Genomic DNA, 922,746 nt, shown 5'->3' on the forward strand with positions numbered 1-922,746 from the left:
GCTGGTTCGTCAATTTGGCGATGATCGTCTACGCCTGTTCCGCAACAGTGAGAACCTGGGTATGTTCGGTAATTGGAACCGCTGCATTGAACTGGCGCGCAGCGAATGGATTTCCATTTTGAATGATGATGATTTATTGCATCCAAATTTTGTCGACGAAATGTTTTCAGTACTGGAGAAAAAACCAGCGATTAGCATGCTGTACTGTCGTTCCATTTTCATGGATGATCGCGGTAATTTTGCCAGAAAGCTCAAAAGCACGGTAAAACAGGGCCTGAAAAATATCAAGAATACCTGGCTGATGCCGCAGCTGAGCACGATCCCGATTTCGCATGTGTATATGGATGCGCCATCAAGCGCTCTCGGCCTCATTTTCAAGCGCAGCAATGCTATGGAGATAGGTGGCTATAAAGCGTCGGCCTTTCCGAGTTCGGACTACGTATTTTTCACGATGTATTTCCTGCGCTTTGGTGCCAGCAGGCTGAACAAGACCCTGGCTTATTACCGCATACATGAAAATGAGACCGCCAACCCGAGTACCGGTGAAGGTTTTATCGCAAAAAATCTGCAATTACGCAGCAGCCTTGAACAGCATGTCAAGGCGCCGCCTTCGCTGTTGCGCATTTATGCACAACTCTATGCGTTGACCACGATAAAACAATATAAAAGCTTCTGGAATGTCGAGCTTGACCTGGATCGCCTGCGCCGTGAACACGGCTTGACGGATTTGCCAGTCTTTCCGTTTTACCATTTTAGCCGGCTGGCATTGCGTCTGTGGCTGCTCGTTTCCCGGTAACCAGATCGCAGCTATATTGAAATACGTTCAGCAATACTTTTATAAAAAAATAAATTCATGACTTCCAAAATTTCGCAGAAGAAAAAGATACTGATTGCTGCCTACGCTATTTCTCCGTATTCCGGTTCGGAATTCGGCGTGGGGTGGAATTTTGTTTCCAAGTTAAGCGAATTTTATGACATTACCGTCATGTACGGCACCTCGGGAGTCTGCATGGGCAATCGTGATGCCATGCTCGCCTATCTGCAATCCCAGCCTGCGGACGGCGTCAAGTATGTCTACGTTGAGCCAAATGCACTGGTGCGCCTCTTCGACTGGATGAACCGTTCGGTGACGCCGCTGTTTTTCTCCTTTTCTTACATGTTATGGCAACGACAAGTACTGGCAACTGCAAAAAAGTTAAAGAAAAATGAAGATTACAGCCTGGTGCATCAGTTGAATACCATTGGTTTTCGTCATCCTGGTTTTTTGTGGAAACTCGACCTGCCCTATGTCTGGGGCCCGGTGGGCGGAAGTTCGGATTTGAACGATATCTTCTTCCCCATCCTCAGCAGAGGAAATTACCTGCGAAATAAGCTGCGTAACTGGACAAACTGGTATTTTCTGCGGCATTCCGCACGCGTCAGGAATGCCGCAACAGCTGCCAAGGCGGTTTTTTGCGCCACCTCGGCGGACAGCGACAATTTCAGACGGTTTCTCAATGTGGATTGCCAGGTTATCCGTGAAAATTCAGTGCTGAACATGAAGGAAGCGATCAAGCCTACAGGTGCCAAGGTGCAGTTCGTCTGGGCCGGCAGCGTCGACGAGCGCAAGGCATTGAATCTGCTGCTCAGTGCCCTCGAGCAATTGCCGTCCCGTTCAGACTGGTGCTTGCACGTGATCGGCGATGGACCGAGCAAATCCATGCTGCAGGCCAGGGCCGTGGCATCCGGGCTGGACAAGCAGATAGTCTGGCATGGCCAGGTCCAGCGCGAGGAAGTGCTGCGCATCATGCGCGAAGCAGATGTGCACATCATGCCCTCGATCATGGACAGCAATCCGACTGTCTTACTGGAAGCGTTTGAAATGGGCTTGCCAAGTATTGCTCTGGACCAATTTGGCGCGCATGACCTGATAACGGCAGAAACAGGCTTCAAAGTGAGCGTTAATTCACTGGAAGAAATCATCGAGCAATTGGCACAGCATATAACGTTCTGTCTCGATAACCACGCCACCGTCGACTTGATGAAGACCAATGTCCTGTTCCGCCAAAAGGAATTACATTGGGATATCAGCCTTCGCCAGGTGCGCGACCTCTACGAAAAGGTATCACATGAGTGATTTTTTCTCGGCACTGGCCTCACGGGCGAGAAAGGAGAAATTTGCCATTGATCCTGACGTGCCTCGCTCCTACCTGCTGCGTTTTTTCTCGGCTAAGGTCATTGACCTCCTGCGGGGCGTGCTCGTCTTCCGGCGACTGAATGCACGTATTTTTATCGGCAAGAAAGCCGAGATTTTGTGCGCGTCGAAAATCAGTACGGGTCGCTTCATTAAATTTGCTTCCGGATGCTATGTCGATGCCCTGTCGCGCGATGGCATCAGGCTGGGTAACAATTTCTCCCTGGGGCGGGGTGCGTCCATTGAATGTACGGGTTCCCTGGCCACCTTAGGCGTAGGTTTTTCTGCGGGCAATAACGTCGGCATTGGTTCCTTCAGTTTCCTGGGTTGTGCAGGTGGCGTCAGCATAGGCGATGACACGATACTGGGAAATTTTGTCAGCATACATTCCGAAAACCATAATTTCGAACGCCTTGATATCCCTATCCGCCTGCAAGGCGTTACCCAGCAAGGCATACGCATCGGGAAGAACTGCTGGATCGGCGCCAAGGCCACTATACTTGACGGCGCAAGTATCGGCGACCACGCCGTGATCGCCGCCGGTGCGGTCGTCACGGCGGGAGAATATGAAGGTAATGCCGTATATGGCGGTATTCCTGCGCGCAAATTGAGATCACTCATCGCATGACACAAGCTACTCCCATCCCTCGCGCGGACCACGCAAAAATCGGCCTGGTTTTTTGTCATTTGTTAAATGATGCGTCGGGCAGTCCACGCGTTCTGCGTGGAACGATCAAGGCATTGGTGGACGATCCTGCGCGCGCCATGCTGTTTGTCGGCTCCCAGGGCCGCGGCGTGCTGGAAAACTGCGGTATTCCCATCCGCCGCTATTGGTACCACCGCTCACAGTTTCGTATCATTACCCTGTGCAATCTGATATTCAGCCAGCTATTTCTACTGTTTTCGTTGCTATGCGAGCGACAGATTGCCAAGGATGCCGTTATCTATGTGAATACCCTGCTACCATTCGGCGGTGCACTGTATGGCAAGCTCACCGGACGCAAGGTCATCTATCACGTGCATGAAATTTCGATAGAACCGAAGCCGTTGCGCGTGTTTTTATGCACTATCGCACGCCTCTGCTCTGCCTATAACATTTATGTGTCAAAGTCGCATGCGGATGCCTTGCCCATCGCTGGCGTGCCGTCCGTGCAAATCTACAATACGCTTGATGACGATTTCACGGCAATCGCTGCCCAAGCCGTCTATCAGGCGCGCCACGACGGCATATTTACGGTGCTGATGCTGGCTTCGCTGCGCGACTATAAAGGCGTACCAGAAATAGTGGCGCTTGCAGCGGCGCTTGCCGACCGCGCGGACGTGCAATTTGAACTGGTTGTCAATGATGATCAGGCTGCCATCGATCAGTATTTCGCCAATAGACCGGTCACGGCTAACCTGCGAATTTATCCTCGCACCGACAATCCGGCCATGTTTTACCAACGCGCCGGCCTCCTGTTCAATCTCTCGCGCATCGACAGCTGGATTGAAACATTCGGCCTCACGGTGCTGGAAGGAATGGCATTTGGAATACCGGTGCTGGTACCGCCAGTGGGCGGACCCGCCGAACTGGTTAACGATATGCAAGAAGGTTTTCTAGTCGATTCACGTGACTTCGCCAAGTTAAAGCAAAGAACGCTCACCCTGGCAGACGATACGGCCCTGTGCAAATCCATGTCGGAAGCCGCACGTCGCAGAGCGGACAATTTTTCAAAAGAAAAATTTTCTCAAGCGCTCAGAAGCGTCATGCAAAAACTGTAATAAAGCGCAACACACCGGCCCAATGATAAGACGTGCCCTTCCAATATAACGGGAAATAGTTTGTTAATCAGTAAAATAATCCATACCCCACGTCAGATCGGTGCGCCGTCGCAATTCCTATTCTGGGGACTCCTGCTGTCTGTGCTTGGCCTCTTTTTCAGTTCCAACTATCTCAAGCTGGGCAGCCTGTTCCTGATGGGAATCTATATTTTTCTGCCCGTAAAAAAGGTTCGGCGCTACCATGGGGAAAAGCTCGAATTTTATTTGCTTTTACCATGCGTCATTGGTATTGTTTTTGCCTGGAAAAACCATCTCGCCGATGCGGTCCGGGATATTTTATTTTTTCTCATTCCATACATTTATTTTTTGGCGGGTAAAAGGTTCTTCAAGCAAGGCGGAAATATTCGGGCATTGATTTTTGGCTACTCAAAAATATACTGCGTTATTTTCCTATTGCTTCTATGTTGCTTATGGTATGAAATGGGATTCATAGGCGTACTGGAGATACGTGATTTTGTCAGCCCTGGCAGCTTCTTACTGGTTTACTGTATCGTGCTGCTGTATGAAAAACGAAAATCATGGCGAAATCTCTTGCATAACCCCTGGTTTATTGCCGTGCACGCCGTTTTCCTCGCACAATTTTCACGCACTTATGTAATTATTCTGGCGGCATTTTTCTTTCTATCCGGAAAAAAAATCGTGGACGCCAAAATAATATGGCGCGCCATCGCCTTTTTTGTCATCGCCACGCTCATAGCGGGAGCTTTTGGCTTGTATGATTTAATCGGCGAGACTCTGCATAAAGCCATGTCTGAACTGCATTTCAATGACGATTGGACTCAGGAAGACATGGGTACCAGTTATCGTGCCTACGAGATTTTTGCCGCGTTTAATGAATTTAAAAACTATTCTTTTATCAGTAAAATCTTTGGCGGTGGGTTTGGCGCCTTGGTGCATTTGGATTTTTCAGTCGTTCTGGGTGGTGGCGAGTATTCCGAAATTCCCTGGATGCACAATGGTTATCTTTACATTCTGATCAAGAGTGGATTGATCGGCATGCTGTGTTATCTAACTTTCCTGGTAAAAATATTCAAGCGTGCCAAACACTGTGTCGATCCCCGTGGCAGAGTCATGATACTTGGCAGCATCGCAGGACTGTTACTGTCCAATATGGTGATCTGCGGTATCTTCAGCAATGAATCCGTATTCTGTTACATCGTGTTAGGCTATTTCTCAAGTTTTCTTGCAACAAAAAAAACAGGTTTACATTAATATGAAAAAAATCGCTATCGTAGGTTCCGTCGGATTGCCAGCAAAATATGGAGGATGGGAAACACTTGTCGACCACCTGACGGCGCGCTTGTCCACCTCCTTCGATTTCACCGTGTATTGCTGCGCTGAAAAATACCCGGAGAAACTGGCAACCTATAATGGCGCCAAGCTGGTTTATATCAACCTGGATGCCAACGGCATGCAAAGCATCATCTATGACCTGTGGTCGATGCTGAAAGCTATCCGTTATGCCGATACGATCGTGGTCTTGGGGGTGTCCGGCTGCGTATTCATGCCTGTGCTGAAACTCATATCGCGCAAAAAATTTGTCATCAATATTGATGGCCTGGAGTGGCGCAGGGCCAAATGGAGTGGCTTTGCCAAATGGTTTTTGAAACTATCGGAATCGGCCGCCGTACGCTTTGCCGACCAGGTCGTGACCGACAACAAAGCGATTCAAGATTATGTCAAAACGCAATATGGACGCGATAGTGCATTGATCGCCTACGGTGGGGACCATGCCGTACGTCCACAACGGGATGATGCCATTTTGGCAGCATACAAGCTCGATCGCGTGAAATACGCATTTAAAGTATGCCGCATCGAACCTGAAAACAATATCGACATGATTATCGAGGCATTCGCCAGCGCGCCCACGATGGATCTTGTCATTGTAGGAAACTGGGACAATAGCGAATATGGCAAGCAATTAAGGCAAAAATATTCCGGCATTGCCCATTTACATTTACTCGACCCAATCTACGATCACACTATCCTGAATCAGCTACGCGCTGCCTGCCAGGTGTATGTCCACGGCCACAGCGCCGGCGGCACCAATCCATCGCTGGTCGAGGCGATGAGCCTTGGCTTGGCAGTGCTCGCGTATGGCTGCATCTTCAACCGCGAAACCACCAAACAGCAGGCTTGCTTTTTCAATACGTCAGTAGAATTAACTGAACTGCTGAACAATCTGGATGAAGCAAAACTGACGCTCCTGGGACAGCAGATGAAACAATTGGCGGATCAATTGTATACATGGGACAGAATTTCGAGCGGCTATGCAAACATCTTTTAATCCCCGCAGTTTTCTCGTAACGGGTGCCTCGGGCTTTGTCGGCAGGGCACTGACACAACACCTTGGCGTACAGGCCGGAACGCGCGTGGTGTGCGCTGCACGTAGCCACATCCCATGCCCGGCGCCAAACATGGTGTACTTCCAGTGCGGCGACGAGCTTGACACACAGGACTGGCGCCCGGCGCTCAACGGTGTGGAGGTGGTCATTCACCTTGCAGCAAGAGTCCACGTCATGCGAGATACGGCGGTGTCTCCCGCGGATGAATTTCGTCGTGTTAACGTACAAGGCAGCATCAATGTGGCCCGCCAAGCAGCGGATGCAGGCGTCCGCAGATTCATCTTCATCAGTTCCTTAAAGGTGAATGGCGAACAGACACTTCCTGGACACCCTTTCCAGGCCACTGATGCCGCGAATCCACAAGATCCTTACGGCATCTCCAAACACGAAGCCGAACAGGCCCTGCTGGCCATTGGACGCGAAACGGGCATGGAAATCGTTATTCTGCGCCCCCCGCTAATCTATGGGCCTGGCGTACGCGCTAATTTTGAACGTTTGATGCGTTTGGTACAGCGCGGTGTACCATTGCCATTCGGCGCTGTACACAATGCCCGCAGCATGGTTGCACTGGAAAATTTTGTAGATTTGATTGCTCTCAGTACATGGCATGCACAGGCACCGGGAAAAATATTCCTTGTGTCAGATGACCACGATGTCAGCATTGCACAGTTGCTGCGCATGTTGGCAAGCGGCATGAAAAAACATATTTGGCTGATACCCATTCCTCCCAGCCTGATTGTGGCGTTGGCGCGCCTGGCAGGAAGATCGATGGATGCGAGCCGCTTGCTTGACTCCTTGCAGGTTGATATTAGCGAAACCAAACGCACACTGAATTGGCAGCCCCCCCATACAATGCAGGACGCCATCAATAAGACGGTGACTTCTTTTACTTCAAAACAATAAAAATACTCCAATGAAAAGACTATTTGATTTCGCCCTTTCGGTGGTACTGCTGCTGGCCTTTGCCATCCCTATTCTCATCGTTACCATCCTTGTCAAGCTGACCTCACCAGGGCCTGCCATTTACTGGTCAGACCGGATCGGGGTGCGTAACAAGATCTTCCGCATGCCAAAGTTCCGTACGATGCGTACAGATACACCGGCCGTGGCAACGCACCTGCTCAATAACCCTGGGCAGTTCCTCACACCGATAGGCTCCTTCCTGCGCAAGTCCAGCCTTGATGAGTTACCGCAATTGTGGAGCATTCTGCGCGGCGACATGAGCTTTGTCGGCCCCCGCCCCGCCTTGTTCAACCAACAGGATTTGATCGCGCTACGGACAGAATACGGCGTCGACCGCATACTGCCCGGCCTGACCGGCTGGGCGCAGATCAATGGCCGCGATGAATTGCCGATTCCGGAGAAGGTCAAACTCGATCTGGCCTATATGCAGCAGCAGTCGTTTTTATTTGACTTGAAAATTATCGTCCTGACGGCACTCAAAGTTGTACGCCGTGATGGCGTCACGCATTGATGAGTTTTACATTGGAAACAGTACAGTTATTGCAATGTTTCAACGACATGCAGCAAAGCCAACGCTGCCCTTATCCTTTCTAAAGTAATTATTCGTCAAAATGAAATTAATTATTGATTTGTCACGCTTTAAAAAACAGCTGATTGCTGTTACAGCTGATTTGATATTCTTGCCATTGACCTTTTGTCTGGCGATTATTTTGCGCTACGATGTCGTCAACCTGAACCTGTTCCTCGGCTATTTTTGGATCATTGTTGCGGCCCCCATCGTTGCCATCCCCATCTTTATCAAAATTGGCCTGTACCGCGCCGTCATCCGCTTCATCGATCAGAAAATCGTGTATGTGGTCGTCTTCGGTGTCACGCTGTCGGTCGCTTTTTTACTGGCATTGGCGGGGCTATTGACGCATATGGCAGGAGTCTCACGCGGCGTATTTGGCATTTATTGGGTGAGTGCCTTGACCTACGTAGTGGCCAGCCGCTTTCTCGCGCGAGGTGTGCTATTACACCAGATGGGACGTCGCTGTACTCGCGTCGCCATCTATGGTGCAGGCAAAGCGGGCGTGCAACTGGCCAGTGCCTTGCGTGCAGGCCGCGAGTATCTGCCAGTGGCGTTCATCGATGATATGAAAGAATTGCGCGATGCAACTATTTCTGGCATCAAAGTACATCCGTCCAATGCCCTTGCCGACGTGATCGAAAAATATGGTGTGAACGAGATACTGCTGGCCATGCCTGCATTGAACAAAGGCGAACAGAAAAAAATCCTCAATAGCCTTGAACACCTGAAAGTGAAGATAAAGGTTACCCCGCCCGTTGAAAGCCTGGTCAGTGGCGAGTTACGCGTGCAAGATGTCCGCGACATCGAAATTGAAGATTTGCTGGGCCGTGACCAGGTATCGCCCGATCTGTCGCTGATATCCAGTTGCATTGTCGGCAAATCCGTCATGGTGACGGGCGCAGGTGGTTCAATCGGTTCCGAACTGTGTCGACAGATCATCCGATTGAAACCTGCACGCCTCGTCTTGCTGGATATGTCCGAATTTGCTCTTTATTCCATCAAGCAGGAGTTAAAAAGCATCAATGAGGGATATGAGTTGGGTGTCGACATACTCCCCTTCCTCGGCAGCGTGCTCGATACGGAAAAAGCTCAGCGCATCTTGCAGTCCTTCTCGGTGGAGACGCTGTATCATGCGGCGGCCTACAAACACGTGCCATTGGTCGAGCATAATCCCATTGAGGGAGTACGTAACAATGTCTTTGGCACACTCAGCATTGCCAAGGCGGCGATGGCGGCCCATGTCAAATCTTTTGTCCTGATTTCCACGGACAAAGCGGTACGCCCAACCAATGTAATGGGCACTACCAAGCGCCTTGCGGAACTCATTTTGCAGGCATTTACACGCGAGCAGAGCCACACGCGCTTTTGCATGGTGCGTTTTGGCAATGTCCTGGGCTCGTCCGGTTCCGTCGTTCCCCTGTTCCGCCGGCAGATCGAGGCCGGTGGTCCGATCACCCTGACGCATCCGGAAATCACACGCTATTTCATGACCATTCCAGAGGCCGCCCAGCTTGTCTTGCAGGCCGGCGCCATGGGCACCGGCGGCGATGTGTTCGTTCTTGACATGGGCGAGCCCGTGAAGATCATGGATCTGGCTGAACGCATGATCCATTTGAGTGGCCTGGAAGTGAAGAGCAAGGCTGCCCCCGACGGTATTGAAATACAACATGTAGGTCTGCGCCCCGGAGAGAAGCTCTATGAAGAGCTATTGATTGGGGGCAATGTAGAAGGGACTGAGCATCCTCTCATCATGCGTGCAGAAGAGTCGGAAATACCTTGGCAGGATTTGAAAAAAATCTTGGAGGAAATGGATCTGGCGTGCAATAACTTCAATTTCGAGACGCTACGCAATCTGCTGCTGCAGGCTGTGCACGAATATGTGCCGCAATGTGGTATCGAAGACCTGATCTGGACGGAACAGCAGCGTCAGCAGTCCGAACCGCTAGATAAGCTGCCATCGCTCAAGGAGTCCAATTTTTTGACATGAAACGAGCAACTCACTGAAGACTGCTTTGACTAGCAGTGGAGCGGGATATGTATAGGCAACGAGACAGGAAAGCCAAGAAATTATAGAAAATGCCTATTTACATTCCCGCATTACTCCCTATGATATTTTGTGAAACAATCTGCTCTCCATGCCTCGAAAAAAACAACATCGTTTTTCATCCAGATTGCTCGGAAAAATCGTTGCTTCAGTGTTTGCACTCAATAGAAATCAATCTATTCAGCAAAAATAGAATTACAGAACACATATTATTCAGGCAAGGCATATTGCGAAAGGTCATATCCACCCTGCATCTTCCGGCGGAACTGAACAATATAACGGCCTGTTCCTTTGAAACATCCTTACCTGCCTTAAAAAAATTGCAAGCCGAAATTAGAAAGCGAAATGATGGAAAAATATGACGAATTGAATAACGCGGAATTTTACGTTGAAGATGATGACTTCAATTTGACAAATTTCCTTGCAGTCCTATGGCAATCGCGTGGCGTGATCATCGCGGGAACTGCATTGGTGACGCTGCTCGGCACTTCCAGCGCTTTGTTTCTCGGGAAATACCAAAGCGAGGGCTTTTTACAATTCGGCGGCGCCATTCCTGAGAAAAAAATAGATAAGGACGCGAAGGAAGTAAAAGAACCGCCGCCTGGCATTGCCTTGGCTGACTACAAGCGTTATTCCTCGGCATTAAACACCAGCGAACGTTTTTACGAATTTGTCAGGCAAAACAATATAGAAAACGACCCTGCCGTCATCGCTTTGACCCAGACATTTAGCTCGCGCGGCGGAATTACCAAAGTCATCGAACCAATATTTCCATTCACCAAGCTTGATGCGAAAGAATTGATGGCTAGCACCAAGGATGCCGAAAACAATGTCATCGCGGTGTCCATCAACTACGCGGCCAATACGCCGGAAAGCGCACAACAAGGGGTGAGTTTGCTTGGGCGATATACAGTCGACACTATTGTCTACATGATTTATACGGATATTTTACGCTTCAAGAATTCCGAAATTTCCGTTGCCATTACCAAGTTGGATAATAAAATCATTGAAAACAAGGAAAAAATCGATTCGTATGAACGCAAGGGCAACAAGCTGAAGCAAATCGTTACACGCTATCCGGACGCTGCCAGCCAGGCCTCCCGCCAGCTGGTATCAATCACCGAAGATACAGCGCGCTACCTCTCTCCGCTAAGCCAGCTGATGACTAGCGAAGTCGAGATTACTGAAGCGAATGAAGCCATTTACAAGGCAAAGCGGGAACAAAAGCAGTACAAGATACTCGAAGAGTATTATGGCCGCGCAAAAGCATTGGCTGAGAGCACAAAATCTGGCGAGGCCATTCTGCGAGGACTGGAGCCAATCAAGAAAACGGTTTTTAGCAACAAGGATATGGAAGACGAAACGATCAAGGAAGTCTATAACAAGATCAGTGTCGATAATAGTTCCGCCATTAGTCTCTATCTGGAAAAAACACGATTTATTGCCGGTCCCAGCCTGCCCAAGAATCGGACAACCCGTACGTCAATTGCCCTGCTAGGCAGCCTGCTTGCAGGCTTGGGGATCTCTGTCTTTTTCGTGCTTGGCCGTCGTTGGTGGCAGAATAACCGTCAACAACTGCAAGGCTGATTGCGATAGCACACGCGGCGCCGGCTCCGCTAACTGGTTTGCCAGCCTTCGCTTTGGGCTGTCGCCGGCACAGCGCCTGGATTTCCTGCCGCGCGGCGGCCACAGCCAAAACATGGTGCACGGTCGCCCCCCATCAGCAGCAGCATAAAAAAACCCAAAAAGTTCGCATGGAACTTTTTGGGTTTTATTCATAAATGCATGGGCCTTTGCTTTCCGTACAATAACGGGCAACACTCAGCCGCGGCAAAAAGCGTCAACTCTTCAGCAATCCACCCAGCAACGCCGCCACCTTTTGCTTCGGCTTGGCGGCCACAGGCGCCATGCTGGCGGCAGCGGGAGCGGCTGCCTTGGCGGGCTCATACGGCTTCAGGAACCAGGGATCGGCCTTTTCGCGACGAGCGCCAGGACCAAAGGCGGGACGCGTACCGCGCTCGGCGGAGCGGCTGTCGCGGCTCTCGCCAGCATGGCGGCTCTCGGGCGCGCGCGCAGGACGCGCCTCGCTACCTTCGGTCCGGCGCGGCGGGCGGCGCTCGCTGTCGCTGCTGCGGGCGGGAGCCGGATTGAAGCCCGTCAATTCACCACGCTTGATGCTTTGCTTGATGAGTTTTTCAATGTCGGCCAGCAAGCGCTCGTCTTTATCCGAATAGATCGAAATCGCGTCGCCCGAGGCGCCTGCACGGCCCGTACGACCGATGCGGTGCACATAGTCTTCCGCGTTGTACGGCAAGTCGAAGTTGATGACGCAAGGCAAGTCAGAAATATCCAGGCCGCGCGCTGCCACGTCGGTGGCGACCAGCACGTCGATTTCGCCCTTTTTGAACGCTTCCAGCGCCGCCATGCGCTCCTGCTGGCTCTTGTCGCCGTGAATTGCCGTGGCGCTCATGCCTTCCTGCTCCAGCACGCGGGCCAGGCGCGAGGCGCCGATCTTGGTGTTCGAGAATACAATGACCTGCTTCAGGTCGCGCTGGCGCAGCAGATGGGCGACCAGGGCATGCTTCTGATCTTCCGTCACCTTGTAGACCACTTGCGTGACCTTGTCGGCCGTCTGGTTGCTGCGCGCCACTTCGATCGTCAGCGGATCGTTGAGGAAGGTTGCGGCCAGCTTCTTGATTTCTGGCGAGAACGTAGCCGAGAACATCAGGTTCTGGCGCTGTTTCGGCAGCAAGTTGATAATGCGCTGCAAGTCCGGCAAGAAACCCATGTCCAGCATGCGGTCGGCCTCATCCATGACCAGCATCTGCACCTGGCTCAGGCTGATGTTCTTTTGCTCGATATGATCGAGCAAGCGGCCCGGCGTGGCGATGACGATTTCCACGCCCCCGCGCAGGAGAACGGTTTGTGGCTTCATGTCCATGCCGCCGAAAACGACGGTCGAACGCAGTGGCGTATGCTTGGCGTAGGCCTTGACGTTTTCCGCCACCTGCACCGCCAGTTCACGGGTCGGTGTCAGGATCAGCGCGCGCACCGGATGGCGTGCCGGCGACATGCTGCTACTGGCATGCGCCAGCAGCAACTGGATGATCGGCAAGGAAAAACCTGCCGTCTTGCCTGTGCCCGTTTGCGCGGCACCCATCACATCGCGGCCTTGCAGCACCACGGGGATCGCTTGTTCCTGGATCGGTGTTGGATGGGTGTAGCCTTGATCGGTCAGTGCGCGCTGGATTTCAGGCGCGAGGCCAAAGTCGGCAAAAGTCAGGGTGGGGGCAACGGATGCGGCAGGTGCAGGTGCAGCGGTAACGGCAGCGGGCGCCGCTTCAGGGGCATTCGCCGGGCTGGGCGTAGGAGTCGATTCGGTTTCAGACATAAATTTTCTGGTGTGCCTCCGCACTGCGGAAGCCATGCTTTCTCAATAAACAACATTTCGGGGCACAGGCAGCTCCGTCTTGCAAGCCATGGATCATCGTTCTTGCGGCACCTCCGTGCTCCGGGACATGCTGTATGGCGTATGCGGAAGCGTCGAAGAGATGTGCTGCGATGGCGGCGGAGATCGCGCCGGCGGAACATCGCGCGCAGAAGATACAATATCAGTGCTGTAAACGATACCCTAATTCACCGCAACTGTACACGGAAACCGTCATTTTTGAGCAAAAAGCGTTCCAGCGATGGCACGCCAGAATGCCGTATGATGCCAGCTCCGCCGTCGCCTTCCCTCACCATGCCCACCCCGCCTCTCCCCCATGATCCGCAACCGCAAGCGCCCAGCAAACCCGGCAACGACGAGTGTTGCCACAGCGGTTGCACCTTTTGCGTGCTGGAAATGTACCAGGAAGAGCTGGCCGCCTACGAAGCTGCCCTGAGGGCGTGGCAGCAGCGCCAGCAAGCCGCTGCAGCGCCTGCCAGCCAAGGCATCAAAAAAGCGCGCAAGCGCGCTTAATGTATTCATTAAAAGCTTTCCCACTCCTCCGCTGAAGCCGTGCGACGTGCAGTGCTGCTGGCCAATTGACGCGGTGCCGGTGCGGGCGCTACGGCTGCTGGCGCCTTGACGGGCGCACGCTGCCGGTTTCCAGTGGCATTGGCAACGTCAAGCTTGAAGATGCTGACCACGGCGCTCAGGCTGGCCGCCTGCTCCTGCATCGATTCGGCCGCCGCGGCCGCCTCTTCCACCAGGGCCGCATTTTGCTGCGTCACCTGGTCCATCTGGGCGATGGCCTGGTTGACCTGCTCGATACCGGCGCTCTGCTCGCTGCTGGCGGCCGTAATCTCACTCATGATGTCCGTCACGCGAGTAATGCTGGCAACGATGTCGTCCATCGTGCGGCCCGCCTGGTCCACCAGTGCTGATCCCGCTTCGACTTTCTCGACGGAATCGCCGATCAAAACCTTGATATCCTTGGCCGCCGCGGCCGAGCGTTGCGCCAGGTTGCGCACTTCCGTGGCCACGACGGCAAAGCCGCGCCCCTGCTCGCCTGCCCGCGCCGCCTCGACGGCAGCATTCAAGGCCAGGATATTGGTCTGGAAAGCAATGCCGTCGATGACGGCGATGATGTCGACGATCTTGCGCGACGACGCATTGATCGACGCCATTGTGCCCACCACTTCGCTGACGACCTTGCCGCCCTCGATGGCGATGCTCGACGAGGTCAGCGCCATGGTGTTGGCTTGGCGCGCGTTGTCCGCATTCTGCTTCACGGTCGAGGTCAGTTCTTCCATCGACGACGCCGTTTCTTCCAGCGAACTGGCCTGCTCTTCCGTTCGCGACGACAGATCCTGGTTGCCGGCGGCGATCTGACTCGACGCCGTAGCAATGGTATCGGTGCCGCTGCGTACCTGGCCCACCAGGTTCTGCAGGCTGGCATTCATGTCTTTCAGCGCCTGCATCAATTGCCCCGTTTCGTCTTGCGATTGCACAACAATATGCGCCGTCAAGTCGCCGGCAGCCACCTGGCGCGCCACGCCGACGGCCGCGATCAGCGGACGCGCCACGCTGCGCGCCACCCACAGCGCCAGCAGCATGCCGATGACGACGATGCCCACCAGCAAGCCGATCAGGCTGGCGCGCGAGGCCGCATACGTTGCATCGGCGCTGGCGCTCGAGCGCACGCCGCCGTCCGTGTTAATGGACACCAGCTTATCGAGGGCCACCATCATGTCCGCCATGACCTTGGCCGACGGCCCAACGGCCAGCGCGCGCGCCTCTTCCTTTTTCATTTCACGCGACAGGCTCATCATGGTTGCGTGCAAGCGCATGAATTCATCGTTGAGCGCCAGGAAGCGTTCGAAGACTTCGTTCTCGCCCGGCTCCGAAATCAGGCGGCGGTAGTTGTCACCGTCCGCCTTCAGCTTGGTCTGCGTTTCCGTCATGCGTGCTTCATTCTGCGTCATGTCGGCATCCTGCGCGGCCAGCATGTGCGCCAGTTCCCAGCGGCGGAAATCGCTGACATCGCTGCGCATGGACATGGCGGCCAGCACGCTGGGCATCCAGTTGGCGGACAGGTCCGTCGACGCGGTATTGATGCGCGCCATGGAAAAGATCGCCGACACACCCAAAGCCGCCGTCAACAACAGCACGGCACCAAACGTCAAGATCAGCTTGGTGGCAATTTTCAAATCAAAAAACCATTTCATGCGTTGCTTCCTTCATTAAACGGAAATACGGGACAGGGCAGGCGCGCGAACCGGCACATGCACGGCGCGGGCAGTGAAGCGACCATCGCAGGCGTCGCAGGATGAAGCGGAAGTGAGCAGGGTCGAACGGCAGGTGCCGCAACTCCTATCGAACGCGCGTCAAATTTCCACAAGGCAACATCTTATCACCGCCGTACTAGCACGCAGAGTGATTTGACTGCGGCCTGTGGCCAAAGTTCGCATGTAGCGGTCTGCGTGTCGCATTTTTGCCCAGTCGCAATTGTTTCCACGGGAGACAACAGAAGCAGGCGTAGGAGTCGGATGACACGAGGCAATGTTCCTAGCCTACATAAGCGCGTCGGCTCATCCGATGCCCGCCCGCAGCCCCTGGCCCTATAGTGGATACAAGATTCAGCACAACGCTAGCAAGCCAGAAAAGCAGCGCCATCCAACAAAATCAGAAGACGAGGCCCTACCATGTACAAAGCTTATAGCAACCTGACCCCAGCAACGAATAGCCACGCCGCCGCCCAGCACAACTGGCAAGCCGCGCCGGCCACGCCCATGATCAGCATCACTGGCGCCCAACAGAACGAATTGCTGCGCGCCTTGTCGCGCGCCGATCTGGAGCGCCTGTTTTGCCAATTGGAACTGGTCGCTCTGCCTGCCGGCAAGCACTTGTTTGATTGCGGCGGCAAGATTGAATACACATACTTCCCCACCAACGCCATCGTTTCCCTGTTGTATGTGATGGAAGACGGCGCCACCACCGAGATCGCCGTCATCGGCCGCGAAGGCGTCGCTGGCGTGGTGCTGTACGAAGCCGAGCGCGCCACCTGCACCGCCATCGTGCAAACGGCCGGCTACGGCTACCGCCTGAAAACGGCCTTCCTGCGTGAAGTCTTCAATGAAGGCGGCGCGCTGGCACAATTGCTGATGCGCTACACCAGCGCCATGTTTGCGCAAATGGCACAGAACGTGGTGGGCGGCCGCCATTGCAGCATCGAACAGAAACTGTGCCGCTGGCTGCTGGACCGCCTCGACCGTTCGCTGTCGAATGAGCTGAAGGTCACGCAAGACACCATGGCCAATATGCTGGGCGTGCGGCGTGAAAGCGTCACCGTCACGGCGCGCAAGCTGCAGGACGAAGGCTTGATCCAGTACCGCCGTGGCACGGTCGAAGTGCTCGACCGCGAAGGCCTGGAGGCGGCAGCCGGCAATTGCTACAAGGCAGCACGTGCCGGTTTCGAACAGTTCCGCAGCGCCATCAGCGCGCATAACTAAGTCATCAGCGCCAAGTCATCAGCGCGAGCACGCTTCGGCGTGCTTTTTTCATTCCGGGGTGTTGACTCCGCTGCAAACCAGACTCGCCTCATCACAAGCGGTACTGGCGACCCGCCACCAGTGCGGCTTGCGATCTTCAAACGAGTGATATTCAGGCGCAAAGGCGGGCTGGACAGGGTCATCAAAACTTCCCACCAGCAAGGCCACCGTGGGCGCATCGTCGATGGCGCCGATGGAACTGCCGCAAACGGCGCAAAAGGCCCGACTGGAATACTCGGAAGAGCGATAAGTGGCAGGTACACCGGACGTGCCCGTCCAGCGCACCTGATCGCGCGCAAACTCCATCCATACCACAGTCGGCGCGCCCGTGTGCTGCTGGCAATTACGACAGGAACAACTGTGCGGATTGCTGCCCTCGCCTGTCACTTCGAAGCGCACGGCGCCACGTAAACAGCCGCCTGCCTGTACCGCTTTCTCCATTGCCTCTCCTCGTTTGCACCGTTGCGTACCTCGCCAGCTGGCACGTCCCGGTACAATATTGCCATAAACCCCAACCCGGCGCGACCCGCAAACCAGCGTGCCGGCACTTTGAAAGAATGAATGGAAGACATCAATTGCGAAGGCTTGCCGCACATCCGCGTACTGGCAGGCGAAAACACCCACGGCCCCGTGTATGAAACCCTGCCGGCGCGCCAGATTGACGAGCACGTCTACGAACTGCTGGCCTCGCCTGGCCTGACCATGAACCTGGCCCGCGGCGACATCATCAACATCGCCGACCCGCTCGCCCCCGCCGAAGTATTAAAGCGGGGCGGCAACTTCTGCATCCAGATCTACGACGCCGATACCGTGGACCAAGCCGCAGTCGACCGGCTCGAGCGCGACGTACAGGAGCAATTGGGCGGCACGCTCGACGGCCAGTACAAGGGCAATCTCACCTTCAGCGTGCCGGGCCACCACGGCATCTACAACGTCAACGGCCCCTTCGACGCCTTCCGCACGGCGACGGGCGTGGAATGGTACTTCGCCAACATCTACGTCAACCTCGATGACGACGATGATGAAACCTTGCTCAACTGGTGGGTGGATAGGTAAGCTTGCCCGTACGCCAGGCGAGGCCATGACGCAGGTCAATGCGCCATATTGCTCTGCCACACGTCAAGCTGCGTTCCCGCCCCTTGCGTACGCTCTCTGTATCGTCAACCACAGAGAGAAACGATATGCCTTACATTGCGCGTGCCGACTATGCAAAGCAAAAAGAAATAGTGGGAAATGGCGAGTGCGTCACCTTGGTCACGCACCTCACTGGCGCCCGCGCCTCATCGCTTTGGCGCGAAGGCGACAAAGTGCCGGACCTGCTGGAAAAAGGTGGCATCGCGAAAGGCACGCTGATTGCCACCTTCGTCAATGGCCACTATCAGAATCTGGGGCAGGGCAACCATGCGGCGCTCTTCATTCGCCAGGTGCCTGGCGGCATTGAAATTTTCGACCAGTGGCGCAACCACAAACCCAGCGCCCGCGTGATCCACTTTGGCCGTTCGGCGGCCGGGGCAAGGAGTCGCCCCGAATGCTATTCGGTGGTGGAATGAAGCCGCTCGCAATGCTGCTGCCCCCCTTGCCTCGGTTTCTTGCCCGCAAGCAGCTACATCGACCTGGAAGCTGCCAGCGGCCAGGCTCGACGGCGTGCGCGTGCTGTCCTATCCGGCGGATCAGCCGCCGGCAGACGCAGAAGCCTTGCCCTTCCTGGCCCCAGTCAGCGAATGGACACGTGCCGGCACACTGTATCAACGCTGGAATATCAATTTTGATGCGTCCCAATATCGGTTTCAGGCGGACTGCCTGTATGCCGGTACCGAGCGCTACCTGCGCATCGATTTGCCGAGAGTCAAACAGTGCATCGCGACCATTCAACAGCGAACGACAATGGTCAGGTTTCAGTGTAAATAGGCAAGGCGGCTGGCATTCAGCGGAGCGCTTATCTCCACCGGATGGACGCATGCCATTACACGGACGGCAGCCCGTCATCGCCCCCCGCCAACGCCCCCTGTGGCGAGAAATAAGCGAACTTGGCCGTGGCCGGCTGGTACAACAAGGGACTCTCATCGGAAATGGCCAGCAAGCAAGGCCAGCATGCGGCAAGCGCGGCCGGCGTCAGCACATAGGCGCGCGCCCGGCTGGCCATGAAAAAGACGGGCGCCGCTACGGCAGCGTGAAAATGGGAATTTAGAAACCTTGCCACGCGCCCCGACTGTGCCGGGTGCTCGCTGGAAACGGCATCAAACTCGACCAGCCAGTCCGGCCCCGCTACCGTTGGCTGCAGGAGATGCCCAGTGCCCAGCCGCATGGGGTGCGTTTCATCGGGATGGGTCGACACATGGTGCGTCCACAGCTGCGCGGCCGCATCGGGCGTCAGCGCCTGCACTTGCGCCAGCGTTTCCGCCGAGATGGCGAATTCGGCATCGAAGAAGGCCCAGTCCCGCTCAGGCTGCAGCGGCTGGCCAGCGTAAGCGCCCAAGGCTGCTACGATTGACATATTTCAAGATAGCTGCCCAGCACCTTGTCCATGCCCTGCTCGATGCATTCGACCACCAGCGCATGGCCAATCGACACTTCCAGGATGCCGGGAATGTCCAGGAAGCGCGCCAGGTTGTGCAAATCAAGGTCGTGCCCGGCATTCACGCCCAATCCCAGCGCCTGCGCCCGGCGTGCCGCTTGCAAATACGTATCAAAAACGGCATCGGCCTGCGCGCCGCCATAACTTTCGGCAAACCGTTCCGTGTACAGTTCCACCCGCGCCGCGCCCACCTCGCGCGCCCAGTCCAGCGCCGGGTAATCTGCATCGACAAACAGGCTGACACGGATGCCCAGGTCGTTCAATTGCGCAATGGCGGGACGCAATAGCGCCGCATGCTGTTCAATATCCCAGCCGTGATCGGACGTCAACTGCCCCGGCATATCGGGCACCAAGGTGCATTGCGCCGGGCGCGCGTCTTTCACGACCTGCAAGAATTGCGCCGCCGGATAGCCCTCCACATTCAGCTCGCGTCCCCGCTCCGCGCACAGGCGCTGCAACGAGGCAACATCTTCGTAGCGCGCATGGCGTTGATCCTGGCGCGGGTGCAAGGTGATGCCGGCGGCGCCCAGGTCGAGAAAGCGCGCGGAAAACGCGAGCAGGTCCGGAAAGTTGCGGCCGCGCGAATTGCGCAGCAGGGCGATTTTATTGACGTTGACGGAGAGCTGGGTCATGGCAGGAATGGAGTAAGGGTGACAAGTCTGGCAGCGATTGTAGCGGATCGCCCGCACAGCGCACGGTCAACCGAACTCGGCGCTACGTGCTACGATGCAAGACAAGTTCCACGCTTTCAATACTTACCATGACCTACCAGCTATTCCTGTTTGACCTGGACGATACCCTGCTCGATTTCAGGGCGTCCGAAAAACGCTCCTTCCTGCACACCATGCACGAACTGGGTTTGCGCGTCGGCATCGACGGACTGTTCACCCAGTACCAGGCGATCAACGTCGACCTGTGGAAACGTTTCGAGACGGGTGACGTGAGCAAGGATTTCCTGAAAGTGGAGCGCTTCCGCAAGACGTTTGCACTCAATGGCATAGCCGTCGACCCGGAACTGGCCAGCCGTCTGTATCTGGAATCGCTGCCGGACACGGTCGTGCTCATCGATGGCGCCGAGCAAGTGTGCGAAACGCTGTCGCGCATCGGCGAAGTGGGCATCATCACCAACGGCGTCGAATCCATCCAGAACCGCCGCATCGCCGCCTCTGGCCTGAGCGACTACATTTCCTTCGTCGCCACCTCCGAAGCATGCGGCCACGCCAAGCCGGACGTGCGCTTCTTCGACTATGCTGCCAACATGGCGCGCACATTCAACAAGGAGACAACCGTCATCATCGGCGACCGCCTGGACGCCGACATCCTGGGCGCCAACCGCTATGGCATCGACAGTTGCTGGTTTAATCCGGACAACATGGCCAATACCTCGGCCGCCATCCCCACCTGTGAAGTGGCCAGACTGCATGACATCGTGGCCGTACTGGACATGCTGCAAGTCAAGCTGAAACAGGCTTGATCTTCCACAAGCGCACCACCTGAAATACGCTGGCAGCGGCACGAAAACACGCCGCTACTCGCGTACCATCAGGACTCGATCATCCTGGTGCCAGCCCATGCCTCGCTTCATCGTCCTGCTCGCCATCGCGGCCTTGATCCTGCTCCTTGCCATGCTGGCCACGCGCCACGCAGCCAAGTCCCGCAGACCGCTGAGCCTGCAAAGAAAACCCGTCATGACGGCGCGCGAGCGGCAGATGTACCACCTGCTGCAGACGGTCTTGCCGGAATGCACGGTGCTGGCGCAAGTGGCATTTTCCGCACTGGTGACGGCGAAGGGATGGGCAAACAGAAACCGTTTCGACCGCAAGGTGGCCGATTTTGTGCTGTGCAACCAGCAACTGCACGTCATCGCCGTCATCGAGCTCGACGACCGCAGCCACGCCGGCCGCGAACGCCAGGACAAAGAGCGAGACGCCATGCTCAGGCTAGCCGGCTATGTGACCTTGCGATACGCAAACTTACCTACCCAGCAGGCGCTGCGCGCCGATGTCGAGCAACTGCTCGTGCAAAAAGCGGGAGTGAAGGCAAGTACCCTGCCCGCCTGACGTCGCGTCAAGAGATCAATCGCGCGTCAGCACTTCCAGCAGCTCAATCTCGAAGATCAAATTAGAATGCGGCGGAATCAAGCCCACCTGCCGCTCGCCGTACGCCAGCGCCGCCGGCACCCACAGCTTGCGCGTGCCGCCGGCCTGCATGCCATGCAAACCCAAAATCCAGCCCTGAATGACCTTGTTATTGCTCAACACACAGCGGAAAGGCTCCCCCCGCTGATGCGACGAGTCAAACTCCGTCCCATCTTCCAGCCAGCCCCGGTAATGGGCCGTCACCAGCGCGCCACGCGCAGCCGCCTTGCCATCGCCCGCCACGATATCGTCAATCTTCACTTCAGCCGTCATCTCGTTTCATCCTTCATCAATCGCCATGCCGCGATTGTACGACAGCATGAAAAAAGCCCCGGCAGTCACCCGCCGGGGCTCGTTCTATTGCTGCTAAATTCTGGTGGGCCTCCCGTGAGTCGAACACGGCACCAACGGATTATGAGTTTGCCAGCAAAACCATGTCCGTAGGTAAATCGAGGTCAAGTAAGCGTAGGTTGGTGAAGTCAATAGCATACAACGAATCAATGAGTTAGCGAAATTTAGATAAATCAACAGATCGTTACGAGTGTACTGCAGCTGTACCGCAATACCTCCTCGGCGTCTCTAATGCCACGCGCCATGACAGACATCCGTTCCTCCAGAAGTGACGCCATTCGGGCATCCGGGAACCTTCGTCCACCGCCCGACCTGTTAACCTACCGAACCAAGCCGTGATGGATCGAAATCGTCTACCACGCAGTCGGGGCGCCGACCGGCGAGGCCAGATCCCAGATATGCAGAGCATTCATATCCGGCCTCCAGAGGTCGAGAATCGGCTCATCCCTGGCCACTGGGAGGGCGACCTAATCAAAGGCGCCGGCAACCGCTCATCGGTCGGCACGCTCGTCGAACGCGTTACCAGCTTCGTGGTGCTCGCCAAAATGGACAATGCCACCACCAAGGCCGTCGTCGATAGCTTCTCAGCCGTGTTCAATCGCGAGCCGGCCGCGATGCGCAAGACCATGACTTACGACCAGGGCCGCGAGATGCACGGCCACAAAATTCTCACCGAGCATACCGGTGTCCAGATCTATTTCGCTGACCCGCACAGCCCTTGGCAGCGCGGCTCAAATGAGAACACCAATGGACTGTTGCGCCAGTACATGCCCAAGGGCTCGGACTGTCGATATACTCACAGGACGAGCTCGACGCCATCGCCTTGTCGCTCATACGCGCCCCAGTGCCAGGCTAAATTATCAATCGCCGCTCGTCGTTTATACTCACCACATCAAGCTACTACGACATCCCACTGACACTGTTAATTAACCCAGTGTTGCGTTTAATATTTGAAACCGCCCAAGGTTAATTGTTAAATTTTCAGATAAACGGTAAAGCAATAGAATAAATGAAATATTTAAAGAAAATATTTATTTACTGACGGCACGTTTCTTGTTGCGTGCTTTAATGTTGTCAGAATAACGGCTTAAATTAGCCGAGTTGATGGTCGGCTCTTTAATCCAAGTTGCTCTATCTTTTTTAAAAAGGTATTCGTAAGACAAAGGCACAGGGTACATCGTAAATTTCCCCACTTCATTGACTGTCAAAATATGTTTATCAAAAAGTCTGTGAAGGTCTACCCGAAGAACGATACCGTTTTCCCATCTATCGTTGCCGTCATTCTTGACTTCAAATATGTGTGCAGCTTCAAGAAGTTTTTTGTCCGTTTCGCCAGTTACAAGACATTTTGCGTCAGTTCCAAAGATGAGATTTCGAAATTTAGCATCACGAACTTTGACTTTCACTTTTTTGTAATCACGTGTGGCAGTGGAAGAGCCGCATGGGAAGTTGTACCCTTTCTTCGGGTTGTCTACATGAAACCAAGTGCATATCCACTTTGGTTTTCCGTTCTCTTCTTCCTGTTGATAGCTGGCCGTCCCTAACTCGCCGTCTGCTTCACGCAGTTCTCCATCCTCGTCAACCCAGTTCCCCTTGTCCTTGTAGGTGAGGCTAAACCCTTTCGGTGTCTTTTCCAAGACTGACTCATAGACGACGTCACGGTGTGCAGCAACTAGGTATTCGGTGGTCTTGATCGTGACTGTCGCACCAGGCGTGTGAGCCTTCAAGGCTTCCTCGATTTCGTCCATGTCCAGCGTTTCTTGACCTGAATTCCAAGTCACGATGAGAGTGTGCGGAACTGTGGGATTTTGACTTGCAGGTGTAGATTTCATAGGTAGGTTCGTCCCTTGGCAAAGGTGCTCTGCGGTAAAATTGTAGCTTACAGGGAGATCAATATGACGACGTACAATTTTGCGTGGCCTTCTGCGGGAATGCACTCTCAATACTGCCAGCGTGTTGAGGCGTCGATGGCCATCTCGCTTGACCAGGTAGGGACGCCGCTCATGTTGTGCCACGAGGGGCCGGCAGAGGTGAGCTTTGCTTTTGGCATGCCTATGGCGCGAAGTCTCAGGGCTGTTCTTGTCTGTTCTTGTGGAATACCTCGTGCGACGATGGATGGACAGGGCAGTGAGCCTGACAACTGGCTTGTTACAGAAATCGCCAACGCTTAAATTTGGCACTGGCGCCTTCAAATATCCCCCCCCTCCCCCAAAGACTCCTGAGCGATCACAAGTATGAATTCTCCAATTACTACCGATTTGGATTTAGCAAACCGAATTTCTAAGTCCATTGGCAGAGCCTACAAAGAGGCGGTTGAGTTCAGCAAAGTTCTTCCATCCCATGCGCTGGTCAGGTTTAGAGACATCCTGGAAGAGGTTTGTGAAAAGCTGGCTGCGGCTGAAGGGGTTGTCTTGGTCAAGGCTCCTATCATTCAGTCGATCAAGACTCTGTTTGACGCGTCTGCGATTTCGTTCGGGCTCAAGGACAGACTTCACAAAATACGGTCACTGTGCAATACCGGGGCGCACCAGGTGCGTGCGGCCGGCGACCAAGCAACGAAAGAGGACTTGCAACTGCATCATGGGGGCCTTGTAGAGAACGCGGCTGAAGTTCGTTCGCTCATTTTGTTTGTGTTTGAGTACTTGGACAACAAGTCTCACGTTCGTCAAGGAAAGATTGAGTATCAACGGGTGACGATTGAATCGCAGGAGTGGAAGGACGTGCTCTACGCTGCGACCGTTGAAGCAAATCCAGACATGCAGTACAAGGCGGGTCTCTGGTGTGAGGCTGAGATTGATCGACGACTCATTTCAAATAAGTATCCTATCGTCTCGGATGAATTCGCTGCGCAACAGGTCTTGTTGGAACGATTAGCGGCAACCTTTTTCAGATCGGCCTTTGAGTTTGTGCCTAATGTCGACGCAAGTTTTCGATATGCAAGCTTCGTCAACAAAGGAATAATTGATGGAGACAAAACGAAGGAAGCTCTCGCACTTATTGAAGCGGCGGCTAACTTAGGTCACGGTGAAGCATGTCAGTTGTATGGCGGCATTCTTTACGACGACGATGCCAATTACGTGAAAGCTTTAAAGTACTTTTTGCTGGCTGAACAGAACAACGATTCTAGAGCTTACTTCTGTTTGTGGTCTTACTACACACAAGGTAAAGCTTGTGAACCTCAAGTTGAGAAGGCTCTTGAGTATGTCAAGAAAGGGGTTGAACTTCACTGTCGTGACTCCCTGTATGCTCTTGGCCGTGCTTACTTTGAAGGTGATTTCGTGCCTAAAGATGTGGAAAAAGCAAAGGAACTACTTCAAAGATCGGCTGACCTTGGCAATGGTCAAGCTTTAGGATTCAAGAAAATCTATGTTGATATAGGCATAAATAAGCTAGTTAATGATATCCAGGAATATGCACTGGAGGTTCTTAGACGAATACCAGCGGCACAAAAAGTGATTGTTCGTCCCATCGATACATACGACCCTTGCCCATGCAGTTCAGGAAAAAAATTTAAGTTTTGCTGCATGCAAAAGAAATCAGCAGAACATAAACGTGAACATATCCGTTACTTTTAACTAAATTTAACGACATGTTAGCGGTGGATAAAGAACTGCCCGTTCGTCTGCCATGATGATGTTTCTACTCTAATAAAGCCAAGTAACCATTCCCATGAATCAACCTAGTTCGTGAATGCCATGAACAAGGCCATGCTGAAAAAAGTAGAGCCACAAGAACCTGAACGAAGCTGGGATAGCCGAACTTCTACGCGGCGGCGACATGCGGAATCGCTGTACGCGGTGGTCGAAGCGTCGATTCGACCCCTTCCCGCCCAGTGCCGAGAAGATTGAGCAGGGTACATGGGATCCTGCGCGATTCGAACTTGCGCCGGCGTGTAGTGGTTTAATGTACCCGGACACTGATTTAGGCGAGAATGCTCGCCATGGAGAGGTGTTTGATGAGCAAGCAAAGACGTACGTTTTCCCCTGAGTTCAAACGGCAGGCGGCATGCCTGGTACTGGATCAAGGATATAGCCATACAGAGGCAAGCCGGTCGGTCGGCATCGGCGAATCAGTGCTGCGCCGCTGGGTGCAGCAGCTTCAGTTGGAGCGGCAAGGCATCACGCCACAGAGTAAGGCAATGACGCCTGATCAGCAGCGAATACAGGAACTCGAAGCACGCATTGAGCGTCTCGAGCGGGAGAAGTCCATTTTAAAAAAGGCTACCGCGCTCTTGATGTCGGAAGGGATAGAACGTACGAGGTAATCGATCAGATTTGTGGTGACGAATCAATCGAGTTGATCTGCGCGGTGTTCGACATGGCGCGGTCATGCCTGTATGCACATCGGGAGCGCGTCCGCCACATTGATGTTGAGCGCATGGCATTGCGTAGCCGCGTGCACGAGCTGTTTGTCGAGAGTCGCAGTTCGGCGGGAAGTCGCAGCATCATGGGCATGATGCGCGAGGAAGGCACGGCAATTGGCCGTTTTAAAGTCAGTCGTTTGATGGAGGAGTTGGGACTGGTCTGCAAACAGCCTGGCAGCCATGCCTATAAGCAGGCTACGGTGGAGCGGGTCGATATTCCAAACCACCTCAATCGTGAATTCACAGTCGAGGCGCCAAATCAGGTCTGGTGCGGGGACATCACCTATGCCTGGGCGCAAGGCCGATGGTATTACTTGGCAGTGGTGTTGGATTTGTTCGCTCGCCGAGCGGTGGGCTGGGCATTCTCGCTACGACCCGACGCCGACCTTGTTGTGCAAGCACTGGAAATGGCTTACGAGCAGCGAGGTCGACCACAGGGGCTGCTGTTTCATTCGGATCAAGGTAGCCAGTACGCCAGTCGAAAATTCCGTCAGCGCTTGTGGCGCTATCGGATACGACAGAGTATGAGCCGTCGGGGAAATTGTTGGGATAACTCCCCGATGGAACGGCTGTTCCGCAGCTTCAAAACTGAATGGCTGCCGTCAACTGGTTACCTGACGGCACAGGAAGCGCAACGGGACATCAGCCATTACCTGATGCACCGGTATAACTGGATACGGCCACATCAGTTTAATCACAGATTGGCACCGGCCGTCGCCGAAGAAAAACTTAACGAAGTGTCCGGGATGGGTTGACCACTACAGTGCAGCCCCTGCCAAGCGCCGTGTGCGCAAAGGTAACAAGGTACAAATCACCCATACGCTAAAGGAGAATACGCTTGATAGGCTAGATCAGCTGGCAAAGAAGGAGGGGCAAACACGCGCAGGAACGATCAACTACGCCATAGCACAATTGTTAGAAAATGGTATTCACCTCAAGGGGGAGGAGTGACAGGGCTTAACAAATAGAATCGTAGAAAAACCTACAACATTCGCTAACTCCAAATACTTGGAAAGAAAGTTAGTTGCTATCTCTGCATGAGCATAACTGGACTGACATCAGGCGATAGAGCAGGAAAACCTACACAGCGCCTACACAAAAACCCAAGACAAGAAAAAAGGACTTAGGTTTTCACCTAAGTCCTTGATTTAATTGGTGGGCCTCCCGTGAGTCGAACACGGCACCAACGGATTATGAGTCCGCTGCTCTAACCAAGCATGAGCTAGAGGCCCGGGGACTGCGGCGTGGCGGCGCTGTTGATGCCCGCCTCGCGCGGCCGTTTTGGAAACGGACACGCGAGGATAGGGGTATCAGGGGCGCACGTCAAGCCCTATTGGCTTCTAGTTGCCTTCCAAGAAGCTTTTCAGCTTGTCGGAGCGCGATGGGTGGCGCAGCTTGCGCAGCGCCTTGGCTTCGATCTGGCGGATGCGCTCGCGCGTCACGTCAAATTGCTTGCCCACTTCTTCCAGCGTGTGGTCGGTGGACATCTCGATACCGAAACGCATGCGCAGCACTTTCGCTTCGCGTGGCGTCAGGGAATCGAGCACGTCCTTGACCACGCCGCGCATGGACGCGTGCAGGGCTGCGTCGGCCGGTGCCAGGGTGTTGTTGTCCTCGATGAAGTCGCCCAGGTGGGAATCGTCGTCGTCGCCAATCGGCGTTTCCATCGAGATCGGTTCCTTGGCGATTTTCATGATCTTGCGGATCTTGTCCTCGGGCATCTCCATCTTGATCGCCAGGGTGGCCGGATCGGGCTCTGCGCCCGTTTCCTGCAGGATCTGGCGGGAAATCCGGTTCATCTTGTTGATCGTCTCGATCATGTGCACGGGAATACGGATCGTGCGCGCCTGGTCGGCGATCGAGCGCGTGATGGCCTGGCGGATCCACCAGGTCGCATAGGTCGAGAACTTGTAGCCACGGCGGTACTCGAACTTGTCGACGGCCTTCATCAGGCCAATATTGCCTTCCTGGATCAAGTCGAGGAATTGCAGGCCGCGGTTCGTATACTTCTTGGCGATCGAAATGACCAGGCGCAAGTTGGCCTCCGTCATTTCACGCTTGGCCTTGCGCGCCTTCATTTCACCGGCCGCCATCTGGCGGTTGATGTTGCGCAAGTCCGGCAGCGGCAATACGACGCGCGCCTGCAGGTCGATCAGACGCTGCTGCAGTTCCTTGACGGTCGGAATGTTGCGGCCCAGGATGGCGCTGTATGCGTGTCCTGCGTTGACTTCGCCATCGACCCAGTCCAGGTTGGTTTCATTGCCTGGGAAGACCTTGATGAAGTGGGCGCGCGGCATGCCGCAGCGGTTCACGGCCACGTCGAGAATCTGCTTCTCGATATGGCGCACTTCATCGACCTGGCCGCGCAGGGTGTCGCACAGCTTTTCCACCACCTTGGCCGTGAAGCGGATGCCCAGCAATTCTTGCGAAATGGCTTCCTGTGCCTTGGCGTAAGGCTTGGAGTTGTAGCCTTCTTTCTCGAAGGCGCGGCGCATCTTGTCGAATTGCTGCGAAATGACGGCAAATTTTTCCAGCGCCGTGCGTTTCAGCGTTTCCAGCTGCTCGGCCGAGAAGCCGGCCGCGCCGGAAGCGCTCGCCTCTTCCTCTTCCTCGACTTCCTCTTCTTCCGCTTCGCCCTCTTCCTCGTCTTCTTCGACGGGAGCGGCCACGACAGGAGCGGTGGCAACCGGCTCGTTTTCATCGACGAGGCCGTCGACGATTTCGTCGATCTTGATCTCTTCGTTGGCGATGCGGTCGGCGGCGGCGATGATTTCGGCGATCGTCACGGGACAGGCCGAAATGGCCTGGATCATGTCTTTCAAGCCATCTTCGATACGCTTGGCAATCTCGATCTCGCCTTCACGCGTCAGCAACTCGACCGAGCCCATCTCGCGCATATACATGCGCACGGGGTCGGTGGTACGGCCGAAATCGGAGTCGACGGTCGACAATGCGGCCTCGGCCGCGGCTTCCGCCTCATCGTCGCTGGTGACAACGGCAACGTTATCGGACAACAACAAGGTTTCCGCATCGGGCGCGTGCTCGTAGACGGCGATGCCCATGTCATTGAAGGTACCGATGATGCCTTCGATGGCTTCCGGATCGACGATATTTTCGGGCAAGTGATCGTTGATTTCCGCATAGGTGAGGAAACCGCGTTCCTTGCCGAACTTGATCAGGGTCTTGAGTTTCTGGCGCCGACGCTCGAGTTCTTCCTCGCTCGCTTCCGTGTCGGACGAGAACGCGTCCTTCAACAGCGCGCGCTCCTTCGCCTTGCGGTCTTTGGCCTTGGCCTTGTCGACGGCTTTCAGTTCGGCCCGCTCGACGGCGTTCAGGGCGGCGACTTCATCATTTTCTGGCTGGAATTCTTTTGGCTTACGGCCGCGGCGGCCTGGCACTTTTACCGACGGCAAGACATAGCCGGACGTATCGATGGCCGCCAGTGTGGCGGCGTCGGTGGTCTGGCTGACCACGGGCGCGCTGGTGATGCGCGCTTCTGGCCGGTCGAGCGCCTTTTCGGCTTTCGTGGTAACTTTAGTGGGCTTTACAGCCGCTTTGGATTCGGGTTTCTTGATTGGCACAGGCGCTTTCGATTACACAACGACTTGCTTTACGGTGGATTAGGATAAAGTTTGCTGCCAGTTCCCTGTCTACCTGCGGGAACCACCATCTTCGAACCTGCCGACAACGCAAATTCGACACTGTTACGTTACTTACACCTCATCGGCCACGATCCGCGGGAAGCGCAGCAATTCCTGTCCACCGGCTGTTGCCAGCCGCCTCGGCAAAAATTCCTGCATCGACCGCGTTGGGAGCGAGAGCCTGGCGCGGCTTGCCAGCGTCCGCGAGCCTTGCCCGCAACGCTGAAAACGCCAGTTGGCCCTGGCTGCCGACACGATCCACCGCGCCGATCAAGAGCCTAACTTACTGAAAACAAATACTATTTACGAAACAGAACTAGCTTGCCAAAGCACACAATACTTAGCATTTAATTATAGCACGCGAAAAATGTTTTTCCAGTGCGCGCCATACCCCCAGAGCAAGATTAGCGATTCAATAACTCGGCATCGCGCTCACGCTCCAGATCGCCTTGCTCCTGCATGATTTCGCGGTAGCGTACACCAATTTTCTCCGATGGCAAACCCGACGCAAACAATTGCTGCAATTCCGCCTTCAAGGCATTCAACTTGATCTCGCGGATGGTGCTCACCAGCCACGACAATTCGCTGTCGTAATCGGATTCCGTGCCGGCCGCGATCTCGCCGATGATCTCGTCATATTCGCTGCCCAACTCCTTCAACTGCTGCGCCAAGGCGGCGAAACTGCCATGCTCGCCCAGCGCCTGGCCCACGGCCACCAGCTGCCCCAGGCTGTGGGCTGCGTCCGGTCCCAGGTGCTGGAAGGCGGTCAGGGCCGCTTCGTCGATGCGCATGGTCAAGGGCGGATGCGCCACCAGCATGCGCATGATCTTCAATTCCAGCCCTACTGGAACGGGGCGACCCGATTTCGGCGGCGCGCGTCGCGCCACTGCAACGGGCTTGGCCAGCTCGAACAGGGCTTCGATCTCGGCCGGGGTGGACTGCGTCAGCTGCGCAAGTCCCCGCACGATCTGCAGGCGCAAGGACGACGGCGCCATCAGCTGCAACAGGGGCTTCGCGTCGAACTGCACGCGGGCGCGCCCTTCCGGCTCGGACAGATCATGCTCGCCCGACACTTCTTTCAGCAAAAATTGCGACAGCGGCATGGCTTCATGCACTTGTTGCTCAAAACCTTCGGCGCCAAATTCGCGGATATAGCTGTCCGGATCATGTTCTGATGGCAAGAACAGGAATTTGATCGTTTTATTGTCCGACACATGGGCCAGGCTGGCCTCCAGCGCGCGGCGGGCGGCGCGGCGGCCTGCCTTGTCGCCGTCGAAACTGAAAATCACGTTATCGGTCTGGCGCAGCAGTTTTTGCACGTGGGTGGGTGTGCACGCCGTGCCCAGGGTGGCCACCGCCTGCGGGAAACCCATCTGCGCCAGCGCCACCACGTCCATATAGCCTTCGGTCACCAGCACGTAGCCGGCGTCGCGGATGGCCTGGCGCGCCTCGAACAAGCCATATAGTTCGAAACCCTTGGAAAACAAGGGGGTTTCCGGCGAGTTCAGGTATTTCGGTTCGCCATGGTCGAGGACACGGCCGCCAAAGGCGATAACCTGGCCTTTGGTATTGCGAATCGGAAACATGATGCGTTCGCGGAATCGGTCGTAACGCTTGCGGTTATTCCCCTCTTCATCGACCTTGTCGATCACGAGACCGGCCTCGGCCAGGGCTACCACGTCGTAATCGGGGAAGACGGAGCGTAAATTATCCCAGCCGCCGGGCGCAAAACCCATGCCGAAGCGAGCGGCCACTTCCCCCGTCAAGCCCCGGTTCTTCAGGTAAGCGATGGCTTCGGGCGCGTGGCGCAACTGGCCACGGTAATAGTCGCAGGCCTGCGTCATGGCATCGGACAGGGCCATGCTTTGCGCCTGGATCTGGGCGCGCTGGGCCGGCGGAATCTTGTCATCCGCTTCCGGCACGACCATACCCACATTCTGCGCCAGGTCCTTGACGGCATCGACAAAGCCCATGCCCGAGTACTCGATCAGGAAGCCGATCGAGGTGCCATGCGCGCCACAGCCGAAGCAGTGATAGAACTGCTTGGTGGGGCTGACGGTAAAGCTGGGCGATTTTTCACTGTGGAACGGGCACAAGCCCATGAAATTGGCACCACCTTTTTTCAGCTGCACATAGCGGCCCACGACATCGACGATATCGACACGGTTGAGCAAATCGGAAATGAAGGATTGAGGTATCACTGGCTAGGGCGGGTCTTGTTATAGGTCAAACTATACTACCGCACGTGGCCTGAGGTTGAGCCAGGTCAACGTGTGGGCGATTGAGCGGCTGCCAGCATGGGCCGGCAGCCGATTACTACTATTGTATGCTTACGCTGCTGGCGTCAAGGCTTTCTTGACCAGCGCGGACACCACGGTCATATCGGCGCGGCCCGCCAGCTTCGGCTTGACGATGGCCATCACCTTGCCCATGTCTTGCGGACCGGCGGCGCCCGAGGCGGCCACGGCGGCAGCCACTTCGGCCGCCACTTCTTCGTCCGACAGACCGGCAGGCATATAGCCCGTCAGGTGCACCAGCTCGGCTTTTTCGATGTCGGCCAGGTCGGCACGGCCACCGGCTTCGAACTGGGTGATCGAATCCTTGCGCTGCTTGATCATCTTTTCCACGATGGCCGTCACATGTGCATCCGTCAATTCGATGCGCTCGTCGACTTCCTTGCGCTTGATTTCCGCCAGCAACAGGCGAATCGTGCCCAGCTTGCCCGCTTCCTTGGCGCGCATGGCGTTTTTCATGTCTTCGGTAATTTGTTCTTTCAAGCTCATGGCAATCCTCGTGTTGGTAAGTTGGGCTCGATGCTCGTGCGCGCAGACTAAGAGCACCTAACATAAGCTACTGCGCGTCGCGATTTGCGGCCTCCGATGCTCACTGCGCATTCGCACAGCTGCGCTTCTCAGCCGCAACTCACTGCCGCTCGCTACGGTTCTGTTAGGCGTTCCAAGCAGGCGGCCACAAAAGCGAAAACCCGCTGCGGCGAACCGGAGCGGGTATGCGACTCATCTGAAGTATCACTCCAGGCGAATCAAAACAAAACCCGTGGCGAACAATGCGCCGAACTACCCGGGTTGGTTCTGACTGAACAGTCTTAGAATAATTTTTTCGGCAGTTGTTGGCTGCGGATGCGTTTGTAATGACGCTTTACAGCAGCTGCCAGCTTGCGCTTGCGCTCAGCTGTTGGCTTTTCGTAGAATTCGCGTGCGCGCAATTCGGTCAGCAGACCCGTTTTTTCGATGGTGCGTTTGAAGCGACGCATTGCGACTTCGAACGGCTCGTTTTCTTTAAGGCGAATAGTGGTCATGTAAAATTCAAACCGTTGAGGTGGTGTATAGGAAGAGATAGATAGTAGCAGCTTTTATTCGGAAAGGGAAGCCCCTCCCCCACTTGCGTGCGGCATGCAGCCTGCGGTCGCTGCCGGAATGTGGCGTAAACCACGCACCGGGGCCGGCGCACCGGGCGCCAACACCCAATACTACAGAGTTGCTTACTGCAAGGCAATACCTGCCGCCACGCCGGAAGCCCAGGCCCACTGGAAGTTGTAGCCGCCCAGCCAGCCCGTCACGTCGACCGCTTCGCCGATGAAGTACAGGCCCGGCACCTTGTTGGCCATCATGGTCTGCTGCGACAGCTCGCGCGTATCGATGCCGCCGCGTGTCACTTCGGCCTTGCGGTAGCCTTCGGAACCGTTCGGCACGATGGACCAGGCATTGATGGCCAGTCCCAGCTTGCGCAGCTGTGCGTCGGGCATGTCGGCGATGCGCGCGTCCGGCGCCAGGCCGTTGACGGCCAGCAGGCAGTCTGCCAGGCGCTGCGGCAGCCATTGCGCGACGATATTGCCCAGCTGCTTCTTCAGGGTGCCCTTGCCTTCGATGAGGGTCTGCGCCACGTCTACTTCCGGCAACAAGTTGATGACGATGGGCGTGCCCGGCAGCCAGTAGCTGGAAATCTGCAGGATCGCCGGGCCGGACAGGCCGCGGTGGGTGAACAGCAAATCTTCGCGGAAACGCGCACCTGTTGCCTTGCGGCCTTTCAGGCTGCCCGTTTCCACATCCACTTCCAGGGCAATGCCAGACAGTTCCGCGAACGGCGCCCAGCTGGCCGCATCGAACGTCAGCGGCACCAGGGCCGGACGCGGTTCGACCATCATCAAATCGAATTGTTTGGCGATGCGGTAGGCAAAATCCGTGGCGCCGATCTTCGGGATCGACGGGCCGCCCGTGGCAATGACGATGCTGGCCGTCTCGATGTCGCCGCTATCGGTCTGCAGCACGAAGCCGCCATCATCTTGCTGGACAACATTATCAATCTTGCACGGCATGCGCCAGTGCACGCCGCCAGCGGCGCACTCGTCTTTGAGCATGTCGATGATCTGCTCGGCCGATTCATTGCAGAATTGCTGGCCCTTGTGCTTCTCGTGGTAGCCGATGCGGTATTTTTTCACCAGCGCGAGGAAATCCTGCGGCGTGTAGCGCGACAGCGCGCTTTTGCAGAAATGCGGATTTTCCGAGAGGAAATTTTGTGGGGTGGCGTTAATGTTGGTGAAATTACAGCGCCCGCCACCCGAGATGCGGATCTTTTCGGCCAGCTTGGCTGCGTGATCGATCAATACCACGCGCTTGCCTTGCTGGGCGGCAACAGCCGCACACATCATGCCGGCCGCGCCCGCGCCGATCACTGCCACATCAAATTGTTTTGCCATAAGAATTCCGGTCACCGCTGATTACAAAGACGCCATTGTAAACTGCGGCGACGCAGCTAGCGCGGCCGTGCTGCAATCTGCCGCGATGCCATCAGGCATTGCCCCACCTGCTCGGCGATCGACGGCGGCACGGGCACCTCGCCGCGCAGCACGGCAGCGATCCAGGCAGCCGTGGTGGCCGCATCGCGCTCGGCCGGCAAATGCGGCAACTCTTCCACCAGCGCCTGCTTTTCCACCAGCACCGTGCGTTCAGCACCATGGAACCAGTCGATCTGCTGCGCCTTGTTGGCGTTGGCCACCGTCTCGCCTTCCGTACCGCGCATCAGGAAAGCGTCGCCGCGCGCAGGATCAGAGGCAGTCAGGAAATATTCACCGAGCATTTCCAGGTATTCCGGGTGCGTGTACGACACCAGGCGCAGGGCGGGCCCGGCGAAGGGCTGCATGATTTTCACCAGGGTATGCGTGGAATTGCGCACGCCCAGCACGCGCCGCAGCGACAGCATGTGTGCCAGGCGCGGTGCCAGTGACGCTATGGGCAGGAAGGCCGCTTCCCCGCGCGCCATGGCGGCCTCGGCTTGCGCATGATCCGGCGAGGCCGGCACGCCCAGCGCGGCCAGCACTTCGGCCGTGGTGATGCGGCCAGGGTCGCTGGTGACGCCATGCACGAGCACGGGTGCGCCCGCGCGCGCCAGCAGCAGCGCCAGCAAGGCCGTCAGATTGGCCATCTTGCGCGCGCCGTTGTAGCTGGGAATGATGATCGGAGCAAATTCACCTGCCGGCGCGGCAAGGGGTACGAACGACGCTTCAGCCGCGTCGAGGAAACCGGCGATCTCATCCACAGATTCGCCCTTGATGCGCATCGATAACAAAATGCCGCCCAGCTCCAGGTCCGACACGCGGCCCTCGAGCATGGCGCGGTAGAGGGCGCGGGCATCCATGCGCGTCATGCTGCGCGCGCCATTCTTGCCGCGTCCTATTTCTTTGATGAAACGTGCAGCGGGGAATGGCTCGCCGGCCACGTCAGTATGGGGTATGGAAACAGTCGTCATGGCGCCAGCTTACACGGATTTTTCCCCGTGCAGACGGGCTGGCGGATGGCTTAGGCGCCAATGCAACAGTCTTCCAAGCTATTTTTTTACGAATTTGCATCGCGTCTGCATCCGTACGCGCCGCCGCTACGTATAAGACTGCATGGGAGGACTCATCATGGAACACGCGATCAAACAGGAAACGGCCTTCGTCGGCATCGAAACGAGCAAGCTGCTGCTGAAAGCCGTGCTGCTCTCGGGCGGCGAAGTACTGTGCAAGGTGCTGGAAAACGACATGGCCGGCTACCGCTGGCTGCGCAGCTGGCTGCAAAGGAACGACGTCACCATCACGGGCTTGCGCGTCTGCATGCGCCTCGACATGCCGTACAGCGAGGTTCCTGCCCGCGTGCTGGCGGACATGGGCATGCTGGTCTGCGATGCCCAGCCCTCGCAACTGGAAGAATATATACGCGGCCAAGGCTTGCCCGAGGACGCGGGGCGCAGCGCCGTGGTGCTGGCCAACTACTGCGAGGACAGGCGCCCTGCGCACTGGACGCCGCCATCGCCCGCCTACGTGGAGCTGCGCCTGTGGCTGCGCCGCCTGCACGCCATCGAAGGCGTGCGCAAGCAGGAGTCGGCGCGCCTCGATGCCCATCTGCAGGCGGGCCAGCATGCGCTGCACGCCCTGTTGCGCCAGCAGGTTGCCTGCCTGGACGCGCAGATACGCCAGCATGAAACGGCGATACTCGAGCATGTGCGGCGCCATCCCGGCCTGCCCCGGCCACCCGAGCTGGCCGGCAACTACCAGCGCATCGCCCGCTACAGCTTTGGCGCCAGCCTGGCCGGCGGCCATTGAGCGCCCGGGAGCAAGGGGCCGGCGGCGTGCCGGCCCTGCCATAAAAACAACTCATGCATTCCCGTTTTGGCCCCATCCCCGCCGCCAGGCCGCATTTCCGCTACACTATTGCCTCTTAAAGAACGCAATAGCGAAAGCCGAGCCAGAATCATGAATACGCCAGACATCGAAAATATCAACGTCACCTCCTTCGCGCCCATGCCAACACCGGCAGAACTGCACGCCAAGCTGCCCCTGTCGGAGAGCGCCTTCGACACCGTCAGCCGCGGCCGCGAAGCGCTGCGCAACATCATCGACCGCAAGGACCAGCGTCTGTTCGTCGTCGTCGGTCCGTGCTCCATCCACGACCCCGTCGCCGGCCTCGATTACGCGCGCCGCCTGAAAGCGCTGCAAGAGGAAGTCAAAGATACGATGCTGCTGGTGATGCGCGTATATTTCGAAAAACCGCGTACCACCACGGGCTGGAAAGGCTATATCAACGACCCGTACATGGACGACTCGTTCAAGGTCAACGAAGGCATGGAAAAGGCGCGCCAGTTCCTGCTCGACGTGTGCGAACTGGGCCTGCCCACCGCCACCGAAGCGCTGGACCCCATCTCGCCGCAATACCTGGGCGACCTGATCGCCTGGACCGCCATCGGCGCACGCACCACGGAATCGCAGACGCACCGCGAAATGTCGTCCGGCCTGTCGACACCGGTGGGCTTCAAGAACGGTACCGATGGCGACATCAGCATCGCGGTGAACGCGATCTTGTCGTCGGCGCATCCGCACTCCTTCCTGGGCATTAACGCCGAAGGCAACGTCGCCATCGTGCGCACGCGCGGCAATGCGTATGGCCACGTGGTACTGCGCGGCGGCGACGGCCGCCCGAACTACGATTCGGTCTCGATCGCCATCGCCGAACAGGCACTGGCCAAGGCCAAGCTGCCGGCCAACCTGGTAGTCGACTGCTCGCATGCGAACAGCTATAAAAAACCGGAACTGCAACCGCTGGTGATGGCCGACGTGGTCAATCAGATCCGCCAGGGCAACCACTCGCTGGTGGGCGTGATGATCGAATCGAACATCGTCAGCGGCAACCAGAAGATTCCGCAAGACCTGTCGCAACTGACCTACGGCTGCTCCGTCACCGACGGCTGCATCGACTGGGATACGACGGCCACGATGCTGCGCGACGCGCATGCGCATCTGCTGAACCGTCCCAAGTAAGCAGCAAAGAGCCGGGGTCAGACCCCCGACCACGTTGGCGCTGACCCTTGCGCTAGCGGCATTGTGGGTCTGACCCCATATACCTATGCCATCTGCACATGCGGCAGCACGGCGTACGACCCGGCCAGTGCCTGTTCCGCCTTGCTGGCCGGGATATTCAGTTCATTGACGTCCAGGTAGATACGCCCGTCCATGATGCGCACGGCGTACAGGCGCGCCATGCCCTGCACGGGCGCCACCAGGCGGCCCGAATCGAGCTCGATGATCCAGCTGTTCTTCGGCCCCATCAGGTTTTTCTCCATCAGCACCCCGTGCGCCAGCGGGCCACCCAGGCAAGGCACCGTATCGAGCAGCGCGTACACCGTATCGTCAGCCGTGCGGAACAGCGCCACGCCCGGCAAATCCTGCCACGCAAGGCCCCGCTGCACCATGCGCGCACCCGCCAGCGGCATATCCTTCAGGCGGCAAATCATTTTCCATTGTTCTGGCATCGCGAACTCCCGTGAAAAAGGCACACGCTTGCCTAAGCAAAAGCGGTGCCAGTGCCGGCAAAGGCGCAAGTAGGGCGAAATACAAGGCAAAACGCCACTGCGGCGCACTGCGCAAGTGCACACTGCCGCCGAAATGGTGCGCCGGCCGCACGGTGGACTGCCCGGCTTTCCTTTACAATGGCGGATTACTCCTCCCTATTTAACACCTTCATGATTGTTCTTGGCGTCGAATCCTCCTGTGACGAAACCGGTCTGGCCTTGTACGACACGCAACGCGGCCTGCTGTCGCACGCCCTCTATTCGCAAGTAGCCATGCACGAGCAATATGGCGGCGTGGTGCCGGAACTGGCGTCGCGCGACCATATCCGCCGCGCCATCCCGCTGCTGGAAGAGACCTTGGCCAAGGCTGGCATCAGCCTGCCCGAAATCGACGCCATCGCCTACACGCAAGGCCCGGGTCTTGCCGGCGCGCTGCTGGTGGGTTCCTCCGTTGCCTGCAGCCTGGGCCTGGCCATCAACAAGCCGGTGCTCGGCATCCACCACCTGGAGGGCCATCTGCTGTCGCCGCTGCTGGCGTCCGAGCCGCCGGATTTCCCCTTCATCGCGCTGCTGGTGTCGGGCGGCCACACGCAGCTGATGCGCGTCGATGGCGTGGGCCAGTACACCATGCTGGGCGAAACACTCGATGATGCGGCCGGCGAGGCATTCGACAAGTCGGCCAAGCTGCTGGGCCTCGGTTATCCGGGCGGCCCCGCCATTTCGCGCCTGGCCGAATTCGGTGACCCGCTGGCGTATAAACTGCCGCGCCCGATGCTGCACTCGAAGGACTTCAATTTCAGTTTCTCCGGTTTGAAAACGGCCGTGCTGACGGTGGTGAAGAACCATGAAGAAAAAGTCATCGCGAATATCTGCGATCAGGACAAGGCGAATATCGCGCGCGGCTTCGTCGACGCCATCGTCGACGTGCTGACGGCCAAATGCGTGTCCGCCCTCAAGCACACGGGCTTGAAACGCCTGGTAATCGCCGGCGGCGTGGGCGCCAACGCACAGCTGCGCGCTTCGCTCAACGCGGCCGCCGCCAAGAAGCGCTTCAAGGTGTATTACCCGGAGCTGGAATTCTGTACCGATAACGGCGCCATGATCGCCTTCGCCGGCGCCATGCGCCTGCAAATCAATCCCGACGCCGCCAAGCACGATTATTCGTTCAATGTGCGCCCGCGCTGGCCGCTGGACGAAATCCGCGAAGTCTGATCACTCCAGCAGGAAGTTGCGCCCGCCCGCCAGGGCCGCGCCCTCTTCCACCGTTTCATCCTTCAAGTCCACGCCCGACAATTGCCGGCTGAATGCCTGCGACAGCAGGTAGTGCAGCCGGTACGCGGCCGGCGCATACGCCAGCCCCTCGGGGCGCACATTCGAGATGCAGTTGCGGCGCTCGTCCAGCAAGCCTACTTTTGGGGCCCACGTCAGGTACAGGCCCAGGCTGTCAGGGGAACTCAGGCCCGGCCGCTCGCCGATCAGCACCAGCACAGCCTTCGCTTGCAGCAATTGCCCCACCTCGTCGCCGATGGCCACCCGCCCCTGCGCCACGATATGCAGCGGCGACAGCGTCCACGCCTCCAGCGCCAGCCGTTCGCGCAAGGCGGCCAGAAATGGCGCCGCGTGGCGCTGCACGGCCAGCGCCGACAGGCCATCTGCCGCCACCAGCGCCAGGTCTACTCCCTTGGAGCCACCTACCAGCCGCGCGTGTGAAACGTCATCGAGCCGGCGCCCCAGGTCGGGCCGCTGCAGGTAGATGGCACGCGTGGCGGCGGCGCTATGCAGCTGCACGCAGTCTTGCCCTTGCGCGGCCAAGGCGCGTGCCAGTGCCTCGCCATCGAGCGCCAGATGCACGGCATCGCGCGCCTGGGCGTGGGCCAGCTGGAACGCCAGTTGCGCGCGGGTCGGCACGCTGACGCCGCAGCGTCCCAGCGCGATGCGCGCGACCGTATGCCGGCGCAAGGCTTGCCAGTCACTACCGACACCAATATCCGTTTTAGCCATACAGCCTCCCTGCAAGCGCGTATCCTTGCTACACTGCGCCGCAATTCCAGTTTATCACCGTCACTCACCACGCCAGGAACGCCATGATTGTTGCCGCCGATGCCGCGCAGTGGGACCAGCTGTACGATTTGCCTTTGCTCGAGCGCCTTGGGCCCGCCCAGGATGAAGTTATCGCCCATGTGGCGCAAGTCAATGCCTCCACCGGCGTCGCCGCGCAGCCCACTTCCAAGCAGGTAGACGCTGATTTCCATGCCGACGTGCGCGCGGCCATGGCCACCATGCCGGCCTCCGTGCAGGCGCTGCTCGACGGCGTGCTGCTGGGAGTGGGCTTTGCGCGACAGCTGGGTTCCTCGGCCATCAGCGACATCGTCGTCAGTAGCGAGGGCGTGATCCTGGGCGTAGTGGTGGCGCTCGACGTGGAAGCGTTCGAGGCGCGCACGGCCAATGCCTGGGCCACCTGGAAGGAGAACACGCCCTTCACGCCGCAAGATGGTTATCGCCTTGAAGCGCAGATCGCAGCACCCGAGGACGACAACCGCCAGCGCGCACTGCAATACTTGCTGCTGCACGAATTCGGCCATGTGCTGGCCGCCGGCCGGGGCTTGCTGCCCGAATGGTGGAACGCCGCGAAGGCCATGCGCAGTGCGCACGACTACCACTACCTGCCGCTGACCTGGCAGATCACGCCAGCACTGCAGGTCGTGCCCCTGCCAGGCAACGATTTCTCCCTGCGCGCAGACGTCGTGTATTACCAGGCGCCGCGCCTGGCCGCCAGCCAGATGCGCGACGCGTATGCGCAGCTGCAGGGCACGAACTTCGCCACCCTGTATGCGGCCACCAGCATGCATGAAGACTTTGCCGAATCTTTCGCCAGCTATGTGCACGCCGTCATGCTGGGCCAGCCCCAGCACATCCGCATTTTTCACAATAACGCCCTGCTGCTGCAGTTCGACGGCTACTGGAAAACAGAACGCAGCAAGGCCAAGCGCCGGCTGCTGAAGCAGTTATTGGGCAAGTGATCAGTTAGCGGCGCAATCACCGGCAGCTGCCCGCGCCAGCATGGCGCGAAACGCCATAAAGACCTTCTGCATGACCGGACGCTTGTACGGATACAGGGCTTCGGCATCCATGGCGTGTACGATCATGGCGTTGTCTGCTTCGAACACCAGCAATTCACCGTCACGCGTTTCAGCGCAATCGATGCCCAGATAAGGCATGCCCATGCGTGCATTGATGGCACACAAGGCAGCCGCATGACGCCGCGCAAATTCCTCGTCAAAATGCGCCATGCACCGGGCCTCCTCGGCGCGCTTGGCCGCGCTTTCCTCCATGCCCGCGTTCAGGTAATGAATCATCCAGTGCGAGGACACGGCGTAGTGGCAGATGTACGGCATGCCGTCGATCAGCACGATGCGGTACTTTCGGAACTGGCCATCCTCGCTGCGGTAGTCGACAAAGCGGGCGATGTAAAAGAGTGGTGCGTCGACGGCCTGCAGATAGGCGTGCAAGTCGCTGGCGTGCTCCATCTTTTCCAGGTCGTGGCCCGCGTGCGAACCGAGGGGCCGCACGATCAGGGGAAAGGCGTCGCCGGGCAGCACGGCATCGAGCGGCAATTCCCCCGCAGCTAGCGCCGCCAGCTCCGCGCGCGCGATGCGCACCGTGCGTGGCATGGCCACACCGGGAAAATCCTGCAGCTTCCCGCACAGGCCATCGCGCGAGGTATGTGCGATATGCTGGGGCAGGTTGATGACCGGGCGTGGCCAGTCCGCCACGAATTGCGCCAGCAGCGCCAGCAAGGGCTGGTTGGCGTCGGACTCGGCCACGCCCACCAGCAGCACGTCGTGATCCGGCACTTCTTCCGGCAAGGGGCCTTCCAGCGTCAGGTACAGCAGGTCGAGCGCCACGTCGGACTGCTCGACGAGAAACTCGATGGGCGTATTCGACATCAGGTCGCCTGGCCCCATCAGTACCAGCACGCGGATGCCAGGGCCAGATTGCGGCGCTTGCGCGGGCAGCGCATACAGCTGCTGCAAGTCGATCGCCTGCGCCTGCACGGCCAGCGCCATCTCGCGCTCGCCCTTCAATTGCAGCACGGTGGAAAAATCCAGGCAGGCGTGCGCGTCATCGGGATACGCTTGCGCGCGCGCCAGCAGCGCTTCGCCCAGCGGCGCCAGGTCTTCCTGCAGAAAGGCAAGGCGCATCAGGGGCGCCAGGCCGATCAGCGGCGCATATGGCGTGGCAGCGTGCAGCAGCAAATCGTTCATGTTGGCTTTCCTTTCAGGACAGGCGCGCGGCGCCGAAGCGCAGCACGCCCGCCAGCAGCGCATCGATATCCTCGGTGCGCGTACGGTGATTGACGATGGCGGCGCGGATGGCCAGCTGCCCGCCGATGGTGGTAGTCGATGGCGCCGCAATGCCAGACTCGTGCAAGTCGGCGACGATCTCGCCATTGAAGGCATCGCTGTCGCCGTCGGCGACGCCACGGTGGCGGAAGCAGACGATGTTCAGGGTCACGGGCGCCAGCAATTCCAGCTCCGGTGTGGCCGCTATCTGCTCGGCCAGGTAGCGCGCCAGCACGCAGGTGTGCGCGATGGCAGCGCCCATGCGTTCGGCGCCGTGTACCTTGAAAGTGAACCAGGTTTTCAGCGCACGGAAGCCACGCGACAGGTCGGGGCCGAAATCGCAGGGCCAGGGCGAGCCACCCGCCAGCCCACGCGTTTCGCGCCGCAGATAGGCCGCCGGAGCGGCAAACGCCGCCATATGCCGCGTGCCGTCACGCACCAGCAAAAAGCCCGCGTCATACGGCACTTGCCCCCACTTGTGAAAATCAAACGCCAGCGAGTCTGCCAGTTCAATGCCAGCCAGCAGGGGCGCTACCTGAGGCGACAGCATGCCCAGTGCCCCATAGGCGCCATCGACGTGGAACCACAGCTGTTCGTGCCTGGCCAATGCCGCCAGCGCCGATAAATCGTCGATGGCGCCCGTGTCCACGGTGCCGGCCGTGCCAGCGATAAAGAAGGGATGCAGGCCCGCCGCGCGGTCACGCGCGATGGTCTGCGCCAGGGCGGCGACGTCTATCTGCTGCCGCTCGTTGACGGCAATGCGGCGCAAGGCAGCCGTGCCCAGGCCGGACAGGTCCATCGCCTGCGCGATGCAGCCATGCGCGGCGGCCGAGGTGTACGCCACCAGCGGCGCGCCCTGCAAGCCATCCTGGCGGACCTCCATGCCCAGCGCCTGCGTGCGCGCCACCAGCACGCCCATCAAGTTGGCCATCGAGGTACCCGTGACGAACACGCCGCTGGCCGACTCGGGAAAGCCGAACAGTTCGGCCATCCAGCGGGTAATCTGGCGCTCCACTTCCACCGGCATCTGGTTGCGCCCGCCTACATTCGCATTCAGGCCGGCCGCCAGCATCTCGGCCAGCATGCCCACGGGCGTGCCGCCGCCATGCACCCAGCCCATGAAACCGGGATGCACATTGCCTACGGCGTAGGGCAGCACATCCTGCATGAAACTGGCGTGGGCCTCACCGAGCTCGCCCGGTGCGCGCGGTAACGGTTGCGCGAATGCCGCGCGGGCGCTGTCCGGCGCCGCCTGCCAAACAGGCCGCTGGCGAATTCGCTGTGCGTAGTCGAGCATGTCGTCGAGCATGCGATGGCTTTGCGCGCGAAACGCATCCCAGTCGTGCGGATCGAGGGAATCGGGGTCGGGTGGCAGCATGATGGCGTCGAATGGGGAGATCGCCGATTATCGCACCGGCGCACCCGCCCGGGGCGTCAATTTGCGCCGTTTTACGCCGGCAGCCGCCCCAGCGCCGCCTGGAAAGCGTACGCCAGCACCCGCTTCAGCCGGCCCTGCGCATCGGTGATCTGCATGTGCGCCAGCCAGGCCTCGAATTCGGGTGCGGGACGCAAGCCCAGCACGCGGCGCGCGTACAGGGCATCGTGGAACGAAGTGCTCTGGTAGCCAAGCATGATGTCGTCCGCGCCCGGCACGCCCATGACAAAATTGCAGCCGGCCACGCCCAGCATGGTCAGCAAGGCATCCATGTCATCCTGGTCCGCTTCCGCGTGGTTGGTGTAGCACACGTCGCAGCCCATGGGCAGCCCCAGCAGCTTGGCGCAGAAATGGTCTTCCAGCCCCGCACGCATGATCTGCTTGCCGTCATACAGATATTCGGGGCCGATGAAACCCACCACCGAATTGACCAGCAGCGGCTGATACGCGCGCGCCACAGCGTACGCGCGCGCCTCGCACGTTTGCTGGTCCATGCCGTGGTGGGCGCCGGCCGACAGGGCACTGCCCTGCCCCGTCTCGAAATACATGACATTGTTGCCCACCGTGCCGCGTCCCAGCGACAGGGCCGCCGCCTGCCCCTCGGCCAGCAGCGCCAGGTCGATGCCGAAGCTGCGGTTGGCCGCCTGCGTGCCCGCCACCGACTGAAACACCAGGTCGACGGGTGCGCCGCGGCGTATCGCCTCGAGGGTGTTGGTGATGTGCGTGAGCACGCAGGACTGGGTGGGTATTTGATACTGGTCGATGACGGCGTCGAGCAAGTGCAGCAGCGAGACCACCTGCGCCACATTGTCGGTGGCGGGATTGATGCCGATCACGGCGTCGCCGCTGCCCAGCTGCAGGCCATCGAGGATGGAGGCGGCAATGCCCGTGGCGTCGTCCGTCGGGTGGTTCGGCTGCAGCCGCGTGGACAAGCGGTTTTCCAGGCCCAGCGTATTGCGAAAGGCCGTGACGACCTGGCACTTGCGGGCCACCAGTACCAGGTCCTGCAAGCGCATCAGTTTCGAGACGGCCGCCGCCATTTCCGGCGTGATGCCGGCGGCGATGCGGGACAGTAGCGCCGTATCCGTCGCGTCATCGAGCAGCCAGTCGCGAAAGTCGCCCACGCAAAGGTGAGAAATCGGCGCAAAGGCGGCGCGCGCATGCGAGTCGATGATCAGGCGCGTGACTTCATCATCTTCATACGGCACCAGCACCTCGTTGAGGAACAGCGATAGCGGCACCTCCGCCAGCGCCAGTTGCGCCGCCACCCGCTCCCGCGCGCTCGATGCCGCCACGCCGGCAAGCACATCGCCCGAACGGGGCGGCGTGGCCTTTGCCAGCAGCTCCTTCAGGCTGGCGAACGCATAGGTATGCTTGTCTATCGTATGACTGAAGCGGGGCATGGTTCGGTTCCTCCATGCCCCATTCTACGCCAGGCTACAGGCTGCGCAGCGCCCCTTCCAGCTGTGGATAGCGGAAGACAAAGCCGTCGGCCAGCAAACGGTGCGGTGCGACCCTTTGACCTTCCACCAGCAAGTCGGCCTGCTCGCCCAGCAAGGCGCGCATGGCGAAGGCCGGCGTGGGCATGAAGCTGGGCCGGTGCAGTACCGCGCCCGCCACCTGGGCGAAGCGGCGCTGCTCGATGGCTTCCGGCGCGCAGAAGTTGTACGCGCCGCTCACCGCGCCTTGTTCGCTGCGGCGCGCCAGGTAAGCGACACCGCGGATCACGTCGCGCACATGCACCCACGATACCCATTGCTTGCCGCTGCCGAGCGGGCCACCCACGCCGAAGCGGATCGGCAAGAGCATCTGCGGCAGCGAACCCTGGTGGCCGAAGACGAGACCAAAGCGCATGCAGCCCACCTGCACGCCAAATTTCTCCGCCTGGCGCGCGGCCGCTTCCCATTCCTGGCACAGCTGCGACATGAAGATGGCTTGCGGCGCGCTCTCCTCCGTCAATTCCGTCGCGTCGCCCTGCGGCTGCACGCCGTAGTAACCGATGGCCGACGCGGACAGCAGCACCCTCGGCTTGTGCTGCGCGCGGGCGATCCACGCCACCAGGTCCTGCGTCAGCACCACGCGGCTGCGGCGCAGGGCAGCCTTGCGCGCGTCCGTCCAACGCTTCCCGACGATGCGCGCGCCGGCCAGGTTGACCACCATATCGATGCGCTGCGCGTCCGATAATTCGTTCAGCGACTGGATGCAGCGCAGCTTGCCGTCGAAGGTCCACGCGGCCTGCTTCGGCTGGCGCGTCAGCACCGTCACCGCGTGGCCGTCGGCCAGCAGGGCGCTGACCAACTGCTGGCCGATGAAACCCGTGGCGCCCGTCACCAGCACGGACTGTGGCGCGGCGGCAAAGCTCAGGTGTTCCTCTTGCTCTGCCGTCTCCTGTACCTTGCGCCGGCCCAACTGCCACACGGCATACGCGTCGCGCAGGCCGGACAGGCCCACGCCCACGCCACACAGGGCCAGGAAGACGCTGAGCCAGCCATAAGGCTGCCACACGAGGGCCGTCGGCAGGCTCGCCCACTGGCTGCTGTTCAGGGCCAGCAGGGCGATGAAGGCGCCCGCGTTGATCGCCAGCACCGTGTGCGTGACCCGCTCCGTGGCGGGCAAGAGGCGGGTCTGGTCTTCGACGACGAAGTCCCACAGGGTCAGCACGATTTCCACGCCAAACACGATCACCAGTACCCAGGCCCAGGCGCCATGCCATTCCCAGGCGGCCAGGCCGACGAACAGCAGGCTGTAGATCAGCGCACGCGTGGCATGGATGGTCAATTCCAGGCGCGCCGACGCCTTTTGCGGCAGCGCTTCCGTGATTTCATGGTGGTAGATGGTGTCGAAGGCGCCCAGGCAGCCTTGCGCCGCCATCAGTTGCAGGGCCAGCAGATGCGTATTCATGGTGTGTCCTTGTGAAGGGTGGGCGCCGCGCTTTCGCGGAACACGCCGACCTGGGTGAAGGTGGTGCCGAACAGGGCATGGCGGATTTCGATGCGGATGTTGAACTGCTGCGGCGTGTCGTTGCGGTGGCAGAGATAGGTCTTGCCTGGCGTGAGCACCCCGGGAAGTGGCATCCGCCAGCCGAAAAGATCGAGAAAATAGCCATCGCTGGTGAAGTGCAGGTTGCCATCTTCGACATGCAGCACCAGCTTCATGCCCAGCCCCATACCCACGTATTCGAGCACTTCGCCCTGTGCGCTTTCCGCCATGTAGGACGTGAAGCAGATGGGCGCGCGCCCGTGCAGACGGTAGGTGCGCTGCTTGAAGATGAAGGGGCAGCCGGGACGTGAATAGACTTCGATATCGACGGGGAAGTCGTGGTCGTCGTACGGAATCAGCGCGCCATCGATGAAGGGACGCGTCAGCCATCCCAGCACCTTGCCCAGGCGCGAACTGGTGAGTTCACTGAGTTCGCCCTGGTAATACAGGGGCTGGCCCGGCGCTGGATTTTTCTCGAAGCGGCGGCGGATGTCCGGATGCAGGGTGAGCCACTGCTCGCCCATCACCTTCCTGAACAGCTCTCCTTCGGAAGGCCCGTTCATGACTTGCCCGGCTTTTTCGATTTCGCCGGCTTGTCGTCCGGACTGAGGAACTTGGCCACCTTGCCGCCCATGGAGAGCATGCGCTGCAGGGTGGCCGGCGGCAGGTTTTTATAGTCGCTGTAAGTGCTGCTGAGCATTTCCAGGAAGGCCAGCACTTCGCCCATGCGTTCCAGGGTGGCCCGCGGAATGGCCGCATCGTGCTCGCCCTCGATCGCGCACTCGCGCAGCACCGTCAGGGTGGGATCGATCTCGCGCCGCTTGCGTTCCTCCATGATGACCCGGAAGATTTCCCACACATCCTGCAGGGCGACGAAATGGTCGCGCCGGTCTTTCAATACATGCGTGATGCGCACCAGGCCCCAGCTTTGCAATTCCTTCAGGCTGTTGCTGACATTCGAACGGGCCACGTTCAGGCTGGCCGCGATGTCTTCCGCCGTCAGCGGTTCGTTGGCCAGGAACAGCAGCGCGTGGATTTGCGCCACGGTGCGGTTGACGCCCCAGCGGGTGCCCATTCCCCCCCAATGGAGAATGTACTTTTGCGTGGTGGGACTCAGTTCCATGATTTTCTCTTATTTCTGTCGTTACAGAAATGTAAGACGGAACGGAAACAGAGTCAAGCACGATTCGTCAAGACTTTGCGGGCGGCTGGCCCATGGCGCGCAGGAAGGCTTGCTGCGAGGCGTGCAGCTGGCCATAACCGAGTTCGCGGTAGACGAGGCCGTGGCGCGGCGCCAGTTCGGCCAGGATGCGCGCCAGCGCCGGGTAGTGGCGGTGATTCCAGGTGGGGAACAAATGGTGCGTGAGGTGCAAATTCAAGCCGCCGAGCCAGTAGCCGAGCCAGCGCAGGCGGCGCGGTTGCGGCGTCCAGTCGCAGGCCGTGTAAAACGTGTGCTGGTACCAGTCATGCGGCAGGGTGCCGTCTGCGCCCGGCTGAAAAAATTCCACTTCGGCCCAGTGCGTACCGAGGATCAGCGCCACCAGAGCGCATGAGGCGATCATCTGGCCCACGAAATACGCGCCCAGCACGACGTCCCAGGCTATGCCGTGCTGCCGCAGCACCCACATGGGCAGCGCCAGCACCAACGCCACATGGCCCAGCTTCCAGCCCAGGAACGACAGCCAGCCGCGCCAGCCCTGCAAGCGGCTGTGCGCGGCCACGGGTGTCTTGCCGAATCGGTCCAGCCAGTCGCCATACCAGTTCAAATAAGGCAGCGACAGGGCAGCCACCACTGGCCAGTACAGGTATTGATAGCGATATTGGGGCGACCAGCTTTGGTACGGCGTCTGGCGCAGGAATGGATTCGGTTCCGTGTCGAGGTCATAGCCTTCCACGTTGGCATAGGTGTGGTGGAAATGCACGTGGCGGATAGTCCAGAAATCCGTATCCACGCCCACGGGCAAGCCCACCAGCCGGATCAGGATGCGATTCAGGCGTCCCTGGCGGAAGACGGCGCTATGGGCAGCATCGTGCAGGGTATTCATGGCCAGCGCCATGGCCGTGACCAGGCAAGCGACATAGCTGCCGACGAAGCCCAAGGTGCTGTCAGCGCGCAGCGCCAGCACATACAACAATACCGTCAGCACGGCCAGGAAGACGGCTTTTGCGTGCATGCGCACATCGCCAAAACGGTGCTTTCCTTCGGCCGCCAGGTAGGCGTCGGCGCGCGCGCGCAGTTCGCGGCGGAAGGCGGAATCGCGTGCGGGCTGGAAGCGCAACGGGGGCAAGGGAGGCACTGGCGTCACGCGCGCGTCCCCGCCGCTGCCGGCCACCACAGGCGACGCGCGCCGTCGAGTCCATGCGCCAACAACGCTGCCAGGAATGCCATGCCCCACGCATCGCGGGCGCCATACCAGCCCAGATACAGGGCCGGCATGGCCAGGGCGATGGCCACCCAGGCGATGGCGCCCCAGCGGCGCGCATCCGACAGGCCACCCAGGGCCAGGGTGCCGGTGAAGATCAGCGCAAACAGGATCGCCTGCTGAGTGCCGGCCAGCGCCGCTTCATGGTTGACGTAATAGATCACCAGGCCAAACAGGATCACGCCACCAATGCCGATGAACAGCTCGGGCACGTGGAAGGTGCCGCGCGACTGCCAGTGGGGAAAGCGCGCGCGCAGCCACTTGAACAGCTTTCCGTTGCTGGCCAACAGGGGGTTGTGCGTTTGTGCCATGCCCTTCACGCCATAGCGCATTTCCACGCCCGCGAGTTCGGGCTGGAAGCTGCCGAACAGCCTGTCCCACAACAGCAGGGTACCGCCGAAATTGCGGTTGATGTAGCGTGTATCGGTGCCGTGGTGTACGCGGTGGTGCGAGGGCGTGACCATGAATTTGTCGAGGATGCCAGACTTGTTCACCAGCGCATTGTGGTTGTAGAACTGCACCGTGTAATGCAAGGACGAGACCACGAGGAAGATTTCCAGCGGCACGCCAAGCACGGCCAGAATGGCGATGAAGGGGAAATTCGTCAGCGATGAGTACCAGGAATTGCGCACGCCCAGCGACAGGTTGAAATGCTCGCCCTGGTGGTGCACCACGTGCACGGCCCACAGCAAAGGGATTTTATGGTGCAGCCTGTGCATCCAGTAAAAGCACAGGTCCCAGGCAAAAAAGGCGAACACCCATTGCGCGGCCACGGGCCACTGGTCGACGATATGCAGGTTCACATGGCGCAGCAGCATGGCGAAGGCCGCCACTTCCACGCCGCGGAATACCCACATCAGGATGTGGCCGGAATTGAGATTGAAAATGACGTCTTTCCACGGCACCGGCGTCTTGCGCACCCATTTCAGGATCAGCAGTTCGGCCAGCACGAAGGCCAGCATGACAAGGAAAGAGAGGGCAAAGGGATTCATCATGATGCGGATTTTATGGAAATGGCGCGGCGGGCAGTCAAGGATACCTGCATTTTCGCCAACATGCCGCCAGCGATGCCCACGGCCAGACCGGCGGCCAGGTCGATGCTCACGTGCCGGCGCAGCGCGATGATGGCGTAGCAGATCGCCAGGCCCAGCATCACGGCCAGCGCGGAGCGCACCAAGTGACGCCTGTCGCACAAGGCCCACACGCACAGCAGGGTCAGGGCGCCATGCAGCGACGGCAGGCAGTTTTGCGCGGAATCGGCCGCTTGCAGCATGCGCAGCGCCTGCGTGCTCCAGGCACTGCCTTCACCCACGGGCGGATATGCGAGGGTGGTCGGATACAGCAGGAAGACCACGCCGCAGCTCAGGGCAGAAAGCGCCATTGCGCGCGCCAGCCAGCGCACACGCGCTGCATCGGCCACCAGGTAGGCGTAGGGGATCAGGATAAAGAAAGACAGGTACAGCCAGATGGCGGCATCCGTATAGGGAATGGCGCGGTCGATGGCCGTTTCGGGCAGCAGCACTCCCTGCCCTTGCAGCAAGTCGCTGGAAAAATACACAAGGCCGACACTGCCCCAGCCGGCCAGCAAATGCAGCAGGCGACCGCGTGCAGTCATGGGAGAAGGATTCATGCTGTCGCAAGGCGCCGGATGCGGCGCCGTTTCATGGTGGGGTCAAAGGAAGGCAATTCGCCGCTCGTCGTCCAGGCCAGGCCGTCGACGGCCACGCCCAGGCCGCGCAGCACCGTTGCCAGGTGCGCGCGCAGGGCGGCCAGGCCGGCATCGTCCAGGGCCGCGTGCAGCTGCAAGGCCGCTACATCCGACTGCACCAGACGGTAATCGGCGTCCGGCGGCAAGGCTTGCGCGAAGGCCCGCGTCAATACATCGGCAAACACGGCGACGGGTTCGCCGCCGCACGCGGAAGGCAGCAGCAGCAAGTCGTCGCAGCGCCCTTCGATGCCGGCGATGGCGCGCGTGGCGCGGCCGCACGGGCATGGCGTGGCGCGCGCGAGCAGGATGTCATCCAGGCGGTAGCGCACGATGGGCTGCGTGATGCGCGTAAAGTCCGTAATCACGGGCACGAAGCGGCTTTGTTCCTCATCGAGCCATTGCGGCTCGACGTGCACATATTCCTCGTTCAGATGCAGCACGCCGTGCTCGCAGCTACTGGCAAGAAAACCCTCGGTGGCCTGGTAGATTTCATGCACGGCGCCAAACGCCTGCACGATCAGGGCGCGGTCCTGTGCTTCGAGCACTTCGGCAACCGAAATGACTTTTTTCGGTCCCAGCGCCAGGCTGCCGTCGATGACGCGCAAGGCCAGCTGGCGCAGCACCTGGGCCGGTGCGACGATGACGGAAGGTTGATATTGCGCAAGCTGCGCGCACAGGCTGTCGAACGGTTCGAACAGGTCATAGAAGGCAAAGGTGAGCCACGGCGAACGCACGGCCGTGTACAAATTGCTGTTCGCGCGCAGGAACAGGGCCACCCGTTCGCCGGAAAACAGCCCGTCTGGCAGCGCCTTGGCCAGCATCACGCCCGCCCATTGGGCTTTTTCGCGGGGGCTGACGGTAAACACGGCGCGCCGCGAGGAGGTGCCCGACGACAGGCCTACGGTGATATCGCCCACGGCAGGCGTGAAGTCGCGGCTATGCTCGGCGGCCATGGCAGAAGCCATCGCCTGCGCTAAAGTGACGCCTTCCGTGTTCATGGCATCAAAGTGTTCGAGCATCAGCGCCTTGTTCATGCTTGGCCACTGCGCCAGGGGCAGCTTGCGGTACGGCGCAAAGTAGCTGCTGCGCGCGCACAGCGTGTCCATGAAACGCGCCAGCTGCTCCTGCTGGTAACTTTCCAGCTGCGCGCGGCTTGCGAAGCGCAAGCGGCGCGTGTGCCAGTACGACAGCAACAGCCAGAAAATACGCTTCACGGGCGGCCCGCCACAGGCAAATAATCGAGCGTATCTTCATGCGTGATGCGTATCTGCGCATTGCCCGACTGGTGCAGCTGGTGCAAGCGGTTCAGGGTCGCGTAATACGGGGCGCGCTTGTGCTGGATGATGAACGACAGTTCGGACGGCCCGCGCAGCTGCTGAAAACTCTCCGGCACCCAGGCCGCGTCCGAGGCCAGCAAGGTCCAGCCGCCATCCTGCAGCACGAAGGCACCGATATGGCCGATGGCGTGGCCGGGCAGGTCGACGATGTAAATCTCGCCTGTGCCGCTGACGTCGCGCCCGTGCGTAAACGGCAGCAAGGCGGCCGGCAAGGGCGTCTCCGGCACGCTTTCGACAAAAGCCAGGCGGTCGGCAATGTCGGACGGCAGCAGCTCGGGCACGAAGGCCTGGCGCACGGCGGCCACGCCGGACAGGCCGCGCACGGCATCCCAGCCCGGTTTTGACGCCATCAGACGCGCGCCGGGAAAGTCGCGCAGGCCGGCGATATGGTCGGCGTGGAAGTGCGACAGCAGCAAGGTATGGATGTCGCCGGGGGACACGCCATGCGCGCGCAACTGGCCCTGCAAGGACTCCTGCGCGTCAAACGAGATCGGCGTCACCCACGCATACATGCGGTACACGCCCTTCGCCGTGGCGGCGCGGAAGTGTTCGGCGTAACCGGTATCCCACAGGTACAGGCCCGCGCGCGTTTCGATCAGGTAGGCGCGCGAGGGGAAGCAGCGGCTGGCCAGCCCGCTGCCTTTCAAGACCATGCACGATGGGTGGGTGCAGTGGCCGACGCGAAACGCGGTAATGCTAGCCATTGCGTTCCTTGCCCACCTTGTGCGCCGCCGCTTCCTGGCGCATCCACTGCGCCGTCAGGGCGATGCCTTCCTGCAGGCTGACGATGGGACGGTAGCCGAGCACCTTGCGCGCCTTGGCGTTATCGAGCGTCATGTCGAAACTGAGCGCGCCGATGCTGTAGGGCGTGAGGGAAGGCTCGCGCCGCGTGAAACGCGAAGCGAACTGCATCAGGCGCGCAGCCAGCGCCAGCACGCGGTACGGCACGCTGACGATCTCGAACGGCTGCTGCAGATGCTCGCAGAACAGGCTGCGCAAAATGTCGCACAGGCGCGCCGGTTCGCCATTCGTGATGTTGAAGGCGGCGCCCGAAGCGATGGTCTTGTGCACGGTGGCCAGCCACATCGCATGCACGACATTGTCGACATAGGTGACATCGATGGTGACCGCGCCGCCCCTGGGCAGCGGCAGCTTGCCGCCGCGCTCCTGCAGCACGCGTGCCAGGCGCGGGATCAGCACCTGGTCGTGCGGGCCGAAGATGGCGCGCGGGCGCAGGATCACGCAGGTCATGCCGCGATGGCGGTCCACCGATTCCTGCACCAGCTTTTCCGCCATCGCCTTGGAGCGCGCATAGGCGTTGACGTAAGCATCTGGGCGGAAGGTTTCCGCTACCTCGTAGCGGTTGCGGTAATCGAAATACATGGCCGGGGTGGAGATGTGTACGAAGCGCGCCACGTGCAGGCTGGCGGCCGCGCGCAGCAACTGGCCCGTGGCCGTGACGTTGGCGGCGATGAAGTCGCGCTCCGGGCCCCATGGCGAGGACAGCGCGGCGCAGTGCCAGACGGTGTCCATGCCGCGCACCAGTTCATCGACCTGGCGCGGCGATGCTTGCGCCAGATCAAGCGCGACGAATTGCGCGCCCATGCGTTCGAGTTCACGGCCGACAGCGGCGTTGCGGCCCGTGGCGCGCACTTCCACGCCCTGCGCCAGCAATGTACGCACGGCATTGCGTCCCAAGCCGCCCGTTGCTCCCGTGACCAGTATCCGCCTCATCGCACCGCCTTCACAGATCAAGAATCATGCCGCCGATGGTCAGGCCTGCGGCCGTGCCCATCATCAGCAAACGCTGGCCTGCGACGGCCCGCCCCGTCATCACCGCCTCGTGCAGGGCGGTGGGCAAGGACGCGGCCACCTGGTTGCCATGCGTTTCGAAGATCTTGATGATTTTAGCATCGGGAACGTCGAGGATGCGCGCCGCATGCGCGAGCCCCAGCGGGCTGGCCTGGTGCGGCACGACCACATCGACTTTCTCCAGGCCGGCGCCCGCTTCCTGCATGAGTTCCGCCAGGAAATCCGGCATCACCTTGACGGCCAGGCGGAACACGGCCTTGCCATCCATGCGGAACAGGTAATCGCCCGGTGCGCAGCCGTTGCGCGGGTTGCGCTCGGTGCCGCCGCCGCGGATTTCGCAGTAGCGCCGCCCTTCCGGATACGTGCCCATCTTGTAGGCGCGGATGCCGGCACTGCCGTCACCCCGCTCGACGATGACGGCGGCGGCGCCGTCGCCAAAGATCATCGACGCTTCCGGCTCGCTCCAGTCGACCCCGCGCGAGGCGAGGTCGGACGAGACGATGGCGATGCGCCGGTAGGCGCCACCGGCCAGCATGGACGCGGCCACGCGGAAAGCGGCCATGAAACTGAGGCAGCTGGCGTTGACATCGAAACTTTGCGTGCCTGGCGGCAAACCCGCGTGTTCTGCAACGAAACAGGCCGTGTTCGGCAAAGCCTGCTCAGGCACGCCGCAGGCGCAGATCAGCAGATCGATGTCGGACGGACGCAGGCTGGCGTTCTTCAGCGCGTCGAGCAGGGCGCCAGCGCCCAACTGGCTTTGCGATTCATCGGGCGCAGCGACAAAGCGCGACAGCACGCCGCTCTTGCGCAAGGTGTAGCCGGCCGGATGGCCCAATTTCAGGTCCAGGCTTGCGGAAGTAACGCTATGCGACGGCACGGCTTTGCCCGTCGCGATCAGGCGAACTGGAATCATGTTGGCCTTAACAAAATAAAGTAAATACGGTCTATGTTTGGTCTATGAGCTAATCGCGTGCCAGCGGCGGCAAATCAACACCGCAGTTCTTGCAGAAATTGGCATCATCATCGAGCCCTTCTTTCAGGCACGTGGGGCAGGTACGCGTGGTAACCAGCTTGGAACTGCGTTGTACCGTCATTTCGGCACTGATAATGCCGGTAGGCACTGCCAGGATGCCCCAGCCGAGCAGCATCATCAGAGAAGCGATGGTGCGCCCGATGTCGGTGCGCGGCGTGATATCGCCGAAACCCACCGTGGTCATGGTGCTGATGGCCCAGTATATCGAGGTGGGAATACTGCTGTAACCGTTATCCGGCCCTTCCACGACATACATCACAGTACCCAACAGAAAGACCACCATCATGACAAAAGACAAGAAAATGAGGATCTTGCGGCGGCTGGCCAGCAAGGCCCGCCCCAGCACCGTGTATTCATGCACATAGGACGTGAGCTTGAGGATACGGAACATCCGCAGCAGGCGCAAAATACGCACGTCGATCAGCACGTGCGCACCTGGCAGCAGCAAGCCGATGTAAGTCGGCACGATGGCCAGCAAGTCGATAATGCCAAAAAAACTCTTGGCGTAGCGCACCGGATGCCGCAGGCACGACAGGCGGGCAAGGTATTCGATGGTAAATAAAATGGTGAAAAACCATTCCAGCGCCGTCAGCCAAGTGCCATAGCGCTCCGCCACGGAGGCGACACTGCTGAGCACGACCACCGTCACACTGATCAGGATAGCGGCGATCAGCAGCAGGTCGAAGGCGCGGCCCGTGCGCGTTTCCGCCTCGAAAATGACGGTGTACACCTGCTCGCGCCAGCCCCGTTCGGGCTTGCCAAATTTTTGCTGCGTTTCCTGCGCCGCAATCTGCTGCGGCGTCAAGGGTGCCGCCCCGCTCTTCGTCGCGGCTTTCATGTGGGTAGTGTGCTCATATACTATTATTGTATAGATAATTGACAAAGCACGGCGACACGCACGTTTGCGCTACAGGTTTCACTACGACAGCACTACGACAGCTTCTTCGCCAGCAGCACGGCATTACGCCGGTCGCGCTCCGCTTGCACGATGTCCGTCGTGCGCGCTTCCGAGAGGCCTACCGTGTGCAGCACGGTGGCCGTCAGCTGCAGCGCCGATTCCAGTGCTTCGGGCACGACCAGGGTGGCGCCCGCCTGCATCAGGGCCACCGCATGCGCCTCGTCGCGCGCACGCGCATACACGGGCAGCTGTGGATATTCGCGGCGGATCGATTTCACGGCATGCAGGACGGACGCTGCATGGTCCATGGTCAGTACCACGGCGGCAGCCCGGTCGGCATTGACTTTTTGCAACAATTCCGCGCGCGACGCGTCGCCGAAATACACGGGGAAACCGCGCGGATGCAGGGTCGTCACCAGGCGCGCATCATTTTCTATCGCCACATAGGCGATATCCTGCTCCGTCAGCACCTTGGCCAGCAACTGCCCCACCCGGCCGAAACCGGCGATGATGACGGTGCTGCCCTGCGGCGGCAGCGCGCCGTGCGCAAGGTCGGCCAGTTGATGGTGATGGCGCTTTTCCCACCAGTTGCCGAAAGCGCGCGCCGCCTTGGCCAGCGCCGGCGTAGCAAACAGGCTCAGGCCCACCACCAGCATGACGAACTGCGCCACCTGCGGGCCGATCAACTTCGTGCCCAGCGCATACGCGACGACGATGAAGGCAAATTCGCCGCCCTGCCCCAGCAGCACGCCCGTTTCCACGGCGCGCCCCCAGTGAAAACCGCCGATGCGGAAAATCACGCTGATGACCAGGGTTTTCACCGCAAACAGGCTCAGCACGGCCAGCGGAATCAAGATCGGCGACTTGAGGATCTCGCGCACGTCGATCTGCATGCCCACCGACATGAAGAATAGGCCCATCAGCAAACCTTTAAAAGGCTCGATCGTCACTTCCACTTCGTGGCGAAATTCCGTTTCCGCCAGCAGCAAGCCCGCCAGCAAGGCGCCCAGCGCCATCGACAGGCCTGCCAGATACGTCAATCCCGCGATACCCAGGGTGCTGAGCAAGGTCAGGGCCATGAACACGTCAGGCTGTCGTTTTTTGACGAAAAACTGGAACAGCGGACGGATCACGCGGCGCCCCAGCAGATAGATCAGCAGGATGGCGCCCGCCGATTTCACGGCTGCAAAGCTGAGCAGATACGCCAGGTCGTCGCTGCGCCCGCTGGCAAACACGTCGATCAGGATGAACAGCGGCACCACCATCAAATCCTGGAACATCAGGATGGAAAAGCCCGCCTGGCCGCTTGGGGTCTGCAGGGAGCGCTGGTCGGTCAGCAACTGCATCACGACGGCCGTGGATGACAGCGACAGCACCAGGCCCAGCACGATGGACGCTTCCAGCGACAGGCCGAAGTAATACGCGACGACGCCGATCAGGCAAGCGCTGACAGCCACCTGCCCCACGCCCGCGCCAAACACCCAGCGCCGCAGCGCCCACAGGCGTTCGGTCGACAGTTCCAGGCCGATCATGAACATCAAAAACATCACGCCCAGCTCAGCCAGGCCGCTGACCTGCTCGGCACGCACGAACGAAAAATACGTCAGCCACGTGAATTCACCAGCCCACAGGCCGAAGCCGAACGGGCCGAACAGGGCGCCGACGGCCAGGAAGCCGAGCACCTGGTTGACCTTCAGGCGTTGCAATAGCGGAATAAAAATCCCGGCCAAGGCGAGAAACAGCAGGGTTTCTCGCAAATACGGTAAGGCGTGTTGCTCTTCCAAAATAGTCCTAACTTAATGACATCCATGCTGAATTAACAATTGTCGCATGCACGGCCACGGCGAAGTAAGTGCACACACGATATTTTTTGCCACAGGGCAACATCTACGCTATTCATGCTCCTGCGCGGGTGGCGCCAGCATGTCGGCACGGGGGCGGTCCCAGCCCGGCACGTAGGCGGGACAAGGCCGGCCACGGAACTGCTGCAGCTCCACGGTCGTAAAATTGGGCAGCATGCCGGGGTTGAAGCGCACGTCCGTCAGCTTGTCCGCATTCAAGCTGGGCATGCGGGCAAAGCGGAACCAGGCGTCGACATAGCAATTATCTTCCTGCAAGGCGCGCAAGGTCGCCAGGCTGCCCGCCGCCTGGGCCGACACGGCGATGCCGGGCGCCAGTTGCTGGCCCCGCTTGCCGGTTTCGGCCAGCCCGGCCGGGCACGCGGCGGGCGCCAGCGATTCGGGCAACAGGCTCAACGTGCCGCGCCGCAAGGTGTACACATCTGTCTTGCTGTCGAGCGAGACATAGATCCAGCACAGGGGATTGCTGGGGAATGCCGTCATGGCCACATCCCACACGCGCGTGCCGGGGTCCAGGCGCTGCACGGCCGCCTCGATGCGCGTACGGCCGAGGGCCGAGGCCACGCCCTGCGTGCCAATGAAGGTGGCGGCCAGTGCGAAGGCCAGCAGCAGCGCTCCCCGCCCCCGCTCGCCGGCCCGCCCTTGCAGCACGGCCAGCATCACGCCCAGCCCCAGCAGCACGGCCAGCGAGGCGGGTGCCAGATAGGTTTTATAGGTAAAGAAACACAGGGCTGCCGCCAAGGCGGCCAGCAACACGCTTTTGACGATGCCGTAGCGCAAGGACATGATCACGGGCACGCCCAGCAGCACCCAGAACATGGGCTCGACAATGAAGACCATGTCGCCATACAGCCAGCGGCTGTCGAACGGGTAAAACGGGTGCAAGCCATAGGAATTGAGGAAATCCATGCCCATGTGCAGGCAGAATCCCAGCAGCAGACAGGCTGCCAGGCCCACGCGGGCGGGCACGCTGCTTTTCAGCAGGCGGCGCGCGCCGGGCCACAGCAGCCACAGCAGCGCCAGCAACAGCAGCGCCTGCGGCAAGGCCAGCAGCAAGGTATGCGTGTGGCCACGGTGGTGCAGCATGTAGCCGAAAGGACGCGGCAACAGCCTGGTCAGGACCAGGTCCAGGTCGGGCGCGTTGCTGGCAAACCAGGCCGTAAACAGAAACAGCGCGCGCCGGGTGCGCTGGGCGGGGGCTTGCGGCTCGGGCGGCAGGCTGCGGTGTACCAGTTCGCCGACCCCGAGGCCGATGAACGAATGCGTAATATTATCCATCGGGCAATTTTACAGGATGGGCCGACCCGACGCGCTCTTGGACTACTACTTGCGCTACAGCTTCTCCAGTTCCGGGCCGCGCATGCCCACCAGCAAGGCGCGGCCATCGGGCAGCACGCGGAACTCGCCATAGCGGGCCTTTTCCCAGCGCGCCGCCTCGCCTTCCTTGAAGAACCAGGCATCGCTGACCAGCACCCAGTTCCCATCCTTGGGCGTCAGCTCGAGCAGGAATTCGCCGGGCGCCAGCGCCTCCTTGGTGTACGGGCGCAGCAGTTCTGCCACGCCGCGTGCATCGCGCCTGGCCACCACGAGGGGCCTCCCTGGCGCCCTGTCCACGCTGGCCAGGGTGCTGAGGACGCCGAGGTTGACGAAATTGAGGCGCATGTAGTCGCCCTGCATCAGCGAACGGGGATCGACGGGTTCCAGCGCCACGAAGATCGCTTCCCCCTTGGCGATCAGCTGCTCTTTCTGCCAGATGCCGATATTTGCCACCAACAGCACCAGCAGCAAGCCCGCCAGCACGCCCAGGCGCACGGCGCGGGTTTGGGTCAGCGCGGCCGCCTGCTTGCTTTCCACCAGATGCAATACCTTGCCACGCGTGGCCAGCCACGACAGCGCGCACAACAGCGCGCCCGCCATGGCCAGCAGCGCCGCCTTGCTGGCCAGTGGCCAGGCCAGCTGGTAATAAAAGCTGCCAAGTATCCACGCCGCCGCCAGCCCGGCCGCCACGGCCACGCGCGAGCGCCCGCTCGTCAGGCAATACGCGAGGATCAGCAGCACGGGGCCCAGCGCCGGCATGAACCACGCCAGCACGATCAGCACCAGCGCCACACCAATGGCGGGCAACTGGCGCAACGCCGGCCAGCGCCAGCCTGTCCAGACGGCGGCCGCCGTGGCCAGCACGAACGAGACCCCATTCAAGGCCTGCGCATACCAGGCAGCGCCCTGGTGCCGCGTCACTTCACGCGCCACGTCGCCGGCAATGCCACCGCCGCCCAAGGCACCGCCCAGCATGAAGGTCATGCCGGACCAGAAGACCAGGCCCAGCAAGATGGCCAATACCCACCCCGTCGACAGCGATTCCAGGAAGGCGGCGATGGGCGCGCCGCGGCCATCGTTGAAAGCCTGCTTCTGCAGCCAGTGCGCGCCCAGCCAGCATGCCAGCGCCAGCATCCAGGCCAGATACAGTTGCGTGGGGTCGTTCTCGAAAATCCAGTCGCGACCACTATCGACGATGCCCAGCGCCAGCAAGCCGCAAGCGACCAGTCCCAGCAGTACGCGCAGCCAGTCGCGCGGCAGGGATGCCGCCACCACCAGGCATGCCAGGCACATCAGCAGCGAGGCAATCTGCGTGGCATAGTCGCGGAACAGGGCGTAGCCCAGCAAGCCGCCGCCCACCAGCAGGCAGGGCACGGCCAGCTGTTCGACAAACAGGGCCACGCCGCGCATGCGGATCAGCAGCACGGACGCCACCAGCACGATGGCGGCCACGACATACGCGCCGGGACCGTAGCGCACCACGCTTTCCAGGCCCACGCCCAGCGCAATCATCAGGGGAATGGCGGCCAGCCAGGCGCCGAAGGCCGTCATCAGCACCAGCGGCCACGGCCTTGCATCCTGCATCGGCCGGCTAGTGCCGGGCGGCAGCACACCAGCCCGCGTGGCGTCATCGATCAGGGTGGCGAGCGCATCGGCCCGCTGACTGTTCAAATTGCTCATGCCGCCTCCTGGCGCGTGCGCCACAGTATGCCTTGCACGGTCAGCGCCAGCAGCACGGCCGCAAACAAGCCCAGCATTACCAGCCTGCCGACACCATCGCCATTCCCCCCATTAAGCAGCACGCGCGCCAAGCCGCCAACCAGCAAGGTGTTGACGCCCAGCGCGACGGCACTCAGGCCGAACACGTCAAAGTAGCGGCGCGTGGCCAGCAAGACGCCGGCGACGGCCAGCAAGCCCAGCCCGGCCCAGTACGGCGATTCGACATGGCTGCCGAACAGGGCGCTGACGGCCGTGCCCGTGATAAGGATGGTGGCGAGTACCAGGCCCAGGCGCAAGGCACAGCTGCCCGCGCCCGTCCAGCGCGCCAGCAGGGGCGAGACAAAAGCACAGGCAAGCAGCACGGCCAGCCAGCCGCTGACGAAAATGGACAGATCGCTTGAATCGATGCGCCAGCTGTGGTGCGCGTGCGCCTGCATCCACAGGGCTGCAGCCGTGGCCAGCACCAGCATCCACGGCGTCCACAGCACGTCGCTGCGCGCCACCAGGCACAGGGGCAAGGCCAGCGCGGCCCACAGGGCGAACAGCTGCCACGGATCGGCGCCCGTCTGGTACGTCTGGCCGAAATACGCGAACAGGCCGCCAATGGCCAGCAAGGCCAGCAGCAGCAAGGGCACGCGCGCCTTGGGCATGGCAAACGCGCCCACGCAGGTGGCGGCAAACACGCCTTGCAGCAGGGCAAAGCGGCCCATGCGGCCCAGGTCTTCCCAGTTGGCGGCGACCCAGCAGATCAGGCCCATGCCCAGCAGCGCGGCGCCCAGCACGGCCACGCCGCGCGGCAGCCAGTAGGCCAGGCGCGCAGGCTCGCGCTGGAAGCCGGCCACTTCCTGCAATTGCCGGGTTTGCTGGGCGTCGAGCGCGTTGTCCGAGGCGAGTTGGTACACGGCGAGGCGTAAATCCATCGTCTGCTTTCTTTGTCAGGAAATAGGGGGCGTCAGGTCAGCGCTCGACGCTCACGCCGCGCCAGAAGGCGACGTAGCCGGCAATTTGCCTGGCGGCGTCCTTGGGCTGGGGGTAATACCAGGCCGCGTTGGCATTTGTCTGGCCATCGACAACGAGGTCGTAATAGCTGGCCGTGCCCTTCCATGGGCAGGTGGTCGTGTGGCTGCTGGGACGAAGGTACTCCTGCGTCACCGCCGCCAAAGGAAAATACACATTGTTTTCAACGACTTGCACCTGCGCATCGGTGGCTTGCGCGATGACGGCGCCATTCCAGCTGGCTGTTGGCATTTGACTATCCTCCCTTTGCGCCGAGTGTAGCGCAAAAAGTCCGCCATGGCGCGCGCCGTTGGCGCCCCGCTCAAGCGCCGGCGATGATCTGGCGCAAGGCTTGCTCAAACACTTCGGGGGGCTGGCCGCCGGAAATCAGGTGGCGCTCGTTGATGATGACGGCGGGCACCGAGTTGATGCCGTTCTGCTGGTAGAACTGCTCCTGTGCGCGCACCTCGTCCGCGTAGGCGCTTGAGGCCAGCACCTCGGCCGCTTTCACCGTATCCAAGCCCACCTCGCCCGCCACTTTCAGCAGCACCTCGTGCGAAGACGGGTTCTGGCCCTGCGTGAAATACGCATCGAACAGCGCCATTTTGAATGCCTTCTGGCGCCCTTCCAGCGCGGCCCAATGCAGCAAGCGGTGCGCATCGAAAGTGTTATAGATGCGGCCGCGCTTGTCCATGGCAAAGGTAAAGCCCAGCTGCTCGCCGCGCGCGCGGATCGCTTCGCGCGACTGCGCCATCTGTTCCGGGGTGGAGCCGTATTTGCGTGCGATGTGTTCGCCGATATCCTCGCCTTCGGCCGGCATGTTGGCGTTCAACTCGAAGGGCTGGAAGTGGATGTCGGCCTGGACGGTATCGTGCAGCTTGTCCAAGGCTTGTTCCAGCGACTTCAAGCCGATCACGCACCAGGGGCAGGAAACGTCGGAAACGAAGTCGATACGGATGGGAGTGGGTGTGGCGGGAGTGGAACTCATGGTGGGCAGCCTTTGCGCGAGTCGGTGGCGGCCGCACCGCGCGGCGCCGCAAGCACAGCATATGCGTGCGGGCCGCAGGAAATCAAGCGCTTACTTCTTCATGGCGGACGCGTTGGCCGCATCCTTCTTGCCGCCGATCTTGCTTTCTTTGCCAGAGAGCAAGTTCGCGATGTTCTGGCTGTGGCGGTAAACCAGCAGCACGCTCATGACGATCACGGCCAGCAAGATGGGATCGACCCCGAACAGCAAGCCATAGTAAAACGGCGCGAACAGGGCTGCCACCAGAGCTGCCAGCGACGAATAACGGAAGGCGTAGGCGATGATCAGCCAGGTCGCCAGAGTCGCCAGGCCCAGCCATGGATTGATACCGAGCAACACACCGAGGGCCGTGGCCACGCCCTTGCCACCGACGAAGCGGAAGAACACGGGCCACAAATGGCCGAGGAAGACGGCGATGGCCACCAGGGCCACGGCCGTGTCACCCACGCCCAGCGCGCTGGCAAAATGGTCGGCCAGGAACACGGCCAGCCAGCCCTTGGCGCCATCGCCCAGCAGGGTCATGATGGCGGCGCCCTTGTTGCCGCTGCGCAGCACGTTGGTGGCGCCCGGATTTTTCGAGCCATAGGTGCGCGGATCGGCAATGCCGTAGACCTTGCTCATCACCACGGCAAACGATATCGAGCCGAGCAAGTAAGCGGCCACTGTCATTGCCACGGTTGTGATTACTGGATTCATTTCTTCCCTTTATTATGTTTATTGCACCAGCATCGAGGCTGGCGCAGCAGAATATACACCATGCTCTATGCCCAGCAACAGGCTTTGGGCGATTTCCTTAATCCTGCAGCGCGCACTGCACCGGCTTGGCTTGCAACAAATCAAGCAGTACCTGCGGCGCCAGCGCGACGAGAAAACCGCGCCGCCCGCCATTGATATAGATACGCTCGAGCGCCAGGATGGATTGCTCCACATACACGGGCATGGCCTTCCGGGTGCCGAACGGCGACGTGCCGCCTATCATGTAGCCGGAATGGCGCTGCGCCACCTCGGGTTTGCACGGCTCGACGGACTTGCAGCCGATGGCGCGCGCCAGGTTCTTGGTCGATACCTTGCAATCGCCATGCATGAGCACGATCATCGGCCGCGCCGCCTCGTCCTGCATCACCAGGGTCTTGATCACCGCGTGTTCCGGCACGCCCAGTTCGCGCGCCGAGACGCTGGTGCCGCCGTGCTCCTCGTAGGGATACGGGTGTTCTTCAAAGGAAACTTGATGCTTGCGCAGCAGCTGCGTCGCCTGCGTTTCGGAAATATGCTCTTTTTTAGCCATGCGTGATACGCTGATCGTTCAGTGAGGAGTACTAATTATGCAGCAAGAAATCCGCTTTGCCACATTCAATGTCTGCAACCTGGCCCCGGCCGGGGCGAAATTGTATGACAACCTGGAACCGTTGAGCCCGGCGCAATACGAGGCCAAGGCGGAGTGGACGGCGCGGCAGATCGACCTGCTCGACGCCGACGTAATCGGTTTCCAGGAAATTTTCTCGCAGGCGGCCCTGCGCGACGTGCTGTCGCGCACGCGCCACTACCGCGACGCCACGCTGGCCGGCTACGATGCGGTCGATACGGCAGGACGCATGCTGCCCACGGTGGCACTGGTGTCGCGACTGCCGCTGGCCGGCGCAGGCGTGGCCCATGCGAGCTTTCCCGCCGGTATCAGCCTGCCCGCCGACTCCTATGCCACCGACGACAACGCCTGCCGCTTCGCCCGCGCGCCACTGCACGTGCAGGTGCTCTTGCCTGGAGGGCAACTCACCGATGTGGTGGTCGTGCACTTGAAATCGCGCCGGCCCGACTACCGCCATGGCGACAGCAACGATGCAGCCGCCTACGCGCTGGCCAACCTGCGCTCGCTGCAGCGGCGCGGCGCGGAAGCCGTGGCCCTGCGCGTGCTGGCAAGCGAACTGGGCCACAGCGGCCGTCCCCGCATCGTACTGGGCGACTTCAACGACATCGCCAATGCCGTCACCACGGCCATCGTCATGGGTGCCGGTGCACCCTGCGAATCGCATGGTGACATGCCTGAAATGCGCGCGCGCCTGTACGACGCCAACGCCATCCAGCTGCGCCAGGACGCCTTGCGCCACGTGGGCTACACGAATATCCACGACAGCGCCTATATGACGATCGACCACATTCTCGTGTCCGAACATTTCCACGCCAACTCGCCGCGCGCCATCGGCGTGGTGCAGGAAGTAAGCTGCCTGAACGACCATTTGCTGCTGGGCCTGCCGTACGCGTCCGACCATGGCCAGGTCTTGATGCGCGTCAAGCTGCTGGGAAACATTCATTGATGCAGGCACTAATGTAACAACGGCGCCAGCTGCTGCGCCGTTAAGTCGTCGATGGCCAGCCTGGAACCCACCGCGTCACTTCCCGTTCCAAACAGCCGGCTGGCAGACCCGACACGGCGAGCGCATTTTGTACGCTGAGCAATAAATTATTGTGCAGGCATTGCGCCGTCGACAGATTCACGGCCACGCGCCAGGCATGGCCCGCATCGTGCCAGGCGCGCGCGCTGGCAGGCTTGCTGCAGCAGCCGGTTCGGCAAGTCGGTGAGGACATCGTGCGAGGCCAGGTGACGCGCGTGCTCCCCGTTTTTCTTGCGCTCACTGAAATCGTTGAGTATGGCCAGGTCATTGCTCAATTGCCCCTGGCTGTCGCGGATGGCCGTCAGCGACAGCCAGGCCGGATAGCCCGGCATCCATGCCGCAGTGGTCTTTGGTCGCCGTTTTTTGCATTCCAGCCCCGATTTTGTGCAATCTGTCGCACGGCGATGGCGGCCGCAGCTGATTCTTCCTAAAGTGGCAACATGCGCATCGCCGTGAACGGCCGCAGCGGCAGGCGTGCTGCCTGCGGCCGCCACGGTGATGCGCTACCCGAATTCCCCCCGGCCAGCGACAGGCCGGGTCCGTACCGAGACCTGGCGCCGAGCCCCTGCGCCGCTCCTGAAAAAAAATCTATGAAAAACGAGACCCTGCCCCCCGCCTCTCCCCTTGCCGCCACGCGCCGCCGGCGCTGGCGCACCCCCGTGCTGATCCTCGTCGTACTGGGCCTGGCCAGCGGCGGCTGGACGGTGATGCAGTCGAAGCAGCAGGCCGCCAAGGCTGCCGAATTGCAAGCGAGCAAAAAGAAGGAACAGGCCAAGACGCCCGTGCATGAACTGGCGCAGGGCGACGTAGCCGCCATCGATGCGCGCGCGCTGGCCATCAGCCTGCCTCTGTCCGGTTCGCTGGCGCCCGTGACCCAGGCCACCATCAAGGCCAAGGTTTCCGGCGTCATCGAGGAAACGACCTTGCAGGAAGGCCAGCCCGTGGCCAATGGGCAAATCCTCGTGCGCCTGGATGCGGCCGACCTGCGCGCCCGCCTGACGCAGCAGCAAGCCATGCTGGACGAAGCGCAGGCGCGCCTGTCCATGGCAGCCAAGAATGAAGCGAACAGCCAGGCGTTGCTGAAGCAAAAATACATTTCGCAGACGGCTTACGACACCACGCAAAACTCGGTCGACCTGGCGCGCGCCAACGTCAAGGCCGCCGCCGCCATGGTCGACATCGCCCGCATCGCGCTGGCCGACACGGTGATCCGCGCACCGATGGCCGGCATCGTCAGCAAACGCCACCTGCAGGCCGGCGAAAAAGTCTCGCCCGACATGCCCGTCTACACCATCGTCAACCTGGCGCAGCTGACCCTGGAAGCGCCCGTGCCCAGCGCGGAAATCCCCCGCATCAAACTGAGCCAGGACGTGCACTTCAAGGTCGACGGCTTCGGCGCGCGCGACTTTGCCGGCAAGGTCACGCGCATTAACCCCACCACCGAGAGCGGCTCGCGCGCCATGCTGGTCTACATCGCCGTCGACAATGGCGATGGCGCGCTGCGCGGCGGCATGTTCGCCAAGGGCAGCATCGTTACCGAACGATCAATCGTGGCGCCGCTGGTGCCCCTGACGGCCGTGCGCAATGAAAAGCAGGGCCACGTGGTGTATGCGCTGGTGAACAACAAGGTGGTCGCCCAGCCCGTCACGCTGGGACTGCGCAACGAGGATGAAGGCTATGCGGAAGTGACGTCCGGCCTGGTGCCGGGCGCGAAAGTCATCATCGCCAAACTCGATGGCGTCAAGCCGGGCCACAGCGTGACCTTCGCCGCGCCCGCCACCGCGCCCGCCGCGCCGGCAGCCGTGCTGGCACGGAAGGATTAAGCCATGTGGATGACCAAAGTCAGTATTCAAAACCCCGTCTTCGCCACCATGGTCATGGTGGCGCTGGTGGTGCTGGGCATCTTCTCCTACCGGGGCCTGGGCGTGGAAAGCATGCCCAGCGTGCAGTTCCCGTTCGCCGCCATTGAAGTGAACTACCCGGGCGCCTCGCCCGAAGCGGTGGAAAACGACATCACGCGCCCTATCGAGGACGCCGTCAACACCGTCAGCGGCATCAAGACCATCCGCGCCAACTCGTGGGAAGGACGCGCCGGCGTCTACCTGGAATTCGAGCTGTCGACCAACATGGACAAGGCCATGCAGGACTTGCGCGACAAGGTGGCCCTGGTGCGACCGCGCTTCCCGAAGGAAGCCAAGGACCCGTTCATCGCGCGCGCCGAAGGCGACAACGAGCGCCCCATCGCCACCATCGTGCTGACATCGACCGGGCATGACCTGCGCTCGCTGTCGACCATGACGGAGCAGATCATCAGCAAGCGCTTCCAGGGCGTGGCCGGCGTGGGGCAAGTCAAGCTGCGCGGCCTGCGCGCGCGCCAGATCCTCATCAGCATGAAGCCCATCGAACTCAATGCCCAGGGCATCGGCGTCGATGAAGTCATCCGCGCCATCCAGGCGACGAATACCAACCTGCCGGCCGGCTCCATCAGCCATGGCGCGGCCGAACAACTGGTGCGCGTGGAAGGCAAGATCAAGGATGCGCGCGAATTCGGCAAGATCATCGTCGCGCGCCGCGCCGTCGGCCCCGTCTACCTCGACCAGGTGGCCACCGTCGTCGACGGCGAGCAGGAAGAGCTGTCGATCTCGCGCATGAACGGCCAGCAAGCCGTGACCATGGAAATCACCAAGGTGCAGGACGCCAACGTGGTCGAAGTGGGCACAGGCATCCTGAAAGTGGCTGCCGACCTGCAAAAGACCCTGCCGCCCGATATCAAGCTGCGCGTGCTGGACGACGAATCGGAGCGCGTGCAAAGCCAGCTCAATAACGTCAAGCGAACCATCATCGAAGGCGCCGTGCTGACCATGGTGATCGTCTTCCTGTTCCTGCACTCGTGGCGCTCGACCATCATCACGGGCCTGACCCTGCCGATCTCCGTGCTGGCCAGCTTCATCGCCATGAAGGCGTTTGGTTTCACGCTGAATTTCCTGACCCTGATGGCGCTGTCCTTGTGCATCGGCCTCTTGATCGATGACGCCATCGTGGTGCGCGAAAACATCGTGCGTCACCTGGGCATGGGGAAAAATCACTACAAGGCGGCCAACGACGGCACCAATGAAATCGGCCTGGCCGTGATGGCTACCACGTTCGCCATCGTCGCCGTGTTCGTGCCCGTCGCCTTCATGGACGGCATCATCGGCCGCTTCTTCCTGCAGTTCGGCATCACCGTCGCCGTCGCCGTTCTCGTCTCCCTGTTCGTCAGCTTCACGCTCGACCCCATGCTGTCATCCGTCTGGCGCGATCCCGTCAAGGACCGCTTCAAGTATGCGCCGTGGCTGGGCCGCTTCATGGCCTGGTTAGAGACGGGCATCGACCGCCTGCACGTCTGGTACGGCAAGGTGTTGAAAGTGGCCCTGCGCTGGCGCAAGACGACGCTGGCCACCGCCTTGGCCCTGTTCGTGGGCAGCCTGATGCTCGTGCCGATGATCGGCGGCGAGATGTTCCCGGAAACGGACCAGGGCTGGGTCAACCTGCGCTTCAAGACGCCCGTCGGCTCCAGCCTCGACTACACGGATTCCAAAGTGCGCCAGGTGGAAGCAGCCTTGAAGGAATTCCCCGAAATCGACAGCCTGGTGGCCAATATCGGCACGCCCGATGGACGCAACGCGGCCGAAGTGAACCTGAAGCTGACAGATATCAAGACGCACAAGCGCCGCTCGCAGCAGGAACTGGAAAAGCTGATCCGCGAACGCCTGGCGCCGATTGCCGGCATCACCCTGTCGGTCGGCAACCGCCCCATTTTCATCGCCATCCTCGGCACCGACGAAGGCAAGCTCGATGCAGTGGCGCACCGCCTGATGGACAAGATGCGCACCATCAAGGGCCTGGCCGACATGGAATACAGCCAGGAAGGCGCCAACCCGTCGACCACGGTGAAGATCAACAACGAACTGGCCAGCGACCTGGGCTTGTCGGTGCAGCAGATCGGCAATGCCCTGCGTCCGTTCGTGGCGGGCGACACGGTCAGCCACTGGCTGGCGTCCGACGGGCAAAACTACGACGTCAACGTGCAGCTGCCCAAGTCGGGCCGGCAAAAGGTGGCCGACCTGGCCGACCTGTCGCTGGCGTCCAGCAAGCTTGATGCGAACGGCAAGCCCGTCATGATTCCGCTGCGCCAGGTGGTCGATTTCGTGCCGTCGTCCAGCCCACAGGTGCTGAAACGCCAGGCCTTGCAGCGCCGCGTCGCCATCTATGCGGGCGTGCAGGGCCGCCCTGCCGGCGACGTCGACGCCGACGTGCAGAAAGCCATCAAGTCCATCGACCTGCCGCCGGGCGTGCGCTTCGACGTGGCCGGCAATGCGCAGCAGATGGCTGAAACCATGGGCGGCGCGATGATGGCGCTGGGTATCGCCGTGATCTTCATCTACCTGGTGCTGGCCTCGCAATTCGGCAGCTTTTTGCAGCCGATCGCCATCATGGTGTCCCTGCCGCTGTCCCTGATCGGCGTGCTGCTGGCCCTTCTCATTACGGGCAGCACCCTGAACATCTTCTCCGTGATCGGCTTCATCATGCTGATGGGCCTGGTCACCAAGAATGCGATTCTGCTGGTGGACTTCACCAACCAGCGCCAGCGCGAAGGCCTGGGACAGTTCGAAGCGCTGATGGAAGCGGGGCAAGTGCGTTTGCGCCCCATCCTGATGACGACACTGGCGATGGTCTTCGGCATGCTGCCGATGGCCATCGGCATGGGCGACGGCGGTGAATCGCAGGCGCCGATGGGCCGCGCCGTCATCGGCGGCGTCATCACCTCGACCCTGTTGACCCTGGTGGTGGTGCCCGTCGCCTACACCTACCTCGACAGCCTGGGCAAGCGCGCCGCGCGCTTTTTCGGCGGCAGCGGCGGCGGCGAGCATGCCCACGCGGATGCCGCCGACGACGGCAAAGCACACGCCCACTGATTGACCGGTCGCCTTCACCGTCCCCGCATTGGCGGGGACGACGCGGCGGCTTCCTGAAGAGAGCTTCAGTTGACCAAAGCGGCACCACTGGCTAGACTGTCCCCCGTTATCAATGATATGGAGTGACTCGTGGGTGCTTGTTCCAGTGACAGTAGTCGATTGACCATCGGCGATCGGCCTTAGGCAAGACGCGCGCATTCCGCCCGCCTTGCCCATGGCAAGGTGCGGTTTTACCAGCGGCGATGCACATTCGCCGCCACTTCCCTCCTCATCGTTCCACCGTTATCGTCTGCTGCCCCCTATCGGGGCGAATTGTCTTCGCCCTTGCACTCGCCTGTGCCTCCCCAGCCGGGAGAAACTGATGGTGGTATTTGACTTTGCGCTGCGCGTTGCCGCAGCATTGACCCTGGGCGCCATGATCGGCGCCGAACGCCAGCTGCGCCAGCGCATGGCGGGCCTGCGCACGAACGCGCTGGTGTCCGTCGGCGCCTCGCTGTTCGTGATGGTCTCCGTGCTCGAAGGAGATCCCGACGGCCATCTGCGCATCGCCGCGCAGGTGGTGTCGGGCATCGGCTTTCTTGGTGCCGGCGTCATCATGCGCGAAGGCATGACGGTGCGCGGCCTGAATACGGCCGCCACCCTGTGGTGCTCGGCCGCCATCGGCGTGCTGTGCGGACTCGGTTTCGCGCTGGAAGCGGCGATCGGCACGGGCTTCGTGCTGGTCGCCAACCTGGTGCTGCGCCACCTGGCGCAACGCATCAACGCCCATGGCAGCGAAGCGGGCATCGAGACGGAAAGCATCTACCGCGTCACGGCCGTGTGCGAGGCGGAGCAGGAAGTGCAGGTGCGCAAGCTGATGCTGCGCTTAATCAGCGGCATGCCGGCACTGATGCTGCAATCCTTGCACAGCGAAGACGCGGCGCAGGCGGGACGCATCGAAGTGCGCGCCGACCTGCTCACACCTTTGTCCAGCCTGGGATTGCTGGAGCAGATCGTCAGCCAGGTCAGCCTGGAAGGCAGCGTCTCGGCCGTGCGCTGGGCGCTGGTCAACAATGCGGAATTTGTCGCCGAGCGGGGAGTGTGATGATGAAAAAATTCTTCCATTGGTTTGCCCGGCGCGGTCCTGTCGTGGCAACCTACCGCCTGACCGTCACCTGCCCTGCGGCGCAAGCCGACCACGTGGTGCGCCTGCTGCTGGCAGAACTCAAGGGAGCGGGCCTGGCGCCGTCGCAGATGCTGCGCAGCTGGGACGAAGCCCGACAGGTGGTGCGCCTGATCGCCACGGTGCTGTGCCAGGCCGTGCAGCGCGCCGTGCTGGTGCGCTTCGTCAACCGCGCGGGCGCCTGGCCGCAAGTGCGGCAGGTGCGCTGGGAAGGCGTGGCGCCGTCAGCTTGAAGCGGGCAGGCGCATGATGAACAGCGCGCCACCACCGGGGCGGTTCTGCGCCTCGATACTGCCGCCGTATGCGTGCACGATGGCTTGCGACAGGGCCAGGCCCAGGCCGAAGCCGGGCGCCTCGCCCGCGCGCGCCTGGGCGCCCCGGTAAAAACGTTCAAACAGATGCGGCAAGTCTTCCACGCCTATGCCCGGTCCCGCATCAGCCACGCCCACCAGCGCATGCTCGCCATCGCGCGACACCTGTACGCTGATAACGCTGTCGGGCGGCGAAAACTTCACGGCGTTATCCAGCAGATTGGCCAGCACCAGGTCCACCGGGCCGGCAGCCACCCGCGCGTGCACGGCCACGCCTTCATTGAAGACAATGCGGATGCCGCGCTGCGCTGCCGCCTTTTCCAGGCGCTGCGCGGCCGCGCGCACGAGGGGATTGAGTGCGATGGTTTCCACGGCATTGCGCTCCTGGCCCGCATCGAGGCGCGTGAGCATCAGCAATTCTTCCACCAGCGTCGTCAGGCGCTGCACTTCATCGAGGCAGGACGCCAGCGCATCGACATACTCGGGCGCCTCGCGCGGGCGGCGCAGGGTGATTTCGATTTCCGTGCGCAGGCGCGACAGGGGCGAGCGCAGTTCGTGCGAGGCATCGGCCGTAAAGCGGCGCTGCGCATCGTAGCCGTGCTCCAGGCGGTCCAGCATGGCGTTCAAGGTATCGACCAGGCGGCCGATCTCGTCTTGCGTGCCGGAATGCGGCAGCCGCTGGTGCAGGCTGGCCTCGCCGATCGAATGCGCCTGCCGCACCACGTCGTCGATGGCGCCCAGCACGCGGCGCGTCAGCATTTCGCCTGCCAGGCCCACGGCCGCCAGCAAGGCCAGCGCCATGGCGCCAAACAGCACGGTGGCCGCGGCCAGCACGTGGTTGACGTCGTCGAGCGAACCTGCGACCTGCACCGCCAGGCGCGAACCGGGTGTGAGTACGGGGATGGAAACCATGCGCAGCGGCTCCTCGCCAAACTTGGGCAAGGTTTCAAAGACGGTGTCGCCAGCCGCAAGGCGCGCCAGCAGGGCCGGTGGCGCCGGCAGCTGCGCCGCCTCCAGGTTGCGGCTGCGCGCCAGCACGCGGCCTTCGCCATCGATGATCTGCACCAGGCGGTCTAGCCGCATCAAAGACGGCGGCGCCAGTCCCGACGCCACCTCGTGCACCTGCACGGGCTGGCGCGGCGCGGCCGGCAGCATGGCCATTTCCGTCTCGGCCAGCGCCAGCAGGGCCGCGTCGAGCTGGCCATGCACGGCGCGCGACAGGCCCCAGTAGCCGGCCAGGGCGGTACAGGCAACGATGGCGACGATGACGGCCAGGTGCACCCGCAGCAGGCGCTTGCGAAAGCTAGCCACCGCTGTTTTCCGCCAGGCGGAAACCGCGTCCGCGCACCGTATGGATCAATGGCGGCAGGCCAGGCGCATCCACTTTTCCCCGCAAGTTGCGCACGTGGACATCGATCAGGTTGTCGATGCCGATCAGGTCCGCCTGCCAAATCTGCTCGGCCAGGCGCGCGCGGCTGACCACCTCGCCCGCCTGGCGCAGCAGGATCAATAGAATCGCATATTCCTTGGGGGTCAGCACCAGCGGCGCGCCGGCGCGCATCGCCTGGTGGCTGACAGGATCGAGCGTCAGGTCGGCCAGCGCCAGGACCAGCGGGCGGCTGATGTCGGAGCGGCGCAGCAGCGCGCGGATGCGCGCCAGCAGTTCCTCGAATTCGAACGGTTTGGTGAGGTAATCGTCGGCGCCCGTGTTCAGGCCCGCCACCCGGTCGACTGTGGCGTCGCGCGCGGTAAGCATCAGCACGGGCGTCTGGATCCCACGCGCGCGCAAATCGCGGCAAAAATCGATGCCCTGCTTTCCCGGCAACATCCAGTCCAGCACGATCAGGTCGTAATCGACGGCGTAGCTTTCATCCTCGCCTTCCTCGGCGCTGTGTGCCACGTCGACCACAAAGCCTTCTTCCTGCAAGCCGCGCGCCAGCAGGCGCGCCGCCTTGCGGTCGTCTTCCACCAGAAGAATTCTCATGCCCGCCTTTCCCATTGCACCGTGTTTTCCATGCTGGCATTTTACCGCGCCGTACCGTACGCGCACCGAACCTGAAGAATGATTCAGGCGAACTTGGGCGCTTCTTCAGGACGGCATTGCTATGCTTTCCCGGCGCTGTAGTGACCCCGTTCGTGTGACGCTAGCTGCGCCCCCCTCTGACCGCCCGCCTGGGCACGGCATCCACGCATGCCCCTCACCATCAATAACAAGGAAACACGGGATGAACACGACCACCCGCAACGCCCTGGGCGCCAGCTGCGCGCTCGCTCTCGCCTGCTCGGCCCTGGCCGGCTGCGCCAAACCGACGCCAGCGGCCATACCGCAGACCCAAGCGACGCATCTGGACGATGGCAGTATCGCCGTCGACAAGATGTCGCCGCTGCGCCAGCGCCTGCAGATCGCGCCCGTACTGGAACAGGACATCGCCACGCAGACGGATGCGCCGGGCAGCATCGAAGCCATGCCGGAAAAAATGGTGAAAATCACGCCGCCATTGGCCGGCCGCATCACGCGGCTACAACGCGCCCTGGGCGACAGCGTCAAGGCGGGCGACCCGCTGTTCACCCTGGACTCGGCGGAACTGAGCGCCGCCTACGCGGACGACAGCAAGGCGAAGTCCGCCCTGCTGCAGGCGCGCCAGGAACTGCAGCGCCAGAAGACCCTGTTCGAGGCGGAGATCACTGCACGCAAGGAGTACGAATCGGCCCAGGCGACCTACGACCAGGCCGCCAGCGACGCACAGGCCAGCGCCGACAAGCTGGCCCAGTACGGTGCCGGCGCACGCGGTTCGCGCCGCGACTACGTCCTGCGTTCGCCCATTGCCGGCAGCGTGATCGCCATGGACGGTGCCCAGGGCGGCTACTGGAACGATATCAACGCCCCCGTCATGACGGTGGCCGACCTGTCCACCGTGTGGCTGTCGGCCAACGTGGCTGAAAGGGACCTGGCGCAGGTGGCCGTGGGCCAGACAGCCCGCATCACCGTCGATGCCTGGCCCGGCAAGGCTTTCGAAGGCAAGGTCGCGTATGTGGGCGCCGTGCTCGATCCCGAGACGCGCACGGTGAAAGTGCGCGTAGCCATCGACAACCGTGCCGCCACCTTCAAGCCGGGCATGTTCGCCCACGCGCTGTTTTCCGGCGCCAGCCGCCGCGCCATCCTGGTGCCAGCGTCCGCCGTGCTGCAAAGCGGGCCGTCGACGCGCGTGATGGTCGAACGCGGCCCGCTACGCTTCGCGCCTCGCACGGTAGAAGTGGGCGCCAGCCATGGCGGGCAGGTGGAAATCCTCGCTGGCCTGAAGGCGGGCGAGCGCATCGTCGTCAAGGAAGGAGTGCTGCTCAATGATTGACCGTTTCATCGCCACCTGCTGCCAGCGGCGCGGCATCGTCTGGCTGGTACTGCTGTTCGTCGCCGCCTACGGCGTCTACTGCTGGAAGCAGCTGCCCATCGAAGCCTATCCCGACATCGCCGACGTCACCTCGCAAATCGTCACGCAGGTGCCGGGCCTGGGCGCCGAGGAAATCGAGCAGCAGATCACGATACCGCTGGAGCGCGCCCTGATGGGCACACCGGGCATGCATGTGCTGCGCACGCGCAGCCTGTTCGCGCTGTCGCTGATCACGGTAGTGTTCGAGGATGGCAGCGATGGCTACTTCACGCGCGAACGGCTGCAGGAACGGCTCGCCAGCGTGAACCTGCCGTACGATGCCAAACCGGGGCTCGATCCCTACACTTCGCCCACGGGCGAGATCTACCGCTACACCCTGGAATCGAAAACGCGGTCCTTGCGCGAACTGTCCGAGCTGCAGTTCTGGAGCGTAATCCCGCGCCTGCAGCAGGTACGCGGCGTGGCGGACGTCAGCAATTTCGGCGGCCTGACGACACAGTTCATGCTGGAACTCGATCCTGCAAAACTGGACAGCTACGGCTTCTCGCTGGCGCAGGTCAAGGACGCCATCAACGCCAACAACATCAGTGGCGGCGGCAGCGTCATCGACCGCGGCCAGCAATCGTACGTCGTGCGCGGCGTGGGCTTGCTGCACTCGCTCGACGACATGGGCAATGTCGTCGTCAGCAGCAAGAACGGCGTGCCCGTGCTGGTGAAAGACCTGGGCAAGCTCGCCTACGGCAACGTGGAGCGGCGCGGCATCCTTGGCAAGGATGACAATCCCGACACCATCGAAGGCATCACCCTGCTGCTGAAGGACTTCAATCCGTCCGAGGCGCTGGCAGGCATCCATGCGGCGGTGGACGATTTGAATGACAATCTGCTGCCGAAGGACGTCAAGGTCGTGCCCTACCTGGACCGCAGCTCGCTGATCGACGCCACCCTGCACACGGTCAGCTATACCTTGGGCGAAGGCATGCTGCTGGTCGCGCTGGTGCTGCTGCTGTTCCTGGGCAGTCCGCGCGCGGCCGCCATCGTCGCGCTGACGATACCGCTGGCACTGCTGATCGCCTTCATCTTCATGCACCATTTTAAAATTCCCGCCAATTTGCTATCCCTGGGGGCGATCGACTTCGGCATCCTCGTCGATGGTTCCGTGGTGGTACTGGAGAACATGCTGCGCCGCCGCGAGCGCGAGCAGGATCGGCCCCTCACCCTGCAGGACGCCATCGAGGCGACCCTGCAGGTGGCGCGCCCCATCATGTTCGGCATGGCCGTCATCATCGCCGCCTACTTGCCCCTGTTCGCCTTCCAGCGCATCGAATACAAGCTGTTCTCGCCGATGGCGTATGCGGTGGGCGCGGCGCTGGTGGGCGCGCTGGTGGTGGCGCTGGTGCTGATTCCGGGCCTGGCCTGGCTGGCCCTGCGCAAGCCGCGCCGCACCTTCCATCACCGCGTGCTGGAACAGCTGGCGGCCGCCTATGGCCGCTTCCTCGAGCGCATGGTGGGCAGGAAGCGCTGGGTGGCGATGGTGTGCGCCGCCTCGCTGGCGGGCCTGGCCGTCCTGGGCGGGGGCATAGGGCGCGACTTCCTGCCCTATCTCGATGAGGGTTCCCTATGGCTGCAGGTACAGATGCCGCCCGGGATCACCCTGGACAAGGCATCCGAGATGGCCAGTGAACTGCGCCGCGCCGCGCTGGAGTTCCCTGAAGTGTCGACCATCGTCACGCAGACGGGGCGCAACGACGACGGCACCGATTACTGGACGCCGTCGCACATCGAGGCCAGCGTGGGCCTGCATCCGTACAAGAGCTGGAAATCGGGCCTGAGCAAGCAGCAGCTGATCGCAAAAATGAACGAGCGCTTCACCCGCATGCCAGGCGTCACGGTGGCCTTCATGCAGCCGATGATCGATGGCGTGCAGGATAAATTATCGGGCGCGCACAGCGACCTGACGGTGAAAATCTTCGGCAATGACCTCGATGAAGTGCGCGCCATCGCCGGCAAGGTGGCCAATGTCCTGAAGACTGTCCATGGCGCCTCCGACGTGGCGGTGGACGTGGAGCCGCCGCTGCCCAACCTGAAAGTGGAACTGGACAGGGCAAAGGCGGCCCGCTACGGCATCAACGCGGCCGACGTGGCCGACCTGATTTCCACCGGCATCGGCGGCGCGCCCATCGGCCAGGTCTACGTGGGCGAGAAAAGCTATGACATCGCCGTACGCTTCCCGCCCGCCGCGCGCTCCGACCCGGACGCCGTCGCCAAACTGATGCTCACCGCCGCCAATGGCGCCAGGATTCCGCTGGCGCAGGTAGCAAGCATCAGCACCACCTCGGGCGAAAGCGTCATCGTGCGCGAAATGGGACGGCGCCACATCATCGTGCGCCTGAATGCCCGTGGACGCGACCTGGCCGGCTTCCTGGCCGAAGCGCGTCCCCTGGTGGCGCAAGCCGTGGCCAACGAGCACCAGCGCATCAGCGTCGAATGGGGCGGCCAGTTCGAAAACCTGCAGCGCGCGCAAAGCCGATTGGCCCTGATCTTGCCGATGACCCTGGGCGCCATGTTCTTGCTGCTGTTTGGCCAGTTCCGCAACCTGCGCCAGCCCGCGCTGGTCTTGCTGGCCGTGCCGCTGGCCATGCTGGGCGGCCTTGCCGCGCTGCACCTGCGCGGCATGACCTTGAATGTGTCGAGCGCGGTCGGCTTCATCGCCCTGTTCGGCGTGGCGGTATTGAATGCCGTCCTGATGCTGGCGCAGATCAACCGCTTGCGCGCCGACGAAGGCCGCAGCCTGCGCGAGGCCGTGCTGGAAGGCGCGCGCGACCGCATGCGCCCCGTGTTGATGACGGCTACCGTGGCCGCCCTGGGCCTGACGCCCGCCATGCTGGCGACGGGCCTGGGCAGCGACGTGCAGCGCCCGCTGGCCACCGTGGTGGTGGGCGGGCTGGTGACGGCGACGGCACTGACCCTGCTGCTGTTGCCAGCCCTGTATTACCTGATCGAGGCGCACCTGCAAAAACGCCTGACAGACAAAGGAGTGAACCATGACACGTTTTAATGTACTGCTGGCGGCCTGGCTGATCGCGCCCGGCGCCATTGCCGCCCCTTTGAGCTTCGAGACCTATCTGGCCGCAGTGGAAAGCCACAGCCTGGAACTGCAGGCGCAGCAGACCAGCATCACCTCGGCCAAGGCGGGCATCGGCATCGCCGGCCTGCGTCCCGATCCCGAATTCACCCTGGGCGCCACGCGCGAAACCGTGCGCAGCGTCGAGCACCGCCCCATCACATGGAACCCGGCCATCAGCATTGCCATCGAGACGGGCGGCAAGCGCGCTGCGCGGTTGAAAGCGGCGCACAGCAATGTCGCGCTGGCCGAGGAGACGGTGGCTGGCTTCAGGAGCGAACTGTACGGCACCGCCGCCGCCGCGTTCACGGAAGCGTGCCGCACGCGCGAAGTTGCCGCGCGCAAGCGACAGACCATGGCGGCCCTGTCGACGGTGGTGGAAGCGAACGCCGTGCGGCGCAAGGCAGGCGACGTGGGCGGCATCGAACTGCTGCAGTCGCGCGTGGAGCGCGACCAGTTCCAGGCCGAGCTGGCACAGGCGCGCAGCGAGGCGGACAGTGCCATGTTGGCCCTGTCGCCGCCCCTGGGGCGCCAGCTCGATGCGCTGTTTCCGGACGCGCAGCTGGCATGCGACTTCGCCGCGTATGAGAACAAGGATGCCAGCGTACTGGTGGCGCAGGCGCTCGACGCGCGCAGCGACGTACGCATTGCCCGCGCCACCTTGGACAATCTGCGCGACGGCGCGGCGCTGGTGAGCGCCAACCGCTCCGTCGATCCCACCGTCACGCTGGGCCTTGCCGCCGCGCGCGGCTACCATGACGGCATCGATGGCAGCGGCAATCCCGTCGATGGGTCACCCCGCTCACGCGCATTGAGCCTGTCGCTGGCCATCCCCATTCCCCTGTCGCGGCGCGACAAGGGCGACGTGGTGCAGGCGGAGGCGGGCGTCACGCAAGCGATGCTGGCCTTGCGCCAGGCGGAACTGCAAGCGGAGACGCAAGTGCGCACGGCGCAGCGCCAGCTGCGTGCGGCGCAGGACAGGCTGGCGCGCTACCGTGACGGCGTACTGGTCGATGCGCAAAAGGTGGTGGACGGCATGCGCCTGTCCTACGTCAAAGGCAATGCGTCGCTGCTGGAATGGCTGGCGGCACAGCGTTCAGCCGATGACGCTTATCAGGGCTATGTACAGGCGCGCGCCGATGCCGCCATCGCCAGCACGCAGCTGCAACTGGCGATCGGCCAGCGGCCGAGCTTATAGCGGGTAGAAGGTAGGACGAGGAGAAGCCGGCGCGGCGATGCCGCACCGGTCATCAGGAACGGGGAATTACTGCGGCTGAGCTGGCGCGTCGGTAGCGTCATCGGCGTCGTCCGCTTCCGGCTCATCGCCCTCGCTGCCATCGGCCGGCTTGGGATTGTTCTTCGCTTCCAGCTTGCGCCTGGCTTTTTCCTCGGCTTTCTTCTTCTTTTCCAGCTCTTTTTGCCGTTTTTCGTATTGGAAATTTGTCTTGGCCATTTACTACCTCTTTAGTTTTTAGATGTTACAGATAAGCACAAAGGCACATTATGACGTAATTGGACCAAACACCAAATGTTTAGCCTCGCGGATGATGCTGCGCATGCAGCAGTTTCAGCCGTTCGCGGGCCACATGTGTGTAAATCTGCGTGGTGGAAATATCGGAGTGCCCCAGTAACAATTGCACAACACGCAAGTCCGCTCCATGGTTCAGCAAATGGGTGGCGAACGCGTGGCGCAGGGTGTGCGGCGACAGCGGTGCCGTGATGCCGGCGTTCAGCGCGTGTTTCTTGATGATGACCCAGAACATTTGCCGCGTCATGGCGCCCCCGCGCCGCGTGACGAACAGCGCATCGTCCATCTGGCCATCGAGGATGACGCCGCGCGCCTCCTTCAGGTAGCGCTCGATCCACAGCCGCGCCTGCTCACCGAAGGGCACCAGGCGCGTCTTGCTGCCCTTGCCCGTGATGCGCAGCACGCCATCGTTCAGGCTCAGCTCCACGGATTTCAAGTCCACCAGTTCCGACACGCGCAAGCCGCTCGCGTACATGAGCTCCAACATCGTGCGCTCGCGCAGGCCCAGCGGCGTGCTCACGTCCGGCGCCGCCAGCAGCGCTTCCACCTGCGCTTCGCTCAAGGTATGCACGAAGCGCGCGGGCTGCTTGGCCGAAACCATCTTCAGGCACGGGTCGGCTGCGATATGCTTCTGCCGCAAGGCCAGCTGGTAGAAGCGCTTGAGCACGGACAGGCGCCGGTTCGACGACGTAGCCTTGCTCTCCTCGTGGCGGGCGGCGAAATACGCTTCGATATCGGCCGTGGACACCTCATACAGGCCCTCGCGTCCGGGGCGCGCCACTTCCAGCCAGCGCGAAAACAGACGCATGTCGCGCCGGTAGGCATCCAGCGAGTTTTTCGACAGGCCGTCTTCCAGCCAGAGGCTGTCGCAGAATTCATCGATCAGGGTCGCGTTGTCCGGCGCCAGCAGGCTGTTCATCATGCGTAACCCTCGACGCCTTCATGTGCCAGCAGCCAGCGCTTTACGCCCCGATGAAAACCGCTGGCATCGTCATGGTGGGCAAAGCCGCCCAGGCCGCCGGCGGCCGTGATGCGGTGGCACGGAATCACCACGGGATACCAGTTGGCGCCGCACGCCTGGCCCACGGCCCGCGGCGCGGAGCCGATCAGGCGCGCCACGTCGCCATACGTGCGCACCTGGCCGCGCGGGATGCCGGCGATCGCCGCCCATACGCCTTGCTGGTAGGCGCTGCCCAGCGCGGCCAGCGGCAAGTCAAAGACATGATCGGGATCGCGGAAGTAACGCGCCAGTTGCTGGCACGCCCGATCGGAGACGGCATCCTGCGCCGCCTTCTCGTCGAAGTGCGGCGGCAGGTAGACCAGTTCGCGCAACTGGCCGTCCTGCGCACGCACACCCATGGCGCCAAACGGGGCGGCCACGATGGCACTGAACAGCTCACTGCCCTGTTGTTTTTTCATCTGCTGATCATTATTCAAGTGTGGCATATATACAACCCGCCGGCGCTGGGTACAGCGCCACGGGAATTATGCACCGACTTTGGGCGTGCCGGCGGACGTTTCCCGCGCACGAAAAAAAAGCGCACCAGTCGGTGCGCTTCAAATATTGCTTCACGTTCCCGGTCGTTTGGGTCCGCCGGTGCCGGCTTGTTGCGGCAGACAGCAATGACTCAACAACTTCTGTGAAACGTGTGTCTCCTCAATATATCCCCGGTATCAATACCGTTTTTATAGACCACTCCCCCACCAACCTTGTTGCCAATTCTGTATTTCAGCCTTGCTACCAGGGCGTATATGCATATACGTGTTTCCCCTTAAGGCTGCCCATCATAGCGCATTTATTCGGCAGGATCGACTTTTTTTGCACCATGACGGGGACAACTGTTTTAGTTGTAAATTAAATTTGGCAGCCACAGCGAGATTTGTGGTACGTAGGTAATCAAGCCCAGGAAGGCGAGCATCGTCAGCAGCCATGGCATCACGGCCACGGTCAGCTCCGAAATGCCCATCTTGGTGATGCCGGACGCCACGTACAAGTTCAGTCCCACGGGCGGATGGCACATGCCCACCTCCATATTGACCACGATCAAGATGCCGAAGTGCACAGGGTCGATGCCCAGCTTCATGGCGACTGGGAACAGAATCGGCGCCATGATCAGCACGATCGACGACGGTTCCATGACGTTACCAGCCAACAACAGCAGCACGTTGACGACCAGCAGGAAGCTGATCACACCCAGGCCTTTGCCCGTGATCCACTCGGCCATCGCTTGCGGGATGTTTTCGCTGGTCATCAGGAACGAGAACAGCACGGCATTGGTGATGATGTACAACAACATCGCCGACATGGCGGCCGAGTCGAGCAAGACCTTGCCCACTTGCTTGATCTTCAAGTCCTTGTAGACGAAGACGGCAATGATGAAAGCGTACACGGCAGCCATGGCGGCCGCTTCCGTGGGCGTAAACGCGCCCGAGTAGATGCCGCCCATGACGATGACGATCAGGAGCAGGCCCCAGGCGCTCTTCTTGAAGGTCACGAAGCGTTCCGTCCAGCTGGCTTTTTTCATGCGCGGATAGTTGTTCTTGCGCGCCAAAAACCAGGTGGTCAAGCCCAGCAGCATCGCCAGCATCATGCCGGGAATCACGCCCGCCATGAACAGCTTGCCCACGGAGGTGTTGGTGCTGACGGAATACATCACCATCACGATCGACGGAGGAATCAGGATGCCCAGCGCGCCCGAGGTGGTGATGACGCCGGCACCGAAGCCCCGTGGATAGCCCTGCTTGACCATGGCCGGCAGGATGATGGAACCAATCGCCACGACGGTGGCGGGGCTGGAGCCGGAGACGGCGGCAAACAGCGCGCACGCCATCACGCCAGCCAGCGCCAGGCCGCCATGCCAGTGGCCCACCATGGAGCTGGCGAAGTTGATCATGCGCCGCGCCACCCCGCCATGCGTGAGGAAATTACCCGCCAGGATGAAGAAGGGGATGGCCATGATCTCGAATTTCTCGATACCCGTGAAAATCTTCAGGGCCACCGATTCGATGGGCACGCTGGTCATGGTAAACAGGAACGTGAGCACCGTCAGGCCCAGCGAAATGGAAATCGGCATGCCGGTCAGCATCAGCGCCAGCAGCAACACAAAAATGATCAGCGCGTTCATGCCTTGGCTCCTTTTTCTTCAGCCGTCAATTCTTCTTCCAGGCCTTCGACATGCGAATGGTCGTGTTTGGGCAAGGCGCCCGTCTTGATGAAATGCACCATGACTTGCAGGAAACGGAAGCACATCAGGTAGGACCCGAGCGGCACGGCCAGGTAGACCAGCCACATCGGCACTTCCATGTCGGCCGAAGTCTGGTCCGTGTGGCCAATCGACCACACGAAGCTGGCGCCCAGAGTCCCGACGATGCCCGTAAACAGAGCGCCGGCGCCCAGGCCGAAGACGATGAAACGGTCGCGCCAGCGGGGGTTCATGCGGTTGATCAAGACGTCGACGCCCACGTGGATGCCCGTGCGCACGCCATACGCGGCGCCGAACTTGGCCATCCAGACGAACATGTAGATGCACAGTTCCTGGGCCCAGCTGGTATTGATTTGTATCAGGAAGTCCTGCACGACAGGTATCGGCAAGCCTGCCAGGTAGCGGTGCACGACCGCGACGAAAATGATGAAGGTGGCGGCGCCCATCAGGGACGCGATCAGCCACTCTTCCAGATGATCCAGAAATTTCATGGTGGACTTTCAAAGAATGCGGGTACGCAGGCACCCGCGCAGGACGCGCAGGTGCCGGTGATACGGAACGACAGGGGATGCCCTGCCAGCCGCGCCAAGAGGCGCAGCAAACGCTTACTTCGCGCTTTCCTTGTTGATGGCCGAGATCAGATCCTTGCCAATGCGCCCTTCCATGGCCTTCTGCACGGGCGCCAGCGCCTTGCGCCATTCGGCCTGTTCCTGCACCGTCAGGGTATAGATCTGCGTCTTGCCCGCTTTCTTGATGGCGTCGAGGGCCTGGTCATTGTCGCGCTGGGCGATGGCTTTTTCAAACGTGGTCGCTTCGCGCATGGCTTTTTCCAGCTGGCCACGGATATCGGGCGGCAAGCCATCCCAGAATTTCTTGTTGACGATGACGGCATAGCCCAGGTAACCATGGTTCGATACGGTCACGTGCTTTTGCACTTCATGCATCTTTTGCGTGTACATATTCGATGGCGGATTTTCCGTGCCGTCGACCACGCCCGTCTGCAGCGCCTGATACACTTCCGAGAAGGCCAGCACTTGCGGATTGGCGCCCAGCGCGCGCATTTGCGCGTCGAGTACCTTGGACGACTGGATGCGCATTTTCAGGCCCTTGAAGTCGGCCGGGTTGTGCAGCGGCTTGTTGGCTGACATCACCTTGAAGCCATTGTCCCAGTAGGCCAGGCCCGTGATACCCTTGGGTTCCAGTTTTTTCAGCAGGCTCTTGCCGATTTCGCCTTCGGTGACGTTGTACAGCGCCGTCTTGGTGGGGAAAATGTAGGGCAGGTCGAACGCTTCGAATTCCTTCACGCCCAGCGGGCCGAACTTGGCCAGCGATGGCGCCAGCATTTGCACGGCGCCCAGCTGCAGCGCTTCGAGTTCTTCCTTGTCCTTGTACAGCTGGCTGTTCGGGTACAGTTCGACCTTGACCTTGCCATTCGTGGCTTTTTCAGCCAGTTGCTTGAAGCGCTCGGCGGCCTGGCCTTTTGGCGTATCGGTCGCCACGACGTGGCTGAACTTGATGACGATGGGGGCTTGCGCGTAGGCGTGTACGCCGGCAGTGGCGCCGATGGCTGCGCACAGCGCGACGAACAGGGTTTTCATTTGTGGCAGTTGCATTTTTGTCTCCTGAGTGGTTTTTTAAAAAACTTTATTATTTGTCTACTTGGATATTGTGCCAAAGAAACAGCCCCGGCTATTGTGGTTAACCACAATAGCCGGCTCCCGATAAGCCGCTACCCTGCCAGCCATGCCGACTCCCCCCACCCTTGCGCGCCGCTTCAAGCTATCGAGCCCGATGCGCTGGCTGCTGCCCGTCATCCTGCTGCTGCTGTTCCTGTCCATCCTGTTCTGGCTACCCTGGCAGGCGCGCCAGATGGAAAGCAACGAGCGCCAGGAGCAATTGATCGCCGATACCCTGTGGGTGGAGCAAACCATCCGCTTCCAGCTGGCGCGCAACGAGGAAAGCCTGTTCAACCTGGGCGTGGATATCGCCAGCGCCTCGCTGGGCGCGGAAAAAGTGCACGAACGGCTGCAGCAGATGCTGCGCAATGGCCGCGAATTGCAGCGTGTGCTGTGGCTCGACACCAGCGGCAAGGTACTGGCCACCAGCGACAACAGCCTGCCGCATGCCCTGGCGTTTTCCCCGGCCTCGCTGACGGCAGCCGACAATGCGCGCCGCCTGCACCGGGGCCAATATGCCCAGCCTTCGCAGCAAAGCGGTTTTCCCGACGCGCCGCCAGGCGCCATGCTGATGGATTACCACCAGCCCCTGTTCGATGGCCAGCGCTATGTGGGCAGCCTGGTGGCAACCTACCAGATCAGCAGCCTGCTCGATGAAATGGTGCCGTGGTGGTTCGCCCAGGATAACCAGATTTCGCTGATCGACCGCGACGACAAGGTGCTGGCGCGGCGCGCCGCCGCCGGTCCCGGTCACGGCGTGTACACGCACAAGCGCGCGCTCGACGTGCCCGGTGCCACCATCATCCTGTTTACAGACAGCGTGAAAAGCCAGCCCAAGCTGCTGCCCAATTTACTGGTCGGCTCCGTCATCGCCCTGTCGCTGGGTTTGCTGTGGAGCTTGCTTGCCCTGTGGCGGCATATTTCGCGCCGCCTGGTGGCCGAAGGGGCGCTGCGCCAGCAGATGCTGTTCCGCACGGCGATGGAAAACTCGCTGGTGACAGGCATGCGCGCGCGCGATCTGGAAGGCCGCGTCACGTATGTGAATCCAGCGTTCTGCCAGATCGTCGGTTATCCGGCCGAGGAAATCCTGGGCCGCCTGCCGCCCATGCCCTACTGGGTGCCGGAAGCACTGGAGGAATACCAGCAGCGCTTCGTCAAGGCGCTGGCCGGCAATCCCACGCCGCAGTTCGAAACCTATTTTCAGCGCCCGGACGGCACGCGCGTGCCCGTGCTGATCTTCGAAGCGCCACTGGTGGACAAGAACGGCCAGCAGACAGGCTGGATGGGCTCCGTGCTCGACATCTCGGACCGCAAGCGGGTCGAGGAACTCAATCGCCAGCAGCAGGAAAAGCTGCAAACGAGTTCGCGCCTGGCGACCATGGGCGAACTGGCTTCGATGCTGGCGCATGAACTGAACCAACCGCTGGCGGCCATCTCCAGCTACACCACGGGCGCGCTGAACCTGATCCGCCGCGCGATCGAGCATGGCGCGCCCGTCGATCCGAACACCCTGAAGCCGGCGCTGGAGCAGGCCGGCGCACAAGCGCAGCGGGCCGGCCAGATCATCCGCAGCGTGCATGATTTCGTGCGCAAGAGCGAACCGCAGCGCCAGGATATCGCCATCCGCACGCTGATCGACGGCATCCGCGCGCTGATCGACCTGCAGGCGCGCAAATACTATGTCACCATCCAGGAAGAAATCCCTGCCGACCTGCCGCTGCTGCGCGCCGATCCCGTGATGATCGAGCAAGTGCTGCTGAACCTGACGCGCAACGCCATCGAGGCCATGCAGGATGCGGCGCCCGGACGGCGTATCATGCGCCTGCGGGCCAGCCACGATGCGCAGCAAGGCATGGTGACGGTGGACGTGATCGACCATGGCCACGGCATCCCGCAGGACGTGGCCGAGCGGCTATTCTCACCGTTTTTCTCGACCAAGTCCGAAGGCATGGGCATGGGCCTGAACATCTGCCGCACCGCCATCGAATTTCACGGCGGCGCGCTGACCTTCAGCGCCAACCCCGCTGGCGGTACTATCTTTACATTCAGCGTGCCGGCTGCGCCGCGCGCGCCGCACTAAGCGACAACAACGACAAGCCGGAGACACCATGCTACATATCATTGACGACGAAGAGGTCGTACGCGACTCCCTGTCCTGGCTGGCCGCCTCGCGCAGCATCGACGCGCGCATCTACGCCAGCGCCCAGCAATTCCTCGATAGCCTTGACGGCAGCTTCGACGCCGCCGGCGACTGCGTGCTGCTCGACGTGCGCATGCCCGACATGAACGGCATCGCCCTGTTCGACCAGCTGGTCAAGCGCGACCTGACGGCACGCCTGCCCGTGATTTTCCTCACCGGGCACGGCGACGTGCCGATGGCCGTCGACAGCCTGAAACGGGGCGCCTTCGATTTCTTTGAAAAACCGTTCAACGACAACGACCTGATGGACCGCGTGCAGCAGGGCCTGGCCAACTCGCGCCAGGCAGGCGAGATGGCCGCCGTGCACGCACGCCTGGCCACACTGTCGACGCGCGAACGCGAAGTGCTGGACCTGATTTTGGCGGGCAAGATGAACAAGGTGGTGGCCGACAAGCTGGGCATCAGCATGCGTACCGTGGAAGTCCACCGCGCGCATATCTTCGACAAGATGCAGGTCAAGACGGCGGTGGAGCTGGCGGGATTGTTGAAGTAATGCAGCAATGTTGGATTACGCGGCGCTTGCGCGCCGCTAATCCAACCTACATTGCAATGTAGGTCGGGTAGGTCGGCTTAGCGCAACGCGCGTAAGTCGACACCACCACCACCACCACCACCACCATCACTCATCATGATGCTCATGGTGCTCTTCCACCCCATGCTTCCAGTAGCTGGCCACATGCAGATGCTGCTTCGGCACACCGGCGTCGATGAAATGCCCGCGCAGGCCCTGCACCTGCGCATGCTCGCACGCCACCCACACATAACCGTCGCCATCCTGCGGCAAGGCGACTTGCGCCAACGCTTGCAGTAGCAGCGGCCCCTTGCGGCCATTGCGCGCCACCCAGCGCACGTCCAGCTGCGCCGCGCAATCGAGCGCGATCTGTTCGCCGTCTTCGACGATTTCGATCACGGCAATCGCCCGCGCCGTGGCCGGCAGCTGTTCCAGGCGGCGGGCGATGGCCGGCAGGGCCGTCTGGTCTCCCACCAGCACATACCAGTCGAAGTCAAACGGTACCAGCATCGAGCCGCGCGGGCCGCCCACGCCCAGGGTCTGGCCGGGCGCGGCTTGCGCCGCCCACAGCGATGCAGGTCCGTCGCCATGCAGCACGAAGTCGATTTCCAGCTCGCGCCGTTCGGCGTCGTAGCGGCGCGGCGTGTAGTTGCGGGCGATGGGACGCGCGCCTTGCGCGTACTGGATCGGGTTAGCGCCGTTGCCCAGCACGGGAAGCACGGGGGTAGCCTCGCCCGGAGCGGGGAAGAACAGTTTCACGTGATCATCGTGCGCGGGCGAGACAAATCCTTCCAGGTCGTCGCCGGCCAGGGTGATGCGGCGCATGTGCGGCGTCAGCTGCTCGGTGCGCACGACGGTCAATACGCGCAGTTTCAAGTCGTGGCGCACGCGCTCGATGGCATGCGGGCGTGGTGTTGCTGATGATGCGGTAGTCATTACTTATCCTTGTAAAGTAGGCTCAGTGGCCGTCGACGATGGCGTTCGCCGCCTGTTCCAGCACGGCGGAAACGCGCTCGGCATCCGCTTCGCTCCAGTTGGACTTGTTCAGCAACAGCGCATGCTTGAGGGTGTGCATGGCCTGGTGCACGCGCTCGGGCAAGGCGTTTTTCGCCTGGACGCGGGCAAACATGTCGAGGCGGGCCAGGATGCCATCCACCTGGGCGCGGTTCTCGTCGAGATAGGCGCGTCCCAGCTCCGTGATCGTGTAGAGCTTCTTGCCGCTGGCGCTTTCGCCCGACGTGACATAGTCCTGCTCTTCCAGCAGGGTCAAGGTCGGATACACGGCGCCGGGGCTTGGGGCGTAGGCGCCGCCGCAACGCTCTTCGATGGCCTTGATGATTTCATAGCCGTGGCGGGGACTGATTTCGATCAGCGCCAGTACGATCAGCGGCAGGTCGCCGCGGCCAAAAACGCGCTCGGCCCGTTCGCCGCGTCCGCCCCGGCCACCGGGGCCGCCATGCCCCATGCCGTCGCCGCGCTCGTCGAAGCCGCGCGGGCCGCGACCGTGCATGAAGTGCTCATGGCGATGTTCGTGGCGATGTTCGCCGGAATGGTGTTGCTGGCCGCCATGGGCGTGATGATGGTGATGGCCGCCGTGGCCCTGTTCTGCGTGGTGTGAGTTTCTCATGTTTTCTCTTTAAAGATATATCGTTAGTAGGTATCTCTATTTTATAACGATATATCGATAAGTCAAGGAGGAATTTGTTATGCTCGTCTTCTCCCAATCCACATGCCCATGCCATGCCCGACAAAACCATCGCTGAAAAAATGTTTGTGAAAAATGCCAAGACCCTGGACGTGCTCAATGACGGTGGCGAGCATGCGGCCTTGCTGGCGCAGCTGCCGGCGGAGCGACGGGTGAATGAAGGAGAGCGGGCCGACTGGCTATTGCTGTTCGCGCGCAGCCGCGCGGAACTGGAGCAGCATCTGCCAGTGGCGCAGGCGCGCCTGGCGCCCGGCGGCGCGCTGTGGGTAGCATACCGCAAGGGCGGCGTGAAGGCAGGCAGCGACATCCACCGCGACGATCTGCGCGCTTTTGCGCAAACGGTGGGACTCGACAGCGTGGCGATGGTCGCCATCGATAATGAGTGGTCGGCGCTGCGCCTGAAACAGGTTTAAGCGCAGTTATAAACGCGGGTCAAGCGATGCCGTGCAGCGCCAGCGCCCATTCGACGTGCTCGCGCACGATGGCCGACGGGTGCTCGCGGCGCGACAGCAGGGCCGCGACGATATCGGCCTGGCCCCGGGCCTTGGCGGCCGCGTTGCCCATGCCGACGGCCAGGTTGCGCAGCCAGCGTTCGTGGCCGATGCGGCGAATCGCGCTGCCTTCCATGCGCCGGTTGAATTCCTCTTCCGTCCAGGCGAACAGTTCCACCATGCCCGCGCTGCCCAGGCTGTGGCGCTCGTCGAAATCGGGCACCACGGCGCGCTGGGCGAACTTGTTCCACGGGCAGACGGTCTGGCAATCGTCGCAGCCGTACACCTTGTTGCCGATCAAGGGCCGCATCTCGACGGGAATGGCGCCCTTCAACTCGATCGTCAGGTAGGAAATGCAGCGGCGCGCGTCGAGCTGGTACGGCCCCAGGATGGCTTGCGTCGGGCACACCGTGATGCACGCCGAGCACTGGCCGCAACGCGGCGTTTCAGGCGGGTCCACGGGCAGCGGCACGTCGACGAGGATCTCGCCAAGGAAAAAAAAGGAACCGCCCTGGCGGTTGATCAGCAAGGTATGCTTGCCGCGCCAGCCCAAGCCTCCCTTTTGCGCCAGTTCGACTTCCATCACGGGCGCCGAATCGCTGAAGACGCGGTAACCGAACTCGCCGATCTCGCCCTTGATGCGCTCGGCCAGCTGCTGCAGGCGCGAACGCATGACCTTGTGATAGTCGCGGCCCCGCGCATACACGGAAATCACGGCTGCCGCAGGATCGGCGTCGCGCGCCGCCTCGTGCTCACGCCAGTCGGGCCCCAGCGCCGGCGGCAGATAATTCATGCGTGCGCTGATGGCGCGCACCGTGCCCGGCACCAGTTCGGCAGGGCGCGCACGCTTCATGCCGTGGCTGGCCATGTAGTCCATTTCGCCGTGGTACCCTGCATCGATCCAGGCCTGCAAGGGCGCTTCCATGTGCGACAGATCCACGTCGGCGATGCGCACCTCGGCAAAACCCAGCTCGCGCCCCCACTCTTTAATGGTGCGCGCCAGGACGGCGAGATCGGTGACGGTGGCGGACATAGGGGACTTTACGGAAAACGGCAGGCGCGCGGGCGGTTACAATGACAGCAGCCTCCATTTTATGCGATACCGAAGATAATGACCGAACACTTCAAAGCCCACCTCCACGACGAAGCCGGCACCGCCGCGCTGGGCGCCGCGCTGGCGCGCGCGCTGGCGCCCGGACTGGCGATCTACCTGCACGGCGACCTGGGTGCCGGCAAAACGGCGCTCACGCGCGCCCTGCTGCACGCTGCAGGCCATGCGGGCCACGTCAAAAGCCCCACCTATACGCTGTCCGAACCCTACGCGGTGCAGCTCGATGGCCAGCCCATTAACGTCATCCACTTCGACCTGTACCGCATGGGCAGTGCCGAGGAATTTCTCGACGCGGGATTTCGCGAAGACTTCGACGGCCGCAATATCTGCATCGTCGAATGGCCGGAGAAAGCCGAACCGGTGTTGCCGCCGGCTGACCTGAATGTTTATTTGAGCGTTGCGGGTACAGGACGTGATGTAGAATTGCAAGCGTCTTCTGAATTGGGTCTGTCATGCCTTCACCGTCTCAAATTCGCCCCGAACCTTTGATCTCCTCGCCCATCACCCGGCGCACGGTACTCAAGGCCGGCGGCACCCTGCTGTTGTCCGTGTTCGCGCCCATGTCGGCGATGGCGGCGCAAATTCTCGCCGTACGCGTCTGGCCGGCCGAGGACTACACGCGCGTCACCCTGGAAAACGACAGCATCCTGAAGGCGACCCACTTCATCGTCAAGGACCCGGAACGGCTGGTGGTCGACATCGAAGGACTGGAACTCAATCCCACCTTGAAGGGCCTGGTGGCGAAGATCCAGTCGAACGATCCGTACATCAAGCAGGTGCGCGTGGGCCAGAACCGGCCCAACGTCGTGCGCCTGGTGTTCGACCTGAAGGAAGAAGTCACGCCGCAGCTGTTTACCCTGCCGCCGGCCGGCTCCTACAATCACCGCCTGATCTTCGACCTGTATCCCGTGCGCGAGCCGGACCTGATCGCCCAGATGATCGAAAAGGGCGACTGGTCGAGCGACCCTGCCAAACCGCCAATGGCCGGCACGCATACGCCGCCCCCCGCGCTGCCCCTGCCCGACAGCGGCAAGCCGCCCGTGGCCGCAGTGGTGCCACCGGTCGCGCCCATCGTGCCGCCCGTAGCCGATATCCGCCCCGAACAGCGCCCCGAGGCACGCCCATTGCCAGGCCAGAAAGTGGTGCGCATGATTACCATCGCGCTCGACCCAGGCCATGGTGGAGAAGACCCGGGCGCCATGGGTAGCAGGGGCAGCCGCGAAAAAGACGTGGTGCTGGCCATTGCCAAGCGCCTGAAAACCAAGCTGGAGCTGCAGCCGAACATGCGCGTCATGCTCACGCGCGACGCCGATTTCTTTGTCCCGCTGGGCATGCGCGTGGAAAAGGCACGCAAGGTTCAGGCCGACCTGTTCGTCTCGATCCACGCCGATGCGTTCATCCAGCCGACGGCGCGCGGCTCGTCCGTCTTCGTACTGTCCGAAAAGGGCGCCACCTCGACTGCCGCGCGCTGGCTGGCCAACAAGGAAAACCAGGCCGATCTGATCGGCGGCGTGAACGTGAAGAACCACGACAAGCAGCTGGCCAGCGTGCTGCTCGACCTGTCGACGACGGCGCAGATCAATGACAGCATGAAGCTGGGCAAGGCCGTGCTGCGCGAAATCGGCGGCATCAACCGCCTGCACAAGGGCTCCGTCGAACAGGCCGGCTTCGCCGTGCTGAAGGCACCCGACATCCCCTCCATCCTGATCGAGACGGCTTTCATCTCGAATCCGGAAGAAGAAGCCAAGCTGACCGACAATGGCTACCAGGACCAGATGGCCGACGCCATCGTCACGGGCATCAAGAATTACTTTGCCAAGAATCCGCCGCTGGCGAAAAGCCGTTTGACCTGACATGGACACCCGCATGAGCAAGAGTACTTTTGGCCAGTTGCCGGCCGTGACCATCCGCGCCGCCGATGGCGCGCAGGCCACCGTCACCCTGTATGGCGGCCACCTGGTCTCGTGGCAGACCAGCGATGGCCAGGAGCGCCTGTTCTGCAGCCGCGCATCCAGCCTTGATGGCAGCCGCGCCATCCGTGGCGGCGTACCCGTGATCTTTCCCCAGTTCGGCGCGCGCGGCACGGGCATGCGCCACGGCTTTGCCCGCGTGGCGACCTGGCAGCTCGCGTCCAGCGGCGAAAACGATGGCGCCGCCCATGCGGAATTTATCTTGCAACACACGGACCTGCCGGACGCAATCGGCGCCACCTGGCCCTGCGCCTTCACCCTGCGCCTGCGCGTGGAGGTACAAGGCCAATCGCTGGAACTGAATCTGTCCGTGCACAACACGGGCGAGCAGGCGTTCCCGTTCTCGGCCGCCCTGCACAGCTATTTTGCGATTGATCAATTGAGCGAGGCGCGCGTTGGCGGCTTGCAGCGCGTGCGCTATTCGGACGAGACGCCGCAAGATGCCTTGCAGGCGGAAGAGTGGCTGCAATTCGCCGACAAGCTGGACCGCATCTACTACCAGCTGCCGGGCGCCTTGACCCTGCAGTCTGGCAGCCACACGCTGCGCCTGGAGCAGCAGGGCTTCACGGATGCCGTCGTGTGGAACCCCGGCGCGCAAGACGCAGCCGCCCTGCCCGACCTGGCCGACGACGAATACCCGCGCTTCATCTGCATCGAGCCGGCACTGATCCAGCCCGATACGCTGGCTGCCGGCGCCGAGTGGACCGGCCGCCAGCGCCTCGCATTTATTTAATTCGATTCCTTGATGATGCGGCCATTGCCCGCTTGGATGGGCCGCGCATTCAAGGGATACAAGCGGCTGAACAGCGCCATCTGCGCCGGCGAGGCCTGTACCGGCTGCTTCATCACCAGCCACAGCACGCCTTCGCTGCAAGGCGGCTCCGTCATCGATCCCATGTAGGTGTAGTAATCGCGCCGCGTCGGCAGCATCTCGGCCGGGTCGAGCAGGATGGTCGGCTGCATGGTCTCGAATTTTTCCAGCGGCAGGTTGTTCCACACCGTCTGGATGGTCGCTTGCGCAGCGCCGCGTTCCAGCAGCAGGGCCAGCACAGCTTGCCGGCCTTCGGCGTCGCGGTGCACCAGGTGCACCACCATTTCAAACGCCTTGCCATTGATGCGCTCTTCGGAAGGGCGATGGAAATGGAACTGCTGCAGCTCGAACATGCGGTTCTGCACCGTGATGTAATTGCCGCCGCTCACGCCCACCTGCACCGTGTGGCCATTGTCGACCACATTGAACGACGACGGGTGGTAGTCAAAGCTGATACGTTCGAGTTCCACTTTCATGCCATCGCGGATATCGATCGGCGACTGGCGGCTGCCATTGCCACACTTGGCCCAGTCGACATTGATCTTGCTCCAGTTGGCCGGGCCGCTGTCGCCCTCGTACGACCAGTGCGTGCCGCGCGGCACGGGTGGCGGTGGTGGCGGCGCGGCCTTCACCACGGCGGCGCGCCTGGCGCGGGCGGCGGCGCGGGCCGCCTGGGTGGCGCGCATTTCCGCCAGGCGCGCCGCGATGCGCTCGGACAGGTCGACTTCGGCCGCTTCCTCCTTCTCGCGCACTGTGGGCGCGACGACGACAGGCGATTTGGCCTCCTTGCCCTTCACCGATTCGGTCAGGGTTTTCATGGCAGCCGCGCGCGCCGACGCCGACATGGGCGCGGATGCGGCGGCGGTCGCCGACGCGGGGGCATCTTTGGCGCTTGCCATGGACGCCATGGCGGCAAGGCTGCAAGCTAACAGGGCGCTCAAATGTCGCATGGAAATCCAGAAAGTGAGAATACCCTCTGGTTTACGGCTGGAAAGCTGCAAAACTTGAATCAGCGTGGGAGTAAAACAAAAACAACGTAGAGAAAAACGGGATCCGGGGCCTGCTGCGGGCTGTGCCGCAACGCGCTTGCCCCGGATCCATGCGGCCTTAGGCCGACTTGCCGACCATGCGCTTGTAGAGCTTCCACATGCCGCCCAGTACCACTGGCACGACGGCGGCGCCAACACCGATCAGCACGATCAAGGTCAGGTGGTCGCGTATCCACGGGATATTGCCGAAGAAGTAACCCGCCGTCACCAGGCCGACCACCCACAACAGGGCGCCCGTCACGTTGTACATCTGGAAGCGCGCATGCGTCATGTCGGAAATGCCGGCGACGAAAGGGGCGAAGGTGCGTACCACCGGCACGAAACGGGCCAGGATGATGGTCTTGCCGCCATGCTTTTCAAAGAATTCATGCGTGCGGCGCATGGCATCCTTGTTGATCCAGCGGTAATCGTGGGTAAACACCCTTTGCCCGATGGCCTCGCCTATCCAGTAATTGAGCGTGTTCCCCGTGACGGCGGCCGTCACCAGCAAGGCAATCAGCAAGCCCAGGTGCATCTGTCCCGTCGCGCAAAACGCGCCGGCGATAAACAATAAGGTATCCCCAGGGAAGAAGAACAGCACCACGAGGCCTGTCTCACAAAAAATAATGGCAAACAGCACTGCATACACGAGGGTACCGTACTGCTCGATCAAGAGACCCAGCGTCTTGTCGACATGTACGATCATGTCGAGGAATTGCACAAAATCCATATATTTTTCCCTAAAGGTAGCGGCGGAATCATACACCACCCGGCCAGCGCAACGGCAGTCCCCGGGCCGATATTTCAGGATTAATTATGTGCCGCCCTTGCGCGTGTGGCAATTTAAGTAAAGGTTAAGGAAATACCCTCGCCAACTTGCGCAGGCCAGCCTTCCTTCGCGCAGGCCATGTTCGGCCCGCACAATGTTTTTTCAGCGAAATATTGCCATTCCGGTATACACTTTCTGACCGGTGCAATTCGCGCCGACCAGGAGAGAATATGTATCTGCATCCACTGAGCAGCCTGACCATGGCCACCGTGCTGGGCCTTGTCCAACTGTCCGCCCACGCGGCACCTGTCCAGATCAAGGCGCCCGCCGAGCTGCCCGCCAAGGCGACGCTCGCCGACGTGATCAAGGCCTCCAAACCGTCCGACTGGCGTCCGCTGGACCCTGACAACACCCTGTACATGGACATTCCCGCCGGTCGCGTGGTGATCGAGCTGGCGCCCGACTTCGCGCCGAAGCACGTGGCCAATATCAAGGGCCTGGTAGCCGAACAGTATTACGACGGTCTGGCCATCACGCGGGCGCAGGACAACTGGGTGGCGCAGTGGGGCGATCCGAACGAGAAAAATCCCAAGCCCATTTTGCATGCCCAGCGCACCCTGCCCGGCGAATTCACCGTGCCCTTGAAAAACGTCAAGAGCTTCACGCGCTTGCCGGACCTTGACGGCTATGCGCCGCAGGTGGGCCATTCGAACGGCTTCCCGTCCGCGCGCGATCCGAAAACCGGCACGGCCTGGCTCGCGCATTGCTACGCCACCGTGGGCGTGGGCCGCGACAGCGCCAGCGACAGCGGCGGTGGCACGGAACTGTACGCCGTCATCGGCCAGTCGCCGCGCCACCTGGACCGCGACATCACTGTCGTCGGCCGGGTGGTCTCCGGCATGCCATTGCTGTCGACCCTGCCACGGGGCGCTGGCCCCATGGGCTTTTATGACAGCCCCGAGAAAAACGTGCCGATCAAGACCATCCGCCTGGCCGCCAGCGTACCGCCAGAGCAGCGCGCAAACCTGGAAGTGATGCGCACCGACAGCGCCGCCTACCAGGCCGTGCTGGAAGCCCAGCGCCACCGAGGCGGCCCCTGGAGCAAAGTCACGGCCGGCCACGTCGACCTGTGCAACGCGCCGATACCGGTGCGGGAGGTGGCGAAGTAGGCCAACTTTTAGCCCAAGAACAAGGGCTGGGGTCAGACCCGACGGGTCTGACCCCGGTATAATTACCGCATGAACGCTCCCATCACGCCCCACCGCCCGATCCAGGCCCTGCCTGACCAGTTGATTTCGCAAATCGCCGCTGGCGAGGTGGTCGAGCGGCCATCGGCCGTGGTCAAGGAATTGCTGGAAAACGCACTGGACTCGGGTGCCACGCAGATCACGGTACGGCTGGAAGAAGGGGGCGTGAAACGCATCGCGATTACGGACAATGGCCGTGGCATCGACAAGGAACAGCTGCCGCTGGCCCTGGCGCGCCACGCCACTTCAAAAATCGCCTCCCTGCACGACCTGGAAAACGTGGGCACGCTGGGCTTTCGCGGCGAGGCGCTGGCATCCATCGCCTCGGTGGCCGCCGTCACCCTGACCTCGCGCACGGCGGACGCTGCCCATGCGTGGGAAATCGTCGGCTCGCACAATGGCAGCGTCTCGCCGTCGTCCGGCGCGCACGGCACCACAGTCGACGTGCAAGACCTGTATTTCAACACGCCCGCGCGGCGCAAGTTCCTCAAATCCGAACAGACGGAATACGGCCACTGCGCCGAAGTGGTGCGTCGCATCGCCCTGGCGCGGCCGGATGTGGCGTTCTCGCTGTCGCACAATGGCCGCACCATCGACCAGTGGAATATCAGCGAACTGGCCAAGCGCAGCGCCCACATCCTGGGCAATGACTTCGCCGAAGCGCGCCTGGCGCTGGACGAGTCGGCCGGCACCCTGCGCATTCACGGCTTTGCCGGCTTGCCGACGGCGTCCAAGGCGCGCGCCGACGGCCAGTTCTTTTATGTCAACGGCCGCTTCGTGCGCGACAAGCTGCTGGTGCACGCCGTGCGCATGGCCTACCAGGACGTGCTGCATGGCGACCGCTTCCCATCGTACGTGCTGGCGCTCGACCTCGATCCGGCCCTGGTCGACGTCAACGTGCACCCGTCGAAGATCGAAGTGCGATTCCGCGACAGCCGCTCCGTACACCAGTTTGTCTTCCACGCCGTGCAGCGCGCGCTGGCGCAGACCTCGGCCACGGCCTTCGGCAGCGTGCCGGCTCCCTTGCCGGCCGCTTCCAGCCTGGGTGCTGGCGACGCTGGCGCCGCCAGCGGTGGCCCCGGCATCTGGCGCCGCGAGCAGACGCAAACCTCGTTCGGCGCGCAATTTACGAACACCTTTGCGCCCGCCTCGCCCGGTGCGGCCCGTCCCTTCTTTGCCGAGGCGCCAGGCATCGCTCAGGATACGGCGGCCTATGGTGCCCTGTTCGGCGGCGGCACCGCAACGTCGCCGATCACGCAGGTCGAGCCCTACATCGCCTCGCCCGAAGCGATGGCGCGCGAAGAATACCCGCTGGGCTTTGCCCTGGCCCAGCTGCATGGCATCTACATCCTGGCGCAAAACACCAAGGGCCTGGTGCTGGTCGACATGCACGCAGCGCATGAGCGCATTCTGTACGAACAGCTGAAAAACGCGCTGCAGGCGCAAGTCTCGGGCCAGGACATGCAGGTGCAATCGCTCTTGATCCCCGTGACGTTTTACGCGGATGCCATCGAAGTGTCGACGGCAAATGAAAACCAGGAGACGTTAAAGGCGCTGGGCTTCGACATCGCCGCCCTGTCGCCCACCACCCTGGCCGTGCGTTCCGTACCGACCCTGCTGAAGAACGCCGACGCACAAACCCTGGCGCGCGACGTGCTGCGCGATGTGCGCGAATACGGCGGCTCGCGCGTGCTGATCGAGCGCCAGAACGAATTACTGGGCACTCTGGCCTGCCACACGGCCGTGCGCGCCAACCGGATCTTGTCGGTGCAGGAAATGAACGCCCTGCTGCGCCAGATGGAGAGCACGGAACGCGCCGATCAGTGCAACCATGGCAGGCCAACGTGGGTGCAGGTCGAAATTAACGCCCTCGATAAACTGTTCCTGCGCGGCCAGTAGGTCGGATTAGCGCAGCGTAATCCGACACTGCAGCGGCGGCATCACGTCGGCTTACGCTTGCGCTAAGCCGACCTACGCACCACCTTACAAGAGTCAACATGCAAAACACTCAACACCTCCCCCTGGCCGTCGCCATCATGGGCCCCACGGCCAGCGGCAAGACGGCCAGTGCGCTGACCATCGCGCAAGCCATCCCGTCCGAGATCATTTCCGTCGATTCCGCCCTCGTCTACCGGGGCATGGATATCGGCACGGCCAAGCCGTCGAAAGAGGAACTGGCCCAGGTACCGCATCATTTGATCGACATCATCGACCCGCTGGACGCCTATTCGGTGGCGCAGTTCCGCAACGATACCCTGCGCCTGATGAGCGAAATCACGGCGCGCGGCAAGCTGCCGCTGCTGGTCGGCGGCACCATGCTGTACTTCAAGGGTCTGGCCGATGGCCTCGACGACTTGCCCGGTGCCGATCCTGTTCTGCGCGCGCAGCTGGAAGAGGACGCGGCCGCCATCGGCTGGCCCGCCATGCATGCGCGCCTGGCGCAGCAAGACCCCATCACTGCCGCGCGCCTGGCGCCGCAGGACGCGCAGCGCATCGGCCGCGCGCTGGAAATCATCGCCCTGTCCGGCCAGCCCATGTCGGCCTTGCTGGCCCTGCGCGAAAAGACCGTGCTTCCGTTCCAGTTGCAGTCGTTCGCGCTGGAACCGTCTGACCGCGCCGTGCTGCACGCACGCATCGCCACGCGCTTCGACATCATGCTGAAAAACGATGCCTTGCTCGATGAAGTGGAGCAGCTGCGCCGGCGCGGCGACCTGCATCCCGGCTTGCCCTCGATGCGCTGCGTGGGCTACCGCCAGGCCTGGGAGTACCTCGATGGCCGCATCGACCGCGCCACCTTGCGCGAGACGGGCATCATCGCCACGCGCCAGCTGGCCAAACGCCAGCTAACCTGGCTGCGCTCGATGCCGGAACGTATCGTCATCGATTGCCTGGGCTTAGACCCGGCCAGCGCCATGCTGGCACAAATCGTCCCTTTGCTAAAATAAGCGTCGCCACACAACCACCGGCCAGGCGCTAGGCTCGACTTAGGCTGCGCGCCATGCCGGAACGCATCGTTATCGATTGCCTGGGCTTAAACCCGGCCAGCGCCATGCTGGCACAAATCGTCCCTTTGCTAAAATAAGCGTCGCCACACAACCACCGGCCAGGCGCTAGGCTCGACTTAGGCTGCGCGCCATGCCGGAACGCATCGTCATCGATTGCCTGGGCTTAGACCCGGCCAGCGCCATGCTGGCACAAATCGTCCCTTTGCTAAAATAAGCGTCGCCACACAACCACCGGCCAGCCGCTAGGCTCGACTTAGGCTGCGCGCCATGCCGGAACGTATCGTCATCGATTGCCTGGGCTTAGACCCGGCCAGCGCCATGCTGGCACAAATCGTCCCTTTGCTAAAATAAGCGTCGCCACACAACCACCGGCCAGGCGCTAGGCTCGACTTAGGCTGCGCGCCATGCCGGAACGTATCGTCATCGATTGCCTGGGCTTAGACCCGGCCTCGTCCATGCTGGCGCAAATCCAGCCCTTGCTGAAATAATCACAGCGCCAAGCCGCCACGAAAAATCCACAGATTTTTCATGGCCGGCATTGACAAGGAAATGGGAAGACTGGATAATGCTCGGCTGTTGGGTGATATAGCTCAGTTGGTTAGAGCACAGCATTCATAATGCTGGGGTCGGTGGTTCAAGTCCACCTATCACCACCAAAGAACAAGGATCATGGTTCGCCATGGCCACAACGAGCATCCGGTCTGACCGGTCTGTTTGGTGATATAGCTCAGTTGGTTAGAGCACAGCATTCATAATGCTGGGGTCGGTGGTTCAAGTCCACCTATCACCACCAAGAATTTGCAGTCTCGATAAACCCGCCCCTGCCTCGCGCAGCGGCGGGTTTTTTCATTGCTGGGCAGCCTCGCGTGCGGCCTGTAAGCAACACCCGCCTCATCCGCAAGCATTGGGGATTGTGGCAAGCCGCCACTGGCGCTTACAATGAGAATAATTCTCATTCATAATCTTTCGCAACCTTATGTCCATCGCCCAGCCCAGCCTGCAACAGCAAGTGCAGTCGCTCTACAGCGAGCATCACGGCTGGCTGCTCGGCTGGCTGCGCAAAAAACTCAGTTGCCCGCATGGCGCAGCCGACGTGGCGCAAGACACGTTCGTGCGCATCATCGCCTCGCGCGACGCCCTCTTCGGCATGCGCGAGCCGCGCGCCTATCTCTCCACAACGGCGAAGCGATTGCTGCTCGACCGCGCGCGCCGCCAGATACTCGAGCGCAGCTACCTGGCGGAACTGGCCCTGCTGGCCGACAGCCTGCCCGGCGCGCCCTCGCCGGACGAGATCCTGATGGCCGTGCAGGCGCTTGAGCAGATCGCCACGGCGCTGACCGGAGTATCGGCCAAGGCACGCGACGCCTTTTTGCTGCACTACCTGGAAGAACAGCCGCAGGCCGCTGTCGCGGCGCAACTGAACGTCTCCACGCGCATGGTGCAAAAATACCTGGTGCAAGCCTTGCTGGCGTGCCGCCACGCCTGCCCGGCCATGGCGGCATGAATAGCCCCCGCACCGATGTGGCAGCCGAGCAGGCCGCGAACTGGATCGTGCGCCTGAGCGCCGACGACGCGGCCGAGCGCGACATGGCGCAGGCCGGCTTCGCCGCATGGAAGGCAGCCGACCCGCTGCACGCGACAGTGGCCGCCGGCATGGAAAACCTGCTGCGTCAATTGAACGCCGTGCGCGAGCCGGCCGGCGGCGACCATAGGCCCGCGCGCGCCGCCCTGGCCGCCATCGCCCAAAAGCGTCCCCGCCAGCGTCTGCGCCAGCTGGCCGCGGCCAGCGCCGTGGCCGTGCTGGTGCTGACAGGTGCGCTGGTCACCAGTGAGCGCCCCGCCTACCTGCTGGCCGACCTGCGCAGCCCCACGGGACAATGGCAGACGCACACCCTGGCCGATGGCAGCCGCCTCACACTGGGCAGCGACAGCGCCGTCAACGTGCGTTTCAATGCGGGCGAACGGCATGTGGAGCTGGTGCGTGGCGACATCCTCGTCGATGTGGCCAAGGATGCGCAGCGCCCCTTCATCGTCGATAGCAAGCAGGCGGCGATCCGCGCGCTGGGCACGCGCTTTGCCGTGCGCAGGGAAGACGGCGCCACCATCCTGAGCATGCTGGAGTCCAAAGTCCTGGCGCAGGTTCCGCAACATCCGGCCGTCGTGGTGCAGGCGGGCCAGCGCACGCGCATCACGGAAGATGGCGTGGGCCCGATGCAAGCCATCGATGCGGCCAGCGTGCAGGAGGCGTGGCGCGCGCGCCAGCTGGTGGTCGACGACTTGCCGCTGGCCGAGGTGCTCGACGAGCTGGCCCGCCACCGACCCGGCCAGCTGCATTACGACGGGGCGCAGATAGCGGGTATTCGCGTGGCCGCCGTGCTGCCTCTGGACGACACGGACAAGGCACTGCAACTGCTGATCGACAATTTCCCGCAGCTGCGCATCCGCATGCTGACGCGCTACCTGGTGATGGTCGACGCCCCCGCCAGCGGTCCGGCCAAAAAATAAATCAGAAAATTGTGCGTTCGCGGTTCCAATTTGCGCCTCTCGTGCGTCAAGGCAGCTGAGATCATTCAAAAAAGGCTGTCACCATGTCCGTTCAAGTCCTTGCCGTTTCCCCGAACACCCTGCGCACGCGGCTGCGCCCCCTGGCCCTGGCTGCCATGCTGCTGGCTGGCGCCGGCCTGCAGGCCCAGGCAATCGCCCAGGCCGTGCCGGCAGTCGCCAGCTATGCCATCCCCGCCGGTCCGCTGGCCGGTGCCTTGAACCGCTATGCCCAGCAGGCAGGGGTATCCATCGTCATCGACGCGGCCAAGGTGCAGGGTTTGACCAGCGCAGGCCTGCAAGGCAGCTACGCCATCGAGGACGGTTTCGCCGTGCTGCTGCGCGGCAGCGGATACGCCATCGGCAAGACGCCCACCGGCTATGTGCTGGTGGCCGCGCCGGCGTCCGCACCCACGGCGGCGGCAAGTACCGCCTCGGCGGCCGAGCGCACCATGCCCTCGATTACCATCGTTGGCCAGGCCGAACAAGGCGCCACCACGGAAGGCAGCGGCTCCTACACGGCGCGCAGAATCACCCTCGGCAAGGGCGAGCAATCGATGAAGGACATGCCGCAATCGGTCAGCGTGCTGACACGCCAGCGCCTGGACGACCAAGGCATCACGGACTTGCGCGAGGCCGTCAACAACGTCACCGGCGTGGTGGGTGTGCATGGCGTGGGCCCGGGCGTGGTGATCACGGCGCGCGGCTTCCAGATCGACCAGTGGCAGTACGACGGCGTGCCGATCGACCGCAACACCTATGCGCTGGGTAACTGGGGCCAGGAAAACATGGTGATCTACGACCGCCTGGAAGTGCTGCGCGGCGCATCGAGCATGCTCGTTGGCACGGGCAGTCCGGGCGGCTCCGTCAACCTGGTACGCAAGCGTCCGACCGCCGCGCGCAGTGTCAGCATGACGGCGCGCGCCGGCTCGTGGGACCACTATGGCGCCCAGCTCGACGTCAGCAGCCCCTTGAACGCGGATGGCAGCCTGCGCGGACGCGCCATCGTCGATGAAGACGACACCCATTCCTTCATCGACCGGGTGTGGAGCAAGAACCGCACCCTGTACGCGGCGCTCGACTATGACCTGGCGCCCGCCACCACCGTGGGCCTGGCCGCCAGCCATGTCAAGGCCCACGGCCGCCCCACGTTCATCGGCCTGCCCCGCTACGCGGACGGTAGCGAACTGCCACTGCCGCGTTCTACCTTCACGGGTGCCGACTGGAACCGCAGCCAGGTGGAGCAAAGCACCGTCTACCTGGACCTGGAACACCACTTCAATACGCAATGGAGCCTGAAAGCCTCCGCGCTGGGCATGAATGAAAGCACCAGCTCCACGCACCAGCGCACGGCCTTCGCCATCAATCCCGACGGCAGCGGCGCGCGCTATGGCGACTTTTCCACCGATTTCGACAACCGCAAGCGCGGCATCGACGCCTTCGTGCGCGGTAAATTCGACGGCCTGGGAATCGCGCAGGAAGTCGTCGTCGGCGCCAGCTATGTCAGCCTCACGTCGAACGACCGCTATGCGCGTGCGTGGGAGCCGGGCGCGGATATCTTCCATATCAACCACCATCGCCCTTGGCAGGACTTTGACACCATCGCCGCGCGCCCAACAGGCGTCACCAGCACCAGCACCTATGACATGCGCCAGAAAGGCCTGTACGGCACCTGGAACGGCCAGCTGACCAGCAATCTGAAAGCCCTGCTTGGCGGGCGCTTCAACTGGTACGACTTCGTGTATGCCACGCCGGACGGCTATCGCGACACCACCAGGGTCGCGGCCAAGTTCACGCCATCAGTGGGCCTGATCTATGCATTGACGCCGCAATGGTCGGCCTACGCCAGCTATGCGGACGTGTTCCAGCCGCAGACGAACCACAATGTGGCTGGCCATACCCTCAAACCCATCACGGGCAGCAGCTACGAGGGCGGCATCAAGGGTGAACTGCTGGACGGCCGGGTCAACACCTCGCTGGCCGTGTTCCGCTACGACCACAAGGACCGCGCCGTCAACGACTACGCTGCCGGTTTCGCCTGCGATGGCTGGTACTGCTCGCGCGCCTCGGGCAAGGTGCGCAGCCAGGGCCTGGAAGCGGAAGTGGCCGGCGAAGTGGCGCGCGGCTTGCAGCTGTCGGCCGGCTACGCCTATACGACGACGACCTATCTCGACGATCCCGATAACAAGGGCGAGATCTTCTCGACCTGGACGCCGAAGCATATGCTGCGCCTGTGGTCCGGCTATACCCTGCCCGGCGAGTGGAGCAAGTTCAGTGTCGGCGCCGGCGTGAACATGCAAAGCCATACGGTCGATACCGAGCGTACCTTCAAGCTTGCCGGCTTCTCGATCTGGAATGCGCGCCTGGCCTGGCAAGCCACGCCGCAGGTGGCCCTGTCGGTCAACGTCAACAACGTCTTCGACAAACGCTACATCATCCCGGCCTACAACACCACCGGGTCGAATAACTACTATGGCGACCCGCGCAACGTGCAGTTCACGCTGAAGTACACACCGAAGTGGTAGGCTGACACCTTGCGGTGACGGAACAGGCGGGCCGGCATTCAGCCGTGCCCGCCTTTTTTTCGTTTTTTTTCGTTCAGTGCTAGGCTTGCATTCAAGAAAACATTCACAAAAAACCATGCCCCTATCGCTTCCCCTGTCCAGCGTGCCGCTGGCCCTGGCCCTGTACGCCAGTCCCGCCCTGGCCTTCGACGGCGACTATCAAACCAAGACGCCGTATGCGCCGCAGCAGGACCCGGCCACGTATGCCGCGCCCCCGGCCGGCTTCCAGCCCATCTACACGCAACTGGTGGCGCGCCACGGTGCGCGCGGGCTGACGGGCATGAAGAGCGACGCGGCCCTGTATGCGATGTGGCAGCAGGCCGCCGCGCAGGACGCGCTCACGCCCCTTGGATGCGAACTGGGCCCCGACATCCTGGCCCTGATGCGGGCGAATGCCTTGCTTGGGTATGGCGTGGCCGGCATCGAACGGCCCGGCTACGGCAATCTGTCGCAGACGGGCATCGAGGAACACCGGCAACTGGCCGTGCGCCTGCTGGCGCGCCTGCCCACCCTGTTTGCGCAAGTGGGGCAAGACGCCGCGACGGCGCCGCGCCAGCTCGTCACCATCCATTCCGGCGTGGACCGCGCGCGCGACAGCGCACGCTTTTTCACGCAGTCGCTGCTCGAGCATGCGCCAGCGCTCGCGCCGCTGATGTATCTGCCGCCGGCACCGGCACCGGCCCCGTATCCGCAGGAACGCACACCGGCCCCACAACCGGATGGCGTGAATCGTTTCCTGCTGTACGCGCACAAGCTGGCGCCGCAGACGGATTTTGTCGCTGATCGCGCCAACCCGTATTTCGCCACCTATGCCGCCAGCCAGGCCTACCAGCGCTACGAAAAGACCAAGCGGCTGGACACCCTGATAGCCCCCCCTGCCAGGCAGCCGGCAGCCGCCAAGCATGCGCGCCAGGTGCTGGAGCGCTTGTTCACGCCCGCCTTCCTCGCGCAGTTTAACGGCGGCGCCACCAGCTATGCGGATACGGGCAGCTACACGTTCACCAGCGCGGACGGCAAACTCAAGCGCACCCTGAAGGGCAGCGGCAAGACGGCCATCCGCAGCGTGAATGCGGCCGCCACGACGCTGTATCAGCTGTACGCCATTGCCGCCGGCATGCGCCACGAGGTGAAGGCCGATTTCAGCCGCTACATGCCGGCCGACGATGCGCGCTATTACGCCTCGGTGGCCGACCACGAGGATTTTTACAAGAAGGGGCCGTCCACCACGGACAGTGCCGGCGTCACCTGGCGCTTCGCCGTGGCGCTGCGCGAGGATTTTTTCAAGGAAGTCGATGCGCTGGCCGCAGGCGACCTGCGCCACGCGGCCAAGCTGCGCTTCACGCATGCCGAGATGATCATCCCGCTGGCTTCGGCCATGGGCTTGCAACAGGCGCTGCCGCCATCGGCCAGCTATGGTTATGACAATCATCCATGGCGCGGCCAGACCGTCTCGCCGCTGGCGGCCAACATGCAATGGGACGTGTACCGCAATGGCGATGGTCAGCTCATCGTGCGCCTGCTGTACAACGAAAAGGAAACGCCCTTCCAGGCATCGTGCGACAGTGCCCGCATCGCGCCGGGCAGCGTCTTCTATGACTACACGGGGCTGAAAGCCTGTTACGGCCACGCGGCGGCGCAATAAAAAAGCCGCCAGCTGGACAGCTGGCGGCTTGTGGGGCACTCACACGGGGAGCGCGTTTACTCGTTTATTGCCAGGCTTCCTTGCCTGCCCTCGGCTTGCCCACCATCAACAGCGCGCCCAGGGTCAGCACGGCTGCCAGCGACAGGTAATAGCCCACGTATTGCAAGCCATGATTGGTGGCCAGCCAGGTGGCGATGTACGGCGCCAGCGAGGCGCCCAGAATGCCCGCCAGGTTGAAGGTCAGCGAGGCGCCCGTGTAACGCACTTCGGGCGGGAACAGCTCGGACAGCATGGTACCCAGCGGTCCGTAGGTCATGCCCATCAGGCCCAGGCCGACAGCCATGAAGAGCGTCACTTCCCACGTCACGCCGGAACCGAACATCGGGGCCAGCACCAGGCCGAAGATGGCGATGGCGACGGAAACCCAGATCATGGTGGCACGGCGGCCGCGGCGGTCGGCCAGCACGGCCGAAAACGGAATCGTCAGGGCAAAGAACAGCACGGCGAACAGCTGCACGATGAGGAATTCCTTGCGCGTGAAGCCCAGCTTGGTCGTACCCCAGCTCAAGGCAAACACCGTCATCAGGTAGAACAGCACGAAGGTGGCCAGGGCGATGATGGTGCCCAGGAACAGCATGCGGCCATGCTGACGGAACACGGTGGCGACGGGCAGTTTGACGACTTCGTTCTTGTCGATGACTTTCTGGAAGTCCGGCGTTTCCGTGATCTTCAGACGCACGTACAGGCCGACAATGACCAGCAGCGCGCTGGCCAGGAAGGGGATGCGCCAGCCATAGCTGAAGAATTGCTCATCGGTCATGGTTTCGCTCAGCAGCAGGAAGATGCCGCCCGACAGGAAGAAGCCGATTGGCGCCCCCAGCTGCGGGAACATGCCGTACCAGGCGCGTTTGCCCGGTGGCGCGTTTTCCGTGGCCAGCAGCACCGCGCCGCCCCACTCGCCGCCCAAACCCAGGCCCTGGCCGAAACGGCACAGCGCCAGCAGCAATGGTGCCAGCGTGCCGATGGCGGCGTAGGTCGGCAGCAAGCCGATGATGACGGTGGAAATGCCCATGGTCAGCAAGGCTGCGACGAGGGTGGCCTTGCGGCCGATGCGGTCGCCGAAATGGCCGAACACGGCCGAACCGATGGGGCGGGCGAAGAAGGCGATGGCGAACGTGGCCAGCGACTGCAGCACGGCGGCCGACGGATCGCCGGCAGGGAAGAATAGTTTCGGGAACACCAGCACGGCGGCGGTGGCGTAGATATAAAAGTCAAAGAACTCGATGGTGGTGCCGATCAGGCTGGCGAACAGCACCGTGCCGGGGGAATTTTTCTTGGGGGGGGTGCTCATTTACTGCGCTCCTTGGGGAGGGTGTCTAAAGGCCATTCTCTGGATGTTTTTTCAGGCAGCAGCACAGCACGTTGTCTAGGCGCGTTGTTGGCATATCATAGCCGTGCGCGCCAGCGTTTGCCGCGCATTTGCTATTAAATTTGCAAACAAAAAACAACGGTTTTTGTTGCCGTAGCGAACTGCCGGCAACGCGCGCTAACGCGCTGTGATCAGTACTGATGTAGAGAAACAACGGTCGTGCGCCATCCGGTTACCCGGGGCACGGCAGGAAAGGCGTCAGGGGATGGGCGACGTGTATCAGGCCCGGCGTATCGCCAGGCATTCCGTACCAGACCCGCGCGTCGGCATCGCGGCATCGGTCATTTGTGGTGAATCCTTGCCTGCGGCCCCTCCGGGTGGAGCAGGCCGGCGATCATCGCGCTGCATCACTAAGGATGCGGTTGATCTTGCTGTAAGCGGCTTATCATACGCGCAGTGGTGCAGTGCGGCAAGATAATGTAAGCCCGTTAGGCCTCGATCAGGGCAAACGCCTTGCCGATCTCCGCGCTGTCGAGCGGGCGTACGAGGCGCACCACTTCCTGGCCGTCCTTGAGAAAGATCAAGGTCGGCCACAGTTTCACCCGGAATGAACGCCCCAGCGCGCGGCCGGACCCGTCTTCCACGCGCAGGTGCAGCACCTCGGGGTGTTGCGCAAATGCGGCGGCCAGCGGCGCCTGGGTGGCGCGGCAGTGGCCGCACCAGCCCGTGCCAAATTCCAGCAGGGCCGGCCCCGCCAAGGCGTCGATCTCGGCACGCGTGGGTTGCGCTACAGAATAAGTGTCGCTCAGCATGGTAACTCCTTGAGTCAAAATAAAAGCCCGCAAGGCGATTGTGCGCCATGCGGGCTTGCTGTGCTGTGCGCCAGGGCGCTTTACACGATCTTGACGCGCAGTTCGCCCAGGCCGTCGATGGCGCCCACCAGCGCGTCGCCGCGCTGCACGGCCGCCACGCCGGCCGGCGTGCCCGTGTAGATCAGGTCGCCTGGCTGCAGGGTGAAGTAGGTCGACAGGTCGGCGATGGTTTCGGCCACGTTCCAGATCAGCATGTCGATGCTGCTGCCTTGACGCAGTTCACCATTCACGTGCAGGGTGATGGCGGCATGGCTGACGTCGCCCGCCTGCGCGGCCGGGGTGATGGAACCGATGGGTGCGGAGTGCTCGAACGCCTTGCCCGTCTCCCAAGGACGGCCCTGCTTTTTCGCTGCGCCCTGCACATCGCGGCGCGTCATGTCCAGGCCTATCGCATAACCCCATACATGGCTCAGTGCATCGGCCACGCCGATATCGCTGCCGCCCTTGCCGATGGCCACCACCAGTTCCATCTCGTGCTGGAAATCCTGCGTTTGCGCCGGGTACGGCAGCTCGCCCGTCGTGCCCGCTGGCACGGGCAGCACGGCGTCGTTTGGTTTCATGAAGAAAAACGGCGCCTCGCGGCCCGTGTGGCCCATTTCCTTGGCGTGGTCGACATAGTTGCGGCCCACGCAATAGATGCGGTGGACAGGGAAAGTATCGACGCTGCCGGTGACGGGAACGCTGGGCTGGATGGCTGCGGGAATAACATACGGCATGAGGACTCCTGATCGGCACGATAAAAAGGCGGTGATGAAAAAGGGGACACCGCAGTGTCCCCCATTTTACGGCAACGTTACTTCAGCAGGCCCGAGCGGCTCGGGTCAGGCATGCGGATGGCAACGATGAAGGAAATCAGGCACATGATGGTCACGTACCAATAGAAATACTCTTCCACGTGCCAGGCCTTGAACTGCAGCGCCACGTATTCGGCCGAACCGCCGAACATGGCGTTGGCAACGGCATACGAGAGGCCCACGCCCAGCGCGCGCACTTCGACGGGGAACATTTCCGCCTTGATCAAGCCGCTGATCGACGTGTAGAAACTGATGATGGCCAGGGCGATGATGATCAGGCCGAACGCCGCGTACGGGCTGCTGATGTCTTTCAAGGCATGCATGATGGGCAACACGCACAGGGTGGCCAGGCCGCCGAAGAACAGCATCGAGGTGCGGCGGCCGATGCGATCGGACAGGGCGCCGAACACCGGTTGCAGAATCATGTACACCAGTAAGGCGCAGGTCATGACGGCGCTGGCCGTCTTGGTATCCATGCCGGCCGTGTTGACCAGGTATTTCTGCATGTAGGTGGTAAATGTGTAGAACACCAGCGAGCCGCCGGCCGTAAAGCCCAGCACGGTGATGAAGGCGCGCTTGTGCTTGAGCAAGCCGCGCAGGCTGCCCGCGTCTTTATCCTTGCGCTCGCTGGCGGTGGTCGTTTCCGTCAGGGATTTACGCAAGTTCAGCGACACCAGGGCCGCCAGGGCGCCGAAGACGAACGGGATGCGCCAGCCCCAGGCACGCAATTCTTCCAGGGTCAGCAATTGCTGCAAGACCACCAGCACCAGCAGCGCCAGCAGCTGCCCGCCGATCAGGGTCACGTACTGGAACGAGGCGAAGAAGCCGCGCTTGCCCGACTCCGACACTTCACTCATGTAAGTGGCGCTGGTACCGTATTCGCCGCCCACGGACAGGCCCTGGAACAAACGCGCCACGAGCAGCAGGAACGGGGCGAAGGCGCCGATGGTGTCATAGGTCGGCATGACGGCGATCATCAGCGAGCCGCCGCACATCATCAGCACGGAAATCATCATCGACTGGCGCCGGCCGTATTTGTCGGCGATGCGGCCGAACAGCCAGCCGCCCACGGGACGCATGAGGAAGCCGGCGGCAAAGATGCCGGCCGTCTGCAGCAGCTGCGTGGTGGGGTTACCGGAAGGGAAGAAGGCGTGCGAGAAATACAGCGCGCAGAACGAGTAAATGTAGAAGTCGAACCATTCGACCAGGTTACCGGAGGAAGCGCCAATGATGGCCTTGATGCGCTGCTGGGAAGTCAGCTGCGCAACGTCATGCGGAGTATCGTGGGATGTCATATCAATCTTCTTGTTCGTGTAAAAAAGCCAACGCCAGCCTGGTTGCCCGGGCTGGTTTTGCATCATACGCCCTTGATCAGGGTCAAAAAGGTGCCCGGCATACGCGTTAATACGTACTGCCGGCAAATTTTTTCGCCTGCGGACGCACAGGATCTAGACGCGTTCCAGCACCAGCGCAATCCCCTGTCCTACGCCGATGCACATGGTGCAAAGCGCATAGCGTCCACCCGTGCGGTGTAGCTGGTTGACGGCCGTCATCGCCAGGCGCGCACCGGACGCGCCCAGCGGATGGCCCAGGGCAATGGCGCCGCCGTTCGGGTTGACGCGCGGGTCGTCGTCGCGCAAGCCCAACTGGCGCAGCACGGCCAGGCCCTGCGCGGCAAACGCTTCGTTCAGTTCGATGACGTCGAAGTCGGCCAGGCTCAAGCCCGTCATGGCCAGCACTTTCAGGGTGGCGGGCGCGGGGCCGATGCCCATGATGCGCGGCGCCACGCCGGCCGTCGCCATGGCCACGACGCGCGCGCGCGGCGTCAGGCCAAAGCGGGCCGCGTTCGCCTCGTCGGCCAGCAGCAGCGCCGCCGCGCCATCGTTGACGCCGGACGCGTTGCCGGCAGTAATCGTGCCGTCGGCGCGCACGACGGGTTTCAATTTGGCCAGGGTGTCCAGGGTGGTGGCGCGCGGATGCTCGTCGCGGGCGACAACGATGGGATCGCCCTTCTTTTGCGCGATGCTGACGGGGCAGATTTCGCTGTCGAACACGCCCGCCTGCTGCGCCGCCAGCGCTTTCACCTGGCTGGCCAGGGCGAACGCATCCTGGTCAGCGCGGCTGATGCAAAACTCGACGGCCACGTTTTCCGCCGTTTCCGGCATCGAATCGACGCCATACTGGGCCTTCATCAAGGGGTTGATGAAGCGCCAGCCGATGGTCGTGTCTTCCATTTTCATGCCGCGCGAAAAAGCGCTGTCCGCCTTGCCCATGACAAACGGTGCGCGGCTCATGCTTTCCACGCCGCCGGCGATCAGCAAGCCCGCTTCGCCGCTCTTGATGAAGCGTGCCGCGCTGCCGATGGCGTCCAGGCCCGAACCGCACAAACGGTTCAGGGTGGCGCCCGGCACGCTGTCGGGCAAGCCGGCCAGCAAGGCGGCCATGCGCGCCACGTTGCGGTTGTCCTCGCCAGCCTGGTTGGCGCAGCCGTACAGCACGTCGGTGACGGCCGTCCAGTCCACGTTCGGGTTGCGCGCCATCAAGGCACGGATGGGCACGGCGCCCAGGTCGTCGGCGCGCACGCCGGCGAGTCCACCGCCATAGCGGCCGAATGGGGTGCGCTGCGCGTCGCAGATATAAGCGTGGGTCATGTTCTTTCCTCCAAGAAAGGGTATCGAGTGTAGATGGTGAATTAGCGGGCGTCCCTCAGCGGCACGGCCGTCAAGGCTTGCAGCTGCGCAAAGCTCAAGCCATCGACCAGCTCGACGACGGCGGCGCCGGCGTGGGACAGGTCAATCACGGCCAGGTCGCTGTAGATGCGGCTGACGCAGGCTATGCCCGTCAGCGGATACGAGCACGCCTGCACCAGCTTGCTTTCACCCGTCTTGGTCAGCAAATCCATCATGACCCAGGTCTTTTTCGCGCCGATGGCCAGGTCCATGGCCCCGCCCACGGCGGGAATGGCATCTCGGTCACCCGTGTGCCAGTTGGCCAGGTCGCCCGTGGCAGAGACTTGAAAAGCGCCCAGTACGCAGATGTCCAGGTGGCCACCGCGCATCATGGCGAAGCTGTCGGCATGGTGGAAATAACTGCCGCCCGCCAGCAGGGTGACAGGCTGTTTGCCCGCGTTGATCAGGTCATAGTCTTCCTCTCCAGGCGCGGGTGCCGGGCCCATGCCGATCACGCCGTTTTCGCTGTGCAGGATGATGTCCGCGCCAGCCGGCAAGTGATTCGCCACCAGCGTCGGCAAGCCGATGCCCAGGTTCACCACGGCACCCTCATGGATGTCGGCCGCCACGCGGGCCGCCATGTGATCTCGATTCCATTTATTCATTGTGATATTCCTCAGGCAGCTTTGAAGCCGGCAGGGCCGGTGGCCGTGCGCGGCACTTGCACGATGCGCTGCACGAACAGGCCCGGCGTGATGACGTGCTCGGGATCGATGCTGCCCAGTTCGGCAACCTCGTGCACGGAGGCAATGCTCACTTTCGCGGCCATGGCCATGACGGGGCCGAAGTTGCGCGCCGTCTTGCGGTAGGTCAGATTGCCCCAGCGGTCGCCCTGCTCCGCCTTGATCAGCGCGAAATCGGCGTGGATGGGCGACTCGAATACATACATGCGCCCGTCGATCTCGCGCGTTTCCTTGCCCTTGGCCAGATCCGTGCCATAGCCCGTGGGGGTGAAGAAGCCGCCAATGCCGGCGCCGGCGGCGCGGATACGCTCGGCAAGGTTGCCCTGGGGCACCAGTTCCAGTTCCAGCTTGCCCGCGCGGTACAGCGCGTCAAAGACGTGGGAATCGGCCTGGCGGGGGAAGGAGCAGATGATCTTGCGCACCTGCCCGTTTTTCAGCAGGGCGGCCAGGCCCGTATCGCCATTGCCCGCGTTGTTGTTGACGATGACGAGGTCGCGGGCGCCCTGGGCGATCAAGCCGTCGATCAGCTCGGCCGGTTGGCCCGCGCCGCCGAAGCCGCCAATCATGACGGTGGCGCCATCGTGGATATCGGCCAGCGCCTCAAGGACGCTGGAACGCAGTTTGTCGATCATTGCTGTCTCCTACAAATCAAACACACCATCAATTTGTTCGTATAACGAACAAATATTCGTATTTAGAACTTATTCGTGAGAATATGCCTGATCGGTGCGCTTGTCAATTTGCCGTTTTCACCAGCGCCATGGCTATAATTGCCACCTTGACCCATTGGAATTGCCATGACCGCACGCAGCAGCACGCCCGTTTCCGCCGAAGAACTCCCCGATGCCGACGGCGCGCCGCGTCCCGGCGACAGCTATGTGCAATCGTTTGCGCGGGGCCTGGCCGTGCTGCGCAGCTTTGGCGCCGACGCGCCGCGACAAACCCTGAGCGAAGTGGCGGAGCGGGCGCAGCTGACGCGCGCGGGCGCGCGGCGCATCCTGCACACCTTGCTGCATCTCGGTTATGTGGAAGCGGATGGACGGCTGTTCCGCCTGACGCCCAAGGTGCTCGACCTCGGCTACGCCTATCTGTCGTCCTTGCCCGTCTGGACAAAGGCGCAGCCGCTGCTGGAAGAGCTGATGCACACCGTGCGCCAGTCGTGCTCGGCCACCGTGCTCGACGGCGACGACATCGTCTATGTCGTGCGCCTGTCCGCGCACCGCACCATGTCGATCAACCTGGGCATCGGCAGCCGATTACCCGCGTACTGCACCTCGATGGGCAGAGTGTTGCTGTCGGGCTTGCCGCCCGAGATGTTGCGCGAACGGCTGTCGACAATGGCGCTGCTGAAGATCACGCCGGCGACCAAGGTCGATATCGACGTCCTGATGGAGGAAATTGCGCAAGTGCGGCGCCAGGGCTGGTGCCTGGTGCAGGAAGAACTGGAGCAGGGCTTGATCGCCCTGGCCGCGCCCGTGTTCGACCGGGCCGGCAAGGTGGTGGCGGCGATCAACGTCAGCGGCCAGACGGCGGGGCCGTCCGTAGCGCATCTGCTGGAACACAGCTTGCCGAAACTGCTCGATACGGCAAGCCGGGTCAGCGCCCTGGTGCGGGTGCAGCAGTGATTATTTTTTAAACTTCGCGCACGGGTCCGGGCGCGGTTGCGCCGGCATCGTTTGCGTCAGGTCGAACGTGCCCTTGTAGCCGCTGCCGCCCTGCTCCAGGTAGCCGATGCTGCGCATGTTCAGTTGCGGGTCGGCCAGCTTCAGCCAGCGGGGCACGCCGATGTCCTTGCGCACATGCTCATTGCCGGCGATCAGCACCACGTCGCGCGGCGCCTGGTCGCGGATCAGCTTGGCCATCCAGATATCGCGCGCCACCTGGGCGTTGACGACACCTTTGATCATCATGTCGGGCAGCATATTGCAGCGGGCCGCCTGGACTTCCTTCTGTTGCCCTTCCAGAATATCGGCCGGTACGGGCGCGGCCAGGTAAGTGGCGACCATGGCCGGCGGCATGGCCCATTGGATGCCGTCGCGCACGATGCGCGAGGCATCGGCCGGCGACAAATTGCCTGCGACCAGGGTCAGCTGGTAGCTGATGACGAGGTCCAGCACGGGCCGGTACAAGGCCCAGTCCCAGCGCGGCTGTTCCATCACGCGGATGATGCAATCGGGGTCGGCGCAATCGCGCGCGGCGCGCGTCAGCAAGGCCTGGTTTTCGCGGTCGAACTGTTCCATGACAATCACGGGACGCCAGCCAGCCGCCAGGCGGCGCTGCAACTCTGCGACGCGCAAGCGCTGGCCTTGTGCATTGTCATGCACTTCCCCCAGCAGCAACACTTGTGGATTAGGCAAGGTGTCAGCCACGGGCGCGGGAGCGGGCGGCGCTTCCTTCTTCAGCAAGCTGCCGCAGGCGGCCAATGCCAGCACGCTGCACAGTAGGGCGGCGCGCGTGCCGGCGCGGAAAATCACGGTCTTCATGTAAGCGGGTATCCAAAGTGGCGATGCGCCAGATTGTACCGTCTCAGGCCGGCGCGGGTAGCTTGCGGCGCTCCAGCACCTCAAACAGGGCCATGCCGGCCAGCATGGCGGCGACAAAAATCCAGGCCTTCGGCTGGCCCGCCAGCAGGGAGACGAGGGCGGGGCCGGGACAAAAACCGGCGATACCCCAGCCCGCGCCAAAGGCCAGGCTGCCCAGCAGCAAGCGCCGGTCGATGCGCCGCGACGCCGGCAATTGCATGGGCTCGCCCAGCAGCGCCGTGCTGCGCCGGCGCGCCAGCCAGAAGGCGGGCATGGCCACGCCGATGGCGCCGCCCATCACCAGCGCCAGCGATGGATCCCAGGCGCCGGCCAGGTCGAGGAAACCGAGCACCTTGGCCGGGTTGCCCATGCCGGAAACGATCAGGCCCAGTCCAAAGACTAGGCCGCTCAACAGGGAAAGGATCAGCTTGCTCATAAGCTTGCTCACAGATGGCGCAACAGATAGACGGTGAGGAAACCGGCCGCCATGAAGGCACAAGTGGCTGCCAGCGAACGGGGTGACAGGCGCGACAGACCGCACACGCCGTGGCCGCTGGTACAGCCGGCGCCATAGCGCACACCCACGCCCACCAGCAAGCCCGCCACGATCAGCCCCGTCGTGCCCGCCTCGATCTGCACGGGCGGCAAGGCTTGCCACAGCGAATACAGTACGGGCGTGCCGATCAGACCGGCAAGAAAAGCGATACGCCAGCCCAGGTCGCCACTGCGCGGGCGCAGCAAGCCGCCGAGGATGCCGCTGATGCCGGCGATGCGGCCGTTAAACAGGATCAATAGCGCAGCCGCCAGGCCGATCAGCATGCCGCCCGCCAGCGACGCCCACGGCGTAAAGTTCTGCCAAGCAATATTCATGACGAGCCTCAGTCTGCTTCGTCGTTGAACGGGGGGCGCGGCGCGCAAAATTGCGCATACAGCACTTGCAGCACGGCCAGCACGGGTGCGCTGGCAACGCGGTAATAAATCTGTTTGCCGTCGCGCCGCGTGGCCACCAGCATCTCTTCGCGCAGCACGCCCAGTTGCTGCGACAGGGTCGGCTGGCCTATGCCCACTTTTTGCTCGAGGTCGCTGACGCAATGCTCGCCCTGAGATAGCTGGCACAGCAGCATCAGGCGATCGGCATTGCCCATGGCCTTGAGCAGCGAGCTGGCCTTATAGGCCGAGCCACGCATGGCATCGAGGTTGTACTCGGCGTGTTGTGTTGCGACTGTCTCCATCTTGCCCTCCCACAGGCGGTCATGTTGTGCATCATGCGATAAACAATATACTAATCAATATATTGTTTTTCTGCTGGCGATTCGCACAAAAAAACAACAGTGTTTTTTCAGCGATAGCGTGCTCATGCAAAGTGTGAGGCAACGATAGTTTTCGCGCTATCAAAATGATAAATATTCGTAATTTAAAGCAAATATACGTAGCAAAATTGCCACGATTTGTGATGTAATAATATCTCGTCAGAAAAATCGTGATACGCCCCCGTACAGGCGCATTGTCCGTCCAAGCGCATGCCGGTTTCGGCCGCGCCGCACGGTGAACCAGGGAGTCAAAGATGAAGATACTTCAGTCGCTATGCATGACCATGCTGACGCTGTCGGCCAGTGCAGGGAATGCGGTGGCAATCGGAGCTGACACGCCAGGCAACCCGCACACAGTAAACGCCCAGGTCGTGAGCGACGACAGTTTCGGCTTCAATAACACTGCGGACAATCCCGGCTGGGAAACACCGGACTTGCCGTATGCGCGCCTGCTGGCGCAGAGCACGACGCTCAATGCGCCCCCGCGCTGGCGCAGCGCCGGTGCGCGCCAGGGCGCACTGCCGCCGCCCACCGCCACCAACACCCCTGCCGTACAACACGCGAACGTGCCGCCGCCCGTACCCGAAGCGAGCATGGTCTCGATGTTACTGGTGGGACTGGGTTTACTGGCCTTCAGCATACACGGTGAAAAACAGGAAAAATTCGATGGCTGACCCATTCCGGCGGCCAATACCGCTGCCATAAAAAAATTCCGCCTTGTGCGGAATTTTTTTTGGCTGCTTCACCTGCAACATCTCACTTGTTGAGCAAGCGGCAAACTCTTTCGATATTGCCCACAGGAATACCAGACTTCAGGGCGCGCGCGATGCAGCCCGCCTTGTCAGGTCCCGAGGCAGACATGAGCACGAAGGCCGTGCCCACGGCGCTGACGGCGACCAGCAGGATCAGCACGCCCTTGACGATATCCCAGTTCATGGCGCCTCAGCAATGTCATACGTGAAATCATAATAATGCTTGCCATCTTCGATGCGGATGGCCAGGCTGCCCGACAGCCCTTGCAACTGGCCAGTGCCCGTGTCGGGTACCACGCTGACGGACAAGCTGGGCGTGCCACGCGCCATGCTGCCACTGTGCTGCAGGTAAAAACTGCCGTGACGCCCGTTCAGGGTGCCTTCCAGCCGTTCCAGCGCCACATAGCCGGCTGAACCTGCCACGGCGGCGCGTACGCTGAGCATCTCGCCCTGCGCGCTGGCCTCGAGGGCGCCGTAGTAGCGCTTGGCTAACGACAAGCGTCCCAGCCCCGACTGCGCAGCAGTGTCCGAGAGGGTTTCCGGGGTGATGGTGACGTCGAACGCACCTGAAATGGTAGGCATCATTACTCCTTGGAAAATGACGATGTGGCGGTCGGATCGGGCCCGTTCAGCAGCGCAAGCAATTTTTGCATGGTGGCCCAGTTGCGCGAGGTGACGCCATCGCCCAACACGACACCCAGTGCCGCCACCACCTTGCTGGCCAGCACGCCCTCGGGGCACCAGGCATACGCGGCCCATCGCCCCAGCGCCAGCGCTTCCGGCTGCCACGGCCGCTGCAAGAGCGGCGCCAGGCGCTGGACATCGGCCGGATTGTTCAGCACCAAGGTCAGCAAGCGGGCCGCATCGGCCGCGGGCGCCAGGGTATTTTGTTCGATCAGTTCGGCAAACTGGGTGGCCGACAGCACCGTCACCCTGGCCGCCACGCCCAGTTTCAGGACCAGCGCTTCCTCGATGCGGGCGGCGGCCTCGGCCGGCGCCACCGCCCCCCCGTCATATACGGCGTTGCCGCTGTTGAGTACCGTGCGTACCTGCGTAAAACCCAGGTCGCCCAGCAACTTGCGCAGGTCGGCCATGGCCACGCGCTTGGCGCGGCCCACATTGATCCCGCGCAGGAGCGCCACTTGCTGAGTGTTTTCTAGCTGTGCCATGTCTCTTCTCCTTGCCTACGCAGGGCTGCTGCTTTCCGGCAACGGCGTCACCATGGGCAGGCGCAGCAGGAATGTCGCGCCCTGTCCCAGCGTGCTGCTGACGGTGATGGTGCCGCCAAACTGCTTGGCAATCAAGTTGAATACGATATTCAAGCCCAGGCCCGTACCGCCCTGTCCCCGCCGCGTAGTGACAAACGGGTCAAACACACGGTCGAGCATGTCGGGCGCAATGCCGCGGCCGTTATCGCGCACCTGCATGGAGATCCACTCGCCGTCGCGACGCACGTCAATATGGATGTTGCCGGCCGTGTCCGCGTCGAACGCGTGCTCGACACAGTTCAAGACCAGGTTCGTCAGCACCTGCGCCAGCGCACCCGGATAGCTGTCGAGTATGATGTCAGCCGGGCAATCAATATCGATGCTGATGCGCGTCTTTTTCAAGGTCGGCTGCAGGCTCGAGATCACTTCACCAATATAGTCGCGCAATTCGAACAAACGGCGCGCCTCGCTGACCTGGTCGACGGCAATCTGCTTGAAGCTGTGGATCAGGTGCGCGGCGCGATAGGCATTGTTCATGATCAGCCGCGCGCTCTCGCCGGCCGTTTCCAGGTAGCGCACGATATCGGTTTTCTTCACGCTGCCGCCGGCCACCGCTGCGCTGAGGTGATCGGTGGCTTCCTTCAGCACCGAGGCGCTGGTCAGCGCGATGCCGACCGGGGTGTTGATTTCATGCGCCACGCCAGCCACCAGGCTGCCCAGCGAAGCCAGGCGTTCCGACTGCAGCAACGATTCCTGCGCGCGGCGCAGCTCGTCCATCGCCTGCGCCGTTTCCTGCTGCGAGCGGCGCGCCATGTCTTCCGCCTCGCGGCTGCCCTCGATGATGGACTTGAGCTTGCGCTGCACGGCATTGAAGCCGCGGATCACGTCACCCAGTTCATCGCGCCGGTTTTCCGGCAGCTCTTCGACCTCGTCGCTGCCGCGCGTGGCCAGGTCGAACAAGCCGTCGCGCAACTGCTTCAAGGGCCCGAAGACGATGCGCAGGCTCAGCGCCAGGGCGCCCACCAGGATGATGTCAAGCAGCAACACTTCCAGGACCTTGCGCCGCACTTCGCCGCGCAGGGCCGCATCGATCTGCGCGCGGCTGAAATTGACGATGACCTTGCCGACGATTACCGGTTTACCGCCCGTGGCCGCCGCCACGGCATCGCGGAACACCAGCGGCGCCTCAACGGGCGTGCCGCCCATGGCCACATCGGAGGTCAAAGGCACCAGAGTGCCGGCCGCGTCGCGTACTTCGCCCGCGAACAGGCCCACGGAGGCGTCGTAGACACGGATGCCGACCAGTTCCGGCGGCAGCATTTCAGCCGCGACAATACTGTCGACCTTGGATTTATCGAGATCCCACAGGGCCGAAGGCAAGCTCGTCTGCAAGCGCGTGAGCACGCCGCTGCGCAAGCGCGCGCTGCCCGATTCGAGTTCCTGACTCAGTGTATATTGGGTGTAGCTGCCAGAAATGCCGAGCACCAAGGTGACGATCACGACAAAAAGCAGGGTCAGCCGGACTTGGATACTCACCATCGATCAACACTCCCCGGGCCAGGCCTGCCGCCGGCCCGCGGCGCGGGCGCAGATACGTCAACGGACTTCAGCCTGAATCAAATGTACGGTATGACCTGCTTATTGGCAAGATTTACAGCATCCCCGTTTTAACAGGGCTTTGATACAGCTTGAGACATTGCGTCATGGCAATGGTAATATCCCGCAATCATCTAAGGAGTCGTCATGGCGGTCTTGCATCAACATCTACCCCTTGAACAAGTGCGTCCTGGCATGGTCTTGTCGGATGTCTTGCTCGACGCGCATGGACAAGTGCTGTTGCCACAAGGGGCGGTACTGACGGAAAACATGCTGTCCCTGATGCCGCGCCACGGCATCGACATGCTGCCGATTCAGGCGCCGCCGCCCTCGCCGGAAGAAGTCGCAGCACAGCAAGCGCTCCACAGCGCGCGGCTAGCCCATCTGTTCCGCAAGCATGATCCGGACGATCCCGAGGACGTGGCCACCGCATTGCTGCGCAGCTATGTCACGCAATACCGCCTGGGCACGGGAGGCGCGGCATGAGCAAGCAGCTGACACTCGACGATATCGTCGCCCACCTCGATGACCTGCCTTCGCTGCCCGCCGTCGTCATGGAGTTACTCAACAGCATAGACCAGGAAGACGTCGATATTTCCGTGCTGGCGAAAAAAGTCTCATACGATCAGGCGCTGACGGCGAAAACCTTGCGCCTGGCCAATTCCTCGCAATATGGCTTGCAGGTGAAGGCCACCACCATTCAGCAGGCGATCACTTACCTGGGCTTCCAGACCACACGCAGCCTGATCACGTCGGCCGCCATCACGGGCTGCTTCCCGGAAGGTCGCTGCCCCGGCTTCGACGACAAGGCCTTCTGGCGCCATTCGGTAGCGACTGCCGCTTGCGCCAAGGCGCTGGCGCGGCAGATCCGCTTCAACCAGGATTACGCCTTCACGGCCGGCTTGCTGCATAACATCGGTCGCCTGGTGCTGGTCAGCAGCTTTCCCGCACAATACGCGCAAGTCATCGTGCACCAGGCGGCGCACGATTGCAGCCTGCTTGAAGCGGAGCAGGCCGTGCTGGGCGTAGACCACGTGCAAGCAGGCGTGGCACTGGCCGAGCACTGGAATTTTTCCGACACCATGCGCCTGGCGCTGGCCAACTACCTGCAGCCGGAAACGCCGGGGGCAGGCTTCCTGGCAGCGCTGATCCACGTGGCCAATGCCATCGTCTGCGCACTCGACCTGGCGCAGGCGGGCGACGACATGGTGCCGCGGGTCTCGACGGTGGCCTGGGATGCGCTGGGCCTGGGCGAAGAAACCTATCTGCAGCTATTCCGCGAAACGGAGTTGCGCTACGACGAAATCACCTCGGCACTGCTGAGCTAAACGCCGCACCAAATGCCAACGGCTCTCGCCGCGAAGCGAAAGCCGTTATGGGTACTGCGGTGTGTCCATGCCGCCCGGTCCACGCCAGCCTGTTGCCGCCAGCAATGACGCAAGCAGCACAGTCAGCGTGCAACCGCCACATCAGTGCGCGTAATTCGATTCTTGCGCATCGCCGCGGTCTTCCGCTTTTGGACGGCCCTGGGCGTCGGACAGACGATACTTGGTGCGGCGATCGCCCATCAAGTCGCGCAGGTCACGGATGCTCATGCCCGTCACTTCGTGCATGCGGATCAGCAGCGAGGCGCCGACCGGCAAGCGGTGGTGACGGATCTTGCTGATGACGGGTGGTGCCACTTCGAGCAGGCGCGACAGGGCTGCGTCGTTCTTCAGCTGCATCTTGCTCAGCAGAATATCCAGCAGGTGATTCGGGTTGTAACTCTCTTGCGATGCTAATGCATGATGTGTCATGATTTTTCCTCGTCTAGTGAATGTTGAAAGAATGCCGATATGAACTTAAGGCTGGCTTAGAGTGTTTAAAGAAACGTCTTTCCATCGGATTCAGCCCTCCCATCTTGTTGCACTGCCCGCACAGGACTCGCACAGCCACGTCCAGCCAACGTGCACAGCTTGCCGCGTGAGTAAAAGCACTGCAATCCACCAAAATGAATTGCATATAAAACAATATACCAGTCCAAACACGCCGCATCTGCGCCTCGCGCAAACTTCCTGATTGTTAAATATCAATCAAGCTGCTGGTTGGCTAGCCAACGATGCTATTTCAACACATTAGGATGCCAGCGGGCGCACACAAGGCTTTGCAGCAACTTGTTACAAATCAATGGTGTCCCACAGCAATAAATGCTTTACGGCATCGCCGTGCCGGGCGCCGTATTCACGCTGCAATCTTGTCGGCAAGGTCAGTGCGGCATGGCCCGTCCCGGCGATTTACGCTAAACTATGGCCTGAACTTGCAGCGAGCCTGCCACCGGGCAGCCAGAGGTGCCCGGCCGGTCATCCAGCGCCTCCCGCCCAGAGCGGCGCACGGCGCAAGCCCCCTGCCCAGCTTATTTGCCGCCACACTTATTTGCCCCACTTATTTGCCGCCACATTTACCGATAAGCACCCGACTCCATGCAGAAAAAAGTATTCATTAAAACCTTCGGCTGCCAGATGAACGAGTACGACTCGGACAAGATGGCCGACGTGCTGGGCGCCTCCGATGGCCTGGTGCGCACCGACACGCCGGAAGATGCCGATGTGATCTTGCTCAACACCTGCTCCGTGCGCGAAAAAGCGCAGGAAAAAGTGTTTTCCGACCTGGGCCGTCTGCGCGAGCTGAAACTGGCCAAGCCGCACCTCTTGATCGGCGTGGGCGGCTGTGTGGCCTCGCAGGAAGGCGACGCCATCGTCAAGCGCGCGCCGTATGTCGACATGGTCTTCGGCCCGCAAACCCTGCACCGTCTGCCGCAAATGATAGCCCTGCGCCGCACCAGCGGCGCCTCGCAGGTGGACATCAGCTTCCCGGAAATCGAAAAGTTCGACCACATGCCGCCGGCCAAGGTGGACGGCGCTTCGGCGTTTGTTTCCATCATGGAAGGCTGCAGCAAGTATTGCAGCTATTGCGTCGTGCCCTACACGCGCGGCGAGGAAGTGTCGCGCCGCTTCGAAGACGTACTGACGGAAGTGGCGGGCCTGGCCGCCCAGGGCGTCAAGGAAATCACCCTGCTGGGGCAGAACGTGAACGCCTACCGTGGCGTGATGGAAGGCGGAGACATTGCCGACTTCGCCCTGCTGCTCGAATACGTGGCCGACATTCCCGGCATCGCGCGCATGCGTTTCATCACCAGCCACCCGAAGGAATTCACGCAGCGCCTGATCGACGCCTATGCGAAGATCCCGCAACTGGTCGACCATTTGTACCTGCCGGCCCAGCACGGTTCCGACAAGATCCTCGGCGCCATGAAGCGCGGCTACACGGCCCTGGAATACAAGTCCATCATCCGCCGCATCCGCGCCGTGCGCCCGAACATGGCCATTTCGTCTGACTTCATCGTCGGTTTCCCTGGCGAGACGCAAGCCGATTTCGACGCCATGATGAAGCTGATCGCCGACGTGGGGTTTGACAACAGCTACAGCTTCATCTTCAGCAAGCGCCCCGGCACGCCGGCCGCCAGCCTGGAAGACGACACGCCGCACGAAGTTAAACTTGCTCGGTTACAACAACTGCAAGCTGCCATCGACGCCAACACGCGCAAATACAGCCTGGCCATGGTGGGCAGCGTGCAAACCATCCTCGTCGAAGGCCTCTCGAAGAAGGACACGATAGCGCGCGAGCTGCAAGGCCGCACGGAAAACAACCGCGTGGTTAATTTCGACGCCGGCCCGGACGCGCTGCAACTGCTCGGCCAACTGGTCGACGTGCGCATCACAGAAAGCCATTCCTACACCCTGCGCGGCGAACTCGTCGCCAGCGCCCCCGCATTGAAAAGAGCCAGTTGAAAACCAAAGCCCCGATACAGCCGCATTACTTCATCCCCGAGCCGCTGGACAACACGCGCCTGGCGCACTTGTGCGGACCGCTCGATGAAAACCTGCGCCAGATTTCCGCCGCCCTCGACGTGACGATCTTCCGCCGCGGCGAGAAATTCATCGTCGGCGGCAGCAATGCCGAGCGGGCCGTGGAAATCCTCGATCAGTTCTACGCCATCGCCAACAAGGTCGTGCCGCTGGAAGAAGTGCAGCTGGCCCTGGTGGAGCAGCGCGCGGGGCTGTCCGCCGCCTCGGAACACCACGCCAACGCGCCCATCAGCACCTTCGTGGAGCCGGACATCGCCAGCCCCGTGCTGAAAACCCGCCGCAGCGACCTGCGCGGGCGCACGCCGCACCAGATCGCCTACCTGCGCGACATCCTCGAACACGACATCAGCTTCGGCGTGGGCCCGGCTGGCACGGGTAAAACCTATTTGGCCGTTGCCTGCGCCGTCGACGCGCTCGAACGCGACGCCGTCAAGCGCATCATCCTGACGCGCCCCGCCGTCGAAGCGGGCGAGCGCCTGGGCTTCCTGCCTGGCGACCTGGCGCAAAAGGTCGACCCCTACCTGCGCCCCCTGTACGATGCGCTGTACGATTTGCTGGGCTTTGACCGCACGCAAAAGCTGTTTGAAAAACAGGTGATCGAGATCGCCCCGCTGGCCTACATGCGCGGACGCACCCTGAACCACGCCTTCGTCATCCTCGATGAAGCGCAAAATACCACCGTCGAACAGATGAAGATGTTCCTGACGCGCATCGGTTTTGGCAGCAAGGCCGTGGTGACGGGCGATGTGACCCAAGTCGACCTGCACAAGAGCCAGACGAGTGGCCTCATCGACGCCGTGCACGTGCTCAAGGATGTGCGCGGTATCGGCTTCACCCAATTTAACAGCACCGACGTGGTGCGCCATCCGCTGGTCGCGCGCATCGTCGATGCCTATGAAACGGCGCAGGCGGCCGGCGCCAACGCCGCCCAGTTACTCCCCCTGATCAAACCAGCAGCCGCCAAAAATGTCCGAAAAAAATAAACTGTCCTTGTCCGTACAATACCCGGACGCCCGCCTGGAAAGCCTGATCACGCGCCCCAAAGTGCGCCGCTGGGTCAAGGCGGCCCTGTTCGCGCCTGCCGAATTCACCATCCGCTTCGTCGATGCCGAAGAAGGCCGCAGCCTGAACCGCGACTACCGCGAAAAGGACTACGCCACCAATGTGCTGACCTTCGCCTACAACGAAGGTGAAGAGTTGGCTGACGACGAGCCGACGCGCGCCGACATCATCCTGTGCACGGACGTGCTGGAAAAGGAAGCGACCGAGCAAAAGAAGAGCGTGGAAGAACACACGGCCCATTTGATCGTGCACGGCGTGCTGCATGCGCAGGGCTACGACCACATGGATGACGAGGAAGCCACCGAGATGGAGGGCCTGGAGACGGAAATCCTCGCGAAACTCGGCATCACCGACCCGTACAAGGAGTAAGACCATGGGAACCTGGGCCACCGACGCCTTCGGCAACGACTACGCCATGGATTGGGCGCAGGATCTGCACGAATACAAAACCCTGGAATTGGTCGAGACCACGCTCGACAATGTCATCGACAGCACGGAAGCGGAGCTGGAAGCGCCGTTCGCCGCCGAGGCGCTGGCCGCGCTGGAAGTGATCGCGCGTCTTCTGGGCAAACCGGGCGAGGACGACCCGGCCACCGCGGAAGTGGACGAATGGGTAGCCGCCTGCAAGAAGAAAGTCACGCCGCTTCTGCAGGAAAAAGCGCGCCTGGCGTTCGACAAGATCGTGGCCGAGTCGTCGGAACTGCGCCAGCTATGGCAGGACAGCGAGCATTTCGCCGACTGGCAGGCCGACGTGCTGGATTTGCGCACGCGCGTGCTGGGCCAGGACGCCTGAAACGTCGGGCAACGGTACACTTCAGCGTATTAAATTTGCATCAAAAGCGGGGAAATCCGGTATTCCCCCACTTTTGGTGTATCCTATATCCCTTCGCAACAACGGCTCACGCCTCCTATGCCCGAGCACCCTAGTGGCGTCAGAACTGACGTCAAGCCCCACCGGTCACTGTTTGAACGCCTGACCGCACTCATTTCCCCCGAGCCAGAGAACCGTGCAGAATTGCTCGATGTTCTACACGATGCGCATGAACGCAAGCTGATCGACGCCGACGCACTGTCGATGATCGAAGGCGTGTTCCAGGTATCGGATCTCTGTGCGCGCGACATCATGATTCCCCGCTCGCAAATGGATGTCATCGACATCAGCAAGCCGATCGAGGAATGGATGCCGGAAGTCCTGTCCACTGCCCACTCGCGCTTCCCCGCGATTGAAGGCGAGCGCGACAAGGTCATCGGCATCCTGCTGGCGAAAGATTTGCTGCGTTATTACGCAGAAGAAACTTTCGACGTCCGCGACATGCTGCGCCCCGCCATCTTCATCCCCGAATCGAAACGCCTGAATGTGCTGCTGCGCGATTTCCGCGCCAACCACAATCACATGGCCATCGTCGTCGATGAATACAGCGGCGTCGCCGGCCTGATCACCATCGAAGACGTGCTGGAACAGATCGTCGGCGATATCGAGGACGAATACGACTTTGACGAAGCCGAGGACAATATCCTCTCGCTCAAGGAAGGCCAGTTCGGCCCCCGCTGGCGGGTCAAGGCGCTGACCGAGATCGAACAGTTCAACGAAGAAGTGGGCAGCCACCTGGTGGACGACGACGTCGACACCATCGGCGGCCTGGTGTCAAAGTACCTGGGCCGCATGGCGCACAAGGGCGACATCTTCGACCTGGGCAATCTGCGCTTCGAGGTGCTGCGCGCCGATGCGCGCCAGGTGCACGTGCTGCTCGTCGAACGCCTGCCCAACGTACCGGAACTGGAACTCTGACATGCGCGTGCTGTAAATGCGTTTCAGACGCCTGGATCCCAACGCCCCCGCCAAACCGCCCCGCAGTACGTGGGCGCGCATGCTGACTGCCGCCATCGCCGGCGCCGTCGCCGTGCTGGCGTTCGCCCCTTTCGGCTACTGGCCATTGCAAATCCTCAGCCTGGGCGTGCTGTTCTACCAGGTGCTGCGCGCCTCGGACGTCAAGGCAAGCGCGCTGATCGGCTGGGCCTATGGCTTCGGCTGGTGCGCGGCCGGCACGCACTGGCTGTACATCTCCATGCACCGCTATGGCGACATGGCCGCGCCGCTGGCCGTCATCGCCGTGGGCCTGCTGGCCCTCTTGATGGCCATTTACGTGGCCCTGGCCATGGGCGCGGCCGCCTGGCTGCGCAAGCGCTGGGTACTCTCGCTGCCGACAATGACGCTGTTGATCTTGCCTTCCCTGTGGACCCTGTTCGAATGGACGCGCGGCTGGCTGTTTACAGGTTTCCCGTGGCTGGCCACGGGCTACGCCCACAACACGAGCCCGCTGGGCGGCTTTGCCCCCGTCATCGGGTCGTATGGCCTGGGCTGGCTGGCGGCGCTGTCGGCCGGCGCCCTGCTCTTGCTAGTCCACCCCCTGCGCCGCACGCGCTGGAGCGCGCTGGCCGGCCTGGTCTCGCTGTACGCGGCCGGCGTTGGCCTGCAGTACGTGAACTGGACCCATCCTGTCGGACGCCCGATTACGGTGCGCCTGTTGCAGGGCAATGTGCCGCAGCAGCAGAAATTCGACCCCGGCTTCGTCCTCGGCGCCCTGCAGATGTACCAGAGTGCCATCACCAGCGCGCCGGCCGACCTGATCGCCACGCCGGAAACGGCCGTCACTGTGCTGCCGCACCAGCTTCCGCCCGGCTATCTGGATAGCTTGGCGACTTATTCACAGCAGACGGGCAGCACGATTTTGCTCGGCCTGCCGGTGCTCGACGAGCAGCAGCGCTTCTACAATGCGGCGCTGGGGATCACGCCCAACGGCACGCCAGGTCCTTACTATCAGTACCGCAAGCACCATCTGGTCCCGTTCGGCGAGTTCGTGCCGCCCGGCCTGCACTGGTTTGTCGCCATGATGGCCATCCCGCTGGGCGACATGGGCCGTGGCGCCGACGTGCAGGCGCCGCTCCAGGTGCGCGACCAGCTGGTGCTGCCGAATATCTGCTACGAAGACTTGTTTGGCGAAGAAATCGCGGGACAGCTGGCCAGCGCCCACCACAATGGCAAGCAGTCAGCCTCGGTGCTGCTCAATATGTCGAACCTGGCCTGGTTTGGCGACTCAATCGCCATTCCGCAGCATCTGCAGATTTCGCAGATGCGCAGCCTGGAAACGGGCCGTCCGATGCTGCGCTCGACGAACACGGGCGCCACCGCCGTCATCGACGGCAAGGGCGTGGTGCAAAGCCTGCTGCCGCCGGAACAGCAAGCCACCCTGGCGGCCAAGGTGCAAGGCATGGGCGGCATGACGCCATACATTCTGTATGGCAATAAACTGGTGCTGGCTCTGGCCGCACTGGCCTTGCTGACGGCCTTCCTGCTGTCGCGCGCCGCCCGCCGTGGCAGCGCCGCGCAGCAATAAGCGGCCGATATTGCCCGAAGAGTCACAGTGGGCCCGTAAAAACCGCTAAAATTAGCAAAACTCCGGCCCGGACGCGCTTTCCAAGCAGGCGTCCGGCCTTCAAGCAACCCCTTACAGCGCGCAGCCTCCCGCGCGGCGAACTCATACGATGCTCACATTTCAACAAATTATCCTGACCTTGCAAACCTATTGGGACAAGCAAGGTTGCGCCCTGCTCCAGCCTTACGACATGGAAGTCGGCGCCGGCACCTTCCACACCGGCACCTTCCTGCGCGCAATCGGCCCGGAACCCTGGCGCGCCGCGTATGTCCAGCCGTCGCGCCGCCCGAAAGATGGCCGCTATGGCGAAAACCCGAACCGCATGCAGCACTACTACCAGTACCAGGTGGTCTTGAAGCCCGCGCCGGAAAATATCCTCGACCTGTATCTGGGTTCGCTGGCCGCCTTGGGCCTGGACTTGAAGCAGAATGACGTCCGCTTCGTCGAAGACGACTGGGAAAGCCCGACCCTGGGCGCCTGGGGCCTGGGCTGGGAAGTCTGGCTGAACGGCATGGAAGTGACGCAATTTACCTACTTCCAGCAAGTGGGCGGCCTCGATTGCAAGCCTGTGCTGGGCGAAATCACCTACGGCATCGAACGCCTGGCCATGTATCTGCAAGGCGTGGAAAACGTGTATGACCTGGTATGGACGGAGTGGGAAGAAAACGGTATTACGAAAAAACTGACCTACGGCGACGTTTTCCACCAGAACGAAGTGGAACAGTCGACCTACAACTTCGAGCACGCGAATACGGACCTGCTGTTCGAACAGTTCGGTAACTACGAAGCGGAAGCGAAGCGTCTGATCGAGCTGCAACTGACCCTGCCCGCCTACGAAAAAATCATGAAGGCCTCGCACAGCTTCAATATGCTGGACGCGCGTGGCGCCATCTCGGTGACGGAACGCGCCGCCTACATCGGCCGCGTGCGCACCCTGTCGCGCCTGGTGGCGCAAGCGTATTACGACTCGCGCGAGCGCCTCGGTTTCCCGATGCTGCCCGCCGCAGACCAACCCGCCGCCGCTTAACTTCGAGCCTCCATCATTCGAGCCTCTACACCGCCGTACCAGACAAGAACACCATGAACCAAACACTGCTCATCGAACTGCTGACCGAAGAACTGCCGCCGAAAGCGCTGGCCAAACTGGGTGCCGCCTTCACTGCCGGCATCGTCAACGGCCTGAAGGCGCGCGACTTCCTGGAAGCCGACAGCGTCGCCACCAGCTACGCCTCGCCGCGCCGCCTGGCCGTCTCCATCACCAACGTGCGCGAAGTCTCGCCCGACAAATCCATCCGTGAAAAAGTCCTGCCTGTCTCCGTGGCGCTGGACGCGAACGGCAATGGCACGCCGCCGCTGGCCAAGAAACTGGCCGCGCTGGGCTTTCCCGATCTGACGGTGGCCGAGCTGGAACGCGCCGTCGACGGCAAGGCTGAAAGCTTCTTCTACACCTACACGGCGCCAGGCAGCCAGCTCGCCACCGGCGCGCAGGCGGCATTGATGGAGTCGGCCGCCAAGCTGCCGATTCCAAAACTGATGAGCTATCAGCGCCCGGACGGCACGACCGTGCAATTCGTGCGCCCGGCCCACAGCCTGATCGCCCTGCATGGCATCAACGTGCTGCCTTTGACCCTGCTGGGATTGACAGCCGGCCGCAGCACCCTGGGCCACCGCTTCCTCACCGACGGCAAGGCTATCACCATCGCGCACGCGGAAAACTATGCGGCTTCCCTGATCCTCAACGCCAGCGTCATCGCCAGCAACGAGGAGCGCAAGGAGCGCATCCGCGCCCAGTTGCTGGACAAGGCCGGTGCCGACCAGGTGCTGATGCCTGAAGCGCTGCTCGACGAAGTCACCGCGCTGGTCGAATGGCCGGTCGTGTATGAGTGCCACTTCGAGGAAGAGTTCCTGGCCGTGCCGCAGGAATGCCTGATCCTCACCATGCAGACGAATCAGAAATATTTTGCGCTGACCGACAGCGAAGGCAAGCTGCGCTCGCGCTTTTTGATCGTCTCGAACATCGAGACGGACACGCCGGAACACATCATCGGCGGCAACGAGCGCGTCGTACGCCCGCGCCTGTCCGACGCCAAGTTCTTCTTCGAGCAAGACAAGAAAAAAACGCTGGCATCGCGTTTGCCACTGCTGGCCAACGTGGTATACCACAACAAGCTGGGCACGCAGGCGGCCCGTACAGAAAGAGTAAAATCATTAGCCGGCGCCATTGCGACCAAGCTGGGCTACGACGTGGCCCTGGCCGAACGCGGCGCCCTGCTGGCCAAGACCGATTTGCTGACCGACATGGTGGGCGAGTTCCCAGAACTGCAAGGCATCATGGGGACGTACTACGCGCGCCATGACGGTGAACCGGAAGAAGTAGCGCTGGCCGCCTCCGAACACTACCAACCGCGCTTTGCCGGCGACAGCCTGCCGTCCACCGCCACCGGCATCGCCGTGGCCCTGGCCGACAAGCTCGAAACCCTGGTCGGCATCTGGTCGATTGGCCTGGCGCCTACGGGCGACAAGGACCCGTTCGCGCTGCGCCGCCACGCCCTGGGCGTGCTGCGCATGCTGCTGGAAAAACGTTTGCCCCTGTCGATCCAGAGCCTGCTGGGCGACGCCGCCGCGCAATTCGCAGCCATTCCCGGCTTCAAGGACCCGGTGGCGGATGTCACCACCTTCATGCTCGACCGCCTGCGCGGCATCCTGCGCGAACGCGGCTTCTCGCCGAATGAAATCGAAGCAGTCGTGGCGCAAAATCCCGACCGCCTGGACGACATCGTGCAGCGCCTCGAAGCCGTGCAAGCGTTTGCCGCACTGCCGGAAAGCGCCTCGCTGGCCGCCGCGAACAAGCGCATCACCAACATCCTGAAAAAGAACGAGGAAGCAGTCAACCAGGTCGCCGCCGGTGGCGTCAACGTGGCGCTGCTGCAGGACGAAGCGGAGAAAAAACTGGCCGCTGCCGTCTCGCGCGTGCAGCCGGAAGTCGACGCAGCCTTCGCCAAGGGCGACTTCACCAGCACCCTGCAAACGCTGGCGCAGCTGCGCGACGACGTCGACGGCTTCTTCAACGACGTGATGGTGATGGCAGAGGATGTCGCCCTGCGCAACAACCGCCTGGCCTTGCTGTCGTCGCTGCACGGCATGATGAACCGCGTGGCCGACATTTCCAAGCTGGCGGCATAATGGGCACTCCGGCGCTGAAACTGATTATTCTCGACCGCGACGGCGTCATTAATCATGACTCGCCGGACTTCATCAAATCGCCGGCCGAATGGTTGCCGATTCCCGGTTCGCTCGAAGCGATAGCCCGCCTGAACCAGGCCGGCTATCGTGTCATCGTGGCCTCGAACCAGTCGGGTATCGCGCGCGAGTACTTCGACATGACGGTGCTGAACGCGATCCACCAGAAGATGCATACCCTGGCACAGCAAGTGGGCGCCGATATCGACGCCATCTTCTTTTGCCCGCACGCAGGCGCGGACAATTGCGACTGCCGCAAGCCGAAACCGGGCATGTTCCATGAAATCTCGCAGCGCTACAACACCAGCCTGAAAGGCGTGCCCACCGTCGGCGATTCGCTGCGTGACCTGCAGGCCGGTTTCATCAGCGGTTGCGTGCCCTACCTGGTCCTGACGGGCAAGGGCGAAAAAACCAACGAAACGGGTGGCCTGCCGCCTGGTACCCAGGTATTCCCCGACCTGGCCGCCGTAGTCAGCCACCTGCTCAAGGCGCCAGCGGCGCCAGCGCCCACCGTGGCATTCAGTATCTAATTTTCGGAGAACCGCATTGCGTAATATTTCCCTGTTCCTGCGATCCCTGCTGTTCATGACCATCATGATCGTGGCCACCATCGTCTGGGCCTGCGTGTGTTTTTTTGCCGCGCCATTGAGCTACAACAAGCGCTATTGGGTCACCTCGCGCTGGAACGTGTTTATCCTGTGGTGTGCCAAGGTCATTTGCGGCATCCGCTATGAAGTCAAGGGCGCCGAGAACTTCCCGGATGCGCCAGCCATCGTGCTGTCTAAGCACCAGTCAGCATGGGAAACCATCTTCTTGCTGCCCAGCCTGCCCCGTCCGCTGGTGTATGTGTTCAAGAAAGAGATCCTGTACATCCCCTTCTTCGGCTGGGCCATGGCGCTGCTGCGCATGATCCCCATCGACCGCAAGCAGGGCAAGCATGCCTTCAAGAGCGTCGTCGCGCATGGCAAGCGCCGCCTGGCCGATGGCCAATGGATTATCATGTTCCCCGAAGGTACCCGCATTCCCGTGGGTCAGGCGGGCAAGTACAAGAGCGGCGGCACGCGCCTGGCCATCGCCACGGGCGCCGTGGTGGTACCGATTGCGCATAATTCAGGCGAATGCTGGCCCAAGCAGTCATTCCTCAAACGCCCGGGATTGATCACCGTCTCGATAGGCAAACCGATTTCGCCGGAAGGGCAAACCCCGGACAGCATGATGCAACAGGTGGAAAATTGGATAGAATCAGAAATGCGCGTCATTTCGCCTCACGCCTACAACGCTGGCTAGACGGCATCAGCGCGGTCATCCAGGAGCCGACCCTGCGCCAGCAGATGAAGACCATCAAGGTCGGCGATCAACAACTGGATCTGTTCGCGCACGACGTCTCGACCAGCACGCCCCCGGCGGTGCGCCCCACGGCACCGCCAGCGCCGCCCGTGGCGCCACCGCAAGTGGCGCCCGCGCCACCCATCGTTCCCCCTGCCCCATCTCCCCTGCCTTCCCCGCCGCGCACCGCTGATGGCCCGCCACTGCGCCAGCTGCAGCTGGGCAGCCACCTGATCGAATTCGCCCTGCGCCGCTCCACGCGCCGCTCCATCGGTTTCATGATCGACGATAACGGCTTGCGCGTGACCGCGCCCAAGCGCGTCACCCTGGCCGAAATTGACAATGCCATCCGCGCCAAGCAGGGCTGGATTGTGTCGAAGCTGCTGGAACGGGGCGAGCGCAAGGTGCAGCGCCAACAACGCCCACCCGTGGCATGGGTCGATGGCGCCGTGCTACCCTACCTCGGTGGCGAGATCACATTGCGATTGCACCAGGCGCCGCGCCACCGCGCCAGCTTCCAGCGCGAGACGAATGAATTGCACGTCTGGGTCACGCCCACGGGCAGCGAACAACAATTGAAGGAAAAAGTGAAGGGCTGGTTCCAGCATGAAGCGCGCCAGCTGTTTGAAGCGCGCCTGGACCTGTATGCGGACAAGCTGGGCGTGCGCTACGACTCATTATCGCTATCCTCGGCCGGCACGCGCTGGGGCAGCTGCACCATCGAGCGCAAGATCCGTCTGAACTGGCGCCTGATCCACTTCGCCCTGCCCCTCATCGACTACGTGGTGGCGCACGAACTGTCGCACCTGCTGGAAATGAACCACAGCGCCCGCTTCTGGGCCACCGTGGAATCGATTTATCCCGATTACGATGGCGCCAAGCAGGCGCTCAGAAAGCGCTCGCAGGAGCTTCCAGTCCTGTTTAATTAAGCTGCCAGTAAAGGCTTGATGGCCGCAATAGTGCGCGGCGTGGCACCCCGGTGCTGGTTGGCAAACGCCAGCGCTTTTTCTCCCATCAACGATAACCGCGCCGGATCCTGCAGCAATGCCGCCGCTTGCGCCATCAGCGCGTCCGCATCCGCCACTCGCGCGGCGCCGCCGGCGGCAATCGCCTGCTCGGTCACCAGCGCAAAGTTGAAGGTGTGGGGGCCGATCAGCACGGGTTTCCCCAAGGCCGCCGGTTCAATCAGGTTTTGCCCGCCCAGCGGTGGCAGGCTGCCGCCGACAAAGGCGCAATCGCAGGCCGCGTAATACGCAAACATCTCGCCCATCGAATCGCCCAGCAGCACCTGCGTGCCCGCCGCGACGACACCATCCGGGCCCAGACCGGACCTGCGCTGCACGGCCAGGCCGTGGGCAGCAATCATTTTTTCCACCTCGTCGAAGCGCTGCGGATGACGCGGCACGATCAGCAGCAGCGCATTAGCGGGCAAACTGGCGCGGGTATAGGCATCAAGGATCAGCTGCTCTTCGCCTTCACGCGTGCTGGCGCACAGCAGCACGGGACGCTGGCCGATGGCTGCGCGCAGCGCGGCCCCCGTCGCCAGGGCCGCCTCGGGCACGACGACGTCGAACTTGATACTTCCCGTGACGACCACGCCCTGCACACCCAACTGGCGCACGCGCTCGGCATCGTCCTGCGTTTGCGCCGCCACCAGGGTGATGCCGCGCGCCGCATCGGTGATGAGCTTACCCAGGCGCTGCGCCTTGCCCAAGGAACGCTGCGACAATCGCGCATTGGCCAGCACCACCGGCACACCGTGGCGATTGCATTGGTGTATCAAATTCGGCCACACTTCCGTCTCCATCAGGATGCAGATGCGCGGCGCGAAATGGCGGATGAAACGGGCCGGCATGGCGCCCGTGTCATACGGCAGATAGCTTTGCACGAGGCGCGCACCATGTTTGGCGAACAGGGTTTTACCGGTCGCGCGCCCCGTGGGCGTCATGTGCGTGAGGACGATGCGGCAATCGGGCCATGCGGCCAGCAACGCATCGATCAGCGGCTCGGCCGCGCGCGTCTCACCGACGGAGACGGCGTGCAGCCAGAGCGTAGGAATCAGTGGTTTGGCCTGGCGACCGTAGCAGCCCAGGCGCTCGCCCCAATGCTGGCGGTAGCCGGGCTCCTGGCGTCCGCGCAGCCACAGCCGCGCCAGCACCAGGGGCAAGGCCAGCCACCAGGCGAGGGTATAAAAAAGTCGCATGATTGTTTAACGTTGAAGTCAGGCGGGAGGATGCTCGGCCAGCAGGCGCTGCGCCGCGGCCAGCACTTCCGGCACGCTGGGAGGCGTACCCTTGTCGCCCAGGTTGATGATGTTCGGCGACCAGTTGCCTTCCGTTTTCCATAGCGGCGAATCGGCATAGATTTCCACCGTTGGGCGCAGGAAAGCGGCGGCGATATGCGTCAGGCCCGTATCGACGCCGATCACCAGCGCCGCGTGGCGCGCCAGCAGCGTGGCCTCGTCCATCGACAGCTTCGGCAGCACGCGCGCATTCGGCAGGCCGGCCGCCAGCACTTCTGCTTCTGCCTTTTCCTTGGGCGAACCCCAGGGCAGCAGAATGGCCATGGGCGAGAGCGCATGGCCGAGGGCGATCCAGTTTTCCGGCGCCCATTTCTTGGCGTCGCGCGCCGTGCCGTGGAAATACACGCAATATGGCGCAGCACCCATCCAGTCCGGGCGTGGTTCCTTGCCTGACACTGCCGGCAAGCCGAAATCAGCCGTCGTGTCGACCGTGTAGCCGAGTGCGGCGGCGGCTACCAGGCGGCCGCGCGCAACCGCGTGCGTACGCGGGTCGAGCGGAATGCTTTTGGTATGGAACAGACGCGAAATACCTTCGTAGCCGGAGCCTTCGCTGCCATTCGCCAGGCCAACCTTCTGTCCGCCTGGCGCCAGGCGCGCAGCACCCATGATGATGCCCGTCTTGAGCAAGCCCTGAGTATCGAACACGTAATCGTAGCGCGTCTGGCGCAGGTTACGGAAAAAGGCAGCGATTTCCGCGCGTGTCTCCTTCTTGCCCAGGCTCTTGCGCCAGCGCCGCAGCGCGAAAGGGAAAATGGTATTCACGCGGGGGTTCAGGCGCACCAGGCTGGTGTAGCCTTCCTCGACCACCCAGTCGATGGTCGCATCCGGATAATGGCAGGCGATGTCCGCTACCATCGGCAGGTTATGCAGCACGTCGCCCAGCGAAGATACCCGCACCAGCAGGATTTTCAAGGGCGCCTGTGCGCCAGATTGACCGGCCATGCTGTCAGAACGGCAGAACGGCGTCAGGCTTGGCGGCCAGGATCACGCTCTTGAACTGGCCCTGGATGCGTGCCAGGGCTTGCGGCGTTTCCGCTTCAAAGCGCATGACGATCACTGGCGTGGTGTTCGACGAACGGGCCAGGCCGAAGCCGTCCGCGTATTCCACGCGCAAGCCGTCGATGGTGATGATCTGTTCATTACCGGGGAAGACGGCGTCGCGGCGCAGCATGTCCATCAACGCGACGTTCTCGCCTTCCTTCAGTTCCAGGTGCAGCTCCGGCGTACTGTCGGACTGCGGCAGGGAGTTCAACAGAGCGGAAGGATTGGCTTCGCGCGTGAGGATTTCCAGCAGGCGCGCAGCCGAATACAGGCCATCGTCGAAACCATACCAGCGGTCCTTGAAGAAGATATGGCCGCTCATTTCGCCGCCCAGCGGCGCACCCGTCTCGCGCAGTTTGGCTTTCACCAGCGAGTGGCCCGTCTTGTACATCAGCGGCACGCCGCCATGCTTGCTGATCCACGGCGCCAGATGGCGCGTGCATTTCACGTCATACAAAATCTGCGCGCCGGGGTGGCGGGTCAGCACGTCGGCGGCAAACAGCATCATCTGGCGGTCAGGGTAGATGATCTGGCCATCCTTGGTGACCACGCCCAGGCGGTCGCCGTCGCCGTCGAAGGCGATACCGATTTCGGCATCCGTCTCGGCCAGGCAGCGGATCAGGTCTTGAAGGTTTTCCGGATGCGCAGGGTCCGGGTGGTGGTTCGGGAAATTGCCATCAACATCGCAGAACAATTCGATGACCTCGCAGCCCATGCCGCGGAACAGGTCGCCCGCGAATGCGCCGGCCACGCCATTGCCGCAATCGACGGCGATCTTGATCGGGCGCGCCAGCTTGACGTCGCCCAGGATGCGCTCCAGGTAGGCGGCGCGGATATCGTGCGTGGCATATGTTCCCAGGTTGGCAACGTCCTTGGCGCTGGCGCTGCCTTCGTGGGCGACGATGCTGTGATACAGCGCCTGGATCGCTTCGCCGTGGATCGCTTCGCCCGCCAGCACCATCTTGAAGCCGTTGTAATCGGGTGGATTGTGGCTGCCAGTGACCATGATGCCGGAGCGGGTGTCGAGCACGTTCGTGCCAAAGTAGACCATCGGCGTGGCTACCACGCCCAGGTCGATCACGTCGACGCCAGCGGCCTGCAGGCCCTGCGCCAGCGCCGCCGTCAGTTCAGGCCCAGACAGGCGGCCATCGCGGCCGATCACGACCCGCTGCTCCCCCTTGGCCAGGGCGGCCTGGCCAAATGCCTGACCGATCTTGTAGGCCACGCTGGCATCGAGGGTTTTAGCGATGATGCCGCGAATATCGTAGGCCTTGAAGATCGTTCTGGACAATGGAAGCATGGTGTGGGCGGTATAAGTAAGGGTATCGATAGGGTGCCTGGCAAGGTACAGCACGTGGCTGGCAGCTTGCCACTGCGCCAAGAGTATACCGAATTATACGCGCAGCAGATCGATGGACTTGCCCGATTCTACCCACTGCCTGACCCACAGCGGCTGGCGGCCACGTCCTGTCCACTGTTCAGCGGCATTGTCAGGATGGCGGTAACGTACCGCGACTTTGCCCGTACGCGGATGCAAGCCGTCGAGTATCAGCTGTTTCAGCGGAATGCCCGCTTGCTGCGCGATGGCCATGATCTGTTCGCGCGCCTTGTTCAAGTCTTCACGCTCGCGGCTATTCAATTCCTGCGTCACATTATTTTCCAGCTTGCGTAATTCCTGCATCGTCATCGTTGACAGATCCATTGCTACATCCTTTATATTAATTCAAATAATAAAATCACTTGGAATATACTACATTGCATAATCCATCGCCGTTTGAATCACGGCTATCGACTTATTGATCTACCCAACATCAAGATTAAATGAGGACTATGCCGATAGCGCGCGTGGAAAATGAATAAACATGGATGAAATGGCATTCCGGCACGTGTGAACGGCGTGCCGGCAGATTACTTTCGGTATATGGCAGCGGGATATAAAGCAAAATTACATCCTCACGCAGCATAATCGGCATCCGCTTTTTTCATCCCGCTGGCCATGTAAGCAATCGCGCACCTGCCAGGAACACATCTAACGCCAAAAAGCAGCCATGCTTATAATGCATGCGCGTAATTCACTTCACCTCGGCACCTATGAAAACTTACTTTATCGGCGATCTGCAAGGCTGCCATGCACAAACCGTCGAATTGATCGAACGGATCCAGGCAGCGGCAGATGGCCCGTACCGGCTCCTGTTCGCGGGCGACCTGATCAATCGCGGTCCGGCATCGCTGGCCACCCTGCGCCACGTGCATGCGCTGGCGCAGCAGGGCCTGGCCGACAGCGTCCTGGGTAACCACGACTTGCACTTGCTGGCGGTGGCCAACGGCATCCGCCCGGAGCATGCGTCCGACACGCTGGCCGAGATCCTCGATGCGCCCGACCGCGAGCAATTGCTCGCCTGGCTGCGCCACCGTCCGCTCGCCTTGCAGCACCAGGGTCATGTACTCGTGCATGCAGGCCTGCTGCCACAATGGAGCGCAACCCAGGCTTTGTCCCTGAGCGAGGAAGTGTCGACCATGCTACGCAGCGACGGTTGGGTGGCGTTCCTGCGCACCATGTACGGCAACGAACCGGCCGCCTGGCGCGACGACCTGCAGGGCGCCGACCGGCTGCGCTGCATCGTCAACGCCATGACGCGTTTGCGCTTTTGCACGCCGGACGGCGTGATGGACTTCAAAATGAAGGAGAGCGGCAGCGCGCCGCCGGGCTCCGGCCTGCTGCCGTGGTTCGACGTGCCTGGCCGGCGCAGCGCTGGCGACACCGTCGTCTTCGGTCACTGGTCGGCGCTGGGACTGCAGCTGCACCCGCACCTGATCGGCCTCGATAGCGGCTGCGTCTGGGGCGGAAAACTGTCGGCCGTGTGCCTGGAAGACCGCTCGCTGCTGCAGGTGGACTGTCCCGCCTTCCTGCAGCACAGTGGCAAACAGTAAGCTGCATCGCGCGCATATGCTTAGTCGAAATCGGTCGTTTGCCTTGCCGCGCGTGGCCCGTATGATGCAGCTTTTGCCTGTCCCATCCCATGCACCCTGATACCGACAGACTGGCACGCTGGCTGCTGGGCAGCCTGGAACTTGACACCGCCGTCCTGCATGTAGGCCAGTACTGCGGCCGCTGGCGCGCCTCCACGGCGGGCCGGGAACTGGGCAGCTTTCACCTGGTGCTCGATGGCCATTGCTATTTGCACCTAGATGGGGCGGCACCGATTGCGCTCGGCCCGCGCGATGGCGTCTTCCTGCTGCGCGACTTGCCCCACTTCCTCAGTCCCCACAGCGATCCGCTGCAGGCTGTGAGCGCACAAGCCATGCTGCCGCTGCAGGCGTCCACGGACCAGCCGGCGACGGCGCTGGCGTGCGGCTTCTTTCAATTTCGCGGCGCCCTCTCCGCACTGATCGTCGACTCCTTCCCGCCGTACCTGCTGATACACGGCGACGCGCCCGCCTTCAGTGCCGCCGCCGCGCTGTTCGACCTGATCCTGGCAGAGGCCGGCGGTGACCCGGAACAGCCATCGCCACTCATCGCGCGCCTGGTCGAACTGCTGTTCTTCTACCTGATCCGCCATGTGGCGCAGGGTGAGCAAGTGGCGGCCGGCCTGCTGTCGCTGCTGCACCAGCCCGCATTTTCGCCGCTGCTCGAACGCATGCTCGACGCCCCCGCCGCCGACTGGTCGATTGAAAACATGGCCAAAGCCGCCTGCATGTCGCGCGCCAGCTTCTGCAAGCATTTCGCCAGCGCCAGCGGCCACTCGCCGGCCCAGTTCCTGCTCGTGCTGCGCATGAAGATCGCCGCGCGGCGCCTGCACGATGGCGTCTCCGTCGAACGCGCAGCCGAACTGGTAGGCTACCGCTCGCACGCCGCCTTTACGCGCGCCTTCAAGCGGGTCACGGGCGAGCAACCGGGCGCCTACCGGCGCGACCAGCGCCAGCGTCAACTGGCAAGCTGAGGTTCAGCTGAGGTTCATCCTGACCTCAAGGTTTGCGCAATCAAAGACGAACGAGCACAAAAGGACGACGCTAACGTCTGTTGCACGCTCGGCATGGCCGATATAATGGCTGGGTGACTTACTAACTTAGCAAGGTACCCCATGTCCCGTCTGACGCTGCACACTCTCGATACCGCCCCGCCCGATAGCCGCCCCTTCGTGGAAAAGGCCATCGCCAACAATGGCTACCTGCCCAACCTGATCGGCGTGCTGGCCAATGCCCCATTGGCGCTGGAAACCTATCTGACCGTATCGGGCATCAATGCGCGCGCCAGCCTGAGTTTGATGGAACGCGAAGTGGTGCAAATCACCGCCGCGCGCATCCACGGCTGCGATTTCTGCATCGCCGGCCATAGCGCCATCTCGCTGAAAAAAGCGGCACAGACGCCTGATACGGTGCGCGCCCTGCAGCATGGCCAGCCGACCGGCGACGCCAAGCTGGACGCCGTCGCCGCCTTCGCCACGGCCGTCATCGCCACGCGCGGCGCCGTCGCCGACGTAGCCTATCAAGCCTTCCTGGCAGCAGGCTACAACGAACAGCAGGCGCTGGAAGTCGTGCTGGGCATCAGCCTGGCCACCCTGTGCAATTTCTCCAACAGCCTGGCCGGCACGCCCGTCAATCCGCAATTGACGCCCTACCTGCCTGGCGCCGTCTGAGATGGCGAACCTCAATCATTGGCTGCACATGCATGCCGACCAGCTCGACCAGTCATCGGCACTGGCTGACACCGTCTTGCCGGCATTGGCCGGCGACCAACTGCTGGCCATCGGCGTGCCACAAGAGCACGGCGGCGCGGGCGGCGACGTACGTGACGCCATCGACGCCATCGCCAACGTGGCCGAGCAATCGGTAACGGCGGCCTTTGTCTTCTGGGGCCAGCGCTGCTTCATCGAGTTCCTGCTGCAAAGCGAGAACCGCGCGCTGGCAGAACGCCGCTTGCCAGGCCTGCTGGCGGGCACGCAGGCGGGCGCCAGCGGTTTGTCGAACGCCATGAAATTCTTGTCCGGCATAGAGCAGCTGCAAATCACGGGCGCACGCCAGGATGACGGCTTGCTGGTCGATGGCGGCCTGGCGTGGGTGACAAATTTACGCAAAGCGGGCTTTGTCGCGGCGGCCGCCGTGGCGCCCAACGATGGCGCGCCCCCCGTCATCGTCGCCTTTGACAGCAGCACGGCAGGCGTCAAGCGCAGCGACGATCTGGACCTGATCGCCCTGCGCGGCAGCAATACCGCCTCCGTCAAGCTGACGCAGGTGCATATTCCCGCAGCGGACATCATCAGCGAGAATGCGCCAACCTGGCTGCCGCAAGTGCGCCCATCGTTCCTCGGCATGCAGTGCGGCCTGTCCATCGGCCTGGCGCGCGCCAGCCTGGCGCAGGCGGCGCAGATCTCGGCCGGCTCGCGCAACCAGCTCACGCCGCGCATCGAAGCGCTGCAAGCGACCCTGGAGGCGGCTGTTGCCACCCTGCTGGCCGGCGTGCACGATGGCCGCTTCAAGACGCAGGCGCCGGCCATGTTCCGCCTGCGCATACAGCTGGCTGAATTGCTGCAGCAAGCCCTGATGCTGGAACTGCAGGCCATGGGCGGACGCGCCTACCTGAACGCGGAGCAGCAGGGCTTTGCGCGCCGCTGGCGCGAGTCGTCATTCATCCCCATCGTCACCCCCAGCCTGACGCAATTGCAGGCAGCCTTGCAGCTGTTCGACAGCCAGCAGGCGGCAACAGCGGCGGGAGCGCCCGCATGACGGCAGCAGTGGAAGCACAAGACTGGGCGCTGCAGGCGCAGGACCTCAGCTACGCCTACCCGGGTACGGCGCCCGTTTTCCAGCAGGTCTCGCTGGGCGTGCGCAAGCGCGAAATTGTCTGCCTGCTGGGCGGCAGCGGCTGCGGCAAATCAAGCCTGCTGCGCGTGCTGGCCGGCTTGCAGCCACCATCGACGGGCGCGATCCAGTTTCTCGACGCACCGATGCGCGAACCGGACCCGCGCAGCGCCCTGGTGTTCCAGCAGGCGAGCCTCTTGCCCTGGCTGAACGTCACGGGTAATGCCGGCTTTGGCCTGGACTTCAAGCACCAGCCGCAGCTGACGCGCGAAGCGCACCAGGCGCGCGTGGCGCAAGCCATCGAAGCTGTGGGCCTGAAGGGCCGCGAAAAGCTGTATCCGTCCGCCCTGTCGGGCGGCATGGCGCAGCGCGTGGCCTTGGCCCGCGCACTGGCGCGCGAACCGGAACTGCTGTTCGCCGACGAGCCGTTTTCCGCGCTCGACGCGATCACCCGCGCCGAGATGCAGTCGCTACTGGTCGACGTGGTGCACCGCTGGCACACGGCCGTTCTGCTGGTCACGCATGATATCGACGAAGCCATCCTGGTGGCCGACCGTATTTTGCTCATGGGTGGCAAACCGGGCAACATCGTGCGCGAATGGCCCGTTGCCATCGCCCAGCCCCGCATCGGCCACAGCGCCGACGTCATCGCCCTCAAGATGGACATCCTCGACGCCCTGCAAGCGCTGCAAAAGCAGGACCAGCAGCCCGCCGTCGCCCCCTTTAATTGACCGGAGCACTTCCATGTCCTTCCAAGAAAATAACAAACCCCTGCACATCTGCGCCTCCTCCGATTGCGACTGCGGCCTGACGCGGCGCGACTTCCTGCGCATGTCGGCCCTGGCCACGGCCAGCGTCGCTTCGCCCCTGCTGTTCGCCGGCGACGCCATGGCCCAGCAAGGCCCGAAAGGCGACGACCAGCCCGTGAAAATCGGCTACCTGCCGATCACCGACGCCACCCCGCTGCTCGTCGCCCACGCCCGCAAGCTGTTCGAGGCGGAAGGCTTGCAGGCGGAAACGCCGCGCCTGTTCCGCAGCTGGGCGCAGATCATCGAAGCTTTCGTGGCTGGCCAGGTCAACGTCATCCATTTACTGTCGCCCGCCACCCTGTGGGTGCGCTACGGCGCCAAGTTCCCGGCGAAAGTCGTCGCGTGGAACCACGTCAACGGCTCCGCGCTGACGGTGGCCAACGAGATCAACAAGGTCTCCGACCTGGGCGGACGCACGGTCGCCATCCCGTTCTGGTACTCGATCCACAACATCCTGCTGCAGCAAATCCTGTCCTCGAATGGTTTGACGCCGGTCACCCGCGCGCGCAACGCAGCCATCAAATCGAATGAAGTCAACCTGATCGTGCTGGCACCGGCCGAAATGGTCTCCGCCCTGGCCAGCAAATCCATCGCCGGCTACATCGTGGCCGAACCGTTCAATGCGGCGGCGGAAAACGCCGGCATCGGCAAGATACTGCGCTTCTCGGGCGACGTGTGGAAAAACCATGCATGCTGCGTCACTTTCCTGTCCGAGCGCGACATCAACACGCGTCCGGAATGGGCGCAAAAAGTCACTAACGCCATCGTCAAGGCGCAGCTGTGGACGCGCTCGAACCAGGTCGACACGGCCAAGCTGCTGTCGAACGTGGGCGAACACCGCTACACGCCGCATCCGCTGCAGGTGCTGACCAAGGTGTTGGCCACGACCGATTACGCCGGCTATGAGAAGCAGGGCCTGATCGTGCACAAGAACTGGCAGCAGCGCCGCATCGACTTCCAGCCGTATCCGTTTGCCTCGTACACGGAAGAACTGGTGCGCGCCATCGGCCGCACCAAGGTCGAAGGCGATACGCGCTTCCTGGCCAACCTCGATCCGAAGTTCGCCGCGCGCGACCTGGTCGATGACCGCTTCGTGCGCAAGGCCATCACGGCAGTCGGCGGCCCGGCCGCCTTCGGCTTGCCGGCCAACCTGCTGCGCAGCGAAACCGTGGCGGTCTGACGATGGCAAGCAAGTTGTTCACGAAGTTTGGCCTGCCCCTGGTGGGGCTGGCCTGTGCCTTGCTGCTGTGGTCAATGGGCGTGACTGCACTGGAGAAATCCACGCCCATCGCGACCGCCTTTGCGCCACTGCCCACGGCGCTGGCGTTCAAGGAAATGCTGGGCGGTTCGGATATCTGGCTGCACGTGGTACTGAGCCTGCAAAGGGTGGCCGTGGGCCTGGGGCTGGCCATCGTCATCGGTGTGCCGCTGGGCGTGCTGGTGGCCATGTCGAAAAGCTTTTCCGGCGCGGCCATGCCGCTGTTCCAGCTGCTGCGCATGATTTCGCCGCTGTCGTGGATGCCGATTGCCGTGATGGTGCTGGGCGTCGGTGACGCTCCCGTGTATTTCCTGCTGGCGTTTGCGGCCGTCTGGCCGATTCTGCTCAATACGGCGGCCGGCGTGGCGCGCCTCGATCCGAACTGGCTGCTGCTGGCGCGCAGCCTGTCTGCCACGCGCAGCGAAATCGTCTTCAAGGTGATTTTGCCGGGCATCACGGCCGATATTCTGACGGGCGTGCGCCTGGCCATCGGCATCATCTGGATCGTGCTGGTGCCAGCGGAAATGCTGGGCGTGTCGGCCGGCCTCGGCTACTTCATCCTCGACACGCGCGACCGCCTGGCGTATTCGGAGCTGATGGCTGCCATCGTGCTGATCGGGATTCTGGGTTTTATCCTCGACTATCTGGCCCGCGCCGCGCACGCGCGCTGGCTGCATGTGAAGAACTAAGCGGCCTTTTCCAGCGGCAGCGCGGCGGCAACCGCCGCCTGCGTTGCCGCAGCCAGCTCACGCCGGTGTGCACCGGCCGTGAATTCCGGCGCCAGGCAGGTCAGGCGCGCCGTGATCGGCGGGCCGCTCAAAATCGCCACCATGCTTTGCGCAAAGCTCATCTCGCCAATGAAGTCGACGGCGTGATGCAAAGCCCCCTTGTCATCCACATACACGAGCGCGAACGGCTGCACCGGCACTTGCGCATCGATGGCCGCCTCGAACAAGTTAGCGTGAAACGGCAAAATCTGCCCTTGCGCGGCGGTCGTGCCTTCGGGGAAGAACGCAATGCGCTCGCCCGCCGTCAATTTATCGACCAGGCCCTGAAAGATCAGACGCAGGTCCCGCTTGCTGCCGCGTGAAATGAAGATGGTGCCGGCGCGCCCCGCCAGCCAGCCAAGAATCGGCCAGGCGCGGATTTCCGCCTTGGCGACGAAACGGCAGGGATGGACGGCATTGATGACGAAGATGTCGAGCCACGAAACGTGGTTCGCCACCACCATCGCATGGTCGAGTGCCGGCACGCTGTCGGCCGGAAGCACCACATGCACGCCGCAGATATCGAGCAACTGCGTCGACCAGCGGCGGATGCGCCGGTTGCGCCCTTCCAGGTCCAGCCAGGGAAACAGCACGGCGCTCTTGGCCATGCCGCAGCTCAGGTGAATGGCGATGCGCGCGAGGCGGTAGGTAAGCAGAAGTTTCAAATGACACCAAGGTTGGAAGCAAATCCATACAGCCGCGTAGGTCGGCTTAGCTGCGCCGGTGAGGCGCTGCGTAAGCCGACAGAAGCCGCCATGGACTGGTCGGATTACGCGTACCGCTCATCCGACCTACGGCTCCGATACAAATAATTAACGCTGAAACGCCACCTGTCCAGCCACGATGGTCGCCTTCACGATACCACTCAGCTCATAGCCGAGGAAAGGCGTGTGCTTGCCCTGACTGGCCAGCGACGCCGACGACACCGTCCAGCGCGCGTGCGGATCGAAGACGCAGATGTCGGCCGCTTCGCCCACGGCCAGGCTGCCGGCCGGAATGCCGGCGACACGTGCCGCGTCGGACGTGACCTTGGCCACGGCGCGCGCCAGTGGACGCGCACCGGCCTGCGGCTGCGCCAGCGCATAGTCGTCAGCCCATTTCAGGGCCAGCGACAACAGCAGTTCCAGGCCCGTGGCGCCCGGCGAGGCTTCGCCGAAGGGCAGCAGTTTTTCATCGTCATCGACTGGCGTGTGGTCCGAGCACATGGCGTCCACCGTGCCATCGAGCAAGCCGGCACGGATCGCATCGCGGTCGCGCTGGCTGCGGAACGGCGGCGTGACGCGCGCGTTCGGATCGAAAAAGCCGATGTCGGCGTCCGTCAGATGCACATGGTGCACGCCCACGTCGCAGGTGACTGGCAATCCTTCGGCCTTGGCGGCGCGGATCAGCTCCAGCCCCGCCGCCGACGAGATGCGGCACAGGTGCACGCGCGCGCGGCTGGCGCGCATCAATTCAAAGATCGTATGCAGGGCGATGGTTTCGGACATCACGGGCACGCCCGACAAACCCAGGCGCGACGCCAGCGGACCGCTGTGGGCGATGCCGCCACGACCGATGTGCGGATCCTGCGGGCGTAGCCAGACCGTGTAGCCGAATGTGTTCGCGTACTGCATCGCGCGCAGCAGCACGGTGGTGTCTTCGATTGGCTCTTCCGCCTGCGCGAAGCCGATGCAGCCCGCTTCCGTCAGCTCCGCCATTTCCGTCAGCGACTTGCCTTTCAAGCCCATGGTCAGCGCGCCCAGCGGGTGCACGTGGGCCTTGTTCTGCGTCTTGGCGCGGTATTTCAGCATCTCCACCAGGCCAGGCTCGTCGAGCACGGGATCGGTGTCAGGCGGGCAGACCAGGCTCGTGACGCCGCCCTGCAGGGCCGCCTGCAGTTCCGATTCCAGCGTCGCCTTGTATTCGTAGCCCGGCTCGCGCAGGCGCGCGGACAGGTCGACCAGGCCGGGGGAAACCACCAGGCCGGCCGCATCAAAGGTGGTATCAGCCTTGAAACCGGCCGGAGCGCTGCCCACGGCAAGCACTTTGCCATCGGCGATAAACAGGTCTTGCAAGCCATCGATGCCGTTGGCAGGGTCGATCAGGTGGCCGTTCTTGATATGTAGTGTCGTCATGCTCGCTTACTCGTCCTTGGGCTATCAGCCCTGATTACCAGCCAAAATACTCATCACCGCCATGCGCACGGCGATACCGAACGTCACCTGCGGCAGGATCACCGCCTGCGGGCCATCGGCCACGGCCGAATCGATTTCAACGCCGCGGTTCATCGGGCCCGGATGCATGACGATGGCGTCCGGTTTCGCCAGCGCCAGGCGCTCGGGCGTCAGGCCGTAGCTCTTGAAATATTCCTGCGCCGATGGCAGCAGCGCGCCGCTCATGCGTTCATTCTGCAGGCGCAGCATGATGATCACGTCCACGCCTTTCAGGCCTTCATCCATGTTGGTGAAAGTGCGCACGCCCATTTGTTCCAGGCCGCCCGGCAGCAGGGTATGCGGGCCGATGGCGCGCACTTCCGGCACGCCCAGTGTGGTCAGCGCATGGATGTCGGAACGGGCCACGCGGCTATGCAGGATGTCGCCCACGATGGCCACCGTCAGATTGGTGAAATCCTTCTTGTAGTGGCGGATCGTGTACATGTCGAGCAAGCCCTGGGTCGGGTGCGCGTGACGTCCGTCGCCCGCGTTGACGACGTGGACGTGCGGCTGCTTGGTGTCGATCAGGTGCTTGGCGATCAGGTAGGGCGCGCCCGACTGCGCGTGGCGCACGACGAACATGTCGGCATGCATGGCCGACAGGTTGTCGATGGTGTCGAGCAGAGACTCGCCCTTGCTGGCCGACGAAGCCTGGATGTTCAGGTTGATGACATCGGCCGACAGGCGCTTCGAGGCGATCTCGAAGGTGGTGCGGGTGCGCGTGGAGTTTTCAAAGAACAGATTGAAAACGCTCTTGCCGCGCATCAGCGGCACCTTTTTCACATCGCGGTCGGAAATGCCGACGAACGAAGATGCGGTGTCGAGGATGTGGTTGACGATAGACTTCGGCAAGCCTTCAATCGTCAGCAGATGTTGCAGTTCGCCGTGTTTATTCAGTTGCGGATTAAGCATGGTGGGTATCTAGGGTGAGCGTGAATTTTCCATCGTCGGCTTGCTTCAGGACCAGGGCCTGGCCCGCCGGCACGGCAGTGAAGGCGGCCACGAAATCTGCGGCCACCGGCAGTTGGCGCTCGCCGCGATCGACCAGGGCGGCCAGCATGATCTTGGCCGGACGGCCATAGTCGAACAATTCATTGATGGCCGCGCGCGTGGTGCGGCCCGTGTACAGCACGTCGTCGACCAGCAGGATGGTGGCGCCGGCGACGTCAAAGCTGATTTTCGTCGGCTTGACGTCGGCATGCAGGCCTTTCTGGGCAAAGTCGTCGCGGTAGAACGAGACGTCGAGCACGCCCAGGCGATCCACCAGGTTCAGGTCGCGCGCCAGGCGTTCGGCCAGCCAAGCGCCACCCGAATGGATGCCGACGATGGCCACGTTGGGGATGCCCGCCAGGCCGCTCTGCACCTGCTGCAGCAAGACCGCGTACAGGGCCTCGGCGTCGAGTTGGGAAGGATTCGTAGGATGCGGCATAGAGTTCTTAATCATTCAGGATGGGAGGCTAAGGTCAGATTAATAATTCGCGTCGAAATACTGTTGCAGGATAATGGCGGCGGCGCGGTCGTCGATGACTTCACCGCGCTTGGCGGCGATAACGGCCGAGGAATAACGCTCATCGACCAGTTCCACCGGCAGGTTGAAGCGGCCATGCACCTGGTTGGCGAAACGGCGGCAACGCGCGCTCATCTCGTGCTCGGTGCCATCCGGATGACTGGGCAGGCCTACCACGATGCGGCTCGCGCCCCACTCCCTGATCAGGCTATCGATGGCGGCAAACTTCGGCTCATTCGCCGTGGCCGTGATCACGCTGAGCGGCTTGGCCTGGCAAATCATGGTATTGCCGATGGCCACGCCGATGCGTTTCAAGCCGAAATCGAAGGCGAGGATGGTGTCGATGGCGTCACTCGTCACAGCATTTTTCCATAATAAAGATCAACATAGGTGGTGCCATAAACCGTGGCGAGCAAGCTCAAAGTCGGATTGAGTAGCGGAGCTGCTCGAAGGTACAGCGAGCAACGGATGCCCGAAAGTGGGCTGCGCAATAGGTTTATAGCATCCACCTCATGCGTGTCCGGCCTCGCTCGCCAACATGAGGGGATCGATGCCCAGCAATTTGATGGCCGCGACGTAACGCTGCTCGATGGGGAAGTCGAACAGGATGTCGGCCGAGGCGCCCACCGTCAGCCAGCCATTGCGGCCGATCTCGTCTTCCAGCTGGCCCGGGCTCCAGCCTGAATAGCCGATCGAAACGAGCATGCGCTCGGGACCATCGCCCTTGGCGACGGCTTCGAGCACGTCGATCGAGGTGGTAAACGCGATTTCATCGGTCACCGTCAGCGACGAGGAATAGTGCGCACCCGGCGTATGCAGCACAAAGCCGCGGTCGTCCTGCACGGGGCCGCCGAACATGATAGGTTCATTGATGATGGGCGTGTCGCTGCCGGCCGCCAGTTTCAGATCGATGCGGTCAAACAGCACTTCCATGGTCATGTCGGTGGGTTTGTTGATGACAACACCCAGCACGCCGTTTTCATTGTGCTCGCAGACGTACACGACCGTGCCGCCGAAGATCGGATCTTGCATGGCCGGCATCGCGATCAGGAAATGGTTGGCCAGATTCAAGGTGGAGGAACCGGTCGCCGCCGGCTCTCCCACACCCTGCATCAAACGATGCCCTGGTAGAGTCTGGTCAATTTTATTTTTCATACGCGATGCTCTCTCTGTGGGCTTGCTGGCAAGTCTCGCTTACCCCGCTATCGTACGCCTGGCGCAAGCTGCCGCGAATGCTGGGCGGCGCGCACCGTGATGCCAGGCGCTATTCTTGTTATGTTGTAAATTATTATAAATTAGCCATCAATTCGCTTGGCCTTGCGGCTACGCCACGCACGCTTTGCGATTTGCGCAAAATTAAACATCACCCTGCTTGCGGGCGCATGGCCATGCCAATTGTAAAATTGATTGCACAATCGCTGTCGCACATAAACCACCACGAACATACCCACTAGTTTACACTGAATTGCCGCTGCAGCGACGCCAAAGGCACGACGCGAGCGGCCATAAAGCCCTGTTGGCGGCAAAAAATGAGCTATCTTTGACCCTGAACACGCAAATAATGACTATCAAGACTTCCCTGGTGTGGTTCCGGCGCGATCTGCGCGCGTTTGACCATGCTGCACTGCATCACGCCCTGCGCCAGAGCCAGGCCGTGCATTGCGTCTTCGTGTACGACACCGCCATCCTGGCAGCGCTGCCGCGCCGCGACCGGCGGGTCGATTTCATCCATGCCAGCGTGGCCGAGCTGGCCGGCGAGTTGCGCCAGCTGGGCGGCGACCTGATCGTGCTGCACGCGGACGCCGCCGAGGCCATCCCGCGCCTGGCCGCCGAATTGAAGGCCGACGCCGTGTTTGCCAACCACGACTACGAACCGCAAGCCATCGCGCGCGACGCCACCGTGGCCGCCGCGCTCACGCAAGAGGCGCGCCTGTGGTTCAGCTTCAAGGACCAGGTCATCTTTGAAAAGGACGAGGTGCTGACGCTCTCGGCCAAGCCGTACACCGTCTACACGCCGTACAAGAATGCCTGGTTGAAGAAAATGCGCGCCGAACCCGGCTGCCTGGCGCCGTTCGCTGTCGAACCGCACGCCGCCAGCCTGGCGCCGCCGCGCACCGGCACGCCTGCGCCCCTGCCCACCTTGGGCGAGCTGGGTTTCGAAGCCAGCAACCTTGCCGAACTGGCGATTCCCACTGGCATGTCGGGCGCCAGCACACTGTTCGAGGATTTCCTGCCGCGCGTGGCCCGCTATGACGTGGCGCGCGATTTTCCCGCCTTGAAGGGACCGTCCTACCTGTCCATGCATCTGCGCTTCGGCACCGTGTCGCTGCGCTATCTGGTGCGCACCATTGTCGACCTGATGGACCGGGGCTGCGGCGGCGATGGCGCGCCCGTGTGGCTGGCCGAACTGATTTGGCGCGATTTCTACGCCATGATCCTGTACCAGAACCCGCATGTGGAAGGCGGCGCCTTCAAACCGGCCTACGACGCCATCGCCTGGGAAACGGGGCCCGAAGCCGATGCCGCGTTTGCCGCCTGGTGCGAGGGGCGCACCGGCTACCCGCTGGTGGACGCGGCCATGGCGCAGCTGAATCAGACTGGCTATATGCACAACCGCCTGCGCATGGTCACGGCCTGCTTCCTGATCAAGGATCTGGGCATCGACTGGCGCCGCGGCGAAGCGTATTTCGCGCTGCACCTGAATGACTTCGACCTGGCTTCGAACAACGGCGGCTGGCAATGGGCCTCCTCGTCCGGCTGCGACGCGCAGCCCTATTTCCGCATCTTCAATCCCATCACGCAGTCGGAAAAATTCGATGCGAGCGGGCGCTTCATCCGCCGCTACCTGCCACAGCTGAAGGCGCTGGGCGACAAGGAAATCCATGCGCCCTGGCTGGTGCCGCGCATGCTGCTCGAACAAAAAAACATCGTACTGGGACGCGACTATCCGGAACCGCTGGTGCAGCACGATGAGGCGCGCAAGGAAACGTTGGCGCGCTATGCGGTGGTGAAGGTGGTCGCGTAGGTCGGATTAGCGGGGCAAGGCCCCGCTAATCCGACGATATTGTTGCCTAGGCCGGTGGTGGTGTCGGGTTACGCGCTGCGCGCTAACCCGACCTACGCCACCTCACCGCCCAGCAAGCGCCCCACTTCCGCCAGCAATTCTTCTTCCTGGAACGGCTTGCCGAAATACGCATCCACGCCCAGTTCAAACGCGTGCGCGCGGTGCTTGTCGGCACTGCGCGAGGTGATCATGATGACGGGGATGGCGCGAGTCTTGTCATCGCTGCGCACATTGCGCGTCAAGTCAAAACCGTCCATGCGCGGCATCTCCACGTCGACCAGCAGCAGGGCCGGCATGGCAGCCGGTTCCAGTGCATGCAACTGCTCCAGCGCATCGAGGCCATCCTTGGCCAGCAGCACCTGGTAGCCTTCGCGCTCGAACAGACGCTGCATCACGCGGCGCACCGTCAGCGAATCGTCGACCACCATCACGCGGATGGCAGGCACGGCCAGTGCGCTGGAGGCGGCATGCTGTTCGCTGCTGGCCAGCGCATACTGCGACAGCAGTTCCGGGTGATGCTCCAGGTGCTGCGCCAGCGCCACCGGATTGAGGATCAGCACGATATCGCCCGTGCCCAGTACCGTGGCGCCGGCGATGCCCGGCATGCGCGCCAGCTGCGGCCCCACATGCTTGACCACGACCTCTCGGTTGCCCACCACGTCATCGACCTGCAGCGCCAGCCTGTCATTGCCATTCCTGAGCAGGAGCACGGGCGCATAGCGCAGCGTGGCCTGCGCCACCGGCGTTTCGCCCAGCATGGCCGACAGGTGATGCAGTGCCAGCGACTGCCCGTGCGACGCGATGCACCCGGCTGCCCGCACCTGCTCCAGCTGTTCGCCTTTCAGGTGCAGCACCTGCTCCACCAGCACCGATGGCAAGGCATACATCTTGCCGTTCGCCGCCAGCAGCACCACTTGCGTGACGGCCAGGGTCAGCGGCAGGTGAATGGTGAAGCGCATGCCCAGGCCGGCTTGCGTCAGCGTCTCCACGCGGCCGCCCAGGGCCAGCGCTTCAGAGCGCACGATATCCATGCCAAAACCGCGGCCTGCCAGTTCCGTCAGGCTGTCGGCGGTGGAAAAACCCGGCGTGAAAATCAGCTCGGCCGCCTGCACGTCGCTCAGAGGCGCATCCGTCGCCACCAGGCCGGTGCCGTGTGCCTTGGCGCGAATGCGTTCCAGGTCGAGCCCAGCGCCATCGTCGGAAAATGCAATCGCCACTTCATTGCCCTGCTGGCTGACCTGCACCAGCAGCTCGCCCGTCTCGCTCTTGCCCGCCACCAGGCGCGCTTCGCGCGGCTCGATGCCGTGCACGATGGCGTTGCGCAGCAGGTGCTCGAACGGCGCGGCCATGCGTTCGAGCACGCTGCGGTCGATTTCCACGCCACCGCCGCGGATGTCGAGGTTAACGCGCTTGTCCACTTCCTTGGCGCTTTGCCGCGCCACACGGAACAGCCGTTCGGCGATGCTGGCAAACGGCACCATGCGGATCTGCATCAGGTCGCGCTGCAGCTCGCGCGTCAGCCGCGCCTGCAGCACCAGATCGTCTGTCACCGCATCGACGCTGTGGCTGAGATTTTCGTGGAACGAGGCCACGTCGTTGACGCTTTCGGCCATCATGCGCGTGAGTTCCTGCAGGCGCGTAAAGCGGTCGAATTCGAGCGGGTCGAATTCGCGCTCGCTGCCGACGGCCATGCGCGAGGCGATCTGCGATTCGGCCTGCATTTCCACTTCGCGCAACTGGCGCCGCAGACGCGCCAGGTTGTCGGAAAACTCGGACAGCGAAGCGCCCAGCACGCCGACCTCATTTTCCATTTTAGAACGCGTGATCGACACTTCGCCGGCCTGGTTCACCAGGCGGTCGAGAATATCGGCGCGCACGCGCACCAGCGCCGCCTTCGGTTCGGCGGCCGGCGTGTCCTCCATGCCCGGCAAGGGCAGCAACGGTTGCTGCAACTGCTCGAACAGGTGCAGCGCATGGTCGTAATGGGCCAGCAACTCCTCGAAGGCCTGTGGCGTGGCGGTGCCCGCGTGCAGCATGTTTTCGATATGCGTCTCGATTTCATGCGCATGCTGGCCCAGGCGCATGGCGCCGGCCATGCGCGCGCTGCCTTTGACGGTATGCAGGGTGCGCAGCAGCATCTGCGCCTGGCTGCTGTCGTGCGGCTGCTGCTGCCAGCTGCGCAGCGCCTCGCCGATCTGCGGCAGCAGGTCGGCGCCCTCTTCCAGGAAGACAGACAATAGATCGAGATCGAGTTCATCGCTGATGCCGGCGCTCGCTGCCAGCAGCGCGGCCGCATCTGGCGGCATGATGGCCGGCGCCGGCGCTTCCGGCACGGCGTGCTCCAACGGCGGCGCGTGTTCGAAGCCGGCGTCGAACAGGTCGTCGCTGGCGCCGCGGTCGTGTGCCTGCGCCTGCACCTGTGCCGGCGCCGGCGCATCAGCCGGCCGCAGTGCATCGGCGACGATGCTCGCATACGCCGCCTCGAACAGGGTCTCGAGCTGCGCCGCAGGGATCTCGGCCAACGCGTCATCCTGCGCTTCGGGCGGCAGCACCGGCGTACCGACGATGCTGGCGTAAGCGGCCGCAAACAGGGCGTCGAGCCGGTCTTCCTGGCTCTCGCCGGGCGGCGCCGTCAAGGTGCGCCACAGGGTGTTGAGCGCTTCGATCATGTCCGGCTGCGATGGTGCCAGGTCGCCCAAGGCAAACGCCTGCAGCATCTGCGCGATGCGCTGCGTGGCCTGTTCCAGCACGTCGTGCTGCCCGGCGCGCAGGCCGGCCAGCGGCACCACCACCGTTTCGATCACTGTCTCTAGCGCGTGCGCCAGGTCGCGCAGGGACTGGAAACCGACCGTGCCGGAAGTTCCCGCCAGGGTATGCACAGCTTGCAGCGCCTCCGCGCTGACGGCGCGCTGTTCATGGCGCCATTCGCCGAAGTCGCGCGTGAGCACGCGCAGCAATTCATCCGTCTCGGCCAGGTAGATGTTGTACAAGGGGAGGCTGATGCGCAGTTCGCCGACGTGCTTGAGGTTATCGTCAGGCGCGTCGTGGGCGGCGGGCGCCGTGGCGGATGGAAAGCCGATCACATTGCCGTTGCTGGCCACGGGCGTCGCCGCGCGCGGCTTGCGCAGTTCAAACGGACCGCCTTCGCGCACGCGCTCGGCCGCCGCCAGCAGCATGCCGGCCTCGCGCTCGCGCCCTGCGCCGCCTTCCAGTTCGGCCAGCCATTCGCTGAGCTGGTACCAGCCGTAATTGAGCAAGGTAAACAGATCATCGCTGACGGGGCGCGCTTCGGCCAGCCAGGTATTCATGACACGTTCGATGGCGCCGGCTGCTTCGGCAAACTGCGCCAGGCCGATCATGCGGCTGCTGCCTTTCAGGGTGTGGAACGAGCGGCGCAGCATGGCCAGGTGGTCGCCGCTGGCGGCCTGCTCGCGCGGCAGAGCCAGGGTGGTGTCAATGAAGGCCAGTACTTCGCGCGCTTCGGCGATGAAGATGTCGAGCATCTCGGCGTCGACACCGGTCACTTCTGGCGCAGCATCCATGCCAGCAGGCGCGGCGGGCGCCAGCGCCTGGTCGAGCAAGGGCACCGGCACGGCGCCGGCGGCGGCGACTTTTTCAAATGGCAGGGCGCGGAAGGTGCCGGCGACGGCATCGAAATGGAAACGCCCGCTGGCCGCTTGCGCGTTGCGGCCCAGCATATCGACAAAAAAGCCCAGTGCGCTGACATTTTGCGCGATCTCGTCGAGCGCCTCGGCATGCGCCTTCGCATTGGCATCCGCATTTGCGTCACCACCAGCCAGCTGCCGCACGGCCGCGTCAACCTGCAGCACTGCGGCGCGCGCATCTTCCTGTCCCAGCCCGGCCAGCTGCTGCTGCAACTGCCCCAGCACAAGCGCGACGCCAGCGAGGCCCCCCGCCCTCGCCCCCGCTGCATCCGCGTAATAGGCGTTAAGCACCTTTTCCACCTGGCGCAGGCCCGTCTTCATTTCCTCGGCCAGCGCGGCGACGGTCTGCCCCTGTTCGATCTGGCGCGACAGCTCGCCCGCCGTGACGGGTGGCGGCGCTTCGCCGGCCAGCAGCGCCTGCAGGCGTGCGGCGATGGTTTCCGCATTGCCGGCAAAATCGTCGGGCAGGCGGCGCACCTGCTCCAGGCCCGTATCGGCAAACAGCAGCGCCATGCCGATTTCATTCTCCAGGGCCGCGCTACGCCCGCTGGCCACGGCTTGCCGCGCCACCGCCGCGCATTCGCGCAGCAGGCTGGCCAGGGCCGGCTGCTTCAGGGACTCCACATGTGCCGCCACCTCTTGCAGCGACGCGTCAAAATCCGTGCCCAGAACAGGATCGAGGTCGGCTTGCGCCAGGCGGCTCCAGCTGGCGCGCGCCTGCGCCAGGGCCGTGCGGGCGCCTTGCAAGGCATCCTGGTCGACTTGGCCATAGCGCCGTGTTTCCACGTCGGCGGGCACCTGTCCCTCCAGCGCAAAAGCGGCACGCAGCTGGCGTGCCTCCGGCGTCGGCTCAGTGGCGGCCGCGATGAAGAACAGGGCGTCGCGCAGCATCGGTTCGGGCAGGCTGGCCGTGCCCTGCGCCAGGCGGCGCAATTGCAGGTTGATCAGGCCGAACAGCTGTTTGACGTTGAGCGTGCCCATGCCCTCGCCGCTGGCCGCCAGTCCGGCAAACGCCTGCATGGCGAACCAGAAGGTGCGCGCCGGCGCTTCTTGCTGGGCGTCCGCCACCAAGGTCAGGGTGGCATGCAATTCGCTTGCGTGCTGGCGCCGCGCAGCATCATCCTGCGCCTTCAGGAAGGGCAGCAATGACTTTTCAAAGCGCCCGCGCCAGGCCGGATAATCGGCCAGCGGGGGCGCGTCCGCCAGCGCGATGGCATGCCCTTCCAGCATCGATGAAGGTGGAAAAAACAGGTCCGCCGGGTGTATGCGCTCGGCGCCCAGCATGGTTTGCAGGGCGCGGTAGTAGGGGAACAAACGCGTCGGCTGCGGTGGCGTGCCGACCACCAGGTCTTCCAGGTATTCGATCAGGGCCTGATACAAGTCGGCGACAATCTGCGCATGGTCCAGCGTGTATTCCAGGCTGCCGTCGCGAAAGCGCGCCAGTGCCTGTTCCGCGCCGTCCGTCAGCAGGCTGGCGCCGGCTACGTCCACCATCACCAGCGCGCCATGCGCCTGGTGCAGGTGCGAGCGGGCATGCTGCAGGGCCGTGGCGCGTTCCTCGCGCTCGCGGCCACCCGCTTCGAACAGCGCCGTTTTCGAGCGGCCCAGCGCTTCGCGGATTTCCACCATCACCCACGACAACGGTTCACTGTCGAACGGTTTGGACTGCTGTGGACTATCAGGTGTGCTCATGCATGCCTCGGTAAAAAAATCGCCTGGACTGGCGCAGCGTTCAGGCGGCGACGCGGAAGCGCGACACCGAATTTTTCAGTTCCTGCGCCAGCATCGACAGTTTATGGATCGATTGCGCCGTTTGCTGCGTGCCATCCTGGGTCTGCTCCGTCACGCTCAGGATATGCTGGATATTCAAGGCTACGCCGCTGGCCGAACCGGCCTGCGTGCCCGTGGCGAACGAGATGCCCTGAATCAGTTCGGCCAGGTGTTTCGACACCTGGCTGATGTCGTTCAAGGCAGCGCCGGCCGCGTCGGACAGGTGTGCGCCCTCGACCACGCCCTGCGTGGATTTTTCCATCGCGCGGGTAGCATCCTGGGTATCGGCCTGGATGGTGCGCACCAGCGCGCCGATCTGCTTGGCGGCAGCTGCCGAGCGTTCTGCCAGGCGCTGCACCTCCTCGGCGACAACCGAGAAGCCGCGCCCCGCTTCGCCAGCCGATGCAGCCTGGATGGCGGCGTTCAGCGCCAGCACGTTGGTCTGTTCGGTGATGTCGGAAATGAGCTCGGTGATTTCGCCGATTTCCTGCGACGATTCGCCCAGGCGCTTGATGCGCTTGGAGGTATCCTGGATCTGCTCGCGGATTTCATGCATGCCCTTGATGGCATTTTCCACCGCCGTCGCCCCCTGCTGCGCTGCCGCCACCGACTGGCGTGCCACGTCGGCCGAGACACTGGCCGACTTCGACACGTCGGTAATCGCATTGGCCATTTTGACCACGGTGGCGCTCACGCCCTGGATTTCGCGCGACTGCTGCTGCGAAGCGATCAACAGCTTGCTGGAGATACTTTGCGCCTGCGTCGAGGCGCGGTTGACCTGTTCGGCCGTCGCCGTCACGCGCCCCACCAGGCCACGCAATTCCTCCACCGTGTAATTGACGGAATCGGCGATAGCGCCCGTGATGTCCTCCGACACGGTGGCCTGTACCGTCAGGTCGCCGTCGGCGACCTTCTGCAATTCGTTCATCAGGCGCAGGATGGCCGCCTGGTTCTGGTCATTCTTGGCCTTGGCCTGCTCTTCCTTTTCCTGCGACAGCAGGCGCAGGATTTCCGCTTCCTGACGCCGCCGCTCGGCGTCGCGCGTACGGTTGACGGAGTCCTGCAGCAGCACGCGGCCGATGCCGGCCGCCGCGATCAGGGTCAGCAATACGCCGCCAACCATCATCCAGAAGGCCATGCCCAGGGTTTCCTGGTTCACGTGGTACATCTGCTGCAGCAGGGTCAAACGCTGGCGCAGGTCTTCGTTCTCGTTGAAAATCAGCAGTTCGGCGCTCTTGGCCGAACTGAATTTATCCAGCCGGTCGAGTATCGACGAAACCAGCTTCTGGTAAGTGTCGAAACTGGCTTTCAGCGCCACCAGCCGGTCGCGCAGTTCGGCGTCGCGCGTGGGCGCCAATTGCAGCGACATGCTGCCGTTGAGCAAGCCTTCGACGGCGGTACGGAAATACGTCGTGTCGCGCCCCAGCGAAAATGCCGTTTCCGAGCTGATGCTGCCCGACGACAGAAACTCGCTGGCACTGCGACTCATGCGCTGGCTCAGCATCATCAGGCGGCCGATGACGGCCAGGTCGCGCGCGTTGCCGCCGCGCTGCACCTTGAGCGCCGCTATTTCCTCGGTCTGCGCCAGCAGCGCCGGCGACAGTGCGTTCAATTGCTGCAAGGTCTTGTCGAATTCACCCAGCTCCGTTTTCAGGCGCAAGATGGTGCTGGCCGCGCGGTCGCTGCTGGCCCACTTCTTGCGCGCGTCGGCCACCGCCGCCAGCAGGCCGGAACGCGACTCGCCGATATCGCGGCCGTGATACGTCCCGCCGCGCAGCATCAGGCGGAAATCCTGGTTCAGCTCATTGCGGCTTTCCTCGAGCTGGCGGAAGGCTTCCGGATTACCCTGCACGGCATTCGGCGCAGCCTTGCCGATGCGCTGCGAATGCATTAACGCGTCGCTGGCCAGCTGCGTCTGCGCCGAGGCGATATTGCCGCTGCGCGTATTGAGGCCGACGAACAGCAGGCTGGCGGCCAGACTCAGGGCCATCACCGTCGACAGGATGCTCAATTGCCTTTGCAGCGGCAAATGGCCGATCAGCGGCAGCTTCAAGTCGCTGACCGGTGCCTTGGCCAGCGACTTGCGCCGTCCCAGCGCGTCGCGCAAGCGCAGCGGCAGGTCGGCCGCCGCGGTCGGCCCGTCAGCAACGTGGTCCGTCTCGGGCATGCCGGTAGTCAGGATAGGAGAATTGGCGCCCATCAGCGTATGTCCTCGTGGTCGGCGAATCCGCCAAAACCGGCATCAAGGAAGCGTTCCGATTGCGCCAGCTGCGCCAGGTCCAGGCGCAGCCACTGCTGCCCTGCGCTGTCGCACAGCGTCTGCGCCGCCCAGGAAGGCACCTCGCGAGGCGCCTCCGGCATGGGCATGGATTGCATCGTGCGCAGCTGGCGCAAGCCCAGCACGCGCTCGACCAGCAGTGCGCAATTGAGGCCCAGGCGGGGAGAAAACGTGATGATGCGGCAGTGGCTGCCGGGCGCGCAGGCCGGTTCGCCCATGTAGCGGGCCAGGTCGACAACCCCCGTCAGGCGTCCGCGCATGGCCGCCAAGCCCAAATACCAGTCCTGCGCCAGCGGCACGCCCTGGATCTGCACCCCGGCGGCAATGACGATTTCACCGAGCTGCGTCAGATCGAGCAGGCACGGCCGGCCACCGAGCATCACGCCCAGTTCCTTGCGCGCTGCCAGCGCGCCGCTGCGCGCGGCCTGTATCCGCTCGATCAATTGCAGCTGATACTGGCGCAAGCGCCCCTGCCGCGCCCCCATATCGAAAGATGACATGGCGGCAGCGGCAGGCGGGAAGGCCGCTGTGGACACGCCGTGACCTGGCATCGTTTGCATTCTCAGGAAATCGCGGCAATCTTGGCCAGCAGCTCGGCTTCGACCACCGGCTTGACCAGGTAATCGCGCGCGCCCTGGCGCAAGCCCCAGATACGGTCCGTTTCCTGGCTCTTGCTGGAACAGATAATCACCGGCACGTCCTGCAGTTCGGGATCGCGCGCAATCGCGCGCGTGATCTGGAAGCCATTCGCACCGGGCATCACCACGTCCATCAGGATCAGGTCGGGCCTGGCCTGCTTCAGTTGCGCCAACGCGTCGGCACCGTCCTGCGCCGTGACGACGGCATAACCGGCACGCACCAGCATCTCGCTCAGGTAATAGCGTTCTGTCGGCGAGTCATCGACGATCAGAATTGTGTGTATGGCCATCTGCTTCCTTGCTGCGTTGTCAATCAATAAACCACTTACTCAAATTGCCTGGCCAGGTGCAGCCGCACGGCTTCCAGCAGCGCCTCGCGCGCCAGCGGCTTGACCAAGCAGGCGCTGGCGCCTGCCATGGCACCGCGCGCGCGGTCAAACAAGCCCTCCTTCGACGACAGCATCAGCACCGGCGTGGCATGAAAGGCCGCACTGGCCTTGATCAGCGCACACGTGCGGTAGCCGTCCAGGCGAGGCATCACAATGTCGCACACGATCAGCGCCGGCTGGCAGTCGGCGATCTTGGCCAAGGCCTCGAAGCCGTTTTCCGCCACCACCACGCGATAACCTGCCTCGCGCAAGACCTTTTCGGCCGCGCTGCGGCTGGTGGCGCTGTCGTCGATGACCAGTATCGTGGCGCTGGCGCACACGGCATCGGACGGTGCCTCTGGCAGAATTGGACGCGACATGTAATTATTCGACAATCTTTCATACCATAGCACAGGCTGCCGCGATACCAGCGTGCGGCAGCACCATCCCAGGGTTCTGGATTAGTTAAAGCGCCACCATCTCGAAATCATCCTTGCGCGCACCGCATTCAGGACAGGTCCAGTTCATCGGAACATCGGCCCAACGCGTGCCGGGAGCGATGTCTTCGTCGGGCAGGCCGGCCGCTTCATCATAAACCCAGCCGCAAATAAGACACATCCACGTTTGGAATTGCTGCGTTGTTTCGTTGCTACTCACGTTCTGCCACCCTTCAATCAAGTAAAATGCTGAATTAGGTATCTTAATCTACCCGCCGTGCAAAACCAAACTTCTCCCCTCATATTAAGCTTCGGCGTGTCCGATCCGGTCGGCGCGATCGGTATCCAGGCCGACCTGGCCACGTTTTCAGCCTTCGGCTGCCATGGCCTGTCGGTCACCACGGGCCTGTTGATCAGCGATACCGCGCGCGTGGAAGACGTGCAAGCGGTCGACCCGGACTGGGTTTCCGACCAGGCGCGCGTGCTGCTGGAAGACATGTCCGTCTCGGCCATCAAGATCGGCGCCCTGGGCAGCGTGGAAAACGTCACGGCCATCGCCGAAATCGTCTCCGACTATCCGAACGTGCCGCTGATCCTCGATCCCTTCATTTCGGCGCTGCCGGAACAGGGCATGGACGACGAAGACATCCTCACCGCCGTGCGCCAGCTATTGATCCCGCAAACGACTTTGCTGGTGCTCTCGCCGGTGGAACTGGAGCGCCTGGCAGAAACCTGGCGCGACGCCGACCCGGACGACACCCTGCAAAACGATGTCGATTACCTGGTAGCTCTGGGCTGCGAGTACGTGCTCGTCACCGGCATGCCGGCCGACGCCAGCAAATCCGGCACGGCCGAAGGCAAGTTGCGCGCCAATACCCTGTTCGGCGAGGACGGCGTGGTGCGTCACGACGAATGGCAGCACCTGCCGGGCATCTTCAACGGTGCCGGCAGCACCCTGTCGGCGGCGGCCACCGCCCTGCTGGCCCTGGCTGAAAACGAAGACGATGTGCCGCAGGTGGTCGTGGCGGCGCAGGAATTTACCACCGGCGCGCTGGCCCACGCGCAGCGCCACGGCATGGGCAAGCTGGTGCCAAACCGGCAGTTCCAGCAGCAGCGCCAGCGCGGCGTCCAATAAGCACAGACCAGACGACACAGACAACGATCCACTTTCAAGGCACGATTATCATGACGACGACTTCACAGAACGACATCCTGTTTGCCCGCGCACAAAAAACCACGCCAGGTGGTGTCAATTCGCCCGTGCGCGCCTTCCGCTCCGTCGGTGGCACGCCGCGCTTCATCACGCGCGCCGAAGGCCCGTACTTCTGGGATGCGGACGGCAAGCGCTATATCGATTACATCGGTTCGTGGGGCCCGGCCATCGTCGGCCACGCCCATCCGGAAGTGGTGAAAGCGGTGCAGGATGCGGCCGCGCTGGGCCTGTCGTTCGGCGCGCCGACCGAAGGCGAAGTGCTGATGGCCGAGGAAATCACGCGCCTGGTACCGTCGATCGAGCAAGTACGACTGGTCTCGTCGGGCACGGAAGCGACCATGAGCGCCCTGCGCCTGGCGCGTGGCGCCACGGGGCGTGACAAGATCGTCAAGTTCGAAGGCTGCTACCACGGCCACGCCGACTCACTGCTGGTGAAGGCAGGCAGCGGCCTGCTCACCTTCGGCAACCCGACCTCGGCCGGCGTGCCGGAAGATTTTGTGAAGCACACCCTGGTACTTGACTATAACAACGTGGAACAGCTGAAGGACGCCTTCGACAGTTTCGGCGCGGAGATCGCCTGCGTGATCGTCGAGCCCGTGGCCGGCAACATGAACCTGGTGAAAGCCACGCCGCAATTCCTGCAGGCGATGCGCGATCTGTGCACGCAGCACGGTGCTCTGCTCATTTTCGATGAAGTCATGTGCGGCTTGCGCGTGGCCCTGGGCGGCGCGCAGGCGCTGTACGGCATCAAGCCCGACCTCACCGCGCTGGGCAAGGTCATCGGCGGCGGCATGCCGGTGGCGGCCTTCGGCGGCAGCGCGGCGCTGATGCACCACATGGCGCCCCTGGGCGCCGTCTACCAGGCCGGCACCCTGTCGGGCAACCCGGTCGCCGTGGCGGCCGGCATGGCCACCTTGAAACTGATCCAGCAGCCTGGCTTCTACGAGCAGCTGGGCGCCACGGCCAAGCGCCTGGCCGAAGGCCTGACCGCCGCAGCCAAAGAGGCGGGCGTGGTCTTCTGCGCCGACTACATCGGCGGCATGTTCGGCATTTATTTCAGCGCCACGCCACCGAGCAGCTACGCGGAAATGATGGCGGGCGACCGCAGCAAGTTCAACGCCTTCTTCCACGCCATGCTGGACGAAGGCGTGTACTTCGCGCCCGCTGCCTTCGAGGCAGGCTTCGTCTCGGCGCAGCACGATGATGCCGTCATCGACGCCACCATCGCTGCCGCGCGCAAAGTGTTTGCCAAACTAGCGTAAGGTACACACCTGACAAAACCTACTGCGCGTCGCGCTTTGCGGCCGGCGATGCTCACCGTACTAGAGTACGGTTGCGCTTCTCGGCCACAAATCACTGCCGCTCGCTACGGTTTTGTCAGGTGTCGTTACACTGTAGCGCTTTGTAGCACCGCCGCCACCAGCGCCGGCAGGCTGGCCATGTCGTTGAACACGACGTGCGCGCCGGCCGCCTTCAGGCGCGCTTCCTGGCCGGCGGCGATATGCCCGCCGCCGATGAATCCCAATACCGTCATGCCCGCCGCCACGGCGGCCGTCACGCCCGTGACGCTGTCTTCCAGCACCAGGCACTGGCCTGGCCGCACGCCAAACGCGGCAGCCGCCGCCAGGTAGACGCCCGGGTGCGGCTTGGCGTGGCCCACCAGGTCAGGCGTAAAGACGCGTTGATCGAACAGCGGCGCCATGCTAGTGCGCTCGAGCGCCGACAGCACGCGTGCGCTGACGCTGTTCGAGGCCACGGCCTTGGGCAGGGGAATGGCGGCCAGCGCCTGCGCCACGCCGGGCACGGCGCGCAATTGCGCGTCGCAGGCCGCATCGACGGCGTTGCCGATAGCCATGATTTCGTCGGCCGGCAATTGTGGCAAGCCCAGTTCCTTGTAAATATCCTGCATCAGCGGCACCAGGCGCTGGCCCAGGCGCGGCTCGATCAAGCCTTGCAGGGTAACACCCTCGGGAAGGTTCGGCAGGCGCGGCGCCAGCAATTCCAGCAGCGCTTGCAGGGCCACGGCTTCGCTGTCGATCAGCACGCCATCGCAGTCGCTGATCAGATGGGTGAAACGCGGTGGGGTAGTGGCGGTATCAGGCATGGACTCTCCAGAAAGCAACGGTGACGGGAAATGCGGCGGCCGGCCGGCCAAGGCTGGCATCGCACGATCATAGGTGGAACAGGCGGACGCTACTACGCAGAAAACGTCTCAATGACGATACTTTTCTGCAAAAAGCAGACTACGGGGGGAAGAATCGGGCGCCAGGCAAGCGCTGACGGAAAAATACCAATTCAATACCACGCAATACCAATGATTATCGCTGATTTTTGAATTTGCTGCGTTCGCCTTGGAATCCGGGACGCAGCCCGGTGGCGTATCCGGAACGCGGACGCGTCCCGGCGAAGAATGCTTATTTCAGCCAGCCGCGATGGCGGAAGTACAGGAAGGGCGCGATGGCGCTGGTGATCATCAGGCCCCAGGCCCACGGATAGCCAAACGACCATTCCAGTTCCGGCATCAGCTTGAAGTTCATGCCGTACACGCTGGCGATCAGGGTAGGCGGCAGGAAAGCCACGCTGGCCACCGAGAAGATCTTGATGATCTTGTTCTGGTTGATGTTGATGAAACCGACGGTGGCATCCATCAGGAAGTTGATCTTGTCAAACAGGAACGAGGTATGGCCATCGAGCGATTCGATGTCGCGCAAAATCTGCCGCGCTTCCTCGAACTGCTCGGAATTGAGCAAGCGGCCGCGCATCAGGAAACTCACGGCGCGGCGCGTATCCATCATGTTGCGGCGGATACGGCCATTCAAATCTTCCTCGTGGGCAATGGCATTCAGCGCTTCGGCTGCGTGGGCATCGGTAAATTCCTTTTGCAGCACGCGCGTGCTGACTTCTTCCAGGTTCTGGTAGATGCCTTCGAGCACGTCGGCCGAATATTCGGCATCGGTGGCGTACAGGTCGAGCAGCACGTCCATGTAGTCGGCAATCGAGCCTGGCCGCGAGCGGGCGCGCATGCGCACCAGGCGGAACACGGGCAAGTCGTCCGTATGCATGGAAAACAGGATCTTGCGGGCAAGAATGAAGGCTACCGTGATGACGCGCGAGGGGCCATCGTCCTCTTCGCGCAAGAAGTCCGTGCGCAGGTGCAAATCGCCGTTTTCCGCTTCGTAATAGCGCGCCGACGCTTCAATATCCTTGACTTCGTCTTCGCCCGGCAGGGTAACGTTGTAAATGGCCTTGACCCAGCCCCGTTCATCGTCGGTGGGATCGGTCAGGTCGACCCACACCGGTTCGGCATTTTCGAGGTCTGCGCGGCTGTCGATCGGCACCTGGTTGAGCCGGCCATTCTGTAATACAAAGACATTGATCATGCGCGCTCTCAGCCGGATGTTGGGTTATCGTGATGTGCTGGCGCTTGCGCCAAAAATGAAAACAGCGCAAGTGTACCCGCAAAGGCCTTTTCACGACCACCCCCCGGCACCGCTTTTTCACGGAAAAAGTGCGGCGTTGCACCAAGCGAGCCGATTAAGATGCTGTGGCGCAATAATGCAGATTAAGCATTCTTAATTTTATGAAAAGAAAGCCAGCGGCCATCAAGGCAATTCAGCCGCCCCCATGCGGCGCAGGATGACACCCGTGCGCCGGTTCAGGTAGCCAGTATCGCGGTGGCGGTCGTAAAAGCGGGGATTCGGCAGCATCACGGCCAGTTTCGCCGCCTGCGCCGCGCTCAGGCCCGCCGCGCTGACGTGATAATAGTGGCGCGCGGCCGCTTCGGCGCCGAAGATGCCCGTGCCGAATTCCACCACGTTCAAATAAATTTCAAAGATGCGCTGCTTATCCATCAGGCTTTCCAGCATGTAGGTGATGATCAGTTCCTGGCCCTTGCGCACATAGCTGCGCGAACCGGACAGGAACAGATTCTTTGCCAGTTGCTGCGTGATGGTGGAGCCGCCCGCCACGACCTTCTGCTTTTTATTATTTTTTTCGTACGCCTTTTGCAAGGCTTCCCAGTCCACCCCTTCATGCTCGGAAAAATTCGCATCTTCCGAGGCGATGATGGCCCGTTTTAAATTGTTCGAGATGCGGTTGTACGGCACCCACGTTTGCTGGATGGTGGCATTGGGATTCTTGTCCTGCAAGGCAGACAACTGTTCGCGCATGAAGGCCGTGCTGGACGGGTTGTGGTCGACCCACCACCAGATTTGCAGGAAGAAATACAGTTGCACGACGATAAAGGCCAGCACGGGCACGATAAACAGCCACTTGATCCAGCCATAGCGGCTGCCGCGACCAGCTTTGGGCGCGCCTTTCTTGCCGCCGCTCACGAACTGCCCCGCATGTGCGCCAGCAAGTCCTGCGTCTGCGGCCGCACGCCGCGCCATACGTAAAACGCTTCCGCCGCCTGCTCCACCAGCATGCCCAAGCCGTCGCGCACCTGCGCGCCATGCTGGGCGGCAAAGTCCATGAAGACGGTGGGCTGGGCGCCATACATCATGTCCAGCGCCAGCGTGTGGCTGCCGAAGACACTTGCGGGCACGGGCGGTAAATCGCCCGCCAGGCTGGCCGAGGTGGCATTGATGACGATATCGAAGACGCCTTCGGGCTGCGTGTAGCCGCAGGCATGCAGTTGACCGGGATGACTGAGCGCATCGGCAAACTGGGCCACCAGCGCCTCGGCCGTGGCCACGGTGCGGTTGGCAATAAGAATTTCCTTCGGCCCCTGTTCCAGCAAGGGCAGCACCACGCCGCGCGCCGCACCGCCCGCGCCCAGCAGCAGGACGCGTTTGCCGGCGATGTCCACGCCCGCGTTGCGCACGATGTCCGCCACCAGGCCCGCGCCGTCGGTATTGTCACCAAGAATGGCGTCGCCATCGAAACGCAAGGTATTGACGGCGCCGGCCGCTTGCGCGCGCGGCGTCAGGACAGTGGCCAGCGCACACGCATCGAGCTTGAATGGCACCGTGACATTCGCGCCCTTGCCCCCTTCGGCGGCGAAACTGCGGGCCGCCAGAGCAAAGCCGTCCAGCGGCGCCAGCCGGCGTTCATAGACCATGGCTTGTCCGGTTTGCAGGGCAAACGCGGCGTGGATCAAGGGAGACTTGCTGTGGGCGATGGGATTACCAAAGACGCAATATTGATCAGAATGTACTTCGCTTGTATTTAGTTCGTGTGTACTCAATTGCTGCCGCCAGTCAGGTTAGCTTCCATTTTTTCTTCGCGCGTAAATTTGAAACGGGTGATGACGACCCACAGGTCATCCTTGTCACTCGACAACATATTCGGTGGGAAACGGCCGAAAGGCGCCGCGCGGCGCACGATGGCCAGGGCCGCCGCATCCAGCGCCGGGTTGCCCGAGCTTTTCTCCACGCGGGCGCCGCCCTCCTTCTGGTAAATCGTGCCGTCCTGGAAGATGGGGATGTAGACGACCAGTTCGCCATATATCTTGCGGCCATTCTTTTGCGGGAAATTCAGGGTGCCTATTTCCTCGATGCGCTTTTGCAGGGTCTTGTAATACATGGCATAGCCGACCTCTTGCGTGCTGGGCGTAATGAAAGTCTTGCGGGGACGCTTGTTCTGGTCTTCCACGGTCTGGCTGATCTCGGCCGCCATGCGCGCGATGGCCTTGCTGCTTTCCATCAAGTCCGAACCGCTGGCCAGGGGATTGGGCTTGTCTTTTTCCGTGACGGGCGCGGCGCTGTAGGGCGTGGTCTTGGCCGCCTGCGTCAGCAGTTCCTGCTGCTTTTGCTCCAGTTCGGCAATGCGTCGGGCGCTGGCCTTGGCGCTATCGCCCTCTTCTACCTTGCGCATGTCGGGCAAGGGCGACTTGGCGCGGCCCTTGTCGGCCTGGCCACCGCCGTCGAGATTGGCTTGCGCCAGGGCCTCGGCCTTCAGCGGCTTGTTCGCATGCTTGGCGTTGACCAGGATCACTTCCAGGCCGGGATCGGTGGCCACGGCCCGCTGCGGGGCCGGGGCGACAAAATGCATCGCCAGCAAGGTGCCGTGCGCCAGCAGCGACACCGCCACGGCGATCATCAGGAAACGATACTCTCGGAAAGACTTCACGCGCAACCCAGTTCGCAACAAGCACAAGATGTGCTGAATTCTACGTCAAAGGGCGGTGCCGGCAACAGTTATCAGCACCGCCTTGTGGCTTGGCGGCGGCCTTACTTGACCTCGGGCTCGCTGACCACGTCCTCGCTGGCCAGTTCCGCCACTTCCGCATCGGCGTCGCTGACCTGGTTCGCCGCTTCCGGAGAAGCTTCCGGCGCCACTTCGACCTCCTCGGCGCCTTCGTCGCCCGCATCTTCCTCGTAGTCGAGCTCGGCGTCGGCCGCCGCATCCGGCACGGCGGCAATTTCCAGCAGGCGCGCTTCGATGCTCAGGTCGACTTCATCCCAGCGCAGCAAGTCCAGTTTCACCTGGGCGCCGCGCGCCACCGATGGCATGCCTGGCAGCTTGATGACCAACGGGATATCGACCAGGCGCAGGATTTCATCTTTCAAGACGACGGCATCGACCTGGCGTGCATTTTCCTGGTGCAGCCAGCGCAAGCACCAGTAGCGTTCCATGTTCGACTGGAAATCGCCATACGCGGCATACGCCGCGTCAAACGCCGAGACGATGGCGAACAAATTCGCATCGCGCGGCTTGAACGGGGCCACCAGCGGTGCCGTCACGCCATGCTCGGCGCAGGCGATAATTTGCCATTGGTTCACCAGGTCCGTGTAGCGGCGCAAGGGCGAGGTGCTCCACGCGTATTGATCCACACCAAGACCCTGATGCGGCGCCGCATGGGTGACCATGCGCACCTGCATTTTTGCCGCCCAGCTATTGCCGCTGCCGCCGCCCTGGCTGCGGTAAATGCCTGGCACACCATGGTCGTGCAGCATCTTGCCCCAGGTACTGTTGGCAAAAATCATCAGTTCGGCGACGATCTTGTCCAGCGGCGCGCCACGCTTGCGGCGCGCCACGGTGACGATGTCGTTTTCCACATAAAAGTTGAAATCGACGCGGTTATTCTGTTCCGGCTTCAGGCCAAACGCTTCGCGCTTCTTCATGCGGCCCTGTTCCAGCTGCTGCGCCCATTGCCACAACACGGCGAAATCGGCCTTGTGCGGGTACTCGCCTTCGCCGCTGGCCAGGGTTTCTTCGTTGACCAGGTCGTCCAGCTGGTTATGGCGCAAATTGCTGGCGATGGGCACCAGCTCGGCGCGCGTCTGCGTGCTGATTACCGCCCACTCCGCTTTCGGGTCCAGGGTCGCGTACAGCGACAGGGCCGGGCACGTCGTGCCTTCCGCGAGCGTGAAAGCATTCACGATTTCGTCCGGCAGCATGGTGATCTTGTCGCCCGGCATGTAGACGGTGGACATGCGCTGGCGCGCCATCTTGTCGATCACGTCTTCCGGGCGGATGCCCAGGCCCGGCGCGGCGATGTGGATACCCACCTTGATCGTGCCATCCGGCAATGGCTGCACGGAGAAGGCATCGTCGATCTCGGTGGTAGTCACGTCGTCGATCGAGAAGGCGGCCACGTCGGCCAGCGGCAGCTTGGCCGTCACGGACGGCACGGGCACGCTCGGGAAACCGGCGCCCTTGGGGAAGTTCTCGAACAGGAATTTCGACAGGTGCAAATCTTTTGCCGAAGCAATACCACCAACGGCCAGCATCAGGCGCGGCGGCGTCGTGTGCAATTCCGTGCAAGCCGCTTCCAGCGCCTTGTATTCAATCGTATTCTTGTCGGGCTTGAACAACAGTTGCAGCACCATGGGCTGCATGGACGCAGGCAAACGGTTCTGTTTCAGCTCTTCCACATACGCGGCTTGCACCAGCGCCTGCTGTTTTTTCTTTTCGATGCCGGCCAATGCCGCCTTCAAGGACGCTTCCGGCGCCGCCTTGTAGCGACCACGGCCCTTCTTGTAGAAATACACGGGCGCCGAATGCAGGGCCAGGATCAGGCCGGCCGCTTCCGGCGGCAGCGGGGCATGGCCGAAATACTCGGCGCCCAGCTCGGCAAAGCCGAACTCGTCTTCGCCCGCCACTTCCCACAGGAAATCGAGGTCGATTTCGGCGGCCACGGCCTTGGCTTGCTCCAGCAGCTCGGCCGGGGCCGGTTTTTCATACTGCAGCAGCACGTCCTTGGTCTTGACCTTGGTGCGCTTGCCGCTGGCCATTTCGACCTGGTAAGCCTCACCTGCTTGCGACAGGACCGTGCCGACCTTGAAATCGCCGGATTCTTCAAAAAATAGATTCATTGTTATGCTTTGTTCATTAATGTGTCGGTTGCAACGGTGCGAGTGACGGGCTTCAACTCAAACACCGCCGGCAAAAATACTTCGGTTACCAGTAGCAAGCCCTGGTGGCGCTGATACAGGCAGCGGCGGGCAAAAAACAGCGCCTTTTCATCGACGCGCTGCCCTTCCCGTGCCAGCGCCGCCTGCGCCCGCTGTACCAGCGGGTGACCTGCGCGCAAGCGGGCAAATTCAAGAGTGCCGCGTCGCACCATGCGGTCGCCAAACAGGGTCGTGCCCAGCGAGCGCTCGCCCAGCGCGGAAAACAAAGGCCAGTCCGTGGCCGTCGCCTGCATGGGCACGACGGTATGGCCAAACACGGCCGGCCTGTTATCACACCGCAGCAGCACTTCGCGTTCCCACACGCGGCCCGAACGGTGCAGGCCGATGCTGGCCGCCTCGTCGCTCAGGCAGCGTGCAGTTTCCTGATGCAAACATTGCACGCGGAACGCGCTGCTATGCGCTTTCAGCTTGGCCGTCAAGGAACCGCCACCCTTGAGCCAGTGGCGCAAGGCCGGCGGCGCATTGACGGCGTTCACGTGCGCATGCCATTGCGCCTGCCGCAGCGAACCAGGCCTCACCGGGCGGCGTCCGTATGGATGCCACAAAAGGCCAGCACGGGCACCAGGTATGCGGCAAATTCGCTGATGCCATGGTCACTGCCGTCGATGACGCACTGCTGCGCCCCCTGATAATGCGCCAGCATGTCGCGGTAGTCGAGTACTTCATCGCCAGTGGCGGCAATCAGGAAATAGCGTTGCGGCTGCGTAATTTTCTGTACGGCAAACGCGCGCAGCTCAGCTATGTATTCGCGCTTGAACTCGAATGGCTTGTCCGAATGGAACTCAGTCGTCACGCCCACATGCTGCTCCAGGTCGATCAGCGGCACGATGGCGGGGTTGAGCAGCACGGCGCGGCAACCGAGTTGCTCTGCCAGCCAGGTGGCGTAATAGCCGCCCAGCGAAGAGCCGATGATCGTCAGGTCGCCCGGCGCCACGTCCTTGAGCAGCGACAGAGCCAGTGCGATGGCCAGCTTGGGCGAGGCCGGCAATTGCGGGCACAGCCACTCTGCTTCGCGGCCCAGCGCCTGCATCTGCGCGGCCAGCAGGCGCGACTTCATCGACAGGGGCGACGAGCGAAATCCATGCAGGTACAGAATCATCGGCCCAGCGCCTCCAGCAATTTCTGGTGCACCCCGCCAAAGCCGCCATTGCTCATGACGACGACCTGGTCGCCGGGACGGGCGCTAGCGACCACGGCCGCCACCAGCATATCAATGTCTTCATAGGCGCTGGCAATCTTGCCCAGCGGCGCCAGCGCGTCGCCCAGGCTCCAGCCCAGCGCAGCATGGCTGCCGAAACCGAAGACCAGGTCGGCATCCTTCAGGCTGCCCGGCAGCGCATCTTTCATGGCGCCCAGCTTCATGGTGTTCGAACGTGGTTCCAGCACGGCCAGGATGCGGCCGCTGTCGCCGACGGTTTGGCGCATTTTTTGGCGCAACCCGCCCACGGTGGTGGCAATGGCCGTCGGGTGATGCGCGAAATCGTCGTACACGGTGATATCGTTGACCACGCCGCGCACTTCCATGCGCCGCTTGACACTCTCGAATGTGGCCAGCGACGCGCAGGCCTGGGCAATAGGCACGCCCACGTGGCGCGCGGCGGCGATGGCCGCCAGCGCATTGCTGCGGTTATGCTTGCCCGTGAGCGCCCACGCCACATGGCCTTCCTGCTGGCCATTGAAAACCACGTCGAAGCTGCCATCGGCCTGCTCTTGCAGTTGCCAGTTGGCATCTTGGCCAAAACATTCCTTTTCACTCCAGCAACCGCGCGCCAGCACGCGTTGCAGCGACGCTTCGTCGCCATTGAACACAAGGCGGCCGATGCCGGGCACCGTGCGCACCAAGTGGTGGAATTGCGTCTCGATCGCGTGCAGATCGGGGAAGATGTCGGCGTGATCATATTCCAGGTTATTCATGATCGCCGTCTTCGCATGGTAATGCACGAACTTGCTGCGCTTGTCGAAGAAGGCCGTGTCGTATTCATCGGCTTCGATGACGAAGAAGTCCGAATCGGCGCTCTTGCCATCGATCTTGCCGCTGAGGCGGGCAGAAATGCCAAAGTTCATCGGCACGCCGCCGATCAGGAAGCCGGGCGCATAGCCCGCGTCTTCGAGTATCCATGCCAGCATGGCCGAAGTTGTCGTCTTGCCATGCGTTCCGGCCACGGCCAGCACCCATCGATTGCGCAAGATGTGTTCGCCGATCCACTGCGGTCCGGAGACATATGGCAGGCTGCGGTTGAGGATTTCTTCCACCAGAGGGTTGCCGCGCGAAACCACATTGCCAATCACATACAAATCCGGATTCAACTGGGTTTGTTCCGGATCAAAGCCTTGGATCAGTTCGATTCCCTGCGATTCCAGCTGAGTGCTCATCGGCGGATAGACGTTGGCATCGCAACCGGTGACTTTATGGCCGGCTTCCTTGGCCAGGACGGCCAGACCGCCCATGAAGGTACCGCAAATACCGAGAATATGAATATGCATGTGATCAGTGCGAAAGGTGCACGCTAAAGTAAGTAAGACGGTGAGCTAAAAAAGGGCAAGTGTAGGATTTTACCTGACGCCATGACTTTTTCCGCTTCGGAGTATCATCTCGCTCATGACGAACGATGCATTTGACGATAGCGCGCAGTTGCGCCTGGAAATCGCCGCCGCTGCCGCGCGCCTGGTGGCGCAGGATGGCGCCGACTATGGCAGCGCCAAGCGCAAGGCCGCGCGGCAGGTACTCGGCGACGCGCCGAACCGGCCCAATATACTGCCTGACAACGACATGATCGAAGAGCAGGTGCGGCAATACAATGCCCTGTTCCTGGCCGACAGCCAGCCGGCGCGCCTGTTTCAGCTGCGCACGATTGCGCTGCAGGTCATGGAAGCGTTGCAACAATTTCATCCCCTGCTCAGCGGCCCCGTGCTGAACGGCACGGCAGGCCCCCACGACGAGATCTATTTGCAGCTGTTTGCCGAGAGCGCCAAAGATATCCATATCTTCCTGCTCAATAAAAATGTCGTGCTCGACATGTCGGAAAGCCCGCATTTCAAGGGAGCGCGTTATGATGCGGTCGAGACGGCCAGTTTCTTATGGAAAAACGAAGGCGTGCATGCAGCCATGTATGAGCTCGACGACATGCGCGGCGCGCTGAAAGCCAAGGCAGATGGAAAAGTGCTGCGCACCGATATCGCGGGTCTGCGCAGCCTGCTGGCCGCCAGCCTCGCCGATGGCGTGCCGGCTGCCGACTAACATTGATATAGATAAAGTTATGACAAAAAAGAATTGGATCGCCTGCGCCATCGTGGCACTGATGTTTGGCGGCATGGGCGCCTACGTGGGCATGCATAAAGAGAAGGAAAAAGCGGGGCCTCTGACGACGACCATCGCGCCGGGCGCGACGGGTCCCGTCAACGAACTGTATGCACTGTCCCTGCCGGACGCGGCTGGCGCCACGCAAGCCTTGTCGCAATGGAAAGGCAAGAATTTGCTGGTCAATTTCTGGGCGCCTTGGTGTCCGCCTTGCGTGGAAGAAATGCCGGAGTTATCCGAAGTGCAAGGGCACTATGCGGCGAAAAATCTGCAAGTCATCGGTATTGGTATCGATTCGGCCAGTAATATTGCTACTTTTGCCAGCAAGGTCAAGATCGCTTATCCCGTGTATGTTTCCGGCCTGAGCGGTACCGACCTGTCGCGTCATTTTGGCAATGCCACGGGCGGTTTGCCCTTTACGGTGCTGATCGGCGCCGATGGCGAAGTCAAAAAGACCTATCTGGGCCGCTTGAAATTTGATCAGTTGCGCGCCGATCTGGATAAATTGTAAATTCGGAGCGTGCTTTTTTCTCTTGCCAATGCGTATCTTTGGCGGCAAAATGCGGAACTTTCGCTAAAACGGTCTTCCATACATGGCAAAAAACCTCCTTCTGCTCAACGGTCCCAACCTGAATTTGCTGGGAACGCGCGAGCCTGAGGTCTACGGCGCCAGCACCTTGGCCGATATCGAGCAGGCAGCAATGGCGCAAGCCATGGCGGCCGGTGCCGACCTGGTCTGCTTTCAAAGCAACCATGAAGGCGCGCTGATCGACCGCATCCATGCCGCGCGAGCGGAAGGGATCGATGCCATCGTCATCAATCCGGGCGGCCTGACACATACCAGTGTTGCCTTGCGCGATGCGCTGGCCGGGGTCGCCATTCCGTTCGTGGAAGTCCATATCTCGAATATTTATCAACGCGAAACGTTTCGACATCACTCATTTCTCAGCGCGATCGCGCAGGGGACGATCTGCGGGCTAGGTATCGATGGATATCGGCTTGCCATCGACTTCGCGCTTAAAAAACGTTAATCTACGCGATCTGCACGCATTTAGCGCGGCGATAGGTTCTGGACATCACCGCATCACTCATAAAACAAACTACATTCCTAGGGGTTTTACATGGATCTACGAAAACTCAAGACCTTGATCGACCTGGTCGCCGAATCGGATATCGCAGAGCTGGAAGTTACCGAAGGCGAAAGCAAGGTTCGCATCGTCAAATCGTCGGCCATGCCGCAAAACCAGATGGTCATGATGCAGCCGCAAGGCATGCAAGCCCACTACCAGCCCGCCGCGCCAGCCGCCGCTCCCGCTGCGGCAGCTGCCGTCGTGGTAGCAGCCGAGCCAACGGGCTATGTGGTCAAGTCGCCCATGGTTGGCACCTTCTACCGTTCCTCCGCTCCTGGCAGCGCCGCCTATGTTGAAGTGGGCGCTACCGTCAAGGAAGGTGATACCCTGTGCATCATCGAAGCGATGAAGCTTCTGAATGAAATCGACTCCGATAAAGCCGGTGTCGTGACCCAGATCCTGGTCGAAAACGGCCAGCCGGTCGAATTCGGTCAACCCTTGTTTGTGATCGGCTAAAACCCAGTCCACACGGCCGGCAACGGCCGTTTGCAGTTTTAGTCCCTCACACTTGTTGTTTCGCCGGCTCGCCGGCTCTCACAGACATACGCGAACCTACCATGTTTGAAAAAATCCTGATTGCCAACCGTGGTGAAATTGCCCTCCGTATTCAGCGCGCCTGCCGCGAAATGGGCATTAAAACGGTTGTAGTCCACTCCGAAGCCGACAAGGACGCGAAATACGTCAAGCTGGCCGACGAATCCGTTTGTATCGGCCCGGCACAGTCGTCCCTGAGCTACCTGAACATGCCCGCCATCATCAGCGCCGCTGAAGTGACGGATGCACAAGCAATTCACCCAGGCTATGGCTTCCTGTCGGAAAATGCCGACTTTGCCGAACGCGTCGAGAAATCGGGCTTCGTCTTCATCGGCCCCCGCTCCGAATCGATCCGTTTGATGGGCGACAAAGTGTCGGCCAAGCAAACCATGATCAAGGCTGGCGTACCCTGCGTCCCAGGCTCGGAAGGCGCGTTGCCCGATGATCCGAAAGCGATCGTGCAAATTGCCCGCAAGGTCGGCTACCCGGTCATCATCAAGGCTGCCGGCGGCGGTGGCGGACGCGGCATGCGCGTGGTACACACGGAAGCCGCCCTGATCAACGCCGTGGCGATGACCAAGACGGAAGCCGGCACGGCTTTCGGCAACCCTGAAGTGTATATGGAGAAGTACCTGGAAAATCCGCGCCACGTGGAAATCCAGATTCTTGCCGATGAACACAAGAATGCCGTCTGGCTGGGCGAGCGCGACTGCTCCATGCAGCGCCGCCACCAGAAAGTCATCGAAGAAGCACCAGCGCCGGGCATCCCGCGCAAACTCATCGAAAAAATTGGCGACCGTTGCGCCGAAGCCTGCCGCAAGATCGGCTACCGCGGCGCCGGCACGTTTGAATTCCTGTACGAAAACGGCGAGTTCTATTTCATTGAAATGAATACCCGCGTGCAAGTTGAACATCCGGTCACCGAGATGATCACCGGCATCGACATCGTACAAGAGCAGATCCGCATCGCCGCCGGCGAAAAATTGCGTTTCCGCCAACGCGACGTCTTGCTGTCGGGCCACGCCATCGAGTGCCGCATCAATGCCGAAGATCCATTCAAGTTCACGCCATCGCCAGGCAAGATCGTGTCCTGGCATGCGCCGGGCGGCCCCGGTATCCGCGTCGACTCGCACGCCTACGCCGGCTACTACGTGCCACCGCACTACGACTCGATGATCGGCAAAGTGATCGCTTACGGCGCCACGCGCGAGCAAGCGATCCGCCGCATGCAGATCGCCCTGTCCGAAATGGTGGTCGAAGGTATCAACACGAATATCGCCCTGCACCGCGAACTGATGATCGATGCGCGCTTCATCGAAGGCGGCACCAACATTCACTATCTGGAACAGAAACTGGCCGACATGCCGGACCTGGGCAAGAACCTGAATGGCGGCAGCCCCAGCATCGCCAAGAAATCCGAAATCAAGGCGGGCGCATGAGCTGGACGGAAATCGTCATCGAAATCGCCCGTGACAACGCCGAGGCCATGTCCGACGCGTTGATGGAAGCGGGCGCCCTGTCGGTATCGGTGGAAGACGCCGATGAAGGCACGGATGCCGAGCAGCCCCTGTTTGGCGAGCCAGGCATGGAACCGAAGGAAGCGGCGTGGGAACGCAGCCGCGTGGTGGCGCTGACCGACGTCGACGCCGACCAGGCCGCCATCGTGGCCGCCGCAGCCGAAGCTGTCGGCATGGCAACGGTACCGGTGTTTACCATGCGCCCCGTGGAAGAGCAGGACTGGGTGCGCCTGACCCAGTCGCAATTCGCACCGATTCACATCGGCAAGAATATCTGGGTCGTGCCCAGCTGGCACGAGGCACCGGATCCTGCTGGCCTGATCCTGGAACTGGACCCGGGCCTGGCTTTCGGCACGGGCAGCCATCCGACCACCCGCCTGTGCATGGAGTGGCTGGAAGCCAATCCCGCCCCTGGCAAGACCGTGCTCGACTACGGTTGCGGCTCCGGCATCCTGGCCATGGTGGCCAAGAAGCTGGGCGCGCAAACAGTGGTCGGCGTCGATATCGACCCGCAAGCGATCGAATCGGCTGGCGACAATGCCGAACGCAACCAGTGCGAGATCGAATATTTCTTGCCAGATACTTTTGCCACTTCGACACACGCCACGGCGAAATTTGACATCGTCGTTGCCAACATCCTGTCGAGCCCATTGAAGCTGATGGCGCCGATGCTGTCGGGCAGAGTCGCCGACGGCGGCGCCCTGATCCTGTCCGGCGTGCTGGCACGCCAGGCGGAAGAAGTCGCTGCTGCCTACGCACCGTTCATCCAGCTGGGTGTCTGGGCCGAGCAAGACGGCTGGGTAGCCCTGCATGGCCGCCTGGGCAGCACGCAAGCGCCTGCGCCCCGCGCGGAAGGTGCATAAGCACTGCAATGGCCCTCGCCACCAAATGCCCCCATTGCAACACGATATTTCGGGTCGCTGCTGACCAGTTGAAGTTACGTGGGGGCATCGTACGCTGTGGCACGTGCAGGGAAGTGTTTGACGGCAATGCCGCGCTGGTCGATCCAGCTGCCGCATCGCCGTTTTTAACGTCTGGCCCCGGCGCTGCCGCCCCGCTGTCGACCAGTTACCCTGCCGACAACAGCCTGCCGTCCGCCACGGACGACGAACCCATCTATTCTCTCGATTTCGACACCTCGTTCGACCCGTTCGGCATCTTGCCGGAAACGGCGCAGCTCAAGGAAGACGATGGCGAACACATCGAACTGGACCTCGACATCGGCCTGCCCGACGAGGCGCTGGCCGACGCACCTGTCGCCGCCCCTGTCATTGCACCGGTCGAACCGCCCGAAGCGCCGCTACCCCAGCCGATGGCGCCCTTCAAGCGCCGCCAGGTCGATGACGCACCCGCCTTCGCCACGTATTTGCGCGACAGCCGCCGCGAACCGAACCTGGAAGCGGGCCCGGCGCCAATATTGCCTGCGACCGAAAAAATCAGCCTGGACAAGCCATTGCCTGTCGCGCCTGCACCAACGCGTTTGGAACCGACCTTGGCCGACCACTCATTTGAAGCAATGCCCGCCCCTGGTGCGCCCGAGCCAGTGATGGAGGCCGAGGCCGGGAAAACGGCAGTGGTGCCGGCCGACGACGAACCGGCCTTTGTGATCCAGGGCCGGCGCCGCGAACAGAGCGGCAGGGCCTTGCGCGTGGCCATGGCCATCGGCTCGGTGGTGCTGCTGCTATTATTATTGCTGCAGGTGATGACCACCTTCCGCAATCCGCTGGCGGCGCAGTTTCCGCAGTGGAAGCCGACCCTGGTCGCGCTGTGCAAGCTCAGTGGCTGCCAGGTCGACTTGCCGGCGCAGATCGAGGCGCTGTCCATTGAACAGGGTGAATTGCAAACCCTCAGGGAACAAACCTTTTCCTACGTCTCGCTGCTGCGCAACCAGAGCCGCAGCGTGCAAGCCTGGCCCAGTATCGAACTGATACTCAACGATGCCAACGACAAGCCGCTCTTGCGCCGTGTGATCGCGCCGCGCGACTACCTGCCGGCCAATATCGACGTGAGCAAGGGTTTTGCGCCTCGCTCCGAACAAACCATCAAACTGTACTTTGCATTAGACCAGCTCACGGCGTCTGGCTACCATATCGCCATCTTTTACCCTTAACCGACACTATCATGACCAAAACATCGCTGATCTGCGGCTCGCTTGCCACCGACACCATCATGCAATTCCCTGGCCGCTTCGGCGAATCCCTGCTGGCCGACCAGTTGCACAAGGTGAATGTGTCCTTCCTCGTGCCCACCATGCGCACGGAGTTCGGCGGCTGTTCGGGCAACATCGCCTACAGCCTGAAAATGCTGGGCGGCGACCCGCGCATCGTCGGCGTCATGGGGCAAGATAGCGCCGCCTACCTGGAACGCCTGCAAAAGCTGGGCATTTCCACCGCCAATATCCTGATCAAGGCCGACAGCTATAACGCGCAGTGCTTCGTCACGGCCGATGCGGACAATAACCAAATCAATGCCTTCCACCCGGGTGCCATGTCGTTTGCACATGAAAACCCGATCGCCAATGCGGGCCCGGCCAAGGTTGCCATCATTTCGCCGGACGGCGACCTTGGCATGCTCAAGCACGCCGCCGACCTGGCCGAGCTGGGCATCCCCTTCATGTTCGACCCAGGTCAACAGCTGCCACGCTTCAATGGCGAACAGTTGATCGACTTCATCAACAAAGCCACGTATGTGTCGGCCAACGACTATGAAATGGAAATGTTGATGGAACGCACGGGCTTGACCCTGCCGGACATCGCCAGCCGCCTGGACGCGCTGATCGTCACGCGTGGCGAAAAAGGTTCGGAAATCTATACGGATGGCAAGCGCATCGACATTCCTGTCGTGGCCGCCAAGGAAGTGCTGGACCCGACCGGATGCGGCGACGCCTACCGTGCTGGCTTGCTGTTCGGCATCACCAATGACCTGGGCTGGGAAACCAGTGGCCGCCTGGCCAGCCTGCTGGGCGCCATCAAAATCGCCACGCAGGGCGCGCAAAACCATGTATTTACGCCAGCCGGTATCGCAGACCAGTTTGAAGCGGCGTTCGGCTACCGCTATTAATGAGCTGGGGTCAGATCCGCCGGGTCTGACCCCATATGCACGTCGGCTTGTGCCAAAGTGCTGATGTCGGGTTACGCTACGCTAACCCGACCTACGCCACCATCACCGTCATCGCAGCACGATAATCATTCCCACCAGCACTTGCGCGACCTGCAACAGAATCAGCGCCACCAGCAGGGACAAGTCCAGACTGCCGACCAGCGGCACGACCTTGCGGATCGGACGCAGCAGCGGCTCGTTCAGGGCCCGTACAAACGGTGCCAGCGGCGCATGCGGGTTGACCCAGCTAAAGATGGCTTCGATGATCAGCAAGGCCATGAAACCGTAGAGTATCCATTGCAGGAAGCGTTGTAGCGACTTGAGCAGCACCACTTCGACGGGAGCGCCGGAAATAAACAGGAGCGAGCTGGCCAGCAGCACGATCAGGAAGGCGCCGATCAGGCTGGCCCAGTCATACCCGCCCACGCCCGGCACCACGCGGCGCAGGGGGCGCACCAGCCAGTCGGACAATTGAAACGTGAATTGCGCCACCGATGAAGGGGGCCGCACGCGTACCGCCTGCATCCAGAAGCGCAGCAGCAGCACGCCGCCCAGCAAGGTGGCAATGGTATCAACGATCAATGTAAGGATAACGATCAGCACGACTAATTCTCCAAAAAAAAACCGCTGTGTGATTGAGTCACACAGCGGCGTGTTGCCTCATCCAGGCACCCGTATCGCAGGAATTACGATGGGCGAGTGCTGGTTGGGAATGGCCAGGCTGCAGCCGGTGCCAACACGGTTTTTGCTACAGGTGCGATAGGCGCCGATGGCTTGGCGACAGGCGCTGCCTTCTTCGGTGCGGCCTTCTTAGGCGCGGCCTTCTTGGCTGCTGGCTTGGCGGCCACGGCGGCTGGTGCCGCTGGCGCCGCTGCTGGCACTGCTGCCACGACTGGCGCTGCGGCTGGCTTGGCGGCAGGTTTCGCTGCTGCTTTCGCTGCCGGCTTGGCTGCTGGCTTGGCTGCAGCTTTCACTGCTGGCTTCGCTGCTACCTTGGCCGCTGGCTTGGCTGCCGGTTTCGCTGCGACCTTGGCGGCAGGTTTCGCTGCTACTTTGGCCGCCGGCTTGGCGGCCACTTTGGCGGCTGGCTTGGCGGCAACTTTTGCTACCGGCTTCGCTGCTACCTTGGCCGCTGGCTTGGCTGCAGCTTTTGCTGCTGGCTTCGCTGCTGCCTTGGCTGCTGGCTTGGCTGCAGCTTTTGCTGCTGGCTTCGCTGCTGCCTTGACCGCTGGCTTGGCTGCGGCTTTTGCTGCTGGCTTGGCTGCTGCCTTGGCGGCCGGTTTCGCTGCTGCCTTGGCGACGACTTTTTTCGCTGCTGGCTTGGCTGCCGCTTTGGCGGCCGGTTTCGCTGCTGCCTTGGCTGCAGGTTTCGCTGCTGCTTTTTTCACTGCGGGCTTGGCTGCTGCCTTGGCCGCTGGCTTGGCTGCTGCTTTTGCTGCTGGCTTCGCTGCTGCCTTGGCGACGACTTTTTTCGCTGCTGGCTTGGCTGCTGCCTTGGCTGCCGGTTTCGCGGCTGCCTTGGCTGCAGGTTTCGCCGCGGCTTTTTTCACTGCTGGCTTGGCTGCTGCCTTGGCGACAGGCTTGGCTGCGACTTTTGCTGCTGGCTTCGCGGCCGGTTTTGCTGCAGCTTTTTTCGCTACAGGCTTGGCTGCTGCCTTGGCTGCAGGTTTCGCTGCTGGCTTGGCTGCCGGTTTTGCTGCAGCCTTGGCCGCTGGCTTGGCTGCGGCTTTCGCTACTGGCTTGGCAGCCACTTTTGCTGCAGGCTTGGCTGCGGCTTTGGCGACGGGTTTGGCGGCTGGTTTCGCTGCTGCTTTGGCAGCTGGTTTAGCGGCAACCGTCTTCGCTGCGGCTGCCGGCTTCTTCGCGGCAGGAGCAGCCTTGGCGGCTGGTTTCTTTACTTCTGATTTCTTAGCGGCTGTTGCCATTTGTCTCTCCTTCATCTGAGATGAGAAATTTAAGCTACAAGATTTAAACCCGTCCGACCCACCACAGGGATAGGCCAGGCGAATTATTCATCGGCACAAACGGTCGTTTGCGCTAATGAATTCGGCACCAGCTGAACTGCTGCAACTCCTCACGTTTGCAGCACTTCAGCCATCGTCGGTGCCACCCTGCTTTATCTCGCAGCTGGTGGCAAAGTCTGAATTCGGTCATTCGTTTTCGATGCCGTGCGTTTTTTCGCTCCTCGCATCGCGCTCGCTACAACACCCAAGCGTCAAATAAAAAACCGCCATGCCTGAAAAAATTCGGGCACGGCGGCAGACGAAAACGGTGTGGTTTTGTGCATATCCGTGTAAATCTGTATCCCTGTTTTGCGAGGTTTTTTCGCTACCGCGCTGGTTAAAAAACCCCGCATTCTAACGCTCGCATTTGCAATCTCATAAAGTACACGAAAACCTTGTCAATGCGCAACCGGCACGACACGTTTTCGCCCGCTTTTTTGCACGTTACGCGTGCTATCGCACAATCGCGCGGCAAATGCCGCCACTAGCGTCTCCGGAAACGCTTTTTTACACCCGCGATGCGGCCGTTCGTGGCATCCGAAAAACCTGGCACAAGGCGCTTCACATTGCTGAATGATGCCCGCATTTTTCCGCCGTGACGGCGGTGCTTTTAACCTCGCGCGGCGGCCGCATTTTTCGCCGCCAGCACGCGAAAAAAAAGCGCCGTCACGATGACGGCGCTTTTGGCATTGGCAGGAAAACGCTTATTCCCAGTTCAGCGCACCACCGGTCTGGTACTCGGTCACGCGCGTTTCGAAGAAGTTGCGTTCCTTCTTCATATCGATCATTTCGCTCATCCACGGGAACGGGTTTTCTTCCTGCGCGAACAGCGGCTCGATGCCGATCTGCTGCGCGCGGCGATTGGCGATGAAGCGCAGATAGCCCTTGAACATCGGCGCGTTCAGACCCAGCACGCCGCGCGGCATGGTGTCTTCCGCATACGCATATTCCAGCTCCACGGCCTTCATGAACAGCACTTTGATCTCTTCGCGGAATTCGGCCGTCCACAGCTGCGGGTTTTCCATCTTGATCGTGTTGATCAAGTCGATGCCGAAGTTGCAGTGCATCGATTCGTCGCGCAGGATGTACTGGTACTGCTCGGCAGCGCCCATCATCTTGTTCTGACGGCCCAGCGCCAGGATTTGCGTGAAGCCCACGTAGAAGAACAGGCCTTCCATCAGGCAAGCGAAGACGATCAGGGATTTCAGCAGCTTCTGGTCGTTTTCCACCGTGCCGGTGACAAACGCAGGATCGGTCAGCGTGTTGATGAACGGGATCAGGAATTCATCCTTGTCGCGGATCGACTTGACTTCGTTGTAGGCGTTGAAGATCTCGCCTTCATCCAGGCCCAGCGACTCGACGATGTACTGGTAGGCGTGCGTATGGATCGCTTCCTCGAACGCCTGGCGCAGCAGGTACTGGCGGCATTCCGGCGCCGTGATGTGGCGATAGGTGCCCAGCACGATGTTGTTGGCGGCCAGCGAGTCGGCCGTCACGAAGAAGCCCAGGTTGCGCTTGACCAGGCGACGCTCGTCGTCCGTCAGGCCGTTCGGGTTCTTCCACAGCTCGATATCGCGCTGCATGTTCACTTCCTGCGGCATCCAGTGGTTGGCGCAACCGGCCAGGTATTTGTCCCACGCCCACTTGTACTTGAACGGCACCAGCTGGTTGACGTCCGTCTTGCCGTTGATGATGCGCTTGTCGTCGGCATTCACGCGGCGCGCCACTTGCTCGGCGTTCGCTTCGGACGGCTCGGCACCGGCCGGCAGGTTCAATTCGGTATTCCCCAATGGCGCTTGCTGCGCCGGACGCGGCACAGCTGCCGACGTGGTTTCATCATCCCATGACAACGACATAATCTTCTTCCTTTCCATGCCGGCAAGCCGGCGATCCGCAACAGGTCCGTTGTATCGGACAATGCGGACATTAACAACATTGAATCAGCCCGACCGTGCCGGGCTGACAACTTTAAACTTTTTAAAAACCGTCGCGAGCAAGCCCGATATCGGGTCGAGTAGCGGAGCCGTACTTTAGTACGGTGAGCAACACAGAACCCGAGAGGGGGCTGCGCAGCAGGTTTTTACTGGCAAGCTTCGCATTCTTCGAAACCGTCATCACCCGGACGCAGGTAGCAGGCTTCGCCATCGGCGTCGTCCGCTGCCGCAGCCACCACGGGTGCCACCACGGCGGCAGCGGCTGCCGCCACGACCGCTGCCTGGGCGCTCTGCGCGCTGGCCGACATGCCGCCATCGACGGCCACGGCGTTCAGGGCACCCGTCTTGGAGGTCGATTTCTCCATGTGGGTAGCGGCGATGGTACGCAGGTAGTAGGTGGTTTTCAGGCCACGCAGCCATGCCAGCTTGTAGGTCTCGTCCAGTTTCTTGCCCGATGCGCCAGCCATGTAGATGTTCAGCGACTGAGCCTGGTCGATCCACTTCTGGCGACGCGAAGCCGCTTCCACCAGCCAGCTTGGCGACACTTCAAAGGCGGTGGCGTAGATGTCACGCAGGTCTTGCGGGATGCGGTCGATCTTCACCAGCGAACCGTCGAAGTACTTCAAGTCGGAGATCATGACTTCATCCCACAGGTCGCGCGCCTTCAGGTCGCGCACCAGGTAGCCGTTGATCTCGGTGAATTCGCCCGACAGGTTCGATTTCACATACAGGTTCTGGAACGTCGGCTCGATACAGGCCGACACGCCGATGATGTTCGAAATCGTCGCCGTCGGGGCGATTGCCACGCAGTTCGAGTTGCGCATGCCGAACTTGGCGATGCGTTCGCGCACCGGGGTCCAGTCCATGGCCGACGAGGAATCGACTTCCAGGTAGCCGCCGCGTTCTTCGGCCAGCAGTTTCACCGAGTCTTGCGGCAGGATGCCACGGTCCCACAGCGAACCGGCGTAGGATTCATAGCGGCCGCGCTCTTCGGCCAGTTCCGTCGACGCCAGGTAGGCGTAGTAGCAGACCGCTTCCATCGAGGTGTCGGCAAACGATACCGCAGCGTCCGAGGCGAACGGGATGCGCATCATGTGCAGGCAATCCTGGAAGCCCATCACGCCCATGCCGACCGGACGATGGCGCATGTTCGAATTGCGCGCCTTTTCGACGGCGTAGTAATTGATGTCGATGACGTTGTCGAGCATGCGCATGGCGGTGCGGATGGTCTTGGCCAGCTTGACGTGATCGAGCTTGCCTTCCTTCATGTGCGCCGGCATGTTCACTGAACCGAGGTTGCAGACGGCGATTTCGTCAGGGCCCGTGTTCAGCGTGATTTCGGTGCACAGGTTCGAGCTGTGGACGACGCCGACATGCGACTGCGGGCTGCGGATGTTGCAAGGATCCTTGAACGTGATCCATGGGTGGCCCGTTTCAAACAGCATCGACAGCATCTTGCGCCACAGGTCCAGCGCCTGGACCTTCTTGAACGAGCGGATTTCGCCGGCGGCGGCCTTGGCTTCGTAGCCCAGATAAGCCTTTTCAAAGGCTTTGCCGACCAGGTCGTGCAAGTCTGGCGTTTCGGATGGCGAGAACAGGGTCCACTCGCCTTTTTCCATGACGCGCTTCATGAACATGTCGGGAATCCAGTTCGCCGTGTTCATGTCATGCGTGCGGCGGCGGTCGTCGCCCGTGTTCTTGCGCAGGTCGAGGAATTCCTCGATGTCCATGTGCCAGGTTTCCAGGTAAGCGCAGACGGCGCCCTTGCGCTTGCCGCCCTGGTTGACTGCCACGGCCGTGTCGTTGACCACTTTCAGGAATGGCACCACGCCTTGCGACTTGCCGTTGGTGCCCTTGATATGGGCGCCCAGGGCGCGCACTGGCGTCCAGTCGTTACCCAGGCCGCCAGCGTACTTGGCCAGCAGCGCGTTGTCCTTGATGGCGTCGTAGATGCCTTCCAGGTCGTCCGAGACGGTGCTCAGGTAGCACGACGACAGCTGCGAGCGCAGGGTGCCCGAGTTGAACAGGGTCGGGGTCGAGCTCATGAAGTCGAACGAGGACAGCAGGCTGTAGAACTCGATGGCGCGTGCTTCGCGGTCCGCTTCGTTCAGCGACAGGCCCATGGCCACGCGCATGTAGAACGCTTGCGGCATTTCGATGCGCACGTCCTGGATGTGCAGGAAGTAGCGGTCATACAGGGTTTGCAGGCCGATGTAGCCGAATTGCAAGTCGCGATCGGCAACGATGGCCTTGGCCAGGCGTTCCAGGTCGAAACTGGCAAGTACCGGGTTCAGCAGGTCATTGGCGATGCCCTTGGCGATATATTGCGGGAAATACGTCAGGTACTCGGCAGCAGCGGCCGCTTGCGGCACTTCCTTGCCGAACACTTCCTTGCGCACCGTGTGCAGCAGGATGCGGGCCGTGACCTGGCTGTAGGCCGGATCTTTTTCCATCAGCGCGCGCGCCGCCAGGATGGCAGACTTGTGCAGCTCTTCGACGGGCACGCCGTCGTACAGGTTCTTCACCGTTTCAGCCAGGATGGCGTCGGCATCGACGTGTTTTTCCAGGCCGGCGCAAGCGGCGTTGATCAGGTCGCGCACTTCCTGCATGTCCAGCAAGCGGCGCACGCCGTTATCAAGCACGTTCAGCTGGGGCGCTGCGACTTGCGCGGAGGCGCCTTGCGCCTCCTTCTGCAAACGGCGCTCTTCCATGTGCTTGGCACGGTACAGCACGTAGGCACGCGCCACGTCGTGCTCGCCCGAACGCATCAGCGACAGTTCCACCTGGTCTTGCACGTCTTCGATATGGAAGGTGCCGCCACCCGGATGGCGGCGCACCAGCGCGGCGACGACGCCGTCGGTCAGTTGTTCCACCAGTTCGCGGATGCGTGCCGAAGCGGCGCCCTGGCCGCCGTTAACGGCCAAAAATGCCTTGGTCATGGCGATGGCGATCTTCGAAGGCTCAAATGCCACCACCGCGCCGTTGCGGCGGATGATGCGATAGTCGCCCAATGCCGCGCCCGTGCTCGCCACGCTATTGGCCGCGCCTGGCGCTGGCGATACTGGCGTTGAATGGATTGAAATATCTTGTGGTGATTGCATTGAAGCTCCCGTTGTCAGCTAAAGTCAGCCTGCAGTTTTGCTGCCGCGTGTGTTGTTGAATAGAACGCCCGATGGTCAGGGTTTCTCCAGGTATTTGTTGCTAAATAGTAAATAATATACAGCCAGAAATCATACGGCCAACCTGTACAGCCGGGCTGGCGCGAAACACGATCAAGGGTGATGAAACGCCAGTTCCCGTTGCTATATCAACAAACAGGGTAGCTTTGGTAATAATTCTGAAAACGTCTGTGATGGCACTACATATAGTCTTTAAATCCAAGTTGTGCACTAATTGTAGTGCCCATCGAAAGGCGATGCAATAGTTTTCCGGCATCCTCCAGCGTAATTTTTTGTATTTTCATATACGATTTCGGTTGACTTTTCAGGGCATGGATGGAAAGCCCAATGCCCGCGTAGTAAGCGCTAACGCAGCTTGCCCGCGCACAGTTTCCAGCCAGCATTCTTGATAAAAATGCCAGTCAAAAAACGGCCCCGGATCCGTCTTCCTCCCCGGCGCAACATGCTCGTGGCCGCGCACCTGGGACAGCCCGTAGCGCGCCACCAGTGCCGCCGTCAGCGCCGCCAGGACATGGTATTGCCGCTGCTGGAAGGGCACATCGTCCGCGCCTTCCATTTCGATACCGATGGAATAGCCATTGCAGTGCGGGCGTCCTTCGAACATGGACACGCCGGCATGCCAGGCACGTTGATCAGTAGAAACATATTGCAACAGCGCACCATCGCGCCGCACAAAAAAGTGCGCCGACACCTGCAAGCCACGCAGGTCGGCGAAAGAAGGATCGGCATTATAGTCTACCCGGCCGGTAAACAAGTCCGACACATGCGGTCCGCCAAAGTGGCCTCCCGGCAAGCTGATGTTATGGATCACCAGCAAGTCGACTTGCGCACCGTCCGGGCGCGCATCCTGGTACGGCGAGTCATAGCGCCGCGCGCCGTCGCACCAGCCGTCTTCATCTATCGTCCATACTGTCATCAAGGTAGCGGTTCCTGTATCGTCAATTTCTGCATGCGGTAGCGTAACTGGCGCACGCTGAGTCCCAGCTGGCGCGCCGCCCGTGCGCGGTGATAGCGCGCCTGCACCAGCGCCTGCATGATCATGTCACGCTCGGCCTGGCGCAAATACATGTCCAGCGGCAAGGCCGGGGCAAGGCCGGACAGCGCCATGCCGGGCAGGCACAGTTGCCGCTCCGGCACTGCCGATGACTGCGCCGCCCGCTGCCCGGTGACGCCCGCCGCCGACGGCAAGCCCAGCCCGTCGAGCGCGATCACGCCGCCATCGGCAAAAGCCAGTGCCCGTTCCAGCACGTTTTCCAGTTCGCGCACATTGCCGGGAAACGCATACGCGGCCAGGGCCGCCAGCACCGGCGGCGCCAGGCTCACGGCCTGGCCCGGTGCCAGACGCGCCAGGATTACCTCACATAATACCTGCAGATCGCCGCACCGCTCACGCAGCGGCGGCAGCGCCAGTTCGATGACATTGAGGCGGTAAAACAGATCCTGGCGAAACGTGCCGGCATCCACGCCGCGCGCCAAGCCATGCTGGCTGGCGCACAAAATGCGTACGTCGATGGCCTCGTCCGTACTACCGCCCAGCTTGCGCACGCGGCGCTCCTGCAGGACGCGCAACAGCTTTACCTGCATGGCCAGCGGCAGATCGTCGACTTCATCGAGCAGCAAACTGCCGCCATGGGCCGCCTGGAACAATCCTTCACGCTCGTGCAGCGCGCCCGTATAGGCGCCCTGGCGGCAGCCGAAGAATTCAGCCTCCATCAACGCTTCGGGAATCGCGCCGCAGTTGACGGCAATAAAAGGGAAGCTGGCGCGCGCACCCTGCGCATGGATGGCGCGCGCCGCCAGTTCCTTGCCCGTGCCCGATTCGCCCCGGATGGCCACCGGCGCGCCACTGCGAGCGATGCGGCCAATCTGCGCGCGCAGCGCCTGCATGGGCAGGGAGTTGCCGCTCAATTGCGGCGCGGGCGGCATGCGGCCAGCCCCCAGCTTGCCGGTGGCGGTCAAGGAATGCGGGCTGAGACTGGACATAGGAGAACGCGCCTCTCTGCAGGGACGGTGGCGAACCGCTTCGCTGCAGATGCTACGCCGGACGGATGCCGGGGGACGTTACGATACGGATGAGCAACGCGGCGCTAGCCTGTCCTTACAGCGTGGCGTGCGCGTGGCTGCAGTAATCGTGGCCCTTGGCCTGCACGTTTTCGGAGGCCGGGTAGTACACACCGCAATGGGCGCAACACAGCATCAGCTCCGCATCCGGCAATTCCTGTGGCCGGCCCGGCGGCGCAAATGGATTCGGCTGCTGTTGCTGTTGCTGCGCGCGGGCCCGTTGCTGCATGCCCCGGATCTTGCTGCGGATGGCAAACAGCACCAGGAACACCAGCGCCAGCCAGAATAAAACACGTGTCATGCGAATCCTCGGTGTAAAACCACTTCCAGTACAAAACGGCTGCCGACATAGGCCAGCAGCAAGGTGGCGAAACCGGCCAGTGTAAAACTCAGGGCCGTCTTGCCGCGCCAGCCGCGAAAGCGGCGGCCTGCCAGCAGGGCGGCAAACAACAGCCACGACAGCATGGTAAACACGGATTTATGATCCCAGTTGAGCGCCTTGCCAAATAATTGCTCGGAAAACACGATGCCCGACAGCACGGTCAGGCTCAGCAGGATGAAGCCCAGGCCGATCATGCGGAACAGCAGCTTTTCCATGGTCAGCAGGGCTGGCAGCTGGTCCAGCGCGCTGCCGATGAAGCCGCGGCTTTCGCTGCGCGTATGCAAGCGCGATTCCTGCAGCGCCATGAGCACGGCGTGAAAGGCGGCAATCGTCAAGGTGCTGTAGGCCAGCACGGCCACGGCAATATGCCAGCCGAAGACGGCAGACTTGCCCTCCATGCTGACCTGGCTGCCAGGAAAGGCCCAGGCCAGGCCGATGGCGATGACGGCGCTGGGCATGACCATGCGGCGCAGTCCATCCAGGCTGAAATTGCGGTTCTCTATCCAGTAGGCGCCCACCGATACCCACAGCGCGGCCGACAGCATGGCGGAGAAACCGAAACGCAAGGTGCCAGGCGCCATCAGGTCGAACCACAGGGTGGCGGCATGCGCCAGCCAGGCGACGCCGGTCAGGCCGGCAATGAGTCGGGCACGGGATGAGGGAAGCACCGCGCACGCCGCGTACAACAGGGCGGCGATGAAAAAGAAATAGATCTGCATAGTTTAAGTTTACACCATAGCCGACAAGCGCGATTCAAGCGACAGCCCGGGTGACAGGCATTCCGCCGCCAGCCAATGCTGCAAGCCTGCCATGATATCGCGCCTGAGGCGCAACGGGGTAGCGCACCCTCAAGATTTCGACAATCTTTCCTGCTGCGCACTGCCGTAGCGCGGCGGCCACATTGCCATCCTGTTGGGCCAGTCCTATAATTATGTCCATAAAGCAATATTCATCCACCCTTACGCCCTCCCTCCCTCGCCATGTCTTTTCGAAAATTTTCCTGGACCTGCCTCCTGCTGGCCGCCTGCACTGTATTAAGCGGTTGCATGAAAGATGCGCCGTCCCAATCCACGTACGAGGAATATTTCCGTACCTCGATTCAAAGCTATGACCTGTACAAGGACTACTTCGAGATCGCGAAACTGGAAAAGCTCAATGGCTGGAAAGAGAACGAACAGTACGAAATCAAGGGCTCGGCCATCCTGCGCGCCAAGGTGGGCTACCTGGAACTGCTGGCCGACGTGGTCGACAAGCTCGAGACGCAGGCGAAGACCGATGGTTCCGTGGGCATGACCATGGGTCTGGGCCTGATGGCGCGCGGCATGAGCGGCGAAAACAAGGTTTTCCGCGACTTCTGGGCGCAGCAGCAGGAAAAGAAAGCGATTCCCGCGCCGCTGCTGGCCCGCCAGGCGGCGATGACGGCCGAGCGCTTCGACAACCTGCTGCAATGGTCGGACCAGATCGTGCAAGACAATTACGGCGCGATCATCAACCGCCAGCTCAAGAAAGGCGATGAACTGACGCGCATCTATACGCTGAGCTTCCGGCAGACGGAAAAAGGCTGGATGGGCTTTAACGCCCGCTAAGGGCGCTGCACAAAAAAACCTCCGGACCATCGCTGGCGCGGAGGTTTTTTGATGGTTTTACTGATTTACTTCACATTCAAGCTCTTTTTCGCCTGCTCCAGCAAGTCCGTCTTGACCCAGTCCTTGGCCACGGGCGGCTTCGTCATGCGGCCCACGCCCGTTTTCACCATGACATCGGTGGTCACCTGGATATGCTCGGGCGAGATATCGTACGAATATGGCGAGTTGCTGATCGCGTCGTCGAAGTCATCCTTCGTGATCTGGCCGCGGAACACGACTTCGCGCACATACTTTTCCGCCGTCGCCTTATTGTCGATAAAGGTTTTCGTCGCTTCGACGAAGCAGCGCATGAATTTCTCCGCCACGGGGCGGCGTTCCTTGTAGAACTTTTCCGTCATCACCATGGTGCGCACGGGCTCGCCGATCGGCGTGTCGTACGGTTTGATGACTTCGGTGCCAAAGCCCTTGTTGATCGCCTGCGACGATTGCGGTTCCGACTGCATCATGGCATCGATATTCTTGCCCATCAGTGCCTGGTTCAGGTCGGCGTAAGCAAGGAACACCAGTTGCACATCCTTGCCCTTGGTTTCGGAATACGTCAGGCCCGCTTGCGACAGCTCGGCCAGCAGCAGCACTTCCTGAATGCCGCCGCGCGTCACGCCCACGCGCTTGCCCTTCAAATCCTTGACGCTGGCGATCTTTTGTCCCATGCCCCCCACCAGGCGCGCACCGCCCTTGGCAAAGCCGGCCACCACATAGATGGGCGCGCCGCCGGCGCGGCCGGAAATGGCAGCTTCGGACGCCGTCGCACCCACGTCCAGCTCGCCCGCGATAATCGCCTGCATCACATCGAGGCCCTTGGCGAAGATATGCTCTTCGACCTTGATGCCACACTTGGGCGCGATTTCCTTGATGTACGACACGGCGCCGTAATGGGCAAACTTCAAATTACCCAGGCGCACGACTTCCTGCGCCTGGGCCGACCCCACGCTGAACGCCAGCATGAGGGCGGCGGCAATACCGGTCGTCAAGGTTGATTTTTTCTGCATCGGGTTCTCCTGTGGTGGTTGGTATGTGCCCGCAAGGGCATAAAACGCGAAACACTGCTTCTTATTATGAGGAGATAGTACCGCGTGTTGGAACCAGGGCAACATTTTTTTGCCGGCAGCCACGCTGCCGGCCTCGTTGGCATACCTACTGTCCGGCCAGCGCCACCACCGGATCGAGTCCCGACGCCTTGCGTGCCGGCATGAAGCCAAACATCAGCCCCGTCACCACGGCGCAGGCAAACGCGCCGGCGATGGCGCTCAGCGAAAAGATCACCGGCACGTCCCATACCAGCAGCAAGCCGGCCACCGTCACGCCGACCACGATACCGGCCACGCCGCCCACCACCGACACCAGCACGGCTTCGGTAAGGAACTGGCGCAGGATATCGCGCCGGCGCGCGCCCGTCGCCATGCGGATGCCGATTTCGCGCGTGCGCTCGCGCACCGTCATCAGCATCACATTCATGACGCCGATGCCGCCCACCACCAGGGAGACGGCCGCGATCAGGCTGAGCATCATGGTCATGTTGTCCTGCGTCCTGGCTTCGGCGGCGATCGACGCGGCCGCGTTGCTGATGCCATAGTCGCGGATGCGGTGGCGCTCGAACATGGTGGCGTCGACTGCCGCCTCCACCTCGGTCACGCGCTTGACGTCGCTTACCGCCATCACCGTGTACGTCGGCTCGCGCTGGCCGAAGACGCGGATGCCGGCCGTGGAAAACGGCAGCAGCAGCACGTCGTCTTCATCCTTCTCGCCCGTCAGCGCGCCCTTCGCGCTCATCACGCCGATCACCTGGAACGGCACGTTGCCGATCAGGATGCTCTGCCCCACGGGATTGGGCACGTCGGGCATCAGCTTTTCGGCCAGGTGCGCGCCCAGCACGGCCACGGTGGCCATCTCGCGCTCGTCTTCCTCGGTAAAGAAGCCGCCCTTGGCCACCGGCCAGGTCTGGATCTGCGGCAGGGCCGGCCCCGTGCCGCGCACATAGGTCTGCACGTCGAGGTTGCCGTGGCGTATCACCTTGTTGCCGGTGACATTCGGCAGCACGTGGGAAATACCCGGCACATCTTTCAGCGCATCGAGGTCGGCCAGGGTAATGCTGCGCCCGGGGATGCGCGAGCTTTCGCCGCGCGACGCCATGTACAGCAGATTCGAGCCGAAGGCGCCCAGCTGCGCCATCACCTGCTGGCGCGTGCCAAGGCCGATGGCCAGCATGACGATCACGGAAGCGACGCCGATGACGATGCCCAGCAGGGTCAAGCCCGTGCGGAAGCGGTTGATCCACAGCACACGCCAGGCGGCGCGCGCCGCGTCGAGCAATTCCGTGCCCAGCGACGCGCCCGTATCGTGGGCGGCGCGCGACATGTCCAGCGGCGGCAGGGCCGTCGACGTGGCGGGGATGGCGACGGCGCCCGAGTCCGCGATGATTTCGCCATCGCTGATCTCGATCACGCGGCGCGCCTGGGCCGCCACCTTGCGGTCATGCGTAATCAGAATGATGGTGTGGCCCGCGTCGGCCAGTTCGCCCAGCAGCGCCATGACTTCGGCGCCGCTGCTGCTGTCGAGCGCTCCCGTCGGTTCATCGGCGAGGATGATGCGCCCGCCATTCATCAGGGCGCGCGCGATCGACACGCGCTGTTGCTGCCCGCCCGACAATTGATTCGGCCGGTGATCGAGCCGCTCACCGAGGCCCAGGCGCTTGAGCAGCGCTTCCGAGCGGGCGTGGCGGGCGGCGGCCGGCATGCCCGCGTACAGGGCCGGCACTTCCACGTTTTCGCGCGCCGACTCGGTGGCGATCAAATGGTAGCCCTGGAAGACGAAGCCGAAAGCTTCGCGTCGCAACCACGCCAGTTCATCAGGATTCAGGCCGGCCACGTCCTGGCCGGCGAAGCGGTAGGTGCCGTCGCTGGGACGGTCTAGGCACCCGAGCAAATGCATCAGAGTCGATTTGCCGGAACCGGACGCCCCCACGATGGCGACGAATTCGCCGGCGCCGATAGTCAAGGTCAGGCCGCGCAGCACTTCCACGGCCGGCGCGCCGTCATGGCCGCCGTAGCGCTTGCGGATACCCTGCAAGGAAATCAAAGGCGTCAAGGGCGACGGCTGGTCCGGCTGCCCGGCTTGCCCCAGCGACGCGGCCTCGCTCATGGCACTCATAACTGGAACCTGCTGGCGCCGCTGCTGGCCGGCTGCTCGCCCGTGACCAGCAATTCGCCTTCGCGCAAGCCTTGCAGCACTTCCGCGCTAAGGCGGTTGCGCACGCCCACGGTGACGGAGCGCGTATTGACCTTGCCGTCCGCATCCATCACACGGGCCGTGAACTGCCCCGGCTTGGCGCCTTCCTCGGTCGATGGTTTCAGCGCCGGCAAGGGCACGGCCAGCACATTCTTCGCCGCGGCCGTGACAAACACCACTTGCGCCGTCATCTGCGGCATCAGTTCGCCATCGGCGTTATCCACGTCGAACAGCACTGTATACAGGATCACCTTGCTGGTCGACGGCGCCAGGGCCGTGCCAGCGGCGGAACCACCGGGCACCGGCGGGGCCGGCAGCACTTGCCGCACCTTGCCGCTCCAGCGCCGCTGGTCGCCGCCCAGGGTGGTGAAGTACACGGGCATATCCGGGCGCACGCGACGCACGTCCGCTTCCGACACTTCCGTCCATACCGTCATGGCCGACAAATCAGCAATGCGCAGGATGTTCGGCGTCTGGTACGTGGCGTTCAGGGTTTGCCCTTCTTTCGCGTCCAGGCCCACGACCTTGCCGGCCATCGGCGCGTAGATGCGCGTATAGCCGAGGCGCGCCTCGTCCGCCTTCAGGCTGGCCTGGGTCTGGTCGATCTGCGCCTTCAGGTGGTCGATCTTGGCACCGGCCGAGGCCAGGGTGGCTTCGGCCGTTTCCAGGTCGGCCAAAGGCGTCGAGTCGAACTTGGCCATCTGCTTCTGGCGCACGTGCTGCTGGCCTGCCAGGCGGTGCTGCGCCTGCTGGTCGGCCAGCTGCGCGCGCAATCCCGCCAGGGCGGCGCGACCCGCGTCGACCGTGGCTTGCTGCACGCTGGGGTCGATCTCGGCCAGCAACTGGCCTTTTTCCACGGCGCTGCCAGGCTGCACGTGCAGGCGCGTGATCTGGCCCGACACCTGCGCGCCCACGTCGACATAGGTTTGCGGCTGCAGGGTGCCGATGGCCGTCACGCTGGCCTCGATATTGCCGCGCTTGACGGGCGCCGTGTCGAACACGGTTGCAGGGCCCCGCGTGGCCCACAGTGCACCGGCGCCCAACAGCGCCAGCAAGACCGCACCGCCCAGGATGCGGGCGCGGCGGGAAGGCAGGCGGGCCGCCATCAGGAAGCCGCCTTCAATACATTAAAAAAATCAAACGGTGTCGCCTGGCGTGAAAAGTACATCGGTCTATCCTTGAAAATGGCGGTGAACATCACCGCAGGAACGTTACAAGACCTGCCAGCGCGGCGACGGCTGCCAGCAGGGAACTACGCAACAGCAATCGGGGGGCATACGGTAGCAGCAGGGCCACCGGCAGCGCTCCCGCGCCGATGAATCCCAGCCAGGCGACGACGCCGACGGTGGCGCTCCAGCCGGCCACGCAAGGCCAGATGGCCAGCGCCAGCAACAGCGCGCCGGCCAGTTGCAGCGCGCGCCGCACGTTCGGCGCCGCGTCCCTGCCCCAGACCTGGCCATGATGGCGGTCCATCGCCAGCGAGAGGCTGGCCATGCCCGCATACGACAGGCCCAGCGCACACAGGATGGTATTGATCATGACTGTCCTTCCGTAGTGACTTGCAGGCTGGCCGATGGTGCCGGGCCTTCCTTGGCCGCAGCCTTCCTGGCCGGTTTTTCCTTGCGCGTGTGGACTTTCCACGCGCCCCATCCAGCCAGCAGGCCGAAGGCCATGCTGCCCAGTTCCACGCCCGCGCTTTCCCAGTCGCCGCGCACGACCTGCGCCACCAGGTTGTCGCCCGTGCTCAGTACATTCAGGACGGGCAGCAGCAGGCACAGGGCGGCCAGCAGGCACAGTTGCTCGATCCACGCGCGCTTTTCCGCGCGCAGGCAGGCGTGCACCAGCATCAGGAACCAGACGCCGAAGAAGGCGCGCACTTCCCAGCCGGCGCGGTGCTCGAGGCCGACGGGGATCAGGCGGTTGGCCCACAGGAAGCCCACGCAGGCGATGGACAGGCCGGCAATCGCCGCTACGTTCAGGCATGCGATGACGCGGTACACGCGCTGCGTGTAGGCGCCGAACTCGCCGCCGGCCTTCTGGCGCCGCTTGACCAGGAACAGGATGGCGCCCGTGCCCATCATGGCCGTGCCGGCCAGGCCGCAGAAGAAGTACAGCCAGCGCATCGGCGTGCCGCCGAAACCGACCATATGCAGGTTCGACATGACGGAGCGCGTCAAGCCGGCGCCGCCCGTGTCCGACTTGCCCGGCAGGCGTACGGCGACCTGTTCGCCCGTGGCCAACGCATAGCAGGCCCTGCCCGTATTGGCACTGAGGCGCATGAGCAATTCCGTATCTTCATTCCAGCCATACATGCAGACGCGCATGGAGGCATCGTTCGGATTGTCCAGCACCACGGCGCGGATTTCCTGGCCGATGGCCTGCTCGGCGCGCAGCGCGAACGATTCCAGCGCGGGAATGGCCAGCGGCTGGCCAATGCGCTCAGGCTTGCCCGCATCGTTCCAGTCGGCCAGGAAGGCCTTCTTGGGATTGTCCATGCCGTATTGCGCCACCACGGGGGCCGGCACATAGTCATCGCTGAAAAATGCCAGGCCTGTGTAGGCGATCATGAACTGGAACGGCAACGTCAGCACGGCCACCGCGTTGTGCGCGTCGAGCCACGAACGCTGGCCCTTGGCCGGGCGGAAGGTAAAGAAATCCTTGAAGATGCGCTTGTGCGTGATGACGCCGCTCACCAGCGCCACCAGCATGATCATGGTGGTGATGGCGACGATCCATACGCCGATGCGTCCCGCGTGCAGCTCGTAGTGAAAATCGACGAAATGGTGGCCGCCGATGGTTTCCCGTTCCGTTGCCTCGCGCGCATGCTCGATGACGGCGCCCGTCAGCGGATCGAGGTCCGCCGAGCCATAGCCACCGCTGGGCTGGAACCAGTAGGCGGACAGGCCGTGGCCGGGACGCTGCACGGGCCAGATTTCCCACATGTCCGCCTTCGGATGCTCCTTCGCCATGAAGTCGAGCGCCAGTTCCAGGCGGTGCGCGCGGTCCGTGACCTTGGGCAGCGGCGGATCGTTTGCGTGCGCCGCCTCTTCCAGGGCGTGTTCAGGCGTCATCCAGTGGCCGATCGGGTCGTCGAAGACGGCCAGGGTGCCGGTCAGGAAAATGGCGAACAGCAGCCAGGAAATCCACAGGCCGCTCCAGGTATGCAGCCAGGCCATGGCCTGGCGCAAGCCGCCCTGCTGTGGCGTCTTGAGCACTTTATCTACCTTGACGGCGTTCATGCGGCACCTCGCGACAGCAGCATGCCCATGCCGCCGCAGACGATGGCCGGCAGCAGCATGCCTAGCCAGGCGCGGCGCAGGTCTTGCACGGCAAAGACCCAGATCACGGCGCAGGTATACACAACAAAGGCGCTCAAGGTGGCCGTCAGCACAGCTTCGGCGCGCGACAGCGGCAGCACGGCAGACAGCAGCACGGCTACGCCGGACGTGAGGGCATAGCCGCCAAAGACGGCGGCAAGCACGCGCGAGAACAACATCATGTTGGCCGATTTCATCATCGCGGCGCTCCCTGCGGCATACGCGGCTTCACGCCATCGCGGGCCAGATTCAACTGCACATCCATAAGCCATGCATCCTTCATCAAGATAGATCATTCAAAAGTGATTATTTACAGTTTGTAGTTCAAGGTCAGCATCAGGTTGCGCGGCGCCCCCGCCAGATTGCCGAAGACATCGGAGTAGATGCTCTGGTAATAATGCTTGTCGAGCGCATTGTTCACGTTCAGGCGCAACTCGGCGCGGCTGTCGATCTGCCACGCTGCGTTCAGGCCCAGGATCGCGTAGCGGCCCTGGCGCAGATGGTAGGTGCCGTCGCTCGACTCGGTCGCGCCCTGCCCGTACACCGAGGCGCCGATGCGCCAGCCCTGCGCCGCGCCGGACAGGCGGTAGCTGGTGGCCAGCTTGAGCTGCTGGCGCGGATAGCGGCTGTTGAAATCCTTGCCGATGTTGGCCGGATCGCTGTCGCGCGTAAATTGCGCCTTCACATAAGTAAAACCGGCCGACAGCTGCCAGTCGGGCGTCAGCGCGCCCGCCACGTCCAGCTCCACGCCTTCGCTACGCACTTCGCCCGACGCGCGCTGGCAATAGCCCCAGGTACTGCCCGGGCAAGGATTCGGGCCAGCCAGGTCGTCCACGCCCCGGTTTTGCTGGCGGATCTGGAACACGGCCGCGCTGGCATTGAGCGCGCCGCCAAAGTATTCGCCTTTCACGCCCGCTTCATAGTTGGTGCCGCTGATCGGCTTCAAGGGTTGCGCATAGACGTCGGTGGCTGCCTGCGGCTGGAAGATCTCGGTCCAGCTGGCGTAAACGGAATGCTGCTTGTCGAGGTCATACACAACACCGGCGTAGGGCGTGAATTCGCGCGCCACCGAGTAGCCGGCGTCGTCCTTGTACCAGCTCACACGCCCGCCCAGCACCAGCGACAACGGATCGGCCAGGCGCAGGCGCGTACCCGCATACACACCGCTTTGCTCGGTAACGCTGGCCGTGCCCCACTGCGCATAGTTGATGACGGGGTGCGCCACGCTGCCCGCATCCCAGTGGTATGGGTCGATCACCGGCGCGGCCGCGCCCCAGCTGTACGGCGCCCAGCCGCCATAGCTGTTTTTCGACGAACGGCGGTGGCTGGCGCCGACGGTCAGCTCGTGCTGGCGGCCAAACAGGCTGTAACTGCCGCTGGCATAGGCGTCGTAGCTGGTGTTCGCCAACTCGGCGCGGTAGCTTTGCGAATTGAAGCGCAAGGTGTCGCCGCGGCGGTTGATGCCGGAAAAGGTCGTGTCAATCTCGGGCGTCTTGCGCGTGGCTGCCAGCTTGGCCTTCCAGCCGTTGCCGAAGCGGTGCTCCAGTTCGGCGAAGAGGGTCTTGTCCGTCTGGCGCCAGTCATCGAAGTCGGTACCCAGATAAGTCGAGCGGGGCAAATTCAAAAAGCTGCCATCGGCAGCCGTCACCACGCCCGTGGTAACGCCGTCGTTATCGGTCTTGCGGTAGTGGGCGCCCACGGTCAATGTCGTGTCGGGGCGTAAATCAGCCTCGATGATGCCGTACAGCTGGTGATTGCGGCCATGCAGCACGTCGACAAAATCCTGCTTGTCCTGCAGCGTCACGACGATGCGCCCGCGCAGGGTCTTCGCTGCGTTGAGCGCATTGGCCGCATCGGCTTCCAGGCGGTAGTTGCTCCAGCTGCCGATGCTGGCCGAAAACGACGCTTGCGGCGTGGCCGTCGGGCGCTTGCGCACCATATTGATGGCTGCGCTGGGCGTGCCGCTGCCCGTCATCAAGCCCGTGGCGCCGCGCACCACTTCGATGCGGTCATAGATGGCCAGGTCGTCATTATCGCCATTGAAAGTGCCATTCGCGCCCAGGCTGGTGGGCAAGCCATCGAACAGGATGTTATCCACGGGAAATCCCCGAGCGCTGAAACTGCCCGAATCACCCGTAAAGTTGCCTTTTTGCGTGACCAGGCCCGTGATCGACTGGACAGCGTCGTCCAGGGTCGTGATGCCCAGGTCATCGATCTGCTGGCGCGTCAGCACGCTGACCGACTGCGGCGTCTCGCGCAGCGACAGATTCAGTTTGGTTGCCGTATTGCTCACGCCCGTCGTATAGGAACCGCTGCCTTCCGTTGTCGCATCGCGCCCTGCCGTGACGGACACGCCGAGCATGGTTTGCTCGGTGGCGGGAGCAGCAGGCGTGGCCTGCTGCGCCAGCGCCGGCAGGCTGGCGGCCAGGCACAAGGCGGCCGCCGCTTGCGCCAGCGGGCGCAGTGCGGAGTGAGACGATGGCAAACTGACAAAATGCAAAGCGTACGACATGAAAATTCCTGATGGTGGCGTCATGAGACGGTGAAAAACAGGCGCCCTACTCTGTAGGTGCCGCGAAAACGAAAAACGGGCAGCCGGATGGCTAAATATTTTTGCGCAGCGTGCTATGGCGCCGGTTCGACGCTGACCCAATACCGCGTGCGGCTGCGCACCTGCACCGGCAGCGAGTTGGGCAGCATGTTCAAAATGCGCTGGGTATCGGCCAGCGGGAATACCCCCGACAGGCGCAGCTGGGACACTGCCGGCGCGCAGTCGATCACGCCAGGGCGGTAGCGGGCCAGGTCGGCCAGGAAATCGCCCAGGGTCACGTCATCGACGATCAGTTGCCCGCGCGACCAGGCGGCCGCATACGCACCGATGGCGTGCGGCGCGTCAAGCGCGTGGCGGGAAAATGCCACGCCCCGCCCTGCCGCCAGCAGCAAGGGTGCGCCGCCGCTGCGCAGGCGGACTTCAACGGCACTTTCAAACACCTCCACCCTGCTGTAGTCATCCTGCTGGCGCACGGCAAAGCGCGTCCCCAGCGCACGCACCTGGCCTTCGCGCGTAGCCACCACCAAAGGCGCGCCGCTGCCGGTGCCGTGACCGCTGGTGATGAGGATCTCGCCGGCCAGCAGCTCGATCAGGCGGCGGCTGGCATCGAAACGCACGTTGACGGCCGATTCCGTATTCAGGCTGAGCACACCGCCATCGCCCAGCACCACCTCGCGCTGCTCGCCCGTTGCCGTGCGATAGTCGGCACGCAAGGCGCGCACGCCATCCCAGGCACCCGCTTTCGCGGCCAGCATGCCGCCGCCGGCCACCACGCCCAGCCACGCCAGCAACTGGCGCCGCTTGCCGTTGACGGCTTTCTGCTGCGTGCCTGCCAACGCCTGCGCGGCCGCACTGCGGTGCAAGCCGTTGAAGCGCTGCGACACCGCTTCGATATGCTGCCAGGCCCGTTCATGTTCCGGGTCTGCCCCGCGCCAGCGCTGCCAGGCGGCGTGTTCCGCTTCGCTTGCCTCGTCCGACATCAGCACGGTCAGCCACTCGGCCGCCTGCTGCTGCACGTCCTCGCCGATGGCCATCGGGCCTGCTGCCTCTGTCACCACGCTCATGCTGGCAGTGAGAAAAACACCTGGCGGTTGGCACGCGTCAGGTATTGCTTGACCGAGCTGGCAGACACGTTCAGGCGCGCAGCGATCTCGGCATAGCTGAGGCCTTCGAGCTGCGCCAGCAAAAACGCCGTGCGCACGGGCGCTGGCAAGCCATCGAGGGCGGCATCGATTTCCTGCAAGGCTTCCAGCGCCAGCAAGCGATCTTCGGGCGCGGGCGCCACTTCGGGCGGCAAACAGGCCAGCGCCTCCAGGTAGGCGTCTTCCAGCACTTGCCGGCGGTAGCGGTGCGCCACCAGGCGCCGCGCGATGGTGGCGAGAAAAGGCCGCGCTTCGCGGATCTGCGGCGCCGCGCCGTTGGCCAGCACGCTGAAAAAGGTGTCTTGCGCCAGGTCCGCCGCGTCGCCCGCATTGCCCAGCTTATGCCGCAGCCAGCCCTGCAGCCAGCCGTGATGGCTGCTGTAGAGCGCGTGCAGGTCTTGTTGCTGGGCAAAATCGGCGGCCGACATGGCATCCCTTTCCGGTCAAGCGCAGTGCGCCTGCGAATGTAAATAAGAATTATTCTCATTTTAACCGTGTTTTTGGCTTTCATGCAATCGTGGCATTGGCAGAAATACCAACTAATTCAAAAGCAGGCGAACCGCCAGGCAGTGCAGCGCAAGACCGCCAGGGCCGCGCGATGGGGTAAAATGGCGCCCATCGTCCGGCTTGCGCCGCCCACTCCCAAGCTTTTCATTGCAGGTTCATCATGCTAGATAATCTCACCCAACGGCTTGCCAAAGTCGTCAAGACCATGCGCGGCGAGGCGCGCCTGACCGAAGCGAACACCGCCGACATGCTGCGCGAAGTGCGCCTGGCGCTGCTCGAAGCCGACGTCGCCCTGCCCGCCGTGCGCGAATTCATCGCCAAAGTCAAAGAAAAAGCCATGGGCGAGGATGTCATTTCCTCGCTCACGCCAGGCCAGGCCCTGGTCGGCGTGGTGCAGCGCGAGCTGGCCGCCCTGATGGGCGCCGATCTGGGACCGGAAGCGTCGCAGATCAGCTTTGCGCAGCAGCCGCCCGCCATCATCCTGATGGCCGGTCTGCAGGGTGTGGGTAAGACCACCACCGTCGGCAAGCTGGCGAAATACCTGAAGGAAGAAAAGAAGAAGAAAGTGCTGACCGTCTCGGCCGACGTGTATCGTCCTGCCGCGATCGCCCAGCTGCAATCGGTCACCGCCCAGGTGGGCGCCGACTTCTTCCCGTCTTCCAGCACCGACAAGCCGGTCGATATCGCCCTGGCCGCGCTGGACTGGGCGAAAAAGCATTACCACGATGTGCTGATCATCGATACGGCCGGCCGCCTGGGTATCGACGAAGAGATGATGCGCGAAATCGCCGCCGTCCACAGCGCAGTGAAACCGATCGAAACCCTGTTTGTCGTCGACGCCATGTTGGGCCAGGACGCCATCAACACGGCGAAAGCCTTCAACGATGCGCTGCCGCTGACCGGTATCGTGCTGACCAAGCTCGATGGCGATGCACGCGGTGGTGCCGCCCTGTCAGTGCGCCACATCACGGGCAAACCGATCAAGTTTGCCGGTGTCTCGGAAAAACTCGACGGCCTGGAAGCGTTCGACCCGACCCGCATGGCCAACCGCATCCTGGGCATGGGCGACATCCTCGCGCTGGTGGAAGAAGCGCGCAAGGGCGTCGACAGCAAGGCGGCGGCCGACCTGGCGCAAAAGATCAAGGTCGGCGGCAAGTTCGACATGAACGACTTCAAGGCGCAACTGGGGCAAATGAAAAAGATGGGCGGCATGGCCAACCTGATGGACAAGCTGCCGGCGCAGTTCCAGCAGGCGGCTGGCGGCAAGAACATGGATCAAGCCGATAAACAGGTGCGCCGCATGTGCGGCATCATCGATTCGATGACGCCGCAGGAGCGCGCCAAGCCTGAACTGATCAAGGCCACGCGCAAGCGCCGCATCGCTGCCGGCGCCGGCGTGCAAGTGCAGGAAGTAAACCGCATGCTGACGCAATTCGAGCAAATGCAGACGATGATGAAGAAATTGTCGGGCGGCGGCATGATGAAGATGATGCGCTCCATGAAGGGCATGATGCCTGGGATGAGGTAAGGCTCCAAAATCCGCGATGAGGAAAGGCTTCAAAATCCGCTGCGCGGGGCGCTTTGCGGCCGGCGATGCTCACCGTACTAAAGTACGGTTGCGCTTCCCGGCCACAAATCATCCCCGCTCGCTGTGATTTTGAAGGCCTTTTTGACGCTCCGTATCTAAACTCGACAGGTTAGAAAACATCGTTCCACATAGCGCCGGATTGCATTTTCATGCATCCGGCATCACTCTTCCCTCCCCCCGCAGTCCCCCTCCCCGCATAGCCAGCAAGCATGCCATTTACGGGCAAAAACGCCGTTCTGCGTCCCCAAGCGGTGCGCCCGGGCGACAGCATGGCCATTTCCCTGCTTTTTCCTCGTAAAAACGTGAAAAACACTTGCATACAAGGTAAATCCACACCAATATTAGCCGTGCGATTAATTGCGCAATTTCCCATGTGTTTGTTAAGGAGGCTCGAAGATGGCAACAGCCAAAAAAACCCCAGTAGCAGCGCCAGCCAAAGCAGCAGCAGCCAAGCCTGCAGCAGCCAAAAAAGCAGCACCCGCAGCCAAAGCAGCAGCTAAACCGGCAGCGGCGAAGAAAGCGGCAGCACCGGCAACACCACGCAAGCCAAACGCAGCATTCATGAAAGCAATGACGCCATCGAAAGAGCTGGCCGCCGTTGTTGGCGCAGCACCATTGCCGCGCACGGAAGTGACCAAAAAGGTATGGGATTACATCAAAAAACTCGATCTGCAAGATCCGGCCAACCGCCGCATGATCAATGCGGACGACAAGCTGAAAGCTGTTTTCGGCGGCAAAGCCCAAGTCTCCATGTTTGAAATGACGAAACTGATCTCCGATCATTTGAAATAATCAGATACGCACAGGGCGTTCCGCGCCGTGTGAGTGCCCCGCAGCTGAATCAGCGAGCGGGGCATTTTTTTTGGGGGTCAGACCCTCAACACCGTTAACACAGAGCTCTGCGCCAATGCTCCCGGAGGTCTGACCCCAGCCTTCATCTGAACTCCCACTGCCTCCACGCCGCCCGCACGGCATTCGGATACTCGGCCCGCCCCCGGCTGCCGTTATACCGCCCCAGCGCCAGGTACAAGTCCCCCTTTTCCATGTCCAGGTACATGCGCAAAATCGCGCAGCCATAGCGCAAATTCGTTTGCATGTGGAACAGTTTGCTGCGGTCGCTATCGCCGATGACGCCCGTCCAGAAGGGCATCACCTGCATGTAGCCGCGCGCGCCAGCCAGCGAGACGGCGTACTTTCGGTAGGCCGACTCCACCTGGATCAGGCCCAGCACCAGGGCCGGCTCCAGGCCAGCGCGGCGCGCTTCGTACCATACCGTCTCCAGAAATTCCGTGCGCAACTGCGCGTCCGGCAGCTTGCGCTGCAGGCGTTGCGACATTTGCGCCAGCCATTGCTGGTAGCGCTGCAGTTCGATGGGGGTGGCAAATTTGGGTTGCGGCGGGCGTTCGTCGCGGATTGCGTGCGACAGGGCCAGGCGGACGGAGTCGGCCAGCGCCTCCTCTTTCTGATTACCGGCCTGCGCCGGGAAAGCGCAGGCCAGACTGGCGGCCAGCGCGAGCGCGCCAGCCACCTTGCTTACGGATAAACGCTTCACTGCGCCATTTTGCCCTGGATGAAGGCGACGATCTCGTCCGGCGCTACGCCGGTGGCTTCCGCGTCGCGGCGGCCCTGGTATTCCAGCTTGCCTTCTTTCAGGCCGCGCTCGCCGATGACGATGCGGTGCGGCACGCCGATCAGTTCCCAGTCTGCAAACATGGCGCCAGGACGCAGGCCGCGATCATCGACGATGACATCGACGCCAGCGCCTTGCAGGGCCGCGTACAGCTTCTCCGTCTCTTCCTTGACCAATTCGCTGCGGTCCATGCCCATCGGGCACAGCACAACTTCAAACGGCGCGATCGACGCTGGCCAGATGATGCCCTTGTCGTCGAAGTTCTGTTCGATGGCGGCGCCCAGGATGCGCGTCACGCCGATACCATAGCAACCCATCTGCAGCGGCGCAGGCTTGCCATTTTCGTCGAGGAAGGTGGCTTTCATGCTTTCCGAGTACGCCGTACCCAGCTGGAACACGTGGCCCACTTCGATGCCGCGCTCGATGGCGAGCAAGCCCTGGCCGTCCGGCGAAGCGTCGCCGGCGACGACATTGCGCAAGTCGGCCACAATGGCCGGCTCGGCCACGTCACGGCCCCAGTTGGCGCCCGTGTAGTGGTAACCGGCGTCATTCGCGCCGCAAACGAAGTCGCTCATATGGGCGACCGTGCGGTCCGCCACCACGGTGACGGGTGCTTGCGTGCCGATCGGGCCCAGATAGCCGGGAATCGTGCCATAGACTTCCAGAATTTCCGCTTCGGTCGAGAAACGATGGCCGGCCAGACCGGCAACCTTGCCTACCTTGATCTCGTTCAATTCATGGTCGCCGCGCAGCAGCAGCATGAAATGCTGTTTCGTGACTTTCTCGTCCTTGCCCGTCGTTTCCACCGTCAGTGCGATGGTTTTCACGGTTTGCGACAGATCGATCCCCAGCAAGGCGGCTACGGTTTCGCACTTGACGGTGTCCGGCGTGGCCGTTTTTGTCAGCGCCTGGGCAGCAGCTGGGCGCTCGCCCGCTGGCGGCAGCGCTTCGGCCGCTTCCATGTTGGCGGCATAATCGGACGTCGGGCAGTACACGAGCGCATCTTCCCCCGTGTGGGCGATGACGTGGAATTCATGCGAACCGGAACCGCCGATGGCGCCGTTGTCGGCTGCGACAGCGCGGAATTTCAGGCCAAAGCGCGTGAAGATGCGCGTGTAGGCGTCAAACATGACCTTGTACGATGCCTGCATGCCGGCCAGGTCGCGGTCGAAGGAATAGGCGTCCTTCATGGTGAATTCGCGGCCGCGCATCAGGCCGAAGCGGGGACGGCGCTCGTCGCGGAATTTGGTCTGGATGTGATAAAAGTTCAACGGCAACTGGCGGTAGGACTTGATTTCCGTACGCACGACGTCCGTGATGACCTCTTCCGACGTCGGCTGGATCGCGTACTCGCGGCCGTGGCGGTCTTTCACGCGCATCAGTTCGTCGCCCATCTTGGTCCAGCGGCCCGTCTCCTGCCACAGTTCGGCCGGCTGCACGAGCGGCATCAGCAGTTCGATGCCCGCGGCTTTGTTCATCTCGTCACGGATGATGGCTTCCACCTTGCGGATCACGCGCAGGCCCATCGGCATGTAGGTATAGATGCCGGAACCGAGGCGTTTGATCATGCCTGCACGCATCATCAATTGGTGGCTGACGATTTCCGCGTCAGAAGGTGCATCTTTAAGTGTGGAAATAAAAAAACGGGAGGCGCGCATAACGGTGAATTCTTTTTAAAAAGAGAGGGTTATAATCAACCTAATTTTAAAGGATTAGCTGGCTGATGCGTCCATACTTTACACAAATGCGCTCAATTGGTGCGATTCCGGCGCTTTTCGCACCCCGAAAAGGTCACCGGCTTGCGAAGTTGTGGGTAATTATGTAAAAAAGGACGCACTGTCGCAGAAAGTTTGAGGTGCATTATGCTCGACCGTGAAGGGTTTCGGCCCAACGTCGGCATCATCCTGCTAAACGCCCAGAACGAGGTGTGGTGGGGCAAGCGGGTGCGCGAGCACTCATGGCAGTTTCCGCAAGGCGGTATCAAATATGGCGAAACACCGGAACAAGCCATGTTTCGCGAACTTGAAGAGGAAATCGGACTCAGACAGGAACACGTCAAAATTGTCGGCCGCACCCGCGACTGGCTGCGCTATGAAGTGCCAGACCACTTCATCAAGCGCGAGATTCGCGGCCATTACCGTGGCCAGAAGCAGATTTGGTTTCTGCTGAGAATGTGCGCGCGCGATAACGACGTCAATCTGCGCCTGACCGACCATCCCGAGTTCGACGCCTGGCGCTGGCATGAGTACTGGGTCCCGCTCGATGTCGTCATAGAATTTAAACGCGATGTCTACCAGCGCGCCTTGCAGGAGCTGTCCCGCTTCCTGACCTGGCCCGTGCATGGCAACGCGCAGCAAGCGCACCGCCACACGTCGCGCTATCTGCGCCAGCCCCATGCGCCACGGGCGCAGGATGGTACGGCACTGGCCAAACCTTGCGACGGCGTTGCCGCCGAAGGGTGTACGCCGGAGCTGATTCTGCCAGGCAAGGGGTAGTCCACCGCAATGAACGCACTCTCCCACGCAAAAGGGGCAGCCTGAACAGGCTGCCCCTTTTTACATACCGGTAAGAAACTTTCTTTTAAAAATGCAGACAGTTTCGACACCTAACAAAACCGTAGCGAGCGGCAGTGATTTGTGGCTAAGAAGCGCAACCGTACTCTAGTACGGTGAGCATCGCAGGCCGCAAAGCGCGACGCGCAGTAGGTTTGGTTAGGTGTTAATTAGCGGCGGGAACGTCCAGGGTAATGGCTTTCAAGCCCAGGATGTTGCTGCTGTACTGGCGGATCTTGTTGGCCAGGGCTGGGTCATTGTTCAGCTTTTGGCCGTACGACGGCACCATTTCCACCATCTTCGCCTGCCATTCCGGCGTTGCCAGGCGGCTCTTGAATGCCGTTTGCAGCACCTTGATCATGATCGGCGGCGCGGTCGAGGCGCCTGGCGATGCACCCAGCAGGGCAACGATGCTGCCATCGGCGGCACCGACGACTTCCGTACCGAACTGCAACAAACCACCTTTGACAGGGTCATCCTTGACGATCTGCACGCGCTGGCCCGCGTTTTGCAGCGTCCAGTCTTCCATCTTGGCGTTCGGCAAGTATTCGCGCAAGGTCTTCAAACGGTCTTCCGGCGTGTTCATGACTTGCTCGACCAGGTACTTCGTCAACGGAATATTGTCGTAGCCGGCTTGCAGCATGGGCTTTACATTGCCCGTGCCGATCGAGGCCGGCAAGTCGATCCAGGAACCGTTTTTCAGGAACTTGGTCGAGAAGGTGGCAAACGGGCCAAACAGCAGGGCTTTCTTGCCATCGATGATGCGCGTATCGAGATGCGGCACGGACATCGGCGGCGAACCCACGGATGCCTTGCCGTAGACCTTGGCCGCATGCGCCGCCACCAGTTCCGGATTGGTGGTGACCAGCCATTGGCCGCCCACCGGCACGCCGCCGTAGCCCTTGGCTTCAGGAATGCCCGATTTTTCCAGCAGCGGCAGCGAACCGCCGCCGGCGCCGATGAAGACGAACTTGGCGCGCATGGTCTTTTCCTTGCCGGCGGCCAGGTCTTTCACCGTCACGTTCCACACGCCATCGGCGCCGCGCTGGATGTCCTCCACCTGGTGGCGCAGGTGCAGGACCATGCCATGGCTGTCCGTCAGGTATTTCACCAGACCGCGCGTGAGGTTGCCGAAATTGACGTCAGTACCGATTTCCATGCGCGTCGCGGCCACTTTCTGGCCCTTGTCGCGGCCTTGCATGACCAACGGCGCCCATTGCTCGATCTGCGCCTGGTCTTCCGAGTACAGCATGCCCTTGAACAGGTTTTCCTTTTGCAGCGCGGCATAGCGCTTCTTCAGAAAGGCAATATTCTCATCGCCCCAGACAAAGGCCATGTGCGGCACATTGTTGATGAAGGTTTGCGGCGCGCCCAGGTGCTTGTTGGCTACCTGATAGGCCCAGAATTGCTTGGATATTTCGAATTGCTCGTTGATGGCAACGGCTTTTTTCGTCTCGATGCTGCCATCGGCCGCTTCCGGCGTGTAGTTCAGTTCGGCAAAGGCCGAGTGGCCCGTGCCCGCGTTGTTCATCGCGTCCGAGCTTTCGGCGGCCACGGAATCGAGGCGCTCGACCATTTCCATCGTCAGCGATGGATCGAGTTCCTTGAGCATGCTGCCCAGGGTGGCGCTCATGGTGCCGGCGCCGATCAGCAGCACGTCGACCGGTTTTTCGGACGAGGCCGGAGGGGTCTTGTTACATGCCGCCAGGATCAGGCACGACATCAAAAGTAATAGCGATTTACGCATTCGTAACTCCATTTTTGGATACTGAAGGATGATTCTTGCGCGCCACCGTGGCGACACCATCGCGGCTATCGACGGATCCGACGAAAAACAGACCAGCCTCCGGCACGCCAAGGCGGCAGGACAGGTCAATGTCGATGGTGATAGGCATGCTGCCGTGCTCCGGAATATCCCGAGAGCAATATCTGGTGGCAAAGGTGCGGGCAAAGGACAGCGCGGACTGCGTTGTCGGCTGAAAAACCGGCAATGAAATCGCCGTCATGTCCAGTGCAAATATCAAGAGCGGCGATTTTATCACCGTTATTTGACGCCGCCGGGCCGCAGCGGTAGTGGATAATACTTACTGCAGGGTATTAAATGATGGTGACTATAGGGTCTTGCAAACTGGTGCCAGACGACAAAAAGGGCATCCTCGATGCCCTGAATTGACGTACGCGGTACAATGCCGGCTGCCCTTTAGCCATAGTCAGTCAGCCATGTTCAACCCCTCTTCCGACGACGTGCGCCGTTTCTTTTGTGAAACATTGCGCAAGCACCGCGCCCATGAAATCCTTACGCCGATGGAAGCCATCGCGCTCGACTGGATTCTGGAACACCCCGAGTACGAAAACGAACTCTCCGACGTCGAAGCGGCACTGGCGCGCGACTACTCCGTCGAAGGTGGTCAGGCGAACCCGTTCTTGCACCTGTCCATGCACCTGTCGATCACGGAGCAGGTGCAGGTGGACCAACCGCGCGGCATCCGCCCGGCCGTCCAGCAACTGACCCAGCGCCTCGATTCGGCCCATGCGGCCCAGCATGAAGTGATGGAATGCCTGGGCCAGATGATCTGGGCTTCGCAGCGCTCGGGCTTGCCGCCGGACACGGACGCCTATATAGACTGCGTGCGCCGCCGGTAGGAACACAGGTGCTGTACCAGTACTACCTCACATCGGTTTTACTGCCGCTTTCATACGCTGAGGCAATACCTGTGCTGGCCCTTTTTCCAGCAAGCCCAGCACCACTTGCAGCGCCATGGCGACGGCGCCGACGATGAAGACCACGTCACCGAAGGTGCGTATCCAGCGCAGGTTCTGCAACAGCGGCTGCTGCATGAATTCCTCACTGCGCGCATACCACAGGCCTTCCGTCACGCTGGCGTGGAACTGGATGACGCCAATCGGCAACAAGCTGGTAAAGATCATCAGCACCAGGCCCGCGTTCAAGCCCCAGAAAGCCGTCTTCATCAACGCAGTGCTGAAGCGGTAGTCGGGCCGTAAATAACGTAGCACCAGCAAGGTAAAACCCAGCGCCAGGAAGCCATACACGCCGAACAGCGCCGCATGCGCATGCACGGGGGTCGTGTTGAGGCCCTGGATGTAGTACAGCGCCACGGGCGGATTGATCATGAAGCCCAGCACGCCCGCGCCCAGCATGTTCCAGAAGGCGACGGCGACAAAGCACATCATGGGCCAGCGCAACTGCTCCATCCACGGCGCACGCTCCTTCAGGCGCCAGTTTTCCCACGCTTCATGCCCCAGCACGATCAGCGGCACCACTTCGAGCGCGCTGAAACTGGCGCCGATGGCCATCACCGGCGTGGTGGTGCCGGCAAAGTACAGATGGTGGAAAGTGCCGGGTATGCCGCCCAGCATGAACAGCGAGGCCGACGCCAGGCTGGCCGCCGTGGCCATGCGCACCGACACCAGCCCCAGGGTCGAGAAGATGAAGGCCAGCGCCGTGGTGGCGAAGACTTCGAAGAACCCTTCCACCCACAGGTGCACCACCCACCAGCGCCAGTATTCCATCACGGACAGGTGCGTGCGTTCGCCGTAGAACAGGCCGGCACCATAGAACAGGCCGATGGCGCCCACGGACGCGGTCAGCAGCGCCAGCAGATTCTTGTCGCCGCCTGGCTGGCGCAAGGCCGGCACGACGCCGCGCAGCATCAACACCAGCCACAGCAGGATGCCCACGTACTTGCCGATCTGCCACAAACGTCCGAGGTCCACATATTCATAGCCCTGGTGACCGAGCCAGAAGTTCCACTCGGGCGGCATGATTTGCGCAATCGCCAGGTAATTGCCGATGAAGGAGCCGACGACCACAAGCACCAGTGCCCAGAACAGCACGTCGACGCCCAGGCGCTGCCACCTGGGATCCTTGCCGCCATTGATCAAGGGCGCGAGGAACAGGCCAGCGGCCAGGAAGCCCGTGGCGATCCAGAACAGCGCGGCCTGGATATGCCAGGTGCGCGTGAGCGCATACGGGAACCAGCGCGACACATCGATGCCGTAGAACTGCTGTCCTTCCACCGTGTAATGCGCCGTAAAGCCACCGATGAAGACCTGGAAGATGAACAGCGCCACCACCAGGAACAGGTACTTGCCCAGTCCCCGCTGCGAGGGCGTGAGGGCGAACGTCGTCAACGGGTCGCGCGGGCCGGGCGCGGGAAGCGCTTCGTCGTGGTCGCGCAAAAAGGCCCAGCCCCACACGAGGAAGCCGACACCGGCCAGCAGCACCACCACGCTGGCGACCGACCAGACGAGGTTTTCGCCGCTGGGCTGGTTGCCGATCAGGGGTTCATGCGGCCAGTTGTTCGTGTACGTGACTTTCTGGCCCGGACGCTCGGTGGCGGCGGCCCATGCCGTCCAGAAGAAAAACTGCGTCATCTGTGCGCGCCGCTCGGCACTGGGCAGGGTATTTTCCTTCATGGCGAAATGTTCGCGGCTGGCGTGCAGCGCTGGCGCGTCGGAAAACAGCTGGTCGTAATAGTGCGCCGTGTTGGCGATGGCTTGCACGCGGCGCGGCGACAGGTGCAGTACTTGTTCTTCATCGACCCCGTTGCCGCGGTATTCCAGCTTGAGCGCTTCGCGCAACGCCGCCTGCGCGGGGCCGTCAAGCGCCGCGTACGTCTTGCCATGCTGCTCTTGCGCGGCCAGTTCCAGCCAGGCCGTCAGTTCGCGGTGCAGCCAATCGGCCGTCCAGTCGGGCGCCTGGTAAGCGCCGTGGCCCCAGATGGAACCCAGCTGCATGCCGCCGACGGATTGCCAGGCTGTCTGCCCATCGAGGATGCCCTCGCGGTCGAACAGTTGCCGGCCATCTTGCGCCAGCACTTGCGCGGGGATGGGCGGTGCCTGCCGGTAAACTTCGACACCGTAGTAGCCGAGCAGCGAAAACGTCACGATCAGCACACCGATCAGTGTAAACCAGAGTTTTTTGTAGGGACCCATGGGTCTTTCCTTTGTCAGTGCACCACGGCCGGCGCAAAGCGCTCGAACAGGATATTGTTTTCGGTATGAATGTGCGCCATCAAGTCTGCACGGAAGGTACGCAGGCCCGTGTAGAGCGCGCGCCAGGTGGTGCAGGCGCCGGCTGGCGCGGTGATATCGTTCGTCATTGCCTCCATGGCGCGCAAGGCCACACCATGGTCGTCATGCTCCATGCGCATCACGTTGATGGGCGCGCCGGCCCGGGGGCCATGGCCGCGCACGATCATGGGGAACAGCACGTCCTCTTCCTTGCGCATATGGCTTTCCAGCTCCTGCGCCATGGCCGACAGATGTTCTGCCAGCCCGTGCGGACAGTCGGCGCGGTCGCCATGCACCTGCTCGACCTTGCGTGCCAGGCGTATCAGCTCTGGCAGCTGCTCGCGGTGCACGGCGTGGTAGCGCACCAGGATATGCTCCACCAGCTCGGTGGCCGGGGCTTCCTGCCAGTCACGCTCGCCACCGGTATCGGCGCGTGCTGCCAGCACTTGCAGTTCCTCGACGATGGGCGCCGTGTCCACGCCGGCCGCTTCGGCCGCCGCGCGCAGGGTCTTGTTGCCGCCGCAGCAAAAATCCAGGCGGTGGGCATCGAACAGGCGCGTGGCGCCAGGGATGCGGCGGGCCAGCTGGCCCAGGGATAGGTCGATCATTTCCATAACAGTTCCTTGATGATGAATGGGGGTGGTTTATTGCACGGCGCCCGCGTGGTAGACGCCCGGTACGGGCTCGCCCGTCACTTCCAGCACGCCAACGGCGCCCTTGCCGGCGCGCGACAGCGCATGGTCGACCAGCAGATAGCTGCCCGGGTGCTGTACCTTGAGTTCGACGATGGTCGCGCCGCCCGGTGCCACGAGGGTGGTTTGCACGTCGTGTTTCGGGCTGCTGATGGAGCCTTCGCTATATACCTTGTCGAAGATCTCGCCGATGATGTGGAAGGATGAAATCTTGTTCGGGCCGCCCACGCCGAAATAGATGCGCACCGTCTCGCCGACCTTCGCCTGCAATTTGTGCGTCTTGCTCAGGGCGCCTACTTCGCCATTGAAGACGTAATAGTCGGGCAGTTCATTGGCCATTTTTTCCAGGTTAGGTTCCTGGTGCACGGGCGCGCCGTGCGGACGGCCCGTGTACATTTCGCCCTGCATCACGTAATACTCGCGGTCCACTTTGGACAGGCCGCCTTCCGGTTCGATCAGGATCATGCCGTACATGCCGGCCGCGATATGCTGAGGCACCAGGGGCGTAGCGCAGTGGTACACATACAGGCCAGGATTGAGCGCCTTGAAGGTGACCGTTTTTTCCTGCCCTGGCGCCACCTGCGTATGCTGTCCGCCGCCATGGCCGCCCGTCACCGCGTGCAGGTCGATCGAGTGGATCATCTTGCTGTCCTTCGCATTGAACAGGGTCAGTTCCACCGTGTCGCCCACCTTGGCGCGCAGCATCGGACCGGGCACTTGCCGGTTGAAGGTCCAGTAAGTAAAACTGGTGCCGTCATCGAGCTTGCCCGGCAGCTCCACCGTCTCCATGCGGTACTTGAGCAACTGCGGCGCGCGCGCGCCGATGGCGGCCGGCACGGAGGCCGGGTTGGCCGCCACGCTGACAGCCGAGGGATCGGGACCGCGCATCGGCGACGGCGCGGGCGTGTACAGGGCCAGCGCGGCGGCCTGGCTGGACTCGTTGGCCGCGCTGCCGGCGCCAGCAGCCTTCGGTGCTCCGGCTTCGGCCTGCGACGTCCCGCTCACTTCCAGCTTGCCTTCCATGCCGATCTGGCGGTGGCCGGGGATCGAGCAGTAATAGGTGAACGTGCCGGCGCGCGTGACCTTGAAGCGCACGCTGGTGCTGCCGCTACTGGCGCTGAATTTGGCGGATGCCACGTTGAGTTCCGGGATCAGCAGATCGTGCTCGGCGCCTTCGCCGCTTTTCAGCACCAGTTCGACCGTGTCGCCCACGTTCGCCGCCAGCACGGGATTGACCTGGCCCTTGGCATCGATGAATACCATCTTGCCATCGACGATATTGGTTTGCAGTTCATAGCGCTTGAGCGCGGCGGCGGCAGGAGGTTTGGCCGCAGTAGCGGCAGCGCTGGCCGGCAGGCTCGCCTGTGCTGGCACGGACAGGGGCATGGCCAGGACGCAGACGGCGGCGGCAATGGCGCGGAGGGAGGGAGTCGTTTTCATCAAGCTTTCCTTGGTCTTGTATGCCGGTTCGGCACTCTTGTCTAGGCAAACCGTGTGCCAGGAAAAACTTGTTTTAAATCAACGATTTGAAAAATGCAGGGTCGTAATGACCCATGTTTGCCGTGGTTCCTTGTACCCTGCATGGTACTTATGACCACCACCGCCATCCACCTGCTGCTACTCACCGATCTGGTCGCCGACCTGCCCGTGGCCGTGCGCCTGCAGCGCCTGGTAGGCAGCCTGCGCGCGCACTTCGGCTGCGAGGCCGTGGCCTTGCTCAAGCTCGATGGCGAGCACCTGCGCCCCGTGGCGATGGCCGGCCTGGCCAGCGACGCGCTGGGACGCCGGTTCGCCGTCGCCGACCACCCGCGCCTGGCCGCCATCCTGCAGCGGCGCGGCGTGCTGTGCTTTCATCACGACAGCTCCCTGCCCGATCCCTACGATGGCCTGATCGCCGAGCGGGCGGGCGAGCCGCTGCCCGTGCACGACTGCATGGGCATGGCGCTGGACCTGGAAGGCGAACGCTGGGGCGTGATTACGCTCGACGCGCTACAGGTGGGCACCTTCGACGCGCGCGCGCAGCGCGACCTGGGCGAGCTGGCCTGCGCCATCGAAGCGGCCGTGCGCGTGACCCGCCTGGAGACGGAAATCCGCGCCCTGCGCCTGTCGGGCGGCGCCATGCTGGCCGACGCGCAAGCGCCGCGCGAGGAACACGACTTCGTGGGCCAGAGCAGCGCCATCATGCAGCTGCTGCACGAGCTGCAGGTGGTCGCCGAATCGGACCTGCCCGTGCTGCTGCTGGGCGAGACGGGTGTCGGCAAGGAACTGTGTGCACACCGCCTGCACCGGCTGTCGCGTCGCGCCGGCAAGCCCCTGATCCACGTCAATTGTGCGGCCTTGCCCGAATCCCTGGCAGAAAGCGAATTGTTCGGCCATGTGCGGGGCGCGTTTTCCGGTGCCGTCAGCGACCGGCCCGGGCGTTTCGAGGCGGCCGAAGGGGGCACCCTGTTTCTCGATGAAGTGGGAGAGTTGCCGCTGTCGATACAGGCCAAGCTGCTGCGCACCTTGCAAAATGGCGAAATCCAGCGCCTGGGCGCGGACCGGCCGCGCCGGGTCAACGTGCGGGTGATCGCCGCCACCAACCGCAGCCTGCGCGAGCATGTGCGCGACGGCTCGTTCCGCGCCGACCTGTATCACCGTTTGTCCGTGTATCCGGTGCAGATTCCGCCGCTGCGCGAGCGGGGCAATGACGTGCTGCTGCTGGCCGGCGGTTTCCTTGAGCTCAACCGCGCGCGCCTGGGGCTGCGCAGCCTGCGCCTGTCCGCCGCAGCGGAAAACGCCTTATGCCATTACCGCTGGCCGGGCAATGTGCGCGAACTCGAACATGTGATCAGCCGGGCCGCGCTGAAAGCGGTGATCCGCGGCGCGGACCGCAAGGACATCGTGACCCTGGAAACGGATATGCTCGACCTCGATGCGCTGGAGACGCCAGCCGGTACGGACACGCTGCCGCCAGTGCCAGGCGCGTGCGGCACGCCGGCGGCGCCGCTGCTGTCCATGCATCAGATCGTGGAAGCGAGCCAGCGCCAGGCCATCCGGCAAGCGCTGCTCCTGCATCAGGATAACTGGGCCGCCGCCGCGCGCCAGCTGGGACTGGACGCCAGCAACTTGCACAAGCTGGCGCGCCGGGTGGGACTGAAGAACAACTAGGCAAACCTACTGCGCGTCATGATTTGCGGCCGCCGATGCTCACTGCCTCGGCGTCACCGTGCATTCGCACAGCCACGCATTTCGACCATAACTCAGCGCCGCTCGCTACGGTTTTGTCAGGTGTGAGAAAAACGAATGTATCCGGCGATACCGCTCAGCGGTGAATGACCAGGGTGGTCGGCAAGCTGTGCAGATAGGCGGCCAGGTCCTTGATGTCCTGGTTGCTCAGCGGTTTCACCTGGCCCGTCATGATGGCGTTATTGCGGCCATTGGCCTTGTCGCCCCGTTTATACGCCGTCAAGGCGTGTTCCAGGTAATCCTTGTGCTGGCCCGCCAGTTTTGGGTACGACGGATCGATGGGCGAGCCGTAATCCTTGCCGTGGCAGGTGGCGCAGCTGTATTTTTCGGCCAGAGCCTTGCCCGTGTTGATATTGCCGGCGGCGCTGGCGCCGAACGAGACAGTGGCGCATACGAGGGCGGCGAGTAGTGTTTTCATCATCTGGCTGGTCCTCAGTTCGGCTTGGCTTGTTGCGCATAATACGCGGCGACATCGGCGATATCCTGGTCGGACAGGCTGCTGGCGATGCCCTTCATGCTCGGGTGCTTGCGGTCGCCCTTCTTGTAGGCTTGCAGCGCATTCTCGATATATTTTGCCGGCTGGCCACCGATCATCGGCACCTGGAACACTTCGGGGAAGGTCGCCTTGTAACCGGGAATGCCGTGGCAGCCGATACACATTTCCACCTTGGCAGGGGCTGCCTTGGCGTTTCCTACAATGTCAGCCGCTGTGACGGCATTTGCTATGCCGGCAAGCACGAGAAGTGCAAATATTTTTTTCATAGTGGCAATGTGAACAAAGGTAATCGGAGAAACGCCAGAGCTGGTTTTTATTGATCTTATGTGTTGACAATTAAGGTTGACAATTAATCTGCTGCTTGCCGATTCTAGCCAAGATATTCTTGCAAGTCCACCTATAAAACCCGCATTGTAGGCAGGCAGGCACAGCCCGTCCGCGTGGCGGTGCGCCACAGTTCTGTTTATACTCTCCATTTCCCTACTTTGGCAGACCGCTCATGCAAGCACAGCACACCCAGCAAGGCCAACGCTTCGAAGGTTCCGACAGCTATGTTGCCACCGCCGACCTGAAACTGGCCGTGAACGCGGCGCTGACCCTGCAGCGCCCGCTGCTGATCAAGGGCGAACCGGGTACGGGAAAGACCATGCTGGCAGAAGAAGTGGCCGCCGCGCTGAACATGCCGCTGATGCAATGGCATATCAAATCGACTACCAAGGCGCAGCAGGGCCTGTACGAATACGACGCCGTTTCGCGCCTGCGCGATTCCCAGTTGGGCGACGAGCGCGTGCGCGACATCCAGAACTACATCGTCAAGGGCGTGCTGTGGCAGGCATTCACGGCGCCCGAACCGGTGGTGTTGCTGATCGACGAAATCGACAAGGCCGACATCGAATTCCCGAACGACCTGCTGCGCGAACTGGACCGGATGGAATTCTATGTCTACGAGACGCGCGAAATGGTCACGGCGCGCCACCGCCCGCTGGTCATCATCACCTCGAACAATGAAAAGGAATTGCCGGACGCCTTCTTGCGCCGCTGTTTCTTTCATTACATCAAATTCCCGGACAAGGACACGATGGAGCAGATCGTCGCCGTCCACTACCCACACCTGAAACAGGAATTGCTGGCCCAGGCGCTGCAAACCTTCTATGAAGTGCGCGACGTGCCAGGCCTGAAGAAAAAACCCTCGACGTCGGAATTCCTCGACTGGCTCAAGCTCCTGCTGGCCGAGGACATCCCCGTCGAAGCGCTGCGCAGCAAGGACAACAAGGCGGTCGTGCCGCCCCTGCATGGCGCGCTGCTGAAAAACGAGCAGGATGTGCATCTGTTCGAGCGCCTGATGTTCATGTCGCGCACCAACCGCTAAGGAGCTCCGGTGAACGACATCAGTCCGGACAAAGTCTTCGTGCCCCTGGAACTGCACGGCATCCGCCTCGAAGCGCTGGCGCCGCACCACGCGCCCGGCCTGCGCGCGGCGGCTACGGATGGCGAACTGTGGAATCTGCGCGTGACCTCCGTGCCCGAACCGGACCAGGTGGACCAGTACATTTTCAAGGGAATCGAGATGCGCCCCGCGCGCTTCGCCTTTGCCGTCATCGACGTGGCCAGCGGCGAGGTGCTCGGCACCACCAGCTACCACGACGTGGTGCCAAGTATTGGGCGCCTGGAAATCGGCTACACCTGGTATGCGAAGCGCTGCCAGCGCAGCCACGTCAACACCACCTGCAAATTGCTGCTGCTGGCGCACGCCTTCGAGGCCCTCGGCTGCGCGCTGGTGGGTTTTCGCACCGATAATTTCAACCATGCCTCGCAGACGGCCATCGAGCGCCTGGGCGCGAAAAAGGATGGCGTGCTGCGCCACCATGCGCTGCGCCGCGACGGCACCGTGCGCGACACGGTCATGTACAGTATCACGCGCGGCGAGTGGCCCGAGATCGCCGCCCACCTGCGTTACAAGCTGGCGCAGCGCCCTGTCGCCGCGCTGCCTTGCGCAGGAGGCGAAGGGACCGCGGCAGGGACAGAGGAAGCGCCATGCTGATCGATTTCTTCTTCACGCTCAAGGATGCGAAGATTCCCGTCTCGATCAAGGAATTTTTGACCCTGCTCGAAGCGCTGCAAAAGAACGTCATCGACGCCTCCATGGACGATTTCTACTATCTGGCGCGCCTGACCCTGGTCAAGGACGAAGCCCATTTCGACAAGTTCGACCGCGCGTTTGCCCAGTACTTCAAGGGCGTCAACGCGGCCTTTGACACGAACGCGGCGATTCCACTCGACTGGCTGCTCAAGCGCATGCAGCGCGAGCTGTCCGAGGAGCAGAAGGCGCAGCTGGAGAAATTCGGCTACGACAAGCTGATGGACCGCCTGAACGAGCTCCTGAAGGAACAGAAGGAACGCCACGAGGGCGGCAGCAAGTGGATCGGCACGGGCGGTACTTCGCCGTTCGGCAATGGCGGCACAAATCCGGAAGGTATCCGCATCGGCGGCAAGGGCGGCAACCGCACGGCGGTGAAAGTGTGGGAAGCGCGCAGCTACAAGGATTACGACGGCGAGCGGGAACTGGGCACGCGCAACATCAAGGTGGCACTGCGCCGCCTGCGCAAATTCGCGCGCGAAGGCGCGGAAGACGAACTGGCCCTGGACGCCACCATCGCCGCCACGGCCAACAACGCGGGCTACCTCGACATCCGGATGCGGCCCGAACGCAAGAACCGCATCAAGGTACTGATGCTGTTTGATGTGGGCGGCAGCATGGACGACCATATCGAGCGCACCGAGGAACTGTTTTCGGCGGCGAAGACGGAATTCAAGAACATGGAGTTCTTTTACTTCCATAACTGCGTCTACGACAACCTGTGGAAGAACAACCGGCGCCGCAACGCCGAGCGCTTTCCCACCTGGGACGTGCTACGCAAGTATCCGCCCGATACCAAGCTGATTTTTGTCGGCGACGCCACCATGAGCCCCTATGAAATCCTGCAGCCGGGCGGTTCGGTCGAATACAACAACGAAGAAGCGGGATCGACGTGGCTGGCACGCTTTACCCAGGCGTTCCCGAAATTCATCTGGCTCAATCCCGAGTCGGAGGGATTGTGGCAGTACCGCCAGTCGATTGGCGTAATGCGGCAATTGATGAACAACCGCATGTTCCCCCTGTCGATCGACGGGCTGGAACGGGGCATGCGTCTGCTCAGTAAATAAAGGCACGCAACAAAAAGTCCATGGCGGCAAGGGGCCGCCATGCCGTACACTGCGACACGAAACTACCGTGCGGAGCATCTCCGCTGCGGGCGGGTACCATACGCTGATACCAGCCCTGCCCTAACCTGCTGCATCCTGTGCGCGGCCGCCATGGCTGCGACACTGTTCGATTGCGCACATCGTGCGCGCCTTCTGCTCCGGTAGAATCGGCGCATCGCTCTGCGCAAACTATGCACCATCGCTGCACCACGACCTTGCCGCACCAGCCCCGTGCTGCCGGCCGGTGCCAGCGCCATTTTCAAAGGAATGAGCATGCAAAGTCTGATCTCGATCGCCGCCGACCTGTCCTGGCCGTTCGCCATTACCCTGGCCTGGGTGGTGGGCGAATTCGGCCACCGCTGGACTGGCCTGCCACGCATCAGTTTTTATGGCGTGATCGGTTTCGTCCTCGCGCAGACGCAGGTAGGCGTACTGCCGCAGACGGACGCCGGCCCCATGCTGGTGCTGGCCGACGTGGCCTTCGGCCTGATCCTGTTCGAGGTGGGCTACCGCATCAACCTGCGCTGGCTGAAGAACAATCCGTGGATCGCCGTCACCGGCCTGGTCGAATCCTTGCTGACCTTTGCCGTTGTCTACTTCATCGGCATCGAATTCGGCAGCACCTCGATGACGGCGCTGCTGCTGGCCTCCCTGGCCATGTCCACCTCGCCGGCCACCATCATGCGCGTCATCAACGAGGAACGCAGCTCAGGCCAGGTCACGGAGCGCATCGTCCACCTGACGGCGCTCAACTGCGTGCTGGCCGTCTTCACGTTCAACATCATCGTCGGCTTCTGGATGTTCCAGAGCTCCACCGACCTGATCGAAGCGAGCAGCAGCAGCGCCGCCGTGCTGGCCGCCTCCGTGGCCGCTGGCACCGTCTTCGGCATCGTCGTGCCGGCCATGCTGCGCCGCCTGGGCAATATGGCGCAGGATGCCACCGTGGCGTTTGCCCTGTCAGTGATGCTGCTCGTCGCCCTCACCTACACCACCAGCCTGTCACCGCTTTTGGCCACCCTCACTTTTGGCCTGGTGGCGCGCCACCGCCGCGTCGCCTTCAGCCAGGCGCAGCGCAATTTCGGCGCATTGGGCGAACTGCTGACGGTGCTGCTGTTCGTCTATGCCGCCTCGACCCTGGAATGGGCCAGCGTGACGGCCGGCGCGGGCCTGGCCCTGGCCGTCGTCGGCGGGCGCCTGCTGACGAAAGTCGTCGGCGTGGCCGCGTTCTCGCATGTGAGCGGCATTTCCTGGCGCAAGGGCGTGCTGACGGGCGTGGCCCTGACGCCCGTCTCCGTTTTCATCATCCTGCTGCTGGAACACGCGCGCCAGCACGGCGTGAACTTCGGCGACGAATTGAACGCCCTGGCCGCTGTCACCCTGGGCCTGGAACTGGTCGGGCCCGTGCTGGTGCAGCGCGTGCTGATGCTGGCCAAAGAAACCCATGAAATCAAGGAGCGCTAAATGCCGCTGGAACCCTTTGGCCAATCGGCCGCGCTGACCTTCGGCGTCGAACTCGAACTGCAACTGGTGAACCTGTCGGACTATGATTTGACGGCTGCCAGCCCCGATCTGCTGCACCTGCTGAATAAAAAACCGTTCCCGGGCAACGTCACGCCGGAAATCACCGAGAGCATGATCGAGATTAACTCGAGCGTGCACACGCATCACGGCCCCCTGCTGGAGCAGTTGCAGGAAATCCGCGACACGCTGATCACGGCCGGCGACAAGCTCAATATAGGCATTGCGGGCGGAGGCACGCACCCGTTCCAGCAATGGTCGTCGCAAAAGATCTTTTCCAAGCCCCGCTTCCAGGAGATTTCGGAACTGTACGGCTACCTGGCCAAGCAGTTCACCATCTTTGGCCAACACGTGCACATCGGCTGCGCCTCGGGCGATGACGCCATGTTCCTGCTGCATTCGCTGAACCGCTACATCCCCCACTTCATCGCCCTGTCAGCGTCTTCGCCCTACGTGCAGGGGCGCGACACCCTGTTCGATTCGGCCCGCCTGAACTCCGTGTTCGCGTTTCCCATGAGCGGGCGTGCGCCTTTTACACTGAGCTGGGACCAGTTCTCCAACGAGTACTTCGCCAAGATGGAGAACACGGGCATCATCAAGAGCATGAAGGATTTTTACTGGGATATCCGCCCCAAGCCGGAGTTCGGCACCATTGAACTGCGCGTATGCGACACGCCGCTGACAGTGGAGCGGGCCGCCGCGCTGGCCGCCTACCTGCAAGCGCTGTGCCGCTACCTGCTCGAACGCAAGGAAGCGCCGCCGGTGGAAGACGATTACCTCGTATACAACTACAACCGCTTCCAGGCTTGCCGCTTCGGCCTCGATGGCGCCATCACGCATCCGAAAACCTATGAGACGATGTCGCTGCGCGAAGACATCATGACCACCCTGCGCAAGATGGAGCCGCATGCCGAGGCGCTGGGCAGCACGCCGGCCTTGAAACACCTGTCGGACGTGGCCAAGCAATGGAGTGACGCGCAATACCTGCGCAAACAGCACAGCCTTCAGGGCAGCGCCGAGGGCATGGTCGACTCGGCGATCCGATGTTTTCGCGGTGAGCCGATGAATTATTGACGCTGCACAGCATGAAAACGTAGGTCGGATGAGCGGCGTAGCCGCGTAATCCGACTGGCGCCGCCAACAATGTTGGCGGATTACGGTCCTTCGGACCTAATCCGCCCTACGCGCTGACGCAGCAACGCGCCAAAAAACCACACCCCGCCTCCCCGTCATTTACAGCCCCCACCCCCGCTTGTTACAATAAGTGAGAATGATTCTTATTATTGTTTAAAAACACCAGTCCACCCGGACCGGCCATGCAAGGGGAACGCGATGCCGCTGGCAGAGCCGCTACGACGCCAGGACATCGCGACACTGTATGCCAACCACCACGGCTGGCTGCAGGGCTGGCTGCGTAAAAAACTCGGCAGTACGGCCTGCGCGGCCGATGTGGCGCAAGACACCTTCATGCGCCTGCTCGACCGCGAAGACGCCGTCGCCGCGCGCGAGCCGCGCGCCTTGCTCGCCACTGTCGCGCAACGCGTGCTGTTCAACCATTACCGTCGCCAGAAGCTGGAACAGGCCTACCTGGACGTGCTGGCGCTACTGCCGCCCCTGCACACACCGTCGCCGGAAGATCGGGCAATGCTGCTGGCCACCGTGTTTGAACTCGACTGCATGCTCGACGGCTTGCCGCCCCCCGTGAAACGGGCTTTCTTGCTACGCCAGCTCGACGAGCTGCCGCAGGAAGACATCGCGCGCCAACTCGGCATCTCGCTGGCCACAGTGAAACGCCATCTGCAGCGGGCCGGCAGCGCCACCCAGGCGTGGCAGCAGTTGCAAACGCAGCACGAGCATCTGCCGCCCGCCATGCACGCGACCCTGCTGCGCGCCTGCGTGCAAGCGAATGCGCCGCGCCGCCATGCCGTCAAGACCCTGGCCCTGCTGCTGACCTGCGGCGCCTCGCTGTATGCGTTCGAACGCCGCAGCCCCTGGCGCGACTGGACAGCCGATTACCGCACGGGCGTCAACCAGCACCGCGTTGTAACCCTCGATGATGGCACGCAGCTCACGCTCAACACCAGCAGCGCCGTGAATGTCGATTACAGCGGCGCGCAGCGCCGTATTGAACTGCTGGCCGGTGAAATTTTCATCGCCACCGGCAAAGATGCAGTACAACGCCCCTTCTTCGTCGACACGCGGCATGGCAGCCTGCAGGCGCTGGGCACGCGTTTCACCGTGCGCCTGCACCAGCAATACGCCAGCGCCGGCGTGCTCGAAGGCGCCGTCGCCGTGCTGGCCGGCGATGGCGCACAGCGCCTGGTGCTACATCCAGGCGAAGGCGCCCATTTCGACGGCACGAGCTGCCACCGCCAGGCGCTGGCACCGTATGGCGGCGCATGGCTGAACGGCATGCTGGTGGCGCGCGACATGCGCCTGGCCGATTTCCTCGCCGAGCTGTCGCGCTACAGCGACCATCCACTGGGTTGTACGCCCGCCGTCGCCAACCTGCGCGTGTCCGGTTCCTACCCACTGGCCGATGTGGGCGCCATCCTCGACGCCGTCAGCGCCAGCCTGCAACTGCGGCGCAATACGGTCACGCGCTTCTGGGGCAATCAGGTGGTGCGCATCGAATTGGCGGCCCACTGAAGAATATTTTCAGCAAAGTGAGCTGTTTCGCCGTGCTCGCGTGACTTGGTAGATAGGCAGTCTCCATCTTGCGCATCCACGAAAGGTTTTATTCCATGTACCACGCTTCGCGTTCCCTCCTTACCCGCACCGTCCTGGCCTGCGCCCTGTCGCAGATCGGCATGGCCCTGGCCCTGCCGGCGCCAGCCCTGGCACAAAGCCAGCAAGTACGCGTCTATGGCATCCCCGCCGGCCCGCTCGGTGACGTGCTGACGCGCTTCGGCAGCGACAGCGCCATTTTATTGTCGTTCTCCAGCGAGGCTACGCAAGGCTTGCGCAGCGCCGGCCTGCAAGGCAGCTATGACGTACAAGACGGTTTCCGCGTGCTGCTGGCCGGCAGCGGCCTGCAAGCCGTGCCGCAATCGAATGGCGGCTACCTGCTGCAAAAGATCCCCGCCAGCGCCAGCGCACCCACGGCGGACAGCCGTGGCGTGACCGTCATGAGCGGCGTCACCGTGGTGGCGGCGGCCGAGCGCAGCGCCGCCACCAGCGGCACGGGCAACTACACGGGCGGCCCCGCCAGCGGAGCCACGGGCCTGGCCTTGACGCAGCGTGAAACGCCGCAATCGCTGACCATCGTCACGCGCCAGCAGATGGAAGACCAGAACAGCAATGCCGTTTCCGACGTCATGAAAAACGTCAATGGCGTGAGCGTGCAAAACTATGACAGTGACCGCTGGAGTTTCCAGGCCCGCGGCTTTTCTGTTACCAATTTCCAGTACGATGGCGTGTCGGCCATCTATGACGGCGTCTACGACTGGGGCACGACGAATAGCGACATGGCCATCTATGACCGCATCGAAGTGCTGAAGGGCGCTACGGGGCTGATGAGCGGCTCGGGCGACCCATCGGCCACCGTCAACATGGTGCGCAAGCGCCCCACCGCCCACTTCGAGGGCTCGGCCACCCTGGGCGCCGGCTCGTGGGACAACTACCGCGGCGAAGCCGATATCTCCGGCCCCCTGAATGACAGCCGCACGCTGCGCGGCCGCCTGGTGGGCGCCTACCAGGACAAGCACTCCTACCTGGACCGCTACACGCAGCAGAAATCCGTCGCCTACGGCATCATCGAGGCGGACCTGACACCAGTCACCTTGCTGACGGCCGGCTTCACGCACCAGGATTACAAGCCACGCGGCTCCACCTGGACGGGCTTCCCCTTGCTGCTTTCCGATGGTTCGCGCACCGATTTCCCCACCGCGTGGAACCCGGCTACGGACTGGAGCCGCCGCGACATGCAGAACACCACTCTGTTCACGTCGCTGGAACATAGCTTCGCCAACGAGTGGAAAATGAAATTGAGCGCCAACCAGTTGCGCAGCAAGCATGACAGCGTTCTCGGGTCGGCCAGCGGCGGCAACCCACGCCCCGACACAGGCGAAGGTAGCTATTTCTTCATGGGAAAATACAAGGGCGACCGCCGCCAGAGCACAGTCAACGTCGACGCCAGCGGCCCGTTTACCCTGTTCGGTCGCCAGCATGAAGCGATGATCGGCTATTCCACCTCGACGGCCAAGCAGGATGGCCCCGTCTACGAATCGATCTATCCACCCCTCGATGGCAGCTATTTCCACTGGCGCGGGCAGTATGCGGAACCGGCCTTCAAGCGCCTGGGTAACGACAACGACCGCACGCGCCAGAGCGGCCTGTATGGCGCCGCGCGCCTGCATCCCGTCGATGCGCTGTCCGTCATCGTCGGCGCGCGCGTCAGCAACTACAAGCAGGAACAGGACCGCACTTTCTTCGACGCCGGCACCGCACGCATCACCTCGCGCATCGAAGAAAATAACGTCATCACGCCGTATGCGGGCGTCGTGTATGACCTCGACAAGACATACTCCGTGTTCGGCAGCTACACGAGCATCTTCGCACCGCAGAGCAATCGCGACATCAACCGGCGGTTTCTATCGCCCGTGCGCGGCAAGGGGTTTGAAGCGGGTGTGAAAGCGGAGTACCTCGACGGCAAGGTCAATGCCAGCGCGTCCCTGTTCCAGATCCGTCAAAGCAACGTGGCCAGCTCTGTGGGCGAAGTCAACGGCGAAGAAGCGTATAAAGCCATCGACGGCGTCACCAGCCGCGGCGTGGAAATGGAGGTGACGGGCGAAGTGGCCAAGGATGTGAAGCTGAGCGCCGGCTATACCTACACCCACGTGCGCGACGCGGATGGCAAGGACGTGTTTTCCACCATGCTGCAAACCACGCAGCCTGCCCACCTGCTGCGCGTGCAAGGCACGTGGCGCCTGCCGGCCAGCCTGGACAAGCTGACCGTCGGTGGCGGCATCAACTGGCAAAGCAGCTACTACGGCAATATCTGGAATCCCGCCATCGAGGATTATTCACGCATCAAGCAGGGCAGCTACGCGCTGGTCAACTTGATGGCGCGCTACGAGATCAGCAAGAACGTCACGGCCAGCGTCAACGTGAACAACCTGCTGGACAAGAAGTACTTCACGGGACTGGGCCTGTTCCAGACGGGCTTCTACGGCGAACCGCGCAATGTGATGTTCACCGTGCGCACGAAGTTCTAACGCGAAGTTCTCACTAAGCACCGTACAGCGCCAGCGCCCAGGCTGGCGGGCGCAATTCCAGCGCCAACGGCAGGTAAGCGGGATCGAAGCGCGCCGCCAGCAGGTACACATTGGCGGCGCCCTTCGGCTCCCAATTCCCCGTAAAGCCCTTTTCACCGGCCGCCACGCGCTTGCGGTCGAAGGGCACAGCGCTCTTCGCGAATTCCTCGTGCGTCTTTCTGCCCTGCGCATACGGCGCCAGCCAGGCCAGCGCCTCGGCCAGGCGCCGCGCTTCCGGCGCGTCATACCAGTCATCGCCATGCGCCTGCGCCATCAGGGCTGTCGTCAGCAGCGGCTCCAGGCTGTAGGTGGTGTAATGCAGGGCGTCGCGCTGCTCGAAGTCGAAGGGCACGCCGCCTGCGCCGATATTGCGCGGCACGTGCGCCAGGAAGCGCTCCTTCGCGCGCGCAATCAGCAAGGCCTCGCCCGTGACATACGCGGCGGCCGTGCCGATCTTGATGCGGTGGCTATGCCAGTTGTTGCGCGCCGTGGACGGACCGCCCACCTTGATGGGATCACTCAGATACCCCTGCGCCAGGGTGCGGCAGAACACGTGCACCTGCTCGCGCTCGACGCCGCTCAAACGCTCCTGTACCAGGTCAAAGCCCATCAACAGGCTGGCCAGCTCCGTCTCATCGACAGGGCTGAACGATGGCTGATAAGAACCGCTCCAGGTCAGCAACAGCTGGCGCGCTGCCTCGAAATGCGCCATCTCGCCCGACAGTCTCCAGGCCAGCGCCTGCAAGCGTGCCTGACGCCAGTCTTCCTGCGCCTGCTGGCTGGTCTCGCGCCCGCCCTCGCCCTTCAGCAAGCCGCCCGTGCGCACTTCGGCCATCAGGTGCACGGGCCGTGCTGCATCCTTGCGCGCCGCCTTGAGCACCTGTTCGGCAACGGCCGGCGCCACCCGCGCCTTGAGCGTGCGGGTGCGCGCCGCGGACATCAGCGCAAACGGCGGCGCGCTATCACGCGGGTGCGGCGCGGCGCGCAAGCCGGCCAGGGGCAGCGCCAGCAGGCCGCCCAGCAAGGTGCGCCGGCGCCTAAAGTGCGCGCTCAAAACCGCGTTTCCCGCGCCGCGCGCAAGAAGTTATCGAGGATGGGCGTGCAGTCGAGCAACTCGACGCCGCCCGCCGAATGAAATTCCGGGTGCCACTGCAAGCCCATGACGAAGCGCGCCCGCTGGTAGCGGATGGCTTCGACGATATTGTCCCCTTGAGAATACGCTTCCACGGTGATATCGCGCCCCAGGTCCTTGACCGACTGGTGGTGAATGGAATTGACGAGCGCCTCGCCCGTCTTCGGGAACAGGCCCGCCAGGGACGAGCCTTTCGGGAAGACGATGGTGTGGCGGTGGCGGTCATACAGGTCGTTGACGTGGGAGGTCGCGCCATCCACGTCCGAGGCGATATCCTGGTACAGGGTGCCGCCAAAGCCCACATTGATGAGTTGGCAGCCGCGGCATATGCCCAGCACGGGCTTGCCGGCATCGACGAATTCGTGCAGCAGTTCCAGTTCGTACAGGTCGCGCGCGCGGTCGCCGCTCCATTCGGGCCGTGTGGCCGCCTCGGAATAGGTCTGCGGCGAGACGTCGGCGCCGCCCTGCAGCACCAGGCCGTCCAGGTGGCGCGCATAGTGGCGCAAGGTGATATTGCTCGGGTGTAGCTGGCCACTGGTATTGACCGTCGGGATCATGAACACCAGCACGTCGCGCGACATGACCCATTGGGCGATCGACTCTTCCAGGTATTGCAGGTTCTTGCTGCGCAGGCCAGTGGCGCCCGGCTCCGGGTGGAAAATGCGTGCCGAGATGCCGATGCGCAGAGTGCGCCGCATGAAATCGCGGCTGGCCTTGTCGCGCATCGAGCGGTAGCGCGACGAGATCACCCGCCAAGCCAGCGCCAGCGGCGTGTCGTTATCCTTCAGGTAGCGGGGCGCCGCATCGCGCGCACGGTGCTCATCATCGGGTGCCCTGCCGACCCGGTCGGGTCGCGCCGGCGGCGCTGGATCGGGGGAAGGGGAATGCTGGGGATCTTTTTCGTCTGACATGGCAAGGCTGACTGAAAGCGGAGACGTTTTCAATATAAACCCCTGCCTCCCAAAGCACGATTCAATTTTGTAACAAAAGCACATGTGCGGCGCATCCACGCAACAATTCCGCGGCACAGCGCATACAGCCCGTTTACGCGGGCGGCCTCGCTTTTTAGAGAATCTTTACGCCCCCGCTGCTAATCTTGAACGTACCTCAACCACCGCTGCAAAGCCACCATGGAACCCCATTCACGCCTGCAAACGCATCAAGCACATCAAGCACTGCCCCACCGCCACCCCCGCCTGCCCACTTTCCTCATGCATATCACGGTCGACAAGTCCTGCTTGGCCGAGCTGCGCCAGCTGGTCGTCAAGACGTGCGGCGGCATGCTGTCGTTCATGCGCGTCGAGGCGGTCGACCACGCCGAACGCATGAAGGTATGGCTGTGCGTGACGGAGCCGGCCCTGCGCCTGACCATGGATGCCGTCATGCGCCTGCTGCCGGCGGCGGAATTTGGCCGCATCAGCCAGGGGAAATCGTCATGAACCAGTACTCCTGCGAGCAGGCGATGTCTTCATCGCGCATTACCGCGCATTTCCAGGGCATCTGGGTGCCGATGGTCACGCCATTCCGTGATGGCGATGGCGAAATCGACTTCGACGCCGCCCAGCAGCTGGCCAGCGAACTGGCCGCCAGTGGCATCGATGGCCTGGTGGTATGCGGCACCACGGGCGAAGCGGCCATGCTGAGCGCCACGGAGCAAACCATGCTGCTCGAAAGCGTACTCGAAGCCATCGGTCCCCGCTTCCCCGTCGTAATGGGCGTGGGTGGCAGCGATACGCGCGGCGTCGTCGCCACGGTGCAGCGCTATCACGACCATCCGCTGGCCGGTCTGCTGGTCTCGGCACCGTCATATGTACGCCCTTCGCAGGACGGCATCGTGCGCCACTTCCAGGCCATCGCCGCCGCCACCGACCAGTCCATCGTGCTGTACAACGTTCCTGCCCGCACGGGGGTCAATATCGAACCGCAGACGGCGGCGCTGCTGGCGTGCGACTCGCACTTCGTCGCCATCAAGGAAGCGGGTGGCAAGCTGCAACAACTGGGCGAACTGCTGCTCGACACGCGCCTGGACGTGCTGTGCGGCGACGATGCGCTGCTGCTGGCCAGCCTCTCCATGGGCGGCCATGGCGCCATGTCGGCCGCCGCCCAGATACGCCCCGACCTGTATGCGCAGCTGTACCACCTGGTCAAGCAGGGCCGCCACGGCGCCGCCGGCGCCCTGTTCAAGGTCATGCTGCCCGTCATCCGCCTGCTGTTTGCCGAACCCAATCCTGGCCCAGTGAAGGCGGCGTTGGCCATGCAGGGCAAGGTACGCGACGAGCTGCGACTGCCGATGACGCCGATGTCTTCGGCCGGCAAGCACAAGCTGGCCGAAGCACTCGAACCACTGATGGCACTGCCCGTATGGACAGCCGGCGACAGGGACGCGCCACGCGAAGGCTGTTTGCTGCAACTGATCTCCGCCGCCAACCTGATGCCAGCCGTGCGCCAAGATGATCATCGCCATCACGGATGAGCGCGGGGGGATGGAGAAATCCATCCTGGCCGGGCGGCTGGCCGCCTCGCGCGCGCTGGCCGGACGCAAGGTATTGCTGCTCGATGCCGATCCACGCCAGGGAGCCATGGAGCAGGCCAGGAATATGCACGACGGGGCCAAGCACGGCAGCATGACGCGGCCAAGCCTGATGGCGCGTGCCATCAGCGCCAAGGGCCTGCAGCCGGAGCTGGAACACCTGGTGAACTGCTACCATGACATCGTCATTGACAGCGAAGGCCGCGACTCCATGGGCAGCCGCTCGGCCCTGATCGCCGCGCGCGTGCTGGTGGTGCCGCTGGACGGTGTCGTGGACGGCGCCGCGCAGGCTTGCCTGGCGCGCCGCATCGCGCACGCGCGCAGCGTCAATCCTGACCTGCGCGTCCTGCTGGCGACGGACACGCAAGCGGCCCCCGCCCATGCCCTGGCCGCACAGATTCCCGCCTCCCGCGTGGTCAGCCTGGGACAGCTGTATTGCGCCGTCTTTAACCTGCCAGCCTAGCTCGGCATGCAAAAAAAAAGGCGGCGCATGCGCCGCCTCTCCTTTTATCTCCGTCAATTAAAACGTTTTGCTGACCGTCAGTTGCAGCGCTGTCTTGCCCATGAATTTGCCATTCACCGGCGACGCATAGGCCGACTTGCCCGCGTTCGTACCGATCACGGCCAGCGCGCCTGTCACGATGCCGAAATCGCGAGTGACGCCCACTTTCCAGTCCGTGTAGCTCGACGCATCATTGTTTTTGACCTTCTGGTGGCCAGCGTGCAGGGTGCCGGTCCAGCCGTTCGTCAGGTCGATATTCGCGCCAATGTCCAGGTAGCCGCTGTTCTTGCTGTTGACGATACCGAACAGGTTGGAGACGGCGTGCGAATACTTGATATAGGCGGGACCATACGACAGCTGGCCGTAGACTTCCTGCGTATCCGCGTCGGCCAGGCCAGCGATACCCTTCAAGCCATTGTCCGCATACACATACGCGAGCACGCCCACGTCATAGCCGATATCGGCCGTCAACTGGCCGCGCTTGCCCGCATACAGATCCACTTCCACGTCGCCACTGCCGCCCGCATCCTTGGTCCACTTGATGGTGGAGGCCCAGGCGCCCGCATACAGGCCGGTGGGGTTGTTGACGTAGTCGACGCCGCCCTGCAGCGCGGGTTTCAAGCGCGTCTGCGAAATGCCGCGATAACGGTAGTCGGACACGCCGGCCACGTTGAAGCTGACTTCATTATCGGGCTTGGCCTCTTCCGCATGGGCCAGGCTGCCCGTAAAGGCGGTGGCGACGGCAAGTGCAAGTAGCATTTTATTCATGGTTTTTTCTTCTTCATGGGTGGTATGGGCCTTTGCCAACATGGCGCAGCTGGCCCGCCGCTGCAAAACAATGGGTAAAGCGTCCCCCCGGCGCGCGCGGCGCCCGTTTTCCAACAGGGGATTAACAGTTGTTAGAGCGGCAGCAGCAAGCGGTAGCCGACAGCCGTTTCCGTCAGCAGGTACTGCGGCTGGGCCGGGTCGGCTTCCAGCTTCTGGCGCAGATGCCCCATGTAGATACGCAGGTAGTGACCGTTTTCGCTATTCGATGGCCCCCACACTTCGCGCAGCAGTTGCGGATTGGTGACCACCCTGCCCGCGTTCTTCACGAGTACCGACAGCAAGCGGAATTCCGTTGGCGTCATGTGCACCAGCTGCTTGTTGCGCGTCACCAGCCGGTCCTTCAAGTCGACCCGCACGTCGCCGAACTGCACCACGCCATCGTCGCTGGCGGCAGGCTGGCGCTGACGGCGCAAGGTGGCGCGCACGCGGGCCAGCAGCTCGCCAACGCCGAACGGCTTGGTCAGGTAATCGTCGGCGCCCGCGTCCAGCGCGCGTATCTTGTCCTCTTCGTCGACCCGCGCCGAAAGCACGATGATGGGCACGGCCGACCATTTGCGGATGTCAGCGATGAAGTCGATGCCGTCGCCGTCGGGCAGGCCCAGGTCCAGCACGATCATGTCGGGCCGGCGAGTGCCGGCATCGATCAGACCCCGCTGCATGGTGGCGGACTCGAAAATCTGCCAGCCCTCGTCCTCCAGCGCGGCACGCACGAAGCGGCGGATTTGCGGCTCATCCTCAACCAGCAAGGCGGTGGCGGAAGGTTCGTTCATGATGGTTTTCCTGTTTCATAGTCGTTGGCGTCATCGAGTTCTATCTCTGGCGGCGCAGGGGGCGTGCCCAGCGGCAGGCTGAACACGATGGCAGCGCCCTGTCCCGGCGCGTGCGGCTGCGCGTGGATGGTGCCACCGTGGGCTTCGACGATGGCGCGGCAGATGGCCAGCCCCAGTCCGACGCCCGGCTTGTTCGATTCGCGCTCGCCGCGCGTGAATTTTTCAAAGATGGCTTCTTCGCGGCCAGGCGGCAGGCCCGGGCCATCGTCAAACACCCTCACCTGCAGGAACTGGCCGTGCACCCCGGCCGCGACCGTGATGGTGCTGCCGGGCGGCGTGTACTTGGCCGCGTTTTCCAGCAGGTTGCACAGCACGCGCTCGATCAGCACGGCGTCGTAGCGCACCAGCGGCAAATCCGGCGCCAGCTGCGTCTGCACGGCATGTTGCAGCAATTGCGGGCCGCTGGCGCGCAGCGCGCTGCCCACCACTTCTTCCAGCGCCTGCCATTGCAGGTTCAGGCGCACCTGTCCGCTTTCGATGCGCGCCATGTCCAGCAAGTTCGCCACCAGGGCGCTCATGCGCACGGTTTCGGACTGCAGCGAGCGCGCCATGTCCAGCTGCGCAGGTGACAACGCCGGCCTGGACAGGGCCAACGATTCGGCCAGCCCCACCAGCGACGTCAATGGCGTGCGCAAGTCGTGCGACAGTGCCGCCAGCAGAGAGTTGCGCAGGCGCTCGGACTCCATCTGCAGCAGCGCACCCTGGGCCACGTCGATGTAATGCACGCGCTCGAGGGCGATGGCCGCCAGGGCGGCAAAGGTATCGAGGTGCTGGCGCTGCTCCGGTACCAGCAGCCAGCGCCCGTGCTGGGCAGCCTCCAGCGGCAACAGCGCCAGCACGCCCCGCGTGCGCATCGGCGCGATCAGCGGCAGGTAGAAAATGGGGGAAGCAGGCAAGGTATCGGTACCCGTGCCAGCTGCCTGCGCATGGTCGAAGGCCCACTGCGCGATGCCCATGTCCAGCGCCTCGCTTCCGTTCGGGGTCTGCAGGCTGCCCTCGTCATCAGGCAGGAGCAAGGAGGCGCGTGCGCGGAAAGCCCGCTCGATGGCGCTTTTCGTGATATCGAAAATCTGCTCCGTCTGCAGCACGCCGGACAATTCCCGCGAAAACTCGTACAGGGCGCGGGCGCGCGCTTCGCGGTGCGATGCAACGCGTGCCTGGAAGCGCAGGCCGGCCGTCAGGTGGCCTGTGATCAGGCCCACGGCCAGCATCACCCCAAAGGTGATCACATACTGAAAATCGCCCACGGCAAACGAGAAGCGGGGCGGCACGAAAATGAAATCGAAGCAGGCCACGCCCACCAGGCTGGCCAGCGCCGCCGGCCCGCGCCCCAGGCGCACGGCCACCAGCACCACCGTCAGCAGCGACAGCATGGCGATATTGGCCAGGTCCAGGTAGGGTTGCAGGGGGACCGAGGCCAGGGCCGTGCCCAGGCTGGCGCCGGCGGCCAGTATGTAGCGCCAATGGCGCGATGGCCTGCGCGTCGCCTCCGCATCCTCGCCCGGCGCGCGCCGGGGCGCCGCATCCGCTGGCGGCAAGCCTACTTCGATCAAATCGATATCGGGTGCCAAAGTGGCCATGCGCACGGCGGGCGGCGCATGCCACAAGCGCGCCAGCGCACCGGCGCGGCCACGGCCTACGATGACTTTCGATATATTCGCGCTGCGCGCATACTCGACCACGGCGCCGGCGATGTCGGCGGACGGCACAATGGCCGTGCGTGCGCCCAGGTCCTGCGCCAGTTTCAGCGTTTTCAGGATGCGTTCGCGTTCGCGCGCCGGCAGACGCTGCAGGCGCGGCGTTTCCACGTACAGCGCGTGCCATTCGGCATTCAGCTGGCTGGCCAGGCGCGCCGTGCTGCGGATAACGTGTTCGCCACCCGCGTGCGGCCCCACGCAGGCGAGCAGCGCGGCGCCCGTCTTCCAAACGGAATTGATGGATTTCTCGACGCGGTAAGCCTGCACGTCGTCCTGCACCCGGTCCGCCGTGCGGCGCAAGGCCAGTTCGCGCAGGGCGATCAGGTTACCCTTGCGGAAAAAATGCTGGGATGCCCGCTCGGCCTGCTGCGGCTGGTATACCTTGCCCTGCTTCAGGCGGCGCAGCAATTCATCAGCCGGAATATCGACCAGCACCACTTCATCGGCGCGGTCGAACACTGTGTCAGGCAGGGTTTCTGCCACGCGCACGCCCGTGATCCCGCCCACCACATCGTTGAGGCTTTCCAGGTGCTGCACATTCACGGTCGACAGCACGTCGATGCCGGCCGCAAGCAACTCCTCGACATCCTGCCAGCGCTTCGGATGACGCGAACCGGCCACGTTCGAATGGGCCAGTTCATCCATCAATATCAGCGACGGCGCGCGGCGCAGGGCCTCGTCCAGGTCGAACTCGAAAAGGGTCTTGCCCCGGTATTCGATCGCCTTCAAGGGGAGTACGGGCAAACCGTCAAGCTGGGCGGCCGTATCCTGGCGCCCATGCGTCTCCACCACGCCCACCAGCAGATCCTGGCCATCGGCCAGCAGTTTGCGGGCGGCGGCCAGCATCGCATAGGTCTTGCCGACGCCGGCCGATGCGCCGAAGTAAATGCGCAGCCGGCCGCGCGCGGCTTTCTTTTCCTGTGCCTGCACTTGCGCCAGCAGGGCATCAGGGTCGGGGCGTTGGCTGTCGTTGGGGAGCATGGGTATCTTTTAATTTCAAAACCAGGGGCAAAACCGGCGGCTCTGCCCCTGCATCATCTTACTTCGCGGCCGCATCGAGCGCCAGATTCAGTTCCAGCACATTCACCCGTGGTTCGCCGAAAAAGCCGATATACGCGGTTTTCTGTACCTTGGCGATGGCGTTTTCCACCTGCGCCAGCGGCACTGCGCGTACGCGGGCCACACGCGGCGCCTGGTACAAGGCTGCCGCCAGGCTGATTTCCGGGTCCAGGCCGCTGCTCGATGCCGTCACCAGGTCGACGGGAATGGCGCGCGTGTTGCCTGGATCAGCTTCCTTCAGCGCGGCGATGCGCGCCTTGACGGCGTCCACCAGGGCCGGATTGGTCGGTCCCTGGTTCGAGCCGCTCGAACCGGCACCGTTGTTGGCCATCGGCGCGGTGGCCGATGGACGGCCCCAGAAATACTTGGGCGAGGTGAAGGACTGGCCGATCAGCATCGAACCGACGGGCTTGCCACCACGCTCGACGATGCTGCCATTGACTTCATCGTTGAAGGCCAGCTGCCCGATGCCGGCCGTGGCAAACGGATAGACGACACCGCAAATCACGGTCAGTGCGGCAAACAGGACCAGGGCGGGACGTACGATAGTGCTCATGATGGTTCCTTTAGACTAAATTGAGTGCGGACAGCAGCATGTCGATCAACTTGATCCCGATGAAGGGCAGGATGATGCCGCCCAGGCCGTAGATCAGCAGATTGCGACGCAACAGGCTGGCCGCGCCGATGGCCCGGTATTGCACGCCCTTCAGGGCCAGCGGGATCAGCACGACGATGATCAGTGCATTGAAGATCACAGCCGACATGATGGCCGAGACGGGGCTGGCCAGGTGCATGATGTCGAGCGCCTTCAACTGCGGATAGGTGCCTACGAAGGCGGCCGGGATGATGGCGAAGTACTTGGCGATGTCGTTCGAAATCGAGAACGTCGTCAGCGAACCGCGCGTCATCAGCATCTGCTTGCCGATTTCAACGATTTCCAGCAGCTTGGTCGGGTTCGAATCCAGGTCGACCATATTGCCAGCCTCTTTTGCCGCCTGCGTGCCCGAGTTCATGGCTACGGCCACGTCGGCCTGCGCCAGCGCCGGGGCATCATTGGTGCCGTCGCCCGTCATGGCCACCAGGCGGCCTTCGGACTGGTAGCTGCGAATCAGCTTGAGCTTGTCTTCCGGTGTCGCTTCGGCGAGAAAATCGTCCACGCCAGCCTCGGCTGCGATGGCCGCAGCCGTCAGCTTGTTGTCGCCCGTGATCATGACGGTCTTGATGCCCATGCGGCGCAGTTCCGCAAAACGCTCCTTGATGCCACCCTTGACGATGTCCTTCAGTTCCACGACGCCCATGACGCGGCCATCGTCGACCACGACCAGCGGCGTGCTGCCGCGGCGCGCGATATCGTCGACGGCGCGCGCCACCTCGGCCGGATACGGCTCGCCCAGCGCTTCCACATACTTTTTCATGGAATCGGCCGCACCCTTGCGCAGCTGGCGCACCTGCTGTTCGCCAGGGATGTCCACACCGCTCATGCGCGTTTGCGCCGTGAAGGGCACGAAGGTGGCGTGCAAGCTGGCCATCTCGCGTTCGCGGATGTTGAACTTCTGCTTGGCCAGCACGACGATGCTGCGCCCTTCCGGCGTTTCATCGGCCAGCGATGCCAATTGCGCCGCGTCGGCCAGCTGCTGCTCCGTCACGCCGGGAGCAGGCACAAAGCTTGACGCCTGGCGGTTGCCCAGGGTGATGGTGCCCGTTTTATCGAGCAGCAGCACGTCCACGTCGCCCGCCGCTTCCACTGCGCGGCCCGAGGTGGCAATCACATTGGCTTGCATCATGCGGCTCATGCCAGCCACGCCGATGGCCGACAGCAGGCCGCCGATGGTGGTCGGAATCAGGCACACCAGCAGCGCGATCAGCACGGTGATGGTAACGGGCGTGCCACTGCCGGCTGCCGCCACGGAAAACAGCGAATACGGCAGCAAGGTCACAGTGACGATCAGGAAGACGATCGACAGAGCCACAAGCAGGATCGTCAGGGCGATTTCATTCGGCGTCTTCTGGCGCTTGGCGCCTTCGACCATGGCGATCATGCGGTCGATGAAAGCTTCGCCTGGGTTGACGGAAACGCGCACCAGCAGCCAGTCCGACAGCACGCGGGTGCCGCCCGTGACGGCGGAGAAATCGCCGCCCGATTCGCGGATCACAGGTGCCGATTCGCCCGTGATGGCGCTCTCGTCGACGGAGGCCACGCCGGCCGTCACTTCGCCGTCGGCGGGAATGACGTCACCCGCCTCGACCAGCACCGTCATGCCCTTGCGCAGGTCGGTTGCCGGCGTGGGCAGCCAGGAGGTGCCGTACTTCGGCGTTTGCATTTTCTTTGCCATCACCGTTTGCTTCAGGGCGCGCAACGAGGCCGCCTGGGCCTTGCTGCGGCCTTCGGCGAGCGCTTCGGCGAAGTTCGCGAACAGCACGGTAAACCACAGCCACACGGCGACGGCGACAATGAAGCCGAACGGCGCTTCACCCTGGCCGTTCAGGGCCTGGATGGCCAGCAGGGTCGTGATGATGCTGCCCACGTAGACGACGAACATCACGGGGCTGCGCCACTGCGTGCGGGGGTCAAGTTTTTTGAACGCATCGACGATGGCAGGGCCAATCAATGCGGAATCGAACAAGGTCAGGCTTGTGCGTGACATGGTAGCCTCTTATTTTGTAAAAAGTTGCAGGTGTTCGACGATCGGGCCCAGGGCCAGCGCGGGAACGTAATTGAGCACGCCGACCAGCACCACCACGCCGATCAGCAGGCCGATGAACATGGGGCCGTGCGTAGGCATGGTGCCGGCATTGGCCGACAGGCGCTGCTTGGCCGCCAGCGAACCGGCCACTGCCAGCACAGGTACGATCACGCCGAAACGGCCGAACCACATGGCGATCGCCAGCATCACGTTGTAGAACGGCGTGTTGGCGGACAGCCCGGCAAACGCGCTGCCGTTATTGTTTGCCGCCGACGTGAAGGCGTACAGAATCTCCGAGAAGCCGTGCGCGCCGGGATTGGCCACGCCGATCTTGCCCGGTTCGACCATCACGGCGATCGCCGTGCCCGTCAATACCAGGGCTGGCGTGACCAGGATGGCCAGCGACACCATCTTCATTTCATAGGCCTGGATTTTCTTGCCCAGGTATTCAGGCGTGCGGCCTATCATCAGACCGGCGATGAAGACGGCCAGGATGGCGAACATCAGCATGCCGTACAGGCCCGTGCCCACGCCGCCGAAAATCACTTCGCCGAATTGCATCAGCAGCAGCGGCACCATGCCGCCCAGGGGCATGTAGGAGTCGTGCATGGAATTGACTGCGCCGCACGATGCCGCCGTCGTCACCGCCGCGAACAGAGTCGAGGAGCTGATGCCGAAGCGCGTCTCCTTGCCTTCCATATTGCCGCCCGATTGCAGGCTGCTGGCCTGCTGGTCCACGCCCAAGACCTGCAAAGCGGGATTGGCTTGCTGCTCGGCGCTCATCACGCCGGCTGTCATGACGACAAAGATCAGGGTCATGGCGGCCAGCACGGCCCAGCCCTGGCGCAGGTCGCCCACCATGCTGCCGAACGTGAAGCACAGGCCGGCGGGAATGATGAAGATGGCCAGCATCTGCAGGAAGTTCGACAGCACGGTCGGATTTTCATACGGATGCGAGGAATTGGCATTGAAGAAGCCGCCGCCATTCGTGCCCAGCAGCTTGATCGATTCCTGCGACGCGACGGGGCCCATGGCGATCGTCTGCGTGGTCGCCACTTGTGCTTCCATTACGGGCTTACCGGCGGCATCCACCACGGGCTGACCATCGGCCGTCATTTTCGGCGTTTCATACGCCACCTGGTCGAGCAGCGTCACTTCCTTGTAGGCGGAAAAGTTCTGGATCATGCCTTCGCCCATGAAGACGACGGACAAGGCCAGCGACAGCGGCAGCAGGATGTACAGGGTGGAGCGCACCAGGTCGACCCAGAAGTTGCCGATCGATTTACCCGAGCGCGAGGCGAAACCGCGCACCAGCGCGAAGATCACGGCGATACCGGTGGCCGCCGAAAAGAAGTTCTGGCATGCCATGCCCAGCATCTGGGTCAGGTAGCTCATGGTCTGTTCGCCGCCGTAGCCCTGCCAGTTGGTATTGGCGACGAAGCTGACGGTGGTATTGAACGAGGAGTCGGGGCTGACGGCACCCAGGCCCTGTGGATTAAGTGGCAAGAAGCCCTGCAGGCGCTGCAGGCCGTAGACGAAGACGGCGCCCACGGTATTGAAGACGATCAGGGCGATGGCATAGCTTTTCCAGCCCATGGCCTTGTCGGCAGGCAGGCCGGACCAGCGGTAAAGCAGGTTTTCTAGCTTTTGCAGCCAGCCCAGGCCACGCACGGGGCCATCGCCGGCCACCTTGGCCATGTAGAGGCCCAGCGGATAGCCGGCGGCCAGCAGTACAACCAGGAAGGCCACCAATAACAGTATCGATTGCGTCGTCATCACAGTTCCTCCGCCTTCAACAGTGCCACCAGCAGGTACACGAGCAGGCCAGCCGACACGACGGCGCCCAGCACATAAAACGCGTTCATTTGACGCTCCCTAATTTGTCGCAGGCGACGGCAAAGCCGACCACCACGACGAAAAAAACGGCAATCAAGCCGAGATACACGATATCCATTCCCACCCTCATTCAGGTTTGTTTTGATAGTGAGCAGATTAGCCAAAAGGGTCTAAAAAATTCGTAAAGACTGGAGAGTCAGCTGTAAACAAGATGTAAAAACGGGGGCTTTAGGGCATAAAATCGTCCACAATTGGCGCAAAACCGCGCGCGCAGCGCACTGTTGTTGCCCTGGAGTAGCGCTATTGCTCGCTGGACAAGATAGAATGCGCGAGCGTCCGCACAAGGACGCCATGCCTGCCGCACTGCCCTCTCCCAGTGACGCTGGACGGGATATACTGTATATTCATACAGTTATCGCCGCCGTTGTCACTGCGCCCTGCAGTGCCCTGGCCTGGCGTTCCAACCACTGTCTTTACTTAGCTTGAACACGTATGGCCACTAAAAAACCAGCATCCGACTACAGCGAATCATCCATCCGTGTCCTGAAGGGACTGGAACCCGTCAAGCAGCGCCCGGGGATGTACACCCGCACTGAAAATCCGCTGCACATCATTCAGGAAGTGATCGACAATGCCTCCGACGAGGCGCTGGGCGGTCACTGCACGCATATCGCCGTCACGCAAAACACGGATGGCAGCATCACCGTAGAAGACAATGGCCGCGGTATTCCCGTCGGACTGCACCCCGAAGAAGGCGTGCCGACGGTGGAAATCGTGTTTACAAGGCTGCACGCGGGCGGCAAGTTCGACAAGGGTTCGGGCGGCGCCTACGCGTTTTCGGGCGGCTTGCACGGCGTTGGCGTGTCCGTCACCAATGCGCTGTCGACGCGCCTGGAAATCACCGTCTGGCGCAAGGAAAGCGACGGCAACGGCTTGCACCACATGGTGTTCGCAAATGGCGACGTGATCGAACCCTTGAGTTCCCGCCCCGCTCCGCGCGACGGCAAGAAGTCGGGCACGCGCGTGACGGCCTGGCCCGATGCGAAGTATTTTGATTCGCCCAACATCTCGCAAACCGAGCTGCAGCGCTTGCTGCGCTCGAAAGCCGTGCTGCTGCCGGGCGTGACCGTCACCCTGACCAACGCGAAAACCGGCGACACGCAGACCTGGCTGTACGCGGAAGGCTTGCGCGGCTACCTGACCGAATCGCTGGCGCAGGTGTCGAATGGCGAAACCCTGATTCCCCTGTTCGAAGGCGCGCAGTACGCGGGCCCGGACTCGGAAGGCTTTGCCGAAGGCGAAGGCGCGGCCTGGGTGGTGGCGTGGACGGAAGAAGGCGCCATCGTGCGCGAATCGTATGTCAACCTGATTCCCACCTCGAATGGCGGCACGCACGAATCGGGCTTGCGCGACGGCCTGTTCGGCGCCGTGAAAAATTTCGTCGAGATGCACTCGCTGCTGCCGAAAGGCGTGAAACTGCTGCCGGAAGACGTGTTTGCGCGCGCTTCCTTCGTGCTGTCGGCGAAAGTGCTGGACCCGCAATTTCAGGGCCAGATCAAGGAACGCCTGAATTCGCGCGACGCCGTGCGCCTGGTCTCGACCTTCACCAAACCACCACTGGAACTGTGGCTGAACCAGCACGTCGACTACGGCAAGAAGCTGGCCGATCTGGTGATCAAGCAGGCGCAGTCGCGCCAGCGTTCACTGCAAAAAGTAGAAAAGAAAAAATCCTCGGGCGTCGCCGTCCTGCCGGGCAAGCTGACGGACTGCGAATCGTCGGACATCACGCGCAATGAACTGTTCCTCGTCGAGGGTGACTCGGCGGGCGGTTCGGCCAAGATGGGCCGCGACAAGGAATTCCAGGCGATTTTGCCCCTGCGCGGCAAGGTCCTGAACTCGTGGGAGACGGACCGCGACCGCCTGTTTGCCAATAACGAAATCCACGACATTGCGGTGGCCATCGGCGTCGATCCGCACAGCGTGGGCGACACGCCCGATCTGTCCGGCCTGCGCTATGGCAAGATCTGCATCCTGTCGGATGCGGACGTGGACGGCTCGCACATCCAGGTACTGCTGCTGACCCTGTTCTTCAAGCACTTCCCGGCCCTGATCAACAAGGGCCATATTTGCATCGCCCGCCCGCCCCTGTACCGGGTCGATGCGCCAGCGCGCGGCAAGAAGCCGATGCAGAAAATCTATGCGCTCGATGACGGCGAACTGGTCGCCATCGAGGACAAGCTGCGCAAGGAGGGCGTGAAACAGGGCGCCTGGTCGATCTCGCGCTTCAAGGGCCTGGGCGAGATGAACGCCGAGCAACTGTGGGAAACGACGATGAACCCGGACACGCGCCGCCTGCTCCCCGTGACTCTGGGCGAAATCGACCACATGACTTCCGCCGCGCGCTTCAACATGTTGATGGGCAAAGGCGAAGCGGCAGGACGGCGCGCCTGGATCGAGGAACACGGCAATGAGGCGGAGGCCGATATCTGATGATCATCGGCATCGACCTGGGCACCACCAACAGCCTGGTCGCCATCTGGCGCGACGGCAAGGCTTCCATCATCCCGAATGCGCTGGGTGAACACCTGACGCCGTCGTGCGTGAGCATCGATGACGACGGCACCGTGCTGGTTGGCCGCGCCGCGCGCGAGCGCCTGCAGACGCACCCGCAGCTGACGGCCGCCGTCTTCAAGCGCTACATGGGCAGTGAAAAGAAGATCACCCTCGGCACGCAGCAATTCCGTCCGGAAGAGCTGTCGTCGATGGTGCTGCGCGCGCTGAAGGAAGATGCCGAAGCCTTCCTGGGCCACAAGGTCGAGGAAGCCATCATCACCGTGCCCGCGTACTTCAGCGATGCGCAGCGCAAGGCCACGCGCATCGCCGGCCAGCTGGCGGGCTTGCGCGTGGAGCGTCTGCTGAACGAGCCGACAGCCGCCGCGCTGGCCTACGGCATCCGCGACAAGGAACAGGAAAGCAAATTCCTCGTCTTCGACCTGGGCGGCGGCACGTTTGACGTGTCGATCCTGGAGCTGTTCGAAGGCGTGATGGAAGTGCGCGCCTCTGCCGGCGACAATTTTCTGGGCGGCGAAGACTTCGTCACGGTGCTGGTCGACGCCTTTTTGGACGGCAGCGGCTTGCGCGACGCGGCCGGCAGCCGCCTGTTCGACCCGCGCCAGCAGCAGTTGCTGCGCGATGAAGCCGAGCGCGTCAAGCGCCTGCTGTCAGAGCAGCCATCCGTGCGCATGGCCACGCGCTACGAGGACAAGGAATACAGCTGGGAAATCAGCGAAGACAGGCTGGCGCAGTTGTGCGAACCGCTGCTGGCGCGTTTGCGCCTTCCCGTGGAACGGGCGCTGCGCGACGCCACCATCCGCGCGGCGGAATTGAATGAAGTGGTGCTGGCCGGCGGCGCCACGCGCATGCCGCTGGTGCGCAAGCTCGTATCACGCATGTTCGGGCGCTTTCCCGCCATCCACCTGGACCCGGACGAAGCCGTGGCACTCGGTGCCGCCGTGCAGGCTGGCCTCAAGATGCGCGATGCGGCCCTGGACGAAGTGGTCATGACGGATGTGGCACCGTATTCGCTGGGCATTTCGATTTCGCGCCAGGTCGGCGCAAACCAGTATGAAGGCGGGCATTACCTGCCCATCATCGAGCGCAACTCCGTGGTGCCCGTCTCGCGCACGGAAAACATCACCACCATCTACGACAATCAGAAGGAAATCAACGTGGCGATCTTCCAGGGCGAGTCGCGCCTGGTGGCTGACAACGTCTTTCTCGGCAAGATCAGCTTCCCGATACCCGCAAAAAAGGCGGGCGAGATCGGCATCGACGTGCGCTTCACCTACGACGTCAGCGGCGTGCTGGAAGCGGAAGTAACGGTACTGGCCACGCAGGAACGCCACAAGATGATCATCAGCGACAACGCGGGCGTGATGACGCCGGAACAGATCGAGCAGCGCTTTCTTGAACTGGCCGACCTGAAGATCCACCCACGCGAACAGATGGAAAACCGCACCCTAGTCACGCGCGCCGACCGCCTGTACGAACAGTCACTGGGCGACGTGCGCCAGTATCTGGCGGCGCACACGGCCAATTTCCAGGCCGCGCTGGAAACGCAGGACCCGAACACCATCCGCAAGGCCCGCCAGGCGCTCGACGAGGTGTTGCGCCAGGTCGAGAGCGAAAGCTTCCTGTAAATGGACGGTGGCATGCACAACGGACAGCGCAGCCTGTGGGATATCCTGGGTACGGAGCCGACCGGCGACGAACGCGCCCTCAAGCGTGCGTATGCGAAGCGCTTGAAAGTGACGCGTCCCGAAGACGATCCGGCCGCCTTCCAGGAACTGCGCGAAGCGTATGAATACGCGCTGCGCCATGCGCACCTGTTTGCTGCGGAGTTGCCGGAACCGCAATCGGCTGGGGCCGAAGCGGAAGCGGCGGAAGTGCCAGAAGCGACGCCCATGGAACCGGCCGACCTGTGGGGCGTGATCGACGATGCGGCGCAGGAGCCGCCCGCAGAACTGTGGGGCATCATTGCCCGGGAGCCCGCACCGCCGCAAGAACAATGGGGTGTGGTCGCCATCGATCCGACGCAGGAAGCCGCCAATCTGTGGCAAGGCTGCCTGGCGCAGACGCGCCACGCCGATGCCAGCGACGTGCTGGCCCGCATGCTGCAGGACGACGCCATGCTGAACCTCGACGTGCGCGAGGAGTTCGACCTGTGCGCGCTGCGCTATTGCGCCGGCGCCGGCTATGACCTGGCGCTGCGCCAGGCCCTGTTCGAGCAGCTGGGCTGGGACCGCGATTTTTCCTACCTGGCGCGCAGCCATGCGGACCTGGTGCGCAGCGCCGTGCAGCGCTACCGGGCGGACCGTTCGTTCGCCCATTTCAGCGACAACCGCGACAGCTACCCCGGCCTGGACTGCCTCATGTCGCAGCAGCCGCCATCGGCCTACGCGCGCCAATTGTTCGACCGAAAATTCACGCTGCAGCTGCGCGAACTGCTGCACGCGATACGCTGGCAGCACGCCGAGATGCTGGCCTGCAAGCTCGATACGGACCTGTTCGAGCAGTGGGAACACGCCGTCCATGCCAAGCGCTACTTCAAGCAGACGGCGCTGGCCTCGAGCGGCCTGGGTTTCGTGCTGCACTTCATGCTCGCCGGTGTGCTCGATGCAGCCGGCTTCAAGCTCGGCGACACGGCCGCCTATGCCAGCCTGCTGGGCTTCCAGGCGCTGGCCTTTGCCCTGCTGGCCATGCATGCCTTGCGCTGGCCCGCGCCGCTGTTCGCGCGGCTCGACACGCTGCAGGAAGCGCTGCAGGAACGCCTGCCCGTGCTGTGGGCGCGGCCCGGCTTGCGGCAACTGGGCTGGATCGTGCCCTATCTCGTGCTGGCGCTGCTGCTGTTCCTGCCCGAGCGCAGCGAGACCATGCACCTGGTGACTGCGGCCGGTTTGTGCGCGTCGGCACTGCTCGCGTATGCGCTCAATCGCCAGCTGCTGCATGGCATGCTGCTGCTCCTGTGCCTGGGCCTGTCGCTGTTCGTCGCCATGTTCATGAGCGGCAAAGGTTCCACCGCGCTGGCCATCGGCGATGCCATGCCATTGATGTTTTGCCTGGCGGCGCTGGCCCTGCGCAGCGCTACCGGCCTGTATGGCGATTGCGGCTGGCCCGAGGCGCTCTTGCCCCGCCTGCGCGCGGCATGGCTGGTCGGCTGTGCGGGCTTGCTGTCGCTACTGTATGCGCAGCAGTTGCCAGCCCCCCTCGTCGGCGCCACGCTGTATGCCTGGTCGTGCGCCGGCTTGCTGTTTTCCCCCAGCGATTTCAAATGGAAGACGATGTGGCCGCTGGTGCTGGTGCCCTCCATTGCCAGCTTCGTGCTGGCCGGTCAGGCTCTTTCCATCCGCGCCATGCCAATGATGCATAACAGCGTCGAACTGGCCGTGGCCGTGCTGTATCTGACCTTGCGCTACATGTATCTGACGTACGGCAAGTCCTTTTCCAAATCCAGGCTGTCATAATCAGCCCCACGAATTCAACCGCAACCACTAACACCGAAACAAGCGCCATGTCCACACAAACCAATTTATTTGACGATGCCCAGCCTGAGCCGATCGAGCCGGATGAACCGGTATTCGACGGCGAAGCGCTGACCCTATCCACCTTTGCCGAGCGCGCCTATCTCGATTACGCCATCTCCGTCGTCAAGGGTCGCGCCCTGCCCGACGTGTGCGACGGCCAGAAACCCGTGCAGCGCCGCATTCTGTATGCGATGAATGAACTGGGGCTCAATTCCACGGCCAAGCCGCGCAAATCGGCGGCAGTGGTCGGCGACGTGCTCGGTAAATTGCATCCGCACGGCGACCAGTCCGTGTATGACGCGCTGGTGCGCATGGCGCAGGATTTCTCGCTGCGCTACCCCTTGATCGATGGCCAGGGCAACTTCGGCTCGCGCGATGGCGATGGCGCCGCGGCGATGCGCTACACGGAAGCGCGTTTGACGCCCATCGCCAAGCTGCTGATGGATGAAATCGGCATGGGCACGGTGGACTTCCAGCCCAACTACGACGGTTCGACGGAAGAACCGAAGCTGCTGCCGGCGCGCCTGCCGATGGTGCTGCTGAACGGCGCCTCCGGCATCGCCGTGGGCCTGGCGACAGAAATCCCGTCGCACAACCTGGCGGAAGTGGCGAAAGCGGCCGTGGCCATGATCCGCGATCCGAAGATGACGCACGCCGAACTGATGGCCATCATTCCCGGCCCGGACTTCCCCGGCGGCGGCCAGATCATCACACCGTCCTCGCAAATCCAGGACATGTATGCGAGCGGCCGTGGCAGCATGAAAGTGCGCGCGCGCTGGAAGATCGAAGAGCTGGCGCGCGGCCAGTGGCAAGCCGTGGTAACGGAACTGCCGCCCGGTACCTCGTCGCAAAAGGTGCTGGAAGAAATCGAGGAACTGACGAATCCGAAGATCAAGCTGGGCAAGAAGGCGCTGTCGCCGGACCAGGTGGCCCTGAAGGCGCTGATCCTCAATTCGCTCGACACCATCCGCGACGAATCGGGCCGCGCCGCGCCCGTGCGCCTGGTGTTCGAGCCGAAGTCGAAGAACCAGGACCAGACGGAATTCATGCTGATGCTGCTGGCGCACACCTCGCTGGAATCGTCGACCTCGATCAACCTGGTGATGATAGGCGGCGATGGCCGCCCACGCCAAAAAGGACTGGGCGACATCCTGCGCGAGTGGATCGACTTCCGCTTCGAGACCGTCACGCGCCGCACCGGCTACAAACTGGGCAAGGTCAAGGACCGCATCCATATCCTGGAAGGCCGCGAAGCGATCCTGCTCAATATCGACAAGGTGATCCAGATCATCCGCAATTCGGACGAACCGAAAGCGGCCCTGATCGAAGCGTTCAATCTGTCCGAACGCCAGGCCGACGACATCCTGGAAATCCGCTTGCGCCAGCTGGCGCGCCTGGAAACGATCAAGATCCAGCAAGAGCTGGCCGAGCTGCGCAAGGAAGAAAAGTCGCTGCAAGACCTGCTCGACAACCCGGGCTCGATGAAGCGCGCCATCATCCGCGAAATCGAGGCGGACGCCAAGCAGTTCGGCGACGCGCGCCGCACCGTGATCGAGGAAGCGCAAAAAGCCGTAGCGGAACAGAAGGTCGTCGACGAGGCGGTCACCGTCATCATTTCGGAAAAAGGCTGGGTGCGTGCGCGCACCGGCATCGGCCACGATGCGGCGCAGTTCACCTTCAAGGCGGGCGACACGCTGCATGGCGCATTCGAATGCCGCACGGTCGACACCCTGCTGGGCTTTGGCAACAACGGCAGGATTTACTCGGTTCCCGTCTCGGCGCTACCCAACGCGCGCGGAGATGGAGTGCCGATCACGACCTTGTGCGACCTGAGCGGGGGCACGCCGGGCAACGCCGTGCGCATCCTGCATTACTTTGCGGGCAATGGCGCCACCAACTTGCTGCTGGCATCGAGCGCCGGCTACGGCTTTATCGCCAAGGCGGGCGACATGAGCAGCCGCCTGAAAGGCGGCAAGGCCTTCATCACCCTGGACGACGGCGACGTGCCCCTGGCGCCGAAGGTCATCCACGAAGCAGCCAGCGCCCTGGCCTGCCTGACGGAAGGCGCACGCCTGCTGGTGTTTGGCCTGGATGAAATGAAAACCCTGTCCAAGGGCGGCACCGGCGTCAAGCTGATCGACCTCGATGCCAAGGACAAGCTGCTGGCCGTGCAGCCGATCACCCAGCGCGGCGTGGTGGTCTCGGGCATCGGCAGGGGATCGAAACCGCAGGATGCGTCGCTCGGTGCCACGGCCCTGGCCGAGCACTTCGGCAAGCGCGCCAAGAAAGGCAAGGCGCTGGCGGCCAAGCTGAAACCGGTGTCCATGGCGGCCATCGGCTGAGCGCCACCCGTCCTTACGAAAAGACAGGTTCGCCTGTCTTTTTTTCGTCCATCGCCGCGTACCGGCAACAGGAGAAAATAGTTTTACAGATACGCGCCGCGTTCCCGTTATCCCTGCAGGCATGCCACCGGCATGCCGCCCATGGATAGGAGAACAGGGATGAGAAGTCAGTTTTCAGGCACAGCGACATGCAGCGCCTGACCCCGGCCGAGCGGCTGGTCGCGGCCATGGCGGCCGAAGGCTTGCCGTATAAAAGCATCGCCAGGGAGCTGGGCAAGTCGCCGGCTACCGTACGCAACCAGCTACATGCGATTTATCAGAAACTCGGCGTGGGCAACCGCACGGCGCTCGCCTACAAGCTGCGAGGCGCGCTTTAAGGCCGCGACAGGCGCAGCACCTCGGGCGTCGCTTCAACGATATCGATCACGTCCTGCGCCCCGCTTGCATCGCCCAGCGCGTAACGCCCCATGCCCAAAGGCCGCAGCCGGGTAACGGAGCCGGCACGGGGACGGTCATCGGGGCCGGGTGCCACGGACGTCAATGTCGCCTCCTCCTGCGCCATGGCGGCGGGCGCGCCAAACTCCAGCACCTTGCGCCCCTTGCGGCTGGGAGGAAAGGTGAACGTGGCCGTGGGCCGGTACACCTCGATACCATCGGCATCCTCCTCGGAGGAATGCGTCCAGCTACCGCTGGGCAATGCCGTTGTCATGCCATGCATGCTGCCTCCCGTTTACACATTGACGTCAGAAACACGATACCACGCCGCCCAGGCTTTCATAGCCGCTCACGGAGGGCGACCAGGCCATCCCGTTCCACGCCTTGTGGAACAGGGCGCCATTCGTGCCCGTGACAAACACATCGAGGCGATTCGGCGCCCAGGCCGTGGCGCGTGGCCGCGAGGTGCACACGCCGCCCAGGTTGTCAAAGCCCGTCAAGGAAGGCGACCAGGCAGATCCATTCCATGCCTTGTGGTACAGGGCGCTGTCCGTGCCGATGACGAACAGGTCGAGTCGCTTGGCCGCCCACGACACGGCTTCCACTTCGCCCACGCAGATGCCACCGAGGCGCTCGAAGCCATCGTTGGACGGCCACCATTGCGCGCCATCCCACCACTTGTGGTACAGGGCGCCATCGGTGCCCGTGACAAACACATCGAGGCGGTTCGGCCCCCACGCCACCGCCTTCGGCAACGAGGTGCAGATGCCGCCCAGGCGCTCATAACCCGTCAGCGACGGCTCCCAGGCCGTGCCATTCCACCACTTGTGGTACAGCGCATGGTCGGAACCGATCACGAAGACGTCGAGGCGGTTCGGTCCCCAGGCTACCGCTTCCGGCCGCCCCAGGCAGATGCCGCCCATGGCTTCGTAGCCCGTCAAGGATGGCCCCCAGGCGGCGCCATTCCACCACTTGTGATACAGGCCGCGGTCCGTACCGACGACAAACACGTCAAGGCGGTTTGGCCCCCAGGCCACGGCGCTGGGATCGCCCACGCACAGCCCGCCCAAGGATTCATAAGCTGTCAGCGACGGTCCCCAGGCCGTGCCATTCCACCATTTGTGGAACAAGCCGCTGTCGATGCCCGTCACAAATACGTCAAGCCGGTTCGGCGCCCACGAGACCACCTGCGGCGCACTGGTACAGATGCCGCCCTGCCCTTCATATCCGGTGACGGACGGCGCCCAGGCCGTGCCATTCCAGGCCTTGTGGTTGAGCGCGCGGTCCGTGCCCGGCACAAAGACGTCGAGGCGGTTCGCGCCCCAGGCCACGACGGGAGATGAGCTCTGGCGCGGCGTGGCGCCCGTGCCGCCCGACCCCGTGCCGATGCTGGCGCGCGGGCCATCGAGACAAGCCTGCATGCGCGCCACCTGGCCTGCCGTGAACATGAACATGGCCGGATCATCGACATAATCCATATAGTTCATGAACATGTCGCCATTCGGCCCGTTGCTGCAGGACACCTGGGGAAACGAGGGCTGGCCCGTGTTCGGCCCGCCCTGGTTCGGCGTGTCGGCCACGTTGTCCGTGCCCGAGCATCCGGTGCCGTCGTCGCCCCAGATATGATTCAGGTTCAGCCAGTGACCGATTTCATGCGTGGCCGTACGCCCCAGGTGGAACGGTGGCGCCGCCGTGCCGCTCGTGCCAAAGGCCGATTGCAGGATCACCACGCCATCGGTGGCGGCCGGGCCGCCGGGGAACTGCGCGTAGCCCAGCAAGCCGCCGCCCAGCTGGCACACCCAGATATTCAGGTAACTGTCGGCCGGCCAGGCATCCATGCCACCCGTCGCCTGCGACTTGACGGCATCGTCCGCACCAAAGGACGTCACCGTCGTCTGGCGCCGCTCGATGCCGCTGGTGGCCGCGCCATGCGGATCGATCGTGGCCAGCACAAACTCCACGCGCGGATCGGCCGTCAGCGGCAGGAAGGGCGCCGGCGTGCCGTTCACATCCGGATTGACGCGGCGGAAATCGCGGTTCAGCACGTCGATCTGGCTGGCAATCTGCGCAACCGAAATATTCTGCGCGGCCGTATTCCACACCACGTGCACGACCACCGGTATCTGCGTCACGCCGGAACGTCCGGCAATGCCGCTGTCGCCCTCGTACAATCCGGCCTGATTTTCGATATCGGCGCGCACACTGGCATAGGAAGGATCTTCGCTCAGCAGGCGGCGATGCACATCCATCGTGGCGCAGGTACGCGTCTGTGGCGTGCCCCCTCCCTGGCCGCCGCCGTCGCCGCCCATGCCACCTCCGCCGCCCCCACTATCGCGGTCGTCCCCCATGCCGCCGCCACCGCCCACGTGCATGCAACTGGTGCCAGCCATGCCCTGCGATGCCTGCAGCATGCCGCCGCCTGGCATGGCATCGCCGCCGGCCGCATCAGCGTCGGCCTGCATATCACCTTCGACCGGCATGGATTGCATGGCGGACATGGCTAGCGTGCCTTCAGCCGTACTGGTAGCCGGTGATTTTTTCGTTTTAGCGATGCTCATGATGTCCCCCTTGGTCTGTTTGCCAATTCACTATGGCACGGCGAAAAGAGGAGCATTTGCGCCAGATCAAGACTGGCAAGCGGTGCAAAAGAAAAGCGGCAGACGAAAAAAAAGACAGCAGAAGCTGTCTTTTGGGCTTGCAGGCCGTGGCCCCCAAACGGGGAATTACTTGGCGGCGGCGGCCTTGACTTCAGCGTCGGCCTTGGCCTTGGCTTCTTCCGTCTTGGTGGCGGCGATGGCTTTATCGGCGTTCGCTTCCACTTTTTCCTTGGCGACTTTGGCATCCGCTTTCACGGAGGTTTTGCCCGCTTTAGCATCGGCCTTGGCAGCAGCCTTGTCAGCCTTGGCTTGCGCCTTCATTTTGTCTTCCGGATCGGCATCGACTACTTTGTCGTGGGCCTTGGCCTTGGTTTTGTTCGCCTTGTGCTGGGCGTCGGCTTTCTTTTCGTCAGCCTTCATTTCAGCCTTGGCGACATTGGCGTCAGCCTTGGCATCGACTTTGGCTTCCTTGTTGGCAGCCTTGTTGACGTCATGCTGCGCAGACGCTTGGGCGCTGGCAACGGCTGGGGTAACTGGCGACGTTTGCGCGATGGCAGCGGTGGCAAACAGGGTAGCGATCAGGGCGGCGAGTAATTTGTTCATGATGAGACCTTTCAATATGGTTTAATTTTATTCTTACTAAAGGCGGGCAAAATGTTCAAAATTTGCCAGGCATCGCGCTGTTTCTTGATGTAGCGCAATGGCATGACTTCATAGTAAAGATAACTGGCAAACCACACAGTGCGGTAGCGCACTCAACGGAAAATATGTGCAATTCGGCAAATTTCCGCTGAGTGCGATGGCACTGTCAAATCCTCAAGCGCTCACTGCCAGCGCCGCGTGGCGTGCCGCCACCCACTCTTCATTGGCCGGCTCCACGCCCACCACGATGCGGCTGGCATCGCTGGAAATGCGGCTGGCGTTGCGCGCATTGGCCTCCGCGTCAAGCACCGGGCCGATGAAACCCAGTTCGGCGCAGATACGCTGGCGCAGTTCAGCGCTATGCTCGCCGATACCGGCCGTAAATACCAGCATGTCCAGCCCACCCAGCACGGCCGTCAGGGCGCCGATCTCGCGCACGATGCGGCGGATATACAGGGCCAGCGCAGCGCGGATCCGTTCGCCCGTGGCATCCTGCCGGTCCTGCTGCGCCAGCAAGACTGGTGGGTCGGCCGACACGCCCGACACGCCCAGCAAGCCCGATTCGTGGTACAGCACATGCGCCACCTTTTCCAGAGACAGTTTTTCGATTTCCATCAGGTAGATGACGGCACCCGGATCGAGCGAACCGCAGCGCGTGCCCATCATCAGGCCATCGAGCGCGGAAAAACCCATGGTGGTGGCAACGCTGTGCAAATTGTCCATGGCGCACAGGCTGGCGCCGCTGCCCAGGTGGGCCACGATGACCTTGCCGCGCGCGACAGCACCAAAACGCTGCTCCAGCACCAGCGACTGGTATTCATACGACAGGCCGTGGAAGCCATAGCGGCGCAAGCCCCGCTCCCATGCATCGTAAGGCAGGGCCAGCATCTGTTCGACCTGCGGCACCGTGTGGTGAAAGGCCGTGTCGAAGCACGCCACCTGGGCGATATCGGGACGCGATTCCAGCAGCACCTCGATCGCCTCCAGTGCGAAAGGCTGGTGCAGCGGCGCCAATGGAACGAAACTTTTCAGGTCCGACAACACGGCAAAATCGATGCGCACGGGGGAGAAATACTTGCTGCCGCCATGCACCACGCGGTGCGCCACGGCGCGCAGCGGGCGCCCGGCCAGCTGCGCCACGACCTGCGCACGGATGGTTTCGAGGGCTGCGTGATGGGGCTGCTCCGGATCGAGCTGCAGGGATACGGCCGGCAGGCCGCCGGCGCGGTAAGTGGCGTTCTCGCGGCCGATGCCTTCGACCTTGCCGCTCCATTGCGCCTGCTGCGGCAGCACGCCACCCGCTTGCTCGAACAGGGCGAACTTGATGCTCGACGAGCCGCAATTGAGCACCAGGATCAGGGCGCCATCGGCGGCATGTTGGACTGCTGCGCTCATGGTGGCGTGCCCCGGTAATGATTGGCCAGCATCACGGCGATGGCGCACGAAGCGATGCGGCTGGCACGCGAATCGGCGCGACTGGTGAGAATAACGGGAACCTTCGCACCCAGCACGATGCCGGCGCTGTCCGCGTCGCCCATGTATTCAAGCTGCTTGGCCAGCATGTTGCCGCTTTCCAGGTCGGGCACCAGCAAAATATCGGCACGGCCCGCCACTTCCGAGACGATGCCCTTGACAGTGGCGGCAGCAATTGAGACGGCATTGTCGAAGGCCAGCGGGCCATCGAGGATGGCGCCCGTGATCTGCCCGCGGTCGGCCATCTTGCACAGGGCGGCCGCATCCAGGGTGGCAGGCATGTCCGCATTCACCGTTTCCACGGCCGCCAGGATGGCCACGCGCGGCCTGGCCACGCCGATTACGTGCGCCAGGTCGATGGCGTTGCGCACGATGTCGGCCTTCATGGCCAGGTTCGGCGCGATATTGATGGCCGCGTCCGTGATGATGAAGGGGCGCGGATACGCAGGTGTCTGCATCAGGAAGCAGTGGCTGATGCGGCGCTTGGTGCGCAAGCCGGCGCTGGCAGACAGCACGGCCGACATCAATTCATCCGTGTGCAGGCTGCCCTTCATCAGCGCCTCGACTTCGCCCTTGCCTGCCAGCTCGGCGCCACGCGCGGCGGCGGCATGGCTATGTTCGACGTCCTCGATGGCGATGCCGGCCAGACTCAGGCCAGCCTCCAGCGCCACCGCTTCCAGGCGCGCGCGCGGCGCCACCAGCACGGGCGTGATCAGGCCGGCCGCATGGGCGTCCAGCGCGCCCGACAGGCTCAGTTCATCGCAAGGATGGATCACGGCCACCTTGATCGGCCCCAGCGTGCGCGCATGCTCGAGCAGGCGCCGCGTGCCGTCGCCGTTATGCAGGCGAACTTCAGGCAAGGTAGCGCGCACTCTTTCGATCTGTTCGGCGGGCGCGATTACCTGCGCTTCGCCGTCGAGCACCACGGCGCCATGCTGGTTGACACAGCGGCAGGCCAGAGTCACGTGGCGGTTGCGCGGTTCGAGCGCGGTGACGGTGACGCTGATGGCCAGCGTATCGCCCACGCGCACAGGCTGCAGGAAGCGCAGGGTCTGACCCGTGTAGACAGTGCCGGCGCCGGGCAGGCGCGTGCCCAGTACAGCGGAAATGAGGGCGGCGCCCCACATGCCGTGAGCGATGACGCCCTCGTAGCGGCTGGAGGCTGCAAATTCGGCATCCAGGTGCTGCGGGTTGTCATCGCCCGACATCACCGCAAACAGGGCGATATCGTCCATGCTCAGGGTGCGCGTGATGCTGGCGCTGTCGCCGATGGCGATCTGGTCGAAGGTGCGGTTACGCACGATATGCAAATCATCGTCTTGGGTAGTAGTCATCATGGTCTTTTATGCAGAGATAATGTTTTTGGCAGGTTTTCCTTTGGCCTTGGCCGGGGGAGCAAGCTGGGATGCAGGCTGGGATGCAGGCTGGGATGCGCGTGCGGCCGCCGGCAACGCCTTCGCGTGCGCCTTGATCGCACGATCGAATACCGCCAGCATCTGCTGCAGGCTTGCTTCCTCGTCCGGCGTGGGCGCTTCGGGTACTTGCAGCACTTGCTGCAGCCATTCGCCCAGCGCGCCGATGGCATCCGGTTCTGCACGCGACAGCAAAGTTGGCAAGGTGGAGATGGCGGCATCGAAATCATGCAGCATCAAACGTGCCTGCTGGCGCACAATGCCGCGGAATTCTTCCATGTTGAAGCCTTGCGTGTATTGCGGCTTGACCAGTTTGAGGGCCAGGTTGACGCGGCGCTCGTCGGCGATCATGCGGAAGCGGTAGATGTAGAACAGTGCGCGTACGGCCGCTTCCACCAGGCCGCCGTGCTGCATGTCCTCGTCCATCTTGCGCGTTTCGCAGCGCACGTATTCGCAGTGCTCGGGCGAGATGCCAGGGTGGGGGCGCGGCGGCGTAGCGTCGCCGATGGCTTGTCCCGTCAGCGCCTGTACCAGGGGCGAACCGTACACCAGGTCGAAGGTCGTTTCCTGCACGGTATCGCGCCAGTCGCGCCAACTGTTCAAGCTGGCCGTGATGGCGCCGGAGATGGCCTCCTGCATGGCCAGCAGCGGGTTGTCCGGCGCCACCGGTTGGCGGTGAGCACGCACTTTCTCCGCCTCCTTGGCTACCAGCCTGGCCAAAGGATTGTGGTCCGTCCAGCGCTCGTACGACACGCGCAGCGGATGCGTGAGCTGCAGGAAGCGTGCCGACTGCGGCGTGACCATGGCGCGTACCCACGGTTGCGCGAAGGTACGGTACAGTGCCAGATTCACCTCGGACACGCGCGCGGCAGCGGCGAACTTGCGGTCGTTTTCCACGCTTGGCTGCACGATGGCGCGCACGTCCTCTATGCCGCGGTGCTCGACCTGCAGCACATAGTCGCCACTGGCCAGGTCGGCGTTCGGCGTATCAGGCGTCTTGTCGACGATCCTCGCTTCGTAAATGCCGGCCGGCAGCAGGTTGATCAGGTCGATATTGCTGGCGAATTTCTGGTGTTCCTTGTGTCCCACCTTGGACGACACGAAAATACCCAGGTGGCCGATGCTGTCATGTACGGCATACACAATGGTCTGGTCGTGCAGCAGCACATCGTTGTCGTCGCGGTACAGGTCAGTGATCCAGCCCAGGGCCTGCGGCGGCGGCGTGATGTTGTCGCCGTTCGAACAGAAAACGACGATGGGCGAACGGATATTACGCAAGTCCAGGCGCACGCCGTCGGAAGTGATCAACTCCGCCGTGGCAAGGCGGTTGCCGATGAACAGATTGTCGACGATGTACTGCATCTCGACATCGTTGAGGAACACGTGACCGCCCCAGTATTTTTCAAATTCCAGGTAACGGGGCGCTTCCGTATCGATGTGCGCGTACAGGTTGTACTGCTTGCTCCACAGGGTGTTGGCCGGATTCAGCTTCTCGAAATTCTGCACCAGGCTGGCGCCGTCGAAACGGCCGTTGCCCAGGTCGCCCGCCAGCGCCGTGGCCCAGCTGCCGCCCATCAGCCCACCCGCGTAGCGCATCGGGTTGCGGCCATGCCAGCCGGCCCAATACGACACGGGTGCGCCGGCAACGATGATGGGGCCGAACAGCTCTGGTCGCATGGCCGCGGTCATGAGGATTTGCCAGCCCGCCTGGCAATTGCCGATGACGACAGGCTTGCCCTCACTCAGAGGATGCAGGGCGATGACTTTTTCCAGGAAGGCCGCCTCGGCGTGCATCACGTCTTCCACCGTCTGTCCCGGAACGGGATCGGGCAGGAAACCGATGAAGTAGCACGGATGTCCGGCGCGCAGGGCCACGCCGATTTCGCTCTCGGCCTTGAAGCCGCCGATGCCGGGACCGTGGCCGGCGCGCGGATCAACGACGACGAACGGCCGCTTGGCTTGATCGGGCTCCGGTGCATCGGGCGTCAATATGCGCGCCAGGCCGTAGTTGACGGGACGCTCAAGCTCCAGGCCGGACATCACCAGTTCGGCGGGAAAATCCAGCACGTTCGGCACGTCCTCGGCCAGATGTTCCTGGTACTGGTTGCCGCGCCGGCGCATCACATCGGCGTACAGCACGATGCGCTGCCACGAGTCGCGTGCATAGTCGCCCAGCATGCCCAGGGACGGCAAGCCGCCGGTGGAGAAAAATGGAGCAGTTTCGATCTTCATGGCTATCCTTTTCATGCAAACAAACGCCGGAACATTCCGGCACGGGGGCTACGCCATCTGGCTGATGGTCTTGCGAAAGCGCGCCAGCGCGAAGGTAAACAAGGCCGTACCAATGGCCAGCAGTGCCAGGAACGGTTTCCACACCACGTCGATGCCGGCGCCCCGGTACAGGATCGCCTGGCTCAATTCGACGAAATGCGTGGTCGGCGCGATCAGCATGATGTTCTGCACCAACTCGGGCATGCTTTCGCGCGGCGTGCTGCCGCCCGAGAGCATCTGCAGCGGCAGCAGCACGAGGATCAGGAGCATGCCGAACTGCGGCATGCTGCGCGCCACGGTGGCCAGGAAAATACCCATCGAGGTGGTGGCAAACAGGTGCAGGGCCGCGCCGCACAGGAACAGCGCGATCGAGCCTTCGATCGGCACATGCAGCATGCCGCGCACCACCAGGTTCAGCGACAGGGCGGCGGCCAGCAGCACCACCAGGCCCATCGACCATACCTTGCCCAGCATGATTTCGGCCGGCGTCACGGGCATCACCAGCAAGTGCTCGATGGTGCCGTGTTCGCGCTCGCGGATCAGGGCCGCGCCAGTCAGGATAATTGACAGCATCGTCACCTGGTTGATGATTTCCATCAGCGAGCCAAACCATGCCTGGCTCAGCGAAGGATTGAAGCGCGCGCGCATCACCAGTTCCACCGGCGAGACCGTTGCGCCGCGATAGCGCTTGGCGAATTCGGCCACTTCGCCGGCGACGATCTGCTGGATGTAGCCGCTGCCGCTGAAAGCCTGGCTCATGCGCGTGGCATCCACGTTCAGCTGCAACTCCGCCTGGCGCCCACCCAGCACGTCCGACTGCAGCTTGGGCGGTATCGTCAGCACGAAGGTGTACTGCCCCGCGTCCAGTCCCGCATCGACCTGGCTCTGGTTGATCATGGCCGGCGGCGTGAACTGCGGCGGGAAAAAGGCCGAGGCGATGCGCCCGGACAGCGGCGATCCATCCTCGTCGACGATGGCGATCGAGGCCATGTGCAAGGTTTCCGGCTTGGCCGTGGCGGCCACGTAGATCGCCAGCGTAAAGGTATACAAAATCAGGACCAGCATCATCGGATCGCGGATCAGGCTCCAGATTTCCTTCACGCCCAGGCGGTAGATATTTTCAAGATGGCGCATACGTTTACGACTCCTGTTTCTTCAGCAGCGCCACCGTCACGCCGAGGATCACGGGGATCGCCACGATCAGAGGCCAGAACGAGGCGTGCAGGTCGCCGAATCCCAGCGCCTTGTTGAATACGCCGCGGCTGATATTGAGCATGTGCGTGGCCGGGTACATCAGGCCGATCGCCTTGCCCACGCCTTCCATCGAGGAGACAGGATTGAGCAGGCCGGAAAACTGGATGGCCGGGATCATGGTGCCGATCATGGTCACGAACAAGGCCGCGATCTGGCTGCGCGTAAACGTCGAGGCGAACAGGCCGATGCCGGTGGCGCAGATGTTGAAGATGAAGGTAGCGCCGATCAAGGTCGGCAAGCTGCCCTTGATCGGCACACCGAAGGCCGTCACCGCCAGCAGGGCCATGAGTACGAAGTTGAGCATGGCCAGCAGCACGTAAGGCACCTGCTTGCCGAGCAAGAATTCCAGGCGCGTGACGGGGGTCACGTACAGATTGATGATAGAACCCAGTTCCTTTTCGCGCACCACGGATAGCGCAGCGAGCATGGCCGGCAGCATCAGCAGCAACAAGGGAATCACGGCCGGCACCATGGCCGGCAGGCTTTTCACGTCCGGGTTGTAGCGGTAGCGCGTCTGGATGGCGACGGGATTGTTCATCTTGATGCCATAGCGGTGCAAGGCCTGGTCGGCCAGCCACAGTTGATGCATGCCCTGCACGTAGCCCTGCACGGTTTCGGCGCGCATCGGCATGGCGCCGTCGATCCACGCTCCCACCTGCGCAGGCGCGCCGCGCTGCACGTCGCGCGCAAAGCCAGGGGGAATCTCGATGGCCAGCGACAATTCGCCGCTGCGCATGCGCTTGTCGATATCGGCGTAGTCGCGCAGCGGCGGGCGCTCGACAAAGTAGCGCGAGCCAGCCAGGTTGTTTGTGTAATTTTGGCTCAGGGTGGTCTGGTCGTGGTCAAGCACCGCATAACTGAGGTCTTCGACGTCCAGGCTGATGCCGAAGCCGATGACGAACAGCAGCAGCACGGAGCCCCCCAGCGCGAGCGTCAGGCGCACGGGATCGCGGCGCAATTCCAGCGTTTCGCGCCACATGTAGCTGAGCATGCGGCCCAGGCTGAAACGACTGCGCCGCGGCTGCTGTTCCTGCTGCTGCGGTGCGCCCACTTCAGCCTTCTGCGCGGGTATCTCGCTTTCCTGCTCCGCCGGCGCCGTGCCGCCGCCCGCCTCTTCCAGGTAGGCGATGAAAGCCGCTTCCAGCGACGGCGCGCCCTTCTTGCGCACCAGTTCGGCCGGCGCATCGCTGACCAGCACTTTACCCGCATGCATCAGCGAAATGCGGTCGCAGCGCTCTGCCTCGTTCATGAAGTGGGTGGAAATGAAAATGGTAACGCGGTCGCGCCGCGCCAGCTCGATCATCAGGCGCCAGAAATTGTCGCGCGCGATCGGGTCGACGCCGGACGTGGGTTCGTCGAGGATCAGCATCTCCGGCTTGTGCACCATGGCCACGGCCAGCGACAAGCGCTGGCGTATGCCCAGCGGAAGGCTGTCGGGCAAGTCGTCCATCACTGCGCGCAAGTCGAAGCGCTGCGCCATTTCATCGATGCGGGCTGCGATTTCCGCTTCCGGCACGTGGAACAGGCGCGCATGCAGCACCAGGTTCTGGCGCACCGTCAATTCACTGTACAGCGAAAACGCCTGCGACATATAGCCGACTCTTCGGCGCGTGTCGATATCGTTGGAATCGACTTCCTTGCCGAACAGCCAGGCCTTGCCTTCCGTCGCCGGCAGCAGGCCCGTGAGCATCTTCATGGTGGTCGACTTGCCGCAACCGTTCGAGCCGAGAAAGCCGAAGATCTCGCCGCGGCCAATGCGGAAATTCACATGATCGACGGCCGTAAAATCGCCGAAGCGCATGGTCAGGTCCTGCGCCTCGATGGCGACATCCTGCGCACTGGCGGCATCGAGCGGCGTGATCACCACTGGCTGATGGCCCGCCCGCTTGGCTTCGGGCAGCAGCTTGATGAAGGCGGCCTCCAGGTTATCGCTTTGCGTACGCGCCAGCAGTTCGGCCGGCGTGCCCGTATCAAGCACCTTGCCGTCATCCATGGCGACCAGCCAGTCGAAGCGCTGCGCTTCGTCCATGTAGGCGGTGGCGACCATCACGCTCATCTGCGGGCGCTGCACGCGGATGCCGGCGATCAAGTCCCAGAACTGGGCGCGCGCCAGCGGGTCGACGCCGGTGGTCGGTTCATCCAGAATGAGCAGGTCGGGATCGTGGATCAGGGCGCAGCACAGGCCCAGTTTCTGCTTCATGCCACCCGACAGTTTGCCCGCCGGGCGTGCCAGGAAGGGATGCAAGCCCGTGCTGCGGGTGAGCTGGTCGATGCGGCGGCGGCGTTCGGCGGCATCGTGGCCGAACAGGCGCGCGAAGAACTGCAGGTTTTCCTCGACCGACAGGGTCGGATACAGATTCTTGCCCAGGCCTTGCGGCATGTAGGCGATGCGCGGGCAGACATCGTCGCGATGGCGCGCATCGCGCATGTCGCCGCCCAGCGCCATCACGCTGCCTTGCTGCACGACGCGCGCGCCGGCCACCAGCGACAGCAGGCTTGATTTGCCCACGCCATCGGGCCCGATCAAGCCCACCATGCGGCCGGCCGGCACATCGAGGTCGATGCCGTCGAGTGCCACCGTCTTGCCGTAATGCTGGCTGACGCCCTTGATGCTGACGACAAATGGGGTCACGTCCATGGTCACTGCGGAACCTTGGCCGTCAGTTCAGCCGGCCATGCCTGCTTTGTATCGAGACGCACCCAGGCTACGCCGGGCAAGCCCACTTTCACCAGCGCCAAATGCTTTTGCAGCAGCTCGCGGCTGATCTGGGCTTTCACGCGGAACATCAGCTTCTGACGCTCGCTGGCCGTTTCCACCGTCTTCGGCGTGAACTGCGCGCTGGCAGCGACAAACGAGATCGTTGCCGGAATCACGTAGTTGGGCGCTGCGTCGAGGATGATGCGCACTTCGCCGCCCATCGCCACCTTGCCGGCCGCCGTCTCGGGCAGGAAGAAGGTCATGTAGACGTCCGACAGGTCGACCAGGTTGAGAACCTTGCCGCCACCGGCAAGTACTTCACCCTGCTGCGCCACCAGGTATTGCACGCGGCCGTCGCGCGGCGCGGCCAGCTGGCCATCGGCCAGGTCGGCGTCGATGCGCGCGGTGGTCGCTTCGGCGGCCGTCACTGCGGAACGCGAACCGACCACCTGTGCCTTGGCCGCATCGATGGCCGCCTGCGCCGCCGTGACCTGCGCCTTGGCCGCATTCAGGGCTGCGGCCACGCTGCGCACGCGGGCGCGGTCATCGTCAAGTTCCTGCACCGAGGAAGCGCCCTCTTTCGACAAGGTTTCCGAGCGGGCCAGGCGGCGCCGGGCCGCATCGAGTTCGCTTTCACGCTGCGCAACCAGCGCCAGCGCGGCCGCCTTGTCGCTCTCGCGCACGGCCACCTGGGCCTGCGCACCGACCACCGCGTCGGACGCCTGCTGCTGGCGCGCGCGCGCCTCGTCACGCTGCGCCGTCAGCGAGTCCACCTGCATGGTGGCCAGCGGCTGGCCCGCCTTCACGAAGTCGCCCTCGCGCACGAGGATGTCCTTGACGCGGCCGGACAGCTTGGTGGCGACGTCGATTTCGGTTGCTTCGATGCGGCCATTGCCGCTGACGAAACCTTCACCGGGTCCGGTGGGGCGCATTTTTTGCCAGGCCACAAAGCCCAGTATGAGAACGGCGGCGACCAGCGCGGCGGGGATGAGTTTTTTCTTCAGTTGTGGAGTCATGGTGTCGGCAATCGCAATTAATTGGAGAACGTGGTGGCGGCAGCGGGTGCGCCGCCGCCCAGGGCGGCATACAGGCTGACCTGGCTGGAGAGCAGCGCGCGGCGCGTCTGCACCAGTTGCTGCTCGACCGTCAGCAGGTCGCGCTGCGCATCAAGCACTTCCAGGTAGGGCGCGGCGCCATTGTCGTAGCGCAGCTTGGCCAGGCGCGCACGTTCGCTCTGCGCGGCCAGGGTGGTCTTGCCGATGTCCACCTGCAGCGCCAGCCAGCGCCGGTTCGACAACGCGTCGGCCACTTCGCGAAACGCGCCCTGAACGCTCTTTTCATAATTGGCCACGGCCACGTCGCGGCGTACCTCGGCCAGGTCCATGTTGGCCCGGATGCGGCCCGCGTCAAAGATCGGCAGCACCAGGCGCGGCGCGAAATTCCAGGCGCCGCTACCCGAATCGAACAGGCCGCTCAATTCAGCGCTGGCCGTACCGTAGGCCGCCGTCAGCGAAATGGTGGGAAAGAAGGCGGCGCGCGCGGCGCCGATATTGGCGTGCGCGGCGCGCAACTGATGCTCGGCCGCCACCAGGTCGGGGCGCTGCGCCAGCAAGGCAGATGGCAAGCCCGCATGCAAGGGCTGCAGCACGCTGGCGTCATCGAAGCGGCGCACCTCACCAGCCACCGGCGTCAGGTCGACGGGGCCGCCCACCAGCTGGGCCAGCGCGTGCGCCTGGACGGCACGCGCCTGCTCCAGCTGCGCCGACAGCGACAAGGCCTGGCTAAGCAGGGTTTCCACCTGCGTCAGATCCAGCTTGGAAATCGAACCGACCTCGAAGCGACGCGTAAAGATGCGCAGCGACTCGGCGCGGCTGTCGACCGTGGCGCGCGCCAGCGCCACTCGTTCATCCAGTTCGCGCAAGCCCAGGTAGCCATTGGCCACCTGCGCTACCAGGGCCACGCCGACGGCGCGGCGCGCCTCGTCGCTGGCCAGCAAGGTTTGCAGCGCGCTGTCCTTCAGGCTGCGCACGCGGCCCCAGAAATCGAGCTCCCATGCGCTCACGTTCAAGCCCGCCTGGTACTGCGCGCTTGTCATGGGGCGGCCCGTCACGCTCAGGTCACCGGGCACGCGCGCACGGCTGCCGGAAGCGCCCAGCGCGATGGTGGGGAACTGCTCCGCGCGCTGTATGCCATACGCGGCGCGCGCCTCTTCCACGCGCAGGGCGGCGATGCGGATATCGCGGTTGCTGGCCAGCGCCTGCGTAATCAGCGCCTGCAGGCGCGCATCGGCAAAATAGGCTTGCCAGGCGATATCGGCCGCGTGCGCGCCGGCGGAATCGGTTTCCGGATACTGCTCCGCCACGGGGAGCGGCGGTGGCGCGTACGGCGGCGCCATCGAGGCGCAGCCGGCCAGGGCCAGCGTGGTGGCCAGCGCGGCCATCCTGGCGCACGCGGATAATGCGGGAACAGGCATGATCATCTTCTTCCAGTCAATTCAGAATGTTGTAGCCGCCATCGACATACAGGGTGCCACCCGTGATGGCGCGCGCGCCGTCGCCGGCGAGGAAGGCGCACAACGCGCCCACGTCCTCGATAGTGGCCAGGCGCCGCATGGGCGAGCGTTCGATGGCGTCGGCCATCAGGCGGTCGAAATGGGCAATGCCGGAAGCGGCCCGGGTCTCCAGAGGACCCGGCGAGATGGCATTGACGCGGATGCCTTGCGGGCCCAGTTCGGCGGCCAGGTAGCGCACCGATGCTTCCAGCGCCGCCTTCACGGGTCCCATCAAGCCATAATCGGCGATGACTTCCTCGGCGCCCAGGTAACTCATGGTCATCAGGCTGCCGCCGTCCGGCATCAGGGGTTCGGCCAGCTTCGCCATGCGCATGAGGGAGTGGCAGGAGATATCCATCGCCTGCGCGAAGCCGTCAGCCGAACTGTCCGTCACGCGGCCATGCAAGTCTTGTTTGGGCGCGTAAGCGATGGAATGGACCACGAAATCGAGCCCCCCCCACTGCTGCGCGATCTGCGCAAACAGCGCTTCGAGCTGGCCCGGCACGGCCACGTCGAGTGGCGCCATGATGGCCGCCTGCACTTGCTGCGCCAACGGTTCCACATGTGGACGGGCCTTGTCATTGAGCCAGGTGACTGCCAGTTCGGCACCGGCTGCGCGCAATGCGCTGGCGCAGCCCCAGGCGATGCTTTGCGCGTTGGCGATACCGACCACCAGCCCCCGCTTGCCCTGCAAAGGCAAGTACTGCTGCAAGGCGGCCGTCATGCCTGAACAGGACGCAGTGCGGGCCAGGGAGTGGCCGCATGCACGCATCGCACTGCGCCGGCACGCATGGCGGCGGCGCAAATGGCCAGGGTAACGCCGCCGGCACGCGCATACGGCAAGGCAATGGGAGTGTGGGGGTGTAAGGTACTGCACGCGTCAGGCGCGGGGATCTGCATCTTCATGAATCGGGCTTCCGTCACTGAAATTCGAGGCCAGCACCAGTGCATTCTCAGGGAACTGGTACGGGGCGAAATTACTCTACAGCATTTAGAAGCGTGATTCGTGATAAGTCCGATCCGCATTTCATGACGCTTTGAGCTAGGTCAACTATAAGTGCGATTGCGGCAATGCAACATTGATGTAAATCAAATTTTACCTCAATATTATCTAAATGAAATATTTTTCAAGCAAGCGTGCGTGGATGCTTATTTGATAACTATGCTGGGCTGACGGGAAGAAAAGTGACTTTGTCAGCGAAGGTGGGAATTGCCTGAAAAACAAGCAACACTGGGCAGTGGCGGGCGGTGGGTGGTGAAGGGTGGATAGAATGGGGGCCATGCTATTGCATTGCAACATGGCCCGCCATGCCTTGCGGGGTTAAGCTGAACGGCCTTATTTGCGCGGCGCCTTGGCGGGACGCGAATACAGGTCGATGATGGTGCTGATGCCATCCTGGCATACGGAGCAGAACGTCTCGCTGCGGTCGAACATGATGCACTGCATCTCCGGCCGGTAGTAGCCGGACGATTCGTAGTTGGCGCCTTCAAAGGCGCCCACCGCATGGCGCAGTGGCGCCTTCGAGAACAGCTGTTGCGTGTACGCCAGGTCGGCCTTGAACAAGTCGCTCATCTCGCTTTCCGGGCGGTTGGCCGCACGCAGGGCGGCGCGCTGTTTCTGGTACTCGCGCGCATGGCTGTCATACGCCTCCTTCGGCCATGGCGTGGGCAGCGGCGTGCCCGCCTTGACATGGTTCTTCCATTTCAGCCTGGCCGGATCGCGCAGCGCCGTGGCATTCGGCTCCCACGGTTCCTGCCGCTCGCCATTCGACTGATAGGCCACGGGCGAGGTGTAGTATTCGTCGGCCAGGCCGGCGAAATGGTGGCCGAATTCATGCACGAACAGGTAATTGGCCCAGTCGTTGTTCGCTGCGGCCGTGCTGAACTGGCCAAAGATGCCACCGCCGCCGTAGGTGTCGTTGTTGACGAGGATTTCAATGAATTCATACGGCGCATATTGCGCCAGGTCGCGCAGGGCGCGGTTATCCGTCGTCAGCACATAGCGCTCGCTGCCGAAGATATCGTAGCGCGTACCCAACGGCGACGCATGGTGCACGCCCGTCGATGGACGCGACACACCCGACTCCTGCGTCGGCGCGGCCATGGCCCACACATTGAAATCATTGGCCCGTTCGCGGAACGGCGACACCGTAAACAGGTGCTCGGCCAATTTCCGCGCCGTCGCTTCGAACTTGCCCATTTCCGCGGCCGTGTAGCCATCTCCCATGATCAGCAGGTCGACCTTGCCGGACGACGGACCGCTGACACGGATCGGGATCGGTTTGACGGGCGCCGGCGGCTGCTTGCGGATCACATCCTGCGCCGCCGGGTCGACATCGGTGCTCCATACAATGGAAAACAGGCCACGCTCGTCGCGCTTCAGGATGCGCACGCGCACGGGCTGCTCCGGCTGCGGGAAGCGCACGGATTCCTGGAAGGCGCGCGTGGTGGTTTTCGCTTCATCAGTGCTGGCCCACTCGCCGAAGATGGTGGAAAAGCCGCGCGAATACAGCACCTTGCCCGACTTGATATCGACCACTTCCAGCAGGTTGTTGCCGCGGTTGCTGTCGTCGATAGGGCGCGCCGGATTGCCCGGCCATGGCAAGGGCTCGACCAGCACGCGTTCAACCGCATAATGTTCGCCCAGCGCATTGCCGCTGTGCTGGTAATCGAGGCGCATGGTGGCCGGCTGGGCGGCAATGGTCGCCGCCGCGACAGGGAGCGTGCCGGCGGCCAGCGCCAGAGCGCAGAGGAAGGAGCGAATCGGAGTCTGCTGCATGTCATTCCTAAAACGGTAGAAAAACAGGTGAAGGGAACGGTTTTCCAAACAATCAGCGGGCTCGCCAGCAGGCGCGGGGAAAACCGCTGCGGCACATTGTAGCGACAGGAAGGGGGCATGCAAAGCGCCCATTTCACCCGATACGCTTGACCATGCCACCCTATCGGTTTATATTAGATTGACTAGTCAATTAATGAATTAATACGGAAAACGGACAGACACCATGCGCACCATCGATCCTGATAAACACGCGGCCCGCCGTGACACCATCGTCGCCGCAGCGCGCCACTGCTTTGCCCGCAAAGGCTTCCATCAGACCAGCACGGCCTCCATCTGCGCGCAAGCGGGCATGAGTCCCGGCAACCTGTTTCATTACTTCCCCACCAAGCAAGCCATCATCGCCTCCATCGTCGACCAGGAAGGCAACGAGACGGCCGCCTATTTCGTCGGCGTGCAAGGCAGCGCCGATGCGTACGGCGCCCTGCTCGATTTCATGGACCTGGTGCTGGCGCTGGCGGCCGACGGGGATTTTGCGGGACTGGCGCTGGAAATTTCTGCCGAAGCGATGCGCGATCCAGATATCGCGGCCAGGGTGGCGCGCAACGATGTCGTGCTGCGCGCCGGCGTGCAGGCGCTGCTGGAAAGCGCTGCTGCGCAAGGCCAGGTCGACACCGCGCTGGATGCTGCGCAAACGGCCAGCTGGATCGCCGCGCTGATCGACGGCATCTTCAATCGGGTCGCCGTCGATCCCCAATACGCACCGCTGGCGCAGCGCGCCAGCTTGCACCTGCTGCTGGCGCGCTTCCTGCGCCCTGCCCGCTCATGAGCGGCGCCATGACGGCAACACCGGCGCGCATCGCTGACGTCGACGCCCTGCGCGGCTGCGCGTTATTCGGCATTTTGGCCGTCAATATCGGCGCCTTCGCCACGCCCTGGTTCGGCCTGGGCTTGACCGATCCCGCCTTTCACGACAGCGTGGACCGCGCCACGCATTTTCTCGTCGCCCTGCTGTTCGAGACCAAGTTCTATCTGCTGTTTTCCTTCCTGTTCGGCTACAGCTTCACCTTGCAGATGCAGGCTGCCGCGCGCGCCGATGCGCCGTTCGTGCCGCGCATGCTGCGCCGGCAAGCTGGCCTATGGCTGATCGGCGCCCTGCATGCAGTGGTCCTGTTTCATGGCGACATACTCACCACCTACGCCCTCCTGGGCATCGTGCTGCTGGCGCTGCATCGTTGCGGCGAACGCCAGGCACTGTCCCTGGCCTTGATTCTCGTCACCGTCTGCGTGGGGTTCTGGGGATGGATGGCCTGGCTGCAAAGTCTGCAGCCGGCGGGCGACGCCGCCCAGCAGGCCGTGGCCATGGCGCAGAAAGCGGCAACCGCGCTGGCCGCCTACCGCGCCACTCCGGCCACCGTCATCCTGCAGCATCTGCGCGAACTGAGTGACATCTGGATCGTCCTGCTGCTGGTACAGGCGCCGTGCGCGCTGGCCATGTTCCTGTGCGGCCTGGCTGCCGGCAAGCGCGAGATGCTGCTGCACGCAAGCGATTACCTGCCTCTGCGCCGCCGCCTGCTGTGGGCCGGCACGCTGGCGGGATTACCCGGCGCCGCCTTCTATGCATGGACGTCCGTGTATGTGCAAAGCCAGGCATGGCAGCTGGCGGGACTGGCCGTGGGACTGGCGAGCGCGCCGCTGCTGGCCGGCACCTACCTGGCGCTGGCGCTGGCCCTGTTCGAGCGCCTGCGCGGCGGAACGCTGTTCCCCCTGCTGGCCGATATGGGCCGCATGGCCCTGTCGAACTACCTGCTGCAGTCGGCCATCTGTGCCTGGCTGTTCCTCGCGTACGGCGCGCGGCTGATGGGCAGCGTCTCGCCGCTCGGGGCACTGGCGCTTGCCATCATCCTCTTTTGCGTGCAGCTGCCACTGAGCCGCTGGTGGCTGCGCGGCCACGCGTATGGCCCTGTCGAGTGGCTGCTCAGGGCATTGACGATCGCCGCTTGGCCACGCTGGCGGCGCGCCAACGCCGCTTATTTGTAGCGGTACAGCGGCTGGCGCAGCTGGATCGGGCGGATATCGAGGCGCAGCTTCAGCACCGAATACGCTTCCGCCTCGGTCGAGCTGTAGCCGACGCTGTTGACGGTCTTGCTGAACCTGAATTCAAAACCCAGGTCCGGATACGGATCGCGCGGGTTGCCAAAGGCGATGCCGATGGCTTCCTGCTGCGCGTTGTCGATCAGGTTGCCCATCAGGTCGAGCACAGCGTTATTGCCGAGGATATCGTTGGTAAACACGGGCTCGCGCATGTCGGGCTGGTTCGGATCGAGCTTGTTGTCGGCCTTGTCCGGCGACGGCGTAAACACGCGCGTGACGAGGTTGAATTTGTCGCCCCGGTCCAGGTAGCTGATGGCGGCGTTGCTGATATTGAAATTTTTCACGCCACGGTCGCTGATGGCGCCCGACAGGTCGATCAGCAAGGCGCCGCTGTAGCCGATGACTTCCACATCGCGCATGGCGTCGACCACCATGGCGCTGTTTTCATCGATGCCCAGTCCCAGGTGATAGCCTTTTTTCAGCATCACGGGAATCATGCGCGCAAAGCGCCCGCGCACCAGCAGATGCTGGTCCACGAAGACATCGCTGCCGATGAAGCCCAGTCCCGGCGCAATCTCGCGTCCATCCGTCACGCCCATCTTGAGCATGTCGAGCACGGGTTTGGCGTCATAAAACATGGTGGTGCTCATGATGGCCGCACCGGCGCTGGAACCGGCGATCACGCCGCCGCTGCGGTAAACCGACCAGATGGCTTCCAGCGCGGCCGTGCGGCTGCCGTCCGGGCGCAGCAAGGCTTGCGTGATGCGCCCCTGGTCGCCACCGGCAAAATAGATGCCGGTGGCCGACTTGATCTGCGTGACGATGGCCGGATCTTCGGCTGCCTTGCGGTAATCACGATTGGCCAGCTTGACGGCCAGTGGCACGAAAAAAGCATCGGCGCCATATTGATTGAGTTTCTTAATGATGCTTTCACCCGATTTTTCCGGATTCATCGCGGCCGAGGCCAGCACGGCGATACGCGCGCCCGGCCCGCCCGACAACTTGACGATGCGCTGCCAGACTTCGGCATTGTCGGCGCGCAGGCCGCCACCGATGATGACGAGGGTGCCCTGCGGGGCGCTGCCGATGGCACTTCCGCCAGGCGCCGCCACGGCATGGAAGCTGCACAATGCCAGCGCGAACAGCAGCGCGGCGCGGAAGGTGTGATACAGGCTTGAAGATGATTTCATGGTACCTCTCGAATACACGGAAAGGGGCACGCGCCTGGCGCGCGCCCTTGCTGCCAAAACCACTGCTTGCAACCCAACTCCATCGAACTACGATATTACTTGCTGCATATGACAGCGTTGTTGCGGTATCTCCACGCTTCTATATAAAACTGCTTACTTGAAGCTGTAATTGGCGCTGGCATAGAAGCGCCGGCCACGCGGATCCGAATAGCTGGGATCATAGCCGGACAGGAAGAAGTACGCCTGGTTCGAGTACGGCGGGCTGGTATTGAACAGATTCTGTATGCCCGCGCGCAGCTTGAACTGCTTGCTGACCGCATACGCGCCCGACATGTCCCACAGCGTGTACGCCTTTACCCGGTTCGACTTGACCACGCTGCCATCGTCCGTGTTGATGGCCGAGTTCTGGTCATCGTAGCCGCTCGAATAGGTGTTCGACAGGCTGGCCGAATACGGGCCGTTGTCCCAGTCGAGGGTGATCGTATGGCGCCAGCGCTGCACCACGCCGTCCGTGACGAATTTATTCAAGTTGCTGATGAAATCGTCTCCGGGGCTGGTCTGGATTTTCGAGTCGAGCACATAGGTGCCGCTCAGGTGGCCGCCAAAACGTCCCCAGGCCGTTTTTACGCCATGCAGGTCGGCCGTGATATCGATGCCCGCAGCCTTTTGCGCGCCACGGTTTTCCTTGCGCAGCTCGATATAGTCGATTTCATTGTCCTTGTTGCGGTGCACCAGATCGCCGTATTTGGCCAGGTTGCCCAGGATGATGTCGTCGCCGATTTCGCTGATCAGATCCGTGCGCTTGATGTTCCAGTAGTCGGCACTGAAGGTCCAGTGCTGGCTCGGTTCCAGCACCAGGCCGACCGTGAACTGGCGGCTGCGCTCCGGTTTCAGCTTATCGTTGCTGTAGCGGCGCGTATCCCAATTATCGGCGCAGACGGAGTAATCATTGTTCTCGCTCGCGCAATACACGGGATCCGGTAGCGTCGCCGTACTGCTGTAGGCGGTGGGCCGGTGCAGGTCCGACATCGACGGCGCGCGGAAGCCCTTGCCAGCCGAGGCGCGCAGCAGCACCTGCTTGCTGGGCATGTAGGTCAGGCCGATCTTCGGACTAAGGGCACCGCCCACCTGCTGGTAATGGTCGTAACGACCAGACAACTGCGCCTGCCACTGCTTGGTAAACGGCAGCAGTAATTCGCTGTAGATGGCTTGCACCTTGCGGCTGTCGCTGGTGGCCACGCCGCCTTCGGGCGCCGCGTCGTTGTTGATGTTGTCGCTCATCAGCAATGCCGATGGACGGAACTCGGTGCGCTCGCGGCGCACTTCGCCGCCCACAGCCAGCGCCATGTCGCCGCCACCCAACGCCATCAGCGCGCGCGATGCCTTGAAGTCGAGTGCATCCATGGTGCCGCGCGCATGCCGTACTTCGTCATTGACCTGGATGCTGTCGAGCAGCGCCCTGCCCTTCGCGTTCGATGGGCCAAACGGGTTGATGTCGCCGGAGGCGATGCCTTCCAATAGCTTGTCGTACAGGACATAACCATGCGTATCGCGGTCCTTCACGACGTTGACGCTGTGATTGAAGCCCACGTCGTAATCCCAGCCGGCGAGCGTGCCGCTGGCGCCCACCACGAAACGCTGGCTCTCGCTGGTCAACTGGCTGGTGCGCATGCCCGCCTCATTAAGGCGCATGCGCAGTTCCAATTCGCGCGCAGTCGGATTGCCGTCTTCGTCGATGATGCTATCGAGGCCGGTATTGGCCAGTTGCGGTACCTTGCTGTAATCGAGATAGCCGATCACGCGCGCCGACGAACCCACGTAATAGCTGCGCGAACGGCTCAGCGCCACTTCCGCGTACAGCTGGTGATCATTATTCAGTTTCAGTACGCCGCGCGTGAGCAAGTTCTGCTTGTCCGTCTTCGGGTACAGCTCCGTGTCGCCCATGTAATCGTAGGTACAGGCATCGACGCCGCCCGTTCCGGCCGGCAGATACAGATTGGCCGGAGGCGAACAGTTCGGTATCGACAGATTGATCTGTCGGTTGGTAATCGGCTTGCCATTGAGCAGAAATCCATTGTCCTGCAAATAGTCACGCTGCTCTCCCGACAGGCGGATATTCGCCGGGCTTGTAAAACTTGACAGCAAATGCCCCAGGCGCTGCGGAACTTGCAGGTTAGGAATGAACTTGCGCTGCGAGGAGCTGAGGCGGTCTGTTTTTTGCAGGTCGACGACAGCAAAGATATTGTAGCCATCCGTGGCCAGGTCGCCCGTGCCGGCCGTGATACTGGCCGTGCGCTTGCCGGCGCCCCCTTCATCGGTGCGGCTGCCGTAGACATTCAGCTCCACGCCCTGGTAATCCTTACGTGTAATAAAGTTGATGACGCCACCGATGGCGTCCGTACCGTACAGGGCCGAGGCGCCGTCGAGCAGCACTTCCACGCGCTGCAGGGCGGCGGCGGGAATGTTGTTCAAGTCCACGCCGGCATCGTCGCCCGGCGAGGCAAAGTTCGCCATGCGCCGGCCATTGAGCAGCACCAGGGTCGATGAGGTTCCCACTCCGCGCAGGTTGGCGCTGTTGAAGCCGCGCTGGTCGCCGCCCACATTGATGCTTGCGCCGTCGGTCAGGCCGCCCACGTTGGCTGACACGCGCGCCATCAGCTCGGCCGCAGTCGTCACGCCCGCCTTTTCGATCTCGGCACGCGTGATGACCTGCACCGGCAGCGCCGTCTCCGATTCCAGGCGCTTGATGGCCGACCCCGTGATCTCCACGCGCTGCATTTTTTTCGGCGCAGGCTCTCCATCCTGTTCCTGCGCCTGCGCGGCGCTGGCCAGCATGCCCAGCGCCGCCGACACGCTCAAGGCGCCCAGCGCGAGACGCACGCCTTGCGCCAACGCCGATTCGCGTGGAAATATGGAACGGTCGTCCTGTCTTTTCATGTGCATTGCATCTCTCCCCGATGGTGTATGTCTGATTTTTGTCATGATTTTTATACTGCCTTGCGCTGCCTGGATACTGCTTTCCGGGGCCCCGGCACGCCATGCTCGCCGCCATACAGATAGGCGGCAATGACTTCGCTCAGGCGGGCCGCTTTTTCAACGTTCTTCTTGTTCGATACCATCAGCGCCACGGCCAGCGCCTCGATCATGGCCAGCGCCGTGCTGGCGCTGCTGGGCAGGACAGGATGCGTGCTTTGCGCATACAGCGCGTGATCGGCCAGTTCGGCGAGGGGGGATGCTGGAGAGTCGGTGAGCGCCACGATGCAGGCGCCGCGGTCGCGCGCGAAGCTGGCCAGGCCGATGCAGTCGAGCGTGTAGCGGGGGAACGAGATCACCACCAGCACGTCTTGCCCCGTCAGCTTGACCAGGTGTCCGGCCGCCACTTCCGAACCGCCGATGCCCACCACTTCCACCACATGCGGGCAAAACGGCTGCAGATGCTGCACCAGCATGCCCGCCAGGTTGGCCGACAAGCCAAAACCCATCACATACACTACCTTGGCGCGCGTCAGGCGCCGCACCACGGCCTGCATGGCCGGCGGCGACAGGGCATCGGACGTGGCGGCGATGTTCGCGGCCGCATACTCCAGGCTTTCCGTGATGGGTGATGTGGCGCGCGCACGCCGTTCTATCGTGCGGCGCAATTTGTCGACTGGCTGCAACAGCGATTGCAGGGTTTCGGCCATGGCGCTGCGCATGGCCGAATAATTCTTCTGGCCGATGTCGCGCGCAAAGCGGCTGATGGTCGCCGTCGATACCTGGCAGCTATCGGCCAGTTCCTCGATGCCCAGCGCCGTCACGCGCATTTGGTTGCGCAGCAGGTAATCGGCGATCTGCCGCTGCGAGGCCGAGCCGCTGGCCAGCACGTACATCAGCGCTTGCCCCAGCGGCGATTGCGCGAAGGCGGCATCGGGCGACGACAGGACGGCGGCCACTGGCGTGCGGGCGCTGTTACGGGCAGGACTGGCGGATGATTTCATATCACTGGCGGCCTGTGTTCTTGTGCATGGCGAATGAAGGATAAAAAGGCGAAAACGGGTCGTTGGAACTTACTCTACTCATATCAAAAAGAAAACTCAACAAATATTTGTAAAAGGATTTTCATTGATTTACTTCGTGAAAATAATGCTACATAATCGACCGAAATCCATCAACCGCGCCCCGTTTTGGGGCGAATTCACCATGCAAGTACAACAGCATCCCATCTCCAGCGCGCACGCCAGCGTATCTTGCCAGTTGAGCAGCTTTCACTTTGGTACGGCGGCGGCCGGCAGCCGCAGCGGCAAGAAGGTGTATATCCAGGCAGCGCTGCACGCGGACGAAGTGCCGGGCATGCTGGTATCGCAATTCCTGCGCCGCGAACTTCTGGCGCTGGAGGCGGCGGGCAAGATCCACGGCGAAGTGATCCTGGTGCCGGCCGCCAATCCCATCGGCCTGGCGCAAGCCATCCATGGCGCGCCGTTTGGCCGCTTCGACCTGACCACGGGCATCAACTTCAACCGCGCCTACCGCCACGTGGCAGATGAATTGAAAACCACGCTCGATGGCCTGCTGGGACAGGATGCGCAAGCCAACGTAGCGCTGATACGCGAGCATGCGCGCGCCGCCGTCGCCGCCTGGCGGCCGGGCACGGACGCGGAAACACTGAAAAAAACCTTGCTGGGCATGGCAATCGATGCCGACATCGTGCTCGACCTGCATTGCGATAACGAAGCGGCACTGCACATCTATACAGGCACGCCGCTGGCGGCGCAGATCGCGCCCCTGTCCGCACTGCTGGGCGCGCGTGCCGTGCTGCTGGAACTGGCTGCCGGGGAAGAGCCTTTCGACGAAGCCTGCAGCCGCCTGTGGTGGGATCTGGACGCGCACTTCCAGGGACGCTATCCAATCCCCGCCGCCTGCCTGTCGACCACCGTCGAATTGCGCGGCGAAGTGGAAGTGAGCTACGCCCTGGCAGAGCGCGATGCCACTGCCTTGCTGCGCTTTCTTGCCATCGAGGGCGTGCTGGAGATAGCCGGTGCCGGCGACGACCTGCCCGCACCGCAATGCGAACCAACGCCGCTGGCCGGCGTGGAGCCGATCCTCGCGCCGCACCACGGCGTACTGGTGTATCTGCGCGAAATGGGCGACGTGCTGGCCGCCGGCGATGCAATAGCCGACTTGATCGATCCCGTCAGCGGCGAGACGACGACCTTGCGTTGCACGGTCGCCGGTGTCTTCTTTGCGCGCAGCGCCCACCGCCACGTCCTGCGCGGCATGAACGTCGGCAAGGTCGCCGGCGCCATCGCCTTCCGCGGCGGCAGCCTGCTGAGCCAATGACGCCATGAGAAAATTCAAGCTCCCCAACACCTTCGTCCTGCTGTGCGGCATCCTGGCCATGATCGCCCTGGCGACATGGCTGGTGCCGGGCGGGAAATTCGATACGCAACTGGTCAATGGCAAGCAGCTGATCATCCCCGGCACGTTTCACTACGTGGACAACAAGCCGCAGGGACTGGCTGCGCTGATGATGGCGCCCATCAAGGGCTTCGTCGACGCCAGCCTGATCATCGGCTTCGTGCTGATCGTCGGCGGCGCCTTCGCCGTGCTGCAAAAGACGGAAGCCTTCGACTCGCTGATCAAGGCCATCGCCAAGGCGCATACCAGTTCGCGCTTCGTGCGCGCGGCCATCATTCCCGTCTTCTTCACCATGTTTTCACTGGGTGGCGCCACCTTCGGCATGAACGAGGAAGCGATTCCCTTCATCCTGATCTTCGTGCCGCTTGCCCTGGCCCTGGGCTATGACACCATCACGGGCGTATCGATTCCCTTCATCGGCTCGCAGGTGGGCTTTTCCGCCGCCTTCCTGAACCCGTTCAACGTCGGCATCGCGCAGGGAATCGCCGGCGTGCCGATCTTTTCCGGCATCGGCTACCGCCTGATCGTGTGGGCCATCGCCACGGCGGTCAGCATCGTGTTTTTGATGTGGTACGCGGCGCGCATCAAGCGACATCCGGAAAAAAGCCCGACCTATCTGCTCGACATCGAAAAACGCAGCGAACACTCGATGGACCTGGACAGCTTTGCCGGCATGACGCGCACGCACCGTGCCGTGCTGTGGATTTTCATGGCGACCTTGCTGACGATGGTCGTCGGCGTCGTCAAGTACGACTGGTTCATCGATGAAATCGCCGCCCTGTTCCTGGTGATGGCCATCGTCGTCGGTCTGGTCGGCCGGCTCGACATGGACAGCCTGGTGGCGTCTTTCGTGCAGGGCGCGCGCGACATGGTGAGCGTGGCGCTGGTCATCGCGCTGGCGCGCGGCACCATGATCCTGGCGCGCGACGCGCAGATTATCGACACCATGCTGCATGCATTGACGCCCCTGGTGGCCTCGTCAAGCCCAGTCTTTGCAGCGCAAAAGATGTTCTTCATGCAGTCGGTAATCAATTTCTTCATCCATTCCGGCAGCGGCCAGGCCGCGCTGACCATGCCCATCATGGCGCCGCTGGCCGACCTGGTGGGCGTGACGCGCCAGACGGCCATTCTTGCCTTCCAGTTCGGCGAATTCACCACGCCGATGATTCCCACCTCCGGCATCACCGTCGGCGTGCTGGCGCTGGCGCGCGTGCCGTGGATTACCTGGGCCAAGTGGATGATCCCGTTGCAGCTGATCTATCTGGTGCTCGCGCTGCTGCTATTGATTCCCCCCTGCCTGATGCATTGGCAGTAAAGAAGGCCACGGCGATGCACAGTCGCCGTGGCTTTTTTGCGCCCGACGCTCAAGGTAATCAATCAACGCTGGTAGATGTCCGGCACATAGCGTTCCATCAGCGTTTCCGGGCGCAGCGGCGCCGTAAAACCGTAACGCGCGTACAGCGTATGCGCCGTGCTGGTGGCCAGCATGAAACGGCGCAAGCCCTGCAAGTCGGGATGGGCCATCACGGCGTCCATCAGGCGCTTGCTGTAGCCGCGGCCGCGGTACTCTTCCAGTACATACACGTCGACCAGATAGGCAAACGTGGCGTAGTCGCTGACCACGCGGGCAAACGCCACCTGGCGGCCGTCAAGCGTGCCGCCGAAACACAGCGAACGGTCGATGGCGCGCTGTACGGTAGCCAGCGGGATGCCGATGGCCCATGTCGATTGCGTGCTGAGAAAATGGTGGATGTCCGGAACGTCGAGTTCCGCCTTGTCGGTACTGATCATCAAAGCTGACATTGTGCAGGCCTTGCTATCGTTGAAAACACGATCATCGGTCTTTTTTCTGCTGCTGTCACCTGGGCTGGAAATAACCGGGGGGCGCCGCCCGTTCTGACTGTCCATGTACGGTACTGCTGTGTGCTACTGATATTTTTCGTACTAGCTGCATTGCATCGCCACTCTTACAGGGCGGCTTTTTCTTCTGCGCTCAGGCGCTTGGCGCTGACATACACGGTGTGCATGGTGGCTTGATCGGCGCTGGCGTGGATGGTGGCTGGCGCAGCGCGGAACTTCGGCACGGCGGCGGTGGCCAGACTGGTGGCGGCGGCGATGGCGACGATGGCAACGAAGATGGCTTCCATGTTTTTAGCGATGTTCATGATATTTTCCTTGAGGTTGAGGGGTGTTGCTGTTTGTCCTGCGATGATTGAACTGTAGGCCGATCACCGCTGAACTGCCATCGGATTGCGACAAAACGCACGATTTGCGGGACAGAATACAAAAAGCCCGGATGGAACGCGCAACAGCGCCCGTACCGTGGCATTTGATGCTTGCCAGCCCCATTACTGGCCATTTCAGCGCCCTGCAAGCCCCTAAAAGCACTACCGCAGGCCAACCTTGTTTATAATCGCCCTACACTAAAGGACTTCTTTCATGACTGATCAATTCTCCAAAAAGGGCGAAGCCTGGTCGGCCCGGTTTTCCGAACCGGTCTCGGACCTCGTCAAGCGCTACACAGCTTCTGTATTTTTTGACAAGCGCCTGGCGCTGTTCGACATCGAAGGTTCGCTGGCCCATGCGGAAATGCTGCATGCGCAAGCCATCATCAGCGCGGCCGACTACGCGGAAATCCAGCGCGGCATGGCGCAAATCTCGCAGGAAATCGCCGCTGGCCAGTTCGAATGGCTGCTGGACCTGGAAGATGTCCACCTGAATATTGAAAAGCGCCTGACCGAACTGGTAGGCGATGCGGGCAAGCGATTGCACACGGGCCGTTCGCGCAACGACCAGGTGGCCACCGATATCCGCCTGTACGTACGTTCTGCCATCGACGACATCACCACCCTGTTGGCGACGTTCCGCAGCGCACTGACGGACCTGGCAGAGCAGCATGCCGACACCATCATGCCGGGCTTTACCCACATGCAGGTGGCCCAGCCGATTACCTTCGGCCACCACATGCTGGCGTATGTCGAGATGTTCGGCCGCGATGCCGAACGCATGGCCGATTGCCGCAAGCGCGTCAACCGCCTGCCGCTGGGCGCAGCCGCCCTGGCCGGCACCACCTTCCCCATCGACCGCCTTCGCGTCGCCAAGACGCTGGGCTTCGACGACGTCTGCCACAATTCGCTCGACGCAGTGTCGGACCGTGATTTCGCCATCGAATTCTGCGCCGCTGCCTCCGTGCTGATGATGCACGTGTCGCGCATGGCCGAGGAACTGGTGATCTGGATGAGTCCACGCATCGGCTTCATCGACATCGCCGACCGCTTCTGCACTGGCTCGTCGATCATGCCGCAAAAGAAGAACCCGGACGTGCCGGAACTGGCGCGTGGCAAGACAGGCCGTGTGTATGGCCACCTGATTGGCCTGCTGACCCTGATGAAAGGCCAGCCGCTGGCCTATAACAAGGATAACCAGGAAGACAAGGAACCGCTGTTCGATACCGTCGACACCGTCATCGACACACTGCGCATCTTCGCCGACATGGCCGGTGGCATCACGGTGAAACCGGAAGCGATGCGCGCGGCAGCCCTGCAAGGTTATGCCACGGCGACCGACCTGGCCGACTACCTGGTCAAGAAGGGCTTGCCGTTCCGCGACGCCCATGAAGCGGTTGCCCTGGCCGTGCGCGCCTGCGTCGATGCCGGTTGCGACCTGGCCGACCTGTCGCTGGAACAGTTGCGCGCGTTTTCCCCGCTGACCGGTGAAGACGTGTTTGAAGTGCTGACCCTGGAAGGCTCCGTTGCCGCGCGCGACCACGTAGGCGGCACCGCGCCACGCCAGGTGCGCGCCGCGATCGCCCGCGTGCGCACGCAGCTGGAAAAATAAACCGCGCTTGCGCGCACAAGCGCCCCGCTGCATCGCTGCAGCGGGGCGTTTTTCATTGCGCGAGGATTGTCGACAACACGGAAAAGGCGGCGTCCGTCTGCGACGCTTCCAGCAGCAAGGTCAGCTGGGCGGATACACACCCACGGTAGCCGTGCCGATGGCACAGCTGACACGCCAAAGGGCGAAGGAGCAGGAATTACGCAGCGCCCTGATCGAGATACCTGTAGCCGTCGATGCCTACAAGCGCGCTTGGGACAATAGACGCATCAAGCTGTCGCTGGGCGCGTCCGGCTATCCGAAAAATCTCGATGAACTGGTCGAGGGTGTGCCCGACCAGTTCAGCGCCGCAAACAGCACTATGCGGACTGGCATTTCATTATCCGCACGACCTCGTGCTGCCCCCGCCCGATGCCGCCGGCGGCGCGCCCTGGCTCCAGCAGAAAGGCGCGAACTGATATCATGCCCGCATTCCAAATCAGCATCGAGCAAAGGAGCAGGCATGAGCATAGGTGGCACTTCCATCGAACAGGCATTGGCATCGCTGTCGGACATGACGGGCGGCATGGTTGCCATCGGCAAGGACGAACACGCGCAACGCATCGCCAAGGCGCAAGCATTCATGCGCGAGCAGGGCATCGCCGCGATCTACCTGAACGCGGGCGCCAACCTCACCTACTTCACGGGCACCAAATGGTATGCCAGCGAACGCATGGTGGGCGCCATCCTGCCGGCCAGCGGCGAGATCGAATACATCGCTCCCGCCTTCGAGGAAAGCACCTTGCAAGGCTTCATGCTCATCGAGGGCATGGTCAATTGCTGGGAAGAGCACGAGAGCCCGTACCAGCTGTTCGTCGACGTGCTGGCGCGCATGGGGATTGCCCAGGATGCGGACGCGCCGCCGCGCGTGGGCATCTGCGAAAGCGCCGCCTTCTTCATCTATGACGGCATCCGGCCGCTGGCACCCGGCTACGCGCTGGAAAATGCGCGTGCCGTCACCGCGTACTGCCGCAGCCGCAAGTCACAGGCCGAAATCGCCCTGATGCAGCGCGTGATGGACATGACCCTGGCCGTGCACGTGGCCACGGCCAGCATGCTGTACGAAGGCATCACGACGGTGGAAGTGGAAGAATTCATCCAGCGCGCGCACCGCAAGGTGGGAGCACCCCGCTCGTATTTTTGCATCGTGCTGTTCGGCGAAGCGACGGCCTATCCGCATGGCGTAAACTACGTGCAGACACTGAAGGCAGGCGACACGGTACTGATCGACACGGGTTGCCAGGTAATGAATTACATCTCCGACATCACGCGCACCTATGTGTTTGGCGCCATCAGCGAACGCCAGCGCAGCGTGTGGAACAGCGAAAAGGCGGCGCAGGCAGCGGCATTCGCCGCCGCCCTGCTGGGCGTGCCCTGCGGCGACGTGGACCGCGCCGCGCGCGTCTCGCTGGAGGCCGACGGCTTTGGCCCCGGCTACAAGCTGCCGGGACTGCCGCACCGCACGGGCCACGGCATCGGCCTCGATATCCACGAATGGCCTTACCTGGTGGGCAATGACACGACGCCGCTCGACGTGGGCATGTGCTTCTCGAACGAGCCGATGATCTGCATCCCCGGCGAATTCGGCATCCGCCACGAAGACCATTTCTACATGACGGAAAACGGTCCGCGCTGGTTCACCGAACCGGCACACAGCATCGACGATCCGTTCGGCTTGCGGACTTAAGCCGCCTTCGTCAACGCCAGCCGCCGTGCCGCCGGCACGGTAGCGATCGGCGCCAGGCTGCCCTGTGTCAGCTTGAACACGGCCAGCGCCGTGCCCAGTTGCACGGCCTGTTCCTGCAGCGATTCGGCGGCCGCCGACGCTTCTTCCACCAGCGCGGAATTTTGCTGCGTCATCTGATCCATGCTGCCGATGGCCACGCCGATGTCGCCGATGCCTGCGCTTTGCGCCTGACTGGCGGCACTGATCTCGGCCATGATGTCGGCCACTTTTTTCACGGAATCGACGATCTGCCCCATGGTCAGCCCAGCCTCGTCGACCAGTTTCGAACCGACATTCACCTTTGCCACCGAATCGCCGATCAATTGCTTGATCTCGCGCGCTGCTGCCGCACTGCGCTGCGCCAGGTTGCGCACCTCAGATGCCACCACGGCAAAGCCGCGCCCCTGCTCTCCCGCGCGAGCCGCTTCCACGGCCGCATTCAAGGCCAGGATATTCGTCTGGAAGGCGATGCCGTCGATGACGCCGATGATGTCGACGATGCGCCTGGATGAATCGTTGATCTCACCCATGGTGGTAACCACCTGGCTGACTACCTGCCCGCCTTTGACCGCCACCACGGATGCCGACACGACCAGTTCATGCGCCTGCCCCGCATTGGCGGCGTTGTCGCGCACAGTACTTGTGAGGCTGTCCATGCTGCGCGCCGTCTGGTCCAGACTGCCCGCCTGCGACTCCGTACGCGCGGCCAGATCCGCGTTGCCCTGGGCGATTTCCGCGCTGGCCACCTGGATGGTTTCGGCCGACGCCTTGATACCGGACACCATGCCGGCCAGCCGGCCGCGCATCTCCTTCAGCGCCGCCAGCAGGCTGGCCTGGTCGCCCGCCTCGGTCACGATCTGCATCGAGAGGTCGCCGTCGGCCACGGCGCGCGCGATCTGGCGCGCATATTCAGGCTCGCCGCCGAGCTGCTGCCAGATGGCACGCACGACGAAATGTGATACGGCCACCAGGCAGACGATGACGGCCAGCGCCACGGCAATGCTGGTATTGAGGGCATTGCGCACATTGGCCGCGCTGCGTTCGATGCCCTGTTTGAACTGCGTCTGCGCCTGCTCATTGGTCTTCGCCAGGTCCGTATTGAGCACGGCCAGCGCACCCTGCATGCGCGCCACGGTCGCTTGCGGGTCACCCTCTTCCATTTCCAGCATGATGCGCGCCGCGCTCAGTGCCGGCGCATAATAGGCATCGAATTCCTTTGCCAGGCGCTGGCCCTGCTCGCGCTGCCCGGGGATCGCCACAAAGTCGGCCAGCTTGGCACGCAGCTTGACCGCCTGGCCGCCGACTTGCCCGATACGCTCCTTGTCGCCTTCGCTGACGGCATCGCGCAGGGCGTCGCCGACGGCAGCCACGTCCAGGGTCAGCGACTTGGCCATGTCGAGCACGGGATAGTCGGCGCTCTCGGTGGCGTGGATGGAATTGAGCGTGGCCGTGGACAGATAGGCGCTGACAGCCAGCCCCAGCCCGAAAATCACGGCCGAGATGACAGGCAGCGCCCATATCTTGCGTTTGATGCTCATTGCTGTCTCCTGATTTTTGATGAATTATCGGGCCGCCGCATGGCGCGCGGCCCGAGCGGGCTTTATGGCGCCGTCAGCACAACTTTCACGGTGCCGTCGACGGCACTCTTTTCGATATAGCCGATAGCTTTCGGATCGGCCGCCACGGCCTTCTTCACGTCAGCGCTATTGGCCACTTCCTTTGGCAAAGTCGCCTTGCCCGTGAACACCAGCTTGGACCAAAGGGCCTTCGCCTGCGACGGCTCCTTGTCCGTCACCTTCTTGTAGAACTCGGCGCGCACAGGGGCGCTTTCCGGCTGATCGATCGGCGTCATGGCTGTCGATTTTCCGAGAAAGAATTGTGCCACCTGTTCATTCGTCATCGCACCGGCAGCACTCTTCGAATTGACCACAACGACTACTTCAGCCATGGCAGGAACGGCAACCGACAGCGCCAGCAAGGCAGCCACATTCACAATAAATGGTTTCATGCGGCGCTCCTTAAAAAACGAAATCGATGGCGGCGGCAGCCACCGTGACTGGGCCATGGAAGCCAGGCTTGGCTTGCACGAAGAGACCTGGGCCATTCTTCGGCTTGATGCGGTCGATCTGCACTTTCAGCGCAGCCGAACGGTGGAAGTCCCAGCGCACACCGATGCTGTCCGTCGATTGCTCCAGCTGATTGCGCATAGTGGCCAGCGCGTCGACGCCTGCCGACAGGGCGCGCAAGGTCGGCGTGCAGGCGGCAGGATAACCGGCAGGGCAGGCGGCCGGCACGGTGTTGCTCACGCGGCCATCGGCCTTCAGGCTGGCGTGGCTGTAATACGGAAGGAAGGCACCGATGCGGTAGCCTCCCATCACGTACCACGAGGTGCTGTCGCTGACATAGCTGTCCGTCTTGCGCTTCGCATATTCGGACTGCACCAGGACATTGTTCCAGTCCAGGCCCAGGCCCACGGAGGTAAATGACGCCTTCTTGTCCTTGACTTCCAGCGCATCGGCCAGGGCGCCCAACTGGGAGATCCGATAACCACGACCGGCCGCGCGCAAGCTGCCCATCAAGGTATTCAGGCTGGGCGAATCGTTGATCGTCAGCTTGGTCTCGGCACGGCCGAAACGCACAGTAACGGGGCCATGTTCGGCCACTACGTTGAGGGCGACGATGGACTTGCCTTCCACCTGCACGGTCGAATCGGGCCCTGTCGCCAGGGTCGCCTTGGTGCGGCCCTGCGCCAACTGCGTAGTGATGCTGGTGTCGCCCGCGCTGAACTGGTAGGTGCCGTCGATGCCGTCGATGCTGTTCAGGGGCACCTGCGAATACATTTCGCCCGGTGGGCGCAGCATGGTGTTGGTATAGCCCACGTTACGGTAATCGGAAATCATGAAGACGGGCAGACCCATGCGGCCAACGCGCACACTGAAGCTGTCCGACACCTTGGCCTTGGCGAAGGCCCACGCCAGTTCAGCGCCGAAATCATCCTCGCCATCCTTGCGCGCCAGTCCCTGCACGGTGGCCGAGAGCCAAGGATTGACGGTGACATTGGCCTGCAGACCCAGGTTGGAATCGACGCCCGTACGGGCAGTGCGGCCCGCGCCGGCAGCCTGGTTCGGACGCGCAAACTGCGCCTTGTCCGTATCGGCCATGGTCAGCGCGGCCGTGCCGTAACCGCTGATCTTGACGGTGGGACCACTGGCCTCGTCGGCGTAGGCGTGGCTGATGGCCAGGGGCATGGCCAACAGGAAAATCAGGACGTGTTTATTCATAGTAATCAAATACCCGTAGCGGTGAACATTAATCGTGGAGTGGACTCGAGGTCGACGGCTCACCGGCCGTAAAAGGCCGGGTCCGTTTTTTCGCGCCGCCATCGCCTAGGGCGTGCATGGCAGCGTGACCAGTGAGTAAAACCATGCTACAGAGAAAAGGTTTTACGTTGGAAAGTTTTCTTGAGGCAATGAGCGAATTCGCCCGTTTTCATGAAAAAAGCACGCCTTCTAGAGGGGTTTATCTAAATAGCACGCCGTGCAAAACCACACTTTCGCCAGACTTTTCATACACTTATGGATAGTTCAGCCGGTACAAAGTCTTGGCGCCCTGCCAAGCGTGCCAGTGTGCTTCTCAGGCCGTCAAGCGCACGCCGGCGGCGCCGGCAAGGGGCCGAACAGCGCCTCCAATGACAGGCCGATGGCCAGCAAACGGCTGTCGCTGGCCAGCGGTCCGTCGACCTCCATCCCCACCGGTAAACCTGCAGCCGTCAAACCCGCAGGCAGGGACAAACCGGGAAGGCCCGCGTTGCTGGCCGGGTCCGTATTGCGGATCAGGGTGGTAAACGCGTCGCCAGGCGCACCGTCCGCCACCGCGATGACCGACGAACCCTGCACGCCATCAATGGCCACGGCGCACACGGGCGTCGTCGGAAAAAAAATGGCATCCAGGCGGTGGCGCGCAAAATGGTCGCGGTACAGCGCCTGCAAACGGGGCCGCTGCACCTGCACGGCATCGGGATACGCGGCACCAAACGCGTCGCCCAGGATGGCGCCAAACGCGTGCCGCACATCGGGGCTGGCCACTTGCGCGGCGATATCGTCCAGCGTGATTTGCGCGCCGCTGGCGGCCAGGTAGGCGGGAATCGCCTGGCGCGGCTCATGCAGCGCCAGCGGGAACGACACCTTGCCGTTCACCGCCATCACGTCTTCCATGCCGATATCGACCAGCACCACGCCCGCCTGCGCCAGCGTCTCCCTGGCTTGCGCCATCACGGCCGCCACGTCGGCGTCCAGCGGCTGCCAGAAAGCGGCCGGCACGCCGAAACGCAAACCGGCCAGCGGCTCCGGCGATGGCACGGGAAGGCCGGACAGCACGCTGTCGAGCAGAGCCACGTCGGCCACCGTACGCGCCATCGGGCCCACCGTGTCGCGCGTGTGGCTGATGGGGACCGTGCCGCTGGAATCGTAGCGGCGCTGTATGCCGCCATCGCCCACGGACGGGCGCAAGCCAACGATGCCGCACAAGGCGGCCGGCACCCGCGTGGAGCCGCCCGTATCCGTGCCCAGGCCTGCCGGCGCGATGCGCGCGGCGATCGCCGCCGCCGTGCCGCCGGAAGAGCCACCGGGGATGCGCGCGCTGTCATACGGGTTTTTCACGTGGCCGGCGAAACTGGAAAAATTCGTGCTGGTGGCGCCAAACGCCAGTTCATGCATGTTCGCCTTGCCCAGGATAATGGCGCCCGCGTCCAGCAGGCGCTGCACGCTGGGCGCGTTCACGGCCGGATGCCAGTCGCGCAAGGCCGGCGTGCCGGCGGTCGTCGGCATGCCGCGCGCGTCGATATTGTCTTTTACAACGATGGGCAAGCCGGCCAGCGGCGGCAAGGCGTGGCCCGCCGCGCGCGCCGCATCGACCTGCGCGGCGGCTTCCAGCGCGGACGCCGCATTGAGCGTGATCAGGCTGTTCAAGCCGGCTTGCGCGCGGGCCTGCGCCAGCAGGGTATGCATGTAGTCGACGGCGCCCAGGCTGCCATTGGCGATGGCGGCAACGGCATCGCTGGCGCTCAGGGCCAATTGCGCCTGCACGGCGATGGAAGGTTGATCGTCTGCCTTGCTCATGATGTATCTCCAAAAAAAATGCGCCGCCCTAGCGTACATCGCAGGCGGCGCCGGTCAAACCTGTCCTGCCAACGTGGCTTACTCGCGCTTGGAGACCAGGGTCAGGATGTCGTAGCTGGCCACCAGTTCCTCATTCTGGTTGGTCACCTGCACGTCCCAAGCGACCACGCCCTGGCCCACGCCAAACACGTCCTTGCGGTTACGGTCGACTTTGCGCTTGCAGGTCAGGCGGGCGCGGATGGTGTCGCCGATGGCGACGGGCGCGACAAAACGCAAATTATCCAGGCCATAATTGGCCAGCACGGGGCCGACGCCAGGCGAGACGAACAGACCGGCGGCGGCCGACAGCACGAAGTAGCCGTGGGCGATGCGCTTGCCGAACTGCGATTCCTTTGCAGCGATTTCGTCGAAGTGCATGTAGAAGAAATCGCCCGAGATGCCGCCGAAGGCGACGATGTCCGCTTCGCTGACGGTGCGGCGGTGCGTGAGCAGCGAGTCGCCCGTCTTCAGGTCCTCGAAGTGCTTGCGGAACGGGTGGATCGGGCTTTCGTTGACATCCGCGCCGCGCACGTATTCACCGGTGATCGCCGCCAGCATGGTCGGCGAGCCTTGCACCGCCGCCCGTTGCAGGTAATGGCGCACGGCGCGCACGCCGCCCAGTTCCTCGCCGCCGCCCGCGCGGCCTGGGCCGCCGTGCTTCAGTTGCGGCAAGGGCGAGCCATGGCCCGTCGAATCGACGGAGGCCACGCGCTCGAGCACATGCACGCGGCCATGCGTGGCCGCCACGTGCGGCACCACGCGCGCAGCGATCTTCGGATCGCGCGTCACCAGGGTACTCACCAGGCTGCCCTTGCCGCGCGCGGCCAGGGCCAGCGCCTCGTCGATATCCTTGTAGCCCATCATGGTGCTGACGGGGCCGAACGCTTCCACGTCATGCACGGCATCGTTGCCGAAAGCGTCGCGGCACAGCAGCAGGGTCGGCGAGAAGAAGCTGCCATCCTGTGCCCCATCACCCAGGGGACTGAAGCCGTCGGCCGCGCCGAACACCACTTCGTTCCCTTGCGACAGCGTGGCGACCCGTTCCGCCACGTCGTTCTGCTGCTCTTTCGATGCCAGCGCGCCCATGCGCACGCCTTCGATGGACGGGTCGCCCACCACCACCTTGGCCAGGCGCTCGCGCAGGCGCGTGCCGACGGCGTCCATCAGGTGCTCGGGCACGATGATGCGGCGAATCGCCGTGCACTTCTGGCCCGACTTGCCCGTCATTTCGCGTACGACTTCCTTGACGAACAGGTCGAATTCCACGTCGTCGGGCGTGACGTCTGGCGCCAGGATGGCGCAGTTGAGCGAATCGGCTTCGCCGTTGAAGGGCACGGACTGGGCGATCAGGTTCGGATTCGTGCGCAGCTTGGCGGCAGTGGCGGCCGATCCCGTGAACGTGACGAAGTCCTGTCCATTCAGGCGGTCCAGCAAGTCGCCCGTGGAGCCGATCACCAGTTGCAGGCTGCCGGCCGGCAGCAAGCCAGATTCATGCATCATGCGCACGACAGCTTGCGTCAGATAGCTCGTCGCCGTGGCCGGCTTGGCGATGCAGGGCATGGCGGCGAGAAAACTCGGCGCAAATTTTTCCAGCAGACCCCAGATGGGGAAGTTGAAGGCGTTGATGTGCACGGCCAGGCCGCCGCGCGGCACCAGGATGTGCGTGCCGGCGAAACCGCCCTTCTTGCCCAGCGCGATGGCCGGGCCTTCATGCAGCACGTTCGACGACGGCAGCTCGTTGCTGCCCATGCTGGCGTAGGCGAACAGCGTGCCCGTGCCGCCTTCGATATCGACCCAGCTATCTGCGCGCGTGGCGCCCGACAGGTGCGAGATCGCATACAGCTCTTCCTTGCGCTCGACCAGGTACAGGGCCAGCGCCTTCAGGCGCGCGGCGCGCTGCTGGAAGTCCAGCGCCATCAGGCCCGGCACGCCCGTCTTGCGGGCATACGTGACGGCTTCGTCGAAGTCGATCTTCTCGGCATGCGTGTGATAGATGACGCGGTTGTTCAAGGCGCTGTGCAGGGGCACGGCGGCGCTTTCGCCCAGCCAGCGGCCGGCGATCAGGCTTTGCAGGGTGGATATTTGAGCCATGTGGTTTCTCCGTAAAACGAGGGTGTTGGTGACGTTGGTGTGGTGTCGGATTACGCTGGGCGCTGCCCCGCTAATCCGACCTACGCCCATATTGTTTATTGCGCTGCGGCGTTCTTGTGCAAGTGCAGCGGCAATGCGGATTCGAAATTGAGACGCTGGCGGTTCGCCTCGACTTCCGTCAGGGCTTCCACTTCGCGCATCGTCTGCATCGAGCGTACGGCCAGTTCGTGGTACTGGCCCGTGCCCGAACTCTTCCATTTGATTTCATCGTCGGTGAGCGACCGTATCACCTTGGCTGGCGTGCCGACCACCATGCTGCGCGGCGCAACGATCATGCCCGCCTTGACGAAACTCATGGCGGCGACGATGGATTCCTCGCCAATGATGGCGTTATCCATCACCACGGCGTTCATGCCGACCAGCGCGTTGCGGCCGATGCGGCAGCCGTGCAGCACGGCGCCGTGACCGATATGTCCGTCGACTTCGACTACCGTGTCGCAGCCGGGGAAGCCGTGCATGACGCAGGTGTCCTGCAGATTCGCGCCCTCTTCCAGGATCAGGCGGCCGAAGTCGCCGCGGATCGAGGCCAGCGGGCCGATGTAGCAGCGCGGCCCGACGATCACGTCGCCAATCAGTACAGCCGACGGGTGCACATAGGCGCTGGGGTGGACGACGGGGGTGACGCCGTTGATTTCGTAGACTTTGACCATGTTGCTCTCCAAAACATTATTGCCGGCCGTAGCGGCTGATGTCGGATTACGCGCAAGCGCTAATCCGACCTACGTCTTCACATACCCAAGTAGGCGCTTTGTACCTGCTCGTTAAGCAGTAACTCGGGACCGGGACCGGACAGCGTGATGGCGCCCGTCTCGATCACATAGCCCACGTCGGCGATCGACAGGGCGGCGTGCGCGTTCTGCTCGACGAGGAAGATGGTGATGCCCTGGTCGCGCAGTTCGGCCACGATGCGGAAGATTTCCGCGATCAGCAAGGGTGCCAGGCCCATGCTCGGTTCGTCGAGCAACAGCAGTTGTGGACGGCCCATCAGTGCGCGCGCCATGGCCAGCATCTGCTGCTGCCCGCCCGATAAGGTCCCGGCCAGCAGCAGCCGCTTTTCCTTCAAAATCGGGAACAGGCCATACATGCGCTCCATGTCACCCGCCACGTCCTGTGCGGGGCGTGTAAAAGCGCCCAGGCGCAGATTGTCTTCCACCGTCATGGGGCCGAACACTTGCCGCCCTTCCGGCACTTGGCAAATGCCGGCGCGCACGCGCCTGTCGGCGCTCATGCGGCTGACGTCCTGACCGGCGAAGGCGATGCTGCCGGCGCTGATCGGCTGCACGCCGGAAATCGCCCGCAGCAGGGTCGTCTTGCCGGCGCCATTCGCGCCCACCAGCGCCACCAGTTGCCCTTGGCGCACCTGCAGGTCGATGCCGTGCAGGGCCTGAATGCGGCCATAGTGGCTGGTCAAGCCCTTGATATCGAGCACCAGCGGCGTCTGATGTTTTTCCTGATTTTTTTCGTACTTCATGCAGCCACTCCCAGATACGCCGCCACCACATCGGGATTGGCGCGCACTTCGGCGGCGGTCCCTTCGGCCAGCTTCTTGCCATAGTCGAGCACCAGGATATGGTCCGACAGGTTCATCACCAGTTTCATGTCATGCTCGACCAGCACCACCGTCACGCCCGATTGCGCCACCTTGCGTATCAAGGCTTCGATCTCGCCCGTCTCCGTATGGTTCAGGCCAGCGGCCGGTTCATCGAGCAGCAGCACCTTCGGCTTGGCCGCCAGTGCGCGGGCGATTTCCAGGCGCTTTAATGCGCCATACGACATCTGACCCGCCTCGTCGTCAATATGCCGGCCCACGCCGACAAACTCCATCAGGCCCGCCGCCTCGTCGCGGCATACCGCATCGGCACGGCGTACGGACGGCAAACGCAGCATGGAAGCGAACAGGTTCTGGTTCAAGCGCAGGTGCGCGCCCACCATCACATTGGCTATGGCCGTCATGTTCATGCACACCTGCAGATTCTGGAAGGTGCGGCTCATGCCGCGCCGCGCCAGCGCATCGGGCGGCATGGCAGCCACGTTCTCGCCATTCAGCAAAATCTCGCCCTTGGTCGGCGTGTACACGCCCGTAATCAAATTGAACAAGGTCGTCTTGCCGGCGCCATTCGGCCCGATCACGGAGTGGATATTGCCTTCCTTGACGGTGAAGCTCACGTCCTGCACCGCGTGCACGCCGCCAAAGCTCTTGCTCAGACTATTAATCGTCAGCATTTCACACCTCCTGTGCCGATGGTTTTGCCGTGCCTTCGTCGGCTTTGGGTGCCTGCGGCACCCCTGCCCGCTTGCGCGAACGGCTGGCCAGGCTGGGTACGAGACCTTTCGGCATGAAAATCATGGTCGCCATCAGGATCACGCCGAACACCACCGTTTCCCAGCCTTCAAAACTGGATAGCAGTTGCGGCAGGATCGTCAGCAGGGCCGCACCGATGATGGAACCGAAGATCGATGCCATGCCGCCCACCACCACCATCGTCACCAGCTCGATCGAGTGGAAGAAGCCGGCCAGGTTGGGGGTGATAAAACCGATGTAGTGGGCGCTGATGCTGCCTGCAATACTGGCAATGACTGCCGACAGCACGAACACGCGCACCTTGAAGCGGGTCGTGTCGACACCGACCACGCGTGCCGCCACTTCCGAGCCGTGAATCGCCTGCAGCGCGCGCCCGACGGGCGAATCGATCAGGTTCAGTGCCAGCCACGTGACCAGCAACAGCAGCACGGCGCACACCAGGTACCACGATTTTTCACCGGCGATTTCCAGGCCGGCGACACTGAAGGCGGAGACGCCGATGCCGTCCGGGCCGCCCGTCCACTGCGTTTCGTTGTTGATGACGATGGAAATGATGATGCCCAGGCCCAGGGTCGCCATGGCCAGGGTATGGCCCTTGAGCTTCAGGACGGGACGCGCCAGCAGCAGGGCCAGCAGACCCGTGGCGACGGCACCCGCCGCCAGGGCAGCTAACGGGGGCCAGCTGTAGTGCGTGGTCAGCACGGCCGACGCGTACGCACCCAGGCCATAGAAACCCGCGTGGCCCAGGCTGATCTGGCCTGTGTAGCCCATCAGGAGATTCAGGCCGATGACGACGATGGCGTTGAGCGCAATGCGGATCGCCACGTCATAGTAGAACGCGTTGGTGAGGAACAGCGGCAAGATGGCCAGCACCAGAGCCAGCACCAGCAAGCCACCGTGACGCGAGCGGGTAAAGAATGTTGGCAACCGCGTCTTCATACACGCTCCGAATTTTTAGCACCAAACAAGCCTTGCGGCAGGAAGAACAGAATCAACAGGATCAGCACGAAAGGCACGGCGTCCTTGTAGGCCGAGGAGATGTAGCCGGCCGTCATGGCTTCAGCGATGCCGAGAATGAGGCCACCGGCAATTGCACCCACGCCACCGCCAAGGCCACCAAGTACGGCGGCGACAAAACCTTTCAGACCCAGCATGATGCCCGCGTCATACGAGGTGTAGGTGATCGGTGCGACCAGAATACCGCCAGCCGCGCCCAGCAAGGCTGACAAGCCGAACGAAAACAGCAGTACCTTGCGCGTGTTGATGCCCACCAGTTGCGCGGCCAGCTTGTTGTGCGATGTGGCCAGCATGGCCTTGCCCATCAGCGTGCGGCCAAAGAACCAGCCCAGCACCAGCACGATGACGACGGTGACACCCAGCACCCACAGGCTTTGCGGCAGCAGGCTGGCGCCCAGGAATTCGATCGGCGCGTCGCCGGAAAAGGCTGGCAATGTATGCGTATCCTTGCCCAGCCAGATTTGCACCAGGCCACGCAGCACCAGCGAGGCGCCGATGGTAATGATCAGCAGGGTGATGACCTGCGCATTTTGCGCCGGTTCGATCACGGCTTTTTCCATCAACAGGCCAACCAGGCCCGTGGCGATGACGGCCAGGATGATGGCCAGCGGCAGCGGCACGCCAGCGGCGGACATCACGGCGGCCAGCATCCCGCCCAGCATGATGAATTCGCCTTGCGCGAAGTTGATCACGCCGCTGGTGTTGTAGATGATGGTGAAGCCCAGCGCCGCCAGCGCGTAGGCGGAACCGACCGTCATCCCGGAATACAGAAATTGTAAAAATTGAGCGACTTCCATGGTGTCTCCATTATGTTCGGCTATGCGCGGGCCGCCTTCGAGGACGGCCTCGCGCAGGTACTTCCGGCTTACATTATTTCGACAATTGCCATTCGCCGTTCTTCACTTCCACCATGCGGAACGCCGACAGGTCCAGGCCCATGTGGTCTTTGGCCGACATGTTGAAGACACCGGTGGTGCCCACAAAACCCTTGGTCTGTTCCAGCGCCGTGCGCACTTTTTCGCGGTCCGTTCCCCCTGCGCGCTTGATGGCATCCACCGACAGGTTCAGGGCATCGAGCGCATAGCCGCCAAAGGTCGACGGATCGATCTTGTAGCGCTCTTTATACGTCTTGTCGTAGCCAACCACGATGGCCTTTTGCGCGTCGCTGTCCGGCAGCATGGCGCCGATCAGCAGGGCCGGCGTTGGCAGACGCACGCCTTCGGCAGCCTTGCCCGACAGTTTCAGATACTCGTCCGATGCCACGCCGTGCGACTGATACAGCGGCAGTGCGGCCATGCCCAGCTGGCCATAGTTCTTGGTCACGACCGCAGGGCCCTGGCCCAGTCCAAAGACGAATACGGCTTGCACGCCAGCCGTGTTCTTGATGCGCGTGAGCTGCGCCGTGATGTCCGTATCTTTCGGTCCATAGGTTTCATCGGCCACCAGCGTGATGCCATATTTCGAGGCGACGATCTGCGATTCCTTGCGGCCCGAGGCGCCGAAGCCGCTCGTTTCCGACAGCAGGCCTACCTTGCTGATGCCGCGCTTTTTCATGTCTTCGAACACCTTCTCGGCAGCCATGCGGTCCGTATGCGGCGTCTTGAACACCCATTTCTTGACCGGATCGATAATGACTACAGCGCCCGCCAGCGAGATGAACGGCATGCTGGCGCGCTCCACCAGTGGCGCCATCGCCATCGTCGCACCCGTGGTGGTGCCACCAATCAGCACATCGACCTTGTCCGACTCGATCAGGCGCTTGGTAAAACCGTTGGCCTTGGCCGCGTCGCTGCCATCATCGTAGTGCACCAGTTCCAGCTTGCGTCCCAGCACACCGCCTGCCGCATTGATCTTCTCGATATACAGCTGCAGGGTTTTCAGCTCCGGATCGCCCAGAAAGGCGGCAGGTCCCGTGACGGACAGCACGGAACCGATCTTGATGTTATCGGCCGCATACGCGCCCGCAGCGGACATCGCCAGCACACCGGCGATCAGGGTTTTCTTGAAAATATTGGCAATCATTGTGGTCTCCACCAGGTTGGCACTACGGTCAATGTATTGTTGGCGCTTTTTTACAAGCCTGCGCCTTTTTTGTTTTTACTTTGTTATACGCGTTCAATTACTACAGCAATACCCTGCCCCACGCCGATGCACATGGTGCACAACGCATAGCGCCCGCCCGTGCGTTCCAGCTGGTTCAGGGCCGCCATCACCAGGCGCGCGCCCGATGCGCCCAGCGGATGGCCGATGGCAATCGCGCCGCCATTCGGGTTCACGTGGGCCGCGTCGTCAGCCAGGCCCAGGTCGCGCGTGACGGCCAGTGCCTGGGCCGCAAACGCCTCATTGAGCTCGATGACATCCATCTGCTCGATGGTCAATCCTGTCTGCGCCAGCACCTTGCGCGAGGCTGGCGAGGGTCCAAAGCCCATGATGCGCGGCGCCAGACCGGCCGTGGCCATGCCCAGCACTTTTGCGCGCGGCGTCAATTTGTATTTATCCACGGCGGCGGCGGACGCCAGCAGGATGGCGCAGGCGCCGTCGTTCAGGCCCGAGGCATTGCCGGCCGTGACCGTGCCATCCGGCTTGACCACGCCCTTGAGCTTTGCCAGCATGTCCAGCGAAGTATCGGGACGCGGATGTTCATCCATCGTCACCATCTTCGGCTCGCCTTTTTTCTGCGGCACGGCAACAGGCACGATTTCGCGCTCGAAGACGCCAGCCGCGTTAGCGGCGGCCCAGCGCTGCTGGCTGCGCAAGGCCAGCGCATCCTGGTCGGTGCGGCTGATGCCAAATTCCACGGCCACGTTTTCCGCCGTTTCCGGCATGGTATCGATGCCGTACTGCGCCTTCATCTTGCCGTTGACGAAGCGCCAGCCCAGGGTCGTGTCTTCAATTTTCGCAGCGCGCGAGAATGCGCTGTCAGCCTTGCCCATCACGAAAGGCGCGCGCGTCATGCTTTCCACGCCGCCGGCGATGATCAGTTCCGCCTCGCCCGCCTTGATGGAGCGAGCGGCCATGCCGACGGCGTCCAGGCTGGAGCCGCACAGGCGATTGATGGTATTGGCGGGTACGGAGGCAGGCAAGCCAGCCAGCAGCGCGGCCATGCGGCCGACGTTGCGGTTGTCCTCGCCCGCCTGGTTGGCGCAGCCATAGAACACATCGTCGATGGCGGACCAGTCGACGGACGGGTTGCGGGCGATCAGCGCGGCGATCGGCAGCGCGCCCAGGTCATCCGCGCGCACGCCGGCCAGGGCACCGCCATAGCGGCCAAAGGGGGTGCGTACGGCGTCACAGATAAAAGCGTCGTTCATGTGTGTTTCCTTGTTCTGGCTATCAGGAGAAAATCTTCGGGCGCTGGTCGACCACGCGGCGGGCCTTGCCCGTCAGGGTGCGTTCGATGCCGGCGGCGGCCACAAGGCGCACGCGCGTGCTCACGCCCACATGCGTCTTGATGCGGTGTTCCAGCTCGCGCGCCAGACCTTCGGTCTCGCTGGCCGAGATGGTGGCAGTGAGATCGATACGCAGCTCGGCGATCACTTCAAGCTTGTCGAGGTGGCCGTCGCGCGTGACCACCAGCTGGTATTGCGGCGCCAGCTTCGGCATCTTCAAAATCAGCTCTTCGATCTGCGTGGGAAAGACGTTCACGCCGCGGATAATCAGCATGTCATCCGAGCGGCCCGTGATCTTGCCAATGCGGCGCATCGAGCGTGAGGTGGGCGGCAGCAAGCGGGTAAGGTCGCGGGTGCGGTAGCGGATAACGGGCAGCGCCTCCTTCGACAGCGAGGTGAAGACCAGTTCGCCCTCTTCGCCATCCGGCAGCACTTCGCCCGTTTCCGGATCGATGATCTCGGGATAAAAATGGTCTTCCCAGATGACGGGACCGTCCTTGCTTTCGATGCATTCGGAAGCCACGCCAGGCCCCATTACTTCGGACAGGCCATAGATGTCGACGGCGTCGATGCCGGCGCGCGCTTCGATTTCCGAACGCATGGCGTCGGTCCACGGCTCGGCACCGAAGATGCCCACCTTCAGTGACGATTCAGCCGGATCGAGACCCTGGCGCGTGAATTCCTCGATGATGTTGAGCATGTACGACGGCGTGACCATGATAATCGATGGCTTGAAATCCTGGATCAGTTGTACCTGCTTTTCCGTCTGGCCACCCGACATCGGGATGACGGTGCAGCCCAGGCGCTCGGCCCCATAGTGCGCACCCAGGCCGCCCGTGAACAGGCCGTAGCCGTAGGAGATATGCACCATGTCGCCCGCGCGGCCACCGCCGGCGCGGATCGAGCGCGCCACCACGTTGGCCCAGGTATCGATGTCGTTCTGCGTGTAGCCAACCACCGTTGCCTTGCCCGTGGTGCCGCTCGACGCGTGGATGCGCACAACTTGCTCGCGCGGCACGGCGAACAGGCCAAACGGGTAATTGTCACGCAAGACTTTTTTATCGGTGAACGGGAATTTCGACAAGTCGGACAGCGACTTCAGGTCGTCCGGATGCACGCCAGCTTCGTCAAAAGCGGCACGGTAATGGGGCACGTTGTCATACGCGTGCTTGAGCGTCCATTTCATGCGTTCAAGCTGCAGCGCCTGCAATTCATCCTTGCTGGCGCGCTCGATCGGCTCGAGGTCATTTGGGGAAGGCGTACGTTGGACCATCATTGTCTCCTAATTGGTTCTTTAACTTTTCAAATCAGCTGCGGCAGTTCGAAGCTGCTCTTGTAACCTCACTTGTCACCTCAGCCGCTAATGACTTCACCCGCCACACGGATCGACTTGCCGCGAAAGAGCGCGATGGCGCGCCCTTCCTGGTTGCTGACCTTGACGTCGTAGACGCCGCTCTTGCCGGCCAGCGCCTGTTCGACCGCGTGCGCCGTCAGCACGTCGCCCTCGCGGCCTGGCGCCAGGTAATCGATGGTGCAGCCGGCGCCCACGGTATTCATGTTGTAGCTGTTGCAGGCAAACGCGAAGGCGCTGTCGGCCAGGGCGAAGATGAAACCGCCGTGGCAGGTCTGGTGTCCGTTGAGCATGTCGGCGCGCACCGTCATCGTCATGCGCGCATGGCCGGGGCCCACCTCGGCCAGGGCGATGCCCATGGCAGCGGTGGCGTTGTCGCGCGACAGCATGGAAGCGGCCGCCGCTTCGGCCAATGCCTGTGCAGTCATGTTGTGATCTTCATTCGGCATGAAACGTCGCTCCAGTGGCAAGTTTGCGGCGCAGCAGCGGCGAAACACGGTAGCGGTCTTCGCCATAGCCATGCGCCAGGTGGTGCAGCACGGTCACGATGTGTTGTATGCCCACCGCATCGGCCCAGGCCAGCGGTCCGCGCGGATAGTTGACGCCCTTCTGCATGGCGATATCGGCGGCAGCCACCGTGCACACGCCCTGGTTGACAGCATCGGCTGCCTCGTTGGCCAGCATGGCGACCGTGCGCATGACAGCCAGGCCAGGCACGTCGTCCAGGCGCGTGACGATGAAACCGGCCGCCTGGAACAGGCCGACGACGGCCGCATAGGCGGCATCGCTGCACTGGTCGGCACGCGCCACGGCGATGCGTTTTGCCCCGGCGTAATCGAGCGCCAGGTCGAACAGCACCGTGTCCGGATGCTGGTTATCGTGCGCGCGCTGGGTGGCGCTGCGCCCATCGGTCAGATAAATCGCGGCGCCATGGCAATGCAGGGCGGGCGCCTCGTCGTGTGTCTGGCCTTCCTGCATCACGCGGCGGCTCACGGTGATGCCCGCCTGCTCCAGGCGCTGCACCAGGCTGCGAATGACGCCGCTGTGGCCACGGCCATCGCCGCCGATGGCCGCCGACAGGGCAACAAATTCCGGCTTCGGCTGCGCGCTTTCCGCCTGCGCCACGGGGGCCGGCGCGCCTTCGTGATACTGGTAAAAGCCACGGCCCGATTTGCGACCCAGGAAACCGGCGTTGACCATTTCCTGCTGCAGCACGGACGGCGTGAAGCGCGGGTCGTTGAAATAGGCGCCGAACACGGATTGGGTAACGGAAAAATTGACGTCGTGGCCGATCAAGTCCATCAACTCGAATGGGCCCATGCGGAAACCGCCCGCTTCGCGCAGAACCGCGTCGATGGTGGCGGGATCGCCTGCCTGCTCGCTCAGCAAACGCCAGCCTTCTGCGTAAAACGGACGGGCGACACGGTTGACGATGAAGCCGGGCGTCGATTTCGCATGCACGGGATTCTTGCCCCAGGCAATCGACGTGTCATACACGGTGGCGGCGACTTGCTCGCTGGTAGCCAGGCCACTGATCACTTCCACCAGCGCCATCAAGGGAACCGGGTTGAAGAAGTGCATGCCGACCAGGCGTTCCGGGCGGCGCAGCTTGGCGGCGATGGCCGTCACGGAAATCGACGAGGTGTTCGTCGCCAGGATGCAGTCGTCGCTGACCACGGCTTCCAGTTCGGCGAACAGGCCGCGCTTGACGTCGAGGTTTTCCACGATGGCTTCCACTACCAGCGCGGCATCTGCAACGTCGGCCAGGCTGCCGGCCGCCTGCAGGCGCGCCGTGGCGGCGGCCGCTTCGTCCACCGTCATGCGGCCCTTTTCCGCCAGCTTTGCGTACATCTTGCCAATATCGAGCAATGCCTTGCTCACAGCTTCCGCGCGCGTGTCGTACAGTTTTACCCGGTAACCGGCAGCCGCCGCCACCTGTGCGATACCGGCGCCCATGGCGCCGCTGCCGATGACGGCGACGATACTGTTGTTTGCCAATGCGGTCATATCAGTGTCCCTTGAATTGCGGTGCGCGCTTTTCCATGAAGGCTGCCACGCCTTCGCGGTAATCGTCGCTGTTACCGAGTTCGCTCATCATGCGCGCTTCCAGCGCCAGCTGCTGCGGCAGGGTATTGGCGCCGCTGGCGGCCAGCGCCTGCTTGGTGAACGCCAAGCCCTTGGTCGGCGCCGTGGAAAAGTGCACGGCCAGCTTGCGCGTTTCCTCCAGCAGTTGGGCATCCTCGACGCATTTCCAGATCAGGCCCCAGTCTTCCGCTTTTTCCGCCGTCAGTTTTTCACCGAGCATGGCCAGGCCGATGGCGCGCGCGGAACCGATCAAGCGTGGCAGGAAGAAAGTGCCGCCCGTATCGGGAATCAGGCCCAGCTTGCAGAACACTTCCACGAAACTGGCCGACTTGCCAGCGATGACGATGTCGCAGGCCAGCGCCAGGTTGGCGCCCGCGCCGGCGGCGACGCCATTGACGGCGCAAATCACGGGCATCGGCAGTGCTTTCAAGGCCAGCACCAGCGGCGCATAGTTCTTTTCCACCGACTCGCCCAGGTCCACGCCCTTCGAACCTGGTTCGACGGCGCGGTCGGACAAATCCTGGCCTGCGCAAAATCCGCGCCCCGCGCCCGTCAGCACGAAGACACGCACGGAGCCGTCGGCGTTTACTTTCGCAATCGCATCGCGTACTTCCTCGTGCATGGCCTGGGTAAAGCTGTTGAGCTTGTCGGGACGATTCAGGGTCAGCGTGGCGATGCCCTGCTCGATGGTGAAGAGGATATTCTGGTAGCTCATGGCGTCTCGTTTTTTTAATGGGTACGGCGGGGCGCGTGCCCTGCGCCGGCTTTACTCTGCCTGGTCGAAGTCGACCACGACCTTGTCGGTGAGCGGGAAACTCTGACAGCTGAGGACGAAGCCGCGCGCTACTTCATAGTCTTCCAGCGCGTAGTTGACGTCCATTTCGACCTTGCCATCGAGGATCTTGCAGCGGCAGGTCGAGCATACGCCGCCCTTGCACGAGTAGCGCATGTCGATGCCATGGCGCAGGCCCGCATCGAGGATCGATTCCTTGTCCTTGTCCATCGTGAAGGAGGTGTGGTTGCCATCCATGATGACGGTCACTTCCGTTTCCTGCACGGCGCCCGCGTCGAGCTGGGCGCGCGGCTTGTGGGCGTTTTTCGGGATGCTGGCGGCGAACAGTTCAATCTTGATGTTCTGCTTCGGCATGCCGGCCGCCTGCAGGGCGGCGGAGACGCCCAGCATCATGTCTTCCGGGCCGCAGATGAAGGCGTTGTCGTAATCTTCGACCTTGATCCAGTGCTGCAGGAATTGTTCGCATTTTTCCTGCGTGATGCGGCCATTGAACAATTCGATGTCCTGCTGCTCGCGGCTCATCACGTACACCAGGTTCAAACGCTCCAGGTACACATCCTTCAAATCCGTCAATTCTTCCTTGAAGATGACGGACGACGAAGCGCGGTTGCCGTAGAACAGGGTGAAGCGGCTCAATGGTTCCGTCAGCAGGGTCGTCTTGATGATGGAGAGAATGGGCGTGATGCCGCTGCCGGCTGCGAACGCCAGGTAGTGCTTGCGGTTGACGCAGTCGAGCGGCACGTTGAAGTGCCCCATGGGCGGCATCACCTCGATGGTGGCGCCAGCCTTCAAGGTGTCGTTCGCCCAGGTGGAAAAAGCGCCGCCCGGCGTGCGCTTGATGGCCACACGCAGAGTGCCATCCTGCACCGCAGAACAGATGGAATACGAGCGGCGCACGTCTTCCGCATTGATATTGGCGCGCAGGGTCAGGTGCTGACCCTGCTGGAAGCGGAACTGCTGCTGCAGGTCGGCTGGCACGTCGAAAGTGACGGCGATGGTGTCGCGCGTTTCATTGCGCACGTTCGCCACGGACAGCGGATAAAATTTACTCATGCTTCATCTCCAGTTTCTTCGGAACGTGTGCCTGTTTTTTTTAGTGGCACTTGAAGTAGTCAAACGGTTCGCGGCAAGCCAGGCATTTGTACAGGGCCTTGCAGGGCGTGGAGCCGAACTGGCTGGTCAGCTGCGTGTGCGCGGAACCGCAATTCGGGCAGATCACCTCCAGCGTCGGCATGGGCTGGCGCTTGACACCCCCCTTCAAGCCGCTGATGTCGATCACCTGCTGCTGCGGCGGGGCGATGCCATAGCCTTTCAGCTTGGCCTTGCCCGCCTCGCTCATCCAGTCCGTGGTCCAGGCGGGCGCCAGCTGGTTCACCAGTGTCACCTTGGCCACGCCATGGCTGCGCAAGGCATCCGTGACGGCATCGGCGATTACCTGCATGGCCGGGCAGCCCGAATAGGTGGGCGTGATCGTCACGATGCACTCGTCGCTGCTGACCACGTCGACGGCGCGTACGATGCCCAGGTCCACCACCGAAATGACGGGAATTTCCGGGTCCGGCACGTCGCCCAGCCAGGCCCAGACCTGGGCGGCTTCCAGCGCTGCCGCGGGCGCGTTCATTACCACTCCGCCCCGGGATAGGCGCGCTGCAGGAATTGCATCTCGGCCAGGATGAATCCCAGGTATTCCGTGTGCGTGCCCTGCTTGCCGCCCTTTTGCATCCAGGCGTCGGGCGCCGGCATGGTCAAGGTGGCTTCGTCGAAAATCTCGGCCACGTGTTCGAGGAAGGCCTGGCGCAACACGTCCGATGGCGGTGCGATGCCGTTGGCAAGCATGGCCTGGTCGACGGCGTCGTACTTGAACATCTCGCCCGTGTACATCCACAGTTTGTCGGCCGCCGCCTGCGTCTTGGCATGGCTGTCCGCCGTACCGTCGCCGAGACGCACGATCAGGTCACCGCTGCGGCGCAGGTGATAGGTCACTTCCTTGATCGACTTCTGCGCCACTTCGACGATGCGTGGATCACTGCATTTCGCCAGTTCCAGCAGCTGGAAGTAGTGCCAGGTATCGAAGAAGAACTGGCGCATCATGGTGTCGGCGTAATTGCCGTTCGGCTGCTCCAGCAGCAAACAATTCTTGAAGTCGTGGGCATCGCGCAAAAAGGCGATGTCATCTTCGTCGCGACCCGCGTTTTCCAGTTCGGCCGCATAGCTGAACCACAAACGCGTCTGGCCCAGGAGGTCGAGCGCCACATTGGTCAGCGCCATGTCCTCTTCCAGCGCGGGACCCTTGCCGCACAGCTGCGACAACTGCTGGCTGAGAATCAGGGCATTGTCGCCCAGGCGCAAGAGGTAATTGACTTTGTCATCCATTGCAAGCGCTCCCATCACAGGTTCTTGACTTCTTCCGGCATCGGGAAGAAGGTGGGATGGCGGTACACCTTGCTGTTCGACGGCTCGAACAGGGCACCCTTGTCGCCGGGGCTGCTGGCCACGATGTCGGCCGCGCGCACCACCCAGATGCTTACGCCTTCATTGCGGCGCGTGTAGACGTCGCGCGCATGGTTGACCGCCATGGTGGCGTCGGAGGCGTGCAGGCTGCCCACATGCTTGTGCGCCAGGCCGTGCTGGCTGCGGATGAAAACTTCCCACAATGGCCATTCTTTGCTCATGTTGCTCTCCCCTATCTGTCTTATGTATTTACGCTGCCGCTTTGACTGCGGCTTGTTTGTCTGCATACGCGAGCAAGGCATCGCGGAACCATGCACCGTCTTCATACGCCTTGACCCGCGTTTGCAGGCGCTCGCGGTTGCACGGGCCATTGCCCTTCAGGACATTGTTGAACTCGGACCAGTCGATTTCGCCAAATTCATAGTGGCCCGTCTCCGCATTGAACTTCAGGTCGGGATCGGGCACGGTCAAGCCCAGGTACTCGATTTGCGGCACGGTCTGGTCGACCATGCGCTGGCGCAATTCATCATTCGAGAACAGCTTGATGCGCCATTGCGCCGATTGGGCGCTGTTGACGGAGGCGGCGTCGGACGGACCGAACATCATCAAGGACGGCCACCACCAGCGGTTCAGCGCATCCTGTGCCATGGCTTTCTGTTCTGGCGTGCCCTTGCACAGTGACATCATGATGTCGTAGCCCTGGCGGGCATGGAATGATTCTTCCTTGCAGACGCGGATCATGGCACGGGCATACGGGCCATACGAGCAGCGGCAGAGGGGAATCTGGTTGATGATGGCAGAGCCGTCGACCAGCCAGCCGATGGCGCCCATGTCGGCCCACGACAGGGTGGGATAGTTAAAGATGCTGGAATACTTGGCTTTGCCCGAGTGCAAGGCAGCAAGCAGATCGTCGCGCGACACGCCCAGGGTTTCGGCAGCGCTGTACAGGTACAGGCCGTGACCCGCTTCATCCTGAATCTTCGCCAGCAGGATGGACTTGCGTTTCAAGGTCGGTGCGCGCGTGACCCAGTTACCTTCGGGCAATTGACCGACGATTTCCGAATGCGCATGCTGCGAAATCTGGCGGATCAGGGTCTTGCGGTAAGCGTCCGGCATCCAGTCCTTGGCTTCGATCTTGATGCCTTCGTCGATACGCGCCTGAAAAGCGCGCTCTTCCGCCCCCATGTCATCGATGGAACGGACGTTCTTGAGGCCGGTTTCAACCATTTGTGCGTACATGATCTGTCTCCCATGTCTTGATTTTGCGCAGCAATGCGGTGCGATGAACAGATAATACGATACAAAAAACGATTTGCATACACTTGATGTGAGTCATTTTAAAAATTCGTATCTTGTGCGGCTTTTTTGTGCGTATGATATTGCTGATGAGAAAACACTGCGAAGTGCCACCAGCGCTTCCTGCAAATTATTGACGCGCTACCCGCACAGCCAAGTAAACTGCTGCTTTTATTGAATCGACCGCAACACGGCCAGACCGGAACCACATGAAGAACACCCGCTGCACGGCATGGATAGCCGATTTCCTGGAAAGCGACCCACCGCGCTCGAAGTCCCTGGTGATGACCATTTTTGGCGACGCCATCGTGCCGCGCGGCGGCGCCATCTGGCTGGGCAGTCTGATCGACCTGCTGGCACCATTTGGCGTAAATGACCGCCTGCTGCGCACCAGCGTGTTCCGCCTTGCGCAGGAGGGCTGGCTCAGCTCGCAGCGCGACGGCCGCCGTAGCGCCTATACGATACGCCCGGAGGCGCTGGTCCGCTTTGAGCGCGCTTATCGCCGCATCTATGCGCCACTGGTCGTGCACTGGGATGGCAGCTGGACCCTGGTGATCGGGCCGGCCGGAAGCATCGGCGCCGCCGAGCGGGGGGCGCTGCGCAAGGAATTATTGTGGGCTGGCTATGGATTGATCTCTCCCGGCATCTTTGGCCATCCGGCCAGCAACTCGGAGGCGCTGGAAGACATCCTCGTGCGCAACGACGTACAAGGCAAGCTGTATGTCTGCCACACTACGGAGTTGCCGGATGTCAGCACACGGCCCCTGCGCGACATGGTGGGAGAATGCTGGGACTTGTCGGAAGTGATGGCCGGCTACGAAAAATTCATCGCCAGCTTCCAGCCGCTGCTGACCCTGCTACAAGAAGAGCCCGTGTTCGATGCCGAGCAAGCCTTCGTCATCCGCTCGCTGTTGACGCACGCCTACCGCCGCGTGCAGTTACACGATCCGCAACTGCCCGTTGAACTGCTGCCCGAACCGTGGCCCGGCACGCAAGCCTATGCGCTGGCGCGCGACCTGTACCGCCTCACCTATGCGGCGGCCGAAGACCATATCCTGGCCACATTACGGCGCGAGGATGAGCACGCGCCAGACGTGGAGCCCTGGTTCTACGAACGTTTCGGCGGCCTGAACACCTGACAAAACGTCCATGGCGGCGTTGCAGGGCCTGGGCGTACGTTCGTACTGCCTGCGGCCCCGCGCCTTGCCCTGAACATTTTTCAGGCGTTCAGCAAGCGTCGTTATCAAACTTTCATTACTTGGCGACGACCTGCTTGGCCCCCGCCAACAAATCCTGCCCCAGCTTTTCCAGCGCATTGGCCTGCACCAGCATGGTGTCGAGAATGGCGGCATTGAAGGTGAATTCGGCCGGTGTCGTATAGCCGGGAAAACGCAGGATGCGCAGCAATTCCTGCAAGGTCGTTCCCTTGCCCAGGTGCGCCAGGGCGTCGCTGAGGGCGCTGACTTTCTTTTCCAGTTCGCGTAAATGTTTGCCGTTGTCATCCATGATGCTCTCCCCGTGTTGGAGCTTCCACCTTAGCCAAGTACATCCGTCATCGTTTGCGCCAGCACAAAGGCCACCGCAAAACAGGTATCATCGCGCCATTGCACACGATGCAAAACCCATACGTTTTTATCAGGAACACTCATGACCATTAAAATCAGCCAGCAATTCGACGCCGGCGCGATCGAGGTGCTGCGCGCCGACGATGCCCAATCCATCGAGCTGAACATCCGCAAGGATTCCCACGCCGACATCACGCAGTGGTTTTATTTCCGCCTGCAAGGCGCGCAAGGCGAAGCGTGCACGATCCGCTTCATGAATGCAGGCAAGTCGGCTTACCCGGACGGCTGGAAAGACTACCAGGCCGTGGCCAGCTATGACCGCGAAACCTGGTTCCGCGTGCCAACCAGCTTTGACGGCACGGTGATGACCATCGAACACACGCCGGAAGAGGAAAGCGTGTATTACGCCTACTTCGAACCGTACCCATGGGACCGCCACCTGGCCCTGATCGACAGCGCGCAAGCATCGCCGCTGGTACGCTTGATCGACCTAGGCAGCACCGTGGAAGGCCGTGACATGAATCTGCTGGTGGTCGGCGACGCCGATGCCGAGAAAAAAGTCTGGGTCATCGCGCGCCAGCATCCAGGTGAAACGATGGCAGAATGGTTTGTCGAAGGCATGCTTGAAGCATTGCTGGACCAGGCCAATCCCTTTGCCCGCCAGTGCCTGCAAGATGCCGTCTTCTACGTGGTGCCGAACATGAACCCGGACGGTTCCGTGCATGGCAACCTGCGCACCAACGCGGCCGGCGCCAACCTGAACCGCGAATGGATGACGCCGACGATGGAACGCAGCCCGGAAGTGTTCCTGGTGAAACAGAAAATGCATGAAATCGGCTGCGATCTGTTCCTCGACGTGCATGGCGACGAAGGCTTGCCTTACGTCTTCGTCGCCGGCAGCGATGCGCTGGAGAATTTCACGCCGGCACAAAAAGCCGAGCAAGACCGCTTCATCGCCGACTTCAAGGTGGCCAGTCCCGACTTCCAGGATGAGCACGGCTATGAAGACGGCCCGTTCACGCCGGAAGTGCTGACCATGGGTTCGCCCCACATCACGCACGCCTTCGGTTGCCTGTCGCTGACCCTGGAATTGCCGTTCAAGGACAATGCCAACGATCCCGACGCGCAAACGGGTTGGAGCGGCGCGCGCAGCGCCGCCCTGGGCGCCGCCGTCTTGCAGCCTATTCTGGCCAGCCTGCGCGCCTGAGCGCTTGCAGCGAACCGGCCCGCAAGGGCTGGCGTCCTGCCTGTTTGACACCATGCCCCGCACGCCGGGGTATTTTTATGCCAGCGCGCAACGCGCGGCTTGCGTTGCGGATAAAACGTATTTTTATACGAACGTCTTGCCTGTTGGAAATTATCGTTCTACACTCAATCATCGAATCAGAGCATGCCGGCATGCGTGCTCCTGCAACAATAATATGCCGGATGACAAGGCACCCTCTCCTCCCCGGCATGCACGCCCACGGCATCTGCGTGGCATCACGGCCCCATACCTGCCGAGCTAGCTTTCAGTACCACAACGTTTCCGTATCAGCAGCACCTCCCATGAGGCCGGCGCTGACCTGACCACACGATGTTTGTCTTTAGCTCAGGATGGATTGCATATGTCGAATCTCAAAATCAGTACCCGCCTGGGCCTCAGTTTCGGCTTGATCATCGTCCTGCTTGCCATGGTGGCCTTTGTTTCCGTCAGCCGCATCCGCAACATCAATGCATCGACAGATAAAATCCTCAATGACCGCTATGTCAAGGTCATGCTGTCAAATACGATCCAGTCCGAGATCAATATCCAGGCCCGCCTGCTAAGCAATGCCATCATCGGCGCCAACGATGCCGACGAAGTCAGCAGTGCCCTGGGCAAGATTCAGGCGTCGGCAAAAAAGAACGTGGAACTGCTGGCGCGCCTGAAAACCCTGATCAACACGCCCAAGGGCCAGGAACTGTTCCAGGCCGTGATGACCAGCCGCGAAAGCTATGCCAGGACGCGCGATGCGAATATCAAACTGCTGCAAGAGGGCAAAACCGAAACGGCAGGCATCTTCCTGCTGACGCAGCTGCGCTATCCACAAGAGAAATTCCTGACGGCGCTGGCGGCCATGGCCGGCTTCCAGGAGTCGCTGATGGCAGCCGAAGGCAAGCAAGCCCTCGTCGACGGGCGCCTGGCCATCATCCTGACCCTGTCCCTGTCCCTTGCCGCGACGGCGATCGCCATCGCGCTGGCCATCCTGATCAGCCGCTCCATCAGCCGGCCCATCGGCGAAGCCGTCAAGGTGGCCCAACGGGTCGCGTCCGGCGACTTGTCGGGCAGCATCGACGCGCGCGGCACCGATGAAACAGGCATGCTGCTGCGCGCCCTGAAAGAGATGAACGACAATTTGCAAGGCATCGTGGCCCGCGTGCGCCATGGCACGGATGCCATCGCCCATGGCTCGCGTGAAATCGCCTCCGGCAATATGGACTTGTCTTCGCGCACGGAGCAGCAAGCCAGTTCGCTGGAAGAAACGGCATCGTCGATGGAAGAATTGACGTCGACCGTCAAGCAGAATGGCGAAAACGCACGCCAGGCCAACCAGATGGCGCAATCGGCCTCAAGCGTGGCCAGCAAAGGCGGCCAGGTGGTGGCGAAAGTGATCACGACCATGGAGTCGATCAATGCCTCGTCGAAGAAAATCGTCGACATCATCAGCGTCATCGACGGCATTGCCTTCCAGACCAATATCCTGGCCCTGAACGCGGCAGTGGAAGCGGCCAGGGCGGGAGAGCAGGGCCGTGGCTTTGCCGTGGTGGCCACGGAAGTGCGCAACCTGGCTCACCGCTCAGCCTCCGCCGCCAAGGAAATCAAGATCCTCATCGACGATTCCGTACACCAGGTCAATCTGGGCAGCACCCTGGTGAACCAGGCGGGCAGCACCATGGAAGAGATCGTAAGCAGCGTGCGGCGCGTCACGGACATCATGGCCGAGATCACGTCCGCCAGCAACGAGCAGGAAGCGGGCATCGAGCAGATCAACCAAGCCATCACGGAAATGGACGCCGTGACACAGCAAAATGCCGCCCTCGTGGAAGAAGCGGCGGCCGCGTCCGAAGCGCTGCAGGATCAAGCCGGCATCCTGGCCGAAGCCGTCAGCGTGTTCAAGCTCGACGGCATGCAAGCGCTGCCGCCGGTTCAGGTTCCAGCCATCCGCGCGCCAGCCAAGCCTGCCGCCGCACCACGCGTCACGGCCACTGCCGCACCCGCCAGGAAATCAGGCAAGGCGGTCGCACTGGCCGCGGTCGCCGAGACCGAGTGGGAAGAGTATTGAGACCATCTCAAACCAAACTCAGCCCTTGGCCAGCTTGCGCAGGGCATCGACCAAGCTGTCCAGATGCGACTCGGGCGTAAAGATGCCCGGCGTGACGCGCACGCACGCGCCGCTGGCCAGACCGTCGCGCGGCACGGCAAAGATGCCGTGGTCCTGTACCAGCTTTTTCGACAGGGCATAACTGTCGGCCACGCTGGTCTTGCCTTGTAACCGGAACGAGGCGATGGCGCTCGTCAGGCGCGGATCGGATGACGCCAGCACGTCGATGCCATCGATGCCACGTGCCGCTTCGACCCAGCGGTTGCGCAGCAGCCGTAGCCGCGCCTGCTTGTTGGCCACACCTATGTGCGCGTGCAAGTCCAGCGCCGTCGGCAGACTCAGGTAGGCGGCGAAATTCACCGTGCCCGTATGCACGCGGGTGCGGATATCGTCGCCCGCCTTTCCCCCCCGCGGTTCCCCCATGTACGGATCGATATCGGCCAACCTGCCCCGCTTGATGTAGGCAGCGCCCACACCCACGGGCGCGCCTATCCATTTGTGCAAGTTGATGCCGGCAAAGTCCGCCTGCAAATCGGGGATCGTCATGTCCAGCTGGCCAAAGCCATGCGCCGTGTCGACGATCACATCAATGCCCCGTGCGCGCGCCAGGTGGCTGATCTCGGCCACGGGCATGACCATGCCGTTGCGGTGATTGACATGCGTGAGCAGCATCAATTTCAGCTTCGGATGACGTTCCATGGCGGCAACATAGACAGCAACGACATTGTCATGCGTAAATGGTTCCGGAATGGCAATCGATACCACCTGGGCGCCGCGCCGTTGCTGCAGCCAGCGCGTGACGGTGATCATATTGTCGTAATCGATATCCGCGAATAGCACCGCATCGCCCGGCTGCAAGCGGTTGTAGCCGGCGATCAAGACTTGCAGCGCTTCCGTGGCGCCCCGCGTCAACACGATTTCATCGATGCCCACGCCCAGCGCCATGGCTGCCGCCGCGCGGGCCGCCTCAAAATCGGCCGGAAAGCGCATGCGCGCATACCAGGCGTTGTCGCGGTTGACCATGCTCAATTGCTGCTCGTAATGACGCAGCACGGGCCTGGCCATCGAGCCCCAGAAGGCATTGTCCAGTTGCACGATGGCATCGGTGGTGTCGTATTGCGCGGCCACGGCCTGCCAGTAAGCCTGGTTGCCGGCCAGGGATTCCGGCGTGGTGCCGGCTGGCACCGCTGGCAATGGCGGCAAGGGTGGAGACAGGGCGGCGGACGCTGCCGCAGCCGATCCGGCGCCCGCCGTCAAGGGCAGCGCCACCGCCAGCGAACCGGCGCGCAACAAGGCGCGGCGTTGTGGATTCATCATCATCCCCCCTTAAAATTTCACTTTGTACTCGACGTACAGATTACGGCCGTCCGTGTCGTACGGCGCATTGCGCGAATAGATCAGACCGCGGCTGGCCTGGAAGCTTGCTTCATCAGGATACTTGTCCAGCACGTTGTCGATACCCAAGCGCACCGACTGCTTGTCGCTGATCTTGTAGCTGGCCGCCAGGTCGAGAAATTGCATGGCGCCAAAACGCTGGAAGATATCGCCCGTCGCGTTGCCGGAATTGTCCGTCCACGCACCGTAGTAGCGTACGCGGGCCAGGGTATTCCAGTTGCCCAGGTCATAGTTGCCGCTGATGGTGGCTTTCTGGCGCGGCAGGCGCTCTTCAAACACTTGCCGCTGGGCCGAATTAGTCACCAGGCTGGACTTGCCGCCATCGACCTTGGTGGTGTTGTAGTTGTAGGCCAAGGTCAGGTTCAGCTTGCCGTCGCCGATACGGCTCAGGTGGCTGCCGACGATATCGATGCCGCGCGTGGTGGTGTCGAAGTCGTTCGTGAAATAGCTGACCGAAGTGTAACGCAAGGGGTTGGCCACGCCAGCGGGAACGGCAAACGAAGCGGACGTGCTGAAGCGGTCGCTGACCTTGATGTCATACACGTCGACGGAACCGGAAAAGCCGGCCGGCGTCTTCCACGTAAAGCCCAGCGACAGGTTTTTCGATTTTTCCGGCTTCAGCGCCTGCGCACCGAGCAGGATGCCCAGCGGGTCGTTGTTGGCCAGGCGGCCGCTGGTAAACAACAACAGGGTCTTGGTGTCGAGGCCTTGGTTCGTGCTGTTGGTGTTCGACTGGCCGGGCGTTGGCGCGCGGAAACCCGTCGAGTAGGAGCCGCGCAGGGCCAGGTCTTCACTCAGTGCATAGCGGGCCGATAACTTGCCATTGACGGTGCTGCCGAATTCAGAGAAATGTTCGTAGCGGGCTGCACCGCCCAGGCTCAGGGCCTTGGTGAGGGGCACTTCCACGTCCAGGTAGGCTGCATAGCTGTCCTGGCCCCAGCTGCCAGCTTGGCGGTCGCTGAAACCCGGTGCGCCGTTGGCGTTTGCGTCCAGGCCGATGGCGGCGCCCGGCCCGACCGTCCAGGACGCCGCATCGCCCGCCTTCACCCCATACGTTTCATTACGCGCTTCGGCGCCGAATGCGATATTGACCGGCTGCGGCAAGGACGCCACCGGCAATTCATAGTTGAAGTTGGCGTTGAGAATCTTTTCCGCCTGCGACAACTGGCCCAGGTAGAACGACGTCGGGCTGCCCGGCCCCATTGAGGCGTTGATGGAATTGGCCAAGTTATAGTCGATGCGGTTGCGGCCGTAGGAAGCACTCACATCCCAGCCGAAGCGCTCGTTGAAGTGACCGCGCACGCCGGCCACCAGCTGTAAGTCATCCTGGTCGTTCGAATAGCTGGGGCTGAAGCCGAGCGCATACACACTACGCAAATCCCAGCCGGGGAACAGGCTGCTGGTTTTATACGCGCCCGTGCTGGTGTCGGGATTCCTCCAATTAAAGTCCGAGGTGCCGTCGCTGCGGCTGAACAGGCCGAAACCGTACAGTTCCATCGTGTCGGACAGCGCCATGCTCGCATTGAAGCCGATGCGCTTGCTATCGAGCTCAGGCTGGCCCCAACGCTGCACGGGATTGGGGACCTTCAGTTCCGGATGGGCATTCTGGAAAGCGATGGCGTCGGCTCGCTGGCGCGTGCGCGAGGTGGGGTCGGACTGGGCCAGCGCGCCGAAAATCGTCGCCTTGCCCGTCTCGCCAAACGCAAAGCCCGTCTTCAGGTTGAGCTCATTACCTTTGCCATCGCCTTCCGAATATTGAGAATGGTGCACGGACATCTCCGTACCGGGCGTGTCGTCAAGAATGATGTTGATCACGCCGGCAATCGCGTCGGAGCCATACTGGGCCGAGGCGCCGTCGCGCAGTACTTCGATGCGCTTGATAGCGGACACGGGAATCTGCGCCAGATCCGGCGCCTGCGCGCCGCGCGCGCCCAGCAGAGCGCTGCGGTGGAAGCGCTTGCCGTTAATCAGCACCAGAGTCTGGTCCGGCGACAGGCCGCGCAAGGTAGCGGGACGCACGAACACTTGCCCATCGGCCATCGGCAAGCGCTGCACCACGTACGAGGGTACGAGTTGCGCCAGTACATCGTTCAAGTCCGACGACTCGACGGCGCCGATATCTTCGCGGTTGAACACATCCACGGGCGCCATGGTATCGAACTGCGTGCGATTGCTGCCGCGCGTGCCGGTGACGATCACGGCTTGCGGTACCTCAAGGGTATCGCTGGCAGCAGCTGGTGCGGCGGACGCATCGCCAAGGGCTTGCGCCGGGTTGACGAACAGGGTGTTCATGGCACACAACAGGGCCACCGCGCGGGCGATGCGGGTACGGGAGTAGGTCATGGAGAGTTCACTATGCAGGTTGGATCAACAACGACGCGTTACTGCAAGACTCGCATCTTGCATGAAATATCACGAAGTTCGGCTTACTTACATTAAAAGCATCTAAATTGCGCAAATAACGTCAGATGGCGCCATCATACGAAGCGAATATTTCCGCCGTATGACGATCAAACCGCTGCAAAAAAAAACACAGGGACAAGAAAAAAGGCGCCAGCGGCGCCTTTTGATCAAGAAAAATACATCCGTTCAACCGCCCGCCACCACCATGCTCTCGATGAGGATGGAACCCGTCTCCTTGGTGCCGCGGCGCAGCACATCGGCGCCTACGGCGACGATGTTGCGCAGCATGTCCTTCATGTTGCCGGCGATGGTGATTTCTTCCACCGGGTACTGAATCACGCCATTTTCCACCCAGAAACCGGACGCGCCGCGCGAATAGTCGCCCGTCACGTAATTGGTTCCTTGTCCCATCAGTTCCGTCACCAGCAAACCCGTGCCCAGCTTTTTCAGCATGGCACTAAGATCGTCTGTGGCGGCCGTCTGGCTGGACGTCAGGTACAGATTGTGCGAGCCGCCCGCGTTACCCGTGGTCTGCATGCCCAGCTTGCGGGCCGTATAAGTCGACAGGAAATAGCCTTGCACCACGCCATTCTTGACGACATCGCGGCTGACGGTCTTCACGCCCTCTTCGTCGAACGGGGCCGAACCGACGCCGCCGATCACATGCGGGTCTTCAAAGATCTGCACATGATCCGGCAATACTTGCGTACCCAGGCAATCGTTGAGGAACGTGGATTTGCGGTACAGGGCGCCGCCCGAGGTCGCTTGCACATAGGTACCCAGCAAGCCGGCCGCCAACGGCGCCTCGAACAGGACGGCACAGGTGCGCGTGCCCAGTTTGCGCGCGTTCAGGCGCGACAGGGCGCGCTCGGCGGCGTAGCGGCCGATGGCTTCCGGACTCGACATTTTGGAGGCGTCGCGCACGGACGAATACCAGTCGTCGCGCTGCATCTTCGCCCCCTTGCCGGCGATGGGCGCCACGGACAGGGTGTGGCGAGAGAATGGGTAGCCGCCGATGAAGCCGCGCGAATTGGCAGAGACAAAGTGCGATTGCTGCACGTGCACGCCCGCGCCTTCGCTATTCGTGATGCGCGGGTCGACGGCAAACGCGGCCGCCTCGGCCCGCTGGGCCAGCACGACGGCTTCCTCGGCGGAAATCAACCAGGGATAGAACAGTTGCAAGTCGCGTGGGGACATTTCCAGCATGTCGGCGTCGGCCAGGCCGGCGCAATCGTCTTCGGCCGTGAAACGGGCGATGTTGTAGGCGGCGTCCACCGTGGCGCGCAAGGCGGACGGCGAAAAATCGGAGGTGCTGGCATTGCCGCGCTTCTTGCCGACAAACACGGTCACGCCCATGCCCTTGTCCTTGTTTTGCTCGATCGTCTCGATCTTGCTTTTTCGGACAGAAACGGACAAGCCGCCGCCTTCGCTGACTTCGACGGCTGCGTCGGTGCCGCCCGCTTCCCGCGCAAAAGACAACACATCACGGGCTAGTTGCTGCAATTGCTCTTGACTATGGGTAAATACGGAGTCGTTCATGCGCTGTTTTCTTCGGAAAGCCGCTAAAAAGGTTATCATAGCAGTCGTTTACAGTTTACAGGTGCGGCCTACGCGGCCAATCCCGCCTTATCATGCCAAATCCAAACCGGGGAGCTTGCGGCTTCCAATCTACCGAATTCGAACAGGAATATGAACGTCCTTCGAAGTCGGAACTCAAGCGCCAGATGACCGTCCTGCAAAAGCTGGGCGAAGAACTCGTCAATGAAGCACGTGATCGCGTCAAGCGCGTCCCGATGCCGGAAGACGTGCGCGACGCCATTCTCGAATGCCAGCAGATCAAGGATCACGAAGGCCGCCGCCGCCAGCTGCAATATGTGGGCAAGAAGATGCGCACCCTCGATGAAGAAGAAGTTGCCGCCATCCAACGTACCATCGATAGCTGGAAAGGCTTGTCGAAAGCCGACACGGCTAACATGCACGCGATGGAACGCCGCCGGGACAAACTCTTGACGGATGACAAGGCCCTGACCGTCTTGCTGTCGGAAAACCCGGAACTGGACGTGCAACACCTGCGCACCCTGATCCGCAATGCCCGCAAGGAGCAAGCCGAGAACAAGCCGCCTAAAGCCTACCGTGAAATCTTCCAGATCTTGAAAGAGATCGCCAAGAAGAAAAACAGCGGCAAGAAAGATGCCGACGAAGATGACGTTGAAGGCGAAGACGACGAGTAAAAAACTGGGGTCAGACCCGGCGGGTCTGACCCCGAAAGTAGCTAAAAACCGGGATCAGCCCGGTTTTTTTACGACATAGACAGGTGCCGCATGACCACGATAGAAGACGAATTGATTATCGGCCTCGTGTCGATCTCGGACCGCGCCAGCGGCGGCGTGTATGAAGACCAGGGCATCCCGGCCCTGGAAAGCTGGCTGTCCGCCGCCATCCGCACGCCTTTCCGCCTGGAAAAACGGCTGATCCCGGACGAGCGCTCGCAGATTGAAAACACCCTGATCGACATGGTCGACCTGAGCCACTGCCACCTGATCCTGACGACGGGCGGCACGGGTCCGGCGCGGCGCGACGTGACGCCGGACGCCACGCTCAGCGTCGGGACCAAGGAAATGCCCGGTTTCGGCGAACAGATGCGCCAGATCAGCCTGCAATTCGTGCCGACGGCGATTTTGTCGCGCCAGGTGGCCGTGATCCGCGAGACGCCCGAGCGCGCCGCCCTGATCATGAACTTGCCGGGCCAGCCGAAGGCCATCAAGGAAACCCTGGAGGGACTGAAAGACGCTGACGGAAATCAATTGGTCAACGGCATCTTTGCCGCCGTGCCGTATTGCATAGACCTCATCGGTGGTCCCTACATGGAAACCGACCCGGCCATCTGCAAGGCCTTCCGTCCCAAATCGGCGCTGCGTCCGGCGCAACCTTTACCTGAGGAAAATACATGAGCACCTTGCTGGGAACCATACAACTCGACAGCGCACCGAACCCCACCGTCTCCATCATCTGGATGCACGGCCTGGGCGCCGACGGCAACGACTTCGTGCCACTGGTGAAGGAACTCGATTTGCGCGGCTGTCCTGCCATCCGCTTCATTTTCCCCAGCGCCGGCACCATGCCCGTCACCATCAACAACGGTTATGTGATGCGCGCCTGGTACGACATCCTCGTGAACGACCTCGTGCGCCGCGAAGATGAGAATGGCTTGCGCGCCTCGCAGGCACAGATCGAAGCGCTGATCGCGCGCGAAAAGGCGCGCGGCATTCCTGCCAGCCGCATCATCCTGGCCGGCTTCTCGCAAGGCTGCGCCATGACCTTGCAAACGGGCTTGCGCCATGCGGAACCGCTGGCCGGCCTGATGTGCCTGTCCGGCTATCTGCCGCTGGCCGACAAAACGGCGCTTGAGCGCACGCCGGCAAGCCTGCAGACGCCCATCTTCATGGCGCACGGCACGGCCGACCCCGTGGTGCCGATCGCCCGCGCACAGCAGTCGCGCGACTTGCTCACCGGCATGGGTTACAAGGTGGAGTGGCACGAGTACATGATGCAGCACTCGCTGTGCCAGGAGGAGATCGACGCGATTGGCGCGTGGCTGAAAAAAGTATTGGATTGAAGCAAAACAGGCGCGGTGTGCGCCGCGCCTGTTGTTGTTCGGAACGCCGGGAGCTTAGTTGCTCGCCGGCGTTTTTTCATTCCATATTTTCAACATATCAGGTGACGCTTCCGAGCGGATGCCGTTGTCCGTCAGCACCGATTCCGTCGCTGCCAGCATCTCCTTGCGGGGCACGACGACCATCTCCGCATCGCGCTGCTGGAAGCGGAATGTCAGCAGCTCATCCGTCTGGTCGCGCAGCAAGGCCACCAAGTGCGCCAGGCTGCGCACGCGCACGCCATTGACGGAATCGACGACCGAGAAGAAACGGGTACTGTAGCCATTCATCAGCTTGTGCGGAAAGAACGGCGCGGCAATCACCACCAGTTCTTCGCGCTCGCTATCGGGCGCATCGCCGCGCCGCGTGACCAGCGGATTACCGGCAAACGCCATGCCGCCCAGCATCGCTGGATTGCCATTCGGCGCGGCCATGAATTCCGTGGTGGCGCGCGAAAACACCATGGGTCCGAAAATGAAATAGGACGGATAATTGCCCTGCAGGCTGGCAATGAGCATCGGGTGTGCAGCCGAGACGGGCACCTTGATTTTCAGGGGCGCGCCCTGGCGCACCACCGTCAACGGCAACTGGCCGTCTTTCGCCAGTTGCTGCACCCGGTACTGGAAGCGCACGCGGCTGTTGGCATTCAGCTTGACCATGCCCTGGTTGTCGATAGGAAAATCGCCGATATGCGTGATGACATCCCACTCCTTGAGCGGATAAGCGGCGTCCTTGCTGGCCGGCGTCATCACGACGGCCCCCTCGACACCCTTGGCCAGTTTCAGGTAGGTGCGCAGGGCAGGATTTTCCAGCGTTTGCGTCACGTCGCGCATGGCCGGCTTGCCCCGGGGCGCGCCACTTTCCTGGTCGCGCAGGAACAGCTCGATTTCCTCGTTGGGGATAATGTAGCCGATGTTTTGCGCATTGAGCATGCCGGCAAAGGCCAGGCCGATCATCTTGTCGCCCGCAATCACGGGGCCGCCGCTATTGCCCGGGTTGATGGCCGCATCGATCTGGATGCGCAAGCCGGAAACGGGGAAGTTATAGCGCACGAATTCGATGCGCGAGACAATGCCCTTGGTAATCGACAACGACGTGCCGCCCGTCGGATAGCCATACGCCAGCACGGCATCGCGCACGTCCGGCAAGACATTGGCGCGCGGCACCGCTTTGTGGCTGGCGAAAAAACTGTCGTCGTCGATCTTCAGCAAGGCCAGGTCCATGCCACGCGAAATGGCCAGCACGGTCGCCGGTATCTTGTCGCCCGCGCCGTTGGCCTGGATCTGTACCTGGCTGGCATAGCCGACCACATGCGCATTGGTGAGAATGCGGCGGCCTTCGATGACGACGCCGGAACCCGTCACCTCTTGCGGCGCGGCCTTGCTCCACGGCCTGTACGGATCGGGACCGCGCAGGGTGGAAAACACCTTGACGACGGAATTTTCCAGTGCGGAAGCGCTGGCGGTAGCACCGGTTTCGGCGGCAAGCACACGCACCGTCAACAATGGGCCAAGGACCAACACCAGAAAGGCGCGGCCCATCAGGGTGGAGCACGGACGAGTTTTCATTGAGCTTATTGGCAATGGAAGGGAAGTAAAATTATATATTGAATAATTTCAACTTCATTACACTTTGTCCATCTTTGCTTGAAGAACTCTTCCAATCAGGCGGGCAGGGGCGGCACGCCCAAGGCCGGCACCGCCGTCTGCGCGCCGTTCATGACCATGGCCAGGAAAGTGTAGTAGCCATTGATACCCATCAAGTCCACCACGCCGTGCTCGCCAAACAGGGACAGCGCGCGCGCATACGTGGCATCGCTGACGCGCTTGTTCTGCTGCAACTCGATGCAAAAGTCGTGCACGGCTTGCTCATCTTCTTTCAGGGCAAGGGGAGCGCGGCGCGCGGCAATGGCGTCCACGGCCGCTTGCGCGATGCCGTTCTGCACGGCCAGCGGCGCGTGGATGGCCCACTCGACCTGCTGGTCCCACTGGCGCGCCGTCACCAGGATCGCCAGCTCCGACAGGCGCGTGCCGATGGCGCTGCGGTAGCGCAAATACTCGCCCATGCGCTGCGCCGTTTCCATCAGCTCGGGGCTGCGGATCAGCGGCACGAAGGGGCCGTACAGCGCCCCGCGCGGACCGTCGATGATGGCTTGCGCGGCCACGCGCTGCTGGGCGTCGAGCTGCGTCATAGGCAGCGGCGGCAAGCGGTCGATATCGCTACCGGCCATCAGGCAGTCCAGGCGACCACGTCCTGCTGCTGTTCGCCGAGGCCGGCGATGCCCAGGCGCATGCTGTCGCCCTTTTTCAGGAAACGCTGCGGCTTGCGGCCCTGACCCACGCCCGGCGGCGTGCCCGTGGCGATAACGTCGCCCGGTTCCAGGGTCATGAATTGCGACAGGTAGCTGACGATCTGCGCCACCGTGAAAATCATGGTTTGCGTATTGCCCGTCTGCATGCGCTTGCCATTGACTTCCAGATACAGGTCCAGATCCTGCTCGTCGATGACTTCATCGCGCGTCACCAGCCACGGGCCGACGGGGCCGAAGGTGTCGCAGCCCTTGCCTTTATCCCACTGGCCGCCCCGTTCCAGCTGGAAAGAGCGCTCGGAAATATCGTTGACGACGCAATAGCCAGCCACGTATTTCAGGGCGTCTTCTTCGCTCACGTATTGCGCGCGCGTGCCGATGACCACGCCCAGCTCCACTTCCCAATCCGTCTTTTTCGAGCCTTTTGGCAACACGACATTGTCGTCCGGGCCATTCAGGCAAGTAATTGCCTTCATGAAGACGATGGGTTCGGCCGGAATCGGCATGCCGGACTCGGCTGCGTGATCCGCATAATTGAGGCCGATGCCGATGAATTTACCCACTTTCGCCAGCGGTACGCCGAAGCGGGGATTGCCGCGCACCAGGGGCAAGGTCTTTTCGTCCAGCTTGGCCAGCTTGCGCAAGGCCTTGTCGGACAGTTGCGCGCCGTCAATATCCGCGATCACGCCGGACAGGTCGCGCAGTTTGCCTTCTTCATCGATCAGGCCCGGTTTTTCCTTGCCTGGACGTCCATAACGAACGAGTTTCATAGTCTTCCTTGGAGTTGATCATTGCCGCTGTGCAGGCCGCCATTTTACCGGATGGCCCGGCACGCCTGTAACGTCGAATGAAAAACATCGCAAGTCCCGGCAATTGCAAGGCTGCCAGCACGCCAAACGCCACCTGGTAGGCTTGCGGCGGATACTGCTGCAAGCTGTTCAGGGGCCAGCAGCCGAGGATCAGGCCAAAGCCCGCCTGTACCAGGAAGGCGCCCGTAAAAATGAGTAAATTGAGGCAGGTGGCCGCCCTGCCCGTCAAGCTGGACGGCATGCTTTGCGCGACGATCGCATATTCGAGGCCCGTCACCGTGCCCAACAAGGAAAACAGCACGGATAGCAAAGGCAGGCTGGGCACCACATTGCATGCCATCGTCACTTGCACGGCAACAAACAGGACAAGGCCCGCGGCCGCCACTTGCATCGGTTCAATCGCCCGCCGCCCTGCCCATTCCGTCAGCATGCCCATGCCGATGGCGCCAAAGATGACGGACGCCATGCCCAGGTACAACAGATACGCCACGCTGTCATCGGACAGGCCACCCACATCGGCCAGCCAGCGCCCGATCCATAAGCCCTGCACGCCAAAGAACACCGCGTGCGGCAGCAGGATCAGCGCGATGGTGCGGCGAAAGGCCACGTCGCGGTACACATTCCAGGCACTGACCTTGCTCACCGTGTGCGTGGGGGCGCGGCCGGGCATGGCCGGCGACAGCAGGCGGATCAGCACACCGATGGCCAGCGCCGCCAGCGCCAGGCCCAGGAATACGCCGCGCCAGTCCGTGTAATGCAAGGCCAGCTTGACGGGCATGGTGGCCGTGGCCGCGCCCAGGCCGCCTACGGCGATCAGGTAGCCGTGCACGGAAGGCAGGCGAGATGGCGCGATGGCGCATGAGATCGCCTTCACGGCGGCCATGAAACAGCCGCCCAGGCCCGCCCCCATAACAGCCCGTGCCAAAATCAGCTCGGCAAAGCTGTGGCCCCGGCTGAACAGCCACACGCCCAGGGCCGCCAGCGCCAGCAGCCCCAGTTGCACCGTGCGGGGGCCGTAACGGTCGAGCGCCATGCCGATCGGCAGTTGCACCAGCGCAAAGGCGAGAAAAAAGACGCTGGTCAGCAGGCCCAGTTGCGCTGGCGTCAGGGCGACAGAGGCCAGCAATTCCGCCGTCAGAACGGCATTGACGCCGCGCAGCAGGCACGACAGGTAATGACCGAGCGCAAACGGCAGGAACACCAGACAAAACACGGCCACGCCGGAACGGGAAGACGCGTCGGCGCCGTGCATGCTCAGGCGGCCTGTGCCAGGCGGATGATTTTATGCGGCAACTGCGGCATAGGCTCATCCGTTTCAAAGAAAAACCTGGCGTGGCCGAACGCGGGCTTTAAATCGTCCATCCACGTCGCTTCCGCATCGAACTTGGCATAAAACGGCCGGCGCACCCAATCCGGATTGCGCGCCTGCAAGAATTGCAGGGCAAACAGTTTTTCGCCGTTGATGGTGACGATGCCATCGATGACGACCTTGCCGTGAAAGGCACTCATGGACGGGCCGCGCACCGTGCGCGACAGGCCTGACACCATCTGGTAAGCGGCCTGGAAAATTTCATGCGCCTTCGCCAAGGGCAACTCGAAATAGCCGCGCGGCCCCGTGTCCCGTTCGACAAACATGTAATACGGAATCGCTCCCAGGCGCGTGCCCGTCTGCCACAGCTCCGCCCAGCTAGCCGGGTCTTCATTGATGTGGCGGATCAGCGGCCCCTGCATGCGCAAGGTGGCGCCCGTGGAGACGATGCGTTTCACCGCTTGTTGCGCGATGTCCTGGCGCAATTCCACGGCATGGCTGTAATGGCCCATCACGGCCAGGTTCTTGCCCGCCTTGACGATGCGCTCGAACAGGCGCAGCAAATCGTCCGCATCGCGGTCGGAGACAAAGCGCTGCGGCCAATACGCCACTGCCTTTGTGCCGATGCGGATGTTCTGGATGTGCTCCAGGCCCGGCTCCAGCAGCGGCTCCAGGTAGGCTGCCAGTTGGCGCGTATTCATGATCATCGGGTCGCCGCCCGTGATCAGCACATCCGTCACTTCCGGATGCATTTTCAGGTAGGCGGCCAGCTCATGCGATTCGCGCGCATCGAACTTCATGTCGTCCATGCCGACGAACTGGGGCCAGCGGAAGCAGAAGGTGCAATACGCGTGGCACGTCTGGCCCGCGCTGGGGAAAAATAGCACCGTTTGCGCATATTTATGCTGCAGGCCGCGCACGGGTGCATCGTTGATTTTCGGCACGTTATGCGTCATCTGCCCTGCCGGATGGGGATTCATGCCCAGGCGGATACCATGCACATAGGCATCGATGGCGGCCTTGTCGCGCTGCACCAGCACCAGATCGCGCAAGTGGGCGTACTGCTCGGGTGGCAGCATGTCGCGGTGGGGGAAAACGAGGCGGTAGATGGGATCATCAGGAATATTGTTCCAGTCGATCAGCTGGTCGAGCACATAGGCATTGGTGCGAAACGGCAAGACGTGCGAGACCACTTGCACGGCGACACGCTGCTCTTCCGGCAGCCATTTCCACTGCCGCGCCTGATGTATGGTTTGCCGCGTGTACGGCTTGAACTTGGGTGGAAACGGCTCGGTAATGAGTGCGGACACGATAGTCTCCTTGCCTATAAATAGCGATAACTTTCATGAAATTGGCCCTATATCGGTCAATTGCAGCCCCCTCAGGCAACGCCTGCTCGGCATGCTGTGAAAGTCATGATAATTCTTGCCATACAGAACCAAATTGCCACATATCAACAAGCATGCCGATACCTGGCTCGCTGCCTACAAGCAACTCTTTAGTTTGTTCCATCGCAATTTGATGGGGCCCTCGACGACGTAAATTACGGCTTGGCAACACATCCCTCGACATCACAAGGAGCTGTCATGAAACGCTTATTCACGGGTAGCCTGCTGTGCCTGGCATTTGCCGGCGGCAGCGTCAATGCCGCCGTCGAAGCAACGGAAAAAGACGCCATCGCCATGGCCGAACGGGGCGCCGCCTTCATGAAGGCGCATGGCAAAGAAGAGATGATGAAGAAAATCACGGCGAAAGACCCCGACTTCGTGCAAGGCTCGCTGTATGTGGACATGCGCGACATCAAGACGGGCATCGTGCTCGCCCACCCCATCAATGCTTCCATCGTGGGCAAGGATTTGACGGACGTGCCTGACGCGAATGGCAAGAAATATCGCCGTGAAATCATTGAACTGGCGCAAAAGCAGGGCAAGGGCTGGGTCGACTACCAGTACAAGAACCCCGTCAGCGGCAAGATCGAGCCAAAGACCACATATATCCTGCGCGTCAACGATGTGGTGCTGGAAGCGGGCATCTACAAGAAATAGAACCGGGACTGCGCGCACGAACGCCGTGCGCCGCCAGCGCTTGGAACAGCCATCGCCAGGAGTCAAGCATGCTCAATACATTACGCATCGGACCAAAATTATTGCTGGCGCCCGCCCTGGTCTTGCTGCTGCTGATACTCAGCTCGACCGGTGCCTGGTATGGCATGGTGCGGCAAAATACATCGCTGGAAAACATGGTGCGCGTGCGCATCACGCATTTGAAGGCGGCCGCCGACATACTAGGCGAGGCCAAGCAGGTGCACGGCAATATGTACCAGTTGCTGTCATGGACGAATGGCAGCTTCGCCAAAGCCCGCATCGACGCGCTGGAACAACAGATCAAGGCGCGCCACGCGGCCATCGGCACCCAGCTGGCCTCGCTGCGCGCCATGGCCACGGGCGCCGAGCGCACCCTGGTCGATGCCGCCATCACGGCCCTGGCCGGCTATCGCAAGGCTGTACTGGAAACCATGGAAATGGCGCAGATGGATCAGTCGATCGCCACCAATTCCATGCTCAAGGCGGAAACGCAATTCGGCCAGTTCAATACGCAGCTGGCGCAGCTGTCTGCCCTGGAAACGACGCTCAGCCGCCAGGCCCATGCGACGGCCAGCGCCGAGTTTCGCAGCCTGGGCTGGAGCCTGCTGCTGACCGTTCTGCTCTCCATCCTGGTCTCCATCGTGGTGACCATGCTGGTGCGGCGCGCCATGCTGGTGGAAATCCGCAGCATCGCCGACGCGGTGCAAGACTTGGCGGCGGGCAAGCTGATGTCCGGTGCGCCCAAGCAGGGCAATGACGAGATCGCCGCCACGTCGCGCGTGCTGGACCAGGCCATCGCCCACCTGAACCAGACCTTGCGTACCATCAGGGGCGCCGTGCAATCGATCGACGCGGCCTCGCGCGAAATTGCCGCCGGCAATCTGGATTTATCGGCGCGCACGGAACTGCAAGCCAGTGCGCTGGAAGAAACGTCAAGCGCCATGGAAGCGCTGACGCAAGCCGTCAATGACAACGCCGCCAACGCCCAGCTCGCTTGCGAGCTGGCGGGGCAAGCGTCCACCCTGGCCGTACACGGGGGAGTATCGATGCAGCAAGCGGTGACGACGATGGCGACGATACGCGCCAATTCGCGCCAGATTGTGGATATTATCGGCGTGATCGACGGCATTTCTTTCCAGACCAACATCCTCGCGCTAAATGCGGCGGTGGAAGCGGCGCGCGCGGGCGAACAAGGCCGCGGCTTTGCCGTGGTGGCGTCCGAAGTGCGCACCCTGGCGCAACGCTCGGCGCTGGCCGCCAGGGAAATCAAGACACTGATCGCCACATCCGTCACGACCATCGATGGCGGCAGCGTGGCCGTGCAGCAAGCGGGCGACAGCATGGGCGCCATCGTCGCCTCGGTGCAGCAAGTCCATGACATCATCCAGCGCGTAAAACAGGCCAGCGCCGAGCAGGCGTCGGGCATCACGGAAGTCAACCAGGCCGTCACGCAAATGGATGACGTCACGCAGCACAATGCGGCCCTGGTGGAACAGGCGGCAGCGGCGGCAGCCAGTTTGCAGGACCAGGCCGTCAAATTGTCGGCGGCAGTCAGCGTCTTTACCCTGGATAACGCCACGCCAACGACGCCCGCCAGCGTAGACGATGAAGTCTTCCTGAATCCGGCCAGGAAACCGGGCCAGGACAGACGCGCTGTGCACAGCCCGCTGCGAAGCATGCCCGGCCTGCGCGGCGCCAAGGATGCGCCGCAGCGCCAGCGTGGCCAGATGCGCGATTAACTGGCAGGTGTGCGCATGGGCTTGCTCAGGTAGCGCGAACCGGCCAGCACGAAGCGCCACGGCGTCTCCATCGCCCTGGAGATGCCGATGCGCGGCCCCGCCTGCACTGTCAGTTCATCCTCGCGGGCCAGCAGCATGAACGGTGGTGCATCGAGCGCCAGGCGATTCTGCAGGTGGCTCACACCGAGCGCCTGGCACACCTTGCCCGGCCCCGAACACAGCAGCCGCAGATCCTCGACGCCGCGCCGTTGGCGCATGGCATCGAGTCCCGCCAGCGGCTCGATGGCGCGAATCAGCACGCCTGCCCCATGGCCCGCTTCGCGGCACACAAAATTCAAACACCAATGGATGCTGTAGGAGCGGTAGACATAGGCGTGTGCGGGCGGGCCGAACATGGCGGCGTTGCGCGGCGTCATGCCGCCATACGTGTGCGAAGCGGGGTCCAGCCGGTCATACGCTTCCGTTTCCACGATGCGCCCGCCCACGCCGTCAACCAGCACGGTCACGCCGATCAGCTGGCGCGCCACGCTGCTGGAATCGTCCGCAAAATCGATACCGGCAAGGAGTTTTTTCATACGTTAATTGTACTGCCGCACTGTCCACCACACGCCGCCCCGCCGCCTTGAAAACAAATAAAACTTGATCTTTTAATCACAAACTCAGGGATGGACCTCGTCGTAAAATGACGGAAATAGCGTATCGACACGATCAAAATGGGGATTTTTTCCAGAATATATTGTCGAGATGAACTATTGCCACGCATAAACAGCGATAATCGTCGGGCACTGCGCCAGACGCTCATGAAGCGGGCAGCGGCAGCGCGCCACAGAATAAGCACCGGGCACAAAAATGATGATGAAAGCGTGATGATGAGAGCGGCAGCGCAAAAGCAGGTAGTGCAGGAAGATCCGGTTGACGCCTTGATGCGTTCCATCCGCATTCCGCCACGTCCCAGCCTGCTGGTCGATTTGCAGCGCGAACTGGCCGAAGACGACCCGTCGCCGCGCCGCATCGCGCGCATCATCGCCGACGATGTCGGCATGTCCGGCGCCCTGCTGAAGCTGGCCAACTCGCCTTTCTACGGCGCCGCGCGCAAGGCCAAATCCGTCGAGCAAGGCATCAACTTTCTCGGCATTAACCAGTGCAGCGCCATGATGACGGGCTTGCTGGCGCGCCAGGCGCTGGAAGCGGAAGGCGTGGAACTGACCAACTTCTGGGATGTGTCGGCCAAGCGCGCGCGCGCCCTGGTATTTACCTCGCGCAAGCTGCGCATCGCCCCGCCCGACATCGCCCATACCTTCGGCCTGTTCTGCGATATCGGCGTGCCCCTGCTGATGAACCGCTTCCCCGACTACGTCAAGACCTACGCGGCGGCGGCCAACGATGCGCACAATTGCTTTACCAGCCTGGAAGACGCGCGCCACCAGACCAACCACGCAGCCATCGGCTGCTTGCTGGCGCGCAACTGGGGCCTGTCTTCCGATGTCTCCTGGGCCATCCTGCACCACCACGACTACACGGTGCTGGCGGACCCGTCCACGGACGACGCCATCCGCTCGCTCGTCGCCCTGTCGCTGCTGGCCGAAAAGGGCATTCAGCGCTACCATGGCAACAGTACCTCGCTGGAGTGGGACAAGGGCGGCGAACTTGCCTGCCAACATCTCGGCCTGTCGCAGGAAGAAGCCGCCGACCTGCTCGACGAGCTGCACGAGATGTTCGATACCGACCATTGAGGTATCAGGCGGCCGCGTCCGCCTGTATCATCTGTCCCGGCGCCTGGCAAAGCCTTGGCGCCTGTTTCCGTTTGCCTGACCCGTATTTCTTAACCTGTTGATCGCCATGCCCAAAAATAAGCGCCCCGTCCCCCGTAAATCCGCCAACACGCCTGAAGACAAGGATGAGTCCGTCACGCGCATGCTGTGCACGATGGCCCTGAACCTGGCGGAGCAGGAAGACAGCGAATCGCAGGGCACGGTCCTGGCCGAGCAAGCCGTCGAGTTCGGCCGCCTGATCCGCAAGGCCTTGAATCAAAAGAAGGATGAAATCCTGTACGACGCCATCGAACGGGCCAAGTACGAAGACGTGGGCGCCTACCAGTACCTGCGCAGCCATATCGAGGAAGCGGCGTCCATCTCCGTGATCCGCCGCGAAAATGCCCCTGCCATGGAAATCAACGCCTTTGTCGTGCCCCTGCTGGTGCAAAGCACGGGCGGCCTGAAGGAAGCGGACAGTTTCCAGGACCAGGACGCATTCGAAGCGCTGGTGCAGAGTTTTCAACAGTCTCAACTGGAAAGCGCCAAGGCCAAGGTCGTCTTGATGAGCCACGCCTACGACCTCGATGAAATTGACCGCATCACCTATAGCCACCTGCACGAGATGGTGCGTGATGCGTACTCGTCGATGACAGACAAGAAAATCGTCGCCACGCCGGGCCTGGAAAGCAGCATCATCGGCTGGAGCGAGACGGCTTTCGGCCCGCAGGATACGGCCGTCGAGCTGCGCTTCCTGCTGGGCTTTGCCTTGAAACGCGTGGACGACCCTTTCTATGCGGAACCGAAGGATGAAGCGGCGCTCGACGCCTGGTTCGATGCGCGCATGGCCCGCTATCAACAATGGACGACGGAAGTGGGCGAGCTCGTCAAGCGCTGCCTGGCGCCGGCCGGCAGCGCCCTGGAAGTGAGCTTCCTCTACCAGGATCTATTCCATGGCGGCAAGGAACAAGGCATGAGCGAATATGCGATGCTGCAAATGATGTCGGGCATCAACCACGCGCTGGCGGAAAACAAAGTGGATGCTGCGGATGTCTCGGTGGTCGTCGGCCCTGCCGATGAGCACGGCGACATGCTGTTGCGCGTCAACGTCACCACGGCGGGCGGCGCACTGCTGCACAGCGCCGACAAGCCGCTGGACCTGGCTGCCGACCTGCAGGACGAAGTCGACGACATCTGCGATGCGCTGGCTACCATTGGCGTGACGCAATTGTCCGTGGCCTTGAAATTCGATGCCAAGGGACAGCCGGTGGAAGCGCAGCCGTACGCACCCGCCTAAGGAACTGGCACGGCCCGCGTTCTGCATCAAAACGGCTGTAATGTTTTCCATTCCAGCAACTTGGCAGCATAGGCGAGCGTGTAGGCAGGACTGCTCGAGGGCAAGCTGACGATGCGGTAACGCTGCGCGTGTTCGCCCAGCACCTTGATGCCAAGCTTCGCCGCCGTGCCGCCGTTGAAGGCGATCGTATGCAGCTGCGGCAAGCTGGAGGTCAGGGCCACCAGGTCGTTGTCGTCGCGGGCGCGGATGTTGCTGTCCAGGCTGCCTGTGCGCTGCGCCTGCGCCACCACGTCCCACAGGCCCACGCCCTGCGCCAGCAAGGTTGCCAGACGCTCTTCATAGGGCAGGCTGGTCAAATGCACGCCCAGCACTTCGCCCAGCAGCATCCAGAACTTGTTTTGCGGATGCGCATAGTACTGGCTGTGCGCCAGTGATTTTTCGCCGGGCAAGCTGCCCAGGATCAGCAAGCGCGTGCCAGCGTCGATGACGGGAGCAAAGCAGCGCTTGCGCGCATCTGCTGCATGGTCTGGCAAGAAGGCAGGGCTATTCAAATGAGATATCCGGAAGGGAAGGCGTAGGGCCATTTTACCCGGCCACGCGACGGTGTAGAATTCCCGGACAAGCTCCCAACACAAGAGACCGCCCATGCGCACCATCGATACCCTGCTGACCCAATATGGCGAAAGCCATCGCAACCACGTCAATGAATGGGTGCACATCGTGTGCGTGCCGCTGATCGTTTTCAGCCTGCTGGGGCTGCTGTGGAGCGTGCATCCCAGCGCGGCGCTGCTCGGCAGTATTCTCGCTTTATACTATTATTACAAGCTGTCGCGCCCGTTTGCGGTGGGCATGCTGGCCATGCTGGCCGCCATGCTGGGCGTACTGCTGCTCATGCCGGCGATGACCATCCTGCCCGTGTCGCTGGGTGTTTTTGTGCTGGCCTGGATAGGCCAGTTCATCGGTCACCAGATCGAAGGCAAGAAACCGTCGTTTCTGGACGACTTGCGCTTTTTACTGGTGGGCCCCCTGTTCGTGCTGGGTTTTTTGTACCGGCGCCTGCGGCTGGCGTATTGAAAGGCATGCGGTCACGCGGGGGCCGTAACAGATTTTTACTATTCGCAACTAGTTATCTGCGACAAGTGTCCTTATGATAAGTCTGCATCTTTACTGCCGGTCGACGCAATCGGCAACTAACTTTTGTCCAAGGGAGTCCCACATGAAAGCACCAATCATTGCAGTGGCATTGCTCGCCACCCTGGCAGGCTGCGCCGTACAACCGAACTCGGCGAATGTCTACAATGCGCGCCAGGCGCAGAATGAACAATCGGTTCGCATGGGCACGGTTGAATCCGTGCGCCAAGTGACCATCGACAAGGGCGAGACGGGTACCGGCGTGCTGGCTGGCGCGGCGCTGGGCGGCGTGGCCGGCTCGACAGTCGGTGGCGGCAAGGGCGCCATCGCGGCCAGCATCCTCGGCGCGGTCGCCGGCGGCATCGCCGGCAAGAGCATCGAAGCGAATGCCTCGAACAAGGCCGGCCTGGAAATCACCGTGCGCCTGGACAATGGCGACATGCGCGCCATCGTGCAAGACGCCGATGAACTGTTCCGCCCGGGCGAACGTGTGCGCCTGCTGTCGGATGGCCGCAAGACCCGCGTCACGCATTGATCGGCAGGCTGGCGCCCAGGCATTAGCCGAAGGCGCCGGCAAGGAGCAAGGCAGAAGGGTGCAGCCTGATGGCAATCACGGTTGCCACGATGACGTAAACAAGCACGCTCCAGACTTTGATCTGCAGTGAAGCTGGCATGGCGGTCCCCTTTCAACGATACCATTCAAAAAATATTTACTTGATCATAAAGTAAATATTTTCATAAATTTAACATTTTCCAGAAGTACTGCGCTGGCTCAATGCCTGAGGGTATCTTGCCGCGCATTTCGCCCCTCCATTTGCCAAGCTCGACCGGAACGCGCGATGCCCGTATACTCGCGCGATGTCCTCTCCTCTCCTGTTCATCATTGCCTGCCTGATCTGGGGCTCCACCTTCTGGGCCATCACCTTGCAGCTGGGCGATGTCGCCCCTGCCGTTTCCGTGGTCTACCGCTTCGGTCTCGCATCCGCCACCTTGTTTGCCTGGTGCGCCTTGCGCGGCGATACATTGCGCCTGCCCTGGCGCGCGCAAAAATGGATGCTGCTGCAAGGCCTGGCCTCGTTTGCCCTCAGCTATGTGTGCACCTACAGCTCGGAGCAATACCTGGTGTCGGCCCTCGTCAGCGTGCTGTTTGCGCTGATGGTGTTCTGGACGCCCTTGCTGAACCGCATCGCCTTCGGCACGCCCATCACCTGGAGCACCTGCTGCGCGGCGTTTGTCGCCATCTGCGGCATCGTGCTGCTGTTTTACCAGTCCATCGGCGCGGCGCTGCAAGATATTCTGGGCGGTGGCAATGGCCATTTCCTGCTCGGTTTCATGCTGGCCCTGGTGGCCACCATATCGAGCACGGTGGGCAATGCCCTCGTCATGAAAGTGCGAGAACATTCCGGCAACGTGATGCTGACCATGGCCTGGACCATGCTGTGGGGCACCTTGATGGTGGCCGCCTGGGCCATCGCCACGGGCCAGTCCTGGCAGCTGCCCACGCGCCCCAGTTACTGGATGGGACTGATCTATCTGGCCATCTTCGGCTCGGTGATCGCCTTCAGCGCGTATTTCACCTTGATCGCGCGCATCGGCACGCAAAAGACCGTGTACATCGGCGTCGTCACGCCCGTCATCTCCGTGCTGCTGTCAGTGCAATTCGAACACTATCGGCCCGCCGCCATCGAATGGGTGGGCATGCTGCTATGCCTGTCCAGCGTGGCCTGGGCCCTGACCTCGGGCGCGCGCAAGACGAGTACCATTGCTACCCTTTCCACCACTCCATCAACAAAGGCAACATGAGCACCTCTTCCTCCCTCGCCATCCGTCCCGCGACCGCATCCGACGTGGCAGCCATCTTTGGCATGATCCATGAACTGGCCGTGTTTGAAAAACTCGAACACATGATGATCGCCAAGGAATCCATGCTGCACGACAGCCTGTTCGGCAAGCACCCCGCGTGCGAAGCGCTGGTCGGCGAGGAAAATGGCGAGGTCGTGACGTTCGCCCTGTTCTTCCATAATTTTTCCACCTTCCTGTGCCGCAAGGGACTGTACCTGGAAGACCTGTATGTGAAGCAATCGGTGCGCGGCAAGGGCTATGGCAAGCAGATGCTGGTGGCGCTGGCGCAACTGGCTGTCGAACGCGATTGCGGCCGCTTCGAATGGTCGGTGCTGGACTGGAATGAGAACGCGATCAACTTCTACAAGGGCATGGGCGCGGACGTGATGCCGGACTGGCGCATCTGCCGTGTCGCTGGCGATGCCTTGACGCAATTGTCGGCGGGCACGCCAAAAACCATCGCGTTGGAACGGTAAGCGTAAGTTCCAAAAAAAATCCCCGCGGGCTAGCGGCACCGCGGGGTGAACCCATTGTCAAGTGGGAGGGGGAGAATGCAATCAACGGTTATCAATATAAACGCTACGACTGGTCACCGCGCCGACCTTTACATTTGCTTACCGGGCCTTACATTTTCCTTAAGTCTGTCAGCTAACTGTCCATCCTTCACCACAGTTTATTTCCGTGCTTCAATCAATGTGCCGTGCAAACCGCTATGTTGTTGCGTAACCCCAATGGCACCCTGCGCATTTTTATAGATTTGCTACACTGTGAAGCAGGCGATGCCGCCAGCGACCACGGCAAAAATGACCATGCGACGATCCTTGGGGATGCTTGAAGGTATCTGGGGGATCAGAACCTGCGGCTGATGATGGCCAGGCAGGGAAGATCCAGTGTGGCATCTTCTGCTGGTGGGGCATTGCGGAATATCAAACGCGTCAACGTGACGGCGCGCTGGCGTTTGATGCGACGCAAAATGGCGGCAATGCGCTCACACACAATGAACGAATCAATCAACGAATCGTTACGCCTATGGGAGCCACATCATGAATGTCTCTGCCAAACCGCTCGTCATGAAAATCTACCGCGCCTACCTGCGCTCGCGCCTGGAGCGCTACACACGCGACTTGCAAGCCATCGCCGAACAGCGCGAGAACGACTTCCAGGCCGAACGCATCCTGCACCAGGCCGTCGTCTCGGTGCGCTCGAAACTGCATTCGCTGTAACCGTGATGCCTTCAGCGCTGCCGGCCGGCCACGGCCCAGCGTTCCACCAGCTCGAACAAGCCTTGCGTCAGCAGGGCCAGCACGGCTGCGGGGATCGCGCCGGCCAGCAGCATGTCGTTGTCGTTCAACGCCAGGCCGATGGTAATGCGTTCGCCATAGCCGCCCGCGCCGATGAAAGCGGCGATGGTGGCCGTGCCCACGCTCATCACGGCCGCCGTTTTCACACCCGCCAGCATCACGGGCAAGGCCAGCGGCAAGTCCACGTGCAGCAGGCGGTCGCGCCGGCTCATGCCCAGCGCCAACGCCGCCATGCGCAAGCCTTGCGGTACCTGCAAGATGCCCGTGCACGTATTGCGCACGATGGGCAGCAGGGCGTACACGAATAAGGCCACCAAAGCCGGCACGGTGCCGATCATGCCCAGCACGGGAATCAAAATCGCCAGCAAGGCCAAGGAGGGCACCGTCTGCAGCACGCCAACGAAGGCCAGCACCGTTTGCCGCAGCGGCGCCGAAAACGCCGCCAGCACGCCCAGCGGAATACCGATCAGGCACGCCAGGGCCACCGACAGCAGCACCAGGGTCAGGTGCTGGCGCGTCAGGGTCCACAAATCGTCGCCGATGATTTTATGCAGCAGCGTGCTGCGCGCCGCCGGTTTTTTCACCTGCGTCCCCGAGGTCAGCCACTGCCGCGCCACGCCGGCAAAGCTCTTGCCGTCGATTTCCACGGCCGCATTCATGGCGATCATGTCGCTCTCGCTGATGCGCCCCTGCAGCCCTTGCAAGGCTTGCCAGGCGGCGGGAAAGCGCGGCGGCAGGTCGAGCCGGAACAGAAGCATGGCATCGTAGCGGGGAAAGTACTGCTGCGTGTCGGCCAGCACGCGCAAGCCGTACTGGCGTATCTTCGCGTCCGTCGAATATATGTCGATCACATCCACCTGGCGCTGCGCCAGCGCTTCATAGGCGATGCCGTGATCGAGCCCGCGCGGACGCTGCGGCAAGCCATAGCGCGCGGCCAGGCCCGGCCAGCCATCAACGCGGCCAATGAATTCATGCGACAAGCCAAACTTCAAGGCAGGCTGCTGTGCCAGCTGCGTCAAGTTCGTGATGGATTTTTCATCGCCGCGCATGGCCAGCGCATAAGTATTGTTAAAGCCCAAAGGCACGGCCGCGCCCAGCCCCAGCGCCGCCAGCTCGCGCCGCATCTGATCCAGATCAATCGGTTTGTCGTGCTTGAGGATTTCGCTGGCGATCGTGCCCATGTATTCGGCATACACGTCGATGCTGCCCGCCTGCAGCGCGGCCAGCACGATGGCCGTGTTGCCCAGGCCTTGGCGGTGCTCCGCCCTGACGTGCTGCGCGGCGCTCTGCCGGATGATTTCGCCGAGTATGTAGGATTCCGTGAAACGCTTCGAGCCCACCTTCAAGGTGCCGCCGTCCATGGCGTGCGCGGGCGCGGCGGCGAAAACAAGCATCAACAACAGGTAGACAGCACGCACGCGGCGCTCCAGGACGAATGATCAGTCCGTCAAGCTTACCACCGGCGCACGCCAGACACCGCCATGCATCACGCCCGCGCACGGATTCAGGCCCAGCGCATACGCCAGGTCGGCCGGGCGCGCAATGCGCCACAGGGCGAAATCGGCGCGCTTGCCCACCACCAGGCTCCCCGTTTCCTGCTGCAGGCCCAGCGCGCGCGCCGCGTGGCACGTAGCACCGGCCAGCGCCTCCTGCGGCGTCAAACGCCACAGGGTGCACGCCATGTTCATCGCCAGCAGCAATGACGTCATGGGCGACGTGCCCGGATTGCAATCGGTGGCTACGGCCATCGGCACGCCAGCCGCGCGCAAGGCCGCGACAGGCGGCGGCTGCGTCTCGCGCAAAAAGTAATACGCACCCGGCAGCAGCACGGCAACCGTGCCATGTTCCGCCATGGCGGCGATGCCCTCCGCCGACAAAAATTCCAGGTGGTCGGCCGACAGGCCAGCGTAGCGGGCAACAAGCGCCGCGCCGCCCAGGTCGGACAACTGCTCCGCATGCAGCTTCACGGGCAGGCCCAGGCCTCGCGCCGCTTCGAACACGCGCTGCGTTTGCGCCGGCGTAAAGCCGATGCGCTCGCAAAACGCGTCGACGGCGTCGACCAGGCCAGCGCCAGCGAGCCTGGGCAGCATCTGCGCGCACAGCAGGTCGATATAAGCGTCGGGCTGGCCCGCATATTCGGGTGGAAGCGCATGCGCGCCCAGGAACGTGGTACGCACAGTGACCGGCAGCTTTTCTGCGATCCTGCGCGCCACGCGCAGCATCTTCGCCTCGCTATCCGCATCGAGACCATAGCCGGACTTGATCTCCAGGGTGGTCACGCCCTCGGCCAGCAGCGCCAGCACGCGTGGCAGGCTTTGCTGCAGCAATGCGTCTTCGCTGGCCGCGCGCGTGGCGCGCACGGTGGACATGATGCCGCCGCCGGCGCGGCTGATGTCTTCGTAGCTGGCGCCATTCAGGCGCGCCTCGAATTCGTCGCTGCGGTTGCCCGCGTGGACGATGTGCGTATGGCAGTCGATCAGTCCGGGCGTCAGCCAGCAGCCCTGGCCATCGAACAGCACCGCGCCGCTGGCCGGCAGCTCGTCGCCGGGGCCAAACCAGGCGATGCGGCCATCCTTGACGGCGATGGCTGCGTCGAGCAGTTCGCCGTAGCCGTGCTCCATCGTGGCCAGGTGAACGTTGTGGATAACCAGGTCCCAGTCTTGCATGTCGTTTCCTTCCTAGATGAACAGGTCGACGCGGAACACGGCCGTGCGCTGCAAGGCGTCGAGCCGCCATTCCTGCGCATCGTCGGCGTCCAGCAGCAAGGCGTCATAGCGGGCCAGCGCGAACTGCTGCTCTCCACCGCGCGCCAGCACGGAGCCATCTCCAGCAACAAACAGCAAAGTCGCCGTGCTGCGCCGCGCCAGCCTGCCAGGCGCCGTGATCTTTTCCAGCTGGTGGCGGCAGCGGTCGCGCCGCGTCATCACATTGAAATCCGTCGTCGCCCCCTTGACTTGCGCAACAACGGCCGCTTCGCCGGGAAACCATAGCATGGGCTGCACCGCGTTCAAGAGCACCTTGCGCGTGCCATCGAGCGTCAACTGCACGCTGTCGCCATCGACCAGCATCAGGCTGCGGTCGATGCCGGGAAAGCTGGAAAATGGTCCGCTGGCCGTGATCGTCGCCAGGCTGATACGCCAATCAAAATCGTCAAAGCCTGCCCCCAAGGGGGCAATGGCGATTTCCGTCGTGCTGCCGCCGCCATTTTTCCATGGCGCGGCGCGCTGGCATTCGTGAGCGATGAAGGTGGCCATCAGAGCGCCCTCAGTTGCGCCAGGGTGTGTTTGTAGGCGGTGGCGATGGCGTCCTGCGCCACGTGGCGCCCGCCGCGCACCTGCCACCGGCCGCCGCACAGCACGTGGCGCACCAGGTTGTCGTTGCCGCAGAAAATAAAACTGCCCAGCACATCGGTGATGGCCACGCCGCACAGGTTCACATGCGCGTCGTCGAGCACCAGCAGGTCGGCGCGGCAGCCCGGCGCCAGTGCGCCCAGCCTGCGTCCGGCTGCCTGCGCGCCGCCCCGCAAGGCCGCCTGCCACAGGTAGTCGCCAACATGGTGTTCATCCGGCGTGACGGCCACGTTGCGCTGCTGGCGCTGCAAGCGCTGGCCGTATTCAAGCCAGCGCAACTCCTCGACAGGCGACTGCGATACATGGCTGTCGCTGCCGACGCCGAAGCGCCCACCGGCGGCGATGAATTCGGCCAGCGGGAACAGGCCATCACCCAGGTTCGCCTCCGTCGTCGGACACAGGCCGGCCACGGCGCCGCTGGCGGCCATCAGCGCCACTTCGTCAGGCTGCACATGCGTGGCGTGCACGAGGCACCAGCGCGCGTCGACATCGACGTGCTCATACAGATACTGCACCGGGCGCCGGCCGCTGTAATCAATACATTGGCGCACTTCGCCCTGCTGCTCGGCGATGTGAATGTGGATGGGCCGCTGCGCCGGCAACGCTTGCGCCACCTCGCGGATCTGCGACACCCCGGCGGCGCGCAGAGAATGGGGCGCAAAACCCACCTCTACCTGTCCGCCGCGCTGCGGCGCCAGCGCCTCGACGATGCGCAGCACATCGTTAGCATCGGTGCGAAAGCGCGCCTGCTCCGCTTTCAACGCTTGTTCCCCGAAGCCCGCATGGCTGTACAGCACGGGCAGCATGGTCATGCCGATGCCGCTGACGCGCGCCGCCGCCAGCACCCGTTCCGCCGTTTGGGCGGGGCGCGCATACAGCGCGCCAGCCGCATCGCGCTGCAGGTAGTGAAATTCGCAAACAGCCGTGTAGCCATGGCGCAGGCATTCGGCAAACAGCTGCGCGGCGATGGTTTCCATCTGTTCCGGCGTGATGTGGCGCGCGAAGCGGTACATCAGGTCGCGCCAGGTCCAGAAGCTGTCCGGCGCACTGCCCGCTTCCTCGCCAGCGGCTTCCGTCATGCCCCCCAGCGCCCGCTGGAAGGCATGCGAATGCAGGTTGACCATGCCCGGCAAGACATATTCGGCCACTTCGACGCCGGCAGACGATGTTGTATTTTCCGTCACCACCGTCAAATCGCCGGCCGCATCCCACTCCAGCAATACGTCGCGGCGCCAGCCCTGCGGCAGCAGCGCATGGCGCGCGAACAAACAGCCGCTCAACGCGCCACCCATGCCACGGCCGCTTCCATCATCTGGCGCAGCAGTGGCTGCACCTGTGCGGCCAGGTCGGGCCGGTAGCCGAACGGCATCGCTTCATCCATGTAAAGGCACTGACACATCTCCAGCTGGATCGCATGCACGCGGCTGGCCGGCTGGCCGTACTGGCGCGTAATATGTCCGCCCTTGAAGCGGCCATTCAGCGCCACGGTAAATGTATCCTGCGCGCGCGCGATATCGACCACGGCGGACGTCAGGCCGCTATCGCAGCTTGCGCCATCGGCCGTGCCGAAGTTCAGGTCGGGCAGCTTGCCGTCAAAGAAACGCGGCACGCGCGAGGCGATGGAATGGGCATCCCACAGCACCACGGCGCCATGCACGCGCAGCAGCCGGTCCAGTTCCGCGCGCAGCTGCCGGTGATACGGCGCCCAGTAGCGCTGCAAGCGCTGCTGCACGTCGGCCGCGTCGGGTTCGCGGCCTGGCAGATACAGCGGCTCGCGGTGAAAGGTATCGTTGGGCAGCAAACCCGTCGTATCCTGGCCCGGATACAGATTCGTGTCTTCCTGCGGGCGGTTCAAGTCGATCGTGTAACGCGACCATCGCGCCGACAGCACTGACGCATCCATCTCCTGCAAAAATCCATACAGCTCGCGCAAATGCCAGTCCGTATCGGCCTTCTGCAAGGCCTGCGGCGTCATGCGCGCGGCGATATCGTCCGGTATATCGGTGCCCACGTGGGGCATAGACACCAGCAGCGGGATGCTGCCTTCGTTGAAGCGGAAATCCATGCTTGTCTCCTAGCGCCCGCTCAAGCGTACAGCGGGGCGAACAAATTCTTGCAAGTGCTGCTCAATTCTCCGCGCAAGACCATCTGCTTGGCCGCTTCGATATCCGGCGCGAAGAAGCGGTCGGCGTCGAAGAATGGCACCTTCTGGCGCAACTGGTGATGCACGTGTTCCAGGTGCGGCGAGGTTTTCAGCGGACGGTGGAAATCGATACCCTGCGCAGCAGCCAGCAGCTCGATGCCGACGATGACGGCCGTGTTGTGCGCCATGTCGTCGAGGCGGCGCCCGGCGAACGTGGCCATGCTCACATGGTCTTCCTGGTTGGCCGAAGTGGGCAGGCTGTCGACGCTGGCCGGATGCGCGAGCGACTTGTTTTCAGACGCCAGCGCGGCGGCCGTCACGTGGGCGATCATGAAACCGGAATTGACGCCCGGGTCGCGCACGAGGAAGGGCGGCAGGCCGGACAGCGTGGCGTCGATCAGCAGCGCGATGCGGCGCTCGGCCAGCGCGCCGATTTCGGCAATCGCCAGCGCCAGGGTGTCGGCCGCAAAGGCCACCGGCTCGGCGTGGAAGTTCCCGCCCGAGACGATTTCCGCCTGTCCGCCGGGACCATCCTGGAAAATCAGCGGATTGTCCGTGACGGCATTGGCTTCGATCAGCAGGGTGCGGCCCACATTGCCGATCAAATCGAGGCAGGCGCCCATGACTTGCGGCTGGCAGCGCAGGCTGTACGGATCTTGCACGCGCTCGTCGCCTTCCAGGTGCGAAGCACGGATTGCGCTGTGCGCCACCAGTTGGCGGTACATCTGCGCGGCCAGGATCTGCCCCGGCTGTCCGCGCACGGCGTGCACGCGCGCGTCGAACGGCGCATCGCTGCCCTTGGCCGCATCGAGCGACAGCGCGCCCGTGACCATGGCAGCTTCCAGCAGGCGCTCGGCCATGAACAAGCCATGCAGCGTCAGTGCGTTCGACACTTGCGTGCCGTTGATCAGCGCCAGTCCCTCTTTTGCCGCCAGCACGACAGGCGCGATGCCCGCCTGCGCCAGCGCCTCGGGGGCCGGCATCAATTCGCCGTTGACGCGCACGTCGCCCACGCCCAGCATGGCCAGGGTCATGTGCGACAGCGGCGCCAGGTCGCCCGAGGCGCCCACGGAACCCTTGGCGGGAATGGCCGGCATGATGCCAGCGTTGTACAGGGCGATCAGGGTATCGACGATCAGCGGGCGCACGCCGGAATAGCCGCGCGCCAGGCTGCCGATCTTCATCAGCATGATCAGGCGCACAACGGCGTCCGACAGCAGCTCGCCCGTGCCGACGGAGTGCGACAGGATCAGGTTGCGCTGCAATTGCTCCAGCTTTTCATCGGGGATGCGCGTCTTGGCGAGCAGGCCGAAGCCCGTGTTGATGCCGTAGGCCGCATCGCCCTTGGCGACGATGGCTTGCACGGCGGCGGCCGACGCCTCGATGACGGGATACGCCTCGGCGGCGAGTATCAATTTGGCGGGCGCGGCCCAGACGGCGCGCAGGTCGCCCAAGGTCATCACGCCCGGTTTCAGGGTCCAACTTTTGGCATGCTGTGTCATAGTCATTCGGGTCCAGGTCTCAAGAAAGCATGGGAAGAATCAGGCCGTTGCGCTTGGCGCAGGCGGCCGCTGTTTCGTAGCCGGCATCGGCATGGCGCATCACACCCGAGCCGCTGTCGTTGACCAGCACCCTGGCCAGGCGTTTCGCCGCGCTTTCCGTGCCGTCGGCTACGATGACCATGCCCGCATGCTGAGAATACCCCATTCCCACCCCGCCGCCATGGTGCAGCGAGACCCAGGTGGCGCCGCCGGCCGTATTCAGCATGGCATTGAGCAGCGGCCAGTCGGAGACGGCGTCGGTGCCATCCTTCATGCTTTCCGTCTCGCGGTTCGGGCTGGCCACGGAACCCGTGTCCAGGTGGTCGCGGCCGATGACGATGGGCGCCTTCAGTTCACCCGTGCGCACCATCTCGTTGAAGGCCAGGCCGGCGATGTGGCGCTCGCCCAGTCCCAGCCAGCAGATGCGCGCCGGCAGCCCCTGGAAGGCGATGCGCTCGCGCGCCATGTCCAGCCAATGGTGCACCTGTTTGTGGTGCGGGAACAGTTCCTTGATCTTCGCATCCGTCTTATAGATATCTTCCGGGTCGCCCGACAAGGCCACCCAGCGGAACGGCCCCCGTCCTTCGCAGAACTGCGGGCGGATGTAGGCGGGCACGAAGCCGGGGAAGTCGAAGGCATTCTGCACGCCCTGGTCGAACGCCACCTGGCGGATATTGTTGCCGTAATCGACGGTGTGCACGCCCATGGCGTGGAAATCGAGCATGGCTTGCACGTGGGCGGCGCAGGAATCGGCAGCCGCCACCGTCAGGCGCGCGTGGCGCTGCGGGTCCTGCTGCGCCGCCTTCCAGTCCGACACGCTCCACCCACGTGGCAGATAGCCGTTGACCAGGTCATGCGCGGACGTCTGGTCCGTCACCAGGTCGGGCACCAGGCCGCCCGCTTTCGCGCGGCGCACCAGTTCCGGCAGCACTTCGGCCGCGTTGCCCAGCAAGCCGATGGAAATGGCTTCCTTGCGCTGCGTATGGTATTTGACCAGCTCCAACGCTTCATCCAGGCTGGCCGCCTGCTTGTCCAGGTAGCGCGTGCGCAAACGGAAATCGATGCTACTTTGCTGGCATTCGATATTGAGCGAGACGGCGCCCGCCATGGTGGCGGCCAGTGGCTGCGCGCCGCCCATGCCGCCCAGGCCCGCCGTGAGGATCCACCGCCCGCCCCAGTCGCCGCCGAAATGCTGGCGGCCCGCCTCGGCGAAAGTTTCATACGTGCCCTGCACGATGCCCTGCGTGCCGATGTAGATCCAGCTGCCGGCCGTCATCTGGCCATACATGAAGAGGCCCTGGCGATCGAGTTCGTTGAAATGTTCCCAGTTGGCCCATTTCGGTACCAGGTTGGAGTTCGCGATCAGCACGCGCGGCGCATCCGCGTGGGTCTGGAACACGCCCACCGGCTTGCCTGACTGAATCAGCAAGGTCTGGTCGTCTTCCAGCTCGCGCAGCGAGGCGAGAATCTGGTCGAAACAAGCCCAGTTGCGGGCGGCGCGGCCGATGCCGCCATAGACGACCAGGTGCTGCGGATTCTCCGCCACTTCCGGGTCCAGGTTGTTTTGCAACATGCGGTAGGCCGCCTCGGCCTGCCAACTCTTGCAAGCCATGACCGTGCCGCGCGGGGCGCGGATGGTACGGCTGGCATCAAAGCGTGGATCGGTGTCCATTGTGCTGTTCATGCTGTCTCCTCGTAGGGTGCGAGCGGGCGTACCTGCCCCGGTAACTGGCCCGCTCTGGTACTCCCAGCATAGGTTGTCTATACAACCAAGTCAACAGATTTTCTTTGGGGCTCAGACCCGGCGGGTCTGTCCCCTGCCTTTATTTTTTCTCGAACACGCGCTGGCCCGCCACCCACGTCTGCAGCACCTGGGTCTTGCCGATGGCGGTCGGTGCTACCTTGAACAGGTCCTGGTCGACGACGACGAAGTCTGCCCATTTGCCCGCTTCCAAGGTGCCGATGACCTTTTCCTGGTGTGCCGCCCAGGCCGCGTCGAGGGTGAAGCAGCGCAGCGCTTGCGTCACCGTCATGGCCTGCTGCGGATACCAGCCGCCGGCCGGGAATCCTTCGCTGTTTTGCCGCGTGACGGCCGCATGGATGCCCTCGAACGGATTCGGCGACTCGATGGGGAAATCGGAACCGCAGGCGATGCGCGAACCCTGCTTGAGGAAGGTGCGCCACGCATACGCGCCCTTGATGCGCTCGTGGCCCACGCGCTGCTCCGCCATATTCTGGTCCGAAGTGGCGTGCGTGGGCTGCATCGACGGCACGATGCCGAGGCTCTTGAAACGGGGGATGTCGCTCAATTGCACTACCTGCGCGTGCTCCATGCGGTGACGCAGGCCCACGCTGCGGTACTGCGCTATCAAGGCCTGATAGCCATCGAGAATTTGATGGTTGCCCGCGTCGCCGATGGCGTGCACGTTCACCTGGTAGCCGGCGCGCATGGCTTTTTCCATCTTCGCGCGCATGGCGGCGTCCGGGTAGAACAGCAGGCCGCTGGTCGTCGGATCGTCGCTATACGGCGCCAGCAGGGCCGCGCCGCGGCTGCCCAGGGCGCCGTCGGACAGCAGTTTGACGGCGCGCAAGGCGTACATGTCGCGCGCATAGCTATTCAGGGGGCCGTTTTTTGACAGCGCGTCGAAATCTTCCGTGGTGTCGGCAATCATGCCGTACACGCGCACCGTCAGCTTGCCGTGGTCCGCATAATCGCGGAACAATCGGTCCTGCATCTGGCCGATGCCCGCATCGTGCACGCTGGTCAGCCCCACTTGCGACAATTGCGCCAGCGCGCCATCGAGGGCGGCCCGGTTTTCCACGTCGCCGGGCTTGGGCAGCACGGCATCCATCAAGTCCATGGCGCTGTCGACCAGCACGCCGGTGGGATTGCCATCCGCATCACGGTCGATTTTGCCGCCCGCCGGATCTTGTGTGGCACGCGTAATGCCGGCCAGCGCCAGCGCGCGGCTGTTGGCCCAGCCCGCGTGGCCATCGACGCGGCGCAGCCACACGGGCCGCGCGCTTTCGGCCGCATCGAGCTCCAAGGCTGTGGGAAAGCGCCCCAGCTTCCAGATTTCCTGGTTCCAGCCATTGCCGACGACCCAGCTGCGCTCAGGATGCGCTCTGGCGAAGTCGCCCACAGCCTGCACGGCGGCCGGCAGCGATGCGGAACCGTACAGCATCACGCCGCTGGCGATCGTCCCCAGGCCGAACACGTGGCCATGCGCGTCGATCAGGCCCGGCAACACGGTTTTTCCCTGCAGGTCGACGTGCAGGGCGTCCTTGGCGACCTTGCGTTTCACCTGCGCGGCACTGCCGACGGCGACGATCTTGCCCGCGTCGTCAAACGCCAGCGCCGTGAAGCGCACCACCTTGCCGGCCGCGTTGAGCGTATAGCCGTTGGCGTTGTCGATGACCGTGTCGGCACGGACGTGGGCGTAGGCCAGGGTGCCCAGGCAGGCGAGAACAAGCAGGGTGCGGCGCAATTGCGAGGTCGGCATTTCCATCTCCAGGTCTTTTACGTCAATGAGCGAAAAGACGAGTGTATAGAAATTGGAAAAATGGTCAATTAGTCAGCGTGCGAGTTTCCTGCAGCGGGCCGTCGCATCAGCCAGTAATCGCAGCCCGTGACGGCTTCCGCGTAACGCCCCTCCACCAAGAAGCCAAGGCGGCCATAGAACGGCAGGCTGCGCTCGTTGTACGTCTCCAGGAAGCACGCGGCACGAGCAGCATCAACGGCCGCCAGTCCCGGCGCCAGCACGGACGCGCCCAGTCCCTGCCCTTGCCCGGCAGGATCGATGCCGGCGATCGACAAATACCAGGCATCCTGCAATTCGTGTTGCGCCAGCGCGTGCTCCATGTTGTCGACGATGGCTGAAAAATGCGGAAAGCCGCGCTCTCCCAGCAGCGCGCGCAAGGCGATCTCGCGCTGCGCATACGCGGCCTGGCGCAGTGCTGCCGGCGCATCCGTCGTCCAGATGGCGGCGCCACTGCCAGCGTCGTCAGCCAGGTCGACGCGGCCCGCCTGCCAGCCTTCGGCAAGGGCCAACGAGAAGTAGTGCGTCAGCATGGCCAGCCGCGCCGCTTCGTCCTCGCCGCACGCCACAGTCACGGTGCGGTAAAACGGGTCGCCGATCAGGGCGGCGGCCAGGCTGCGGGCGGTTCGCGATGCTTCACTGTGTGGTGCGCTGGGCATGGGTTCTCTTTCTTCTCATCGTAACGTGGAAACGCCCGGCATGTTAACGCAAGCGCCCAAGTCTTGCGGCCGCTCGATACATTCGATACGGCACTGAGATTTGCTGCAATTGTCATGTGGAGCGTGCCATGCCATCAGCATGTCGCTGCGGCCTTACTTCGCCCCCTGTTCCGGCTTGTGCGCCGGCGCCCTGAACCATTCACCGGGCGGCACCACTTGCGATTCTTTCGGGTCGTCAATGTAGTGCGGCGAAGTGATTTGCACGTCGAATTCGTTGAAGACGTCGATGATGTTCTGGTGCAAGCGGTTCAGCACTTCGGCGCGCTGGCGGGGGACTTCGGCGCTGGCGTAGGCGACGAGGCGGTATTGCACGTAGTAATCCTGCAGCGCCAGCTGCATCACGTAGGGTTTCGGCGTGGCAGACAATTCCGTCGTGCGGGAGGCGGCCAGTTCCAGCATGGCGTGCACCTGCCGCCATGGTGTGGCATAGCCGATGGTGACGGTGGAATCGAGCACGAAGCCGCCGCCAGGCTGGGCGCGCGAATAGTTTTTCGTCGTTTGCGACATCACCCAGGCGTTCGGCAAGGCCACTTCTTCACCCAGGCCCGTGCGCAAGCGTGTCTCGAACATGCCCACGTCGACCACCGTGCCTTCGCTATCGCCCACGCGCACATATTCCCCCTTGCGCAGGGCGCGCGTGTACATCAGGATCAAGCCGCTGGCTCCCTGGCCCACGATGCTCGACGCGCCGATCGATACCATCAGGCCCACCAGCACGGACAGCCCCTGGAAAGCGGCCGTGTGCGAACCGGGCAAATACGGATACGCCATGGCCAGCGCGAACAGCCAGATCACCACGCTGGCAATGCGGCGCGTGGGCAGGGCCGTGTCCTTGTCGAGCCAGCCAATTTGCAGTTCTCCGCTTTCCACGCGCTTGAACAACGAGGCGGCGGTGGCGGCGATCAGGCGCGCGATGGCGAAGATCACGCACACCAGCACCAGCCCCGGCAAGGCGCCAATGATGGCGTGGAAGACGTCGGCCGCCACGTCGAACAAATAACCGTTCAGGCTTTCTCCCCAGGAACGCGTGTAAGGCAAACGGCTCAGCACGAAGGCGGCCCACAGATAGGTGGCCATCAGGCGCAAGCCCCACAGCACGGCGCTCAGCAGCTGGTAGGCAAAGGCGATGTAGTGCTCGGCGTCGAGCACGCGCACGTTTTTCAGGCGCACGTCGCGCAGGCGCGAGGCTAGCAAAATGCCGCTGCGGCGCTTGGCCCAGCGATAAAAGCGTGTCAAGCCCATCCACACCAGCCAGAACACGAGCGTGGCGGCCGCGCACACGGCGGCGGCGATCGCCAGGTAGCGCCAGCTGCCCTGTTCGCGGTAATCGAGCACGGCTTTGCGCAATTCCCCGGCAGCCGTTTTCGCCACACTTTCCGTCGTGTCGCCGGCCAGCTGGTTGACGTCGCCGGGCACGACGACGAACAGCTGCACCCCGTCGAGCAGCACTTGCGTGCCTTCGGGAATCGTCCGCGTGCCCGTCTGCAGCGGGCCATTCTTTGCCAGGACGCCTTCCAGGCGGCGCTGCGCGCCGATGGCCCGTTCATCAGGCGGATAGCCGGCCAACCCGGCGCGGAAGACGAACACCTTGCGGTTGGCAAACATCAGCGGCGCCGTCCTGGCCGCAGCGCCTTGTGACGGCGCGATGGCGGACGCGGCCTCCGCAACGAGCGAGGATGCGCCCTCGTCCGCATGGGCAACGGGCAGCAGGAAGATCGTCAAGAGGCACAACAGGCGGAGCAACGCGGACATGGCAAAAATAGAAAGTGACAGGGAGTAGCCATCATGCCATGTAATCCTGGAAACTCAAGCGCCGCAGCTATTGTTCAGCTCGCATCGTGAAAAATGATGCCCAGGGTATGGCGCAAGCCCGTGCGCAGGCGCGACACGCCATGGCGCATGTTGACACGGTAGCTGCCACGCGTGCCATTCACGGGGCGCTGCGCGACCGGAAAGATGACGGCGTCGCCCTGCGCCAGGGGCACGACCGCCACGCGCGACTGCATGCGCGGGCGCTGCTCCGTCAGCACGAACTCGCCGCCCGTGAAATCGTCTTGCGGGCGCGACAGCAGCACGGCCAGTTGCAGCGGAAACACATGCTCGCCATACAGGTCCTGGTGCAGGCAGTTGTAATCGCCCTCGCGGTAGCGCAGCAGCAAGGGGGTGGGCCGCGCTTGCCCGGCCGCATGACAGCGCGCGAGGAAGTCCCCGTGTGCCAGCGGAAAGCGGCTCTCGAGGCCCATGCTGGCATGCCAGCGGTTGGCAATCGCCGCCAGCGGCGGATACAAGGTAGCGCGCAGCTCGGCGACCGGCTCCGGCAGCGGATACGCCCAATACTGGTACTCTCCCTGGCCAAAACCATGGCGCTGCATCACCACACGGCTGCGAAAACGCGATGCATCGTCATACTGCGCCGCCAGCGCCCCGCACTGCGCACGATTCAGCAAACCTGGTACGACGGCGCTACCGTATTGATTCAGATCATCCTCGATCTGCCGCCAGTCCAGCGCCCTCACCGTTCGCCCTCGCGCTCAAGCAGCGCCTGCTTGCGTTCCACGCCCCAGCGGTAGCCGGACAGCGCGCCATCGTTGCGCACCACACGGTGGCAGGGGATGGCGACGGCCAGCGCATTGGCGGCGCAGGCGCCAGCCACGGCGCGCGCGCCTTTCGGCGCACCGATGCGCCGCGCCAGCTCGGCATAGCTGACCGTGCTGCCGGCGGGAATCTCGCGCAAGGCTTGCCATACGCGCTGCTGGAACACCGTGCCGCGCACGTCGAGCGGCAAGTCCAGGCCCAGGCCCGGCGCCTCGACCAGGCCGACGACTTGCGCCACCGTCTGTTCATAATCAGGCTCGGCGCCGCGCAGTTCGGCTTGCGGAAAGCGGTCCTGCAAGTCGCGCAGCAGCACTTCCGGGTCGTCATCGATCAGAATCGCGCAGATGCCCTTGTCCGTGCTGGCCACCAGGATGGCGCCCAGCGAACAGGCGCCGATAGCGAAGCGGATCACGGCGCCGCTGCCGCCATCGCGAAACGCGCCCGGCGTCATGCCCAGCAAGCCTGGCGTGGCGGCGTACAGGCGGCCGCTGGAATTGAAACCGGCCGCGTACAGTGTCTCGGTGACATTCGCCGCGCCTTGCAAGCCGGCCTTCAGCCGTTCGCCGCGCCGCGCCGCCGCATAGGCCTTGGGTGTGATGCCCGTGTGCGCCTTGAAGACGCGGTGAAAGTGAAAGCGGCTCATGCCGGCGGCCCGAGCAAGGCTGTCCAGTTCCAGCATCTCGTCGCTGGCGTCGATCAGGCGGCAGATGTCGGCCACGATGGCGGCCTGACGCTGAGCCAGCGGCGGCAGGTTCGGCTTGCAGCGCAGGCAAGGGCGAAAGCCGGCCACCTCCGCCTGCTCGCAACTGTCGTGGAAGGCCACGTTGCGGCGCAAGGCGGGGCGCGCCGCGCAAGAGGGACGGCAATACACGCCCGTCGTGCGCACCGAGTAATAAAAAACGCCGTCGGCATCGGGCGCGCGCCGCTGCACGGCATCCCAGCGCTCATCGTCGGTCGAGTAAGAGTGTTCCATGGCGAACTCCGTGCAGGTCAATAGTAAGTCACCAGCATAGCCAGCACCGGCCAGCGCCACACTCCGGCGCTTGCTTTTGAATTCAAAAAAGGCTGGCGGCAGGCATCATGCTCGGTGCTAAAATCGGCCATCGCGCCTCCAGCCGGCGGCGCGCCCTGCCCGTGCCCCGGAGAAACCGCATTGGACGATCATACTACCCAGGAAAATACGCCGATTTTCCAGCGCATCAAGGATTTTCTGCTGGCCGGCATCGCCGCCGGACGCTGGAAGGAAGGCGACGTAATTCCCTCCGAGCAAGCATTGGTGAAACAATTCGGCGTCTCGCGCATGACGGTCAACCGCGCCGTGCGCGAACTGACCAGCGAACAGGTACTGACGCGGCGCCAGGGTTCCGGCACCTATGTGGCACAGCAAAAATACCAGGCGACCTTGTTGGAAATCAAGAGTATCGCCGATGAAGTGCGCGCACGCGGGCATATCCACCGCAGCAGCTTGCAATTGCTCGAACGCACCAAGGCCTCGGATTTGCTGGCCAAGCAATTCGGCCTGCCGCCGGAACACCCGCTGTTTCATTCGCTGATCGTGCATTTTGAAAACGGCGTACCGATCCAGGTGGAAGACCGCTGGGTCAATCCCGAGTGCGCGCCCGACTACATGACGCAGGATTTTTCCAGCATCACGCCGAACGAATATCTGATGGCCGCCGCCCCCTTGCAGGGTGCCACCTACAGTATCGAAGCGCTGTCGGCACCGCGCGATATCGCCGAAATGCTGGCCATCGACACGAAACAGGCGTGCCTGGTGCTGCGCCGCCAGACGCGCTCGGGCGGCAAGATCGCCTCGATCGCCACCATGTGGCATCCCGGACACCGCTATCAGTTCGCCGGAAGCTTTGCTTGAGGACACCTTGAAAAACCTGCTGCGCGTCGCGCTTTGCGGCCTGTGATGCTCACCGGCTCGCTACGGTTTTATCAGGCGTCTTCCGAGCTCGCCGTTTAGTAGCACGATTTTGCGCTGAATTTCTCTCAAATTCTCACAGAACAATGAATAAATCCGCCCTTTCGGGGCAAAAAAAATCCCGTTTTGGCCGTTTCTGAACTTAAATACTCCGACTAAATATTCGATGCTATAGTTGCCGCCAGAAAGCGCCGCAGGCGTTTATTTAAGCGCGCATCATGCACCGCCAGCCCAGCCCAATCATGCCCCAGAAAGGGATGCATTTGTCGTATTGCAGCCACACGAGTTTCAGCGCATCACGCCGTCGGCGCCCTGCGCTGCGCCGGCTCGCTCGTACGATGCTGGCGGCAGGCATGGCACTCTCGCTGCCGGTGCAGGCGGCGGCACAGGGCATGGCCCCGACACTGCTGTGGCCATATGCAGCCGCCAGCGCCACCGCCCTGGCGGGACTGGCTTGCTGGCAAGCCTGGCGGCTGCGGCAGCAGTTGCGCCGCCGGCTACTGCCCGCACATGCCCTGGCAGAACAGGATGCCGGGCAAGCCTTGCGCGGCGCGGCCCTGACTGGCTGGACCTGGCGGCGCCAGTCCGACCGCTTGCAGTTCGCGCCCCAGTACCAGGATGTGCTGGGCGACAAGAGTGCCAAACTCGACCATACACTGGCCGGCTGGCTGGCCGAAGTGCACCGGGACGACCGCGCGCGCCTGAGTCTTATATTTCGACAGCATCTGGATGGCCAGGCGCACGGCACCTTCAATTGCGAATTCCGTTTGCGCCACAGCGACGGCCACTGGCGCTGGCTGCTGGCGCGCGGCGCCGTGCTGGCACGCGCCTCTGATGGCACCGCCACGCAGGCCAGCGGTATCGTCTGCGATATCAGCGAACGCAAGCAGGACGAGCAATCGCGCATGCGTTCAATGCTGGAAGCGGCGCCCGAAGCCATGCTGGTGGCCGATGTCGAGGGCAAGGTGCATTACGCGAATCAGATCGGCGCGCGCTGCTTCGGCTATCCCCTGGCCGAATTGACGGGCATGTCACTGGAGCAACTGGTGCCGGAAAGCGCGGCCAGCCACTCCGTGGGCGACCCGCAATCGCGGCACAGCCTGCCGGGCCGGGTGATGATGGCGCGCCGCCGCGACGGTACGCACTTTCCCGCCAAGGTCAGCCTGTCGCCGCTGCGCATGGCTGGGCAAGTGTTTTCCATCGTCTCGCTGCGCGACATGACGCAGCGCCAGCGCGCCGAGGAAGCCTTGCACGCCAGTTCAGAGCGCTACCGCCTGATCGTGCAGACGGCGGCCGAAGGCATCTGGATGACGGATGCGGATGGCAAAACCACTTTCGTCAACCCGAAGATGGCGCAGATGCTGGGCTACACGGTGCAGGAAATGCTGCACCGTCCCATGCTTGACTTCATGGACCGCGACAGCCAGTTGCTGATGCAGCGCCGCCTGGCCAGCCATGGCAGCCTCGCCAGCCAGCCGGACCAGGTCGACTTCCGCTTCTTCCGCAAGGACTTGTCCAGCTTGTGGGGTTTGCTGTCGAGCACCAGTATTCAATCGGACAATGGCGAGCCGGGCGGCACGCTGGCGATGATTACCGACATCACGGAACGGCGCCAGGCGTCGATCGCCCTGTCGAATTCGAGCCAGCGCATGGCGTCCGTGTTTGGTGCCGTCACCAACGGCCTGGTGGTGCAGGACAGCCACGGCCATATCCTGGAAAGCAATGCCGCCGCCGAGCGCATGCTGGCGGCGAGCCCGGCCGGCAACAGCCTGTGGCAAGCCATCCGCGAAGACGGCTCCGCTTTCGACCAGCGCAGCCATCCCGTGCACATCACTCTGTCGACGGGTGTCGCCATGCGCGACGTGCTGATGGGCGTACAGCAGCCCGACGGCAGCCTGTCGTGGCTCTCCGTAAATACCGAGGCCATCCGCGATGAATACGGCAAGGTGGGCATGGTAGTGGCCAGCCTGACGGACATCACGTATCACAAGCGCAGCGAGAGCGCTTTGCGCGAACTCAATGAACATCTGGAAGAGCGCGTGGCGCAGCGCACCGAGCAGCTCGACCAGGCCAAGCAAGTGGCCGAAGAAGCGAGCCTGGCGAAGGGGCAATTCCTGGCCAATATGAGCCATGAAATCCGCACGCCGATGAATGGCGTGATCGGCATGGCCTATCTCGCCCTGAAAACGGACCTGGAGCCGCGCCAGCGCGATTACCTGGAAAAGATCCGCTTTGCCGGCGAGCACCTGCTGGGCATCATCGACGATATCCTCGACATCTCGAAAATCGAGGCGGGCAAGCTGGAAATCGAACGCGTCAACTTCAGTTTTGACCACGTGGTGCAAACCCTGATGACGGTGGTAGCGCCGCGCGCCGCCGGCAAGAACCTGGAACTGCTGTTCGAGATCGACCCGCAATTGCCGGCCGTGCTGGTGGGCGATCCGCTGCGCCTGGGGCAAGTGCTGATCAACTACGCCAATAACGCCATCAAGTTCAGCGAACAGGGCAGCATTACCGTGAAAGTGCGCAAGGTGGTGGCGGACGCCAAGCACTGTCTGGTGCGCTTTGAAGTATGCGACCACGGCATCGGCCTGTCGCAGGATGAAATGAGTAAACTCTTCCAGTCCTTCCAGCAAGCCGACACCTCCACCACGCGCGAATATGGCGGCACGGGCCTGGGCCTGGCCATCTGCAAGCAGCTGGCCCAGCTGATGGGTGGCGACGTGGGAGTCGACAGCCGTCCCGGCGCCGGCAGCACCTTCTGGTTCACGGCCAACCTGGGCATTTCCGACCAGGCGGCGCCGGCCATGCTCGACAGCATGGCGCAGACGGCAGCGGCCATGCGCGCCAGCGCCGACGCCGCCCTGGTCATGAGCACGCTCAAGCATGCGCGCATCCTTCTGGTGGAAGACAATACCTTCAATCAGCAAGTGGCGCTGGAATTGCTGGAAGAAGCGGGTGCCTCCGTCTGCCTGGCCAACAATGGCGAAGAGGCGCTCGACCTGTTGCGCCAGACGCAGTTCGACTGCGTGCTGATGGACGTGCAGATGCCGTTGATGGATGGCTTGCAAGCGACGCGCCACATCCGCACCGACCCGCAACTGGCGCATCTGCGCGTGCTGGCCATGACGGCTACGGCCACCAGCGAAGACCGCGTGCGCTGCCTGGAGGCGGGCATGGACGATTTCATTTCCAAACCGATCCAGCCGGCCATGATGTACCAGACCATCGCCAGCTGGCTGCCGGCGCGTGAAACGCCGCCGCCTCCCGCACGCAGCCGCGCCGCGCCCGCCTTCAAGACCACCCTGGCCGGCGACCCGCAAGTGATCGACCTGTCCATCCTGGCCAAGTTACTGGGCTACAACCCGGAAAAAGTGCGCAAATTCGCCTTCAAGTTCCTGCAGACGACGCAGGATGGCTTCGACGACATCGATGCGGCCCTGGCGCGCGGCGACGTGCGCCAGGTACGCGAACTGGGGCACCGCATCAAGTCGTCGGCGCGTACCGTGGGGGCCCTGGGGCTGGCCGAGCTGTGCCACAACCTGGAAACCCTGGCGCCAGGCGAGCCGGCCGACGAGGCTGAGCGGGCACAACGCATCGTGGCGTGCCTGTGGCCCCTGCTGGAACAGATTACCGAACAAATCATGAATAACACCAGCTTTGCCAATGACGATTAGCTACCGCCAGTGCGTTGAGGCAAGGTATCGGCATCGACAACGATGCAGCATATCAATAGGAAGACAGGACGATGAATACTGTATCAAACCAAGCAAGCCGGGAACAGAACGAAGCAGGCCTGGCGCCGCTGCGTGTGCTGCTGCTGGACGATGATGTCTTCATGCTCGACGTGCTCAGCGACATGCTCGAACATATGGGCTCGTTCGACATCCGCTGCGAGTCGCACAGCGAACAGGCGCTGGCTACCCTGAAGCAGCACCAGCCTGACCTGCTGATCTGCGACCTGTCCATGCCCGACATCGACGGCATCGAATTTTTGCGCATGGCGGCGGACAATGGCTTCCGCGGGGGCGTGGTTCTGCTGTCGGGCCTGCATTCGGCCGTGCGCCTGGCGGCCGAACGCCTGGCCGTGGCCAATGGCCTGCATATATTAGGCACCTTCCGCAAGCCGATGGAAAGCGCGGAATTGCAGCTCATGGTGAACTTGCAACTGCAGCACACGGCCCGCCAGGCCAGCGTACAGGCCTGAGCGCGGAGGATGGCCGGGAGGGCGGGCGCTGCGCTGCGGGCCAGAAGGCATGCGGCTTTGCCGCCCTGCCGGCACGCGCGGTGGCGATATGTTTCAAGTTTTTCCGCAATAATCGCCACGCTTTGAAAAAATGGGTTATTATTTCAGCCATCCCCGCCTGCATACCTCTGGTCGCACCTTCCAAGAATATTGAATTTGTGCCCATTGCCCCCATCTGCTAGCTGCATTCCAGGAAGCATGGATGGCGAACCAGCGTATGGTTAATCCCAGGCATTATTGATCCCACCCTCATTTGAGGAAAATATGAGCGAAAATATCAAACACATTAGCGATGCATCTTTTGAAGCAGACGTCCTGAAATCCGACTTGCCCGTCCTGGTGGACTTCTGGGCTGAGTGGTGCGGTCCCTGCAAGGCTATTGCCCCGATCCTGGAAGAAGTAGCCAAGGAATACGCAGGCCGCATCGTGATCGCCAAGATGGACGTGGACGCGAACCAGGCAGTGCCTGCCAAGTTCGGCATCCGCGGCATCCCGACCCTGATCCTGTTCAAGGATGGTGTCGCAGCTGCTCAAAAAGTGGGCGCCATGGCCAAGGGCCAGTTGACCGCTTTCGTCGACAGCAACATTTAATGTATGATAGGCAGCGCTGCGCCCGCAGCGCCGCCTGACTGGATAGACCGGGAAACGGCTTTGCCATCATTCGTGCACAGCCTACCCAATAATTAATCAACGCCACGCAGTCCCCTCCCCTACCTTTACATCCCGTCTCGGGACACTCAACACATATGCATTTATCCGAACTAAAGGCCCTACACGTATCCGCCCTGCTTGAGATGGCGATCGGTCTTGACATTGACAACGCAGCCCGCTTGCGCAAACAGGAGCTGATGTTCGCTATCCTGAAAAAACGCGCCAAGTCCGGCGAACAGATTTTCGGCGACGGCGCCCTGGAAGTGCTGCCAGACGGCTTCGGCTTCCTGCGCTCGCCTGACGCCAGTTACATGGCGTCCACCGACGACATTTACATCTCCCCTTCGCAAATCCGCCGCTTCAATCTGCACACCGGCGATTCGATCGAGGGCGAGGTACGGACCCCGAAAGATGGCGAACGCTATTTCGCATTGGTCAAAGTCGACAAGGTCAACGGCGAATCGCCGGAGATGTCGAAACACCGCATCCTGTTTGAAAACCTGACGCCGCTGCACCCGAATGAGCCGCTGCGCCTGGAACGTGAAATGAATGGCCAGGAAAACATCACCGGCCGCATCATCGACCTGATCGCCCCGATCGGCAAAGGCCAGCGCGGCTTGCTGGTGGCATCGCCGAAATCCGGCAAATCCGTGATCCTGCAGCATATCGCCCATGCGATCACGGCAAATCACCCGGATATCACGCTGATCGTGCTGCTGATTGACGAACGCCCGGAAGAAGTTACCGAAATGCAACGTTCGGTACGCGGCGAAGTCGTCGCCTCGACCTTCGACGAGCCGGCCACGCGCCACGTGCAAGTGGCCGAAATGGTGCTGGAAAAAGCCAAGCGCCTGGTCGAAATGAAAAAAGACGTAGTGATTCTGCTCGACTCGATCACCCGTTTGGCGCGCGCCTACAACACCGTCATCCCTGCCTCGGGCAAGGTATTGACTGGTGGTGTCGACGCAAATGCGCTGCAACGTCCAAAACGCTTCTTCGGCGCCGCGCGCAATATCGAAGAAGGCGGCTCGCTGACCATCATCGCCACGGCGCTGATCGAAACGGGTTCGCGCATGGATGACGTGATCTTTGAAGAATTCAAGGGTACCGGCAACATGGAAGTGCATCTGGAACGCCGTCTGGCAGAAAAGCGTGTCTATCCGGCAATTAACCTGAACAAATCGGGTACCCGCCGCGAAGAACTGCTGATCAAACCGAACGAACTGCAAAAAATCTGGATCCTGCGCAAATTGCTGTACTCGATGGACGAGATCGAGGCGATGGAGTTCATTCTGGACAAGATGAAAGCCACGAAGAACAACGCAGAGTTTTTCGATATGATGAGACGCGGCGGCTGATTTTAGGGGTCAGACCCGTCGGGTCTGACCCCAGCCCTCCGTTGATCATCCCGCGAAAGCCGCTCATTGAGCGGCTTTTTTATTGCCGTCCACCCGAAAGCGCTATATAATCGACGGTTGCATTATTTTAAACCCTGGCAAGTGATCGGCAATCGGGTCAAGAAGCTGGACGACCGACGAAGTGCTGTTTGGCTACCAAACTAGAGAGAAGACCATGAAAGTCGATACCCATCCAGAATACCGCGAAGTTGTTTTCCACGATCTGTCGTGCGATTTCAAATTCGTTACCCGCTCGACCATCCAAACCCGCGAAAAAATCACCCACGACGGTAAAGAATACCCACTGGTGAAGATCGAGGTTTCGGCTGAATCGCACCCATTCTTCACGGGCAAGCACAAAATCGTCGATACCGCTGGTCGCGTCGAGAAGTTCCGTCAGAAGTTCGGTACCGTTGGTTCGAAAACCGCAGTCGCAGCAGGCTGATTTTTGCCGCTTTGCGGCAAAAAAGGGCAGCTTCGGCTACCAGAGAAAAGGCAGCTACGGCTGCCTTTTTTGTCTTTGGCCGCTTTACTTTATACTCGCGCATACCCGACGCCATTCGTCGCGTCTTGCCATTTTTTTCTGATACCGACTATCGATGAAGCCAGTCCGCCTTCCCGCCGCTGCCACACTCGCGCTGCCACGATGGGCCTTGTTTGCGCTCGGCCTGCTGTACATCCTGCCTGGCCTGATCGGCCGCGAACCGTGGAAGAACGATGATGCCGCCAGTTTCGGCATCATGTGGACCATGGCACATGGCGGCCTGAACGATTGGCTGTGGCCCAACGTGGCCGGTTTGTCCTCGCCAGAGGAAGGCCCGCTGGCCTTCTGGCTGGGCGCCATTTTCATCAAACTGCTCGGCTGGATCGATGGCGACGTCTTTGGCGCGCGCATGTCGACCATCGGCATCTTCGTCGTCAGCACCCTGTCCGTCTGGTACACCGCCTTCAACCTGGGCCGCCGCAACGATGCCCAGCCCCTGCGTCTGGCCTTCGGCGGCCAGCCCGAGCCTGACGATTTCGGCCGCACCCTGGCCGATGCCGCCGTGCTCATCTACCTTGGCTGCCTCGGCTTGCTGCAGCACAGCCACGACATCACGGCCGAAGCGCTGCATGTGTCGCTGATGGCCTACCTGCTGTACCGCGCCGTGCGCTATGTGGAGGGTCCGTCCGTGCGCAATGCAGCGCTGCTGGGCCTGGCACTGGGCGGCCTGACCCTCACGCGCGGCTGGATCACGCCGGCGGCGCTGAGCATCGCCATGCTGTTGTGCACCGTCTTCCTGCGCCTGCCGCTGCTGCGCAGCGTACGCCACCTGGCACTGGCCGTGCTCGTGGCCATCGCACTGGCCCTGGTCTGGCTGCTGCCGGGCGAACTGCTGCAGCCATACGGCCATTCGCCGCTGCAGGCATGGATGGAGTGGAATAGCCGCCAGTTCAGCGCCCCGAGCCTGAAAAGCCTGCAATATTTCTTCCGCGTCGGCATCTGGTTCTTCTGGCCCGCCTGGCCGTTCGCCGCCTGGGCCGTGTATGCCTGGCGCCGCCAGCACCATGTGCTGCACATCGTCGTGCCACTGACCTTTGTCGCCATGCTGGCCATCCTGGGCCTGTTCCACCCCGACCCGGAACCGAGCCAGTTGCTGCCCCTGCTGCCGCCACTGGCCGTGATGGCCGCGTTCGGCCTGCTGACCATGAAACGGGGCGCAATCAACGCCATCGACTGGTTCTCCGTGATGGTGCTGACCATCTGCGGCCTCGTCCTGTGGCTATTCTGGTTCGCCACCCTGACGGGGTGGCCGCCGCGCCTGGCCTACAATGCATTGAAACTGGTGCCAGGATTCAAGCCTGAACTGGAACTGGTGGCCTTCTTCGTCGCTGCCAGCGCCAGCGCAGGCTGGGTGGCGCTGGTGCACTGGCGCATCTCGCGCCAGCCTGCCGTGCTGTGGCGCGCCGTGGTGCTGTCGTCCGGCGGCCTGATTTTGATCTGGGTGCTGATCATGACGCTGTTCTTGCCCGAGCTGAACTACAGCAAGAGCTACGCCAGCGTGGCGCACCAGATTTCCGTCCACCTGCCGCCAGGCAGCAAGTGCATCAACAGCAACGTCGGCGGCGCCCAGCGCGCCTCGTTCGCCTACTACGGCCACCTGCCGTTTGCCAGCGTGGGGCAGCAGCAATGCGATGTGTTCTTGTTACAAGACAGCATCAAGGTTCCTGACAGCAAGGAACAGCTGCCCGAGCACCACGGCGCGGACTGGATCAAGCTGTGGGAAGGACGCCGCCCCACCGATGATGTGGAACGTTTCCGCCTGTATCAGCGCGTCAGGTAACACACGAAAAAACCGGGCATGTCCCGGTTTTTTCTTGCCCGCCTGGCCAATGTCGATAATCGATAAAATGTTGCCTTTAAATATAGTCAATTACCTAAATTGAACTATAATTGCTTTTTATATTATAATGTCGGCCAGCGCGATGGCGGTGTACTTGCTTTCCCGCCCTTCCATCCCTATTACCACGAAAATACTTATGACATTTTTTGCCTCACGCACCTTGCCGCTCATCAGCGCCGCCCTGTTCGCCTTCTCCTTCAGCGCCTCGGCCCAAGCGACCGTGATTGACCTCGGCGTCGCCAACGGCTACTCGGCCTTCATCTTCGGCAACATCGGCAGCAGCGGTGCCAGCGGCTTCACCAGCGTCGGCGGCAGCATTGCCGCTGGCGGCAATATCTACCTGGACAACTACAACGTTGGCACGAATAAAAAGCCAGGCAGCGCAACCAACGCGATCGTTGCTGGCGGCGACCTGAACACGGGCTGGGGCACCATCGGTGGTTCCTCCGTGTATGGCGTCAGCAACCCCAACGCCACGTTGACAGCGCCACAATGGTTCCCACGCGACAATATCAGCAAGGGCAATGCCTCCACCCTGGACTTTGCAGCCGCCCAGCAACAGCTGACGACCCTGTCGGGCGACGTGGCCAAGCTGCAATCGAACGGCACCGTGCTTTCGCAATCGGGCGGCTACAAGCTGGTGGGCGACATCAACGCCGACGTCAATATTTTCAACATCGATGCGTCGAACCTGCATAACCTGACCCTGGACGTATCGTCGCTGAAAAGCACGGCCAGCATCATCATCAACGGCACGGCCACCGACATCACCATGAGTGGCGGCTTCGACAATTTCGGCAGCTTCGCCGACCGCACGCTGTTCAACTTCGCCAATGCCACCACCACCAGCCTGACCAATGCAGGCGTGAACGGCAGCATCCTGGCGCCGAACAGCGCGTTTTCCGGTTCGGGCAGCCTGAACGGCACCCTGATCGCCAATTCGGTCAGCTCGATCAATTATGGCCACGTCTCGATGAACGGCGCCGGCTTCAACACGGTGAACGTATCGGCCGTACCAGAGCCAGGCACCTACGCCATGCTGCTGGCAGGCCTGGGCTTGCTGGCATTCATGCGCCGCCGCACGCCAGCGCGCGCGCCGCAAGCGCAACTGGCCTGAGCTTCACGCTGAATCCATGCAAAACACCGGGCCGCGCAAGCGTCCCGGTGTTTTTTTTATGTACTGGCGAAACGATTATTCCGCGCTCAGACCCAGGTCCGTGGCGACTTGCTTGCGCAACAAATATTTCTGGATCTTGCCCGTCACCGTCATGGGAAATTCCTCGACGAAGCGCACATAGCGGGGAATCTTGTAATAGGCGATCTGCCCGTCGCAAAAGGCGCGGATATCCTCGCTGGTGGCCTGCGTGCCCGGACGCAGAATGATGCAGGCGCACAACTCCTCGCCATACTTGGCGTCCGGCACGCCCACGCATTGCACGTCGAGCACGCTCGGGTGGCGGTACAGGAATTCCTCGACCTCGCGCGGATAGATGTTTTCGCCGCCACGGATGACCATGTCTTTCGAGCGGCCGACGATGCTGCAAAAGCCGTTCTCGTCGATGACGGCCAGGTCGCCCGTGTGCATCCAGCGCGCCGTATCGATGGCTTCGTTTGTTTTTTCCGGGTCGCCCCAGTAGCCCTGCATCACGGAATAACCGCGCGTAAGCAATTCGCCCTTCTCGCCGCGCGGCACGATGCGCCCTTCCGCATCGATGATTTTCACTTCCAGGTGCGGGTGGACGCGGCCAATCGAGGACACGCGCATTTCGCGCGGGTCTTCGATCGATGTCTGGAAGCTGACGGGCGACGTTTCCGTCATGCCATACGCGATGGTAATTTCCGCCATGTGCATCAGTTCGATGACCCTCGTCATGACTTCCATCGGGCAGGGCGAGCCGGCCATGATGCCGGTGCGCAAGTTCGACAAATCGTATTGCTTGAAGTCAGGATGATCGAGGATGGCGATGAACATGGTCGGCACGCCATGTAAACCCGTGCAACGCTCGGCCTGCACGGTTTCCAGCACGGCCTTCGGGTCGAAGCCTTCACCCGGAAACACCATGGCCGCGCCATGCGTGACGCATGCGAGGTTGCCCAGCACCATGCCGAAACAGTGGTACAGGGGCACGGGGATGCACAGCCGGTCCTGTTGCGTGAGGCGCATGGCTTCACCGATGAAAAAACCGTTATTGAGGATATTGTGGTGCGTCAGGGTGGCACCTTTCGGCGCGCCCGTGGTGCCGGACGTGAACTGAATGTTGACGGCGTCATCAAACTGCAAGGTAGCGCTGACTTCTTCCAGGTGCGCCAGGTCGGCGTCGGAGATGCCCTCCATCAAGGCATCGAAGTTATGCATGCCCGGTGTGGCGGCCGCGCCCAGGCGGATGACGTGGCGCAACTGGGGCAGGCGCGGCGACTGCAGGGCGCCCGCGCGCGAACGGGCGATCTCAGGCACTACGTCCTGCACGATGGCCAGGTAATCGCTGGACTTGAAGCTGGGCGACAGGATCAGCGCGCTGCACTGCACCTTGTCGAGCACGTATTCGAGTTCCGAACGCCGGTAGGCGGGGTTGATGTTGACCATGATCAAGCCGGCTTTCGCCGTGGCGAACTGGGTCAGCACCCATTCGGCGCAATTCTGCGACCAGATGCCGACCCGGTCGCCCGGCTGCAAGCCCAGCTTCAGCAAGCCGGCGGCCAGGCGGTGCACGCGCTGCTGGAATTCCAGATACGTCCAGCGCACGTTCTGGTGCGCCACGATCAGGGCATCGTGCTGGCCATAGCGGGCGGCGATGGCGTCCAGGTAAGCGCCTATCGTTTCGCCGATCAACGGTGTCTCGTGGGCGCCATGTACATAACTCATTGCTTGCATGCTGTCTCCAGGGTAATGGCGCGACGCGCTCTTGTTATCGTCTTCGATGCTGAAAATTATAGCCCCAACCACCCCCGCCCTGCACCGGCTTGCTGTAATGTGCAGGCCGGTGCCACATTATCCGGGCACGACACGGACACGAAGGCATGGACAGCACAGTACTCCCTCCCGCACAGGGCTTTATCCTGACCCGCCACTGGCGCGATACCAGCGCCGGCACCGAGGTCGATTTCTGGCTGGCAACGGATGCAGGCCCCCGCCAAGTGCGCCTGCCCGTGCAGACGGCGGTCGCCTTTATTCCCATGGAGCAGCGCGAGCAGGCGGAACTGCTGCTGCGCGGCGAGCGCCATGCAGAGCTGCGGCCCCTGTCGCTGAGCGATTTCCACCACCGCCCCGTACTGGGCTTGTACTGCAAGCAATACCGGCATTTGCTGAAGCTGGAAAAGCAGCTGCGCGCCCACGGCGTCGATGTGTACGAAGCCGACATCCGCCCGCCCGAGCGCTATCTGATGGAGCGCTTCATCACGGCGCCGGTATCGTTCAAGGGAGAAACACTGCAGGAAGTGCAGCTCAAGCCGGCGCCCGGCTACCGCCCCACCTTGAAACTGGTGTCGCTCGATATCGAGACGACGGCGCATGGCGAGCTGTATTCGCTGGCGCTGGAAGGCTGCGGCCAGCGCCAGGTCTACATGCTGGGGCCGCAAAACGGCGGCGACGAGACACTCGATTTCGACCTCGAATACTGCGACAGCCGCGCACAGATCCTCGAGCGCCTGAACACCTGGATGGAACGCCACGATCCGGACGCCATCATCGGCTGGAACCTGGTGCAGTTCGACTTGCGCGTGCTCAAGGTACATGCCGAGCGCTATCAAATTCCCTTGCGGCTGGGACGCGGCGGCGCCGTCATGGAATGGCGCGAGCATGGCGGCAAGCAGGAACACTATTTTGCCGCTGCGGCGGGACGGCTGATCATCGACGGCATCGAAGCCTTGAAGTCGGCGACGTGGAATTTCTCTTCGTTCAGCCTGGAAAACGTGGCGCAGACGCTCCTGGGCGAAGGCAAGTCCATCGACAATCCCTATCAGCGCATGGCCGAGATCGACCGGCGTTTCCGCGAGGATAAACCTGCGCTGGCGCGCTACAACCTCAAGGATTGCGAACTGGTCACGCGCATCTTCGCGAAAACCGAGTTGCTGACCTTTCTCCTGGAACGGGCCAGCGTGACGGGCCTGGCAGCAGACCGCAGCGGCGGCTCCGTGGCCGCCTTCGAGCACCTGTACCTGCCACTGATGCACCGGCAGGGCTACGTGGCGCCCAACCTGGGCGATGTGTCCGGCGAAAACAGCCCGGGCGGCTTCGTCATGGATTCCCAGTCGGGGCTGTACGACTCCGTGCTGGTGCTCGACTACAAAAGCCTGTACCCGTCCATCATCCGCACTTTTCTGATCGACCCCGTGGGCCTGGTGGTGGGCACGAGCGGCGACGAAGCCGATACCGTGCCGGGCTACCGGGGCGCGCAATTTTCGCGCGTGAAACATTGCCTGCCCGCCATCGTGCAACAGGTGTGGCAAGGGCGCGAGGCGGCCAAGCGCGAACGCAATGCGCCGCTGTCGCAAGCGCTAAAGATCATCATGAACGCGTTTTACGGCGTGCTGGGGTCCAGCGGCTGCCGCTTCTTCGACCCGCGCCTGGCCTCGTCGATCACCCTGCGCGGCCACGACATCATGCACCGCACGCGCGAGCTGATCACCGAACAGGGCTACCAGGTCATCTATGGCGACACGGATTCCACCTTTGTGTGGCTGAAAACGGCGCATAGCGACGAAGAGGCTGGCAAGATCGGCCGCGCGCTGGTGACGCACGTGAATGCCTGGTGGGAGCGGCACCTGCGCGAGGAATTCGGCCTGGACAATGCGCTGGAGCTGGAATTCGAGACGCATTACCGGCGTTTCCTGATGCCCACCATCCGCGGCTCGGAAGAAGGCAGCAAGAAGCGCTACGCGGGCCTGGTGGGCAAGCCCGACGGTAGCGAAGAGATGGTCTACAAGGGCCTGGAAACGGTGCGTAGCGACTGGACGCCGCTGGCGCAGCAATTCCAGCAAGAGTTATACCGGCGCATCTTCCAGCGCGCCGCCTACCAGGACTATGTGCGCGACTACGTGGCGCGCACCGTGCGCGGCGAATGCGACGCTTTATTGGTCTATCGCAAGCGCTTGCGCCGCCCCCTCGACGACTACCAGCGCAACGTGCCGCCCCATGTACGCGCGGCGCGCACGGCCGACGCCTACAACCTGGCGCAGGGCCGGCCGCTGCAATACCAGAATGGCGGCTGGATCAGTTATGTGATCACGGTGGCCGGGCCGGAACCGCTGGAAACGCAGCGCTCGCCCATCGATTACCACCATTACCTGACGCGCCAGCTGCAGCCGGTGGCCGACGCGATACTGCCCTTCCTGGGCGACGACTTTTCGCGCCTCGTGTCGGGCCAGCAGGATTTGTTTTAGGTCAATTTTACTGACCGGCACGGCCAAGCTGAGGTAATATCGGCGCCTGCCAGGCCAGTCCGCGGGCGCTGCGCGTCGCGGCAGCGTAAAATACGCCATGGCGAAAGAATAAGAGCTCCACCGCAGAAGAAGATGCCGCTCCAGACGAGAATCGTTCGCAACATGATTTTCCCAGCTGAAATGGCGCATAATTTACAACCATGTTGAACCAGCGGGCAGCAGCACTAGCCATCTGCCCTGCTAATTTTTGAATGAATTGACACCATGACCGAGATTACGTCCTTAAGAGACATCCCGCAAAAAAATATCTTCCGCAAGGGCGACACCTTTGTGCTGTTCGGCGAGCTGTTCGGCCGCGGCTATGTGAATGGCTTGCTGGACGAAGCGCGCAAGGCGGGCATGAATATCGTCGGCATGACGGTCGGCCGCCGCGATGAAAACATGGCGCTGCGCCCATTGAACGCGGAAGAGCTGGCGGAAGCCGAAGCCAACCTGGGCGGCCGCATCATCAATGTGCCGCTGATGGCCGGTTTCGACCTCGACGCGCCAGCCGGCGAACCGACGCCGACGGCCCTGCTAGCCGACATGACCCTGAAAAGCTGGCAAGAAGACAAGCTGGACTGGGCGCAGATCGAACGCTGCCGCGAAGCAGGCATCGCCCGCTTCAGCGCTTCCGTGGCGAAAGCCATGGCCGAGCTGGACAGCCTGATTCCTGACGGCAGCAATGTGTATTTCGCCCACACCATGGCTGGCGGCATTCCCAAAGTCAAAGTCTTCCTGGCGATCGCCAACCGCATCTACAAGGGCCGCGGCGAGCGCTTCATGTCCTCGCGCGCCTTGCTCGACAGCGACCTGGGCAAGTTGATCCTGATGAACTTCGACGAAGTCACGGCCAACACCCTGCAGCACCTGATCGACGGCAGCGCCGCCATCCGCGCCCGCATCGAGCAAACGGGCGGCCAGGTGCGCTACAGCGCCTACGGCTACCACGGCACCGAGATCTTGATCGACGGCAAGTACCAATGGCAAACGTATAGCAACTATACGCAAGGCCTGGCCAAGATGCGCCTGGAAAACGTGGCCAAGGCCGCGTGGGAAAAAGGCATCAAGGCCACCGTCTTCAATTGCCCGGAAATCCGCACGAATTCGTCCGACATTTTTGTCGGCGTGGAACTGTCGCTGTTCCCCCTGCTCGACGCGCTGAAAAAAGAAGGCGGCAGCGCCTGGGCCGAAGAGCAATGGAAAATCTGCCAGGGATTGCTGGAAGACGGTGTCTCGCTGCAAGACTTGCTCGACCGTATCGCCACCTACAACGGCGACGCCACCAGCGTGCAGTTCCGCAACTTCGCTGCCTGGCCGATGGACAACACGCCAGAGCTGGCCGAAGTCATGATTGGCACCTCGGACGACATTACCAAGCTGCACAAGGACCGCAAGGAACTGATCACGGACCACCTGAGCTCGCTGGTGCTGGAAGGCACGGGCCCGTTGATGTTCCACGCCATGTCGGAGCCGCAAGCGCCCGTCGTCTGGCTTAACCACGACATCATCGCGCGTCAGCTGAACTCGGTTCACAACTGAGCTTGATGTAGCGCAAGCTGCAAGACACCGACGGCCCGGCTCATCCCCGGGCCGTCGGCGTTTCCGGCGCCGCATTACGTATCTCTTGCGCGCGCACGACGGATACCCCGCCATCGGCCAGCAGCGCCGTGCGGTGGTGAAGCTGGACGCATCGGAAGCCAGGTACAGCGCCGAGCGGGCGATTGCGTCCGGCGAGACCAGGCGCTTCAATGCATGCAAGCCCGCCCCCCTAGGGCGTGGCAGCCACCGCGCGCCCCGTCGGCGTATCTGCCCCTCCCGGCAACAAGGCATACACGCGGATGCTTTCCAGTTGTTGCATGGGATATCCATCCAGGTAATGAAGGGACACGATAAGGCGGCTGCTCAGGCGCGGCACTCCGCTTCCTGTGCTGGAACCGGCACGTTCAAGGATGCTCAATGCTCATGTAAAACACACGCCAAGCATAAAACTTGCCAGATTGTGACAAATCAGTGATAATGCGTCTCGCGTTGCCGGGATGGCGGAATAGGTAGACGCACGGGACTCAAAATCCCGCGCTGGAAACAGCGTGCCGGTTCGATTCCGGCTCCCGGCACCACAGAACAAATCGAAGAAGTACCGATAAAGCCATTAAATCCAATAAAATCAAGGATTTAGTGGCTTTTTTCTTGCCTGTTCGTTCCGAACAATACCGATTATTCCCGATAGAAACAGCTGGTCATTACGCAATGATTAGCCACAGAAACCGCCGCTTGAGCGGTCGAAGGGGAAGCGCTACTGTGCCGCAGCGACGTATGCGTCTTGAATCGGTGTGGGGGCCTACGGTCAGGGGCGACCTCAACTTGATCTCGCATGGTGTGTGGTGAAGATAGACCGCGCCAACCCAATGCCACCGAGCAGACCCGCTCAGAAAATACAACGCCAACGCATTCCAGCGGCAATTTGCCAATGCCCGGAGCAAGGGCCATGAAGCACCTCAATGCAAAGCCTCATGGCTTGCCGATGAATAGGCCCGCAGCGATGCTGATGGGCCGAGGCGAGCTCTGAGCCGCCTGCCGATGCTGCCCGAGCCGCATCGGCGAATTGCTGCCGCATCACTGGATATCGGCCGACGATTCTTTACCCTCAGGGGAGAGTCATGTCCAAACCGACCATACTGACAACAACAAAGGTGACGATCCCCAGGGCCAGGAGCGATAGCACGAAGACTCCGACCACCTTGCTGCTTGCGCGCAGCACCGCGCGATTCTGCTTCGCCTTATCCTTATCCTTCTTGCCTTGATCGTAATGCCACTTGATGGCGAAGAACATGCCAATGCTGAGCACGAGAGCCTTGAACGTAACGAAGACTATAGGGGTCCAATCTATCATTTTGAGTATTTCCAGTCTATTACTTGACACTATCCATCGTGAGGAGCACTACCTCAAAACGCTGCTTCCGCAGCTTCTGTTCAAACCATCCCACAGGCATCCTGTTTGAATCTTTCATTATATCTAGCTATGAAATAACAATGGCATCGAGCGTAGTGATTTGCCGAATGCAGATGAGAGAGGAGAAAACGTCAGCAACTGCCATGCAAGGATGGTGTTACTGCACGCTCTGATGCATACTACTTAAAAACAATTTCCATACATTGAGACAAAATGTCCCAGTTGAAAACCATACAAGATGAACATTTACCTATCTGGATGCCGCGCTTGGCCGGGAACAGAGGGCCACGCTTTTTGCAGATTGCCGATGCGTTGCAAGCGGCGGTGGCAGACGGATCTTTGACACCCGGTGACCGCCTGCCTACGCAGCGCCAGTTGGCAGCACAGCTGGACGTCGACCTGACGACGATCACGCGCGCATATGACGAAGCCAGGCGCCGCAACTTGCTGGAAGGCCGCGGCGCGCGAGGCACTTATGTCGCGGCGCCGAAGGTCGAATTGACCGCTATCCTCGACCTGAGCATGAATACGCCGCCACCGCCGGATGGCGTGGACTTCGACGACATGTTGAAACAAGGTTTGTCCCAGGTCTTGATGAGGGCAGACAATGAATTGCTGATGACTTACCATTTGGGCGGGGGAAGCGACTCCGACCGCAAGGCTGGAGCCAAATGGCTGGCACCGATGTTTGGACATCTGGATTCTCAACAGGTTGTCGTCTGTCCGGGTGCGCAAGCGGCGATCGCCGCATTGATCCTTGCGCTGACGGAGCCTGGCGACGTTATCCTGGCAGAGCCAAGCAGTTATCCCGGCTTGCGTGCCGCAGCGACCCAATTCGGCCGGCACATCATTGCGGTGGAAGCGGACAGGCATGGGATGGTGCCTGAGATGCTTGAGGAAGCGTGCCGCCAGCACAAGCCTGGGCTGGTCTACCTCAATCCGACATTACAGAACCCGACTGCCATCACCATGCCGGAAGGCCGGCGCAGTGAGCTCGCCAGCATCGCGAAGCGCTGCAATGTACGCATCGTCGAGGACGATCCCTACTGGCTCCTTGCCGATGCCCCGCCACCACCTATTGCCACGTTTGCCCCGGAACAGGTGGTCTACATCTCAACCCTGTCGAAATGCCTGACGCCTGGCTTGCGTGTCGCCTTCGTGCTGATACGCGACCCGCACGAACGCGAACGCTTCCTGGTCGCGCTAAGATCATTTGCGCTGATGGTCGCTCCGCTGACTGCCGCACTGGCCACGCAGTGGATACTCGACGGTTCGGCCGACGGATTGATGGAGGGCGTACGCAAGGAGGCGCGCCTGCGCCACCGGATGGCTCGGGATATTCTGGCGGGGCGGTACAGCGGCTTTGGAGACGGCCTGCATGTCTGGCTCGAGTTGCCGGCGTATTGGAACTCCTTGCAGCTTGCGCGTGCAGCCGCTAGCTCCGGCATCGCAGTCACGCCGGCGGAGGCATTCGCAACTGGCAGCGTCTCCGTGAATGCAATTCGGATTTCTTTGGGGTGCATCAAGGACCGTGGACGCTTGCAGGCGGGCCTTCAACGGCTGTCTCACCTGCTGGCGCGACGACCCGAGTCATTCAGCGCAGCGGTGGTTTGACTGTCCTGGAAACACCGTGCTGCATCCGGGAGTGATGGCAATGCGGTCGCCCATTGGTTTGCTGTCTCCGTGCTTATTTATCGTGAGATCAGGCGCGACAGTGAACAGACTGGAAGAAAACCACCTTGGCCGTGCAGCACACTGTCCGCTTTGGGGTGCGGATTCAAGCGGACACCGCAGCAGGGAAGCTGCCGCATCCGGCTAGCCAAACGGCCGCACGCCAAACAGCACGCCATGCAACCAGAATGCCAGCAGCAGCCACAGCGCACAGCCCGCGACTATGGCGATCAGGGTGCCTGTCACGGTGCCGCCCTGGTATGCCACGCCGGTCGCGCGGTCGCGCCGCACGGCGGCATACAGATCAAGCAGCGACCAGGCGAGGAAGCCGCCGAACAGCAACACGTCGGCCAGGCTGCCGTTGGCCAGCAGATGTGCCACGGCCCAGAGTTGCGTGCCCAGCAGCATGGGATGGTGCACCCAGGTCTTGATGCGGTTGCGCGGCACATTGGCCGCTGCCAATAAAATCAGCGAGAACAGCATCAGCAGGCCGCTGGCGTGACGCAAGCCCATGGGCGGCGCCCACAGGACCAGCTGTTGCTGACGCGCCAGGCCGTAGCCCCAGATGATCAGGCCCAGTCCGGCAAACGCGACGAGCGAATATAGCCCCTTCCAGCGCTTTTCGCCGAGGCGCGCCAGCTGCGCACTGCGCCAGCCGTCGGCGACAATGCGCACCGAGTGCAAGCCCAGGAACAGCAACAAACCGAGTATCAGCACCGTCATCGTCTTCTCCCGCAGTCATTACCAGCTATCGAGCATACGCGACACCATGACCGGTGCCGGCCACGCAGATCAACGTTCCTCGCGATAATAGTCGCAGCCCTCGAACGTGGTGCGCAGCGCCTGTTGCAACTGGGCGTAGCGCTCGGGCGTCAAATTAAAGCGCACGTCGATCTGGCCGTCGTCATCCATCTGCATGGCCGCCTCGGCATCCATCTGCACGGACAGGCGGTTCGGATGCAGGATCACGGCATGCATGTGGCCATACCAGGCAAATTCCTGGCCGCCATACTCAATATAGGGTTCGTCCATGCCCATGGCGACGTCCTGCTCGTCATACTCGTCGGCGCGCTGCAGCATCAGGTAGACGGGCTCGCCTTTGCCGGCTGGCGCGGCCAGGGAGGTGATCAGGGCGTCGTCTTCATTAATAACGGACAATTCGGTGGCGGTAAATCCTGCGGACATGGCGTGCTTTCAACAAATAGGGGGATGACGCCACCATAGCGCAAAAGCGCCCCGGACGACATAGGGGCCGACGAATAAAGCGTGCCGCCCCGGAAACGCATCGCCGCCTATAATTGCCGCTCCAACCAATTCACAGGAGAGCGTCTTGACCGCAGCATCGCCCTACACCACCCGCCTGGCCATTCCCCCGGTCGCCACCTACCAGCAGCTGCGCGTTGCCGCCGGCCTGAGCGCGAAAACCACGGAGGCAGCGGCCAAGGGCTTGCCCCACTCCCTGTTTGCCGTGCAAGTGCTGCACGGCGACACCGTGGTGGGCATGGGCAGGGTCATCGGCGATGGCGGCTGCTTCTTTCAGGTGGTCGATATCGCCGTGCTGCCGGCCCACCAGGGCCAGGGCTTGGGCAAGCTGATCATGCGCGAAATCCGCCAGTTCATCGACAGCGACGTGCCGGAAAGCGCGTATGTCAGCCTGATCGCCGATGGCCAGGCGCAAGACCTGTATGCGCAGTTCGGTTTCAAGCACACAGCGCCCGCCTCGGTCGGCATGGCGCTGAAGCGCTAGGCGCCCGATGCCTGCCTGGCTACTATGCAGCATGGCGCTGGCGCTGCTGCTGTCGGCCGGCGCCTGGCGCGCCGAGCGCCTGCTGCAGCGGCACGGGCGCACGACGCGCTGGCTGTGGCTGGCGGCCATTGCCGCGTCCGTCATCGTACCCCTGGCATGGCTGCCGGGCGTGCTGGCGGCCATGCCGGCGGAACAGGCGCAGCTGAAACTGGGCTGGTTTGTCTTGTCGGTGGGCATGCTACTGCTGTTGGCGCTGCGCAGCGCCTGGCTGCTGTCGCACCAGCGCCGCTGGCAAAAGACCAGTCTGCTGGGTACACCCGTCTTCCTGAGCGGAGGCATCGGCCCCTGCGTGGCGGGGCTGCTACGGCCCTGCATCGTGATGCCCGTCTGGCTGCAACTGATTCCACCCCGGCAGCAGGCGCTGCTGCTGGCGCACGCGCAATGCCGGCTGGCCGCGCGCGACCCGCAGCTGCTGGCCTTGGCCTACGCATTGCTCGTGCTCATGCCGTGGAACCTGCCCCTGTGGTGGCAGTTGCACCGGCTGCGCTTTGCCATCGAAGTCGATTGCGACGCACGCATGCTGGCGCACGGCCACGCGCTGCGCGACTATGCCATCGTCCTGCGCCAGCACGGCCAGTATTATTCGGGGCTGACGGGCGCCTCGCCCATCGTACTGAACGCCCCGCGCGCACTGCGCCGGCGCCGCCATCTGATGGCCAGATTTACCCGGAAGCAGGCGACGAACTTGCTATAGTAGCGGCAACGCCGCGCAGCCCGCCCGCGCCCCGGTTCCCACCTTAGAAATCAGAGAGATACCATGCTTTACCTGCTTGCCATCGTCATCGTCATCGCCCTGCTGTATTACGTCTTCAGCGGCCGCACACCCGTGAAACCGCTGCACAAGCCGCTCGTCTCGGTGCGCCAGTACGTGCCGGCGATTCCTCCCGGTGCCCCTGCACATCACTGGAACGACGAGGGGCGCTTTGCGTCGGAAGTGGAAAACGAATCGATGTACCAGCCCGCCATCGCCAAACTGGCCGGCGAGCACGGCCCTGGCAACGCGGAAGAAAAATGCCTGGCCCTGCTCGTCTGCGACGATGCCAATCCGTTCCAGGACAAGGCCATCGCCGTCTTCATCGATGGCCAGCTGGTGGGTTACCTGTCGCACAACGACGCCCTGCGCCTGCGCCGCAATCTGGGCCGCCAGGACCTGGTGGGCCAGCTGACCTCGTGCGATGCCGTCATTCGCGGCGGCGGGCTGTGGAATGGCAAGCGCCTGTCGTATGCCGTGTGGCTGGACTTGCAGCCCTACAATTAAGTGAACTCCCGCCACGGCCAGCGTTGTTGCGTCACACAAAGAAGTGCCGACACGATGCTGCCGACGCCGATGCAGACCACTGGAAGGGCAAGGAGTTCACGACCATTATCGCTGGCTGCGCCGCGAGCATATTGATGCATATCAAGTAGGTCGGCATTTTGTCGCGATGGGATTGCAAATGACCATGGTCTGTCTCTTTTTGACCCATATCAAGTCCCGCATAAGAAAAACGCCATCCGGCACGGCAATGCTGGACTTGCCCGTGTTGCCGTTCTAGCCTTGTTGCCGTCCTGACTACCGAGTGACAACATGGCTTACAAATCCATCCTGGTCCACGCCGACCTGTCGCGTCATGCGCCGCAGCGCATCGCCATCGCGGCGCGGCTGGCGCACGCGCACCAGGCGCACCTGATCGGCGCGGCGATGACGGGCATGTCGCGCTTTACCCTGGAAAACAATCGCGGCATGCGCGGTGGCGCCGTGGCGGCGCAGATTTCAGCACTGCACGGCCAGGCGGAACGGGCGCTGGACCAGTTTGAGACGCTGGCGCGCCAGGCCGGCGCCGTCTCGCTGGAACGGCGCCTGATCGAAGACGATGAAGATGGCGGCATGGCCGTCAGCGCCCGCTACAGCGACTTGACGGTGCTCAGCCAGCACGACGACAGCGAGGCATTGCCCGGGGCCATGAGCGACCTGGTGCCCTACGTGATGCTCAACGCGGCCCGCCCCGTGCTGATCGTGCCGCGCAGCGGCCAGTTTGCGGAAGTCAACAACACCGTGGTGGTGGCCTGGGATGGCAGCATGGAAGCGACGCGCGCCATCGGCCACGCCCTGCCCCTCTTGCGCGCGGCGCGCCTGGTAGTGCTGGCCCTGCTGCACCCGCCGGCCGGCCATGCGCAGCCGGCACGCCATCCGGGCGCCGACATCGCCGCCTACCTGAGCCGCCATGGCGTGCCCGTGGAAGTGCGCCCGGCCGTCGCCACGGGCGACATCGGCGCGGCGCTGCTGGCCATGGCCGCCGAAGTGCATGCCAAGCTGCTGGTGATGGGCGGTTACGGCCACGCGCGCTTCCGCGAAATCTTATTGGGCGGCGTGACGGAAACGGTGCTGCGCCAGATGACCTTGCCCGTGCTGATGGCGCACTGACGTAAAAAAGCCGCGCCACCCTGGCGGATGGCGCGGCTTTCAGGAAGTGCTAATGATCAGACCTTGCGTTGTGCTACGGCATCAACGACACAGAGTGCCGTCATGTTGACGATGCGGCGCACGGTGGCCGATGGCGTCAGGATGTGCACGGGCTTGGCGCAGCCGAGCAGGATCGGGCCCACGGCGATGCCGTTGCCGGCTGCCGTCTTCACCAGGTTGTAAGCGATGTTGGCCGATTCGATGTTCGGCATGACCAGCAGGTTGGCGTCGTTCTTCAGTGCCGAGTTTGGCATGATTTTTTGACGCAGCTTGCTGTCCAGGGCTGTATCGCCGTGCATTTCGCCGTCGATTTCCAGGTCCGGCGCGCGTTCCTTGATGATGGCCAGCGCGGCGCGCATCTTTTGCGCCGAGGCACTGTCGCTGGAACCGAAGTTCGAATGCGACAGCAGGGCCGCGCGCGGCGACAGGCCAAAACGGGTCATCTCTTCGGCGGCCATGATAGTGATCTCGGCCAATTGTTCGGCGTCCGGGTTTTCGTTGACGTGCGTGTCGACCATCACCAGTTGGCGCTCCGGCATGATCAGTACGTTCATCGCCGCGTAGACATTGCTGCCGGCGCGCTTGCCCAGCACCTGGTCGATGTATTTCAGGTGCAGCTGGGTAGTGCCGAAGGTGCCGCAGATCATGCCGTCAGCATCGCCCTTGTGGATCATCATCGAGCCGATCAGGGTGTGGCGGCGACGCATTTCCAGCTTCGCATATTCCTCGGTGACGCCCTTGCGGCTGGTCATGGCGTAATACGTGTTCCAGTAATCGCGATAGCGCTCGTCGAAGTCCGGGTTGATGACGTCGAAGTCGACGCCTTGCTTGAGGCGCAGGCCGAACTTCTGGATGCGCGCTTCAAGCACGGGTGGACGGCCGACCAGGATAGGACGCGCCAGTTTTTCATCGACCACCACTTGCACGGCGCGCAGCACGCGCTCTTCTTCGCCTTCGGCGTAGACGATGCGTTTGAGTTCGGCCGGAGTGGACTTGGCCATCAGGAACAGCGGCTTCATGAAGGTGCCGCTGCGGTAGACGAATTGCTGCAGGCTGTCCGCGTACGCTTGCAAGTCCTTGATCGGACGCGTGGCGACGCCCGATTCCTCGGCCGCCTTGGCGACGGCCGGGGCGATCTTGATCAGGAGGCGAGGGTCGAACGGCATCGGGATCAGGTATTCAGGACCGAACGACAGGTTGCTGATGCCATACGTCGTGGCCACGATGTCCGACTGCTCGGCATGCGCCAGGTCGGCGATCGCGTGCACGACGGCGATTTCCATCTCGCGCGTAATCGTCGTTGCGCCGCAATCGAGGGCGCCGCGGAAGATGTACGGGAAGCACAGCACGTTGTTGACCTGGTTCGGATAGTCCGAACGGCCCGTGGCGATGATGGCGTCGCTGCGCACGGCCTTGACTTCTTCCGGCAGGATTTCCGGATTCGGGTTGGCCAGCGCCAGGATCAGCGGGTTCGGCGCCATCTTGCGCACCATGTCTTGTTTCAGCACGCCACCGGCGGAAACGCCGAGGAAAATGTCGGCGTCCGGGATGATCTCGGCCAGGGTGCGCAGCGGCGTGTCTTGCGCGAAGCGTTCCTTGTCCGGGTCCATCAGTTCCGTGCGGCCCTTGTAGACCACGCCGGCCAGGTCGGTGACGTAGATGTTTTTGAGGGGGAAGCCCAGGTCAACGATCAGGTCCAGGCAGGCCAGCGCCGCAGCGCCCGCGCCCGACACGACCAGCTTGCATTCCTCGATTTTCTTGCCGACGGCTTTCAGGCCGTTCAGGATGGCCGCGCCGACGATGATGGCGGTGCCGTGCTGGTCGTCATGGAAGACGGGGATCTTCATGCGGTCGCGCAACTGGCGCTCGATGTAGAAGCACTCGGGCGCCTTGATGTCTTCCAGGTTCACGCCGCCGAAGGTCGGTTCCAGCGAAGCGATGATGTCGACCAGTTTATCCGGGTCCATCTCGTTGATTTCGATGTCGAAGACGTCGATGCCGGCAAATTTCTTGAACAGTACGCCCTTGCCTTCCATCACCGGCTTGGCGGCCAGCGGGCCGATATTACCCAGTCCCAGCACGGCCGTGCCGTTGGTGATGACGGCCACCAGGTTGCCGCGCGCCGTATATTTATAGACGTTGGCCGGATCGATGACGATTTCTTCGCAGGGTGCCGCCACGCCTGGCGAGTAGGCCAGCGCCAAGTCGCGCTGGTTGGTCAGTTGTTTGGTGGGCGTCACGCTGATTTTGCCGGGGCGCGGGCACTCGTGATATTCGAGTGCGGCCAAGCGCAATTGTTGACGCAATTCTTCTTTTTTATCAGATGACGAATCCATGCTGTGCTGCCTTCCTGTTTGGTCGATCGGGTGTTCCGGATTTTATCAGACCGATTCTTTCAATTAGCTAGGTATTTTCCGCTAGCCACAGTCTGATATCACGAAAACGCATAACCTAGCATTGTAAGGCCGTCCGGCGGCACAAACGTCCTTAGCAGGAAAAACTATCAAATTTTAAATTTCAATTAATTTTTACGATAGAGCACCAGCGGCACGCCACAGCGGCAATGCCTCGACGGCGCGCTCGATATCGTCCATCTCGTCGGCGCCCAGGGTGGTGTCGAAGGGCGCGGACAGGATGCTGCGCATCAGCGCCAGACGGGTCGTGGCTTGCTCCTCGTCAATGAAGCGTGTCGTCTCTGCACAGTACTGCGCGCGGCGCAGCGCATCGGCGCCGTCATCGTCGCCGTCGGGATAATAATGGCGGCCGATGTGATGCAGCGACTGCAGCAGGAATTCGATCTCGCACAGGATGCGCAACGCATCCTCGCCGGACAGCACGATGCGGCGGTTGGGGGGCAGCAGCGATGGCGGGGTGGCTGGGCTATTCAAAATTTTCCTCAATCAGGAAGCCGTAGCCGTCGTCGATCAGCATTTGCAGATAGGCGTCGAAGCTGTCGGCGATGACCTGGTAGTTGTCGGGGTCGTGCAGGAAGCGCACGATCTGCCCGACCTTGCCCGACGCCGCCGGCGTGAAATCGATATACAGCCGCGAGGAGCCGCCATTGTTCATGCAATGCGAAAAACACAGGCGCTGGCCCTGCTGAATAGCGGCGTCAATGCGGGCGTCGACGATGCCGGGATCGTCTTTCAGGTAATGGCCGTAAATATCGGCGATGCTGCGCTGGTTCGCCTGCCCATCCTCCAGGATCTGCTCGACCGAACTCAGATAATACGGATACTCGAACACGTCCGAGCCCAGCATATACACCAGCACCGTGCCGCCGGCATACTTCTGATAATAGGTGCCGTTGTACTTGCCCAGCAAGTGCAGCAAGCTGTCCGGGCACAGCGGATAGGCCTGGCGCAAGCTGGCCAGTTGCGCCGTGCTGGCGCCGCTGGCCAGCGCCAGCTCCGCCAGCGGTTCCGGCGGCAAGGCCTTGCGCAAGCCGGCTAAATAATGGTCGACGATGTTCATGCGCGAAATATATCAGCTGCCAGCACACGCCATGCGCACGCTAGCGCGACTGGGCCAGCCTGCCTCCCGGCGCAAAGCGCACCGCGATCAGCAATAACACCACCACGCCACCGGCCATCACCATCCACGCCTGGGCCAGGCTGGACGAATGCTGGCGGATCAATCCGGCAATGAAGGGCATGCTGCTGGCGATAATGTAGCCGCCGCCCTGCACAAAGCCCAGCAGTGCGCCGGCGACGGCCGGGTCACGCACGTGGTCCATGCTGACGATCAGCGACAGGGGAAACAGGGCGCCGATGCCACAGCCCAGCAGGATCACGGCGGGGATGGCCAGTTGCGCGGGCGCCACGATCAGGCAAGCCAGTCCCACCAGCACGGACAGCAAGACGGACAGCAGCAGGATGCGGCGGTCGGGGAAGCGGTGGATGATGCTTGAAACCACCAGTCCCGCCAGCACCTCCACCAGGGTCAGGGCACCCAGCAGCAAGCCGCTGTCGGCCGCACTCCAGCCCAGTTCCGTGTAAAACGGCGGCAGCCAGGCCAGCACCAGCGTGTAGGCGCCCGTACCGATGCCGAAAAACACCATCAACAGCCAGGCGCGGCCGCTGCCCACGGGCAGGCTGGCGCCTGCGCCGCTGGCCACCTCCACGCGCGAAGCGGCAGCACGGCGCCACAGCAGCGCGGCGGCCACGGCGGGCAGCGCCCACAGGGCCAGCAGCGCCTGCCAGCCCAGCGACTGTGCCAGCGGCGAGGCGGACGCGGCGGCAATGGCCGCGCCGCCCATGATGCCCGTCGTGTAAAACCCCATCAACTGGCCCGCCCGAGCGGGAAAATGACGCTTGATGAAGGCTGGCAGCAAGGCTTGCACCAGCGCAATGCCCAGGCCGCCCAGCGCTGCCGTGGCGATCAGGCCGCCGCTGCCATGCAAGGGCCAGCGCAGCGCGCAGGCGGCAGCGATGATGGCGATGCCCAGCGAGATGCCGCGCGTCACGCCCAGACGGCGCTGCAGCTGCGCACCCGCCAGCGCACACACGCCCATGGCGAACACGGGCACGGTGGTCAGCAAGCCCGCGTCGGCATTGCTGATGCCCGTGCTGGCCTGGATGCTGTCGAGCAAGGGGCCGATAGCGGCCAGGATGGGGCGCAGGTTCAGGCCCAGCAGGATGATGGCGGCCACCAGCAGGGCGGACGAGGGAGGGGGGGCGGTGTCGGGGCGTAAGGATGGCATGGGATAGTAGTCCTTGCCTCGCAGGGAGGCACATGGTTTAATGCGTCATAGAATAACTCGATGAAAAGTATCTTAACATAGAGATAGAAATCTATCTTGATGTCGAGATAAATACCTACCCATGACAACGACCCCGCAAGAACATACGCGCGCGCAATTTGCCGCAGCACAATGGCAGCGCGAGCTGCCGCAGATGGATACGGGCGCCATGCAGCTGGTGGGCCAGCTGGGCACGGTGGCGCAGCTGATGGCGCGCGATTGGCTCAATCCGCTGTTCGCCGAACATGGCTTGCAACCGGGCGAATTCGACGTGCTGGCGACCCTGCGGCGCTCAGGAGCGCCGTACAGCCTGACGCCGACGGCACTGTACGAGGCGGCCATGCTGTCCTCGGGAGGCATGACCAACCGCATCGACCGGCTGGAAGCGGCAGGCCTGATCGAACGCCAGAAGCACCCGACGGACCGCCGCGGCGTGCTGGTGGCCCTGACGCCCCGGGGCCTGGCATTGATTGAACAGCTGGTGTTGCTGCACGTGGAGAACGAGCGCGCCATGCTGTCGGCGCTCAGCGCGGACGAGCAGCGCCAGCTCGACCAGTTGCTGGCCAAGCTGCTGCAGGGTATGGCCCAGGCGAAGAAAGGCTAAGCGAGCAGGCCCGCCAGTTCGCGCAGCGCCGCATTGCCGCGCCGTGCCAGGCGCTTCAGTTCAGCAGGGTCGCGGCTGTCGTACAGGGCCTGGACATGGCCCACGCTGGCCGCGCGCAAGTCGATATCGCTGTCGCGATCCGGAACATGGGCGTCGGCCACATGTCCCTCGACCAGGGTCAGGTAGTAATGACGGGGCTTGCCCCACAAGTTGGCGGAAAACTGCAGCACCAGGCCGCTGTCGAACAGCAGGGCGCCGCTGCGGCCCCCATGCTCGAGCAGCACGCGAAACGCCGGCAAAGGCTGCCGAGCCGCGCGCAGAAAACCGGCCAGGTGCACCTGATCACCGAGGCCCAGGCTATTCGCGACCAGCTGGCCGCGCTGCAGAAACGCCTTGAACAATACATGCACCGGCCGCTTGCCCCTGCGGAACAGGCGCTCGTCCTCGTACAGGCACAGCTGGTCGACGTCGCTGACGGCATAGAAGCCGTGCGCCACCAGCTCCTGCGCCTCGAAGGTGGCCAGGCCGACAGCTTGCGGGTCGCGCAGCCAGCCATGGTCCAGCCAGGATTGCAACAGGACGTGAATATCGAGGATGGGCATAGTAAGCTGCTCGGCAGTGGCAAAGGCCTGTATTGTAGGCCAGCCTATAATAGCCGGGCCACACCATCATTCAACGCACAGACTACGCCATGGCCCCACACGACGCGCTTTCCGAATTCGACCTGATCAAACAATACTTCGTGCGCCAGCGCCCCGGCCGCGCCACTCTGGGCATTGGCGACGATTGCGCGCTGCTCACGCCAAGTGCCGGCAAGCAGATCGCCATTTCCTCGGACATGCTGGTCGAGGACCGGCACTTCTTTGCCGGCGCCGACGCCCGCATGCTGGGCCATAAAAGCCTGGCCGTGAACCTGTCCGACCTGGCCGCCATGGGGGCGCGCCCCGTGGCCTTTACCCTGGCCCTGGCGCTGCCGCAAGCCGAGCGCAGCTGGCTGGCCGGCTTTGCCGAAGGCCTGTTTGCGCTGGCCGACGCATTCGGCTGCGAATTGATCGGCGGCGACACCACCAAGGGCCCGCTGAACATCTGCATCACCGTGTTCGGCGAACTGGCGCCGGGCCAGGCCCTGCGCCGCAGCGCAGCCGTGGCGGGCGATGATATCTGGGTCAGTGGTACCGTGGGCGACGCGCGCCTGGCGCTGGCGGGCTACCGCATGGAACAGGAGCTGGCGCCAGCCGACCTGCTGGCAGCCGCCGCGCGCATGCACACGCCCACGCCGCGCGTGGCGCTGGGCTGCGCCCTGGCGGAAGCGGGCCTCGCGCATGCTGCCATCGACATTTCGGACGGGCTGGTGGGCGACCTGGGCCATATTCTGAAGGCTTCGCAAGTGGGCGCCACCCTGGACGTCGACGCCCTGCCTGCCGGCCCCGTGCTGGCGCAGCAGGAAACCGGCCTGCGCCGCCGCTACACGGCCGCTGGCGGCGACGATTATGAGCTGTGCTTCACGGCGCCCGCCTCGTCGCGCGATGCCATCGCCGCCCTGGCGGCAAGCTGCGGCACGCCTGTCACGCGCGTGGGCAGCATCGAGGCGCAATCAGGCTTGCGGCTGGTCGATGCAGCCGGGCAGCCTCTGGATCTGGCCTTGAGTTCTTTCGACCACTTCAGCGACTGAGCTAGCGCACCGCCAAGCGCGCCAGTCCCGGCTGGTTCACCATCCAGTAGTGCTGGAAGGCCAGGCGGATGTTGTCGCGCAGCTGGGTGTCATCCCACGGTTTCGTATAGAAACGGTAGATGGCGCCCCGGTTGATCGAGTCGAGCACGGCTTCCAGGCCCGTGTAGCCAGACAGGATGATGCGGATCGTTTCCGGGTACAGTTCCTTCACCTTGCTGAGGAACTCCGTGCCACTCATGCTGGGCATGCGCTGGTCGCAGACGATCACGTGAACGCGGTGCAGGGCCAGCATTTCAAACCCTTCGGCCGGCGTGCTGGCCGTGAGGATCTGGTAGCCTTCGGGACGGAACAGGCGGTGCAGCGACGACAGCACGTTGACGTCGTCGTCGACGATGAGCAGGGTCTGCGCCGGCTGGGCGGCCGGGTCGTGGCCGGGCGGCAGGCCGGCGCCGGCGACGATCATCTGCCCCAGTTCCAGCGCCGGCAGGGCGCGGCTGAAATAAAAGCCCTGGATCTCGTCGCAGCGGTTGCGCCGCAGGTATTCCAGCTGCGGGCGCGACTCCACGCCCTCGGCCACCACGCTCAATTTCAGGCTGTGCGCCATGCTGACGATGGCCAGCGCGATGGCCGCATCGTTCGGATTGCTGGTGATGTTGCGCACGAAGGCAATGTCGATTTTCAGCTTGTCGATGGGGAAGCGCTGCAAATACGCAAGGCTGGAGTAACCGGTGCCGAAATCGTCGATGGCCACTTTCACGCCGATTTTCTTCAACTTGCCCAGCACGACGATGGTGCGCTCGGCGTTCGACATCAGCGCCGTTTCTGTCAGCTCCAGTTCCAGCAGTTCCGGCGCCACGTTGTGCTGCTCCAGCGCGCGCGTCACCTCGCCTTCCAGGTCGCCTTCGGCAAACTGGCGGCTCGACACGTTCACTGCCACATGCACGGGCCCCACTTCGCTGTCGCGCCACTCGGCGATCTGGCGGCAGGCAGCCTGAATCACCCAGGCGCCCACCCGCACGATCAGGCCCGTGTCTTCCAGCACGGGCACGAATTCGGCCGGCGCCACCAGGCCGTAGCCGGGGCGGCGCCAGCGCAGCAGCGCTTCCACGCCGCTGATGCGGCCCGTGCGCAAATCCACCTTGGGCTGGTAGTACAGGATGAATTGCTCGTGTTCCAGCGCATGGCGCAGCGCCAGTTCCAGGTCCAGGCGCGCCAGCACCTGCACGTTCATGCCAGCCGTGAAAAAGCGGTAGCCGTCGCGCCCCGCCTGCTTGGCGCCGCCCATGGCCGTATTCGCGTACTTAATGAGCGTTTCCGGGTCGGTGGCGTCGTCCGGATACATGGCGATGCCGATGCTGGCCGTCAGGGTGGCCGCGTGACCGCGCAAGTCGAACGGCGCGCGCAAGGCTTCGCGCACCTGGTTGGCCACCGCCACGGCTTCCTGCTGGTTGCGGCTCATGGTGAGTATCAGCGCGAATTCGTCGTTGCCCAGGCGCCCCACCGTGTCGCGCAGGCGCACGCATTCGACCAGGCGGTTGCTGAACTGGCGCAGCAATTCGTCGCCCAGCGCTGCGCCCAGGGTGTCGTTGATGCTTTTAAAACGGTCCAGCGCGATGAACAGCACCACGATGCGCCAGCTTTTTTCCTGCGCCAGTTCGACGGCCTGGGCCAGGGTCTGGTAAAACAGGCTGCGGTTCGGCAGCCCCGTCAAGCCATCATAGTGGGCCAGGTGCTTCAGGCGCTCCTGCGCCTGGCGCCGCTCGCTGATGTCGCGCGCCACGGCGATCAGCAGCAGGCCGCCCGCACCCTGCCCACCCGCCACGGGCGCTTGTGCATACCAGTGCCAGCCCAGTTCCACGGGCACCAGGCTCAGGTCGCGCCGCACCAGTTCGCACTCCGTCACTTCCGTGGCCAGGTGGGCCTGGCCGCCCGGCAGCGCGGCCAGGGGCGGGGCCGGCGGCGATGGCAGCAAGGTGCCGGGCGCCAGCGCCAGCAGTTCGGTGCGCGCATAGCCGAGCAGGCGGCATGCGCCGTCGTTGACGTCGACCAGGGTCATGCCCAGCACATCGACGAGGAAGATGGCGTCGGTGGTGGCGTCCATGGCGCCGCGAAAGCGCTGCAGTTCGGCCGTGCGCTGGCCCACCGTGCGTTCGAGCAGCGTGTTGTAGTGTCGCGCGGCGCGGTGCAGCAGCCGCACTTCAAGCATGTTGCGTATGCGCGTGAGCACTTCGAGCGCGTCGAAGGGCTTGCTGATGAAGTCGCGCGCGCCCGCTTCCAGCGCGGCCAGCTTGGCGTCCGGGTCGGCGGCGATCACCAGCACGGGTAAATAGCCTTCCAGCTCCAGCGGGCGCAGCGCGTCCATCACGGCATAGCCGCTCATGCCGGGCATCACCAGGTCCAGGATGATCAGGTCAAACTGATGGCGCTGGTGCAGGCTGGCCACGGCACGCGCATCGAGAGTGCTGGAGATGGCCGTGTAGCCGCCGCCGCCCAGCAAATGCTCGAGCAGGCGCAAATTGACTTCCTGGTCGTCGACGATAAGAATTTTCGCCGCATAGATATCGGCCTGGCTGATCATGGCGCGCCTGTTCCCTTCTGCCGGCGCTGCTGCGCCACATAGGCCAGGGTACTGTTGATCGCCTCGGTAAATTCATCGAGGTTGATCGGCTTGGTCAGGTAGCGGTAAAAGCCCAGCGCCATGCTGCGCTCCACATCGCCCGGCATGGCATTGGCCGTCAGGGCGATGACGGGAATGTGCGCCGTGCGCGGATCGGCGCGCAAGAGCTTCAGCGCATCCGTGCCATTCACATGGGGCAGGTTGATGTCCATCAGGATCAACTGCGGCAAATGCGTGCGCGCCATCTCAACGCCCAGGCGGCCATCCGTTGCCGTCAGCAGCTGCAATTGGGGGCAGTAGCGCACGATTTCCTCGACCAGGGTCAGGTTGGCGGGATTGTCTTCCACATACAGCAAGGTGACGGGGGCGCTATTGTCGAGCAGCGCGCCGGCCAGGTCCGGCCGCGGCAAGGCCGGTGCGCTCGGGACGGGCACGGCATCGACCACGCGCAGTTCGATCCAGAACGTGCTGCCTTCGCCGGGCGCACTCGTCACGCCGATACTGCCATCCATCAATTCCACCAGGCGCTTGGTCACCACCAGGCCGATGCCGCTGCCTTCTTCCGTGCCGCCCTCTTGCCCCAGCCGGTTGAAGGGCTGGAACAGCAGCGCCACCTGTTCGGCATCGAGTCCCACGCCCGTATCGCGCACGCTGATACGCACGCGTCCGCCGACCTGCGGTGCGCAATCGATGGCCACCTGCCCCTGTTCCCGGTTGTACTTGAGCGCATTCGACAGCAGGTTCAGCAGAATTTGCTTGAGGCGCGTGCGGTCGGCCAGCACGTTGAGGGGACAGGCGTCGGGGAAAGCCATGCCGATGCCGCGCTGGCTGGCCAGCGGCGCGATCATGTCGCGGCATTCCTGCAAGATGGCGTCCAGTCCCACGGGTTCAAGCGATAGGCTGACCGTGCCCGACTCCACCTTTGCCAGGTCGAGGATTTCATTGATCAGGGTCAGCAAGTGGCGCCCCGATTTCAGGATATGGCCGGCGAACTCCTTCTTTTGTTCCAGGGTCGACGGCAGGCGGTCGGAACTGAGGATTTGCGCAAAACCCAGGATGGCGTTCAGTGGCGTGCGCAATTCATGGCTCATCGACGACAGGAACGCCGACTTCGCATAGTTGGCGCTGCGCGCCTCTTCCATCGCCATGGCCAGCTCGCCATTCGTCATTTCCAGCTGCATCGTGCGCTCGTGCACGCGCACTTCCAGTTCCTGGTTCAGGCGCATGACTTCCTGCTGCGCGTGGGTGCGCTGCTCTCCTTCGCGCGCCAGCTCGCCGTTCGAGCGCTCCAGCGCGTGCGTGCGCAGCTCGATCTCGGCCAGCATCTTGTTGAAGGAATCGACCAGCTGCGCCACTTCGTCGACGCTGAGCTTGCGCGCGCGGCGCGAGTAGTCGCCCGTCTCGATCACTTCGCGCGCCACGTCGGCGATATCGAGGATGGGCTGCGTGATGACGAAATCGAGGCGGCGCAGCAGCAGCAAGGCCACCAGCAGCGCCAGCACCGTCACGCCCAGCGCGATGGCCAGGTAGTCGGCCGCGCGGCCGGCAAGCTCGTAATCGGCGCGCAGATACACGGTGCCCAGCAATTCGCCATTGTCGACGATGGGCTTGAACAGTTCCACCGAGCTGCCCTGGATGCTTACACCTTCCTTGCCCACCTTCGCCGGCAGCTCGCCCACATGCGCATTTGCGCGATAGCTGGCAAACAGGCTGCCATCGGCCTTGTACAGGGCGCCGGCCGTCACGCGCGGGCGGATGCGCATCAGGTTGAGGTTTTCCAGCGCTAGGCGTTCGTCGTCGAAGGCCAGCGCGGCCGAGCTCATGTGCCCCAGCAGCTCGGCCTGAGTACTGATATCGGCTACCAGGTTGCGGTGGTAGGCGCGCAAGTCGTAGACGACGATGGTGCCCAGCGAAATGACGAGCGCCACCAGGGTGGTCAGCAAGACCACCGACATCAGCTTGTGGCGGATGGAACGCAGTCTGATCATCTAGGCGCCCCCCGTCTGCACGCGATAAGCGGCCAGCAGCATGCGCGCGCTGATGCGGATATGCGCCTGCGCCACGGGCTTCAGGGCCACGTCGAAGCGCACCTTGTCCTCGGCCATCACAAAATTGATCATGCTGCCCATCGCGTAGACCTCATCCGAATCGGACACCGTCAACAACGCCAGGCCACGGCTGGCGGCCAGCATCTCCTGCAGCGCCGTTTTATCCAGCGCGCCCAGGTACAGCACGTGCAGCCCGGCCAGCGCTTCGCCGCGGCGCACTTTTTTTACCTGCACGGCGCGGCCGTTGACGCTGTGCCCGGCCACGCTCTGTTCGAGCTGCTCGGCCAGCGCATCGGCGCCAGCCACGCCGATCACCAGGGGAGAGTCTGGCCGGACAAAGCTGCCGTCTGGCCACTCGACATAGCCGGCAAACTTGTACAGATACCCGGCCTTGACCTGGCGTTCCAGCTCCCCCGGCACCTGCGCCCGCGCATCGGCGCACAGCACGCCCAGGAGCAGCAATAGCCAGCCCAAGTGGAGGGAGCGGCGGCCGGCGCCGCGCACGGGGCGGCGCAGGGGGCCAGGATGACGCCACCAGGACCAGTTCAAAATTGCCATGACAACCGAGTAAAGAGAATGCATACGAAGGCGCGGCACCATGCCGCTTGCCGGTTCGAGCGATGCGCACCAGGGTGGCGCAGCGACAGAGCGCCTGCCGGCCCGAAGTGGTAGCAAATGTATAAAAGAGTGTACGCATTTTCGCTGTTACCGGGGAAAGTTTCTTTTGCCGTTGACCATGCTACAGTCTTGCCACCATTTTCACCGCATGCAGGAGTCATCCATGAGCAAGGAACACATCCCCCTCTCCACCGCGGTCGGCCTGGCCTTGCAGGCAAAGGGCCTGCTGCTGGCCACGGCCGAATCGTGCACGGGCGGCGGCGTGGCGCAGGCCGTCACCGACATCAGCGGGTCGAGCGCCTGGTTCGAACGGGGCTTCGTCACCTATTCCAACGGGGCCAAAAGCAGCATGCTGGGCGTGCCCGCCGAGCTGATCGCCGCACATGGCGCCGTCAGCGAGGAAGTGGCCGCCGCCATGGCGCAAGGTACCCTGGCCCACAGCGAGGCCCAGGTGGCCGTCTCGACCACGGGCATTGCCGGCCCCACGGGCGGCGTGCCCGGCAAGCCCGTTGGCACCGTCTGCTTCGGCTGGGCCATGGACGGGCGTGTGCAGACGCAGCGACTGGTGTTTGCGGGCGATCGCCAGGCCGTGCGCGAGCAGGCGGTGGCGCACGCCCTGCGCGAACTGCTGCGTTTTATCCAGTAGCGTCGGCGATGCAGGCACGGTCGCGGCCGGCCTGCTTGGCCGCGTACAGGGCGCTGTCGGCACGCATCAGCAATTCGTGGCGGCCGGCGCCGTGGCGCGGATATTCGGCGATGCCGGCCGAAAAGGTGCAGCCGGTCAGGCTGTGCGGCGCCTGCTGGATCAGCAACTGACGGTAGCGCGCAGCGATATCGTCGATCTTGTGCGCCGCGATGGTGCTGTCGGCTTCGCGCAACAGCAGGCAGAATTCCTCGCCGCCATAACGGCACAGCATGTCGCTGCCGCGCAGCTGGCTTTCCACCAGGCGCGCGAACTGGATCAGCACTTCATCGCCAAAATTATGCCCGTAGGTATCGTTGACGCGCTTGAAGAAATCCAGATCGATGATGGCGATGGCCACGGGCGCATCCGCATCGGCTTCGTGCAAGATGGCATTGAGGCAGGTTTCAAAATGGCGGCGGTTGTACAGGCCCGTCAGGTGGTCGCGCATGGCCTGCTCCTTCAGGCTGTCCTGCAGGGAATTGACATGCAGGATCTGGTGCGCCAGTTCGCGGTTCAGGTGCTCAAGCTTGGCGTTTTCCGTCTCGCGCGCCGCCTGCAGTTCCAGCGCCTTGTCGCGCTCGGCTTTCAGGCTGTGCATTTCCTTTTCCAGGTTGCGCATCAGGCTGCGCGAGGCGCGCGCCGACCTGCTGCCGGCCTCGTAGGCGGCCTGGTATTGCTGCAGGAAACCATACGCGGCTTCCCATTCGCCCAGCTGGGCATTGATGTCGGCCAGTCCCCGCAAGATCTGCTGCTGGTGGAATGGATTGCGCGTCCAGCTCAGCAGGCTGTGCGCCTGCGTCAGGGACGCCAAGGCATGTGCCGTCTGGCCCGCGTGCAGGTCCAGCTTGCCGCGCACCAGCCACGCATGCATCTGCTCTTCCAGGTCCTGGCCCCGGCGCGCGTATTCTTCGGCCCGCAACAGCAGTTGCAAGGCGCTATCGGGCTGTTGCAGCAGGATGGCAGCGTGGGCGGCGATGCAAAACAAGAAGGCGCGCACGGCCAGGTCTTCTTCCGGCCACTCGTAAAACGGTTCCACCAGCGCCAGCGCTTCGGTCGGTTTGCCCGTGGCCAGCAGGCACATGGCCAGATTGGCCGAGACGATGGTTTGCTGGTATTTGAGCTTTTGCGTACCGATGATGTCGAGCGCCTCGACCAGCAGGGGAATGGCATCTTCATCGTTGCCCAGGTCATGCTGCGACGACGCCAGGTTCGACAGGCTGTTGACCCGGTGCGCAGGGCTGCCGAAGCGCTCGGCGATGTCCAGTGCCAGCAAAAAATTGCGCGGGCCGTCCTGCGTATCGCCACGGTTCAGGGCATCGACGCCCAGGCGCGCGTAGAGCATGAACTTGTGCAGCGAGTCGGGTATCTGCGCGGCCAGGCTGCGCGCTTGCAGGAAATGCTGCTCGGCATCGGCAAAGTCGCCGCGCCGGCTCGCATACGCGCCCTGCAGGGCCGCCACTTCCATGCCCCCTTCCAGGTCGCCGCTATGCTGGAAATACCCGCCCAGGCGCTCGCACGACGGCTCAGCCTCGCCCGCGTAATACGCCAGCCAGCAATGATTGAGTTCCGCATACGCGCCGCCGCGCGCATACTGTTGCCGTTGCGCCGCCGTCAGCGCCATCTGCGCCAGCCGGCGTGCCTGGCGGCGGTTGCCAACCAGGCAAGACAGGGCTTGCTGATTCAGACGGTCAATATCGGCTTTATCGAGACTGGAGATCGGCACTGCGTCCTCGTTCACACTCTGGGGTGGATTTTTCACACAAAACTTGCTCTGTATCAATGGTATCCTGATTAACATCATAACCAGATTCGCTGTTCCGCATGGCATATTTGCAAAGGATTGTGGTAAAAATGCCATTCGTGGCCTCGCCGGGCGCGCGCGCCGCCGTCACGGATCTTTGATTGTCACTGACGCAACAACTTGGAGTAGTCGCAATGCAAAACACGGTACATTTCATCCTGCAGGGCAAGGGCGGCATCGGCAAGACCCTCGTTTCGACCCTGCTGGCCCAATGGATAGGCGGCAAGGACGACACGCCCTTGCGCTGCTATGACACTGATCAGGAAAACGCCACGTTCTCGCGCTACAAGGCAATGAACGTCAAGCATGTGCCCGTGATGACGGATGCGCGCAACATCGACCCGAAACGCTTTGACGCGCTGATGATCGATATCCTCGACACAGACGGCAACTGCGTGGTCGACAATGGCGCGAACACATTTTCGCCGCTGATGGGCTACCTGTTGGAAAACGACTGTTTTTCGCTGCTGGAAGAATCGGGCCGCAAGGTGTATATCCACACCATCGTCGGCGGCGGCGATACCCTGCACGACACGGCCACGGGTTTTGTCGCCACGGCGCAAGCGACGAAAGTGCCGCTGGTGCTGTGGCAAAACGAACACTTCGGCCTGCTGCAATCGGCGTCCGGCAAGCAGTTTGTCGAATCGCAGTCGTATGCCGACAACCGCGCTCGCGTCAAGGGCAGCATCACCTTGAGCCAACGCAATCCCGACACCTTCGGCGCGGATGTCAAGAAAATGAACACGGCACGCCTGACGATGCAGGAAGTGCTGCAGAACGACAAGTTCAACATCATGGAAAAACAGCGCATCAAGGTCGTCTACCGCGACATCTTCGAACAACTCGACAAGGTGCAATGGTAGATGGACCAGCACAAACTGCGCAGTCACGTGTTCGACAAGACGGGCATCAAGATCGACGTTGACGACCCGATATTCGCCCTGGTGGCGCTGAACGAAGCGGTGCTGGCGGAAACCGTCGAGCGCCAACTGGCCCTGCTGGACGCCGCCACGCAAGCGCTGGCGGCGCAGGCACGCGCGGCGGGCGGCTTGCCGGCACTGCCGGCGGCAGCCATGGCCCAGCCAGCGCCGAAAGCGCCCGTACCCGCGCCATCGCCGGCCGGGCCGGCCAGCTTCACACCGCGCGAATGGCGAATGCTGGGCGCGGCCGCCATCGTCTCGCTCGCCTGCGCGCTGCTGGTGCTGGGCGGCGCGGCCCTGCTGTATAAACTGTAGCACCGACCGTTGCACCATCGCGCTGCGCCAGCCACGAGCGAGCCGCAGCATCTTCCCCCACCCTAGCCTGGAAGCATGCATGAAACCGATCAAACTGTTGGCCATTCCCGCCCTGATGCTGTCGCTGTACGGCGCCCCGCTCACCCTCGCCCACGCCGCCGGTGCGGCCGCCGCGACCGCAGCCACGGCCGTGCCAGATGTTGCCTACGAAAAATACACGCTGCCGAATGGCCTCGACGTGATCCTGGTGGAAGACCATAAATTGCCCGTCACGGCCGTCAATGTCTGGTATCACGTGGGTCCCGCGAATGAAGCGCCGGGGCTGACGGGCTTTGCGCATTTGTTCGAGCACATGATGTTTGCCGCCACCAAGCATGTGCCGCGCGGCATGGCCGACCAGTTGCTGGAAGGCGCGGGCGCCACCGATTCGAACGGCAGCACGGATTTCGACCGTACCAATTATTTCGACACGGTGCCGTCGAACCAACTGGAACTGGCCCTGTGGGCCCATTCCGACCGCATGGGCTATCTGCTGGACGTACTCGACCAGACGGCGCTGACAAACCAGCAGGACGTGGTGCGCAACGAACGCCGACAGAGCGTGGAAAATGCGCCCTATGGCATCGTGCAGGAAGCCTTGTACCACCAGCTGTTCCCGAAAACCCACCCGTATTACGCCAGCGTCATCGGTTCGCATGCGGATATCCAGAATGCCAAACTGGCCGACATCAAGGAATTCTTTACCAAATACTATGGTCCCAACAACGCCAGCCTGGTGATCGCCGGCGATATCGACAAGGCGAAGACCAAGGAACTGGTCAACAAATACTTTGGCAGCTTCAAGAGCGGCCCCGCCGTGGCCAAGCCCGATGTCGTGACGCCGCCCATCACGCAGGAACGCAGAGTCGTGGTGCAGGACCGGGTCGAGTTGCCGCGCGTCTTCATGGCCTGGCTGACGCCGTCCGCCTACGCCAAGGATGACGCGGAACTGTCGATGGCCGCGCAAATCCTGGCCGGCGGCAAGTCCAGCCGCCTGTACAAATCCCTGGTGTACGACAAGCAGATAGCGCAGGACGTGGGCGCCAACCAGAGTTCGAACGCCCTCACCTCCGTGTTTACCATCGACGTGACGGCCCGTCCCGGCCACCAGCCCGAGGAAATCGAGCAAGCCATGCAGGCGGAGCTGGAGCAGTTGCGTGCCAAGGGCCCCACCGAGAAGGAAATCGAGCGGGCCCGCAACAGCATCGAGACCGCCATGCTGAGCCAGGTGGAAAAAGTGGGTGGCAACGCCAACATGATGAACCAGTACAACCAGTACCTGGGCGACCCCGGCTACCTGGGCAAGGATATCGAACGCTACCGCCAGGTGACGGCGGCCGGCGTAAAGCGCGCCGTCGACACCTACCTGAAAAACCAGGCGCGCGTGGTCGTGTATGGCGTGCCGGGCACGCCGGACCTGGGCGCGGAAGTGGCGACACCGGCACCGGGCAAGGTCAAGGCGGCGCCAGGCACGGCCATCAATGCGGACGAGCCATGGCGCAGTACCGTGCCGAAAGCCGGTCCGGCGCCGAAGATCGTGCTGCCGCAAGCGACGTCCTTCACCCTGAGCAATGGCTTGACGGTGATCCACAATTACAACCCTGCCGTGCCGCTGGTGGCTAGCCAGCTGGTGGTGAAAAGCGGCTCGGGCGCCAATCCGCTGGCGCAGCCGGGCTTGTCGGGCTTTACGGCGCAAATGCTGCAGGAAGGCACTGCCACGCGCAGCGCGCCGCAGATCGCCGACGACGTGGCGCAACTGGGCGCTTTCCTGGGCACGGGTTCCGGTGCGGATGCCTCGTTCGCCCAGCTGACTTCGCTGAAAACCACGTTCCCGCAAGCGCTCGACGTGCTGGCCGATGTGGTGCAGCACCCGCAATTCCCCTCGGCCGAGGTGGAGCGCCAGCGCGCCAGCCGCATCGGCGAACTGGCGCAGCAGCGCGAAAACGCGGGGGCCGTGGCGGCCCGCGTGGAAGCGGCGGCCCTGTATGGTCCGCAACATCCGTACGGCACCATCCAGCTGGGCACGGAAGCGGCGCTGAAGGCCACCAGCCGCGCCGACCTGCAGGCGTTCTGGCAGCAGCACTATGTACCCAACAATGCGGCCCTGATCGTCTCGGGCGATATCGGCGCCTCGGAATTGAAGGCCTTGGCCGAAGCCAAGTTCGGCAGCTGGAAGGCTGGCACGGTGGCGCCGTCCGTGACAGCGGCGCCGGCCACGACGAAAGCCAGGCTGATCCTGGTCGACAAGCCGGGCGCGCCGCAGACGGCCGTGCGCCTGTCGACCATCGCCGTGGCCCGCACGACGCCCGACTATGCGCCGCTGCAAGTGATGAATGCGGCGCTGGGCGGCTTGTTTACGAGCCGGCTGAGTAATAACTTGCGCGAAGAGAAGGGCTACACGTATGGCGTGCGCTCGCAATTCCAGTACCGTAGCCAGCCGGGACCGTTCTCCATCGCGGCAGGGGTACGCACCGACGTGACGGGTCCGGCCGTGTCGGAAACCTTCAAGGAAATCCGCGCCATGATCGCCAAGCCGTTAACGGCCAAGGAATTGTCGAATGCGCGCAATTCGCAGGTGCTGTCGCTGCCGGGCCAGTTCGAGACGAATGCCAGCATCAGTGCCAGCATGGCCAATGTGTATATCTACGGCCTGGGCCTGGACTACTACGCGACCCTGCCGCAGCGCTTTGCGGGCGTGACGGACAAGCAGGTGCAGCAGATAGCGAAGAAATACCTGCAGCCGGAAAAGCTGATCGTCATCGGCGTGGGCGACAAGGCGAAGATCGCCCCGCAATTGAGCAAACTCAAACTGGCACCCGTGGAATTGCGCGACGCGGAGGGTAACGTCAAGTGATACTGATGGGGCTAGTCCCGTCAGGGGAATGTGTCCCAATGGGACGCATGCCGATTCCGAAGGAACTGGCCCCACATATCAAAGCTCAGCGGCGCTTGAACAGCGCCAGCTTGTCGATGAACGCCGCCACGGCCACGCCGGCCGTGTAGGCGATCAAGTCGGCCCAGCCGAAGGTGGAACCCAGTACCAGGTGACCCAGGGGATGCGCGCGCAGCTCGACGATCCATGGCGCCTGGACCAACTGGCCACATTCGACGGCAAAGCAGATCAGCAGCGAAGTCAGCGCCAGCTGCCACGTGCGCATGCGCGTGGCGATCGCGCCCAGGGCAAAGACGATCATCATGGCCCACAGGGCGTCGCCCGGATATTTGCCGAGCGCGGCGGGAAGGAATTGGGGATAAGCGCGCGAGGCCAGGCCCAGCGCGATGACAGCCACGGTTGCGCCCACCTGCAGCAGGCGGCGGCGTTCAGGTTTTACCAGGAACATATTTCCATTCAAAGACACAATTCGGGCCGAACCATTGCGGCCCGTCCGATATTGTACTGCGCCTGCCGTGCCAGCCTGGCGCATATTTCGCCATGGCAAGTTCAACCGGCACCCTTGCGCTGCACCGCCGGGCGGGACAACGCTCAGTCGCCCAGGCCCGCGTACAAGGCCGTGCTCAGGTAGCGCTCGCCAAACGACGGGATGATGGTGACGATGGTCTTGCCCGCGTTTTCCGGACGCTGCGCCACTTGCAGGGCAGCCCACAGGGCGGCGCCCGACGAGATGCCGACCAGCAAGCCTTCATCGCTGGCGGCCAGACGCGCCGTGGCGAAGGCATCGTCGTTCTTGACGCACATGATTTCGTCGTAGATGGCCGTGTTGAGTATCTGCGGCACGAAACCGGCGCCGATGCCCTGGATTGGGTGCGGCCCTTTCGTGCCTTTCGACAGCATCGGCGACGCTTCCGGTTCCACGGCAATCACTTGCAGACCAGGCTTGCGTTCCTTCAGCACCTCGCCGATGCCGGTGATCGTGCCGCCCGTGCCCACGCCGGCGACGACGATATCGACTTGACCATCCGTGTCGCGCCAGATTTCCTCGGCCGTGGTGGCGCGGTGGATGGCGGGATTGGCGGGATTGTTGAATTGCTGCAGCATCAGGTAGCGCGGATCGGCCGCGACCATTTCCTCGGCCTTGCGGATGGCGCCCAGCATGCCTTCGCTGCCGGGCGTGAGCACCAGTTCGGCGCCATAGGCGCGCAGCAGGATGCGCCGCTCGCGGCTCATGGTGTCGGGCATGACGAGGGTGCAGCGGTAGCCGCGTGCGGCGCACACCATGGCCAGCGCGATGCCCGTATTGCCGCTGGTAGGCTCGACGATGACGGTATCGGAATGGATCTTGCCCGCCGCTTCAGCAGCGACGATCATGGACAGGCCGATGCGGTCCTTGACGCTGTGGGCGGGATTGTAGAATTCGAGTTTGGCCAGGATGGTGGCCACGCTGCCGGCGGCGATGCGGTTGATGCGCACCAGGGGGGTGTTGCCGATCAGTTCAGTGACGTCGTTGGCGATGTTCATGGAAGCAATCTCCGCTATTTCAAGAAACCCCAGTCTACCGCGTTTCAGAGCGCTGATGGCAGCAGCGCGAGCATGCGCCGCCGCCAAAGTGAACAATTACTTAACGTCCAGCAATTCCACGTCGAAGATCAGTGCCGAGTTCGGCGGAATGTCGCCATTGCCGGCGCCGCGCGAGCCATAGGCCAGCTCGCCTGGAATGATCAGGGTGCGCTTGCCGCCCACTTTCATGCCCGCCACGCCCTGGTCCCAGCCCTTGATGACCATGCCCTTGCCAAGCGGGAAGTCAAACGGGCCACGGCCCACGGAGCTGTCGAACTTCTTGCCGCGCGAATCTTTCGCCAAGGGACGGTACAACCAGCCCGTGTAGTGCACGGTGACGTTACTGCCGACGGACGCTTCCTTGCCCGTACCGACCTTGTTGTCGATCAGAATCAATTTATCGGCGACAGGGCCAGGGCTCAGCGAGACGGCGGAGGCGGGAACAGGCGCTGGCGCCTGTGCCTGCGCCAGCGACGCGGCGACGGAGCAGATCAGGGCAAACAAAACGGAGCTACGCGTCATGATGTATTCTTTCAGTGAGTTTCGGTGAGATCCCTGGCCAGCCAACCGGCAGGGAATGCCAATAATAGCAAACCGCTGCAACGATAGGAAAAACTTGTCGCCCGATACACATTGTCCCCGTCTGTTTTACGCCCTGTGGCCCGACGCGGCCACGCGCGCGGCATTGGCCGCCTGGCAGGCACCCTTGCAAGGCAAGCCCGTGCGCGCAGAGAAACTGCACCTGACCCTGGCCTTCCTGGGGCAGCGCCCGGCCAGCGCTATGCCGGCCCTGCAAGAGCTACTGGGGCACTTGCCGGCGCGCGCCATGCCCCTGGTATTCGATCACGCCAGCCACTTCCCCCAGCTGGCGCTAGCCTGGGCCGCGCTGGCGCAGGCCTCGCCCGCCTTGCTGGACTTGCGCGCTGCCTGCATGCACGGCTTGGCAGAACAGGGACTGGCGCCCCGCTTCGAGCACGACCGTTTTACGCCGCACGTGACCCTGGCGCGCCAGGCGCCGCCGCCAGCCAGCCAGGACTTCGCGCCCATCGCCTGGCAGGCGGACGAACTGGTGCTGGTGGAATCGATCAAGAGCAGCGGCGACTATCGCATCCTGGCCAGCCGCAAGCTGACCTAAACAGCGCGACTTAGGCGGCGTCCGGCACTGGCACTGGCACCGCGGCAAGCTTGTCCTGACGCAAGCTTTTCAGCGCATGGGCAGCCGCCACCATGCCGAAGCTGGCCGTCACCACCACGCTGGAACCGAAACCGGCGCAATTCAAGCCCGTCACGCCGGCAGGCGTGCTGCCATCGATGGCGCACGCTTCGGCACTCTCGGGCGTGCTCAACGGTTCCATGGAAAACACGGCGTCGACGTTGAATTTGTTTTTCACGCCACGGGGGAAACCATATTCCGTGCGCAACAGTTTGCGTACTCGCTTGAGCAGCGGTTCCTGCTCCGTTTTCGACAAATCGCGCACGGCGATCAGGGTCGGGTCCGTCTGCCCGCCCGCGCTGCCGATGGTCAGCATGGGAATGTTGCGCGCGCGGCAATACGCGATCACGGCCGCTTTCGCCTTGGCATTGTCGATGGCGTCGATCAGGTAGTCGAAATCGCGCCCGCCCAGCAATTGCTCCAGGTTATCAGGGGTAATAAAATCCTCGATCTGCGTGACCTGGCAAAACGGGTTGATCAGTTCGATGCGCTCGGCCAGGGCTGTAATCTTGGCCTTGCCGATGGTGTCGCTCATGGCCTGGATCTGGCGATTGATGTTCGATTCGGCAACATTATCGAGGTCGATCAGGGTCAGGCGGCCGATGGCGCTGCGCGCCAGCGCTTCGACGATCCAGGAACCGACCCCGCCCACGCCGATCACACCCACATGGGCGGCGCGGAAGCGCGCCAACGCGGGGGCGCCATACAGGCGGGCTATGCCGCCGAAACGCCGTTCAAAATCGATCTCGGTCAAGTCCATGGAAATTAGTTCATTGGTGGAGGTATGCATGGCGCCATTTTAACGGACACTGCGCAGGCAGATATTCTAAAATAGCCGAATTGACACAGCGACAAGAGCAACTGTCGCCGCGCCCCCACACCGCCCACCACGAGAACTTGCCATGACCTCTCCCCTGTTCGACTCAGTTCCCGGCTTTGACCAGCCCATCGCCGTGCTCAAGCATTGCCACGACAAGATCCGCAAGCAACTGACGACCCTGCAAAACCTGCTGGGCCACCTGGGACAGCATGGCAACACGGCGGAAGCGCAACAGGCGGCCAAGGCAGTGTTGCAATATTTCAATAAAGCCGCCCATTTGCACCATGACGATGAAGAACAGGACCTGATGCCCATGTTGCAGGCGACGGCCACGGGCGACGACGCGGCCCTGCTTGCGACCCTGGTGCCGGAAATCCTGGCCGACCACCAGCGCATGGACCAGGCCTGGCTGACCCTGCGCCCGGAACTCGACGCCATCGCGGCCGGCACGAACTCGCAGCTGTCGCACGATGGCGTGCGCGACTACGTGGCCGCCTACCAGGCCCACATGGCCAAGGAAGAAGGACAACTGGCGCCCATGGCCAAGCGCCTGTTCAGCGCGCAGCAGATGGAGCAGCTTGGCACAGCCATGCAGCGCCGCCGAGGCATCGTGCCGGATGCGCCTGAAGTGCCGGACGCAGCCGCCGTACTGGCAGCCATGCGCACCGATTACGTGCAATCGAGCCTGAGCGAGACCGATGTGCTGGCAGATCCCATCGCCCAGTTCCAGAAATGGTTTGCCGAGGCCGTCAAGGCCCAGGTGATGGAACCGAATGCGATGGACTTGTCCACCGTCAGTCCCGACGGCAAGCCCAGCTCACGCATCGTGCTGATCAAGCAGTTCGACGAGCGCGGCTTTACCTGGTACACGAATTACAACAGCGACAAGGGCCAGCAGCTCGAACACAATCCGCACGCCGCCCTGCTGTTCTTCTGGCGCGAACTGGAGCGGCAAGTGCGCATCGAAGGCACGGTGGTGAAAACCACGGCTGCCGAGAGCGACGAGTATTTCAATGTGCGTCCCCTGCAAAGCCGCTTGTCGGCGATTGCCTCGCAGCAAAGTACGCCCATTGACAGCCGCGCCGCACTGGAAAGCAACTACGAGGCCGTCGCCGCCGCTCTCGGCGACACCCAGCCGCCGCGCCCAGCCCACTGGGGCGGCTACCGTTTGCAGCCGGAACGCATCGAATTCTGGCAGGGACGCCGCTCGCGCTTCCACGACCGCATCGTGTTTACGCGCGGTGCTGACGGGCAATGGAGCATGCAGCGCTTGCAACCATAAGCGCGCAGTCAAGGCTGTGCAAAGCAAGCTGGTCAATATAGGTGTAGGCTATGAGGGTAGAAGTTACTAAATAACATTGTTTCTCAATTTGCAGCCCCAGCTGGGGCCGCTTCATTGGAGGCCATTTTGTTTGTACAAAACCAACTCAGGTCCTGGATCGCCAGCATTCGCAGCAAGACCGCCTTGCCGCTCCGCATAGAATTGTGGAATGGCCAGCATGTCGACCTGTCCAGCGAGGTGCCGCGCGTGACCATTCGTCTGCCGACAGTCGCCTCGGCCCGCTACCTGCTGAACCCCTCGCTGGCCAATCTGGGTTCGGCCTATGTGGAAGGCAATATCGAGGTCAAGGGCACGGCGATGGACATGATTTCCATCTGCAATGCCCTCGCCCGCAACACCCTGAAACCGGAAGGCAAGCTGGCCCGCATCGTGCGCAGCTTTACGCACGACAAGAGCAAGGATGCCGAAGCCATCCGCTACCACTACGATGTGTCGAATGCCTTCTACGAGCAATTCCTCGACCCCGGCCTCGTGTATTCCTGCGCTTATTTTGAAGATGGCGATGAAACCCTGGCGCAGGCGCAAGTCAAGAAGATCGACCATATCCTGAAGAAAATCCAGCTGCAGCCGGGCCAGACCCTGCTCGATATCGGCTGCGGCTGGGGCGCGCTCGTCATCCGTGCCGCACAGCAATATGGCGCCCGCTGCGTGGGCGTGACCCTGTCGGAAAACCAGTACGCGCTGGCGCGCGAGCGCGTGGCGGCGGCCGGCCTGGCGCACCTGATCGATATCCGCCTGCAAGATTACCGCGACGTCACGGGCCAGTTCGACCGCATCACCAGCGTGGGCATGTTCGAGCACGTGGGCCTCAAACACTTGCCCGAATACTTTGCCATCATTAACAAGCTGCTGGCACCCGATGGCATGGCGATGAATCACGGCATCACCTCCACCGACCCGGACAATGGCGAAACGCCGTATGGCGGCGGGGAATTTATCGAGAAATATGTGTTTCCACACGGCGAACTGGCGCACATCGGCAATGTGCTCAAGACCATGCAGCAAGGGGGACTGGAAGTGCTGGACGTGGAAAACCTGCGGCGCCACTATGCGCGCACCTGCGCCCTGTGGACGGAGAATTTCGAAGCCAACGCCGAGCAAATTCGTCCGCTGGCGGGCGAACGGCGCTTCCGCATCTGGCACGTCTATCTGGCCGGCTGCGCCTATGCCTTCGAGCAAGATTTGATCAGCCTGTACCAGATCGTCTGCGTGAAGGCGGGAAGGCGTTCCACCAACCTGCCCTGGTCGCGCAACTACATGTATGCGCGCGATGCCAGGCCCGCGCCCGTGCTCACGACCTGACAGGCGCGCGCGGCGCTGGAGGCTGCCTCACTTCAGGCGCCCCGCATACATGGCGCGGAATTTCTCCACCTTGGGCGCGACGACCAGCGCGCAATACCCCTGCAAGGGATGCTGCTCTGCATAATTCTGGTGGTAATCCTCGGCTGTATAAAAAGCTTGCGCCGGCGCCAGTTGCGTGACGATGGGCGCATCCCACACGCCGGCCATCTCGGCGAGTACCTTGCGCGCCACTTTTTCCTGCTCGGGCGACTGGTAATAGATGACGGAACGGAATTGCGTGCCGACATCGTTACCCTGCCGGTTCACGGTGGTGGGGTCGTGCAGCGTAAAAAAAATTTCCAGCAAGTCGTGGTAAGGGATGATGGCGGGATCGAATTCCAGGCGCACCACTTCCGCGTGGCCCGTGTCGCCCGTGCAAACCTGTTCATACGTGGGATCGGGCACGCTGCCGCCCGTATAGCCGGACGCGACGCGCGTCACGCCGCGCACTTCCCCAAACACGGCGGCGTGGCACCAAAAACAGCCACCGCCCAGTATCGCCACTTCCGTCTGCTGATCCATGATGTCCTCCCGCAATGCTGCTGCGCCTTGTCATTTCACTACTGTAACGCAAAGCGCCGTGGTCTGCAGCGCCGCTAGAAACGGCGCGTGGTGCACCGCACATACGGGCATGCCGACGACGATTGCGCTGGCGTGGCCGATTTTTGGCATAATGTCAGCAAATAGACAGGTCACCCATGAACACACGCTCTCCCCGCGCGCCAGCGCAAGAATTCGATACGACACATTTCCGCCAGGCACTGTCGCAGTTTGCCACCGGCGTGACGGTCATTACGACGCGCCTGGCCGACGGCAGTTTCCGTGGCTTGACGGCCAGTTCCTTCAATTCCGTCTCGCTATCGCCGCCCCTGGTGCTGTGGAGCCTCGGTTCCGTGGCGAACAGCATGCCCATTTTCAGCGGCAACTCGCATTACGTCATCAACGTGCTGGGCGCCGACCAGGCGGAACTGGCTACGCGCTTTTCACGCCGCACGCCGAATCCCTTCGACAACGTCGAATACGAACTGTCGCGCACGGGCCAGCCCATCCTGAAAGGCGCATCGGCCTGGTTCGAATGCCACAACCGCAGCCGCTATCCGGAAGGCGACCACGTCATTTTCGTGGGCGAAGTGGAACAATGTGCGTTTGCCGCGCAGCCGCCCTTGATCTTCCATAATGGAAAGTTCAATACACCGCCAGCCTGAGCGGGACAAAAAAAAATCCGCCGAGGCGGATTTTTTGTTTTACAGGGTAAAGTTGTACCCGATGCTGACACTCACGGCAACCGGATCGAGCTTGATGTCCTGCGTCTGCCCCGTCGAGAATTTCGCCTTGGTTTTCAGGTAGGTCTTGACCACGGCTACGTCAGCAAACCAGCGCTCGTTGAAGGCCACGGTGCTGCCGACCACCAGGCTGCCTGTCAGCTTGTTGTCCATGCGATAGGTCACTGGTTTTCCACCCGGATCCAGCAAGGCCGTCATCTGACCCGAGCCGGTTTCCTTCTGGAAATAAGCATACGTCAAGCCCGCGCCCACGTATGGACGGATCATCGCATTGGGCTGGAAGAAACGGTACTGGATGAAGGCCGTCGGCGGCAAGACTTCCGCCGTGCCCAGCTTGCCTGTGCCCTTGATGGAGCCGTCGCCAAGCAGGTCGTGCTTGTATGGCACGCCCAGGATCATTTCAGCGGAAATATTGTCCGTGAGCATGTAGGCAAAGCTCAGGATGGGCTTGGTATCGGCCTCGACGTCGGCTTTCGTGCCCGGCAGTGCCGGTGCGGAAATGTCGCCACTGTCGACATGCGGCGTGATCTTGTTAACGCCAGCCTTGACCATCCAGGTGCCTGCGCTTTGCGCCGAAGCGCCCGTCGCCATGGCCATCGCGGCGGCGGCGGCCAGCACGCGTACAGCGGTATTCAAACGATTCTTCATCTTGTCTCCTGATCATTATGTGCGGATAGTTCAGCTATCCAGTCTTGTCACTGCCAGCCGCGTCCCGCGGACGCAGCCGGCACGGCCATTCCTTACAGCCAGCCCCGCACGACCATGTCCTTGGCCACATAACGGGCCAGCAACAGATTGTTGAACGGCGTAGGATGCACATCGTCGGCATACGAGTAGTGGCTGACATCGCCCGCTTTCAGGTTCGTGCCATTGCACACCAGCGAGCTGCCCAGGATATTGCCTGGCGCGCTCAAATCGCACGCCGTCTCGCTGACGTTGGTCAAGCCATACGGGCCGGGATTGACGCCCTGGTCATGGCTGACGGCAAACACGTCGACCAGCAATACTTTCGCATTGCCATTCAAGCCGGCGCTCAGTTCGCCATTGAAGGCGCTGACCATGGCGTTGATGAGCGCCTTGGTATTGGCATCCTTGCTCAAGCCCGATGGCGTACCGGCCACGTCAGGCAGGTTGTTGACTATCACGTAGTTGGCGCCCTTGGCGATGATCTGGTCCTTGACCAGCGCCACCAGCTCCTTGCCTGCCTGTCCCATCGCCGTCACCAGCAACGGCCCCTGAGCCGCGGCGTAATCGGCACCTGCCTTGGCGCCGGCAGCATTGCCCGTCACCGTCGCATCGGCTTGCGCCTTGGCGGCCGCAGCGGCGGCCAGCGATGGGGCATTCGTATTGCCAGCAATAACGGCGGCTTGCACGGCAGCACCGACGATGGTCGTCGATGTCGCGCCCGGCGCCGCACTGGCCGTTTTGATGGCGGCACCGATGGAGGCTGCGGCCGTGGCCGGATTGGTAGCGCCGGCCGCCAGGGCCAGCGCTAGGTTGGTGGCGAAGGCTTGTGCCCCCGCAGCAGCACCAGCGGCCTGGCCAGCAGCGGTCGCGCCCGCTTGCAATGCACCCAGCTGGTACAGCACGTCATTACCACCTGCCATCACGAAAACGGCTTCCGTGCCGCTGAACTTGCCGCCTGACACAGCCAGGTGATTGGCGATCTGCGTCACCACGGGTACGGTCAAAGCGCCCAGCGCACTGCCCGTCAGCTTATTGTTCGGGCCAACCGGATTGGTCACGCGCGAGCCGCCCATGGCGTAGCCGTAGCAGCCTGCATGCTTGACGCGCGCCACGGACAAGCCTTGCGCCGCATTGCCTTCCAGACCAGTCTCGGCGGCACACGGCACGGCCAGGCCAAATTGCGCGGCCAAGTGCTCGGTCCAGTTCTTGCCCGTCAGTTCAGGATTGATCTTGGTATTGTCGCCATTGATGGTGAACTTGCCGCCACCTTTCGCCAGCACCGTGCCCACGGCATACGAACCGACATCGGACAGGCTGTCGCCGAACGACACCTGCGCCGTGTATTTGACTTTCAAGGCTTGATCACCGCCACTGGCGCCGCCGCAACCTGCCAGGACAGCCGCAGCCAGCACGGCCAGCGCGAATTTTGTTTGATGCATTTTGTCTCCTCGGTCTTTTTTCTGGTTTCTAAACGAACGGGCGTGCTATTCGCTACCCAACTAATATGCCATCGTTCCTCAGGCTTGTATAGAAAATATGTTTTAAAAATCAACGAAATAACAACACTGGCAGCGCCCTGTCACGACAGGGTGATTGCATGAATTATGGGGGATTTAAGATGTTTCGTGGCAAGCATCGCTATTGCGCTGCATCAAGAAAAAGCCCCTTGCGGGGCTTTTCATCATGCGGACAGAAACTGCTGCAAGATACCACTTGAGCCGAACGCGGCACGCCGCAAACGGTCATTCACGCCCAACCACTCGGGGCCGGTGGGCGGTGCTTCGACGAGTATCAGCTCAGCGCCGACCTGGTCCATCGTGCGCAGCGAGGCATACAGCGCATGTGCGTAATTTTCCGGGCTGGCTACCAGGCGTACGCTGGCGCTGGCCGGCGGCAGATCCGAGTAATGGATCAGGGCCACGCGGCGTCCGTCATTGAGCAGGCGGTTCAAGGTGGCGCGCACGTCGTCGCTGTGCTGCATCGCAACAGGCGTATGTGGCGCGTAATGCGATTCCAGGGTGCCCGAGGCACGCGGCGCAGCGGCGTCGGCCATGGCTGGTGCGCGGCCGATGACGGCGGCGATCTGCTCGCTGCTGATATGGCCGGGACGCAAGAGTACGGGACCGTGCGTGGCCAGGCGCGACAGGTCGACGATGGTCGACTCGATGCCCACGTCGCTCTGCCCGCCATCGAGGACGAGGCCCAGCAAGCCGCTGTCGAGTTCTACCGCGAATTCATCGCGCACGTGTTGCGCCGTGGTGGGGCTGACATTGCCGAATTTGTTCGCCGACGGCGCCGCCAGGCCGCCCTTGCCCCCCTTGAAGCTGCGTAGCAAGGCAATTGCCACCGGGTGCGACGGGCAGCGCAAGCCCACCGTATCCTGGCCACCGGAAACGGCGTCCGGGATATGCGCGGCGCGCTTGACGATCAGGGTCAGCGGACCGGGCCAGAAAGCGGCCACCAGCTGTTCCGCCTCGACCGGAATGTCATCGGACCAGTGCGCCAAGTCGGCACCGGGCGCCACATGCACGATCACGGGGTGGTCCGATGGACGACCCTTGGCTTCGTAAATGCGCGCCACGGCGGCCGGGTTTTCCGCATCGGCGCCCAGGCCATATACCGTTTCTGTCGGGAAAGCGACGAGGCCGCCCGCTTCCAGCACGGCGGCGGCCGCAGCCAGGTCTTGTGCGGGCAAGGTCACGGCGCGATTCCCAGGATCAGGCAAGCGTCGCGCAGGCGCTGCTGCGCCTCTTGCAGGCTGGACGCGATGAAGGTCAGGTGGCCCATCTTGCGCCCGCGGCGCGGATCGTCCTTGCCATACAGATGTAAACAGGCGCCCGGCAGCGCCAGCACCTGGTCCCACGCCGGTTCGCTGGCAAGCTCGCTGCCGTCGGCAAACCAGACATCGCCCAGGATATTGAGCATCACGGCCGGCGAATGCTGGCGCACGTCGCCCAGCGGCAAGCGCGCCATGGCCCGCACCTGCTGCGCGAACTGGCTGGTGACACAGGCATCCATCGTGTAATGGCCGCTGTTGTGCGGACGCGGCGCCATTTCATTGACCACCAGGCTGCCGTCGGTGAGCACAAAAAATTCGATGCACAGCACGCCGACATAGCCGAGTTCCGCGACCATGGCTTGCGCCGCCCGCTGCGCCCTGGCGGCGCAGTCGTCCGACACGTTCGGCCCCGGCACGGTGGTCGTAAACAAGACGCCATCGCGGTGCACGTTTTCGGCGATCGGATACACGACCGATACGCCGTCCACGCCGCGCGCCGTCAGCACGGACACTTCGTACGCCAGCGGCAGCATTTTCTCCAGCAAGCAAGTTACCTCGCCCATTTCGGCAAAGGCGGCGCGCACCTCGTCGCGCGTGCGCACGCGGAACTGGCCCTTGCCGTCATAGCCCATGCGTACGGTTTTCAGTATGCCCGGCAGCAAGTCGTCGGGGATGGCATCGATATCGTGCTGCGTGGCAATCACCATGTGCGGCGCCGGCAACACGCCGGACTTGTCCGCGCAGTCGACAAAGAAACGCTTTTCCGCGATGCGGTCTTGCGCCACCGACACGCCATGCGCATTCGGTGCCACGAAGACCCGCTCGGCCAGGCGCGACAGGCTGTCGGCCGGCACGTTCTCGAATTCCGTGGTGACGGCCAGGCATTGCCCCGCCAGCGCGTCGAGACCGTCAAGGTCGCTGTAGCCGGCATTGACCAGACGCTGCGCCACCTGCCCCGCGGGGCAGGCATCGGACGGTTCCAGTACCGCAACCTGATAGCCCATGCTCTGGGCGGCCTGGGCAAACATGCGGCCGAGCTGGCCGCCGCCCATCACGCCCAGCCACGCCGGTGGGTTGGCGGCAGGCAGCAATGGGGAAGTCGATTTACTATTCATTATTTTTCAAACACATTATTCAGGCAAGACCATGGCCTTGGCGGCGGCCGTTTGCGTGGCACGGAAGGCTTCCAGCTGGTCGGCCAGGGCGTCGTCATTGGCGGCAAGCATCGCCACCGCCGTCAGCGCTGCATTCGCCGCGCCCGCTTCGCCGATGGCGAAGGTGGCTACCGGAACGCCCTTGGGCATTTGCAGGATGGACAGCATGGAATCTTCGCCGCGCAGGTATTTCGACGGCACGGGCACGCCCAGCACGGGCACGATGGTCATCGCCGCCACCATGCCAGGCAGGTGGGCCGCGCCACCGGCGCCGGCGATGATGGCGCGCAAGCCGCGCGCGCGCGCGCTTTTCGCGTACGCATACATCTCGTCGGGCATGCGGTGCGCGGAAATGACTTGCGCCTCGTACGGCACGCCAAACTGTTTCAGGATGGCAACCGCATTCTGCATCACTTCCCAGTCCGAGGACGAGCCCATGATGACGCCAACCAGCGGCTTGGGGTTCAACTTGTGCTCACTCATCTCAGGCCTTCAGCTTCTCGCCCGTCAGGCGTTCGATGGCTTCGAAGTACTTGGCCTGGGTTTTTTCAATGACATCGGCCGGCAGCGCAGGCGCCGGCGCGGTCTTGCCCCAAGTCAACGTTTCCAGGTAATCACGCACGAATTGCTTGTCGAATGACGGCGGCGAGATGCCAGGCTGGTAGGAATCGGCAGGCCAGAAACGCGACGAGTCGGCCGTCAGCACTTCATCCATCAAATGCATCACGCCATTGTCGTCCAGGCCGAATTCGAATTTGGTGTCGGCAATGATGATGCCGCGCGTGGCTGCGTACTCGGCGGCAGTCTTGTACAGGGCAATGGCGACATCGCGCATCTTGGCGGCCAGGTCGGCACCGATGCGCTGTTCCATTTCCGCAAAGCTGATGTTTTCGTCATGCTCGCCCAGCTCGGCCTTGGCCGCCGGTGTGAAAATCGGTTCCGGCAGTTTTTCCGCCTGTTGCAGGCCCGCTGGCAATTGAATGCCGCAGATGCTGCCCGTGTCCTGGTAATCCTTCCAGCCCGAACCGATGATGTAGCCGCGCACGACCGCCTCGACCATGATGGGCTTCAAGCGCTTGGCCACCACGGCGCGGCCTTTGACTTGCTCCACTTCATCTGCTGCCACCACGGATTCCGGCGCCACGCCGGTCAGGTGGTTCGGCACGATATGGCCCAGTTTCTCGAACCAGAAGTCGCTCATCTGGTTGAGGACCTTGCCCTTGCCGGGGATAGGCTCGTTCATGACGACATCGAAGGCCGACAGGCGGTCCGTGGTGACGATCAGGATCTTGTCGTCGCCGACGGCGTAATTGTCGCGGACCTTGCCGTGGCCCAGCAATGGCAGGGAGTGGATGGAAGTCTGATAGAGGCTGTTCATAGCGGGGGAATAGTTGGATGAAACGAAACCGGCAGACGGGGGATGCCCGCCGGTCGAGAAAATCGGGCACGGAGCATTGCTTCCGGCCCGTTCCAGACAGAATTTTACTTCACAATTTGCGACAGCTCGCCGGCCTTGTAGCGCTCGGCCATTTTTTCCATCGTGATGACCTTGATCTTCGACGCCTGGCCTTCGCAGCCGAAGGCCTGCATGCGCGCGCGCACGATTTGCTCGGCAGCGGTGCGGGCTGGCTTCAGGAAGTCGCGCGGGTCGAATTTCGATGGGTTTTCAAACAGGTACTTGCGGATCGCGGCCGTCATCGCCAGGCGGATGTCGGTGTCGATGTTGATCTTGCGCACGCCGTGACGGATGCCTTCCTGGATTTCTTCCACTGGCACGCCGTAGGTTTCCTTCATGTCGCCGCCGAATTCGCGGATGATGGCCAGCAATTCCTGCGGCACCGACGAGGAACCGTGCATCACCAGGTGGGTGTTCGGAATGCGCGCGTGGATTTCCTTGATGCGGTCGATGGCCAGGATGTCGCCCGTCGGCTTGCGCGTGAATTTGTACGCGCCGTGCGAGGTGCCGATGGCGATCGCCAGGGCGTCGCACTGGGTGCGCTGCACGAAGTCGGCCGCTTGCGCCACGTCCGTCAGCAGTTGCTCGCGGGTCATCGTGCCGTCGGCGCCGTGGCCGTCTTCCTTGTCGCCCTTCATGGTTTCCAGCGAACCGAGCACACCCAGTTCCGCTTCCACCGTCACGCCAATGGCGTGCGAGAATTTCACCACTTCACGCGATACTTCCACGTTGTATTCGTAGGAAGCAACCGACTTGCCATCCGCTTCCAGCGAGCCGTCCATCATCACGGACGTGAAGCCCGAGCGGATGGCGGCCATGCAGACAGCCGGCGACTGGCCGTGATCCTGGTGCATGACGACGGGAATGTGCGGATACGCTTCGACGGCGGCGTCGATCAGGTGGCGCAGGAAGGCTTCACCGGCGTACTTGCGCGCGCCAGCAGACGCCTGCATGATCACCGGGCTGTTGAGCGCATCGGCGGCAGCCATGATGGCTTGCACTTGCTCCAGGTTATTGACGTTGAAAGCAGGAATGCCATAACCGTTTTCGGCGGCATGGTCCAGCAGTTGACGCATGGATACGAGAGACATGGTAATACTCCAGAGAACAATAGAAACTGTTGCGGCGCTTCGCGGTCGATAACCGCGCCGGCGCCTGAATTCTTGGGCCTTTATTCAAACTCGCCGACTGTCACAATCTTCAATGCATTCGTGCCGCCCACCTGGCCCATCGGCTCGCCCCAGGTGACGACGATCATGTCGCCCTTCCTGACAATGCCCTGCGCCACCAGCAGCTCTTCCGCCTGCTTCAGCACTTGCGCGCTGGGGGCGTTCTGCATCAGATGATACGCCCGAACATTGCGGTACAGTGCGGCTTTGCGCAAAGTGGTGACACTGGGTGTGAGCGCGTAGATCGGCGTGTCGATGCTGTGGCGGCTCATCCACAAGGCGGTGGAACCGGATTCCGTCAGCGCCACGATGGCTTTGACGCGCAAGTGATGGGCCGTGAACAGGGCGCCATACGCGATCGACTGGTCGATGCGGGTAAATGTGACGTTGAGGAAATCGGCATCGAGCTTGTTGTATTCGGACTGTTCCGCCTCGACGCAGATGGCGGCCATCATTTCCACCGTCTCGATCGGGTACTTGCCCGACGCCGTCTCGGCCGACGTCATGACGGCGTCCGTGCCATCGAGCACGGCATTGGCCACGTCGGACACTTCGGCGCGGGTCGGCACGGCGTTGACAATCATCGATTCCATCATCTGCGTGGCAGTAATGGCCAGTTTGTTCGACGCGCGCGCCATCTTGATCATGCGCTTTTGCAGGGCCGGCACGGCCGCGTTGCCCACCTCGACGGCCAGGTCGCCACGCGCCACCATGATGCCGTCGGACGCGTCGAGAATCTCTTGCAGTGCAGGAATGGCTTCGGCACGCTCGATCTTGGCGATCATCATCGGCTTGTGGTGGTACGGTTCGCCGGCGATATTGGCCAGCTGGCGCGCCATTTCCATGTCGGTTGCGCATTTCGGGAAGGAAATTGCCAAATAGTCGGCCTGGAAACTCATGGCCGTCTTGATATCCTCCATATCCTTGGCCGTCAGCGCGGGCGCTGACAGGCCGCCACCCTGGCGGTTGATACCCTTGTTGTTCGACAACTCGCCGCCGATCTTGACGGTGGTGTGGATTTCGCTGCCGTGGATGCGTTCGACGATCAGCACGATGAGGCCGTCGTTCAGCAGCAGCACGTCACCCTTGTGCAAGTCGCGCGGCAGGGCCTTGTAATCGAGACCTACCCGTTCCTGGTTGCCCAGTTCGCCATTTTCGCCCCACTTGGCGTCGAGAATGAAGCGTTCGCCCGCTTCGAGCTCGATGCGCGTGTTTTCAAACTTGCCGACACGAATCTTCGGCCCTTGCATGTCGGCCATGATGGCCACTTCGCGGCCGCATTCGGCCGCCGCCAGGCGCACCAGTGCGGCGCGGTCGATATGGTCTTGCGCCTTGCCGTGGGAAAAATTCAAACGCACCACGTCGACACCCGCACGTATCATCTTCACCAGGATGTCGAAGTCGGTGGAGGCGGGGCCGATTGTTGCTACGATTTTTGTACCGCGTGGCATAGGAATCCTTGTGCGCCAACAAGACGCTAGCTGAGCAAGACCTGGCGGCTGCGCCGCCCGGCAAGGTAAAAGCGCAGCGGTCAGGCTGCGCTTGGTACTGAAATGCTGACTGCTGCCGAATTAAGCAGCGCGCTGCATGAGAATTTCCACGGCCGGCAAAGTCTTGCCTTCCAGGAACTCCAGGAAAGCGCCGCCGCCCGTCGAGATATAGCTGATTTTATCGGTAATGTCGTATTTGGCAATCGCCGCGAGGGTGTCGCCACCGCCAGCGATGGAAAATGCTTTCGATTCGGCAATGGCCAGCGCCAGGGTCTTGGTGCCGTTGCCGAACTGGTCGAATTCGAACACGCCCACGGGACCGTTCCACACGATGGTGCCGGCGGCGGCGATCTGCTGTGCCAGCAAGGCGGCCGTTTTCGGGCCAATATCGAGGATCATGTCGTCGTCCGCCACATCGGCCACGTCCTTGACGGTGGCAGCGGCCGTAGGCGAAAACTCCTTGGCGCACACGACATCGACAGGAATCGGCACTTGCGCGCCGCGCTTGGCCATGATCTCGATGATGGCCTTGGCTTCTTCGACGAGCTCCGCTTCCACCAGCGACTTGCCCACGTTCAAGCCGACAGCTTTCATGAAGGTGTTGGCGATGCCGCCGCCGACGATCAGATTATCGACCTTGTCGGACAGGGCTTTCAGGATGGTCAGCTTGCTCGATACTTTCGAACCAGCAACAATTGCCAGCAAGGGACGGGCAGGTGCGTGCAAAGCTTTGCCCAGCGCATCGAGTTCGGCGGCCAGCAGAGGTCCGGCGCAGGCGATGGGGGCAAACTTGGCGATGCCATGCGTGGATGCTTCCGCGCGGTGGGCCGTGCCGAACGCGTCATTGACGTAGATATCGCACAGCTTGGCCATTTTTTGCGCCAGCTCATCGCTGTTTTTCTTTTCGCCCTTGTTCACGCGCACGTTTTCCAGCAGGACCACCTGGCCGGCAGCCGTGTTTTCCAGGCCGGCGCCATCGACCCAGTCTTGTTTCAGTGCGACTTCCTGGCCCAGCAGCTCGGACAGGCGGGCAGCCACTGGCGCCAGGCTGTCAGCCGGTTTGAACTCGCCTTCCGCCGGACGTCCCAGGTGCGACGTCACCATGACAAAGGCGCCAGCGTCGAGGGCGGCGCGGATGGCCGGCACCGAGGCGCGGATGCGCGTGTCTTCGGTGATCTTGCCACTGTCATCTTGCGGGACGTTCAGGTCGGCGCGGATAAACACGCGCTTGCCTTGCAGTGCATTTTGGTCGATCAAATCTTGCAGACGGATGAAGTTGAGAACAGCTGACATGGCGATCCAGATGACGAGTGGAAGGAAGTGCGCTATTTTACCGCAATGCCCAGCGCACATCCCCGATTTGTCCTGCTTTACTGAAAAACATGCAACAGTCGCAAGCCCGTGAAAACCAGCATGCCAAACACAATGGTTTGCAGCATATTGCGGCGGATCACAAAAAAGAGCGTGGCGGCAATACCCGACAAGAGTTTCAAATTCGATAATTCAAAGTGTACTTGCTGCCCGTCCATCAGCAGGTCGGGCGCGATGATGGCCGCCAGCGCGCAGGCCGGCGCATAGCGCAGCATCTCGCCCACGCGGCGCGGAATGCTGATGTGATGGCCGATCAGCCAGAAGGTGCTGCGCGTGGCGGCCGTGGCCACCACCAGCACGGCGATGGCGATCCACACGTCGCTCCTGCCCCAGTCTATGCCGTCAAACATGGCGTTTTGTCCATTTTTCTGTCAATTCTTCCACGGCCATGGCGCTGACCATGCCCACCAGCACGGCCAGCAGCAAGCCCAGTTTATACGGCAGGCTGAAGGCCAGCACGGCTACCGTGCCCGCCACCAGCACGCCGCACAGGGCGGCGCGGCTGAGGATCAGCGGCACCGTCACGCACAGGATCGCCAGGGTGCCCGCAAAACCCAGCCCCCATTCGACCGGCACGACAGCGCCCAGCAAGATGCCGATGAAGGAACCGATTTGCCAGGCAAGCCAGTTGGGGTAAACCAGCCCCTTGAGGAAGGGCAGCTTGGCCGGGTCCGGCGTTTCATGGGGGTAGCGCTGCAGGAACAGGCCCACGGTGATGTCGCCCGCCACATAGCCGAGCGCAAAGCGCTGGCGCCACGGCAGATGGGCGAAATGGGGCGCGAGCAACACGGAAAAGATAACAAAACGCAAATTGACAACGAGGGCCGTGGCGAAGATCACCCACACGGGCGCGTGCGCGGCCAGCAGGGGCAGGGAGGCGAGCTGGGCCGAGCCGGCAAAAACAAACAGGGTCATCGCCACCGCCTGCGTCACCGTCAAGCCGCTTTTCACCATGGCCACGCCCACCACCATGCCCCAGGCGGCAATGCCCAGCATGCTGGGCGCACCCAGTTTCAGGCCGGCGCGCCAGGCATCCTTCAGCAGGCCGTCGTCCTTGTCGGCCATGACGGCGCTCACGCGGGACTCCGGCAGACGGAGTGTGGTAACTGCACAACAGTGGTGCGCGCAGTAGTGCTACGCAACGGTGATACCAGCAAGGCAAATCCAGTCAGTGTGGCGCTGCAGCTGCCATATTTCCACAAAAAAACCGCGCCGCAGCCGCAGATAATCGAGCCGCCATTTTAGCCATGATTTTTGCTGTCTGCCTGAATCCGTTAAAATCGTACTTTTGGCAGCAGCCGACTTCCATCCATACAGCCTCACGGAGCATGACAAGATGACAAAAACCACCCAGCCAGCGGTCGAACTTGACGGTAAAGACTTGCCAGCCCACTGCCCTAACCCGGCCATGCCGCTGTGGTCGTCGCATCCGCGCGTGTTTCTGGAATTCAACAAGGACGGTATCGCCAAGTGCCCCTACTGCGGCACGGCGTATACCCTGAAGGAAGGCGCCAGCGCCGGCCATCATTAAACTGCCCAGCGGCGCGCCTCCAGCGCGCCGTTTTCATTTGCACCTCTGAGTGTCTTGTATACCGCTCAAGCCGGAGTCGTCATGAAACGTCTGAAAGAACTCAATGGCAGCGCCGCCGAAGTCGAAGCGGCATTCTACGATGCCTTGCACCGCGCCGACCTCGAAGCGCTGATGGCGCTGTGGGCCGACGATGAAGAGGTCGTCTGCATCCACCCGGGCGGCGCGCGCCTGATCGGCCATGCCGCCATCCGCGCCTCGTGGGAAACCATTTTGGCGGGCGGCGGCCTGCACATCGTGCCCACGCAGCTGCATGAAACGCACAATCTGATGAGCTCCGTGCACACTGTGGTCGAAGGCGTCACCCAGGAGGAAGGCGGTCCGGCGCACCTGCTGGCCACGAACGTGTACGTGAAAACGCCGCGCGGCTGGCGCATCGTCCTGCACCACGCCTCCGTTGCCCCCGGCGGTGCGCCGGCCGACGCCACGGGAGCGCAGATCCTGCACTGATGACTTTCCCTTTGTCCTATACCGCGCCACTCTGGCTACCTGGCGGCCACGCGCAGACGATTTACCCGGCCGTGTGTCTCGCCAAGCCGGCCGTGGCCTTCCGCCGCGAACGCTGGCAAGCGCCCGATGGCGATTTCGTCGACGTCGACCTGGTCGACGGCCAGCCGGGCCAGCCCTTCGTGGTGCTGTTCCATGGGCTGGAAGGTTCATCAAGCAGCCACTACGCGCGCGCCCTGATGGCCGAGGTGGCGGCGCGCGGCTGGTCGGGCGCCGTGCCGCATTTCCGCGGCTGCTCGGGCGTAGCCAACCTGGCACCCCGCTTTTACCACTCGGGCGATGCGCAGGAAGTGGACTGGATCGTGCAGCGCCTGCGCCCGCGCGCAACAGGCAAGTTTTACGCGGCAGGCGTGTCCCTGGGCGGCAACGCCCTGCTGTGCTGGCTGGGCCAGTCGCAGCACCAGGCCGATTTCATCGATGCGGCCGCAGCCGTGTCCGCCCCCCTTGATCTGGCGCAAGGGGGCAAGGCCCTGTCTTCGGGCGCCAACCGGCTCTACACGCGCATGTTCCTGAACACGCTCAAGCCCAAATGCCTGGCCAAGCTGGAGCAGTTTCCCGGCCTGTTTGCGCGCGATGCCATGCTGGCCGCGCGCGACTTGCACGCCTTCGACAATGTCGTCACGGCGCCCCTGCATGGCTACCGCGACGCCGACGATTACTGGCACCGCGCAAGCGCCAAGCACGTCTTGCAGGACATCACCGTGCCGACCCTGGTGCTGAATGCGCAAAATGATCCCTTCCTGCCCGGGCGCTACTTGCCGCGCCGAGCAGCGCCGCAGGTCATGCTCGAGTATCCCCGCCACGGCGGCCATGTCGGCTTTGCCGCAGGCAAGTTGCCGGGAAGTACACGCTGGCTGCCGCAGCGCTTGATGCATTTTTTTGAAGGCGGCAACACGGCGCCATCGGCACCACAAAGCTGTCACGCTGCTAGCTTGCAAACGCACACGGAAAACGCTACACATGGATGAACTCGTCAAACAGGCGCTGGCCAAATGGCCCAACGTGCCCCACTGCTACGGTTGGCTGGGCCTGGACGCCCGCGGCAACTGGCGCATGCGCGACCAGCAGGCGCAACAGCAACAACTGCCGGGTGACAAGATCGCCCACGTGGCCCTGTTGGGATTTATCAACCGTAATTACGACCATGACGAACGCGGCTGCTGGTTTTTCCAGAATGGCCCGCAGCGCGTCTACCTGAACCTGGAAGCGACGCCGTATATCGCCCGCAGCGATCCGCAGCACGGTTTCATCTTGCAGACAGGCGCGCCGCTGGCGGCCATCGATGCCGCCTATCTGTGCGACAACGGCGCGCTGATCCTGCGCCAGGGCGACAGCGTGGCGCAGGTCGATGACCGCGACATGGCGCATGTGCTGCCGTCGCTGCGCGTCGACGGACAGGTGGCCGGAGACGAGGCCCTGCTGGCCTGGCTGGAAAATGCTCAGGGAAACCTGGTGTTGTTGCATGACGGCAAGGAGATTGCCGTGCAGCCGCTGGCCTACGCCAGCGTGCCGCAAACCTTCGGCTTCCAGCGCGCGCCGCAAGCCGAATAAGCACTAGCCCTTCTGGTCCTTGATCTGTTCACGGCGCTTTTCCTGCAGTTCACGCTCGCGCGCATCGATCACGGCCTGGTCATAGAAAGTCGCGTCCGTCGATTTACGGGCGATCGTCAGCTGGTCCAGCGCGGCCATGGTGGCGCCCTGCAGCACGTAGGATTCGGCCAGCGCCATGTGCTGCAAAGTCATTTTGCCCTGGTCCGCATACGATTTCGCCAATAAGTCATACAGTTCCGGCTCTTCCTTGTAGAGCTGCACCTGGTCGCGCAGGTACAAGGTAGCCTGCTCCAGCTTGCTGGCAGCCATCAACGCTTCCGCATACTGGTGGGCAATGCCACGCGAGAGGGGAAACTGCTGGCGCGCCGCATCGGCCGCCTTCAGGGCTTGCTGCGCCACCTCCTTCTTCTGCGCCGGCATCAGCAGCACTTCCAGCGCCATCGCCGCCAGCAGCGAATTGGGACCCTGCGTGCCACCCGAAGTAAACACATTCGGCCCGGCCGGCCGGTGCAGGGCGGCATTGGCCGCGTCGAGTTCCTTCTGCGCCTCGGCCGGCTTGCCCTGCTTGACGGCGACAAAGGACAAGCCGTAATGGGCGGCCACCACCTGGAAGCGGCTTTGCTGCTCAAGCTGCGTCTTGAACACCGCCTTGGCATTCAACAACCCTTGCACGCTTTCATCCTGCAGCACGCGGGCACGGGCGCGGGCCAGGTGAAAACTCAGGCTGTCAGGACGCTGCTTGTAAGGCTGCTCGCGGATGCGCGCCTGGATGTCGGCGATGCGCTCCGTCGTCAGCGGGTGGGTCTGCAGATAGGCGGGCATCAGGTCGCTGTACGAACGGCTGGCCGCCTGCATGCGGCCGAAGAAGGCCACCATGCCGGTGGTGTCGAAGCCGGCTTCGCCCATGATCTGGAAACCGATGCGGTCCGCCTCGCGTTCGGCGTCGCGGCCAAAATTGAGCTGGCGCTGGATGGCCAGGCCCTGGCCGGCGGCAAACACGCCCAGCGCCACATCGCCGCCCGCGCGCGATGCCAGCGCCGCCAGCAGCATGGCCGCCAGCGGCATCAAGGCATCCTGGCGCTGCTGGCCCAGCATGCGTGCGATATGGCGCTGCGCCACGTGGCCGATCTCGTGCGACAGCACGGATGCCAGTTCCGCCTCCGTTTGCGCCGCCAGCACCAGCGCCGAATGGACGCCGATGAAGCCGCCGGGCAAGGCAAACGCGTTCAATTGGGGATCACGCACGGCAAAGAAGAAATAGTCGTAATTTGTTTCCCCGCGCACGCTGGGTCGCGCCGCCACGAGGGCGTTGCCAAAGGTATTCAGGTATTCCAGCAAGGGAGCGTCGTCGAGGTAGTCGCGGTCGCCGCGGATGCCGCGCATGATTTCCTCGCCGATCTTGCGCTCCATCGCCGGCGACAGGTCATCGCGCGAGGTATCGCCCAGGTTCGGCAAGTTTGGCGCTGGCGGCACGGCCAGCGGCGTCCAGCTGCCGGCCGTCTTGGCCGCCACACTGGGGGCCGGCGCCGTCGGCGCGGACGTATAGGTCTGCGCCAGCGCAAACGGCGCCGCCAGCCACAATGCAAGCAGCGCGGATGCGCGCCGGGAGCCGCGCAACCATGCCGCACCGGCGTTTTCAAGTACGATCGGAAGGGTAGTTTTTGAATTCACGGGTGCTATCATACCTTGTTAGCGGCGCCCATTCCCACGCGACAAGCATGCGCCACGCCAGTGGCATGACGTCGTGGCCCGGCGTGCCGCATCTCCACTCCTCACCTATTTTGACGCCATGACAACAGCAGACAAGCAAGCCCCCACCGGGGAATTGACCCATTTCGACGCCACGGGCCAGGCCCATATGGTGGACGTGGGTGCCAAGGAAGACACGCGCCGCAGCGCAGTGGCCGCCGGCACCATCCGCATGCAGCCCGCCACCCTGGCATTGATTATTTCCGGCAACGCCAAGAAAGGCGACGTGCTGGGCATCGCCCGTATCGCCGCCATCATGGGCGCCAAGCGCACCAGCGACCTGATTCCCCTGTGCCACCCGCTGGCATTGACACGCGTCACCGTCGACTTCGAAGTGGAGGTAGCGGCCAACAGCGTGCACTGCCGCGCCCAAGTCGATACCACCGGCAAGACGGGCGTGGAAATGGAAGCGCTCACTGCCGTGCAAATCGGCTTGCTGACAATTTATGATATGTGCAAGGCCGTCGACCGGGGCATGGTCATGACCAACGTGCGCGTGCTGGAAAAGCATGGCGGCAAGTCGGGCGATTGGCACGCCGAGGTGTAATTATGCCGCCTGGCGCGCCAGCTGGCCCTGGACGCGGCGCAAGTCGCACAGCAGCCAGACGGCACTGGCCAGGCACAGCACGATGATGGCCACGGACAGGGGCAGGTGGAATTGCTCCAGCCCCGCCAGCGCGAAGCCGGCATGGATCAGACACGTGCCCACGCCCAGCGCGGCGCACACGCCCGCATACAGACCCGCCCGTGTGGTGCTCAGCAGCACATGCCGGTAACCGGCCACCACCAGGGCAATCGCTGCCAGATTAAATACCAGGAAACCCTGGATGCCGCCCGGCACATGGAACATTTCCCATTCGCGCCAGTAGGCAGCATCGACCTGATGCAGGATCAACAACAACATCGTCCAGAAATAGCTGCGTGCCATAAGATTCACATTCATCAATATTGACGTAATTGTAAAGGCAGAATCACGCCCCGGCATGCGTGCGTGGCATTTTTCAATGCCAAGTTGAATTTCATTGATATAAGTGCTTTTTCATCAAGAAATCATGCATACTGCGAACCGACAATATCAAGATGAGTATCGCATGACAAGCAACAAGCCCACCGCGGAAAGCAAGCTCCAGGACTTCGAATTCGAGGCGATGAATCTGCAGGTGGGGGGACGCATCCAGTTCATCACGCACCGCACCATCAAGCCCATCCAGCATTTCTCGACACTGATCGGCTACGTGAAAGACGAGTACCTGATCGTCAAGATTCCCATGGAAAACGGCGCCGCCATCGTGCTCAACGAGGGCGACAAGCTGACCATCCGCGTGTTTTCCGGGGTCACCGTGTGTTCGTTTGCCTGCAGCGTGCTGCGCATCTTCGGTCGCCCCCTCAATTATGTGCACCTGAGCTTTCCCGACGCCATCCAGGGCACCAGCCTGCGCACGGCCATGCGCGTGAAAGTGGACATTCCGGCGCAGCTGAGTTACCGCGACGTGGCGCCCGTGCCCGTCTTCATCGTCAACCTCAGCGTCTCAGGGGCACTGATCGAGGCGCCCAGCATGCTCACGCCAGACGACGAGGGTGTAGCGCTCAGCTTTACCCTGCTGGTGCAGCCGAACAAGCATCAGATGCGCGTCAACACGCGCGCGCGCATCCAGAACGTCAGCGTGGGCAAGCCATCGAATGGCCATGCGACCGACGTCGCCGAAATCTATACGTATGGCGTGCAATTCATCGACCTGGAACCCACACACTACACCCTGCTGCAAAACCTGACTTATGAAGCGCTGATCGCGGACCGGCAAAAAATCGTCTGACACTGGCGCGGCAGGCGACGCTCACTGGGTCGCCACCACCTTGGGAATATTGTTCCGGGTGATGGCTTCCCTGGCCGCCGCATTCGTCACGCTGGTGCTGTTGAACCAGCTCAGGCTGCTGCTACCGAGCTGCAACTCCATGGTCACCGTCTGGCCGCCCATGCCGCTGCCCAGATCGCCCGCCAGGGTCAGCGCGATATTGCCCTTGTCGACCTTGGCGCCGGACACTTCGCGCGTCGGGCTAAACACGGGGATGGCGCTGGGCACGGCTTCGGTGGGAGTGCTGCAAGCGGTCGCCAAGCCGCCGTTTTCCTGCACGCACAGGGCCACGGCTGTCTTCAGGGGCGCAGCGGCCGCCAGCACGTTGCTGACCTTGGCCCGCATCGTATAGTCGCCGTACTGGGGAATGGCCACGGCCGCCAGGATGCCGGCGATAGCCACCACGATCATCAGCTCTATCAGGGTAAATCCGCTCTGCGCGCGCATCGTCTCCTCCCATTGTCCACATGCTCGTGCCGTGCACGGTGCAAGCGCCATGCCAGCAGCGCGCCCGGGCAGCGGCGGTACACGTGGAAAGAAAAGCGACACTTTTGGGCAGGTTCGGACCAGCGCCGTCGGCCCAGGCCGGGAAGCGGCCTGTCTTGCGGACAAAAAAAAAGGAGCCGAAGCTCCTTTTTTGTACTGCGTGAACCAGGCTGGAATTACAGCATGGCTTTCAGCAGACGCGCCATTTCCGACGGGTTTTTGGTCACGGTGATGCCGCAAGCTTCCATGATTTCCAGCTTGGCTTGTGCCGTATCGGCACCGCCCGAGATCAGCGCGCCAGCGTGGCCCATGCGCTTGCCTGGAGGAGCGGTCACGCCAGCGATGAAGCCAACGACCGGTTTTTTCATGTTGTCTTTGATCCAATACGCAGCGTTGGCTTCGTCCGGACCGCCGATTTCGCCGATCATGATGACCGCGTCGGTATCTGGATCATCATTGAACATCTTCATGATGTCGATGTGCTTCAGACCGTTGATAGGGTCGCCGCCGATGCCGACTGCCGACGATTGGCCCAGGCCCAGTGCGGTCAGCTGACCCACTGCTTCATAGGTCAGGGTACCCGAACGCGATACCACGCCGATGCGGCCTTTTTTATGGATGTGGCCTGGCATGATGCCGATCTTGATTTCATCTGGCGTGATCAAGCCTGGGCAGTTAGGGCCCAGCAGCAAGGTTTTGCTGTTGGCTTTAGCCATGCGGTCTTTCAGGGCCATCATGTCACGCACAGGAATGCCTTCGGTGATGCAAATGGCCAGATCCATTTCAGCTTCAACAGCTTCCCAGATCGCCGCTGCCGCGCCTGCTGGCGGCACGTAGATCACGGACACGTTGGCGCCGGTTTCTTTTTTCGCTTCGGTGACGTTAGCGAAAATTGGAATGCCTTCGAAGTCTTCGCCGGCTTTCTTCGGGTTCACGCCTGCCACGAAGGCAGCTTTGCCGTTCGCGTAGTCGCGGCAACCGCGGGTGTGGAACTGGCCGGTCTTGCCGGTGATCCCTTGGGTTACGACTTTGGTATCTTTATTGATCAGAATGGACATGTTGATTCCTTAATTAAGCTTGACCAGCAGCGGCGGCAACGACGCTCTTTGCTGCATCTTCCATGGTGTCGGCTGCGATGATAGGCAGACCGGAATCGGCCAGCATCTTTTTGCCCAGGTCTTCGTTGGTGCCCTTCATGCGCACGACCAGCGGTACGTTCAGCGAGACGGCTTTCACCGCGGCGATGACGCCTTCAGCGATCACGTCGCAACGCATGATGCCGCCGAAAATGTTCACCAGGATGGCTTTCAGGCCTGGGTTTTTCAGCATGATCTTGAACGCTTCGGTCACTTTTTCTGCCGTGGCGCCGCCGCCGACGTCCAGGAAGTTGGCTGGCTCGCCGCCGAACAGCTTGATGGTGTCCATGGTGGCCATGGCCAGGCCGGCGCCGTTCACCAGGCAACCGATGTTGCCGTCGAGCGAAATGTAAGCCAGGTCGAATTTCGACGCTTCGATTTCAGCTGGATCTTCTTCGTCCAGATCGCGCAGGGCGACGATTTCCGGATGACGGAACAGGGCGTTCGGGTCAAAGTTGAACTTGGCGTCCAGGGCGATGACCTTGCCGCTGCCGGTGACGATCAGCGGATTGATTTCGGCCAGCGAGCAGTCGGTTTCCCAGTATGCTTTGTACAAGCCTTGCAGGTTGACGCGGGCGTCGGCGATGGAACCGGCAGGCACGCCGATTTTGGTCGCGATGTCGTCTGCCTGGGCATCGGTCAGGCCTACGCCTGGATCGATGGTGACGTGATGGATCTTCTCAGGGTGGCTCTCGGCCACTTCTTCGATGTCCATGCCGCCTTCGGACGAAGCCATCAGAACGATTTTCTGGGTGACGCGGTCGGTGACCAGCGAAACGTACAGTTCTTGTTTGATGTCGGCGCCTTCTTCCACCAGCAGGCGGTTGACTTTTTGGCCTTCGGCGCTGGTCTGGTGCGTGATCAGCTGCATGCCCATGATCTGGTCAGCGTATTGCTTGACCTGTTCGATCGATTTTGCCACTTTCACGCCGCCGCCCTTGCCGCGACCACCTGCGTGGATCTGCGCCTTAACGACCCATACCGGACCGCCCAGGGTTTCCGCAGCCTTGACGGCTTCGTCGACGGACATGCACGGAATACCGCGTGGTACCGTCACTCCATACTGCCGGAGGATTTCTTTGGCTTGATACTCATGGATTTTCATGCTGGCTTCCCTTCTGATACTGATTTGTAAAAATACGGTTAGTGGTGCAAAAAAAACAGGAAAAACAGCGCCGGGGTCACGCTTTGGCTACCCAGCGCGGGTAATACTGTGCAACCGCCCCGCCATCGGTGCGCAGGGCGTGGCATTTGTCGAGTTGAAACGGCTTTTCATGCGGCAAATCAGCATTCTCACCGTCGCGGGTCGACCAGACATCGCCGGCAAATGCCTGAACCGTCGCAGTCGGCAAGACTTGCGCCAGTTCGGTCAAATGGGTACAGCCGGCGATTCCCGCCAGGCGCTGTTTCAAGTCGCGGCGGAAATTCTTCAATAAATTCAAACCGATCAGCGCCGTGTAAGCGGGGCCGATGGTATCGCAAAAACCGGGATAGGGCACGGCATCGGAGGCAGCTTCGGCCTCGACGATGGTCAGTTCGTGATCGACGGTAATGCGCAAGTGGAGGTCATGCAGGGGAGTGCCAGCGGGGCGGGGGCCGGAGGCCAGCATCGCGTCATAGCTTTTGATATCGGTAATTCGGGCGTCAATATCCCACAGGCCGTCGTCGCGCACATACGCTTGGACGTCGATAACGCGGGAGTGCCGTAGGGCGCGCCGGGATACAGGAGTTGACAGGGGCATAAGACCGATGCCGCTTGCGCGGCCATAATTTAGTAAGCAGCCATGTGCATAAAGCACGCCGTTCGCAGCTTCTACGAACAGCAACCGCACCTGCGGCGCCGCAAAAACCCTAAAAGTGTAGCACATTGGGCGCTGGTTGCGCCGCAACATAATTTTTCATTGCTTCGATAAAAACATTTCAAAGCATAAGGAGAACACATGAAAATTTACGTAGTTATCACATTCAGTGATGATTGATATGCGCGCCTGGGAGCGTGAACCGCATCCAGTTGCCACCACCGCACCGATATCGCACAGCGCTGGCAACGCTCGCCACGTGCAGCGCAACAATCTGCCGCCGGTCTGACAGGACGATGACCGAAGAAAGATCCTTGCAAAGAAAATAATGGCAAACAGCAAGGCCCGCCTGCCCGAGCAAACGGGACATCGTGCGGACTTGTTGTAGAAGGAACACAGCGCGGCCTGGGCGGGTATGCCGGCAACACACAGGCGCGCGTGGAAGCAGACAGAACCGCGCCAGTCGCCGCCTAGTCGTCCTCGGGCTCCAGCCCCTTCAAGGCCACCTGCACGGCGCGCTGCGAAAAGCCGCGCTGCATCAGGAAGCGTACCTGCTTGTTGCGCTGTTCGGCATCCTGCGCCACTTCACCGAATTTGCGACGCCATACTTCGCAGGCGCGGGCGGTCTCGCCTTCGGCCAGGCCCGCCTTGAGTTCCTGCAGCGCCTCGCCGGCAATGCCATGGCTTTGCAATTCCGCCATGATGCGGCTATTGCCGAAACGGGCCGAGCGGCGGTGGATCAGCGATTCGGAAAAACGCTCCTGCGAGAGCCAGTTGGCCTGTTCCAGGCTGTCGAGCAAGGCTTCCACATCGTCGCCTTCCTGCGCATGCCGCTGCAGCTTGCGCCGCAATTCCATGCGGCTGTGTTCACGCATCGACAAAAAGCGTAGCGCCCTGCCCTTCAGGCTTAGTTGTACTGCAGCCATACACCCACCTTGTCTTTCATTCCACGATCACAGCACCCAAACACAATCGCCGCCCGGCGCAACAGCGCGGGACGGCGATCAGGGCCCTACCTTGCGGCAAGCCATGCGTAGGTCGGATTAGGCCCCTTGGGCCGTAATCCGACAACATTGTTGACGTCTGTGGTGTTGTCGGATTACGCGCGGCTTTGCCGCGCTAATCCGACCTACTCTGCCTTGGCTTCCGCAGCCTTGGCAGCCTTGTCGGCGGCTTTATCCGCTTTTTCCGGCTTTTCAGCAGCCAGCGGTGGCAGTTCGCGCACGCCCAGCGAAGCGCGGACCTTGTTTTCGATTTCGCGGGCCAGCGCCGGACGCTCTTGCAGGAAGGCACGGGCGTTGTCCTTGCCCTGGCCGATGCGTTCGCCGTTGTAGCTGTACCACGAACCGGATTTTTCCACGATCTTGGCATCCGAGCCCAGGTCCAGGATTTCGCCTTCGCGCGAGGTGCCGGCGCCGTACAGGATGTCGAAGTGCGCTTCCTTGAACGGTGGCGCGATCTTGTTCTTGACGACCTTGACCTTGGTTTCGTTGCCGATCACTTCGTCGCCCGACTTGATCGAGCCGGTGCGGCGGATATCGAGGCGCACGGAGGCGTAGAATTTCAGGGCATTGCCGCCAGTGGTCGTTTCCGGACTGCCGAACATCACGCCGATCTTCATGCGGATCTGGTTGATGAAGATGACCAGGGTATTCGTGCGGTTGATGGAACCGGTCAATTTACGCAGGGCTTGCGACATCAAGCGCGCTTGCAAGCCTGGCAGGGAATCGCCCATGTCGCCTTCGATCTCGGCGCGTGGCGTCAGTGCTGCCACGGAGTCGATGACGACCAGGTCGACGCTGCCCGAACGCACGAGGGCGTCGCAGATTTCCAGAGCCTGCTCGCCCGTGTCCGGTTGCGAGATCAGCAATTCATGCAAATTCACGCCCAGCTTTTGCGCGTAACCGACGTCGAGCGCGTGCTCGGCATCGATAAAGGCGCAAGTGCCACCCAGTTTTTGCATTTCAGCAATGGTTTGCAGGGTCAGCGTGGTTTTACCTGACGATTCCGGACCGTAGATTTCCACCACGCGGCCGCGCGGCAAGCCGCCCACGCCCAGCGCGATATCGAGGCCGAGCGAACCTGTCGACACGACTTGCACTTCTTCGATCACCGCGCTGGCATCCATGCGCATGACCGAACCTTTGCCAAACTGCTTCTCGATCTGCGCCAGTGCGGCGGCGAGCGCCTTGGCTTTTTCCGATGCGGGTACTACAGCTTTTTTATCGTCCATATGTTCTTTCAGCCGTTCTACAGTTGCAGATTCACGTGACGCATCTACGTGAACCGTGCAGCCTGCGATAGCGCCAGTGGGTTAAATTCTTTATACAGACAGTACTGTATAAAAAAACAGTGATCAATGCAAGCGGAACGTAGATTTGTTTTGAAACAGATCAATACAACCCTGTTTTTCACAAAAACTATCCACCTTGCGGAAAATGAAACACAATACAGACTTCAGATGTCCTGATGTTGCAAGCATAGGAAGTTCACCATGCGTATTTTACTTGCCGAAGATGACAGCGTGCTGGCCGATGGCCTGACCCGCTCGCTGCGCCAGTCCGGTTATGCGATCGACTACGTCAAGACCGGCCAGGAGGCCGATACGGCCCTGTCCACCCAGGAATTCGACCTGCTGATCCTCGACCTGGGCCTGCCGAAGATGTCTGGCCTGGAAGTGCTGCGCCGGCTGCGCGCGCGCGCCTCGCTGCTGCCGGTGCTGATCCTGACGGCCGCCGATTCCATCGAACAACGCGTCAATGGCCTCGACCTGGGTGCCGATGATTATATGGCCAAGCCGTTCGCGCTGTCGGAACTGGAGGCAAGAGTGCGCGCCCTGACGCGCCGCGGCGCTGGCGGCGGCGCCACCGTCATCAAGCACGGCCCGCTCAGCTACGACCAGGTGGGGCGCAGCGCCTACATCAACGACCAGATGCTCGACCTGTCGGCGCGCGAACTGGGCTTGCTGGAAATCCTGCTGGGTCGCACCGGCCGCCTCGTCTCGAAAGAGCAACTGGTCGACCACCTGTGCGAATGGGGCGAAGAGGTATCGAACAACGCCATCGAAGTGTATGTGCACCGCCTGCGCAAGAAGATCGAGGTGGGCGGCGTGCGCATCGCCACCGTGCGCGGTCTCGGCTATTGCCTGGAAAAATACTCGGAAGCGGCGCGCCTGAACGCCGAAGCGAGCGAGGCGGCAGGCCCGGCCAGCGGCCCCGCCAGCAAGTGAAGCCGCGCGAGGCGCCAGCGGACGAGGCGGACGACGACGACTGGTTCGAGCCGCCCACCACGGAGCAGGATGACACCATCGAGCATTCGCTGTTCGGCGAAATTCTCGACTGGATGCTGGCGCCCTTGCTGCTGCTGTGGCCGATGAGCATCGCCATCACCTATCTGGTGGCCAAGGGCATCGCCAATCAACCGTTCGACCACGCGCTGGAAGACAGCGTGACGGTGCTGACGCAGCAGGTCAAGCAAGCCGACGGCGCGATGCTGCGCCGCGTGCCGGACAAGAACGGCAACAGCAAGGGCCGCGACTTCCTGCGCGGCGACGATGTCGACACCCTGTATTACCTGGTGGTGGGCGGGCACGGCGAATACCTCGACGGCGACCGCGACTTGCCGCCGCCGCAGGACCCCGATAAATACCGCAGCGGCATGGTGCTGTTTCGCAACGACACCATCCATGGCACGCCCGTGCGCGTGGCGTTCAGCTATCTCGACATGCCGTACAGCACCGACGACGAACCGCGCCGCATGCTGGTGCAAGTGGCCGAGACGCTGGAAAAGCGGGCCCAGCTGGCCAATGAAATCATCAAGGGCGTGATCTTGCCGCAGTTCATCATCCTGCCCGTGATCCTGGCCCTGGTCTGGTTTGCCCTGGCGCGCGGCCTGTCGCCGCTGGCGCAATTGCAGGAACGCATACGCGCCCGGCCGCCCGACGATCTCTCCCCCATCGAATCGGGCCAGGTGCCCGAGGAAATCACGCCGCTGGTCGGTTCGCTCAACGAGATGCTGGCGCGGCTATCTCTGTCGATCGACATGCAGAAACGCTTCATCGCCGATGCCGCGCACCAGATGAAAACGCCGCTGGCCGGCATGCGCATGCAATCCGAGCTGGCCCTGCGCCAGACGGACCACGATGAAATTCACCGCTCGCTGCTGCAACTGGCGAAAAGCTCGGAAGCGGCCACGCGTCTGGTGAACCAGCTGCTGGCACTGGCGCGCGCGGAAAACCAGCCGCAGGCGGGCACGGCGTTCGAACCGATCGAGCTGAGCGAACTGGCGCGCGGCGTGGTGCAGGACTGGGTGCAAGCCTCGTTTGCCCAGCATATCGACCTGGGTTTCGAACAGCCTGCGTATTCGATCATGATTTCCGGCAATGCCATGATGCTGCGTGAACTGCTGAGTAATCTGATCGACAATGCCCTGCGCTACACGCCGTCCGGCGGCAGCGTCACGGTGCGCGTGCGCAGCACCCTGGAACTGGCCATCCTGGAGGTGGAAGATACGGGTCCCGGCATCCCCCAGGCCGAGCGGGCCCACGTGTTCGAACGCTTTTACCGCATTCTCGGCAGCAACGTCGACGGTAGCGGCCTGGGCCTGGCCATCGTGCGCGAAATTGCTCAACAGCATGGCGCCGAAGTCGATATTTTTAACAATCCGCGCGCGCAGTCGCCGAAGCTGCCGGGCACCTTGTTACGCCTGAGCATTGCCCTGCTGTTGCCGGACGCGCCCGAAGAGGATGAGATCACGTATGGATAAGCCCAGCCTTCCTGCGGCGCCGCTGCGGCCGGCGCGCACGCCCAGCCCCGAGCTGCAGGCGCGCCTCGCTGTGCACTGGCACAAGACGCGGCGCCTGACGGCCATCCTGCTGCTGATCTGGCTGCTGACGGGCTTTCTGACCGTGTTTTATGCGCGCGAACTGTTGCATCTGAACCTGTTCGGCTGGCCGCTGCCCTTCTATATGGCGGCCCAGGGCGCTTCGCTGGTGTACCTGGCCATCATCGCCTTCTATGCCTGGCGCATGCGGCGCCTGGACCGGGATTTTCATGCAACGGAGCAAACATGAGCGGCCAGCGCAGCTTCTTTGCGCGGCTGTGCCGCTACTACCTGCTGTTTACCGCCGGTTTCGCCGCCTTCCTGCTGGCCCTGTCGGTACTGGAACAGGAAGGCATGCCGCGCGCCTGGATCGGCTACCTGTTCATGCTCGTCACCATCACCCTGTACGCCACCATCGGCGTCATCAGCCGCACCTCGAACGTCACCGAATACTATGTGGCAGGGCGCAGGGTGCCGGCCATGTTCAACGGCATGGCCACGGCCGCCGACTGGATTTCGGCCGCCAGCTTCATCAGTCTGGCCGGCGGCCTGTACCTGAACGGCTTCGACGGCCTGGCCTTCATCATGGGCTGGACGGGCGGCTATTGCCTGGTGGCGCTATTGATCGCCCCCTACCTGCGCAAGTTCAGCCAATACACGATTCCCGACTTCCTCGCCGCCCGCTACGGCAGCGGCGCCGACAAACGGGGGGCCAGCGTGCGCGTGGTGGCCGTGGCCGCCACCATCATCGTCTCGTTTACGTATGTGGTGGCGCAAATCTACGCCGTCGGCCTGATCGCCTCGCGCTTTACGGGCGTGGATTTTTCCGTCGGCATCTTCCTGGGCCTGGCCAGCATCCTGGTCTGCTCTTTTCTTGGCGGCATGCGCGCCATTACCTGGACGCAGGTGGCGCAGTACATCATCATCCTGGTCGCCTTTCTGATTCCCGCCATGTGGCTGTCGGTCAAGCATGCGGACAACCCTGTGCCGCAGATCGCCTACGGCAAGGTGTTGCCGCAACTGAGCGCGCGCGAACACGTGCTGGAAACGGACCCGAAAGAAAACGAAGTGCGCGCCATCTTCCGCCAGCGCGCGCAAAGCTACCAGGAGCGTATCGCCGGCTTGCCCGGTTCCTGGGAGCAAGGCCGGCTGGCGGCCCAGCGCCAGCTCGATAGTTTGCGCCAGCGCAATACCTCGCTGTTCGATATCCGCAACGCAGAGCGCTACCTGATTGCCTATCCGAAGAGCCCGGACGAGGCACGCGTGCTGTGGCAGGCGGCGCAGACGCAGAACCAGAAACGCGCCGAACCGATCATTCCACACGCGCAGCCGTTTCCCGCCGCCGACCGCGAGCAGTCCGACATCAAGCGCAACAATTTCCTGGCCCTCGTGTTTTGCATGATGCTGGGCACGGCCGCCCTGCCGCACATCCTGATGCGATCCTATACCACGCCCTCCGTGCACGAAACACGTGTCTCCGTCTTCTGGGCCCTGTTTTTCATCTTGCTGATCTATCTCACAATTCCCGCACTGGCCGTACTGGTCAAGTACGATATTTACTCGGCACTGGTAGGCACGCAATACACGAACCTGCCCACATGGGTGTCGTACTGGGCCAATGTGGACAAGCTCAGTCCCCTGATCAGCATCGTCGACGTCAACCGCGACGGCATCGTGCAACTGGCGGAAATATCCATCGACGCCGACGTGCTGGTGCTGGCCACCCCCGAGATCGCCGGCCTGCCCTACGTGATTTCCGGCCTGGTGGCGGCCGGCGGCCTGGCCGCCGCCCTGTCGACGGCGGACGGCCTGCTGCTGGCCATTTCGAATGCCCTGTCGCACGACATCTATTACAAGGTGGTCGATCCCAGCGCCTCGACGCAAAAGCGCGTGACGATTTCAAAATTGCTGCTGCTGGCCGTGGCCTTCATCGCCGCCTATGCGGCCTCGCAAAAGCCGGCCGACATCCTCTCGCTGGTGGGCGTGGCCTTTTCCCTGGCCGCCTCGACCCTGTTCCCACCGCTGGTGCTGGGTGTCTTCTGGCAACGCGCCAATTACCAGGGGGCGCTGGCCGGCATGCTGGCCGGCTTTGGCGTGTGCCTGTATTACATGCTGCACACCAGCACCATGCTGGGTGGCAATGCCAGCGGTCAATGGATGCATATCGCGCCCATTTCCGCCGGCATCTTCGGCGTGCCTGCCGGCCTGGCCGCCGCCATCCTGGTCAGCTGGCTGACACCGGCGCCGGGTCGGCGCAGCATGGGGCTGGTCGAGCATATCCGGGCGCCGGAGTAACAGCGCATACTAGCCTGGGATGACGTGGTGAAATTTCACGACAGAACTATCGGAAAAGACAGCGCGGCCACAAAAAAGGAGTAGGCTGGAGGGCCGTTCCATTTACGAGGAAATCCCATGTCGTCTGGAAAAATTCTTGTTGCCCAGGGAGGCGGCCCCACCGCCGTCATCAACCAGTCGCTGGTGGGCGTGGTGCTCGAATCGCGGCGTTTTCAACATGTCACGCGCGTGTATGGCGCGCTGCACGGGGTGCGCGGCATCGTCAATGAAGAATTCGTTGATCTGACGCAGGAAACCAGCCACAACCTGGAACTGGTGGCAGCCACGCCCTCGTCGGCGCTCGGCTCCACGCGCGACAAGCCCGACATCGCCTACTGCCACCAAATCTTCGAAGTGCTGCGCGCACACGAGATCGAACATTTCTTTTACATCGGCGGCAACGACTCGTCCGACACAGTGCGCATCGTCAGCGAGGAAGCGCACAAGGCCGGCTATCCGCTGCGCTGTATCCACATCCCGAAAACCATCGACAACGACCTGGTAGGCAGCGACCACACGCCAGGCTTTCCCTCCGCCGCGCGTTTCGTCGCCCAAGCGTTCGCCGGCGCCAACCTCGATAACGCCGCCTTGCCCGGCGTCTACGTGGGCGTGGTGATGGGCCGCCACGCGGGCTTCTTGACGGCCGCCTCGGCACTGGGCAAGAAGTTCCCAGATGATGGCCCGCATCTGATCTACCTGCCCGAAAGAATCTTCGTGCTGGAGCAATTCCTTGCCGACGTGAAAGCCACGTATGAAAAATACGGCCGCTGCGTGATCGCCGTCTCGGAAGGCATCCACGATGCCTCGGGCGAGCCCATCGCCAGCCTGCTGGCCAAACAGGTGGGCAATGAGGTGGAACGCGATGCGCATGGCAATGTGCAATTGTCGGGCACGGGCGCGCTGGCCGACCTGCTGTGCGACGAAATCAAGGCCAAGCTGGGCATCAAGCGCGTGCGCGGCGATACCTTCGGCTATCTGCAGCGCTCCTTCATCGGTTGCGTCTCTGATGTAGATCAACGCGAAGCCCGAGAAGTGGGAGAAAAGGCGGTGCAGTTCGCCATGTGGGGCGACCGCGACGGCTCGGTTGCCATCAAGCGCACGGGCTTTTATTCCGTCGACTACGAACTGCTGCCCCTGACGGACGTGGCGGGCAAGACACGCACCATGGAAGATGAATTCATCAGCGCCAGCGGCACGGACGTGACGGATGCCTTCCGCCTGTATCTGCGCCCGCTGCTGGGCTCAGGCATGCCCGATGCCTTCCGCCTGCGGGCGGCGAAGGTGGCAAAGGTGCTGAAACCCTAGCTGGACTCCGCCAGTAATAGCGGCCGCAGCTTGACGGCCGCCTCCTTGAGCTGCGGCACGTGCTGCATCAGCTGTTCCACGGACTTGCGCGCCACGGGCGCGTGGCAGGCGACGGCCGCCACGATACGCCCGTCGGCCGCGCAGATGGGCACGGCAACGGCCACCATGCCGTGCACGAATTCCTCGTCGTCGATGCCGATGCCCAGACGGGCGATGCGCACAATCTCGCGCTCAATCAGCACGGGGTCCGTGATGCTTTTCGGCGTGCGCGCTTCCAGTGTCAGCATGGCCAGCAATGCACGCCGCTCCAGCAAATTCATGTGCGCCAAGAACAGCTTGCCGCTGGCCGTGCAATGCATGGGCGCACGCGTGCCCAGCACCAGATGCAGGCGCAGCGGTTCCTGGGTTTCCACCCGGTCCACATACACGATGGCATTGTTTTCGGGAATGGCGAGATTGCACGTCTCGCCCGTGGCTGCCACCAGGCTGCCCAGGATGCTGCGGCTCACGCGGATCAGGGCATTGTTGCGCAAGGTCGCCAGCGCCAGGTTGGTTGAAGCGGCACCAGGCACGTAGCCGCGTCCCACGGGCGTGCGCAGCACATAGCCATGTTGCTCCAGGGTATCGAGCAGGCGCATCATGCTGGCCTTGGGCACCTGCATGCGCGCGGCCAGCTGCGACAGGGTCAAGGGCTGGCTGGCGCTGGCCAGGTGCTCGATCAGGCGCAGCACGCGCAAGCCCCGCGCCTCGTCGCCATGGCTGGCTACCGAGCTGGCAGCCGCTGCGCCGCCCGCCGAGCTGTCTTCTTCGGCCTCGGCCTGCCGTTTTTGAAACGCATCATGCATGTTCTGTTTCACCTCTCGCGTATGCGGCTGTTTCCGCTTGTCCCGGTGCTGCACGTCTTTTATAAATGGAACCATACGTTCCACAAACAACCAATAAAGACCAGTGTATCGCAAAAAGCGCCCGCCGAGGCGGCGCGATACCGCAACGCAGGAGACAAGAACAATGTTGCAAAAAAACCATGATTACATCGTCGTCGGTGCCGGTTCGGCCGGCTGCGTGCTGGCCAACCGCCTGTCGCACGACAGCAATAAGCAGGTACTGCTATTGGAAGCGGGCGGCAAGGACAACAATCCATGGATACACGTGCCGGTCGGCTATTTCAAGACCATGCACGATCCCAAGCTGGACTGGTGCTACCGCACGGAAGCCGATGCCGGTATCGCCGGGCGCGAGCTGCAATGGCCGCGCGGCAAGGTGCTGGGCGGCTCCAGCTCGCTCAACGGCTTGCTGTATGTGCGCGGCCAGAAGGAGGATTACGACCGCTGGGCCGACCTGGGCAACGCAGGATGGAGCTATGCCGAGGTACTGCCCTATTTCAAGAAATCGGAAGACCAGGAACGCGGTGCCAGCGACTACCACGGTGTGGGCGGCCCGTTAAAAGTGTCGGACCTGCGCCTGCGCCGCCCCATCGCCGAACATTTTATAGCGGGCGCCACGGAAAGCGGCATCCCCTTCAATGCCGATTACAACGGCGCCACGCAGGAGGGCGTGGGCTACTTCCAGCAAACGGCCAGCAAGGGCCTGCGCTGGAGCACGGCCAAGGCCTTTTTGCGGCCGGCCCGCAAGCGCGCCAACCTGCGCGTGGAAGTGCGGGCGCAGATCACGCGCGTGCTGTTCGAGGGCAAGCGCGCCGTCGGCATCGAGTACCGGCAGGATGGCCAGTTGCGCCAGGCGCGCGCCAGCGGTGAAGTGATACTCTGCGCGGGCGCCATCGGCTCGCCGCAAATCCTGCAATGCTCGGGCGTGGGGCCGCGCGCCCTGCTCGAGGAAGTGGGCGTGCCCCTGGTGCACGACTTGCCCGGAGTGGGACAGAACCTGCAAGACCATTTGCAAATCCGCCTGGTCTTCAAGACGCGGCTGAAAACCCTGAACGATGAAGTCAACAGCCTGTGGGGCAAGCTGTGGGTGGGCATGCAATATGTGTTTTCCCGCTCCGGGCCGTTGACCTTGGCGGCCAGCCAGGTGACGGTATTTACCAAGTCTTCGCCCGAGGTGGAGCGGCCCGACATCCAGTTCCACATGCAGCCACTGAGCGCCGACAAGCCGGGCGAAGGCGCCCATCCGTTTTCCGCCTTCACGTCGTCCGTGTGCCAGCTGCGCCCGCACAGCCGTGGCCACGTGTCGATCAAGTCCGCCGATCCCCTCGCCTATCCGGGCATCTACCCGAACTACCTGTCCGACCCGCGCGACCAGCAGACGGCGATTGCCGCCCTGCGCGTGGCGCGCAGGATCGCTGCCGCGCCGTCGCTGGCGCCGCACATCATTTCCGAGTTCGTGCCCGGCCCCCAGTTCGAGACGGACGCGCAGCTGCTGGACGCGGCGCGGCGCTTCAGCCAGTCCATTTACCACCCCAGCGGCACCTGCAAGATGGGGCACGACGCGATGGCCGTCGTCGATGACCGCCTGCGCGTGCACGGCTTGCAGCACCTGCGCGTAGTCGATGCGTCGATCATGCCGGAGATTGTCTCGGGCAATACGAATGCGCCCACCATCATGATCGCCGAAAAAGCGGCTGACATGATCCTGGCGGACGCCGTGCGCCTGCCCAAGGCGGCCTGACCCGCCTTTTTCATTCCAATACCTGCAAGGAGGATGCCAGCGGCGGGCAGACGGCCCCGCTCCCAATGACTCGGCAAGCAGCCAAGCATCAGAAAAAAATACATAATCGATATCGATTGGAGACTAGATATTATGGATAACAATCCCAACAATCCGAAAAAGGCCAAAGAGCTACGGAAAGTCGTGATGGCCAGCGTGATCGGCGCCACCATCGAATGGTATGACTTCTTTTTATACGGCGTCGTCGCCGGCATCGTGTTCAGCAAGCTGTATTTCCCGGGCGGCGATCCGCTCGTCTCGACCATGCTGGCCTACGGCACCTTCGCCGTGGGCTTTTTGTCGCGCCCCATCGGCGGCGTGATCTTCGGCCACTTCGGCGACAAGATCGGCCGCAAGAGCATGCTGGTCATGACCCTGATGATCATGGGCATCTCCACTTTCCTGATCGGCGTGCTGCCGACCTATGAGCACATCGGTTACTGGGCGCCCGGCCTGCTGCTGTTCCTGCGCGTGCTGCAAGGCATCGGCCTCGGTGGAGAATGGGGTGGCGCCGTGCTGATGGCGTATGAGTATGCGCCGCCGAAAGAGCGCGGCTTCTATGCCAGCCTGCCGCAGATCGGCCTGGCCATCGGCCTGTGCCTTGCTTCCGGCGTGGTGGCAATTCTGTCGTACAGCCTGACGGATGCGCAATTCCTGTCCTGGGGCTGGCGCGTCGCCTTCATCCTGTCGGCCGCCCTCGTCTTCATCGGCATGTGGATACGCCTGAACGTGATGGAAACGCCTGAATTCCAGGCCGTCAAGGAGAAGAATGCGGAGACGCAGATTCCGTTTTTCGACCTCTTGAAACGCTATCCCGGCAACGTCTTGAAGGGCATGGGCGCGCGCTATATCGACGGCGTGTTCTTCAATATCTTCGGCGTGTTTTCCATCACCTATCTGACCAACACCATCAAGATCGCCCGCACGGAAGCGCTGATGGGCGTGATGGCGTCGGCTGTCGTGATGTGCTTTTGCATCCCGTTCTTTGGCCGCCTGTCGGACCGCATCGGCCGCAGCAAAGTGTTTTTCTGGGGGGCGCTGATCACGGGCGTGTCCTCGATTCCCGCCTTCTGGATCATGCTCCACCATGCCGACAATCCGCTGCTGCTGTGGTGTTCCGTGATCATTCCGCTGGGCGTGCTGTATTCAGCCGTGTACGGCCCGGAAGCGGCCCTGTTCTGCGACCTGTTCGACGCCAAGGTGCGCTACACGGGCATCTCCTTCGTGTACCAGTTCTCCGGCATCTTTGCCAGCGGCCTGACGCCCATCATCGCCACCTACCTGCTGAAAACGGGCAATGGCGAGCCGTGGCACATCGTCGGCTACATCCTGTTCGCCTCCCTCGTCTCGGCCGTCAGCGTGGCCATGATCGGCAAGGGCGGCTCGCAGCAGGAAGGCAGCAGGAAGCCGGCGCACGCGCGGTAAGCTGGCAACAGGCGTAAAAAAAGCAGGCTCTCAAAGAGGCCTGCTTTTTTCTTACGTACGCCACGGCGCCTGACAAAACCGTAGCGAGCGCCAGTGATTTGTGGCTAAGAAGCGCAACCGTACTCTAGTACGGTGAGCATCGCAGGCCGCAAAGCGCAGCGCGCAGTAGGTTTGGTCAGGTGCGATCAGATCACGATGGTCTGGTGCTCGTCGCCGTTACGCGCGCGGATGGTGCCGATGCGCGAGACGGTTTCGCCGGCCGCTTGCAATTGCGCTATGGCGGCGTCCGCGTTTTCCTGCGAGACGATGACGGTCATGCCGATGCCGCAGTTAAAGACGCGGTGCATTTCGGCGTCAGCCACGCCACCGTGCTGTTGCAGCCACGTGAACAGCGGCGGCATGGTCCATGCCTTCGAGTCCAACTCGGCCACCAGGCCAGGCTGCAGCACGCGCGGAATGTTTTCCACCAGGCCACCACCGGTGATGTGCACCATGCCTTTGACTTCCATGGCGTCCATCAGTGCCAGCAATGGCTTGACGTAGATGCGCGTCGGCTGCATCAGCACGTCGGCCAGCTTGCGGCCGTGGAAGTCGCCTTCCAGATCCGGCTTGGCCACTTCGATGATCTTGCGCACCAGCGAGTAACCGTTCGAGTGCACGCCCGACGAGGCCAGGCCCAGCACCACGTCGCCCGGGGCGATCTTGGTGCCGTCGATGATTTTCGATTTTTCCACGGCGCCGACGGCAAAACCTGCCAGGTCGTATTCGCCGGCCGGGTACATGCTCGGCATTTCCGCCGTTTCGCCGCCGATCAGCGCGCAGCCGGCTTGTTCGCAACCCTGGGCAATGCCTTTGATGACGTCGGTGGCAATGGCCACATCCAGCTTGCCGCAAGCGAAGTAGTCGAGGAAGAACAGCGGCTCGGCGCCTTGCACCAGGATGTCGTTGACGCTCATGGCGACCAGGTCGATGCCGACCGTGTCATGGCGGTTCAGTTCGAAGGCCAGGCGCAATTTCGTGCCCACGCCGTCGGTACCCGAGACCAGCACCGGCTCCTTGTACTTCTTGCTGATTTCAAACATGGCGCCAAAACCGCCCAGGCCGCCCATCACGCCTTCGCGCAGGGTGCGCTTGGCAAACGGCTTGATTGCTTCGACTAAAGCGTCGCCTGCGTCGATATCGACGCCAGCGTCACGGTAGGAAAGGGAAACATTAGAAGTCTGGTTCATGGTGTGGTGGCAGCGGAGGCGGTAAAATAGAAGGCGGATACCCGCCGGCACGCGCGCGCAAGCATGTTTTTCAACATCGTGCGGCAGGACGCCAGCGGGTGAATTCGGTCGATCAAGTCGCTATTTTATCAAACTGCCCCGCAATTTCGTAATTAACTGCCTTTTTTTAACGCAACAGCACAAACTACATGCCATTCGCCATCACCGCCGAACAGAAGCAAACAGCATTTTGGATCGCGGTCTGGCTGGCATTCTTGCTGCTGCTCGTCAGCCTGGGCCCCATCCTGACGCCCTTCCTGGCGGCCGCCATCCTCGCCTACGTGCTCAATCCGGGCGTAGACCGATTGCAACGCCTGCATTACAAGCGCTTTTACGTGCCCCGCCCGCTGGCCGTGCTGGTCGTCGTGGTGTTGTTTTTCCTCGCGATTACGGCGCTGGTGCTGATCGTCGTGCCCGTGTTGCAGAAGGAAATTCCCCTGCTGCAAGCGCAGATCCCGCAATTTCTGAACAAGGCGAACGACTTCCTGGCGCCAAAACTGCGCGACCTGGGCATCCGGGTACGGCTCGACGGCACGGGCATCAAACGCATGCTGGGCCAGCAGATGGCGACCAGCGGCGATGAAATCTGGAGCACCGTGCTGGCCTCGGCCCGCATCGGCGGCACGGCCGTGCTGGGCTGGCTGGCCACCGTCGTGCTCATTCCCGTGGTGCTGTTTTATTTGTTGCTGGACTGGCATCCGATGCTGGCGCGCATCGCTGGCGCCGTACCGCGCCGCTGGGTGGGCCGCACCGTGGGCATGGCGCAGGAAGTCGACACCCTGCTGGCGCAATACCTGCGTGGCCAATTGCTCGTCATGCTGGTGCTGGCGACGTATTACTCGGTGGCGCTGGCCATCGCCGGTTTTGAAGTGGCATTGCCAGTGGGCATCATTACGGGCTTGCTGGTGTTCATCCCCTACCTGGGCTTCGGCCTGGGACTGATGCTGGCGCTGATCGCCGCCCTGCTGCAATTTGCCGACTGGAGCGGCGTGATCGCCGTCGCCGTCATCTATGGTTGCGGCCAGGTCATCGAGGGCTTTTTCCTTACACCGCGCCTGGTGGGCGAGCGCATCGGTTTGAATCCGCTGGCCGTGATCTTCGCCCTATTAGCCTTCGGACAACTATTCGGTTTCGTCGGCGTTTTGCTCGCTTTGCCCGCTTCTGCCGTCCTGATGGTCGCTTTTAAGCATCTAAGACGCCACTACCTCTCCAGCAGCTTCTATAATACCTAGTAAAAGCGGATATCATATCAACCTAGCAATACCACGATGCACATGCAGTAATGAAAAACAGGACAAGGCGTACGCCATGAAACAACTGGTGCTCGATTTAGGCACAGACCAGGCGCACAGCCTCGATACCTTCGAGGTGGGACAGAATGCCGAAGTGGCGCAGCTGATGCGCCAGTTCGCCGCGCGTACCTCGCGCGAACATTTTGCCTACCTGTGGGGCGAACTGGCCGCCGGCAAGAGCCATCTGCTCAAGGCCCTGGCCAGCACCGAGCGCGCGCGCTATATTTCGCCGTTCTCGATCGAGTCCGAATTCGTGTATTCGCCTGACGTGGATTTGTACCTGCTCGACGACTGCGAAAAGCTCTCGCCGCTGGCGCAGATCGATGCCTTTGCCCTGTTCAATGAAATCCGCGCCAACAAAGCCTATATGGTGTGCAGCGGCGCAGTGCCGCCGGCCGTGCTGCCCGTGCGCGAAGACTTGCGCACCCGCATGGGCTGGGGCTTGATTTACCAGATCCACGGATTGACCGACGATGAAAAAATCGCCGCCCTGACCCAGGCGGCCACCACCCGCGGCTTGACCTTGTCGCCGGGCGTGTTACCCTATCTGCTGTCCCATTTCCGGCGCGACATGCGTTCGCTGTCGACGATGCTGGACTCTCTCGACCTCTACTCCCTTGAAACCCAACGCCCGATCACCTTGCCATTGTTGCGCGAGTTGCTGCAGGCGGAAGCGAAAGAATGATGAATCTGGCCCTGTTTGACCTCGACCACACCCTGCTGCCCATCGACTCGGATCACGAGTGGGGCGAATTCCTGGTACGCATCGGTGCCGTGGACGCCGCCGAATTCACCCGTCGCAACGACGAATTTTTCGCCCAGTACCAGGCCGGCACGCTGGATCCGGTGGAATACCTGGAATTCTCGCTCGGTACCCTGGCGCAGTTTCCGCGCGAACGCCTGGAAGCGCTGCACCGGCAATTCATGGCCGAAGTGGTCTTGCCCGCCATCCGCCCCGAAGTCGTGGCCCTGCTCAAGCAGCACCAGGACGCGGGCGATTTGCTGGCCATCGTCACGGCCACCAACCATTTCATCACCAAACCCATCGCCGATGCACTGGGCGTCGAGCATCTGCTGGCCGCCATGCCCGAATATGACGATGCAGGCAACGTCACGGGCAAGCTGCTGGGCACGCCAACTCTGGGCGCGGGCAAGCTGACCCACACCTACGCCTGGCTGGAAAAGATGGGCAAGGAACTGGGGCAGTTCGAGCGCAGCTATTTTTACAGCGATTCACACAATGACATTCCCTTGCTGTCGGTCGTTACCCACCCTGTAGCAACCAACCCCAACACCGCTTTGAGCGCACACGCATCCCTCCACGGCTGGCCATCACTCCACTTATTCAATGATTAAAAAATTCATCCGCAAGATCCTCGGCGTTAAAAAAGAGGCAGCGCGCGACACCACGGCACCCGTCGTGCTCGGTCCTGCGCAACACGGAATCGATCCGAAACTGGTGTCGTCGAATGCCATCCGCGTCACCAGCAGCCTGCAGGAAGCGGGTTTTGAAGCCTTTGTCGTCGGCGGCGCCGTGCGCGACCTGCTACTGGGCGTGAAGCCGAAAGACTTCGACATCGCCACCAACGCCACGCCGGAACAGGTCAAGCGACTGTTCCGTCGCGCCTTCATCATCGGCAAGCGCTTCCAGATCGTGCACGTGATGTTCGGCCAGGATTTGCTGGAAGTGACGACCTTCCGCGGCGCCGGTGCCGATTCGGCGCCCAAGGATGAACATGGCCGCGTCCTGCGCGACAACACCTTCGGTCTGCAGCACGAAGATGCACTGCGCCGCGACTTCACCATCAACGCCATGTACTACAACCCGGCCACGCAGGAAGTGCTGGATTACCATGGCGGCGTAGAAGATATCCGCGCCCAGACCTTGCGCATGATCGGCAAGCCGGAAGAGCGCTACCGCGAAGACCCCGTGCGCATGCTGCGCGTGGTGCGCTTCGCCGCCAAACTGAAATTCACCATCGAGCCGCATACGGCCGCGCCGATTCCCATCATGGCACCGCTGATCAACAACGTGCCGGCGCCACGCGTGTTCGATGAGATGCTGAAACTCCTGATGAGCGGCCACGCGCTGGCCTGCCTGCAGCAACTGCGCAAGGAAGGCTTGCATCACGGCTTGCTGCCGTTGCTCGACGTAGTGCTGGAACAGCCGCTGGGCGCGAAATTCGTCACCCTGGCGCTGGACGCCACGGATCAACGCATCGCCGCCGGCAAGACCGTCTCTCCGGGCTTCCTGTTTGCCTCGCTGCTGTGGCACCAGGTGCTGGAAAAATGGACGGCCTACCGCGCCGCTGGCGAGTCGACCATCCCCGCGCTGCACCTGGCGGCCGACGACGTGCTCGATTCACAAACGGAAAAACTGGCCCTGCAGCGCAAGATTGGCTCGGACATGCGCGACATCTGGTCGATGCAGCCCCGCTTCGAGCGCCGCGTCGGCAAGGCACCTTACAAATTGCTGGAGCACTTGCGCTTCCGTGCCGGCTACGACTTCCTGCTGCTGCGCTGCGCCTCGGGCGAGATCGACATGGACATCGGTGAATGGTGGACGGCCTTTTATGAAGGCGACGAGGAAACGCGCGAAGCCTTGCTGGTCAGCGCGAATGCCGCACCGGGCGCCGTCAAGAAGAAGCGCCCGCCACGCCGCAGCACGCGCAGCAAGACCGGCACGGGCGGCGGCTCGACCACCGGAAGCGGCAGCGACGAATAATGGCAGTCATTGCCTACATCGGCATCGGTGCCAACCTGGGCGACGCGCGCGCGAATGTACAGGATGCTATCGCGCGCCTGGCACGCCTGCCTGGCGCCAGCTTGCTGGACGCCTCGTCCAGCTACCGCACGGCGCCCATAGCTTCCAGCGGTGACGACTACGTCAACGCCGTGGCGCGCATCACGACCACCCTGCCGGCAGAGGAACTGCTGCTGGCCCTGCACGCCATCGAGGCGGCGCACGGGCGCGAGCGGCCGTACCGTAACGCCCCGCGCACGCTGGACCTGGACTTGCTGCTGTACGGCGATGAACAGATCGCCAGCGCCACGCTGACGGTGCCCCATCCGCGCATCACCGAACGCGCCTTCGTGCTGGTGCCGCTGCTGGCTCTGGCGCCCGCCATCGTCGTGCCCGGCCTCGGGCCGGCGCAGGACTACCTGGCAAGCGTCGCTGACCAGGCCATCAGCCAGCTCTGACCCGTTTCGGTCCCATCCTCTACAATGCCGCTCCTGCAGCGCGCCGCATAAAGTACTACACTAGCGGCGTCGTATCCCTTTCACTCTAGAGAATACCTATGTCCGCTTATTTGCAAGGAACAGATCTGGCCGCAAAAGACAAGGCCGCCACACCGGCGCCGGCGCCATCCAGGCCTGTCGCCAACAAGGCCGTGACCATCCATACGCTGGCCACGCTGCGCGCCGCCGGCGAAAAGATCACCATGCTGACCTGCTATGACGCCAGCTTCGCGTCGCTGATGGACCGCTGCGGCGTGGAGATCCTGCTGATCGGCGATTCGCTCGGCATGGTCTGCAACGGCCACAATTCCACCCTGCCCGTCACCGTGGCCGAACTGGCCTATCACACCGCTTCCGTGGCGCGCGGCGCCAAGTCGGCCATGATCATGTCCGACCTGCCGTTCGGCGCGTATGGCACGCCCGAAACAGCCTATGCCAACGCCGTCATCCTGATGCAGGCTGGTGCGCACATGATCAAGATCGAGGGTGGCGCCTGGCTGGCCGAGACCGTCCGTTTCCTCACGGAGCGCGGCATCCCCATCTGCGCCCACATCGGCCTGACACCGCAATCGGTGCACCAGCTGGGCGGCTACAAAGTGCAGGGCAAGAGCACGGAAAGCGCCGCAGAGCTGAAGAACGACGCGCTGGCGCTGCAAAACGCGGGCGCCGCCATCGTGCTGATGGAAGCCATGCCAACGCAGCTGGGCAAGGAAGTGACCGACATGCTGACGATACCCACCATCGGCATCGGCGCCGGTCCCGACTGCTCGGGCCAGGTACTCGTCATGCACGACATGCTGGGCGTGTTCCCAGGCCGCAAGGCGCGGTTCGTGCGCAACTTCATGGAAGGCGCGGCCAGCATCGACGACGCCGTCATCGGCTACGTCAAGGCCGTCAAAGATGGCAGCTTCCCGGCGCTGGAACACTGCTTCTGATCTTCTGATCTTCTGATCTAGCCTATTGAGGCGATATCGCCCCGGTACTCGCCGGGGCGATTTTTTTTTCGCGCAGCGTTTCTGTCCGTACAAAGGCCACCTCAAGGCCAAAGAACTGGCCGATACGGTTCAACGTCTGAATAGTCGGATTACCCTTGCCGCTCTCGATCTCCTTGATGACCTTCGTGCTCACGCCCCGGTGCGTCGCAAACTCTGCCTGCGTCATGCGCGAGATGGCGCGCATTTCCTTGACGGCGTGCTGTAGCGTGACGGCTCCTGCCTCAATGGCGTCGTAAAGCACTGCCCTGCGCTGCCGCAACTCTTCCTTGTCAACGGTCTTTTTCGTACGCGCCATGTCAGTGCTCTCCCAATGCCTTGAGCTGTTCGATCTGCCCGGCGATATGTGGCCGGAGGAAAGCAATGATGTCATCATCCACACCTGCCTCCTGCATATGCTGTTCCAGCGCAACCAGGTGCTGGGAAAATCCGTAGAGCGCGAGGCGGATCTGCTGGCGCTCCACATCCGGCATGCCAATCGTAGCCAGTATCGTCGTCCAGTCGTGCAGCTCGTTTTTGGTATCCGGGTGATACCAGCGCGCCGCGCGTGGTATGCCATCCGGGTCCAGGTACATCGGCGCAAAATCGAACAGCGGCGTGAGGCGCACCTCGGTACCAATTTGCTGCACCGCCGTATTGCGTGCGTGATTATCGGTATTGCGCATGGCCAGGTTCAAGATATCGCGTTTGAGAAATTCGATGGTTTCCGCAGTCTTGTCGCTGACGACGGCGCGCAGCGCCTGCAATAAGTCGAACTGGCTGGGCGTGGCTTCAAAGCCAACGATACCTGCCAGCGAAGCGGCGCTTTCCTGGTGCAGCCGCAGCACTTTTCCATCCCGGATGCGGCGGTCAAAACGGGGAATGAACAAGGTATCGTCCTGGTAGCGCAACTGGCCTTCAGTGCGCAAGCCCACCGCGCGCGCCACAGTCATGTACGCGGCTTCATTTCTCAATACCTTGGCGTCGCTGGCGGTCTTTCCGCGCGGACGCTTGACGATGAAATGCGCAGCCGCGTACTGGTCCGCCAGGGCACTATCGGCATGCCAGAGACCAGCATGGTCGGTGGTCAGCAGATATTTCGGCGCCGCTCCTTGCACCCCCAGACTGCCGGCGGCCAACATGCCATGCATCAGCATGCGCTCATTGAAGGCATCGCCGCGACCTATGATCTCGTCCAGTGAAAAGCCGGGCAGTGGCTTGCCCTTGTCGTGGCGATTCATATGTTGTGCGTAGTACTGCACGGCCTCGGCGATGCGCACGCGCCCGACGGGATTGAATGCGCCGGCACACGCCAGCGCAAAATCGGCAGCCGGACCATCGGCAAGTTGAAGCTGCCCAAGCAGATATGTCCGTCCGCTTCCCTGGGGAATCAGGTCAAAGATAAAGGCTGGCCATTGCGCCAGCTTCTGCATCTCTGCCGTGACGGGGAAACGCAGCGAGACAGGTCCACTCTCAAGCTTGAAGAAGGCATAATCGAGGTCATACTCGAACAGGGCAGCGGTACGTGGATTGCCGCCTGCAGGTTCAAGCAAAGTCAGCGATGCGCAATCGTGCCACGCATCATCATGAAAAATTTGAAAATGGCACTGCATGGCGACTCCACTGGATCTTATAGTAGCTAATTGTGTTCAGTTTATCCGTAAATTAGCACTTATACGATCCAAATTTTAGCAGGTGCAGCGCCATGAAAAATTTAATAGAACCTAGAAGAACTATTTTAAGTCGGCAACACCATTAATTAGCCCTTTTAAGTACCCTTATAAAAATTACCCCACCTGTATCCACGTCGTCTTCAGCTCCGTGTACTTGTCCAGCGCGTGCAGCGACTTGTCGCGCCCATTGCCCGACTGCTTGTAGCCGCCGAACGGCACGGTGATGTCGTCGCCGTCGTACTGGTTCACGTGCACAGTGCCCGCACGCAGGGCGCGCGCCGTCTGGATGGCCTTGGTAATGTCGGACGTCCACACGGCCGCCTGCAAGCCATACGGCGTGGCATTCGCCTGTTTGATGGCATCGGCGATATCCGTAAAGCCCAGCACGGACAGCACAGGGCCGAAGATCTCTTCGCGCGCAATCGTCATGCCCGCGTCCACGCCGAAAATGGTCGGCTGCACATAGTAGCCGCCCGTCTCCGCGCGCACGGCGTCGCCGCCGCCCAGCAGCTGTGCGCCTTCCTGCTTGCCGGCCGCGATATAGCCCATGACAGTGCTCATCTGCGTGGCGTCGACGATGGCGCCCATGACGGTGGCTTCGTCGAGCGGGTCGCCGGGCTGGAAACGGGGCAGCATGGCCAACGCCTTGGCCAGGAATTCTTCCCTGATCGATTCTTCCACGAACAGACGCGAGGGCGCATTGCAGCTTTCGCCCTGATTGAAAAAGATGGAACCGACAGCCGCCGCCACGGCCTTGTCCAGGTCCGGGCAGTCGGCGCAAACGATGTTGGCGGACTTGCCGCCCAATTCCGTCCAGGCCCGTTTCAAATTCGACTGGCCCGCCATCTGCACGATCAACTTGCCCGTGCGCGTGGAACCCGTAAAGCCGATGCAATCGACATCCATGTGCAGCGCCAGCGCGGCGCCCGCCTCGTTGCCATAGCCGGGCAGCACGTTGAAGACGCCAGCCGGCACGCCCGCCTGCAGCGCGATGTCTGCCAGGCGCAGAGCCGTCAATGGCGATTTTTCCGACGGTTTCAATATCACGCTGTTGCCGGCCGCGAGGGCCGGGGCGATTTTCCAGGCGGCCATGATCATCGGGTAATTCCACGGCACGATGGCGGCGACGACGCCCACCGGTTCGCGCGTGATCAGTGCCAGGCTGTTGGCGGGAGTCGGTGCGATTTCATCGTAGACCTTGTCGATCGCCTCGCCATACCAGCGCAGGCAGTTGGCCGTGGCGCCCACGTCCACGCTCTGGCTGTACTTGATCGGCTTACCCATGTCCAGGGTTTCCAGCAGGGCCAGCTCGGGGCCGTTCTGCTGCACCAGGTCGGCGAACTTGATCAGTATACGCTTGCGCTGCGCGGGGGACTTGCCTGCCCAGCGGCGGTCCTCAAAAGCAGCGCGGGCGGCCAGCACGGCCGCGTCCACGTCGGCGCTGTCGCAGCGGGCCACCTGCCCCAGGAGACGGCCATCGATGGGCGACAGATTGTCGAAGGTCTGGCCAGACCTGGCCCCCATCCGTTCGCCATTGATGAAGGCGCGTCCATCGATCGTGAGCGCTGCCGCCCGTGCATGCCAACTGGTGTTTTCCGTCATGGTCGTCTCCCGCAAGGTGAAAACGCCAGCTTACTCCTAGTCTGCCAAATAGGCCGCAGACATCTGCTTGCGGCGCTGTCGGTCGGCGCGCGCCAGCATCACGGCATACACGATCACGGCGATCGTCACGACGAGAATGGTCAGCGCGGCAATCGCATTGACGCGCGGATCGAGCCCCAGACGCGCACGCGAGAAGATCACCAGCGGCATCGTCGTCGAACCTGGGCCGGACAGGAAGGCCGTCAGCACCACATCGTCCAGCGACAGCGTGAACGTCAGCAGCCAGGCCGAAGCCAGCGCCTGCGTGATGTTTGGCAGGGTAACGAGGAAGAAGACCTGATGCGCGCGGCAACCCAGGTCCATGGCCGCTTCGGCCAGGGATTTACTCATTTCCTGCAGGCGCGACTGCACCACCACGGCTGCATACGCCATGCCCAGCAGAGTGTGACCGAGCCAGATCGTCAGCACGCCCCGCTCGGGGAAACCGAAGACTTTTTGCATGGACACCAGCATCAGCAGCAGGGACAGGCCGATGATCACTTCCGGCATCACCAGCGGCGCGCTGACCATGGACGAGAACAAGGTACGGCCACGGAAGCGCTGGTAGCTGTTCAAGGCGAAGGCGGCGAAGGTACCCAGTATGACGGACGAGGTGGCCGACATGAAGGCGATCTTCAGCGACAAACCAAAACCCGAGATGATTTCCGTATCCCTCATCAACTCGCTGTACCAGCGCAGCGAAAAGCCGCTCCACACCATGTCCTGGCGCGAGCTGTTAAAAGAGAAGACGATCAGTACGATGATAGGCAGGTAGAGGAACAGATAGCCGAGCGAGAGCCAGCCGCGCCCGAACCAGCGCTGTAAAAAGGTGCGTCCGTTCATGCTTGTCCCTCCGCGCCTTGATCGGTCTTGTATTTGTTAAAAATGGCCATCGGCACGAGGATCAGCAAGACCACCAGCACCGTCACCGACGAAGCCATGGCCCAGTCGTTATTCGTGAAGTATTCATCCCACAGCACACGGCCGATCATCAACGTTTCCGGGCCGCCCAGCAGCTCAGGAATCACGTATTCGCCCACGGACGGAATGAACACCAGCATGGCGCCGGCGATGATGCCCGACTTCGACAGCGGCACCGTGATGCGCCAGAACGCCTGCAGGGGCGTGGCGCCCAGATCGGCCGCCGCTTCCAGATAGCGCATGTCCATTTTGACCAGGTTGGCGTACAGTGGCAGGATCATGAATGGCAGGTAGGCGTACACCATGCCGACCACCAAGGAGAACGAAGTGTTCATCATGTGCAGCGGTTCGCTGATGACGCCCAGCGCGATCAGCAGGTCGTTGAGCAAGCCGTGGTTGGCCAGGATACCCTTCCAGGCATACACGCGCAGCAGGAACGAGGTCCAGAACGGCAGCATCACCAGCATCATCAGCACAGGGCGGATCGATGGCCTGGCGCGCGCCATGAAGTAGGCGAACGGGTAGCCGATAAACAGGCAGATGGCGGTGGTGATCGCCGCATATTTCAGGGAGCTGAGATAGGTAAGCAGATACAGTTCATCGGCGGCGATGAACAGGTAGTTGGCGATTTTGACCTTCAGCACGACGATGCCGTCGACGTACGACAGCAGGCCGCCGAACGGGCTGCCTGCCGTGTCCATGTCGGACAGGCTGATGCGCAGCACGATCAGGAAAGGCACCAGGAAAGCGGCCGTCAGGAACAGTGACGGCACGGCGATAACGGCGTTGCGGCCCGTCAGCCAGCGCAAGGTAACGAAGTGGCGCAGCGATTGCAGGAGGGACGTCATGAGGGCCTCAGCTGGTCAGCACAACGATGTCGGCGCCATCCCACCACACCCACACGCGCTGCTCGCGCTCGAGGCGCGAGACGTCGTGGCGGGCCGCGTTGGTGCGCGAGACTTTCACCACCGTGCCGCTGTCGAGACGCACATGGTAGCTGGTTTCATTGCCAAAATACGCCATGGCGACAATCACGCCCTGGGCGCAGTTGTAGCCGTGTTCCGCAGGCGACGCGCGCTCTTCCAAGGCAGGTGGCTCGATCTGGATACCGATTTTCTCGGGGCGCACGGCCACCGAGACATCCATGCCCAGGTTGCCCGTGATGCCGTGCGCGACGTACTGGCGGCCGTCGGGCGTGTCAATCACCACGTGATCGGGTTCGTCTTCCGTGATGCTGCCGTCGAACAGGTTGACGCTACCAATGAAGTCGGCCACGAAACGGCAGTTTGGCGTTTCGTAGATTTCGCCCGGTGCGCCCACCTGCAGGATGCGTCCTTCGCTCATGACGGCGATGCGCGTGGCCATGCTCATGGCTTCATCCTGGTCATGCGTGACCATCACGCAGGTGACGCCCACCTGCTCGATGATGTTGACCAGTTCCATCTGCGTGCGTTCGCGCAGTTTCTTGTCGAGCGCGCCCAGCGGCTCGTCAAGCAGCAGCAATTGCGGACGCTTGGCCAGGCTGCGCGCCAGCGCCACGCGCTGCTGCTGGCCGCCCGACAGCTGGTGCGGCTTGCGCTTCGCGTATTGGCCCAGTTGCACCAGCGCCAGCATCTGCTCGACACGCGCCGCCACTTCCGCTTTCGGCAAGCCGTCCCGGCGCAGGCCGAAGGCGATGTTATCCCACACGGACAGGTGGGGGAACAGCGCGTACGACTGGAACATCATGTTGATGGGCCGCTGGTGCGGCGGCACATCGACAATGCTGTTGCCCGCCAGGGCGATGCGCCCCGAGGTCGGCGTCTCGAAACCGGCCAGCATGCGCAGCAGGGTCGACTTGCCGCAACCGGAACTGCCCAGCAGGGCGAAAATCTCGCCCTTGTTGATCGTCACGGAAATATCATTGACGGCGCGCACGCCATCGAATTCCTTGACCAGTTGATCAATCAGCAAGAAAGGCGCTTGGGCGTCGCTGGCCGACGCGGCAGGTGTTGCTATCGTCATGTGTGGTTAGCTTCTGGGTAAGAGGGTGTCAAAATGAAAAACTGGCCGCTGTAGTAGCGGCCAAGATGGAAGTTTAGCGGAACTCACCCGCATGTGCTGTGAAAAATGTGAATTCTGTGGCGCATTCAGCAGAAATCCGGGGTCAGTCGCTTCGCGATCGGAATACGTCCCACTGGGACGTATTCCCCCGGCGGGTCTGACCCCGGTATTTAAGCCAGCTCAGAGCTACACCCAGCCCTTCGCCTGCACGTCCGCATAGGTCTTGTCCAGACACAGGCGTATCAAGCCCACCATTTCATCGATCTGCGCGCGCGTCATCACCAGGGGCGGAGCGACGATCATGCGCTCGCCCACGGCGCGCATGATGACGCCGTTGTCGAACATGTGGCCGCGGCAGAGCATGCCGACGCCCTGGTCCTCGTCAAACAACACGTTTTCATGCACGGTGGCCCCCTTCTTGCGCACCAGGTTCAGGCCCGCGACCAGGCCGCAGCTGTCTGCGTAGCCGACCAGCGGATGTTCTCCCAGGCGAGCAAAGCACTGCTTCAGGTAAGGCCCCGTATCATCAGCCACCTTGGCCACCAGTTGCTCTTCCTCGATGATGCGGATGTTTTCCAGCGCCGCCGCGCAAGCGACGGGGTGGCCCGAATAGGTAAAGCCGTGCGTGAATTCGCCGCCTTGCTCGATCAGCACCTTGGCCACCCTGTCGCCCACCAGCACGCCGCCCAATGGCACGTAGCCCGAGGTGACGCCCTTGGCAAAGGTGATCAGGTCGGGCTTGATGCCGAACAGTTCGGAGCCAAACCAGCGCCCCAGGCGACCGAAGCCGCAGATGACTTCATCGGCGATCAGCAGGATGCCGTACTTGTCGCAGATGCGCTGTACTTCTGGCCAGTAAGTGCTTGGCGGGATGATGACGCCGCCGGCACCCTGCACCGGCTCGCCGATGAAGGCGGCCACCTTGTCGGCGCCGATTTCCAGGATTTTGTCTTCCAGCCAGCCCGCCGCTTTCACACCGAATTCCTCGGGGCTCATACCTTGGCCAGCTTCCAGGTAGTTCGGCTGGCCGATATGCGCAATGCCCGGTATCGGCAAGCCGCCCTGCGCATGCATGCCATCCATGCCCCCCAGCGACGCCCCCGCCACCGTGCTGCCGTGATACGCGTTGTGGCGGCTGATGATGGTATGTCTCTCCTTGTAGCCGAGGAGATCCCAGTAGCGGCGCACCATGCGCAGGTTCGTGTCATTGCCCTCCGAGCCGGAACTGGTGAAGAACACATGCTGGAATTGCGGCGGCGAGATTTGCGCCAGCTTGGCGGCCAGCTGCGCGGCCGGCACGTTCGTCGTGCCAAAGAAGCTGTTATAGAAGGGCAGCGTCTCCATCTGCCGGTATACGGCTTGCGAGATCGACGTACGGCCATAGCCTACGTTGACACACCACAGGCCCGACATGCCATCGACGATTTTCTTGCCCTGGCTATCCCACAGGTAGACGCCATCGCCGCGCACCATCACCCTGGCGCCTTTCGATGCCAGGTCCTGGAAATCGGTAAACGGATGCAGGTAGTGGGCCGAGTCCATGTGCTGGATGGCGGCCGTGTCATACACCTGCGGCGCCACGTTTTTCTGCGCTACAGAGGCAACCAGCGCGGCGCTGGGCGCCAGCGGATTGTTTGTTGTGCTCATGCGTGCTCCTTTTAAACGTGCAATAACAGGTGTTCGCGCTCCCACGGGCTGATGACCGTCATGAATTCCTGGTGTTCCAGGTCCTTGATGGCCGCATACACGTCGATGAAGCGCTCTCCCAGCACCGTGCGCAGCTTGTCTTCCGTGCGCAGCAACTGCAGGGCCTCGGGCAAGCCTTGCGGCAGTTCAAACTTCATGTCGTAGGCGCTGCCCACCATCATCGGCGTCGCTTCCAGCTGCTCCGTCATGCCGAGATAGCCGCAGGCCAGCGTCACGGCCAGCGCTAGGTAGGGATTCGCGTCGGCCCCGATGATGCGGTTTTCCACGCGGCGGTCCTGCACGCCCGATTCGGGCACGCGGAAACCCACCGTGCGGTTGTCCAGGCCCCACTGGATGTTGATCGGCGCGGCAGTGTGGCGCACGATGCGGCGGTAGGAATTCACATACGGCGCAACGATGGCCATGGCCGAAGGCATGTAGCGCTGCAAGCCCGCGATGTAATGTTTGAAGATGGGCGCGGCCGAACCGTCCTCGTTGCTGAAGATATTCAGGCCAGTCTTGGCATCGACGACGCTTTGGTGCACATGCATGGCAGAGCCCGGTTCACCCGCCATGGGCTTGGCCATGAAGGTGGCGTACATATCGTGTTTCAGGGCCGCTTCGCGCAGGGTGCGCTTGAAGAAGAAGACCTTGTCTGCCAGGCCCAAAGGGTCGCCATGCAGGAAGTTGATTTCCATCTGTCCGGCGCCGATTTCGTGGATCAGGGTGTCGACGTCAAGGTTCATCAGTTCGCAATAATCGTAGATATCCTCGAACAGAGGATCAAACTCGTTGACGGCGTCGATGCTGTACACCTGGCGGCTGGTTTCGGCACGGCCGCTGCGCCCGATGGGCGGTTTCAATGGCAAGTCCGGGTCCGTGTTTTTCGCCGTCAGGTAGAACTCCAGCTCCGGCGCCACCACAGGCCTCCAGCCCTTGTCCGCATACAGTTTCAGCACGCGCCGCAGCACAGAGCGGGGCGCAAAATCGACCAGCATGCCGTCGGCAAAATAGCAGTCGTGGATGACTTGCGCGGTGGGATCCGTAGCCCAGGGCACCATGGTGATGGTGGTGGGATCGGCTTTTAAAATCATGTCGCGGTCGGTGCTGGATATGGCGCGGTCGTAGCCGCCATCGTCGACCGGGTAATTGCCCGTGACGGTCATGCCCAGCACCGCCTCCGGGATGCGCATGCCGCGCTCCTGGGTGAATTTCCCGCGCGGCAGGATCTTCCCGCGCGCCACCCCCGTCAAGTCGGGCACCAGGCATTCGATTTCCGTGACGCGCTTTTCATTGAGCCACAAATCCATATCCGTATAGGTAAAATTTTCGCGTATTGCCATGTTTCCCTCTCGCTGGTCTTGATCAAACGCCGCGCAGTGCTGGTGCGGCGCGCCTGTCATCCTTGCCTGTCATTCTTTCTTTCTGCGCTGCTGTTCCTGGTAATCGCGGCACGCCTGGCCGAAGGCGCCAAAGAGCAGCATCGACTGCGGATGGTCTTCCACCTGCCATTCCGGGTGCCATTGCACGGCCAGCGTAAAACCGGCGGCGCTGGCTACCGTATAGGCTTCCACCAGGCCGTCGTCGGCCAAGGCTTCCACCAGCAAGCCATCGGCCAGCCGGGCAATGCCCTGGCCATGCAGGGAGTTGACCATCATCTCGCTCTCGCCGCCCAGCAGCCGTGACAGCAGGCCGTCCGGCATCAACTTGATGCGGTGCGCGGGCGCGTACTGGCGCGCCAGGGGATCGAGCACGTTCTCGCGGTGGTCGAGCATGCCCGGCACCGCATGCACGGCCTGGTGCAGGCTGCCGCCCAGGGCCACGTTGACTTCCTGGAAGCCGCGGCAAATGGCGAACAGGGGGAGCTGGCGCGCCAGCGCGGTGCGGATCAAGGGCAAGGTGGTGGCGTCGCGTGCGAGGTCTTGCGGCAGATCGGGATGGAGAATCTCTTCGCCATACAGGCGGGCGTCGACGTTCGAGGCGGAACCGGTCAGCATGACGCCATCGGCAATCTGCAGCGCCGCTTCCAGGTCCGCATCCGCGCCCAGGGCGGGCAGCAAAAGCGGCATGCAGCCGGCACCGTGCAGCACGGCATGCAGGTATTTGTCCTGCGCCATGTGCCAGGCGTGACTGCCCAACTGGCGCTGGCAGGCGGGAACGAGAACGATGGGACGGCGCATAGAGTGCTACCTCGCTGGCGTGACGATCCAATGACAGCGCCATGACAGCGCTGCCGCTCGCTACACTGTACAGCAGAGCCGCTAGAAACGGCCACACGTGGCCAACGGCGGCACACATCGCCTACACTACGGCTTTGCAATTTTGCTTTTGTTCAAATCATCATATGCCCGTCTGGCGCCAAACACCAGCGCCTGCGGCAAAGTTCCCTTACTTCCCCATGCATCCACACCGTTTTCCAGCCATCCCGACCACCTTTTCCTCCCTGTGGGGGCAGCCATGAAGCACATCCCGTGGCGCGACTTCTTCGCCCTCGTGGTCAGTATCGGCGTAGTCGGCCTGGGCCTGGGCGCGACCATGCCGTTGACGGCGCTGACCCTGCACCAGCGCGGCGTGGGTACGGACATCATCGGCATGATCACGGCCGTCAGCGCGCTCGGCATCCTGGCCGCCTCGCCATTCGTCTCCGGCTGGGTGGGGCGCTTCGGCGCGCGCGCCACCATGCTGGGCGCCGTCTGGGCGGCATCGCTGGCGACGATCGCCATGCAGTTCACCGACCACCTGCTGGCGTGGAGCGTGCTGCGCTTCCTGTTCGGCGGCGCCATGGGCGTGCTGTTTACCATCGGCGAAGCGTGGGTCAACCGCCTGGCACCCGATAATTCGCGGGGACGCGTGGTGGCCATGTACACCACCAGCTTTACCTTTTTCCAGCTGATCGGCCCCGCCCTGGTGGCCCTGTTCAACGACAAGATCAGCTGGAGCTTCGCCGCCTGCGGCCTGCTGTTTTTGCTGGCCGTGCCGGGCCTGATGCTGATCTCGAACAGCGGCCCGGAGCGCGAGCCGGAGGAACAGGGCGTGAAGTGGACCTTGATCTTGCCGCGCATGCCGATGATCGTGCTGGGCGCGGCCTTCTTTGCCCTGTTCGACACCCTGGCATTGAGCCTGTTGCCCTTGTACGCGATGGAGCACGGCATCGGCACCGACCTGGCCCTGCTGTCGGCCACCGTGGTGCTGGTGGGCGACACGGGCCTGCAATTCGCACTGGGATGGATGGCCGACCGCTTCGGCCGCGCCAAAGTCCACGCGGCCTGCGGCGTGGCTGTCTGCCTGCTGCTGCCGCTGCTGCCGTTCGCCGTCGGCACGCCGTGGCTGTGGTGGACCTTGCTACTATTGCTGGGCGCAGCGGCAGGCGGCATCTACATGCTGGCGCTGGTGGCCTGCGGCGAGCGTTTTACGGGCCTGTCGCTGACCAGCGCCAGCGCCATCGTCAACGCCACCTGGGGCGTGACCAGCGGCGGCGGCCCCCTGCTGACGGGGGTCCTGATGCAATCGGTGGGCGTCAACGCCCTGCCGGCCGTGATGTGGGTGTGCGCCGCCATTTTCGTGGGCAGCGCCGTGTGGGAGCGCAGGAAGGGCATCGTGTAGCTTGCGCTACGGCTTCGTTTTCTCCAGCCGCTGCCGCAATTCATCGGCCACCGGATAGTCGGGATAGGCCTGCCGAAACGCCACCCATTCCTCCTGCGCCAGGGCGCCTTCGCCCGCTTTCAACAAGGCGTCGATCTTCACCAGCCATACGGAAGCGTCGAGCCTGGCCGGTGGCGGCAGCGGCGCCGACTTTGCCGCGACAGGAGCGGGCATGGCCATCGCGCGCTGTACCGGCACCTGGCGCTGCAGGCTGGACTCGGCCTGCATGGCGGCTTGCTGCTCCATTGCCCGCTGCATGCCCGTGGCTGTCGGCGGTGGCGGCGCCAGTTCAGGCAGCGGCGCCGGCTTGGCTGCCGCCATGGCGCGCGGTGCTGGTGCTGGTGCTGGCGTCGGCGCTGGCGCCAGCACCGGCGCCGTGGAGACGGCAGCCTGCGGCACTGGCGCCGCAACTGGCATCACCTCCTGCGTGACCGGTTCCCCGACCACGGGAAATTGCGCCGGCTTCGAGCCGAACCAGTCCACGCCGATCAGGTTCACCGTCAGCAGCACGGCCGCGGCCAGCCCCAGCGGCACGCGCCAGCGCTGCAGGTAGTCCGAGGATTTCTTGGCGGGCAAGGTGCGCAGCACGCCATCGGCGCTGTCGTTCGCCGCCGGCTTGTGCAGGGCCTTTTCCGCATCCGCCAAAATGGCCGCATCGAGCGCGCTGGAAGGCGCGGGCTGCGGCAAACTGGCCAGCAGCGCGTTCAATTCTTCGTCGTGATCATCTTGATGATCTTGATGATCTGTATCGTGCGTATTCATGCCTGTCCTCCCGCGCCAGTGGCGCTGTCCAAGCCCGCGCGCAATTTCTGCATGGCGTAGCGCAGCCGGCTCTTGACGGTTTCCGCTTCCGCCCCCGTCACCACGGCGATATCCTGGATGCTCATGCCGCTGAACTGCTGCAGTACCAGCGCTTCCCTTTGTTCCACGGGCAGCGCAGCGATGGCCGCATGCAGCAGCGCGTGCTGCTGTTTCTGCTCCAGCGATTGCAGCGGCGATGCGCCCTCGTCGGCCGACTCGCCTGCTTCCCCTTGTTCCTGCCCTTCCCGCTGGCGCAGGAGGTCAATCAGGCGGTTGCGCGCGATCTGGTACAGATAGGTGCGGAACGCCGCCTGCGGCTGATAGCCCGTGCGCGCCGCGTGCAGGCTGGCCCACGCATCCTGCACGATCTCGTCGACCCAGGCGCGACGCGGCGCGCGCCAGGCCACGAAGCGGTACAGTCCCTGGCTATGGCGCCGGTACAATTCGCGAAACGACGGCAGGTCGCCGGCGCTGTAGCGCAGCATCAGCTCTTCATCCGTCGCGGTGAGTAAAGTGTCGGGCATGCGGACCAGTGTAGCCGAACTACGCGGCAGCGACAATTCCCCTGCGCCTTCAGCGTGCAGTGGACGCAATGGGCGCATAGCTGATGCGGCGCACTTCGCGGATCTGTCCGTCCTTGAGCACCCCTTCCACCAACTCATAGCCGAGCAAGGCGAAGACCCGGCCCTGCAGGAACAGGGGCCGCGCATTGCCATACCAGTCCACGCAGGAAGCGCGGCAGCCGTCGTCCGCCGCCGATAACTGGCCCGGCCGCGCCGCCAGCGCGCCCAGCTCCGTCAACTGCAAGCCGCTGTTACGCAGATAGAGAACGGATGCGGCTGACTTGTTGAGGCCAGGCCGCTCGTCCGCGCCCAGGATGGGCAGCCCGATCATGCCCTCGCTGGCCGTTTGTGGCTTGTAGAAAAAGCCGTGGCTGCGCGACTCGCCCTGCGCCGCATCGGTGCGGATGTAGCGCGTGGCAATCGCCGCCTGCGCCCCCAGGCGGATGCTGCTGAAGTGCAGATCCCTGCCCTGCGCGCCGATCACCACGGCGTCATTGCCCAGCGCCTCAATGCGCTCCACGCCGTGCGGCAGGGACAGGGCTTGCACGCTGCCCGCATCGGCCCAGCGCACGGCATACAGGGGCTGGCGCGGCCAGGCCTGGTCCGCCTGCCGCCGGCCGCCATTGCCCGGATTGCCGTACAACAGATGCGGCCCCACATAGCGGTTCTGCAGACCGTAGCCGCCACCACCGGGCAACGGCTTGTAGCTGCTGGCGGGCGCACTGTCGCGGCCATCGGAAAACGACGTCAATGGCACGCGCAGCAAGGCCATGTCGCCACGGCCCCGCGCGCCGTCCCACATGGCGTCGCCCTGGCCTTCGGCGCGCAGCAGGACGTTCAGGTGGCCGTCAACGCTTTCCAGGAACGAGAACTGGTCGACGGGCGCACCCGCCACCTTCAGGGCGCTGGGCGCCGAACCATCGAGGGGAATGCGGAACACGCCCGAGTCGCGGCCCCGCCGCGTGGTCCACACGAAAACGGACTCGCCCGACACATAAAACACGCGGCCCTGCGGCCCCATCACGGCGGTCGCTTCGCAGCGCATGTCGCGCTGCGCCAGGTCGCACACGGTGACCGTATGCAGGGTCAGGCCGGCGCCCGCTTCGGGCTCTTCATCGGTGCGGTAAATGCGCGTGGCCGGAGCGATGCGCTTGAAGTCGGATGGCACGGCGTCAGGGCGCCAGCGGCGCAGCGCGGGGAAGCCGCCAAAGGGGTCGCCCCGACGCAGGTTCAGCGACAGGGGCGAATAGAACACCAGTTTGCTGCCGACCAGGCGGCTGGCGTAATTGCGCGAGGAATAATAATCGTTGGAACGCAAGTGATACGTGGCGCGGTAGGCCAGCTTGCCGTCTGCCGCAATGTCGAACAGGCCGATCTCCGTGCCGCCGCGGCTGTAGCTGTAGCCGATGACCACCACCGTGTCGCCATCGATCAGCATCTCGTCATACCAGCTGCCGGACGGGTCGCTACCCGGCGCGAACGCATCGAGCGAGGACACCGGCTGCAGAGCATTTCCACCCACCTGCACGGTGAACAGCTTGCCGCGCCGCAGCATCACCAGGTGCTTCCCATGCAGCTTGACGATGCCGCCTTCGTCCACGCCCGCCGTCTGCACATTGGTGACGGATTCCGCCGCTTCTGCCGATGCTGCCGGCGCGGCTTTCGCCATCATCGGCGCAGCAGGGGCTGGAGGCGCCGCCGTGTACTGCGCCGAATACTGCGCCGTGGCCCGCTGCAGTTTCTGCTGCTCCCTTTGCAGGGCCGCCTGACGCGTTTGCAACTGCTGCAGATAGTCGCTCAAGGCCTGCTCGCTGGCAAACGGCGCCAGGGTCTTGCGCGGCGCCGTGCCGGCGGCGTGGCAGCCTGCCGACAAGAGCAGGGACAGTATCAATGTGAACTTGAGGGCGCTGGACATCGCTTCTTCTCCGGTTGGCTGGGGTGACAACCATGAAACGCAGCGGCGGAGAAAAAGGGGTTAAATGCGCGTGAAAATATTCACGCGGCGGTTGCTTTACTCAAATCCCCGTATGCGGTCGCCATTGAAATTCGGCAGGCGCCACTCGAAGTGCAGGGCCAGGAAACGGAACAGGAAACCGGCGCCGATGGACGCCAGCTGCGCCACTGCGCTATCGACCTTGAAGTACAGCAGGCCCACGTACAGGCTGCCCGTAAACAGCGCCACGGTGGCATACACTTCGCGCTGCAGCACGAGGGGAATCTGGTTGCACAGGATATCGCGCAGCAGGCCGCCGAAGACGCCCGTGATCATCCCCGCCAGCACGACGATGGCCGGATGCATCTTGGCCGACATGGCGATGTCACAGCCAATCACGCAAAACGCCACGAGGCCCAGGCCGTCCACCAGCAGGAAGATGGCGCGCAGATGGTGCAGGTAGCGCGCGACAAAGGCCGTGACGACGGCCGCGCCGATGGTAAAGAGCAGGTATTCGGGATGCGCGATCCAGCCCAGCGGATAGTGCCCCAGCAGCACGTCGCGCACGGTGCCGCCACCGAGCGCCGTGACGGTGCCGATCATGCAGATGCCGAACAAATCCATGCCGCGCCGCATGCCCATGATGGCGCCGGACATCGCTTCGGCGACAATCGCCACCAGGTAAATCGTATATAACAGCATGCTCTTACTCTTCCGAAAATGATTTGAGAATTTGTTCGCGTTCGCGCGCTTCGCTCAGGGAGCGCGCCTCGCTCGTGCCCGTACTGGAGCCGCCATTGCCAGCGTCACCTTGCGCCATGCGTGTATCCGCACCGTCGCTGCCGCAACTGACACTGCTGTGGATGAAGGCGTGGCTGTCTCGCAGGCAGTCGCCGGCCAGGTATTCGGCATACACGTAATCGCCATCGAGCAGCGCCAGGCCTGGCGGTTCGGCCAGCACCTGTTCGCGGCGGCCCTGCACGGCCACTTGCATGTAGTCGCGCCAGACGGGCAGCGCCAACGTCCCTCCGGTGGCATTGCCCAGGCTTTTCGGCTGGTCGTAGCCGAGCCAGACGACGGACACGAGGCCCGAGGAATAGCCTGCGAACCAGGCGTCATACGCGTTGTTCGACGTTCCCGTCTTGCCGGCCGCGTCACTGCGCCCGAGCGCCAGAGCACCGCGTCCCGTGCCGCTCTTGACGACGTCGCGCAGCATGCTGTCCATGACGTAGGCATTGCGCGTGGAGATGACTTGCGTACCTGGTACCGGCTCGCCCTTGGCGCGTGGTGCCGCATCGCTGAACAGCACTGCGCCGCTGCGGCTGCGCACTTCCTTGATCAGTTTCGACGGCATCTGCATGCCGCCATTGGCGAACACCGCATACGACTGCGCCAGCTGCAGCGGCGTGACTGCGCCCGCGCCCAGCGCCAGCGGCAGGGAGACGGGATTGCGCGCGCCTTCAAAGCCGAAGCGCGTGGCGTAGTGCTGCACGTAGCCGGGACCGGCCGCCTGCATCAGGCTGACGGCCACCAGGTTTTTCGAGCGCACCAGGCCGCGCCGCACGCTGATGAAGCCTTCATAGTTGTTGCCGTAATTGCGCGGACGCCAGGGGCGCGCGCCCGTTTCCTGCGGCAGCAGCAGGCGCTGCGTATCGTCCACGGCCGTGCCGGGGAAATATCCCTTTTCCAGCGCCGCAGAATACACGAAGGGTTTAAAGCTGGAACCAGGCTGGCGGTATGCCTGCGTGGCGTGGTTGTAGTGATTGCGGTAGAAATCGAAGCCGCCCGCCATGGCGACGATTTCGCCGCTGTGTGCATCGACGGAAATGAGCGCACCTTCCATCTCGGGCAACTGGCTCACCAGCCAGCGTTTTTTCGCCGCATCGTGCACCACGCGGATCACGCTGTTTTCAACGATGGCGCGCTTGCCATCCCACTGCAGCTTGCCGCCCAGGCGCGCATCCGAGGCGGTGAGCACGATCTCGTCGCCATTGCGCAGCTGCGCCGTCAGTTGACGCTTGCCCGACGTCCCGACCTTGCGCACCAGCGCGGCGCGTAATTCTCCGCTGTCCGGATAGGCGGCCAGCTGGCGCGCCACGCTATCTTCGGAGGCGGCCAGGCGCGCTTCCGGGCCACGGTAGCCGCGTCTCGCCTGCGCGTTCAGCAAGCCATCGCGCAGCGACTTGTCGGCCGCAATTTGCGGCGCCATGCGGATGGTGGTCGTCACGTCCAGGCCCATGCTGTAGGCACCCTCAGGGTAGCTTTGCAGGATCAATTGACGCGCTTCCTCGACCGCATACGCGGCCGCATGCACGGAGCTGTTGCGGTCCTTGTTCAGGGCCAGCTTTTCCGCCACGGCGGTGTCGTATTCTGCTGGCGTGATGTAGCCGAGTTCGCGCATGCGCTGCAGGATGTAATGCTGGCGCACGGTGGCGCGTTGCGGATTGGCGACGGGGTTATAGGCCGACGGCGCTTTCGGCAAGCCGGCCAGCATGGCCGCTTCGGCGATGCTGACTTCGGCCAGGGGCTTGTCGAAATAAATATTCGACGCGGCGGAAAAGCCGTAGGAACGCTCGCCCAGGTAAATCTGGTTCATATACAGTTCCAGCAGCTTGTCCTTGCCATAGTGCTGTTCCAGCTTGTAGGCGAGCAGCATCTCCGTCAGCTTGCGCTGCACGGTTTTTTCGCGCGACAGGAAAAAGTCGCGCGCCACCTGCATGGTGATGGTGCTGGCGCCCTGTGCGTGGTGACCCGTGACGACGTTGGCGAGCGTGGCGCGCGTCAAGCCATAGAAATCCACGGCGCCATGCTCATAGAAACGCGCATCCTCGATGGCCAGCAAGGCCTGGCGCATGCGCAGGGGGATCTCCTTCAGGGGCAGGAATTCGCGGCGCTCCTCGCCGTATTCGGCCAGCAGCTCGCCTTCGCTGGAGAAAATGCGCAGCGGCAGCGCGGGCTTGTACTGTGCCAGGTGCTCGACGGCCGGCAAATCCTGCCAGGCCTGGCGCAGCCACCAGCCGCCCGCCAGCGCGGCTGCCATGCCCAAGCCCAGGGTCAATCCCAGGCCGAATTTCAGATTGCGCGCCAGCTTTGATGGGGACTTGCGGGTGGTAGTGTCGTTCGCTTGTGCTTCCATGGTGGTAATCCCTTGCTGCCAGGAGGCCGCGCGCTGGCGCGCGGCACTCCATCAAAGAGACATTGTGCACTGCAACACACCCATCCTTATGGAAAGTAAGTATTATTTAGTATTGATAAATTTTTCTTATGTTAGGCCTTGACCATGGATCTCAATCCCAAGCACACGGAAGCGTTCCGCGCCGTCGTGGAAACGGGCAGCTTCGAGCAGGCGGCTCTGCGGCTGCACCTGACGTCGCCCGCCATTTCCCAGCGCGTGCGGGCGCTGGAAAGCCAGCTGGGCAATGCGCTGATCGTGCGCAGCCGTCCCGCACGCGCCACGCGCATGGGGCAGCGGCTGATGCAGTATTTGAAGCGGGCCAAGCTGCTGGAAGCGGACTTGCAGGCGGAACTGGCGGTGCAGCAAGATGCCCCGCTGACCCTGGTGCTGGCGCTGAACGCAGATTCGATGGGTACCTGGTTCTTTCCGGCCCTATCCGAGGTACTGATACGCGAGCGCGTGCTGCTCGACCTGACCGTGGAAGACCAGGACCACACCTACACCTTGCTGGAAACGGGCATGGCCATCGGCTGCATCAGCACGGAAGCCAAACCCATGCGCGGCTGCACGGCCGAACCGCTGGGCGTGATGCGCTACTGGCTGGTGGCCACGCCCGCGTTCCGCCAGCAGTGGTTCGCGCACGGCCTGACGCGCAAGGCGGCGCGCACGGCGCCCGTGGTCGCCTACACGCGCAAGGACACCTTGCAGTCATCGTTCCTGCAAGAGGCGCTGGGGCTGCCGGAAGGGGCTTACCCCTGCCATTACGTACCGGGCGCCACCTCGCACTTCAACGCCATCCGCTACGGCCTCGGCTACGGCATGGTCCCGGAACTGCTGCTGAAGGCGAACACGGATGGCGAACTGGTGGAAATGCTCACACCCAAGACCCCGGCCGACGTGGTCCTGTACTGGCATACGTGGAAAGTGCAGTCGCCGCGCATGGACCAACTCTCGCGGCAAATCATTGCGGCGGCGCGCACCATGCTGAAATAACTATCGCTGCATGCCCCAGCGGCGCAGGGTGACCCGTTCCAGGGTGCGAAAGCCGATGTTTTCCACCAGCAAACCAATCACGATGACGGCCGCCAGGCCCGCGAATACCTTGTCCGTGTACAGCTCGTTGCGGTTCTGGAAGATGTACCAGCCCAGGCCGCCCTTCCCCGACGTGGTACCAAACACCAGTTCGGCGGCGATCAGGGTACGCCAGGCAAACGCCCAGCCTATTTTCAGGCCCGAGACAATGGACGGCAAAGCGCCCGGCACGAGGATGTGCAGCACCAGGCGCAAGCCATTCAAGCCATAATTTCGGCCCGCCATGCGCAGGGTTTCCGGCACGCCCTGGAAGCCAGCATAGGTGTTCAGAGCCAGCGGCCACATCACGGAATGGACGATGACAAAGATCAGGCTGGCACGTCCCAGGCCGAACCACAGCAGGGCCAGCGGCAACATGGCGATGGCTGGCAAGGGATTCAACATGGCCGTCAGCGTTTCCAGCACGTCGCGTCCAATGCGGCTCGACACTGCCAGCAAGGTCAGCACAAAGGCGGCCATCACGCCCACCGCATAGCCCTGCAGCAAGACGACCAGGGACGCAGCCGTACGCGTGAGCAATTCTCCGCTGGCGATGCCAGCGATGAACGCCTGCGCCGTTTGGAGAAAACTGGGCAAGAGTAAATCGTTCTGCGTCCAGCGCGCCGCGCCTTCCCACAACAGGGCCATGCTGAGCAAAATCAAGGCCTTGCGCCACAGCGCGTGCTGACTCCAGCGCTGCCAGCGCGACAGCGGCCGTTCGACGGTGACGCCGGCCGGCAGTGGTGCCGCATACACGAACTCCTGGCGGATCGGCGGCTCCAGCAGCGCGCTCATACGGCCTCCCGCTGCGTGCTGGCTGCTTGCGGGACCGCCCTTGTTTCTTCATCGAACAGCAAGCCGTGGATGCGGCTGCTGGCGGCCTGGAATTCGGCACTACCGGCGCTGTGCAAGCCGAACTGATGGCTGTTCAGTTCTGCGCGCACCCTGCCCGGATGGGGCGACAGCAGCAGGATGCGATTGCCCACCACCAGCGCTTCCTCGATCGAATGCGTGACGAACACGAGGGTAAAGCGCAACTCTTCCCACAAGCGGCTCAACTCTTCCTGCATCTTGCGCCGCGTCAAGGCGTCGAGGGCGGCAAACGGCTCGTCCATCAGCAGCACTTCCGGCTGCATGGCCAACGCACGGGCGATGGCTACCCGCTGCTTCATGCCGCCCGACAAGGTGTGCGGATGGGCATCTTCGAAGCCGGCCAGGCCCACCTTGGCGATCCAGTGATGGGCGCGCTCGCGGGCCGCCACCCTGTCCAGCCGCTTGCTGGCCAGCAAGGGGAACATGACGTTTTCCAGCACGGTCTTCCACGGCGGTAACTGGTCGAATTCCTGGAACACGACGACACGGTCCGGCCCCGGCGTATGTATAGGCTGCCCATGCATGGCGATACCGCCCGCGCGCGGCGCGATGAAGCCGGCCACGGCTTTCAGCAGTGACGACTTGCCGCAGCCGGAGGGCCCCAGCAAGACGAAACGGTCGCCGCGGAACACGTCGAAACTGACGTCATGCGTGGCGCGCACGGTGCGCTGCTCCGTCCGGTATTCCAGGCTGACATGGCTGACGCTGAGCAATGGCGCCACTGAGACCGGAGGACGTACCAGGTGAAAAGCGGGTGCATTCATCTCAGCCTCCTTGCGTGATGGCGGGGTCGTCAAAGAAATAGTCGCGCCAGCTGTCGGGCAGGTTGCGAATGGCATTCACGCGGTGCAGGAATTGCGCCAGGCCATAGGTGTTTTGCGGCGCGATCTTGAATTGCACTTGCGGATTGGCAAAGATTTTCAAGAGCAGATTGCGGTCCACCTTGCTTTTATTCACCTTGATATAGATATCGGCCGCACCCTGCGGATTGCTGCTCGCATACTGCGCCGCTTCGGCCAGCGCGGCGATGAAGGCGCGGTAAGTCTTGGGATTATCCTTGCGGTATTTTTCCGTCGCATACAGCAGGGTCGACGAGCTGGGCCCGCCTTGCACGTCATACGAGTTCAGGAGGATATGGGCGTTCGGGTTCTGTGCCAGCTCCTGCTCCTGGAACGGCGAGTTGCCGAAATGGCCGCTCAACTCCGTGCCGCCGGCGATGATGGCGGCCGCCGCATCCGGGTGCGGCAAGGTTTGCGTGATGTTATCGAGGCGGGCAAACTCCTTGTCGCCCCACTGTTTCGCCACCGCCATCTGCAAGATGCGCGCCTGCACGGAAACGGACACGGCGGGCAAGGCGATGCGGTCCTTGTCCGTCAAGTCCGCCAGGGTTTTCACCTTCGGGTTGTTGCTGATCAAGTAGTAGGGAAAATTGCCGAGCGAGGCCACGCCGCGCACATTCTGCCGCCCTTTCGTGCGGTCCCAGATGGTCAACAGCGGTCCCAGGCCGGCGCCTGCAATGTCGATATTGCCCGACAACAAGGCGTCATTGATGGCAGGGCCGCCCGACAGGGTGATCCACTCGACCTTTACATCGACGCCCTGCTGCTTGCCATGCTTTTCGATCAGCTTTTGTTCTTGCGCAATGTTGAGCAGCAAGAAGGTGATGCCATGCTGGCCCGCGATGCGGATCTGGCCTTCGGCCATGGCCATGGGCATGGCCATGCACAGTATGGCAATGGTGGCGAGCAGGCGGCGGGCAAAGGTAAAGATCGGCAACATGGACACTCCTTGGTCAACTACGGTCAAAAAATCAGTACGGCGCATCGCCTTCGATGGTGGTTCGGTAAAGTTTGCGACGCTGGCCGGGCGGGCAACCCGTCGCCAGGTGCATCAGGGAACGGTTATCCCAGAACACCAGGTCATGCGGCTGCCAGCGGTGCACATATAAATGCTCCGGGCGCACGCTGTGCGCAAACAGTTCGTCGAGCAGGGCGCGGCTTTCATCGTCGGGCAAGCCAACGATGCGCGTGGTGAAATGTTCGCTGACAAACAGGGCCCGCCGCCCCGTTTCCGGATGCACGCGCACGACGGGATGGGTGACAGGTTTGACTTCATCGATCTGCGCCTGCGTCAGTGCGGGACGCCAGGGATTGCGGCGGAGCAACTCCTCATACTGGCTCAGGTAGCTGTGTTCGGCGCGGGCGCCGCGCACGGCGTGGCGCAGCGCAGCCGGCAAGCTTTCCCAGGCCAGGTGCATATTCGCAAACACGGTATCGCCGCCCTCGTCCGGCAATTCTTGCGCGTGCAGCATGGAGCCGAGGCTGGGCACTTCCTTGTACGACAGGTCCGAATGCCAGAAATGGCCCGCATCGCCCAGGCCGATGGGCTGGCCATCCTCGACGATGTTCGAGATGATCAGCACTTCCGGTTGCGTGGGCAGCTGGAACTGGCGCAGCACGTGGATTTGCAGGGGACCGAAGCGGCGGCTGAAGTCCACCTGCTGCTGCGGCGTGATGTGCTGTGCGCGAAACACCAGCACGTGATGGTCGAGATGGGCGTGGTGCAGGCGCTGGAAATCGCCCAGCGACAGCGGCTGCGCCAGATCCAGCCCCAGCACTTGCGCGCCGAGCGGCGCATCGAAAGTCTCGATACGGAAATGGCTGGTGGAATGCACGGGTTTCAGGACGGCCGACATGGGAATTCGACTAGAGTCAGGGGAAGTCCACTGTATGCCTGCGCATCGATCCTGCAAACGAAGCATTTCTGATATGGATATGCGCAGCGCGTTGCGCCATGCTGCAACAGGTACTGTCACGCAATGGCGCAGCAGCATCGGCTTTGCCCGGAAATGGCGCTAGCACGCAACTTGCTTGACTACCAATCTTTCACCATCAACCAGGAAAGCCATGCCCACTATCGCCCTCTTGCTCGCCATGCTGCTCGCCATTCCCGCCCATGCGCAGGATAGCCAGGATGAAGGCGATCTCAGCTATAAAGCCTATGTGCACAGCGACAAGCGCATCAAGTGTTTGTACGGCTATGCGGCCGACAAGACGGGAGACCATGCGGCGGCCGTCGTCATCTTTGAAGATTGCATCCGGCGCTGGAACGATGTGTATTCGATGATTTGGCTGGCCCAGCTGTATGAAACGGGCGTGGGCGTGCCCAGGGACCTGGTGCAGGCGACGGCGCTGATGCGGCGCGGCGCCCACACGAATGATGACGCCGCCTATGCGCGGCTGGCGCGCTACCACTATGGCGTGGCGCTGGCCGAAGGCCGGGGCACGCCCCAGGACATTCCCCAGGCCAGGACCTGGCTGCGTTTGGCTGCGCAGGAGGGCGTGCGGGAAGCGGCCGATTATCTGGGCCGACTGGAAGGCGCCACGCCATAGGCACTGCGCCAGCGTTGCTTACGCCGTTGCTTCGTAGCGAGCCAGGCGGGTCGCCATGCGCGGCGCCAGCTCGTGGCCGGCCGTGACCGTCACTTCCAGGTCGTTCAGCAAGCCATCCTTCAAGCCATAGACCCAGCCATGGACGCTGAGTTCCTGGCCCCGTTCCCACGCATCTTGCACGATGGTGGTCTGGCACACGTTCAAGACCTGTTCCACCACGTTCAGTTCGCACAGGCGGTCGCCGCGCTGGCGGCTCGTCAGTACGTCGCCCAGGTAGCGTTCGTGCTTCTGGCCCACGTCCTGCACGTGGCGCAACCAGTTGTCGACCAGGCCGATGCGCGTGCCCGTCATGGCCGCATGCACGCCCTTGCAACCGTAATGGCCGACGATGATGACATGTTTGACTTTCAGCACGTCCACGGCAAATTGCAGCACAGACAGGCAATTGAGGTCGGAATGCACGACCACATTGGCGATATTACGGTGCACAAACACGTCACCAGGTGCCATGCCCAGCAGTTCGTTGGCGGGCACGCGGCTGTCGGAACAGCCGATCCACAGGTATTCGGGCGATGTTTGCGCTTCCAGGTTCTTGAAGAAGTTCGGGTCTTTCGCCACCATCGAGTCGGCCCAGCGGCGGTTACGCTGCAGCAGTTCCGCCAGGGCCATGCCATTTTTCGGTTCGGTCATATCGCTCCCATTGTGTAAGTACGACTGAGGGCGGCAGATCGCGCCCATAGGCCGGCGATGCGCGCGCATTGTTCAGTCGCAGTGAAAAAAACGCCGGGATGTTTCAGCATCCCGGCGCATGGTGTTACGTGTGCTTATTCAAAAAAATCCTTGACCTTGTCTTTCCAGGTCTTGCTTTGCGGACTGTGCTTGGCACCGCCCTCGGTCGTCGACTTTTCAAAGTCGCGCAGCAGGTCTTTCTGTTTCTCCGTCAGCTTCACCGGTGTTTCGATCGCCACGTGGCAGAACAGGTCGCCCGCGTAACCGGAGCGCACGCCCTTGATGCCCTTGCCTTTCAGGCGGAAGGTTTTACCCGACTGTGTGCCTTCCGGGATCGTGAACGACACTTTGCCGTTCAGGGTGGGCACTTCGATTTCACCGCCCAGGGCCGCCTTGGTGAACGAGATCGGCATTTCGCAATGCAGGTCGTCGCCTTCGCGCTGGAACACGGCGTGCGGCTTGATGTGGATTTCCACGTACAGGTCGCCCGACGGACCGCCATTCGTGCCCGGTTCGCCGTTGCCGGACGAACGGATACGCATGCCGTTGTCGATACCGACTGGAATTTTGACTTCCAGGGTCTTGTTGCGCTTGATGCGACCGGCGCCGCCGCATGGCGTGCACGGGTCGGTGATGACCTTGCCGCTGCCATGGCATTTCGGGCAGGTTTGCTGGATGCTGAAGAAACCTTGCTGCATGCGCACCTGGCCGTGACCACCGCAAGTACCGCAGGTGGTCGGCGAGGTGCCCGGCTTGGCGCCGCTGCCGTGGCACGTGTCGCACTTGTCCCAGCTCGGCACGCGGATGGTCGTGTCGAAGCCGTGCGCAGCTTGCTCCAGTGTAATTTCCAGGTTGTAGCGCAAGTCGGCGCCACGGTACACCTGTGGACCGGCATTGCGGCTGCGTCCACCTCCACCGCCAAAGATGTCGCCGAAGATATCGCCGAAGCTGTCGGCAAAGCCGCCAGCATCGCCGCCGAAGCCGCCACCGCCGCCCATGTTCGGGTCCACGCCAGCGTGACCATAGCGGTCATACGCATCGCGCTTTTCCGGATTGGTCAGCATCTCGTAGGCTTCTTTGACTTCCTTAAACTTTTCTTCCGATTCCTTGCTATCCGGATTGCGGTCCGGATGGTATTTCATCGCCAGTTTACGGTAAGACTTTTTGATCTCTTCTTCCGAAGCATTTTTTGCGACACCGAGTGTCTCGTAAAAATCACGCTTTGCCATGTTGTCGGCACCTTGCAGTCTATCTACTGATGTAAAAATTACACGAAAAAGCCGAGTCGAGTGCTGCACTGGGCAACGACTCGGCTCGGCCGGTCTTCGCGGCTAATCCCGCGATGTAGCGTTCAGCCCGGCTGCCCCCAGTTCATGGGAGCGCAAGACATTATTTGCTGTCTTTGACTTCTTTGAAGTCAGCGTCAACAACGTCGTCTTGCTTGGCGCCTGCGTCCGATGCGCCAGCAGCTTGCTGTGCACCTTCCGCGCCGCCGGCAGCTTGCTGCGCTTGCATGTCGGCATACATTTTTTCGCCCAGTTTCTGCGATGCGCTCGACAGTGCTTCCACCTTGGCGTCGATCTCAGCCTTGTCGCCCGCCTTGATGCTTGCTTCCAGGTCGGTGATCGCCGCTTCGATCTTCTCTTTCTCGCCCGCATCCAGCTTGTCGCCGTATTCGGTCAAGGATTTCCGGGTCGAGTGTACCAGAGCATCGGCCTGGTTGCGCGACTCGGCCAATTCTTTGACCTTCTTGTCTTCTTCCGCGTTCAACTCGGCGTCTTTGACCATCTTCTGGATTTCAGCCTCGGTCAAGCCGGAATTGGCCTTGATCGTGATCTTGTTTTCCTTGCCGGTGGCCTTGTCTTTCGCGCCGACATGCAAGATGCCGTTGGCGTCGATGTCGAAGGTCACTTCGATCTGTGGCGTACCACGCGATGCTGGCGGGATACCTTCCAGATTGAATTCGCCCAGGCCCTTGTTGCCGGCGGCGATTTCGCGCTCACCCTGGAAGACCTTGATGGTCACCGCAGGCTGGTTGTCGTCGGCCGTCGAGAACACCTGGCTGAACTTGGTCGGAATCGTCGTGTTTTTGTGGATCATCTTGGTCATCACGCCGCCCAGGGTTTCGATACCCAGGGACAGAGGGGTGACGTCCAGCAACAGCAAGTCTTTGCGTTCGCCCGACAGGACCGAACCTTGAATCGCTGCGCCCACGGCGACGGCTTCGTCCGGGTTCACGTCCTTGCGTGGATCCTTGCCGAAGAATTCCTTCACTTTTTCCTGCACCTTCGGCATACGCGTCATACCGCCGACCAGGATGATGTCATCGATGTCCGACACTTTCACGCCAGCATCTTTGATGGCGATGCGGCATGGTTCCATCGTGGCCGTGATCAGCTCTTCCACCAGGGATTCCAGCTTGGCGCGGGTCATCTTCAGGTTCAAGTGGACCGGTGCGCCGTTCGCCATGGCGATGTACGGCTCGTTGATCTCAGTTTGTTGCGACGACGACAACTCGATCTTCGCGCGCTCGGCCGAAGCCTTGATGCGCTGCAGAGCGATCGGATCTTTTTTCAGGTCGATGCCGTTGATCTTCTTGAACTCGTCGATGATGTAATCGATGACGCGTTGGTCGAAGTCTTCGCCGCCCAGGAAGGTGTCGCCATTGGTCGACAGCACTTCAAATTGTTTTTCGCCATCAACATCTGCGATTTCGATGATCGACACGTCGAACGTACCGCCACCCAAGTCATACACGGCGATTTTACGGTCGCCTTTTTCGGTCTTGTCCAGGCCGAACGCCAGCGCTGCCGCGGTTGGCTCATTGATGATGCGCTTGACGTCCAGACCAGCGATACGGCCGGCATCCTTGGTCGCTTGACGCTGCGAATCGTTGAAGTACGCAGGCACGGTGATGACGGCTTCGGTGACTTCTTCGCCGAGGTAGTCTTCTGCCGTTTTCTTCATCTTGCGCAGGACTTCAGCCGAAATTTGCGGCGGCGCCAGTTTTTTGTCGCGTACGCCGATCCATGCATCGCCATTGTCGGCTTTCATGATTTGGTATGGCATCAGCGCGATGTCTTTTTGGACTTCTTTTTCGTCGAACTTGCGACCGATCAAACGCTTGACTGCGTACAGCGTGTTTTTCGGATTGGTCACGGCCTGGCGTTTCGCTGGCGCGCCGACGAGAATTTCGCCATCTTCTTGATAAGCAATAATCGACGGCGTCGTGCGTGCGCCTTCAGCGTTTTCGATTACCTTTGGTTGACCGTTTTCCATGATGGAAACGCAGGAATTCGTGGTTCCCAGATCGATACCGATAATTCTACCCATGATTTTTTCCTTTTATTTGCTAGATTTCAGATGGTTCTTATATGTGGCAAAGCGGCATGGTTTCAAGGCTTGCTTGATGCCGCCCTCTGATTATTTTGCTTGCGCGGTCGTTACAATGGCTGGACGCAACAGGCGGTCCGCAATCATATAGCCCTTTTGCAGGACTGACACGATGGTATTGGCTTCCTGCTCCGCTGGCACCACGGCAACAGCCTGGTGTTTCATCGGATCCAGCTTTTCACCCTGCACTGGCAACACTTCCACCAGGCGGTTGCGCTCGAACGCGGCGTTCAGTTGCTTCAGGGTCATCTCGACGCCTTCTTTCAGCGATTCGATGGTCGGTGCTTCCACCGTCAGCGCCGTTTCCAGGCTGTCTTTCACCGGCACCATGGCTTCGGCAAAGCTTTCCACTGCGAATTTGTGCGCTTTAGCAACATCTTCCTGCGCGCGGCGGCGAATGTTTTCGCCATCGGCCTTGGCGCGCATGAAGGCATCGTGCATCTCTGCGAGACGCGCTTCGGTACTCGCCAGTTGCTCTTCCAAAGTAGGCTCTGCGGGAGCCGCGTCGTCCGCTTGCGGATTAGGTACAGCTTGGTTTTCCTGATCTTGCATCTAGAAAGCTCCTACAATCAATGACTTAAATGAGTTAGTCTAATTATCTTTACAACACTGACGGGCAGATGGGGCTATATCCTATTGTTTCAAGGGGTATGCATGGCAAAACCAGCGATTACATCGATCCATGTTACAGCTTATTACAAAGCACTTCCCATTTCGGGCAGCGATCCGTGCGCGCCCCCCCTTGAGTTTCCAGGCTTCCCACGGCGAAGCGGGCATTCTACCAGCCCCGCCGCAGCCATCGCCACTGGCGGCGATGCTATCTTGATAGTACTTTTGTCGCGCCAGACATGACAAAGCCGCGCAAGCGCGGCCTCTTATTGTTAAAAAGTTAATATTGTTTAATTCGCCGCGCCCAGCGCCAGCGCCGCCGTGCGCGCCTGCTCGCCCGCTTTCCTGTCGGCCTCGCGCTGCGGCGCCGTCTTCATCGTCGGCCAGCCTATCATGTGTTGCTCGGCAATCTCCGCCATGCCCGCAATCCAGGCTGGCGTTTCGTTCAGGCAAGCGATGTAATGAAACTGCTGGCCACCGGCCGTTTCGAAATCATGCTTGGCTTCCATGGCGATCTCTTCCAGCGTTTCCAGACAATCGCTGGTAAAGCCCGGACAAAGCAGATCGACGCGCTTGATACCCTGTTGTGCCAGCGCCACCAGGGTGGGGGCCGTGTACGGCTGCAGCCATTCGGCCTTGCCAAAGCGCGACTGGAAGGTCACCACATATTGCTCTTTAGCCAACCCCAACTTTTCCGCCAGCAGGCGCGCCGTTTTCAGGCATTGGCAATGGTAAGGGTCGCCCAGCAGCAGGGTGCGCTTGGGCACGCCGTGAAAACTCATCACCAGTTTTTCCGGACGGCCATGCGCTTCCCAGTGGTTCAGCACGGAATCGCGCAAGGCGTCGATATACGTGTCGTGCTCGTGATACTGCTTAATAAAGCGCAATTCCGGCACATTGCGCACCGTGGCGTAATGGGCAAACACGGCGTCGTAGATGGAACCCGTCGTCGTGCCCGAGTATTGCGGATACGCAGGCAGGATGGCGATGCGCTCGCAGCCTTCGCTTTTCAACTTGGCCAGCACCTCGGGCAAGGAAGGCGAACCGTAGCGCATGGCCATGGCCACCGTGACGCCGTCATGGCCACGCTCGGCCAGGGCGCCGGCCAGCAATTTCGCCTGTTTCTGCGTATGCACTTTCAAGGGCGAGCCCTCGCGCGTCCAGATCGACGCGTATTTCTTGGCCGACTGGCCAGAGCGGAACGGCAAAATGATCAGGTTCAAAATGAACCACCAGACCAGGCGGGGAATCTCCACCACGCGCGGGTCTGACAAAAATTGCTTCAGGTAGCGCCGAACGGCCGACGAGGTCGGCGCATCGGGCGTGCCCAGGTTGACCAGCACCACGGCGCTGCGGTCGATACTGCCATGCGTGTACGGCGGTTCTGTTTGAAATGACATGAAAGCTCTTCGAAGGCGTTGGATGGATTAGCCAGTTATTATAGTTGCATTAACTGCTGGGGTCAGACCCTCATTGCCGCTAACGTCAAGCTCAGCGCTAACGCATCCGGGGGTCTGACCCCGGATTGACGGTCTGCCCCCAGCCATGAATCAAATTGCCAGCAATTCACGGGCATGCTTGCGCGTGGTGGCCGTGATTTCCAGGCCGCCCAGCATGCGCGCCACTTCTTCCACGCGGGCCTTGGCATCGAGCATGTCGATGCGCGAAGCTGTCTTGCCATTGTCCAGGGTGCTTTTTGCCACCTGAAAATGCTGGTTCGCCTGGCTGGCCACTTGCGGCAAGTGGGTCACGCACAGCACCTGGCGTCCCTGCCCCAGGCGTTTCAGCAGCCGGCCCACCACTTCGGCGACGGCGCCGCCGATGCCGCTGTCGACCTCGTCGAAGATCAGGGTCGGCGTGGTGGTGGCGTGCGAGGTGATGACGGAAATGGCCAGCGCGATGCGCGCCAGTTCGCCGCCGGACGCCACTTTCGCCAGCGAGCGGGGTGCCGTGCCCGCATGGCCGGCGACGAGGAATTCCACCTGCTCCAGGCCGTGGGCGGCCGGTTCGCATGGATTGAGGGCGATCTCGAAGCTGCCGCCCGTCATGCTCAATTCCTGCATGGCGCGCGTGACGGCTTGCCCCAGCTCCAGCGCGGCGGCGCGGCGCGTGTCGGACAGGCGGCCTGCCACGTCGCGGTACTCGGCTTCGATCTTCGCTTCCTGGCGCAGCAAGCCCTCGATATCGGAAGCGTCGGCCAGGTGCTGCAGCTTTTCCGACAGCTTGGCGTGCTCCTCAGGCAATTCTTCGGGCGTGACGCGGAATTTGCGGGCAGTGCTGTGCATGGCTTCCATGCGCGCATCGAGCTGATGCAGGCGCTCAGGGTCCAGTTCGACCCGGTCCAGGTAATTGTTCAGCGCGTATACGGATTCCTGCAGCTGGATGCGCGACGATTCGATCAGGTCGACGATGGGCTGCAATTCCGCATCCACGGACACCAGCTTGCCCAGCTTCTGGTTCAAGGCCGACAGTTGCGACACGATAGGGTGGTCTTCCGACTCGGAAATGAGGGATAGGGCTTCCTGCGCCCCTTCCAGCAGGCTGGCCGCGTGCGACAGGCGGCTGTGCTCGTTCGTGATCTCCGTCCACTCGCCGGGCTTGGCCGCCAGTTTTTCCAGTTCGCCCACTTGCCATTCCAGGCGTTCGCGCTCGTACAGCACGTTGGCGGCATTCGTTTCGAATTCTTCGCGCTGGCGCACGAGGGCGCGCCAGCGCTTGTGCAGCGCCGCCACTTGCCGCGCATCCTGCTCCGCGCCCGCTTCGCGCGCCGTCGCCTGGCCGTCGAGCAAGGCGCGCTGCGCTTCGCTTTTCAACAGCGACTGGTGCGCGTGCTGGCCGTGGATATCGACCAGCATGTCCCCCAATTCGCGCAACTGCGCGGCCGTGGCGGGGATACCGTTGATATACGCCTTCGAGCGGCCCGCATTGTCGATCACGCGGCGCAGCAGCGCGCCGCCATCGTCGTTGGCAAATTCATGCGCCACCAGCCAGGCCTGCGCCACCTCGCTGACGGAGAAATCGGCCGTGATGTCGGCCTTGGCCGCGCCTTCGCGCACCACGCTGGCGTCGCCGCGCCCGCCCAGCGCCAGGGTCAGCGCATCGATGAGGATGGACTTGCCGGCGCCCGTCTCACCCGTCAGCACGCTGAAGCCGGCGGAAAATTCCAGTTCAATGGTATCGACAATGACAAAATCGCGAATGGACAGTGTATGGAGCATGGCTTCTGTGGTTAGGCGGCGCACCGCGGGTTAGCGTGGAGAAAACTTGTTAGCTGAGCTTGCCCTCGCCCGACGGGTACTCATTCCAGTGCAATTTTTCACGCAGGGTGTTGTAGTAACTCCACCCTTCCGGATGCAGGAAGGTAATCGTGTGCGGCGAACGGCGGATGAGGATGCGGTCTTGCTGGACCAGGCTGGCAAAGGTCTGCATGTCGAAATTGACGCTGATATCGCGCCCGCGCACGATTTCCACCACGATCTGGCTGGAGTCGGGCAGGACGATGGGGCGGTTTGACAGCGCATGCGGGGCAATCGGCACGAGCACGATGCCACCCAGGGTCGGGTGCAGCAAGGGGCCGCCGGCCGACAGCGCATATGCGGTCGAGCCCGTGGGCGTGGCGATGATCAGCCCGTCAGAACGCTGGTTGTACATGAAGTGGCCATCGACCTCGACGCGCAATTCCGCCATGCCGGCACCGCCGCCCCGCGAGACGACGACATCGTTGACGGCCATGCCCACGTGAATCGACTCGCCATCGCGCAGCACGCTGCCTTCGAGCAAGGTGCGGCGTTCGGCCTTGAAGCGGCCGCCGAGAATTTGCGCCAATACAGGCAGCATGCGCTCGAGCGGGATATCCGTCATGAAACCCAATCGCCCTTGATTGATACCGATCAAGGGGACGTCGAATGGCGCCAACTGGCGCGCAATGCCCAGCATGGTGCCGTCGCCACCCATGACGATGGCGCAATCGGCGGCGGCGCCGATCTCAGCCGGCGACATGGCGCGCACGCCGGGAAACGCCAGGTTCAGATGCGCGGCCGTCTCCGCCTCAAAGACCACCGTGTGGCCCAGCACCTGCAGGAAATCCACGATGCTTTTAACGGGCTCGGCAATGCCATCCGTATTCTGGCGCACGACCAGAGCGATGGTCTTGGCGCCCAGGTTGAAGTGCTCGCCAGGGGCTGGCAAGGTTGCGGCTGGCTGTTCGGCGCGCTGTTCGGCGTGTGTATCGACGGGCATAAGAGTCTCGGATGTAAATTCAGTGGCAAGCCGCCCCAGGCTGTCGCGTCGCACGCTGCCATCGCATGATACTGTATATATGAACAGTATAGTGCGGCTGCCGTGTGCCTGCAAGGGGCGTTCTTGGTGTTGCACGCAGTGTAGCGCAGAAAAAGAATCGTCCATGCGTGCGCCAGCGCTCCCAGCATGGACAAATCCGCTTGCAGGCGGCCTGAAGCGGCAGGACACTGGGTTCACGTCATCTTTACTGTCAGGAGGCCATATGCATACCCCACCAAGTGAACGCAAGATCAATACCGATGAAAAGGTCAAAAATGACGGTGTCGACCGTCTGCCGCACGAGCGCGATGAATCGCCCGATGCGCAAAACGTGCGCCCGCGCAAAATCATGCAACAGGCGGCCAGCGACCTGGAGCGCGGCCTGGTCGATACGGACCGGCACGCCCAACCCGGTGTGGAAAAGGTCAAGCCCGCCGCGCCGCAGCAAGCCCGCCCCGACGCGCAACTGGAACCAAAGAAGGCGCGCTGAATCGTATCCTCATGCACTGCTATTGTTCCGGAGTACGCCATGCACCGCTATGTCTGTCCCTTCTTGCTGGCCGCTGCCTGCGGCACCACGCTCGCCCACGCCCAGGCGCCCGCCATGCCCGTGGGCTTCGGCCCGCAGCCCGCCCTGCCCGCACCGGACAGGCAATTCATTCCCACCGTCAACGTAGCACCCGTGCAGCGCTGGACGGCCGCGCAGCGCCCCGTGGTCGCGCCCGGCCTGGCCATCCAGGCGTATGCGCGCGACCTCGACCATCCGCGCTGGCTGTACGTGCTGCCGAATGGCGACGTGCTCGTGGCGGAAACGAATGCCCCGCCGAAACCGGACGACAGCAAGGGCATCAAGGGTGCCATCATGCAGATGCAAATGAAAAAGGCGGGTGCCGCCACGCCCAGCGCCAACCGCATCACCCTTCTACGCGGCCTTGACGCGAATGGCGTGGCGCAATCGCGCAGCGTGTTCCTGCAAGGCCTGAACTCGCCATTCGGCATGGCCCTGGTGGGCAAGGAGCTGTACATCGCCAACTCGGACGCACTGATGCGCTTCCCGTACGAAACAGGACAGACCGCCATCACGGCGCAGGGCGTGAAGGTGATGGATTTGCCGGGCGGGTCCATCAATCACCACTGGACCAAGAACGTCGTCGCCAGCGCCGACGGCAAATTTCTCTATGTTTCCGTCGGGTCCAACAGCAATGTGGGCGAGAACGGCATGGGGGCCGAAGATGGCCGCGCCGCCATTTGGCAATTCACGCGCGCGACGGGCAAGGCACGCGTGTATGCCACCGGCTTGCGCAATCCGAATGGCATGGCCTGGCAGCCCAAAACGGGCGCCCTGTGGACAGCCGTCAATGAGCGCGACGAGCTGGGCAACGACCTGGTGCCGGACTATATGACCTCGGTCAAGGAAGGCGCCTTCTATGGCTGGCCCTACAGTTACTTCGGCCAGCACGTCGATGCACGGGTCAAGCCGCCGCGCCCCGAACTGGTAGCCACCGCCATCGCGCCCGACTATGCGCTGGGTGCGCACACGGCCTCGCTGGGACTGGCATTCTATGACGGCACCTTGCTACCCGAACGCTACCGGGGCGGTGCCTTCATCGGCCAGCACGGCTCATGGAACCGCAAGCCCTTCAGCGGCTACAAAGTCATCCATGTGCCCTTCGCCAATGGCGTGCCCAGCGGCCCGCCACAGGATGTCGTCAGCGGCTTCCTGGACGAGAACGGCAAGGCGCAGGGGCGCCCCGTCGGCGTGGCTGTTGACAAGGCGGGCGCACTGCTGGTCGCGGACGACGTGGGCAATGTCATCTGGCGCGTGACACCTGCGCCTTGAGTGCATGGACGCCGCGCATGCGCCCCCTGTGTGACGCAACGAACGGAAGCGCCAGGGTGGGGCGCGCATGATGGATGTTCGAACCACGCAAGGAGTACATCATGAAAAAAACAGGATCAGCCGTCTGGAGTGGAGGCCTTAAAGATGGCAAAGGATTTATTTCCACCCAAAGCGGCGCGCTCGACAATGTGGCATATGGATTCAACACGCGCTTCGAAGACGGTCCCGGCAGCAACCCGGAAGAATTGATCGGCGCTGCCCATGCCGCCTGCTTCACCATGGCCCTGTCCGGCCAACTGGGAGAGGCGGGCCTGCGCGCCACGGCCCTGAAAACCACGGCCGATGTCAGTCTGGAAAAAATCGATGGCAGCTATGCCATCACGGCCGTCCACCTGACCCTGGTGGCCAGCATTCCTGGCGCCACCGAGGAAGCGTTCCAGGGTGCAGCACTGCGCGCCAAGCTCGGTTGCCCCGTGTCCAAGTTGCTGGCCACGGAAATTACCATGGACGCCCATCTGGAGTAAATCCAGGGGCACTGACGTCACCGTCCACTGCTGTCCTGTACCAGGGCAGTCGGGGCGGTCTCGGCAAGAAAGCCATAAAACGCATAAAATCCTGCCATTCTCCTCTCACCACCAAGGATTTACGATGCGTATTTTGCACACCATGTTGCGGGTCGGCGACCTGCAGCGCTCCATCGATTTTTACACCAAGGTCCTGGGCATGAAGCTGCTGCGCACCAGCGACAATCCCGAATACCAGTACACGCTGGCTTTCGTCGGCTATGGCTCGAACCCCGACCACGCGGAACTGGAACTGACGTATAACTATGGCACCACCAGCTACGAGCTGGGCACGGCGTATGGCCACATCGCCATCTCGGCAGACGATATCGTTGCCGCTTGCGATGCGGCACGCGCGAATGGCGGCAACGTCACGCGCGAACCGGGCCCCGTAAAAGGTGGCAACACGGTCATCGCCTTCATCACCGACCCGGACGGCTACAAGATCGAGTTGATCGAACGCAAGTTCGACGGCCAGGGCGGCGGCTTGTAATACCTCAGCCTGGCTCGGCGGCCTGTGCAATGGCCGCGCGTAGCCAGGCGATGCCCGCATCGCCGTCCGTACGGCGGTGCCGTATCACTTCAAACGCAAACGGCGCGATGGCAAACGGCGCAGCATACAGCGCCAGCCCTTGCGCCGCGCTTGCCTGCAAGGCGCGCCGCGCCACCGTCAGTATCAAGTCCGTCCCCATCACGACATTCGGTGCGACCGTCCAGTAAGGCACACGCACGGCGATGCGACGCGTCTGGCCCAGTTGGGCCAGCGCCGCGTCGACTTCGGCCGCCATGCCGATTTCGCTGGACGCCACCAGCACATGCGGGCGCGCCAGATAGGTGTCCAGGCTCCATGTTTCGCCCGGCGCCAGGCTGGCCGGGTCCAGCGCGCATACGAACGTTTCCTCGAATAAGGTTTCCCTGTGTAACTGCTCGGGCAATTGCGGGAACACACCCAGCGCCATGTCGATCTCGCCGTCCTGCACACCAGCGACCACGGCTTGGCGGCTGGCATAGCTGACGACGAGGTCGATGCCGGGCGCTTCCACGCGCAAGCAGTGCAGCAAGGCAGGCAAAATTAGCGCTGCGCCATAGTCTGACATGGCCAGGCGGAACACGCGCTGTGCCGTGGCCGCCTCAAAAACGGCGCCGCCCAGCACGGAGCGCACGCTTTGCAGGGCCTCGGCCAGCGGCCGCGACAATTCCAAAGCGCGCGCCGTGGGCTGGAAGCCGCCCTTGCCGCGCAGCAGCAGCGGGTCGTCGAGCAGATGGCGCAGGCGTGACAGCGCGTGGCTGACGGCAGGCTGGCTCATATGCAAGCGCTCCGCCGCGCGCGACAAATGGCGTTCGCTGAGCAACGCTTCCAGGATCACCAGCAAGTTTAAATCGACGGCGCGCAGATTATTCATTTGGTGCATGGTTGGCTGACAAATTACGAATTGGATTTAATCATGACAGCATAATACGATGCCCCCATCAACTCAACAGTGATGGAGTCACAGATGCAAGGATGGATTACCGTATTCGCCCCGCTGGCCATGCTGGCCGGCGCCGTCGTCCCCTTCCAGGCGGGCGCGAATGCCGCGCTGGGCCGCAACCTGGGCCACCCGCTGTGGGCCACCCTCGCCTCGCTGGCCGTCAGCGCCGTGCTCGCATCGCTCGTGATGCTGCTCTGGCGGGTGCCGGCGCCCGAGGTCAGCCTCGCCATGCGCGGGCCGGGCTGGTCCTGGCTGGGCGGCGCGGCCGGCGTGTTTTATATTACGGCCGCGCTGATGCTGGCGCCGCGCATGGGTTCCGGTCCCTTCTTGGCGGCCGTCATCGGCGGGCAAATGCTGGCCGCACTGGCCATCGACCGCTACGGCTTGCTGGGCTTTGCCGTCAAGCATATTTCTCCGCTGCACTGGGGCGGTGCGGGACTGGTGGTGGCCGGTGTCGTGCTGACACAATTCGCCAACAGCCGTGCCGTGTGACAATACCGCTAGACGAAAAAAAAACCAGCGCCGTTGCCGGTGCCGGTTTTAATTTTGAACAATACCTGGTTTATTTGTCGAGCAAGGCGTTGACGGGCATCAAATCCGTTTCCTTCAGGGTGCCGGCCGCCGCCTTCAGGCGCAAGCCGTTCATGATGGTGTCGTAGCGCGCTTTCGACAGGTCTTTTTGCGTCGAGAACAATTGTTTCTGCGCATTCAAGACATCGATATTGATGCGCACGCCTACCTGGTAGCCGAGCTGGTTCGATTCCAGCGCCGATTTGCTCGACACTTCCGCCGCTTCCAGCGCCTTGACTTGCGCCAGGCCGCTATTGACGCCCAGGAAAGCCTGGCGCGCGCCTTGCGACGCCGTGCGGCGTGCCGTTTCCAGGTCGTTGCGGGCCTTGTTTTCCAGCGCGATCGACTCGCGTACCTTGCTGGTGACGGCAAAGCCGCTGAAGATGGGGATGCTCCACTGCACGCCGATGGCATTGTTGTTGGCGCTGCCAGTGCCGCCACCCGTCGTATAGGTATGGCCCGTGTTGGCGATCAGGTCCAGGGTCGGATAGTGGCCCGCGCGGTTGCGGCCAATGTCGCGCTTGGCCGATTCCACGTTGAACTGGGCCGTGACGACGCCATAGTTCTGCTCTTCGGCGGATGACACCCACGGTTCGATGGCGGCCGGTTCCGGCGCGCTGATGATCACGCCCGTGCGCATGGGCGCCAGGCTCGTTGGCGCTTCGCCGATGATGGTTTGCAGGGCGCTGCGCTTGTTTGCCAGGTCATTGATGGCGGCAAATTCCTGCGCCACCACCAGGTCATAGGCCGCCTGCGCTTCATGCGTGTCGGTAATCGTTTGCGTGCCGACTTCGAAGTTGCGCTTGGCCGATGCCAGTTGTTCCGTCGTGGCGACCTTTTGCGCCTGCGTGGCGCCCAGGTTGTCCTGCGCGCTGAGCACGTCAAAATACGCCTGCGCCACGCGCGTGATCAAGTCTTGCTGCACTTGTGCAAATTGCGCTTCAGCAATCGCTTGTGCCAGTTTGCTTTGCTGGTAAGTTTCCCAACGGTCCCAGCGGAACAGCGGCTGCGCCAGGGTCAGATTGTAGGTATTCGTGTGCACTTTCACCGTCGGCATGGAGATCGTGCTGGTAATCGGCTCGATGCTGTTGCGCGTATTGCTGCCCGAAGCGGAAATCTGCGGCAGCAAGCCTGCCAGCCCCTGCGGAACCCGCTCCATCCCGGCCGACAGGGCCGCACGCGCGCTGGCATACTGCGCGTCATTGGCCAGCGCCTGCTGGTACACCTGGATGAGATCGGCCGCCTGCGCTTGCAGCGAGCATGTCATCGAGACAAAGGCGCTGGTCATCAGCACGGCGATAAGGGGTTTCCGCATTGCATTTCTCCGTTGGAGTCGTCAAAAGTTGATGGAATCAAAAATCTGCTACCGCTTGCCTTGCGCCCGCCGGATGAGCGGGGTACAGGCCTCCGCAGGCATGCATGAAAACATGCCTGGGTGCAACTACTGCAAAATAACTTAGTATTTAGGCATTGCGCTGTCAACTTGCAGCGCCCAGGCATGCACGCCGCCCGTCAAATTACTGATCTTGCCAAAACCATTGCGCTCCAGGAATGCCGCCACTTGCATGCTGCGCATGCCGTGATGGCAAATGCAGACGATCTCGGCATCTTCATCGAGGTCATCGATGCGCGCAGGAATCGAGTTCATCTGCATCAGGGTGGCACCGTCGAGGTGGCACAGATCGAATTCCCACTGTTCGCGCACGTCGAGCAAAAACGGGCGCGGGCGGGAAGGGTCAGCCAGCCAGGCGGCCAGCTGCGGTGCACTCAAATGCTCCATCGAATTGCTCGCCTCAGAACTGGAAATGCGACGGTGCCACGGCTTGCAGTGGCGTGACGTTGGTTTCAAACAGCTTGCGCGTGTCGTAAGCCTTGTCCGAACTGCGCGTGATCAAATGCGCCGACATGATCGGCGCTTCGCCGATGATGGCCAGGATGCGGCCGCCGACTTTCACTTGTTGCAACAGTGCTTCCGGCAACACGGCCAGGGCGCCGGAAACGACGATCACGTCGTACGGTGCGCCCTTGCTCCAGCCTTGGGCGGCGTCGCCCAGTTCCACGGTCACGTTCGTCACGCCGTTGGCGGCCAGGTTCTGCTCGGCCAGGGTTTTCAATTGGGGAACGATTTCCACACTCGTCACATGACGTGCCTTGTACGCCAGCAAAGCAGCCATGTAGCCGCTACCGGTGCCGATCTCCAGCACATTTTCATGCTTTTTGACGGCTACGTCTTGCAAAATACGCGCTTCCAGCTTCGGCGTGAGCATGTATTCGCCGCCGCCCAGTGGAATTTCCGTATCGACGAAGGCCAGGTTTTTATAGGCGGCCGGCACGAAATCTTCACGCTTGACCACGTTCAACAGCTCCAGCACGTCGATATCCAGTACGTCCCATGGACGGATCTGCTGTTCGATCATATTGAAGCGGGCTTGTTCGATATTCATCTTTGGACTCGGTAAGTGAAGTAATAATCCGCCATTTTATCGTTGAACTGGCTGAAAGCACATGTTAACCATAAAGGCGGGGAATGGAGGAAATTTGCGACGATCTGCAGATTTGGGGGGGCGAACCTTGGAAAAGGGGCAACTGAACGGTAGCAGGCAGGCCCGGCGCATCAGCTTTTCCCTGGCGCCTCCAGCTGCAGGCTGCGCAGGCTCATGTCGATAAACGCATCCATGTAGGCGAGCGGATCGATGTTCTTGACCTCGCATGGCAGAAAGGAATGCGTCCACATCATGAGCATGGTGACGGGCGCGCTGAGGATGGCGCTGACCAGCACGGGATCAACCTGGCGGAACTCGCCGCGGCGCATACCGCGCTCGACCAGGCTGACGATCAGCGCATTACCGCGCGCGACCACCTCTTCGTTGTAAAACTGCGCCAGTTCCGGGAAATTGTTCGATTCGGCCAGCATCAGCTTGGTCAAGCCGGCCAGCTTGGTGGCGCCGAACTCTTCCCACCATTGCATCATCGTGCTGCGCAACAACTCGGCGCTGGTGCTGTCCGAGACGGCCATGCTGTCTTCCGCCTCGCCAATGGAATGCACGATATTGTCGCGCACCACGGCCTTGAACAGCTCTTGTTTATTCTCAAAGTACAGGTACAGCGTGCCCTTCGACACGCCGGCCCGCTTGGCCACATCCTCCAGGCGCGTCGATGCAAACCCCCGTTCGACAAACAGGTCGAGGGCGGCGGCGAGCAATTCCTGCGGACGGGCATCCTTGCGCCGCTCCCAGCGGGGCTTGGTATCAATCGGGGCTTGCATGTATCTTTCCAAGTAACTTACTTTTGAGTCATTAATAGTAGACCTGTCTACCGCCAAGGTCAAGCGCAGGCCACTGGCGCGACGCGGGGCACCGCCCGGTACGCCGAACACGGGTATTGTACGCTCCGTGCCGGCGTTGGCGACAGCTCCTCTGGCGCCGGACCTGTGTTGCCAGGGGAAGCAGAATGCGTTTCAGCCCCCGTTTTGCGCAGTTCATCGCATTTCCACTCAGCAAGCGTGTCAGATTTGCTACCTTGCTATCAACAGCACGGCAGCCGCGGCGCGGCAGCCGGCTTTTTTCTTGTTCCGAACTACAACAATCATAAAGGAAACACCATGCGTACCTTGCTGGCCCTGTGCTGTGCCGTTGCCCTTGGCGGTTGCGCCATCGTCATCAACCCCAACGATGGCGAAGTGCGCTATGCCGACGCGGGTGGCAATGCCACTCAGGGCAACGAGCAAGTGAGCCGCGACGTGCGCCAGGTCAGCAACACCAACACGCTCGACATCGACAGCATGAAGCGTATCGATATGAAGATCGACGTGCGCGTCGGCCCGGCAACATCGCTGGTGATCGAAGCGGACAGCAATCTGCAGCCGCGCATCCATAGCGAAGTAAGCGGCAACACCCTGCGCATCTGGAGCGATACAAACATTCGCAGCAGCAATGGCATCCACGTCATTTATACGACGCCGCAATTGAAGAAGATCAACATCTCCGGCTCTGGCCGCCTGGTGGCCAGTGGTTTCAATGGCGAAGATTTCAGCCTGGAGCAACGTGGTTCGATGAAGAGCGAACTGTCGGGCAAGGTGGGACGCTTGGACGTTGCCAACAATGGCTCGGGCAGCATCAATGCGGCGGCCCTCGCCAGCGGCAATACGGATGCGGTGCAGAACGGTTCGGGCAACATCCAACTGGGCACTGTGCGCGGCGAACGCATCAACGTGGCCGTCAACGGCTCGGGCAGTATCAGCGCCAGCGGCGCCGTGCAGCGCCTCGACGCCAACGTGAATGGCTCGGGCGATATCAACCTGGCCGCCCTGCACAGCGACGTTGCCTATCTGGCGAGCAACGGTTCCGGCGACGTCGATGTCACTGTCCAGAGTGAAGTCAATGCCCGCGCCAGCGGTTCCGGCCGCATCACCGTGCATGGCGATCCGGCCCGCCGCACCCTGTCGGGCAAGCGCGTCAGCATCGTGCGTTAGCCACCGCCCTGGCGAGATGCAGGGTACGGGGGCCGGCTTGCTATACTGTCGGCTCCTCACCCGCTCGCCTGAAATCCCATGTCACCTTCTGCCACCCTGGCATGCCGCCCATCCTGCGGCGCCTGCTGCACCGCGCCCTCCATCACCAGCCCGATTCCTGGCATGCCGGATGGCAAACCTGCGGGCGTGCGCTGCGTGCAACTGGCCGACGACAACCGCTGCAAGATCTTTGGCCAGCCGGAGCGGCCAGCGTTTTGCGGCGGCTTGCAGCCGTCCGCAGAGATGTGCGGCAGCAGCCGCGAACATGCCATCGGCTGGCTGGCAGAGCTGGAGCGGCTGACGGCGCCCTGAACGGCGGCGCCAGCCCTCTCCCTTTAGCGGCCGTCTTCGACTGCTGCCGAGGCTTCTTCTGCGTCGCGCAGGCGCTTGTATTCCAACAGCATGACAAGGCCCAGATAGATCAGCAGCAGGAACAGGGAATCGCGCGCATCGCGCCAGCCCAGCGTAGCGTAGCGCATCCAGTGCATGACATTAAAAAACAGTACCGCCCCCAGAATCCCCCATCCATGGCGGCGCATGGCACGGTCCAGCAGGGTGGCCAGCAACGACGTACGTGACAGCATGATGTTTCCCTATTCATTCTATTTTTTGCAACACTAACAGAAATTATGCCTTTCTGGCAATGCCTGCCAAGTTCATACATCCGGCTTGACTCAGATTGCACGTTTGCGTATATTCATGCACATTCCTGCACGTTTTCAAAGCCCACATGTCTGCCACCCTGCTCCTCAAACAACGCCACGCGCTGATCCAGCAACAATTGCACGCCGACGGCCGCGTGCTGGCGCTGGACTTGGCGCGCCAGCTCGACGTGTCCGAAGATACGATACGGCGCGACCTGCGCGAGATGGCGGCGGCCGGCCTGTGCCAGCGCGTGTATGGCGGCGCCCTGCCGCTGGCGCCGGACGGCGGTACGCTGGCACAGCGCAAGCACGAAGCGCCGGAACGCAAGGCGAGCCTGGCGCAAGCCGCCGTGTCCCTCGTGCGCGCGGGCCAGGTGCTGTTCCTCGACGCGGGGTCGACCAACCTGGCCATCGCCAGCGCCTTGCCGGAGCTGGCGCTCACTGTGATCACCAATGCGCCGGCGATTGCCATGGCGCTCATGGAGCGTCCCGAAATCGAGCTGATCATGGCTGGCGGCCGGGTCGACCGCCGTGCCGGCGCCAGCCTGGGCCCGCAGGCGCTGCGCACCGTCGAACGCATGCATCCCGACCTGTGCTTCCTGGGCGCCTGCGGCGCCGACGCGGACGCGGGCATCACTGCCTTTAATTATGACGAGGCCGAATTCAAGCGCAGCATCGCCGGCGCCAGCAAGGCCGTCGTCGTGGCCGTCACCAGCGACAAGCTGGGCACGGCCGCGCCCTTCGGCGTACTGGCCACGGGCTTGCTGCAACACCTGGTGCTCGAAGCCGATGCCGATGCCGCGCACGCGGCCGCCTTTGAACGGCTGGGCGTGCAAGTGCTGCGCACCCGTGCCTGATTTTTATTCACCCTGACTCTGGAAAACCGCTCCCATGCATCTCACCGGTACCCTGCAACAACGCGCCACGCGCCTGGTCTTCTTCGCCGCCGGCCTAGGCATGGCCGCCTGGGCCCCGCTGGTTCCCTACGCCAAGTCGCGCCTGGGCCTCGATGAAGCCACCCTCGGCATCTTGCTGCTATGCCTGGGCGCCGGCTCGCTGTGCGCGATGCCGTTTACGGGCATGCTCGCGGCCCGCTTCGGCTGCCGCAAGGTCATCGTCGCCGCCGGCCTGCTCCTGACCGCCATCCTGCCCGGCCTGGCGCTGGCCGCCACGCCGCTGCAACTGGGCCTGGTGCTGCTGGTGTTCGGCGCGGCCATGGGAACCTTCGATGTGGCCATCAATATCCAGGCCGTGATCATCGAAAAAGCCAACGGCGGCGCCATGATGTCGGGTTTTCATGCGCTGTTCAGCGTGGGCGGTTTCGCCGGCGCGGCCTGCATGGCCCTGCTGCTGTGGCTGGGCCTGACACCGGCCTGGTCCTGCGTGGTAGTGATGCTGCTGCTGTGCGGCGTGCTTGGCGCGGCGCAAGGCCATCTGCTGCCGACAGCGTCCGCATCCGGCGAAAAGACGCCACTGTTCGTCATGCCGCATGGCGCCGTCATTTTCATCGGCCTGCTGTGCTTTATCGTCTTCCTGGCCGAAGGCGCGATTCTCGACTGGAGCGCCCTGTTCCTCACCACCACGCGTGGCGTGGAAGAAGCCAAGGGCGGCCTCGGCTACGCCGCCTTCGCCATCGCCATGACGCTGGGCCGCTTCACGGGCGACAAGGTGGTCAGCCGCTTTGGCGGAAAGCGGGTACTTACTTTTGGCGGCTTGTGCGCGGCGGGCGGCTTCTTCCTGGCCGTGCTGGCGCCCCACGCCAGCCTTGCCATGCTTGGCTTCGTGCTGATCGGCCTGGGTGCAGCGAACATCGTGCCCATCCTGTTCACGGCCGCCGGCAACCAGCGTGCCATGCCGGCCAGCCTGGCGGTGGCGGCCATCACCACCATCGGCTATGCGGGCATCCTGGCCGGTCCGGCAGTGATCGGTTTCGTGGCCCACGCCACCAGCCTGAATATCGCCTTCGCCATGCTGGGCGCCGCCCTGCTGCTGGTGGCGGCCAGCGCGCGCCTGGTGGCGCCGGCAAAACAGGCATCCTGATCCTCCCTCACGCCTGGCGGACGACGCTAAAAAAGCGCCGCCCGTCAGCGCCCAAATAAGGTTGGCAAGCCTCTGTCGTGGTAAGCTTCGACCCCGCGCACATTGCTGGCGCCACGCGCTCACCCCATCCAGTCACTTACACCCGTTTATACATCTATGGATCTCATTCTTGCGTTAAAAGCCATCATCATGGGGCTGGTCGAAGGTTTTACGGAATTCTTGCCGATTTCGTCCACGGGTCATCTGATCCTGGCCGGCAGCCTGCTCGACTTTACCAAGGATGTATCAAAAGAGGTCATGGATGTCTTCGAGATTGCCATCCAGGCCGGCGCCATCCTGGCCGTGTGCTGGGAATACCGCCAGCGCATCGGCAGCGTGCTGTCTACCTTCAGCACCGAGGTCAAGTCGCGCAAGTTCGTGCTGAACGTGGCCATTGCCTTCCTGCCGCTGGCCATCATTGGCCTGGCCATCGGCAAGATGATCAAGCATGCGCTGTTCAAGCCCGTGCCAGTGGCGATGGCCTTCATCATCGGTGGCATCATCATCTTGCTGGTAGAGCGCCGCGCGCGCACCAATCCCGTCACCGTACGCGTCAACTCGGTCGATGAAATGACGCCGCTCGACGCCTTGAAAGTGGGCTGCGCGCAGGCGTTTGCGCTGATTCCCGGCACCAGCCGTTCCGGCTCGACCATCATCGGCGGCATGCTGCTGGGCCTGTCGCGCAAGACCGCCACCGAATTCTCGTTCTTCCTGGCCATCCCCACCCTGCTGGCGGCCACCTTCTACTCGCTGTACAAAGCGCGCGACATCCTGTCGGCCACCGATGTGCCCCTGTTCGGCCTGGGCACCGTGGCAGCCTTCATCTCCGCCTTCCTGTGCGTGCGCTGGCTGCTGCGTTACATCAGCTCGCACGACTTCACGTTTTTTGCCTGGTACCGCATTGTGTTTGGCTTGCTGGTCCTGGCCAGCGCCCACTACGGCTGGGTTGTTTGGGCAGAATAAGGCACTATGAATCAAGATCTTAACCAGCGCGCGCTGCACCTGCTGCAGACCGTTTTCGGCTATCCGGCCTTCCGCGGCCAGCAAGCCGACATCGTCGACCACGTCAGCCATGGCGGCGATGCGCTGGTGCTGATGCCCACGGGTGGCGGCAAGTCGCTGTGCTATCAGATTCCCGCGCTGCTACGCGATGGCGTGGGCGTCGTCGTCTCGCCATTGATCGCGCTGATGCAGGACCAGGTGGACGCGCTGGCCGAAGTGGGTGTGCGCGCCGCCTTCCTGAACTCTACGCAAACCTACGAAGAAGCAAGCCGCATCGAGCGCCTGGTGCGCACCGGCGGCATCGATGTCGTCTACGTGGCGCCCGAGCGCCTGATGACGCAGCGTTGCCTGGACCTGTTCCAGGCGTCAAAAATCTCCCTGTTTGCCATCGACGAGGCGCATTGCGTGGCCCAATGGGGCCATGACTTCCGCCCCGAATACATCAAGCTGTCGGTGCTGCACGAGCAGTTCCCGGACGTGCCGCGCATCGCGCTCACTGCCACGGCCGACCCGCAGACGCGTGCCGAAATCGCCCTGCGTTTGCAGCTGGAAGACGCGCGCCAGTTCGTCTCGTCCTTCGATCGGCCGAACATCCGCTACCAGATCGTGGAAAAGGCGAATGGCCGCAAGCAGCTGCTCGACTTCATCAACACGGAACACACGGGCGACTGCGGCATCGTCTACTGCCTGTCGCGCAAGAAGGTCGAAGAAACGGCGGAGTTCCTGAACCAGAGCGGAATCCGCGCCCTGCCCTACCACGCCGGCATGGAATACGCCAAACGCAGCGCCAACCAGGCGCGATTCCTGCGCGAAGAAAATATCGTCATGGTCGCCACCATCGCCTTCGGCATGGGCATCGACAAGCCCGATGTGCGCTTCGTGGCGCATCTGGATCTGCCGAAAAGCATCGAGGGTTATTACCAGGAAACGGGCCGCGCGGGCCGCGACGGCATGGCCGCCAACGCCTGGATGGCGTATGGCTTGCAGGACGTGGTGCTGCAGCGGCGCATGATCGATGAATCGGAAGCGGACGACACTTTCAAGCGCGTGCTGGGCGTGAAACTCGACGCCATGCTGGGCCTGTGCGAAACGCTCAGCTGCCGCCGCATGCGCCTGCTCGAATACTTCGGCGAACCGGCTTCGCCGTGCGGCAATTGCGACACCTGCCTGGTGCCGCCCGTGTCGTTCGACGGCACGGTGCCCGTGCAAAAACTGCTGTCGGCCATCTACCGCGTCGACCAGCGCTTCGCCGGCGGCCACGTGATCGACGTGCTGCGCGGCGTGGAATCGGAACGCATCAAGACCTGGCACCACGATTCACTGTCCGTCTTCGGCATCGGCTCTGACCTGGGCGAAGCGGAATGGAAAGCTATCCTGCGCCAGGCCATCGCGCTGGGCCTCGTCTCGGTCGACCATGAACAATACAGCTCGCTGAAACTGACGGACGCCTCGCGCCCCGTGCTCAAGGGCGGCCAGAAGGTGCAGCTGCGCCAGTACCAGAAACCGGTGAAAACCAGCAAGCGCGGCACCAGCGTGGCGAAGGGCTATGTCGAGACGGACCTGTCCACCAGCGAGCAGGCAATTTTCGACAAGCTGCGCTGGTGGCGGGTGGAGACGGCGCGCACGCACAATGTGCCCGCCTACGTGATTTTCGTCGATGCCACCCTGCGCGAAATCGCCAAAGCCAAGCCTACCTCGCTGGAGCAGATGCGCGGCGTGAGTGGCGTGGGTGAGAAAAAACTGGCCTCGTACGGCGACGACATCGTCGCCATGATCCTGGAGATGATTTAATGGAAGTACTCTCGTCCGACCTGATTTACCAGGCCGTGAAACTGCTTGGCGCGCAGCGCGACGCCAGCGAAGAGCAAGAAGAGGAACAATTGCGCGCCCTGGTGCGCGACGAACTCACCGTACGCCGCCTGGCCGACGTGATTCCGGAAGCGTTCGGCCTGGTGCTGGCGTCACACCTTCCCGGCGCCGAAAACATGACCCTGCCCGACACCTTCTGCGCCCAGGACGACGACGAATGGGTGGAGTTCAGCATGCGCCGCGAACCGATCTTTGTTGTCGCCCTGGACATCGCCCAGCACACCTTCCACAATGGTCCGCGCGCGCTGATGCAGAACCTGGCGGACCGCAGCTCCCTGCTCTCGACCATCAACAAGGCCCTGGACGCGGGCAGCTCGCTCGATGGCACGACGCTGGGCCCGCCATCCTTCTTCGGCCTGCCCGCCGCGCTGTACCAGCCGGCGGCATCAAGCGATACGCCCTGACCATTTCATTTTGCCCCTGCCCTTGATAACGGAACGCTGCCGCGATGGAAACCAAATGGCTGGAAGACTTCATCTCGCTCGCTGAAACGCATAATTTCAGCCGTTCCGCGGCGCTACGCCACGTCACCCAGCCCGCCTTCTCGCGGCGCATCCAGTCGCTGGAAAACTGGCTCGGCATCGACCTGGTTGACCGCACCTCCTACCCCACGCGATTGACGCCGGCTGGCGCCGTGTTTTACGAGCAGGCGCTGGAAATGCTGGGGCAAATCAACGGCGTGCGCGCCCTGTTGCGCGGCAAGCGGGCGGCCACGCAAACGAGTGTCGACTTCGCCGTGCCGCACACCTTGTCGCTGACTTTCATGCCGAAATGGCTGACGGCGCTGGAAGAAGGTTTTGCGCCGATCAACAGCCGTTTGATGGCCCTGAACGTGCACGATGCCGTGCTGCAACTGGTCGATGGCGGCTGCGACCTGCTGCTGTGCTATCACCATCCGCGCCAGCCGGTGCAGCTGGACCCGGGCCGCTATGACATGCTGGTGATGGGCCGCGAAACCCTGCGCGCGTATGCGCGCTGCGGCCAGGACAAGGTGCCCGACTTCGTCCTGCCGGGCAGCGCCAAGGAACCGCTGCCTTTCCTCTCCTATACCAGCAATGCCTACCTGGGACGCATGGTGGAACTGCTGGTGGCCGATGCCAAGGCACCCCTCTTCCTGGAAACCTGCTACGAAACGGACATGGCAGAAGGCTTGAAAATGATGGCGCTTGAAGGCCGCGGCATCGCCTTCCTGCCCGAATCGGCCGTCATGCGCGATGTCAAGTACAAGCACCTGGCGCGCGCCGACGGCGGCGCGCCAGGCTGGGAAATCGAGCTGGAAATCCGTTTGTACCGCGAACGCCCGTCCAGCCTGCGTCCGGGAAAGCAGATCGTCGAAAGCCTGTGGCAATACCTGGTGCAGGCCCAGGAAGGCAGGGCGCGCGCGGGCAAACGCCGCAAACGCGCCACAGAGACCGCCCGGTCCTGACTGGCAATCCTGGCAATACAACTATGCAATAAATGCATAACCGGATGCGCACAAAGCATTGGCCGGGGCATGAGGCTATCGCCTACGATGCGGTTCCGCTGCGCGCAACTCAATTGGGTGCGCCTACCACAGCATTTTTGAATGCCAGGAAAAATCGTAGCGAGCGGCGATGATTTGTGGCCGAGAAGCGCAGCTGCACGAAGGTACAGCGAGCATCACCGGCCACAAAGCACGACGCGCAGTAGATTTTTCGGCATTACACCACCGTTTTGTCCAGGAGCTTATCAAGCATGACCAGCAAGCACGCACTTCCTTCCTACCTCAATCCTGAAGACCTGGGCCCATGGGGCGTCTACCTCGAGCAGATCGACCGCGTTACGCCTTACCTGGGCAACCTGTCGCGCTGGGTGGAAACGCTGAAGCGTCCAAAGCGCATCCTGACAGTCGACGTGCCCATCGAACGCGATGACGGCACCATTGCTCACTACGAAGGCTACCGCGTGCAACACAATCTGTCGCGCGGCCCGGGCAAGGGCGGCGTGCGCTTCCACCAGGACGTGACACTGTCGGAAGTGATGGCCCTGTCGGCCTGGATGACGGTCAAGAATGCAGCGGTCAACGTGCCATACGGCGGCGCAAAGGGCGGTATCCGTGTCGATCCGAAGACCCTGTCGCGCAACGAACTGCAGCGCCTGACCCGCCGCTACACGAGCGAGATCAGCATGATCATCGGACCGAACAAGGATATCCCGGCACCGGACGTCAACACGAATGAACAAGTCATGGCGTGGATGATGGACAGCTACGCCATGATCGGCGGCAATATGTCGACCGGCGTGGTGACGGGCAAACCAATCTCGCTGGGCGGCAGCCTGGGTCGCCGCGATGCGACCGGCCGCGGCGTGTTCGTCGTCGGTTGCGATGCGGCCGCCAAGGTCGGCATGTCGCTCGAAGGCGCGAAAGTCATCGTGCAAGGTTTCGGCAACGTGGGTGGCGTCGCTGCCCGCATGTTCGCAGAAGCCGGTTCGAAAGTCGTCGCGGTACAAGACCACAAGACCACCGTCGTGCATTCCGGCGGCTTGAACATCCCGCAACTGCTGGCACACGTGGCCGAAGTGGGCAGCGTCGAAGGCTTCCCGGGCGCCGAGGCATTCGTGCCGCGCGAAGATTTCTGGGGCATCGATTGCGACATCCTGATCCCGGCCGCGCTGGAACAGCAGATCACCGCTGAACGCGCACAAGTCATCCGCGCCAAAATCATCCTGGAAGGCGCCAATGGCCCGACCCTGCCGGCAGCGGACGATATCCTGACCGACCGCGGCGTGCTGATCGTGCCAGACGTGCTGGCCAACGCCGGCGGCGTGACCGTCAGCTACTTCGAGTGGGCGCAGAACTTCTCGAGCTTCTTCTGGACCGAAGAAGAAATCAACAGCCGCCTGACCCGCATCATGCGCGAGGCATTCGACGCGGTATGGCAAGTGTCGCAAGAGAAGAAAGTGTCGATGCGTACCGCCACCTTCATCCTGGCGTGCACGCGTGTTCTCCAGGCTCGCGAAGTGCGCGGCCTGTATCCATAATGGCTGCCTGAGAAAATGCCTGGGGCGTTGTTGCCTGCCCCTCGCCGTACTGGCGTACTGTCTTCGGGGCGGCGCCTAGCCCCCGACATTTTTCAGGCGCCATTGCTACCTTTGACGCCATTGGGTTGATGGCGCTCTAAAAAAAATCCCGCCACACTATCGTGTGAGCGGGATTTTTTTATGGGCGCCGGCTTTGCTTCAAGCTGCGTAGCCTTGCGGGTTCTGGTGCTGCCAGCGCCAGTGATCGCGGCACATGTCGTCGATGTTTTTCTGCGCTTGCCAGCCCAGTAATTGCTTCGCCTTGTCGGCCGAGGCGTAGCAGCTGGCGATGTCGCCGGGGCGGCGCGGCACGATATCGTACGGCACGGCACGGCCGCTGGCCGCTTCGAAGGCCCGCACGGTATCGAGCACGCTGTAGCCATGGCCCGTGCCCAGGTTGACGGTGAAGCCGCCCTCGGTGGAAAACAGGCGGTTCAACGCGGCCACATGGCCCAGCGCCAGGTCGACCACGTGGATGTAGTCGCGCACACCCGTACCATCCGGCGTATCGTAATCATTGCCGAAGACGGCCAGGCGCTCACGGCGGCCCACTGCCACCTGGGCAATGAAGGGCATCAGGTTATTCGGGATGCCGGCCGGGTCTTCACCGATCAAGCCGCTGGCATGCGCACCCACCGGGTTGAAATAGCGCAACACACCGACTTGCCATTGAGCATCAGCATGCACGAGATCGGCCAGAATCTGCTCGACCATCAGCTTGGAGCGGCCGTATGGGTTGGTCACGGACAAGCGCGACGATTCCAGGATCGGCAGGGCTTCCGGATCGCCATACACGGTGGCCGACGAGCTGAACACAAAACGCTTCACGTTCGCCGCCGCCAGCACTTCCAGCAACGCTACGGTGCCTGTCACATTGTTATCCATATACATCAGCGGCTGGGCCACGGATTCGCCCACCGACTTCAGCCCCGCAAAATGGATCACTGCATCGATGGCATGCTCGCGCAGTACGGTGGCCATGGCCACGCGATCGCGTACGTCAGCCTCGTAGAAAGGCACGCTTTTGCCGGAAATGCGCTCCACGCGCACCATCGCTTCGCGCGCGCTATTGCACAGATTATCCACCGCGACCACATCGAAGCCGGCAGCCAGCAATTCGACGCAGGTATGCGAACCGATGAAACCGGATGCGCCGGTTACGAGTATTTTCTTGGACATAATCTCAATCAATGCAAAAAAGATAAGACTACCGTAAATCGCCCACCTTGCCTAGCCAGCGCACGCTAGCGCGCATGAAAAAAGCCTGCGGCGTCGCCGCGGCAGGCTTGTTCTCGTGCAAATGGCACAGGCTGGCAAACCGCCAGATTTATTTCTTGATGAACACCAGATCCCACACGCCATGGCCCAGTTTCAAGCCGCGGTTTTCAAACTTGGTCAGCGGACGGTACGCTGGCTGCGGCGCATAAGCATCGGCGCTATTGTGCAACTGCGGCTCGGCGCCCAGTACCTCCAGCATTTGCACCGCGTAATCTTCCCAATCGGTGGCGCAATGCAGATAGCCGCCCGGCGCCAGGCGATCGGTCAGCTGCTTGACGAAAGGCGACTGGATCAGGCGGCGCTTGTTGTGGCGTGCCTTGTGCCATGGATCGGGGAAAAACACGTGGATACCGGCCAGCGAATTGGCAGGAATCATGTGCGTCAGCACTTCCACGGCATCGTGCTGCAGCAGGCGCAGATTCGTCAGCGACTCTTCGCCGATCAGTTTCAACAGACTGCCGACACCCGGCGTATGCACTTCGACACCGATAAAATCCTTCTCCGGCATGGCCTTGGCGATATGGGCGGTCGTCGCCCCCATGCCAAAACCGATTTCCAGGATGACCGGCGCCTTGCGGCCAAACACCTGTTCGAAGTCCACGGGCTCCTTGGCGAAAGGCAACAGGAACTGCGGCCCCAAGGTCTCAAGCGCGCGCGCCTGCGCGACAGACAGCCGTCCCGCGCGGGTCACGAAGCTGCGGATGCGGTGTTCGGTCGGATCGTACATCATCGGCCGCGCCGGGCCGTTTGCTGGGGTATCAGAAGACATGGAAATGGAGAAATAAGTGGCCGCGCCATATAAAACCGGGCGCCAGCGAAAAATGGAGCGGGTGAAGGGAATCGAATCCTCGTCGTTAGCTTGGGAAGCTCGACAAGGAACTCAACAGCCATGCGGGCTTGCGGCCCGTTTCTGCTCCGCAAAAATGACATTATAGCAGCCGCAGAAGCGGCCATCCATGCAGCGAATTGTGCGATTGTGGAGTGACTGGTAACGATTACACCGCCCTGTCAATCTCCATCAATTCCAGGCTATCGAACAAAGGTCCTATTTTTTATCCGAGCATATCGCCGATGGATGCGAACTTTGGCAATTATCAGGTCTTCTTGCCGGCTTGCCGGCAAAGCGCCGTCCCCTTTTCAAGTGCGCCACGCTGGCGCAATATCGATGCTACGCGCGGCGCACCCAGACATTCGGCATACGCCAGCGGGCTAATCCGCTCATCCGGCGATGCGTTCAGGTCGAGACCGGGTCTGGCTTGCATGATCAGGAGGAGAATATCGTCCTTGTCGCCATCAAGGACGCGTAGCCAGGCGGGGAAGCCTTTCGCGTCTTTTGCTTGCGGGTCGGCGCCGAAATCGAGCATCGTTTTGACGATCTCCACGCTGCCCGTCTCAATTGCATATTTCAGTAGCGGGTTGCCGAAGCCATTGCCTGCCACTTCCTTGGCATTGTTATGGCTGCTCAGCAGCATGCGCACCACGTCTGCCGACTGCGCCGACAAACTGCCGTTCGGATCGCGCATTCTCAAGTAGCCACCCAGCGGCGTGTCGGTTTGCCCGTCGCGCGCGATCGACAGCGGATAGCGCTGATCGAGCCGCATGCCTGCCTTCAATAGTGGGCCAAGCACGCTGGGGCAGTACAGCAATCTGACCGCCAGCACATTTTTCGGAATAGTCGGATGCAGGAAAAAACGCGTAGGGTCAGCTCCCAGCAGGAACGCCAGAGAAATGGCATCTTTGCCAGTGCAGTCGTCCAGCGCTCGCCGCAACAGATCATCGGCCACGTCAGCCTGCAACTTGCCTTTGCCGCCATGGACGTATTCGATCAAGGCGGACTTGTACGCCGTGGCCGCGGCTGACTGACTCAGCACATGCGGCGCAGCCCAGCGATTGAGGGGACTGGCGCCCGCATCCAGCAGGCGCCGCACGCCAACGGCATCATCACGGACGATCACGTGCTCAAGCACGCTGGAGGCATCGAGCGCCGCCATCCCCGCCTCCCGCGTCAGCCAGTCGAATACCGGCATGGGCAGCGCGCCGACGCGGACTTTTCCCAGCACCTCATCGGCCAGATACTTGTGGAATGTCACCAGTTCGTCCGGCACTTGCATGGACTTGATGACATCGAGCGTGCGCAATGCCGCATCGTCAGGCAAGTTGACGGCGTGCCGTGCCAGCAGCCAGGTATTGCCATGGTCGGCCGGATCGGGTCGGCTAGCGGCCAGGCGGGGTAAAATCTCCTCGGCAAAAAGCGCATAATAATCTTGCCGCATGGCCGGGATGGCCTGGTTCGGGGATATTGGCGGCTCGCTGCCCGCCAGGAAACGCCGGGATGCCTCCCACCATGCCGATTCGCCGCTGGCGGTGCGCGGAACCGATCCAGCGGCCAGCAAAACACGGATGTGCCGCAGCACGGCAGCGCGCGCAATGGCATCATTGGCCGGACTGGGCGTTGGATTTTCGCTCCCCGCCATCAATCCATGCAGATACTGCCCACACATCACCTCGCGCTGGAAGTCCTCGGACTGACGGTGTCGCTTAAGGTCGGGCGGCAGTGCATGGAATGCGGCCAGGCTCATATCCGCAGGCATGCCATGGGCACAATATTCGCTGTTTGCCGGTGCGGGTGGCTTGATCGCCTGCCGCACGGGGTACAAATCCATGCCTCCCGGGGCAAATCCATCCAATGAAACCAGGACGGTGCCCGTCTTGCTCGTACGCATGGGGGCGGCGAAATTCTGGCTTGCAGCCACGCCGGAGAATTGTGCGCCAGAAAAGGTTTTAACAAAAAACACACCGGCACCGGCCAGCGCGCAGGAAGCGCCATCCATTTGCACGGGAATCTGGCTGAACTGCTCACGCGTCATTGGCCTGAGCGACACCTGATAAGAAGTCCACGCTTTTTGCTCAGGATCGTATGTCGACAAGACATAACCGTGCTCCTGATGCTCGATCCAGATTCGGGCAGGCTCGCCTTCCTGCACCGCATAGCTTCCGACCAAACCATCACATGCGGGCGCTTCAGCGTATATGAACAAGGCAACAATCCCTATAACAAGGCTTTTAAATTGACGCAGCAGAAATTTAGTCGTTGTTCGCATTTTTTCATGCATCGTTTGATTTTGCATCTTGATTGTACATATCCCTCGGTAATTCCCGCATTTTTTGAGCGCGCTAAAAGTAGAGGTTAAGCGGCTAGGGCAAGCTTCTGTTTTGGCGTGACGCTAACGTCGGTGCGAATGCTACGCTTGAGTGCGCCATATTGGCCACACATGACACAAATGCCTGGTCATTTCTTGTCGGAAGAACCTGCCCGGCTATCAAGGCGTTTTGAGTAGCTAGTCATAGTTGCCATTTATTATTCCCAAGAAGAACATTGCATCCATAGGCAGCGCGCACTTTGCAGCAGATCCATGGGGACCTGAAAGAGCTGGACTATGCGGGGTCATACGACCGCGTGGCAGCGTTTGCCAGGCAGTGGAAGGCGGGTCAAACAGTGTGGGGCAATTCTGCGAGCAAACGAACAGATAGCCGCCCAGGAGGATAGCAAATTGCTCAATTGAGATAGTCACGAATTGTCACACTGAAGCGAATGTCTCAGCCCAGTCTGAAGCGAGGCGAAGGGCTAGACACCATTCGGAAGCGCGGCGTTGGATCAAGGAAAACTAACGCGTTTGACACGACTTGTGGAGCAGTTTAGCTCTGTGGAGCAGCGAAAGCAGGTTTTTCGCCGTTTTTCATTGGAGCGGGTGAAGGGAATCGAACCCTCGTCGTAAGCTTGGGAAGCTTCTGCTCTACCATTGAGCTACACCCGCGAAGCCTGCATTTTACGCGGGATGGCCAAGACTTGGCAAACTTCTGGATCGCTTTCGAATTCATCATGAATTCTCGCAGCATTTGACAAAAAAATACAAACAGCAACATCGGCACGGTACCGTTTTTGTCGATAGCGAACATCTTTTCGGGAAGCCAGGTAATACCCCCAGCAAATGATCGCGCTTAACAGTAGGCTACTGGCGCGGGATCCTGACGCGCATGCCGAACTGGAGCGCTATGCCAGGCAGATCGAGTATTGTCTTGAAGCGAAACCCGGAGGCACATGCCGATGACAAATGAGCGGCGAAACGATGCCAGTTACGATACCCGCTCCTATCTCGACGCCTGGTATGTCAATAACTGGTCTTTGTTCAATGATATTGTTATCCTGCCTAAAACGGTTAAGGTCATTTTCAAGAAAGATGGCGCTTACTAATGACATTAGCAACTCAATAATTGTACTTTGAAAACATTTCGTGGCCCTCGCACTCAGACAATCGGACGAGGGAGCATTGTGACAATGAGCATTGTGACAATATGCGAGTAAAAGAGGATAACAGCATGATTTTAGTAACTGGCGGCGCCGGCTTCATCGGTTCCAATTTTGTACGCGACTGGCTTGCGCTCAACGATGAGCCCGTGATCAATTTTGACAAACTGACCTACGCTGGCAATCTCAGCAACCTGGCCAGCCTGGAGCACGATCCACGCCATATCTTTGTGCGTGGCGATGTCTGCGATACGGCCCACATCTCCCGCCTGCTGACGGAACACCAGCCGCGCGCCATCGTGCATTTTGCCGCGGAAAGCCATGTTGATCGTTCGATTCATCACCCTGGCGACTTCATTACCACCAACGTCAACGGCACCTTCAGCCTGCTGGAGGCCACGCGCGCGTTTTGGTCCGGCTTGGCAAGCGAAGCCAAGGATGGCTTCCGCTTCCTGCATGTCTCGACCGACGAAGTCTATGGCACCCTGGGACCGAACGACCCGCCATTCACGGAAACAACGCCGTATGCGCCAAACAGCCCCTATTCGGCATCGAAAGCGGCATCCGATCATCTGGTGCGCGCGTATTTCCACACGTATGGCATGCCGGTGCTGACGACGAACTGCTCGAACAACTATGGTTCCTTCCATTTCCCGGAAAAACTGATTCCGCTCATTATCAGCAACGCCCGTGCCGGCAAGGCCCTGCCTATCTACGGCGACGGCATGCAGGTGCGCGACTGGCTATACGTGGGCGACCATTGCTCGGCGATTCGCCGCGTGCTCGAGGCGGGCCGCCTGGGCGAGGTCTACAACGTGGGCGGGTGGAATGAAATGCCCAACCTGGAAGTCGTGCACACCTTGTGCAACATCCTCGATACGCTGGCCCCGAAAGCATCAGGCAGCTATCGCGAACAAATCACCTATGTGCAGGATCGCCCTGGCCATGACCGCCGCTATGCCATCGATGCGCGCAAGATCGAGCGCGAACTGGGCTGGAAGCCGGCCGAAACCTTCGCCACCGGCATACGCAAGACCGTCCAGTGGTACTTGGACAACCAGGCCTGGGTACGCGATGTCCAGTCGGGCGACTACCTGAATTGGGTAGAGAAAAACTATGCGGCGCGCGATGCGGCACAGGAGCAGAAATAATGGTCGGCACCATCGAACGCAAGGGCATCATCCTGGCCGGTGGTTCCGGTACGCGTCTGTATCCGGTCACCATGGCGGTGTCGAAGCAGCTGCTGCCCGTCTATGACAAGCCGATGATTTACTATCCGCTGACCACCCTGATGCTGGCCGGCATACGCGACATTCTGATCATTTCCACGCCACAAGATACGCCGCGCTTCCAGGAGTTGCTGGGCGACGGCAGCCAGTGGGGCATCCGCCTGACCTATGCCGTACAGCCTAGTCCGGACGGCCTGGCACAGGCGTTCATCATCGGCAAGGAGTTTGTCGGCGATGCTCCATCGGCCCTGATTCTGGGCGACAACATCTACTACGGCCATGACTTCGAAATCCAATTGCGCAAAGCATCCGCGCGCACCAGCGGGGCCACCGTGTTCGCCTACCATGTGCACGATCCGCAGCGTTATGGCGTGGTCGATTTCGATGATCAGCGCCGCGCTGTCAGCATCGAGGAGAAGCCGCTCAAGCCAAAATCGAACTATGCCGTTACCGGCCTGTATTTCTACGACAGCCAGGTGTGTGACATCGCCGCCGGTATTATTCCTTCGGCGCGTGGCGAACTGGAAATCACTGATGTTAACCGTGCCTACCTGGAACGCGGTCAATTGAACGTCGAGCTGATGGGCCGCGGCATGGCCTGGCTCGACACTGGCACCCATGAATCCTTGTTGGAAGCGAGCCAATTCATTGCCACGATTGAAAACCGCCAGGGCTTGAAAGTTGCCTGCCCCGAGGAAATCGCTTACCGCAAAGGATATATCGATGGCGCCAAACTGGAGCAACTGGCCCGGCCATTGAAAAAGAACGCCTATGGCCAGTATCTGTTGCGTTTGCTCGACGACAAGATATTCTGAGCTGTGCCGCGCTTTCCACCTAGTTCATACGATACCGAAATACCATGCAAATCCAGACCACAGCCATTCCTGAAGTATTGATACTCGAACCGACCGTGTTCGGAGACGACCGCGGCTTTTTCTATGAGAGCTTTAACCAGAAGCGCTTTGCCGAACTGACCGGCGTTACACGCCCCTTCGTGCAGGATAACCACTCCAAGTCCGCCAAGGGTGTATTGCGCGGCCTGCATTATCAGATCCAGCAGCCACAAGGCAAACTGGTACGCGTCACCGCCGGCGCAGTATTCGACGTCGTCGTTGACCTGCGTAAAAGCTCGCCAACCTTCGGTCGCTGGGTCGGCGTCGTGCTGTCGGCCGCCAACAAACGCCAGCTATGGATTCCCGAAGGTTTCGCCCACGGCTTCTTGGTAACCAGCGACAACGCTGAATTCCTGTACAAAACCACCGATTACTGGGCGCCGGAATTTGAGCGTAGCCTGCTGTGGAATGATCCGGCAATCGGCATCGACTGGCCGCTGGACGGCGAACCGCTATTGTCGGGCAAAGACAAAGCCGCAACATTGCTGGCCAACGCCGACCTCTTCGCCTGAGCACCGCAATACAGACGCCCCGCATTCGAGGTGTCAATCGCACCGTGCCAGTGCATCACCTAGCCGGCTATCGCCGCCAAGTGTTCGCGCACCCGCGCCAGATCTGTCTCGCGCATACGCGCCGCTGTCTGGCGCAAGGATTTTTCCGCACCGGCCACACCGGCCGCCGCGGCCATCGACAGCCAGATATACGCCTGCTGCAAATCAAGCGGGCCACCCTGGCCGCTGGCCGCCATCAAGCCCAGATTCATTTGCGCCCGTGCATGGCCCTGGCGCGCGGCCAGCGCATACCAATCCCAGGCGGCGGCATAATCCTGCGGCACATCCTGGCCATTATCGTGCCGCAGGCCCAGCGCAAACTGGGCCAGGCTATGGCCCTGCGCGGCGGCGCGGCAATAACAGGCGCAGGCCAGCTGGCTGTCTGGCGCCGGGCTATCGTCGCGGTCATGCAAGACGCCCTGCATGTATTGCGCCGGCGCGTAATCCTGCTCGGCGGCGCGGCGGTACCACTCCAGCGCCAGCGACAAATCCTGCGGTACGCCCTGGCCATGTTCGTAGCGCAGGCCCAGGTCGAACTGCGCCCGCACATGCCCCTGGTCGGCCGCCTTGCGGTACCAGAAGATGGCTTCCTGCATATCGACGGGCATGCCCTGTCCATGCTCATGCAGCAGTCCCAGCTGATACTGTGCGGCGGGAAAGCCCTGCCCGGCCGCCTGGCGGTAGAACACCTGCGCCCGGGTGTAGTCCTGCGCGCCATGTTCATGGTGCAGGCCCAGGTTGTGCTGGGCCGCCGCATGCCCCTGCCCAGCCGCCTTGACATACCAGTCGAGTGCCGCCTGCTTATCGCAGGGCACGCCCTGACCATTGTCGTAGATCAGGCCCAGATTGAACTGCGAACTGGCGTGGCCCTGCTCGGCGGCGCGCCGGTACCAGCTGATCGCCTTCCCGCTGTCCTGCGGCAGCACGTCGCCGTTTTCATAGCGTAGCGCCAGGTTGAACTGGGCCGGCGCATAGCCTTGTTCGGCCGCCTTGCGCATCCAGGCCGTCGCCTGCTGGCGGTCCTGCCGCACGCCCTGGCCATTGTCGTAGCGCAGGCCCAGGTTGAACTGGGCGCGCGCATAGCCCTGTTCGGCCGCCTTGCGATACCAGGCGATGGCTTGCACGAAATCCTGCGGCACGCCCTTGCCATTGTCATACATCATGCCCAGATTGTTTTGTGCTCCCGCGTCGCCCTGCTCGGCCGCGCGGCTAAACCACAGCATGGCTAGCGCGCTGTCTTGTGCGAGTCCCTGGCCCTTGGCATACAGCCAGCCCAGGTTGTACTGCGCCGCCGCGTAACCCTGCTCGGCTGCCTGCTGGTACCAGTGCGCGGCCTGCGCAAAATCCTGCGCCACGCCCTGTCCCTTCTGGCACATCACGCCCAGGTTGTATTGCGCGTGCTCGAGTCCCTGCGCGGCAGCCATGCCATACCAGTGCAATGCCAGCGCATAGCTTTGCTCGATACCCTGGCCGTTGAAATACATGAAACCCAGGCTGTGCTGGGCATTCGCATTGCCCTTCTCGGCCAGTCCTTTCAGGCGCAGGTAGTCGGCCGTGTAACGGGAAGCTGCAGGCGGCATGGATCAGGCCTCGATGGCCAGCGGCTGCGGAGCACCCGGTGCGGCATCGGCGATCAGGCGATTCTGCTCCTGCAGCACGCCGATGAAATTGCCCAGCGAAATGGGGCGGTGATACAGATAGCCCTGCATCGTGGTGCACCCCTTGTCCTGCAGGTAGCGCGCCTGCCCTTCCGTTTCCACGCCCTCGGCGATCAGGTGCAGGCCCAGTCCGCGCGCAATCGAAATGATGGCCAGGATGACGGGATAGTGTCCGTGCTCGTCGTGGATTTCCTTCACAAACGACTGGTCGATCTTGATGGTGTGGATGGGGAAGCGGTGCAGATACGACAGCGAGGAATAGCCAGTGCCGAAATCGTCGATGGCGACAGACACGCCCAGCTGGCACAGCTTGTTCAATTGCTCGATCGCATACTGCGGGTTGCGGATGCAGATGTTTTCCGTGATTTCCACTTCGATCTTTTCCGGCGCGATGCCATAGCGCGTCAGCGCGCCGCGCATCTTCTCGAAAAAGTCACCCCGGTCCAGGTATTGCGGCGACAAATTCAGCGATAGGCGCACAGCTTCGCCGCCGGCCGCATTCCACTGCACCAGATCGCGGCACAGGGCGCCCAGCATCCAGTCCGAGATCGGCAGCATCAAGCCGTTTTCCTCGGCAAACGGCAGGAATTCTCCGGCAGTCAGCAAGCCACGTTGCGGGTGGTTCCAGCGCATCAGGCCTTCGGCGCCAACGATGCGGCCCGTCATCACATCCACCTGCGGCTGGTAATACATCTCCAGCTGGTTCAGCTCCAGCGCCTTGCGCAGGCTCTGCTCGAGCGCGATCTTCTGGTGCGACACATCGAGCATGGACTCGTGATAAAAACTGTGACCGTTCTTGCCCAACGCCTTGACCTGGTACATGGCGATGTCGGCATGGCGCAGCAGCTCGTCGATGGTCTCGCCGTCACCCGGATAGATGGCGATGCCGATGGACGCCGAAATATGCACCTGGTTGCCATCGAGGTCGAAGGGCTGGTGCAGGCATTCGAGGAATTTGTCGGCGATCAGGCGTGCATCCTGGCGGTCGCGCAGTTCCGGCAGCACGATGGTGAATTCATCGCCGCCCTGGCGCGCCAGGGTATCGCCGCGGCGCAGGCAATCCTTCAGGCGCAGCGCCACCTGTTGCAGCAGCTCGTCGCCCTTCACGTGACCCAGCGTGTCGTTGACCAGCTTGAAGCGATCCAGATCGATGAACATCACGGCCAATTCCGTCAGCTTGCGCCGCGCCTGGATCACGGCCAGCCCCAGGCGATCCTTGAACAGCATGCGGTTCGGCAGATCCGTCAAAATGTCGTGGTAGGCCTGGTAGGAGATGACTTCCTCGGCCCGTTTGCGGTCGGTGATGTCGCGCGCCACGCCATAGGTGCCGAAGTACTCCTGCTTCCTGGCCTCGTGATCGAGGCTGTGCATGCCGATCGAATTGAGCGGGATCGTCATCAGCGTGTTGCTGAAGGTTCGGTCGCTGCCGCTGCCGCTATGGCATTTCAGGCGCAGTTCCACATTGCGCGAAGCGCGCTCGTCGAGGCGGCGTTCATTGAAAGCATAGCGCGCCCGCTCCTGGTCTTCATCATGCACGAGAATAGAGTAATGGCTGCCGATCAGCTCTTCCCGGCTAAAGCCCAGCAACTGGTGCACCCTGTCGTTGATGAAGGTGATGCGGCCTTCATGGTTCAGGGTATAGATGATGTCGGGCGAGCTGTCGACCAGGTAGCGGTACATCTTTTCCGAGTTTTCCAGCTGCAGCGCGATGCGCTCGTTCTCCAGCGCCAGCTTGCGCTTTTGCAGCGCGTTCTCCACCGTCTTGAGCAGCTCCTCGCGGCTATAGGGCTTGCGCAGATAATCGTAGGCGCCACGTTTCAGGGCGCCGATGGCCGCCTCGATGCCGACGTCGCCGCTCATGACAATCACGTCGCCCTCGATGCCGCGCCGGTTGATGTGGTCCATGATTTCATGGCCGCTCATGTCAGGCAGGCGCAAATCGAGCAGGATCAGGTCGAAGCGCAGTTTCGACAGCTGCGCCAGCGCCTCGCTGCCGCAGGTGGCCGTGTACAGCTGGTAGCCGCGATCCTTCAGCAATTCGTGGAGGGAAGCGAGCAGGCGGGGCTCGTCATCGACCAGCAGGATGCGCGGGCTGTTTTCCAGATCAAATGGAATGGCGGATGAGGTCATGGACGTTACGAAGACAAGGCAGTATTGTCGGGTGCGGGCAGCGCGGCTGAAGCGCTAGTCGGCAAGGGAATGGGCAGTAGAATTTCAAACGACGTGCCGGACTTGCTGCTGCGGCAACCGATCACGCCATGCAGGCGCGTGACCAGGTCATGCACGATGGACAGGCCCAGGCCGTGATGCGCCCCTTCCTTGCTGCTGCGCACAGGGGAAAACAGATTGGCCAGCACCTCCGGCGCCAGGCCGGCGCCATTGTCGCTGACGCACAGTTCCAGGTACAGGCGACGGTCGCGGTTGACGTGGCCACGATTCGCCACTTCGATGCGCCCGCCATTGGGCAGGGCTTCGACGGCGTTTTTCAGCAGGTTGAGCAGGATTTGCTTGAGCATGTCGGCATCGGCCTCCACCTCGCATGGCGCGTCCTGCATGCGCGTGACCACCTCGATCTTGGGCGGCAGGAAGTCCGTGGCACGGAACAATCGCAGCACATCGTCGACCACGCGCGCGCAATCTGTGACGCCGCCCGCTACCGTCGGCTGCAGATCTGCCAGGCCGCCGATCAACTGCCCGACCCGGTCGATTTCTTCGTTCAGGATAGCCATCTCGCCGCTGACCTGCTCCTGTTTCTCCAGCTTGTGATCGAGCACGCTCAAGTAGTTCTTGATGATGGACAACGGGTTATTCACTTCATGCACGACGCGACGCGACGCGGCACGGTATTCTTCGGCCACGTGATCGAGCTGGCGCCGTGCCAGGCCGCGCGCGCTGATGGCCGTTTCCAGCGCCGTGGCGGCCTGGTTGGCATACGCGCGCAGGAAACCCTCGCGCTTCTGGAAGGCGGGAATCCGCCACGCCGCCACGCCGCCAATGAGGACACCAAGGCTGCGCTGGCCCGACGCCAAAGGCACGCAGACCAGGCTGTCGGTACCGAGAATGCGAAATAGCTGCTCCTCGACGATGCCCAGCGCCGGCATGTCGCGCTTTAAAAAGGCCAACTGGGACTCCAGCGCCGAAGCGGCCAGCGGACCGCCCTTGGCCAGCGGGATCGAGAAGCCGGCCAGACGCTGCTGATGTTCACCCGCCGCCACGCCCACCAGCGCATGGCCGGTGGGGTTTTGCAGCAGGATGACGGCGGTTTCAAAGTCGAACAGGATGCGCGCCGAGCGCGTGATGGCTTCGAGCAGGCTGCTCTCGCCCTGCTGCCGTGCAAAGGTCTGGCCCACTTCGGAGACCAGCACCATGTTGCGCACTTCGTCGGACAGGCGCTGCTGCACCGGATCGACGGGTGGCGGAACATACGCGGGCGGAGTGGCGATATCGTCCGCGCCGGCCAGGTCGATGCCCAGGTGTTGCGCGGTCTGCTCCACCTGGCGCGCAACGCCGCCGGCCAGGTTTTCCAGTACCTCCAGTTCCAGCGCGCATAGCTGGGCCGCCTGCGCAATCGATTCCGCATCGTCAGCATGGCAGCACAGCAAGTGCGCCAGGCGCACGATGCGGATCAAAGGATGACTGGCCTCCAGGCGCGCCAGCGGTTCATGGTGATACAGCACACTGTCGGCCAGGAAGGAATCGAGATGCCAGCGCTCGATCAGCCAGGCGCCCGCTTCGGCATGCGTGATCTGCAAGGTGCGCTGCTCCACCGCGCACAGGGCGGCATCGTCGCGCGCCATGAAATTGAATGCGTATTCCTTCGGCGCCGTGGCCAGCAAGGCCAGGCGGCCCACGTTGTGCAGCAGTCCCGCAAGGTACGCTTCCTCGACGTGCGGATAGGCCATGGCCTTGGCCAGCGCGCGCGCCATGACGGCGGCCGACAGCGAGCTTTTCCAGAAGGCGCGCAAATCTGTGCTGCCGGAATGGGGAAAGCTGCTGAAGGTCTGGAACACGGATTCGCTGATGACCAGGGTCTTGATCATGTCCGTGCCCAGCGACACGAGCGACTGTTCCAGGCTGACGACCTTGCCCTGGCGATGGTAGGCCGAGCTGTTGGCCACGCCGAGGATTTTGCTGGTCATGCCCGCATCCTTGGCGATCAGGGCGGCCAGCTCAGGCATGCCTGCATCGTCGGCCTGCAGGTGGGCGATCAGCTTGATGAGAATCTGCGGCATGGCCGGCAGGCGGGCAATCAGCAGGCGATTGCGAATATCTTGATCAGATTGATGCATCGTATCAGGCATTGCCGGTTCGAAAAGGATGAGCGCTCAGCTGCAAAGCGCGGCCACGTTCAGAGGAATCCTCCACTCCTGTAACCCAAAAATAAACTGCCTGAGAGGATGCCGGGTAAAAAGTCATCTTATCATAAGCATCGGATATTACTTGCAATATAGAAAATTAAGTTGAAATAAATCCAGCGTTCCGCCATGGAAACTTATGCCTTGAAGGAACCCATCAAACGGTGGCGGAAGCGCCGCGAGATCAGCCACAGCGCCAACGCCAGGGCCGTAAATGCCAGCTGGCCCGAGGCCAGCCACAGCACGGAGCCGGACAGCAGGGGCGAAATCACGCCGGCTACCACGGCGCCGAGCAAGGTGCTGGCGAACGACTGGCACGAAGCGACAGTGCCGCGGATATGCGGGAACAGGTCCAGCGCCAGCAGGGTCGCGCCCGGCCCCACCAGCGACATGCCGAAGGTGTAGAAGAACAGGGGCAGTACCGACCAGGGCAACGAGGGCGGCAGGAACAGATGGTATATGACATTGACGCTGGCAGCGCACAGCAGGAAGGCAAAGCCGATGCCGATCTGGCGCGCGAACGTGACCTTGCCGGCGATGCGGTTGGCCGCCAGGGCGCCCATGAAAATCCCGCTCACGCACGGGATGAAGAGCCAGCCGAACTGCGACGGCCCCAGGTGCAGCTGCTTGGGCAGCATTTCCGGTGCGGCCGTGATGAACAGGAACAGGCCAGCGAAATTGAGGGCGACGATGCCGGCCTTGATGTGGAACAGGGGCGAACGCAGGATCTGGCCATAGCTCGATGCCAGGAAACGGGGATTGAAGGGCTGGCGCTTTTCCATCGGCAAGGTTTCAGGCAAGCGCCAGTAGCAGAACGCCAGCAGGATCACCGTATAAAAAGCGAGGAACAGGAAAATCGATCGCCAGTCGAACCAGATGACGATCCAGCCGCCAAGAATCGGCGCCACGGCCGGGGCGATGGAAAAGATCATCGTCACCAGCGACAGCAACCGCGCCGCCGCCGCATCGGAATACAGGTCGCGGATAATGGCGCGGCTGATCACCACGCCGGCGCCGGCCGAGACGCCCTGCATGATGCGGAAGAACCACAGATAGTGCACCGTGTGCGCCGAAGCGCAACCGAGCGAGCCGATGGCAAACATCAGCAGCGACACAAGGATGACATTGCGCCGGCCGAAGGTATCCGAGATAGCCCCATGCCACAGCACCATGCCGGCAAAGGCCAGCATGTAGAACGTCAGCGACTGCTGCACTTCCAGCGGCGACGCCTGCAGCGAACCCTGGATCGCGCCAAAGGCGGGCAGATACGTGTCGATCGACAGGGGACCCAGCATCGACAGGCCGGCCAGCATCATGGCCAGTGCACCGCGGCTCAGCGGTGCCATGTGGCTCGGGGTGGGAGGCGGAACGGGCGTAACCGGGTCGGGCGGCACATCGGCAGGAGGGGTGGGAAACATGGCGGATCCAAAGTAGCGCGCGGACCGGTTACGGTCCGCGCGCGGGGTTACTGCGGGTGTCTTGCTGTGAACGCTTACTGCTGTGGTTTGGGTTTGGCTTCTTCGCGGCGATTGTATCCCGCCACCATGTCGAAACGGAACAAACGGCATTCCAGCGCGCCGTTGAAGAATGGCGTCTTGCGCGCTTCCTTCAAACGCAGCAGCTTGGGCAAGCCCAGGTCGGCCGTGAACAGGAACACGGTCCAGCCGGCGAAGCGCTGCTTCAGGGTCGTGCCCATGGCCGAATAGAAGGAGGTCGACAATTCATCTTCCGGAATGGTGCTGTCGCCGCGCACACCGATACGCTCGCCGTACGGCGGGTTGGTCAGCATGATGCCTGGCACATCGCTAGGCGGCTTGACTTCCTGCGCCTCGATCTGTTTCAAGGGCACGTCGAAGCGCACGCCGGCGCAACGCAGATTATGGCGCGTCATGGCCACCATGTCGCCCGAAATGTCGCTGCCGAAAATGGTCGGTTCCGCTGGAAGCGGATTGACCTTGATGGCGTTTTTCATGGCATTCCATGGCGCCGGATCGAAGTCATGGAAGTTCTCAAAGGCGAACTGGCGCGTAGCACCCGGCGGAATGCCTTGCAGCATCTGCGCCGCTTCGGCCAGGATGGTGCCGGAGCCGCACATCGGGTCGAACAGCACCATGCCGGGCTTCCAGCCCGATACGCGCAGCAGGCCGGCGGCCAGGTTTTCGCGCAACGGCGCGTCGCCCGTCTCTTCACGCCAGCCGCGCTTGAACAGGGCTTCGCCCGAAGTGTCGAGGTAGACGGTAAACGTGTGTGCGTCAAGGAAGCCGACGATGCGCATGTCCGGCGTCTTGGTGTTGACCGATGGACGCTCGTTGAACTGGTCGCGGAAGCGGTCGCAGATCGCATCCTTGATTTTCAAGGTGGTAAATTCCAGGCTGCGCAGCGGAGATTTCACCGCCGTGACGTCGACGCGGATGGTGTGGTGCACGCCGAACCAGTCTTCCCAGGATTGCGCCAGGGTCAGGTCATAAATATCGTTTTCCGTCTTGTAGCCGGAATGGGCCATGCGCATCAGCACGCGCGAAGCGATACGCGAATGCAGGTTGATGCGGTAGGAGTCCAACAGGTCGCCCGAGCAGTGTACGCCGCCTGGTACCTGATTATGGACCTTCATGGTCGAACTATCCTGGGCGATCTCGCCCAGTTCCTCGGCCAGCGCCGCTTCCATGCCGCGCGGGCATGGGCAAAAATATGAAGCCATGATTAGGATACCTTTTATCCGTTAAAAACAATTTTACTTAAAAACAAATGAAATCTGGGGTCAGACCCGACGGGTCTGCCCCCGGTACTAACTACTTTACTGCCAGCGCCCGCTCGACAAAATCGAGGCGGTCCTGGCCCCAGTACCCTTCTCCATCGACGATGTACCACGGCGAACCGAAGACGCTGGCGGCGGTGGCCGCTTCCGTATTGGCATCATATTCGGCCTGCACGCTGGCCGTTTCCGACGTCTTCAGCAACTGGCGGCCATCGAAACCGGCGTCAAGCGCGATCTGCACCAGTGTCTCTTCATCGCCGATATTGCGCTCTTCGGCCCATAGGCCGCGCATGATGGCGTGCGCCAGATTCAGCGACGCCTCCACGCCGTGCGCCAGGCGCGTGGCGATGATCAGCTTGGCCGATGCTTCCGGCGACACGGGGAAGAACTTTGGCTGCAAGGTCAGTGGCACTTGCAAAAAGGCCGACCAGCGCGCCAGTTCGGCCAGGCGATACGCCTGGCGCTGCGGCGCGCGCTTGGCCAGCGGCAGGCCGCCCGAAACACTGAAGACCTTGCCCAGGTCAAAGGGGCGCACGTCAATCTGTGCACCCGTCTTCGCGGCGATGGCCATCAGGCGCGCGTGCCCCAGGTAGGTCCACGGCGAGTGGGGCGCGAAGAAATACTGCACGACTTTGCTCTGGCTTGCACTCATCTCGATTCCCTTAGAAAGGCTTGACCACGACCAGCACGACGACGGCCAGCAGCATCACCACCGGCACTTCATTAAACCAGCGGAACCAGGTGTGGCTGCGCTTGTTGATACCTTTTTCAAACTTGCGCAGGATGGAACCGCAGGCGTGGTGGTAGCCAAGCAGCAGCACCACGAACGTCAGCTTGGCGTGCATCCAGCCCGGTATCTTCACGCGGCCTTCACCCCCACCGTACAGCATCCACATCAACGCCAGCCCCAGGACCATCGCCGGCAGCGCCAGCAGAGACATGAAACGATACAGCTTGCGCGCCATCAGCAACAGTCGCTCGGTGGCCACCGTTTCCGTCTCCATCGCCAGGTTCACGAAAATACGCGGCAAATAAAACAGGCCGGCAAACCAGGACATGACGAAGATGATGTGAAAGGCTTTGGTCCAGAGAAAGAGCATGGGGTTCCCAGTGTCGAGGTGGAGAAAAATGAGAGCACGGGCCGCCTTGTGGGCAACCCGCGAAAGAGGCTATTTACGGACTTCGCCGTGGCCAAATACCACGTACTTGAGCGATGTAAGTCCTTCCAGTCCCACCGGGCCACGCGCGTGCAGCTTGTCGTTCGAGATACCTATCTCGGCGCCCAGTCCATATTCAAAACCATCGGCAAAACGCGTCGATGCGTTCACCATCACCGAGGCGGAATCGACTTCGCGCAGGAAGCGCAGCGCATCGCTGTAATCTTCCGTAATGATGGACTCGGTGTGCTTCGATGAATACTGGTTGATGTGGTCCATCGCTTCGTCGATGCCGTCGACTACCTTTACCGACAAGATCGCCGCCAGGTATTCGGTGCGCCAGTCTTCTTCGGTGGCGGGCACCAGGTGCGGATAGGAAGCGGCGGCCAGGATCGCATGGCTTTCAGGATCGGCACGCAGTTCCACCTGCTTGGTCAGGTACAGTTCGGCCAGCTGCGGCAGCACGGTAGCGGCAACGGCGCGCGACACCAGCAGGGTTTCCATGGTGTTGCAGGTGCCGTAGCGGTGACACTTCGCATTGAAGCCGATATCGATCGCTTTCCTGATGTCGGCCTTGGCGTCGATATAGACGTGGCAGATGCCATCGAGGTGCTTGATCATCGGCACGGTAGCCTCTTCCATCAGGCGCGCGATCAATCCCTTGCCGCCGCGCGGCACGATGACGTCCACGTATTGCGGCATGGTGATGAGGGCACCGACGGCGGCGCGGTCGGTGGTGTCGATCACTTGCACGGCATCGGCCGGGAGACCTGCTCCCAGCAGGCCCTCTGCCACCAACTTGGCCAGCGCGCGATTACAATGAATGGCTTCCGAACCACCGCGCAAAATCGTCGCGTTGCCGCTCTTGATGCACAGGCCGGCGGCGTCCACCGTCACGTTCGGGCGCGCTTCATAGATGATGCCGATGACGCCCAGCGGCACGCGCATCTGCCCCACCTGGATGCCTGTCGGACGGAATTTCATGTTCGAGATCTCGCCGATCGGGTCGGCCAGCGCGACGATTTGCGTCAAGCCTTCGACCATGGTGGCAATGGCGGCGTCGGACAGGGTCAGACGGTCAAGCATGGCCGGCGCCAGGCCGGCGGCTGCAGCCGCATCGAGGTCGCGCTGATTGGCAGCGCGCAGCAGGTCCGCGTCGCGCACGATGGCGGCGGCGATCAGGGTCAAGGCGCGGTTGCGCGTGGCGCTATCGGCACGCGCCATGGCGCGCGAAGCGACGCGCGCGCGCGTACCCACGTCCTGCATATATTCTGTGATGTCCATGCTCGTATCCATAGTGTAAGAACCTAACCTCGGGCGATCTTCAGGCCCAGCTGCAGCATGGCATCCCAGGCATCGCCTGCATATCCCTTGGCGCGCAAGCCCTTGATCATCTTGTCAACCTGCGCCGCCTGCTGCAGCGCCGCTTCCAGCACGGGCAGCGAAATGCGCCGCAGGGCCGGTTCCATCATCCGCTCGCGCGGTCCCCAGATGCGGTATTCCTTCAGCAGCGCGCCCAATGGGCGCCCTTGTGCCATCCCGGCCTTCAATTTTAACAGCGTGCGAATTTCCTCGGAGACGGCCCACAAGACCAGCGGCAGCGCCTCACCCTCGCCTTTCAAGCCTTCGAGCATGCGCACCAGGCGCGCCGGATCGCCGGCCAGCATGGCTTCGGACAGCTTGAAGACATCGTAACGGGCCACGTTCAGCACCGCGTCCTGCACTTGCTCATACGTCAGCTTGCCCGCTGCATGCAGCAAGCCCAGTTTCTGGATTTCCTGGTGTGCCGCCAGCAAATTGCCCTCCACCCGTTCGGCGATGAAGTCGATGCTGGCCCGTTCGGCACTTTGTCCCTGCGCGGCCAGGCGCTGGGATATCCACGCAGGCAACTGTGCCCGCTCCACATTCGGAATCTCGATATATACGGCCGCCTGCTGCAGGCTGGCGACCCACGCCGCCTTCTGCGTGGCCCAGTCCAGCTTGGGCAAGGTGATCAGCGTCAGGTTGTCGGGGCTGAGGTTTTTCGCATAGCTTTGCAACGCCGCCCCGCCATCCTTGCCCGGCTTGCCGGTAGGGATGCGCAGTTCGATCAGTTTCTTATCGCCAAACAGCGACAGCTCCTGGTTTGCCGCCAGCAGTTCGCCCCACTTGAAGCTGCGCTCCACCGTCAGCACGTCGCGTTCGGAATAACCCTGCGCGCGCGCTGCGCGGCGGATCTTGTCGGCCGCTTCCAGCGCCAGCAAGTGCTCGTCGCTGGTGATCACATATAGCTGCGCCAGCGGCTTGGCCACATGCCCGTCGAGCGCGTCTATCCGCAATTGCATGGCGTCCCCGTTACTGCTGCGGGGCTGCCGGCGCGACCGGAGTCACAGGCGCCACTGGCGCCACCGACATGGCCGGCAGCACCGGCTTGATGGCGGCCAGGCGGCGCATGATCTGCTGGACCAGGTCGTTGCGCATGTCGCGGTACAGCGCCGCCTCCTCGGTTTCCTTGGCCAGTACCTGCGACTCGTCGAAGGTGATCGGACGCACCAGGCTGATGGTCGTCGGTGCCAGCAACTGGTTGCCCGCCTTGTCCACGACGCGGAAATTGATCGAATAGCCAAGTTGATACTCTTGTACGCGGCCATTTTTGTTCAGCGACAAAATGGTCTTGGTACGATTCCTCTCCGGGTCGGTGAGCACTTCAAGGACAGCGTCGGCGCCATCCTTGGTGTCGACCACCTCCGTGCTGCCAATGGCGCGGATATAGCGCTTCAGGCCGATCGCCAGCGGCGATGTCTCGGGCAAGCCGATGTACATCGTCGCGAACGGCAGCATGAAACTGCCGTTCGAACCGCGCAAATGAAAGCCGCAGGCCGACAGCAGGACGGTCAGGCCCAACGCCAGCACGGCGCGGCGGCCCAACAGCGATACTTGAGAGGAGGTCGTCATGATTACACCACGATGCTGATTAACTTGCCTGGCACGACGATGATCTTCTTCGGCGTGGTCTCGACGTACTTTTGCACACTTTCGCACGCCAGCGCAGCCGCTTCGATGCTGGCCTTGTCAGCATCCTTGGACACCGTGATCGAGCCGCGCAACTTGCCATTCACCTGGATCATCATCTCGATCTCGGACTGCTCCAGCGCTTGCGGGTCGACTTGCGGCCACGGCGCGTTGAGCAGGTCGCCCTGCACGCCGGCGTAACCCAGCTCTTGCCACAGCACGTGGGTGATGTGCGGCGCGACAGGATTGAGCAGGCGCAGGAAGATGGAGAAGCCTTCGGCGATCAGGGCCTTCGACTGCGCGCTATCGTCCAACTTGGCCGATTCCAGCGTATTGAGCATCTTCATGCAGGCCGAGACCACGGTGTTGTACTGGATGCGCTTCAAGTCGTAATCGGCTTGCTGCAGCAGCTTGTGCAATTCGCGGCGCAGGTTTTTCTGCGCGTCGCCGGTGGCCGGTGCGGCGCCGCCAGCCAGTGCGGCTTGAATCGTGGCCGACTGGGCGTAGCCGAAGTTCCACACGCGGCGCAGGAAGCGGTTCGCGCCTTCGACGCCGCTGCCCGACCACTCCAGCGTCTGTTCCGGCGGCGAAGCGAACATGGTAAACAGACGGGCAGTGTCGGCGCCGTACTGCTCGATCTGCGCTTGCGGGTCGATACCGTTGTTCTTCGACTTCGACATTTTTTCCGTGCCGCCGATTTCCACCGGCTGGCCATCGGCCACCAGGATGGCGCTTTGCGGACGGCCCTTGTCATCGAGCGACAGGCGCACGTCATCCGGGTTGAACCAGGTGGTCTTGCCCACGGCATCCTTGCGGAAGTACGTTTCGTTGAGCACCATGCCTTGCGTCAGCAGATTGACGAACGGCTCGTCGAACTTGACCAGGCCGAAGTCCCGCATGATCTTGGTCCAGAAACGAGCGTACAGCAAGTGCATGACGGCGTGTTCGATGCCGCCGATGTACTGGTCCATCGGCATCCAGTAATCATTGCGCGCGTCGACCATGGCGTCGTTCGAGCCTGGCGAGGTATAGCGCATGTAATACCACGACGAATCGACGAAGGTATCCATGGTGTCCGTCTCGCGGCGCGCCGGCTTGCCGCACTGCGGGCAGTCGCACTGCAAAAAGGCTTCATATTTGTTCAGCGGATTGCCCGTGCCATCGGGCACGCAGTCTTCCGGCAGCACCACCGGCAGATCTTTTTCCGGCACCGGCACCACGCCGCAATCGGCGCAATGGATCATCGGGATCGGCGTGCCCCAGTAGCGCTGGCGCGAAATACCCCAGTCGCGCAGGCGGAACGTGGTTTTCTTTTCGCCCAGACCCAGCTCCGCCAGGTCGGCGGCCACCGCATCGACGGCGGAAGCGAAATGCAGGCCGTCATATTTGCCGGAGGCGATGCAGACGCCATCCTTGCTGCCATACGATTCCTGCCAGGCGTCCGTCGAAAATTCCTGGCCCTTGACTTCGATCACTTGCTTGATCGGCAGATTGTATTTCTTGGCAAAGCCGAAATCGCGTTCGTCGTGTGCCGGCACGCCCATCACGGCGCCATCGCCGTAGGTGATCAGGACGTAGTTGCCGACCCACACTTCCACTCGCGCGCCCGTCAACGGATGCGTAACGAACAGGCCGGTCGGCATGCCCTTCTTCTCCATCGTCGCCATGTCAGCTTCGATCACGGAACCGAGTTTGCATTCGGCGTTGAAGGCGGCCAGCGCAGGATTGGTTTGCGCGGCGTGGATGGCCAGCGGGTGCTCGGCGGCCACGGCGCAGAAGGTCACGCCCATGACGGTGTCCGGACGGGTGGTAAACACATACAGCTTGCCGTCGCCGATCAGGGCGCCATTCGCGTCCTTGATTTCATGCGGGAAGGCAAAGCGCACGCCCGTCGACTTGCCGATCCAGTTGGTCTGCATGATGCGCACGCGCTCGGGCCAGCCCGGCAGCTTGTCGTCCACATAGGCCAGCAACTCCTCCGCGTAATCGGTGATGCGCGCGTAGTACATGGGGATTTCGCGCTTTTCGATCAGCGCGCCGGAACGCCAGCCACGGCCATCGACCACTTGTTCGTTGGCCAGCACGGTCTGGTCGATCGGGTCCCAGTTCACGGTACCGGTCTTCTTGTAGATGATGCCTTTTTCCAGCATCTTCAGGAACATCCACTGGTTCCACTTGTAGTATTCGGGCTTGCAGGCGGTCATTTCGCGCGACCAGTCAATGGCCAGGCCCATCGATTCCATCTGCTGCTTCATGTGAGCGATATTCGAGTACGTCCATTGCGCGGGCGGCACGTTGTTGGCCATGGCCGCATTTTCCGCCGGCATGCCGAACGCGTCCCAGCCCATCGGCATGAGCACGTTGTAGCCGTTCATGCGCAGATAGCGGTACATCACGTCATTGATCGTATAGTTGCGCACGTGACCCATGTGCAGCTTGCCCGAAGGGTAAGGCAGCATCGAGCAGGCAAAATACTTGCCTTTTGGGAAACGCGGGTCGTGTTCGACGGCTTTATAGGCGTCGATCGCCTTCCAGTGCGATTGGGCGGCTTGTTCGACGTCGGCGGGACTATATTTATCTTGCATGATGTGCGGCCAATAGTGGATATGAACCGAGCATTATACTGGTTGTCGCCACCTGATAGCGCGGCACGCTGGCGGCCCGGGCCGGCAAATTTTGGCAGGCGCACGATTACGCTATGTCATATGCAAAAATATATATGCAACAATCTTATTCTTTACTTCAAGTCTTGCCATGATCGTCTACCAGGAATATATGCCCATTCCCGCCCTGCGGCCCTGGCTGGACTGTGTCTGGACGTGCCGCGTGCAGACGGACGCGACGCCCCTGACACACCAGGTCCTGCCGGACAATTGCATCGACATCCTGTGCCAGGACCAGCAGGATGCCAGCTTTGCCGTGGGCATGATGACGGCGCCGATTGCCGTTGTCAGCCACGGTCTCGTGCAAACGGTGGCGGCCCGCTTCAAGCCGGGCGCGGCGGCACGCTTCTTCCAGCTGCCCTTGTGCGAACTGAGCGATGGCCGCACGGGGCTGCAGCAGTTGTGGGGCCGCGAGCTGGCGGCGCGCCTGGCTGACGCGCTGTGGAGCGAGCCCTTGTCCAACGCGCAAAGAGTTTCTGTTTTACAAGATTATCTGCTGCTGCGCCTGCACACAGCGCCGCCACGACGCCAGGCCACTGCAGCCGGGCATGCCATCGCGGCCATCGAGGCGGCATCCGGCCAGGTACGCGTGGAGGGACTGGCCGCACAGTTGGGCGTGTCGCGCCAGCACCTGGCGCTGCAATTTCGCCAGCACGTCGGCATCAGCCCGAAATTGTTTGCCCGTATCTGCCGTTTTCGCGCCGCCAGCAAGGGGCTGACACACCTGGCGGGGCAGCCAGACTGGGCGCAAGTGGCCTTGCAATTCGGTTATTTCGACCAGTCGCACCTGATCCACGATTTCCAGGATTTCGCCCACACTTCGCCCGAAGCCTGGCTGACGGGCCGACGCGCGTGAGCAGCTTCCATTTTTCCAATCGCGCGGCGCGCGCCGGTGGCATGATGACGCCAGGTATTTCGCCGACTATGTCAACCAACAGGAGCAGAACATGATCAAGGGCTTGCGCACCGTCACCTATCCCGTCCCCGACCTGGACAAGGCCAAGGCCTGGTACAGCCAGGTATTTGGCACCACGCCGTATTTCGACCAGCCTTTTTATGTGGGTTTTGCCATCGGCGGCTTCGAGCTTGGGCTGCTGCCAGGCGGCGAGCCAGGCACGCAAGGCAGCGTGACCTACTGGGGCGTGGACGGCATCGAGCAAGAAGTCGAGCGCATTATCAAGCTGGGCGGCACCCTGCACCATCCGATCACGGACGTGGGCGATGGCATCCGCACGGTGGAATTGCTCGACCCGTTTGGCAACCAGATTGGCCTCATCGACAATCCCCATTTCGACACTGGCAAAGTCGCTTAAGCCGCTTCGCCCTGCAGCCATGCGCGGAATTGCTGCAAGGCCGTCTTTTCATGCGCCGTTTCGGGCGTGATCAGGTAATACGCCCGCTGGCCGCGTAGTGGGCGCTCGCATACGATGCGCAGTTCGCCACGCGCCAGTTCCGCTTCGACCAGCATGCGCGGCAGCAGGACTGCACCTTGCCCTTGCACGGCCGCCATGGCCAGCATGGAAAACAGTTCGTAGCGGGCGCCATAGTGCACCCCATCGCGCCCCTCTCCCTCGACCTGCATGGCGTCAAACCACTGGCGCCAGGCGCCCGGACGCGTACTTTGTTGCAACAAGGTCAGTTCCAGCAAGTCCTGCGGCTGCCAATGGCTGCGCGCCGCCAGCAGACGGGGACTGGCGACGGGCACGATTTCTTCATGCATGAGCAAGGTGGCGCGCGTGCCAGGCCAGCGTGCCAGCTGCTCTGGCGTGCCCGCGTACAGGGCGCCGTCGTATTCCGTATCGGCAAACATGAACGGTTTCGTATAGGCATCGATATGCACGACGATGTCGGGATGCTGTCCCGCCAGCGAGGACAGCCGTGGCATCAGCCAGCGTGTGGCAAAGGTGGGCACGGAAGCGAGCTGCAAGGCGCCGCCACCGCCCTGGCGCGCCATGGTATCGAGCGTGTCGCGCTCCAGACCATCGAGGCGCGCCGCGATCTGGCGCGCATACGCGGCGCCGGCGCTGGTCAGCAGTACGCCATGGCGCGTGCGCTGGAACAGTTGCACACCGAGAAAACTTTCCAAGGACGATATCTGCCGCGACACGGCGCTTTGCGTCAGCGACAGTTCGCGTGCCGCGTGCGTGTAGCTCTGGTGGCGGGCAGCGGCCTCGAAACAATGTAAAGCTTGCAGCATCGGAATTTTGCGTGACATGGGGCTTCCTGGCCGGTGAAAGATACCAGTATGCCGCAAGATATGCATAACAAGCATATCTGGGTGCAAAAAAATCGTTTGCGCAAGGCTAGGCAAGAACCTACCATGAGCCATATTCAATCTTGCGCCGATCACCGGCGCTCACCTGCGAGGCCTGTGATGAGCAAAACCGTATTCGACTGGAATTCCCCCCTGCTGCTGGAAGAACAACTGACGGGCGACGAACGCGCCGTGCTGGAAGCGGCCCGCGACTATTGCCAGGGCAGCCTGGTGCCGCGCGTGCTCGAATCGTTCCGCCATGGCCGCACGGATGCCGCCATCTTCCGCGAAATGGGCGAACTGGGCTTGCTGGGCACGACGATACCCGAAGAATACGGCGGCGCCGGCCTGAACTACGTCTGCTACGGCCTGGCCGCGCGCGAAGTCGAGCGCGTCGATTCGGGCTACCGCTCGATGATGAGCGTGCAATCGTCGCTGGTGATGGTGCCAATCAATGCCTTCGGCAACGAAGAAACGAAACAGAAATACCTGCCGAAACTGGCAACGGGCGAATTCATCGGCTGCTTCGGCTTGACAGAACCGAACCACGGCTCCGATCCTGGCAGCATGGTCACGCGCGCGCGCAAAGTGCCGGGTGGCTACAGCCTGTCCGGCGCCAAGATGTGGATCACCAACAGCCCCATCGCCGATGTGTTCGTCGTCTGGGCCAAGGACGATGAAGGCGCGATCCGCGGTTTCGTGCTGGAAAAAGGCTGGAAAGGCCTGTCGGCGCCGGAAATCCATGGCAAGGTCGGCTTGCGCACCAGCATCACCGGTGAAATCGTCATGGATGAAGTATTTTGCCCGGAAGAAAATGCCTTCCCCGACGTGCGCGGCTTGAAAGGCCCGTTCACATGCCTGAACAGCGCCCGCTACGGCATCGCCTGGGGCGCACTGGGCGCGGCCGAAGACTGCTACCTGAAAGCGCGCCAATACACGATGGACCGCCAGCAATTCGGCCGCCCTCTTGCTGCGAATCAATTGGTGCAAAAGAAACTGGCGGATATGCTGACGGAAATCACCATGGGCTTGCAGGGCTGCTTGCGCCTGGGCCGCATGAAGGATGAGGGTTCGGCCGCAGTGGAAATCACGTCTATCATGAAACGCAACAGCTGCGGCAAGGCGCTCGATATTGCCCGCATGGCGCGCGACATGATGGGCGGCAACGGCATTTCCGACGAGTTCGGCGTCATCCGCCACCTGGTCAACCTGGAAGTGGTCAACACCTATGAAGGTACGCACGATGTGCACGCGCTGATCATCGGCCGCGCCATCACCGGCATCGCCGCCTTCAACTAATGGACGCCTTGGCTTCCACCCTCGCCTCCACCTTGCGGCCCGCGCCGCTGACCGGTTTGCGCGTGCTGGACCTGTCGCGCGTGCTGGCCGGCCCGTGGGCCGGGCAATTGCTGGCAGACCTGGGCGCCGACGTGGTCAAGGTTGAACAGCCGGGCCGCGGCGACGACACGCGCTCGTGGGGACCGCCCTACCTGAAAGATGAAGACGGACGCGATACGGCCGAGGCCGCCTACTTCCAGTGCGCCAACCGTAACAAGCGCTCGCTGTGCATCGACCTGGCCGCCCCTGAAGGCCAGGCGCTGGTGCGCCAGTTGGCAGCCGAAGCAGATGTCTTGCTGGAAAATTTCAAATTGGGTGGCTTGAAACAATATGGCCTCGATGCGGCCAGTTTGCTGGCACTCAACCCGCGCCTCGTGTACTGCTCCATCACGGGCTTTGGCCAGGATGGACCATACGCGGCGCGCGCCGGCTATGACTTCCTGATCCAGGGTATGGGCGGCCTGATGAGCATCACGGGCGTGCCCGATGGCCAGCCTGGCGCCGGGCCGCAAAAAGTGGGCGTGGCGCAAACGGACATCATGACAGGCCTGTATGCCACCATCGCCGTGCAAGCGGCGCTGGCCGAACGCGAACGCTCGGGGCTGGGCCAGCATATCGACCTGGCCTTGCTGGACGTGCAAGTGGCGGCGCTGGGCAACCAGGCAGCCAATTACCTGTGCGGCGGCAAGGTACCCCAGCGCATGGGCAATGCGCATCCAAACATTGTTCCATATCAAGACTTTCCCACGGCCGATGGCGACATGATTTTGGCGATCGGCAACGACGGACAGTTTTCCCGCTTCTGCACCGTCGCCGGCCACCCGGAATGGGCGCAGGACGAGCGTTTCATGACCAATCCGCAGCGCGTGGCGCACCGGGCGGTCTTGATCCCCTTGATGCGCCAGACCACCGTGATGCGTACGACGGCCGAGTGGATCAGCGCCTTCGAGGCGCAAGCCGTGCCGTGCGGTCCCGTCAACCGCATCGACCAGGTCTTTGCTGACCCGCAAGTGCTTGCGCGTGGCTTGAAAGTGGAGATGCCGCATCCGACGGCGGGCACGGTGGCGCTGGTGGCCAACCCCGTGCGCCTGTCCGCCTCCCCGGTGCAGTACCGCTTGCCGCCGCCGTTGCTGGGGCAGCATACGCAGGAGGTATTGCAACAGTGGCTGGGATTGGAGAGTGCGGAGATTGACGGCTTGCGCGAGCGCAAGGTGGTGTAAATGTTGGTCGTCTGGACGTAGGTCGGATTAGCGCTTGCGCGCAATCCGACTTGCACAGCCAACAATGTTGTCGGATTACGGCCCGCAGGGCCTAATCCGACCTACGATTCTATTCACTTGAGTACCAGTTTCAGCGCCGGCTTCTCGCCATAGTCTTCATAGCGCTCGTTGATGCCGGCGATGCAAAACGTGATTTCTTCCAGCAAGTCCGGCGCCTGCGCCTTCATTGCCTCCGCGTCTTGCACGACAATTTCCAGCACCTCGTTTGGCTTCAGGCGGAACTGCGTCATGTTTTCGTCGTCGCGCAGATAGCTGAGGCAATCGACCCAGGCATCCATGTTGTTGCCGTAGAACGCGGGGAAACCGAACGCTGGCACGCATTGCGCGTGAAAGCTCGCTTCGTCGGAGATGTCTTTTCCATTCAGGATGGCAGTGGCCATGGTCTTCCTCAGTTCTTCAGCGACAGCACATCCTGCATGTCGAACAGGCCGGTCGGCTTGTCGGCCAGGAAACGCGCGGCGCGCAGGGCGCCGTGGGCGTAGGTGACGCGACTGCTCGACTTGTGGCTGATCTCGATGCGCTCGCCGATGCCGGCAAACAGCACCGTATGGTCGCCCACGATATCGCCGCCGCGGATGGTGGCAAAACCGATGGTCGACGGGTCGCGTTCGCCCGTCACGCCTTCGCGGCCGTACACGGCGCATTCCTTCAAGTCGCGCCCCAGGGCGCCGGCCACTACTTCACCCATTTGCAGGGCCGTGCCCGAAGGCGCATCGACCTTGAAGCGGTGATGTGCTTCGATGATTTCAATGTCGTAGCCTTCGGACAGGCTTTTCGCCGCCAGTTCCAGCAACTTCATGGTGACATTCACGCCCACGCTCATGTTTGGCGCGAACATGATGGCCGTCTTTTCGGCAGCGGCGGCAATCGCCGCCTTGCCCGCATCATCAAAACCGGTAGTGCCGATGATCATCTTGATGCCGTGCTCGGCGCAATACGCCAGATGCTGCAAAGTGCCTTCGGGACGCGTAAAGTCGATCAGGTAATCGGCGCCGGCCAGGCCGGCGTCCAGGCTTGACTCGATCAGCACGCCGGCAGGCTTGCCCAGGAAGGCGGCGGCGTCCTGGCCCACGGATGGCGAGCCAACGCGGTCGAGCGCGCCAGCGAGCACAGCGTCGGGGGCATTGCTGACGGCCTCGATCAGGATATGGCCCATGCGGCCACTGGCGCCAGCGATGGCGATTTTCAGTTCAGTCATTTTATTCTCTTACAGCAACTTATTTGGTGGGTTCGGCAGCAGGTGCAGGCTCGGCGGCAGGCGCCGTTGCGGGTGCAACGTCAGGTTTGCTCACCGGAATGGCAGGAGCGGCATCGGCCGGCACCGGCACGGCGCTCGGCGCCACGGGCGATGGGACGGCGGCGGCAGGCACGTCGGCCTTGGCGACCTTGGCGAACGGCGACGGACCGGCGATACGGTTGATGTATTCTTTCTCGGTCGGCAGATTGCCGCCTTCGAAACGTGCAACCTTGCCTTCTTTATCAAAGAACACGACCACGCGGCTGCTGGTGGTTTCGCCACTGCCCCGTGCCAGTCGGAATGGATAATCCCAACGGTCAGCATGGAAAATATCGGTCAGCAGGGAGGTGCCGAGGACGAAACGCACTTGTTCGCGCGTCATGCCCACTTTCAACTGGGCCAGCATCTCTTCGGAGACAAAGTTGCCTTGTTGAATGTCAGGACGATACGGCGAGAAAAACCACATGAATTTCTGCAGCGGCGTAATGGTGGTCGTTTGTGCGCCCTGTTCGGGGACCACTTCCTTGCCTTCTTTTTGGCTGGCTGCCGGCTTTTCGCCAAGGATGCCGCGGCTGGCGCAGCCGGACATGGCGAGCGCGACACAGACCATGCCTGCCATGACTGGTGCTCGAAATGAAATACGGTGCCAGAGAGATGGCAATACAGCCGGTGTTACGCGCATAAATGACCTCAATTGGATGAACAAAACGCCAGGAGTGACCGGCCTGCCAAAAAATGCATATTTTGGCACTCCCCGACAAAACGCTATATGATAAAGCACCTGACCCACATACGAGCAACAAACATGAGTAACAATCCTAGTGATCTCAAGGCAAGCGGCCTGAAAGCCACCCTGCCACGCCTGAAGATACTCGATATCTTCCAGAGTAGCCCGGTACGCCACCTGACAGCAGAAGACGTCTATAAAATTCTGCTGGCCGACAATATGGATGTCGGCTTGGCAACTGTCTACCGTGTCCTGACGCAGTTTGAACAGGCTGGCTTGCTCAACCGCAACCATTTTGAAACCGGCAAGGCAATTTTCGAACTCAACGAAGGTTCCCACCACGACCACCTGGTGTGCCTCGACTGTGGCCGGGTCGAAGAATTCTTCGACGAAGACATCGAAATCCGCCAGCAAAAAGTGGCTGAAGAGCGCGGCTTCAAGATCGCCGAACACGCCTTGGCAATCTACGGCAACTGCATCAAGACGGCTTGCCCGCATAAAACAGCCTGACGCTTGCCGGCCGCTCCTACGGGGCGGCTGGCGCAGCATTGAGCTGCATCAATGATGACTGAGCGCGCTCGACAGTAATTTAGCCGTAATATCGACGATAGGAATGACGCGCTCATACGCCATGCGCGTCGGTCCTATCACCCCCAAGGTTCCCACGATCTTGCCGTTGACTTCATACGGCGCCGTCACCACGCTCATCTCATCCATCGGCACCAGGTTCGATTCGCCGCCGATGAAAATCTGCACGCCCGTCGCCTTGCTCGACACGTCGAGCAACTGCATCAAGCCCGTTTTTTGCTCGAACATGTCGAACATCTGGCGCAGCGAATGCATATTCGATGACAGATCGCTCACGCTGAGCAAGTTGCGCTCGCCGGAAATCACCATGTCGTCGCTATGGTCGGCCATCGCTTCGCTGCCCGCTTCCACGGCCGCCTGCATCAGGCTGCCCATATCGTCGCGCAGCTGGCGCAATTCGCCCTGCAGGCGCACGCGCACGGCGTCGAATGACAGGCCGCCATAATTCTGGTTGATGTAATTGGCCGATTGGATCAATTGCGCCGGCGTGTAGTCGGCCTCCGTCAGCAGCAAGCGGTTCTGCACGTCACCGCCCGGGGCAACGATGACGAGCAGGATGCGCTTTTCGGACAGGCGCAGGAATTCAATTTGCTGGAACACGGATTCCCGGCGCGGACTGAGCACGACGCCGGCAAACTGCGACAGCGACGACAGCATTTGCGCCGCGTTGGCGATGGTTTTCTGCGGCTGCGGCGTCTGCAGGCGCATGCGCGACTCCACCAGGTGCTCGTCCAGATGCCGGACAGTCAGCAAGGTGTCGACAAAGATGCGGTAGCCGCGTGGCGTGGGTATGCGTCCAGCCGAGGTATGGGGGCTGGACACATAACCGAGCTCTTCCAGATCGGCCATGATGTTGCGGATCGTGGCCGGCGACAAATCCAGGCCGGAAATTTTCGACAAGGCGCGCGAACCGACCGGCAGGCCGTCGGCGATATAGCGCTCGACCAGGGCTTTCAGCAGTGTTTGGGCACGTGTATCGAGTTGCATGGTGTAATTAGTTGGACAAATTTTCTATTAAATAAGTAGCAAGACAAGTAGCAGTATAAATAGCAAAAACAGCGGCCAGACGCGCATCCCCGGCGCCTGACAGCTCCTATTATGCACGTTCGCCCGTCCGGCGGCGATCAATCTTCCAGTTGCCCCTGCAGCCACAGCAGCAACTCGTCAAAGTTGGCGCAGATGGCGTCGGGCTGCACGCCGGCGGCCAGGTGGGCGTCGCTGCCCTTGCGGTTCATCCAGACGGCACGCATGCCCGCCCCTTGCGCTCCCGTCACGTCGAAATACAGGTCATCCCCCACATACACGGCTTCGTGCGGGGCCACCTGCAGCGCGGCGCACGCAGCCAGGAAGATGCTGGCATCGGGCTTTGCCACGCCAAAGTCGCTGGCGGCGATGGATACCTTGAAATGCTGCGCCAGGCCGATAATGTCAAGGTCCGCATTGCCATTCGAGATGGAGCCGACCAGCATGCGCTGGCGCATCCAGGCCAGGCCAGGCAAGACGTCGTCATACGGCTGGACGCGGTTGCGCGCGGCCAGGAAGTGCACGATGGCCTGCTCGACCAGGGCGGCATCCTCGCCAGCGGTCTCGAAAGCGGCCAGCAGGCCGGCGCGCCGCAACTCGATCAGGTTGCCATGGAAATGCGGTTGCTCCTTGAGCATGGCCAGACGGTGCTGGCGCAGCACCTCGATGGAAAACTGCTGCGCCACCCTGGGCGCATGCGTGGCCAGCCAGTCGTGCAGCAGGGTTTCGGCGGCGGCAATCACGGGCGCGATGGGCCACAAGGTATCGTCGAGATCGAACAGGATGGCCTTGGGCGGCACGGCGGGTTTTACTGGGGTAAGGGACATGGGACTCACAGTGGATGCCGCGCCACGATGCGCAGGCTGCATCTATTGTCGCACCGATCGGCGCCGCCGACATGGCGGTGCCACCGTAAAATGGGGCCGGGCCGGCGCTTCCCGGCGAAAAATTGTTACAGGGTGATACAAGGCAAGATCATTCGGCTTGCCAGATAGACTAAAATAGGCGCCATTCCAATGCGGCGCCAGCGTCCGCGTTGCGCTACCCAACCTAATTCGTTTTGGAGAATGTATGAAAAATTTGTACCTGCGCTCGATGCTGGCGGCGGCTTGCGCCGTCACACTGGCAGCCTGCGGCGGCAGCGGCGGCAACCTGTATCTGCAAGGCGCAGTCACCGGCCTGGCCAAAGATGGACTGATTCTGCTGAATGATGGCGAAAAATTACCTATTTCTGCGAACCAGCCCAGCTTTGTTTTCACCAAGCTGATCAAGACCGATGACCGCTACGAAATCAGCATCTTGCAGCAGCCTAAGGGCGCCGTTTGCACTGTGAACAACGGCACCGGCAAGGCAACAAGCTATTCCGTGAGTACGGCCTCTGTCAGCTGCATTACCAACACCTACCCGTTGAGCGGTACGATCACGGGCCTGACCGCTGGTGGCTTGCGCCTGGTGATGGGCCCTAACGGCACCAGCCCACTGGCTGGCACCACCTCCTACAAATTCGATTCGGTACCTGACGGCGCCCCATACAGTATTTCCGTACTGACTCAGCCAACGGGCTTGAAGTGCCGCTTCCAGGGCTCCGCCAGTGCCGACGGCAGCGATACGGTCGGCACGATGGGCTCTGCCGCCACGACCGCGGCCACACTTGACTGCACGCCGCAGTAATCCTTGCGATCCGTCACCTATTTTTGGAGAAATACATGAAGTTATCCTGCCTGCGCCCACTCGCCGCGCTGCTGCTGACCCTGGGACTGGCCGCTTGCGGCGGCAAGGCCTCGTATGATGTCAGCGGCACCGTCAGCAACTTGAACAACAATGGTCTGATCCTGACCAACGGCGGGGAGGACCTCCCGGTTGCCGCCGGCCAGACCTCGTTCACCTTTAAAAAGCGTATCGACTATGGCACCGCCTACAACATCGACTTCAAGCATCAACCAGACCATATGACTTGCGGCATCATTGGTGGTACCGGAACGGCTGGCCATTACATCAGCATCAGCGCCGCTGTTTCTTGTTCGCAAAACACGTATAGCGTGGGCGGCACGATTTCCGGCCTGACGGTAGACAGCTTGGTGCTGATTAACGGCAATGTAACGACTACGGTGGCCAAGGATGCCAAGACCTTTGTCATGGCCGGCCCTGTCGCCGATGGCTCTACCTATAACGTCAGCGTCTCCAGCCAGCCGAAGGGCCTGCTGTGCGTCGTACAGCCTGGCACAGGTGCTGGCACCATGGGCAGCGCCAACATCACCACCGTGCAGATCGCTTGCACTCCGGCCGCTGCAAGCTAAGCAAGTCTTCCTGGCAGCCGGACCGCGACTGCCAGGAAGAGATATCATTAAAACTTATAGTTGATATTCCAAAGATAAATTGGAGTTATATGTGGCGATGCAGCATAATGCATCTGTCTCCTCCAACTCTTCCAAGAATTGGATTTAGCCCGCTTTTACCAGCGGGCTTTTTTTTGCCCAAAATTCCTCAGGCCGCAGGCGTTGGCACACCAGGCTGCAGCATCTGCACGATGCTGGAAAAATCCTGCTGCGCATAACCGGCTTGCGCATGCATCTGGTACAGCTGGCGCACCAGGCCGCCCAGTGGCGTAGGGGCGTTTGCCGACAAGGCCGATTGCTGCGCCAGGCCCAGGTCTTTCAGCATCAGCGCCGTGCCGAAGCCGCCAGTGTAATTGCGCGAAGCAGGCGAGCCGTCCATGACGCCGGGCCACGGGTTATACACTTCCAGGGTCCAGTTGCGGCCCGAACTCTTGGCCATGATGTCGGACAACACTTTCGGGTCAAGACCATGCGCCACGCCCAGGTTCAGCGCCTCGGCCGTACCGGCCATCAAGATGCCCAGCAGCATGTTGTTGCAAATCTTCGCCACCTGACCCGCCCCCGCTTCACCCGCATGGAAAATATTCTTGCCCATCTTTTCCAGCAGGGGCCGTGCCTGCTGCAAGGCCGCTACGCTACCGCCGACGATAAACGTCAGGGTGCCGGCCGCCGCGCCCGCCGTGCCGCCCGAGACGGGCGCATCGATCATGGCAAAGCCCCGCTCGCTGGCCGCCTGCGCCACTTGCCGCGCCACATCAGCGGCGATGGTGCTGCAATCGATGAACAGGGCACCGGACTTGGCCGAATCGAGTACGCCCCCTGCCGCCAGGTACAGTTCCTGCACGTGCTTGTTGGCTGGCAGCATGGTGATGACGGCGTCGGCCGTCTGCACGGCCGCGCTGGCGGACGCGGCCGCCGTGGCGCCCGCCTCGACCAGGGACGCCACTGCCGCCGGCGCCAGGTCGAACACGGAGACGTGGAAGCCGGCGGCCACCAGGTTGCGGGCCATCGGCGCACCCATGTTGCCCAGGCCGATGAAAGCGATATGTTGCATATATGTCTCCTGTAGCACCTAAAAAAGCCCATGGCGTTGTTGCCTTGCCTAGTCGTACTGGTCGTACTGCCTTCGGCAAGGCGCCTAGCCCTGAGCATTTTTATGCACTACTAAAATGTTTAAATGGATAGGTCGCGCAAAGGATGGTTTTCCCACGGCGCCGCGAAATACTCGTCCAGATACGTGTCGCTGACCTCGGCCAAACTGGCCGGCTGCCATTGCGGCGCATTGTCCTTGTCTATCAGCAAGGCGCGCACGCCTTCGCTGAAGTCTGCGTGGGCGCAGCATTGCACGGCAACAATAAGCTCCAGCTGGAACACTTGCGCCAGGCTCAGGTGCCGCGTGCGTTCGCGCATGGCCCACACCAGGGAGGCCGAACTGGGCGCGCCCTTGGCCAGTGCATGGGCCGCCTTTTGCAGCCAGGCTGATTCACCGTCATAGGCGGCTATGGCGGCCACCACTTCGGGCAAGGTGGGCGCTTGCGTCAGCGCGGCGATAGCGTCGAAGTTGGCGCGCACTTCGGAGGCGGGCAACATGGACGTTGGCGCCGAGAAGCCGCTCAGCAAGCGGCTCAGCTGCTGATGATTGGCCTGAGGGCTCGCTTGCCATTGCCCCAGCGCCAGCGCGTCAAGCACCATGGCGCGCTCTTCCTGGCGCAGGGCATAGTCGCCCAGGCCCGTGAACAGGGCATCGGCTGCGTTCATGGGCGCGCCCGTCAAGCCCAGGAACAGGCCGCTGCGCCCCGGCATGCGGCCCAGGAACCAGCTGCCGCCCACGTCGGGGAACAGGCCAATCGTAATTTCCGGCATGGCGATGCGCGTGCTTTCCGTCACCACGCGGTGGCTGGCGCCGGCCATCAGGCCCAGGCCGCCACCCATGACGATGCCGCCGCCCCACACCAGCAGCGGTTTCACATACGTATGGATGCGGTGGTCGAGCCGATATTCCTCGGCAAAGAAGGCCAGCGCCTGCGGATTCGGCACGACACCCGGTTGCTCGGCCACGGCCGAACGCAGGCTGCGCACGTCGCCGCCCGCGCAAAATGCCTTGTCGGTCGACGATTGCAGCACCACGCAGGCGATGGCCGCGTCACTGGCCCAGCGCACCAGGGCGCCATCGATGGCGCGTATCATGTCCAGCGTCAGCGCGTGCAAGGACTTTGGCGCATCGAGGGTAATGACGCCCAGCTTCATGCCGCCGGGACAGTCGCGCTCCTCGATCTTCAGGGTATCAAGCAGTATTTCAGCCATTTTTTCAACCATTCTTCCACTCCGCCGGACGTTTTTCCAGGAACGCTTGCACGCCCTCCTTCTGGTCTTGCGTATCGAACAGGCCCAGGAACAGGGTGCGTTCATCGGGCAAGGAATTGACCAGCGGATGGCTGCGCGCGCCCTGGATCAGGGTTTTGCATGCCGTCACGCTGCTGGGGCTCTGGCGCGCCACCTTGGCGGCCAGGGCCAGCGCCGTGGCGGCAGCCTTGCCGGTTGGTACGACTTCCTCGACCAGGCCGATGGCCAGGGCCTTGGCCGCATCGACTCTTTCACCGCACAAAATCATGCGCTTGGCCCAGCCTTCGCCCACCAGCCACGGCAAATGCTGCGTGCCACCCGCGCACGGCAGCAAGCCGACGGACGCTTCCGGCAAGGCCATCTGCGCGTGTTCCTCGGCAATGCGAATGTCGCAAGCGAGTGCGCATTCGAGCCCGCCGCCCATGGCATAACCATTGATGGCGGCAATGCTGACGCCGCGAAACGCGGACAGCGCCTCGAAAGCCTCGCCAAACGCGGCAGCCATGGCAAAAGCCGTGTCCTTGTTGCCATCGGCAAACACTTTCAGGTCGGCGCCGGCCGAGAAGAACTTGGCGCCGCCGCCCGTGATCACCAGCGCATACACGTCCGGGTCGGCATTCAGGTCGGCCACCAGCTGGGTCAGCGCGTTCAGGCTGGCCAGGGTCCACGTGTGGGCAGGCGGGTTGTCGAGGGTCACCAGGGCCGTATGGCCACGGCGCTCAAACAACAAATTGGTATAGACTTTGCTCATCGTAAGGTCTCCGTGGCGCCGTCTTTCAGAATCGCTCGCGCGACGATCAGGCGCATGATTTCATTCGTCCCTTCCAGGATCTGGTGCACCCGCGTGTCGCGCACGTGGCGCTCGAGCGGATACTCGCGGATGTAGCCGTAGCCGCCATGCAATTGCAGCGCGTCGTTGGCGACATTAAAGCCCACATCCGTGGCGAAACGTTTTGCCATGGCGCAATACGCAGTAGCATCCGGGCTTTCCTGGTCCAGTTTCCAGGCTGCCAGGCGCACCATCTGGCGCGCCGCCACCAGTTCCGTCAGCATATCGGCCAGCTTGAATTGCAGCGCCTGGAATTGCGCCAGCTCGCGGCCGAACTGCGTGCGCTCCTTCATGTACGCCTGCGCGCGCGTGAGAGCAGCCTGCGCCGTGCCCACCGAGCACACAGCGATATTGATGCGCCCGCCATCGATGCCCTTCATGGCAATGGCAAAGCCTTCGCCTTCCGCCCCCAGCAAGTTAGCAACCGGTACCTTGACCTGGTCGAAACTGATGATGCGCGTGGGCTGGCTGTTCCAGCCCATCTTTTCTTCCTTCTTGCCGTACACGATGCCGGGCAAGTTCGCCGGTACGGCAAAGGCGGAAATGCCCGCCGCGCCCTCGCTGCCCGTGCGCGCCATGACGATCAGCATGTCCGTCTGGCCCGCGCCCGAGATAAACGCTTTCGTGCCGTCGAGGACGTAGAAATCGCCATCCCTGACAGCCTTGGTGCGCAGGGAGGCCGCATCGGAACCCGACTGCGGTTCCGTCAGGCAATAGCTGGCCAACTTCTGGCCGGCGGCAAGGGCAGGCACCCACTCGTCGCACAGGGCTTCCTGCCCCCAGCGCGACAGCATCCAGGTGGCCATGTTGTGGATGGTGATGTAGGCCGTGGTCGAGGTGCAACCTCCCGCCAGCTCTTCAAACACGATGGCCGCATCCTGGCGGCTCAAACCCAGGCCGCCCCAGCGCTGCGGCGTGTACAGGCCGCAAAAGCCCATCTCGCCCGCCTTGGCAATCGTTTCCACGGGAAAGATCGATTCCGCATCCCAGTGTGCCGCGTGCGGCGCCAGTTCGCCTTCGGCAAACGCGCGCGCCGCCTGCTGGAACTCGCGCTGCTCGTCGCTCAATTCAAAGTCCATGGCAGCTCCTTACTTGAGGCTGATGGTGGTGTTGACCTTGCCCACCGACGCCGCATCCGTGAACCAGCGCTGGGTAATCGTTTGCGTCTGCGTGTAGAACAGCACGACCTGCTTGCCGAACGGACCCAGATCGCCCAGTTTCGAGCCGCGCGAACCCGTAAAGCTGAACAGCGGGACGGGCACGGGAATGGGCACGTTGATGCCAACCTGGCCCACGTCGATTTCTTCCTGGAAATAGCGTGCGGCCGCGCCGCTCTGCGTGAACAGCGCCGTGCCATTGCCGTTCGGGTTCGCGTTCACCAGGGCGATGGCTTCGTCCAGCGTATCGACTTCGACGACGATCAGGACGGGGCCAAAGATTTCCTGGTCATACACGACCATGCCTGGTTTCACGCCGGACAAAATCGTCGGTCCGACGAAGTTGCCGTTCGGATAGCCATCCACCTTCACATCGCGGCCATCGAGGGTCAGCACGGCGCCCTGTTCGATGCCCTTGGCGACCAGGCTGAACACGCGCTCTTTTGCCGCGCACGAAATCACGGGGCCCAGGTCGGGATTGTCCTTGCCCGCACCCACCGTCAGGGTCTGCGCCTTGGCGGACAGTTCCGGCAGCCACTCGCGCGCCGCGCCCACCAGCACGGCGACAGAGGCGGCCATGCAGCGCTGGCCGGCCGCGCCGAAACCTGCGCCCAGCAACTGGTTCAGGGTCTGCTCTTTATTTGCGTCCGGCAAGACGACAGCGTGGTTCTTGGCGCCCATCATGCATTGCGCGCGCTTGCCGTTCAGGCTGGCGCGCTGGTACACATGCGTGCCCACCTTGCTCGATCCCACGAACGAAATCGCCTTGATGTCCGGGTGGTCGCACAGGGCGTTGACCACGTCTTCGCCGCCGTGGATCACGTTCAGCACGCCGGCCGGGATACCTGCCTGCAAGGCCAGGCGCACGAGTTTTTCCGTCACCAGCGGATCTTGCTCCGATGGTTTCAGCACGAATGTATTGCCGCAGGCAATCGCCATCGGAAACATCCACAGGGGGATCATGGCGGGGAAATTGAATGGGGTGATACCGGCGCACACGCCCAGCGGCTGCATCACGCTGTAGGTATCGACGCCACCGGCCACGTTTTGCGCATATTCGCCCATCTGCAGGGTGCCGATATTGGCGGCGTGCTCGACCACTTCCAGGCCACGGAAGACATCGCCTTCCGCGTCGAGCAGGGTCTTGCCCTGTTCCATGGTCAAGGTCGCCGCCAGGTCGGCCATGTTTTCGCGGATCAGCTGCTGCAATTTCAGGAAAATGCGCGCGCGCGCGCCGATGGGCGTCTTGCGCCAGGTTTTGAAGGCGCGCTGGGCCGAGGCGATCGCGGCGTTGACTTCGTCCGGCGTGGCGAACGGTACTTTGGCCAATACTTCCTGGGTGGCGGGGTTGACGACATCGCGCCAGATGGTGGTTTGGGATTCAACCCACTCGCCGTTGATCAAGAGGGGAACGGTCGGAATTGCGTTTTGCGTGGTCACTCGGTGTCTCCTGGTGTGGGTATATGTCTGTTTGCATTATTCGCACAATCGCCGCCGCGAACAAGGCGTGAAAATGCGAGATAATGCAAAGCTGAATCTGTTAATCTGCAAATATTGTAAATTTGCAGATTCCACAATCCGGGAAAGAGGAAACGCGATGGCGAAGGTTTTCATGGGCGTGCGCCTGCAGCGGCTGCGCGAAGAACGGCGCATGACGCAGGTGGCGCTGGCCAAGGCCCTGGGCATCTCGCCCAGCTATCTGAACCAGATGGAACGCAACCAGCGCCCGCTGACGGTGCCGATTCTGTTGCGCATCGGCACGGTACTGGGGGTTGATCCGCAAATCTTTTCCGAACACGACAGCGCCAGCCTGGTAGCAGATGTACGCGACGTGTTCGGCGAATTGCCCGACGCACCGCCCACCTCGATGGCCGAGCTCAAAATGCTGGTGGAAAACATGCCGGAACTGGCCCGTTCCATCCTGCTGCTGCAGCGGCGCTACCGGGTGATGGCGGAGCGGGCCGACACGCTGGCCGCGCGCCTTGATGACGGCAGCCGCGGCGCCAGCTCGGCGGCGCCCTCCACGGACGAGGAAGTGCGCGAGTACCTGAACCGGCGGCAAAACTATATCGATGAACTGGACCGGGCGGCGGAGCTGGTGGCGGGCGAACTTGACCCGCAGCTGCGCACGCTCGACGCGCTGCAAAGCCGGCTACTGGAGCGTCACGGTATCCAGGTGCAACTCTCCGATGGCGATGCGGGCATGGTGCGCAAGCACCGCTTTGATGCACAACAACATATCCTGTGGTTGCCCGACACCTTGACGGGCGGCCAGCGCGCCTTCCAGATGGCGGCGCAGATCAGCCTGCTCGAGCACAGTGACCTGATCGACGCCCTGGTGCTGGCGGCGGGACTTTCCGGCGCGGCTGCGCAAACGAGCGCGCGCCTGGCATTCTCCAATTATTTCGCGGGCGCCCTGTTGATGCCCTACCAGCGCTTCCTGCAGGCGGCGGAAACGCGCGCCTACGATATCGAGCGTCTGGCGCACCAGTTCGGCGTGGGTTTCGAAGCCGTGTGCCACCGTTTGAGCACCATGCAGCGCCCCGATGCGGCGGGATTGCCGTTTTTCTTTGTTCGTGTTGACCGCGCGGGCAATGTCTCGAAGCGCCAGTCGGCCACGGACTTCCATTTTTCAAGGGTGGGCGGTACTTGCCCGCTATGGATCGTGTATGACGCCTTCAGCCATCCGGGCCAGGTGCTGACGCAAGTGGCCAGCATGCCCGACGGCTGCACCTATCTGTGGATCGCGCGCCAGGTGAGTACGGCCTCGCCGGGCTTCCGCGCGCCAGGCAAGACCTTTGCCGTGGCGCTGGGTTGCGACATCTCGCAGGCGCACCGCTTGATTTACTCAAAGGGACTCGATTTGCACGACCCGAGCAGCGCCACGCCCATCGGCACGGGCTGCAAGGTGTGCGAGCGGCAGGCGTGCCCGCAGCGGGCGTTTCCGTCCCTGCTGCTGCCGCCACCCGTTTCGGCCTAGGAGGCGTCGACCACGCGCGCCCGCAGCGCGTCGAACTCGCGCGTAAATTCCGCGCGCCAGTCGCTCCGCGTGGTCTCGGCTATCCAGGCCGCATCCAGGCCATTCAGCATGAAGCCGCGCATGTCGTCCAGGCTGAAGCCGAACTCGCGCATCATCATCCAGGCGCCCGTCGGCGTCACGTGGTGCAGGGTCGGGTCGTCCGTGTTCGGATGCAGTTTCAGGCCCAGTTTGGCCATGGCGCGGATCGGGTGGTCGAGCGCCCAGCGCTCGGGCGCCAGGGTGCGCAGGTAATACGAATTGGTGGGCACCACGGTAAACACCAGGCCCCGTTCCACGCAGCGCTGCGCCAGTTGAGGATTATCGACAATCGTGTAGCCGTGGTCGACCCGATCCACCTGCAATTGCTCGATGGCCGTCTCCACGTTCATCCACGGCATGCCGAATTCGCCCGCATGCGCCGTGCATTTGAAACCCGCCTCGCGCGCGGCGCGGTAGGCTTCGATGAACAGTTCGGGCGGACGGTCGTTTTCGCGGTAGTCGATGCCGATGCCGATCACTTCCGGCGCGCGGTGGGCCTTCATCCATTCCACCATCTGCACAGCTTCGGCGGGAGCGGCTTCGCGGTCGATGCTGGGGATCAAACGGCCGATCACGCCAAAATCACGCTGCGCGTCGCGGATGGCCGCTACAATGGCGTCTTGCGCCGCGTCATAGCGAATGCCCGAGACGCGCACGGTGCCGGTCGGGTTCCAGAAAAACTCCGCATAGCGCACGCCGTGGCCATGCACGTCTTCCAGGTATTCGTAGGCGAGGCAGTACAGGTCAGTCGGCGAGACGATCAGGTGTGCGTCCAGAGCGCGCAGCACGCGCAGCACGCCGACGGGCTTGTCACCGCGCGTATAGAACGCGTCGATTTCCTCGGGGGTGACGACATTGCCCGTTTTGGCGGCCAGCGCGCGGAAAGTAGCCTGGCGCACCGTGCCGAACAGGTGGCAATGCAGCTCCACCTTCGGCATGGCGCGTAAAAACTGTTCGATGCTCAGGGCTGGCAGGGTGTCGGCAGAGTTACTCATGAAGCTCGCTTCGTTAGTGGGAAAAAGGTCAAACGAGAATGGCGGCCAGGCGGCGCATCAGGCGCTCGATGGCGACCGGGCCATCGGCCAGCATCGCCACCTGCGTGTTGACGGGCGCACGGCGTGGCACGCGGAATTCGCACACCGTCATGCCGCGCGTCAGTTCGCCCGTCAATTCGATAGCCACGTGGGCCGGCTGAAACTGGAACAGCTGCGGCGCTTCCAAGTACAGGGCCACCACCGGGTCGTACATGGGCATGGGTACGGAACCGTCCGCGCTGCGGATGCGCACATACGCTTCCAGGTAACCGGCAAGACGCAGCGCGCGCGACGTGCCGATGGCGCGCAACTGCTGCACTTCTGCGTTCGTCACAAGCAGCTGGCGGCACAGGTTCAAGCCGAACATGCGCAGCGGGATGCCGGCCTGGAAGACCTGGGCGGCCGCTTCCGGGTCGGCGTAGATGTTGAATTCCGCCGCCGCCGTGTGGTTACCCTGGTCGGTCGAGCCGCCCATCAGGATGATTTCGACGATCTTGCCGGCGATATCGGGCGCGCGGGCCAGCGCCGTGGCCAGATTCGTCATCGGCGCTATAGCAATGACCGTAATCTGGCCAGGGTGGGCCCGCACGGCGGCGATCAGTGCATCGACGGCGTGGCCGGCCGCGTCACTGGCGGCGCCAGGCGGCAGGATCTCGCCTGTCGTCGGCATGCCGCTGTCGCCGAGGATGCGCTGCGCCGTCTCGATGACGCCGGCCAGCGGTTCTTCACAGCCCCGATAAATAGGCACCGTCAAGCCATCATGGGCCTTGATGCGCAAGGCATTGTCGTAGGTGATGTCGACAGGCGCATTGCCCGCCACCACGCTCACGCCCAGCCACTCGATATCGGGATTGCTGCTCAACAGCAACATCGTCAGCCAGTCGTCAAATCCGGGATCGGTATCGAGCCAGATCTTTTTCAAGGGTTGGGTCATGATGCTTTCCAGTCGATTGGTAAGGGAAGTCAGGCGGCCATTAAGCAGCCAAACAAAGCGCGCTCTCAGACGGCAGCACGAACGAGACGGCCGTGCCTTCGCGCCAGGCGGCGCCACCGGCCGCGCAAATTCCCTTGACCTGGCCCAGCGGGGTTTGCAGCAGGTATTCGACGGTGTCGCCCAGGAAGCCCCGTGCCAGCACGGTGCCCGGGTATTGACCAGCCGCGTCGTCCGGCGCGCACACGCGCACCTTGTCGGGACGCCAGCCCAGCACCGTCGTGCCGGTGGTCACTGGCGCCGTGTACGGCAGGCTGGCGCCCGCGTGGTGCAGCGCGCCGTCGCGGTAATCGAACAGGTTCTCGAAGCCCATGAAGTTGGCCACAAAACGCGTCGATGGCGTATTGAAGACGGCTTCCGGCGCGGCCAGCTGCTCGATGCGGCCGCCGTTCATGACGACGATGCGGTCGGACAAGGCCAGCGCTTCTTCCTGGTCATGCGTCACGTACAACATGGTGATGCCCAGTTCGCGCTGGATGCGGCGCAATTCGGCACGCATCTGCACGCGCAGCTTGGCATCCAGGTTCGACAGCGGTTCGTCCAGCAGCAGCAGGGCCGGTTCGACGACGATGGCGCGCGCCAGCGCCACGCGCTGCTGCTGGCCGCCGGACATCTGCGCCGGCAAACGCGTTTCAAAGCCCGTCAGGCCGACGGCGGCGATCACCGCCTCCACTTTCGTTTTCAACAAGGCTGGCGCAACCTTGCGCAGGCGCAAGCCGAAAGCGATGTTGTCGTAGACATTCAAGTGCGGGAACAGCGCATACGACTGGAAGACCATGCCGATATTGCGTTTATTGGGCGCCAGCTTGCCGATTTCGCGGCCATCGAGCACGATGCGGCCCGATTGCAGCGGCATCAGGCCGGCGATGGCACGCATGGTGGTGGTCTTGCCGCAGCCGCTGGGGCCCAGCAGGGAAATCAGCTCGCCCTGCTCGACGTGCAAGTCCAGGTCTTTCACGGACGTCGTGTTCTTGGCGTAGCCGAGGTTCAGCTTGTGCAGTTCCAGATAACTCATGGTGTGTTGCCTCTTACATGTATTTAGAAATGCCCAGCACCTTCTCGGTCACCATCACGAAGGCCATGGTGAACAAGACCAGCAAGGTCGACAGGGCAGCGATCGACGGATCGAAACTGTTTTCCATATGCCCCAGCATCTCGATGGGCAAGGTGCTGATGCCCGGCCCCGTCAGGAACAGCGAGACGGGTACCTGGTTGAACGAGGTGACGAAAGCGAGGAAGAAGGCTGCGATCACGGCGTTGCGGATATTCGGCAGCACGATCATGAAGAACGCGCGCAGGCGCGACGCTCCCAGGGTGATGGCCGCATCCTCGATATCCACGCGCAGGTTCACCAGGCTGGCGTACACCACGCGCACCGAATACGGAATCAGGAGCGCGATATGGCCGATCAAGAGGCCCACATACACGGGCGCATTGATGGTCAGGACCAGGTGGTGCAGCAAGCCCAGGCCCACCAGGATGGCGGGGATGATCAGTGGCGACGTCAGGATCTGGCGGATGGCGCCGATGCCGGGCGGCGGCATGCGCGAAAATGCATACGCGACAGGAATGCCCAGCAACAGCGCGATGACGGTAGCGATCAGGCCGATTTCCAGGCTGGTCTGAAAGGCGCGACGGAATTCGGGCGCCGCCCACACTTCGAGAATCCAGCGCAGCGAGTACGACTCGGGCGGGAACGCCAGGGTTTCGCCGCCGCTGAAACCGGCCAGCACGACGATGGCAAAAGGTCCCAGCAGGAACAAAAACACCAGCCACAGGACGGCGCGTGAGAACAAGCTTTCTTTCATACGGAGCTCCGGCTCGAGGAAATACGTTTAAGGCCGGCGTTGACCAGCAGGGTCATGCAGACGAGGATGACTGCGATCACATTCGCGGCGCCGAAATCGCTCTCCACGCTGACCTTCTGGTACAGCAGGGTTTCCAGCATCAGCACCTTGGTGCCGCCCAGCAGGGCAGGCGTTACATAGGCCGTGACGCAACCCGTAAACACCAGGGTGCCGCCGACCACCAGGCCCTCTTGCGTCAGCGGCAGGGTGACCTTGCAAAACACTTGCCATGGATTGGCGCCCAGGGTGGCGGCGGCCGGTTCCACGTCGCGCGGCAGGTTTTCCAGCGCGCCAGCCAACGACATCAGCATCAAGGGCAGCAGCAATTGCAGCAGGCCGACAAACACGGCGAATTCACTGAACAACAGGCGCAGCGGCTCGTCCGTGAAACCCATGTTGACCAGCGCCGCATTGAGGGCGCCATTACGCCCAAGCAAGACGATCCAGGCGTAGGTACGCGCAATCGGCGAGACCATCAGCGGCAGGATCATCATGCCGACCACCAGGCCGCGCCACTTTGGCGATACACGCGCCACGGCTTGCGCAGCCGGGTAGCCCAGGAGGATGGACGCCAGGGTCACCAGCGCGGCGATGCGCAGGGTGCGCCAGAAGATGGTGCGGTTGAATTCCTGCGAGAAGAATTCAATGAAGCGGTCAACGCCCCACTGCATGCCGTCGCCGACGCGGAAGGCGTCGACCAGCAAGGCCAGCACGGGCAGCAGGAAGCAGACGACGATAAAGATCAGCGCCGGCAGGACCAGCAGCAGTCCCAGGCGCTTTTTTGGATCAGCAAACATGGTGTTTTCTCCTCGTCACCACTATTTGCTCATGGCCTTGTTCCACTGCGTCATCCAGTTGCTGCGCTGCTTGAGGATGGTTTCCGGCTTGACGAACTTCAGCGAGCTGATTTGATCGGCGCCATAAGTATTGAATTGCGCGGCCGCCACCGACAGGCGCACGTCCTTGTTGACGGGCGAATCGACCAAGTTGGTCGCCAGCTGCGTCTGCACTTCCTTGGACAGCCAGAAATCCATCAGCTGATATGCCAGGTCCGCATTCTTCGAGCCGGCAACGATGCCCATCACGTTCATGCCGGCCGCCTGGCCTTCGGCCGGGATGCTCCATTTCAGGGGCAGACCCGTCTTGAGCATTTGCGACCAGGTGAAGCGCGCCACGGGCGCGGCCCAGATTTCATCCTGGGCGAACAGGGCGGCCAGCTGCGCGCTGTTCTTCGAGAACGTGACGACGTTGCCCTTCATGCCGACGATCTTGGCAAAACCGGTCGCGTAGTCGTCCGTCTTGCCGCCCCAGGCCGCATCGGCCATGCGCAGCATCAAGGGGCCCTGCGTGGTGCTCACGTCGGGGAAGGCCACGCGGCCCTTCAGTTCGGGGCGCCACAGGTCCTTCCAGGACGTCAGCGGGGCGATCTTGTCGCTGCGGTACACCAGGCCGACCGAATACAGCGTGTAGCCGACGGCGTAGTTGCCGCCGATGGGGTTTTTCGCCACGTCATACAAGGCTTTGTAATTGCTCAGCTTGGAGTAATCCATGGGCTGGATGACGCCCTTTTGCGCCGCTTCCAGCATGCCGGAATCGGACAGCAGTACCAGGTCGATCACCGGGTTCTTGCTGTGCACCACCAGCTTGGCGATGCGGTCTGCGTTATTCCCCGTTTCCACCTTGATATCGCAACCGCATTTGGCCTTGAACGGCTCGTACACATACTTCATGAACAAGGGTTGGGCAATCGGATAGGCCGAAATGACCAGCTCGCGTTTTTCCGCGTGGGCGGCGTTGGCCAGCAAGCCTAGGCTCAACGCCAACATGAGGTGCTTTTTCAAGATGCTTCCTTTCAGGGGACGGCGCTGCGGGACAGCGCCTGTAAAGATGAATCAGACTCAGAAATAATGTCGCATGCCGACGATCAGGACACTTTGCGTCTTGCCGCCGGAGGCGCCGAAGCCGAACACGCGGGCGAACGTCGCATCGCCGGCCGCTTTCTGATAGCTCCAGGTGACGGCGACGTCGGTGCGCTTGGACAGGAAGTAATCGGCCTGGAAGTTGACCTGATGCCATTTCGGCGTCTTGTTGATCACGTCGTATTTACCGGTGGTATAGAAATACGACGCGCCCAGGTTCAGCGCTTCGGTCAGCTTGTGGTTCACGTTCAGATCCACGTTTTGCAGGGTCAGATTGCTTTGATCCAGGTAGTGGTAGCGCACGTTGGTGTACAGTGCGCCAAACTTGGTCCTGCCCACATTATAAAAGCCTCCCGTGCCGGCGATGGCCTGGCTGTCCACGCCGGCGCCCTTGACGGCGCTCTTGTTGAAGATCAACAGGGAACTGCCATAGTCGTTGCCGATGGCGCCATTCGGCGCATCCGGGCTGTTCGGGTGGTCCATCTTGGTATAGGCGACGGCCCAGCTGAAGGCATCGACTTTGTAGCCGGCACCCATGCTGTAGACGCGGTTGCGGTTGGAGTCAGCCGGATTTTCGCTGAAACCGTACAAGCCCGTGAACGAGAGGTTGCTGATGTTCGGGCTGACATACTTGACGGCGTTTTGCACGCGCAGGTTGTTGTAGCCATTGTCGTTGTCGCCGATGTGCACGCCGTTACTGGCGATGACCACCGGGCCCAGCAAGTCCTTGACGGCTTCGTACTGGCGGCCCAGGGTCAGGGTGCCCTTGTCATTGCTCGACAGGCCCACATACGACTGGCGGCCGAACAAACGGCCGCTTTGCGCAGCCGTGCCCGTCATGACGTTAAAACCGTTTTCCAGCACGAAGATAGCCTTCGTGCCGTCGCCCAGGTCTTCCTGGCCGCGGAAACCGATGCGCGGATTCTGATTCGTGCCGCTCAGCGCATGCGTGCGGCTGCCGTTACCCTCGTCCGACACATAGCCGATACCGGCCGACAGCAAACCATACACTTGCACGCTGCTTTGCGCCTGCGCTGCGCCCTGCGCAGCCAGCAAGCCGCCCACCACCATCGTTCCAGTCATCCATTTGTTCATCGCCGCCACCCTAAAAAAGAATAAACCCTGAGTTTTTTTCGAATTATTTTATTGATGCGCCCCTTGCCTGGCGCGTCGCAGCGAGTGCCGGCGCCGCATTCCAGGCTCTTCTCCTGAATATTGTTGCTTTCAAGACAAGTAAGGACCAGTCCAGAATATGGTAAATTGCGGGATAAGAAAATTTGTTTATTTTTATAAATCCATTACTTTTTCTAATAAGCAAAGCCCATGCATGAACTGAGCAAGAAGATTTCCTTACGACATTTGCAAGCGTTTTCCACCTTAGCCCGGGTAAACAGCTTCAGCAAGGCCGCACAAGAATTGTGCGTGACCCAGCCGGCCCTCAGCGCGTCGATCAAGCTGCTGGAAAATCAACTGGGAAAAAAGTTGTTTAACCGCACAACCCACCAGCTGGAATTGACACGCGAAGGCAAGCTGGCGCTCGATTACGCCACGCATTTATTGAATACGGCGAGCAACACTTTTGCCGATATCCAGCGCGCCATCGGCAGCGGCCGGCACCGCATCCGCATCGGCGCGATTCCGTCGGCCATGGCGATGACGGCCGTAGTGGTGGCGCGCTACAGCGAGCAACATGGCGATGAAGTGGAAATCGTCCTGTCGGACATGCCCAATGACGGCTTGCTGCATGCGCTGCATTCGGGCCAGCTGGACTTTTGCGTGGGCATCGAGGTGCCCGGTTCCGTCTCGCTGGAAAGCGTGGGCCTGTTCGAAGACGAGCTGGTGCTGGTGACGGCGGGACGCCATGCGCTGGCGCCGCTCAAGGAAGTACGCTGGGAGCAGCTGGCCGGGCAGGAAATCGTCGTCTTTACCAAAGGCAGCATCTGGGAGTTCGCCTCGAGCGCGCTGCGCCAGCATGGCTTGAGCCCGTCGAGCCTGTATCAGATGATACACAGCGAGTCGCTGTATGGCGTGGTGCGCGCCGGCATCGCCGTGGGCATCATGCCCAGCCTGTACACGACTTTCCTCAACGACGAGGATCTGCATGTGGCGCCGCTGCGCCAGCCCACCTGCAAGCGCAAGATCGCCTTGATGCGGCGCAATGAAATCAGCCGCAACCACCATGTGGACGACTGTTTTTCAGCGCTGCGCAAAGATTTACAACAGGTCGACCAGTGGTTTTGATTGTCACTGCCGGCGTCAGCCCCCAGCTCACGTCGACGCCTGCTCCGACGCTAATGGTGGAGAGGGTCTGACCCCGGCCGTTGAGATTACTGCGGTACCTTGAGCAAATTGGCCAGCGCCACGTATTGCTCCAGGCCCACGGTTTCCGGACGCTTGGTCGGGTCGATGCCGGCTGCCTTGATCTGCTCTTCCGTAAACATGCCGGCCAGGCAGTTGCGGATCACCTTGCGGCGCTGCGAGAAGGCCTTCATGACCACCGCTTCCAGGGTGGCCTGGTCGCAGGCCATGCGCTCGGCCACGGGGATCATGCGCACGATGGCCGATTCCACTTTCGGCGGCGGATCGAAGGCCGTCGGCGGCACGATGAACATCAAGGTCATGTCATAGCGCCATTGCAGCATCACGGACAGGCGGCCATACGCCTTGCTGCCCGGCTCGGCCACCATGCGTTCGACGACCTCCTTTTGCAGCATGAAATGCTGGTCTTTCACCAGCGGCGCGAAGTCCGCCAGGTGGAACAGCAGGGGGCTGGAAATGTTGTACGGCAAGTTGCCCACGATGCGCAACTTTTCGCCGGCCGGCACGGGGATTTGCGCAAAATCGAATTTCAGCGCGTCGCCCGAGTGGATCGTCAGCTTGGCCGGATTGAAGGTTTTTTCCAGGCGCACGATCAGGTCGCGGTCCAGTTCCACCACATGCATCTGCTTCAGGTGACGCAACAATTGCTCCGTCATGGCGCCCAGGCCAGGGCCAATCTCGACCATGGCATCGTCCGCCTGCGGCGCGATGGCGGCCGTGATGTCGTCGAGGACGAAGCGGTCATGCAGGAAGTTCTGGCCAAAGCGTTTGCGGGCAACGTGTTTCATATTCTGTTTTTCTATTCTAAAGGCGGTGTAGCGGGGTAAAACCGGTGGGTATCAGGCGCGGGTGCTGGCGCGCAGCATGTCGAGCGCCGTTTGCAGGGCCTGCTCCATGCTGTGGCAATCGGCCAGCCCCAACCCTTGCGCGGCCAGATCCAGCGCCGTGCCATGGTCGACCGAGGTGCGGATCAGTGGCAAGCCCAGTGTGATATTGATGCCGCGCCCGAAGGTCGCGTATTTCAGCACGGGCAAGCCCTGGTCGTGGTACATGGCCAGCACGCAGTCTGCGTCGGCCAGATATTTGTGCTGGAACAAGGTGTCGGCCGGAAACGGCCCGCGCGCATCAATGCCGCGCGCTTGCGCCGCAGCGATCGCCGGGGTGATGACATCGATTTCCTCGCGCCCCAGGTAACCGCCCTCGCCCGCGTGCGGGTTCAGGCCAGTCACCAGGATGCGCGGCGCGGCGATGCCGAATTTCTGTTGCAGGTCTGCCTGGAGGATATCCAAGGTGACGGCCAGGCTGTCCATGGTAATGGCAGCGGACACGTCCTTCAAGGGCAGATGGGTGGTGGCCAGCGCCACGCGCAGGGTCGGTTCGCCGTGCCCCGGTTCGCCGGCCAGCATCATCACCACCTGCGGCGTACCGGTTTTTTCTGCCAGGTACTCCGTATGGCCGGAAAAGGCCACGCCGGCGTCGTTGATCGTGCTCTTTTGCAAGGGCGCAGTGACCATGGCGCCAAACCAGCCGGCCTGGACACCTTCCACGGCCGCGTCCAGGGTAGCGAGCACGGAACGCCCATTTTCCTTGTCCAGCACGCCAGGGATGACATTGTTAACAGTGGGAATATCGATCACGGCCAGGCGACCGGGTCCGAACTGGGGCAGGCCGTTGTTGCGCACGGCTTGCAGCGACAGCGCCGCCAGGCGAATCTCCGGGTCGATCAGGCTGGCCGTCAGCGCCAGGAAGGCGGCGTCGCCCAGCAAGATACAGTTGACTTCATGCCGCATGGCCCAGGCGGCGCGGATCGAAATTTCCGGACCGACGCCGGCCGGTTCGCCACAGGTAATGGCGATGGCCGGGCGGCGTGCAAGGGGCAAGTTACTCATGCGCAAATAGTCGGCAGCATTACTGGTCTTCCGCGCGGAATTCAACGTAGGCGCGGTCGCGCACTTCACGCGCCCAGTTTTCCGTCGCCTCTTCCAGTTTGCGTTCGCGCAAGGCGTTGCGCGCTGCGCTGCGCTGCTTCTCTTTCGAGACGTCGTCGCTCTTGCGTTCCAGCACTTCGATCAGGTGGAAGCCAAAGCTCGATTCGATCGGCTGGCTCACTTCGCCCGGTTTCAGCGCATTCATCGCCGTTTCGAATTCCGGCACGGTGTCGCCTGGATACAGCCAACCCAGGTCGCCGCCCTTGGCCGCCGAACCGTCGTTCGAGAACAAACGGGCCAGGTCTTCGAACTTGGCAGCCTTGTTATCAAGACGCTCTTTCAATTCCAACAATTTGCGCTTTGCTTCGGCAGCCGACAAGGTCGGCGTAATTTTCAGCAAAATGTGGCGGGCATGCGTCTGCTGTACGGCAGCGACGGCTTGCGCTTCGGCTGCGCTGCGACGGTCCACCAGCTTCAGGATGTGGAAACCTGTGTTGCTCTTGATGATAGGCGTGATCTGGCCAGGTTTCAATTTCACCAATTGTTCCGTGAACAGAGGTGGCAAGCGGTCGCTATGGCGCCAGCCAATATCGCCGCCACTCAGCGCATCGCTGGCGTCGGAATAGGTGGCGGCCATCTTGGCAAAATCGGCGCCCGTGCGCAACTGTCGGCTGACTTCTTCGGCGCGCGCGCGGCGCGCGGCGATCTGTTCCGGGCTGGAGTTTTCCGGAATACGCACGAGAATCTGCGCCAGATTCAACTCGACCTGTTCGCTGGCCGCCGCTTTTTCCGCTTCCAGGAAGTTATCCACTTCGGAATCGGAAATCTGGATCTTGGCGTCGACTTCATGCTCGCGCAAGCGCTGCATGATGATTTCATCGCGGATTTCCTCGCGGAAGGTCGCAAACGGCGTGCCTTCTTTTTCCATCTGGTTGCGCAACTCTTGCACCGTCATTTTTTGCTGTTCAGCAATACGGCCAATCGCGCGGTCCAGGGTCAGGTCATCCACGCGCACGCCCATTTCCTTGGCCAGCTGCATTTGTGCGCGTTCAACGATCATGCGCTCCAGCAATTGACGACGCAGGTCGGCGGGATCGGGCAAAGGCACGTTCTGCGCCTTCATGCGCTGCTCCACGCTCTTGATACGGGCTTTCACTTCATTGCGCGTGATGACGTCGTCATTGACGACGACGGCGATAGAATCGATGGTCTGGCCGCTGCTTGAGGCCGGTGGCGTGAAGCCCTTGACCGGTGCAACTGCCGCGGCAGCGGGCTTGGCCGCAGGCGCTGGCGCAGCCTGTTGCGCCCAGACACTACTGGCCGTGGCGCCGGAAATGGCGCACAACAAAACCGTTGCAATTTTGAGTTGGTGCATACTGGCATTACGCATAATGTGTAGAGCGCTCATGAGTTCGGGTGAATAAAAAAACCGGTTTGTGCCAGCGCCGGGAACACCGGCGGCGGCAACGGTGCCTATCTTAACGGAGTGGCTGGCTCAGTGCCTGGTAGCCAGGGATGGTTTTGGTAAATGTTTCCAGCCCATTCGCGCCCAGACCCAATCCATTCGACAGCCCAGTCAGTTCCAGCTGGAAGAAGATCGGCGTCGATGCCTTGTTGGCCGAGGTCACGAAACGCTGCGCCCCCATGCGGAACACCCAGCAGTCGCCCTTGTATTCCAGGCCGACCAGGCTTTCCAGCATGCGCCGGTCCAGCAGGGAGTAACTGATGCGTCCCACGCCATACAAGCGGTCCGTCAACGGCCATTGCGTCGACACTTCCGCATTGCGTATGCTGCCACGCTGAAAACGGTTACTAAAGTTCAATACTTTCTTGGCACCTGGCTGATATTGCAAGGTGTACGTCGAACTCATCAACTGGCGATCGCTGGGATTGTACTGCACCAGGCTGTCGATGGTCCAAGTCTCCGACACGCGGCCCGTTGCTGCCAGCAGGATATCCGAACGGGACTGGTTGACCGGCGTGGTCGAATTGAGCTGCACGCGCTGGTCGGCAAAGTAGAAACGCTGGCCGAAGGTCAGGCGCATGCGCTCCGTGCCGTCCGTTTGCAGGAAGCGCGACACGACAGCAGCCGTGACCTGGTTGGCATCGCCGATGCGGTCGCTGCCAACAAAACGGTTTTCCGTGAAGATCTGCGTCAGGTTGAACGTGCCGGCTGCCGTATCGAAATTCGGGAACTGCGACTGGTCGCGGTACGGCGTATAGACATAGAACAGGCGCGGCTCCAGGGTTTGCGTGCCGCCCTTGGCGCCAAACAGATTCGTGTCGCGTTCGAACACCAGGCCACTGTCGACCGAAAAGGTGGGAACGGCGCGCGTAAACGACGTATCCGGAAACAGCGCCTTGGTCCTGGCATCGTTGTCGAGCTGATACGCGCTGGCATTGAGCATCAGCTTGGGCGTGATGAAGTAGCCAGGGCGCACGATGGGGAAACTCACTTGCGGCACGGCGACGAGGCGCGATCCTTGTACGAGAGTCGGGTGCGCGAAGCGCGTCGCTTCCGCGTCGAAGGTCCAGTCGAAACCGCCCCAGACATCATATTTGCCAGCGTGAAAGTTCACCGCCGGCAAACGGTCATACGGCCGCGACACAGTCAGACTGGGATCTTTGGCGGCATCGGGGTCTTGCAGCACCTGGTAATTCTGTACGCGCGCCGTCAGGCTCCAGTCCTCGGTCCGGTAATCGGTGCGCAATTCGCGCAGCAACTGGCGCTCGGTGGCGGAGGCGACGTTTTTCGAAAAATCGTTCGGGTAATTATTGTCGGATGCGTCGCGCAGATCCCAGCTGTAAGTCCAGTCCTTGGCCAGCGCCTGCTCGTGCTTGGACTTGATCATGTAGCGGTTGGTCTTGGTCTGCTTGTCGTTGGGCAAGAACTCAACCGACGTTTCGCCGTTGTACAAACCGGCATCCGTCTCGCCCATGTAGCGGCCCGTCGCACCGAGCTGGATGCCGCGCCGCTGAATGTAGCGCGGGTACAGGGTCAGGTCGCGGTTGGGCGCGATGTTCAGGTAATACGGCATCAGCAGCTCGAAACCGTTCTTCGAGGCAAAGCCCGGCGTGGGCGCCAGCCAGCCCGAGCGGCGCGCGCCCGACAGCGAAAACGAAATGCCCGGCGTACCCAGGATCGGCACGTCCTTAAAATAGATGATGGTCTTGCTGCCGGTGCCCACGTCGCGGCCCGTATCGAGGTTCAAGGTGCTCGATTTCAGGTACCAGTCCGGATTCGGCCCCTCGCAGGTACTGTACGTACCGTCGATAACATTGGCTTCGTCGGGGTTGATGAAGTCGACGCGCTCGGCCTTGCCCCGGCCGCCGCCCACTTCGAAGCGGTACGTCGGGTTGAGCAGGAAACCCTTGCCGGTCTCCATGTTCAGCTTCAGGACGTCACCCGTGTAGTAATCGCCGAAACGCCACATCTTGATATGGCCCTCGGCGTCGAACTGATCTTCAACTTGTTTGTAACAAGCTGTATCGGCCGTCATTTTTGTGGTTTTTCCGCGCTCAATCACGACATTTTGATCGAGATTGATCTCCCTTTCGGGCCGTCCGTTCATGCTGTTTGACGTCATGACGGTGGGCGCGTCGGGATCTTCCACATGCACCGGACGCGGTGCTTTCTGGGCGTGGGCAGGCACCGTCGTGGCGGCGACGAGCGCGCTGATGGCGAAAGCCCAGCGCTGCGAAGGGGGGGAGGCCGAAAACCAGCTCATGAATTGGAAGGGGCAAGCACCATTGACAGGCGATTTTTTAATTTGAATCCCTTATTATATGGGAATCTGCATCATCAACCCGATTCCACAGGCCGCTTAATGTCATTCTCTTCCAATTCCTCCACCGCGCCGGCCCAGGCCGACGCTCGCCTGACCCTGTTGAAAGCCTGGTTGACCTCGCTTAACCTCGTCGCGCCCGAATCCGCCCGCCCCGCTTCCAGCGATGCCAGCTTCCGTCGCTACTACCGTCTCGATATGCTGCCAGGCAATGCAACATTGCCGGGAAGTACACTGATTGCCATGGATGCGCCGCCCGAGCGCGAAAACGTGCCGGCCTTTGTCAAGGTAGCCGGCTTGCTGAAAGGCGCCGGCGTGTCCGTGCCCGAGATCATCGCGCAAGACCTGGACAACGGCTTCCTGCTGCTCTCCGACCTGGGCACGACCACGTATCTCGACGCGCTGAACCACGACAATGCCAGCGTGCTGTACGCCGAAGCGCTGGAGTCGCTGATGAAAATCCAGCTGGCAAGCCAGCCCGACGTGCTGCCCGAGTTCGACCGCGCCTTCATCCTGCGCGAAATGAATCTGTTCCCGGAATGGTTCATCGGCAAGCACCTGGGCGCCACCTTGACGGATGTGCAACAAACCCAGCTGGACAAGGTCTTCGAGGTCATCACGGCGAATATTTTGTCGCAACAACAAGTATTCATGCACCGCGACTACCATTCGCGCAATTTGATGCACATCAACGATGGTTCGATCCCGAATCCCGGCATCCTCGATTTCCAGGACGCCGTCTTCGGTCCCGTCACTTATGACATCGCCTCGCTGCTGCGCGACGCCTACCTCCAGTGGGATGAAGAATTGGTGCTCGACTGGGTAATCCGCTACTGGCAACGCGCCAAGCAGCTGGGCTTGCCCGTCAATCCAGACATCGACGCCTTCTACCGCGATTTCGAATTCACGGCCCTGCAGCGCCACCTGAAAATCCTCGGCCTGTTCGCGCGCCTGAATTACCGCGATGGCAAGGATCTGTACATGGGCGACTTGCCAACCGTGCTCGACTACGTGCGCAAGACAGCCAACCGCTATACGGAACTCAAGCCGCTGGTGCGTCTGCTCGATGCGCTGGAGAATAAAACGCCCCAAGTCGGCTATACCTTCTGAGGACACCGGCCAAAACCTACTGCGCGTCGAGCTTTGCGGCCGGCGATGCTCACCGTACTAGAGTACGGTTGCGCTTCTCGGCCACAAATCACTGCCGCTCGCTACGGTTTTGTCCAGTGTCGTGACTGCAGAAAAATTACTGAACAAATCAGAAAAGACTACCCATGAAAGCCATGATCTTTGCCGCAGGCCGCGGTGAACGGATGCGTCCGCTTACCGATACCTGTCCCAAACCGCTGCTGAAAGTGCACGGCCGTCCGCTGATCGTCTGGCATGTGCTGAACCTGGTGCGCGCCGGCATCACGGACATCGTCATCAACCACTCCCACCTGGGCCATCAGATTGAGGAAACCCTGGGCGACGGCAGCGCGTATGGCGCGCGCATCGCCTATTCGCCGGAAAGCACGCCGCTGGAAACGGCGGGCGGCATCGCCCAGGCGCGCCACTTGCTGGGAGAGGAACCGTTTCTCGCCATTTCCGGCGACATCTATTGTCCCTACTTTGATTTCAAGCAAGTACTCGATGTGCTGGCCGACAAGGATGTACTTGGCACGCCGTATCCGGCCGACCAGCGCGACATCGCCTGGACTTACCTGGTGCCCAATCCCGACTTCCATCCGAAGGGCGACTTCGGCCTGACCTTGTTTGCTATCAACAATACCGACGAAACCAAATGGACCTTCGCCAATATCGGCGTGTACCGTCCTGAAATGTTCGACGGCATCGCGCCGGGCAGCCACGCCAGGCTTGGCGACCTGCTGCGCAAGTACGCGGACCAGGGCCGCGTGGGCGGCGAAGTCTATACTGGCGAGTGGACCAATGTGGGCACCCCAAAGCAGCTCGACGCGCTCAATGGCGTAACGGCCAAGGTGGACGCGGCATGATGGGCAATTACGCGGCACGGCGCGCGGCGCTGCTGGCGCAGATGCTGCCGGGCAGCGTGGCCATCCTCGCCACGGCGCCCGAAGTGCCGCGCAACAGCGATTGCGACTATCCGTATCGCCACGACAGCTATTTTTACTACCTCAGTGGTTTCACGGAACCTGACAGCGCCGTGGCGCTGGTGGCCGCCAGCGCCACGGCACCCGCGCGCGCCATCCTGTTTTGCCGCGCCAAAAACACGGAGCGCGAAATCTGGGACGGTTTCCGCCATGGCCCCGAGGCGGCGCGCGCCACCTTCGGCTTCGACGCGGCCTTCCCCATCGAGGAACTCGACGTGGAAATGACGCGCCTGCTGGCCGACTCTCCGGCCATTTACTATGCGCTGGGCGGCAGCCTCGATGCGCAAGTGAAAGTCTGGCGGCACAACGTGCGGCAAAAGGCACGTAGCGGTGTCACGGCACCCGCCATCGCGCATGAGATCAACGGCATGCTCGACGCCATGCGCCTGCTGAAAGACCCGCAAGAACAAGACCTGATGCGCCGCGCGGCCGCCATTTCCAGCGCCGCCCACGCGCGCGCCATGCGCGCCACGCGGCCCGGCATGCACGAATACGCGCTGGAAGCGGAACTGCTGTACGAATTCCGGCGCAACGGCGCGCAGTTCCCCGCATATTCTTCCATTGTGGCCGGTGGCGACAATGCCTGCATCCTGCATTACAGCGCCAACAACGCCGTCTTGAAAGAAGGCGAACTGGTGCTGGTCGACGCAGGCTGCGAACTCGATGGCTATGCCTCCGACATCACGCGTACCTGGCCCGTCAACGGCCGCTTCAGCGGCCCGCAGCGGGCGCTGTATGAACTGGTGCTGGCAGCGCAGCAGGCGGCGCTGGACATGGTGCGCCCCGGCTTGCCGCATAGCGCCATCCACGAGGCGGCCGTGCAGGTGCTGGCGCAGGGCATGCTGGATTTGAAATTGCTGGAGCGGCAAAAAAGCGGCAGCGTGCAGGATGTCATCGCCGACAAGTCCTATATGCCCTTTTATATGCACGGCACCAGCCACTGGCTGGGCATGGACGTGCACGACGTGGGCGCCTACCGCGACACGGGCGCGCCCGGAAAGCCGTGGCGCGCTTTGGCACCGGGCATGGTGCTGACGGTGGAGCCGGGCATCTATGTGCGCCCCGGCGCGGGCGTGCCGGAGCAGTTCTGGCATACCGGCATCCGCATCGAAGACGATGTGCTGGTCACGCCGCAAGGCCATGAAGTCTTCAGCTCGGCGCCCAAAAGCGTCGCTGAAATCGAACAACTGATGTCACAGGATTGACGCCGCGCATGCATACACCGTCCACTTTCGATCTCGCCATCTGCGGCGCCGGCCCCGTCGGCATGGCGCTGGCCGCCCTGCTGGTGCAGCGGGGCGCACGCGCCGCCGGCATCGCCCTGCTCGACGCCAAATCCATCGAGCAAGCCAGGCGCGACCCGCGCACCATCGCCCTGTCGCATGGCAGCCGCCAGATTCTCGAGGAAGCGGGCGCCTGGCCTGTGGAGGCGACGACTATCCACCAGATTCACGTCTCGCGCCGCGGCCAGTTCGGGCGCAGCCTGATGGACCGCAGCGAGCATGGCGTCGAGGCGCTCGGCTATGTGGCGCGCTATGGCGCCGTCGTCAGCGCGCTGGCCGATGTATGCGAGCGCCTGGGCGTGGTCAGCTTGCGTCCGGCGCTGGTGACGGGTAGTGCGGAGGATACCGACGGCGTCAGCGTGCAAATCGAGCAGGCAGGCGCCACGTCAAGCTTGCGCGCCAACCTGCTGGTACAGGCCGAAGGAGGCCTGTTCGGCCAGCAGGCAGAGCGCGCCGTCAGCCGCGATTATGGCCAAAGCGCCATCATTGCCCATGTGCGTACCAGCGCTCCCATCGCCCACCGGGCCTATGAGCGCTTCACCGACGAAGGCCCGCTGGCCCTGCTGCCGCAGGACGACGGCTACGCGCTGGTGTGGTGCGTTCCGCCGACGCGCGCCGAACAATTGTTGGCCCTGGACGACGCGGTCTTCCTGGCGCGCCTGGGCGCCGCCTTCGGCAGCCGCCTGGGACGCTTTACCCACACGACGGCGCGCCTGGCCTATCCGCTGGGCCTGAACGCGCAGGCGGGCGGCACGGCGCGCACGGTCGCCATCGGCAATGCGGCGCAAACTCTGCACCCGGTGGCGGGGCAAGGCCTGAACCTTGGCTTGCGCGACGCCGCCGTGCTGGCCCGCGTGCTGGCGCAGGACAGCAGCCCCGCAGGGCTGGAACGCTACGCCAGCCTGCGCCAGGCAGACCGGGGACTGACCGTGCGCGTCACTGACACCATGGCGCGCATTTTCACGGGCAGCGCTCCCACGCAAGGCTTGCTGGGCCTGGCGCTGGGCTTGCTGGATGCCTTCAGCCCGGCGCGCAAAAGTTTGGCGGAACTGATGATGTACGGCCGCCGCTGAGTCTCCGCCATCCTGGAACGGGCGAAAAAGAAACAGGGCGCATATCCGGCATGGAGTAAACCGCCTGCGGATGCGACAATGGCTGTCACCTGGCTTTCGGCGACCGTTCCATGACAGATGCTTTGCCCGCAGCACCGCCTGCCGCTCTTCCCGCAGTACTTTTTTCCCGTCTGCTGGAAGATTCCCTCGACGCCGTGATCATCATCGATGAACATTGCCGCATCCGCTATATCAATGGCGCCATGCAGGCACTGTCGGGCTATGCCAGTGGGGAATTGCTGGGCCAAACCCTGAACGGCCTGCTGCCCGACGCCGTCGGTGCGCAGCACGACAACCACGTGATCAACTACATCCGCAGCTCGCGCACCTCCAGCGTGCTGGGCAAGATACGCGAATTCGCCATCCGCCACCGCAACGCGCAGATGATCCCCATCGAAATGAAGGCGCTGGACCTGGGCGTGGTCGACGGCATGCGCTATTTCGGCGCCTTTTTGCTCGACGTACGCGAACGGCGCGAACTGGCGGTAAAAAATGCCAGCCTGCTGGCGCAGCTGGAACAGCAGGCGCTGCACGATGCGCTGACGGCGCTGCCCAACCGGCGCTCCTATGAAGCCCAGGCCGCGCAGGCGATGGCGCGCGCGGCGCGCAGCGGCGCCGCCCTGAGCGTGGGCGTGGCCGACCTCGACCACTTCAAGAAGATCAACGACCGTTATGGCCATGCCGTGGGCGACGCCGTGCTGCGCACGGTGGCGCAGGCGCTGCGCGACACGGGACGCATCACTGACGTGGCAGCGCGTCTCGGCGGCGAGGAATTTGGCCTGTTGTTCCCCGACGCCAGCCTGCAGCAGGCACACCAGGTGGCCGAACGCATCCGCGCGGCGGTAGCCGCCGCCGTCACCTCCTTGCCCGATGGCCGCCAGCTGCAGGTGACCATCAGCATCGGCGTGGCCTCATTGATCGCTGGCGCCAGCCTCGACGCGGCCATGTCGGATGCCGACAAGGCCCTGTATGTAGCCAAGCATCAGGGGCGCAACCAGGTCGTCGCGGCATCGGCCGACCAATAAAAACGGCCCGCGCAAGGCGGGCCATCTTCGTAGCATAAGGCATTACCTTACTCAACTGCCTTGAGCATATCCTCGATCACCTTCTTGGCGTCGCCAAACACCATCATCGTGTTCGGCTGGTAGAACAGTTCATTGTCCAGGCCCGCATAGCCGGAAGCCATTGAGCGCTTGTTGACGATGATGCTCTTGGCCTTGTAGGCTTCCAGAATCGGCATGCCGGCGATCGGCGATGTCGGGTCTTTCGCTGCCGGGTTGACCACGTCGTTTGCGCCCAGCACCAGCACCACGTCCGTCTGGCCGAATTCACCGTTGATGTCTTCCATCTCGAAGACCTGGTCGTACGGCACCTCCGCCTCGGCCAGCAGCACGTTCATGTGACCCGGCATGCGCCCCGCCACGGGGTGGATCGCGTACTTGACGGTGACGCCCTTGTGCGTGAGCTTTTCCACCAATTCCTTGAGCGAATGCTGCGCGCGCGCTACGGCCAGGCCGTAGCCTGGCACGATGATGACGGTTTCCGCATTGCTCATGATGAAGGCTGCATCATCGGCCGAACCCGATTTCACGGGACGCTGTTCCTGCGCGCCGGCCACGCCTACCGCCGGCGCAGCGCCGCCGAAGCCACCGAGGATGACGTTGAAGAACGAGCGGTTCATGGCCTTGCACATGATATAGGACAGGATCGCGCCCGACGAGCCCACGAGCGAGCCGGCGATGATCAGCATCGAGTTATTCAGCGAAAAACCGATGCCGGCCGCGGCCCAGCCGGAGTAACTGTTGAGCATCGACACCACCACCGGCATATCGGCACCGCCGATAGGAATGATGATCAGCACTCCCAGCGCAAAGGCGATGACGGCCATGACGATGAACGGCGTCCAGGCTGGCTCCACCCCGTCGGCAAAGCAGAACACCAGGCCCAGCGCGACCATCACCAGCGCCAGGACCAGGTTGAGCATATGCTGACCCTTGAAACTGACGGGTGCGCCCTGGAACAGGCGGAACTTGTACTTGCCCGACAGCTTGCCGAAGGCGATCACCGAACCGGAGAAAGTGATGGCGCCGACAAAGGTGCCGATGAACAGCTCGAAGCGGTTACCGATGGGCAGCGCCTGGCCTTGCTGGGCGATGTTGAAGGCCCACGGTTCGGACACGGCCGCCACGGCGATGCAGACGGCCGCCAGGCCGATCAGCGAGTGCATGGCCGCCACGAGTTCCGGCATCTTCGTCATTTCCACGGTTTTTGCCAGGTAGGCGCCGATGGCGCCACCCGTGACGATGCCGATAATGACCAGGGTCAGGCCCATGCCACCCGTTTGCTGTTCCTTCAGCTTCAGGATCAGCGCCACGGTGGTGACGGCCGCAATGGCCATGCCGCTCATGCCGAAGGCATTGCCGCGGCGCGCCGTCGAGGGCGACGACAGCCCTTTCAAGGCCTGGATGAAGCACACCGAGGCAATCAGGTACATCATCGTCACCAGGTTCATGGTGACGAAGCTCATGGCGTGACTCATTCTTTTGCTCCTTGCTTGGCCTTCGGTTCTTTTTTGCGGAACATCTCGAGCATGCGCTGCGTGACGAGGAAGCCGCCAAACACGTTGACGGCGGCCAGCGCCACGGCCAGCGTGCCGGCCGCCTGCGCCAGCGGGCCTTGCGTCAGGCCGGCCGCCAGCATGGCGCCAACGATGATGATGGCGGAAATGGCATTGGTGACGGCCATCAGCGGCGTGTGCAGGGCCGGCGTGACGGTCCAGACGACGTGGTAGCCGACATAAATGGCCAGCACGAAGATGATCAGGTTGGTGATGGTGTGACTGATTTCCATGATGTTGTTCTCTCCGGCGCCGCGTTATTTACGTAAGATTTCACTGCCTGCGCACACCAGGCTGGCCTTGATGATTTCATCCTCGCGGTCGATCAGCAACTGGTCGTCCTTGTCGATGATGAGCTTTAAAAAGTCCAGCACGTTGCGCGCATACAGGGCCGAGGCATCGGCCGCCACCAGGGTCGCCAGGTTCGGCTCGCCCACGATGTACACGCCGTGCTTGACGACCGTCTTGCCCAGTTCTGACAGGGGGCAATTGCCACCTTGCTCGACGGCCAGGTCGACGATGACGGAACCCGGCTTCATGGCTTTCACCGTTTCTTCGGAGATCAGCACGGGCGCGGCGCGGCCGGGGATCAGGGCTGTGGTGATGATGATGTCGGCCAGTTTCGCCCGTTCATGCACCAGTTCGGCCTGGCGGCGCATCCAGTCGGCGGGCATGGCGCGCGCATAGCCGCCCGAGCCCTTGGCGATTTCCTTTTCTTCATCGGTCAGGAAAGGCACGTCGAGAAACTTGGCGCCCAGCGACTCGACCTGCTCCTTGACGGGCGGGCGCACGTCGGACGCTTCGATGACGGCGCCCAGGCGCTTGGCCGTGGCGATCGCCTGCAGACCTGCCACGCCCACGCCCATGATCAGCACGCGGGCTGCCTTGACGGTGCCGGCCGCTGTCATCAGCATGGGCATGAAGCGCTGATACGTATTGGCCGCCACCAGCACGGCCTTGTAGCCGGCGATATTCGCCTGCGAGGACAGCACGTCCATCGACTGCGCGCGCGTGATGCGCGGCACGGCTTCCAGGGCGAAGGCGGACAGGCCGGCCGTGGCCATGGCGGCGATATTGTCCGCGTCAAACGGGTTGAGCATACCGATCAGCACGGTGCCACTGGCCATCAAGGCCCGTTCACCGGCATCGGGGGCGCGCACCTTGAGCACGATGGCGCAAGCATAGGCTTCCTGGGCGGTGCCGATTTGCGCGCCAGCGGCGGCATACGCATCGTCGGGAATCGAGGCTTGCAGGCCAGCTCCCGACTGCACGACGACCTGATGCTTGGCTGCCAATTTCTTGACTGTCTCGGGCGTGGCTGCCACCCGCGTTTCACCAGGCCGTGTTTCGGCCGGTATGCCTATCCTCATGATGCCTCCGCTAATTGATAAACTGACTAGAATCTAACACGGAAAGCAGCGCGTCAAACGTTTGTGAACCAGCAACTTTTAGTTGTACGACACTAATTCCACCCCCATCGCCATATTCGTTTCACCATGCGGCGCGGCGACCATATTGTGGGAAAGGTGTGTCAATCTCACCACAGTCGAGCGTCAGTGCCCGCTTGTTTTGACCACAGGGAAAGCCTATATTAGCGGGCGTTTCCTGCCATCATGCCGCCTAAGCCCCCATGCTAGTGCGCTCCCCGGGAAAGACGTAAGTATCTCCCACCGCTATTTGCTAAAACGTTGTCATTTATCAATATCTCCGCGCAACAGAAGGCCGGGTTCAAACCGCGCGCGCAGAACAAGATAAAATGTCGGCTCTTTCAAGGATGGAATCATGCCGAGAATCTGGAAACCCTCTGTCACCGTTGCCGCCATCGTCGAGCGCGACGGCCTGTTTTTATTGATTGAAGAAGAGACCAGCGAAGGCATCAAGCTCAATCAGCCGGCCGGTCACCTCGACCCGTTCGAGTCGCTGGAACAGGCGGTGATCCGCGAAACGCTGGAAGAAGCGGCCTACGATTTCATCCCCACGGCACTGGTCGGCATGTACATGTCGCGCTATCAGTCACTGCGCACGGGCGAGGACGTGACCTATTTGCGCTTCACCTTTTGCGGCACGGCCGGCGCCGAGCATGACCGCCCGCTGGACGAAGGCATTATCCGCACCCTGTGGATGACGCGCGACGAGCTGGCGGCATGCCAGGAACGCCACCGCAGCCCTCTGGTGCTGCAGTGCGTGGACGAATACCTGGCTGGCCGGCGCGCACCGCTGGCCCTGCTGCACACGCATGCGTCTGTCTTTAACAGCGCATAGCAACATTATCTAAAGTACACTGGAAAGCAAGATGAGCAAGAAGAAAGTCGTTATCGGCATGTCCGGCGGGGTTGATTCCTCGGTCGCCGCATGGATGCTGAAGGAACAAGGCTATGAAGTCATCGGCCTGTTCATGAAAAACTGGGAAGATGACGACGATTCGGAATACTGCTCCACGCGCCAGGACTGGATCGATGCGGCCAGCGTGGCCGACGTCATCGGCGTCGATATCGAAGCCGTCAATTTTGCCTCCGAATACAAGGACCGCGTGTTCGCCGATTTCTTACGCGAATACCAGGCCGGCCGTACGCCGAATCCGGACGTACTGTGCAACGCCGAAATCAAATTCAAGGCTTTTCTTGACCACGCCATGACCCTGGGCGCCGACCTGATCGCCACCGGCCATTACGCGCGCGTGCGCCAGGCGCCCCTGGATGCCGGCCGCTATGAGCTGCTCAAGGCAGTCGACGCCAGCAAGGACCAAAGCTACTTCCTGCACCGGCTGAACCAGGCGCAATTGTCTAAAACCCTGTTTCCGCTCGGTGAAATCCCGAAGACGCAAGTGCGCAAGATCGCCGAGCAGCTGGCGCTGCCGAACGCGCAGAAAAAGGATTCGACGGGCATCTGTTTTATTGGCGAGCGCCCGTTCCGCGAATTTTTGAACCGCTACCTGTCGTACCAGCCGGGCCCCATGAAAACGGCCGACGGCAAGACGGTGGGCGAACACGTGGGGCTGAGTTTTTATACCCTGGGCCAGCGCAAGGGCATCGGCATCGGCGGCGTGAAGTCGTACCAGAATGCCGATGGCAGCAGCGACGCCTGGTATGTGGCGCGCAAGGATATCGCCAACAATACCCTGTGGGTGGTGCAGGGCCATGACCATCCTTGGCTGCTGTCGCCCGCCTTGACAGCCGATCAGGCCAGCTGGGTCGCCGGCACTGCGCCACAAGCGGGCGCCCTGTCCGCCAAGACGCGCTACCGCCAGGCCGACGTGGCGTGCCAGCTATTGCCGGATGGGAATGAACACTTCAGCCTGGCGTTTGACCAGGCGCAATGGGCCGTCACGCCAGGCCAGTCGGCCGTGCTGTATGATGGGGATGTCTGCCTGGGCGGCGGCATCATCGCCAGCGCCACGGGCTTGCCCTGATCATGGACTGAAAGGATACGCTGATGCACACACTGCACGCCCGGATTGTCACCGCATGGAATGCCTTACCCGTAGTCCTGCAAGCGAGCTTGCTGCTGGGTGCCGCTGCGTACTGTTTACTGCATCTCGGGAAGTCACTGGGCCAGGCGCTGTATTACCTGACCCACTGACACCTGACAATGCCGCCAGTTCAGCCGGGCTGATTGGTCGATTGTGCGGCGGCCAATGCCTGCTGCTGCTTGCGCACCATCGCGATAACCGTGTTGCGCACGGTTTTCAGCACCGTGTCGGCCATGAAGGGTTTCACGATGAAGCCCGACACGCCCATGGCGTGGGCTGCCTGCAGCGAGGCGGCGTCGATGCCGCCCGAGACCATGAAAATGAGCGTTTTCGGATACTGGGCGCGGATGGTTTGCACCACATTGCTCCCATCTTCCACCTGCTCGCGCGCGATGCACACGAAATGCGGATGGTGCTTGACCAGCAGCGCCAGTCCCAGCGCGCTGGTATGCGTCTGTCCGCAGACATCGTAGCCGCCATCGGTCAGGACCGTGTTCAGCAGGCCGCGCGCCACGGCGCTGCTATCGATCAGGACTGTCTTTAACATCATGATTACTTCCCTTGCTTGATTGTTCTTGTCTTGCGCCGTGCCTTACTTTTCCCACACGAGCTTGTTCCAGGTCACGCCTAAAGTCACGTCAGTCTTGAGCGCGACTAACTTTCTTGAAAGATACAGTATTTCCCGCTCTTTTCGCAGGCTTTCGCCCAGTGCGCCGGGCAAAATCCCCGCGCCGGCCATCACGGCGTCGATATTGCCGTAAGCACGCAACAGTTTCGCGCCCGTCTTCAGGCCGATCTTCGATACGCCGGGGATGCTGTCGGTGACGTCGCCCATCAGCGCCAGCAAGTCGGGCAGCAGTTCCGGCGGCACGCCGAACTTTTTCTCGACCCAGGCGTGGTCGTGCCAGACCCCCTTGAAATGATCCCACACCAGCGCGCCGTGGGCGATCAGGCCATGTAAATCCTTGTCGGTGGTGGCGATGACGGCCGCGCCACGCCCCTCGTGCAGCCAGCGCATGACGGCCGTGCCGATCACGTCGTCGGCCTCGACCTCGGGAATGCTCACCACATGCATGCCGAAGCTGGCCAGGGTGGCATAGAAGCCGGGCAAGGCGTCGCGCAGCACCTGCGGCATGGGCTGGCGCCCCTCGCGGTAACCGGCATACAGGGCGTGGCGCCAGGTGGGGCCGCCAAAGTCGAAGGCCGGCAGGATGTGCGTCGGCTCATGGTCGTTGATGAGGGTGCGGAACGACGACAGCGCATGGCGCAGCGCGATCTCCGCCTTCAGGTCGGAATCGGGTTCAGGACTGGCTTCGTAGACGCGGCGTACGATATTCAAGCCGTCGATAGCGAGGAGTCTGGCCATGCGGTTAGTCGATACTGGTTGAATCGGGCATTTTACCGTATGGTTCCCCGCATATCGGCCTTGAATGCCCCTTATTTGGCGAAATCGTAGGGCCCGCCACGTTCGAGCGCCCGCTGGTAGGCCGGGCGCGCGTGGATGCGCTGCAGGAACGCCGTCAGCTTCGGCTGGCGTTCGTCGAGTCCGCCGCGCATGGCGGCCGCTTCCAGCGGAAAGCTCATCTGGATGTCGGCCGCCGTGAATTCGTTGCCGGCAAACCATTTTCTGCTCTCCAGTTCGGATTCCATGTAAGCCAGCTGGCTATTGATGTTGGGCATGATGAAGCTGCTCCTGACCTTGCTGGCGATGCCGCGCGCAATGGGCTTGACGAAAAATGGCATGGGCGACGATTCGACCTTGTCGAATACCAGTTTCATCAGCAGCGGCGGCATGGCCGAGCCTTCCGCGAAATGCAGCCAGTAAGTCCAGCGCAGCTTCTCCGGCGTGCCCGCCGCCGGTACCAATCGGCCATTGCCGTAGCGTTCGACCAGGTACTCGATGATGGCGCCCGATTCGGCGATGGTGTTGGCGCCATCTGTGATCACGGGCGACTTGCCCAGGGGATGCACGGCTTTCAAGGAAGCGGGCGCCAGCATGGTTTTCGGGTCCCGCTGGTAGCGCTTGACCTCGTAGTCGAGGCCCAGCTCCTCGAGCAGCCAGAGCACGCGCTGCGAGCGCGAATTGTTCAGATGGTGGACGACGATCATGGTGTTTCCCGTTAGGCGATGGTTGAGTTCCAGTATAGCCGGGACGGGAAAATCGCGGCGGAAGGGGCTGCACACCAAAAGAAATTGCGAAAAACAGTATTTTCAATTGATAACTTTTCAATCTTCCCTTATCGTGTTTTGTTTCCAATAAGTAAGGAACTCCTCTGTGGATTTCGACACAAACAACACTACGCCCCAGCGCGAAGCCATCACCTTCAGCGCCACCGGCAGCGAATACTTCCGTATCTGGATCGTCAACCTGCTGCTGAGCATCGTCACCCTGGGCATTTATTCCGCCTGGGCCAAGGTGCGCCGCAACCGCTATTTCTATTCGAGCACCCACCTGGCGGGCAGCAGCTTCGAATACCACGGCAACGCCGTCGCCATCCTGAAGGGCCGCATTGCGGCCGTCGTGCTGATCGCCGGCTACAACATCGCCCTGCGTGTCTCGCCCATCGTGGGCCTGCTGATGTTCGTACTGCTGGCCGCCATCCTGCCCTGGCTGGTATGGAAAAGCTTGCAGTTCAAGCTGTACAACACCAGTTACCGCGGCATCCGCTTCGGTTTCGGCGGCAGCGCCAAGGAAGCCTACAAATACTTCCTGTGGCTGCCTATCCTGAATACCTTCACGGCTGGCTTGATGACGCCGTTCCTGCACCAGCGCCTGAAGCGCTTCCAGCACACGCAAAGCCGTTTCGGCACCAGCCCGTTCAGCTTTGACGCCACGGTCGGCAGCTTTTACAAGACGTACCTGCTGTTCTTTGCGCTGCTGCTGGGCGGCCTGCTGGTGCTCATTTTCGTCGTCTTCGGCAGCGTGTTTGCCTCGTTTGCTGCGCATGCCAACGACGCCACCAAGGTCGGCAGCCTGATGTTTGCCATCGGCGCCCTGTATCTGTGGGCGTTTACCGTTCTGCCCCTGTTCCTGACCATGATCCAGAACCTGATCTGGAACCACACGCGCTTGCAGCAGCACCAGTTCCAGTCGCAGCTGACCTGGGGCCGCACCACCTTCATCATGCTGACCAACCTGCTGGGCGTCGTCGTCACGCTGGGCCTGTTCGCGCCATTCGCCCACGTGCGCTGGCTGAAGTACCGCCTGGAGGCGACGTCGATGCTGGTGCATGGCAGCCTGGACGAGTTTGTCGCCGCCACGGGCCAGCAAGTGTCGGCCACCGGCGAAGGCATGGCCGACCTGCTGGACTTCGACCTGTCGATGTAAGCAATGAACGCCAACACGCAAGAAGACCACGCCGCTCTGGCCGCCCGCTATTTCGACGGCCAGAGTTCGCGCCTGTACCACGTGAAACTGTCCGTGCGCGATGGCGTGGCCGTGCTGACGGGCGACATCGAGCGCAGCTGTCCGCTGGGCGAACTGCACGTGTCCGAACGCAGCAGCCACGCCGTGCGCAAGGTCAGCTTTCCCGACGGCGCCTACCTGGAAATCGCCGACCAAGCGGCCTTCAACGCATTGCTGCACGATACGGGCCACCGCGATGGCTGGGTGGTGCGGCTGCAGCAAAGCTGGCGCGGCGCCCTGCTGGCCACGGTCGCCACCGTGCTGGCTCTGTGGCTCAGCTATCAGTACCTGCTGCCGGTCGTGGCGAAAGGCATCGCTTATGCGATTCCCCAGTCCGTCGAGCGCCAGCTGGGTCAGGGCGTGCTTGATTTCCTCGACCAGCACGTGTTTGAAGCGAGCAAGCTCACTGGCGTACGCCAGCAAGCCTTGCGCAGCCAGTTCGCGCGGCTGACCACGCCCGGCGACAGCACGCCCGAGCACCGCATCGTTTTCCGCAAGAGCAAGATCGGTCCGAACGCGTTTGCCCTGCCGTCGGGCGACATCGTGCTGACCGATGAAATGGTGGAACTGCTGCCGGACGATGCCGCCATCATGGGCGTGCTGGCGCATGAGCTGGGCCATTTGCAGCAGCGCCACCTGACGCGGCGCATCATCCAGACCTCGGCAGTGGGCGCCGGCGCGGCGCTGCTGTTCGGCGACGTGTCGACGGTGGTGGCCACCGTGCCGCCGCTGTTGCTGGATTTGAAGTATTCGCGCGATGTCGAACGCGACGCGGACGACTATGCGATTGCCATGCTGCGCCAGAATGGCATCCCGCTGGAACACCTGGCGCAAGTGTTTGTCGCCCTGGGCAAGCTGGACCAGGGCACGCCCTACCTGTCGAGCCATCCGGCCAGCGCCGAACGGGTCGAACGCATCCGCGCCGCACAACGGTAAACACCTGACAAAACCTACTGCGCGTCGCGCTTTGCGGCCGGCGATGCTCACCGGCTCGGCGCCCCCGTACAGAGTACGGTTGCGCTTCTCGGCCACAAATCACTGCCGCTCGCTACGGTTTTGTCAGGCGTTGCAAGTATGGATAGCACCGCTCTAACAGCACACTTTTCCAGTCAGCAAGATCTACAAATCACCGGTACACTCAGCAATATCAGTCTGACTTCACCGGAGTGCCCATGCACCTAGTACCATTTCGCTACCTGACCTTCATTGCGACGGCCACCATCTTTGTCCTGTCCCTGTTTTACTATGACCATTACTGGCTGCCCCTGCTGGCCGGTGCACTGACCCTGGTCGGCTTCAGCGACCTGCTGCAAACGAAGCGCGCCCTGCGCCGCAATTACCCCATCCTCGCGCATTTCCGCTTTTTCTTCGAGAGCATCCGCCCCGAAATCCGCCAGTATTTCCTGGAGAGCGACAGCGAAGCGACGCCGTTCTCGCGCAGCCAGCGCAGCATCGTCTACCAGCGCGCCAAGGAGCAGACGGACAAGCGGCCATTCGGCACCCAGCTCGACGTGTACCAGACGGGCTACGAATGGATCAACCATTCCATCGCCCCCGCCAAGGTCACGGGCCACGATTTCCGCATCGAGATCGGCAACCACCCGGACTGCCCGCGCGACAAACCGTATTCGGCCAGCGTCTTCAATATTTCGGCGATGAGCTTTGGCGCCCTGTCGGCCAACGCCATCCTGGCCTTGAACGGCGGCGCGCGCAGCGGCGGCTTCATGCACGATACGGGCGAAGGCAGCATCAGCCCCTACCACCGCGAAAACGGCGGCGATCTGGTATGGGAAATCGGCTCCGGCTATTTCGGCTGCCGCAACCAGGACGGCACGTTTTCGGAAGAACGCTTCATCGCCAACGCCAGCTCCGAGCAAGTGAAAATGATCGAGCTGAAAATGTCGCAGGGCGCCAAGCCGGGCCACGGCGGCGTGCTGCCCGGCCCGAAAGTGACCATCGAGATCGCCACCACGCGCGGCGTGATGGTGGGCGAGGATTGCGTCTCGCCGGCCGCGCACAGCGCCTTTTCCACGCCAATGGAAATGCTGCATTTCATCGACCGCCTGCGCACCCTGTCGGGCGGCAAGCCGACGGGCTTCAAGCTGGCCATCGGCCATCCATGGGAGTTTTTCGCCATCGTCAAGGCCATGCTGGCAACGGGTATCACGCCCGACTTCATCGTCGTCGACGGCAGCGAAGGCGGCACGGGCGCGGCGCCCCTGGAATTTACGGACCATGTGGGCACGCCGCTGCAGGAAGCGCTGGTGCTCGTGCATAACACCCTGGTGGGCGCCAACCTGCGCGACAGGATCAAGATCGGCTGCTCGGGCAAGATCATCACGGCCTTCGACATCGCCCGATTGCTGGCACTGGGCGCCGACTGGTGCAATTCAGCGCGCGGCTTCATGTTCGCGCTGGGCTGCATCCAGTCGCAAAGCTGCCACACGGACCGCTGTCCCACGGGCGTGGCCACGCAAGACCCGCAGCGCCAGCGCGCACTGGTGGTGTCCGACAAGATCGCCCGCGTGGCGCACTTCCACCAGAACACCATGAAGGCGCTGGCCGAACTGATCGCCGCCGCCGGCCTCGCGCACCCGCAGGAACTGCGCCCGCATCATCTGGTGCGGCGCATCTCGCCGAACCAGGTGAAACTGGCTTCGGCCCTGCTGCCCTTCCTGGAAGCGGGACAATTGCTCGACCCGAGCCAGCTGCCGCAGCTGCCGCCCGTGTTCGGCCTGTACTGGCCCAAGGCCCAGGCGGTATCGTTCCAGCGCCTGGATTGAGATGGCCGCTGCGCAAGTTGAGCAATACCACTTAATAACCACTTGCGCAAAAACCTGAATCCAATACAATACCAAAACAAGCACAAAACAAGGCAGCTTTTCCGGTGACGGCCGCGCCGCGTCGCCACGGGCCACAATACGTCTGCCATCATCACAATGAATACCGGAGGAGTTGCAGCATGGAACAGGGTTTGCGCGAAAAAGTAGGACAGTTATTCATGGTGGGCTTCGACGCCCTGCAGGCGGACGAGCACATCAAGACCTTGATACGCCAAAAAAAGGTGGGCGGCGTGATCCTGTTCCGCCGCAATGTGCACACGCCCGCGCAAGTGTCAGCCCTGTGCCGCGAACTGCAGGAAATCAACGCGGAAGTGTCCGACATTCCGCTGCTCATCTCCATCGACCAGGAAGGTGGCATGGTGATGCGCATCGAGCAGGGCGTCACGCCAATTCCCGCGGCCATGGCCTTTCAGGCGGCCGGCTCCATCGAGGATTGCGAACGCATGAACCGGATCAGCAGCGATGAAATGCGCCAGGTGGGCATCAACCTGCTGCTCGCCCCCGTGCTGGACGTGAACAACAACCGCAACAACCCCGTCATCGGCGTGCGCGCGTATGGCGAGGATGCCGCCACCGTCATCGACTACGGCATGGCGGCCATGCGCGGCCAGCGCGCCAGCGGCGTGGCCGTCACTGCCAAGCATTTCCCCGGCCACGGCGACACAGCCATCGACACGCATTACGCCATGGCCCTGGTCCCGCATGACAAGGAACGCCTGCACGCCGTCGAACTGGCGCCCTTCCGCGCCGCCATTGCCGGCGGCGTAGACGCCATCATGACGGCGCACGTGGTCTTCCCCGCCTTCGAGGCCGACACCAGCGTGCCGGCCACACTGTCCAAAGGCGTGCTGACGGACCTGCTGCGCGGCGAGATGAAATACAAGGGCGTCGTCATCACCGACTGCCTGGAAATGGCGGCCATTGCCGACGGCATCGGCATCGCCCAGGGCGCCATCACCACCTTGCAGGCGGGGGCCGACATCGTCCTCATCTCGCACCGCGAAGCGCAGCAGACAGCCGCCATCGAGGCAGTCGTCGCCGCCGTGGAGCGCGGTGACATTCCCATGGCCCGCATCGACGCAGCTTGTGCGCGCGTTCTTGAACTCAAGCGCAACCGCGCCGTGCGCGACTGGCGCTCGCGCCCCGTCGTCCCGCCTGCACTGATGCAGCCGGCCGCCATGGCCCTGTCGCAGCTGCTGCAAAAGGCCGCCTTACGCGTGCAGGGCGAATACCGCGCGCTGGACGCCAGCTTGCCCGTGACCCTGCTGACGGTGGAAGTGCGTTCGCGCAGCGAAATCGATGAAGTGGCGCTGGGCCGCAACAAGGAAGCGCGCAGCTCCATGCTGCCGGCGCTGCTCGAAGCGGGCCTGGACGTACGCGAATATGCGCTGTCGGCCGAAGCGCTGGACGAAGAGGTCGATGCCGCGATCGCCTTTGCGCAAGGCGCGCAGCAGATCGTGCTGCAAACGTATAACGCCATGTTCGTCGACGGCCAGCGCCGCCTCGTCGAGGCCCTGCCGCAGGATAAGCTGTGGCTGGTGGCGGGCCGTTTGCCCTACGACCTGGACCTGGCGCCGCACGCGCAAGGTCGCCTTGCCGCCTTCGGCTGCCGCCCGGCCGCGCTGGTGCCCGTGGTGGAAAAGCTGGCGGGCAAGGCGTAAGACCACGCCGCCCTCCTGCACATGCCGGGCGTTACCCGGCATGTTCTATTCTGCGTCGCAATCGAAGCGCACGCCCGTCATCTGCTCGCTCAGCGCCCATAGATGGCGCGCCTGCGCAGGATCGACGGCCCAGCGCCGCACGCCCGGCCCCGTGCTGTCGCCAGGTGCCAGGGCGGCGATATCGCAATCCTCGCAATACACGCCTCCAATACCCTCGAGCTGCGCGCTGGTGGCGCACCAGACGGCCGTGGCTGCGCCCTGCGCCACATTCTTGAAACCCGATTGCGGCGGCGGATTCACCTGTCCGGCCTCATCGAGCGCGCCCACGCGGCGCAGGTCATCGAGGTCCAGGTGGCGCACCAGCGGCGTCAGGATGGCCCCCGGATGCAGCGAGAAGGCGCGCACGCCGTGCGTCGCAGCGCGCCGGTCCAGTTCCACGGCAAACAGCGCATTGGCACTTTTCGACTGCGCATACGCGCGCCACTTGTCGTACGGCTGATGCAGGAAATGCGGGTCGTCCAGGTCCACGCCTGCCTGCCGGTGTCCCAGCGACGACACGCACACCACGCGTGCACCCTTCGCCCGCCTCAAGGCGGGCCACAAACGCGCCGTCAGCTGGAAATGCCCCAGGTGATTCGTCGCGAACTGCGCCTCGTAGCCACGCGCATCGCGCAGCAGGGGCGTGGCCATGATGCCGGCGCCATTCACCAGTACGTGCAGGGCGCGGCCGCTGGCAAGAAAGGCGGCGGAAAAGCGGTCGATGGCTTGCGGATCAAGCAGGTCGAGCGCGGCGACCTCCACGCCGGCCATGCCAATCAAGGCCGCTTGCGCCTGATGCGGATCGCGCGCCGGCACCAGTACGCGGGCGCCGGCGCCGGCCAGCACGCGCACCGTTTCCAGCCCCAGGCCCGACGCGCCGCCCGTGACGATGGCCTGCACGCCGGACAGGTCGCGGCCGGCCAGCGCCTCGGTGGCGGTCGTAGTGGCGTCGAAGCCGGAGTGCAGGGGAGTTTGTTTATTGTCGATGCTGCCCATGGGGTCTGCCTTTGCAAGTAGAGCCAGTCCGAATGGCTGGCGAGATGGACATTTTGCGCGCAAGGAACTGGACTGTGAATGGCGTAAAATCTGCAATACTATCGCCATCGTCCAGAACTGAACCCCACCATGGATTTACTCTCCGATGTACTCTCGCTGCTTGATACGCGCAGTTCCTATTTTGCGGGCCTGAAGGCGGGTGGCGACTGGGCCATCGACTTTCCGCCGCCGGAGGGCATCAAGTTCAACGCCGTGATCGAAGGCGGCTGCTGGCTGACGGTCGCGGGCATCGACGCTCCCGTGCAGCTGCAAACGGGCGACTGCTTCCTGCTCGCGCCTGGGCGCGCGTTTACCCTGGCCAGTACACCCGGCTTGCCAGCCGCCTCGGCGCTGGAAGTGTACCGGCACGCGCCGCAGGGCGTGGCCCGCCACGGCGCGCCGGAACATGATTTTTTCCTTATCGGTGGACGCTTCAGCTTTGGCGACGAAGCGACCATCCTGCTCGACTGCCTGCCCCCGCTGCTGCACCTGCGCGGCGATACGGACCAGGCCAGCGTGCTGCACTGGGCCTTGCAACGGCTGGCGCAGGAATTGCAGGCGACGGCGCCCGGTGCGGCGCTAATGACGCGCCACCTGGGCCACATGATGCTGCTGCAAATGCTTCGCCAGTACCTGGCAGCGCAGGCTTCGCATCCAGTGGGCTGGCTGTTCGCGCTGGCCGATCCCCGGCTGCGCGCCGCCATCGAGGCCATGCATGCGCAGCCGGCGCGGCGCTGGACCTTGCAGCAGCTGGCCGCCGTCGCGGGGCAGTCACGCTCGGCCTTTTCCCTGCACTTCAAGAATAGGGTGGGCGTGACGCCGCTCGACTACCTGCTGCGCTGGCGCATGCGCCTTGCCACACGGCGCCTGAGGGACAATGCCGCGACAGTGACGTCGATTGCGCAGGCGCTGGGCTACGATTCGGACAGCGCCTTCAGCCACGCCTTCAAGCGCGTCATGGCCTGCTCGCCGCGCCAGTACCGGCTGCGTCACGCGGGCACGCAGGCGTAAAAAAACCCGCAGCAGCGGGTTTTTTTACGTTCAGGGCCGCGTGACGGGCGGCAAAGCGGCCACCGCCAGCAAGGCAAACGGCCCGAGGAAGAGGCCGATGCAGAACCAGGCGCCGCCATTGCGCCCACGCCGGCTGGCCAGCAGCCAGGAGGCGATCGCAAACAAAAACATGAAGATCAACAGTATCGCCATTGCCACTCCTTGCCATGCGGAAACCCCAGTGTAGCCGACGGGCGGGCCCGTGCCTAGACGTACATCAGTCCTGGCGCTGCACCTGCATCAGGATCACGCGCTTGCTGCTGCCATCGGCCGGCGGCGTGGCGGATGGCGGCGGTGGGCTGTCGCAGGAGCCGCAGGAACCGCAGCCACTGCCGCAGCCCGGCGCCACCTTGAAAAAGGTCGACATCTTCGCCTCATCGAGGCCGCAGCGCACCAGGCCACGCACGATGGCGCGGCGCACGCCCGCCGGCAGGTACTTGGTCGAAAAATGCAGCAGCGCGGCTGCGACGATCAGGGCGACGATAATGGTTTGCCACATGGTGTACTCCTAAGCGCCCAGCATCAGAGCGACGCGGTACGTGATGAACGAGGCTGCGTAGGCCAGGGCGAACATATAGCCGGCCATCAGCAGCGGATAGCGCCAGCCTCCCGTTTCGCGTTTCACCACGGAGAGGGTCGACAGGCACTGCGGCGCGAACACATACCAGGCCAGCAAGGACAGCGCGGTGGCCATTGACCAGGAATGGGCGATCAGCGGTTCCAGGGTGGAGGCCAGCGCGTCGCCCGTTTGCGACAGCGCGTACACGGTGCCCAGGGCGCCGACGGCCACTTCGCGCGCCGCCATGCCTGGCACCAGCGCGATGCAGATTTGCCAATTGAAACCGATGGGCGCGAAGATCACTTCCAGGCCGCGGCCCAGGATGCCGGCCAGGCTGTAATAGATCGGCGGATGGATCGCGTTGTCCGGCGCGCCGGGGAAGGTGCTGAGGAACCACAGGATAATCATCAGGCTCAGGATGATGGTACCGACGCGCGTCAGGAAGATCTTCGCGCGCTCCCACAGGCTGACGGCCAGGTTGCGCAGATGGGGCCAGTGGTAGGCTGGAAGTTCCAGCATCAGCGGCTGGTTGCCGCGCACGCCCATGCCGCGCTTCATGACCCAGGCCACGGCCATGGCCGAGATGATGCCGGCGAAGTACAGGACAAACAGCACCAGGCCTTGCAGGCTCAGATAACCCCACACCTGGCGCTGCGGGATGAAGGCGGCGATGATCAGCGCATATACGGGCAGGCGCGCCGAACACGTCATCAGCGGGGCGATCATGATGGTGACCAGGCGGTCGCGCGGGTTCTGGATGGTGCGCGCCGCCATCACGCCGGGAATGGCGCAGGCAAAGCTCGACAACAGCGGGATGAAGGCACGGCCCGACAGGCCCACGCCGCCCATCAGGCGGTCCAGCAGGAAGGCCGCGCGCGGCAGGTAGCCGCAGTCTTCCAGGCTCAGGATAAAGAAGAACAGGATCAGGATCTGCGGCAGGAATACCAGCACGCTGCCGACGCCGCCGATGATGCCTTCCACCAGCAAGCTTTTCAGGTGGCCATCGGGCATGTTCGCCGTCAGCAAGGCACCCAGGTGGCCCACGCCATCGGTGATCATTTCCATCGGCGTGGCAGCCCAGGCAAACACTGCCTGGAAGATCAGGAACATCAGCGCGGCCAGGATGAGGGGGCCGAACACGGGGTGCAGCACCACATCGTCGATTTTTTCCGTCAGGTTGCCCGTGTCGCTGGTGTTATTGCTGACGGCTGCCAGGATGCGGCGCACTTCGCGCTGGGTTTCTTCGACGCTGACGGCATCGATGGCCGCCAGCGGTTTTGCGTCCACGACCGGCAGCGGCAGCATGGCGTCAATGGCGTTCAACAGGGCTTTTTCGCCGTCGTGCTGCACCGCGACGGTTTCCACCACGGGCATGCCCAGTTCTAGCGACAGCTTGGCCGTATCGATGAGCATGCCGCGCTTGCGCGCCACGTCCGTCATGTTCAGGGCCAGCAGCATGGGCAAGCCCAGGCGCTTGACTTCCAGCACCAGGCGCAAGTTCAGGCGTAAATTGGTGGCGTCGACCACGCAGATGATGGCGTCCGGGCGCGGGTCGCCCTTGCGCAATCCCCCCACCACGTCGCGCGTGATGGCTTCATCGGGCGTGGTGGCGGACAGGCTGTAGGCGCCCGGCAAATCGAGCAGGCGCACGGGCGTGCCGGCGGGCGAAGTGAAATGGCCTTCCTTGCGCTCGATGGTCACGCCGGCGTAGTTCGCCACTTTCTGGCGCGCACCCGTCAAACGGTTGAAAAGGGCGGTCTTGCCGCAATTCGGGTTGCCCAGCAAGGCAATTTGTGGCTGATGCGGCGCTTTGTGCGCGCCCGCATCGACGATAGTTTCGACAGCACCCATGGTTATTCCGGTTGAAGCAGCGGTTGAATCGTGATCAGCGCCGCTTCGAAGCGGCGCAGTGCGAACGTGGCATTGCCGACCTTGATGGCCAGCGGGTCGCCGCCGGGCATGCCGCGCTTGAGCATGCGGAGTCGTTCGCCAGGAACGAATCCCAGCTCCATCAACCGGCGGGCGAGATCGACGCCGTCTTCCGTCTGTCCTGCCGCGTGGGGCGTGATATGCAACACCGTGCCGCTCTGGCCGACTGCCAGCGCGTCGAGCGTCATCAGGGGTGGAACTAGTGTCATGAGCAAATTCCGTTCAAATTAAGAACACCGGGGACAGACTGCTGCGCGCGGCGCATGCCCTGGGTGTTGTGAGGTAAAACGCAACTGTTGCGCATTACCGACAAGCGGCCTTTCAAACTGTCCAGACGGCGACCGTCCGAGACAATACCAGCATTATAAACATGAATGCGAATTGTTTTTATTTGGCCCGGAGAGTGGCCCCTGTCAAGGGCTGCGCCATGCGCGCGAAGCGCATATCAAGCTGCCGCGCCGAGCCGCCAAGCGCCGCACACTTGATCAAAATCGCTTGCATTGTCCTGCACTTTGCGCGACAATGAAACGTAATGATAATGATTCTCATTAAAACACTAGCAACAATGCTTCAGGGTACTAGTGTCTATTCATCATCCAGCCAGAAGGTGTATCAATGATTGTATGTGTCTGCAACAACATATCTGATCGTGAAATCCGTCAAGCCGTCGATCTTGGCCTCTCCAGCATGGCCGAACTGCGCCGCGACCTGGGGGTGGCCACCTGCTGCGGCAAATGCCATAGCTGCGCGCGGGAAGTGCTGAACGATCACTTGAGCGCCACCGTGGTACTGCAAGAAACCGTATTGATGCGAGCCGTACTGACAAACTAAAGAAAGCGATGAACGCCATGACGATGATGCCCCCGCCCGTAACGGTGCAGGCCGTGCAACAATTTGCCAACTTCGACAAGAAGCGCAACAAGTTCGCGCCGCTGATGGCCATCGTCGTCCTGCATATCGCCGGCTTTTACGCCATCCAGAGCGGCCTGTTGAGCCGCGTCGTCACGGCGGCCATGCCGACCATCACCACCATCAGCATCATCGCCCCGCCGGCGCCACCCAAGCCCCCGGCACCGTCCGTACCGAAAACCGTGGAACTGAGCGCTCCCGTGCCGCGCGCCGTGATCCCGCCGCTGCCGCTGATCGCCGTGGCGCCGAGCGAACCGACGATCACGCCGCCACAGCCTACGCGCGCAGAAGCGGCGCCTGTGGCCGCCGCCGCGCCGGCAGCGCCATCGACACCGGCGCCGTCACCACCTGCACCCGCGGCACCGCGCACCGTCAGCAGCGTCGAATATATCAAGGCACCGCAACTGATCTACCCGAATTTGTCGCGCCGCCTGGGCGAGAGCGGCACCGTGGTATTGCGCATTCTGATCAATGAAAAAGGTTTGCCTGAGCAAATCCTGATCCATAAATCGACCGGCTACGGCAACCTCGATGAAGCGGGCCGCCAGGCCGCGCAGCGCGCGCTGTTCAAGCCCATGATCGAAAACGGCAAGCCCGTACCCGTGTACGTGCTCGTGCCCCTGACCTTCCAACTGAGCTAGCCTTCCGGCGGCCCTTGCGCCGCTGCCAGCCCGCAAGCATCGCACCGTGTGCCTGCTTGCTTTTTTGCACCCTGTTTTTAGTCAAGCGATTTGCTTGTTTCAGTCTGCCAGCCACCATCCCCGGGCCAGGCAGACTTTTTTTTGCCAGATGCGCAGCGCGCTATGGGGTCAGACCCTCAACACCGCCAACGCAAAGTTCAGCGCCAACGTCGCCGGGGGTCTGACCCCAGCCTTACATCTCCGCCCACATCCTGAGCAGGTTGTGGTAATGCCCCGTCAAGCCCACCGTCGCCGGCGAATCGCCGTGCTCGCCACGCACGCTCTGGATGTTCTGATCGAGTTCGAACAGCATGCTGCGCTTCCAGTCTTCGCGCACCATGCTTTGCGTCCACAGGAATGAACAGATGCGCTCGCCACTGGTGACGGGCAACACCTGATGCACGCTGCTCGACGGATACACGATGACGTCGCCTGCAGGCAGCTTCACTTCATGCGTACCGTAGGAATCGACCACCACCAGCTCGCCGCCTTCGTACTCATCCGGCTCACTCAGGAACACGGTCGAGGAGACGTCCGCGCGCATCGACTGCATGCCGTTTTTCGGCGTGCGGATGGCGCCGTCGATATGCAGACCATAGTGCTCGCCGCCCGCGTAGCTGTTGAAGAACGGCGGCAGGATGCGCAGCGGCAGCACGGCCGAAAAGAACAGCGGATTGGCCATCAGCGCGCGGCTGACGATCTCGCCCAACTCCAGCGCCAGCGGCGAACCCTCGGCCAGCTGGCGGTTGCGCTTGACCTGCGCGCCTTGCGCCCCGACGCTGGCGCGACCGTCGACCCAGTCCGTCTGCGCCAGGCGCTGGCGAAAATGCGTCACCTGTTCCGGTGTCAGCACGCCGGGTATATGCAGCATCATCTTGCTATCCTTTGTAGTGAGTTTCCCCGGTGATTATCGCATCGCCACCAGCAGCCAAGAATACGTAAAGGCAAGAATGTCGCAAACTTTTTGCGCCGTTTCCACGCGACAATCCAGGCCCGCTGAAAACGCACGACAGACGGCATGAACGCGAATGAGAATGGCCTTCATTTTCCTTGACAAATAAAAAACGGAAAAATCTGGCAATCCATTTGAGAATGGGTTTTATTCGCACGATATTTACGTTAAATAGACGGAAAAACACCGTTTCACAGCAAGAAACGCCCATATTTTGCGCTATCATGCGGGCATAGCGAGACCGGCAACCTGCGCGCCACCAGGCAGCCCTGCGCCACCCGGCAGTGAACGCCAGCAGCCTCCGGTTTCATCATCGAACGCGACACAGAACAAAGGAAATCCCATGAAGGGCGATAAAGAAGTCATCCGCATGCTCAACGCACAGCTCACCAACGAACTGTCGGCCATCAACCAGTACTTCCTGCATGCGCGCATGTACAAGCACTGGGGCCTGGAAAAGCTGGGCAAGAAGGAATACGAAGAATCGATCGGCGAAATGAAACACGCCGACAAGCTGATCGACCGCATCCTGATGCTCGACGGCCTGCCTAACCTGCAAGCGCTGCACAAGCTGCTGATCGGCGAGAACACGCCGGAAATGCTGGAATGCGATTTGAAACTGGAACGCGCCGCGCACGCCACCGTCAAGGAAGGCATCGCCATCAGCGAAAAAGCGGGCGACTACGTCTCGCGCGACCTGTTCCTGATGATCCTGGAAGACACGGAAGAGCATATCGACTGGCTCGAAACGCAGATCGATCTGATCGCCAAAGTCGGTATTCAGAATTATCTGCAAAGCCAGATGGCGATTGAAGAGTAATCCTTTCGCAGCATCGTAAAAAAACCGGCAGAGCCGGTTTTTTTACGTCCGTCCTCAAGTCTTTGTGGCCTGCGGCGGGCGCAGCTTGACGAACAGCACCGCCACCGCAGCGCACAGCAACAGGGCGCCGGCCAGCCGGATGACGTTCTCCGGATTGCCGCCCAGCCAGCTGCGGTAATACAGGGGCAGGGTGAAGATCTGAATGATCATCGGGATGACGATGAACATGTTGAAGATGCCCATGTAGACGCCCGTGCGCTCGGGCGGAATGCAGCCGGCCAGCATGATGTAGGGATTGCCCATGATGCTGGCCCAGGCCAGGCCCACGCCCAGCATGGGCAGCAACAGCAGCGCCGGGCTGTGGATCAGCGGGATGCTCAGCATGCCCACTCCGGCCGCGCACAGGCACAGGCTGTGCATGCGCTTGGGGCCGAAACGGCGCGTGAACGGCACCAGCGCAAAGGCAGCGACAAAGGCGACGAAATTGTAGAAGGCACCCACCTGCCCGTTCAGCAGGCCCGCGTCGCGAAAGCCTTGCGACGCGGGGTCCGTCGTGTGGAACAGGGTCGCTGCCAGCGACAGCGCAATGTACTGCCAGTAGCAGAACATGGCGTACCACTGGAACAGGTTGACGATGGCCAGCTGCTTCATCGTCGGCGGCATCTCGCGCAGGGCCGCGCCGATATCGGCCAGCGTGTGGCGCCAGCCCGGCGGGCGGCTGCGGATGGCCGCCAGCTCGGCCGCCGTGAGGGGGTATTCCGGCGTCGTCTTCAGGGTCCACAGCACTGAGGCAAGCGAGAACACGGCGCCGATCAGGAAGGCGGCGATGACGATATGCGGGATATGGCTGCCATTGACGGCATCCTTGTTCATGCCCAGCATGACCAGCAGCGATGGGGTCAGGTAGGCCAGCGTTTGCCCCAGCCCCGTAAACGCACTTTGCGTAAGAAAGCCCAGCGAATGCTGCTTCTTGTCCAGCTTGTCGCTGACAAAGGCGCGGTATGGCTCCATCGTCACGTTGTTGGCCGCGTCGAGTATCCACAGCAGGCTGGCGGCCATCCACAGGGTAGGACTGAACGGCATGGCCAGCAGGCCCAGGCTGCACAGGATGGCGCCGATCAGGAAGTACGGCGTGCGACGGCCCCAGCGCGTCACCGTGCGGTCGCTCATGGCGCCGATCAGGGGCTGCACGAGCAGCCCCGTCATGGGACCGGCCAGCCACAAATATGGCAGGCTCGCCTCGTCGGCGCCCAGGTATTTGTAGATGGGGCTCATGCTGCTTTGCTGCAGCCCGAAGCTGAACTGGATGCCGAAAAAACCGACATTCATGTTGACGATCTGCCAGAACGACAGATGCGGGCGGTGCGTGGTGGCGTCGCTCATGCCGGTTCCCTTTCCAGCCACAGCATATGCCAGGGCTGCAGACATACGGTGCCGGCCAGCACGCTGCCATCGAGGCTGTTGCGCCACTCGCCTGTTGGCAAGGTGTAGCGCTGACTGGCGCCGCTGAAATTGCTCAGGTTGAGAAACGCGTCGCCGCGCAGCAGCGCCAGTACGGCCGGCGTGTCGGCGGGCAGCACGCTGCGCGGCGCAGCAGCGGCCAGGGCCGGCAAGCGCCTGCGCGCGTCGATCAACTGGCGCAGCGCCAGGTACAGCCGGCCGCTGGCGCTCACGCCATCGTGGCGCCATGCGAGCAGGCTGTCGTCGAACGCCGGGCGCTGCAGCCAGCGGCTGTCCATCGCCCGGTCCGCGCGCTGCGTGTAGCTGTAATCGTTGGTCATGCCCAGTTCATCGCCCATGTACAGCACCGGCAAAGCGCCAAAGCTCAAGGCCAGGCCATGCAGCAGCAGCAGGCGCCGCAACGCGTATTCCTGCTCCTGCACCGTAGTGGCGCTTTCCAGGCCGGCCAGCGAGGCGGCCATGCCGTTGCTGCCATGCGCCTTGTCGGCGCTGCTGCTCTGGAAGGCGGCGCCGCGCGCATAACTGCCGGTGCCCGGCGTGCCGGCAAAGAACTGCGCGATGCGCGCCAGGCGCGCCGGCCCGTCCGCGCCTGCTTCATTGAGCAGCACGTTCCAGCCGATGTCATCGTGGCAGCGTACATAACTGAGCCAGCTTGCGGCCGGCGGCAGCGGTGGCGTGGCGGCGATCACCTGCTGCAGCAGATCCGTGCTTTCCTCCGCCAGCGCGCCCCAGCCGGCGGCCATCAGGCTGCTGTGATAGGCGATATGGCATTCGGGCGCGGCATCGCTGCCAAAGTAGGCGGGCAGCTTGGGCGTGGGCACGATGGCTTCGGCCTTGAGCAATACGCCAGGCGCAACGAGGTCGGCGATGGCGCGCAAAGCTTGCAGCAGGCTGTGGGCTTCAGGCTGGTTCATGCAGTCCGTGCCTTCGCGTTTCCACAGGAAGGCCGTCGAATCGAGACGGAATACTTCGATGCCCTTGTTGGCCAGGCCCAGCATGGCGCAGGCCATGGCCGCGAAGACGGCCGGATTGGCGTAGTTCAAATCCCACTGGTAGGGATAAAACGTGGTCCAGACCCAGCGCTGGAGCTCTGGCACGAAGGTGAAATTGCCCGGCGCCGCCTGCGGGAAAACCTGGCCTACCGTTCGCTCGTAGCGGTCCGGCTGCGCGCGGTCGGGATAGGTGTGGAAAAAATCGCGCAGCAGCGGATCGCCCGCCTTCGCGCCCAGCGCCCACGCATGGTCGTCGGCCACATGGTTGAGGATCAGGTCCGAGCACAGGCTGATGCCGGCTGCGCGCAGCTGCGCAGTCAATGCCTGCAAGTCGGCATTGCTGCCCAGCGCAGGGTCGACTTCCTCGAAACTGGCGACGGCAAAGCCTCCATCGCTTTCGCCGGCGCGCGGCCGCAAAAATGGCAGCAAATGCAGATACGTCACGCCCAGTTCGCGCAAGTGGGCAATGCGCGCGGCCACCCCCTGCAGGTTGCCGCCGAAACGCTGCACGTAGGCGCTGTAGCCCAGCATGGACTGGCTGGCAAACCAGTCCGGCTGCGCTTCGCGCTGCGCATCTTGCCGCAGCAGCGCCGGCGCGCGCGCCGCGTATAGCCGCCCCACGCTTTCCATCAGGTCTCCCAGCCAGGGCAGGAAGTCCGGCCGCTGGCCATACAGGCTGCCCAGGCGGTCAAGCAAGACCGCCTCCTGGCGCGCGTAGCGGCGCGCCGCATCGTTGCGCAAGGGCGTGGGGAGCGGCGCCAGCAGGCGCGCCAGGGGGCTGCGTATCGACATCATGAATCCTATCCTTGCTTAAAATGCGTATTTCAGGCTGACCTTGACGGCGCGCCCCGTGATCGAGCGGGCAGCATGGCCATCACCCTCGACTTCCGTATAGCCGATCTTGTTGAGCAGATTGTTCGCCGTCAGCGCCACCTGCATTTGCGGCGTAAGCTGGTAATTGACGAAGGCATTGAGCACCTGGTAGGCGGGCAAGGTGATCGTATGCGCATCGTCGCCCCACGACTTGCCCGTGCCGACCAGGCTGGCGCCCAAGGTAGCCGCTCCCCATTCATAGGTAGGCGCGAGCTGGTACACGACACGCGCCTGGCGCCGCGGCGTATTGCCGATCAGCGCCACATCGGCCGCTGCCGTGCCCGTGATCTCGGCATCCGTGAACGTCAGGCCGCCATTGATGCGGAAGTCGCCCGTGCTGTAGGCCGCTTCCAGTTCCACGCCCTTCGCTTCATAGCTGTTGGCCGTGCGCAGCTGGGTAGTCGCTTCGTAATTGCTTTCCTTGGTCTTGGCCTGGAACACGGTGACGAAGGTACTCAAAGGACCTTGGCGCCATTTCACGCCGCCTTCAAGCTGGCGCACGGTATTGATGGCCACGGGCACGCTGCCATCCAAGGGCGTGCCGAACAGGATGCGGTCGGCATTGAAGGCCACGCCTTCGCTGACACGGGCAAACACGGCCAGGTTGGCTTGCAGCTTGTAGTTCGCGCCCAGCGAGTACGAGGTGTGGCCCAAGGTGTAGTCGACCTGCTGCACCGTCGACGGCAGATAGGCTTGCGCGCCGGTGGCGATATTGGCCGTGCCGCTGGCATGCTGGCGGTCGCGCCGCAGGCCGCCGTCGAGATTCAGCGCACCGCTTTCCCAGGCCAGGTTCAGGTATGGTGACGTCGTGCGGTACTCCATGTCGACGGCGCGCGAGCAGCAGGCACCGAAGGCCGGGCCGATGTAGCCTGGCGTGCTGCTGGCCGTTTGCAGCAGCGCCGGCTGGTCGCCCGTGGCCTGCATCAGGTATTCATTGAAGTTCCAGGTCAGGCCCAGCTTTTGCTGCGACAGGTACAGGCCGGCCGTGGTGGTCAGTTTGCCGCTGTCGAGAACAAAAGTCTTGGCCAGCTTGGTGTCGCTCAGGGTATTGCTGGCGTCGTCGATCGAGGTATTGAACACCACGGCGGAAAAGGCCCGGCCGACATAAGGCTTGCCCCGATTCGGCCCGCTCGCAAACACATAGCTGCCGTCGCTGCCGTTATTCGACGGGAAGACGCCCGTGAAGCGGCCGGAATTGTCTGCGTAGCGGAAGTTTTCGCTCACACTCCAGCCCTGCCCAAGCTTGAATGATGCTTCCAGGCCTACGGTGTCGCTCTTCACGTGCAAGCCGTCGTTGACGCGGGTGGCCACGCGCTGGTTATCCTTGTTCAGCACCATGTCGGGCACCCAGTACGGCGAATAGAAACTGGCCTTGCGCGGGTCGATGCCGGCGATTTCCGTGATGCGGCCATTGCTCACGCTGACCGGCACCGGCAGGGCCGTGGGCGACTGGTCGTCGAGGTGCTTGAACGACAGCCGCACGAAGCCGCTGTCGAATTCATGCGTGACATTGCCGCGGATCTGGCCGCCCTTTTCACTGTTGACGCCACTGTGGCGGATGCCTTCGCCCGTACGCCAGGAGCCGCCGATGAAGAAGCGCGTACGCTCCGAGAGCGGCGCGCCATAGTCGAAGTCCACGCGGGTCTGGTCATAGCCCAGGCCGCGGCTGATGGCCACGCTGCCACCCTGCTCCTTGCCATTCTTGCTGATGAAATTGATGATGCCGCCCGGCGAGTTGGTGGCCAGGGTGGAGGCCGAGCCGCCGCGCACCACTTCCAGGTGGTCCAGGGTGGAATCGATTTTCACGAAGCTGTCGGGCGTGGTGAAGTTGAAGTCGCCAAACTGCAGCACCGGCAAACCATCTTCCTGGATCTGCACATAGCGCGCGCCGCCGGCGGAAATGGGCAGGCCGCGCACGGTGATGTTGGCATTGCCTTCGCCGCCCGAAGACTCGGCCCGCAAGCCCGGCACCGAGCGCAGGACTTCGGCGGCGCTGGTCGGCGCATTGTGCAGGATGGTGTCGAGTTCCATGCTGCTGACGGAATTACTCGATTTCATTTTCGACGTGCCGCCGGTGGTGCCCGTGACCACGATGCGTTCCAGGTTCAGGCCATCGGCGGGGGCGGCGCTGGCGGTGTCGCCGGTGGATTGTGCCTGGGCCGCGCCCAATTGCAGCATGGCCAGGGCGACGGCTGCGGCCATGCAGCCGCGTTGAGCAGTACGTGTCTTCATCTTGTCTCCAGTGTTGTATGCCGATACATCGAGGTATCCGCTTGTTATGAGTCCTGGCCGCTGCATGCCGTGGCGCGCTGGCTGAGCCGGTACGTCATTATTCAACGAATAAGAATTTATTGCAATCGATTGCAATCGAGCACTGCAACATGAAATTTATGTTGTTTTTAAGAGAATAATACGAAGGGAGAAGAGTTAAAAAGCGCTTATACGCTGAGCAAACAGGGCTTTTCATGCGGCACTGCAGCATGAAAATATAGGAGGTAAATCTAAATTATTGCAATCGGTTGCAACCGATGAAGCATGCCCACCTCAGCGGCCCGAGGCGCGTACGATCAGCTCGGTTGGCAATTGCTGGGATGGCGCTGCTGCGCCGTCGACCAGCGCCAGCAGCGAGGCCACCAGCGCGCGCCCGGCGGCGCGGATCGGCTGGCGCACGGTGGTCAGCGGCGGATGGAAATACGCGGCCAGTTCGATATCGTCGTAGCCAACCACGGCCACCTGCTCCGGCACGGCCACGCCGCGCACGCGCAGGGCACTGATGGCGCTCATGGCCAGCAAGTCGCTGCAGGCGAAGATGGCGTCGAACGGGAGGCGGCGGTCCAGCAATTCCTGCACGTCCGTCGCGCCGCCCTGCGGCAGGAAGGAGCCGGCCACGTACAGTTGCGGGTCGGGCACCAAACCCTGCGCGGCCAGCGCCTGCGCATAACCCTGGTGGCGCTGCGCCACTTCGGGCAGCTTGGCGTCGCCAAAGAAGGCGATGCGCGTGCGCCCCGCCGCCAGCAAGTGTTCCGTGGCCAGCCTGCCACCGGCGACGTTATCGCCGCCGACGGTGCAATACAGCTGCTGCGGCAATTGCGCGCCCCACACGACGATGGGCACCTGGCGCGCGGCCAGCTGATTCAGTTGTTCATGGTGGCGCCACTGGCCGATCAGGATAATGCCGATCACGCGGCCGCTATCGAAAGACTGGGCGGCAGCATCGAGCGTTTCGGCATCCACGCGCGAGATGAGCATGTCGAAGCCCTGCTCCGTCAGCGCATCGGCAAGGCTGCCCAGCATGCTGAGGAAAAAAGGGTCGGACAGGTGCTGGCGCGTGGCTGCGTCATACGGCACCACCACGCCTACCGTGCGGTTCTGTTTCAGGCGCAGGTTTTGCGCGCCGATATTGATGGAGTACTTGAGCGAACGGGCCAGCGCGATGACGCGCGCGCGCGTCTCTTCATTGACCAGCGAACTGCCGCTCAGCGCGCGCGACACGGTGGACGTGGATACGCCAGCCAGGCGCGCGATATCGGCCATCTGCAGGCGTTGCTGCGCCTTCGAATCGGTACCGGTCATCGTACGCTCACTGCGGCACGGTGTCCTTGAACGATGGCCGCTCGGACAGTTTGTCGAACAGGCGCGCCAGCGCGGGATGGTCCGCACGCCAGTCGATTTCCGGGAAGCGGAAGCTGAGCCAGCCCAGCGTGCAGCCCACGGCCACGTCGGCCAAGGTGTAGTTCTTGCCGGCGCAATACGCACTCTCGCCCAGGCGCGCCTCGAGCGCGGCCAGGCCCAGCGTGATCTTGTCGAGCTGGCGCGCGATCCAGGCCGCGCTTTGCTGCTCGGGAGGGCGCTGCGTGCGCTCCAGGCGCACCAGCACGCCCGCGTCAAGGATGCCGTCGGCCAGCGCTTCCCAGTTCTTGATATCGGCCCGCTCGCGGCCATTGCCGCCGGCCGGCAGCAGCTTGCACACGGGCGTGAGCGTGTCGAGGTATTCGACGATGACTTTCGAATCGATCAGCGTGCTGCCATCCTCCATCACCAGGCAGGGCACCTTGCCCAAGGGATTGGCCTGGGCAATGCGGGTTTCCGGCACCCACACGTTTTCCAGCTCGAAGACATAGTCGAGCTTTTTTTCCGCCAGCACGATACGGGCTTTGCGGACATACGGGCTGGCGAGGGAGCCGATCAGTTTCATAGGTACTTTAAGGTGAAGGAGCAGCAATCAGTATAGCATCGGCGGCAGCGGCGTTTGGCAGCACGCGCCTGGCGCTGCCTCAGGTGTGGCAGGCACGCCGCATCGGGGCCGGATTCGGCCAGAATGGGGGCCATCCACCGCCGACGGACGGCTGGCCAGCGGCCAGCGGTGGTAAAATCGCCCTTTACTGTGGCGCCGTCAGTATTGCTGTATTGCAATAGCCCTGCCCTCCCCGCGCGCCACACGCCAACCGTTTCTTTAACTTGCGTCCGCTCTCATGACTTCTACTACTCCGTATTCCACGCTGTCGGCCCTGTCTCCGCTCGATGGCCGCTACGCCAGCAAGACCGATCTGCTGCGCCCGATCCTGTCCGAAGCCGGTTTCATGCACCACCGCGTGAAAGTGGAAATCTCCTGGCTGCAAGCGCTGTCGCAAGCCGGTTTCGCCGAAATCAAGCCTTTCTCGGCAGAAGCGACCGCCCTGCTCGACAAGATGGCGCTTGACTTCTCGGAAGCCGACGCGGCCCGCATCAAGGCCATCGAAGCGGTCACCAACCATGACGTCAAGGCTGTCGAGTACTGGCTGAAGGAACAAGTGGCGGACGTGCCGGAACTGGTGGCGGCGTCGGAATTCATCCATTTCGCCTGCACCTCGGAAGACATCAACAACACCTCGCACGGCATGATGCTGAAAGCCGCGCGCGATGGCGTGATGCTGCCGGCATTGAACGGCCTGGTGGCCAAGCTGACGCAGATCGCGCACGACAATGCCGACGTGCCGATGCTGTCGCGCACGCACGGCCAGACGGCCAGCCCGACCACCCTGGGCAAGGAGTTTGCCAACGTCGTGGCCCGCTTGCAGCGCGCGGTGAAACGCATCGAACAAGTGGAAATCCTCGGCAAGATGAATGGCGCCGTCGGCAATTACAACGCCCACCTGTCGGCCTATCCCGGCTTCGACTGGCCCGCATTCTCCCAGGCCGTCATCGAACAGCGCCTGGGCCTGGTGTTCAACCCGTACACCATCCAGATCGAGCCGCACGACTACATGGCCGAACTGTTTGACGCCTTCGCGCGCGCCAACACGATCTTGCTGGACCTGAACCGCGACATCTGGACGTATGTCTCGCTGGGCTACTTCAAGCAAAAGCTGAAAGCGGGCGAAATCGGTTCGTCGACCATGCCGCACAAAGTCAACCCGATCGACTTCGAGAACTCGGAAGGCAACCTGGGCCTGGCCAATGCCGTGCTAAAACATCTGTCGGAAAAACTGCCTGTCTCGCGCATGCAGCGCGACTTGACCGATTCGACCGTGCTGCGCAACATCGGCGTGGGCCTGGGCTACACCTTGCTGGCCTATGACAGCTGCCTGCGCGGCCTGAACAAGCTGGAAGTGAATCACGCACGCCTGGCGCAAGACCTGGACGCGACCTGGGAAGTACTGGCCGAGCCCGTGCAAACCGTCATGCGCCGTTATGGCATCGAAAATCCGTACGAGCAACTGAAAGAATTGACGCGCGGCAAGGGCATCTCGAAAGAGGCGCTGCAAACCTTCGTCAATGGCCTGGCCATTCCGCAAGATGCCAAGGATGTGTTGCTGACCATGACACCGGCTAACTACATCGGTATCGCGGCGCAATTGGCCAAGGCGATCTAAGCGACCATCGCTATCCGGATCAGGCAAATCCACTCCTGCGGGGCGGCCAGCACATAAATGCTGCCCGCCCCGCAGTTTTTCCGGCAGTCTTTCTTGTAGAATCTGCAGCACGCAGCGCCATTTGCTTTTCTTTGGTATATTAGGCCGAATTAGTCCTAATACGTACTACATTCAAGAAAGCCACCGATGCAACGCTACACCACCACCGCCATCATCCTGCACTGGCTGACCGCCCTGCTGATCATCAGCGCCTTTGTCATGGGCCTGGTCATGACGGACATTCCCGGCCTGACGCCCACCAAGCTCAAATATTTCTCCTGGCACAAATGGCTGGGCGTGACCGTGCTGGCCATCGCCGCCATCCGCTTGCTGTGGCGCAAGGCCAACGTGCCGCCGCCGCACCCGGCCAGCATGGTTGCCTGGCAAAAGAAGGCGGCCGACGCCATGCACGTGCTGCTGTATATCCTGATCTTCGCCGTGCCCATTTCCGGCTACCTGTACACCCTGGCCGCTGGCGTGCCGGTGGTGTACCTTGGATTATTCCAGCTGCCCGTCATCATGGCGCCGAACCCGGAACTTAAGCCGCTTTTAAAAGAAATTCATTATGTTCTGAACATGACAATGGCCGCCGCTGTGGCCGCCCATGTGCTGGCAGCGCTGAAGCACCAGTTCATCGACCGCGATGGCGTGCTCAAGCGCATGTTGCCTTAACGTCCTCCCCTTGCTCACTGAAACACAGGAAAAAACAAGATGAAAACCACCCAACGCCTCGTCCTCGCTTCCCTGCTGGGCCTGTCCGTGGCCGCCACCGCAGCCACCCTGCTGAAAGTCGATCCCGCCAAGACCAGCGTGTCGGCCGTGTTCAAGCAAATGAACGTGCCCGTGGAAGCGAAGTTCAAGAAATTCAATATCGCCATCGATTACAACCCGGCCACGCCGGACGCCTCGAAAGCGTCAGTGGAAATCGACACGGCCAGCATCGATATCGGCGACCCCGAGTACAACAAGGAAGTGGCCAAGAAAGAATGGTTCAACTCGGCCCAGTTCCCGAAAGCTACCTTTGTCTCGAGCAGCATCAAGGCCGCCGGCGCGGGCAAGCTGACGGTGAGCGGAAAACTGAGCATCAAAGGCAAGACGACCGACGTGACCTTCCCCCTGACGGTGAAAGCCGATGGCGGCAAATATGCCTTCGACGGCGCCCTGCCGATCAAGCGCCTGACCTACAACATCGGCGAAGGCGAGTGGAAAGACACGAGCATGGTTGCCGACGAGGTCACTATTAAGTTTCATGTTTCTGCTCAGTAACGCCCGAAAATCTGTTGTTTAACTTAATTAGGAATTCAATGAAATTGAAGCATTTGATGATCGCCGTACTGGCAGTAGCCGGCGCGGGTTCGGCCATGGCCGCTACCGACACTTACAACCTCGACCCGACGCACACCTTCCCCAGCTTTGAAGCAGATCACATGGGCATGTCCGTCTGGCGCGGCAAGTTCAACAAGACCAAGGGCACGGTCACCCTCGACCGTGCTGCCAAGACGGGCAGCCTGGACCTGGTCATCGATGCCGATTCGATCGATTTCGGCCTCGACGCCATGAACACACACGCGAAAAAAGCAGACATGTTCAATGTGGGAAAATTCCCGGCAATCACCTACAAGAGCAAGTCGTTCAAGTTCAACGGCGATCAGCTGGTGGAAGTCGATGGCGAGCTGACCTTGCTGGGCGTGACCAAGCCCGTCAAGCTGAACGTGAGCAAATTCAAGTGCATCATGCACCCGCGCTACAAGCGTGAAGTGTGCGGCGCCGACGCCAGCGCGGAATTCAAGCGCAGCGACTTTGGCTTGAGCTACGGCATGCCGGCCTTCTCGCCGGAAGTCAAGCTGGCGATTCAAGTCGAAGCCATCAAGGCCGACTAAGGGTGCTGTAAAGCACCCCTTGCCGCATGACAAGCCCGCCTCGCTGCCCGCAGCCAGGCGGGCTTTTGCATGCGCGAAGCAAATCCGCTGGACTTTTCTATCGTGTGGCATCAGTATCACCTGGCATGATGTTTTTCTAACATGAAACCCCACTTACCCACCGCGCGGAGGACTACATGAATTTCATTATCTGGATCGTTATTGGCGGCGTCATCGGCTGGCTGGCCAGCATGGTCATGAAAACAAATGCGCAACAAGGCATCTTCCTCAATATCGTCGTCGGCATCGTCGGTGCCTTCCTGGGCGGCTGGCTGCTGGCGCCCCTGTTCGGCACGGGCACCATCAATAGCGACAATTTCAGCATGTCCTCGCTGCTGGTCTCGTTCCTGGGCGCAGTCATCCTGCTGGGCATCGTGAATCTTTTGCGCCGCGGCAAAATACGCTAAACCGGCAACTCGCCGTGCATCACGAGATGGCCGGGTCGCGCAAGCGCCTGGCCATTTCTCATTGCGGCCCAGACACGTATGGACAAATACCACAGCCAGCGGACGGAAAAATGCGCGCTGGCGGCCTATTTTCTCCTCTATGCCAGCAAAAATAATGCAATTTGGACAATTCTATGCAAGCGTGCCACCCGGAAAATGTGATTGACTAGTGCGAGTTCGATACGGATACTCTAGGTCGCCCGCTGAGAAAAGACACTGGGTACACGTTGGTTCCGACTTCCCTCCATGTAAAAAGACTAGAACTCGAATGAAAAAATCTTTAATCGCGCTCGCCATCCTGAGCAATTTCGCACACGCCGACGAAGGCATGTGGATGCCCCAACAGCTGCCACAAGTAGCCAAGGAACTGAAAGCAGCCGGACTGAAACTCGATCCGGCCACCCTGACCAAACTGACCGAGTTCCCGATGGGCGCCATCGTCAGCCTGGGCGGTTGTTCGGCCTCGTTCGTCTCGCCACAAGGCCTGGTTGCCACCAACCACCATTGCGTCTACAACAGCGTGGCGGTCAATTCGACCAAAGAGCGCGATTTGCTGGCCAATGGTTTCCTGGCCAAGACCTTCGCTGAAGAATTGCCGGCAGCCCCGGGCAGCCGCATCTTCGTCACCTCGGCCGTGACGAATGTCAGCGACAAGATCATCACCGCCGATGTTGCCAAGCTGCAAGGCAAGGCGCGCATCGACGCGATCGAGAAAAACCAGAAGAAACTGGTCGCCGAATGCGAAAAAGAAGCGGGTTTCCGCTGCACAGTGTCGAGCTACTACGGCGGCCTGGAGTTCTACCTGATCAAGCAACTGGAAATTCGCGACGTACGCCTCGTGCACGCGCCACCAGCGGGCGTGGGCAAGTTCGGTGGCGACACCGACAACTGGATGTGGCCGCGCCACACTGGCGACTACGGTTTCTACCGCGCCTACGTCAGCCGCGACGGCAAGGCTGCTGACTTCAGCAAGGACAACGTGCCATACCAGCCAAAACACGTGCTGAAACTGGCCAAGGATGGCTTGAAAGAGGGCGATTTCGTCATGGCGCTGGGCTACCCTGGCCGCACCAACCGCCACCGCCTGCCATCGGAAGTGGCGTTCACGTTTGACTGGAACTACCCGGCCTTCGTCAAGGCATCGGGCGAAACCCTGGCCATCATCGCGCGCGAAACCAAGGACAACAAAGATGTTGCCCTGAAATACGCGGGTCAGGTCGCTGGCGTGAACAATTACTACAAGAACCGCCAAGGCATGCTCGACTCGTACGCGGGCAGCGACTTCCTGGCGCGCAAGACGACGGAACACGAAGCCCTGAAAACCTGGGTCAACGCCAATCCTGCGCGCAAGGCTGAATTTGCCGGCGACATCGAGCAAGTGGAAAAGCTGATCGCCGAGCGCGATGCCGATACCAAGCGCGACTTCTTCCTCAGCTACGCACAGCCACGCCTGCTCAACACGGCACGCAGCCTGTACCGCCTGTCCAACGAAGGCACCAAGGCCGATACGGAACGCAAGTCCGGCTACCAGACGCGCGACTTGCCACGCCTGGAAGCGGGTATTACCTCGGTCGAGCGCACCTACGATGAAAAAGTCGACAAGGCGCTGGTACTGAACAGCCTGACCAAGTACGCCGCGCAACCGGCCGCACAACGCCGCGCCAGCTTCGACGCCGCCATCGGCATCAAGGACGGCATGTCGCCGGCCGACCTGTCCGCCGCCCTGGACAAACTGTATGCCGGCAGCAAGCTGGGCGACAAGGCCGAGCGTGCAGCATGGCTGAAACGCACGCCAGCCGAATTCCAGGCCAGCAAGGACAGCTTCATCCAGGCAGCCGTCGCCATGTACCCTGATTCGCTGAAAAACGAAGCGGAAGACGAAGAACTGGCCGGCAAGATCCAGCAAGCCTACGCCAACTACATGAAAGCAAAAATTGCCTTCATGAAGAGCAAGGGCCAAGCCGTCTATCCTGACGCCAACAGCACCCTGCGCGTGACGTTCGGCAAAGTTGCCGGCCGTGACCATGGCGCCGATGGCACCACCTGGACCGCCTTCACCACCGTCAATGGCGTCGTTGCCAAAGCCACGGGCCAGGGCGAGTTCAATGCACCAGCAAATCAACTGGCCGCGATCAAAGCCAAGGACTTCGGTAAATTCGTCGATCCTAAACTGAAAACCGTGCCGGTCGACTACCTGGCCACCCTGGACATTACCGGCGGCAACTCCGGTTCGGCTGCCCTGAACGCGAAAGGCGAATTCATCGGCCTGGCATTCGATGGCACCTTGGACTCGATCATTTCCGATTGGGATTACAACAAGGCCAACACCCGTTCGATCCAGGTCGACCTGCGCTACATGCTGTGGAACATGAAACACATCGACCACGCAGACAACCTGCTGAAAGAAATGGGCGCTGAATAACAAAAAGCAATAACCCGGTAACGGGCGCTTGTCAGCTGAGCCACTCCTGCGGGAGTGGCTTTTTTTCGCCTAACGCTTTATTTTGGCGAAGCGGTAAGGCACGGCTTGCTCCGCGCCAAACACTTGCGCACGACCGCTTCGCAGCGGCAACATGACCCTCCGGCCATCTTCGCGCAGCAAGGCCAGGTCGGCGCCGGGAAAACGTTGCGCCAACAAAGGATAGGCTGGCCTCGCTATGGTCGCGGCGGGAATCACGATGCGATAATCGGCCTCGCCAAAGTCCAGCAGCAGCGCGGGAGCCTCAGGTCCCGGCAGCGCAGTGATGCGCAAGCGCGTGCGTCCCTTGACCAGCTCGAAGGCTGACCACGGTAGCAAGAGATGCCGCGTGGCCCCGATCTGCAACTGCGGCGCCCGGCCTGCATCCGCCGAAGCCAGCAGGACATCGGGCCGCGCCTCCGACGCTGCCCCATCGACGGCCAGCAGCCAGCCCCGGTAACGTATCAGCGCGCCCTGCGCGGTGGCCGTGACGGAGCCGCCCTGCACCACGGGTTCCTTGCCCGCCGGCAAGCGCAATGGCGCTGCCTGTGCCGCCATGCTAGCCCACCACACCAGCGCCGCCATCGCCGTCTTGCCCATGCAGCCTCCCCTTGCGCGTGAAACGTATTCATAACACAAGTGCGGCACTCGCCCGCTGTTGCGCATCAAGGCAGAAGCGCCGGTGCTACAATTGGCCCCTAGCGGGCGTACTTACCCAGCGCGCCTTCCCCCTCCCAGACTCAGACCGCTATGCCACCAGACTTGCGCACGACCTACGAACTCGGTAACCACAACCAGACCACGACCTGGCTGGAATGCATTACTTTCTACAAAGATCTCGCCGCACGCTATCCGCAGGTGCTGCACTTCGAACAGATCGGCCTGTCCGACTCGGGCGTGCCTATCCACGCTGGCGTCGTCAGCGCGGACGGCGTGTTTGACCGCGAGCAAATCAAGCGTGCTGGCCGCACCGTCTTTTTCAACAACAACGGCATCCATCCGGGCGAACCGGAAGGCATCGATGCCTGCATGGCCATCGTGCGCGACCTGTGCACGCAACCCGAACGCCTGGCGGCGCTGGGCACGACCGTGCTGTTGTTCATTCCGATCTACAACGTCGATGGCAGCCTGAACCGCGCCAATACGTCGCGCGTGAACCAGGATGGCCCGGAGCAATTCGGTTTCCGCGGCAATAGCCGCCACCTGGACTTGAATCGCGATTTCATCAAGTGCGACAGCCTGAACGCGCAAGTGTTCAACCGCTTGCTGGCCAGCTGGGACCCGGACGTGATGGTCGACACGCATACATCGAACGGCGCCGACTACCCGTACACGATGACCCTGATCCATACGCAGACGGATAAACTGGGCAATGGCCTGGGTCCCTTCCTGCAAGACACCATGCTGCCGCACATCTTTGCCCAGATGGAACAGGCGGGCTGGCCCACCTGCCCGTATGTCAATCCCGTCAAGGATAGCCCCGACCACGGCATCGCCGAATTCCTCGAAGTGCCTCGTTTCTCGACCGGTTTTGCCGCGCTGCATCACGTGATCGGCTTCATGCCGGAAACGCATATGCTGAAACCATTTGCCGACCGCTACGCTTCCATGCGCGCCCTGCTCGACATCACCATGGCGTTCACGGTGGAACATGGCGAGAAAATCCGCCAGCTGCGCGCGCAAGCCAAGGCAGCAGGCCGCACGCAGGCAGAATGGCCGATCCACTGGGCCATGAACGAAGAACAACCATCTACCTTCCCCTTCAAGGGCTACGCGGCGCAATACACGCCGAGTATCCTGGGCGACTACCAGCGCCTGTCCTACGACCGTTCGCAGCCGTGGGAACGCGATATCAAGTACTACAACCGCTTCGATGCAGACGTCACCGTGGCCGCGCCGAAAGCCTATGTCGTGCCGCAAGCCTGGCGCGAAGTCATCGAGCGCCTGCGCTGGAACGGCGTGGAAATGAGCCGCATCACCGCCGAACAGACGCTAACGGCACGCTATTACCACATCACCAACGTCGGCACGCGTGCCACCGCCTACGAAGGCCATATGTTCCACGATACGGTGGACGTGGAAGCGCGCACGGGAAAATTCACCCTGCAGGCGGGCGACTACGTCATCAGCCTGGAGCAGGACAACGCCCGCTACGCCGTGGAAACACTGGAACCGCAGGCACACGACAGCTTCTTCCGCTGGGGCTTCTTCAACAGCGTACTGGAGAAGAAAGAGGCGTTTTCCGATTACGTATTTGAAGACATGGCATCCGAACTGCTGCGCGACGAACCGGCGCTGGCCACCAAGTTTGCCGAGTGGAAAGCAGCCAACCCGGCCCTGCTGAGCAACCAGGAAGCCGTACTCGATTTCATCTTTGAGCACTGCCAGCGCTTTGCCGAACCTGAATGGCGGCGCTACCCCGTCATTGCCCTGATGTAAATCAAGGCTGCAGCAACTGCAACATCCTGGCGCCGCATCGGAGATCCCGGTGCGGCGCCTCTTTCTGTGCCCTGCCCACAAGGTAATCCCATGCACTACGCACTGAACCTGCGCACCTTCATTTACAGCCATTATTTTTACCTGGGCTTGCGCGTGGCCATCGGCCTGGTCGGCCTGACCCTGCTGACCCTGGAAATCAGCGACAGCACCACTGCCATGACGGTGTGCATCGGCGCCCTGTGCACGACCCTGATGGACATGCCCAGCCCCCTGCGCCACAAGTTCAACGAAATGCTGGCTTCCGTGCTGCTGTGCAGCGCCGTCACCTTATTAATCAGCCTGTGCGGGCCCGTGCAGTGGCTGTTGATGACGGTACTCGTGCTGGTGAGTTTTCTCGCCAGCATGATGGTGGTGTACGGCAAGAAATCCATGCCCTTGCAGCTTGCCGCCCTGTTCATCATGACCATGTCGATGGAGCACCAGATGACGTGGCAGCAATCATTTCACCACGCGGGCCTGTTCATGCTGGGTGGCCTCATCTATCTGGCCTATGCCATGGCTATCGCCTGGGTCTTGCGCCACCGCATCAAGCAGCAAGTGCTGGCCGAAGCCCTGTTCGAGCTGGCCGCCTACATCGACATCAAGGCCGATTTCTACGACACGCGTTTCAATTTGACGGAGCAATTCAACAAGCTTGTGCGCCACCAAAGCATTTTGGCCGACCGCCAGCAGGCGTCGCGCGATTTGATCTTGCGCAGCCACAAGAACAGCAAGGATGCCATCGTCGTGCAGGTGCACGTGTGCATGCTCGATTTATACGAGCTGATTCTTTCCACGCACACGGATTACGCGCTGCTGCGCCAGCACCTGGCCGACTCCGACGTGCTCAAATCCTTGCACGATCTCGCTTACAAGGCGGCGCGCGACATCGAAGCCGTGGCCTACGCCGTCACGCGCAAGCGCGCCTCATATGCGCACATCAGCTACGACAAGGAATGGTTTGATATCGAAGGGGAAATTGCCCGCTTGCACGCAAAAGGCGACGGTGCGCAGGAAGCGCTGGCCACCCTGCGCGCACAGCGCAACAAGATCCGTGCGATTCTGAAGATGATAGTCGAACTGCATCTGGCCACGCAAAAAGTCTATGCCGACGTGCCGTTCTGGAGCGGTGCGGACATGGCGCCCTTCTTGTCGCAGCAGAAATATGAACTGAAGACCCTGCTGTCGAATCTGCGCCTCGATTCGCCCGTGTTCCGCTTCGCCCTGCGCGTATCGATGGCCATTTCGGTCGGATTGCTGATTGGCCACTGGCTGCCGTACGCGGCGCACAGTTACTGGATCGTATTGACTATCGTCATCATCCTGCGCCCCACGTTCAGCATGACGCGCCAGCGCCGCGCCGACCGCATCATCGGCACCATCATCGGCTGCGTCATCACGGCCATCGTGATCCGCTTCGTGCACAGCAATATCGTGCTGATGGCCATTTTATTTCTCTCCATCGTGGCCACGCCCACCTTCATCTATCTGCGCTACCGCTACACGGCCATCGCTGTCAGCCTGATGATCTTGCTGCAAATGCACCTGGTGGCGCCCAGCAACCCCAACCTGGTCAGCGAACGCCTGATCGATACTCTGATCGGCGCGGCGGTGGCCACCGTGTTCAGCTTTGTGCTGGCCAACTGGGAATACCAGAGCCTGCCACGCCTGGTGCGCCAGGTACTGAATGTGAACTTGAGCTATATGCAGGCCAGCTTCGCACTGCTGCAGGGAAAATGTTTTGATGATTTCGCCTACCGCATCGAGCGCAAGCGTTTGATGGATAGCTTGGCCGCGCTCAGCTCGGCACTGGTGCGCATGCTCGATGAACCGGCCAGCAAGCAGCGGGCCGTGGAAGACATCAACCTGTTCATCGTGCAAAATTATTTACTGGTCGCCCACGTGGCGGCACTGCGCTCGATCCTGGGACGCCACGCCAGTCAGCTGCCTGTCGCACCCGTCAACGCCTTGCTCAGCCACAGCCATACGCAAGTGTGTTTGACCCTGTCGCGCGCGCTGGAGCAGCTCGACAACAAGGCCACCATCAGCGCGCCGCTGGCTACCCCTGCCGCACCGCCCGTCAGCGACGTGGCCTGGTCAGGCTGGCCGCTGGTCAAGAGACGCATACGCTTGTTGCAAGCCGATGCAGACAAGATCGTGGTACATAGCGCGGCAATCGTGCACATCGTCTCACCGCGCAACTGACCTGTTTGTCAGCCGCTTCATCCGGGCTGGCCTGCCTGCGGCAGGCTACCAATCACTACTTCAGATACTGCTCGAACCAGCCGATAGTGCGTTTCTGCAAGTCGCGCAGGTGCTCGGGCTTGCGGAAAGAATGGCCTTCGCCATCATAGATAAACAGGCTGGACGGCACGCCCATGGCGCGCAAGCCGTGCCAGAATTCCAGCGACTGGGCGGCCGGCGTTTCCACGTCGCGCTCGCCCACATAGATCAGGGTCGGCGTCTTGGCTGCCTTGATCGATTCGATGGGCGAGGCCTTGCGGTAGACGTCCGGTCTGTCATACGCGGACGCGCCGAAGAAGGGAATCATCCACTGGTTGATGCCATTCTGGCCATAATAACTGATCCAGTTCGCCACGCCCGCCCCCGCCACGGCTGCCTTGAAGCGGTCGCTGTGCGTGACACCCCACATGGTCATGAAGCCGCCATACGAATGGCCGATCAGTCCCAGGCGCTGACCGTCGACGGGCGCCACTTTCTCCACCGCGTCGATGCCGGCCAGGATGTCGCGCCAGTCGCCGCCGCCAAAGTCCGCCATGTTGGCCCGCGTAAATGCCTGTCCCTGGCCAAAGCTGCCGCGCGGATTGGGCAGGAAGACGAAATAGCCTTTTTGCGTCAATTCGCGGATCAGGCTGCTCGCCGCCACATAGCGGGGCGAGGCGGCCGCGCCCGGGCCGCCATGCACGTTGACGATCATCGGGTAGCGCTTGCCCGCCTCCACCGTCATCGGCCCCAGCAACCAGCCCTGCACCTTGTATTGCTCATTGTTCCAGCCCACGTTCTGCACCGTCAGCTGCGGCGCAAAGCCGTCATTGTCGCGCGTGATTTTTTTCAGCTGGCCCACCGCTCCCGCCACCAGATAGCTGGCGTGCGTAAAATCTTCCTGCGCGGCAGCGGCTTGCCGGCCATCGGCGCTGAACGACAGACGGCCATCGCTGCCACTGCTGCTGATCTCACCAAGCATCACCGGCTGGGCCGGACCGGTTTGCGCGTCGACAGGCACCAGCGCCAGTTGCGAGTCGATCAGCGCGGTCGCCAGCAAGCCGGCACCGCGCCAGACGACGCCATTGAAGGTGCCGCGATAATCTTGTGTCAGATTGCGCGGCGTGCCGCCGGCCAGCGGTACGGTGTAAATATCACCGCCGATGGAGCCGAAATCGCTCATCAGGCCACCGATGAAGACCACCGTCTTGCCGTCCGGCGAGACCGAGGGCAAGTTCAGCTGCATGGCAGGTGATGCGATCACGCGCAGGGCGCCCGTGGCAGCATCAATATGGCTGAGCTTGGCGATCCACCAGTTGCTGTCTCCATTGCCCTGCGCGCTGGTAGCGACAAAGCCGCGGCCATCAGGCGTCCAGCTGTATTCATACACATAGGTATCGCTTGGTGACAGCAAACGCGGCTCGCCGCCGCTGACAGGCACGACGGCGATGCGCTGGGCATCGTCTTCGCTGCCCACTTCTCCCACCTGGCGCGCACCCGCCTCCACGGCGCCGGCCAGCTTGCGCGCTCCCACTGTCGCGAGCACGGCCAGTTGCTTGCCGTCCGGCGACCAGCGCGCCGTACTGGCCACACCCTTGATACTGGTCAACAAGCGCACTTGCGCCTGTGACATCGTGGCCAGGTACAGCTGCGCCATGCCCGCCTTGGCGTCGTAACCGACAAAGGCCAGCTGCCTGCCATCGGGCGACCAGCTGGGCTTGTCGTAGGAACACATGGCACACGGATCGAATTGCTGCACGATGGCGCCGTTGGCGGCGTCGCGCACGACGATGGCAGCATGCGGACGCTCCGGCTGTTCGTCCGCCTTGCTCGATTCGATGGCGGCAAGGCGCTGGCCATTGGCCGACAAGGCGACGGCGCGGTAATCGCGCAGCACCGCGCCGCTGGCAGGAGCGGCCTGCGCCATGGTTCCCATAAGACTGCCTGCCAACAAGCCGCAAGCGGCCAGATCAGTTATTTTCATCATGTAAATTCCGGTTAAGAATAAAAAAAACCGCCGGCAAGCGCGGCGGTTTTGGATGGAGCAGGCTGCATTAGCGGGCCTTCTTGCCCAGGTGCGAATGCCGCATGCTGTACAAGAAATAGATGGCCACAGTCACCGCCATCCACACGCTGAACACGATAAACGTCGTATGCGGCAAATCGCGCATGATGTACAGGCAAGCCAATATGCTCAGGCCAGGAATCACATACGGCCCGAATGGCACGCTGAAGCCTTCGATGCGGTTGGCGCCCTGCTTGTGGCGCAGCACGGGCACGGCAACCGAGACCACCATGAAGGCTGTCAGGGTCCCGATGCTGACCATGTCCCACAAATAAGTCGCATCGACGGAACCGGCCACCAAGGCCACCACCAGGCAGACGATGATGGTATTGCTGACCGGCACCAGGGTGCGCGGGTGGATCTTCTGGAACGACTTCGGGATCAGGCCGTCGCGGCTGACGGCAAACAGGATGCGCGTCTGGCCGTAGATCGTCACCAGGGTCACGCTGAAGACGGAAATGACGGCACCGGCCGACAGCACCAGCGCGGGCCAGGTCTTGCCCGTGACGTTTTGCAGGATCACCGCCAGGCCCGCTTCCTGGCCTTCGAACAATTTCGCCTGTTGCGCGCCCAGAGCGGCCACGGCCACCAGCAGGTAAAACACGGTGACGATGAGCAGGGCGCCGAGGATGCCGCGTGGCACATTGCGCGTAGGATTTTTCACTTCGTCGCCCGCCGTCGCCACCGTATCGAGACCGATGAAGGAGAAGAACACGGTGCCGGCTGCGGCTGTGACACCCGTCATGCCGGCAAAGCCCTTGCTGTTGTCGGTATTGAAGAAGGGGAAGAAATTGTCGGCATTAAAACCGGAAAACGCGATGATGATGAAAAACACCAGGATCGCCAGCTTGATGATGACCATGATGGCGTTCATCAGGGCCGATTCCTTGGCGCCGCGCAGCAGCAAAAAGCCGCACATGCAGATCAAGAAGATCGGCGGCAGGTTGATGTGGCCGGCATGAAACTCCATGCCATGCGGGCCGGAAACGATCATCGGCGTGCGCAGCATCTCGGGGATGTGCCAGCCGAAGGCATTTTCCAGGAAGTTGTTCAAGTAGGACGACCAGCCGATGGCCACGGCACTGCCCGCCAAGCCGTATTCAAGCAGCAAGCAGGCGGCCATAATGAAGGCAAGAAACTCGCCCACGGTGGCATAGGCAAACGAATACGAAGAGCCGGAAGCGGGAATGCGGAATGACAATTCCGCATAGCACAGGGCCGTCAGGCCGGCCGTGATGGCGGCGATCAGGAAAGACAGGACGACCGATGGGCCCGCCTTGGGCACGGCTTCGACCATGGTAAAGAAAATGCCCGTGCCGATGGTGGCGCCGACGCCGATCATGGTGAGGGAAAACAGGCCGATGGACCGGCTCAAGCCACTGCTGCTGAGGCCTTCACCATATTCGACCGTGGTATCGATCGGCTTGGTGCGGCAAAGTTTCTGGACCAGGGTTTGGCTCACTAGCATTCCTTTATGAGGCATGCACTTGAACACCTGCCAAAACCTACTGCGCGTCGCGATTCGCGGCCTGCGATGCTCACTGTGCATTCGCACAGCTGCGCTTCTTAGCCACAACTCACTTCCGCTCGCTACGGTTTTGTCAGGTGTTGTTAGGAACATGACGGGTAAAAACAAGAGAAAACGGCGCCCCGGCCCTACCTGGCAAAAAACCGGAAAGATCGCGTCCATTTTCAAAACTAAGCGATTATAGGGCTTTCATCGGCTCAGCTAAACAGAACTTTGATGCAAGGAAACAACGCCAGGCGTGCGCAGGCAAACCCGCCAGCGTGCTGGCGAAGAAGAAATTGCTTTTATGAAAGAAAAAGCGCGCCGCTGCAGGGGCAGTGGCGCGCTTCTGGCTCAGCTCAACTACGCTGGTTTACTTCTTGACGTGTGGCGCATCGGCCGCCGGCCAGCCTGCCTCGTAGCCTTGCGGCACGTCATCGCGGCGCTCTTTCGGTGCCAGGCCCAGCACGTAGTACAGCACCGTCAGCAGGATCAGCCAGGCTGGTCCCACCATCAGGGCGATGCGCGTATCGGGGAAATACGCCATCAGGCCGATCACCAGCGCCAGAAACGCCAGCGAAATCCAGGAACCGTACGGCGCGAACGGCATGCGGAAGGCCAGGTTCTTGATTTCCAACGGCGTCAGGGTCTTGCGGAACTGGATCTGCGTGACCAGGATCACGCCCCAGGTCCAGACGGCGCCAAAGGTGGAAATCGACGTGACCCAGATAAACACTTTTTCCGGCACCAGATAGTTCAGCAGCACGCCCAGCAGCAGGGCAAATACGGACACCAGAATGGCGCGGCGTGGCACGCCGTTGGCCGTGGTTTCCGCAAACGCCTTTGGCGCCTGGCCTTGCAGCGCCAGGTTGTACAGCATGCGGCCCGTGCTGAAGATGCCGCCATTGCACGACGACAGGGCTGCCGTCAGCACGACGAAGTTGATGATGCCGGCCGCCGTCTTGATGCCCAGGCGTTCAAACGTCATCACGAAGGGGCTGCCGGTGGTGCCGATTTCATTCCATGGGTAAATCGACAGGATGACGAACAGCGCGCCGACATAGAAAATCAGGATGCGCCAGAACACGGAATTGATGGCGTCGGGAATCGATTTCTTCGGGTTTGCCGCTTCGCCGGCCGTCAGGCCGATCATTTCCACGCCCAGATAGGCAAACATCACCATCTGCAGCGACATCAGCACGCCCTGCGCGCCGTTCGGGAAGAAGCCGCCATGCGTCCACAGGTTCGAGATGCCGATGGCCACGCCGTCGTTGCCGAGACCGAAGATGATCATGCCAGTGCCGCCGATGATCATCAGGATGATGGTGACCACCTTGATCAGGGCGAACCAGAATTCGAACTCGCCGTAGGCTTTCACGGCCAGCAGGTTGATCGCGCCCATGGAACCGAGGGCCGCCAGGGCCCAGATCCAGCGCGGCACGTCGGGGAACCAGATGCCCATGTAGATGGCCACGGCGGTAATTTCCGCCACGCACGTGACCAGCCACAGGAACCAGTAATTCCAGCCCGTCAGATAGCCTTGCAGGGGGCCCAGGTAATCCTGGGCATAGCGGCTGAAGGAGCCGGCCACGGGATTGTGCACGGCCATTTCACCCAGGGCGCGCATGATCATGAAGATGACCGCGCCACCGATGATATACGACAGCATGATGCCGGGACCGGCCATCTTGATGGCGTTGCCGGAACCCAAAAAGAGGCCCACGCCAATCGCGGCGCCCAGCGCCATCAGGCGGATCTGCCGCTCGCCCAGGCCGCGGTGCAAGCCTTGTTCACTCGTTTTCATTACGTGTCTCCGTTTTTTCTTGAATACACCGATCCCTCCACCCCAATGGCGGTTCCGCTCTTGCTGGACAGGAGGAAACGGCGAGCCGGCGGCAAGCGCCGGCATGCTCAGATGATCAGGCCAGTTCGGCGATCAGCTCGATCTCGACGCAAGCACCCAGCGGGATTTGCGCCACGCCGAAGGCGGAGCGGGCGTGCTTGCCGCTGTCGCCGAAGACTTCGACGAACAGTTCCGAGGCGCCATTGGTCACCAGGTGCTGTTCCGTGAATTCGGAAGTGGAATTGACCAGGCTCATGACCTTGACGATGCGTTTAACTTTGTTCAAGTCGCCGCCGCACGCGTCTTGCAGGGTGGCAATCAGTTCGATGGCGATGCCGCGCGCAGCGATCTTGCCTTCTTCCGTGGTGACGTTCTTGCCCAGTTGACCAACCCATACCTTGCCATCCTTCTTGGCCAGGTGGCCGGACAGGAAGACCGTGTTGCCCGTGCGGGCATGCATCACGTAAGCGGCAGCTGGTGCGGCAACGACTGGCAATTCGATGTCGAGGGCCTTGAGTTTTTCGTAAAACGACATGCTATTTCTCCAAGAAAACAATATAAACGAAACCGAAATTCATCAACAGCAGGAACAGGATGATGGCGGGATGACGGCGCCCTGGCAGCGCGGCAGTGACCGACAACAGCGCCAGATTAAACGTCATCATATTGGTGAACCGGCAGTTTTAGTTCACAAATAGGCCCGGTTATTCAGTGGATTATACCGACAATCAAACAAAATTCAGCATTGGTTCATGAAGCATGCTCTACAGGCATCGAGCATGACTATTTTCACTTGATTGTCTTTTTTGTATTGTCAAGCCCTCTGGGTCAAGCATCAGGCCATCCAGAAATGCGCGGTCGTGCGATACCACAAGTAGCGCCCCCTGATATTGCAGCAGCATCTGCTCCAGCGCCTGCAGGCTGGCCAGGTCCAGATGATTGTCGGGCTCGTCGAGCAGCAGCAATTGCGGCGGTGCCTGTGCATACAGTTCGGCCGCCAGCGCCACCTTCATGCGCTCGCCCCCGCTGAGAAAACGGCTGGGCATGGTGGCGCGCTCACCGGCAATGCCCAACAGCGCCAGCCGCGTGCGCAAGGCGCCTTCCGCCAAGGTGCTATTGCGTGCCTGCAAGCGTTGCACGGCGCTCCACTCGCCTTCGCGCCCACCCGCGTGCTGGTCCAGCCATGCGACCCTGGCATGGCAGCGCACCTCGCCACTGGCCGCTGCCAGCTGGCCGGCGATCACGCGCAGCAAGGTCGACTTGCCGCTGCCATTATTTCCTGTGACGGCCAGGCGGCGCGGGCCACTCACTACCAGGTTCAAGGGCTGCGCCTGGCCATGCGGCAAGACCACGTCGCGTAATTCCAGGATCAGCTTGCCGTTCGGCACGGCGCTATCGGGCGCCAGCAGCAGCCGCTCGGCCTCGGGTGCACAGCGGGCGCTGGCGTCCATCACCCTTTGCTGGCGCACCTGCTGCGCCTCTTGCGCGCGCAGGCGCAACTTGCCCTGGCTATCCTGGCTTTTCTCCTTTTTCGCATCGAGCAAGAGCTTGCTTTGATTGCCTTCGCGTCCGTCCCGTTCGCCGCGCATCACCCTTTTCTGCTGGCGTTCTGCTTGCTGCTGCGCCTCGCGCTGTTCGCGTCTGGCGCCCGCCTTTTCCGCCTGCAGGGCAGCGGCGTAGCCTGCCTGCTCCAGCGCGCGCTGCTGCGCATACAGCTGATAATTGCCGCCATAGCTGCGCAGGCCCTGCGGCGACAACTCGGCGATTGCATCGACGTGCTGCAACAAGGCGCGGTCATGGCTGATCAGCAGCAAGCCGCCCGGCCAGCGCGCCATCTGTGCCACCAGGCGGGCGCGCTGCTGCACATCGAGATGGTTGCTCGGCTCATCGAGCACCAGCCAATCCGCCTGCGACATCCAGGCACCTTGCAAGGCAATGCGCTGGCGTTCGCCGCCGCTGAGACTAGCCGAGCAGGTATCGGCATCGACATGGCATAAATCAAGTGCATCGAGCGCCTGGCGCAAACGGGCGTGGGCATCCCAGCGCTCGCCCACCAAGGTGTAGTCGGCCTCGTCAATGCTGCCCGCAGCGATGCGCGCCAGTGCCGCCAGCAACTCTGCCATGCCGGCGAGCGCCGCCACGGTGGGATAGTGCTGCGGGTCCAGTTCCTGCGCCACATAATGCAGGCGGCCATCACAGCGCACGGCGCCGCCCGATGGCAGCTCCTGGCCCGCCAGCAGGCGCGCCAGCACACTCTTGCCCACGCCGTTATCGCCGACGAGGCCGATACGTTGCGGGGCAAAGGACAATTGCAAATCGGAAAACAGCACCCGGCCATCAGGCAAGGCATGGGACAGACGGTCGAGTTGTAGGAATGCGGGCATGGATACTCCTGGTACGTGCAGACAGGGCTGGCGAACCCGCGCGGCGCAAGGCGTCGTGGCGGGAAGGGCGAGGCCGTGCAGAGCACGGCAGTATCAATGGCGCATGTCGAAGCGTCCTGGAGAAATGGAGAAGAAGCGCCAGTGTAGCAGAGCAGGGCCGTTAGCGTTAGCGCTGGCCCAGGGTCGTGTCGCCGAACAGGTTCTTGTACTCGCGCGGCTGCGAACGCCAGTACTGGGGCGGCGCCGACACTTGCGCGCCCAGTTGGGCCGCCGCATGCCAGGGCCAGCGCGGGTCGAACAGGATGGCGCGCGCCAGCGCCACCATGTCGGACTGGCCGTTGGCAATAATATCTTCCGCCTGCTGCGCCTCCGTGATCAAGCCCACGCTGATGGTGGGCAAACCGCTGTCGCGCTTGATGCGTTCGGCAAACGCCACCTGGTAGCCGGGTCCCACGGGAATCTGCTGCTGCGGCGAAATCCCGCCGCTGGAGACATGGATGAAATCGGCGCCCAGTTGTTTGAGTTCCTGCGCGAAACGCACGCTTTGTTCGATTTCCCAGCCGCCATCGACCCAGTCGGTGGCGGAAATGCGCACGCCCACGGCCACCGTGGCGGGCACGGCTGCGCGCACGGCTTCATAGACTTCCAGCGGAAAACGCATGCGGTTTTCCAGGCTGCCGCCATACGCATCGCTGCGGTGATTCGACAGGGGCGAGAGAAACTGGTGCAGCAAATAGCCGTGCGCCGCATGCAATTCGATGCCTTCGATACCGAGCGCATGCACGCGCTGGGCGGCCGCGACAAAGGCGCCCTTGATTTGCAGCAAACCCATCTCGTCCAGGGCGATCGGCACGGTTTCGCCGGGTGCGTGGGCGATGGCGGACGGCGCCACCGTCTGCCAGCCGCCCTCGGCCAGGTGCACGCAGGCGCCGCCCTGCCAGGGTGCGCGGCTCGACGCCTTGCGTCCCGCGTGACCCAGCTGCACCACCAATGGAATCGGTGCGTGGCGGCGGATCGCCTGCACCACCTTGTCCAGCGCCGCCTGGTTGGCGTCCGACCACAGCCCCAGGTCCTCGGCCGAGATGCGCCCCTCGGGCGAGACGGCCGTCGCTTCCGTCATCAGCAGCCCCGCGCCGGACAGGGCCAGGTGGCCCAGGTGGATCATATGCCAGTCGGTGGCGTTGCCATTCTCGGCCGAGTACTGGCACATGGGCGCGATGGCGATGCGGTTGGCCACGTGCAGCGGCCCCAGTGCATACGGCGTGAATAGCTGGCTCATGGCGGACTCCGGGAAAGGGGAAGCACCGATTCTACTGCGCTTTGGCGATCGGAGCCTTACACCTGCTTACGTTTGATACAGCGCACCGTCTAGCCTTGCGGCGAGGAGACCGTTAATCTGGACACATCAATAACACCCGCAGTACCACCCCAGGAGAACACATGAACACGACGACTACCGCCAGCCGCATCCACCCCTTGATGGCCGGCGCCGCAATTTCCGTGACGGTCCTGTGCCTGGTGGGCGCGGCGTCCATCGCCGGCATCCTGCCCAATTCGCGGGCGAACGTACCTGCCGATGTGGCCGCCATGACGCCGGCGAACGCCGCTGCCCTGGCAGCGCCCGCGACTGTTCCCGTGACTGCACCGGTTGCCGCGCCTGTCGTCGCGCAAGCGGCCCCCGCTCCTGCGCCGGCACCTGTCGTGCACAAGCGCGTCGTGCACCACACGCAAGTGGCGCAGGCGCGCCCCGCCTACAATGACAACAATGATGGCTACCGCGAGACAGCCTACCGCGAACCGGTACGCCAGCCGCAGCCAGTGCCTGCGCCGGCACCGGCACAACCGAACTACGTGGGCATCGGCACGGGCGCCGTCATCGGCGGCTTGATCGGCAATCAGGTAGGTGGCGGCCGCGGCAAGGCGCTGGCGACCGTGGCCGGCGTGATCGGCGGAGGCATGCTGGGCAATGCGGTGCAGAATCAAGTTCAGCAGCCACCACAACGTTAAACCAGGTCAGTCGTACGGGCCAAGATAGTCAAGCTTGCCCACGGCCACGCCATTGTTTCTCAGGATGGCGTGGATCATGGAGACGTGGAAATAGAAGTTCGGCAAGGCAAAGCTGAGCAGGTAATTGTCGCCCGAGAATTTTTTCCCCTCGTCAGTCCAGTTCAGCACGACTTCCTTCTGCGCGCTGCCCGCCATCTGCCCCGCATTCACGCTGTCGATATAGGCGATAGTGCTGGCGATACGTTCTTGTAACTGCTCGAACGACGCTTCGTTATCCTCGAACTTCGGCGCCGGCACGCCGCTCAGGCGCTCGACCGACATCTTCGACGTATCGCTGGCGCGCTGCACCTGCGCCGTCAAGTCCAGCATGTCGGGCGCCAGCTGCGCGCCCAGTAAAATCTCGGGCACGATGCCATCTTCCTCCACATGGGCTTGCGCTTTTTCCAGCAGGGCCGAGACGACCCGCAAGCCGCGAATGAAGACGGGGATGGTTGCCTGATACATGGACACGGACATGGCGAACTCCTCATAGTGAACGATGAGCCAGTGTACCCGAGGCGCTGTTTTCCGGCAGCGCGCGCAATGCCACTCTTGTGCGCCAGCGCACCAAGCGGCACAGTTGCCCTTACTTGTCCAGGTTCACCTTGCCATCGGGCGCACGGTCCGGCTGTGCTACCGGTTCTGCCTGCGGCAGTGGCTGCGGTGCCGGCTTGTCCTTGCGCTTGCCCCCCAAGAACTTGACGATGGCAGCACCAGCGCCCACGACGGCCAGGATCAGTACCTTCTTGAAGGCCAGCAGCAGCGCCAGCAACTTGCCAAACAGGCCCAGCTTGCTGGCCACGCCACCGGCCACCAGCGCCGCCAGGCCATACTCGGCCACCTTGTCCGTCTTGCTGTCGAAATCCGTGTAGCGGTTACCCTCGGTAAATTCCGTGAATGCCGTCACTTGCTGCATCTCTTTCTTGATCGCCTCGATCTGCTGCATGCCGGCGATCGCGTTCAGGTTCAGCACGCCTTCGCGGCCCAGCACGCGCACGTTGTAGTTCAGCGAGTGCTCGCCGCCATCAACCATCAGATCCTTGGCCCAGTACAACTTGTGCGTATCCTTGGCATAGCTGGGTTTTTCCGCCCAGCCCATCAAATGGATGCCGGGATAGCCCTGCTTCTTGCGCTCCGCATTGTTTTCCAGCACGGACGCCTGCATATCCTTGAGCAATTCGTCGTATTTGATGCTGTCCGCATCGTCATCCTTGATATGCCCTTCCTTTTCATACGTGACAATGACACCCCAGCTATCGCGCTCGAGCACGCTGGTCTTGGCGGGCACGATCATGCCCAGCGACTCCATGCCCGGTGGGTTTCCCCAGGCATCAACCAGCACGCGCTCGGTATCGGCCGGCGACAAATAGCGGAAGTTGGCGGGCAAATCCAGGGTGGCGATACCGCCCGGCAAGGTGATCTTGCCGCGTTGCAGGTGCAACCGGGCGAGGAATTGCTCGGCCGTCATTTCCGTTGCGCCAGCCTTGTCACCGGCAGGAGAGGCAGACGTCAGGCCGGAGAGGGTCAGGCACAGCAAGGCTGTCAGCAGGCGTTTCAACATGATCGATCCAAAAAATTGCAAAGGGTAAATATTTTAAATCAATTGATTGCCTAATGGATAATTATTTCCGTGCGGAATTTTTTTGTAAAAAAAAGCGCCAGGCGGGTTTCCCCGGCTGGCGCCTGACACAGTACGTGGCTGGAAGATCAGGACACGCGCACCACCATCAACCCGGCGCGCAAGCCTACCCGCACGTCCGGGTTCGGGAACACCACCAGCTCTTCCGCATGCTGGACCGTGTACACATGGTCGCCATCGCTGGCGATCACGGCGTGCTGCGGCAAAGACGTGAAATTCTGCGTGCTGCGATCAAAAGCCATGCGGAATTCATCGCTGTGCTTGATGATTTCCTGCGCCACCTTGAACACGTGCGGCGCAGCCTTGACGGCTTGCGCAGGCAAGCCGCGCAGCAGGCCGTCCAGCGCCCGCGACACGTCATCGAACAGGGACAAATCGTTCTGCCCCAGGGTGCCCACGCGGCCCAGTTCCACCGTGCTGGCGGCCGCGCCGAAATGCTCGGCCGAATAATAACTATACGTGCCGGCCGACTGCGGGTTCATGATGATGGCGCCAATGGCCGCCTGGCCCAGCCAGGCTATCAGCTGCGCCTTGGCGTCGTCGGCCACCAGGTCCGGCACGATGGCAAACGTGGGGTACACGGAAGGCCGGATGGCCGTGTGCAAATCCAGGTGCCAGCGCACAGGGCCCGCAGCGTCAAAGAACGCTTTTGTCGCAGCGATCATTTCATCGGCGCGCGCGCTTTCCGCCGCTTGCGCCAAGCTTCCCCGCACGGGGCGGAACATGCGATTCAGGTCGGCGTCGATGAAACGCTTGCCGGCCCGGATCGCATCGACATTGCCCACGCAGACAAGCAGGTCGACGGCCAGCTTCGATGCATCGCGCGACAATGCGTCGAGCAGATGCGCCAGCACTTCGATCGGCCCCGTCTCGTCGCCATGCACGCCCACCGAGATGGCCACGCTGGCGCGGCCCGCATCGGCTTGCGGCTTGACGACTTGCAGCATGCCGGGCGCCGGCAAGGCCACCGTGAAACCCGCGTTGGCGAACAGCTGCGCCACGCCACTGAAATCGGCCTGCGCCAGCGCCTGCACGGCTGGCGGCAAGCCGCCAGCGCCCTGTCCAACTTGTAGTACTGCTTGCGTCATTACACCGCCGCTTCCGCTGTGGGTTTCTCCGTGATTTTATTCACGGCTTCCGACAAGGTCCACACGTCCAGCATGGCTTGCTCCAGTTCCGTCGCCGCCACGTAGGCCGACAGTCCCAGCGCGCCCGTCACCGCATCGACGGCCTGACCTACATTGCCTTGTCCGGCACGCGCCAGCACCTGCGTCAGCAAACGCTGTTGCGTGCGGCGCAGGGCTTGCTGCGCGTAGTTGCGCAACTGTTCCTGCGACTTGCCTTGCGCGGCCAGCTTCAGGCCACGCTCCAGCGTATCGATGCCCGCCTGGCTGCGCAGGGCCAGGCCCACTTGCAGGAAGGCGGCCAGGTCCATCGAGGCGGGACGCGGCACGGACAGGGCCGGGAACAGGAAGCCGGCCACCACTTCAAGCGCGTCGACCGCATCCCACGCCTGCACGAAGGCTGGCGTCAAGCCAGGCACCAGCGCAGCTTCCGACTTGATGCCAACGGCTTTCAGCAGTTCGCGCTTCGATTCCGCGCCAAACAGGCGGGTCAACTCGGCCAGGCCAGCGCCGCGCAATTGCTCGGCCGGCACGGACAGCACGCCGGCGATCATCGTTTGCTGCAGCACGCGCGTTTGCGCGTCGACCTTGATCGACACGGCACGCGGTACCGTCAAGGCATCGGCGTCGAGCGCGTCAAACACGGGCGCCAGGTTCAGCGCCACCCATGCCTGGCCCCAGGCCAGGATGACTGCCGATTCGTCCACGCCATGCTCCGCCGCCAGGTTGCGGATCATCAGCGGGCCGCAGCGGTTGATCACTTCATTGGCCAGCACGGTCGCCAGGATGGCGTTGGCCAGCGGGTGGTCGAGCGCCGAACGCGTTTCCACCAGCAAGGATGGGAAGTACGGTTTCAGCACCGGTTCGGCCCACGTTTCTTCCGTCAACGGCAGCGCGGACAGGATGCGCTTGAAGCGGTTCTTGACGTTGGCAATCACCACCGCCAGTTCCGGTGTGGTCAAGCCACGGTTATCGAGCTTGCGGCGCGCCAGTTCTGCTACCGATGGCAATTGCTCCAGTTCGCGCGACAGGGCACCTTCTTCTTCCAGGCTGGCGATCAGGGCTGCATAGCCATCCTGCACGGCACTCTCGCTTTGCGCCTGCAACTCGCGCACCAGCAAATGCGTCTGCTGCGTGTTGTCGCGCAGCACCAGACGCTCGACGTCGTCCGTCATCGCATACAGCTCGCGGTTGCGTTCTTCTTCCGTCAGCTTGCCCGCATTGACTTCCACATCCAGCCAGATTTTGACGTTGACTTCATGGTCCGAGCAATCCACGCCGGCCGAGTTGTCGATCGCATCGGTGAAGATGCGCCCGCCCGCCAGCGCGAACTCGATGCGGCCTGCCTGCGTCGCACCCAGGTTGCCGCCTTCGGCCACCACTTTCACGCGCAACTCATTGCCGCTGACGCGGATATGGTCATTCGCGCGGTCCTTCACCTGTGCATGCGTTTCCGTCGAGGCCTTGATGTAGGTGCCGATACCGCCGTTGTAGAACAGGTCCACGGGCGACTTCAGGATGCGGTGCATCAGTTCTTCCGGCGGCAGCGAGGTTTCTGCGATATCGAGCGCGGCGCGGATTTGCGGCGACAGCTCGATCGTACGGGCGGAGCGCGGATACACGCCGCCGCCTGCCGAGATCAGTTCCTTGTTGTAGTCGTCCCACGAGGAACGCGGCAAGGCGAACAGGCGCGCGCGTTCGTCGAACGAGACGGCGACGTCCGGTGTCGGGTCGAGGAAGATGTGGCGGTGGTCAAATGCGGCCACCAGTTTCAACTGGCGCGACAGCAATACGCCGTTGCCGAACACGTCGCCCGACATGTCGCCCACGCCGACCATGGTGATCGGCGTGGTGTTCAGGTCGTGGTCCATTTCATAGAAGTGGCGCTTCACGGCTTCGAATGCGCCCTTGGCGGTGATGCCCAGTTTCTTGTGGTCGTAGCCGTTCGAGCCGCCCGAAGCGAATGCGTCGCCCAGCCAGAAGCCGCGCTGCACGGCGATGCCGTTGGCAATGTCGGAGAAAGTGGCCGTGCCCTTGTCGGCGGCCACCACGAGGTAGGGATCGGCGTCGTCAAAACACACGGTATCGACTGGCGGGACGATATTGCCCAGCGAACGGTTGTCCGTCACTTCCAGCAGGCTGGAAATAAACAGGCGGTACACGGCTTCGCCTTCGGCCGCGATGGTTTCGCGCACGGCGTCCTTCGGCATCATCTTGCAGACAAAACCGCCCTTCGCGCCGGCAGGCACGATGACGGCATTCTTGACCATCTGGGCCTTGACGAGGCCCAGGACTTCGGTGCGATAGTCTTCCATGCGGTCGGACCAGCGCAAGCCGCCACGGGCAACGGGGCCGCCGCGCAGGTGCACGCCTTCGAAGCGGCGCGAGAAGACAAAAATCTCGCGGTAAGGACGCGGTTCCGGCACCAGCGCCAGGCTGCTGGTATCGAACTTGAAGATGATCTTGTCACCTTCCTGATTGTTCTGGAAGTAGCTGGTGCGCAGGGTGGCGGCCATCAGGTCGGCCAGCGCGCCGAGAATTTCCTCGGTGTCGGCGTGATTCACGGATGGCAGGCCGGCCTTGATGGTGGCAATCGCCTCCAGGGCGGCCGCGTGCTGCGCGTCGGACAGCGAGGGATCGAAGCGCTGCAGGAAGGCGTCGACCAGGGCTTTCACATGGGCCGGCTGCTTGCGCAGGCTTTCGGCAATGTAGCGCACAGAGAAGCGGCTGCCCGTCTGGCGCCAGTAGCTGGTGTAAGCGCGCACCAGCTGCACTTCGCGCGTCGACAGGCCGCCTTCGATGACCAGGCCATTCAGGCGGCCATCTTCAGCCGTGTCGTTGAACAGGGCGGCAAACAGTTCCTGCGCCACGGCGACAACTTCCGGCTGCGCCAGTTTCGCCGCACTGGCGGCATCGACCGTCAGGCTGGTGACGAAATAGCGCGTGCCATCCAGTGGCGAAATCGAAAAGGCTTGCTCGCGGTCGATGGCCACGCCCGCGTTATGCAGCGCCGGCAGGATGGCCGACAGCGGCGGCACCTTGTTGGCCGAATGCAGGCGGATGGTGGTAACGGCCCCCGTCTCGATGCGCACGGCCACATGCGATGGATCGGTGTTGCGCAAGATGGTGTCGAGGTCGCGGAAGGCGACGGCCGGCGCGGTGGCGGCCACGTAGTCGAGCGGCAGGGTGGCGCAGAGTTTGCGCAGGCTGGTGCGCAGGGCTACGTCGGGCACGGCGTCGGCCACGGCGGCAAAGCCGTTATGCCAGCCATCGAGCACGCCAAGGAGGGGCTGCTCAATATCCGTTTCCAGGTCCAGCGGGTATCGGGCGGCGTGCGCGATCAGGTAGACGCGCGCCAGGGGACCGTCGGCCACCAGGGTTTGCGTGCTCACATGCGTGGCGCCGGAACTGGCTTGCAGCGCCTTTGCCAGGCTCGATGCCACGCTGGCGCTGTAACGCTCGCGCGGCAGGTAGACCAGCACGTTCAGGTGGCGCGCATACACGTCGCGGCGCGCGAAGACCTTGGTGCGCGGCTGCTTGTACAGCGAGACGACGGCGCCGCATACTTGCGCCAGCCAGTCGAGGTCCGCTTCCAGCGCTTCGGTGCGCGGCAGCGATTCGAGGATTTCGCGGAATTTCTCGGCGCGGAAGCCTTGCTGGCGCACACCGGCCAGGCTCAGTACCTTGGCCACGCGGCCGCGCGCAAATGGCAGCGCTGCCAGTGGAGTGGAGTTGCCGGCACGGGTAAACAGGCCGACAAAGCAATGCTCGCCCAGGATCGCGCCTTGCGCATCCATGTCGCGCACGCCGATGAAGTCCAGCTGCTGGTCGCGGTGCAAGGTGCCTGCCACATCGGCCTTGACGATGGACAGCGCCGATTCGCGCTTGGCCAGGGTGTCGAAGTCACCCGGGATATTCGCCAGGCAGGTGCCGTAGACTGGGTGGGCCGTATCCTGCAACACGCCCACGCGGCTCGGAATATCGCGTTCCAGTTCGCGCACACCCGGCTTGACGCGGTAATAGGCGTAGCCGAACACTTCAAAGCCGCCGCTGCGGGCCCATTCCAGGAAGGCGGCGACTTCCGCGCCTTCTTCGCCATGCTGGGCGGCAGTCGTGGCGACGGCGGCCAGGCGCTCGCCCATGGCGGCGCTGTCGCGGCGCACGACAAAGGCGTCACGCGCAACCATCTCCAGGGCGGCGACCAGCGCGGCCAGGGCTTCCGGCGCCAGCTCTTCGTCGAGCAGCACCAGCACATACGATTCGAGCGGGTCGCCCGGCTGGCGCACCGCTTCCACGCTGCCGTCAGCGGCGCGACGCACGGGCAGCACGGTGTTCATCACGCCCCGCACGGCCAGGTGCTGGCGGCGCATGGCCATGACGATGGAGTCCACCAGGTAGGGCATGTCTTCGTTCAGGATCAGCAAGGCGCTCGCCATGCCACCACGGCCATCGGCGTAACGCAGGGTGGCAATCTGGCAGCCGCTGCCGGTACGCTTGGCCGCTTGCGTAAAGCCGTCGACCAGCACGGGCGCCAGGCTGTCGGGCGCGATATCGGCCAGGTCTTCGGCGTCGAGGGAGTCCAGCCATGCCTGCACCAGTTGTACGACAGGCGCTGCCGCCTTGTTCGCACTGCCAGCCGCGTTAATCAGCTCCAGCGTTTGTGTGCGCAAATCTTGTGGCGTGTGATTCATCTTGCATCTCCATTACGGTAATGTGAATGTCCAACGCTGTCGTTCGGGCTTGTGGCTGGGCGGCAGCGGTGTCAAGAGACGGGGGTCGCCCGTCCAATTCTGTATTGCGGATAGTCTGTCTCGGATTTTCTGTGTGTTTTTCTATCGCCTACAAGTCGTACAATCCAGGTAAGTTGAGGATGATCGTCAATTCTTCAAGCGCCGCATGCACTTCCAGCGCCAGCTGCGGGTCGGCCAGGTCGCCCGGCTCCAGATGGTCGCGGTAGTGTTTTTCCACCCACTGTACCAGCCGATGGTACAACGCTTCCGTCATGATCACGCCCTGGTGCATGGCGCGCGCCTCGGTTTCCGTCAGGGCCACGCGCAAACGCAGGCAGGCAGGCCCGCCGCCGTTGCGCATGCTCTGGCGCAGATCGAAATGAATCAGTTCATCGATGGGTCCACCGCTGGCCACCAGGCCTTCCAGGTAGTGCGACACGGCGCGGTTTTCCTGGCATTCCTGCGGGATCACCAGCGCCATCTTGCCGCCCTCTTTCGTCAGCAACTGGCTGTTGAACAGATAGCTGCTGACGGCGTCGGCGATCGGCACCTGTCCCGTGTCCACGCGCAGCGCGTCCAGTTGCGCGCCTGTGGCGGCGACGGCGCGGCGCAGCTGCGACAGGCTTTCCCCTTCATCGGCAAACGCCTGCTCGTGATAGAACAGCACATTGCCATTGCCGACGGCAATAACGTCGTTATGGAACACGCCCTGGTCGATCACTTCCGGATTCTGCTGCACGTACACGGTGCGCCTGGTGTCCAGGCCATGCAGGCGCGCCACGGCTTGCGACGCTTCCAGGGTCTGGCGCGCCGGGTAGCGCTTCGGCGACGGCGCGGAAGGATCGAACTCCACCCGACCATACACGAACAACTCAACCGATGGCGCGCCGTGGCTCGCGCCGAGACGCGTGTGATTGGCCGCGCCCTCGTCGCCAAAGGCGGGCGTCGATGGCAGCGCGTCATGCACGGCGAAGTGCCTGTCATCGCTGAAGATGGCGCGCAGGCTGCGCGCCGACTGCGCGTGCTCGAAGGCGCGGTGCAGCTTGTTATTCAGGTTGGCGGCCGTGAAATGCACGCGGCCGTCCTGCGTGTCCGCCGAAGGGCTGACCGTGGCGGCGTTCGCCGTCCACATGGGCGAGGCAGAATATGCGCACGCCAGGATCACGGGCGACTCCTTGTAGGCACGCGCCAGCACTTCGGCGTCCGTCCCGGTGAAACCGATAGCGCGCAGCAGGCGGAAATTGGGACGGTCCTGCGGCGGCAGCAAGGCTTGCGCAAAGCCGCGCGCGGCCAGCGCACGCATCTTGGCCAGGCCCTGCAAGGCGGCCTGCTTCGGATTCGAAGCGCTTTTCACATTGCTGAACGAGGCCACGTTGCCGAACGACAGTCCGGCATAGTTATGCGATGGGCCAACCAGGCCGTCAAAATTGTATTCGCGCGTGCTGTGCATGGGGTTTCCTTAAAAATTCAGGCCGGGCGACAACTTGGCCGGCATTTCCAATGCGCTGTTCTCGATCGAGGCGACCGGGTAGGCGCAGTAATCGGCCGCGTAATAGGCGCTCGGACGGTGGTTGCCCGACTTGCCGATGCCGCCGAACGGCGCCGTGCTGGCCGCGCCCGTGGTAGGACGGTTCCAGTTGATAATGCCGGCGCGCGCGCGAACCTGGAAGCTTTGCCACAAGGCCGGATCGTCGGACAGCAGCGCGGCGGCCAGGCCGAATTCGGTGGCGTTGGCGACCTTCAGGGCCGCGTTGAAATCGGCAACGCGGATCACCTGCAACAGTGGGCCGAACCATTCCTCGTCGGGGATGCCGGCAGCATTGGTGACGTCGACGATGCCGGCCGTGACAAAACCCGCCTCGGAATTCAACTGGCGCATCTGCAGCAAGGTGGTGCCGCCCTTGGCCACCATATCGGCTTGTGCCTGCACCAGGCGCGCGGCCACGGCACTCGATACGACAGGGCCCATGAAAGGCTGCGGCTGGGCATCAGAGGCGCCGATGCCCAGTTTCGCGGCCACTTCCACAAGGCGCGCCACAAACGCAGTGCCAAAGGCGTTATCCTGCACGACCAGGCGGCGCGCACAGGTGCAACGCTGGCCAGCCGAGACGAACGCGGAGAAGATCGCATGGTGCACGGCCGCGTCCACGTCCTTCACATCCCACACCACCAGGGCGTTATTGCCGCCCATTTCCAGCGCCAGCATCTTGCCCGGCTGGCCGCCGAACTGGCGATGCAGACTGATGCCCGTCTGGCAGGAACCCGTAAACAGCACGCCGTCGAGGTGTGGATTGGCGCCCAGGGCCACGCCCGTGTCGCGCCCGCCGTTGACGAGGTTGACGACGCCATTCGGCAAGCCAGCCTGCTGCCACAGCTGCACGGTTTTGATGGCAGTGCGCGGCGCATATTCGCTGGGCTTGAAGACGATGGTATTACCGGCGATCAGGGCCGGCACGATATGGCCATTCGGCAGGTGGCCGGGAAAATTGTACGGGCCAAACACGCCGAATACGCCATGCGGACGGTGGCGCAGCACGGCGTCGCCATCGGCGATCTTGCTTTGCGTGATGCCCGTGCGCGCGTTGTACGACTGCACCGAAATATCGATCTTGTTGGCCATGGTGGCCACTTCCGTGCGCGACTCCCACAAAGGCTTGCCCACTTCTTCCGAAATCAGCAGCGCCAGCGCTTCCGCATGCTCCTTCAGTAGTTCGCGAAAGCGCACGCAGATGGCGATGCGCTCCTCGACGGGCGTATCGGCCCATGCTTCGAAAGCGGCGCGGGCGGCCTGGCAAGCCTGCTCGACTTCGTTTTCCGTCGCTTCCAGGCTGGCCCAGGTCTGCTTGCCGTTCGACGGGTCGATGGTGAGCAGTTCGCGGCCAGTGCCTGGCAGCCAGGCGCCGTTGATGAAGTTCGATGCTGCGGTAGATGAATGAAGGTCGGACGATTTAGACATGGGGATGCTTCCTCGGGTTGAGTGACAAGGTGCGCACGGTGTCGCCGTTATGGCAGCGCAGCAGATGCAGTTCATCGTCATCGAGCGCGATCTTGCCGCTGTGCGGATTGGCGCTGGTGACGATCATGCGGAAATCTTTCAGGTCGGTGTTCGACACCAGGTAAGGCTCGGCCTGGGCGAGGTCGCCGCACACTTCAGGCGCAGCCTCGGCGTCGAGCACGGCCGGCATGCTGTCGCGCATGGCGCGCAGTTCGGAGACACGCGCCTGCAGCACGGGCCCTGCGTCGAAAATGTCGACATAACCTTCGAAGTGCAAGCCTTCCTGCTCCAGCAGGCGGCGCGCGGGCGCCGTGCTCAGATGCACCTTGCCGATCACTTCCTGCGCCTCGTCGGGCAGGTAGGCCACGTACATGGGCTGGCGCGGCATCAATTCGGCGATGAAGGATTTCTTGCCCAGGCTGGTCAAGTCGTCGACGTGGTGGAAATCCATCTTGAAGAAGTGGCGGCCCAGGCCTTCGTAGAACGGCGAGCTGCCGTCCGCTGCCTGGTAGCCGCGCATTTCCGCGATCAGCTTTTCCGTGAACAGGTGGGGGAACTGGGCGATGAACAGGAAGCGGCTCTTCGACAGCAGCTTGCCATTGTTGCCGCTGCGGTAATCGGGGTGCAGGAACAGCGAGCACAGTTCCGTGCTGCCCGTCAGGTCGTTCGACAGGTACAGCGTTTCCATGCGCGTAAACACGTCGAGCTCGCGGCTCGAATGGACCAGGGTGCCGATGCGGTAGTTATAGAACGGCTCTTCCAGGCCCACGGCGCCCTTGATGGCGCACACGCCGGCCAGGCGGCCCGTGTCGGTATCCTCCATGACAAACATGTAGTCGCGCTTTTCGGGCGGGATGGTTTCGGCGAACGAGGCGCAGGCAATGGCCAGGCGGTCGCCCAGCATTTTCATGTCCGGCTTGAGGGTGGTCATGCCGGTGCCGACCTGGCTGGCCAAGCCGTACAGGGCGTCCAGGTCAGAAGCGTTGATGGCGCGTACTACTAGCATAATGTTCTCTCGGTTAGATGCGCACGCAAATGACGCTGTCGCCTTCGGCCACGGCCAGCGCTTCAAGCAGCTCTGGCGGCAAGCCGACGGTGTCCTGCGCTTCGAGCGCATCGCAGGTAAAGGTGACGGCGCGGAAGTTGCGCTCCGCGCCCGACGCGACCGCGTAATGCACTTTCAGGCCCGTGCGGCTGGGCGTGACGCCTGCGACGACGCGGCGCGTGAGCGAGCCCGTAAACGAGCGCAGCGCATGCTTGTGCGCCTGCAGGATCGGACCGCCATCGAAGATGTCGATGTAATCGTCGGCTTCAAAGCCTTCTTCCGTCAGCAAATTGAACGCCAGTTCCCCGCTCGGGTGGATCTGGCCCATGGCCGCCTGCGCGTCGCCGGGCAGCAGCGGCACGTACACGGGGTAGTGCGGCATCAGTTCGACGATCAGGGTGCGGTTGCGGGCGCCGCCGATGACTTTTTCGGCATCGAGGAAATCCATCTGGAAGAACTTTCGGCCCAGCGCATCCCAGAATGGCGACTGGCCGTTGGCATCCGTGATGCCGGCCAGCGGCACGAAGAAGCGGTCGCCAAAGCGGTGCGGTGCCAGCACGGCGAACAGCAGCCGCGCTCGCGACAGCAGGGCCGCTTCCAGGCCCGCCTGCTCCATATTGCGCACGTAGAAGCCGGACAGCTGCGAATACGCCGTCAGCTCCGAACACAGGGTCAGCGCATGCACGCTATGGCTGATGTTCAGGTCACGCGAGACTTGCTGGATGACGTCGTTTCGAAAGGAAAAATAGGTGCCGTTCGAGCCAGCCGAGGCGAAGATGGCGGCCGTGCCGGCAATGCTCTTGTCGAGCAGGGATTCAAGCACGAAGAGATACGACTCTTCGCTGGGGATGTCGACATGGGCGGCAAACGAGGCGATGGAGCGCTCGACGGAGGCGGCGATTTTTTCGCGCGTCTTCGGCAGGGTATGGACACCCGGCATGGTTACCGCGGCCAGCGCTTCGAGGGCTGCAATATCCGCAATTTCTACCGGACGGACAACATACATGGGTACTCCTTCAATGCTGACGATGCTGGGGTAGAACCAAGCCGGCCCGCAGCAAAGCGGCGGGCCGGTGATAGTACGGGGGTAAGACTAGCCTCAGGCTTTCAGCAGGCCGTCGATGGCCACGCGCAGCAAACGGCCCGCTTCGGCGATCTGCTCGTCCGAGACGATCAGGGCAGGCGCCAGGCGCACCACGTCCATGCCGGCGATCAGCACCATCAAGCCTTGCGCTTCGGCCGCTTTCTGGATGTCTTTCGCGCGGCCCTTGAAGGCATCGCTGACTACCAGGCCCAGCAGCAAGCCGCTGCCGCGCACCACGGAGAACACTTGCGGGTAATCCGTGATCAAACCTTGCAGCATGGCGATGGTGTTGACGCTCGCTTCCTTGACGCGCGCCAGGAAAGCTGGCGTGTTGATCGTTTCGAGCACGGTCAGGGCCACGGTGGCGGCCAGCGGATTGCCGCCGTAGGTGGTGCCGTGGGTGCCGACGGCCAGGGTTTGCGCCAGTTCATTGGTGGTCAGCATGGCGCCGATCGGGTAGCCATTGCCCAGCGCCTTGGCGGCCGTCAGGATATCCGGCGTGACGCCGTAGCCCATGTAGGCAAACAACGCGCCAGTGCGGCCCATGCCGCACTGGACTTCGTCGAAAATCAGCAGGGCGCCGGTCTTGTCGCACAGGGCGCGCAGCTCCTTGAGGAACTCCGGATTGCCCGGCACCACGCCGCCTTCGCCTTGTACCGGCTCGACGATCACGGCGCACACGTCATCGCCGATGGCGGCGCGTGCCGCTTCGATATCGTTGTAGGCGATGTGGTCGATCGATGGTGGCAGCGGCTCGAAGCCTTCCGTGTACTTGGCTTGGCCGCCGACGGAGACGGTAAACAGGGTGCGGCCGTGGAAGGAGCTGAAGCACGAGATGATGCGCGACTTGTGCGCGCCGAACTTGGTGTGCGCGTATTTACGCGCCAGTTTCAGGGCCGCTTCGTTGGCTTCCGCGCCAGAGTTGCAGAAGAAGGCGCGGTCGGCGAAGGTCGCTTCCGTCAGGGCCAGCGCCAGACGCAGGACAGGTTCGTTGGTGTAGCCATTGCCCAAATGCCACAAATTGTTGATTTGCTTGGTCAGCACGTCAACCAGGGCCGGATGGCAGTGGCCCAGGCTGTTGACGGCGATGCCGGAGGTGAAATCGAGGTAATGCTTGCCTGACTGGTCCCACAGATCCAGTCCGGAACCGCGCACGGGCACCATGGCGGCAGGGGCGTAGGTAGGAACGAGGACCTGGTCAAAGGTTTCCCGTGTGACTGGACGAGCCGTTACGGTCGAATCAAGCTTGGCATTCATAGCATTTCCCCATCAATATGTTAGGTACTCCGCAGCTACGACAGCTACGTGTGTACTGCATTATAAAAAGCGGGATGCTAAAACTCTTTTGAATCTGCGACAAGGATTTTCACAATTCATCACAGCTGTGCTTACCGCACGATAGTGCGAAATACATAACGCCTGGCGAAATCGTAGCGAACGGCAGTAAGTTGTGGCTGAGAAGCGGCGCTGTGCGAAGCACGGGGCCGCCGAGGCAGTGAGCATCGGAGGCCGCAAATCGCGACGCGCAGCAGATTTCACCAGACGTTAGACCGGCGGCATCAGCTTGCGCTGCCGCTCTTCGCGGGGGGTATTGCCAAACAGGGTGCCAAACGCCGTGGAAAAGTGCGAGCCGGAAGAAAAGCCACACATCAGACCGACTTGCACGATGGAATAATGCGTATCGAGCAACAGTTGCCTGGAGCGCTGCAGGCGCAGTTCCAGGTAGTAGCGCGATGGCAGGCTGCCCAGGTATTGCTTGAACAGCCGTTCCAGCTGGCGCCGCGACAGGCCCACCAGGCTGGCGATGTCGTCGGTCGACAGCGGCTCCTCGATATTGGCTTCCATCAAGGTGACGGCTTCGGACAACTTCGGCTGCAGCACGCCGAAACGCGCCTGCAAAGCCACGCGCTGGCGCTCTTCCTTGCCGCGCACCTTGTCCACGCACAACGCTTCCTTGACGAGCGCCTGCACGTCGGCGCCAAACACGGTCTCGATCAGGGTCAGCGAAAAGTCGATGCTGGCTGCGCCGCCGCAACAGGTGATGTGGGGGCCGTCGATGTCGAACAGGTGCGGCGTCAGGATGGCCCGCTCTGCCTTCGCTTCCGCATCGGCGTACAGGGCCCAAGGCAAGGCGATGCGCACGCCATCCATGACGCCCGCGTCTGCCAGCCACAGCACGGCCGCGCCCACGCCGCCCCAGAATGGTGCCGAACGGCAGCGTTCGATCACCGCCCGGCACAACTCGGCACGCAGCGGCGCTTCCGTTTCATCGGCCACCAGCAACGCGATATGCCAGTTGCCGCCCTGCGCGGCCACCTGCTCCGGCGTGCGCACGTCCAGTTGCAATGCACCGGGCCCCAGCGCCCGCGCACACAGGCGCAGCGGCTGCACCAGGCCGGCCCAGGTGATCGACTCGGCATCGCCGGCATGGACCAGCAACAGGCGCAGCGGCTTGTCGAGGCCGATACGGGAAAGATTAGCGAAGGACATCGGCGAGGCGGACCAGGGGCAAGGGCTGAGTTGCCCACATGATACCGGACTTCCGCCCCATCCAGCCCCTCATGCAAGGGCGCATCCAGGCGCGGCGGAAAAAAGCGGAGCGGAAGGATATAATCCCCCCCATGGGTGAACGATATTTAAAAAGTATCCGGCTGCTGGCCGAATGCATGCAAGGCTTCGAGCGGTTTTCTAGCGACTTCGTGCGCCAGTACGGCTTGACGCATGCGCAATTCGACATCATTGCCACGCTCGGCAACACCTGCGGCATGTCCTACAAGGAACTGGGCCAGAAAACCCTGATTACCAAGGGCACCTTGACGGGCGTGGTAGACCGGCTGGAGCAAAAGGGGCTGGTGGTCCGCGAACGTTGCACGAAAGACAAGCGCTCCTACTTCGTGCGCTTGAGCTACGAAGGCGAACAAGTGTTCTATGACGTGTTCCCCAAGCTGACAAAGCAGGGCCAACGCCTGTTTGACGGCTATACCGAAGACGATTTCATGCGCCTGGAAACCACCCTGTCGGGCTTGAAACACGCCATCGCCAACGGCCACAGTTGACAATTCACCAAGCACAGACATTCAAACAAGACAAAGGAAACCAAGTTGAAAACCACACTGCTCGACGGCAAAAAGCCTGCTCATTTCGATAAACACATCATCGGCAACCTGCTGCTCAACGCCAGCACGCCGGAACTGGTACGCCAGGAAAAACTGATCATCGGCGTGCGCAACGAAGACGGCGAAATCTACCGCCTGATCGGCGCCACCAAGCACAACAGCTTCATGAATGCCGTCGAGGAATTGTTCGATCTGGGATTGACGGATGAGCTGGAAGACAGCGACGAGCTGGTCGAAGGCTGCGATGCGATCTTCAGCGAAACTCTGTAGTAGGGCTTAACAGGACCTGCTGCGCGTTGCGCTTTGCGGCCTGCGATGCTCACCGTACTAGCTTGCGGTTGCGCTTCCTGGCCACAAATCCCATGCGCTGGCGATGGTCCTGTTCAGCACTTTAAGCATCGCTGCCATTGAAAAGGCATGCCGCTGATCCAGCCGCATGCCTTTTCCCGTTTACGGGGCCTTGCTTGTCTTTTACTTGCTTGTTTGCGAAAAGATCATGGTTAAAAAGTTCCGTACGGAAATATTGCGAGTATAATTTTTTCAATGAACAGACTCGACGCCTTTAAAAGCATCGCCGCACAAGCCGCTCGTGGCGAGCTGACCTTTCCTGCCAACGTGGCCGCTTCGCTCAAGCTGCAAGAGGCACTGAGCGATCCCGACTGCCATATCGAGGCCGCTGCCAAGCTGGTGCAAGCCGACCCGCTGCTGGCAGCGCGCACGGTGGCCATCGCCAATTCGGTGGCGTTCAACCGCTCCGGGAACGAAATCACCAGTGTGCGCAACGCCGTGCAACGGCTTGGCGTGCGTACCCTGCAATCGGTGGTGGCATCGCTGATCGTGCGCCAGCTAGGCAGCACCATCACCGATCCCGTGCTGCAGGCGAAGGCCAACCAGTTGTGGGAACATACTGCCCACGTAGCTGCCCTGTCGCAGGTACTGGCGCGCCGCGTCACCAGGGTGGACCCCGATACGGCCCTGTTTGCCGGCATCATGCATGAGGTGGGCGGCTTTTATCTGCTGTCGCGCGCGGCCGAATTCCCCGGCATCCTCGACGGCGAACCGGAGGACTGGGTCGAACATGGCGAACAAGCCATCGGCCATGGCGTCCTGACCAAACTGAAGGTGCCGGAAGCGGTAATGGGCGCCATCGATGCGCTGTGGGAAGGCTTGCGCGCCATCCCGCCCGAATCGCTGGGCGATACCCTGCTGCTGGCGAATGACCTGGCGCCCGTCTCGTCGCCCCTCAACGAAAGCCCGGCCGCCATCGCCGTGCGGGCCGCCCGCGCCGCTGGCAGCATCGATTGCGTGATCGGCGATGCGACCCTGTCGAGCATCATGGAAGAATCGAACGATGAAGTACAGTCGCTGCTGAAGGTGCTCGTACACTAATCCTGTTTTACCGGCACCGGCGGCATGATCGGCACGCCTGGCGCCGGCTGCGGCACGTCGACGATCAGCACATGCTTGTCCATGGCCTGCTTTCCCCGCTTCTGCTGGACGACTTGCGTGGCGACAGCACGGGTACTCCATAGTGGCTTCGGATGGCGTGGCATGAACATGGCGTACCTGCTGAAAGTGGGATGCGCCCCATATGTGCAGCGATTATCAACTTATCAAGGCACTTTTCAAGCGCCGGACAAAAAACCGCTCGAAAGCGGAAAAAAAAACCCGCTCGAAAGCGGGTAAAGTCCAAAGCTAGGGATGTCCTGAAAGAGACAACCCTATCTTATGCGGTGCGGCGCGCCGGCTCCGTGCGCTGGCACACTTAGCGCGCACATTATCCCGGCAACAGCTCCACGTCCGTTTCCTGCCAGGCACGCAACTGGCGCACGCGGGCAAACCACGCCTGGATATGCTGGTACTGCGTCAGCGGCAGCCGTACGGCCTCGCTGTACATCAACGGCGCGGCCACGCCAAAATCGGCCAGGGTCACATCGTCTCCGCTGAGCCAGCTGCGCTGAGCCAGATGCGCGTCCAGCACCACGGCGCATTCATGCAGTTCGCGCTCGCCGCGCGCCTCTTCCAGCGGGTCCGCCGGACCATTGCCCGTCATACCTTTCCACGCGCGCTCCCAGGACAGCACGCTGATGGCGGGAGCGAAATGCTGCGTGGCCCAGAACAGCCAGCGATTGACGTCGGCGCGGGCCTGCGGCGCCTGCGGGTAAATCGTCTGGCCCGGTACCTGCTCGGCCAGGTATTGCATGATGGCGCACGATTCCCACAGCAGGAAAGCGCCATCGGCCAGCACGGGCACTTTGCCGTTCAGGTTCAGTTCGGCCAGGCGGCGGCGGTCGTCCGCATTCATCAGGTCGACTTCGGCCAGTTCCAGAGGCAGGCCGAGGTGGATCGCCGTCATCCGGGCGCGGCGGGCATTCGAGGACATAGGGTGGTGATACAGACGCATGATGGAGTACTCCGGTGTGTGAAGAAGCCACCATCGTAGAACCAGTCACTGACAGTTTTTGTCAGGAGCATGGCCTAGGTCTCCGGGTCGCTAGCTTTCCGGATCAATATCGTGCGCCTTGCGCCATGTGTCGAGCAAGGCGTGGCGGCGCGTGGGATAGCGCTCCTCGTGCCTCTGCACGCTGGCGATGCGGTCGATGCGGAAATGCCGGTAGTCGCCGCGCAGCTCGCACCAGGCGGCCAGCAGGCGCTTGCCTTCAAAAAAGGCCAGGGCAAAGGGCCATACCGTGCGCGAACTGGCGCTGCCATGCTCATCCTGGTAGGCCAGGGTAAGCTTCTGTTCATAACGGATGGCCTCGCGCACCGGCTGCACGTAAAGGTCGGCCGGCTGCGCGCCATCGGCGGGGCGCCCCAGCGGCACCCACAGGCTGGTGTCGGCCATGCTGTCGCGCAAGTCGCGCGGCGAAGCCGCCGCGATCTTCGCCAGGGCATTGTTGGCCGCCTGCGCCAGGCCCGCATCGCCCTGGCGGCGCACCCAGCGCGCGCCCAGCACCAGCGCCTCCAGTTCATCGGCGCCGAACATCAGCGGCGGCAAGAAGGCGCCACGGCGCAGCACATAGCCGATGCCCGCCTCGCCCTGCAGGGGAGCGCCCAGTTCGGCCAGCGTCTGGATATCGCGGTAAATCGTGCGCTCGGAGACCCCCAGCTGCTGCGCCAGCTGGGCCGCCGTGACGGGCACGCGCTTGGCGCGCATGGCGTCCATCAGCAGGAACAAACGGCCGCTGCGGCTCATGGACAGTCCTGCAATGCCTGGTCGCCCATGACCAGGGCTGACAGGGCTGGCACGTACAGATAGCCGTCGGGCGCCAAGCGCGCCGCGCGCGGCCCCTCTTGCACTCCCGTGATGCCGTAACAGCGCTGCAAGCGGCCTGCGGCGGGCCACCAATAGATGGCAGCATCCTGGTCGGGAAAGCGCTGGCGCACGCTATCGGCCTGCGCCGCCACCTGCCGGAAATCGCGGTAAAAGGCCGGAGCTATGCCCAGCTCCGCCGCAAAGGCTGCTTCCAGCGCCGCCACCTGCGCCCGTTGCGCGGCCAGCGCCGCTGTTTCACGGTCCAGCTCATCGGCCGGCACGCCCACCTCGCTCAGGCTGCGGCGCATGTGCTGCGGGCCTTCCTGCGCGCGCAGGAAGGCCGTGTCCTGCAGCGCCAGCACGGCGGTGCAGGGAATGCTTTTGCGCTGCGCGGCCGGGAAAACGTACAGGGCGCAGCTGCCGGCGCACACGGTGTCGATGAAGAGACTCCATTGCCGCTGGCGCAGGTAGCGCCCCAGCAACATGGCCGCCTGCGGGTCACCGCCATGGCTATTGATGCGCAGCATGGTTGTCCCTGGCGTGGCCAGTTGCCTCAGCTTGTCCACGTCGCCCTCGGCGATGGCGCCGCCCAGGGCGATGGTATCGCTGGCCACACGGCTCAATTCTGCGGCACTGGCCAGCATGCTGATACCCGTCATGATGCCCATCAAGATAAAACGCTTCATCGTCATCCGTCACAAAAAAAAACGACCACCGCAAGGGTGATCGTTCTTCCATTCAACATGCAGAAAGCTGTGCTTACACCACGGCGCCGTCGGTTTCGTCTTTTTCCTTGACCGGCTTGATCAAGTCTTCGCGCTTGACGCCCAGCCACATGGCGATCGAAGCCGCGACGAATACGGACGAGTAAATACCGAAGCAGATACCGATGGTCAGCGCCAGTGCGAAATGGTGCAGGGTCTGGCCGCCGAAGACCAGCATCGATAGCACCATCATCTGGGTCGAACCGTGGGTGATGATGGTACGCGAAATGGTGCTGGTGATCGCGTTGTCGATCACTTCATGCACGGAAGCCTTGCGCTGCTTGCGGAAGTTTTCACGGATACGGTCAAAGATCACCACCGATTCGTTGACGGAATAACCGAGCACCGCCAGGATGGCCGCCAGCACCGTCAGCGAAAATTCCCACTCGAAGAAGGCGAAGAAGCCCAGGATGATCACCACGTCATGCAAGTTGGCGATAATGGCCGAGACGGCGTATTTCCACTCGAAGCGGATAGCCAGGTAGATCATCACGCCCAGAATCACCATCACCAGCGCGTTCAAGCCGTTCTGCGTCAGTTCCTCGCCTACTTGCGGGCCGACGAATTCGACTTTCTGCAAGACGACCGCTTCGCTGCCGGCCGCGTCCATGCAGGCGCTCTTGATAACGTGCTCGCCCTTTTCAGTAACGGTATCGACGCCCTTGGTCGTACCTTGCTCGGCCTTGCACAGGGCTTCAAACACGCGCTGCGAGGTATTCGCGGCACTGACGCCCTTTTCCACCGGCAGGCGGACCATCACGTCGCGCGCCGTATCGAAGCTGGTCACGCCAGGCTCTTCATAACCCAGGCCGATGAGGGTGCCGCGTATGCCTTCAAGGTTGGCCGCTTTCGGGTACTTCACCTCCATCACGGTGCCGCCCTTGAATTCCACGGACAGGTGCAAGCCCTTGTGGAACAGGAAAAAGACGGCGGCAAGGAAGGTCACGGCCGAAATGACGTTGAAAATCAACGCATGGCGCATGAAGGGAATATCTTTTTTGATCCGGAAAAATTCCATGAAATCCTCTGAGTTCTATTCTGTGCATCCGGCGGCTGGGCCGCCGGACGCTATCGCTGTTGACGCTATTGGCTAAGGCTGGACCGCCGCTTATTTGCTGGTGCCCGGCACCCACACCGTGCCGATCGACAAGGTCGTCAGCTTTTTCTTGCGGCCATACCAGAGATTGACCACGCCGCGCGAGACGAAGACGGAGGAGAACATCGAGGTCAGGATACCCAGGCAATGCACGACGGCGAAGCCGCGCACCGGGCCGCTGCCGAAGGCCAGCAGCGCCAGGCCGACGATCAGGGTGGTCACGTTCGAGTCGAGAATCGTAGCCCAGGCGCGGTCGAAGCCGGCGGCGATCGCCGCTTGCGGCGTATTGCCGGCGCGCAGCTCTTCGCGGATACGTTCATTGATCAGCACGTTGGCGTCAATCGCCATACCCAGCGCCAGCGCGATAGCGGCGATACCTGGCAAGGTCAGCGTCACCTGTATCATCGACAGCAAGCCGACCAGCAGCAGCAGGTTGGTGGCCAGGGCCAGCACGCTGAAGGCGCCGAACAGCATGTAGTAGGCGATCATGAAGATGGCGATGGCGATGAAGCCATACAAGGTCGAATGGAAGCCCTTGGCGATGTTTTCCGCGCCCAGTTGCGGTCCGATCGTGCGTTCTTCGATGACGGTCATCGGTGCGGACAAGGCGCCCGAGCGCAGCAGCAGCGCCAGTTCATTCGCGTTTTCCGCGCCGCCCATGCCCGTGATCTGGAAGCGCGAACCGAGTTCCTGCTGGATGGTCGCGACCGACAGCACTTCCGGCTTGCCCTTTTCAAACAGCACGATGGCCATGCGCTTGCCCACGCGTTCACGCGTCGCTTCACGCATCTTGCGTCCGCCGTCGCCGTTCAGGTCGATCGACACGGCCGCTTGCTGGTTCTGGTCGAAGCTGGCCGTGGCGCTGGAGATATAGTCGCCCGTCAGGATCACGTCTTTCGCCAGCACGACAGGTACGCCCTTGCCAACCGTAAACAGTTCCGAGTTGAACGGGATGGCGCTCGACAGTTCGGTGCCAGGCACGATGGTTTCATCGACCAGGCGCACTTCCAGGGTGGCAGTGCGGCCGATGATGGCTTTCGCGCGGGCCACGTCCTGCACGCCAGGCAATTGCACCACGATGCGGTCAGGACCTTGCTGCTGGATCAGCGGCTCAGCCACACCCAGCTCGTTGACGCGCTTGGACAGAGTGGAGATATTCTGTTTCACGCCTTCGTCGATGGTGGCCTTCAGGGCAGCCGGTTTCAGGGTGATGTTCAGTTTCAGGTCGCTGCCTTCGCCCGCATCGGCGAACGCCAGCTCCGTCATCTGGTCGGACAGCACATTCTTTGCCTTCAGGCGCGTTTCCGCGTCGCGGAAGTTGATCTGCACGCTGTCGCCCACACGCTCGATGCCGGCATGGCGGATATTCTTGTCGCGCAACACACTACGCGCGGCGGACTGGACGCCCTGGACTTTCTTGTTCAGCACTGCTTTCGCATCGACCTGCATCAGGAAGTGCACGCCACCGCGCAAGTCCAGGCCCAGGAACATGGGCAAGGCATGCAATTTTTGCATCCACATCGGCGTATTGGCTTGCAGATTGACCGTCACGATGTAGGCGGGGTCGGTGGAATCGGGGTTCAAGTCCTTTTCCAGCACCAGTTTTGCCTTGAACTGGGTATCGGGATCGGCAAAACGCACGCGCACGGAAGCGAGGTTGCCGACGCCATCCATGGTGACACCTTCCGACTTGACGTTCTCTTTCGTCAATATTTGCTCGACTTGCGTCATCAGCTCGCCCGTCACTTTGACGGTCGACCTGCCGCTGGTTACTTGCAGCGCCGGTGACTCACCGAAATAATTGGGCGCCGTATAGAGTGCGCCCAGCAATAAGGCGACGACGATGATGATGTATTTCCAGGCAGGATAGCGATTCATAGTGATTCAGCGTTCAGTGTTGAGCGTCGGAGGCGTCGCGAGGGGCGGCGGGTAGCCGCCCCGGTCATCATTGCAGGTGCAATGACAGCGAGGAATTACAGCGCCTTCAGGGTGCCTTTAGGCAACAGGGTGGTGATGGAGCTCTTTTGCACCGTGACTTCAGTGCCGGTCGCCACTTCGATGGTGACGTAAGCGTCCACTACCTTGACAACACGGCCCAGCATGCCGCCGGCGGTGACGACTTCGTCACCCTTGGCCAGCGCGTCCATCATCGCCCGTTGTTCTTTGGCGCGTTTTTGCTGTGGGCGGATCATCAGGAAATACATGACCACGAACATCAATACCAGCGGCAGGAAGCTGGTCAGGTTGCCGCCGAAACCCAGGGCATCGGCAGGGGCTTGCGCATAAGCGTTGGAAATGAAAAACACGGTGACTCCAGTTCTAATCAGTTTGAAAAAACAGCGCTGTATTCTAGCATTGGCAAAAGGCCATCCCCCGAATTGCAGGCATGGCAACTTCAAATGGGGCTAAAAAAGCATTATGCAATGCTTTATCGCCCCAGTCCAAGCACCAATCTCGAAAACATCAGCTCAGGACCTCGCGGCCCATGAACCTAAGCATTTCTTAAGTTCCCCGTGCGCGTTCCGCATGGAATTGCAAGGTGAACGCATGGAAACGGTCTTCGTCCAGCGCTTCACGCATCTGGCGCATCAAGTCCAGGTAGTAATGCAGGTTGTGGATGGTATTCAAGCGCGCGCCGAGGATCTCCTTGGAACGGTGCAAATGGTGCAGGTAGGCGCGCGAAAAGTTGCGGCAGGCATAGCAGCTGCAGGTCTCGTCTAGCGGCGCCTGGTCTTCCTTGTACTTGGCGTTCTTGATCTTGATGTCGCCGAAACGGGTAAACAGCCAGCCATTGCGGGCGTTACGCGTCGGCATGACGCAATCGAACATGTCGATGCCGTTCGACACACCGGCCACCAGGTCTTCCGGCGTGCCGACGCCCATCAGGTAATGGGGCTTGTTGGCCGGCAGGCGCGGGCCAACGTGGGCCAGCATGCGCATCATGTCTTCCTTCGGCTCGCCGACGGACAGGCCGCCGATGGCGATGCCGGGGAAATCGATCTCTTCGAGCTTGGCCAGCGACTCGTCACGCAGCATTTCGAACATACCGCCCTGCACGATGCCGAACAGCGCGTTCGGGTTTTCACCGCGGTGGAACTCGTCCTTCGAGCGCTGCGCCCAGCGCAAGGACATGCGCATGGACTTGGCCGCTTCTTCAATAGTGGCCGGACGGCCCTGGATTTCGTACGGCGTGCATTCGTCGAACTGCATGACGATGTCGGAGTTCAGCACGCGCTGCACCTGCATCGACACTTCCGGCGACAGGAATAGTTTATCGCCGTTGATGGGCGAATTGAAATGCACGCCCTCTTCCGTAATCTTGCGCATGGCGCCCAGCGAAAACACCTGGAAGCCGCCCGAATCGGTCAGAATCGGCTTGTTCCAGCCCATGAAACCGTGCAAGCCGCCGAATTTCTCCATGACAGTGTTGCCTGGACGCAACCACAAATGGAAAGTATTGCCCAAAATAATTTGTGCATCGATCTCGTTGAGTTCCAGCGGCGACATGGCTTTCACGGAGCCGTAAGTGCCCACTGGCATGAAGATCGGCGTCTGCACGACGCCATGGTTGAGTTTCAAGGTGCCGCGGCGTGCCTTGGTCAGGCCGCTCGTGTCGGTCTTGAGTAGTTTAAATTCCAGCATGGTCAGTCTTTCACGGGAGTATCAAGGTTCAGCGGAGCGCGCGATTGCGTGGTGAGCAGCATCGCATCGCCATAACTGAAGAAGCGGTAGTTCTGCGCGATCGCGTGCGCGTAAGCACTGCGGATCGGCTCATAGCCGGCAAAGGCCGACACCAGCATCAGCAGGGTCGACTTCGGCAAATGGAAATTGGTGATCAGGCGCGTCACCGTCTTGAAGGCATAGCCGGGCGTGATGAACAGGGCCGTATCGGCGCTGCCCGCCACCAGCTGGCCGCTTTGCGAAGCCGATTCCAGCGCGCGCAAGCTGGTCGTGCCGACGGCTACCACGTCGCGTCCGGCAAGTTGGGCGGCGCGCACGGCGTCGACGGTTTCCTGCGGCATGGTGTACCACTCGGTGTGCATCTTGTGTTCGGCCAGCACCTCCGTGCGCACGGGCTGGAAGGTGCCCGCGCCCACGTGCAGGGTCACATAGGCAAAGTTGACGCCCTTGGCCTTCAGTTGATCAAGCAGCGCCTGGTCGAAATGCAGGCCGGCCGTCGGCGCGGCGACAGCGCCCGGCACCTTGTTGAACACGGTCTGGTAGCGCGTCTCGTCAAATTCGTCCGCATCGTGCTCGATGTAGGGCGGCAGCGGCAAACGGCCATGCGCCTCGATCAGCTCGAACACGTCGGCCTCGAAGTGCAGCGTGAAGAATTCGCCGGCACGCTGGCCGACAGTGACGTCAAACGCGTCGGCGAGGCGGATGCGGCAACCGGGCGGCGGAGACTTCGACGCGCGCACCTGTGCCAGCACGGTGCGCTCATCGAGCACGCGCTCGACCAGTGCCTCGATCTTGCCGCCGCTTTCCTTGACGCCAAAGAAGCGCGCCTTCAGCACGCGCGTATCGTTCATCACCAGCAGGTCGCCCGCTTGCAGCAATCCTACGATGTCGGCGAACTGGCGGTCGACCAGGGTCTCGCCGTCCAGATGCAACAGGCGCGAGGCGCTGCGCTCGGCCAACGGAGTTTGCGCAATGTTTTCTTGCGGCAAATTAAAATCGAAATCGGAAAGCGAATACATGCGTTTTGCTTCAAAAGTACGTCAAAAATGATTAGGAGTGCGCAATGGAACATCTGGCACTATACTGTGCGCCTATACAGGCATTACAATAATCCGCCGCAACACTACCACTGCGGTATGCACAGGGTGTGCCGGACAACCCTCTATTTTACGCTAGCGGCACAAAAATCTCCGATATGTCCGAACCCAAGCCCGATCTTCCTCCCATAGCCAAGCCCGCCGCGAAGCCGAAAGCCGCCAAAAAAGTGGTCAGCACGGAAAGCCGGCTGGCAAAACTGGGCTTGCGCAGCGACATGGATCTGGTGTTGCACCTGCCGATGCGCTACGAGGACGAGACGAAGGTCTACACGATACGCGACGCCTGCCTGCGCGGCGGCGAGTCGTGGCAAGTGGAAGGCGTCGTCACCAAGTGCGAAGTCAATTTCAAGCCGCGCAAGCAATTGCTGGTGACGATCGCCGACGAAACGGGAAATTTGCTGCTCCGCTTCATGAATTTCTACGGCAGCCAGGTCAAGCAACTGGCCGAAGGCACGCGGGTACGTGCGCGCGCTGAACTCAAACACGGCTTTTTCGGCGCCGAGATGGTGCACCCGACGTATAAAGTGGTCAACGAAGGCGCGCCCCTGCCCACAGCCCTGACGCCCGTGTATCCGTCCGGCGAAGGCCTGTCGCAGCACGTCCTGCGGCGCGAGATCGCCGATGCCATGCGCCGCATCGACTGGCAGGATACCTTGCCTGACGATTTGTTGCGCCAGATGCAGCTGTCGCCGTTCCGTGCCGCCGTACACCTGCTGCACTACCCCCCGCAGGATATCGATGAAAGCGCGCTGATGGACCGCTCGCACCCGGCCTGGGTGCGCATGAAATTCGATGAGCTACTGGCGCAGCAGCTGTCGCTGAAACGCGCCCAGCGCGCACGCCGCTCGAAAGGCGCTGCCTCCCTGCCCATCGTCGGCACCCTGTCGCATGCCTTTGGCGCCGCCCTGCCCTTCAAGCTGACGGGCGCGCAGGCGCGCGTACTCGAGGAAATCCGCGCCGACCTGCACCAGCCGTATCCGATGCAGCGCTTGCTGCAAGGTGACGTCGGCAGCGGCAAGACGGTGGTGGCGGCGTTGTCGGCCACGCAGGCCATCGACAGCGGCTACCAGGCCGCGCTGATGGCGCCCACGGAGATCCTGGCGGAGCAGCACTTCCGCAAGATCGCCGCCTGGATGGAGCCGCTGGGCGTGAAGGTCGCCTGGCTGACCGGCAGCCTGAAGAAAAAGGAAAAGACGGCGGCGCTGGCCCTGATCGAATCGGGCGAAGCGCAACTGGTGATCGGCACGCATGCGCTGATCCAGGACAATGTGCTGTTTGCCAAACTGGGCCTGGTGATCGTCGACGAACAGCACCGTTTCGGCGTGGGCCAGCGCCTGACCCTGCGCAACAAGGGCGACAGCGCGGCCGTGCCGCACCAGCTGATGATGTCAGCCACGCCGATTCCGCGCACCCTGGCCATGACGTATTACGCCGACCTGGAAGTGTCGGTGATTGACGAGCTGCCGCCCGGACGCAGCCCCATCGTCACGCGCTCCATCGACCAGAACCGGCGCGACGAAGTCATCGCCCGCGTGTATGCGGCCTCGCTGGAAGGCCGGCAGGTGTACTGGGTCTGCCCACTGATCGAGGAATCGGAAGCGCTGCAGCTGCAAACGGCCACCGATACCTACATGATGCTGGCAGAAGCCTTGCCCGCGCTGCAGGTGGGCCTCGTGCACGGCCGTTTGAAACCGGCGGAAAAGCAGGAAGTGATGGATGCCTTCATTGCCGGCCATATCCATGTGCTGGTGGCCACCACCGTCATCGAGGTAGGCGTCGATGTGCCGAACGCCTCGCTGATGGTGATCGAGCACGCCGAGCGTTTTGGCTTGTCCCAGCTGCATCAGCTGCGCGGCCGCGTGGGCCGCGGCTCGGCGGCCAGCGTCTGCCTGTTGCTGTACCAGGGCCCGTTGGGAGGTGTGGCGCGCCAGCGCTTGATGACCATGCGCGAGACGACGGACGGCTTCGAGATCGCCCGCCGCGACCTGGAAATCCGCGGTCCCGGCGAATTTCTCGGCGCGCGCCAGTCCGGCCAGGCCATGCTGCGCTTCGCCGACCTGGAGACGGATCAATGGCTGGTAGATCAGGCGCGCGACGTGGCGCACGATCTGCTGCACGCCACCACGGCCGCTGCCGCTGCCACCGTGGAAGCGCACCTGGCGCGCTGGCTGGGTGGGAAAGAAGAGTTTTTGAGGGTGTAAATCTGGTATTGCATGCTTCAGGGTGTTGTCGGATTACGCGCTGTGCGCTAATCCGACAACATTGTTAGCGCTCCTCACTCCCGCCCAACACACTCAATCGCCACACCGTCCCCGCCCCAATCCTCTGCACACAAGCCGTACTTTACATACTGGTGAAAACTGGAATACGGCCAATCGATAACTTTGCCCACTAAACCATGTTTGACAGGGTTGTAATGGATGTAATCGACATGGTTGGCGAAGTCGCGCTCGTCGCGCAAGACATGCTCCCAATACCGCTGCTGCCAGATATTTTTAAGATCGCTATGCTTGCTGAACCACGTCTTGATCAAGCGCCAGCGCGTCATGAAATCGGCATCGCCTTCAGGCAAAGTCCAGATGCAGTGCAGATGGTCAGGTAGGATGACGATAGCGTCGATAGCGAATGACCTTTTATGGCGCACGGCGCTGAATGAGCCACGCAGCAAGTCCACGGCTGTTGCCGACGAAAAAATGGGTCGGCGATGAGCCGTCACCACCGTGAAGAAAAAGCTTCCACCTGGCTGGAATGCGCGTCGGTATCGCATGGTTTCAGGGTGTTGTCGGATTACGGCCTGCGGCCCAGACGCCGTCGGTACTGTTTGTTTTCGGGTGTTGCCGGATTACGGCCAATGGCCCAGACGCCGTCGGTACTGTTTGTTTTCGGGTGTTGTCGGATTACGGCCTGCGGCCTAATCCGACCTACGCGAATACGCTGACGGCAGGTCGGGTAGGTCGGATTAGCGTAGCGTAATCCGACTTTTCGCAAACCACCTTGCGCCCGCGCAGTCTACATGCACATCCAGAAGCGGTTCGCCAGGTCGAGCATGAAGTCGGGTCGCAAATAGGCCAGGAAGACAATGGCCAGCAGCGCGGCGCCAGCCAGGCGCCATAACCATGTGCGCCAGCTCCCCATTACGCGGCCACCGCCACGCGCTTGACGGCGCGCTCGTCGATGGGCAAGTTGATCAGCGCGGCCAGCAAGCCCAGGCCGATGGTGATCATCCACACGACGTTGTAACTGCCCTGCCGCTCGTACAGATAGCCGCCCAGCCACGCGCCCAGGAAACTGCCCACTTGGTGCGAAAAGAACACCATCCCGGCCAGCATCGACAGGTGCTTCACGCCGAAGATGCCGGCGATGATACCGTTCGTCAGCGGCACGGTCGACAGCCACAGCACGCCCATGCCGGCGGCAAACAGGTACACCGACCACGCCGACAGGGGCGCCAGCAGGAATAGCGTGATGACCACGGCGCGCGTCACGTAGATGGCCGACAGCAGATAGCGCTTGGCGATTTTTCCACCGAGTTTGCCCGCGTAATAGGAGCCAACGATGTTGAACAGGCCGATCAGTGCCAGCGCCGTGACGGCGATGTTCGGATTCATCAGTCCCTGGTCCTTCAGGTAGGCCGGCAAATGCACGCCTATGAAGACCAGCTGGAAACCGCAGACAAAATACCCTGCCAGCAGCAGCCAGAACGAGCGGCTGGCGATGGCTTCGCTGAAGGCCGCGCCTATGCTTTGCTGCGGACCGCTGGCGTGCGACACGGGCGGCTCGCGCAGGTAGAAGGCCATCGGGATCATGGCCAGCAGCACCAGCGCAGCCAGCACATAAAAGGCGTTTTGCCAGCCCACGGCGGAGATGAGCTGCTGCTCGACCGGCATCATGAGGAACTGGCCGAACGAGCCGGCCGCCGAGGAGATGCCGAAGGCCCACGAGCGCTGCTCGGGCGGCGCGCTGCGGCCAATGATGCCGCTGATGGCGCCAAAGGCCGTGCAGGCCAGCGCCAGGCCGATGAAGACGCCGGAACCGGCGATGAACAGCGTGGGCTGCGTCACGAGCGCCATCCACACCAGGCCCGCCATGTAGCTGATGGCGCCGACGATGACGACGCGCATGGTGCCGAAGCGGTCGGCCGCCATGCCGGCGAACGGGCCAAAGACGCCCCACATCAGGTTTTGCATGGCCAGCGCCAACGAATACGTTTCGCGCGTCCAGCCATTGGCTTGCGAGATCGGCTGCATCCAGAAGCCCAGGCCATGGCGCACGCCCATCGCCAGGGTCAGGACGACGCCGCTGGCGATCAGAACGGTTTTCAGGCTGGGACGGGAAGAGTGCAATGTCATGGAGATTCCGGCCTAGGCCTGGTCGGCACGGTACACGAGGCCGATCTGGCCGCGCATGGTGTCAAGGTTGTGCATCAGCGCCACGCTGTCGGCGTGCGGCATGACGGGGCTTTCCAGCATGCCGGCGCGGATGCAGCGCATCGCTTCGATCGCCTCGTGCGCATAGCCATTGCCCAGATGTGGCGCGGCGACGACGCGGCGTTCGCCATCCATTGATTCGACGATCAGGTGGTCGGGTTTGTAAAAACGGCTGGGCAGGCGAATCCGTCCCATACTCCCGGCAATGGTCATTTCCGTCGGCGTCTGCGCGCGCAGGCTGCAGGCGCAGGACGAGGTGCCGCCGCCTGCGTGCAGCAGCGAAAACACCACCTGTTCATCGACGCCGGTGGCGCCCATTTCAGCGAGCGCCTGCACCTGCGATACCGGGCCGAGGAAAAACGCCGCCATTGACAGCGGATAGATGCCCACGTCGAGCAGCGCGCCGCCCCCCAGTTCCCGATTGAACATGCGGTGCTCGGGCGGGAAATTGGCGACAAAGCCGATATCGGCCTGCACTTGCTGCAGCACGCCGATTTCACCGCTGGCGATGATGCGCTGCGCTTCCTGCACAGCGGGCAGGAAGCGGCTCCACATGGCTTCCATCAGGAACAGTTTTTTCTCACGCGCCAGGTCGACTACAGCCTGCGCTTCGCGCGCGTTCATGGTGAACGGTTTTTCGCAGACGACATGCTTGCCGGCAGCCAGGCACATCAAAGCATTTTCCGCATGCAAGGTGTGCGGCGTGGCAATGTAGATCACGTCCACATCGGGGTCTTCAGCCAGCGCCTGGTAGGATCCATGGCAACGCTCGATGCCGAATTCGGCGCCGAAGGTCTGCGCGCCTGCGGCGCTGCGCGAGGCGACCGCCACCAGCTGCGCGCCGGGCGCGTCGCGCAAGCCATTGGCCATTGCGCGGGCGATCTTGCCGGTGCCGAGTATGCCCCAACGGACGGTGTTTTCCATGCTATTGATCTCTTTCTGCGCCAGCTGTCTTGCGCTTCGGGCGGAACACCGCCGTGTCATTGTAAAAATCGTCATCCTGGTCCTCGCACCAGCCGGGCAAGCCAAGCACGGGCAGCGGCGTGAAGTCGGCTGTCGTCAAGCCATCACTGGCCAGGTCTTGCGCCACCCGTTCGTCGAGCCAGGTGCGCCGTGCCGCATCATCGAGTGTGAAGTAGGCGTCGCTGGCAAAGATCACGCGCGTGTGCGCCGTGATGGCCTTGCGCGGCGCCACCAGTTTTTCCATCAGCGCGTGGCCAAACAGCCAGACTTCGGCGTCGCCACCGGCGCCAAACTTGTCGCGCTGCGCGATAAAAGCGCTGCGCCAGTCGTGTCCGCGCAAGGCTGCTTCCAGCGCGCGTCCAGCATCGCTGTCGCGCAGCACCAGCAAGGCGGAATTTTCGTCAAAGATCGTGGCGCCGTCGCGTGCCGGCCCGCGCGATTTGCCGACGCCGGACAGGGCGATCTGCGCCGCCTGCAGCGCGTTCAGCTGCCGCTTGATGCAGGGGAAGGTGAGCCACACGAGCGCGTTGAAAAAATCGTGCAGATTGTCGCGCGTGGGCACGCCGCCCGTCGCGCCGATGAACTCCTCGTACGCCACGCCTTCGGGCAAGTCCGCTTGCGGCACGAAGGCCAGCGGCAGGCCGGACGGATTGCGCAGGTCCAGCGCCCGCGCCCGCCGGTTGAGCGCCTGGACCACCGTGTCGCGCTGCAGGTCCAGCTGCCGTCGCGCCGGCAGCACCGTGGCAAACCAGGGACGGGTCCAGTCTATCGATGGCAGCATGGAACGCTTAGACCATTTTCCAGTTGATCTGCTCGCCCGCGTTGAGCGGAATGACATGGCTGTCACCCAGTGGCAGCGAGGCTGGCAAGGTCCAGCTTTCGCGCTTCAAGGTGATGGTGTCCGTGTTGCGCGGCACGCCGTAGAAGGCCGGACCATGGAAGCTGGCAAACGCTTCGAGCTTGTCGAGCGCGCCGGCGCGTTCGAACGCTTCGGCGTACATTTCCATCGCGTGCAGGGCCGTGTAGCAACCGGCGCAGCCGCAGGCCATTTCCTTGGCGCCTTGCGCGTGCGGCGCCGAATCGGTACCGAGGAAGAAGCGCTCGTCGCCGCTGGCGGCGGCCGTCATCAGCGCCAAACGGTGCTCTTCGCGCTTGAGGATGGGCAGGCAGTAGTAATGGGGGCGGATGCCGCCCTTGAAAATCTCGTTGCGGTTGTACAGCAAATGATGCGCCGTAATGGTGGCGGCGATCGGGCCTTCCGCTTCGGCCACGTACTGCGCCGCATCCTTGGTCGTGATGTGCTCAAACACCACGGACAGGGCCGGGAAGGCGCTGCGCAGCGGGCGCATCACGCGTTCGATGAAGACGGCTTCACGGTCGAAAATGTCGATCTCCGGATCTGTCACTTCGCCATGCACGAGGAAGGGCATGCCCACTTCCTGCATCACTTCGAGCACCTTGTAGCAGTTCTTCAAATCAGTCACGCCCAGGTCGGAATTCGTCGTGGCGCCGGCCGGATACAATTTGACGGCCTGCACGATGCCGCTGTCCTGCGCGCGGCGGATTTCGTCGGGCGAGGTGTTGTTCGTCAGGTACAGCACCATCAGCGGATCGAAGTTCACGCCTTCGGGCACGGCAGCCAGGATGCGCTCGCGGTAGGCGCTAGCGTCCGCCGTGGTGGTGACGGGCGGTTTCAGGTTCGGCATGACGATGGCGCGGCCGAACTGGCGCGCGCTGTGCGGCAGCACACTGGCCATGACGGCGCCGTCGCGCAGGTGCAAATGCCAGTCGTCAGGACGGGTAATGGTAATGGATGCGGGGGTGTGATCGAGTGTGGACATGGCGGCTGCTCTCAGGCGGTCATTGCGGATACCGCCATTTTACCAGCCACAGGGCCGTCCCGCCGGCCCGGAGAGGCAGTGCACACCAGCTGCCGGACGACAAAACGGCCAGTGTGCACTGGCCGTTTTCAATATCAGGAGTACACGCGAATCAGGACGCGGCAGGCGCAAGCTCTTGTTTCGCCACCCAGGCACGGATTTCGGCGAGCATCCGGTCCAGCGCGGCGCGGTCATACACGTGGCCACGGCTAACCACCAGGCGGATCTGGCGCGTGGCGCCAATGTCCTGCAGTGGGTTGGCGTCGAGCACCAGCAAATCGGCCGCCTTGCCGGCCGCCACGCTGCCGTAGCGGCCCAGCTTGCCCAGGAAGCGGGGCCCGTTGATGACGGCCGACTGCAAGGCTTGCTGCGGTGTCAGGCCGTACTGCACGTACAGGCCGATTTCATCGTGCAAGGCCTGGCCCGGATAGTCGAAGGAATTCAAAAATCCCGCATCGGTGCCGGCGATGATGCTCACGCCCTGCTGCTGCAAAATGGGCAGCAGCTTTGCCGACTGCTCGAACTGCGCATGGCGCTGGACGATCGCATCCGGGCCATCCTTGGCGGCGCGCTGCACGCGCCAGTCGTAGGTGGCGCGCAAGCCCTTGCCGATATATTGCAGGGCCGGATCGTGCGTGTGGTCTTCGCGGTCCAGGTAGGCCGTCACGCGCGAGCCCCAGAGGGTCGGCACGATGGCCGTGCCGCGGGCGGCCAGGTAGCTGAAGGCCTTGCGCGCCGTCGGCTCGTCGTAGCTCTGCAAGCTCTCGCGCATGGCGTCCTTGCCCGTCATCGCGCCGGTAGCCACCTTGTCCGTCAGCTCCTGTTCGCGCGGCGTGGTGGCGCGCAGCAAGTACGATTGATGCTCAATGGTGCCCAGGCCCGCATCGGCCATCTGCTCCAGGGTCAGCTGCACAGGGATATGGCCCGAGGTGCGCATGCCCCGTTCGCGCGCCTGGCGCAGCGCTTCCAGGTACAGCTCCGGCTTCAGCGTGTTTTCCGTGATCTTCACAAAGTCCACTTGCTGCGCCTGCAGGCCGTCGAGCGCGCGCGTGACTTCCTGCGGCGTACCTACTTCGATGGTGCCCTTCCACAGCGGCTTGATGCCCTCGAGCTTCGCGCCGGAAGTAAAGATCGTCGGGCCTTGCAGCTGGCCCGCGTTGATTTGCTGGCGCCAGGCCAGTACCGTGTCGGGCAAGTCGCCCGAGCAGTCGCGCACCGTGGTGATGCCATGCGCCAGGTACAAAGGCAGCAACTGCTTGTTCTCGTCAATCAGCTCTGGGCCGCCGCCAAAATGCACATGCGTGTCCCACAGCCCCGGCATCAGGTATTTGCCGGGCAGGCGGATGGTCTGCTTCGGCGCGTAGTTGCGCAACTGCGCGTCATTGATGACGGCGACGATACTGTCGCCCTTGAGCAGCACGGTCTTGCCCTTGACGGTGTGGCCGGCGGCAACGTCGATCAGGGTAGCGTCGCGCAGGGCGATGTCGACGGCGATCCTGTCAGCCGCGTGGGCATGGACCAGCATGCCCAGCGCCAGCATCGCGCCGGCTAATTGTTTCATGAGAGGCATTGGCACTCAACTTCAAAAAAATAGCGGGAATTAATGGATGATCTTGGCGAGGAAGTCGCGCGCTCGGTCCGATCGCGTCGTGTTGAAGAAATCATCCTTGCTGCAATCCTCGATGATCTTGCCCTGGTCCATGAAGACGATGCGGTTGGCCACACGCTTTGCAAAGCCCATTTCGTGGGTGACGACCATCATCGTCATGCCTTCCTGCGCCAGGCCCACCATCACGTCGAGCACCTCGTTGATCATTTCCGGGTCGAGCGCCGAAGTGGGCTCGTCAAACAGCATGGCGATCGGGTCCATCGACAGCGCCCGGGCGATGGCCACGCGCTGCTGCTGGCCGCCAGACAGCTGGCCCGGGAATTTATCCTGCTGCGACAGCAGGCCCACGCGGTCCAGGTATTTCAAGCCCTTGGCATTGGCTTCGTCGGCACTGCGACCGAGCACCTTGATCTGTCCGATGGTCAGGTTTTCGCGGATGGACAGGTGTGGAAACAGCTCGAAATTCTGGAACACCATGCCGATGCGCGCGCGCAGTTTTGACAGATTCGTCTTCGGGTCGTTGACGCTGATGCCGTCGACGATAATCTGCCCCTGCTGTATCGGTTCGAGGCCGTTGACGGTCTTGATCAGGGTCGACTTGCCAGAGCCGGACGGGCCGCAAATGACCATCACGTCGCCCTTGGCGACCTCGGTGGTGCAGTCGGTCAGTACCTGGAACTGGCCATACCATTTGCTGACGTTATTGAGTTCAATCATCTTGTTCTTTCTTTTTCAGTTAGCGAATGATGGCGACGCGTTTCTGCAGGCGTTTTACCAGGAACGACAAGGCATAGCACAGCACGAAATACACGACGGCCACAAACACATACATTTCCACCAGGCGGCCGTCGCGCTGCGCGATTTTCGAGGCGGCACCGACGAAATCGGGAATCGACAGCACGTACACAAGCGACACGTCCTGGAACAGCACGATGGTTTGCGTCAGCAGCACGGGGATCATGTTGCGGAAGGCCTGCGGCAGCACGATGCTGCCCATGGTTTGCCGGTAGTTCATGCCCAGCGCCTGGCCAGCCCATACCTGGCCACGTGGAATCGACTGTATGCCACTGCGCATGATCTCGCAATAGTAGGCCGCCTCGAACATGATGAAGGTGATCAATGCGGAAGAAAACGCGCCCACTTTCACGGGTTCGTTCGCGCCGATGACCCAGGCAGCGATGTACGGCACCAGAAAGTAGAACCAGAAGATCACCAGCACCAGCGGGATCGAGCGTATCAGGTTGACGTAGCTTGATGCCACGCCCGAGATGAGGCGGTTGCTGGACAGGCGCATCAGCGCCAGCAGTGTGCCCAGCACGATGCCGCCCACCATGGCCAGCGCCGTCAGTTTCAGGGTGAAGACCATACCTGTCTGGAACAGGTAAACCCACGAGCGGGAGATGACATCGAAGTCGAAGTTGCCCAACATATCAGTGTCCTCCCGTCTTGGCGCCGGCGACGATGAAGCCCGGGATGGCGACCTTTTTTTCGATCAGGTGCATCAGCACCACCACCAGCAAATTGACGACGACGTAGATGATGGTGGCGGCCGAAAACGCCTCGAACACCTGGAAGGAAAACTCCTGGATGGCGCGCGCGCTGGCCGTCAGTTCGATCAGGCCAATGGTCAGCGCCACGGAACTGTTCTTGATGATGTTCAGAAATTCACTGGTCAGCGGCGGCATGATGACGCGCGCGGCCATCGGCAGCAAGATGAAACGGTAGGTTTGCGGCAGGGTCAGGCCCAGCGCGGTGCCAGCCAGTTTCTGCCCGCGCGGCAGCGCCTCGATACCCGTCGTCACCTGCACGGCCACGCGGGAGGAGGTGAAGAATCCCAGGCACAAAACTGCCGTGACGAATGGTGCATTCGGCAGCGACTTGACCCAGGCGCCCAGGTCCGGCGGCAGCAGTTCCGGCATGACGAAATACCACAGGAACATCTGCACCAGCAGCGGCACGTTGCGGAACAATTCAACGTATGCATTGGCCGCGCCCACCAGCCATTTGTTCGGCAGGGTGCGGACGGTGCCGATCACCAGGCCCAGGATCAGGGCCATGATCCAGGCCGCGCCGGCCGTGGCCAGGGTCCACACCAGGCCGGACCACAGGGTATCCATATACGTGCCCACGCCATCGGGGGACATCTCCCAGAAGATGCGCCAATTCCAGTTGTAATTCATGATCATCCTTCCCATGCAGCTCAAGGAAAGCGGCCAGCCGCCCACCCCGCAAATGAAGCGGGAGGCTTGCGCCCCCCGATTTGTTACGCACTCTTGTTACTTTTTCCGTTTGTCCGAGGTCTTCTGTGCTTCGGGCACGGCCGCATACGCAGCCGGGTCACCGGAGTCGGTAGGATTCATGAACACGGCCTTCAATTGCGGCGGCATGGGGAATTTCAGGTTGATGTTTTTCGGCGGGATCGGCGAGGTAAACCATTTCGCATAAATGCGGTTGATGTCATCGCTCTTGTACAGGCGAATCAGCGCTTCGTCGACCACTTTCTTGAAGGCAGGATCGCCCTTGCGCAGCATGATGCCGTACGGTTCGACCGACAGCGCTTCTTTGGTGATTTCGTAGTCGTTCGGGTTCTTCGAGTTGGCCACTTGCGACGCCAGCAGGATGTCGTCGTTGGCTTCAGCCACCGCGCGTCCCGTTTCCAGCATCAGGAACGATTCAGGATGATCCTTGCCGACGGCGATGGTCATGCCCAGGTTCTTTTCCTTGTTCAAAATCGTCATCTGCTTGATGGTCGACGTGCCGGCCGTGGCGACGAGAGTCTTGCCGCGCAAGTCTTCCAGGGTCTTGATGTTCGACGTTTTCTTCGACAGCACGCGGTTTCCGATGACAAACATGGTGGGCGCGAATGCCACCTGTTGCTGGCGCTCCAGGTTGTTCGTCGTCGAGCCACATTCGAGGTCGATGGTGCCGTTGGCCATCAGCGGAATGCGGTTGGCCGACGTGACGGGGCTCATCACCACTTTCAGTTCGCTCATGCCCAGGTGCTTTTGCAGGGCCGTGACGACTTTCATGCACAGGTCGATCGAATAGCCTTGGTATTGCTGCTTGTCATCGAGATAGGAGAAGGGAACGGAGCCGTCGCGCACACCGAGGGTGACGGAACCGGCTTTCTTGATCTTGGCCAAGGTGCCGGTCAATTCCTGGGCCTGGACTGGCGACATGCTGCTGATGACACCGACGCTAAGCAGCGTGGCGATGATTTTGGTCAATTTCATAAATTCTCCTGGACGGACAAACCGGACACAAAGCCGGACGAAACAACTGTGGTGCTAACGCCACCAATGGAATTAATTTTATTTCATTTTCAGCGCTCGACTAGCCGTTTTCTGCGATTGTCCGCAAATAGGCGCTATACGCGCGCCTGAATCAGCGCGCCTGTAGCATTTTTCCTACTGATTTCGCCCCGCCGATTTATTTTGCCGGCGCCAAGCCCTCCAGCGCGTCGCTCTCCTCCTCCTCATCATCATCCCTGTTCGCCTGCTGGCGTTGCCACATCTGCGCATACAGGCCATCGAGCACCAGCAATTGCGGATGCGTGCCCCGCTCGACGATGCGGCCATGGTCGAGCACCAGGATTTGCTGGGCGTCGGCCACCGTCGACAGGCGGTGCGCAATAACCAGCGTGCTGCGGTTTTTCGCAATTTCCTTTAACTGCGACTGGATCGCCTGTTCGGCCTTCGAATCGAGCGCCGAGGTGGCTTCATCGAAGATCAGGATGGCCGGGTCTTTCAGCAAGGTGCGGGCGATGGCCACGCGCTGCTTTTCGCCACCCGACAGTTTCAAGCCCCGTTCGCCCACCATGGAATTGTAGCCATCTGGCAAGCTTTCAATAAAATCATGGATCGATGCCGCTTTCGCCGCCGCCACGATGGCGTCCTTGCTGGCGCCCGGCTTGCCGTAGGCGATGTTGTATTCGATGGTGTCGTTGAACAGCACCGTGTCCTGCGGCACGATGCCGATGGCGGCGCGCAAGGAGTCCTGCGTGACTGTCCGCAAATCCTGGCCATCGATGGTGATGCTGCCGCCATCGACTTCATAAAAGCGGAACAGCAAACGCGACAGCGTCGACTTGCCCGAACCGCTATGTCCCACCACGGCCGTGGTGGTACCGGCGGGGATCTGGAAATCCACGTCGAACAGGATTTGCCGCTTGGCTTCATAGCTGAAATCCACATGCGAGAAACGCACCGCCGCGCCCCGCGTCACGAGCGGTTTGGCCTCTGGCGTATCGGCGATTTCGCGGTTTTCGTTCAGCAGGGAAAACAATCGTTCCATGTCGGCCAGGCTTTGCTTGATTTCGCGGTAGATGACCCCTAAAAAATTGAGGGGAATGTACAGTTGGATCATGAAGGCGTTCACCAGGACCAGGTCACCCAGAGTCATGCTGCCGTTGATCACCCCCACCGTGGCGCGCCAGAGAATTAACGTCACGGCCGTGGCGATGATCAGGGACTGGCCCGTATTGAGCAGGGACAGGGACGTTTGCGATTTAACGGCGGCTGATTCATAGCGCTGCAAGCCTTCGTCGTAGCGCTTCGCCTCGTAATCCTCGTTGCCGAAATATTTCACGGTTTCATAGTTGATCAGCGAATCGATGGCCTTGGTATTCGCCTTCGAGTCGAGGTCGTTCATGGTGCGGCGGAAATGCGTGCGCCAGTTCGTCACCAGCACGGTAAACGCGATGTACGACACGAGCGCGACGGCCGTGATCACGGTGAACCAGATGTCGTAATGCAAGACCAGATAGCCGAGCACCAGGGTGATTTCCACCAGGGTCGGCAAGATGTTGAACAAGGTATAGGAAATGAGCGAGCCGACGCTGCGCGTGCCCCGTTCGATATCGCGCGTCATGCCACCCGTCTGCCGGTTCAAGTGGAAGCGCAGCGACAGCGCATGCAGGTGGCGGAATACTTGCAGGGCGATGGTGCGCACGGCGCGCTGCGTGACCCGGGCGAACAGGAATTCGCGCAGCTCCGTAAACAAGGTGGTCGACAGGCGCAGCAAGCCGTAGGCTACCAGCAAGCCGACCGGCAGCACCAGCAGCGCTTGCGGGTGCGCCGCCGTGATCGTCATGGCGTCGACGAGTTTTTTCAGGATCAGAGGCACGCCCACGTTGGCCAGCTTGGCGCCCACCAGGCACAGCAGCGCCAGCAGTACCCGCCATTTGTAGACCCACAAATACGGCAGCAAGGTCTTGATGGTGGCAAAATCGCTGTGGCTGGCGGAAGCTGGCGAGTGGGGCGGAGGGGGAGTCTGGGAACGGCGCATGGCGAAGGTCGGCTTTTTATGGTTCAATCTGGGCAATTGTAGCCTTTCATGAGAATAAAAGATGAGCACCTCCCCCGACCACCCCGACAACTGCCTCGCCTCCGGTCTGCCCGCCGGAAAAATGCCGGAACTGCGCATGATGCCCGCGCCGTCCGACGCCAATGTGTACGGCGACGTCTTCGGCGGCTGGATCATGGCGCAAGTCGATATCGCTGGCTCGCTGCCAGCCACGCGGCGCGCCAACGGCCGCGTCGCCACCATCGCCGTCAATTCCTTCGTCTTCAAAAATCCCGTGTTCGTCGGCGATCTGCTGTCTTTCTACGCCGAAATAGTCAAGGTTGGCAATACCTCGATCACTGTCAATGTCGAGGTGTATGCCGAACGCAACCGCCTGCAGGCATGCATCGTGAAAGTCACGGAAGCGACCCTGATCTACGTGGCGACGGACTCCGACCGCAAGCCGCGCAAGGTGCCGCCCATCGAGACCCTGCTGTCGCAATAATTCCACACTATGGATAGTCAGCGCCGCATCTTTCTGCAGAGCGCTGCGCGCATCACGGCACTGGCTGCCGCTGGCAGCGTGCTGTCACGTTCCGGTGCGAGCGCCGCCACGCGCCTCAATGGCACAGGCTATCCGTTTGCGCTCGGTGTCGCTTCCGGCTCGCCCTTGCCCGACGCCGTCGTGCTGTGGACGCGCATCTGCTACGACCCGCTGCACGCGGCCGCCACGCCCGCCATTGCCCTGACCGTACGCTGGGAAGTGGCCGAAGACGAGGCTTTTCGGCGCATCGCCGCCAAGGGCCAGGCCACGGCCATGCCCTCACTCGCGCACAGTGTGCACGTCGACGTGGCAGGCCTGGCGCCCGGGCGCTGGTACTGGTACCGCTTTATGTTTGGCGACGCCGTCAGCCCCATGGGCCGTACGCGCGCTGCACCCGCCGCCGATGACCTTCCCGCCTCGCTGAAGCTGGCCGTGGCCTCATGCCAGCACTGGGAATTCGGCGCGTATGCGGCGCACCGGCACATTGCCGCAGCCGCGCCCGACCTGGTGGCCTTCCTCGGCGACTACATCTATGAATGGGGGCCATACCAGCTGCAGCACCCGGGCCGCGCCTTGCGCACGCACGAAAGCTTTACCCTGGACGACTACCGCGCCCGCTACGCACAATACAAGAGCGACCGCGACTTGCAGGGCGCGCACCTGGCCGCGCCATGGATCGTCACCTGGGATGATCATGAAGTGGCCAACGATTACGGCAACGACCGGGACGAATTGCTCACGCCCACCTTTTTGCAGCGCCGCGCGGCCGCCTACCAGGCGTTTTATGAACACATGCCGCTGCGCCTGCTGCCGCTGGGACGACGGGGCTTTGTCGACATGCGCATCTACCAGCGCTACGACTGGGGCCGGCTGGCGCGCTTCCACGTACTGGACGACCGGCAATACCGCGCCTATCACGCGTGCGCCAGGCCGGGCCGCGGCGGGTCCAATTCCGTCACCACGCGTAATTGCCCCGACTTGCTGAAACCGGAACGCACCATGCTGGGCGAGGAGCAGCAGCGCTGGCTGCAAGCAGGGCTCGATAATTCTCCCGCGCGCTGGAACATCCTGACCCAGCAAACCCTGATGGCGCAATCTAGCCAGGTGCCCATCCTGCGGCCCGGCGACGAGCGCATCTGGACCGATGGCTGGGATGGCTATCCCATGGCGCGCCAGCACCTGCTCGACTCCCTGCGCAGCAGCAAGGCAAGCAACCCGCTGGTGCTGTCGGGCGACGTGCACACGTTTTATGCCACGGAACTGAGCCGCAACGCCATGCGCCCCACCGGCAGGGATAATCCCGTGCTGGCCACGGAGTTTTGCGGGACATCCATCACGTCGAGTTCCCGCCCGCAGGCGCGCACGGACCAGTACGTGGCGATGAACCCGCACATCCGCTACGGACGCAGCGACAAGCGCGGCTATATGTTGATGGAGATCACGCCAGAGAAAACCACGACCCTGTTCCAGGGCCTGGAGAATGTGCGCGACAGCGCTTCTACCATCGCGACACTGGCCAGCTTTACCGTCCGGGACGGCAAGGCTGGCTTGCAAAGTTAAAGCCTAGGCAACCTTCTTTTCGTCGCGCAATTGACGGCGCAAGATCTTGCCGACATTGGTCTTCGGCAATTCATCGCGGAACTCGATGTATTTCGGTTTCTTGTAAGCCGTCAATTCGTGCTTGCAATGCTCACGGATCTGTTCCACCGTCAGGTTCGGATCCTTGCGCACGACAAACACTTTCACGGCTTCGCCCGAGTTGGCGTCCGGCACGCCGATGCAGGCGCATTCGAGCACGCCCGGGCACGACGAAACAACGTCTTCCACTTCATTCGGATACACGTTGAAGCCGGACACGATGATCATGTCTTTCTTGCGGTCGACGATCTTCACGTAGCCGCGCTCGTCCATGACACCCACGTCGCCCGTCTTGAAGTAGCCATCCGCCGTCATCGACTTGGCCGTTTCGTCCGGACGCTGCCAGTAGCCGGCCATCACTTGCGGGCCGCGCACGGCGATCTCGCCAGGCTCGCCCAGCGGCACTTCCACGCCGTCATCGTTCAAAATGGCCACTTCCGTCGAGGGGAAAGGCAAGCCGATGGTACCCGTGAATTCCGTGATATCGACGCGGTTGCCCGTCACCACGGGCGATGTTTCCGACATGCCATAGCCTTCGATCAGCGGGCAGCCCGTCAGTTTCAGCCAGCGTTCGGCCACATTGCGCTGCAAGGCCATGCCGCCGCCATTGCATACCTTGTAGCTGGAGAAATCAAGCTTGGCAAACTCGGCATTATTCAGCAGCGCGTTATACAAGGTATTCACGGCCGGGAAAACGACGATCTTGTGCTTGGCCAATTCCTTGACGAAACCGGGGATGTCGCGCGGGTTGGGAATCAGCACGCTCATGCCGCCCAGGCGCATGCCCATCAGGGCGCTGACCGTCAGCGAATAGATGTGATACAGGGGCAAGGCGCACATGAAGCCCATCGAGGTGGCACGCATTGCAGGCGTCATCACGGGCGACATCCACGCCTCGTTTTGCAGCACGTTGGCGATCACGTTACGGTGCAACAACATCGCGCCTTTCGACACACCCGTCGTACCACCCGTGTATTGCAGGAAGACGATATCGTCATGCCCCTGCTGCACGGGCTGCAAGGTCAGGCGAGCGCCTTCGGCCAGCATCTTGTTGAAACTGATGGCGCCCGGCAAGGAAAACGCGGGCACCATTTTCTTGATCTTGCGCACGACGAAGTTGACGATGGCGCCCTTCAAGCCACCGAGCAAGTCGCCCATGGTGGCGACGATCACATGCTTGACCTGGGTATGCGGCAGCACCTGTTCCACCGTGGTGGCAAAGTTTTCCAGCACGATGATTGCTTCGCTGCCCGAATCGATCAACTGGTGCTGCAATTCACGGGGCGTGTACAGCGGATTCACGTTGACCACCGTGTAACCGGCGCGCAAGATCGCCGCCATGGCGACCGGATACTGCAGCACGTTCGGCAGCATGATCGCCACGCGCGCGCCCGTCTTCAGGCCCTTGCTTTGCAGCCAGGCGCCCATCTGCAGCGACAGCTTGTCGAGCTCGCGGTAGGTAAGGAATTTATCCATGCACACGAAGGCGTTGCGGTCCGCATATTTCTGGAACGACTCTTCCAGCAAATGCGTGACGGAACGGTATTGCGTGCAATCAATCTCTGCGGGAACGCTGTCCGGGTACGACTTCAACCAAATCTTGTCCATCTCGCCTCATCTTTATCTGTAAAAGGGACGCGCCTCCAGGCGCATCCCACACTGTTTATGCTGCTATCTTCGTTTCGTCACGCAGGGCGCGACGCAAAATCTTGCCGACGTTGGTTTTCGGTAGTTCATCGCGGAACTCGATGTATTTCGGCCGCTTGTAGCCCGTGAATTGTTCCTTGCAATACGCGGCCAGCACTGCCTGAGTCAGGTTCGGGTCCTTGCGCACGACAAACACTTTCACTGCCTCGCCAGAATGCTCATCGGGCACCCCCACGCAGGCGCACTCGAGCACGCCAGGATGGGCCGCGATGACGGCTTCGACTTCGTTCGGATACACATTGAAGCCGGAGACGAGAATCATGTCTTTCTTGCGGTCCACGATCTTCACGTAGCCGCGCTCATCCATGATGCCCACGTCGCCCGACTTGAAGTAACCGTCCGGTGTCATGACCTTGGCCGTCTCGTCGGGGCGATTCCAGTAGCCCGTCATCACTTGCGGGCCACGGATGGCGATCTCGCCCGTCTGTCCCAGAGGTACTTCCTTGCCGTCATCGTCGAGGATGGCGATCTCGGTCGACGGAATCGGCAAGCCGATGGTGCCGGAGAATGCCGTGCTGTCGGCGCGGTTGCAGGTAGCGACAGGCGACGTTTCCGACAGGCCATAGCCTTCAATGATGGACACGCCCGTCGCCTGCAGCCACTTGTCGTTGACGGCTTGCTGCACCGCCATGCCGCCGCCATTGGCGATCTTCAAACCCGAGAAATCAAGCTTGGCAAAATCGGGGTGGTTGACAAGCGCGTTATACAGCGTATTGACCGCTGGAAGCAGGTTGAATTTGTACTTGCCCAGCTCCTTGATCAGGCCCGGGATATCGCGCGGATTCGGGATCAGGATATTCAGGGCGCCCACGCGCGTGCCCCACATCGCACATGCCGTCAGGGCAAAGATATGGTACAGCGGCAAGGCGCAGACGATGATCAGCTGCTCCTTGCTATTCTGGTCGAGCGCCGCGCCCGACCACGCTTCGCTCTGCAGCACGTTGGCAATCACATTGCGGTGGCTCAAGGTCGCGCCTTTCGACACGCCCGTCGTACCACCCGTGTATTGCAGGAAGGCAGCGTCATTGATGCTCAGCTCGACAGGCGTGAGTTTCATGCGGCTACCCAGCGCCAGCGCCTGCTTGAAACGCATGGCATTCGGCAAGGAATACGCGGGCACCATCTTCTTGACGTTGCGCACGACAAAATTGACGATCATGCCCTTCAAGCCACCCAGCATCTCGCCCATGCTGGCCACGATGATGTGCTTGACGGCTGTCTTGCCCAGCACTTGCTCGAGCGTATGGGCAAAGTTTTCCAGCACGATGATCGCTTCGCTGCCCGAATCGTTGAGCTGATGCTCGAGTTCGCGCGGCGTGTACAGCGGATTGACGTTGACCACCGTGTAGCCGGCACGCAGCACGGCAGCAATGGCGACCGGATACTGGAGCACGTTCGGCATCATCAGGGCAACCCTGGCGCCCTTCTTCAAGCCACGGCTTTGCAGCCAGGCGCCCAGCTGGCGCGAATAGGTGTCGAGTTCGGCATAGGTGAGAAATTTGTCCATGCAGACATAGGCATTGCGATCCGCATATTTTTGAAACGCTTCTTCCAGCAAATGCACCAGCGAACGATATTGATCAGGATCGATGTCGGCGGGGACGCCGGGAGGGTACGACTTCAGCCAAATTTTGTCCATCCTGTGCCTCTTGTCTCGAATAATCGTGGGGGAGCCGGCGCATCTTGCCGGCGCGGATCATTGCTGCGGATTCTGTTGTCCTGCAGTCAGTTTGAGCATTCTGACGAGCAATTGCTCTATGCTACTAATGCGATGCTATCGGTCGCCGCGCTTCCATGCAAGCGCTTTCAACAGTATTCGAGCGGCAACTCTAGGGGTATTTTATGCTGCAATGCAGCACGGCAAATACACTGTTGCAGGATCGTTTGCCCTGACGTGCGAGACAATCTTTACGGGTCACGGGCTGGACAATTGTTCCAGCGCATGCCTGCGCTCAGGCTTCTTGACTTGAGCCATTGTGTGCACTGCAGCATAAAAAGCACGAAAGTTCTTTTTTTCTTCCAGCAATTTTTTGAAGGCAGGCAGAAATTCATTGTAGGTGGACACGGAAGCCAGGTGCGCATTGCTCAATGGCTGCTCGAACCAGCGATCGTAACCGGCAAACCCACCCCAGTGTTGCTTGAGCACCTGATATGCTTCTTGCAATGCCGCAAACACCTGCGCCTTGCGCACACGCTTGTCCGCAGCGCTGGCGTCGCTCGCATACACGGCTTCCAGTTCACTCCGGTAACGCAGCAGCAAGGCCAGGAAATCCTGGCGCCGCGCCGCATACTGGGCGTATGACGCCCGCATCGCGTCATTGCCCTCGCGCGCCAGCCAGCGCTGCACGCCCGCCTCTTCCACGGCACTGGCAAACGACTCGTTGAAGGCGGAATCGCCGGGCACGTACACGACCTGGTGCGCCAGTTCATGGAAAATCAGGCGCGCCAGTTCCGCATCGTTGTAATTGATAAAGGTCGACAACAGGGGATCGTCGAACCAGCCCAGGGTGGAATACGCGGGCACGCCGCCAACCTGCACGTCGTAATGCTGGGCCCGCAGTTCGTCGGCATACGCGAACGCCTCCTCCTTGCTGTAATAGCCACGGTAATTCACGCAGCCGGCGATGGGGAAACACCATTGCAGCGGCTGCAGCGACAATTCCGGCGTGGCCACCACGTTCCACAGCACGAAGGGGCGCCGCAGAGAAGCGTAGTTCTTGTAACTGCCATTGTCTGGCAAGTCCAGCTCGCTGACGGCAAAGCGGCGGATCTGCTGCGCCCTGGCCAGGCGCACTTTCAGGCGCGGCTCGGTGGCCGGGTCGTCCAGCCAGTCACCGATGGGGCGCGCGCCGGACCACAGGGCATATTGCCCCTGCGCCGCTTGCGTGTAGTAGCGCAACTGCGTGCAGCCGCCCAGCAGCAGGCACACCGTGCCGGCAAGCAAGCGGGCCGGCCAGCGCAGCAGGGCCATGGTCAGCCAGCCTTTTCCACTTCGACCAGCGTATCGTAAAAGGTCGGCGCGCGGCCCATGTCCGTCAGGCGCTGGCTCGTCACTTCATTGGCGTTCTTGCCGTCGCTGGCGAGTTTCTTCCACCACACGGACAAGCCCACCACCAGGCCTTTTCTCGCCTTGTCGGTGATCCTGGCCTTGGCAACAAAACTGCCGCGGTCGTTGAAGATGCGCACCATGTCGCCGGCCACGATGCCGCGCGCGGCGCAATCGTCAGGGTGGATATCGAGGTGCGGCTCGCCCTCGGCCGCGCGCAGGCTTTTCACGTTGACGAAGGTGGAATTGAGGAAATTGCGCGCCGGCGGCGAAATCATGGCCAGTGGATAACGGGCCGCCAGTGCGGGATTGCTGGCCAGCGACTCGTGCGGTGCAATATAGGTCGGCAAAGGATCGAGTCCCGCCTGCGCCATGGCGCTGGAATAAAACTCGCACTTGCCCGATGGCGTGGGAAAGCCGCCCGTGGCGAACGGCGCCTCGGCCATGGCCAGCTTTTGCCAGCCCGTGCGTTTCAGCGATTCCCAGTCGAAATGTACGGCGCGCGCATCCGTCGCATCGAACGCCTTGGCCGCCAGCGCATCGTCGCTTTCCTGGAAGCACGGGTCGTCAAAGCCCATGTGCTGCGCCAGCAGGCGGAAGATTTCCGTATTCGCCTTCGCTTCGCCCAGCGGCGCCACGGCCGCATTGTTTGCCATCATGTACAGGTGGCCATAGGTAGAGTGCGCATCGACATGTTCCAGCTGCGTGGTGGCAGGCAGCACGATGTCGGCGTAATCGACGGTATCGGTCTGGAAGTGCTCGAGCACGACCGTAAACAAATCTTCGCGGGCAAAACCCTGCGCCACTTTCGAGGAATCGGGCGCCACCGCCAGGGGATTCGAGTTGTAGACGATCACGGCCTCCACTTGCGGGCCGAACTCGGGCGAGCTGGTTTTCAGCAGATCGTCGCCGATGGTGCTCATGTTGATCGTGCGCGGCGTGCCTTTGAGCAAATCAGGGCGCTGCAAGGCCTTGCGGTTGACGGGAAAGGAACCCGAGCTCGACAGCTGCATGCCGCCGGCCGGATAGCGCCAGGCGCCCGTCAGGGCCGGCAGGCAGGCGATGTTGCGCACGGCCATGCCTCCACCATGCACGCGTTGCACGCCGTAGTTGGTGCGGATGGCGGCGCCCTCGCCAGAACGGCACGCCTGACCGTACAGGCGTGCCAGTTCCACTACTTCCGTGGTGGTGATGCCGCACACCTCGGCTGCGCGCTCGGGCGGCCATTCCAGGGCGCGCTGTTTCAGGGCATCGTAGCCTACTGTGTAGCGTTCGATGTAATCATGATCGAGCCAGTCTTCAGCGATCAAGACATGCATCAAGCCCAGCGCCAGGGCCGCATCGGTGCCTGGCAGCAAGGCGATATGCTGGTGGCACTTTTCGGCCGTCAGCGAGCGGTAGGGATCGATGGCGATCAGGGTCGCGCCATTGCGCTTGGCCTCTTGCGCCCGCATCCAGAAGTGCAAGTTCGAGGCGATCGGGTTGCCGCCCCAGATGATGATCAATTTCGCGTTCTGGAATTGCTCCAGGTCCGTGCCGATGCTGGCGCCCACCGTGTAGCGGTAGCCCGTGGCGCCGGCCGAGGCGCAAATGGTACGGTCCAGCAAAGAAGCACCGAGCTGGTTGAAAAAGCGCGAAGACATCGATTCGCCCTGCACCAGGCCCATGGTGCCGCAGTAGCTGTACGGCAAGATCGCCTGTGGATCGCGCGCGGCGATCGGTTTCAAGCGGGCCGCGATGGTCTGCAGTGCTTCTTCCCAGCTGATGCGCTCGAACTTGCCTTCCCCCTTCTTGCCCACGCGGCGCAGCGGATGCAGCAGCCGGTCCGCATGGTAGGTGCGCTCCGTGAAGCGCGACACCTTCGTGCACAGCACGCCAGCCGTGGTCGGGTGGTCAGGATCGCCCTTGACAGCGGTGGCCACGCCATCGGTCACGGTGACCAGCAAGGCGCAGGTATCAGGGCAGTCGAGCGGGCAGGCGGCGCGCACTTGGGTGGTGGTCATGGTGCAATCCAAAAACGTTGGGGGAAGGCGATACTGTAAACCATTCCGCGCGCTTGCTGTTGGCGCCATGGCAAGCTGGTCCGTGCGCTGGATTTACCCGGCAAACAAGGGCTACAATGCATTATTAGCCGCGCCTGTTTTTGATCAAACAGCCGCGGTCCGGCGCGCCATACATTGCTGCGTGCCAGCATCCACAGGAGAGTTCCATGAAACTAGTTGATCCCATCTTGGCGTTTCAATCTGAGCTGCAAGGTATCCGCCGCGACCTGCACGCGCATCCCGAGCTGTGCTACGAAGAACAGCGCACCTCGGACGTGGTCGCCGCCAAACTGACGGAATGGGGCATTCCCGTGGTACGCGGGCTAGGCCGCACTGGCGTGGTCGGCATCATCCAGAATGGCACCTCGACACGCGCCATCGGCTTGCGCGCCGATATGGATGCCTTGCCCATGCAGGAAATGAATACCTTCGAGCATGCTTCACGCCACCCGGGCAAGATGCACGCCTGCGGTCATGACGGCCACACGGCCATGCTGCTGGGTGCCGCCCATTACCTGGCGCAGCACCGCCATTTCGACGGCACGGTCTACCTGGTCTTCCAGCCGGCAGAAGAAGGCGGCGCCGGCGCGCGCGAAATGATCGAAGACGGTTTGTTTACCCGTTTTCCCATGGATGCCATCTACGGCATGCACAACTGGCCAGGCGCTGAAACAGGCACCCTGAGCGTGGTGGAAGGCCCGATGATGGCGTCGAGCAATGAATTCCACGTCACCGTCAAGGGCAAGGGCGCGCATGCGGCCCAGCCCCACAAGGGCATCGATCCCGTGATGGTAGCCGTGCAGATCGCGCAAAGCTGGCAAACCGTCATTACGCGCAACAAGAGCCCGCTCGACACGGCCGTGCTGTCGATCACGCAAATCCATGCGGGCAGCGCCACCAATGTCATTCCCGATGACGCTAGCCTGGTCGGCACCGTGCGCACCTTCACCACGCCCGTGCTGGACCTGATCGAGGAGCGCATGCGCGAGATTGCCGTGCACACGGCCGCCGCTTTTGGCGCGGAAGTCGAGTTCCATTTCAAGCGCAACTATCCGCCGCTGGTCAACCACGCGAAGGAAACGGCGTTTGCCGTCGAAGTAATGAAAAGCGTGGTGGGCCCGGACAAGGTCAACGCGAACGTCGAACCGACCATGGGTGCGGAAGATTTCGCCTTTTTTCTGCAAGAAAAAGCCGGCTGCTACATCTTCATCGGCAATGGTGATGGCGAGCACCGCGATGGTGGCCACGGCCTTGGCCCCTGCGTCTTGCACAACGGTAGCTATGACTTCAACGACCATCTGCTGCCCATCGGCGCCAGTTTCTGGGTCAAGCTGGCTGAAGCGAGCCTGCCCGTCGCTTGAATCAGCTCAATTTATCCGGACCGGTGCCCAGGCGCTGGCCCGGATTCAACGCTTCCAGGGCCAGCAAGGCGGCCGCATGGTCGGCCGTCGGGTACGTTTTGGCAATGGTTTCATAGCGCTGCGTCACCAGTTGCGTCACCGGCAAGGTGACGCGCGCCGTCTCGGCTGCCGCGAGGATGTTGTGCATATCCTTGATCTGGCTTTTCACCTGCCCTCCGGCAACAAAGTTGCGTTCCAGCATGCGCAGGCCATGGGCCTCCAGAATCTTGCTCTCAGCAAAACCGCCACGGATGGCTGTGCGCACGGCGGCAGGGTCGGCGCCGGCAGCCTGTGCCAGCAACAGCGCTTCTGCCACGATGGTCAATGTTGCACCGACGATCAGTTGATTGCACAGTTTGGCAACTTGGCCACTGCTTGGCGGGCCCACCAGGGTCGGGCGCCCCATGGCTGACAGAATCGTTTCAATTCGTGCGTAATCGCTGGTATCGGCACCGGCCATGATGGCCAGGCTGCCCGCCTGCGCCCCGCCGACGCCGCCCGACACGGGTGCATCGATAAAGGCATGGCCTGCCGCCTGCAAGGTGGCATGAAATTGCTGGGCTTCCGATTGCTTGGTGGAACTCATATCGATCCAGAGCGCCCCTGCGCGCAAGGCCGGCAGCGCCTCTTGCAGCACCTGTGCCACGATGGGACCGGCTTCCAGCATCGAGATAACCACGTCCGCACCATAGACTGCCTCAGCCACTGAAATGGCTGGCTGCGCCCCTGCCGCACGCAGGACTTCGGCCTTACTGTGCGTGCGATTCCAAATTGTGACAGAATATCCAGCGCGTAGCAGGCACCGGACCATCGGATCCCCCATCAGACCGATACCGAGAAATGCGATTTTTGTAGAAAATGTCAATTGAACCCCTGATATTTACAAGTGGCTAGAGCGGCATGCAAAGCAAGGTGCCTGTACAAACAAGACAATAGCCTATCGGCCAATTTTACGATGAAAGCCTCTATGTTCTTCAAGAAGAATCTCCTCAAATCCATCGCCGCCGTTGCCGCGTTGATGGCGGCCAACGCCGGCTTTGCCGCCGACGACAAGCTGATCGACTCCGTCTACGGCGAATATGCCAAGGGAGTTAAGGTACAAATGGTACGCGCCGGTGTGACCTCGAACTGGGATAAAGCCTGGTTCGTATCGAATGGTACGCAGCTGAGCGGTTACTGGGATGCCAGCATTGGCGGCTGGGATGGCAAGAGCTATCAGAATGTCCCAGGCCAGCATCAAAAACTGTGGGACCTGGGCTTTACTCCCGTCTTCCGCTTTGAAAATACGAATAAGCTGGGCTTCTATGCAGAAGGCGGTATTGGCGTACACATGCTGTCGAAGCTGTACGATAACGACGATAACCGCCTGTCGACCCACTTCCAGTTCGGCGATCATATCGGCATCGGCTATATCTTCAATAACAAATGGGAAGTCGCTGCGAAAATCCAGCATTTCTCAAATGGCGGCTACAAAAAGCCAAACAGTGGCGTCAATTACATGAACGTCAAAGTCGCTTATCACTTTTAATTGATTTGATAAATGACAAAGGCAGCGCGCAGCGCTGCTTTTTTTACGCCTGTTTGCTTTGCAAGACAAAGCAGCAGACGAAAAAAAACCCCACCGGAGTCCGGTGGGGTTTTTCTCTACTGCGAATAACAAGCCTGACGATAACCTACTTTCACACTGGTTGCAGCACTATCATCGGCGCAAAGTTGTTTCACGGTCCTGTTCGGGATGGGAAGGGGTGGGACCAACTTGCTATGGTCATCAGGCATAACTTGTACTGACGGTTGCTCCCGATTGGGCAGCAGCGTCATGAATCTGGAAGAAGTATTGGTATTTACTGAGGTGTTACTGGGTAATGAGTAGTATCAACAACTCACAACGTTACTTTCTCATCCTCTGTACCTGCTAAGGTTATAGGGACAAGCCGTACGGGCAATTAGTACTGGTTAGCTTAATGCATTACTGCACTTCCACACCCAGCCTATCAACGTCCTGGTCTCGAACGACCCTTCAAAGAGCTCAAGGCTCTGGGAAATCTCATCTCAAGGCAAGTTTCCCGCTTAGATGCTTTCAGCGGTTATCTCTTCCGAACTTAGCTACCCGGCAATGCCACTGGCGTGACAACCGGTACACCAGAGGTTCGTCCACTCCGGTCCTCTCGTACTAGGAGCAGCCCCCTTCAAATTTCCAACGCCCACGGCAGATAGGGACCAAACTGTCTCACGACGTTTTAAACCCAGCTCACGTACCACTTTAAATGGCGAACAGCCATACCCTTGGGACCGGCTACAGCCCCAGGATGTGATGAGCCGACATCGAGGTGCCAAACTCCCCCGTCGATATGAACTCTTGGGAGGAATCAGCCTGTTATCCCCAGAGTACCTTTTATCCGTTGAGCGATGGCCCTTCCATACAGAACCACCGGATCACTATGTCCTACTTTCGTACCTGCTCGACTTGTCAGTCTCGCAGTTAAGCACGCTTATGCCATTGCACTATCAACACGATGTCCGACCGTATCTAGCGTACCTTCGAACTCCTCCGTTACACTTTAGGAGGAGACCGCCCCAGTCAAACTGCCTACCATGCACTGTCCCCGATCCGGATAACGGACCAAGGTTAGAACCTCAAACAAACCAGGGTGGTATTTCAAGGTTGGCTCCACGAGAACTAGCGTCCCCGCTTCAAAGCCTCCCACCTATCCTACACAGATTGGTTCAAAGTCCAATGCAAAGCTACAGTAAAGGTTCATGGGGTCTTTCCGTCTAGCCGCGGGTAGATTGCATCATCACAAACATTTCAACTTCGCTGAGTCTCGGGAGGAGACAGTGTGGCCATCGTTACGCCATTCGTGCAGGTCGGAACTTACCCGACAAGGAATTTCGCTACCTTAGGACCGTTATAGTTACGGCCGCCGTTTACTGGGACTTCAATCAAGAGCTTGCACCCCATCATTTAATCTTCCAGCACCGGGCAGGCGTCACACCCTATACGTCCACTTTCGTGTTTGCAGAGTGCTGTGTTTTTATTAAACAGTCGCAGCCACCAGTTTATTGCAACCCTTTCACCCTCATGGAGTAAACCAATCAAGCTACCGGGGCGTACCTTTTCCCGAAGTTACGGTACCAATTTGCCGAGTTCCTTCTCCCGAGTTCTCTCAAGCGCCTTAGAATACTCATCTCGCCCACCTGTGTCGGTTTGCGGTACGGTCTCGTATGACTGAAGCTTAGAGGCTTTTCTTGGAACCACTTCCGATTGCTTCGTGAACAAGTTCACTCGTCCCATCCCCTTGAATTCCGCGCCCGGATTTGCCTAAGCGCCTTCTATGAGACAGAAACTGACTATTCCAACAGTCAGACAACCTTCCGCGATCCGTCCCCCCATCGCATCATACGACGGTGCAGGAATATTAACCTGCTTCCCATCAGCTACGCATCTCTGCCTCGCCTTAGGGGCCGACTCACCCTGCTCCGATGAACGTTGAACAGGAAACCTTGGGCTTACGGCGTGGAGGCTTTTCACCCCCATTATCGCTACTCATGTCAGCATTCGCACTTCTGATACCTCCAGCATCCTTTACAAGACACCTTCGCAGGCTTACAGAACGCTCTCCTACCATATCCAATAAAGGATATCCGCAGCTTCGGTGACTGGCTTAGCCCCGTTACATCTTCCGCGCAGGACGACTCGATCAGTGAGCTATTACGCTTTCTTTAAATGATGGCTGCTTCTAAGCCAACATCCTGACTGTTTTAGCCTTCCCACTTCGTTTTCCACTTAGCCAATCTTTGGGACCTTAGCTGGCGGTCTGGGTTGTTTCCCTCTTGACGCCGGACGTTAGCACCCGACGTCTGTCTCCCAAGCTCGCACTCATCGGTATTCGGAGTTTGCAATGGTTTGGTAAGTCGCAATGACCCCCTAGCCATAACAGTGCTCTACCCCCGATGGTGATACTTGAGGCACTACCTAAATAGTTTTCGGAGAGAACCAGCTATTTCCAAGTTTGTTTAGCCTTTCACCCCTACCCACAGCTCATCCCCTAATTTTTCAACATTAGTGGGTTCGGACCTCCAGGGCGTGTTACCGCACCTTCATCCTGGCCATGAGTAGATCACTTGGTTTCGGGTCTACACCCAGCGACTGATCGCCCTATTCGGACTCGATTTCTCTACGGCTTCCCTATGCGGTTAACCTTGCCACTGAATGTAAGTCGCTGACCCATTATACAAAAGGTACGCAGTCACGGAACAAGTCCGCTCCTACTGTTTGTATGCACACGGTTTCAGGATCTATTTCACTCCCCTTCCGGGGTTCTTTTCGCCTTTCCCTCACGGTACTGGTTCACTATCGGTCGATTACGAGTATTTAGCCTTGGAGGATGGTCCCCCCATATTCAGACAGGATGTCACGTGTCCCGCCCTACTTGTCGTACGCTTAGTATCACCGGTCTGATTTCGAATACGGGACTATCACCCGCTACGGTTCCTATTTCCAGAGGATTCTTCTATCAGTCCGACTATCACGTACAGGCTCTTCCCATTTCGCTCGCCGCTACTTTGGGAATCTCGGTTGATTTCTTTTCCTGCAGCTACTTAGATGTTTCAGTTCGCCGCGTTCGCCTTGCATACCTATGTATTCAGTATGCAATACCCTAAAAGGGTGGGTTGCCCCATTCGGAAATCTGCGGATCAAAGTGTGTTTGCTCACTCCCCGCAGCTTATCGCAAGCTACTACGTCCTTCATCGCCTGTAATCGCCAAGGCATCCACCATGTGCACTTATTCGCTTGTCCCTATAACGTTAGCCTCTGAAGACCGAAGTCATCAAAGAGCGCTACAGGGATAAGAAAGTACAACGTTGTTGCTTGTTTGTTGATACATACAATCATTACCCATCGATTTGCTTTTTACGGCAAACCAATCAATAAATAATCTTTACTTCTTCCAGATTGTTAAAGAACGAAACAGCTTTGATCGCTAAAAGATCAAACCTAAACCCAAGTCTTGTTGACTGGCTTACGTTTGCACTTTCGAGTAAAACTTGGTGGAGGATGACGGGATCGAACCGACGACCCCCTGCTTGCAAAGCAGGTGCTCTCCCAGCTGAGCTAATCCCCCTGTGGGTATTACATACTGGCAGGTCTGGCTGGACTAGTGTCCACCTTACCCCCGGGTCTGTTTTTACTGGTAGGGCTGGTTGGACTCGAACCAACGACCCCCGCGTTATCAACACGGTGCTCTAACCAGCTGAGCTACAGCCCCAACGCGGAACTACTACGACTACTGTTTCTTCTTAATTAAACAGCCGATAAGTGTGAACATTTGATGCGTGAATCATTACTGATTCGTGCAAACTCTAGAAAGGAGGTGATCCAGCCGCACCTTCCGATACGGCTACCTTGTTACGACTTCACCCCAGTCACGAATCCTACCGTGGTAAGCGCCCTCCTTGCGGTTAAGCTACCTACTTCTGGTAAAACCCGCTCCCATGGTGTGACGGGCGGTGTGTACAAGACCCGGGAACGTATTCACCGCGACATGCTGATCCGCGATTACTAGCGATTCCAACTTCATGCAGTCGAGTTGCAGACTACAATCCGGACTACGATACACTTTCTGCGATTAGCTCCCCCTCGCGGGTTGGCGGCGCTCTGTATGTACCATTGTATGACGTGTGAAGCCCTACCCATAAGGGCCATGAGGACTTGACGTCATCCCCACCTTCCTCCGGTTTGTCACCGGCAGTCTCATTAGAGTGCCCTTTCGTAGCAACTAATGACAAGGGTTGCGCTCGTTGCGGGACTTAACCCAACATCTCACGACACGAGCTGACGACAGCCATGCAGCACCTGTGTACTGGTTCTCTTTCGAGCACTCCCAAATCTCTCCGGGATTCCAGCCATGTCAAGGGTAGGTAAGGTTTTTCGCGTTGCATCGAATTAATCCACATCATCCACCGCTTGTGCGGGTCCCCGTCAATTCCTTTGAGTTTTAATCTTGCGACCGTACTCCCCAGGCGGTCTACTTCACGCGTTAGCTGCGTTACCAAGTCAATTAAGACCCGACAACTAGTAGACATCGTTTAGGGCGTGGACTACCAGGGTATCTAATCCTGTTTGCTCCCCACGCTTTCGTGCATGAGCGTCAATCTTGACCCAGGGGGCTGCCTTCGCCATCGGTGTTCCTCCACATATCTACGCATTTCACTGCTACACGTGGAATTCTACCCCCCTCTGCCAGATTCTAGCCTTGCAGTCTCCAATGCAATTCCCAGGTTGAGCCCGGGGATTTCACATCAGACTTACAAAACCGCCTGCGCACGCTTTACGCCCAGTAATTCCGATTAACGCTTGCACCCTACGTATTACCGCGGCTGCTGGCACGTAGTTAGCCGGTGCTTATTCTTCAGGTACCGTCATTAGCAAGAGATATTAGCTCTCACCGTTTCTTCCCTGACAAAAGAGCTTTACAACCCGAAGGCCTTCTTCACTCACGCGGCATTGCTGGATCAGGCTTTCGCCCATTGTCCAAAATTCCCCACTGCTGCCTCCCGTAGGAGTCTGGACCGTGTCTCAGTTCCAGTGTGGCTGGTCGTCCTCTCAGACCAGCTACTGATCGATGCCTTGGTAGGCTTTTACCCTACCAACTAGCTAATCAGATATCGGCCGCTCCACGAGCATGAGGTCTTGCGATCCCCCACTTTCATCCTTAGATCGTATGCGGTATTAGCGTAACTTTCGCTACGTTATCCCCCACTCTAGGGTACGTTCCGATATATTACTCACCCGTTCGCCACTCGCCACCAGAGCAAGCTCCGTGCTGCCGTTCGACTTGCATGTGTAAGGCATGCCGCCAGCGTTCAATCTGAGCCAGGATCAAACTCTTCAGTTTAATCTCTGTTACTTTGCCATTTTATTGGCACCGTCTTGCGACGGGTCGCTCACTCAAAAAACTGACAGGCTACTTCCGAAGAAGTATCCTATTTCATTATTTCTTGTGAACATTTGATATTTTAAGTTAGACGCCAATCCGAAGATTGACGCTGCACTTACATCAAATGCCCACACTTATCGACTGTTAATTGTTAAAGAACTGTAATCGGTACTGCTTTCGCGCTATCGACAAAGCGTTGTGTTTGTCAGCTGCGAAGAAGGAAGAGTATGAAGCATTTTGCTACGTCCGTCAACTCCTTCTTTTTTCTCACCTTACTCGGCATTTGCATGCGTCGTTCAGCGAGGGGGCGAATTATAGCCCTGCACCGCACGCCCCGCAAGGGCTATTTTTCCACCCTGTGAAACAAGCCTGGCACCGCACTTGCTTATACAGGCCTATGCACTGTCCACTGATGAGAGCGACTCTGGGCCTGGCAGCAACACTGGGGACAGCCCGGTTCGCTTTGCTTTGCTCCCATCTGTGACAGGTGCTACATTATGGAACACTCTCGATATTCAAAAGAGCGCCGCATTACAGGGCCCAACGGAGGCAACGAGATCATGTATCAAACGTCCGCTACTTACCGTAGCACACCGTTCTCGTCTATTGCAGACGTGAACACCTCGCAGGCAGGACAGGACAACGTCCCCGTCATCATTGAAACTTCCCACCAGCGCTCAGTCGCCTTTGGCCTGTCGCCCACCGCCACGCCCGAATTTACGCCAGCAGGAAAATCCGATCTGTCCTTGCTGATCGAGCGAAACCGCATGCTGCACACGCACGCTCTGCCCGCGATGGAAACTCTGTACCAGCAAATCGTCAACACGCACAATATGGTGATCTTGACGGATGCCAATGGTGTGATCGTGCATTCGCTGGGCGATGATGATTTCCTGGAAAAAGCCAACCGGGTGGCCTTGCAGCCAGGCGTGGCATGGTCGGAACAAAGCCGGGGCACGAATGCCATCGGCACGGCCATCACGGAGAAAGTACCCACCCTGGTCCATGCGGACCAGCATTACCTGGCCGCCAATCATTTCCTGACTTGCTCTGCGGCACCGATCACCGACCACAGGGGCAATGTTATCGGCGTACTGGATGTCTCGAGCGACCAGCGCAGTTTTCACAAGCATACGATGGCCCTGGTGCGCATGTCGGCGCTGATGATCGAAAATCAGCTGTTTTCCGCCACCTTCGAAGATGCCATCACCGTCCACTTCCACGCGCGCCCCGAATTCATCGGCACCTTGATGGAAGGCATCGCCTCATTCACCCCGGGCGGACGGTTCTTATCCGCCAATAAGAACGGTTTGTTTCAGCTGGGCCTGTCATTTGCCGCGCTGCAATCACATACCTTCAGCTCCCTGTTCGGCTTGCCCGTGTCTGCCCTGTACGACCATTACCGCACGGCCGCACCCGGTCTGCTGAACCTGTGCATGCACAGCGGCGTGCGCGTATATGGTCGCGCGCAATTGCGCCTGGCCAATAGTGCCTTCCAGCACGGTTTCACAGCCAGCACCGACCATGGCGATATCAACGCCGTGTCGGCCCCGGTTCCCGCGCCGGCCAGCCACGCGGCCAACGCGGCGCGGCGCCTGTCCGGCCTCCGTTATCTGCGCACGGGCGATCCGCAACTGGAGCTGGTGATTGAAAAAGTCAACAAGGTATTGGGGCGCGACATTCCTATTCTTGTCATGGGCGAAACGGGGACTGGCAAGGAATTGCTGGCGCAGGCCATCCATAACGATTCGCCACGCGCCATGGGACCGTTTATCGCCGTCAATTGCGCTTCGATCCCGGAAACCCTGATCGAGTCCGAGCTGTTCGGCTATGAAGACGGGGCATTTACGGGCGCGCGCAAGAAAGGCGCCATCGGCAAGATTTTGCAGGCGAACGGCGGCACCCTGTTCCTCGATGAAATCGGCGACATGCCCTTTGGCTTGCAGGCGCGCCTGTTGCGCGTGCTGCAAGAACGCATGGTCACGCCGCTGGGCAGCAGCAAATCGATCACTGTGAATGTGGAACTCATTTGCGCCACGAATCACAACTTGCGCGAACGCATGGCCAAAGGGCTCTTTCGCGAAGACTTGTATTACCGCCTGAATGGTTTGGTGGTAAAACTGCCGCCGCTGCGAGAACGCACGGACCTGGAAACGGTCGTGAAAAAGATCCTTGCAACAGAAGCGCCCGACACGCGCTATACGGTCGCGCCAGACATCCTGCGCATGTTCCACCAGCATAAATGGCCAGGCAATTTCCGCCAACTAACGAATCTGTTGCGCACGGCCATCGTCATGGCTGGCGACGAGCATGAGATCTGTTTGCGTCACATGCCCGATGATTTCCTCGACGATGTTGAGATGACGCAAGCCCATGCCGCCAGCGCCAGCACGGACCGCATGATCGCCGCTGGCGCCAACCTGGAAGAAATGGAACAAAGCGTGATCCTCAAGTCGCTCGATGCGCATGGCGGCAACGTCTCGGCCACGGCCAGGGCCCTGGGCGTATCGCGCAATACGATCTATCGCAAGGTGCCACATCTGAAATAGCCTAAAGCAGACGGGGAAAGCCGGGCGACATCTTGCGCTGCCCCGACTTGTCGATAGTCATCAGGTCCACGCCCTGCATGTGCGCGGCCATGGCATGCGCACGCGCGGCGCCCGTCACCATGAAGGTCGTTGACAAGCCATCGGCCAGCAAGCCCGTGGGGGCCAGCACGGTCACGCTGGCCAGTTCTCCCGGCGAATCACCGTTCGCTGGGTCGAAGATATGGTGATGCACAAAGTCGGGCGTGAACGTGCATTCGTAGTCGCCCGACGTGGCCACGCTGCGCCCTTCCACTTTCAGGGTGGCCGCCAGGATTTCCCCGTCGCGCGGGTCCTGGATGCCCAAGGTCCATGGTCGGCGCGGGGAGCGCTGTCCGCGCGCAATGAACTCGCCCGTGTCGAGCAGCGCGTGCCGTATGCCGCGCGCCTGCACGGCCGCCAGCGCCATGTCCGCCGCGTAGCCTTGCGCCAGGCCATTCAAGGTCAGCGCCATGCCGGGCTGAAGAAAATGTACTTCGCGCCTGTCCCACGCCAGTTGCCGCCAGCTCACCCGCGCCTGTGCCGCGCGGCGCAATGTGTCCGTCGGCAAGCTGGCCTGGTCCGCCGCCGCGCGAAACAGCTGCCACAAAGGTTGCACGGTGATATCAAACGCCCCATCGCTCCATTGCGACAAGGCTTGCGCCTGCGACAGCACGGCCAGCAGATGCGCGTCCGGCCGGGCCAGGCGCCCATCGCGGTTCAGCTGGAAGACTTGGCTCGCTGGACTGTAAATGCTCATCAGGCGGTCGATATTCCTGGCCGCATGCAAGGCATCTTCAATGGCCAGTTCGGCCTGGTGCTGATCATGGTGCAATACGGTGACGGCGATGGTCGTGCCAAATCCCAGCGCGGCGCCTTGATAAGGCCGTACGCCGGACGCCGTGGCCGTGCCGCGCGCCATGCTGCCAGGCAAAGCCAAGCCCGCCATGCCGGCCACGCTGCCGATGGCGGCGGAAATAAACGTCCTACGCTGCATTGCTGCTCTCCTCTGCCGTGGCCCGGACTATGGGAATGGTGCGGGCACGCTTGATTTCCAGCATCAAGGGAGCGCATTTTTCATCGCTGGCGTAAATCACCACGCAATCCATACACTGAAAACACTCACCGTAATCGACTTTCCCGCTGGGCGCGATGGCGTGATACTCGCAACGGTGGCGGCAAGTCTGGCAAGGCGTGCCGCATTCCTTGCGACGGGGAATCCAGTTGAATAGGCGAAAGCGCCCCAGCAGCGCCAGCGCCGCGCCAAACGGGCACAGGTAGCGGCAAAAGAATTTGTAGGAAACACTGCTGAGCAGCAGCAAGCCCACGGCATACGCGACGAAGGGCCAGGCGCGCACAAAATTCAGGGTAATGGCCGTCTTGAACGGCTCCAGTTCCACCAGCTTGTCCGTGATTTGGCTGGAAAACATGCTGCTGCCAAGAATGGCCGCCAGCAAGCCATACTTGATCCATTTCAAGCGCCCGTCGAGGCGTGGCTTGATCTTCCACTGCGGCAAGCGCAGCCACTGGCCCAGCTTGCCAGTGAATTCCTGCAGGGCTCCAAACGGACACAGCCAGCCGCAAAACGTGCCCCGTCCCCATATAAATAGGCTGAGCAGCACAAAAGCCCACAAGATCACCGTCATCGGGTCGAACAGGAAAAAGCCCAGGCTGCGCCCCGCCAGCAACGCCTGGATGACGCCCGTAATATTGACGATCGATAGCTGCCCCTGCGCGTAGTAGCCGATGAAAGCGATGGTAAACAACAGGAACAGATTGCGGAACCAGGTAAATTGCCGCCCATCGCGCACCAGGCGTTTCTGCCAGGCCAAAGCGCCGGCCAGCAGCGCCAGCCCGGCGACCAAGAGCAGCAGTTCAGCCTTGCGGTTCTTCCACGTGCCGCGCCACGTGGCATCGTCGCCTTGTGGCGCGATATAGAAATCGGCGGGCAAGCGGTAGCTGAAATCCACGTTGCGGGCGATGCGTTCCGGATACACGATGCCCTTGTTGCGCGTGATAGGGAGAGAAAATGCCAGCGGGCTGGCCGGATCAAGCCCCGCCTGGCTGATGATGCGAAACACGGCGACATTTTCAGTCGGCAACGCCCCGCCCTCCGACAAGTGCAATTCCAGGTCCAGGTCCAGGTCGCGCATATCGATGGGCAAGCCATCCTGCTTCAGCAATAGCCGGTCGGGGACGGTGCCACGCACGAAATCGTCGCCCAGCACGCTGTAACGCCCGCGCGACATCACGAGGATGGCGTGGTCGCCCTCGTCTAGCCGGTTGCGCAGCTTGTTCCAGCTGCGTTCCGTCAACAGCTTGCGTCCCACCGTGGGCACGGATACATAGGCCAGGTACAGGTCGATAAACACGCCGTCCGGCGCGCGTGTGGCTTCCACATCGAGTCCCGCGCCGGGACTGCCGGCAAACAGGCTCTCCACATCCTTGTTGCTCAGGCGTACATGCTGGATCAAGCCCTGTTTGAGCATCTGCGCCATGCTGAGTTTTTCAAACACATCCATGCGGATACGGGCGATCTGGTCGGGGTCGCGTCCTTGCGCGAAGCCAAGTTTTTTGCGCGACACTTTCAAGGCCGAGGCCAGCACGCTTTGGTTGATGATGCGCACGGATGCCGTGGCCTTCGATACGCCATCGATATCGGCGTGGGTGGGGTCTGGCGCGCGTTTCTTCTTGGCATCGATGGCGATATTCTGTTTCAGCGACAAGCCCTGATACTGTTTGACGAATTGAAACAAAGGCGCTTCTCCCAGGCCATCGAGAAACACGGGCTCATGCTGCGATAGAACAGACACGTCCAGAAAACTGCCCTGCGGATTAATGGCGATCAATAAATTGACGGGCACACCGGAAAAGCCGGGGATGGGCGCCAGGTCCACCGATTCAAAAACATAGCCGACCAGTTCGATGGCCGTCGCGTTTTGCCTGAACAAGGGCCAGACGACCAAATCGGTCTCCTTGTCACCGACGACGATGGGAGCAGGAAAGCGCCGTGCCAGCTCGGCCTTGGTGAGCACGCCCGCCCACGCCTGGCCCAGGATAAACAGGAATAGCCAGCATCCGATGAACAACCGCATTGTCCGCATGCACTACGCTCCATGCGGCGCCCTGTTGCAAGGCGCCGCGTTGATAAGTTAGAAGAAAATGATGCCGCCCAAGGACACGCCATTCATCTTCGCTTCGCCGCCCGTAAAGCCTTTCGAGCGCGTCTGGCCCAGTTCACCCACCAGCGTGATCGCGCTGTTGAGCGAGTAATACGCACCGAGGGTCAGGTTGGCGTTCGACTTCAAGCCACCCGTGCCGGCCGTGTTATCGTCGTTCTTGCTGATGCCGTAGGACAAGCCCAGTTTCAGCTTGTCCGTCGTCTTGTACGTGCCTTGCAGCAGCCAGTTTTTCGACTTGGTATCGCCCTGATCCGCATCGGACAGGATGCCCAGCCCTTTGCCGCCCTGGTAGTTGAGCAGTACGCCAGCCGGACCCATCTGGTACGAGCCGCCCACCTCCACGCCGCGCATGGTCAGGTCATCGATACCTGGCGTTTTCGAGGTGAATTTTTGCGACTTCACACCCAGCCAGGCTTTCAAGCCTTCCTGCCCGTATGTCAGCTGCGCCTGCACTTGCGGGCTCGACTTCGAAGAATAGGTCGAACCTGCCACGATGGGCGTATCGGACACAGGGCTGACCAGCGCCACATCGACGCCAAAGCCGCTCGACTTCGGCGAGCTGTACATGATCTGGCCATAGTTGCCAAGATAGGTGTAGCCGGCACCGATATGGCCCAGGGTCACCCGGCCCCGCTGCGTCGCTTGCACGGGCGCGCCAGAACCCAATAAGGTCATGTCAGACAGGATCGCATTCGCGCCGAAGATGCCGTAGTCACGGCCCAACTTGAAGGTGCCCATTTCCGCATTGCCGAACGTAAAGAAGGCCTGGCGTACATCGACCACGCTGTTCTGGCTGATGGCGCTGTCGGTGGCGGTCGAGTTGTAGATGCCGATCAAGGCTTTCACGTCGTACTCGCCAAGGCGCGACGAGGCGGAAGTGATCAAGCCATTCGGCAGCAAGCCGTTGCCGATGGTGGTGCGGTCCTTCTCGCCACCGCAACCGAGCGCCTGGCCACCCAGCGCCAGCCCGCCCACCGCATCGCCCGAACAGGACACTTGCGTGTAGTAGGCGTTGACGATGCCGCCCACCGACACCGTCCAGTCGCCCGCCTTGATATCGACGGCTTGCGCCTGCCCCATCGCTGCGATTGTCATGACACCCAGGCTCCCCAGCTTGATCAATGTGTTCATTGCTTATCCTCTTTCTTCTCTGTTTTTAGTGTGCACACCAGTGATTGATGTACCTCAAGCTTTGGCAATAAGCGTGCCCAGCACGGCTCAGAGGGAGAAAGAGAAAAAGCGTATTTCACGTGTGCAGCAGCGGATCAATTGCCCCGCATGGTGTTCATTTTTTGACCGCAAGTATGCATAGCGGTGATACAGGTAAACAAAAAACTGACGGCCTGGGCCGTCAGAAAAAAGAAAGCGCCCGGCGGACAGGGAGACGCCCATCCGAGTGGCCCGGGCGTTTCACCCCCTTACTTCGATGCCAGCTTGAAGACCCACACGGAACCGCCCTGCTCCAGGAAGTTGACCTTCTTCGCCACTTCGCCACCCCACAGTGGCACCGCGCCACCCCAGCCGGATACGACGGCCACATATTGCGTGTCGCCATCCTGCCAGGTGACGGGCGGCGCCACGACGCCGGAACCCGTCTGGAATTTCCACAGCTCCTTGCCCGTCTTCGCATCGACGGCTTTCAGGAAGCCTTCCGGCGTACCGTAGAACACCAGATTGCCGGCAGTACTCATCACGCCACCCCACAGCGGCGCATTGTTCTTGACTTCCCAAACGATCTTGCCGGTCTTCGGATCGATGGCGCGCATGGCGCCGATGTAGTCGTCAAACAAAGGCTTGATGGTGAAACCGGCACCGAGGAAGGCGCCGCCCTTCTTGTAGCTGATCGGCTCGTTCCAGATGTCCATGCCCCATTCATTCGCGGGAACGTAGAACAGCTTGGTCTGCGGCGAGTACGCCATCGGCATCTGATTTTTGGCGCCGAGGAAGGCCGGGGCGGAAAATACGGTCGTGCCCTTCTTGCCCTCTTCACCCTTGGTCGGATCGCCAGGGCGGTTGGCGGCGATGAAGTTCGGCCGTCCCGTCTTCAGGTCGATGCTGCTGGCCCAAGTGATCTTCTTTACGAACGGGAAGGCGTTTTGCAGCTTGCCGTTGTTTGCATCGATCACATAGAAGAAACCGTTGCGGTCGGCCTTGCCGCCGTAACGCTTGCCATCCATGTCGAAGGTGACGAACTCGTTCGCGCCATCGAAGTCCCAGGAGTCGTTCGGCGTGTTTTGATAGGCCCATTTGATCTGGCCCGTCTTCACGTCCAACGCCACGGTGGACGAGGAATAGAGGTTGTCGCCGGGACGCAAATGGCTGTTCCACGGTGCCGGGTTGCCGGTGCCAAAGTAGGCCAGCTTGGTTTGCGGATCGTAGGTTCCGCCCATCCAGGTCGAGGCGCCGCCCGTTTTCCACAGGTCGCCCGGCCAGGTCTTGTTCACGGTGCCAGACACGCCGTTATCCGTCGCCTTGCCATCCTTGTCGTAGCGGTGGCCCATGTGGCCCTCCACGGTCGGACGGCTCCACACCAGTTCGCCGGTCATGGGATTGCGCGCTTCGACCCGGCCCACGATGCCAAATTCCCCGCCCGATACGCCCGTCAGCAGCAAGCCTTCGGCGATCAGCGGCGCGGCTGTCATCGAGTAACCGGCAGCGTAGTCGTCGACCTTTTCCTTCCAGACGATCTTGCCCGTGTTTTGATCCAGCGCCACCAGGTAGGCGTCCAGCGTGCCGAAGATCACCAGGTTGCCGTACAGGGCGGCACCGCGGTTGACCACGTCGCAGCATGGCATGATGCCGTCTGGCAAGCGATGCTCATACTTCCACAGCTTGGCGCCCGTTTTCAAGTCGACGGCAAAGATGCGCGAATACGAGGCCGTGACAAACATCTTGCCGTTATGAATCAGCGGCTGCGATTCCTGGCCCCGCTGTTTTTCACCACCAAACGAGAACGACCAGGCCGGCACCAGCTTGGCCACGGTCTTGTCATTGATCTGCGTCAACGGCGAATAGCGCTGGCCCTGCGTGCCCATGCCAAACGACAGGACGCTAGACGGATTCTTCGCCGTGCTGTCGAGCATGGCACTGGTGACATTGCCCACGTCGGCCGCCTGGACCAGCGAGGCGACACTCAAACCGACGACGATCCCCATGATTTTTTTCTGCACAATCATCTCCCTCTGTTATTAGTATGTGTGTGTAACTCTCAGGTGCTTTTTCTGTCGTGTTCATGCGGCTGGGCATGCAACAAGGCGCACTCTTCATCGGTGAACAGGCGCGAGCGCGTCAGGAAGCGCTTGCCTGTGCCGTTGTCGAGTGAAAACATGCCGCCATTGCCATCGACCACATCGATAATCAACTGGGTATGCTCCCAGTACTCGAATTGCTCGAGTCCCATGTAAAACGGTGTGCCATTCAAATTGCCGAGATAAATGTCGGTATCGCTGACATCGAACTCGCCCAGCGCATAACACATGGGCGCACTGCCATCACAGCAGCCGCCTGACTGGAAAAACATCAGCGGTCCGTGACGCTGGCGCAACTTGTCCATCATTTCCAGCGCCGCTACGGTGGCGACCACCCGGGCAATTGCTGCACTCATGGCATCCCTTTCTGCACGCCGCGCCCGGCCAGGGGCGCGGCGCGTGTGCCGGTTTAGAAGAAGCCCAGGGCTTTCGGGCTATAGCTCACCAGCAAGTTCTTCGTTTGCTGGTAGTGATCGAGCATCATCTTGTGGTTTTCGCGGCCAATACCCGATTGCTTGTAGCCGCCGAATGCGGCGTGGGCTGGATACAGGTGGTAACAATTGGTCCACACGCGGCCCGCCTGGATGGCGCGCCCCATGCGGAAGGCGCGCGAACCGTCGCGCGTCCACAAGCCGGCACCCAGGCCGTACAAGGTATCGTTGGCAATCGCCAGCGCTTCGGCCTCATCCTTGAAGGTGGTCACGGACACGACGGGCCCGAAAATTTCTTCCTGGAAGATGCGCATCTTGTTGTTGCCCTTGAATACGGTCGGACGCACGTAGTAGCCACCCTCCAGGTCGCCTGCCTGCGTATTGCGCTCGCCACCGGCCAGCACTTCGGCGCCTTCCTGGCGGCCGATATCGAGGTAGGACAGAATTTTTTCCAGCTGCTCCTGCGACGCCTGGGCGCCGATCATGGTGGAAGAGTCGAGCGGGTTACCCTGCTTGATGGCGGCCACGCGCTTCAAGGCTCGTTCGATGAATTTCTCGTAGATCGATTCCTGGATCAACACGCGCGATGGGCAGGTGCACACTTCGCCCTGATTCAGCGCAAACATCGTGAAGCCTTCCAGGCACTTGTCGAAATAATCATCGTCAGCATCCATCACATCTTCAAAGAAGATATTCGGCGACTTGCCGCCCAGCTCCAGGGTGACGGGAATCAGGTTCTGCGCGGCGTAACCCATGATCAAGCGGCCCGTACCCGTTTCACCCGTGAAGGCGATCTTGGCGATGCGCTTGCTCGACGCCAGCGGCTTGCCCGCTTCCAGACCGAAACCGTTGATGATGTTCAACACGCCCGGTGGCAGCAAGTCGCCGATCAGCTCGATCAACACCATGATGGAGGCGGGAGTCTGCTCGGCCGGTTTCAGGACCACGCAATTGCCGGCCGCCAGGGCTGGCGCCAGTTTCCACACGGCCATCAGAATCGGGAAATTCCACGGGATGATCTGGCCCACGACGCCCAGCGGTTCGTGGTAGTGGTAGGCATAGGTTTCCGCGTCGATTTGCGCGACGGAACCCTCCTGCGCGCGGATGCAGCCGGCGAAGTAACGGAAATGGTCGATGGCCAGCGGAATGTCGGCATTCATCGTCTCGCGGATCGGCTTGCCGTTATCGATGGTTTCCGCCGTGGCGATCAGGCTCAGGTTCTGTTCGATGCGGTCGGCGATGCGGTTCAGGATGTTGGCGCGCTCGGCAGGTGAAGTCTTGCCCCAGGCATCCTTGGCGGCATGGGCGGCGTCCAGCGCCAGCTCGACGTCTTCCGCCGTGGAACGGGCGATTTCGCAAAACGGCAAGCCCGTGATGGGCGTTATGTTAGGAAAGTATTCACCTTTTACTGGCGCAACGAATTTGCCGCCGATGTAATTGTCATAGCGTTGCTTGAAGGGATTGGCTACGCCCAGTTTGCTGATGTCTGCGAGATTCATGTCGTCCTCTATCGGGTTAATTAGAATGGAATTGCTGTAATTAAAATCAAACGTCCTGGTACAGATGGGGTGAGTACACGGAGTCTTCCGCAAATGCCGTGCCAGCTCGCCATCCCACTACAAACTTAGCGGGTTTTTCCCCGCTTACAAGGGCGTGGCGCCAAACCCGGCCCGCTTTTCATCGCCTGCCCCGGGCATGAAAGGCGGGCGTGGGTCTGTTTGGGTTTTGAACAAGGTGGCGGCGCCCTGTTCCAATCCGGGCCAGTGCTGTTGCTGCGCCCCTGCGCCGCTGCACAATGGAACAGGTGTGCCAGACTGGAACACCTGCGCCTGTGCCACTACCGAATCACCACGCCCCATGGCAATTCGCCCACGGCAATATCGGCCACCTTGCGCGCGCTGGCCGTATCGATGACGGAAACGCTGTTCGAGCGGCCATTGGCCACGTACAGCTTGGCACCGTCCGGCGTGATGGCCATATTCCACGGGCGCTTGCCGACGGGAATGGTGGCCGTGACCTGATTGCTGGCCGTATCGATCACCATCACCGTGCCATCCGTGCCGTTCGAGACATACACCTGCTTGCCGCTGGGATGGACAGCGATACCGTTGGCATTCTTGCCCGCTGGAATGGTGGCAATCGCCTTGCGCGCGGCCATGTCGATCACATACACGGCATTGACCAGTTCGCACGCCACATAGGCTCGGCCCGAATCGGGGCTGAAACCAATGCCGCGCGGACGCAGGCCGACAGCGATGGAAGCGACCTGGCGGCGTTGCGCAACATCAATGACATCGACTTGCTCGGCCTCTTCCGCGCTCACCAGCAGCCAGCGCCCATCGGGGCTGAACACGGCATGTTCCGGGTTCCGCCCTTGCACCTTGATGTCGGCGAGCAAGACACCCGTCTGGCCATCGAGCAAGGCCACGCTATTGTTTTCCTCGACGGCCACAGCCACGTAACGACCGTCATGGGAAGCGCTGACGCCTTCGGGCGACTTGCCCAGCGCCACCGTGCGCAGGGGCGCGCCGACTTCATTGTCAATCAGCAATAAGGCACTGCTGGCGGCATCCGTGACAAACAATTGCCGTCCTGTGGGGTCGGCGGCGATGCCGCGCGGACGCTTGCCTGCGGCAATCTGGCGCACTACCTGGTCGGTCGCCGTGTCGATCACGCTCAGGGTGCCCGATTTTTCATTGGGCACATAGGCAAACGGAGCGGCCTGGATGGCGCTGCTGGCGAGCACAGGCAGCAGCCAGCAAACCTGGCGCAAGCGCGAGAAGAAGTTGGGCATAATCACCTTTTCAATAGCAAAACGAGGGGAAAGCGCGCGGTATCGGCGCATCTGAACATTGCTGCATGCAAACGCCGTGCCACTGACACGCGTATAATTTCAGCCCACCAATGGAGACATGGCAGGCATATTGCTTGATAAGACTATGCAGACCTGCGCCGCTCACGCGTCCAAGCAGGCTTTTATTCACATTGGAGAACCCGCATGCAGCATCGTTTCCGCTTGAACACCATTGCCAGCCTGTTTGTCGCCGGCAGCGCCACCCTCGCCCCCCACGCTTTCGCCGCCGAGTCCGCTGACCTGGCCGCCGGACAAGTCATGGATATGGTGGTCGTCAGCGGCAGCCGCATCGCCCACCCCAGCCAGGAAGTGCCGGCCTCGATCGATGTAGTCGATAGCGCCCGCATCCAGGAGGGCCAAATCCGCGTCAACGCGTCGGAAGCGCTGGCCGCCGTGCCGGGCCTGGTGGTGCAAAACCGCCAGAACTACGCACAAGACTTGCAAATCTCCTCACGCGGCTTCGGCGCCCGTTCGGCCTTTGGCGTGCGCGGCGTCAAACTGATCAGCGATGGCATTCCGGCCAGCATGCCCGATGGCCAGGGCCAGGCCGCCACCTTCAACCTGGACACGGCGGAGCGCATCGAAGTGCTGCGCGGGCCATTTTCTGCCATCTACGGCAACCATTCGGGCGGCGTGATCCAGCTCTTTTCCAAGGATGGGCAAAATCCCCCATCCGTCGAATTGAATGTGACGGGCGGCAGCTACGGCACCAGCAAGGTGGACTTGTCGGCGCAAGGACAGGCAGGCGGCATCGGCTACGTGCTCGACGGCTCACGCTTCCGCACGGACGGCTTCCGCGACCACAGCGCCGCCACGCGCGAACAGGCTTTTGGCAAGATCACCGTCAAGCCCAATGCAGACAGCAAGCTGACCATCGTCGCTAACAGCCTGCATCAGGGCAATACGCAAGATCCCCTGGGCGTCACCTGGGCCACGTTTGCCGCCAACCCGCGCGCAGGCGAAACCGACACCACCGATACGCAAAACCCGAAGCGCACCTTTGCCGAGCGCTACAACACGCGCAAAAGCATCGACCACCAGCAAATCGGCGCCACCTATGAACAGGCGTTCGGCGATGATCGCCTGCATGTGACCGTGTATGGCGGCAACCGTGACGTGATTCAATATCAGGCCTTCAACAAGGGCTTCCAGGCGCCCCCCAAGCATTCCGGCGGCGTGGTTGACTTCCAGCGCCAGTTCTATGGCATCGATACGAACTGGCTGCACGTGAACCAGCTGGCAGGCGGCAAGCTGAGCACCACCATCGGCATCGATTACGGCCGCTCCAGCGATGACCGCACCGGCTATGAGAATTACATTGGCAATGGCTTTGGCGTAAAAGGCAAGCTGCGCCGCGACGAGCAGGATGTCGTCTCCAGCCTCGATCCGTATATCCAGGCGGAATGGCAAAGCGGCCCATGGCTGCTCAGCGCAGGTGTGCGCTACAGCAAGATGAAAGTGGCGGTCAACGACCACTTTCTCAGCAATGGCGACGACAGCGGCAGCCTGGAGTTCAGCCACACGACACCGGTGCTGGGTCTGCTGTATAAGCTGACGCCCAGCGTCAACGTCTACGCCAGCGCCGCACGCGGCTTCGAGGCGCCCACCCTGAACGAACTGTTTTACTCGGGCACGGGCGGCGGCTTCAATTACCAGCTGAAACCGGCCACCAGCACCAACCTGGAAGCGGGCATCAAAGCCAGGATCAATAGCAACACGCATGTGAATGCAGCCTTATTCCAGATCAAGACCAGCGACGAACTGGTGGTCGATCAATCGAGCGGCGGGCGCACCAGCTACCGCAATGGGGGCAAGACCTTGCGCCAGGGTATGGAAGTGTCGCTGGACTCCAGCCTGCCGTATGGCTTCACGACAAAAGTGGCGCTGACCAGCCTGCACGCCGTGTATGACCAGGCCTTCGGCAGCGTGCGCGAAGGCAGCCGCTTGCCGGGCGTACCCAGCGCCAACCTGTTCGCGGAACTGGCCTGGAAAGACACGCTGGACCGTTTTGGCGCGGCACTGGAAAGCGTGGCCAGCAACCAGATCTACGCGGAAGACAGCAACAGCGAAAAACCGGCGCCAGGCTACACGGTGTTCAATGCCAGGGTCAACGCCAAGCAAAACGCGGGCAAATGGCGCTTCAAGGAATTTGCCCGCCTGAACAATCTTTTCGACAAGACCTATGTGGGTTCCGTCATCGTTGGCGACAGCAACAAACGCTACTATGAAGCGGCGCCGGGCCGTAACTGGCTGCTGGGCGCCAGCGCGCAATATTCGTTCTAAGAAAAAAGCCCGCGCATCTTCCAATGCGCGGGCTTCTTGGCATATCAACATAGCCTGCTACGGCCGTGCTTCCTTGACGCCATATTTCTCAAAGATGGCTTTCAATTCGCCGCTGGCCGCCATCTCGTTCATGGCCGCCTGCAGCAACTTGGCCACGTCGAGCTGCTGACGGCTGACGGCCAGACCCACGGCCCAGCCGGCACGCGGCAAGCGGGCGAACGCCACTTCGCTCAAGGGGAAAGCGGAATCGCTTTTCAGCACCGACTCGATTTCCGAACGATTCGCCAGCACGGCGTCGAGCTGGCCCGCCTGCAATTGCTGCAAGGCTTCGGCAGCCGTGTCGAAGATACGCACGTCGTCGCGGTACTTGCCATTGTCTTCACCCAGCATCAGCATGGCGGCGATCGATACCTTTTCCACGCCGATACGCTTGCCGGCCAGCGAAGCGATGCCATCGAATTGCGGCACGGCTTGCGCGCTGCGCGCCAGACGCACGGTTTCCACGTAATACGGGGCGAAAATCTCGACCTTGTCGTTATCCGCCATCAACTTCTTGTCGACCGGGACATGCAACATGACATCGGCAGGACCATAGCCGAGGTAGTGGCCCTTCCACACCATATTGCGCAAATCGTCATTCAGGTTTTCACCGGCGGGAAAGGGCAGCAAGCTCAGTTTCAAACCCAGCTTTTTGGCCAGCGCTTCGGCAATGTCGATATCGATGCCCGCGCCCTTGTCGGAAAACGGCGCGAACTCGTTGTACACCGCCACTTTCAGGCTGCCCGACTGCTGCACTTTCTGCCAGTCGGCGCGCGCTGGCGCGGCTGCGCACAGCGCCAGGCAGGCGAGCGAGAGCATCGCGCGCGCGCCACGGAATTGAAATGAACGCATGGGACTCCTTGGTGATCAATCGGCTCAGTTAGAATCGCGGCGGGTTTCCAGGTAGGTTTTGATGGCCCACATGGCTTCCTGGTTGAAGACACCTTCAAACGGCGGCATGTACACGGCGCCATTGCGTACTTTACCGTGGCGGATGGTCGCCAGGAAATAATTGTCCGTTTCCTTGTAGCATGCCTGTTTCTTTGTCTCATTCTTGATACCAAAGCAATCGCGATCGAGCTGGCGCAAGTCCGGCGCGATGCCGCCCGAGATGGCTTCGATGCCGTGGCAGCGGGCGCAATTCTGGTTGTAGGCGGAGGTGCCCACCGTCAGGGCCAGCTTGTTGCCACGATACGGGTTTTGTTCGAGCCACTTGTCGCCCACCTTGGGCAAGCCCGTGGTGTCGACGCCTTGCGGCGTGACATTGCCGTGCGCATAGGCATGCGGCAAGGTCAGCAGGGAAGTGAGTGCGACGGCACCGGCGGCTGCCACGCCGAGCAGGGTACGGATGGAATAGGTCATGCTGGTCTCCTTGGTTTTTTTAGTGAATATCCAAGAAGAGCAAATGCCATGCCATGCCTACATGCCCCACATCCGGTCGCCCATGTATCAATTTGGAACAGCTGCAACAGGTAGTTGTGTCACCGCGCGCGTCAGACGGAGGCCACCGTGCAGATGCTGGCCCGCTCCTGCTGCTCGAAAGTGATACGCACAGGCAAAAACCGGGAAATCACCTCCGCATTCGTCAGCGCATGCTGCGAGACCTTGCTACAAGTGAAGGTGCCACCACCGGCCAGCGCCATGGGCAGCAAGAGCTGGTCGGCCAGGTGCTCGCCGACGGCCGCATCCGTCTTCAGATAGGCGCGCACCTCGTTCAGCAGGCGCTTGGCCACAGATTCCGCCAGCAAGTACTTTTCGCCAAAAGAAGTAAACACTTCCGTGACATGCTCATGCTCGAGCGTCAGCAACAAGACATTGCCCGGCCCCTGCTCCGCGGGCAAGCCGACGATACGCAGCTGCTTGCCGCTCCAGCCCATGCCGCTGGCGACACGCTCCAACTCGCGCTGCGCCACGTTCACATGCACGCCCGCCAACACGCTTTCCGCATACCCTGCTTTCCGTTCACCGCGCTGCAGCAATGCGATAGGCCGCAAGCGCGGACACGGTTGTACGGTGGCAATCACTTCGCCGCCCCCTGCGGGATGAAAGCCGTAGCGTTGCAGCGCGATCTCCACCTCGGCACCCATCTGCTGCAGGATGGGGCAATACGCGCGCTGCAGGAAATGCACGGGCGGCGCCATGGGATTGTGCGTGCCGCCACTGATGCGCACGGTGGACGGCCCATCCGCATGCAGCAAGGCCGGCAACAGGGTTTGCAGCACCAGGGTGCAACTGCCGGCGCTGCCGATGGCAAAGCGGTAATCGCCACCGCGTATGGGGCCAGGCATGAATTCCAGGCTAGCTGCGCGCAACGCCAGCGGCGTCGTGCGCGCCCCGCAAATGGCGGCCGCCGCCTGCACGGCCAGCAAGTGCTGGCGCAGCAAGCCGGGCTTTTCCCGCCCCGCGCGGATATTCGTCAAGCGGAATGGCCGGCCCGTGATCATGGACAGGCTCAGCGCCGAGCGCAAAATCTGTCCGCCGCCTTCGCCTTGCGCTCCATCAATTTCTATCATTGCTTCTTTCTCTCTGTTAACCTTTGACACAGACGACCTGCTTCAAGATATGCACCACATCGACCAGCTCGCGCTGCGCCAGCATCACCGCGTCGATATCCTTGTAGGCCATCGGGATTTCATCGATCACGTTTTCATCCTTGCGGCATTCCACGCCCTCGGTGGCGCGGATCTGGTCCGCCAGATTGAAGCGCCGCTTCGCTTCCGTGCGGCTCATCGTGCGTCCCGCACCGTGGCTGCAGCTATGAAAGCTCTCCGCATTTCCTTTACCGCGCACGATAAAGCTCTTCGCCCCCATGGAGCCGGGAATGATCCCCAGTTCGCCGGCCCGGGCCGAGACGGCGCCCTTGCGCGTGACCAGTACATCCTTGCCGAAGTGGTGCTCCTTCTGCACATAGTTATGGTGGCAGTTGACGGCTTCCACATGCGTCTGGAACGGCTTATGGATGACCGTGCGCACGGCCGCGATCAGGTTCTGCATCATCACTTCGCGGTTGTTGCGGGCAAAACGCTGGGCCCAGCCCACCGCCTCCACATAATCGTCGTAATGCTGCGTTCCCTCGGCCAAATAAGCCAGGTCCTGGTCGGGCAGGTTGATGAAGTGAGTACGCATATCCTGCTTGGCCAATTCGATGAAATGGGTGCCGATGGCATTGCCCACGCCACGCGAGCCGGAATGGAGCATGAACCACACCGAGCCCTGCTCGTCGAGGCAGACTTCGACGAAGTGGTTACCGCTGCCCAAAGTTCCCAGGTGGCGGTAGTTATTCGTGTTCTTCAGCTTGGGCGTTTTCAGGCAAATGGCATCGAATTCATCCTTCAGTTGCAGCCAGGCCGCATCGACCACCGAAGGCGGCGTATGCCAGGAACCTTCGTCGCGGCCGCGGTGGCCGCGCGTCTTCGGCGACATCCCGTGCGGAATGGCGCGCTCGATGGCGCTGCGCAGTGGCCCCAGGTTATCGGGCAAGTCGCTGGCCGTCAGCGTGGTTTTCGCCGCCATCATACCGCACCCGATATCCACGCCCACCGCCGCCGGAATCACGGCGCCCAGCGTGGGAATCACGCTGCCGATGGTCGAACCTTTACCCAGGTGGACGTCGGGCATGACGGCGATATGCTTGTAAATGAACGGCAGGGTCGCCGTGTTGCGTAATTGTTTTTTGGCCGCTTCTTCGACAGGCACGCCACGGGTCCACATTTTCACGGGACGGCTGCCTTCGGCATGCAGGACTTCGTATTCTTTCATATGTTCTCTCTTCTCATGTTATCCGGGGGGGATGACCAGGATTGGTGAAACGTTGCCGACGCATCGGCCCTGGATGTAGTTCCACCGGCATTCATCCGTACGACAACCCGACAAGGTGGGACAGGATCTTCTGGCAAGCTCACTGCGCCTGCCAGGCCGGTTTGACGCGGCTAAGCTATGTAATCCTGTCGGCATTCGGGGTACTACGGCGCATGACAAGGTTGGACAGGACGTCTGTTATGTAGTCTTGTCCGCATTCATGCGCTTTACTTCAACAACTTGCAACATCGATGGCGTCGATTTCTCCCACCCAGTGCGCGGGGTCCAGCCGACCTGCAGCAAAGGCGGCGATAATCCTGAATACGTCATCGGAAAAACCACCGATGTTCAGGATATCCTCGCGCTCCATCGCCTGCGTCGTGGCGTGCGGCGCAATATCGATGCACACCAGTTTCGCTTGCGGATTGCGCTGCTTGAAGACAGTCCACTGTCCCATGGTCGCTGTTGCGCCGCTGCGTCTGGCGTCGATCCACGATTCGTTATCAGAGACATAAATCACCAGGTCCGCCAGCTCCTTCTTGCTGTTCATCCGCAGCAGTGGCGCACTGCAATTGGTGCCGCCACCTCCGATGGCCGCCAGCCTTGCCGCGTTCTCCATCACCGTGCCCTGCGCATCGAGCTGGCATGTCACCACGCTTTGCTCGAATGGCAGCACCATGGCGTCCGGATTCTTGCGCAGCATGGCCGCCGCCACCAGGGCCGCCACGTCGATGCAACGTACACTCGAGGTAGCGCTACCGCGAAAACCGCTGACGGGCGAGGACATCGAGCCGGAAACGTCGGGACACACCACCACCCTGCCCGCTATCCGCGGCACGTTCAGCAGCGATATTTCCAGCGCCTGCTCCAGCGCATTGCGCACGATGGCGGGCACGCTCTCGCTGGCGGCCATGCAGGCCGACATCAACTGGTACGGAAATACCCGCGCCCGGTCAATCGCCTCGGAATCGCGCAGCTTCGCGGCAATCAATTCCGGCATGCCGTCGATCGCATACACGCCGTGGCGGCCAAAGGTGTTCAGATTCATGCGCACCATCTGCCAGCTGCCCTGGCGGGCGATCTGCGCCCAGTCCCGGGCAGACAAGGGTAGCGCCGTCAGCATCTGGAACGGCACTTCCGGTATCGCTTGCGCTGGATCAAGCTTGTAAGCCTCGAACGCGGCCAGCGCCGGCGGCAGTGCCTTGGCATCGTACTGCTTGCCGATCAGCCAGGCAAAAAACGCTGCCCGCCAGGCATCCTGCGGTTTCGGGTGCACCATATTCACCACGTCGGCCAGCGAAGGTGCATTGCCCACGGCTGCGGCCAGCAAAACCTGCTCCGACGCGCTGTTCAACCATGCCTGCACCAGTTTTTTCGGACGCGACCCCAGCGACTTGCGGCCCACGGCGCCCGAGCGCATGATCTGCACGAAGTTGCGCAGCATTTTGCCATTGTTGATGACGCGCTCGAAAGCTGGCGGAAATTCCGCAGCGCCCTGCGCCGCCAGCACCGCCACCAGCAAGGCCGGCATGTCTTTCATGTAGCCCCGTTCGCGGCAATACACGGCCGTTTTCGCAATGAAGGCCGGCTCCACGGCTTTGCACAGTTCCAGCACCCTCGCCAGCTGCGCTTCGGCGCTCGCATAGAACGTCGTGTTCAGGCAGCCCGTGGCCGCATACTGGGCCAGCTGGTGGCGTGGCGTCAGCGCGTAGGCTGGCGCGCCTTCCGCGTTGAAGCCCAGTGCGGCTGGCAGCAAGCTGGTTTGTTTAGTGCTTTGGAATAGCCGCAAGTTGGCCATGATGTGATCCTCTCTTCTACTCGTTTTATCTCGTTTGTATCCTCTCTATTGCAAGCGCTGTGCCAGCTTTTCCGTCCTCGTCAAAAAAGATCATAAGTCATTGATTTTATGAAATAATATTTTCATCTATATTTTTCAACGGGCATTAGCAGGCATTGCGATTTCGAATACAATTATATTTTCAGATAAATTCTTATCCAAAATATGCAAGCAAAACGCACTGTCGTCATCGGCTTTCTCGGCACGCAACTCGACAATGGCAGGGGCGCGGCACGCTGGGAGAAGTGGCGCCCCAGCATCGCCCTGACCCAGCACGAGGACAAGATCATCGACCGTTTCGAGTTGCTGTACGCAGGCAGCCAGTTCAGCAACCTGGTGCAGCAGGTGTCGCAGGATATCGCCAGCGTCTCGCCGGAAACCGAATTAATCGCGCATGCACTCCCCATCAGCGATGCCTGGGACTTCGAGAACGTGTACGGCGCCCTCTACGATTTCGCCAACAACTACCCCTTCGATCCGAACAAGGAAGACTATTGGATCCACATCACCACCGGTAGCCACGTGGCGCAAATCTGCATGTTCCTGATGACGGAGGCACGCTATTTCCCAGGCCGCCTCGTGCAGACATCACCGCCCAAGCGCCAGGCTGCCGGCAATCCCGGCAGCTACGCACTGATCGACCTCGATCTGTCCCGCTATGATCAGATCGCCCAGCGTTTTACGCGCGAACAGGCCGAAGGCGTGGCATTCCTGAAGTCCGGCATCGCCACGCGCAATGCGAAGTTCAACGCCATGATCGAGGAAATCGAGCGCGTCGCCATCAAGTCCCGCGCCCCCATGCTGCTGATGGGACCTACGGGCGCCGGCAAATCCTTTCTCGCGCGCCGCGTGTATGAACTGAAAAAATCGCGCCACCAGATCGATGGCAAATTCATCGATCTCAATTGCGCCACCCTGCATGGCGACGGCGCCGCGTCCACCCTGTTCGGCCATATCAAGGGTTCATTCACTGGCGCCGGCGTGGACCGGCCAGGCTTGCTGCGCAGCGCACACAAGGGATTGCTGTTTCTCGATGAAATCGGTGAGCTAGGGCTAGACGAACAGGCGATGCTGCTGAAAGCCATCGAAGAAAAACGCTTTTTCCCTGTAGGTGCGGACACGGAAGTGCAGAGCGACTTCCAGCTGATCGCCGGCACCAACCGCGACCTGGGCAAGGAGGTAGCCGCCGGCCGCTTCCGCGAAGACCTGTATGCGCGCATCAACCTGTGGACCTATGAATTGCCTGGCCTGGTGCAGCGTCCGGAAGACATCGAGCCGAACCTGGAATATCTGCTGGCGCAATATGGCGCCGAAACGGGCGAAAGAGTGCGCTTCAACAAGGAGGCCCGCGAACGCTTCATGCGTTTCGCCACCTTGCCCACCTCAGCATGGAATGGCAATTTCCGCGATCTGTCGGCCGCTGTCACGCGCCTGGCGACTCTATCGGAAGCGGGTCGCATCACGGATGGTGTGGTCGACGAAGAGATCAAGCGCCTGCAGCGGATGTGGCAGCATCATGGTGGGCGTAGCGCTCATCCGGAAGTGGACCTGGCAGCGATCATGGGAGAGCAGGCTGCTGCGCAACTCGACCTGTTCGATGCGTTGCAGCTGCAAGCAGTCATCAAGGTATGCCGGCAATCGAACAGCCTGTCCGATGCGGGCCGCACGCTGTATGCCGTCTCGCGTGCCGTGAAAACCAAGCCGAATGATGCGGACAGGCTCAAGAAATTCCTGGCCCGCTTTGACCTGGAATGGCACAGGGTATGTTGACTTAATTAAACGACAAAGGCAGCGCGCAGCGCTGCCTTTTTTGTATCCAACCGTCTTGCAACACAAAGCAGCAGACGAAAAAAAACCCCACCGGAGTCCGGTGGGGTTTTCTTCTACTACGAATAACAAGCCTGACGATAACCTACTTTCACACTGGTTGCAGCACTATCATCGGCGCAAAGTTGTTTCACGGTCCTGTTCGGGATGGGAAGGGGTGGGACCAACTTGCTATGGTCATCAGGCATAACTTGTACTGGCATTTGTCCTCAATTGAGCGACAAAGCCTGAATCTGGAAGAAGCAAAGATTGGGGTAATGAATAGTAGTATCAACAAACTCACAACGTTGTACCGTCTTATCCTCTGTACCTGCTAAGGTTATAGGGACAAGCCGTACGGGCAATTAGTACTGGTTAGCTTAATGCATTACTGCACTTCCACACCCAGCCTATCAACGTCCTGGTCTCGAACGACCCTTCAAAGAGCTCAAGGCTCTGGGAAATCTCATCTCAAGGCAAGTTTCCCGCTTAGATGCTTTCAGCGGTTATCTCTTCCGAACTTAGCTACCCGGCAATGCCACTGGCGTGACAACCGGTACACCAGAGGTTCGTCCACTCCGGTCCTCTCGTACTAGGAGCAGCCCCCTTCAAATTTCCAACGCCCACGGCAGATAGGGACCAAACTGTCTCACGACGTTTTAAACCCAGCTCACGTACCACTTTAAATGGCGAACAGCCATACCCTTGGGACCGGCTACAGCCCCAGGATGTGATGAGCCGACATCGAGGTGCCAAACTCCCCCGTCGATATGAACTCTTGGGAGGAATCAGCCTGTTATCCCCAGAGTACCTTTTATCCGTTGAGCGATGGCCCTTCCATACAGAACCACCGGATCACTATGTCCTACTTTCGTACCTGCTCGACTTGTCAGTCTCGCAGTTAAGCACGCTTATGCCATTGCACTATCAACACGATGTCCGACCGTATCTAGCGTACCTTCGAACTCCTCCGTTACACTTTAGGAGGAGACCGCCCCAGTCAAACTGCCTACCATGCACTGTCCCCGATCCGGATAACGGACCAAGGTTAGAACCTCAAACAAACCAGGGTGGTATTTCAAGGTTGGCTCCACGAGAACTAGCGTCCCCGCTTCAAAGCCTCCCACCTATCCTACACAGATTGGTTCAAAGTCCAATGCAAAGCTACAGTAAAGGTTCATGGGGTCTTTCCGTCTAGCCGCGGGTAGATTGCATCATCACAAACATTTCAACTTCGCTGAGTCTCGGGAGGAGACAGTGTGGCCATCGTTACGCCATTCGTGCAGGTCGGAACTTACCCGACAAGGAATTTCGCTACCTTAGGACCGTTATAGTTACGGCCGCCGTTTACTGGGACTTCAATCAAGAGCTTGCACCCCATCATTTAATCTTCCAGCACCGGGCAGGCGTCACACCCTATACGTCCACTTTCGTGTTTGCAGAGTGCTGTGTTTTTATTAAACAGTCGCAGCCACCAGTTTATTGCAACCCTTTCACCCTCATGGAGTAAACCAATCAAGTTACCGGGGCGTACCTTTTCCCGAAGTTACGGTACCAATTTGCCGAGTTCCTTCTCCCGAGTTCTCTCAAGCGCCTTAGAATACTCATCTCGCCCACCTGTGTCGGTTTGCGGTACGGTCTCGTATGACTGAAGCTTAGAGGCTTTTCTTGGAACCACTTCCGATTGCTTCGTGAACAAGTTCACTCGTCTCAACCCCTTGAATTCCGTACCCGGATTTGCCTAAGTACCTTCTATGAGCCAAAAACCAACTATTCCAACAGTTGGACAACCTTCCGCGATCCGTCCCCCCATCGCATCATACGACGGTGCAGGAATATTAACCTGCTTCCCATCAGCTACGCATCTCTGCCTCGCCTTAGGGGCCGACTCACCCTGCTCCGATGAACGTTGAACAGGAAACCTTGGGCTTACGGCGTGGAGGCTTTTCACCCCCATTATCGCTACTCATGTCAGCATTCGCACTTCTGATACCTCCAGCATCCTTTACAAGACACCTTCGCAGGCTTACAGAACGCTCTCCTACCATATATATCTGTGATAAATCACAGAACAATATCCGCAGCTTCGGTGACTGGCTTAGCCCCGTTACATCTTCCGCGCAGGACGACTCGATCAGTGAGCTATTACGCTTTCTTTAAATGATGGCTGCTTCTAAGCCAACATCCTGACTGTTTTAGCCTTCCCACTTCGTTTTCCACTTAGCCAATCTTTGGGACCTTAGCTGGCGGTCTGGGTTGTTTCCCTCTTGACGCCGGACGTTAGCACCCGACGTCTGTCTCCCAAGCTCGCACTCATCGGTATTCGGAGTTTGCAATGGTTTGGTAAGTCGCAATGACCCCCTAGCCATAACAGTGCTCTACCCCCGATGGTGATACTTGAGGCACTACCTAAATAGTTTTCGGAGAGAACCAGCTATTTCCAAGTTTGTTTAGCCTTTCACCCCTACCCACAGCTCATCCCCTAATTTTTCAACATTAGTGGGTTCGGACCTCCAGGGCGTGTTACCGCACCTTCATCCTGGCCATGAGTAGATCACTTGGTTTCGGGTCTACACCCAGCGACTGATCGCCCTATTCGGACTCGATTTCTCTACGGCTTCCCTATATGGTTAACCTTGCCACTGAATGTAAGTCGCTGACCCATTATACAAAAGGTACGCAGTCACGGAACAAGTCCGCTCCTACTGTTTGTATGCACACGGTTTCAGGATCTATTTCACTCCCCTTCCGGGGTTCTTTTCGCCTTTCCCTCACGGTACTGGTTCACTATCGGTCGATTACGAGTATTTAGCCTTGGAGGATGGTCCCCCCATATTCAGACAGGATGTCACGTGTCCCGCCCTACTTGTCGTACGCTTAGTATCACCGGTCCAATTTCACATACGGGGCTATCACCCACTATGGCTCCTATTTCCAGAGGATTCTGTTATCGGTCCGACTATCACGTACAGGCTCTTCCCATTTCGCTCGCCGCTACTTTGGGAATCTCGGTTGATTTCTTTTCCTGCAGCTACTTAGATGTTTCAGTTCGCCGCGTTCGCCTTGCATACCTATGTATTCAGTATGCAATACCCTAAAAGGGTGGGTTGCCCCATTCGGAAATCTGCGGATCAAAGTGTGTTTGCTCACTCCCCGCAGCTTATCGCAAGCTACTACGTCCTTCATCGCCTGTAATCGCCAAGGCATCCACCATGTGCACTTATTCGCTTGTCCCTATAACGTTAGCCTCTCATCATTTGCATAATGAAAGAGCGCTACAGGGATAAGAAAGTACAACGTTGTTGCTTGTTTGTTGATACATACAATCATTACCCATCGATTTGCTTGTTACAGCAAACCAATCAATAAATAATCTTTACTTCTTCCAGATTGTTAAAGAACATACAGCACTTGATCTCGAAAAGACCAAACCTAAATCCCGGTGCATTAATCAGCACTGATTTACGTTTGAACTTTTGGTGGAGGATGACGGGATCGAACCGACGACCCCCTGCTTGCAAAGCAGGTGCTCTCCCAGCTGAGCTAATCCCCCTAGGGTATTTCCAGACTGCAGAAACTGGTAGGGCTGGTTGGACTCGAACCAACGACCCCCGCGTTATCAACACGGTGCTCTAACCAGCTGAGCTACAGCCCCAAATGCTGTTCTTTATATTAACAGCCGATAAGTGTGAACATTTGATGCGTGAATCATTACTGATTCGTGCAAACTCTAGAAAGGAGGTGATCCAGCCGCACCTTCCGATACGGCTACCTTGTTACGACTTCACCCCAGTCACGAATCCTACCGTGGTAAGCGCCCTCCTTGCGGTTAAGCTACCTACTTCTGGTAAAACCCGCTCCCATGGTGTGACGGGCGGTGTGTACAAGACCCGGGAACGTATTCACCGCGACATGCTGATCCGCGATTACTAGCGATTCCAACTTCATGCAGTCGAGTTGCAGACTACAATCCGGACTACGATACACTTTCTGCGATTAGCTCCCCCTCGCGGGTTGGCGGCGCTCTGTATGTACCATTGTATGACGTGTGAAGCCCTACCCATAAGGGCCATGAGGACTTGACGTCATCCCCACCTTCCTCCGGTTTGTCACCGGCAGTCTCATTAGAGTGCCCTTTCGTAGCAACTAATGACAAGGGTTGCGCTCGTTGCGGGACTTAACCCAACATCTCACGACACGAGCTGACGACAGCCATGCAGCACCTGTGTACTGGCTCTCTTTCGAGCACTCCCAAATCTCTCCGGGATTCCAGCCATGTCAAGGGTAGGTAAGGTTTTTCGCGTTGCATCGAATTAATCCACATCATCCACCGCTTGTGCGGGTCCCCGTCAATTCCTTTGAGTTTTAATCTTGCGACCGTACTCCCCAGGCGGTCTACTTCACGCGTTAGCTGCGTTACCAAGTCAATTAAGACCCGACAACTAGTAGACATCGTTTAGGGCGTGGACTACCAGGGTATCTAATCCTGTTTGCTCCCCACGCTTTCGTGCATGAGCGTCAATCTTGACCCAGGGGGCTGCCTTCGCCATCGGTGTTCCTCCACATATCTACGCATTTCACTGCTACACGTGGAATTCTACCCCCCTCTGCCAGATTCTAGCCTTGCAGTCTCCAATGCAATTCCCAGGTTGAGCCCGGGGATTTCACATCAGACTTACAAAACCGCCTGCGCACGCTTTACGCCCAGTAATTCCGATTAACGCTTGCACCCTACGTATTACCGCGGCTGCTGGCACGTAGTTAGCCGGTGCTTATTCTTCAGGTACCGTCATTAGCAAGAGATATTAGCTCTCACCGTTTCTTCCCTGACAAAAGAGCTTTACAACCCGAAGGCCTTCTTCACTCACGCGGCATTGCTGGATCAGGCTTTCGCCCATTGTCCAAAATTCCCCACTGCTGCCTCCCGTAGGAGTCTGGACCGTGTCTCAGTTCCAGTGTGGCTGGTCGTCCTCTCAGACCAGCTACTGATCGATGCCTTGGTAGGCTTTTACCCTACCAACTAGCTAATCAGATATCGGCCGCTCCACGAGCATGAGGTCTTGCGATCCCCCACTTTCATCCTTAGATCGTATGCGGTATTAGCGTAACTTTCGCTACGTTATCCCCCACTCTAGGGTACGTTCCGATATATTACTCACCCGTTCGCCACTCGCCACCAGAGCAAGCTCCGTGCTGCCGTTCGACTTGCATGTGTAAGGCATGCCGCCAGCGTTCAATCTGAGCCAGGATCAAACTCTTCAGTTTAATCTCTGTTACTTTGCCATTTTATTGGCACCGTCTTGCGACGGGTCGCTCACTCAAAAAACTGACAGGCTACTTCCGAAGAAGTATCCTATTTCATTATTTCTTGTGAACATTTGATATTTTAAGTTAGACGCCAATCCGAAGATTGACGCTGCACTTACATCAAATGCCCACACTTATCGACTGTTAATTGTTAAAGAACTGTAATCGGTACTGCTTTCGCGCTATCGACAAAGCGTTGTGTTTGTCAGCTGCGAAGAAGGAAGAGTATGAAGCGTTTCGGCCATTTCGTCAACCCCGTTTTTCAGCGCATTGCGCTTAAAAACTTTTTACTACCCAGCCCCGGAAGGCTGTCCCTTTTGTGCCGCAAACTAGTGCGTCTCATTGGGGAGGCGAACTATAGCCAAATCCGTGCTACTAAGCAAGCTTTATCCGGATAAATCGTCGTGTGCAGCGTAAAATGGCTGTTTTCCCCGAATCGCACCCGTCATGACCATCCTGCTCTCCACCTTGAACGCCCGCTATACCCACGCTTCGCTGGGCTTGCGCTATTTGCTGGCCAATATGGGGCCGCTGCAGGCACAAACGCGACTGCAGGAATTCGTCATTGGCGCCAAGACTACAGAACTGGTCGAGCGCATCCTGACGAACAAGCCGCGCATCATCGGTTTTGGCGTGTATATATGGAACGTCGAGGAAACGACGAAACTGGTGGCCATGCTCAAGCGCGTGGCGCCCGAGGTCATCATCGTGCTGGGCGGGCCGGAAGTGTCGCATGAGGCGGGCGAGCAAGAGATCGTCAAGCTGGCCGATTACCTGATCACGGGCTGGGGCGACGTCACCTTCCCCAAACTGTGCGGCGAGATTCTCAACGGGCCGAAACCACTGATGAAGATCCATGCCGGCGTGCAAGCCCCGCTGGCCGAACTGCAACTGCCCTACTCCTTATATACAGACGACGATATCCGCCACCGCACGATTTACGTGGAGGCGTCGCGCGGCTGCCCGTTCAAATGCGAGTTTTGCCTGTCGGCGCTGGACAAGACGGCCTGGCCCTTCGCCCTGGAAAACTTCCTGGCCGAGATGGAATCACTGCACGCGCGCGGTGCCCGCCTGTTCAAGTTCGTCGACCGCACCTTCAACCTGAACATCAAGACCAGCTTGAAGATCATGCAGTTCTTTCTGGACAAGATCGAAGCCAATCCGGACGATCCGATCTACGCCCACTTCGAACTGGTGCCCGACCATTTGCCCGATGCCTTGAAAGAAGGCATCAGCAAGTTCCCGCCCGGCGCCTTGCAGTTCGAAATCGGTATCCAGAGTTTCAATCCGGACGTGCAATCGCTGGTCAGCCGCAAGCAGGATAATCAAAAAGCGGCCGATAACATCCGCTGGCTTTGCGAAGAATCAAACGCCCACTTGCACGTGGACTTGATTGCCGGCTTGCCGGGCGAGGATGAAGCGAGCTTTGCGGCCGGCTTCAACAAGCTGGTGGCCTTGAAACCGCATGAAATCCAGTTCGGCATCTTGAAACGGCTGCGCGGCACGCCCATCATCCGCCATACGGAAAACTACGGCATGGTGTTCGACCCGCACCCGCCCTACACTATCCTGGCAAACAAACAGCTCGACTTCATGAGCATGCAGCGCCTCGTGCGCTTCGCCCGCTACTGGGACCTGGTGGCCAACTCGGGCCGCTTCGCCAATACGGTGCAGTGGATGCTGGGCGATGCGCCATTTGACAACTTCATGGACTTTTCGAACTGGCTGTACGCCCATACGGACGCCACCCACCGCATCGCCATGGAGCGCCTGGCCAAGCTGGTGGCGCAATGGCTGCAGACGCGCGGCATGAGCGCGGTCGAGGCCAATGCCCTCGTGGCCAGCGACTATGCGGGCGGCGCGCAGGCGCCCACGCATGCCAAACCAAGCGAAGTGAGCGCTAGCAGCACCAAGGTACGCCCGGACGTCGCCTTGCCGCTGCGCCAGGCGCGCCACCTGGCGTCCTGAGACGGCGGCGATTGAACATCGGTGGCGGTCCGCGCCATTCTCCCTTAAACTGGCACGATGCCGACTGTACAATCGCCGAAACTGACCCTCTCCCAGACCAGCTCCCAACAGGGAGCCCTAGTCACTGCCAGCGGCACCTGGCAGGTGCATGCGCTGGCGCATGACAATGCCATCAAGGCCATCGACGCCCAGCTCAAGCCCCTGCAGGACGACGCCAATGCGCACTGGGACCTGTCGCAGATCGACAGCATGGACCATATCGGCGCCCAGCTGTTCTGGAATGCCTGGGGCAAGCGGCGCCCCGCGCAGCTGACCCTGGCGCCATCGCTGGAAGAGTTTTTCCGGCGCATCGAAGAGACGGGCCCCCTGGAAACACCGCCATCGCGCGCCAACCGCCTCACGCCCGTGATGAAGCTGGGCATGGCCATTTTGCTATTTTTCGAACATTTGAAGGGGTTTATTGCCCTCGTGGGGCAGGTAACGCAGGATATCGGCCGCTTTGCGCGCCATCCCATGCGTGGACCATGGCGTGAAATTTCCGCCAACATCTTCCATGCGGGCTTCCAGGCGCTGGGTATCACGGCGCTCGTGGGCTTTCTGATCGGCGTGGTGCTGTCCTATCTGTCGGCGCAGCAGCTGCGCGCCTTTGGCGGCGACATTTATCTGGTCAACCTGCTGGGCATGAGCGTCATCCGCGAACTGGGGCCCTTGTTGGCCGCCATTCTCGTGGCGGGCCGCTCGGGCTCATCCATCACGGCCCAGCTGGGCGTCATGCGCGTCACGGAAGAGCTCGACGCCATGCTGGTGATGGGCATTTCGCACGGTTTTCGCCTGATCATGCCGAAAGTGCTGGCCCTGGCCATTTCCATGCCCCTGCTCGTCATCTGGACGGACACGGCCGCGCTGATCGGCGGCATGGTGGCGGCCAAGGTGGAATTAAACTTGTCGGCGCGCTACTTCATCCAGAAGCTGCCGGATGCCGTGCCGCTGGCCAATTACATGATCGGCCTGGGCAAGGGCGTCATCTTCGGCATGCTGATCGCCCTCGTCTCATGCCATTTCGGCCTGCGCATCAAGGCCAATACGGAAAGCCTGGGGCATGGCACTACCACCGCCGTCGTCACGGCCATCACCGTGGTGATCCTGGCTGACGCCGTGTTTGCCATCGTCTTCAATGGAGTGGGATATTGATGGCGGACAACGATAACGCTTGCAAGGCGAGCGAGGGCAACGAGGGCCAGTTCAACCTGCACGGCAGCGCTCCCGTGGTGGAAATCACCAACTTGTGGACCAAGTTCGGCCGCACCGTCGTGCACCAGGACTTGAACCTGGAAATCGAACGGGGCGAAATCCTCTCCATCGTGGGCGGCTCCGGCACGGGCAAGACGGTGCTGTTGCGCCAGATGCTGGGCCTGGAACATCCAGCACGGGGATGCGTCAAAGTCTTTGGCGAGGATATCAACAAGGCCAGCTCGGACCAGCTGCAGCAATTGCGCAACCACTGGGGCATGCTGTTCCAGCAAGGCGCGCTGTATTCGGCCCTGACCGTGTTCGACAACGTGGCGCAGCCCATGCGCGAATTGCGCGTGCTGCCCGAAGCGCTGGTGCGCGACGCGGTACTATTAAAGATGAATATGGTGGGCCTGGGCCCGGAACATGCGCTGAAAATGCCATCGGATCTCTCGGGCGGCATGATCAAGCGCGTGGCCCTGGCGCGCGCCCTGGCGCTGGAGCCAAAGCTGCTGTTCCTCGACGAACCGACGGCGGGCCTGGACCCGGACTTGTCGGAAAGTTTTGTATCCCTGATCCAGTCGCTGCACCGCGAACTGGGTTTGACGGTGGTGATGGTCACGCATGACCTCGATACCCTGTTTGCCCTGTCCACGCGCATCGCCGTGCTGGCGGAAAAACACGTGATTGCCATCGGCCCCACGCGCGAGGTAATCGAAGTCGACCATCCGTTCATCAAGCAATTTTTCCTCGGCGACCGCGGCAAGCGCGCACTGGCCGTCCTCGATGAAAAACAGGCGGCGGACAAGGCGGCGCAGCCAGGCGCTGACGCCGGCACAGACAAGAAAGCGGAGAAGTAATGGAAAACAGATCACATGCCCTGATGACGGGATTTTTTACACTGACCTTGCTGGTGGCCGCCATTTTGTTCGGCGTCTGGTTCAACCGCGACCGCGTGGAGCGCGTCCCCTACCTGCTCGCCACCACACTGTCCGTGCCGGGCCTCAACCCACAGGCGACCGTACGCTACCGGGGCCTGGAGGTGGGCAAGGTCGACGCCATCGATTTCGACACGCAAAAGGCGGGGCAAATCCTCGTGCACATCAGCGTGGCGCCCGACACCCCCGTCACCAACACCACCTTTGCCAGCCTGGGATACCAGGGCGTGACGGGCATCGCCTACATCCAGCTCGACGATGAACACGTGGGTTCTACACTGCTGGGCACCAGCAAGGACAAGCCTTCGCTGATTCCCTTGCGCGCCGGCTTGCTCGACCAGCTGGAAAAGCGCGGCAAGCGCATCCTCGACCAGGCCGAGCAGATCACCAACAAGGTCAACAACCTGCTCAGCCCCGACAACCAGGCGGCCATGCTGGGCGCCTTCAATGAAGTGGGCAAGGCGGCCAAGGCCTTTGGCGCCATTCCGCAGCAACTGGAGCCGACCCTGACGCAATTGCCGCAGCTGACGGAACAAACACGCCAGACCTTGACGGCCGTCAGTACGGCTAGCAAGAACGTGTCGGACTTGACTGCCACCTGGAAAAAACTCGGTCACGACATCCAGGCGCCCGGCGGCGTGCTCGACAAGGTCAATGGCACGGTCGATCGGGTTGGCAATTCGGTGGAAACGGTGGCCAATGGCGTATCGCTGGAAGTGCTGCCGCAGGTAATCGAGTTGAGCGGCGAGGCGCGCTCCTCGATGCGCGCCCTGAAAACCACCATGAGCACGCTCAATGAACAGCCGCAGAGCATCTTGTTCGGCGCCCCAGATATCCCGCCCGGCCCGGGCGAGCCCGGTTTTTCGGCACCGGGCAAATAAGGAGAACACAGCATGCATATCCCACGCAATGTCACCGCGCTAGCCCTGGCGGCCGTATTCCTGCTGGGCGGTTGCGCCAGCCGCGGCCCCGTCCCCACGTTCTACGATTTCGGCCCGGCAGCGCCGCTGGCGGCCGCGCAAGCGGCTGCGCCAGCCATACCCGTCCTGGTGATCGCCGACGCCAACGGCCCCTCCTGGCTGGACAGCCAGCGCATGTATTACCGCTTGCTGTACGCCGATGCGCAACAATCGCGTCCGTACGCCTACAACCGCTGGAACACGCCGCCGTTGCAACTGCTGAGCCAGCGCCTGAAAACCCGCGTGGCGCAAAGCGGCGTGAAAGTGCTGTCGACCACGGACGCGGCCGCCGGCATGCCCCTGCTGCGCATCGATGTCGATGATTTTTCGCAAAACTTCGATACGCAAACGCAAAGCAGCGGCCACGTCTCGCTGCGCGCCTCGCTATTCCGCGGCCACCGCCTGATCGACCAGAAGACCTTCAGCCGCAGCGGCCCGGCCGGCAGTGCCGACGCGCAAGGCGGCGCGCAGGCGCTGGCGGCAGCATCGGACGCCATCGCCTCCGACCTGCTGGTCTGGCTGGGCACGCTGACCATCCCGAAAGAATGACCGTAACAGAATGACCGCCTCCGCAGCCCCTGCCAGCCCGCCAGCGCCACTGCCGCCCGTACGCTCGTCGCCCGTCTCGCGCGCGACCCTGCTCGCCTACGTCTTCCTGATCGTCTACGCCAGCTGGTTCCCGTTCACGGGCTGGCACAGCAATGGCCTGTCACCGCTAACCTTCCTGGAAAACACGCGCATGCCCCGTTACTGGACGGGCTTTGACGTGGGCGTCAACGTCGTCGGCTACATCCCGCTGGGCGCCCTGATCGTGTATTCGCTGTTTCCAAGGATGACTGGTTTCTTTGCCGTCGTCATCGCCAGCCTGTGCGGCATGTTGATTTCCGGCAGCATGGAAGCCGTGCAAACCTATTTGCCCAGCCGCGTGTCGTCGAATCTCGATTTTTATACGAACTCGGCCGGCTGCCTTGTCGGTTCCATCATCGGCGCCTTGACGGCGCGCAAACTGCTCGACCATAGCCATTTGCTGCGCCTGCGCCAGCGCTGGTTTGCCCAGCACGCCAGCCAGGGCCTGGTGCTGGTGGCCCTGTGGCCGCTGGCGCAAATCTACCCGCAAGGCTATCTGTTCGGCCTGGGCCAGCTGCTGCCCATCCTGTCGGACTGGCTTTCCAGCCTGATTGGCATGGAGATCGACCTGGCATCCTACCTGCGTCCCGACGTAATATTGACGGTTGAGCAATATTGGCTATCGGAAACCATCATCACGGCTTGCGGCATGACGGGCGCCGTGCTCACCTTGCTGTGCCTGCTGCGCCGCGCCGCGCCCCGTGCCGTGCTGATGCTGACCCTGATCACCGCCGCATTGATCGTGCGCTCGATGGCCAGCGCGCTGCTGTTTTCGCCGGAAAACGCCTTCGTCTGGATCACGCCGGGTGCCCAGGGTGGCTTTTTGATCGGCCTGATCATGCTGGGCGGCCTGGCGTTCGCTCCCCACGTGGCGCAGCGCCGCATCGCGGCCGCCACCTTGCTGCTGAGCCTGGTGATGGTGAACACGACACCGATCAACCCGTATTTCATGTCCACATTGCAGGGCTGGGTACAAGGAAAATTCCTGAACTTTAATGGTGCGGCGCAATTCCTGGCCCTGCTGTGGCCTTTCATGGCCCTGTGGTTCCTGTGTCTGCCCTCGCACCGCCTGAACCGGCAGGACGATGCGCAGCGCCACCGTCGCGAAGACCACCCATAAGCGCTATCATGGCGCATTGATGAATCAGCAGGAGCATAGTATGAGCGACGCACCGTATTTTGAACGCCACGTTTTTTTCTGCATGAACAAACGTGAAGACGGCCGCAACAGTTGCGGCGACCATGGCGCGGAAGCGGCACAAAAGCATTGCAAGCGCCGCATCAAGGAACTCGACATGAATGGCGCGGGCAAGATCCGCATCAACCAGGCCGGCTGCATGGACCGCTGCGAAGAAGGCCCGGTGCTGGTCATCTACCCGGAAGCGACCTGGTACACCTATGTCGACACCAGCGATATCGACGAAATCATCGATACGCACCTGGTGGGCGGCAAGATCGTCGATCGCCTCAAGATTTAATGCCAATTTAAGAGAATGCCACCAGTATGAGCATCATGAACAGAAACTCGGAAAAATTTACCCTCGCCGGCCATGCAGGCAGCATGGAAGGCTTGCTCGATTTCCCGGCAGACACCCCGCGCGGCATCGCCCTCGTTGCCCATCCGCATCCGCTGTACGGCGGCACGATGGATAACAAGGTTACGCAAACCCTGGCGCGCGCCTTTGTCGCCCTCGGTTACGTGGTGGCGCGCATCAACTTCCGCGGTGTGGGCGCATCGGAAGGCGTACACGACCATGGCGTGGGCGAAACGGACGACATGCAATTGCTGTATGAACACATGCGCAGCCTGTACCCGGGCTTGCCCGTGGCCTTGTCCGGCTTTTCCTTCGGCACCTTCGTGCAATCGAAACTGCAGGAACGCCTGGCCGCCGCCGGAACGCCCGTCGAGCGCCTGGCGCTGATCGGTAGCGCAGCCGGCAAGTGGGCCATGGCCGACATTCCCGCCGACACGATTTTGATCCACGGCGAACTGGACGACACGATTCCCCTGTCCGCCGTCTTCGACTGGGCCCGTCCACAAGACATTCCCGTGATCGTGATCCCCGGCGCAGACCACTTTTTCCACCGCAAGCTCAATCACATCAAGAGCCTCGTGATTGCCCTGTGGCATGGTGACAAACCCGCAATCGCAGCAGATGATCATTGAAGTGTGGGCTTACTACCGTCTCCACGGCTATAATTGATCCGTTTTTTCCACGCGGCCATGTGAGCAGCAACAACATGGCCCCCAGCCTTCATCTTTTTCGCAGACCAGCCTCCATGAAAAAACTCTTAGCGGCACTGGCCTCCAGTGTACTTTTCCTATCCGCCGCCTTCGCGCAAACCGTTCCAGCCCCGACCATTGCCGCCAAGTCCTGGCTGTTGCTTGACGCCACCAGTGGCCAGATCATTGCTTCGCAAGATCCGGACGCCCGCATCGAGCCGGCGTCGTTGACCAAGATCATGACGGCTTACCTGACCTTTGCCGCCATCCGCGAAAAGAAACTGGCGCTGGACCAAAAAGTGAATGTCTCCGTGCGCGCCTGGAAAGTCGATTCGAGCAGCTCGAAGATGTTCATCGACCCGGCCACGCCCGTATCGATCGACGACTTGCTGCATGGCCTGATGATTCAATCGGGTAACGACGCCGCCGTGGCGCTGGCCGAAGCCGTTGCCGGCGATGAAGGCACCTTCGTAGTGCTGATGAACCGCGAAGCCCAGCGCATGGGCCTGAAAAACACGCGTTTTGCCAATCCGCATGGCTTGCCTAGCCCGGAAAACTATTCCACGGCGCAAGACCTGTCCGTGCTGGCCCAGCGCGTGATCGCCGACTATCCGGAATTCTACAAGATCGATTCCGTAAAAAGCTTTACCTACAACAAGATCACCCAGCCTAACCGCAACCGCCTGCTGTGGCTGGACCCAACCGTGGACGGCATGAAGACGGGCCACACGGAAGCGGCCGGCTATTGCATGATCGCTTCGGCCCGCCGTCCAGGCGGCACCGGCGAGCGCCGCCTGATCTCCGTGGTGCTGGGCACCACGTCCGACCAGTCGCGTACACAGGAAAGCCAGAAGCTGCTGAACTGGGGCTTCCAGAACTTCGATACGGTCAAGCTGTACTCGAAGGGCCAGGCCGTAGCCACGCCGGAAGTGTGGAAGGGCTCGAAAGGCACCGTGAAAATCGGTTTCGCCCGCGACGTGCTCGTCACCGTGCCAAAAGGCATGGCTGCCAAGATGAAACCTGTGCTGGAACGCAAGGACCCGCTGGTCGCGCCACTGGCTGAAAACGCCCCGGTCGGCAAGCTGAAAATGATGGTTGAGGACAAGGTCCTGCTGGAACTGCCTGTCGTGGCACTGGAAACCATCAACCAGGCCACGATCTTCGGCCGCGCCTGGGATTCGATGCGTCTCTGGATGAAATAAGTCATTCTCCAGCCCATGAAAAATGCCCGCAGGTTCTGCGGGCATTTTTTTCGTCCATTAACTGTACGCGATGCCCGTCGGCTTCAGGAGCAGGCTTGATGCGCTCAAAACGCAAGCCATACCGAGTGGGCGCCCGTGCAAGGCGAGCATGGGACAGCAGATGCGCTACCGGCGCTGGCGTAGCAGATGCAACTGAGCGGCCAGCTCGACCTTGCCCTGCAGGAGCGTTGCGGTCGCTTCATCCGCAGCATGCTATAGATTAGCTGGCTATAATCGTGGCGAGTCCTTCAACGCCACCATCAGAAAGTCAGCCCATGAGCCAAGTTTTTTCCCCCGCCAGCATGCAAGCACCGCGCAGCCGTTTAAGCAGCAACGGTCCCGAACTGTCGCGCATCGTCGCCGGCATGTGGCGCATCGGCGAGTGGAATATGTCGGCGCAGCAGCGCCTGGCCTTCATCGAGCAATGCCTGGACCTGGGCGTGTCGAGTTTCGACCACGCCGATATCTATGGCGATTACAGCGCCGAAGGCTTGTTTGGCGAGGCGCTGGCCCTGCAGCCAGGCTTGCGTGACAAAATGGAGCTGGTCAGCAAGTGCGGCATCAAGCTGCTCTCGCCGCATCGTCCCGGTCACGCCATCCAGCATTACGACACGAGCGCGGCCCACATCGCCAGTTCCGTGGAACACAGCTTGCGCCAGTTGCAGACGGACCGCCTGGACTTGCTGCTGATCCACCGTCCCGATCCGCTGATGGATTTCGACGAGATCGCCGGCGCGTTCACCCAGCTACGGCAGGCAGGCAAGGTGCTGCACTTTGGCGTGTCGAACTTCAGCCGCCACCAGTTCGAGTGCCTGCACCGGCGCTTCCCGCTGGTGACGAACCAGGTGGAATTTTCACCGCTGCACGTGGCGCCCCTGTTCGACGAAACCTTCGATGGCTTGCAGGACGTGGGAGTGGCGCCGATGATCTGGTCGCCGCTGGCCGGCGGGCGTTTGTTCCAGAGTGGCGATGCGAATGTGGAGAACTTGCGCAATGTCATCAAGCAGATCGCCGACCAGCTGCAGCGTCCGTTTGCCAGCGTGGTGTTTGCCTGGATCATGCAACTGCCATGCCGCCCCCTGCCGCTGACGGGCTCGGGCCGCATCGAAGCCGTGGGCGTGGCCGTGGAAGGCACGCAGTTCACGCTCAGCCGCAGCGACTGGTTCGCCATCCTGCGTGCCGCGCGCGGACACGAGGTTGCCTAAAATTTAGTCAATTTCATCGGGATCATTAAAGACTTGCGGCAACGCAATGCCGCGCCAGCCCAAGTACCACGCCAGGTTCAGGGCCAGGGTGGCGGCGATGTAGACGGCGAAGAACAGCGCGAAGAAGCTAGTCTTCAGCCACACCAGCAGGGCGATGGCGACGATCAGCACCAGCAGCGCGGCCAGGCTTTTCTTTTGCTTGGAGCTGGGGAAACGCAAGGTCGACACCATCAGGCTGCCCACGCCCACCAGCAGCAGCATCAGCAGATAGCTGTGCAGCATGGAATCGATGGGTGCCGGCCAGGCCACCACCACGGCCGCCACGCAGGCGGCACCGGCCGTGATCGGCATGCCGACAAAATACAGGGGGTCGGTACGCCCGACATTCACATTGAACCGCGCCAGGCGCATGGCCCCGCAGGCAACAAAGAAGAAGCTGGCCATGCCGCCAAAGCGCAGCAGCAGCGGGTCGTGCACGCCCATCTGCACAAAGCCATAGCAGTACAACAAGACGGCCGGGGCGCAGCCGAAATTCATCACGTCGGCGATCGAATCGAGCTGCACGCCAAACTGCGAACTGGTGTTTGTCAGGCGCGCCACATAGCCGTCGAGGGCATCAAACACGCCGGCCAGCACCAGCAGCGCCGCAGCCAGGCGGTAGGCATCCGCGTCGCCCACCGGGGCGTTATCGACGGAAATGACGATGCTGGCAAAGCCGCAGGCTATCGACAGCAAAGTCACCATGCTGGGCAAGGCGTATTTGGCGCGCTGCAGGCGCGACTTGGGCAAGGTGTTCAAATTATGGGCAATCAAAGTAGCGGGAATGAGGCAATGCAGCGGCAAACGCTGCGCTGCGCTCATTCTACCCTGCGCAGCCGCGGGAGCGTCCCCGCACGAGCGCGCGACATATCTTTTCATGGATGCTCTACGGCGTATCAAAATGCCTTAGAATCGTTTCACAGGGCAGCACGCCGGCCCCCACCTCTATCCGCCTACCTATACAGGAGTCAACTTGATTGTCTCGTCACTGCGTTGGAAACACTGGATACCCGCCCTGCTGAGCGCAGCCCTGTTGAGCGCCTGCGGCGGAGGCGATAGCGGCGGAAATACGTCACTGAGCACCTCGACCGCAGCCGGACAGCTGGTACAGGAGCCGGGCGCTCCCGCCCTCAGCAACAATATTGCCACCGATGGCTTCAACTGGTTCAACTACCGGCGCAGCCAGATCGGCCTGTCACCACTGGTGCGCAATGGCTTGATCGACAGCGCCGCCCAGGGCCATTCCAACTACCTCAATCTCAACAATACGGTGGCGCACGAGCAAGTGCAGGGCAAGCCAGGCTTTACCGGCGTCACACTGGGCAATCGCCTGGCCAAGGCTGGCTACGTCGTCACGTTGCTGCAGGGCGAAGTCATCGCTGGCGCGAGCAACACGTCCGGGTTTTATCTGGCCGAAGAACTGGTGACGGCCATCTATCACCGCTTCGTCATTTTCGAACCGCTCTTCCGGGAAGGCGGCGCGGGTGCGGCTGTCAGTGGCGCCGGTTACGCGTATTTCACCACCGACCTGGCAAGCAACCGCAACTATGGCGCCGGGCTGGCGGCGACGCAAATCGTCACCTATCCATTTGACCGGCAGCAAAAGGTGGCCGTCAGTTTTTCCAGCGATAACGAGGAGCCCGATCCCGTACCGAACCAGGATGTGGTCGGCTACCCGATCAGCGTGCACGCCAATTACGGCACGCCCGTCAGCGTGACGGCGTTCAGCGTGCGCCAGCGCGGTGCCGGCACGGACCTGGCGGTGCGCCAGCTCACGAGCGGCAGCGACGCGCATACACCGGTCTCGGCCGCATCCATCATTCCGCTGGCACCCTTGGCCGGGAACACCACCTATGACGTGAGTTTCATCGGCAAAGTCAATGGCGCGGACGTCACGTACAACTGGTCATTCAGCACGCGCTAGCCTGGCATCGCATGGCAAGCGGGCGCAGTGTTGAGCACGACAGGATGTAAAATAGCGGCTCCTGCTCTACTGACAGTGAATAGTTTTAGGGCTCTCTGCACACCAGGCATGCTGAAACCACACGCCACTTGCGATGATGATGCCGCCGTAGCGGCATCCGACATGGTTCGTATTCTCGACGTCGAGAACGGACTGGGTCGCATCATGGGCGACCGCATCCTGTATTTGAAAATCCTGCGCCGCTTCCTGCATGACCACGGCACCACGCCGTGCCAGATCCGCGCCGAATTCGACACCGGAAACTATGCCTCCGCGCGCCTGAAGGCGCATACCCTGAAAGGCGCCGCCGGCATGATCGGTGCGCGCCACGTGCACGGCCTGGCGACAAACCTGGAGTCGGCACTACGTGCCCAGGCGCCCGACCTGGCCCAGCAGATGCAGCAGCTGGAACTGGCGCAAGATCAATTGCTCGGTGCCGTCAGCAGCATGCTGGGCACGCCGGAGACAACCCACACGGCTGCGCAGGACGTGGCGCCCGACCCGGCCGCGCCCGCCATCCAGCTGCTGCTGGCGCGCCTTGCCAGCCATCTGCGTGAAGGCGATGGCGCGGCCATCGACATCCTGGAAAACTCGGCCAGCCTGCTGGCTGCCAGCCTGGGCGTGCACGTCTATCAGGAAGTGGCGGCCGCTGCGCATGAGTTCGACTTCGATGGCGCCCTGGCGGCGCTGCTGAGGCGCCGCTAGCCTCCACGCTCAAGGGTGACATTGCGCCTCTTCCGCGTAAGCCATGCCGCAATGCTTGCCGCAAAAGCGGCGCACGGCATCGAGCGGCTTGTCGCAGTACCAGCAAGCGCCTTTTGGCGGCAAGGTGGCGATCAATTCCGGCATGGCAGGCAGCGCCACCATCACCTCCCCCTCGCGTTCCACGACGTCCGGCTGTTTGCTGTCCATGGCGCTTCCTTTCCTGGCGGCACTTCAAGGCCGCTCAGCAAGATTACGTCAGCGCAGTTTGGACTTCATGATAATTCTCAACGGGGCAGATGCTAGCTAGACTTTCGGAAACTGCGCACCGCGTCATTGGCATTGTCGGCAATGACTTTTTGCAGCTTCGGCTGTCCCGCATACTTGGCAGACAGCCGTTTCCACTGTCGCTGCGCCTGGCCGCACGATTGCTCGATGGCTTGCGTGATCTCGCGTTGGCGCGCCTTGTCGTTATCATCCCATTCGCCGGCAAAGTGCTCGCACATCTGGGCGTTTTCGACGAATTGCGCCACGTCCTTCGGCAACTTTTCCTGCGCACCAGCCAGCAGGGGCAGACAACTGAACAGCAGAACCAGCAGCAGCTTCATCGAACCTCCTTATTTGCCGATGCAGAAACGGCTGAAGATCACGCCCAGCAAATCGTCAGGTGAAAACTCGCCCGTGATGCTCGACAGCTGCACCTGCGCCAGGCGCAGCTCTTCGGCAAACAAATCCAGCGACTGGTCATCCTGCGCCGCGTGCGCGGCAGCGATGTTCAAGTGCTTGCCGGCCGACTTGAGCGCGATCAAATGGCGTTCACGCGCCAGATACAGCGATTCGCCCGTCTGCTGCCAGCCGGCGATGCGCAGCAGCTCGGCGCGCAGCAAGTCGATACCGATGTGTTCGTGTGCCGACAGATACACGTGCGTGGCATCCGGCAAGGCATCGACGCTGGGCTTGTGGCCGGACAGGTCAATCTTGTTCCACACGCGCACCACGGGCACGCCTTCTGGGAAGGCGGCGACGATGGTTTCATCTGCCTGGGTGGGGCCGTGATCTGCGTCCAGCAGGTGCAAAATCACGTCGGCCTTGCCGATCTCGCCCCAGGTGCGCTCGATGCCGATGCGCTCGACGGCGTCGATGGTGTCGCCCGCGCTGCGGATGCCGGCCGTGTCGATGATGTTGAGCGGAATGCCTTCGATCTGGATGGTTTCGCTGACCTTGTCGCGCGTGGTGCCGGCAATCGGCGTCACAATCGCCACGTCGGCGCCCGCCAGCGCGTTCAACAGCGATGACTTGCCCACGTTGGGCTGGCCCGCCAGCACGACATTGAGACCTTCGCGCAGTAGCGCGCCCTGCGCCGCCTGCGCAAACACTTTATTCAGCGCTTCGATGACGGCTTTCAACTGACCGCGCGCATTCGATTTTTCCAGGAAATCGATCTCTTCTTCCGGGAAATCCAGGGTCGCCTCGACCAGCATGCGCAAGCCCGTCACCTGTTCCACCAGCGCGTGTATCGTATTCGAGAATGCGCCCGACAGCGATTGCGAGGCGGACTTGGCGGCCGCTTCCGTGGAAGCGTCGATCAGATCGGCCACGGCTTCGGCTTGCGCCAGATCAAGCTTGTCATTCAAAAAGGCGCGGCGCGTGAATTCGCCGGGTTCGGCCAGGCGCAAGCCGTTGTCCCGGCCCGCCTCCAGCACGCGCGCCAGCAGCAGCTGCAACACGATTGGGCCGCCATGGCCCTGCAATTCCAGCACATCTTCGCCCGTGTAGGAGTGCGGGCCCTTGAAGTGGATGGCGATGCCCTGGTCAATGATGCTGCCGTCGCTTTCCGTAAATGGCAGGTAGGTGGCATGGCGCGGTTTCAGTTGCTGCGCGCCGAACAGGGCCGTCATCAAAGGAGCGAGGTTTTTGCCGGAGGCGCGTACCACGCCGATGCCGCCGCGTCCTGGTGCGGTGGCGATGGCGGCGATAGGGGAAGAGTCAAGTTTCATGGGGATATTGTAGATTATTCGGGGAAGCTGTACGCAAAGGAATAATGGCGAAGCGACGACGCTTGTGGCGCCGATTCCTCAGCGGAGGGCTGGGGTCTGACCCAAAGGGTCTGACCCCAAAAAAAAGCCCGCGCGAGGCGGGCTTTCTGTTCGCTGGCCGGAATTACTTGGCGGCAGGCGCGTATTTCTTGGTGATCACCCATTGCTGGCCAATCGACAGGACGTTGTTGACGACCCAGTAGAGTACCAAGCCCGACGGGAAGAAGAAGAACATCACCGAGAATGCCAGTGGCATGAACAACATCATCTTCGCTTGCATCGGATCGGCCGGGGCCGGGTTCAGCTTGGTCGTGATGAACATCGAGATCGCGTACAGCACGGGCAGGATGCACCATGGGTCATGCTGGGCCAGGTCGGTGATCCAGCCGATCCATGGCGCGCCGCGGATTTCCACGGACGCGTTCAGTACCCAGTACAGAGCGATAAAGACGGGCATCTGGATCAGGATCGGCAGGCAGCCGCCCAGCGGATTGATTTTTTCCGTCTTGTACAGCTCCATCGTGGCCTGGTTCATCTTTTGCGGATCGCCTTTGAAGCGTTCGCGGATGGCTTGCATCTTCGGCGTGACCAGTTTCATCTTCGCCATGCTGCGATAGCCGGCAGCCGACAGCGGGAAGAACAGCAGCTTGATCAGGATCGTGAAGGCGATGATGGTCCAGCCCCAGTTGCCCAGCACGCTGTGGATCTGTTCCATGACCCAGAACATCGGCTTGGCGATGATGGTCAGCCAGCCGTAATCCTTGACCAGCTCCAGGCCAGGCGAGACGTTTTCCAGCAGGTGCGCGATTTGCGGACCCGAGTACAGCTTGCTGTCCATGCTGGCCGAAGCGCCTGGCGCCAGGGTAGGCAGGGGCAGCACGTTGCCGATGGCGTACAGGTTGGGGCCGACCTTCTTCGTGAAGATGTCGCGCTTGGCGTTCTCAGGCGGAACGAAAGCGGACACGAAGAAGTGTTGCGAAATCGCAAACCAGCCGCCAGTCGCCGTGGCCGGATGCAGGCCCTTCATGGCATTGTCGTTGCCCTTCTTCTCGTCTTCCACGGCCGCTTTTTCGATTTTCTCGAACGTCAGCTTCTGGTACTTGTCTTGCGGCGTGTACAGGGTCGGACCCGTGAAGCTGCTGTTGAAGAACGAGTCACCGACCGGCTTGTTGCCGTCATGCGTCAGTTGCAGATACAGCTGCGGCGTGACAGGTGCCGCGCCCACGTTGGACACGTCGTGGCGCACGTCGATGACGTAGTCGCCGCGCTTGAAGGTAAACGTCTTGGTCAGCTTGACGCCGCCTTCGACCGCTTCCATTACCAGTTGCACTTGCTTGCCGTCACCGATGGTGCGCACGCCAGGCTGCACGGTGAAACCGCTCGCATGGGTAGGGAAAGGACCGCCGACCAGGCCCGATTGCGCCAGGTAGGTATGGTTCGCGCCTTCGTCGAACAGCACTTCGTTTTGCTTGCCGTCATCGGGCTGGCACCATTTGAACAGGCCGAAGCAGCCGCCAAACCAGCCCGGATTGCCCGCGCCCTTGAATTTCAGCAATTCCAGACGCTTGACCTGGCCGCCCAGGGTGTCGATGTCGACCTTGATGACGTCGGTGGTGATGCTAATCACTTCGCGCTTGAACGCGGCGGGATCGACAGCCTCACCCGACAGGGCAGGCACGCCTGCGGCAGCCGATGCAGCCAGGGCATCCGTCTTGGCAGGGGTCGCAGGCGCCTTGGCGGTTTGTTCCGTGTTCGCGGAGAACATCGACGGCTTGCCGTTCGAGATCATCCATTCGTTCCAGAGAATTACCAGCGAGACGGAAAACACGATCCACAGGATGGTACGTTTATTGATATCCATTAGGGTATTTGTCAGGAGTGGTTGCAACCGCAAGCGGTCGTTGAAGATTGTTTGCAATCGGCCGGCGGCACCGGGTCGACGCCCCCATCATTCCAGGGGTGGCAACGGCACAGGCGCTTGGCAGCCAGCAGGCTGCCCTTGGCCGTACCGTGCACGCGCAGCGCTTCCATCGCGTAATGCGAACAACTTGGATAGAAACGGCAATTCTGTCCCAGCATGGGGCTGATCAGCAACTGATAAGCGCGCAGCAGGAACAGCAGCAGGGTTTTCATGGCGCGGATGGTGGTGGCGCAGCAACAGAACGGGCCTGGGCGGCGATTTGCGCCGCAAACAGGCGGCTCAATTCCTCACGCAGCTCGGCTTTGAGCTGGCTCGTGGTGGCCGGGCCATCCTTGCTGTTGACGGCGCGCGACAAACGCACCACGCAGTCGACTGGCGGCATCGCGCTGTTGCGAAACAGCTCGCGCGTGACGCGTTTGATCGTGTTGCGGGTCGCCGCGCGTGGTGCGAAACGCTTCGCCACAACGACGCCCAGCCGCGCATGCGGCAATTGATTGTGTCGGGTGTACAGCACAAAATGCGCTGTTTTTTGCGAAGGGCGCAAACGAAAAACGGATGAAAATTCATCCGTTTTAACGATACGCCGAAAGCGCGCGAAGTCGTGTGAACCTTCGCGTTGATTGCCGACTGGAGTACAGCTAGCCACGCGATCAGCTGTCAACGACAAGCCTAGACGGCCAGACGTTTGCGGCCCTTTGCGCGACGTGCGTTGAGCACATCACGGCCACCACGGGTAGCCATACGAGCGCGGAAGCCGTGCGTACGCTTGCGGCGAACGACGGAAGGTTGGTAAGTACGTTTCATGTTGGTCTCGCTAAAAACAAAAAAAATGCAAAATCGGGTCTGACGTCCCGTCAGTTTTTGGTGCCAATGACAATCGCGCACTTATGCCAAGGCACAAGCTGGCCAATCTCATCGCCCGCTTGAACGCGCACCAAATCTACTACGCGGAGCGATTTGCGGCCTCCGGTGCTCACTGTGCCTTCGCACAGTTGCGCGCCTCAGCCACAACTCATCACCGCTCGCTACGATTTGGTACTGCGTCGTTAATCCACGCTTAGTCCATATTGTCGTTCCAAATGAATAAACACGGAATACGGGCGGGGAACCCTGAATTATTCAGCATATGCCCCCCTCTTGTCAAGGATTGCCGTGATCGCCCGAAAATTTACGCGCCGCGCCCCATCTTCCGGCAAGGCCCCGCCACAGGCCGCGCCAGCACTGCCTGAGACGGGATAACCGGGGGATAAGTCGCCTCTTATGCACACGGCGCCCCACCCCGCCACAGAAAAATAACAGCCGTGCCTGTGGATAACTTTGGCAGTCGGGAGTAGAATAGCGCGTTACGTGTGGCGAGCCCTCGCGCGACGCCGGCCTTGCAACACGGTGAACGCAGGGCAGAATCGATACGCCCTCCCACACCTTTTCACATAGACATACATGGATAATTTCTGGCAGGCCTGTTCCGCGCAGTTGGAACTGGAGCTGACACCGCAACAATTCAGTGCGTGGATCAAACCGCTTATCCCTCTCGATTACGAAGAGGGCAAGCTGCGCATTGCTGCGCCCAATCGCTTCAAGCTCGATTGGGTCAAGACCCAGTTCGCCAGCCGCATCACTGCGCTGGCCATACAGTACTTCGAAGCGCCCACGGAAGTGCAGTTCGTGCTCGACCCGCGCCTGGCCCTGCCGAAGAAGCCCGTCACCGCCAGCACTCCGGCCAGCGATCCGAATGGCGGCGCGCCCAGCGCGCGCGCCGCGGAGCCGCAGCCCAGCGTGCCGGAACTGAGCATCGGCGCGGCGCCGCGCCGCGAGCAGAGCCGCATCAACACCGACCTGACCTTCGACAGCTTCGTGACCGGCAAGGCCAACCAGCTGGCGCGCGCCGCCGCCATCCAGGTGGCGAACAATCCGGGCGTGTCCTATAACCCGCTGTTCTTCTACGGCGGCGTCGGTCTGGGTAAAACCCACTTGATCCACGCTATCGGCAACCAGGTGATGGCCGACAATCCTGGCGCGAAGATACGCTACATCCACGCGGAACAGTACGTTCGCGACGTAGTGACCGCTTACCAGCGCAAGGGTTTCGACGACTTCAAGCACTACTATCACTCGCTCGACATGCTGCTGATCGATGATATTCAATTCTTTGGCGGCAAGAGCCGCACGCAGGAAGAGTTTTTCTATGCGTTCGAGGCATTAATTGCCGCAAAGAAACAGATCATCATCACCTCGGATACCTATCCGAAGGAAATCACGGGCATGGACGATCGCCTGATCTCGCGCTTCGACTCGGGCCTGACGGTGGCTATCGAACCGCCGGAACTGGAAATGCGCGTGGCGATTTTGCTGAAAAAAGCCAAGCAGGAAGGCGTGACCTTCTCCGACGACGTGGCCTTCTTTGTCGCCAAGCACCTGCGCTCGAACGTGCGCGAGCTCGAAGGCGCGCTGCGCAAAATTCTTGCGTACTCGCGTTTCCATGGCAAGGACATCACGATCGATATCGTCAAGGAAGCCCTGAAGGACTTGCTGTCGGTGCAGAACCGCCAGATTTCCGTGGAAAACATCCAGAAAACAGTGGCCGACTTCTTCAATATCAAGGTCGCCGACATGTATTCGAAGCGCCGGCCCGCAAATATCGCCCGGCCGCGCCAGATCGCCATGTACCTGGCCAAGGAATTGACACAGAAGAGCCTGCCGGAAATCGGCGAACTGTTCGGCGGCCGCGACCACACCACGGTGCTGCATGCCGTGCGCAAGATCGCGCTGGACCGCACCAAAAACCCGGAATGCAACCACGAATTGCATGTGCTGGAGCAAACGTTGAAGGGCTAAGCACCATTTGGCAAGACTGGCTCAAAACGTGCTTTACCCTTATTATCTGGGAGGGCACCGCAGCCGGTCTGTCGGGGCTCCTTATGGCAACAATTGTTAAATTAATACGTTAAACGTCGTACTGTTCAACCTATACATTGAGGATAAATATGCAATTGGTCAAAACCACCCGAGATACCCTTCTCCGGCCACTGCAGATCGTGAGCGGTATTGTCGAGCGTCGGCACACTATGCCGATTCTGGCCAATATCCTCATCCGCAAAGACGGTGAAAATGTCTCCTTCCTGTCGACCGACACCGAAGTGCAGATCACCACGCACGCGGAAATCGGTTCCGGTGCGGACGTTACCGGCACCACTGTGGCCGCGCGCAAGCTGCTGGACATTTTGCGCGCCCTGCCCGAATCGGGCGACGTCACGATGACCCTGCTGAACAAGCGCCTGACCGTGCAAACGGGCAAGTCGCGCTTCGCCCTGCAAACCCTGGCGGCGGAAGAGTTTCCAACCGTGCAACAGGCGGAAAGCTATAACGCCTCCGTCACCCTGCCCCAGAAAACGCTGAAGCACCTGTTCAATATGGTGCATTTCTCGATGGCGCAGCAAGACATCCGCTATTACCTGAACGGCTTGCTGCTGGTTCTGGATGGCAATAATGTCATCGCCGTCGCCACCGATGGCCACCGCCTGGCGTTTTGCCAGGTCGCCACCGAGCAGACGTTTGCGCGCCAGGAAGTGATTATTCCGCGCAAGACCATCATCGAACTGCAGCGCCTGCTGGAAGAGAACGATGAGCCGGTGCAGCTGGACATCGCCGCCAACCAGGTGAAACTGACCTTTGCCGACATCGAGCTGATCTCGAAGCTGGTGGAAGGCAAGTTCCCCGACTACACGCGCGTGATTCCAAAAGGCTACAAAAACGACTTCACCATCGGCCGCGATGAACTGCTGCGTTCGCTGCAGCGTGCCGCCATCATGACCAGCGACAAGTTCAAGGGCGTGCGCTGCATCATCACCCCGGGCAGCATGAAGATCAGCTCGACCAATGCGGACCAGGAAGAAGCCGTCGAAGAGCTGGAAATCGACTACGGCGGCGACTCCGTCGACATCGGCTTCAACGTGACGTACCTGCTGGACGTGTTGAACAACCTGAAATGCGAATACGTCAACATCGCGCTGGGCGACTCGAACTCGTCCGCCCTGATCTCCATCCCGGACAATGCCGACTTCAAGTATGTCGTCATGCCGATGCGGATCTAAAGACCACAGCCGTGACGTAGGTCGGATTAGCGCAGCGTAATCCGACATGCTGAATCGCCGTCTGTCGGGTTACGCCGTTCCGGCTAACCCGACCTACGGTCATCAGCCAGCAGCCCCGAATCAATCAGCAATCGTTATTTGAGAAAGCAGTCCATGTCCGAGAATCCACAAGACACCCCGATCCAGGCCAAAACGGAAGAATACGGCGCCTCCTCCATCCAGATCCTGGAAGGCCTGGAAGCCGTGCGCAAACGCCCGGGCATGTACATTGGCGACACCTCGGACGGCACCGGCTTGCACCATCTGGTATTCGAAGTGCTGGACAACTCCATCGATGAATCGCTGGCCGGCCACTGCACGGATATCCACGTCACCATCCACAGCGACAATTCGATCTCGATCACCGACAATGGCCGCGGCGTGCCGACCGGCCTGAAAATGGACGACAAGCACGATCCGAAGCGTTCGGCGGCGGAAATCGTCATGACCGAGCTGCACGCGGGCGGCAAGTTCGACCAGAACTCGTACAAAGTCTCGGGCGGCTTGCACGGCGTGGGCGTATCTTGCGTCAATGGCCTGTCGAAACTGCTGAAACTGACCATCCGCCGCGATGGCAAAGTACATCACATGGAATTCGTGCGCGGCGTGCCGCAAGACCGCCAGATCGTCATGGTGGGCGACATCGCCACCTCGCCGATCAAGGTCATCGGCGAAACGGACAAGCGCGGCACCGACGTGCATTTCTGGGCCGACGAAGAGATTTTCACGCACGTGGAATTCCACTATGAAATCCTGGCCAAGCGCATCCGCGAACTGTCCTTCCTGAACAATGGCGTCAAGATCAAATTGTCCGACCAGCGCACGGGCAAGGAAGAAATCTTCGCCTTCGAAGGCGGCACGCGCGGTTTCGTCGAGTACATCAACAAGGCCAAATCGGTCTTGCACCCGACCATTTTCCAGGCCACGGGCGAGCGTTTGTCGGACCAGGGCACGAACATTTCGGTCGACGTATCGATGCAGTGGAACGATGCCTACAACGAACAAGTGCTGTGCTTCACGAATAACATCCCGCAACGCGACGGCGGTACCCACCTGACGGGCTTGCGCGCGGCAATGACGCGCGTGATCAACAAATACATCGATGAACACGAGTTCGCCAAAAAGGCGAAAGTGGAAATCAGCGGCGACGACATGCGCGAAGGCCTGACCTGCGTCTTGTCCGTGAAAGTACCGGAACCGAAATTCTCGTCGCAGACGAAAGACAAGCTGGTATCGAGCGAAGTGCGCGGCCCCGTCGAAGAAATCGTCGCCAAGACCCTGGCCGACTACCTGCAAGAAAAACCGAACGACGCCAAGATCATTTGCGGCAAGATCGTCGAAGCAGCGCGCGCCCGCGAAGCGGCCCGCAAGGCCCGCGACTTGACGCGCCGCAAAGGCATCATGGACGGCCTGGGCCTGTCGGCCAAGCTGGCCGACTGCCAGGAAAAAGACCCGGCCCTGTGCGAACTGTACATCGTCGAGGGTGACTCGGCAGGTGGCTCGGCAAAACAAGGGCGCGACCGCAAGTTCCAGGCCATCTTGCCACTGCGCGGTAAAGTGCTGAACGTGGAAAAAGCCCGTTTTGAGAAAATGCTGTCGTCCGAGCAGATCACCACCCTGATCGCTACCCTGGGTACCTCGATCGGACCGGACGAATTCAACGTCGAAAAACTGCGCTACCACCGCATCATCATCATGACCGATGCGGACGTCGACGGCGCCCACATCCGTACCCTGCTGCTGACCCTGTTCTACCGCCAGATGCCGCAACTGGTCGAACGCGGCCACATCTACATCGCGCAACCGCCGCTGTACAAAGTGAAATCGGGCCGCGACGAGCGCTATCTGAAAGATGACGCCGAAGAAGCAAGCTACATGATGACGGTGGCGCTGAACACGGCCGTGCTGGTGCCGCGCACTGGCGCGGATGGCATTTCCGGCGAGACGCTGACGGAACTGGTGCGCAAGTTCAACCTGTCGAACACCATCATGACGCGTCTGACGCGCGTCATCGACCGTGCCGCCCTGACGGCCATCATGACGGGCGTGCAGCTGGACCTGTCGACCCTGGACCTGGCGGAAACTTCCGCACTGGCCCTGCAGACGGCCATCAACGATAGCGCAGTGAAAGTGCACGTGCGTTCCGACGACTTGTCGGAAAAACACATGCTGCGCATCGAGCGCATGCACCACGGCAACGTCAAAGTCAGCGCCATCGACGCCGACTTCGTGCAAGGCCCGGACTACGCCGTACTGAGCAGCGGCGCCGCCACCTTCGAAGGCTTGATCGGCGAAGGCGCTTTTGTCCGCCGCGGCGAAGGCGAGCGCATGAAGGAAATCGCCGTGGTCGACTTCCACCAAGCCATGCAATGGCTGCGCGACGAAGCCGAACGCACCGTCTCGAAACAGCGCTACAAGGGTCTGGGCGAGATGAATCCGGATCAGCTGTGGGAAACCACGATGGACCCAACCGTGCGCCGCTTGTTGAAAGTGCAGATCGAAGACGCGATTGCTGCGGATCAGATCTTCACGACCTTGATGGGCGACGACGTGGAACCACGCCGCGCCTTCATCGAAAACAACGCGCTGCGCGCGGGCAATATTGACGTGTAAGCTGTCGGGTGACACAGAAAGTGAAAACCGTGCCAGGTAAGTGAAAAAGCCAAGTCACGGATAGTGAGAAAAAGCCAACTGATCCAAGTTGGCTTTTTTTTGCGATATCCGATTCTGCCGACGACGACCGTTCTTCGGTATTATCTAAGCAACAATTCCCATTTGAGCAAGAAAACCGTGTAGGAGTGCTATGGCTGGCGGACATGCAACAGCAGCAGGCGTGATGTTCCAACTCAATGTCGCTTCGTGGCTCGGGGTTCACGCGCTTTGCGAAAAACCAATACCTCAGTTGTCGGGCCTTCAGAATAGTTCGCCCCAATCGCTACATCTAGAATCGGAGGCACCAGTTGACGACCTCCGAATTACAACGGTGGCAGGCGGCAATATCTTCTTCAATGTGAAGACAACTGTATCGCTCAGTTCATTGTTAAGGTCCCCATTGGGATCCGTTGTGGATCAATTCGTACGCCAACTCCTAGCGTGCCGCCAAGGGGATGGCAATTTGGGTTGGGATCGACCACTTGACCAATCCAAAGACTGCCTCGTTCTCGCAGTCAGTTCCGCCAGAACACTTGGATTTGTAGACGCGACAAGGCCAATACTTGAGCGTATACGAAATAAAAAATCAATTCTTCCAATTGATCAGATCGCTACAACTCAAAAACAGAAGGTCGCCTACGAGGCATGGATTGATCTGGTTCAACAATGTTGGGCTCGCCATACCGGTATTGCACCCACTGATGGCGAAGTCTGCGATTTGCTCTCATGTGTTCGGTTAATCCAACTGGATTTTGACGGCGCCACTGCAACCGAAATTAGTAGTCTCTTAACAGCCACAGTAGTCGAAAATCCTAACGATGCGTCAGCCGCTTGGAACGTAATCGTGAGCGAATGCGCGCGCCTCGCGCAGCTACGCAGCGGGGCAGATTCGCAGAAATTTAGGGACTGCTTACGTACTGAGGGAATATCGCTAAAAGAAAAGCCTGCATTCGCGTGCGATATTGAGCGCCTAAAACAGATCACGAAACGAACGCTTGAAACACTTTCACGATATTCGCGGCTCTCTGTTCCAACGGAAAGCGGGACGATAAGAGTCGAGATTGATAGAAACTGCGTGCAAGAGATTGTGATGTCTGCCACTACGAGTTCTTTCCTGCTCGTTGGGGCACCTGGAGCAGGGAAATCCGGCGCGATCTACTCCGTTGCGAACTCTCTGATCAAATTGGGACACCCTGTGGTCGTGCTGGCTGTTGATGAGTGGTCCGCCACATCAAGAGAGGCGTTGCGGCAGGAACTTGAGCTGAAATATCCGCTAAGCGAAGTGCTTGACGCATGGAACGGAAAGAAGTCAGGAATTCTAATTATCGATGCACTTGATGCAAGTAGGGGCAACTCTTCAGACGAAGTGTTTTTCGAAGTTATTGCATCAATTCTTGATCGCACAAGCGGATGGAATGTCCTCGCATCAATTAGGAAGTTCGACCTTCGATATGGAGTCAAGTATCAAGACCTCTTCCGTGGCTCACCCGCTTCAAACCTGTTCAGAGACGTAAATTTTTCCAACGTAAGGCATTTCGATATTCCCCGCCTAAGCGAACAAGAACTGGCGCAGGTTTGGGATAAATCCCCGCGAATGGCGGTCGCTTTTGATTCGGGAACTATAGCGTTCCGCGACCTGCTCACATCCCCCTTCAACTTATTTCTCTTATCGACTGTTCTTCCCCCAACTGGGGACTCACGCGAACTACGGAGTATCGGCACCCAAGTCGAATTATTGGAAAGATATTGGGCTTATAGAGTTGAGAGTCCTGCTGACAATCACCGCATCAATCGTGTACGTTTATTGCGATCAGCAACCGAAGTCATGGTCAAGAAGCGGCAACTTTTTGTGAAAGGCTTCGATCTGGCCGGGCATGATGGTAGTCACCTCGAACAGCTGATGCAAAGCGGAATTTTGCTCGACCACCACTCGCAGGGCCGCATCTCGTTTTCCCATCACATGTTATTTGACTACGCTGTAGCCAGGACGATCATGATGGACGATGATGATAATGCATTGATTGAACGGCTGGCCCTTTCCGACGATCAGGCGTTATTGCTTGCCCCCGCCGCAATGATAGCCCTTCGAATAGTGTGGGGAGAACAGTTAAATAGGCATCCCTACTGGGAATTGGCTCTAGGTGTAGCGGCGCAGGAATCGGCGGGTTCGTTTTCCCGCATGCTTCCCGCGAGGGTCGCTGCCGAGCTCATCGCCCTTCCAGATGATATCTCTCCGTTAACCGAAGCTATCTCTATAAATTACGTGCGCAAAGGTGCTGCGCTGTTTCTTGTACGGCACGTATTTGGAACCTTGCTCGCAAACGTAATTCTAGACCGGCCAATGTGGGGAAACGACGCTGACCCATGGTGCGGCATTGTTAGAAAACTCTGCGAGACGGATATGGCAAGCCTAGTTTGGCCAATGAAGGCAGTAATCGGGCATTGGACCGATACTCCGGCCGCACTTAGCTCGCAGCAGAGGAAGGACTTAGGGGCGGCCGCTCGCCTACTATTGAGAAGCGCTACGCGAGATTGGAAAAATCAAAGTACCTATGACCAAGGCGCTGTCGTCAGTGGTATTCAAGCGATTGTTCGAACCTTCGACACAGAAAATTCTGAGTCTGAAGCAGCATTGGAAGCGCTATTGGAGCCAGACCGCGTCGCCGTTTATGGACACATTGAGCTATTCCGTTTCGCGATTGAAACCAAGCATTTAATTGCATCGGCGCCTCAACTTGTCCGTAAGTTGTATTTAGCAGCGTACTGTGCCCCCCTCCCTTCGCGAGAGGAAATTTCTCACATCGGGTCGAGTAAGATTCTTTCGCTTACTTCAAATAAACGGCAGGACATTGAAGGCGTGCAATATCAGCTAGAAGGTCATCTTGGCGAGTACCTGCAGACTGCTCCGGCGATTGCGATTAAGACCATCATTGACATTCTTGACTACCGCATTCCGACAGAGCATCGGATAAAGGATGAAACTCCAATTGAGACCTTTGAATTTCTGAACTGCACTGCACAGTTTAGAGAGGACCTATCGGCAATCTGGTGGACGCCATCCGGATCACACAATCGTGGCGAAGAAAAGCTACTTGATGTCGTTTTGCGAACTCTCTTGGAATTAGACGAAGTCGGCAGCACGAGCGCGGTTGAGAGCATTATCATAAATGTAGTGCAGTTCAATGTGTGGGCATCGCTGTGGTCCGTATTGCTCATTGCAGGACAATCCCGGCCTGCGACAATTGGTAGGTCCGTGCTCCCCCTTCTATGGGTCCCCTCTGTACTAGCTGCCCACTCCACGGCGTACCCTGCCGGGGAACTATTGCGCATTCTTGCTCCTCGCTTGGAGCGACAGGAGCAAGGGCAAATTGAGACCGCCATTTGGCAGATTGAGAGTGAGCATCAAAGAGATGTCCTGATCGGCTGTTTATCACGCGATAACGTCACACTTGCCAAAACAAATTCTCGTCTGGTGCAACTCGAGACGGAAGGGAATTTGATAGAAAACCGACCACCGTTCAGTCTCGAAAGCGGTTGGAGTGGCGATGAAAACTGGTGGTATCGGGAAGGTGGTATCGATATCTCAAAGGAACCCTTTGCATCAATTCACAACGCAGTTGAAGCCGTAAAGGTGCTCGCATCATCTAATGAACAATCGGCCGGCCCCAATGACGCGTGGATTAAGAATTGGCCAACTGTTCTCGCGTTGCATGAGGTTCTACTAAGAAATGATTCGATTCCTGAGCGTCTAGAGCAGCAAGCATGGGATCAACTCGCGGAAGCCGCAGAAAAAGCCGCGTTGAGCTGTAAAAGCGCCTCTGAGTTGGAGAAATTTCAGAGTTTGCATGCGATAGTCCGCTCAGCATCGAACCATAAATTCCCGCCCACTCCTCAACACGATCCGGCGCGAGAACATGAGTTCGCAAAACATCCATCCTGGGGTCGTCCGGCTCCTAGAATTGAAGCTGCGGCTGCTACTATGGCCCTAGCACGTGCGCATGGAGAGCCGTCACCAACGTACCGTGCCGATATTCTCCGTCTGATACGTGACCCGGCTGTAGAAATCAGACACACAATCGCATCGCGTCTGAACATGCTGTGTGAAGCGGACCCAGAATTAATGCAGACACTTATAGACGTGGTGTTTGATGAGGAGAACAATCTAGGCATCCTTAGTTTCTTTCTTGGAGCTTTACACCGAGTCATTGGACGTGTGGACGCAGGTACGGCGGCGAAGCTTCTATCGTTAGATAGCAGGATTTCTTCGGATGAAGAAGAAGATCAACGAGATCTTCGTAGGCAACTTGTGACATCTATTGTTCGACTATGGATGGTCAACGATCTCACCGAAGCTAGTAGTCGAATCGAAGAGTGGATTGGCAGCCCTTCGATCTTTTCTTCGCATATACAGACAATGCTCAGTTCTCTTCGAGATACACTCTTGATGGGGAAAATTGATGCCCCCGAGAGCCGTGACAGCACGATTAGGACACGAGCAATCCAAATTTTTAGCCGGAGTGTGACGAAAGCTGCCGAAGAGTTTAAACGGCTGGCACTTGTTCGCGAAAGAACTACCTTAGAACAAAAGCATCTAGAAAATACGTTTCGTGTCCTGGATACTGCCACACACGAAATCTACTTTGGCTCCGGTGCTTACGAACGGGGCAAAGGACACCAAAGCATAGGTGAGCCAGATTCCGATTTATTGCAAATCAGGCGCAGATTCCTAAGCGAGATAAATAGCACGCTAGAGTGCCTCGCTGATGTGCCATACCCATCTATTACCCACTACCTTCTAGAAACGTTAGAGGCTTTCATTCCAGAGGCCCCTCAGCAGTGTCTCTCCTTGATGATACGGAGTGTTCACAATGGAGGTGCAAATGGCGGCTACCAATTGGAAAGCATGGGTGCAGATTTGCTCGTTCGCCTCGTTCGCAGGTTCCTCGCCGACTATGCTCCCATGATTTCGGGCCGCGAAGAATTCAGAACTGGACTAGTCAAGGCGCTGGATTATTTCGCAGAAGCTGGTTGGCCAGAAGCGCGCCAGCTCGTCTACCAGCTGCCGGAGATGCTGAGGTGAGTACCGGTCGATTCTTTGAATTCAGGCGGCAAATCGCCAATCTAAAGACGAATTACGAGACGATCCACTTGCCGGAGATTGAACGGGCTACGGCGGCAGTGCAAAAAAAATCGGCGGATGCATTGAAAGGGCAAGGGCGAGCGATTGTACGTGAAGCGCAGGTGCGTCAGTACCTGCTAGATCCAACGCTAACTTTCCTTGGATGGGATCTCGCAAATCCAAGTGCCATATTGGTTGAAGATGCTGTTGACGCGGCCAAAGACGGCGAACATCGTCGCTTCATGGATTATCATGGCAGAGAGATAAAGCCCAGCGGCGTCGATAGCTCGCTATTAATTGTTGAGGCAAAGCGCCCCAGTGTTCTACTACCAGGCCCATCGATCACCTCCTCTGAAAATTTGGCCCTTGAAATAGTAAACGCTTTTGCGGCTATCCGATCAGGTAAGTCAAGGTGCAAGCATTTCACCGCAGATTGGTTCGATAGACTAAACACATTAGCCGACTATGCCGCTCGAGCAAAACAGCTTAGTGGCGACGCTCCCAGCAGGGTCGTCATTACGAATGGCGAATGGTTCATCGTTTTCTTGAATCCTGAAAGCGCACTCATAGGCAAAAGCCCTTCAGCGGACGAAGTCCTTGTATTCCAGAATTTGGGCGAGGTCGGTGAGCGGGCGAATGAATTCTGCGAGTCTCTAGAGTATGCCAGTCTGAGCGCTAAAGTCCCGACACAGCATCCGGCGAATTTGCAGAAATTTGTGTCTATAGGAGAAGATGTAAGAGCCGCCCTCGCCGTTGAACTTAGCTTCAATGTCATCGGGAACATTCAACCTTCGATGGCCGTGCGTGTCTACGCTCGCGTGAGAACCATGAAGGGAGTGTGGCTCAATTTTTGCAAGGATTACGAACCACCTTACGAGATCATGCCAGGAAAACAGGAGGCGTTTATCGAGCGCATAGGCCTTCTGCAAGAATTTGCAAACGACATAATTGCCGAACTACGAAAACATGCCAATGTAATTGTTATGACCCCAACTGAAGCTGAGGCCATAGCGGCAGATGATGGCGTGGTTTCCGGATGGCATTCATCGCCACTAAGTTCGAGCCCGTCGCCAGAACTTCATTATTTGACCTTAGGTGACGGGGCATTCTACGTTACAAGTCGCGACGACTTCGATGACTGTAGCTTCCACTCGTTTGGCCCCTGCTTGAACGCTGGAAGTGCAGCTACAACTCTACCCATCATTCGGCAGAGCCGGATGCCCCCAGTTTATTTTCCATCGGGATCAAAAATGCATTGCGCACACAAGAGTGTCCACGCGGGCCGCGAAGGCAAATGCATTTTGAAATCATTCGAGACGCATATGTGCTGTCAACGCTGCATCTATCTAACGAGGTGCTGGCCGACTGGAACAGATGCGCTGCCGTGCTCGAAGGAATAAGAGGAGAGCACTGCCCTGTCCCGCTCCGCGAGAGTCGGGGGAAGAAAATTTCGGAAGACAATTTCTTGCCGCATGCCATCAAATCAAAAAATAGTGTGGCGCCGCAGTAGGTCGGCAGCCTCAAAAAAGGGGCCCTGGAACGAAATTTTATTGGTTGCTTTTCCGTGATAAATGTAGGAAAGCAAACGGTTAATTTCGAGGTCTCTCATAGGAGACTTCAATACCAAAGTGGTATGCTTTGGAAACCAAAATAACCTATTTTATTCAATGACTTACACACTCCACCAGGATTGACAGGCCGGCACTTTTTACATGCGCTTGGACACATGTGAATTGCAAGATTCAGTAAACATGAGCCCTTTTTCTCACTTCCTTTATGAGCTGCGCCTGCGTCACCAAATCCGTCAATCAGAATTGGCCGAATTGCTTGGTTACGAGCAAAGCTATATCTCTGCGCTGGAGGTTGGCATCAAAGGACCTCCAACCGAAGAGTTCATCACGAAGCTCATTGGGACGATGGCGTTGCCGCCGAGTGTGCAGTTAGAGTTAAGAGACATTGTCGCGGCGTCCGATCGCAAGTTGTCGCTGCCGGCAGACAGCCCACAACCACTCTACTGGATGCTAAAAGGGCTCCGTGAACAGCTCGACAATCTGCATCCATTGCAGGTGAAATTGATTCAGGATGCGTTGGCGATGCGCGGATCGCTCGTCGACCCACAACCGGAACCAGTTCGGCGCATCAAGCGCCGACGACGCGAGGAGGCCACAATGTAAAAACGGGACAATCCTTTCGGCTTGCCCCGTTGGCCAGAGCATCAAAGATACCCCGGACTGACATCTTCAGTATCTCCAAAGCTCCCGCCAACGTCAAGCCCCAAAACCAAACACGTCTGTATTTCGTCGCACGCATATCAAGTGGCGCGGGTGTTCGTACGTCCAAAAACAGGCGTATCCAACCATCAAAAAGGTACTGGACAGCGCATTGCGCCGGCGCCAGGGGAGACGTGCATGTCCAACCATCTATGGCAGGGCACTTGGCAGGGTCAATCACCGCTTGGCGATGTTCATGACCGGGCACGAACAATCGTCCGGCCGACTGGCGGCATCGTACGCGGAAAATTCCCAAGCAGGAAAAATGGTCGCATGGTCCATCACGAGGGCCTGCTAGAGCTCGATGCCATTTACCTGTTTGAGGCCTCACCGCTCATCGCGCAATACAGAGAGCAACCAATTACGATTCGGTACCCCGACGGCAATCGCTTGCGCCGCTACACACCAGATTTCGAATTGCGGCTAACCACTGGCGAAATCGTCCTGGTCGAAGTCAAGCCGCTACGCCGGCTTTGCGCCGATGAGGTTAAGCACACGTTCGACCGTATTGCGGATCACATGGCGCGAAACGGCACTCCATTCGTCATCCTCACTGACCTAATGATCCGCGAAGAGCCTAAACTGGCCAACTTGAAATGGATCTATCACCGCGCCGCACGAATCCCTCCAACACCTAGTGCCTTAACCACGGCGTTGGATAAGCACGAGCACGACTTTCCGATCCCTATCAGCACCGCGAACCATCTATTCGATGGGACGGGTACGGATACTTACAGCTTTCTCCTAGCTGGAAGATTGAAATGCGATCTAACCATGCCTGTCGCGCTCAGCACAACATTGACGATAACGAAGGAGACGAATCATGACTGGTTTCGGATTACGCAAGAACATGGTTTTTGATTGGTCCGGCTCAAAATTTCGAATCGAACGCCTACATGAAAACGACGACGTAGTGCTAGAACGCCTCGCGGATGGATCAATCTCTGTGCTTAAGCGTCAAGCCCTGCTAATGGAATATCGCGAAGGAAAAATAGCCGCCATCTCTGAAAGAGAAGCCAGCGCAACGCCAGCGATTAAGGTTTTCTCGCGCCCGCTCGATGAGCTATCCGAGGTTGTACAACTGGAAGTGACCCGCCGACACCACTATCTCCAAGCCATCTGCAATGCCGGTAGGGTAGTGTTCACGAAAGCCCATATCGAGCCCTTGATACAGCGCGTAGCGGCCGAGATCGACGACCCTAAGCCCCCAAGCACGACTAGCATCTATCGTTGGCACCTTCGCTATCGCAGCGAGAAGGACTCGCGCGCATTGATCCCTAGGACTGATCGGCGCGGCTCGCACGCAATGAAGCAGGACGAAACCGTTCTAAGGCTCGCATCCGATTCTATCAGCGAAGCCTTCAAGGTGTCGCCTATGGCGAGTGGTCCGAGTATCTACGCGAGACTGCTCGCAAAGATCGAAATCGAAAATCGATACCTAATCCCCAAAGAGCAGCTCAAGGCGCCATCGCTACGAACAGTCTATCGGATGCTGTTGCGTCTCGACGCTTATGACCGGGCTGTTCTCAAGGAAGGGAAGATCGCGGCGGACAAGCGATTCACAGTGGTAAAGGCTGGAGTACGGAGCGCGCAAATTCTAGAGCGCGTCGAAATAGACCACACACCACTTGATCTATTTTTGATTGACGAGAAAAGTCGGCTTCCGCTCGGACGCCCTACGTTGACTGTGGTCGTCGATCACTACAGCAGGATGCTTTTGGGATTTCACCTCAGCTTCGGCAATCCATCCACAGCGGCAGTAATGGGAGCGCTTCGACATGCTATTTTGCCGAAGGAAGGGGCATTAGCGCAAGTGAATCCGGAGCTGAATCCAAAGCATACATGGCCATGTTATGGCAGGCCGGATGTGATGGTGGTAGATAACGGTATGGAGTTCCATGGAAAGGACCTCGAAAGCGTTGCATACGACTTGGGGATCCGAATTCAGTTCTGCCCCAAGCACCAGCCTCGTTTCAAGGGTGTCGTGGAACGCTATCTGGGAACATGCAACCGATTCTTTGCCCACCAGCTTCCCGGAACGAGCCTCTCTCGTTGGCATCTACGTGGCGACTATGACCCGTTGAAGCACGCAGTGTTGACCCTCTCCGATTTTCAAATGATCTTCCATAAGTGGGTCCTTGATGTATATGCGCAAACGGTACATCGAGGGACAGGCGAAACTCCATGGGCAAGGTGGCATGAAGGACTACAACGGCGGGAGCCGGAACTCCCCGAAAGTGTCCACGCGTTAAAGCAGCGCATCGGCCAGATTGAGGAGCGAACATTACGTGCTGATGGAATTCTGCTTCATGGGATTCGCTACAACGGCGAATCTCTCGCACCGATACTTCGCGCATACGGGCCTGGCACCAAGGTGCGGGTACTTTTCGATTCGGAAGACCTGGGGGACATTCAGGTTTGGGGGCCGAATAGTCCGGAACCGGTCATTGTCTCCGCCCTCGATCAAAATCATGCACGCGGGCTAACGGCCTTGCAAAACGACCTTATCCGTACCGCAGTTCGCGAAAAAGGCGCCTCTCAGCAGGATCGTGCAGCTCTTGAAGTCGCACGGCAGAGCATCATTAGCACTGTCGAAAACCTCATGAGTAGCAGGAAGCAAAAGGACCGTCGACGCGCCGCAGACATTCTCGGAGCAAGCACAAGCAAGCCGGCCGCCGAAACATCTCCTCCCCTGTTTTCAGCGATGTCTCAGCGCGACGGAGAGGCACATTCCATGTCCATCCAGCAGCTGCCCCAAAAATTCGCCCACATCGACGCCCCGCCGCCGGCATATGCGTTCTTTCGATCCAAACGCAAATCGAATGAGGAAGCCATCAAATGAACTTGCCCTTCTTTGACGCGATCAAACAGCTTCAAGACGAATGCCTTATGTTTCCGGCTTTTGAAACCGCCTACCAACAAATTGAGGCGAACCTCAATTTGTTCAGGGCGACAGGTGTCGCGCAGAATCTACTGATTCTTGGTGAAAGCGGGGCTGGGAAAACTAGCCTGGCGACGATCTTTACCAGGGAATATCCCAAGGTGTCATTGCCTGAGCGTGACCTAATCCCCGTGCTCCATGTGACCGTTCCAGCCGCCGCAACAATCGCGGGCACGGTCGAAGCCGTGCTAGCACAGCTTGGCGATCATCATCCTGAGAAAGGAACCGTCTCGGTCAAAACGGCGCGCGCAGTCAAGATCGCGCGCGCCTGTGGCGTTGAAATGCTTTTGTTCGACGAAGCCCAGCACATTCAGGATCGTGGCCGTGCGCACTCCCAATACTTCGTGGGCGACTGGCTCAAGTCATTCATGGATGCTCTTGGTGCCCCAGTTACATTACTTGGCCTTCCCCGTACACAAGTTCTATTGCAGGTGAATGAGCAACTTCGCCGGCGCTTCACGCATCGCCTTTTTCTGTCAGTTCAACAAAGGGCCGAGGCCGATGAGGCGGATAGCTTGCGACTGTTCACGTCTTTGGCCAACGCACTTCCACTGCCTCTAGACCCTAGGCCATATGAATGGGGAGAACTCGCCAAGAGATTGCACTTCGCAACCGATGGCCGCGTTGCATACGTCAAAAAGATTCTGGTGGGCTCGTATTCCAATGCAGTATCGGAGGCATGCACAAGCATTACCGTCAGTGATCTTTCACGCGCCTTCTCAACGACGATATGGCCATCAGGAGTAGGCGCGCTCAATCCATTTCATCCGTCATTTCCATTTCGGCCACTAGACCGCGCCGGCGAGCCATTCCAGACTGGCGAAATGAGCGGTAGTTCCCCATCAAGGAGGCGTCAATGAGACCACTACCCGTGCGGCCGCTACCGGTACCGACCGAACCAATTATGGATTACCTGGAACGATTGGCAAACTCGAACGGCTACAACCTTAGAGAATTTCAGACTTGGTTCGGGAGCGATCAAGGCATTTGTACTTCGACTCTGACCGAATTTCTAAGTGGGCATAAGCTGCCACCGTTCTCCGGACCAGCAAGCCAACAAGTCAAAATACCGGTGAATTTGTTCGGCCTACAGGTTGCTGACTTTACACACATGTACCGTCGGTGGTGCCCGGCCTGCGTTGCCCTCGAAAGCTGGATGCGCCCTGTTTGGCGCTTGAAGACCGCGACAGTCTGTGCCACACATCGCATCTGCCTTCTCCAGTCCTGCCCAAGGTGCCATTCTTATCCGGATTTGCAATCAATCCTGAACGGCACGTGCGTATGCGGCGTCAATTTTATCGAAGTTCTTTCACAAGCAACGCGTGCAGAGATCCAAATTTCGCAAGCGCTGGAAAAGTCGTTGGCACAGCCCATCACATTCAATTTGGGAGAGACCGAGGTTAAACTCGACACTCCTAAAATCGTACGCCTTATCTGCTACGCAGGCCAGTTTTCAAAAGGGCCACTGTTACATCGGCCCGGGAAGATTCGCGATCTTGAAAGCATCAATGTCGCATCGCACATAGTCGCTGGAACGGCCACGCTCTTGGCAGACTGGCCGTCATGCTTCTGGCATTGCCTTGAACGCTTTGTAAAAGCAGCCCCTGATGATGCAAGCATCAGACGTGTCTTCGGCCCGCTATACCATGTCCTGTATCAAGATCTTCATGATGAAGCGTTTCATTTCCTTCGGAGCTCGTTCGAGCTATTTCTTCTTGAGCATTGGCGTGGCGAGCTCTGCGGCCGGCATCGCCTGTTTAGCGAGGAAACGATCAACGGACATCGACATCAGGGACTTTCCCGCGTTGCACGATCTGCGGGACTTGGAAGCAAGAGACTTCGAAGAATGGTGCATCAGGATCGCTTCCCAGCGAATACTTTCAATCCCAAGTCTACCAAACACCTGATCACGGTGGACAAGGAAGTGCTTGCGCGCCTTCTTCCCAATCTCAATGACTACCTTGATTTACGCGCAACAGCTCGACTCCTGGGCTTCAAGCGCACCAGACTTAGACAGCCCGTCGCCCGTGGCGTGCTCTTGGCCGATGCAAAACCGGATTTCGGCATAAGCAATCGCTGGCATTTTCGGCGCACTGAGATCGAAGCCTACCTGACGGATATTCGTCAAAGAGCGACTCAAACAGTAGCCGGCGAATCGGCGACTCTAGGCCATGCGCTTCGATATTGGCGCGTTGAATCGACAGAATTGGGGGAGCTCATGAAGGCTCTCAAACGTGGAGAAATCAATTTTTCAATGCCTCACAGATTTCGCCTTTGCGATTTGACGTTTCCAGCCGATGAACTACGCTCTTGGCTCGCGACACAACGTTTGGCCACTGTGTCTTGGATCTCCGCATCGAAGGCATCAGAACTACTTTCCCTGAAAGAGCAAGTCGTGTACGAACTAATTTCCAAGAACCTGCTTGTCGCCGAAGTGGTGACTAAGAATGGCCATGCCATGCGGCGGATCTCTCTCCCTAGCCTCCAAGAATTCAAGGAAACATACGTATCGGCTGCGGCACTGGCTCGGCAACACGAAATATCTGTTTCAACAATGCTCAGAAAAATCAAGGCAACGCCAATAACCGGCCCCAGGATTGACGGCGGCCGACAATACTTCTTCAAGCGTAGCGAGATCGAGTTTGAATTTACTGATCGAGAATGACCAGCGACGAGCCCGTGTTAAATTACGTGCATACATTCTATGTTTGACAGGAAATATGAAATCGACTTCATACGACATCGTAAAATGGCCTGGCCTAATCCGGGACTTCTTGCTGGGCTCCATGGGCCTACTTTGTATTGGATTTGCGATCCATTCCGCCGTTAACGAGAAGCTTCAAGCTGCCGGAACCCTCTTCACGGCAGGCCTTCTTCTTTGCCTCTTTTCCAGCCTCGCGCGATTCGAGTCGATAAAGGGGTTGGGTATCGAAGCCAAAATGGTCGCGTTGAGTGAGAAGCTGAATGAGGCAGATCAGCTCCTAGGGCACATGCGAAACATGGTGGGATTGATGGCGGACACTTCCTTTCAGATTATTGGTAATCTGGGTCGATGGGACGCCGAAATTCCAAAAGCCGCAATGCTCAAGATCGTCGGAAATTTCCATGAGCTTCTGACTTCATTGGGGGAACCGGCGGAGGTCATTGAAAAGAAGTTGGAACCCTGGCACTTGAGCAACGAGAGAGACCTCGTTTACCCAATTCATGGCGCGCTACACAAGTTCGTTCAATTTCAAAACCAAGTCCTCACTGAACAAGCAAGAGAAGCACCGCAAGGTGATGCCACAATTCGCGGACAGAGTGTCAGCGACCTTTTCGACCGAAACGTTGATTTTCTTCGGCGCGTCGACAAACTTATAAACTCTGAGATTGATGAGTTCCCCGAGGGAGTAGACCGCCTCATCCGCGACTCTGATGTTGGAACCAATGAAGACCTCCTTTGGCTTCGCCGCCAGTTGGAAGGTCCCCTTGAAGAGTTACGTTACTACCTGAAGCACAAGAGCTTCAAGGACAAGGGTGCGTGGCTGGCCCGCCCCTATGCCTGGGAAATCGCCATGGACTTCACGAGTCTTTCCCATCCAATTGCCAAGTTGCGATGACGTACGCGCTTTTATTAACTTTGGGCAGCCGAACTTCAAGAATCAATGGCGGATAGCGCATCATGCAGTAGATTTCCGATGAGATCGCGGGCGTCGTAGCGCTTGAGTTCGCATGATTAGGTGATACCTAATTCAATAGAAAACGATAAACAGCCAGGGAACTTCATGTCAGAGCGAAAGTACCGATTTCATAGACCAAACAACCCGGACCAGCATTTAGAGGCAATCTACGAAGAGCTGTCGCTCTCCCCACATGAACATGACCGGCGGCCAACACAGACACTAAAAGACCATGTGGTCGCATTGCTCAAACATGCGAGAGAAATCGAGTCAAAGCGCGAATCGAAGGATTTAGATCGGTCGTATTCCATCAACTGGGCGCTTGGCGCGCTTGCGTTTCTAGCGTGTTTATTTCTCTGGCACGGCCTAACAAAGGCGGACGATACTGACTGGTTGTACCAACATCATTTTGCAATCCGGCTGTGGGGGATTGCGTTCGCAGCAGTCTTTCTCGGGGTCTCAATTGAACGCAGTTCATTCTTCAAAAGCCTCTGGCTGTTCGGATTTACCAAAATCGTCGCCTCAATAGCATTGTCGTCTCTGATTATTTTCAGCACAGGCAAGGCATCTTCATTGATCAATGCAGTCTTTCCTGTAGACGCATCGGCGCTACCACTAACAAGAGCTATCGTAGCTGGACTCCTTGCATTTCAATATTTGACGCCATTGCTGGGTGTTGTTGCTCTATTTGCTGTCTTTCACGCGCTAAACGCGGCAGGCTGGATCACCGCAAAATGGTCTCGCAAAAACACCTATGAGAGTCCCCCATTCCAGTCCGTCGCGTTTCTGCTTTTGTCGATTGTTGTGCTCTTGTTCACTACACGCTGGGTTAACGACGATTTTTCGGAAGTTGCTTGGCCAGCAAAAATATATAGGCTCGCACATGCACTGGATTTCAATTCCAAGTATGAATGTAAGAACCTTAGGAAAGGCCTGTCGGTCGTGTTTTTGGGACCAGATCAGGCTCGCGTGCTTGTCGATACGCGAGCGGCAAAAACCGACGATTTAGAATCGTTCGTCGACCAAAAACTCAGCAGCCAAATCGAAGTCACTAAGCAGTTTTATGTCCTGCCCTGTGACCTGGGAGAGCATTGAACAAATTCGCGCACTTACGCGGGATTTCATCAGCCCCCCCCCCGACGAACCCTTTTTTAAAAAGTAGCCGCGACTTCAATGCGGCATCATATTCACGTTCTGACTGGAAGCGCCATGAGTATCGCGGAAATAGAACTTCTCATCGATGAAAAGTATCAGAGCACGCCGCTACCTCATCCGAATCGGAGTTTGGCAATTTGGCACTTTCTTACGGCTGCTGAGGATGCTCTGCGCCACAAGTTGACACGTCGCGACATCCCTACTGGCTCGATTGAGTATTTTGTCGATAGAGCAAAATATTCGCTGAAATACGGCCTCGATCGCATTGAAAAGGAAAGTCGGAATTTCTCAGCGGAACAGTTTCCTCGTCGTGCAGTTGCCTCTTGCTACGAACGCGGATTTCGTCTTCTGGACGCCGGGCTGGACTATTCTGTCGGGTGCCAAATTTGCTCCTCAGTGCACAACAAGACCAATGGAGCTGCAAGAGTCAGAAGGCCTGATTACCACTGAAAGTGGACGAAAAATATCATGCGACGGGATACGCCGTGCTGGAAATGTTGGGGCACCAACCTGACGGCAGCTCTTCCTTCATGCAGATTATTTTTTGGCTACTGCGCCACAATGAAGACTTGCCATTCATCATTGGACAAATTGCTAGCACCGTCAAGGTAAAAGTCAAGCTAATTTCCTACGAATATGATTCATATTTAGCGGCTGACTTAGGCTTGCTTTTCGCCCAGTCACCCCAGTTGATACCTGATGACTGGCAGTTCTCTTGGGGCGGGAGGTACGAAACTACACTGCTGCTAAATGCGCTGAGTATTCGTTGCGCCTATCATTTCATTGCAATTCACTTTGGTGCAACTGCAAAAGGGCTAAGCGGAGCAGGGGGTGATGATCTTGTTCTGGTGGTGTGAATCGAAGCACTTTGTTTGGAATTAGAAATGCTCTCGTCGTTGCCTGCCTCAACCATTCGCAAATTCGTTGACGAGCTTATTTATGGAAAGGACGTGAAGTCTCCCGACCCTGCACTTCAGCCGTTCTGCCAGCTGTCCAAGGGGTTGCTGGCCATCCCACCGCTCCATGTCCTCTCTTGCCATATGGAGCGAAATCTACTCGCATTGCAAGCCCGCACCCAAGCATCAAAATTCGATGCAATGAGCTAGGCGTTTGAACGCGATATGATCGCCTCCATAGTGAGGAAGCTTTCACCGCACTGGCCGCAGATGCGGCCCAATTTCACATGGAAATTCAATGATGAGAAAGAGGAGTTCGATCTAATCGTTGCAGATCCACGCACCCACAGCTTATTGATCTGCGAAATGCGATGGACAATTCAGCCAGGCGACCCCAGGGAAGTGGCACAACGCAAAAAAAACTGCTTCGAAAAAGTCTCCCAGCTTGAGAGAAAAGTTGAATGGCTGCGACCGCGTCTACACACTGCGGTGACGGAAATCTTCGGAATTGAAACGACTCTTGAAAATCCATGGGAGATCGTTGGTCTCGTTGTAGTCGATGGATTTGGTGGAGTAATGAGCCCGAACGGCGACCTACCGATCATGCCGGCAAGGATCTTCGAGCGGGCTATGCCACAGGTCGAGTCATTACAAGTACTAAAGAATTGGAGCAAATCTCTGGCCTGGCTTCCTCAAGAAGACGTCTTTTTTGAGATGAAATGGCGAGAACTTGAGCTTGAAGGAAAACGCATAAACTATCAGGGAATGATCCCACTACAAGAACGCCCTGACTTTCTTCAGCATATTGACCGCACAATAATGGCAGCGAAGACACAAACTTCGCGCGGATGAGCCTACGATAAATGGAAAGATCATGCCACCGCCACCGCTGACCTCAACCTTCATACGTAGAATCGCACTATTGTGCTGTCACTTCACGCGGAACGTCGCGTACTACCGCCTCGGGTACGTTGACGAGAACGGCATCGGGAGACTCAAGCAAGCGACAGAATTTGGTGCCACTATCAACGGCAACATGGTCGACATAGCCGTGCTGGAGTGGTGCAAGCTGTTTGCCGACAGAAAGGGACACCATCATTGGCACAAGCTTGTGCGATCTGACGTGGAACAGCGTCAGTTTCTTGCGGAACTACTTCATATCCTTGAGGTCAATGACGCCGCCTGGCGTAAGTACCTAGATGAATTTCGGGTCTATCGTGATAAGTTTGTTGCACACTTGGATACGGAGGACTTGGCTCGAATCCCGCAACTTGACATGGCCTTGCAAAGCACCTATTTTCTTTACTCACGTCTACTCGCTGACGCGCCAGCTGGTACCTTCGACATGCCAGGACGTGCCAACCTTCCTCGCGATCTGCCGACCTATTTCGCTTCATGCCAAGCAGATGCTCGAGCGGCATATGCTCAGATAACGTAGTCGCGTCGCCCACTGTTCCATGCGCTAGCGCGACAAACCAATTTTGCCACCGTGGACTCGATGAGTCCGCAAAGCGTGTGTGAAAACACGAGCCGCCTTCTTGAAGAAGCCCACTGCTCGATAGTTCTAGATCCTTAAGAGTTGTTCATCACGTGGCGCGCGTCGCCATGAAATTTTTCATTTATGAGGTCACGACTCATGGCTTTTTTCACATTCTGTGTCAGACTCAGAATGTGTCCGTGACGGAGAATCTGAAAAATGCGCTTGTAATCAAGGCTCAACTTTTCAAGATTGGTGTCACACGATATAAGCCAGCTTGCCTGGTTTCCGTGACTGCCAAGGCGGCCCCTTTCAGGGCCGCTTTTTTTATGCGCGCCAGCATCCTGCCGCCACATTGACATACTTGCTAAAAGCAAGCAATAATCTGCCATAAGCAAGTAAATGGGAGGTGTCACATGCAGGCGGATCAACTCGACGAGCGCACGGAGATCGTGCGTCGTTTCAACCGTTTCTATACACGCCAGATTGGCGTACTGCATGAACACTTGCTGGACAGCGCGTTTTCGCTGACGGAGGTGCGCATCCTGTATGAACTGGCGCATCGTGAGCAACTGACCAGCGCGGACTTGTGCCGCGAGCTGGGCTTGAACGCCGGCTATCTGAGCCGGGTCATTGCCGGATTCGAAAAGCAGGGGCTGATCGCCAAGACGCGCTCGCCCACGGATGCGCGTGCGGTGCAATTACAGCTGACCGAACAGGGACAACACACGCTCGCCCCCCTGGTCGACGCCTCGCGGCGCGAAGTGGCCGCCATGCTGGAACGCTTGCCAGCGACGGCACAGCAGGAGCTGGTCGCTGCCATGGTACAAATCCAGGGCTTGCTGGGGGAGCCATCGCCCGCTTATATCCTGCGCAATCCCCAGCCGGGCGACATGGGCTGGATCATCCACCGGCAAGCCGTGCTCTATGCGCAGGAATATGGCTGGAACAACGAGTACGAGGCACTCGCCGCCGACATCGTCGCCAAATTCGTGCGGGAATTCGACCCGGCCCATGAACGCTGCTGGATCGCCGAGAAGGACGGCAAGGTGATCGGTTCCGTCTTCATCGTGCGCCAGGACGACACGACTGCCAAGCTGCGCCTGCTGTACGTCGATCCCTGCGCGCGCGGTCTGGGCATCGGCAGCCGCCTGGTCGATGAATGCCTGCGCTTCAGCCGCCAAGCGGGCTACACGCACATGGTGTTGTGGACCAACAGCATCCTCACCGGTGCGCGGCGCATCTACGACAAGGCTGGCTTCCAGTTGCTCGAAGAAGAGGCGCATCACAGCTTTGGCAAGGATTTGCTCGGCCAGGTGCTGGCGCGCGAGTTGTAAGCAGGCGCTTGCCGGCCCTTTGCATGAAAGCAACTGTGGCGGCGCCAGGACAGTGGCTGCCAATTTCATCGCCCGTATCACCAATCCCCCCAAGAAAACAGTACACTAGTTCCTGAGCGTAACTACTTTTGTACGCGCTCCAAGCCGCCTGCCGTTGCCGGGAGGCGTCCCTGCCGCAAGGCGTGTTGTCTGCCTGGACAAATGCAATGTTCACTTCGCGCAGCCTGTCTCCTGCCTTCTATTACCTGTTCTTTTCAGGAGAACCGGAGCAGCAGCAGCGCTTTTTCAAGGAACTGCATTTCATTTCGATAGCCATCCTGACGTTTGGCCTGGCTTGCTGGCTGGTCACGTTCAGCCTGACCTTGCCGCGCGCTTCGCTCGATCATGCGCAAGCGGCGCTGGGCGTGACGGGCATGGTGATCGGGCTGGTGTTGACCAAGTATGCGAAGTCGCTGCAAGCGATCATCGTCAGCGGCACCATCAGCGTGCTATTCATCGCTTTCAGCTTTCGCGTGCTGATGCTGGGTACGGAAGATCCCGCTTTCTGGGTATTGCCGCTGGGCGTGATGATCACCCTGACGACGGCGCCCATCTTCAGCGGCATCGCGTATTACCTGGGCGTGTCGCTGTGCGTGTGGGCCATCCTGGGGCTTGGACAGTTTCCCGTGCATGCGGGCCAGGCCGACCAGCATTGGCCGGTGCTGGCCGTCACCATCAGCGTGATCATCGGCCTGGCGCTGAATATTTATTTTCTCGTCTTGCGCATTCACAACTACCGTTCCCAGCGCGAGCTGGCGACGATGGCCTACAAGGATGGATTGACCGGGCTCAACAACCGGCGCATGTTTACGCAAAGCGCCCGCGTCCTGCAGCGCACGGCGCACACGCCCGCGTATTTCCTGATGATCGACATCGACGACTTCAAGCAAATCAACGACGTGTACGGCCATGACGTGGGCGACGAGGTGCTGAAAAAGATCGCCGATGTCATCGCCGGGCTGTCTGGCGAGCACCTGTGCGGCCGCCTGGGCGGCGAGGAATTCGCCATTATTTACCTGGGCGAAAAAAGCGCGGCCTGCGCCTTTGCCGCGCAACTGGTCGACAGCGTCGAGGTGGCTTTCGTGCCGGAACGCAAGGTGTCCGTCAGCATCGGCATGGCGGAACTGATCAAGGAAGCGGACTTGTCGCACAGCTACCGGCGTGCCGATGAATCTTTATACCAGGCCAAGAAAAGCGGCAAGAACCGCTACGTGCTCAACGCCGCCTGATTGTGCGGGGCTGACGGCCTTGCATCGAGCAGCGCCAGCAAAGCTTGTGGCGAAATCTTCCAGGGGTCGCGCTGCTCGGGGTCTACCTCATCCCAGCTGTCCTGGGCGCCGATCTTTAGGATGGTCAAGGGAATGTCCTTGCTTTCAAAGAAGGCCAGCATGCGCCGCATCAAACGGCTCACCTTGGCGTGGTCGTCCATATACAAGGAGCAGGTATAGAAACAGCCCTTCTCTCCCATGCTCAATTTCCTGGCCGCGCCGACACGGGAGTGGAGCACGTACTTGTGCAGGAACTCGGTCACTACCTCATCGTCGACGGGAATACTGCAGGAAATGGTGAGCTTGGCCATGATAAGGGGGACAGTGATTCAATAGCCAAGCTTAGCAGAAAGCGTTTCATTCCTGAAATGCTAAGATCGCGGCGCGCGCATGCCGGCAAGTGGTCCGGCATGGCGTCTCGACAAGGATTGCCATTGAATACCCCAGGAAAAATCACTTTCCGCATGCTGTCGCTGTGCGCCGCTCTGTGCTTGCCGCTTTCCAGCATGGCACAAGCCATTTCTGCCGAGGATGCCGCCTTCGTGGCCGCCACCGTGCCTGTTTCCGTGCCGTCGCCGCCGTTAAGCCTGAACGAGCATCCACAAATCCGCGCCGACGTCTTCAGGCTGCTCGGCTATGCGCGTGGCGACTATACGCAAGGCGATACCTTGATCGCGCTCCAGGTACTCGACAGCATGCGTTCGCTGCATGACATCCAGCGCACCATGCTGCCCGACGGGCGCTCGGTGCTGGCCTCCATCGATGCCAGCACGCACGGTGCATGGCGCGCCGCCATGCTGTTCGACCCGCAACGCAAGCTGTTGGCGCTGGGCCTCGTCAACGGTCATTGCCAGGCCGCCATTGGCGACGCCGCCCCCGCCTGCCTGCCGTCCACGCATGCCGTGCTGACGGTGTTTTTGCCACCGGGCGCGGAGGACGAGATGGCCGCGCCGCTGCTGGTGTGGGCGCGGCAGCTGCCGCCCATGCTGGCAAAGACCACGCCGGAGCAGCGGCAAAGCATTGCTGCGGTGGAATACATCACTACCCGCCCCGACCAGCCCGGCTGGGAACAGCGCGATGTGCCTCCCGGCTTTCCCGCCAGCTTGCTGCATCTGCTGCTGCCGAATGCGGAATTGAACAGCAGTTCCAGCGGCGGCAAACTCATCGCACCGGCAGGCCTGGCCGGTTTGCCCATGCGCACGCCCACGGAAGCGGCGGAGGCGGGCGACGAGCCCATGCCCGATGCCAGCATCACCCTGCGCAGCTATGCCGATTTCCACTGGGTGCTCAACACCTACGCCAAACTGGCCAAGGGCGCGCAAGTGAAGGGGCATGACGACAAGGTGGTGTTGACGGGCAGCGATACGAGCGGCCGCTACACGGTGACCTTGCGCGAACAGGGCAAGAAGGACAGCGTGTTCATCACCGTGGCCAGCTGGCGGGAAAAATAGGCCTGAGAGGACTCCAAACAGGGGAAAACATTGCCATCACGCACAGGAGCATGGCATTTTGGCATTTTGCGGTATGATTTCCGGCCGTGCGGCCCGGCCCGGTCCCTGCCTTGCCCACCCAGCCCTTCAAGCCAGCCACGCTTGCGTAGCATCCTGCCCTAAGGAGTCATATGTTCGGTTTTAACTTGCGCGTTGCCAAGATGGTGTGGACGGCGTTCCTGATCGCCTTCCTGCTCTTCCTCACCTACAAGGTCTCGTCGACCCTGATCGTGGTGGTCTTTGCGATTTTCTTCAGCTATCTCGTGTATCCGCTGATCGGACTGCTGGAGCGGCATGGGCCGAAGCGCCTGCCACGCACGGCCAATATCGGCATCGTCTTCCTGGTGGTGATCTTGCTGGTGGCGGTGCTGGGGTCGATCTTCGGGGCGCGGATCGAGGAAGAGGCGATCAAGCTCAGCGACCAGTTGCCAACACTACTCAAAGGCAACAATTTTGCCGAGCGCATCCCCTTGCCGGAATTCATGGAACCCTTGCGCGCGCGCCTGCTGTCGTTCATGCAGACGCAGCTGAGCAGCGGTACGGGACAAGCCATGCCGCTGGCGAAAGAGCTGGGCTTGACCGTCATGCATGCAGCCAGCAACCTGATCTATCTGGTGCTGGTGCCCGTGCTGAGCTTTTTGCTGATCAAGGAAGGGCCGGACATGCGCGACGGTTTGCTGTCCTTGCTGAACCGCCCGAACAAGAAACTCTGGGGCGCCATCATCGATGACCTCGACATCTTGCTGTCGCGCTATGTGCGCGCCCTGCTGCTGTTGTCGATCGCCACTTTTGTGTCCTACAGCATTGCCTTTTCCCTGATGGGCGTGCCGTACAGCCTGCTGCTGGCGGGCGCCGCGGCCTTGCTGGAATTCATCCCGTTTGCCGGGCCGCTGGCGGCGGCCGTCATCGCCGTGGTCGTGGCCGGTTTCAGCGGCTTCGAGCACGTGTTCTGGCTGATCGGCTTTATTGCCGCCTACCGTTTGTTCCAGGATTACGTGGTCAATCCGTACTTGATGAGCGAAGGCGTGGAAGTGAGTCCGCTGATGGTCATCGTCGGCTTGCTGGCCGGCGACCAGCTCGGTGGCGTGGTGGGCATCTTCCTGTCCGTGCCCGTGATGGCGGCCATCAAGATCGTCTTCGTGCGCGCCAGGGCGGCCTTGCAGGCGCGCCACGATGCACTGGAGAAAGCGGAACAGGCAGCAGAGGAAGCGCGCGCCCAGGCCTTGGCCGAGGCGGCGCTGCTGCAGGAACAGGGCAGCAAGGCCACCCTGCCAGCGCAGTAATTTAAAACTCTTCCCACTCGCCGCTGCTGTCCGCGGCAGGTTTGGCCGGACGCGGTTTTGCAGCAGCGACAGGTCCTGCTGCGGCGCGGGCGGGCGCCAGGCGCAGGGCCGGGCGTTTCAAGGCCGTGCTGGCGGCGGCCACGACAGGCTTGCGCAAGGCAGGCTTGGCGGCGGCAGGGCCGCTGTGGGCGGCGTCGAGTTTAAAGATGCTGACCATCTCGGCCAGCGCCGCTGCCTGCTCCTGCATCGACTCCGAAGCGGCTGCCGCTTCTTCCACCAGTGCCGCATTTTGTTGTGTCACGGTATCCATTTCCGCCACGGCTTGATTGATCTGGCCGATGCCCAGTTCCTGCTCGTGGCCGGCGGCGCTGATTTCGCCCATGATGTCCGTCACGCGGCGGATGCTGGACACGATCTCGTCCATCGTTGTGCCCGTCTGGCTGACCAGTGCGCTGCCGGCGCCCACGTTCTGCACCGACGCTTCGATGAGCACCTTGATATCCTTGGCGGCGCTGGCCGAACGGTGCGCCAGGTTGCGCACTTCCGTGGCGACGACGGCAAAACCACGGCCCTGTTCGCCTGCGCGCGCCGCTTCCACGGCCGCGTTCAGGGCCAGGATGTTGGTCTGGAAAGCGATGCCATCGATGACGCCGATGATGTCGGCGATCTTTTTCGACGATTCGCTGATGGTGCCCATGGTATCGACAACTTGCGCCACCAGCGCGCCGCCCTTGACGGCCACGTCCGATGCGGACACGGCCAGCTGGTTCGCCTGGCGCGCATTGTCGGAATTCTGCTTGACGGTCGAGGTCAGCTCTTCCAGCGAGGACGCCGTTTCTTCCAGGCTGGAAGCTTGCTGCTCCGTGCGGCTCGACAAATCCAGGTTGCCCGAAGCGATTTCATTGCTGGCCGTGGCGATGGCGCCGCTGCCGTCGCGCACGCCGCGCACGGTGGTCGACAAGCGTTCCTGCATCTGCTGCAAGCCCGTCAGCAAAGCACCCATTTCATCCTGGCGCGTGATGACGATGTCGTTGGCCAGGTTGCCGTCCGAAATGGCGCCAAAATGGCGCAGGGCCTGGTCCAGCGGGCCAAAGATGGCGCGCAGCAGCAAGATGCTGGAAATAATCGTCATCAAGGCGCCTACTACCATGCCGATGATGGCCATGGTCACTTGCGTGTGGTAGCTGGCCTGGCTGTCCGCATACATCGCGGCGGCCGAGGTGGACTGATATTGCGTCAATGTTTCGGCTGCCTGGTCCAGGGTGCGGTAAAGGGGCGACAAGCCGGTCATCATCAGCTTGTCCGCCTGCTCGATATTGTTTTCGCGCAAAGCCTTGCCCATGGCCAGCACGCCATTATTGATATAGTCGCTGCGCTTCTTGTCCATGTCGTCGGACAGGCGCTTTTCTTCCGCGCTTTGCGGCAAGCCCAGGTACACCTTCCAGGACTTGTTGGATGCTTCCATGAATTGTTCGGAGCGTGCCAGGGTCTCCTTGGCATCCGGCGCATCCGGATGCACCATCACGCGGTCCATCGTGAAACGGGCGCGGCCCAGGGCGATTTGCGATTCGCCGATGGCCTGCGTCGATGCCAGCTGATTGCTGTAGACCTCATTGAGACTGTTATTCGCCGATTTCAGGCTGATGATACTCATGACGCCCAGCACGGCGATCAGCAAGCCCAGCACACTCATGGTGGCGATCAGGCGCATTTTTATTGTTATGTTCGACAGCATGCAGTTTCCTTGGTAGGGGCGTAACCATGCCTGCGCTGGCCAGATGGGATAGCAGCAAGCGCCAGATGGGCGGGTCACGTGAATTGTTCAGGACAGATCGATACGGCGTGTGCGGCAGCAGGGGGGAAGGCGGCCCGCGCATATCGTCAGGAGTGAAATACAGGGCAACAGGGTTGAGGTTTCCTGTACTTTTAATTTCCTGATCGCAAGATACAGGGAAAGATTACTGGTAGCAATATGCAGCTGGGATTTTCACGCTTTGTAACAAGCGGATGATGTTTTTTGCGCAGAACTGGCATTCCGCTGCCGTGCGCCCTCGCGTCGGAATGCCAGGTATGTTAATAGACGGTTTCTTCGATGAGCTGGCCATCATCGCGGAAAGACTGAAACCGGCCCGTTTTCTTGCCCATGTGATAACTGCCAATCTGCTTCGGTTTCCCATTCTGGAAATGTTCGATGTTGACGCCATGCAGCACGCCCTTGTGCCAGTTGCGGTGAAATTGCGGCACTTCGCCATCGGGATAAAACAGGGTTTCCTCACCATCGCGCTTGCCGTCGGCAAAGCTGCCCTCGTAACGCCGCTTGCCATCCGGATAAAAGCTTTGCATCGGCCCCTCAAGCACGCCCAGGCGGTAATGTTCGACCAGTTGCAGCTGGCCATCGGCCGCATATTGTTCGAGCTTGCCTTCCGGTTCGCCATTGAGCATGGTCAACACTTGCCAGCCGCCGTCCGGCGTCGCCTTTTTCCACGGCCCCTGCTTGATGTCATCGACGTAGTTGCCGCCACCGCCAGGTTCCACCCACTGCCCCTGTTTCTTGCCATTCACATAATTTCCCTGCCATTGCACCACGCCATCGACGCGGCGCTCGCTAAGACCGTTCAAGCGGTCTTTCACAAAATGGTCGTAGCCAGTGAAGCTATGCATGTCCGCTTCGCGCCATTCAGCCACGCCCGGACTCACTTCCCAACGGCCCGTGCGCTGGCCCCGCTGCATCATGCCTTTCGTGGTTTCGTCGCCGCTTTCATACGTCCACGGCCCCTCGGCCTTGTCGTCGACAAAGGCGCCAAACGAACGAATGGTGTTCGGCTCTTCGAAGTGCCATAGGCCGGTGCGCTTGCCCAGCGCATACAGGCCGTGGGCAAACACGCTGCCCACGCAGCAGTTCACCTCGTATTCGATGAACAGCCCATCCTGGGTGGCGGCAAAGCGCTGTGGCTGTGTTTCCCACGTGATCCACTTGACGTGGTAACTGGGCGCGCGCCCCCCTTCCCACCCTTTGCCCAGCAGATACGTGACGGTCAGATAATGGCCATCCTTTTCCTGGAAGGTTTTCTTATAGGCAAACGCCGGGGCGTCCGCAGGTTTGGCTGGCAGTAACTCGCCGTCGATATTGAAATAGCCAATCAGGGTGCCATGCGCATGCTCGATGGCATCGAACTCGGTCACGCCCGAGGGCGCGTAAGCGATGCTGTAATCAATCAGCCGCAGGGAGGCCAGCGCCGCGCGCACCCGCGCCTCATCCATGACCCTGGCGCCGCGCACGATGGCGTCCAGTGCGGGCTGCAAGGTGGCCACCTTGAACATCCTGCCGCCGCTGCGTTCGTAGCGGTAGGCATGCAAGCCATAGGGGTTATCACTGCGGTTGTCACTGCGAGCGCCACTGCGGCTGAGCACGAACGTGGTTTCGCCTTCACTGTCGAGGTCCAACTGGAACACGGCCTCGATGCTGGCCTGGCCATACTTGTCCAGGTTCATGCGCTTGTCGCTGCCGTCATTGCACTGGCAGTAGTAGCCGTTGACTTCGCCGTTTTCCCGCAGGAAAGCCAGCACCACGCCGCCATCGCGGCGCTCGACGGCACTGGCATAGGCCATGGGCTGGCCTGCGTAAAAACGCGCCGCTGCCTGTGCCGGCGCCAGGGCGCCCAGCGCCAGCAGCGCCACCATCGTTCTCATCCAAAATGTTTGCCGCATGTCAACCCCACTGCCAAAAAACCGCCATTATGCATGGCCATTCAGGCAATGCCGGACACCCCAGGACGGTAGCGGCCAAACAGGGGACGCTGCACCGTCTGCGCCAGCAGCACGCCCAGTAGCGAGATACCGCCGCCGACCAGGTGATACAGATGCATGCTTTCATGCAGCCAGACGATGGCCAGCAAGGCCGTCAGCAAAGGCAGCAGGTTGACGTAGATGCTGCAGCGGTTCGGTCCCAGCAGTTTGACACCTTCGATCCACAGGTAGGACAGGACGATGGACGAGCCGATGCCCGCATAAGCGATCAGGGGCAAGGTGGTGGCGTCCAGCCTCGCGCTGCCGGGCGGCAGCAGCAGGAACAGTGGCAGCATGCAAGCCAGGGCCGCCAGCGCCTGGCAATAAATGGCTTGCCAGGCGGGAATGGACAAGCGCCAGCGGCGCAGCAGCACGCCGTACAGGGCAAAGCTCAGGCAGGCCAGCAGCATCAGCGCGTCGCCCGCATGCACGCCCTGCTGCAGCAGGCCCAACATATCGCCCCGCCCTACCAGATACAGCAAGCCGCCAAACGACAGTACGCCGCCGGCCGCCATGCCCACCGTCAATCGCTCGCCCAGCAGCAGCACGCTGAGCAGGGCCGTCATCAAGGGTGCCAGCGCCGTGACGATGGCCATATTCGTCGCTGTCGTCGATTCGGCGGCGCGGTAGGACAGGCTCTGGAACAGCGCCATCGACATCACGCCGCACAACGCCAGCTGCCACCACTGGCGGCGGATGGCGGCGCGGTTGCGCCACAGGGGGCGGGCGATAAACGGCGTCATCACCAGCAAGACCAGGACCAGGCGGTAAAAGGTAATGGCCGTGGGGGCGATGCTGGACGCGGCCAGCTTGGACACGACGACATTGCCAGCCCACAGCAGCATGGCCAGGAAGGGATACAGGTAGGCGCGCACAGGCATGCGTAGCTCCAGGAATAGTTGCGGGGGAACCATCATGCCGCAGGCGCGCTACGCTTTCTCGCGCTAATATGTCTACACCTATCGCAAAACTGACCTTATTTGTATGGATTGCACCTCCCCCGCCTTTCAGGAATTGCTGCCCGTCACGGCGCGCGCCATGGCGCTGGCCGTCGACTATGCGCATGGCCACGTGATTTCGGTGCACCGCCACACGCATGCGCAATTGCTGTATGCCATCGAGGGCGTGATGACCATCGAGGCGCAGGGCGGGCGCTGGGTGGTGCCGCCCACGCGCGGCGTGTGGCTGCAGCCCGGCATCGCGCACCAGGTGCGCATGAGCGGCGCCGTCAAGATGCGCACCGTCTTCATCGATTGCGCCAGCTCACCGCTGCTGCCGCGCCACAGTTGTGTGCTCGACATCAGTCCCCTGCTACGGCAATTGATCGTGGCGGCCGTCGACATCGCGCCCGATTTCACGGAAGGCAGCCGCGACTGGCATCTCCTGCAATTGCTGTTGCACGAGCTCGATAGCCTGCCTGTGCTGCCCCTGTATCTGCCGCTGCCCTCTGATGCGCGCCTGCGCGGCATTTGCGCGCGACTGATGGCACAGCCAGGCGAACAGCAGACGGTGGCGCACTGGGCACAGGAACTGGCGATCACCGAGCGCAGCCTGCACCGATTGTTCCAGAAACAAACGGGCATGCGCTTTGGCCAGTGGCGCCAGCAGGCACGCCTGCTGCGTGCTCTGGAACAACTGGCGCGCGGCAGCAAGGTCATCGACGTTGCCATGGACAATGGCTACACGAGCCAGAGCGCGTTTACCGCCATGTTCAAGAAGCATTTCGGCACCACGCCAACCGCGTTTTACCAGGCAAAAGTCATCGCGGCTTAAAAAAAATGCTGCTATGCATCAATAATCATGGGCGATAAGCGCCGCTCTTGTTATCATCGCAAGCCTTATCGCACCGCGCCCATCCTGGCAGCGGTGTTGACCTCAATCACACCACCATGACACAGAATTTCTTCCAGACATTTATCCTGCTCTTGCTTGTCACCGATCCGTTCGGCAACGTTTCCCTGTTCGTCAATGCCCTGAAACGGGTACCGGTCGAGCGGCGCTGGAAAGTCGTGGTGCGCGAGTGCATGATCGCCTTCGGCATCTTGCTGCTGTTCATGTTCTTCGGCCGCCATTTCCTGAACGCCTTGCAATTGTCGGAAGTGGCGCTGCGCATCGGCGGCGGCGTGATCCTGTTCCTGATCGCCATGCGCATGGTGTTTCCGCAGCCCAATGCGGGCAATAGCGACCACGAGATGGGGGGCGAACCGTTCATCGTGCCGCTGGCCATCCCCGCGCTGGCCGGCCCGTCGGCGCTGGCCACGGTGCTGCTGTTTTCCTCGCATGAAATGAACGACGTCATCGCCCACGTGGCGGGGCTGACGGCCGTGGCCGTCGTCTGGCTGGCCGTCTTCCTGTGCGCCGAACGCTTGCAGCGGGCGCTCGGTCCTAGGGTCATGACAGCGTTCGAGCGCCTGATGGGCTTGATCTTGACGGCGATGGCCATTGAAATGTTACTCGCCGGCATACGCGCGTTTTTGAAATCCGTTTAACATTGTCATTCATCCACTGAAGGAGTCCAGCATGAGCCGTTGCGCCCACCTTTGCCTGATGGCCGATTACAACCAGTGGATGAACGCCAAGGTCTATGCAGCGGCCGCCAGCCTTCCTCCCGGCGAGCTGGAGCGCGAGCGGGGCGCCTTTTTCGGCTCCCTGCTGGCCACCCTGAACCACGTGATGGTGGGCGATACCCTGTGGCTGCAGCGCTACGCCCAGCACCCGGCCCGCTTTCCCCTGCTCGACCCCATCCGCGCCATCACGCCGCCCGCCTCGCTCACGCACCCGCTGTTTGCGGCCGAAGATTTTGCCGCCATGCACGCACACCGGCTGTGGCTGGACCAGCTCATCGTCGACTGGGTCGCCTCGATCACGGAAGCCGACCTGGACCATTTGCTCGACTACCGCAACAGCAAGGGACCGAACCGGCGCGAGTTTTTCAGCCTGCTCATGCATTTCTTCAACCACCAGACCCATCACCGGGGCCAGGCCAGCACCCTGCTATCGCAAGCGGGCGTGGACATCGGCGACACGGATTTACTGTTTCGCATCCCCAACCATATCGAGGACTGACGACGGGCGGTACAGCCACGCCTTGAACAAAATCAAGGCCAGCGCCAAGGCACCCAGCAGCGCACCGCACGCCAGCGCGCCCTGCATGCCATAGCAGGCGATGGCCATGCCGCCGGCCAGCGCGCCCACTGTCACGCCCAGGTTGATGGCGGCGATGTACACGCCGATGGCAAACGCAGGCGCCTCGCGCGCTTCGCTGCTGAGCCACACTTGCGTGACGATCAAGCCGCTCGTGTGCGCGGCACCCCAGAACAGCAGCAAGACGGCCAACGCCGCCCAGCCGATACCGCTGCCCGCATACTGGTACAGCAGCCAGTACGCCAGCCCCAGCAGCACGGGCTGCAGCAAGACCGTGCGCAGCACGTGCGTGCCCAGCTGGCGCCCCGCGAACAGATTGCCCGCCACGCCGCCCACGCCAAACACCACCAGCGCCAGCCCCGTCTGGCGCGCCGACAGGCCCGCTTCCTGCTGCAGATACGCGGCCGCATACGCATACACGGCAAACATGGCGGCAAAGACAAATACGGCGGCGGCAATCGTCAGCCACAGCGCGGGCTTGCGCAGCACGGCCAATTGGCGGCCATACGCCATCGGCGCTTGCTGCGGCGTGTCCGGCAAGAACAGACATAGCCCCAGCGCCGCCAGGACATTCACCAGCGCGCAGGCAAGGAACGATGCCTCGTAGCCATACTGGGCGGCGATCCACGTCGTCAACGGGATACCCAGCACCATGCCCATGCTGGTGCCCGTGAACGCATGCGCGCCGGCCCGCGCCGATTGCTGCGGCGGATACAGGGCGGCGGCGGCCACCATGGCCAGCGAGAAATACACAGGGTGGAACAGGGCCGGCACGATGCGCAACGCCAGCAGCACCTCGAAGCGGGGCGCATACGCTGAGGCCACGCTGGCCAGCGCGAACACCAGTAGGGAAACCACCAGCACGCGCTTGCGGCGCCAGCGCGTGGCCAGCAGCACGAGGAAAGGCCCACCCACGGCAATCACCAGGGCGAACAGACTCACCAGCGATCCCGCCTGCGCCGCCGTCACGCCGTAGCGCTGCATGATCATCGGCAAGATGCCCACCACGCCAAATTCGATGCAATACACGCCGAACAGGCCCAGCGCGAGGAAGACGATCGGGTGCGGACGCGTCATCGCATTTCCTTGGCGCCATACACTGCCTGGCACAGTTCCATCACGAACGGCCCCGCCATGCCTTCCAATGCCGTATTCGTGAACGCCACCACGGACAGCTCTTGCGCAGGGTCAACAAACCATGAGTGGCCATACGTGCCGCCCATGCGCCAGCTGCCCACGGACTCCGGCGTGGTGGCGGCAAGCGGATCCGTCAGTACCGTAAATCCCAGGCCGAAGCCACGACCGGGCCAGAACGGCAAGTCGAAGCCGCCCGTCTGGCTTTCGCCCATCTGGCGCGCCAGCGCCGGTGGCAACAGCGGTGCGCCACCCAGCCGCAAGGTTTCCAGCAGGCGCATGAAGTCAGGGGCAGAACCGACCATGCCGGCGCCACCGGATGGGTAGGCCTGCGCATCGCGGGCGCGGGCAGGCGACAAGGTAAAACCTGCCATGCCATCGAGAAACGGCAGATGGTCCTCCCCTTCGTCCAGCAAACGGCGCGGCCGGGATTCTACCGCTGCGCGGTCCGCATAGGCCACGGCCAGGCGCGCCGAATCGGTAGCCAAAAATCCCGTATCGCGCATGGCCAGCGGCGCCGTCACCAGGTGTTCCACGGCTTGCGCCAGCGGCAAACCAGTCACCGCTTCGATCACGGCGCCCAGCACGTCGGTGGCGATCGAATAGGCCCAGCGCTCGCCCGGCGCATACGCCAGCGGCACGGTGGCCAGGCGGCGCAGATTGTCTGCCAGGCTCATGCGGGAAGCATCCATGCCGTCCGACACGCCCGCCTGCGCATACGCGCCGCCGGGCGGCTGGAAAAAGCCGTAATCGAGCCCGGCCGTGTGCGTGAGCGGATGCCGCACGGTCATCGCCGCCACGGCGCCGTCCGGCTGGCGCGGCGCAAAATACGGTAGCCAGCGCGCCACCGGGTCGTCCAGCCCCAGGCGATCCTGTCCCACCAGCGCCAGCGCGGCTGTGGAGACGATGGGTTTGCTGACGGACGCCAGGCGAAAGACGGCATCCTCGCGCATGGGCGTGCCCGCTTCGCGGTCCAGGTAGCCGGCCGCGCGGCGATACACATCCTGGCCACGCTGGCGCACCAGCACCACGGCGCCCACCAGGCGCTGCTGGCGCAAAACAAAGTCCAGCAGAGGATCGATGCGTGCGGACAAGGCCGCGGGAGAAAAGGGAGAAGTCATGGCTAGCCTTTCAAATGGTCAAGCTGCCAAGGTAAGGCAGGCGCGATCAAAGAAAAATGGGCTATAGTTTCTGTCTGTGCGGACGCTGGCATCCGCAATCAATGGTGACAAGGAACGACATGGATAACCTGGCGGGATTCACGGCCTTCGTGCAGGCAGCGGAAACGCGCAGTTTCGTGGCGGCAGGCAGGGTGCTTGGCATTTCCGCCTCGGCCGTGGGCAAGAGCATCGCGCGGCTGGAAGAGCGGCTGGGCGTGCGCCTGTTTCACCGCAGCACGCGCAGCATCGCGCTGACCAGCGAAGGCACGGTGTTTCTCGAACGCTGCCGGCGCATCCTGGGCGAGATCGAAGCGGCGGAGCTGGAGTTATCCAATAGCAAGAGCGCGCCGCAAGGCCGGCTGCGCGTCAGCCTGCCTTTGGTCGGTAGCTTGCTCAACCCTGTGCTGGCCGCGTTCGCATGCGCCTATCCGCAGGTGGAACTCGACCTCGATTTCAGCGACCGCCGGGTCGATGTGATCGAAGAGGGCTACGACGCCGTGGTGCGCGCGGGAGAGAGCGCCGACAGCCGTTTGATGAGCCGCCAGCTGGGCCAGTTCCAGCTCCAGTTGGTGGCCGCGCCCGCCTATCTGGCGCAGCACGGCACGCCGGAGCTGCCGGCCGACCTGCTGCTCCATACTTGCCTGCTGTACAAATTTCCCAGTAGTGGCAAGGTCGAGGCCTGGCCCCTGCCCGAGTGGCCAGCCCTGCACGCGGCGGGCTTGCCGGCTGTGCTGAACTGCAACAATGTGGACACCTTGCTGCACTTTGCCGAAAGCGGCCTGGGCATCGCCGCCCTGCCCGACTTTGCCGTGCGCGCGGCACTGAGTACGGGCCGCTTGCAGCCGGTGCTGGACGCGCACCGCCAGCACGACGGTACCTTCCGCATCCTGTGGCCCAGCAGCCGCCACCTGACGCCGAAGCTGCGCGCCTTCATCGATTTCATGGCCACGCACGTGTTTCCCGAACGCTAATGTTTCCTGACGACGGCGCGCTCGTTGTTTCCACACGACAACTTATTTAATTTGCTGCCGATTATTTAACTTTTCGGGGACTTGATACAAGTTTTTGTATTGCAGTGCGGAATTTTGAGGAACAATTACAGGCAGGCCGCCCTTACGTACTAACCCGTAGTGGCAAGGCATGACCGTGTCTGGTGCCTGGCCTGTCGACGTTCTCCCTCACTTCCGCACTACGAAAGCAATCATGTCACTCACACAATTCAAAATCGGCACCCGTCTCGGAATCGGGTTTGCTGTCGTCCTCGGCCTGCTGGTGGCCGTCTTGCTTGTCGGCCTGTATTCCATGGGGCAACTGAGCGCACGCACCCACGACATCGTGACCGACAAGAACGTCAAGATGGCCGCAGCCAACACCATGAGCGACAACGTGCGCAACATTACCCTGGCGATCACCAGCGTGGTAGTGGCACCAACGGAAGCGCTGGTACAGGCGGAACTGGCAAAGATCGGTGAAGCGCGCAAGAAATACGGCGCCGCCAAGGAAACCTTGCAAAACAAAATCTCGACAGACAAGGAAAAGGCGCTGATGGCCGAACTGGACGCTGCCCTGAAATCGGGCGCGCCGCTGAACAACAAGGTCATCGAGCTGCGCAATGCGGGCCAGACGGAAGAAGCGATCGCCTTTTTGACGCAGCAGGCGGCACCAAGTCTGAAGCGCGTGCTGGGCGCACTCGACAGCCTGGTCGCGTATGAAGGCGAGCAGGCGGCGCAAGCGGCAACGGAAGCCGAAACGCTGAGCACCAGCGCGCGCGCCTCCATGATTGTCCTGGGCAGCGTGGCCGTGCTGCTGGGCGCCTTTGTTGCCTGGATCATTACGCGCTCGATCACCCACCCCATCAATGCAGCAGTCAGCGTGGCCGAAACCGTGGCGTCCGGCGACTTGTCTTCGCACATCGTCGTCAATTCCAGCGATGAAACGGGCCGCCTGCTGGGCGCCCTGAAAGCCATGAACGACAGTCTGTTGGGCGTAGTGGCGCAAGTGCGCCATGGCACGGATGCGATTTCCACGGCGTCGAGCGAAATTGCCGCCGGCAACCTCGACCTGTCGTCCCGCACGGAAGAGCAAGCCAGTTCGCTGGAAGAGACGGCGTCGGCCATGGAAGAACTGACTTCCACCGTGAAACAGAATGCGGACAACGCACGCCAGGCGAACCAACTGGCGAAAAGCGCGTCGGAAGTGGCCGTGCGCGGCGGCAGCATCGTCTCGCAAGTGGTCGACACCATGGGCACCATCAACGAATCGTCGAAGAAAATCGTCGACATTATCGGCGTCATCGATGGCATCGCCTTCCAGACCAACATTCTTGCCTTGAACGCGGCCGTGGAAGCGGCGCGCGCAGGCGAACAGGGCCGTGGCTTCGCCGTGGTGGCAACAGAGGTGCGCAACCTGGCGCACCGCTCGGCCTCGGCCGCCAAGGAAATCAAGGAACTCATCGCCGCCTCCGTCGCCAACGTGGACACGGGTTCGCGCCTCGTCAACGAGGCGGGCCAGACCATGGGCGACATCGTCGACAGCATCGTGCGCGTGACCGACATCATGGGCGAAATCACGTCCGCCACGCACGAGCAAACCATCGGCATCGAGCAGATCAACATGGCCATTGCGCAGATGGATGAAGTGACGCAGCAAAACGCAGCCCTGGTGGAAGAAGCGGCAGCCGCCTCGCAAAGCATGCAGGAGCAGGCAGGCGAACTGGCGCACGTGGTGGGCTTCTTCAAGACGGGCAACCAAGTCACCAGCACAGCCAAGCTGACGCCTGTGCGCGCGACGCCGGCAGCGCCAGCCATCGCACGCCCCGTGGCCCGCAAGGCACCCGTGCGCCAGGCCGTGGGCGCCGCACCGGCGCGCCGCAGCAATGCCGCTGCAGAGAGCGAATGGGAAGAGTTTTAAGGGGTTTTAAGGGGTATTAAGGGCTGCGTCCGCCCCCGGCACGGCGAACAGCGCTGGCAAAGCCCGGTTCGCTTTCAGCGTTTGGCGCAAGTAGGCGTCCAATTGCGCTCCCGGTGCAGCTGGCGCCGGCCCGCCCAGATGCTGCTGCAGCAATTGTTCCAGCAGATACGCCGCAGCCTGGCGGTACAGGGGATGGCGCGGATTATGCCCTTCCTCGGGATCGACCAGCAGGCTGACTGGCTTGCCGGACAACTGTAACCGGGCCACATAATCCGTCACCGATGCGATCTGCACCGTGCTGTCTCTGGCGCCAGCCATGATCAGCAGCGGCTTGCCAACCTGGTCCGTGTGGCGTACGGGGGCGCCAGCCTCCAGCGTCCGCATGGCGACGCCATCCTGCAAGTCCACACCCATATCCTGTAGACGCAGCGGCAATGCCTGGTCGCCGCCCGGCCCGCTGGCCATGGTGCGCAGGGTACGCGCGAAGTCGGGCGACGGTGCGATGGCCATGCCGAACTGAAACAGACTGGGCGTGTGTGTCAGCGCCAGCAGGGTCGCATAGCCGCCAAAGGAATGGCCGGCAATGGCCAGGCGTTGCCGGTCGCCCACACCCTGCCGCAGCAGCCAGCGCACGCCATCAACGATGTCGGCCTGTACGCGGCCGTTGCCCAGGTCGCCACCGGCCGCCGTCATGTAATGCAGGCCATAACCGACGGAAGCGCGGAAATTCGGCTGGAACACGGCGACACCGCGGTTCGCCAGCAATTGCACTAGTGGCGCGTAAGCGGCGTTGACCCGTTCCCACGGCCCGCCATGGACCAGCGTCAGCAGCGGCATCGACGCCGCTACCTTTCCGGGCGGCAAGGTCAGATATCCATGGACCAGCACGCCATCCGAGGCACGGTAGTGGATGGGGCTAGTCTGCGCCAGCTGGCCCGGCGGCAAAGGCTGGCCAGCCGCGCGCTGCACCTGCAGGATTTCGCGCGTGCTGCGACGGGCACTGTCGTACAGCCAGTAACGGTCATGGTTCAGGCGTGATCCGCTCTCGATCAGCAACAGTGTCGCCCCGCCTCGTGCCGCTTCGATGAAGACGCCTCCGTGCCCAAATTGCCGGTCAATATCAGCCACGGCACGGCGCGCCAACTGTGTCAGCCCGGCATGGTGCAGCATGGGCGATTCGAACAGGGCAAACAGCGGCGTACGCTGGTCCGCATCGCTGATCACCCGGCGGATATCTGCCAGGCCGGCGCGGTCGGCATGCACAACGCGACGCGTGCCTTGCACCAGATCAATCTCCATCAGCGCGCTGCGGTCGCCATGCTGCGCCATGAGCATGCTCAGCCGGGAAGCATCAGGCGCGGCAGCCACCAGCGTGCAGTCATCGACGCGCTGGCAACGCAGCACCTCTTGCCAGCCCGCAGCCTGGCGACGCTGGATGCTACGCATGCCATCACTGGCGACGGTCATGGCAAAGCCCGGCCGACCCGTTGCGTCCAGCAGGAAACCGGAAAGCTGTTCGCCCTGGTACAACAGCTCGCGTTGGCCTTGCGTGTCCATGCGCTCCAGGCGATAGATACCGCTGGCCGCAGCGTAGCTTGCCATCAGCACATGGCGCGCGTGAGCGGCATCTGCGGGAAACAAGCGATGCTCGGCCCTGCCGTCAAAGGCGGCCAGCTTGTAGCTGCTGCCGTCGGCAACGGATACCACCGACACGCCGTCCGGCATGGCCAGGAACAGCGTGCTGCTGTCGCCGGACCAGAACAAGGCCACCTGCCCAGGCAAGGCCAGCAGGCGCCTGGCCACTTGCGTGCGGGTGTCGAGCACATGCAGGCTGGCTTTTGCCCCCTCGCCATCCAGATACGCTACCGACGCCCCGTCCGGCGACAGGTGTACCGCATGCAGACGCGGGCGACGCTCGAAGGCAGCACTGGGAATGCGCGGCGCTGGCGGCAGAGCGGCATTGCGAGCCAGCAATGGCGCCAACGTCAAGGTCGCCGTCACGGCAGCGGGTGCCGCCAGAGCCTGCGCCAGAGTCAAGCCAGCCGCCAGGGCCAGGACAGCGTGCCAGAGACAGTGCCGGTAGCCCAGGCCCATCATGTGGCCAACGCAGCAGCAAGCGGGCGCGCCTGCGGTACTGGCGAGCGTGGATGCAGGATCAGCAGCGTCAGCAGGCAGGGAGGCCCCAGCAGCGCGCAGGCCAGCAGCCAGATGCGCGGCACATCGCCGGCCTGCCGCCGCCAGTACCACGCGCCCATGACGCTGAGCAAAGCGGCCAACAGTGCGGCACTCCAGACGGCAGCCGGACGGGCGACAGGCCGGGCATTGTCGTCAGTCAGATCCGGCACGGCGCCATCGGCATACATCCGCTGCGGCAGATTGACGAGCGCATGCAGCGCAGGTGAGAGCCACCAGTCGGCGTGTTCGAACAGCAGCGGAAAATCGTGGTCGATGGCGCGCGTGGCGACCGGCTGCGCGCGGCCGCTGGCGTCGACGAACAGCAACGCTTGCGTACTGCCTGATACGCCTGACTGCATGGCGCGCCCCCCCGTGATGGAAACCAGCGTACCGTCGAGCAATGGCGCGATATCAACCCGCTCCAGATTGCTCAGCGGTACAGGCAATGGCAGGCGGAACACTTCCGTATCGGCAGCACCGGGCTGCGCCGCTGCGGCAGGCGCATAGACGAGCAGGTGGCCGTTGCTGAGCACATACACGCGTTCACTGATTTTCTTCGGTGCTGCTACCGCTTGCTCCCCGGCTGGCAAGAGTGCCTGCAACCGTAGCGCATGACCAGCCGGTTCGAATGCCAGCACCATGTTTCCGGTGAGCACATTACCGGCAAGTACGGGTACGCCGGGAAACGCTTGCAAGTCCCCCAGTCCATGCAGCCCCATCTGATTGATGAGCGCACCCGTGCGCATGTCGTGCACGTCGAAACGCATGCTGCCGTGATTGAAGGTCAGGCGCTGCTGCAGATCGCTCAGCTCAGCCTGCGGCGGCGCATTCTGGTTCGACAATTGCTGTCGCACGGCATAGCGCGTGATCGTCGCTTGCAAGGTCCCCACTTCGAGCAAAGGCAACTGGCGCCGCCACAGTGGCGCACGCTCATCCTGGGCGCCGGCCAGTCCGGCAAGCATCAGGCTGCGGCCATCGGCGCGGCTCACATCCGCGTAGCCGCCAGCCGGCGGCATGGCCATCGTCTGCGGATGCTGGCCCAAGCCGATCAGGGCGATGTGAAAGACAGCCAACGTACCCCACAGCAACAGACAATACATGCCCACCACCAGTGGCACCGCCTGTGCCAGCGTGGCGGTGCGGCCGCCGGCGAGCGGCATGCGGCTGGGCGTGAAACTGGCGTGCACGTTCCACATCAACAACGCTGCGCAGGGCAGCGTCGCCAGCAGCAGGCTGAGCGCGCCGGCCGCGTGCAACAGCATCACATAGGGCAGCAGAATAAGCAGGAAGGCACAGCGCAGGCGGCTGACCATGATGGCGGCGCCGCACAACCAGGCGATCAGCGTCATCATCACCAGGTAAGGCACGGCCAGGTAGTGGCGCATGTCGACCGTGCGCGGCGACAGAAAATCAGTGCCCAGCACGGTCAGCAGCAGCGGCAGGCCGATGGCCAGGGCAATCAGCGTGGCCGACGCCAGCATCAAGCCTCCCAGGATGGCGCCGGGAGCCAGCGGCCGGTGCAGCAGCCACAGCCAGCGGCTGGGCTGGCGATAGCTGCCGATCTGATGCAGCGCAAGGCCCAGACCTGCCAGCATGCACACGGCCAGGATGAGCAGTTGCATGGGCCAGCCTTGCTGGAAGATGCTGCCTAAGCGGGCGAGGAAGAGTTGCACCAGTATATGGACGGCAGCAAAGATCAGGGTGGCCCGCAGGTAGCGGCGGCACTCGCTCAGGTACAGGTCGCGCATGAAGAAATCTTTCTCAGGCCGCGTGCAGCGCGGGGTTGGCAGAGGAAATATGCCCGCGCGCCAGCAAGGCATTGATGGCGCGGTCGAGGCTGACGGGCATGTTGTGCACGCTGCGCGCACCCAGCAGGCGCAGGCGTGCGGCAAATTCCGGTCCCTGGTCCAGCACCATGAAGTGGCTCAGACCATCAATATGTTCGGTATGCAAGATACCGGGCAGCGCTCTCGTATCGGGTGGCAGGAAGGGAAATTCGGCCACCCACAGCAGTACCCGCTCGCACAGGACGTCCGGCGCGCAAGCCTGCAACAAACGCCCGCGCTCAAGAATGATCAGCTGGTCGGCCACGCGCTCGATTTCCTCCATTTGGTGCGAGCAATAGATAATGGTCATGTCATCGCTATAGCTGCTTTCCATCATGGCCCCCAGGAACAGGCGCTTGGCAACCACATCGAGGCCCAGCGTGGGTTCGTCGAGGATCAACAGTTCCGGACTCTGCCCCAGCGCCAGCGCCAGATTCACGCCGGCACGTTCGCCACGCGACAGCTGCGCGATGCGCTGCCCTGGCAATACATTGAAGTTGCGCAACACACTGCAATAGCGTTCCTCATTCCATCCCGTGTACAGGCGGCGTTGCATGGCTGTCAGTTCACCGATCGTCAGCCACAGGGGCAAGGTGTGCTCCTCGTTGACATAGCCGATGCGTCCACGCAAGTCCGGCGTCAGCCGGGCGCAGTCACAACCGAGGATACGGGCGCTGCCTTCGGTCGCCGCCTCGAAGCCCAGCAGCACGCGGAACAGCGAAGACTTGCCAGCGCCATTCGCGCCGACGATGGCATGGATGCCGCCGCGCGCCACGCGCAGGCTAAGCTGGTCAAGCGCATGCTTGTCCTTGAAGCGCAGCGACAACTTGTCGGTCTGCAAGATGGGTTCATTCGTCATCGGATACTCTCAGCCAGTCTTCTTGGGAAGGCACAAGGCCAGTTCGCCCGCTACGCGTTCCAGCACCACGCCAGCGGGATAGTCGAGCGCGATGACGTCGCCGACGAAGCGGGTCAACGCTTCGTCCAGACGCCGTGCGCGTTCCTCGTCGGACAGGCGCTGGCGCGGCGCAGCCACGAACAGGCCCAGGCCGGCGCGCGCATCGAGCCAGCCCTCCGCCGTCAGTTCGCTATAAGCCTTGGCGACCGTGTTCGGATTAATGCCCAACTGCAAGGCCAGGCCACGGACACTGGGCAAGTTCGCGCCCAGCGTCAACTCGCCGCTGGCGATCAGGCGCCGTACACCGTCAACGATCTGGCGATGGATGGGGCGCGGATCGCCTGTAGCGATCTGCAGCATCAAGGGACTTCGACGGTTCATGGCATGACTCCACTGTACTATTACAGACAGTACAGTAGCAGTAACAATAACAAGCTGTCAACGACAAAGATGCGTTCGAAGTTGCCGTCCGGCCTCTTTCCACTGACAGGCCAACTTTTTTTGCGGCAAAGCCCGCGCAATAGGCGAAAGTGCAAAACACGCGCCGCGCATACGCTTTACAATCCTCGCTCGCTTTACAAAATATTGGTCATCATGAATCAGGCAGAACAGCAGCGCCTCCTGGCTATCCTGGAGTATTGGCACAAGATCGAATTCTTTATCCCGTTTGACCTGAATCAAATCACGGACGTTGAAGACCAGTCCACCGTGCGTATCCTGCAGCGCGAACAGCTGGCGCAATTGCCGCTGCAGTTCGCCACGCAATGGCAAGTACCGTCCGACCGCGAGATCGACGGCTTTTCGCTGTTCCTCGGCGTCTTCGACAAGGCCGAAACCAACAAGGCTTGCCCACCGGCCAACGGCCCGGAAAACATTGCCGAAACAGAAAAAACAGAACTGCTGGGACGCTCGTGCTTTGCCCGCCTGAACCTCAATGCGCTGGGCGAGCCGCAGTTCGACCCCGTGTCCGTGTCGACCTTGCCATGGGCGCTGGGCCGCGTGCGCACGCCGGACTGGTCGGGCCTGAGCCTGGACGCCTTCAGCGACAGCCAGCTGGCACTGCAAGACAGCTTGCGTAACTTCGCCGCCGCCCGTGCCCCGCAGCAAGTGACGGACGAGGCGGGCAATGTCTCATTTCCCCTCTCCGGCATGGAAATCGCGGCCCTGGCCGACCTGCTGCGGGACTGGGCCGGTTTCCACCCGTCCGCGGGCCAGCCGCTGGCCGTGCTGGAATTGCGCACGCGCAAGAAGCGCGCCGCAGTCTCGGAAACCGACCTGGCTGAGACCAGCCAGAACCGCAGCCTGGACTTTGGCAACGCGGTGGAACCATCGATAGATATCCTCAACAGTTTTTACCTCGATGACCTGGAACAGATCATCCGCGCCTTGCGCGGCGGCAAGTTGCCCGCGACTGTCGCCGCCTACCTGACGCCGCTGGCGCAAGATGAGCGCATCGACCTGTACAGCCCGGCCGGACGCCAGGCGCTGGCCGCCATGCTCAATCCGGGCAATATGAACCGCGGACACTGGCTGGAAGACGCCAGCTACGCCATGAGCCTGATGCAGCAATTCGCCATCCACGGCGCGCGCACGGGCTTGAGCGAGCGGGGCATCTTTTCCGTCAACGGCCCGCCGGGCACGGGCAAGACGACCTTGTTGCGCGAATTGTTCGCCGACAACATCGTGCGCCGCGCGGCCGTGCTGTCCTGCCTGGACCGCGCCGGCGACGCCTTCATCGGCAAGGTGGCCGTGGCCTTCGAAGGCGTGCGCGACCCCATCACCATCGCCCGTTTGCGCCCGGAACTGACGGGCTTTGAAATGGTCGTCGCCTCGTCGAACAATGCGGCGGTGGAAAACATTTCCGGCGATTTGCCAAAACCGAAACAGCTGGGCAAGGAATGGGCGCGCACGCGCTATTTTGAAAGCGTGGCGCGCCGGGTCGTGGCCGACGGCAATGGCGCCAACCGCGCTCTGGACGAAACCGAGGCGCCATGGGGCTTGATGTCTTGTGCGCTGGGCAATAGCGCGAACCGCCGCCGCTTCGTCAGCAATTTCTATGACGACGACTGGGACAAGAGCACAGCGCGCAAGACGCCGAACGCGCAGAATATCCGCCAATGGCTGGCCAGCTACCAGGGCGTCAGCTTCGCCCAGGCGGCGCGCGAGTTTCGCGAGACGGAACACGTGGTGGAAAAGGCCCTGGCCGAGCACGCTCAATACGCGGCCTTGTGGCAAGCCGTGGGCACGTGCACGGAAGCGGACTTCATCCAGGCCAGCCAGCAAGCGCTGATTGCTGCAGAGCAAGAGATGGATGCGGCGAATGGCGCCCTGTCCGGTGCGCTGGCACAGCAGGACACCTTGCTTGCCAGCAAGAAGGAATTGCTGGAAGAAGAACGCCTGGTGGCGCTGACGCAACCGGGTTTCTTTGCCCGTTTGTTCCGCACGGCACCGGCGCGTGCCTACAAGGAGGCCGTCGTCGCCAACGCCGAGGCGCAGCGCCAGGCCGCGCGCGACGTGTCCGCCATCAAGCTGCTGCTGAAAGGCGAATTGGAACCGCGCTGCGAGCGCGCCCGCAACAGCCTGCACATCGCCCTGCGCACGGCGCAGTCGCGTCAGCGCGAATGGGATGACAGCACGGAATTGCTGCGCCGCGCGCGCATGCGCTTTCCCACCATCATCGCCCCGGCGACCCTGGACGAGCTGGACGGCGACGCCCTGCAAATTGGCGGCCTGTGGCATGAACCGGCCCTGGCGCGCCTGCGCTCGCGCCTGTTCGCCAAGGCCCTGGCCCTGCATGAAGCATGGCTGGCCGAAGTGGCGAAAAAGGGGGGACCCGGCTTTGGCGGCAACTTGCTGGCCGTGTCAAAATTGCTGAAAAACAAGCGTGCCTACGACCAGTCGCACATCGCCATGGTGTGGCACAGCCTGTTCATGGTGGTGCCTGTCGTCTCGACCACGTTCGCCTCATTCGCGCGCCAGTTCCAGGGCATGGGCCCCGAATCGCTGGGCTGGCTCTTCATCGATGAAGCGGGCCAGGCCGTGCCGCAAGCGGCGCTGGGCAGCCTGTGGCGTGCCAAGCGTGCCGTCGTCGTGGGCGACCCGCTGCAGATCGAACCCGTGTTCACGGTGCCGGGCCGCCTCGTGCAAACCCTGTCCGCCCTGTCGCCGCACACGCAGGATGGCAGTTACGCGCCGACCTCCGTTTCCGTGCAGACACTGGCCGACAAGGCCAACCATTATGGCGCGCATATCGGCGCCAACAGCGCCCAGCCGCTGTGGATAGGCAGCCCCCTGCGCGTGCACCGGCGCTGCGTGGAACCGATGTTTTCACTGGCGAACAGCATCGCCTATGAAGACAAGATGGTCTACGGTTTGAGCGAACGCACGCCGCCGGCCGGCGCGCTCGGCCTCACGCGGGGTCCGAGCCGCTGGATCGATGCCGTCGGCCCCGTCAGCTACAAGCAGGTGGTGCCCGTGCAACTCGATTTCGTGCTGGAAGTGCTGCTGAAACTGTATCGCCGCGACGGCAAGCTGCCCGATATGTATGTGATTACGCCATTCAAGGCCGTGCGCACCGAACTGCGCTCGCGCATCGTCGACATGGACTGGGACCGCCGCCTCGGCTATGGCAAGGCGCCGACCGCGCGCGAATTGCGCCAATGGAGCAGTCAGACGGTGGGCACCGTGCACACTTTCCAGGGCAAGGAACAAAGCGTGGTGATGCTGGTCCTCGGGGCCGACGACAGCACGGCGGGCGCCGCGCAGTGGGCGGCCAGTACGCCGAACCTGCTCAACGTGGCCCTGACGCGCGCGCAACATTACGTGTACATCGTCGGCAACCCGCTGCTGTGGGGGCAGTTGCCGCACTTTGCGCCGGCCTGCGCGCAACTGCCGCATACGGGCATGCATGAGTTCCTTGTAGAAATGACCTAAGCAGGGAAGGCCAAAGTAAACGTCGTGGCGGCCGCGTCGGATGCGACCGTTGCGCTACCGCCATGCAACTGCATGATGGCCGTGACGATGGCCAGCCCCAGGCCCGTGGAGGCGGCCGAATCGCTGCGGGCCGGGTCGGCTCGGTAGAAGCGCTCGAACAGGTGGGGCAAGTGACGCGCGGGGATGGCGGGACCGAGGTTACTCACGCTTAACGCCACGCCCCCGTTCGTCGCGTGCGAACGCAATAGAATAGTGCTGCCTGGTGCCGCGTGGCGGATCGCATTCGACAGCAGGTTACCGAGCGCGCGGCGCAGCAGCTGCGGCTCGGCCGTCACCGTGCCGCTGCCATGGCAAGCCAGCGCCAGGTCGCGCTCTTCGGCCAGGCCTTCAAAGAAATCGGCCAGCCTTAAAAACTCGTCCTGTACGGGCAAGGTCTGCTTGACGATCACCATCTCTTCCTGCTGCGCGCGTGCCAGAAACAGCATGCTGTCGATCATGCGCGACAGCCGTTCCAGCTCTTCCACATTCGACGACACCAACTGTTCATAGTCTTGCGCACTGCGGGGGCGGGCCAGCATCACCTGGCTTTGCCCCAGCAGATTGGTAACGGGCGTGCGGAATTCATGCGCCAGGTCGGCGGAAAATTGCGACAGCCGCGCATACCCCTCCTGCAGCCGCGCCAGCATGGCGTTCAGGGCCTGGATCAGGGGCAGCAATTCCGTGGGCGCATCGCGTGCCTCCAGCTGCTGCTCCAGCTTGCCGGGCCGCACGAGGGCAGCATGGGCGGCGATATTGCGCAACGGCCGCAATCCCCGCAGCAGCATCACGCTGGCCAGTATTGCCGCCACCAGCGCGCTGACAGCCACGGATACGACGATCTGCCAGCGGTAGGCGGCAAACATCGCCGTGCGGTCGCCGTAGACGCGGGCCACGGAAATGTCGGCCATCTGCGCGGGATCGCCGATGCGCGCGCTGGCCGCCACGACCCTGGCCGGATAGCCGTCGCGGCTGGTCCAGCTGGCGATGTCGTTGTTTGTCACGGTCGCATCGACGGCCACGGGAACCGCATGCACGACGTTCTCGCCATGTGGATTGACATCGATCAAACGCGTGCCATCGGCGCGCACGATGCGGACCAGGGAATTCTCTTGCCCGCTCATGGTGTCACGGAAATACTGGGGCCGCTCGCGGATGATATCCAGGGTGCCCGCATTGCCCAGCAACTGCTGGATTTGCCGCAGTTTTCCCAATAATAAAATGTCGTCGCGGCGCTCGATTTCCGCCACGAACGAGCGGTACAGATGCATGCCCAGCCCGGCCGACACGAGCGCCACGATCAGCACGAAGACGAGCGTCACGCGCAGGGTCAGCGAACGGCGCAGTTCCGCCAGCTTCATGTGGCGGCACCATCGTCGGGAGCCGTGGGCGCACGCAATTCGCAGACATAGCCCATGCCCCGCAAGGTGTGGATCAGCTTGGGTTCGAACGGATCGTCGAGCTTGCTGCGCAGGCGGCGGATGGCCGCGTCAATGACGTTGGTATCGCTCTCGAAATTGATGTCCCACACTTGCGATGCGATGATGGAGCGTGACAACACCTCGCCCTGGCGGCGCGCCAACAAATGCAGCAAGCCGAATTCCTTGGCCGTCAGGGTGATGCGCTGGCCTTGCCGGCTGACCTTGCGTTTCATCACATCGATTTCCATGTCGCCGATGCGGATGACGTCGTCTTCACGCGGTGGCCCGCGCCGCAGCAGAGTGCGTATGCGCGCCACCAGTTCGGCAAAGGCGAATGGTTTGACCAGGTAATCGTCGGCGCCCAGTTCCAGCCCTTTGACGCGGTCCTGCACTTCATCGCGCGCCGTGAGAAAAATCACGGGCACGTCCGCGCCGCCTTCCTGCAGCCGCAAAGCGCGCAAGACTTGCCAGCCATCCATGATGGGCAGCATGACGTCGAGCACGATCAAATCGGGGGCTTCTGTGCCGGCCATGTGCAGGCCGTCGCGGCCATTGCGCGCCAGGCTCACCGTAAAACCGGACTCGGCCAGGCCGCGCAGCAAATAGTCGCCCGTCTTCGGTTCGTCTTCTATGACCAGGATGCGCATGGCGGCTTTCTAATGAGAATATAAAACCATTTTACGCCCCACGCCAAGCGCTGCGGATGATAAAAATGTCATGCGGCGATCATCTTCTCGTAGGGCAACACTGGCCATACTGGCGCCACTTTATTCCATGGATGCCAGATGAAAACCCTGTTACTCGGCAGTACCCTGCTGTGCCTGCTGGCCGGCCCCGCACATGCGCAATTGCGCCGCATCGATGACCTGTCGCTGGCGGCGGCAAGCAAGCTTGCCGATGCGGCCATGGCCGCGTGCCAGGCGCAAGGCCGGCACATCGTCGTCACCTTATTGGACCGTGGCGGCAACATCGTCGCCGTGCAACGCGCCGATGGCGTCGGGCCGCACAACACGGAGGCGAGCCGGCGCAAGGCATACACGGCCTTGTCCACCAAGAGCGACACCTACACGCTGTCCCTGGCAGCCCGCAACAATCCGGACATGCGCAATTTGACCAGCATGCCGGAATTGCTGCTGCTGGGCGGCGGCCTGCCGTTGATGGCCCAGGGCCAGGTGGTGGGCGCCATCGGCGTCGCCGGCGGCGGTGGCGCCCTGCCAGACCGCGCCTGCGCCCGGGCTGCGCTGGCCCTTGTTCCCGAACTCGATCTCCCCCCAACCTGAAAGTAACGACGATGACCTATCTGAAAAAAATCACTGCCGCCCTGGCCTTTGCCAGCCTGTCCAGCATGGCCCTGGCCGCCGCCAATCCCTTGAGCGTGCACATCCTCGACCTGCAGAGCGGCCAGCCGACGGCGGGCGTGACGGTCACGCTGGAGCAAAAGAAAGGGGAAGGCTGGCAACAGCTGGCCAGTGCCGTGACGAATGCGCAAGGGCGCATCGCGGCCATGTATCCGGCCGAGGCACCCATGCAGGCGGGCGACTACCGCATCGTGTTTAAAACAGGCGAGCACTATGCGCGCCTGAAACAGGAAACATTCTTCCCCGAAATCCCCGTGCAATTTCACGTGGAAAAGACGGACCAGCATTATCACATACCGCTGCTGCTCAGTCCTTTCGGCTTTTCCACGTATCGGGGTAACTGAGGGGGAAATTAAACTCAGCCGAGCGTTTTCGACGTCTGGCCGAACAGCACGCTTTTCGCGTCGCCGCTGACGGTGGGCTGCACGTTGATCTCGGCCGCGCGCGCGTACGCGCGCACGGTGGCGGGACGGGCGGCAATGGCCGCGAACCAGCGCGCCAGGTGCGGGAAATCTTCCAGCTTCTGGCGCTGGCGCGCGTGCGGCACGATCCACGGATAAATCGCCATGTCGGCGATCGAATACGTGTCGCCGGCAACGAATTCGCGGTCGGCCAGGCGCTTGTTCAGCACGCCGTACAAGCGGTTCGTTTCATTCACGTAGCGCGTGATGGCGTAGTCGATGGGTTCGGGCGCATATTGCACGAAATGGTGGTTTTGCCCGGCCATGGGACCCAGTCCGCCCATTTGCCAGAACAGCCATTGCATCACCTCGGCGCGGCCGCGCACATCCGCCGGCAGGAATTGCCCGCTTTTCTCGGCCAGGTATTGCAAAATGGCCCCCGACTCGAACAGGGACAGGGGCGCGCCGCCATCTTCCGGCGCCTGGTCGACGATGGCGGGGATGCGATTGTTTGGTGCGATGGCGAGAAATTCGGGCTTGAATTGCTCGCCCTTGCCGATATGGACGGGAATAATGTTGTAGGGGATGCCCGCTTCTTCCAGAAACATCGTCACCTTGTGCCCATTGGGCGTGGTCCAGTAATACAAGTCGATCATCGTCGTCTTTCAGCTCGTTGGCATAGGGTGGGCGTAACTATTGTCGCGCTGCAACTGGTGTGCATGGATATAATGCCACGTCAGCGAAAAACACGGCGGCGCGTGCCCCGTTTGCCTTATCAGCAAGCGCCCACACTCGCTGCAGCATTTATTTTTCCGCCATTCCTGAGTCCCATCAAAGAAAGCCGACCATGCGCAAACTCCTGATCGTCATGCTCTCCGTCCTGCTGTCAGGCTGTGTCCAGGACTTCGCCATCTATCTGTTCGATGGCCAGGACCATTCCCTGACCGTGCGCCGCCAGCAACGTTATTTTTGGCAAGATACCGTGGAAGTGCAGCTGATGGCCACCAATTTGCCGCAATGCCAGCGTCTGCATATCCTGTCGACCGATGCACCCGCCGACATCAAGGTGGACCTGTTTGCGGCCGGCGATGGCCTGTGGAATATCCGCATGGGCAAGCAGTTGTGGCAGGCGGAAACGACTACCTGCAATGCGCTGACGGAAATGGAAAACGACCCGAAAGCTGACCTGGGCCAGCCGGTCGGGCAATTCGTGGTCGTCGATGACAAGCTGGAATTCGAGCCGGCACCGCCAGCGGCGGCGCCAGCCCAGTAAATCAGCGCGCCGCCAGGCTGCGCAGCGGCTTTTTCGCCACGGCGTGTGGCGCGCCAGCCGAGCTTGCCGCGATGCGCGGCGCCGTCCCAGGTTCCTGCGCCGACAGCTTGAAGCGCGCCACCAGTTGCGCCAGCACGGCCGCCTGGTCCTGCATGCTGGACGCCGCTGCCGCCGCCTCCTCCACCAGTGCCGCATTTTGCTGCGTCACGCTATCCATTTCCGTGATCGCCTGGTTGACGTGGCCAATACCCGTGCTTTGCTCATGCGAGGCGGCCGTGATGTCGGCCATGATGTCGGTCACGCGCGAGACGCTGGCAACCACCTGATCCATGGTCGTGCCCGCCTGGGCGACGAGCGTGCTGCCAGCCGCGATACTGTCGACGGAAGCGCCGATGAGTTCCTTGATTTCCTTCGCTGCGCCAGCGGATCTTTGGGCCAGATTGCGCACTTCCGACGCCACCACGGCAAAGCCGCGGCCCTGCTCGCCCGCGCGCGCCGCTTCCACCGCCGCGTTCAGCGCCAGGATATTCGTCTGGAAGGCGATGCCATCGATGACGCCGATGATGTCGACGATTTTGCGCGACGAGGCGTTGATGGTGTCCATGGTGCCGATCACTTGCGCCACCACGGCGCCACCCTGGCGCGCCACTGCCGAGGCGGACTGCGCCAGCTCATTCGCCTGCACGGCGTTGCCCGCGTTTTGTGTCACGGTCGAGGTCAATTCCTCCATCGAGGCCGCCGTTTCTTCCAGCGAACTGGCCTGCATTTCCGTGCGCGCCGACAAGTCCATATTGCCGCTGGCAATCTCGCTCGATGCCGTGGCAATCGTTTCGGCGCTGTGGCGAATTTCGCTGATCGCGTCGACCAGGTTGGCCTGCATGGTTTTCATCGCGTACAGCACGCTGTGGCGGTCGTTGGCATGCGTGCGCACGTTGCCGCTCAAGTCGTTGTTGGCAATCTTTTCCGCCACATCGGCTGCATACTCGGGGTCGCCGCCCAGCGCATGGCGCAGACTGCGGTTGATCGCCACGACGACGGCGGCCAGCAGCGCACACACCAGCAACAGCACGCCCAGCGAGGTGAGCAGCGACTGGCGGAAGGCCGCGTCGATATCGTCCATGTACACGCCCACCACCAGGGTCCAGGCCCACGGCTTGTAGGCCACCACGCGGCTCATCTTCGGCTCAGGATTTTTCTGGCCCGGACGGGGGAAATAATAGTGGACGAATCCCTTGCCCGCATCGCTCTTGCCGACGGCAACGATGTCGCGGTACAGATAGGTGCCGTTGGCATCCTTGAAGTCCGCCATGTTCTTGCCGTTGGTTTGCGGCGCGGCGGGATTCATCACGACAACGGCATCGAGGTTGATAATGGACAAATAGCCGGTCTCGCCAAAACGCATGCTCTTGATGACGGCGGTCGCCTGCTTTTGCGCCTCTTCCTGCGTCAAGGCGCCGCTGGCGGCCAGGTCGCCGAACATCTTGACGGCGCCCAGGCCCAGGTCGGCGGCATTGCTCAGGTCAGCGCTGCGCTCTTCGATGCGGATCTTGCGAATTTCCAGGGCGTTGTAGACAAAAATAACGGTGATGCACAACAGGCTGCAAATCAGGGGGATCCATAACTTCTGCTGGAACGTCAATTTCTTCATGCTATGTCTCCAACTCTCTATTGTCCGGGGAAGGGGGCGTGGCCTGCTTCCAGCTCTGCAGGCCAGGAATGCGGCGGCGACGGTGCTCTGGCGGCACCGTTCAGACGTCTCCAGCATACGCTTGAACTACCGATATTTACAATGCTGGGAAGCAATGTTTTTTGCCCGGTGTTGTTAATGGGCTGCGACAATGGATGAGAATTGATGTTGCGTTGCAATAAAAATGTGGGCAGCGGCCGTCATTCTTTTACGCTACAGTCACTGCAATTGCTCACCGTGCAGGGAGTCCCATGTCAACCACCTTTACCTGGCAAGGCTTTGCCATCCTGTCTGCCGTGTTTGCGGCCATGACAGCCATTCTGGGCAAGCTGGGCGTGGCCCATCTGAACAGCAACATGGCCACCCTGATACGCACGGGGGTCATCCTGCTGGTGACGGCGGCCATCATCTCGCTACGCGCGGAATGGCAACGCCCCAGCGGCGGCAACTGGGTGGGCTGGACTTGCCTGATCGCTTCGGGCGTGGCCACGGGACTGTCGTGGCTATGCTATTTCCGCGCGCTGCAACTGGGTCCCGTCTCGCTGGTGGCACCCGTCGACAAGCTCAGCGTGGCGCTGGTGATGCTGGCCGGCTGGCTGGTCCTGGGCGAGCCGTTCACCCTGAAAGCGGCGGCCGGTGGCGGCTTGATCGTGCTCGGCTCGCTGATTTTGCTGCTGTAAAACATTCCACGGCACGCGGCGGCGCGCCTGTGTCAGAATGCACGCCGCATAGATCGATACACGAAAGAACAGCATGACCAAGAATGAAGCCATGAAACGCATCAACGACCGCCTGGGCAAACCTGCCCTGACGGACAAGAACACGCATTTTGCCAGCGTCGCCAGCTATGGCACGGACGAAGGGTGGTGGTTGAAGATTCCCTTCCTGACCTTCAAGCAGGAATTGCACTTCATCCTCAACAATGAAAAGACGAAAAGCTTCCAGCACCTGAAAATCGGCGCCAACCAGATCCTCAGCCCCGGCATGAGGTTCCGCAGCACGGGCGGGGCGGCCGACGCCTTTATGTCGGCCTCGGCGCCGAAACGCCTGGTCGACTTGCTCGACGGCGGCAGCAAGTACAACTTCACCAAGCACTTCGTCAACGACTACCGCTACTGAAACACCTGAGCAAACCTGCTGCGCGGCGCGCTACGGTTTTGTCAGGTACTCCTGCCATTGTTACCTTCCCTTGGCGGCAGCCAGGCCCTGATCAAATGCTGGGCGATGTCGAGCGCGTCGTCGCGGCTGGTGCCGAAATGCAGGGGATAGCCCCAGAACTGGCCGAACATGACGGCAAAGGTCTTGCCCGCCAAACGCTTGGCCGCGCTCGGTTCGACCAGTACCATGCCCTGGATATACGCGCGCAGGGCGGCCTTGTGCCGCTTCATCCACAGCACGGCGTGCTTGCGCTCTTCCTGCGGATGCGCATGCCCATCCTCGTCCAGGCCGTCTTCGCTGAGAATGACAAACGCCTGCTGGCGCGCCAGCAGAGCCTCGAACTGGGCGAACAAGGCATCGTCGTGGCTGCTTGCCGTACTGTCGCGGTGCAGCCAGACGAGAGGGAAATCAGTAATATCGAGTTGCATGAGGGACTCCTTCAAAGGGGGGGGATGCCGTTCCTCCTGGCCTTCATCAGAACACGGGCGGCGGCGGTTGCCGTTGAAGCGGGGCTGCGGATGCCCATACGATACCGTTGGCGGCATTGCGCGTCATTGCATAAAATAGCCACAATATTATTCAATCCAGCCAAAGTTCCCCATGCCTCATCTCCTCTTGCCCGACCTGCTGTCGACGCGGCTGGGCGCAGCCAGCGTCACCATCGATTTCGACGTCGATGGCGTGCTGCGTCCACTGCTGGCCGTGGGGCTGGCCAGCGTGCGCGAAGATGCGGAACAGGCGCCGCACCAGCACCGCAAGGGGCAGCTGCTGTATGCCACGCGAGGCGTGATTCATTGCGAAGTGGAAAGCGGCGTGTGGATCGTGCCGCCCCAGTGCGCCGTGTGGATACCGGGCGGCCTGATGCATGCGGCGCAGGGCGTGGGCGAGGCGGAATGCTATTGCCTGTTTGTCGAGCCGGCCACGGCACCAGCCCTGCCCGTCGTCTGCTGCACCGTGGCCGTCTCGCCCTTGCTGCGCGAACTGATCACCAAGGCAGCCTGCTTTCCCACCTTGTACGCACTGCACGGGGCGCAGGAACGCCTGGTGGCCACCCTGCTCGATGAGCTGGCAGCCGCGCCCGTGGAAGACTTGCATTTGCCGATACCGCGCGACGCGCGCCTGCGCCGCCTGGCCGCCATGCTGCTGGCGCAACCGTCCGATAAAAGCACCCTGGCCGAATGGGCCAGCCGCATCGGCATGAGCGAGCGCAGCATGACCCGGCAGTCACTGGAGGAAATGGGCATGAGCGTGGGCCGCTGGCGCCGGCAATTGCATGTCATCCTTGCCTTGCAAGGGCTGGCGCAAGGCCACAGCGTGAAAGCGGTGGCCTTGGAACTGGGCTATGAAAATACCAGCGGTTTTGTCACAATGTTCCGCAAGGCGGTGGGCAAGCCGCCGGCGCGCTATCTGGCGGAACGGGAATCCGGACGCGCATAAAAAAAGGCGGCATATGCCGCCTTTGTCCTGCATCATCACTCAAATCATCACACTTCTCGCGCCAGGGCGAGGAATTCCGTGCGCAGCGCCAGGTTAGGCTGCATCTCGCCCAGCATGGCCGAAGTGATGGTTTCTTCGCCCGGCGTGCGGATACCGCGGCTTTCCATGCACAGGTGACGGCAGCGTACGACCACGCCCACCGACTTCGGCTCCAGCACTTCCATCAGGGCATTGGCGATCTGCATCGTCATGCGTTCCTGCACTTGCAGGCGCTTGGAGAAGCAATCGACCAGGCGCGTCAGTTTCGACAGGCCGACGATCTTGCCGTTAGGCACATAACCGATGGTGGCCTTGCCAAAGAACGGCGCCAGATGGTGTTCGCAATGGCTGTAGACGGGAATGCCGCGCACGACGATCAGCTCGTTATACTGTTCCGCGCCATCTTCAAAGGCTTTCAACAAGTCCACCGGATCCTGGCCATAGCCGGACGTCCAGTGCTTCCATGCCTTGGCCACGCGCGCCGGCGTTTCCAGCAAGCCAGGACGCTGCGGATCTTCACCAAAGCTGCTGATCAGCCGGCGCCAGTCGTTTTCGGAGAATTCTTCTTGAGACATGCTAAACCACCCTAAAATTTTCAATTGCCGCCAGTATATAGAAAATGCGGCAAGCTGCCCGGGCAGCCCTTGCTTTACGACACTGCCGGCGGGCGGTGCGCTCTCACCAGCAGCGCGGAAATCGACACGCTGGAACTCGCTTCCGGCCAGGCATCGCCGGGGCCGAACCAGCGCGCTTCGGCGATCTCGTTTTCGTCCAGGCGGATCTCGCCATCGAGGTAATCGGCCGTAAACGCGATCATCAGCGAATGGGGAAACGGCCAGGACTGGCTCATGAAGTACTGCAAGTTGTGCACGCGCAAGCCGACCTCTTCCATCACTTCGCGGTGCACGGCTTCCTCGATCGATTCGCCCGCTTCCAGGAAACCGGCCAGCGGGCTGAAACGCTGCGACGGCGAATGCTTGTGCATGGCCAGCAGCACGGAATCGCCCTTGCGGATCAGCACCATCATGGCGGGCGAAATGCGCGGATACGCCAGCATGCCGCAGGCGGCGCACGTAAAGCAGCGTTCGCCACGCGTGCGCCGCATGGGCGCCGCGCACACGCCGCAATGACGGTGCGTGCGCGCCCACTCGGCCAGCTGCACAGCACGGCTGGCAAGGCCCAGGAAGGCATCGTCGACGGCATTGAATAGCGAGCGCATGCCGTGCCAGGCCAGGGGGCCAGCAGCAGGCAAGGCGTCGTCATCCGTCCAGACAGTCTGGCAATAGCGGCCCTGCCACAGGCCCACGGGCTGCGCGCGGCTCAAGTCAATATCGAGCGTGGCCGCCTCGGCGGCAGTGGGCAGGGTCAGCTCGGGCGTACGCAACAGCAAGCGCCCGCGGTGAAAGACAAATGTCAGCGTCTCGGTGGCGGCCGGGGCCGGTTCAGGCGCATCAATCAGGGGCACAAAGGCATCAGGAGTCTGCAGCATGCTGGAAGTCAGTTTGTAAAGGTTGCTCATCATACTCCCGCTGCCAGACGCTTGCGCGCATAGCAGCGGCCGGAGCGCAAAGCAAGCATTCATGCGCCAGGACAGTGTTTTTTTCGCGGTACACCTGATCCGTTGCGTAAACGATACTGATAACGATTCTCATTTACGAAATAGCGCCAAGTTATTACAATAACGCCTCCCGTCTCCATCGCCAGCCACTTGTCCGCGTGCCCAAGCACAGCGGCGCAGAGCCAGCCAGGAACCACTACCCTGACCTTATCGAGAGAGCAAGATGGCAATCAAGAGCCGCAAACACGCCCCTACCCGTTTCAACCAGCACATCGGCGCCGCCCTGGCCGTGATGCTGCTGCCCGTCGCCGCCCAGGCGGCCGACCCGGCCGGCCAAAGTGCCCCGGCATCGCAGCAAACCCTGAACGAAATCAAGGTCGTGGGCTCCAAGGAAAATGATTTCAAGGCCGAAAAAGCCTCGTCGCCGAAATACACGGAAGAGCTGGTCAATACACCGCAAACCATCGTCGTGATCAAGAAGGAATTGATCGAACAGCAAGGCGCGCTGACACTGACGGATGCGCTGCGCAACACGCCGGGCGTAGGCACTTTTTTCCTCGGTGAAAACGGCAACACCAACACGGGCGACGCCGTCTACATGCGTGGTTTCGACTCGTCGGGCAGCATCTATGTCGATGGCGTGCGCGACGTGGGTTCCATCTCGCGCGACGTCTTCAACATCGAACAGATCGACGTGCTGAAGGGCCCGGCGGGCACGGACAGCGGCCGCGGTTCGCCCACCGGTTCGATCAACCTGGTCAGCAAGACGGCCACCATGGAAAACAAATTCAATTCGCTGCTGACCGCGGGTAGCGGCAAGCAAAAACGCGCCACGGCCGACTGGAACCGCATCCTCGACAGCGACTCCGGCACGGCATTGCGCCTGAACCTGATGACGCAGGACAGCGGCGATCCGGCGCGCGATGAAGTCAAGAACAAGCGCTGGGCCTTCGCGCCCACCGTCACCTTCGGCATCGGCAAGCCGACGCGCATCACTGCCAGCTATCTGCACGTGGACCAGAACAACGTGCCCGACGGCGGCGTGCCCACCATCGGCTTGCCAGGCTATTCGACGCCGGACGTCGCCACGAAGGATAAACCGGTCATCCGTAGCTACCTGAACAGCGCTGCCAAGGTCGATCCGAAGAATTTCTACGGCTCCACTGGGGACTACAACAAGGTCAAGGCCGACATGGGCACCCTGCGCATCGACCATGATTTCTCGCCCAACGTGCAGCTCCAGAACACCACGCGCTACGGCAAGACCAAGCAGGACTACCTGCTGACGGCCTTCATGGGCAACACCGCCAACCTGAATACGGAAACGAACGGGGTGAGGAGAGATCCTGCGACCTGGACCCTGGCGCGCTCGCTGCGCACCGTCAAGGACCAGGAAAACACGATTTTGACCAACCAGACCGTGGTCAGCGCACAATTCGACACGGGCGTGCTGAAGCATTCCGTGGTGGCCGGCGCCGAGTTCACCAGCGAAAAGCAGACCAACTACAGCTATGTGCCCGCCAGCCTGGGCAGCTTGCCGGCAGCAAACCTGTACCACCCGAACCCGCGCGACACCGTCACCGGCCACAACCCCGTGCGCAGCGGCGCTTTCACCGAAGGCGAAGTCAACACGCAAAGCCTGTATGTCTTCGACACCGTCAAGTTCGGCGACAAGTGGCTATTCAATGGCGGCGTGCGTTTCGACCATTTCAACACCACCTATGACGCCGTCACCCTGCAAACGGCCGTGACTGCTCCCGCAGTACAGCCATTGCCAGTGGGCACGCCGATTCCTACCCATCTGACCCTGAGCGACACCTTGGCCAACGGCAAGATCTCGGCCATGTACAAGCCGACGCCGGACAGCAGCGTCTACGCCTTGCTGGCCACGTCGAAAGCGCCGCCTGGCGTCAACTTCGCCCTGAGCACCGGCGCCAGCAGCGCGCAAAACCCGAACTATGACCCACAGGAAACCATCACCAAGGAAATCGGTACCAAGTGGGACTTCCTGAAGCAAAAATTGTCGCTGTCGGCCGCCGTCTACCAGACCACCGTCAAGAATGAAGTGGAACAGGACCCTGTCATCTCGACCATTTATTACCAGACCGGCAAGAAGCGCGTGGAAGGCCTGGAACTGGGCGTGGTGGGTGAGATCATGCCGAACTGGCTGGTCAGCGCCGGCTACACGCGCATGAATACCAAGGTCGAGTCGGGCAAGGTCGTCACGGCCAGCGGCGTCAATAACCTCAGCTACACGCCAAAACAGGCGTTCACCAGCTGGACCTCGTACACCCTGCCGTTCGGCCTGAAGATCGGCGGTGGCGCGCGTTACGTGGGTGAAATGCTGCGCGGCACCGATGGCGCCGTCGGCACGCCTGCCCGCGTAGATGCCTACTGGGTCTTCGACGCCATGGCGACCTACACCGTCAACAAAAACCTCGACTTGCAGTTGAACGCCTACAACCTGGCCGACAAGACCTATGTGGCGGCCATCAACAAGTCAGGTTTCCGCTACACCCCGGGCCAGCCCCGCTCGTTCAGCCTGACGGCGAATATCAAGTTCTAAGCACGCATTGCGCCATATCAAGCCCCTCTACGGAGGGGCTTTTTTATTGTCCTGATAATCTTGTCTTTTTACCGCACCCCCACCCTGCCGCGACTAGCGTATGAAAAGTCATACAGCGATAGCCCGCAGCGTCCAATATTTCGCGCAAGCACGCCGAATTGCTACATCCTGACAACAAAAAAGCTACCTTAAATCAACAACTTAAGAAGTTAGGACCCAAATTCTCATTTCAGGCATATCCTTTGCTATGTACAGGTTTTGCTGCAAATAATCGCTAGCACGCAAGGGCTTGTTTTTGAGAAATATTGACTCCAAGCTTGAGTTGCTCGCTATCAATAATCCGCTCACAGCGGCGTTTCACCGGAGGAGTCAACATGAAAAAGAAACGGCCATTAACCCTGTACATCCTGATTGCCATGATCCTCGGCATTGCCGTCGGTTATGGATGCAACACCGCCTTCCCTGATGCCAAGCTCAGCGCTCAGATCGCTGGCAATATTTCCATCGTCACCGACGTCTTCTTGCGCCTGATCAAGATGATCATTGCGCTGCTGGTATTTTCCACCCTGACAGTCGGTATCGCCCACATGGGCGACGGCAAGACAGCGGGCCGCATCGGCTTGAAAGCCATGTGCTGGTTCGTGGTCGCCTCGCTGGTTTCGCTGGCGCTGGGCATGGTGCTGTCGAACCTGATGCAGCTAGGCACCAACCTGGGCTTGCCATTGCCGGACGTACACGCTTCAACCAATTTGAAAACGGCCGCCTTCACCTTGAAAGATTTCTTCACGCATCTGGTGCCGAAATCACCGATCGAGGCCATGGCCAACAATGAGATCCTGCAAGTGCTGGTATTCTCGATCTTCTTCGGCGGCGCACTGGCCGGCCTGGGCGAATCGGGCAAGACCCTGACGGCCGTCGTCGACCAGCTGGCACAAGTCATGCTGCGCATCACCGGCACCATCATGAACCTGGCCCCGCTGGCCGTGTTCGCCGCCATGGCGTCCGTCATCACTACCCACGGCCTGGGCGTGCTGGTCACGTTTGCCAAGTTCATGGGCGGCTTCTACCTGGGCCTGATATGCCTGTGGGCCCTGCTGATCGGCGCCGGCTTTGTCGTCATCGGCCCACGCATCTTCAAGCTCGTCGGCCTGATCCGCGAACCGTTCCTGCTGGCATTCTCGACGGCCAGTTCGGAAGCGGCCTATCCAAAACTGCTGACGGCGCTCGACCAGTTCGGCGTGGACCGCAAGATTTCCAGTTTTGTATTGCCAATGGGCTACTCCTTCAATCTCGATGGCTCGATGATGTACTGCACCTTCGCCGTCCTGTTCATTGCGCAAGCCTACGGTATCGACCTGTCGATCGGGACGCAGATCACCATGCTGCTGCTGCTGATGCTGACCTCGAAAGGCATGGCCGGCGTGCCGCGCGCTTCGCTGGTGGTGATTGCCGCTACCCTGAACCAATTCAATATTCCGGAAGCGGGCTTGCTGCTGCTGATGGGTGTCGACCAATTCCTCGACATGGGCCGTTCGGCCACCAACGCGGTCGGCAATGCCGTCGCCACGGCCGTCGTCGCCAAGTGGGAAGGTGGCCTGGCCACCGAGGAAGAAGCAGCCGCGGCCAACGCCGCCAACCAGAACACGGAAAGCCATTGGGGCGAAGCTGACCACGCTAGCAAAGCCTGATAGCGCCATGGCCCGCCACAAGCGGGCCATTTATTTGTTGTCCATGTTGAGTAACAAGCAGTCAGGTAGTGCGATCAGTAGTCATTCCAACTTATTAGAGAGATTTTCATGAAAAAAGTCCTGTTTACCCTGCTGGCCCTTGGCGCAGCTTCCGGCGGCGCATTGGCTCAATCCAGCGTGACCATCTATGGCGTGGCTGACGCCGGCCTGGTGTTCGACAAGGATGCAGCCGGTGACCGCCTGAACCGCGTCGCTTCCGGCGTCGCCTCGGGCTCGCGCATCGGTTTCAAAGGCAAGGAAGACCTGGGCGGTGGCCTGGCCGCTACCTTCGTGCTGGAAAGCGGTTTCAATATCGACACCGGCACCTCGGGCCAGGGCGGCCTGCTGTTCGGCCGCCAGGCGTATGTCGGCCTGACCGGCAGCGCCGGCGCCGTCACCCTGGGCCGCCAGTACTCGCCGTACTACCTGGCCCTGCGCGACGTGGCCGATCCGTTTGTCATCGGCCTGGCCGGCACGGCATCGAACCTGATGGTGACGAATATCCGCGTCGATAACATGGTGCAATACACCACGCCGACCTGGAGCAAGCTGTCGGCCGACCTGGCGTATGGCTTTGGCGAAGTGGCCGGCGACAATGCGAAAAACCGCAGCATGGGCGGCGCCGTGCATTACATCGACGGCCCGCTGAACGTGACCCTGACGCACCACCGCAAGGAAAATGCGCTGGCGACCGCACAAACGCGCAACACCCTGCTGGCCACGCGCTACGACTTTGGCGTGCTGCAAGGTAACTTCGGCTACGCCGACAACCGCGCCATCGACAACAGCAAGAGCAACGACATCCTGGTCGGCTTCAGCGCCCCGTTCGGCGCCACCAAGCTGGTCGCGTCGTACATCCGCCACAACGACAAGAGCAATGCAAACCGTGACGCCCAGCAGTGGGCCATCGGCGCGTTCTACGCCCTGTCCAAGCGCAGCGACCTGTACACCGGTTACGGTCACATCAGCAACAAGAACGGCGCTACCTTCGTCGTTGGCAATGCCACCGACAATGGCACCGGCAACAGCGGTTTCAACTTAGGCATGCGCCACACTTTCTAAGGACGTCGGCCAAAATCTACTGCGCGGCGCGCTTTGCGGCCGGCGATGCTCACCGTACGGAAGTACGGTTGCGCTTCTCGGCCACAAATCACTGCCGCTCGCTACGATTTTGTCGGACGTCGTGATGTTCGTGAAATATGCGTCAAGCACGCTGCTGGCCGCCGGATTACTTTCCGGCGGCTTTTTTTATATTGAGATCATCAAGATGCGATACTGTGGGTTCTTGCAAGTTGGTAGCTGATTTTATGCATAGCAGTAACAAACCCTCCCTTTCCTGGCGCCAGCGCCTGTCGCAACGGTCGGGCCGCGAAACGCTGGCCTGGGGCGTGGTGCTGGCCGCCTGCCTGGCCACCGTGTGGCTCGTGTATTTCTGGACGGAACGCATCGCCATTGGCAAACTGCAAGCCAGCGGCGCACAGCGCCTGGAGGTGTATGTCAGCAGCCTGGAAAATGCGCTGGAAAAATACGACTTCCTGCCCAAGACCCTGGAGCTGAACCGCGACGTGATCCGTTTGCTGCAGCACCCGGAAGACCCGGTGCTGGTCGATACGGTCAACCATTACCTCGAGCAAATGAACGCCCAGGCGAAATCCTCGACCATTTTCATCAGCAACCTCGACGGCAACACGCGGGCCGCCAGCAACTGGCAGCAGCCAGACAGCTTTATTGGCGACAATATCTCATTCCGCCCCTACGCCCAGGATGCGCTACGCGGCACGCCGGGCCGCTTCTATGGCGTGGGCACGACGCGCCTGGAGCCCGGCTACTTCTTTGCCCATGGCATCTACCAGAATGGCCACATGCTGGGCCTGGCTACCGTAAAGGTGAACCTGGAAACCCTGGAAAAACGCTGGGTGCAGGGCGCGGACAAGGTCATGCTGGCCGATGAGCACGGCGTGATCTTCCTGAGCTCCATGGCGGACTGGAAATACAAGACGCTGGCACCGCTGTCGCCCGCCATCGTCGAGGAACTCAACCGCACGCGCCAGTATTACTCGAAGCAGCTCGAAGCGATCCCCTTCGTTTCCGACCGGCAGTTGGGCAATGGCGCGCGCGTGATCAGCGTGCGCGAGCAGGAACATGCCGATACGCCACCAAAGACCAGCTCCAGCGTCATGACGCAGATCAAGCTGAAGTCGCCGCAAGGCTGGACCTTCATCTATTTGTCCGACCTGGCACAGGCGAAAGCCAGCGCGCGCGCGGCGGCCGCCTTCTCGTGCGTGCTGCTGGGCTTTTTCATGCTGCTGTTCTTTTACCTGCGCCAGCGCCGCGCGGCCGTGGCGCAAAAATTGCGCGCCCGCGAAGACTTGCAGCATGCCTACGACAACCTGGAAGCCATGGTCGAGGAACGCACCTCGGAACTCAATGCCATGACACAAAGCCTGAGCCAGGAAATCGAGGTACGCAGCAAGGCCGAGCAGAAACTCCACATCACGCAGAATGAACTTTTCCAGGCCGGCAAGATGGCCGTGCTGGGGCAGATGTCGGCCAGCATCACGCATGAATTGAACCAGCCACTGACGGCGCTGCGCACCATGTCCGATAATGCCGTCATCCTGCTCGAGCGGGGGCGGCTCGACGACGCGCGGCGCAACCTGGCGAAGATCTCGCAAATTGCGGCCAGGATGGGGACCATTACGGGTCAATTGAAGATTTTTGCGCGAAAATCAACGACCAGCCTGACCTCCGTATCGATACCCACGGCGATCAGCAACGCCCTGTTCCTGGTCGAGCGCCGGCTGCAGGTTGAAAATGTGCGTTTCACCCTGCAACTGCCGCCCGAAGACATCTTCGCCATGTGCGAAAGCAACCGCCTGGAACAGGTGCTGGTGAACCTGTATGCGAACGCACTCGATGCCATGAATGGCAGCGACGTGCGCAGCCTGCGCGTGTCCGTCGAATGCACGTCGGAGCACGTCCTGATCCACGTGGCCGACACGGGGCCGGGCCTGTCGACGGAAGTGTATGAACACCTGTTCGAACCGTTCTTCACAACAAAACCGCAAGGACTGGGACTGGGCCTGGGACTGGCCATTTCCGAACAGATCACGCGCCAGTTCGGCGGCGTGCTGCGCGCCGAAAACGCCCCCGGCGGCGGCGCCATCTTCACCATCGAACTACAGATTGCAACGCAGGAGGAAAAACATGTTTGACGGCTTGAAGGTCCTGCTGGTCGAAGACGACCCCACCGTACGCGAAGGCAGCGAGCAGGCATTGCAGTTGGCCGGCCTGGACGTGCTGGCGTTTCACTCGGCCGAGCTGGCCTATAAACTGCTGACGCCGGATTTTCCCGGCATCGTGGTCAGCGACGTGCGCCTGCCCGGCATGAGCGGCCTGGAATTGCTGCAAGCGGTCAAGACACTCGATGCCAACCTGCCCGTGATCCTCGTCACGGGCCATGGCGACATCACCATGGCCGTGCACGCCATGCGCACGGGCGCCTACGATTTCATCGAAAAACCGTATTCATCTGACCAGCTGGTCGATGTCATCCTGCGCGCGCTGGAAACGCGGCGCCTGACCCTGGAAGTGCACAGCCTGCGCCGCCAGCTCGAGGACGGCGGCGGCATCGAAGCGCGCTTATTGGGAAATTCCGTGGCGATGCGCGACATACGGCGTTTGATACTCGACGTTGCCGACGAACCAGCCGACGTACTGATCTATGGCGATACCGGCACGGGCAAGGAAATGGTGGCCCGCTGCCTGCACGACTTCAGCCACCGCCGCAAGCACAACTTCGTCGCCGTCAACTGCGGCGCGATTCCCGAAAGCATTTTCGAGAGCGAAGTCTTCGGCCACGAACCGGGCGCATTCACGGGCGCGGCCAAGCGGCAGGTGGGCAAAATAGAGCACGCGGACCAGGGCACTTTTTTCCTCGACGAAATCGAAAGCCTGCCCCTGTCCTTGCAAGTGAAATTGCTGCGCGTGTTGCAGGAACGCTATATCGAACGGCTTGGTTCCAACGTGCCCATGCCCGTCGATGTGCGCGTCATCGCAGCGGCCAAACTGGACCTGGAAGACTTGTCGCAGCAGCAGAAATTCCGCAGCGACCTGTACTATCGCCTGAATCTGATCGTGCTGCATCTGCCGCCCTTGCGCGAACGGCGCGAAGACATTCCCATCCTGTTCGAGCACTTCGTGCTGGCCGCCGCCGCCCGCTACAACCGCACCGCGCCCGTGGTCTCCAGCGCGCAGATGCGCAGCCTGATGGCCCATTCCTGGCCGGGCAATGTGCGCGAGCTGCGCAATATCGCCGACCGCTTCGTGCTGGGTATCGCCGGTGGCGCCTCGAGCCTGCTGGCGGGCAGCCAGGCCAGTCCCTTGTCGCTGGCGGAGCAAGTGAACGGCTTCGAACGTGCATTGATTGAGCAGGAACTACGCGCATATTCCGGCAACGTCAGCGAAGTGAGCACGGTGCTCGGCTTGCCGAAACAGACCTTGTACCACAAGATGCAGAAGTACAATCTGGTGGCCGAAGAGTTCAGATAGGCACGCCGACACGGCCCGTGCGCAGAGGCACGACCCAGTCGGGCCGGCCGTTCGCCAGCGCCAGCCGGGCCGCTGTTTCCCAGTCATACGCCACCGCATGCAACTGCGCTGCCCAGGCGCCATCCGCGTCCTGTTCAACGATGGCATAGCGCGCATGCGGCGTGCCGGTTTCCATCACGTGCGGATAACCATGGTCGTCGTCGTAGGCTTGCAAGCCGACGCTGCCCGGGTTGACGATCAGCCGTCCATCGGCCAGGCGTACCTGGCGCGGCATATGCGTGTGGCCGCACAGGATCAATGCCGCGTCCGCCGTCCCGGCGCGTTCGGCCACCTCTTCCGGCGTAGCCGCGCGGCTGCCTTGCGGCGTCACGCTGTCGAGAAAATACACGAGGTCGCTTTGTGGCGTGCCATGCACGAGCAGCACATCGGGGCGCAAGCGCAAGGTGGCGGGCAGCGCGTCTATCCACGCGAGTTGTTCGGGCAACAGCTGCGCGCGTGCAAAGGCATCAGAGACGCCCATGCGCACCGGGCCACCGAACAACTGGCGTTCGTGGTTGCCGCGGATGGTGGGCAAGCCGAGACCCATCAGGCGCGCCGCCGTGGCGCGCGGCTGCAGATGGCCCGAGACGATATCGCCCAGGTTGACAGTGACGTCGACCCCGTGGCGGGCGATGTCGGCCAGCACGGCCTCCAGTGCATCCAGGTTACCGTGGATATCGGAAATGGCGGCGATTCTCATGCAATGTCTCCTCTTCTTGCACACCATTCTGCACGCGTCCAGCGTTGCAGACAATGTCAGCACACAGAAATCAGCCCGGCAAGCGGGGCGGGCCCAGCTACCAGTTATTACGCATAGTAGGACAAATCCGACGGTAATTTGCGCCGTGCGGCTACGTGGTTCAAATGTAACAATTGCTACCATTTCCTCATTGCATTAACCCGTAGGTCGCCCCAGCGTCGCGGCCCACCTATCATCTTTCCGAGGAGTAGTCCCATGTTTGTTACGCCCGTCCCCGCCCGCCTGTCCCCACCCCGTTTGCGCCATCTCGCCTTGCGCGGGAGCATGATGCTGGGCGTGCTGGGCATTGCCACGGCGGCCGCCACGGCGCGGGCCGAGCCATCGCCCACCCTGGACCGCGTCAGCATTTCGGTAGGGGCGTTTTCCGCCGATCCGCGCATCAATATCGGCGCCGATACACAGTTTGGCCGCATCGACGCACCCGAATCAAAGCCCAGCCATACCACCATCCCGCGCATCAAGGCGGACTTGCTGATCGGCGACCGCCATGGCCTGGCATTCGACTACTACCGCTACGACAAATCCTACACGCCAAGCCTGACCGGCGAGACCATCATCAATGGTCAGCCCGTCACGGGCACGGCCACGGCGGATGCGGATCTGAAACTGGACCTGGCCAAGCTGGCCTATAAATGGTGGCTGGGCAGCGGCAACGACACCTTCGGCATCGGCCTGGGCGCCGCCTACTACCATGCCAACCTGAACGGCACGGCCACCGGCGTGGTAAATGGCGAAACGGCCACGGCGCGTGATTCCATCGGCGAGCACGCGTTCGCGCCCCTGCTGGAAGTGGGCTGGCGCCACGCCTTCACACCGGACTTGCGCATGTATGCGGAAGCGTCGGGCATCAAGAAAAACGGTGGGCGCATCAACGGCCACATTTACGGCGGTAATGTCGGCGTGGAATGGTTTCCGTTCAAGAATATCGGTTTCGTGGCCGATTACGGCATCTCGAAAATCAAGCTGCACCGCGACAGCGAACGCGATGCCGACCTGAACATCCGCCTGACGGGACCGTCGGCATATGTGAAAGTACGCTTCTAAACCGGCTCAGGCCGCCGGTTTCAGCAGAGTTAGCTGAAATTGCGGCAGGCTGGCATCGTCCCATGCTTCGACCCTGGCAAACGGCAGGCGCGCAAACGCCTGCCGCCAGAATGCATTCGCATGCGCATCGGCGCGAAACGTGGCCACCAGCCACGTCTGCGCGCTGCCCAGCAGCACCCGGCACACCACTTCCAGCGCCACGCCCCGGCGCCGGTATTTCTTCAGAATAAAAAAGTCGCTGAACTCCTGCACGGCCAGCCCGCCCGCCATGCCGGGTTCCGTGATGAAAAAGCCCGCCAGTTCGCCATCGACCTCGATCCAGCTGGCCGTATGGCCGGCTGCGTGCACATACGACGCCAGCCCCGCGTCGCACACGTCGTAGCGACCGTCGGCCAGCAGCGCCTCGCCGCTCCAGGCCGAATTATCGTAGCAATACAGCTGGAACAGCTGCGCCAGCGCTCCCTCTTCGCCGGGCGCAACGGCGCGCAATGTCATGTTCTGTACTACCGGCATAATTTCGTCTTTCCGCCACTTGGCGTCGCTGAGTTGGCGAGTGTAGCACCGCGTCACTCATCCCTCCCACCTGCATTTCAGGCCAGAATTTTCGCCCTTTGTCGCAAAAACATTAATTTTCTCCCAATTGGTTATATATTATTGTTTTTAAGTAACATCCGCCATCGCGGCTGAAAAACAAGGGTGATCCCCTTCCTCAGACCGGCAGACAGGTATCTGCCGGCTTTCATACCCAAGCTCTGGAGAGTGCTGCACATGCTATCGATCAAACAGCTGAACAAAACGTATGCCAATGGCGTCAAGGCCATCAACGATGTCAGCCTGGAGATTCCCAACGGAATGTTCGGCTTGCTGGGACCGAATGGCGCAGGCAAGTCCTCGCTGATGCGTACCATTGCCACTTTGCAAGATCCCGATAGCGGCAGCATCCATTTCGATGGCGTCGATGTGCTCAAGGACAAGGCAGGCCTGCGCCGCCAGCTGGGCTATCTGCCGCAGGATTTCGGCGTGTATCCGAAGGTCAGCGCGGAAACCTTGCTCAACCACTTTGCCGTCTTGAAAGGTTTGACAGAAAAGGGAGCGCGCAAGGAAGCCGTGGAAGCCTTGTTACAGCAAACCAATCTGTGGGAAGCACGCAAGCGCAACCTGGGCACGTATTCGGGCGGCATGCGCCAGCGCTTCGGCATCGCCCAGGCGCTGCTGGGCGCGCCGCGCCTGGTGATCGTCGATGAGCCCACTGCCGGCCTGGATCCGGACGAGCGCAACCGCTTCCTGAACCTGCTGGCGAAAATCGGCGAGCAAGTGGTGGTGATTCTGTCGACGCACATCGTCGACGACGTGACGGACCTGTGCCCGCGCATGGCCATGATCGTCAAGGGGCAGGTGCTGGTGCAGGGCGAGCCGCAGGCGGCCATCGACACCTTGCACGGCAAGGTCTGGCGCCGCAGCGTCACGACGGAAGAACTGGCGCAGTACCAGCAAACCTTGAACGTGCTGTCGACGCGCCTGGTGGGCGGCAAGCCGCAAATCAATGTGTTTGCCGACAGCCAGCCCGACAGCGGCTTCGTGCAGATCGCCGCAGACCTGGAAGACGTGTACTTCCTGCACGTGCGCAATGCTGCCCGCCACAGCGCCGCCGCGCCGGCCGCAATCGCAGTCGCAGCGTAAGGGGCCGCCATGTGGAAGGAATTTTTCAAGTTTGACCTCGGCTATCAGCTGAAACAGCCGCTGCTGTGGGTGTTTGCCGTCATCATGGCCCTGATGGCCTTTGGCGCTACCACCAGCGACTCGGTGCAGATCGGCGGCGCCATCGGCAACGTCAACCGCAACGCCCCCACCGTGGTGGCGCAGATGCTGGGCATCTTCAGCCTGCTGGCGATGCTGCTCGTCACCGTCTTCATCGCCGGCGCCGTGCTGCGCGACAGCGAAGTCGGCATGGCCGACATGCTGTTCGCCACGCCCATGCGCAAGTGGGACTACCTGTTCGGCCGTTTCGCCGCCGGCTTTGCCGCCTGCCTGGTGATCTTCATCGCCATTGCCCTGGCCACCATGCTCGGCCCCGTCATGCCCTGGGTCGATGCGCAGCGCGTGGGCGCCTTCTCGCTGCACACTTACGCCTGGAGCTTTGCCGTCATCGTCATCCCGAACCTGCTCTTCATCGGCGCCCTGCTGATGTTGCTGGCGGCCACCACGCGCTCGATGATGCTCGTGTACGTGGGCGTGCTGGGCTTTTTCGTGCTGTGGGCCATGGCCGGCGTATTTACGCGCGACATCAACAATGAATGGTATGCCGTCCTGCTCGACCCGTTCGGTTTGCGCGCCTTCGGCCGCATGACGCGCTACTTCACTGCCGCCGAGTCGAATGCGACCCTGCCGCCCCTGTCCGGCTACCTGCTGGCCAACCGCGCCCTGTGGCTGGGCATCACCGCCGTGCTGTTTGCCGCCACCGTGTTCCTCTTCAAGCCGCAGCGCACGGGCACTGGCAAGCGCCTGTTCGGCAAGCACAAGGCACAGGCAGCCGCGCCGGCCGTCGCTGCGCCGCTGCACCTGCCGCGCAGCATCCCCACGTTTACCCCGGCGACAGCCTGGCGCCAGTGGTGGCAAATCCTGCGCTTCGACGCGGCGGGCGTCTTCAAGAGCCTGCCCTTTCTCGTCATGCTGCTGTTCGGCATCATCAACCTGATCGCCGGCTCCAGCGTGGCCAAGAACATGTATGGCACGGCCGTGTATCCGATGACGCATCTGATGTTGCAAAGTATCAGCAACAGCTTCAGCTTCCTGTTGATCATCATCGTCACTTTCTATGCGGGCGAACTGATCTTCAAGGAGCGCCAGGTGAAGATCGCCGACGTCAGCGATGCCATGCCAGTGCCCGGCTGGGTGCCCCTGCTGGCCAAATGCACGGCCTTGGTCGGCGTCATCGCCGGCTACCTGCTGGCGGGTGTTGTCACCGCCATCGGTTTCCAGCTTTACAAGGGTGGCGCGCCCGTGGAACTGGGGCTCTACCTGAAAGGCACCTTGCTGGGTGCCCTCTTCTTCGTGCTGATGGGCTTGTGCGCCCTCACCCTGCAAGTGTTGTCGAATAACAAGTTCATCGGCTATTTGCTGGTAATCCTGCTGATGGTGGCGCAAGCCGTGCTGGGCATGCTGCACCTGGAGCACAATCTGTACGCCTTTGGCGGCATGCCGGCCATCAAGTATTCGGACATGAATGGCTATGGCCACTTCCTGACGGGCTGGGCCTGGTTTGCGCTGTACTGGAGCTTGTTCACTGTGGCGCTGGTGATGCTGGCGCAGGCATTCTGGGTGCGCGGCCTGTCCGCCGACTGGCGTGCGCGCATGCGTCTGGCGGGGCAGCGCCTGAACGGCCGTGCCGGCGCCGCGCTGGCCGCAGTCCTGCTGTGCTGGGCGGGTACGGGTGGCTGGATCTTCTACAACACGAACGTGCTGAACCAGTACGAACCGTCGAACATCGGCATGGACAAGCAGGCCCGCTACGAGAAATTGTACAAACAATACAAGGACTTGCCGCAGCCGAAGATCACGGATGTCCAGGCCGGCGTGGATATTTATCCTGAGCAACGTAAAGTGTTGATCAAGGGCCACTACGTGCTGCAGAACAAGGCAGAACAAGCGCTCGACACCCTGCGCATCCAGCTCAACCCGGACCTGGAAACGCACTGGTTGAACTTGCCTGAGCATAAGGTGATGCTGGACGACAAGGAGCTTGGCTTCAGCATCCTCAAGCTGGCCCAGCCCCTGGCGCCGGGCGCCACCCTGCCGCTGGACTTCACGGTGGCGGTCACGCACCATGGTTTCACCAACGACGGCGCGCCGGACCAGGTCAACCTGAACGGCACCTTCTTCAATAACCAGAGCTTCTTCCCCCACTTCGGCTATGCGCAGCACATGGAATTGACGGATCGCAACGAGCGGCGCAAGCGCGGCCTGGGCGAACCGCAGCGCATGGCCAAGCTGGAAGACAAGTCGGCCTACGGCAACACCGTCTTTGGCAATGAAGCGGACTGGATCAATTTCGACACCACCGTCTCCACCAGCGGCGAGCAGATAGCGCTGGCGCCTGGCTACCTGCAGGCAAGCTGGGAAAAGGATGGCCGCCGCTATTACCGCTACAAGATGGACCAGCCGATGATGCCGTTCTTTGCCTACCTGTCGGCGCGCTGGGAAGTCAAAAAAGGCGAGTGGCACGGCTTGCCGATCGAAATTTACTTCGATAAAAAGCATGGCTACAACACGGATCGCATGATTACCTCCGTGCAAAAGTCGCTCGACTATTACAGCACCGAGTTCACGCCCTACCAGGCCAAGCAGGTACGCATCCTGGAATTCCCCGGCTACCAGAGCTTCGCGCAGTCTTTTGCCAATACCATTCCATATTCGGAGGGCATCGGCTTCATCGCCGACCTGCGCGACAAGGATGATATCGACTACGTGTTTTACGTCACGGCCCATGAAATGGCGCACCAATGGTGGGGCCACCAGGTCATCGGCGCCAACGTGCAGGGTGCCACCATGCTGATGGAATCGCTGTCGCAGTACTCGGCGCTGATGGTGATGGAAAAGGAATACGGCCGCGAAAAAATGCGCCGCTTCCTGCGCTATGAACTGGACCGCTACCTGAGCGGGCGCGGCGGCGAAGCCATCGAGGAACAGCCGCTGGCGCGCGTGGAAGGACAGCAATACATCCACTACAACAAAGGCAGCCTGGTGTTCTACCGCCTGCGCGACGAAATTGGCGAGAAAGCCCTGAACCGCGCCCTGAAACGCTATCTGCAGGACAAGGGCTACCAGCAGGCTCCCTTCACCACCACCCTGGAACTGCTGGCCTACATCCGCGCCGAAGCGCCGCAGGACAAGCAGGCACTGATCACGGACCTGTTCGAGAAAATCGTCTTCTACGACAACCGTGTGACGCAAGCGTCGGCCGTGCAGCGCAAGGATGGCCAGTGGGATGTCACCATGAAGCTGCATCTGGCCAAGCTGGAGTCCGACGGCAAGGGCAAGGAAAGTCCGCGCGCCTATGACGAGCCGGTGGAAATCGCCATCTTCGCGCGACCTGTGGGCGGCAAGGAAAAGGATGAAAAAGTTCTGTTCACGGACAAGCGCGTGTTGTCAGGCAGCGACCCGGTCATCACCATCACGGTGAAGGACAAACCGTTCGAAGTGGGCGTCGATCCGTACAACAAGATGATCGATCGCGTCTCACGCGATAACCGCAAGGAAGTCAGTGTGAACTAAGGCTTCAATGCAACCTTGATCCAACGCAAACCGGTCGCGCATTCGATGAGTGCGCGACCGTTTTTTATGTGCAATCAAGCCGGGGGATACCGGCCGTGCACGCTGCCGTACAAGCGCATGGCAGCAGCTGGCGTAAGATAGACGGCACGGCCATCGCCTGGTTTTGATCCACCTTCATAGGAAAATTTCATATGCTGCATCGTCACCTGCCCATCCGCACCAGCCTGCTGCTGGCGGCCCTCGTCTTTACAACGCCCGCCTGGAGCGCGGATCCTGTCCACAAGGAAAACGTCGAATTGACGGCGGGAAAAAACGCGCACAGCGTGAAAGGCAAGATCAAGGGCTACGCCACGGCCGAGTACACCTTGACTGGCAAGGCTGGCCAGACTCTCAGCGTCAAGCTCAAGACCAATCAATCATCGAATTACTTCAACATCCGCCAGGCAGGCCAGGATGAAGCCCTGTTCATTGGCTCGACCAGCGGCAACAGTTTCCAGGCGCAACTGCCGGCCGATGGCGAGTACACGGTGCAGGTGTATTTGATGCGCAACGCGGCGCGCAGGAATGCGGTGGCCAGCTACAGCCTGGAGATGGGCTTGCGCGATTAAGCCAGGGAGCGGCCAACGCGGTCGATGCGGCCAGCATAACAACCCCGCTTGGCATTGTGGACGTGGATATAACTGACGTCTGCATTGCCGAATAATTGGACAATGACGGCTTCCACGCCGGTGCCGTTCACTACCTCAGCATCGAGCATCATGCCGTCGGCGGAATAGGCGCGCAGCGACAACAAACGCCGCCGCATTGATTCCGGCACTTGATTGATGGCATCGTACGCTTGCCTGCTGCCCTCGCGCACAAAAATGGCGTGGGAAGCCCGGTAGGGCGTCATGGCGGGCTGGCACACATGATTCAATAGCAGCACGGTCTCGCCAAGCTCGGCGTCCACCAGCGCTATGCGGTCAGGAAATCCGGGGTGTTGGTCGACCACGTAGCGCCGCATGCCGAGCACCGTTAATTCGGCATCGGACAGGGGAAAAAGGGGCAGAAAAGGCTCGGGCGAGAGCCCCGTAATGCGAAAATCCATGCTGTTCTCCGGCGTCGTCAAAACCACCATCAGACCCGTATCCGGACAACGCCGCTATCCGCTTCTTGCTATGGAATGTGAGCATGCGTCCCGGAATGCTTTACAGCGCGGCTGAACGTAAAAAAAGAGCCTGCATCAATGAAGACGCAGGCTCTTTTATCGACAGTATCTGACAGGAATACGTCAGCGCGGCGTACTTAAAATGGAATATCGTCATCCATATCCGAGAAGTTCGGTGCTGGCTTCGGTGCCGGGCGTGGTGCCGGGGCCGGGGCCGGGGCTGGACGCGGGGCTGGCGCCTGGCGCGGGGCCGGGGCGTCGTAGCCGCCACCACCGCCGCCGTAGCTGTCATCGCCACCACCGGCGTCGCCGCCCATGCCGGAGCGACCGCCCAGCATTTGCATCTGTTCCGCGATGATGTCGGTTGCGTACTTCTCGACGCCGTCCTTGTCCGTATATTTACGGGTTTGCAGGCGGCCTTCGACGTAGACGGACGAGCCTTTTTTCAGGTATTGGCCGACGATTTCCGCCAGGCGGCCGAAGAACGAGATACGGTGCCACTCTGTCAATTCTTTTTGTTCGCCCGTATTGCGGTCCTTCGATTTGTACGAAGTGGCCACGGCGATGTTGGCGATCGCGTCGCCGCTAGGCATGTAGCGGATTTCCGGGTCACGGCCCAGATTGCCGACGATGATGACTTTGTTGACTGATGCCATGAATAACTCCTGATGAACTGCAGCGGGAGCCGGTGTCCCGCGCGGTAGTTTAGTGTACTAAACGAGGATTATAAGCGACCACGCGGCGCAAAGCACCCGCTTTCTGGCGGACGCCATCTCTCGTGCGGCAGCACGTTTTTTTCACGGCAAGGGAAAACAAGAAACTTGAATACTGGTATTATATACAGTGTTTAAACGTCTGCACGCACCTGTATCAAACTTTGTCGGGGCACGTTCGCCTGGCGGCGCAATCCGCCCATGGACGCCTCAGGCATGCAGAGCAAAACCCGGCTATAGTAACAGGTTGACCCGTTGTGGCTCCTCATCTGCACCCAGGCACAATGCGCCGGCCGCACCACTCACTGAAAGCAAGGCAATCACATGGAACAGATCCGCATTCGCGGTGCTCGCACGCATAACCTCAAGAATATCAATCTCGATTTGCCGCGCAATAAGCTGATCGTGATTACCGGCTTATCCGGCTCCGGCAAGTCTTCGCTGGCCTTCGACACCTTGTACGCGGAAGGCCAGCGCCGCTATGTCGAGTCGCTGTCGGCCTATGCACGCCAGTTCCTGCAACTGATGGAAAAACCGGACGTCGACCTGATCGAAGGCCTATCCCCCGCCATCTCCATCGAACAGAAGGCAACTTCGCACAACCCACGCTCGACGGTGGGCACCGTGACGGAAATCCACGACTACTTGCGCCTGCTGTACGCGCGTGTTGGCACGCCCTACTGTCCCGACCACCCGGAAAACGCGCTGGCCGCCCAATCCGTGTCGCAAATGGTCGATGCCGTGCTGGCCATGCCGGAAGACACCAAGCTGATGATACTTGCGCCCGTCGTCGCCAACCGCAAGGGCGAGCACGTGGACCTGTTCGAGCAGATGCAGGCGCAGGGCTTCGTGCGCTTCCGCGTGCAGAGCGGCACGCATGCGGCCAAGATCTATGAAGTCGATGACCTCCCGAAATTAAAGAAGACGGAAAAACACACGATCGACGTCGTCATCGATCGCGTCAAGGTGAACCAGGAAATCAAGCAGCGCCTGGCGGAAAGTTTCGAGACGGCCCTGCGCCTGGCCGATGGCCGTGCCATCGCCTACGAGATGGATACCGCCCAGGAACACGTGTACTCCAACAAATTCGCCTGCAATGTGTGTGGCTATTCCCTGCAGGAACTGGAGCCGCGTCTGTTTTCGTTCAACAACCCCATGGGCGCCTGCCCGGAATGCGACGGCCTGGGACACATCGAATTCTTTGACCCGAAACGCATCGTCGCGTTCCCGAATCTGTCGCTGGCCTCGGGCGCCGTCAAAGGCTGGGACCGCCGCAACCAGTTTTACTTCCAGATGCTGTCGAACCTGGCCGCGTTTTACGAGTTCGACCTGGACATGCCGTTCGAGCAACTGGCATTGAATGCCCAGCAAGCCGTGCTGTACGGTTCCGGCAAGCAAGTGATTCCGTTTACCTATGTCAACGAACGGGGCCGCACTGTCATCAAGGAACACACGTTTGAAGGCGTGGTCAACAATCTGCAGCGCCGCTACCGCGAGACGGACTCGATGGCCGTCAAGGAAGAACTGGCCAAGTTCATCAATGAAAAATGCTGCCCCTCATGCGATGGTGCGCGCCTGCGCGTGGAAGCGCGCTTCGTCAAGGTCGGCACAGGCAAGCAGCAGCGCGCCATCTATGAGGTGGCGGGCAAACCGCTGCGCGAAACGCTGGAATTTTTCGAAAAGCTGAAACTGACGGGCGCCAAGAAAGAGATCGCCGACCGCGTGGTCAAGGAAATCATTTCGCGCCTGAAATTCCTCAACAATGTGGGCCTCGATTACCTGTCGCTGGACCGCAGCGCCGACACGCTCTCCGGCGGCGAAGCACAACGCATCCGCCTCGCCTCGCAAATCGGCTCCGGTTTGACGGGCGTCATGTATGTGCTCGATGAACCGTCGATCGGCTTGCACCAGCGCGATAATGACCGCCTGATCGAAACGCTGAAACACTTGCGCGACATCGGCAACAGCGTGCTGGTGGTCGAGCACGATGAAGACGCCATCCGCACGGCCGACTACATCGTCGACATGGGCATCGGCGCGGGTGTGCACGGCGGCGAAATCATCGCCGAAGGCACGCTGCAAGACATTCTCAAAAACAAGAAATCGCTGACGGCGCAATACCTGAACGGCAAGCTGAAAATCGCAGTGCCAGCCAAGCGTCACGCCAGCAATCCGGAGAAGCAGTTGCTGATTACTGGCGCGACGGGCAACAACCTGAAAAAGGTATCGCTGAGCTTGCCGGTGGGCTTGATGACCTGCGTCACGGGCGTGTCCGGCTCGGGCAAATCGTCGCTCGTCAACGATACCCTGTATCCGGCCCTGTCGCGCCATTTGTACGGTTCGCAGACGGAACCGGCGCCGCACGAATCGATCAGCGGCCTGGAGCACTTCGACAAGGTCATCTCCGTCGACCAGGCGCCTATCGGCCGCACGCCGCGCTCCAATCCCGCCACCTACACGGGCTTGTTTACGCCGATCCGCGACTTGTTCTCCACCGTGCCGACGGCCAAGGAACGGGGCTACAGCGCGGGCCGCTTCTCGTTCAACGTCAAGGGCGGACGCTGCGAAGCGTGCCAGGGCGATGGCGTGATCAAGGTCGAAATGCATTTCCTGCCCGACGTCTACGTGCCGTGCGACGTGTGCCATGGCAAGCGCTACAACCGCGAAACCCTGGAAGTGCAATACAAGGGCAAGAACATCACGGAAGTGCTGGGCATGACGGTGGAAGAAGCACATGAATTCTTCAAGCCCGTGCCCTTGATCGCGCGCAAGCTGCAAACCCTGCTCGACGTGGGCCTGGGCTACATCAAGCTGGGCCAGAGCGCCACCACCTTGTCCGGTGGCGAGGCGCAGCGCGTGAAATTGTCGCTGGAACTGTCCAAGCGCGACACGGGCCGCACCCTGTACATCCTCGATGAACCGACGACAGGCTTGCACTTCCACGATATCGATTTGCTGCTGAAAGTCATCCATCGCCTGCGCGACCAGGGCAATACCCTCGTCATCATCGAGCACAACCTCGACGTCATCAAGACGGCCGACTGGATCGTCGACCTGGGCCCAGAAGGCGGCGCCGGCGGCGGGCAGATCATCGCCACGGGCACGCCGGAAGACGTGGCCCTGAACCCGGCCAGCGTGACGGGCAAGTACCTGGGGCCGCTGCTGAAGCAGTAACGACGGCAGCGCAATAAAAAACGGCGCGGATTGCTCATGCAATCCGCGCCGTTTCTCTTTTTGCTAGCACCCCAGTCATTGCCGGCGTGTCATTTATCTCACGCCAGTCTTTGCCGGCGTGTTTCTCCCCCACTACTAAACTTTATGCACTCAGCCGCTTTTCCAGCGCAGCCTTGTTATCTGCCAATTCTTGCGGCAGATGATACGCGAGTTTTTCAAACAACTCCGTATGCAATTTCAATTCTTCCAGCCACGCCGCCTTGTCGATCGAAGTGATGGTATCGAACTGTTCTTGCGTGAACGGCAAGCCATCCCAGTTCAGGTCGCCATACTGCGGCGTCGTGCCGAACAGGTTTTCCACACCGCCGGCCTTGCCTTCGATGCGTTCCAGCATCCATTTCAGCACGCGCATATTGTCGCCAAAGCCAGGCCAGACGAACTTGCCTGCCTCGTCCGTACGGAACCAGTTGACGCAGTAGATCTTCGGCAGGGCGGCAGCGTTAACTTTACCTACTTTGACGCCCATGTCCAGCCAGTGCTGGAAATAATCGCTCATGTTATAGCCGATAAACGGCAACATGGCAAATGGATCGCGGCGCACGACACCCATCTGGCCCACGGCAGCGGCCGTCGTTTCGGAACCCATGGTGGCGGCCATGTAGACGCCTTCGACCCAGTTGCGCGCTTCCGTTACCAGCGGCACGGTGGTGGAGCGGCGGCCACCGAAGATGAAGGCCGAGATCGGCACGCCGGCCGGATCGTCCCAGGCCGCATCAATCACCGGATTTTGCGTAGCAGCAACAGTGAAGCGCGCGTTCGGGTGCGCCGCCTTGGTGCCGGACGCCGGCGTCCAGTCCTTGCCCTGCCAGTCGATCAGGTGGCTTGGTGCTTCTTTCGTCAAACCTTCCCACCAGACATCGCCATCGTCCGTCAGCGCCACGTTGGTGAAGATCGTGTTATCGCGCATGGAGGCCATGCAGTTGTAGTTGGTTTTCTCGTTCGTGCCAGGCGCCACGCCGAAGTAGCCCGCTTCCGGGTTGATGGCGTACAAACGGCCATCGGCGCCTGGCTTGATCCAGGCGATATCGTCGCCGATGGTGGTCACTTTCCAGCCGTTAAAGCTTGCTGGCGGGATCAGCATGGCGAAGTTGGTCTTGCCGCAGGCCGATGGGAACGCCGCCGCAACGTAATGCTTCTTGCCTTCGGGCGATTCCACACCGAGGATCAGCATGTGTTCAGCCAGCCAGCCCGGGTTGCTGTCGGACGCTTGCGCTTCCTGGTAACCCATGTTCGAGGCGATGCGCAGGGCGAAACATTTCTTGCCCAGCAAGGCGTTGCCGCCGTAGCCAGAACCGAAAGACCAGATTTCGCGCGTTTCCGGGAAGTGCACGATGTACTTGGTGCTGTTGCAAGGCCATTTCACGTCGGCCTGACCGGCTGCCAGCGGTGCGCCCACGCTGTGTACGCACGGCACGAACTGGCCATCGGTACCCAGCACGTCGTAGACGGCACGGCCCATGCGGGTCATGATCTTCATGTTGACGGCGACATAGGGCGAGTCGGACAGTTCCACGCCGATGTGCGCGATGGGCGAACCCAGCGGGCCCATCGAGAATGGCACGACGTACATGGTACGGCCACGCATGCAGCCATCGAACAGGCCGTTCAGGGTGTGGCGCATCTCGCCAGGCTCGGTCCAGTTATTCGTCGGGCCAGCCGCTTCTTTCGTTGCCGAGCAGATATACGTGCGGTCTTCGACGCGGGCCACGTCGCTCGGGTCGGAGCAGGCCAGGTAGGAATTCGGGCGCTTTTCCGCATTGAGTTTTTTCATGGTGCCGCTGGCAACCATTTCGGCGCACAAGCGCTCGTACTCTTCTTGCGAGCCATCGCACCAGTAGATGCGCTCCGGCTTGGTCAGCGCGGCAATGTCGGCCACCCAGTTGATCAGTTTCTGTTGTTTAATATAAGCTGGGACGTTGAGTGCGGCGACGCCACCCATGACGGGCTGATTCATATTACCTCCAATACCAATAAAAGAAATTCTGGTCATTCCGGCAAGACAGGCAGCATCGTTGAGAGGTGGCTGCGGCTCACTGCGGGCGGGATGCTCACGCTGGCAGGGCTCTGGTGTCGTTTACCTGGATCATGCACCCAGGTAGCAAGAACAGTTTGCGCTTTAACTATACTCAGGAAGCTTCAAAAGTGCCGGCGATTGTACACCCGCCAATCAGCTATTCTCGCAAAAATGTAGGAGAATAGCTTGACTAATGTAGTAGGCTATTCAGCATTTCCCGTATCCTGTTATTTCCCTACCAAATCCTTACTAAAATCGGCCATCCACCATGAAAATTGCCATACTCGATGATTACCAGGATGCCGTGCGCGGCCTCGATTGTTTCCAATTGCTCGATGGCAACGAGGTCAAAGTATTCAGCAATACGGCGCGGGGCCTGGGCCAGCTGGCGATCCGCCTGGCGCCGTTCGACGCGCTGGTACTGATCCGCGAACGCAGCAGTTTCAACCGGGCCCTGCTGTCGAAACTGCCGAACCTGAAACTGATTTCGCAAACAGGCAAGGTCAGCGGACACATCGATGTGACGGCCGCCACGGAGCTGGGCATCGCCATCGCGGAAGGCATAGGCTCGCCCACGGCGCCGGCCGAACTGACGTGGGCACTGATCATGGCGGCGCAGCGCAAGATCGTGCCTTACGCGCAACATTTACAGGAGGGGCTGTGGCAGACGTCGTCACTGGAACCGGCGCGCAATACGCTGGGGACTGTACTCAAAGGGCGCACCCTGGCGATCTGGGGCTACGGCAAAATCGGCCAATTGATCGCCGGCTATGGCCGCGCCTTCGGCATGAACATCCTCGTGTGGGGCAGCGAAGCGAGCCGCGCGGCGGCCGTGGCCGCGGGCGACACGGCGGCGATTTCGCGCGAAGCGTTCTTTGAACAAGCGGACGTGCTGACCTTGCACCTGCGCCTGTCCGACAAGACGCGCGGCCTGGTTACCAACGAAGACCTGGCGCGCATGAAACCGACTTCCCTGTTCGTCAACACCAGCCGCGCCGAACTGGTGGCTGAAGGGGCGCTGGAAACGGCGCTGCCGCTGGGACGCCCGGGCGCCGCCGCGCTGGACGTATTTACGGACGAGCCGCTGCCGCCAGGCGCGCCATTGCTGCTGCTGCCGAACGTGCTGGCCACGCCACACCTGGGCTACGTCGAGCGTGACAGCTATGAGCTGTATTTCCGCTACGCCTTGCAAAACATCGTCGATTTTGCGCAGGGTCAATGCACGCGCCTGCTCAATCCCGAGGTGCTGCAGCACGCGCGGCAAACGCCTCAGGAGCGCTGAAAGCCCTTGATGAGGTCGGCCTCGCCCGTGAGGCGGATGGCGGGCGCTGGCAGCACGTGGCGGCCACGCCACAGGCCAGCCCAGCCGGGTGGCCAGGCGATGTCCGGCCCGGCATATGGCGCCACGCCAGCGCGCACGGCGACCACCGGCACGGGCGGCATGTCGGGCAAAGGCTCGCCTGGGCTGCGCTGCATGTCCAGGCTGTACATGTAATTGGGCAACAAGGCGTCGCAGACACGGCCAAACCAGTCGCTATGGTCGTCGTCGCGGCCCAGCGCCTGCGCCAGCCCTTGCGGGTCGAAACGGGCCAGCGCATCGATCAGCTCGCCGGTAGAGGCGCCGGGCGTATCGCCCCAGCCCATCACGGGGTTAACGTTGTAATCGGCGCCCGAGCCATACCAGCCTTCGCGCCAGGGCCGCTGCATCCAGTCACGCGGCCCCGTGAACAAATGCCAGCGCCAGTGCAGGCCGGACGGTTTCGGCCAGGAATACAGGTACAGTTTTTGATAGCCGGCCTGATGCAGTTCGCGCACCATGGCCATCAGGCGAGCATGCGGCATGCGGTCGGGCGGCGCGCGGCGGAACAGGATCGCTTCGCCATCGGCAAACTGCACATCGTCGGTCGACAGGTTCAGGTCCAGGGTCCGCGATTCGCTGCCGAAACGGGCGGCAATCCAGCCCGTCAGCAAATTGACGGACGTGATCACACCGTAACCTCGGTGGCGGTGAAAAATGACGGTACCGGGAGCGAGCGCTTTCATACGGAGTCGGGGCGGTAGGCAAACAAAGAAACCAGTGTACTCACAGGTGGTCAAATTTTCCAGTGGCGATCTGCAACGGCCTGCGGCGGGCCCGCCTTTCACGCAAGGCACACAATCCACGCTATCATGCGCGTCATTCTCCACTGACATCGTGACCACATCATGACTTTGCGCATACTCGCCACTGGCGGCACTTTCGACAAACACTACAACGAATTGAACGGTACCCTGGGCTTTTCCGACAGTCATTTGCCGGCAGCGATTGCCCGCGCGCGCATGACGGCGCCCGTGGCCCTGGAGCAACTGCCCCTGCTGGACTCGCTCGACATGCAGGATGCGGACCGCCAGCGCGTGCTGGCCTCGTGCCGCGCGGCACAGGAGAAAGCCATCGTCATCATCCACGGCACCGACACCATGCGCGAAACGGCGCAAGTGCTGGGTGCGGCGAACCTGCAGCAGACGGTCATCTTGACGGGCGCCATGATTCCTTATGAAATCGACAATTCCGATGCCCTGTTCAACCTGGGCTTTGCCTGCGGCGTGGCGCAAACCTTGCCATCTGGCGTGTACGTAGCCATGAATGGCCAGATCTTCGCCTGGGACAACGTGCAAAAGAACCGCGCCGCCGGCGTGTTCCAGCCCTTGTAAGCCGATGGCAGGAATGGTGGCAAACAGCAGACCGGCAAACGGTCTGACTGACCATCTTTCACAATTCAAGCAGCCCGTTTCAACGGGCTTTTTTTACGTTTTTTTACCTTGCACTAATTCTGCAAAGCAACAGCTTTCAACGAATTATTGCAGGTAAAACATCGAATTGCCAATAGAATAATTTTATGTTGTAAAAAAACGCCATTGATCATTTTTAAAAACACCGATCCTGTCAAATATAAAATCGTCATTTAACAATTTAATTGAAGTTTCTTCAGTATCCGTAAATTATTGCCAAATCCGACACGGTTAGGGTGCATTTTTTCTTTCTTAGAAGACATAATGTTTGCCTCGACAAGTCATAAGTGCATTTATAACAATATTGCGCTAAGTAGTCTTCCACCTCCCACGGACGTGGTTCCGCCTACCGTACACGCGCACCGCTGGTCATCTATCCGATGGCCTGAGCGGTGCTCGTGTACCGCTTGTCGTTATTAAAACTACTACGGAGTAATTGTTACAATGGCATTTAAAGAAAAAATTGGCGTACGCAGCGTACGCCTGGCCCTGACCGTCCTGGCAGGCAGCGTCTTGTTCTCTGGCCAATCCATGGCAGACGAAGCAATTCAAAAAGTTGAAATTACCGGTTCGAGTATCAAGCGTATCGCCGTCGAAGGCGCACTGCCAGTGCAGCGCCTGACGCAAGAAGCGATCGCCCGTACCGGCGCAAACACCGTTGCTGATCTGGTACAAAGCCTGCCAGCCATGCAAGGTTTCACCATCGGCGCCGTTGCCGCCGGTTCCAACTCGGGTGGCCGCACCAGCGCATCGATCCATGACATCGGCGAAAGCTACACCCTGGTTCTGCTGAACGGCCGCCGCATCGCGCCACAAGGCTCGGGTACCTCCGTCAACCTGAACGCCATTCCGATGAGCGCGGTTGAGCGCGTCGAAATCCTGACCGACGGCGCTTCGGCCCTGTACGGCTCGGACGCCATTGCCGGCGTGATCAACTTCATCCTGAAGAAAAACGTCCAAGGCGGCACCCTGGAAGCCACCTACGGCGGCCCGGAAGACAAAGGCGGCAACGCCTGGAATACCAACGTCACCTACGGCTTCGGCGATCTGGATGAAGATCGCTTCAACGTGCTGGTATCGTACCGCCACGATGAGCAATCGAAACTGAAGGCAACGGACCGCTCGTTCGCCCGTTCGTCGTACATTCCTGTCAGCAACGGCGGCAAGAACTACATCTACGACCGCACCAGCCCGTCGACAGCGCCAGGTAACGCCACCGTCGCCTTCAAGGACAGCGCCACCAACCCACAACTGCAGTTCAGCCCGTACCTGGCTGCCAACGGCAATTGCGGCCCGACCAACTACGTCACGGCTACCAACGCTGCGGCATGCGGCTTCGATGGCGGTTCGACCGTTGAAATCGTTCCAGAATCGAAACGCGACAGCCTGTTCTCGCGCGGTACCTACAAACTGACGGACAACCTGAATGCGTTTGCCGAAGTCGCCCTGTCGCGCTACGACCTGACCGCGCGCATCGCCGCCAACCCGGTGCCGATCACGATCGCCAAGGGCAGCGCGCTGTACAACCAGTACGTCCAGCCATACCTGACGCCTGCGCAGCAAGCGGACGTGAAAACCGTCACCGCCAACTACCGCATGGTTGACTGGGGCACCCGCGCCAGCAACACCATCACCGACACCAAACATTTCGTCGTCGGCGTGGAAGGCGAAGTGGGCGAGTGGAACGTGGAATCGGCCCTGACCTGGTCGCAAAACGCGATCGATGAGCGCTATGTGGGCGGCTATGCCAAGAACGCCGAGTTCAAGGCCATGCAAAAAGATCCATTGTTCAACCCGTTCGTACCAGCTGGCAGCGCTTCGCCAGCCCTGCAGAACCTGATCAACAATTCGCAATTCAACGGTTCGATCCGTACGGCATCGACCACCATGCGCGGCATCGACGCGCACGGTTCGCGGGAACTGTTCACCCTGCCAGGCGGCAAGGCCAATATCGGTATCGGCGGCGACTACCGCGAATACAAATATGAGCAAACGCCATCGAACGGCGCGACCAGCGACACGATCTACAACTTCAACACCTCGGCACGCTACGACCTGAGCCGCGAAACCTATGGTGTGTTTGCCGAATTGCTGGCACCTGTCACCAAAACGATCGAAGTGAGCCTGGCCGGCCGTTACGACACCATCACCAAGATCGACAACGGTGTTGTGAACAAGTCCATCGGTAAAGACCAAAGCGCCAGCACCTACAAAGTGACGGCACGCTGGCAGCCAGTCCAGCAATTGCTGGTACGTGGTTCGTACGGCACGGGCTTCAAGGCGCCGAGCATGCTGGACATTGGCCAGCCACTGGTCAACAACGGTTTCACCGCCAAACCATGGGATTGCCCATTCCCAGGCAGCGATCTGTGCCGCGGCAAAGCCCAGCAATACAATCAGTTGGCAGGCGGTAACGAAAACCTGAAACCGGAAAAATCGAAGCAGTACACCGTTGGTTTCCGTATCGAACCTAGCTCGGCATTCTCGTTCGGCGCCGATCTGTGGGATGTGAAGATCACCGACGCGGTGTCGGCAGTAAGCGAAACCCAGGCCTTCGGCAATCCAGCGCTGTACAAGGATCTGTTCGGCGCCTATACCGAGCCATCGACCGGCAATACCTACTTTGCGTTCAAGTCGCTGTCGATGAACATCGGCCAGACGCATAACCGTGGTATTGACTGGGACATGACCGGTCGCCACCGCTTTGACTTCGGTAACTTCACGGCCAACCTGAGCGGTACCCATATGCTCAAGGCTGACTACACCGTGCCAGGCACCAAGAATCAGTGGACCACCAACATGAACTACTTCGGTATCACCGATGCAGTCACGTTCCGCAACCTGATCAAGCTGAACATGAGCCTGGAATCGGGCAAGCTGACCAGCAGCATGGTTGTCAGCTATCGTAACGGCTACACCGATGCAGCTGCTTCGGTACTGAACGTCGATACCAAGAAACTGGAAACGATCCGCCTGGAAGTTCCGTCGTACACCACCGTCGATCTGCAAGGCCGCTATGCCTTCAGCTCGGCGTTGACGCTGCGCGCTGGTATCAAGAACCTGTTTGACCGTGAACCGCCGCTGTCGCTGCGCGCTTCGTCGGGCCACCAGGTTGGTTTCGATCCACGCTACGCCGATCCAATGATGCGTTCGGTCTACTTCACCGGTAGCTACAAGTTCTAATGTGACGTTTTAAATTAGGCTTGGTAAAAGCGCCTTGCACCTCACCGTGCAAGGCGCTTTTTTTATACGTCAGCAAAGGACGCTGGCGAAAAAAAAGGAGCCGAAGCTCCTTTTTCGTACCGGCATGACGACGCTTACGCCGTCGCCTCGCCGCCCAATGCTTCGACCACGTCGGCCATCAGCTTGCTCAGCTCGCCCGTCATCAGCATCACGTCGCCGTCGAAACGCTCTTCGTCGTTCTTCGTGCTCGATTCCGTTTCCTTGATCACGTCCAGCGGCTTGACGCTCTTGATGGCCAAGGACTCCGTCAGCACGAACGAGATCTTGTCGTTCCACGTCATGGCCAGGCGCGTGCACTGCTTGCCGGCCGCGATGTGGCGGCGCACGTCGTCCGCTTCCAGCGTGTGGCGCACGTAGCGCACGGTGGCCTTGCTCTCGCCCGTGGCGCGCAATTCCGTATCCATGTCGACCGTGAAGCCGGCAGGCGCATCGTCGGCCTGCAGCCACTCCGTCATCACCGCCACCGGCGAGCGCTGCACGCGCAAGCTTTCCAGCGGCAGTTTGTCGACGGCTTTCAGCAGCAGCTTGATGACTTCATCGGCTTTTGCCGGGCTGGCGGCATCGACCACCAGCCAGCCATTGACGGGGTCGATCCACGTCCATACATTGCTGCGGATGCTGAAGGCGCGCGGCAGCAATTCGTCGGCCACGCGTTCCTTCAATTCTTTCATGGCTTTCTTGCCAGGCGCAAAGCCTTGTGCTTCTTCCATCTCGGCAGCGCGGGCCTTGGCCACCTGGTTGATGACGGTCGCTGGCAGCAGTTTCTTTTCCGTACCCAGCAAGATCAACATTTGTTTGTTGACAACATGGACCAGACCACCATTCGGGCGTGGCGTATCCCAGCCCTGGCGCATCAGATCCATGCTGGTCGCCGGCGTAAATTTGTTCGAGGACAAGGCCTCTTCCAGTTGTTCTGGCGTATAAGCCCATGGTGCGGGCAGGCGGTAAATCTGAAGATTCTTGAACCACATAGTTTTTGTCTTCCGTTTGTTTCAGTAGTGCCAGGGGAACGCCATTCTACACTTTCGACACGGGAATGCCGTCAAAAGCGCGGACTGGCGCGATGCTTGTAATCCATGGGGAATGCCGCTACAGGGCGGGAAACAGCTCCGCCTGGGCTGGCGCCTGCCGCGTCACGACGGCCGGATCGGACAAGGTCGAGATGCGCACGCCCAGCAGGCGGATTTTCTTTTCAAACGGCACGCGCCGCAAGCAATCGCGGCTGGCGCGCAGGATGGCGGCGGCGTCCGCCGTGGCGCTGGGCAAGGTGATGTCGCGCGTGACAGTGCTGAAATCCTCGAAGCGCAGCTTGATGCCCACCGTGCGCCCCGCCAGCGACTGCTTGTCGAGGTCGCCCGCCACGCGCGTACACAGGCTTTCCAGCTTTTCCGACAGGGTGGCGCGGTCGCGCACCACTTGCAAGTCGCGCTCGAACGTCGTTTCGCGGCTGACGGACTTGGTTTCCCGGCTCGTCTGCACGGGGCGCTCGTCGATGCCCAGCGCCGCCTGGCGCAGCCAGCCCGTGTACAGGTCGCCGAACTGCGTACGCAGCATGGTGAGATCGGCTCGTGCCAGTTCGCCGATGGTAATAATTCCCAAGGCTTCCAGCTTGGCCGTGGCCTTCGGGCCGATGCCGTTGATCTTTTTTGCCGGCAAGGGCCATACGCGTGTTTCGACATCCTCGGGATGCAGGATGGTCAGGCCGTCGGGCTTTTCCAGGTCGGAACAGATTTTTGCCAGCAATTTGTTGGGCGCCAGGCCGACCGAGCACGAGAGGCCCGTCGCTTCGAACACGGCCGTCTTCAGGCGCGCTGCCATGGCGGGCGCCTGCTCGCCATGTTCGGTGAGATCGATATAGATTTCATCGATGCCCACGTTCTGGATGATGGGGCACAGATGGGCCACGGCTTGCTTGAAGCGGGCCGAATACTCGCGGTAGGCCTCGAAATCGGCTGGCAGCAGAATACTATCGGGCGCCAGCCTGGCGGCCTTCATGATGCCCATGGCGGAAAACACGCCGAACGCGCGCGCCGCATAGGTGGAGGTGGTGACGACGCCGCGCCCCACGTAGTCGCGCATGCGCGCAAACTGCCGCGTGCCGTCCTCCTGCAGCACGGGTTGCTGCAGCCGGCCGCCGCCGATGACGACGGCTTCGCCGCGCAGTTCCGGATACTTCAACAGTTCGACGGAGGCAAAGAAGGCATCCATGTCCAGGTGGGCAATCCAGCGGCGGGCTTCAGGCAAGGTAGGAGCAGATGTGGTCAAGGACACCTCGCGGCAGGATGCAGATGAATACTGTAATTATATACAGTATCGCTGGAAATCCCCATGGATGCAAGTTGAAACGCATGCGCACGGCGGTTGCTTTTCTCAATGGCAAGATTACAATCCTGACATAACTATTCAAAGGAGTCGCCTTGTCTATAGCACATCAAGCTTTGCGCCATCTGGCCGTCTGCTCATCCATCGTGCTGTCCACGCTGGCGCCATCCGCGCTCGCCGCCGATGCCGCCGCCATTGCACCTGTCGCCGCCAAGACAGCCTGGCAGGAAACGCGCCACGGCACGGTCGTCACGGACGACTACCGCTGGCTGCAAAAGAAGACCGATCCTGCCGTCATCGACTACCTGAATGCGGAAAACGCCTACACGGCCGCCGTCACGGCCCCGATCCAGCCGCTCGCCGACAAAGTGTATGCGGAAGTCAAAGGCCGCATGCAGGAAGTGGACCTGTCCGTGCCTGCGCGCCAGGGTAACTTTTACTATTACACGCGTACGGAAGCGGGCAAGCAATACCCGCTTCACTGCCGCCGCCCTGTCGGCGCGAATGGCGCCTACGATGCCCAGGCGGCCGAAGAAGTCTTGCTGGACCAGAATCAATTGGCCGAAGGCCACAAATTCTTTGCCGTGCGCGCATTTTCAATCAGCCCGAATGAGCAATTGCTGGCCTACACCACCGACACGACGGGTTTCCGCCAGTACGAGCTGCATATCAAGGATTTGAAGACGGGCAAGTTGCTGCCTGATACCATGCCACGCGTGACATCGCTGGCCTGGGCGGCGGATAACGCCACCCTGATGCTAGCCCAGGAAGACGCCACCACCAAGCGCTCGGACCGCCTGTTCCGCCTGGCTCTGGGCGGCACGCCGCAGCAGGTCTACCACGAGCCAGTGGAGCAATTCGCCATCAATGTGGGCCGCACGCACGACAAACGCTACTTTTTGCTGACCTCGGGCAGCACGGATACCAGCGAAGTGCTGCTGTTGCCAACCAACAAGCCGGAAGGCAGTTTCCAGAGCGTGCTCAAGCGTGAAAAGGGCCACCGCTACGGCGTCGAACACCGCGACGGACAACTATACATTCTCACCAACAAGGATGCAAAGAATTTCCGCGTCGTCAGCGCACCGCTGTCTGCGCCGCAGCCGAAGAACTGGAAACCCGTCGTGCCGCACAGCAAGGACGCCGTGATCCAGTCCATCGACGTGTTCCAGGGCTACCTGGTGGTGATGGAAAAGGCCCGCGCCCTGAACCGCGCGCGCATCTATGATTTTGCGCAAAAGAACTGGAAAACCGTGCAGTTCGACGATCCCGTCTACCTGGCCACGGCGGCCGGTACGCCCGAATTTAACGCCACGCAATTTCGCATGTCTTACCAGTCGCCCGTCACGCCACCCACGGTGATTGACGTCAGCATGAAAGATGGCAAGCGCACGGTGCTGAAACAACAGGAAATTGTCGGAGGCTTTGATGGCAGCCGCTACACCACGCAGCGCCTGTGGGTAACAGCGCGCGATGGCGTGCAAGTGCCGCTGTGGATTGTCTACAAGAAAGGCGTCAAGCTCGACGGTTCAGCGCCGCTGCTGCTGTACTCGTATGGCTCGTATGGCATCTCGACGGAAGCCAGCTTTGGCCTCGCCCGTCTCAGCCTGCTGGACCGGGGCGTCATCTATGCCCAGGCGCATATCCGCGGCGGTACCGACATGGGCGAAGCCTGGCATGAAGACGGCATGCTGATGAAGAAGAAAAATACCTTCAATGACTTCATCGACAGCGCCGACTACCTGGTGCGCGAAAAATGGACGAGTCCGAACCGTCTCATCATCCAGGGCGGCAGCGCGGGCGGCCTCCTGATGGGCGCCGTCGTCAACATGCGTCCCGAACTGTTCCACGCCGTGCACGCGGCCGTACCGTTCGTCGATGTGATGAACACCATGATGGACGCCAGCCTGCCCCTGACGACTGGGGAGTACCTGGAATGGGGCGACCCGAACCAGAAGGCGGCCTATGACTACATGCTCAGCTACTCGCCGTACGACAACATTACGCGCAAAAATTATCCAGCCATGCTGGTGACGACGGGGCTGAATGACAGCCAGGTGATGTACTGGGAACCGGCCAAGTATGTGGCCAAGCTGCGCGCGTATAAGACGGACAGCAATCCCCTGCTGCTGAAAACGAATATGGGCGCCGGCCATGGCGGTGCTTCGGGCCGCTATAACGCCATTCAGGAAAGTGCATTCCATATGGCGTGGATGCTGTCGCAGTGGGGTATTACCCAATAATGTGAAAAAAGCGCTTGCAGAAGGATTTTAGCCATCCTATAATAGCGCCTCTTCCAGACGTGGTGACAAACGTCAGGATAGTTTTCTGAGACAAGCAACGGGTGCTTAGCTCAGTTGGTAGAGCGGCGCCCTTACAAGGCGTAGGTCGGGAGTTCGAGCCTCTCAGCACCCACCAAATCAGAAAACTGTCCAGTGCTTCATGGATCAGCAATACAGATCATACGAGCTTGGAGTGGTAGTTCAGTTGGTTAGAATACCGGCCTGTCACGTCGGGGGTCGCGGGTTCGAGTCCCGTCCGCTCCGCCAATAAAAGAAAAGCCCTTTGGTTCTCTGAACCGAAGGGCTTTTCCCATTTCAGAAGCAAAAAACACGTCAGTACTCCCTTCCTTGAATATTTTTGCACTTTTCAGCAAAAAAACTGCTTTTAGCCCTCAAGAATAGTTGCACAAGCGGGAAAGCACCCCCTATAATAGTGCCTCTTCCAGACGTGGTGACAAACGTCGGGATAGTTTTCTGGGTATGCGGGTGCTTAGCTCAGTTGGTAGAGCGGCGCCCTTACAAGGCGTAGGTCGGGAGTTCGAGCCTCTCAGCACCCACCACCAATACAGAAAATTATCCAGTGCTTCATGGATCAGCAACACAGATCATACGAGCTTGGAGTGGTAGTTCAGTTGGTTAGAATACCGGCCTGTCACGTCGGGGGTCGCGGGTTCGAGTCCCGTCCGCTCCGCCAATAAAAGAAAAGCCCTTTGGTTCTCTGAACCGAAGGGCTTTTCCCATTGTGGGATCAGAATCTCAACACCGCCAACCTCAACCTCAAAGCTAACTTATCCGGGGGTCTGACCCCGGCTGTTAGAATCAGCGCTACCCTGACTTCGCCCCTGCCCGCATGCGCTTGCCCCGTAGTACTCCTGCCTATATCGCCCTGCGCCTGCGCCTGGCCCATCATGCTTTGCTGCAATTTTCCGCCAGCCTGAGGAGTTCCATGGAGATCTTCTTTTTCCTGGCCGGACCTGTCCTGCTGGGTCTGCTCAGCGTCATCGCCCTGCCTGGCTTTCTCGCCGTGAGCCTGCCCTGGCCCGCCGCCCTGGCTGTCGTGAGCGCGCAAGTCCTGCTGACCTGCCTGCCCGCCTGGCTGCTGCGCAAACGGCTGCTGCCTGCTCCCATCGCCGCCTGGCTGCGCCAGCTGCCCTTGCCGACGCGCTTGCGCTGGCAAGCCGACATGGCTGTGGCCGGTTTGCTGATGCTGCCGCTGGGCCTCGCCTATGCCGTCTCGACCACCATCTGGCTGTTGCAGTCGCCACCCTGGCTGCGCCCGATTGTCGCGCCCGGCATTGCCGCCACCATCGCCGCCTGGCTGCTGGCCTGGCTGCTGACGACGCTCATCGTGGCGCAGCGCCTGCGCGCGCCACGCCCCGCACAAAGGGCGCGCCCACCCACCATGACCGCCTATGTGCCGCACCGGCCCCGCTGGCGCACCGTGTTCCTGTGGCACCAGTTGTTCTGGCTACCGTTCTGGCGCAACGACAATGTAATTGGCATCCAGCAAAGCGTGCTGCTGGCCACGGCTGGCGCCAGCATGCTGGCCTGGTTGCTGCGCCCGCCCCTGGTGCCCGCGCCACTGTTGGGTTTGCTGGCCAGCGCCAGCCTGATCATTGTGACGGACCGCGGCGACAAGGCCGTGCGCGAGCAGATCGGCTTGCTGCAACCCTCGCTGAACGCCTGGCCCCTGGCCAGCACCGCCCTGACGCGCCTGGCCTGCGCCGCCAGCCTGCTGCCGCCGGTTGCCGTGCTGCTGGCAGGCGCTGTCTTGCTGTACAACCTTCACCCCGCCGCCTTGCAGCAGCGCGTCACCAGCATGTATGCCCTCACCGCCAGCGCGGCCCTGCTGGCCATCGTCGGCCTGCCCCGCCTGACGGCGCGCGGACGCGTCGTCCTCGTCGTGCTATCCATCCTTGCCTTGAGCGCCATTGGGAGCGAATTATGGAATTGAATGCCACTTCTCCCACCCTGCACATCGAACACCTCGATTTTCATTTCCCCACGCACAGCGTCTTCCAGGGCTGCAATCTGCAATTCGGCCCCGGCGTCACTTGGCTGCGCGGCGCAAACGGGGCAGGCAAGACGACCTTGCTGAAACTGGCGGGTGGCGCCCTGCTGCCCGCGCGCGGCGCCATCCGCCTGGACGACATCGACAGTGCTTTCATGCCGCTGGCCTACCGCGCCCAGGCCTTCTATTGTGGCGGCGACGCCCCTTCCCTGCCCTGGCTGCAGGTGCACGAAATGCTCGACCTGCACCTGGCCCTGTACCCGGGCAGCGACCAGTCCCTGCTGAACGACGAGCTGAGCGCATTTGCCATGACGCCGACCTTGCAGCAAAGCATCACCGCCCTTTCGCTGGGCCAGCACAAAAAGCTGCAACTGGCCTTGGCGCTGGCCTTGCCCGTGCGCCTGCTGCTGATCGATGAACCGTTCAATGGCCTCGACGCGGCGGCCATGGCGCATCTGCGCACGCGCCTGTCCGAACCGTCCCGCCTGGCGCGCCAGTGCATCGTGCTGACCAGTCACCTGGTGCCGGATGTGCCGCTGGCGGCGACAGTGGAAATATAGACAGGAAATACAGCTTTGCAGATCGACCAAGAAACGCTTACGATGCCGTGGTGCAAAACCGGCGATCCCGGTGCCACCACTACCATAAAACGGCGCGCTTATTCCCTGCGCCTGGCTTATTCTTGGAGAAATTATGTTGAACACCCACCGCAGCGCCCTGGCCATCCTGTGCGCCGTCCTTGCCGGCAGCGCCATTGCAGCCGGCCCCACGGGCACGGCCGCCGACTATGGCACCTCGGCCCACCACGGCGCCGCCCAGCGCATCATCGAACTGCAGGCCGATACGCGCCACATCAACGTCACGCGCGGCGAAACCGTCACCATCGTGCGCGCTGGCCAGCGTTTTACCTGGCACGTGCAAACTTTCAGCAACAAAACCATCTTCGCCCTGGCCGAGATCGCGCCAAAGGACATGGCCGTCGATGGTATTGCCGTGTATGTGGCAGCCAATCCGCAGTACGCGGGCAGCTAGTTTTCTGCGCGCATAAAAAAAACCGGAACAGCCTCGCGGCGCTCCGGTTTTTTTTATGCAGCGCAATATTTACGCCGTCAGCGCTTCCTTGGCGGCAGACTCTTCGACCATTTCCTCGTCATCCGAGCGGATCAGGTGGTCAAAGGCGGACAGGGCTGCCTTGGCGCCTTCACCGGTGGCGATGATGATCTGCTTGTACGGCACCGTGGTGACGTCGCCGGCCGCAAACACGCCGGGGATCGAGGTCTGGCCGCGGGCGTCGACTTCGATTTCGCCGTGGCGCGACAACGCTACCGTGCCTTTCAACCATTCCGTGTTCGGCACCAGGCCGATTTGCACGAAGACGCCTTCCAGCTCAACCTTCTTCGACTCGCCGCTGACCCGGTCCGTGTAGCTCAGGCCATTGACGATCTTGCCGTCGCCGTGAATCTCGGTGGTTTGCGCCGACGTGATCACGGTGACATTAGGCAGGCTGTGCAGCTTGCGTTGCAGCACCGCATCGGCACGCAGTTCCGCGCCGAATTCGATCAGAGTCACGTGCTTCACCAGTCCGGCCAGGTCGATCGCCGCTTCCACACCCGAGTTGCCGCCACCGATCACGGCCACGCGCTTGCCCTTGAACAAGGGGCCATCGCAGTGCGGGCAGTAGGCGACACCGTGGTTGCGGTATTCCTTCTCGCCCGGCACGTTGATTTCGCGCCAGCGGGCGCCGGTCGCCAGGATGACGGTCTTGGCTTTCAAGATGGCGCCATTTGCCGTTTCAATCTCGATCAGCTTGCCTGGCGTCAGCTTGCTGGCGCGCTGGGTGTTCATGATGTCGACGTCATAGGTCTTGACGTGCTGTTCCAGCGCCATGGCAAACTTCGGACCATCGGTTTCCTTGACGGAAATAAAATTCTCGATGGCCATGGTGTCGAGGGTCTGGCCGCCGAAACGCTCGGCCAGCACGCCCGTCTTGATGCCTTTACGGGCCGCGTAAATGGCCGCTGCCGCGCCGGCAGGACCGCCGCCGACGATCAGGACATCAAAGACATCTTTTTTCGACAACGCTGCCGCCTGGCGTGCGCCGGCGTTGGTGTCAAGCTTGGCGAGGATTTCCTCGACATTTGTGCGTCCCTGACCGAAATGCTGACCATTCAGGAACATCATCGGCACGGCCATGATCTGGCGTTCTTCCACTTCTTTCGGGAACACGCCGCCATCGATGGTGGTGACCTTGATGCGCGGATTGATCACCGCCATGGCATTCAAGGCCTGCACTACTTCCGGGCAGTTATGGCAGGAGAGCGAAATAAACGTTTCAAACTCGTAATCGCCGTCGAGGTTGCGGATCTGCTCGATCACGGCATCGTCGAACTTGATGGTGTGGCCGCCCACTTGCAGCAGCGCCAGCACCAGGGAAGTGAATTCGTGGCCCATCGGGACACCAGCGAAACGCACGCCGATGTCGGAGCCTGCACGGTTGATACTGAACGACGGGGTCCGTACGCCAGCGTCTATGCGCTCGACCAGCGTGATCTTGTCGCTCAACAGGACTATCTCCTGGAGCAATTCCTTCATCTCGCGGGCTTTTGCGCTGTCATCGAGAGAAGCGACCAACTCAAGCGGATACACTACTTTTTCCAGGTAGGATTTCAGTTGGGTTTTGAGGGTTGCGTCTAACATGATTTTTTTCCTTTTCTACAAATATTTAGGCGAATGCCGGGCCGGACACCCGGTCCGGCATCGCGGTAACTACTTGTTTGCTGCTAGATGTTGCAAGGCTTCAAGACTTAGATCTTGCCAACCAGGTCCAGCGATGGGGTCAGGGTTGCTGCACCTTCCGTCCATTTCGCTGGGCAAACTTCGCCTGGGTGAGCGGCAACGTATTGGGCTGCCTTGACTTTGCGCAACAGTTCCGCTGCGTCACGGCCGATGCCGTTGTCATGCACTTCTAGCACTTTGATGAAGCCGTCCGGGTTGATGACGAAGGTACCGCGCAGTGCCATGCCTTCTTCTTCGATCATGACTTCGAAATTGCGCGACAGGGTACCGGTTGGGTCGCCGATCAGTGCGTATTGCACTTTCTTGATCGCGTCCGAGGTATCGTGCCATGCTTTGTGCGCGAAATGCGAGTCGGTCGAGATGCCGTAGACATCGACGCCCAGCTTCTGGAATTGATCGTGGTGATCGGCCAGGTCTTCCAGTTCGGTTGGGCAAACGAAGGTGAAGTCGGCTGGGTAGAACACGAATACCGACCACTTGCCTTTCAGCGACGCTTCCGTCAGGTCGACGAATTTGCCATTGTGGAATGCGGTTGCCTTGAATGGTTTAACTTGGGTATTGATGAGCGACATAATCATTTCCTCTCGTGTGGTGAATCAGTAAGACTCTAGTGTAAGGGGTTTTAACCCATATGCAAAATTGATTGTCACAATAGTTTCAATTGATTTTAGCTATCATGACACCATGGGAACTCCATGATAGGCAGTTCCCACGGGATTGAACAGCGACAGCAAGGTATTGCCTTGCTGTCGCCGGGTCTTTAATTTTTGAGTTCTTCCGGTACTTTGCCGCCGTTTTCCGCCAGCTTGATCATCACCTGGCGGTGCAGCCAGATATTCATGCTGGCAGAATCATTGGTGTCGCCCGTGAAGTGCAGCTCTTGCGCAAGTTCCTTGCGCGAAGCCAGGCTGCTGTCGAGTTGAAGCAATTTCATCAGGTCGACGATGGACGTGCGCCAATTGAGTGTTTCCGCGTTCTTGCTGGCCAGGTCGACCAACACCACTTCCACGTCCACCACCGGTACGGCAGCCGCTGGTGCGGCTGGAGCTGCCGCCGGTGCCGCCGCCGCTGGCGCGTCGGCACCGGCAGCTGGCGTGGCTGCCGGAGCTGCATCGGACGAATGGTGGAAGATTTTGTTATAGATATTGCTGAAAATGCCCATGAGGTCACCTCGAGTTGAGTGAATGGAAGAAGGTTTGCCTGCGCGCCCGGTTCATGACGCGAACCGGTGACAGCTGGAGCCGGGCGCAGGCGCCAGCCCGTCGAGTATAAGCCCGTTCAGGCCGGGAGCCCTGTCCCGCAGGGCCAGTGGACATCTGGTGACAGGGTACGCCTGTTTCAAGGGTGCAAGGGCCGCCGGGCGTGCAGCAGCGCATCGAACGCTTCGATGGCCAGCGGCGGCGCAAACAGATCCCCTTGCGCAAAATCACAGCCTATGCCCAGCAGCAATACGCGCTGCACTTCGGTCTCCACCCCCTCGGCGATGACCTGCAAGCCCAGCCTGTGGGCCATGGTGACGATGGCTTCGCACAGCACCAGTTCGCTGGCGCCGGGCGCCAGCTTGCGCACCAGCACGCCGTCGAGCTTCAGGTAATCGATGCCGCACTGCTGCAACTGCGTCAGCGAGGCAGGGCCACTGCCGAAGTCATCCAGGGCGATCTGCAAGCCCGCCTCGCGCAAGTGCTGCAGCCGCTGCGCCATGCCGCTGCCGGCGCCGGCGCCGGCGCCCAGCAGCGCATCCTCGCGCATGTCGAGCACGATGGCCGAGGGGGGCACATCGAGCGCCATCAGCTGGCGCAGCCAGGTGCCGGGCGCCTCGGCTTCGCGCTGCAGCTCCAGCGGCGACTGGTTCAGGCACAGTTGCAACCCTGGCAAGCCGATGGCCTGGCCCTGCGCGCGCCAGCGCAGCAGTTGCGCGGCCGCCGTGCGCAGCACCCAGTCGCCGATGTCGACGATCAAGCCGCTGCTCTCGGCCACCGCCAGGAAATCGGGCGGACACACGATGCCCCGCTGCGGATGGTTCCAGCGCAGCAAGGCCTCCGCTTTGACAATATTGCAGCCATGCAGTTCAACGATGGGCTGGTAATGCAGCTGCATCTGCTGTTCGCGCAAGGCCGTGCGCAGGTCCGCCCCCATGCGCATGCGGTTGACGGCCGCCACTTGCATGGCGGGCGTAAAGTAGCTGTAGCGGTTGCGCCCCGCCCCTTTCGACACATACATGGCCTGGTCCGCATGCTTGAGCAAGTCCTCGATATTGCCCGCGTCGTCAGGATACAGGGTGATGCCGATCGACGCCGAGACGAACGCCTGTTCCTGCCCCAGCAAGAACGGCGCCAGCAAGCCGTCGAGTATCTGCCGCGCGATGCGGTCGACTTGCTGCAGATCGTCGAGATCGGACAGGATCACCGTGAATTCATCGCCACCCAGGCGCGCCACCGTATCCGTCTCGCGCACGCCCACGCGGATGCGCCGCGCCGCTTCGATCAGCAAGATATCGCCCTGATGGTGGCCCAGGGTGTCGTTGACTTCCTTGAAATGGTCGAGGTCAATGAACAGGATGGCGACGCGGCTCGTATCGCGCCGGCCCTGGGCCAGCGCCAGGCGCAAGCGCTCGTGGAACATGCGCCGGTTAGGCAATTGCGTCAGGGTATCAAAATTGGCTTGCTGCCAGATCAGCGCTTCCGTTTGCCGCTTGTCCGTCACGTCTTCCAGCATGCACAGGTGGTGCGGCCCGCCATGGCGCGTCATGGCGATGGCCGTCACCGAGGCATCGACCCACACCACGTCGCCATCGGGACGCACGATGCGCTTGGCGTGGCGGAAGCCCGGCATACGCCGCTCCAGCAACTGCGCCACATGCGCCTGCTCGCCCGCCACGTCATCGGGATGGCTGATATCCATCCAGCTCGACCGCTTCATGTGCTCCAGGCTGCGCCCGGCGATGGCCAGATAGCGCGGATTAATATCAAGAAACCGTCCGCTCACGGTATCGATCAGGGCGATACCCATGGGCGCTTCCTCGAACATGGTGCGAAAGCGCAATTCCCCCTGGCGGATGGTTTCTTCCGTACGGCGACGCTCGCGTGCCAAGTTACTGAAATGAAAGGCGGCCGACACGGCCAGCAAGCTACCCGCCACGCCCAGAGACAGGTACAACCAGCCCAGGTCGGCGCCTGGTACGGGACGGTACAGGAAACCCTTGTAGGCGGGGCTGTCCGTGGCGTTGGGCGGCAGCACGCCCATGGCGGCATACGTGTCGGCGATATGCTGCCAGCGCTGGGGATTCATGTAGCCCAGCTCCACCAGCACCGGCTGCAGCAGCAATTCCATCTGCTGCGCCTCGTACAGCAGGTGCGCGCGGTCATGGCGCTGGCTGTATTTAGCATGGATTAACTGCGCCATTTCCTCGCGGTGCGCCATCGCGTATTGCCAGCCGCGCAGGCTGGCAGCGCGGAACGCTTTCACACGCTCGGGATGGCGGCGCAGTTCGTGCTCGCTGGTAAACAGGTTGTCGCCATAGAAATCGATGCCGGCCGTGCGCGGCGTAAACTGGTAGTAGGGAAAGCCCACCCGGTCCAGGTAGTCCGGTTCGTTGGTGGAATACGCGGCGATGGCATCGACCTTGCCATCGATCAAGTCCTCGACCCGGTAGCTGGGTGGCAGGTGCAGCATCTGTTCCGGTGCGACACCCATTTTCTGCAGAAACAGCGACACTTCATCGGACGCGGATGCCACGTCGGTAGGCGTGCCTATCATCACGGAGGCGCCCGCCAGCCGGTGCACGTCGGGCGCGCCGCCATGCTGGCGCATCAGCAGCACGCTGGGCGAATGCTGGAATACCACGGCCAGTACCACCAGGGGCTTGCCAGCCATGCGGCTGAGCAACAAGGTGCTGTTACCGACGCCATATTCGGCCAGGCCCGTCAGCACGGCGGCCTCGGCATGCGGCACGCCGATGCCTTCGCGCAGCGTGACCTCCAGCCCCGCCTCGCGATAATAACCTTGCTCGATGGCCGCGTAATAGCCGGCAAACTGGAACTGATGCGTGAAATTGAGCTGCAGGGAGATGGGTTCCAGCGCCCGGGCGGGCGTTGCCAGGCACAGCAGCAGGAAGCAAAAGCAGCGCCAGCCGTGCGCCAGCCTGCCGATGGGCGGCAAGTAGGAGCGGAAAGCGTCAGATGCTCTCATCGGCATGGCAGGACACCACAGAAACTGCCGAGCTGGCAGGGGTATGACTATTGTAGCCGCCCCTTTTACCGATGGATAATTATTTCACTAAGAACAATAAAGTTGATGTTTTTGGCAAACAATCTGACGATTGTTTGCGCTAGAACACGACGCCGGCCACCAAAATGATGTTGGAATACGGACTGCATTCGCCCGTGCGCACGATGGCGCGCGCGCCCTTGGACAGTTGCTTGAACTCTTCATGCGTCACCTGGCGCGCATCGGGCAAGGCCAGGGCCGCCACCTGCGCCGCCATGGCCGGATTGTGCTGCGGCAACTCACTGGCGAGCAAATGGTATTCCACCTGCATTTCGCTCAGCACGGTATTCACGGTATCGATGAAGCCAGGAATGCCGCGCGTCAGGGCCAGGTCGATCAGGGGTACGCCCGGCTGCGAGGGCAAGCCAGCGTCGCCGATGACGAGCATGTCGCCATGGCCCAGCGACGCGATCATTTGCGACAGCGCAATATTAAGCAGCGGTGATTTTTTCATGGGCGTGGTGGCGTTAGAACAGCTCGTGCAGGTGGGGAATCGAGGTTTGTGCGCCGGGCTTGGTGACGCTCCAGGCGGCCGCGCGCTGGCCTTGCTGAATCGCTTCAGCCTCGTCCATGCCGGACGCCAGGCCCGCCACAAAACCGCCGATGAAGGTGTCGCCGGCCGCCGTCGTGTCGACGGCTTGCACCACGTCGGCCGGGAACGTGTAGTCGCCGCCATACAGGGCCGCGTGTACGCCCTTGGAACCGAGGGTGATGATGACGTTGTCGCTGCCCAGCTTTTGCAGCGCGGCCGCCAGGTCCTTGGCATCCGCGCCTTCCGGGCTGACGCCGGCCAGCATGGCCGCTTCGATTTCATTCGGAATCAGGTAGTCGACCAGTTCCAGCACGCCGTCCGGCAAGCTGGCAGCCGGGGCCGGATTCAGCACCACGGTCTTGCCCATAGAGCGGGCCAGCTTGATGGCGTGCACGACGGTGGCCATCGGCGTTTCCAGCTGCAGCACGACAATATCAGCCTGTTCGATCAAACCTTGCGCAGCGTCAATGTGCGCGGGGCTCAATAAATCGTTGGCGCCGCCGGCGATCACGATGCTGTTCTGGCCATTGTCATCGACGAGGATGGAGGCGATGCCGGACGCCACTCCCGGCAAGGTGGTGATGTGGCTGTCGATGATGCCGTCGCCCACCAGCGCGGCGCGTAGGGTGGCACCAAACGCGTCATCCCCCACGCAGCCGACCATGGCCACTTGCTGGGCTCCCGCCACTTTGCCGCTCAGGCGCGCGCAGGCCACGGCCTGGTTGGCGCCCTTGCCGCCAGGAATGGTGCGAAAAGCGCCGCCCGTCAGGGTTTCGCCGGGGAGGGGCATGCGCGGCACGCGCAAGACCAGGTCCATATTGATGCTGCCGATAACCACGATCATGATGTCATTCCCATCAGTTCAGTTGCAGGTAGAGAAAAAGGTGCCGGCGCGGCGGCCACACTGGAGCCGCGCACGTGCAGTTCGGGGGCGATGCTGCGCTGCTGGCGCGGCAAGGCGGGGTCGGCGATACGGGCCAGCAGGCAGGCTGCCGTGATATGGCCCAGTTCGCGCGTATTTTGCGCCACGCTGCTCAAGGCCGGATGCACGAAGCTGGCCAGGTCGATATCGTCGAAGCCGACGACGGCCAGGTCCACGGGCACGGCGATGCCCCGCTCGGCGGCGGCGCGCAGGGCGCCAAAGGCCATCAAGTCATTGCAGCAGAACAAGGCGTCGGGGCGCTGGCCCTTGGGCAGCGCCAGCAAGTCCAGCGCGGCCGCATAGCCGCCGGCGCTCGTGAAGTCGCTATGGCGGCACAGCGCGTCGGCCAGGACCACGCCCGCGTCCGCCATGGCGCTGCGCACGCCGTCGATGCGTTCGTTGGAAATGCTCACTTCGAGGGGACCAGCGATGCAAGCGAGGCGCCGGCGTCCCAGCCCCAGCAAATGGCGCGCGGCGAGAAAGCCGCCGGCGCGGTTATCGACGGCCACCGCATCGATGGACAGGTCGCTGGGCGCGCGGTCGAGCAGCACGGCCGGCACCTTCATCTTGCGCAGCAGTTCGCCATCGCTGTCGGCCAGCGCGGACAGAATCAGGCCGTCGCAGCGCTTGGTCAGCAACACGTTCAGGTAGTCGCGCTGCTTGACGGGGTCGTCATCGGAATTGCACAAGATCACGCTGTAGCCAGCCGCGTAGCAGCTGTCCTCGATGCCGCGCGCCACTTCCGAGAAATACGGATTCGTATTGTTGGGAATGATGAGGCCGATGGTACCCGTGCTGCGGCTGCGCAGGGAACGCGCCAGCGCGCTGGGCACGTAATGCAATTGCTCCGCCGCCGCCAGCACGGCGCGGCGCGCCTCGTCGCTGACGGGGCGGGTATTGTTGAGGACGTGCGACACGGTGGTAAACGACACCCCCGCCGCCTGCGCCACTTGTTTGATGGTTGCCATGGGCCGCGCTTTCTCCTGCGATTATGCGCGCTCGCCGCGGCGGCGGTAAGTGTCGAGCACCACGGCGGCGACGATCACCAGGCCCGTGACGATGCGTTTCACGGGTTCGGATACGCCCACTTGTGCCAGGCCCGCTTCCAGCACGGAAATGATCAACACGCCGATAAAGGTGCTGATGACGGAACCGCGCCCGCCCATCAGGCTGGTGCCGCCAATCACGACGGCGGCGATCACTTGCAATTCCATGCCCACGCCGCCATTCGGGTCGGCCGCTTCCAGGCGCGAGACCTGGAACAGCGCGCCCACGCCAGCAAGAAAGCCCATCAGGGCAAACACCAGTACTTTCGACGGCTTCGTGTTGATGCCGGACAAACGCACGGCTTCTTCATTCGTGCCAATGCCGATCCAGTGGCGTCCCAGCACCGTGCGCGTGAGCACCAGGTGGCCGATGACGACGATGGCGATGGCGGCGATGAAGGCGGGCGAGAGGCCAAAGGCGATCGGCGAGCTGATGCCGTCAACGGCGCTGCCGATGTATTCCGTGCGCGAGTTCGTTACTTGATAGGCCAGGCCCCGTGCCATTTCCAGCACGCCCAGCGAGACGATGAACGAGGGGATGCGCCAGCCGACGGAAATGAGGCCCGTGGTGGCGCCGCACAGGGCGGCGACGAACATGCCCAGCAGGGCCGCGCTCCACACGGGCCAGCCCCAGTGCACGACGGCCAGGGACAGCACGGAAGCGGCCAGCGCCATCACGGAACCGACGGACAAATCGATGCCGCCAATGATCAGCACGAAGGTCATGCCGACAGCCATCACGACCAGGGTCGGGATATTGTTCGACAGGGTGCTCAAGGTGGCCAGGGTAAAGAAGTTTTCGCTGGCAAACGAGAACAGCACGCACATGGCAAGCAGGGCGCCGATCAGGCCCGCATAATTTTTCAGGTCGGCCAGGCTGCGCTGCAGATACGAAGGAGAGGAATGGATGGTCATGGGAATCTTTCCGGCGGATCAGGCCGCAGCTGGAGTGGAATGAGGGGTCAAATAGCCGGAGAAAGCGGCCGACAGCAGCGCGTCCTGGCTCCAGGCGCCCCGCTCGAAGGTGTCGACAATGCTGCCCGCGCTCATGACGGCGATGCGGTCGCAGATCAGCATCAGTTCGCGCAAGTCGCTCGATACGATGACAAGGCCCTTGCCCTGGCGCGCCTGTTCAGCCAGCACCTGATAAATATCAAACTTGGCGCCGATATCAATGCCGCGCGTGGGCTCGTCGAACAGCATCACGGGGCAGTCGCGGTACAGCCAGCGGGCGATCACCACCTTTTGCTGATTGCCGCCTGACAATTCCGCCACCGTTTGCGCACTGTTGCGCGAGCGGATGCCCAGGCGCTGAATGTAATCGTCGGCCACCGACGCTTCGGCCGCGTCGTTGAGCCAGCCTGCGCCACTGACGGTGTCGAGCGACGCGAGGGTCGTGTTGACGGCGATGGACTGGCGCAGCAACAAGCCTTGTCCCTTGCGGTCTTCCGTGATCATGGCGATGCCCGCCTTGACGGCTGCCTGCGGCGAGTGCAAGGCGGCAGGAGTTTCGCTGTCGCCCAGAAACACCTGGCCAGCGTCGGCGCGGTCGGCGCCGAAAATCAGGCGCAGCAATTCCGTGCGGCCCGAGCCGATCAGGCCGGCGATGCCGAGGATTTCGCCCGCGCGCAAGTCGAACGAGGTCGGGTTGACGACCTTGCCGCGCGCCAGGCCCCGCACGCGCAGCAGCGGCGCGCCTATGGTGCGCCCGCTCAGGTCTACCGCATCGTCGGCCGAGCGGCCCACCATCAGGCTGACCAGGTCGGCGGCCGAATGGCCGGCGATATCGTCATCGCACACCAGTTGCCCATCGCGCAGCACGGCGATGCGGTCGGCCACGCGCTTGAGTTCTTCCAGGCGGTGCGAAATATAGATGATGCACACGCCTTCGGCCTTCAGGCGTTCGATTTGCAGGAACAGCAATTCCACTTCGCGGTGCGTCAGCATGGCCGTCGGCTCGTCCAGCACCAGCAAGCGGCAGGAACCGATCAGATTGCGCGCGATTTCGATCATTTGCTGGTGACCGATGCCCAGCTCGCCCACGAGGGTCCACGGGTCGAGTCCGCCCAGGCCCACTTTCTCCATCTGTTCGCGCGCATCACGCTCGAGGCGCGTACGGTCGATGAAGCCGAAGCGCTGCGGCAAATTCTTGAGGTACAGGTTTTCCGCGATCGACAGCGTGGGAAGCAAATTGAGCTCCTGCATCACCATGCGGATACCCAGCGCCTCGGCGGCGCCGCGCGAGGCAGGCTGGTATGGCTTGCCGTCGAGCAGCATCGTGCCCGTGGTGGCTTGCTCCAGGCCGCAGATGATCTTCGACAGGGTACTCTTGCCCGCGCCGTTCTCGCCCGTCAGCGCCAGCACCTGGCCAGGGGCGAAGCGCAAGCCCACGCCGCCCAGCACGGGGCCGACATAGGACTTGCCGATGTTGTCCAGGGTCAATAGAGGGGTGGCGGCTGATGGCGCCGGGGGGATGTCGGTAGGCATGGTAAAACTCCGCGGTAGGGGCGGCGGGAGCGGCGCCGCCTACTCGCACGAGTACGCGGGCACCGGCCCCGGCGGGATCAAACGATCAGGACTTGGCGCCCTTGGCGACCAGTTCGACCTTGGTTTCGATGACGCCACCCAGATCGGCTTGTTTCTTCTTCTGCGCCAGGGCTTTCAGCACGGTCTCGATGCCGAACACGGCTTGCTGCGAACCGAACTGGTCGGCGGTGGCCAGCACGCGGCCATCGGCCAGCATCGGCTTGATGGCGTTGATGTTGTCATAGCCGACGACGAGGACTTTGCCCGTCTTGCCCGCCGCCTTGATGGCGGAAATGGCGCCGATGGCCATGTTGTCGTTACCGCACAGCAAGGCCTTGATGTTCGGGTTGGCATTCAGCATGGCGGCGGCCACCGTGTTGGCGGGGGCGATTTCCCACTGGCCCGACTGCACGCTGACGACTTTCGCACCGGCCGCGTTCATGGCGTCCTGGAAGCCCAGGGTGCGCTGCTGCGCATTGTAGGTGGTGGAGACGCCTTCGATGATGCCGACGGGATCGCCCTTCTTGATCTGCTTGGCCAGGAAGTCGCCGACGACCTTGGCGCCCTTGCGGTTGTCCGGACCGACGAACGGCACGGTGATGCCCTTCTCTTTCAGGGCGCCTTCGTCGAGCTTGTTGTCGATATTGACGACGATGATGCCCGCGTAGATGGCTTTCTTCAGCACCGGCACCAGCGCCTTCGAGTCGGCTGGGGCGATCACCAGCGCGTTGACGCGCGAGACGATCATCTGCTCGACCAGCTTGATCTGGCTCGACGTATCCGTCTCATCCTTGATGCCGTTCGACAGCAAGTCGTACTTGGCGGCATTCGCCTTCTGATGCGCCTTGGCGCCATTTTCCATGGTCAGGAAAAATTCATTGGCGAGCGACTTCATCACCAGCGCCACCTTTGGTTTGGCTGGTGTCTGCGCCATCGCCGGCACGGCGGGCAAGGCACACACCAGGACAGCGGCGGCAATCATTTTCAGGCGAATACGGGATGTCATGAGCGTCTCCAGAGTTGTTGGTCAAGCACGTGTAAATCATGCTTTTATGGAATTTCATTGCGCGCAAACGTTTGCGCGAAGCGAATAGTGCCTCAATGCCCCATATCAGTGCAAGCAAAACTGTATGTGCGGTGCAGCAAAAAGGGCGCGCCCAGAGGGACAGGAACAGGCTGATGCGATCAGCCTGCCGAGGGGAAATGCGCGTCAGTCAGGATTTTGTTGCGGGGCGGGCACTGGCCCATTGCACGGCCAGCACGCTGGCCAGCACCAGCAGCAAGCCCAGCATCGACCAGCCCGTCATGGCCTGGCCCAGCAAGGCCCAGCCCAGCACGACGGCCATCAGGGGACTAAGCAGTCCCAGCGAGGACACGGCCACGGGCGACAGGCGGGCGATGCCGCGGAACCACAAGGCGTACGCCAGCAGGGCGCCGGCCAGGCACAGGTAGGCGTAGGCCAGCACTTGCTGCAGGGACAGCGGCGGCAAGGGTGCATCGGCCAGCCAGGCGACGGGCGCCAGCATCAGGCCGCCGAGCAGCAATTGCCAGCCCGTCAGCGCCAGCACGGGCAAGTCCGGCTTCCAGCGCCGCGTCAGATAGGTGCCGGCCGCCATGCAGGCCGTGCCGCCCAGCGCGGCGGCGATGCCGATGGGTTCCCACACCGTGCGCGGCGACAATAATAAGACGCCCATGCCGGCCACGCCCAGCACGCTGGCCCCCAGCGCCAGGCGGGCCGGGCGGCGCCCTTCCACGCCCCAGGCCAGGCCCATCACCAGCAGAGGCTGGATGGCGCCCACCACGGCCGCCAGGCCGCCAGGCAAGCGGTAGGCGGCCACGAACAGCAGCGCCTGGAACACGCCGATATTGAGCGCGGAAAGAATCAGCACGCGGCCCCAGTCGCGCCGCGCTGGCAGGCGCCGCATCAGGAGCAGCAACAGCAAGCCGGCCGGCAGCACGCGGATCAGGGCCGCGGTGAAGGGACGATCGGGCGGTAGCAGTTCGGACGTGACGATATACGTGGAACCCCAGATCAGGGGCGCCAGCGCCGTGAGCACGATATCGCCCCAGGCGGGACGGGCAGGAGAGGCGGACATATACTATCTCGACGTTAAGATAAAATCGAGTGTGATCGCAAACTATCTTGATGTCAAGACAAATGCCTCGCTGTGTCGCAGCGCGGTTTCCATGAAAAAAGCCCGGCATGGCCGGGCTTCGCGGACTGCGTCAGGCGGCACGCTGCGCCGCCTGGCCTGATGCTTAATCGCGTACGCGCTGCAGCACCGCGACCGGCATGCCGCCGATGCTGAGCGTAGCCGTGTTGTTGCTATTACTCAGGCTGATTTGCATGGCCATGCCGCCTGCACCTTCCGGCGCGAACGTCACGACATTGCCTTCGGTGGCAAAGGTGCCCTTGCTTACCTTGTCGTTCTCGATGACGCTGTCACGCGTAAATTCCAGCACACCGCCCATTGGTGCCTTCCACTTGCCCTCCAGCGGATGACCGCCAAAACTGAACAGGCCTTTCAGCTTGTCCAGCATGCCCGCTCCTTGCGCGCCGGACGCCTGGCGCATGGCGCCGGCCATGGCCATGGCGGCCTGCTGCAGTTGCGCGCGGTCGGTGACTTGCCATTGCTTGTCGACCAGCGCCAGCGGCAATTCCACTTCCAGGTCGCCGTGCGGCAAGCGTTGCAGGATCAGTGCGCGGTCCGGCGATTGGGCGAGCCACGTCGCCTCATCGGTCAAGGCCAGCTTGGCAGTGGCCATTGCTACCTGCTGACCGCCCATCTCGCGCACCTGCTCGTAGCCGCTGACCTTGGCCACTTTCACCCCCTTGGCCACGCACAGCTTGTCGCCGCGCAAGGCCGCCTTGCCGGGGGCGGCCAGCGCGTAGACAAATTGCGGTTGCGCAAGCCAGCCACCGCTGCTTTGCTCGACGGGAGCGGCGTACAGCCCGCTACGCACAAGGATATCGAGCCATTGCCGAGTGGAACTGTCGTACGAGGCCACGCGGATTTCTTCCTTCTGGTACGGCAAGTTGGTCAAGCAGAGCAACTTGTCGCGCGCCGCCTCGTCGGCCGTCAGGTGGGCATCGACGGCGCGGCTGAAACTGCTGGCCGAGGCCGCTTCGGGCGCCAGCAACCACGCCAGGGCGCCACCGGCCACGATGACTACCGCCAGCACGCCGCCGGCAAGGATGAGGTGGCGCCGTTGCATGCCGGCCCGAACCGGTACGGCAGCCGATGCAGGAGCAGGTGTGGGCGACGACGCGACGTTGACGGCCTTGCCGCATTCATCGCAAAAACGCGCGTCGGGCGTAAGGGCGGTGCCGCACTGTTTACAAAATTGCGCCATGGTCTGCCTTACTTGAGTTTATGCGCGCATTCGCCGCAGAACACGTCATCGGACGCGACCGGTGCCTTGCAGTTCGGGCATTGCAGGCTGTCAGCCGGCGCAGCAGCTGGCGCTGCCGGGGCGGCTTGAGCGGCTGGGGCCGTCGCCTGCTCGGCCAGGGCGCGCGCACGTTCACGCGCTTCCTCGGCCTTTTTCTTGACCACGGCCAGGCCGTCGTTCAGGCTCGCTTCCGAGGCGCTGAAATCGACATTGCGCGTGGCGTTCAGGTAAATGATGCACACGCCCTTGGTGAAGATCAGGCCAGGCACAACGGCTGCAGCCGCCATCAGCAAGCCGCCGCCGAGGCCGGCAGCGATGATATAGCCGGAACCGCTGCCGCCACCCAGGCCCGAGGCCAGCGCGTACATATTCATCTGGCCGCCCAGGCCCAGGATGCCGGCCGACATACCCGTGGTCAGCGATACGCCCGTGCCCAGCACGCCAAAGATCAGCAGCGCGGTAAACGACGTGATCAGGAACAGCAGCACTTCCAGCAGGATCACCGACACCAGCTTGGTGCGCACGATCAGGTTCAGGCGGGCAATGATCTGGAATACGCTGGCGCCCGACCAGGCGGCAGGGCCGGCTAGCGGCAGCATCACGTAGAACAGCGCAAACACCAGCACGCCCAGCACGATGGCCGACAGGGGGAAGACCAGCGCGTACAGCACGGGGCCCAGCACGGGGATTTTGCAGACGAACAAGATGATGGCGATGGCGATCATGGCCGCCAGCACGATCAGGAATTCCAGGAAGACGACTGCGATCAGGCGGTGGCTCGTGTACAGCGAGACGAGCACTGCATCAACCAGGCTCAAGCCGGGCTGGCCCTGCGCATCGCGCATCAGCAGGATGCCTACGGCGTTGGAACCGTAAAACATCACCAGGAAAGCCATCAAGCCGCCCAGGAAGGCCAGCACGACACTGCTCATGCTGCCGGCGAGCATCGTCAGCACGCCACCGACGAGCACGGCGCCGATGAAGGTCAGGGCCAGCAGGGCAATCGCGCGGAAATTCTTGATGGCGTCGGTCGCTTCGATCAGCGATCCCACGGCGGAGGAAAAGGGAAACGGTTTATGTGCTTCTGTGGAAATGGTCATGTCTAGCCTGGAAGGGGGAAATCGGGATGGGACGGCCTGCCTGGCCGCCCCGTGGTATTGCAGTGTTAGTAGGCAAGCGCCAGCTGCAGCTCGCCCGCAGGCGCCTGGCGCTGGACGATCTGCAGTTTGACGTCCTGGCCACCGACACGCTTGCTATTCAGGTACAAGGCGGTACGCACGGGATAAATGCCCTGCGGCACGCCTTCGGGCATGGGAATCGAGAAGCCGCCCTTGTAGGCGCCGCTGCCGTTGTTGCTGCTGACTACTTTGCGCACAGTTTTGATCAGGTCGCCATTTGGCTTGTACAGGCTCAATTCTTCTTCCACCAGCGGGTTCGGATCGCGCGTGCCGGCTGCCACTTCGATATACGAATTGGTCTGCGCCTTCTGGCCCGGACGCACGGAGGACGGCGTAAAGCCCGTCTCATACTTCACCAGCGTCGACTGCTCGGGCAGCTTGCCCTTGTTGGCCACCTTGTAGTCGGCCTGCACTTGCTGCGCCGTCTTGACTTGCTGGCTTTGATAATTCAAGGCCACGCAGGCGAGTGCGCCCAGGCTGGCGCCCAGCGCAGCGCCGCGCACGGTATTGGTGCCACCGCCCAGCAAGCCGCCCACGACGGCGCCGATGCCGGCCAGCATGGCCGTATTGCATTCACCGCTGGCCGCTTCCGTGCCTGCGGTGGTGGTGCCGGTGGCGCCCGGGCCACCCGGCGTGGCGCAACCGGCCAGCATCGAGGATACGACCAGCAGCGCCACCATGGGCTTGGCAATTTGTTTCAAGTTTTTCACGTTATTCTCCGGGAGGAACAAAATAGGGGGAAAGGCAAGCAGCGCGGCTTACTCGATCTGGATTTGCGACAGGGCCTTGTCTTGCGCTTCTTTCGCCTTGCGCTTGAGGTCGAGCGCGTAGCGGTTGCCCTTGTCCATGCGCAACACGGCATTCGCGTTGGCAATGGCACAGTCGTATTTGCGCTGGCTCATGCAGTGGCTCGCTTCCGACAGGCTCTCCGTGATCACGCTTTCGAGGCCGGAAGCCTTGTTGGCGGGGGCGGCTGGCGGTGCTGCCTTGACAGGCTTGGCCGGCTTTTCCACGACCGGGGCTGGCGCTGGTGCTGGCGTTGGTGCAGGCTCGGGGGCGGGCGCAGGGACGGCAACCGGTGCGGGCGCCGGGTTGGGCGCCGCTGGCGTCACGGCAGGCTCCGCCGCCGTGGCGCCATCGAACACAGGGTCGCTGATGACCAGCGGCTTCTCGGCGGCAGGCGCAGCTTCCTTCTGCACGGTGGGCACGGGTGCCGGCGGCGATGCTGGCGGCTTGCTTGACAGGAAATAATAGCCGCCTGCACCGCCCAGCAGCACTAGCGCTGCGACGGCTGCGGCAATCAGCTTGAAGGGGCTGCCACCCGGTGGGTTGTCGGCTGGCGCTTCGGACACGCTGGCGGCTGCGGCAGCGGGTTCTGGTGCGGGCGCGGGGACAGGTTCTGGTTCTGGTTCTGGTTCTGGTGCGGGTGCGGGTGCGGGTGCGGGTGCGGCGTCAGGCTGGCGCTTTTCCAGCACGGGCGGCGGCGCCGGTGCGGTGACAGGTTCCACCACTGGCGTCGGGACAGGTTCAGGCACGGGCTCGATGGCGGGTGCAATGACGGGTTCCGGCAGAGGCGGCGGCACCGCTGCGGCGACGGGCGCCACGGCAAAGCTGAACGCGCACTTGGGGCAGAATCTGGCATCGGCCTTGCAATCATGGCCGCACTGGCCACAGGATTTGCCTGGCACCGGGGCGGCAGCGGGTGTGGCAACGGCAAACGTCGTGCCGCAGGAAGAACAGAATTTTGCGCCCGGTTTATTCTCGGCCTGGCAGGAAAGGCATTTCAATTGGCATCTCTTTTCATATCAACGCTGACGCCGTACGCCTTTATCGCTTGCCAGAATGGCAGCTTTGTTGCCGTACGGCTAAATATTCAACGAGTATATTTTCAAACACCAAGTTGCCACAAGAGAAAATTGCCATTTGCTCTATTCAATTTTTAAATATTAGTAAAAATCCAGCCGCCAGGGAGGTGCCGCGCACCATCTTGGTGCGCAGAGAGCAAAAAACCCGGCAACGCATATGCGTTGCCGGGTTTTCAGGCTATGCCCGAGGCGCCGAGGACAGTTTACTTGCGTCCGCCCCGTGCCGGCGCGGCATGGCTACCCTTGGCGGGCGGCTTGCTGCCACGGCCCATCGGCACGGCGGCCGGCTTGGCCTTCGTCTTGATGGTCGACAAGATCGATGGCCGCACCTTCGACTCGGCAGCCGACGCCTTCGGCGCCGCTGCCGTACCGCCCAGGGCGATGCGGTTCTTGCCCGGCGTGACCTTGAACTTGTCCGGCGTGCCGGCACCATGTGTCTGGCGGCTGCGTTCGCCTGCGGCCAGGCCGCCCGACTCGGACGAGGTCCAGGCAGGAATCAAGTGCTTGTCGCCATTGCCGATCAAGTCGCCACGGCCCATGTTGACCAGCGCTTCGCGCAGGATCGGCCAGTTGGCCGGGTCCTGGTAGCGCAGGAAAGCCTTGTGCGTGCGACGGATCTTGCCGCTGCGCGCCGTTTCCACCACTTCCGAGTCTGCCGTGACCTTGCGCAAAGGATTCTTGCGCGTGTGATACATCGTCGTGGCCATGGCCATCGGCGTGGGCATGAAGGTTTGCACCTGGTCCAGCTTGAAATTGTTCTTCTTCAGCCACAGGGCCAGGTTCAGCATGTCCAGGTCCGTCGTGCCCGGGTGGGCAGCGATGAAGTACGGGATCAGGTACTGCTTCTTGCCCGCTTCCAGCGAGAAACGGTCGAACATTTCCTTGAACTCGTCATACGCGCCGATGCCAGGCTTCATCATCTTCGACAAAGTGCCCTCTTCCGTGTGCTCGGGCGCGATCTTCAACAAGCCACCGACGTGGTGCGTCACCAGTTCCTTCACGTACTCGGGCGAACGCACGGCCAGGTCGTAGCGCAAGCCCGAGCTGATCAGTACTTTCTTGATGCCGGGAATGGCACGCGCCTTGCGGTACAGGGAAATGAGCTTGCTGTGGTCCGTGCCAAGGTTGACGCAGATGGACGGATACACGCACGACAGGCGGCGACACGACACTTCGATCTCTTTTTCCTTGCAAGCGAGGCGGTACATATTCGCCGTGGGACCACCCATATCGGAAATGGTGCCCGTAAAGCCTTTGGTTTTATCGCGGATATGCTCAATCTCGCGCAAGATCGACGGTTCCGAACGGCTCTGGATGATGCGCCCTTCATGCTCGGTGATCGAGCAGAAGGTGCAGCCACCGAAACAGCCGCGCATGATGTTGACGGAAAAGCGGATCATTTCCCAGGCCGGGATATGCGCCTTGCCATAGCTCGGATGCGGCGCGCGCGCGTAATTCATGTCGTACACGCCATCCATCTCGTCCATGGCCAGCGGCAGCGGCGGCGGATTGAGCCACACATCGCGTTCGCCGTGCGCCTGCACCATGGCACGGGCATTACCGGGATTCGATTCCAGGTGGAACACGCGCGAGGCGTGCGCATACATGACGGGGTCATCCTTGACGACGTCGTAGGCGGGCAGGCGCACGACCGTCTTGTCGTGCTTTTCCTTGGCCATGGCCAGGCGCTCTTCGCGGCTCATGATGCGAATCGGCTTGATGACTTCGGCCGATTTCGAGGCATTTTCCGTAGCGCAGGCGGTCTTGTCTTCCTGCACCATCTCGTACGGGCTGTAATGCGGGTCGATCTTGCCGGGCACGTCGACACGGGTGGAATTGTGCACGCCCCAATCGTCGCCGGGCAACCAGCCGGACGGCACCATGAAGGCCGTGCCGCGCAAGTCGCGGATATCCTTGATCGATTCGCCGGCGGCGAGGCGGTGGGTCAGGTCGACCAGCGCCCGCTCGGCATTGCCGAAGATCAACAAATCAGCCTTGGAATCGGGCAGAACGGAACGGCGGACCTTGTCCGACCAGTAATCGTAATGGGCGATGCGGCGCAGGGACGCTTCGATGCTGCCGATGACGATGGGCACGTCGGAATACGCTTCGCGCGCGCGCTGGGCGTACACGGTGACGGCACGGTCCGGGCGCTTGTTCGGTTCGGCATTTGCCGTGTAGGCGTCGTCGGAGCGGATCTTGCGGTCGGCCGTGTACTGGTTGACCATGGAATCCATGTTGCCGGCGGTAATGCCGTAGTACAAACGCGGCTTGCCGAGGATGCGGAACGCTTCGGCCGACAGCCAGTCCGGCTGGCTGATGATGCCGACGCGGTAACCCTGCGCTTCGAGCAGGCGGCCGACGAGGGCCATGCCGAAACTCGGATGGTCGATGTAGGCGTCGCCCGTGACGAGGATGACGTCGCACTGGTCCCAGCCCAGCACGTCCATCTCGGCACGCGACATCGGCAGGAAAGGCGCCACGGCAGCGCGGGCAGACCGCTTGGGAACGGTCGCAAATAAATTGGTAGGGGAGCTCATAGGGTACGGATTGTACCGGAATTGGCCATTTCCAACCTGACGGCCTGCTTTTTACTGTTGGATTTTCGTATAAAAAACGTTTATTTTTCAATCACTTGGGGAAATGTGGCCCTTTCCCGCAGGAACGGGCCCGGCATTTCTCAAAACTTGCTTAAATGCCCATATTGGCTAAAATTTCACCCAATTCACGTAAGGCCGGCTCGAGTTTAGGATGCTTGACGGCAAACTTGGCCGACAATTCCTGGCTGCGCTCGGCCAGTCCATAGGTGGTCGACTCTTCTTCCTGTTCCTGCGCGGCGCGCTTTTCCATCAGCAACTTGATGTCGACATCAAGTTTTTGCAGCAAACCATGCAGTTCTTCATCGACGGGGCCGCTACTTGCCAGTGTCGAATGCAGCTGTTGCAGCGATTCCTTGAGTTTGCTATCCATATCTTTTTCCTGTCAGTCAGTAAATTGCGTGTCCAGGTACAGCTGTTCCACCTTGCTCCTGGCCCACGGGGTCTTGCGCAAAAACTTCAGGCTCGACTTGATGCTGGGATCGCTGATGAAGCAATTGATATCGATGTGCTTGGCCAGGCCGTCCCAACCGTAGTGGGCGTGCAGGCGCGTCACGATACCTTCCAGGGTAATGCCATTCAAATCTTGCTGACTCATATACTCTTTCAACTGCCTTCTTATTTACATCTTACTCAATTCTACGCCGCCGGCACGGAAAGCTTGCGTGCGCCATGTCAACGCAGCGCAAGCTTCAGATGAGAACGGGTTACTTCGCGTTCAAGCCCCGGCGTTCCAGCAGCGGTTCCACGGTGGCGTCGCGGCCGCGGAAGTCACGAAACAGTTGCAGCGCATCGACACTGCCGCCGCGCGACAGCAATTTGCTGCGGAACCAGTCGCCATTCTTGCGCGTCAGGCCGCCGTTTTCCTTGAACCAGTTGACCGATTCCGCGTCCAGCTTTTCCGACCACAAGTAGGCGTAATAAGCTGCCGAATAGCCGCCCGAGAAGCTGTGCGAGAAGTAGCTGGTGCGGTAGCGCGGCGGCACGGGCGCGTAGTCGACGCCCGCATCCTTCAAGGATGCCGCTTCAAAGGCCAGCACGTCCGTCGGGATCTGGCTCGGCGCCAGCTGGTGCCAGCGCTGGTCCAGCAGGGCCGCCGACAGATATTCCGTCGTCATGAAACCCTGGTTGAATTTCTTCGCTGCCGTGACCTTGTCGAGCAATTCCTGCGGCATGGCCGCGCCGCTCTGGTAGTGCTTGGCATAGTTTTGCAGCACTTCCGGCCAGACGGCCCACATTTCATTGACTTGCGATGGATACTCGACGAAGTCGCTCGGCACGCTGGTACCGGCGAAGCGCGGGTATTTTACGTTCGAAAACATGCCGTGCAGCGCATGGCCGAATTCGTGGAACATGGTCGTCACTTCATCGAAGGTCAGCAAGGTCGGCTGGCCGGCGGGCGGCTTCGGAATATTCAATTGATTGGCGACGACGGGATGCGTGCCCATCAACGACGATTGCGACACGTATTCATTCATCCATGCGCCGCCATGCTTGTTGCCGCGCGCATAGAAGTCGGCGATGAACAGGGCCAGCGGCTTGCCGTTCGCATCGAGCACGTCGTAGACGCGCACGTCCGGGTTGTACACCGGTAGATCAGTACGCTGTTTGAAGCTGATGCCATACAGTTTATTGGCGGCAAAGAACACGCCGTTGTTCAGCACGCTGTTCAATTCCAGGTACGGTTTCAGCTCGTTTTCATCAAAATTGAACCGTTGCTTGCGCAGCTTGTCCGTGTAGATGGCCCAGTCGGCCGCTGCCACCTGGAAACCGCCCTTTTCCGCATCGACCACTTGCTGCAGGTCGGCCGCTTCGCGGCGCGCATTGGCGACGGCCGGTTTCGCCAGTTCCGACAGCAAGGTGTTGACGGCCGTGGTGGTCTTGGCCGTCTGGTCTTCCAGCGAATACGCGGCGTAGTTGGCATAACCGAGCAGGGTGGCCCGCTCGGCGCGCAGTTTTGCCAGCTTCAGCACGATGGCGCGGTTGTCAAACTCGCCGCCCTGGCTGCCGCGGTTCAGGGACGCATCCATCAGGCGCTGGCGTGTCTTGCGATCCGTCAATACGGCCAGCGGCGGCTGGCCACTGGTGTTGACCAGGGCGATGAGGAACTTGCCCGTCAAGCCGCGTTCCTTGGCTGCCGTGGCGGCCGTATCGATATCGCTGTCCGTCATGCCGGCCAGCTCGGCGCGTGTGTCGACGACGATGCTCTTGGCATTCGTTTCCTTCAGCACGTTTTGCGCAAAAGCCGTTTCCAGGCCCGCCTGCTCGGCGTTGTAGGCTTTCAATTTTTCCTTGTCCGCATCGGACAGCTTGGCGCCGGCGCGCACAAAATCGGTGTGGTAGCGTTCCAGCAAGCGCAAGGATTCGGCATCGAGGCCCAGCTTGTCGCGCTTGGCGTACAGGGTGTCGATACGGGCAAACAGTTTCGGGTTCAGGGTGATCGCGTCGCCATGCGCGGCCAGTTTTGGCGACACATCCACTTCCACCGCTTCCAGCACGCTGTTCGTGTTGGTCGACGTCATGTTGCTGAAGATGCTCTGCACGCGGTGCAGCAGCTGCCCCGTGCGCTCGAGGGCCACGACGGTGTTTTCAAACGTGGGCGCCTGGCGGTTGTTGGCGATCGCATTGACTTCGGCCAGCTGGCGTTTCATGCCTTCGGCAAACGCCGGCGCGTAGTGGCCATCCTTGATCAGGCCGAACTGCGGCATCTGGAATGGCAGCGGACTGGCTTTGAGCAAAGGATTCTGGGCGCTGATGGCGGCGGCGGGTGCGGCGGCGGCGGCCAGGGCGGAAGGAGCGGCGTGGGCCAGCATGACGCTGGCGGCGATGACGAGCAGTTGTGGACGGATCATGACATCTTTCAGGAAGCGCGGGGAAGAACCGCGATCGCGTCGCGGGCCAGTGGCAGATCATAGCAGCCTGTCACACAGGCGTCATCCAACAGGGGCGATCCTGTGGTGCATCCCGCAAAATGCGCGGTTTACCACGGTTTTCAATCAACATCGCCAAATAAAAAAGGCTGCCGATCGCTTGGCAGCCTTTTTCATTGACCCGGCTTTGAGGCCGGGAATGACGCGGTTTACTTGCCGTTCAAGCCACGGCGTTCCAGCAGCGGCTCGATCTTCGCATCACGGCCGCGGAAGTTGCGGTAGATGTCGAGCGCATCGGCACTGCCGCCGCGCGACAGCAGTTTATTGCGGAACCAGTCGCCGTTCTTGCGCGTCAGGCCGCCGTTTTCCTTGAACCACTCCACCGTATCGGCATCGAGCTTTTCCGACCACAAATACGCGTAGTAGCCGGCCGAATAGCCGCCCGCGAACGCGTGCGAGAAATACGTGGTGCGGTAGCGCGGCGGCGCCGGGGCAAAATCGACGCCCGCGTCCGCCAAGGCGGCTTTCTCAAACGCCAGCACGTCGGTGGGGATCTGTGCCGGGGTAAGCTGGTGCCAGCGCTGGTCCAGCAGGGCCGACGCCAGGTATTCCGTGGTTTTATAGCCCTGGTTGAAATTGTCTGCCGCCGTCACTTTCGCCAGCAGTTCCGCCGGAATGGCCGCGCCCGTTTGATAGTGCTTGGCGTAGTTTTGCAGCACTTCCGGCCACAGCGCCCACATTTCATTGACTTGCGACGGGTATTCGACAAAGTCGCGCGGCACGCTGGTGCCGGCGAAGCGCGGATATTTCACGTTCGAGAACATGCCGTGCAGCGCATGGCCGAATTCGTGGAACATGGTGTTGACTTCATCAAACGTCATCAGGGTCGGCTGGCCCGCTTCCGGCTTCGGAATGTTGAGATTATTCGCAATCACCGGCTTGCGGTTCAGCAAGCTTGACTGGCCCACATAGGCATTCGCCCAGGCGCCGCCGCGCTTGTTGCTGCGCGCGTAAGGATCGAGCGTAAAGATGGCCAGCTGCGTGCCGTCTTCGTTGAAGACGTCATACACCAGCATGTCGGCCGTGTAGACGGGCAAATCGGTGCGCTGTTTGAAGGTGAGTCCATACAATTTTCCAGCGGCAAAGAACACGCCCTTGGTCAATACGCTGTGCATTTCAAAGTACGGTTTTAATTGCGTCTCGTCGAAGTTGTAGCGTTCGGCGCGCACCTTGTCGCTATAGAAGGCCCAGTCGGCGGCGCCCACCTTGAAGCCGCCTTTTCCCGCATCGATGACCTTTTGGATATCGTCCGCTTCACGGCGCGCATTGACGACGGCAGGCTTGGCCAGCTCGCCCAGCAGGGCGTTCACGGCGGTGGTGTCGTGCGCCGTCTGGTCTTCCAGCGAGTAGGCAGCGTAGTTCGGGTAGCCCATCAGCGCGGCACGTTCGGCGCGCAGTTTTGCCAGTTCCAGCACTTCCTGGGTATTGTCGAACTCGCCGCCACGGCTGCCGCGCGCCTGCGAAGCGGCCATGATGCGTTCGCGCACGGCGCGGTTGGTCAGCAACGACAGCGGCGCCTGGCCCGTCGTGTTGACGAGGGCGATCACATATTTTCCATCCAGGCCGCGCTTCTTGGCCAGGCCGGCAGCCACTTCGATGGCGGCCGGCGACAGGCCGTCCAGTTCTTCACGTGTGTCGACCACAACAGCCGAAGCGTTCAATTCCTTCAGCACGTTCTGCGCGAACTTGGTCGACAGGGCGGCCAGCTGGCCGTTGTAGGCGCGCAGCTTTTCCTTGTCTGCCGCCGACAGCTTGGCGCCCGCGCGCACGAAGTCCGTGTGATAGCGCTCCAGCAGGCGTTTCGATTCGGCATCGAGGCCCAGCTTGTCGCGCTTGGCGTACAGGGTGTCGATGCGTTGGAACAATTTGTCGTTGAGCATAATCGCGTCGCTGTGGGCCGCCATCTTCGGCGCCAGTTCGCGTTCCAGGCCCTGGATCGTCTCATTCGTGTTGGAGCCGGACATCACGGAAAACACGGTGCGCACGCGGCCCAGCAACTGGCCCGAGCGCTCCATGGCCACGATGGTGTTGTCGAACGTGGCCGGCTTCTTGTTATTCGCAATCGCCTTGATTTCCGCCAGGTTGGCGGCCATGCCTGCCGTAAAGGCGGGCGCGTAGTCGGCGTCCTGCACCTTGTCGAACGGTGGATAGTGGAATGGCAGGCTGCTGGCCTGCGCAAACGGGTTCGAAGCGGGCAGTGCAGCCGCCGCGGTAACGGCAGTGGTTGGCGCGGTGTTGGCGGTGGCGGCAAAAGCGGCGGCTGGCGCCAGCATCAGGCTGGCGGCGATGACGAGCATTGTTGGACGGGTCATGTCTTCTTTCAAGAAACGCAAGAGAGCCGCGATTGTGTCGCGGGCCAACCTGAAATAATAACAGCCTGAAACACTTGCGTCACCAGCAACTACCGATGGTAGCGATGCGCCCATATATGAAAGGTTTTCCTGCCCTCCGCACCACGATGCCGATTTAGTAATGCGGCGGGCGTTCGTTGACCAGTCCGCCATTCGCCTGCTGCGCCCCGTCGCGCACGTGTTCGCCCAGCTTGTGCAGCATCGCTTCCAGCTGGTCGATGCGCTTGCCCTGCTGGTACACCATCTGGTTCAGCGACTCGACCAGGTCTTCCTGCTGCGCCAGCTTGATTTCGATATCGACGAAACGTACTTCCATCTGTTCTGCATTGTCCATGGTGTTCTCGGTGATTCCTGACTGAAAGCGGCATTCTACCGCCGCAGCGGCGTAAGCCAGGACAAACTCCATCCATTCGCCGCCAGGCGGGTCCCGATTTCTGTGTATTCTTCCTGCATGGGCTCAACAGCAAGGCCGCCGTGGCCGCCTACATGAGCGAAATTGTCGCCACCGGCAACGCCGAACTGTTCCAGTCGGCCATGAACGACGTGGTGCGTGCCTATGGCATGGGCAAGGTGGCGGCCCGGGCCGACATCACGCGCGAAGGCGCATATAAAGCCTTGCGCGAAGGTAGCAAACCGCGCTTCAAAACCATTTTAAAGATGCTCGATGCGCTGGGCATGCAGCTGGCCATCGTGCCAAAAACCACGCCGGACGGCGCCGTGGAAGCCTGAACGCCGCTTACACTTTCGGCGTGGCCAGCAAGGCCTTCATGCGCGCCAGACGTTCTTTCGGCGAAATGATTTCCGACTCCGTCGGCACAGCGTCGCCCACGTCAAGTTGCATTTCTTTGATGAAACGCGACGGGTCGCAATGGACTTGCTCGCCGGCCCGCTTGCGCTTCTTGCACCAGGTGACGTGCAAGGTGCGCTGGGCCCGCGTGATACCCACATACATCAGCCGGCGCTCTTCCTGGATGCGCGCGGCGATGGTTTCGGCCGGCGCGTCGGGGTCGCCCTTGTGCGGCAAAATACCCTCTTCCACGCCCACCAGAAACACGTGCGGGAATTCCAGCCCTTTCGAGGCGTGCAGGGTGGACATGCGCACGGCATCCTGCTCCTCGTCCTTGCCCTCCAGCATGGTCATCAGGGCCACCATCTGCGTCAGTTCCAGCACGTTCTTTTCTTCGCCGTCGCGGTCCTTGCCGCCCCTGCCCCGTTCCTTGAGCCAGTTGACGAATTCAAGCACGTTCTGCCACTTGCTTTGCGCTTGCCGTTCCTCGAAAGCATCGTACAGATATGACTCGTAGTGGATTTCCTTCATCATGTCGTCCAGCACTTCGGCCGCGTTGTCGCCGCTGCCGGCCGCGCCGGGACGGCTGGCGCGCGATTCGAGGTCGTTGATGAAGTTGCAGAAATCGCGCAATGGCCCCAGCTGGCGGTCCGTCAGCTTGGCCTCGATGCCGCCTTTAAAGACGGCCTGGAACAGCGAACACTGCCACTGGCCAGAGAACGCGCCCAGCACCTCCAGGGTCGACTGCCCCACGCCGCGGCGCGGCGTCGTCACGGCGCGAATAAACGCCGGGTCGTCGTCTTCGTTGGCCAGCAGGCGCAGATAGCTGATGATGTCCTTGATTTCGGCCTTGTCGAAGAAACTCTGGCCGCCCGAAATCGTGTAGGGAATGCGTTCCTTGCGCAAGCATTGCTCGATGATGCGCGCCTGGTGGTTGCCACGGTACAAAATGGCGTAATCGGAAAATTTGTTCTTGCGCTCGAAATGGTCGGCCGAGATCATGATGGCCACTTGCTCCGCCTCCTGCTCGTCCGTCTGCATGCCCAGCACCTTGATCGGTTCGCCCAGGCCATGTTCCGACCACAGCGACTTTTCAAACAGTTTAGGATTGTTGCCAATCACGGCGTTGGCCGCATTGAGCACGCGCATGGTGGAGCGGTAATTCTGCTCCAGTTTGATCACGCGCAAGTCGGGGAAGTCCGTTTCCAAGGTCTTCAGATTTTCCACGGTGGCGCCGCGCCAGGCATAAATGGCCTGGTCGTCGTCGCCCACGGCCGTAAACATCGGCTTCTTGCCGATGCCCGTCACCATCAATTTCACCAGTTCGTACTGGCAGGTGTTCGTATCCTGGTATTCGTCGACGAGCAGATAGCGCAAACGGCGCTGCCACTTGTCGCGTACGGGTCCGTTGTTGCGGAACAGTTCCACGGGTAAGCGGATCAGATCGTCGAAATCGACGGCCTGGTAGGCGGAAAGCGTTGCCACATAGCTGCGGTAGATGCGCGCCGCGTTCGCTTCGTCCTCATCCTTGGCTTGCGCCAGCGCCATGTCGGGGTCGATCAAGCCGTTTTTCCACAGCGACATGGCGTTCTGGATGCCGCGGATCACCTGTTTATCAGTGGTAATGGCGAGGTCTTGCACGAGGGAAAAACAGTCGTCGCTATCCATGATGGAAAAGCGGTCTTTCAAGCCCACGCCATTGGCTTCCTGGCGCAGGATTTTCACGCCCAGCGAGTGGAAGGTCGACACCGTCAGTTGCTTGGCCTGGCGTGGTTGCTTGAGCAGCTTGGCGATGCGTTCCTGCATTTCCAGCGCCGCCTTGTTGGTAAAGGTCAGCGCGGCGATGGTGCGCGGGTCATAGCCCCGGTCTTCGATCAAATGGGCGATCTTTTGCGTGATCACGCGTGTCTTGCCCGAACCGGCGCCCGCCAGCACCAGGCAAGGGCCGTCGAGGTAGGTGACCGCTTCGCTTTGGGGCGCATTCAGACCGAACTGTGGTGCTTTGGACATCAGGGTATTTCCGCAGGGAACAGCAGCCCATTGTAACAGCGTCGCACCCGCCATTTGCACGGCAAGGTCTGCGTGAAAAACAGGCAATGGCATTGATATCTCGCCAATTGCCGCCATCTTGGGACATGCAATGCGTGCGGCGATGCCAGCGCTGGAGTACCATTCCGCCTATATCGCCCGTGCGCGCCCACTTACCGAATGGCAGTCCCATGAAATTTGAACATTTGATTGAAATCAACGATCCGCTCAACCCGCTGATCGACACCCTGAGCCTGGAACAGGTCTGGCGCGGCCTGGTCTTGCGCGCCGAGTCGCCCAAGCTGTTCGTACCCCACCTGGACGAGTGCCAGATCAGCGAGCGCAGCGATGCCGGTTTCGCGCGCAGCCTGCGCTATGGCGAACTGGTCATCAACGACAGGGTCGTGCTGGTGCCGCAACTGCAAGTGCGTTACGAAGTGCCGGCGCAAAAGGATATCAGCGCCTCCTCGCTGGTGATGACCATCGAGATGCCCGACGAGGCCAGCCTGTGGGTGCGCTTCCAGTACGACGACGGCCACGACGCGGCCACCGATGCGGCCAACGCCCTGTACGACGACTTCCGCCGCTCTGCCTACAAGGAGTCCGACATCGACACCGTGCGCATCATGCGCGAGCTGGCGCTTGAGGGACGGCTGGATGCGGGCTTGCTGAATTAAGCTCGCGCGCTGCGGCCCCACAACTGGTCAGGGCGAAACTGCAGCCCCGCCTGCTCCGCGCTGAGCACTTCGCGGATGGCGTGCAAGTCCACGCGCGTATCGCGCCGCAGCGGCACATCGAGGCGCGCGCCGCGGGGGCCGATCAGCGACTGCACATGGGGCGTGGTGGCATTCAAGCCCTTGCGCGTGACAATGCCGATTTCTCCATTCAACAGTTTGACGAAGGTGCCGACGGGGTAGATACCCAGTTCGCGCACCAGCAGGGAAGCCAGCGGCGCATCCAGGGTGGCCTTGTCGGCCATCAGCATTTCGCGCAGGGCCACGTTCGGCAGCATGGGCTGGCGGTAGCTGCGCTTCGATACGCGCGCGCAATAGCGGTCAGCCAGCATGATCAGGCGGGCGCCGATGCCGATCGCCTCGCCTTGCGTGCCCAGCGGATAACCGCTGCCATCGATATTTTCATGGTGCTGCAACACGGCTTGCAGCCAGACGGCGTCCGTGACGCCGTCCGAGCGCAGCAAGTCGACACCCGCTTGCGGATGGGCACGCAAGTAGGCGCGCTCCTGTGCGTCCAGCGGGCCCGCCTTGTGCTGGAAATCCGCATGGCGTTCCAGCATGCCCACATTCATGCTCAGGGCGGCCAGCACCACGCTGCGGATCACGCCCGCATCGAGTTTCAGGGCACGCGCCAGGAGGGCCGTGATGACGGCCGTGTCGACGCTGTGGCGCACGGCAAAGTCGCCCGCGCCCTGGTTGTGCAGAATGCAGGCCAGCGCCACGTCGGCGTCCAGTACAACGGCCTCTTCCACCAGCTGCGCCAGCGACGCCAGCGATGCATGGCTGCCCGCCTGCCCGGCGGCAAGGGCCGGCAAGACCAGCGCCAGTCCTGCCGTGGCGAGGTTCAGCATGCGCAGGGCCGATGGCGCTTCCGTCGCCGTGCGCGGCAGGTCGGCACTGGTATCGGCGATGACGCCGCGCGCCAGCAGCAATTCGATCTGGTTCTCGCTGCTGATGACATGGCCCAGCCTGGCCAGCAAGCCGCCCGTCTCGCTATGCACGTCCCAAGGCAGAGCTACGCCCAGGGCGAGTTCTCCCGCGTAAATGCGCCGAATTTTCACATCGTCTCCGTCATCGCTAGCCGCTCCCCTTTTTACCATCGGGTGCTCGTGGGCATGAACCAATTGAAATGTTTTTTGCTTTTAATCAATATTCCAATGTGGCAGCGATCATCGCGCAATCATGTGAGCTTGTCTACAAAATTATGTAAAGAATAAAATTGCATCAGACGCCAGGCGAGCAATCGGCGCAGCCGGGCGCGTGTTCCGGGTCTTTTTCCAGGTGCAGCGCCAGCTCGCGCAAGGCCGTACGCACGCCTTCCTCGATGACGGGGTGGTAAAACGGCATGTCGAGCATGGCCGGCACCGTCAGCTGCGCCTGGCATGCCCAGGCCAGCAAGTGGCTCAAGTGTTCCGCCCGCGGACCTATCAGCTCGGCACCGAGAAAGCGCTTGCTGCCAAACTCCGCATACACGCGCAGCAAGCCCTGGTTTTGCAGCATGACGCGACTGCGGCCCTGGTTGCCAAACGACACTGCGCCCACGGCGAAGCGGCCCGCATGGCTCAAGCACAGTTGCTGGTAAGAGGCGCCCAGGGTGGCGATCTGCGGCTCCGTGAAGGCGATGGTCAGGGGCGTGCGGCGCAAGCCCGGTATGACGTCAGGAAAGCGCGCCGCGTTGTCACCCGCGATACGGCCCTCGTCGGCTGCTTCGGGCAACAGCGGCAAGGCATTGTCGGCATCCCCGGCGATGAAGATGGCGCTCTTGCCGCACTGCATGGTATGCGGGTCATGCAGGGGAATGCCATAGCGGTCGAGCTCGATTTGCGCCGTTTCCAGGCCGATTTGATCCACATTCGGACGGCGGCCGATGGCGGCCAGCAGATACTCGAACTGCTCGGTTTTTTCCTCGCCCGCGCCATCGCGGCTGGTCAGCAGGATGCCGCTGCCATCCGGGTTTTTCGCCACATGCGCCACGCTGGTCTGGAAGCGGATGTCCAGTTCGCGCGCCAGCACGGCGCCGGCCTCTTGCAGCACCAGCGGGTCCGTCAACTGCGCGACTTTATTGCCGCGTGCAAACAGGGTCACGCGCACGCCCAGGCGGGCCAGCGCCTGGCCCAGCTCCAGGCCGATCACGCCGCTGCCGACCACGGCCACGGAGCTTGGCAAGTCCGTCCATTCGAACACGGCGTCGCTGGTGATAACACGCTCGCCCGCCGCCTGCCACTCAGGCGGCACGATGGGTGTGGAACCGGTGGCGATGACGACGCTGGTGGCCTCGACCATCGTGTGTTCATCCACCTGCAATTTGCCGGGCGCGATGAAACGCGCATGGCCGCGCAGTTTTTCTTCCTCGGGGATGGCGTTGACGCCGTCGAGCACGAAGCCCACAAAGCGGTCGCGCTCGCTGCGCACTCTGCTCATCACTTGCTGGCCGTCGATGCGCACTGGGCCCGGATGCACACCGAAGCCGGGCGCGCTAGCGACCGCATGGGCCGCCTCGGCCGCCGCGATCAAGAGTTTGCTGGGCATGCACCCCACGCGCGCGCAAGTCGTGCCGTACGGCCCGCTTTCGATCATCAGCACGCGCTTGCCCTGCATGCGCGCCGCCCTGTGCGCCGTCATGCCAGCCGTACCGCTGCCGATCACGGCCACATCCACTTGTATCGTTTTCATCGTGCCAGTCATCCCTGTCAGATTGCTCATGGCGTTCCATACTACCCGTTTGGCGAAAATAAGGTTTTACTTTGCAGCAATATATGCATTAGTATAACTAATCATTTTCAAAATTTATAAGCTGAGCTAATGGGATCACTCGATTATCGCGCACTGGCCGTGCTGGACGCCGTGGCCAGTCATGGCAGTTTCGACAAGGCTGCCCTGGCCTTGGGCATCACCCAGTCTGCCGTCTCGCAGCGTATCAAGGCGCTGGAAGACGCCAGCGGGCGATTGCTGATCATCCGTGGCCAGCCAGCCGTGCCGACGGGCCTGGGCCAGCGCCTGATCGTGCATCACCGCAACGTCAAGCTGATGGAAGCGTCGCTCGACATCGACCTGGGCAACAGCGTCAGCATGCCGGAAATCGCCGTCGCCATCGATACCGACAGCCTGGCCACCTGGTTCCCGGACACCTTGCCTGCCCTGCTGGCGCCGCCGCGCTGCCAGCTCGATGTGCGCCTGGCCGACAGCGATAGCGCCTTGCAAATGGTGCGCGACGGCTCCGTGTTTGGCTGCGTGGCAGCCGAGTCCGGCACAGCGCTGGACGCGGCGGCGGCCACCAGCGTCACGCCGCTGGGTACCTTGCGCTATGTCTGCGTAGCCACGCCCGTGTTTGCGGGCCACTGGTTCGGCGATGGTTTCAGTGACGAGGCGGTGCAATTGGCGCCCGCCGTGGTGGGCCAGCACGGCTTGCTGGCGCGTTTCCTCGCTGAACAATTGGGCCTGCGTGAAGCGTTTCCGCACCACACCTTGCCCGTGGAAGCAGCGCGCCGTAGCTGCATCCAGGATGGCCTGGCCTACGGCCTGATGCCGCAGCGCCTGGCCGCGCCAGCGCTGGCGACGGACAGACTCGTCGATCTGATGCCGGGCAGCACCCTGGACGTACCGCTGAGCTGGCATGCCTGGACCCTGGACACACCATTTACCAAGCTGCTGTCGGAGCAGATCGTCAAGTCGGCGCGCGACTACCTGCAGTAATTTAAATATCCAGCGGGTCCACTTCCAGCGACCATTTCACGCGCGTCTTCATGGCGCGCAACGCACTTAACCATTCTTTCAAGAACGCCTGAAGCGCGGGCCGCGAGCTCGCTTCGAGCAGCAACTGGGCACGGTCCACGTTGTAGACGCGCGTCATGCTCATGGGAATCGGGTCATTGATGGTCACTTGCGGGTGTTCCATGCACTCCTTGGCCGCCTGCAGAAATTCGATGGCCGTGGCCAGTTCCGGCGCCTCGGCGCGCAGCAGGGCCTGGAACAGATAGGGCGGCAGCGCTGCCTGCGCCCGCTCTTCCAGCAAGGTCGTGGCGAAATGGTCGTAATCGTGGTTGACCACGGCGTCGTACAACGGATGGCGTGCATAGCGCGTCTGGATCAGCACCTCGCTGACGCTGCCGCCCTCCGTCTGCGCAGCGCGCCCGGCCCGGCCCGCCACCTGCATCAATTGCGCGAACAGCCGCTCGCTGGCCCGGTAATCTTGCGAAAACAGGGCCGTGTCCGGGTTCAAAATGCCCACTAAAGTCAGCTTTTTGAAATCGTGGCCCTTGGCCACCATCTGCGTACCGATCAGAATATCCACTTCGCCCCGGTGCACGGTGTCGAACGCTTCCTGCGCACTGCCCTTCTTGCGCGTGGAATCGGCATCGATACGCAAGATGCGCGCCTCCGGAAACAATTGCTGCAAACCCTCTTCCACCCGCTGCGTGCCCCGCCCCAACGGTTGCAAATCGACGTTGCCGCAAGTGGGGCAATGGCGGGGAATGCGCAATTCCAGGCTGCAATGGTGGCAGCGCAAGCGGTGTTCGGGCTTGTGCAGCACCATGAACGAGGTGCAGCGCGTGCAATTGCTGATCCAGCCGCACGATTCGCAGCAGATCACCGGGGAGTAGCCGCGCCGGTTCAGGAACAGCAACGACTGCTCGCCCCGCTCCATGCGCAGCTTCAAGGCGGCTACCAGATGCGAAGTCAGCCCATCTTTCGGCCGGTCGCGTTCCATATCGAGTATCTTGACACGCGGCAACACCGCATTCTTGACGGCCCGTTCGCGCAATTCGAGCTTGCGATAGCGCCCCGTCTGCGCGTGGTGCCAGCTTTCCAGCGAGGGCGTGGCCGAACCCAGCACGATGGGAATCTGCAATTGCCAGGCGCGCCACACAGCCAGGTCGCGCGCGGAGTAGCGCAAGCCTTCCTGCTGCTTGTAGGACGGATCGTGCTCTTCGTCGATGACGATCAACTTGAGATGCGGCAAGGAGGCCAGGATGGCCAATCGCGTGCCGAGGATGATGCGGGCCTGGCCCTGGTGAGCGGCCAGCCAGTGCAGCATACGTTCGCCTTCGGACAGGCTGCTGTGCAGGGTCGCCAGCATGACGCCGGGAAAGCGCGCGCGGATATTGCCTTCCAGCTGGGGCGTCAGATTAATTTCCGGCACCAGGATGAGGATTTGCGCCGCCTCGTCGCGCGCCAGCACCTGGGCGCAGGCTTGCAGATACACTTCCGTCTTGCCGCTGCCCGTCACGCCGTACAGCAAGGTGGGCTTGAAGCCTTGGGCGCCGCCGATGGCGTCCGCCGCCTCTTGCTGGGCGGCATTGAGCGCCGGCATGTTCAGCGGCGTGCCGTCGTGCACGTCGGCCAGCTTGGCCAGCTTCTTGATGGCGCGGTCCAGCGCCACGGTGGTCAGCACGCGCAAGTTCTTCGGCAAGCCCGGCAAGGCCACTTCCCCCAGCGGACGCTGGTAGTAATCGGCGGCAAAGGCGGCCAGCGCCAGCCACTGCTCCGACAGCGGTGCCAGCTGGCTGCGCACGGCCAGCACGTCCTTCAATTTCGCGGCGGGCACGTCGCTACTGTCGGACACGCCGACGATCAGCCCCATCACTTCGCGCCGGCCGAACGGCACCAGCGCCAGCTGCCCCACTTGCGGCAACGCTACGGCAACGTCCGCGCCGGCGTCCGCACCTGGATCTACCGCCGCGTTCCAGCGGTAGTCGAACAGGGCGTTCAGGGGCGTGTCGAGCGCGATTTTCAGGATGCAAGACGTCAAAATGCACTGCGACATGGGGAGTTGGCCTATCTTAATAAAAAAGCGCGCAGCAAGGTCAATGGTGCGGCGGGATGTCAGGCATCAAGCCAGCGGGCCATGATACTTGTTTCGTTCGTCAAACGCCTAACGGCGGACACGACAGCGTGTCATGCTGCCAGAAGAAAATTCTGTGGATAACTTTGTGGACAAAGCAAAATTAACTTTCATAAAAATGTGGATAGAAAATTTTGATCGCCGTCAAGAGGGGCAAGCAAGAAAAATTAGCTATTTAAAATCAATGACTTAAAAATTGATGCCCGGGAGGCGATAAATCCGTAGGGCATTTCCGCCGCTGTGCATAACTGAACCATTTCTGACTTTTTTGTACAGAAATAAGCACTGTTTTGTTGCATCCAAGCCGGAAAAACGCGGGCCGCATGAGGCAAAGTTGACAATTGCCGGGCAAGCGTTCGATTTTGCCTGCCCGGCGGCGAAACATTGTTTAATTATCATGCGCTGCAGCATACACTTCAGGTAAAACCTGAACATCTGCGCTAAGTATCGGTTAACAAATTACTTTTCAATTTTATCCACAGAATCTGTTGATAACTTTGTGGACAATGAAGGAATAAGGCTGACAAACGGAACAATAACCTTATCAATTGCAACAAAGTCCACCAGTCAATGAAATTTTTATTTGTTAATAATCAAGCACTTACAGAGCCTCTCCGGGCATGGCTTTTCGACTGCCTCTTATTTCCGCAGCAAAAAAAATTGTGCATAAGTCGGTATTTCCTGATATGGCGCAACAAAGAAAAAGGCAGGCTTCCGCTGGAAAGCCTGCCTTTTCTGCCCCTGCGCCAGGGGAAACGGGAACTTACTGACCGCTGCGCATGGCGCGGCTCATGCTGTGCACGGCTTCCACCATGGCTGACACCGATTCCGGCGGCGTGAACTGGGAAATGCCATGGCCCAGGTTGAACACGTGGCCCGTGCCTGCCGACGGCGCGCCAAAGGCGTTAAGCACTTTCGCCACTTCGGCGCGGATCTGATCCGGGCTGGCAAACAGGATGGCCGGGTCGAGATTGCCCTGCAAACCCACTTTATGCCCCACCAGCTGGCGCGCGCGCGTCAGGTTGACGGTCCAGTCCAGGCCCACGGCATCGGCGCCGATGTCGGCGATCTGCTCGATCCACTGGCCGCCGCCCTTGGTAAACACGATGGCGGGAATCTTGACGCCATCCTTGTCGCGTTTCAATTGCGCCACCACTTGCTGCATGTAGGCCAGCGAAAATTCCTGGTAGGCGCCATCGGCCAGCGCACCGCCCCACGAGTCGAAAATCATCACGGCTTGCGCGCCGGCATCGATTTGCGCATTCAGGTACTGCGCCACGGAGGTGGCATTGATCGCCAGGATGTGGTGCATCAGGTCAGGGCGGTTGTACAGCATCTTCTTGATGGTATGGAACTCTTTCGAGCCCCCGCCTTCCACCATGTAGCACGCCAGGGTCCAAGGGCTGCCGGAAAAACCGATCAGCGGCACGCGGCCATTCAATTCCGTGCGGATTTGCGTGACGGCCTTGAAGACGTAGTCGAGCGACTCCAGGTCCGGCACGCGCAACGCCTTCACATCCTGCTCCGTGCGCAGCGGGCGTTCGAACTTCGGGCCTTCGCCATCGGCGAAATACAGGCCCAGGCCCATGGCGTCGGGCACTGTCAGGATGTCGGAAAACAGGATGGCAGCGTCGAGCGGGAAGCGCGCCAGGGGCTGCAAGGTCACTTCCGTCGCGTAATCGGGATTCTTTGCCAGGCCCAGGAAGGAGCCGGCCCGCTCGCGCGTGGCGCGATATTCGGGCAGGTAGCGGCCCGCCTGGCGCATCAGCCAGACAGGGGTGTGCTCGGTCGGCTGGCGCAGCAGGGCGCGCAGGAAAGTATCATTCTGGAGCGGAGCAAATTGTGGCATGGCAGGCAATCGAGCTTGGAGAAGCGGTATTATCGCATCCAATCGCCGCCATTTCATTGATTCCAGTGCCGCTTTGCAGCATTTGCCACGCACAGCGATGACTTTCGTTGTGCCAGCCCTTCCATTATGATGATGCACGCCGCCGCGCGCCCTGACCCTGCCTGGCGGCCCTTGATCCCTACACTACACGGAGCCAGCATGACCTCGACCGCATCCAGTACCCCTTATGGCATTTGGCCATCGCCGATCAGCGCGGCCATCGTCGCCGCTGGCGCCTCGCCGCTGACGCAGCTGGCCCTGGGCGGTGCGGATGGGAACGATGTGTACTGGCTGGCCGGGCGCGCCAGCGAGGCGGGCCGCAACACCCTGCTGCGCCAGCGCGGCGCGCGTGTCGATGAATTGACGCCGGCGCCCTTCAATGTGCGCACCCGCGTGCATGAATACGGCGGCGGCGCGTATGCCGTTGCCGGCGATACCGTGTATTTTTCGCATTTCGCCGACAATTGCCTGTACCGCGTGGCCGGCGACGCCGCGCCGGAAGCGTTCACCTCGGGCGGCACCACGCGCCACGCGGACTTCGTCGTCGATGCGGCCCGTTCCCGCCTGATCGCCGTGCGCGAGCAGCATCCGGCAGAAGGCCACGCGCATCCGGAAAACTGCCTGGCGGGCGTCGGCTTCGACGGGCGCGACATGGTGCTGGCGCGCGGCCACGATTTTTATGCGGCGCCGCGCTTATCGCCGGACGGCAGCCAGCTGGCCTGGATCAGCTGGGACCATCCGCGCCTGCCATGGCAAGGCACGGAACTGTGGCTGGCCGACGTGCACGCGGACGGCAGCCTGGGTTCGCCGCGCCTGATCGCCGGCGGCGCGCGCGAGTCCATCTGCCAGCCGGAATGGTCACCGGGCGGCGTGCTGCACTTCGTTTCCGACAGCAGCGGCTGGTGGAATCTGTATCGCCTGCACGGCGCCGACATCGAGGCGCTGTGCCCGATGGAAGCGGAATTTGCCACGCCGCACTGGACTTTCGGCGGCAGCATGTACGGTTTCCTGTCCGACGACGAGATCGTCTGCACGTATATCCAGGCCGGCGTCAGCTACCTGGCGCAATTGAACGTGGCCGAGGCCAAGCTGGAGCCGATTTCCCACCCGTACCAGGAAATCCGCGAACTGCGCGTGGGACCCGGCTTCGTCGCACTGCTCGGTGGCAGCCCCACCATTGCGCTGGAACTGGCGCGCATCGACCTGTCGAACCATGAACTGGAAGTGCTGGCGCAATCGATCGCCCACTTGCCCGCGCTCGACTACCTGTCCGTGCCGCGCAGCTTGAGCTTTCCTAGCAGCAATGGCCGCACGGCTTACGCCTTCTTTTATCCCCCCACCAATGGCGACGTGCAGGCGCCGGCAGGAACATTGCCACCCGTCATCGTCATCAGCCACGGCGGCCCCACCAGCATGGCCAGCAATACCTTGAAACTGGCGACGCAGTACTGGACCAGCCGCGGCATCGGCGTGCTCGACGTCAACTATGGCGGCAGCAGCGGTTTCGGCCGCGAATACCGCGACGCGCTGCGCGGGCAATGGGGCATTGTCGACGTGGAAGACTGCTTCGCCGGCGCGCGCTACCTGGCGGCAAACGGCCTGGCCGACCCCGAGCGCCTGATCATCCGCGGCGGCAGCGCGGGCGGCCTGACGACCCTGTGCGCCCTGACCTTCCATGACGTCTTCAAGGCGGGCGCCAGCTATTACGGCGTATCCGACCTGAAAGGCCTGGACCTCGATTCGCACAAGTTCGAATCGCACTACAACGATTACCTGATCGCCTCGCAGCCGCAAGCCGAAACCCTGTACCGCGCGCGCTCGCCCATCCACCACACGGATAAATTATCGCGCCCGATGATCTTCTTCCAGGGCCTGGACGACAAGGTGGTGCCGCCGCAGCAGTCCCAACTGATGGTCGACGCCCTGCAGGCGCGCGGCGTGCCCGTCGCATATGTACCGCTCGAAGGCGAGGGACACGGCTTCCGCAAGGCGGAAAACATCGTGCGCACGCTGGACGCGGAACTGTATTTCTACCAGCGCGTGTTCGGCCTGCCCGTGGCGGCTGGCGAGCCGCCCGTGCATATCGCCAATTTGCCCGCATGACCGACCCGCATCTCGACCAGCCCTTGCTAGACGAGTTCGCCGCCCTGGAGCAGCACGAACAGATGATCCTGGCCTTGCTGGCCATCGCGGGCGAACCGGTGGGCAAGCATGCCGTGTATGAACACTTGCAGCGCGCCAATGTCGTCGAACCGGATGGCACACCATTTGCCCTGCTCACCGTCACAGGCATGCTGCAGCATTTGACGCGGCACGCGCTGGCGTCCGAGGTGGTAGGACGGGGCTATGCCTGCGAGGCGAAGCTGCGCTGGCCCGCCATGCGCGCCGCCATCGAGCACCTGGTGTTTCGCGACCTGTGCCAGGCTATCGAGCTGATCAATCCCGTACGCCGCAACTGGGATGGCTATGTGGAATTGCGCAGCTACCGGCAAGGCGTGGCGCGCTTGCGCATCGCCCTGCTGCGCAATGACGAGGTACGCCACGTGGCCGCCATCCTGGCCGCCTGCATGGCTTGCTATGAAGCGCAGCAGCTGCATCCGCTGATCGAGATTTTCGGCCGCCCGTTCGAGCCGGAGATGTTGTCTTTCGTCATGCCGCAACTGCAGGATGACATCCTCGCCGTGCTGCTGGGCAATGCCCCGCGCGAGCCTGCCACGGCGCACGCCATTCGCGCCTACGCACGCGCCCACCACGCGCGCCAGGCGGCGGCCGGCGACCATATCGGCGCCGCCCTGCCGCTGGCCCTGGCCGAAGATGCCCTGCTGTGCGGCGAACTCGACGTGGCTGCGCGCTACCTGGCGGGCCAGCAGGGACCGCAGGCGCTGTTTGTCGACAGCAGCATCGCCCTGTTGCGCGGCGAACACGCGCACGCCGTGGCAGGCTTCGAGACAGCCTTGAAAGGACTGCGCAAGGAGGCGGGCAAGCGCAAGCTGTGCTTTACGGGCATAGGCGGCCACCTGTATGTGCTGGCCCTGCTGCGCGGCAATGACGCCAAGCTGCTGAAAAGCGCGGAGACCTACCTCGATATCGCGCTGCACGCGCAGCCCAACCACGACAGCATCGTCTACCAGCAACTGAATACCTTGCGCCTGGTGCGCGCCGGGGTGCAGCAGGCGGAAAGCATCCCCACGCGCAGCTGGGAAACGGGACTGCAGGCGCAGCTGTTCCAGGCTTTGCTGTACTACTGGCTGGCGCTACCGCAATTGAGCGAACGCAAGGATCAACTGCGATCGCTGGTGCAGCAAGCGGACGCGGCCGGCTACGACCTGATTGCGGCGCAGGCGGCCGGCTTGCTGGGCTTGATGGGCGAGCCGCAGCAGGAGCGCTATGCCACGGCCAAGCGGGCACAACACGGCCTGACGGACATGGCGCCGTGGTTCGAGCGCCAGGAAGCGTGGCAGCGCCAGCTGAGCGCCCTGATCAACCTGCAGCAGAACACGCCCGCCGAAGCGCTGGGCGGCGTCTCGCGCCTCGTGTGGCTGGTGGCGTTCGACCCGCGCTTTGGCCTCACGGCCGTGGAAGTGCGCGAACAGAAACGCGACGCGCGCGGCGGCTGGAGCAAGGGCCGCGCCATGGGCTTGAAACGCCTGGCCGAAGAGGCGGGCGACATCGATTTCCTCACGCCGCAGGACGCGCGCGCGGCGGGCAGCATCGCGCCGTTCAAGCAATACTATTCGTCGGCACCGCGCTATGAAGTCGAGCTGGACAAGGCTGCCGTGCTGCTGGTGGGCCACCCGCTCGTCTTCTGGCTCGACAACCCCGACACGCGCGTGGAACTGATCGCCGGCGCGCCCGAACTGCTGATCAAATCGCACGAGGGGCAACTGTGGCTGGGCATGCAGCCGCCCCTGCCAGACAGCGGCAGCAATGTGGTAGTGCAACGCGAGACGCCGACGCGCTTGCGCGTGGTGCACATCCTCGACGAGCACCGGCGCATCGGCGCCATCGTGGGCCTGGGCCTGTCCGTGCCCCTGCATGCCGAGAAACAAGTCATGCAGGCGATAGGCGCCATCTCGTCCATGGTCACCGTGCAATCGGATATTGGCGGCGGCACCGGCGACGCGGAAGCGATCACGGCCGACCACCGCCTGCACGTGCACCTGCTGCCCTACCAGCAAGGTCTGAAAATGCAGATTTTAGTACGCCCGCTGCTCGACAACGGCGCCTATTACGCGCCCGGCAGCGGCGCCGAAAGCGTGTTTGCCGATGTGGCTGGCCGGGCCGTGCAGGCGCGGCGCGACTTGAACGGGGAACGCGAGGCGCAGCGCCAGCTCATCGGTCGCTGCCTGGTGCTGGAAGAGGCCGAAGAAGAGCATGGCGAGTGGCTGCTGGGCCAGCCTGCCCTGGGCCTGCAACTGCTGGTCGAATTGCAGGCGCTGGAGCCAAACGGCATCGTGCTGGCCTGGCCCGAAGGCGAAACCATGCGCGTGTCGAAACGCATCGACAGCGGCCAGATGCGATTGAATATCAAGAGCGAGAAAGACTGGTTTGCCGCCAGCGGCGAAGTGCAGATCGATGAAGACAAGGTGATGGATTTACGCGCCCTGCTGGACTTGATGCAGAACAATAAAAGCCGCTTCGTGGCCCTGGGCGACAACCAGTTCCTGGCCCTCAGCGATGAATTGCACCGCCGCCTGTCGGAACTGGCAGTGTATGGCGAAGCGCATGCCGACGGCGTGCACATCCACCCGCTGGCCGCCTTCGCGCTGGAAGAGCTGGCCAACGATGCGGGCGGCGTGAAGGCCGACAAATTGTGGCGCGAACACTTGCTGCGCCTGCGCGCCCTGGACGACTATGAGCCGCAGCTGCCCAGCACCTTGCAGGCGGACTTGCGCGACTATCAGCTGGCCGGTTTCGAATGGCTGGCGCGCCTGGCGCACTGGGGCGTGGGCGCCTGCCTGGCCGACGACATGGGACTTGGCAAGACTCTACAGGCGCTGGCCCTGATCCTGGCGCGCGCGCCCAACGGCCCCACCCTGGTGGTCGCACCCACGTCCGTGTGCATGAACTGGATCAGCGAAGCGCAGCGCTTTGCGCCGACCTTGAAGATCAAACTGTTCGGCAGCGGCGACCGGGCCGACATGCTCGACACCTTGCAGCCGTTCGACGTGGTGGTGGCCAGCTACGGCTTGCTGCAGCAGGAAGCGGCCCTGTTTGCCGGCGTGCGCTGGCATACCATCGTGCTCGACGAAGCGCAGGCGATCAAGAATGGCGCCACCAAGCGCTCGCAAGCCGTGATGGCCTTGCAAGGGGATTTCCGCATGGTGGCCAGCGGCACGCCGCTGGAAAACCACCTGGGCGAACTGTGGAATCTGTTCCGCTTCATCAACCCCGGTTTGCTGGGCACCCTCGATCAGTTCAACCTGCGCTTCGCCGGTCCCATCGAAAAGGATCAGGACAAGCGGGCGGCGGCCGGTGCGCGCCTGCGGCTGCGCCGCTTGATCGCGCCATTCATCTTGCGCCGCACGAAGACGCAAGTGCTGTCGGAATTGCCGTCGCGCACGGAAATCGTGCTGGAAGTGGAACTGTCGCCGCAGGAAACGGCGCTGTACGAATCCTTGCGCCGCGAAGCGCTGGAAAAGCTGGCCATGGTGGAAGGGCCGGCATCGAAAAAAGCCATCCAGATCCTGGCCGAGATCATGAAGTTGCGCCGCGCCTGCTGCAATCCGCAGCTGGTGGCACCCGAGCTGGGCCTGGCCAGCAGCAAGCTGGCGGCCTTCGCAGAGCTGCTGTCGGGTTTGCTGGAAAACCGCCACAAGGTACTCGTCTTCAGCCAGTTCGTCGACCATTTGACCTTGATCCGCCAGCACCTGGAACAGCATGGCGTGCGCTATCAGTATCTCGACGGCAGCACGCCCATGCAGGAACGCAAGCGCCGCGTCGATGCCTTCCAGGCGGGCGAAGGCGATGTCTTCCTGATCAGCCTGAAAGCGGGCGGCATGGGCATCAACCTGACGGCCGCCGATTACGTGATCCACATGGATCCGTGGTGGAACCCGGCCGTGGAAGACCAGGCTTCGGACCGCGCCCACCGCATGGGGCAATTGCGTCCCGTCACCATTTACCGCCTGGTGGCGAAGCACACGATCGAGGAAGGCATCGTCGAATTGCACCAGCACAAGCGCGACCTGGCCGACAGTTTATTGGAAGGCAGCGACGCAGCCGCGCGCATGTCGGCCAATGACATGCTGGGCATGCTGCAGGAGGGCTTGAAAAAGTAAACGGGGAAGCCGCGTTCCATGCGATGATCGTTTTTCCCTGTTTTTATGCCACGCCATGACCGACTTTATCGCCACCACCGCCGGCCAGCGCGCCACCTTTTTGTGCGGCAAATCCTGGACCGCCTACGTCAGTACTTTCGTCATTGCCGTGCTGCTGTTCTTTGCCGCCCTGCCGCTGGCCTTCAAGTACAACGCGCGCGCCGCCTTCGTGGTGCTGATCGGCTCGGCCCTGATCGTCGGCTATCGCCTGCTGACGATACGCAGCTATCAGCTGTATTACGACGAGGCAGGCGTATGGCTGGCGTCCGGCATCTTGCCGTGGAAAAAGAAACTCACGGGCGTCAAATGGCGCGACATGGATGAAGCCGTCTATGAAACCAACTTCTGGAGCTGGCTGTTCCAGTCCTACACGGTGCGCGTCAGCCAGCGCTACACGCAGGACATCGAAATCCACGCCACTGGCATGGCGCGCGGCAAGGATGCCGTGGCGACCCTGAATGCGCGCCACCAGGACATGCTGCACGGCGGCGCCATCGTCGTCTAGGCCACACGCTCCCGGCGCAAAAAACCGCGCAGCGGCGGCAATTAATGCTAATCTTTGGGCCGCCCAGGCAAGCAAGGCCAACCTTTCAATAATTGTTTGTTACTTATATTATCAGTTCATTATTTTCTGATACTAACAAACGACAAAATATTCAAGAGATAAACTATGCTGATAAAAAATAAAGTTGCGCTCGCCGCATTGATGATGGCTTTTAGCCTGACACCGGCCAGCGCCGCCAAGAAGCCGCAGAAAAGCGGCAAGGCCAGCACCAGCAGCAGCAAGAAAAAAACTGTCAGCAAGAAGGCGGCCGTCGCCACGACTGCAACGGCCGCTACGGTAGCAGCCGTCGCCAGCGAGAACAGCAGCGACCGCTCCATGAATAACCTCAGCGGCCAATTCCTCACGGCCCTGTGGCGTTTGGACCCGGAAAGCGCGATTTCGGTCGGCAAGTATGATGGCGCCGCCAACCTGAGCATTCCCGATGCGGCCAGCCGCCAGAAGCAACTGGCCTTCATCGAAGAATGGCTGGGCAAGTTCGGCAAGCTGAATGCGAGCAAAATGTCGGACAAGCAACGCACCGACCTGGCCTTGCTGACAAATAAACTGCAATCGGACCGCTGGTACCTGACCACCTTCCGCGAATTCGAATGGAATCCCGCGCAGTACAACGTGGCCGGTTCCATCGACTTCATCCTGAACACGGAATACGCATCCCAGCCGCAGCGCCTGCGCACCTTGCTCAAGCGTATCGCCACCGTGCCGCAATACTATGCGGCCGCGCGCGCCAGCATCGTCAACCCCACGCGCGAACACACGCAGCTGGCCATCGCCCAGAGCGCCGGCGTGCTCAGCGTGCTTGACGACCTGAACAAGACAGCACAGGGCTCCATCCTGACGCCGGCGGAAAAACAGCTGTACAACGCCCGCATCGCCGCAGCCCGCACGGCCGTGCAAGGCTATGCCGCCTGGCTGACGGAACAGGATGCCGCGCTGGCGCAGAACGGCAACGCGCGCTCCTTCCGCATCGGCAAAGACTTGTACGAACAGAAATTCGCCTACGATATCCAGGCCAGCGTGAGCGCCGAGCAGATGTACCAGAAAGCCCTGGCCGCGCGCGAAAAGCTGCTCGAGCACATGGATAGCCTGTCCGACGAACTGTGGGTGAAAACCATGGGTGCCACGGCCAAGCCGGCGGACCGCACGGCGAAGATCGGCATGGTGATCGACAAGCTGTCCAGCAACCACGTGGCGCCCGCCGACTTCGTGCCGGAAATTCGCCGCCAGATCCCGGAATTGCAGGAATGGGTGACCAGCCACAACCTGCTGACGATGGACCCGAAAAAGCCTCTGGTCGTGCGTGAAACCCCGGCCTACCAGCGCGGCGTGGCTGGCGCCAGCATCGAGGCGCCCGGCCCCTACCGTCCACAGGACCGCACGTATTACAACGTGACGCCGCTCGATGGCGAAACGCCAGAACAGGCGGAAAGCAGCTTGCGCGAGTACAACCACTGGATCTTGCAGATCCTCAATATCCACGAAGCCATTCCCGGCCATTACACGCAGCTCGTGTATGCCAACAAGTCGCCATCGCTGGTCAAATCCATCTTTGGCAACGGCGCCATGATCGAAGGCTGGGCCGTGTATGGAGAGCGCATGATGCTCGAATCGGGCTATGGCAACAATGCGCCGGAAATGTGGCTGATGTACTCGAAGTGGAATTTGCGCAGCGTCACCAACACCATCCTCGACTACAGCGTGCACGTACAGGGCATGACGCAAGAGCAAGCGCTGGACCTGCTGACGCGCCAGGCCTTCCAGACCAAGCGTGAAGCAACAGAGAAATGGCGCCGCGTGCAGCTGAGCTCGGTTCAACTGACCAGCTATTTCAGCGGCTACAGCGAAATCATGGACTTGCGCGAACAGCGCAAGCAGGCGCTGGGCAATAAGTTCGTGCTGAAGGATTTCCACGAGCAATTCCTCAGCTATGGCAGCGCACCCGTGAAAGTCATCAAGGAATTGATGAATTAAGCGCTGCGCTTCCTCACCTTGCAAAGGGCGCTACGGCGCCCTTTTTGCATGGGTTTGCGCCACCGCAAACCACCGGCAACCCTGGCTATCAGGCTGATGGCAAGGCAGGCACCACCGCACTTCGCACTGGCAATTGCCGATTTTCCAGCAATGAGAAGCGCATGTAGTAAGTGCTCACCAAGCGCCTGTGCAATGAAAAAGCCGCTGCTCCCAGGGGAGGTCAGCGGCTTTTGCCTGCGTATCGTGCTTGCAGTATATTGCTTGCCGGCTAGGACGCCTCTTCCGGCGCCTGGGTGGCCTTGACGAAGATGGGCGCCACCAGCAGGCCCAGCTCGAACAGCAAACACATGGGGATGGCCAGCGAGAACTGGCTGACCACGTCCGGCGGCGTGACGATGGCGGCAATCACGAAGGCGCCCACGATGACGTAAGGGCGTACTTCCTTGAGCTTCGCGATAGTAACCAAGCCCATGCGCACAAGGATCACCACCACCACGGGCACTTCGAAGGTGGCGCCAAAGGCCAAACACATCGACATGACGAAATCGAGATAGTTTTCGATATCGGGCGTGACGGCGATCGAGGATGGCGAGAAGTCGCTGATGAAGTGAAACACGCGCCCAAATACAAAGAAGTAGCAGAAGGCTACGCCAGCGATGAACAGCAGGGACGAGGAAATGACCAGCGGCGCGATCAAACGCTTTTCATGCGTGTACAGGCCGGGCGCGATGAAAGCCCACATCTGGTACAGCACCCAGGGCAAGGCAACGATGAAGGCGATCACCAGGGTCACTTTCATCGGCACCAGGAACGGTGAGATCACGCCGGTGGCGATCATTTTCGAGCCGGCAGGCAGCGAGGCGATCATCGGTGCGGCAATAAAATCGTAGATCTGCGAGGGGCCGGGCCAATAGAACAGCACGGCGCAGACGACGGCGATGCCGATCGAGGCCTTGACCAGGCGGTTGCGCAGCTCGACCAGATGCGAGATAAAGGTTTCTTCCACCGGGGATTTGCTACTCATGAGTAAAAGGAGGAGGAACTGGCACGCGGACGGAAGCGCGCCACGCGGGCGGCCGCCGACTGCACGTGCAGCTTGCCGCCATGGCGCTGCTTGTACCAGCCAGGGATAGCGGAATTGCGCACCAGCTTCTTGCGGCGGAATTCGCGCGCCTTGCGGGCCAAGTCATCGTTGGTGGCGCGCAGCATGGCTTCATGGGCATCGTGATGCCCCTCATACGAGCTGGAATCGCCGCGCCAGGCGTTTTCCACCTCGGCCAGGTTGCCGGAGATCGAGTTTTCCACGCCATGCATGGATTTCTCCACGCTTTGCTTGACGGAATGGGCTGCATCCTGCACTTCCTTCTGCAGGTTTTTCAGCTCTTCCATTTCAATTTCGCGCGAGACTTCGGATTTCACCTGGTTCAGGTAGCGTTGCGCGCGGCCATACAGGGTACCGGCCATGCGTGCTACTCTCGGCAACTTTTCAGGGCCGATGACTATCAACGCAACCACGCCGATGATGGCGATTTTAGAGAGACCGAGATCGATCATAAGCGGACAAGGGCTGTTACCGGACGAGGCAAGCGCCCCGCCACGCTATCAGAACTTGCTTTTCTCTTTCGTCTCGACGTCGATGGTGCTTTTGTCGGCCACTTGCGATGGCGCAGCAGGAGGGGTGTTGGCTGCCGGAGCATCATCTTCACCCTTGACGCCATCCTTGAAGCCTTTGACGGCCTTGCCGATATCACCGCCGATATTGCCCAGTTTCTTGGTGCCGAAGACCAGCATCACAATGACCAGAACGATCAGCCAGTGCCAAATACTCAATGAACCCATCACATTCTCCTTGCGGGACGGTGCCCGAATAGCGTCAACCAATGCCGGTAGTATACACGTGAACCCGGCGCACGGCGAAATCAGTGCTGGCCGCGCCAGGGGCGGGGACCGCCGTACACATGCATGTGCAAGTGATACACCTCTTGCCCGCCGTTCGGGCCGCTGTTGATCATGGTCTTGAAGCCGCCGCCGGGCGTGCCATCGGCGTCATACGTGACGGCGCAGCCGAACTCGGCAGCGAGCCTGGGCGCCAGGCGCAGCAGCTTGCCCAGCATTTCCGTATGGCTATCGTCGCAGTCGGACAGGCTGGCCACGTGGCGCTTGGGGATCAGCAGCAAATGCACGGGGGCGGCCGGGTTGATGTCCTTGAAGGCCAGCAAGTCCTCGTCTTCATACACGATGGAAGAAGGAATTTGTTTTGCAGCAATCTTGCAAAAAATACAGTTATCCACGCACGCTCCAGTAGGTCAGTGTTTGTCTGTTTCGCCGGCGTCGCGCAGCTCATCCTTGCGCGCCGCCTTTTCTTCCAGGCCGGACAGGCCTTCGCGGCGCGCCAGCTCGTCGAGCACCTGCTGCGGCGTCAGGTCGAACTGCGCCAGCATCACCAGCGAGTGAAACCACAGGTCGGCGCATTCGTACAGGACCTTCGATGGGTCATTGTCGCGGCGCGCATCCTTGGCGGCCATCACCGTTTCCGTCGCTTCTTCGCCGATTTTTTTCAGAATGGCATCATCACCCTTGGCAAACAGGCGCGCGACATAGGAAGTGGCGGGGTCGCCGCCGTTGGCCAGCTTGCGCGATTCGATCACGGCGGCCAGGCGCTTTAAAGTTTCACTCATTTGTTCTTGGTTTCCGCGTAAATCGTGTCAGGGTCTTTCAGCACGGGGTCGGTGATTTGCCATTCGCCCGTTTTTTCATCGCCTTCGAATTTCTGGAAGAAACACGAATGGCGACCCGTATGGCAGGCGATGCCGCCGGCTTGCTCGATTTTCAGCAAGACCACGTCTTCATCGCAATCGAGGCGGATTTCCAGCACCTTTTGCGTGTGGCCCGATTCTTCGCCCTTGTGCCAGAGTTTCTTGCGCGAACGGCTCCAGTACACGGCTTCGCCCAGCTCCACCGTGCGCGCCAGCGCGTCGCGGTTCATCCAGGCAAACATCAGCACGTCATTGCTGCCCGCTTCCTGCGCGATCACGGGCACCAGGCCGTGCTCGTCCCATCTGACCTTTTTCAGCCACTTGGCATTGCTTGCTACAATGGTTCCGTTTTGCATGTTCTTTATCCTGGGTACTATTTTGTTTACGCCAGGCGCATGGGGATGCCCTGCTGCGCCATGAAACGCTTGGCTTCCTGTACCGTGTGCTGGCCATAGTGAAAGATGCTGGCGGCCAGCACGGCGTCCGCGCGGCCCACCTTGATGCCGTCGACCAGGTCTTGCAAGCCGCCCACGCCGCCCGAGGCGATGACGGGAATGCTGACGGCGTCCGACACGCCGCGCGTCAGGCCCAGGTCGAAGCCCACCTTGGTGCCATCGCGGTCCATGCTGGTGAGCAAGATTTCACCGGCGCCCAGACTTTCCATTTTACGCGCCCATTCGAACGCGTCCAGGCCGGTGGCAGTACGCCCGCCGTGGGTAAACACTTCCCACTTGCCGGGCGACACCTGCTTGGCATCAATGGCGACGACGATGCATTGCGAGCCATGCTTTTGCGATGCCTCAAACACCAGTTGCGGATTCGTCACGGCCGAGGTGTTGATACTGACCTTGTCGGCGCCCGCGTTGAGCAGCCGGCGCACATCTTCCACCACGCGCACGCCGCCGCCCACGGTCAGCGGAATGAACACTTGCGACGCCACCGCTTCGATGATGTCGAAGATCAGCCCGCGGTTGTCGCTCGAAGCGGTAATGTCGAGGAAAGTGATTTCATCGGCGCCCTGCTCGTCATAACGGCGGGCAATTTCCACCGGGTCGCCGGCGTCGCGCAATTCCGTGAAATTGACGCCTTTGACAACGCGGCCATTGGTCACGTCGAGGCAGGGGATGATACGTTTTGCAAGCATGATGGTATCCAGATTGTCGCCAGGCCGGGCGTGCACATGCACGCTCCCGGCCAGGCTGGCTTAAACGGCGGCGTCGGTCAGTTCGTCGGCGCGTTCTTGCGCCTGCGCCAGGTCGATCGTGCCTTCATAGATGGAACGGCCGCAGATCACGCCTTCGATGCCTTCGGCCTGGACAGCGCACAGCGCTTCCACGTCGCCGATATTGTGCAGGCCACCCGAGGCGATGACGGGAATCTTGACGGCTTGCGCCAGCTTGACGGTGGCTTCGATATTGATGCCGCCCATCATGCCGTCGCGGCCGATGTCCGTGTAGATGATGGATTCGACGCCGTAAGCTTCGAATTTTTTCGCCAGGTCGATCACTTCGTGGCCCGACATCTTGCTCCAGCCATCCGTTGCCACTTTGCCATCCTTGGCATCGAGGCCGACGATGATGTGGCCCGGAAAGGCGCCGCAGGCGTCGTGCAGGAAGCCGGGGCTTTTCACGGCCGCCGTACCGATGATGATGTAGGTGATGCCGGCGTCGAGATAGCGCTCGATGGTGTCGAGATCACGGATGCCGCCGCCCAGCTGCACGGGGATTTCCTCAATGTCGTTTTCCACGGCGAAATCCTGCACCGCCTTCAGGATGGCCTTCACGGCGCCTTCGTTCTTCGGCTTGCCGGCAAAGGCGCCGTTCAGGTCGACCAGATGCAGCCGGCGCGCGCCTTGCATCAGCCAATGGCGGGCCATGTCGGCCGGGTCTTCGGAAAATACGGTGGCAAGTTCCATATCGCCTTGTTTCAGGCGTACGCAGTGACCGTCTTTCAGGTCGATGGCGGGAATAAGCAGCATGGTCAGTGTGGTGTCAGAGTGAGTGAGAAGCGAAGCCGTAAAGGCCACGAAGGTACATCAAAAGGTAGGTCAATACGATACGTCAGGGTTTCCAGTGAACAAAGTTCTTGTACAGCTGCAAGCCAGCGGCAGCACTTTTTTCAGGATGAAACTGCGTCGCGAAAATATTATCACGGGCGACGGCACAAGCGAACGGCGCGCCATAAACAGTCTCGCCCACCGTGTGCGCCGCCTCTTGAGGCTGAGCAAAATAGCTGTGCACAAAGTAAAAATACGCGTTGTCGGCGATGCCATCCCACATCGCATGGGGCGCCGTTTGCCGCACTTGGTTCCAGCCCATTTGCGGCACCTTGAAGCGCGAGCCATCCTCCTGCACCTGGCCGTCGAGCTGGAAGCGCACGACTTTTCCTGGCAGCAAGCCCAGACCGGCCGCATCACCCTCTTCGCTGCCCTCGAACAGCATTTGCTCGCCGATGCACACGCCCAGCACGGGCTTGCTGTCCGCGGCGCGCAGCAGCGCTTCGAGCACGCCCGATTCGCGCAGGCTGCGCATGCAGTCGGGCATGGCGCCCTGGCCCGGCAAGACGATGCGGTCGGCGCTGTCGATGTCGGCCGGCACGCCCGAAATGCGCACATCAGCGTCCGGCGCCACGGCACGCAGGGCCTGCGCCACCGAGCGCAGGTTGCCCATGCCGTAATCCACCACCACAATTTTATTCATGTGTTTAATCTCAGAATTGACAGTGTATCCCGGCCAGCGCTTACAGGCTGCCCTTGGTCGATGGAATGATGCCGGCCGCGCGCTCATCGAGTTCGGCAGCCATGCGCAGCGCGCGGCCAAAGGCCTTGAATACGGTTTCGCACTGATGGTGGGCATTCGTGCCGCGCAAATTGTCGATATGCAATGTTACGCCCGCATGGTTGACGAAGCCGCGGAAAAATTCCAGGGTCAGGTCAACGTCGAAGCCGGCGATCATGGCGCGCGTAAATGGAATGTGGTATTCGATGCCCGGGCGGCCCGAGAAATCGAGCACCACGCGCGACAGCGCCTCGTCCAGCGGCACATACGCATGGCCATAGCGGCGGATGCCCTTCTTGTCGCCGATGGCCTTGGCCACGGCCATGCCCAGGGTGATGCCCACGTCTTCCACCGTATGGTGGTTGTCGATATGCACGTCGCCCGTCGCTTCGATATCGAGGTCGATCAAGCCGTGGCGGGCGATCTGATCCAGCATATGGTCGAGGAAGGGCACGCCGGTGTTCAGCTTTTGCTGGCCGGTGCCGTCCAGGTTGAGGGCGACGCGAACTTGCGTCTCATTGGTGTTGCGCGTGATTTCTGCGGTGCGGTTCATGGGAGGCTCTGGCGATAGGCTAAACGAGGGATGCCTTGAAGGCATCGTAAAAAAGGGAATTCTCTTCCGGGGTGCTGACGCTGATGCGCAGGCAATTGACCAGCGCAGCATGCATTTTACTCATATTTTTAATTAAAACCCTGCGGGCAAGCAGTTTTGCACAAACATCGTCGGAATCAGCCACACGAATCAGAAGAAAATTTGCCTTCGAGGGAAATACCGTCACGCCGGGCAGTTCCGCCAGGCGCAGCGCCAGTGCATCGCGCTCGCTGTTAAGCAAGTCAGCCTGAGCATTGAGCACGTCGAGGTGCTCGAGCGCGAATTCGGCTGCCGCCTGCGTCAGCACATTCACATTGTACGGCGGGCGCACTTTTTCAAACTGCGCCAGCAGGGCCGGCGCGGCCGACATATAGCCGAGGCGGATACCGGCCAGGCCCAGTTTCGACACGGTGCGCATCACCACCAGGTTCTCGAATTCGGGCAGGCGGCCCATGAAACTGTGCTGCGCGAACGGCTCGTAGGCTTCGTCGACGACGGCGATGCCCGTGTCGCCCAGGACGGCCAGGATACGTTCGATGTCGGCGCTGGCAAACAGATTGCCCGTCGGATTGTTCGGATAGGCGAGGAAGACCAGCGCCGGGCGGTGCTCTTCGATGGCCGCCAGCATGGCGTCCATGTCCAGGCTGAAGTCGGCCTGCAGGGGCACGCCGACGAAATCCATGCCGGCAAACTGCGCCGAGCGCGCGTACATGACGAAGGCCGGCACGGGCGCCAGCAGCACGGCGCGCTGGCCCGGCTCTTGGCGGGCGCAGGCCATGGCCAGGATGGAAATCAGTTCATCGGAACCGTTGCCCAGCATGACGTCGTAGCCGGCTGGCACGCCCAGCTTGGCGCAGATGGCCGCCTGCAGGCTGGCGTAGGACGGCGGATAGCGGTTCAGCGCCACCCCGGCCAGGCGCGCGCCCAGTTCCTCGCGCAGATGCTGCGGCAGCGGATACGGGTTTTCCATCGCATCGAGTTTGATGTAACCGCTGGCATCGGCTACCTGGTAGCTTTTGACGGTCCGCACATCGGACCGCACGGTGTTGCTGATTAACTGATCGAGGAAAGACATGCTGCAAACACTCCTGATGAAATTAAATGGAGACTAAATGACGACGTCTTCCGCCACGGCGGCGCTGCGCGCCTTGCGGGCCGGCGTTTTTTTCACTGCGGACGATTTTTTCGCCGTTGCCGGCTTCTTGGCCGCCACCGGCGTCTTCACGGCCGCCTTGGCGGCCTTGGGTACGGTAGCCCGGCGTTTGGCCGGCGCCTTTTTCTCTGGCTGCGGCATGGCCTCTGCGGCCAGTTCCTGCGCCAGTGCCGCCAGGCGCTGTTCAATGATGGCGCAATAATCGGGGTTCAGTTCGAAACCCACAAAATCGCGCCCGCAGCGCTTGGCCGCCAGGGCCGTGGTGCCGCTGCCCATGAACAGGTCGAGCACCACGCCGCCGGGCGGGCACGAGGCCTTGAGCATGCGCTCGATGATCTCGAGCGGCTTTTGCGTCGGGTGGTCGGCCCGTTCCGGATGTTCCTTGTGCAGGCGCGACACGCTCCACAAGTCTTTCGGGTTGTAGCCTACTTCCAGCCATTTCGCGCCGATGAAGATCGAGCGCGAACGGGCTTTCTTGGTGGCCGCGTCGTAGGCGATGCGCACCGCGTCAAGGTCGAAGTAGTAATCCTTGCGCTTGACGAAGAAGCCGATGGTGTCGTGCACCGATGAAAAGCTGCGCACACTGCCGCCCATGGATGGCACGCGGCGGTCCCAGATGATTTCATTCATCATCGCCATGCGCTGTTTCAGCATGACGAAAATCTCCGGCGAATAGCGCCAGGTCAAAAAGATATACAGGCTGCCGTTGGCTTTCAGCTTGGGCAGCGCCGCATCGATCCATGCCTCCGTCCAGCGCAGGTAGTCGGCCACCGACTGCTGGTCCGAGGCGTTGCCATAATCCTTGCCCAGGTTGTACGGCGGATCGGTCAGGATCAGGTCCACGGAGCCATCGGGAATACGCGCCAGCCCCGCCAGCGCGTCTTCGCAATAGACCCGGTTGACCCAGTCCGGCCGCTCCGCCAACTTCGTCATGGCTGCGGCTTCAAACGCAGTTCGGCGCTGCGCGCGTGCGCTTGCAATCCTTCGCCATACGCCAGGGTGGCGGCGACACGGCCCAGGGTTTGCGCACCCGCTTCGCTGACGTGAATGATGGACGAGCGCTTCTGGAAGTCGTACACGCCCAGCGGCGACGAAAAGCGCGCCGTGCGCGAGGTCGGCAGCACGTGATTGGGGCCGCAGCAATAGTCGCCCAGCGATTCGGACGAAAAGCGGCCCAGGAACATGGCGCCCGCGTGACGGATCTGCTCGGCCCACTGCTGTGGATTTTCCGCCGATATTTCCAGGTGTTCCGCCGCGATGGAGTTGGCGATTTCACACGCTTCTTCCATGCTGCGTACCTTGATCAGCGCGCCCCGGTCCTGCAGAGAAGTGCTGATGGTGGCCTGGCGCGGCATCGTCGGCAGAAGCTTGGCGATGCTCGCTTCGACCTTGGCGATATAGTCGGCATCGGGGCACAGCAGGATCGCCTGCGCCAGCTCGTCGTGCTCGGCCTGCGAAAACAAGTCCATGGCGACCCAGTCCGGATCCGTCGTGCCGTCGCAAAGGACCAGGATTTCGGAAGGTCCGGCGATCATGTCGATGCCGACGATGCCGAACACGCGGCGCTTGGCGGCAGCCACATAGGCGTTGCCGGGGCCGACGATTTTATCGACGGCGGCAATCGTCTGCGTGCCGTAAGCCAGCGCGCCGACCGCTTGCGCACCGCCGATGGTGATCACGCGCGTCACGCCGGCGATTGCGGCGGCGGCCAGCACCATCTGGTTTTTCACGCCATCGGGCGTCGGCACGACCATGATGATTTCGCCCACGCCCGCCACGTGCGCGGGAATGGCGTTCATCAGCACGGATGACGGATACGCTGCCTTGCCGCCCGGGACGTAGATGCCGACCCGGTCCAGCGGCGTGATCTTCTGGCCCAGCACCGTGCCATCGGGCTCGGTGTAAGTAAAACCGCGCAATTCCTCGCGCTGGCGTTCGTGGAAGGCGCGGATGCGCTGCGCGGCGATCTGCAACGCTTCTCGCTGCGCCGACGGCAAGCCGTTCAGCGCAGCCTGCAATTCGGCCTGCGAAATATCAAAAGCCGCCATTTCCGCCGCGCCGCCATGCGGGATGCGGTCAAAACGGTTGGTGTACTCAAGTACGGCGGCGTCGCCGCGCGTTTTCACATCGGCCAGGATTTTCGCGACCGACGTTTCAATCGCTGCATCGGTGCCTGCCTCGAACGCCAGCAGCGTATCGAGCGATTGTTGGAAACCATCCTGGCTTGAATCGAGCTTGCGTATCTGTATCGGCATAATCGGCTTTCTGCTACTGAAGGTGTCTAGGCTTGCGAGGCGCGTTCAAACGCCTCGATAATCGGCTGCAAGCGCTCGCGCTTGAGCTTGAGCGCAGCCTGGTTGACCACCAGGCGCGACGAAATTTCCATGATGTGTTCGACCTCGACGAGGTTGTTCGCGCGCAAGGTACTGCCCGTGCTGACCAGGTCGACGATGGCGTCGGACAGGCCCACCAAAGGCGCCAGTTCCATCGAACCATACAGCTTGATCAGGTCGACGTGCACGCCCTTGGCGGCGAAATGCTCGCGCGCCGTGTGCACGAACTTGGTGGCCACGCGCAAGCGCGCGCCCTGCTGCACGGCCTTTTCGTAATCAAAACCGGCCTGCACCGCCACCGACATGCGGCAGGAGGCGATATTCAGGTCGATCGGCTGGTACAGGCCTTCGCCGCCGTGTTCGAGCAGGACATCCTTGCCCGCCACGCCGAAATCGGCCGCGCCGTACTGCACGTAGGTCGGCACGTCGCTGGCGCGCACGATGATGACGCGCACGTTCGGATCGTTGGTGGCCAAAATCAGCTTGCGCGAGGTCTCCGGGTTTTCCAGCACCTTGATGCCGGCCGCTTCCAGCAGCGGCATGGTGTCCTCAAAAATGCGGCCTTTTGAGAGCGCCAGGATCAGCTGGGAGCTGTCACCGTTGTTCGATCCGTTCATGCTCGTTCCTTTTTTGTTTTTACTTGATGCGCACGATGTTCGCGCCGACTGCCGACAATTTCACTTCCATGCGGTCGTAGCCGCGGTCGAGGTGATAGATGCGGTCGATCAGGGTTTCTCCGTCGGCCGCCAGGGCCGCGATCACCAGCGACGCCGAGGCGCGCAGGTCGGTCGCCATCACGGGCGCGCCGCGCAGCTGCTTGACGCCGGCGATGATGGCCGTATTGCCCTCGATGGTGATGTCGGCGCCCAGGCGGTTCATTTCCTGCACGTGCATGTAGCGGTTTTCGAAAATCGTCTCGGTGACGCGGCTGGCGCCGTTGGCAATCGTGTTCACAGCCATGAACTGCGCCTGCATGTCGGTCGGGAAGCCGGGATATTCCGTGGTGCGGAAGCTGACGGGGTTCGGACGGGCCGACATCTCGGCGCGGATCCAGTCGGCGCCGAAGGTCATCGTCAGGCCCATGGCGCGCAGCTTGTCGAGCGCCGCGTCGAGGATGTCCGTGCGCACGTTGCGCAGCGTGATATCGCCGCCGGTGGCCGCCACGGCGCACAGGAAAGTGCCCGTCTCGATACGGTCGGCGATGACCGCGTGCGAAGCACCGTGCAAGGCGTCGACGCCCTGAATCACCAGGCGGCTGGTGCCGATGCCGTCGATCTTCGCGCCCATGGCGACCAGCAGGTGCGCCAGGTCGGTTACTTCCGGTTCGCAGGCGGCGTTTTCCAGGATGGTCTCGCCTTCGGCCAGGGTCGCTGCCATCAGCAGGTTCTCGGTGCCGGTGACGGTGATCATGTCGGTGACGATGCGCGCGCCTTTCAGCTTGGCGCACTTGGCGTAGATGTAGCCTGCTTCGATGCGGATCTCGGCGCCCAGTGCTTCCAGGCCCTTGATGTGCTGGTCGACGGGGCGCGAGCCGATGGCGCAGCCGCCCGGCAGCGAGACCTTGGCTTCGCCGAAGCGCGCCAGCATGGGGCCCAGCACCAGAATCGAGGCGCGCATGGTTTTGACCAGTTCATACGGCGCTTCCAGGGTGTCGATGGCGCTGCCGTTGAGGACCACGCGGTCGCCGTCCTGCTGCACCTTCAGGCCCGTCTGGCCCAGCAGTTTCAACATGGTGGCCACGTCGTGCAGGTGCGGCACGTTCGTCAGGTCCAGGTCGCCTGCGGTCAGCAGGCCGGCGCACAGGATGGGCAAGGCGGCGTTTTTTGCGCCGGAGATGGCGATGTCGCCGTTCAGGCGGTTGCCGCCGTTGATGAGGAGTTTGTCCATGTGCTTATCCTTGGAATTCTTCAGGTGTCAGGGTTTTCATCGACAGCGCGTGGATTTCCTCGCGCATGCGGTCGCCCAGGGCGGCGTAGACGATCTGGTGGCGCTGGATCAAACGTTTGCCGGCAAACGCAGACGAAACGATCACGGCCTGGAAGTGCTGGCCGTCGCCTTCCACTTCGAGGTGCGTGCATTCGAGGCCGGCCGACAGATAGCCGTGGATCAGTTCTGGAGTGGTGGTCACGATAAGTCCTTGATATTGAATAATGTGGTGATGTGGTGTGCCGCAATCAATGGCGCAATTAGTGTCGTAATTAGTGACGCAAGCGATAGCCGCTTTTCAGCAGGCGGATCGATGCCAGCGCCAGGATCACGAGGAAGCCGGCGACGATGGAAAGACTGAGCCAGGGGCTGACGTCGGACACGCCAAAGAAACCGTAGCGGAAGCCGTCGATCATGTAAAAGAAAGGATTCAGGTGCGATACCGACTGCCAGAACGGGGGCAGCGAGTGGATCGAGTAAAACACGCCCGACAAAAAGGTGGCCGGCATGATCAGGAAGTTCTGGAAGGCGGCCAGCTGGTCGAATTTCTCGGCCCAGATGCCGGCGATCAGGCCCATGGTACCCAGCATGGCGGCGCCCAGGAAGGCAAAGATGACGATCCACAGGGGCGCGACAAACGACAGGTCGGCAAACCAGCAGGTGATGGCAAACACGCCAAAGCCCACGGCCAGGCCGCGCGCGACGGAAGCGAGTACATACGCCGAGAAGATTTCCCAATGCGACAGGGGAGTCAGCAGCACGAACACCAGGTTGCCCGTGATCTTGGACTGGATTAGCGAGGACGAGGAATTGGCAAACGCGTTTTGCAGCACGCTCATCATCACCAGGCCGGGAATCAAAAAGGCCGTGTAGCTGACGCCGGGGCTGGGCTCCACGCGGCCGTCGAGTACATGGCCGAACACCAGCAGGTACAGCATCGACGTGAGCACGGGTGCGGCCACGGTTTGCGTCGCCACTTTCCAGAAGCGCAGGGTCTCTTTGTAGACGAGGGTGCGAAATCCTGTCGAAATCATACGGTACCTTTATCCATGATCTGCAAGAAGATATCTTCCAGATCGGCTTGTTGCAATTGCATTTCATCGATCTCGACGCCCGCTTCACGCAGGCGGGCGAGGATTTTCTCGACTTCGCTGTATTCGTTGACGCGCAAGCTGAACTTGTTCGGCGCCTGCTGTTCTTCCGGGTGCAGCACCAGGTGCTGCAAGTCGGCCGGCAAGCTGCCGTATTTGAGATGCACCTGCAGCTGCGAGCCGGCGATGCGACGGATCAAGGCCGACATGGTGTCTAGCGCCACCACCTTGCCCGTCTTGAGCATGGCGACGCGCTGGCACATGGCTTGCGCCTCTTCCAGGTAGTGGGTGGTCAGCACGACGGTGTGGCCGCCTTCGCGGTTCAGGCGCGAGATGAACTTCCACAGGGTCTGGCGCAGTTCCACGTCGACGCCGGCGGTCGGCTCATCGAGCACGATGACGGGCGGCTTGTGCACAAGCGCCTGGGCGACGAGCACGCGGCGCTTCATGCCGCCGGACAGGGCGCGCATATTCGTGTCGGCCTTGCCGGTCAGGTCGAGGTTTTCCATGACCTCGTCGATCCATTTGTCGTTGTTCGGCAAGCCGAAATAGCCGGACTGCAGGCGCAAGGTTTCGCGCACGGTGAAAAACGGGTCGAACACCAGCTCCTGCGGCACCACGCCAAGGTTGCGGCGCGCGTTGCGGAAGTCCTTGACCACGTCGTGGCCGTGAATCTTGACGGTGCCCGCGTCGGGGCGTATCAGGCCGGCGATGATGGAAATGAGGGTGGTCTTGCCGGCGCCATTCGGGCCGAGCAGGCCGAAAAATTCGCCTTCCTCGATGGCCAGCGACACGCCGCCCAGCGCCTTGAGCGATTTATAGCTCTTTTCTACATTCGTGATTTGAATTGCGGTCATGTGCTTGTTTCAAAGGTAATGCGTCTGGTGTGATGCGCCAGTTGCCGGAAACATCCAGGCCGGCAGGCCGGTGCAGGGCGCCCCCTTCAGACGAGGACGGCGCAACAGTCAATTATAGTTGGAAAATTCGTGGAACACTTGGAGATCAATCCGGCGGCGCTGCTGGCCTGCCGGCTTGAAAACTACTGCTGATGCGGGGAGTGGGACAGGATCAATGATGATGCAGGTCGGACGGGCTGCGTTCGGCGTGGCCGTCGGCGCTGCCGCAGTCGTCGGCCGTCAACGTGCTCGAGACGAGCGAGCAGACGCCATACAGCTTGGTGAGGTTTTTCAGGTTGTTCGGCAGGTTTTTCAGTTCCAGCACGCCGCCGGCATCCTGCGCGGCGCGCTGCCACGTCAGCATGACGGAAACGGCGGCCGAATCGACAGCCTTGATGTTGCGCAAATCGAACTTGGTCTGACCCGAGCGGATGGCGTCCACACCCTGCTCCAATGCCGAGGTGGCATTGTCCACGGTCAGGGAAGTCAGGGATTGCAGGGTGTCGAGAGAGTCGGGCATGGCGTCGGGCTGCGCTGGTCTTGAGCTGGTTCAGGAGCTATATGATAGCCGATTATTTGGCTTTGACAGCGGGACGGCTGGCCAGGGCCTTGTTTTTTGCCTGCAAGGTCTTGATCAGGCCATCGATGCCGCCCTTGCTGATCTCGCTGGCAAAGCTGCTTTTATACGTTTCCACCAGCCACGCGCCCAGCACGTTGATGTCATAGATCTTCCAGCCGGATGGGGTTTTCGCCACGCGGTAGTTCAGAGGCACGGGTTCGCCGCGCGCCACGTTGACTTGCGAGCGCACTTCCACTTCCGTATCGGCCGGGTCGGCGCGCATCGGCTTGAATTCCACGGTTTCGTTCTTGATCTGCGACAGGGCGCCCGAATACGTGTAGATCAGCAAGGTGCGGAATTCTGCGGACAGCTGCTTTTGCTGCTCCGGCGTGGCGTCGCGCCAGAAGCGGCCGGCGGCCAGGGCCGTCATGCGCTGGAAATCCACATACGGCAAGATCTTGCTTTCCACCAATTCGGTGACGCGCTTGATATCGCCAGCCTGGATGGCCTTGTCAGCCTTGGCCGTGTCGATCACGTCCTGGCTGATGCGTTTGACCAATACGTCCGGTGCCTCGACAGCGGGGGCGGCCTGGGCGGCGGTGGCAAAGGCGATGGTCGCCATCGCCAGCAATTGTTTCATCAATTTCATGGTTCTACCTTTCATGGTGTTGCTATGCACCGGCTGGCGTTGATCGCAGCCGTGGTGTTTCTGTACCGGAGTTTACTCCTGGGGCCTGGCGTCGGCGGCAACGGTATTGCTACCAGATGTTACGAGGTCCACAGGCGCAACGTCGGCCGCAGCCGTAGCTGATGGGGCTTCCGCAGGGGCGGCCTGTGGTTTCGCATCGTACTGCGGCTCGTAATCACTGCTGTCGTTTTTTGGCACTTTGCGGTCGCGGCGGTCCGTATCGCCATCGAAAACCTTGCTTTCCCGCGCCTGCAGGAAGCCGTCGCGAATAAATTCATAGCGGTCCAGCGCGGCCGCTTCCATCAGGTTGGTCGCGTCGAGCAGCGCAGCGCGCTTGTCGACCACGCGCGTCACTGTGCCGATATTGCGCACATTGACCGGATCCTTGTAGCGCCATGGGTCGCCCGTAATATCGAGCGGCAGGGCCGCCGTATCGCGCACGGTCGATGGGCCCAGCAGCGGCAGCATCACGTACGGACCAGGCTGGACGCCATACCAGCCCAAGGTCTGGCCAAAGTCTTCGTTATGCTTCGGAATACCCGCCTGCGAGGCGATGTCGATCAGGCCGAAGATTCCGAAAGTCGAGTTCATGCTGACGCGCACGACGTCTTGCAAACCCGCTTCACCCTTGCCTTGCAGCAAGTTGTTTACGGCGCTCCACACATCGGACAAGTTGCCGAAGAAGTTGCCTACGCCCGTTTGCACGAACGACGGCGTAACCTTCTTGTAGGCCGTGGCGACCGGTTTCAGGGCCACCTGGTCGACGGTGTCGTTGAACTTGAACATGGCGCGGTTATACCCTTCGAGCGGGTCGCGCGGATTGGTGCCGGTGGCGCAAGCGCTTACGCTGGCGGCAATGGCCAGGGCCAGGCCGATACGCGCCAGGCTGCCTTGAGATTTCTTGGTCGACTCGCTCATTTGCTGTCCTTTCCTTCCGCTGCCTTGCTGTAGATGAACTGATTGATCAGGTCTTCCAGCACTGTGGCCGATTGAGTACGGGCAATCTTGTCGCCCTCTGCCAGGTTCGCCAGATCTCCGCCTGCTTCCAGGCCGATATATTGCTCACCCAGCAAACCGGCCGTCAAAATCTTGGCCGAGCTGTCTTTCGGAAATTTGTAGCCATCTTCGATGTCGAGTTTCACCAGCGCCTGATACGTCTTGTCGTCAAACCGGATCTCCGCCACGCGCCCCACCACCACGCCAGCGCCCTTGACGGGCGCCTGCGGCTTGAGGCCGCCAATATTGTCGAACTTGGCACTAATGGTATACGTCTTGCTGAAAGACAGCGAGCTCATATTGCCGGCCTTGAGCGCTAGAAACATCAATGCCGCCACACCCAGCAAGACGAACAAGCCGACCCAGACATCCATAGATTTACGTTGCATAAACAATCCTAAATTATTTTTACTTGCCGCCGCCTGCGCAACATCCTGCCCAGGCCCGCGGTTGTTCGCTGATCGGCAATTACTTGCTAAACATCAACGCCGTCATCATGAAATCGAGCCACCACACCATTAACGACGAAATCACCACCGTGCGCGTGGTCGCGCCGGAGACATCTTCCGGCGTCGGCTGTGCCTGATACCCCTGGAACAGCGCGATGAACGTCACCGCGATGCCGAAGACCATGCTTTTAACATAGGTACCATTGGCGATATCTTTCCAAACATTCACGCCGCCCTGCATCTGCGACCAGAACGAGCCTTCATCGACGCCAATCAGCACCACGCCCACCAGATAGCTGCCGATGACGCCGACGGCCGTGAAGATGCCACCCAGGATAGGCATGGCGATCACGCCGGCCCAGAAACGGGGCGCCAGCACGCGCTGGATCGGATTGACGGCCATCATTTCCATGGCCGACAATTGCTCACCCGCCTTCATCAGGCCGATTTCCGCCGTCAGCGAAGTGCCGGCGCGGCCCGCGAACAGCAGCGCCGTGACGACCGGACCCAGTTCACGCATCAAGGACAGCGCCACCAACTGCCCCAGCGACTGCGTCGCGCCAAAGGTGCTCAGTGTGTAATAACCTTGCAAACCCAGCACCATGCCGACGAACAGGCCGGACACGGCGATGATCAACACCGACCGGCTGCCAATGTAAAACAATTGCTCGATCAGCAAGTGTGGGCGGCGCCACAGTCCACCCGAGGAGGCGATGATAAGAAAGAACGAACGCACGGCAAAGCCGAGGTCTTGTACCGAGTTGCGCAACCATGCTCCGATCGCCGCCAGGAAACGCGCGATCATCGGCGCGCTCCCGCATGCAAACCCAGGTCGTCGGCCAGCGACTTGCCCGGATAGTGGAACGGCACAGGGCCATCGGCCTCGGCATTGACGAACTGCTTGACGTACGGATGCGTCGACACGGCCATCTCGGCCGGCGTGCCGTGCGCCACGATCTTGCCCGATGACAGAAAATACACATAATCAGCGATGGCGAAACACTCCTTCACGTCGTGCGATACCAGGATAGACGTGGAACCCAGCGCATCGTTCAGATTGCGGATCAGATTGGCCGTCACGCCCATGGAAATCGGGTCCAGGCCGGCGAACGGCTCGTCATACATGATCAGTTCCGGGTCGAGCGCGATGGCGCGCGCCAGCGCGACGCGGCGGCCCATGCCACCGGAAATCTCGGCCGGCTTCAATTGCGCCGCGTTGCGCAAACCCACGGCGTGCAGCTTCATCAGCACCAGGGTGCGGATCAGCTCTTCATTCAAGTCCGTGTGTTCGCGCAGGGGAAACGCCACGTTCTCGAACGCCGTCAAGTCCGTAAACAGGGCGCCGTGCTGGAACAGCATGCCCATCTTGCGGCGCATTTGATATAACTCGTCGGTCTTGAGCGTATGCACGATCTGGCCGTCGATATTCACGGAGCCGGAACTGGGGCGCAGCTGCCCGCCGATCAGGCGCAATACGGTCGTCTTGCCACTGCCGGAGCCACCCATGACGGCCACAACTTTTCCGCGTGGGAAATCCATTTGGAGGCCCGATAAAATCGAACGTTCTCCATAGGCAAAGTGTAAATCACGGATCTCAACAAGATTTGGCACGACGAAGCTCACTATTTTAATGGCGTATTGTAGTGCAGAAACGCCAACCTCTGCTGAGACACCCCTTGGGACAGCCCCGGAAAGGGGAAGAATACAACACTAATGAATCGAAAGTCAGATATTGTAGTGGAAATTTGAGCTGTGCATCGCGTCACCATCCGATGACGTTCACGGCGATTGACTTGATCAGTAAAAATAACAAAGGCCACGTCGCAATCCGCGCCGTGGCCCTGTCAAAAAAACGAACAATTGCTCGTTAATTAACGTGGCAGCAGGGATGCCCCCATCAGGAACTCATCGACGGCGCGTGCGCACTGGCGCCCTTCGCGGATGGCCCAGACCACCAGCGACTGGCCACGGCGCATGTCGCCGGCGGCAAACACTTTGGCCACCGAGGTCTGGTAGCAAGCGGCGCCGTCCGTACTGGCCTTGACGTTGCCGCGTGCATCCGTATCGACGCCGAACGCTTCCAGCACTTGTTGCACAGGGGAAACAAAACCCATGGCCAGGAAGACCAGGTCGGCTTTCATCTCGAATTCCGAGTTCGGCACTTCGCTCATCTTGCCGTCTTTCCACTCCACGCGGCAGGCGATCAGCTTTTCCACCTTGCCGCCCTTGCCTTCGAAACGCTTGGTGGCCACGGCCCAGTCGCGCTCGCATCCTTCCTCGTGCGAGGACGAGGTGCGCAGCTTGGTCGGCCAGTACGGCCAGACCAGCGGCTTGTTTTCCTGTTCCGGCGGCTGCGGCATCAGTTCGAACTGGGCTACCGAGGCGGCACCATGGCGGTTCGAGGTGCCCACGCAATCGGACCCCGTGTCGCCGCCGCCGATCACCACCACGTGCTTGCCTGTCGCCTTGATCTGGTCCTTGAGCTTGTCGCCCGCGTTGACCTTGTTTTGCAGCGGCAGGAAATCCATGGCGAAGTGCACGCCTTTCAAGTCGCGGCCCGGCACGGGCAAGTCGCGCGGCTGCTCGGCGCCGCCGGCCATGATGACGGCGTCAAATTCTTTTTCCAGGTCTTCCGGGAAAATGGTTTCCTTGGCCCAGTTGTTTACGTGGGCAGGGAAATCCTTGCCGACCAGCACGCTGGTGCGGAAGACCACGCCTTCGGCTTCCATCTGTTTCACGCGCAAGTCGATGTGCGACTTTTCCATCTTGAAATCGGGGATGCCATAACGCAACAAACCACCGACCCGGTCGCTCTTTTCAAACACGGTGACGGCATGGCCGGCGCGCGCCAGCTGCTGCGCCGCCGCCAGACCGGCAGGGCCGGAACCGACGATGGCCACTTTCTTGCCCGTACTAAAACCCGCCGGCTGCGGCGTGACCCAGCCGTGTTCCCAGCCCATGTCGATGATTTTGTGCTCGATGGACTTGATGCCGACCGGATCTTCGTGGATGCCCAGGGTGCAGGCCGATTCACATGGCGCCGGGCAGATGCGGCCCGTAAATTCCGGAAAGTTATTCGTCGAATGCAAGATATCGAGCGCTTCGCGGTAAGCACCGCGGTACACCAGGTCATTCCAGTCGGGAATGATGTTATTCACAGGACAACCCGTGGTGCAGAAAGGGATGCCGCAATCCATGCAGCGCGCGCCCTGCACGGTCGCTTGCGCATCCGACAGGTGCAGCACGAATTCCTTGTAGTTCTTCAGGCGCGCGGCAGGCTCCAGATAGTGTTCGTCCTGGCGCTTGAATTCCATGAAGCCGGTAATTTTACCCACGATTATTCCTTTGTATTATTAGCTGGCGGGGAGCGGCCTGGCCACTCCCGGTCATTCATCTTGGCAATGAGCTTGGCTGGCTCAGGCGGCGACGGCTTGCACTTCCATGGCAGCATCGGCAGCCATCTCGATCAACGCGCGCTTGTATTCGTTCGGGAAGACTTTCACGAACTTGCCGCGCGCCGCGGCCCAGTCGTCCAGCAAGACGCGGGCGCGAGTGCTACCCGTGTGCTTGAAGTGACGCTCGATCAGGCGCTTGAGGATGACTTCATCGGCTTCAGGCACGCCATCGCGGTGCTGGGTATGCCAGGCGTCGCGGTCGAGATGCTGTTCCGCCGCGGACACGACCTTGTCCAGGCTGACCATGGCCGTGTTGCACTTGCTGGCAAAGTCGCCGGCCGGGTCATACACATAGGCGATGCCGCCCGACATGCCGGCCGCGAAGTTGCGTCCCGTGTTGCCCAGCACCACCACCGTACCGCCCGTCATGTATTCGCAGCCATGGTCGCCCAGGCCCTCGACCACCGTGGTGGCGCCCGAGTTGCGCACGGCAAAGCGTTCGCCGGCCACGCCATTGAAGAAGGCTTCGCCGGCAATCGCGCCGTACAGCACCGTGTTGCCGATGATGATGTTATCCACGGCCCAGCCGCGGAATTCCGTATTCGGCCGCACGATGATGCGCCCGCCCGATAGCCCTTTACCCACGTAATCGTTGCCCTCGCCTACCAGGTCGATCGTGATGCCGTGCGCCAGGAAGGCGCAGGCCGACTGGCCCGCCGTGCCTTGCAACTGGATGTGGATGGTGTCGTCCGGCAAGCCGGCGTGGCCATATTTCTTCGCCACTTCGCCAGACAGCATGGTGCCCACCGTGCGGTTCAGGTTGCGCACGGGCGAAATGAAGGAGACGCGCTCGCCCTTTTCCAGCGCCGCGCGCGCTTGCGCGATCAGCTTGTGGTCGAGTGCTTTCTCCAGCGCATGGTCCTGGAATTCCACGTGGCGGCAGGCTTGGCCATCCAATGTTTCCGGCTTGTAGAAAATGGCCGAGAAGTCCAGGCCCTGCGCCTTCCAGTGCGAAATCGCCTTCGACTTATCGAGCAAATCGACTCTGCCGATCAGTTCGTCATACGTGCGGATGCCCAACTGCGCCATCAATTGACGCGCTTCTTCGGCAACGAAGAAGAAGTAATTGACGACATACTCGGGTTTGCCCGAGAACTTGGCGCGCAGGACGGGGTCTTGCGTGGCCACACCCACGGGGCAGGTGTTCAAATGGCATTTGCGCATCATGATGCAGCCTTCGACCACCAGCGGCGCCGTGGCGAAACCGATTTCGTCGGCGCCCAGCAGGGCGGCGATGACCACATCGCGGCCCGTCTTCATCTGGCCGTCGGCTTGCACGCGGATACGGCTGCGCAAGCCGTTCAGCACCAGGGTCTGTTGCGTTTCGGCCAGACCCAGCTCCCACGGCGTGCCTGCATGTTTCACGGACGACAATGGCGAGGCGCCCGTGCCGCCATCGTGGCCGGCGACGACCACATGGTCGGCCTTGGCCTTGGTGACGCCGGCGGCCACCGTGCCGATGCCCACTTCCGACACCAGTTTCACGGAAATCGAGGCGCGCGGATTGGCATTCTTCAAGTCATGGATCAGCTGCGCCAGGTCTTCGATCGAATAGATATCGTGGTGCGGCGGCGGCGAAATCAGGCCCACGCCCGGCACGGAGAAGCGCAGGCTGGCGATGTATTCCGACACTTTATGGCCCGGCAACTGGCCGCCTTCGCCCGGTTTCGCGCCCTGCGCCATCTTGATCTGGATCTGGTCGGCGGAATTGAGGTAGGCAGCCGTGACGCCGAAACGTCCCGACGCCACCTGCTTGATGCGCGAGCGCATGGAATCGCCTTCCTGCAGCGGAATGTCGACGACGATCTGCTCGGCGCCCACGATGGAAGCCATGGTATCGCCCTGGCGGATCGGAATGCCTTTCAATTCCTGCGTGTAGCGGTTCGGATCTTCGCCGCCCTCGCCCGTGTTCGACTTGCCGCCGATGCGGTTCATGGCGACGGCCAGGGTGGCGTGCGCCTCCGTGCTGATCGAGCCGAGCGACATGGCGCCGGTAGCGAAACGCTTGACGATTTCCTTGGCCGGTTCCACTTCGTCCAGCGGTATCGCCTTGGTCGGGTCGAGCTTGAACTCGAACAGGCCGCGCAGGGTCAGGTGGCGACGGCTCTGGTCGTTGATGATTTGCGCGTACTCCTTATAGCTGGAGAAATTGTTGCTGCGCGTGGAGTGCTGCAACTTCGCAATCGCGTCCGGCGTCCACATGTGGTCTTCGCCGCGCACGCGGAACGCATATTCGCCGCCCGCGTCGAGCTTGTCGGCCAGCACGGGATCGTTGCCGAAGGCCAGCGCGTGCAGGCGCAGCGCTTCTTCCGCCACTTCAAACACGCCGATGCCTTCCACGTTCGAGGCCGTGCCCTTGAAGTATTTGTCGACCAGCGACTTGTTCAAGCCGATGGCTTCGAAGATTTGCGCGCCGCAGTACGACATATACGTCGAAATGCCCATCTTCGACATGACTTTCATCAAGCCTTTGCCCACTGCCTTGGTGTAGTTATAGATGGCTTTGTCGGCCGACAAGTCTCCGGGCAAACCATGCGCCATCTCGGCCAGGGTTTCCATGGCCAGATAAGGGTGGACGGCTTCCGCGCCGTAACCTGCCAGCAGGGCAAAGTGGTGCGTTTCGCGGGCCGAACCCGTTTCCACGACGAGGCCGGTGGACGCGCGCAAGCCCTTGCTCACCAGGTGCTGGTGCACGGTCGAGGTGGCCAGCAGCGCGGGGATCGCCACCTGGTCGGCGCAAATGGCGCGGTCCGAGACGATCAGAATGTTGTGGCCGGATTTGACGGCATCGACGGCTTCCGCGCACAGCGAGGCCAGGCAGGCTTCCACGCCTTCCTTGCCCCAGGCCAGCGGGTAGCAGATATCGAGTTCATACGACTTGAACTTGCCGCCCGTGTGGGCGCTGATGTTGCGCAAACGTGCCATGTCGTCAAAGCCCAGCACGGGCTGCGCCACTTCCAGGCGCATCGGCGGGTTGACGTTGTTGGTATCGAGCAAGTTCGGTTTCGGGCCGATGAAGGACACCAGCGACATCACCATCGCTTCGCGGATAGGATCGATCGGCGGGTTCGTCACTTGTGCGAACAGCTGCTTGAAGTAGTTATACAGCGGTTTCAATTTGTTCGACATGACGGCCAGCGGCGAGTCATTGCCCATCGAGCCCGTCGCCTCTTCGCCGGCCACGGCCATCGGCGCCATGAGGAATTTCAAGTCTTCCTGCGTGTAGCCGAACGCCTGCTGGCGGTCCAGCAGCGATGGCTGCTCTTTTTCGCCCTGGGCGCGGTCCTGTTTCACCTGGCCTTCGGCCATCTTGATCTCGTCGAGCTTGATACGCACCGAGTTGATCCACGCTTTATACGGCTTGGCGTTGGCGTAGGTGTTTTTGAGTTCCTGGTCGTCGATGATGCGGCCCGCTTCCAGGTCGATCAGGAACATTTTGCCAGGCTGCAAGCGCCATTTCTGGATGATTTTCGATTCGGGAATCGGCAGCACGCCCGACTCAGACGCCATCACCACCAGGTCATCGTCCGTGACGATGTAGCGCGCCGGGCGCAAGCCGTTGCGGTCCAGGGTGCCGCCGATGTGGCGACCATCCGTAAACGCCATGGCTGCCGGGCCGTCCCACGGTTCCATCATGGCCGCGTGGTATTCATAGAAGGCGCGGCGGTTGTCATCCATGGTCGTGTGGTTTTCCCACGCTTCCGGGATCATCATCATCATCGCCTGGGCGATCGGATAACCGGCCATCAACAGCAGTTCCAGCGCATTGTCGAAGCACGCCGTGTCGGACTGGCCTTCATAAATCAGGGGGAACAGTTTCTGCAGGTCGTCGCCCAGCACGGCCGACTTCATCACGCCTTCGCGCGCGCGCATCCAGTTGAAGTTGCCTTTGACGGTGTTGATCTCGCCATTGTGCGCGATCAAACGGTAGGGGTGGGCCAGCGGCCATTCGGGGAATGTATTCGTCGAGAAACGCTGGTGGACCAGGGCCAGGGCCGAGATGCAGCGCGCATCCTGCAAGTCCTTGTAGTACACGCCCACCTGGTCGGCCAGCAGCAAGCCTTTGTAGACGATGGTACGGGCCGACATCGACGGCACGAAGAATTCCTTGCCGTGCAGCAGTTTCAAGGCCTGGATGGCGTGACCGGACGATTTGCGGATCACATACAGTTTGCGCTCGAGCGCGTCGGTGACCATGATGTCCGGGCCGCGGCCGATGAAAATCTGGCGAATGACCGGTTCCTTGGCGCGCACGGTGGGCGACATAGGCATGTCCGTATCGATGGGCACGTTGCGCCAGCCCAGCACGACCTGGCCTTCGATGCGCACGGCGCGTTCGATTTCCTGCTCGCAGGCGATGCGCGAGGCGTGTTCCTTCGGCAGGAAGACCATGCCCACGCCGTATTCGCCAGGCGGCGGCAATTCCACGCCCTGCTTGGCCATTTCTTCGCGGTAGTACTGGTCGGGAATCTGGATCAGGATGCCGGCGCCATCGCCCATCAGCGCATCGGCGCCCACGGCGCCCCGGTGATCGAGGTTTTTCAGAATCAGCAAACCCTGTTCGACGATCGAATGGGTCTTGTTGCCCTTGATATGGGCGACGAAACCGACGCCGCAGGCATCGTGTTCATTGGCTGGGTCGTACAGGCCTTGCGCTTTCATGGGCTTCTCCGCTGCATATGACTATCGAAAAACTAGAGTAGTGCAACGCAACAAAAAACTCAACTACAACAATTAGGGTCGGAGTCGAATTAAATTGATTTGCGTCTCCCTAAAAATTTAATAGGGACATAGTCAAAGGAATCTCAATAAAACATCAGGAAGTGACGATTTTTTGTTTTAGCTGTACTTGCGTGTCAGTTGGCGTCCGCTGCGGCTGCGACTTTGCGTGGACGGCCCCGCTTGGCGGGCAGCACTTGCCGCTGCATTTTCTGCTCCAGCGCTTGCTTGAACGCTTCGGAACCCAGCGGCCAGCCCTTCAGTACAGCCTGCTCCACGGTTTTCACTTGGCTGCTGCCCAGGCCCTGCTCGAACAGACGCAGATAGGCGGCCTCTCGGTCGAATGGCGTGTTGCCCAGCGCCCAGTACAGCGCGTGGTCGGTGATGACAGGGTCGGGACGCACACCGGCATGGTGGGCATAACTGGACCAGCTGTAATCGAGCGCCTGGCCCGCCAGACCCGTTTGCACGGGCACGCATTCCAGGTAGCGGCAGCAGGTAAGAAAGAAATTGTCGGGATCGATGACGGAGGTTTTGTAGCGTCCCTGCCACAAAGCACCTTCCCGGCCATATTTTTGATTGAAATACGGCACGTAATAGCGACCTAGCCACTGCATCAGCTGTCCCAGGCCCGTCGCATCGCTTGGGGTGGCCAGCAAATGTAATTGGTCTGGCAACAAAACGTAGGCATGGATGGCCACCTTGAACATTTTCGCGCCCGTTTTCAGCCAGGACAGGAACTGCGCATAGTCAAGCGCATCCTGGAACACAGGCTGGTGGTTGCTGCCGCGCTGGATCACGTAATGGGGCAGTGCGGGAATGATGAGACGGGGTAAACGGGCCATGGGGAAATCATAAAATAAAGGCTAAGGCCTTGATTTTACACACTTGCGGCTACATGGCACGACTCTGACCCTGTTTTATTGAAAATACGGAGAAAAACGATTGACTCTGTCCCTTTTATGCAGCCACCACGCTCGCGGGTGGCTGGCATCCTGGTATCAGCACAGATTAAAGCTGGCCGACAGGCTGTAGCCTTCGCCATACGCACTACGCAGCGGCAAGTCCTGGCCCAGGCCCGTCTTGGCTTTCTTGCGCAGGCGGTACACGAGCATGTCGACTCTGCGGCCCGCATCGGGGTCTTCGCCGCCCATGCCGGCCACGATGACGTCGCGCGGCACGGGGCGGGTGTTGATGGTCAACAGGTGCAGGAAGTTGAATTCTTTTTCCGTCAAGGCAATGACTGCGCCCATCAGTTCAAGTTGGCGTGCGCTCACTTTCAAGGTCCACTTGCCGGGTTCCGGCACAGGATCTTGCGGACCGACGCGGCGGTCGAGCGCCTCGATGTGGGCGGCCAGTTCAGGGAATTTGATCGGCTTGGTCAGGTAATGGTCGGCACCAAGGCGCAAGCCCAGGATGCGGCTGTCGAAAGCGACACGCCCCGTCAGCACCAGCACGCCGATTTGCGGATATAGCTGGCGCATGCGGGGAATGACGTTGAAGCCGTCCTCGTCGGGCAAGCCCAGGTCCAGCACGACCACGCCGACATTACCATGGCTCAACGCCGTCCACATCCCGCCAGCGGAGCTGGTGATATGGACTTCGTGTTCGAGCTCAACGAGGAACTCCGCCATGTCTTCGGCGTAGTCCAGATTGTCTTCGACGATCAGTATTTTCGTCATTGCTACGCCATTCTTCCGTTAGTGAGCTACCGTGGGCAAACCATGCCATTCACTTCTGCACCATGATGGACGGCACAATAGGTTTACGTCAAGGAATTATCACGGTTGCCTTCAGCGGAAGCAAGGCTTTTCCTTGTCTAGACAGGAAGCGGCAGCCAAATGCGGAAAAGCGCGCCGCCTTCGGGCAGATTATGCCCCTGCAAACTTCCACCGTGCACCTCGACGACAGCGCGCGCCATGTACAGGCCCAGGCCCGCGCCCGGATGCGTGGCATAACTTCCACGGCTTCCTTTTTCGAACAGCTGGGCCAGTTCTTCTTCCCGCAGGCCGGGCCCCGCATCGCGCACGCACAGCGCCACGCCGCCCTCGGGCACCAGCTTGGCCGACAAGGTGATGCTGCTCCCCGGCGCGCTGAACTTGACGGCGTTGTCCAACAAGATTTTCAGGCATAAGGCCATGCCGGGCACGTCGCAGCGCAGCCTGGCCGGCAAGTCCTCGTCCAGTTCCAGCTGCACGCGGTGGCTGGCGGGTACGGTGGCGGCCGCCTGCTGCAGCAAGGCCAGCGGCGCGATGCCGTCAGCGGCCCGCTCGCGGCCGATGGCCGCCATGCGTTCGGGCGACAGATAGTCGGCTATCATGGCCAACAAACGGTCGACGGCAGTCTGGATTTTCACATAGCGCTTGCGCGTGGCCTCGTCGGCATCTTTCGATGTCGAGACCAGGCGCTGGATGGCGCCGTCGATGGTGGCCAGCGGTGTGCGGAATTCATGTGACAGCATGGAGGCGAAGCGCTTTTGTTCCTTTTCCCGCTCCGCTTCCTGCGCCTGGGCGGCGCTGACATCGCGCACCGAGCCCACCACGGTGATGCCCCGCCCCATCGCCGCCGCAGCGGGCACGATGGTGGAATGGATTTCCAGCGCCAGCAAGTGGCCGTCGGCGTGCGGCAATTCCACTTCACGCAACAGTGTCAAACGGCTGGCATCGCCGTCGTGCCAGCGCTGCAAGCGAGCCGGCACATCCGCCGCCAGGCGCGCAGCGTGCTCGCGCAAGGCAGGCAAGTCGTGACCCGTCAGGCCTTGCGCGGCGGGGCTGATGTAGAGCAATTCCAGGGTAGTGGCGTCGAGCAGGAAGGCCGCGTCGCGGCCATGTTCGGCCAGCAGGCGGAACTGCGCTTCGCCAGCCCGCGCGTGCAGCAGGGCGCGGCGCAACTGGACGAAACGCAGCGCCATGAGGATGGCGCCGGCAAGCAGCAAGAGGAGAAAGGGCAGCATGCTTTATACCTGGCAAGAAAGAATCGCCAAGTATAAGCGTGCGGTGCCCTTAATCTTCCAGTGGAGCAAAAATCTGCTGCAAGTCTTCCTGCGTCAGCGCCATCTTCTGCGCTTCGCCTTCGGCCAGGATCGATTGCGCCAGCTCCGATTTCTTTTGCTGCAGCAGCTGGATTTTTTCTTCCAGGGTGCCCTTCGCGATCAGTTTATACACGAACACGGGCTTGTCCTGGCCGATGCGCCAGGCGCGGTCGGTGGCCTGGTTTTCCGCCGCCGGATTCCACCACGGATCGTAGTGGATCACCGTGTCGGCCGCCGTCAGGTTCAGGCCCACGCCACCCGCCTTCAGGCTGATCAGGAAGATGGGCACGGCCCCCTGCTGGAAGGCCGCCACTTGCGCGCCCCGGTCCTTCGTTTCGCCCGTCAGCAAGGCGTAGGGAATGTCGCGCGATTCCAGCTCTTCCTCGATCAATTCCAGCATGCTGGTAAATTGCGAGAAAACGAGAATCTTGCGCCCTTCGTCGAGCAAGTCTTCCACCATCTGCATCAAATCAATCAGCTTGGCCGAGCCAGCCGACTGCTTCTTCGCCGGCAAGGATTTCACCAGGCGCGGGTCGCAGCAGACCTGGCGCAGTTTCAGCAGCGCTTCGAGGATGACGATCTGGCTGCGCGCCACGCCCTTCTTGTCGATTTCTTCGCGTACTTTTTGATCCATCGCAAGACGCACGGTTTCATACAGGTCGCGCTGCGGCCCCGTCAGCTCCACCTTGCGCACCATTTCCGTCTTCGGCGGTAATTCCTTGGCCACATTGTCCTTCGTGCGGCGTAGCAGGAAGGGCTTGATGCGGCGGTTCAGGAGCATGCGGCGCAGCGGGTCGTCCTGGCGCTCGATCGGATGGCGGAACTGGGTATTGAAGGTCTTCTCGTCGCCAAGCAAGCCCGGCAGCAGGAAGTGAAATTGCGACCACAGTTCACCCAGGTGGTTTTCCAGCGGCGTGCCGGACAAACACAGGCGGTGGCGCGCGCGTAGCAGACCGGCGCTTTGCGCCGCCTTGCTGCGCGTATTCTTGATGTAGTGCGATTCGTCCAGGATGACCAGGTGGAAATCATGCTCGCGCAGGGTTTCCTCGTCGCGCGGCAACAGCGCGTAGGTCGTCAGCACCAGGTCGCATTGGTCGATCTGGTCAAACTGCTGCGCGCGGTCCTTGCCCTGCAGCAGTAATACTTTCAGGCTGGGCGCGAACTTGGCCGCCTCATCCTGCCAGTTGCCCATCAAACTCGTCGGTGCGATCACCAGAGCCGGATGCGTCAAGCGGCCCGCTTCTTTCTCTACCAGGATATGCGCCAGCGTCTGCACGGTTTTACCGAGACCCATGTCGTCGGCCAGAATACCGGCCAGGTCATGGTCGCGCAGGAATTGCATCCACGCCAGGCCATCGGCCTGATAATCGCGCAGGGTGGCTTGCAGGCCGGCTGGCGCCGCCACTTTTTGCACGGAACCGAACTGGCTCAGCTTTCGGCCCATGGCGCGCAGCTGCTCGCCACCCGTCCAGCGCAATTCCAGACCACGCGCCAGCTCTTCCAGCCGCGCCGCGTCCAGCGTCGACATGCGCACGGCATGTTTGATCTTGTCGCTGAAATACAGTTCCCCCAGGGTGTTCAGGATGGGGCGCACCCTGCCCCACGGCAAGGCGACGCGCGTGCCGTCCGGCAAGGTCGCCAGCATCTGGTCGTCGTCCGCATGGGCTTCGATGACTTTCGGATTGAAATCGTTGGGCGCATTGCGGATCAGCTGCACCAGCACGGGCAGCAACGGCACTCTTTCCTGGTTGACAACGATGCCCAGTTCCAGCTCGAACCAGGCGTTGCCGCTGTCCGGATCCTGGTCGTCGATCTCCGCATACCAGTCGCCGACCTCGCTCACCTCATAGCGGTACTTGGCCGTTTTTTCCACGATCCAGCCCTGCTCCAGCAAGCCATCGATGCCGGCCTCGGCAAAACGCAGCCATTCCGCCTGCGAAGGCAGCAGCAAGGCGCCCTTCAAGCCACTCAAGGGGGCGGAGCCCGGCTTCTTGAATTGCAGCTCGGCCAGGGTGGCCAGGGCACGCGCTTCATCGACCGTATTTCTCTGGATAATTTCCGTCACCTCGCCCACTTGCCGCACCACGCGCTGCGACGGGTCGAACGAGACGCGCTCGCCATCGTAGTCGTAGGACAGCACGGCGAAATCGCTCCAGCGCTGCGCGCTGCCATCGGCCAGCATGGCGCTGTCCAACAGCAAGACCGGTTGCGCCGGCACGTCCTTGCGCAAGCGCTGCGGCAACGGTTGCGGCAGCGGCATCAAGTGCTGCAAGCCTTGCGCCAGCAGCAGTTGCGACACGCGCACCTTGTCGTTCGCGTTCAGCGGCGGCGCCTGCGCCACCAGCGCCTGCAAGTCGGCCAGTGAAATGTCGGAGCCGCCCTGGTTCAGTTCCAGCACGCCGCACGACAGGTTGTCGATGTACCACGGCGGATCGGTAGGCAGCATGTAGTCGATCTGGTCGGCGCCATGGTGCTTCACACCTTCGGGCGGGTCCACTTGCCAGCCCAGGCGCATGGTCTTGCCTTCGTCGCGCCAGAACAGGCGCGCGGGACGCACGGGACCTTCCTTCAACGGGTACACGAGGCCATTGCCCACATCGGCCCAGGAATTGGCCCACAACAGTTTATCTTGCTCAGCCAGCATTTTCAGCAGGGCCGCGCCCACCTTGCCCTTGGGCTCCGTGGCGCTGCCCGTCTGCGAATTCTGCCCGCTGCGCATGGCCACGAAGAAACGCACGAGGTCTTCGTCTGCCGGCGTCAAAAAGGTGGGCGGCGCCGACAGCAGGGAAAAGATTTCGCTGATGGGAGACGCTGCCGCCACATCGCCATTCGGCCGCAGCCGCGCCTTGTACAGACACAGGGCCACGTGGCGGCCACCGCTGGTGGGCGCCAGCACGTAGATCAAACGATGCTGGTTGAGTTTCGGGTCCGGCTCGGCAATGCTCAGCACAGCCTTCGGATGAGCGGCAGCCTCCACCCGCTGCAGCCAGGTGGCGACGGCATACGGCAAAGGCGCACCCGGCGCGCTGGCCGGGGCAACTGGGGTTTCACTGGTTTCGTCGCGGGTAAAATCCATGGGGCGCATTTTTGTGTAAAGGTCGTATCCAAATCGGCAACAGGCAATATTATCCGCCATACAGGCGTTGCTGGCTTGATTCACACACGCTCTTTGAGCAGTTTTAATGCGCGATGCCTAAAAAATAAGTATTTAATACGACACTTGGGACCCGCAAGCGGCAAAAAAGGCCCGTCACCGGCCATTTTCGCCGCCCGTGGACGGCTTATCAGGCCGGCACAGTTTCCTCTTCCGCCACGCTGGCGGCCGCTACTACTGGCGCAGTGCTCGTATCGGCCGGCGTAAAGTTGCGCAAAAACAAGAAGAATTGACCCATCATCTGCGTCCACAGTTGCAGATTGATATTCAGGTACACCTTGCTGACGCCGCCGGCGACCAGCACATCCATTTCCAGCACGACGAAATCGCCATGCCGGGACATGCGGGCAAAACGCTTGCTGCGGTGTCATTTGGCCGGCAAGTCGCCGCCCTGCATGCTCAAAGGGCAGCTCGGGGTGAGGTCGGCGTACAGTCCAGGCGATGCTTCGTTACGCCACAGCACCTGAAAGACGATGCCATGGCTGGCACTGTGCAGGCTTGCCACGCCGTCGTGTTCGATGCTGGTGACGGCGCTGCCGCCCGCCTTCGCTTCGGCCAGCACTTGTCCCTTGATCTCGTCGCGGTTCTGCTCGCGCACGGTTCGCGAAATAGATGGCACGCGCAGGTCGGCGCCGCTGTCGCTGACGCCTTCGAAGTTGACATTACCCGAATGCACCGGCCTTCGGAACGGCATCGACGGTGACGAGTGTGCGCCAAGCCCAGCCGGGTTGCCGCCAGGCATGCGCCAGGCCGGGGCCAAGCGTGCCCAGGATCGTGAGCAGAAAAAGAAAACCGCATGGCAGTGCATCTCCGAAGAACAGTCTAAAGAAGTGCAGGCCAGGTGAGCTGGTTCGTCACGCCGCAGAGGCCGGCGCCGGCGCCGTCCGCCAGCCCGCTGCTGCCCCCCCGTTGACGCTGTTGCCAACGCACAGTCCATTTGCGCTGTCAAGATTGCGCAATCGCGCCGATTGCGTATCATTCCAGGCTTGATCGCTCTGGAAACAACCATGCTGCCCACTATCGAACAACGCCTTGCCCTTGAACTTGCCGCCAAACCGGTGCAGGTTGCCGCCGCCATCGAACTGCTCGACGAAGGCGCCACCGTGCCCTTCATCGCCCGTTACCGCAAGGAAGCGACCGGCGGCCTCGACGATATCCAGCTGCGCCTGCTCGAAGAGCGCTTGCGCTACCTGCGCGAACTGGAAGAGCGGCGCGCTGCCATCGTGGCGTCGATCACGGAACAGAACAAGATGACGCCCGAGCTGCTCGACGCCGTCATGCACGCGGAAGACAAGACGCGCCTGGAAGATTTGTATCTGCCCTACAAGCAGAAGCGCCGCACGAAGGCACAGATCGCCATCGAAGCGGGCTTGATGCCGCTGGCCGACGGTTTGCTGGAGAATCCCGAACTGACGCCGGAAATGGAAGCGGGCAAGTTCCTGCGCGGCGCGTTTACCAGTGCCGACGGCAACAACCCGGGCGTGGCCGATACCAAGGCGGCCTTGGACGGCGCGCGCCAGATTCTGATGGAACGTTTCGCAGAAGACGCAACCCTGCTGCAAACCTTGCGCGAATACGTGCAGGAACACGGCATCGTCGAATCGAAAGTGGTGGAAGGCAAGCAGGACGAAGGCGAAAAATTCGCCGATTATTTCGACTATTCGGAAACCATTTCGACCGTGCCATCGCACCGCGCCCTGGCCCTGCTGCGCGGCCGCCGCGAAGGCATCCTCGATGTCACCCTGCGCCTGGACACGGAAGCGGAAAAACCGAAATGGGATGCGCCGCACAACCCGTGCGAAGGCCGCATCGCCGCCCGCTTCGGCATCAAGAGCCTCGGCCGTCCGGCCGACAAATGGCTGCTTGATACGGCGCGCTGGACCTGGCGCGTGAAAAGCTTCATGCACCTGGAAACAGAACTGATGGGCGCACTGCGCGAACGTTCGGAACTCGACGCCATCAACGTCTTTGCCACCAATTTGAAGGCGCTGCTGCTGGCCGCGCCAGCCGGCCAGCGCGCCACCATGGGCCTGGACCCTGGCTTGCGCACGGGCGTGAAAGTGGCTGTCGTCGATGCCACCGGTAAAGTCGTCGACACGGCCGTGATCTACCCGCACCAGCCGAAGAACGACTGGGATGGCTCCCTGCATACGCTGGGCCGTCTTGCCGCCAAGCACAATGTATCCCTGATTTCCATCGGCAACGGCACCGCCTCGCGCGAGACGGATAAACTGGCGCAGGACCTGATCAAGCAGCACCCGGAAGCGAAGATGACGAAGATCGTCGTCTCGGAAGCGGGCGCATCGGTGTATTCCGCGTCCGAGTTCGCCTCGAAAGAATTGCCGGACATGGATGTGTCCCTGCGCGGCGCCGTGTCGATTGCGCGCCGTCTGCAAGACCCGCTGGCCGAATTGGTCAAGATTGACCCGAAATCGATCGGCGTGGGCCAGTATCAGCATGATGTGAGTCAAAGCCAGCTGGCCCGCTCACTCGATGCTGTGGTGGAAGATTGCGTGAACGCCGTCGGCGTGGACGTGAACACGGCCTCGGCGCCCCTGCTGGCGCGCGTTTCCGGCCTGTCGGCCAGCGTGGCGCAAAGCATCGTCAGCTACCGCGACATGAAGGGCGCATTCACCTCGCGCGCGGCGTTAAAGGCCGTGCCGCGCCTGGGCGATAAAACCTTCGAGCAGGCAGCCGGCTTCTTGCGCGTGATGGGCGGCGAAAACCCGCTGGACGCCTCGGCCGTCCATCCGGAATCGTACCCCCTGGTGGAAAAAATCCTGGCAGACATCAAGAAGGATATCAAGGCCGTCATCGGCGAAACCGCCTTGCTGAAAACGCTCAGCCCCGCAAAGTATGCGGATGACACGTTTGGCGTGCCGACCATTTCCGACATTTTGAAGGAATTGGAAAAGCCGGGCCGCGACCCGCGTCCGGAGTTCACCACCGCCACCTTCAAGGAAGGCGTGGAAGAAATCCGCGACTTGCGCCCGGACATGATTCTCGAAGGCGTGGTCACCAACGTTGCCGCCTTTGGCGCCTTCGTCGATATCGGCGTGCACCAGGATGGCCTCGTGCACATCTCGGCCCTGTCGAACACCTTTGTGAAAGATCCGCACACGGTGGTCAAAGCCGGGCAAGTTGTGCGCGTCAAGGTGCTGGAAGTCGATGAGAAGCGCAAGCGCATCGCGCTGACCATGCGCCTGACGGACAGCGCGCCGCAGGCGGGCAGCAAGCCGGAGCAAAAAGGCGACCGCAACGACCGCCGCAGCATGGCGCAGCACCAGTCGCAGTCGCGCAACGCGCCCGAGCCGGCCGGCAGCATGGCCGCCGCGTTCGCCAAGCTGCGCGGCTAAGTCCATGGACGCCAGGCATGACCTCGTCATCCTGGCGGTGGACGCCGCCAGCCTGGATGCCAAGCTGCTGCTCGACGAATTATCGGACGTGCTGCTGCGCATCAACGGCGACAGTGGCCGTTCTTCCTTCGATGTCGAAGCGGCAACGCCGCGCGGCGGCTTTTACGTGGCCCGCGACGGCGACGATGCCCTGCTGGGCTGCGCCGCCCTGCGACCGCTGGGCGAAGCGGACAGTGCCATAGGCGAACTCAAGCGCATGTATGCGCGCCCCGTCGCCACCGGTGTGGGTGCGGCCCTGCTGGCCCATGTGGAGGCGCAGGCGCGCAGGCATGGCTATCAGGCTGTGCACCTGTCCACCCGCGTGGCAAATAGCCGCGCGGTGGCGTTTTATGCCAAACACGGCTACGCACCCGTCATTGCCTGGGGCAAATACGTGGGCGCGGCACAATCGGTGTGCCTGGGCAAACAGTTATAAGCGTCAACGTGGCTGACTTGCCCGATTTATGACTTGAGCGCATACCCGTGCCGTCGTTTTCTTATAAAATGACGGCATCTATTTATTTACCCATCAGAGGCAGCTATGAGCGACGTACAAACCTGGATCAAAGAAACCGTGACGAGCACGCCAGTCGTGCTGTTCATGAAGGGCACTGCCCAGTTCCCGCAGTGCGGCTTTTCCGGCCGCGCCATCCAGATCCTGAAAGCATGCGGCGTCGAAAACATCGCCACCGTCAACGTGCTGGATGACCCGGAAGTGCGCCAAGGCATCAAGGATTACTCGAACTGGCCAACCATTCCGCAGCTGTATGTCAAAGGCGAGTTCATCGGTGGTTCCGATATCATGAATGAAATGTTTGAATCGGGCGAACTGAAGTCCCTGCTCGATGCCTGATAGCCAACAGCAGCGGCCGCGCCGTATCGTCGTGGCCATCACGGGTGCCACGGGCGCCGTGTATGGCTTGCGGCTGCTGCAATTGCTGGTCGCCATCCCCGGCGTCGAGACGCATCTGGTCTTGTCGGATGCAGCCGTACTGACCCTGCACCAGGAAACGGGCGTAGGGCGCAAGGAAATCGAAGCGCAGGCGCACGTGGTGCACAAGCTGCGCGACATCGGCGCGAGTATCGCCAGCGGCTCGTTTCAATCGGATGGCATGGTTGTCGCGCCGTGCTCGATGAAGACGCTGGCGGCCGTGGCACATGGCTTGTCGGATAATTTGATTACGCGGGCAGCCGATGTGGTGCTCAAGGAGCGCCGCCGCCTGATCCTGATGGTGCGCGAAACGCCGTTCAACCTGGCGCACCTGCGCAATATGACAGCCGTGACCGAAATGGGCGGCATCATCTTCCCGCCACTCCCCAGTTTTTATCACCACCCGCACAGCATCGCGGAGATGGTCGACCATACGGTCGCGCGCGTCATCGACCTGCTCGGCATCGAGCACGCCCTGGCGCCACGCTGGAATGGTTTGAAAACCCCAGATCCATCAACAACAAACTGAAAAGCTACTGAAAACTACGCACGTCACGATGCCTGACAAAAGCGTAGCGAGCGGAAGGAAGAGGTGGTCGAGAAGCGCAACCGTGCTCTAGCACGGTGAGCATCGCAGACCGCCTATGCCGACGCGCAGTAGCTTAGCTCAGGCATCCACCACTAGCGTTTTTCGAACTGCGTGGCACTGGCCTGCTTCAAATCCCTGGCTTCTTCAACCATCCTGCGGTGGGCGATCCGTTTGCGCATGACTTCCGCATGTTGCGCGGCAGTCATGGGGGGCACGGTCATCAAGTCCTTCAGCTGCGCGGTATTGCTGTAGTTACTTTTCATAAGACGGCTCAAATGCTCGGCTCCGTAGTGGATGAACTGGCTGCTTCTGATGTGATTATGCGCTGGTATTGGCCGCTGCGCCGCTGCGTACGGGATTATTGTCAAATAATTCCGCTGCAGCGCAACATGCGAGGTCTTATTGTGCGGCAGAATCATGTCTCCAGTATGACGCTGCGCAAATAAAAGGACAGGGAGAGCACCGCCAGCGAAAAGCGGGCAGCGCCGGCCGTGGAGGGCCTGAATGCTTACTTTTGGTAGTTGACTCGGACCAGCATGCGAATAAATTCACGCGCGATTTGACGATGATGTTCATCCAATCTTTGCAAATCGGCAATTAATTTCACATCGGCGGACTCAAAACGCGATAAAGCGCTGCCCGCTTCGCCATTCGGCGTGGCGCTTTCCGGGCCGCCAAAACGCAACCATTCCGCCGGAACGCCCAACCATTGGGCAATCATGCGCAATTTCTCTTGCGTGGGAATTGCTTCACCTACTAACCATTTCCTAGCTGCATGCACGGTAATCGGGCGTCCGTCGAAACGGATGTTGAATTCCCGGGCCAGTCTGGTCGGGCTGTCTGGAGAGTAATGGGCGTTTTTGAGAGCCAACTGAAGTCGTTGGCTGAAGCTTTCGCGTTCGTTAGAAGAATTCATAGGTGTACTATTTCATGTTGTAACATGAAAGTCAGTTTCTTGAATGACCATACAGATTGTTACATTTGAAAAGAGTATAAATTAACAATTAACACTCCAACCCGGCTTTTCAGGTGCAAAAGTAGGCCAAATTTTCTCTTGTGATTCTGCGTGGCTTCGGTTCAAATTCGCGGCTGGCCTTGATTTTCGCACTGCAGCACGATTCAAAGCCTCGGTTTGGCATTACAACGTACGGTACCGGATAATGCCTTCCTCTATCGATACGCGCAATGCCCATGTCATACAATTTCTTATAGGCAAAGTTTTCGAAAAAGCCATCTTGTTTTCAATATGGAAACAATCAGCACAACGTACTCATAGTGAAACGTTGTTTTTTGATCGTGCCGACCAGAAAGAATCGGCGCTTGAAAATTTTACTGCCATCGCAGCGAAAAGAATGTCGCCGTTGTGCCAGGAAAGCTCTTTTTGGTGTCATCTTGGCCACCAACTCTCGATCTTAAGCGTGTTTGCGCAAGAAGAATCAATTTATTTTCAGCAACGGTTGTCTTATTCGCCAAATCCCCTTGTCCACAGCCGCTTTTTCTTGCAGCACGGCCAGGGCACGCTACAATAGTATTGACGTTGACGTAAACGGCACTTTGCCACCCGCCTGCCCCGCAGTACCCCATTTATCGACCGATCACCCATGCAACCGACACCGCCCGCAGCAATGACGACCTATACCATTACCGAACTGGCGCGGGAATTCGACATCACGGCACGCGCCATCCGTTTCTATGAAGACCAGGGCTTGCTCAGCCCGAAACGCGAAGGCGCAGGCGGACGCAGCCGCGTCTACACGCCGCGCGACCGCACCCGCCTCAAACTGACCCTGCGCGGCAAGCGCCTGGGCCTGGCGCTATCGGAGATCAAGAGCCTGGTCGACATGTACGAGTCGCCGAAAGATACGCGCGCTCAGATGGACCGCTTCCTGGGCGTGCTGGCGCAGCACCGGCAAACCCTGGAGCAGCAGCGCATCGATATCGAAATGGCACTGGCGGAAATCAGCGCGCATGAAGATGCCTGCGCGCGCATGTTGGCGGACTTGAACCTTGATAAGGCGCAAACAAACTAGGTGCCCACGCGGCGACACTTGCCGCGCAGAGCGCTTTACGCGATTCACTTTACGTTTACGTAAACGTCACAACTGAGTATCATAGCTTTACTGACCCGGCATCCATGACCGCCACACTATAACGACGAGGACGACATGCTCCATCTCCCAGGCTTGACCTTTGACCACGGCGACGACATCGCCTCCTTAAGAGTAGCGATCCAACAATTTGCCGCCGCCGAAATCGCGCCGCGCGCGGCTGAAATCGACCGCACCGACCAGTTCCCCATGGACCTGTGGCGCAAGATGGGCGACATGGGCTTGCTCGGTATCACCGTCAGCGAAGAATACGGCGGCGCCGGCATGGGCTACCTGGCGCACATCATCGCCATGGAAGAAATCTCGCGCGCCTCGGCCTCCGTTGGCCTGTCCTACGGCGCCCACTCGAACCTGTGCGTGAACCAGATCAAGCGCAACGGCACGGCCGAGCAAAAGGCCAAGTACCTGCCGAAACTGATCACGGGCGAGCACATTGGCGCCCTGGCCATGTCGGAACCGAACGCGGGCTCGGATGTCGTCAGCATGAAACTGCGCGCCGACTTCAAGGGCGACCGCTGGGTCTTGAACGGCACCAAGATGTGGATCACCAATGGCCCCGATGCGGACGTACTGGTGGTGTACGCAAAAAACGACCTGGAAGCAGGTCCGCGCGGCATGACGGCTTTCCTGATCGAAAAGAATTTCAAGGGCTTTTCCATCGCGCAAAAGCTCGACAAGCTGGGCATGCGCGGCTCGCACACGGGCGAGCTGGTATTCCAGGATTGCGAAGTGCCGGCCGAAAACGTGCTCGGTGGCTTGGGCAAGGGTGTCAACGTGCTGATGTCGGGCCTCGACTTCGAGCGCACCGTGCTGTCCGGCGGCCCGCTGGGCATCATGCAAGCATGCATGGACCTGGTCGTACCCTACGTGCATGACCGCAAGCAATTCGGCCAGGCCATCGGCGAGTTCCAATTGATGCAAGGCAAACTGGCCGATATGTATTCGACCATGATGGCGTGCAAGGCCTATGTGTATGCAGTGGGCCAGGCTTGCGACCGCGCCACCACGCCGGAAGCCGTGCGCCAGTTGCGCAAGGATGCGGCCGGCGCCATTCTGTATAGTGCGGAGAAGGCGACCTGGATGGCAGGTGAAGCGATCCAGGCCCTGGGCGGCAACGGCTACATCAACGAGTATCCGGCCGGCCGCCTGTGGCGCGATGCCAAGCTGTATGAAATCGGCGCCGGGACCAGCGAAATCCGCCGCATGCTGATAGGCCGTGAACTGTTTGCGGAAACCAAGTAAGCACGGGCGCGCGGTTATCGACTGGGTGATGAGCTATTCATGCGAGTACAGATATGACGCAAATTGCCTTCCCCAAATTGCTCTCTTCCCAGATTGCATTCGATATCGCGCGCACCATCCGCGATGGCTTTGACAAGCATTACCGTTTATTCCGTGAAACGAGCCAGCACGCCAAGCGCTATTTCGAGCAAGGCGCCTGGAGCGCGGCACAGACGGCGGCCCGCGAACGCATCGACTTTTATGACAAGCGCGTGCAGGAATGCGTGCAGATGCTCGAAGATGAGTACGAAGAGTCGGAGTTGAGCGACGAAGTGTGGCGCGAACTCAAGTTGCACTACATTGGCATGCTGACGGAACACAAGCAGCCGGAACTGGCGGAAACCTTCTTCAATTCCGTCTGCTGCAACATTTTGCACCGCACTTATTTCAATAACGACTATATTTTCGTGCGTCCCGTCGTTTCCACGGAATACATCGACACGCAAGACCCGGTGCCCACCTACCGCGTGTATTACCCGGGCAAAGATGGTTTGCGCCCCACCCTGACGCGCATGGTGAACAACTTCCAGCTGGACTGCGCATTTGCCAACCTGGAGCGTGACGTGGCCCAGGTGGAGGTGCGCCTGCAGCAGCTGTTCGGCGGCGACAGGCTGGAGCCGAACCACCAGCTCCAGGTCTTGACCAGTTTGTTCTACCGCAACAAGGGTGCCTATCTGGTCGGCAAGGGCATCAACGGCAACCGCGAATACCCGTTTGTCGTACCCATCCTGCACAACCGCCACGGCAAGCTGGTGCTCGATACGGTGCTGTTCGAGCAGCAGCAGATTGCCGTGCTGTTTTCGTTTACGCGCGCGTATTTCCTGGTGGATATGGAAGTACCGTCGGCCTATGTGCAATTCCTGCGCAGCTTGCTGCCGCGCAAACCGCGCAGCGAAATTTATACGATACTTGGCCTGCAAAAACAGGGCAAGACCCTGTTTTACCGCGACTACCTGCAGCATCTGAGACACTCGTCGGACCACTTTGAAAGCGCGCCCGGCATCCGCGGCCTGGTGATGCTGGTGTTTGCCCTGCCGTCGTTTCCGTATGTCTTCAAGGTTATCAAGGATTTTTTCCCGCCACCCAAGGAAACCACGCGCGCGCAAGTCCAGCAAAAGTATTTGCTGGTGAAACACCACGACAGAGTGGGCCGCATGGCCGACACGCTCGAGTATTCCAACGTGGCCTTTCCCCGCGCCCGCTTTGCCGAGGAACTGCTGGCCGAGCTCAAGCAGTTCGCCCCCTCGCTGGTCGAGGAAGACCAGGAGCAGATCATCATCCGCCACCTGTACATCGAACGGCGCATGGTGCCGCTGAACATGTGGCTGAGCAATGCCGAAAAGGAAGGCCGCGATGACCTGGTCGAACACGGCATCGTCGAGTACGGCAACGCCATCAAGGAGCTGGTGGCGGCGAATATCTTTCCGGGCGACATGCTGTATAAAAACTTTGGCGTGACCCGTCATCAACGTGTCGTTTTTTACGATTACGATGAGATCGAGTACATCACCGATTGCCAGTTCCGCGTCATCCCCCAGGCGCGCACGGAGGAGGAAGAAATGTCGGCCGAACCGTGGTATCCCATCGGAAAGCACGATGTGTTTCCCGAACAATTCGGCACCTTTCTGCTGGGAAATCCCCGCATCCGCGCCTATTTCATGCAGTACCATGCCGACCTGCTGACGGCGCAATATTGGCAGGCGCGCAAGCAGCGCATCGAAGACGGCCATATCGAGGACGTCTTCCCGTATCCGCAGCACATGCGTTTTTGTAAGCAGTCACCATCCTCAACCCAACCGGAGATCCAACATGAATGATCCAGTCGTAATCGTCGGTGCCGCACGCACCCCCATGGGCGCCTTCCAGGGCGATTTTGCCAACGTCACCGCCAGCGACCTGGGCGCCGTGGCCATCCGCGCCGCCGTGGAACGGGCCGGCGTGGCGCCGGAAGCCGTTGAGCACGTATTTTTCGGCAATTGCCTGATGGCTGGCCAAGGCCAGGCGCCTGCCCGCCAAGCCTTGCGCAAGGCTGGCTTGCCCGACTCCACGGGCGCCGTGACGCTGTCGAAAATGTGCGGCTCGGCCATGCAGACAACCATGTTCGCGCATGACACCTTGCTCGCCGGCAGTGCTGACGTGGTGGTAGCGGGTGGCATGGAATCGATGACCAACGCCCCCTACCTGGTGCCGAAGGCGCGCGGCGGCTACCGCATCGGCCACGGCATGATTTATGATCACATGATGATGGATGGCCTGGAAGACGCCTACAGCCGTGATGAAAAGGGCAATGCACGCTCGATGGGTACGTTTGCAGAAGAGTGCGCCAGCCAGTACAGCTTCACGCGCGAAGCGCAGGATGCGTTTGCCATCGAATCAGTGAAACGCGCCCAAGCGGCCACCAAGGATGGCAGTTTCGAATGGGAAATCGTGCCCGTGACCGTTTCCGGCCGCGGCGGCGACACCATCGTCAGCATCGATGAAGGCCCGCAAAAGGCTCGCCTGGAAAAAATCCCGACCTTGAAAGCCGCCTTCAAGAAGGATGGCACCATCACGGCCGCCTCGTCTTCGTCCATCAACGATGGCGCGGCAGCCCTGGTGCTGATGCGCGAATCGACGGCGAAAAAGCTCGGCTGCACCGTCATCGCAAAAATTCACGGCCACGCCACGCACGCGCAGGCGCCGAACGAGTTCACCACGGCCCCCATCGGCGCCATCAAGAAGCTGTACGCCAAAACGGGCTGGAGCAGCAGCAAGGTAGACTTGTTCGAGATTAATGAAGCGTTCGCCGCCGTGCCGATGGCCGCCATGCACGACCTCGACATCCCACACAGCAAGATCAACATCCACGGCGGCGCGTGCGCGCTGGGCCACCCGATCGGCGCCTCGGGCGCGCGCATCATCGTCACCCTGCTGGGCGCACTGAAGAAAACCGGCGGCAAGCGCGGCGTGGCGGCCCTGTGCATCGGCGGCGGCGAAGCGACGGCGATGGCGATCGAACTGGTATAAGCTGTTCCTGAGCACGGGCGCGCACGGGCAATCATTGTCAGGGGCGCGCCCTTTCATTCATTCCAGGGAGAACACATGCCTACCGCACTAATCATCGGCGCCTCGCGTGGCATCGGCCACGAAATCGTCCGTCAATACCGCCACGATGGCTGGAGAGTGATCGCCACGGCGCGCACACCGGACGCTTGCGATACGCTCAGGCAACTGGGCGCGGAAGCGCACCAGCTCGACGTGACGGATGTGGAAGGCTGTGCCGGCCTGGGCTGGAAGCTCGACGATGAAAAGCTCGATGTGGCCATCCTCAACGCGGGCGTATATGGCCCCCGTCACGACGGTTTTCCGGCACAAGCAGATTTTGATCTCGTCATGCACACGAACGTGCTGGCAGCCATGCGCCTTCTGCCGATACTGGCGCCGCTGGTAGCGAATGCCAAGGGTAAACTGGCCGTGCTGTCCTCGCACATGGGTTCCTTGAGCGAGCGCGGCAACCCCAGCGGTTCCCTGTACCGCGCCAGCAAGGCCGCCTTGAATTCCGTGCTGATCGACACGGCCCTCGTGCATGGCCCGCAAGGCGTCAGCTGCGTGGCTTTCCATCCGGGCTGGGTACGCACGGACATGGGTGGCGCCGGCGCCGATATTTCACCAGAGGAAAGCGCTGCCGGCATCCGCGCCACCCTGGCCAGCCTGCCGGCCACGGACAAGGCCGTGTTCCGCAATTATGATGGCAAGCCCATCGCCTGGTAATTGCCTGTATCCACTATAAAAATATACGAGACGACGTCCCATGATACTCAATGAAGAACAATCGATGATCCAGGAAGCGCTGCGCAGTTTTTCGCGCGAGCGCCTGGCGCCCCATGCGGCCCGCTGGGACAAGGAACATCATTTCCCCAAAGAAGAATTGCAGGAACTGGCCGCGCTGGGCGCCTTTGGCGTGGCCGTGCCGGAAGCGCTGGGCGGTGCCGGCCTCGACTACGTGTCGCTGGCCCTCGTACTGGAAGAAATCGCCGCCGGTGATGGCGGCACCTCGACCATCATTTCCGTGAATAATTGCCCCGTGTGCAGCATCGCCATGATGTACGCCAACGACGCACAAAAGGAACAGTGGCTGCGGCCGCTGGCACAAGGCGCCATGCTGGGGGCATTTTGCCTGACGGAACCGCACACGGGCAGCGACGCCTCGGCCCTGCGCACCACAGCCACGCGCGACGGCAATGAGTACGTCATCAACGGCACGAAACAATTCATTACCAGCGGCAAGTATGCGGACGTGGCCATCGTCATGGCTGTGACCGACAACACCGCCGGCAAGCGCGGCATCAGCGCCTTCTGGGTGCCGACGAACACGCCTGGCTACATCGTGGCGGGACTGGAACAGAAGATGGGCCAGCACTCGTCGGACACGGCGCAAATCCTGTTCGACAACTGCCGCATCCCGGCGGAGAATCTGATAGGCGAAGAAGGACAAGGCTACAAGATCGCCCTGTCCGGCCTGGAAGGCGGACGCATCGGCATCGCTTCGCAAGCCGTGGGCATGGCGCGCGCCGCCTACGAGGCGGCCTTGAGCTATGCGCGCGAGCGCGAAAGTTTCGGCAAACCCATCTATGAACACCAGGCCGTGCAATTCCGCCTGGCTGACATGGCCACGCAAATCGAAGCGGCGCGCCAGTTGATACGCCACGCGGCGTCGATGAAGGATGCGGGCCTGCCATGCCTGAAGGAAGCGGCCATGGCCAAGCTGTTCGCGTCGGAAATGGCGGAAAAAGTGTGCTCGGACGCCATCCAGGTGCACGGCGGCTACGGCTATGTGTCCGACTTCCCCGTCGAACGCATCTACCGCGACGTGCGCGTATGCCAGATCTACGAGGGCACCAGCGATATCCAGAAAATCCTGATCGCCAGGGCCTTGTAAAAGTATTTGGAAGTAACAGTCTCAGCGCTTTTAGAAACCGTAGCGAGCAAGCCCGATATCGGATTGAGTAACGCAGCCGTACTTCGGTACGGCGAGTAACGCCGATTCGAGAGCGGGCTGCGCAGTAGGTTTATAAACGCGCCCACCAGACGAAAAAAAAGCCCGCTAGCGCGGGCTTTGTTCCAATGTATTACCAATGCTTTAATCGTGTCATGGACGCCAGTGCTATCTGCAAAGTGCCTCCTGATTTTCGGACTCCCATGCTATCTGCATGGTGACTCCAAGGTGTAAATCGACCATCGTATCCGGAATTACAAAATCCATTTCTTCGCACTGTCACGCCATCGACATTACACCTGTCGGTCGCCGCGCTGAAACTGGATGGTGAGATCATTTGCTGCCAAATCTCAATCACTGAACGGAGTATATCACAGCTTTTTGTGCGATGCAATAATCTTTTTAAATCAAGTCCTTAGCGCCAGCGGCTTGTCCTCTTCGCCGCCACGGGCCACTCTTTCGTACTCGGAAATCACTTGCGCGCCCAGCAGCAGCAGGGTGGCGCCGATTTCCAGGCTGAACATGACGACGATGGCCGTCGTCATCGAACCATACACGACATTGACCTGCGACAAAGTGGAAAAATACCAGACCAGCACATGGCGGGCGATTTCCCACAGCAGGGCCGCCGTCACGCCGCCGATCAGCGCATGCGTGATCGACAGCCGCCCGACGGGCATGACCAGGTAAATCGAGCTCAATACGAGGATTTCCCCTCCCAGCCCGAGCAAGTACAGCAGCACGCCTGACACGCCTTCCAGGCCCCAGTCATGGCGCAAGAAGCGCACGCTTTCCTCGCCCATCACCTGCAGGCCGCCCGCCACCAGGGTAATGAGCAAGATGCCCACGCCCAGGCACAGGATGTAGCAGTACGGCAGCACCGCGGAAATGAGGAAATGGCGGCGGCGGATGGCCACGCGGTGAATGAAAATCACGCTCATGGCGTTTTCCAGCACGGTAAACGCCAAGGAACTGAAAAACAGCATGGTCAGCAGCAGCAGCCAGCCGATCACGCCCCGGTTATTGAGGAAATGCGCGACTTCCGCCACGATGGCCTTCGATTGCCCCGGCACCAGCCACTCCAGGTAATGGCCTATGGTTTGCAGCAATTCGTCCTGCGCGATTACGTGCGACAGGGCCACCACCACCAGCATCAGCAGGGGCACGATGGACAGCAGCGAGTAATACGCGACGGCGCCCGCCAGCAGCAAGCCCTGGTTGGCGCGGAATCCCTTCAGCACCTGCAGCGCGAAGGCCAGCGGATGGCTGAGGATGTAGGTACTGGCGTGGCGGTTGATCATGTCGGGTGTGGTGAAGAAGGCGGCGCGGCCTCGTGCCACGCCTGCAATCACACTAGCATACTGACAATCCCCCTGCTGCACCGTACGCTAGCAGACGGCCGGCTCCAGCAAGGTCAAGGTTTGCCGGTCCGCATCCAGGGTCGCCAATATACCCATCGGTATGGTGAACTGGTGGCGGATGTGGCCAAACGAATAGCCGCTGACGGCCGGCACCGTCAATGGCAGCAGATGCTGGTCCAGGGTGGCATCCAGGGTCAGCGCGGTATCGCCCTCGGCCGCCTCGCAATGCTCGAAGATGCCCAGCATCAATGCCGCCGCATGCTTGAAACCGATGGACAGGTCGAGCTGGCACAGCATGCGGTCGATGCGGTATGGCACTTCATTGATTTCTTCGAGGAACAAAATATGCTCGCGGAAATCGGCCGCATACGGTGTGCCGGCCAGCGCGCTGACCATGCACAGGTTGCCGCCCGTCAAGCGTCCCGTCGCCTGACCGCCATGCACGGTGCGGATGGCGAAGTTGGGCTGCGTCTGCGCACGGCGGTGGTTGTCCAGCGCCATCGGGATCGTGTAACTGTCTTGCGGCGTCATCAGCACATTGCGCAGCTGCGTCACCGTGTACTCGGAAAACGTGGACGAGGCCACGGGGCCGTGGAAGGTCACCAGGCCCGTCTGGCGTCCGATGGCCAGGTGCAGGGCCGTGATGTCGGAATAGCCGACCAGCACTTTCGGATTGCGCTGGATCAAGGCGTAGTCGAGCAGCGCCAGCAGCGAGATGCAGCCGGAGCCGCCACGGATGGCCCAGATCGCCTTGACCTCGGGATCGGCGAAAGCCCCATGCAGATCGTCGAGGCGCTGCTGCACCGTGCCCGCATAGTTGCCGTGCACGGCGCGGATGTTGGTGCCCAGGCTGGCGCGCAAGCCCAGCGATTCGATATTGCGCACCGCCTTGGCGATGGCATCCTCATCCGTAAAACCGCCCGGTGCGATGATGGCCACCAAGTCGCCGTCGCGCAGGCGCGCCGGTTTGATCAATGCGTGTTGCTGTTGCATGCGTTTGCCCTTCCCTTGCGTGGCCGCCGCCCACGCCGGTGTGCCTGCCGCCCCCAGAGTGGCGGCCAGTACGCCGCCGAAGCGGCGCCGGCTGAGATTGGTCTGACTGGACATGCGGCCCTTTCCTGGAATAAAAAACGGCGACGCCAGGCGCCGCCGCACGAGAGTAGCATGCCGACAATCTTGCCGCCGGCAGCGCTGCCTTACATGAACTTGTACTTCAGCTGGAACGACAGCGAACGGCCGCGCGGATCGGCCACGCGCGGGTCCCAGCCGGCGCCCACCACTTCATCCACGTTGTGCGCGGTGAACGGTGGATCGCGGTCGAACAGGTTCTGGATACCCACGGTGATGGTGGTATCTTTGAAGCCCGTGTAGGTGCCCGACAAGTTATACGTGGTGTAGCTGGACACGTCGGGCTTGAAGCCCGGTGGTGGCGTGCCCTTGCCGCCATTTGGCAGCTGGTCCTTGTAGCCCGACGAAAAACTCTGGATCAGCAAGCCGCTCCAGTCTCCACGCGACACGCCAAAGCTGGCATTGTGTTTCCAGCGCAGGTACAGATCGCGCGTATAAAACTTGCCGACCAGTTCCTGGTATTCCTGGCCTTGATACTCCGCAAACTTGAAGCTGTCCATATACGTGCCGTCCAGGGTCGCCGTCCATTTCGCGTCCTGGATCTTGCCTTCGCCGCGCAAGCCCACGTCGAGGCCGCGCACGCGGCTGCCTGCCGCATTGATCCAGCCCGCCTGCACGTACTCGATGGTGCCATCCGGATTGCGGTGGATGTACTGGTTCAGCGCCTGGTAATTGGCCAGCACGATTTGCGGCGTGCGGTTCAGGATGCGGTCCTTGGTATTGATGGCCCAGTAGTCGAACGAGGCGGAATATCCCTTGAATGGCTCAATGACAAAACCGACGCTGCCCTGCTTCGACGTTTCCGGCTTCAGATTGGTATTACCGCCCGTCTTGTAGTCGAGGCGGTCGATGGCGCAGTATTCGGGCACGCCCGGATGCTTGGCGCAGCCTTCCTGGTCAACCACGCCGTTCGGCAATTCCTGGCTCAGCGAACCGGAATACAGCTGCTGGAAGCTTGGCGCAAGGAAACCCTTGCTGGCCGAACCACGGAACAGCAGGAAGTCGGCCGGCTGGTAGCGGAAGGCCACTTTCGGATTCGTCGTCGCGCCCACCAGGCTGTAATCGTCGCGGCGGATGGCCAACTGCATTTCCAGGTCCTTCGTGACCGGCACCAGCAGCTCGGCATATACGGCCTTGACGGTACGGCTGGCATCTTTTAATGCGGCATTCCCCGGCGCCAGCAGGATCTGGATGGCGTCGACGTCCTGCCCGAAACTGTAGCCTTCGCGGCGCAAGTCAAAACCGGCCGCCATGGCCAGCGCACCGGCCGGCAGCTGGAACAGCTCACCCGACACGGAGCCGTCGATCTGCGTCAGGGTTGTCTTGCCGTGCTGGAAGTCGCCACGGAACTTGGTCGATTCGATCAATTGCTTGGCCGCTTCCGTCTGGCTCTGGCCAGCGCCCACCCACGGATTGATGATGCCCGTCGCCAGGGCCGCGTACAGCTTGTCCGTGTAGGAATAGCCATCCGTCAGCTTGGTCTTGGTGCTGCTTTCGGCGCGCGAAATGCCGGCCTTGTAATCCCACTTGCCGAAGTTGCCTTCAAAGCCCACCAGCACGCGGGCATTGTCGGTCGTGTTTTCCTGCGTGCGGTTGCCCACGTCATTGGCGCGCCATTTGTAGGAAATCGGCTTGGTCTTGTCGAAAGTAGGGATATAGGCCGACAGGTCCTGGTAATACGCGCCACCGACCGGATACAAATTCTTGTTGGCGACGGTCGCCTGCACCTGCATCGGCGTCAAGATGGCCGTGGCCTTGGTGCGTGAACCGAGCACTTCGACAAACATGCGGTGGTCGGGCGCCAGCTGGAAGGTGCCGCGCGACAGCAGATTGGCCCGTTCGACAGGAAATTGCAGCACATAGTCGGCGCCATAGTCATACGCGCACGAATACCTGGTGCGCAGCGGCGAGGTCACGTCTTTCCACAGTTCCGTCTGGTATTGCGACATGCCGGCGACGGTGTCGCACTTGCCCTGGAAGCTCAGCGGATTGGCTTGCAGGTATTTGGTCGCATCGCCAGGCAGCTGGAACGAGGCGCCCAGCGCCGTGCCCGCACCCGACAATTGATTCGCATACGGCGTACCCGTGGTATCGGGCGACAGGCCGCGGCCCGGCTGGAAACCGTTGACGAAGGAGCGGTCGCTGCCGTTCAGGCGCTCGGCCTTGTCGACGGTCAGGCTGGCCATGATGTTGTAACGGTCCGACTCCAGCGAACCCGTGCCGGCCAGGAGGGAAGCGCGGCGCGTGGCGCCGCCGCCCGCTTGCGTGTCGTTGGTGGAGACAGACGCTTCCACGCCGCTGTAATTGGTTTTCAGAATGAAATTGATCACGCCGCCGATGGCGTCCGTGCCATAGATCGCCGAGGCGCCATCCTTGAGGATTTCCACGCGCGAAATCGCGCCCAGCGGGATCGAGTTCAGGTCGACCGACTTGCCGCTGGCGCCGTGCGTGGCGATGCGGCGGCCGTTCAACAGCACCAGGGTGCTCGACGGTCCCAGGCCGCGCAGCGAGGCGAACGAGGCGCCACCACTGACGCGGTCGGCATCGGCGCCAAACACGTTATTGCCCGACGTCATGTTATCGGCGCCCGTGCCGTTCGCCGACAAGGTGCGCACCAATTGCTCGGTCGACGTGATGCCCTGTTTTTCGATCTGGTCAAAGGTGATGACTTGCACCGGCAGCGCGCCTTCCTTGGCCACGCGCTTGATACTGCTGCCCGTGACTTCGACCCGTTGCAGCGCTGGCGCCGCCGCTTCCTGTGCCATTACCGGCCCCACCACCCCCATCAATGCCACCAACTGCGCTAGCTTCTTCAATTTCACAGGTCTTCTCCTTGTTGGGCAATCGAAACTTGAGTCATCAAGTCAGGCTGTTAGATATGTCGCAACGTCTGTCTCGCGGTACATTTTTTTATGACATTTGCGCATGACTTTATTTATTTTCATTTTCAGAGTAGCGCGATGCATCCGCAGCCAGCCAATGAAAAATGCTTTCCTAACCATAACTTTTTGGAATGAATGCCCTTTTCAACCGCCTGCTCACTTGCCTGCAGGGCGGCCCTTGGCGGGATCGACGTCCAGGTAGCGCCAGGACGTGAATTCCACGGGGTGGCGCCTGTAGTTTTTTAGCCACGGTTGCTGCAGGTCGGCAGAGATGGGATGTGTCAGCAGCACCCACGGCGTGTATGCGTGGATCAGCTGAAACAGGTCGAAGTACAGACTGCGTCGGCGCGGCGTATCGGATAGCAGGCGCGCCTCCTCATAGCGTTTATTGTAATCGGGCAAGTTGAAACGGGCATAGTTGGCGCGGCCAACGTTGCCACCATACAACAATTGCATAAAGTTATCGCCATCGGGGAAGTCGGCGATCCAGTTGGTCTCGAACATCTGCACCTTGCCCAGGCGCGACGCCTTGATGATTTCCGTCTTCTTGTCGCTTTTAAATTCCACCCGCAAGCCGATGGCGTTCAGGTTGCGCCGCCACAGTTCATCGCGCAGGCGTCCCACCGTGCTCGGCTCCGTGTGCATGGTCAAGGTCAAGGGCCTGCCATCGGGCTGCGTGCGGAAACCGTCAGCGCCCGCCTTGTAGCCAAAGCGATCCAGCAGCGCGCGCGCCAGCACGGGATCGTAGCCGACCGGGCTGCGGTAGCTCCTGTCGTAACCGAGCACATTGGGCGGCAGCGGCGACTGCGCCGGCAAGGCCAGGCCTTTCTTCAACAGCGCGATGTCTTCGCGGCTGTTGTAGCTGAGGGCAATGGCGCGCCGCAGGGCCAGCTTGTCCTTGCTCGTGCCGCCCAACACGGGATCGTCCATATTCATCCACATGTAATATGTTTGCAGCACGGGAAAACGCGTCAGCTGCAAGCCCTTGGCGGCCAGCGCCGGCTTCAGCGCGCCATTTTCCAGCACCATGTCCGTCATCGATTCCGGCACTTGCTCCAGGTAGTCGAATTCGCCTTTCAGGAAACCCAGCATGCGCGATTGATATTCTTCAACGATGCGCACCTCGATGCGCTCGACCAGGGGCAAGCGCTGGCCTTCCAGCGAAGCGGCGATGGCGCGCGCATCGACCGGCAAGGCGGCCAGCGCCCTGGCTTCCGTATGGAACACGGTGGCACGGAAAGTCGGATTGGCTTGCAGCACGATCTTGTCGCTGCGCTTCCATTCCTTCACCAGGAACGGCCCCGTGCCCACGGGATGGTTGCCGATCTGCCCCGGCGCCGCATACGCTTCGGCCACTTCACGCGCCACCACAGCTGTCGCCGGCATGGCCAGGTAAAACAGGAAATTCGGGTCGACGCCGTTCAGGCGAATGCGCAGGGTGTATTTGTCCAGCGCCTGCAAGCCGGCGATCGGCGTGTCGTAGCTGAATGTGGTTTTCAGGGCCGCGTCGCCCACCAGCTTATCTTCCAGCAAGAATAGCCATGGCGACTTCAGGCTGGGGTCATACAGCCGCGTCAGGCTATAGACATAGTCCTGCGCCGTCACTTCACGCGGCTTGCCCTTGAAGGCGGGATCGGGCGTGAAGAAAATACCGGGCTGCAAGTGAAAGGTATACGTGCGTCCGCCATCTTCCACGCTCGGCAAGCCCCGCACCGTATTGCCCTGCAGCTGCACCGGTCGCGCCAGGTAGTCGTAGCGCAGCAAGGGGTCGAAGATATTTTCCATCAGGTTCAGGCTGGCCAGGTCGGACGCCACGGCCGGGTCCAGGCCCGTCTCGCTGGTGCTCAAAAACAAGTGCAGGGTCTTGTTCGCCCGGGCGGCCACATCGGTGGCAGCAATGCCCGGTGCGGTGAACAGCGTCAACAGTGCCAGGCCGGCGGCGCAGGCGGTTTTGCGTAAAAACATCATCAGTGATCCAGTGCAGACAGGGCTAACAAACAAACGTGAAGAACAGGCATCACCGAGACTACTCGGGCACAGTACGGGGCGCCAATGAAAACAGGCTGCCAGCTTATAACTTTTTGGCATGTGATTGCTGCATTCTTTCATCAACTCGTATCGGGCTGCCCCTATACTTTGCATGCAGACATTTTTCACTCCCGACACACAGAACTGATCGAATATGGCACTTAATTACATCTGGTCCGGCTTTTTCCTCGTTGGCTTCCTGGCCGCAGTGCTGCAGTGGCTATTTCTCGGCGATACCGATATCTTCAAACGCATCATCGATGGCACGTTCGAAACGGCACGCATGGGCGTGATGGATATCGCCCTGCCGCTGGCGGGCGTGATGACCTTGTGGCTGGGCATCATGAACATCGGTGAAAAGGCAGGCATCGTCGGCTGGCTGGCGAAAGTGATCGCGCCCTTCTTTTCGCGCATCTTCCCGGAAATTCCCAAGGACCATCCAGCGACCGGCCACATGGTGATGAATTTTTCGGCCAACCTGCTGGGACTGGACAATGCGGCCACGCCCTTCGGCTTGAAGGCCATGGAAAGCCTGCAGACCTTGAACCCGAACAAGGAAGAGGCGACGAATGCACAAATCATGTTTCTGGTGCTGCATACCTCGGGCCTGACCCTGATCCCGCTGGCCATCATGGCGCAGCGCTCCATCCTCGGCGCGGCCGACCCGTCCGACATCTTTATCCCCTGCATGATCGCCACCTATGTCGCCACCATGGTCGGCATCATCACGGTGTCCATCAAGCAACGCATCAACTTGCTCAACAGGGTCGTGCTGGGCTGGATGGGCGGCATGACGAGCGCTATCGTGGCCATGATCTGGTACTTCACGCAATACCTGACGAAACAGGAAATCGAGCTGGTGTCGAAAGTGGTAAGCAACCTGGTATTAATCAGCGTCATCGCCATTTTCATCATCGGCGCCCTGCGCAAGAAAGTGAACGTGTATGACGCCTTCATCGAAGGGGCGAAGGGCGGCATCCAGACCTCGATTACCGTGATTCCCTACCTGGTCGGCATGCTGGTGGCCATCAGCGTGATCCGCAATGCAGGCGTATTCAATTTCATGATGAGCGGCATGAACTGGTTCTTCGCCAACCTGGGCATCAATACGGATTTCGTGCCCGCCCTGCCGACGGCCATGATGAAGCCGCTCAGCGGCTCCGGCTCGAAAGCCATGATGATCGATGCCATGAATACCTACGGCGTCGACTCCTTCGTCGGCCGCCTGGCCTGCGTGTTCCAGGGCTCGGCCGACACCACCTTCTATATTGTGGCCCTGTACTTCGGCTCGGTGGGCATCCGCAAGACGCGCTATGCGATCACGGCCGGCCTCATCGCGGATCTCGCTGGCGTGGTCACGGCCGTCTTTGTCGCCTACGTCTTTTTCCACTAAGGAGCGCCATGTTTCGTCCCATCCTCATCGCCGCCTTGCTGGCTGGCATCGGCCTGTCCAATGCACAGGCGCAATTGCCCGAATCCGTCAGCCTGCTGCTGCGCAGCGCGAGTATCCCCGAAGACGCCATGGGCGCCATCGTCTTGCGCGGCAACACCACCGTGCTGTCGCACGGCGCCGGGCGCAGCATGCAGCCCGCGTCCACCATGAAGCTGGTGACGACGGCCGTGGGCCTGGAGCAATTGGGTCCCATCTTCCGCGGCCGCACCGAGTTGCGCACCAGCGCCGACGTCATCAATGGCGTGCTGAAGGGCGACTTGATCCTGCGCGGCGGCGCCGACACGGATTTCAACGCGGACGTGCTGGCACACATGCTGCAAACCCTGCGCAACCAGGGCATTGTGAAAATCAAGGGTGACCTGATCCTGGACCGCCAGCTATTCCAGCCGGCCCGGCCGGACATTGGCGCACTGCCCTTCGACGAGTCGGCCGAATTCCGCTACAACGTCATCCCCGATGCCTTATTGCTGAATACCAATTTGCTCGATATCAACATGAACTCGACGGACCGGCAATTGAGCATCCTCATGCAGCCGCCGCTTGAGAATGTCAGCATCATCAGCGACATGAAACTCATCAAGGGTAGTTGCGCCCGGTGGGAAGATGGCTGGCGCCCGCCCGAGTATCGGCGCGATGCGAGCGGCAAGCTGCAGGTGATACTGCACGGTACCTTCCCGCAAAATTGCAGCAAGGCCACCAGCATCAATGTGCTCGATCGCAACGACTATGCGGACCGGCTGTTTCGTGCGACCTGGAAACGCCTGGGTGGCACGATCACGGGCACGGTGCGCGAAGCGCCGTTTACGGGCTTGCCGCCGACGGCCGAGCCGGTCGGTACGCGCATGCTGGCCGACCACGTGGCGCGCGCCTTGCCAGAGGTCTTGCGCGATATTAACAAGACATCCGACAATACCCTGGCCCGCACGCTGTTCCTGAGCCTGGGCAGCCTGCAAAGCGATGGCTGGCTGGGTAGCCGCCCCGTTGCCATGGCGGCACCGGAAGACACGGCCAGCCGGGCGCGGCTAGTCATCCAGGAATGGTTCCAGCGACACAATATCGATACCCAGGGCATGCTGGTCGACAACGGTTCCGGCCTGTCGCGCACAGGACGCATTGCGCCGGCGCAACTGGCTGGCGTGCTGCAAGCGATGCAGCAAAGTCCGTGGGCGCCCGAGTTCCAGTCCAGCCTGCCCATCGTGGCGCTGGACGGCACCATGCGCAAGCGCCTGTTGAACAGCCAGGCCGCCGCGCGCGCGCGCATCAAGACGGGCACATTAAAAAATGTGGTGGCCATCGCCGGCTATGTACCCGATGCCAACAACCAGCTGTGCGTAGTGGTTGCCATGATCAATAGCGACCTGGTGGGCAATGGCAATGGCCGCGCCGCCGTCGATGCGCTGATCGAGTGGGTGGCCAGGAGCGGTGCCACGCCGGTGGTCGCCGGCCAATAAAAGGAAAGCAAAGACAGAAAGGCAGCGCATAGCGCTGCCTTTTTTTCGGCTTTTGCATTGGCAGCTGATGAACAGCCGGGGTCAGACCCTCAATGCCGCTAACGCAAAAGTCATTGCTAACGAGCGAGGGGGTCTGACCCCAGCCTTCGCTTGGGCTAACACTAAAACCAGCAGACGAAAAAAAACCCCACCGGAGTCCGGTGGGGTTTTTCTCTACTGCGAATAACAAGCCTGACGATAACCTACTTTCACACTGGTTGCAGCACTATCATCGGCGCAAAGTTGTTTCACGGTCCTGTTCGGGATGGGAAGGGGTGGGACCAACTTGCTATGGTCATCAGGCATAACTTGTACTGGCATTTGTCCTCAATTGAGCGACAAAGCCTGAATCTGGAAGAAGCAAAGATTGGGGTAATGAATAGTAGTATCAACAAACTCACAACGTTGTACCGTCTTATCCTCTGTACCTGCTAAGGTTATAGGGACAAGCCGTACGGGCAATTAGTACTGGTTAGCTTAATGCATTACTGCACTTCCACACCCAGCCTATCAACGTCCTGGTCTCGAACGACCCTTCAAAGAGCTCAAGGCTCTGGGAAATCTCATCTCAAGGCAAGTTTCCCGCTTAGATGCTTTCAGCGGTTATCTCTTCCGAACTTAGCTACCCGGCAATGCCACTGGCGTGACAACCGGTACACCAGAGGTTCGTCCACTCCGGTCCTCTCGTACTAGGAGCAGCCCCCTTCAAATTTCCAACGCCCACGGCAGATAGGGACCAAACTGTCTCACGACGTTTTAAACCCAGCTCACGTACCACTTTAAATGGCGAACAGCCATACCCTTGGGACCGGCTACAGCCCCAGGATGTGATGAGCCGACATCGAGGTGCCAAACTCCCCCGTCGATATGAACTCTTGGGAGGAATCAGCCTGTTATCCCCAGAGTACCTTTTATCCGTTGAGCGATGGCCCTTCCATACAGAACCACCGGATCACTATGTCCTACTTTCGTACCTGCTCGACTTGTCAGTCTCGCAGTTAAGCACGCTTATGCCATTGCACTATCAACACGATGTCCGACCGTATCTAGCGTACCTTCGAACTCCTCCGTTACACTTTAGGAGGAGACCGCCCCAGTCAAACTGCCTACCATGCACTGTCCCCGATCCGGATAACGGACCAAGGTTAGAACCTCAAACAAACCAGGGTGGTATTTCAAGGTTGGCTCCACGAGAACTAGCGTCCCCGCTTCAAAGCCTCCCACCTATCCTACACAGATTGGTTCAAAGTCCAATGCAAAGCTACAGTAAAGGTTCATGGGGTCTTTCCGTCTAGCCGCGGGTAGATTGCATCATCACAAACATTTCAACTTCGCTGAGTCTCGGGAGGAGACAGTGTGGCCATCGTTACGCCATTCGTGCAGGTCGGAACTTACCCGACAAGGAATTTCGCTACCTTAGGACCGTTATAGTTACGGCCGCCGTTTACTGGGACTTCAATCAAGAGCTTGCACCCCATCATTTAATCTTCCAGCACCGGGCAGGCGTCACACCCTATACGTCCACTTTCGTGTTTGCAGAGTGCTGTGTTTTTATTAAACAGTCGCAGCCACCAGTTTATTGCAACCCTTTCACCCTCATGGAGTAAACCAATCAAGCTACCGGGGCGTACCTTTTCCCGAAGTTACGGTACCAATTTGCCGAGTTCCTTCTCCCGAGTTCTCTCAAGCGCCTTAGAATACTCATCTCGCCCACCTGTGTCGGTTTGCGGTACGGTCTCGTATGACTGAAGCTTAGAGGCTTTTCTTGGAACCACTTCCGATTGCTTCGTGAACAAGTTCACTCGTCCCATCCCCTTGAATTCCGCGCCCGGATTTGCCTAAGCGCCTTCTATGAGACAGAAACTGACTATTCCAACAGTCAGACAACCTTCCGCGATCCGTCCCCCCATCGCATCATACGACGGTGCAGGAATATTAACCTGCTTCCCATCAGCTACGCATCTCTGCCTCGCCTTAGGGGCCGACTCACCCTGCTCCGATGAACGTTGAACAGGAAACCTTGGGCTTACGGCGTGGAGGCTTTTCACCCCCATTATCGCTACTCATGTCAGCATTCGCACTTCTGATACCTCCAGCATCCTTTACAAGACACCTTCGCAGGCTTACAGAACGCTCTCCTACCATATCCAATAAAGGATATCCGCAGCTTCGGTGACTGGCTTAGCCCCGTTACATCTTCCGCGCAGGACGACTCGATCAGTGAGCTATTACGCTTTCTTTAAATGATGGCTGCTTCTAAGCCAACATCCTGACTGTTTTAGCCTTCCCACTTCGTTTTCCACTTAGCCAATCTTTGGGACCTTAGCTGGCGGTCTGGGTTGTTTCCCTCTTGACGCCGGACGTTAGCACCCGACGTCTGTCTCCCAAGCTCGCACTCATCGGTATTCGGAGTTTGCAATGGTTTGGTAAGTCGCAATGACCCCCTAGCCATAACAGTGCTCTACCCCCGATGGTGATACTTGAGGCACTACCTAAATAGTTTTCGGAGAGAACCAGCTATTTCCAAGTTTGTTTAGCCTTTCACCCCTACCCACAGCTCATCCCCTAATTTTTCAACATTAGTGGGTTCGGACCTCCAGGGCGTGTTACCGCACCTTCATCCTGGCCATGAGTAGATCACTTGGTTTCGGGTCTACACCCAGCGACTGATCGCCCTATTCGGACTCGATTTCTCTACGGCTTCCCTATGCGGTTAACCTTGCCACTGAATGTAAGTCGCTGACCCATTATACAAAAGGTACGCAGTCACGGAACAAGTCCGCTCCTACTGTTTGTATGCACACGGTTTCAGGATCTATTTCACTCCCCTTCCGGGGTTCTTTTCGCCTTTCCCTCACGGTACTGGTTCACTATCGGTCGATTACGAGTATTTAGCCTTGGAGGATGGTCCCCCCATATTCAGACAGGATGTCACGTGTCCCGCCCTACTTGTCGTACGCTTAGTATCACCGGTCTGATTTCGAATACGGGACTATCACCCGCTACGGTTCCTATTTCCAGAGGATTCTTCTATCAGTCCGACTATCACGTACAGGCTCTTCCCATTTCGCTCGCCGCTACTTTGGGAATCTCGGTTGATTTCTTTTCCTGCAGCTACTTAGATGTTTCAGTTCGCCGCGTTCGCCTTGCATACCTATGTATTCAGTATGCAATACCCTAAAAGGGTGGGTTGCCCCATTCGGAAATCTGCGGATCAAAGTGTGTTTGCTCACTCCCCGCAGCTTATCGCAAGCTACTACGTCCTTCATCGCCTGTAATCGCCAAGGCATCCACCATGTGCACTTATTCGCTTGTCCCTATAACGTTAGCCTCTCATCATTTGCATAATGAAAGAGCGCTACAGGGATAAGAAAGTACAACGTTGTTGCTTGTTTGTTGATACATACAATCATTACCCATCGATTTGCTTTTTACAGCAAACCAATCAATAAATAATCTTTACTTCTTCCAGATTGTTAAAGAACATACAGCACTTGATCTCGAAAAGACCAAACCTAAATCCCGGTGCATTAATCAGCACTGATTTACGTTTGAACTTTTGGTGGAGGATGACGGGATCGAACCGACGACCCCCTGCTTGCAAAGCAGGTGCTCTCCCAGCTGAGCTAATCCCCCTAGGGTATTTCCAGACTGCAGAAACTGGTAGGGCTGGTTGGACTCGAACCAACGACCCCCGCGTTATCAACACGGTGCTCTAACCAGCTGAGCTACAGCCCCAAATGCTGTTCTTTATATTAACAGCCGATAAGTGTGAACATTTGATGCGTGAATCATTACTGATTCGTGCAAACTCTAGAAAGGAGGTGATCCAGCCGCACCTTCCGATACGGCTACCTTGTTACGACTTCACCCCAGTCACGAATCCTACCGTGGTAAGCGCCCTCCTTACGGTTAAGCTACCTACTTCTGGTAAAACCCGCTCCCATGGTGTGACGGGCGGTGTGTACAAGACCCGGGAACGTATTCACCGCGACATGCTGATCCGCGATTACTAGCGATTCCAACTTCATGCAGTCGAGTTGCAGACTACAATCCGGACTACGATACACTTTCTGCGATTAGCTCCCCCTCGCGGGTTGGCGGCGCTCTGTATGTACCATTGTATGACGTGTGAAGCCCTACCCATAAGGGCCATGAGGACTTGACGTCATCCCCACCTTCCTCCGGTTTGTCACCGGCAGTCTCATTAGAGTGCCCTTTCGTAGCAACTAATGACAAGGGTTGCGCTCGTTGCGGGACTTAACCCAACATCTCACGACACGAGCTGACGACAGCCATGCAGCACCTGTGTACTGGTTCTCTTTCGAGCACTCCCAAATCTCTCCGGGATTCCAGCCATGTCAAGGGTAGGTAAGGTTTTTCGCGTTGCATCGAATTAATCCACATCATCCACCGCTTGTGCGGGTCCCCGTCAATTCCTTTGAGTTTTAATCTTGCGACCGTACTCCCCAGGCGGTCTACTTCACGCGTTAGCTGCGTTACCAAGTCAATTAAGACCCGACAACTAGTAGACATCGTTTAGGGCGTGGACTACCAGGGTATCTAATCCTGTTTGCTCCCCACGCTTTCGTGCATGAGCGTCAATCTTGACCCAGGGGGCTGCCTTCGCCATCGGTGTTCCTCCACATATCTACGCATTTCACTGCTACACGTGGAATTCTACCCCCCTCTGCCAGATTCTAGCCTTGCAGTCTCCAATGCAATTCCCAGGTTGAGCCCGGGGATTTCACATCAGACTTACAAAACCGCCTGCGCACGCTTTACGCCCAGTAATTCCGATTAACGCTTGCACCCTACGTATTACCGCGGCTGCTGGCACGTAGTTAGCCGGTGCTTATTCTTCAGGTACCGTCATTAGCAAGAGATATTAGCTCTCACCGTTTCTTCCCTGACAAAAGAGCTTTACAACCCGAAGGCCTTCTTCACTCACGCGGCATTGCTGGATCAGGCTTTCGCCCATTGTCCAAAATTCCCCACTGCTGCCTCCCGTAGGAGTCTGGACCGTGTCTCAGTTCCAGTGTGGCTGGTCGTCCTCTCAGACCAGCTACTGATCGATGCCTTGGTAGGCTTTTACCCTACCAACTAGCTAATCAGATATCGGCCGCTCCACGAGCATGAGGTCTTGCGATCCCCCACTTTCATCCTTAGATCGTATGCGGTATTAGCGTAACTTTCGCTACGTTATCCCCCACTCTAGGGTACGTTCCGATATATTACTCACCCGTTCGCCACTCGCCACCAGAGCAAGCTCCGTGCTGCCGTTCGACTTGCATGTGTAAGGCATGCCGCCAGCGTTCAATCTGAGCCAGGATCAAACTCTTCAGTTTAATCTCTGTTACTTTGCCATTTTATTGGCACCGTCTTGCGACGGGTCGCTCACTCAAAAAACTGACAGGCTACTTCCGAAGAAGTATCCTATTTCATTATTTCTTGTGAACATTTGATATTTTAAGTTAGACGCCAATCCGAAGATTGGCGCTGCACTTACATCAAATGCCCACACTTATCGACTGTTAATTGTTAAAGAACTGTAATCGGTTACTGCTTTCGCGCTATCGACAAAGCGTTGTGTTTGTCAGCTGCGAAGAAGGAGGAGTATGAAGCATTTCACTACATCCGTCAACCTTCTTTTTTACTACCCTCACCGTTTCCAGTGATCCCTTTGTTTCGCAAACTGCAGCGTCTCATTGGGGAGGCGAACTATAGCAAAGCTATACGCAGGCAGCAAGGTTTATTCTACGAAAGTGTGAAATTTAATTATGCGATGCCATATCGCCATCAAATTGACCAGGTAATACCATCCGGAACGCCCTGGTGCCCGTTGACGCTTGCATATGAACGGGCTGATCTACATGCAACTGCACCAGCCCCGCGCCGGCCAGGCAACTGCAGCAGCATCGACAAGGAAGATAACAGCAGTTGACGGCAGCATTAGCAGTAATTTGCCAGTAATGCCTGGAGAATAAATCTCCAGACGAAAAAAAACCCCACCGGAGTCCGGTGGGGTTTTTCTCTACTGCGAATAACAAGCCTGACGATAACCTACTTTCACACTGGTTGCAGCACTATCATCGGCGCAAAGTTGTTTCACGGTCCTGTTCGGGATGGGAAGGGGTGGGACCAACTTGCTATGGTCATCAGGCATAACTTGTACTGGCATTTGTCCTCAATTGAGCGACAAAGCCTGAATCTGGAAGAAGCAAAGATTGGGGTAATGAATAGTAGTATCAACAAACTCACAACGTTGTACCGTCTTATCCTCTGTACCTGCTAAGGTTATAGGGACAAGCCGTACGGGCAATTAGTACTGGTTAGCTTAATGCATTACTGCACTTCCACACCCAGCCTATCAACGTCCTGGTCTCGAACGACCCTTCAAAGAGCTCAAGGCTCTGGGAAATCTCATCTCAAGGCAAGTTTCCCGCTTAGATGCTTTCAGCGGTTATCTCTTCCGAACTTAGCTACCCGGCAATGCCACTGGCGTGACAACCGGTACACCAGAGGTTCGTCCACTCCGGTCCTCTCGTACTAGGAGCAGCCCCCTTCAAATTTCCAACGCCCACGGCAGATAGGGACCAAACTGTCTCACGACGTTTTAAACCCAGCTCACGTACCACTTTAAATGGCGAACAGCCATACCCTTGGGACCGGCTACAGCCCCAGGATGTGATGAGCCGACATCGAGGTGCCAAACTCCCCCGTCGATATGAACTCTTGGGAGGAATCAGCCTGTTATCCCCAGAGTACCTTTTATCCGTTGAGCGATGGCCCTTCCATACAGAACCACCGGATCACTATGTCCTACTTTCGTACCTGCTCGACTTGTCAGTCTCGCAGTTAAGCACGCTTATGCCATTGCACTATCAACACGATGTCCGACCGTATCTAGCGTACCTTCGAACTCCTCCGTTACACTTTAGGAGGAGACCGCCCCAGTCAAACTGCCTACCATGCACTGTCCCCGATCCGGATAACGGACCAAGGTTAGAACCTCAAACAAACCAGGGTGGTATTTCAAGGTTGGCTCCACGAGAACTAGCGTCCCCGCTTCAAAGCCTCCCACCTATCCTACACAGATTGGTTCAAAGTCCAATGCAAAGCTACAGTAAAGGTTCATGGGGTCTTTCCGTCTAGCCGCGGGTAGATTGCATCATCACAAACATTTCAACTTCGCTGAGTCTCGGGAGGAGACAGTGTGGCCATCGTTACGCCATTCGTGCAGGTCGGAACTTACCCGACAAGGAATTTCGCTACCTTAGGACCGTTATAGTTACGGCCGCCGTTTACTGGGACTTCAATCAAGAGCTTGCACCCCATCATTTAATCTTCCAGCACCGGGCAGGCGTCACACCCTATACGTCCACTTTCGTGTTTGCAGAGTGCTGTGTTTTTATTAAACAGTCGCAGCCACCAGTTTATTGCAACCCTTTCACCCTCATGGAGTAAACCAATCAAGCTACCGGGGCGTACCTTTTCCCGAAGTTACGGTACCAATTTGCCGAGTTCCTTCTCCCGAGTTCTCTCAAGCGCCTTAGAATACTCATCTCGCCCACCTGTGTCGGTTTGCGGTACGGTCTCGTATGACTGAAGCTTAGAGGCTTTTCTTGGAACCACTTCCGATTGCTTCGTGAACAAGTTCACTCGTCCCATCCCCTTGAATTCCGCGCCCGGATTTGCCTAAGCGCCTTCTATGAGACAGAAACTGACTATTCCAACAGTCAGACAACCTTCCGCGATCCGTCCCCCCATCGCATCATACGACGGTGCAGGAATATTAACCTGCTTCCCATCAGCTACGCATCTCTGCCTCGCCTTAGGGGCCGACTCACCCTGCTCCGATGAACGTTGAACAGGAAACCTTGGGCTTACGGCGTGGAGGCTTTTCACCCCCATTATCGCTACTCATGTCAGCATTCGCACTTCTGATACCTCCAGCATCCTTTACAAGACACCTTCGCAGGCTTACAGAACGCTCTCCTACCATATCCAATAAAGGATATCCGCAGCTTCGGTGACTGGCTTAGCCCCGTTACATCTTCCGCGCAGGACGACTCGATCAGTGAGCTATTACGCTTTCTTTAAATGATGGCTGCTTCTAAGCCAACATCCTGACTGTTTTAGCCTTCCCACTTCGTTTTCCACTTAGCCAATCTTTGGGACCTTAGCTGGCGGTCTGGGTTGTTTCCCTCTTGACGCCGGACGTTAGCACCCGACGTCTGTCTCCCAAGCTCGCACTCATCGGTATTCGGAGTTTGCAATGGTTTGGTAAGTCGCAATGACCCCCTAGCCATAACAGTGCTCTACCCCCGATGGTGATACTTGAGGCACTACCTAAATAGTTTTCGGAGAGAACCAGCTATTTCCAAGTTTGTTTAGCCTTTCACCCCTACCCACAGCTCATCCCCTAATTTTTCAACATTAGTGGGTTCGGACCTCCAGGGCGTGTTACCGCACCTTCATCCTGGCCATGAGTAGATCACTTGGTTTCGGGTCTACACCCAGCGACTGATCGCCCTATTCGGACTCGATTTCTCTACGGCTTCCCTATATGGTTAACCTTGCCACTGAATGTAAGTCGCTGACCCATTATACAAAAGGTACGCAGTCACGGAACAAGTCCGCTCCTACTGTTTGTATGCACACGGTTTCAGGATCTATTTCACTCCCCTTCCGGGGTTCTTTTCGCCTTTCCCTCACGGTACTGGTTCACTATCGGTCGATTACGAGTATTTAGCCTTGGAGGATGGTCCCCCCATATTCAGACAGGATGTCACGTGTCCCGCCCTACTTGTCGTACGCTTAGTACCACCGGTCCAATTTCACATACGGGGCTATCACCCACTATGGCTCCTATTTCCAGAGGATTCTGTTATCGGTCCGACTATCACGTACAGGCTCTTCCCATTTCGCTCGCCGCTACTTTGGGAATCTCGGTTGATTTCTTTTCCTGCAGCTACTTAGATGTTTCAGTTCGCCGCGTTCGCCTTGCATACCTATGTATTCAGTATGCAATACCCTAAAAGGGTGGGTTGCCCCATTCGGAAATCTGCGGATCAAAGTGTGTTTGCTCACTCCCCGCAGCTTATCGCAAGCTACTACGTCCTTCATCGCCTGTAATCGCCAAGGCATCCACCATGTGCACTTATTCGCTTGTCCCTATAACGTTAGCCTCTGAAGACCGAAGTCATCAAAGAGCGCTACAGGGATAAGAAAGTACAACGTTGTTGCTTGTTTGTTGATACATACAATCATTACCCATCGATTTGCTTTTTACGGCAAATCAATCAATAAATAATCTTTACTTCTTCCAGATTGTTAAAGAACATACAGCACTTGATCTCGAAAAGACCAAACCTAAATCCCGGCGCATTAATCAGCACTGATTTACGTTTGAACTTTTGGTGGAGGATGACGGGATCGAACCGACGACCCCCTGCTTGCAAAGCAGGTGCTCTCCCAGCTGAGCTAATCCCCCTAGGGTATTTCCAGACTGCAGAAACTGGTAGGGCTGGTTGGACTCGAACCAACGACCCCCGCGTTATCAACACGGTGCTCTAACCAGCTGAGCTACAGCCCCAAATGCTGTTCTTTATATTAACAGCCGATAAGTGTGAACATTTGATGCGTGAATCATTTACATGATTCGTGCAAACTCTAGAAAGGAGGTGATCCAGCCGCACCTTCCGATACGGCTACCTTGTTACGACTTCACCCCAGTCACGAATCCTACCGTGGTAAGCGCCCTCCTTGCGGTTAAGCTACCTACTTCTGGTAAAACCCGCTCCCATGGTGTGACGGGCGGTGTGTACAAGACCCGGGAACGTATTCACCGCGACATGCTGATCCGCGATTACTAGCGATTCCAACTTCATGCAGTCGAGTTGCAGACTACAATCCGGACTACGATACACTTTCTGCGATTAGCTCCCCCTCGCGGGTTGGCGGCGCTCTGTATGTACCATTGTATGACGTGTGAAGCCCTACCCATAAGGGCCATGAGGACTTGACGTCATCCCCACCTTCCTCCGGTTTGTCACCGGCAGTCTCATTAGAGTGCCCTTTCGTAGCAACTAATGACAAGGGTTGCGCTCGTTGCGGGACTTAACCCAACATCTCACGACACGAGCTGACGACAGCCATGCAGCACCTGTGTACTGGTTCTCTTTCGAGCACTCCCAAATCTCTCCGGGATTCCAGCCATGTCAAGGGTAGGTAAGGTTTTTCGCGTTGCATCGAATTAATCCACATCATCCACCGCTTGTGCGGGTCCCCGTCAATTCCTTTGAGTTTTAATCTTGCGACCGTACTCCCCAGGCGGTCTACTTCACGCGTTAGCTGCGTTACCAAGTCAATTAAGACCCGACAACTAGTAGACATCGTTTAGGGCGTGGACTACCAGGGTATCTAATCCTGTTTGCTCCCCACGCTTTCGTGCATGAGCGTCAATCTTGACCCAGGGGGCTGCCTTCGCCATCGGTGTTCCTCCACATATCTACGCATTTCACTGCTACACGTGGAATTCTACCCCCCTCTGCCAGATTCTAGCCTTGCAGTCTCCAATGCAATTCCCAGGTTGAGCCCGGGGATTTCACATCAGACTTACAAAACCGCCTGCGCACGCTTTACGCCCAGTAATTCCGATTAACGCTTGCACCCTACGTATTACCGCGGCTGCTGGCACGTAGTTAGCCGGTGCTTATTCTTCAGGTACCGTCATTAGCAAGAGATATTAGCTCTCACCGTTTCTTCCCTGACAAAAGAGCTTTACAACCCGAAGGCCTTCTTCACTCACGCGGCATTGCTGGATCAGGCTTTCGCCCATTGTCCAAAATTCCCCACTGCTGCCTCCCGTAGGAGTCTGGACCGTGTCTCAGTTCCAGTGTGGCTGGTCGTCCTCTCAGACCAGCTACTGATCGATGCCTTGGTAGGCTTTTACCCTACCAACTAGCTAATCAGATATCGGCCGCTCCACGAGCATGAGGTCTTGCGATCCCCCACTTTCATCCTTAGATCGTATGCGGTATTAGCGTAACTTTCGCTACGTTATCCCCCACTCTAGGGTACGTTCCGATATATTACTCACCCGTTCGCCACTCGCCACCAGAGCAAGCTCCGTGCTGCCGTTCGACTTGCATGTGTAAGGCATGCCGCCAGCGTTCAATCTGAGCCAGGATCAAACTCTTCAGTTTAATCTCTGTTACTTTGCCATTTTATTGGCACCGTCTTGCGACGGGTCGCTCACTCAAAAAACTGACAGGCTACTTCCGAAGAAGTATCCTATTTCATTATTTCTTGTGAACATTTGATATTTTAAGTTTTACAGCGATCCGAAGATCACTGCTGCACTTACATCAAATGCCCACACTTATCGACTGTTAATTGTTAAAGAACTGTGATCGGTACTGCTTTCGCGCTATCGACAAAGCGTTGTGTTTGTCAGCTGCGAAGAAGGAAGATTATGAAGCGTTTCGGCCATTTCGTCAACCTTCTTTTTTTACTACCCAGCCCCGGAAGGCTGTCCCTTTTGTGCCGCAAACTAGTGCGTCTCATCGGGGAGGCGAACTATAGCAAAGCGCCCCAGTAGTAGCAAGGCTTTTCCGGAGCTTTTGCATGCAACTGCTACAATTTCGCCCCCTTCGCGCCAAACGGCGCTTGCCTATATATAGAACCATAGAAGATTCACCATGAAACAACAAGCTCAAGGATCAGGCCTGACCCTGAAACGAGCTGGCTTTACCACTGGCTTCGGCGTGCTCGCCGCCACCCTCGGCTCCGCAGTCGGTCTCGGCAACATCTGGAAATTCCCCTATCTGACGGGTGCCAATGGGGGCGCCGGCTTCCTGCTCATCTATTTGCTCGCCACCCTATTAGTGGGATTGCCCGTGATGATCGCGGAAATTACCCTGGGGCGCCGGGCCAAGGTCAATCCCATCTCGACCATGGAACAACTGGCACCGAAGGGCAAGCCCTGGTGGCTAGTTGGTGTGATCGGCATGGTCGCAGCCTTCCTGATCGTCGCGTTCTACTCGGAAGTGGTCGGCTGGGTGTTTGCCTATATCGCCAAGGCCATCGATGGCTCCATCCTCAGCAGCGACAAGCTGGTGACGGAAGCGGCCTTCGCTTCACTGATCAGCAATCCCCTGCAATCGCTGTTGTGGCAATGGGGCGTGCTGCTGTTTATCGGCGGCATCCTGATGCTGGGCGTGACCAAGGGCATCGAGGCGATCGCCAAGAAGCTGATGCCGCTGCTATTTCTGTTACTACTGCTGCTATGTGCGGTCAGCCTGTCGCTGGATAAAGCGGGCGAAGGCCTGGCCTTTTTGTTCCGCCCGGACTTCAGCAAGCTGACGGCTTCCGTCGTGTTGACCGCGATGGGCCTGGCCTTCTTCAAGTTATCTGTCGGCATGGGCACGATGATGACCTACGGCAGCTATTTCCGCGATGATCAGAATATCCCCGTCACGACTTTGCGCGTGATGGCTGCCGACCTCGGTGTATCGATGCTGGCTGGCATCGCCATCTTCCCCGCCGTGTTCACGTTTGGCTTCGCCCCCAGCGCGGGACCGTCGCTGGTGTTCATCACCATCCCCGCCGTGTTTTCGCAAATTCCCATGGGGCAAGTTCTGATGGTGGTGTTCTTCATCCTGGCCGCAGTCGCCGCCACGGGCGCGATGCTGTCGCTGATGGAAGTGCCCGTGGTGATCTTCCATGAACGCTTTGGCTGGACACGTGCCAAGGCTACGGTTGTGACCATGCTGCTGCTGGCCATGCTCGGTTCCGTATGCGCGCTGAGTAACAGCACCCTGGCGGACTTCAAGCTGTTTAATTTGAACATGTTTAATCTGTTCGACTTCGTCTCGTCGAATATCTTCCTGCCCGTGGGTGGGATCGCGATTGCCTTGTTCACAGGCTGGGCCTGGGGCAAGCAACATTTCATCGATGCGATCGGCAATCACGGACAGTTGCAGAACAAGGCCCTGGCGCATGTGCTGCTGTTCCTGCTGCGCTTTGTCTCGCCCGTGCTGATCCTGATCGTGATGCTGAAAGGTTTGAAGGTTTTCTAACTGCTTCAGTAACTAGAGCACCCGGGTGTAGGTCTGGCGCACCAGCACCCGGTCGCCGCAATCGAAATGCCACCATTCGCTGTTGATGCCAAAAAAGCCCGCCTGGAACATGGCGTCCCGCAACAAGCGGCGGTGTTCTACTTGCTCCTGCGTAATTTCCCCTTTTTCCAGCAAAACCAGTTCCAGCGCTGGATGCGAGCGCTCACTGAGGTCATCAAAGCCCGTGCCCATGTCCAGTTCCTGCCCGTCAGGTCCGACGATGGTGATGTCGAGCGCCATGCCGAACGAGTGGATCGAGCCGCGCGATGGTTCAGCGATATAGCCGAGCAACTCCGTTCCCTGCAGCGCATCCCACAGTTGCTGCTGCACCCGCTGCGGACGCAGGGCGTCGAGCACCAATAAATGATGATCGGGGCGATGCGCGGCCAGCCAGGCCACGGCCTGTTCCAGTGCCGCGGCCGCATCGCGATGCAGCCAGGCGCAATCGATGGGGTTATATAAATCGCGGCCGACAAAATTGTCGGGCGTAGCGTAGCGCAAGTCGACGGCGATGCCGTCAATACTGCTCAGGTGGCGAAATTGCGGATCGCTGCCGACCGCTTCCAATTGCAAACTTGCAACAGACATCAGACTCCTCTTTCCAGGCAGTTGCGCGCCGCCACGCCAATGCTGTCGGCCAGCCGCCGCGCGCCATGGGACAGCGGCGAGTGGCTCGCCGTCAATAAATACAGTTGGATGGGGATGCTCGGCGCCCAAGGACGGCGCTGCAGGCGATCGGGCGAGCCGGAGGCGGCCGTAAACGGGTCGACCACGGCCATGCCGGCGCCCGCTTCCACCAGGGAGCGGGCAATTTGATAGGTTTGCACCACGGTACTGAAGACAGGGTGGATATCCTGCGCCTCGCAAGCGGCCACCACCAGTTCGCCCAGCGGATCGTTGTCCGCATGGCCGATCAGCTCGCCATTCAAACCATGCGCCGTCAACGGCGTGCCGCAATCTGCCCCCTGCCAGGTGCCGGTCGGCGCAATCACCGTCATGACACCGTGCGCAATGGGTTCGGCCACGATGCCCGGATGGCGCGGGTCTTGCAGCGATACGGCCAGGTCCGCTTCACCAAGGCGCAGGGTATTGACGATCTCGCCCGTGTGGTGGGTGGCCAGTTGGCAACGCGTGTGGGGAAAGTCGCGGCGCCACTCCGTCATGGCAAACGGCAAGACGCTGATGGCGAGCGTCGGCGTGGACACCAAACGGATGGTCTCCACCGCATGGCCCTTCAGGCTGGCCGCCAGGCGGCGGATGCCCAATAAATCGCGGTTGAGCTTTTCCGTCTCGACAAACAGGCGGTGCGCCTCCGGTTTCGGGTACAGCTTGCCCCGCACGCGCTCGAACAGTGGCATGCCCAGTTGCAACTCACAGTGCTGCAAGACCTTGGTCACGGCCGGCTGCGAAATATGCAGCACCTGGGCCGCGCCGCTGATGGTGCCAACTTGCATGATGGCATGAAACACTTCGATATGACGCAGCCGCATGAGCTATTCCTTTACCTTGCCGTGGCCACTTGGGCCGTCAACGTTCAGCATATAAGAAAAAGTCATGGGTTGGAACGGCCGTGCTACTTTGTTGCAACAGCCGGCGCCAGCGTCGTCAGCACTTCCAGCAAGGCCGCCGTTTCGCCATCGGGCGTGCCGTCAAACAATGTGTTGCGGTATTTCATCTGGAAGGCGATCAGCACATTGCGCGTCGCTTCGTCGAAGATGCCCGTATTCGGCGTCGCGTAACCGTGCTGGGCTAGCTTCTTCTGGAACCAGACGGCGTCCGGCACTTGCTGCTCAAAAATAAGGCGCTGCGCGGCAACACGGTTGGCATCGGGCCAGACGATCAGGCCCGCATCGGCCAGCTGGCGCCATGGAAACAGGGGGCCCGGATCCTGCTTGCGCTGCGGGGCGATTTCGTTGTGGCCGAGGATATTTTCCGGCGCGATGTTGTAGCGTGCCTGGATATCTTTCAACAACGGAATCAACTCATCAATCTGTGCCTGCGGGAAGGGATACCAGAGGCGGCCTTCCGGCGTGTCCTTGTAGCCGGGGTTGACGATCTCGATGCCGATCGAGCTGACATTCAACTGTGTATAAGTCTTCCAGTTACTCACACCCGCGTGATTGGCCTGGCGCGATTCGTCGACCAGCACGTAAAACTTCGGCTTGTCCGTGTCGGTCAACAAATAATGGCTGCTGACTACTTGTTCTGTCAGGATCTTGATCGAACGCGGCAAGTCGCTGACCGTGTAATGGAGGACGATGAATTTCACGCGCGGGCTCTGGCTGCGCGCCGTCAAACTATGGTCGAGATGCGGCGCGGGCGTGGTACAGGCGGAGAGCAGGGCCACCAGCAGGGCGAGGGCGATTTTTTTCATGCAAGATCCATGGTCGGGTTAATAAAATAATCAGTCTTTGCCGGCATACAAGCTGGCCGTCCTGGCTGCCAACTTGGCTGCGGCCTCATGCGAACGGGCAACTTTTTGCTCCATCATCAACGATACCGGCAAAGCGGCGCGCATGGCAACCGCGATGGCTGGGTGCAATTGCGCCGCCCGCCCCGCCAGCACCACGGGACGGGGGCCGTACCGCGCCGTCAGGGCCAGCACCAGGCGCGCCAGTTCCCGCCCCGCGCACTGCAAGATATCCAGCGCGAACGGGTCGCTTTCCGCACTGGCGGCCACGGCCAGCGCCAGCCGGCCGATAGCGCCCCGGTCCTGGCCATACATGAAGGCGCGCGACAATGACCAGTCGCTGCCGCCCAGTTGCGCAAACACGGCTTGGGCCATGGGCGAACTTTGCCAGCTACCGGGTGCCTCGTCTTCGCGGCGCCAGATATGGCGCAAGGCTTCGCGGGCGATCCAGTAACCGCCGCCGCCATCGTCGAGCAGCACGCCGCGCCCGCCCGCGCGATGAAACCCGCCGTCCGCATCGATCCAGGCGGCAATCGAACCCGTGCCAGCGTAGACCAGATAACCTTCGCCCGGTTCAAAACTGTCGCGATAAGCAATGTCGATATCGTTGCCCACGCTGACGTGGGCGGCGTCCAGCGCCAGCAGGGTGGCCAGCATTTGCGCCAGGACAACATCGTCGCCGCCAAAGCCCGTCAAGCCAGCCACCACGGCACGCGGCTGGCCAACAGCCAGCACGGCCTGGCACAGCCGGGCAAACGTGGCGTGCACGGCTGAGCGGCCCGCATCGCTGCTCATTTGCAAGGCAGACAAGCCTTCCACTGTGCCGTCGGCCACAATGGCGCCGTCAACGGTGGCCAGAGCCCAGCGCGTCTGCGTGCCGCCCGCGTCAATGCCCAGGCCCAGCACGGGCACTGCATTATTGGCTGTAGGGAAGGAAATCATGGCATGAGTGTAAAGCCAAGCGAAGCTTGCAGGCATGAAAGCTTGCGCATGTTTCATGCCTGCAGGTTATGGACTGCCGGTGCGCCGGCAACAATTATTTGGCGGGGGCCGTAAACGGTTCGCGCACGGTGACGCGGGGGCTTTCATTGCCGAGACGGTCCACGGCGCTGACCACCACCGCGTTGACTTTACCAGTGGCGTCATCGACCAGGGTCAGCTCGCCCTGTACACCTGTGACCACGGTAAAACGCCAGTCTTCGCCGTAGCGGGCCCAGACGGCGTACTGGGCCACGGGTTTGCCGCCCCCCGCCGCCAATTTGACGTTCAGGCTGCTGGAATCGCGGCGCAAGGCCAGCACAGGCGTGCCCGGTGCTTCCTTGCCCAGCCACGGCGTAGCGGGAATCAGGGCTGGGCTTTGATACACGGTCGCTTTGAGTTGCTCGCTGACACCCTTGCGGTTCTGCATCAACGGCACCATGCTGAAATGCACTTGTCCATTCGCGCCGGGGCGCGTGCGCGTCACTTCGATCTGCTTGATAATCTCTTGTGGCGTGAAGGACTTGGCAGAATTGTCGATCCGACTCGTATATAAACCCGGCCACACGTGGCGGCCATACGGGTTTTGCGCCAGCCAATAGTCGAGCAGCACGCCAAACGCTTGCGGCGCCTGCGCCACGGGCCAGTACAGCTGCGGCGACAGGTAATCGAGCCAACCCTTGGCCAGCCACAGTTCCGCATCCGCATACAATTTGTCGTACTGGCTGAAGCCGACGATGCCGGCAGGGCGGCGGTCGGGACGGCCGATGCCGAACGGACTAATGCCGAAGCGCACCCAGCTCTTTTCGCGGTGGATGCCTGTGTATAACGCTTCGATCAGCTGGTTGACGTTCTGGCGACGCCAGGAAGGGCGGTCCAGTTGGCCACCGGCCAGCAGATATTGCTGCCAGGAAGGCTCATCGGGAAACGGCAGTTCGCGCTTGGCGCCGCCATTGCCCGCGTCCAGCGCGGCCGTCTCGGCTCCCGCACCGGCGCCGGGCGCGTCGATCGGATACGGATAAAAGTAATCGTCGATGTGCACGCCATCGATATCGTAGCGGCGCACCACGTCCAGTACCACGTCCGTCGTGTGCTTCGAGGCGGCGGCATCGCCCGGATCCATCCACAGGTAGCGGCCGTATTGCTTGACGGATGCCGGATTGGTGGAAGCGAAGCTGTCGCGTGCCAGCGGCGACTTGGCCGTCGCGTGACGGGCCCGGTAGGGGTTGAACCAGGCGTGCAATTCCAGGCCGCGCGCATGCGCCTGCGCCACCCAGAAAGCCAGCGGGTCATATATGGGCAACGGCGGCTGCCCCTGCTTGCCGGTCAGGTATTCCGACCACGGCTCCAGCTGCGATGGGTAAATCGTGTCGGCGCTGGGCCGTACCTGCAGCACAATCGCGTTCAGATTCAAGGACTTGGCACGATCGAGGATGGCGATCGCCTCGGCTTGCTGCTTGGCGACAGGCAAATTGCTGCGGCTGGGCCAATCGATATTGGCGACCGTCGAGACCCAGGCGGCGCGGAATTCGCGCGGCGCCGGCGGCGGCACTTCGCCCGTGATGTGCTGCACGGGCGGCACGGCCGGCAAACCCGCTTCGCCCGGCGTCACTGCGGAGGGCAGTTTGGTGCTGGTACAGCTGCTAAGCAATGTGGCGGTGGCCAGCGCGGCCAGCACGCCAGCCGTGGCGCCCAGGCGTTTTTTGAAAGTAGACAACAAAACAATTCCTTGCAGTGGTGAAGCGCAGGTCTATCGGTGCGGGCATTTTACTGTGCGCCCGCCATCCTTGCGGGCGCACGGTTCAAAAGAATCAGGCCTCGGCCTTCTTGCCGAATTCGGGATCGATCTTGACCAGCGCTGCCATGATGAAAGCAGGAATGGTGGCGATGCAAACCCAGATGAAGAAATGCTGGTAGCCAAGCATTTGCTGTATCCAGCCGCTCGCCATACCTGGCAGCATCATGCCCAGGGCCATGAAACCCGTGCAAATGGCGTAATGGGCCGTTTTATGCGCGCCGTCAGAAACCATGATCATGTACAACATATAGGAAGCGAAACCGAAGCCATAGCCAAATTGCTCAAGCGCAATGCCACTGGCGATCACATAGATGCTGCTGGGCAAGGCGCTGGCCAGGTAGACAAACACCAGATCGGGCAAGTGAACGGACAGCACCATGATCCACAGGCAGCGTTTCAAGCCAAAGCGGGAAATGATGTAACCGCCCAGCAAGCCCCCCAGGGTCAGGGCGATTACGCCGATGGTGCCGTAGACGAGGCCCACCTGTTCCGTGCTGAGGCCCAGCCCCCCCTTGGCGACGGGGTCAAGCAGGAAGGGTGCGGCCAACTTCAACAGTTGCGCTTCGCCGAGGCGGAACAGCAGCAAAAAGCCCAGGATGACGAGAATATCCTTCTTCCTGAAGAAGGCGGCAAAGGTGGCGACGAACTCTTGCATAGGAGAAATACCGGCGCCCTGGATGCTGGGGCGGTCCTCCTTCGGTTTCGGCAAGACAAAATAGTGATACAGGAAGAGGGCGATGAACAGGCCGGCCAAAATCGCAAACACGACGGACCAGGCCAGCTGCACATTGCCCGTCGCATGCGTCAAATAGCCGGCCAGAAACACGAGACCACCCTGGCCCGCAATCATCGCCAGACGGTAAAACGTGCTGCGCACGCCGACGAAGGCCGCTTGCTGGTGTTCTTCCAGGCCCAGCATGTAAAAGCCGTCGGCGGCAATATCATGCGTGGCGGAACTGAAGGCCATCAGCCAGAAGATGGCTAGGCTGATCTGGAAAAAATGCGGCAGGGACGTCGTCAGGGCCACCAGCGCCAGCGCAGCGCCGATCACCAGTTGCAAGCCGACGATCCAGAAGCGCTTGGTGCGGTACATATCGATGAAGGGCGACCACAGGGGCTTGATGACCCAGGGCAAATACAGCCAGCTGGTATACAGCGCGATATCCGTATTGGAAAAACCATAGTTCTTGTACATGATCACGGACAAGGTCATGACCACTACATAGGGAATGCCCTGGCCGAAATACAGGGAGGGGATCCACAGCCACGGCTTATTCGTGCGCGCCGGGGCGGTTTGTTTCGCTAGCTCCATACATCCTTCTTTGTCTCCCAGACAGAAGAATGCCGCGCCATCGGATCAGGCCGCCAGTGCCGCCCGCACACTGCCGTCCGCGCCGGCCAACAATGCCTGTGCCTGGTTTGTATTGATTTTTTTGATCAAGGCAACAATCGCTACCTTGACGTGATAGTGGCATTGCTCGAGCACGGTCCTGGCCTGCGCCTCACTGGCGCCGGTGGCATGCATGGTCAGACGCACCGCCCGCCAGATCAGCTTGGCGTTGGTCGGCTTCAAGTCTACCATCAAGTTTCCGTAAGTTTTATGCAAACCCACCATCAGGGCGCTGGAAATCGTGTTCAGGGTGATTTTTTGTGCCGTGCCCGCTTTCAAACGCGTACTGCCGGAAATGACTTCCATGCCCGTGTCGAGCACGATGCCGCATTGCGCCTCGTGCGCCACGGGAGCATCCACATTATTGGCGATGCCGATGGTCAGGGCGCCCGCCGTGCGCGCAGCCAGCAGCGCGCCCAGCACATACGGCGTGGCGCCGGAGGCGGCCAGCAGGATCACCACATCATTGGCCTGCGGCTGCAGGGCCAGCAAATCCCGCTCGCCTTGCTCCACATCATCTTCCGCCCCTTCGACGGCCGCAAACATGGCACCCGCCCCGCCGGCCAGGATGGCGACGGCCCGCTCGGGCGGCCAGGAAAAGGTGGGATTGAGTTCAACACTGTCGAGTACGCCCAGGCGGCCCGATGTGCCCGCACCCACATACAGCAGGCGTCCGCCGGCGGCGATGCGGGGCAGGGCGGCCGTGATGGCGGCCCCGATTTGCGGCGACGCCAGACGCACGGCTTCGACGGCCCAGAACTGGTCATCGACCAGGGCCGCTACCAATTGCTCTACCGGGTACAGATCCAGATCCGGATGCCGCCGGCTCGGGGTTTCAGTTTTCAACATGATTTCAGAACATGGTTGAAGGTGAAACCAGTTTAATACCAACCAGCGAGATCAACCATGAAAGCTTGGCAGGTGGGCATAACGGGAGCTTATGGCTAGTGCAGGAAGGTGGGGTGCTACTTGTACTTCGATACGCTCCCGTTTGTGTCTATACTTCAGCTCGACGCCAACATCCACGACACGCCCCATGATCGCTCGCCAATTGCTGTTCCTGTTTAGCGCTCTTGGCGCCATCAACGGTATTTTTCTGGCCGTCTATTTTTTCAGCCGCCGGCCTCGCTGCCTCGCCGACTGCATGCTGGGTGCATTGCTGCTTGCCGTCGGGGTGCGCACCGCCAAATCCGTTTTCCTCTTCTTCAACCCTGCGATCGCCATTGAATTCCGACAACTGGGCCTGTCGGCCTGCCTGCTGATCGGTCCCTTGACCTATCTCTATGTGCGCTCTTTCCTGGCCGGGCTGGCGCAGTTGCCTGCCGGCCAACAATGGCGTTGGCATCTCGGCTTGTCCTTCCTGCTGATAGGCATAGGCGTTGCCTTTCCGTATTCCGCGTATCGTCCCGTGTGGGACCTGTCGAGCCATGCCATTCATGTGTTCTGGCTATGCTACCTGCTGGCAACTGCCAAGTTGCTCTGGCAAAGCCGCCATGCGTGGCTGAACGACGGACAGCGGATGGCCACCAGCAGCGTGCTCCCGCTGAGCGTCTTTGCAGGCAGCTGTGTCATGCTGGCGGCGTACGCGAGCACGCCGTTCACGTCCTATATTGTCGGCGCCTTGTCGTTCACCTTCTCGCTGCATGTCGCGGTCATGGTCTTTCTGCTGAGAAAGGAAACCTCGACGTCTGCCGACCCGAAGCAGAAGTACCAGAATAGCCGCCTGACGCACGAAGATGCGCTTGCCGTGCTCGCTGCGCTGGAACAGCAGATGAGCGGGCAGAAATCCTATCTGAATCCGAACCTCACCCTGGCCCAACTGGCCAAGCGGGCGGGATGCACGCAGGCGCAGGTATCGCAGGTGCTGAATGACAAGCTGAGCAAGAGCTTCACTACCTACGTCAACGAATACCGTATCGCCGAAGCGAAACAGGTATTGACCGACGAGCCGCAACTGAACCTGGATATCGTTGCCGAGCGCTGCGGATTCAATTCCAGTTCCACCTTCTACTCTACCTTCAAGAAAGTTGCCGGGCAGACGCCCGCCAGCTTCCGGGTCCAATCTGGCCAGGCGGCCAGGGCCATTTCCGCGTAAATCCTCTCCGGAATCGCCATTCCGGAGTCTGAAATCATGTTTGGCGACATCAATTCCCCTGCATTTCGATAACTTATCGACCAGCAACGATCTGAAATAGTCGTTGCTCCGATAAACGCAGTTCTTCACTCAGGGTAAAGTCATGATTCAGTTTTTATTGCGCACGGTACTCGCCTGTTACTTGCTAAGCATCACCGCCATCGGTACCGCCGCAACCGCAGACCAGGACGACAATGGCATCCGGGAAACCGTGCGCTTGTATCTGCATGGCACCAGCTTCAACGTACAGGACGAGATCAACCAGGCCTTCCATGCAACTTCCCGCCTTTACCTCGACGGCAAAAACGATGCGGAATGGGAGTTGAGCGGTCAGGAATACGCCAAACTCTTTTCCCAAGGGAAAATAGGGCAATTCAATGGACGCCACGGGCGACTGATCAAGGTGGATGTGAGCGGCAGGGTGGCCACCGCCAAGGCCGAGATCCACATTCCCCAGCAAGGGGTACGCTATGTGGATGTATTCCTGCTGAAAAAGATCGCCGGCAACTGGAAAATCATCAGCAAGTCGGCCCATCGCGAACCAGCGGCCCCGCGCCAGGCACGCAAGGTGCTGCTGGTCGTGTCGAATGTCCATCAATATCCGGGCACAAAAATTAATGCAGGCAATAATTTCCCCGAGCTGGCCTATACCTATGATGCCTTTCGCAAAGCTGGGTACGCGGTCGACTTCGTCAGTCCCGAGGGTGGCGCCATTCCGCTGGAAATGATCGTCACGTCGGATGAGTTATTAAAAAGGCATCTTTATGACAGTGATTTCATGTGGGCACTGGCCCATACCAAGCCTGTCTCCGAGGTCAGGGCAGACGAGTATGCGGGCATGGCGTTCGTCGGCGGCGGCGCGGCCATCGTCGGCATCCCGGAAAACAAGCCGCTCCAGGACATCGCCTTGCGTATTTACGAACAACAAGGCGGGGTGATCGCGGCAATCTGCCATGGCACCGAGGGCATCAAGAACCTGAAGCTCAGTGACGGTACTTTCCTGATCCAGGGCAAGGTGCTCACCTCCTTCCCCGATGCGTATCTCAACAAGGAATCGCCGGTATACAAGGCCTATCCCTTTTCGGCAGAAGCCAGCATCAAGCGCCATGGCGGCATCTTCAGGCACGGCGCCAACGGCAAGAGTCACGTCGAGGTCGATGGCCGGCTGGTGACAGGCATGAGCTGGGAGTCGTCCGTCGGCGTGGCGGAATCCATGATCCGCCTGTTCCAGCAGTAGATTTATGGAGCGCGGCGCATTTCCGCGACAAAATCGTAATGATCGCTGCGGCAATACGAATGCGTCAGTTCCACCGCTTCGCCCGAATCCAGGTAGGCGATGCGCGTGATGAACAGCACGGCCTGGCCATCGGGGATGCCCAGCTGCTTGGCGAGTACGTCCGTCGCATTCATGGCACGGATGTGCTGCAAGGCGCGCACGGGGGCCTTCTTGATACTGTTCAAGTATTCGTACAGCGAATCGCCCACGGCGCCCGGATCCGGCACCACGCTGAAGGGCAGCACGCTCACTTCATACGCCATCACCACGTCGTCGGCCAGGCGCAAGCGCTCCAGGCGCGCCACTTTCGTATTCTGCGCCAGGCCCAGGCTCAGCTGTTCATCGCTGCTGGCGATGACGACTTCACGCTTGAGCCAGCGCGAGCCGGGACGATAGCCGCGCTGCTGCAGTTGCTCGGAAAAGCTCGACAGGTTCGATAACGGCTGCTCGATGCGCGGGGCAATATAGTTGCCCGAACCACGGCGGCGCACGACGAGGCCTTGCTCGACGAGCTGGTCGATGGCCTTGCGGGCAGTCACGCGCGATACGTCAAGCAGTTCGGACAGGGTACGTTCAGAGGGCAGGGCCTGGTCTACCTGGTAGCGGCCGTTGCGTACGTCATCGCTCAGCTTGCGGGCGATCTGCATATATAAAGGCGAATTGTCATTTAAATCGACCTTGAGTTCTACGCTGGTCTGGCTCATACAGTTCTCCTTGTCCTCCTAGTGTAATAGCGATGGCGCTTGCGCGTAGCCCGTCCACCCATGAATAAATGGAAAATGACCATAAATAACGGTTATACACTTAAAAAAACAATGTTTTACCGTAGGTATAGCTTTGCATTATAGATAAATAAGCAATTTTCATTAGCGTAGCAAACCATCCCACCCTATGCTGGCAAGGCGTCCATCCACCATGACATAGGGAAAGCATGATCAACAAAATGACGGGATTGCTGGGCTTGCTGCTGCTGGGTACGACCTGGACGGCGCTGGCCGCCCCGCTTGGCAACAGCACCAGCACGATGCGACAAGACGGGCAGCAGCGTGCGCTCGATGCAGCGCTGTCGGCCATCGTCGATGACCCGGCCCACCCGCTGGCCAGCCTGTCCGTGCTGGCCATTCGCCACGGCAAGGTATCGTATCAGCAACAATTTGGCTACCGGCACATCGGCGCTACGCCAGCGGACAGCTTGCCCGTGACGCCGGCCACCCTGTTTCGCATCGCCTCCGTATCGAAGATGATGACCGCGCTGGGCCTGATGCGGCTGGTCGAGCAGGGCAAGCTGAGCCTGGACCAGGACGTGGGCATCTATTTGGGCTTTTCCCTTCGCAACCCGCATTTCCCCCAGCAAGCCGTGACCCTGCGCAGCTTGCTCAGCCACACGTCCTCGCTGCGCGACGCAGGCGGCTACTCATGGGGCCCCGAACGCAGGCTGCGTGACGTGTTTACGGCTGGCAACGACAGCATGTGGGACAAGCACACCGCGCCGTGCCGCTATTTTACGTATGCCAACTTGAACTGGGGCGTGATCGGCACCGTGATGGAAAAAGTCACGGGTGAACGCTTCGACCTGCTGATGCGGCGGCTGCTGCTCGATCCACTCGATGTGCGCGGCGGTTACTATCCGGCGGCATTTTCCACGGACGAGGTGGAGAATACGGCCACGCTGTACCGCAAGCGCACGCTGGAGACGGAAATATGGCAACCGCAAGGGCCGTGGATCGCCCAGGCCGATGATTTTTACAAGCGCCCACCTGCCGGCCTGGCCAACTATGTCATAGGCAGCAACGCCACCGTCTTCAGTCCCACGGGCGGCTTGCGCATCTCCGCTGCGGGACTGGGCACCGTCATGCAGATGCTGCTCGACGGTGGCCGCCATCAAGGCAAGCAACTGCTGCAGCCGACCAGCCTCGCGCTGATGTTTGGCCGCCAATGGCAGCTGGCGCCCGATGGCGACAATGGCAGCAATGGCGACAGCGAGCGGGGCCTGTACCGCGCCTGGGGCCTGGGCAACCAGCAATTCGATGCGGTGGAGGGGCAGGGCAACGGCCTGGTCGAGGGCGCCAGTTTCTCCGCCGTGGGACATCTGGGTGAGGCGTACGGCCTCGTCTCCGCCTTCGTGCTTGATTTCAAGAACAACAACGGCATGGTGGTCCTGGTGGGTGGCACGGGCAGCGACCCGGAACGCTATCCGGGCACCTATTCCGCCATGGGGCGCAGCGAGGAATTGATACTCACCACCTTATACCGTGGTGCGATCGACAAGCATGAATGATCTCACTGAAACAGTGCATTCCTGAAAGTTATGGCTGCACCATGATGTTTCATTGGCTCCCTGAACGGCCAGCCTCTAAGCTCTTCCCGAATGCTCCCGCACCATGGGAGCGCAACGCAGCGAGGCAACATGCAGCAACAAGTCATCATCATCGGCGGCGGCGTCGTCGGTCTGACATCGGCCTGGTGGCTGGCCGAGGCCGGCTACAAGGTCACTGTATTGGAACGCAATGAACAAGTGGCCATTGCCGCCAGCTACCGCAATGGCGGCCAGCTCAGCTATCGCTATGTGGCGCCCCTGGCCGACGCGGGCGTGCCCTTCAAAGCCCTGCAATGGCTGCTGCAGAAAGATGGTCCGCTGCGCTTCCGTCCCGAGGCCGACTGGCGCCAATGGCGCTGGATGGCCAGTTTCTTGCGCAATTGCAACGGCGCCAGCAATGCCCGCACGACGGCCAAGCTGCTGCAACTGGGAGAATTAAGCCGCACCGGCATGGCGCAGCTGGAATTGACGGTCCCGCCGGAAGCGTATGCCTGGCGCGATGCGGGCAAGCTCATCGTCTACCGTTCGCCCGCCATCTTCCAGCGGGCCGTGGCCCGGCCCGAATCGGAAGAGGCGCGCATTGTCTTGTCTCCCGCAGAAGCGGTACAGCGCGAACCGGCGCTGGCCGCCCTGCAGGGTGCCCTGGCGGGCGGCATCTTTACCGAAG

788 protein-coding genes, 17 tRNA genes, 12 rRNA genes and 4 pseudogenes (2 of these 821 only partly in view) are annotated in these 922,746 nt (G+C 61.4%); 325 read left to right on the plus strand and 496 right to left on the minus strand.

What is annotated here, in order from left to right:
• The 10 genes from CLU92_RS15635 to CLU92_RS15680 all read left to right on the plus strand — a co-directional run.
• A protein-coding gene (locus CLU92_RS15635) for a glycosyltransferase (protein WP_101482635.1) crosses the window boundary here: on the plus strand, positions 1–796 show its 3' portion. Its footprint begins 233 nt before the window's first position; 796 of the gene's 1,029 nt are visible here — the last part of the coding sequence; the start codon falls outside the window, past its left edge; it ends in the stop codon at positions 794–796.
• A gap of 57 nt (positions 797–853) precedes the next feature.
• Entirely contained in the window at positions 854–2,116 is a 1,263-nt protein-coding gene (locus CLU92_RS15640; protein WP_101482636.1) for a glycosyltransferase family 4 protein, read from the plus strand.
• Positions 2,109–2,801, plus strand: a complete 693-nt coding sequence (locus CLU92_RS15645; RefSeq protein WP_101482637.1) for an acyltransferase — start codon at positions 2,109–2,111, stop codon at positions 2,799–2,801. Before CLU92_RS15640 ends, CLU92_RS15645 begins: the two co-directional genes overlap by 8 nt.
• Complete coding sequence (locus tag CLU92_RS15650; protein WP_101482638.1) at positions 2,798–3,934, plus strand: glycosyltransferase family 4 protein; 1,137 nt, start codon at positions 2,798–2,800, stop codon at positions 3,932–3,934. Before CLU92_RS15645 ends, CLU92_RS15650 begins: the two co-directional genes overlap by 4 nt.
• Positions 3,935–3,994: 60 nt before the next feature.
• Positions 3,995–5,206, plus strand: coding sequence for an O-antigen ligase (locus CLU92_RS15655; protein ID WP_101482639.1), 1,212 nt, complete (start codon positions 3,995–3,997; stop codon positions 5,204–5,206).
• A gap of 1 nt (position 5,207) precedes the next feature.
• Entirely contained in the window at positions 5,208–6,281 is a 1,074-nt protein-coding gene (locus CLU92_RS15660) for a DUF1972 domain-containing protein (RefSeq protein ID WP_101482640.1), read from the plus strand.
• Positions 6,265–7,242, plus strand: coding sequence for an SDR family oxidoreductase (locus CLU92_RS15665; RefSeq protein WP_101482641.1), 978 nt, complete (start codon positions 6,265–6,267; stop codon positions 7,240–7,242). The genes CLU92_RS15660 and CLU92_RS15665 overlap by 17 nt, the downstream gene beginning before the upstream one ends.
• 10 nt (positions 7,243–7,252) lie before the next feature.
• Complete coding sequence (locus CLU92_RS15670; protein ID WP_101482642.1) at positions 7,253–7,813, plus strand: sugar transferase; 561 nt, start codon at positions 7,253–7,255, stop codon at positions 7,811–7,813.
• 100 nt (positions 7,814–7,913) lie between these two features.
• Complete coding sequence (locus CLU92_RS15675; protein WP_101482643.1) at positions 7,914–9,860, plus strand: nucleoside-diphosphate sugar epimerase/dehydratase; 1,947 nt, start codon at positions 7,914–7,916, stop codon at positions 9,858–9,860.
• A 402-nt stretch (positions 9,861–10,262) separates the two neighbouring features.
• Positions 10,263–11,504: a lipopolysaccharide biosynthesis protein gene (locus CLU92_RS15680; RefSeq protein WP_257561096.1), complete on the plus strand. Its 1,242-nt coding sequence runs from the start codon at positions 10,263–10,265 to the stop codon at positions 11,502–11,504.
• 253 nt (positions 11,505–11,757) lie between these two features.
• Here the strand turns inward: CLU92_RS15680 and CLU92_RS15685 are convergent, their stop codons facing one another.
• Entirely contained in the window at positions 11,758–13,308 is a 1,551-nt protein-coding gene (locus CLU92_RS15685; RefSeq protein WP_101482644.1) for a DEAD/DEAH box helicase, read from the minus strand.
• A gap of 318 nt (positions 13,309–13,626) precedes the next feature.
• Between CLU92_RS15685 and CLU92_RS15690 the strand changes: the two genes are divergently transcribed.
• A complete protein-coding gene (locus tag CLU92_RS15690; RefSeq protein ID WP_257561097.1) occupies positions 13,627–13,878 on the plus strand; it encodes an oxidoreductase-like domain-containing protein in 252 nt (83 codons plus the stop codon).
• An 8-nt stretch (positions 13,879–13,886) separates the two neighbouring features.
• Here the strand turns inward: CLU92_RS15690 and CLU92_RS28305 are convergent, their stop codons facing one another.
• Positions 13,887–15,569, minus strand: coding sequence for a methyl-accepting chemotaxis protein (locus tag CLU92_RS28305; protein ID WP_101482645.1), 1,683 nt, complete (start codon positions 15,567–15,569; stop codon positions 13,887–13,889).
• 564 nt (positions 15,570–16,133) lie between these two features.
• Between CLU92_RS28305 and CLU92_RS15700 the strand changes: the two genes are divergently transcribed.
• Positions 16,134–16,853: a Crp/Fnr family transcriptional regulator gene (locus CLU92_RS15700; RefSeq protein WP_101484713.1), complete on the plus strand. Its 720-nt coding sequence runs from the start codon at positions 16,134–16,136 to the stop codon at positions 16,851–16,853.
• 48 nt (positions 16,854–16,901) lie between these two features.
• On the opposite strand, the gene CLU92_RS15705 is transcribed toward CLU92_RS15700, so the two are convergent.
• Positions 16,902–17,333 (minus strand): GFA family protein, encoded by a 432-nt coding sequence (locus CLU92_RS15705; protein ID WP_101482646.1) that lies wholly within the window; start codon positions 17,331–17,333, stop codon positions 16,902–16,904.
• 120 nt (positions 17,334–17,453) lie between these two features.
• Between CLU92_RS15705 and CLU92_RS15710 the strand changes: the two genes are divergently transcribed.
• The 3 genes from CLU92_RS15710 to CLU92_RS27505 all read left to right on the plus strand — a co-directional run bounded on the left by CLU92_RS15710 (position 17,454) and on the right by CLU92_RS27505 (position 18,800).
• The gene (locus CLU92_RS15710) at positions 17,454–17,948 is read left to right on the plus strand and encodes a DUF4265 domain-containing protein (RefSeq protein ID WP_101482647.1); all 495 of its coding nucleotides are present in this window, start codon (positions 17,454–17,456) and stop codon (positions 17,946–17,948) included.
• 125 nt (positions 17,949–18,073) lie between these two features.
• Positions 18,074–18,442, plus strand: coding sequence for a BPSL0067 family protein (locus CLU92_RS15715; protein WP_101482648.1), 369 nt, complete (start codon positions 18,074–18,076; stop codon positions 18,440–18,442).
• Positions 18,443–18,536: 94 nt separating this feature from the next.
• The gene (locus CLU92_RS27505; RefSeq protein WP_143452612.1) at positions 18,537–18,800 is read left to right on the plus strand and encodes a hypothetical protein; all 264 of its coding nucleotides are present in this window, start codon (positions 18,537–18,539) and stop codon (positions 18,798–18,800) included.
• Positions 18,801–18,855: 55 nt separating this feature from the next.
• On the opposite strand, the gene CLU92_RS15720 is transcribed toward CLU92_RS27505, so the two are convergent.
• Together CLU92_RS15720 and CLU92_RS15725 are read right to left on the minus strand one after the other, a co-directional pair.
• Positions 18,856–19,386 (minus strand): DUF2947 family protein, encoded by a 531-nt coding sequence (locus CLU92_RS15720; RefSeq protein ID WP_101482649.1) that lies wholly within the window; start codon positions 19,384–19,386, stop codon positions 18,856–18,858.
• Complete coding sequence (locus tag CLU92_RS15725) at positions 19,374–20,099, minus strand: pyridoxine 5'-phosphate synthase (protein ID WP_101482650.1); 726 nt, start codon at positions 20,097–20,099, stop codon at positions 19,374–19,376. The genes CLU92_RS15720 and CLU92_RS15725 overlap by 13 nt, the downstream gene beginning before the upstream one ends.
• Positions 20,100–20,227: 128 nt before the next feature.
• Between CLU92_RS15725 and CLU92_RS15730 the strand changes: the two genes are divergently transcribed.
• Both CLU92_RS15730 and CLU92_RS15735 read left to right on the plus strand, forming a co-directional pair.
• Entirely contained in the window at positions 20,228–20,941 is a 714-nt protein-coding gene (locus tag CLU92_RS15730) for a YjjG family noncanonical pyrimidine nucleotidase (protein WP_101482651.1), read from the plus strand.
• A 97-nt stretch (positions 20,942–21,038) separates the two neighbouring features.
• Positions 21,039–21,527 (plus strand): DUF2726 domain-containing protein, encoded by a 489-nt coding sequence (locus CLU92_RS15735; RefSeq protein WP_101482652.1) that lies wholly within the window; start codon positions 21,039–21,041, stop codon positions 21,525–21,527.
• A 15-nt stretch (positions 21,528–21,542) separates the two neighbouring features.
• On the opposite strand, the gene CLU92_RS15740 is transcribed toward CLU92_RS15735, so the two are convergent.
• Complete coding sequence (locus CLU92_RS15740; RefSeq protein WP_101482653.1) at positions 21,543–21,878, minus strand: FKBP-type peptidyl-prolyl cis-trans isomerase; 336 nt, start codon at positions 21,876–21,878, stop codon at positions 21,543–21,545.
• A gap of 428 nt (positions 21,879–22,306) precedes the next feature.
• Between CLU92_RS15740 and CLU92_RS15745 the strand changes: the two are divergent.
• Positions 22,307–22,886: pseudogene (locus tag CLU92_RS15745) on the plus strand (IS30 family transposase); the annotation flags it as partial.
• A 101-nt stretch (positions 22,887–22,987) separates the two neighbouring features.
• Here CLU92_RS15745 and CLU92_RS15750 read toward each other — a convergent pair.
• Entirely contained in the window at positions 22,988–23,788 is an 801-nt protein-coding gene (locus CLU92_RS15750) for an HNH endonuclease signature motif containing protein (RefSeq protein ID WP_101482654.1), read from the minus strand.
• A gap of 402 nt (positions 23,789–24,190) precedes the next feature.
• On the opposite strand from CLU92_RS15750, the gene CLU92_RS15760 reads away from it, so the two are divergent.
• Both CLU92_RS15760 and CLU92_RS15765 read left to right on the plus strand, forming a co-directional pair.
• Entirely contained in the window at positions 24,191–25,531 is a 1,341-nt protein-coding gene (locus tag CLU92_RS15760) for a DUF4145 domain-containing protein (RefSeq protein WP_101482656.1), read from the plus strand.
• A gap of 380 nt (positions 25,532–25,911) precedes the next feature.
• Positions 25,912–27,074, plus strand: a protein-coding gene (locus CLU92_RS15765) for an IS3 family transposase (RefSeq protein WP_101484714.1) whose coding sequence is annotated in 2 segments (ribosomal slippage) — positions 25,912–26,167 and positions 26,167–27,074 — 1,164 coding nt in all. Because the reading frame shifts where the segments join, the coding sequence is not laid out codon by codon here.
• Positions 27,075–27,472: 398 nt separating this feature from the next.
• On the opposite strand, the gene CLU92_RS15775 is transcribed toward CLU92_RS15765, so the two are convergent.
• The 7 genes from CLU92_RS15775 to ybiB form a co-directional block, all read right to left on the minus strand.
• Positions 27,473–27,551: transfer RNA gene (locus CLU92_RS15775), tRNA-Ile, on the minus strand.
• Positions 27,552–27,659: 108 nt separating this feature from the next.
• Positions 27,660–29,900 carry an RNA polymerase sigma factor RpoD gene (gene rpoD / locus CLU92_RS15780; protein WP_101482658.1) on the minus strand — a complete coding sequence of 747 codons (2,241 nt, stop codon included), beginning with the start codon at positions 29,898–29,900 and terminating at the stop codon, positions 27,660–27,662.
• A 464-nt stretch (positions 29,901–30,364) separates the two neighbouring features.
• Positions 30,365–32,161 (minus strand): DNA primase, encoded by a 1,797-nt coding sequence (gene dnaG, locus CLU92_RS15785; RefSeq protein ID WP_101482659.1) that lies wholly within the window; start codon positions 32,159–32,161, stop codon positions 30,365–30,367.
• A gap of 129 nt (positions 32,162–32,290) precedes the next feature.
• Positions 32,291–32,743, minus strand: coding sequence for a GatB/YqeY domain-containing protein (locus CLU92_RS15790; protein WP_034746974.1), 453 nt, complete (start codon positions 32,741–32,743; stop codon positions 32,291–32,293).
• Between the two features lie 320 nt (positions 32,744–33,063).
• Positions 33,064–33,276 (minus strand): 30S ribosomal protein S21, encoded by a 213-nt coding sequence (rpsU, locus tag CLU92_RS15795; protein ID WP_008451879.1) that lies wholly within the window; start codon positions 33,274–33,276, stop codon positions 33,064–33,066.
• A gap of 183 nt (positions 33,277–33,459) precedes the next feature.
• Entirely contained in the window at positions 33,460–34,674 is a 1,215-nt protein-coding gene (locus tag CLU92_RS15800) for an NAD(P)/FAD-dependent oxidoreductase (protein WP_101482660.1), read from the minus strand.
• Positions 34,675–34,730: 56 nt separating this feature from the next.
• Positions 34,731–35,723, minus strand: a complete 993-nt coding sequence (gene ybiB / locus CLU92_RS15805) for a DNA-binding protein YbiB (RefSeq protein WP_101482661.1) — start codon at positions 35,721–35,723, stop codon at positions 34,731–34,733.
• Between the two features lie 157 nt (positions 35,724–35,880).
• Here ybiB and CLU92_RS15810 point away from each other — a divergent pair, with 157 nt between their 5' ends.
• Both CLU92_RS15810 and CLU92_RS15815 read left to right on the plus strand, forming a co-directional pair.
• On the plus strand, positions 35,881–36,558 hold the full coding sequence (locus tag CLU92_RS15810; protein ID WP_101482662.1) for a hypothetical protein: 678 nt from the start codon (positions 35,881–35,883) through the stop codon (positions 36,556–36,558).
• A 150-nt stretch (positions 36,559–36,708) separates the two neighbouring features.
• Positions 36,709–37,770, plus strand: coding sequence for a 3-deoxy-7-phosphoheptulonate synthase (locus tag CLU92_RS15815; RefSeq protein ID WP_101482663.1), 1,062 nt, complete (start codon positions 36,709–36,711; stop codon positions 37,768–37,770).
• Between the two features lie 83 nt (positions 37,771–37,853).
• On the opposite strand, the gene CLU92_RS15820 is transcribed toward CLU92_RS15815, so the two are convergent.
• A complete protein-coding gene (locus CLU92_RS15820) occupies positions 37,854–38,261 on the minus strand; it encodes a nitrite reductase (NAD(P)H) small subunit (protein ID WP_101482664.1) in 408 nt (135 codons plus the stop codon).
• 210 nt (positions 38,262–38,471) lie between these two features.
• Here CLU92_RS15820 and tsaD point away from each other — a divergent pair, with 210 nt between their 5' ends.
• Positions 38,472–39,512 carry a tRNA (adenosine(37)-N6)-threonylcarbamoyltransferase complex transferase subunit TsaD gene (gene tsaD / locus CLU92_RS15825; RefSeq protein WP_101482665.1) on the plus strand — a complete coding sequence of 347 codons (1,041 nt, stop codon included), beginning with the start codon at positions 38,472–38,474 and terminating at the stop codon, positions 39,510–39,512.
• Here tsaD and eutC read toward each other — a convergent pair whose 3' ends face one another.
• Positions 39,513–40,301, minus strand: coding sequence for an ethanolamine ammonia-lyase subunit EutC (eutC, locus tag CLU92_RS15830; protein ID WP_101482666.1), 789 nt, complete (start codon positions 40,299–40,301; stop codon positions 39,513–39,515).
• A gap of 83 nt (positions 40,302–40,384) precedes the next feature.
• On the opposite strand from eutC, the gene CLU92_RS15835 reads away from it, so the two are divergent.
• Positions 40,385–41,320 (plus strand): hypothetical protein, encoded by a 936-nt coding sequence (locus CLU92_RS15835; RefSeq protein WP_101482667.1) that lies wholly within the window; start codon positions 40,385–40,387, stop codon positions 41,318–41,320.
• Here CLU92_RS15835 and CLU92_RS15840 read toward each other — a convergent pair whose 3' ends face one another.
• The 22 genes from CLU92_RS15840 to ybaK form a co-directional block, all read right to left on the minus strand.
• Positions 41,321–42,565: a RimK family alpha-L-glutamate ligase gene (locus tag CLU92_RS15840; protein ID WP_101482668.1), complete on the minus strand. Its 1,245-nt coding sequence runs from the start codon at positions 42,563–42,565 to the stop codon at positions 41,321–41,323.
• Between the two features lie 13 nt (positions 42,566–42,578).
• Positions 42,579–44,021: an aspartate aminotransferase family protein gene (locus CLU92_RS15845; RefSeq protein ID WP_101482669.1), complete on the minus strand. Its 1,443-nt coding sequence runs from the start codon at positions 44,019–44,021 to the stop codon at positions 42,579–42,581.
• Between the two features lie 71 nt (positions 44,022–44,092).
• Positions 44,093–45,481 (minus strand): ethanolamine ammonia-lyase subunit EutB, encoded by a 1,389-nt coding sequence (locus tag CLU92_RS15850; protein ID WP_101482670.1) that lies wholly within the window; start codon positions 45,479–45,481, stop codon positions 44,093–44,095.
• A 34-nt stretch (positions 45,482–45,515) separates the two neighbouring features.
• Positions 45,516–46,979: a TIGR01777 family oxidoreductase gene (locus CLU92_RS15855; RefSeq protein WP_101482671.1), complete on the minus strand. Its 1,464-nt coding sequence runs from the start codon at positions 46,977–46,979 to the stop codon at positions 45,516–45,518.
• Positions 46,976–47,620, minus strand: a complete 645-nt coding sequence (locus CLU92_RS15860; protein WP_180338531.1) for a DUF4166 domain-containing protein — start codon at positions 47,618–47,620, stop codon at positions 46,976–46,978. The genes CLU92_RS15855 and CLU92_RS15860 overlap by 4 nt, the downstream gene beginning before the upstream one ends.
• On the minus strand, positions 47,617–48,180 hold the full coding sequence (locus CLU92_RS15865) for a GbsR/MarR family transcriptional regulator (RefSeq protein ID WP_101482673.1): 564 nt from the start codon (positions 48,178–48,180) through the stop codon (positions 47,617–47,619). Before CLU92_RS15865 ends, CLU92_RS15860 begins: the two co-directional genes overlap by 4 nt.
• A 67-nt stretch (positions 48,181–48,247) precedes the next feature.
• A complete protein-coding gene (locus CLU92_RS15870) occupies positions 48,248–49,363 on the minus strand; it encodes an acyl-CoA desaturase (protein ID WP_257561098.1) in 1,116 nt (371 codons plus the stop codon).
• Entirely contained in the window at positions 49,360–50,475 is a 1,116-nt protein-coding gene (locus CLU92_RS15875; protein ID WP_101482675.1) for a sterol desaturase family protein, read from the minus strand. The genes CLU92_RS15870 and CLU92_RS15875 overlap by 4 nt, the downstream gene beginning before the upstream one ends.
• Positions 50,472–51,095, minus strand: a complete 624-nt coding sequence (locus CLU92_RS15880; RefSeq protein ID WP_101482676.1) for a phosphatase PAP2 family protein — start codon at positions 51,093–51,095, stop codon at positions 50,472–50,474. Before CLU92_RS15880 ends, CLU92_RS15875 begins: the two co-directional genes overlap by 4 nt.
• Positions 51,096–51,106: 11 nt before the next feature.
• Entirely contained in the window at positions 51,107–52,402 is a 1,296-nt protein-coding gene (locus tag CLU92_RS15885) for a F390 synthetase-related protein (protein WP_101482677.1), read from the minus strand.
• Positions 52,399–53,229 (minus strand): MBL fold metallo-hydrolase, encoded by an 831-nt coding sequence (locus CLU92_RS15890; protein WP_101482678.1) that lies wholly within the window; start codon positions 53,227–53,229, stop codon positions 52,399–52,401. The genes CLU92_RS15885 and CLU92_RS15890 overlap by 4 nt, the downstream gene beginning before the upstream one ends.
• Positions 53,222–54,259, minus strand: coding sequence for an NAD(P)-dependent oxidoreductase (locus CLU92_RS15895; RefSeq protein WP_101482679.1), 1,038 nt, complete (start codon positions 54,257–54,259; stop codon positions 53,222–53,224). Before CLU92_RS15895 ends, CLU92_RS15890 begins: the two co-directional genes overlap by 8 nt.
• Positions 54,260–54,269: 10 nt before the next feature.
• Positions 54,270–55,250, minus strand: a complete 981-nt coding sequence (locus tag CLU92_RS15900) for a 3-oxoacyl-[acyl-carrier-protein] synthase III C-terminal domain-containing protein (protein WP_101482680.1) — start codon at positions 55,248–55,250, stop codon at positions 54,270–54,272.
• A gap of 49 nt (positions 55,251–55,299) precedes the next feature.
• Complete coding sequence (locus CLU92_RS15905; RefSeq protein WP_101482681.1) at positions 55,300–56,208, minus strand: ion transporter; 909 nt, start codon at positions 56,206–56,208, stop codon at positions 55,300–55,302.
• A gap of 92 nt (positions 56,209–56,300) precedes the next feature.
• Positions 56,301–58,052 (minus strand): cation:proton antiporter, encoded by a 1,752-nt coding sequence (locus CLU92_RS15910; protein WP_101482682.1) that lies wholly within the window; start codon positions 58,050–58,052, stop codon positions 56,301–56,303.
• Positions 58,053–58,160: 108 nt separating this feature from the next.
• Positions 58,161–59,405 carry a metal-dependent hydrolase gene (locus CLU92_RS15915; RefSeq protein ID WP_101482683.1) on the minus strand — a complete coding sequence of 415 codons (1,245 nt, stop codon included), beginning with the start codon at positions 59,403–59,405 and terminating at the stop codon, positions 58,161–58,163.
• A 54-nt stretch (positions 59,406–59,459) separates the two neighbouring features.
• Positions 59,460–61,124 carry a GDYXXLXY domain-containing protein gene (locus tag CLU92_RS15920; RefSeq protein ID WP_101482684.1) on the minus strand — a complete coding sequence of 555 codons (1,665 nt, stop codon included), beginning with the start codon at positions 61,122–61,124 and terminating at the stop codon, positions 59,460–59,462.
• On the minus strand, positions 61,121–62,083 hold the full coding sequence (locus CLU92_RS15925; RefSeq protein ID WP_101482685.1) for a DUF2157 domain-containing protein: 963 nt from the start codon (positions 62,081–62,083) through the stop codon (positions 61,121–61,123). The genes CLU92_RS15920 and CLU92_RS15925 overlap by 4 nt, the downstream gene beginning before the upstream one ends.
• 37 nt (positions 62,084–62,120) lie before the next feature.
• Positions 62,121–62,411, minus strand: coding sequence for a DUF427 domain-containing protein (locus CLU92_RS15930; RefSeq protein WP_101482686.1), 291 nt, complete (start codon positions 62,409–62,411; stop codon positions 62,121–62,123).
• Positions 62,412–62,481: 70 nt separating this feature from the next.
• Positions 62,482–63,147, minus strand: a complete 666-nt coding sequence (locus CLU92_RS15935) for a DsbA family oxidoreductase (protein ID WP_101482687.1) — start codon at positions 63,145–63,147, stop codon at positions 62,482–62,484.
• A gap of 90 nt (positions 63,148–63,237) precedes the next feature.
• Positions 63,238–63,882 (minus strand): glycerol-3-phosphate 1-O-acyltransferase PlsY, encoded by a 645-nt coding sequence (gene plsY, locus CLU92_RS15940; protein WP_257561099.1) that lies wholly within the window; start codon positions 63,880–63,882, stop codon positions 63,238–63,240.
• 97 nt (positions 63,883–63,979) lie between these two features.
• Positions 63,980–64,471 carry a Cys-tRNA(Pro) deacylase gene (gene ybaK / locus CLU92_RS15945; RefSeq protein ID WP_101482689.1) on the minus strand — a complete coding sequence of 164 codons (492 nt, stop codon included), beginning with the start codon at positions 64,469–64,471 and terminating at the stop codon, positions 63,980–63,982.
• A 37-nt stretch (positions 64,472–64,508) separates the two neighbouring features.
• On the opposite strand from ybaK, the gene CLU92_RS15950 reads away from it, so the two are divergent.
• Positions 64,509–65,495: an endonuclease/exonuclease/phosphatase family protein gene (locus CLU92_RS15950; protein ID WP_101482690.1), complete on the plus strand. Its 987-nt coding sequence runs from the start codon at positions 64,509–64,511 to the stop codon at positions 65,493–65,495.
• Positions 65,496–65,641: 146 nt separating this feature from the next.
• On the opposite strand, the gene CLU92_RS15955 is transcribed toward CLU92_RS15950, so the two are convergent.
• The gene (locus CLU92_RS15955) at positions 65,642–65,905 is read right to left on the minus strand and encodes a GGDEF domain-containing protein (RefSeq protein WP_101482691.1); all 264 of its coding nucleotides are present in this window, start codon (positions 65,903–65,905) and stop codon (positions 65,642–65,644) included.
• Between the two features lie 258 nt (positions 65,906–66,163).
• On the opposite strand from CLU92_RS15955, the gene CLU92_RS15960 reads away from it, so the two are divergent.
• The 4 genes from CLU92_RS15960 (at position 66,164) to CLU92_RS15975 (ending at position 71,923) form a co-directional block, all read left to right on the plus strand.
• Entirely contained in the window at positions 66,164–67,396 is a 1,233-nt protein-coding gene (locus CLU92_RS15960) for an efflux RND transporter periplasmic adaptor subunit (RefSeq protein WP_101482692.1), read from the plus strand.
• Between the two features lie 3 nt (positions 67,397–67,399).
• A complete protein-coding gene (locus CLU92_RS15965) occupies positions 67,400–70,528 on the plus strand; it encodes an efflux RND transporter permease subunit (protein ID WP_101482693.1) in 3,129 nt (1,042 codons plus the stop codon).
• A gap of 361 nt (positions 70,529–70,889) precedes the next feature.
• Complete coding sequence (locus CLU92_RS15970; RefSeq protein WP_099762251.1) at positions 70,890–71,612, plus strand: MgtC/SapB family protein; 723 nt, start codon at positions 70,890–70,892, stop codon at positions 71,610–71,612.
• On the plus strand, positions 71,612–71,923 hold the full coding sequence (locus CLU92_RS15975) for a hypothetical protein (RefSeq protein ID WP_101482694.1): 312 nt from the start codon (positions 71,612–71,614) through the stop codon (positions 71,921–71,923). The genes CLU92_RS15970 and CLU92_RS15975 overlap by 1 nt, the downstream gene beginning before the upstream one ends.
• Here the strand turns inward: CLU92_RS15975 and CLU92_RS15980 are convergent.
• Positions 71,915–73,312 carry a cell wall metabolism sensor histidine kinase WalK gene (locus tag CLU92_RS15980; protein WP_101482695.1) on the minus strand — a complete coding sequence of 466 codons (1,398 nt, stop codon included), beginning with the start codon at positions 73,310–73,312 and terminating at the stop codon, positions 71,915–71,917. The two genes, CLU92_RS15975 and CLU92_RS15980, sit on opposite strands and share 9 nt — an antisense overlap.
• A complete protein-coding gene (locus tag CLU92_RS15985) occupies positions 73,305–73,985 on the minus strand; it encodes a response regulator transcription factor (protein WP_101484715.1) in 681 nt (226 codons plus the stop codon). The genes CLU92_RS15980 and CLU92_RS15985 overlap by 8 nt, the downstream gene beginning before the upstream one ends.
• A 241-nt stretch (positions 73,986–74,226) precedes the next feature.
• Between CLU92_RS15985 and CLU92_RS15990 the strand changes: the two genes are divergently transcribed.
• Genes CLU92_RS15990 through CLU92_RS16000 form a run of 3 tightly spaced genes read left to right on the plus strand, consistent with a single transcriptional unit; the run spans position 74,227 to position 79,709 of the window.
• The gene (locus CLU92_RS15990; RefSeq protein ID WP_101482696.1) at positions 74,227–75,351 is read left to right on the plus strand and encodes an efflux RND transporter periplasmic adaptor subunit; all 1,125 of its coding nucleotides are present in this window, start codon (positions 74,227–74,229) and stop codon (positions 75,349–75,351) included.
• Positions 75,344–78,445 carry an efflux RND transporter permease subunit gene (locus CLU92_RS15995; RefSeq protein WP_101482697.1) on the plus strand — a complete coding sequence of 1,034 codons (3,102 nt, stop codon included), beginning with the start codon at positions 75,344–75,346 and terminating at the stop codon, positions 78,443–78,445. Before CLU92_RS15990 ends, CLU92_RS15995 begins: the two co-directional genes overlap by 8 nt.
• A complete protein-coding gene (locus tag CLU92_RS16000) occupies positions 78,432–79,709 on the plus strand; it encodes a TolC family protein (RefSeq protein ID WP_101482698.1) in 1,278 nt (425 codons plus the stop codon). The genes CLU92_RS15995 and CLU92_RS16000 overlap by 14 nt, the downstream gene beginning before the upstream one ends.
• A gap of 66 nt (positions 79,710–79,775) precedes the next feature.
• On the opposite strand, the gene CLU92_RS16005 is transcribed toward CLU92_RS16000, so the two are convergent.
• The 6 genes from CLU92_RS16005 to CLU92_RS16030 form a co-directional block, all read right to left on the minus strand.
• A complete protein-coding gene (locus CLU92_RS16005) occupies positions 79,776–79,964 on the minus strand; it encodes a hypothetical protein (RefSeq protein WP_101482699.1) in 189 nt (62 codons plus the stop codon).
• A gap of 79 nt (positions 79,965–80,043) precedes the next feature.
• Complete coding sequence (gene xerD / locus CLU92_RS16010; protein ID WP_180338532.1) at positions 80,044–80,961, minus strand: site-specific tyrosine recombinase XerD; 918 nt, start codon at positions 80,959–80,961, stop codon at positions 80,044–80,046.
• Entirely contained in the window at positions 80,958–81,458 is a 501-nt protein-coding gene (locus CLU92_RS16015; protein WP_101482700.1) for a methylated-DNA--[protein]-cysteine S-methyltransferase, read from the minus strand. The genes xerD and CLU92_RS16015 overlap by 4 nt, the downstream gene beginning before the upstream one ends.
• Positions 81,459–81,883: 425 nt before the next feature.
• Positions 81,884–83,164, minus strand: a complete 1,281-nt coding sequence (locus CLU92_RS16020) for a TRAP transporter large permease (RefSeq protein WP_101482701.1) — start codon at positions 83,162–83,164, stop codon at positions 81,884–81,886.
• Entirely contained in the window at positions 83,161–83,733 is a 573-nt protein-coding gene (locus CLU92_RS16025) for a TRAP transporter small permease (protein ID WP_071075592.1), read from the minus strand. The genes CLU92_RS16020 and CLU92_RS16025 overlap by 4 nt, the downstream gene beginning before the upstream one ends.
• 114 nt (positions 83,734–83,847) lie before the next feature.
• Positions 83,848–84,840 (minus strand): TRAP transporter substrate-binding protein, encoded by a 993-nt coding sequence (locus CLU92_RS16030; protein ID WP_101484717.1) that lies wholly within the window; start codon positions 84,838–84,840, stop codon positions 83,848–83,850.
• Between the two features lie 145 nt (positions 84,841–84,985).
• Between CLU92_RS16030 and CLU92_RS16035 the strand changes: the two genes are divergently transcribed.
• Together CLU92_RS16035 and CLU92_RS16040 are read left to right on the plus strand one after the other, a co-directional pair.
• Positions 84,986–86,998 (plus strand): PAS domain S-box protein, encoded by a 2,013-nt coding sequence (locus CLU92_RS16035; RefSeq protein ID WP_243857940.1) that lies wholly within the window; start codon positions 84,986–84,988, stop codon positions 86,996–86,998.
• Positions 86,999–87,026: 28 nt separating this feature from the next.
• The gene (locus tag CLU92_RS16040; protein ID WP_101482703.1) at positions 87,027–87,611 is read left to right on the plus strand and encodes a response regulator transcription factor; all 585 of its coding nucleotides are present in this window, start codon (positions 87,027–87,029) and stop codon (positions 87,609–87,611) included.
• A 126-nt stretch (positions 87,612–87,737) separates the two neighbouring features.
• Here CLU92_RS16040 and CLU92_RS16045 read toward each other — a convergent pair whose 3' ends face one another.
• Positions 87,738–88,565: a siderophore-interacting protein gene (locus CLU92_RS16045; protein ID WP_101482704.1), complete on the minus strand. Its 828-nt coding sequence runs from the start codon at positions 88,563–88,565 to the stop codon at positions 87,738–87,740.
• Positions 88,566–88,587: 22 nt separating this feature from the next.
• Complete coding sequence (locus CLU92_RS16050) at positions 88,588–89,139, minus strand: PadR family transcriptional regulator (RefSeq protein WP_101482705.1); 552 nt, start codon at positions 89,137–89,139, stop codon at positions 88,588–88,590.
• 230 nt (positions 89,140–89,369) lie between these two features.
• Between CLU92_RS16050 and CLU92_RS16055 the strand changes: the two genes are divergently transcribed.
• Positions 89,370–89,747, plus strand: a complete 378-nt coding sequence (locus tag CLU92_RS16055) for a DUF3052 family protein (protein WP_101482706.1) — start codon at positions 89,370–89,372, stop codon at positions 89,745–89,747.
• A 19-nt stretch (positions 89,748–89,766) separates the two neighbouring features.
• Here the strand turns inward: CLU92_RS16055 and queG are convergent, their stop codons facing one another.
• Positions 89,767–90,858, minus strand: coding sequence for a tRNA epoxyqueuosine(34) reductase QueG (gene queG / locus CLU92_RS16060; RefSeq protein ID WP_101482707.1), 1,092 nt, complete (start codon positions 90,856–90,858; stop codon positions 89,767–89,769).
• Between the two features lie 78 nt (positions 90,859–90,936).
• Between queG and tsaE the strand changes: the two genes are divergently transcribed.
• Genes tsaE through CLU92_RS16075 form a run of 3 tightly spaced genes read left to right on the plus strand, consistent with a single transcriptional unit; the run spans position 90,937 to position 93,639 of the window.
• Positions 90,937–91,425, plus strand: coding sequence for a tRNA (adenosine(37)-N6)-threonylcarbamoyltransferase complex ATPase subunit type 1 TsaE (gene tsaE, locus CLU92_RS16065; protein WP_101482708.1), 489 nt, complete (start codon positions 90,937–90,939; stop codon positions 91,423–91,425).
• A complete protein-coding gene (locus CLU92_RS16070) occupies positions 91,389–92,789 on the plus strand; it encodes an N-acetylmuramoyl-L-alanine amidase (RefSeq protein WP_101482709.1) in 1,401 nt (466 codons plus the stop codon). The genes tsaE and CLU92_RS16070 overlap by 37 nt, the downstream gene beginning before the upstream one ends.
• A 13-nt stretch (positions 92,790–92,802) precedes the next feature.
• Positions 92,803–93,639 carry a D-hexose-6-phosphate mutarotase gene (locus CLU92_RS16075; protein WP_257561101.1) on the plus strand — a complete coding sequence of 279 codons (837 nt, stop codon included), beginning with the start codon at positions 92,803–92,805 and terminating at the stop codon, positions 93,637–93,639.
• On the opposite strand, the gene CLU92_RS16080 is transcribed toward CLU92_RS16075, so the two are convergent.
• Positions 93,636–94,616 carry a carbonic anhydrase gene (locus tag CLU92_RS16080; RefSeq protein WP_373918145.1) on the minus strand — a complete coding sequence of 327 codons (981 nt, stop codon included), beginning with the start codon at positions 94,614–94,616 and terminating at the stop codon, positions 93,636–93,638. The two genes, CLU92_RS16075 and CLU92_RS16080, sit on opposite strands and share 4 nt — an antisense overlap.
• 208 nt (positions 94,617–94,824) lie before the next feature.
• Positions 94,825–95,475 carry a VTT domain-containing protein gene (locus CLU92_RS16085; protein WP_071075583.1) on the minus strand — a complete coding sequence of 217 codons (651 nt, stop codon included), beginning with the start codon at positions 95,473–95,475 and terminating at the stop codon, positions 94,825–94,827.
• Between the two features lie 269 nt (positions 95,476–95,744).
• Between CLU92_RS16085 and CLU92_RS16090 the strand changes: the two genes are divergently transcribed.
• From CLU92_RS16090 to CLU92_RS16130, 9 genes are all read left to right on the plus strand, one after another.
• Complete coding sequence (locus CLU92_RS16090) at positions 95,745–96,683, plus strand: peptidylprolyl isomerase (RefSeq protein ID WP_101482711.1); 939 nt, start codon at positions 95,745–95,747, stop codon at positions 96,681–96,683.
• A 69-nt stretch (positions 96,684–96,752) separates the two neighbouring features.
• The gene (mutL, locus tag CLU92_RS16095) at positions 96,753–98,660 is read left to right on the plus strand and encodes a DNA mismatch repair endonuclease MutL (RefSeq protein ID WP_101482712.1); all 1,908 of its coding nucleotides are present in this window, start codon (positions 96,753–96,755) and stop codon (positions 98,658–98,660) included.
• A gap of 98 nt (positions 98,661–98,758) precedes the next feature.
• A complete protein-coding gene (miaA, locus tag CLU92_RS16100; protein ID WP_101482713.1) occupies positions 98,759–99,706 on the plus strand; it encodes a tRNA (adenosine(37)-N6)-dimethylallyltransferase MiaA in 948 nt (315 codons plus the stop codon).
• A gap of 639 nt (positions 99,707–100,345) precedes the next feature.
• Positions 100,346–100,422, plus strand: a tRNA-Met gene (locus CLU92_RS16105).
• A 60-nt stretch (positions 100,423–100,482) separates the two neighbouring features.
• Positions 100,483–100,559, plus strand: a tRNA-Met gene (locus CLU92_RS16110).
• A 183-nt stretch (positions 100,560–100,742) separates the two neighbouring features.
• Positions 100,743–101,270: a sigma-70 family RNA polymerase sigma factor gene (locus CLU92_RS16115; protein ID WP_101482714.1), complete on the plus strand. Its 528-nt coding sequence runs from the start codon at positions 100,743–100,745 to the stop codon at positions 101,268–101,270.
• Positions 101,267–102,271, plus strand: coding sequence for a FecR domain-containing protein (locus CLU92_RS16120; protein ID WP_101484719.1), 1,005 nt, complete (start codon positions 101,267–101,269; stop codon positions 102,269–102,271). Before CLU92_RS16115 ends, CLU92_RS16120 begins: the two co-directional genes overlap by 4 nt.
• Before the next feature lie 83 nt (positions 102,272–102,354).
• Positions 102,355–104,832, plus strand: coding sequence for a TonB-dependent receptor (locus tag CLU92_RS16125; protein WP_101482715.1), 2,478 nt, complete (start codon positions 102,355–102,357; stop codon positions 104,830–104,832).
• 115 nt (positions 104,833–104,947) lie between these two features.
• A complete protein-coding gene (locus tag CLU92_RS16130) occupies positions 104,948–106,513 on the plus strand; it encodes a histidine-type phosphatase (RefSeq protein ID WP_257561102.1) in 1,566 nt (521 codons plus the stop codon).
• 64 nt (positions 106,514–106,577) lie between these two features.
• Here CLU92_RS16130 and CLU92_RS16135 read toward each other — a convergent pair whose 3' ends face one another.
• From CLU92_RS16135 to CLU92_RS16165, 7 genes are all read right to left on the minus strand, one after another.
• On the minus strand, positions 106,578–107,864 hold the full coding sequence (locus CLU92_RS16135; RefSeq protein WP_101482716.1) for an MFS transporter: 1,287 nt from the start codon (positions 107,862–107,864) through the stop codon (positions 106,578–106,580).
• Positions 107,865–108,370: 506 nt separating this feature from the next.
• The gene (locus tag CLU92_RS16140) at positions 108,371–108,694 is read right to left on the minus strand and encodes a thioredoxin family protein (RefSeq protein WP_101482717.1); all 324 of its coding nucleotides are present in this window, start codon (positions 108,692–108,694) and stop codon (positions 108,371–108,373) included.
• An 80-nt stretch (positions 108,695–108,774) separates the two neighbouring features.
• Positions 108,775–109,470 carry a fumarylacetoacetate hydrolase family protein gene (locus CLU92_RS16145; protein ID WP_101482718.1) on the minus strand — a complete coding sequence of 232 codons (696 nt, stop codon included), beginning with the start codon at positions 109,468–109,470 and terminating at the stop codon, positions 108,775–108,777.
• Between the two features lie 77 nt (positions 109,471–109,547).
• The gene (locus CLU92_RS16150; protein ID WP_101484721.1) at positions 109,548–110,843 is read right to left on the minus strand and encodes an MFS family transporter; all 1,296 of its coding nucleotides are present in this window, start codon (positions 110,841–110,843) and stop codon (positions 109,548–109,550) included.
• Positions 110,844–110,996: 153 nt separating this feature from the next.
• A complete protein-coding gene (pcaF, locus tag CLU92_RS16155; protein ID WP_101482719.1) occupies positions 110,997–112,199 on the minus strand; it encodes a 3-oxoadipyl-CoA thiolase in 1,203 nt (400 codons plus the stop codon).
• Positions 112,200–112,240: 41 nt separating this feature from the next.
• Positions 112,241–112,882 carry a 3-oxoacid CoA-transferase subunit B gene (locus CLU92_RS16160; protein WP_101482720.1) on the minus strand — a complete coding sequence of 214 codons (642 nt, stop codon included), beginning with the start codon at positions 112,880–112,882 and terminating at the stop codon, positions 112,241–112,243.
• 11 nt (positions 112,883–112,893) lie between these two features.
• On the minus strand, positions 112,894–113,592 hold the full coding sequence (locus CLU92_RS16165; protein ID WP_101482721.1) for a 3-oxoacid CoA-transferase subunit A: 699 nt from the start codon (positions 113,590–113,592) through the stop codon (positions 112,894–112,896).
• Between the two features lie 165 nt (positions 113,593–113,757).
• Here CLU92_RS16165 and CLU92_RS16170 point away from each other — a divergent pair, with 165 nt between their 5' ends.
• On the plus strand, positions 113,758–114,585 hold the full coding sequence (locus CLU92_RS16170) for an IclR family transcriptional regulator C-terminal domain-containing protein (protein ID WP_101482722.1): 828 nt from the start codon (positions 113,758–113,760) through the stop codon (positions 114,583–114,585).
• Here the strand turns inward: CLU92_RS16170 and CLU92_RS16175 are convergent, their stop codons facing one another.
• From CLU92_RS16175 to CLU92_RS16190, 4 genes are read right to left on the minus strand one after another with little or no spacing between them, the layout of a single operon-like run.
• Positions 114,586–115,443 (minus strand): ChaN family lipoprotein, encoded by an 858-nt coding sequence (locus CLU92_RS16175; protein WP_101482723.1) that lies wholly within the window; start codon positions 115,441–115,443, stop codon positions 114,586–114,588. It lies immediately after the preceding gene.
• Between the two features lie 43 nt (positions 115,444–115,486).
• The gene (locus tag CLU92_RS16180) at positions 115,487–115,918 is read right to left on the minus strand and encodes a YeeE/YedE family protein (protein WP_101482724.1); all 432 of its coding nucleotides are present in this window, start codon (positions 115,916–115,918) and stop codon (positions 115,487–115,489) included.
• Between the two features lie 8 nt (positions 115,919–115,926).
• Positions 115,927–116,352, minus strand: coding sequence for a YeeE/YedE family protein (locus tag CLU92_RS16185; RefSeq protein WP_101482725.1), 426 nt, complete (start codon positions 116,350–116,352; stop codon positions 115,927–115,929).
• Between the two features lie 8 nt (positions 116,353–116,360).
• Positions 116,361–116,714 (minus strand): helix-turn-helix transcriptional regulator, encoded by a 354-nt coding sequence (locus CLU92_RS16190; RefSeq protein WP_070310209.1) that lies wholly within the window; start codon positions 116,712–116,714, stop codon positions 116,361–116,363.
• A 332-nt stretch (positions 116,715–117,046) separates the two neighbouring features.
• Here CLU92_RS16190 and CLU92_RS16195 point away from each other — a divergent pair, with 332 nt between their 5' ends.
• Complete coding sequence (locus CLU92_RS16195) at positions 117,047–117,466, plus strand: hypothetical protein (protein WP_133989321.1); 420 nt, start codon at positions 117,047–117,049, stop codon at positions 117,464–117,466.
• Positions 117,467–117,548: 82 nt separating this feature from the next.
• Here CLU92_RS16195 and CLU92_RS16200 read toward each other — a convergent pair whose 3' ends face one another.
• Genes CLU92_RS16200 through CLU92_RS16215 form a run of 4 tightly spaced genes read right to left on the minus strand, consistent with a single transcriptional unit; the run spans position 117,549 to position 120,291 of the window.
• Positions 117,549–117,728, minus strand: a complete 180-nt coding sequence (locus CLU92_RS16200) for a hypothetical protein (RefSeq protein WP_101482727.1) — start codon at positions 117,726–117,728, stop codon at positions 117,549–117,551.
• Positions 117,725–118,126, minus strand: coding sequence for a DUF3224 domain-containing protein (locus CLU92_RS16205; protein WP_101482728.1), 402 nt, complete (start codon positions 118,124–118,126; stop codon positions 117,725–117,727). Before CLU92_RS16205 ends, CLU92_RS16200 begins: the two co-directional genes overlap by 4 nt.
• Before the next feature lie 2 nt (positions 118,127–118,128).
• Positions 118,129–118,713 (minus strand): DUF1697 domain-containing protein, encoded by a 585-nt coding sequence (locus tag CLU92_RS16210; RefSeq protein ID WP_101482729.1) that lies wholly within the window; start codon positions 118,711–118,713, stop codon positions 118,129–118,131.
• A 15-nt stretch (positions 118,714–118,728) separates the two neighbouring features.
• Positions 118,729–120,291 (minus strand): sensor histidine kinase, encoded by a 1,563-nt coding sequence (locus tag CLU92_RS16215; protein WP_101482730.1) that lies wholly within the window; start codon positions 120,289–120,291, stop codon positions 118,729–118,731.
• Positions 120,292–120,495: 204 nt separating this feature from the next.
• Between CLU92_RS16215 and CLU92_RS16220 the strand changes: the two genes are divergently transcribed.
• Both CLU92_RS16220 and CLU92_RS16225 read left to right on the plus strand, forming a co-directional pair.
• Entirely contained in the window at positions 120,496–120,834 is a 339-nt protein-coding gene (locus CLU92_RS16220) for a hypothetical protein (protein WP_243857937.1), read from the plus strand.
• The gene (locus tag CLU92_RS16225) at positions 120,831–121,676 is read left to right on the plus strand and encodes an HDOD domain-containing protein (RefSeq protein ID WP_101482732.1); all 846 of its coding nucleotides are present in this window, start codon (positions 120,831–120,833) and stop codon (positions 121,674–121,676) included. The genes CLU92_RS16220 and CLU92_RS16225 overlap by 4 nt, the downstream gene beginning before the upstream one ends.
• Positions 121,677–121,817: 141 nt before the next feature.
• On the opposite strand, the gene CLU92_RS16230 is transcribed toward CLU92_RS16225, so the two are convergent.
• The gene (locus tag CLU92_RS16230; RefSeq protein WP_101482733.1) at positions 121,818–122,144 is read right to left on the minus strand and encodes a hypothetical protein; all 327 of its coding nucleotides are present in this window, start codon (positions 122,142–122,144) and stop codon (positions 121,818–121,820) included.
• Positions 122,145–122,807: 663 nt separating this feature from the next.
• Here CLU92_RS16230 and miaB point away from each other — a divergent pair.
• The 11 genes from miaB to CLU92_RS16285 all read left to right on the plus strand — a co-directional run bounded on the left by miaB (position 122,808) and on the right by CLU92_RS16285 (position 134,244).
• Positions 122,808–124,175: a tRNA (N6-isopentenyl adenosine(37)-C2)-methylthiotransferase MiaB gene (gene miaB / locus CLU92_RS16235; protein WP_101482734.1), complete on the plus strand. Its 1,368-nt coding sequence runs from the start codon at positions 122,808–122,810 to the stop codon at positions 124,173–124,175.
• Positions 124,172–125,236, plus strand: coding sequence for a PhoH family protein (locus CLU92_RS16240; RefSeq protein ID WP_101482735.1), 1,065 nt, complete (start codon positions 124,172–124,174; stop codon positions 125,234–125,236). The genes miaB and CLU92_RS16240 overlap by 4 nt, the downstream gene beginning before the upstream one ends.
• Positions 125,220–125,684, plus strand: a complete 465-nt coding sequence (gene ybeY, locus CLU92_RS16245) for an rRNA maturation RNase YbeY (RefSeq protein WP_101482736.1) — start codon at positions 125,220–125,222, stop codon at positions 125,682–125,684. The genes CLU92_RS16240 and ybeY overlap by 17 nt, the downstream gene beginning before the upstream one ends.
• Before the next feature lie 4 nt (positions 125,685–125,688).
• Complete coding sequence (locus CLU92_RS16250; RefSeq protein ID WP_101482737.1) at positions 125,689–126,108, plus strand: DUF4259 domain-containing protein; 420 nt, start codon at positions 125,689–125,691, stop codon at positions 126,106–126,108.
• A gap of 117 nt (positions 126,109–126,225) precedes the next feature.
• The gene (locus CLU92_RS16255) at positions 126,226–127,104 is read left to right on the plus strand and encodes an HlyC/CorC family transporter (protein WP_071075558.1); all 879 of its coding nucleotides are present in this window, start codon (positions 126,226–126,228) and stop codon (positions 127,102–127,104) included.
• Positions 127,105–127,183: 79 nt separating this feature from the next.
• Complete coding sequence (gene lnt / locus CLU92_RS16260) at positions 127,184–128,710, plus strand: apolipoprotein N-acyltransferase (protein WP_101484722.1); 1,527 nt, start codon at positions 127,184–127,186, stop codon at positions 128,708–128,710.
• 148 nt (positions 128,711–128,858) lie between these two features.
• Positions 128,859–129,776, plus strand: coding sequence for a glycine--tRNA ligase subunit alpha (glyQ, locus tag CLU92_RS16265; RefSeq protein ID WP_099376578.1), 918 nt, complete (start codon positions 128,859–128,861; stop codon positions 129,774–129,776).
• 53 nt (positions 129,777–129,829) lie between these two features.
• The gene (gene glyS, locus CLU92_RS16270) at positions 129,830–131,932 is read left to right on the plus strand and encodes a glycine--tRNA ligase subunit beta (protein WP_101482738.1); all 2,103 of its coding nucleotides are present in this window, start codon (positions 129,830–129,832) and stop codon (positions 131,930–131,932) included.
• The gene (gene gmhB, locus CLU92_RS16275) at positions 131,932–132,519 is read left to right on the plus strand and encodes a D-glycero-beta-D-manno-heptose 1,7-bisphosphate 7-phosphatase (RefSeq protein WP_101482739.1); all 588 of its coding nucleotides are present in this window, start codon (positions 131,932–131,934) and stop codon (positions 132,517–132,519) included. The genes glyS and gmhB overlap by 1 nt, the downstream gene beginning before the upstream one ends.
• Before the next feature lie 16 nt (positions 132,520–132,535).
• Positions 132,536–133,276, plus strand: a complete 741-nt coding sequence (locus tag CLU92_RS16280; RefSeq protein ID WP_100874414.1) for a 1-acyl-sn-glycerol-3-phosphate acyltransferase — start codon at positions 132,536–132,538, stop codon at positions 133,274–133,276.
• A 44-nt stretch (positions 133,277–133,320) separates the two neighbouring features.
• Positions 133,321–134,244, plus strand: a complete 924-nt coding sequence (locus CLU92_RS16285; protein ID WP_101482740.1) for a M48 family metallopeptidase — start codon at positions 133,321–133,323, stop codon at positions 134,242–134,244.
• On the opposite strand, the gene waaA is transcribed toward CLU92_RS16285, so the two are convergent.
• The 4 genes from waaA to CLU92_RS16305 form a co-directional block, all read right to left on the minus strand.
• Complete coding sequence (gene waaA, locus CLU92_RS16290; protein ID WP_101482741.1) at positions 134,241–135,518, minus strand: lipid IV(A) 3-deoxy-D-manno-octulosonic acid transferase; 1,278 nt, start codon at positions 135,516–135,518, stop codon at positions 134,241–134,243. The two genes, CLU92_RS16285 and waaA, sit on opposite strands and share 4 nt — an antisense overlap.
• A gap of 18 nt (positions 135,519–135,536) precedes the next feature.
• The gene (gene waaC / locus CLU92_RS16295; protein WP_101482742.1) at positions 135,537–136,559 is read right to left on the minus strand and encodes a lipopolysaccharide heptosyltransferase I; all 1,023 of its coding nucleotides are present in this window, start codon (positions 136,557–136,559) and stop codon (positions 135,537–135,539) included.
• A 4-nt stretch (positions 136,560–136,563) separates the two neighbouring features.
• Positions 136,564–137,958, minus strand: a complete 1,395-nt coding sequence (locus tag CLU92_RS16300) for a phosphomannomutase/phosphoglucomutase (protein ID WP_101482743.1) — start codon at positions 137,956–137,958, stop codon at positions 136,564–136,566.
• Between the two features lie 93 nt (positions 137,959–138,051).
• Entirely contained in the window at positions 138,052–138,360 is a 309-nt protein-coding gene (locus CLU92_RS16305; protein ID WP_101482744.1) for an H-NS family nucleoid-associated regulatory protein, read from the minus strand.
• Positions 138,361–138,749: 389 nt separating this feature from the next.
• On the opposite strand from CLU92_RS16305, the gene CLU92_RS16310 reads away from it, so the two are divergent.
• From CLU92_RS16310 to CLU92_RS16340, 7 genes are all read left to right on the plus strand, one after another.
• Complete coding sequence (locus CLU92_RS16310; protein ID WP_101482745.1) at positions 138,750–139,589, plus strand: symmetrical bis(5'-nucleosyl)-tetraphosphatase; 840 nt, start codon at positions 138,750–138,752, stop codon at positions 139,587–139,589.
• Between the two features lie 89 nt (positions 139,590–139,678).
• Positions 139,679–140,599 carry an AraC family transcriptional regulator gene (locus CLU92_RS16315; RefSeq protein ID WP_101482746.1) on the plus strand — a complete coding sequence of 307 codons (921 nt, stop codon included), beginning with the start codon at positions 139,679–139,681 and terminating at the stop codon, positions 140,597–140,599.
• 141 nt (positions 140,600–140,740) lie between these two features.
• The gene (locus CLU92_RS16320; RefSeq protein ID WP_101482747.1) at positions 140,741–141,295 is read left to right on the plus strand and encodes a carboxymuconolactone decarboxylase family protein; all 555 of its coding nucleotides are present in this window, start codon (positions 140,741–140,743) and stop codon (positions 141,293–141,295) included.
• Position 141,296: 1 nt separating this feature from the next.
• The gene (locus tag CLU92_RS16325) at positions 141,297–142,382 is read left to right on the plus strand and encodes an acyl-CoA dehydrogenase family protein (RefSeq protein ID WP_101482748.1); all 1,086 of its coding nucleotides are present in this window, start codon (positions 141,297–141,299) and stop codon (positions 142,380–142,382) included.
• Positions 142,379–143,188, plus strand: coding sequence for an ABC transporter ATP-binding protein (locus CLU92_RS16330; protein ID WP_101482749.1), 810 nt, complete (start codon positions 142,379–142,381; stop codon positions 143,186–143,188). The genes CLU92_RS16325 and CLU92_RS16330 overlap by 4 nt, the downstream gene beginning before the upstream one ends.
• Before the next feature lie 13 nt (positions 143,189–143,201).
• Complete coding sequence (locus tag CLU92_RS16335; protein ID WP_101482750.1) at positions 143,202–144,446, plus strand: ABC transporter substrate-binding protein; 1,245 nt, start codon at positions 143,202–143,204, stop codon at positions 144,444–144,446.
• A gap of 2 nt (positions 144,447–144,448) precedes the next feature.
• A complete protein-coding gene (locus CLU92_RS16340) occupies positions 144,449–145,213 on the plus strand; it encodes an ABC transporter permease (protein ID WP_101482751.1) in 765 nt (254 codons plus the stop codon).
• On the opposite strand, the gene CLU92_RS16345 is transcribed toward CLU92_RS16340, so the two are convergent.
• The 6 genes from CLU92_RS16345 to CLU92_RS16370 all read right to left on the minus strand — a co-directional run bounded on the left by CLU92_RS16345 (position 145,210) and on the right by CLU92_RS16370 (position 150,103).
• Positions 145,210–145,956 carry a 1-acyl-sn-glycerol-3-phosphate acyltransferase gene (locus CLU92_RS16345; protein WP_101482752.1) on the minus strand — a complete coding sequence of 249 codons (747 nt, stop codon included), beginning with the start codon at positions 145,954–145,956 and terminating at the stop codon, positions 145,210–145,212. The two genes, CLU92_RS16340 and CLU92_RS16345, sit on opposite strands and share 4 nt — an antisense overlap.
• Before the next feature lie 147 nt (positions 145,957–146,103).
• On the minus strand, positions 146,104–147,405 hold the full coding sequence (locus tag CLU92_RS16350; RefSeq protein ID WP_101482753.1) for a dihydroorotase: 1,302 nt from the start codon (positions 147,403–147,405) through the stop codon (positions 146,104–146,106).
• Between the two features lie 24 nt (positions 147,406–147,429).
• Complete coding sequence (locus CLU92_RS16355) at positions 147,430–148,395, minus strand: aspartate carbamoyltransferase catalytic subunit (RefSeq protein WP_034746695.1); 966 nt, start codon at positions 148,393–148,395, stop codon at positions 147,430–147,432.
• Positions 148,388–148,912 (minus strand): bifunctional pyr operon transcriptional regulator/uracil phosphoribosyltransferase PyrR, encoded by a 525-nt coding sequence (pyrR, locus tag CLU92_RS16360; protein ID WP_101482754.1) that lies wholly within the window; start codon positions 148,910–148,912, stop codon positions 148,388–148,390. The genes CLU92_RS16355 and pyrR overlap by 8 nt, the downstream gene beginning before the upstream one ends.
• A 39-nt stretch (positions 148,913–148,951) precedes the next feature.
• Positions 148,952–149,335: a Holliday junction resolvase RuvX gene (ruvX, locus tag CLU92_RS16365; RefSeq protein ID WP_070256114.1), complete on the minus strand. Its 384-nt coding sequence runs from the start codon at positions 149,333–149,335 to the stop codon at positions 148,952–148,954.
• 165 nt (positions 149,336–149,500) lie between these two features.
• Complete coding sequence (locus CLU92_RS16370; RefSeq protein ID WP_101484723.1) at positions 149,501–150,103, minus strand: YqgE/AlgH family protein; 603 nt, start codon at positions 150,101–150,103, stop codon at positions 149,501–149,503.
• A 448-nt stretch (positions 150,104–150,551) separates the two neighbouring features.
• Between CLU92_RS16370 and CLU92_RS16375 the strand changes: the two genes are divergently transcribed.
• Positions 150,552–152,015 carry a deoxyribodipyrimidine photo-lyase gene (locus CLU92_RS16375; protein WP_101482755.1) on the plus strand — a complete coding sequence of 488 codons (1,464 nt, stop codon included), beginning with the start codon at positions 150,552–150,554 and terminating at the stop codon, positions 152,013–152,015.
• Between the two features lie 92 nt (positions 152,016–152,107).
• On the opposite strand, the gene CLU92_RS16380 is transcribed toward CLU92_RS16375, so the two are convergent.
• The 6 genes from CLU92_RS16380 to CLU92_RS16405 form a co-directional block, all read right to left on the minus strand.
• A complete protein-coding gene (locus tag CLU92_RS16380; protein WP_101482756.1) occupies positions 152,108–157,411 on the minus strand; it encodes an Hpt domain-containing protein in 5,304 nt (1,767 codons plus the stop codon).
• A 40-nt stretch (positions 157,412–157,451) separates the two neighbouring features.
• Positions 157,452–159,689: a methyl-accepting chemotaxis protein gene (locus tag CLU92_RS16385; RefSeq protein ID WP_101482757.1), complete on the minus strand. Its 2,238-nt coding sequence runs from the start codon at positions 159,687–159,689 to the stop codon at positions 157,452–157,454.
• Complete coding sequence (locus CLU92_RS16390) at positions 159,689–160,303, minus strand: chemotaxis protein CheW (protein ID WP_306821369.1); 615 nt, start codon at positions 160,301–160,303, stop codon at positions 159,689–159,691. The genes CLU92_RS16385 and CLU92_RS16390 overlap by 1 nt, the downstream gene beginning before the upstream one ends.
• A gap of 26 nt (positions 160,304–160,329) precedes the next feature.
• Positions 160,330–160,695, minus strand: a complete 366-nt coding sequence (locus tag CLU92_RS16395) for a response regulator transcription factor (RefSeq protein WP_101482759.1) — start codon at positions 160,693–160,695, stop codon at positions 160,330–160,332.
• A gap of 35 nt (positions 160,696–160,730) precedes the next feature.
• Positions 160,731–161,153: a response regulator gene (locus CLU92_RS16400; protein WP_101482760.1), complete on the minus strand. Its 423-nt coding sequence runs from the start codon at positions 161,151–161,153 to the stop codon at positions 160,731–160,733.
• An 85-nt stretch (positions 161,154–161,238) separates the two neighbouring features.
• A complete protein-coding gene (locus CLU92_RS16405; protein ID WP_010401308.1) occupies positions 161,239–161,391 on the minus strand; it encodes a rubredoxin in 153 nt (50 codons plus the stop codon).
• A gap of 96 nt (positions 161,392–161,487) precedes the next feature.
• Between CLU92_RS16405 and CLU92_RS16410 the strand changes: the two genes are divergently transcribed.
• Both CLU92_RS16410 and hemL read left to right on the plus strand, forming a co-directional pair.
• A complete protein-coding gene (locus CLU92_RS16410; RefSeq protein WP_101482761.1) occupies positions 161,488–162,345 on the plus strand; it encodes a hydroxymethylpyrimidine/phosphomethylpyrimidine kinase in 858 nt (285 codons plus the stop codon).
• Positions 162,346–162,395: 50 nt separating this feature from the next.
• Positions 162,396–163,685: a glutamate-1-semialdehyde 2,1-aminomutase gene (gene hemL, locus CLU92_RS16415; protein ID WP_101482762.1), complete on the plus strand. Its 1,290-nt coding sequence runs from the start codon at positions 162,396–162,398 to the stop codon at positions 163,683–163,685.
• A 125-nt stretch (positions 163,686–163,810) separates the two neighbouring features.
• On the opposite strand, the gene CLU92_RS16420 is transcribed toward hemL, so the two are convergent.
• The 9 genes from CLU92_RS16420 to mpl form a co-directional block, all read right to left on the minus strand.
• Complete coding sequence (locus CLU92_RS16420) at positions 163,811–164,527, minus strand: HAD family phosphatase (protein ID WP_101482763.1); 717 nt, start codon at positions 164,525–164,527, stop codon at positions 163,811–163,813.
• 310 nt (positions 164,528–164,837) lie between these two features.
• Positions 164,838–165,803, minus strand: coding sequence for a magnesium/cobalt transporter CorA (corA, locus tag CLU92_RS16425; protein WP_101482764.1), 966 nt, complete (start codon positions 165,801–165,803; stop codon positions 164,838–164,840).
• A gap of 222 nt (positions 165,804–166,025) precedes the next feature.
• A complete protein-coding gene (mtgA, locus tag CLU92_RS16430; RefSeq protein ID WP_373918168.1) occupies positions 166,026–166,814 on the minus strand; it encodes a monofunctional biosynthetic peptidoglycan transglycosylase in 789 nt (262 codons plus the stop codon).
• Complete coding sequence (gene aroE / locus CLU92_RS16435) at positions 166,754–167,611, minus strand: shikimate dehydrogenase (protein ID WP_101482766.1); 858 nt, start codon at positions 167,609–167,611, stop codon at positions 166,754–166,756. The genes mtgA and aroE overlap by 61 nt, the downstream gene beginning before the upstream one ends.
• Positions 167,608–168,465: an energy transducer TonB gene (locus CLU92_RS16440; protein ID WP_101482767.1), complete on the minus strand. Its 858-nt coding sequence runs from the start codon at positions 168,463–168,465 to the stop codon at positions 167,608–167,610. The genes aroE and CLU92_RS16440 overlap by 4 nt, the downstream gene beginning before the upstream one ends.
• A 131-nt stretch (positions 168,466–168,596) precedes the next feature.
• Positions 168,597–170,684 (minus strand): ribonuclease catalytic domain-containing protein, encoded by a 2,088-nt coding sequence (locus CLU92_RS16445; RefSeq protein ID WP_101482768.1) that lies wholly within the window; start codon positions 170,682–170,684, stop codon positions 168,597–168,599.
• Positions 170,685–170,686: 2 nt separating this feature from the next.
• Positions 170,687–171,301: a chorismate lyase gene (locus CLU92_RS16450; protein WP_101482769.1), complete on the minus strand. Its 615-nt coding sequence runs from the start codon at positions 171,299–171,301 to the stop codon at positions 170,687–170,689.
• Positions 171,298–171,882, minus strand: coding sequence for a YqiA/YcfP family alpha/beta fold hydrolase (locus CLU92_RS16455; RefSeq protein ID WP_101482770.1), 585 nt, complete (start codon positions 171,880–171,882; stop codon positions 171,298–171,300). Before CLU92_RS16455 ends, CLU92_RS16450 begins: the two co-directional genes overlap by 4 nt.
• Positions 171,879–173,267 carry a UDP-N-acetylmuramate:L-alanyl-gamma-D-glutamyl-meso-diaminopimelate ligase gene (gene mpl, locus CLU92_RS16460; protein WP_101482771.1) on the minus strand — a complete coding sequence of 463 codons (1,389 nt, stop codon included), beginning with the start codon at positions 173,265–173,267 and terminating at the stop codon, positions 171,879–171,881. The genes CLU92_RS16455 and mpl overlap by 4 nt, the downstream gene beginning before the upstream one ends.
• Before the next feature lie 115 nt (positions 173,268–173,382).
• Between mpl and CLU92_RS16465 the strand changes: the two genes are divergently transcribed.
• The 8 genes from CLU92_RS16465 to CLU92_RS16500 all read left to right on the plus strand — a co-directional run bounded on the left by CLU92_RS16465 (position 173,383) and on the right by CLU92_RS16500 (position 180,322).
• On the plus strand, positions 173,383–174,021 hold the full coding sequence (locus CLU92_RS16465) for a hypothetical protein (RefSeq protein ID WP_035822115.1): 639 nt from the start codon (positions 173,383–173,385) through the stop codon (positions 174,019–174,021).
• Positions 174,022–174,040: 19 nt separating this feature from the next.
• Entirely contained in the window at positions 174,041–174,592 is a 552-nt protein-coding gene (locus CLU92_RS16470) for a TlpA disulfide reductase family protein (RefSeq protein WP_101482772.1), read from the plus strand.
• An 82-nt stretch (positions 174,593–174,674) separates the two neighbouring features.
• Positions 174,675–175,112: a type II 3-dehydroquinate dehydratase gene (gene aroQ, locus CLU92_RS16475; protein ID WP_101482773.1), complete on the plus strand. Its 438-nt coding sequence runs from the start codon at positions 174,675–174,677 to the stop codon at positions 175,110–175,112.
• 90 nt (positions 175,113–175,202) lie between these two features.
• Complete coding sequence (gene accB, locus CLU92_RS16480; protein ID WP_101482774.1) at positions 175,203–175,667, plus strand: acetyl-CoA carboxylase biotin carboxyl carrier protein; 465 nt, start codon at positions 175,203–175,205, stop codon at positions 175,665–175,667.
• 101 nt (positions 175,668–175,768) lie between these two features.
• Positions 175,769–177,184: an acetyl-CoA carboxylase biotin carboxylase subunit gene (accC, locus tag CLU92_RS16485; protein WP_101482775.1), complete on the plus strand. Its 1,416-nt coding sequence runs from the start codon at positions 175,769–175,771 to the stop codon at positions 177,182–177,184.
• On the plus strand, positions 177,181–178,125 hold the full coding sequence (prmA, locus tag CLU92_RS16490; RefSeq protein ID WP_101482776.1) for a 50S ribosomal protein L11 methyltransferase: 945 nt from the start codon (positions 177,181–177,183) through the stop codon (positions 178,123–178,125). Before accC ends, prmA begins: the two co-directional genes overlap by 4 nt.
• A gap of 8 nt (positions 178,126–178,133) precedes the next feature.
• Entirely contained in the window at positions 178,134–179,372 is a 1,239-nt protein-coding gene (locus CLU92_RS16495; RefSeq protein WP_101482777.1) for a DUF3426 domain-containing protein, read from the plus strand.
• Positions 179,373–179,383: 11 nt separating this feature from the next.
• Positions 179,384–180,322 (plus strand): carbohydrate kinase family protein, encoded by a 939-nt coding sequence (locus CLU92_RS16500; protein WP_101482778.1) that lies wholly within the window; start codon positions 179,384–179,386, stop codon positions 180,320–180,322.
• A 108-nt stretch (positions 180,323–180,430) separates the two neighbouring features.
• Here the strand turns inward: CLU92_RS16500 and CLU92_RS16505 are convergent, their stop codons facing one another.
• The 8 genes from CLU92_RS16505 to CLU92_RS16540 form a co-directional block, all read right to left on the minus strand.
• Entirely contained in the window at positions 180,431–180,964 is a 534-nt protein-coding gene (locus tag CLU92_RS16505; protein WP_243857934.1) for a YggT family protein, read from the minus strand.
• 83 nt (positions 180,965–181,047) lie between these two features.
• Positions 181,048–182,286 carry a transcriptional regulator gene (locus CLU92_RS16510; protein WP_101482780.1) on the minus strand — a complete coding sequence of 413 codons (1,239 nt, stop codon included), beginning with the start codon at positions 182,284–182,286 and terminating at the stop codon, positions 181,048–181,050.
• A gap of 782 nt (positions 182,287–183,068) precedes the next feature.
• Positions 183,069–184,220: a ribonucleotide-diphosphate reductase subunit beta gene (locus CLU92_RS16515; protein ID WP_101482781.1), complete on the minus strand. Its 1,152-nt coding sequence runs from the start codon at positions 184,218–184,220 to the stop codon at positions 183,069–183,071.
• A 224-nt stretch (positions 184,221–184,444) separates the two neighbouring features.
• Positions 184,445–187,399, minus strand: coding sequence for a ribonucleoside-diphosphate reductase subunit alpha (locus CLU92_RS16520; protein ID WP_101482782.1), 2,955 nt, complete (start codon positions 187,397–187,399; stop codon positions 184,445–184,447).
• A 382-nt stretch (positions 187,400–187,781) separates the two neighbouring features.
• Positions 187,782–188,393, minus strand: a complete 612-nt coding sequence (gene ampD / locus CLU92_RS16525) for a 1,6-anhydro-N-acetylmuramyl-L-alanine amidase AmpD (protein WP_101482783.1) — start codon at positions 188,391–188,393, stop codon at positions 187,782–187,784.
• Positions 188,393–189,460 carry a sigma 54-interacting transcriptional regulator gene (locus tag CLU92_RS16530; protein ID WP_257561103.1) on the minus strand — a complete coding sequence of 356 codons (1,068 nt, stop codon included), beginning with the start codon at positions 189,458–189,460 and terminating at the stop codon, positions 188,393–188,395. Before CLU92_RS16530 ends, ampD begins: the two co-directional genes overlap by 1 nt.
• A gap of 115 nt (positions 189,461–189,575) precedes the next feature.
• Positions 189,576–189,839, minus strand: coding sequence for a PP0621 family protein (locus CLU92_RS16535; RefSeq protein WP_099762142.1), 264 nt, complete (start codon positions 189,837–189,839; stop codon positions 189,576–189,578).
• Complete coding sequence (locus tag CLU92_RS16540) at positions 189,836–190,639, minus strand: inner membrane protein YpjD (protein ID WP_070218587.1); 804 nt, start codon at positions 190,637–190,639, stop codon at positions 189,836–189,838. Before CLU92_RS16540 ends, CLU92_RS16535 begins: the two co-directional genes overlap by 4 nt.
• A gap of 327 nt (positions 190,640–190,966) precedes the next feature.
• Here CLU92_RS16540 and CLU92_RS16545 point away from each other — a divergent pair, with 327 nt between their 5' ends.
• Positions 190,967–191,506 (plus strand): hypothetical protein, encoded by a 540-nt coding sequence (locus CLU92_RS16545; protein WP_101482784.1) that lies wholly within the window; start codon positions 190,967–190,969, stop codon positions 191,504–191,506.
• A 65-nt stretch (positions 191,507–191,571) separates the two neighbouring features.
• Here CLU92_RS16545 and CLU92_RS16550 read toward each other — a convergent pair whose 3' ends face one another.
• The 9 genes from CLU92_RS16550 to CLU92_RS16590 form a co-directional block, all read right to left on the minus strand.
• Positions 191,572–192,555, minus strand: a complete 984-nt coding sequence (locus CLU92_RS16550; protein ID WP_373918177.1) for an ABC transporter substrate-binding protein — start codon at positions 192,553–192,555, stop codon at positions 191,572–191,574.
• 145 nt (positions 192,556–192,700) lie between these two features.
• Positions 192,701–194,704, minus strand: a complete 2,004-nt coding sequence (locus CLU92_RS16555) for a MacB family efflux pump subunit (RefSeq protein WP_101482785.1) — start codon at positions 194,702–194,704, stop codon at positions 192,701–192,703.
• A gap of 5 nt (positions 194,705–194,709) precedes the next feature.
• Entirely contained in the window at positions 194,710–195,897 is a 1,188-nt protein-coding gene (locus tag CLU92_RS16560) for an efflux RND transporter periplasmic adaptor subunit (protein ID WP_101482786.1), read from the minus strand.
• 91 nt (positions 195,898–195,988) lie between these two features.
• Positions 195,989–196,330 carry a DUF3325 domain-containing protein gene (locus CLU92_RS16565; protein ID WP_101482787.1) on the minus strand — a complete coding sequence of 114 codons (342 nt, stop codon included), beginning with the start codon at positions 196,328–196,330 and terminating at the stop codon, positions 195,989–195,991.
• Positions 196,327–198,030, minus strand: coding sequence for a PepSY domain-containing protein (locus CLU92_RS16570; protein ID WP_101482788.1), 1,704 nt, complete (start codon positions 198,028–198,030; stop codon positions 196,327–196,329). Before CLU92_RS16570 ends, CLU92_RS16565 begins: the two co-directional genes overlap by 4 nt.
• The gene (locus CLU92_RS16575) at positions 198,027–198,308 is read right to left on the minus strand and encodes a hypothetical protein (RefSeq protein ID WP_101482789.1); all 282 of its coding nucleotides are present in this window, start codon (positions 198,306–198,308) and stop codon (positions 198,027–198,029) included. Before CLU92_RS16575 ends, CLU92_RS16570 begins: the two co-directional genes overlap by 4 nt.
• 110 nt (positions 198,309–198,418) lie before the next feature.
• A complete protein-coding gene (locus tag CLU92_RS16580; RefSeq protein WP_218973464.1) occupies positions 198,419–200,620 on the minus strand; it encodes a TonB-dependent siderophore receptor in 2,202 nt (733 codons plus the stop codon).
• Positions 200,621–200,733: 113 nt separating this feature from the next.
• Entirely contained in the window at positions 200,734–201,723 is a 990-nt protein-coding gene (locus tag CLU92_RS16585; RefSeq protein WP_373918181.1) for a FecR domain-containing protein, read from the minus strand.
• Complete coding sequence (locus CLU92_RS16590) at positions 201,720–202,229, minus strand: sigma-70 family RNA polymerase sigma factor (RefSeq protein ID WP_101482792.1); 510 nt, start codon at positions 202,227–202,229, stop codon at positions 201,720–201,722. Before CLU92_RS16590 ends, CLU92_RS16585 begins: the two co-directional genes overlap by 4 nt.
• A 239-nt stretch (positions 202,230–202,468) precedes the next feature.
• On the opposite strand from CLU92_RS16590, the gene ffh reads away from it, so the two are divergent.
• Both ffh and CLU92_RS16600 read left to right on the plus strand, forming a co-directional pair.
• Positions 202,469–203,836 (plus strand): signal recognition particle protein, encoded by a 1,368-nt coding sequence (gene ffh, locus CLU92_RS16595; protein WP_010401368.1) that lies wholly within the window; start codon positions 202,469–202,471, stop codon positions 203,834–203,836.
• A 456-nt stretch (positions 203,837–204,292) separates the two neighbouring features.
• Positions 204,293–204,688, plus strand: coding sequence for an SWIB/MDM2 domain-containing protein (locus CLU92_RS16600; RefSeq protein ID WP_071653383.1), 396 nt, complete (start codon positions 204,293–204,295; stop codon positions 204,686–204,688).
• 142 nt (positions 204,689–204,830) lie between these two features.
• Here CLU92_RS16600 and CLU92_RS16605 read toward each other — a convergent pair whose 3' ends face one another.
• Entirely contained in the window at positions 204,831–205,448 is a 618-nt protein-coding gene (locus CLU92_RS16605; RefSeq protein WP_101482793.1) for a lytic transglycosylase domain-containing protein, read from the minus strand.
• Positions 205,445–207,184 (minus strand): proline--tRNA ligase, encoded by a 1,740-nt coding sequence (locus CLU92_RS16610; RefSeq protein ID WP_101482794.1) that lies wholly within the window; start codon positions 207,182–207,184, stop codon positions 205,445–205,447. The genes CLU92_RS16605 and CLU92_RS16610 overlap by 4 nt, the downstream gene beginning before the upstream one ends.
• A gap of 204 nt (positions 207,185–207,388) precedes the next feature.
• On the opposite strand from CLU92_RS16610, the gene CLU92_RS16615 reads away from it, so the two are divergent.
• Positions 207,389–208,021, plus strand: coding sequence for an RNA pyrophosphohydrolase (locus tag CLU92_RS16615; RefSeq protein WP_101482795.1), 633 nt, complete (start codon positions 207,389–207,391; stop codon positions 208,019–208,021).
• A gap of 223 nt (positions 208,022–208,244) precedes the next feature.
• On the opposite strand, the gene mqo is transcribed toward CLU92_RS16615, so the two are convergent.
• Together mqo and CLU92_RS27510 are read right to left on the minus strand one after the other, a co-directional pair.
• Entirely contained in the window at positions 208,245–209,825 is a 1,581-nt protein-coding gene (gene mqo / locus CLU92_RS16620) for a malate dehydrogenase (quinone) (protein ID WP_373918185.1), read from the minus strand.
• On the minus strand, positions 209,818–210,084 hold the full coding sequence (locus CLU92_RS27510; protein WP_133989282.1) for a hypothetical protein: 267 nt from the start codon (positions 210,082–210,084) through the stop codon (positions 209,818–209,820). Before CLU92_RS27510 ends, mqo begins: the two co-directional genes overlap by 8 nt.
• Before the next feature lie 214 nt (positions 210,085–210,298).
• On the opposite strand from CLU92_RS27510, the gene CLU92_RS16625 reads away from it, so the two are divergent.
• Entirely contained in the window at positions 210,299–210,721 is a 423-nt protein-coding gene (locus CLU92_RS16625) for a DUF1841 family protein (RefSeq protein WP_034780276.1), read from the plus strand.
• A gap of 27 nt (positions 210,722–210,748) precedes the next feature.
• Here CLU92_RS16625 and CLU92_RS16630 read toward each other — a convergent pair whose 3' ends face one another.
• Genes CLU92_RS16630 through nirK form a run of 3 tightly spaced genes read right to left on the minus strand, consistent with a single transcriptional unit; the run spans position 210,749 to position 215,244 of the window.
• Entirely contained in the window at positions 210,749–213,034 is a 2,286-nt protein-coding gene (locus tag CLU92_RS16630) for a nitric-oxide reductase large subunit (protein WP_101482797.1), read from the minus strand.
• Between the two features lie 14 nt (positions 213,035–213,048).
• Positions 213,049–213,726, minus strand: coding sequence for an iron-sulfur cluster repair protein YtfE (ytfE, locus tag CLU92_RS16635; protein WP_101482798.1), 678 nt, complete (start codon positions 213,724–213,726; stop codon positions 213,049–213,051).
• A 30-nt stretch (positions 213,727–213,756) separates the two neighbouring features.
• Complete coding sequence (gene nirK, locus CLU92_RS16640) at positions 213,757–215,244, minus strand: copper-containing nitrite reductase (RefSeq protein WP_101482799.1); 1,488 nt, start codon at positions 215,242–215,244, stop codon at positions 213,757–213,759.
• Between the two features lie 150 nt (positions 215,245–215,394).
• Between nirK and norR the strand changes: the two genes are divergently transcribed.
• A complete protein-coding gene (gene norR, locus CLU92_RS16645; protein ID WP_101482800.1) occupies positions 215,395–216,954 on the plus strand; it encodes a nitric oxide reductase transcriptional regulator NorR in 1,560 nt (519 codons plus the stop codon).
• A 154-nt stretch (positions 216,955–217,108) separates the two neighbouring features.
• On the opposite strand, the gene CLU92_RS16650 is transcribed toward norR, so the two are convergent.
• Together CLU92_RS16650 and CLU92_RS16655 are read right to left on the minus strand one after the other, a co-directional pair.
• Entirely contained in the window at positions 217,109–217,450 is a 342-nt protein-coding gene (locus CLU92_RS16650) for a cytochrome c (protein ID WP_071075485.1), read from the minus strand.
• Positions 217,451–217,464: 14 nt separating this feature from the next.
• Positions 217,465–217,794 (minus strand): cytochrome c, encoded by a 330-nt coding sequence (locus tag CLU92_RS16655; protein ID WP_046684254.1) that lies wholly within the window; start codon positions 217,792–217,794, stop codon positions 217,465–217,467.
• A gap of 233 nt (positions 217,795–218,027) precedes the next feature.
• Here CLU92_RS16655 and CLU92_RS16660 point away from each other — a divergent pair, with 233 nt between their 5' ends.
• The 8 genes and pseudogenes from CLU92_RS16660 (at position 218,028) to CLU92_RS16690 (ending at position 227,505) form a co-directional block, all read left to right on the plus strand.
• Positions 218,028–218,897 carry a MoxR family ATPase gene (locus CLU92_RS16660; RefSeq protein ID WP_099376505.1) on the plus strand — a complete coding sequence of 290 codons (870 nt, stop codon included), beginning with the start codon at positions 218,028–218,030 and terminating at the stop codon, positions 218,895–218,897.
• Between the two features lie 9 nt (positions 218,898–218,906).
• Positions 218,907–219,569, plus strand: coding sequence for a GNAT family N-acetyltransferase (locus CLU92_RS16665; RefSeq protein WP_101482801.1), 663 nt, complete (start codon positions 218,907–218,909; stop codon positions 219,567–219,569).
• Positions 219,563–220,732 carry a VWA domain-containing protein gene (locus tag CLU92_RS16670; RefSeq protein WP_101482802.1) on the plus strand — a complete coding sequence of 390 codons (1,170 nt, stop codon included), beginning with the start codon at positions 219,563–219,565 and terminating at the stop codon, positions 220,730–220,732. The genes CLU92_RS16665 and CLU92_RS16670 overlap by 7 nt, the downstream gene beginning before the upstream one ends.
• A gap of 312 nt (positions 220,733–221,044) precedes the next feature.
• Positions 221,045–222,232 carry a cation:proton antiporter gene (locus CLU92_RS16675; protein ID WP_166674688.1) on the plus strand — a complete coding sequence of 396 codons (1,188 nt, stop codon included), beginning with the start codon at positions 221,045–221,047 and terminating at the stop codon, positions 222,230–222,232.
• The gene (locus tag CLU92_RS16680; RefSeq protein ID WP_101482803.1) at positions 222,233–223,363 is read left to right on the plus strand and encodes a YbdK family carboxylate-amine ligase; all 1,131 of its coding nucleotides are present in this window, start codon (positions 222,233–222,235) and stop codon (positions 223,361–223,363) included.
• 258 nt (positions 223,364–223,621) lie between these two features.
• Positions 223,622–224,104: pseudogene (locus tag CLU92_RS28310) on the plus strand (sigma-70 family RNA polymerase sigma factor); the annotation flags it as partial.
• 54 nt (positions 224,105–224,158) lie between these two features.
• Positions 224,159–224,938 (plus strand): FecR family protein, encoded by a 780-nt coding sequence (locus tag CLU92_RS28315; protein WP_257562543.1) that lies wholly within the window; start codon positions 224,159–224,161, stop codon positions 224,936–224,938.
• Between the two features lie 95 nt (positions 224,939–225,033).
• Positions 225,034–227,505 (plus strand): TonB-dependent receptor, encoded by a 2,472-nt coding sequence (locus CLU92_RS16690; protein ID WP_101484727.1) that lies wholly within the window; start codon positions 225,034–225,036, stop codon positions 227,503–227,505.
• Positions 227,506–227,518: 13 nt separating this feature from the next.
• Here CLU92_RS16690 and CLU92_RS16695 read toward each other — a convergent pair whose 3' ends face one another.
• Both CLU92_RS16695 and CLU92_RS16700 read right to left on the minus strand, forming a co-directional pair.
• On the minus strand, positions 227,519–228,598 hold the full coding sequence (locus CLU92_RS16695) for an alginate lyase family protein (RefSeq protein ID WP_143452613.1): 1,080 nt from the start codon (positions 228,596–228,598) through the stop codon (positions 227,519–227,521).
• Entirely contained in the window at positions 228,595–229,587 is a 993-nt protein-coding gene (locus tag CLU92_RS16700; RefSeq protein ID WP_101482806.1) for a gamma-glutamyl-gamma-aminobutyrate hydrolase family protein, read from the minus strand. Before CLU92_RS16700 ends, CLU92_RS16695 begins: the two co-directional genes overlap by 4 nt.
• A gap of 219 nt (positions 229,588–229,806) precedes the next feature.
• On the opposite strand from CLU92_RS16700, the gene CLU92_RS16705 reads away from it, so the two are divergent.
• Genes CLU92_RS16705 through CLU92_RS16715 form a run of 3 tightly spaced genes read left to right on the plus strand, consistent with a single transcriptional unit; the run spans position 229,807 to position 231,669 of the window.
• On the plus strand, positions 229,807–230,115 hold the full coding sequence (locus CLU92_RS16705; protein ID WP_243857931.1) for a hypothetical protein: 309 nt from the start codon (positions 229,807–229,809) through the stop codon (positions 230,113–230,115).
• Positions 230,112–231,149, plus strand: a complete 1,038-nt coding sequence (gene dapA, locus CLU92_RS16710; protein WP_101482807.1) for a 4-hydroxy-tetrahydrodipicolinate synthase — start codon at positions 230,112–230,114, stop codon at positions 231,147–231,149. Before CLU92_RS16705 ends, dapA begins: the two co-directional genes overlap by 4 nt.
• Entirely contained in the window at positions 231,127–231,669 is a 543-nt protein-coding gene (locus tag CLU92_RS16715) for a ParA family protein (RefSeq protein ID WP_101482808.1), read from the plus strand. The genes dapA and CLU92_RS16715 overlap by 23 nt, the downstream gene beginning before the upstream one ends.
• 57 nt (positions 231,670–231,726) lie before the next feature.
• Here the strand turns inward: CLU92_RS16715 and CLU92_RS16720 are convergent, their stop codons facing one another.
• From CLU92_RS16720 to kdpF, 7 genes are all read right to left on the minus strand, one after another.
• A complete protein-coding gene (locus CLU92_RS16720) occupies positions 231,727–232,476 on the minus strand; it encodes a TorF family putative porin (protein WP_101484729.1) in 750 nt (249 codons plus the stop codon).
• Positions 232,477–232,607: 131 nt separating this feature from the next.
• Positions 232,608–233,306, minus strand: coding sequence for a two-component system response regulator KdpE (gene kdpE, locus CLU92_RS16725; RefSeq protein ID WP_010401402.1), 699 nt, complete (start codon positions 233,304–233,306; stop codon positions 232,608–232,610).
• A complete protein-coding gene (locus tag CLU92_RS16730) occupies positions 233,303–236,044 on the minus strand; it encodes a DUF4118 domain-containing protein (protein WP_101482809.1) in 2,742 nt (913 codons plus the stop codon). Before CLU92_RS16730 ends, kdpE begins: the two co-directional genes overlap by 4 nt.
• Positions 236,045–236,102: 58 nt before the next feature.
• Positions 236,103–236,678: a potassium-transporting ATPase subunit KdpC gene (gene kdpC, locus CLU92_RS16735; protein WP_101482810.1), complete on the minus strand. Its 576-nt coding sequence runs from the start codon at positions 236,676–236,678 to the stop codon at positions 236,103–236,105.
• Between the two features lie 10 nt (positions 236,679–236,688).
• Positions 236,689–238,767 carry a potassium-transporting ATPase subunit KdpB gene (gene kdpB, locus CLU92_RS16740; protein ID WP_101482811.1) on the minus strand — a complete coding sequence of 693 codons (2,079 nt, stop codon included), beginning with the start codon at positions 238,765–238,767 and terminating at the stop codon, positions 236,689–236,691.
• 9 nt (positions 238,768–238,776) lie between these two features.
• Positions 238,777–240,582, minus strand: coding sequence for a potassium-transporting ATPase subunit KdpA (gene kdpA, locus CLU92_RS16745; protein WP_101482812.1), 1,806 nt, complete (start codon positions 240,580–240,582; stop codon positions 238,777–238,779).
• Entirely contained in the window at positions 240,582–240,671 is a 90-nt protein-coding gene (kdpF, locus tag CLU92_RS16750) for a K(+)-transporting ATPase subunit F (RefSeq protein ID WP_034746483.1), read from the minus strand. The genes kdpA and kdpF overlap by 1 nt, the downstream gene beginning before the upstream one ends.
• 463 nt (positions 240,672–241,134) lie before the next feature.
• On the opposite strand from kdpF, the gene CLU92_RS16755 reads away from it, so the two are divergent.
• The 5 genes from CLU92_RS16755 to CLU92_RS16775 all read left to right on the plus strand — a co-directional run bounded on the left by CLU92_RS16755 (position 241,135) and on the right by CLU92_RS16775 (position 249,444).
• On the plus strand, positions 241,135–243,132 hold the full coding sequence (locus CLU92_RS16755; RefSeq protein ID WP_101482813.1) for a DNA topoisomerase IV subunit B: 1,998 nt from the start codon (positions 241,135–241,137) through the stop codon (positions 243,130–243,132).
• Complete coding sequence (locus tag CLU92_RS16760; RefSeq protein ID WP_101482814.1) at positions 243,132–244,841, plus strand: molecular chaperone HscC; 1,710 nt, start codon at positions 243,132–243,134, stop codon at positions 244,839–244,841. Before CLU92_RS16755 ends, CLU92_RS16760 begins: the two co-directional genes overlap by 1 nt.
• Positions 244,842–244,853: 12 nt before the next feature.
• On the plus strand, positions 244,854–246,665 hold the full coding sequence (locus CLU92_RS16765) for a J domain-containing protein (protein WP_133989269.1): 1,812 nt from the start codon (positions 244,854–244,856) through the stop codon (positions 246,663–246,665).
• A 47-nt stretch (positions 246,666–246,712) separates the two neighbouring features.
• Positions 246,713–249,067 (plus strand): DNA topoisomerase IV subunit A, encoded by a 2,355-nt coding sequence (gene parC, locus CLU92_RS16770; protein ID WP_101482816.1) that lies wholly within the window; start codon positions 246,713–246,715, stop codon positions 249,065–249,067.
• A 188-nt stretch (positions 249,068–249,255) separates the two neighbouring features.
• Positions 249,256–249,444, plus strand: a complete 189-nt coding sequence (locus CLU92_RS16775; protein ID WP_101482817.1) for a helix-turn-helix transcriptional regulator — start codon at positions 249,256–249,258, stop codon at positions 249,442–249,444.
• Here the strand turns inward: CLU92_RS16775 and CLU92_RS16780 are convergent.
• The 12 genes from CLU92_RS16780 to CLU92_RS16840 form a co-directional block, all read right to left on the minus strand.
• Positions 249,441–249,785, minus strand: coding sequence for a hypothetical protein (locus CLU92_RS16780; RefSeq protein WP_143452614.1), 345 nt, complete (start codon positions 249,783–249,785; stop codon positions 249,441–249,443). The two genes, CLU92_RS16775 and CLU92_RS16780, sit on opposite strands and share 4 nt — an antisense overlap.
• Before the next feature lie 25 nt (positions 249,786–249,810).
• Positions 249,811–252,060 (minus strand): M43 family zinc metalloprotease, encoded by a 2,250-nt coding sequence (locus tag CLU92_RS16785; protein WP_218973465.1) that lies wholly within the window; start codon positions 252,058–252,060, stop codon positions 249,811–249,813.
• Between the two features lie 165 nt (positions 252,061–252,225).
• Entirely contained in the window at positions 252,226–252,702 is a 477-nt protein-coding gene (locus tag CLU92_RS16795) for a hypothetical protein (RefSeq protein WP_101482819.1), read from the minus strand.
• Positions 252,703–252,915: 213 nt separating this feature from the next.
• Entirely contained in the window at positions 252,916–254,136 is a 1,221-nt protein-coding gene (locus CLU92_RS16800; protein ID WP_101482820.1) for an acetate/propionate family kinase, read from the minus strand.
• Positions 254,133–255,548 (minus strand): bifunctional enoyl-CoA hydratase/phosphate acetyltransferase, encoded by a 1,416-nt coding sequence (locus tag CLU92_RS16805; protein ID WP_101484731.1) that lies wholly within the window; start codon positions 255,546–255,548, stop codon positions 254,133–254,135. The genes CLU92_RS16800 and CLU92_RS16805 overlap by 4 nt, the downstream gene beginning before the upstream one ends.
• A 9-nt stretch (positions 255,549–255,557) precedes the next feature.
• The gene (locus CLU92_RS16810) at positions 255,558–257,858 is read right to left on the minus strand and encodes a DUF3141 domain-containing protein (RefSeq protein WP_373918199.1); all 2,301 of its coding nucleotides are present in this window, start codon (positions 257,856–257,858) and stop codon (positions 255,558–255,560) included.
• A gap of 48 nt (positions 257,859–257,906) precedes the next feature.
• Positions 257,907–259,031, minus strand: coding sequence for an ABC transporter permease (locus tag CLU92_RS16815; RefSeq protein ID WP_101482821.1), 1,125 nt, complete (start codon positions 259,029–259,031; stop codon positions 257,907–257,909).
• A gap of 4 nt (positions 259,032–259,035) precedes the next feature.
• Complete coding sequence (rbbA, locus tag CLU92_RS16820; RefSeq protein ID WP_101482822.1) at positions 259,036–261,789, minus strand: ribosome-associated ATPase/putative transporter RbbA; 2,754 nt, start codon at positions 261,787–261,789, stop codon at positions 259,036–259,038.
• A 2-nt stretch (positions 261,790–261,791) separates the two neighbouring features.
• Positions 261,792–262,865 carry an HlyD family secretion protein gene (locus CLU92_RS16825; protein WP_101482823.1) on the minus strand — a complete coding sequence of 358 codons (1,074 nt, stop codon included), beginning with the start codon at positions 262,863–262,865 and terminating at the stop codon, positions 261,792–261,794.
• A gap of 17 nt (positions 262,866–262,882) precedes the next feature.
• On the minus strand, positions 262,883–264,328 hold the full coding sequence (locus CLU92_RS16830) for an efflux transporter outer membrane subunit (RefSeq protein WP_101482824.1): 1,446 nt from the start codon (positions 264,326–264,328) through the stop codon (positions 262,883–262,885).
• Between the two features lie 10 nt (positions 264,329–264,338).
• Complete coding sequence (gene fabI / locus CLU92_RS16835) at positions 264,339–265,124, minus strand: enoyl-ACP reductase FabI (RefSeq protein WP_101482825.1); 786 nt, start codon at positions 265,122–265,124, stop codon at positions 264,339–264,341.
• A 612-nt stretch (positions 265,125–265,736) separates the two neighbouring features.
• Entirely contained in the window at positions 265,737–267,179 is a 1,443-nt protein-coding gene (locus CLU92_RS16840) for an IgA Peptidase M64 (protein ID WP_101482826.1), read from the minus strand.
• Positions 267,180–267,402: 223 nt separating this feature from the next.
• Here CLU92_RS16840 and CLU92_RS16845 point away from each other — a divergent pair, with 223 nt between their 5' ends.
• Positions 267,403–268,005, plus strand: coding sequence for a TetR/AcrR family transcriptional regulator (locus CLU92_RS16845; protein WP_101482827.1), 603 nt, complete (start codon positions 267,403–267,405; stop codon positions 268,003–268,005).
• A gap of 8 nt (positions 268,006–268,013) precedes the next feature.
• A complete protein-coding gene (locus CLU92_RS16850; RefSeq protein ID WP_101484732.1) occupies positions 268,014–269,216 on the plus strand; it encodes a DUF418 domain-containing protein in 1,203 nt (400 codons plus the stop codon).
• Here CLU92_RS16850 and CLU92_RS16855 read toward each other — a convergent pair.
• The 3 genes from CLU92_RS16855 to CLU92_RS16865 all read right to left on the minus strand — a co-directional run bounded on the left by CLU92_RS16855 (position 269,207) and on the right by CLU92_RS16865 (position 274,437).
• A complete protein-coding gene (locus tag CLU92_RS16855) occupies positions 269,207–270,460 on the minus strand; it encodes a cyanophycinase (protein ID WP_101482828.1) in 1,254 nt (417 codons plus the stop codon). The two genes, CLU92_RS16850 and CLU92_RS16855, sit on opposite strands and share 10 nt — an antisense overlap.
• Positions 270,461–270,613: 153 nt before the next feature.
• Positions 270,614–273,403, minus strand: coding sequence for a TonB-dependent receptor (locus CLU92_RS16860; protein ID WP_101482829.1), 2,790 nt, complete (start codon positions 273,401–273,403; stop codon positions 270,614–270,616).
• A gap of 44 nt (positions 273,404–273,447) precedes the next feature.
• Positions 273,448–274,437, minus strand: a complete 990-nt coding sequence (locus CLU92_RS16865; protein WP_101482830.1) for a MurR/RpiR family transcriptional regulator — start codon at positions 274,435–274,437, stop codon at positions 273,448–273,450.
• 202 nt (positions 274,438–274,639) lie between these two features.
• Between CLU92_RS16865 and CLU92_RS16870 the strand changes: the two genes are divergently transcribed.
• Together CLU92_RS16870 and CLU92_RS16875 are read left to right on the plus strand one after the other, a co-directional pair.
• Complete coding sequence (locus CLU92_RS16870; protein WP_101484733.1) at positions 274,640–275,776, plus strand: succinylglutamate desuccinylase/aspartoacylase family protein; 1,137 nt, start codon at positions 274,640–274,642, stop codon at positions 275,774–275,776.
• Positions 275,777–275,780: 4 nt separating this feature from the next.
• The gene (locus CLU92_RS16875; protein WP_101482831.1) at positions 275,781–277,169 is read left to right on the plus strand and encodes a YfcC family protein; all 1,389 of its coding nucleotides are present in this window, start codon (positions 275,781–275,783) and stop codon (positions 277,167–277,169) included.
• A gap of 62 nt (positions 277,170–277,231) precedes the next feature.
• Here the strand turns inward: CLU92_RS16875 and CLU92_RS16880 are convergent, their stop codons facing one another.
• Positions 277,232–277,657 carry a GNAT family N-acetyltransferase gene (locus CLU92_RS16880; protein ID WP_101482832.1) on the minus strand — a complete coding sequence of 142 codons (426 nt, stop codon included), beginning with the start codon at positions 277,655–277,657 and terminating at the stop codon, positions 277,232–277,234.
• Positions 277,658–277,821: 164 nt separating this feature from the next.
• Positions 277,822–278,019 (minus strand): hypothetical protein, encoded by a 198-nt coding sequence (locus CLU92_RS16885; protein WP_101482833.1) that lies wholly within the window; start codon positions 278,017–278,019, stop codon positions 277,822–277,824.
• A 274-nt stretch (positions 278,020–278,293) separates the two neighbouring features.
• On the opposite strand from CLU92_RS16885, the gene argH reads away from it, so the two are divergent.
• Positions 278,294–279,691, plus strand: a complete 1,398-nt coding sequence (gene argH / locus CLU92_RS16890; RefSeq protein ID WP_101482834.1) for an argininosuccinate lyase — start codon at positions 278,294–278,296, stop codon at positions 279,689–279,691.
• Between the two features lie 499 nt (positions 279,692–280,190).
• Positions 280,191–281,414, plus strand: coding sequence for a Xaa-Pro peptidase family protein (locus CLU92_RS16895; protein WP_101482835.1), 1,224 nt, complete (start codon positions 280,191–280,193; stop codon positions 281,412–281,414).
• On the opposite strand, the gene CLU92_RS16900 is transcribed toward CLU92_RS16895, so the two are convergent.
• From CLU92_RS16900 to paaA, 21 genes are all read right to left on the minus strand, one after another.
• Complete coding sequence (locus CLU92_RS16900) at positions 281,411–282,991, minus strand: methyl-accepting chemotaxis protein (protein ID WP_101482836.1); 1,581 nt, start codon at positions 282,989–282,991, stop codon at positions 281,411–281,413. The genes CLU92_RS16895 and CLU92_RS16900 overlap by 4 nt on opposite strands.
• A 62-nt stretch (positions 282,992–283,053) precedes the next feature.
• Positions 283,054–283,461 (minus strand): hypothetical protein, encoded by a 408-nt coding sequence (locus CLU92_RS16905; protein WP_101482837.1) that lies wholly within the window; start codon positions 283,459–283,461, stop codon positions 283,054–283,056.
• A 10-nt stretch (positions 283,462–283,471) separates the two neighbouring features.
• Positions 283,472–284,734 (minus strand): hypothetical protein, encoded by a 1,263-nt coding sequence (locus tag CLU92_RS16910; protein WP_101482838.1) that lies wholly within the window; start codon positions 284,732–284,734, stop codon positions 283,472–283,474.
• A 360-nt stretch (positions 284,735–285,094) separates the two neighbouring features.
• Entirely contained in the window at positions 285,095–286,570 is a 1,476-nt protein-coding gene (gene iaaH, locus CLU92_RS16915) for an indoleacetamide hydrolase (protein ID WP_101482839.1), read from the minus strand.
• Positions 286,571–286,648: 78 nt separating this feature from the next.
• The gene (gene paaZ / locus CLU92_RS16920; RefSeq protein WP_101482840.1) at positions 286,649–288,700 is read right to left on the minus strand and encodes a phenylacetic acid degradation bifunctional protein PaaZ; all 2,052 of its coding nucleotides are present in this window, start codon (positions 288,698–288,700) and stop codon (positions 286,649–286,651) included.
• Between the two features lie 95 nt (positions 288,701–288,795).
• Positions 288,796–289,410, minus strand: coding sequence for a phenylacetic acid degradation protein PaaY (gene paaY, locus CLU92_RS16925; RefSeq protein WP_101482841.1), 615 nt, complete (start codon positions 289,408–289,410; stop codon positions 288,796–288,798).
• A 77-nt stretch (positions 289,411–289,487) separates the two neighbouring features.
• Complete coding sequence (locus tag CLU92_RS16930; protein WP_101482842.1) at positions 289,488–290,231, minus strand: ABC transporter ATP-binding protein; 744 nt, start codon at positions 290,229–290,231, stop codon at positions 289,488–289,490.
• Positions 290,228–290,983, minus strand: coding sequence for an ABC transporter ATP-binding protein (locus tag CLU92_RS16935; RefSeq protein ID WP_101482843.1), 756 nt, complete (start codon positions 290,981–290,983; stop codon positions 290,228–290,230). Before CLU92_RS16935 ends, CLU92_RS16930 begins: the two co-directional genes overlap by 4 nt.
• A gap of 1 nt (position 290,984) precedes the next feature.
• The gene (locus tag CLU92_RS16940; protein WP_101482844.1) at positions 290,985–292,001 is read right to left on the minus strand and encodes a branched-chain amino acid ABC transporter permease; all 1,017 of its coding nucleotides are present in this window, start codon (positions 291,999–292,001) and stop codon (positions 290,985–290,987) included.
• Positions 291,998–292,876 carry a branched-chain amino acid ABC transporter permease gene (locus tag CLU92_RS16945; RefSeq protein WP_101482845.1) on the minus strand — a complete coding sequence of 293 codons (879 nt, stop codon included), beginning with the start codon at positions 292,874–292,876 and terminating at the stop codon, positions 291,998–292,000. Before CLU92_RS16945 ends, CLU92_RS16940 begins: the two co-directional genes overlap by 4 nt.
• Before the next feature lie 73 nt (positions 292,877–292,949).
• Positions 292,950–294,101: an ABC transporter substrate-binding protein gene (locus tag CLU92_RS16950; protein WP_101482846.1), complete on the minus strand. Its 1,152-nt coding sequence runs from the start codon at positions 294,099–294,101 to the stop codon at positions 292,950–292,952.
• 83 nt (positions 294,102–294,184) lie between these two features.
• Positions 294,185–295,390, minus strand: a complete 1,206-nt coding sequence (gene pcaF, locus CLU92_RS16955; RefSeq protein ID WP_101482847.1) for a 3-oxoadipyl-CoA thiolase — start codon at positions 295,388–295,390, stop codon at positions 294,185–294,187.
• 22 nt (positions 295,391–295,412) lie between these two features.
• Entirely contained in the window at positions 295,413–296,741 is a 1,329-nt protein-coding gene (gene paaK / locus CLU92_RS16960) for a phenylacetate--CoA ligase PaaK (RefSeq protein WP_101484734.1), read from the minus strand.
• 80 nt (positions 296,742–296,821) lie between these two features.
• Positions 296,822–297,268, minus strand: a complete 447-nt coding sequence (gene paaI, locus CLU92_RS16965; protein WP_101482848.1) for a hydroxyphenylacetyl-CoA thioesterase PaaI — start codon at positions 297,266–297,268, stop codon at positions 296,822–296,824.
• Positions 297,258–298,826 carry a 3-hydroxyacyl-CoA dehydrogenase PaaH gene (paaH, locus tag CLU92_RS16970; protein ID WP_101482849.1) on the minus strand — a complete coding sequence of 523 codons (1,569 nt, stop codon included), beginning with the start codon at positions 298,824–298,826 and terminating at the stop codon, positions 297,258–297,260. The genes paaI and paaH overlap by 11 nt, the downstream gene beginning before the upstream one ends.
• Position 298,827: 1 nt before the next feature.
• Positions 298,828–299,619: a 2-(1,2-epoxy-1,2-dihydrophenyl)acetyl-CoA isomerase PaaG gene (gene paaG, locus CLU92_RS16975; RefSeq protein WP_101482850.1), complete on the minus strand. Its 792-nt coding sequence runs from the start codon at positions 299,617–299,619 to the stop codon at positions 298,828–298,830.
• Positions 299,620–299,670: 51 nt separating this feature from the next.
• The gene (gene paaE, locus CLU92_RS16980; RefSeq protein ID WP_101482851.1) at positions 299,671–300,750 is read right to left on the minus strand and encodes a 1,2-phenylacetyl-CoA epoxidase subunit PaaE; all 1,080 of its coding nucleotides are present in this window, start codon (positions 300,748–300,750) and stop codon (positions 299,671–299,673) included.
• Between the two features lie 40 nt (positions 300,751–300,790).
• Positions 300,791–301,318, minus strand: coding sequence for a 1,2-phenylacetyl-CoA epoxidase subunit PaaD (gene paaD, locus CLU92_RS16985; protein ID WP_101482852.1), 528 nt, complete (start codon positions 301,316–301,318; stop codon positions 300,791–300,793).
• Positions 301,318–302,070 carry a 1,2-phenylacetyl-CoA epoxidase subunit PaaC gene (gene paaC / locus CLU92_RS16990; protein WP_101482853.1) on the minus strand — a complete coding sequence of 251 codons (753 nt, stop codon included), beginning with the start codon at positions 302,068–302,070 and terminating at the stop codon, positions 301,318–301,320. Before paaC ends, paaD begins: the two co-directional genes overlap by 1 nt.
• Positions 302,071–302,084: 14 nt before the next feature.
• A complete protein-coding gene (gene paaB, locus CLU92_RS16995; RefSeq protein WP_034746356.1) occupies positions 302,085–302,369 on the minus strand; it encodes a 1,2-phenylacetyl-CoA epoxidase subunit PaaB in 285 nt (94 codons plus the stop codon).
• Positions 302,370–302,397: 28 nt separating this feature from the next.
• Entirely contained in the window at positions 302,398–303,387 is a 990-nt protein-coding gene (gene paaA / locus CLU92_RS17000; RefSeq protein WP_101482854.1) for a 1,2-phenylacetyl-CoA epoxidase subunit PaaA, read from the minus strand.
• Positions 303,388–303,653: 266 nt separating this feature from the next.
• Between paaA and paaX the strand changes: the two genes are divergently transcribed.
• Positions 303,654–304,583, plus strand: a complete 930-nt coding sequence (gene paaX / locus CLU92_RS17005; RefSeq protein WP_101482855.1) for a phenylacetic acid degradation operon negative regulatory protein PaaX — start codon at positions 303,654–303,656, stop codon at positions 304,581–304,583.
• A 115-nt stretch (positions 304,584–304,698) separates the two neighbouring features.
• On the opposite strand, the gene CLU92_RS17010 is transcribed toward paaX, so the two are convergent.
• Positions 304,699–304,950: a hypothetical protein gene (locus CLU92_RS17010; protein ID WP_101482856.1), complete on the minus strand. Its 252-nt coding sequence runs from the start codon at positions 304,948–304,950 to the stop codon at positions 304,699–304,701.
• 141 nt (positions 304,951–305,091) lie between these two features.
• Between CLU92_RS17010 and CLU92_RS17015 the strand changes: the two genes are divergently transcribed.
• Positions 305,092–306,216 carry a M14-type cytosolic carboxypeptidase gene (locus CLU92_RS17015; protein WP_101482857.1) on the plus strand — a complete coding sequence of 375 codons (1,125 nt, stop codon included), beginning with the start codon at positions 305,092–305,094 and terminating at the stop codon, positions 306,214–306,216.
• A gap of 400 nt (positions 306,217–306,616) precedes the next feature.
• Positions 306,617–308,314 carry a methyl-accepting chemotaxis protein gene (locus tag CLU92_RS17020; protein ID WP_143452615.1) on the plus strand — a complete coding sequence of 566 codons (1,698 nt, stop codon included), beginning with the start codon at positions 306,617–306,619 and terminating at the stop codon, positions 308,312–308,314.
• Between the two features lie 18 nt (positions 308,315–308,332).
• Here CLU92_RS17020 and CLU92_RS17025 read toward each other — a convergent pair whose 3' ends face one another.
• The 3 genes from CLU92_RS17025 to pmbA form a co-directional block, all read right to left on the minus strand.
• Complete coding sequence (locus CLU92_RS17025; RefSeq protein ID WP_218973466.1) at positions 308,333–309,670, minus strand: aminotransferase class V-fold PLP-dependent enzyme; 1,338 nt, start codon at positions 309,668–309,670, stop codon at positions 308,333–308,335.
• Between the two features lie 9 nt (positions 309,671–309,679).
• Positions 309,680–312,091 carry a TonB-dependent siderophore receptor gene (locus tag CLU92_RS17030; protein WP_218973467.1) on the minus strand — a complete coding sequence of 804 codons (2,412 nt, stop codon included), beginning with the start codon at positions 312,089–312,091 and terminating at the stop codon, positions 309,680–309,682.
• A 246-nt stretch (positions 312,092–312,337) separates the two neighbouring features.
• Positions 312,338–313,690 (minus strand): metalloprotease PmbA, encoded by a 1,353-nt coding sequence (pmbA, locus tag CLU92_RS17035; protein WP_101482859.1) that lies wholly within the window; start codon positions 313,688–313,690, stop codon positions 312,338–312,340.
• A gap of 92 nt (positions 313,691–313,782) precedes the next feature.
• Between pmbA and yjgA the strand changes: the two genes are divergently transcribed.
• The 3 genes from yjgA (at position 313,783) to CLU92_RS17050 (ending at position 315,767) form a co-directional block, all read left to right on the plus strand.
• Entirely contained in the window at positions 313,783–314,382 is a 600-nt protein-coding gene (yjgA, locus tag CLU92_RS17040; RefSeq protein WP_101482860.1) for a ribosome biogenesis factor YjgA, read from the plus strand.
• Between the two features lie 90 nt (positions 314,383–314,472).
• Positions 314,473–315,102 (plus strand): molybdopterin adenylyltransferase, encoded by a 630-nt coding sequence (gene mog, locus CLU92_RS17045; protein WP_101482861.1) that lies wholly within the window; start codon positions 314,473–314,475, stop codon positions 315,100–315,102.
• On the plus strand, positions 315,099–315,767 hold the full coding sequence (locus CLU92_RS17050; RefSeq protein WP_101482862.1) for an alpha/beta hydrolase: 669 nt from the start codon (positions 315,099–315,101) through the stop codon (positions 315,765–315,767). Before mog ends, CLU92_RS17050 begins: the two co-directional genes overlap by 4 nt.
• 54 nt (positions 315,768–315,821) lie before the next feature.
• On the opposite strand, the gene CLU92_RS17055 is transcribed toward CLU92_RS17050, so the two are convergent.
• The 5 genes from CLU92_RS17055 to CLU92_RS17075 all read right to left on the minus strand — a co-directional run bounded on the left by CLU92_RS17055 (position 315,822) and on the right by CLU92_RS17075 (position 321,540).
• Positions 315,822–317,372 carry a S1C family serine protease gene (locus CLU92_RS17055; protein WP_257561106.1) on the minus strand — a complete coding sequence of 517 codons (1,551 nt, stop codon included), beginning with the start codon at positions 317,370–317,372 and terminating at the stop codon, positions 315,822–315,824.
• A 95-nt stretch (positions 317,373–317,467) separates the two neighbouring features.
• The gene (locus tag CLU92_RS17060; protein ID WP_101482864.1) at positions 317,468–318,034 is read right to left on the minus strand and encodes a carboxymuconolactone decarboxylase family protein; all 567 of its coding nucleotides are present in this window, start codon (positions 318,032–318,034) and stop codon (positions 317,468–317,470) included.
• Positions 318,034–318,882, minus strand: coding sequence for a fumarylacetoacetate hydrolase family protein (locus tag CLU92_RS17065; protein WP_101482865.1), 849 nt, complete (start codon positions 318,880–318,882; stop codon positions 318,034–318,036). The genes CLU92_RS17060 and CLU92_RS17065 overlap by 1 nt, the downstream gene beginning before the upstream one ends.
• The gene (locus CLU92_RS17070) at positions 318,827–320,173 is read right to left on the minus strand and encodes a nitrate/nitrite transporter (protein WP_257561107.1); all 1,347 of its coding nucleotides are present in this window, start codon (positions 320,171–320,173) and stop codon (positions 318,827–318,829) included. Before CLU92_RS17070 ends, CLU92_RS17065 begins: the two co-directional genes overlap by 56 nt.
• 2 nt (positions 320,174–320,175) lie before the next feature.
• The gene (locus tag CLU92_RS17075) at positions 320,176–321,540 is read right to left on the minus strand and encodes a KamA family radical SAM protein (RefSeq protein ID WP_257561108.1); all 1,365 of its coding nucleotides are present in this window, start codon (positions 321,538–321,540) and stop codon (positions 320,176–320,178) included.
• A 276-nt stretch (positions 321,541–321,816) separates the two neighbouring features.
• On the opposite strand from CLU92_RS17075, the gene CLU92_RS17080 reads away from it, so the two are divergent.
• Positions 321,817–322,275 (plus strand): cache domain-containing protein, encoded by a 459-nt coding sequence (locus CLU92_RS17080; protein WP_101482867.1) that lies wholly within the window; start codon positions 321,817–321,819, stop codon positions 322,273–322,275.
• Between the two features lie 68 nt (positions 322,276–322,343).
• The gene (locus CLU92_RS17085) at positions 322,344–324,053 is read left to right on the plus strand and encodes a methyl-accepting chemotaxis protein (RefSeq protein ID WP_101482868.1); all 1,710 of its coding nucleotides are present in this window, start codon (positions 322,344–322,346) and stop codon (positions 324,051–324,053) included.
• Here the strand turns inward: CLU92_RS17085 and CLU92_RS17090 are convergent.
• Positions 324,050–324,628: a DNA-3-methyladenine glycosylase gene (locus CLU92_RS17090; RefSeq protein WP_101482869.1), complete on the minus strand. Its 579-nt coding sequence runs from the start codon at positions 324,626–324,628 to the stop codon at positions 324,050–324,052. The two genes, CLU92_RS17085 and CLU92_RS17090, sit on opposite strands and share 4 nt — an antisense overlap.
• A gap of 291 nt (positions 324,629–324,919) precedes the next feature.
• Here CLU92_RS17090 and CLU92_RS17095 point away from each other — a divergent pair, with 291 nt between their 5' ends.
• A complete protein-coding gene (locus CLU92_RS17095) occupies positions 324,920–325,786 on the plus strand; it encodes an HDOD domain-containing protein (protein ID WP_101482870.1) in 867 nt (288 codons plus the stop codon).
• 106 nt (positions 325,787–325,892) lie between these two features.
• On the plus strand, positions 325,893–327,101 hold the full coding sequence (locus CLU92_RS17100; RefSeq protein WP_101482871.1) for a hypothetical protein: 1,209 nt from the start codon (positions 325,893–325,895) through the stop codon (positions 327,099–327,101).
• Between the two features lie 26 nt (positions 327,102–327,127).
• On the opposite strand, the gene CLU92_RS17105 is transcribed toward CLU92_RS17100, so the two are convergent.
• Positions 327,128–327,652, minus strand: a complete 525-nt coding sequence (locus CLU92_RS17105) for a DNA-deoxyinosine glycosylase (RefSeq protein ID WP_257561109.1) — start codon at positions 327,650–327,652, stop codon at positions 327,128–327,130.
• Positions 327,653–327,746: 94 nt separating this feature from the next.
• On the opposite strand from CLU92_RS17105, the gene CLU92_RS17110 reads away from it, so the two are divergent.
• From CLU92_RS17110 to CLU92_RS17130, 5 genes are all read left to right on the plus strand, one after another.
• Positions 327,747–328,175, plus strand: coding sequence for a DUF962 domain-containing protein (locus tag CLU92_RS17110; RefSeq protein ID WP_101482873.1), 429 nt, complete (start codon positions 327,747–327,749; stop codon positions 328,173–328,175).
• A gap of 142 nt (positions 328,176–328,317) precedes the next feature.
• Positions 328,318–328,767 carry a glycine zipper 2TM domain-containing protein gene (locus tag CLU92_RS17115; protein WP_101482874.1) on the plus strand — a complete coding sequence of 150 codons (450 nt, stop codon included), beginning with the start codon at positions 328,318–328,320 and terminating at the stop codon, positions 328,765–328,767.
• A 323-nt stretch (positions 328,768–329,090) separates the two neighbouring features.
• Positions 329,091–330,035, plus strand: a complete 945-nt coding sequence (locus tag CLU92_RS17120; RefSeq protein WP_101482875.1) for a DMT family transporter — start codon at positions 329,091–329,093, stop codon at positions 330,033–330,035.
• The gene (locus tag CLU92_RS17125; protein WP_101482876.1) at positions 330,032–330,550 is read left to right on the plus strand and encodes a GNAT family N-acetyltransferase; all 519 of its coding nucleotides are present in this window, start codon (positions 330,032–330,034) and stop codon (positions 330,548–330,550) included. The genes CLU92_RS17120 and CLU92_RS17125 overlap by 4 nt, the downstream gene beginning before the upstream one ends.
• Before the next feature lie 567 nt (positions 330,551–331,117).
• A complete protein-coding gene (locus tag CLU92_RS17130; RefSeq protein WP_034746290.1) occupies positions 331,118–331,297 on the plus strand; it encodes a hypothetical protein in 180 nt (59 codons plus the stop codon).
• An 11-nt stretch (positions 331,298–331,308) separates the two neighbouring features.
• Here CLU92_RS17130 and CLU92_RS17135 read toward each other — a convergent pair whose 3' ends face one another.
• The 12 genes from CLU92_RS17135 to ada all read right to left on the minus strand — a co-directional run bounded on the left by CLU92_RS17135 (position 331,309) and on the right by ada (position 346,235).
• Positions 331,309–332,769, minus strand: coding sequence for a glycine betaine ABC transporter substrate-binding protein (locus CLU92_RS17135; RefSeq protein ID WP_101482877.1), 1,461 nt, complete (start codon positions 332,767–332,769; stop codon positions 331,309–331,311).
• A gap of 45 nt (positions 332,770–332,814) precedes the next feature.
• Positions 332,815–334,041, minus strand: a complete 1,227-nt coding sequence (gene hutI / locus CLU92_RS17140; RefSeq protein WP_101482878.1) for an imidazolonepropionase — start codon at positions 334,039–334,041, stop codon at positions 332,815–332,817.
• Between the two features lie 12 nt (positions 334,042–334,053).
• Entirely contained in the window at positions 334,054–334,629 is a 576-nt protein-coding gene (locus CLU92_RS17145; protein ID WP_101482879.1) for a HutD family protein, read from the minus strand.
• Positions 334,629–336,017: a formimidoylglutamate deiminase gene (locus CLU92_RS17150; protein WP_101482880.1), complete on the minus strand. Its 1,389-nt coding sequence runs from the start codon at positions 336,015–336,017 to the stop codon at positions 334,629–334,631. Before CLU92_RS17150 ends, CLU92_RS17145 begins: the two co-directional genes overlap by 1 nt.
• Entirely contained in the window at positions 336,002–336,790 is a 789-nt protein-coding gene (gene hutG, locus CLU92_RS17155) for an N-formylglutamate deformylase (RefSeq protein WP_101482881.1), read from the minus strand. The genes CLU92_RS17150 and hutG overlap by 16 nt, the downstream gene beginning before the upstream one ends.
• Before the next feature lie 20 nt (positions 336,791–336,810).
• Entirely contained in the window at positions 336,811–338,370 is a 1,560-nt protein-coding gene (gene hutH / locus CLU92_RS17160; RefSeq protein ID WP_101482882.1) for a histidine ammonia-lyase, read from the minus strand.
• 19 nt (positions 338,371–338,389) lie between these two features.
• Complete coding sequence (hutU, locus tag CLU92_RS17165) at positions 338,390–340,093, minus strand: urocanate hydratase (protein WP_101482883.1); 1,704 nt, start codon at positions 340,091–340,093, stop codon at positions 338,390–338,392.
• A 139-nt stretch (positions 340,094–340,232) separates the two neighbouring features.
• Entirely contained in the window at positions 340,233–341,912 is a 1,680-nt protein-coding gene (locus CLU92_RS17170) for an amidohydrolase (protein ID WP_101482884.1), read from the minus strand.
• A gap of 68 nt (positions 341,913–341,980) precedes the next feature.
• Positions 341,981–342,607, minus strand: coding sequence for an N-acetyltransferase (locus tag CLU92_RS17175; RefSeq protein WP_101482885.1), 627 nt, complete (start codon positions 342,605–342,607; stop codon positions 341,981–341,983).
• 153 nt (positions 342,608–342,760) lie between these two features.
• Complete coding sequence (locus CLU92_RS17180) at positions 342,761–344,419, minus strand: mechanosensitive ion channel family protein (RefSeq protein WP_101482886.1); 1,659 nt, start codon at positions 344,417–344,419, stop codon at positions 342,761–342,763.
• A gap of 74 nt (positions 344,420–344,493) precedes the next feature.
• On the minus strand, positions 344,494–345,183 hold the full coding sequence (locus CLU92_RS17185) for a 2OG-Fe(II) oxygenase (protein WP_101482887.1): 690 nt from the start codon (positions 345,181–345,183) through the stop codon (positions 344,494–344,496).
• Positions 345,180–346,235 (minus strand): bifunctional DNA-binding transcriptional regulator/O6-methylguanine-DNA methyltransferase Ada, encoded by a 1,056-nt coding sequence (ada, locus tag CLU92_RS17190; protein WP_101482888.1) that lies wholly within the window; start codon positions 346,233–346,235, stop codon positions 345,180–345,182. Before ada ends, CLU92_RS17185 begins: the two co-directional genes overlap by 4 nt.
• A 180-nt stretch (positions 346,236–346,415) precedes the next feature.
• Here ada and hutC point away from each other — a divergent pair, with 180 nt between their 5' ends.
• The 8 genes from hutC to CLU92_RS17230 all read left to right on the plus strand — a co-directional run bounded on the left by hutC (position 346,416) and on the right by CLU92_RS17230 (position 356,987).
• Positions 346,416–347,135, plus strand: a complete 720-nt coding sequence (hutC, locus tag CLU92_RS17195) for a histidine utilization repressor (protein WP_101482889.1) — start codon at positions 346,416–346,418, stop codon at positions 347,133–347,135.
• Between the two features lie 410 nt (positions 347,136–347,545).
• Positions 347,546–350,869: a PAS domain-containing hybrid sensor histidine kinase/response regulator gene (locus CLU92_RS17200; RefSeq protein ID WP_101484738.1), complete on the plus strand. Its 3,324-nt coding sequence runs from the start codon at positions 347,546–347,548 to the stop codon at positions 350,867–350,869.
• Positions 350,870–350,940: 71 nt separating this feature from the next.
• Positions 350,941–351,399, plus strand: coding sequence for a response regulator (locus CLU92_RS17205; RefSeq protein WP_101482890.1), 459 nt, complete (start codon positions 350,941–350,943; stop codon positions 351,397–351,399).
• A 303-nt stretch (positions 351,400–351,702) separates the two neighbouring features.
• Complete coding sequence (gene trxA, locus CLU92_RS17210) at positions 351,703–352,029, plus strand: thioredoxin TrxA (protein WP_071075390.1); 327 nt, start codon at positions 351,703–351,705, stop codon at positions 352,027–352,029.
• 155 nt (positions 352,030–352,184) lie between these two features.
• Positions 352,185–353,447, plus strand: a complete 1,263-nt coding sequence (rho, locus tag CLU92_RS17215; RefSeq protein WP_034746249.1) for a transcription termination factor Rho — start codon at positions 352,185–352,187, stop codon at positions 353,445–353,447.
• Between the two features lie 214 nt (positions 353,448–353,661).
• The gene (locus tag CLU92_RS17220) at positions 353,662–353,931 is read left to right on the plus strand and encodes a type B 50S ribosomal protein L31 (RefSeq protein WP_010401544.1); all 270 of its coding nucleotides are present in this window, start codon (positions 353,662–353,664) and stop codon (positions 353,929–353,931) included.
• A gap of 154 nt (positions 353,932–354,085) precedes the next feature.
• Complete coding sequence (locus tag CLU92_RS17225) at positions 354,086–355,810, plus strand: glycosyltransferase family 39 protein (protein ID WP_101482891.1); 1,725 nt, start codon at positions 354,086–354,088, stop codon at positions 355,808–355,810.
• Positions 355,811–356,006: 196 nt separating this feature from the next.
• Positions 356,007–356,987: a choice-of-anchor A family protein gene (locus CLU92_RS17230; RefSeq protein ID WP_101482892.1), complete on the plus strand. Its 981-nt coding sequence runs from the start codon at positions 356,007–356,009 to the stop codon at positions 356,985–356,987.
• A gap of 75 nt (positions 356,988–357,062) precedes the next feature.
• Here CLU92_RS17230 and CLU92_RS17235 read toward each other — a convergent pair whose 3' ends face one another.
• Entirely contained in the window at positions 357,063–358,742 is a 1,680-nt protein-coding gene (locus CLU92_RS17235; protein ID WP_101482893.1) for an AMP-binding protein, read from the minus strand.
• Between the two features lie 146 nt (positions 358,743–358,888).
• Here CLU92_RS17235 and CLU92_RS17240 point away from each other — a divergent pair, with 146 nt between their 5' ends.
• Together CLU92_RS17240 and CLU92_RS17245 are read left to right on the plus strand one after the other, a co-directional pair.
• Positions 358,889–361,249, plus strand: a complete 2,361-nt coding sequence (locus CLU92_RS17240; RefSeq protein WP_101482894.1) for a DNA polymerase II — start codon at positions 358,889–358,891, stop codon at positions 361,247–361,249.
• A 264-nt stretch (positions 361,250–361,513) separates the two neighbouring features.
• Positions 361,514–362,830: a hypothetical protein gene (locus tag CLU92_RS17245; protein WP_101482895.1), complete on the plus strand. Its 1,317-nt coding sequence runs from the start codon at positions 361,514–361,516 to the stop codon at positions 362,828–362,830.
• Between the two features lie 40 nt (positions 362,831–362,870).
• Here the strand turns inward: CLU92_RS17245 and CLU92_RS28490 are convergent.
• Positions 362,871–363,131: pseudogene (locus CLU92_RS28490) on the minus strand (SDR family oxidoreductase); the annotation flags it as partial.
• Between the two features lie 190 nt (positions 363,132–363,321).
• On the opposite strand from CLU92_RS28490, the gene CLU92_RS17255 reads away from it, so the two are divergent.
• Positions 363,322–363,408: transfer RNA gene (locus tag CLU92_RS17255), tRNA-Leu, on the plus strand.
• A gap of 527 nt (positions 363,409–363,935) precedes the next feature.
• Here CLU92_RS17255 and CLU92_RS17260 read toward each other — a convergent pair.
• Positions 363,936–364,181: a hypothetical protein gene (locus CLU92_RS17260; protein WP_101482896.1), complete on the minus strand. Its 246-nt coding sequence runs from the start codon at positions 364,179–364,181 to the stop codon at positions 363,936–363,938.
• Between the two features lie 273 nt (positions 364,182–364,454).
• Between CLU92_RS17260 and CLU92_RS17265 the strand changes: the two genes are divergently transcribed.
• On the plus strand, positions 364,455–365,855 hold the full coding sequence (locus tag CLU92_RS17265; protein ID WP_180338534.1) for a PLP-dependent aminotransferase family protein: 1,401 nt from the start codon (positions 364,455–364,457) through the stop codon (positions 365,853–365,855).
• 201 nt (positions 365,856–366,056) lie between these two features.
• On the opposite strand, the gene CLU92_RS17270 is transcribed toward CLU92_RS17265, so the two are convergent.
• Positions 366,057–366,635: an NnrU family protein gene (locus CLU92_RS17270; protein WP_101482897.1), complete on the minus strand. Its 579-nt coding sequence runs from the start codon at positions 366,633–366,635 to the stop codon at positions 366,057–366,059.
• A 69-nt stretch (positions 366,636–366,704) separates the two neighbouring features.
• Entirely contained in the window at positions 366,705–367,097 is a 393-nt protein-coding gene (locus CLU92_RS17275) for an Imm10 family immunity protein (protein ID WP_101482898.1), read from the minus strand.
• A gap of 145 nt (positions 367,098–367,242) precedes the next feature.
• Between CLU92_RS17275 and CLU92_RS17280 the strand changes: the two genes are divergently transcribed.
• From CLU92_RS17280 to CLU92_RS17295, 4 genes are all read left to right on the plus strand, one after another.
• On the plus strand, positions 367,243–367,659 hold the full coding sequence (locus CLU92_RS17280; RefSeq protein WP_101482899.1) for a GNAT family N-acetyltransferase: 417 nt from the start codon (positions 367,243–367,245) through the stop codon (positions 367,657–367,659).
• Between the two features lie 7 nt (positions 367,660–367,666).
• Positions 367,667–368,413, plus strand: a complete 747-nt coding sequence (locus CLU92_RS17285) for a M56 family metallopeptidase (protein WP_101482900.1) — start codon at positions 367,667–367,669, stop codon at positions 368,411–368,413.
• 63 nt (positions 368,414–368,476) lie between these two features.
• On the plus strand, positions 368,477–368,977 hold the full coding sequence (locus CLU92_RS17290) for a hypothetical protein (protein ID WP_101482901.1): 501 nt from the start codon (positions 368,477–368,479) through the stop codon (positions 368,975–368,977).
• A gap of 309 nt (positions 368,978–369,286) precedes the next feature.
• Positions 369,287–370,123: a universal stress protein gene (locus tag CLU92_RS17295; RefSeq protein WP_101482902.1), complete on the plus strand. Its 837-nt coding sequence runs from the start codon at positions 369,287–369,289 to the stop codon at positions 370,121–370,123.
• 56 nt (positions 370,124–370,179) lie between these two features.
• Here the strand turns inward: CLU92_RS17295 and CLU92_RS17300 are convergent, their stop codons facing one another.
• The 4 genes from CLU92_RS17300 to CLU92_RS17315 form a co-directional block, all read right to left on the minus strand.
• Positions 370,180–372,498: an NADP-dependent malic enzyme gene (locus CLU92_RS17300; RefSeq protein WP_101482903.1), complete on the minus strand. Its 2,319-nt coding sequence runs from the start codon at positions 372,496–372,498 to the stop codon at positions 370,180–370,182.
• A gap of 192 nt (positions 372,499–372,690) precedes the next feature.
• Positions 372,691–373,050, minus strand: coding sequence for a hypothetical protein (locus tag CLU92_RS17305; RefSeq protein ID WP_208327681.1), 360 nt, complete (start codon positions 373,048–373,050; stop codon positions 372,691–372,693).
• The gene (locus CLU92_RS17310; RefSeq protein ID WP_101482904.1) at positions 373,043–373,636 is read right to left on the minus strand and encodes an SMI1/KNR4 family protein; all 594 of its coding nucleotides are present in this window, start codon (positions 373,634–373,636) and stop codon (positions 373,043–373,045) included. Before CLU92_RS17310 ends, CLU92_RS17305 begins: the two co-directional genes overlap by 8 nt.
• Positions 373,637–373,676: 40 nt before the next feature.
• The gene (locus CLU92_RS17315) at positions 373,677–374,864 is read right to left on the minus strand and encodes an MFS transporter (protein WP_101482905.1); all 1,188 of its coding nucleotides are present in this window, start codon (positions 374,862–374,864) and stop codon (positions 373,677–373,679) included.
• Between the two features lie 121 nt (positions 374,865–374,985).
• Between CLU92_RS17315 and CLU92_RS17320 the strand changes: the two genes are divergently transcribed.
• On the plus strand, positions 374,986–375,507 hold the full coding sequence (locus CLU92_RS17320; protein WP_101482906.1) for a MarR family winged helix-turn-helix transcriptional regulator: 522 nt from the start codon (positions 374,986–374,988) through the stop codon (positions 375,505–375,507).
• On the opposite strand, the gene CLU92_RS17325 is transcribed toward CLU92_RS17320, so the two are convergent.
• The gene (locus CLU92_RS17325) at positions 375,504–376,109 is read right to left on the minus strand and encodes a hypothetical protein (protein ID WP_101482907.1); all 606 of its coding nucleotides are present in this window, start codon (positions 376,107–376,109) and stop codon (positions 375,504–375,506) included. The two genes, CLU92_RS17320 and CLU92_RS17325, sit on opposite strands and share 4 nt — an antisense overlap.
• Positions 376,110–376,198: 89 nt before the next feature.
• Between CLU92_RS17325 and thiL the strand changes: the two genes are divergently transcribed.
• Positions 376,199–377,179, plus strand: a complete 981-nt coding sequence (thiL, locus tag CLU92_RS17330) for a thiamine-phosphate kinase (RefSeq protein WP_101482908.1) — start codon at positions 376,199–376,201, stop codon at positions 377,177–377,179.
• 1 nt (position 377,180) lies between these two features.
• On the opposite strand, the gene CLU92_RS17335 is transcribed toward thiL, so the two are convergent.
• The 3 genes from CLU92_RS17335 to CLU92_RS17345 are packed head-to-tail and all read right to left on the minus strand — an operon-like array spanning position 377,181 to position 382,402.
• Positions 377,181–379,757 (minus strand): EAL domain-containing protein, encoded by a 2,577-nt coding sequence (locus CLU92_RS17335; protein WP_101482909.1) that lies wholly within the window; start codon positions 379,755–379,757, stop codon positions 377,181–377,183.
• Positions 379,754–381,784, minus strand: coding sequence for an ATP-binding protein (locus CLU92_RS17340; RefSeq protein WP_101482910.1), 2,031 nt, complete (start codon positions 381,782–381,784; stop codon positions 379,754–379,756). The genes CLU92_RS17335 and CLU92_RS17340 overlap by 4 nt, the downstream gene beginning before the upstream one ends.
• Positions 381,785–382,402 carry a YfiR family protein gene (locus CLU92_RS17345; RefSeq protein ID WP_180338535.1) on the minus strand — a complete coding sequence of 206 codons (618 nt, stop codon included), beginning with the start codon at positions 382,400–382,402 and terminating at the stop codon, positions 381,785–381,787.
• A 223-nt stretch (positions 382,403–382,625) separates the two neighbouring features.
• On the opposite strand from CLU92_RS17345, the gene CLU92_RS17350 reads away from it, so the two are divergent.
• Entirely contained in the window at positions 382,626–383,108 is a 483-nt protein-coding gene (locus CLU92_RS17350) for a CinA family protein (protein WP_101482912.1), read from the plus strand.
• Here the strand turns inward: CLU92_RS17350 and CLU92_RS17355 are convergent.
• Positions 383,098–384,906, minus strand: coding sequence for a diguanylate cyclase (locus tag CLU92_RS17355; RefSeq protein WP_257561110.1), 1,809 nt, complete (start codon positions 384,904–384,906; stop codon positions 383,098–383,100). The two genes, CLU92_RS17350 and CLU92_RS17355, sit on opposite strands and share 11 nt — an antisense overlap.
• Positions 384,907–385,082: 176 nt before the next feature.
• Between CLU92_RS17355 and CLU92_RS17360 the strand changes: the two genes are divergently transcribed.
• The 3 genes from CLU92_RS17360 (at position 385,083) to CLU92_RS17370 (ending at position 389,076) form a co-directional block, all read left to right on the plus strand.
• Positions 385,083–385,811: a hypothetical protein gene (locus CLU92_RS17360; RefSeq protein WP_101482913.1), complete on the plus strand. Its 729-nt coding sequence runs from the start codon at positions 385,083–385,085 to the stop codon at positions 385,809–385,811.
• Complete coding sequence (locus CLU92_RS17365; protein WP_101482914.1) at positions 385,812–386,183, plus strand: hypothetical protein; 372 nt, start codon at positions 385,812–385,814, stop codon at positions 386,181–386,183. It begins immediately after the preceding gene.
• Positions 386,184–386,262: 79 nt separating this feature from the next.
• Complete coding sequence (locus CLU92_RS17370) at positions 386,263–389,076, plus strand: pitrilysin family protein (protein WP_101482915.1); 2,814 nt, start codon at positions 386,263–386,265, stop codon at positions 389,074–389,076.
• A gap of 85 nt (positions 389,077–389,161) precedes the next feature.
• Here CLU92_RS17370 and CLU92_RS17375 read toward each other — a convergent pair whose 3' ends face one another.
• The 3 genes from CLU92_RS17375 to CLU92_RS17385 all read right to left on the minus strand — a co-directional run bounded on the left by CLU92_RS17375 (position 389,162) and on the right by CLU92_RS17385 (position 391,200).
• Positions 389,162–389,563 carry a DUF2809 domain-containing protein gene (locus CLU92_RS17375; protein ID WP_101482916.1) on the minus strand — a complete coding sequence of 134 codons (402 nt, stop codon included), beginning with the start codon at positions 389,561–389,563 and terminating at the stop codon, positions 389,162–389,164.
• 143 nt (positions 389,564–389,706) lie between these two features.
• Positions 389,707–390,639 carry a cysteine synthase A gene (cysK, locus tag CLU92_RS17380; RefSeq protein ID WP_101482917.1) on the minus strand — a complete coding sequence of 311 codons (933 nt, stop codon included), beginning with the start codon at positions 390,637–390,639 and terminating at the stop codon, positions 389,707–389,709.
• 96 nt (positions 390,640–390,735) lie between these two features.
• Positions 390,736–391,200 (minus strand): FKBP-type peptidyl-prolyl cis-trans isomerase, encoded by a 465-nt coding sequence (locus CLU92_RS17385; RefSeq protein ID WP_101482918.1) that lies wholly within the window; start codon positions 391,198–391,200, stop codon positions 390,736–390,738.
• Between the two features lie 94 nt (positions 391,201–391,294).
• Here CLU92_RS17385 and thpR point away from each other — a divergent pair, with 94 nt between their 5' ends.
• The gene (thpR, locus tag CLU92_RS17390; RefSeq protein ID WP_166674686.1) at positions 391,295–391,813 is read left to right on the plus strand and encodes an RNA 2',3'-cyclic phosphodiesterase; all 519 of its coding nucleotides are present in this window, start codon (positions 391,295–391,297) and stop codon (positions 391,811–391,813) included.
• Between the two features lie 10 nt (positions 391,814–391,823).
• Here the strand turns inward: thpR and CLU92_RS17395 are convergent, their stop codons facing one another.
• Positions 391,824–392,681 carry a tRNA threonylcarbamoyladenosine dehydratase gene (locus tag CLU92_RS17395; RefSeq protein ID WP_257561111.1) on the minus strand — a complete coding sequence of 286 codons (858 nt, stop codon included), beginning with the start codon at positions 392,679–392,681 and terminating at the stop codon, positions 391,824–391,826.
• Between the two features lie 112 nt (positions 392,682–392,793).
• Here CLU92_RS17395 and pdxH point away from each other — a divergent pair, with 112 nt between their 5' ends.
• Positions 392,794–393,993, plus strand: a complete 1,200-nt coding sequence (pdxH, locus tag CLU92_RS17400; RefSeq protein ID WP_101482921.1) for a pyridoxamine 5'-phosphate oxidase — start codon at positions 392,794–392,796, stop codon at positions 393,991–393,993.
• Positions 393,994–394,119: 126 nt separating this feature from the next.
• Positions 394,120–395,355 (plus strand): cyclopropane-fatty-acyl-phospholipid synthase family protein, encoded by a 1,236-nt coding sequence (locus tag CLU92_RS17405; protein ID WP_101484742.1) that lies wholly within the window; start codon positions 394,120–394,122, stop codon positions 395,353–395,355.
• Between the two features lie 27 nt (positions 395,356–395,382).
• On the opposite strand, the gene msrA is transcribed toward CLU92_RS17405, so the two are convergent.
• Positions 395,383–395,916, minus strand: coding sequence for a peptide-methionine (S)-S-oxide reductase MsrA (gene msrA, locus CLU92_RS17410; protein WP_101482922.1), 534 nt, complete (start codon positions 395,914–395,916; stop codon positions 395,383–395,385).
• A gap of 176 nt (positions 395,917–396,092) precedes the next feature.
• Here msrA and CLU92_RS17415 point away from each other — a divergent pair, with 176 nt between their 5' ends.
• Positions 396,093–396,599: a flavin reductase family protein gene (locus CLU92_RS17415; protein WP_101482923.1), complete on the plus strand. Its 507-nt coding sequence runs from the start codon at positions 396,093–396,095 to the stop codon at positions 396,597–396,599.
• A 39-nt stretch (positions 396,600–396,638) separates the two neighbouring features.
• Here the strand turns inward: CLU92_RS17415 and CLU92_RS17420 are convergent, their stop codons facing one another.
• The 11 genes from CLU92_RS17420 to CLU92_RS17470 all read right to left on the minus strand — a co-directional run bounded on the left by CLU92_RS17420 (position 396,639) and on the right by CLU92_RS17470 (position 407,848).
• Complete coding sequence (locus CLU92_RS17420; RefSeq protein WP_180338536.1) at positions 396,639–397,325, minus strand: OmpW family protein; 687 nt, start codon at positions 397,323–397,325, stop codon at positions 396,639–396,641.
• A 92-nt stretch (positions 397,326–397,417) separates the two neighbouring features.
• Complete coding sequence (locus CLU92_RS17425; protein ID WP_101482924.1) at positions 397,418–398,803, minus strand: SGNH/GDSL hydrolase family protein; 1,386 nt, start codon at positions 398,801–398,803, stop codon at positions 397,418–397,420.
• A 242-nt stretch (positions 398,804–399,045) separates the two neighbouring features.
• Positions 399,046–400,065 (minus strand): L-threonylcarbamoyladenylate synthase, encoded by a 1,020-nt coding sequence (locus tag CLU92_RS17430; protein WP_101482925.1) that lies wholly within the window; start codon positions 400,063–400,065, stop codon positions 399,046–399,048.
• Positions 400,062–401,258, minus strand: coding sequence for a 5-(carboxyamino)imidazole ribonucleotide synthase (locus CLU92_RS17435; RefSeq protein ID WP_101482926.1), 1,197 nt, complete (start codon positions 401,256–401,258; stop codon positions 400,062–400,064). The genes CLU92_RS17430 and CLU92_RS17435 overlap by 4 nt, the downstream gene beginning before the upstream one ends.
• A gap of 15 nt (positions 401,259–401,273) precedes the next feature.
• On the minus strand, positions 401,274–401,780 hold the full coding sequence (gene purE / locus CLU92_RS17440) for a 5-(carboxyamino)imidazole ribonucleotide mutase (protein WP_101482927.1): 507 nt from the start codon (positions 401,778–401,780) through the stop codon (positions 401,274–401,276).
• A 1-nt stretch (position 401,781) separates the two neighbouring features.
• Positions 401,782–402,675, minus strand: coding sequence for a phosphoribosylaminoimidazolesuccinocarboxamide synthase (locus CLU92_RS17445; protein ID WP_101482928.1), 894 nt, complete (start codon positions 402,673–402,675; stop codon positions 401,782–401,784).
• A gap of 104 nt (positions 402,676–402,779) precedes the next feature.
• Complete coding sequence (fba, locus tag CLU92_RS17450; RefSeq protein WP_010401625.1) at positions 402,780–403,844, minus strand: class II fructose-bisphosphate aldolase; 1,065 nt, start codon at positions 403,842–403,844, stop codon at positions 402,780–402,782.
• 80 nt (positions 403,845–403,924) lie between these two features.
• Positions 403,925–405,373, minus strand: a complete 1,449-nt coding sequence (gene pyk / locus CLU92_RS17455) for a pyruvate kinase (protein ID WP_101482929.1) — start codon at positions 405,371–405,373, stop codon at positions 403,925–403,927.
• 120 nt (positions 405,374–405,493) lie between these two features.
• Positions 405,494–406,705, minus strand: a complete 1,212-nt coding sequence (locus tag CLU92_RS17460; protein WP_101482930.1) for a phosphoglycerate kinase — start codon at positions 406,703–406,705, stop codon at positions 405,494–405,496.
• A 77-nt stretch (positions 406,706–406,782) separates the two neighbouring features.
• Positions 406,783–407,133 (minus strand): AzlD domain-containing protein, encoded by a 351-nt coding sequence (locus CLU92_RS17465; RefSeq protein ID WP_101482931.1) that lies wholly within the window; start codon positions 407,131–407,133, stop codon positions 406,783–406,785.
• Complete coding sequence (locus CLU92_RS17470) at positions 407,126–407,848, minus strand: AzlC family ABC transporter permease (RefSeq protein WP_101484744.1); 723 nt, start codon at positions 407,846–407,848, stop codon at positions 407,126–407,128. Before CLU92_RS17470 ends, CLU92_RS17465 begins: the two co-directional genes overlap by 8 nt.
• A gap of 271 nt (positions 407,849–408,119) precedes the next feature.
• Here CLU92_RS17470 and CLU92_RS17475 point away from each other — a divergent pair, with 271 nt between their 5' ends.
• The 4 genes from CLU92_RS17475 to CLU92_RS17490 all read left to right on the plus strand — a co-directional run bounded on the left by CLU92_RS17475 (position 408,120) and on the right by CLU92_RS17490 (position 410,429).
• Positions 408,120–408,314 (plus strand): zinc-finger domain-containing protein, encoded by a 195-nt coding sequence (locus CLU92_RS17475; RefSeq protein WP_070220739.1) that lies wholly within the window; start codon positions 408,120–408,122, stop codon positions 408,312–408,314.
• An 81-nt stretch (positions 408,315–408,395) separates the two neighbouring features.
• The gene (locus tag CLU92_RS17480; protein ID WP_101482932.1) at positions 408,396–408,821 is read left to right on the plus strand and encodes a nuclear transport factor 2 family protein; all 426 of its coding nucleotides are present in this window, start codon (positions 408,396–408,398) and stop codon (positions 408,819–408,821) included.
• Entirely contained in the window at positions 408,821–409,846 is a 1,026-nt protein-coding gene (locus CLU92_RS17485; RefSeq protein WP_373918241.1) for a YheT family hydrolase, read from the plus strand. The genes CLU92_RS17480 and CLU92_RS17485 overlap by 1 nt, the downstream gene beginning before the upstream one ends.
• Entirely contained in the window at positions 409,839–410,429 is a 591-nt protein-coding gene (locus CLU92_RS17490) for a DUF2946 family protein (RefSeq protein ID WP_101482934.1), read from the plus strand. The genes CLU92_RS17485 and CLU92_RS17490 overlap by 8 nt, the downstream gene beginning before the upstream one ends.
• Positions 410,430–410,432: 3 nt before the next feature.
• Here the strand turns inward: CLU92_RS17490 and CLU92_RS17495 are convergent, their stop codons facing one another.
• The gene (locus CLU92_RS17495) at positions 410,433–412,010 is read right to left on the minus strand and encodes a M48 family metalloprotease (protein WP_373918948.1); all 1,578 of its coding nucleotides are present in this window, start codon (positions 412,008–412,010) and stop codon (positions 410,433–410,435) included.
• A gap of 208 nt (positions 412,011–412,218) precedes the next feature.
• Here CLU92_RS17495 and moaC point away from each other — a divergent pair, with 208 nt between their 5' ends.
• Complete coding sequence (moaC, locus tag CLU92_RS17500; RefSeq protein ID WP_101482935.1) at positions 412,219–412,725, plus strand: cyclic pyranopterin monophosphate synthase MoaC; 507 nt, start codon at positions 412,219–412,221, stop codon at positions 412,723–412,725.
• On the opposite strand, the gene CLU92_RS17505 is transcribed toward moaC, so the two are convergent.
• Complete coding sequence (locus tag CLU92_RS17505) at positions 412,726–413,106, minus strand: DUF6713 family protein (RefSeq protein ID WP_101482936.1); 381 nt, start codon at positions 413,104–413,106, stop codon at positions 412,726–412,728.
• A gap of 163 nt (positions 413,107–413,269) precedes the next feature.
• Between CLU92_RS17505 and CLU92_RS17510 the strand changes: the two genes are divergently transcribed.
• Positions 413,270–413,992 (plus strand): flagellar brake protein, encoded by a 723-nt coding sequence (locus tag CLU92_RS17510; protein WP_101482937.1) that lies wholly within the window; start codon positions 413,270–413,272, stop codon positions 413,990–413,992.
• Between the two features lie 21 nt (positions 413,993–414,013).
• On the opposite strand, the gene CLU92_RS17515 is transcribed toward CLU92_RS17510, so the two are convergent.
• From CLU92_RS17515 to recA, 6 genes are all read right to left on the minus strand, one after another.
• On the minus strand, positions 414,014–414,478 hold the full coding sequence (locus CLU92_RS17515) for a pilin (protein ID WP_101482938.1): 465 nt from the start codon (positions 414,476–414,478) through the stop codon (positions 414,014–414,016).
• Positions 414,479–414,693: 215 nt separating this feature from the next.
• Positions 414,694–415,575 (minus strand): succinate--CoA ligase subunit alpha, encoded by an 882-nt coding sequence (sucD, locus tag CLU92_RS17520; protein ID WP_034746085.1) that lies wholly within the window; start codon positions 415,573–415,575, stop codon positions 414,694–414,696.
• A gap of 13 nt (positions 415,576–415,588) precedes the next feature.
• Positions 415,589–416,758, minus strand: a complete 1,170-nt coding sequence (gene sucC, locus CLU92_RS17525; RefSeq protein WP_101482939.1) for an ADP-forming succinate--CoA ligase subunit beta — start codon at positions 416,756–416,758, stop codon at positions 415,589–415,591.
• 76 nt (positions 416,759–416,834) lie between these two features.
• Positions 416,835–417,395 (minus strand): DUF2889 domain-containing protein, encoded by a 561-nt coding sequence (locus tag CLU92_RS17530; RefSeq protein ID WP_101484746.1) that lies wholly within the window; start codon positions 417,393–417,395, stop codon positions 416,835–416,837.
• Positions 417,396–417,922: 527 nt separating this feature from the next.
• Positions 417,923–418,378, minus strand: coding sequence for a recombination regulator RecX (recX, locus tag CLU92_RS17535; RefSeq protein WP_101482940.1), 456 nt, complete (start codon positions 418,376–418,378; stop codon positions 417,923–417,925).
• Positions 418,379–418,581: 203 nt separating this feature from the next.
• Positions 418,582–419,685 carry a recombinase RecA gene (recA, locus tag CLU92_RS17540; RefSeq protein ID WP_101482941.1) on the minus strand — a complete coding sequence of 368 codons (1,104 nt, stop codon included), beginning with the start codon at positions 419,683–419,685 and terminating at the stop codon, positions 418,582–418,584.
• 261 nt (positions 419,686–419,946) lie between these two features.
• Here recA and CLU92_RS17545 point away from each other — a divergent pair, with 261 nt between their 5' ends.
• From CLU92_RS17545 to CLU92_RS17565, 5 genes are all read left to right on the plus strand, one after another.
• Positions 419,947–420,681, plus strand: a complete 735-nt coding sequence (locus tag CLU92_RS17545; protein ID WP_099761989.1) for a response regulator transcription factor — start codon at positions 419,947–419,949, stop codon at positions 420,679–420,681.
• Positions 420,678–422,216, plus strand: coding sequence for a sensor histidine kinase (locus tag CLU92_RS17550; RefSeq protein ID WP_243857925.1), 1,539 nt, complete (start codon positions 420,678–420,680; stop codon positions 422,214–422,216). The genes CLU92_RS17545 and CLU92_RS17550 overlap by 4 nt, the downstream gene beginning before the upstream one ends.
• Positions 422,209–422,523 carry a DUF4212 domain-containing protein gene (locus CLU92_RS17555; protein ID WP_101482942.1) on the plus strand — a complete coding sequence of 105 codons (315 nt, stop codon included), beginning with the start codon at positions 422,209–422,211 and terminating at the stop codon, positions 422,521–422,523. The genes CLU92_RS17550 and CLU92_RS17555 overlap by 8 nt, the downstream gene beginning before the upstream one ends.
• Positions 422,520–424,568 carry a sodium:solute symporter family protein gene (locus CLU92_RS17560; protein WP_101482943.1) on the plus strand — a complete coding sequence of 683 codons (2,049 nt, stop codon included), beginning with the start codon at positions 422,520–422,522 and terminating at the stop codon, positions 424,566–424,568. Before CLU92_RS17555 ends, CLU92_RS17560 begins: the two co-directional genes overlap by 4 nt.
• Positions 424,569–424,685: 117 nt before the next feature.
• A complete protein-coding gene (locus tag CLU92_RS17565) occupies positions 424,686–425,912 on the plus strand; it encodes a 6-phosphofructokinase (RefSeq protein WP_101482944.1) in 1,227 nt (408 codons plus the stop codon).
• Here CLU92_RS17565 and CLU92_RS17570 read toward each other — a convergent pair.
• Positions 425,909–426,757, minus strand: coding sequence for an IclR family transcriptional regulator (locus CLU92_RS17570; protein ID WP_101482945.1), 849 nt, complete (start codon positions 426,755–426,757; stop codon positions 425,909–425,911). The genes CLU92_RS17565 and CLU92_RS17570 overlap by 4 nt on opposite strands.
• 163 nt (positions 426,758–426,920) lie before the next feature.
• Between CLU92_RS17570 and CLU92_RS17575 the strand changes: the two genes are divergently transcribed.
• Both CLU92_RS17575 and CLU92_RS17580 read left to right on the plus strand, forming a co-directional pair.
• The gene (locus tag CLU92_RS17575; protein WP_101482946.1) at positions 426,921–428,537 is read left to right on the plus strand and encodes a GMC family oxidoreductase; all 1,617 of its coding nucleotides are present in this window, start codon (positions 426,921–426,923) and stop codon (positions 428,535–428,537) included.
• Positions 428,538–428,669: 132 nt separating this feature from the next.
• Positions 428,670–430,001 carry an MFS transporter gene (locus CLU92_RS17580; protein ID WP_101482947.1) on the plus strand — a complete coding sequence of 444 codons (1,332 nt, stop codon included), beginning with the start codon at positions 428,670–428,672 and terminating at the stop codon, positions 429,999–430,001.
• Between the two features lie 185 nt (positions 430,002–430,186).
• Here the strand turns inward: CLU92_RS17580 and purM are convergent, their stop codons facing one another.
• Positions 430,187–431,230: a phosphoribosylformylglycinamidine cyclo-ligase gene (gene purM / locus CLU92_RS17585; RefSeq protein ID WP_034746051.1), complete on the minus strand. Its 1,044-nt coding sequence runs from the start codon at positions 431,228–431,230 to the stop codon at positions 430,187–430,189.
• Positions 431,231–431,418: 188 nt separating this feature from the next.
• Between purM and CLU92_RS17590 the strand changes: the two genes are divergently transcribed.
• The 6 genes from CLU92_RS17590 to panB all read left to right on the plus strand — a co-directional run bounded on the left by CLU92_RS17590 (position 431,419) and on the right by panB (position 436,736).
• A complete protein-coding gene (locus tag CLU92_RS17590) occupies positions 431,419–432,501 on the plus strand; it encodes an AI-2E family transporter (RefSeq protein ID WP_096238013.1) in 1,083 nt (360 codons plus the stop codon).
• A 76-nt stretch (positions 432,502–432,577) separates the two neighbouring features.
• Positions 432,578–433,246 carry a DnaA regulatory inactivator Hda gene (gene hda / locus CLU92_RS17595; protein ID WP_034788687.1) on the plus strand — a complete coding sequence of 223 codons (669 nt, stop codon included), beginning with the start codon at positions 432,578–432,580 and terminating at the stop codon, positions 433,244–433,246.
• The gene (locus tag CLU92_RS17600) at positions 433,246–433,917 is read left to right on the plus strand and encodes an HAD family phosphatase (protein ID WP_101484748.1); all 672 of its coding nucleotides are present in this window, start codon (positions 433,246–433,248) and stop codon (positions 433,915–433,917) included. The genes hda and CLU92_RS17600 overlap by 1 nt, the downstream gene beginning before the upstream one ends.
• Complete coding sequence (gene pcnB / locus CLU92_RS17605; protein WP_101482948.1) at positions 433,910–435,286, plus strand: polynucleotide adenylyltransferase PcnB; 1,377 nt, start codon at positions 433,910–433,912, stop codon at positions 435,284–435,286. The genes CLU92_RS17600 and pcnB overlap by 8 nt, the downstream gene beginning before the upstream one ends.
• On the plus strand, positions 435,286–435,762 hold the full coding sequence (folK, locus tag CLU92_RS17610; RefSeq protein ID WP_101482949.1) for a 2-amino-4-hydroxy-6-hydroxymethyldihydropteridine diphosphokinase: 477 nt from the start codon (positions 435,286–435,288) through the stop codon (positions 435,760–435,762). Before pcnB ends, folK begins: the two co-directional genes overlap by 1 nt.
• Before the next feature lie 98 nt (positions 435,763–435,860).
• Complete coding sequence (gene panB / locus CLU92_RS17615; protein ID WP_180338537.1) at positions 435,861–436,736, plus strand: 3-methyl-2-oxobutanoate hydroxymethyltransferase; 876 nt, start codon at positions 435,861–435,863, stop codon at positions 436,734–436,736.
• 22 nt (positions 436,737–436,758) lie between these two features.
• On the opposite strand, the gene CLU92_RS17620 is transcribed toward panB, so the two are convergent.
• From CLU92_RS17620 to CLU92_RS17660, 9 genes are all read right to left on the minus strand, one after another.
• Positions 436,759–437,091, minus strand: a complete 333-nt coding sequence (locus CLU92_RS17620) for a helix-turn-helix transcriptional regulator (protein WP_101482950.1) — start codon at positions 437,089–437,091, stop codon at positions 436,759–436,761.
• A 1-nt stretch (position 437,092) separates the two neighbouring features.
• A complete protein-coding gene (locus CLU92_RS17625; RefSeq protein ID WP_243857923.1) occupies positions 437,093–438,205 on the minus strand; it encodes a type II toxin-antitoxin system HipA family toxin in 1,113 nt (370 codons plus the stop codon).
• A gap of 354 nt (positions 438,206–438,559) precedes the next feature.
• Positions 438,560–440,047, minus strand: coding sequence for an aldehyde dehydrogenase (locus tag CLU92_RS17630; protein WP_101482952.1), 1,488 nt, complete (start codon positions 440,045–440,047; stop codon positions 438,560–438,562).
• Positions 440,048–440,083: 36 nt separating this feature from the next.
• The gene (locus tag CLU92_RS17635; protein ID WP_101482953.1) at positions 440,084–440,929 is read right to left on the minus strand and encodes an ABC transporter permease; all 846 of its coding nucleotides are present in this window, start codon (positions 440,927–440,929) and stop codon (positions 440,084–440,086) included.
• Positions 440,926–441,855, minus strand: coding sequence for an ABC transporter permease subunit (locus tag CLU92_RS17640; RefSeq protein WP_101482954.1), 930 nt, complete (start codon positions 441,853–441,855; stop codon positions 440,926–440,928). Before CLU92_RS17640 ends, CLU92_RS17635 begins: the two co-directional genes overlap by 4 nt.
• Positions 441,856–441,862: 7 nt before the next feature.
• Positions 441,863–443,011, minus strand: a complete 1,149-nt coding sequence (locus tag CLU92_RS17645; RefSeq protein WP_101482955.1) for an ABC transporter ATP-binding protein — start codon at positions 443,009–443,011, stop codon at positions 441,863–441,865.
• Between the two features lie 225 nt (positions 443,012–443,236).
• Positions 443,237–444,697 carry an aspartate aminotransferase family protein gene (locus CLU92_RS17650; RefSeq protein WP_101482956.1) on the minus strand — a complete coding sequence of 487 codons (1,461 nt, stop codon included), beginning with the start codon at positions 444,695–444,697 and terminating at the stop codon, positions 443,237–443,239.
• Positions 444,698–444,708: 11 nt separating this feature from the next.
• The gene (locus CLU92_RS17655; RefSeq protein ID WP_101484750.1) at positions 444,709–446,079 is read right to left on the minus strand and encodes a glutamine synthetase family protein; all 1,371 of its coding nucleotides are present in this window, start codon (positions 446,077–446,079) and stop codon (positions 444,709–444,711) included.
• Between the two features lie 69 nt (positions 446,080–446,148).
• Positions 446,149–446,916 (minus strand): gamma-glutamyl-gamma-aminobutyrate hydrolase family protein, encoded by a 768-nt coding sequence (locus tag CLU92_RS17660; RefSeq protein WP_101482957.1) that lies wholly within the window; start codon positions 446,914–446,916, stop codon positions 446,149–446,151.
• Positions 446,917–447,193: 277 nt separating this feature from the next.
• On the opposite strand from CLU92_RS17660, the gene CLU92_RS17665 reads away from it, so the two are divergent.
• The gene (locus tag CLU92_RS17665) at positions 447,194–448,339 is read left to right on the plus strand and encodes an MFS transporter (RefSeq protein WP_101482958.1); all 1,146 of its coding nucleotides are present in this window, start codon (positions 447,194–447,196) and stop codon (positions 448,337–448,339) included.
• Between the two features lie 6 nt (positions 448,340–448,345).
• Here the strand turns inward: CLU92_RS17665 and CLU92_RS17670 are convergent, their stop codons facing one another.
• The 5 genes from CLU92_RS17670 to CLU92_RS17690 form a co-directional block, all read right to left on the minus strand.
• Positions 448,346–449,140, minus strand: coding sequence for a hypothetical protein (locus tag CLU92_RS17670; protein ID WP_101482959.1), 795 nt, complete (start codon positions 449,138–449,140; stop codon positions 448,346–448,348).
• Entirely contained in the window at positions 449,137–449,703 is a 567-nt protein-coding gene (locus CLU92_RS17675; RefSeq protein ID WP_257561112.1) for a sigma-70 family RNA polymerase sigma factor, read from the minus strand. Before CLU92_RS17675 ends, CLU92_RS17670 begins: the two co-directional genes overlap by 4 nt.
• A gap of 49 nt (positions 449,704–449,752) precedes the next feature.
• A complete protein-coding gene (locus CLU92_RS17680) occupies positions 449,753–451,657 on the minus strand; it encodes a beta-propeller domain-containing protein (protein WP_101482961.1) in 1,905 nt (634 codons plus the stop codon).
• Between the two features lie 96 nt (positions 451,658–451,753).
• On the minus strand, positions 451,754–452,377 hold the full coding sequence (locus CLU92_RS17685; RefSeq protein ID WP_101482962.1) for a trimeric intracellular cation channel family protein: 624 nt from the start codon (positions 452,375–452,377) through the stop codon (positions 451,754–451,756).
• Positions 452,378–452,381: 4 nt separating this feature from the next.
• Positions 452,382–454,811, minus strand: coding sequence for a penicillin-binding protein 1A (locus tag CLU92_RS17690; protein ID WP_101482963.1), 2,430 nt, complete (start codon positions 454,809–454,811; stop codon positions 452,382–452,384).
• A 138-nt stretch (positions 454,812–454,949) separates the two neighbouring features.
• Here CLU92_RS17690 and CLU92_RS17695 point away from each other — a divergent pair, with 138 nt between their 5' ends.
• Complete coding sequence (locus CLU92_RS17695; RefSeq protein ID WP_208327678.1) at positions 454,950–455,843, plus strand: HTH-type transcriptional regulator ArgP; 894 nt, start codon at positions 454,950–454,952, stop codon at positions 455,841–455,843.
• Here the strand turns inward: CLU92_RS17695 and CLU92_RS17700 are convergent, their stop codons facing one another.
• Genes CLU92_RS17700 through CLU92_RS17715 form a run of 4 tightly spaced genes read right to left on the minus strand, consistent with a single transcriptional unit; the run spans position 455,844 to position 459,489 of the window.
• A complete protein-coding gene (locus CLU92_RS17700) occupies positions 455,844–456,716 on the minus strand; it encodes an ABC transporter permease (protein WP_101482965.1) in 873 nt (290 codons plus the stop codon). It abuts the gene before it with no gap.
• The gene (locus tag CLU92_RS17705; protein WP_101482966.1) at positions 456,713–457,558 is read right to left on the minus strand and encodes an ABC transporter ATP-binding protein; all 846 of its coding nucleotides are present in this window, start codon (positions 457,556–457,558) and stop codon (positions 456,713–456,715) included. Before CLU92_RS17705 ends, CLU92_RS17700 begins: the two co-directional genes overlap by 4 nt.
• Position 457,559: 1 nt before the next feature.
• A complete protein-coding gene (locus CLU92_RS17710) occupies positions 457,560–458,573 on the minus strand; it encodes an ABC transporter substrate-binding protein (RefSeq protein WP_101482967.1) in 1,014 nt (337 codons plus the stop codon).
• Between the two features lie 31 nt (positions 458,574–458,604).
• Positions 458,605–459,489 (minus strand): TauD/TfdA family dioxygenase, encoded by an 885-nt coding sequence (locus CLU92_RS17715; protein ID WP_101482968.1) that lies wholly within the window; start codon positions 459,487–459,489, stop codon positions 458,605–458,607.
• Positions 459,490–459,700: 211 nt separating this feature from the next.
• On the opposite strand from CLU92_RS17715, the gene CLU92_RS17720 reads away from it, so the two are divergent.
• Positions 459,701–460,186, plus strand: coding sequence for a tetratricopeptide repeat protein (locus tag CLU92_RS17720; RefSeq protein ID WP_101482969.1), 486 nt, complete (start codon positions 459,701–459,703; stop codon positions 460,184–460,186).
• Positions 460,187–460,204: 18 nt separating this feature from the next.
• Here the strand turns inward: CLU92_RS17720 and can are convergent, their stop codons facing one another.
• From can to CLU92_RS17755, 7 genes are all read right to left on the minus strand, one after another.
• Positions 460,205–460,876, minus strand: a complete 672-nt coding sequence (can, locus tag CLU92_RS17725) for a carbonate dehydratase (RefSeq protein WP_071075293.1) — start codon at positions 460,874–460,876, stop codon at positions 460,205–460,207.
• Positions 460,877–461,010: 134 nt separating this feature from the next.
• On the minus strand, positions 461,011–462,144 hold the full coding sequence (gene dnaJ, locus CLU92_RS17730; RefSeq protein ID WP_101482970.1) for a molecular chaperone DnaJ: 1,134 nt from the start codon (positions 462,142–462,144) through the stop codon (positions 461,011–461,013).
• Positions 462,145–462,304: 160 nt separating this feature from the next.
• Entirely contained in the window at positions 462,305–464,248 is a 1,944-nt protein-coding gene (gene dnaK / locus CLU92_RS17735; RefSeq protein ID WP_034745982.1) for a molecular chaperone DnaK, read from the minus strand.
• 90 nt (positions 464,249–464,338) lie between these two features.
• Positions 464,339–464,860, minus strand: coding sequence for a nucleotide exchange factor GrpE (gene grpE, locus CLU92_RS17740; RefSeq protein ID WP_101482971.1), 522 nt, complete (start codon positions 464,858–464,860; stop codon positions 464,339–464,341).
• A 347-nt stretch (positions 464,861–465,207) separates the two neighbouring features.
• Entirely contained in the window at positions 465,208–466,317 is a 1,110-nt protein-coding gene (hemH, locus tag CLU92_RS17745) for a ferrochelatase (RefSeq protein ID WP_101482972.1), read from the minus strand.
• 150 nt (positions 466,318–466,467) lie between these two features.
• Complete coding sequence (gene recN, locus CLU92_RS17750) at positions 466,468–468,135, minus strand: DNA repair protein RecN (protein WP_101482973.1); 1,668 nt, start codon at positions 468,133–468,135, stop codon at positions 466,468–466,470.
• A gap of 49 nt (positions 468,136–468,184) precedes the next feature.
• Positions 468,185–469,156, minus strand: coding sequence for an NAD kinase (locus CLU92_RS17755; protein ID WP_257561113.1), 972 nt, complete (start codon positions 469,154–469,156; stop codon positions 468,185–468,187).
• 262 nt (positions 469,157–469,418) lie between these two features.
• Here CLU92_RS17755 and CLU92_RS17760 point away from each other — a divergent pair, with 262 nt between their 5' ends.
• The 4 genes from CLU92_RS17760 to gloA all read left to right on the plus strand — a co-directional run bounded on the left by CLU92_RS17760 (position 469,419) and on the right by gloA (position 472,091).
• Positions 469,419–469,685 (plus strand): hypothetical protein, encoded by a 267-nt coding sequence (locus CLU92_RS17760; RefSeq protein WP_101482974.1) that lies wholly within the window; start codon positions 469,419–469,421, stop codon positions 469,683–469,685.
• A gap of 39 nt (positions 469,686–469,724) precedes the next feature.
• Positions 469,725–471,035 (plus strand): sorbosone dehydrogenase family protein, encoded by a 1,311-nt coding sequence (locus CLU92_RS17765; protein ID WP_101482975.1) that lies wholly within the window; start codon positions 469,725–469,727, stop codon positions 471,033–471,035.
• Positions 471,036–471,136: 101 nt separating this feature from the next.
• The gene (locus CLU92_RS17770; protein WP_101484752.1) at positions 471,137–471,559 is read left to right on the plus strand and encodes an OsmC family protein; all 423 of its coding nucleotides are present in this window, start codon (positions 471,137–471,139) and stop codon (positions 471,557–471,559) included.
• 124 nt (positions 471,560–471,683) lie between these two features.
• Positions 471,684–472,091 (plus strand): lactoylglutathione lyase, encoded by a 408-nt coding sequence (gene gloA, locus CLU92_RS17775; protein WP_010401713.1) that lies wholly within the window; start codon positions 471,684–471,686, stop codon positions 472,089–472,091.
• A 4-nt stretch (positions 472,092–472,095) separates the two neighbouring features.
• On the opposite strand, the gene CLU92_RS17780 is transcribed toward gloA, so the two are convergent.
• A complete protein-coding gene (locus CLU92_RS17780; RefSeq protein ID WP_218973468.1) occupies positions 472,096–473,001 on the minus strand; it encodes a LysR substrate-binding domain-containing protein in 906 nt (301 codons plus the stop codon).
• A gap of 93 nt (positions 473,002–473,094) precedes the next feature.
• Between CLU92_RS17780 and CLU92_RS17785 the strand changes: the two genes are divergently transcribed.
• Positions 473,095–473,562, plus strand: a complete 468-nt coding sequence (locus CLU92_RS17785) for a DMT family transporter (RefSeq protein WP_101482977.1) — start codon at positions 473,095–473,097, stop codon at positions 473,560–473,562.
• Positions 473,563–473,632: 70 nt separating this feature from the next.
• Here the strand turns inward: CLU92_RS17785 and CLU92_RS17790 are convergent, their stop codons facing one another.
• The 4 genes from CLU92_RS17790 to CLU92_RS17805 all read right to left on the minus strand — a co-directional run bounded on the left by CLU92_RS17790 (position 473,633) and on the right by CLU92_RS17805 (position 476,905).
• Complete coding sequence (locus tag CLU92_RS17790; protein ID WP_101482978.1) at positions 473,633–474,955, minus strand: TolC family outer membrane protein; 1,323 nt, start codon at positions 474,953–474,955, stop codon at positions 473,633–473,635.
• A 141-nt stretch (positions 474,956–475,096) separates the two neighbouring features.
• Entirely contained in the window at positions 475,097–475,420 is a 324-nt protein-coding gene (locus tag CLU92_RS17795; RefSeq protein WP_034788759.1) for a rhodanese-like domain-containing protein, read from the minus strand.
• Between the two features lie 13 nt (positions 475,421–475,433).
• On the minus strand, positions 475,434–476,084 hold the full coding sequence (locus CLU92_RS17800; protein WP_101482979.1) for a protein-L-isoaspartate O-methyltransferase: 651 nt from the start codon (positions 476,082–476,084) through the stop codon (positions 475,434–475,436).
• A gap of 170 nt (positions 476,085–476,254) precedes the next feature.
• Positions 476,255–476,905 carry a TetR/AcrR family transcriptional regulator gene (locus tag CLU92_RS17805; protein WP_101482980.1) on the minus strand — a complete coding sequence of 217 codons (651 nt, stop codon included), beginning with the start codon at positions 476,903–476,905 and terminating at the stop codon, positions 476,255–476,257.
• 336 nt (positions 476,906–477,241) lie between these two features.
• On the opposite strand from CLU92_RS17805, the gene CLU92_RS17810 reads away from it, so the two are divergent.
• Complete coding sequence (locus CLU92_RS17810; RefSeq protein WP_101482981.1) at positions 477,242–478,111, plus strand: head GIN domain-containing protein; 870 nt, start codon at positions 477,242–477,244, stop codon at positions 478,109–478,111.
• Between the two features lie 78 nt (positions 478,112–478,189).
• Entirely contained in the window at positions 478,190–478,462 is a 273-nt protein-coding gene (locus CLU92_RS17815; RefSeq protein WP_101482982.1) for a YkgJ family cysteine cluster protein, read from the plus strand.
• 23 nt (positions 478,463–478,485) lie between these two features.
• Here the strand turns inward: CLU92_RS17815 and CLU92_RS17820 are convergent, their stop codons facing one another.
• Positions 478,486–478,734: a hypothetical protein gene (locus CLU92_RS17820; protein ID WP_101482983.1), complete on the minus strand. Its 249-nt coding sequence runs from the start codon at positions 478,732–478,734 to the stop codon at positions 478,486–478,488.
• A gap of 146 nt (positions 478,735–478,880) precedes the next feature.
• On the opposite strand from CLU92_RS17820, the gene CLU92_RS17825 reads away from it, so the two are divergent.
• The 7 genes from CLU92_RS17825 to CLU92_RS17855 all read left to right on the plus strand — a co-directional run bounded on the left by CLU92_RS17825 (position 478,881) and on the right by CLU92_RS17855 (position 486,747).
• Positions 478,881–479,651, plus strand: coding sequence for a DeoR/GlpR family DNA-binding transcription regulator (locus tag CLU92_RS17825; protein WP_101482984.1), 771 nt, complete (start codon positions 478,881–478,883; stop codon positions 479,649–479,651).
• Between the two features lie 34 nt (positions 479,652–479,685).
• Positions 479,686–480,834, plus strand: coding sequence for an MFS transporter (locus CLU92_RS17830; RefSeq protein WP_101482985.1), 1,149 nt, complete (start codon positions 479,686–479,688; stop codon positions 480,832–480,834).
• A 156-nt stretch (positions 480,835–480,990) separates the two neighbouring features.
• Positions 480,991–481,836: an undecaprenyl-diphosphate phosphatase gene (locus tag CLU92_RS17835; protein WP_101482986.1), complete on the plus strand. Its 846-nt coding sequence runs from the start codon at positions 480,991–480,993 to the stop codon at positions 481,834–481,836.
• Between the two features lie 6 nt (positions 481,837–481,842).
• A complete protein-coding gene (gene recQ, locus CLU92_RS17840; RefSeq protein WP_101482987.1) occupies positions 481,843–483,666 on the plus strand; it encodes a DNA helicase RecQ in 1,824 nt (607 codons plus the stop codon).
• On the plus strand, positions 483,666–484,148 hold the full coding sequence (locus CLU92_RS17845) for a hypothetical protein (protein ID WP_101482988.1): 483 nt from the start codon (positions 483,666–483,668) through the stop codon (positions 484,146–484,148). Before recQ ends, CLU92_RS17845 begins: the two co-directional genes overlap by 1 nt.
• 44 nt (positions 484,149–484,192) lie before the next feature.
• Positions 484,193–485,170: a LysR family transcriptional regulator gene (locus CLU92_RS17850; RefSeq protein WP_101482989.1), complete on the plus strand. Its 978-nt coding sequence runs from the start codon at positions 484,193–484,195 to the stop codon at positions 485,168–485,170.
• 290 nt (positions 485,171–485,460) lie between these two features.
• On the plus strand, positions 485,461–486,747 hold the full coding sequence (locus CLU92_RS17855; RefSeq protein WP_070220497.1) for a Glu/Leu/Phe/Val dehydrogenase: 1,287 nt from the start codon (positions 485,461–485,463) through the stop codon (positions 486,745–486,747).
• Positions 486,748–486,945: 198 nt separating this feature from the next.
• On the opposite strand, the gene galE is transcribed toward CLU92_RS17855, so the two are convergent.
• From galE to CLU92_RS17875, 4 genes are all read right to left on the minus strand, one after another.
• Positions 486,946–487,965: a UDP-glucose 4-epimerase GalE gene (gene galE, locus CLU92_RS17860; protein ID WP_101482990.1), complete on the minus strand. Its 1,020-nt coding sequence runs from the start codon at positions 487,963–487,965 to the stop codon at positions 486,946–486,948.
• Positions 487,966–488,113: 148 nt separating this feature from the next.
• Positions 488,114–488,794 carry a tRNA (guanosine(46)-N7)-methyltransferase TrmB gene (gene trmB, locus CLU92_RS17865; protein WP_101482991.1) on the minus strand — a complete coding sequence of 227 codons (681 nt, stop codon included), beginning with the start codon at positions 488,792–488,794 and terminating at the stop codon, positions 488,114–488,116.
• 364 nt (positions 488,795–489,158) lie between these two features.
• Positions 489,159–491,192, minus strand: coding sequence for a hypothetical protein (locus CLU92_RS17870; protein ID WP_143452616.1), 2,034 nt, complete (start codon positions 491,190–491,192; stop codon positions 489,159–489,161).
• Positions 491,193–491,805: 613 nt separating this feature from the next.
• A tRNA-Gly gene (locus tag CLU92_RS17875) sits at positions 491,806–491,879 on the minus strand.
• Positions 491,880–492,169: 290 nt separating this feature from the next.
• Here CLU92_RS17875 and CLU92_RS28495 point away from each other — a divergent pair.
• The 4 genes from CLU92_RS28495 to rfbC all read left to right on the plus strand — a co-directional run bounded on the left by CLU92_RS28495 (position 492,170) and on the right by rfbC (position 495,004).
• Positions 492,170–492,316, plus strand: coding sequence for a sugar transferase (locus CLU92_RS28495; RefSeq protein WP_373918950.1), 147 nt, complete (start codon positions 492,170–492,172; stop codon positions 492,314–492,316).
• A gap of 125 nt (positions 492,317–492,441) precedes the next feature.
• Positions 492,442–493,521, plus strand: a complete 1,080-nt coding sequence (gene rfbB / locus CLU92_RS17880) for a dTDP-glucose 4,6-dehydratase (RefSeq protein WP_101482993.1) — start codon at positions 492,442–492,444, stop codon at positions 493,519–493,521.
• Entirely contained in the window at positions 493,521–494,414 is an 894-nt protein-coding gene (gene rfbA, locus CLU92_RS17885) for a glucose-1-phosphate thymidylyltransferase RfbA (protein ID WP_101482994.1), read from the plus strand. The genes rfbB and rfbA overlap by 1 nt, the downstream gene beginning before the upstream one ends.
• 44 nt (positions 494,415–494,458) lie before the next feature.
• Entirely contained in the window at positions 494,459–495,004 is a 546-nt protein-coding gene (gene rfbC / locus CLU92_RS17890; RefSeq protein WP_101482995.1) for a dTDP-4-dehydrorhamnose 3,5-epimerase, read from the plus strand.
• A 59-nt stretch (positions 495,005–495,063) separates the two neighbouring features.
• On the opposite strand, the gene CLU92_RS17895 is transcribed toward rfbC, so the two are convergent.
• The 11 genes from CLU92_RS17895 to leuS form a co-directional block, all read right to left on the minus strand.
• Positions 495,064–496,623 (minus strand): SEL1-like repeat protein, encoded by a 1,560-nt coding sequence (locus CLU92_RS17895; RefSeq protein ID WP_101482996.1) that lies wholly within the window; start codon positions 496,621–496,623, stop codon positions 495,064–495,066.
• Positions 496,624–496,626: 3 nt separating this feature from the next.
• The gene (locus tag CLU92_RS17900; protein WP_101482997.1) at positions 496,627–498,831 is read right to left on the minus strand and encodes an EAL domain-containing protein; all 2,205 of its coding nucleotides are present in this window, start codon (positions 498,829–498,831) and stop codon (positions 496,627–496,629) included.
• A 5-nt stretch (positions 498,832–498,836) separates the two neighbouring features.
• Positions 498,837–500,990 (minus strand): HDOD domain-containing protein, encoded by a 2,154-nt coding sequence (locus tag CLU92_RS17905; RefSeq protein ID WP_180338538.1) that lies wholly within the window; start codon positions 500,988–500,990, stop codon positions 498,837–498,839.
• Between the two features lie 203 nt (positions 500,991–501,193).
• Positions 501,194–502,474: a multidrug effflux MFS transporter gene (locus CLU92_RS17910; protein ID WP_218973469.1), complete on the minus strand. Its 1,281-nt coding sequence runs from the start codon at positions 502,472–502,474 to the stop codon at positions 501,194–501,196.
• A 74-nt stretch (positions 502,475–502,548) separates the two neighbouring features.
• Positions 502,549–503,754, minus strand: coding sequence for a class I SAM-dependent RNA methyltransferase (locus tag CLU92_RS17915; protein WP_373918266.1), 1,206 nt, complete (start codon positions 503,752–503,754; stop codon positions 502,549–502,551).
• A 91-nt stretch (positions 503,755–503,845) separates the two neighbouring features.
• Complete coding sequence (locus CLU92_RS17920; RefSeq protein WP_101483001.1) at positions 503,846–504,463, minus strand: 2-hydroxychromene-2-carboxylate isomerase; 618 nt, start codon at positions 504,461–504,463, stop codon at positions 503,846–503,848.
• Between the two features lie 10 nt (positions 504,464–504,473).
• Positions 504,474–504,911 (minus strand): CopD family protein, encoded by a 438-nt coding sequence (locus CLU92_RS17925; RefSeq protein WP_101483002.1) that lies wholly within the window; start codon positions 504,909–504,911, stop codon positions 504,474–504,476.
• Between the two features lie 69 nt (positions 504,912–504,980).
• Positions 504,981–506,252 carry a glutamate-5-semialdehyde dehydrogenase gene (locus tag CLU92_RS17930; protein ID WP_101483003.1) on the minus strand — a complete coding sequence of 424 codons (1,272 nt, stop codon included), beginning with the start codon at positions 506,250–506,252 and terminating at the stop codon, positions 504,981–504,983.
• 23 nt (positions 506,253–506,275) lie between these two features.
• The gene (holA, locus tag CLU92_RS17935; protein ID WP_092802781.1) at positions 506,276–507,292 is read right to left on the minus strand and encodes a DNA polymerase III subunit delta; all 1,017 of its coding nucleotides are present in this window, start codon (positions 507,290–507,292) and stop codon (positions 506,276–506,278) included.
• 10 nt (positions 507,293–507,302) lie between these two features.
• Entirely contained in the window at positions 507,303–507,902 is a 600-nt protein-coding gene (gene lptE, locus CLU92_RS17940) for an LPS assembly lipoprotein LptE (protein WP_101483004.1), read from the minus strand.
• A gap of 2 nt (positions 507,903–507,904) precedes the next feature.
• Positions 507,905–510,544 (minus strand): leucine--tRNA ligase, encoded by a 2,640-nt coding sequence (gene leuS, locus CLU92_RS17945; RefSeq protein WP_101483005.1) that lies wholly within the window; start codon positions 510,542–510,544, stop codon positions 507,905–507,907.
• 190 nt (positions 510,545–510,734) lie between these two features.
• Between leuS and CLU92_RS17950 the strand changes: the two genes are divergently transcribed.
• Together CLU92_RS17950 and CLU92_RS17955 are read left to right on the plus strand one after the other, a co-directional pair.
• Positions 510,735–511,478 carry a helix-turn-helix domain-containing protein gene (locus CLU92_RS17950; RefSeq protein ID WP_257561114.1) on the plus strand — a complete coding sequence of 248 codons (744 nt, stop codon included), beginning with the start codon at positions 510,735–510,737 and terminating at the stop codon, positions 511,476–511,478.
• Positions 511,479–511,569: 91 nt separating this feature from the next.
• Positions 511,570–511,935, plus strand: coding sequence for a VOC family protein (locus CLU92_RS17955; protein ID WP_101483006.1), 366 nt, complete (start codon positions 511,570–511,572; stop codon positions 511,933–511,935).
• On the opposite strand, the gene CLU92_RS17960 is transcribed toward CLU92_RS17955, so the two are convergent.
• Complete coding sequence (locus tag CLU92_RS17960; RefSeq protein WP_166674683.1) at positions 511,932–512,837, minus strand: LysR substrate-binding domain-containing protein; 906 nt, start codon at positions 512,835–512,837, stop codon at positions 511,932–511,934. The two genes, CLU92_RS17955 and CLU92_RS17960, sit on opposite strands and share 4 nt — an antisense overlap.
• Before the next feature lie 159 nt (positions 512,838–512,996).
• Between CLU92_RS17960 and CLU92_RS17965 the strand changes: the two genes are divergently transcribed.
• Entirely contained in the window at positions 512,997–514,175 is a 1,179-nt protein-coding gene (locus tag CLU92_RS17965; RefSeq protein WP_101483007.1) for an acyl-CoA dehydrogenase, read from the plus strand.
• Positions 514,176–514,183: 8 nt separating this feature from the next.
• Positions 514,184–515,434, plus strand: a complete 1,251-nt coding sequence (locus CLU92_RS17970) for a CaiB/BaiF CoA transferase family protein (protein ID WP_373918271.1) — start codon at positions 514,184–514,186, stop codon at positions 515,432–515,434.
• A gap of 113 nt (positions 515,435–515,547) precedes the next feature.
• On the opposite strand, the gene CLU92_RS17975 is transcribed toward CLU92_RS17970, so the two are convergent.
• The 3 genes from CLU92_RS17975 to CLU92_RS17985 are packed head-to-tail and all read right to left on the minus strand — an operon-like array spanning position 515,548 to position 517,413.
• Positions 515,548–515,874 carry a barstar family protein gene (locus CLU92_RS17975; protein WP_101483009.1) on the minus strand — a complete coding sequence of 109 codons (327 nt, stop codon included), beginning with the start codon at positions 515,872–515,874 and terminating at the stop codon, positions 515,548–515,550.
• 8 nt (positions 515,875–515,882) lie between these two features.
• Entirely contained in the window at positions 515,883–516,692 is an 810-nt protein-coding gene (dapB, locus tag CLU92_RS17980) for a 4-hydroxy-tetrahydrodipicolinate reductase (RefSeq protein ID WP_101483010.1), read from the minus strand.
• Positions 516,693–516,711: 19 nt separating this feature from the next.
• Complete coding sequence (locus tag CLU92_RS17985) at positions 516,712–517,413, minus strand: outer membrane protein assembly factor BamE (protein ID WP_306821370.1); 702 nt, start codon at positions 517,411–517,413, stop codon at positions 516,712–516,714.
• 123 nt (positions 517,414–517,536) lie between these two features.
• Here CLU92_RS17985 and fur point away from each other — a divergent pair, with 123 nt between their 5' ends.
• Positions 517,537–517,968 (plus strand): ferric iron uptake transcriptional regulator, encoded by a 432-nt coding sequence (gene fur / locus CLU92_RS17990; RefSeq protein WP_071075246.1) that lies wholly within the window; start codon positions 517,537–517,539, stop codon positions 517,966–517,968.
• Positions 517,969–518,016: 48 nt separating this feature from the next.
• On the opposite strand, the gene hrcA is transcribed toward fur, so the two are convergent.
• Both hrcA and CLU92_RS18000 read right to left on the minus strand, forming a co-directional pair.
• Positions 518,017–519,033, minus strand: a complete 1,017-nt coding sequence (gene hrcA, locus CLU92_RS17995) for a heat-inducible transcriptional repressor HrcA (protein ID WP_101483011.1) — start codon at positions 519,031–519,033, stop codon at positions 518,017–518,019.
• 137 nt (positions 519,034–519,170) lie between these two features.
• Positions 519,171–519,896, minus strand: coding sequence for an HAD family hydrolase (locus CLU92_RS18000; RefSeq protein ID WP_166674682.1), 726 nt, complete (start codon positions 519,894–519,896; stop codon positions 519,171–519,173).
• Positions 519,897–520,140: 244 nt separating this feature from the next.
• Between CLU92_RS18000 and CLU92_RS18005 the strand changes: the two genes are divergently transcribed.
• Positions 520,141–520,740, plus strand: coding sequence for a hypothetical protein (locus CLU92_RS18005; protein ID WP_101483013.1), 600 nt, complete (start codon positions 520,141–520,143; stop codon positions 520,738–520,740).
• A gap of 35 nt (positions 520,741–520,775) precedes the next feature.
• Positions 520,776–521,366, plus strand: a complete 591-nt coding sequence (locus tag CLU92_RS18010) for a hypothetical protein (protein ID WP_101483014.1) — start codon at positions 520,776–520,778, stop codon at positions 521,364–521,366.
• 187 nt (positions 521,367–521,553) lie between these two features.
• Here CLU92_RS18010 and mmsB read toward each other — a convergent pair whose 3' ends face one another.
• The 5 genes from mmsB to CLU92_RS18035 form a co-directional block, all read right to left on the minus strand.
• Positions 521,554–522,459, minus strand: coding sequence for a 3-hydroxyisobutyrate dehydrogenase (mmsB, locus tag CLU92_RS18015; protein WP_101483015.1), 906 nt, complete (start codon positions 522,457–522,459; stop codon positions 521,554–521,556).
• A 119-nt stretch (positions 522,460–522,578) separates the two neighbouring features.
• Positions 522,579–523,709 (minus strand): enoyl-CoA hydratase/isomerase family protein, encoded by a 1,131-nt coding sequence (locus tag CLU92_RS18020; protein ID WP_101484756.1) that lies wholly within the window; start codon positions 523,707–523,709, stop codon positions 522,579–522,581.
• Between the two features lie 4 nt (positions 523,710–523,713).
• The gene (locus CLU92_RS18025; protein ID WP_101483016.1) at positions 523,714–524,499 is read right to left on the minus strand and encodes an enoyl-CoA hydratase; all 786 of its coding nucleotides are present in this window, start codon (positions 524,497–524,499) and stop codon (positions 523,714–523,716) included.
• Positions 524,496–525,656 (minus strand): acyl-CoA dehydrogenase family protein, encoded by a 1,161-nt coding sequence (locus CLU92_RS18030; protein WP_101483017.1) that lies wholly within the window; start codon positions 525,654–525,656, stop codon positions 524,496–524,498. The genes CLU92_RS18025 and CLU92_RS18030 overlap by 4 nt, the downstream gene beginning before the upstream one ends.
• A gap of 9 nt (positions 525,657–525,665) precedes the next feature.
• Positions 525,666–527,174: a CoA-acylating methylmalonate-semialdehyde dehydrogenase gene (locus CLU92_RS18035; protein ID WP_101483018.1), complete on the minus strand. Its 1,509-nt coding sequence runs from the start codon at positions 527,172–527,174 to the stop codon at positions 525,666–525,668.
• Positions 527,175–527,331: 157 nt separating this feature from the next.
• On the opposite strand from CLU92_RS18035, the gene CLU92_RS18040 reads away from it, so the two are divergent.
• Positions 527,332–528,714 (plus strand): short-chain fatty acyl-CoA regulator family protein, encoded by a 1,383-nt coding sequence (locus CLU92_RS18040; RefSeq protein WP_101483019.1) that lies wholly within the window; start codon positions 527,332–527,334, stop codon positions 528,712–528,714.
• On the opposite strand, the gene CLU92_RS18045 is transcribed toward CLU92_RS18040, so the two are convergent.
• The 7 genes from CLU92_RS18045 to CLU92_RS18075 are packed head-to-tail and all read right to left on the minus strand — an operon-like array spanning position 528,711 to position 535,666.
• Positions 528,711–529,787 (minus strand): adenosine deaminase, encoded by a 1,077-nt coding sequence (locus CLU92_RS18045; RefSeq protein WP_101483020.1) that lies wholly within the window; start codon positions 529,785–529,787, stop codon positions 528,711–528,713. The two genes, CLU92_RS18040 and CLU92_RS18045, sit on opposite strands and share 4 nt — an antisense overlap.
• A gap of 28 nt (positions 529,788–529,815) precedes the next feature.
• Positions 529,816–530,760 carry a nucleoside hydrolase gene (locus tag CLU92_RS18050; RefSeq protein ID WP_257561115.1) on the minus strand — a complete coding sequence of 315 codons (945 nt, stop codon included), beginning with the start codon at positions 530,758–530,760 and terminating at the stop codon, positions 529,816–529,818.
• A 40-nt stretch (positions 530,761–530,800) separates the two neighbouring features.
• Positions 530,801–531,832 (minus strand): ABC transporter ATP-binding protein, encoded by a 1,032-nt coding sequence (locus tag CLU92_RS18055; protein WP_101483021.1) that lies wholly within the window; start codon positions 531,830–531,832, stop codon positions 530,801–530,803.
• A 13-nt stretch (positions 531,833–531,845) separates the two neighbouring features.
• Positions 531,846–532,625, minus strand: coding sequence for an ABC transporter permease (locus CLU92_RS18060; RefSeq protein WP_070290842.1), 780 nt, complete (start codon positions 532,623–532,625; stop codon positions 531,846–531,848).
• On the minus strand, positions 532,622–533,461 hold the full coding sequence (locus CLU92_RS18065; protein WP_101483022.1) for an ABC transporter permease: 840 nt from the start codon (positions 533,459–533,461) through the stop codon (positions 532,622–532,624). Before CLU92_RS18065 ends, CLU92_RS18060 begins: the two co-directional genes overlap by 4 nt.
• 21 nt (positions 533,462–533,482) lie before the next feature.
• Positions 533,483–534,505 (minus strand): ABC transporter substrate-binding protein, encoded by a 1,023-nt coding sequence (locus tag CLU92_RS18070; RefSeq protein ID WP_243857918.1) that lies wholly within the window; start codon positions 534,503–534,505, stop codon positions 533,483–533,485.
• A 57-nt stretch (positions 534,506–534,562) separates the two neighbouring features.
• Complete coding sequence (locus CLU92_RS18075) at positions 534,563–535,666, minus strand: porin (protein WP_101483024.1); 1,104 nt, start codon at positions 535,664–535,666, stop codon at positions 534,563–534,565.
• A gap of 240 nt (positions 535,667–535,906) precedes the next feature.
• Between CLU92_RS18075 and CLU92_RS18080 the strand changes: the two genes are divergently transcribed.
• Positions 535,907–536,824 carry a LysR family transcriptional regulator gene (locus tag CLU92_RS18080; RefSeq protein ID WP_101483025.1) on the plus strand — a complete coding sequence of 306 codons (918 nt, stop codon included), beginning with the start codon at positions 535,907–535,909 and terminating at the stop codon, positions 536,822–536,824.
• Positions 536,825–536,910: 86 nt separating this feature from the next.
• On the opposite strand, the gene rsmA is transcribed toward CLU92_RS18080, so the two are convergent.
• The 4 genes from rsmA to CLU92_RS18100 all read right to left on the minus strand — a co-directional run bounded on the left by rsmA (position 536,911) and on the right by CLU92_RS18100 (position 542,558).
• Positions 536,911–537,690 (minus strand): 16S rRNA (adenine(1518)-N(6)/adenine(1519)-N(6))-dimethyltransferase RsmA, encoded by a 780-nt coding sequence (rsmA, locus tag CLU92_RS18085; protein WP_101483026.1) that lies wholly within the window; start codon positions 537,688–537,690, stop codon positions 536,911–536,913.
• Between the two features lie 51 nt (positions 537,691–537,741).
• A complete protein-coding gene (gene pdxA / locus CLU92_RS18090; protein WP_101484758.1) occupies positions 537,742–538,791 on the minus strand; it encodes a 4-hydroxythreonine-4-phosphate dehydrogenase PdxA in 1,050 nt (349 codons plus the stop codon).
• A 19-nt stretch (positions 538,792–538,810) separates the two neighbouring features.
• A complete protein-coding gene (locus CLU92_RS18095) occupies positions 538,811–540,205 on the minus strand; it encodes a peptidylprolyl isomerase (protein WP_243857917.1) in 1,395 nt (464 codons plus the stop codon).
• A gap of 103 nt (positions 540,206–540,308) precedes the next feature.
• A complete protein-coding gene (locus tag CLU92_RS18100; RefSeq protein WP_101483028.1) occupies positions 540,309–542,558 on the minus strand; it encodes an LPS-assembly protein LptD in 2,250 nt (749 codons plus the stop codon).
• 99 nt (positions 542,559–542,657) lie between these two features.
• Here CLU92_RS18100 and CLU92_RS18105 point away from each other — a divergent pair, with 99 nt between their 5' ends.
• From CLU92_RS18105 to CLU92_RS18125, 5 genes are all read left to right on the plus strand, one after another.
• A complete protein-coding gene (locus tag CLU92_RS18105) occupies positions 542,658–543,725 on the plus strand; it encodes an aminoglycoside phosphotransferase family protein (protein WP_101483029.1) in 1,068 nt (355 codons plus the stop codon).
• A 164-nt stretch (positions 543,726–543,889) separates the two neighbouring features.
• The gene (gene murU / locus CLU92_RS18110; RefSeq protein WP_101483030.1) at positions 543,890–544,609 is read left to right on the plus strand and encodes an N-acetylmuramate alpha-1-phosphate uridylyltransferase MurU; all 720 of its coding nucleotides are present in this window, start codon (positions 543,890–543,892) and stop codon (positions 544,607–544,609) included.
• Positions 544,609–545,931 (plus strand): aminopeptidase P N-terminal domain-containing protein, encoded by a 1,323-nt coding sequence (locus CLU92_RS18115; protein WP_180338645.1) that lies wholly within the window; start codon positions 544,609–544,611, stop codon positions 545,929–545,931. The genes murU and CLU92_RS18115 overlap by 1 nt, the downstream gene beginning before the upstream one ends.
• A gap of 8 nt (positions 545,932–545,939) precedes the next feature.
• Positions 545,940–547,082 (plus strand): FAD-dependent monooxygenase, encoded by a 1,143-nt coding sequence (locus tag CLU92_RS18120; RefSeq protein WP_101484759.1) that lies wholly within the window; start codon positions 545,940–545,942, stop codon positions 547,080–547,082.
• 110 nt (positions 547,083–547,192) lie between these two features.
• The gene (locus CLU92_RS18125; RefSeq protein WP_101483032.1) at positions 547,193–548,146 is read left to right on the plus strand and encodes a sensor domain-containing diguanylate cyclase; all 954 of its coding nucleotides are present in this window, start codon (positions 547,193–547,195) and stop codon (positions 548,144–548,146) included.
• A gap of 47 nt (positions 548,147–548,193) precedes the next feature.
• On the opposite strand, the gene CLU92_RS18130 is transcribed toward CLU92_RS18125, so the two are convergent.
• Genes CLU92_RS18130 through CLU92_RS18140 form a run of 3 tightly spaced genes read right to left on the minus strand, consistent with a single transcriptional unit; the run spans position 548,194 to position 551,108 of the window.
• On the minus strand, positions 548,194–549,648 hold the full coding sequence (locus CLU92_RS18130) for an NAD(P)(+) transhydrogenase (Re/Si-specific) subunit beta (RefSeq protein ID WP_101483033.1): 1,455 nt from the start codon (positions 549,646–549,648) through the stop codon (positions 548,194–548,196).
• Between the two features lie 8 nt (positions 549,649–549,656).
• Complete coding sequence (locus tag CLU92_RS18135; protein WP_035822749.1) at positions 549,657–549,971, minus strand: NAD(P) transhydrogenase subunit alpha; 315 nt, start codon at positions 549,969–549,971, stop codon at positions 549,657–549,659.
• A 24-nt stretch (positions 549,972–549,995) separates the two neighbouring features.
• On the minus strand, positions 549,996–551,108 hold the full coding sequence (locus CLU92_RS18140; RefSeq protein WP_101483034.1) for a Re/Si-specific NAD(P)(+) transhydrogenase subunit alpha: 1,113 nt from the start codon (positions 551,106–551,108) through the stop codon (positions 549,996–549,998).
• 412 nt (positions 551,109–551,520) lie between these two features.
• Here CLU92_RS18140 and CLU92_RS18145 point away from each other — a divergent pair, with 412 nt between their 5' ends.
• Genes CLU92_RS18145 through CLU92_RS27835 form a run of 3 tightly spaced genes read left to right on the plus strand, consistent with a single transcriptional unit; the run spans position 551,521 to position 553,317 of the window.
• Entirely contained in the window at positions 551,521–552,000 is a 480-nt protein-coding gene (locus tag CLU92_RS18145; RefSeq protein WP_010401817.1) for an NUDIX hydrolase, read from the plus strand.
• 31 nt (positions 552,001–552,031) lie between these two features.
• Complete coding sequence (gene mnmA / locus CLU92_RS18150; protein ID WP_101483035.1) at positions 552,032–553,147, plus strand: tRNA 2-thiouridine(34) synthase MnmA; 1,116 nt, start codon at positions 552,032–552,034, stop codon at positions 553,145–553,147.
• A 23-nt stretch (positions 553,148–553,170) separates the two neighbouring features.
• Positions 553,171–553,317 (plus strand): hypothetical protein, encoded by a 147-nt coding sequence (locus CLU92_RS27835; protein WP_180338539.1) that lies wholly within the window; start codon positions 553,171–553,173, stop codon positions 553,315–553,317.
• Positions 553,318–553,337: 20 nt separating this feature from the next.
• Here CLU92_RS27835 and CLU92_RS18155 read toward each other — a convergent pair whose 3' ends face one another.
• The 3 genes from CLU92_RS18155 to CLU92_RS18165 all read right to left on the minus strand — a co-directional run bounded on the left by CLU92_RS18155 (position 553,338) and on the right by CLU92_RS18165 (position 555,316).
• On the minus strand, positions 553,338–553,754 hold the full coding sequence (locus CLU92_RS18155) for a response regulator (RefSeq protein WP_101484760.1): 417 nt from the start codon (positions 553,752–553,754) through the stop codon (positions 553,338–553,340).
• Between the two features lie 45 nt (positions 553,755–553,799).
• Complete coding sequence (locus tag CLU92_RS18160; protein WP_034778849.1) at positions 553,800–554,573, minus strand: 5'-3' exonuclease H3TH domain-containing protein; 774 nt, start codon at positions 554,571–554,573, stop codon at positions 553,800–553,802.
• Between the two features lie 71 nt (positions 554,574–554,644).
• A complete protein-coding gene (locus CLU92_RS18165; RefSeq protein WP_101483036.1) occupies positions 554,645–555,316 on the minus strand; it encodes a glutathione S-transferase in 672 nt (223 codons plus the stop codon).
• Positions 555,317–555,482: 166 nt separating this feature from the next.
• Between CLU92_RS18165 and CLU92_RS18170 the strand changes: the two genes are divergently transcribed.
• The 4 genes from CLU92_RS18170 (at position 555,483) to nagZ (ending at position 561,117) form a co-directional block, all read left to right on the plus strand.
• Positions 555,483–556,535, plus strand: coding sequence for a YjgN family protein (locus CLU92_RS18170; protein WP_101483037.1), 1,053 nt, complete (start codon positions 555,483–555,485; stop codon positions 556,533–556,535).
• Between the two features lie 3 nt (positions 556,536–556,538).
• Entirely contained in the window at positions 556,539–557,549 is a 1,011-nt protein-coding gene (locus tag CLU92_RS18175) for a M48 family metallopeptidase (RefSeq protein ID WP_101483038.1), read from the plus strand.
• 236 nt (positions 557,550–557,785) lie between these two features.
• Entirely contained in the window at positions 557,786–559,396 is a 1,611-nt protein-coding gene (locus CLU92_RS18180; RefSeq protein ID WP_101483039.1) for an FMN-binding glutamate synthase family protein, read from the plus strand.
• Between the two features lie 179 nt (positions 559,397–559,575).
• Entirely contained in the window at positions 559,576–561,117 is a 1,542-nt protein-coding gene (gene nagZ, locus CLU92_RS18185; protein WP_101483040.1) for a beta-N-acetylhexosaminidase, read from the plus strand.
• Between the two features lie 45 nt (positions 561,118–561,162).
• On the opposite strand, the gene CLU92_RS18190 is transcribed toward nagZ, so the two are convergent.
• The gene (locus CLU92_RS18190; RefSeq protein WP_101484761.1) at positions 561,163–562,143 is read right to left on the minus strand and encodes an oxidoreductase; all 981 of its coding nucleotides are present in this window, start codon (positions 562,141–562,143) and stop codon (positions 561,163–561,165) included.
• A gap of 138 nt (positions 562,144–562,281) precedes the next feature.
• On the opposite strand from CLU92_RS18190, the gene CLU92_RS18195 reads away from it, so the two are divergent.
• Positions 562,282–563,202 carry an AraC family transcriptional regulator gene (locus tag CLU92_RS18195; RefSeq protein WP_101483041.1) on the plus strand — a complete coding sequence of 307 codons (921 nt, stop codon included), beginning with the start codon at positions 562,282–562,284 and terminating at the stop codon, positions 563,200–563,202.
• A gap of 30 nt (positions 563,203–563,232) precedes the next feature.
• Here CLU92_RS18195 and CLU92_RS27840 read toward each other — a convergent pair whose 3' ends face one another.
• From CLU92_RS27840 to CLU92_RS18210, 4 genes are all read right to left on the minus strand, one after another.
• Positions 563,233–563,394 (minus strand): hypothetical protein, encoded by a 162-nt coding sequence (locus CLU92_RS27840; RefSeq protein WP_180338540.1) that lies wholly within the window; start codon positions 563,392–563,394, stop codon positions 563,233–563,235.
• Positions 563,395–563,458: 64 nt separating this feature from the next.
• Positions 563,459–563,740 carry a hypothetical protein gene (locus CLU92_RS18200; RefSeq protein ID WP_101483042.1) on the minus strand — a complete coding sequence of 94 codons (282 nt, stop codon included), beginning with the start codon at positions 563,738–563,740 and terminating at the stop codon, positions 563,459–563,461.
• 9 nt (positions 563,741–563,749) lie between these two features.
• The gene (locus tag CLU92_RS18205; protein WP_101483043.1) at positions 563,750–565,651 is read right to left on the minus strand and encodes a ferrous iron transporter B; all 1,902 of its coding nucleotides are present in this window, start codon (positions 565,649–565,651) and stop codon (positions 563,750–563,752) included.
• Between the two features lie 2 nt (positions 565,652–565,653).
• Positions 565,654–565,938, minus strand: a complete 285-nt coding sequence (locus CLU92_RS18210) for a FeoA family protein (protein WP_101483044.1) — start codon at positions 565,936–565,938, stop codon at positions 565,654–565,656.
• Between the two features lie 406 nt (positions 565,939–566,344).
• Here CLU92_RS18210 and CLU92_RS18215 point away from each other — a divergent pair, with 406 nt between their 5' ends.
• Entirely contained in the window at positions 566,345–566,560 is a 216-nt protein-coding gene (locus CLU92_RS18215) for a bacterioferritin-associated ferredoxin (RefSeq protein WP_101483045.1), read from the plus strand.
• Positions 566,561–566,577: 17 nt separating this feature from the next.
• A complete protein-coding gene (locus tag CLU92_RS18220) occupies positions 566,578–567,279 on the plus strand; it encodes an energy transducer TonB (RefSeq protein ID WP_101484762.1) in 702 nt (233 codons plus the stop codon).
• A 232-nt stretch (positions 567,280–567,511) separates the two neighbouring features.
• Here the strand turns inward: CLU92_RS18220 and CLU92_RS18225 are convergent, their stop codons facing one another.
• Positions 567,512–568,192 (minus strand): Fe2+-dependent dioxygenase, encoded by a 681-nt coding sequence (locus CLU92_RS18225; RefSeq protein ID WP_101483046.1) that lies wholly within the window; start codon positions 568,190–568,192, stop codon positions 567,512–567,514.
• Positions 568,193–568,613: 421 nt separating this feature from the next.
• Here CLU92_RS18225 and bfr point away from each other — a divergent pair, with 421 nt between their 5' ends.
• A complete protein-coding gene (gene bfr, locus CLU92_RS18230) occupies positions 568,614–569,090 on the plus strand; it encodes a bacterioferritin (RefSeq protein WP_034745609.1) in 477 nt (158 codons plus the stop codon).
• Positions 569,091–569,144: 54 nt separating this feature from the next.
• Here bfr and CLU92_RS18235 read toward each other — a convergent pair whose 3' ends face one another.
• From CLU92_RS18235 to CLU92_RS18255, 5 genes are all read right to left on the minus strand, one after another.
• Entirely contained in the window at positions 569,145–570,473 is a 1,329-nt protein-coding gene (locus CLU92_RS18235) for an MFS transporter (protein WP_101483047.1), read from the minus strand.
• Positions 570,470–572,338 (minus strand): alpha-amylase family glycosyl hydrolase, encoded by a 1,869-nt coding sequence (locus CLU92_RS18240; RefSeq protein WP_257561116.1) that lies wholly within the window; start codon positions 572,336–572,338, stop codon positions 570,470–570,472. Before CLU92_RS18240 ends, CLU92_RS18235 begins: the two co-directional genes overlap by 4 nt.
• Positions 572,339–572,353: 15 nt before the next feature.
• Positions 572,354–574,648 carry a TonB-dependent siderophore receptor gene (locus tag CLU92_RS18245; protein WP_101483048.1) on the minus strand — a complete coding sequence of 765 codons (2,295 nt, stop codon included), beginning with the start codon at positions 574,646–574,648 and terminating at the stop codon, positions 572,354–572,356.
• Positions 574,649–574,960: 312 nt separating this feature from the next.
• The gene (locus CLU92_RS18250) at positions 574,961–575,989 is read right to left on the minus strand and encodes a LacI family DNA-binding transcriptional regulator (RefSeq protein WP_101483049.1); all 1,029 of its coding nucleotides are present in this window, start codon (positions 575,987–575,989) and stop codon (positions 574,961–574,963) included.
• Between the two features lie 7 nt (positions 575,990–575,996).
• Complete coding sequence (locus CLU92_RS18255; RefSeq protein ID WP_101483050.1) at positions 575,997–576,611, minus strand: glutathione S-transferase N-terminal domain-containing protein; 615 nt, start codon at positions 576,609–576,611, stop codon at positions 575,997–575,999.
• Positions 576,612–576,888: 277 nt separating this feature from the next.
• Here CLU92_RS18255 and purB point away from each other — a divergent pair, with 277 nt between their 5' ends.
• From purB to CLU92_RS18285, 6 genes are all read left to right on the plus strand, one after another.
• Positions 576,889–578,268 carry an adenylosuccinate lyase gene (purB, locus tag CLU92_RS18260; protein ID WP_101483051.1) on the plus strand — a complete coding sequence of 460 codons (1,380 nt, stop codon included), beginning with the start codon at positions 576,889–576,891 and terminating at the stop codon, positions 578,266–578,268.
• 186 nt (positions 578,269–578,454) lie between these two features.
• Entirely contained in the window at positions 578,455–578,979 is a 525-nt protein-coding gene (locus CLU92_RS18265; protein WP_070311507.1) for a cytochrome b, read from the plus strand.
• Between the two features lie 39 nt (positions 578,980–579,018).
• Positions 579,019–579,573, plus strand: coding sequence for a YceI family protein (locus CLU92_RS18270; protein ID WP_101483052.1), 555 nt, complete (start codon positions 579,019–579,021; stop codon positions 579,571–579,573).
• 38 nt (positions 579,574–579,611) lie between these two features.
• Positions 579,612–580,187, plus strand: coding sequence for a YceI family protein (locus CLU92_RS18275; RefSeq protein WP_101483053.1), 576 nt, complete (start codon positions 579,612–579,614; stop codon positions 580,185–580,187).
• A gap of 176 nt (positions 580,188–580,363) precedes the next feature.
• Positions 580,364–580,633, plus strand: a complete 270-nt coding sequence (locus tag CLU92_RS18280) for a GlsB/YeaQ/YmgE family stress response membrane protein (RefSeq protein ID WP_101483054.1) — start codon at positions 580,364–580,366, stop codon at positions 580,631–580,633.
• Between the two features lie 307 nt (positions 580,634–580,940).
• Positions 580,941–583,094 (plus strand): S46 family peptidase, encoded by a 2,154-nt coding sequence (locus CLU92_RS18285; protein WP_101483055.1) that lies wholly within the window; start codon positions 580,941–580,943, stop codon positions 583,092–583,094.
• A gap of 69 nt (positions 583,095–583,163) precedes the next feature.
• Here CLU92_RS18285 and CLU92_RS18290 read toward each other — a convergent pair whose 3' ends face one another.
• Positions 583,164–583,730 carry a hypothetical protein gene (locus tag CLU92_RS18290; protein WP_101483056.1) on the minus strand — a complete coding sequence of 189 codons (567 nt, stop codon included), beginning with the start codon at positions 583,728–583,730 and terminating at the stop codon, positions 583,164–583,166.
• Positions 583,731–583,880: 150 nt separating this feature from the next.
• Here CLU92_RS18290 and CLU92_RS18295 point away from each other — a divergent pair, with 150 nt between their 5' ends.
• Positions 583,881–585,569 carry a M14 family zinc carboxypeptidase gene (locus tag CLU92_RS18295; RefSeq protein ID WP_101483057.1) on the plus strand — a complete coding sequence of 563 codons (1,689 nt, stop codon included), beginning with the start codon at positions 583,881–583,883 and terminating at the stop codon, positions 585,567–585,569.
• Positions 585,570–585,659: 90 nt separating this feature from the next.
• Positions 585,660–587,813 carry an FUSC family membrane protein gene (locus tag CLU92_RS18300; protein WP_101483058.1) on the plus strand — a complete coding sequence of 718 codons (2,154 nt, stop codon included), beginning with the start codon at positions 585,660–585,662 and terminating at the stop codon, positions 587,811–587,813.
• 55 nt (positions 587,814–587,868) lie between these two features.
• Here CLU92_RS18300 and CLU92_RS18305 read toward each other — a convergent pair whose 3' ends face one another.
• The 7 genes from CLU92_RS18305 to CLU92_RS18330 form a co-directional block, all read right to left on the minus strand.
• On the minus strand, positions 587,869–589,818 hold the full coding sequence (locus tag CLU92_RS18305; RefSeq protein ID WP_257561117.1) for a S9 family peptidase: 1,950 nt from the start codon (positions 589,816–589,818) through the stop codon (positions 587,869–587,871).
• A gap of 67 nt (positions 589,819–589,885) precedes the next feature.
• On the minus strand, positions 589,886–591,358 hold the full coding sequence (locus tag CLU92_RS18310) for an amino acid permease (RefSeq protein ID WP_101483059.1): 1,473 nt from the start codon (positions 591,356–591,358) through the stop codon (positions 589,886–589,888).
• 418 nt (positions 591,359–591,776) lie between these two features.
• On the minus strand, positions 591,777–593,207 hold the full coding sequence (locus tag CLU92_RS18315; RefSeq protein WP_101483060.1) for an amino acid permease: 1,431 nt from the start codon (positions 593,205–593,207) through the stop codon (positions 591,777–591,779).
• Positions 593,208–593,322: 115 nt separating this feature from the next.
• On the minus strand, positions 593,323–593,781 hold the full coding sequence (locus CLU92_RS18320; protein WP_101483061.1) for a RidA family protein: 459 nt from the start codon (positions 593,779–593,781) through the stop codon (positions 593,323–593,325).
• 1 nt (position 593,782) lies between these two features.
• Complete coding sequence (locus CLU92_RS28320) at positions 593,783–593,911, minus strand: hypothetical protein (protein ID WP_257561118.1); 129 nt, start codon at positions 593,909–593,911, stop codon at positions 593,783–593,785.
• Between the two features lie 99 nt (positions 593,912–594,010).
• The gene (locus CLU92_RS18325; RefSeq protein WP_101483062.1) at positions 594,011–595,630 is read right to left on the minus strand and encodes an ATP-binding cassette domain-containing protein; all 1,620 of its coding nucleotides are present in this window, start codon (positions 595,628–595,630) and stop codon (positions 594,011–594,013) included.
• A 166-nt stretch (positions 595,631–595,796) separates the two neighbouring features.
• The gene (locus CLU92_RS18330; RefSeq protein WP_101483063.1) at positions 595,797–596,909 is read right to left on the minus strand and encodes an NADH:flavin oxidoreductase/NADH oxidase; all 1,113 of its coding nucleotides are present in this window, start codon (positions 596,907–596,909) and stop codon (positions 595,797–595,799) included.
• A gap of 161 nt (positions 596,910–597,070) precedes the next feature.
• Between CLU92_RS18330 and CLU92_RS18335 the strand changes: the two genes are divergently transcribed.
• On the plus strand, positions 597,071–597,637 hold the full coding sequence (locus tag CLU92_RS18335) for a glycine zipper 2TM domain-containing protein (RefSeq protein WP_101483064.1): 567 nt from the start codon (positions 597,071–597,073) through the stop codon (positions 597,635–597,637).
• A gap of 6 nt (positions 597,638–597,643) precedes the next feature.
• Here the strand turns inward: CLU92_RS18335 and CLU92_RS18340 are convergent, their stop codons facing one another.
• The 10 genes from CLU92_RS18340 to CLU92_RS18385 all read right to left on the minus strand — a co-directional run bounded on the left by CLU92_RS18340 (position 597,644) and on the right by CLU92_RS18385 (position 612,783).
• Positions 597,644–598,153 (minus strand): DUF1993 family protein, encoded by a 510-nt coding sequence (locus CLU92_RS18340; protein WP_180338541.1) that lies wholly within the window; start codon positions 598,151–598,153, stop codon positions 597,644–597,646.
• A gap of 109 nt (positions 598,154–598,262) precedes the next feature.
• Positions 598,263–599,237, minus strand: a complete 975-nt coding sequence (locus CLU92_RS18345) for a DUF2167 domain-containing protein (RefSeq protein WP_101484766.1) — start codon at positions 599,235–599,237, stop codon at positions 598,263–598,265.
• A 146-nt stretch (positions 599,238–599,383) separates the two neighbouring features.
• Positions 599,384–600,403 carry a succinylglutamate desuccinylase gene (locus CLU92_RS18350; RefSeq protein ID WP_101483065.1) on the minus strand — a complete coding sequence of 340 codons (1,020 nt, stop codon included), beginning with the start codon at positions 600,401–600,403 and terminating at the stop codon, positions 599,384–599,386.
• Positions 600,403–605,130 (minus strand): NAD-glutamate dehydrogenase domain-containing protein, encoded by a 4,728-nt coding sequence (locus CLU92_RS18355; protein WP_101483066.1) that lies wholly within the window; start codon positions 605,128–605,130, stop codon positions 600,403–600,405. Before CLU92_RS18355 ends, CLU92_RS18350 begins: the two co-directional genes overlap by 1 nt.
• A 148-nt stretch (positions 605,131–605,278) precedes the next feature.
• The gene (astB, locus tag CLU92_RS18360) at positions 605,279–606,619 is read right to left on the minus strand and encodes an N-succinylarginine dihydrolase (RefSeq protein WP_101483067.1); all 1,341 of its coding nucleotides are present in this window, start codon (positions 606,617–606,619) and stop codon (positions 605,279–605,281) included.
• A gap of 9 nt (positions 606,620–606,628) precedes the next feature.
• Positions 606,629–608,125 carry a succinylglutamate-semialdehyde dehydrogenase gene (gene astD / locus CLU92_RS18365; protein ID WP_101483068.1) on the minus strand — a complete coding sequence of 499 codons (1,497 nt, stop codon included), beginning with the start codon at positions 608,123–608,125 and terminating at the stop codon, positions 606,629–606,631.
• Positions 608,118–609,170 (minus strand): arginine N-succinyltransferase, encoded by a 1,053-nt coding sequence (astA, locus tag CLU92_RS18370; protein WP_101483069.1) that lies wholly within the window; start codon positions 609,168–609,170, stop codon positions 608,118–608,120. The genes astD and astA overlap by 8 nt, the downstream gene beginning before the upstream one ends.
• A gap of 13 nt (positions 609,171–609,183) precedes the next feature.
• A complete protein-coding gene (locus CLU92_RS18375; protein ID WP_099376231.1) occupies positions 609,184–610,215 on the minus strand; it encodes an arginine N-succinyltransferase in 1,032 nt (343 codons plus the stop codon).
• A gap of 93 nt (positions 610,216–610,308) precedes the next feature.
• Positions 610,309–611,550: an acetylornithine/succinylornithine family transaminase gene (astC, locus tag CLU92_RS18380; protein WP_101483070.1), complete on the minus strand. Its 1,242-nt coding sequence runs from the start codon at positions 611,548–611,550 to the stop codon at positions 610,309–610,311.
• A 288-nt stretch (positions 611,551–611,838) separates the two neighbouring features.
• On the minus strand, positions 611,839–612,783 hold the full coding sequence (locus CLU92_RS18385) for a GlxA family transcriptional regulator (RefSeq protein ID WP_101483071.1): 945 nt from the start codon (positions 612,781–612,783) through the stop codon (positions 611,839–611,841).
• A gap of 131 nt (positions 612,784–612,914) precedes the next feature.
• On the opposite strand from CLU92_RS18385, the gene CLU92_RS18390 reads away from it, so the two are divergent.
• The 3 genes from CLU92_RS18390 to CLU92_RS18400 all read left to right on the plus strand — a co-directional run bounded on the left by CLU92_RS18390 (position 612,915) and on the right by CLU92_RS18400 (position 614,798).
• Entirely contained in the window at positions 612,915–613,349 is a 435-nt protein-coding gene (locus CLU92_RS18390) for a MarR family winged helix-turn-helix transcriptional regulator (RefSeq protein WP_180338542.1), read from the plus strand.
• 45 nt (positions 613,350–613,394) lie between these two features.
• Positions 613,395–613,679: a hypothetical protein gene (locus CLU92_RS18395; RefSeq protein WP_101483072.1), complete on the plus strand. Its 285-nt coding sequence runs from the start codon at positions 613,395–613,397 to the stop codon at positions 613,677–613,679.
• 273 nt (positions 613,680–613,952) lie between these two features.
• Complete coding sequence (locus tag CLU92_RS18400; RefSeq protein WP_101483073.1) at positions 613,953–614,798, plus strand: HDOD domain-containing protein; 846 nt, start codon at positions 613,953–613,955, stop codon at positions 614,796–614,798.
• On the opposite strand, the gene CLU92_RS27845 is transcribed toward CLU92_RS18400, so the two are convergent.
• From CLU92_RS27845 to queA, 9 genes are all read right to left on the minus strand, one after another.
• Positions 614,795–614,968: a hypothetical protein gene (locus CLU92_RS27845; protein WP_180338543.1), complete on the minus strand. Its 174-nt coding sequence runs from the start codon at positions 614,966–614,968 to the stop codon at positions 614,795–614,797. The two genes, CLU92_RS18400 and CLU92_RS27845, sit on opposite strands and share 4 nt — an antisense overlap.
• A 218-nt stretch (positions 614,969–615,186) precedes the next feature.
• Positions 615,187–615,813 carry a glutathione S-transferase family protein gene (locus CLU92_RS18405; RefSeq protein ID WP_101483074.1) on the minus strand — a complete coding sequence of 209 codons (627 nt, stop codon included), beginning with the start codon at positions 615,811–615,813 and terminating at the stop codon, positions 615,187–615,189.
• A 90-nt stretch (positions 615,814–615,903) separates the two neighbouring features.
• Positions 615,904–616,605: a YafY family protein gene (locus CLU92_RS18410; RefSeq protein ID WP_101483075.1), complete on the minus strand. Its 702-nt coding sequence runs from the start codon at positions 616,603–616,605 to the stop codon at positions 615,904–615,906.
• Positions 616,602–617,351 (minus strand): hypothetical protein, encoded by a 750-nt coding sequence (locus CLU92_RS18415; protein ID WP_143452617.1) that lies wholly within the window; start codon positions 617,349–617,351, stop codon positions 616,602–616,604. Before CLU92_RS18415 ends, CLU92_RS18410 begins: the two co-directional genes overlap by 4 nt.
• Before the next feature lie 73 nt (positions 617,352–617,424).
• A complete protein-coding gene (gene secF / locus CLU92_RS18420; RefSeq protein ID WP_101483077.1) occupies positions 617,425–618,447 on the minus strand; it encodes a protein translocase subunit SecF in 1,023 nt (340 codons plus the stop codon).
• A 90-nt stretch (positions 618,448–618,537) separates the two neighbouring features.
• The gene (gene secD, locus CLU92_RS18425; RefSeq protein WP_101483078.1) at positions 618,538–620,403 is read right to left on the minus strand and encodes a protein translocase subunit SecD; all 1,866 of its coding nucleotides are present in this window, start codon (positions 620,401–620,403) and stop codon (positions 618,538–618,540) included.
• Positions 620,404–620,498: 95 nt separating this feature from the next.
• Positions 620,499–620,831, minus strand: a complete 333-nt coding sequence (gene yajC / locus CLU92_RS18430; RefSeq protein ID WP_101483079.1) for a preprotein translocase subunit YajC — start codon at positions 620,829–620,831, stop codon at positions 620,499–620,501.
• Positions 620,832–621,027: 196 nt separating this feature from the next.
• Positions 621,028–622,167 carry a tRNA guanosine(34) transglycosylase Tgt gene (tgt, locus tag CLU92_RS18435; protein WP_035822848.1) on the minus strand — a complete coding sequence of 380 codons (1,140 nt, stop codon included), beginning with the start codon at positions 622,165–622,167 and terminating at the stop codon, positions 621,028–621,030.
• A gap of 2 nt (positions 622,168–622,169) precedes the next feature.
• The gene (queA, locus tag CLU92_RS18440) at positions 622,170–623,225 is read right to left on the minus strand and encodes a tRNA preQ1(34) S-adenosylmethionine ribosyltransferase-isomerase QueA (protein WP_101483080.1); all 1,056 of its coding nucleotides are present in this window, start codon (positions 623,223–623,225) and stop codon (positions 622,170–622,172) included.
• 176 nt (positions 623,226–623,401) lie between these two features.
• On the opposite strand from queA, the gene recG reads away from it, so the two are divergent.
• Positions 623,402–625,504 (plus strand): ATP-dependent DNA helicase RecG, encoded by a 2,103-nt coding sequence (recG, locus tag CLU92_RS18445; RefSeq protein ID WP_257561119.1) that lies wholly within the window; start codon positions 623,402–623,404, stop codon positions 625,502–625,504.
• 74 nt (positions 625,505–625,578) lie between these two features.
• Here recG and CLU92_RS18450 read toward each other — a convergent pair whose 3' ends face one another.
• From CLU92_RS18450 to CLU92_RS18500, 12 genes are all read right to left on the minus strand, one after another.
• Complete coding sequence (locus CLU92_RS18450; RefSeq protein ID WP_257561120.1) at positions 625,579–625,977, minus strand: transposase; 399 nt, start codon at positions 625,975–625,977, stop codon at positions 625,579–625,581.
• A gap of 335 nt (positions 625,978–626,312) precedes the next feature.
• A complete protein-coding gene (locus CLU92_RS28325; RefSeq protein WP_256608852.1) occupies positions 626,313–626,438 on the minus strand; it encodes a hypothetical protein in 126 nt (41 codons plus the stop codon).
• On the minus strand, positions 626,438–627,652 hold the full coding sequence (locus CLU92_RS18455) for an MFS transporter (RefSeq protein WP_101483082.1): 1,215 nt from the start codon (positions 627,650–627,652) through the stop codon (positions 626,438–626,440). The genes CLU92_RS28325 and CLU92_RS18455 overlap by 1 nt, the downstream gene beginning before the upstream one ends.
• 12 nt (positions 627,653–627,664) lie before the next feature.
• Positions 627,665–628,654, minus strand: a complete 990-nt coding sequence (locus tag CLU92_RS18460) for a Gfo/Idh/MocA family protein (protein WP_101483083.1) — start codon at positions 628,652–628,654, stop codon at positions 627,665–627,667.
• A 1-nt stretch (position 628,655) separates the two neighbouring features.
• Entirely contained in the window at positions 628,656–629,474 is an 819-nt protein-coding gene (locus CLU92_RS18465; protein ID WP_101483084.1) for a DUF3025 domain-containing protein, read from the minus strand.
• Positions 629,475–629,481: 7 nt separating this feature from the next.
• On the minus strand, positions 629,482–630,534 hold the full coding sequence (pyrC, locus tag CLU92_RS18470) for a dihydroorotase (protein ID WP_101483085.1): 1,053 nt from the start codon (positions 630,532–630,534) through the stop codon (positions 629,482–629,484).
• Positions 630,535–630,685: 151 nt separating this feature from the next.
• Positions 630,686–632,134 (minus strand): amidohydrolase family protein, encoded by a 1,449-nt coding sequence (locus CLU92_RS18475; protein ID WP_257561121.1) that lies wholly within the window; start codon positions 632,132–632,134, stop codon positions 630,686–630,688.
• A 39-nt stretch (positions 632,135–632,173) separates the two neighbouring features.
• Positions 632,174–632,899 carry an amino acid ABC transporter ATP-binding protein gene (locus tag CLU92_RS18480; protein ID WP_101483087.1) on the minus strand — a complete coding sequence of 242 codons (726 nt, stop codon included), beginning with the start codon at positions 632,897–632,899 and terminating at the stop codon, positions 632,174–632,176.
• 19 nt (positions 632,900–632,918) lie between these two features.
• Entirely contained in the window at positions 632,919–633,611 is a 693-nt protein-coding gene (locus CLU92_RS18485) for an amino acid ABC transporter permease (RefSeq protein ID WP_099761845.1), read from the minus strand.
• 1 nt (position 633,612) lies between these two features.
• The gene (locus CLU92_RS18490) at positions 633,613–634,362 is read right to left on the minus strand and encodes an amino acid ABC transporter permease (protein WP_101484769.1); all 750 of its coding nucleotides are present in this window, start codon (positions 634,360–634,362) and stop codon (positions 633,613–633,615) included.
• Positions 634,363–634,458: 96 nt separating this feature from the next.
• Positions 634,459–635,415: an amino acid ABC transporter substrate-binding protein gene (locus tag CLU92_RS18495; protein WP_101483088.1), complete on the minus strand. Its 957-nt coding sequence runs from the start codon at positions 635,413–635,415 to the stop codon at positions 634,459–634,461.
• 196 nt (positions 635,416–635,611) lie between these two features.
• Positions 635,612–637,468, minus strand: coding sequence for an ABC transporter ATP-binding protein/permease (locus tag CLU92_RS18500; protein ID WP_101484770.1), 1,857 nt, complete (start codon positions 637,466–637,468; stop codon positions 635,612–635,614).
• Between the two features lie 136 nt (positions 637,469–637,604).
• On the opposite strand from CLU92_RS18500, the gene CLU92_RS18505 reads away from it, so the two are divergent.
• Together CLU92_RS18505 and CLU92_RS18510 are read left to right on the plus strand one after the other, a co-directional pair.
• Positions 637,605–637,970, plus strand: coding sequence for an acyl-CoA thioesterase (locus CLU92_RS18505; protein WP_226938791.1), 366 nt, complete (start codon positions 637,605–637,607; stop codon positions 637,968–637,970).
• Positions 637,971–637,979: 9 nt separating this feature from the next.
• Complete coding sequence (locus CLU92_RS18510; RefSeq protein ID WP_101483090.1) at positions 637,980–639,569, plus strand: alkaline phosphatase; 1,590 nt, start codon at positions 637,980–637,982, stop codon at positions 639,567–639,569.
• A 3-nt stretch (positions 639,570–639,572) separates the two neighbouring features.
• Here the strand turns inward: CLU92_RS18510 and CLU92_RS18515 are convergent, their stop codons facing one another.
• From CLU92_RS18515 to CLU92_RS18530, 4 genes are all read right to left on the minus strand, one after another.
• Positions 639,573–641,255, minus strand: a complete 1,683-nt coding sequence (locus tag CLU92_RS18515) for a long-chain-fatty-acid--CoA ligase (protein WP_101483091.1) — start codon at positions 641,253–641,255, stop codon at positions 639,573–639,575.
• Between the two features lie 55 nt (positions 641,256–641,310).
• Complete coding sequence (locus tag CLU92_RS18520; protein WP_101483092.1) at positions 641,311–642,993, minus strand: long-chain fatty acid--CoA ligase; 1,683 nt, start codon at positions 642,991–642,993, stop codon at positions 641,311–641,313.
• A 276-nt stretch (positions 642,994–643,269) separates the two neighbouring features.
• Entirely contained in the window at positions 643,270–644,325 is a 1,056-nt protein-coding gene (locus tag CLU92_RS18525) for an aminopeptidase (protein WP_101483093.1), read from the minus strand.
• A 2-nt stretch (positions 644,326–644,327) separates the two neighbouring features.
• Positions 644,328–646,403: a molybdopterin-dependent oxidoreductase gene (locus tag CLU92_RS18530; protein ID WP_101483094.1), complete on the minus strand. Its 2,076-nt coding sequence runs from the start codon at positions 646,401–646,403 to the stop codon at positions 644,328–644,330.
• Between the two features lie 206 nt (positions 646,404–646,609).
• Between CLU92_RS18530 and CLU92_RS18535 the strand changes: the two genes are divergently transcribed.
• On the plus strand, positions 646,610–647,803 hold the full coding sequence (locus CLU92_RS18535; protein WP_101483095.1) for a M20 aminoacylase family protein: 1,194 nt from the start codon (positions 646,610–646,612) through the stop codon (positions 647,801–647,803).
• A 1-nt stretch (position 647,804) separates the two neighbouring features.
• On the opposite strand, the gene CLU92_RS18540 is transcribed toward CLU92_RS18535, so the two are convergent.
• Entirely contained in the window at positions 647,805–648,707 is a 903-nt protein-coding gene (locus CLU92_RS18540) for an NAD(P)-dependent oxidoreductase (protein ID WP_373918310.1), read from the minus strand.
• A gap of 90 nt (positions 648,708–648,797) precedes the next feature.
• Here CLU92_RS18540 and CLU92_RS18545 point away from each other — a divergent pair, with 90 nt between their 5' ends.
• The gene (locus CLU92_RS18545) at positions 648,798–649,370 is read left to right on the plus strand and encodes an acyloxyacyl hydrolase (RefSeq protein ID WP_243857911.1); all 573 of its coding nucleotides are present in this window, start codon (positions 648,798–648,800) and stop codon (positions 649,368–649,370) included.
• A 132-nt stretch (positions 649,371–649,502) separates the two neighbouring features.
• Here the strand turns inward: CLU92_RS18545 and rrf (CLU92_RS18550) are convergent.
• The 5 genes from rrf (CLU92_RS18550) to CLU92_RS18570 all read right to left on the minus strand — a co-directional run bounded on the left by rrf (CLU92_RS18550) (position 649,503) and on the right by CLU92_RS18570 (position 654,738).
• Positions 649,503–649,615, minus strand: a 5S ribosomal RNA gene (gene rrf / locus CLU92_RS18550).
• A 149-nt stretch (positions 649,616–649,764) separates the two neighbouring features.
• A 23S ribosomal RNA gene (locus tag CLU92_RS18555) occupies positions 649,765–652,640 on the minus strand.
• A gap of 249 nt (positions 652,641–652,889) precedes the next feature.
• Positions 652,890–652,965: transfer RNA gene (locus CLU92_RS18560), tRNA-Ala, on the minus strand.
• Positions 652,966–653,032: 67 nt separating this feature from the next.
• Positions 653,033–653,109 (minus strand) — tRNA-Ile (locus CLU92_RS18565).
• A 98-nt stretch (positions 653,110–653,207) separates the two neighbouring features.
• Positions 653,208–654,738: ribosomal RNA gene (locus tag CLU92_RS18570) — 16S ribosomal RNA — on the minus strand.
• The 16S, 23S and 5S rRNA genes sit together here with 2 tRNA genes alongside, the layout of an rRNA operon.
• Before the next feature lie 602 nt (positions 654,739–655,340).
• On the opposite strand from CLU92_RS18570, the gene CLU92_RS18575 reads away from it, so the two are divergent.
• Positions 655,341–657,329, plus strand: coding sequence for a sigma-54-dependent Fis family transcriptional regulator (locus tag CLU92_RS18575; protein ID WP_257561122.1), 1,989 nt, complete (start codon positions 655,341–655,343; stop codon positions 657,327–657,329).
• Position 657,330: 1 nt separating this feature from the next.
• On the opposite strand, the gene CLU92_RS18580 is transcribed toward CLU92_RS18575, so the two are convergent.
• The 7 genes from CLU92_RS18580 to CLU92_RS18610 all read right to left on the minus strand — a co-directional run bounded on the left by CLU92_RS18580 (position 657,331) and on the right by CLU92_RS18610 (position 666,999).
• A complete protein-coding gene (locus CLU92_RS18580) occupies positions 657,331–658,341 on the minus strand; it encodes an FAD:protein FMN transferase (protein WP_101483098.1) in 1,011 nt (336 codons plus the stop codon).
• Positions 658,331–660,448, minus strand: coding sequence for a 4Fe-4S binding protein (locus CLU92_RS18585; protein WP_101483099.1), 2,118 nt, complete (start codon positions 660,446–660,448; stop codon positions 658,331–658,333). The genes CLU92_RS18580 and CLU92_RS18585 overlap by 11 nt, the downstream gene beginning before the upstream one ends.
• A 48-nt stretch (positions 660,449–660,496) precedes the next feature.
• Positions 660,497–661,657 (minus strand): porin, encoded by a 1,161-nt coding sequence (locus CLU92_RS18590; protein ID WP_243857910.1) that lies wholly within the window; start codon positions 661,655–661,657, stop codon positions 660,497–660,499.
• Positions 661,658–661,944: 287 nt separating this feature from the next.
• The gene (locus CLU92_RS18595) at positions 661,945–663,681 is read right to left on the minus strand and encodes a PQQ-dependent methanol/ethanol family dehydrogenase (protein WP_257562590.1); all 1,737 of its coding nucleotides are present in this window, start codon (positions 663,679–663,681) and stop codon (positions 661,945–661,947) included.
• 53 nt (positions 663,682–663,734) lie between these two features.
• Positions 663,735–664,130: a DUF779 domain-containing protein gene (locus tag CLU92_RS18600; protein ID WP_101483101.1), complete on the minus strand. Its 396-nt coding sequence runs from the start codon at positions 664,128–664,130 to the stop codon at positions 663,735–663,737.
• Positions 664,131–664,183: 53 nt separating this feature from the next.
• The gene (gene adh / locus CLU92_RS18605; RefSeq protein ID WP_099404118.1) at positions 664,184–665,704 is read right to left on the minus strand and encodes an aldehyde dehydrogenase; all 1,521 of its coding nucleotides are present in this window, start codon (positions 665,702–665,704) and stop codon (positions 664,184–664,186) included.
• Positions 665,705–666,042: 338 nt separating this feature from the next.
• On the minus strand, positions 666,043–666,999 hold the full coding sequence (locus CLU92_RS18610; protein ID WP_101483102.1) for a beta-propeller fold lactonase family protein: 957 nt from the start codon (positions 666,997–666,999) through the stop codon (positions 666,043–666,045).
• Positions 667,000–667,203: 204 nt separating this feature from the next.
• On the opposite strand from CLU92_RS18610, the gene CLU92_RS18615 reads away from it, so the two are divergent.
• Complete coding sequence (locus CLU92_RS18615) at positions 667,204–669,342, plus strand: TonB-dependent receptor (RefSeq protein ID WP_101483103.1); 2,139 nt, start codon at positions 667,204–667,206, stop codon at positions 669,340–669,342.
• 57 nt (positions 669,343–669,399) lie between these two features.
• Here CLU92_RS18615 and CLU92_RS18620 read toward each other — a convergent pair whose 3' ends face one another.
• The 5 genes from CLU92_RS18620 to CLU92_RS18640 all read right to left on the minus strand — a co-directional run bounded on the left by CLU92_RS18620 (position 669,400) and on the right by CLU92_RS18640 (position 674,935).
• Positions 669,400–670,233, minus strand: coding sequence for an ABC transporter substrate-binding protein (locus tag CLU92_RS18620; protein ID WP_243857908.1), 834 nt, complete (start codon positions 670,231–670,233; stop codon positions 669,400–669,402).
• Between the two features lie 24 nt (positions 670,234–670,257).
• Positions 670,258–670,743 (minus strand): cytochrome c-550 PedF, encoded by a 486-nt coding sequence (gene pedF, locus CLU92_RS18625; protein WP_101483104.1) that lies wholly within the window; start codon positions 670,741–670,743, stop codon positions 670,258–670,260.
• Between the two features lie 131 nt (positions 670,744–670,874).
• Positions 670,875–671,894, minus strand: coding sequence for an RNA 3'-terminal phosphate cyclase (gene rtcA / locus CLU92_RS18630; protein WP_101483105.1), 1,020 nt, complete (start codon positions 671,892–671,894; stop codon positions 670,875–670,877).
• A gap of 16 nt (positions 671,895–671,910) precedes the next feature.
• Entirely contained in the window at positions 671,911–673,140 is a 1,230-nt protein-coding gene (locus CLU92_RS18635) for an RtcB family protein (protein WP_101483106.1), read from the minus strand.
• Between the two features lie 271 nt (positions 673,141–673,411).
• Entirely contained in the window at positions 673,412–674,935 is a 1,524-nt protein-coding gene (locus tag CLU92_RS18640; protein ID WP_257561123.1) for an RNA-binding protein, read from the minus strand.
• Between the two features lie 246 nt (positions 674,936–675,181).
• Between CLU92_RS18640 and rtcR the strand changes: the two genes are divergently transcribed.
• Positions 675,182–676,786, plus strand: coding sequence for an RNA repair transcriptional activator RtcR (gene rtcR / locus CLU92_RS18645; RefSeq protein ID WP_101483108.1), 1,605 nt, complete (start codon positions 675,182–675,184; stop codon positions 676,784–676,786).
• 129 nt (positions 676,787–676,915) lie between these two features.
• Here rtcR and rrf (CLU92_RS18650) read toward each other — a convergent pair.
• The 5 genes from rrf (CLU92_RS18650) to CLU92_RS18670 all read right to left on the minus strand — a co-directional run bounded on the left by rrf (CLU92_RS18650) (position 676,916) and on the right by CLU92_RS18670 (position 682,087).
• A 5S ribosomal RNA gene (gene rrf, locus CLU92_RS18650) occupies positions 676,916–677,028 on the minus strand.
• Positions 677,029–677,166: 138 nt separating this feature from the next.
• Positions 677,167–680,056 (minus strand): 23S ribosomal RNA (locus CLU92_RS18655).
• 243 nt (positions 680,057–680,299) lie between these two features.
• A tRNA-Ala gene (locus CLU92_RS18660) sits at positions 680,300–680,375 on the minus strand.
• A gap of 25 nt (positions 680,376–680,400) precedes the next feature.
• Positions 680,401–680,477, minus strand: a tRNA-Ile gene (locus tag CLU92_RS18665).
• Positions 680,478–680,556: 79 nt separating this feature from the next.
• Positions 680,557–682,087 (minus strand): 16S ribosomal RNA (locus CLU92_RS18670).
• A gap of 489 nt (positions 682,088–682,576) precedes the next feature.
• Between CLU92_RS18670 and CLU92_RS18675 the strand changes: the two genes are divergently transcribed.
• From CLU92_RS18675 to CLU92_RS18720, 10 genes are all read left to right on the plus strand, one after another.
• Positions 682,577–684,097 (plus strand): B12-binding domain-containing radical SAM protein, encoded by a 1,521-nt coding sequence (locus CLU92_RS18675; protein ID WP_101483109.1) that lies wholly within the window; start codon positions 682,577–682,579, stop codon positions 684,095–684,097.
• A gap of 57 nt (positions 684,098–684,154) precedes the next feature.
• Complete coding sequence (locus CLU92_RS18680; protein ID WP_101483110.1) at positions 684,155–685,288, plus strand: ABC transporter permease; 1,134 nt, start codon at positions 684,155–684,157, stop codon at positions 685,286–685,288.
• Positions 685,288–686,187 (plus strand): ABC transporter ATP-binding protein, encoded by a 900-nt coding sequence (locus CLU92_RS18685; protein WP_101483111.1) that lies wholly within the window; start codon positions 685,288–685,290, stop codon positions 686,185–686,187. Before CLU92_RS18680 ends, CLU92_RS18685 begins: the two co-directional genes overlap by 1 nt.
• A complete protein-coding gene (locus CLU92_RS18690) occupies positions 686,187–687,146 on the plus strand; it encodes an MlaD family protein (protein ID WP_101483112.1) in 960 nt (319 codons plus the stop codon). Before CLU92_RS18685 ends, CLU92_RS18690 begins: the two co-directional genes overlap by 1 nt.
• 12 nt (positions 687,147–687,158) lie before the next feature.
• Entirely contained in the window at positions 687,159–687,773 is a 615-nt protein-coding gene (locus CLU92_RS18695) for an ABC-type transport auxiliary lipoprotein family protein (RefSeq protein WP_101483113.1), read from the plus strand.
• 10 nt (positions 687,774–687,783) lie between these two features.
• The gene (locus CLU92_RS18700) at positions 687,784–688,971 is read left to right on the plus strand and encodes a VanZ family protein (RefSeq protein WP_101483114.1); all 1,188 of its coding nucleotides are present in this window, start codon (positions 687,784–687,786) and stop codon (positions 688,969–688,971) included.
• A 40-nt stretch (positions 688,972–689,011) separates the two neighbouring features.
• Complete coding sequence (locus tag CLU92_RS18705) at positions 689,012–689,329, plus strand: ferredoxin (protein WP_101484774.1); 318 nt, start codon at positions 689,012–689,014, stop codon at positions 689,327–689,329.
• 35 nt (positions 689,330–689,364) lie between these two features.
• Positions 689,365–690,018, plus strand: a complete 654-nt coding sequence (locus tag CLU92_RS18710) for an alpha/beta hydrolase (RefSeq protein ID WP_101484775.1) — start codon at positions 689,365–689,367, stop codon at positions 690,016–690,018.
• 113 nt (positions 690,019–690,131) lie between these two features.
• Complete coding sequence (locus CLU92_RS18715; protein WP_101483115.1) at positions 690,132–691,277, plus strand: D-alanyl-D-alanine carboxypeptidase family protein; 1,146 nt, start codon at positions 690,132–690,134, stop codon at positions 691,275–691,277.
• Positions 691,278–691,591: 314 nt separating this feature from the next.
• Positions 691,592–692,521: an aldo/keto reductase family oxidoreductase gene (locus CLU92_RS18720; protein WP_101483116.1), complete on the plus strand. Its 930-nt coding sequence runs from the start codon at positions 691,592–691,594 to the stop codon at positions 692,519–692,521.
• A 3-nt stretch (positions 692,522–692,524) separates the two neighbouring features.
• Here CLU92_RS18720 and pssA read toward each other — a convergent pair whose 3' ends face one another.
• Entirely contained in the window at positions 692,525–693,295 is a 771-nt protein-coding gene (gene pssA / locus CLU92_RS18725; protein ID WP_168208581.1) for a CDP-diacylglycerol--serine O-phosphatidyltransferase, read from the minus strand.
• Positions 693,296–693,533: 238 nt separating this feature from the next.
• Between pssA and CLU92_RS18730 the strand changes: the two genes are divergently transcribed.
• Positions 693,534–694,484 (plus strand): CAP domain-containing protein, encoded by a 951-nt coding sequence (locus CLU92_RS18730; protein ID WP_306821371.1) that lies wholly within the window; start codon positions 693,534–693,536, stop codon positions 694,482–694,484.
• Positions 694,485–694,592: 108 nt separating this feature from the next.
• Positions 694,593–695,228, plus strand: a complete 636-nt coding sequence (locus tag CLU92_RS18735) for an Hpt domain-containing protein (protein ID WP_101483117.1) — start codon at positions 694,593–694,595, stop codon at positions 695,226–695,228.
• 9 nt (positions 695,229–695,237) lie between these two features.
• On the opposite strand, the gene CLU92_RS18740 is transcribed toward CLU92_RS18735, so the two are convergent.
• From CLU92_RS18740 to rpmH, 7 genes are all read right to left on the minus strand, one after another.
• Positions 695,238–695,435, minus strand: a complete 198-nt coding sequence (locus tag CLU92_RS18740) for a hypothetical protein (protein ID WP_101483118.1) — start codon at positions 695,433–695,435, stop codon at positions 695,238–695,240.
• Between the two features lie 92 nt (positions 695,436–695,527).
• Entirely contained in the window at positions 695,528–695,833 is a 306-nt protein-coding gene (locus tag CLU92_RS18745; RefSeq protein ID WP_101483119.1) for a hypothetical protein, read from the minus strand.
• Positions 695,834–695,842: 9 nt separating this feature from the next.
• Positions 695,843–697,222: a tRNA uridine-5-carboxymethylaminomethyl(34) synthesis GTPase MnmE gene (gene mnmE / locus CLU92_RS18750; RefSeq protein ID WP_101483120.1), complete on the minus strand. Its 1,380-nt coding sequence runs from the start codon at positions 697,220–697,222 to the stop codon at positions 695,843–695,845.
• Positions 697,223–697,385: 163 nt separating this feature from the next.
• Positions 697,386–699,122, minus strand: a complete 1,737-nt coding sequence (gene yidC, locus CLU92_RS18755) for a membrane protein insertase YidC (RefSeq protein WP_101483121.1) — start codon at positions 699,120–699,122, stop codon at positions 697,386–697,388.
• Between the two features lie 11 nt (positions 699,123–699,133).
• Positions 699,134–699,394 carry a membrane protein insertion efficiency factor YidD gene (yidD, locus tag CLU92_RS18760; RefSeq protein WP_101483122.1) on the minus strand — a complete coding sequence of 87 codons (261 nt, stop codon included), beginning with the start codon at positions 699,392–699,394 and terminating at the stop codon, positions 699,134–699,136.
• Entirely contained in the window at positions 699,391–699,828 is a 438-nt protein-coding gene (gene rnpA / locus CLU92_RS18765; protein ID WP_101483123.1) for a ribonuclease P protein component, read from the minus strand. Before rnpA ends, yidD begins: the two co-directional genes overlap by 4 nt.
• 23 nt (positions 699,829–699,851) lie before the next feature.
• Complete coding sequence (rpmH, locus tag CLU92_RS18770) at positions 699,852–699,986, minus strand: 50S ribosomal protein L34 (protein ID WP_010401996.1); 135 nt, start codon at positions 699,984–699,986, stop codon at positions 699,852–699,854.
• Positions 699,987–700,622: 636 nt separating this feature from the next.
• Here rpmH and dnaA point away from each other — a divergent pair.
• The 18 genes from dnaA to CLU92_RS18865 all read left to right on the plus strand — a co-directional run bounded on the left by dnaA (position 700,623) and on the right by CLU92_RS18865 (position 726,086).
• On the plus strand, positions 700,623–702,017 hold the full coding sequence (gene dnaA / locus CLU92_RS18775; RefSeq protein WP_034781304.1) for a chromosomal replication initiator protein DnaA: 1,395 nt from the start codon (positions 700,623–700,625) through the stop codon (positions 702,015–702,017).
• 149 nt (positions 702,018–702,166) lie between these two features.
• A complete protein-coding gene (dnaN, locus tag CLU92_RS18780) occupies positions 702,167–703,273 on the plus strand; it encodes a DNA polymerase III subunit beta (RefSeq protein ID WP_034754341.1) in 1,107 nt (368 codons plus the stop codon).
• 153 nt (positions 703,274–703,426) lie between these two features.
• On the plus strand, positions 703,427–705,925 hold the full coding sequence (gene gyrB / locus CLU92_RS18785; RefSeq protein ID WP_101483124.1) for a DNA topoisomerase (ATP-hydrolyzing) subunit B: 2,499 nt from the start codon (positions 703,427–703,429) through the stop codon (positions 705,923–705,925).
• Positions 705,926–706,115: 190 nt separating this feature from the next.
• Complete coding sequence (locus tag CLU92_RS18790; protein ID WP_143452618.1) at positions 706,116–711,044, plus strand: ATP-binding protein; 4,929 nt, start codon at positions 706,116–706,118, stop codon at positions 711,042–711,044.
• Positions 711,041–712,483, plus strand: coding sequence for a hypothetical protein (locus tag CLU92_RS27520; protein ID WP_143452619.1), 1,443 nt, complete (start codon positions 711,041–711,043; stop codon positions 712,481–712,483). Before CLU92_RS18790 ends, CLU92_RS27520 begins: the two co-directional genes overlap by 4 nt.
• A 351-nt stretch (positions 712,484–712,834) precedes the next feature.
• Positions 712,835–713,257: a helix-turn-helix transcriptional regulator gene (locus CLU92_RS18800; RefSeq protein ID WP_101483127.1), complete on the plus strand. Its 423-nt coding sequence runs from the start codon at positions 712,835–712,837 to the stop codon at positions 713,255–713,257.
• Positions 713,258–713,491: 234 nt separating this feature from the next.
• Entirely contained in the window at positions 713,492–714,214 is a 723-nt protein-coding gene (locus tag CLU92_RS18805; RefSeq protein WP_101483128.1) for a TnsA endonuclease N-terminal domain-containing protein, read from the plus strand.
• Positions 714,177–716,195 (plus strand): Mu transposase C-terminal domain-containing protein, encoded by a 2,019-nt coding sequence (locus tag CLU92_RS18810; RefSeq protein ID WP_101483129.1) that lies wholly within the window; start codon positions 714,177–714,179, stop codon positions 716,193–716,195. The genes CLU92_RS18805 and CLU92_RS18810 overlap by 38 nt, the downstream gene beginning before the upstream one ends.
• Positions 716,192–717,154, plus strand: a complete 963-nt coding sequence (locus CLU92_RS18815; RefSeq protein ID WP_101483130.1) for a TniB family NTP-binding protein — start codon at positions 716,192–716,194, stop codon at positions 717,152–717,154. Before CLU92_RS18810 ends, CLU92_RS18815 begins: the two co-directional genes overlap by 4 nt.
• Complete coding sequence (locus CLU92_RS18820) at positions 717,151–718,959, plus strand: TniQ family protein (RefSeq protein ID WP_101483131.1); 1,809 nt, start codon at positions 717,151–717,153, stop codon at positions 718,957–718,959. The genes CLU92_RS18815 and CLU92_RS18820 overlap by 4 nt, the downstream gene beginning before the upstream one ends.
• Positions 718,960–719,014: 55 nt before the next feature.
• On the plus strand, positions 719,015–719,893 hold the full coding sequence (locus CLU92_RS18825) for a hypothetical protein (RefSeq protein ID WP_101483132.1): 879 nt from the start codon (positions 719,015–719,017) through the stop codon (positions 719,891–719,893).
• A gap of 165 nt (positions 719,894–720,058) precedes the next feature.
• The gene (locus tag CLU92_RS18830; RefSeq protein WP_101483133.1) at positions 720,059–721,048 is read left to right on the plus strand and encodes a hypothetical protein; all 990 of its coding nucleotides are present in this window, start codon (positions 720,059–720,061) and stop codon (positions 721,046–721,048) included.
• 114 nt (positions 721,049–721,162) lie between these two features.
• Positions 721,163–721,558, plus strand: coding sequence for a hypothetical protein (locus CLU92_RS27525; RefSeq protein ID WP_143452620.1), 396 nt, complete (start codon positions 721,163–721,165; stop codon positions 721,556–721,558).
• A gap of 35 nt (positions 721,559–721,593) precedes the next feature.
• Positions 721,594–721,965 carry a hypothetical protein gene (locus tag CLU92_RS18835; RefSeq protein WP_143452621.1) on the plus strand — a complete coding sequence of 124 codons (372 nt, stop codon included), beginning with the start codon at positions 721,594–721,596 and terminating at the stop codon, positions 721,963–721,965.
• Positions 721,966–722,229: 264 nt separating this feature from the next.
• Positions 722,230–722,856, plus strand: coding sequence for a hypothetical protein (locus CLU92_RS18845; protein ID WP_101483136.1), 627 nt, complete (start codon positions 722,230–722,232; stop codon positions 722,854–722,856).
• 22 nt (positions 722,857–722,878) lie between these two features.
• Positions 722,879–723,442: a hypothetical protein gene (locus tag CLU92_RS18850; RefSeq protein ID WP_101483137.1), complete on the plus strand. Its 564-nt coding sequence runs from the start codon at positions 722,879–722,881 to the stop codon at positions 723,440–723,442.
• A gap of 455 nt (positions 723,443–723,897) precedes the next feature.
• Complete coding sequence (locus tag CLU92_RS18860; RefSeq protein WP_101483139.1) at positions 723,898–724,818, plus strand: bifunctional helix-turn-helix transcriptional regulator/GNAT family N-acetyltransferase; 921 nt, start codon at positions 723,898–723,900, stop codon at positions 724,816–724,818.
• A gap of 206 nt (positions 724,819–725,024) precedes the next feature.
• On the plus strand, positions 725,025–726,086 hold the full coding sequence (locus tag CLU92_RS18865; protein WP_101483140.1) for a diguanylate cyclase: 1,062 nt from the start codon (positions 725,025–725,027) through the stop codon (positions 726,084–726,086).
• Here CLU92_RS18865 and CLU92_RS18870 read toward each other — a convergent pair.
• A complete protein-coding gene (locus CLU92_RS18870) occupies positions 726,065–726,436 on the minus strand; it encodes a hypothetical protein (protein WP_101483141.1) in 372 nt (123 codons plus the stop codon). The genes CLU92_RS18865 and CLU92_RS18870 overlap by 22 nt on opposite strands.
• Positions 726,437–726,559: 123 nt before the next feature.
• On the opposite strand from CLU92_RS18870, the gene CLU92_RS18875 reads away from it, so the two are divergent.
• Together CLU92_RS18875 and CLU92_RS18880 are read left to right on the plus strand one after the other, a co-directional pair.
• Positions 726,560–727,576 carry a hypothetical protein gene (locus CLU92_RS18875; protein ID WP_143452622.1) on the plus strand — a complete coding sequence of 339 codons (1,017 nt, stop codon included), beginning with the start codon at positions 726,560–726,562 and terminating at the stop codon, positions 727,574–727,576.
• 170 nt (positions 727,577–727,746) lie between these two features.
• Positions 727,747–728,898, plus strand: coding sequence for an AI-2E family transporter (locus tag CLU92_RS18880; protein WP_101483143.1), 1,152 nt, complete (start codon positions 727,747–727,749; stop codon positions 728,896–728,898).
• A gap of 1 nt (position 728,899) precedes the next feature.
• Here the strand turns inward: CLU92_RS18880 and CLU92_RS18885 are convergent, their stop codons facing one another.
• The 3 genes from CLU92_RS18885 to CLU92_RS18895 all read right to left on the minus strand — a co-directional run bounded on the left by CLU92_RS18885 (position 728,900) and on the right by CLU92_RS18895 (position 733,565).
• On the minus strand, positions 728,900–730,633 hold the full coding sequence (locus CLU92_RS18885; RefSeq protein WP_101483144.1) for a methyl-accepting chemotaxis protein: 1,734 nt from the start codon (positions 730,631–730,633) through the stop codon (positions 728,900–728,902).
• A gap of 338 nt (positions 730,634–730,971) precedes the next feature.
• Positions 730,972–732,606, minus strand: coding sequence for a toxin-antitoxin system YwqK family antitoxin (locus tag CLU92_RS18890; protein ID WP_143452623.1), 1,635 nt, complete (start codon positions 732,604–732,606; stop codon positions 730,972–730,974).
• A 41-nt stretch (positions 732,607–732,647) separates the two neighbouring features.
• Positions 732,648–733,565: a DMT family transporter gene (locus tag CLU92_RS18895; protein WP_101483146.1), complete on the minus strand. Its 918-nt coding sequence runs from the start codon at positions 733,563–733,565 to the stop codon at positions 732,648–732,650.
• A 103-nt stretch (positions 733,566–733,668) separates the two neighbouring features.
• Here CLU92_RS18895 and CLU92_RS18900 point away from each other — a divergent pair, with 103 nt between their 5' ends.
• The 3 genes from CLU92_RS18900 (at position 733,669) to CLU92_RS18910 (ending at position 735,750) form a co-directional block, all read left to right on the plus strand.
• Positions 733,669–734,457, plus strand: coding sequence for a helix-turn-helix transcriptional regulator (locus CLU92_RS18900; protein WP_101483147.1), 789 nt, complete (start codon positions 733,669–733,671; stop codon positions 734,455–734,457).
• A 116-nt stretch (positions 734,458–734,573) separates the two neighbouring features.
• Positions 734,574–735,173, plus strand: a complete 600-nt coding sequence (locus tag CLU92_RS18905) for a MarC family protein (RefSeq protein ID WP_101483148.1) — start codon at positions 734,574–734,576, stop codon at positions 735,171–735,173.
• Between the two features lie 31 nt (positions 735,174–735,204).
• On the plus strand, positions 735,205–735,750 hold the full coding sequence (locus CLU92_RS18910) for a DinB family protein (RefSeq protein WP_101483149.1): 546 nt from the start codon (positions 735,205–735,207) through the stop codon (positions 735,748–735,750).
• Here the strand turns inward: CLU92_RS18910 and CLU92_RS18915 are convergent.
• Together CLU92_RS18915 and CLU92_RS18920 are read right to left on the minus strand one after the other, a co-directional pair.
• On the minus strand, positions 735,715–736,905 hold the full coding sequence (locus CLU92_RS18915) for an MFS transporter (protein WP_101483150.1): 1,191 nt from the start codon (positions 736,903–736,905) through the stop codon (positions 735,715–735,717). The two genes, CLU92_RS18910 and CLU92_RS18915, sit on opposite strands and share 36 nt — an antisense overlap.
• The gene (locus CLU92_RS18920; protein ID WP_101483151.1) at positions 736,902–738,083 is read right to left on the minus strand and encodes a serine hydrolase; all 1,182 of its coding nucleotides are present in this window, start codon (positions 738,081–738,083) and stop codon (positions 736,902–736,904) included. The genes CLU92_RS18915 and CLU92_RS18920 overlap by 4 nt, the downstream gene beginning before the upstream one ends.
• Positions 738,084–738,202: 119 nt before the next feature.
• Here CLU92_RS18920 and CLU92_RS18925 point away from each other — a divergent pair, with 119 nt between their 5' ends.
• Both CLU92_RS18925 and CLU92_RS18930 read left to right on the plus strand, forming a co-directional pair.
• The gene (locus CLU92_RS18925; RefSeq protein WP_101483152.1) at positions 738,203–739,093 is read left to right on the plus strand and encodes a LysR family transcriptional regulator; all 891 of its coding nucleotides are present in this window, start codon (positions 738,203–738,205) and stop codon (positions 739,091–739,093) included.
• Between the two features lie 232 nt (positions 739,094–739,325).
• Positions 739,326–741,032, plus strand: a complete 1,707-nt coding sequence (locus tag CLU92_RS18930) for a methyl-accepting chemotaxis protein (RefSeq protein WP_101483153.1) — start codon at positions 739,326–739,328, stop codon at positions 741,030–741,032.
• A gap of 6 nt (positions 741,033–741,038) precedes the next feature.
• Here the strand turns inward: CLU92_RS18930 and CLU92_RS18935 are convergent, their stop codons facing one another.
• The 4 genes from CLU92_RS18935 to CLU92_RS18950 are packed head-to-tail and all read right to left on the minus strand — an operon-like array spanning position 741,039 to position 746,312.
• Positions 741,039–743,129: a prolyl oligopeptidase family serine peptidase gene (locus CLU92_RS18935; protein ID WP_101483154.1), complete on the minus strand. Its 2,091-nt coding sequence runs from the start codon at positions 743,127–743,129 to the stop codon at positions 741,039–741,041.
• Positions 743,126–744,955, minus strand: a complete 1,830-nt coding sequence (locus CLU92_RS18940; RefSeq protein WP_101483155.1) for a hypothetical protein — start codon at positions 744,953–744,955, stop codon at positions 743,126–743,128. Before CLU92_RS18940 ends, CLU92_RS18935 begins: the two co-directional genes overlap by 4 nt.
• Positions 744,956–744,968: 13 nt before the next feature.
• Positions 744,969–745,892: an ABC transporter ATP-binding protein gene (locus CLU92_RS18945; protein ID WP_101483156.1), complete on the minus strand. Its 924-nt coding sequence runs from the start codon at positions 745,890–745,892 to the stop codon at positions 744,969–744,971.
• A 9-nt stretch (positions 745,893–745,901) separates the two neighbouring features.
• A complete protein-coding gene (locus tag CLU92_RS18950) occupies positions 745,902–746,312 on the minus strand; it encodes a GntR family transcriptional regulator (RefSeq protein WP_101483157.1) in 411 nt (136 codons plus the stop codon).
• Between the two features lie 213 nt (positions 746,313–746,525).
• Between CLU92_RS18950 and CLU92_RS18955 the strand changes: the two genes are divergently transcribed.
• Positions 746,526–749,864 (plus strand): DEAD/DEAH box helicase, encoded by a 3,339-nt coding sequence (locus CLU92_RS18955; RefSeq protein ID WP_257561124.1) that lies wholly within the window; start codon positions 746,526–746,528, stop codon positions 749,862–749,864.
• On the opposite strand, the gene CLU92_RS18960 is transcribed toward CLU92_RS18955, so the two are convergent.
• Positions 749,861–751,261: a heavy metal sensor histidine kinase gene (locus CLU92_RS18960; RefSeq protein ID WP_101483159.1), complete on the minus strand. Its 1,401-nt coding sequence runs from the start codon at positions 751,259–751,261 to the stop codon at positions 749,861–749,863. The two genes, CLU92_RS18955 and CLU92_RS18960, sit on opposite strands and share 4 nt — an antisense overlap.
• A complete protein-coding gene (locus tag CLU92_RS18965) occupies positions 751,258–751,968 on the minus strand; it encodes a heavy metal response regulator transcription factor (RefSeq protein ID WP_101483160.1) in 711 nt (236 codons plus the stop codon). Before CLU92_RS18965 ends, CLU92_RS18960 begins: the two co-directional genes overlap by 4 nt.
• Before the next feature lie 138 nt (positions 751,969–752,106).
• Here CLU92_RS18965 and CLU92_RS18970 point away from each other — a divergent pair, with 138 nt between their 5' ends.
• A complete protein-coding gene (locus tag CLU92_RS18970; RefSeq protein ID WP_101483161.1) occupies positions 752,107–752,601 on the plus strand; it encodes a heme-binding protein in 495 nt (164 codons plus the stop codon).
• Positions 752,602–752,612: 11 nt separating this feature from the next.
• The gene (gene uraH / locus CLU92_RS18975) at positions 752,613–753,023 is read left to right on the plus strand and encodes a hydroxyisourate hydrolase (RefSeq protein ID WP_101483162.1); all 411 of its coding nucleotides are present in this window, start codon (positions 752,613–752,615) and stop codon (positions 753,021–753,023) included.
• Positions 753,024–753,037: 14 nt separating this feature from the next.
• Here uraH and CLU92_RS18980 read toward each other — a convergent pair whose 3' ends face one another.
• Positions 753,038–753,736 carry a glutathione binding-like protein gene (locus CLU92_RS18980; protein ID WP_101483163.1) on the minus strand — a complete coding sequence of 233 codons (699 nt, stop codon included), beginning with the start codon at positions 753,734–753,736 and terminating at the stop codon, positions 753,038–753,040.
• A 191-nt stretch (positions 753,737–753,927) separates the two neighbouring features.
• On the opposite strand from CLU92_RS18980, the gene CLU92_RS18985 reads away from it, so the two are divergent.
• Complete coding sequence (locus tag CLU92_RS18985; protein ID WP_101483164.1) at positions 753,928–754,353, plus strand: hypothetical protein; 426 nt, start codon at positions 753,928–753,930, stop codon at positions 754,351–754,353.
• Position 754,354: 1 nt separating this feature from the next.
• Here the strand turns inward: CLU92_RS18985 and CLU92_RS18990 are convergent, their stop codons facing one another.
• Positions 754,355–756,001 carry a methyl-accepting chemotaxis protein gene (locus CLU92_RS18990; protein WP_101483165.1) on the minus strand — a complete coding sequence of 549 codons (1,647 nt, stop codon included), beginning with the start codon at positions 755,999–756,001 and terminating at the stop codon, positions 754,355–754,357.
• A 290-nt stretch (positions 756,002–756,291) separates the two neighbouring features.
• Here CLU92_RS18990 and CLU92_RS18995 point away from each other — a divergent pair, with 290 nt between their 5' ends.
• Both CLU92_RS18995 and CLU92_RS19000 read left to right on the plus strand, forming a co-directional pair.
• On the plus strand, positions 756,292–756,720 hold the full coding sequence (locus CLU92_RS18995) for an EamA family transporter (protein ID WP_101483166.1): 429 nt from the start codon (positions 756,292–756,294) through the stop codon (positions 756,718–756,720).
• Between the two features lie 73 nt (positions 756,721–756,793).
• Positions 756,794–757,159, plus strand: coding sequence for a hypothetical protein (locus CLU92_RS19000; protein WP_101483167.1), 366 nt, complete (start codon positions 756,794–756,796; stop codon positions 757,157–757,159).
• 41 nt (positions 757,160–757,200) lie between these two features.
• Here the strand turns inward: CLU92_RS19000 and CLU92_RS19005 are convergent, their stop codons facing one another.
• Positions 757,201–757,626: a hypothetical protein gene (locus tag CLU92_RS19005; RefSeq protein WP_101483168.1), complete on the minus strand. Its 426-nt coding sequence runs from the start codon at positions 757,624–757,626 to the stop codon at positions 757,201–757,203.
• A 172-nt stretch (positions 757,627–757,798) separates the two neighbouring features.
• Here CLU92_RS19005 and CLU92_RS19010 point away from each other — a divergent pair, with 172 nt between their 5' ends.
• Entirely contained in the window at positions 757,799–758,635 is an 837-nt protein-coding gene (locus tag CLU92_RS19010) for a helix-turn-helix domain-containing protein (RefSeq protein ID WP_101483169.1), read from the plus strand.
• A 47-nt stretch (positions 758,636–758,682) separates the two neighbouring features.
• On the opposite strand, the gene folE is transcribed toward CLU92_RS19010, so the two are convergent.
• Complete coding sequence (gene folE, locus CLU92_RS19015; protein WP_035822985.1) at positions 758,683–759,249, minus strand: GTP cyclohydrolase I FolE; 567 nt, start codon at positions 759,247–759,249, stop codon at positions 758,683–758,685.
• 74 nt (positions 759,250–759,323) lie between these two features.
• Entirely contained in the window at positions 759,324–760,163 is an 840-nt protein-coding gene (gene nudC, locus CLU92_RS19020; RefSeq protein ID WP_101484778.1) for an NAD(+) diphosphatase, read from the minus strand.
• A gap of 292 nt (positions 760,164–760,455) precedes the next feature.
• Here nudC and CLU92_RS19025 point away from each other — a divergent pair, with 292 nt between their 5' ends.
• The 5 genes from CLU92_RS19025 to CLU92_RS19045 all read left to right on the plus strand — a co-directional run bounded on the left by CLU92_RS19025 (position 760,456) and on the right by CLU92_RS19045 (position 769,076).
• Positions 760,456–762,798: a catecholate siderophore receptor Fiu gene (locus tag CLU92_RS19025; RefSeq protein ID WP_101483170.1), complete on the plus strand. Its 2,343-nt coding sequence runs from the start codon at positions 760,456–760,458 to the stop codon at positions 762,796–762,798.
• A gap of 374 nt (positions 762,799–763,172) precedes the next feature.
• Positions 763,173–764,486 carry a dicarboxylate/amino acid:cation symporter gene (locus tag CLU92_RS19030; protein WP_101483171.1) on the plus strand — a complete coding sequence of 438 codons (1,314 nt, stop codon included), beginning with the start codon at positions 763,173–763,175 and terminating at the stop codon, positions 764,484–764,486.
• A gap of 108 nt (positions 764,487–764,594) precedes the next feature.
• The gene (locus CLU92_RS19035) at positions 764,595–765,587 is read left to right on the plus strand and encodes a porin (protein WP_101483172.1); all 993 of its coding nucleotides are present in this window, start codon (positions 764,595–764,597) and stop codon (positions 765,585–765,587) included.
• A 245-nt stretch (positions 765,588–765,832) separates the two neighbouring features.
• On the plus strand, positions 765,833–767,740 hold the full coding sequence (locus CLU92_RS19040) for an ATP-binding protein (RefSeq protein ID WP_101483173.1): 1,908 nt from the start codon (positions 765,833–765,835) through the stop codon (positions 767,738–767,740).
• Positions 767,733–769,076 (plus strand): sigma-54 dependent transcriptional regulator, encoded by a 1,344-nt coding sequence (locus CLU92_RS19045; protein WP_101483174.1) that lies wholly within the window; start codon positions 767,733–767,735, stop codon positions 769,074–769,076. Before CLU92_RS19040 ends, CLU92_RS19045 begins: the two co-directional genes overlap by 8 nt.
• On the opposite strand, the gene CLU92_RS19050 is transcribed toward CLU92_RS19045, so the two are convergent.
• The gene (locus CLU92_RS19050; RefSeq protein ID WP_101483175.1) at positions 769,069–769,815 is read right to left on the minus strand and encodes a metallophosphoesterase; all 747 of its coding nucleotides are present in this window, start codon (positions 769,813–769,815) and stop codon (positions 769,069–769,071) included. The two genes, CLU92_RS19045 and CLU92_RS19050, sit on opposite strands and share 8 nt — an antisense overlap.
• A gap of 255 nt (positions 769,816–770,070) precedes the next feature.
• Here CLU92_RS19050 and CLU92_RS19055 point away from each other — a divergent pair, with 255 nt between their 5' ends.
• Positions 770,071–770,919: a hypothetical protein gene (locus CLU92_RS19055; protein ID WP_101483176.1), complete on the plus strand. Its 849-nt coding sequence runs from the start codon at positions 770,071–770,073 to the stop codon at positions 770,917–770,919.
• A gap of 6 nt (positions 770,920–770,925) precedes the next feature.
• On the opposite strand, the gene CLU92_RS19060 is transcribed toward CLU92_RS19055, so the two are convergent.
• On the minus strand, positions 770,926–771,432 hold the full coding sequence (locus CLU92_RS19060; RefSeq protein WP_143452624.1) for a hypothetical protein: 507 nt from the start codon (positions 771,430–771,432) through the stop codon (positions 770,926–770,928).
• Positions 771,433–771,687: 255 nt separating this feature from the next.
• Here CLU92_RS19060 and CLU92_RS19065 point away from each other — a divergent pair, with 255 nt between their 5' ends.
• From CLU92_RS19065 to CLU92_RS19075, 3 genes are all read left to right on the plus strand, one after another.
• A complete protein-coding gene (locus CLU92_RS19065; protein WP_101483178.1) occupies positions 771,688–772,599 on the plus strand; it encodes an ABC transporter ATP-binding protein in 912 nt (303 codons plus the stop codon).
• A 9-nt stretch (positions 772,600–772,608) separates the two neighbouring features.
• Positions 772,609–776,190, plus strand: coding sequence for a M1 family aminopeptidase (locus CLU92_RS19070; protein WP_101483179.1), 3,582 nt, complete (start codon positions 772,609–772,611; stop codon positions 776,188–776,190).
• Positions 776,191–776,381: 191 nt separating this feature from the next.
• A complete protein-coding gene (locus CLU92_RS19075; RefSeq protein WP_101483180.1) occupies positions 776,382–776,798 on the plus strand; it encodes a hypothetical protein in 417 nt (138 codons plus the stop codon).
• On the opposite strand, the gene CLU92_RS19080 is transcribed toward CLU92_RS19075, so the two are convergent.
• A complete protein-coding gene (locus CLU92_RS19080) occupies positions 776,795–777,277 on the minus strand; it encodes a DUF1203 domain-containing protein (protein WP_101484779.1) in 483 nt (160 codons plus the stop codon). The genes CLU92_RS19075 and CLU92_RS19080 overlap by 4 nt on opposite strands.
• Before the next feature lie 197 nt (positions 777,278–777,474).
• Positions 777,475–777,993 carry a single-stranded DNA-binding protein gene (gene ssb, locus CLU92_RS19085; RefSeq protein ID WP_101483181.1) on the minus strand — a complete coding sequence of 173 codons (519 nt, stop codon included), beginning with the start codon at positions 777,991–777,993 and terminating at the stop codon, positions 777,475–777,477.
• 381 nt (positions 777,994–778,374) lie between these two features.
• Here ssb and uvrA point away from each other — a divergent pair, with 381 nt between their 5' ends.
• The gene (gene uvrA, locus CLU92_RS19090; protein ID WP_101483182.1) at positions 778,375–781,224 is read left to right on the plus strand and encodes an excinuclease ABC subunit UvrA; all 2,850 of its coding nucleotides are present in this window, start codon (positions 778,375–778,377) and stop codon (positions 781,222–781,224) included.
• A 142-nt stretch (positions 781,225–781,366) separates the two neighbouring features.
• On the opposite strand, the gene CLU92_RS19095 is transcribed toward uvrA, so the two are convergent.
• Positions 781,367–783,238, minus strand: coding sequence for a phosphoenolpyruvate carboxykinase (GTP) (locus CLU92_RS19095; protein ID WP_101483183.1), 1,872 nt, complete (start codon positions 783,236–783,238; stop codon positions 781,367–781,369).
• Positions 783,239–783,566: 328 nt separating this feature from the next.
• Here CLU92_RS19095 and CLU92_RS19100 point away from each other — a divergent pair, with 328 nt between their 5' ends.
• Entirely contained in the window at positions 783,567–784,580 is a 1,014-nt protein-coding gene (locus tag CLU92_RS19100) for a D-2-hydroxyacid dehydrogenase family protein (RefSeq protein ID WP_101483184.1), read from the plus strand.
• Here CLU92_RS19100 and CLU92_RS19105 read toward each other — a convergent pair.
• Positions 784,568–785,341 carry an L-asparaginase gene (locus CLU92_RS19105; RefSeq protein WP_101483185.1) on the minus strand — a complete coding sequence of 258 codons (774 nt, stop codon included), beginning with the start codon at positions 785,339–785,341 and terminating at the stop codon, positions 784,568–784,570. The two genes, CLU92_RS19100 and CLU92_RS19105, sit on opposite strands and share 13 nt — an antisense overlap.
• Positions 785,342–785,503: 162 nt before the next feature.
• Here CLU92_RS19105 and CLU92_RS19110 point away from each other — a divergent pair, with 162 nt between their 5' ends.
• Together CLU92_RS19110 and CLU92_RS19115 are read left to right on the plus strand one after the other, a co-directional pair.
• Positions 785,504–785,989 carry an asparaginase domain-containing protein gene (locus tag CLU92_RS19110; protein WP_101483186.1) on the plus strand — a complete coding sequence of 162 codons (486 nt, stop codon included), beginning with the start codon at positions 785,504–785,506 and terminating at the stop codon, positions 785,987–785,989.
• Between the two features lie 522 nt (positions 785,990–786,511).
• Positions 786,512–789,250 carry a TonB-dependent receptor gene (locus CLU92_RS19115; RefSeq protein WP_101483187.1) on the plus strand — a complete coding sequence of 913 codons (2,739 nt, stop codon included), beginning with the start codon at positions 786,512–786,514 and terminating at the stop codon, positions 789,248–789,250.
• Positions 789,251–789,384: 134 nt separating this feature from the next.
• Here CLU92_RS19115 and CLU92_RS19120 read toward each other — a convergent pair whose 3' ends face one another.
• Complete coding sequence (locus CLU92_RS19120; RefSeq protein ID WP_034754435.1) at positions 789,385–790,281, minus strand: recombination-associated protein RdgC; 897 nt, start codon at positions 790,279–790,281, stop codon at positions 789,385–789,387.
• A 118-nt stretch (positions 790,282–790,399) separates the two neighbouring features.
• Positions 790,400–791,554, minus strand: coding sequence for a DNA polymerase IV (dinB, locus tag CLU92_RS19125; protein ID WP_101483188.1), 1,155 nt, complete (start codon positions 791,552–791,554; stop codon positions 790,400–790,402).
• A 173-nt stretch (positions 791,555–791,727) separates the two neighbouring features.
• Between dinB and CLU92_RS19130 the strand changes: the two genes are divergently transcribed.
• From CLU92_RS19130 to CLU92_RS19165, 8 genes are all read left to right on the plus strand, one after another.
• Positions 791,728–793,872, plus strand: a complete 2,145-nt coding sequence (locus CLU92_RS19130; RefSeq protein WP_101483189.1) for a S9 family peptidase — start codon at positions 791,728–791,730, stop codon at positions 793,870–793,872.
• Positions 793,873–793,971: 99 nt separating this feature from the next.
• Positions 793,972–794,047, plus strand: a tRNA-Val gene (locus CLU92_RS19135).
• Positions 794,048–794,101: 54 nt separating this feature from the next.
• Positions 794,102–794,178, plus strand: a tRNA-Asp gene (locus CLU92_RS19140).
• A 217-nt stretch (positions 794,179–794,395) separates the two neighbouring features.
• Positions 794,396–794,471 (plus strand) — tRNA-Val (locus tag CLU92_RS19145).
• 57 nt (positions 794,472–794,528) lie between these two features.
• Positions 794,529–794,605: transfer RNA gene (locus CLU92_RS19150), tRNA-Asp, on the plus strand.
• Positions 794,606–794,767: 162 nt separating this feature from the next.
• Complete coding sequence (locus CLU92_RS19155) at positions 794,768–795,865, plus strand: hypothetical protein (RefSeq protein ID WP_257561125.1); 1,098 nt, start codon at positions 794,768–794,770, stop codon at positions 795,863–795,865.
• Positions 795,856–796,482 carry an ATP-binding cassette domain-containing protein gene (locus CLU92_RS19160; RefSeq protein WP_101483190.1) on the plus strand — a complete coding sequence of 209 codons (627 nt, stop codon included), beginning with the start codon at positions 795,856–795,858 and terminating at the stop codon, positions 796,480–796,482. The genes CLU92_RS19155 and CLU92_RS19160 overlap by 10 nt, the downstream gene beginning before the upstream one ends.
• Before the next feature lie 133 nt (positions 796,483–796,615).
• Positions 796,616–796,954, plus strand: coding sequence for a CzcE family metal-binding protein (locus tag CLU92_RS19165; RefSeq protein ID WP_101483191.1), 339 nt, complete (start codon positions 796,616–796,618; stop codon positions 796,952–796,954).
• Between the two features lie 69 nt (positions 796,955–797,023).
• On the opposite strand, the gene ahpF is transcribed toward CLU92_RS19165, so the two are convergent.
• The 22 genes and pseudogenes from ahpF to CLU92_RS19270 all read right to left on the minus strand — a co-directional run bounded on the left by ahpF (position 797,024) and on the right by CLU92_RS19270 (position 822,658).
• On the minus strand, positions 797,024–798,619 hold the full coding sequence (ahpF, locus tag CLU92_RS19170; protein WP_101483192.1) for an alkyl hydroperoxide reductase subunit F: 1,596 nt from the start codon (positions 798,617–798,619) through the stop codon (positions 797,024–797,026).
• 107 nt (positions 798,620–798,726) lie between these two features.
• Entirely contained in the window at positions 798,727–799,290 is a 564-nt protein-coding gene (gene ahpC / locus CLU92_RS19175; RefSeq protein WP_101483193.1) for an alkyl hydroperoxide reductase subunit C, read from the minus strand.
• A gap of 188 nt (positions 799,291–799,478) precedes the next feature.
• Positions 799,479–799,880: a DUF3597 domain-containing protein gene (locus CLU92_RS19180; RefSeq protein WP_101483194.1), complete on the minus strand. Its 402-nt coding sequence runs from the start codon at positions 799,878–799,880 to the stop codon at positions 799,479–799,481.
• Between the two features lie 176 nt (positions 799,881–800,056).
• Positions 800,057–802,906 carry an EAL domain-containing protein gene (locus CLU92_RS19185; protein ID WP_101483195.1) on the minus strand — a complete coding sequence of 950 codons (2,850 nt, stop codon included), beginning with the start codon at positions 802,904–802,906 and terminating at the stop codon, positions 800,057–800,059.
• A 139-nt stretch (positions 802,907–803,045) separates the two neighbouring features.
• Positions 803,046–803,438, minus strand: a complete 393-nt coding sequence (rbsD, locus tag CLU92_RS19190; RefSeq protein ID WP_101483196.1) for a D-ribose pyranase — start codon at positions 803,436–803,438, stop codon at positions 803,046–803,048.
• Between the two features lie 13 nt (positions 803,439–803,451).
• Positions 803,452–804,360: a ribokinase gene (rbsK, locus tag CLU92_RS19195; protein ID WP_101483197.1), complete on the minus strand. Its 909-nt coding sequence runs from the start codon at positions 804,358–804,360 to the stop codon at positions 803,452–803,454.
• Positions 804,357–805,406, minus strand: coding sequence for a LacI family DNA-binding transcriptional regulator (locus tag CLU92_RS19200; RefSeq protein ID WP_101483198.1), 1,050 nt, complete (start codon positions 805,404–805,406; stop codon positions 804,357–804,359). The genes rbsK and CLU92_RS19200 overlap by 4 nt, the downstream gene beginning before the upstream one ends.
• 21 nt (positions 805,407–805,427) lie before the next feature.
• Positions 805,428–806,399, minus strand: a complete 972-nt coding sequence (locus CLU92_RS19205; protein ID WP_101483199.1) for an ABC transporter permease — start codon at positions 806,397–806,399, stop codon at positions 805,428–805,430.
• An 18-nt stretch (positions 806,400–806,417) separates the two neighbouring features.
• Complete coding sequence (locus CLU92_RS19210; RefSeq protein WP_101483200.1) at positions 806,418–807,971, minus strand: sugar ABC transporter ATP-binding protein; 1,554 nt, start codon at positions 807,969–807,971, stop codon at positions 806,418–806,420.
• Positions 807,972–808,056: 85 nt separating this feature from the next.
• Entirely contained in the window at positions 808,057–809,016 is a 960-nt protein-coding gene (locus CLU92_RS19215) for a sugar ABC transporter substrate-binding protein (protein ID WP_101483201.1), read from the minus strand.
• Positions 809,017–809,224: 208 nt separating this feature from the next.
• On the minus strand, positions 809,225–810,106 hold the full coding sequence (locus CLU92_RS19220; protein WP_101483202.1) for an EamA family transporter: 882 nt from the start codon (positions 810,104–810,106) through the stop codon (positions 809,225–809,227).
• A gap of 163 nt (positions 810,107–810,269) precedes the next feature.
• Positions 810,270–811,364 (minus strand): zinc-ribbon domain-containing protein, encoded by a 1,095-nt coding sequence (locus CLU92_RS19225; protein WP_143452625.1) that lies wholly within the window; start codon positions 811,362–811,364, stop codon positions 810,270–810,272.
• 8 nt (positions 811,365–811,372) lie between these two features.
• Positions 811,373–812,503 (minus strand): zinc ribbon domain-containing protein, encoded by a 1,131-nt coding sequence (locus CLU92_RS19230; protein ID WP_101483204.1) that lies wholly within the window; start codon positions 812,501–812,503, stop codon positions 811,373–811,375.
• Positions 812,504–812,568: 65 nt separating this feature from the next.
• The gene (locus CLU92_RS19235) at positions 812,569–813,291 is read right to left on the minus strand and encodes a hypothetical protein (protein WP_101483205.1); all 723 of its coding nucleotides are present in this window, start codon (positions 813,289–813,291) and stop codon (positions 812,569–812,571) included.
• Between the two features lie 48 nt (positions 813,292–813,339).
• Entirely contained in the window at positions 813,340–814,185 is an 846-nt protein-coding gene (locus CLU92_RS19240) for a hypothetical protein (RefSeq protein WP_257561126.1), read from the minus strand.
• A 75-nt stretch (positions 814,186–814,260) separates the two neighbouring features.
• Positions 814,261–814,368: pseudogene (locus CLU92_RS28500) on the minus strand (zinc-ribbon domain-containing protein); the annotation flags it as partial.
• Between the two features lie 281 nt (positions 814,369–814,649).
• Positions 814,650–816,911, minus strand: coding sequence for a YgiQ family radical SAM protein (locus tag CLU92_RS19245; protein WP_218973501.1), 2,262 nt, complete (start codon positions 816,909–816,911; stop codon positions 814,650–814,652).
• A 226-nt stretch (positions 816,912–817,137) separates the two neighbouring features.
• A complete protein-coding gene (locus CLU92_RS19250; RefSeq protein WP_070219601.1) occupies positions 817,138–817,416 on the minus strand; it encodes a DUF4404 family protein in 279 nt (92 codons plus the stop codon).
• A gap of 12 nt (positions 817,417–817,428) precedes the next feature.
• Positions 817,429–817,641, minus strand: coding sequence for a VF530 family DNA-binding protein (locus tag CLU92_RS19255; RefSeq protein WP_071326083.1), 213 nt, complete (start codon positions 817,639–817,641; stop codon positions 817,429–817,431).
• A gap of 109 nt (positions 817,642–817,750) precedes the next feature.
• Positions 817,751–819,895 carry a M3 family metallopeptidase gene (locus tag CLU92_RS19260; protein ID WP_101483207.1) on the minus strand — a complete coding sequence of 715 codons (2,145 nt, stop codon included), beginning with the start codon at positions 819,893–819,895 and terminating at the stop codon, positions 817,751–817,753.
• Positions 819,896–820,122: 227 nt separating this feature from the next.
• Complete coding sequence (locus CLU92_RS19265) at positions 820,123–822,285, minus strand: M3 family metallopeptidase (RefSeq protein ID WP_257561127.1); 2,163 nt, start codon at positions 822,283–822,285, stop codon at positions 820,123–820,125.
• A 154-nt stretch (positions 822,286–822,439) separates the two neighbouring features.
• Positions 822,440–822,658 carry a SlyX family protein gene (locus tag CLU92_RS19270; RefSeq protein WP_034753936.1) on the minus strand — a complete coding sequence of 73 codons (219 nt, stop codon included), beginning with the start codon at positions 822,656–822,658 and terminating at the stop codon, positions 822,440–822,442.
• Between the two features lie 113 nt (positions 822,659–822,771).
• Between CLU92_RS19270 and CLU92_RS19275 the strand changes: the two genes are divergently transcribed.
• Complete coding sequence (locus CLU92_RS19275; RefSeq protein ID WP_257562611.1) at positions 822,772–823,053, plus strand: addiction module antidote protein; 282 nt, start codon at positions 822,772–822,774, stop codon at positions 823,051–823,053.
• 7 nt (positions 823,054–823,060) lie between these two features.
• On the opposite strand, the gene CLU92_RS19280 is transcribed toward CLU92_RS19275, so the two are convergent.
• Positions 823,061–825,121 (minus strand): UvrD-helicase domain-containing protein, encoded by a 2,061-nt coding sequence (locus CLU92_RS19280; protein WP_101483210.1) that lies wholly within the window; start codon positions 825,119–825,121, stop codon positions 823,061–823,063.
• Between the two features lie 209 nt (positions 825,122–825,330).
• Here CLU92_RS19280 and CLU92_RS19285 point away from each other — a divergent pair, with 209 nt between their 5' ends.
• Positions 825,331–825,816 (plus strand): SRPBCC family protein, encoded by a 486-nt coding sequence (locus CLU92_RS19285; RefSeq protein ID WP_101483211.1) that lies wholly within the window; start codon positions 825,331–825,333, stop codon positions 825,814–825,816.
• Here CLU92_RS19285 and CLU92_RS19290 read toward each other — a convergent pair.
• Positions 825,813–826,934 (minus strand): HD-GYP domain-containing protein, encoded by a 1,122-nt coding sequence (locus tag CLU92_RS19290; protein WP_257561128.1) that lies wholly within the window; start codon positions 826,932–826,934, stop codon positions 825,813–825,815. The two genes, CLU92_RS19285 and CLU92_RS19290, sit on opposite strands and share 4 nt — an antisense overlap.
• Positions 826,935–827,097: 163 nt before the next feature.
• Entirely contained in the window at positions 827,098–828,546 is a 1,449-nt protein-coding gene (locus tag CLU92_RS19295; protein WP_101484783.1) for a dihydrolipoyl dehydrogenase, read from the minus strand.
• Between the two features lie 129 nt (positions 828,547–828,675).
• Between CLU92_RS19295 and CLU92_RS19300 the strand changes: the two genes are divergently transcribed.
• Positions 828,676–829,566, plus strand: a complete 891-nt coding sequence (locus tag CLU92_RS19300; protein WP_101483212.1) for an ArgP/LysG family DNA-binding transcriptional regulator — start codon at positions 828,676–828,678, stop codon at positions 829,564–829,566.
• 1 nt (position 829,567) lies between these two features.
• On the opposite strand, the gene CLU92_RS19305 is transcribed toward CLU92_RS19300, so the two are convergent.
• The gene (locus CLU92_RS19305) at positions 829,568–831,637 is read right to left on the minus strand and encodes a primosomal protein N' (protein ID WP_101483213.1); all 2,070 of its coding nucleotides are present in this window, start codon (positions 831,635–831,637) and stop codon (positions 829,568–829,570) included.
• Positions 831,638–831,770: 133 nt separating this feature from the next.
• Between CLU92_RS19305 and CLU92_RS27850 the strand changes: the two genes are divergently transcribed.
• Positions 831,771–831,908 (plus strand): hypothetical protein, encoded by a 138-nt coding sequence (locus CLU92_RS27850; RefSeq protein ID WP_166674671.1) that lies wholly within the window; start codon positions 831,771–831,773, stop codon positions 831,906–831,908.
• Positions 831,909–832,478: 570 nt separating this feature from the next.
• Here the strand turns inward: CLU92_RS27850 and hemE are convergent.
• Positions 832,479–833,564 carry a uroporphyrinogen decarboxylase gene (gene hemE / locus CLU92_RS19310; protein WP_101483214.1) on the minus strand — a complete coding sequence of 362 codons (1,086 nt, stop codon included), beginning with the start codon at positions 833,562–833,564 and terminating at the stop codon, positions 832,479–832,481.
• 198 nt (positions 833,565–833,762) lie between these two features.
• On the opposite strand from hemE, the gene CLU92_RS19315 reads away from it, so the two are divergent.
• From CLU92_RS19315 to CLU92_RS19330, 4 genes are all read left to right on the plus strand, one after another.
• Positions 833,763–835,706 (plus strand): prolyl oligopeptidase family serine peptidase, encoded by a 1,944-nt coding sequence (locus CLU92_RS19315; RefSeq protein WP_101483215.1) that lies wholly within the window; start codon positions 833,763–833,765, stop codon positions 835,704–835,706.
• Complete coding sequence (locus tag CLU92_RS19320) at positions 835,703–839,884, plus strand: DEAD/DEAH box helicase (RefSeq protein ID WP_101483216.1); 4,182 nt, start codon at positions 835,703–835,705, stop codon at positions 839,882–839,884. Before CLU92_RS19315 ends, CLU92_RS19320 begins: the two co-directional genes overlap by 4 nt.
• A gap of 55 nt (positions 839,885–839,939) precedes the next feature.
• On the plus strand, positions 839,940–840,428 hold the full coding sequence (locus CLU92_RS19325) for a hypothetical protein (RefSeq protein ID WP_101483217.1): 489 nt from the start codon (positions 839,940–839,942) through the stop codon (positions 840,426–840,428).
• A 168-nt stretch (positions 840,429–840,596) separates the two neighbouring features.
• Positions 840,597–842,456 carry a DUF885 domain-containing protein gene (locus CLU92_RS19330; RefSeq protein ID WP_101484784.1) on the plus strand — a complete coding sequence of 620 codons (1,860 nt, stop codon included), beginning with the start codon at positions 840,597–840,599 and terminating at the stop codon, positions 842,454–842,456.
• Positions 842,457–842,724: 268 nt separating this feature from the next.
• On the opposite strand, the gene tatC is transcribed toward CLU92_RS19330, so the two are convergent.
• From tatC to CLU92_RS19490, 32 genes are all read right to left on the minus strand, one after another.
• Positions 842,725–843,480, minus strand: a complete 756-nt coding sequence (tatC, locus tag CLU92_RS19335; protein WP_101483218.1) for a twin-arginine translocase subunit TatC — start codon at positions 843,478–843,480, stop codon at positions 842,725–842,727.
• The gene (tatB, locus tag CLU92_RS19340; RefSeq protein WP_034780928.1) at positions 843,477–844,010 is read right to left on the minus strand and encodes a Sec-independent protein translocase protein TatB; all 534 of its coding nucleotides are present in this window, start codon (positions 844,008–844,010) and stop codon (positions 843,477–843,479) included. The genes tatC and tatB overlap by 4 nt, the downstream gene beginning before the upstream one ends.
• Before the next feature lie 48 nt (positions 844,011–844,058).
• Positions 844,059–844,295, minus strand: a complete 237-nt coding sequence (tatA, locus tag CLU92_RS19345) for a Sec-independent protein translocase subunit TatA (RefSeq protein ID WP_092717368.1) — start codon at positions 844,293–844,295, stop codon at positions 844,059–844,061.
• An 80-nt stretch (positions 844,296–844,375) separates the two neighbouring features.
• The gene (locus CLU92_RS19350; RefSeq protein ID WP_101483219.1) at positions 844,376–844,747 is read right to left on the minus strand and encodes a histidine triad nucleotide-binding protein; all 372 of its coding nucleotides are present in this window, start codon (positions 844,745–844,747) and stop codon (positions 844,376–844,378) included.
• A 15-nt stretch (positions 844,748–844,762) separates the two neighbouring features.
• On the minus strand, positions 844,763–845,134 hold the full coding sequence (locus CLU92_RS19355) for a phosphoribosyl-ATP diphosphatase (protein WP_034753849.1): 372 nt from the start codon (positions 845,132–845,134) through the stop codon (positions 844,763–844,765).
• Positions 845,131–845,568, minus strand: a complete 438-nt coding sequence (hisI, locus tag CLU92_RS19360) for a phosphoribosyl-AMP cyclohydrolase (RefSeq protein ID WP_101483220.1) — start codon at positions 845,566–845,568, stop codon at positions 845,131–845,133. Before hisI ends, CLU92_RS19355 begins: the two co-directional genes overlap by 4 nt.
• Before the next feature lie 26 nt (positions 845,569–845,594).
• A complete protein-coding gene (gene hisF / locus CLU92_RS19365; RefSeq protein WP_070219637.1) occupies positions 845,595–846,356 on the minus strand; it encodes an imidazole glycerol phosphate synthase subunit HisF in 762 nt (253 codons plus the stop codon).
• A 60-nt stretch (positions 846,357–846,416) separates the two neighbouring features.
• Entirely contained in the window at positions 846,417–847,190 is a 774-nt protein-coding gene (gene hisA / locus CLU92_RS19370) for a 1-(5-phosphoribosyl)-5-[(5-phosphoribosylamino)methylideneamino]imidazole-4-carboxamide isomerase (RefSeq protein WP_101483221.1), read from the minus strand.
• Between the two features lie 82 nt (positions 847,191–847,272).
• Positions 847,273–847,911 carry an imidazole glycerol phosphate synthase subunit HisH gene (hisH, locus tag CLU92_RS19375; RefSeq protein ID WP_101483222.1) on the minus strand — a complete coding sequence of 213 codons (639 nt, stop codon included), beginning with the start codon at positions 847,909–847,911 and terminating at the stop codon, positions 847,273–847,275.
• A gap of 40 nt (positions 847,912–847,951) precedes the next feature.
• Positions 847,952–848,542: an imidazoleglycerol-phosphate dehydratase HisB gene (gene hisB, locus CLU92_RS19380; protein ID WP_010402123.1), complete on the minus strand. Its 591-nt coding sequence runs from the start codon at positions 848,540–848,542 to the stop codon at positions 847,952–847,954.
• Between the two features lie 19 nt (positions 848,543–848,561).
• Positions 848,562–849,656, minus strand: coding sequence for a histidinol-phosphate transaminase (gene hisC, locus CLU92_RS19385; protein ID WP_101483223.1), 1,095 nt, complete (start codon positions 849,654–849,656; stop codon positions 848,562–848,564).
• Positions 849,657–849,689: 33 nt separating this feature from the next.
• Positions 849,690–850,667 (minus strand): site-specific DNA-methyltransferase, encoded by a 978-nt coding sequence (locus CLU92_RS19390; protein WP_101483224.1) that lies wholly within the window; start codon positions 850,665–850,667, stop codon positions 849,690–849,692.
• The gene (gene hisD / locus CLU92_RS19395) at positions 850,664–851,989 is read right to left on the minus strand and encodes a histidinol dehydrogenase (protein ID WP_101483225.1); all 1,326 of its coding nucleotides are present in this window, start codon (positions 851,987–851,989) and stop codon (positions 850,664–850,666) included. Before hisD ends, CLU92_RS19390 begins: the two co-directional genes overlap by 4 nt.
• A 26-nt stretch (positions 851,990–852,015) precedes the next feature.
• On the minus strand, positions 852,016–852,684 hold the full coding sequence (gene hisG / locus CLU92_RS19400) for an ATP phosphoribosyltransferase (protein ID WP_101483226.1): 669 nt from the start codon (positions 852,682–852,684) through the stop codon (positions 852,016–852,018).
• Positions 852,685–852,703: 19 nt separating this feature from the next.
• On the minus strand, positions 852,704–853,954 hold the full coding sequence (gene murA / locus CLU92_RS19405; protein ID WP_070290314.1) for a UDP-N-acetylglucosamine 1-carboxyvinyltransferase: 1,251 nt from the start codon (positions 853,952–853,954) through the stop codon (positions 852,704–852,706).
• A 4-nt stretch (positions 853,955–853,958) separates the two neighbouring features.
• Positions 853,959–854,195, minus strand: a complete 237-nt coding sequence (locus CLU92_RS19410; RefSeq protein WP_101483227.1) for a BolA family protein — start codon at positions 854,193–854,195, stop codon at positions 853,959–853,961.
• A gap of 70 nt (positions 854,196–854,265) precedes the next feature.
• Entirely contained in the window at positions 854,266–855,027 is a 762-nt protein-coding gene (locus CLU92_RS19415; RefSeq protein WP_101483228.1) for an ABC transporter permease, read from the minus strand.
• Positions 855,024–855,941 carry an ABC transporter ATP-binding protein gene (locus tag CLU92_RS19420; RefSeq protein ID WP_101483229.1) on the minus strand — a complete coding sequence of 306 codons (918 nt, stop codon included), beginning with the start codon at positions 855,939–855,941 and terminating at the stop codon, positions 855,024–855,026. Before CLU92_RS19420 ends, CLU92_RS19415 begins: the two co-directional genes overlap by 4 nt.
• Positions 855,942–856,152: 211 nt before the next feature.
• Positions 856,153–856,500, minus strand: coding sequence for a lipid asymmetry maintenance protein MlaB (locus CLU92_RS19425; protein ID WP_101483230.1), 348 nt, complete (start codon positions 856,498–856,500; stop codon positions 856,153–856,155).
• A 52-nt stretch (positions 856,501–856,552) separates the two neighbouring features.
• Positions 856,553–857,188: a phospholipid-binding protein MlaC gene (locus CLU92_RS19430; protein WP_101483231.1), complete on the minus strand. Its 636-nt coding sequence runs from the start codon at positions 857,186–857,188 to the stop codon at positions 856,553–856,555.
• A 72-nt stretch (positions 857,189–857,260) separates the two neighbouring features.
• On the minus strand, positions 857,261–858,145 hold the full coding sequence (locus tag CLU92_RS19435) for a VacJ family lipoprotein (RefSeq protein WP_101483232.1): 885 nt from the start codon (positions 858,143–858,145) through the stop codon (positions 857,261–857,263).
• Complete coding sequence (gene mlaD / locus CLU92_RS19440) at positions 858,142–858,612, minus strand: outer membrane lipid asymmetry maintenance protein MlaD (protein WP_101483233.1); 471 nt, start codon at positions 858,610–858,612, stop codon at positions 858,142–858,144. The genes CLU92_RS19435 and mlaD overlap by 4 nt, the downstream gene beginning before the upstream one ends.
• Positions 858,613–858,691: 79 nt before the next feature.
• Positions 858,692–859,477: a lipid asymmetry maintenance ABC transporter permease subunit MlaE gene (gene mlaE / locus CLU92_RS19445; RefSeq protein WP_101483234.1), complete on the minus strand. Its 786-nt coding sequence runs from the start codon at positions 859,475–859,477 to the stop codon at positions 858,692–858,694.
• Positions 859,474–860,283, minus strand: coding sequence for an ABC transporter ATP-binding protein (locus tag CLU92_RS19450; RefSeq protein ID WP_101484785.1), 810 nt, complete (start codon positions 860,281–860,283; stop codon positions 859,474–859,476). The genes mlaE and CLU92_RS19450 overlap by 4 nt, the downstream gene beginning before the upstream one ends.
• Before the next feature lie 260 nt (positions 860,284–860,543).
• Positions 860,544–862,007, minus strand: coding sequence for a glutamate synthase subunit beta (locus CLU92_RS19455; protein ID WP_101483235.1), 1,464 nt, complete (start codon positions 862,005–862,007; stop codon positions 860,544–860,546).
• 81 nt (positions 862,008–862,088) lie between these two features.
• The gene (locus tag CLU92_RS19460; protein ID WP_101483236.1) at positions 862,089–866,789 is read right to left on the minus strand and encodes a glutamate synthase-related protein; all 4,701 of its coding nucleotides are present in this window, start codon (positions 866,787–866,789) and stop codon (positions 862,089–862,091) included.
• A gap of 194 nt (positions 866,790–866,983) precedes the next feature.
• Positions 866,984–867,691 carry a transposase gene (locus tag CLU92_RS19465; protein ID WP_101483237.1) on the minus strand — a complete coding sequence of 236 codons (708 nt, stop codon included), beginning with the start codon at positions 867,689–867,691 and terminating at the stop codon, positions 866,984–866,986.
• 156 nt (positions 867,692–867,847) lie between these two features.
• A complete protein-coding gene (locus tag CLU92_RS19470) occupies positions 867,848–868,528 on the minus strand; it encodes a response regulator transcription factor (RefSeq protein ID WP_101483238.1) in 681 nt (226 codons plus the stop codon).
• 137 nt (positions 868,529–868,665) lie between these two features.
• Positions 868,666–869,799, minus strand: a complete 1,134-nt coding sequence (locus tag CLU92_RS19475; protein ID WP_101483239.1) for a HAMP domain-containing sensor histidine kinase — start codon at positions 869,797–869,799, stop codon at positions 868,666–868,668.
• Between the two features lie 49 nt (positions 869,800–869,848).
• Complete coding sequence (locus CLU92_RS19480; protein WP_101483240.1) at positions 869,849–872,953, minus strand: DEAD/DEAH box helicase; 3,105 nt, start codon at positions 872,951–872,953, stop codon at positions 869,849–869,851.
• 208 nt (positions 872,954–873,161) lie between these two features.
• The gene (locus CLU92_RS19485) at positions 873,162–873,374 is read right to left on the minus strand and encodes a hypothetical protein (protein ID WP_101483241.1); all 213 of its coding nucleotides are present in this window, start codon (positions 873,372–873,374) and stop codon (positions 873,162–873,164) included.
• A gap of 24 nt (positions 873,375–873,398) precedes the next feature.
• Positions 873,399–873,707 carry a hypothetical protein gene (locus CLU92_RS19490; protein WP_101483242.1) on the minus strand — a complete coding sequence of 103 codons (309 nt, stop codon included), beginning with the start codon at positions 873,705–873,707 and terminating at the stop codon, positions 873,399–873,401.
• Positions 873,708–874,038: 331 nt separating this feature from the next.
• Between CLU92_RS19490 and CLU92_RS19495 the strand changes: the two genes are divergently transcribed.
• The 4 genes from CLU92_RS19495 (at position 874,039) to CLU92_RS19510 (ending at position 877,886) form a co-directional block, all read left to right on the plus strand.
• On the plus strand, positions 874,039–876,387 hold the full coding sequence (locus tag CLU92_RS19495) for a Tex family protein (RefSeq protein ID WP_101483243.1): 2,349 nt from the start codon (positions 874,039–874,041) through the stop codon (positions 876,385–876,387).
• A gap of 4 nt (positions 876,388–876,391) precedes the next feature.
• Entirely contained in the window at positions 876,392–876,862 is a 471-nt protein-coding gene (locus CLU92_RS19500; RefSeq protein ID WP_101483244.1) for a GNAT family N-acetyltransferase, read from the plus strand.
• Between the two features lie 105 nt (positions 876,863–876,967).
• A complete protein-coding gene (grxD, locus tag CLU92_RS19505; protein WP_010402157.1) occupies positions 876,968–877,279 on the plus strand; it encodes a Grx4 family monothiol glutaredoxin in 312 nt (103 codons plus the stop codon).
• A complete protein-coding gene (locus CLU92_RS19510; RefSeq protein WP_101483245.1) occupies positions 877,272–877,886 on the plus strand; it encodes a UbiX family flavin prenyltransferase in 615 nt (204 codons plus the stop codon). The genes grxD and CLU92_RS19510 overlap by 8 nt, the downstream gene beginning before the upstream one ends.
• Positions 877,887–878,038: 152 nt before the next feature.
• Here the strand turns inward: CLU92_RS19510 and CLU92_RS27530 are convergent, their stop codons facing one another.
• Both CLU92_RS27530 and CLU92_RS19515 read right to left on the minus strand, forming a co-directional pair.
• Entirely contained in the window at positions 878,039–878,365 is a 327-nt protein-coding gene (locus CLU92_RS27530) for a hypothetical protein (protein WP_139178450.1), read from the minus strand.
• An 89-nt stretch (positions 878,366–878,454) separates the two neighbouring features.
• Positions 878,455–878,862, minus strand: a complete 408-nt coding sequence (locus CLU92_RS19515) for a hypothetical protein (protein ID WP_034753756.1) — start codon at positions 878,860–878,862, stop codon at positions 878,455–878,457.
• A gap of 244 nt (positions 878,863–879,106) precedes the next feature.
• Here CLU92_RS19515 and CLU92_RS27535 point away from each other — a divergent pair, with 244 nt between their 5' ends.
• The 7 genes from CLU92_RS27535 to CLU92_RS19545 all read left to right on the plus strand — a co-directional run bounded on the left by CLU92_RS27535 (position 879,107) and on the right by CLU92_RS19545 (position 886,253).
• Positions 879,107–879,475, plus strand: a complete 369-nt coding sequence (locus CLU92_RS27535) for a hypothetical protein (RefSeq protein ID WP_143452626.1) — start codon at positions 879,107–879,109, stop codon at positions 879,473–879,475.
• Between the two features lie 96 nt (positions 879,476–879,571).
• On the plus strand, positions 879,572–879,976 hold the full coding sequence (locus CLU92_RS19520) for a MerR family DNA-binding transcriptional regulator (RefSeq protein WP_034753754.1): 405 nt from the start codon (positions 879,572–879,574) through the stop codon (positions 879,974–879,976).
• 135 nt (positions 879,977–880,111) lie between these two features.
• Positions 880,112–881,296: an isovaleryl-CoA dehydrogenase gene (locus CLU92_RS19525; protein WP_101483246.1), complete on the plus strand. Its 1,185-nt coding sequence runs from the start codon at positions 880,112–880,114 to the stop codon at positions 881,294–881,296.
• A 53-nt stretch (positions 881,297–881,349) separates the two neighbouring features.
• Positions 881,350–883,152, plus strand: a complete 1,803-nt coding sequence (aceK, locus tag CLU92_RS19530; RefSeq protein WP_101483247.1) for a bifunctional isocitrate dehydrogenase kinase/phosphatase — start codon at positions 881,350–881,352, stop codon at positions 883,150–883,152.
• Complete coding sequence (locus CLU92_RS19535; protein WP_101483248.1) at positions 883,145–884,341, plus strand: acetyl-CoA C-acyltransferase; 1,197 nt, start codon at positions 883,145–883,147, stop codon at positions 884,339–884,341. The genes aceK and CLU92_RS19535 overlap by 8 nt, the downstream gene beginning before the upstream one ends.
• 75 nt (positions 884,342–884,416) lie before the next feature.
• Positions 884,417–885,085 carry an SDR family oxidoreductase gene (locus CLU92_RS19540; RefSeq protein WP_101483249.1) on the plus strand — a complete coding sequence of 223 codons (669 nt, stop codon included), beginning with the start codon at positions 884,417–884,419 and terminating at the stop codon, positions 885,083–885,085.
• A 40-nt stretch (positions 885,086–885,125) separates the two neighbouring features.
• Positions 885,126–886,253, plus strand: coding sequence for an acyl-CoA dehydrogenase family protein (locus CLU92_RS19545; protein WP_101483250.1), 1,128 nt, complete (start codon positions 885,126–885,128; stop codon positions 886,251–886,253).
• 464 nt (positions 886,254–886,717) lie between these two features.
• On the opposite strand, the gene CLU92_RS19550 is transcribed toward CLU92_RS19545, so the two are convergent.
• The 4 genes from CLU92_RS19550 to CLU92_RS19565 form a co-directional block, all read right to left on the minus strand.
• Positions 886,718–887,611, minus strand: a complete 894-nt coding sequence (locus tag CLU92_RS19550) for a YihY/virulence factor BrkB family protein (protein ID WP_101483251.1) — start codon at positions 887,609–887,611, stop codon at positions 886,718–886,720.
• A gap of 87 nt (positions 887,612–887,698) precedes the next feature.
• Positions 887,699–888,778, minus strand: coding sequence for an LD-carboxypeptidase (locus CLU92_RS19555; RefSeq protein ID WP_101483252.1), 1,080 nt, complete (start codon positions 888,776–888,778; stop codon positions 887,699–887,701).
• An 89-nt stretch (positions 888,779–888,867) separates the two neighbouring features.
• Positions 888,868–891,621, minus strand: coding sequence for a TonB-dependent receptor (locus CLU92_RS19560; RefSeq protein ID WP_257561130.1), 2,754 nt, complete (start codon positions 891,619–891,621; stop codon positions 888,868–888,870).
• Between the two features lie 216 nt (positions 891,622–891,837).
• Positions 891,838–893,646: an ABC transporter substrate-binding protein gene (locus tag CLU92_RS19565; protein WP_101484787.1), complete on the minus strand. Its 1,809-nt coding sequence runs from the start codon at positions 893,644–893,646 to the stop codon at positions 891,838–891,840.
• Positions 893,647–893,863: 217 nt separating this feature from the next.
• On the opposite strand from CLU92_RS19565, the gene CLU92_RS19570 reads away from it, so the two are divergent.
• Complete coding sequence (locus tag CLU92_RS19570; RefSeq protein WP_101483253.1) at positions 893,864–895,102, plus strand: nucleoside recognition domain-containing protein; 1,239 nt, start codon at positions 893,864–893,866, stop codon at positions 895,100–895,102.
• Positions 895,103–895,110: 8 nt separating this feature from the next.
• Positions 895,111–896,613, plus strand: coding sequence for a D-alanyl-D-alanine carboxypeptidase/D-alanyl-D-alanine-endopeptidase (gene dacB, locus CLU92_RS19575; RefSeq protein WP_101483254.1), 1,503 nt, complete (start codon positions 895,111–895,113; stop codon positions 896,611–896,613).
• Positions 896,614–896,842: 229 nt separating this feature from the next.
• Here the strand turns inward: dacB and rrf (CLU92_RS19580) are convergent.
• The 10 genes from rrf (CLU92_RS19580) to CLU92_RS19625 all read right to left on the minus strand — a co-directional run bounded on the left by rrf (CLU92_RS19580) (position 896,843) and on the right by CLU92_RS19625 (position 907,862).
• Positions 896,843–896,955 (minus strand): 5S ribosomal RNA (gene rrf / locus CLU92_RS19580).
• Positions 896,956–897,093: 138 nt separating this feature from the next.
• Positions 897,094–899,969: ribosomal RNA gene (locus CLU92_RS19585) — 23S ribosomal RNA — on the minus strand.
• Between the two features lie 243 nt (positions 899,970–900,212).
• A tRNA-Ala gene (locus CLU92_RS19590) sits at positions 900,213–900,288 on the minus strand.
• Positions 900,289–900,313: 25 nt separating this feature from the next.
• A tRNA-Ile gene (locus tag CLU92_RS19595) sits at positions 900,314–900,390 on the minus strand.
• Between the two features lie 79 nt (positions 900,391–900,469).
• Positions 900,470–902,000, minus strand: a 16S ribosomal RNA gene (locus CLU92_RS19600).
• 702 nt (positions 902,001–902,702) lie between these two features.
• Positions 902,703–902,815, minus strand: a 5S ribosomal RNA gene (rrf, locus tag CLU92_RS19605).
• Between the two features lie 138 nt (positions 902,816–902,953).
• Positions 902,954–905,829, minus strand: a 23S ribosomal RNA gene (locus CLU92_RS19610).
• Between the two features lie 243 nt (positions 905,830–906,072).
• Positions 906,073–906,148: transfer RNA gene (locus CLU92_RS19615), tRNA-Ala, on the minus strand.
• Positions 906,149–906,173: 25 nt separating this feature from the next.
• Positions 906,174–906,250: transfer RNA gene (locus CLU92_RS19620), tRNA-Ile, on the minus strand.
• A gap of 81 nt (positions 906,251–906,331) precedes the next feature.
• Positions 906,332–907,862: ribosomal RNA gene (locus CLU92_RS19625) — 16S ribosomal RNA — on the minus strand.
• Positions 907,863–908,357: 495 nt separating this feature from the next.
• Here CLU92_RS19625 and CLU92_RS19630 point away from each other — a divergent pair.
• Positions 908,358–909,737: a sodium-dependent transporter gene (locus CLU92_RS19630; RefSeq protein ID WP_101483255.1), complete on the plus strand. Its 1,380-nt coding sequence runs from the start codon at positions 908,358–908,360 to the stop codon at positions 909,735–909,737.
• 12 nt (positions 909,738–909,749) lie between these two features.
• Here CLU92_RS19630 and CLU92_RS19635 read toward each other — a convergent pair whose 3' ends face one another.
• The 7 genes from CLU92_RS19635 to CLU92_RS19665 form a co-directional block, all read right to left on the minus strand.
• Positions 909,750–910,364, minus strand: a complete 615-nt coding sequence (locus CLU92_RS19635; protein WP_101483256.1) for a M15 family metallopeptidase — start codon at positions 910,362–910,364, stop codon at positions 909,750–909,752.
• The gene (locus CLU92_RS19640) at positions 910,364–911,266 is read right to left on the minus strand and encodes a LysR family transcriptional regulator (protein ID WP_101483257.1); all 903 of its coding nucleotides are present in this window, start codon (positions 911,264–911,266) and stop codon (positions 910,364–910,366) included. Before CLU92_RS19640 ends, CLU92_RS19635 begins: the two co-directional genes overlap by 1 nt.
• An 83-nt stretch (positions 911,267–911,349) precedes the next feature.
• Positions 911,350–912,150, minus strand: coding sequence for an N-acetylmuramoyl-L-alanine amidase (locus CLU92_RS19645; protein WP_101483258.1), 801 nt, complete (start codon positions 912,148–912,150; stop codon positions 911,350–911,352).
• Between the two features lie 30 nt (positions 912,151–912,180).
• Complete coding sequence (locus CLU92_RS19650) at positions 912,181–913,128, minus strand: N-acetylglucosamine kinase (protein WP_243857898.1); 948 nt, start codon at positions 913,126–913,128, stop codon at positions 912,181–912,183.
• A gap of 94 nt (positions 913,129–913,222) precedes the next feature.
• Positions 913,223–914,884 (minus strand): glycoside hydrolase family 10 protein, encoded by a 1,662-nt coding sequence (locus CLU92_RS19655; RefSeq protein ID WP_101483260.1) that lies wholly within the window; start codon positions 914,882–914,884, stop codon positions 913,223–913,225.
• Positions 914,885–914,975: 91 nt separating this feature from the next.
• Entirely contained in the window at positions 914,976–916,274 is a 1,299-nt protein-coding gene (locus CLU92_RS19660; protein WP_101483261.1) for an MFS transporter, read from the minus strand.
• Positions 916,275–916,319: 45 nt separating this feature from the next.
• Entirely contained in the window at positions 916,320–917,201 is an 882-nt protein-coding gene (locus tag CLU92_RS19665; RefSeq protein WP_101483262.1) for an N-acetylmuramic acid 6-phosphate etherase, read from the minus strand.
• A gap of 187 nt (positions 917,202–917,388) precedes the next feature.
• On the opposite strand from CLU92_RS19665, the gene CLU92_RS19670 reads away from it, so the two are divergent.
• Together CLU92_RS19670 and CLU92_RS19675 are read left to right on the plus strand one after the other, a co-directional pair.
• A complete protein-coding gene (locus CLU92_RS19670; protein WP_180338545.1) occupies positions 917,389–918,447 on the plus strand; it encodes a helix-turn-helix transcriptional regulator in 1,059 nt (352 codons plus the stop codon).
• A gap of 142 nt (positions 918,448–918,589) precedes the next feature.
• Positions 918,590–919,723, plus strand: coding sequence for a nuclear transport factor 2 family protein (locus CLU92_RS19675; RefSeq protein WP_101483264.1), 1,134 nt, complete (start codon positions 918,590–918,592; stop codon positions 919,721–919,723).
• A gap of 2 nt (positions 919,724–919,725) precedes the next feature.
• On the opposite strand, the gene CLU92_RS19680 is transcribed toward CLU92_RS19675, so the two are convergent.
• Positions 919,726–920,466 carry a GntR family transcriptional regulator gene (locus CLU92_RS19680; RefSeq protein ID WP_101483265.1) on the minus strand — a complete coding sequence of 247 codons (741 nt, stop codon included), beginning with the start codon at positions 920,464–920,466 and terminating at the stop codon, positions 919,726–919,728.
• 227 nt (positions 920,467–920,693) lie between these two features.
• Between CLU92_RS19680 and CLU92_RS19685 the strand changes: the two genes are divergently transcribed.
• Entirely contained in the window at positions 920,694–922,040 is a 1,347-nt protein-coding gene (locus tag CLU92_RS19685) for a serine hydrolase (protein WP_257561131.1), read from the plus strand.
• A gap of 90 nt (positions 922,041–922,130) precedes the next feature.
• On the plus strand, positions 922,131–922,746 hold the 5' portion of the coding sequence (locus tag CLU92_RS19690; protein WP_101483266.1) for a D-amino acid dehydrogenase. It continues 671 nt past the right edge of the window; only the first 616 of its 1,287 coding nucleotides appear in the window; the start codon lies at positions 922,131–922,133; its stop codon lies off the right edge, out of view.

Source organism: Janthinobacterium sp. 61 (assembly GCF_002846335.1).
GTDB lineage: Bacteria > Pseudomonadota > Gammaproteobacteria > Burkholderiales > Burkholderiaceae_D > Janthinobacterium.

Bases quoted from the DNA above. Each gene is read 5' to 3' on its own strand.
- CLU92_RS19255 (WP_071326083.1), bottom strand. From the start codon at position 817,641: ATGAGTCAGCAAGATTTGAATGGCATTACCCTGGAAGGTATCGTGACG.
- CLU92_RS19470 (WP_101483238.1), bottom strand. From the start codon at position 868,528: ATGACGAAAATACTGATCGTCGAAGACAATCTGGACTACGCCGAAGAC.
- CLU92_RS16005 (WP_101482699.1), bottom strand. From the start codon at position 79,964: ATGGCCAAGACAAATTTCCAATACGAAAAACGGCAAAAAGAGCTGGAA.
- pedF (WP_101483104.1), bottom strand. From the start codon at position 670,743: ATGACCTATTCCATCCGTACCCTGCTCGGCGTGGCAGCCGCCGGTGCC.
- CLU92_RS16200 (WP_101482727.1), bottom strand. From the start codon at position 117,728: ATGAACTGGGATATCGTCAAGGGCGTGCTGATCCTGCTGGTCGCCGTC.
- CLU92_RS18340 (WP_180338541.1), bottom strand. From the start codon at position 598,153: ATGTCCGTGTCCATGTATCAGGCAACCATCCCCGTCTTCATTCGCGGC.
- CLU92_RS15810 (WP_101482662.1), top strand. From the start codon at position 35,881: ATGGAACACGCGATCAAACAGGAAACGGCCTTCGTCGGCATCGAAACG.
- astB (WP_101483067.1), bottom strand. From the start codon at position 606,619: ATGCACAGCACGCGCGAATACAATTTTGACGGCCTGGTTGGCCCATCG.
- CLU92_RS16040 (WP_101482703.1), top strand. From the start codon at position 87,027: ATGCTACATATCATTGACGACGAAGAGGTCGTACGCGACTCCCTGTCC.
- CLU92_RS16780 (WP_143452614.1), bottom strand. From the start codon at position 249,785: ATGCATGGCATGACAACGGCATTGCCCAGCGGTAGCTGGACGCATTCC.
- ampD (WP_101482783.1), bottom strand. From the start codon at position 188,393: ATGACAGTATGGACGATAGATGAAGACGGCTGGTGCGACGGCGCGCGG.
- CLU92_RS19555 (WP_101483252.1), bottom strand. From the start codon at position 888,778: ATGTCCAGTCAGACCAATCTCAGCCGGCGCCGCTTCGGCGGCGTACTG.
- CLU92_RS19670 (WP_180338545.1), top strand. From the start codon at position 917,389: ATGATCGCTCGCCAATTGCTGTTCCTGTTTAGCGCTCTTGGCGCCATC.
- paaX (WP_101482855.1), top strand. From the start codon at position 303,654: ATGAAGAACACCCGCTGCACGGCATGGATAGCCGATTTCCTGGAAAGC.
- CLU92_RS17705 (WP_101482966.1), bottom strand. From the start codon at position 457,558: ATGAATGCACCCGCTTTTCACCTGGTACGTCCTCCGGTCTCAGTGGCG.
- CLU92_RS17645 (WP_101482955.1), bottom strand. From the start codon at position 443,011: ATGACGATAGCAACACCTGCCGCGTCGGCCAGCGACGCCCAAGCGCCT.
- paaG (WP_101482850.1), bottom strand. From the start codon at position 299,619: ATGAGCTACCAGAATATCCTCTTCACCATCGAGCAGGGCATCGCCACG.
- CLU92_RS16950 (WP_101482846.1), bottom strand. From the start codon at position 294,101: ATGATTGCCAATATTTTCAAGAAAACCCTGATCGCCGGTGTGCTGGCG.
- pdxH (WP_101482921.1), top strand. From the start codon at position 392,794: ATGACCTCTCCCCTGTTCGACTCAGTTCCCGGCTTTGACCAGCCCATC.
- CLU92_RS15985 (WP_101484715.1), bottom strand. From the start codon at position 73,985: ATGAGAATTCTTCTGGTGGAAGACGACCGCAAGGCGGCGCGCCTGCTG.
- CLU92_RS19485 (WP_101483241.1), bottom strand. From the start codon at position 873,374: ATGTCCCGGCATGGCGATTTCGTCGTGCTGGAAATGGATGTGCTGGTC.
- murU (WP_101483030.1), top strand. From the start codon at position 543,890: ATGAAAGCCATGATCTTTGCCGCAGGCCGCGGTGAACGGATGCGTCCG.
- CLU92_RS17365 (WP_101482914.1), top strand. From the start codon at position 385,812: ATGGACCAGCACAAACTGCGCAGTCACGTGTTCGACAAGACGGGCATC.
- CLU92_RS17445 (WP_101482928.1), bottom strand. From the start codon at position 402,675: ATGAACAGCCTCTATCAGACTTCCATCCACTCCCTGCCATTGCTGGGC.
- CLU92_RS18830 (WP_101483133.1), top strand. From the start codon at position 720,059: ATGTCAGAGCGAAAGTACCGATTTCATAGACCAAACAACCCGGACCAG.
- CLU92_RS18335 (WP_101483064.1), top strand. From the start codon at position 597,071: ATGAACACGACGACTACCGCCAGCCGCATCCACCCCTTGATGGCCGGC.
- CLU92_RS17240 (WP_101482894.1), top strand. From the start codon at position 358,889: ATGGACAGCACAGTACTCCCTCCCGCACAGGGCTTTATCCTGACCCGC.
- glyQ (WP_099376578.1), top strand. From the start codon at position 128,859: ATGCTCACATTTCAACAAATTATCCTGACCTTGCAAACCTATTGGGAC.
- paaD (WP_101482852.1), bottom strand. From the start codon at position 301,318: ATGAACGCGCCCGCGGCAGCGCTGGAAGCCGCCCAGGTCTGGGCCTGG.
- CLU92_RS17090 (WP_101482869.1), bottom strand. From the start codon at position 324,628: ATGAAAAAACTCCTTGCCGGTATCGATTTTGCGGACGATTCCAGCAGC.
- CLU92_RS19045 (WP_101483174.1), top strand. From the start codon at position 767,733: ATGTTTGACGGCTTGAAGGTCCTGCTGGTCGAAGACGACCCCACCGTA.
- CLU92_RS17640 (WP_101482954.1), bottom strand. From the start codon at position 441,855: ATGACGTCCCTCCTGCAATCGCTGCGCCACTTCGTTACCTTGCGCTGG.
- pcaF (WP_101482719.1), bottom strand. From the start codon at position 112,199: ATGACCCACGCTTATATCTGCGACGCGCAGCGCACCCCATTCGGCCGC.
- CLU92_RS18845 (WP_101483136.1), top strand. From the start codon at position 722,230: ATGATCGCCTCCATAGTGAGGAAGCTTTCACCGCACTGGCCGCAGATG.
- CLU92_RS19245 (WP_218973501.1), bottom strand. From the start codon at position 816,911: ATGTCGCGTGCCGAGATGGACGTGCTGGGCTGGGACCAGTGCGACGTC.
- CLU92_RS18200 (WP_101483042.1), bottom strand. From the start codon at position 563,740: ATGTGGCAAACCATTATCGTCGCCCTGATCGTCGCAGCCGCGCTGCTG.
- CLU92_RS16195 (WP_133989321.1), top strand. From the start codon at position 117,047: ATGAAGATACTTCAGTCGCTATGCATGACCATGCTGACGCTGTCGGCC.
- accB (WP_101482774.1), top strand. From the start codon at position 175,203: ATGGATCTACGAAAACTCAAGACCTTGATCGACCTGGTCGCCGAATCG.
- CLU92_RS17665 (WP_101482958.1), top strand. From the start codon at position 447,194: ATGAAGCACATCCCGTGGCGCGACTTCTTCGCCCTCGTGGTCAGTATC.
- CLU92_RS15650 (WP_101482638.1), top strand. From the start codon at position 2,798: ATGACACAAGCTACTCCCATCCCTCGCGCGGACCACGCAAAAATCGGC.
- CLU92_RS16440 (WP_101482767.1), bottom strand. From the start codon at position 168,465: ATGATCGCCGTGGCGGTGTCGCTGCTGGCGCACGGCACCTTGCTGGCG.
- CLU92_RS16935 (WP_101482843.1), bottom strand. From the start codon at position 290,983: ATGCTGACGATTAATAGTCTGAGCAAGAGCTTTGGCGGCGTGCACGCG.
- CLU92_RS18535 (WP_101483095.1), top strand. From the start codon at position 646,610: ATGAAACTAGTTGATCCCATCTTGGCGTTTCAATCTGAGCTGCAAGGT.
- CLU92_RS17285 (WP_101482900.1), top strand. From the start codon at position 367,667: ATGCCTGCCTGGCTACTATGCAGCATGGCGCTGGCGCTGCTGCTGTCG.
- CLU92_RS16165 (WP_101482721.1), bottom strand. From the start codon at position 113,592: ATGATCGACAAACTGCGTTCCAGCGTCCTTGAGGCGCTGGCCGATATC.
- CLU92_RS17395 (WP_257561111.1), bottom strand. From the start codon at position 392,681: ATGCATACCTCCACCAATGAACTAATTTCCATGGACTTGACCGAGATC.
- mmsB (WP_101483015.1), bottom strand. From the start codon at position 522,459: ATGCAACATATCGCTTTCATCGGCCTGGGCAACATGGGTGCGCCGATG.
- CLU92_RS17620 (WP_101482950.1), bottom strand. From the start codon at position 437,091: ATGGCGCGTACGAAAAAGACCGTTGACAAGGAAGAGTTGCGGCAGCGC.
- CLU92_RS17830 (WP_101482985.1), top strand. From the start codon at position 479,686: ATGCATCTCACCGGTACCCTGCAACAACGCGCCACGCGCCTGGTCTTC.
- pyrR (WP_101482754.1), bottom strand. From the start codon at position 148,912: ATGCCGCATCCTACGAATCCTTCCCAACTCGACGCCGAGGCCCTGTAC.
- trxA (WP_071075390.1), top strand. From the start codon at position 351,703: ATGAGCGAAAATATCAAACACATTAGCGATGCATCTTTTGAAGCAGAC.
- CLU92_RS19480 (WP_101483240.1), bottom strand. From the start codon at position 872,953: ATGGATTTTACCCGCGACGAAACCAGTGAAACCCCAGTTGCCCCGGCC.
- CLU92_RS15875 (WP_101482675.1), bottom strand. From the start codon at position 50,475: ATGATGAATCCCTTTGCCCTCTCTTTCCTTGTCATGCTGGCCTTCGTG.
- CLU92_RS16250 (WP_101482737.1), top strand. From the start codon at position 125,689: ATGGGAACCTGGGCCACCGACGCCTTCGGCAACGACTACGCCATGGAT.
- CLU92_RS18250 (WP_101483049.1), bottom strand. From the start codon at position 575,989: ATGACCGGTACCGATTCGAAGGCGCAGCAACGCCTGCAGATGGCCGAT.
- CLU92_RS17095 (WP_101482870.1), top strand. From the start codon at position 324,920: ATGATGAGAGCGGCAGCGCAAAAGCAGGTAGTGCAGGAAGATCCGGTT.
- kdpA (WP_101482812.1), bottom strand. From the start codon at position 240,582: ATGACGACGCAATCGATACTGTTATTGGTGGCCTTCCTGGTTGTACTG.
- CLU92_RS16760 (WP_101482814.1), top strand. From the start codon at position 243,132: ATGATCATCGGCATCGACCTGGGCACCACCAACAGCCTGGTCGCCATC.
- CLU92_RS17055 (WP_257561106.1), bottom strand. From the start codon at position 317,372: ATGAAAACTCGTCCGTGCTCCACCCTGATGGGCCGCGCCTTTCTGGTG.
- CLU92_RS17385 (WP_101482918.1), bottom strand. From the start codon at position 391,200: ATGACGCGTAGCTCCGTTTTGTTTGCCCTGATCTGCTCCGTCGCCGCG.
- CLU92_RS17905 (WP_180338538.1), bottom strand. From the start codon at position 500,990: ATGCATCAATCTGATCAAGATATTCGCAATCGCCTGCTGATTGCCCGC.
- CLU92_RS19685 (WP_257561131.1), top strand. From the start codon at position 920,694: ATGATCAACAAAATGACGGGATTGCTGGGCTTGCTGCTGCTGGGTACG.
- CLU92_RS19475 (WP_101483239.1), bottom strand. From the start codon at position 869,799: ATGCTGCCCTTTCTCCTCTTGCTGCTTGCCGGCGCCATCCTCATGGCG.
- CLU92_RS17650 (WP_101482956.1), bottom strand. From the start codon at position 444,697: ATGAGCACAACAAACAATCCGCTGGCGCCCAGCGCCGCGCTGGTTGCC.
- CLU92_RS18515 (WP_101483091.1), bottom strand. From the start codon at position 641,255: ATGGACAAGATTTGGTTGAAGTCGTACCCGGACAGCGTTCCCGCAGAG.
- msrA (WP_101482922.1), bottom strand. From the start codon at position 395,916: ATGGATCAGCAGACGGAAGTGGCGATACTGGGCGGTGGCTGTTTTTGG.
- CLU92_RS19435 (WP_101483232.1), bottom strand. From the start codon at position 858,145: ATGAGCGAGTCGACCAAGAAATCTCAAGGCAGCCTGGCGCGTATCGGC.
- rfbA (WP_101482994.1), top strand. From the start codon at position 493,521: ATGGTCGGCACCATCGAACGCAAGGGCATCATCCTGGCCGGTGGTTCC.
- CLU92_RS18355 (WP_101483066.1), bottom strand. From the start codon at position 605,130: ATGAATCACACGCCACAAGATTTGCGCACACAAACGCTGGAGCTGATT.
- CLU92_RS17985 (WP_306821370.1), bottom strand. From the start codon at position 517,413: ATGCGCGTAACACCGGCTGTATTGCCATCTCTCTGGCACCGTATTTCA.
- CLU92_RS17895 (WP_101482996.1), bottom strand. From the start codon at position 496,623: ATGCCGCCTGCAGCTTCCCGTTACACGGCCGACTACCTGCGCCTGAAA.
- paaE (WP_101482851.1), bottom strand. From the start codon at position 300,750: ATGAGTAAATTTTATCCGCTGTCCGTGGCGAACGTGCGCAATGAAACG.
- CLU92_RS17015 (WP_101482857.1), top strand. From the start codon at position 305,092: ATGACCATTAAAATCAGCCAGCAATTCGACGCCGGCGCGATCGAGGTG.
- CLU92_RS17225 (WP_101482891.1), top strand. From the start codon at position 354,086: ATGAAGCCAGTCCGCCTTCCCGCCGCTGCCACACTCGCGCTGCCACGA.
- lptE (WP_101483004.1), bottom strand. From the start codon at position 507,902: ATGACGACCTCCTCTCAAGTATCGCTGTTGGGCCGCCGCGCCGTGCTG.
- CLU92_RS19500 (WP_101483244.1), top strand. From the start codon at position 876,392: ATGGACGCCAGGCATGACCTCGTCATCCTGGCGGTGGACGCCGCCAGC.
- CLU92_RS17335 (WP_101482909.1), bottom strand. From the start codon at position 379,757: ATGATCAGCCAGGCCGATATCTATGCGGCGAAAATTCTTATCGTCGAC.
- CLU92_RS18220 (WP_101484762.1), top strand. From the start codon at position 566,578: ATGACGATGATGCCCCCGCCCGTAACGGTGCAGGCCGTGCAACAATTT.
- CLU92_RS16755 (WP_101482813.1), top strand. From the start codon at position 241,135: ATGGCCACTAAAAAACCAGCATCCGACTACAGCGAATCATCCATCCGT.
- recG (WP_257561119.1), top strand. From the start codon at position 623,402: ATGTCCGAACCCAAGCCCGATCTTCCTCCCATAGCCAAGCCCGCCGCG.
- CLU92_RS17100 (WP_101482871.1), top strand. From the start codon at position 325,893: ATGCCCAAAAATAAGCGCCCCGTCCCCCGTAAATCCGCCAACACGCCT.
- mpl (WP_101482771.1), bottom strand. From the start codon at position 173,267: ATGCATATTCATATTCTCGGTATTTGCGGTACCTTCATGGGCGGTCTG.
- CLU92_RS28320 (WP_257561118.1), bottom strand. From the start codon at position 593,911: ATGATGACGTTTAATCTGGCGCTGTTGTCGGTCACTGCCGCGCTGCCA.
- nagZ (WP_101483040.1), top strand. From the start codon at position 559,576: ATGGAACAGGGTTTGCGCGAAAAAGTAGGACAGTTATTCATGGTGGGC.
- CLU92_RS15665 (WP_101482641.1), top strand. From the start codon at position 6,265: ATGCAAACATCTTTTAATCCCCGCAGTTTTCTCGTAACGGGTGCCTCG.
- CLU92_RS15960 (WP_101482692.1), top strand. From the start codon at position 66,164: ATGAAAAACGAGACCCTGCCCCCCGCCTCTCCCCTTGCCGCCACGCGC.
- CLU92_RS17600 (WP_101484748.1), top strand. From the start codon at position 433,246: ATGAATCTGGCCCTGTTTGACCTCGACCACACCCTGCTGCCCATCGAC.
- CLU92_RS17135 (WP_101482877.1), bottom strand. From the start codon at position 332,769: ATGCTTGTTTTCGCCGCCGCGCCCGCGCACGCCATGGACGGCGGCACC.
- mlaD (WP_101483233.1), bottom strand. From the start codon at position 858,612: ATGCAACGTAAATCTATGGATGTCTGGGTCGGCTTGTTCGTCTTGCTG.
- CLU92_RS15700 (WP_101484713.1), top strand. From the start codon at position 16,134: ATGATCAGCATCACTGGCGCCCAACAGAACGAATTGCTGCGCGCCTTG.
- fur (WP_071075246.1), top strand. From the start codon at position 517,537: ATGAGTAACAATCCTAGTGATCTCAAGGCAAGCGGCCTGAAAGCCACC.
- CLU92_RS19300 (WP_101483212.1), top strand. From the start codon at position 828,676: ATGGGATCACTCGATTATCGCGCACTGGCCGTGCTGGACGCCGTGGCC.
- gloA (WP_010401713.1), top strand. From the start codon at position 471,684: ATGCGTATTTTGCACACCATGTTGCGGGTCGGCGACCTGCAGCGCTCC.
- pyrC (WP_101483085.1), bottom strand. From the start codon at position 630,534: ATGTCCACACTCGATCACACCCCCGCATCCATTACCATTACCCGTCCT.
- grxD (WP_010402157.1), top strand. From the start codon at position 876,968: ATGAGCGACGTACAAACCTGGATCAAAGAAACCGTGACGAGCACGCCA.
- CLU92_RS18860 (WP_101483139.1), top strand. From the start codon at position 723,898: ATGCAGGCGGATCAACTCGACGAGCGCACGGAGATCGTGCGTCGTTTC.
- CLU92_RS18895 (WP_101483146.1), bottom strand. From the start codon at position 733,565: ATGCCTGTGCGCGCCTACCTGTATCCCTTCCTGGCCATGCTGCTGTGG.
- CLU92_RS19675 (WP_101483264.1), top strand. From the start codon at position 918,590: ATGATTCAGTTTTTATTGCGCACGGTACTCGCCTGTTACTTGCTAAGC.
- CLU92_RS18815 (WP_101483130.1), top strand. From the start codon at position 716,192: ATGAACTTGCCCTTCTTTGACGCGATCAAACAGCTTCAAGACGAATGC.
- CLU92_RS28495 (WP_373918950.1), top strand. From the start codon at position 492,170: ATGACAAATGAGCGGCGAAACGATGCCAGTTACGATACCCGCTCCTAT.
- CLU92_RS17800 (WP_101482979.1), bottom strand. From the start codon at position 476,084: ATGAATATCGAACAAGCCCGCTTCAATATGATCGAACAGCAGATCCGT.
- CLU92_RS17110 (WP_101482873.1), top strand. From the start codon at position 327,747: ATGCGCACCATCGATACCCTGCTGACCCAATATGGCGAAAGCCATCGC.
- CLU92_RS15660 (WP_101482640.1), top strand. From the start codon at position 5,208: ATGAAAAAAATCGCTATCGTAGGTTCCGTCGGATTGCCAGCAAAATAT.
- CLU92_RS18915 (WP_101483150.1), bottom strand. From the start codon at position 736,905: ATGACGCGTCCGCACCCGATCGTCTTCCTCGCGCTGGGCCTGTTCGGC.
- rbsK (WP_101483197.1), bottom strand. From the start codon at position 804,360: ATGATCGTGGTTATCGGCAGCATCAATATGGACCTGGTCTTGCGCGTG.
- CLU92_RS15965 (WP_101482693.1), top strand. From the start codon at position 67,400: ATGTGGATGACCAAAGTCAGTATTCAAAACCCCGTCTTCGCCACCATG.
- CLU92_RS16675 (WP_166674688.1), top strand. From the start codon at position 221,045: ATGCAAAGTCTGATCTCGATCGCCGCCGACCTGTCCTGGCCGTTCGCC.
- CLU92_RS18145 (WP_010401817.1), top strand. From the start codon at position 551,521: ATGCCGAGAATCTGGAAACCCTCTGTCACCGTTGCCGCCATCGTCGAG.
- CLU92_RS16145 (WP_101482718.1), bottom strand. From the start codon at position 109,470: ATGCCGTATGTTATTCCCGCAGCCATCCAGCCCAGCGTTCCCGTCACC.
- CLU92_RS16180 (WP_101482724.1), bottom strand. From the start codon at position 115,918: ATGAGCAAGCTGATCCTTTCCCTGTTGAGCGGCCTAGTCTTTGGACTG.
- CLU92_RS17950 (WP_257561114.1), top strand. From the start codon at position 510,735: ATGCCCATTCCCGCCCTGCGGCCCTGGCTGGACTGTGTCTGGACGTGC.
- CLU92_RS18820 (WP_101483131.1), top strand. From the start codon at position 717,151: ATGAGACCACTACCCGTGCGGCCGCTACCGGTACCGACCGAACCAATT.
- CLU92_RS18055 (WP_101483021.1), bottom strand. From the start codon at position 531,832: ATGAGTTATCTGGAACTGCACAAGCTGAACCTCGGCTACGCCAAGAAC.
- CLU92_RS16215 (WP_101482730.1), bottom strand. From the start codon at position 120,291: ATGGTGAGTATCCAAGTCCGGCTGACCCTGCTTTTTGTCGTGATCGTC.
- gyrB (WP_101483124.1), top strand. From the start codon at position 703,427: ATGTCCGAGAATCCACAAGACACCCCGATCCAGGCCAAAACGGAAGAA.
- CLU92_RS18955 (WP_257561124.1), top strand. From the start codon at position 746,526: ATGAATCAGGCAGAACAGCAGCGCCTCCTGGCTATCCTGGAGTATTGG.
- CLU92_RS18105 (WP_101483029.1), top strand. From the start codon at position 542,658: ATGTCATTCTCTTCCAATTCCTCCACCGCGCCGGCCCAGGCCGACGCT.
- CLU92_RS16560 (WP_101482786.1), bottom strand. From the start codon at position 195,897: ATGGCGGCCCGCCTGCCTTCCCGCCGCGCCCGCATCCTGGGCGGTGCG.
- CLU92_RS19565 (WP_101484787.1), bottom strand. From the start codon at position 893,646: ATGTTTTTACGCAAAACCGCCTGCGCCGCCGGCCTGGCACTGTTGACG.
- CLU92_RS17200 (WP_101484738.1), top strand. From the start codon at position 347,546: ATGGCACTCTCGCTGCCGGTGCAGGCGGCGGCACAGGGCATGGCCCCG.
- CLU92_RS19520 (WP_034753754.1), top strand. From the start codon at position 879,572: ATGACGACCTATACCATTACCGAACTGGCGCGGGAATTCGACATCACG.
- yidC (WP_101483121.1), bottom strand. From the start codon at position 699,122: ATGGATATCAATAAACGTACCATCCTGTGGATCGTGTTTTCCGTCTCG.
- CLU92_RS16575 (WP_101482789.1), bottom strand. From the start codon at position 198,308: ATGATGAAATCGGCCAACATGATGTTGTTCTCGCGCGTGCTTGCCGCC.
- ybaK (WP_101482689.1), bottom strand. From the start codon at position 64,471: ATGGCTAAAAAAGAGCATATTTCCGAAACGCAGGCGACGCAGCTGCTG.
- CLU92_RS19465 (WP_101483237.1), bottom strand. From the start codon at position 867,691: ATGGCCCGTTTACCCCGTCTCATCATTCCCGCACTGCCCCATTACGTG.
- CLU92_RS17545 (WP_099761989.1), top strand. From the start codon at position 419,947: ATGCGTATTTTACTTGCCGAAGATGACAGCGTGCTGGCCGATGGCCTG.
- CLU92_RS18050 (WP_257561115.1), bottom strand. From the start codon at position 530,760: ATGACCCAACCCTTGAAAAAGATCTGGCTCGATACCGATCCCGGATTT.
- queA (WP_101483080.1), bottom strand. From the start codon at position 623,225: ATGTATTCGCTTTCCGATTTCGATTTTAATTTGCCGCAAGAAAACATT.
- nudC (WP_101484778.1), bottom strand. From the start codon at position 760,163: ATGCTGCAGACTCCTGATGCCTTTGTGCCCCTGATTGATGCGCCTGAA.
- purM (WP_034746051.1), bottom strand. From the start codon at position 431,230: ATGAACCAGACTTCTAATGTTTCCCTTTCCTACCGTGACGCTGGCGTC.
- CLU92_RS17125 (WP_101482876.1), top strand. From the start codon at position 330,032: ATGAGCACCTCTTCCTCCCTCGCCATCCGTCCCGCGACCGCATCCGAC.
- dapA (WP_101482807.1), top strand. From the start codon at position 230,112: ATGAACCAGTACTCCTGCGAGCAGGCGATGTCTTCATCGCGCATTACC.
- CLU92_RS19390 (WP_101483224.1), bottom strand. From the start codon at position 850,667: ATGACGAAGTTGGCGGAGCGGCCGGACTGGGTCAACCGGGTCTATTGC.
- CLU92_RS15815 (WP_101482663.1), top strand. From the start codon at position 36,709: ATGAATACGCCAGACATCGAAAATATCAACGTCACCTCCTTCGCGCCC.
- CLU92_RS17080 (WP_101482867.1), top strand. From the start codon at position 321,817: ATGAAACGCTTATTCACGGGTAGCCTGCTGTGCCTGGCATTTGCCGGC.
- CLU92_RS17030 (WP_218973467.1), bottom strand. From the start codon at position 312,091: ATGACCTACTCCCGTACCCGCATCGCCCGCGCGGTGGCCCTGTTGTGT.
- CLU92_RS16590 (WP_101482792.1), bottom strand. From the start codon at position 202,229: ATGTCGGCCGCCGATTTTGCCCAGCAACAAGACCTGCACGCGCTCTAC.
- CLU92_RS19010 (WP_101483169.1), top strand. From the start codon at position 757,799: ATGCCTCATCTCCTCTTGCCCGACCTGCTGTCGACGCGGCTGGGCGCA.
- CLU92_RS18080 (WP_101483025.1), top strand. From the start codon at position 535,907: ATGCATGAACTGAGCAAGAAGATTTCCTTACGACATTTGCAAGCGTTT.
- rsmA (WP_101483026.1), bottom strand. From the start codon at position 537,690: ATGAAACACGTTGCCCGCAAACGCTTTGGCCAGAACTTCCTGCATGAC.
- folK (WP_101482949.1), top strand. From the start codon at position 435,286: ATGGCAGTCATTGCCTACATCGGCATCGGTGCCAACCTGGGCGACGCG.
- norR (WP_101482800.1), top strand. From the start codon at position 215,395: ATGACCACCACCGCCATCCACCTGCTGCTACTCACCGATCTGGTCGCC.
- CLU92_RS27535 (WP_143452626.1), top strand. From the start codon at position 879,107: ATGCCTTCCTCTATCGATACGCGCAATGCCCATGTCATACAATTTCTT.
- CLU92_RS16170 (WP_101482722.1), top strand. From the start codon at position 113,758: ATGACCGCACGCAGCAGCACGCCCGTTTCCGCCGAAGAACTCCCCGAT.
- dacB (WP_101483254.1), top strand. From the start codon at position 895,111: ATGTTTCGTCCCATCCTCATCGCCGCCTTGCTGGCTGGCATCGGCCTG.
- CLU92_RS19205 (WP_101483199.1), bottom strand. From the start codon at position 806,399: ATGACCATCCATTCCTCTCCTTCGTATCTGCAGCGCAGCCTGGCCGAC.
- CLU92_RS17205 (WP_101482890.1), top strand. From the start codon at position 350,941: ATGAATACTGTATCAAACCAAGCAAGCCGGGAACAGAACGAAGCAGGC.
- CLU92_RS17630 (WP_101482952.1), bottom strand. From the start codon at position 440,047: ATGACGGAAAACACCAGTTGGCATGCACGGGCGGCAGCGCTCACGATC.
- CLU92_RS19065 (WP_101483178.1), top strand. From the start codon at position 771,688: ATGCTATCGATCAAACAGCTGAACAAAACGTATGCCAATGGCGTCAAG.
- CLU92_RS17515 (WP_101482938.1), bottom strand. From the start codon at position 414,478: ATGCGCGCGCAGAGCGGATTTACCCTGATAGAGCTGATGATCGTGGTG.
- CLU92_RS28325 (WP_256608852.1), bottom strand. From the start codon at position 626,438: ATGGGGAGCTGGCGCACATGGTTATGGCGCCTGGCTGGCGCCGCGCTG.
- CLU92_RS17690 (WP_101482963.1), bottom strand. From the start codon at position 454,811: ATGGAAGCACAAGCGAACGACACTACCACCCGCAAGTCCCCATCAAAG.
- CLU92_RS18980 (WP_101483163.1), bottom strand. From the start codon at position 753,736: ATGATCGACTTGTATTACTGGACCACGCCCAATGGGCACAAGGTGACG.
- purE (WP_101482927.1), bottom strand. From the start codon at position 401,780: ATGAGTGAGCACAAGTTGAACCCCAAGCCGCTGGTTGGCGTCATCATG.
- CLU92_RS15935 (WP_101482687.1), bottom strand. From the start codon at position 63,147: ATGAGTTCCACTCCCGCCACACCCACTCCCATCCGTATCGACTTCGTT.
- mog (WP_101482861.1), top strand. From the start codon at position 314,473: ATGACCACGATAGAAGACGAATTGATTATCGGCCTCGTGTCGATCTCG.
- CLU92_RS15975 (WP_101482694.1), top strand. From the start codon at position 71,612: ATGATGAAAAAATTCTTCCATTGGTTTGCCCGGCGCGGTCCTGTCGTG.
- hisH (WP_101483222.1), bottom strand. From the start codon at position 847,911: ATGAATAAAATTGTGGTGGTGGATTACGGCATGGGCAACCTGCGCTCG.
- CLU92_RS19215 (WP_101483201.1), bottom strand. From the start codon at position 809,016: ATGACATCCCGTATTCGCCTGAAAATGATTGCCGCCGCTGTCCTGGTG.
- CLU92_RS17815 (WP_101482982.1), top strand. From the start codon at position 478,190: ATGTCACCTTCTGCCACCCTGGCATGCCGCCCATCCTGCGGCGCCTGC.
- mtgA (WP_373918168.1), bottom strand. From the start codon at position 166,814: ATGGCGCGGCGTGCGGCCGCAGACGCAGGACTTGCTGGCGCACATGCG.
- corA (WP_101482764.1), bottom strand. From the start codon at position 165,803: ATGATCAATGTCTTTGTATTACAGAATGGCCGGCTCAACCAGGTGCCG.
- astA (WP_101483069.1), bottom strand. From the start codon at position 609,170: ATGCTAGTAGTACGCGCCATCAACGCTTCTGACCTGGACGCCCTGTAC.
- CLU92_RS17220 (WP_010401544.1), top strand. From the start codon at position 353,662: ATGAAAGTCGATACCCATCCAGAATACCGCGAAGTTGTTTTCCACGAT.
- CLU92_RS17170 (WP_101482884.1), bottom strand. From the start codon at position 341,912: ATGCCGACCTCGCAATTGCGCCGCACCCTGCTTGTTCTCGCCTGCCTG.
- prmA (WP_101482776.1), top strand. From the start codon at position 177,181: ATGAGCTGGACGGAAATCGTCATCGAAATCGCCCGTGACAACGCCGAG.
- CLU92_RS16895 (WP_101482835.1), top strand. From the start codon at position 280,191: ATGAGCATAGGTGGCACTTCCATCGAACAGGCATTGGCATCGCTGTCG.
- CLU92_RS18790 (WP_143452618.1), top strand. From the start codon at position 706,116: ATGGCTGGCGGACATGCAACAGCAGCAGGCGTGATGTTCCAACTCAAT.
- rpmH (WP_010401996.1), bottom strand. From the start codon at position 699,986: ATGAAACGTACTTACCAACCTTCCGTCGTTCGCCGCAAGCGTACGCAC.
- CLU92_RS18175 (WP_101483038.1), top strand. From the start codon at position 556,539: ATGAACGCCAACACGCAAGAAGACCACGCCGCTCTGGCCGCCCGCTAT.
- hisA (WP_101483221.1), bottom strand. From the start codon at position 847,190: ATGCTGCTTATTCCCGCCATCGACCTGAAAGACGGTCACTGCGTACGC.
- CLU92_RS18940 (WP_101483155.1), bottom strand. From the start codon at position 744,955: ATGCGCGACCTGTACCTGAGCGAGTGCCGCCGCTACCTGCGGGCCACC.
- can (WP_071075293.1), bottom strand. From the start codon at position 460,876: ATGACCGAACCGAAAAATGGCATGGCCCTGGCGGAACTGCTGCAGCGT.
- CLU92_RS17435 (WP_101482926.1), bottom strand. From the start codon at position 401,258: ATGAATAGTAAATCGACTTCCCCATTGCTGCCTGCCGCCAACCCACCG.
- CLU92_RS17420 (WP_180338536.1), bottom strand. From the start codon at position 397,325: ATGAAGAATCGTTTGAATACCGCTGTACGCGTGCTGGCCGCCGCCGCC.
- CLU92_RS18125 (WP_101483032.1), top strand. From the start codon at position 547,193: ATGACAGATGCTTTGCCCGCAGCACCGCCTGCCGCTCTTCCCGCAGTA.
- CLU92_RS19230 (WP_101483204.1), bottom strand. From the start codon at position 812,503: ATGACCATTTCCACAGAAGCACATAAACCGTTTCCCTTTTCCTCCGCC.
- CLU92_RS18685 (WP_101483111.1), top strand. From the start codon at position 685,288: ATGGCGGACAACGATAACGCTTGCAAGGCGAGCGAGGGCAACGAGGGC.
- CLU92_RS18285 (WP_101483055.1), top strand. From the start codon at position 580,941: ATGAAAAAATCTTTAATCGCGCTCGCCATCCTGAGCAATTTCGCACAC.
- pcaF (WP_101482847.1), bottom strand. From the start codon at position 295,390: ATGAACGACGCTTTTATCTGTGACGCCGTACGCACCCCCTTTGGCCGC.
- CLU92_RS17530 (WP_101484746.1), bottom strand. From the start codon at position 417,395: ATGCCCCTGTCAACTCCTGTATCCCGGCGCGCCCTACGGCACTCCCGC.
- CLU92_RS18825 (WP_101483132.1), top strand. From the start codon at position 719,015: ATGAAATCGACTTCATACGACATCGTAAAATGGCCTGGCCTAATCCGG.
- CLU92_RS17625 (WP_243857923.1), bottom strand. From the start codon at position 438,205: ATGCAGAAGCTGGCGCAATGGCCAGCCTTTATCTTTGACCTGATTCCC.
- CLU92_RS18580 (WP_101483098.1), bottom strand. From the start codon at position 658,341: ATGCAGCGTAGGACGTTTATTTCCGCCGCCATCGGCAGCGTGGCCGGC.
- pmbA (WP_101482859.1), bottom strand. From the start codon at position 313,690: ATGAACGACTCCGTATTTACCCATAGTCAAGAGCAATTGCAGCAACTA.
- CLU92_RS19005 (WP_101483168.1), bottom strand. From the start codon at position 757,626: ATGCAACTCGATATTACTGATTTCCCTCTCGTCTGGCTGCACCGCGAC.
- CLU92_RS17010 (WP_101482856.1), bottom strand. From the start codon at position 304,950: ATGGATGACAACGGCAAACATTTACGCGAACTGGAAAAGAAAGTCAGC.
- ada (WP_101482888.1), bottom strand. From the start codon at position 346,235: ATGGAACACTCTTACTCGACCGACGATGAGCGCTGGGATGCCGTGCAG.
- queG (WP_101482707.1), bottom strand. From the start codon at position 90,858: ATGTCCGCCACCGTCACCGATCTCGCCGTCCTGGCGCGCACCATTAAA.
- CLU92_RS15860 (WP_180338531.1), bottom strand. From the start codon at position 47,620: ATGAACGGGCCTTCCGAAGGAGAGCTGTTCAGGAAGGTGATGGGCGAG.
- CLU92_RS17930 (WP_101483003.1), bottom strand. From the start codon at position 506,252: ATGGACATCACAGAATATATGCAGGACGTGGGTACGCGCGCGCGCGTC.
- CLU92_RS18045 (WP_101483020.1), bottom strand. From the start codon at position 529,787: ATGAGTAACTCTGCCGACACCCTGCCAGCCCTGAGCATCGAACAGTTT.
- CLU92_RS17675 (WP_257561112.1), bottom strand. From the start codon at position 449,703: ATGCCCGACACTTTACTCACCGCGACGGATGAAGAGCTGATGCTGCGC.
- CLU92_RS16230 (WP_101482733.1), bottom strand. From the start codon at position 122,144: ATGACACATCATGCATTAGCATCGCAAGAGAGTTACAACCCGAATCAC.
- CLU92_RS18075 (WP_101483024.1), bottom strand. From the start codon at position 535,666: ATGACTGGAACGATGGTGGTGGGCGGCTTGCTGGCTGCGCAGGGCGCA.
- CLU92_RS16135 (WP_101482716.1), bottom strand. From the start codon at position 107,864: ATGAGCACCCCCCCCAAGAAAAATTCCCCCGGCACGGTGCTGTTCGCC.
- CLU92_RS19460 (WP_101483236.1), bottom strand. From the start codon at position 866,789: ATGAAAGCGCAAGGCCTGTACGACCCAGCCAATGAACACGATGCCTGC.
- pcnB (WP_101482948.1), top strand. From the start codon at position 433,910: ATGATTAAAAAATTCATCCGCAAGATCCTCGGCGTTAAAAAAGAGGCA.
- CLU92_RS18950 (WP_101483157.1), bottom strand. From the start codon at position 746,312: ATGAACCGTCGAAGTCCCTTGATGCTGCAGATCGCTACAGGCGATCCG.
- hemH (WP_101482972.1), bottom strand. From the start codon at position 466,317: ATGTCATTTCAAACAGAACCGCCGTACACGCATGGCAGTATCGACCGC.
- CLU92_RS18160 (WP_034778849.1), bottom strand. From the start codon at position 554,573: ATGGCCAGACTCCTCGCTATCGACGGCTTGAATATCGTACGCCGCGTC.
- CLU92_RS17850 (WP_101482989.1), top strand. From the start codon at position 484,193: ATGGAAACCAAATGGCTGGAAGACTTCATCTCGCTCGCTGAAACGCAT.
- CLU92_RS19315 (WP_101483215.1), top strand. From the start codon at position 833,763: ATGACCTCGACCGCATCCAGTACCCCTTATGGCATTTGGCCATCGCCG.
- CLU92_RS18735 (WP_101483117.1), top strand. From the start codon at position 694,593: ATGCTGAAACCACACGCCACTTGCGATGATGATGCCGCCGTAGCGGCA.
- CLU92_RS16720 (WP_101484729.1), bottom strand. From the start codon at position 232,476: ATGAATAAAATGCTACTTGCACTTGCCGTCGCCACCGCCTTTACGGGC.
- CLU92_RS17475 (WP_070220739.1), top strand. From the start codon at position 408,120: ATGACAAAAACCACCCAGCCAGCGGTCGAACTTGACGGTAAAGACTTG.
- CLU92_RS17150 (WP_101482880.1), bottom strand. From the start codon at position 336,017: ATGGGTGGCGCGTTGAGCGGCTGTTTGTTCGCGCGCCATGCGCTGCTG.
- CLU92_RS18740 (WP_101483118.1), bottom strand. From the start codon at position 695,435: ATGGACAGCAAACAGCCGGACGTCGTGGAACGCGAGGGGGAGGTGATG.
- CLU92_RS18255 (WP_101483050.1), bottom strand. From the start codon at position 576,611: ATGAAACTGATCGGCTCCCTCGCCAGCCCGTATGTCCGCAAAGCCCGT.
- CLU92_RS27835 (WP_180338539.1), top strand. From the start codon at position 553,171: ATGCACACACTGCACGCCCGGATTGTCACCGCATGGAATGCCTTACCC.
- CLU92_RS18040 (WP_101483019.1), top strand. From the start codon at position 527,332: ATGGCGAAGGTTTTCATGGGCGTGCGCCTGCAGCGGCTGCGCGAAGAA.
- CLU92_RS17910 (WP_218973469.1), bottom strand. From the start codon at position 502,474: ATGTTTCCCACCCCTCCTGCCGATGTGCCGCCCGACCCGGTTACGCCC.
- CLU92_RS17920 (WP_101483001.1), bottom strand. From the start codon at position 504,463: ATGAGTGCAAGCCAGAGCAAAGTCGTGCAGTATTTCTTCGCGCCCCAC.
- CLU92_RS18495 (WP_101483088.1), bottom strand. From the start codon at position 635,415: ATGAAATTGACCAAAATCATCGCCACGCTGCTTAGCGTCGGTGTCATC.
- CLU92_RS17635 (WP_101482953.1), bottom strand. From the start codon at position 440,929: ATGAACGGACGCACCTTTTTACAGCGCTGGTTCGGGCGCGGCTGGCTC.
- CLU92_RS18300 (WP_101483058.1), top strand. From the start codon at position 585,660: ATGCACTACGCACTGAACCTGCGCACCTTCATTTACAGCCATTATTTT.
- CLU92_RS18635 (WP_101483106.1), bottom strand. From the start codon at position 673,140: ATGAAAGAATACGAAGTCCTGCATGCCGAAGGCAGCCGTCCCGTGAAA.
- rpsU (WP_008451879.1), bottom strand. From the start codon at position 33,276: ATGACCACTATTCGCCTTAAAGAAAACGAGCCGTTCGAAGTCGCAATG.
- CLU92_RS17050 (WP_101482862.1), top strand. From the start codon at position 315,099: ATGAGCACCTTGCTGGGAACCATACAACTCGACAGCGCACCGAACCCC.
- CLU92_RS18330 (WP_101483063.1), bottom strand. From the start codon at position 596,909: ATGAGCCAGCTATTCACGCCGTATGCACTGGGGCCGCTGCACGTGGCC.
- CLU92_RS16075 (WP_257561101.1), top strand. From the start codon at position 92,803: ATGAGCAAGAGTACTTTTGGCCAGTTGCCGGCCGTGACCATCCGCGCC.
- CLU92_RS18140 (WP_101483034.1), bottom strand. From the start codon at position 551,108: ATGAGGATAGGCATACCGGCCGAAACACGGCCTGGTGAAACGCGGGTG.
- CLU92_RS19070 (WP_101483179.1), top strand. From the start codon at position 772,609: ATGTGGAAGGAATTTTTCAAGTTTGACCTCGGCTATCAGCTGAAACAG.
- CLU92_RS15850 (WP_101482670.1), bottom strand. From the start codon at position 45,481: ATGCCCCGCTTCAGTCATACGATAGACAAGCATACCTATGCGTTCGCC.
- CLU92_RS16115 (WP_101482714.1), top strand. From the start codon at position 100,743: ATGTCCATCGCCCAGCCCAGCCTGCAACAGCAAGTGCAGTCGCTCTAC.
- CLU92_RS19105 (WP_101483185.1), bottom strand. From the start codon at position 785,341: ATGAAAGCGCTCGCTCCCGGTACCGTCATTTTTCACCGCCACCGAGGT.
- CLU92_RS19160 (WP_101483190.1), top strand. From the start codon at position 795,856: ATGGAATTGAATGCCACTTCTCCCACCCTGCACATCGAACACCTCGAT.
- CLU92_RS16555 (WP_101482785.1), bottom strand. From the start codon at position 194,704: ATGAGCGAGGCCGCGTCGCTGGGGCAAGCCGGGCAGCCGGACCAGCCG.
- CLU92_RS17765 (WP_101482975.1), top strand. From the start codon at position 469,725: ATGCACCGCTATGTCTGTCCCTTCTTGCTGGCCGCTGCCTGCGGCACC.
- CLU92_RS16420 (WP_101482763.1), bottom strand. From the start codon at position 164,527: ATGCCTGATACCGCCACTACCCCACCGCGTTTCACCCATCTGATCAGC.
- cysK (WP_101482917.1), bottom strand. From the start codon at position 390,639: ATGAACATCGCCAACGACGTCACTGAACTGATCGGCAACACCCCCCTG.
- CLU92_RS16070 (WP_101482709.1), top strand. From the start codon at position 91,389: ATGCCTTCACCGTCTCAAATTCGCCCCGAACCTTTGATCTCCTCGCCC.
- CLU92_RS15685 (WP_101482644.1), bottom strand. From the start codon at position 13,308: ATGTCTGAAACCGAATCGACTCCTACGCCCAGCCCGGCGAATGCCCCT.
- CLU92_RS18620 (WP_243857908.1), bottom strand. From the start codon at position 670,233: ATGCGTTCATTTCAATTCCGTGGCGCGCGCGCGATGCTCTCGCTCGCC.
- CLU92_RS18010 (WP_101483014.1), top strand. From the start codon at position 520,776: ATGAAGTTATCCTGCCTGCGCCCACTCGCCGCGCTGCTGCTGACCCTG.
- CLU92_RS18800 (WP_101483127.1), top strand. From the start codon at position 712,835: ATGAGCCCTTTTTCTCACTTCCTTTATGAGCTGCGCCTGCGTCACCAA.
- CLU92_RS15675 (WP_101482643.1), top strand. From the start codon at position 7,914: ATGAAATTAATTATTGATTTGTCACGCTTTAAAAAACAGCTGATTGCT.
- mqo (WP_373918185.1), bottom strand. From the start codon at position 209,825: ATGCGTAAATCGCTATTACTTTTGATGTCGTGCCTGATCCTGGCGGCA.
- CLU92_RS18865 (WP_101483140.1), top strand. From the start codon at position 725,025: ATGTTCACTTCGCGCAGCCTGTCTCCTGCCTTCTATTACCTGTTCTTT.
- CLU92_RS17340 (WP_101482910.1), bottom strand. From the start codon at position 381,784: ATGATCAGACTGCGTTCCATCCGCCACAAGCTGATGTCGGTGGTCTTG.
- hemE (WP_101483214.1), bottom strand. From the start codon at position 833,564: ATGCCACAATTTGCTCCGCTCCAGAATGATACTTTCCTGCGCGCCCTG.
- CLU92_RS18275 (WP_101483053.1), top strand. From the start codon at position 579,612: ATGAAATTGAAGCATTTGATGATCGCCGTACTGGCAGTAGCCGGCGCG.
- CLU92_RS16860 (WP_101482829.1), bottom strand. From the start codon at position 273,403: ATGCACATGAAAAGACAGGACGACCGTTCCATATTTCCACGCGAATCG.
- fba (WP_010401625.1), bottom strand. From the start codon at position 403,844: ATGTCTCTCGTATCCATGCGTCAACTGCTGGACCATGCCGCCGAAAAC.
- CLU92_RS16455 (WP_101482770.1), bottom strand. From the start codon at position 171,882: ATGATTCTGTACCTGCATGGATTTCGCTCGTCGCCCCTGTCGATGAAG.
- CLU92_RS18575 (WP_257561122.1), top strand. From the start codon at position 655,341: ATGTATCAAACGTCCGCTACTTACCGTAGCACACCGTTCTCGTCTATT.
- CLU92_RS16495 (WP_101482777.1), top strand. From the start codon at position 178,134: ATGGCCCTCGCCACCAAATGCCCCCATTGCAACACGATATTTCGGGTC.
- kdpB (WP_101482811.1), bottom strand. From the start codon at position 238,767: ATGTCACGCACAAGCCTGACCTTGTTCGATTCCGCATTGATTGGCCCT.
- thiL (WP_101482908.1), top strand. From the start codon at position 376,199: ATGGCCCCACACGACGCGCTTTCCGAATTCGACCTGATCAAACAATAC.
- CLU92_RS16055 (WP_101482706.1), top strand. From the start codon at position 89,370: ATGCCCGACAAAACCATCGCTGAAAAAATGTTTGTGAAAAATGCCAAG.
- CLU92_RS18400 (WP_101483073.1), top strand. From the start codon at position 613,953: ATGAACAGACTCGACGCCTTTAAAAGCATCGCCGCACAAGCCGCTCGT.
- rfbB (WP_101482993.1), top strand. From the start codon at position 492,442: ATGATTTTAGTAACTGGCGGCGCCGGCTTCATCGGTTCCAATTTTGTA.
- CLU92_RS18385 (WP_101483071.1), bottom strand. From the start codon at position 612,783: ATGTCCTTCGCTAATCTTTCCCGTATCGGCCTCGACAAGCCGCTGCGC.
- CLU92_RS18870 (WP_101483141.1), bottom strand. From the start codon at position 726,436: ATGGCCAAGCTCACCATTTCCTGCAGTATTCCCGTCGACGATGAGGTA.
- CLU92_RS17310 (WP_101482904.1), bottom strand. From the start codon at position 373,636: ATGAACATCGTCGACCATTATTTAGCCGGCTTGCGCAAGGCCTTGCCG.
- CLU92_RS17060 (WP_101482864.1), bottom strand. From the start codon at position 318,034: ATGGCCGGTAGCGATATCGACCGCTTGCCGCCGCTGCCTATGACGCAG.
- ybiB (WP_101482661.1), bottom strand. From the start codon at position 35,723: ATGACGACTGTTTCCATACCCCATACTGACGTGGCCGGCGAGCCATTC.
- CLU92_RS18005 (WP_101483013.1), top strand. From the start codon at position 520,141: ATGAAAAATTTGTACCTGCGCTCGATGCTGGCGGCGGCTTGCGCCGTC.
- CLU92_RS15725 (WP_101482650.1), bottom strand. From the start codon at position 20,099: ATGACCCAGCTCTCCGTCAACGTCAATAAAATCGCCCTGCTGCGCAAT.
- CLU92_RS17120 (WP_101482875.1), top strand. From the start codon at position 329,091: ATGTCCTCTCCTCTCCTGTTCATCATTGCCTGCCTGATCTGGGGCTCC.
- CLU92_RS17275 (WP_101482898.1), bottom strand. From the start codon at position 367,097: ATGTCCGCAGGATTTACCGCCACCGAATTGTCCGTTATTAATGAAGAC.
- CLU92_RS17975 (WP_101483009.1), bottom strand. From the start codon at position 515,874: ATGGCCACTGCCATCCTGAATGGAAAAGACATCTCCGACGAAGCGAGC.
- CLU92_RS18905 (WP_101483148.1), top strand. From the start codon at position 734,574: ATGACACAGAATTTCTTCCAGACATTTATCCTGCTCTTGCTTGTCACC.
- CLU92_RS18935 (WP_101483154.1), bottom strand. From the start codon at position 743,129: ATGATGGGCCTGGGCTACCGGCACTGTCTCTGGCACGCTGTCCTGGCC.
- CLU92_RS16445 (WP_101482768.1), bottom strand. From the start codon at position 170,684: ATGAATCTATTTTTTGAAGAATCCGGCGATTTCAAGGTCGGCACGGTC.
- CLU92_RS18030 (WP_101483017.1), bottom strand. From the start codon at position 525,656: ATGGACTTTGAATTGAGCGACGAGCAGCGCGAGTTCCAGCAGGCGGCG.
- CLU92_RS18960 (WP_101483159.1), bottom strand. From the start codon at position 751,261: ATGAAGCTGGCGGAACTGCGCCGTTCGCTGACCCTGCGCGTGACGCTC.
- CLU92_RS16625 (WP_034780276.1), top strand. From the start codon at position 210,299: ATGTTCAACCCCTCTTCCGACGACGTGCGCCGTTTCTTTTGTGAAACA.
- CLU92_RS18325 (WP_101483062.1), bottom strand. From the start codon at position 595,630: ATGCCCGCATTCCTACAACTCGACCGTCTGTCCCATGCCTTGCCTGAT.
- CLU92_RS19080 (WP_101484779.1), bottom strand. From the start codon at position 777,277: ATGGATTTTCGCATTACGGGGCTCTCGCCCGAGCCTTTTCTGCCCCTT.
- CLU92_RS17480 (WP_101482932.1), top strand. From the start codon at position 408,396: ATGAAACGTCTGAAAGAACTCAATGGCAGCGCCGCCGAAGTCGAAGCG.
- parC (WP_101482816.1), top strand. From the start codon at position 246,713: ATGTCCACACAAACCAATTTATTTGACGATGCCCAGCCTGAGCCGATC.
- CLU92_RS18065 (WP_101483022.1), bottom strand. From the start codon at position 533,461: ATGTTTGCTGATCCAAAAAAGCGCCTGGGACTGCTGCTGGTCCTGCCG.
- hisD (WP_101483225.1), bottom strand. From the start codon at position 851,989: ATGCCGATACAGATACGCAAGCTCGATTCAAGCCAGGATGGTTTCCAA.
- CLU92_RS18715 (WP_101483115.1), top strand. From the start codon at position 690,132: ATGAAAAAACTCTTAGCGGCACTGGCCTCCAGTGTACTTTTCCTATCC.
- CLU92_RS17465 (WP_101482931.1), bottom strand. From the start codon at position 407,133: ATGTTTGACGGCATAGACTGGGGCAGGAGCGACGTGTGGATCGCCATC.
- CLU92_RS16845 (WP_101482827.1), top strand. From the start codon at position 267,403: ATGCGCACCATCGATCCTGATAAACACGCGGCCCGCCGTGACACCATC.
- CLU92_RS18375 (WP_099376231.1), bottom strand. From the start codon at position 610,215: ATGTATGTTGTCCGTCCGGTAGAAATTGCGGATATTGCAGCCCTCGAA.
- CLU92_RS19645 (WP_101483258.1), bottom strand. From the start codon at position 912,150: ATGAAAAAAATCGCCCTCGCCCTGCTGGTGGCCCTGCTCTCCGCCTGT.
- CLU92_RS17290 (WP_101482901.1), top strand. From the start codon at position 368,477: ATGCTTTACCTGCTTGCCATCGTCATCGTCATCGCCCTGCTGTATTAC.
- CLU92_RS19035 (WP_101483172.1), top strand. From the start codon at position 764,595: ATGAAAAAAGTCCTGTTTACCCTGCTGGCCCTTGGCGCAGCTTCCGGC.
- CLU92_RS18990 (WP_101483165.1), bottom strand. From the start codon at position 756,001: ATGAAGAAATTGACGTTCCAGCAGAAGTTATGGATCCCCCTGATTTGC.
- CLU92_RS16140 (WP_101482717.1), bottom strand. From the start codon at position 108,694: ATGCTGAGCGACACTTATTCTGTAGCGCAACCCACGCGTGCCGAGATC.
- CLU92_RS17350 (WP_101482912.1), top strand. From the start codon at position 382,626: ATGAGCAAGGAACACATCCCCCTCTCCACCGCGGTCGGCCTGGCCTTG.
- CLU92_RS19635 (WP_101483256.1), bottom strand. From the start codon at position 910,364: ATGTCTGTTGCAAGTTTGCAATTGGAAGCGGTCGGCAGCGATCCGCAA.
- CLU92_RS16500 (WP_101482778.1), top strand. From the start codon at position 179,384: ATGACCAAAACATCGCTGATCTGCGGCTCGCTTGCCACCGACACCATC.
- CLU92_RS16565 (WP_101482787.1), bottom strand. From the start codon at position 196,330: ATGATCAATACCATCCTGTGTGCGCTGGGCCTGTCGTATGCGGGCATG.
- CLU92_RS15990 (WP_101482696.1), top strand. From the start codon at position 74,227: ATGAACACGACCACCCGCAACGCCCTGGGCGCCAGCTGCGCGCTCGCT.
- CLU92_RS16535 (WP_099762142.1), bottom strand. From the start codon at position 189,839: ATGACACGTGTTTTATTCTGGCTGGCGCTGGTGTTCCTGGTGCTGTTT.
- CLU92_RS16350 (WP_101482753.1), bottom strand. From the start codon at position 147,405: ATGACGACACTACATATCAAGAACGGCCACCTGATCGACCCTGCCAAC.
- CLU92_RS17070 (WP_257561107.1), bottom strand. From the start codon at position 320,173: ATGCACGGCGCCGACGCGTCTTCCCGTTCCGGCGTGGCCGTGTTTTGT.
- CLU92_RS16190 (WP_070310209.1), bottom strand. From the start codon at position 116,714: ATGGAGACAGTCGCAACACAACACGCCGAGTACAACCTCGATGCCATG.
- CLU92_RS16160 (WP_101482720.1), bottom strand. From the start codon at position 112,882: ATGAATAAATGGAATCGAGATCACATGGCGGCCCGCGTGGCGGCCGAC.
- CLU92_RS27845 (WP_180338543.1), bottom strand. From the start codon at position 614,968: ATGTTCATGCCACGCCATCCGAAGCCACTATGGAGTACCCGTGCTGTC.
- CLU92_RS17325 (WP_101482907.1), bottom strand. From the start codon at position 376,109: ATGCCCATCCTCGATATTCACGTCCTGTTGCAATCCTGGCTGGACCAT.
- CLU92_RS16355 (WP_034746695.1), bottom strand. From the start codon at position 148,395: ATGCTTAATCCGCAACTGAATAAACACGGCGAACTGCAACATCTGCTG.
- CLU92_RS17065 (WP_101482865.1), bottom strand. From the start codon at position 318,882: ATGAAACTCGTTCGTTATGGACGTCCAGGCAAGGAAAAACCGGGCCTG.
- CLU92_RS18195 (WP_101483041.1), top strand. From the start codon at position 562,282: ATGGATTTACTCTCCGATGTACTCTCGCTGCTTGATACGCGCAGTTCC.
- iaaH (WP_101482839.1), bottom strand. From the start codon at position 286,570: ATGAGCAAGGCAGACGATCAACCTTCCATCGCCGTGCAGGCGCAATTG.
- CLU92_RS17855 (WP_070220497.1), top strand. From the start codon at position 485,461: ATGACCAGCAAGCACGCACTTCCTTCCTACCTCAATCCTGAAGACCTG.
- CLU92_RS16000 (WP_101482698.1), top strand. From the start codon at position 78,432: ATGACACGTTTTAATGTACTGCTGGCGGCCTGGCTGATCGCGCCCGGC.
- CLU92_RS18505 (WP_226938791.1), top strand. From the start codon at position 637,605: ATGATGCCCGCGCCGTCCGACGCCAATGTGTACGGCGACGTCTTCGGC.
- CLU92_RS18610 (WP_101483102.1), bottom strand. From the start codon at position 666,999: ATGCCCAACTTCTTCTCGCGCTTGCGCCAGGTTTGCTGGCTGCTGCCT.
- CLU92_RS28305 (WP_101482645.1), bottom strand. From the start codon at position 15,569: ATGAAATGGTTTTTTGATTTGAAAATTGCCACCAAGCTGATCTTGACG.
- CLU92_RS19660 (WP_101483261.1), bottom strand. From the start codon at position 916,274: ATGGAGCTAGCGAAACAAACCGCCCCGGCGCGCACGAATAAGCCGTGG.
- CLU92_RS18520 (WP_101483092.1), bottom strand. From the start codon at position 642,993: ATGGACAAAATTTGGCTGAAGTCGTACCCTCCCGGCGTCCCCGCCGAC.
- CLU92_RS17915 (WP_373918266.1), bottom strand. From the start codon at position 503,754: ATGGCTTCATATTTTTGCCCATGCCCGCGCGGCATGGAAGCGGCGCTG.
- CLU92_RS17770 (WP_101484752.1), top strand. From the start codon at position 471,137: ATGAAAAAAACAGGATCAGCCGTCTGGAGTGGAGGCCTTAAAGATGGC.
- CLU92_RS18705 (WP_101484774.1), top strand. From the start codon at position 689,012: ATGAGCGACGCACCGTATTTTGAACGCCACGTTTTTTTCTGCATGAAC.
- CLU92_RS17760 (WP_101482974.1), top strand. From the start codon at position 469,419: ATGCATACCCCACCAAGTGAACGCAAGATCAATACCGATGAAAAGGTC.
- CLU92_RS18805 (WP_101483128.1), top strand. From the start codon at position 713,492: ATGTCCAACCATCTATGGCAGGGCACTTGGCAGGGTCAATCACCGCTT.
- CLU92_RS16375 (WP_101482755.1), top strand. From the start codon at position 150,552: ATGACTATCAAGACTTCCCTGGTGTGGTTCCGGCGCGATCTGCGCGCG.
- CLU92_RS19570 (WP_101483253.1), top strand. From the start codon at position 893,864: ATGGCACTTAATTACATCTGGTCCGGCTTTTTCCTCGTTGGCTTCCTG.
- CLU92_RS27840 (WP_180338540.1), bottom strand. From the start codon at position 563,394: ATGGCGATACTGTTGATCTTCATGTTTTTGTTTGCGATCGCCTCCTGG.
- CLU92_RS18500 (WP_101484770.1), bottom strand. From the start codon at position 637,468: ATGCGCCGTTCCCAGACTCCCCCTCCGCCCCACTCGCCAGCTTCCGCC.
- CLU92_RS17820 (WP_101482983.1), bottom strand. From the start codon at position 478,734: ATGCTGTCACGTACGTCGTTGCTGGCCACCCTGCTGGACCGTGCCATG.
- rbsD (WP_101483196.1), bottom strand. From the start codon at position 803,438: ATGAAAAAATCACCGCTGCTTAATATTGCGCTGTCGCAAATGATCGCG.
- CLU92_RS17375 (WP_101482916.1), bottom strand. From the start codon at position 389,563: ATGTTCCTGGTAAAACCTGAACGCCGCCGCCTGCTGCAGGTGGGCGCA.
- CLU92_RS17260 (WP_101482896.1), bottom strand. From the start codon at position 364,181: ATGATAGATTGGACCCCTATAGTCTTCGTTACGTTCAAGGCTCTCGTG.
- mnmA (WP_101483035.1), top strand. From the start codon at position 552,032: ATGAGCAAGAAGAAAGTCGTTATCGGCATGTCCGGCGGGGTTGATTCC.
- hutI (WP_101482878.1), bottom strand. From the start codon at position 334,041: ATGCAAGACTGGGACCTGGTTATCCACAACGTTCACCTGGCCACGATG.
- grpE (WP_101482971.1), bottom strand. From the start codon at position 464,860: ATGCAAGATCAGGAAAACCAAGCTGTACCTAATCCGCAAGCGGACGAC.
- CLU92_RS17580 (WP_101482947.1), top strand. From the start codon at position 428,670: ATGGATAACAATCCCAACAATCCGAAAAAGGCCAAAGAGCTACGGAAA.
- CLU92_RS18455 (WP_101483082.1), bottom strand. From the start codon at position 627,652: ATGACATTGCACTCTTCCCGTCCCAGCCTGAAAACCGTTCTGATCGCC.
- CLU92_RS16330 (WP_101482749.1), top strand. From the start codon at position 142,379: ATGACGGCAGCAGTGGAAGCACAAGACTGGGCGCTGCAGGCGCAGGAC.
- CLU92_RS16815 (WP_101482821.1), bottom strand. From the start codon at position 259,031: ATGCGCCATCTTGAAAATATCTACCGCCTGGGCGTGAAGGAAATCTGG.
- CLU92_RS18745 (WP_101483119.1), bottom strand. From the start codon at position 695,833: ATGAAGCTGCTGCTGGTTCTGCTGTTCAGTTGTCTGCCCCTGCTGGCT.
- pdxA (WP_101484758.1), bottom strand. From the start codon at position 538,791: ATGAGTAACTTGCCCCTTGCACGCCGCCCGGCCATCGCCATTACCTGT.
- CLU92_RS18155 (WP_101484760.1), bottom strand. From the start codon at position 553,754: ATGTTAAAGACAGTCCTGATCGATAGCAGCGCCGTGGCGCGCGGCCTG.
- CLU92_RS18320 (WP_101483061.1), bottom strand. From the start codon at position 593,781: ATGTCGTTTTACGAAAAACTCAAGGCCCTCGACATCGAATTGCCAGTC.
- CLU92_RS16015 (WP_101482700.1), bottom strand. From the start codon at position 81,458: ATGAAAAAACAACAGGGCAGTGAGCTGTTCAGTGCCATCGTGGCCGCC.
- dnaK (WP_034745982.1), bottom strand. From the start codon at position 464,248: ATGGGTAGAATTATCGGTATCGATCTGGGAACCACGAATTCCTGCGTT.
- CLU92_RS18290 (WP_101483056.1), bottom strand. From the start codon at position 583,730: ATGGGCAAGACGGCGATGGCGGCGCTGGTGTGGTGGGCTAGCATGGCG.
- CLU92_RS19540 (WP_101483249.1), top strand. From the start codon at position 884,417: ATGCCTACCGCACTAATCATCGGCGCCTCGCGTGGCATCGGCCACGAA.
- CLU92_RS16570 (WP_101482788.1), bottom strand. From the start codon at position 198,030: ATGAACGCCGTCAAGGTAGATAAAGTGCTCAAGACGCCACAGCAGGGC.
- CLU92_RS16705 (WP_243857931.1), top strand. From the start codon at position 229,807: ATGGAACCCCATTCACGCCTGCAAACGCATCAAGCACATCAAGCACTG.
- CLU92_RS18120 (WP_101484759.1), top strand. From the start codon at position 545,940: ATGCATACACCGTCCACTTTCGATCTCGCCATCTGCGGCGCCGGCCCC.
- CLU92_RS17415 (WP_101482923.1), top strand. From the start codon at position 396,093: ATGAACACACGCTCTCCCCGCGCGCCAGCGCAAGAATTCGATACGACA.
- dnaA (WP_034781304.1), top strand. From the start codon at position 700,623: ATGGATAATTTCTGGCAGGCCTGTTCCGCGCAGTTGGAACTGGAGCTG.
- CLU92_RS16340 (WP_101482751.1), top strand. From the start codon at position 144,449: ATGGCAAGCAAGTTGTTCACGAAGTTTGGCCTGCCCCTGGTGGGGCTG.
- CLU92_RS16305 (WP_101482744.1), bottom strand. From the start codon at position 138,360: ATGGATCTGTCAACGATGACGATGCAGGAATTACGCAAGCTGGAAAAT.
- CLU92_RS16855 (WP_101482828.1), bottom strand. From the start codon at position 270,460: ATGAAATCATCTTCAAGCCTGTATCACACCTTCCGCGCCGCGCTGCTG.
- CLU92_RS18615 (WP_101483103.1), top strand. From the start codon at position 667,204: ATGCAGCATCGTTTCCGCTTGAACACCATTGCCAGCCTGTTTGTCGCC.
- CLU92_RS17560 (WP_101482943.1), top strand. From the start codon at position 422,520: ATGAGCGGCCAGCGCAGCTTCTTTGCGCGGCTGTGCCGCTACTACCTG.
- CLU92_RS18675 (WP_101483109.1), top strand. From the start codon at position 682,577: ATGACCATCCTGCTCTCCACCTTGAACGCCCGCTATACCCACGCTTCG.
- CLU92_RS16870 (WP_101484733.1), top strand. From the start codon at position 274,640: ATGCAAGTACAACAGCATCCCATCTCCAGCGCGCACGCCAGCGTATCT.
- hisF (WP_070219637.1), bottom strand. From the start codon at position 846,356: ATGCTTGCAAAACGTATCATCCCCTGCCTCGACGTGACCAATGGCCGC.
- secD (WP_101483078.1), bottom strand. From the start codon at position 620,403: ATGAATCGCTATCCTGCCTGGAAATACATCATCATCGTCGTCGCCTTA.
- kdpE (WP_010401402.1), bottom strand. From the start codon at position 233,306: ATGAACGAACCTTCCGCCACCGCCTTGCTGGTTGAGGATGAGCCGCAA.
- paaZ (WP_101482840.1), bottom strand. From the start codon at position 288,700: ATGGCTCAAATATCCACCCTGCAAAGCCTGATCGCCGGCCGCTGGCTG.
- CLU92_RS15995 (WP_101482697.1), top strand. From the start codon at position 75,344: ATGATTGACCGTTTCATCGCCACCTGCTGCCAGCGGCGCGGCATCGTC.
- CLU92_RS18700 (WP_101483114.1), top strand. From the start codon at position 687,784: ATGACCGCCTCCGCAGCCCCTGCCAGCCCGCCAGCGCCACTGCCGCCC.
- CLU92_RS18910 (WP_101483149.1), top strand. From the start codon at position 735,205: ATGAGCCGTTGCGCCCACCTTTGCCTGATGGCCGATTACAACCAGTGG.
- rfbC (WP_101482995.1), top strand. From the start codon at position 494,459: ATGCAAATCCAGACCACAGCCATTCCTGAAGTATTGATACTCGAACCG.
- CLU92_RS17490 (WP_101482934.1), top strand. From the start codon at position 409,839: ATGGATGAACTCGTCAAACAGGCGCTGGCCAAATGGCCCAACGTGCCC.
- CLU92_RS15640 (WP_101482636.1), top strand. From the start codon at position 854: ATGACTTCCAAAATTTCGCAGAAGAAAAAGATACTGATTGCTGCCTAC.
- CLU92_RS18130 (WP_101483033.1), bottom strand. From the start codon at position 549,648: ATGAGCTTCGTCACCATGAACCTGGTGACGATGATGTACCTGATTGCC.
- sucC (WP_101482939.1), bottom strand. From the start codon at position 416,758: ATGAAAATCCATGAGTATCAAGCCAAAGAAATCCTCCGGCAGTATGGA.
- CLU92_RS15915 (WP_101482683.1), bottom strand. From the start codon at position 59,405: ATGGATAATATTACGCATTCGTTCATCGGCCTCGGGGTCGGCGAACTG.
- CLU92_RS16175 (WP_101482723.1), bottom strand. From the start codon at position 115,443: ATGAAGACCGTGATTTTCCGCGCCGGCACGCGCGCCGCCCTACTGTGC.
- CLU92_RS16470 (WP_101482772.1), top strand. From the start codon at position 174,041: ATGACAAAAAAGAATTGGATCGCCTGCGCCATCGTGGCACTGATGTTT.
- CLU92_RS17175 (WP_101482885.1), bottom strand. From the start codon at position 342,607: ATGCCCAGCGCACCACACAGTGAAGCATCGCGAACCGCCCGCAGCCTG.
- CLU92_RS18890 (WP_143452623.1), bottom strand. From the start codon at position 732,606: ATGCGGCAAACATTTTGGATGAGAACGATGGTGGCGCTGCTGGCGCTG.
- CLU92_RS16885 (WP_101482833.1), bottom strand. From the start codon at position 278,019: ATGAACATCGCTAAAAACATGGAAGCCATCTTCGTTGCCATCGTCGCC.
- CLU92_RS15840 (WP_101482668.1), bottom strand. From the start codon at position 42,565: ATGAACGATTTGCTGCTGCACGCTGCCACGCCATATGCGCCGCTGATC.
- hutU (WP_101482883.1), bottom strand. From the start codon at position 340,093: ATGAACAGCACAATGGACACCGATCCACGCTTTGATGCCAGCCGTACC.
- CLU92_RS17845 (WP_101482988.1), top strand. From the start codon at position 483,666: ATGGAAGTACTCTCGTCCGACCTGATTTACCAGGCCGTGAAACTGCTT.
- CLU92_RS18600 (WP_101483101.1), bottom strand. From the start codon at position 664,130: ATGAGTGCAGCAATTGCCCGGGTGGTCGCCACCGTAGCGGCGCTGGAA.
- CLU92_RS27850 (WP_166674671.1), top strand. From the start codon at position 831,771: ATGCTGCCAGAAGAAAATTCTGTGGATAACTTTGTGGACAAAGCAAAA.
- CLU92_RS18265 (WP_070311507.1), top strand. From the start codon at position 578,455: ATGCAACGCTACACCACCACCGCCATCATCCTGCACTGGCTGACCGCC.
- hemL (WP_101482762.1), top strand. From the start codon at position 162,396: ATGACGACGACTTCACAGAACGACATCCTGTTTGCCCGCGCACAAAAA.
- CLU92_RS18215 (WP_101483045.1), top strand. From the start codon at position 566,345: ATGATTGTATGTGTCTGCAACAACATATCTGATCGTGAAATCCGTCAA.
- CLU92_RS19325 (WP_101483217.1), top strand. From the start codon at position 839,940: ATGACCGACTTTATCGCCACCACCGCCGGCCAGCGCGCCACCTTTTTG.
- miaB (WP_101482734.1), top strand. From the start codon at position 122,808: ATGCAGAAAAAAGTATTCATTAAAACCTTCGGCTGCCAGATGAACGAG.
- CLU92_RS17655 (WP_101484750.1), bottom strand. From the start codon at position 446,079: ATGGCAATACGCGAAAATTTTACCTATACGGATATGGATTTGTGGCTC.
- CLU92_RS17715 (WP_101482968.1), bottom strand. From the start codon at position 459,489: ATGTCGGCCGTCCTGAAACCCGTGCATTCCACCAGCCATTTCCGTATC.
- CLU92_RS16515 (WP_101482781.1), bottom strand. From the start codon at position 184,220: ATGTCGTTGTCATGGGATGATGAAACCACGTCGGCAGCTGTGCCGCGT.
- fabI (WP_101482825.1), bottom strand. From the start codon at position 265,124: ATGACGGCCGCCTTGCAGCAGTACTTGCCTTTGCAGGGCAAGCGGGGG.
- CLU92_RS18315 (WP_101483060.1), bottom strand. From the start codon at position 593,207: ATGAAAACGAGTGAACAAGGCTTGCACCGCGGCCTGGGCGAGCGGCAG.
- CLU92_RS27530 (WP_139178450.1), bottom strand. From the start codon at position 878,365: ATGATTCTGCCGCACAATAAGACCTCGCATGTTGCGCTGCAGCGGAAT.
- CLU92_RS15705 (WP_101482646.1), bottom strand. From the start codon at position 17,333: ATGGAGAAAGCGGTACAGGCAGGCGGCTGTTTACGTGGCGCCGTGCGC.
- kdpF (WP_034746483.1), bottom strand. From the start codon at position 240,671: ATGAACGCGTTTTATGTGCTGGGCGCCGTCGTGTCGGCTGGCCTGCTC.
- CLU92_RS17130 (WP_034746290.1), top strand. From the start codon at position 331,118: ATGAATGTCTCTGCCAAACCGCTCGTCATGAAAATCTACCGCGCCTAC.
- CLU92_RS16085 (WP_071075583.1), bottom strand. From the start codon at position 95,475: ATGGATTTTGTGCAATTCCTCGACATGATCGTACATGTCGACAAGACG.
- waaA (WP_101482741.1), bottom strand. From the start codon at position 135,518: ATGCGACTTTTTTATACCCTCGCCTGGTGGCTGGCCTTGCCCCTGGTG.
- CLU92_RS19525 (WP_101483246.1), top strand. From the start codon at position 880,112: ATGCTCCATCTCCCAGGCTTGACCTTTGACCACGGCGACGACATCGCC.
- CLU92_RS19630 (WP_101483255.1), top strand. From the start codon at position 908,358: ATGAAACAACAAGCTCAAGGATCAGGCCTGACCCTGAAACGAGCTGGC.
- CLU92_RS18490 (WP_101484769.1), bottom strand. From the start codon at position 634,362: ATGAATTACAACTGGAATTGGCGCATCTTCTGGGAGATGTCCCCCGAT.
- CLU92_RS16370 (WP_101484723.1), bottom strand. From the start codon at position 150,103: ATGCAGGGTGTGGGAGAGCCGGCGGCGACCGGTTCCTCCACCTTGAAT.
- CLU92_RS19025 (WP_101483170.1), top strand. From the start codon at position 760,456: ATGGCAATCAAGAGCCGCAAACACGCCCCTACCCGTTTCAACCAGCAC.
- CLU92_RS17700 (WP_101482965.1), bottom strand. From the start codon at position 456,716: ATGAGCGCGCTGCTGGAGCCGCCGATCCGCCAGGAGTTCGTGTATGCG.
- CLU92_RS18210 (WP_101483044.1), bottom strand. From the start codon at position 565,938: ATGACACTAGTTCCACCCCTGATGACGCTCGACGCGCTGGCAGTCGGC.
- CLU92_RS19545 (WP_101483250.1), top strand. From the start codon at position 885,126: ATGATACTCAATGAAGAACAATCGATGATCCAGGAAGCGCTGCGCAGT.
- uraH (WP_101483162.1), top strand. From the start codon at position 752,613: ATGACCTATCTGAAAAAAATCACTGCCGCCCTGGCCTTTGCCAGCCTG.
- recA (WP_101482941.1), bottom strand. From the start codon at position 419,685: ATGGACGATAAAAAAGCTGTAGTACCCGCATCGGAAAAAGCCAAGGCG.
- tatA (WP_092717368.1), bottom strand. From the start codon at position 844,295: ATGGGTTCATTGAGTATTTGGCACTGGCTGATCGTTCTGGTCATTGTG.
- hisB (WP_010402123.1), bottom strand. From the start codon at position 848,542: ATGAACCGCACCGCAGAAATCACGCGCAACACCAATGAGACGCAAGTT.
- CLU92_RS19295 (WP_101484783.1), bottom strand. From the start codon at position 828,546: ATGAAAACGATACAAGTGGATGTGGCCGTGATCGGCAGCGGTACGGCT.
- CLU92_RS17965 (WP_101483007.1), top strand. From the start codon at position 512,997: ATGAGCAAAACCGTATTCGACTGGAATTCCCCCCTGCTGCTGGAAGAA.
- CLU92_RS15900 (WP_101482680.1), bottom strand. From the start codon at position 55,250: ATGATTCCAGTTCGCCTGATCGCGACGGGCAAAGCCGTGCCGTCGCAT.
- CLU92_RS16615 (WP_101482795.1), top strand. From the start codon at position 207,389: ATGCTCGACCGTGAAGGGTTTCGGCCCAACGTCGGCATCATCCTGCTA.
- yidD (WP_101483122.1), bottom strand. From the start codon at position 699,394: ATGAAAACCCTGCTGCTGTTCCTGCTGCGCGCTTATCAGTTGCTGATC.
- CLU92_RS18295 (WP_101483057.1), top strand. From the start codon at position 583,881: ATGCCACCAGACTTGCGCACGACCTACGAACTCGGTAACCACAACCAG.
- CLU92_RS19265 (WP_257561127.1), bottom strand. From the start codon at position 822,285: ATGACCCGTCCAACAATGCTCGTCATCGCCGCCAGCCTGATGCTGGCG.
- CLU92_RS15645 (WP_101482637.1), top strand. From the start codon at position 2,109: ATGAGTGATTTTTTCTCGGCACTGGCCTCACGGGCGAGAAAGGAGAAA.
- CLU92_RS17790 (WP_101482978.1), bottom strand. From the start codon at position 474,955: ATGCGGAAACCCCTTATCGCCGTGCTGATGACCAGCGCCTTTGTCTCG.
- CLU92_RS16205 (WP_101482728.1), bottom strand. From the start codon at position 118,126: ATGCCTACCATTTCAGGTGCGTTCGACGTCACCATCACCCCGGAAACC.
- CLU92_RS16655 (WP_046684254.1), bottom strand. From the start codon at position 217,794: ATGAAAAAAATATTTGCACTTCTCGTGCTTGCCGGCATAGCAAATGCC.
- dnaN (WP_034754341.1), top strand. From the start codon at position 702,167: ATGCAATTGGTCAAAACCACCCGAGATACCCTTCTCCGGCCACTGCAG.
- dapB (WP_101483010.1), bottom strand. From the start codon at position 516,692: ATGACTGAACTGAAAATCGCCATCGCTGGCGCCAGTGGCCGCATGGGC.
- CLU92_RS17425 (WP_101482924.1), bottom strand. From the start codon at position 398,803: ATGCATCAAACAAAATTCGCGCTGGCCGTGCTGGCTGCGGCTGTCCTG.
- CLU92_RS17825 (WP_101482984.1), top strand. From the start codon at position 478,881: ATGTCTGCCACCCTGCTCCTCAAACAACGCCACGCGCTGATCCAGCAA.
- ybeY (WP_101482736.1), top strand. From the start codon at position 125,220: ATGTCCGAAAAAAATAAACTGTCCTTGTCCGTACAATACCCGGACGCC.
- paaY (WP_101482841.1), bottom strand. From the start codon at position 289,410: ATGGTCAAAGTCTACGAAATCAACGGCGTCACCCCCGTCGTCCACCCC.
- xerD (WP_180338532.1), bottom strand. From the start codon at position 80,961: ATGATGAACAGCCTGCTGGCGCCGGACAACGCGACCCTGATCGATGAA.
- eutC (WP_101482666.1), bottom strand. From the start codon at position 40,301: ATGGCTAAAACGGATATTGGTGTCGGTAGTGACTGGCAAGCCTTGCGC.
- tsaE (WP_101482708.1), top strand. From the start codon at position 90,937: ATGACCGAACACTTCAAAGCCCACCTCCACGACGAAGCCGGCACCGCC.
- CLU92_RS16905 (WP_101482837.1), bottom strand. From the start codon at position 283,461: ATGAAACCATTTATTGTGAATGTGGCTGCCTTGCTGGCGCTGTCGGTT.
- rbbA (WP_101482822.1), bottom strand. From the start codon at position 261,789: ATGGACGTGACCCCATTTGTCGTCAGCATCAAGGGCGTCAGCCAGCAT.
- CLU92_RS17270 (WP_101482897.1), bottom strand. From the start codon at position 366,635: ATGACGGTGCTGATACTCGGTTTGTTGCTGTTCCTGGGCTTGCACTCG.
- CLU92_RS15735 (WP_101482652.1), top strand. From the start codon at position 21,039: ATGCCTCGCTTCATCGTCCTGCTCGCCATCGCGGCCTTGATCCTGCTC.
- ahpC (WP_101483193.1), bottom strand. From the start codon at position 799,290: ATGTCGCTCATCAATACCCAAGTTAAACCATTCAAGGCAACCGCATTC.
- paaH (WP_101482849.1), bottom strand. From the start codon at position 298,826: ATGACCGCATTGGCAAACAACAGTATCGTCGCCGTCATCGGCAGCGGC.
- CLU92_RS18985 (WP_101483164.1), top strand. From the start codon at position 753,928: ATGCGCAAACTCCTGATCGTCATGCTCTCCGTCCTGCTGTCAGGCTGT.
- CLU92_RS18810 (WP_101483129.1), top strand. From the start codon at position 714,177: ATGACTGGTTTCGGATTACGCAAGAACATGGTTTTTGATTGGTCCGGC.
- pyk (WP_101482929.1), bottom strand. From the start codon at position 405,373: ATGCCACGCGGTACAAAAATCGTAGCAACAATCGGCCCCGCCTCCACC.
- CLU92_RS18405 (WP_101483074.1), bottom strand. From the start codon at position 615,813: ATGCGTCTGTATCACCACCCTATGTCCTCGAATGCCCGCCGCGCCCGG.
- CLU92_RS16385 (WP_101482757.1), bottom strand. From the start codon at position 159,689: ATGGGCGCCAATTCTCCTATCCTGACTACCGGCATGCCCGAGACGGAC.
- CLU92_RS16540 (WP_070218587.1), bottom strand. From the start codon at position 190,639: ATGCAGATCTATTTCTTTTTCATCGCCGCCCTGTTGTACGCGGCGTGC.
- tsaD (WP_101482665.1), top strand. From the start codon at position 38,472: ATGATTGTTCTTGGCGTCGAATCCTCCTGTGACGAAACCGGTCTGGCC.
- CLU92_RS17085 (WP_101482868.1), top strand. From the start codon at position 322,344: ATGCTCAATACATTACGCATCGGACCAAAATTATTGCTGGCGCCCGCC.
- CLU92_RS18595 (WP_257562590.1), bottom strand. From the start codon at position 663,681: ATGGGGATCGTCGTCGGTTTGAGTGTCGCCTCGCTGGTCCAGGCGGCC.
- CLU92_RS19110 (WP_101483186.1), top strand. From the start codon at position 785,504: ATGACTTTGCGCATACTCGCCACTGGCGGCACTTTCGACAAACACTAC.
- CLU92_RS19095 (WP_101483183.1), bottom strand. From the start codon at position 783,238: ATGAATCAGCCCGTCATGGGTGGCGTCGCCGCACTCAACGTCCCAGCT.
- CLU92_RS17565 (WP_101482944.1), top strand. From the start codon at position 424,686: ATGTCGTCTGGAAAAATTCTTGTTGCCCAGGGAGGCGGCCCCACCGCC.
- CLU92_RS18995 (WP_101483166.1), top strand. From the start codon at position 756,292: ATGTCAACCACCTTTACCTGGCAAGGCTTTGCCATCCTGTCTGCCGTG.
- CLU92_RS18900 (WP_101483147.1), top strand. From the start codon at position 733,669: ATGGATTGCACCTCCCCCGCCTTTCAGGAATTGCTGCCCGTCACGGCG.
- hisG (WP_101483226.1), bottom strand. From the start codon at position 852,684: ATGAACGGATCGAACAACGGTGACAGCTCCCAGCTGATCCTGGCGCTC.
- CLU92_RS18225 (WP_101483046.1), bottom strand. From the start codon at position 568,192: ATGATGCTGCATATACCCGGCGTGCTGACACCGGAACAGGTGACGCAT.
- CLU92_RS16910 (WP_101482838.1), bottom strand. From the start codon at position 284,734: ATGAATAAACACGTCCTGATTTTCCTGTTGGCCATGCCCCTGGCCATC.
- CLU92_RS18920 (WP_101483151.1), bottom strand. From the start codon at position 738,083: ATGACTTCTCCCTTTTCTCCCGCGGCCTTGTCCGCACGCATCGATCCT.
- CLU92_RS17460 (WP_101482930.1), bottom strand. From the start codon at position 406,705: ATGTCAGCTGTTCTCAACTTCATCCGTCTGCAAGATTTGATCGACCAA.
- CLU92_RS18680 (WP_101483110.1), top strand. From the start codon at position 684,155: ATGCCGACTGTACAATCGCCGAAACTGACCCTCTCCCAGACCAGCTCC.
- CLU92_RS18235 (WP_101483047.1), bottom strand. From the start codon at position 570,473: ATGAGCGACGCCACCACGCACCGCCCGCATCTGTCGTTCTGGCAGATC.
- CLU92_RS18485 (WP_099761845.1), bottom strand. From the start codon at position 633,611: ATGTTGGGCAACTTCGACTTCGATGTCATCTCCCGCTCGTGGGTTTAC.
- CLU92_RS16700 (WP_101482806.1), bottom strand. From the start codon at position 229,587: ATGTCAGACGAAAAAGATCCCCAGCATTCCCCTTCCCCCGATCCAGCG.
- murA (WP_070290314.1), bottom strand. From the start codon at position 853,954: ATGGACAAACTCCTCATCAACGGCGGCAACCGCCTGAACGGCGACATC.
- CLU92_RS16185 (WP_101482725.1), bottom strand. From the start codon at position 116,352: ATGAATATTGCTTGGCAGAACTTTACGCCGTGGGCGTCGCTGGCGGGC.
- CLU92_RS16380 (WP_101482756.1), bottom strand. From the start codon at position 157,411: ATGAGCACACCTGATAGTCCACAGCAGTCCAAACCGTTCGACAGTGAA.
- ytfE (WP_101482798.1), bottom strand. From the start codon at position 213,726: ATGGAAATGATCGACCTATCCCTGGGCCAGCTGGCCCGCCGCATCCCT.
- CLU92_RS19640 (WP_101483257.1), bottom strand. From the start codon at position 911,266: ATGCGGCTGCGTCATATCGAAGTGTTTCATGCCATCATGCAAGTTGGC.
- CLU92_RS16030 (WP_101484717.1), bottom strand. From the start codon at position 84,840: ATGAAAACCCTGTTCGTCGCGCTGTGCGCAGCCATCGGCGCCACTGCC.
- tatB (WP_034780928.1), bottom strand. From the start codon at position 844,010: ATGATCGATCTCGGTCTCTCTAAAATCGCCATCATCGGCGTGGTTGCG.
- CLU92_RS18305 (WP_257561117.1), bottom strand. From the start codon at position 589,818: ATGATGAAAATAACTGATCTGGCCGCTTGCGGCTTGTTGGCAGGCAGT.
- CLU92_RS17025 (WP_218973466.1), bottom strand. From the start codon at position 309,670: ATGATGAATCCACAACGCCGCGCCTTGTTGCGCGCCGGTTCGCTGGCG.
- CLU92_RS16660 (WP_099376505.1), top strand. From the start codon at position 218,028: ATGCAAGCACAGCACACCCAGCAAGGCCAACGCTTCGAAGGTTCCGAC.
- hisI (WP_101483220.1), bottom strand. From the start codon at position 845,568: ATGCAAAACGGAACCATTGTAGCAAGCAATGCCAAGTGGCTGAAAAAG.
- CLU92_RS19055 (WP_101483176.1), top strand. From the start codon at position 770,071: ATGTTTGTTACGCCCGTCCCCGCCCGCCTGTCCCCACCCCGTTTGCGC.
- adh (WP_099404118.1), bottom strand. From the start codon at position 665,704: ATGAATCTCGCAGACATCAGCAAACTGGGCGTAGCCAATCCCTTCAAG.
- CLU92_RS16520 (WP_101482782.1), bottom strand. From the start codon at position 187,399: ATGCAATCACCACAAGATATTTCAATCCATTCAACGCCAGTATCGCCA.
- CLU92_RS16875 (WP_101482831.1), top strand. From the start codon at position 275,781: ATGAGAAAATTCAAGCTCCCCAACACCTTCGTCCTGCTGTGCGGCATC.
- panB (WP_180338537.1), top strand. From the start codon at position 435,861: ATGTCCGCTTATTTGCAAGGAACAGATCTGGCCGCAAAAGACAAGGCC.
- CLU92_RS16785 (WP_218973465.1), bottom strand. From the start codon at position 252,060: ATGAGCATCGCTAAAACGAAAAAATCACCGGCTACCAGTACGGCTGAA.
- hutG (WP_101482881.1), bottom strand. From the start codon at position 336,790: ATGGATTTCCGCTTCAACGAAGGCAGCATCCCGCTGCTGGTGTCTATG.
- CLU92_RS18695 (WP_101483113.1), top strand. From the start codon at position 687,159: ATGCATATCCCACGCAATGTCACCGCGCTAGCCCTGGCGGCCGTATTC.
- CLU92_RS16795 (WP_101482819.1), bottom strand. From the start codon at position 252,702: ATGAACAAATTACTCGCCGCCCTGATCGCTACCCTGTTTGCCACCGCT.
- CLU92_RS16690 (WP_101484727.1), top strand. From the start codon at position 225,034: ATGTACCACGCTTCGCGTTCCCTCCTTACCCGCACCGTCCTGGCCTGC.
- recX (WP_101482940.1), bottom strand. From the start codon at position 418,378: ATGGCTGCAGTACAACTAAGCCTGAAGGGCAGGGCGCTACGCTTTTTG.
- CLU92_RS16765 (WP_133989269.1), top strand. From the start codon at position 244,854: ATGCACAACGGACAGCGCAGCCTGTGGGATATCCTGGGTACGGAGCCG.
- CLU92_RS19665 (WP_101483262.1), bottom strand. From the start codon at position 917,201: ATGTTGAAAACTGAAACCCCGAGCCGGCGGCATCCGGATCTGGATCTG.
- CLU92_RS17510 (WP_101482937.1), top strand. From the start codon at position 413,270: ATGACAAGCAACAAGCCCACCGCGGAAAGCAAGCTCCAGGACTTCGAA.
- CLU92_RS16255 (WP_071075558.1), top strand. From the start codon at position 126,226: ATGCCCGAGCACCCTAGTGGCGTCAGAACTGACGTCAAGCCCCACCGG.
- CLU92_RS19165 (WP_101483191.1), top strand. From the start codon at position 796,616: ATGTTGAACACCCACCGCAGCGCCCTGGCCATCCTGTGCGCCGTCCTT.
- CLU92_RS18240 (WP_257561116.1), bottom strand. From the start codon at position 572,338: ATGATGTCGATACGCAGCCCCCTGGCGCGCCTGCTGGCGCCGCTCCCC.
- CLU92_RS19285 (WP_101483211.1), top strand. From the start codon at position 825,331: ATGAAATTTGAACATTTGATTGAAATCAACGATCCGCTCAACCCGCTG.
- mlaE (WP_101483234.1), bottom strand. From the start codon at position 859,477: ATGATCGCGCGTTTCCTGGCGGCGATCGGAGCATGGTTGCGCAACTCG.
- CLU92_RS16400 (WP_101482760.1), bottom strand. From the start codon at position 161,153: ATGTCGCGTCCAATTCTGCCAGAGGCACCGTCCGATGCCGTGTGCGCC.
- CLU92_RS16585 (WP_373918181.1), bottom strand. From the start codon at position 201,723: ATGAGCGTGGTGACAGAGGCAGCAGGCCCGATGGCCATCGGCGAGGAC.
- CLU92_RS16405 (WP_010401308.1), bottom strand. From the start codon at position 161,391: ATGTGTCTTATTTGCGGCTGGGTTTATGATGAAGCGGCCGGCCTGCCC.
- CLU92_RS18410 (WP_101483075.1), bottom strand. From the start codon at position 616,605: ATGAGCCGCAGCGGCCGTTTGTTCCTGCTGATGGACGCCATGCGCGCC.
- CLU92_RS19430 (WP_101483231.1), bottom strand. From the start codon at position 857,188: ATGAAATTGATGAAACAATTGCTGGCGATGGCGACCATCGCCTTTGCC.
- CLU92_RS17870 (WP_143452616.1), bottom strand. From the start codon at position 491,192: ATGCAAAATCAAACGATGCATGAAAAAATGCGAACAACGACTAAATTT.
- astC (WP_101483070.1), bottom strand. From the start codon at position 611,550: ATGAATGCCAAGCTTGATTCGACCGTAACGGCTCGTCCAGTCACACGG.
- glyS (WP_101482738.1), top strand. From the start codon at position 129,830: ATGAACCAAACACTGCTCATCGAACTGCTGACCGAAGAACTGCCGCCG.
- paaA (WP_101482854.1), bottom strand. From the start codon at position 303,387: ATGTACGCACAAATGGTTGAAACCGGCCTCAAGAACGTCCGTTCCATC.
- CLU92_RS16545 (WP_101482784.1), top strand. From the start codon at position 190,967: ATGAAAGATGCGCCGTCCCAATCCACGTACGAGGAATATTTCCGTACC.
- CLU92_RS16670 (WP_101482802.1), top strand. From the start codon at position 219,563: ATGCTGATCGATTTCTTCTTCACGCTCAAGGATGCGAAGATTCCCGTC.
- CLU92_RS19060 (WP_143452624.1), bottom strand. From the start codon at position 771,432: ATGCCGGTAGTACAGAACATGACATTGCGCGCCGTTGCGCCCGGCGAA.
- recN (WP_101482973.1), bottom strand. From the start codon at position 468,135: ATGCTCCATACACTGTCCATTCGCGATTTTGTCATTGTCGATACCATT.
- CLU92_RS19510 (WP_101483245.1), top strand. From the start codon at position 877,272: ATGCCTGATAGCCAACAGCAGCGGCCGCGCCGTATCGTCGTGGCCATC.
- CLU92_RS18885 (WP_101483144.1), bottom strand. From the start codon at position 730,633: ATGCTGTCGAACATAACAATAAAAATGCGCCTGATCGCCACCATGAGT.
- CLU92_RS18690 (WP_101483112.1), top strand. From the start codon at position 686,187: ATGGAAAACAGATCACATGCCCTGATGACGGGATTTTTTACACTGACC.
- CLU92_RS17720 (WP_101482969.1), top strand. From the start codon at position 459,701: ATGCCCACTATCGCCCTCTTGCTCGCCATGCTGCTCGCCATTCCCGCC.
- CLU92_RS16300 (WP_101482743.1), bottom strand. From the start codon at position 137,958: ATGCTTCCATTGTCCAGAACGATCTTCAAGGCCTACGATATTCGCGGC.
- CLU92_RS16325 (WP_101482748.1), top strand. From the start codon at position 141,297: ATGGCGAACCTCAATCATTGGCTGCACATGCATGCCGACCAGCTCGAC.
- CLU92_RS19415 (WP_101483228.1), bottom strand. From the start codon at position 855,027: ATGATTTCGACAGGATTTCGCACCCTCGTCTACAAAGAGACCCTGCGC.
- CLU92_RS17780 (WP_218973468.1), bottom strand. From the start codon at position 473,001: ATGAATAATCTGCGCGCCGTCGATTTAAACTTGCTGGTGATCCTGGAA.
- CLU92_RS19495 (WP_101483243.1), top strand. From the start codon at position 874,039: ATGCTGCCCACTATCGAACAACGCCTTGCCCTTGAACTTGCCGCCAAA.
- CLU92_RS16530 (WP_257561103.1), bottom strand. From the start codon at position 189,460: ATGTCCAGTCTCAGCCCGCATTCCTTGACCGCCACCGGCAAGCTGGGG.
- CLU92_RS18710 (WP_101484775.1), top strand. From the start codon at position 689,365: ATGAACAGAAACTCGGAAAAATTTACCCTCGCCGGCCATGCAGGCAGC.
- dnaJ (WP_101482970.1), bottom strand. From the start codon at position 462,144: ATGGCAAAGCGTGATTTTTACGAGACACTCGGTGTCGCAAAAAATGCT.
- gmhB (WP_101482739.1), top strand. From the start codon at position 131,932: ATGGGCACTCCGGCGCTGAAACTGATTATTCTCGACCGCGACGGCGTC.
- CLU92_RS16035 (WP_243857940.1), top strand. From the start codon at position 84,986: ATGCCGACTCCCCCCACCCTTGCGCGCCGCTTCAAGCTATCGAGCCCG.
- CLU92_RS19040 (WP_101483173.1), top strand. From the start codon at position 765,833: ATGCATAGCAGTAACAAACCCTCCCTTTCCTGGCGCCAGCGCCTGTCG.
- CLU92_RS16225 (WP_101482732.1), top strand. From the start codon at position 120,831: ATGAGCAAGCAGCTGACACTCGACGATATCGTCGCCCACCTCGATGAC.
- CLU92_RS17900 (WP_101482997.1), bottom strand. From the start codon at position 498,831: ATGACCTCATCCGCCATTCCATTTGATCTGGAAAACAGCCCGCGCATC.
- CLU92_RS16865 (WP_101482830.1), bottom strand. From the start codon at position 274,437: ATGAAATCATCCGCCAGTCCTGCCCGTAACAGCGCCCGCACGCCAGTG.
- CLU92_RS16210 (WP_101482729.1), bottom strand. From the start codon at position 118,713: ATGGCACAGCTAGAAAACACTCAGCAAGTGGCGCTCCTGCGCGGGATC.
- CLU92_RS17265 (WP_180338534.1), top strand. From the start codon at position 364,455: ATGTCCCAGTTGAAAACCATACAAGATGAACATTTACCTATCTGGATG.
- CLU92_RS15880 (WP_101482676.1), bottom strand. From the start codon at position 51,095: ATGACTGCACGCGGTCGCCTGCTGCATTTGCTGGCCGGCTGGGGCAGT.
- CLU92_RS15865 (WP_101482673.1), bottom strand. From the start codon at position 48,180: ATGGAACTGAGTCCCACCACGCAAAAGTACATTCTCCATTGGGGGGGA.
- leuS (WP_101483005.1), bottom strand. From the start codon at position 510,544: ATGCAAGATAAATATAGTCCCGCCGACGTCGAACAAGCCGCCCAATCG.
- CLU92_RS16335 (WP_101482750.1), top strand. From the start codon at position 143,202: ATGTCCTTCCAAGAAAATAACAAACCCCTGCACATCTGCGCCTCCTCC.
- bfr (WP_034745609.1), top strand. From the start codon at position 568,614: ATGAAGGGCGATAAAGAAGTCATCCGCATGCTCAACGCACAGCTCACC.
- CLU92_RS18165 (WP_101483036.1), bottom strand. From the start codon at position 555,316: ATGATCGTCGTCCACCATCTGAACAATTCGCGCTCGCAGCGCGTGCTC.
- CLU92_RS19420 (WP_101483229.1), bottom strand. From the start codon at position 855,941: ATGACCGCAATTCAAATCACGAATGTAGAAAAGAGCTATAAATCGCTC.
- CLU92_RS16315 (WP_101482746.1), top strand. From the start codon at position 139,679: ATGCACCCTGATACCGACAGACTGGCACGCTGGCTGCTGGGCAGCCTG.
- CLU92_RS18585 (WP_101483099.1), bottom strand. From the start codon at position 660,448: ATGCGGACAATGCGGTTGTTCATCGGATGCTGGCTATTCCTGTTTATC.
- CLU92_RS18350 (WP_101483065.1), bottom strand. From the start codon at position 600,403: ATGACGCAAGCAGTACTACAAGTTGGACAGGGCGCTGGCGGCTTGCCG.
- CLU92_RS19650 (WP_243857898.1), bottom strand. From the start codon at position 913,128: ATGATTTCCTTCCCTACAGCCAATAATGCAGTGCCCGTGCTGGGCCTG.
- CLU92_RS16610 (WP_101482794.1), bottom strand. From the start codon at position 207,184: ATGCGCGCCTCCCGTTTTTTTATTTCCACACTTAAAGATGCACCTTCT.
- CLU92_RS19185 (WP_101483195.1), bottom strand. From the start codon at position 802,906: ATGAGAGCATCTGACGCTTTCCGCTCCTACTTGCCGCCCATCGGCAGG.
- CLU92_RS17360 (WP_101482913.1), top strand. From the start codon at position 385,083: ATGCAAAACACGGTACATTTCATCCTGCAGGGCAAGGGCGGCATCGGC.
- CLU92_RS18345 (WP_101484766.1), bottom strand. From the start codon at position 599,237: ATGTTGAAACGCCTGCTGACAGCCTTGCTGTGCCTGACCCTCTCCGGC.
- mnmE (WP_101483120.1), bottom strand. From the start codon at position 697,222: ATGAAACTTGACTCTTCCCCTATCGCCGCCATCGCCACCGCACCAGGA.
- CLU92_RS18925 (WP_101483152.1), top strand. From the start codon at position 738,203: ATGGATAACCTGGCGGGATTCACGGCCTTCGTGCAGGCAGCGGAAACG.
- CLU92_RS15970 (WP_099762251.1), top strand. From the start codon at position 70,890: ATGGTGGTATTTGACTTTGCGCTGCGCGTTGCCGCAGCATTGACCCTG.
- CLU92_RS19680 (WP_101483265.1), bottom strand. From the start codon at position 920,466: ATGAGCCAGACCAGCGTAGAACTCAAGGTCGATTTAAATGACAATTCG.
- CLU92_RS18590 (WP_243857910.1), bottom strand. From the start codon at position 661,657: ATGAACACATTGATCAAGCTGGGGAGCCTGGGTGTCATGACAATCGCA.
- CLU92_RS16020 (WP_101482701.1), bottom strand. From the start codon at position 83,164: ATGAACGCGCTGATCATTTTTGTGTTGCTGCTGGCGCTGATGCTGACC.
- CLU92_RS15670 (WP_101482642.1), top strand. From the start codon at position 7,253: ATGAAAAGACTATTTGATTTCGCCCTTTCGGTGGTACTGCTGCTGGCC.
- CLU92_RS18475 (WP_257561121.1), bottom strand. From the start codon at position 632,134: ATGAAACAATTAGCCGGCGCGATGCTGGCGCTGGGCATGCTGGTCCAT.
- CLU92_RS18000 (WP_166674682.1), bottom strand. From the start codon at position 519,896: ATGTCCCTTACCCCAGTAAAACCCGCCGTGCCGCCCAAGGCCATCCTG.
- CLU92_RS17300 (WP_101482903.1), bottom strand. From the start codon at position 372,498: ATGGATTCGTCATCTGATAAAAAAGAAGAATTGCGTCAACAATTGCGC.
- aceK (WP_101483247.1), top strand. From the start codon at position 881,350: ATGACGCAAATTGCCTTCCCCAAATTGCTCTCTTCCCAGATTGCATTC.
- CLU92_RS16850 (WP_101484732.1), top strand. From the start codon at position 268,014: ATGACGGCAACACCGGCGCGCATCGCTGACGTCGACGCCCTGCGCGGC.
- CLU92_RS17320 (WP_101482906.1), top strand. From the start codon at position 374,986: ATGACAACGACCCCGCAAGAACATACGCGCGCGCAATTTGCCGCAGCA.
- hutH (WP_101482882.1), bottom strand. From the start codon at position 338,370: ATGACACAGCATGCCAAAAGTTGGACCCTGAAACCGGGCGTGATGACC.
- moaC (WP_101482935.1), top strand. From the start codon at position 412,219: ATGACAACAGCAGACAAGCAAGCCCCCACCGGGGAATTGACCCATTTC.
- CLU92_RS18390 (WP_180338542.1), top strand. From the start codon at position 612,915: ATGGGTGAACGATATTTAAAAAGTATCCGGCTGCTGGCCGAATGCATG.
- CLU92_RS15955 (WP_101482691.1), bottom strand. From the start codon at position 65,905: ATGCCGGGCTATCCGGCCTGGCTGTCGCTGACGGCCATCCGCGACAGC.
- ahpF (WP_101483192.1), bottom strand. From the start codon at position 798,619: ATGTTAGACGCAACCCTCAAAACCCAACTGAAATCCTACCTGGAAAAA.
- CLU92_RS17795 (WP_034788759.1), bottom strand. From the start codon at position 475,420: ATGGAGCATTTGAGTGCACCGCAGCTGGCCGCCTGGCTGGCTGACCCT.
- CLU92_RS18525 (WP_101483093.1), bottom strand. From the start codon at position 644,325: ATGGCCCTGCTGCGCTGGCCGGCCCGCTTGCTTGCCGGCACGGTGTGC.
- CLU92_RS18270 (WP_101483052.1), top strand. From the start codon at position 579,019: ATGAAAACCACCCAACGCCTCGTCCTCGCTTCCCTGCTGGGCCTGTCC.
- CLU92_RS18510 (WP_101483090.1), top strand. From the start codon at position 637,980: ATGGATAGTCAGCGCCGCATCTTTCTGCAGAGCGCTGCGCGCATCACG.
- CLU92_RS19320 (WP_101483216.1), top strand. From the start codon at position 835,703: ATGACCGACCCGCATCTCGACCAGCCCTTGCTAGACGAGTTCGCCGCC.
- CLU92_RS19225 (WP_143452625.1), bottom strand. From the start codon at position 811,364: ATGGCGCAATTTTGTAAACAGTGCGGCACCGCCCTTACGCCCGACGCG.
- paaB (WP_034746356.1), bottom strand. From the start codon at position 302,369: ATGAGCAAAGAATGGCCATTGTGGGAAGTTTTCATCCGCAGCCAGCAC.
- CLU92_RS19030 (WP_101483171.1), top strand. From the start codon at position 763,173: ATGAAAAAGAAACGGCCATTAACCCTGTACATCCTGATTGCCATGATC.
- CLU92_RS17670 (WP_101482959.1), bottom strand. From the start codon at position 449,140: ATGAATACGCACGATACAGATCATCAAGATCATCAAGATGATCACGAC.
- CLU92_RS15680 (WP_257561096.1), top strand. From the start codon at position 10,263: ATGATGGAAAAATATGACGAATTGAATAACGCGGAATTTTACGTTGAA.
- CLU92_RS17810 (WP_101482981.1), top strand. From the start codon at position 477,242: ATGCGTACCTTGCTGGCCCTGTGCTGTGCCGTTGCCCTTGGCGGTTGC.
- CLU92_RS16715 (WP_101482808.1), top strand. From the start codon at position 231,127: ATGATCATCGCCATCACGGATGAGCGCGGGGGGATGGAGAAATCCATC.
- CLU92_RS18095 (WP_243857917.1), bottom strand. From the start codon at position 540,205: ATGCACCAACTCAAAATTGCAACGGTTTTGTTGTGCGCCATTTCCGGC.
- CLU92_RS17955 (WP_101483006.1), top strand. From the start codon at position 511,570: ATGATCAAGGGCTTGCGCACCGTCACCTATCCCGTCCCCGACCTGGAC.
- CLU92_RS15740 (WP_101482653.1), bottom strand. From the start codon at position 21,878: ATGACGGCTGAAGTGAAGATTGACGATATCGTGGCGGGCGATGGCAAG.
- kdpC (WP_101482810.1), bottom strand. From the start codon at position 236,678: ATGAGCACTATCGTACGTCCCGCCCTGGTCCTGTTTGCCGCACTGACC.
- CLU92_RS17485 (WP_373918241.1), top strand. From the start codon at position 408,821: ATGACTTTCCCTTTGTCCTATACCGCGCCACTCTGGCTACCTGGCGGC.
- CLU92_RS19425 (WP_101483230.1), bottom strand. From the start codon at position 856,500: ATGCCCGACTCTCTCGACACCCTGCAATCCCTGACTTCCCTGACCGTG.
- CLU92_RS15820 (WP_101482664.1), bottom strand. From the start codon at position 38,261: ATGCCAGAACAATGGAAAATGATTTGCCGCCTGAAGGATATGCCGCTG.
- CLU92_RS18880 (WP_101483143.1), top strand. From the start codon at position 727,747: ATGTTCGGTTTTAACTTGCGCGTTGCCAAGATGGTGTGGACGGCGTTC.
- CLU92_RS16550 (WP_373918177.1), bottom strand. From the start codon at position 192,555: ATGCAGAAAAAATCAACCTTGACGACCGGTATTGCCGCCGCCCTCATG.
- sucD (WP_034746085.1), bottom strand. From the start codon at position 415,575: ATGTCCATTCTGATCAATAAAGATACCAAAGTCGTAACCCAAGGGATC.
- CLU92_RS16775 (WP_101482817.1), top strand. From the start codon at position 249,256: ATGCAGCGCCTGACCCCGGCCGAGCGGCTGGTCGCGGCCATGGCGGCC.
- yjgA (WP_101482860.1), top strand. From the start codon at position 313,783: ATGCCAAATCCAAACCGGGGAGCTTGCGGCTTCCAATCTACCGAATTC.
- CLU92_RS16050 (WP_101482705.1), bottom strand. From the start codon at position 89,139: ATGCACGGTCGCGGCCCGCGCGGCTTCGACGAGCGCGGCGACGGCATG.
- CLU92_RS17805 (WP_101482980.1), bottom strand. From the start codon at position 476,905: ATGCAAGCCCCGATTGATACCAAGCCCCGCTGGGAGCGGCGCAAGGAT.
- CLU92_RS18245 (WP_101483048.1), bottom strand. From the start codon at position 574,648: ATGAAGACACGTACTGCTCAACGCGGCTGCATGGCCGCAGCCGTCGCC.
- CLU92_RS16320 (WP_101482747.1), top strand. From the start codon at position 140,741: ATGTCCCGTCTGACGCTGCACACTCTCGATACCGCCCCGCCCGATAGC.
- CLU92_RS19075 (WP_101483180.1), top strand. From the start codon at position 776,382: ATGCTGCATCGTCACCTGCCCATCCGCACCAGCCTGCTGCTGGCGGCC.
- CLU92_RS18115 (WP_180338645.1), top strand. From the start codon at position 544,609: ATGGGCAATTACGCGGCACGGCGCGCGGCGCTGCTGGCGCAGATGCTG.
- CLU92_RS19000 (WP_101483167.1), top strand. From the start codon at position 756,794: ATGACCAAGAATGAAGCCATGAAACGCATCAACGACCGCCTGGGCAAA.
- paaK (WP_101484734.1), bottom strand. From the start codon at position 296,741: ATGGTCCAACGTACGCCTTCCCCAAATGACCTCGAGCCGATCGAGCGC.
- CLU92_RS19120 (WP_034754435.1), bottom strand. From the start codon at position 790,281: ATGTGGTTCAAGAATCTTCAGATTTACCGCCTGCCCGCACCATGGGCT.
- CLU92_RS16090 (WP_101482711.1), top strand. From the start codon at position 95,745: ATGTATCTGCATCCACTGAGCAGCCTGACCATGGCCACCGTGCTGGGC.
- CLU92_RS17575 (WP_101482946.1), top strand. From the start codon at position 426,921: ATGTTGCAAAAAAACCATGATTACATCGTCGTCGGTGCCGGTTCGGCC.
- CLU92_RS16580 (WP_218973464.1), bottom strand. From the start codon at position 200,620: ATGTCGTACGCTTTGCATTTTGTCAGTTTGCCATCGTCTCACTCCGCA.
- holA (WP_092802781.1), bottom strand. From the start codon at position 507,292: ATGCAATTGCGGATAGACGCGCTCGACGGGCATGTGGCCAAGCCGCTG.
- CLU92_RS15905 (WP_101482681.1), bottom strand. From the start codon at position 56,208: ATGAAAGCCGCGACGAAGAGCGGGGCGGCACCCTTGACGCCGCAGCAG.
- CLU92_RS27525 (WP_143452620.1), top strand. From the start codon at position 721,163: ATGAGTATCGCGGAAATAGAACTTCTCATCGATGAAAAGTATCAGAGC.
- CLU92_RS16810 (WP_373918199.1), bottom strand. From the start codon at position 257,858: ATGAAGATCGAAACTGCTCCATTTTTCTCCACCGGCGGCTTGCCGTCC.
- CLU92_RS15760 (WP_101482656.1), top strand. From the start codon at position 24,191: ATGAATTCTCCAATTACTACCGATTTGGATTTAGCAAACCGAATTTCT.
- CLU92_RS19200 (WP_101483198.1), bottom strand. From the start codon at position 805,406: ATGGCAACCATCAAACAAGTGGCGCAGGCGGCGGGGGTGTCGTTTACC.
- argH (WP_101482834.1), top strand. From the start codon at position 278,294: ATGACTGATCAATTCTCCAAAAAGGGCGAAGCCTGGTCGGCCCGGTTT.
- CLU92_RS16025 (WP_071075592.1), bottom strand. From the start codon at position 83,733: ATGAAATTTCTGGATCATCTGGAAGAGTGGCTGATCGCGTCCCTGATG.
- CLU92_RS17570 (WP_101482945.1), bottom strand. From the start codon at position 426,757: ATGCATGATGCGTTTCAAAAACGGCAGGCCGAGGCCGAAGAAGACAGC.
- CLU92_RS19220 (WP_101483202.1), bottom strand. From the start codon at position 810,106: ATGTCCGCCTCTCCTGCCCGTCCCGCCTGGGGCGATATCGTGCTCACG.
- CLU92_RS15790 (WP_034746974.1), bottom strand. From the start codon at position 32,743: ATGAGCTTGAAAGAACAAATTACCGAAGACATGAAAAACGCCATGCGC.
- CLU92_RS17785 (WP_101482977.1), top strand. From the start codon at position 473,095: ATGCAAGGATGGATTACCGTATTCGCCCCGCTGGCCATGCTGGCCGGC.
- CLU92_RS16045 (WP_101482704.1), bottom strand. From the start codon at position 88,565: ATGACTACCGCATCATCAGCAACACCACGCCCGCATGCCATCGAGCGC.
- CLU92_RS16680 (WP_101482803.1), top strand. From the start codon at position 222,233: ATGCCGCTGGAACCCTTTGGCCAATCGGCCGCGCTGACCTTCGGCGTC.
- CLU92_RS16940 (WP_101482844.1), bottom strand. From the start codon at position 292,001: ATGAAGACGCGGTTGCCAACATTCTTTACCCGCTCGCGTCACGGTGGC.
- CLU92_RS15835 (WP_101482667.1), top strand. From the start codon at position 40,385: ATGATTGTTGCCGCCGATGCCGCGCAGTGGGACCAGCTGTACGATTTG.
- CLU92_RS18930 (WP_101483153.1), top strand. From the start codon at position 739,326: ATGTCACTCACACAATTCAAAATCGGCACCCGTCTCGGAATCGGGTTT.
- CLU92_RS16825 (WP_101482823.1), bottom strand. From the start codon at position 262,865: ATGACTCCACAACTGAAGAAAAAACTCATCCCCGCCGCGCTGGTCGCC.
- CLU92_RS16310 (WP_101482745.1), top strand. From the start codon at position 138,750: ATGAAAACTTACTTTATCGGCGATCTGCAAGGCTGCCATGCACAAACC.
- CLU92_RS17230 (WP_101482892.1), top strand. From the start codon at position 356,007: ATGACATTTTTTGCCTCACGCACCTTGCCGCTCATCAGCGCCGCCCTG.
- CLU92_RS15895 (WP_101482679.1), bottom strand. From the start codon at position 54,259: ATGAGGCGGATACTGGTCACGGGAGCAACGGGCGGCTTGGGACGCAAT.
- astD (WP_101483068.1), bottom strand. From the start codon at position 608,125: ATGTCTAAATCGTCCGACCTTCATTCATCTACCGCAGCATCGAACTTC.
- CLU92_RS18100 (WP_101483028.1), bottom strand. From the start codon at position 542,558: ATGAGCTGGTTTTCGGCCTCCCCCCCTTCGCAGCGCTGGGCTTTCGCC.
- CLU92_RS17020 (WP_143452615.1), top strand. From the start codon at position 306,617: ATGTCGAATCTCAAAATCAGTACCCGCCTGGGCCTCAGTTTCGGCTTG.
- CLU92_RS18060 (WP_070290842.1), bottom strand. From the start codon at position 532,625: ATGAAAGAAAGCTTGTTCTCACGCGCCGTCCTGTGGCTGGTGTTTTTG.
- CLU92_RS28315 (WP_257562543.1), top strand. From the start codon at position 224,159: ATGCACGCGACCCTGCTGCGCGCCTGCGTGCAAGCGAATGCGCCGCGC.
- CLU92_RS16840 (WP_101482826.1), bottom strand. From the start codon at position 267,179: ATGCAGCAGACTCCGATTCGCTCCTTCCTCTGCGCTCTGGCGCTGGCC.
- CLU92_RS16945 (WP_101482845.1), bottom strand. From the start codon at position 292,876: ATGGAAGTCGCTCAATTTTTACAATTTCTGTATTCCGGGATGACGGTC.
- uvrA (WP_101483182.1), top strand. From the start codon at position 778,375: ATGGAACAGATCCGCATTCGCGGTGCTCGCACGCATAACCTCAAGAAT.
- tgt (WP_035822848.1), bottom strand. From the start codon at position 622,167: ATGCTGGAATTTAAACTACTCAAGACCGACACGAGCGGCCTGACCAAG.
- CLU92_RS19210 (WP_101483200.1), bottom strand. From the start codon at position 807,971: ATGCCTACCGACATCCCCCCGGCGCCATCAGCCGCCACCCCTCTATTG.
- CLU92_RS19050 (WP_101483175.1), bottom strand. From the start codon at position 769,815: ATGAGAATCGCCGCCATTTCCGATATCCACGGTAACCTGGATGCACTG.
- CLU92_RS18480 (WP_101483087.1), bottom strand. From the start codon at position 632,899: ATGATTGAACTCAATAACGTCAGCAAATGGTATGGCCAGTTCCAGGTA.
- mutL (WP_101482712.1), top strand. From the start codon at position 96,753: ATGAACGCTCCCATCACGCCCCACCGCCCGATCCAGGCCCTGCCTGAC.
- CLU92_RS19260 (WP_101483207.1), bottom strand. From the start codon at position 819,895: ATGATCCGTCCACAACTGCTCGTCATCGCCGCCAGCGTCATGCTGGCC.
- CLU92_RS15930 (WP_101482686.1), bottom strand. From the start codon at position 62,411: ATGCCAACAGCCAGCTGGAATGGCGCCGTCATCGCGCAAGCCACCGAT.
- nirK (WP_101482799.1), bottom strand. From the start codon at position 215,244: ATGAAAACGACTCCCTCCCTCCGCGCCATTGCCGCCGCCGTCTGCGTC.
- CLU92_RS17145 (WP_101482879.1), bottom strand. From the start codon at position 334,629: ATGGCCACCTTCATCGCTCACGAATGCCAGCGCGCCGCGCCATGGAAA.
- CLU92_RS16930 (WP_101482842.1), bottom strand. From the start codon at position 290,231: ATGAAGTACGAAAAAAATCAGGAAAAACATCAGACGCCGCTGGTGCTC.
- folE (WP_035822985.1), bottom strand. From the start codon at position 759,249: ATGTCTCAAGAAGAATTCTCCGAAAACGACTGGCGCCGGCTGATCAGC.
- CLU92_RS15730 (WP_101482651.1), top strand. From the start codon at position 20,228: ATGACCTACCAGCTATTCCTGTTTGACCTGGACGATACCCTGCTCGAT.
- CLU92_RS17470 (WP_101484744.1), bottom strand. From the start codon at position 407,848: ATGGCCGACAAGGACGACGGCCTGCTGAAGGATGCCTGGCGCGCCGGC.
- rtcA (WP_101483105.1), bottom strand. From the start codon at position 671,894: ATGATAGAAATTGATGGAGCGCAAGGCGAAGGCGGCGGACAGATTTTG.
- CLU92_RS15710 (WP_101482647.1), top strand. From the start codon at position 17,454: ATGGAAGACATCAATTGCGAAGGCTTGCCGCACATCCGCGTACTGGCA.
- CLU92_RS17245 (WP_101482895.1), top strand. From the start codon at position 361,514: ATGACCGAGATTACGTCCTTAAGAGACATCCCGCAAAAAAATATCTTC.
- hisC (WP_101483223.1), bottom strand. From the start codon at position 849,656: ATGTCTTTCCTCGATCAGTTAATCAGCAACACCGTGCGGTCCGATGTG.
- hda (WP_034788687.1), top strand. From the start codon at position 432,578: ATGAAACAACTGGTGCTCGATTTAGGCACAGACCAGGCGCACAGCCTC.
- purB (WP_101483051.1), top strand. From the start codon at position 576,889: ATGACTTCTACTACTCCGTATTCCACGCTGTCGGCCCTGTCTCCGCTC.
- CLU92_RS18280 (WP_101483054.1), top strand. From the start codon at position 580,364: ATGAATTTCATTATCTGGATCGTTATTGGCGGCGTCATCGGCTGGCTG.
- CLU92_RS16600 (WP_071653383.1), top strand. From the start codon at position 204,293: ATGGCAACAGCCAAAAAAACCCCAGTAGCAGCGCCAGCCAAAGCAGCA.
- CLU92_RS15855 (WP_101482671.1), bottom strand. From the start codon at position 46,979: ATGAATACGCATCTGCTGGCCCTGCAACTGATGGCGGCGCAAGGCTGC.
- CLU92_RS16220 (WP_243857937.1), top strand. From the start codon at position 120,496: ATGGCGGTCTTGCATCAACATCTACCCCTTGAACAAGTGCGTCCTGGC.
- paaC (WP_101482853.1), bottom strand. From the start codon at position 302,070: ATGGATGACAAAGTCAATTACCTCTTGCGCCTGGGCGACAATGCCCTG.
- CLU92_RS15715 (WP_101482648.1), top strand. From the start codon at position 18,074: ATGCCTTACATTGCGCGTGCCGACTATGCAAAGCAAAAAGAAATAGTG.
- CLU92_RS18460 (WP_101483083.1), bottom strand. From the start codon at position 628,654: ATGGAAAACACCGTCCGTTGGGGCATACTCGGCACCGGCAAGATCGCC.
- CLU92_RS19305 (WP_101483213.1), bottom strand. From the start codon at position 831,637: ATGTCGCAGTGCATTTTGACGTCTTGCATCCTGAAAATCGCGCTCGAC.
- CLU92_RS18970 (WP_101483161.1), top strand. From the start codon at position 752,107: ATGAAAACCCTGTTACTCGGCAGTACCCTGCTGTGCCTGCTGGCCGGC.
- CLU92_RS17660 (WP_101482957.1), bottom strand. From the start codon at position 446,916: ATGCGCCGTCCCATCGTTCTCGTTCCCGCCTGCCAGCGCCAGTTGGGC.
- CLU92_RS18850 (WP_101483137.1), top strand. From the start codon at position 722,879: ATGCCACCGCCACCGCTGACCTCAACCTTCATACGTAGAATCGCACTA.
- rho (WP_034746249.1), top strand. From the start codon at position 352,185: ATGCATTTATCCGAACTAAAGGCCCTACACGTATCCGCCCTGCTTGAG.
- CLU92_RS17925 (WP_101483002.1), bottom strand. From the start codon at position 504,911: ATGCTCTTTCTCTGGACCAAAGCCTTTCACATCATCTTCGTCATGTCC.
- CLU92_RS17755 (WP_257561113.1), bottom strand. From the start codon at position 469,156: ATGCCCGTCGATACACACGCCGAACAGCGCGCCGAACAGCCAGCCGCA.
- CLU92_RS16080 (WP_373918145.1), bottom strand. From the start codon at position 94,616: ATGGCAAGCGCCAAAGATGCCCCCGCGTCGGCGACCGCCGCCGCATCC.
- CLU92_RS16900 (WP_101482836.1), bottom strand. From the start codon at position 282,991: ATGAGCATCAAACGCAAGATATGGGCGCTGCCTGTCATCTCGGCCGTG.
- CLU92_RS16730 (WP_101482809.1), bottom strand. From the start codon at position 236,044: ATGCTCCCCAACGACAGCCAACGCCCCGACCCTGATGCCCTGCTGGCG.
- CLU92_RS16630 (WP_101482797.1), bottom strand. From the start codon at position 213,034: ATGGGTCCCTACAAAAAACTCTGGTTTACACTGATCGGTGTGCTGATC.
- aroQ (WP_101482773.1), top strand. From the start codon at position 174,675: ATGGCAAAAAACCTCCTTCTGCTCAACGGTCCCAACCTGAATTTGCTG.
- CLU92_RS16130 (WP_257561102.1), top strand. From the start codon at position 104,948: ATGCCCCTATCGCTTCCCCTGTCCAGCGTGCCGCTGGCCCTGGCCCTG.
- CLU92_RS16805 (WP_101484731.1), bottom strand. From the start codon at position 255,548: ATGACTACTACCCAAGACGATGATTTGCATATCGTGCGTAACCGCACC.
- CLU92_RS17315 (WP_101482905.1), bottom strand. From the start codon at position 374,864: ATGCCATCCTTACGCCCCGACACCGCCCCCCCTCCCTCGTCCGCCCTG.
- CLU92_RS19100 (WP_101483184.1), top strand. From the start codon at position 783,567: ATGAAAATTGCCATACTCGATGATTACCAGGATGCCGTGCGCGGCCTC.
- CLU92_RS17555 (WP_101482942.1), top strand. From the start codon at position 422,209: ATGGATAAGCCCAGCCTTCCTGCGGCGCCGCTGCGGCCGGCGCGCACG.
- CLU92_RS18530 (WP_101483094.1), bottom strand. From the start codon at position 646,403: ATGACCACCACCCAAGTGCGCGCCGCCTGCCCGCTCGACTGCCCTGAT.
- CLU92_RS17960 (WP_166674683.1), bottom strand. From the start codon at position 512,837: ATGTCACGCAAAATTCCGATGCTGCAAGCTTTACATTGTTTCGAGGCC.
- trmB (WP_101482991.1), bottom strand. From the start codon at position 488,794: ATGATGTACGATCCGACCGAACACCGCATCCGCAGCTTCGTGACCCGC.
- CLU92_RS15950 (WP_101482690.1), top strand. From the start codon at position 64,509: ATGCAGCAAGAAATCCGCTTTGCCACATTCAATGTCTGCAACCTGGCC.
- CLU92_RS16150 (WP_101484721.1), bottom strand. From the start codon at position 110,843: ATGACATCCCACGATACTCCGCATGACGTTGCGCAGCTGACTTCCCAG.
- CLU92_RS19550 (WP_101483251.1), bottom strand. From the start codon at position 887,611: ATGATCAACCGCCACGCCAGTACCTACATCCTCAGCCATCCGCTGGCC.
- lnt (WP_101484722.1), top strand. From the start codon at position 127,184: ATGCTGACTGCCGCCATCGCCGGCGCCGTCGCCGTGCTGGCGTTCGCC.
- waaC (WP_101482742.1), bottom strand. From the start codon at position 136,559: ATGGCCGGTCAATCTGGCGCACAGGCGCCCTTGAAAATCCTGCTGGTG.
- galE (WP_101482990.1), bottom strand. From the start codon at position 487,965: ATGTCCAAGAAAATACTCGTAACCGGCGCATCCGGTTTCATCGGTTCG.
- secF (WP_101483077.1), bottom strand. From the start codon at position 618,447: ATGGAATTTTTCCGGATCAAAAAAGATATTCCCTTCATGCGCCATGCG.
- CLU92_RS17505 (WP_101482936.1), bottom strand. From the start codon at position 413,106: ATGGCACGCAGCTATTTCTGGACGATGTTGTTGTTGATCCTGCATCAG.
- CLU92_RS19180 (WP_101483194.1), bottom strand. From the start codon at position 799,880: ATGGGCATTTTCAGCAATATCTATAACAAAATCTTCCACCATTCGTCC.
- ffh (WP_010401368.1), top strand. From the start codon at position 202,469: ATGCTAGATAATCTCACCCAACGGCTTGCCAAAGTCGTCAAGACCATG.
- CLU92_RS16395 (WP_101482759.1), bottom strand. From the start codon at position 160,695: ATGGCCATACACACAATTCTGATCGTCGATGACTCGCCGACAGAACGC.
- CLU92_RS16125 (WP_101482715.1), top strand. From the start codon at position 102,355: ATGTCCGTTCAAGTCCTTGCCGTTTCCCCGAACACCCTGCGCACGCGG.
- CLU92_RS17295 (WP_101482902.1), top strand. From the start codon at position 369,287: ATGGCTTACAAATCCATCCTGGTCCACGCCGACCTGTCGCGTCATGCG.
- miaA (WP_101482713.1), top strand. From the start codon at position 98,759: ATGCAAAACACTCAACACCTCCCCCTGGCCGTCGCCATCATGGGCCCC.
- CLU92_RS18965 (WP_101483160.1), bottom strand. From the start codon at position 751,968: ATGCGCATCCTGGTCATAGAAGACGAACCGAAGACGGGCGACTATTTG.
- CLU92_RS17710 (WP_101482967.1), bottom strand. From the start codon at position 458,573: ATGTTGCCGATCTTTACCTTTGCCCGCCGCCTGCTCGCCACCATTGCC.
- CLU92_RS17370 (WP_101482915.1), top strand. From the start codon at position 386,263: ATGAAACCGATCAAACTGTTGGCCATTCCCGCCCTGATGCTGTCGCTG.
- CLU92_RS17590 (WP_096238013.1), top strand. From the start codon at position 431,419: ATGCCATTCGCCATCACCGCCGAACAGAAGCAAACAGCATTTTGGATC.
- CLU92_RS16120 (WP_101484719.1), top strand. From the start codon at position 101,267: ATGAATAGCCCCCGCACCGATGTGGCAGCCGAGCAGGCCGCGAACTGG.
- CLU92_RS15690 (WP_257561097.1), top strand. From the start codon at position 13,627: ATGATGCCAGCTCCGCCGTCGCCTTCCCTCACCATGCCCACCCCGCCT.
- ssb (WP_101483181.1), bottom strand. From the start codon at position 777,993: ATGGCATCAGTCAACAAAGTCATCATCGTCGGCAATCTGGGCCGTGAC.
- paaI (WP_101482848.1), bottom strand. From the start codon at position 297,268: ATGCCGAATGAAGATCACAACATGACTGCACAGGCATTGGCCGAAGCG.
- CLU92_RS16650 (WP_071075485.1), bottom strand. From the start codon at position 217,450: ATGAAAACACTACTCGCCGCCCTCGTATGCGCCACTGTCTCGTTCGGC.
- CLU92_RS17180 (WP_101482886.1), bottom strand. From the start codon at position 344,419: ATGTCCGCGTTGCTCCGCCTGTTGTGCCTCTTGACGATCTTCCTGCTG.
- CLU92_RS16510 (WP_101482780.1), bottom strand. From the start codon at position 182,286: ATGGCAACAGCCGCTAAGAAATCAGAAGTAAAGAAACCAGCCGCCAAG.
- CLU92_RS16880 (WP_101482832.1), bottom strand. From the start codon at position 277,657: ATGTCAGCTTTGATGATCAGTACCGACAAGGCGGAACTCGACGTTCCG.
- CLU92_RS17685 (WP_101482962.1), bottom strand. From the start codon at position 452,377: ATGCTGTTATATACGATTTACCTGGTGGCGATTGTCGCCGAAGCGATG.
- CLU92_RS27510 (WP_133989282.1), bottom strand. From the start codon at position 210,084: ATGACGGCGATTTCATTGCCGGTTTTTCAGCCGACAACGCAGTCCGCG.
- CLU92_RS19115 (WP_101483187.1), top strand. From the start codon at position 786,512: ATGGCATTTAAAGAAAAAATTGGCGTACGCAGCGTACGCCTGGCCCTG.
- CLU92_RS18205 (WP_101483043.1), bottom strand. From the start codon at position 565,651: ATGGGTGCTGTCGAAACTATCGTCGATGCGGGCGCGCACAAAGCGCCG.
- CLU92_RS17680 (WP_101482961.1), bottom strand. From the start codon at position 451,657: ATGTCCAGCGCCCTCAAGTTCACATTGATACTGTCCCTGCTCTTGTCG.
- plsY (WP_257561099.1), bottom strand. From the start codon at position 63,882: ATGAATCCAGTAATCACAACCGTGGCAATGACAGTGGCCGCTTACTTG.
- CLU92_RS15925 (WP_101482685.1), bottom strand. From the start codon at position 62,083: ATGGATTTACGCCTCGCCGTGTACCAACTCGCCTCGGACAACGCGCTC.
- CLU92_RS19270 (WP_034753936.1), bottom strand. From the start codon at position 822,658: ATGGACAATGCAGAACAGATGGAAGTACGTTTCGTCGATATCGAAATC.
- hrcA (WP_101483011.1), bottom strand. From the start codon at position 519,033: ATGCAACTCGATACACGTGCCCAAACACTGCTGAAAGCCCTGGTCGAG.
- CLU92_RS18180 (WP_101483039.1), top strand. From the start codon at position 557,786: ATGCACCTAGTACCATTTCGCTACCTGACCTTCATTGCGACGGCCACC.
- CLU92_RS17345 (WP_180338535.1), bottom strand. From the start codon at position 382,402: ATGGCAATTTTGAACTGGTCCTGGTGGCGTCATCCTGGCCCCCTGCGC.
- CLU92_RS18465 (WP_101483084.1), bottom strand. From the start codon at position 629,474: ATGCTGCCATCGATAGACTGGACCCGTCCCTGGTTTGCCACGGTGCTG.
- CLU92_RS16465 (WP_035822115.1), top strand. From the start codon at position 173,383: ATGACGAACGATGCATTTGACGATAGCGCGCAGTTGCGCCTGGAAATC.
- CLU92_RS19535 (WP_101483248.1), top strand. From the start codon at position 883,145: ATGAATGATCCAGTCGTAATCGTCGGTGCCGCACGCACCCCCATGGGC.
- accC (WP_101482775.1), top strand. From the start codon at position 175,769: ATGTTTGAAAAAATCCTGATTGCCAACCGTGGTGAAATTGCCCTCCGT.
- CLU92_RS17835 (WP_101482986.1), top strand. From the start codon at position 480,991: ATGGATCTCATTCTTGCGTTAAAAGCCATCATCATGGGGCTGGTCGAA.
- CLU92_RS17235 (WP_101482893.1), bottom strand. From the start codon at position 358,742: ATGCAAGCAATGAGTTATGTACATGGCGCCCACGAGACACCGTTGATC.
- CLU92_RS15845 (WP_101482669.1), bottom strand. From the start codon at position 44,021: ATGCTGCCACCCGACCCCGATTCCCTCGATCCGCACGACTGGGATGCG.
- tatC (WP_101483218.1), bottom strand. From the start codon at position 843,480: ATGAGTAGCAAATCCCCGGTGGAAGAAACCTTTATCTCGCATCTGGTC.
- CLU92_RS18415 (WP_143452617.1), bottom strand. From the start codon at position 617,351: ATGAAGCGTTTTATCTTGATGGGCATCATGACGGGTATCAGCATGCTG.
- CLU92_RS17115 (WP_101482874.1), top strand. From the start codon at position 328,318: ATGAAAGCACCAATCATTGCAGTGGCATTGCTCGCCACCCTGGCAGGC.
- CLU92_RS19250 (WP_070219601.1), bottom strand. From the start codon at position 817,416: ATGGATAGCAAACTCAAGGAATCGCTGCAACAGCTGCATTCGACACTG.
- CLU92_RS18020 (WP_101484756.1), bottom strand. From the start codon at position 523,709: ATGGCTGAAATACTGCTTGATACCCTGAAGATCGAGGAGCGCGACTGT.
- rtcR (WP_101483108.1), top strand. From the start codon at position 675,182: ATGCAAGCAAAACGCACTGTCGTCATCGGCTTTCTCGGCACGCAACTC.
- CLU92_RS19515 (WP_034753756.1), bottom strand. From the start codon at position 878,862: ATGAATTCTTCTAACGAACGCGAAAGCTTCAGCCAACGACTTCAGTTG.
- CLU92_RS16830 (WP_101482824.1), bottom strand. From the start codon at position 264,328: ATGATCATGCCTGTTCCCGCATTATCCGCGTGCGCCAGGATGGCCGCG.
- CLU92_RS15890 (WP_101482678.1), bottom strand. From the start codon at position 53,229: ATGGCTAGCATTACCGCGTTTCGCGTCGGCCACTGCACCCACCCATCG.
- CLU92_RS19355 (WP_034753849.1), bottom strand. From the start codon at position 845,134: ATGAGTGAAACTTTAAAGCGCCTGGCCGCCGTGATCGAATCGCGCAAG.
- CLU92_RS18135 (WP_035822749.1), bottom strand. From the start codon at position 549,971: ATGGAAATCAGTCACACCATCACCAACCTGATCATCTTCGTGCTGGCC.
- CLU92_RS15920 (WP_101482684.1), bottom strand. From the start codon at position 61,124: ATGAGCAATTTGAACAGTCAGCGGGCCGATGCGCTCGCCACCCTGATC.
- CLU92_RS15750 (WP_101482654.1), bottom strand. From the start codon at position 23,788: ATGAAATCTACACCTGCAAGTCAAAATCCCACAGTTCCGCACACTCTC.
- CLU92_RS18545 (WP_243857911.1), top strand. From the start codon at position 648,798: ATGAAAGCCTCTATGTTCTTCAAGAAGAATCTCCTCAAATCCATCGCC.
- CLU92_RS15720 (WP_101482649.1), bottom strand. From the start codon at position 19,386: ATGTCAATCGTAGCAGCCTTGGGCGCTTACGCTGGCCAGCCGCTGCAG.
- CLU92_RS16800 (WP_101482820.1), bottom strand. From the start codon at position 254,136: ATGAGCGCAGCAGTCCAACATGCCGCCGATGGCGCCCTGATCCTGGTG.
- CLU92_RS18945 (WP_101483156.1), bottom strand. From the start codon at position 745,892: ATGACGAATGAACCCATCTTGCAGACCGACAAGTTGTCGCTGCGCTTC.
- recQ (WP_101482987.1), top strand. From the start codon at position 481,843: ATGAATCAAGATCTTAACCAGCGCGCGCTGCACCTGCTGCAGACCGTT.
- CLU92_RS15800 (WP_101482660.1), bottom strand. From the start codon at position 34,674: ATGGCAAAACAATTTGATGTGGCAGTGATCGGCGCGGGCGCGGCCGGC.
- CLU92_RS19280 (WP_101483210.1), bottom strand. From the start codon at position 825,121: ATGTCCAAAGCACCACAGTTCGGTCTGAATGCGCCCCAAAGCGAAGCG.
- CLU92_RS18720 (WP_101483116.1), top strand. From the start codon at position 691,592: ATGAGCCAAGTTTTTTCCCCCGCCAGCATGCAAGCACCGCGCAGCCGT.
- CLU92_RS16285 (WP_101482740.1), top strand. From the start codon at position 133,321: ATGAAGACCATCAAGGTCGGCGATCAACAACTGGATCTGTTCGCGCAC.
- CLU92_RS18025 (WP_101483016.1), bottom strand. From the start codon at position 524,499: ATGAGCAAAGTCTATACCAATTTGTTGTTTGAGCGCCGTGGCCATACG.